Genomic DNA, 922,746 nt, shown 5'->3' on the forward strand with positions numbered 1-922,746 from the left:
CGCGGCGGCGTCGGCGACGGCGGGGTCGGGGGCCTCGGGGGCCTCGTAGCCGGCGAGCTCGCGCACGGCGTAGCGGCGCGCCCGGGGCGGCACCGTCGCGGCGCCCGCGGGGCGCGCGGCGCCGGCGGCCCGGGCGCGCAGGCGCGGGTTGTTGGCCCCGCCGGCCGCCTCGGCCCGCTCCTCCTCGACGTACTCGGCCAGGTCGTCGAAGGTGAGCAGCATCGCGCCCGACTGCGACGGGCTCGACTGCATGCGCCGCCTGGGGCGCGCGGGGGCGACGCTCTCGGACGCCCCCGTAACGGCGGCGACGTCGAGCAAGTCTTCCGGATCGGCTGCCATGGCGGTGCTAGGCGCCAAGATCCTTCCCTATTCCCTTGTCAGCTGGTTTTTTTGACAATCCCCAGTCCTACTTTTGCCTCTAACGTTCTGCCGAACATCTCGATTTCCAGATACGCTAAGCGCTTATGGCGGTTGATCTTCTTGATCCAGGCCTCGTGATGGCGCAGCGGGCCCTTGGTGATGCGGACTTGGTCGCCCTCGATGATGCCCTCGGACATCTCGATCACGCGGTCGCCGTGCTCGGTGAAGGCGGCGATCCAGTCGATCTCCTCGGGCGAGAGCGGCAGGAACGCATCGCCGCTGGCCAGAAGCTTGGTGAAGGCCGGCACCTTACGCAGCTCGGCCTCCAGCGCGTCGATGTCATTGGTCACCACTATCACGTAACCCGGGAACAGCTTGGCGGTGCACAGGCGCCATTCCCCGCGAAAGCTCTTCATCAGCTCGTAGCGGGGCACGAAGCACTCCTGGAGCACCCCGTCGTCGACGAAGCGCCGGATCATCGCCTCGGCGTTGGTCTCGCGGCCGGCGGCCACCTGCACGACATACCACACATCAATCACGTCCTTCGCGCGGCATGAGGGTAGGCGTCGCCCCGGGACGACGGCCCCGCGGCTCCCAGCCGGCACGCCGACGGCAAGGGAGCGCATCACGCTCCCCCGCTGCCAGCGCGTAGACGCCTGCGCGCCCGGCCATGGCTTCGCCCCTTGCTCACGCAAGAAGAAATAAGCGCTCTTCATCCGCCCGATCTTACGAAGCGCGCGCGTGGCGTCGTCTCCGCTCCTTCGAGCTATGTCCGGGATGGCATTTGGAAGCGCGGCGCAAGACTTGCTCCCACCGTGCCACCCGCCCCCTGCGGGACGTCATGCCTCCCGATGAACCGGGCGCTTGCAAGCCGGCTGCGTTGAAGCGCAATCTACTGCTGGCAGGCGTCCAATACGCAAACAATGATAACACGTCGCCCTAGGTGCGGTGGGCAGGAGCGCCCGTCGCGGGGCGAAACGCGGCTTCGTGCGCACCTCTTACGGCTTTTCGGGAACGACAGGTGAAAACAGGTGATTGACCAGGCCATATAGATGCCACTCGCCGACAAAGTTGTGGAAGCCCTGTGATGACGCCGCCACAGAATGCGCACAACCAGACGCCCCGGCGTATCCCCAGGTAAACGTCGACTTTACTGCGCAACGAAAAAGGCCGCGCCCCGCAGGGCCCCCGACGCCCGCCTACCCCCGCCAAACGCCGGCAGGGACAAACGCTACTCCCAGCGCAACCGCTCCGGGCTCCAGACGCGCCCGACGCAATCCCCCGATAGGGCGGGATCAAGGCAGCGAGCCACCATGCCTCTCGCATACTCGACATCAAAGCACGCCTTGGGCAGGCGCGCCTCCTTCGCCAGCTTCTGATAGCCCTTAAGCAGCTCCCTACCCCATGAATCGGGAATAGAGAACGCCTCCGGTATCGCAGCTCCCCGCAGGCAAAACTCAGAACGCACCGCCTCGTGCAGACGATCGCCGATCAGCTCTTCGCTAAGAATGTATCTGACCAGATCCACAAGATCCTTCACGCGACTCGATCGCGAGCCATTCGGATAGGGAAGCATCGTGGCAACCACTTTGTCGGCAATGGAGTTCACAACGGGAAATACCAGATAGCGTGGCGTATCGATCCCCTTAACGGCAAGACTGTTCACAGGATCCACCACATCGGGGCAGATGACTACCGCAGGATCCACCACAAGATCGATGACCACGTGCGGGCGTATCTCCTTTGTTCCACCCAGAACAGGAGTAAAACGGAGGCGCTTCCCACTCCGATAGCCCTGTTCCTCCACGATCACCTCAATGGACTCCAGCCGATAAGTCAGGAAATCGCCCAGCTCCTTACCGCCCAGCCTAACGAGCTCGTCGACAGCCTCCCCAATGTCGTCGCCAGAATAGAAAATGTCCGTGTCTCTCGTCCGCCGAACATCTACCAACCGAGCGAGCATCCCTCGGCCGCCCTTGAGAATGAAGCGCGGATCATCCTCGCTGAAGATGCGCGAAAGAAAGCGGTCATGATAGTAATCGAGAAGAGCTTGGTTGGTGTCTTGGGAAGATGCCTTGGCGGCAGCCTTCACCGCCATCTCCATCGCATCGGGCGTCTTGTATCTGCTATTTGTCATCCACAGCCCTCTCGTCCAGCTCCTCCATACGGTTCTTCGAGTAGCGAGGGAGAATGATGTTTCGGCTACGATCCGCCGCGTCAAGGAGAGATTTGCCTGTTAGATAGAGCTCCAGCGCGTCCTCGCCTAACCCCTCTTTTCCCTTCATCCAGTCTAGAAAGGACAGTGCTCCCAAGAAGTTCTCACGTTGGGCTTCGAACGCGCTTCCCCTGAGGAGCGTCCGGGCAAAATCATCTGCATCATTGCCCTCGGTAAGTAGAGACTCGAGCAAATGGGCGAGCCTTTCAACATTAAATTCATGCCTGCTTCGAACAGCATCTTTCGCCACCTGCCCGAGAAGGGTCGGATCCTCCCCCTCTCGGATCAGGTCGGCGATAGTCTTTTCCACTGACGTTACCGGCAGCGAGTCGACGAAAACGATATCCTGCGGATCCACCTCTTCGAGGAGGCAGTGGATGTTATCCCTGCGCGTCTGCCGCCGCTTGCTGACCGCAAACGAGAACGGCGTCGGATAGAAATCGCCCAGATCATGGAGAAATGCCGCCGTACGCCCCCGCACCACCGCATCGAGTGGTTGCTCGGTCATTCTCTCGTACGCGGTCTTCTTCGGGTAAAGCGACAGCCATGCGGCCTTCAAGTCAGTATGGCTCGCCTCGTAGCCAGACGAGAATCGATAGACTCCGTAGTCAACCGATTCGACTAGCCCGCGCTTTGCGAGGCGGGCTACTTGATTTCGCTGGATGCCAAGCTCCCGCGCTTGGGCGGCCGTGAAGAGCCCCCATTGGGAGGCGGCGAGACTTTGAAGCTCTTCTTTCCACGATGAGTTATTCATACTGCGATTGTATACGATTTTGTATACAATCGCAGTATGAATGGAAAATTAACTCCAATCACTTTCGAATATAAAGCTGCGTTTGTATACGTATTTGTATACAAACGCAGCTTCCAGGAAGTTGCGGGCTTCTGCGCTCTCCTACCGGCGGGAGCGCTTGGGGGTGGCGGCTTTGAGGCGCTCCATGGAGGTCTTGGACTCGCTGGTCTTGCGGGCGCGGGCGCTGCGGCTGCCGCGGCCGGCGCGGGTGCCGGCAGACGTCGGGGGCTCCACCATGACGAAGCCCATCACCTTGGCCGACGCGATGTCCAGCTGGTTGGCCACCTCGGCCAGCTCGGCCGTGGGCGTCTCGAACTCGGCCAGGGCCAGCACGGTATTGCCCACCGCATGCGCGATGTAGGCGAAGTCCGCATGCCGCGTCGGCTCGGACGTGTTCACCACCACCAGGCTGTAGTGCTCCTTGGCCTCGTTGACGAACTTCTCGAAGGCCGACGACCCCAGCATGGTCACCGGGTTCACGAGCGGGCTGCCCGCCGGCAGGTAGTCCACCGACGGCGCGAAGGGAACGACGCACTTGTCCAGCTGGGCCCGCTTCGACACGACGTCCGCCAGGCCGGCGGCGCGGCGTCCGCCCTGGTCGCCACGCATGGCGTCGAGCGCGCCCTCGGCCAGGTCCCCCTCGATGAGCAGCGTCTTCACCTTCGCCTGGCTGGCCGCCTGGGCCAGCTCAAGGCACGTGAGCACCGAGTTGCGCGTGTCGCCCACCGGCACGACGCACAGCGCGCGCTCGCCCTCGCCCGCGAACCTCACGTTGGCCAGCAGCGCCTCGCGCGCATGCTCGGGCGTGGGGAACGGCAGGTCGCCCAGCTGGCGGATCTTGAGCCCCTCCTCAACCTCCTCGGCGCTGTGCACGGGCGCGCGGCGCATGTCCAGCAGCACGACGATGCACACCGCCACGAACAGGCCGGCCAGGAAGGCGACGGCCGAGTACTTGACCAGGCTCGGCGACACATCCGCTGCCGCCGACGCGTTGGTGACCTGCACCTGCACGTTGGGGAAGAGCGTCGCCGCCTGCGTCTTCAAGTTGCCGGCCACCTCGTTGACCGTGTTGACGCAGCTCTGGCCGTTCACGTCCTCCGCCGTGATGGCGACGGTCTTGTTGGTGGTGTTGGCCTTGGCGGTGACCTCGAGCTTGCCCGAGCTCTTCTCCTTCGCCAGCCCCTCGGCGATGCCGCCGATACCGCCCGGCTCGCCCGACACCGCCACGCTCGCCGTGGCGGAGTACGTCTTCGGCATGATAGTCAGCACCGCCGCGCACACCAGCATGCACGCGACCGGCAGCGCGACGACCATCTTCCAGTTGCGCTTCAGCAGCTTCAGCAAATCCATCAGGGTCATGAGTCCAACCTTGCCTTCGGCTCCGACGGGCGGAGGCTCCACCAACGACGCACGCCGCGCCCGGCAGCGTACAGCCTTTCAGTATAAGGCAACGGATGGGCGCCGCTGCGGTTATTCATGGCGTCCACACGGGCAGTTTGTCATGGTGAGGAGGGAAAAGGCGCGCTTGGCGCAGACGATGCCAAGCAGATGCCGCGGCGCCTCCCGCAAAACCCGCCCGCCCTCGGCGCGGCCCCGTCCGCGGCCCCGCACCGCGACCGCCCGCCACTCGTCCCGAGCGCCTGCGACCGCGCGCCGCGGCGGGCGTCCTACGTCAGATCCCCCGAGTCAGCCAGGCTGACGGGCCCGGTCTCGGCGGCAGACTCCACGGGAGCCTGGAGAACCGTGTTGAAGAAGTCCTTGGTGCGCGCCACGGCCTCGCGGATGCTGTAGGCGCGCTGGTTGTCGTAGGCGCCGTGGTCGCTGGCCACGCCGCGCGTCTCCATCCCCAGCCCCTGAGCGGCGAACATGGCGCGGTAGAGATGGTACGCCTGCGTGGTGACGATGACGCGCTCGGCGCCGAATACGTGGCGCGCCCGGTACATCGACTCGTAGGTGGAGTAGCCGGCATGATCCTCGTAGACGTCCTCGCTGGGCACGCCGAGCGACACGCAGTAGGCCTTCATGGCCGCGGACTCGTTGTAATGGCTCGTGCGGTTGTCGCCGCTCACGATGATGGCGCCGGCGGCTCCCGCGCGATAGAGCGACACGGCCGTATCCAGCCGGTCGCGCAGCATGTCGCTCGGCGTCCCGTCGGGCTTGACCGACGCACCCAGTACCACCACGGCATCGGCGTCGAAATCGGCCAGGTCGGAGACGGTGTGCACGTTGTCCCGCGTGGTCGCCACGGTGATGAGGTTCGTCCCGCCCACGACCACGATCACCGCCAGCAGGCATCCGATCGCCACCTTGAGGACGAGCCCGACAAGGCTGCGCACGGGTCCTTTTGAGCGGCGAGACATGGGCGGCGGCACTTCCTCTTGCGGATTGGGGCGGGATCGCGCTGCCGCAGGGGCGGCGCATAAGGCCCGACGATCATAGCAGAAGGCCCCCGCGCCAGGCAGGGGCCTCCAAAAGGGCTTCAGATGAAGGACACAGAAGCGCGCTACAGCGCCCCGATGTTGTCCTGCACGGCCTCGATGCGCTCGCCGCCGGGGCCGCGGAAGAACATGATCTTCAGCTTGGCGCCGCCGTCGCCGTAGACGGTGAACACGTCGGAGTCGGCCTCGCCCAGCGGGCGGTCGAAGGGGCACAGGGCGTCGAAGGGCCCCGCCTCGATGGCCACGCCCCGCTCGTTGAGCCGGGCCACGATCTCGTCCATGTCCGGCACGCGCACGGCAAAGTGGTTCAGGCAGGCCCGAGCCGCCGCCACGGTGGCCTTGTCCTCCTGCTCCAGCAGCTCGATGACGACGCCGTCATCGCTCTTCACCCACGCCATCTTGAGCGGCTTGTCGCCCTCCATGGTCTCGGTGGAGAAGAGGTGGCGAAATCCCAGCACGTCAACGTAGAAGTCGATGGACTCCTCGATGTCGTTGCAGTAGGCGCCGATGTGATGAGGTGCGATCTTCATGCTCCCAACCCCTTTCTCGGGAATGCGGGCGCCCGGCGCGGGGAGTCGTCCCTCCCCTGCGCCCGGCGCCCATGCTCCGTCACGCTAGGCGCGATAGAGCGCGATGGTGTCGACGTTGAGGTCCTTCTCCTTGGTGGAGATGAAGTCCTCCACGTGGCGCGGCAGGTAGCCGTCGTAGGTCACGTCCAGCGCGTAGTCGGCCGCGGCGATCTGCTTGAACCAGAAGTCGCCGAACTCATCGGTCTCGGTGGTCAGCTGCTCGCCGGTCTCGAGGTTGGTCAGCACCACCTTGGCGCCGATTAGCACCTCCTCGGCCTCAAGATCGGCCACCTCGCCCGCCAGGAAGCGCTTGGGCAGGTTCAGGTAGCGCACGCGCGGACGGGTGCCAGCCTGGGGCTTGAGCTCCTCGCACTGGTCGAGGATGTCGGCGAAGTCCTCCTCGTCGCCGAAGCGCAGCGCGTCGTGGGCGCAGGCGTCGACGCAGCGCGGGACCTTCCAGCCGTCGTCGAGCAGGTGCGCGCAGCCGGTGCACTTCTGCGGGATGGAGAGCGCCTCGTTCCAGTACACCACGCCGTAGGGGCACGCCTCCATGATGGCGCGCTGGTCCTTGGCCTTGGCCGGGTCGATGATGACCAGGCCGTCGTCGCGCCGGTACACCGCGCCGTCCTTGGCCGCCTTCATGCAGGGGGCGTCCTCGCAGTGCTGGCAGGGCACGGGCGTGTAGGTCACGCGCACCTTCGGGGTCTGGCCGCGCTCCTTCTCCTTCACGTTCATCCAGAACTGGCCGGTATCGGGCTGCGGGGCGGCGTAGGGCATCCAGTCGTTGTCGCAGTGCTCGTCCTTGCAGACCAGCTGGCAGCTGCGGCAGCCGATGCAGCGGTCGATGTCAATGATGAAAGTCTTCATGCTCTTAGGCTCCTTCCACGATCTTGTCGATGGCGATCTGGCCGGTCTCAGCCTCGTAGGCGTGGTCGAAGGCCTCCGGATACTGCCTGGCGAGCTCGAACACGTCCACCTTCTCGAGATTCACCAGGAAGCTGTTGGTGACCTCGCCGGGTGCGTTCTTGGAAGTGGTGTTAGACGGGCAGATGAGGTTGTTGGCGCCGGCGCGGTCAAGCTCGCCCAGCACGATGGTGTCGACGCGCGCGCCGTGATCCTGGTAGATGGCGTGCGGGATGACGCGCTCGGAGAGGCGGATGCCGCCGAGCACCGCGCCGCGCTCGTTGTACATCTTCACGATGTCGCCGTCCTTGAGCCCCAGGACGACCGCATCCTTCGGGTTCACCCAGATGGGCTCGTACATATAGCCATCCGGACCCTTGACCTTGCAGGTCTCGATCTCGCGGCACCAGGTGTTGTCGTCGTTCTGCGCGTGCACGCGCCAACGCGGGTGGTTGGTGACGAGCAGGAACGGGTACTCCTCGGCGCGCGGGTGCAGCAGGCTCTCGGAGTGGGACTCGCCGTAGGGAACGAAGTGCGGTACCGGCGGGCGCTCCTCGTCATCCGGGAAGAACTGCTCGAGCAGCGTCGACTTGAACTCGATGAGGCCCGTGGGGGTCAGCAGCGGGTTGGCCTGCGGGTCGTCGTAGAACGGGCGCATGCCGCGCGGGTCGTCCTCCCAGTCCTCGGCGGTGGGGACCACGTAGTAGCCCTTCTCCATGAACTCCTCGTAGGACACCATGTCCTGGACGCCCGAGTTGTCGAAGCCCTTCCTGATGAGCTCGTCCTCGGTGCCGCCCACGTACTCCTCGTACAGGCCGAGCTTCTTGGCGACCTCGCCCACGGCCTCGAAGTCCGACAGCGACTCGCCGACGTGCGGGATGGCCTGCTCCTCGTGCATGAGCATGTTGTACTGGCCGCTGAACAGGTCGGCGGAGATGTCGCGCACCTCCAGCTTGGTGGTGGTGGGCAGGATGATGTCGGCGAACAGGCAGTCGTTCTCCAGCCACGGATGCTGGGCCAGGATGAACTCGAGGTTGGGATGCTGCAGGGCGCGCTGCATCTCGTAGCCGCCGTTCCAGCAGGTCTGCCAGCAGGGGCTGTCGGTCCAGATCATGTGGAGCTCGTAGTCGCCGTCATGCGGGAAGTCCCACTCCACCACCTGGTCCTCGGCGGGGAGGCCGGCGATGACGTGGCCGCCGCGCCACTTGACGGGCGGGTTCATGATGGCCTGGGGAATGAGGGTCTTGGGGATGAAGTTCACCGGGTAGGTGAGCATGGCCCAGCCGTTGTAGATGGAGGACAGGTCGGGCTGGCAGGCGGAGCGGGGCAGCGGGTAGATCTCGTCGATGCCGAACAGGCCCCAGTCCATGAAGTTGATCTGGCCGGCGCCGGGCTTGCCGAGGCCCTGCATGGCCAGCAGCGCCACCTCGAGGCGAGCCGGCTCGCTTGAGTAGGCCGCGCGGATGAGGCCGCCGCCCGCGCAGTGCGCGATGGAGACCACGTGCTTGGCCCAGTAGCGCGCCAGCGCCTTGATCTGGCGCTCGGTGATGCCGGTGATGGGGGCAGCCCACTTCGGCGTCTTCGGGACGCCGTCCTCGCCGCCCATGATGTAGTTCTTGAAGTCCTCGAATCCCACGGAGTGCGTGGCGAGGTAGTCCTTGTCGTAGGTGTCCTCCTTGATCCACACGTAGGCGATGGCGCAGTGCAGCGCGGCATCGGTGTTGGGGAGGATGGGAATCCATTTGCCTTCGTGGGCGGCGCCGGTGTAGTTGAGGTCCGGGGAGATGAAGATGGACTTCAGGCCCACGTCATGGAGCCAGCGCACGAGGCGGCCGGGCTGCATGCCGCCCCAGCCCCAGGGAGTGGTCTCGGGGTCGGCGCCCCAGTACAGCACCGCGTCGCCGTTCTCGGCGATGTCCTGGAACAGGTTCTGGACGTTGCCCTGCTTGCCCACGGGATCCATGCCCCAGATGTGCTTGGCGCCCCAGGTCCAGCCCTCCCAGCTGTCAGGCTGGCGCGCCTGCAGGGTGTAGCCGCCCATCAGGTCGAGCAGCTTGCCCGGGCAGCCGTGGGCCGCGTGGATGATCTTGGACTCGCCGTGGCCGTCCACCTGGGCGAGCACGGCCAAAGGACCGTACTGCGCGTGGATGCGCTTGAGCTCGGAGGCGATGATGTCGGTGGCCTCGTCCCAGCTGATGCGCTCGTACTTGGAGATGCCGCGGGTCTCCGGGTGACGGTCGCCGTTCGGATCCCAGTCGACGCGCTTCAGGGGGTAGGGGATGCGGTTCTTGGAGTACACGCGCTTCTTGTAGGCGTACTGGAGAGGCGTGGGCATCGTCTTGTCCTTGGGCTCCAGCACCGCGCCGTTGACCTCGATGCGCCAGGGCCTCATGTCCTCGATGTCGTAGGCGTCGTCGTAGTGCATCGGGCGGATGCGGAGGATCTTCCCGTCCTTCACGTCCACCGCCGCGGAGTTGGACCCCAAGCCAAATCCGCACAAGCCGAGCGACTTGTAGACAGTTTTCACGTCGTTTGCCATTCTCGCTCCTCTTTCCTTCGTGATCGATCTACCACTTTCTGGAATTAGCCACGAAAAGTACTTGCGCTCCTCCTGTCCTTCGATAAAATCCCCGTTGTCATCCTGCTTTGCACGTTCAGCTTCTTGCCAAGTCGAAGCTACCCAGTACTCTAGTGCCCTCGGGCCCTCAGGGTAATCGCGTGGGGTGTCTGATTTCCTCGGCGAAACCAGATCACCGACCGTGGAAACCCCTCAGACCCGGAGTAATAGAACGCAGAAAAAACCTGATTTGAACTGGTGATTCGGCAAGGAGGTTCTGGGGGGAACCTTGATGGGGGAAGGGGTTTGGCAGATGAACGATTCCGCTGTCGCGAGCAGCGAGCGCCCAGGACGGCTCTTCAGCCCCACCCTGAGCCTCGTCGGCTTCGGAGTGCTCCTCGGATGGCACTTCATCATCTTGTACCAGCCGCTCCCCCTCGCCGAGGGCTTCGCTCCCTCGGAGTTCCTCTTGGCGCGCCAGGTGATCCTCAACGCGTCGCTCGGGCTCGCCTTCGCGCTGGGGGGCCGCCTCCTCTCGAACCTCCCGCAGGGCGTGACCGCCCGCTCGAGCGCCGTCGCCTACGCCGCCATAGCCGTGGGCACCGCGGGGAACATCGCGCTGGTGGCGGGCTCTGCCCTCAACATGGCCTGGATCATGGTGGCCGTGGTCCTCATCGGGGCGGCGGAGGCCGTCCTCACGCTGCTCTGGCTGCGCTTCTACTCCGAGACGTCGGAGAACTACTCGGGGCAGAGCCTCGGGGCCTCCGCCATCATAGCGGCGCTCATCTGCTTCTTCTCCCATTATCTGGCCTTCGAGGCGTCGGCCCTCGTGCTGATCGCGCTGCCCGTCCTCTCGGGGACCTTGCTGGTGACGGCCGCCCGGGGCATCCCCCTGCGCAAGAACGATCCCCTGGGGGCCGGCGTCCCCGACTGGGAGAGCGCGCGGCGGCCCTACGCGAAGACGACGGCCCAGCTCATGGCGATGGCGCTGTTCTTCGGCATGGCCCAGGGCTGCCACTCGCCCAGCAAGACGCTGCTGGGCATCGCCGACCCGCCCACCATCCTGGGCGCGGCGCTCGCCGGCGCGGTCATCTTCGCCCTGTATGCCCGCTCGACGCTCCTCCCCAACCTCAGCCCCATCGTCAACACGGCCACGCTGCTCTTCCTCGGCGGCATGATGGCGCTGCCCTTCTGCGCCGGCTTCCTCTCCCAGGTGGCCGCCGTCCTCATCATGACGGGATTCATCTTCTACTTCGCGCTGACGCTCATCTTCGTCATCGACCTCGTGCGCACCTTCGACCTGAACCTGACTCGGGCGCTCGGCGCCAACCAGGCGCTTGAGTACGCCATGTTCGCGATCGGGGTGATATCCGGCAGCGCGCTCTGGTCCGCCTATGAGAACAGCCCCGTGTTCCCGTTCCTCATCTCCTACGCGGCCATCTTCGTGCTCATCGTCATCACGCTCTTCTTCACCACCGAGCGCCCCCCGTGGGAGGCCGACCGCTACAAGCCGCGTTCCCTCGAGACGTCCTGCGGCCCCCTCGCCGAGGAATCGCCCGAGGAGTGCCTCGAGCCCGAGGAGAGCGCCTCGGACGTTCTCTGCCAGCGCTTCTGCCTCACCCCGCGCGAGGCCGAGGTGTTCGCGCTGCTGTCGAAGGGACGCAACGCCGAGTTCATCCAGAACGCGCTGTTCATCTCCAACCACACCGTGAAGACGCACATCTACAACATCTACCGGAAGATGGGCATCCACTCGCTTCAGGAGCTCCTCGATCTCCTGGATGCCGAGGAGGACGCCCGGTCGGAGGGCCGAAGGGCGCGAGCCTTGGGGGATGAGACGCGGTAATCCGGCGTCTACCGGGGAGTTTTCCGCCAATATCAGACTTCCGTGGGGATGTGGGACGGCGGGCGCCCCTGCTAGTCTGACGGTGCCAAGTCACAGAACGGCCGGCGCGCCCCGCCACAGGCGCCCTGCCCCCCGCTGAAATCCTGCCCGCTGAAACTCACTGCCTTCGCAGGGGATAGTAAGGGGTACTTATGACTAGTTCATCTAGCGCGCAGTTTTCCATGAGCAGGCGATGGGTGATCTTCTGCTCAGTGTTCTTCCTGGGGATCCTGACTTCCTTCGGCATGTTCAAGGCCCCCACGATGTTCACCACCGAGTTCACCGCCGAGCTGGGCTTCACCGAGTCCAACATCGGCTGGGTCATGTCCATGTTCACCCTGATCGGCGCGGTGCTGGCCTTTCCCGCCGGGGGCATCCTGGCCAAGCTGGGGGCGAAGAAGAGCCTCATCATAACCGCCGTCAGCCTCATCGTCGGCGCAGCCGGCGGCGCCGTGGCCCCCAACGCCACCGTCATGCTGGCGACGCGCTTCGTCGAGGGCATCGGCATGGGCCTCATCTCGGTAGTCGGCCCCGCCGCCGTCGCCTCCATCATCCCGGCCCGCAAGCAGGGCCTGGCCATGGGCATCTGGAGCGTCTGGTTCCCCGCCGGCGTGGTGCTGGCGTTCAACGTGACGCCGTTCGTCTACTCGATCAGCCACACCTGGCGGGCGAACTGGTGGCTCTCCGCCATCCTCGCCGTCGTCGCGCTCGTGTTCATCATAGCGGTGTACGCCACGCCGCCGCAGGAGGGCGACGACGCCGAGCGCGCCGGGGGCGAGGGCGCCGCGCCGCTCAAGCTCAAGCCCGACTTCTTCAGCATCGTCATGATCGCCCTGGCCTTCGGGTGCTGGAACGTCTTCAACGCCGGCGCCATCGGCGGCTTCTACCCGTCGTACCTGGCTGACGTCCACCAGCTCGACAACCAGCTCTCGGGCACCGTGTCGAGCATCACCAACATCCTGGTGCTGGCCCTCGGCCCCATTTCGGGCATCGTCGCCGACAAGCGCAACATCCACAAGGGCTTCATCGTCTTCGGCCTGTTCGGCGCCGCCATCCTGCTGACGTTCGCCTTCGGCGACAGCATGACGCTCGTCTGGGTGTTCGTGATCGCCATGAGCCTGTTCTCCGCCTGCTGTTCCACCGGCGTGTTCTCGAGCGTGCCCCTGTACGCCAAGGACCCGGCGAAGGTCGGGCTCGGCATGGCCGTGGTGGCCTTCTTCCAGAACCTCGGCGGCCTCATCGGCTCCGCGGCGTTCGGCACCCTGGCCGTGTCGCTCGGGTGGAACACGGCCTCGCTCGTGTTCTGCGTGCCCATCGCCATCGCGGGCGGCGTCTGCGCGCTGCTTATCCGCAACCGCAAGAAGGACTAGGGAGTCCAACCGGCGGCCCGCCCGCGGGCGGGCCGCCGCCCCAAGACGGACGAGGGGCCGCCCGCGGGCGGCCCCTCGATTTCCGTATTCTGGCCGATCGGCTACTTCGCCACGATGTTGACCAGGCGGCCGGGCACGACGACGACCTTCTTCACGTCCCTGCCTTCCAGCACGCGGCTCACGGCGGCCAGGGCGGCGGCGCGCACGGCCTCCTCGGACGCGTCGGCGGCCACGGTGACCTTGGCCTTCACCTTGCCGTTCACCTGGACGGCAAGCTCCGCCTCGTCGGCCTTGGCGGCCTCGGGGTCGAACGCGGGCCACGGCTGCGCGTGCACCGACGAGCCGGGATGCCCGAGCACCGTCTGCCACAGCTCATCGGCCCAGTGCGGGGCGATGGGGGCCATCAGCTTCACGAGCACCTCGGCCACCTCGGCGTCGAGCGCCTGGTGGTCCGGACACGCGGCGCGCGCCTCGGGCGAGAACGCGCGCAGGTACTCGCCCGTCGCGTTGGACAGCTCCATGATGGCGGCGATGGCGGTGTTGAAGTTGTTGCGGTCGAAGTCGTCGCTCACCTTCCCCACCACGCGATGGCGCTCGCGCACGAGCTTCTGGGCCACCTTCACGGCAGCCTCGGGGTCGGGCGCGGCCTCGAACAGCGACTCCTCCCCCGCGACGCCGGCCAGGTCGTTCACCTGGCGCCACAGGCGGCTGAGGAACTTGGCCATGCCGGCCAGGCCGTCCTCGTTCCACAGCTTCTCCTTGTCGGGCGGGCCCATGAACAGCATGGCCGCGCGCACCGAGTCGGCGCCGTAGTCGCGGACCATCTCCTCGGGCGACACCACGTTGCCCTTGGACTTGCTCATGACCTCGCCGTTGGCGTCGAGCACCATGCCCTGGCACAGCAGGTTGGTGAACGGCTCGTCGAAGTCGAGCATGCCGCAGTCGCGCAGCACCTTGGTGAAGAAGCGGCTGTAGAGCAGGTGCAGGATGGCGTGCTCGATGCCGCCGATGTACTGGTCGACGGGCATCCAGGCGTTGGCCCTGGCCGGGTCGAAGGGAGCCTGGTCGTTGTGCGGGTCGGTGTAGCGCATGTAGTACCAGCTGGAGCACGTGAAGGTGTCCATGGTGTCGGTCTCGCGCTTGGCCGGGCCGCCGCAGACGGGGCACGTGGTGTTCACGAAGCCCTCGTGGGTGGCGAGCGTCTCGCCGGCGGCCAGGTCGATGTCCTCGGGCAGGCGCACCGGCAGCTGGTCCTCGGGCACGGGCACCACGCCGCAGTCGGGGCAGTGCACGGCGGGGATGGGGTTGCCCCAGTAGCGCTGGCGCGAGATGAGCCAGTCGCGCAGGCGGAACTCCACGGTGCGCTTGCCGCGGCCCATCTCCTCGAGGGCGGCCACCACGGCCTCCTCGCCCGGGGAGTGCTTGCCGCCCGCCAGGCCCGTGTAGGGGCCCGACTGCACGAGGATGCCCTCGGCGGCGTAGGCCTTGTCCCAGTCCACCTCGGTCACCACGCGGCCCTGCTCGTCCTTGAGCTGCGGGTACAGCGGGTCGTCCTCGCCCAGGATGATGGGGACGATGGGCAGGTCGTACTTGCGCGCGAACTCGAAGTCGCGCTGGTCGCCGCAGGGCACGGCCATGACGGCGCCGGTGCCGTAGTCGGCCACCACGTAGTCGGCCACCCAGACGGGCACCTTCTCGCCGTTGATGGGGTTCACCACGTAGCGGCCGGTGAACACGCCGTGCTTCTCGCGGTCGCCCATGGCGCGCTCCACGGCGCTCACCTTCTTCGACGCCTCCACGAGCTCGCGCACGGGGGCCTCGTAGTCGGTGCCGGCCACGAGCGCGTCAAGCCCGGCGTACTCGGGGGCCAGCACGAAGAAGCTGCAGCCGAACAGCGTGTCGGCACGCGTGGTGAACACGGTGATGATGTCGTCGGCGCCCGGCTCGGCCGGCGCGTTGCCCTCGGCGTCGCACAGGATGAAGTCGACGTTGGCGCCCTCGGAGCGGCCGATCCAGTTGGCCTGCTGCTGCTTCACGCGCTCCGGCCAGCCCTCCAGCTGATCCAGGTCGTCCAGCAGCTCCTGGGCGTAGTCGGTGATCTTGTAGTACCACTGGGTGAGGTCGCGCTTCTCCACCTCGGAGTCGCATCTCCAGCAGCGCCCCTCGATGACCTGCTCGTTGGCAAGGACTGTCCCACAATCAGGACACCAGTTGACCGGGCTGTTGCGACGCTCCACCAGGCCGCGCTCCCAGAACTTCAGGAAGATCCACTGGCCCCAGCGGTAGTACTCGGGGTCGCACGCCACCACGGTGCGGTCCCAGTCGTAGGAGAAGCCCATGCGCTTGAAGCTGGCGCGCTGGGTGTCGATGTTCTGATACGTCCATGTGGCCGGATGGCTGTGGTGCTTGATGGCTGCGTTCTCAGCCGGCAGGCCGAAGGCATCCCAGCCCATGGGATGCAGCACGTCGAAGCCGCGCATCGTGGAGTAGCGCGCCACCACATCGCCGTAGGTGTAGTTGCTCACGTGGCCCATGTGGATGTCGCCCGAGGGGTACGGGAACATCTCGAGCACGTACTTCTTCGGACGGGGCGAGTCCTCGACGACGGCGTAGGCGTCATCGGCCTCCCATTGGGCTTGGAGGCGCGGCTCTATCTCGTGGGGGTTATAAGGCTTCATGGGGCTCCTCGCGATCACGGATGCGGGCACCCGCGCCGACGCGGACGCCCGTTTTTCAGCAGCTTCCCATTATAGGGCTATCGCGCGGCGCTGGGGAGATGAGGCGGGGAAGGAACGGGGCGCCCGGGCACCGCCAGACGCCGGACGCAAGCCCGCCGACGCCGGGCGGCGCGGCTCGCAGAACCCCATGCCGCCGGTTCGGCCCAATCATCAGGCCCGATGCCCGTCTCGGCCAGCAGAGTCCTCGGCGCGCCTACGAAGCGCCGCGGCCCTCGCCAGCGGAACCTTCGCTGAGCGCCCCCCCCCAGGCGGGTTTTTCGCGGGTCGCTCGTTGATGAGCATGACGGTGGTGCGGAACCAGCAGTCGCCCTCAGCCTCGGCCTTGAACGATCCGCCGTAGCGGCAGGCCAGGCTTCGCAGGATCTGGAGGCCCCAGCCGTGGGACGCCACGGGCAGCTCGCGGTCGGCGAAGGCCACGCGGGGGCGGAGCTCCTCGGCGGAGGCGTCGCCCTCCCCCTCCGCGACCCGGCCGTTCAGCAGGTCGACCATGAGAACGCCCGACACCAGGCACGCCTTGATGGTGATGCGCCGGCACGGCCCCTCCACGACGCGGCAGCTGCGGATGGCGTTGTCCATGAGGTTGGAGAACACGGCGCACAGGTCCACGTCCAAGATGGCCAGATCCTCGGGGACGACGATCTGGCAGTCCACGGGGATGTCCGCGTCCGCGCAGGCGCGCAGCTTCATGGCCATGAGCGCGCCCACCGCGCGGTTCTCGCAGCAGTACTCGTCGGCGGAGTCCATGTTGTCCGCAGCGCGCCGGATCCGCTCAGCCGCCTCGTCCGCCCGGCCCTCCGCAAGCAGCCGCTCCAGGTCGCACAGCACGGCCACGATGTCCTCGCGCATGCCGCGCGCCTCCTCCAGGCCGCTGCGCAGGCGTTCGTAGTACACGCGCTGCAGCTCGCGCTGCTCCTCCAGCAGGCGCACGCGCTCGGCCGCCAGCTCGGACTCGTCGATGGCGGACAGGGCCCGGAACAGCATGACGTCGGCGACGATGCACAGCGCCGCGACCACCCCCACGGCCACAAGCACCCACAGCGGCGGCTGATAGGCCACCGCGTACCACACGAGGAACGAGAGCACGACCAGCTGGCTGAGCGGGAACACGAGCGAGATGAGCGCGCGCCGGCGCGGCGTGCGCAGCACGGCCGCCGTCGGGCGGGCCGGCTTGCGGCGCCACGACACGTCGTCCAAGGCAGAGGCTGCCGGGCCATCGTCCGCATCCCCACCGGCACGCCGCGCCGCCGTGCCGGTGCCCACATCCTCGGCGCCCCGCGCTTCCACGGCCAGCACACCCTCCGCGTCGGCAGCCGCCTCTCCCTCCAGCCCAACGATCTCCACCACGCGCCCCAGCAGCTCGCACACGAAGGCATGCGCCTTGTCCACGGCACCCTGCGCGATGAGCATGAGCGCCACGTTCGCCTGGTTCCTCAGATCATGCCGCACGCGAGCGACAGCGCTTACCTCGCGCTCGACCTCACGATAGCGCGCCAGGTAGTGCGACAGCTCAAGGGCGAGCACCTGGGCGCGCTCGTCCTCACGCACCTTCAGGTTGTAGCGCTCCATGAGCGGGAAGAGGAACGCGTCGGCCACCACGCACGCCGCCGCCACGATCAGGTTGCCCAGCACGATGGGACGGCTCACGTCGCCGGTGACCTCCATGATGCCCACGCTGAACGCGATGAGCAGGTACTGCACCACGATGAACCCGATGAACTGCGCGATGCCGTTGCGCGTGCTGGTGGATCGCAGCCAGCGCTCCACGGCCTCCAAGACCACGAGCAGCCCCATGAGCACCACCAAGTGCAGCAGGTGCGAGGCGATGAAGAAGTCGAGGTTCACGCCTGCTGCGGGCTTCACGGCCAGGTCGGACCCGATGACGTGGCTCCACAGGAACGTGGGCGGTATCTCGGCGATGACGACGACCAGCATGATGAGCACGGAGACGAACAGGCGACGCGGCAGCGGATCGCGGGCGAACACAAGCCAGGGAACCATCATCCCCGCCGTGCCCAGCAGCATCCGCGCCGGCTGCCTCAGAACATCCTGGGCCACGAGGAACGGCAGCACGACAAGCAGGCTTACCAGCCAGTACCAGCCCTTGCGCGGGATGTCCAGCAGGCGCGTGGCGGCATAGATCAGCACCAGCTGACAGGGCAGACCGGTGAGGAAGTTGATGAGGTTCTCTGGCATACGCTCGCTCGACGGAGGGACGATGCCCCTAGCCTACAGCCTTTCCTTCAGGAAGTCCATGAAGGCCTCGCGCGTAGGGCGCGAGCGCTTCTGGCTGATGGGAATGGTGGCGCCGGAGAGCAGGTCGATCTGGTCGCTGCGCATCTCGGCGATCTTCTCCATGTTGACGAGGAAGCTCTTGTGGCACTGCACGAAGGTGCCGGGCAGCTTGCGGGAGATGCCGCCCAGGGACTCGTAGGCCTCGATCACCTGGTCGGCCAGGTGGATGCGCACCTTGCGCCGGTCGCTCTCCACGAACTCGATGTCAGCCGGCAGTACGCGCATGATGCGGCCGCCCACCTTCACGCCGAAGGGACGCGCGATGCGCTCCTCCAGGTTCTCGATGGCCTTGTCGAGCGCATCGGTGAAGTCCTCGGGCTGGAGGGGCTTGGTGAGGAAGTAGACGTGGCTCGTGCGGTAGACCCGCGTGCAATACTCGACGTGGCCCGTGACGTAGATGACCTGGACGCCGGGGCACTGCTGAAGCAGCTTCTGCACGGCGGTGATGCCGTTGCCAGCAGATCCGGCGGAATCCTCGAGCACGACGTCCATGAACACGATGTCCGGAGAGAAGCCGCGGCGCAGACGCTCGTCAAGAGCGGTGAGGCTGGTACAGATCTCCACCTCGAAGGTCTTATGGGTAGGATACTGCTCAAGCATGCGCTCGAGCGCATGCGCTTGCTCTCTGTCGTCATCGACGACCAAGACGCTTACCGTGTTCATACGTTGCTACTCCTGGTGCGACATCCCTTGGGGTACGAAGGCTCTCCCCGCAGGTTCTCCCGATTGTGTCGCCGCCGAGGGCCCCGATTCCCCCGTCTTATTCGACGCGCTGTCCTCTATTGTAGCCAAGCACGAGAAAATGAGTGCGAGACCTGGTTTTGGATGTAACAATCAAGTTCTAAAATGCACTTTCCTACGGCCCTTTGCTGCCCAGCGGCACTGAAAAGCGCATACCCCCCCCCGTACCCTTTTCACGGCAGGTCAGGTAGCCGGGCGCCGCGCTTCGCCTACTCGCCGACTGCCCGGGAAATGAGGGCGCGCAGCTCCTCGATGCCGCCGCCCTTCTCGGCAGAGGTGACCACCACCGGCGTCCCCTTCGGCAGGTCGAGCGCCTTCACGATGACAGCGCGCTGCTTGGCCGCCTGCTGCTTCGAGAGCTTGTCCGCCTTGGTGAGCGCGATGGCGAAGGGGAGCTCGGCCTCCTTCAAGAAGCCCACCATGCCGCGGTCGAGCGCCGAGGGCTCGTGGCGGATGTCGATGAGCGAGACCACCAAGGCGAAGGCGCGCTCCTGGTTGAAGTAGCCGTCGATCAGCTCAGACCAGCGCCCCTTCTCGGACTTGGAGACCTTCGCGTAGCCGTAGCCGGGCAGATCGACCAGGTCGGCGCCGTCCACGTCGTAGAAGTTGATGGTGGCGGTCTTGCCCGGCGTGGACGACACCTTCGCCAGGCCCTTGCGGTACATGAGCTTGTTGAGCAGCGACGACTTGCCCACGTTGGAGCGGCCGGCGAAGGAGACCTCGGGGCCGTTGGAGGGCGGCAGCTGCGCTGAGGTGCCGTAGGCGGCCAGGAAGCGGGCGTTGTGGAAGTTCATGGGGGCTCCTTCGCGAAGGGGTTCGTCGGGCCATTGTACCAACAAACGCGAGGCGGCCCGCGAGCAGGTTCGCGGGCCGCCTCCTATGACAGCGGGCAGGAGCGGGGGATCCCGCCCTCGGGATTAGTTCTCGAAGTTCTCGGCGAAGCGGGCGTTCATCTGCGACTCCTGCACCACGGCAGCAGCCTGCGGATGTTCCACGCGCTCGTAGAAGAAGCGCACGTAGTGGCCGAGCACGAACAGCACCATGATAGCCGCGAACGCCGTCTCCAGGCCGATGAGCACCTGAAGCGCCTCGGGGAAGGGCAGCGCCACGCCAGCGCCGGTCAGGAAGGCCACGCCCTTGGAGAGCGCCGTGGCCGAGATGACGAAGGGGAACGTCATCGCCGCGAAGCTGGGGTAGAACTTGAGGGCCACCAGCTTGGGCAGGCGCGTCAGCACCATCGCGAACAGCGCCTGGGCCAGCACCATGAGCACGCCCACGAACACCGGGTTGGGGTTGGGCGAGGTGGACAGGTAGCCCACGAGCGACAGGCTCATCGGCGCCGCGTAAATGCAGAACAGCGGACGAGCAGGCTCGGGGATCTCATGGCGCAGGTAGCGAAGGGTGACCACAGCCAGCAGCACGGCATAGCAGGCAAAGCCCAGCCAGAACAGGCCGTAGCCCAGCGACTCCATGCTGAACGCCGGAGAGGTGACCGACGCCACGATGATGCCCACGTAGCAGATGAAGTAGGTGGGAAACACCTCATGCAGCTTGAAGCGGCGAATGAAGCGGAAGCTGAACCACACCATGAGAGACAGGTGCGCCGCCACCGCGCAGATCCACAGCCCGAAGGCGGGAACGATGGCCACGGGCGCCAGGTAGCCCGCCAGCTGCATGAGGGCCATGAACAGGGTGGCCGACACGCTGGCCAGGATGGAGTTGTGCAGGTCATCGCGGATCATCGAGGGAAACAGCACGATCTTCGCCGCCAGCAGGCTCACCAGGGCCAGGGCCAGCAGGCCGCACACGCCATGGGCAATCTCGGTGTAGGGCTGGAGCAGGTTGCCCAGGGCCGCCAGGCCAAGGGCCACGCCCGCCGTGGGGATGGGGACCTTCTTTATCAGCTCGCGCATTGGCCGCCTTTCATACGGGTATAGACAAGCGTTCAGACCACGCGCCGCCGGTGGAGGACGCAGCGGCGCGCAGGAGCGTGGTGAAGTCATTCTGCCATCCAGTATACCAAATGAAAACTAATGAGTTTTTATCTATCGATAAGATAGTTTTATGATACGGTGACGACGGCCAGGAGAACGAGAAGGGAGGCGCCCGTGCAGGACTTCCGCGTAAGGACCTTCCTCACGGTGTGCCGCACCCTCAACTACACGCGCGCCGCCGAGGAGCTCCACATCACCCAGCCCGCCGTCTCCCAGCACATCGCCTACCTCGAGAAGGAATACGGCGCCGACCTGTTCACCTATCGGCGCAAGAAGCTCGAGCTGACGAAGGCCGGCCTCGTGCTGCGTGACGCGCTCTCCACCATGGCCCACGACGAGTCCATGCTCCGCGAGCGCGTGAGCGCCTTGGCGTCGGGCTCGGCCGTGGAGCTGAGCATCGGGATGACGCTCACGGCTGGCGAGTATCTGGCCGCCGCCCCCCTGGCGGAGTACCTGGCCGCGCGGCCCGACATCCGCGCCACCGTGCGCTCGGGCGGCACGCGCCGTCTCATCGAGCTGCTCGACGCCGGCACGGTGGACTGCGCCTTTGTGGAGGGCCTCTTCGACAAGAGCGCGTATGAGTGGGACGTATTCCGCACCGAGCGGCTCATCTGCGTCTGCGCCGCCGGCCACCGGTTCGCCCGGGAGCCGCAGACAGTGGAGGACCTGCTGGGCGAGCGCCTCGTCACCCGCGAGCCGGGCTCGGGCACCCGCGCCGTGCTCGACCACGCCCTGGCCGCGCGCAACCTCTCCATCGAGGGGTTCGCCGACACGCTCATCGCCGAGAGCCTGGGCGTCATCAAGGTGATGGTCGCCCACGACCTGGGCGTGGCGTTCCTTTACGAGGCCGCCGTGCAGCGCGAGCTGCAGGAGGGCTCGCTCAAGGAGGTGCCCCTGGCCGGCCCGCCCATCCAGCACGACATCGCCTTCATCCGCCTGAAGGGCAGCGCCTTCGAACCCGAGCTCCAAGCGCTCTTCGACGCCCTGCGGGAACGCTCCTAGCCCCCCCAGACGCAAGAGGGGCCCGACCAGACGGCCGGGCCCCTCGCATCAGCGATGCCTTGGCGTCGCGCTACTCGTCCACGCTCATGGTCAGGGACAGCAGGGCGTCATGGGCAGCCGCCTGCTCGACCAGATCGCGGGTGAGAATGACGCCGCGGGCAGCGGCGAACACGCCGTCGGCGCTGGCCACGTCCTCAGTGAGGGTCTTGCCGATGAGGAATTCCACCAGCTGCGCATCCTCCTCGGAGAGCTCGAGGGCCTCCTCCGCAACGGCGGCCTCCGCGAAGTCCTCCACGATCTCGTCCTCGACCGCCAGGGCAGCCACGTCGTCGGCCAGCAGCACGTCGTCGGCCACCGGCTCGTCAGCCGCGACCGCGGCCGCAGGCTCGCCGCTCTCGCGCAGCTCGGCAGCCGTCTTGGCGCCGTCGTCGACGAAGACGAACTCGGGGGCGAAGAACACGAAGGCATCAGCCGCGAACACCGTGCCATCGTCGAGGGTGAGGCTGGTGACGGTGCCGTACACCGGGTCGAAGGCGTAGGTGGCCACGACGCCCAGCTTGTTGCCGGTGCGGGTGTAGGCCTCGGCGCCGATGAGCGCGAAGCCGTCGCCGATGAGGGCCTGGGCCTGCGGGTCGGACGCCGCCAGGAAGTCCTCGCGCGACTGGACGGTGATGAACGTGTCGCCGACGGCGATCACGTTGGCGAAGGGCAGCACAAGCGGGGTGTTGGTGGTGGCGTTGGAGACGATGTAGTGGCCGACGGCCAGGGTATCGCAGTCAACGCGCAGCTCGCGCATCTTGCCGAGCACCTTGCGGTCATCCAGGCCGACGATGCTGCGAGTGAGTATGGATTCGTTGGTTTCCATGGTGGCTCTTTCTCCCAATGATGGACGACGGTGGCCGCAGGCGCGGCGTTGGTGCCCGCATTTCGCGCGCTTGGCCCATTGTATACGAAACGATGCCCGCCCGGGGAGGGAAGCAGCGCTATTTGCTGGGCTCCACGCTTCCCTCGGCGAGGGTGACCGTGGAGGAGTCGTCCACCAGGTAGATGTCGCTTGAGAGCAGGTCACGCGTGGTGCGCACGCCGTCCTGGTAGTACACGCGGAACGACTCGGAGATGTAGTACTGGCGCAGCTCGCCCTCGGCGTCCTTCTTCTCATAGCGATCCACCACGCGCGAGGTGGCATCCACGGTGACGCCCTCGGGCAGCGGGTCGCCGACGATGGTCACGTCCACCGTCTGGCCGACGGCCTTGGCGTAGATGGTGATGTCGTGCTCGGTGTTGTTGCGGATGCGCAGGTCGATCTGGCCGTAGACGATGGTGGCGTCCAGGCCGATGGGCGCGTAGTCCGACACGACGGAATGGGGATGACGCTCGACGATGTCCAGGTCGGCCTTGACGGCCGCGATGTAGAGGGCGGTGGACACCTGGCAGATGCCGCCGCCATCGCCGACGGCCACCTTGCCGTTGCGGATGACGGGAGCCTCCTGGTAGCCGCGCTCGGCGGAGCTGTCGCCCACCACCTCGTTGAACGAGAAGACGCCGCCGGGCTCGATGACCACGCCGTCGATGGCGTCGGCCGCCAGGCGGATGTTCTGGGCCCGCGCCGCGTCCTCGCTCTGGGAGATGGCCTGGTACTGGCCGATGATCTGCTGCTCGGGGGCCTCAGGCTCCTCCGGGGCATCGGGAGCGGGCGCGGGAGCCTCCTCCGGCGGCGCAGCGGCAAGGGCCTCGGCGGCCTGGTCGTTAGTCATCCACAGCACCGGGTTGCCGAAGGCCATGCAGGCCGAGACGGCCAGGGAGCAGAGCACCACCACGGGCAGCGCCGCCCAAGAGGCCCGGTAGGACGGAGGCATCTCAGGACGGCGGCGCGGAGCGGGCGCCCGCCGGTCAACGCGCTGATCGGGGCGGGCGTGGGCTGCCATGGCCTACCCCATCCTCTCGACTGCGTCCAGCTTCATGCGCTCGACGCGGGTGAGCACGCTCGATTGGCGCAGCTCCGCGGCGACTGCACGGGCCTTGTCCCCATCGCCTGCCTTGACGTAGCAGGCCAGCTCGTCGAAGCGGGCGCGGCGGGCCTCTTCGGGCGTCGGCGCCGCGGCGGCGGCCTCTGCGAAGAGGCGCGCGGCAATGGGGTACACGCCGCGCTCGCGCAGCGACTGCGCCTTAGCGCAGAAGCCGTCGTAGGACGAGGACGCGGCAGGGGTCGGCTCGGGGGTCGCGGCGGGCGCCGCGATGACGGCCGACTCGGGCATGGGAACCGCGATGGCAGCCGGCTCGGGCATGGGCATGGGCACGGGCTCGGGCGCGGGCACGGCGACCGGCTCAAGCTCAGGGGTCGCAGCGGGCTCCGGCTCGGGGGCGGGAACGGGCTCCGGCTCGGGGGCGGGAACGAACGCCGGCTCGGGGGCGGGAACGAACGCCGGCTCGGGCTCCAGAGCGAGCTCAGGCTCAGGCACCACGATAGGCTCGGGCTCGGCGATGCCGGCGGGCTCCGAAACGAAGGCGGGCTCCACGGCAGGCGCCTCCTCCGGCGTGCGGGCGACCGCGAATTCCGGCTCGGGCTCAGAGGCAGGCTCCACCTCAGGCGCGAACGAGAATGCCTCCCACGTCGACTCGGAAGGCATCGCGGGCTCCGGCTCGGGGGTAGGGACGAACGCCGGCTCGGGCTCGCGCACCGGCTCGGGCTCGAATGCGATGACGGGCTCCGCCAGCTCGAGCTCCTCTTCCTCCGGCTCAGCATCAACCGGCACGAAGGGCGAGGCCACGAACGGGATCCCCTCCGCGGCCTCGAGCTCTGCGGCCTCCGGGGCAGCAGCCTCCTCCAGGGCGCGGCGACGCTCCTCCTGCTCCTCGGCGAGCGGGCGCAGGTCGATCATGTTGACCTTCTCCGCCGGAACCACCTTGGTGGTGGTGAGGTCGGCAAAGGGAAGCGATATCGTGGCGGGCGTGGGCTTGCCGTGGGCGGGCTTCGAGGGCTTGGTCGCCTTAGGGGCGGTGCGCTTAGTGGGCCTCTTCGGCTCGACCACCGGCTTGACCAGCGGCTCGACCGCCTCTTCCGTGGCAGATTCCTCCGCAGCGCGGGCCTTGGCGGCCTCGTCTGCGCGCTTGCGGCGACGCGTCTTGTCAGCCGCCTCGGTCATCCCCACGTAGACGGCCACGGGGACGACGATGCAGGCCACGGCGAACAGCGGGGCGGTCCACCGCTGCGAGAACGCGATGGCAACCAGAAAGAACAGGATCACCACAAGGGTCACGCCGCCGAGCGATCCGATGACGGCACGGCGCTGGGAGCCAGGCGGGCTCAGACGAATGCCCACCACCAGGCCGATGACCACGACCAGGGCCATCAGCGCGATGCCGATCCACGAGTTCTGCATGTCACCTCCCCACACGAAAAAGAGCAGACTGAAGCAATTATCCTATCGAAACCTGGAGTATACCACCAAGGCCCCGTTCGCAAGGGGTGATCAGGGCATCTCACGGCTTCTCACCAGCAAAACGCACAGTTTTCTCCCCAAGACGCAGGAAGGGCCCCGTCACCGGGGCCCTTCGGAAGCGCGACCGTGCCGCGGGGCACACCGTCAGGCGCGCTCCGCCCTCCTGCGCTAGCGCGTGTTGGAGACGTAGGGCGTCTTGTCCTTCAGCAGGACGTCGTGGGCGCCGCCCTCCACGATGGACGTAGCGCTGACCAGGGTCAGCTTCGCCTTGTCCTGGAACTCGGGGATGGTGAGCGCGCCGCAGTTGCACATGGTGGACTTCAGCTTGAGCAGCGTCACGTCCACGTTGTCCTTGAGGCTGCCGGCGTAGGGCACGTAGGAGTCCACGCCCTCCTCGAAGGTGAGGGCCTTCTTCTTGCCGCCCAGGTCGTAGCGGGCCCAGTTGCGGGCGCGGGCGCTTCCCTCGCCCCAGTATTCCTTCATGTAGGTGCCGTTCACCATCACCTTGTTGGACGGGCTCTCGTCGAAGCGGGCGAAGTAGCGGCCCAGCATCACGAAGTCGGCGCCCATGGCCAGGGCGAGCGAGATGTGGTGGTCGTACACGATGCCGCCGTCGGAGCAGATGGGCACGTAGATGCCGGTCTCGCGGAAGTACTCGTCGCGGGCCTTCGCCACCTCGATGGTGGCTGTGGCCTGGCCGCGGCCGATGCCCTTGGTCTCGCGGGTGATGCAGATGGAGCCGCCGCCGATGCCGATCTTGATGAAGTCGGCGCCCGCGTCAGCCAGGAAGCGGAAGCCCTCGGCATCCACCACGTTGCCCGCGCCGATCTTCACCGCGTCGCCGTAGTGCTCGCGCACCCACTCGATGGTCATCTTCTGCCAGTCGGAGAAGCCCTCGGAGCTGTCGATGCACAGGATGTCAGCGCCGGCCTCCACGAGCGCGGGGATGCGCTCGGCGTAGTCGCGCGAGTTGATGCCGGCGCCCACCATGTAGCGCTTATGGCCGTCGAGCATCTCGTTGGGATTGGACTTGTGGGAGTCGTAATCCTTGCGGAACACGAGGCTGACCAGGCGATCGTCGGCGTCCACCACCGGCAGGGAGTTGAGCTTGTGCTCCCAGATGATGTCGTTGGCGTCCTTGAGGGACACGCCGTCCTGGGCCACGATGAGCTTCTCGCGCGGGGTCATGAAGTCGGCCACCTTCTCGGTGAGCTCCATGCGGGAAAGGCGGTAGTCGCGCTCGGTCACCACGCCGAGCAGCTTGCCGTGGGCCGTGCCATCCTCGGTGACGGGCATGGTGGAGTGACCGTGCTCGTCCTTGAGGCGCACCACGTCATCCAGGGTCATGTCGGGCGAGAGGTTGGCGTCGGAGGTGACGAAGCCGGCCTTGAAGTCCTTGACGCGGGCCACCATGGCCGCCTCGTCGGCGATGGACTGGTTGCCGTAGATGAACGAGAGGCCGCCCTCGGTGGCCAGGGCCACGGCCATGCGGTCGTCAGAGACAGCCGCCATGATGGCGGACACCATGGGGATGTTGAGGGAAAGCGGGCACTCCTCCTCGCCCTTGCGGTACTTCACCAGGGGCGTCTTCAGGCTCACCGCGGCCGGCACGCAATCGGCGGGCGTGTGCCCGGGCACCAGCAGGTACTCGTTGAACGTACGGGACGGCTCGTCGAAATAGAATGCCATGCGTGCTCTCCTTCTTTCCTTCTTGTGGCCTCTGACCCGCCGAAACGCTCGTCGGGGGCGCGCGGCGCGATAGGTTGAGTGCATTATAGTCGGCGAAACCCCAGGTCGCCCGTTATATCAGAAAAACGGCGGAATCTGCCGGCCTCCCGCGCGGCGGCCGCCCGCCGCGGCGGTGGAGGGCGGCGACGCGGCGGGAGGCGACAGTGGGCGGCAGCCAGCGGCGCCCCCTAGGCGTTGCGCAGGAAGGCCTCGTAGCCGCGGCGTGCCTCGTACACGTCGGCCTTGCTCGTGACCTCCCACGGCGCGTGCATCGACAGCACCGGCACGCCCGAGTCGATGACGTCCATGCCGTACTTGGCGGGGATGTAGGCGATGGTCCCGCCGCCGCCCGCGTCCACCTTCCCCAGCTCGGCGGTCTGGAAGCTGACGCCGGCGTCGTCCATCACGCGGCGCACCCGGGCCATGTACTCGGCGCGCGCGTCGTTCGATCCGCTCTTGCCGCGGGCGCCCGTGTACTTGTTGAAGACGAGGCCGCGGCCGAGGAAGGCGGCGTTCTTGGCCTCGAAGACGCTGGCGTAGGCGGGGTCGAAGCCGGCGGACACGTCCGAGGACAGCATCGACGAGGCGGCCAGCGCGCGGCGCAGGGGCAGCGCGCCCTCCTCGCCGGCGAGCGCCATGGCCTCGGCGACGGTGTTCTCGAAGAACTGCGACGCCATGCCCGTGGCGCCGACCGAGCCGATCTCCTCCTTGTCGACCAGCACGGTGACGGCCGCCTTCGACGGCACCTCGTCGGCGAGCGCCAGCTGGGCCACGAGCGACGTGTAGGCGCAGACGCGGTCGTCCTGGCCGTAGCCGATGATCATGGAGCGGTCGAAGCCCAGGTCGCGGGCGCGACCGGCGGGCACGACCTCCAGCTCGGCAGAGAGGAAGTCCTCCTCGGCGATGCCGTACTTGTCGGCCAGCAGGCCCAGAACGAGCTGCTTGACGGGCTCCTTGGCGGGCGTGGCGGGAGCGCCGGCGGGGACGGGGGCGCTCGCGTCAGCGGCCGGGGCGGCGTCTGTCAGGGGGCGGTTGCCGACGAGAACGTCGAGGTCCTCGCCCTCGACCACCTTCGCCCCCTTCTTGTCCATCTGCTGCGACCCCAAATGCGGCAGCAGGTCGGTCACGCAGAAGACGGGATCGGCTGGGTCCTCACCGATGTTCACGTCCACCACCGTGCCGTCGGTCTTGGCCACCACGCCGTGCAGCGCCAGGGGCAGCGCCGTCCACTGGTAGTTCTTGATGCCGCCGTAGTAGTGGGTGTCGAGCAGCGCGAAGTCGTGCGCCTCGTAGAGCGGGTTCTGCTTGATGTCGAGGCGCGGCGAGTCGACGTGCGCGCCCAGGATCCGCATGCCGGCGGAGATCGGCTGCTCGCCCAGCTGCATCAGGATGAGCGCCTTGCCGTGGGCGTCGGCCCACACCTTGTCGCCGGCCGCGAGCGCGCGGCCCTCGGCCACGGCCTCGGCCAGCGGGCGGTAGCCGGCCGCCTCGGCCAGGGCGATGGAGGCCGCCACGCACTCGCGCTCGGTCTTGTTGTCGGATATGAAGTCGATGTAGTCGGCGGCCAGGGCCTCGACGGCCTCGCGGTCGGCCTCGGCGTACTTCTTCCAGGCGGATTCTCGTTCCATGGGTGCCTTCCTCTCGTCGCCCGGCGGCGCCCTCGGCAGCCGCCTCGTCGTTCGCCGACCATTATCCCTATCTCTGTGCGGGTTTTGTCAACAAATGGAAAAAGCACCCGGGGCACGCGTTCCCCGGCGGCGGGGGCGCGCCTATAATAGTCGATCGTACGCGATGCGACGGCCGCCCGGCCGCCGCGCGTTTTCCGGAGAACGAAGGAGTTCCGTCATGACCATGAAGATCCGCGCTGAGATCCCCACCCCCGCGAACAGCACCAACTTCGACATCGTGCCCGACAGCGTCACCGAGGTCGGCTCCACGCTCGACAACCTGAAGGCCGCCGTCATGGGCGAGACCGGCGCGTCCGCCAAGTACGCCGCCTTCGCCGAGGCCGCCCGTGCCCAGGGCTACGAGCAGATCGCCCGCCAGTTCGAGGCCACCTCGGCCGCCGAGCAGATCCACATCGGGCTGGAGGCCGCGCTCATCCAGGCCGTCGAGCCGGATTACGTGCGTCCCGAGGCCCCGCAGATGGAGGGCATCCAGACCGACCTGAACCTCATCTCCGGCGCGCTGGGCGAGATCTACGAGACCTCCGACATGTACCCGTCCTTCATCGTGAAGGCCCAGGAGGAGGGCGAGACCAAGGCCGTGCAGGTGTTCACCCGCGCCAAGCTGGCCGAGTCGGTGCACGCCGAGCTGTACCTGGACGCCTACAACAACATCGACGCCGAGGACGACCGCGCCTTCTACCTGTGCCCCATCTGCGGCTACATCCACAAGGGCGACGACTTCGAGAAGTGCCCCATCTGCTTCTGCCCGAAGGATAAGTTCCAGGTCTTCTAAGCCGCTGCGAACAACCGCGAGAAGCTGCGAGCAACTGCAACGCGCCGAGAGCCGCCCCCAGGGGCGGCTCTCTTGCTGTTTGGCGAGGTCGAGTGCGGTAGTTTGCTTAGGGAAACTTTTGTGCCGCGAAAGAACGACCTGCGGGAAGAGAGCGGGAGAAGAGAGGGAGCGCGAGAGGGGCGTGCGCGGAAGCGCGCGACGGAAACCGTGCGAAAACGCGGAACAAATGTTTCACGTGAAACATTTTGCAGGGGGCAACCGCCAGGCTGAGCACGCAGAAGCATAACCCGCGGAGGCTGGCGAAAGACAGGCGCGCGAGCGCCAGGCGGAAAGCGTCTGAACGCGCAGAACAAATGTTTCACGTGAAACATTCTGTGGCGGACAAGGTACGAACAGAGCCCGCGAAAACGGCGCCGCAATCGAAAAGCCAGCGGGCTACGGGCGGGGCGGGGGCCACTCGAGGAGGCTCTCGCCCTCCAGCGACTCGATGCGGGCGTCGAGGATGCGGCCGTCATCGACGCGCACCCGCGCGATGGCGCGCGGGAAGCCGCCGCGCGGGCGAAAGGCCGACCCGGGGCACAGCAGCAGCGTGGCGGGGCGCACGTCCCTCCCCCACTCCAGCTTCGGCACGTGGGTGTGGCCGTGGATGCAGAGGTCGGGCAGCGGATCCCCCGGCGCGAGCGCGGCGCTGCCGGCCGCCGTGACGCGCACGTCGCGCGGGTAGTGCGCCACGAGGAGGCGTACCCCCTCGATAGAGGGCCGCGCGAAGCGACCCACCGTCTCGCCGTATTCCGGGAAGTCGTTGTTGCCCAGCACGGCCGTCACCGGGGCGAGCGTCTCCAGCTCGCGCAGGATGGCAGGGTCGCCGATGTCGCCCGCGTGAACGATATGGTCCACGTCCGCCAGCGCCGCGTAGGCGCGCGGGTCGAGCCGCCCGTGGGTATCCGATATGATGCCGATCGTCTTCATGGCTCCATAGTAGCAAAACCCACCCCCACGCCCAAACCCACTCGCGCGCACGCCCCTGCGCCCAGGGCGCCCCACAACGTGCGCCCTGCCGTGTGTGCCGCGCCCCACACGCACCCCCTCCACGCCGCACCCTCGCACGCCCCGCGCCTTGTGGCGGGCGCAAAATGTTTCACGTGAAACATTCGTACTTGTTTTTGCCGGGATGACACCGGATTCCGCGCGTTTTTCAACTCCCCGGTTACATGCGTGACGCTGAAATAATGAAAAGGTGACGCAGGGGTAACTGCGCGGCCGTGCGGCTGGCGTCCTCGCGCGGGGCTCGTATACTGCTAATCAGCAGATGACAAGAGAACAAAAACACTTTCCTTTCCTCCTTCTCTCCTGCGAGCGCCGGGCCTCCCCTTACCGGCACTCAACCGAATCGGCGGCTCCCCCCAGGCCGCCCTTTCGGCGTTTACGGCGCCTTTCGCAGATCGGCAGAGCGGAGGACGCACGATAGGAGTCACCATGGAAAACAACAGCGCCGACCAGAGGAAATCGCCAAATCTGCCCCAATTTCGGGACATACAGATGGTCAGCGACGGCTGGATCAAGAAGTACCTGCTGACCTACGAGATGCCTGACGGCTCGGAGTACCGCTACGAGAGCGTCTCGCGCAAGGGAATCGACGCCTACCGCGCGCAGCTGCTGGGCAACGCCGCGGGCGAGGCGCCCGAGCCGGACGCCGTCTGCATCGTGCCCGTGCTGCCCGACGACAGCCTGCTGCTCATCCGCGAGTTCCGCTATCCCGTGAATGCCCAGGTCATCGCCTTCCCCGCCGGGCTCATCGAGCCGAGCGAGACGCTCGCGGCCTGCGTCGACCGCGAGCTGCGCGAGGAAACCGGCTACCGCCTGCGCCGCAACTTCGACCGCGACCCGCTCATGCCGCTGCCGCAGTCAGGCTACTCGTCGGTCGGCATGGCCGAGGAAAACGTGCGCGTGGTCATCGCCTACGTCGAGCCCGACGGCGACGCCCAGCCGGGCGAGACGGAGTTCATCGAGCGCTTCACGCTCACCCGCGACGAGGTGGGGCCGTTCCTCGACACCAACCGCGAGCTCATCGGCACGCGCTGCCAGCTGCTCCTGGAGGCGGTGCGGCGCACCAACGTCCTGCGCAAGCGCCTCGCCCTGATGCAGAACCCCCTGCGCAGCGAGGATTTCGCCTAAGAGATTAAGGGGAAGGGTGGCGCCCCGCACCGGCCGGCCGCGCGAGTGCGCCGGACGGCCGCCACGGACAAGCACGTCCTCGGCCGGCTTCCGAGAGCGGGAGCCGAGCCGGAGGGCAGAGGTGCAAGGGATACACGGCCGCGGGCCCGATGTTTCACGTGAAACATCGGGCCCGCTTGGTTGATTGCTTGGTCGCCGGCTGCGCCGGGTTAGCGGGTGGCCTTTAGCTGGGCGAGGGTTTGACGGGCGGCGTTGAGCTGGGCTTCGACGTCGGTGCCCACCACGTCGAGGTTCTCGGCGGCGGCGAAGCGCGTCTCGGGGATGCCGAACATGCGGGCAATGCCGCAGAGGTAGTCGTAGCCCAGATTGGCGCCGGCCACGCTGCCGCCGCAGGTGGTGATGTAGGTGAGGTGGCGCGCCCGGCAGGTGCCCTCGCAGCGCGCGTCATCGGTATAGTGGAACGTGACGTCGCACACGCTCACGTGCTCGATGTAGACCTTGAGCGCCGCGGGGAACGACAGGTCCCAGTAGGGCGCGCCGATGACGATCTCGTCGGCCTCGGCGAACTGCTTGGACAGATCGAAGATCGGGTCATCGAAGACGCCAGCCTTCTCCAGCTGGGCGCGGTAGGCCACCGACTCGGCGTAGAACGGCTCGAGGCGCAGCTGGCCCAGGTTCACCTCCTGCACGTCGTCGATGCCCTCCAGGTACTCGCGGCACAGCTCGAGGGTGCGCGACTCGTCATCGCGCAGGCAGGCGTTCACGAACAGCACGGTCATGGGGTTCTCCTTCGGTCGGGACGCCACGCGAGGGGCGCGGCGACGGAATGCGGGTGGTACGGACGGCGCGGCGCGAGCGCGAGTGCGCAGCGGGGCGCGGGCAGGCTAGTCGGCTTCCAGCACGTCGAGGGCGGCGCGGTAGCCGCCGCTGCCGTAGCTCAGGCACTTGGACACGCGCGCGATGGTGGTGGCCGACGCGCCGGTCAGCTCCTCGATGGCGGCGTAGGACTTCCCCGCCGCCAGCAGGCGGGCCACGGCCAGGCGCTGGGAGGTCTCGCGGATCTCGCGGATGGTGAAGAGGTCTTCCAGCAGGGCGAACACGGTGTCCTCGTCGTCGAGGGAGGCCAGTACCCTCAGCAGGTCGTCAACGTCCTTCGTGCGAATGTCGCTCATGGCAGGTCACTCCTCGGAGGTAGCGGGACGGGCGGAATCGGCGGCGGCCGGGGCGGCAGCTGCGCCAGCAGACGCGGGAGGCGCGGCGGGTGCGGCAGCCGGGCAGGCGGCCGAGCCGGCGGGCGCGGCGGGCCCGGCGGCGCGGCGGGCAGCGCGCACGAGGCCGTACTCGATGGAATCGACGAGCGCGTTCCACGACGCCTCGATCACGTTCTCGGACACGCCCACCGTGCCCCAGGTGCCAAAGGCGTCGGCGGAGGTGATGGTCACGCGGGTGATGGCGTCGGTGCCCTGGCTCTCGTCGAGCAGGCGCACCTTGTAGTCGACCAGATCCATGGCCGCCACCTGGGGGTACGACTCGATGATGGTGGGGCGCAGCGCGTTGTCGAGCGCGCCGACGGGGCCGGCGCCCTCGCCGGTGGACACGAAGCGCCGCTCGCCCACGTGGATCTTCACGGTGGCCTCGGACATGGCGTCCTTGGCCAGCGCGCCGGTGTCCTCATGGTCGTCCACGATGACCCGGAAGCTCTCGAGCGTGAAGGCGGGGCGGTAGTCGCCCAGATGCCGCATGAGCAGCAGCGCGAGCGAGCCGTCGGCCACCTCGTAGGAGTAGCCGGCCGCCTCGCGGCGCTTGATGTCGTCGAGCACGGCCTGCACGTCCACCGCGGCGCCCTCTAGGTCGAACCCGAGCGAGGCCGCCTTCTGCACGAGCGACGCCTTCCCCGCCAGCTCGCTCACGAGCATGCGGGCGCGGTTGCCCACCGCCTCGGGCCGCGCGTGCTCGTAGGCCTCGGGGAAGCGCGCGATGGCACTGGCGTGCAGCCCGCCCTTGTGGGCGAAGGCCGACGCCCCGGTGTAGGGGTGATGCGCCGGCAGCGACACGTTGCAGAGCTCGGCCACGTACTGGGCGACGCCCGTCAGGTCGCGCAGGCGCTCGGGCCCCACGCAGCGGGCGCCCATCTTCAGCTCCAGATCGGCGATGGCAGTGAGCAGATCGGTGTTGCCCACGCGCTCGCCGATGCCGTTGACGGTGCCCTGTACCTGAGTGACGCCGGCGCGCACGGCCGCCAGGGTGTTGGCCACCGCGCAGCCGGAGTCGTTATGGCAGTGGATGCCGAGCGCCTGGCCCGGCAGGGCGGCCGCGACGGCGCGCACGGCCTCCTCCACCTCGAAGGGCAGCGCGCCGCCGTTGGTCTCGCACAGGTCGAGCGAGTCGGCGCCGGCCTCCGAGGCGGCACGCAGGCACGCCAGGGCGTAGGCGGAGTTGGCCTTGTAGCCGTCGAAGAAGTGCTCGGCGTCGAAGACGACGTGGCGGCCGGCGGCCTTCAGGTAGGCCACCGAGTCGGCGATCATGCGCAGGTTCTCGTCAAGCGAGGTCTGCAGCGCGCGCGTGACCTGGGCATCCCACGTCTTCCCCACGATGGTCACCACGGGAGCGCCGCAGGCCAGCAGGTCGGCCAGCCCCGCGTCGTCAGCCGCGGCGACGCCCTTCTTGCAGGTCGATCCGAAGGCGGCTATCCGCGCGTGGGCCAGGGGCATCGCGCTCACCTGGCGGAAGAACGCGATGTCCTTGGGGTTGGACGCGGGGAAGCCGCCCTCGATGAAGTCGATGCCGAAGGCGTCGAGCCGCTCGACGATGCGCAGCTTGTCCTCGAGCGAGAGCGCGATGCCCTCGCACTGCTCGCCGTCGCGCAGCGTGCTGTCGTAGGTGTAGATGCGCAATCCCATGCATTCCTTCCTGCATCTTCTGCCTTGTTCGCCCAAGGAAGTCAGCGAGAGCCCGTACGGTGCCTGGGATAGCCCCGGCGCGCGGCTGAGCGTACTCCGTACGCGAGGGAAAGCGCGCAAGGGGCTAGGCCAGGTGCCGTACGGGCTCGGAGCGTCGAGTCGTCCGTCGTTGCGTCAGCAACGGCGGAACAGGCTAGATCTCGGTCAGCCAGTCGGCGTATTCCTCGACCCGGCCGTAGGCCACGTCGAAGAAGCGGTCCTGCAGGGCGCGGGTGACCGGGCCGGGCTTGCCCACCTCGCGGCCGTCGACCGCCCCGATGGGGGTGAGCTCGGCGGCGGATCCGGTCATGAACACCTCGTCGGCGATGTAGAGGTCGGAACGCGTCAGGCTCTCCTCGATGGCCGGGATCTCCAGGTCCTCGGCCAGGCAGAGCACCGTGTCGCGGGTGATGCCCTCGAGCAGGCCGTCGGACAGCGGCGGCGTGGACAGCACGCCGTCACGCACGATGAACAGGTTCTCGCCGGTACCCTCGCACACCAGGCCGGCCTCGTTGAGCATGATGGCCTCAGCATAGCCGTGCTGCTTGGCCTCCAGCTTGGCCAGGATGGAGTTCATGTAGGACGCGGTGGCCTTCACCGCCGGCGGGATGGCGTTGTTGGAGCGCTGGCGCCAGGACGACACGCCCACGGACACGCCGTTGGCGAGCGCCTCGGGGCCCAGGTAGGCGTCCCACGGCCACACGGCGATGACCACGTCGGTCGGCGCGCCGGTGGGATCGACGCCCATGACGCCGTAGCCGCGGTACACGAGCGGGCGGATGTAGCAGGCCGGCAGATTGTTCGCGCGGATGACCTCCACCGTGGCGTCGCACAGCTCGTCCACGGAGTAGGGCAGGTCGATCATCGCGATCTTGCAGCTGCGGTGCAGGCGCTCCATGTGGTCGCGCAGGCGGAAGACGAAGCTCTTGTCGGACGCGGGATCCTTGTAGCAGCGGATGCCCTCGAACACGCCGGAGCCGTAGTGCAGCGAATGGGACAGCACGTGCGTCGTGGCCTCGGCCCACGGCACCAGCTCCCCGTTCTTCCAAATGTAGTCCACTTCAGTGATGTCAGCCATCTTCTGCTTCCTTCCTCGGACCCTCTTCCAGATGACACCGCATTTTACTCCAACCGGCTAAAGTCCGCAGGGCTTTCCGCCGAAAGGAGGGCATTTCCGCGCGCCGCGCGTGCCGCCGCGAGCCCCCTCCCCCGCAACGCCGGCCTCCCGCGCTGACATCCGGCCGCAAGCGCATCGCCGCGCCAGGATATGAAAGGGCCCCGCCTGTTCGCCGAGTGAACTAAGCGGGGCCCGATGCCGCGTCCGCGGGGGAGGAGCGGCCAGGATGATCAGCGGCTAGGAGAGGAACTGCGCCAGGCGCTGCAGGGGCTGCGACATGAGCTTCGCGGAGCCCTTGTCCTTGCCCAGCGAGAACAGCTCGCCGGCCGGGGTCAGCGGATCCTCCACCAGGTCGGTGACGAGCTGGTCGGTCACCGGGCGCGTCTCGATAACGCGCTTGGCGAAGGTGGGCATCTGGTCTTCCATGGCGGTGACCTTCACCACGTCGCCGGTATGCGGCGCCTGGATGTAGTAGCCGTCGCCCAGGTACATGGCCACATGCCCCACGCCGTCGGAGGCGCGGTCGAAGAACAGCAGGTCGCCCATGTGCAGATCCTCGAAGTCGACGTCCTCGCCCACCAGGCACTGGAAGTAGGTGGTGCGGGGGATCTCGACGCCCAGGACCTCACGGTAGCAGTACTGCACCAGGCCCGAGCAGTCGAAGCCGTCCGGCGTCACGCCGCCCCACAGATACGGGGTGCCCAGGTGCGAGGTGGCCTCAGCCACGAGGTCGGCGAGGGTGCGCTGCTCCATGACTACCTCGCCGGTGATCGGGTCGAGCACCTCCTTACCGGTCTCCTCGTCGATGACGGGGAACTCGAAGGTCGAGACGGTCTCGTAGTCGAGCGGCTCGTCGAAGCGGGTCAGGTCGTAGGTGGCGATGATGTCCTGGAGCTTCTCGGAGTACTGGGTGTCGGTGGCGTAGCGGCCCTCGAGATAGTCCGTCGCGTCTACGAAGGTAGGCGCGTTGGACTTCCACACCGGCGCGTAGAACCCGTTGAGACCCTCGCACATGAGGTCGGCGTAGTCGTTGAGGGAGTCCTTCACCGTGTCGTACTTGCGGAAGTCGGACAGGATGAAGTAGATGAGGCCGGTGCCGTCGTCCTCGGCGGTGCGCATGAGGACGCTCTCACCGTTGTAGGTGCCCTTGATGCCGAAGAGGTTGTTGTTCGGCGCCTTGGCCAGCAGCGAGTTGCCGGAGGCGGACTCGAGGATGGCCTGGGCGATCATGACCGACGCGTACAGGTCGCGCTCCTGGCCGATCTCACGCGCCTGCTCGCCGATGACGGCGATGAACTTCTCGGTGGTGAGGTCGTGGCTGTAGTGCTTCGGCGTGTAGGCCGTGTTGCCGTTGTAGGACCAGGACGGGTAGGACGGGTTCTGGGCCGCCGGCGGGTCGGCCGGGGTCACGGGCGCCGGAGGCGTCGGGATGGTGGGAGCCACAGGCTCGGCCGGGGCGGCGGGCTCGTCGGCGGGCGCCTCAGGCTCGGCCGGCGTGCTCGGGTCGGCCGCGTCGGGATCCTTCGGATCGGCGGGATCGGCCGGCTTGGCGTCATCCGCGGGATCCTTGGGGTCGGTCGCGTCGGGGTCGGCCGGCTTGGACGGATCAGTGGGCTCGGCGGGCTTGGACGGATCGGCGGGGTCGACCGGATCCTTCGGATCCTCGGCGTCGCCGGGGTCGGTGGGATCGGTCGGATCCTCGCCCTCGCCGGGCTCGGAGGGATCGACGGGCTCGGCCGGATCGGTTGGGTCGACGGGATCGACGGGGTCGGTCGGATCGGCGGGGTCGACCGGATCCTCGCCCTCACCGGGCTCGGTGGGATCGACGGCATCCGGATCCTTGGAGTCGGGGCCCACGATGGGCGCCGGGTTGTCGGGGTCAGGATCGACCGTCTCGCCCTTGGCAGCGGCCTCCTCCTGCGCCTTCTTGTCGGCCTCGGCCTTGGCGGCGGCCTCCTCGGCGGCCTTCTTCTTGGCAGCCTCCTCCTGGGCCTTCTTCTCGGCCGCGGCGGCCTGGGCCTTCGCCTTGGCGCTGGCGATGTTGTCGGCCGTAGCGGGATCGATGCTGCGCAGCGCGCCCAGGTCGATGGTGTTGAGCTCCTCCAGGCTGAGGGATCCGCCGTTGAGGTACTTCACCACGGCGGAAGCGCCGGCGATGCGGGCGTTCTGCACCTTCTCGATGACGGCGGCGGCGCCCTCCTTGCCGCCGAAGGCCTCGCCGTCGGCCAGGGTGAGCCCCGCGATGGGAGTGACCGCGAGCGCGGTGGCGACCACGACCGCGGTGGCGCCCTTCATGCGATTCCGGCGCGCCTTCTTGTCCTTGCCACTGTTCTTACGCATGAGAACCTGCTTTCAGAGTAATGCGCTGCAAGCAGGAAAGCGGTAGACCTTGCCTGTGGTACCGTGCGCCAGCGTGCATGCGCGTCTTCTGTTTTCAACGCCCATCGCCCCCGCAACGGCGTCGATCCTCTTCTCAGATGCCTGTGAATTTAGCACAGTCGCAAGGCGATCTCAAGGCAAAGGTGTCATTTTCGTAACAGTTATGCACCGCTTTCAGGGAAAAATCAAAGTACGTTGCTCAGCATAAATCCGGCCCGGCGCCAGCCTCGGCACCGGGGCCCGCCGTTCCTAAGCGGTAACCACTCCCTTGCCGTCCGGACGATCGCCGCCCCGCTCAGCGCGGGGATCGCGACTGCCCCCGGCACCCGGGTCCGCGCCATCGGAGGAGCCGTCGCCCGGGGCGTTCCACGAGCCCGCGCCCCTGCCTCCCCGGCCGCTGCCCCCGGCGCTGGGGCCGAAGCCGGCGGCGTTGGACGAGCCGTCGGTGGCGACCGTGGCCTCGACGGCCGTGCCGCCGCTCACCGCGTCGCCCGTCACGGTGCCGCCGACCACCACGCGGCACGAGGCGCCGTCGGCCAGGCCGGACGCGGACACCACGACCGACTGGAAGGCGGCCTCGGGGGTGAACGAGGCGAGCACCCGCCCCGCGTCGTCGGTGAGCGCCACGACGTCGCCCGCGCTGCCGCTGACCGCCACCAGGGCGGAGGGCTGGGTGCCGCCCGTGAAGCCGACGGCCATGCCCAGCGAGCCGGCCGCGAGGACGGTGCCGCCGTTGATGGTGGCGCCCAGCTCGTAGTCGAGGGCGCCATCGGCACCGCTCGTGGGCCCCGTGACCAGGATGGTGCCGCCGTTGACCTCGATCGAGCCGTTGCTGTCGATGCCGTCGCCGCCGGCGACGATGACGAGGGAGCCGCCGTTCACCTGGATGAGGCAGTCCTCGCTGGCGGCGGCCATCCCCCCGGGGCCGCCCATGGCGCCGCCCCGGCCGCCGCCGAAGCCGCGGTCGCTCGCGTCGTCGGCCGGGAAGCTGCCCTCGGGAGCCTGCGCGCCGTCGGGCAGCGCCGGGGGCTCGGCGCCGTCGACGGAACGCTCGCCGCCCCGGCCCGCGCCGGGGTCGGGCGCCTGGCCGTCCGTACCCGCGCCGTCCGGCAGCGCCGGGGGCTCGCCAGTCGGAGCCTGCGCGCCGTCGGGTAGCGCCGGGGGCTCGCCAGTCGGAGCCTGCGCACCGTCGGACAGCGCCGGGGGCTCGCCAGTCGGGGCCTGCGCGCCGTCGGGCAGCGCCGGGGGCTCGGCGCCGTCCGGGGCGGCGTCCGCGGGCGCCCCCTCCCCCGCCGTCGCCTCCGCGTCGGACGCCTCCTCGTGGGTCGAGGCGTTCACCGCGTCGTCGGACGCCACGATGCGCGTGGAGCCGCCGTTGACGTAGATCTTCTCGGACTCGTAGCCCTCGTAGCAGGCGGTCACGTCCACCTCGCCGTCGTCGATGGCCAGCTCGTATTCCGTGTGGAAGGCGTCGTCGCCGGCCGACACCGTCAGGGCACCTCCGGCGATGCGGCCGAGCACCTCGGAGTGGAAGGCGTCATCCGCCGCGTCGACCGTCACGGTTCCGCCCGTCACGCGGAACAGCGTGTGGGCGTCCACCCCGTCGTCGCCGGCCGTGAGGTCGAGCGTGCCGCCGTCGATGGTGACGAAGCCGCGCGCCGCATCCTCGTCGTTGTTGGACTTCACCGCGTCGCCGCCGGCGTCCACCGTGAGGGCGCCGTCAGCCACCTTCACGCAGTCGCGGCCGCGCAGGCCGTCCTCCGCCGCGGTCACCGCGTAGGTACCCCCGGTGATGACGAGGTCGTCCTTGGACACGATGCCGTGGCGGTAGGACGCCTGCACCGTGAGCGCGCCCGTGCCGTTGAAGATGAGGTCGTCCTTGCTGAAGACGACGCCGTTGGGCTCGTCCTCGCCCTCCTCCAGCGCGTAGGCCGCGCCGTCGGACAGGGTGTTGGCGCTGCCCTCGGCCAAGGTGACGAACACCTTGTCGGCGGACTTCACATAGAGGGCCGGGCCCGACTCGTTGCGCACGGCGACGCCGTCCAGCACCAGCTGCACCTTGTCGGCGTCCTTGTCCGCGTCGACGACCACCTGGCCCTGGGCGAGGGCGCCCGTCACCACGTAGGTTCCCGCGGCGTCGATGGTGAGCGTGCCGGTGGCGGGGTCGAAGGCGGCGCCGTCGCCCTCCACCGTGCCGGCGGCGAGGTCCACCTTGACGGCGGCCGCGTCGTCGTAGGACGGGTCGGCGTCGCGCTTGCTGTACGCGAAGTCCATGGCCTCCACGTCGGCGAGGGCCGCGAGGTCGGCGGACGAGGCGGACGCGGTGGCCGCCCCGCCGTCCGTCGCCGCATCCGCGTCGGCGGCGCCGGGCTGCTGCCCGCCCGCGCAGCCGGCCAGGCCCAGCGCGAGCGCGCCGGTCAGGGCGACGCCGAGCGCGCGGCGGCCGAGGGGCGTCCGGGCATCGGGGCGCGGGGGCGCGCCCGCCGCCGGACGCGGGGTGATGAGGGGGTCTCTTCTCACGGGTTCTCCTTCTGGGGATCATGCGCGTTTATTCGCGCAGACTCTTACTTATATATATGTGGATGCATTTTCTTTCTGGACCACAAGATGCTGTGGCCGCCGCGCGGCGCGACTAGAGCGACTCGCGCGCCTGGGGCGTGCGGCCGAGCGAGATCTTGAGGTTGCCGTTGAGGCAGCGCAGATCGTCGATGAGCGCCTTCTCGAGCCCCGGCTCGCGCATCCGCAGCTGGTACTGGAGCTGGAAGAGGCTGCCCATGTTGGTGGTCTGCACCTCCACGAGCTCGCATTCCGCCGCGTAGCGGCCGAGCACCTCGTCGAACACGCCGTCGTATTCCAGGTCTTCGGGGATAGTGACCTTGAGGGTCTTGCCCGGCTCGCGCGGGCGTCCGAAGGGCGTGAGTACGAACAGGAGGTTCACCACCGCCACGATGACCGTGAAGACGACCGCCAGCCCCAGGTAGCCCATGCCCGTGGCCAGGCCGACGGCCATGGCCAGAAACACGCTGCCGATGTCCTTCGCGCTGCCGGGGATGGAGCGGAACCGCACGAGGTTGAACACGCCCATGACCGCGATGCCCGCGCCCAGGTTGCCGTTGACCAGCGTGATGACCATCTGGACGATGAGCGGCAGCAAGGCCAGCGTGACGACGAAGTTCTTCGAGTAGCTGTGGCGGAACATGTAGACGCCCGCGCAGGCCATGCCCAGCACGATGGACGCCAGGCAGCAGACGAGGAACTCGCCGGCGGAGACGGCCGACACGAGCGAGTCGGCCGTGCCGAAGATAGAGGTGAACGCCGCATCAAGCACAGCGGCCTCCTTTCAGGGGTGGGGTGACCAGGCGGTAGGCGGTGCCGTACTTGGAGAACGACGCCGGGTAGGCGCGGGCCTGCGCGAGGAGGTCGGCGAGCCAGCGCGGGTAGGGGCCGACGCTCTTGACCTCCATGACGGCGTCGGCCGGCGGGATGACGGGACGCCAGGAGAGCGCGGGGGCCATCAGGTCGAGGAAGGCCAGGCGATCGTCGAAGGTGACGCGCAGGCCGGCCGCGGCGGGCGCGTCCGGGTCGGCGGGCGCCCAGGCCACGCGCTCGCAGGCGATGGCCATGGACGGCACGAGGCGGCCGTGGCGCGCGAGCGCGGCGTCCAGCTCGCGGGCGATCTGGCGGCTGCGCGGCGAGAGCGACCGCGCCTGGAGCGTCGGGTCGGCCAGCGGGTGCGCCGCGCAGGCGTCCCCGTAGGGCGCGCCGCCCAGGTAGGCGACGGCGGCACCCAGCGACAGCGCGACGCGCCGCTTGTAGACGACGCCGCGGAGCTTCTTCTTGATCTCGAGGAACACCGGGGTGGAGGATGCCGCCGCGGGGTCGGGGGACGAGGGCGCGGCGGCGGGACGGGGCGCGGCGGGCGCGGCGCCCGGCGCGAAGGCGGCGGCCAGGGCGGCGCCGGCCTCGGGGCCGTAGGCGCGCAGGCGCAGCTTCTCCTTGTAGGTCGGCTTCTCGAGCGAGCGGTCGATGAGCGCGCGATCCGGCGTGTCCAGGTACAGGCTCGTCACACGCGAGCGCCCGTAGGCGTCGGGCGCCAGGGCCGCGCCCAGGCCGGCCTCCAGCAGCGCGCGCTGGGCGGCGTCGACGCGGTACTTCTTCTCGATACGCTGGAACACCTCGGCATAGCCGGGCATGGGGCCTCCTCTCGGGACGGATCGGTCGGGCGGTCAGGGGCCGGCGGGGCGGAAGGGCCCCGCCGGACGGGAGGGGATGCCGCCGCGCCGGCCAGACGCGAGCGACGCGGCGGCTCGCGCGACGCGGCCCCGTCAGACGAACGGGGCACGCCGCAGCGGGTGTCGGGGAACACCGCGCCGCATCCTACGGAAGGCCGCTGAAAACTTCCTGAAACGCCCGCCGTTCCCTTTCAGGAAGTTTTCAGCCGGCCCGCTACAATGGGGTCATCCGAGAGCTGGGCGCCCCCGCGCAGGCGGCCCGGACGCCGACGCCCCGCGCGACAGGAGGCCCCGTGCGCATACTCATCGTGGAAGACGACGCCAGCCTGGCCGCCGCGCTCGCGCGCATCCTGGAGGACAACGGCTACGACGTGGACGTCGTGCATGACGGAAACGCGGGCGTGACCTGGGGCGAGAGCGGGCTCTACGACGTGATCGTTCTGGACGTGATGCTGCCGGGGCGCGACGGGTTCAGCGTGGCGCGGGCCCTGCGCCGCGCGGCGGTGAGCACGCCCATCCTGCTGCTGACGGCGCGCGACGCCACCGCCGACAAGATCACCGGCCTGGACGCGGGCGCCGACGACTATATGACCAAGCCGTTCTCCCCCGCCGAGCTGATGGCGCACCTGCGCGCGCTCACGCGCCGACAGGGCGACGTGGTGTTCGAGCGGCTGGCCGCCGGCGATCTGGCCCTCGACCTGGAGTCAATGGACCTGGCCTGCGGCGGCAAGACGCTGCACCTGTCGGCCAAGGAGTTCGCGCTCATGCGGCTGTTCCTGGGCAACGTGGGCCAGGTGCTTTCGAAGGACACGCTCATCGAGCGCGCCTGGGACGCCGGGTCGAACGCCGGCGACAACAACGTCGAGGCCTACGTGTCGTTCCTGCGCAAGAAGCTGCGGCACCTGGGGTCGGCCGCGCAGATAGAGACGATCCGCGGTGCCGGGTATCGCCTGCTGGCCGACGGCGATGCGGAGAAGGCGGGCTCGTGACGGCGGGCGGGCGCGATAGGCGGAAGGCGAACGGCGCGCCCTTCCCCATGTTGCGGCGCCTGCGGGTGAAGTTCGTGGCGCTTTCCATGACGGTGGTCACGCTGGCCCTGGTGATGGCGCTCTTCGCCATCGGGTACCTGGACTACCGGCAGAGCGTCGACGACGTGTACGGCGAGCTGCGCCAGACGCTGAGCGTGGCCGCGTCGATGGACGCCGGGCGCCACGGCGACTACCCCTTCGGCGGGTCGGCGCTCATCCCCGACCGCCGCGGTCCGTTCGGCGGCAAGGCCCCGGACGACGCCGGGTGGGACGGCGAGCCGGACGCCGGGGAGGCGCCCGCCGAGGGCGGCGACCAGGGCGAGGCGCCCCAGCCGCCGGAGATCGGCCGCGGCGACGGGCAGGGGCTCATGCCCGTGGCCGTCTACCGCATCGACCCCACCGGCACGGTGGCGGCGGTGGGCCGGCTCACCACCGCCTCGGTGGCGCCCGAGCTGCTGCCCAACGTGCTCGACGCCGTTCTGACCGGCGAGGAATCTCAGGGCTACCTGCCCGATCCCGGGCTGTTCTACGCCAAGCGGCGCACCGTCGACGGCACGCTGGTGGCCTTCGCCGACCAGGGCGCCGCGTCGTCGTGGCAGAGCCTCGCCCTGACCCTGGCCGGGGTGGGCGCCGGCGCGCTGCTGGCCTTCCTGGCCGTGAGCATCCTGTTCGCGCGCTGGGCGCTGCGGCCGATCGAGCGCGCCTGGAGCCAGCAGCAGCGCTTCGTCGCCGACGCGTCCCACGAGCTGAAGACGCCGCTCACGGTGATCCTGGCGAACCTGGCCATCGTGCGCGGGCGCCCCGGCGAGACGGTGGCGTCCCAGGAGCAGTGGCTGGCCGGCACCGAGACCGAGGCGCGGCGCATGCAGGGGCTCGTGGGCGACCTGCTCGACCTGGCACGGATGCCCGACCCGGCGGCGCTGCGCGCCGGGTTCGCGCCGGTCGACCTGACCGACCTGGTGGAAGGCGAGGCGCTCCAGTTCGACTCGGTGGCGCTCGACCGCGGCGTCGCCATCGAATGCGACCTGGCGCCGGCACTGCGCGTGGAGGGCGACGCCGCGCGGCTCGAGCGGCTGGTGGGCGTCCTCGTCGACAACGCGTGCAAGTACGCCGAGGAGGGCTCGACGGTGGAGGTGCGGCTGGCCGCGGAGGGCCGCGAGGCGGTGCTGGCGGTGGCGAACCGCGGGCCGCTCATCGCGCCGGAGGACCTGGCGCACGTGTTCGACCGCTTCTTCCGCGTGGACGCGGCGCGCACCCGCGCGGACGCGCCCGACGACGGGCAGCCGGCAGCCGGCGGCTGGGGCCTCGGGCTCGCCATCGCCCGCGAGATAGCCCGCGACCACGGCGGCGCCATAGCCGCCGCCAGCATCCCCGAGCCCGGGACGGAGACGGCCCGCACCACGTTCACCGTCCGCCTGCCCCGCGCGTAGGACGGCCGCGTAGGCAGGAGCTTCCGCCCGCTGGGGAGAGCGATGGTACCGCGCGGACGCCCCCCCGGCACGCGCGCACCCGACGCGCAAACGAGGGAGGGCGGAAGCGCGTAGCCCCCCTAGGCGCACCTCCCCGGGGGCGGCGGGAGGGGCTTGCCGCAGGTGGCGCAGCGACGGTCTTCCGCCTTGTTCTGGGTGCCGCAGAACGCGCAGTAGCCGGCGGGGCGCACCTTGGCGTCGGACGCCGGCGGCCCGCACTTCCCGCAGTGGATGCACGCGAAGCAGCGCGGCATGGCCCACCTCCTCCAACAAACGTCCTACCTGAGAAAAACGCCCCTCCGCTGCAAATTCGGACGGTTTTGCACCCGACAAACCCCTCGCAGCGAAGCCCGGACAGCAAAGACCAAAAGCCGACCAGGGGTTTTGCCCCCGACGGCAGCCCCGTCCCGCTCGCAGCGGCGCAGCCAGAGTGCAAAACCGTCCGGATTTGCAGAAACCGCCCCGCCGCCGGAGTTCGGCCCCAAGACAAGCGCGCCCCACGGCCGGGGGGCCGCGGGGCGCGCGTCCTTTCCTACTCGCAGGGAGCCCAGAGCACCTGCTTAGGCTTGCGGGCCAGCTCGGCGGCCATCTCCTCGATGGTGCCGAAGCGGATCACGTCAGCCAGGCAGTTGTGCATGCAGATGGGCTCGCGGCCGGCGGCCAGGCGGTCGGCGCACAGGTCGCACAGATCGGTGGGCACGGGGATCTTGTTCCAGTTGAAGCAGCTCCCCTCGTCCTTGGCGTCGTCCTTCTGCCAGGGGCCGTCGTCCAGGACGCGGATCCCCCACTTGCCCACGGGGAAGTGGTGCTCCTCCTTGCAGCTGACCTCGCACGACTGGCAGCCCGTGCAGAACTCGTAATCGATAAGCAGTCCGTACTGGGGCATGATCTACACCAACTTTCCGAATCTCTCGCCGAACGCCTCCATGTCGACGTCGTAGCTTTCCTTCAGGGGCACCACGTTGCAGCAGGCGCTCTTGTAGGGCGCGCCCAGGCCGAGGGCGTTGTTGTGATGCTCGGGGATGAGGTCGTTGCAGTTGGACTGCCACACGCCGAACAGGCTGGGCTCGCTGCCGTCCTGCTCGGGGAACCACCAGCCGTGGTCGACCTCGACGTGGCCCTCGTGCACGGTGGGCATGACGCGGGCCTTGAACTTGGCGCTGCCGAACATGTTGGAGATCTCGCACCACTGGCCGTCGGACACGCCGATGCGCTCGGCGTCCTTGGGGTTGATCTCGATCATCGGGTTCGGGTCGATCTCGCGCAGGATGGCCACCTGACGGTGCTCGCTGTGGAACGACGAGTAGCGGCGGTGCCCCGTGGACATGATGAACGGGTACTTTTCGATGATCTCCTCGTGCGGCAGATCGCGCTCGTGCCACTGGGCGTCGAGCTCCTCGGGGACGAGCGGGTTGCGCTTGAGCTCCAGGTCCTCGGCGGTCTTCTCGGGGATGCGCGGCGACAGGTCGGGCTCGTAGTAGTAGGGCAGCGGGTCCATGCCGTTGTTGGCGAAGGCCGACGACCACAGCTCCACGCGGCCGGTCGGGGTGAGGAACCCGGGCTGGCCGTCGGGGCGCAGCTTGCCGGTCTCGTACTTCTTGTAGTACACCTTGCGCTTGAACTTGACCAGCTCGCGCACCTCGTTGAAGGCGTGGCGGCCCTCCAGGCGATTCTTCTCCAGGTAGTCGTGGTAGTCGGGGTACTTCTCGTAGGCGAAGCGGGCCTTGGGGTCATCCGGGAACATCTCGGCCATGCGCTTGGCGAGCATGCAGTAGATCTCCAGGTCGGACTTGGCCTCGCCCACCGTGATGGCCTTGTTGCCGCAGCCGGTGGTGATGGACGCCGCGCCGTAGTGGGTGCGGTTGACGCCGTCATGCTCGGCCACGGTGGAAAGCGGCAGGAACACGTCGCAGACCGCCTGGATGGTCGGCGTGATGAAGCAGTCGGTGCCGAAGGCGAAGTCGATGGAGCGCTGGAAGGCGGCGTGCCAGCGGGTGGGCTCGGCGGAGTTGGTGGGCGCCAGCAGGTTGGTGTTGGCGATCCACGCCATGCGGATGGGGTACGGCTCGTCGGTCTCGAGCGTGTCGAGCACGCAGTCGGCCTGAGCGCCGGTGATCTGGTTGCAGTAGAGCGGGTACTTGTCCATGCCGATGCAGCGGTCGCGCTCCTCGTCGGTCATCTGGTACCAGCCCTCGGTGATGAAGGCGCGGGTGTCGGTGTTGTGCGCCGACTGGCCGGCGGCCGCGTCGCCCGTGAGGTCCTCGGGCATGGACAGGTCGGCCACGATGTTGCCGCCCGGCACGTCCAGGTTGCCGCACATGCAGATCATGGCGAGCACGCACTGGCCGGCCTGCATGCCGTTGGTGTTCTGGTCGAAGGCCAGGCCCCAGGCGATGGAGGCGGGGTGCGCCGCGGCGTACATGCGGGCCACGGTGTAGATGTCCTCGACGGGGATCTCGCAGATGCGGGCCGCGTCCTCGGGCTTCATGTAGGCCACGCGCTCCTTGAACTCGTCGAAGCCGTAGGTCCACTTCTCCACAAACTCGTGGTCGTAGAGATCCTCGGAGATGATGATGTTGCACATGGCCATGGCCAGCGCCGCGTCGGTGCCGTTGCGCAGGCGCAGCTGGATGACGGAGCGGGTGGCCAGCCAGTTGACGCGCGGATCGATGGTCACGAGCTTGGCGCCGCGCTTCATCAGGTCGATGACCGCGTGGCCGAAGAAGCCGTCGGGGTTGGACGCCAGCGGCATCTTGCCCCACAGGATCATGAGCTCGGGCACGCAGTACTCGGGGTCGTCGTAGCCGCCCTCCAGGCCGCCGGCGTAGTCCAGCTCGGGGTAGAGCGCGCCGAGCACCATCTGCGACGACATCATGCGCGGCTGGTAGCAGGCGTAGCCGGACTGGGTGTAGGCCAGGTTGGGCGTGCGGAAGATGGACAGCTGGAAGTCCTGGGACAGCATGCCGTCGCGGCCGGTGCCCACGAAGATGGCCAGCGTCTCGCGGCCGTACTCATCGGTGAGGCGGCGCCAGTTGTCCATGATGAGGTCGAGCGCCTCATCCCAGGTGCAGCGCTCCCAGGCCTCCGCGTTGCCGCGCTGGTCGCGGGCGCGCTTCTGGGGGTAGATCACGCGCGTGGGGTTGTAGATGTAGTCCTTGAGCGCCACGCACCGCGGGCACAGGCGGCCGTGGGTGATCGGGTCGTTCTCGTCGCCCTCGACGTGGTCGAGGCGGCCGTCCTTGTCGACGTAGAGCTTGATGCCACACCCCACCGGATGGCACCCCGGAGGCGACCACACCGACGAGCGGATCACGGTGAAGTCCCCGTCCTGGAACTTCCACGGCTTTCCGAGATCGTTCTTGAATTCCATCTGCTTCCTCTCTTTCCTCGGTTGCTTGCTATCGGAACGGATTGGGAATGGCTGAGTTGAGAGCCGGCCGACGCGCGGGCTTCGCGGCGGGCGCCGGCCGGGCGGGGCGGCCTAGGCGCGCTTGGCGTCGCGGGCCTTGATGACCGCCAGGAGCGCCACCGCGCCCACGACGAGCACCGCGCCCACGCCGGTGAGCAGCCCCGTGCAGGCGCCCCAGCCGGCGCTCGAGACGATGACGCCCACCAGGCCGAACAGGATGCCGCCGACGCACTGGCCGCAGCTCATGAGCGAGGAGGAGATGCCCGCCAGCTCGGGGCGCGGGGCTATCTCGGCCACCATGGTGAAGAAGACGGCCGGCACCACGCCGTTGGACAGGCCGAACACGATGAGCCACGGCACGAGCATGGCCTCGCCGATGCTGTAGGCCATCGAGAACGACACGCCGAGCACCACCGACGCCACCACCAGGATGATCAGGCGCTGCAGGTTGCCGTGTACCAGGTTCATCACCACGCCGATGGCGATGCCGCCCACCACCACGGCGATGTTGGCGACGTTCATCATGGCGTTGGCCTGGAGCTGGTCCATGCCCATGGTCTGCACCATGAACAGGGTCTCGAAGTTCATGACGCACGCCGTGCCCAGCGAGAACGCGGCGAAGGCCACCATGGATATCCAGCAGGACAGGCTCTTGAAGCCCTCGGACATCTTGGGCTTGGGGGCGGAGGGGTCGGCCTCCTCCAGGTAGGACACCTTGGGGTCACGCACGGCGGCCACCCAGGCCACGGTGACCACCACCAGCAGCACCACGACGAACCAGAACACCGCGTGGTAGCTCTGCGGGTCGCCCACGTTGAAGAAGAAGCCGGACGTGCCCATGATGAACATCGACCCCAGCGGCACCCACACGCTGAACAGGCCCATGGGGACGCCGCGCTTGGAGGGCGGGAACCACTCGGAGATGATGACCGGCACCACCGACCCGATGCAGGCATAGCCGACGCCCTCGATGAGGCGGCCGATGACCAGCACCAGCACGTCGGTGGCCAGCGCGCTGATGACGGCGCCGACCACGGCGCACGCCAGCACGAGGGTGGTGGCGCGCCGGGCGCCGAACCGCATGATGATGGCGGCCACGACGAACGTCATGATGAGGCCGACGTAGCCGTTGAGCGACATGATGTTGGCGGCCATGCCGGTGTCGATCCCCAGCGCCGGGATCACCAGCGACATGGTGGCCGGGAGCTTGTTGCAGTTGACCGAGATCAGGATGGACGCGATGATGGCCACGCAGGCCACGATCCACGCCCGGCCCGTCTGGACGACCTCGGCTCTCTTCTCTTCCTTGGTCATGGTGGGACTTCCCCTCCTTTCCGCGCGGGCGGGCCCGCGCTATCGGCTGCTCTGATCGGCGCGGCTGTCGCGCGCCCTATGAACCTTCCCGGCCAGACCGAGCTCGGGAGCGATCATCATGATTGCGCCGGCGATGATGACCGACACGCCGCACAGGACGAAGTAGGCGGGCATGCTGCCGCCCGACAGCGGCACGAACACGAACGACGGGATGACGAACGCCGCCAGGTTCTGGAAGAACGTCTGGATGCCGCCGGCCGTGCCCAGGTAGCGCGGCTCGATGTCGGGGATCATGCCGACCGAGCCCTTGATGAGGGCGACGTTGCCCCACACCACGATGGCGCCGGCCAGGAACAGCGGCAGCGACCACGGGCCCACGGGCAGCGACCACGCCGTGATGAGCAGGGCCGACCCGCCGAAGGCCGACACGGCCATGACCGGCTTGATGCGGCGCAGCTTGTCGGCGATGGGGCCGGCTATCCAGTTCGACGGCATGCCGAACAGGTTGATGAGCGACGCCCACGCGGCCGCGGTGGCGGGGTCGAGCCCCTTGCCCGCCAGGCCCATGGGGACGTTGCCGGAATAGGCGGCCATCGACGCCATGGAGAACACCATGGCCGCGCTGACCAGCAGGAGCGTGCGGTTCTTGAGGACGGCGCGCACGGCGGCCAGGCTGTAGTCGTCGCGCTCGACCGCGGCGCCCCGGGGCATGCGGGCCAGCGCGAACCACACCACGCAGGCCACGGCGAAGGCCGCCGACGCGCCTACGAACGCCGTGTGCACGCTGGGCACCTCGGCCGCGATGCCCATGGCCGCGGTCACGCCGATGCCGGCACCCGACACGTAGAGCGTCATGGCGGTGGTAAGCTGGCGCGTGCCGAACCAGGCGCGCAGGAACTTGACGGAGTTGGAGTTGAGCCCGGCCAAGCCGATGCCCATGACGAAGCAGCTCGCGTAGAGCGGCCAGTAGCTGGTGCAGAACACGCGCGCCAGCGACGCGACGAGCGAGATGACCATGCCGGCGCCGAGCACGCGGGTGACGCCGAAGCGGTCGGCCAGCATCCCCATGGGGATGGAGAACACCGCGCCCGTGAGGAAGCCGATCATGGTGAGCTGGACGAACATCTCCTGGGACACGCCCCAGCCGCCGATGAAGGTGTCGGCGTAGGCGCCGGGCACCATGAGCACGCCCATGAGCGCCGCGTGCATGAGGCCGATGCAGGCCACCGCGACCCAGCGGCGGGGCGAGAGCTCCTCGCCCGTCTTCCGACCTGCCTCGCTCGATCCCATGGCAACCCCCTCATCTCGCGGCCCCTCGCGGGGCCCCAGGCGATGACCTTCTCGATGACAGGGTCAAGATAGGCGGCGAGCGGCTGCCTCCTCAAGGAGCGGAGAAGGGGCTTTGTTCCACGTTGGGAACTAAGGCGGGGGTTTCGGCTCGCACGATTGGACGTCTGATGACGATCGTACTATGATTTCGCCGTGTTCTGGGAGTTGGACGCCTAGCATTGAGGGGGATCTATGGCAAGTCGGGCCGATCAGGACCAGCGGGTGTACTCGCGCTCGTACCTCACCAAGCTGCGCGTGGCCGAGGCGATGGATCGGCTGTGCGCCGCCATGCCCTTCGCGCGGGTGCGCATCGAGGACATCGTGCGCGAGTCGGGCGTGAGCCGGTCGAACTTCTACCACAACTTCAGCGACAAGAACGCCGTGGTCACTTGGATCGCCGAGCAGTGCCACGCTAACGGGATCTTCCGCATCGGGCGCGACCTGACGTGGTTCGAGGGGCACATGATAACCACGCGCGACATGGCGCGATTCCGCACGCTGTTCAACAGCGCCGCCGGCAGCACCGAGTACGCCGCCGCCGAGCCGTACTTCGTGCGCGCCCGCCAGCACAACCTCGTCGAGACGCTGACCGACTACCAGCACCGCGCCATCGACGAGCAGCTGGCGTTCCAGATAGAGGCGTGGCCCCACTGCGAGCTGGTGATGGCGGGCAAGTTCCGCGCCGGCGCGCTGCCCTACGGGCTGAAGGCCTTCTGCAACTACCTGGTGGCCATGACGCCCCGCGAGCTCTACGAGGCCCTCGAGCACCCCGTGGCCAACGCCGCCCCCGGCGAGCTCGCCGAGCTGCGATAGGGGGCACGCCCGCTCTCCCTCCCCCGCGTGCTGCCGGGCACGTGTGGTATCAACCGCCTTCCAAATTCTCGTCGAACGCCTTACAACTGCGCCAAACTCGTCTGTGGCCAGGGAAAACGTGGCCAGAATGGGAGAATCCCCCTGTTCGGACGCGAGAAGGCGAGGCCCTATGGAACTTCCCGATATCAGCAGGCGTACCTTCGTGGCCACCACGGCGGTGGCAGCCGGCGGCGCGGCCGTCGGGCTGGGCGTCGCCGCAGGCGCGCAGCCGGCCGACGCGCTCACGCCGGCCGAGCCCCTCGGGGGCAGCTGGGTGCGCACCACCTGCTCCCCCAACTGCACCGGCGCCTGCGGCATCGAGGCGTGGGCCGAGGACGGCCAGGTGCGCCTCGTGCGCCAGGCCGCCGACTACCCCTACGAGCACTACAACCCGCGCGGATGCCTGAAGGGGCTCTCCTTCAACACCATCCAGCACGGGCCCGACCGGCTGACCACGCCTCTCATCCGCGACGAGGCCGGCAACCAGGTCGAGGCCGACTGGGACACCGCGCTCGACGACGCCGCCGGCCGGCTACGCGCCATCATGGACAAGTACGGCCCCAACTCCGTCGGCGTCATCTACCAGGTGCAGGGCACCGGCCACATCCAGAAGGGCGCGCTGGTGCGCATCGCCAACACCTTCGGCTGGTCGGTCATCGGCGGCTACGAGCTCAACGGCGACCTGCCCATGTTCTGGCCCGAGACCTTCGGCTGCCAGAGCGAGGAACTGGAGTCCTACTGCTGGGAGGACTCGCGCCTGACGCTCATCTTCGGCTCGAACATCATGGTCACGCGCATGCCCGACGCCCACTTCCTCACCTATTCCCAGGAAGCCGGCGGCAAGGTCATCTACTTCGACCCGAACTACTCGGCCTCGGCCGAGAAGGCCGACGAGTGGGTGCGCATCGCGCCGGACTCCGACGGCGCCTTCGCGCTGGCCATGGCCAAGGTCATCATCGACGAGAACCTCTACGACGCCCACTTCATGGCCACCTACACCGATTCCCCCCTGCTCATCAACGGGGAAACCGGCAAGCGCATCCTGGCCGACGACGTGGCCGGGCTCTCCGCCACGCCCGGCATCCCCGACTACCGGTCGAGCTTCGTCGCCTTCGACGAGGCCGCCGGGGCGCTCGCGGCCGTCACGCCGCTCGAGCTGCCCGACAACAGCTTCGCGCTCACCGGCACCTACGACGTGCCCCTCAAGGACGGCACCACCGTCCAGGCCAAGACCGGCTTCCAGCTCCTGGTCGAGCGGCTGGCCGACTACACCCCCGAGGCCGCGGCCGAGATCTGCGGCATCGACGCCGACGACATCGTCCGCATCGCCCGCGAGGCCGCCACGGTGAAGCCGATGCACATCATCTTCGGCGGCGGCACCCAGCAGTGGTACCACGGCGACCTGAAGGGCCGCGCCTGCGCGCTGGTGGCGTGCCTGACGGGCAACATCGGCCAGCTCGGCGGCGGCATATCCACCTACGTCGGCCAGTACAAGACGCGCTTCAACACCGCCAGCTGGATGGTGCCGCCCGACGCCGTCAAGGCATCGTGCCCCTTCCACTACGCGGTGAACGGCCCCACGCCGCTCATGAAGGCCACCTACCCCAAGGACGGCTTCAAGGCCCTCGTCGTGGGCTGGGGCAACCCGCTCGAGCAGCACAACGTGGCCAACTGGCTGCGCGAGGCCCTGGCCAGCAACGACATCGAGTGCCTCGTGTGCCTGGACTTCCAGCGCACCCTCACCGTGGCCGAGGCGACCGTGGCGCTGCCCTGCGCCAGCTGGTACGAGAAGACCGAGCTCACCACCACGCCGCTGCATCCCTGGGTGCAGCTCCAGCAGCGCGTGGTCGACCCGCCGGGCCAGGCGCGCGAGGAGATATGGATCCTCACCGAGCTGGCCGACCGCATCGACCCGGCCAAGGAGGCCGTCTGGCCGCGGTTCGCCCCCGAGGACTCGGAGGCCAAGGCCGACGAGGTGCTGGCCCTGCTGCTGCGCGAGGGCGGCCCCACCATCAACCACCTCACCCCCGAGATGCTACGCGAGGGCCCGGGCAAGCTGGCCCACGCCAACCCCGGCGAGAAGCGCATCCCCTTCTGGGAGCAGGTCAACGAGCGCATCCCCTTCCCCACCGTGTCGCGCCCCAACCCCCTGGACGTCACGTCCAAGTTCGTGCGGTCCGGCCGCATCGAGTTCTACCGCGACGAGGACGTCTTCCTGGAGCTCGACGAGCAGCTCCCCCGCTACAAGCCGCCCTTCGAGGACACCGAGTACGCCGCCGACCCCGCCGCGCGCGAGCTCTACCCGCTCGGCTACACCACGCGCAACAGCGCCTTCCGCGTCCACGCCACCTACGTGAACGACCCGTTCATGCTGGAAATGCAGGACAACACGCCCAAGGTGTGGCTCAACCCCGCCACCGCCGCCGAGCGCAACCTCAAGAACGGCGACTGGGTGGAGGTCTACAACAGCCGCGGCACCGTGCAGGGCCAGCTCGTCGAGGATCCGGGCGTCTATCCGACCCAGTGCATCTTCGACCAGGGCTGGTGGTCGCACTACGACAACGGCACCAGCTACAACTCGCTCATCTGGCCGTGGATCAACCCCACCAACGAGGTGTACTACCTGGTGAGCGTCTGGTCGCCCAACATGGCGTGGAACGAGACGGCCTGCAACGTGCGCCTGTGCGAGGGCGGGCGGCCCCAGGTGGTGACCGACACCGGCAAGAGCATCCTGGGAGATGGCGCCGGCGCGGCGTCGCCCATCGAGTACGGGAAGGAGGCGTAAGGTCATGCGATACGCCATGGCGATCGACCCCGACCGCTGCATCGGGTGCCGCACCTGCGCGGTGGTCTGCAAGAACTTCAACGCCCAGCCGCAGGGCATCTGGTGGAACCGCGTCTTCACCAGCGGCACCCCGGAATACGACGTGGCCGTGAAGGTGGACGACCAGCTGCGCATGGAGTTCGTCCCCATCAGCTGCCAGCACTGCACTAACGCCCCCTGCGTCACGGCATGCCCCACCCAGGCATCCTACGTGGACGCCGACACCGGCACCGTGCTCGTCGACTACGAGCGCTGCATCGGGTGCCGCATGTGCGCGAGCGCCTGCCCCTACGGCGTGCGCCAGTACAACTGGGGCAAGCCCGCCCAGATGGCGGGGCTGGACGACACCGTCTACGCCTACGGCTACCCGCGCGAGTACCGCGACGACGGCCACCTGGTGTACGCGCCCGAGCGCCCCGAGGGCGTCATGGAGAAGTGTACCTTCTGCGCCCAGCTGACCTCCCAGGGCCTCGACCCCGCCTGCTGCACGGCCTGCCCGGGCAACGCGCGCATCTTCGGCGACATGGACGACGCCGACTCGGCCATCCGGACATACCTGGACGGCGCCGACCGCGAGCCGTTCACCCTGGGCGACGAGTACCACACCGAGCCCAACGTCTTCTACCTGGCATCTCATGAGGTGTCGCAGGTGAACCCGCTGGAAGACGCGGCCGACGAGAAGGGGGCGTAGGGCCATGGAGAAGTCAACGCGCATCGTGGGCATCGTGGGCGCCGTGCTGCTGGTCGCCGGCGCCGTCGGCTGGGGCATCCAGCTCTCGGGGGGCCTGCTCGCCCACTCGGGCATGACCAACATCTTCCTGTGGGGCGTCATGATAGCCATGTTCGCCTTCCTGGTGGGCTTCGGCGCCGGCTCGCAGCTGGTGGCCAGCGCCATCTGGCTGACCGGCCGCGAGGACCTGCGGCCACTGGCGCGCACGGCCGCCACGTGGGGGCTCGCCTGCGTGGCCGGCGCCGGCGTGGCCATCCTGGCCGACCTGGGCGCCCTGCGCAACATCCTGGCCATGATCGTGGGGCTGAACCTGCGCTCGCCTCTGGCCTGGGACATGATCGCCATGACGGCGTTCATCGTGCTGGCCGTCATCGAGCTGGTGGCCATGGCCCGGCAGTCGCCGCGCACCCAGCTGTGGGCGGTGCTGGCCGGCGTGGCCGCGGTGGCGCTCCAGGTGGTGGAGGGGCTGCTGTTCTCCACGCAGAGCGCGCACAGCTGGTGGGCTACGCCCATCATGCCGGTGGACTTCCTGGCCGTGGCCTTCGTCAGCGGCTCGGCGCTGATGCTGCTCATCGCGTGCGCGAGCGGCCGGCTGCGGAAGGAGGGCGCGGCCGAGGCCCCCAGGGCCGACCACGCCGCCCCCGCCGAGGACGCGGGAGCCGTCCCGTGGCTGGCGCGCTTCTGCGCCTGGGCCATCGCGGCGCACCTGGTGCTCGCCCTGGCCGACCTGGCCCTGGTGGCCGCCGAGGGCACCCCGCAGGCCGGCGGCGTGCTGGCTGTGCTGGGCGCCTACGCGCCGCTGTACGCGAGCGAGCTGGTGCTTCCCGCCGTGGCCATGGTGATCCTGTTCTCCGTGGGCCGCAGGGGCAACCGGCCCTGGTGCGTGACGGCGGCCGTGCTCACCATGGCGGGCATCCTCGCCCACCGGATGATGCTGCTGTACCCGGCGTACAACGCGCCGTCGCTGTACCTCCAGCTGTCGGGGACGCCCTACACCACGGGGCCCTACCCCATCTCGACTGGGCGCTACCTCGACTGGGACGCCACCTTCGGGCTGGCCACGGCCTACGTCCCCGCGCCGGCCGAGCTGCTGGCCACGCTGCTGCCCGTGGGCGTCGCCCTGCTGGCGGCCGCCGTGCTCACCTGGATAGTGCGCCGCGCCGCCTGCCCCGGCGCCCACGCCAACTGTGACCTGTAGGCGGGGCGTCCGTCGCACCCCAACGCAAGAGGGGCCCCGGCGCCATCTGGCACCGGGGCCCCTCCTCGTTCGCCGCGCGTCTTACGCGTAGAACAGGATCTCGTTGTAGGTGGGCACCGGCCAGTACTCGTGGGCGACGATGATCTCCATGGCGTCGACGGCCTCGCGCAGGTCGTCCATGACGGGGATGATCTGGTGCGCGTTCATGGTGGCACGCTCCTGCTGGTCGGCTATCTCAAGCGACGCGTAGTGCAGCTCGTGCAGCTTCTCGAGCAGCGTGTTGACACGGGCCGCGCCATCGGTCAGCTGGCGCAGGCGCGCCTCCTGCGGGCTCAGGTCGGCGTCGGCCATGACGCCGCGCACCTGGAAGATGTTGCGCGCGACCTCGGCCGCGTAGCTGTTGATGGCCGGCAGGTAGTCGCGGCGGACGAGGCGCTTCATCGTGCGGATCTCGATGTTCATGATCTTGTTGTACTTCTCGAGCTTGACCTCGTAGCGGCTGCGCACCTCGGGCTCGGTGAGGACGCCGAACTCCTCGAACAGCGCGATGGACTTGGGATCGACCAGGCACGGCAGCGCATCGGCCGTGGTGCGGTTGTTCGCCAGGCCGCGGCGGGCGGCCTCCAGCGGCCACTCGTCGGAGTAGCCGTCGCCGTTGAAGATGATGCGCTGGTGGTCGGTGAGCGTGCGCTTGATGTAGTCGATGGCGGCCGCCTCGAACTGCTCGGCCGGCACCTCCTCCATGGCGTCGGCGAACTCCTTGAGCGACTTGGCCATGGCGGTGTTGAGGATCATGTTGCAGTCTGACAGGTTCTGCGCGCTGCCGGGCATGCGGAACTCGAACTTGTTGCCGGTGAAGGCGAAGGGGCTCGTGCGGTTGCGGTCGGTGTTGTCCTTCAGGAAGTTGGGCAGCACGTCGACGCCCAGGTCCATGGACACGCGGTCGGCCGAGGTGTAGTCGTGGTCGCCGATGAGCGCGTCGACGACGGCGCCCAGCTCGTCGCCCAGGAAGATGGACACGATGGCCGGCGGCGCCTCGTTGGCGCCCAGGCGGTGGTCGTTGCCCGCGCTGGCGGCCGACATGCGCAGCAGCTCCTGGTACTCGTCGACGGCCTGGATGACGCCGGTGAGGAACACGAGGAAGCGCAGGTTCTCCATGGGATTCTCGCCCGGGTCGAGCAGGTTCTTCTTACCCGCGGCGATGGACCAGTTGTTGTGCTTGCCGCTGCCGTTGATCGACTCGAACGGCTTCTCGTGCTGGAGGCACACCAGGCCGTAGTGGCTGGCCAGAAGACGCATCTCCTCCATGGTGAGCAGGTTCTCGTCGATGGCGCGGTTGCTCTCGGCGAAGATGGGCGCCAGCTCGTGCTGGGCCGGGGCCACCTCGTTGTGCTTGGTCTTGGCCGACACGCCCAGCTTCCACAGCTCGTCGTCGAGCTCCTTCATGAAGTTGTTGACCGTGGGGCGGATGGCGCCGAAGTAGTGCTCCTCGAGCTCCTGGCCCTTGCACGGCGGGTAGCCGAACAGGGTGCGGCCGGTGAGCATGAGGTCGAGGCGCTTCTCGTAGTCCTTCTCGGAGATGAGGAAGTACTCCTGCTCGGCGCCCAGCGTGGTGACCACGCGGTCGGCGCCCTCGCCGAACAGCTCGAGCACGCGGTGCGCCTGGTTCTCGATGGCGCGCATCGAGCGCAGGAGCGGCGTCTTCTTGTCAAGCGCCTCGCCGGTGTAGGAGCAGAAGGCGGTGGGGATGCAGAGCACCTCGTCCTTGATGAAGGCGTAGGAGGTGGGATCCCACGCCGTGTAGCCGCGGGCCTCGAAGGTGGCGCGCAGGCCGCCGGAGGGGAAGCTGGACGCGTCGGGCTCGCCCTGGATGAGCTCCTTGCCCGAGAACGTCATGATGGCGCGGCCGTCGTCGGTGGGGTCGATGAAGCTGTCGTGCTTCTCGGAGGTGATGCCGGTGAGGGGCTGGAACCAGTGGGTGTAGTGGGTGGCGCCCTTCTCGATGGCCCACTCCTTCATGGCGTGGGCGACGACGTTGGCCACGTCGATGTCGAGCGGCGTGCCGTCCTTGATGGTGCGCATGAGCTGCTTGTAGGTAGCCTTGGGCAGGCGCTCCTGCATCGTGTGCTCGTTGAACACCATGGATCCGTAGATGTCTGAGACTCTGGCCATTTCGGGTACGCTCCTCACTCGTCTCCGTGTCCCGGGCGGCCCCGTGCCCGCCGCGGACGCGTATCTGGAAAAGATACCACGCGGGCCTGGGGAACCTCCCCCTCAACTGCCGTCTATCAAGCTAAAGGCCGAATGTTTCCAGGAGTTTTCTAGGGAGGGAAGGTTGTGTTGCGCGCAGGGGCAGAGACGCGCGGCGCGATGCAGCCGCGGCGGGGCGGAGCGACGGGCGCGGATGCATCCCCGCCGAGGGAGAAGGTGAAATTGGTACTTGACTTATATTGGCTATAGTCTAATATAGGTATCGGTCTGAAGCACAGGAGAAGCCGGGATCTCACCCCCTAGAGATCCCGGCTTCTCCCGTTCTGGGCGCAGCGAATGTTTCACGTGAAACATTTGTTTCTGTCGGCGCCAGCGCAGGCGTCCCAATTCGGGGCGACGCGCGCTTCCTGGGGCGTCGCCGGGCGCCCGCGCGGGCGCTACCAGGCTTCCCGAGGCTTTTTCTGTTAGCTTCGCCGAACTTGGCGGGTGCGGGGGCGCTGGCGGGTGTATCCTTCTCGCGCAAGCAGCCGGAGACGCAGGGAGGGGCCGCCGCCGACCGCAACGCATCACGCAGCGCAAGGCGACAGCGCAGCGCAGGGCACGCGCTCGACGCGCCGCAGCGCGGACGCCGGCATGAGGAACGTGCCCGGGTTCGCCGCAGCGCGGGACGAGCACCGGGCGCTCACCGCAGCGCGGACGCTGCCACGTCGAAGGGAAGGCCCCATGGTCGAGAAGCACCGCCATCGCGAGTTCATCGGGTACCAGGTGTACTCCACCCAGCGATCCCTCGCCCGCTCGCTCGAGCAGTGCCTGGCGCCCTTCGGCATCACCACCGGCCAGTACAACGCGCTCAACCAGCTGGAAGAGCACGGCGCCATGACGCAGAAGAGCCTGGCCGAGCTGCTGAAGAAGGAGCAGGCCACCGTCGCGCGGTCGCTCGAGCGCCTGGTGCAGCGCGGGCTGGTGACGCGCACGCCCGACCCTAAGGACCGCCGCGCCAACATCGTCGAGGTCACGGCCGAGGCCAGCCGCCTGCTCTCCGAGATCGAGCCCGTCGTGGCGCGACGCCAGCAGCAGGTGGCCGAGGGCATCTCCGAGGAGGACCTCGACGTGTTCTTCGACGTCCTCGCCCAAGTGGAGGCCAACGCCACCCGCGCCGCCAACTCTGACGATTAGCGCCCGCGCCCGCGCCGCGACACGCGCCCGTGCGGCATCACGCGCACTCCGCCCCCCGCAGCATCACGCGCACTCCGCCCCCGCGCGGCATCGCGCGCACTCCGCCCCCCGCGGCACCACACGCACTCCACGCTCGTACGCCGCGCCCGACCACCGCGTCACGCGCGAGCGCGCTTGCGCGAAACGCGCACAAAATGTTTCACGTGAAACATTCGTTCCCCTTTTAGTCAACCGCCACGCTGCCCGCCCCGGGTGTTTCACGTGAAACACCCGGGGCGCTCACATTTGGGGACACTTACGTACGGCGCGACGCGCCTTCCCCCTCTCTCCTCTATCTCCCCAGTTCACGCAGCTATTTCCTCGGATTTGTTGCCAAATCTCTTGTTGGTGTGTATTATTGCCAACATCAATAGTTGCATAGCTAATTATTTACTAGCTAAGTAACTATGAGGAAGCTCCTCAGCGAATGGCTGCGGGGCGCGCCCCACGGTCCGGACGGGGGCGCGGCACCCGCCGCACGGCATCGCCCGCCGCACGGCACCCGCCCTGCAGCGGCACCCGCCGCACGCCGAGGAGGCAGGGGGAATCGAATACACACAGAGGAGGAGAGAACCATGTCTTTGAAGCTGAGCCGCCGCGACTTCGTCAAGGCCTCGGCCGTGGCTTCGGCATCGGCCATGCTGCTGGGAGCGGCGCCGGCCTACGCCGACGACGCGCCGGGCGCGACCGCGGGCGCCGACGACGTCAAGGTCATCCCCAGCGCGTGCCGCCAGTGCTACGGCCGCTGCGCGCTCTTCGGCACCGTCGAGAACGGGCGCCTGACCAAGATCGAGGGCAACCCCGACCTGTTCAGCGAGGGCACCCTGTGCGGGCGTGCCTTCGCCATCCCGCAGGAGCTCTACAACCCCACCCGCGTGCGCTATCCCCAGCGCCGCGTGGGCGAGAAGGGCTCGGGCCAGTGGAAGCGCATCACCTGGGAGGAGGCCTACCAGGAGGCCGCCGAGCAGTTCACCAAGATCGGCGAGGAGTACGGCTGGCACACCATCGCCCACCAGTACGGCACCGGCCGCGACATGCTCCAGTTCCAGGCCATCAACAAGCTGTGGCTGGAGCTGGGCTCCACCGCCACCTTCGGCGTGGGCAACCTGTGCTGGGTGGGCAGCTACTTCACCAGCCAGCGCCTCTACGGCGATGAGACCCAGTACACCGGCTGGGACGGCAACAACACCGACGCCATCATCATCTGGTGCCGCCAGGAGCGCAGCCGCGGCTACTACGACTGGCTCACCGTCAAGCGCGCGCAGGAGCGCGGCGCGAAGGTGGTCTGCGTCGACCCGCGCTTCACCTGCACCGCGTCCAAGGCCGACCTGTGGCTGCCCATCCGCCCCGGCTCGGACATGGCGCTCGTGCTGGCCTTCATCAACGAGATCATGCACTCCGAGAAGTGTGCCACCGACTTCGCACGCCAGTACACCAACGCGCCGTTCTTCATCGACGAGGAGGGCACCGGCTACCAGCTGCGCCAGTCGATGATGCGCGAGGGCGGCAACGTCGAGCTGTACCCCGCCTGGGACGAGGCCCACGACCAGCTCATCTACTGGTCCGGCGACTGGCAGAACACCGCCGGCGTGGGCGGCCCGCGCGCCTTCCAGTGGCTCAACGAGGCCGGCGAGATCGTGCCCGACGCCGTGCCCGCGCTGACCACGCCCGACGGGAAGGGCCGCGAGATCGACGGCAAGACCTACCGCACCAGCTGGGACATCCTGCTCGAGCACGTCACCCCGTGGACCGTCGAGCGCGCCGCCGAGTTCTGCGAGCTGCCCGAGGACAAGATCCGCGAGGCCATCGCCATCTACATCGACGCGAGCCCGCACGCCTGCTTCACCCGCGGCCAGAAGGTGGAGTTCTCCATCAACACCTCCGGCATCTCCCAGGCCTTCACCATCATGATGGCGCTGGCCGGCAACTTCGACAGCAAGGGCGGCCAGAACATCGGCCGCGAGCCTGCCACCGGCTACGACTCCTTCATGTTCGACGTGGTGCCGAACAAGGAGGGCCGCATGGGCGCCCGCCGCAAGCAGACGGCCATGAACATCAAGAAGCTGTCCGTGTGCCAGAACACCGGCTACCAGCCCATCCTCCAGGCCGACGACGCCACCGGCGAGCTGCGCGAGGTGACGCAGAACTCCGGCGGCCAGGTCATCTACGGCCAGCAGGGCGGCTTCGGCGCCGTGACCACCAAGGCCATGGCCAAGGGCGAGCCGTTCCAGATCCACGGCTACTGGCAGCAGACGAGCGAGCCGATCCTGTCCATCGAGGGCGGCAAGGAGATCATCGAGGGCTTCAAGAACCTGGACTTCTTCGTGAACGTCGACATCTTCATGACCCCCTCCGGCGAGCTGGCCGACATCATCCTGCCCGCCGCGCACCCCAACGAGGTCGACCGCGTGGAGTGGGCCCATTCCGGCCACGGCTACCCCACCAGCCACACCTACCTCATCCGCCAGCCCTTCCACGCGCCGCTCGGCGAGGCGAAGGACGACATGGACATTTGCTTCGAGTTCGCCAAGTACATGGACGTCGACATGTACTGGAAGGACAAGTACGAGTTCTTCGACTACATGGTGAAGGGCCCCGAGACGCTGCCGCCGCAGCTGTCGTGCGCCAACTTCGAGGAGTTCCGCAACCGCATCAGCGTCACCGGCGTCGAGATGGCCACCGTGCGCAACGCCCCGAAGTACGAGACGGGCTTCATGCGCAAGACGAGCGACTTCCGCCCCGGCTTCAACACCATGTACCGCGGCAACAAGATGGGCAGCGTGTACCGCTTCCCCGGCACCACCACGCCCGACGGCAAGGTGATCCCGGCGCATCCGCAGTCGGACAACGGCAAGATGGAGCTGTGGAGCGAGGACCTGCTGCTGTACGGCAACGGCCCGCTTCCCATGTACATCGAGCCGCCCATCACCAAGGTGTCGCGCACCGACCTCACCGAGGAGTACCCCTACACGCTCATCACCGGCGGCCGCAGCCACGCCTTCTTCCACACCGAGTACCGCAACTCGCCGTGGATGCGCGAGGTGCACATGTTCCCCACCATGGACATCAACCCCGCCACCGCCGCCGAGCTGGGCATCGAGCAGGACGACTGGTGCTGGATCGAGACCTACGTCGACCGCATCCGCCAGCGCGCGAACCTGACCGAGGCCATCAAGCCCGACACCATCCACGTCGAGCACGACTGGTGGTTCCCCGAGCGCGCCGCCACCGACGACCTGCACGGGGCGCTCGACGCCAACTGCAACATCCTGTTCGAGAACAACGGCCCCTACGACCCCGCCGTGGGCACCGACAACTTCGGCGGCCTGTGCAAGGTGTACAAGGCCGAGGAGGGCGCGCCCGACAACATCTGCATGACGGCCGAGGACCTGCGCATCTTCCTGCCGCTGACCCGCGAGCAGCTGGCTCAGGACGGCCAGGACGACGGCGTGGCCATGCCCACCGTGGCCGCCGCGAAGGGAGGCAAGTAACATGACCCGCTACACGATGGCCATCGACCTGGACAGCTGCATCGGCTGCCACTCCTGCGCCGTGGTGTGCAAGCAGGAGAACAACGTCGGGCTCGGCACCTTCTACAGCAAGGTGCTGACCATCGGCCCCTCCGGCTCCTACCCCGACCTGGAGATGTACTACCTGCCCGTCGCGTGCCAGCACTGCGAGAACCCCCAGTGCGTGAGCGTGTGCCCCACCGGCGCCAGCTACAAGCGCGAGGACGGCATCGTGCTGGTCGACCACGCCAAGTGCGTCGGCTGCCAGTACTGCGTGATGGCGTGCCCCTACGGCGTGCGCACCTACGACGAGTCCAAGGACAAGGGCGTCATCGAGAAGTGCACCCTGTGCGCGCACCTGGTGGACGACGGCAAGACGCCGGCCTGCGTGCGGCACTGCCCGGGCCAGGCGCGCTTCTTCGGCGACGCCGACGACCCCGAAAGCGACGTGAGCAAGATGATCGCACGCAAGCAGACCCACAAGCTCACCGACGTGGGCAACAAGCCCTCGGTGACCTTCGGCCTGGACAAGTGCGAGTGGAAGGGCGGTGAGTAAGCCATGGCAGTGCAGTGGCCCCTACTGGTGTTCAGCGTTCTGCTGGGCGCCTCCTGCGGAACCTTGGTGTTTCTGGGGATAGGCGAGATCAAGGGCGTGTTCAAGAAGGTGCGCTTCCCGCTGGCAGTGTGCGCGCTGGTGCTGCTGGCCGTGGGCGGCTGCGCCTCGGCGATGCACCTGGGGCACATCGACCGCGCCTTCTACATCCTGGGCAACATGGCCTCGGGCCTGTCCAAGGAGCTGTTCGCCGTGGGCTTCGCCGGCGTGGTGACGCTGGTGTACGCGGTGCTGGCCCGCAAGGACTACCCCGGCGCCTCGAAGGTGCTCGGCGTGCTGGCGCTGATCGCCGGCGTCGTGCTGCCGCTGGTGGCCGGCGCGTCCTACATGATGCCGGCGCGCCCGGCATGGGACAGCTTCACGCTGCCGCTGATGTACCTGGGCACCGGCCTGGGCCTGGGCTTCGTGCTGAGCGCCGCCGTCGTGTGCCTGCGCGGTGAGGGCGACGACGCCTCGCTGGCGCTCAAGCTGGCCCTGGTCGGCGTGGCCGCGTCGGTGGTGACGATGCTCGCCTATGTGGCGTGGATCGCCCTGGCGCCGTTCCCGGTGGAGAGCCGCTCCATCGGCCGGCTGCTGACCGGCAGCCTGGCGCTTGAGTTCTGGGCGGGCGTCGTGGTGCTGGGCATCGTGGCGCCGGCGGCGCTGGCGTGGCTGGCGCTGCGCAAGGCCGACGACGGCGCGGGCGCGGGCGCTGCTGGCGCGGGCGCTGCCCCGGCGGTGGCTGCGGCCGGCACCGATGGCGGGGCTGCGGCGGGTGCCACGACGGCCGAGGCGGCCGGCGTGCGCTCGGCAGCCGGGATGCTGTGGGGCGCGCTCGCGTGCCTCGTGGTGGGCAACGTGGCGCTGCGCATCATCATGTACGCGGTGGCCACATCCGTCGAGTCGCTGATCTACTAGCACGAGCCGCTGCGGTGGCGGCGCGCCAGGCGCGCGCCGCCACCGGGCATGGCCGCTGGATGAGCGCCGGCGGATCCGGCTGCTGCCGCCGCCGGGCACGGCCGCCCGGTACCGCCGCCGAATTCGGTCGCTGGCCGCGCTCGCCGGACACCGCCGCCGGGCGTAGCGGCCGGATGCGCGCCGCCAAACGCGGGCGCTGGCAGCGATTTGCGGAAGTCATATCCATTTCGTCGAGTTTTCCGAGCCTTGCAAGCGCCATCGCGGCGAGGCCTGTCACGTTTCCCCAGGTCACGAAAAATCGTTGGCGCGATTTGCGGGGAATTCGCCCCTCCAACGCCCCTTGAGCCTCGGAAAACTCGACGAAATGGATACGAAACGGCCTTCTTGCTGCAGCAGGCAGCCGAGGCGGGCCGAAGCACCAGGCGAAAGGAGCCTCTCATGTCCGACAACGCACCGAACGCGGCCGCCGCGACCGACGGCATGGCCGCCGCCGAGCCGCTCGACCCGCAGACCCGCGCGGCGCTGGCCGACCTGATGGCCAGCCGCGCCAACGTCTACCGCCTGCTGTCCCGCTGCTTCCGCGGCGAGGTGGACGCCGCGCTGGCCCGCGAGCTGGCCGGCGACTTCGCCTTCGCCAGCGACGACGCGGCCCTGACCGCCCACCTGGACGCCCTGCGCGCCGCGGTGGCCGACGCCGACGAGGCGGCCCTCGAGCTGCTGGCCGTCACCTTCGACCGCGTGTTCTTCGGCATGGGCCCGCTGACGGCGCGCCATGCCTTCCCCTACGAGTCGGTGTACACGAGCGACCGCGGCATCATGATGCAGGACGCCTACGCCCAGGTGGCGCGCGCCTACCGCGAGCAGCACCTGGCCAAGGACGCGTCCTTCACCGAGCCCGAGGACCACGTGGCCGTCGAGCTGGCCTTCATGGCCACGCTGGCCGACCGCGCGCGCACCTTCCTGGAGGCCGGCGACGCCGCGGGCGACGAGGCGGCGGACGAGACCGTGCGCCAATCACTCGCGTTCGCCCAGGCGCACCTGCTGAACTGGGTCGACCGCTTCTGCGCCGACCTGGACGCCGCGGCGTCGTCCGACGGGGCCGCGGGCTTCTACCCGTCGCTCGCGCGCTTCACCGACGCCTTCGTGCGCGAGGACGTGGCGCTGCTGGAGGACATGCTGGACTGACGCGACCGCTGCTCGGCGCCGCCCCTCCCCTCCCAGGCGGCGCCGAGCACGTCTGCGCGACCGCACCCGGGTGGTGCCGCCGCGCAGACGAGGGAACGTGAGAGCAAGAGGAACCCGAGGGGGAAGGCCATGCAGGGGATGAAGGAGAAGAGCAGCGGGCAGGCGACTGCCGGCAGCGGCGCGGCGGCGCCCTTGGGCGCATCGGCGGCCGACGGCGCCACGCGCGCCGACGACGCGACGAGAAGCGGCAGGCGGCCGGCCGGGATGAGCCGGCGCCAGTTCGTGATGGCCGGGGCCGCGGGCGCGGTGCTGGTGGGCGCCGGGGGCCTGGGGGCCTTCGCGCGCGACACGGCACAGGCGGCCTACCTGCGGCCTCCCGGGGCCGAGGACGAGGCACACCTGCTGGCGCGCTGCGACCGCTGCCAGCGCTGCGTGCAGGCGTGCCCCTACGACCTGGTGCAGCCGCGGCCGCTGACCTGGGACTTCCCCGCGGTGGGGACGCCCGAGCTCATCTATAAGGACGGCTACTGCGACTTCTGCATGAAGTGCGTCGAGGCGTGCCCGACCGGCGCGCTCAGCTGGGATGCGCCCAGCGCCGCCAACATCGGCGTGGCGAAGGTGGTGAGCGACGCGTGCGTGGCCTGGGACTGGGGCGGCTGCACGGTGTGCGCCGACCGCTGCCCCGTCGAGGGCGCCATCACGCTGGACGACCGGGGCCGACCGCACGTGGACGAGGTCCTCTGCGACGGCTGCGGGCTGTGCGAGATGGTGTGCCCGGCGCCCTCGCTGCGCGCCTACGACGCGTCCACGGCCGAGAAGGGGATCTACGTGGTGAGCCGCCAGAGCGCGGCGGCGGCCGTGCCGGGCGCGCTGACCTCGGCCGAGCTCGAGGAGCTGTGCCGGACGCGCCGCACCGACGCGGGCACGGGCACGACAGCGGGCGCGGGCGCCGCAGGCTCGCGGGAGAAGGGAGGCAGCCGTGAATAAAATGCGCTACCTTCGCATCGGCGTGGCCCTGGCCGTGCTGGCGGCGGTGCTGGCCTGCACCTTCGCCCACGTGCCGGCAGGGACGCTCTGCGCGCTGTGCCCGGTGGGATTCGCCGAGATCGCGGTCGCCAGCGGCTCGGTGCCGTGGGCGCTCTTGCCCGGCGTGCTGGCGCTGCTGGCCGTGGTGGCCCTGCTCGGCCGCGTGTTCTGCTCGTGGGTGTGCCCCACGTCGCTGACCCGGAACCTGTTCGGCGGACGCACGCCGCGCGGCCTGACGGGCCGCACCGGCACGTGCGCCGGCTGCGCGACCGGCGCCGGCAGCGCCGCCGGCGACCCCAACGCCGCGCGCACCCGCAGCAGCCTGGCGGCCCAGGGCATCGTGCTGGCCGTGCTGCTGGCGGTGTCGCTGGTGGTGCACTTCCCCGTGTTCTGCCTGTTCTGTCCCATCGGGCTGGCCTTCGGGACGCTCTTCGCGGCGAGCCGCCTGCTCATCACCTGGCAGCCGGGCTGGGAGCTCATCGTCTTCCCGGCCATGCTGCTGGCCGAGGTGTTCCTGCTGCGCCGTTGGTGCGCGGCCATCTGTCCCCTCGGGTTCTTCTTCGGGCTGGCCGCCAAGCTGCACGTGCGCCTGCCGTTCGCGCCCAAGCCGCGCGCCGACGCCGCGACGTGCCTCTACGCCGAGGGCTGCCGCACCTGCGCCACCGTCTGCCCCGAGGACATCTGCGACGCCACCGCCACCCCGCGCGACCTGGAGGACTGCACCGGCTGCCTCGACTGCAAGGAGCACTGCCCCACCAAGGCCGTCAAGCTGACGGGGAAGTAGCGGCGCGGCGAGCGCCATCCGACGCGCCGACGCGAAGGGGCCCGCTCACCCGAGCGGGCCCCTTTCATGCGATCAGGCCGCCCTCTAGGCGCAGGCCGGCGCCCCCAGCGCCCTCGCCCGCACGCCTAGCGCCCCGCCAGCACGCGCTTGTCGAAGGCCTTGCTCAGCACCGTGTAGAGCACCAGCGTGAACGCGAACGCCACCACGGGCGACACGAAGAAGTTGGCCATCAGGCACAGCTGCCCCACCGCGCCGCCGGCGAGCCAGCACACCAGGGCCACCGGGTTGAAGCCGATGCCCGCCTTCGAGTTCTTGACGAAGCAGTACTCGGCGATGATGAGCGCCGGCACCGGCGCCAGCAGCACCGACAGGAACTGGATGACGGGCAAGAGGAAGCTGAGCGCCCCGCAGGCCGCGAAGATGGCCGCCGCCACGGTGATGGACAGCGCGATCCAGCAGTGCCGCACCTTGCCGGCCAGCGGCGTCTCGGCCAGGATGTTCTGCATGGCCAGGCCCGCGCCGTAGATGTTGTTGTCCTGGGTGGTGCACAGGCACACGAAGGTGCACACCAGCACCACCCCGCCGAGCCCCAGCGCCGCCGTGGCGGCCGAGAAGTCGGGGTCGACGGCGATCTGGGCCACCACGCAGCCCACGAACTGGAGGCAGAACAGCCCCAGGAAGGACGCCGACGTGCCGGCGCCGACGACGCCCTTGCGGCTGCGGGCGAAGCGCGCCGCGTCGGGCGTGATGAGGCAGCCGAACACCCAGCTGCCCACGATGGACGCCGACGCCTCGGTGAACGACATGGTGTTGGCCGGGTCGGGCGCGTAGGCCAGCACGGCGCCGTAGCCGTTGTTGCTCATGCCCACCATGACGAAGCAGATGACCGCCATGGCCGTGGCGATGGGCACGCCGATCCACGACACGATCTCGAGCCCGCGGTAGCCGCGCATGGCCGATATCGACCACAGGAGGATGATGGCCGCGGACGTGGCAGCCGTCGGCAGCGGCCACCAGGGGAAGTTCACCGCCACCATCGACGCGAAGGTGTCGCCGTTGATGCCCACCCACACGGCCGACGACAGCACCAGCAGAAGCGAGAAGATGGTCGACCCGCGCCGCCCGAAGGCGATGCGCGACAGAAACGACGTGGAAAGCCCCGTCTTGAAGGCGATGAGCCCCGTGGACACCGCGATGAAGATGAGAAAGGCGTCGGCCGTCAGCATGGCGATGACCGCGTCGATAAACGTCATGCGGAACCCGATGGCCGCGCCCGTCACGAAGTTGGACACCGCGATGGGGTATCCCGCCAGCACCATGAACAGGCTGAGCCCGCTCGTGCGCTCGGAATCGGGCACCGCCTCGAACGCGTACTCGTACTCGCCGCCCGGAGCGGCGGCCTTCGTTGCTTCACCACTCATGGAAATCCCCTCGTCTCAGCCAGTCGGCCAGCCCCGCACCCCGCGCCCGCGCACCCGCCGGGGTGCGCGGGCGCGGACGCGGGCCGGAATCCCGGGGCGCCGGGCCTGGGCCGGCGGCGCCCCGGAGCTGGGGTTCTAGCCCCAGCGGTACTCGACGCCCTTGGTGGGCCCCGGGTAGTTCCAGTGGTCTAGGATGGTCGTGCCGCACAGGATCCGGCAGGTGCCGCATTCCAGGCACCCCGCGTAGTCGAAGGACGTGCGGCCATCGGCATCGCGCTTGTACAGGCCCGCCGGGCAGGCCAGCACGAGCTTGTCGAACTCCCGGTCGAAGTCGGGGGCGGCGTCGGGCTCCTTCAGCTCGATGTGGGCCGCCTCCTCGTCGACGTCGTAGCGGTTGAGGGACAGCTTCGCGTCGACGTTGACGGTGATGTCCTTGATCATAGCGCCGTCACCCCTCCCTTAGCGTCCTTGAGCACGTTCATGATCCCGACCGTCTTCACCGGGTCCATGAGCTTGCGCCTCAGGGGCACGCACGGCTCGCCGTCGACGATGAACAGGTTGTTCATCATGTCGCGGACCATGGCCGGGTACTCGTTGAAGATGCGCTTGGTGCTCTCCATGAAATGCGGGAACTTCTGGAACTGCCGCAGGTCCTTCATCACGTAGGACCCGTCGAGCAGCTGGGTGTAGCGGGCGAGCTTGGCGGCGCTCACGTCGCCGGCGTCCAGGGCCTCGATGGCGGCCTGGGCGGCGAAGTCGCCCGAGGTCACCGCGAAGTCCATGCCGCGGACGCAGTAGCCCAGGTTGATGCAGAGCATGCCGGCGTCGCCCGTCACCAGGCAGCCGTCGGTCACCAGCTTGGGCACCATGGCGTAGCCGCCCTCGGGCACCATGTGGCCCGAGTACTCCACCACCTTGCCGCCCTTGACGGGCGGGGCGACGGCCGGGTGCTGCTTGAAGTCCTCGAACATCTGGTAGACCGGCGTGTCGGCCGTCACCAGGTCGGACAGCGTGGCCACCAGGCCCAGCGAGATGGAGTCCTTGTTGGTGTACATGAACGCTCCGCCCACGTGCCCGTGGGTGGCGTCGCCGGCGAACAACCATGCCGCGCCCTCGCCGGGGGCCAGCAGCAGCCGGTCCTCGATGACCTCGGCCGGCAGCTCGATGAGCTCCTTCAGGCCCACAGCCATCTGGTGCGGCTGCGGCGTGGGGGCGCCGACGGCCTTGGCGGTGAGCAGCGAGTTCACGCCGTCCGCCAGGATGACGATGTCGGCGGTCAGCGTGTCCTCGCCGGCCACCACGCCCTTCACGGCGCCGTCCTCCGTCACCAGGTCGTCCACGGGGATGCCGTAGATGCACTCGGCGCCCGCGTCCTCGGCCTGCTGGGCGAGCCACTGGTCGAAGGGGCCGCGCAGCACCGTCCAGGAATCCTCCCCCGGCGTGTGCATCTTGTCGGAGGTGAAGTCGATGGTGAAGTTGGCCTCCGGGTCGATGAGCGAGATGCGCTCATGGGTGACCCGGCGCTCCAGCGGCGCCTCCTCCTCGAAGTCGGGGAAGACCTTCTTCAGCGAATGGGAGTAGATGCGCCCGCCGGTCATGTTCTTGGCTCCGGCGTAGTTGCCGCGCTCGATCATGAGCACGCTCTTCCCCGCCTTCGCCAGCTGGTAGGCGGCCACCGATCCGGCGCACCCCGCTCCTACCACGATAACGTCAAAGTCAGCCATAGCGCTCACACTCCCGTCCTAGAGCTCCGCGTTGATCTTGGGGAGCACGTCGGCGATGTCGCCCGCCAGGCCGTAGTCCACCTGCTGGAAGATAGGCGCGTTCTTGTCCTTGTTGATGGCGAAGCTCACCTTGGCGCGGTCGACGCCCACCATGTGCTGCATCTGGCCCGACACGCCGATGCCGACGTACACCTCGGGGTTGAGGATGAGGCCGGACACGCCGATGTAGGCCTCGCGCGGGAACCAGGTCTCGCTCTCGGTCAGCGGACGCGTGCAACCCAGCTCGGCGCCGATCTTCTGGCAGAAGTCGCGGGCCAGGCCCAGCTGCTCCTCGGCGGCGAAGCCGCGGCCGGCGGCCACCACGCGCTCGGCCGCCGTCAGGTCGACCTCGGCCGGCGGCAGGTCCTCGCGGGCCACCAGGGTCAGCGGGACGGCCGGCTCGACGAACGCGACGGCCTCGGCGGCGTCGGTGCCGCTGGGCTCGGCGTCGGCGAAGGTGCCGGGGGCCACGGTCACGAAGGTGACGGGCGTGGCGGCCTTGGCGGTGCGGACGCCCACGCCGCCGAAGTACATGCTCGTGGCCACGCCGTCGGCCAGGGCCATCGCGTCGGTGATGACGCTGGCGCCCTCGCGAGCGGCGATGCGCCCGGCGATGGTCTTCAGGCGGCGGGTGGGCTCCACCAGCACGATGTCGGGCTGCACGTCCTGGTACACCTGGTAGAACGTCTCCAGCGCGTCCTCCTTGGGATGCCCCTCGGGGACGGTGACGGTCACCACGCGGTCGGCCACGCCGGCCACGGGATCATCGAACGTGACGAGGGTGACCTCGTCGGCGAGCGTGCGGGCCCCGGCGGACAGCTCGCGGGCCGCGGGCTCGGATTCGGCGAAAACGAGTGCCTTCATCTTGTGCCTCCCTTCTACAGCGCGCCCTTGAGGGCGGCCACGAACGCGTCCAGCTCGCCGTCCTGGGCGGCGTCGAACAGCTCCTTCTTGCGCGCCGCGGGCTCGGGCGCGCTCACGTCGATGACCTCGACGGCCGCCGGGGCCAGCTCGCCCAGGTCGCCCGCCGCGTACATGGTCACCGGCTTCTTACCGGCCGCCAGGATGTCCTTCATGCCGGCTATGCGCGGCACGGCGATGTCGGGGCTCACCGACAGCACGGCGGGCAGCGGCAGCGTCACCGTCTCGCGCTCGTTCTCGAGCACGCGCTCGACGGTCACCGTGCCGTCGCCGGCGGTGATGGCCGTCACGCCGTTGAGCGACGGCCAGCCGAGCGCCTCGGCCAGCTGGACGTCCACCTGCTGGGCGTACAGGTCGGCCGACCCGTCGCCGCAGATGACGAGGTCGATGCCGTCGGCCTGGTTCACCATGGCCGCCAGGGCCTGGGCCGTCTGGCGTGCGTCCATGTCGGCCAGCGCGTCGTCGGCCGCCATGGCCAGCGCGTCGATGCCGCGGGACAGGATGTTCTTCTTGGTCTTGGAGTCATCGACGCTCGCCGGCCCCGCCACGATGGCGGTGGTGGCGGCGCCGGTGTCGGCGGCCAGCAGCGCGGCCGCCTCGATGGCGTTGAGGTCATAGGTGCTCACGACGGGCTTCGCCTTCGACGCGTCGAGCTTGCGGTCGGCGGTGACGACGATGTCCTGATCGTCCGGGAGCACCTTCACCATAACTGCGATATTCACGATCTGCTCCTTTTCGCTTCGCTCGGGCACGGGCTACAACAGGTCGGCGGCGTACTTCTTGACCACCTGGCGACCGGCGATGTGAACCATGATCTCCTCGGTGCCGCCCGCGAAGGAGTCGCCGCGGCAGTCCTCCCAGATACGGCCGATGCGGCACTCGGTGGTGTAGCCGATGCCGCCGAAGATCTGCATGGCGTCAGAGGCGACCTTCGTGCACATCGAAGACAGGTAGCGCTTGCACAGCGCGCTGTCGAGGCGCACGGACATGCCCTGGTCGAATTCCCAGGCCGTCTTGTACAGCAGGTTGCGCATGTTCTGGACGGTGGTCTCCATGTCGGTCAGCTTCTCCTGGATCAGCTGGTGCATGTAGAGCGGCTTGCCGAAGGTCATGCGCTGGGCGGCGTAGCGGGCGGCGTCCTCGAGGGCGGCCTGCGCCAGGCCCAGGCTGTGGGCGGCCAGCATGATGCGCTCGAGCTCGAAGTTCTTCATGAGCTGCTTGAAGCCCTCGCCCTTCTTGCCGAGCAGCATGTCCTGGGGCACCACGACGTTGTCGAAGTAGATCTCGTCGAAGTTGGTGATGGTCTGGCCGATCTTGTGCAGCGGGGCCATCTTGACGCCCTCGGCGTCCTTCGGGATGAGGAACATCGACATGGACTTGTTGTCGTGGGACGGATCCTCGTCCTTGCCGATGAACATGATGAACGGGGCCGTCTCGGCATGGCTGACCATGGTCTTGGTGCCGTTGAGGACGCAGGTGCCGTCATCGTTCCAGTGGACGGTGGCCGTCATGGACATGTTGTCGGATCCGGCGCCGGGCTCGGAAAGCGCCAGCGAGAAGCACTGCTCGCCGGTCTTCTGGTAGGCTTCCATGCCCATCTTCACCTGCTCGGGGCTGCCGAACTCGGCCAGGTCGAACATGGCCAGGCCGTAGGACATGAAGGACATCGTGGCGCCGGTGCAGCGCATGAGCTCCTCCACCACCAGCGCCAGGGTCACGGCGTCGCTGGGGATGCCGCCGTATTCCTCGGGGAGGAACAGGTAGCCGAAGCCGGCGTCGAGGTAGGCCTTGCACACCTCGGGCTCGACGCGACGATCCTTGTACCACTTCTGGATGCGCTCCTCGGTGATCTCGCGGGCGCAGAACTCGCGAAGGTTGTCGAGCATCAGTTCTTGCTCATCGGTGATCTTGAAATCCATGGCACACTCCGTTCTTCGATCGTCTTGCTTTCCAGGTCTATGCTTGAGCGGCCACGGGCGCCCTCCCCCCTGGTGGCGGGAGGATGCCCGTTTCCGCTGGCTGCCTCAGGGGCGGCGGCGGGCCGCCTCGCGGGCCCGCAGCGCCCGCTTGTCGGGCTTGCCCAGGTGCGTGGTGGGGATGCGGTCGATGAACTCCACGTACTTGGGGCATTTGTAGGCCAGCAGGTGCTCGTGGCAGTAGGCGATGGCCTCCTGCTCGGTCAGCTGCGCGCCCGGGTGCAGCACGACGAAGCTCTTGGGGCGCTCGACCGACCGCTCGTCGGGGACGCCCACCGTGCACGCCTCGGCCACCGCCGGGTGCGCGAACAGCACCTCGTCGATCTCGCGCGGGAACACGCTGAACCCGCCGACGCAGATCACGTCCTTGATGCGGTCGACCACGAACAGGCAGCCGGACTCGTCGAAGTAGCCCACGTCCCCGCTGTAGATCCAGTCGCCGCGGAAGGCCTTGGCCGTCTCCTCGGGCACATGCCAGTACTCCTTGATGACCTGCGGCCCGCGGAAGATGACCTCGCCGTGCTCGCCGAACCCGAGCGGGCGCTCGCCCGTCTCCAGGTCGACCACCAGCACGTCGGTGTCGATGCAGGGCACCCCCACGCTGCCGGCGGAGGCGCCGCGCAGCACCGGGGTGAGGGTGACCGGGCCGGCGGTCTCGGTCATGCCGTAGTCCTCGACCACGGCCACATCGGGATGCAGCCGCTCGAAGCGCCGCATGATCTCGCCGGACGTGGCGGCGCAGCTGACCACCACGGCCCGCAGCGACGACACGTCCCGGCTCTCCCGCTCCTCGGCCGAGCAGAAGTCGTTGAGCAGCGTGGGCACCGCGCCCCATACCGTGGGACGGTGGCGCTCCACCAACGCGGCGAGGGACGGGCCGTCCAGGTGCTCGGCCAGCACCACGGGGCCGCCCGCTACGAACCCCCAGTTCACGCCGAAGTTCATGCCGTAGGCGTGAGTCATGGGACTCGTGACCAGGCTCGTCATGGCGCGGCCCTCGCCCAGCAGCGGCTCAAGGTCGCGGAAGAACAGGCGCTGGGCCTGCAGCAGCATCCGGTTGGTGAGGGGGCAGCCCTTGCTCACGCCCGTGGTGCCGCCGGTGTAGATGATCATGGCCGGGTCGTCAGGGGCGGGCGGGTCGGCCGGCTCGGGGGCCGGGCCGTCGGCCGCCACGCGGGCGAAGGAGGCCACGGGGACGGGAGGCTCGGTCGGCAGCGCGGCGGGGATGGCGGGCGCCTCCGCGGCCTCGGGGGCGTCGTCGGCCACCGCCAGCACGATCCGCGGGGCCGCGCCGGCGCGCTCCGCGGCCGCCGCCAGGTCGTCCAGCCGCCCGGCAGGGGCCACCACGGCCGCCGGGGCGCAGTCGGCCAGGTTCGCCGCCATCTCGTCCACGGTCGAGCGCGGGTTCACGCCCACCACCACGTAGCCGGCCTTGTAGCAGGCCATGTACGCCTCGATCAGCTCGGGCACGTTGCCCAGCATCACGACCACGCGGTCACCCCGCGTGACGCCGGCCGCGGCCAGCGCGGCCGCCACGCGGCACGCCGCCTCGTTGGTCTGACGGTAGGTGAGCGCCTCGTCGCGGTAGGCCGCGTGCACGGCGTCGGGCCGATCCGCCACCGTCGCGGCGATGCAGTCGGCCATGGTGACGTCGGGCAGGGGGTCGTGGCGAGGAACGCCGGCGTCGTAGGCGGCCTGCCAGAGGGGCTCCAGCTCGGCGACCTTGCGGTCGAACCGCGCCTCCCACGTCTCGGATGCCATGGTTCCTCCCTTCATCGTTCGTATCGTTTCGTATCGGTTCGTTTCGTCTTGCCTGTTTCGTTCGTTTCGTTCGTTCCGTTCGTCTCGCCCGCCGCCGGCCTCGCCGCCTCGCGGGGCGGCCGGCGGCGGCTGGGCGGCGGGTGCGCCGCGCGCCACGCCCTGCGGCGCGCCCGCCTGGGTTCCCTACTTCACGTCCGGGTTCTCAGCGGCCCAGGCCCACAGCCCCTTACGGGTCTTGAGCGCCACGAGGAGGGCCAGCAGGGCCAGCACGCCGATCACCATGTCGATGATGAAGGCGCCGCTGTAGGATCCGGTGATGTCGTAGATCCAGCCCCAGAAGGTGGATCCGACGGCCGCGCACAGCGGCATCACGACGGCCACGTAGGCGAAGATGCGGTCGTAGGACACGTTGCCGAACAGCTTGCGGGCCACCTGCGGCACGTTGGTGGGCTGCACCGCGAAGAAGATGCCGAAGCAGACGGCGCCCACGTACAGCCAGATGACGCTGTCGCCGCCGAAGAGCATCATGCAGGCCAGGCCGACGATCATGGGCACGATGCCGACGATGTTGGACAGCACGATGGAGTAGTCGTTCAGGAAGCCCAGGATGAGCTTGCCGAACAGCGAGGACAGCATGATGGTCGAGGCCACGAGCGCGCCGGTGGCGGCGTCATAGCCGATGGAGGTCGTGAAGGACGGGAAGAAGTAGTTCATGGTCAGGCCGATGTTGGCCAGGCCGGCGAAGATGCAGCACAGCACGAAGGTCGAGGGCTTCTTGAGGGCCTGCTTGAGGGTGATGCCGTCGGTCTTGGTGGCCGCGGCCTTCTCGGCGGCCTGCACCTCGGGGTCGTCCCAGCCCAGCGGCTTGAGGCCCTTGTCCTCGGGGCGGCTGCGCACCACGATCAGCGCGAGCGGGATGCAGATGACCAGCACGAGGATGGCCTGGTACAGGTAGGCGGTACGCCAGCCGGCCGACTGGATGATGCTCGAGAACACGGGCGCCAGCAGCGTGCCCGATATGGACGTGCACGCCATGCCCACGCCGATGAGCAGGCCGATGCGCTTCTTGAACCAGCGGCCCACCACCACGGGCACGATCAGCCACAGGAGCCACGCGTTGCCGATGCCCATGAGCACGCCGGCCACGTAGAACCACTCGATGGATGGGGCGTAGGACATCAGCAGCAGCGCCACGCCCACCAGCGCGCAGGCGATGGACAGGATGATGCGCAGGTCCACCTTCTGCAGCAGCGGGCCGGCCCAGAACAGGTTGGCGACGCAGGCGGTGGCGTAGACGAGCGTCATGTAGAAGCCGACGTTGGCGCGGCCCACGCCGAAGGCGGTGGCCACCGACTCGTAGTAGATGCTCGCGGTGTTGAAGGTGAACGCGCACGCCAGGAACATGCAGATGCACACGGCGATGTAAACGTACCACCCGTAGTAGACCTTGCCCGATTTCGCGGGCGCTTCGGCGGTTTTAGGTTGCGAGGTCATAGGGTCCCCCTTTCTGCGGAGAGCCTTGGTCGGATTTGGCTTTGGAGCCTCTTCGGTTGTGACGGTGTCCTAGCGGGAGTGGATCAGCTCCGGATCGTTGTTGATGACGCCCTTGGCGTAGAGCTCGTCGATCTCGGCGGGGGTGTAGCCGAGCTCGCCCATGATCTCCTCGTTGTGCTGGCCGAAGGCGGGGCAGGGCCCCCACACCTTCGCCGGGTGGTTCTTGAACTTGGGATAGGGCGCTACGGCGCGGATCTTCGTCCCCTTCACGGACTCCCATTCGATGATGTCCTCGCGGGCCTGGACGTGCGGATCAACCTCCACCTCGGCGAAGGTGTTGATGCGCGACACGGGGATGTTGTGCTCGAGCATGATCTGCTCGGCCTCCTCCACCGTGCGCTCGGCGAGCCACGCCTCCAGGGCGGCGAGGAAGGTCTTGCCGGCCTCCGTCTCGATGCTCCACGTCGCGGAGCCCTCGGGGAACACGTCGGTGCCGTAGGGCAGGCCCAGAAGCTCGTTGCCGCGCTTCATGACGGCCGCGCCGTTGAAGCAGCAGAACAGGTAGCCGTCCTTGCACTGGTAGGCGCCCCAGCCGGCGTTGATGTTCTGCTCGCCCGCCGTCGGGAAGGTCTTGTGGTTGGTGAACCAGTCGATGGAGTAGATGCTCGTGCGCAGCATGCACTCGTACTGGCTGGCGTCGATGGAGTCGCCGACGCCCGTGCGCTCGGCCTGGTGCCACGCGGCCAGCAGCGCGATGCACGCGTAGAGGGCCGTGGTGTAGTCGCTGGCGAACTGGCCGACGGCATAGGGCGGCGAGAAGGGGTTCTCGTTCTCGTGCAGGTAGCCCGAGAAGGCCTGGCCGATGGCGTCGAAGGAGGGGCGCTTGACGTACTCCGGCACGCCGGTCTGCCCGAAGCCCGAGATGTGGCCGATGACCAGCTTGGGATTGCGCTCCCACAGCACGTCATCGGACAAGCCCAGGCGATCGAACTGGCCGCCCTTGGACGACTCGATGAAGATGTCGGCGTCCTCGATGAGCTTGAGCATGAGCTCGCGGCCCTCGTCGCTCTTCATGCGCACGGCCATCGCGCGGCAGTTGCGGCGCTCGCCCTCGCACTACCAGTTGGGGGTGCCGCGGGTGAAGTCGGGGGCGTCCGCGTTCTCGACCCAGATCACGTCGGCGCCGTACTCAGCCAGCACCGTGGCGATGAAGGGACCCGCGAGCGAGGACGAGGCGCTCACCACCTTGAGATCCGACAGCGTGCCGAATTCCGGCTTGTTTTTGTTACGCCACATCGTTCCTCCTTGGTCTTGGGGGTATGTTTCCAGGTCAAACCACGGCCTTATGAACGATTGAGGGCAGTACCTGCTTGAAGCACGGTGGAACAAGGTGAAGCGGAAACGCAAACGGCTCCTCGTGGTAGCGGGAAGAACCATCCCTGATGAGGAGCGTTAGCGTTAGAGTAGTACTTCGGCAGAGTTTTGGAATTTAAATGGATTCACTGTAAAAACGCTGCCCCATCCTTGTTTCCTTTCTGTAAACCGATCATGACCTTTCCGCACATCTTTACCCCGCTAAAGCACGCCAACACAGCGCGATGCCACGCGAACCGCGCTTTCCCTTGACTGCTTCGCAGCGACTCCTTAGTATGTAATACACGTAATACGAAAGGAGGCGCCATGGAATCCGTGCTCACCGTGCGGCTCGACGCGCAGATGAAGGAACGGGGCTCCCGGGTCATGCGCCAGGCGGGCCTCACGCCCTCCCAGGCGGTTCGCCAGCTCTTCGACTACGCCTCCCGCAACGACGCGCTCCCCTTCCCCGCCGCGCCCAAGCCCGGCAAGGAGGAGGTCGCCCGGCGCATTGCCGCGTTCGACCGCTGCCATACCAAGCGCCCGCTGACGCTCACCGACGACGAGCTGCGCGAGGAGAGGATGAGGGAGCGCTATGGTCTTGATGCTTGATGCCAACATCGTGATCGACCACATCGGGCGACGCGAGCCCTTCTACGAGCTGTCGCGGCGGGTCTGCCTTCTGGGGATAACGGGCGAGGCCGCCACCTACATCTCCACCAATATGGCCACCGACATCTACTACCTGCTGCGCAAGGACTACGGCAGCCAGGAGGCCCAGCGCATGATCGAGGAGGACCTCTCCTTCCTGGCCCTGGTGGGCGTCGACCCGCAGGACGTGCACGAGGCCCTGGCGCTGCGATGGGGCGACTTCGAGGACTGCCTGGTGGCCCAGTGCGCCCGGAAGATCGGCGCCGACTACATCATCACCCGAAACACGCGCGACTTCACCCGCTCCAGCATAAAGGCCCTCACCCCCGAGCAGCTCTTCGAGGAACTAGCCGCCCGCGGCCTCGTCTACGAGGAGATAGACTGGTAGCCCCTAAAGAGAAGGAGGCGCTTCGAGGTAGCCCTCGACATCATCATGGCATCGGAATCCGCGTAACCCTCGCCGCCTAGGTGTTAAGCGTTTAACAGCTAAGGTGCGAAATACTCCTGACTGAGTTAAAAATCACGCGATTTTTAACTCAGTCATCCCTCATAACTCTCTACTGAGTTAAAATATCACTAGTATTTAACTCAATCAGGAGCACTCAGCCATGGCCTACAAGGACTTCCGTAAACTCTTTCACGACCCCACATCCAACGCAGATGCCGTCTATGAGAGCCGGCTCAGCGATCCGCGCACCCTTCACCTCGGCACGACGGTCGCCGGGGCCCCCGCCTTCGTCTTCATGGCCCCCGAGCTATACGACGCCCTCCTCGAGGCAGCCCGGCTTGACAAGGAAATCCTCAAGCTGGAGCTGTCGCTGCCCGGCCGAGCCCTCGACAGCTACCGCGACAGCTGCCTCATCGACGAGATCGTGCTCACCAACGAGATCGAGGGTGTCCGCTCCACCCGCCGTGAGATCGGCGAGGTGCTCGAGCGCCTGCGTGAGAACGACCGTCACGGCCGCTTCCTCGGTATCGTGCAGAAGTACGCCCTGCTGGAAAGCCGACCCGACATCGCGGTGAGCACCTGCGACGACATTCGCGCCATCTACGACGACCTCGTCCTCGCCGAGGTGAGCGCCGCCACGCCCGAATGCGTCCCCGACGGCCGCTGGTTCCGCACCAAGATCGTCCACGTCGTCGACCAGGCAGGCATTCCCATCCACGATGGCCTCGAGCCCGAGAGTCGCATCATCGACGAGATGAACAACGCGCTGGGCCTCCTCAACGACGATGGCATCGACCTGCTCGTCAGGGTGGCGCTGTTTCACTTCCTCTTCGGCTACATCCACCCCTTCTATGACGGAAACGGCCGCACCAACCGCTTCATCAGCAGCTATCTCATCTCGCAAGAATACGAGCCTATCGTGGGGCTGGGCATCTCCTACGCCGTGAAGAACGACATCAACAAGTACTACAAGGCGTTCACCACCTGCGAGCACACCCTCAACCGCGGCGACCTGACCCCCTTCGTCATCGCCTTCTGCGAGATTATCGTCCAGGCCATGCGTAACCTCCGTGACTCCCTCGCCGAGAAGCGCACCGCTTTCGAGCAGCACCTGGAAACGACCGATCGCCTGCTGCCCCCCGAGAGCCGCGACGTTGCCGAAGTCCTCGTCACAGCGACGCTATTCTCGTTCGAGGGCATCGGCACCGCCGCCATGGCGCGCGTGCTTGGGATATCCCGGCAGACGCTCTACAAGCGCCTGGAGCCCCTGAGGAAGCTGGGGCTGATCGAGTCGTTCAAGATCGGACGCAAGACGCATTACGCCCTCAACCGGGAGCGCCTCGCCGAGCTTGCCGAACGGTAAGACGGCCGCCTAGGTGTTAAGCGCTTAACTGCTAAGCCGTGAAACGTTGCTGACTGAGTTAAAAATCACGTGATTTTTAACTCAGTCATAGGCAAAACCACCCGTAGGTGTTAAACGCTTAACAGCTAAGGACGTTCGGCGCGGTTGATTCTGGCGGACAGGTGCTTCGCGTGAAACGCCTCGCGCGAGCAGTCGCGCAGCGTGCGCGAGGCCTGACGCAAAAGAGGGGCCCGCTCCTTCGAGCGGGCCCCTCTTCCATGCGGTATCGCAGTCGCGAGACTAGCGCTTGGAGAACTGCGGGCGCTTGCGGGCCTTCTTCAGGCCGTACTTCTTGCGCTCCACCATACGGGCGTCGCGGGTCAGGAAGCCAGCCTTCTTCAGCTCGGCGCGGTAGTCGCCGGCCTCCAGCAGGGCGCGGGAGATGCCGTGGCGCAGGGCGCCGGCCTGGCCGGACACGCCGCCACCGGTGATGTTGGCGATCACGTCGAAGTGACCCTGGGTGTCGGTCACCTTGAACGGCGTCTTCGCGTAGTTGAGCAGAGCCTCACGACCGAAGTACTCCTCGCCATCGCGGCCGTTGACGGTCACCTTGCCGGTGCCGGGAACCAGGCGCACGCGGGCGACGGCGTTCTTGCGACGGCCGGTGCCGTAGTACAGAGCTTCACCTGCCATGATTAACCCTCCATCTCAATCTTGCGGGGCTGCTGGGCCATGTGCGGATGCTCCGCACCGGCGTAGACCTTGAGCTTCTTGCCCATGGCGCGGCCGAGCGTGTTCTTCGGCAGCATGCCCTTGACGGCATGCTCGATCACGCGCTCCGGATGCTTGGCCATGGCCTCGGTGAAGGTCTCGGACTTCAGCCCGCCGGGGAAACCACTGTGGCGGTAGTAGCTCTTGGACGCGGCCTTCGTGCCCGTCACGCGGATCTTGTCCGCGTTGATGATGACGACGAAGTCGCCGGTGTCCACATGGGGGGTGTACTGCGGCTTGTGCTTGCCCTTGAGGATCTGAGCGGCCTTGGTGGCCACGCGACCGAGCACCTGATCAGTGGCGTCGATCAGCACCCACTCGCGCTCGACCTCGCCGGGCTTTGCATGATACGTCTTCACTTACGTTCCTCCAATTAGCTTGCAGGTCCTGCCTGGCGGTTGAAGCGTCCGTCACACGGGGTCGCGCGTGGCCACAGAGCCGCGCCCTCGCCCGCGGGCGGAACCCACCTCGCAGGGGTGTTTGTTTTCAAAAGTGCAGATGAACCCGGATGCCGGTTTCCTACGCCAGCGCACGCGGTGTGGGCCTGGACTCCCTCTTGCGTGCTTCCGAACCCTTCCTGCTGTTACGGGGCTTTTGAAAGCGAACTTTTGCATTGTATATACGCGCGCGCGGCAAAGTCAACGACAAGCAGGTAAAGCTGACGAAAATTCCCAGGTAGAGCACGGGAAGAGGCGCGGAGACCCGAGAAGTTATCCAAGGGTTACGCTTTGGCCGCACGGGGGCTTGAAGGCGCCTCCGGGGAAAATCACCAGTATTATATATGGGTAACTTTTTTCGCTTCCGCCCGCGCGGCGCCCAGCCGCCGCCCTAGAGAGATGGTCCTGCCCATGGAGTCGATGGATCCGTTCTGGTTCGTAACGCTGGTCACCCTGCTCGCCGGAGCGGGCGGCACCGGCCTCGGCGGCCTGGTGGGCGCCCTGTTCAAGAGCGAGTCCAACCGCACGGTCAGTCTGCTTCTGGCCTTCGCCGGCGGCGTGATGACCGCCATGGTGTGCTTCGACCTGCTCGCCGAGGCCGTCGAGGCGTCCCAGGCCATCCACAGCGAGGGCGTCTTCATCGTGGTGGCCGCCGTCGCGCTGGGCGTCGCGGTGGTCTACGGGCTCAACTACGTCATCGACCGACGCACCCACCACGAGGTGCCCCACGTCGCCCAGGACGACCACCCCGCCACCCACGACGACATCGACGAGCTCATCCACGCCGACCACTACAACGAGCACAAGCGCAACCACGACTCGCGCGCCTCGCTGGTGGTAGCCGGCGTCGTCATGGCCTGCGCCATCGCGCTGCACAACGTCCCCGAAGGCATGACCATCGGCGCCAGCTTCGCCGTGTCAGACAACCTCATGTGGGGAACCGGCATGATCATGGCCGTGCTCATCGGCCTGCACAACATCCCCGAGGGCATGGCCGTGGCCGTGCCGCTCATCAGCGGCGGCATGGGGCGCGTGCGCGCCACGCTGCTCACGGCGGCCTGCGGCGCCCCCACCCTGCTGGGCGCGTGGCTCGGCTTCTGGCTGGGCGACATCGGGCCCCTCGGGCTGTGCCTGTCGCTCGGGTTCGCGTCCGGCGCCATGCTCTACGTCGTGTTCGGCGAGATCCTGCCCGAGGCCTACCTCATCTGCCGCTCGAAGGTGCCCGCCTTCGCCGTCATGGCCGGTCTGGCGCTCGGCCTAATCATGATCTTCGTCTAGAAAAAGGCGTTTCATATCCATTTTGGCGAGTTTCCCGAGGCTTGAGACGCCCGATCTATCGTGCTGCCCGGCGTTTCCCCAGGTCAGCATTTTTTCCAGCGCCTCTGAGAGGCCAAACAGGCGGGAATTCGCCGTTTGAGCCTCGGAAAACTCAACGAAATGGATATGAAACGCCGAATTTGCTGCAGACCGGATGTTTCACGTGAAACATCCGGTCTGCTCGCGTTAGGAGGACGCTCGAGGGCGGGGCGAAGGGAGGGTGCCGAGGCGCGGCGCGCGGAAGGACGCCAGGTCGCGGCGCGCGAGGTGCCGAGGTGCGGCGCGCAGAGGAGCGCCAGGTCGCGCTGCGCCGGGCCACGCCGGGCTGGGTCGCGTCACGCCGCGCAGGGCTCCCCCCCCTACTCCCCCGCCAGGGCCTGGTCGAGATCGGCGATGAGGTCGGCGGCGTCCTCGATGCCGCAGGACAGGCGCACCAGGTCGGGCCCGATGCCGGCGGCCGCCAGCTCCTCGTCAGTCATCTGGCGGTGCGTGCTCGCCGCCGGATGCAGCACGCAGGTGCGCGCGTCGGCCACGTGGGTGGCGATCTGCGCCAGGCGCAGGCGCGCCATGACCGCCTCGGCCGCCTCCCGGCCGCCAGCCACGCCGAAGCTCACCACGCCGCAGCTCCCGTCGGGCAGGTACTTGGCCGCGCGCCCGTATTCCGCGTCGCCGGGAAGCGACGGATGGCGCACCCAGGCCACCCGCGGGTGGTCGCGCAGGAACTCGGCGACCGCCAGGCCGTTGGCCGCATGGCGCGCCATGCGCAGGTGCAGGCTCTCGAGCCCCATGTTCAGCAGGAACGCGTTCTGCGGGCTCTGGCAGCAGCCCAGATCGCGCATGAGCTGGGCCGTCGCCTTCGTGATGAACGCGCCGCCCTGCCCGAAGCGCTCGGCGTACACCACGCCGTGGTAGCTCTCGTCAGGCTCGGTGAGGCCGGGGAACCGGTCAGCGTGCGCCTGCCAGTCGAAGCAGCCGCCGTCCACGATGACGCCGCCCACCGTGGCGCCATGGCCGTCCATGTACTTGGTGGTGGAGTGCGTCACAATGTCGGCGCCCCACTCGAGGGGCCGGCACAGCACCGGCGTGGGGAACGTGTTGTCCACGATCAGCGGCACCCCGTGGGCGTGGGCCGCGACGGCGAAGCGCTCGATGTCGAGCACGGTGAGCGCCGGGTTGGCGATGGCCTCGCCGAACACGAGCTTGGTGTTGGGGCGGAAGGCCGCCTCCAGGTCCTCGTCGGTGCAGTCGGGGTCGACGAACGTGCACTCCACGCCCATGCGCCGCAGCGTGTGCGCCAGCAGGTTGTAGGTGCCGCCGTAGATGGACGCCGACGACACGATGTGGTCGCCCGCGCCGGCCAGGTTGAGCACGGCCAGGAAGTTGGCCGCCTGGCCCGACGACGTGAGCATGGCCGCGGTGCCGCCCTCCAGCTCGGCGATCTTGGCCGCCACCGCGTCGCACGTGGGGTTGGCCAGGCGCGTGTAGAAGTAGCCGGAATCCTCCAGGTCGAACAGGCGGCCCATGGCCTCGCTCGTGCCGTACTTCCACGTGGTGTTCTGGTAGATGGGCACCTGGCGCGGGTCGCCGTCGCCGGGGCGCCAGCCGCCCTGCACGCAGGTGGTGCCGATGGTCTCGCTCATGGGGTTGCCTTTCGTCGTGCCGATGAAACGCCGCCTATTGTACGACGCGGCGCCCGGGACGCTCCCCTCGCATTCGATATAGCCAGCTACCCGATAAACGAATAAGCCGATAGCCAACCCGCTGCCTCCGCTCGTGCGGGCTTCTTATATAGTAGGGTGGCACCGCTGCGGGCACGCGCCCGCGCGTCCACCGCGCAACGCGCCTACGCGACGCGCGACCCATCCGCGGCCCGCAGCGCACTTGCGCGCCGCACGCCACACGCACGCACCGCACCACCCGCACCACCGAAGGAGCCGCCATGCCCATCCGCATCCCCGACTCGCTGCCCGCCACCCAGGCCCTCGAGAGCGAGAACATCTTCGTCATGACGGAGTTCCGCGCCATGCACCAGGACATCCGCCCGCTCAAGCTGCTGCTGCTCAACCTCATGCCCACCAAGATCACCACCGAGACGCAGATCCTGCGCAAGCTTTCCAACACTCCGCTGCAGGTGGAGGTCGAGCTGCTCCAGACCGCCAGCCACGACGCCAAGAACACGGCCGCCGAGCACCTCGAGGCCTTCTACACCACCTTCGACCAGGTGCGCGACCGCCACTTCGACGGCATGATCATCACCGGCGCGCCCGTCGAGCTGCTCGACTTCGAGGACGTGGACTACTGGGACGAGCTGTGCGACATCATGGCGTGGTCGGCCACGAACGTGCACTCCACGCTGCACATCTGCTGGGGTGCCCAGGCCGGCATCTACTTCCACTACGGCGTGCCCAAGCGCGAGCTGCCGCGCAAGATGTTCGGGGTGTTCGAACATCGGCTGGTCAAGCGCACGTCGCCGCTCGTGCGCGGATTCGACGACGACTTCTGGGCGCCGCACTCGCGCTACACCGAGGTGCGCGCCGCCGACATCGAGGCCTGCCCGCAGCTCGAGCTGATCGCCGTGTCCGACGAGGCCGGCGTCTACATCGCCAAGTCCACCGACAGCCGCAACTTCTTCGTCTTCGGCCACCCCGAGTACGACCGTGGGACCCTCCTCGCCGAGTACGACCGCGACATCGCGAAGGGCCTGGACATGGCCGTGCCCGCGCACTACTTCCCCGACGACGACCCCGCCGCCAAGCCCCTGTCGCGCTGGCGCTCCCACGCCCAGCTGCTCTACACCAACTGGCTCAACTACTACGTCTACCAGACGACCCCCTACGACATCGACGCCATCGGCGCCGACGAGGCGGGGAATACGGAAGCGGAAGGCGCGGCAGCGGGCGCCGACGAGGGCGTGAATGTTTCACGTGAAACATTCTCCGTCCGCGAAGGCTCAGGTGCCGACACGGAAGGCGCGGCGACAGATGCGGCCACGGAAGGCGGCCGATGATGGCGATCGACCCGCGCACCGACCCCAACGCGACGCTGGTCACGACGCCGCTGCCCAGCCAGCTGGCCCGCGAGAAGGCCGCGCGCGCCGCGGCGGCCGACGGGACGGATGCCGAGCGCGTGGCGAATGCGCCAGCCGACGGCGCGGCGACCGACGGCGCGGCCGGCGCCAAGGCGCCCGACCCCTTCCGCCGCCCCGCCAACGAGGACGACGACGGCTACGACCCCTACTCCGACCGCCCCGCCGACAACCCCCTCTTCGAACGCGACCCCTGGAGCTAGCGCCGTGCAGGCTCCCCCACCCCCCTGCCCCCTCCCCCAGGGGAGGGGAACAAGTAGGGGGAAGGAACCCCCTCCGAGGCGACAGACGAGAAGCGATCCACCCCCCCCCGAACAAGCGGGGGAAGCTACCCCGGGGACGCAGCGCGCTAGCGCCCTACTTCCCGCCGCGGACGGCGTCGTCGGGATGGATGCTCATGGACTGGAAGCGGTGCTCCATGTAGGCGTTGTCGAAGTGCTTGTCGTAGAAGCCCTGGATAGGCGTGTCGGCCGGGCTGCCTGACAGGCGCTCGTACCAGCAGTCGAGCGACTGAAGCGTCATGATGGCGTCGGCCAGCATGAGCGTAGCGCATACCGTCGTCACCACGTAGCGCCAGTTCCACGGGATCAGGTTCACGATGCGCAGCATCACCGGCAGCAGCAGCTTGATCCACACGACGCCCAGCACGCCCCACATCACCATGAAGATGCCGCAGGTGCGCCCGCCGATAGACAGCCACATTCCCGTGTAATCCCAGGCCACAGCGCCAAACGCGTACTGCATGAACACGCTGGTGAAGTACTCGAACGCGCCGCCGATCACCGCGCTCACGAAGAAGATGAGGATGACGTTCTTCTTGTGGAACCGGTTGAGGAACACCGTCATCAGCACCGCGCCGATGCCGTAGATGGGCGAGAACGGCCCGAACAGCAGCCCCGCGCGATCTTGGTACTGGCCCGGGTCGACTACCAGGAAGTGGTAGACCGTCTCGATGCCCAGGCCCAGGATGGAGCAGACCACGAAGATCCAGAACAGGTTGAAGAAGTTGAGCGTGATGTAGCCGTGGCCCGTCTCGTCCAGGCCCAGCGTGCCGGCCTCGGCCTCGTCGCGCAGGTCCATGTCACGCAGCTTGCGGCGCAGCTCGCGCTCCTCGGCCAGCGACGGGTCGAGGTAGGACTGCATGGCCACAGCCAGCACCAGCAGCACGCCGTAGCCGATGAGGTAGTAGCCGATGCCCTGGAGCATGACCGAGCACAGCACGCCGACCACCAGCAGGATGAAGATGAGGTCGAGCGTGAGGGCCGCCAGGCGCCGCCGGTTGCGCAGCAGACGCACCCCGAAGAAGGCGAACGCCGCCAGCAGCAGCGCGTAGTCCACGGTCATGACTATCTGCACCACCAGGGTGGATATGCCCAGGCTCTCGATGCTCTCGGGCTGGAACAGGCGCACCGACTCGATGACGCCCCAGACCACGCCGGCCAGGTTGTACACGCCGGATATCAGGCACAGCACGCCGAGCACCTTCATGGCCAGCGGCAGCTTCTTCTTGTCGGAGGGCCCCTCGGTCTCGCTGATGATGCGCTGGCCGGCTTCCTCGATGGCCTCGCGCCTCTGCTCGACGGCGCGCTTGGCCGCCTCCAGCTCGCGGGAGGGATGGGTCAGGTCGTCGGCGATCCGCTCCACCTTGGACGCCTCGCGGACCACGGCGGCCGCCACGTCCTCGCGCAGCTCGTTGGGGTGGGCCAGCGCCTCGGCCGCCTTGTGGAGGGACGCCTCCCTGCGGCGGGCGTAGCGCTCGGCGTCCGCGCGATCCATCTCCAGCTCATGGTGCGTGGACGAGGCGCCCTCGGCCAGCCCCTCCTTGAACTCGGCCCCCGCCTCCTCCACGTCGTGCTCCACGGCAGCCTCGGCCTTGCGGGCGTCCGCGCTCACGGCGCGCTCGATCTTCGCGGCCTCCTCGCTCAGACGCTCCTCGGCCTTGGGGGCGTGATGGCGTTCGGTCATGGGGAACAACTCCTCGGAAACGGGAAAGGGTGCAAGTTCTTCGATTATAGGCGAGCGGCCGCGCGGCCCATGAAATCGTCAGGATTCAGTTGCCGGAAGTCGCGGATGACCAGGTCAGCCTCGGCAGCCAGGTCGTCGTAGGACCCGGCCAGGTCGTTGTCGTAGACGCCCACCGTGCCATAGCCCGCCGCCGCCAACGTGCGCACGGCGTACAGGGCGTCCTCGAAGCCCCACGTCTGGGCGCGCGTGGTGCCCAGCGCCTCGCGGGCCAGGTCGTACACCGCCGGCTCGCGCTTGGACGCGCCCGCGTCGTCCACCGACACGATGGCCGCCATATAGGGCGCGAAGCCCGCATGCGCCAGCCCCGCCTCCAGAAGCGGCCGGGGCGTGGACGACGCCACGGCCTGGGGCACGCCGCGCTCGGCCAGCGCCCGCACGAAGTCGAGCGCGCCGGGGCGCCCCTCGGCGCGGGTGCGGTAGTAGTCCATCATGAACTCGTCGATCATCGCCTTCACCGCGGCACCCGACGCGCCCAAGCCGAACTTCTCATGGAAGAAGTCGCCGCACTCGGGAATGGTGAGCGTGGTGATGTGGTCGGTGTCGGCCTTGGTCAGCGTGAACCCGCCGCGCGCCGCCAGCTCGTCCTCCAGCTCGCGCCACACCCGCATCGAGTCCACCAGCGTCCCGTCGCAGTCGTAGATGACGCCTATCTTCTTTCCCACCATCGAGAACCTCGCCTTCCCCATAACGCAAAGCGGGCGGCCCGCAAGCCGCCCGCCGGGCTCTTTCCCTCGCGCCTCGCGCTACTCTTCCACCCGGATGACCGACGGGTCGGCGTGCAGCACGTCGTCCAACGCGGCGATCTCGGCGATGACGGCGCGGATGGCGCGCTCCCGGGCGGTGTGGGTGACGTACACCACGTCCACCACGCCGTTCGTGCCCTTGCCGCGCTGCACCACGGAGTGCACGCTGACGTTGTGCTGGGCGAACACGCCGGTCATGGCCGCCAGCACGCCGGGGCGGTCGGACACGCTGAAGCGGATGTAGTACTTCATCTCCAGCTCCTCCACCGGCAGGATAGGCAGGTTGTCGGTGCAGGTGCAGCCGACGATGGGGCCCACGCCCTGCTCGATGTGGCGCGCCACCTCCAGCACGTCGCCCATGACGGCGCTCGCGGCCGGGCCCGAGCCCGCGCCGGCGCCGAAAAACATCGTCTCGCCCACGGCGTCGCCCACCACGTAGATGGCGTTCATCACGCCGTTCACGGTGGCCAGCTGGTGCGTGTCGGGGATCATGGTGGGATGCACGCGCACGTCGATGCCCTCGGGGCGGCGATGCGCGATGGCCAGCAGCTTCACGACGTAGCCCATGTCACGGGCGGCCTCCAGGTCGACGGGGCTGATGGCGGTGATGCCGTCGGTGTGCACCTGGTCCATGACCACGCGCGAGTTGAAGGCGATGGACGCCAGGATGGCGATCTTGGCCGCCGCGTCGAAGCCGTCCACGTCGGCAGAGGGGTCGGCCTCGGCGAACCCGGCGGCCTGGGCCTCGGCCAGCGCCTCGGCGTAGTCCATGCCGTCGTCGGCCATGCGGGTGAGCATGTAGTTGGTCGTGCCGTTGACGATGCCCATGACCGACGTGATCTCGTTGGCGATGAGCGAGTGCTTCAGCGGGTCGATGATGGGAATGCCGCCGCCCACGCTGGCCTCGAAGGCGATCTCCTTGCCGGCGGCCGCCGCGGCGTCCATGACCTCCTCGCCGTGGGTGGCCATGAGCGCCTTGTTGGCGGTGACCACGTTCTTGCCGGCGGCCAGCGCCCCCAGCACCACGGTGCGCGCGAAGGTGGTGCCGCCGATCAGCTCCACCACCAGGTCGATGTCCGGGTCGTTGATGACCTCGTTGAAGTCGTTGGTGAACAGGTGCCCCACGCCGTGGGCCTCGGCCTCGGCCGGGCTGAGCGAGCACACGCGCGCCAGCTCCACGTCGATGCCGTAGTGGCGCTTGAAGTCGTCCTTGTGGGCCTGCAGGATGTCGATGCAGCCACCGCCCACGGTGCCCGTGCCGACCAATCCGATACGTACCGTCATGGGTTCTCTCCCCTTCTCGCCGGGCCGGTGCCCGGTCGTCTCACTCGAATGCGCGCCGCGCGGGCGCGGGGCGGGCGGCCTCCTCTTCGCCGCCTTCCCCCTCATCGGCGGAGCGTGGCGCCCCAGCCGCTAGATGTCCCTCGCGTAGAGGTCATTATACGTCTCGCGACGCGTGACCACGCGGGCCTGGCCGTCGCGCACGAAGACCACCGCCGGGCGGGGCTGGCCGTTGTAGTTGCTAGCCATGGTCATGTTGTAGGCGCCGGTGCCGAACACGCACACGATGTCGCCCAGGTCCGGGTGCTGCAGCGGCATGTCGATGACCACGGCGTCGCCGCTCTCGCAGTGCTTGCCGCACAGGGTGACGATCTCGGTGCGCGGCTGGCCGGCCTTGTTGGCGATAACCGGCTCGTATTCCGCATGGTAGAGCGCCGTGCGGATGTTGTCGGACATGCCGCCGTCCACGGCCACGTACTTGCGGATGCCGGGCAGCGTCTTCAGGATGCCCACGGTGTACAGGGTGACGCCCGCGTTGGCCACCAGGCTGCGGCCCGGCTCCACCAGGAGGCGCGGCAGCGGCAGGTCGTGCTCGCCGCAGAAGTCGCGCACCGCCGCGCAGGTGACCTCGGCGAAGTCGTCGATGGAGGACGGCTCGTGGTCGGCCGTGTAGGCGATGCCCAGGCCGCCGCCCAGGTCGAGCTCCTCGATGAGGTAGCCGTAGCCGTCGCGGATGCGCGCCATGAACTCCACCATGACCTGCGCCGCCTCGCGGAAGGAGTGCAGCGCGAAGATCTGCGAGCCGATGTGGCAGTGCAGGCCCGCCAGGCGCACGTTCGGCGCGGCCAGCACGTCGGTCACGCACTTGTAGGCGAAGTCCTCCAGCATGGTGAAACCGAACTTCGAGTCCTCGCAGCCGGTGCGGATGTACTCGTGGGTGTCGGCCTCCACGCCCGGGGTGATGCGCATGTAGATGTCCTGCGTGACGCCCAGGCGCCCCGCTATCTCGGACACGCGCGCCAGCTCGATGCGGCTGTCGACGATGATACGGCCCACGCCGGCGGAGATGGCCTCCTCCAGCTCCTGCGGGGTCTTGTTGTTGCCGTGGACGAACACGCGCTCGGCGGGGAACCCGACGCTCTGGGCGCAGGCCAGCTCGCCGCCGCCCGACACGTCCAGGCACAGCCCCTCGCGCTCGGCCAGGCGCACGACCTCCTTGTTGAGGAACGCCTTGGACGCGTAGATGACGTCCGAGTTCTCGTAGCGGCTGCGGAAGGCGTCGCGGTACGCCTCCATGCGGCCCACCAGGTCGGCCTCGTCGAAGACGTAGAGTGCCGTGCCCTGCTCGCGGGCCAGCTCCACCATGTCGACGCCACCGATGAACAGGTGGTCGTCGCGCACCTCGGCGGTGCAGGGCAGCACCGCGCCCAGGTCCATGGTGGTGCGCTGGTCGGGCTGCTTGGTGAGGTCGGAGGCTGGGAGTGACATAGGGGCCCTTCTCTCGTAGCGCGGCGTCGCGCGCTGTGCCGCGCCGCGGCCGCCGCCGTGTCAAACCGATGTCCGCCCATGGTACCAAGGCCAATGTTTCAAGCGTCGAACAAGCAGGGCTTTCCGTATAATATTCGCGATAAACGTCCCCTGAACGCGCCTGACCCCGCGCACCGCGCGCCCCAGGCGGGAAGGAAGGAATACCATGGCGAAGACCGAACCCTCCGTCGACCAGTGGCTCAAGGAGGCCAAGGCCGATCCGGCGGCGGCCCAGTGCGGCATGTTCCTCACCCATAACGGCGTCGTGCGCATCACGCCCAAGAAGCAGGTGCGCGAGGGCGTCGAGGGCCTGGGCGATGTGGTAGCCGTCGAGTTCTCCTACGACGCCGAGGGCCTGGCCGCGGCCGAGGCCGAGGCGCTCACCTGGCCGGGCGTCTACTATGTGCGCACCTGGCTCAACGAGGGCCGCTGCGAGGTGGGCGACTCGCTCATGTACGTGCTCATCGGCGCCGACATCCGCCCCAACTGCATCGACGCGCTGCAGAAGCTGGTCGGCCACATCAAGAACGAGCTGGTGGTGGAGAAGGAGATCTTCGCCGACTAGCCGCCCACGCCGGCGCCCGCACGCGCACACGCACACGCTTGCCCGCACCCACGAGGGGCCCCGCGCCGCCAGCCGGCGCGGGGCCCCTCGCTTCTACCAGCCGGCGACGATGAGGCCGCGCTCGGCCGCCAGGTCGTTCACCGCGCGAATCTGGCGCGCGACCTGGCGCTGGACGGCGGCGATGAAACGCTCGTCGAGCGCGGGGTTCCACCCCAGCACCTCGGCGATGTCCTCCTCGAACCCGTCAAGCACCCCCGGGTCGTACCAGGAGAGGTCGTCGACCAGGGCCAGCTGCTGCGACGGGTACTCGCGGAAGGGATTGCTCTCCCACTGGTAGGGCCGCGCCTCCAGCTCGGCCGTGGTCGCGCGGCTGAAGAAGCCGCAGCCGTGGTCGTAGAGGGGGGCCACCCGGTAGCCGTCCAGGCTCTCCGCCGAGCGGATCAGCCCGAAGTTATGGGTGTGTCGATCGAAGTTGGCCATCAGGAAGTCGGCCACGATCATCTTGTCCACGGCGAGCTGGGCATCGGAAACGCCCAGCTCGCCGAGCGCTCGCAGGTATGCGCCGTGGAAGTCCCGCCCGCCGCTGATGCCGAACGCCGTGCGCACGTCCTCGGCAGCGATGAGCTCCTCGTCGGACGCGATCATGGTCGCGCACAGAGAGAAGGCACGGCCGCCCCGCTCCGTCAGCTCATAGGCCACGAAATCCCCTGACCCGAGCAGCCTTCCGAGCAGCCGCGTGGCCAGCACCTCGTTGTATGGCTCGCGGTTCTCGTTACCCGATCCCGCCTTCATCAGGCAGTCGACGCCGTCGCGACGCACCCAGGCCTTCCCCAGCATGCCGTTGGTGGCCGCATCGGGCGAGAACGTCGGCTTCGCGCCGACCGCCGGCGGAAGGCCGGCCAGCAGCGCATCGCCGAACGCCTCCTCGTAGCCGTTCTCGAAGTAGTTCACCTCGCGCCAATCCACGTCGGCATCCCGTGGCTTGAGCCAATACTGATCGGACAGGCTGAGGCCGAGCGACTCGAACATGAGATCGGAGGCTGACCGGGCGCCGAGGGCACGCAGGGCCGTCGCCAAGTTGGGGCGCACCGCGGGGATGGAGCGCGCCGCCAGCCAGGCGGCCAGATCGTAGCGGTTGGGCTTCCGGTCGATGCGCCCGACGCCGAGGGGGCGCCAGGCGATGCCCTCACGTTCCACCAGGTCGGCCGTCTCGCCCGTGCGATGGTTGTAGGTGAAGTCGAGCACCGCGTGATCACGGCTCATCAGCGTGTAGGCGCCCAGGTTGCCCGCGTCGCGCTCCCCCATCTTGGGGCGCCCCGCGTGCGTCGGCGCCGCCTGACGGCGCGCCACCGAGGCCTCGTCCACCATCCACGCACGGCCGAACTTCTCGGCCTTGAGCTGGCCTTCCGCTATGAGGGCGCCCACGCGCCGAGGGCTTACCCCCAGCCGTCGCGCCGCCTCCTGGGTGGTTATCAACGCCGCCTCCTCCTCGCAGACCTCCATCGTCTCGCCCAGTTTATCATTCTGAATACGGAATAGTTTATATCTTTGTAACTATAGAAAATTATTCCTTATGAGGAATGGTTTCTCGCGCATCCACATACGCGGAGGCCCGCGCCGCCAGCCGGCGCGGGGCCCCTCCGCGTTTGCCCGCCGGTGCAGGCGCTAGGCGGTCATCAGACTGGTGAGGCGGATGATGTCGGGGGACGCGTCCAGGCTACGGACGGCGGCGACCAGCGCGCGGGCCTGTTCGTCGGGGACGCAGCCCCGCTCAAGGTCGAGGAACTTCTCGATGGTGCCATCCCATCCGATGGGGTTGCCCAGGGTGCCGCGCGCGTTGTTCACCGTCTCCTGGTACACGGTGCCGTCCTTGAGGGTCACGGTCACGCGCGCCGGCGCAGCGCTCCCCGCCAGGTACGTGTCGTCCTCGTCTACCTCCCAGATGATGTTGCGACACAGCTCGCGCACGGCGGGGTCGCCCACCGCCTCCATCGTGTAGTCGTAGAAGCCGTTAGAGCCCCGCACCAGGCGCAGCGCGACGCCGAACTGGGCGCTGAACTGGGCTTGGGTGATGTCCTGCGGCTCGACGGTCCCGCCGATGTCGCGCGTCTCCCGCGGGCGCATCATCACGGCGACGGACGCGATGTCGTCAGCGGTGACGCCTCGCCGCCTTATCTTCTCGGCCGCGTCGATGGCCCCGTGCATGCCCGCGCAGCAGCAGTAGGGCTTCATGCCCACCTGCATGATCTTGTAGTCCGCGCCCAGCCCCTCGACGAGCTTGGCAGGGTCGCACTCCTCGTCGTCGGCGAAGGCGCGGATCCAGCCCTTCCTGCCCTCCAGCGCCTCAGTCGGCCCGGTGATGCCGAGCTGCGCGAGCAGCGCGGCGCGGACGCCGTTGCTGGCCGCCAAACCTGCGTTGACGCGCTTGACCGACCCGCCCGTGCAGGTGTGCTCGGTGATGCCGCTCGACTCGCTGGCGGCGATGCCCAGGGCGTTCGCCACCTGGTCTGCGGAAAGTCCCAGCAGCTTTGCCGCAGCCGCCGTCGCCCCGAAGGTGCCGGCGGCGGCCGTCTCGTGGAAGTGGCGCTCGTGCATCTTGCGGGCGGCATGGGCGCAGCGGATCATGACGTCGTAGCCGACGATGATGGCGCCGAGGACATCCTGCCCGCTCGCCAGCACGCGCTCGCCAACCGCCAGGGCCGCGGGGATGACGCACACGCCCGGGTGGCTGGTGGACGACTCGTCGTCATCGTCCATCTCGAACCCATGGCCGAACAGGCCGTTCGCGAACGCCGCCTTCTCCATGGAAGTCCGCGCGCCGTAGTACGCGATGGTGCTGTCGCCGCGCGCGCCGTCGGCCAGGGCGTAGCGGCAGGCGGCCTTCCCCCACGGCAGCGTCGCGAACGCCATCTGGCAGCCGATCTGGTCGAGCAGGTGCAGCTTCGCCTTGTCGATGACCTCGGCGGGCACCTCCGCCACGTCGAAGTCGGCGATGTAGTCCGCAAGCTGGCGCGTCTCGTTCATGGGATCCCCCTCCTCGTCGGTCGTAACACGCCCATTGTGCCGCGCCGCCCCGCCCCCGTCATGCGCCCGAGAGTATGAACCCGCGCTGCTGCCCCCCCATCGCGCCTCCGCTCGAAGGCTATAATCTCCCCATCCGTCCCCACCTCTGTCCTGCGGCTTTCGTTGGAATTCAGGTGATGCCTGTGACTCGCCAGCTCTCACCCCTCGCCGGGGGCGTCGCCCTCGTCGCGCTCGGGGGCATGATCGTCGCGGCCGCGCGCCATGCGGCGCGTGACGAGGAGGACGCAGCCGAACGCCGACGCGACGGATTGCCGCCCCGGCGACGCGCCGTCGACTGGCCGCCCGAGCCAGGGGACGACGAGCCCCCGCGCCACTGACCCCCCCCCACCGCGCATATCTCCGAATGCGTGCTTCGCGTTACGGTCTGCTGACTGGTGCGGGGCGGGCGGGGGCGCGGCGGGCGGGGCGCTTACACTGGGAAGCTGAGAGAATCGGTCAGCTTCCCGTGAATGCGAGTTCCCGCCATGCCCTATCTGCTCGACTACCTGGACACCCAGTTCGCCACCTTCGAGCGCGAGCCCTTCAACCCGCTCGACGCCGCCGCGCTCACCCAGTTCGCCATGGTGCGCGGCAAGGGCGTCATCCCCGCCCTCCACGAGCGCGCCGACTTCGCCGACGTACGCACCGTCGTCCGCAACGCTCTGGGCCCGCGGCGGCGCCCGGCTCACTTCTGCGACCTGCTGCGCGCCGAGGACTTCCCCACCATGTTCACCGGCCTCGACCCCGACCGCCTCAAGCAGAACCTCTTCGCCCTGGCCGCGAGCCCCCGGTTCCGCGCCATGACGGCGTCGGCCTACCTGAGCCTGTTCGACGTCGAGCGCGAGACGCAGTTCGCCGCCGTCACGCTCACCTACAAGCGCGACTTCGCCTTCATCGGCTTCCGCGGCACCGACACGTCGCGCACCGGCTGGAAGGAGGACTTCAACATGACGTTCTCCGCCCCGGTGCCGGCCCAGGAGCAGGCCCTGCGTTACCTGGAGACCATGGCGCCGCACCTGCCGCGGCGCATCTACCTGGGCGGCCATTCCAAGGGCGGCAACCTGGCCGAGTACGCCGCGCTCAAGGCCAGCCCCGCCGTGCAGGAGCGGCTGGAGCGCGTGTTCATCCTGGACGGCCCCGGCTTCAAGGACGGCCTGTTCACGGCCGAGGACTACGCGCCGGTGCTGGGGAAGCTGCACAAGGTGGTGCCCGAGAGCTCGCTGGTGGGCATCCTGCTGGACTCCCAGGCGCCCCTGCGAGTGGCGCCCAGCAGCGCCAAGGGCATCGCGCAGCACTCGGTGTTCACCTGGGAGGTCGACGACGGCGACCACGACTTCCGCTATCTGGACGACCTGCCCGACGCCACCAAGGACACCGCCGCCACGCTGCGGGTGTGGCTCTCGCGCTACGACGACGCCGAGCGCCAGCAGGTGGTCGAGGCGCTGTTCCGCGCCATCGACGCGTCGGGGGCCGAGGACGCCCTGGACTTCCTGGCCGGCGGCCCGCACGCGCTGGGCCTGCTGACCAACGCCGCGCTGCGGGTGGACGGCGCCGACCGCGCGGTGGTCTTCGACGCGGTGCGCAGCTACGTGGAGGTGTCGGCCAACGTCGCCGCCGCCAACGCCGGCCGGGCCGCGCAGGGCGCCGCCATCACCGCCCAGGCCGTCGGCGAGGTGGTGGGAGAGATGATCGGCGAGGCCGTGGGCGGCGCCCTCGATCGGGTACAATCAGGTAGATCCCCCAAGGAACGGAGGCTGCCGTGATAACCCTTATCGTCATCGTCGTCCTGCTCGCCCTGCTCGGCTGGATGAGCCTGTTCATCGTTCCCCAGCAGAAGGCGGTCATCATCGAGCGCCTGGGCAAGTTCAACCGCGTCACCGGCGCGGGCCTGCGGGTGAAGATTCCGCTCATCGAGGTCATCGCCGCCCGCGTCGACCTGCGCACCCGCCAGGAGGAGTTCGCCATCGACGCCAAGACGCGCGACAACGTGACCGTCACCATGGCCATCGCCGCGCAGTACCGCGTGAGCACAGCGCCCGGCGCCACGCCGCAGCAGTCCGGCATCTACCGCAGCTACTACATGCTGGCCAACCCCGTGTCGCAGATGCGGTCGTACCTGATCGACGCGCTGCGCTCGTCGGTGCCGCAGTACACGCTCGACGAGGTGTTCGACAAGAAGGACGCCATCGCGTCGGACGTGAACCGCACCGTGTCCGACCTCATGGTCGACTACGGCTACGATGTGGTGTCCACCCTCATCACGTCCATCGACCTGCCCGCCGACGTGGAGCAGTCGATGAACCGCATCAACTCCGCCCAGCGTGAGAAGGAGGCGGCCCAGTCGCTCGCCGAGGCCGAGCGCATCAAGGTGGTCACCGAGGCCCGCGCCCGCGCCGAGGCCATGGAGCAGGCCGGCCGCGGCATCGCCGCCCAGCGCAAGGCCATCGCCGACGGCATCTCCGAGTCGCTGGCCGTCATCAAGAGCTCGGGCGTGTCGGCCGCCGAGGCCAACCAGCTGTTCATCTTCACGCAGTGGACCGACATGATGAGCGAGTTCGCCCGCAACGGCCGCCAGGCCACCGTCGTGCTGCCGAGCGACTTCTCGCAGACGGCGTCCATGTTCGAGCAGATGCTCGTCGCCCAGAAGACCGAGGACGAAGCCGAGTTCGTCATCGTGGAGGAAGAGGCCTAGGGGCCGCCCCCTCCCCTGCCGCCAGGCGCCCGGCCGGCGCGCTGCGCGCTGTGCCTGGCGGGCGCCGGCCGCGCCGGCCAGCGCCGCGCAAACACGAGGGCCCCGCAAGCCGAGCTTGCGGGGCCCTCTCACGTCAGACGGAAAGCGGGCGCTACTTGGCGTCGGCCGGCTCGGCGTCGGCGTCAGCGGCGTTCTCGGCGGCGGCCTTCTCGGCCTTCTTCGCAGCTTTCTCGGCGGCGCGCTCGGCCTTCTCGGCGGCCTTCTCCTCGTTCATCTTCTCACGATTCGACAGGCGGAACCCGCTGCCGAACAGCCCGCGGCGCTTGGGCTTGTCGTCGCCCTCGGCCTTGGCCTCCTCCTCGGCCGCGGCAGCCTCGGCGGCATGGGCCTCGGCGGCCGCCTGCTGCACCTTGGGGTTGCGGCTCGCCTTCTTGCCCGAGCCCTTCTTGGCCTGAGCCGCCTGGGACGCGGCGCGGGCGGCGGCGCGCTCCTCCTTCTTCTGCTTCGCCTCCAGGGCCACCATGCGCTCCTGGTACTTGCGGCGCTCCTTGCGGATCTTGGAGAAGTCGACGTAGAACGCGGCGATGATCAGCGCGTACGCAACCAGGATGATGGCCATGGACGCGCCGTCGCCCAGCGGCTCGCGCAGGAAGAACGACGACGCCGTGCAGACGATGGCGCCGGCCAGCAGGCCCCACCACAGGCGGCGCAGGCGCTTGTACTCCTTGGTGTCGGGGTTGTAGTACTTGCGGTCGAGCTGGCGCTGCTCGTCCTGGGCCTTGCGGCGCGCGGCCTTGGCCTCGGCCTTCTTCTGCTGCGGCGTCTTGGTGGAGGCCTGCACCACCACCGAGGCCGCGGCCTTGCTCTTGGGCTTGGCCGACGCGGCGCTCTTACGCGTCTTGCCCTGGTGATCCTCGGACTGGTAACGCTCGTTCATCGGGTTTCGCTGGGACATGATTCTCCTTGGGTCTATCGCTCGAAGGCGCGGCCGGTTATCGCCTCGTAGGCCTGAATGTACTTCTCGGACGTGGCGTCGATGACGTCCTGGGGCAGGCGCGGCGGCGCGCCGGTCCTATCCCAGTTGGCGTTCAGCCAGTCGCGGACGAACTGCTTGTCGAAGCTGGGCTGGTCGACGCCCTCCTCGTAGGTGGCGGCGGGCCAGAAGCGCGACGAGTCGGGCGTGAGCGCCTCGTCGGCCAGGACGATCTTGCCGTCGACGACACCGAACTCGAACTTGGTGTCGGCGATGATGACGCCCCTCTCGGCGGCGCGCTCGGCGGCGGCCTGGTACACGCGCACGGCCAGGTCACGCAGGGCGGTCGCCTCGTCGGTGCCGATCAGCTCGGCGCAGCGCTCGAAGCTGATGGGCTCGTCGTGGTCGCCGACCGCGGCCTTGGTCGAGGGCGTGAAGAGGGGCTCGGGCAGCTTCGCCGCATTGGCCAGGCCCTGCGGCACCTCGATGCCGCAGACGGTTCCCTCGCGCTGGTACTCGTCCCAGCCGCTGCCGGCCAGGTAGCCGCGCACGACGCACTCGATGGGGAACATCTTCGCCTTGCGCACCAGCATGAAGCGGCCCCGCAGATAGTCGGCGTAGGGCTGGAACTCCTCGGGCAGGTCGGCCACGTCGGCGGAGATGAGGTGGTTGTCCACCACGTCACCCAAAAGGTCGAACCAGAAGCACGACAGCTGCGTGAGCACCTGGCCCTTGTGGGGGATCTCATCGTCGAGGATGTAGTCGAACGCCGATATGCGGTCCGAGGCGACCAGCAAGAGCCTGTCGCCCAGATCGTACAGATCGCGAACCTTGCCCTGGGCATCGGGCTTGATGTCGACTCCCGCCATGATGGACCTTCCCTCTCGGCTCCTATGCTGCGCGCACGCGCAAAAAGTCATTATCGCGCAAGAAGCCCGGGGGAGCGGCACAATGCCGGTATTTTTCGCAAGAGATGCGAGGAAGGGGCGATGAGCGCGGGAGGCGGGGGCAAGGCGCGGGGCGCGCAGCTCCGCACGCACCGCCTCCCGCGCTAGCCGATCTTGCCGCTGTTGTGGGCCTTGGCCTTTCCCTGCTTGGCGGCGCGGGCCTGCTTGGCGGCCTCCTTGGCCTGGGCCTTCTCGCGGGTGCGGGCGCGCTCCTCGTCGTAGAGGGGGATGTGGATGGTGAAGCAGGCGCCCTTGCCCTTCTCGCCCTCCACCTGCACCCAGCCGCCGTGCCGGTCGACGATCTCCTTCACCACGGCCAGGCCCACGCCCAAGCCGCCACTCTCGCGGGTGCGGCCGGCGTCGGCGCGCCAGAAGCGCGAGAACACCATCTTCGCCTCCTCGCGCGACAGCCCGATGCCGGTGTCCTGCACCGCGATGGACGCCATGATGTCGCCCTTGCGCACGCGCACGTCGATGGAGCCGCCCTCGGGGGTGTAGCGAACGGCGTTGGAGATGAGGTTGGCCGTGGCCTGGCGGATCATGTCGGGGTCGCCCATCACGTACACGTCGGGCTGCGCCTCGTAGTTCAGGGTGAGGCCGGAATCGGCCACGAACATCTCGTGGGTGACGACGATGCCCTCGATGAGCTCGCCGACGTTGACGACCTCCTCCTTCATGGGGTTGGCGCGGTTCTCGAGCCGCGACAGGCGCAGCAGCGCGTCGACCAGGCGCGACAGGCGCTGAACCTCGGAGTTCACCGTCACCAGGCGCTCCTCGTCGGCCTCGTAGACGCCGTCGACCATCGCCTCGACCGTGGCCTGGATGGCCATGAGGGGCGTGCGCAGCTCGTGGGCCACGTCGGTGGTGAGGCGCCGCTCGAGCATGCGATCCTTCTCCACCGAGTCGGCCATGGCGTCGAACGTCTCGCCCAGGCGCGCGATCTCGTCCTCGCCGTGCAGCTCGGTGCGGGCCGACAGGTCGCCCTCCTTGATGGCGCGGGCCGTGGTGGTCATGCGGTTGATGGGCGCCACCAGGTTGCGCGCGAAGAGGAAGCCGATGCACGAGGCCAGGCCGATGGCGACCAGGGCGGCGATGCCCATGGCCTGGTACGAGTTGTCGCGGAACTCCTGGTCAGGCTGGCGCATGAGCGTATCAGACCCGTACACCCAGATGCGCACCGAGCCCACCACCACGTTGTCCACCTCGATGTTGGCCATGGCGATCTGCGAGGCGTCGGTCGGCTCGAACGAGCGCTGGATGCCGTCGGCTTCCTCGTTGATGACGATGGACGAGTCGAACGGCGTGCCGCCGCCCGCGTCGATAACCTTCACGCCCACGCCCGTGGTCATCTCCACCACCTGGGCGGCGGGCTTGGTGGTCTCGGGGTTCCACAGGTCCCCCGTGCGCTTGTAGATGGTCGCGATGCGCTGGGCCGTGAGATGGGCCGTGTTGCGCATGTTGTCGGTGGTGTAGGTCTGGAAGTGCTGCTCCCACACGAATGACACCACGCCGATGGCCACGAGCGCCGTCATGGCGGCGATCAGAGCGAACGCCAGCGTGACACGCGTGGTGTAGGAGAAGCTCGACCAGGCGAACTTCCGCTTGCCTTCCACGGGGCCGCCTTACGAGGCGCTCTTGGTGGGATCCTCGAAGCGGTAGCCGACGCCGTGGACGGTGTGCAGCCACTTGGGGCTGCGCGGGTTGTCGCCGATCTTCGCGCGGAGGTTCTTCACGTGCGAGTCGATGGTGCGCTCGTAGCCCTCGAAGTCGTAGCCGAGCACCTTCTCGACCAGCTCCATGCGGGAATAGACGCGACCCGGGTAGCGCGACAGCGTGGTAAGCAGCTTGAACTCGCTGGCCGTGAGGTCGATCTCCTCACCGGAGACGAGCACCTTGTGGCCGGATACGTCGATGGTGAGCTCGCCGAACTCGAGCACCTCGCGCTGAGGCTCGGAATCGGCGTGCACGCGGCGCAGCAGCGCGCGGGCGCGGGCCACCAGCTCGCGGGGGCTGAAGGGCTTCACCAGGTAGTCGTCGGCGCCCAGCTCCAGGCCGATGATGCGGTCTTCCACCTCGCCCTTGGCCGTGAGCATGATGATCGGCACGTCGGAGGTGTCGCGGATGACGCGGCAGACGCGCTCGCCCGGCACGCGGGGCAGCATGAGGTCGAGGATGACCAGGTCGAAGTGGTGCTTCTGGAATTCCTCCAGCGCCTCCTGCCCGTCGCCGACGGCGGTGACCCAGTAGTTCTCGCGCTCGAGGTAGGCGGTGACGGCGTCACGGATGGCCTTCTCATCCTCCACGAGGAGGATGCGGCGGGTTTCGTTGCTCATGGTGATATGCTCTCCTCAGGTTCTCGTCCGGGCTCATGGCAGCTGCCCCGCGAGCACCGCGGAGCGGCGTAAGTTACCAGTAAGGTCGTGTTTGCGTTTATTGTAGCAATTGCCCGGAAGGGGCCTGGCACCTGTGCGTGAAATGACACAATAGCGCCATGCCACAGAAGAGGACCAAGCACGTGCGCGCGTCGGCCTCGCCCTCCCGCCGCTCCGCCGGCACCAGGCCCCGCGCCGCGTCTGCCGCCCCCCGGGGCGGCCATAGCAAAAACCCCATAGCCGCCGGCCCCAGCGCCGCCCGCGCCAGCCGCTCCCGCGCGGCCCATCGCACTGCGCCCAAGGCGGCCCCCCAGCGCCGCAACGCGGCGGACGGCTCCGCCGGCGAGGGCGCGCACGTCACCCTGCCCGGCGGCCGCGAGGTGCTGCTGACGCGCCGCCACTTCCTCTACGGCGCCGCCGGCCTGGCGGCCCTAGCCGTCTTGGGCGGCGGAGGCTACGCGGCGTCCAAGGCCGCGTCGTCGAGCGGCGGCGGGGTGTCCACGCTGAAGGTGCCCGAGAGCGCTGTCTTCACGTCCGAGGACTGCGAGCAGATCGAGGATTCCGCCACCGTCATGGGCCTCATGGTCGCCAAGGAGCTGCCCTACGGCAGCCTGGTGTGGGCCAGCGACGACACGGTGGCCGCCTGCCTCATGCCCACCGACCAGGGCCGCCCGCTGTCCACCGTCGGGCTGCTGTCCCTGACATCGGGCACCGTGAGCACCGTGCTCAAGCAGGCCGTCGGCCAGGACGAGGGCTTCGAGGTGTATGACGTGCGCGCCTGCGCCCGCGGCATGGTGTGGGCCGAGGCCGACATCCTCGACGGGCTGTGGCGCGTCTACGCCGCCCCGGGCGACGGCGCCTCCATCGGCACCCCCGTGCTGCTGGAGGAGGGCACCACCGACTGGGAGATGCCCACGCTGGCCGCCTCCGGCGACTACGCTTGGTGGCAGGTGCTCCCGCGGCTCGACGGGCCCAAGAAGACCGAGGCGTCGCTCCTCAAGCGGGCGGCCTTCGGCAGCTCCCAGGTCGAGGAGGCCTACTCGTCCAACGGCCGCATGTGCGCGCCCCCCTGCGCGGTGGAAGGCGGCGTTGTCATCACGCCACGCGCCGACACGAACGGCACGTACTACCAGCTCACGCGCCTGGACGCCGCCACCGCCGAGGTCACCGACGCCGTGGTGCTCCCCTCCTCCATGCGCCCGCTCGAGGCCGGCTACGGGCCCACCGGGTTCAGCTTCGCCTTCGACGCCATCTACAACTACGGCGACGGCATCAAGAACCTGGGCACCTACGTGCCGGCGTCCCCCGTCACCGTGAGCGCGCCCGCCGCGCCCGAGGACGACGACGGGAAGGCCGACACCTCGCCGCTGCGCGCCCTGGACGCCGCCGGCGCGGCCGCCTACGGCGATGCGCCATGGTTCCGCTTCCCGCGCACCCCCACTGCGCCGCCGGCGTGGTGCGGCAAGTGGTTCATGGTGAAGTCGACGCGCGCCGTGTGCGGCATCGACCCCGCCACCAAGCGCTACTTCACGCTGGACGTGAAGAACGGCACCGACGACTACGGCGACTACCTGGCCTCCACCGGCAGCGGCAGCCGCGTGGTCACCTTCTCGAACATCGACTACACCCCCCTCGAGGGCGACCCCCAGAAGCACTGCCTCGTCCGCGTCTGGTCCCCCGTCGAATAGCCCCGGAGCGCCCCAACGCCACACCCTGTCACACCGCGCCCCGCTCGACGACACGATGGGGCGCAGCTTCACGTTGCAAAATGGCCGGAATCGACGGTTTGACGACAGCAGGTCTTGCGCTCGCTGGGCGGGAATCGGCGTATCCCCAGGTCACGGGCTTCAGCCTCGGCGCTGTTGGCGGCGGGGCGGCCCGGAAGGGGCCCTTTTCGGCCCCAAAGCGTCGTCAAACCGTCGATTCCGGCCATTTTAGAAAGAAGTGCTGCACAAAAAAGGAGGGCCGGCGGATGCCGGCCCTCCTCTGGGTGCGGGGTGCGCGGGGGATTAGAACTCCAGCCCCTCCAGCCTCTGGAAGACCGTGTCGATGCGGGTGAGGAAGTCCCAGGGGTCGAAGATCTCGTCGAGCTTGGCGGGGGGCAGCAGCGCGGCGGCCTCGTCGTCGGCCTCGAGGCGCTCGCGGTAGGTGGGGCCGTCGACGGCGTTCTGGATGTCCTCCCACACCTTCATGGCGTTGCGCTGCACGATGACGTAGGCGTCCTCGCGCGTGAGCCCGGCGTCCACCAGGGCCAGCAGCACCTTCGAGCTGAAGATGAGGCCCTTGGTGCGCCACAGGTTGTGCTCCATCTTGGCCGGGTAGACCTGGAGCCCGTCGAGCATCCACTGCATCTTGCCGAACATGTAGTCGAGCGCCGTGAAGCTGTCGGCCAGGGCCACGCGCTCGGCGCCGCTGTGCGAGATGTCGCGCTCGTACCACAGCGCCACGTCGTCGAAGGCCACCTGCGCGTTGGCCTTCACCACGCGGGCCAGGCCGCAGACGCGCTCGGCCGTGATGGGGTTGCGCTTGTGCGGCATGGCCGAGGAGCCCTTCTGCCCCTTGGCGAAGGGCTCCTCGGCCTCGATCACGTCGGACTGCTGGAGCAGGCGCACCTGCAGCGCGATGGACTCAAGGGTGGAGGCCGTCACCGCCAGGGCCGCCATGACCTGGGCGTGGCGGTCGCGGGCGAGCACCTGGGTGGACAGCGGGTCGGAGGTGAGGCCCATCTTCTCGCACACGTACTGCTCGACGTAGGGGTCGATGGACGAGTAGGTGCCCACCGCGCCGGAGATGGCGCCCGTCGCGGCCACCTCGCGCGCCTGCTCCATGCGCGTGAGGGCGCGCTTGAGGGCCCAGGCCCAGCTGCCGAACTTCATGCCGAAGGTCATGGGCTCGGCGTGGATGCCGTGGGTGCGGCCCACGCACAGCGTGTCCTTGAACTCGAAGGCGCGGCGCCTGCACGTCTCGCCGAGGGCGCGGATGTCCTCGATGATGAGGTCGCACGCCTGCGTGACCTGGTAGGACAGCGCCGTGTCGCCCAGGTCGGACGAGGTCATGCCGTAGTGGACCCAGCGGCTCGGCTTGTCCCGCCCCTCCGGCACGTCGGCGTCGATGTAGCCGGCCATGCAGGTGGTGAAGGCGATGACGTCGTGGTTGGTGACCTTCTCGATCTCGTCGATCTCCTCGACGGTGAAGTCGGCGTGGTCGCGGATCCACTGCGCCTCCTCGCGCGTGATGCCCGCCTGGCCCAGCTCTGCCTGGGCCTCGCAGGCCAGCACCTCGATCTCCTTCCAGATGGCGAACTTGTTCTGAAGCTCCCAGATGCGGCCCATCTCCGGGCGGGTGTAGCGGTTGATCATGCGGAGGCGATCCCTTCTCTTGCTTGCCGGCGGGGAAAGAGTACCACGTCAGAGCCCGCGGAACATGGCGCGGACGTCGTCGAGGACGTCGTTGTCGGCCACGACGATGGCCTTGTCACCCGGATAGAGCACCAGGTCCTCGCTGGCCACCTCCACGTCGTCCTTGGTGGCGACGGCGGCGATGAGCGAGCCCTCGGGCATGGGGATGGAGTCGAGCACGATGCCGGCCTCGTTGGAGTGGTGCCTCATGCGCGGCACCACCACCTCGGTGAGCGCCACGTTGCCGTGGGTGAGCGATGACACGACGCTGACCGACCCGAGCAGGGCCTCCTCCTCGACGAGGTTGGCGATGAGGGTGGTGGACGACACGCACTCGATGCCCACCTCGCGGAAGATGCGCAGGTTCTTCGGGTTGTTCACGCGGGCGATGCAGCGCGGCACGTTGAACACGCGCTGGGCGATCTCGCACGACACCAGGTTGTTGTCGTCCTGGCCGGTGGTGGCCACGAACACGTCGGCCTGGCGGATGCCCGCGTCCTCCTGGTAGCGCGAGTCGCAGCCGTCGCCGTGGATGACCAGGTAGCTGCCCTCCAGCTCCACCGACAGGCGGTCGGCCGTGGCCAGCTTCTCCTCGATGACGGCCACCTCGTTGCCGCTGCGCAGCAGCACCGTGGCCAAGTACGACCCGATCTTGCCGCCGCCGGAGATAACGATGTACATGGGGGCTCCTCCCGATGGGGCCCTGCGAGGCGGCCCGCCGCGCGCGGGCGCCCGCCGGGCCTAGTCCTGGATATACTTGCTGAACGCGCCGATGAGGTCGTGGTGGACGCAAGCGAGCACCGTGTCGCCGGCATAGAGCACCGAGTCGGGCGTGGGGATGGACGACGCCGACCCGTCGGCGCGCTCGAAGGCGACGATGCACACCTCGTGGTCGCGCTCCATCTCGGACACGCGGATGGTCTTGGAGTTCTCGCGCCAGGACAGGTCGAGCGAGAAGCGCAGCACCTCGAACTCGCCGAACGTCTCGATATGGGCTCCGTGGCCCGAGACGATCTTGCTGAACACGTCCTCGGCCACCAGCGACGTGCCGCACACGTAGTCGATGCCGAGCTGCATGTAGGCGCGCTCGTGGTCGGGGTTGTACAGGCGCGCGATGACGTGGGGCACGTCGAACAGGCGGCTGGCCACCTCGGCGCACATGAGGTTGGCGTTGTCGAACTGGGTGACGGCGGCCAGCACGTCGCATTCCTCGACGCCGGCGCGCATCAGCACGTCCTCGTCGAAGCCGACGCCCTGGATGGTCGAGCCGTTGAAGTTGCGGCCCAGGTTGGCGAAGGCGTCGGCCGAGCGGTCGATCACGCACACGTTGCTGCCGTTATCGGACAGCATGTTGGCCAGCTGCGAGCCCACGCGCCCGCATCCGATGACGATGACGTTGCTCATTCGCATCCTCTTCCACGAAAAAAGAGCTCGGAATCATCCGAGCCCCCTCAGTATAGTGCCCCGTTGCGCGCGAGCCTAGATCTTGCCCATCTCGTTGCGGGTGTCACGGTACCAGTTGTCGTAGTTCGGCGGGCAGTACTTCATGGCGTTGGCGTAGCTGATGGTGTAGCCGTAGCCGTTGGCCAGGCCCTTCACGTGCGCGCGGATGGCGGAATCCCAGTCAGACCACGCGGACTGGCCCCAGCCCCAGGCGTTGTAGGGGCTGAAGCACACCGAGCCGCGAGTGCTCTCGGTGTTGGAGATGGCGGGCGACCAGCGGGGATCCACCCCATAGTCCCACGCGGCGGTGGCGAAGGTCTCGCCGTGGCCGGCCAGGGGGAACCCGGCCAGGTAGTCGTTGATGCGGTCGGTCCATTCGGCGATGAAGGCGTCGCGGCCCATGGAGAAGTCGACGTCGGCGACGGGCAGGCTGCCGTAGCGGGCCAGGTAGGCGGCCTTGGCGTCGGCGACCTGCTGCAGGCACGCCTTCTCCTTGGCGATGCGCTCCTGCTCGGCCGCGATGCGCGCGGCCTCTTCCTCGGCCTCAATCTCCTGGTAACCCTGGGACACGTCGCGCTGGGCGCCGGACTGGATGGCGAGCCCCTCGGACACGGCGGGCGCGGCCGCCTGGGTGGGGGCGTCGCTCACCTGGAGGACGACGGCGTCGCTCGTGCCGCCCAGGCCGAAGGAGGTGGCGTCGGCCCCGGCGCTGCCGGCCGACGCGATGCCGAAGCCGAAGCAGCCGGCGGCGAACAGCGAGGCGCAGGCGACCGCGGCGAACACGCCGACGAAGCCCCTCCCCGTGTTTTTACGCCTAGCGACCATTCGCCTCAGCCTCTCCCTTTCCCTAAACCTAAGCGCACACGACCAACCGCCCGTGGGCGGTGACAGCGTGTTAGGTTGGGTGTGGGTGTGCTGCCGAACGGCTCGATATGCGTTTTTCAGTACTCCGTATTCTACCGTAGGAGGGCGCCCGGGGCCAAAACCTGATGGTAACGATTCATGTTTTGTTCGCTTGACAAACGCAGTCGGCTAAGAGTGCGCAGGTGAGAGCGCCACGGTTTTCGCGGCCTGCGAACGCGTCTCCACAACTTTCCCGCAGGGCGCCGCCAGTCGCCGTCGGCGAGCGGCGGCGGGGGCGCACTAGCGCTTGGTGACGCGGATGGTCGAGATGCGCGAGCGGCGCATCTTCTCTATCTTGAAGGAGAAGCCGTCCACCTCGAACTCGTCGCCGGTCTTGGGCACGAAGTCGAGCGTGTCCATGAGCCAGCCGGCGATGGTCTCGTAGTCGTCGGACTCGGCCACCGGCCAGCCCAGCTCGAGCGCGTCGTCCACCGGCAGGCCACCGTCGGCGCGCCAGCTGCCGGGGCCCAGCAGCGTCACCGGGTCGCGGTCGCGGTCGGTCTCGTCGATGATCTCGCCGACGATCTCCTCCACGATGTCCTCCACCGTGATGAGGCCGTCGGTGCCGCCGTACTCGTCCACCACGATGGCCATCTGCTGGCGCTGCTCCTGCATCTCGGAGAGCAGCGGGATGACGTCCTTGGTCTCGGGCACGAACATGGGCTCGTACATGAACTTGGTCACCGGGTCGTCGATGCGGCCGTCCATGAGCGGGCCGATGAGATCCTTGTAGTGCACGATGCCCACGATGGCGTCCATGTCGTCGTGGTACACCGGCAGCCGCGAATAACCGGTTCCGCGCATGCGCTCCAGGGCGGCGCGGCCCGTCTCGGCGTCCTCCACCAAGATCATGTCGACGCGGGGCTTCATGATCTCGCGGGCCGTCAGGTCGCGCAGGTCGAGGATGTCGTGGATCATGCGCTTCTCGTCATCGAGCAGCTCGCCCGCGCCGGCCACCATGTCCTTGATCTCCTCCTCGGACACGGGCTGGTGGCGCCCGACGCCGAAGAAGTCGAGGAATCCCCTCTTGTCAGCGGTCTTTTCCGTTGCCTTGTCTTTGTCCATGGTCGCCTTTTCGCTAGATCACAAACAGGATGATGGAGAGGAACTGCAGCACGCTGCCCGCCAGCACGAAGACGTGGAAGACGGAGTGCATGTAGGGAACCTTCTTCAGCACGTAGAAGACGGCGCCCACGGTGTAGCTGATGCCGCCCGCCGCCAGGAGCCAGAAGCCCGGCGCGGCCAAAAGCTCCCACAGCTGCGGGAGGAAGAACACGACGCTCCAGCCCAGCAGCACGTAGAGCAGCGCCGACACCCAGCGGGGCCGAAACGTCCAGAACGCCTCGCAGGCGATGCCCGCGATGGTGACCGCCCACACGAACACGGCCAGCCACACGCCGCCGACCTGACCGAGCGTGACCAGGCAGAAGGGCGTGTAGGAACCGGCGATGAGCAGGTAGATGCAGCTGTGGTCGAGCACCTTGAACACGCGCTTGGCGCCCTCGTGGGCGATGGCGTGGTAGAGGGTGGACATGAGGTACTCGAGCAGAAGCGAGATGCCGTAGACGAGCGCCGCGAACAGGAGGATGCCGCCGCCGTCCATGACCGACTTGACGATGAGCACCACGAGGGCCGCCACGGCCAGGCAGGCGCCGATGCCGTGGGTGACGGAGTTGGCGATCTCCTCGCCGAGGGTGTACTCGCGCGCGCTGCGCTTGGCGCGCCGGCCGCCCGTCGCGGGAGCCGGCACCGAGCCGCCCGACGCGGGGGCGCCGGCGGGGGCCACCGTCAGGTAGGCCTTGGACGAGCGGCTACTTCGGCCGCCCGCCTTATCCGCGGAAGATTTGCTCATGGGGGCTACTGTAGCACATTTCCCCCCGGTTTGAGCCATGCGAGCCAGGCGCGGGCGTCTTCCTCCCCCACGTCGATCAGGCGGATGGTGGTGCCGCCCACGCCCGCGGCGGTGCGGGCCGAGAGGGTGGCCGTGCGGGCCAGGCGCTGGAAGGGATTGGTCTTGGTCGTGCCGAACTGGATCTTCTGCCGCGGGAAGCTGACCGTCTCACGCGAGATGCCGCCGTTGGACACCTGCATGAAGCGCTCGTTCACGGCGAAGCTCGACTCGCGGAACCACAGCACGGTGCCCACCGCGTCGACGACGAGCAGCACGAGCGCGAACAGGTAGCCCACGAGGCAGCCGCCGTCGAGGTAGGGCAGCGCCCAGGCCTCCTCCGGCGCCTCGGTCGCGATGAGCAGGTGCAGCCCCACCTGGCAGATGAGCACGACGACCGCCAGCCAGAAGCCCGAGCCCTGCCACAGGCAGCGGCGGATAAGGCCGCGGCGCAGGGCCACGGGGGCCACGCGATGGGCGTCGGTGGGCAGGCCCGAGAACTCGGGCACCAGGCCGGTGAGGATGTCGGGCACGCGGGACGTCTTCACGAAGGGGTGGATGACCAGGACGCCCTGGTTGACCGAGTTCTGGTTGCTATCGCCCTCGGCCATGGCGTCGATCTTGCCGAGCGACACCTCGCAGCAGCCCATGAGGCGCCGGACGAAGCCCTGCTTGATGATGACCGACTGCACGCGGTCGATGCTCACGCCCTGGAACTGGTGCTGGAGCAGGCCGCGCTCCACCTCGATGCGGTCGTCGCGCCGGCGGGCGTGGAAGCCGCCGTAGGACAGGCACGAGCCGAGAGCCGACAGCAGCCACAGGACGAGCGAGCCGCCGATGAACGCGGCGAAGATCACCGCCGCCAGGCCGCCGGCCGCCGGACCCGACGCCGCGGACACCACGGCGTCCACCGCCGCGTCGCCCGAGCCGGGGATGAGGTCGAACAGCACGTCGGCGAACTGCCCGACGGCGCCCATGATGGCCACGATGACCACCACGAAGGCCGTGTTGTTGGAGAAGCCGGTGAGCAGCAGCTCCTTGTTGGTGAGGCCGTACTCGTAGGTGACGCGGCCGGTGTCGACGGCGGTGCCAGCGAACAGGCCTCCCACGTCGTCCCACACGCCGGCCGGCATGTCGAGCACGTTGCCGGGCTGGGCGCCGGGGGCCTGGGGCGCGGCGGCCGCGGCGGGGTAGGCGCCAGCGGCGGCCGGGTAGGCGGGCTGGGCGCCGGGCGCGGCGGGCGCGCCGGGCACCGGGCGCGCGACGGGCATGGCGGCCGCGACGGCCTGAGCCGGGAAGGCGGCCGGGTCGCCCCCGGCGGCGAGCCACTGCTTACGGGCGAACAGCCCCGCGCGCAGGACCTCGGCCTGCTGCTTGGCCAGGTAGGGCACGATGACGGCCTTGTTGTTGGCGCCGCCGGCCGTGTCGATGGACACGGTGCACACGCCGAAGACGCGCTGGAGCAGCGTCGCCTTCTGGTCGACCGACTGGATGCGCTGGTAGGGCACGTGGACGCGCTTCTTCGAGATCACGCCGCTGTAGAGGTTGAACTCCTCGGGGCCCAGCTGGTACCACAGGTTGCGGTACGCGAGCCAGTGGATGAGGAAGATGACGGCCATGACCGCCACGAAGCCGCCCGCGGCCACGGCGATGGCCACGAAGACGCCGAACCCGAAGTCCACGCCGGCGGTCGCGCGCTGGATGCCGGAGATGAGGCTGGCGATGGACGAGAACGCCGAGACGGCTATCGCGAACAGCACGGCCACGCCCGCGCGCAGGCCGCCCAGCCAGATGTAGCTGTGGTGCACGTGCTGCCGCGGCTCCTCGCCGGCGGGCGCGGGGGCCGGCTGCGCGAGCGCGGGCGGCTGCACGGGCGCGGGCGCGGCGGTCGGAGCAGCGGCGGACCGCACGGACGCGGCGGGCGCGGCCACCGGAGCGGGCGCGGGCGCGGCGGTCGGAGCAGCGGCAGACCGCACAGGCGCAGGCTGCACGGGCGCGGCCGGCGGCTCGGCGGCGGAGCCCCCGAAGGCGCGCTTGGAGTTGTTCTCCGCCATCACACGTCCTCCCGGGCCAGGCGGGCCAGCTCGGCGGCGCGGTCGCGCAGCTCGTCGGCCGCGGCCACGTCCAGGCCGGGAATCTCATGGGCGCCGGCAGCGGTGGACACGGTCACGCTCGACAGGCCGAAGGCCCGCATGATGGGGCCCTGCTTGGTGTCGGTGTTCTGCACGCGGATGAACGGGATGATGAAGCGCTTGCGCCACACGATGCCGCGCGCGATGTCGAGGTACTCGGGCGAGAGCTCGTAGCGCCAGCGCATGTAGCGGATGGGCGGCAGCACCACGACGAACAGGATGAGCAGCACCGCGAAGGCGATGGCGATGCCGGCGAGCACCATGAGCAGCCAGGGCTCGGGCTCGACGAGCGTGGCGATGCCGAAGGGAACGAAGCAGCACAGGAACACGACGGCGATCCAGATGGCGTCGTTGATGCGCCACACGTTCTTTATGCGCGGGTCCAGCTGGTTGGAGGGAAGCTCTCTCATCCCCGGTTCCTTTCCTCGGAAAAACTTCGGGAACCATAGTAAGCGTCTTTGGCGGGCGCGCAACCAACCTTAAAGGTTTCTTCAGGGCGCGGGGGCGGCCGGGCGCCCCCGCGAGCGCGCGCGACAGCCGCCGCGGACGAGCGTGTCCTCGGCGCGCTTTCGAGGGAGAGGGCGGGCCGAGGGGCGCGGGGCGGAGGCGGGGCTTACTTTTGCGTAAGGTTCGCGGGGACGCGGGGCGGCAGGGTACAATGGGCGCGATCGGAGGGAGGGGCCGTGAGCCGCATCTACATCATCGAGGACGACGAGGCGCTGCGCACCGAGCTGGCGCACCTGCTGGAGCTGCAGGGGTTCTCGGTGGCGTGCTGCACCTCCTTCGGCACCGCGGCGGCCCAGGCCCTGGCCGCAGGCCCCGACTGCGTGGTGCTCGACCTCAAGCTGCCCGGCACCGACGGCCACGGCATCTGCCGCGACATCCGCGCGAGAAGCGACGTGCCCATCATCATGCTCACCTCGTCCGAGAGCGAGTTCGACGAGGTCATGGGCATGAACCTGGGCGCCGACGACTACGTGACCAAGCCCTACTCCCCCGCCGTGCTCATCGCGCGCATCCAGTCGGTCATCCGCCGCAGCTCGGCCGGGCGCGACGAGCTGGTCATCGAGCATGGCGGCGTGCGGCTCGACGTCGGCGCCGGCGCCGTGTCCTTCGGCGGCCGCACGACCGAGCTCACGCGCAACGAGCTGCGGATCCTCCACATCCTCATGCGCAACCCCGGGATGGTCATCAGCCGCCAGGAGATCATGTGCGAGCTGTGGGAATCCGACGCCTTCATCGACGACAACACCCTCACCGTGAACGTGAACCGCCTGCGCAAGAAGCTCGGGTCGCTCGGCGTGCCCGAGGACTTCCTCGCCACCCGCCGCGGCCAGGGATACCAGGTATGAGCGACGCGCAGGACGCCCGCGGCGCCCGTCTGCCCTGGCGCCGCGCCGACGAGGACGACCTCGCGTCAGGCCCCGACCGCTTCGGCCCCGGCGCCTACCTCGTCGACCGCGCGGCGACCCTGGGCATCCTCGCGTTCTGCCTGCTGGGCACCGCCTGCATGCTGCTGCCCCTGGGCGTGAGCGTGCAGGGGACGCTGCTGGTGGTGGGGTTCATCGCCCTGTGCGCCGGCACCGCCCTCACCCTGGACTACCGCCGGCGCGCCCGGTTCTACCGCGAGGCCGCCGACCTGGTGCGCGAGCTGCGCAGCGCCGGCCACTTCCCCGCGCTCATCGCCGAGCCGCCCTTCCTGGAGGGCCGCATCGCCTACCAGGTGGCCGGGGGAATCGCGCAGCTGGCCAACGCCGAGACGGGCGACGCCCAGGCCAGCGCCCAGAACTACCGCGAGTACGTGGAGCTGTGGATCCACGAGACGAAGACGCCCATCGCCGCAGCCAAGCTGATGCTGGCCAGCATGCACGGCGCCCAGGCCGCCAAGCTCTCGCGCGAGCTGGAGCGCATCGAGTCCCAGGTGGAGCAGGCGCTCTACTACGCGCGATCCACGTCGCTGTCCAACGACTACGCCATCCGCGAGGTGTGCCTGGCCGCCGCCGTGCGCGAGGCGTGCAAGAAGAACGCGCGCTTCCTCATCGAGCGATCGGTGGCGCCCGACATCGACATCCCCGAGGCGCGCCGCGTGCTGGCCGACGAGCCGTGGCTCGTGTTCATCCTGGGCCAGGTGGTGGTGAACGCGGCGAAGTACGGCGCGTCGACCATCGCCTTCACCGCGCGGGTGGAAGAGGAGGGCACGCCGCACGAGCGCACGGTGCTGGAGGTGCGCGACGACGGCCGCGGCATCCCGGCGGCGGACGTGCCGCGCGTGTTCGAGCGGGGCTTCACCGGCGCCAACGGGCGCGACCAGGGCTCGGCCACCGGCATGGGGCTGTACCTGGTGGCGCTCATGTGCGAGCGCATGGGGCTCGGCGTGGGCCTGGCCAGCGAGGAGGGCACCGGCACCCGCGTGCTGCTGTCGTTCCCCCACGACCGCCGCCGGGCGATGACGCCCCCCCCCCCCGTCCGCCGTTGACGCGATGACCAGCCCCGATGCCGGCGACGCGGCGCGCACGGCCAACCTGACAAAGTCGTAAGCCAGGCGTAAGCGGCTTCGATGGCAAGCGCAACCGACGCCCCGTAGCATGGGATCGTAAGCTTCGCAGCCACGAACACAGCAGGAGGAACCATGACCGAAGTCTACGCGACCCCCACGCCCGGCGTGTACGCCGGCGCCGTGCCCTACGGGGCCCATGCGTCCCAACCCATCCTGAGCGTCCGCCAGATCGAGAAGGTCTTCGGCAGCCGCGACTCCGTGACCCACGCCCTGGCCGGCGTCAGCTTCGACGTGGCGGCCGGCGAGTTCGTGGGCATCATGGGGCCGTCGGGCTCGGGCAAGACGACGCTGCTCAACTGCATCTCCACCATCGACGCCGTGACCAGCGGCCACATCCTGGTGGGCGGCCGCGACATCACGACCATGTCCAAGCGCCAGCTGGCGAAGTTCCGCCGCGACGACCTGGGCTTCATCTTCCAGGACTCCAACCTGCTCGACACGCTCAACGGCTACGAGAACATCGCGCTGGCCCTCACCATCAAGCGCGAGAGCCCGGCGCGCATCCCCCAGATGGTGGAGGACATGGCGCGCACCCTCGGCGTGGGCGACGTGCTCAAGAAGTACCCCTACCAGATGTCCGGCGGCCAGAAGCAGCGCGTGGCGGCGGCCCGCGCCATGGTGAGCGACCCCAAGCTCATCCTGGCCGACGAGCCCACCGGCGCGCTCGACTCGCGCAGCGCCGCCGTCATGCTGGAGATGCTGGAGATGATGAACCACCAGCTCGGCGCCACCATCATGATGGTCACCCACGACGCCTTCGCCGCCTCGTTCACCAACCGCGTGCTGTTCATCAAGGACGGCTCGGTGTTCAACGAGCTGCGCCGCGGCGACGCCTCCCGCGACGAGTTCTTCGCGCGCATCATGGAAGTGGTGTCGTTCCTGGGAGGCGAGGCCGGCCATGTTGCTTAAGCTCGCCCTGCGCAACATCCGCCGATCCGTCCGCGACTACGCCGTCTACTTCATCACGCTGCTCTTCGGCGTGGCGGTGTTCTACGCGTTCAACTCCATCGGCAGCCAGCAGATCCTCTTCGACATGGAGGCCACGGCGTCCGCGAGCGTGTTCTCCACCACCGTGTACATGCTTGGCATGTTCTCAGTGGTGGTGGCCTGCGTGCTGGGCTTCCTCATCCTGTACGCGAACCAGTTCCTCATCCGGCGCCGCAAGCGCGAGTTCGGCACCTACCTGGTGCTGGGCATGACGCCGGGCCACGTGTCGCGCATCGTGCTGTACGAGACGGTGATCGTGGGCCTGGTGTCCCTGGCCGTGGGCCTCATCTGCGGCGTGATGCTATCCCAAGCGCTGTCCTTCGTGACGGCCAGCCTGTTCGGCGCCACCATGACCAACTACCAGTTCGTGTTCTCATCGGATGCCTTCCTCGTCACGCTGGGGTGCTTCGCGGGCATCTACCTGGTGGTATCGGTGTTCAACACGCTCACCGTCAGCCGCTGCAAGCTCATCGACCTCATCCGCGCCGACGTGAAGAACGAGCGCGCCGGCGTGCGCAACCCCTGGGTGTGCCTGGTGGTGTTCATCGCGTCCATCGCCGTGCTGGCCTACGCCTACGAGCAGCTCATCGAGAACGGGCTGGTGATGCTCGACGCGCCGGAGTTCGCCCGCGCCACCGTCGGCATGCTGGTGGGCACGCTCATGTTCTTCTGGTCGCTGGCCGGGTTCGCCATCGCCGTGCTCACGCGGCTGCGCGGGGTGTACCTGCGCAAGCTGAACCTGTTCACCGTGCGCCAGATAGCCAGCAAGGTGAACACGGCGTTCCTGTCGCTGTGGGCCGTGTGCGTGCTGCTGTTCTTCTCCATCACCGTGTTTTCCTCCGGCATGGGCCTGGTGGAGGTGTTCGTGGGAGGCGTGGAGAAGGCGAACCCGTATTCCGCCACCCTGACCGCCGGCGTGTGGTACGGCCCCGACGGCACCGCGTCCTCGTCGGGCGGCCCGCGCGACCGCGCCGCCGAGATGGCGGCCGAGGCGCCCGAGCGGTTCGCCGCCGCCGAGTCCCACGGCTGGTCCATGGCCGCCGCGCTGCAGGAGGCCGCGCCCGAGCAGTGGGCCGAGACGGTCGGCGCCTGGGCCCAGGTGAGCATCTTCTCCGACCCCGACTCCACCTACGCGCCGCTCATCGACGCCGCGCAGGCCGTGGCCAGCGCCGACGCGATGCGCCTGGACGACCTCGGTCGCGTACGCGACACCAACCTGAGCCTGGTGGCGCTTTCCGACTTCAACGCCGCCCGCGCCCTGCAGGGCCAGGATCCGGTGGAGCTGGCCCCGGGAACCTGCCGCCTGACAAGCAACATGGACATGCTGCGCCCCCTGGCTGAGGCCGTGGCGAAGAGCGAGCCCGTCGTGGCCGTAGCGGGTGAGAATCTCTCCCTCACCGGCCCCGTCATCGGCGATACCCAGCTGGAGGACAACACCATGGCGGCCACGGCCCTCGTCCTCGTCGTGCCCGACGAGACGATCGCCGACCTGCGCGCCGAGGGCTGCATCCCCGACACGCAGATGCTCGACATCCAGTACGCCGACAACGGCAGGTCCGCGGCCGAGAACGACGCGGCCCTGCAGGCGATCGTAGCCGCGCTGCAGCCGCGTGACATGGGCGGCTTCGATAAGGGCACCGTCGGGGCGCGCGACTCCTACGCGAGCCTGCTGTGGCCGGTCACGCGCATCGTCACCGCCCACGAGATGATCGCCCAATCCGCCGGCCTGAAGCTGATGATCACGTACCTGGCGCTCTACATCGGCTTCGTGTTCCTGGTGTCCACGGCCGCCATCCTGGCCATCCAGCAGCTGTCCCAGGCATCCGACTCGGCCCCGCGCTACCGCACCCTGTGGAAGCTCGGCTGCGACCAGGGGATGATCTACCGCTCGCTCCTGGCCCAGGTGATGGTGTACTTCCTGCTACCGCTGGGGCTGGCGGTGTGCCATTCGGTGTGCGCCGTGGGAGTGCTCTCCGACTCGCTGCTGAGCGCCATCGGCTCGAGCTCGTTCGCGCCCATCATGATGGCCGGCGCGCTGGTGCTGGTGATCTACGGCGGGTACATGCTGGTGACCTACCTGGCGAGCCGCTCCCTCGTGGCGGGCGTGCTGCGCGAGGGGTAGGGCGCCGGGCGGGGCACCAGCCGCCGGGTGCCGGGCGCGAGGGCGACCGCTAGGCGCGCGAGGCGGAGCAGGGCGCCGACCGCCGGGGTGCCGGATACCCGGCGAGCCCGCCGCCCGGCGCCCCCAACGCAAGGAGGGCCCGCGGCTCGAGTGCCGCGGGCCCTCCCCTTCTCGCTGCGACGGGGCGGCTAGACCAGCCCGAAGAGGTAGTCCATCTCCTGGGTCCAGTCGTCCTCGTTGAGCATCCAGGTGCCGTTCTCCAGGGTGCAGTTGATGGTGGCGTAGTCGTCCTGCGTCTCGGTGGTCTCCTCGACCGCGGCCATCAGCAGCTCGCCGAGCTTCTGGTTCACCTGCTCCTCGGTCATGCCGTTGGCGGCGCCGCTGGCGTCGTATTCGTCCACCTTCTCGTTGAACAGGTCGAGCACGGCGAAGATGTCGCGACAGGTCACGTCCACGCTCACCCAGCCGGTGCCCTGCTTGTCGTTGACGACCACCAGGTCGACCTCGTAGGTGAGGTCGTCGGTCATGAGGCGCGCGTAGTTCACGGGGTCGATGCCGCACTCCTCCATGGTGACGCCCGTGGCGTCCTCGAAGCCCTCGGCCGCGATGGAGGCGATCGACTGCATCATCTCGGCCTCGCCGCCCTCGAGGGCGTCGAACTGGGCGCTCACCAGGTCGAGGATGGTCTGCTCGTCCTCGTCGTAGACCGAGTTGGTCGAGCTGCTCGACGACCCGGAGCCGCTGGAGCTGGAGCTGCCGGAGCCGGAGCCGAGCGACGCGGAGGGCGTGCTGCCCACGTGAGGCGTGTTCTCGACCTGGTTGTAGGCCCACAGGACGGTGCCGATGGCGAACACCCACAGCAGCACCGACAGGATGATGCCGACGATGCCGCAGATGCGGCCGGCCTTGGCCTTGCCGTCGGAGCCGAACGTCTTAAGGTAGCCGCCGGCCATCACGATGGCGACGATGCCGAGCACGATGCCGACAATCGGCGCCGCGCACAGCACGATGGCCAGGATGCCGCAGATGAGCGCGCCGGTGGCCTTGCCGGACCCGGCGGCCGGGGCCTGGGCGGGCGGAACCGCGCCGTAGGGCGAGGCCGGCGGGACGGGCGCGCCGGGCTGGGCGCCGTAGGGCGCCGCCGGCTGCGCGTAGGGGCTCGCCGGCTGCTGCGGCGGGACGGCGCCGGCACCGGGCTGCTGGGCACCTGCCGCACCCACCGCGTAGGGGGCGGCAGCACCGGGCTGCTGCGGGGCCGCGGCGTCGGGCGCGGGGGCCGGCGCGTAGGACTTGGTGCCGGTCACCTTGTTGGTCATCTTGTCGTCCGCGGCGGCCGGGGCCGCGGCGGGCGCGGGCTCGACGGCCGGCTCGGACGCGGACGTCGCCACCGGCTCGGCGGGGATCACCGCCTGATCCGCGACGGGCTCGGCGGGCGTCACCGCCTGATCCGCCACAGGCTCCGTCGGCTCGACGGGCGCGCCGGACGCCTCGGGGGCCGCGTCCTGCGCGCCTCCCAGGGTATCCCTGCTCTGATCTTCCATGGGCTTGCCTTTCCCTAAATCTGCCATAGCTGGTCAGCATTATACGCCCAACCTCGGCAAGGACAGGGCGGCCGGCCGCGGAGGTCCCTCCCCCGCGGCCGGCCGCCTCGCCTCGCTCTGTCGGGCCCGAGCGCCTAGTGCGCCAGGTCCTCCGGGCTCACGCGGCCGCGGAACGTGCGGTAGATCACCACGTGGTATACCAGCACCAGCGGCAGGCCGATGCACAGGATGACGGTCATCCAGAACAGCGACAGCTCCGACGACGCGGCGTTCATGATGGTGATGGTCGGCCCGACGCTGTCGGCCGAGGCCACCACCAGGCACGGGAACATCGAGCACGCCAGCAGCCCCACCAGCGAGAACGCGCCCGCGCTCTGGCCCAGGAAGGCGCCCAGATCGGCCTTGGGGCAGCCGCGGCGCTCTCCCACACGGCCGACCACCATCGACCCCACCACCGTCACCAGGAACAGCCCGGCGAACAGCCAGCGGAAGATGCCCAGCTCAGGCGCCATGTCCGGCGCGTAGAAGAAGTGGCCGAGCACCGACACGACCACGAACAGCGCCACGGCCGCCGCCTGCAGCGGCAGGCGCAGCTTCTGGGCGCGGGCGCGCAGGCCGCTTTCCAGCGGGGCCTTGAGCGCCGTCCACGTGGCGCCGGCCGCCAGGAACATGGCCAACCCCAGCAGGCCCGTGAGCAGCGTGAACGGGGTGATGAGCCCCAACAGCGGCACGCCCATGTAGTCGCCGTTGGCGTCCATCGGGATGCCCGCGTAGATGTTGCCCACGGCCACGCCGAACAGCAGCGCCGGCAGGAGCGACCCCACGAAGAAGCACACGTCCCACACCTTGGCCCAGCCCGGGTCGCCCGCGCGGAACTCGAAGGACACCGCGCGCACGATCAGGCCGAACAGCACCAGCATCACGGCCAGGTAGAAGCCGGAAAACGTGGTGGCGTAGGCGTCGGGGAACGCCGCGAACAGCGCGCCGCCGGCCGTCAACAGCCACACCTCGTTGCCGTCCCACACCGGTCCGATGACCCGGCGCATGACGGCCTTGTCCTCCTCGCTCTTCGCCAGGAAGGGGAACAGCACGCCCACGCCCAGGTCGAAGCCGTCGAGGATGAAGTAGCCGGCGATCAGCACGAAGATGAGGAAGAACCACAGCACGCCGAGAACGGTCATGGTCATCATGGCTACTCACCGTCCTTTCCCGAGGCGGCCGGGCGCGTGGCGTCATCGGCCTCCACGGCGACGCCCTCGGCAACGACCGCGTCGCCTTCCGCGTCCTCTTCCACGGTCACGACCGCGGCCGCGGCCTCGAGGGGGACGGCCGGCTCATCGCCGTCGAACGGCACCTCGGCGCCGCCCACGGCAGAGGCGCCCTCCTGCAGCGACGGGCCCTCCTTGATGAAGCGCGCGATCACGCGGGCCCAGCCGACGAGCAGCAGCACGTAGACGAGCACGAACAGCGCGAGCGTGGTCAGCAGCTCCGGGGCGCTCACCGACATCGAGATGGCGTTGTCGGTGAGCAGCTCGACGCCGTCGGGGCCGGTCACGGACGGGTAGACCACCCACGGCTGGCGGCCCACCTCGGCGGTGATCCAGCCGGTGTTGATGGCGATGAACGGGAACAGCGGCGATATGAGCAGCAGCTTCTGCAGCCAGCGCATCTTCCGCACGCGCCCGCCCTTGAAGGTGAAGATGATGGCCAGGATGGCGGCCAGCATGATGAGGCCGTACATCGCCACCATGATGTGGTAGCTCTGGAACACGAAGTTCACCGGCAGGTCGGCCGGGTCCATCGCGCCGTACTTCTCGGTCTCGGCCAGGTCGTTCAGGCCCGGGTACTCGGTGTCCCACGTGCCGGTAGCCAGGAAGCTAGTGCCGCCGGGGATGGCGAACGGCGTGATGACCTCGCCCGCTTCCTCGTCGACCCAGCCGAAGGCGTACAGCGGGGGCGCCTCGGTCTCGTACTGGCCCTCCATCATCGCCAGCTTGGTGGGCTGCTCCTCCCACACCACGACGGCCGACGCGTGGGCGAACACGATCATGATGCAGCTGGTGATGATGCCCACCACGGCGCCGGTGCGCATGATCTTCATGGCGAAGTCGGTGTGCTTGCCCTTGAGCAGGTACCAGGCCGCCACGGCCATGGCCACGAAGGCGCCCATGATGAGCAGCGCGTCCACCGTGTGGGTGTAGCGCGCGAAGATGGACGGGTTGAAGGCGGCGGCCAGGAAGTCAGTGATGAGCGCCTCGTCGCCCGCGGCGTTGAGCGCGGCGCCGGCCGGCGTCTGCATCCACGAGTTGGCGATGAGGATCCACAGCGCGCTCAGGCACGAGCCGAACCACACGAGCCACGCCGACACCATGTAGGCGCGCGGGCTGACGCGCTTGCGGCCGAACAGCAGCACGCCCAGGAACACCGATTCCAGGAAGAACGCGAACAGCGCCTCGGCGGCCAGCGGCGCGCCGAAGATGTCGCCGACGAACCGCGAGTAGTTGGCCCAGTTGGTGCCGAACGAGAACTCCATCGTGATGCCCGTCGCCACGCCGATGGCGAACGTGGCGGTGAAGATCTTCACCCAGAAGTGGGTGGCCGCCGCGTCACGCGGGTCGCGGCTGCGGTAGTAGCGCGTCTCGCAGATGGCCAGGATGAGCCCCAGGCCGATAGAGAGCGGGACGAACAGGAAATGGTACGCCACGGTCAACGCGAACTGGATGCGCGACAACAAGGCGACGTCGGTGAAGACTTCCATCTCACACCTCCTCTTGCTAGATCGCTTGTCCTGGAGAAAACGATGACGGCGCCGCGTTCCCCCGCGCGCACCGCATCCGGCTTCTCCAGACCCAAGCCCGATAAAACAGCATGATGATACTCAACTTATGGTGCCCTTGTGAACCAGGCGCACATGCAGCCGCGGATTATTACCGAACCGAAACCTGCGCCCCTGCGCCCCCAGGAAGGCGCGCGGGCGTGGGGCGGGGCGCGCACGAGACGCGAGGCGCGCACGAGACGCGAGGCGCGAAGCGGGGGGTGCGAGGCGCACGGGCGTGGGACGCAGGGCATTCCCCTCCCCTCGAAAGCCGGCCGACGACTCGCGGGCCGGCCGAGCCATCCGGCGCACCAGGGAGACTCGCGGAACGACGGAAGCGTTGCCAGAAAATGCGAGATATCACACGAAAAAACGCCCTCTTCGCAAGCCCGAACCCTTGAAAGACAACGTTTCCCCAGGTCAGATTTCCCGCACCCCAGCAAATCATCCGCCATGCCCCCTTCTCCCGTGTGATATCTCGCCTTTTCTGGCACCCCGATGTGACATCTCACGTTTTCTGGCAATTCCAGCCGAAAAAAGCCGACATATCACACGCCGCAGAAAAAACGTCAAGGAGACGGTGCGGGGGTGCGGGGGTGCGGGGGTGCGGGGGTGCGGGGGTGCGGGGGTGCGGGGGTGCGGGGGTGCGGGGGGGCTCCCTCCCCTACCCGAGGATGGGTGCGAGGGCTTCTTCTAGGGAGGTGCGTGCGGCCCTTGCGAGCAGGGCGTCCTTCTCGTCGCGGGTGAGCTGCTTGAAGCGATACTCGGCATGCATGGCGTCGTGCTTGGTGGCGAATCCCGCATAGGCCAGCAGCGTCACGGGCCGACGGGCGCGCGTGTACTTGGCGCCGCGGCCGGCGTTGTGCGCGTCCAGGCGCCGCCGCACGTCCACGGCATAGCCCGTGTAGAGCGACCCGTCCACGCACTCGAGAACGTACATGAAGTGCGCCGACACCTCCACAGCGTCACCCTCAGGAGAGGAGGGCTTCCTCGTATCGCAGGCGTCCGAGGCGTCAACGCCCTCGCCCGCGGCGGACAGTTGAGCCGGCCGGGCTCGGCGCGCATGACGGCCATCGGCGCCCGCGCCCGCGACGGGCGGGCACGCGGCGGCGTCGCCTTTCGCATCCGCGGCGAGCAGGCACGCGGCGGCACTCTCACCCGCGGCGGTGCGCACCTCCTCGTCACAGGACTGATCGTTGTTTTCCGCACTGTTGTCCATGGGGAGAATTATAGTGGTGGGCGACGCGCGGCGCGTGGGGCATCGCACGTCTTGCGCCGAGGAGGCCGCCCATGTGTCATCGCTTCACCCTGCTCTCGTCCGACGAGGTCGACCGTGTGCTCGCGCACCTGCGCACGGTCGCCCGCCTCATGGATGAGGGCGCGCTCGGCGGCGGCCACGCCGAGGCCGGCGCTCTGCCTCCGCTGCGAATCCCCCGCGACATCGCCGACATCGACGCCTTCCCCGGCTCACCATGCCCCGTGATCGTGGCGACGAGCGCGAACGCCGCGCCGGCAGGGGCGGTCTCGACGCACGTCGGCGCAACGCGCCCGATGCCGGATGCCGGAGTGTTTCACGTGAAACACTCTCTCCCCGACGACAAACCCTCCCCTGCAAACCCACGCGAAGACGCCCAGAACAAAATGTTTCACGTGAAACACTCTGCGCCGCGGAAGAGCGCCTGGACGTTCGGGGCAGGCGCCGCACCAGACGCAGACGCGAACGACGCCGCGAGCACGGACACCGCGGCCCTCAGTACGCTGGCAGGCGAGAACGTGAACACGAATGCCGCACCCCTCGACACGCTGGCGGGCGAGAACGCGGGTGCGGGCGGCGCGATGGCGGGCGAAAACGCGGATGCGGACGCTACGCCCCTCGGCGTGCTGGCGAGCGGGCTGGCGCGCGTCGACCTCACCTGGGGGATCGAGGTCTCGTGGAAGACGGGGCTCGTGTTCAACACGCGCCTCGAGTCGGCGCTCGAGGGCCGCGCGATGTGGCGCGACGCCCTGGCACGCGGGCGCTGCCTCGTGCCCGTGCGCGCCTTCTTCGAGACGCGCAACGTCGAGCCGCCCGCCGACGAGCTGCCCCTGGGCACGGGCGGCGCGGGGCGCGGCGGGCGCAAGGCGCAGTTCCGGTTCGCGGGGCCCGGCGACGGCGCGCTGCTGCTGGCGGGACTGCGCGAGGGCGACCGCTTCACCATCGTCACCACCGAGCCCAACGTCGCCGTCGCGCCCGTCCACAGCCGCATGCCGGTGGCGTTGACGCCCGTCGAGGCGCTGACCTGGCTCTTCGGCACGCCGGCGGATCTGGCCGCGCTAGCCGACCGCAGCCGCATCACCCTCGAGCGCAGCGAGGCGCCTGCCCCGTCCCACGCGACGCGCCGTCCCGATCCCGACCAGCTCTCGCTGTTCTAGGCGCCAAGGGAAAGGGTCGCGCCTTCGCGTCCCCCGAAAAATGGCCAAAATGGGCGCGAATTCCGCAAATCGACGGCCCCTTTCCGGAAGCCAGCGTACGTTTGCCCAGGTCGTAAACAGCTAAGCGGCGCCCGGGCCGGTGAAACTGCGGAATTCGTGCCCATTTTGGCCAGAAACTCGCCCGCGGCGTGCACACGCGACGCGCGGGACGCCCGCAGGCCGCGCGCGCCACGCGAACGCCCCGTGGATTGCGCGTCACACCCGGCTGCACGCCCCGCGCGAGGCGCCTAGTAGTAGCGGAAGTATGCCGCGCAGCTGCCCTCGCTGGACACCATGCAGGGGCCGACCGGGTTCTCCGGGGTGCAGACCGTGCGGAACAGCGGGCAGTCTGATGGAGCCATGATGCCGCGCAGCACGTCGCCGCAGCGGCAGCCGCGGTGCTCCACCGTGGGCTCGATAGCGGGCGCGAAGCGGCGCATCGCGTCGAAGTCGGCGAACTCCTCGCGGATGCGGTAGCCCGATCCGGGGATGTCGCCCAGGCCGCGCCAGGTGGCCGTGCACGTCTCGAACACCTCGTCGATGGCGGCCATGGCCACGGGGTTGCCCTCGGCCATGACGCCGCGCGCGTAGGCGATCTCGATGTCGGCACGCCCCTCGTGCAGCTGGCGCATGATCATCGCGATGCCCTGGAGCACGTCCACCGGCTCGAAGCCGGTGATGACGCCGGGGATGCCGTACTTCTCGGCCAGGAAGCGGTAGGGTTCCACGCCGATGATGGTGCTCACGTGGCCCGGCAGGATGAGCGCGTCCACCTTGAGCTGCGGGTCGTTGATGATGGCCTCGAGCGCGCCGGGCATGTTCTTGTGCGCGCCGTAGACGGTGAAGTTGCGCAGGCCGGCCGCCTTCGCGCGCTTGACGGCCATGGCCACCAGCGGCGTGGTGGTCTCGAAGCCGACTCCGACGAACACCACCTGGCGATCGGGGTTGTCCTGGGCCAGGCGCAGAGCGTCGAGCGGGGAGTAGACGATCTCGACCGAGCGGCCAGCCGCCTGCTCGGCCAGCAGGCTGGACGTCGAGCCGGGCACGCGCGTCATGTCGCCGAAGGTGGCGATGGTCACGCCGGGAACGCGCGCGAGCGCGATCACCTTGTCGATGTCGTGGTTGGACGTGACGCACACGGGGCAGCCGGGGCCGGACGCCAGGCGCACGCCCTCGGGCATGAGGCCGCGGATGCCGTTGCGCGCGATGGCCACGGTGTGGGTGCCGCACACCTCCATGAGGGTGGCGCTCTCGGGCGCCCAGGCGCGGACGGACTCGACGAGCCCGCGGGCGAGCGCGGGATCCTTGAACGCCTTGAGCTCTTCGGTGAGGTCGCCCATGGCTAGTCCTCGGCCAGGGCGGCCCACACCGACGCCGTCCCCGTCGCGTCGGACGCGGGCGCGGCGGCAGGCGCGGAAGCGGCCGGAGCGCCGCTGGCGGGCGGGATGTCCTCGCCGGCCAGCTCGGGGAACTGGCGGATGAGGTCGATGGTCTCCTGGGCGAACTGCTCGTCGACCACCTCGATGGCGAAGCCCGCGTGCACGAGCACGTAGCTTCCCACCTGGGCAGACGGCGTCAGGTCGACGGATATCTCGCGGGTGACGCCCAGGATGTCGACGGTGGCGAGGCCGCCGTCTCCCATCTCGGTCACGCGCGCGGGGATGGCAAGGCACATGGTCAATCGCTCTTTCTCTCGCTGGGGAGGCCGGCCGCGCGGGCCGCCGGCACCGCGTCAGGCCCGAGCCGGCGGGCGCCGCCTCGGGCGCCCGCATCGGGCGGGCGCTACGAGGCCGCGGGGACGCTCCCCTCCGTGGTTTGCGCCCATGCTACCACAGCCTGGCCGAGCGAAATGCACCCGTCGTTGGGCGGCAGGTCGCGGTTGACCGCGGTGGTGAAGCCGGCGGCCTCCAGCTCGGCCAGCACCTTCTCCACCAGGTAGCGGTTCATGAACACGCCGCCGGAAAGCGCCACCACGTCGATGCCGTAGAGCGCGCGCACCAGCTCGGCCGCCATGACGACGGCACTCGCCACGGCGTCGTGGAAGCGGCGCGCGATGACGGGCACGGGCACCCCGGTGGCGAAGTCGTCGAGCAGGGCGGTGAAGGTGGGCGCGGCGTCGAAGAGCACCACCGACGTGTCCTGGGCCGTGCTGGCCTCGGTGGCCACGTTTTTGGTGACGGTGACGGCGTAGCGCTCGGCGGCCGCCAGGTCGTCGGCGGCCTCGTCGCGGGCGGCCGGGGCGGCGCCCTCGTCGACGCGCGCCGCGGCGGCGGCCCGGTCGGCCTCGCGCGGCGGCACCACGCGCGGGCGGTCGGCGAAGGCCGAAGGCACGCGGCCCTCCAGCGCCGCCTCCAGCAGGATGGCGCCCTCGCCCTCGTAGGCCGGTTCCAGGCACAGGCCCAGAAGCGCGCTCGCCGCGTCGAAGAGGCGCCCGACCGACGAGGTCATGGGCGTGTTGAGGCCGCGCTCGATCATCTGGTCGCACAGGCCGGCCGCCTCGGCGCCCAAGGCGTCCAGGGCCGGCGCCGCGCCGGGATGCTCCAGCAGGTCGAAGGCCCACAGCACGCCGTAGGCCATCCGCAGCGGGTGCTTGATGGCCGCCGCGCCGCCGGGCATCGGCACGTAGGCGAAGTTGCCGAAGCGCTCGAAGGCCGACGGGTTGGCCAGCAGCGCCTCGCCGCCCCAGATGGCGCCGTCGGGCCCGTAGCCGGTGCCGTCGAAGGCGATGCCGCACACCGCGTCGGCCAGCCCGTGCTCGGCCATGACCGACACGACGTGGGCGTGGTGGTGCTGCACGCGGATGACGGGAATGTCCTGGTCGGCCGCCCACTTCGACGTGAGGTACTCCGGGTGCAGGTCGCAGGCGATGAGGCCCGGCCGCACCTCGAACAGCCCCTCGAAGCGGGCCTTCGCCGCCAGCCACGCGTCGTAGACGTCGGCGTTCTCCATGTCGCCGATGTGCTGGGACACGAAGGCCTCGTCGCCGCGCAGCAGCGCGAAGGTGTTCTTCTGCTCGGGGCCGGTGGCGAAGATGTCGGGCGTCGCGGAGGCGGGCGCATCGGGGGCGGCCGCGGCGCGGGCCTCCTCGGCCGCCCTCACCAGGGGCACCTCGATGGGCAGCGGCGCGAAGCCGCGCGCCCGGCGGATGACCTGCACCGCGTCGCCGGCGCTGCCCGCGCGGATGACGCGCACCACCGAGTCATCGAAGCGCGTGAGGATGGGGCGGTCGTTGCCGAGGAAGCCGTCGGCCACCGCGGCCAGGCGCGCATAGGCGTCCTCGTCGTCGATGACGATGGGCTCGTCGTGCAGGTTGCCCGAGGTCATCACCAGGAGCGGCGGGTTGGCCGCCAGCGCGGCGGCGTCCGCGCCCGGCGTGCCCGGCACCCCCGACGTGCCCGCGGCGCCCCCGGCCGCCTCGCCGCCCGTGCCCGGCGCACCCGCGGCGTCCTCCCCCGCCGCGGCCCGCGCGCGGCGCGCCTCGGCGAAGTCGTGCATCAGCAGGTGCTGCACCGGCGTGTAGGGCAGCATGACGCCCAGCTCGGGCAGCTTGTCGGCCAGCCCCGCCGCGAACACGGCGCCGGCGCGCTTGCGCAGCAGCACGATGGGCCGCGCCGATCCGGCCAGCACGGCCTCCTCGGCGTCGCCCACCTCGCACACGGCGCGCGCCGCGTCGGCGTCGGCAGCCATCACGGCGAACGCCTTGCCCTCGCGGCGCTTCCGCTCCCGCAGCAGCGCCACGGCGTCCGGGTTGTTCGCGTCGCACACCAGGTGGAACCCGCCGAGCCCCTTCACCGCCAGAATCTTGCCCGCCAGCAGCATCTCCACCGCCGCCGCGAACACGGCGTCGGACTCCTCGCGCGTGGCTCCCCACGCGACGTCCCCCTCGGCGCCCTCGCGCCACGAGACATGGGGCCCGCAGTCGAAGCAGGCGTCGGGCTGCGCGTGGAAGCGGCGGTCGAGCGGGTCGGCGTACTCGGCGGCGCAGCGCTCGCACATCGGGAAGGCCTTCATCGACGTCTTCGGGCGGTCGTAGGGCAACCGATCGATGATGGTGAAGCGCGGGCCGCAGTTGGTGCAGTTGATGAAGGGGTAGCGGAAGCGCCGGTCGTTGGGGTTGAACAGCTCGGCCACGCAGTCGTCGCAGGTGGCGAGCTCCGGCGAGACGAGGGTGGTCTTGTCCACCGCGCCCTCGTCCGAGAAGCGTATCTCGAAGGTGTCGAAGCCCTCCAGCGGCACCTCGCGCAGGTCGATCTCGGTCACCTGGGCGGCGGCCGGCGCGTTGTCCGAGAGCTCCATCACGAATTCGTCGAGCAGCTTCGACTCGCCTTCCGCGTGGATGGTCACGCCGTCAGCCGCGTTCAGCACCCAGCCGCTTATCAGGTACTTCTTGGCCATCCGGTACACGAAGGGGCGGAACCCCACCCCCTGCACGATGCCGCGCACCCGAATATCCAACGCCTCGACCATGAGGGCTTCCTTCCGTCGGCGAAACAGTCTCGGCCCAGTGTAACCGAAACGCCCCCGCCCGCCGCGCGCGGCGCGCCCAGACGCGAAGGCGCCCCGGGGGGAGGGATCCCGGGGCGCCGAGGGAGGGCCGCAGACGGGCCCGGCGCAGTTCAAGTCAGCCAGCAGGGCTCATCGCCCGCCGGCCAGGCCAGCCGGCAGCACGCCACCCGCAGGCCGAATCAGCCGGCAGCACGCCGCCCAGCAGTTCGAACCAGCCGGCAACGCGCATCGCCCGCCGACCGCACCGCCCGCAGCCGGCCACGCCCAACGGCGCGAACCGGCCAGGCGGCGCCTACAGCCAGGCCAGGCCGGCCGACAGGAACACGCCGTAGAAGTCGACGCGCATGAGGGCCAGGCCCACCAGCACGCAGACCGCCGCCACGCAGGCCAGGGCCGCGCGGTCGCGGCTGCACGCCCACAGGGCGTAGCCGGCGGCGCACAGCACGACGCAGCCGATGCCCGCCGACGCGTAGTCGACCATCACGGCAGCCGGCAGGCCGCCCAGCGACCCGGCGGCCGCGCCGGCGACGGCGCCCTGGCCGATCAGGACGGCGGCCACGGCCACCAGCCCGACGGCGCCGCAGCCCAGCAGCAGGCAGCGGGCGCGCTTGTCCAGCTCATAGCCGGCCACGGCCAGGCTGGCGCCCGCCAGCACGGCGCCGCCGAGCAGGGCCAGGCCCAGCTGGCCCACCCAGTTGTACGGGGTGTCCCACGTGGGGATGGTGGGCATGGAGTAGGCCGTGCCCGTGAACACGGCGCAGGCCACGGCCGCCACCAGCAGCACGATGCCGAACGCCTTGTGGCCACCGGCGTTAAGCCCCTTGGCCAGGCAGATCACCCAGTAGACCACGCCGATGACGATGGCGATGGCGGCCACGATGATCTCGTTGGAGAGCGGCGAGTGGCCCAGGCCGGCCATCATGCCGAACACGTGGGCCGGGGCGCCCAGGTGGAAGAACGAGCACACGAGTCCGGCGATCATGACCACGGCCGGCAGGGTGGCCAGGCGGTCGGCCGCGCGCGCCGCGGCGCCGTCGACGGCGAGGAACCCGCGCGTGCAGGCCATGAGGGCCAGTGCCATCACGCCCACGGGAACCAGCAGGGTGAACAGGAGCAGCGCCAGCTCGGCAGAGGCATTCTCGAACAGCATTTACCTAACCTCCTTCGGATTGGCCAGCGTGCCCTCGTGGGTACCGCCGGGGCGCGAGTTCTTGGCCGCGCTCATGATGGTGGTGGGCTTGGTGTAGTCCGGGGACGGCAGGGGCGCCAGCCACACGCCGTCGCCGTGCTTCTTGCGCATCTCCTCCTCGGTGCCGAAGTCCAGGGCGTACAGCGGGCAGGCGTCCACGCAGATGGGCGTCTCGCCCGCGGCCACGCGCTCGCTGCAGCCGTCGCACTTGCGCATCTGGCCCAGCTCGGCGTCGTAGGAGGGCACGTTGTAGGGGCAGGCCATCTCGCAGTACTTGCAGCCCACGCAGCGGTCATGGTCGACGGACACGAAGCCTTGGTCGTCGCGGTGCATGGCGCCGGTCGGGCACACCTCCACGCAGGCCGGGTTCTCGCAGTGGTTGCAGTTCATGGATACGTAGGTCGTCCACACGTTGTTGGTGAGGCAGCCCTTCTCGTCCCGCACGAAGCCGCCGCCGGCGTACTCGTAGACGCGGCGGAACGTCACCTCGGGCGACAGGTCGTGGTAGTCCTTGCACGCGAGGTTGCACGTCTTGCAGCCCGTGCACCGCGCGGCATCGAAAGCGAAAGCGTACTTGGTCATGACTGGTCCTCCTTAGCCGATCTTCCGCACGCCGGCGATGTTGGAGTGCTGCGGGTTGCCCTTGGCAAGCGGCGAGGGGTGCATGGTGGCCAGCGTGTTGATGCAGCCGCCCTTGTCGATGCGGTCGCCGTCCATGTCGGCGTCGCGCCACGCGCCCTGCGGAATGGCCAGGGAGCCGGGGATGATGCGCGGCGTCACCTTCGCCTGGATGTGCACCTCGCCGTAGTTGTTGAAGACGCTTACCGTCTCGCCGTTCTCGATGCCCAGCTCGGCGGCATCCTCGGTGTTGATCCACACCTCCTGCGGGCACGCCTGCTTGATGACCTCGACGTTGCCCCAGCTGGAATGGGTGCGGCTCTTGTAGTGGAAGCCGGTCAGCGTGAAGGGCAGCTCGTCGGTGCACTCCTCGTAGCTCTCGGCGCCGGGGGTGTACAGCGGGATGGGGGCGATGACGTCGCGCGGATCGGGCAGCTCCCACGTCTCGGCGATCTTCTGCAGCTTCTCGGAGAACACCTCGATCTTGCCGGAGGGGGTCTTCAGCGGGTTGGCGACCGGATCCTCGGCGAAGGCCTTCAGGGCCGGGGTGTAGCCGTCGGGGTTGCGGTAGTGGAACTCGCCCACCTCGTAGCCCTCCTCGTAGCTGGGCATGCGCGGATCCTTGGCGGCGGCGCCGTCGTAGATCGACTTCGTCCACTCCTCCTGGGTCTTGCCCTCGGTGAACTCGTCACGCACGCCCATGGCCTCGGCGATGTCGGCGCACACGTCGTAGGAGGTGCGGCGCTCGAAGCGCTCGCCGGTGTGCACGGGGCTGCCGAAGGTGAGCGAGGCCACGTCGCCCGACCAGCCGTCGTTGATGACGCTCATCTGCTCGGCGCGCATGATGTCGGGCAGCAGGATGTCGGCGTACTTGGCGGCGTCGTTCATGAGCGTCTCGAACACCAGGATGAACTCGCACTTGGACTCATCCACTAGGATGTCGTGGGCCAGGTTGGACTGGCTGTGCTGGTTGGTGAAGCAGTTGCCGCCGTACTCGACCAAGAACTTGATGCCCGTGGACAGCTTGTCGGCACCCACCACGCCGTCGGCCAGCGCGGTCATCCTCTCGCCATGGTCGATGGCATCGGCCCAGCTGAAGATGGAGATCTGGGTCTTGCAGGGGTTGGTGCCGCCGATCCACGGCAGGCTGAAGGAGTAGGCCCCCACGTCCAGGCCGGTGGAGGTGCCGGGCTTGCCGATGGCGCCCACCATCACCGGCAGCAGGCTCACGGCCATGGAGGACAGCTCGCCGTTGGAGCGGCGCTGGATGCCGTAGTACTGGCCGACGAAGGGAGCCTTCGCCTCGGCCAGCTCGTGGGCCAGCTTGACGATGCGCTCCTCGGGGATCAGCGTGATCTCGGCGGCCCAGGCGGGCGTCTTCTCCACCTTGTCGTAGCCCAGCCCCATGACGTAGTCGTGGTAGGACATGTTCTTGCCCTGGTAGGCCTCAGGCATGGTGTGCTCGTCGAAGCCCACGGTATGGGTGTCGAGGAACTCCTGGTCGAGCAGGCCCTCGGTGATGAGCACGTGCGCGATGGCGGCCACCAGCGCCGCGTCGGTGCCGGGGCGGATGGGGATCCACTCGTCATCGGTGTTGGCGATGGTGTCGTTGTAGCGCGGGTCGATGTGAATGTACTTGGCCTCGGGGTTCACCTCATGCGCCCAGTTGTAGCCGTGCTTGGACATGCCGGTGGAGCCCATCATGGAATCGGACGGCGACCAGCCCATGCACAGCACCAGGTCGGAATCCTGGATGGCCGCCGGGGTGGACGCGGTCTTGGTGCCCCACACGAACGGGGCGACCTTGGTGATCTGGGCGGCCGAGTAGGTGCCGTAGTAGCCCAGGTAGCCGCCGGTGCAGCCGAGCAGGCGGCCGATGGGGCGGCCCGTCACGGCGTAGACGCCGGAACCCAGCGTCCAGTACACGGCCTCGGGGCCGTAGTTGTCATAGGTGTACTTGAGCTTGTCGGCGATGGTCTGGATGGCCTCATCCCAGCTGATGCGCTCGAACTTGCCCTCGCCGCGCTTGCCGACGCGCTTCATGGGATAGCTCAGGCGGTCTGGGTCGTTGATCCAGCGGCGCACCGAGCGGCCGCGCAGGCACGCGCGGAACTTGCTCTCGGGAACCTCGGGATCCCACTCCTTCTTCTCGGACTGGATCCACTGGATCTCGTCATCCTTCACATGGAACCACAGCGGGCAGCGGCTGGCGCAGTTGCAGGAGCAGTAGCCCTGCACCACCTTCTCGCCCTCTCCCTCCTGGTTCGCCTCGGTCGCGTTGGCGATCTCCGCATGCCCGAACAGGTCGTCGAGCGCCACGCTGCCGGCAGCGGCCAGGGCCGCGGTCGTGGCCGTCGCCCCCTTGACGAAGCCTCGCCGCGACACGGTGGCCTTAGGCGTGTCCATGCCCATGCTTCTCTCCTTCCCTCTCTTACCGGGTTATCCTCACCCGGCTCCCTGAGTATAGAAAGCCCAGGTGGGAGGAAGGTCACACCAATAATGTGATATTGCGGCCACCCGGCAGGGTATGATGGGGGCAAGGGAAGGGAACCGACGCGCAGGGGGTGCGGCGAACGTGAGACTGGTGACCGAGGCCGACGCCGCGCGCGTCGGCGACCCCGCCTGGCGCGGGTACCTGGCGCGGTTCGCCGGGGTGTCGGCCGACCTGCTGGCCACCATGGAGGGCTTCGGCGTGCCCGTCGAGAGCGCGCCCGGGCCCCGCGCCCGCCGAGGCCGCCTGGCCGCCCTGCGGGACGGGCTCGTCGCACGCGGGGCCCGGGCGCGCAACGACGGCAAGTCGCTGGCCTGGGGAGCCATCTCCCCCGCCTGCGCCCGCTGCCGCACGGGGGTGCGCAGCGTGTCGACCTTCCTCTCCCTGGCCTGCGACCGCAGCTGCTGGTTCTGCTTCAACCCCAACCAGCACGACTACGACCGGTTCCGCGACGCGCCCAAGGACTGGCGCGCCGAGCTCGAGGAGCTCCACCGCCGCCTGGGCGGCCTGGACTGCGTGGCCCTGACCGGCGGCGAGCCGCTGCTGTTCCCCGAGGAGGCGGTCGCGTTCGTGCGCACCGCCCGCGCGCTGGCCCCTAACGCCCACCTGCGCCTGTACACCTCCGGCGCACGCGCCGACGCCGCGCTGATGGGGCGGCTGGCAGAGGCCGGCCTGGACGAGGTGCGCTTCAGCGTCAAGCTGGACGAGGACGCCGCCCGGCAGCAGGCCGTCCTCGACCTGATGGGCGCCGCGGCCGCGGTGATCCCCGCCGTCATGGTGGAGATGCCCGTCGTGCCCGGCACGGGCGCCGCCATGGAGCGGCTGCTGGCCGATCTGGATGCCCGCGGCGTCCGCGGCGTCAACCTGCTGGAGCTGTGCTTCCCCCTCCACAACGCCGCGGCGTTTCGCGAGCGCGGGCTCAAGCTGGTGCGCGAGCCCTACCTCGTCCCCTACTCCTACGGCTACGCCGGCGCCCTGCCCGTGGCGGGCAGCGAGGAGCTGGCGCTCGAGCTCATGGCGGGCGCCATCGACCGCGGCACGGGCCTCGGCCTGCACTGGTGCTCGCTCGAGAACAAGAACACCGCCCAGATATACGGGCAGAACGACGGCGGGGCGCTGGATATCCCGCCGTACCGGTTCTCGCCGCGCAGCTTCTTCTACGAGGCGGTGCGCGCCTTCGGGGACGACGCGGCGTTCTGCCTGGCCCGGCTGGAGGGAAGCGACGTGGCCCGGGAGGCCGACGAGGCGGGCGGCGCGGTCGCCTTCGACCCGCGCGGCCTGGCCCTCTTCGCGCCCGATGACGCCGCCGGCCACCGCCTGTGGCTCGCCTCCGCCGTCATCGAGGACGGCGCGGAGGGGCGGCGCTTCCGCGAGGTGGGCGTGGGGCTCGTCGAGCCGGACGACCTGGCCGCAGGGCGCCTGACCGCGCAGCCCGCGCCCGACCCGGAGGATCCCGGCGCCGACGCGCGCGCCGCGAGCCCGGAGGCCGCACGATGACGCCCCTGGCGCAGCAGGCCCTGGCCGAGGGCGCGAGCCAGATCTCGCTCGTCCTGTTCACCACGGCCACGCCGGCCGGCATCGTGGCCTGCGTGGCCATCACCTGCTACGTGCTGGCGCGGCGCCGCCCGCCCGCCGACTGCGCCCGGTTGCAGCGGTTCCTCATCATCCCGCTGGCCGCCGTCATCCTCGGCCTCATCGCCTCCACCAACCACCTGGGACGCCCGAGCAACACGCTCTACGTGCTCATGGGCGTCGGGCGCTCGCCGCTGTCCAACGAGGTGGTGGCCGTGGTGGTGTTCACGGGCCTGGCGTGGCTGGGCTGGCTCCTGAGCTTCGCGCGGGGACGCGGCCTGCGGGCGGCGCGCGTCCTGCTGGCGCTGTCGCTGCCGGCGGCGGTCTTCGCGCTGGCGCGCATCGCCGGCGCCTACTCCATCGCCACCGTCATCACCTGGTCGCTCCCCTACACGCCGGCGAACCTGGTGCTGGCGGCGCTCACGGGCGGCCCGGTGCTGGCGCTCTGCGTCTTCTCCGCCGCCAAGGTCGACCCGGGGCGGGCCGCCGCGGCCGCGCTGGCGACGGGCATCATCGCCGGCATCGCCCTCACCGCGTCGGAGTGCCTCCAGTACGCGGCGCTCCAGTCGCTGCAGAGCGGGCTCTACCGCGCTGCCGACCTCGTGCCGTTCTACCCGGGGTGCATCGCCGGATCCGCGGCGCTCATCGCCTGCGGGCTGGCGGCCCTGGCCGTGCCCCTCGCACGCCGCGTGCCCCTATCGACCGCGCGCTGCGCGGGCTGCGCGGCCCTCGTCCTGGCCGGCCTGGCCGTGGCGCGCTTCGCATTCTACTGCCTGCGCCTGACCGCGGGGTTCTAGATGGCGGCGACGACCAGGCACCCGCACCCGCCGCGGCCGGCCGCCCGGTGCGCCCGCCCGTGGACGCGCTGGATCCAGCCCAACGTGTCCGTGCTGGGCTACGCCCTGTACCTGGCCATCAACGCCACCTCGCTCTGGGGCGGCGTGTTCCCCTTCTTCCCCGACGAGTTCCGCACGTCGCAGGTGACCTTCTCGTTCATGATCTCCCAGTCGCTGTCGTTCCTGTTCATGTTCCTGAGCAGCATGGCCAGCTCCTACTGGGGGCACGGCACCTTCGCGCGGGTGCTGCCGCTGGGGAGCACCGCCGCCTCGTTCGTCGGATCGGCCCTGCTCATCGCCGCGCTGTACCTGAGCGACGTGCAGATAGGGCTCGTGGTGCTGGCCGGCATCTTCCTCGGCGTGGGCGCGGCCGGGTTCGCCCTGACGTGGCAGCGCTACTTCTCGTCGCTGTCGGCGTCCTTCGGCTACTACTTCCTGCTGCTGGCCACGGCCTGCGGCTCGATCGTGTTCTTCGTGCTGTACCTGGTGCCCATCGCCGTGACGGTGTACCTGGTGCCCCTGGTGCTCGTGCCGCTCTGCGGGCTGTGCGCCGTCCTCTCCGACCGCGCCGTCGACCTGGGCCAACCCCTCTTCGAGGACGTGCCCGCCGAGAACCACCGCACCTACATCCAGGTGATCCGCGACTACTGGCGCGGCGCCGTGGCCATCGGGTCGCTCGGGTTCATATCCGGGCTCATCCGGGCCATCCTGCTGTCGAACGCCGCGCTGGGCAATCTCATCATCGTCATCTCGATGCTCGGCGCGCTGCTGGCGTCGGGCGTGCTGCTGTGGATATGGGGGCGCGGGACGTTCGTGCTGGACATGCGCACGGTGTTCCTGGTGCTGTTCCCCCTCACCGCCGCTGGACTCTTGGCGTTCCCGTTTCTGGCGGGCAGCCTGTCGCCGGTGCTGGCGGGGGCGCTCTACGCGGTGTTCACCTTCGCGAGCCTGGTCATGCTGCTGCAGTGCATGCAGGTGTCGCGCGACCGCGGCATCAACCCGCTGTTCGTGTACGGGTTCTTCGGGAGCATCATCTACCTGATGCAGGACGTGGGCCTCACCCTGGGCTACGCCACCAACATCACCCTCATGCTGGGAACCCAGGCGTTTCTGGTGGTGGCGCTGGCCGGCATGTTCGTGCTGGCCATGGCGCTGTACCTCATGCGCGGCGACGCGCGGCTGCGCCCCACCGCCCACACCGTGGAGAAGGTGGAGTTCATCGGCACGCCCGTGCGGGCGAGGGACGACGCGGGTGAAGGTGCGAAGGAGGGCGCGGGTGCTGCGGCGGAGGGGGCCGGCACGGAAGACGACGACGCCGAGCGCTGCCGGCGGATCCAGAAGCGCTACCTGCTCACCAACCGCGAGACCGAGATCATGGAGCTGTTCGCCCACGGCTACAGCATGCCCCACATCGCCGAGCTGCTGGTGGTGTCCGAGAACACGGTGCGCACCCACTCCAAGCACCTCTACGCCAAGCTGGGCATCCACAAGCGCCAGGAGCTCATCGAGCTGCTCGAGCAGGCGTAGCGCGACGCGCCCGAACGCGAAGGAGCCGCCCGGAGGCGGCTCCCTGGGAATTGGCGTTGGCCGGCGTTGCGCGGCGCGCCCCTAGGCCTCCGCGGGGGCCTCCGCGGGGACGTCGTCGGCCTCGAGCGCGCGGTCGACTAGCAGGTCGGCGATGACCTCGTTCACCACCTCGGCCAGGCAGCGCAGGGTGACGCCCGAGTTGTCGGGCAGGTGCAGGTGCACGCAGCGCCGGCCGCGATCGGCCAGGGTGATGAGGTCGCCGGACGCCTGGGCCTTGGCCAGGGCGCCCAGGCTCTCGGCCTCGCGGGCCAGGGGCACGTCCTTCAGCTCGTCGGCCGACAGGATGAGGAACACGCCCATGTTGGGGCCGCCCTTCTGCAGCTGGCCGGTGGAGTGCAGGTAGCGCGGGCCCACCTCCAGGCACGACACCACGCCGAAGGACTCGGCCACGTCGTGGCGGATGGCCTCGAGCGCCTCGCGGCGCCCCTCGCCGGTAAACGGCAGAAACGCGTTGAGCGCGAAGAAGTCGCCCGGCTTGACGCTGCCCAGAAGCGCCTTCAGGGCGGCGCGCACGTCGGTGCAGTCGGCGAACATCGGCGCCAGGCGCACCTCCACCTCGCCCATGCGCACCTCGTCGATGAAGTCCTGGGTGAAGTCGGGCGCGGGCTGGCCGTCGCGCAGGATGTCGAGCACCACGGCCTTGGCCGAGGCGACGTCGGGCTGGTCGAAGGGGCACACCTTCATGAGGTAGCCGCACATGGCGATGGCGTACTCCCACATGATGAAGTGCTCGGCCAGCTCCTCCACCGAGTCGATGCGGTAGTGCTGGCGCGGGATGGCGGGGTCGATGTAGGCGAGCGACATCTCGAAGTTCTTGGACTCGTCCCAGAGGTCGGCCTTCGTCTGGTACATGATGACGCTGCGGTCGCCCGGGTCGGAGGTGAGCAGCAGGGTGTCGATCTCGATGTTGGGCAGGATGCCCTGTCCGTCCTTGCCGAGTGACTCGGCCACCAGCTGCTCTATCCACAGGCCCAGCACGCGACCGCGCTTGGGCGTGAGGAACGAGAACTTGTTGCGGCCCTTCAGGTAGTTGTCGAAGAGGAACGCGGCCAGGTTGATGGCCGGGTTGTCGATGGCGTCCTCGCTGCAGAGGCGCTCGGCCTCGACGGCATGGTCCATGAGGGCGCGCAGATCGATGCCGGCGAGCGCGGCGGGCAGCAGCCCGAACACGGAGAGCGCCGAGAAGCGGCCGCCCACGGTGGGCTCGCCCGAGAACACGGCGCGCCATCCCTCCTCGCCGGCTTGGCGCTCCAGCTCGGAGCCGGGGTCGGTGACGGCCACCAGATGCCGCGCCAGCTCGTCGGCGGGAAGGGTCTGGCTGAAGGCGTCGCGCAGGGCCGAGAGCACGAGGCGCGGCTCGATGGTGCCGCCGCTCTTCGACGAGATGATCACCAGCGTGGTGCGCGGGTCGGCCGTGGCCAGCACCTCGCGCAGGCGCACCGGCGAGTCGGAGTCGAGCGTGCGGAACTCGACGCGGTTGTGGTCCTGCTTGTTGTACTTGGTGATGGTCATGGGCGCCTGGGTCGAGCCGCCCTGCCCGATGAGCACCACGGTCTCGATGCCGTCCGCCACCGCCTTGTCGGCGAACTCCTGGATGTGCTCGAGCGAGCAGGCGGGGTGGCTGGCCAGATCCGTCCAGCCCATGAAGTTCTCGGCGCAGGCGCGAGCCTCGTCGGAGAAGTCGTACAGCGTGGCGTCCTTGCCGTGGATGCGGCTGGCCACGCAGTCCTTCACGAGGGTCTTCGCGGAGGGATAGAGCTTCTCCATGTCACCGGTGATCATAGGGTTCCTTCTCTCAGGGTATGTTTCGAACAGTTTACCAAAGCCTGGTCAAAGGCACTATTCACCGTCCTCTTCATATGGCGTTTGTGTGAACGGCGAACATCGTCGCGGCTGCGGAGGGTCGTCGGGAGGAGCGAGGATGGGACGGGGGCGGACCCCGCTCGCCCCCAGGCGGCCCCGGCGCCCCAACGCAAGGGCGGCCCGCGCGTGATGCGCGGGCCGCCCTGCGAGCGCGGGCCCCCGGGGAGGAGCCGCGCGGCCTTCGTCCCCCGAGCCTACTCGGCCAGGATCTCCGGCGCGTTCTTCCCGTTGGCGCTCATCTTGTGCAGCACGAGCACGGCTGCCACGATCAGCACCACGCCGACGCCCAGGGAAATCCAGGGGCTCTTCGTGAAGCCGGCGATGATGTAGCCGATGAGGCACACGATCATGACGAGCGTCGCGTACGGGATCTGGGTCGACACATGGCGCAGGTGGTTGCACTTGGCGCCGGCCGACGACAGGATGGTGGTATCGGAGATGGGCGAGATGTGGTCGCCGTAGACGGCGCCGGCGAGCGTGGCGCCGATGGCCACCAGGAACAGCGGGTCGCTCGGCTCGAACACGCCGATGACGATGGGCAGGATGAGCGCGACGGTGCCCCAGGAGGTGCCCATGGCGAACCCGATGAACGCCGCCACCACGAACACGACGGCCGGCAGGAAGTCAAGCCCCACGCCCAAGCCGTTCAGGAAGCCGGACACGAACTCGCCGGTGCCCAGCAGGTAGCGGCACACGCCGCCGAGCGACCAGGCGAGCACGAGGATCATGATGGCGCCCACCATGGAGCGCACGCCCTCGGACACCGCGTCCATGAAGCCGCCGAGCGTGGTCAGCTTGCGCGGCAGGAACTGCGCGGCTGCCCACACGAGCGCCACGCACACGCCGATGCACAGGCCCATGACCGGGTTCTCGCCCACGGCCGTGGCGAAGTCGACGCCCTCGAAGAAGCCGCCCACGTAGAGCATGCCGGCGATGGAGAACACGATGAGCACGAGGATGGGGAGCACCAGGTCGACGACGCGTCCCTTCTCGGATATGTCGAGCCCCTTGTACTCCTCGAGGGTGCCGGAGGCGGCCTCCTCGAAGTCCGCGCGCTCGGTCACCTGCGGCTCAAGCTGGGAGACGTCGATGGCCGCGCCCCTCAGCAGCGCGTCCTCCGCGCGGGCGGCCTCGGCCTCGAGGCGCTCCTCCTCCAAGGCGTCCTCGGCGGGAACGAGGTTGCGCTGCGACGCCGCCTCGGCGGCGCGCATGGGCCCGAAGTCGGCGTTGAGCGCCAGCATGAAGAACACGAAGAAGATGGTCAGCAGCGCGTAGAAGTTGTACGGGATGGAGGCGACGAAGGTGTTGAAGCCGTCCTCGCCCATGTAGCCGCCCACGGCCACGGCCCACGACGACACCGGCGCGATGATGCACACCGGAGCGGCGGTGGAGTCGATGATCCAGGCCAGCTTCTCGTGGCTGATGCGGAACCGGTCGGTGACCGGGCGCATGACGGCACCGACCGTCAGGCAGTTGAAGTAGTCGTCCACGAAGATGATGATGCCGAGCACTGCGGTGAGGATCTGCGCCATCTTCGCGTTCTTGATGTGCGTGGACACCCACTCGGCGTAGGCGCGGGAGCCGCCCGACACGGCGATGACCACCGTGAGCGCCCCCAGCAGGGCAAGGAAGAGCAACAGCGCCCCGTTGCCCGCTATCTGTTCCGCCATCATCTGCGGAACCATGGTGAACGACGCGATCAGCTGCTCGCCGCCGGCGCCGTTCAGCGTGAACTGGTAGATGATCATGCCCACGAACACGCCCACGGTCAGCGACGAGTACACCTCTTTGGTGATGAGCGCCAGACCCAGGGCCAGAAGCGGGGGCACGATCGACCAGATGCCACTGCTGATCAGTTCAAACCCTTCCATGTCTTCCCCTCTGTCGATTGGATACGACGCGGCCGCCCTCGGCCGCGGGGCTGCGACACACGGGCCGCAGGCACCGTGATCCTGCCTGCCGCCCGCGAATCGCAGACGGGCACAAGTATACCTAAAACGCTAAGGGAATCCCCGCACACGGGCAGAACAGCGGCCCGCGAGGGGCGCGATGAGCGTCACGTGGCGCAAAACTTCTGCGCAAAAAAGAGGGGAGCCGCGCGGTGGGCGCGACCCCCTCTTGGGTGCTTGGCGGGGCAGGACGGGGCTACACGTCGGCGGCGGCTCCGGCGGCGGCGCTGGCCAGCTCCTCCTGCTCGAGCTCGCGCTCGAACTCGCGGTCGATGGCGCCCTCGGCCGACGGCGGGTTGATCTCGAAGGGCACCGCCTTCGTGAACAGGCTCACCAACGGCACCACCGCCAGCGACAGCAGCATGCACAGCGCGCCGCAGTTGATGGGGCTCGCAATGAGCGGCGTACCCGCGAAGCCCATCACCATGTTCACGGCCGTGAGCCCCACGCCGATGGCGAACGAGCACCACACGGCCGCCTTGGAGATGCGCCCGGAGTACAGGCCCCACAGGAACGGCCCCAAAAACGCGCCGGCCAGCGCGCCCCACGAGTAGCCCATGAGCTGGGCGATGAACACGATGGACGAGTGGTACTGCAGAAGCGCGATGGCCGCCGACACCACCACGAACGCCACCAGCAGCACGCGCATGTAGCCGATCTGCTGCTTCTCGCTCATGTTCTTCACCAGGTTGCCCTTGATGAGGTCGATGGTGAGCGTCGACGACGACGTGAGCACCAGCGACGACAGCGTCGACATCGAAGCGGATAGCACCAGCACGATGACCAGGCCGATCAGCACGTCAGGCAGGGTCGACAGCATGGTGGGGATGATGGAGTCGTAGATGGGCGTGCCGTTGGCGGCGTACTCGATCTGCCCGGAGTACAGGCGCCCGAAGCCGCCCAGGAAGTACGACCCGCCAGCCACCACGAAGGCGAACACGGTGGAGATGATGGCGCCCTGCTTGACGGCCGGGCCGCTCTTGATGGCGTAGAACTTCTGCACCATCTGCGGCAGGCCCCAGGTACCCAGCGACGTGAGGATGACCACGCCCAGCAGGTTGAACAGGTCGGGGCCGAAGAAGCTGATGAAGGCGCCTTGCATGGGCGTGCCCTCGGCGGGGATCTGCGACAGCGAGATGACCGCCTCGGAGAAGCCGCCGTTGTTCAGGATGACCGCCACGATGACCGCGATGATGCCCAGCAGCATGACGATGCCCTGGATGAAGTCGTTCATGACCGTGGCCATATAGCCGCCCAGCACTACGTAGATGCAGGTCACGATGGCCATGCCGATGACGCACACGTCGTAGGGCAGCGCAAAGGCCATGCCGAACAGGCGCGACAGGCCGTTGTAGACGCTGGCGGTGTAGGGGATGAGGAAGACGAAGATGATGGCCGCCGCCGCGATGCGCAGGGCCTTGGAGCCGTAGCGCTTGCCGAAGAACTCGGGCATGGTGGCGGCGCCCAGGCGGTGGGTGATCTCGCGGGTGCGCGGGCCGAGCACCCACCAGGCCAGCAGGCTGCCGATGATGGCGTTGCCGATGCCGGCCCACGTGGCCGCCAAGCCGTACTTGAAGCCGAACTGGCCCGCGTAGCCCACGAACACCACCGCGCTGAAGTAGCTGGTGCCGTAGGCGAAGGCGCTCATCCACGGGCCGACCTTGCGGCCGCCCAGGATGAAGCCGTCGACGGTGCTGGTGGACTTGCGGCAGTAGATGCCCACGCCCACCGCCACGGCAATGAAGAGCAGGACGAGAATTACTTTGATTACCATGGTGATTCCTAACCGAAGGTGCGTGCAACGCCCCGCAACGGGGCCCGATCGTAGGCGCACACGACCTCTCGTCCGGGGCTACAAAAAAATAGCCACGGGCAAGAACCCGTGTGCTACTGGTATCGATACGTAAATTGCGGGGAGACGGCGCGCTGGGACTGCTGGGCCAGGTGCTCGCTCATGACGGCACGAGCGGCCTCGCCGCAACACTTCTGGGCGAAGTGCTCGCTCATCAGAGCGCGCTCCTCCGTGCCGAGAATGCCGATATGTCCCTGCTTGCCAGCCATGGCCGTTACTTTAGCACAATAAAGCGATGCTGCAAGTAATAATTCGCGGAAGCCACGTGGGCGGCGAAGAAAGCTCGCACGACACCGCCCGTCACCCACGTGCGCGGGCAGCGGCGGGAGAAACGAAGGGGGGGCGCCGGATGGCGCCCCCCCTTGCTCTTGCCTTTAGAACAGCCACTCCTGGAGGGTCTTCACCAGGGCCTCTATCTCCATGGGCTTGGACATGTGGGCGTTCATGCCGGCGGCGTGGGCGCGGCGGATGTCCTCGGCGAAGGCGTCGGCCGTGAGCGCGATGATGGGGATCTTCGCCAGGTCGGGACGGCCCTCCTGGGCGGCGGCGCGGATGGCCTCGGTGGCCTCGTAGCCGTTCATGAGGGGCATCTGGATGTCCATCAGCACCAGGTCGTAGTAGCCGGGCTCGTGCTCGGTGGCCATCTTCACCGCCTGGCGCCCGTTCTCGGCACGCTCCACCTCGACGCCGGTCATGGCCAGGATGTCCTCGGCGATGGCGGCGGCCAGGCTGTTGTCCTCGGTCAGCAGGATGCGGCGCCCCGCGCAGTCGCAGGACTGCAGCACGGCCGCCTCGTCGAGGATCTCCTCCTCGGAATCGGTCAGGAGGTCCTGCATCACATGGACCAGGCGCGAGCGGAACAGCGGCTTGGATATGAAGGCGTCGACGCCGGTGCGCCGGGCCTCCTGCTCGATGACCGACCAGTCGTAGGCCGACAGGATGATGATGGGCAGGTCGTCGGACGCCACCTCGCGGATGCGCTTGGCCGTCTCCACCCCGCTCATGCCCGGCATCTTCCAGTCGAGGATGACGGCCGCGAAGCCGTGCCCCTCATCCACGGACTCGCGCACGCGGTCGACCGCCTCCTGCCCGCTCGTCACGAACTCGGGCTCCATGCCGATCTGCTCGAGCACGTTGCAGGCGCTCTGGCAGGCGTCGAGGTCGTTGTCGGCCACGAGGACGCTGAGCCCGGCCAGGTGGCTGAGGTCCTGGGCCTCGGTGGTGCGCAGCTTGAGGTAGATGGTCACGACGAAGGTGGTGCCCTCGCCCAGCGTGCTCTCCACCTCGATGGTGCCGTTCATCAGGCTCACGATGCTCTTCACGATGGACATGCCCAGCCCGGTGCCCTCGGTGTTGGTCACGCGGTTGTCGCGTGCGCGGGTGAAGGGCTCGAAGATGCGCTGGACGAACTCCTCGTCCATGCCGCAGCCGGTGTCGGCAAACGTGAACTCGTAGCAGCCGCAGCCCTGGATGCGCGAGGGCTTCTCGGCGATGTGCAGGCTGATGGTGCCGCCCTCGGGGGTGAACTTGATGGAGTTGCCCATGATGTTGACGAACACCTGCTGCAGGCGCATGGAGTCGCCCACCACGTGCTCGTGGGAGATGTCGGCGATGTCCACCTTCAGGTGCTGCTGCTTGTCCTCGATCTGCGGGTTGACGATGGTCAGCAGGTTCTCGACGGCTTCGGGCAGATCGAAGTCCTCCTCGTTGAGGGCGATCTTGCCGCTCTCGATCTTGGCCATGTCGAGCACCTCGTTGATGAGGCCCAGCAGGTGACGGCTCGCCACGGTGATCTTGCCCAGGCAGTCCTTCACGCGATCGGTGTCGTCGATGTGCATGGCCGCGATGGCCGTCAGCCCCATGATGGAGTTCATGGGCGTGCGGATGTCGTGCGACATGCTGTTGAGGAAGTCGCTCTTGGCCTTGGAGGCCTGGTCGGCAGCGCGGTAGGCCTCCTCCAGCGCCTCGCGGCTGGCCTGCTCGCGACGCTTGACGTCGGTGATGTCCTGCACGACGTAGAGCACGCCCAGGGGCTTGCCCTCCTCGTCGCGGCGCAGGCAGAGGGTGGACGCCTGGATCCACACCACATCGCCGTCCTGCTTGATGCGGTACTCGTGCTGGAGGAACGGCACCTCCGTCGTGAGCTCCTCGCGGATGGCCTCGACGCTGATGGCCTTGCCGAGGCTCTCGGCGTCCTCGCCGTCGAGGGCGCGTCCCTTCCAGTACTCCTGGAAGGCCTCGAGCGAACCCTGGGGAGGCAGGCTGTTGCGGATGCCGTCAGCCTTGAGGTACTCGTAGGTATGCGCGTTCAGGTCGATGACAACGAATCGCTTGAACAGGTTGATGGAGGTGTCGATGATGCGCGTGGCCTCCTTGTTCTCCAGCAGGAGCTGCTGCTTCTGCTGGCGCGCCTGCACGAGCAGGATGGCGATGAACACCACGAAGGACACCACGATGCCGATGATGAGGTTCACGCCGGCGGCGTTGGCGCGGTTCACCATGGCGCTCGTGATCGACTCGGGGAACGCGCGCAGCAGCATGAGATCGGCGGCTTCGAGCGGCGCGGCGTAGGCGGTGCCCACACCCGAGGACGACTCGTAGGTGAAGCCGAGGGCCCGCCCATCGGAGAAGGCGGCCTTCATGTCGTCGAAGCTGATGTCGTTGGACTCGCCGCTGTACAGCTCGAAGGCGTTCCCCACCTTGACGGAGAAGTTGCTTGAGCGCGCCAGGATGTTGCCCTGGGAATCGCACAGGTAGCTGGAGGTCTGCTCGCCGAAGAAGTAGGTGGTGAGCAGGTTGGACAGGGTCGCCTCGGTGTAGACGCCCGACATGACGCCGATTATCCTCCCGTCATAGCGCAGCGGCGAGTAGAACACGAGGGCGTTCTCCTCGCCGGAGTCCGACCCGAACACCAGGCATGCGCCGGACTTGCCCGCCATGCCCTGCTGGTAGTACTCGTGAGCCGCCCCGTCGACCCCCTTCCCCTCGATGTTGGAGACGCTGCCCTCGGCGTTGGCGAACATGATGTAGTCGAAGGACGTCTCGACGGAGATGTCGGCCAGGACGCCCTCGGTCACCTCGGGGGACGACAGCGTCAGCTCGAAGATGCGCGAGACCGTGTCGATGTTGTCCTGCGCGTTGTCGAACAGCTCGTTGAGGCGACGCGCCGTCTGCTCGGTGGAGCCTTCGACGTAGCGCCCGTTCTGCTCGACGATACGGTCGAGGTTGGCGTTCATGAAGGCGATGAAGGCCGCGATGATCAGGGCCAGCACGACGAGCGCGGCGATGATGCGGTTGCGGGTGACGTTGGTTGCGGGGGTCGTCATGGCGTCGACCTTTCTCGCGGGCAGGCGCGGATGGAGCAAGGACACGAGGGCGCGACGAGCCCAGGCGCCAGGACGGCGGGACTCGTCGGCAGGGGGGCTAGAGGGCGGACACGGCCTCGACGGTGCGCTGGTAGGCCTCCTCCGTGGCGCGGAGCAGCCCGGGCACGTTCTCGAGGGCGCTCGGCACGCCGGCGTCATCGGGGCGCAGCGCGTCGGACAGCGCGCTCGAGGCCTCGAACAGGGGCGTGAACCCCAGGTCGCGGCTGATTCCCTTCATGGTGTGGGCAGCGCGGAAGGCCTCGGCCATGTTCCCCTCCTCGAGGGCGGCTCCCAGGTTCTCGAAGCTCTTGTCCTCCAGGAAGATGGCCGCGAACTTCCGGATGCGCTCGTCGGTCAGCAGACGGCCGCGCACTCCCTCCAGGTCGCCGCCCATGGCTGCATAGCAGGATTCCAGGGACATCTTCTACTCCTTCTCGTCAGGCTCGCTGCCGTCGATGGCAGAGATAACCGTTTTGCCGTCCTCTTGGGTGCTCATGTCGCTGAAGACGTAGCCGCCGCGGCCGCCGCGCTTCTTGTCGTAGAGCGCCGCGTCCGCGTTGCGGAACAGCTCGTCATAGCCGTACTGGCCGCCGGCGGTGCACGCCACGCCCATGCTCACCGACAGCTCGAAGCCCTCGTACTCGCCGATGATCGACTGGTACACGCGCCCGACCAGGCGCTCGGGGTCGGTGTGGCAGTCCACCAGGCAGATGAGGAACTCGTCTCCGCCCACGCGGGCAACGATGTCGCGGTCGCGCACGCTCGCCATGAGGCGGCGGGCGAAGTGGCGCAGCAGCTCGTCGCCGAACTGGTGGCCGCGGGTGTCGTTGGCCGTCTTGAAGTAATCGAGGTCGAGGATCATGAACACGAAGTTTCCCTCGGGGATCGCCTCCATGCGCTCGATGACGGCCTGGCGCGCGGAGGGGTGGTTCAGCAGGCCCGTCAGCGGGTCGTGGCTGGCCTTGTACTGGAGCTCCATCAGGCGCTCGCGCGTCTCGTGGATGTCGACGATCTTGCCGATGGAGCCGTGGTAGACCGGTACCTCGTCGTCGCTCCAGATGGCGCGCGACACGGAATGGAACCAGCGCGGCGCGCCGTCCACCATCACCTGGATATCGCGCTCGATCACCGGGTTCTCCGGCGTGGTGGCGTGCAGGGCCGCCTCCATGGCATCGAGCACGTCGCCGCCGAAGGCCCTGCGCAGGCGCTCGTCGTGGAGGGGATCCATGATGATCTCGTCCAGGGCCAGCTGCGAGCGGCCCCAGTCCGACACGGTGAGCATCGGCGGATCCAGGGTGAACTCGTACTGGATCTCGTTGGACATCGAGGCGAAGAACCGGTACTTCATGCGCTCGTAGTCCAGCAGCTCCAGCGTGCGGCTGGAGGCGGCGTCGGGGCGCATCGCGCTGTCGACGATCTTGCCGATCTCGCGGTCGGTGCGGTCGGAGAGCGACGCCACCTCCAGCTCCTCCTGCACCTGGTCGGCCACCTCAGCGAGGCATTCCAACAGGAAGGGGTTGAAGGCGCCGCATTCCCCGTTCATGATCATGTCGATGGCCTTCTCGTGCGAGTAGGCGTCCTTGTACACGCGCTTGGACGTGAGGGCGTCGTACACGTCGGCCAGGGCCACCACCTGCGCGGCGATGGGGATGTCGTCGCCCGCCAGGCCGTCGGGGTAGCCGCGGCCGTCGTAGCGCTCGTGATGCCAGCGGGTGATCTGGTAGGCCACGCGCACCAGCGGCTCGTCGTGGTGCGTGGGCAGGTCGTCGAGCATCTCGGCGCCGATGACGGTGTGCTTCTTCATCAGGTCGAATTCCTCGTCCGTGAGGCGGCCCGGCTTGTTCAGCACCTCGTCGGGGATGGAGATCTTGCCGATGTCGTGCAGGCTCGACGCCATGGCGATGAGCGAGATATCCGACGGCGTTATCTGGTAGCGGTCGGTCTTCTGGATGATGTGGTTCAGCAGGAGCTCGGTCATGGCGCTCACGTGCAGCACGTGCAGGCCGCTCTCGCCGTTGCGGAACTCGACGATGTGGCTCAGGATGGCCACCATCAGGCTGTTGCCCTTCTCGCGCTCGTAGATCTGGTCGGCGACCATGCCGATGAGCGCCTTCTGCTTGGCGTAGAGCGTCAGCGTGTTGACCACGCGGCGACGCACGATGTTGGCGTCGAAGGGGCGGCTGATGAAGTCGGTGACGCCCAGGCCGTAGGCGCGCTCGATGTAGGTGGAGGCGCTCTCGGACGACACCATGATGACGGGGATGTCCTTGATCCAGCCGTGGCGGTTCATGACGGCCAGCACGTCGAAGCCGTCCATCTCGGGCATGACGATGTCGAGCAGCACGAGCGATATCTGGGTGCCGAGGGCCTGCATCTGGCCGATGCCCTGCAGGCCGTTTTCCGCCTCGAGTATCTCGTAGTCGTCGCCGATCATGTCAGCCAGGAGCGCTCGGTTCATGGCCGAGTCGTCCACGATCAGGATGGTCTGCTTCTTCTTGGTAGATGGGGCCTCCACCGGGTACCTCTTTTCTTGCTGCGGGGGCGCCTAGTAACGGCTGTCGAAGATGCGCTTGGTCTTCTTCTCCGACCGGGGCAGCTCGCCCATGGGCACGCCCTTGGCCTCGGGCGTGCAGCCGAGCTTCGCCTTGAAGATGAGCGCCAGCTCCTCCTCGCAGCGGGTGAGCGCGTCACCGGTGAGCGGCGTCTCGAACAGCACCGTCAGCACGTCGCGGCCGTTGACGGCCTCGATCATCACCTGGTATTCCGAGCTGGTGCCGTCGGTGGCCTTGATGACCTCCTCCACCTGGGCGGGGAACATGTTGCAGCCCTTCACCTTGAACATGTCGTCGGTGCGGCCGGTGAGCGTGTCGATGCGCGGGTGGCGGCTGCCACAGGGGCAGTCGCCCGGCATGATGCGGGTGAGGTCGTGGGTGCGGTAGCGGATGAGCGGGGCGCCCTGCTTGCGCAGGGTGGTGAGCACCAGCTCGCCCACCTCGCCGTCGGGCAGCGGCGCGCCCGTGGCGGGGTCGACCACCTCGATGTAGACGAAGTCGTCCCAGATGTGCATGCCTGCGTGGGCGTCGCAGGAGATGCCGATGCCGGGGCCGTAGACCTCGGTGAGGCCGTAGATGTCGTAGATCTCGATGCCGAGCTCGTTCTGGATGCGGTTGCGCATCTTCTCGCCCCAGCGCTCGGAGCCGATGACGCCCTTCCTCAGGTGGATCTTGTCGCGCAGGTCGCGCTTGCTGATCTCCTCGGCCAGCAGAAGCGCGTAGGAGCTGGTGGCGGTGATGACGGTGGCCTTGAGGTCCTGCATCATCTGGAGCTGCTTGTCGGTGTTGCCCGGCCCCATGGGGATGGCCATGGCGCCCAGGCGCTCGGCGCCCAGCTGGAAGCCGATGCCGGCGGTCCACAGGCCGTAGCCCGGGGTGATCTGGATGCGGTCGAGGGGCGTGACCCCCGCCATCTCATAGCAGCGCGCGAACTGGGTGGCCCAGTCGATGACGTCCTGCTGGGTGTAGGGGATGATGACCGGCGTGCCGGTGGTGCCCGAGGAGCTGTGGATGCGGACGACCTCCTCGTCGGGCACGGCCTGGAGCCCCAGCGGGTAGGCGGCGCGCAGGTCGTCCTTCTCGGAGAAGGGCAGCTTCTCGAAGTCGGCCTGGGTGCGAACGTCCGTCAGGTCGATGCCCTCGAACTTCTTGGCGTAGAAGGCCGAGCGGTCCTTGAGGGTGGCGAGCTGGGCGGTGATGAGCTCCAGCTGCTCGGGGGTCATATGCATGGCGCGCTCTTTCCGTTTGCGGCTACTTGGCAATAGTAACCATTTTATGACAAAGCGCGCCGCAAGGGGGCGAGGAACCGCCCCCTTTGGGGAAAAGCTGGAGGTTGCTTCAGGGCCGGGCGGCCCCTAGGCCATACGGGCGGCAGCCAGGTCGACGGCGGCCAGGTTCAGGGGCACGAAGGCCGGCTTGACGCAGGCCTCGATGGCGCCGCGCAGGTCGTCGAGGGTGAGGGGCAGCCGCCCGGTGGCCAGGGCCGACGCCAGCAGCACCGTGTTGAGGGCGCGGCGGTTGCCCAGCTCGGCCAGGATGGCGGCGTCGTCGACGGGCACGAGGCGGGCGGGGGTGGGGGCGGCTGGCGCGCCGAGCGCCGGGGCGACCGGCGCGGGGGCGGCGGGGGCCTCGGCGGCGGCGAAGGCGGCCTCGAGCGCGGCCAGCACGTCGGCGGCGCGGTAGGGCGCGCCCGCCAGCGCGGCCGTCACCGGCTGGACGGCCGTGGTGGCCGTGACCAGGGTGCCGCCCGGCGCGAGGTAGGGCAGGCTGCGCGCCGCCTCGCCGGGCTCGAAGGCGACGATGAGGTCGGCTGAGGCGCGGGACACGAGCGGCGCGTCGACGAGCTCGCCGGCGTCGCCCATGCGCACGTGGGACGTGACCGAGCCGCCGCGCTGGGCCATGCCGATGGTCTCGGCGGTACGCACGTGCCAGCCCTTGGACTGGGCCGCCTGGGCCAGCACCTTGGCGGCGAGCACCGTGCCCTGGCCGCCGACGCCGCACAGCAGGACGTTAATCACGGGAGCCTCCCTTCTCCGGCGCGGGTGCGCCCTCCCCCGCCGGCGCGCCCAGCGCGTCGAACGGGCAGATCTGCGCGCACAGCCCGCAGCCGTTGCACAGGCTCGCGTCGACGAAGGCCTGGCCGCGCGCGCCGCTCTTGGGGCCGACGGCGTCGGGCGAGAAGCCGATGCCCGGGCAGCCGATCTCGGTGATGCACTTCTTGCAGCCGGTGCAGCGGTCGGCGTCCACCGCCAGGGCCGGCGCCGGCTTGGTCAGCTGGATGCAGGGCGAGCGGAAGATGACCGCCGAGGGGCCCTCGAAGTCGATGGCCTCGGCCGCGGCGGCCTGGGCGGCGGCGCGGTCGAGCGGGTCGGCCACGGTGATACAGCGCACGCCCAGGGCGCGCAGGACGCCCTCGATGTCGATGGGGTCGCGCCGCGGCCCCATGAGCGTGACGCCCGTGCCGGGATGCGGCTGCGAGCCGGTCATGGCCGTGGTGGCGTTGTCGAGCGCGGCCACGGTGATGTCGTGGCCGTTGTAGACGGCATTGGCGATGCCGGTGAGCCCGCTCGCGAAGAAGGTGGAGTCGCCGACGAAGGCGACGGCCTTCTTGGCCGGGTCGGCCACGGCCATGCCCTGGGCGATGGTGATGCCGGCGCCCATGCACAGGCACGTGTCCACCGCGTCGAGCGGCGCGGCGTTGCCCAGCGTGTAGCAGCCGATGTCGCCGCAGAGGACGGCGGGGCGCTTGCCGAGGGCGCGCTTGACCGCGTAGAAGCTGCCCCGGTGCGGGCAGCCGGCGCACAGCACCGGCGGGCGCACGGGCAGGGGCCCGTCGTAGGCCGGGGCGCCGGCGGGGGCCAGGGCGGCCTCCACCAGGTCGACGAGCGCAGGGCGGCCGTCGGGGGCGCCGGCCGCGCGGGCGGCGGCCTCGTCCAGCAGGCGCGCCAGGCGGCGGGCGATGTCCTCGGCGTCGTTCTCGCCGCGGTCGCGCGCGTCGCCGGTCAGGCGGCCGCGCACGCGCCAGGCGGCGTGGTCACGGCCGGCCAGCGCCAGCAGGCCCTCCTCGAGCACCGAGTCGAGCTCCTCGAAGACGACGATCTCGTCGAGCCCCTCGGCGAAGGCGCGGGCGACGTCGGCCGGGAACGGGTAGGGCGTGCCCACCTGCATAAGGCGCCATGGCGGCATGGGCACGCCGGCACAGGCGGCCTCGCGCGCGATGAGCGCCAGGGCCTCGCGCGTGTAGGCGGCCGACACGCCGCCGGCCACGATGCCGAGGGGCGCGGACGCGCCGGACGCGCCGGTCTGCGCGTCGCCGCCCTCCTCCACCGGGTTGAACGCGGCCAGCACCGGGTCGGTGCCGTAGTCGCGCGCGATGGCGTCCAGGCGTCGGTTGATCTCGCCGTGGGCCTCCCAGGCGCGCTTGGGGAAGATGACCCAGCGCGGGTCGCGGTCGAAGCCGCCCTCGGGTACGGGGCGCGCCTCGGTCTGGTCGGGCACGTCGAAGAACGCCGAGGCGTGGGAGATGCGCGTGGTGGGGCGCACGATGACGGGCGTGCCGTAGCGCTCGGACAAGTCGAAGGCCGCCTTCATCATCGCGTAGCCCTGCTCGGGCGTGGCCGGGTCGAGCACCGGCACCTTGGCGAAGGCGCCGAAGCGGCGCGTGTCCTGCTCAGTCTGCGACGATATGGGGCCCGGGTCGTCGGCGACGAACAGCACCGTGCCGCCGCGCACGCCCACGTAGTTGAGGCTGAGCAGCGCGTCGCTCGCCACGTTGAGGCCCACCATCTTGCAGGTGAACAGCGTGCGCGCGCCGCAGTAGGCCGCGCCGGCCAGCACCTCCAGCGCCGCCTTCTCGTTGGTCGACCATTCCACGTGGACGCCCCGGGCCGCGCCCTGGGCGTGGCGCTTGGCCACCGTCTCCACCAGCTCGGAGGAGGGCGTGCCGGGATACCCGGCCACCACGCGCACCCCCGCCTCGAGGGCCGCGTGGGCGAACGCCTCGTTCCCCATCAGCAGCTGCTTCATATGTCTCCCGTCTTCCCGCCCGCTCGTCACGGGCCCCTGCGCGCGTCCGCGGCCGTCGCACCTGTTTGTCGCGGCCTCTCGCGCTGGGCGCGTCGTGGCCGCGGCTGCCGCGTCCGCTCATCGCCACGCGGCGGCCGCGCGCCGTCGCACGCGGCGCCCGCGCCGTTCCCGCCAGGCGCCTAGGCCTCGGCCATCTCGCGCTTGAAATCGATGATCTTCTGCTGCAGGGCCGCGTCGCCCGTGCCCATGATCTGCGTGGCCAGGATGGCCGCGTTCTTCGCGCCGTTGATGGCCACGCAGGCCACCGGCACGCCCGAGGGCATCTGCACCATGGACAGCAGCGAGTCCAGGCCGCCCAGGTCGCTCGTCTTCATGGGCACGGCGATGACCGGCAGCGGCGTGTAGGCCGCCACCACGCCGCCCAGGTGAGCCGCCTTGCCCGCCGCCGCCACGATGACGCGCATCCCGCGCTCGTGGGCGCCGGACGCCCAGTCGTGCACCTCGGCCGGCTTGCGGTGGGCGCTGGCCACCTTCACCTCGTAGGGGATCCCCCATGCGTCCAGCTGCTCCATGCACGGCTCCATGGCCGGCATGTCCGACTTCGACCCCATGATGATGCCGACCAGCGGCGTCTCCTGCGACATGGCTCCTCCTCGTGACCTTCGTTCCCGCGGGCTGCGCGGCCGCGCGCCCCGCCCACCGCTCGCACGCCGCCGCGCTCAACGCGCAAGCCGCGCGCCAGCGCCCGGCGCCAAACCCATAAGCCGCGCGGTCAAGCGCCCGACAGCGTTCCGTCATCCCGCTATTCTATCCCACCATCCCCCGCCACCCCCGCACGCATCGCCGACCGATCAGCGCCGCGGTGCGGAGACGGAAAACCGTTTTTTCTTTCATAGTCGATGAAACTTTCGAAATATAGGTTTTATCGATTATGAAAGATAAAATTCTTTACATCATAGTTTTCTCTTCTATACTCGACAAAACCAACCGAGAGAAGGAGTCCCTCGTGATCCCCCGCCAGCGCTACCTCTCGCGCATCATCCCCTTCATTGACAAGGATGTCATAAAGGTGCTCGTCGGCATGCGCCGCAGCGGGAAGAGCACCCTGCTCGAAGAGGTGCAGACCGTGCTCCTCAGCCGGGGAGTGCCGCCCGAGAACATCATCGCCCTGAACTTCGAGTCCATGCGCTGGGGGCAGGCTGCGGCCTCGCCCGAGGCGTTCTACCAGGAGGTGATGGCGCTTGCCAACCACCTTGAGGGACGCGTTTACCTATTCTTCGACGAAATCCAGACCGTCGAGCACTGGGAGCGCCCGGTCAATTCCTTCCGCGTCGACCTCGACTGCGACATCTACCTGACGGGATCCAACTCGACGCTGCTCTCCAGCGAGTTGGCGACGCTCATCGCGGGACGCTACGTGTCGTTCGAGGTGCAGCCCTTCTCGCTGCGCGAGCTTGTCGACGCCACCGAGCTCAATCCCGCCGAGGCCTTCGAGGCCTACCGCGTGCTCGGCGGACTGCCCTTCCTCTCGCACGTGAGCTACGATCGCGACACCTCGGTGTCGTACCTGCGCGATGTGTTCAACTCCATCGTCCTCAAGGACGTGGTGCAGCACCGCAACTTCCGCGACGCCGACCAGCTGGAGCGCATCCTCGCCTACTTCCTGTCTGAGATCGGCACCACCTACTCGGTAGACAACATCGTGAACATGCTCAAGCAGGAAAGGCGCCGTCTCTCGAACGACACCGTCTACAACTACCTGCAGGCGGCCGAGGAGGCCTTTCTCATCAGCCGGGTGAGGCGCTTCGACATCAAGGGGAAGGCCCTGCTGCGCGGCAGCGAGAAGGTGTACGTGACCGACATCGGGCTGCGCGAGGCGCTGCTGGGCACCAACGCCAGCCGCGTCGACCTCGTCTTGGAGAACCTGGTGTTCAACGAGCTGCGGCGACGCGGCTACACCGTCCATGTCGGAAAGCTGGGCACGCGGGAGATCGACTTCGTGGCTGAGCGCGACGGCGGACGCCTCTACATCCAGGTGGCCTACCTGCTCGAGCTCGAGTCCACGCGCGAACGCGAGTTCTCCGCGTTCGACGGCATCGCCGACGGCTATCCGCGCCTCGTCGTCAGCGCCGATACGGCCGACTGGTCGCGCAACGGATGCCGGCACTGGAACATCATCGACTTCCTCCTGGCCGACGCCTGGTAGCGGGTCACGGCGCGGCGACCCGCGCACATGGCGCAGCCGGCGGGAAAGCCCACCGAGCGCGCCTATGAAAAAAGGCCTCCTTGCGGAGGCCTTTCGAGTTGTGGTGGTCGGAGGGGGACTTGAACCCTCGGCACGCGGATTTTCAGTCCGCTGCTCTACCAACTGAGCTACCCGACCGGATGCGCGCGGGAACGCGGTGGTTCCCGAAGCGGGTATACATTCTATAGGGGACGCACCGCGAGCGCAAGGATTAATCCGAGAAAATCCCGCGGTGGGCGCCTGTGGACAAAAACTGGCGATCTCGCATCTCGGTGGACAAAAATCGGCGATCTCGCAGCCAGAATCGGTGAGATCGGCTGATTTTGTCCATTCTTGGGACAAAAAACCGCGATCTCGCGGTTTTGCGATGCGAGATCGCCGATTTTTGTCCACCGCCGCCCACCGGCATGCCCGCGCACGCGCCCGCCGGCCCCGCGCGCCCACCGGCGCGCCCGCCGGCCCCGCGCGCCCACCGGCTCCGCACGCCCCGGCACCCGCGCGCCCTCGCCGCGCCTTCCGACGCCCCGGCACCCGCGTGCCCGCCCGTGCCCGCGCTCCCCGCCGGCCCCGCAGGCGCCCCGCCGCCAGAACGAGCGCGGCCGCCCTTCCAGGCGGCCGCGACGGGAGGGAGCCTCGGGCAGCGCTACGCGGCCTCGGCCAGGGCCTCGACGGATTCCGCCGCCAGGGCCACGAGCCGCGCGTAGAAGTCATCCTCGATGCGCGCCGCGTAACCGGCGGCGCGTCCGAACCAGCGGGCGGCATGGTCGCCGGCGAAGCGGGCGAGCAGCCGCTGGGCTGCCTCTCGCTCCTCCTCCGTGGCGCCGTCGCAGGCGGCCTGGGCCAGCGACGCCATGAACTCCAGCTCGCAGGCCAGGGCGTCGGGCTTGAGGCCCCGGGCCACCACGCCGCGGGCGCCCCAATCCCCGTGGTCGAACCGCACCGAGCGGTAGCAGGCGAGCACGTGGTCGGAGTGCTTCGAGCGCAGCGGCCCGTAGCGCAGGACGCCGTCCTCCTCGTAGGCCTCGCGCACGCTGCCTTCCACCAGGGGAAGGTAGTAGGGGCTCGAGGTCACCACGAAGCGGTTGAAGAACCGCTGGTCAAGCTCGTCGCCCGGCCGCACGTCCGCGAAGCGGTCGTCGCCGAGCGCGTCGGCCACGCGCTGCACCGCGCCCACGACCTCCACGTCGGGCTGCTGGGCCAGGGCCCGGGCGACGACGTCGGCCACCAGGGCGAACCCCCGCAGCTGAGCGGGCTCGAGGGTCGGGGTGTTATCAGACATGGCACGTCCTTTCCTATGACCAGGGAAGGCGCGGGCGCCGATGGCCGAAGCCGCCGACGGCCGCGCGAAGGCGGGGCGCCCAACAGCCACGCAGCCGCCAGGACGCCCCGCGCAAGGGGGTTACATGAAGGCCACGGGCAGCGCGGCCATCACCACCAGGTAGCGCAGCATGAAGCCGCCCACCAGCACGCCGGCGTCGCCGACGAGGGCGAGCGTCTTGCCGGAGCCGTCGTGGGCCACGTCGGCGCCCACCGAGCGCTCCGGGGCCGCGGCGCCCTTGCGGGCGCGCACCAGCTCCAGCGCGAAGGGCAGCGCCAGGCCGACCACCACGAAGCCCAGCCAGAAGGCCACGGCGTAGGGGCCCGACACGAGCGCGGCCACCGAGGCCTGCCCGGCGGCGGCCGCCGAGCCGGGGGCGCCGGCCGTCACGGCCAGCAGCACGATCACGAGCGCGCCCTCCACCAGCGGCAGCACCAGGCCGGCCCGCTTGAGCAGGGCCACGCGGCCCACCTCGGCCGGGGCCAGCAGGTGGGTCGCCAGCGCCACCACGGCGATGCCGGTGGACGCGGCGGACACCACGAACAGCACGGGCAGCACGGCCATGTTCCACAGCGGGAAGGCCGCGCCGGCGTCGCCCAGCAGCACGCCCGTGTAGGCGGCCACGCACAGGGCCAGCGCCACGCCGATGCCGTCGAGCCACTTCGGCGTCTCCTTCTTGACCAGCAGCAGCGCCAGGTCGATGACGGCCACCACCAGGAAGACGGACAAGATGATCACGCCCCACGCCATGACGGAGTTGAGGTTGGTGATGAGGTAGAAGAACCGCAGCGGGTTCTGCAGGCCGGCGTGGGCGTCCACCACCAGCAGCAGCGTGCCCACGGCCACGGCCACCGGCCCCACGATGAAGCCGACCTTCTTCATGGTCAGCGCCGGGTCCTTGCCCCAGCCCGCGATGGCGCCCAGGGCGAAGGCCCCGGCCCCCATGCCGGCCAGGAACAGGTAGCAGGCGATCAGAGCATCCCAGATCATGCGTTCCCCTCCTCACGACGACGCAGGACGTTGCCGCCCTTGTGGACGGCCGAGAGCTGCTCGGCGCCCAGCGTCTCGTCGAGGCCGATGTAGTAGACGCGCGGCTCCATGCCCCGGTCCTCCATCAGGCCCTTGGCCTTGTCACCGGCCGCCGCCAGCTTCTTGGAGATGTCGCTGTCGGGGTCGTTGAGGTCGCCGAACATGCGCGACGTGGTGACGCAGGTGCTCACGCACGCGGGCAGCAGGCCCTCGGTGGTGCGGTGGTGGCAGAAGGTGCACTTGTCCACCTCGCCGGACTCCAGCTGGTAGCGCACCTGGTAGGGGCACGCGGCCATGCAGTACTTGCAGCCGATGCAGCGCTCGGGGTCGACCTGGACGGTGCCGTCCTCGGCCTGGTAGCTGGCGCCCGTCGGGCACACCTTCACGCAGGCGGGGTTGGCGCAGTGGTTGCACAGCTTCGGCAGGTTCGCGCGGGTCACGCGACCGTCGATGCCGGCATCCCAGCTCTCCACCCAGGTGTTGAACTTGGTCAGGGGCGTCTCGTTCTCCTGCCGGCAGGCCACGGTGCAGGCATTGCACCCGATGCAGACGGACAGGTCGATCAGCATTCCCAATCTCTTGTCACTCATGGTCTCACCCCCTACGCCTTCTCGATCTTGAACATGCCGCCGCAGCGGCCCGGGCTGGACGCGTCGGTATCGGCGATGATGCCCATGCCGCCGTGCTCAGCCACGACCGGGTCGAGCATCATGTGGATGCGCGTGCCCGCGGCGATGGCCGGGTCGCCCTTGACCAGCTTGCCGTCGATCTCGACGTCCTGGGCGCCGTAGGCGAGGTGCTCGTAGCCGAACTCGATGGAGAACGCGCCCTTCACCTGGCCGTCGCGAACCATGGCCTCACCCTCGGTCACGTCGCCGCGCGGGGTGATGGCGCGGATGATGTCGCCATCCTTGATGCCCAGCTCAGCGGCGTCCTCGGTGTTGATCTCCATGTAGTTATGGGCGCAGATGTCACGCATGATGGGGCTGTTGGCCAGCATGGTGACCGAGCGGAACTTCGGCTTGTGCTCGCTGCACAGGAACGGGTACTCCTCGGCGGAGTAGTGATCCGTCATGAGCGACAGGTCGGCGAACATCTGCGGGTTGTAGTTGAGCGTCGGCGACAGGCGCTTGCCCGAGTACGGGTTGGTCATGAGGGCGCGCTTCTCGTTGTAGACGTAGGTCTCCTTGGCCTTGAGGCCCTTGAAGCGGCCGTCGGCGCCGCGCTTGTAGTCCATCGGCCAGTAGCGGCCGCCGCGCGAGAGCACCTTGAGGACCTTCGGCCACTCCTCGGCGGTGACGGCCTTCTTCCAGTTGTCGCCCAGCTCGTCGAGGCCCTGCATGTGGGCCTCCTCGGGCGTGATGTCCTCGACCGGCTCCACGGCGTAGGCCAGGTTGGCGACGCCCTTCAGGTAGTAGTCGTAGGCGTCGTTGAAGGGGTGCATCTGGCCGTTGACGTCGGGGATGGCGTTCTCGCCCCAGCCGGGCAGCTCGCAGGCCTTCGCCACGTCGATGAGGAAGGTCTCCCAGCAGATGGGGCGGCCGTCCTCGGTCTTGGCGGTCTCGGGGGCCTTGGCCTCCCAGCGGATGGTGGTGCCGAAGCCGCCGATCATGCTCACGGTGGGCAGGCCGAAGCTCTCGTACTGCGTCACGTCGGGGACGATGTAGTCGGCGTACTGCGCCATCTCGCCCACCACGATGTCGCACACGATGTGCAGCGGCAGGACGGAGGTGTCCTTCAGCTTCTCGATGGCCTCATCGCGCATGGCGCCCGGGGTGGCCTGGATGACGTTGCACATCCAGGTCATGAGGATCTTGCACTGGTAGGGGTACTGGTTGACGATCGACATGATGGCCTGAGCATCGGACTGCGGGGCGTTGGTGTACCACGGAAGCATCGGCTTCGGGTCCTTCTCGCCCGCGGCGACGCGGTTCTTGTACTCGTCGGTCTTCTCCCACGCCTTGCCGCCGCGCGAGATCATGGCCGCGTTCTTGGCGGACACGTTGGGCAGCCCGGCGATGGTGGTCAGGTCGTAGCAGGCGCCCTTGCCCTCGGTGACGGGGGACTGGCCGGACGGGAAGCTGCCGCCGGTCATCTGGTTGGAGCCCATCATGGCCTTGAGCAGCTCGCGGCCGGCCGGGGTGTCGAAGCCGACGACCGAGGCGGTCGAGGCCGCGGCGGCCTGGACGGACACCTTGTAGCCGTGGGAGCCGAACTCCTTGCCCATGCGCTCGATCTCGCTGGCGGGGATGCCGGTGATCTCGGCGTACTCGTCGATGGTGCGCTCGTTGACCGAGTCGCGCAGCATGCTGAAGCCGGTGCGCACCTTCACGCCGTTGACCTCGCCCTCGAAGAAGAGATCGCCCTTGGCCGCGTCGGTGTGGAGCGCCGGCGCGCCGGTGGCGGCGTCGATGACGACGTAGTAGGTCGGCTGCGTGGTGGCGGCGGGGTCGGCCGGCGGCTCCTCGAGCCCGGCGTCGGCCGCGCGCATCAGCTTGCGGTAGTTGGGGTGGTTCTCATCGGTGATGACCAGGTAGGTCGCGTTGGTGTAGCCACCGTAGCCGGCAGCCTCGGCGGCCTTCTGCGTGGGGCACGCCATGGCGACCGCGTCGAAGGTGTTGTCACGGATGAGGATCTGCGCGATGGCAGAGTAGAAGGCGCCGTTGGTGGCGGGCTTGATGGGCACCCAGTTGATGCCCTCGGAAGCCGGCGTGATGACGCCGTTGGCCAGCGTGGGATCGAGCACGTCGATCTTCAGCTTACCGGTGCGCAGCGCATTGGCCGTCTCGCGGCCGATGTACTGGAAGTTAGAGCCGTTGCCGCCCGGGAACGCGCCCGACCAGAGAACGTACTCGACCCCGCCGATGGTGTCGGGGGTGGTGCCAGAACCGGATGAATAGAGCGAACTCGCTCCGCCTGCAGCGCCTCAACTGGAGTTGTGGCTGAAGTTGTTCAGGGTTCCGAACGTGGTGGCGAAGCGCGTGTTGAGCTGGCGGCGACCGTCAGCGCGCGTGTTCATGACCGCGATCTGGTTGGACTTGGGGCCCAGGTCGGGCTGCTCGGGGTTGAGCGGGGTGACCGTGTCGTGGACCTCCTTGAAGCCCTCGACGTGCTGATCCTCGCCCAGCTCGGCGAAGATCTTGCCGCCCTCGGTGACCTCGGTGATGAGCTGGTCCCAGCTGATGGGCTTCCACTTGCCCTCGCCGCGCTTGCCGGCGCGCTTGAGCGGGACGGTGATGCGGTCGGGCTGGCTCACGCCGTCGAGCGTGCCGTTGCCGCGGCCGCAGATGGTGCCGTGGGTGATGGCGCCGTGGCCGTTGGCGTAGCTCATGGAGCGGTACGCGTCCTCGAGCGGCGCCTCGAAGTCGAGCTTGTTGCCCGCGCAGGCGGGGTTGTAGGGGTTGCCGCCCACGCCGATGACGCGCCCGGAGGCGCGGTCGAGCTTGATGCGGTTGCCGCAGGTGCTGTAGCAGCCCACGCAGCTTGAGTAACGGACGATGACGTCGTCGTTGATCTTGACGTCTCCCGTCTTGGGATCGACGCTCGCCTCGATGGGCTTGCCCTTCTTGGGCACGGGGAACTCGGCGTCAGCGGCAACGGCCAGATCGGGTGTGAGGGCAGAGCCCGCACCTCCCGCCAGCGACGCTGCGCCCAAGACACCCATGGCCCCGAGGAAGCGACGTCGATCAATGTTCAAAGAAGGCATTGATCTCTCCTATGGTTCTTTCGGCGGTTCCTTTTGCTGGACGGCGCGTGCCGCCCCCTCCCTCCGCCGAAGGCCGATGGACACCCCTTGGGGCAGATGTGTTCCCCCGCAACCGGTTGCGCGTCCGGTCGGCAGGGGCAGACCCGCGGGAAGTCCCTCTTGCGTGTGTGCGATCTTTGGCCAAATGCACGGCTAGACACTGTAACGTGTCGGTTTGGTAACGTAAATGATGAATTATTGCTCATCATTTGGCGGCAAGCGGGTTTTCAGGACTGGCAAACGGTAGTTAGTTTGGAGAAACTGTGGCTTTGAGCGGGGGGGGGGTAAATCTGTTACGAGCCGTTGCCGAGCTGTGCGATTGGTGGAAAAGGGCGTTCACAGAAAAACCATGGAGAGCAGGGCCATGCCAGCGCCCACGGCAATTCCCGGCCCAAACGGAACCGCTCCCAGAGCGTTGCGCTCCGAAGACGGCGCGCCGCCAGCAGGGTGCGAAGCGTCAGATACCGGGTGGGGGTATGTTTCACGTGAAACATCTGTTTCACGCCCATCGAACGAGGAATCCGGCCGAGAGGCAGACGCGCGAGCCGTGGGGGTGGGGCCCGCGGGGGTGGGCGCTGCGGGGATGGGGCTGGCGGGGATCGCGGGCGCGGGCGCGGGGCTCGCCGGGGTGGGGGCCGCCGGGGTGGGGATCGCGGGCGCGAGCACCTCGGGCGCGGGGCTCGCCGGAACGGACGGCGCAGACGCGGAGCTCGCGGGGGCGGGAGCCACGGGCGCGGGGGCCGCGGGGGTGGGCGCGGGGGCCGCCGGGGCGGGGATCGCGGGCGTGGGGGCCGCGGGGGCGGGACGTGGGGCCCAGCCGAGACGCGGGAGGAGGAGCGCGAGCAGCAGGGAGATGAGGCAGGCCGTCAGCAGGCAGACCAGACCGCCTTCGATGCCGAGGAAGAGCCCCACAGCGGCCATCAGCTTCACGTCCCCGCCTCCCATGGCGCGACGCCCCGCCAGCGCTTCGAAGGCAAGCGTGACCGCCAGCAGCCCTCCTCCGAGCACCAACGCCCCCAGCAGACCATCGGCAACCGACAGAGCAGGAACGAGAGCACCCTCAGGATGCGTTGCCGCCAACGCGATACGCCAGACGATCCACACAGCCGCCAAAGCCGCCACGATGCCGTTGGGAATCCGCAGCTCGCGCAGATCATCCCCTGCCGCCACCACCAGCAGCAGCATGAACGACCCATAGGCCAGCAGTGTGACTATCATGGAGGCCTCCTCTCCCCCTCAAGGGCATCATCCCATGATACGCAAGCCCGCGCGCCCTGACGCAGGACGCGCCCAAACCACATCCTCCCTTGATTTCTCACCCAAACTTAGAAGAACTTAGAGGAACTTAGAGGCTGCCGATGAGAAGAGAGAACCCCTTCACCCCGAGCTTCGGCGAGATACCCGCGCGCCTCGCCGGCCGCGACCAGATACTCTATGACGTGACGAGGGCCCTTGAGTCCGAGCGCCGGCGCCCCGATCTCACCATCATATTCTCCGGGGCGCGCGGAACGGGAAAGACGGCCCTGCTCGCCCTCAACGCAGAGGAGGCGGAGCGGCGCGGGTGGGTGGCCGTGTCGACCACCGCATTGCCGGGAATGCTCGAGGACATCGAGATTCGAGCGCGACGGAAGGCCGCGCAGTACCGCAAGCGCCTGCTCGACGCCGGCGTGATCGGCGAGAGATGTCGCGGCGTCATCGGGTTCGACCTCCCGTTCTTCCGTGACTACCTAAGCGAGAAGAAGGCGGAAGGGTCGCTGGGGATATAAGCGCGCCTGCCCCCTCCAGGGGCGTGGGCAGGCGCGCAATCGCAGACCTAGCCGAAGATCAGCTCGCGCTCCTCGCCGGTGAGGGCTGCGCGGGCTTGGTCGCGCAGGTTGTTCACGCCGATGAAGAACTGGCGCATCATCACCACGGTCAGGTAGCGGCCCTTCGGGGTGAGCGTCAGCTCGTCGGCGTTGTTGGTAGCGAACGCGCCGGCAGCCGTCATGAACGCCATCTCCACCGGCAGGCCCACTTCCACCGACACGCCGAAGTCCTCCTTGAACTTCCGCTTGTCCAGACGCAGGCCGAATAGCTGCATCATGAAGCGGTAGCGCATGCGATCGTGCTTGGAGAAGGTGGTCTTGCCCATCATGGACATGCGGCCCTCCTCGATAGCGCGGTTGTAGTCCACCACCGAGAACGTGTTCACGTAGAGGTTGGCGCCCAGGTAGGTGATGCCGCCCGAGCCGATGGCCGGGTACTCCTCGTAGTCCACCACGTACTCGTCGATCATGGCATCGTCGCCGACCATGCCGCGGCGGTTGAACGTCCACGCGCTGCCGAAGTCGAACAGGCCGCGCTCGCCGTGGGGGCCGGGCGCGCCGGTGTCCACGCCGGGCAGCGCGTCGGTCAGAAGCGCGCAGATGATCTCGTAGAAGCGCTGCTCGCGGTCGTAGTCCACCTTTCCCACCGTGCGCGCGAGCGACTTCTCCACCGACGGCGACGCCATGAGCGGGTAGAAGGTGGTCTGGCTGGCGCCAGACTCGATGACGCGCTCGATGTCACGCACGAGGATGTCCTCGGTCTGCGCCGGGAAGTTGAAGATCATATCGGCGTTGAGCGAGGTGAAGTAGGGGCTCGCCTCCTGGATGCGCTCGAGGATCTCCTGGCCGCTGCCGTACTTGTCGTAGCGGTCCATCTGGCGCAGCAGCCCGTCGTCGAAGGACTGAACGCCCACGGACAGCCGCTGCACGCGGCCCTGGAGCTTCTCGAGGTAGCTCGGTATCAGGTGGTTGGGGTTGGTCTCGCTGGAGACCTCCTTGATGGAGAAGGTGTCGCGCGCCAGGTCGATGGTCTCGCACAGCTCGTCGAGCATGATGGTGGGCGTGCCGCCGCCGATGTAGATGCTGTCGAAGTCGTAGCCCAGATCGCGCAGCATGAGCATCTCCTTGCGCATGTTGGCGAAGTAGGGCCGCGCCCGGTCTTCCGCGAAGGGAAAGCGGTTGAACGAGCAGTACGGGCACAGCCGCTCGCAGAACGGCACGTGCAGGTAGAGCATGTAGCGCTGCCCCGGCACGGGCGCCGGCATCACGCGCTCTTCGGCGGGCTTGAGCTTGAGGTAGCTCCTGGTGCACTCCCGCACCACCGTGGAAAGCATCCGTTCGGAAAGCATGGGCTACTCCCAAGCGCTACGGCCCTGCAGGGCCCTCTTGCCGATGTCGTTGCGCAGCTGCTTACCCTCGAAGTTGATGAGGTCGCAAGCCTCGTAGGCGCGCTCGCGGGCCTCCTCGAAGCTGTCGCCCAGGGCCACCACGTTGAGCACGCGCCCGCCGGCGGTCACCAGCTCGCCATCGGCGTTCACGCGGGTGCCCGCGTGGAACACGGTGACGCCGGGGATGTCCTCAGCCTCCTCGATTCCCAGGATGACCTTGCCCTTCTCGTAGGAGCCGGGGTAGCCCTCGCTGGCCAGCACCACGCACACGGCCCAGGTGTCCGACCACTCCAAGCTCACGTCCTGGGGGCGCCCCTCGGCCACGGCGGCCATGACGTCCACCAGGTCGGTCTTGAGGCGCGGCAGCACCACCTGGGTCTCCGGGTCGCCGAAGCGCACGTTGAACTCAACGATCTTCGGGCCCTCGGGGGTGAGCATGAACCCGCCGTAGAGCGTGCCGCGGTAATCGGTGGCGAAGGGCTCGGCCGCCGTGGCCGCCGCCGCCTTCTCCATGATGGCCACCATGGCGGCCATCTCGTCGTCGGTGACGATGGGCACGGGCGAGTAGACGCCCATGCCGCCGGTGTTGGGGCCCATGTCGCCGTCGTAGGCGCGCTTGTGATCCTGGGCCGGGGCCATGGGCAGCGACTTGCCGCCGCTGACGAAGGACAGCAGCGAGCACTCGGGGCCGGTCATGCACTCCTCGATGACGACGGTCTTGCCCGCGTCGCCGAAGGCGCCCTCGAAGCAGTCGCGCACGGCCTCTTCCGCGTCCTCGAGCGTCTCGGCCACTACGACGCCCTTGCCCGCCGCCAGGCCATCGGCCTTGATGACGATAGGCGCGCCCTGCTCGCGCACGTAGGCAAGCGCCGGCTCGCACGCGTCGAAGCGCGCGTAGGCGGCGGTGGGGATGCCGTTGGCCTCCATGAACGCCTTGGAGTAGGCTTTCGAGCCCTCCAGCTGGGCACCCTCGGCGTTGGGGCCGAACACGGCCACGCCGGCCGCGCGCAGGCCGTCGGCCACGCCGGCGACGAGCGGAGCCTCCGGGCCGATGACCACCAGGCCGATCTTGCGCTCCACGACGAAGCGCAGCACGGCGTCGGCGTCCATCACGTCCAGGTCGGCGACGTTCTCCGCGATATCGGCCGTGCCGCCGTTGCCCGGCGCCACGTACAGCACGTCGGTGCGCGGCGACTTCGCCAGCGCCCAGGCGATGGCGTGCTCACGGCCGCCGGAGCCCAAAACCAGAATGTTCACAGCAGTTCCTTTCCGAAGACCCGCGCCGCAGGCAGTGCGACGCGGTGCGGGGAGACGTGCGCGCCACGGGGACGCGCCTCGCGGGCGGGGCGCGCTGGGCACGTCGGGGCGCCCGGCACGGCGCCCGGGCAGCGCCCGGGCGGAGCCCTCCCCTACCAGCCTCGCATGATGGTCTGATCTCTGTCCGGGCCCACCGAGACGATGCTCGCGGGGACGCCGGTTATCTCCTCGATGTACTCCACGTACTTGCGCGCGTTCTCCGGCAGCTCCTCGTAGGAGCGGCAGCCGGTGATGTCAACGTCCTTCCAGCCCGGCAGCTCCACGTAGATGGGCTTGGCATGGAACAGAACCGATTGCTGCATGGGGAAGTAGTCGTAGCGCTCGCCGTCGCACTCGTAGGCCACGCACACCTTGAGCGTGTCGAAGGCCGAGAGCACGTCCAGCTTGGTGAGGGCCACGTCGGTAAGCCCGTTCACATCGGCGGCGTAGCGCGCGATGACCGCGTCAAACCAGCCGCAGCGACGCTTGCGCCCGGTGGTCACGCCGAACTCGTGGCCGATGGTGCCCAGGGTCTGGCCGTCAAGAGCGTCCTGGCCCACGCCGCCCTCGTCGGCGGTCTTGAGCTCGGTCGGGAAGGGGCCGCCGCCCACGCGCGTGACGTAGGCCTTCTGGATGCCGAGCACGCGATCCATGCGCGCCGGGCCCACGCCCGTGCCCGTAGCCGCGCCGCCTGCGCAGCACGACGAGGACGTGACGTAGGGATACGTGCCGTGGTCGATGTCGAGCAGCGTGCCCTGGGCGCCCTCGAACAGGATGGACGCGCCGTCACGCAGGGCGGTGTTGAGCATGTACGCCGTCTCGGTCATGAACGGCTTGAGGATGCGCGCGTAGGGCAGGTACTCCTCGCAGATCTCGTCCACGGTGTAGGTGTGCAGACCGTAGATCTTCTCGAGGATGGGATTCTTCTGGGCAAGCACCGTCTCCAGCTTCAGGCGGAAGATGCGCTCGTCCATGAGGTCCTGGATGCGGATGCCCTTGCGGCCCATCTTGTCCTGGTAGCACGGGCCGATGCCGCGCTTGGTGGTGCCTATCTGGTTGGAGCCGAGGCGCTTCTCGTCCGCGCCGTCGAGATCCTTGTGATACGGCATGATGACATGGGCGTCGCAGCTGATCTTGAGGTTCTTGCAGGAGACGCCCTCGGCCTCCAGCATGGCCATCTCCTTCACCAGCACGCCGGGATCCACCACCACGCCGTTGCCGATGACGGGCACGGCGTTCTCGTACATGACGCCGGAGGGCATGAGGTGCAGAGCCAGCTCCTTGTCACCGTGGATGACCGTGTGACCGGCGTTGTTGCCGCCCTGGAACCGCACGACGTAATCATAGTCGCCGGCGATGAGGTCGGTGATCTTACCCTTGCCTTCGTCACCCCACTGGGCACCGACGAGCACTGTACTGGGCATGTGTTTCGCTCCCTCTCTTCGGCCGCGGGCCTCCGCGGACGGCAGATTCTCTCGCAACCTCCGAATTATAGTATAGGGAGCGCGCGCAGGCCGCAGAAGGACGGCTAACCGGGGGCAAACTCCCCTATCCAGCGTGGGAAGCTGCGAACACTGGGCAAAACCTGCTAAAAAGCGCTGCTGCACTGCAAATTCGGACGGTTTTGCACTCCCCGCAGAGTGGCTGCGCCTCGGCAAAGGCTTGCGAGGCATTTGCGACCTGGCCTTTTCCTTGTTGGCCACAGGAAAAAGGCGTGGACAGCCGTGAAGGCCGGGTGCAAAACCGACTGAATTTGCAGCGCAGCCCAAAAAACCGGAGGGCGACCCACGAGCACGCGACACGAGCCGCCGGGGGGGCGGGGAGCCTGTGCGAGCCGCGGGGCCTGCACGAGCCGCAGGGCCTGTGCGAGCCGTGGAGCCCGCACGAGCCGTGGGGCCTGTGCGGGGAGGTGGGCGCCTGGTGGAGCCGCTCGGGCGGGAAACAGCAGGGAGAGGGGGATACCCGGTGGGGGTATGTTTCACGTGAAACATTTGTTTCACGCCCTCGCCAAGGAGGCGCCGCCGGTGAAGCCCACGGACGCATGTCGCGCAGAAACGGCGGCCGCGACGCGAGCTGCGGCGCCGCGGGTGCGGGGGGGCAAGCCGCGAGGGTCCCGCATAGGGGGCGAGCCGAGGGGCTCGCAAGCTGCGGGGCCGGCGCATGGGGCCGCGGGCCGCGAGGGGCCCGCAAGCCGCGGGCGCGGGCGCGGGAGGCCGCAAGCCACATAGCCCCCTGCACAGGGGGGCGAGCGCGGGGCCCGTACGAGCCGTGGGGCCCGCAAGCCATGGATCCCCGCACGAGCCGCGAGGAGTCCATGCGGGACCAGCGCTGGGGGGCGAGGTCGTCGGGGGGCGACCCGCAAGAACAAGCGCGGGAGGCCGCGGGTGCGGGGGCAAGCCGCGAGGGCCCCGCATAGGGGGCGAGCCGCGGGGCCCGCAAGCCGCGAGGGCCCCGCATGGGGGGGGGCGAGTCGCGGGGCCGGCAAGCCGTGGGGCCCGCACATGGGGCCGCGGGTGCGGGTGCGGGAGGCCGCAGGGTCGGGGCGCTACAGGTCGATGCGCGTGGCGTCTGGGGCGGCTTCACGGAGGGCGGCGACTACCTCCTCGTGGCAGGTGAAGAGGATCACCTGGCGCGTGGCGGCCAGCTCGGCCAGGGCGCGAGCGGCCCCGCGGCGACGCTCGGCGTCGAAGTTCACCAGGATGTCGTCGGCCAGAATGGGGATGGCGCGACCCACGTTGTCGGCTGTCAGCAGCAGCGCCATGCGCATGGCCAGGTACAGCTGTTGGCACGTGCCGAGCGACAGGTGCACCGGCTCGAGCGTGGTGAGCGCCCGGTCGGTTACCCGCAACACGCCCTCGGACGAGAGCGACACGCTTGTCCAGCGGCCGTCGGTCATTACCGCGAGCAGGCGACTGGCCTGGCGGTACACCTCCGGCTGGCTCTTGGATTCCCAGGTGGCGATGGCCGCCTGAAGCATGCGCTCGGCCAGCAGCAGCCGCTCGAAGTCGGCGGTGGCCTCGGCCAGGCGCGTGCGCACCGCCTGGTAGCGGATCTTCAGCTCGTCGAAGGAGCGCAGCGTGCCCGCCTGCGCCAGCAGCTGGCGAAGCTCGCCATGACGGCGATTGAGCTGCTCCGACGCCTCCAGCAACCCCTCGCGCTGAAGCGTGCGGCGCGAGACGGCCTCGTCCACGGCGGACAGTGGCGCGCCCGGCTCCATGCCGGCGCGCTCGTAGAGCTGATCGCGTTGAAGCGCTATGTCGCCCAGGCGCCGCTCGGCCTCGGTCAGGCGCGCCGTGGCCGCCTGCTGTCGCTGCTGGGCAAGCGCCATCTCGGCCCGCACGTCCTTCGCTTCGTCGAGCAGGGAGCGCGCCCGACGCAGCGACCCTTCCGCCTCGGCAAGCCCCGCCCCGTCCAGCTCGGCGTGGATGGACGCTGCCAGCTCCTCCTCGTCGGCCAGGCACGACGCGAGCTTCTTCTCGTCCTGGCGCATCACCCACTGCGCATCGCGCAGGCGCTCCTTGCGCGCGTCGGCGTTCTTGTCGGGACGCACGAGCATCACGAAGGCCGCCGCGGCCATCAGCAACGCGAAGGCGGTGATCACCAGCCCGAGCGACATGTACGTGAGGCTGCCGCGGGCGCGCCCGAGGGCGAACAGCGGCAGGCCGCCCATCAGCATGACCACCGGCAGCGCGGCAGCCAGAGCCAGTCGCATGCGGCGCGTGGCGGCCTCATGCGCGCGTTCTGCCTGGTCGTCGCCAGACTCCAGCACCACCTCGTAAGCGGCCTTGGAGGCTGCGAAGTTGCCGCGCGCCCGGTCGACGGCGTGGGCCTGGCGCTCCTCCTTGGCGCCCAGGGCGTCCAGCCGGTCACGCAAGGCGCGGTCCTCCGCGCTGGAGAGCCGCGCGAGCCGTCGGCCCACCGTACCCTCCAAGGCGCGCCGATCGGCCACGGCCTGGCGCTCCTCCTCGCGCAGGCGCTCGCACTCGGCCTCGAGCATGCGCGCCTCGGCCTCGAGGCCCTCGGTGCCGGCGCGGCAGGCCGAGAGCGCCTCAAGCGCCGCATTGGTGTCGGCCACACGCTCGGCCATGGCCTGGCGCTGACCCTCCAGCTGGTGAAACTCGGCGTCCTGCTTGCGATAGGCGTCCATCTCGTCGGCAGCCGCATGCAGCTGCGCGCGCAGGTCGCTGCGTTCGGCCGTCAGCTTGACGAGAGAGCCCTCGGCGCTGGCAGCGCGCGACGTGCACGCGGCCAGGCGCTCCTGCACTACGGACAGCGCATGGGCCGGCGAGGCCCCCGTGCCCGACCCCGCCGTCAGCAGCTTGGCCGTCACGTCCGGCGTGTTGCGCAGCGAGCGCAGCTCGTCGCTGTTGAGCGAGAACATGGTGCGGAAGGTGTCGCGGTCGATGTCGGCCGCCACCGCCACGTCGCCCTGCAGCCCGTCGGCGTTGCGCGCCCGAAAGACCACGAGGTCGGGCGCATCGACGCACGCCGCGGAGCCCCCGTCGAAGGCGCGCCCTCCCGCGAGGCCCTCTCGCAGGACGCCGTCGGGGCCGATGGAGGCATCGCCAGCGCCCTCCTCCCGAAGGCCCTCCCCCGGCGAGGCCCCGAGGCCCCCGAGGCCGTCGGGCGCACCAGGCCCGGTCAGTTGGCCGAAGACAAGCGCACCTGCACGCTCGGCGTTCTGCGGCTTGTAGGTGTTGCGCGTGCCACGCGCTTCCTCCCAGCCGAACAGCACGCCGTCCACGAACGACGACAGCGTGGTCTTGCCCGCCTCGTTGCGCCCGAACACCACGTTGAGCCCTGGCGATAACGGCCCCACCACGCGATTACTCAACGCGCCGAAGCTCGTCACCTTCAGAAACTTGAGGTACGCGCCGCGCCGCGCGTCGCACGCCCTCGCGGCAGTCCAAGCCGCCTCCGCGTGCCGCCCCTCCGCACCCCGCACGTCTTCGGCGCCTTCCGCGCGCCGTCCCTCCGCGCCCATCACTTCTCCTCCTGGGTGAGCAGGTCGAGCACGAGCTCCTGGGCCTCGGCCGCCAGCTTGTCAAGCTGGCCCGAAGGCGCCGAGGGCAGCGCGATGCCACGGCGCAGGAACTCCTCCTGCAGGTAGGCGCGCTCCTCGTCTGAATCGGCGCGCAGGGTCTCGGCGGCGCGTAGGAACACGGCCGGGAACAGGCCTTCCGCCAGCAGCGCCTCCCTATCACGAGGACGCGTGGTCTCGTCTATGAGCGCATCGCAGAAGAACTCCGGATACGAGTCGTTGACGCTCGTGCGCACGTCCTCCAGCACGCCGGGGCGGCCGAGCACCTCGTGGAGGTCGGTCGCACCCGTCAGCGTGATGCGCGTCACCATCTCCTCGCACGACGAGCGGCCATTCACAGCGAACAGCTCGCGCATCACCTTTTCCACCAGGGCTGGCAGCGTCGGGCTGTCCGACGCGTCCACCGCCACCTGCTGCCAGACGATGCTCGCCGTGGGGATGAACTCGACACGGTTAGGCGCGCCCTTCTCCAGCGTGATCAGGCTTACGCCGCGCCGGCCCGTCTCGCGGATGTCGCGTCCCTGGATGCAGCCGGAGAACACGAGACGCGGGTTCGCCGGGTCGTCCTCCCAATGGCGGTGGATATGCCCGAGCGCCCAGTAGTCAAAGCCGGCGGCTCGCAACGCGTACGGGCTGGTGGGGGCCTTCACCGGATCGAGGTCGAGCCCGGTGTGGAGCACGCCCACGCCGAAGAGCGCCTCGGTCGCGCGCGGGCCGAGCGCCTGCTCGGCGGCTGTGCGGGTGATGCCCGCGGCGATGTCCTCGTCATCGGCCCATACCTTGTTGGGGTAGCCGCGACCGGCGATGACGCACAGCGGACGCCCGTCGCGCTCGTGCAGCGCGAAGCTGGGCCGATCGGCGGCGAGCATGACCGCGTGCGCGGGCAACGAGAAGAAGTCCTGCTGCCAGGTGGCGTAGGGGTCGTGGTTGCCCGTGCACAGGTAGCTGGCGATACCCGCCTCCTCCAGCCGCTCGAGGCCGCGGAAGAAGTGCAGGTAGTCGCGATAGGAGGCGCGTGCCGTGTCGAAGATGTCGCCGGCGATGACCACGAAGTCCACGTCATTGCGCACGGCGGCGTCCACCACGCGGTCCCATGCCTGCGGGATGGCGTCCATCAGCCGATCGGCCCACCGCGGAGAGAGCGCCCGCAACCCACGGAAAGGCGCGCCGATATGCAGGTCAGCCGCATGGATGAACCTGAGCGTATCCCCCACCGCGTCTCCTTCCGCCATCGCCGCCACGCCGCCACTGCGCATAGCATACCCGAAAGGGCCCACGCTTCCCCGCGCGTCCCGCCCGCAACCACATTTCGCGGCTTTGATGGCACAGATCCGGAGTTTGGTACGGTGGCAGACCCTCGCGAGACGCCCTCTGAAAAAGCCGACCTGGGGTTTTGCCTCTCGGACCCCCGCGAAACAGGGCTATCAAGCTGTTTTCGCGTCTCGCCACCGTACCAAACTCCGGATCTGTGCCACGTTTCCGCAGAAACGTGGCAGCGAGGGAGGGGGGGGGCAGCAGCCGGAGGTTGCCGACGCCACGGTGCGCACGGAGGGCAGGGGCCAAAACGGCGGCGGCGCAAAAAACGCCCCCTAGGGGCGCAGTGCTCGATGGTGGAGGAATGGCCGCCCGCAGGGCGCTGCCGGGTCTTGGCAAGCCGGGTCGGGAACCCGAAGACCGGTGGTATATCCGGATGCGCGGGTGGTCGTCGGAACTAACGGGCGGCAATTTCCCATCCAACGGGCCGCAGACCGGGTACCTCTTCGAAGCGGGTGGCAGCCCTCTTCTTAGACAGCGCCGGGGCGTGAGTAATGCAGGTAAAAAATACTACAAGCGCAGTGTGGAGCCTTGCGGCCCTAAAGTAAAGCCAAAAACCGTAAATACCTGGAATATGTGCGATTTTCTCAGGTTTTCCTACATATAGCCGGCCACACGCGAGTCGTCGATGAAGTCCATGAAGCGCGTGTACTCCGGGTTGAACGCCAGGTCGATGTCGCGGGTGGCGCCATTGCGGTGCTTGGCCACGATGAGCTGGGCCTGCCCCAGGTCGGGCCGATCCTCGCTCTCGGCCTCCATCTCGTCCATGGAGCGGTCGATGAACATGACGATGTCGGCGTCCTGCTCGATGGAGCCCGACTCGCGCAGGTCGGAGAGCATCGGGCGCTTCTTGCCGCGCATCTCCACCGCGCGTGACAGCTGCGACAGCGCGATGACCGGCATGTCCATCTCCTTGCCGAGGATCTTGAGGCCTCGGGAGATCTCGCCGACCTCGACGGCGCGGTTGCCGTCGCGGCGCGACTGCGGCGGCTGCATCAGCTGGAGGTAGTCGACGATGATGAGACCCTTGCCCTGGCCGGAGGCGTGGCGCAGCTCGCGGCGCGCCTTAGCACGGGCCTCCAGGATGGAGAGGCCGGGCGAGTCGTCGATGTAGATCTCCAGCTTGGAAAGGGTGTTGGACGCGTCAGCGATGGCGCCCCAGTCGCCCTCGGCGATCTGGCCGCTGCGGATCTTGGACAGGTTGACGCGGGCCTCGGCGCACAGGATACGCTGCACCAGCTGGCCCGCGCTCATCTCGAGCGAGAAGAAGGCCACCGCCGCGCCGGACTTCGCCGCGTTCACGGCCAGGTTGAGCGCGAAGGAGGTCTTACCCACGCCGGGACGGGCGGCCAAGATGACCAGGTCGCCGCCGCGGAAGCCGTGGAACAGGTCGTCCACGTCCCTGAAGCCGGTGGGCACGCCGGCCATCGAGGTCTTCTGCTCGGCCAACTTCGTGATCTCCTCGAAGGCATCGGTGATGAGCGTGTCCATCTTGACGAAGCTTGAGGAGACGCGCTTCTCCGTGACGTTGAACAGGGTCTTCTCCGCCTCCTCGACTACCTCGTTCAGGTCGTCGGGGGCGTCGTAGGCCAGCGCGTTGATATCGGCGGCCGCGTAGACCAGCTCGCGCAGGATGGCGTTGCGCTTGACGATGTCGACGTGGCGCTGCCAGTTGGTGAGCGCGAAGGTGTTGTCCGCCAGCTCCACCAGGTAGGCCTTGCCGCCCACGGCCTCCAGCTGGCCCTTGGCCTGGAGCGTGTCGGCCAGCGCGATGGGGTCCACGGGAATGCGGCGCACCGTCAGGTCGTAGACGGCCTCGAAGATGATGCGATGGGCCGGGCGGAAGAAGTTCTCCGGCTTGAGGCGCAGGATGATCTCCTCCACCGCCTCGCCGTTGAGCAGGCACGCCGACAGAACCGACTGCTCGGCCTCGATGTTCTGCGGCAGCGACGCGCGCTTGGCCGGGTCGAGGGTGTCGGCGGTGGTGTGGGAGTTCTGCAGCGGTCCGGGCATGGCAATCCTTCGGGTCAACGGGCAACCTCCCTATGGTACTCCAAGCAGGCCCCGGCGAGCGCCCGCGCCGCGCGTCCCCATCAAAAGAAAGCGGGCGGCCGCATTCACGCGACCGCCCGCTCGGGAAGGCTAGGCTTCCTCTTCCTCCCTGCGGCGCCCGAAGAGGAGCGCCAGGAAGATGAGGGCCACCGAAACCCCTGCCGCCGTGAGCACCAGGTAGATCCAGCTCACGTCGTCGCCCGTCTGGGGAAGTCCCAGCAGTACCGGGTGCTTGGGGTCGCGCGGCAGCCGGTCGGGCGTCAGCGGATTGCGCGGGTCATCGGGACTCGGCGGATTATCGGGATCCTCCGGGTCGATGGGCGTGTGAAGGCCCAGGTCAACCGGATTACCCGTGCCGTCCTCGTGCCGCGCCCAGCTGGCCGGCGCGAAGGTCGCGTAGGTCAGGCCGTAGGCGTTGGGGCCCGAGGCCTTGCGGCCCAGCGGCGCCAGCACGTCGGTGACGCCCTCGTGCTCCGGCACGCGCTGGCCCACCAGGTTCAGGTGCGCCCACTCGTTGTCGAGGGCGTCGCTGTCGCCGACGTTCAGCGGCACGTACTCGGTGCCGTCAGGCTTGTCCATGCGCAGGCGGTACTGGTAGGGCTTGCCCTGGGCGTCCACCACCGGCACGACGAAGCGATAGCAGCCGTCCTCGTCGGTTACCGTCTGGCCGGCCTTCTCCCACGTGCCCTCCGAGAGGATGCCGTCGAACTCGACGCGCTCGTTCGGGTCGATGACCTCCTCCGGATCGTCGTCGGCGTCGTTCTTGTCGGAGGCGTCGGCGTCGTCCTTGCCGCCCGCAGAGCCCTCGGCCGCCAGACGCGCGCGAACCATGGCCAGCAGGGGCTCGTCCATCACCAGGCGGCCATCCTCGGCGGCGGCCGCATCGGGGAAGCCGGGCTCGTCGCCCTCGGCGTCCGGCGCATCGGGGCCGTCCGGGCCATCCGGGCCGTCGTCCGGGCCGGGCTCCGGATCGGCCGGGCCGTCGGGCCCGCCCGGCTCCTCGGGCTTGTTCGGCTCATCCGGATCGGTCGGGCCGTCGGGGCCCTCGGCCGGGCCGAGGTCGAACCACTCGATGGTGCGCGGGGCCTTCTCCAGCGGCTCGCCGCTCAGATCGAGGTGGCTGCCCTTCACGCCGTCGGTGGTGCGGCTGTGCCAGCCGTCGGCCACCGCGTCGGCCAGCGACGTGGAGCGCCGCTCGAGCGTGACGACCATGCCGGGGTACTTCACGTCGGAGAGGTCCTCCAGCTGGATGCCGTCCTTGTCGGCGTCCTCCCAAACCCAGCCGCTGATGAGGGCCGAAGAGAAGGGCGCGACGCCGGCGTCGTTATGCTCGCTCTCCTTCACCGTGGCCGTCGACCACTTGGCGCCCTGCGGGCCCTCGATGAGTACCTCGGCCGCCTCGCCCGGCTGCTCGCGCACGGCCAGCAGGATCAGACCGTCCACCGGCTCGTCGGGGATGAGGCGCGTGGTGGCGTCGTCGAGGTCGGAATCGACCGTCGCGTCGCCGCCCCGGTCACGCGGGGTGGCGTCGTAGCCCGCCGGCAGCTCCACCAGGTTCACGCGGTAGCCGTAGACCACCTGGATCTCCTCGCCGCCGACCACCTGGAGGCCTGTGGCCGGCAGGTCGTCGAAGCGGTAGGTGCCGTCGGCCTCCACCACGCGCTCGCGGTCGGGGTAGGCGTCCTCGCCCTCGCCGTTGAACGCGCGGTCGTAGACCCACAGCGGCTCGGGCCCGAAGGCCTCCTCCTCGTCGGCGCCATCGCCAGCGGCCGGGCCGTCGGCGCCATCGCCGCCACCGGCGCCCGGGCCGGCATCCGGATCGTCGTCGCCCGTGCCGCCGGCACCGTCGCCGGCATCCGGGTTGCCGCCAGCATCCGGCCCCGTTCCGTCCGCGCCGCCGTCACCGGCACCCGGGCCGGCATCCGCAGCCGCGTCCCGCGTCGTGGGGCCGTCGGGCGCGCCGGCATCGGGGTCTCCCCCATCGGGCGTCCCGGCATCGGGTGCCTCCGAGGTCACGCCCTCCGGCTTGTACCAGTAGCGGGTCAGGCGCACGACGGCCTGGCCGGCATGGCCGCGCTCGCCCGTCTGGCGGATGCCGTCGTGGTTGAGGTCGTCCCACACGATGCCGGAGACGTGGGTGGTCGAGACCTCCTTCACGCCGGCATCGCCGCCGCGCTGGGTTGCCAGCGCCTTGGGGGTGTCATAGGTGACGCTCTTGTAGGCGTCCTCATACTGATGGCCGTCGCCAGCCGCGGCCTCCACGCTCGTCAGCACGTAGCCGTCCTTGCGCGCCAGCTTAGCCGCGCCGTCCAGGAAATGCTCGGCCAGCACGAGGCGGCCGCCCTCGTCGCGGGTGAGGTCGGAGTCGTAGCGCTGGTCGTCCGCGCCTGCCTTGGGCACGTCGTAGCGGCTGGGCGCGAACCCGGGCTTCAGCTCGCCCAGGGACACCCGGTACGCCACGAGGCACACGTCGTCAGCGGCGCCGCGCTCCTCATGGGCAACCGGATTGCCCGCGGCATCCAGCTGGAGGTAGCTCGGCAGCCCCTCGAAGGCGTAGATGCCCTGGGCGTCGGTGGTGGACGCCTTGGCCCCCAAGGGCGCCGGCGTCACCGACGGCTGAGGCGTGGTTGTGCCGTTGGGAACGTAGCCCACCGAGGAGCCCGCGCCCTCCGGCAGCGTGACGACCGTCACCGGCGCCAGCGGCGGCCCCGGCGGCACGGCCTCGCCGCTGCCGTCTCCGTCGCCCGAGCCGTCACCCGAGCCGTCGCCCGAGCCATCGCCCGAGCCGTCCGCGTCACCGGCGCCGGCATCGCCGTCGCCAGCGCCATCCGCACCCGCGCGGCCGGCCGGCTCGCCGCCGTCGCCCGCAGTTCCAGCGTCGCCGCCGGCGCCCCCGTCCGGATCGGTGCCCGAATCGCCCGGGCCATCCGGGCCGTCCGGCCCCGGACCCGGCTCGGGCTCGTCGGTGCCGGGCCCTTCGGTACCCGGGCCCTCCACGGCCTCCTTGCCGCGGGCGCGCGCCGTCACCGCGTAAGAGCGGCCGCTCTCAAGCCCGTCGAACACGACGCGGCCCGCCTCGTCGCCCGCCACCCACACGGCATCGGGGCTCGTCGGGTCGTCGGCCAGCGTGTACTCCCAGCCGTAGGGCGCGTCACCCGCCGGCGGGGCCGTCACCTCCAGGGAGTCGGCCGACACGCGCACGGTGCCCGAGGGCCCCGTCACGGTGGCGGCGCCCAGGGTCATGACCATCATCGGCGTCTCGCACAGCTCGTCGCGGGCGGCCACGTGGCGGCAGATCACCGCGTACTCGACGGCCGGGTCGAGCCCCTCGAACACGCCCTCCTTGCCCGGCCACGGGTTGGCCGCGCCGTCATCGCCGTACCACGTGAGCGTGGTCAGGTCGGGCAACGCACCCGGCGCCAGGCCGGCGGTCGGGTAGATGGCGTACTCCGTGCCGTCGACGACGCGCTTGACCGTCACCGAGGTGTCGGTGGCAGTCAAGTCGCCCACCTCGGGCAGCTTGGAGCCGAAGTTCTTGTTGAGCGTCCACTCGCCCGTCACGGGATGCTGGTACCACTGGGTCAGGAACACGCGCTGACCCGGAACCGGCTGCTCCTCCTGGTCGATCACCGACACCGGCGGGGTGGTTCCCTCGGCGTCGATGAGCGGGTTGCGGAAGTTGCGCAGGCCGTCGTAGTTCTCGTCGTTCCACACGATGCCGCGGATGACGGTGGTCTGGAACGGCCCGAAGCCCGCGTTCAGGCGCAGCTCGTCGCGGCCCTCGGAGATGTCGAAGCCGCCGGCCGTCGTCTCGCGGTAGTACAGGTCGGTCGCCTCGGCCTTGGTCGTGGGCGCCGCGATGACGATGCGGCCGTCCACCACCGAGAAGCCGCCGTCGGAATCGGCCGCCACGCGCGCCGTGCCGGAGAAGTCGGGCTCCTCGAAGTGGTTGGGCTCGCCCCAGGCGAGCGGGTAGTTGCCCGCGCCGTAGGCCAGCGGGGTGACGATGTCCTTGCTCAGCGAGGCATCACCGGGGCGATGGGCCTTCGAGTTGACCTCGTCGGCCTGGGCCTGCGCGTCGGCCGCGTCGTCCGTCGCCTCGTCGGCATCGGCCTTCGCCGGCTGCGCCAGCAGGCGCGTGACCGGCAGGCCCGTCACGCCGGCGTCGCCCTCGCCCTGCACCTCAAGGGTGTAGCCCATGAGGAACTGCTTGTCGGGATCGTAGTTCTGCCCGTCCGGGTCGTCCGGATCGTAGTTGGTGCACACCGGGCTGTCGCGGAACTCGTAGTAGCCCGGCTTGCCCGCCTCGTAGCCCGGATCGCCCGGCTGCGGGTCGGCGGGGCCCGAGCCGCTCAGGGCCGCGCCCGTCATGAACTCGATACTCTCGCTCTCGGGCATCTCGTTCCACTTGCCGTTGGCCCACACCCACGGCCGCAGGATGACGCGCTTGCCGTCGAGCATCTGCTCGCCCTCGTCGATGAGGCCGTTGTAGTTGCGGTCATTCCACACGTAGCCGGAGATGACCTGGCTCTGGGGCATGCGCACGCCGCCGTCGTTGTAGGCGCGGTCAGAGCCCTTCGCGGCGTCGTAGGTGAGCACCGGCTCGGTGGGCGCGGTGTCACGCGGGGCAGCCGGCTCGCCCAGGGCCGCCAGGGCCCGGGCCGCCTCAGCCGGGCGCTCGATGAGCCCCAGGTTCCAGTTGTCGTTGTACGAGTTGCCGGCCTGGACCTTGTTGCTGGCCACCGACGAGCCGTCGGCCACGTCCAGCAGCACGGTGTACTCGCCCGACGACGAGCCGTCCACCTTCATGAGGTAGGCGTCGTGGTAGTTGAGGTTGGAGTCGAGCGTCGGGTCGTCGCCGCGCTCGTACTTGGCCGTCAGGAAGCCGCGGGTCTTGTAGCGCGGCTCGGTGACGCGCATCCGATAGGCGTACACGCGCACCTCGCCGTCCACCCGCGTCTGGGTGGGCAGGTCGTTCCAGCGGTACACGCCGTCGCTCAGCTCGCCGTCGGCCGCCTCGCGCTTGGCCGTCTGCTGGTTGTGGCCGCGGTCAGACGCGCCCAGACCGTTGGTGTAGTTGGCGCGGTAGGCGTCCCACTCGTCCTGGGTGGCCCAGGTCAGGTCGTCCTCCCAGCCGCCGGCGCCGTCGGAGACGTAGCGCTCCAGCGTCACCTGGATGCCGTTCACGCCCGGCTCAAGCAGCTTGGGCTTGCCGTCGTCGCCCATCACGAGCGCGCCGTTCTCGTCGCGCTCGAACTCGTCGGACTGGATGCCGTCGTTCACCACGTCGTCCCAGATGACGCCTACGATGTCACGCACCGGGGACGGCAGCTGGCCCACGTCGCCGCCGTCGACGGCCTCGTCCTCGCCCACGCGGGTGGTCAGCCAGTCGAAGGCGCGCGCCTCCTCGTCGGACACGAGCACCTCGCCCGCGCCCAGCTGCACGTGGGAGTCGCGCCACTGCTCGTAGCCGCCGGCATCCACCTCGCCCGCCAGGATGATCTGGCCGTCATGGGCTCGGGTGCCGAAGGCCGCGCTGTCGGCGCTGAACGCCTCGCGGCCCTGCACCACCATGTTCACGAGCGACTCCACCGAATCGGGCACGTCGGAGTCGAGGCCCGTCGACGCGGCGGCGCCCTCCTCGTCGGCGGCGTCGGAGTCGGTCGCATGGTAGCGCGACAGCAGCCAGTAGTTGTCGTTGCCGTTGGCGTCCACGCTGTGGTTGAGCTCGGCCAGGCGCACGCGGTAGCCCGCCAGGAAGTGGGCGCCCTGCGGATCGGTGTAGGCCGTCGGCAGGTTGTCGAAGGCGTAGGTGCCGTCCTCGCCGGTGCGCACGCTCACCACGCCGTTGGCGGCCGTGCCGCCCGTCACCACGGGCCCGGCCCACACGGGGTTGCCGTCAGCATCCTCCTGCGGCACGCCGTTCTCGTCCACGGCGCGCACGCCGGTGCGGTCATCCGCGCCGAAGGCCTCGTTGCGGAACCAGTGGCTGCCCCCGTCGTCGGGGTTGGTGCGGGCCGGGTCGTAGAACCACTGGGTCAGCGTGACCACCTGCCCCGGCACGCCGGGCTCCACCAGCACCGGGTTGCCCTCGGCGTCCGTCACCTCGTTGCCGTCCTCGTCGACCTCTGCCTCGAAGGACTGGATGCCGTCATAGTCCTCGTCCTGCCACACGCGGCCGGTCACCGTGGAGCGCGGAACCTCCACCAGGCCCGCGTCCCAGTGATCCACGCGCACCGCCGCCGCCAGGTCATAGCGGGTGAAGCGGCTGCCCTCGCCCACCAGCACGGAGTTCTCGGGGAGCGATGTGCCCTCCTGGTACCGGTCGGCCACCACGATCATGCCGTCCGGCGCCACGTCCTTGTCGGCAACCGTGCTGCCGGCCCCCTCGTTCAGGTAGTAGGAGAAGGCGTTGTCCGCCGCGAAGGGCGCCGGCGTGAGCGTCTGCTGGTGCGCGGGGATGGCGCGCACGGTGCTGCTCGCATCGGAGTCCAGGTTCTCGTCGGGGTTGCCGTCCTCGTCGAGCGCGCGGTTGCGCAGCGAGAGCGCCCAGTCGGCCGAGAGCCCCCGCAGAAGCTCGCGGTCGATGCGCAGACGATAGCCCGCCAGGTACTTCTTCTTGTCCTCGTCCTTGATGTTGGGCGAGGCCTCCGGGTCGGGCACGTAGGTGGGGATGCCCTTGAACATGTAGCTGCCGGAAGGCGTGGTGGTCTGGGTGAGGCTGGCCTTCAGGCGCTCGCTCATGCGATCCTCGGGCACGGGAACCCATGCGCCGTCGATGCCGTCGGTGCCGGTCTCGTGGCCGTTGGGGCGCCACCAGTACTGCTCGAGGGTCACCTTCACGCCGGCGATGCCCGTCTCGGTGCCGTTCTGCACGCCGTTGTAGTTCTCGTCGTTCCACACGTAGTCGCCCAGGTAGCCCTTGGTGCCGTCCACCCAGCCCAGGGCGAACTTGCGATAGTGCTTGAAGCCGAGCCACTGCTGGCCCGCGTTCTCGTACACCGCATGGCCCGCATCGTCCACGGGCACCTTCAGCTCGAAGGGCGCGGTCTGGTTGACGCCGCCTACGATCTTCAGGTCGTTGTCCCACACGCCGTTGGCGCCCGGCATCTCCAGCGGGCCGCCGTTGGCCCAGGTGTACACCGTGGGCTTGAGCAGGCGCTGGCGGTTGTCCTCGCAGGTGATGACGTAGTGGCGGTCGGGAATGAGGCGGAACTCGAAGCGTCCCTGGGCGTCGGTGTTGAAGGCCGCCGCCACGCCGTCGGCCGTGATGGCCGGCTCGGGGTCGTAGGTGTCCGTCTCCGGATCGTACTCGTGCACCACCACGCGCATGTTCTGGAGGCGCAGCTCCTTCTGCTCGGTGCCCGAGGCCATCAGCTCCTCGGTGGTCAGCTTGTCGGCATTGTCCCAGTCGGCGCCCACCCAGTCGAGAACGCCGTTGATGTCGTCGGGATCCTCCTCGGTGAGGTCTTCCAGCATGTCGTCGCGGAAGGCCACGCCGTTGATGGTCACCGGACGCGCCAGGCCCACGTCGTAGCTGGTCATGCGCGCGTCGTAGCGCTCATGCACCGGATCGGGCTCGCCGGCGGCGAACTTGTCCTTGTCGTAGGCCACGGCCTCCACGTCGATGGCCTTGGTGGTGGTGGCGATCATCTGGTTGTTCTTGCGCTCCACCGAAAGCGGGTTGCGTGCGTCATCCGGGCCGATGGACTGCGTGGTCAGCGAGAACCACGCGTACTCCTGCGGGAACGTGAAGCGCAGCTTGTACTTGCCGGGCTTCAGGTTGGACAGGATGTAGTAGCCCTTGTTGTCGTAGTAGTCGCTCTCGGTGACGTAGGAGTACGGCTCGCCGTTGTCGGCGCTGATGTAGCCGTCCAGGTCGCTGCGCAGGGGCACGCCCGTCTGCGGGTCGGCCACCACCCAGCGGTCCTCGAAGCCGGTCTTGTCGTCGTTGCGCAGCACGGCCACCTCGCCGTCGCGGTTGCACGGCCAGCCGTACTCGTTGAGCAGCTCCACCTTCACGCCGTTGACGCCCGGATCCTCCGCCACGCCGTCGAAGTTCACGTCCTTGAACAGCGCCGAGGTGGGCTGGCCGTTGCCGTAGAGGCCCGTCCACACGCCCGTCTGGGGGTCGATCTCCTTGTCGGTGGACAGGAGGAAGCGGCCGTTGTCGGCCTTGTGGTAGGTGGTCGAGCGGCCCAGCCCGTCGGTGGTCAGCTCGCCCAGGGTGTCGTCCTGCAGGCCGTTCCAGTCGGTGTCCAGCCACACGTAGTCGCCGATGTAGCCGCGACCCTCGGGGGCGTCCACGAACACGCCGGCCATGACCTCTTCCTTGAGCGAGGTGCTGCCCGACGCGCCGCCGGTGGTCTGGCGCTGGGCGTAGGTGTTCCACTGCGTCACCTCGGCCAGGCGCGCGGCCAGGCCCGGGTTGGCGTCAGGCTGGCCGTCCACCTCGTTCATGTCGAAGTCGCGGTCGCCCGTCAGGGTGCCGTTGTACTTGGGCAGGTTGAGCGGGGTGCGCAGGTCGTAGCTCAGGCGGATGTAGCCTTGGCACGGCAGGTTGGAGTTGTCGTTGACCACGCGCATCCACACGAAGCGGATGGCCTTCTTCAGCTTCTCGGCCTCGTCGGGATGATCCTCCACGTACTGCTTGAGGGTGTTGAGGTTCACCATGTTGATGGAGGCCATGCCCGCGTCATCCTGGGAGATGGCGTCCATCCACTCGATGATGTACTGGTCTTCCTGGGTCTCACCGGACTGGGCGTAGGGCGACGTGATCCCCGACTCGGGCAGCGGCACCAGCTTGCCGCCGCGCGTGGCGATGGGGCCCACCCACAGCTTTGCCTCGAGGTCGCGCTCGGCGCCCTCGGTCACCATGACGCGGCCGTTGGGGTTGTCCTCGTCCAGCGGATCCATCATCACGAGCTTCACGGAGTCCAGATCGTCCAGCCAGCCGTTCCACTGCGACTTGCGGCCCACCGGCTCGCCGTCCATGAGCTGCTTGACCTTGGTATCACCCTCGTAGGGCAGGATGTCCATGAAGGCGGTGCGGATGTAGCCCTTGGCCTTCTCGGCGTCGGCGCCCACGTTGAGCGCGGAGATCTCGTAGGTGTAGCTGGAGCCCTCAGGCGCGGCCGCCGGGCCGTTGACCGCCTCGTTGAACATGGAGTTGAGGTCGGTGGTGGACTCCTTCTTCTGGCTGATGGTCTCGCTCGACACGAAGCCGAGGGCGGCCAGCTGCATGCACACCATCTTCTGGTCGGTCTTGCCGTCCAGGTTCACGTCGCGCGAGTCGCGCTCGAGCGCGATGCGGTCGGCCGTGGTCTGGATGGCCGGCACGTAGCCGTTGAAGTTGCCGTCCTTGTAGGCGTAGCTGGACGCCATCAGCAGATCGCGGCTCACCGCGGAGCTGGCGTCCGAGCGGATGGGCATGAGGATGTCCACGATGACGGCCTGGCCCATGTCCAGACTGCCCTTGCGCAGGGTGCCGTCGCCGTAGGGCGCGCCGGTGAAGCGCCAGTTCATGAACTTGCGCTGGGTCTTCACCGTGGCCGAGCCGGCCTTGTCCTCGATGAGCAGGCTGCCGCCGATGCGCGGGTCAGACAGGCGCACGTCGTTCACGCCAGAGGCGTCGGCAGGCGTGGTGGTGGTCAGATCGTCGGACACGTCCACCACGCGGTAGGTCCACATGGGCTTGACGGCGTTCAGGTTCTGGGCAGGCGTGACCACCACGGTGTCCATCTCCACGAGCCACACCGGGTTGCCGTCCTCGTCAAACACCGGGTTGCCGTCCTCGTCGGTCTTCTGGATCTTGTTCCCGTCCCCATCCAAGATGTAGACGGGGTTGCCGTCCTTGTCCAGGATGGGCTCGTCGCGGGTGACGGCCACGCTCTTGTAGGCCATGTTCAGCGGGTGCGTCGGCTTGGCCGCCTCCGAGGCGGGCACGTAGCGGAAGTCCGCGTCGCTGAGCGCCGTGGCCGCGCCGTAGCCCTCGATGAAGGGCAGCAGCATGGATATCTGCGGGTTGGAGCAGTAGTCCACCTTGGCCGCGCCCGTCACGCCCAGGGCGGCGAGCTGCTCGGCGCTCAAGTTGGTGAGCTGGACGGAGTAGCGCATCATGCGCGATCCGCCGGGGTCGATGGCGGGGGTGCCGGTGCTCCAGGAGTACTCGGTGCGGTAGTTGCCCGAGAAGTACGACTGGCTCATGTCGATCTTGATGTAGGGGAACTCCGGGTCGCGGTAGAAGCCGGCGCGGTCGCGCTCGGCCTCCACGAACTTGGTGTCGTCGTAGCGCGGCACGGCGCTCACGAAGTGGTTGATGTGGGACGCGGTGGTGGCGCCGGTCACGTCGCCCTCGGCCAGCACGGAGATGCCGTCGTCCACGCCAGTGGCCAGCAGGTGGGTGCCCTTGCGCATCTTCTCGTACAGGGGGATGGGCCGCTGCTGGATGGTGGGGTCCTCGCTCACGCGGGTATGGCTCAGCACGCCGGCCGCGTTGCTGGTGATGGTGGTCGGCATGTCGGTGCCGTTCTTGAGCATCTTCTCGCCGTCGGCGTTGAGCAGGTAGTCGCCGTTGGACATGGTGTACCACTGCCAGCCGATGTTGTTGCGGTTCGGGTCGATGTCGTCGGCCTCCTGGGCGCCCTTGGTGGCCGCCTCCTTCTCGGGGGTGGACAGGTCGTCGGGCATGGCGTCCACCGCCAGGCGGAACCCATGGGGCACCGGCGTCACGTGCGACTCGTAGTCGCTCGACACGTCGCCGTCCTCGCCCACGGCCTTGATGACCCAGCGCACCTGGCGCACGTCCTCGTTGCCGGCCGAGTTGATGGGGATGGCGGTGTTCTGCTTGTCGGAGACGGCATAGCCCGCGCGGCTGCCCACCAGCTGCCAGGTGCCCCGCTTGCCGTCGGCGGTGTTGAAGTCGTCGGCGTCGTCCTCGCCGTAGAAGTAGTCGCGGTCGGCATCGGTGCCGGGCAGCGCGAAGTTCTCATGATCGATGTAGGCCGCGCCGTTCTGCTCGTCGTAGCCGTTCAGGGCGGCGGAGGGGTCGTTGGGAGCCTTGCGGACGTACACGAACACCCGCAGCTTGCTCTCGGTCTCGGCCTCCTCGTTGGCCGGCACGCGCCGGGCGCCCGGCGTGCTGGCGTCCACCTCGGCCCCGGCGGCATCCACGTACTTGTACGCGGCGCCCGGAACCTCCCACACGCCCGTGTTGACGCGCGCGATGCTCGGCTCGATGCGGCCGATGGGCGTCGTCTTGCTCTGGAACGGCGCATCGGTGATGGTGGAGTCGCCCGTGGACCACCACGGCACCTGCCAGTCGACGATGAAGCTGTTCACCGCGCCGCCGGTGTTGATGGCCTGGGTCAGGTAGAACTGGTTGTTGCCGCCGTCATGGCCGTCGTCGGCCAAGGTGACGGTGGTGAAATCGGGGTCGGTGATCTGGCGGCGCAGCACCGCGGTGTCGGCGCGCACGCTGGCCATGGGCTTGCGCACGCGGAACCAGCCCGCCTGGGCGCCCACGTACACGTCGTCGTACTCGCCGTCGCAGTCCAGGTCGATGGCGGGCATCTCGTCGCCCGTCACCTGGTCGACGTAGGCAGGGCTGTCCTGGGCCTTCGTGCCGCTCAGGAAGAAGCGCACCGGTGACTGCGCGGCGAAGTCATCCACGCCGAAGTCGGCCAGCGGGTCGTCGGGGCGCACCGGCTTGGAGGCAGTGGTGCCCGCCTTGTCGCCCGCCGTGTAGGTGTGATCCCAGTCGTCGCCCTGCATCCACTGGAGCTGGCGCTCCTCGGTGGTGTAGTAGGCCTGGCAGCTCTCGCCGTCCCACGAGCGGATGGTGTCCATCTGCTCCTTGTAGCCCACGGGGCGGCCGTCCACCAGCATGCCGTCGGTAGCAGACTCCTCCGAGCCCAGGCTGTCGACGCGCGTGCGCACCTTGAGGGTCACCACGTCCTGGTAGCCCAGGTAGCCATCGGGATGCACGCCGCCCCAGTAGGCCGCCAGCAGGCTGTCGTACTTGTCGAACTCCTCGTCGGAGGCGTCGTCGGGCGGGGCCAGCTCGAACACCACCACCTCGCCCTCGTGGGCCTTGGGCTTGACCGTGGGGTCATCCGGAGCATCGGTCGGGTCGTCGGCGTCCGGCTTGCCGTAGTCGGGGTCGGTGAAGTTGTTCTCGTCGTAGGCGGGCTGGGTGGTCACGTTGACCGTCCAGCCGCGCGCCACCAGCTGCTTGGGGGTGAGCTTCTCGTGGGTGACGGCGTTGCCGTTGTGGCGGTCCTTATAGGTGCGCTCCACGTAGAACGCGTAGTCGTCCCCCTCGTAGTCGGCCAGGTAGCGCTCGAAGGCGCCCGTCGCGTCGTCCTCGGCGTTCACCAGCTTGTCGTGGTCGTAGAAGGTCACGAAGTCGGGCAGGTACAGGGCGAACACGAGCTTGCCGTGGTTGAGCGCGCCGCGGCCGCCCACGCTGGCGGTGCCGTCGGGGTTGGCGCAGCGCAGGGTGGCGGCGAACCAGGGGGTGTCGGCGTACTCGAAGGGCTTGTCCGGGTCGCCGGCGGCGCTCACCGTGCCGTCGTTGTTGAGCACGTTCGTGCCCTGGGCGCCCTTGCCCGTGGACGTCGAAGCCCCCGACCACGTGGCCGGGTCGTCGTCGCGCGGCCGGTCGGCCGGCTCCAGCTCCGCCTCGTAGGACGAGCTGAACGTGGGCGACACGAAGCGCAGCTTGAGCGTGGCGTAGACGCCCGCATCGGTGTGGGTGCGCGGCGCGTCAGCCGTCTTGGCCTGGAACTTCTCGGTCACCTCGGCCGCATCGTTGCCGTTGAGGCCCTGGGTGGTGGCCGACGAGAGCGCGTACTGGCGCCGGAAGGTGTAGTCCGACGCGTTGAGGCCCTTGTCGCCCTCGGGGCCGGCCAGCGCCACCGACTTCAGGCCGGCGCCGTAGGTGCCGTCTGTCTCGGTGTACTTGCCGAAGTAGCCCGTGAGCGGGCTCTTCTGCACGCCCTCGCGCGTCTGGGTGCCGTCGTTGTAGTAGTTGCGCGGCAGGGCGCCGGTTTCCATGAAGCGTACCCAGCGCTTGTAGTAGTCGCTCTGATCCTGGTAGTCGGCAGGACGGTGGGAGTCCTTCTCATAGGTGTCGGAGATGCGCGGCGTGGTGTCGTTGTGGCGGCCCTCGGAAGAGGAGTCATCGCGCCATGTGGTCAGGTACGACTCCACCGGCGCGTCCAGGCGCTTGTCGAAGTAGCGATCCACCACGTGGTGGTTGTCTCCAACGCTCGTCTCGCCGCGGTAGCGCGCCGGCGCGCCCACGGTGAAGGGGTTGTTGGCTATGTCGTTGTCGGTGAGGAACTGGTACCCCGTCATCTTGGAGGTGACGTAGGTGCGGATGTTCTCGTTGGCGCGGCCCGCCTCCAGGTGATCGGGCTCCTCCGGCCACTCCGGCTCCTCCACCAGGGAGATGTCGAACTTGAACGTGTCCATGCCCAGCGCGGGGATGCGCTGCTCGGCATCCTCGGCATGGTCGAGGTCGTCGCCCTTCGCGGTGAAGCGCACCACGAAGCGGTACTGCGGCTCGTCATCGTCATAGGAGGTCTCGGGGTTCACCTGCTCGTAGGTGACCGTGGCGCGGAAGTTGGCGCCCTTCCAGTCGTTCGCCTCGTTGGCCGTCACCTCGGCGGTGTTGCCGGCGTAGGCGTTGTAGGAGTAGGCCACGTCCCAGTCGGCCAGATCCATCTCCTGCTCCACGCCAGGCCACTCGCCGTAGGGCTTGCGCGTGCCCCGGTGCACGGGAGCCATGCCCTCGGGCAGCACCGTGGTCACCACGGGCAGGATGAGGTCGCCCTTCTGGCCGCCGTTGGTGGTGTAGTTGGCCGTGCGCTGCTCCTGCACCCAGTTGTACCAGGAGTAGCGGGCGTACTGATCCCACCAGTAGCGGTTCTCCACGTGGATGTTGAGCTGACGCGTGTCGGTCTCGGCCGCCAGGTAGTAGTCGGTGGAATCGCCGGACACACCGTTCTCGCCGATGGTGTTCCACACGCGCACGAGCGGCTTGCGCTGCACGGCGCGGGTGCCCGTCTGGGCGTATACCACCGCGTCGGCTCCCACGGCCGCGTCGCCGCCCTTGTAGGCCTTGCTCCAGAAGCCGTCGAAGCCGTCGTTGCGCGCCACCGACCCCATGGCGTTGCCCTCATCGGTGCGCACGGTGGCGTTCTGGATGGTGTAGCCGTTGATGGACGGCATGTTGGGCGAGCCGTAGAGCTGCTGGTAGGTCTGCTCGCCGAGCCAGCGCGTGTTGATGGTCTCCTTCCAGTCCATGCCGTAGACCTGCATATGCTTCTGGCCCTCATGGTGGCCGCCCTCGAAGTGATCGACGTCCATCACCTGGTAGTAGGCGCTCGACTTGCTCGGCTCCTGGCCGGCGGCCGTGTCGTCGCCTGCGGGCTTCACGTCCACCGGGCGCGTGAGCAAACGGTCGTACCAGGCGCCGTCCTCGTTGCTGCCGAACACGTGCGAGGCCAGGTTGACCGCTATCTGGTAGCCGTTGTCGCCATACTCGTCCGGGTCGGCCGTGTTGGCGTCCGTGCCGTCGATGGCGCGGCCGTACCACTTGCCCAGGTCGTGCTCGACCGTCACGCGGATGACCCAGGGCTGGGAGCTGTCGCGGTACTCGGCGCTGTGGGCGTTCGCGCTGTCCGAGGGCACGCTCGTGTAGGTGGACTTCTCGGTATCGGCCGAGAGGTCGGCCACCGTGGGCGTGGCGCCGCTGCGGTAGACGCCCGGATCCTGGGCGGCGCTCGGGGCGTCGTAGCCGGCATAGGCGCTCGCCGGCGACTGGAGCACCTCGATCCTCACCTTGGCCTGGTCGATGGGATCCCACGTCTTATCAGACACATGGGGGTCGTACTGCTGATCCTGCGGCGTGCCGCGGTTCGTCATCACGTAGGCCTTGGCCGTGGCCTCATCGTTCAAGAGGGCCGAGAGCGCCGCCAGGTCGCCCATGTCGATGCCGTCGGCCGCCGCGTTGTCCGCGAACTTGGGCTCCACGCCGCGCGGCATGACGTAGGTGAACTCTACGCCGTCGAGCGTGCGGTCGCCGTAGTTGTAGGCGATGAGCTGGCTCGTGAAGTCCTGGTTGTACTCGAGGGCCGTCACGTAGTGGCCGTTCATGAGGCCGGAGCGGTCACGCAGCCGCTGGCCGGCGTAGTCGGTATCGCCCACGCGCCACCAGTAGCGGCTGTCCACGCCGCTCGGGTACTTGCGCGACGCCTTGGCATCGCTGTCCTGATCGGTGATGAAGTCGCTTGACGTGGCGAGCCACGCCTTCTGCATGTGCACGCGGGTCTCGCTCCACACGAGCGGCACGGTGCTCCCCCACCGCTCGGTCTGGCTGTCCATGTCGCCCTGGGTACGCGCCTTGGTCACAAACGAGTAGTAGTCGCGCACGTAGCGGTTGGTGAGCGACGAGCCGTTGTCGTTGGCCTGGGCCGTACCGCCCGTGTTGGCGCTGCCGCTGTCCCACCAGCCCTCGTAGCGGGTGCTGGAGGGCAGCAGTCCCTTGGCGTCGCCCACGGTGTCGGCGTAGGGGCGCGGCGTGTAGCGCACGCGCTGCTTGTTGCGCGCGGTGCGCACGTCCTCGTCGAGGAAGATGCCGCGCGAGCCCTCCACGCCCCAGTTGTTCACGTCCCACCAGTTGTAATAGGGCTGGTGGGTGGTCTCCACGCCGGGAATCCACGTGAGCGAGCCGTCGAACATCTCCCACACGTCGGTCTGCTCGGCCTTGTCGCCCGAGAACGCGGAGTCCAGCAGCAGGGAGTCCAGGTCCATGAGGTTGCTGGCCGTGTTCACGTACACCGGGCTGCCCATCTCATGGGTGCCGTCGAAGATGGTGCCGTTCATCTGGTTGATGCGGCCCGAGGCGCTATTGCCATAGGCGTAGGGATAGTAGTAGTACTCGCCCATGCGCGGGAAGTACGCCGGCTCCACGCCCGCGTTGCCCGTGAGGGCGCCCGTCGCGCCCAGGTCCAGGTACACCTGGGGCAGGCCGTCCACCGCCGCGCGCACCGGGAACCACACCTCGATGAGGTCGCCCACCTCCATGCGGGAGTTGCCCGGCGTGGCCACGTCCACCGGACGGCTGGCCGCATCATCAGGGTCGACCTCGCTGCCGGCGTCGTCGCCGTCAGCCACCCAGGATATCTTGAGCAGCGTGAACTCGGTCGGCCGGCTGGCGTTCGCCGCCGTGGGGTTCAGGTCGGTGAAGGCGCGGTACCCTGCGTGGCCTCGCGTGGCCGCGGCGCGCGCATAGGTCATGGCCCCGCCGTAGTCGAGCGCCTCGCCGCTGCCCTCAGCCACCGCCTCCACCTTCAGGCGCATGCCCTTCAGGCGGGCGGCGGACACGTCGTCGCCGTCACGGTCGGTCCAACGCACCTGCAGCACGCTCTCCAGGTAGGCGGCGTCTATCTGGCCGCCGTCCGTCGTCTTCAGGTAGTCGGAGGGGATACGCTCGTAGAGCACGGGGTTGTACAGATCGCCCTCCAGCTCGCGAATGCCGGGGTTGGTCCCCTTGGGCACGTTCTTGAGCGAGTTCTTGTACCAGAACTGCTCGCCGGGCACGTAGCCGAGCTTCTGGGCGGCGTTCACGTCCCAGGCCGCCTCGGCCATGGCCTCGGTCTGGAACACCTGGCCCTGGAACTGCATCACCGGCGTGCGGCGGTACACCTTGAGGGTGCGCGTGGCGCCCTCGTCCTGCTTGGTGAGCCACTGGCCGTGCTCGACCGCCGCGCCAGGAGCGGCCGGGGCAGGGGCCGCGCCGGCTACCGGGTCGTCGTAGAAGTCGAGGACGGTGGACTCATTGTGGTAGTGAGTCAGCGCCAGATCGGCGGCGTCGGTGGGGGTCCAGCTGTTGGCCTGCTCGCTGCTGGGCAGCTGAGCCGAGAGGGCGCGCAGGTCCGCGTAGCGGCCCACGCCCACCAGGGCCACGTCCTCCAGCTCGTAGGGCGCCGCGCCGTCCTTGGTGGCCGGCACGTCGTAGTAGGTCCAGCGCACGCCGGTGACCTTGCGGAAGAGGTTGCCGTTGGCCGAGTGCCCCTCGTCAGTCGCATCCGGCGTGGCGGTGCCGTAGCGTGCCACCAGCTCGGCGTAGCTCACCCACTTGCCCGGCGCCGAGGCAGCACGCGCCAGATCGGTGCCGGTCATGAGGGCCGCCGGCTGCAGGGCGTAGGCGGCGGGATCGGCCGTGGCCGCGGGATAGCCGGAGTCGAAGTACTCCACCTTGATGGCGGGACGGCCGGGCACGAGGGCGCCGTCCTCCCCCTCCGCCGGGCCCACGCCGTTAGCCGGCATGTCCTTCGGATAGCGCAGGTCAACTACGGCGCCGCCCTCGGTGAGCACCGTCTTGTTGGACGCGGCTATCTTGGGCGTCTCGGTCAGCTCGAAGAGCACCTTGCCCGAGGGATCGCCGCCCACGTTGCCGTCGGTGAAGCGCACGGTCACCTGCAGGTCGTTGGTGTGGCGCGTGTAGTTCTCGATGTCGCTCACCGTCAGCTGGGCCGGGTTGCCGTCACCGTCGGCCGTCACGGCCGAGTTGGAGGGCGTGTTCGTGGTGAACTGGGCGTCCAGCTTGATGACATCGTCTTTGTGGTAGTGGAAGCGGATGTTGGAGTAGTCGCGAGCCGCCAGCTGCCCCTTGCCGTCGTAGCGCAGGGCGATGTCGTTCACCGACGCGTAGCGGATGGGCTCGAGCGCGCTGCCCGGGCTCGTGGAATCCGTCGCATAGCCGGTCTTGTTCTCCCAGTCCAGACCGCCCTTGCCGTGGCTCAGGCTCGTGGCGCGGTACTGCGTGTAGCCGTGCTTCGGGCGCGCCACGGCGTAGAAGTTCGACTCCACCGTCTGGTTCTGGTAGCTGGGGTTGTCGTCCTCGTAGGCCGTGTTGCCGTCGTCGTGGTAGTCCGGATCGTCGTTGAGCTCGTCGGTCGCCTGGGTGATGACGCGCAGCCACAGGCCCTTGCCCGGAGCGATGCCCGAGGCGTCGGGGTCGGCCGCATCGTACTCGCCAATTTGGAACAGCAGGTCGCGGTTTTGGCTCAGGCCCTCGGCGCCGGCGTCGAGGGACAGGTCGGTCTTCTCGGGCGCAGGACGCTGGGCCGAGCCGTCGTCGGCGGAGATGAAGGCCTTCACGTCCAGGCCGGTGGCGTTGCCGTTGACCCACGTGCCGTCGGCCTTCTGCACCTTGGCTACCTCCCAGCCCACCACGCGCTGGCCGGGAGCCGTGTCGAAGCGGGCGTCCACCTGCTCGAGCGGCAGCGAGGGCTCCTTGGCGGCCTCGTCCAGCCACTCGTCGGTGCCCACGTAGAGCAGGTACTCGATGTAGTCGCCGGCGTACACGTCGCCGTTGGGGATGTCCGACACCTCGCCCGAGGCGGGGTCGTAGCTCACCGGCGTGGTGATGGAGCGGTCATCGAAGTCGTAGGCGAACACGGTCTGGGCCCCCGCGTCGGTCTGCACCGTCTTGCCGCGGGTGAGCGAGGTCTCCATGATGGCCAGCCGGTGCGACAGCAGGTAGTTGGCCGTAGGGGCCGCCGTATTCTTCGACTGGTCGGCCAGGGCCTTGAAGTTGGGATCCTTGGTGGCCACCTGGTCCACCACCAGCTTGTTCGGCAGCTTCCAGGTGTCGAAGTCGTTGCCGTCCTTGCAGAAGGTGGGCGTGGAGGTGTAGTCCCAGCGGCCCGCCTCCAGGTCGGTGGCCGTGGTGGCCGTGGCGGCCTTGAAGTTTTCGACGGTGCGATCCACGTACACGCCGTCGAAGGCGTAGGTGTAGTGGGGCTGGGTGCCCGCGGGCAGCGCCTTTCCGTCGCGGTCGACCAGCTGGGAGGTCGCGCCCGCCGAGGCGGTCAGGTTGCGCTCCCGCAGCGGCGAGAGGTACTCGCCCGAGTCGAGCATGGTCTCGGGCTTGGCGCGGTCGGCGTTGGGCGAGTCGAACTCGAAGGACACCTTGGCCACTGCGGGCTTGGCATAGGTGAGGTCCACCGTCGCGTCGCCCTTGAAGCCGGGAATGGTGTTGGTGGCGTCGACTGCCTGATAGGACAGCGTCAGCTCGTCGGCATGGTCGCGCAGGTACTTCTCCACGTCAATCACGTAGTCGCCCGCATGATCGCCCGAGGCCAGGGGCGCGTCGGAGAGGATGCCGGCGTCGCGCATATCCTTCCAGGTGAGCACGACGTCCTTGGTGAGCGTGGTCGTCCCCACCGTGTTGCGGATGGTCAGAGTGAACTTGTTGGCCTGGAACCACGTGACGTCGTGACCCGTGTGATCGGGCACGAACTCGGCGGGCACGTACACCTTCTGCAGGCGGAAGGTGTCGTGCAGCTCGCTCGTCAGCCGCGCGTGGCTGATGTGCGCGATGCGGTTGGGGCCGTCGGGACGCGCATCCAACGCGAGGCCCATGTCCTCGTCCTCCGAGTTCCAGAAGCGCGCCTCGAACTCGGCCAGGTTGGGCGTCTTGTTGTCGCGCGCGTAGTCGTACATCGACACGTCCGAGGCGTTGTTGTTCTTGGCGTTGAGGCTGTAGTTGTCCTTGAACGGGATGAGGTAGCCCAGGTAGTAGCCCCGGTCGGACTCCTGGTGCTCCACGCCGGCGTTGGAGCTGGCCTTCCAGCCGCCCGAGGCCAGGGGCTTGAGCGGGTCGGCGTAGCGGTAGTAGCGCGCGTTGAACGAGTTGGTGGCGTCGGCCTTGTCGCTCACGCTGCCGGTGAGCGGGTTCTTCTCACCCTTGTAGATGTAGGGGCGGCCCAGCAGGTAGAAGTCGGTGGCCGCGTCCGCCGCGTCGCGGTCGACGGGATTGCCCGCTATCTCGGACGTGGAGTCGCCGTTGCCGTAGTAGGGCCCCAGGTCCATCACGTAGGAGGTGACGAACTCGTTTTCTTTGAGCGGCACGGTGGCCGGCTCGGCGCCCGTGCGGTTATAGTCCTCGGTGCCATCCGGGTTGGTGGTGTAGGTGCCGTAGGCGTTGGCGATGACCGCCGCCTCGCGCTCGTCGGGGCGCCCGAACTTCAGGAAGCCGTCGCCGGTGGAGCCGGGGTTGGCCACCATATAGTCGAGGCCTTGGTCGTTGAGCTTAGTCTGGCCGGTGACGGCGCCGCTGCCGTCGTAGGTCACCTCGTACTGGCCGTCGCGACGCACCACGATGGTGCGCGCGGCGCCCTCGGCGTAGCTGTCGCCCGCCGCATCCCACTGGCGGGTGGTCAGCGTGATGGAGGCGTTCTCGTAGTCGGACAGGTGCTTCCACACGCCCGAGTCCTTGAGGAAGTGGAAGCCGGTGGAGAGGTAGCCGTAGTACTCCAGGTCGCTGTCGGGGATGCACTTGGGCAGTGTGTCGTGCAGCGTGATGCGGTCGGCGAACGAGGCGTAGGTGTCGTACCAGTCGTCGCCGGAGCGGTAGTCGGTGCTGTTGTAGAACCAGCGGATGTTCTTGCGGTAGAACGACATGGCGTAGTGGTAGTCGTCCGCGAAGCGCGCGTCCTCGTAGCCGTAGTTGCCCAGGCGGTTGCCGTAGGCGCCGGAGGCGTTGGTCACCGTGTCCTTGCGCACGTAGTTGCCGTCCTCGTGGACGATGAGGTGCTGGTTGGTCACCAGATGGCGCATGCGGCCTTCCATGTGGTGATGGCTCCAGTAGCTGTCATGGCAGATGTAGTCTTGGTAGGACCAGTTGCTCTTGATGTCGGAGGAGTTGGGGCCCTTGGGGGCGTTATAACGCGTGACGGCTTTGTGCTGCGGGCGCACGTTGCCCGACAGGTCGCCGCCCACCTCCATGGTCACGCTCGACTGCACGTTCACGCCGTCGCCGCCGGTCACGGCGTAGGTGCGGCCCGTCGTCTCGAAGGCCATCTTGTTGAGCCAGTCGGCCCAATCGCCGTTGCTCACACCGTACCAGGTGCCGTAGTCGGGCTGGCCTGCGCTCTGCCAGGCATCTCCGCTCGCCTCGAAGGTGCCGTCGGCGAACAGGTTGGCGGCAGTGGCGAACTGGCCCTGGTTGATGGACACGTCGTAGGTGATGCTCGTCACCGGGTTGCCCGGCTCGCCCACGCTCTGGTAGTCGGCGATGCCGTCCTTGCGGGCGTACTGGTCGGCCTCGGCCGAGCTGCCGAAGCTGGCCTCGGGCTGGCCGGCGGCGTTGGTCTTGAGCAGGTTCAGGCGGAAGTACTTCTGGCCGTCCACGTCCGCCTGCTTGGAGAACGCCTCGCCGCTCGCCCAGGCGTCGCGGATCTCCTGCTCGCTCACGTACAGCTTGTCGCCGTTCTTGTAGGTGACGGTGATGCCCTTGAGGTAGGGCACGGCGGCGCTGCGCACCTTCACGTAGTAGGCGTCGAAATAGCCGGCCGGCATGGTCTGGGTCAGGTGGATGAGCGCGCCGGAGTTGTAGGTGAGGGCTCCCACGTAGGAGGCGCCGCCCTGCTCGGTGTGGCACGACCACTCGGGCGCGTAGGACTGGGCGCCCGGCCCGCTGTTCACCTGGCGGAAGTCGGCGAGCAGCGATACCTGGGCCTTATAGCCCGCATCGAGGGCGCCGTTGCTCTCGCCGCCGGCGGTGTAGCTGTCCGCCTTCCAATGGGTGGAATCCCACGAGCCATCGGTACCCTGGTTGAACCGGTCGGTGCCGGCGGTGCCGGTACCGTTGTCCCAGAAGCCCGAGCGGCTTACCGTGTCGAAGTACATCTTCGACACGTACACGTCGGAGCCGTCGCGACGCAGAACCTCATAGTCGCTGCCGAGCGGGGCCTCTCGGATGCCGTTGAGGTGGTTGGTGGCCGTGGTGGTCATCCGCTCAGTGGTGGCGAAGTTCGCGTCGGTGTAGCCGTCGAAGGTGAAGGTCTGCGCCTCCTTGCCGGCGGCGCTGTGCTCCCAGTCCATGTTCTTCCAGCTGTGCAGCTCAGCACTCGCCAGGTTGGCGATGCCCCAGAAGTACAGGAACTCCTCGCCGATCACCAGGCCGTCATCGGTCACCGCCAGCTCGGAGAGGCGCGCGTAGTCAGGGTCGGACGCATCCGGCGTCACGGTGCTGCTCTTCACCACGAACTTCGTGGGCAGCTTGCCGGCGCCAGGCACGTAGTCGTCGGCCGGCTCCAGCACGACCTCGCGCGCGGTCGTCCCGTCATCGTCGACGTAGCCCTTGAGCACCACAGTGCCCACCAGACCCTCGTCCTCGAAGCACTCGAGGAAGGGGTGCGCCACGGTGATCTTGGTGGTGTGGAAGCCCGTCCATGCGCTCACCGTGGAGCCGTCGGCCTGGGCAATGCCCGTCTCCCACTTGAGCGGCAGCGTGGTCTTCACGTCCACGTCGTCGAGGGTGGAGTAGCCGCGCTGGTTCCACAGGCGCGTAAACAGCTTGAAGTCGCGGTCGTAGGGCACCGTGGTGAGGGTGCGGCTGCCGTCCATGCTGGCGCCATCGTCCGTGGTGTGCGTGTCGGTGTAGTCCCACTCGCCGTACTGGCCGAAGGTGTGCAGCTCCAGCGCGGGGCGGAACACCTGCAGGGCAGACGCCTTGTCGAAGGAGCCCTTGGTGTCCAGCGCGCCCTGCTGGATGACGCGGGCGCGGGCGTCCAGGTTGTCGTAGTCCTTCCCGTTCACGCGCTTGTACCACCAGTTGGCGGTGCCGTGGGTGGTGACGGTGACCTCCTTGCCGGCAGCCACGGGGTCGATGCCGGCGTACTCGATCTCCACGCGCTCCAGGTAGCGGTCCTTGAAGGCGGCGAACGCGCCCGTGGCCAGGTCGATGGTGAACGAGCCTGGGGTGGCGCTCGCATCCAGCAGCGCCTTGAGCTCGGCCGCCGTGAGCGTCACGTCCACCGCCGTGCCCATGTTCGCCGTGCCGGAGGCCGGACGGAAGAAGAAGCGCATCTCCTTGAGCGCCGAGGCCTCGGAGCCGTCGGCCTGGGCCACGGTTCCCAGGGAGAACAGCCCCTCGGTGAAGGTGAGCGTGCGCGTCTTGTAGCCCATCACGCGGCTCACCGGCGCGGGCAGCAGGCCGCTCAGGCTCTCGATGTCCAGGGTGACCATGGACTTGTCCGACCGCGCCTGCTGGCGGTTGGCCACCACGAAGCGGTAGCCCACGTCCTCGGAGTAGTTGGCCACCTCAAGCGGCGCGGCCTGATCGACGGCGTTGGCCTCGTTGGGACGCACCCCCACCGGCTTGTGGGCGTAGGCCTCCACGGTGGCGGCGAAGGGCTTGATGACCATGACCTTGTGGGCCTTGGGGCGCACCTCCGACCCCGTTCCGTACTCGGCCGTGGTGGGGTAGGCGGCGCAATCGGTGCTCACGCGCTCGTCGAGGTTGGTGCCGTGGGTGTCGGCGCGGCCCAGGATGAGGGCCCGCACCGCCGTGCCGTTGGAAGCCAGGGCGCGCTTGCGCACGGCGCCGAAGTGGATGCGCACCGACTTCACCGTCTGGCCGTCCAGCCCCTCGTCCAAGGGCAGCTTGAGGGTGGAGGTGCCGTCGCCCGCATCTTCCAGATAGGGCTCCAGCTCCGCCATCGACCAGCGCTTGAGGGGCACGAGGCCCTCGTCCTTGGCAGGATCGAACTGGAGCGTGTCGGAGAGGCCGAACACCTCGATGTACTCCACGCTGCCCTCGCCTTGCTGAAGCCAGCCCTCCTCGCCCGTCGCGGCGTCCACCACCCCGCGGTGGAATCCGGCCAGCCGCAGCTCCTCAGGAACGAAGCCGCGCACGACCGTCTGGTTGCCGTTATCCGGATCGGCGGTCTCGGCCAGGTCGTTCACCACCATGTCCAGGTTGTAGTCGCGCATGAGGTAGTCGGAGTCGTTCTCCAGCGTGTAGGAGTACCACGCCTCCTCGCCGTCGCCATCGCCCCAGCGGTAGGGCACCTTCTCCGGCGCGCTCGCGCTGTCCCAATGGTCGGCCGTGCCGTCGTTCCAACCGAAGCTCGGCGTGATGCGCGGCTTGATGGGCACGTACATGCTGCGCAGCGTGGCCGTGTCGGTGTAGGACTGGTTGACCGGGTTCGGCACGTGGTAGTCGGTAGCGAACACCGCCGTCACAGGGATGTCCTGCACGCGCGTGGGCGTGCCGTTGATGTCGACGAAGGCGTCCTCGCCCGCGCCGGGCGCGCTGCCCTCGAAGGAGTCCATGACCACCTCGACCTGCGAGAGGTAGCCGTTGGCCCAGCGGCTCAGGGGGATGACGGCATGCTCGTAGTCGGGGTTGGGCTGCGCCACGCCGTCCACGGTGATGGTGGGGTTGTTGTCCACGAGGGCCTTCACCTGGTCGCCCGTGAGCGTCACCGTCTGGGGCAGGGCGCCTATCTGCCACGACCCGCCCACGTTCTCGCGCGGGTAGTACGTGATCTTAACCTCGCTGATCTCGGCATTGGCCAGCAGGTCCTTGCTCAGCACCACCTTCTTCGCGGTGAAGTCGTCGCGCTTGCCCGTGAGCGTGTCCTGCGAGCAGAGGCCCGTTATGGTCAGCTTGGCCGGCTCCATCTTGGAGACGGCGGAGTTGGACACATGGAAGCGCCAGCCGGCATCCGGCTCGCGCACGAGCGCCTCCTTGGTCTTCTTCTCGTACACGCCGCCGGTCACATCGCCGCCGTAGGTGCTGTAGGCGCCGGCGACCACCTTCGGCGAGGTGCTGATGGGCTTGAAGGTGGCGCTCGCGTCGTTGGAGGTCAAAGGCAGGCTCTCGTAGGCCTCCTTCGGCGCGGCCAGCCAGCGCTTCTGGCCGTAGAGGATGGAGGCGTCGTTGACGTAGTTCTGGTTGGACTTGTGCATGGTGCCCGTCACCTTCACGCTGCTGGCGACGGCGACGTTCTTAGGAAGCGGGCTCTTGAACAGCACGCGGAACTGCCCGGTGAACGTGCGCGAGGGCTGCTGGCCGGGGGCGTACTGCTTCTGCGGGATGGCGGCGATGCCCTGGGCCTCCAGGATCTCCGCGATGCCCGTGCCCGGCACCTTGTCGGCCTCGGCGTCGCTGATGCCCAGACGATAGGTGACGCTCGTGGGGGTGCTGGCCGTCTGCTGCGGCGTGCCCACGTTCACCCACGAGGTGGCACCGGAGGCGTCTGCCACCTCCACCTGCACCATCTGGGCGGCGTTGGCGTAGTACCAGTCGGTCAGCTGGGGGCCGACGGCCGGATCGCTCTCGTCTGACTGGTTGACGGTGAACACGAGCGACTGGAGCTCGAAGCCGTCGGGGAGCGTGTCGCGCAGCTCGGCGCCGACGCGCTGGGACTCGTCCACGTCCAGCTGCAGGTCGCGCCCGTACAGCGGCACGTTGGAGCCGGCGGTGGTCATGCCGTCCAGAATGTAGCTCACCGGATAGCCCAGAGGGCCGCTCGCCGTCATGGTGGCGCGGTTGGTGGCAGGGTCGATGACGTACTTCGACACCTCCATGTTCAACTTGGCCGCCTTGAACTCCGAGGTGATGCCCGTCTGCTTGGTCCAGCCGTAGTCGTTGTTCTCACCGCGGCCGCCGAACCACACGGTGGGCGACGCCTTCATCTCCACGGCCGGGTAGCGCTTGCCGCCTTCCGCCGAGGGATCGAGCTCCGCCGTGAAGTTGGTGGTGTAGGGCATGGCGATGACGAGCTTCTTCTCGTCGTGCACCTGATCGGCCGGCGTGTCGGGGCCGGGCGCGCGCAGGGGCCCGCCCATCTGGTTCTCGTGGACGATGAGCGACATCATGCCGTCCTGACCGCCCGTCGAGTAGTACAGGGGCTGAAGCCCCAGCTCCTCGGCGTTGGAGAACGTGTCCAGGTCGAGCTCGGCGTACTCCTCGTCCTTGTCGGTGACGTCGTAGATGAGGATGCCGCCCTGCCCCGGCTTGCCGATGAGCGTGTGCCCGTCGGAGATGCTCGCGCCCTCCAGCTTGGTGGTGGCGCCGGTGTCCGGGTCGTAGGACCACGCGCACACGTCCTTGGTGATCATGCCCTGACCATCCTGGACGTAGTTGGGGAAGTTGAAGAAGAACGACAGGTAGTCGATGAGGCTGTCAGTGCTCTCGGACACGTTCTTGACCGTGGCCTCGTACACCATGTAGTTGTAGCGATCCCAGAGGATGGGAGTGCCCACGCACTTCATGTCGTACTCCCAGTCCAGGTTGGTCTTGATGAACGTGGCGGTGCGCATGGTGCCCGACGTGGAGTCGGAGCCCGTGCCTATGTAGACGGGCACTGAGGACGTGGTGGTGTTGCCCTTGGAGTCGGTATAGGAGTTGTACTGGGCGCCGTAGAGGATGGAGCCGCCCGTGTTCTCCGGCACCGCGCCTTGGAACTTGACGTTGAGCGAGAGGCGCTTGAAGCCCCTCTCCATGCGGTAGTTGCCATCGCTGCCGGTGTAGACGAAGCGGAACTTGCCGGTGAGGCCCTGCGGGTAGTTGGACGCATACGACGACTGGGTGAGCTTGACGTCGCCGCGGTTGATGTCGTAGACCTCCCACTCGTCCCACACGTCCGAGGGCAGCGACGCGGTGAGGCGCTGCCCCTCGTTGCCGTTCTTGCCCTGGGCGTCATTCCACGTAGCGTGGTCATAGGTCTCCTGCATGACGCCGTTGCTGTCGTAGTAGAGGAAGGGGATGTCCAGGAGCAGCTGAACGGCGGAATCCGCCTGCTCTTTCTTGTTGTCGCTCGAGGTGCCCAGGTAACCGCCGGACGTGAGCGAGAAGTTGCCGTCCATGGTGATGGACGGGGTGTCGGCGTCCTTCACCATGTAGGTATTGCCGCCCAGCTCCTGGCCGCCGCCGGCCTTGGCCGTCAGGTTGGGGTCGAAGAGCTTCGAGCTCAGCTCCCCCAGGGCGCGCGTGCTGTAGAGCGCCAGGGACGGCATGATGCCGGGGTTGGTGCGCGCGATGGGGCCGCTGGGCAGGTCGGCCTCGTAGCCGGAGGGCTCGGGCAGCGGGTCGGCCTCGGGGGCGCCGTCGGGCGCGGGGGCCGGGTCGGCGGCCGCGGGCGGCTCCGGATCGTCGGACGCGGGGTCGTCAGCCGCGGGCGGCTCCGGGTTGTCAGTCGCGGCGTCCGGATCGACCGCAGGGGCCTGGGGCTCGCGCTGGAAGGCGGCGCTCAGCACCGCGTGCTGGGCGATGGCCACCGTCGAGCCCTTGGCAATGGCGGTGACCTGCGCATCCACCACGACCTCCACTGGCTCGAACGCAGCGGGATCGTCAGCCGACGCGTCGAGCGCGGCCTCCGCGTAGGGAGCCGCTACGTAGAGGACGCGCTGGCCCTCGGGCTCCACCGTCGCGTCGCTCCCCTCCAGGAGCACCTGGATGCGGCCGTCCTCGGCCACGGCGTAGGGCAGCGGGGACACGCCCAGCGCCTCCAGGGTGCCGGCGTCGGCGGGGTCGAGCGTCGCACGCTGCTCGTCGGTGAGCGCGGTCACGTCGAGCACGACGGCGCCGCCCTTCCCCGGCACGCCCACGAAGCGCGCGTCGGTGCGCGTCGCGTCAGAGGTGTCCACCGCGCCGGCCTCGTCGCGGTTCTCGACGGTAGCGCCCAGGTCATCGAGGCGATAGGCCATGAGCGCGTCCAGCGGCACGCCGTGGCGGCCCTCGTTATCGGCAGGATAGGCGGCGCTCACCGCCACCGTGCGAACCGTCGGCGCGTCCTTAGGGACGGACACGCGAATCAGGCTAGCGAGATACCCCCCCCCGTCAGCTATTTTCGGCTGGGAAGCCAGCTCGGCCTCAAGAGATGCCTTCGCCGTGGTCTCATCGTTGACCAGGGTGAACGAACCCGCCGCCTTGCGCAGGGCGTCGCCGCGCTGCACGGCGGGAGCCGGGTCGGCCTCCGTGGCGCGCGGGGTGAAGCTGTGAGCCTCGTAGCCGTAGGTGACGGTGGCGCGCGCCGAGGCGTCTACGACACCCACCAGGCCAAACTCCAGGTTGGGAATGGGAGTCGACGCGTCCAGCTTGCCGCCGTTGCCGTCCCAGCGCGCCACGATGCGGCCCGAGACGCCCTCCTTGAGCGCGTCGGCGCTCAGACGCAGGTAGCCGTCTCCGTGCTGCTGCCAGAACGACCAGCCCTCCGGCTCGCCCTCGGCGAACAGGGCCGCGCGCTGGCCGCCGCGATCGAGGGCGCCCGGGCGCGTGATGCCGCGGCGGGCCTTCCACTCCTCCTGGGAGAGCGTCGTGCGCAGGCTGCCGTCGGCGGCCTCGTAGAGGTACGGCACGTCGAAGGTGAGCACCACGGCGTCGCCCTCCTCGCTGCCGCCCAGGTAGCCGCCCTCGAGCAGGGCCGACAGGTTGCCCAGCTCGTAGGCGCCCTTGAGGCGCTGGCCCTTCACGAGGAACGCGCCGTTGGAGGCGAGGGGCGCGCCGTAGAGCGTCAGTGCGGGGCTCAGGCGGCGCAGCACGTCGTCCGTGCCGCCCTTGACCTGGGGCAGAACCTCATCCGCCGCCGTCAGGCCGGTCGGCATGAGCGCCTTGACGACCTCCTCGTCCACGACGTCCTGCTCGGCGGAGTCCGCGGCGGCGTCGCTGGCGGACGGGGCAGCGCCCGCGGCGTCGGAAGAGGACTCGTCGCCCGAGCTGGCGGGATCGGATGATCCGGCAGGGGCGGCGTCGGCAGCGGAGTCGTCCGAGGGGGTGGCCGCATCGCCGGCGTCCTCGCCGGTGGCAGCGGGCTGGGCCAGCGCGCCCGCCGGGGCAGACGGCGCAGCTGCGGCGTCCTGGACGAGCGGAGCCAGCCCCGTCGTGTCGAACACGGTGACGGCCAGCAGCACCGCCATGGCCGCGGACACCGCCTTCACCCACGGACGCTCCCGGAAGGAGCGGCGATCCCTCACGCGCGCGCCCGCGCGTATACGAGGAGACGCCGCGGCGCGCGAACGACCGCGAGCGTCAAGGCGCTCGGACGCATGCGGGGAGGCGCCGCCCGAAAGCGTGCGCTCCGCTTCCGGCACGTCGGAACGCGCCGGCTGGCTATGGACATGACAAGAGGCTGAGAACTTCTGCTCGCTCATGTTCGATCCCTTTTGTTCAGTTGCGTTTCCACCGCGCCGCTTGCCCGACGGCGCCGGTCAATACGGCGAAAAAGCCTGGTTACCGGCGTAATTGTAATGGCTTTGATACCCTCCGGCAACTTTTTTGGCAAAGCGCCCGCAAGGCGGGCACGGAATGTAACTGATCGTTTACATTTCTTCCTCACGCTCTTCATTTTTTGACAAAAAAAGCCCCTGACTCGAAAGTCAGGGGCTTGGCGCTTGAAGCTCTTCGGAGCCTTGGCGGGAGCGGCGAGCGGCTACTCCTCGACCTCGGTGACCTCAGCCTCGACGGTGCCGTCCTCGGACACCTGGGCGTCGATCTCCACCATCTCGTCCGCCGGAGACTCGGCGATGTCGATGGCCTCCTCCAGCGCGTCGATGGCGTCCTCGGCCTCCACGTCCTCGCGGCCCACGACCACCTGAACGGTAGCCTTGATGTCGCGGTAGAGGGAGACGGTCACAGGATGCACGCCGGCAACCTTGATCGGCTTGCCCAGCTCGACGCGACGCTTGTCGATCTCGGCATCCACGGCGGCCTGGATGGCGTCGGCGACCATGACGGAGGTGACGGAGCCGAACAGCTGCCCCTCCTCGCCCACCTGGGCGTCCACGGTGACCTTCAGGTCGTCCAGCTTCGCCTTGAGCGCCTCGGCGTTGGCGATGCGGGTCTCCTCGCGCTTGGCGATGTTGTGCTTGCGCTGCTCCAGCTGCTTCAGATTGCCCTTAGTGGCCAGAACGGCATAGCCCTGGGTGAGCAGGTAGTTGTTGGCGAAGCCGCGGGCCACGTCGATGACGTCGCCTTCGCCGCCCTTGCCCTTGAGCTCCTTCAGAAGAATAACTTTCATGGGGACCTCCTAGCCTAGCGGTTGCGGCGGTCGCCACGGCCGCTGACAGCGGGAACCGCATACGGCATCAGGGCCATCTCGCGAGCACGCTTCACGGCGTTCGCGACATCACGCTGGTGCTGGGTGCAGGCGCCCGTCACGCGGCGGGGCTTGATCTTACCGCGGTCGGTAACATACTTGCGCAGCATCTGGGTATCTTTGTAGTCGATGTACTCCACGTCGTCCTTGCAGAACTGGCAGTACTTGCGACGAGGCTGCTTTGCATAATCGGCCATTGCATTAACCTCTTTCGTTTCGCTTAGAACGGGATGTCTTCGTCATAGACCGAAGAAGAGGCGTCGATGACCGGGGCCGCCGGCGCGTTGTACGCCGGAGCCGGGGCCGAGTAGGCCGGGGCGTCGTAGCCGCCGGACTGCTGAGCACCGCTGTTGCGGCTCGACATGAACTCGAGCTCGTCGACGATCACCTCGATCTTGCTGCGCTTCTGCCCGTCGCGCTCCCACTGGCTCCAGCGGAGCTTGCCCTCGATGGACACCTTGGTGCCCTTGCTCAGGTACTGGGAGAGGCTCTGGGCGCGCGTGCCGAACATGGTGCAGTCGATGAAGTTCGGGTAGTCCTCCCACTCGCCGGTCTGCTGGTTCTTGCGGCGGTCGTTGACCGCCACGCCGAAGCCGAGCACCGGCATACCCGAGGCCGTAGAGCGCAGCTCGGGATCGCGGGTAAGGTTGCCGCTGATGATAACGCGGTTGATGCTCATTTCCACCTCTTCTCAAGCCGGGGGCGCCGCAGGGGCGCCACCCTGATTTCACTACTAATCGCGGTCGGTGCGGGCGACGATCATGTGACGCACCACGGCATCGGTGATGCGCAGCACGCGATCGAGCTCGGCGATGGACTGGGGATCAGCGTGGAAATCAATGAGGGTGTAATCACCGTCGGTGAGACCATTGATCTCATAAGCGAGTTTGCGCTTGCCCCACGCCTCGACGTTGTCGACCTTGCCCTCGCCAGCGGCGATGGCGGTCTCGATGCGCTTCATGACACCAGCGCGATTCTCTTCGTCGATAGTGGGAGCGACAATGAACAGCAGTTCGTAAGCCTTCATCAGCTCACCTCCTTTGGACTGTACGGCCCCGGGCTGATGAAGGCACGACCGGGGCAGGAAATAGCCTGCCTATTCTAGCAAACCCGGTCACGTGCCCCAAACAAGACACGCCAACTCCACATTTGCCACCCGCGACGACGAGGGGAGGGTCGGGGCGGGGGGCGGAGGCGCGGGCGGGCTGGACGCGCGGCGGGGCTGGGACGCGAGAACGGGGGCGGGGCCGAGGCTGGCGGCGCCTACGGCGAGGGGGCGGCCCGGACTGGCGGCAGGAGCTGGCCCCGACGGCGCTGCGCCAGGTGCCGGCGGCGGGCGCGGGGCCGGCGGGCTGGACACGGGCGGAGGGGCGGCGCTACGCCAGGCTCCGGGGGGCTCGGCGCGGACGGAGGCGGGGCGCGGGCTTCGGCCGCATTGGGTCGCCGATACCCCGTGCCATCAGCGCGGGTCGGGCGCCTCCCCGCCTCCTGGGCGGAAAGGCGCCCGACTCGTTGTGAAGCGCCGGACGCGGATGCTAGAAGGGAATCCGCTCGTCGTAGACGCCTGACGACGGAGGCTCGCCGCAAGGAGCGCCGTCGTCGGGAGCGGGGATGGGAGCTGGGGCGGGAGGAGCCGAATCGGGGGCAGGGGCAGGGTCGGACGCGGGGACGGGAGCGGAGGGGACAGAAGCGGATACGGGGGCGGGAACGAAGTCGTCGCGGCGGGGCGAGAGAAACTCCAGCTCGTCGACTACCACTTCCAGCTTGGAGCGGCGCGCGCCTTCCTTCTCCCATGAGCTCCAGCGGAGACGGCCCCTCAGACATACCTTCGTGCCCTTGCGAAGGTGCCGGTGAAGCGCAGCCGCGCGGTTTCCGAACAGGATGCAGTCGACGAAGTTGGGGTACTCCTCCCAGTCGCCGGTCTCGCGGCTCAGGCGGTAGTCGTTGACCGCCACGCCGAAGCCGAGCACCTTCCAGTCGCTCTGGGTGACGCGCAGCTCTGCGTCACGCGTCAGGTTGCCGCTGATGATTACGTTGTTGATGCCCATGTCGTGCCTCTTTCCGCGCCGCGCGCGGGGCCGGCGCCTCGTCGTGCGCCCGCGGGCGCGTCTGCGTGGAGCCCCCGAGCAGACGGGAGACGGAGCATCTGACACGAGGCCCGGCTCCGCCTCCCTGCGGGGGCTGCGCCTCTGGCGGGGCGGTCAGGATCCGGCTCTCCGTCATTTGCCTTCGTCATCCGTCGATCCGCCGCCATCCGCTGAGGCTCCTGCCACCCTAACCGCCCCCGCCGACGCCAGGACGGCGAGACGTCCTCGTCCTCATCCGCGCGAAACCGCTGCCCTGTCCCGCCCCGCTACGTCCGGTCGCCCCCTCGCGCCGCCACTCCTCCCCCACCCCCGCCCCCGTCGCCACCCCGCCGGCCCGACCGCACGGCCCGCCGCACCGCGAGCCCCGCCCTGCCACGGCAGGCGTCCCCCGCCGACGCCGCCTCGTCGGGTCGGGCGTCCGCCCCGTCATCGCCCTGCCGTCGCGGCGGCACCCCCCCCTGTCGCTGCCCCGTCGGGTCGAGCGCCTTCCCGTCGCGGCGGCACGGCGGCACGGCCCATCGCTGCCTCGTCGGGTCGGGAGCCTTTCCCGTTGCCGCCTCGTCGTGGCGAGCCGCCGTATCGTCGCAGCGGCAGCCCCTTTCGTCGCCACTCGCGATGCCGGGCCGTCCGTCCGTATCTCCGCCCTTCGCCGGCGCTGCTGCGCTCTGCTCCCGGCTGGCGCCTCCATCACCCGTCGCGACGGCCGTCCTCCGTCGTCGCCTCCGTCGTCGTCGCCCGTCGAGTCGAGCACCCGGGGCGGCGGGCGGGGGTTCTTGCGGTGCTTTCCGAGATGTTTCACGTGAAACATTCGTTCCCCGCGCTTGGGCACAAAAAAACGCCGGCGCGGGGCCGACGTTTTCGTGGGTGCTGGGAGCGTATCTGGCGAGCAGGGGCTACAGCGCCTCGGGCTCCGGTTCGTCCTCGGGGGCGTCTTCCAGGTACTTCTCGTCGATCTCATCATCGCCATATTCGGAAGCATCCTTAAGGGAGCCCATGAAGTTGGGAGCCGCGCCGATGAACACCGGCTCGTCCTCAAACACCGGCTCCTCGCCCTCGATGGCGTAGAGGAAGCCCACGGCGAAGCCCTCGTCCTCGCCCGGGACGCCTCCCTCCGCGATGAGCGCGTCCTTCTGCCCATCGTCGGTATCAATGTAGCCGTCGTAGCACAGCGCGTAGGCGTCGGCCCCACGCGCGCCCTTCACCGTGTGCTCGGCGAAGTTGAAGCACTCCTCGGCGGTCTCGCCGGGATGCGACTCGATGAAGAGGTTGTCCTTGACCACCAGGGCCGTGAACGGGATGACCTCGGCGCCTTGGGACATCTTCTCCTTCGCCTCATCGAGGGAGAACAGCAGCACCTTCTCGAGAATCTCGGGAATCTCGGGGACTTCCTGGGAGTCGTTTTCGATCTCACGATCGGCCATGGCGGCCTCCTTTCTCGACGCGGACCCGCTACGCGGCCGCGCCCACTCGCCCACAGAGGGCAATCGCGCGCGGCCCGCAGGCAACACGCGCTCCGTCGCTGTGCAGCAGTTTACTGGTTTCCCGCACGCAGGCCACCGCGAAGAGGATGTTTCACGTGAAACACTCCCCCGGCGGCCGCGCGAGGAGCGGCGGGGAGCCGCCCCGCCCCGCGGGCCCCGCCGGAGGCGCGGGGGGGGCGAGCGGGGGGCGCCGGGCCGTGGGCAAGCGTAGGGGGGGCGGGGGCGCACGCCGTGGGCGGGGGCGGGTGCCGCGGGCTGGGAGAGGCAGGGGGGGGGCGTGGACGGTCGTGAGGCGAGCGCGGGGCGGGCGGGTGGCCTGCTCTAGTACGGCAGGCCGTTGGGGAAGGGATTCACGGTGATGTCGGCGCGGGCACGCAGGTCGGCAATCCAGGCGAGTGCCGCCTGGGTGCGCGCGGACTCGAGGGCGGCCTCGTCCTGCACGGCATCGCCGGCGCCGGACGCGGCGTCGCCCACCTTGTCGTAGGCGCTGTCGTCCGTGTCGCGTGTGGCCTCGTAGGCGAGCGAGGGATCCTCGGCGAGAGCCTGCGTCACCTTGGCGGAGAGCAGGTCCAGCTCGGTCTCCTCGCGGAAGGACTTCTCGTCCAGGCCGGCGGCAGCCAGGGCCGCGCGCCACTGCTCGTCGGACTCGTAGGTGCGGCGCTTCACGGCCACCGCCTCGTCCAGCTCTTCGCCCGTCACGCGCACGCCCAGCTCAGAGGCGCCCTGGCGCATGATCTCGCGCGAGACCAGCACGTCGATCACCTGGTCGCGAACGCCCTCCGATGTCTGGCCGCTGTCTTCCAGGTACGCCTTCCACGCAGCACCGTCCTCAAGCCCCTGCGCTGCGCGCAGGCTCTGCACGTAGTCGGTCACGGCCTGCTCGGGAATGGCCGTCCCGTTGACCGTCGCAGCCGTCCCGTTGGCACCAGAGCATCCCACGCACGTCACCGCCAGCGCCATCGCCGCCAGGACGGCCAGCAAACGCGACGGGAGGCGCGCCGAAAAGAAGGGGCGACCCGAGAAACGGAATGTTTCACGTGAAACACTTTGCCCCGCCGCACAGGCACGACCCGCCCGTGGGAAGACAGCCCGCAGGAAGACAGCCTTCAGAGCGCTCGCCTCGCGCGCACGCCAACCCGCACGACCGGCGCCACCGTCCTCGCGCGCCTCAGGGAGCACGGGCGCGCCGCCCGCGGAACACGCAGACGCACTATCGCGACTCCCCGCCGGAGCCGGAGGAACAACGCCTTTGCACGCAGACGAAACCGCGGGAATAGCGTTCTCACGTACTCGAAAGAGCGCCAGAGGGACGCCTTCGAATGTCTCGGAGGGTGCGGGAACGGCGCCGTCGCGACTCCCCGCCGAAACCGAAGGAGCGGCGCTCTCTTTCGCCCCAAGAGAAACGGGGGCGGCGGCTGCGAGGGCCGCGGGGGCCGAAAGGGCGGTGGCCTTGCGCGCTGCGGAGAGCGCGAATGCCTCACCGCAGCGCGTCGCGGGAGCAGAGGGGGCGCCGTTTTCGGGCGCTGCGGAGGGTGCGGGGCTGCTGGGTGCGGCGGTGGGGATGGGGGGTGGGAACATGGGGGCTCCTGTTCGGGAAAGGGAGGGGCCGCTTTCTCAGGCGGCCCCTCGGGTTAGTCTTGCTGGTCGGCGGCCTTGCGGCGGCGACGCGCCAGCAGGGCCAGGCACAAGGCGAGCAGCGCCGTGGCCGCTGCTGCCAGCAGCATCAGCCCGTCGCCCGTCTTGGGCAGGGCCAGGCGCCACGGGTGCAGGGGGTCGCGCCCGCCCTCGTCCTCGTAGGCGAGGCCGAGGTCGACGGAGCGCTGCTCCTCGCTCGTCCAGTTCTCGGGCTCGTGCATGCGCCACGTCTGGCCGTAGGCGTTCACGTGGCTCGCCGAGGCCGATCCGCCAGCCGCCGTGCCACCGGTCGTCCCGGCGGCCGCACGACTCGCGGCCCCGCCCTCAACGGCGTCAGCCTGAGCGGCGGGATCGGCCGGCGTCGGGTTGGCGGACTTGGCCACCTCGCGCAGGACGGAGACCTTGAGCGGGTTGGTGACGCCCTTGACGTCGCCCTCCTTCTCCGGACCCCAGTCGTTGTCGACGTTGTCGTCTCCGCCGACGTTCACCGGCACGTACTTGGCCTCGGCCGGCTTGTCCATCACCACGCGGTAGACGTAGGCACGGCCGTACTCATCCTCCAGGGGCAGGTTGTTGAAGCTGTAGAAGCCCTCCTCGTCGGTCTGCTTCGAGGCCACCTGCGCCCACTCGTTCTTCTTGGGCACCACCGCGTTGGCCGCGTCCTTGCTGCTCAGCCCGTAGGTCTCGTAGGGCTTGTCGGGCTTCGCGGCGGGCTTGGACGGCTTGGCGGGCTCGTCCTTGTCGCCAGCATCGCCCTTGTCGCCCGCGCCCTCGATGGCGTCACCCGCGGCATCTGCCGAGGCGGCACCGTCGGCAGCCGCCTGCATCGCCGAGGCGGCGGTGGCGGCCACGGCGGAGAAGGTGCGCGTCACGCGGTCGGCCACGGAATGCGCAGCCTCGCCAGCAGCCAGGGAGGCCAGAGCCGGCGCCTCGACCTCCGGATTGAGCAGCGTCATGATCTCTTCGGCCACCAGCGGATCCATGGCGGCCAGCACCAGCGCCACCTGAGCCGCGTCCACCTGGGCCAGCACGGCGGCCGCCACCGGGCGGTCAACGGCGGCCAGGGCCTCGGCGGCCGGAGCCGGGGTCATGGCATCCACCATGGCCGCAGCCACAGACGGATCGAGGGAGAACATGACGCCCGCGGCCAGCGCGACGTCCATGACGTCAGCCACGGCCGCAGCGTCGGCCGGGTCAAGCAGCGCCATGATGGCCGCCGCGTCGCCGACGTTCAGCTCGGCCAGGGCCAGGGCAGCCGCAGCCGGGTCGGCATCCGCCACCACGAGGGCGGCATCCGCCGGGTCGAGCGCGCCCAGGTCGGCCAGCGGGTCGTCTGGGTCGGGCGTGTCGATGCCGGGGGCGTCCGGGTCGGTCGGCTTGCTCGGGTCGTCCGGATCGCCGCCGGGGCCGGGGGCGTCCGGGTTATCCGGGTCGGTCGGCCCCTCCGGGTCGTCCGGCTCGCCCGGCACGCCGGGATCGTCCGGATCCACCGGGCCGGTCGGCTCGTCGGGCTCCTCCTCGCCGTAGCCCTTGACCGGCACCCGCACCTGGCCGCGCTCCGCCTTCTCGAGCGGGTCGCCCGGCGTGGTGAGGTCGCTGCCCGCCGCACCGTCGGTCAGGTACTGGCCGCGACCAGCGGGAACGTCGGCCGGCTCGTCATCCACCAGCTTGCGCTCCAGGCGGACGGTCATGCCGGGCAGGATCTCGTCACCCTCCTGGCGCAGGCCGTCCTCGTCGGCGTCGTTCCACGCCACGCCGCTGATGACGGCGTTCTGGTAGGGAACGAGGCCGCTGTCGTTCTCCAGGCTGTCATAGCCCACGGCCAGCGAGCGGGGCACGCCGCCGGGGCCGTCCTTCACCAGCGACAGCTTGTCCTCGGTGCCGTCGGAGCCCTTGGCGGGAACCACCAGGCCGAAGGCGCCGCCGTCGGCCAGGTCGGGCACGAGGCGCGTGTTGGCCTCGTCCAGGCTCGAGTCCACCGTGCGGTCGTCGCCGACGCGCAGCGCGGCCACCTCGTAGTCCTCGGGCAGCACCGGCACGTTGACGCGGTAGCCGTAGACCACGCGGTGCTGCTCGCCGTCGATGGTCACCACGCCGGTGGTGGGCAGGCCGTCGAACTCCCAGTAGCCGTCCTCATCAGACCACGTGCAGGGCACGCCGTCCAGAGGACCGGTCACGTTGAAGGCCTCGTCGTAGACCCACTGGCCCTTGCCGAGGTCGTAGCGGTCGTAGTTCGGATCGGTATCGGGCTCCGGCTCCGGCTCGAGCGCCTCGCCGTCAACCGTGCCCGCCACAGCGTCCGCAGCGGCGCCCATGAGCGGCTCCTGGAAGAAGGCCAGGGCCACCAGGACGGGATCGCCCTCGGACACGATGGGATCGATGGGATCGGTCACCTCGGGGCCCGTCGTCCCGGCGTCGGGGTCTCCCCCATCCGGGCCGGCGTCGCCGTCCGCGTCGGGGTCGGTCGCATCAGGGCCGGCATCCGGGTCACCCGCATCAGGGTCGGTCGCGTCAGGGTCACCCGCATCGGGATCGGTCGCATCGGGATCGCCCGCGTCGCCGCCAGCATCGGGATCGCCGGCATCCGGGCCATCCGCATCCGGGTCGCCCGTGCCGTCGCCCACGCCCGGCGCCTCGGGCTCGTCGCCCGCATCGGGGGCGTCCGGGCCCTCCGGCTTGTCCAGCTCGTCGGGATCGAAGGCCGTGAATTCCTCGGGGAGGAAGTAGTAGCGGCGCAGCTCGACGTAGACGTCCTCGATGCCGTCCTCGGTGTAGTCACGCTCGTAGCTCGGCTCCGCGTCCTCGGGGGCACCCTCCTCAGGCGCCACCTCCTTCAGCTCGTAGTTGCGCAGGTCGTCGTGGTCGGCGTCCTCCCACACCGTGCCGGCAATCTTGACGGTCGGCGGGTAGGTGAAGCCGAAGTCGACGGAACTGCCCGTGGGGTTGCCGTCCTCGTCCTCCTCGTCCTGATGGTTGATGGGACGGTGGGCCTGCCACAGCTGGCCGTAGGCGTTCACCGTGTTGCCGAACAGCGGCTTCACCACCTCGTAGGCCTGCGTGGTGCCCATGAGGGGCGACAGGTCGACCGTCGGGTTCTCGGGCTCCACCACGGGGAACCAGTCGTTGTCCACGTCGTCGTTGTCGCCCATGTCGAGCGGCGCGTAGAACGTGCCGTCCGGCTTCTCGTAGCGCAGGCGGTAGCGATAGGACTTGCCCTCGTCGTTCACCAGGTCAAGGCCGGCGAACGCATAGCGGCCGTCCGCGCCGATCTTACGCTGGGAGATGGTGACCCACTCGCTGCCATCGCCCTCATCCGGCACGGTCGCATCGCCGTCGCCCGAGCCGTCGCCGTCCGCGCCCGCATCCGGGTTGCCCGCATCGGGATCGCCCGCGTCAGGCGCACCCGCGTCGGGGTCGCCCGCATCGGGGTCGACGCCATCCGCCGGCGCCACGGCATCCGCCAGCACGTCCAGCGGCGCGGCCAGGCCAGCGCGCGCGGCGGCCGCGCGGGTCTTCGGCGGTATGCGATCGGCCTTCACCAGCGGCTCGCCGGTCACGCCGTCCAGGTTCGAGCCGGCCGCGCCGTCCGTCAGCGTCCAGCCCTGCAGGGCCAGCACGTCAGGATCGACGGGAGCCTCCGCCTCCGGCACCAGCATCCGCTCCAGGTACACCGTGCCCAGCGGCAGCGGCTCCTCTGAGGCGTCCTGGATGCCGTCCAGGTTGTTGTCGTTCCACACCATGCCGGCGATGACCGCGCCCGCGTAGGGCACCAGGCCGGCATCGTTGTGGTAGCTGCTCTCAACGTTGGCCTGAGACCACAGGCCCACGTGATCGGGGTTCTCCCACGTGCTCTCCGCAGGACCGGCGATGAGCGTGGCCATGTCCTCGTCGGCCTCGGCCTCCTGCATGGGAACGAACAGGCCGTTTTGCGGGTCGTCGGGCAGGATGCGCGTGGTGGTCTCGTCCAGGTCGGAGTCCACCGTGGCGTCGCCGACGTTCGGGTCGGTCACCGCGTACTCGTCGGGAACCGACGGGATGTTCACGCGGTAGCCGAACACCACGGGGCGCGACTCCTCGTCGGCAGGTAAAAGCCCGCTGTCCTCGGTGAGCACCTCGAAGGCCGGGAGCTTCTCGAAGATCCAGTTGCCCTCCGCGTCGGTGGTGGTCTCGGCCACGCCGCCGTTAGCCGGGTTCAGGCGCTTGTCGAAGATCCACGTGTGCGTCTTCACGTCGTACCAGTAGCGGCGCAGCTCCACCTTCTGGCCGGGCAGGCCGCGCTCGGCGTAGAGCGGGTTGCCGTCCTCGTCCGCCTCGGGCGTGCCATCCTCGGCCGTCTGGTAGTTGCGGATGCCGTCGCCGTCCGCGTCCACCCACACCGTGCCGGCAATCTCCACCGGCGAGGGCACCTTGAAGCCGGCGTCGCCGCCGCGGTAGTCCACCATCGGGTCGAGCGGATCGTACTCGCCGCCGTTGGCCACTACCTTGTACTGCGAGGCGCGCTGGTCGCTGCGCGGCTTGGCCACGATGATGAGGCCCTCGCTGCGCTGGCCGTTCTCGGTGCCGTCGGGCAGCACGATGGGGTACGTCTCGAACAGGTGATAGTTGCTCGAGGTGTCAGCCGTCACGTCGTCGATGTCGGTAGCCAGGTCGGAGTCGGTGCGGATGGTGGCATCCTCCACGTGGAAGCGCGTGACCACGCTCGAAGACGTGACGTTGTCACGCACGACCTCCATGTGGTAGGCCGCCAGGTAGAACTCGTCCTTGTCCTTGCCGGTGCCCTTGGGCACGAAGCCGGGCAGCTCGTTGAACTCGTACACGCCGTCGGCGCCCGTCCGCGCGTACACGGCCGGGTCGTTCGGGTCGGCGCCGTTGGCGTACATCTCGGCGTCGGTGCCCGTGCTGTTCGCGATCTCCTCCGCGAAATCGGTCGCGAAGTTGCCGTCCGGCGTCCACTTCCCGTCGATGAGCAGCCGGCGGGTCAGGCGCATCTCGATGCCCGCCAGGCCGGCCTCGCCGATGACCACGTCATCGGCGTCGATCGGGTCGTCGCCCAGGCGGTCGGCCGCGTACTCGCGGATGCCGTTGTAGTTGACGTCGTTCCACACCACGCCCCGCAGGGTGGTGGTCTGGAAGTTGCCGAAGCCGGCGTTCATGTGGATGCGGTCGGCCGGGCTGGTGATGTCGTAGCCGCGGACGATGTACTCCTCCTCGGTGCCGCTGCCCTCCACCGCCGGGTTGCACAGCACCAGGCGGCCGTCCACCACCGGCGCCCCGGCGTCCACGGCCAGGTTGTAGGTGATGGGATAGTTGTTCTCCAGGTCGTAGAGGGCCTTGTCGGACGCCGGGACGTTCACCGGGCGCACCGCCTTGGAGTTGACCTTCTCATCGTCGCCCGGGTTGTCCGGGTCGTTGACCTGCTGCCACAGGGTGACTGGGCGGCCGCCCACGCCCGTAGGCTCGTTCTCGCGGCCGTCGATCTCCAGCGTGTAGCCCTGCAAATACCAGCGCTCGGTGTCGTCGACGCGCATGGACACGGGCATGTTCTCGAACAGGAAGTGGCCGTCCGCGTCGGTCTGCATGGTGCGCACCGCATCGAAGCCGGCGTCGGCGCCGGGCTTCTTCCACTGCCCGTCGGCCGGGTCGTAGTACCAGCGGTGCAGGGTGATGGTCTTGTTCTCGAAACGCTCCTCGTCCTCGTCGATCAGGCCGTCGTAGTCCTGGTCGTTCCACACGTAGCCGGCGATGTCGGCCGACGGCGGAATCTCCACGCCGCCGTCGTTGGAATCGCGGCTGGAGGACATGGCCAGGTCGTAGTTGTAGGTGAGGGGGCTCGCCGCGCGCGCCAGGCGCATCACGCGGCCGAGGGCGTTGGCCGCGGCCACGGCCGGGCCGTCGCCCTGGTTGGGGTTGTTGGACGGGGCGGCCTTCACCACGTTGTCGGCGAAGGACTCGGGCACGCGCTTGTCCAGCAGCACGTCGTACTCGTCCACCGTCAGGTTCATGAGGTAGGAGTCGTCGTAGCGCAGGTCGGAGTCCACCGTGTAGTCGTCGCCCTGCTGGTACTTGGCGATGAACAGGGTGTAGCGCACGTCGGGCGCCGCCTTCACCCACGCGCGGTAGGCGAAGATGGTGGTGGAGCCGTCGGCCTCGCGACGCTGGGAGGGCAGGTCCTCGAAGCAGAACCAGCCGCCCTTGCCCGGGTACTCCAGGCGCGGGGTCCAGCTGGGATCGGGGCTCCAGCCGTCGGGCGCGTCAGCATCGGGCACGAAGCGCAGCAGCTCGATCTGGATGAGCGTGCTGGCATAGCCCGGCTCGCCGGCGTCCTGGATGCCGTTGGAGTTGACGTCGTTCCACACCACGCCGGAGATGTCGCGGCGCGGCGCGGGCAGCTGGCCGGCGTCGCCGCCGCGGAACACGATCAGCTGGGACGTGGTGCCGTCGTCGGCCTCCACCTCGCGGATCTCCACGTCGTCGCCGTCCTTGCGGATGGTCAGCCAGTCGTAGGCCGCCGGCGCGCCCTCGGTCAGCTGGCTGGCCGGCACGCGCACATGGCTCTCGTGGCTGCCGTCGGGCGTGGCCACCGGCGCCGCCAGGATGACCTGGCCGTCGTTCACGCGGGTGTAGCGGTCGCGGTCGGTCGCGTCCACGGCGTCGCGATCCTCGATGGCCAGGGTGACCGAGGACAGCACGTCGGAGTCGATGGTCAGATCCTCGCCGATGTGGGACTTGGTGAGCAGCCAGTAGTTGTCGTCATCCGGGTTGCCGGTGCCGCCGGGGCCGGTACCGTCATAGTCCACGTGGGTCTCGTAGAGCTTCACGCGGTAGGACGCCAGGTAGTGCGCGCCCTCGGCATCGGTGTAGGCGGTCGGCAGGTTGTCGAAGAGGTACTCGCCGTTCTCGTCGGTGTAGACGCCCACCTCGCCGTCGCCGAGCTTGCCCCACTCGCCGGCGTCGAAGGAGCCGTCCACCAGGCTATCCCAGGCAGACTGGTTCAGGGCGGCCTCGAGCAGGGCGCCCACCTTGTCCGTATCCACCGTGCCATCCAGGCCGTACTTCCAGTTCACCACGTCCTTGGACACGCCGCCCGTGACGTTAGGCACACGCATCTCGAAGTCGACGGTGATCTTCTCCTCCGGCGGGGTGGTCTCCAGGCCGGTGCCCGGGTAGTCCGGGTTGTTGATGGTCACGGGGACGCTGCCCACCACGTGCGAGGTGCGCAGGTCAGATCCGAAGGTGAGGTTCTGCTTCCAGGCCCCCACGCCGCCGGTATCGTTGACGGCCGCCGGATCCCAGTACCACTGGGTCAGCACCACCTTCTCGCCCGGCATGGGCTTGTCGTGCTTCTCGACCTCGGGGATCTCCGGCTTCTCCACCGCGCCCGGGTTGTCCGGGTCGACGGGCTCGTCGCCGCCGTCGCCGTCGCCGCCGTCGCCGTCGCCCGCGTCGGGGTCAGTCGGGTCAGTCGGGTCGGTCGCACCCGCGTCGGGGTCGGTCGCGTCGGGGTCGGTCGCCCCCGCATCGAGATCGGTCGGGTCGGTCGCCCCCGCGTCGGGGTCGGTCGGGTCGGTCGGGTTCTCGTCAATCTTGCGAATGCCGTCGTAGTCGGCGTCCTCCCACAGCACGCCGGAGATGGCGCCCTCGGGCACGGCCACCAGGCCGGCGTCCCAGTTCTCGAAGCGCTGGGCGTTGGTGAAGTCGTAGGTGTAGGAGATGCCGGCGGACGGACGCACCGTCACCGTGTTCTCCAGCAGGGTCTCCTCGGTGGGCGCGCCGGCCAGCACGATCATCGAGTCGGTACCCAGGCCCATCTCCACGTCGGGGCGCAGCCCGTCGGTGGGGGCGTTGAGGTAGTACACCGGCACGGTGACGATGGCCCCGCTCGTCGGGTCCTTGGTGGCGCCGTCCAGCGGGCCGTTCATGACGGTGGTCTTGAGGTCGGAATCCTGCTCGTCGGCCGGGTCGTCGGTGGTGTTCGTGGTGTTGCGGAAGGTGAAGCCCCAGTTGGTGCCCAGGGTCAGCAGGTTCTTGCGGTCGATGCGCAGACGGTAGCCGGCCAGGTACTTGACCTTGTCCTCGTCCATCTTGTCCAGGTCGTCGTCAAGCGGGTCGGGCACGTAGGTGGGCAGGCCGGCGAACACGTACTGGCCGGCGTTGTTGGTCACGCGGGTGGAATGCTCCTTGGGAGCCCACTCCCACTCCTGCGTCTGCTTGTTGAACTTACGCGTGCGCTCCACCAGCTGCCAGGCGCCCTTGCCCTTGGCGATGGCGTCCGGGTTCCACCAGTACTGCTCAAGCGTCACCCGCACGTTGGGCACGCCGGGCTCCAGCAGGTCCTGCACGCCGTTGTAGTTGAGGTCGTTCCACACGTAGTTGCCCAGGTAGCCCTTGGTGGCGTCCACGTAGCCCAGGCCGAACTTGCGGTAGACCTTGAAGCCCTTCCACTCCTCGTTGTCCTCGTAGATGGCGTGGCCGTCCTCGTCGGTGGGAATGGCGGCGAAGATGGGATAGCACTCGCCCTTGACCGCCTTCTTGGTGCGGCTGTTGCTCTCGGACTCGGGGTAGCGGTCGTCAAAGTCGGGGTTGGGCACCACGTAGGTCTTCAGGTACAGGTCGTTGTCCCAGATGCCGCACGGGTCGGTCTTGTACTTGGCCTCGGCCGCGGCAAGCTGGGCGTCCGTCAGGTCGCTCAGATGCGTGGGCGCGGCGGTCAGCCCCAGGTCGGCCCAGTGGGCCACGATGAAGTCGAGCAGGCTGTTGTGCTCGGGCGCCTCCAGCGGGTCTTTGGTGTAGAGGTAGGGCGTCGGCTTGATGAGGCGCGTGCCCAGGGCGTCCTCGGAGCGCAGCAGGTAGTAGCGATCCGGCTTCATGTTGAAGCTGAACGTGCCGTCCTCGCCGGTCAGCAACGTGGCCGGCTTATCCTCGGCGTCGAGCGCCACCTCGTTGGACACCTCGCCGGTCTCTGGGTTGTACTCGTAGAGCGACACCTGCATGTTGGCCAGGCGCTGCTCCTTCTGGTACTGGAGCGCCGAGTCGGGGTCGTTCTGGTCCTTCTGGCGGTCGAGGTAGCCGTCGATGAGGTCGATGTTGTCGTCGCTCGGATCCTCCGGGTCGTCCATGGGGATGCCGCCGTCGTACATGTCGTCGCGGAAGGTGACGCCTTCCACGGTGACGGGCGCGCTGATGCCCACCTGGTAGCTGGTCATCTCGGCGTCGTAGGCGCGGTGGATGCGCTCCGGGTTCTCGAACACGTCGGTGTTGGCCGGATCGAGGAAGTAGTCCTTGTCGTAGGCCACCGGGCGAATCTCGAACGCCTCGGCCGTGGTGGCCACGAGCGCCGTCTCGTCCACGTCCGGGGTGTCCGGGTCGTCGGCGCGGTGCTCGATGTCCATCACGTAGTCAGCCTCGCCGTCGCCGTCCTTGTCCGGGCCGATGGCCAGGGTGGTCAGGGTATAGCCGGAGTACTTCTTGGGGAAGGTGAAGCGCAGCTTGTACTTGCCGGGAATGATGTTCGACATGATCCAGTAGCCCTGGTTGCCGTAGTAGTCGCTCTCGGTGGTATAGGTGTAGGGGCCGCCCGCGTCGGCGTTGATGTAGCCGCCGCCGGCGTTGAGCAGAGGCTCGCCGGTCACCGGGTCGCACTGGATCCAGCGGCCGGTGCCATCGCCCGCCGCGCCCTCGAGCCACAGGGGAACCTGGCCGTCGCGGTTGACGGGGAAGCCGTTCTCGTTGAGCAGCTCCACCACCACGCCGTTGACGCCGGGGTCGTTGGTCTCGCCGTCGAAGTCCAGGTCCTTCAGCATATCGTCGCTGCGCAACGTGGCCGGGTTGCCGTCCTCGTCGGTGCCCTCGTAGACGCCCTTCCACGTGCCCGTGGCCTCGTCGTACTCGGTGTCGGTCGCCAGCATGTAGCGGCCGTTCGGGCCCTTGTGGTAGGTGGTCGGGCGACCCTGGGCGTCGGTGGTCTCGGGCAGGCCGGCCTTGGTGTCGTTCTTCAGCTTGTCCCAGTTGAGGTCGATCCACACGTAGTCGCCCACGTAGCCGCGCTCGTCGGGCGCAGCCACCACGGCGCCGGCCTGGCGGTTCTCCACCAGGCGGGCCGACGCGTCGCCCAGGGCGTCCGCGCCGGTGACGTTGACGCGCTGCGCGAAGCTGTTCCACTGGGTCACCTCGGCCAGGCGGGCAGCGCCGTTCGGGTTCAGGTTGGGGTCGGTGATGTCGAGGTTCATGTCGAACAGCGCGTCGCCGGTGGTCGAGCCCAGGTACTTGGGCAGGTTCAGCGGCGTATGCATGTCGTAGGCCAGCGAGATGTAGCCGGTGGGCGGCAGGTACACGCTGTCCTTCTCGGCCTGCACCCAGAAGCCGCGCAGGGCGTGGCGCAGGTTGAGCGACTCGTCCGGATGCGCCTCCACGTAGGCCTTGAGCTCCTCGAGCGGCATGAGGCCCGCCTCGCGCAGGCGCATGCCAGTCGGGTCCTCGCGCATCTCGTTGATGGCCTGGAGCTGGAGCGCCTGGCTCGGCTGCTTCCAAAGCGCCGGCAGCGCGTCAGCCTCCAGGGCCTTCACGTGGGTCACGTTGCCCTTGGCGTCGCGGGTCACCTCATAGGGGCCGGCCCACACGCTCACCTCGCGGCTCGGGCCCTCGCTGATCAGCTCGCGGCCGTTGGGGTGATCGGCGTCGCGCGGGTCGAAGCTCATCACCTTCACGGAATCCAGGTCCTCCACCCAGCCGTGCCAGGTGGACTTGCGGGGCACCGCCACGCGCTCCGGCTCGCCGGCCTCGTTGTACTCGAAGCCGCCGTCGAGCACCTTCGGGTCGCCCTCGTAGGGCAGCACGTCGAAGAGCACGGCATGGACGTACTGCTTGGCGATGGCATCGCTCGCGCCCAGGTTCTCGGCGCGGGACAGGTAGTCGTAGTTGCCTCCCTCGCCCACCATGACCGGGCCGTTGACGGCCTGGGTGTAGAGGGTGCCCAGGTCAGACGACGAGAACTTCGACTGGGCCTGAGCCGTGTTGGCCACGAAGCCCGCGCCCTCCAGCTGCAGGGAGAGCAGCATCTCGTTGGTGTTGTTGTCCAGGTTCACGTCGCGGGTGTCAAGGATGAAGCCCGTCTTGTTGTTGCCCTGCTGGGTGGGGATATAGGGGTTGTAGTTGCCCGACTTGTAGGCATAGCCGGTGGTGGTCATGAGGTCGGAGCTGATGGAGGAGTTGGCGTCCGCGCGGATGGGCATCATCATCTCGATGATGACGGCCTCGCCCTGCTGGAGCGTGCCGCGGATGTTGCCGCCCGCCGCCGACGTGAAGCGCCAGTTCATGAACTTGCGGTTGTAGCCCGAGCTCACCGAGCCCAGCTTGTCGGCGGTGGTGAGGCTGCCGCCCACGGTGGGCTGGGTCAACGTGACGTTGGGGTTCTCCACCACGCCCTGGGACACGAAGCTGTCGTCGAGCTTCTCGACGTGCCACGTCCACAGCGGCGTCTTGCCGTCCAGGTTCTGGGCGTATCGGTCGTAGACGACCTCCTGGTAGACGTTGCCGTTCTCGTCCTCGAGCGGTTTGCCGTTCTCATCCAGGATGTCCACCATGTGCGTCTCCGCCTCATCGTGGTAGCCGATGTTGAGCGGGCTCAGCGGCTTGCCCAAGGCATCGGTCTTGAGGCTCTCCGCATAGGGCACGTACTGGAACGACTTGCCCGACATGGTGGACGCCGCGCCGAAGCCCTCGATGAAGGGCAGCACGATGGACAGGTCGGGGTTCGAGCAGAAGTCGCCCTGCTGGCCCACCACGCCGAGGGCCTTGAGCTGGGCGGTGCTCAGGTTGGTGAGCGTGATCTTGTAGCGCATCATGAGCGATGCGGCCGGGTCGATGGCCGGGCGGCCCACCACCCACTCGTAGCGCTCGGACGCGTTGCCGTTGTAGTAGGCCTGCTCCATGTCCAGCTTGAGCGTGGGGTACTCGGCCACGCGGTAGAAGCCCACGCGGTCGCGCTCGGGGTTGGCGTACTTCGTGTCGTCGTAGCGCAGCACGGTGGACACGAAGTGGTTCAGGTGGGCTTCCTTCGACACCTGGGTGGTGCCGCCGTCGCCCGAGCCGCTGCCATCGCCCGCGCCGCCGGTGCCGTCGCCGTCGGCCTGGGCCAGCGGGCCGTCGGCCAGCGTGCGGATGCCCATGGTGGAAAGCGTGAAGTCCTCCAGCACGAAGGTGTGGCACATGACGCCGGCCGCGTTGGAGTAGAGCGACTGCGGGATCTGCGCCTTGGTCTGGAGCTTCTTGCGCTTGCCGTCGCTGGTCATGACGTACTTGCCCGTGGAGGCGTCGCGCTCCCACGCCCAGCCCACGTTCAGGCGCTGCGGGTCGAGGAAGTCGGCCTCCTGCTTGCCGACGGTGTCGCGGTAGTCGTTGAGCCCGTCGTCGGCGGGGCTGCCCGGCACGATGTCGGGCACGGCGTCCACGTCCAGGCGGAAGCCGCGCGGCACCGGGTTGCGCTGGGCCACGGAGTCGTCCAGGATGGCGTCCCAGCCGGACTTCACCGGGTTGCCGGCGTCGTCGTGCTCCACGGCCTTGACCACCCAGCGGATCTGGCGGATGTCGAAGTAGCCCGCCTGGTTGAACTGCGTGGTGTCGATGCGGGTATTGGTCTTGTCGCGCACGGCATAGCCGGCCGGATCGCCCAGGATGACCCAGGTGCCCGCGCTGGTGCCGCCCCAGGTGCTGGGGTCGCGGCCGTCGGCGGTGTTGCCGTCGGGGAACTGGGCGCTGCCGCGGTCGTCCTCGCCGAAGAAGTAGTCGCGGTCGGCGTCGGTGCCGGGCAGGGCGTAGTTCTCGCGGTCGTTGGGCGTGGGCCCGTTCTGCTCGCCGAACACCGACTTGGGCTTGTCGGCATCCTGGGTGGACGTGTTGACGATGCGCGCCAGCACGTACACGCGCAGCTTGTCCTCCCGCTTGGCGGCGTCGTTGAGAGGCTGGTCGTAGACCTCCTTGAACTTCGGCTTCTCCTTGAACTTGGCCACGAAGACGGTGTCCTGGTAGTAGATGCCGAAGTCGGGGCTGGTCTTGTGGTTCAGGTGGTTGGCCACGTGGTCGACGCTGAGGGAGCCGGTGCCGGTGATCTCGTCGAAGGTGACCTCGATCTTCTCGTCGCGGTAGTCGGTCACCGTGATGACGGTGCCGTCGGAAAGGGTCTCCTCGCGCTCGAACTCCACGCGCTTGTACCAGCCCTCGAAGATGTAGCCATCTTCGGGGATGGCCTTGGCACCGGATATGCCGTGGCTGTTGTCGCGGTACATGATATCCAGGTTGTAGGGGGTGTCCACGGTGCCGTGGACGTTCTTGTCCACGTCGGGATCCAGCGGCTCGGCCAGGTAGTAGATGTCGTAGGTGATGGGCTTGAAGTGCGCGGTGAACGTCGTGGCATGGTAGGTCACGTCCCCGGTGGGCTTGCCGTCCACGTCGAGCACGTCTTCCTTGTTGAGGTAGGTCTTCACGATGTCAGGAGTCAGCGTGCAGGTGCCGTCCTCGGCCACCGGCACCTCCATCTCCATCTCGATGTCCTTGCCGTCCATGCCGCCGCCGACCACGGTCACTGTCCAGCCGGCGAACTCGTAGTGCTGGTTAGGCGTGGCCTTCGACCCGGTGATGCCGTCGACGGTGCCCTGGGGGATGTTGAAGTCGTTCAGGTTGGACACCTTGCCGTTCAGGCCGTCAGCCTGGTACTTGACGGAGTACACCGGCCCCTCGGGCACGGCAGGTCCGTCGCCCTCGCCGCCGTCGCCCTCGCCGTCGGCGGCGGGCTCGTCGGCGTAGGCCGCGATGCCCTCGTCGGCCATCGGCCCGTCGGCGTAGGCGGCGATGCCCGGGTCGGCTGCCGGCCCGTAGGCCGGGACATCGGCGCTCGCAGCCGAGGCTGCGGCCGCCTTGCTGGTGCTGGGGATCTGGACCATCTTGGTGGACCACTGCGCGCCCGGAACCTCCCACACGCCGGTCTGCACGTAGCTCACGTAGGGGTAGGTGCGCACCACGGGCTGGCTCGGGTCGGAGAGCGGCGCGTCGTAGGACAGCGCGTTCAAGGTGCCGTAGTAGGGCACCTGCCAGTCGACGATGAAGCTGTTCACCGCCGAGCCGGTGTTGACGGCCTGGGTGACCAGAAGCTCGTTGTCGCCGGCCTGGTGCGAGTCGTCGGCCAGGTTGATGTCGAAGTCCTGGTCGGTCATGAGCGCGCGCTGGACGAAGGTGTCGCCGCGCACGCTGGAGCTGGGCTTCAGGATCTTGAAGAAGCCCGACTTGTCGTAGATGTAGCTGTCGGTGAGGTCGCCGTCGCGGTCGTAGTCCTTGGCGGGGATCTCCTCGCCCGTCACCGGGTCGATCTTGGCCACCTCGTCGTTGATGAGGCGCACGTAGCCGTTGTAGCGGCCCCAGCGAATGAAGCGGCTCATCTTCTGCTCGTTGAAGTCATAGGGCTTCTGGCCCGGCTCCGTGGCGGTAGGCGTCACGGACTTGGTGGCCTGGGTGCCGGCCGGCGTGACGGCGCCGGTGTCGGGATCAGTCCAGTCGTTCTCGTAGACGTGCGTCCAGCCCGGGCCGCCGTTGGCCTGCTGGAGCCAGCGCAGGTTGGTGTCGTGCACCGTGGCGTACATGGTGGAGTTGCCGCCGTTCCACGTGCGGAGCTCCTTGAGCTGGTCGGCGTAGCTCGTGTGCATGCCCGTGAGCGCGCTCTCCGCGTCGCCCAGGTTGTCGATGCGCGTGCGCACCTTGAGCGTGATGGCGTCGCCGATGAACATGTGGCCATCGGGATGCACGCCGCCCCACTGCGCCTGGAGCAGGCTGTCGTACTCGTCGAACTCCTCATCGGTGGCATCATCCGGCGGCGCCAGCTCGAAGACGACCACCTCCTCGTCGTGCGAGGCGGACTTGATGTTGTCGGGCGCCAGGTCATCAGGCTGGTCGGCGTCGGGCTTGCCGTAGTCGCTGCCGCCCTGGGTGGCATCGTAGTTGTTCGACGTGTAGTTGGGCTGGTCGACCACCTTCACCGTCCAGCCGTTGGCCACCAGCTGCTTGGGCGTGAGGTGCTCGGTCACGAACGTCTTCTTGTGGCGATCCCAGTGGTACCACTCCACCAGGAACTGGTAGTCATCGCCCACGTAGTCGTCGATGAGCTTGTAGCCGGCGTCCCGGGCCGCAAGGGCCGGGTCGTCGGTCAGCATCTTGTCGGTGTAGAACGTCACCTGCTTGGGCAGGTGCATCGCGAACACGATCTTGGCGTGCATGAGGCGGCCCGACTGCGCGTAGCCGTTGTTCAGGTTGGAGAACTTGGCCTGGTACCACAGCGTGTCGCCGTACTGGAAGGCGTTGGCGTCGGGGATGGTGTCGCGCTGCACGGCGCCGTCGCGGCCGAGCCAGTAGTAGAAGTTGTTGCGGTAGTCGCGGTTGCCGTAACGATAGAGGCTCTGATCCCAGTACGCGCCGCTGCCCATGGCCGTGGGGTTGGCGCCGTTGTCGCCCGTGCCGCGGACTACCTCGTATTCCGCCTTCACGGTGGGGTACGAGCAGCGCAGCTTCAGGCCGGTCATGAGGCCCTGGTCGTCGCGCACATCGGCCTTGCCGGTGCGGTTGCGCTTGAAGTTATCGGCCGTGCGCACGGCCTCGTTGGCGTTCAGGCGGTAGGTGCCCTGGGCGTCGAGCGCATAGCTCTCGCGGAAGCGGTAGTCCTCGACGATCATGCCGTCATTGCCCGCCGGCGTCACGCTGTCAAGGCCGTGCTGGCTCTCGGCGTAGCGCTTCGTGAAGCCGGGCAGGAAGTTCACGGCCGGCTCGTTGTTGCGGGTGTAGCTGCCGTCGTCGATGGAGTTCTTCGGCAGGACGCCCACGGTGGTGACGTTGTAGGGGTACGTGGTGGCGTTGTAGTCATCAGTGTAGTCGTGGGTATCCCAGAAGTAGTAGTTGTAGCCGTCGCGCTTGGACGTGCGGTAGGTGGCCTGGCGCGCGTCGAGGCGCGTGTCCTCCCGCACCGCGCCCCAGCGGCGGTACTGCGGCGGGTTGCCCACCTGGTAGGGGTTGCCGGATATGTTGGAGTCGGCCAGGAACTGGTAGCCCGGCATCTTCGACGACACGAAGCTGCGGATGTTCTCGTAGCTGCGCCACGTCTCGGGGTAGGCCCCCTCGTCCGCGTCGGAGCGACTGGCGCCGGTGGTCATGATGGTGAACTTGAAGGTGTCCATGTCATAGGCGCGGATGCGCTGCTCGCCGTTGGCGTTGCCGTTGCGCGTGGACTCGTGCGACCCGCGGTAGCGGTCGCCGTTCCAGGCGCCCTCGACGGCCACGTCGTCGGGGTTGAAGCCCCACTTATAGTCGGCCGCCGTCTCGCCGGAGGTGTCCACGTCGCCGCGGGCCTCGAAGCGGATGACGAAGCGGTACTGGTCGACCGGCGGCTTGGCCGGCACGTTGCCCACGGCCGGCGTGCCCAGGTCGGCCACGTTCTCGTAGGTCACCGTGGCCTTGAAGTCGCGCCAGGCCTCCTTCGCGTCCATGTTGTTGTCCAGCTTGGCCTTGGAGTTGGCGGTGGCGTCGTGGGCGTAGTTCACCGACCAGTCCTCGGCGGCGAAGCCCTGCTCCACGTCGGGCAGGCGGTCGTAGGGCAGGCCGTTGGAGCGCAGCGGCACGATGTTCTCGGGCAGCACCACGGTCACCACGGGCAGGGGCAGGTCGCCCATCTGGCCGCCGTCGACGGAGTAGGTGTGCCACAGGCGCTCCCACCAGCCGGGCTCGTAGTACCAGCTGGTCGACCCCTTGGTGTTGGTGTTCTGGGCCAGCGAATCCCACCAGTAGCGGTTCTCAACGTGGACGTTGAGCTGGCGGCGCGCGCCCTCGCTTTCCAGGTAGTACTCGTTCAGGGCGCCGGTCACGCCGTCGTAGCCGACGGTGTTCCACGTGCGCACGACGGGCTTGCGCATCTGGACGCGGGTGCCCGTCTGGGCGTACAGGTTAGGCGAGCCCTCGTCGCCGTAGTTCTTGTAGGCCGCATGCCAGTTGCCGGCCGACGTGGTGTCGGTCACCTTGACGCCGGCGGGCACGGCCTGACCGGTGTCGTGCCAGGTGCCGTCGGCGGCCTTCTCCCAGCGGGTGAGCGTGACGGTGTTGTTCTGCACCAGGCGGCCGTCCACCGAGGGCATGTTGGGCGAGCCGTAGGACTGGTCGTAGACGTACGGGATGTTCCACGAGCTGTCGTTGTTGCGCGAGCGCGCCGTCCACACGTAGTCCATGCCGAAGGGCTGGCTGTTGTTGGTGTCGCCGTCGCTCTTGTTGCCGTCGTTCTCCCAGGCGGTGCGGCCCTCGAAGTGCTCGATGTCGTAGAGCTGGTAGTAGGCCGACGCCTTGGAGGGCAGCTCGCCGGACGCCGTGTCCGACCCAGTCACCTCGCGGGTGTCGATGGGGCGCGTGAGCACGCGGTCGTACCAGTAGCCCGACGTGTTGGTGCTGAAGAGGTGCGAGCTGACGTCGACGATCATCTTGTAGCCCTGGTTGCCGCCGTAGTTGTCGCGGTCGGCGGTGTTGGCGCCGTTGCCGTCGATGTCACGGCCGAACCACTTGCCCAGCGGCTGGCGCACGGTGATCTTGAGCACCCACGGCTGCGAGCTGTTGACGTAGTCGTCGCCGTGCTGCTTGCTGTCGCCGCCGCGCACCGCCTCGTAGCTGGACTGCGCCGGATCCACCGACAGGTCGGTGGAATGGCGCGTCAGGCCGTTGCGGTAGTCGGCCGGGTTCTGCGAGTCGGAGGGCGCGTCGTAGCCCATGTAGTCGCCGTAGGGCGTCTGCACCACCTCGACGCTCACCTTGGAGGGGTCGATGCCCGCCCAGCGGTCGCCCAGGGTGGCGTTCCAGCTGTAGCCGTTCGGGCCGTCGGTGCCGTTCAGGTAGTAGGCGTTGACCTTGGGCTTGCCGTCCACCATCACGGGCTCGGCGCCGCGCGGGTAGATGTAGGTGAACTCGACGGCGTCCAGGTTGCGGTCGCCGTAGTTGAGCGCCTGCAGGCGCGCGGTGTAGGACTGGTTGTACTGCATGGTGGTGTTGTACTGGTTGTACAGCACGCCGCGCTGGTCGCGGATGGTCTTCTTCCACAGGCCGTCGTAGGTGTAGTCGCTCTCGTACCACCACTCATGGGCGTCGCGGCCGCTCAGGTACTGGCGCTGCGACTCGTAGGAGGCGGTGGTGCCCCACGGGTTGCTCGGGATGGAGGGGGCGTCGTCGGACGCGATCATCTGCGACGACGTGGCCAGCCACGCCTTCTGCAGGTGGACGCGGGTCTGCGACCAGATGAGCGGCGTGTCCGACCCCCACTGCGTGGCCAGGCCGATGGGATTGCCGTCATCGTCCTTCTGGGGCGCCTTGTTGCCCGCCCACGTGCGACGGATGGTGACGAAGTTGTCGTAGTCGCGCCAGTAGCTGAAGCGGTAGTCGTAGCGCGAGTCGGTGCGCTCGTTGACGCGCACCACGTTGTCGTTCCACCCCGACCCGTGGCCGTTCACCAGGTAGCGCGTGGTCGGCAGCGCGTTCTTATGGAGCGCCGCCTGGCTCGCCGCGCTGAAGGGGCGCTTGGGCGTGTAGCGGGTCCACTGCACGTAGTTCTGCGTCTTGACGTCGGTGTCAAGGAACGTGCCGCGGAACCCGTCCTGGCCATATAGGGTGTTGGGCTGGCTGTTGTAGTTGTAGTTGTAGTTGTAGTCGGCGTTCTGGTTGGTGGCCTCGCCGGGGATGAAGGTGAGCGAGCCGTCCCACATCTCCCAGCGGTCGGTGTTCTTGGGCTTGTCCGCCGTGAAGGCCGACTCGTGCAGCAGCGAGTCCATGTCCATGAGCACGCTGCCGTTGTTCACGTAGCTGGCTCCCACGCCGGGGCGCGACGCGCCGAAGCTGCCGCCGGACAGCGGGTTGACGTAGACGCGGCCGGTGCAGTAGTTCATATAGCCGGTGTTGCCGTTGGAATGCCAGTACTCGCCGATGCGCGGGAAGTAGGCGGGCTCCTTGCCCGTGGTGGTGGAGGCGTAGGTGCGGGCGTTGTCGCCGTAGACCTGGGGCAGACCGTCGATGGCCGCGGTCACGTCGAACCACAGCTCGATGGTGTCGCCCACCTCGACGCACACGTTGCCGGGCTCCACCAGGTCGACCGGCGATATCTCGGCGCGGTTGTCCGGCACCACCGAGCCGGGCTCGGACGCGTTGGGGTCGGGCACCCACTCGATGCGGAACAGGGCGAACCGGGTGTTCTCGGTGGCGCCCGCGGTCGTGGGATTCAGGTCGTTGAACGGCTTGCCACCCATGTCGCGCGTGCTGTAGCCCACGGCGGAGTTGTTGTAGTTCATCATGCCGCCGTAGTCGCGGGCCGTCTCGGGCGCATCCTCCTCGGCCACGCGGGTGATCTGCATCTTCATGCCGTTCAGGCGCTTGGCCTTCACGTCAGACCCGTAGATGTCGTACCAGCGGATGTTGGTCTGCAGGCGGCTGGCCAGGTAGTCGGCGTCGATCTCCTTGCCGTCGGCCGTCTTCAGGTAGTCGAGCGGTATGCGCTCGTAGAAGACGGGGTTGTACAGCTCGCCTTCCACGTCCATGTAGGAGTTGGTGTTGCGCGGCACGTTCCACAGGGTGTCCTTGTACCAGAACTTCTCCCCGGGGATGTAGCCGGTCTTCTGGGCGGCGTTCCAGCTCTTGGCGCCCGTGCCCTTGGCCTGGGCCTCGGTCTGGAACACCTGGTTCTGGAACCGGATGACGGGCGTGCGGCGGTACACCGTGAAGTCGGTGGCCTTGCCGCTGTCCTGCTTGGTCTGGAGCACGCTCTTGGCCACGCCCTCCTCCGTCTTCTGGAAGTGGTCGATGGCAGGGTCGGTCAGGATGAGGCCGCCGGCCTGGCCGGGAGCGGTCTCGCGGTAGAAGTCCAGCTGGGTCTTCTCGGCATGGCGATGGGTGTAGCCCAGGTCGACGGGGATCTTCTGACCCATCCACCACTCGTAGAGCTCGCCGGAGCCGTTGCGGTGGTCCTGATAGCGGGCGACGCCCACCAGGGCCACGTCGTCCAGGTGATACGGCGTCATGCCGTCGTTGGACATGGTGGCGGGCAGGTCGTAGTAGGTCCAGCGCACCTGGGTGACGTAGCGGAACTTGTTGGAGTTCTTGTAGTAGCCCTCATCGGCCACGGTGGGCACGCGGTCGGGCTGCTTGGCCAGGGCGTCCAGCTCGTCGATGGTGATCCACTTGCCACTGTAGGTGCCGTCGGCGTTCTTGATGGCGCGGGTGTCCCAATACTCGATGAGGATGGGATCGCGGTCGCCCAGGGTCTCGGGCTGGCTGACGGACTCCTTGCTCAGGTCCTCCTTCACGGCCTTCTTCTGGAACTTGGCGATGAAGAGGGTGTCGATGCACAGCCCCGTGTCGTCCTTCTGGATCCAGGACTGGGCCTCCCACGCGGTGAGCGTGAGGCCGGCGCCGTCGATCTTCTTGTCCACCTGCTGCGCCTGGATGACGCCGTTGGCATCGGGCACGTACTCGGTGGTGCGCACGAACCAGCCGACGAACTCGAAGCCGGCGTTGGGCGTGGCCGTGGAGCCGGTGACGTCGACGGTGCTGGTGGCGTCCAGCGGGCCGTTGACCGTGGTGTCCACGGTGCCGTCGACGGCGGTATAGGTGACGGTGTAGGGGTTGAGGTCCTCGTCGGGGTCGCTGGCGCCCTTCTCGGCGAACTTGCACACCAGGGTCAGGTCGGCGTACAGGCCGTTGGCGTCCTTGCCCTTCTCCAGCTGGGCGACCACCAGGTCCTTGGTGAGGGACGCGCGGGCACCGGGGATGGGCTCGTCGTGCGGAACGCGGACGGTCTCGTAGACCTGGTTGCCGTTCTCGTCCTTCTTGTCCTGCATCTTGGGCTCGGTGACCGGGTCGCCGTTCTCGTCCTTGACGGGGTTGCCCTCGTTGTCGAGCACGGGCACCATGACCGGCTGCAGGACGGGGTTGCCGTCCTCGTCGACGACCAGGTGGGTCTCCGGCTTGGTGATGGGGTTGCCGAAGTCGTCGTACATCTGGTAGCCGTCCTCGTCGAGCACGGGCACCTGCACGGTCTCGTACTTCTCCTCCATCACCGGCTCCTGCGCCTTCTGCTGCTCCTCGACGTAGGTGCGCACGAACCAGCCGGCGAACTTGTAGCCGGTGCCGGGCAGGGCCACCGATCCGGTGACGCCGTCGGTGCTGAGCACCTGCAGGTTGGCGTTGGCGGCCGTCTCCACGTCGCCGTTCTCATCGGCCAGGTAGGTGACGGTGTAGGTGCGCGAGCCCTCGGGCTGGAACTTGGCGATGAGCACGGTGTCCTCGTAGAGGCCGTCGGCGTCCTTGGCCAGGACGGCGCGCACCTCGTCGGCGGTGAGCGTCGTGTTCTCGCTGATCTTGGTGTCGGTGTAGGTAGGCGCGTCGCCGTCGGCCCGGGCGGCGCGGGCGGCGCGGGCGGCGGCCGGCTCGTCGAAGACGCGCAGGAACCAGCCGACGAACTCGTAGCCCGGCTTGGCCGCGGCGGTCGAGCCGGTCACCTTGGCGGTGCTCAGCTGCTGGTCGGTGTTCGCGGTCGTCGACACGCTGCCGCCCGTGGTGGGGTTGTAGGCCACCGTGTAGGTGAGCGCCGGGTTCGGCTTGAACTTGGCGGTGAAGGTGGTGTCCACGTAGACGGTCTCGCCCGGATGCTCCACGTCGTCCACCACGGTGACGATGTGGGTCTTCTCGGTGCCGTCCTCGTTGAGCTGCGGGATCTTGACGGTCTCCATGACCGGGTTGCCCTCGCCGTCGAGCACGGGCACCTGGATGATCTCCATCACCGGGTTGCCCTCGTCGTCGAGCACAGGCTCCATCACCGGGTTGCCCTCGTCGTCGAAGACGGGCTCCATCACCTGGTTGCCCTCGTCGTCGAGGACGGGATCGCCGTTATCGTCCACCTTGGGCTCGGTGGACTGGACCATCTTGGGGTTGGATACCTCCTCGGTCTTCGGGCGGGTCACCTCGTCGTAGATGACCTGCTCCTCCTGGCGGGTGATGTGCTCCACCCAGCCGATCTTGTTGAGCGACTTGGCGGCCAGCGCAGCCGAGAGCTCGGGGTCGGTGCCGATGCGCGTCTCGGTGACGGTGCCGTCGGCGGCCTTCAGGTTGACGTACCAGCCGTCGAAGGCGTAGCCGGGCTTGCCCTGGGCCTTGGCGCCGGTGACGCCGTCGGTGATGAGGGCCACGATGCCGGCGTTGGTGGCGCTGGCTCCCCACGACCCGGCGCCCTGCTCCTCGCCGTCCTCGCCCGGGGTGCCCAGGGTGCGCACCTCGCCGTTGCCGTCGGATGCGTAGGTGACGGTGTAGCGCTGGGTGGTCTTGGGGCTGAACTTGGCCACGAAGGTCACGTCCGCCTCCAGCTGGCAGCCCTGCTCCTCCTCGGTGAACAGGCCGGTGATGGTCTCGCGCGTGAGGGTCGGGTCGGTGGTGACCTCCTCCTCGGTGGTGCTGCCGTCCTCGGCGGTGGTCACCAGGAACCAGCCGTCGCACTGGTAGCCCTCGGCCGGCTGCGCGTTGGCGCCGGTGATGGCCGAGCCGTCGCGCGGCACCTTGAGATTGGCCGCGCTCTTGCCCCACTCGCCGGGCTGGACGGTGGTGGCGGAATCGCCCTCGCCCACCGTGTAGCCGGCGGTGCGCACCTGGCCCTCGCCGCTGGCGGCGTAGGCCACGGTGAACTTGCGCTGCGACTCGTCGACGAACTTGGCGACGAAGGTGGCGTCGGTGTAGAGCCCCTCGTCGTTCACGAACCGCTCGTCGAGCACCTCGATGACCTCGGCGGCGGTCAGCTGGAGGCCCTCAGTCACCAGAACGTCCACCACCTCGCCGGAATCGCCGCGGGTGCGGACGTACCAGCCGTCGAAGATGAAGCCGTCCTTCGCGGAGGCGGTCGAGCCGGTCACCCGGTCGGTGCCGAGCGCCTGCATGGCGATGTCGCCCTCGTTGGTGATGGCGCCCTGGTCCTTGTCGGAGACCTCGTAGGTGACGGAGTACTTGCGCTTGTCGTCGGGCACGAACTTGGCCACGAAGGTGGTGTCGTCGTAGATGGTGGCCGACCCAGTGCTCGGCGGGGTGGTCCCGCCGGAGCTGCCGCCGTCGCTGGAATCGCTGCCGGAATCGCCGCTGCCCGCGTCGCCGGAGCTGTCGCCGCTGTCCGCGCCGGGGCCGGGCTGGGCCGGCTTCTCGGTGTCGACGGCGGCCTTGGTGTTGAGGTTGGCCGCGATGAGCGCCGCGGTCAGCTCGGGCAGGGCGCCCTCGATCTTGGTGTCGGTGAAGGTGCCGTCATCGTTCTTGACGCGCTTGTACCAGCCCTCGAAAGCGTAGCCGGGCTTGGCCTCGGCCTTGGCGCCCTTGATGTCACCCTCGGCGTAGGCCGAGTTGGCCGGCAGCTTGCCCGCCATGGACGCGTCGGTGCCCGGGTCGACGTCGGGGTCGACCGTGCCGCCGGAGCCCGCCAGGTAGCTCACCTGGTAGGTGGGCACGGTGGAGGGCGGCACGTCCACGCTTCCGCCGCCGATGCCGCCGCCGGCCGTACCGATGGAGCTCACGACGTCGTTCAGCACGCTGTCGCGGCTGAGCAGGTTCAGGCTCGGCGGGATGTTGGTCGGGTAGCGCAGGTTGATCATCTTGCCCTGGTCGGGGCCGGCAGCCGTGATGCGCTGCACGGCGTTCGTGCCGTTGGCCAGCTTGGGCGTGTCGGTCAGCTCGAACACCTGCCGCCCGCTGCCGTACTGGTCGAGCAGGCTCACCGTCACCGTCAGGTCGGTGGTGTGGTAGGTCGGGTTCATGATGTTCTGGATGGTCAGCTGCGCCGTGTCGCCGTCCGCGCGCGGACGGGAATGCAGCAGCGTGGCCGGATCCTGGCCGGTGTAGGCCATGGTGATCGTCGGGTCGTTGTAGCGGTCGGCGCCGCCGCGCGGTCGGTCGGCCCGGTGGTTGTAGAACCGCACGTAGTTGTACACGCGCGAGCCGAACTGGCTGTGCACGCCGTCGGTGGTGTACAGGCCGCGCTGGTGCGCCGTGGTGTACCACGCGTTCGCCCCGTTGTTGATGGTGCGCAGGCCCGTATCGTTGGAGTAGCCCCACACGTCGTGGTTGTTGTCGCCGCCGCCAGGCACGATGTACTGCAGGTAGCCGTGCATGGGCGCGCTGGCCGCGTAGAAGTCGGCCCGCAGGGCCACGTCGCGGTAGGACGGCACGTCGCCGGCGTTGTTGAAGCGGCCCGTGTTGTTCTCGGACTCGTGGTAGACGTCGGTACCGCGCTCGCCCGTCAGCTGGGTGATGATGCGGATGGCCACGTACTCGCCGGGGGCCACCTGGCGGTCGGCCTGCGGGGTCATGACGTCCTCGAACATCGGCTGGCCCTGATCGTTAAGAACCGGGTTATTGTCAGCGTCGAGCAGCGGCTGCTTCTCCCACTTGTCGCGGCCCAGCTTGATCATGAGCACGCGGTTCTGGGCGTAGGACTCCACGCCGTTGAGCAGCGACAGGTCCACCTGCTGGGGCGCGTCGCGCAGCGCCGCCAGGCTCGTGTCGCCGATCTCGGCGGTGACGGGCAGGCCGGTGGTGTTGTCGGCCACCCAGGTGCCGTCGGCCTGCTTGACCTTCTGCACCTCCCAGCCGACGATGCGCTGGCCCGCCTCCACCTGGAAGCGGGCGTCCACCGACTCCAGGGGCACGTCGTACTTGCTGCCCGCGCTCGCCGCCTTGTTGCCCACGCGCACCACGTATTCCACGTAGTCGCCGGCGTACAGGCCGCCGTCGGGGATGTTGGCGCCCTTGGCCGCCGACTCGGGGCTGTAGGACACGGGCGACTCGATGTCGTTGTTCGAGTTGTCGTAGCCGAAGATGGTGGTCGTCGCCCCGTTGAGCGTCACCTGCTTGCCGCGGATACTGGACGTCTCCAGCTGCGCCAGGCGGTGCCACAGGATGTTGTCGGCGTAGGGGTCGTGGTGGAACCCGTCGTTGCCGGACTGCACGTAGGTGCGGTCGTTCACGGCGCAGTGGTTGGGGTCGCGCGTCTGGGTGCTGGCGACGGTCAGGGTCTCGCGGCAGTTGATGTCGGGGTAGGCCATGCCCTGCTTGTTGCCCGTGGGCGTGGCGAACTCGTTCCAGTTGCCCGCAGTCAGGTTGGCGTAGGTGGTCTCCTGGGCGGTCAGGAAGTCGTCGAGCGTGCGGTCGACGTACACGCCGTCGTAGGCGAAGGCGTAGTTGTACGGGTCGGACGCGCTGGTGGTCCGGTTGCCCGACAGGTACTGGCCCGAGTCGAGCATGGTCTGGGGCGTCTTGCGGTGCGCCGTCGGCGAGTAGTAGTCGATGTACAGGTCGCTGATGCGGCTGTTGATGTAGGTGCGGTTGACCGTGGTCAGGTCGGCCGCGTAGCCGGGGATGAGGTTGGTCTTCTGCACGGCGGTGTAGGTGACCGGGCGGATGCCGTCGGCGCCGTTGCTCGCGTACCACAGGTTGAACTGCTCGCGCAGGTACTTCTCCAGGTCCACCTCGTAGCAGTTGGCGTAGGTGCCGCTGGAAAGCGGCGCGGCCGACACGATGCCCATGCCCTGGAGCGTGGGCCAGTCGACGGCGATGGTCTTGCCGTTGTAGACGAAGGTGAACTTGCGCACGGCCAGCCACAGCGGGTTGCCGTCAGCGTCCTTGGCGCAGCTGGCGTCGGTGGGCACCAGCTCCTTGGGCACGTACACCTTCTGCAGGCGGAAGTCGCCCGACGTGGTGGCGCGCAGCGTCACCTGGTTGATGTGGGACACGCGGCCGTCGTTGTCGGGGTCGGGGTCGCTCGGCCAGCGGTCCTTGATGTTCCAGAAGCGCGCCTCGAAGGAGTCGTAGGCCGGCGAGGGGTTGTCGCTGGCCGCGAAGTAGGGCATCGACCCCTGCGAGCTGTTGTTGCCGCGGCGCTGGATGCTGAAGTTGTAGCCGTAGGGGATGAGGTAGCCCAGCAGGAAGGCGTTGTCGGTGTTGACGAAGTCGTCCGAGGTGTTGGACGTGTTAAGCCCGTCGGTGCCGTGCCAGTACTCCTGCTTGCCGGCGCCCAGCTCGGTGCCGTAGCGGCGGGTGAAGGTCTGCGACGTGTTGTTGGCGTCGGAGTTCACCGTGGGGGTCTGGTTCACGTAGGCGTAGGGTCGCCCGTAGACGCGCACGTCGGCGTTGCCGCGGTCCATGTTGTCCTGGGCGCCGTGCTTGCGCCCCACCTCCTGGGAATGGTCACCCGCGCCGCCGAAGTTCTGCAGCACGATGTCGTAGCTGTCGACGAACTCCTCGGCGCCCAGGGACAGCTTGTAGCAGTTGCCGCTGTCCACGGCCTGGCCGAAGTCGTCGGTCTTGCCGCCGCTCTTCTCCGGCACGTCCTCCTTGATGTTGCCGGCCTTCGGGCGGTCGAAGTAGATGTAGACGCCCCTGTTGGCGGCCACGGCCGCGTCCACGCCCAGGTCGGCCCGGCTCACCGTGACCGAGCGCGTACCGATGACGGCGCCGGCGGCGTCGTACTGCTCCAGGCGGAAGATGATCTCCTTCACGTGGGGCAGGATGTTCTCGTAGTTGGCCTTGTCCCTGCCGAGGATCTGCATGCCGGTGGACAGGAAGCCGTAGTAGTCCATCTCGGCGTCGGGCCGGCACACGGGCATGACGTCGCGCAGCACCGCCTCGTCGGTGAACGAGAGCTTGTTGCTCCACTGGTTGTACTGGGCCGATCCGTAGTGGCGCTGGAACGACACCGAGAAGTACTGGTCGCTGCCGAAGCGCACCGCGTTGGGACGCACGCCGCCGGCGATGCCGTCGCGGCCGTTCTCCAGCGAGCTCCAGTGGCCCTTGCGCGTGTAGGCGCCGGCCTCCACCACCACCGCGCGGGCGCGCGTCCACAGGTGGCGCATCTTGTAGGGGACGTGCCCGTGGTGGCCGCTCGGCACGTAGTCCTGGTACGACCAGTTCGACCGGTAGTTCTGGGTGGCGTTGCGGTCGCCCGAGTCGTAGCGCACCTGGGCCTTGTGGTAGGGGCGCGTGGCGCTGTTGCCGTTGCCCGAGGCGTCGGCCGCCTGGGTGTTGCCGATGCGCATCTTCACGTTGGTGGTGGAGTAGATCTCGCCCTTCACCTTGAAGAAGCGGCCCGTCACCTCGAAGGCGTCGTAGTTGGGGTTGTTCCACTGGTACCAGGTGCCGAAGTCCACCTGGTTGGCCACGTTCTTGTTGGCATCGGTGTACTGGTTCTGGTTGATGGACACGTTGTAGACGATCTTGGTCACGCGGTCGTTCGCCGCCGGGTCGGACGAGTTCCAGTAGCCGGAGTAGGCGTCCTTGAAGAACTTCGTCTCGTCGTTGGTGTCGAAGTCGGCCACGTGCTTGCCGCTGGCGTCCTTGGCCAGCAGGTTCAGGCGGAAGTACTTCTGGCCGTCCGTGCCCGTGCCGCGGGCGTTATGGCGATGGGCCTGGATGGCGGCCTTGTCCACCACGAAGGACGAGCCGTCGGCGTAGTAGACGGTGATGGAGTTGAGGTAGGGCACCGCGGCGTCGCGCACGCGCACGTAGTAGGCGTCGAAGGCGTCGCTCGGGATGGTCTGCTCGAAGTCGAGCACGGCCGCCGTGTTGTAGGTGCGCCCGTCGATGGTGCTCACGTGGTTGCCGGCACGGCCCTCGGAGCACCAGTAGTTGCTGCCGGCGTACTGGCCGTGGTCGCGGCACCACTGGTCGTAGTGGCACGCCTTCTCGATGCCGTTCGTTCCCCTCAGCTGGCGGAAGTCCAGCGTGTAGGATCCGAGCGCCTTGTAGCCCAGCTCCAGCTGCTGATCGATCTCGGTGCCGCCCCAACCCCAGTAGCTGTTCCAGTAGTCGTGGTCCTCGTCGAAGGCGTAGGACCACTGCTGGTAGGCGCGGTTCTCATCGCTCTCGTCGTTGTAGGCCACGCGCGTGTTGGCGTCGAAGAACATCTTCGACATGCGGATCTCGGTGCGGTCGTTGCGCTTCACCTGATAGTAGTAGTTGTCGTCCACCTGGGCGTTCTGGCGGATGTTGTTCAGGTACACCGTGGTGCGGGCGTCGATGCCGTTGATGGTCTCGCCCAGGTTGCGGTCGCTGAAGCCCTCGAAGTAGATGCGCTGCACGTTCGCGCCGCCGGAGGCCTGGTAGGTGCGGCGCTCCATCTCGCGCCAGTCGAGCAACTTGACGAAGGTGAGCTCGTCGATGCCCAGGTCGATGATCTGCTTCTCGGTCAGCACGAAGCTGCCGTCGGCCTCCAGCGGGAAGGTGGTCGAGCCGCTCTTGAAGCCCAGCAGGTCGCCGGTGGTGGCGTCCACCTGGGCCTCGAGCGTGGCCTTGAGCGACGCCGCGCCCTCGGACGAGCGCGCGCCCGTCAGCTGGATCTTGCCCGGCGTCCCCCACTGCTCGAGGTACTGGGCCGTGATGGTCATCTTGGTGGTGTGGAAGCCGGTCCACGCCGTGGTGGGCGCCACCGTCGGATTGGAGCCCGGCGGCGTGACGATGCCGCTCTCGCGGTACAGGCCCAGGTACAGGTCGACGTCGGCGCCGTCGATGGTGTTGTAGGCGTGGCTGTTCTCGAACTGCGCCCACAGCAGCAGGTCGCGGTCGTAGGGAGCCGATATGCGGGTGATGTTGCCGTCGCTCGTGGCGCTGCTGCTGTAGGCGCCCTCGCCCATGTCCACGTACCGGCCGTGGGTGGTCACGTCGAGCGCCGGGCGGCCCGTCAGCAGGCTCGGATCCTGGCGCGTGGCCCGCGCGACGTAGTTGCCGCCGGGGAACCCGGTGCCCGTCTGCGCCGCACCCATGACGCCGTCCATGTGGACGGTGGTGTTGTAGTTGGAGTACCAGGTGGTCTGGCCCTTGAAGTCCACCTCCATCAGCTTGTTGAAGTAGGACGGGTCGAGCACGTCGTAGCTGACGGTCACCTTGCGCAGGTACTTGGTCGCGTGCGCGGTGAACTCGGCGCCGGCCGTCTGGGTGGCGTCGGTGTGCACGGGAATCTTGTAGCTGCCGTTGGGCTGCTTGTACTTCTGCAGGTCGGCCAGGGTCAGCTTGACGTCCGGGGTGGCGGGCGCCGCGCCGGTGACGGAGTCGGCGAAGAAGAAGTTGACGGTCTTCAGCGTCGACTCGCCCTGGCGCGAGGCGCCGGCGGCGTTGGGCAGCTCATCCCAGTAGTGGCCCGACTCCCCCACCGCCGCGTTCAGCGTGACCTCCTTGGTGAGGAACCCGTACACCTCACCCGGGTTCGCCACGGACAGCTTGTTGGACACCGACGTCAGGTCGAAGGTGAGGGCGTTGTAGTCCGACCTCGACAGCGTGTTGTTCTTCACGCGGAAGTGGTAGCCCGAGCCGTCGGCGTTGTGGACGACCTCCACCGGGTCGCCCGTGGCGGCGTTCATGAGCGGGGAGGTGTGGCCCGGCGCCGTGTAGGCGTCACGGTAGGCCCAGGCGTCCGACCACCAGTCGAACCAGCCGATGTAGCTGCGCCAGCTGGTGGACCGGCCGATAGTGTGGTTACCGTTCGCGTCGTTGTAGCGCCGGTCCAGCGGGCCAAACGAGCAGGCGCCCGTGGTGTAGCGGTACTGGTACATGGGGTCGGGCGGCACGTAGTGGCGGGAGCTGCCCGATCCGGTCCAGTAGCCGTTGGCGTTGTTCATGGCCGCGCCGTGGGTCTCCATCATGCCGTAGATGGTGGCGGTCATGGTGTTGGCGCCCACGACCCACTCGTTGAGGGTCTTGTAGCGCAGCTGCACCGTCTTCACGCCGACGTTGACCACGTCGCCGGTGGTCGGGTCCTTCACCTTGAAGGGCAGCGTGAGGGTGCCGCCGCTGATGAAGGGCACCAGGTCTGCCATGGTCAGGCTCATCACCTTGGCGTTCGTGTAGTCGTACACGTCGATGCCGTGGAGCGTGCCCGAGGTGTGCACCCACTCGCCCTTGGCGTTCTGGCTAAAGCCGGCGATGACCAGCTCGCGCCCGACGAAGCCGCGGAACTCGCCGCGGTTCTTGTCCGTGTCGGCGGATATCTCGTTGATGTTCAGGTTGAGGTACACCTCGTCGCCGGAGCACTCGGTGTTGTTGGTCAGCTGGTACTGGAACCACGCCTTCTCGCGGGCGGGGTTCTCGCCCCAACGGTAGGGCACCACGTTGCTGCGCACGTCCTTGCCGTTGCGGTCGACGTTGTTGTACACGCCGGAGTCGTGGCCGGCGCCGTCCAGCGACCACCCCGCGCTCATGGCGAGCTGCGGGTTGATGGTGTTGGCCGTCAGGCTGGCCGTGTAGGTGGCCGACTTGTCCTTGGTGTCGTTGTCGGACTGGTTGCCCAGATGCACCGTGCGGAACGTGCCCGACAGGGGCCGCGTGCCCATCTGGCTGGGCGCGCCGTAGACGATGACGGCCGTGTCGTCGGGGCTGCCCGTGCTCGTGGCGGTCACGTTGGGGCTGTAGCGGTCGAAGTACACCTCCACGCGGGCGAAGTACTCGTTGTTCCACACCGAGGCGGGCAGCACGATGCTGCCCACGGCGTCGGCGCCGTACTGGGTGGCCTCGGCGCTGCCGGCCGCCACCAGGTAGTTCTGCAGGTTGTCGGGCGCGCCAGCGCTGGCATCCCAGGGGATCTCTATATAGCTGTCGGCCAAGGCCGCGTCGGAGTAGTACAGGCGCACCTTGTCGATGGTGCCCTTGGCCAGCAGGCCGCGGGTCAGCGTGACCGAGGACGTCTCGAAGCCGCGCTTGTCGCCGTCTATGACCTGGTAGGTCATGTTAGACGTGCTGAAGACGCCCGGGTCGACGTAGGAGTCGCTGGTGTTGCGCAGGCGGAAGTACCAGCCCGACCGCTTGGAGTTGAGCGGGGCCGACTGGGTGCCGCCGTTGCCGCTGAACTTGGAGCTCTTCTTCACGTCGAAGGCGTAGGCGTCCACCACCGGGCTGGCGTTGTAGGGCGCCAGGATGGAGGTGCACGGGTAGCCGTCGATCCACTTCCCGTTGACGTCCTTGCCGATGCTGCTGACGTTCATGGTGTCGTCGACCTGCTCGACGCCGTCGTCGTCCAGGTAGGTGTACCAGCTGCGCAGCTCGCCCTGCACCCGCAGCTGATTGGCCAGCCACGTGGTCATGCCGTGGATCTGCACGCGCGGGCCAGTGCCATAGCCGGTGGGCGCGGCGGACACGTTGGCCTGCATCTCGTCGAAGCGCACCTCGATGCGGCTGAAGTAGTTCTTCCCCCAGTCGGCCGGGGTCAGCCGCACGCTGCCGTCCGCCGCCTTGAGCGGGGTGATCTGGTCGACGCCGTCGCCCTTCTTCCAGGTGTAGGTGACCTCGTTGTTGTCGGGATCGAGCGCCGTGACGATGATCTCGTTGATGGTGTTGTTGGTGCAGTCGAAGGTCTCCTTCGACAGGTACACCCAGTCGGTCTCGAAGCCGCGGCGGGCGCCGTCGTGCATCTCGTAGGGCATGGCCGAGGTGAGGAACCGGCCGGGCTCCAGCACGGTGGGGCTGTAGTTGCCCCAGTGGAACGCGAAGCCCGAGCGGTTGCGCAGCAGCGCCGAGGCGCGCTCGGCGTTCCAGCCGCTCCAGCCGATGCTGTCCTCCCACGCGTTGGCGTAGACGCGCGGCTGGGCCGGGTTGACGTTGAGCGTGCCGCTGCCCTGGGACTGCACGGTCGCCCCGCCCAGCGAGTAGGAGGTGGAGAAGGTGCCGGTCACCTTGTACTGGCCGGTGTAGCTGGTGGTGCCGCGCAGGATGACGGCGGGAGACCCGGCCGCGCCGGGGCTCGAGGCGTTGGCCACATCGCTGTTGAAGGTGTCGAAGGTTATCTCCAGGCGCAGGAAGTAGTAGTTGTTCCAGCCGGTGCCGCTCCAGGCGCTCTTGGGGATGGCCACGCTGCCGTCGGATCGCAGGTAGTGGGAGATGATGTCCTGGCGGCTGAACCAGGTGGACTGGGTGTCGGCGCCGGAGGTTCCGAAGGTGTGGTTGGGGCTCTTGTACCACACGCGCACGCCAGATATGTTGGACTTGGACCACAGGGCGGCGTTGAGCTCGATGGAGCTCGTGTCGAAGCCGCGGTACTCGTAGATGCCGTTGCGGCCGGAGTACGCGCCGGTGAAGCGCTTGTCGCCGATGCGCATGTCGGTGGTGACGAACTTGCCCGGCTCGATCATCGACGTGGAGGCGTTGCCCAGGTGGAACACGTAGCCCGAGCGCGACTCGTTGAGCGGCGCGTTCTCGGTGCCGTCCCACGCGCTGTAGTTGGGCGTGGCGGCGCCGGTGGGCAGGTCGAAGGCCGCGCCGCCCACCCAGGGCCGCACGCCGCTCTCGGGCAGCAGGCTCGCCTGGGACGTGGCGCCGTAGTACTTGGCCGTGTCGTACTTCTGGGTGGGCACGACCCACTGCTTGCGGCCGAACTCGGCGTCGATGGTGTTGGTGTAGCGGCCGTCGGCGCCGTTGCTGACGGGTGATCGCATGATGCCGTTGATGGTGATATCCACGGGCAGGGAGGTGCCCTTGGGCAGCTCCTGCGCCATGAGGAAGCGCATCTTGCCGGTGAAGGCCATGGACGTGGCGGTGCCGGTCACCGTCGAGTTGCGCGGCTTGGCGGCGATGCCCCTGGCCTCCAGCAGCGCGGCGATGCCGTCGTTGGTGGTCGTGCCGCCCACGCGGTAGATGTCGTAGGCCGGGTTCTCCGGGTCGGGCCCCACGTACTGGGGGCTGCCCGTCAGGGTCACCCACTGGCGCGGCGCGGCCGATCCCGGGCGGTCGGCGCCGGTGCGCACCTCGAACTGCACGGCGTTCGCCGGATCCGGCGTCGCGCCGGATCCCGTGTACACGTAGTCGGACAGGTCGTAGGGGACGGGGTTGCCGGCCACCTGGTGCTCGCGCTTCATGCGGAACTCGATGCTCAGCATCTCGTAGTTGCTGGGCATGGTGTCGTTGATGACCGGGCCGTAGGGCAGCGTCAGGTCATTGGCCGACACGGGCATGTTGCCGGTGGTGGTGATGCCGCTGATGCGGTAGCGGGTGGAGTACCCCAGGCGGTCGCGCGCGTCGCCCGTCCAGTTGCGGCCGAGGCGGTTCCACGCCGTCTTGGTGTACTCGAACCCGTTCTTGGCCTCCTTGAACGAGTCGGAGTTGTAGAGGGTCTTGGTCCAGGAGTAGTCGTCCGATCCGCGGCCGCCGAAGTAGACGGTGGTCGTGGTGTCCAGCGACACGTTGGGATACACCTTGACGCCGTTCATGGTGAAGGGCGTGAAGTTGTTGGTGTAGGGCAGCGCCAGCAGGATGACGACGCGGTCGTCGTCGGTCTGGGGGATGAGCGTTCCGCCCTCTCCCTCGCCGATGCGGAACGTCACGCGCGAGGGCTGGCCGCCGGTCATGTACTCCAGCTGTCGCACCAGGGGCTTGCCGCTGGTCGCGTCGGTCAGGTCGAGGAAGTCCTGGATGTTGGAGAACTTGTCCAGGTCCAGGCCGCCGTTGTCCACGCTGTTCCAGATGACGTCGTCCACCTGGGTCACGTCGTAGATGAGGACGCCGCCCTCTCCCGGCTTGCCGATGAGGGCGGAGTTGCCGTTGGGCCCCACGGCGCTCGGGTTGCTGCTGACGCCGGGGGCGACCTTCGAACCATCCTCGGCCCAGAAGGCCATGACGTCCTCCTGGCGCATTCCACCGCCGCCGTTCTGGTCGCCGGGGAACAGGAAGGAGTGCCCCAGGTAGTCGATGAGGGTGTCCTTCTCCTTCGAGGTGTTCACCGTCTCGACGCGATAGACCATGTAGTTGAACCGATCCCACATGGCCGGGCTCCACATGTTGGTGACGGTGGTGCGCCACTGCAGGTTGGTCTTGATGAAGGTCATCGTGCGGTTGTGGATGTCGCCGGCCTCCATCTTGCCGGGGTCGCGATGGAAGTTGCCGGTGTGCTTGGTGACCATGTCGTTGAATAGCGTCGCATCGCCGCCCACCATGATGGTGGCGCCGGTGTTCTCGGGGATGGTGCCGATGAACTGCACCTGGAACTCAGGGCGCTTGAAGTTGGGATCCATCTCGCCACGGGCGTTGAGGCCCTTGTACGAGAACGTGAACGAGCCCACCAGGCCGTCCTTGTAGTAGGCGTTGTAGCTGGTGGCCGTGATGGAGCGGTTGCGGTCGTCCTTGACGTCCCACTGGGTGAAGAAGCTCGTGTCGGGGACGAGCCGCAGGCTCATGGCGTTGTTGACGTTGTAGGCGTAGTACTTCTTGATGGCGGCCTGGTACTCCTCGTAGGTGTAGGCCGGCCACACAGCGTTCTTGTCGTCGAAGTACAGGTAGGGGATGTTGACGGTGAACTTGGTCTTGTTCTGCTGGTCGCCCAGGTAGCCCAGGCTGAAGGCGAAGTCGGCCGTCAGGTTGATGCGGGTGATCTCGGACGTGCCCTTGATGAGCCAGGTGTTCACGGTGCCCGGCAGCGCCTCGTTCTCGGTGAGGAGCGTGGCGTACGGGTCCATGATGTTGTTCCAGTCGATGGCCGCGGCGCGCGGGGCGGCGGCGCGCAGCGGGGCGCGCATGATGGTGAAACTGCCGCCCACGCCCAGCAGGTTCTCAGGCGTGCCGGCCATCGGGATGGACGGGCCGTCGGGCAGGTCGATGGCCGGGCCGCTCGGCGGGATGACGCCGTTCTCGTCCGGCTCGGCCGGGGCGGCGGGCTCGTCGTCGGCGTCGGGCTCGTCGGCGTCCGGGTCGTCGGCGCCGGGCTCGTCGTCGGGGACGGCGGGGGCCTCGGGCGCGTCGACGCGCTTGAAGGTGGCGGCCAGGTCGGCCACCTCGGTCAGGTAGACGGGCTCGCCGTTGTCCACCGATCCGGCCTGCATCCCGAAGGTGGCCGTGACGGGCGCGTAGTCGGGCGTGGCGTCGGCCGGCGCGCCCTCGGGCAGCGGCGCGTCGGTGAGGGCGGCCTCGTCGAAGGGCGCGGCCACCAGCAGCTTGCGCTGGGCGCCGGGCTCGACGCGGCCGGCGGAGCGGTCGCGCAGCACGCGGACGGTGCCGTCGGTGGAAAGCTCGTAGGCTATGGGCTCCAGGCCGAGCGCCTCGATGGTGGCCGGGTCGGCCGCGTCGATGGAGGCGATCTGGGCGTCGGTCAGGTCGGTCACGTCCAGCACGACGGCGCCGCCCTGGCCGGGCACGCCGATGTAGGTGTTGTCGGCCAGCGTCTCGGCCGCGACGTCGACCTCCCCGCCGGCCGCGGCCGCCAGGGCGAGCTGGTCGATGCGGCCGTCCTCGGCCTCCTCGTCGTCCTTCGCCACGCGGAAGCGGGCGAGCGAGCTGGTGGGGATGCCGTTCTTGCCCTGCCAGTCGGCGCGCCACTGGGCCGACAGCCCGACGGTGCTGGCGGCCACCACGTCGCGCGGCACCGCGAAGGTGGCCAGCGCGTGCCACCAGCCCGCGCCCGCGCCGCCGGCCTGCGGCATCTCGGGCGTGCCGAGGGTGGCGACGGTGAGCTCGGCCTTGGCCTTGGAGTCGGCGTTGGTCAGCGTGACGGCGCCCGATGCCTTGCGCAGGGCCTTCCCGACGGTGACGGTGGGCTGCGCCTCGGGCGCGGCGGGATCCTTCTCCGCGGCGGCCGCCTGCTCCTCGGTGAGGGGCGCGGTATAGCTGTGCAGCTCGAAGCCGTAGGACACGGTGACCGACTCGTCCTCGGGCACGGCCCCGGCGAAGCCCAGCTCGAAGGAGGGGCTGGCCGCGGCGGCGTCGGCGGCGGAGAGCTGGCCCGGGCGCTCGGCGTCGGTGCCCTCCCAGCGCAGGATCAGGCGGCCGGACGCGCCGGCGCGCACGTCGGCGTCGGCCAGCTGGACGTAGCGGCCGTCATGCTCCTGCCACACCGACCAGCCAGCCGGCACGGCGTCGGCGAACAGGGCGACGCGCGGGGCGCGGGCCACGTCGTCGGGGTTGCCGGCGCGGGACGCGGCCGCGGTGGCGACGGCGTCGTAGCCGGACGCGGCGGCGCCGGCCTTGTTGGCCTCGGCCCACAGGGCGGTGCGCAGGCGCCACTCCTCCTGCGACAGCGTGGCGACCAGCCCGTCGTCGGACACGCGGGCCAGGTAGGGCAGGTCGATCATCGCCACCAGGGCGTCGCCCTCGGCCGATCCGGCGACGTAGCCGCCCTCCAGCAGCTCGCCCAGGTTGCCCAGGTCGAGACGGGCCTTAGCCCGGCCGGACTTCACAGAGAACGAAGAGCCTCCCATGAGCGGTTTCCCCCACACGTCGATGAAGGGGTTGATCCGGGATGCCACCGCGGCGGCGTCCTTGGCGTCGTCGGTGAGGTGGGGAAGCACGGCGTCAGCGTCCGTCAGGTTGGCGGGCATGAGCGCGGCCAGGGCGTCGGCGGAAAGCGGCTCGTCGGCCACCTGCTGCAGCAGCGCCGCCTTCGCGGCGGCGGGATCCTGGGGCTCGTCGGCGTTCGCGTCGGCGGCGTCGGGGTCGGTCGCGTCGCCGGCGGGGGCGTCGGAGTCGGCGTCCGCGGCATCGCCCTCGGCGGCGTCGACGGCATCTGCGTCGGCCGGCGCGTCGGCGGCCAGGTCGCCCAGGTCCTCCTTCGCGTCCTTCACGCCCTCGGCCTCGGTGGCCGCGGTGGCGTCGTCGCCGCTCACGTCGAACATCAGCGGGCGCAGGCCGGTCACGTCGAACAGCGTGACCGCCAGGAGCACTGCCATCACCGTGGAGACGGCCTTCACCCAAGGACGGGTGCGGAACGAGCGAATTACCTGGTCAGCAGCGTTTTCCGAACCCTCGCTAGTAACGCGCGCGCGTGCGGCCGCGCGTGCGCGAGCGCGCTCGGCCCGCGCCAGGGCGCGACGGGACGCACGGGACTCCGTGGATCGCGCTGCTACGTACGCCTCGTATGCCTCCTCGCGGGTAGCCTCGTCGCGAGGAGGGGTTCCCGAGGCAGAATGTAACTGCTCGTTTACATGCGCGCGTATACGCGCCGACTCATGGTCGGAGTGGTTACGGGGGTCGTTTTGTCCGTTCATAGCACTCGCCTTACTTCGCCCAGAAGAGCGTGTCTTTGCGGCAGAAAAGCCGCTTGACCTTGCTATTCAGTTGTTTTCAGGAAGACTTTGCCGAGCCTTCCCCTTCTCAGGAGCGGAGCCGTCTTGCCCAGGGCTCCGGTAACGCACGAACGGGAGGCAAGATGCCATGCCTCCAATTTCCGATTGTAAACTTCCCGTTACTTGAATGCAATGAAAACGACTCCTGCCGTCCGTAAAAGTTTCACCTCACCAACTCCCTTTTCGCCACGTCCGCAAGAGCCCACTTCTCCCACCCGAAAGCGCTCCTCCCTCCCCCGCTCGAAAGCGCGAATCCCCCTAGAGCGCACTCCGAAATGTTTCACGTGAAACATTCGTTCCGCCCCTCCAGCCGCTCCTCCCTCCCCCCCCAGACGCAAAAAAATCGCGCCCCCTTCGGGGCGCGATTTTCCTTGCATGGCCGACTATCTATCAGCCATCTATTGATTTCGCACGCAGCGACTAGTTGGTGCTCGCCTGGCCGGTGCCGTCGGTCGGGGCCTCGGTGGCGGCGGCGTCGGCTGCGCCCGGATCCTCGGTCACCTCGGGCGTCGCGGCCTCGTACTGCGACAGATCCACCGCGTAGGGCAGCTTCTCCGGCATGGGGTTGATGTCCAGCTCGGCGGCGTCGCGGTACTCGCTGTACCAGGAGTAGAACGAGGTGCTGCCCGTGCTGGCCGCCATGTTGGTGCGCACGGTCTCGACGATCTCCTCGGGCACCTGGCCCAGGTCGTTGATGCCGCCCTCGGGCACGTTGTACACGTCGGTGCACTTGATGATGTGGATGCCGTAGTCGCTCTCGACCAGGTCGCTCACCTGATCCTTCTCCAGACCGGTCAGCGCGCTCTGGTAGCCGGTCACGAAGGAGGAGGTGACATCCCAGCCCACGTCGCCGCCGTCCGCGGCGCTGCCGCTGTCGGCGGAGTACTGCTTGGCGGCCTCGGCGAAGTCGAGCTCGCCGGACTTGATGCGGGCGAGCACCTGCTCGGCGGTCTCGCGATCCTCGGCGTTGAAGAGGATGTGGCTCGAGCGCTTGGCGCCGTCGAGCAGCGCCGTGCTGTCCTGCAGGTAGGCCAGCAGCTCGTCATCGGACGCGCCGTTGCCCTCCTCGGAGGCGAGGGCGTCCTGGAGCTTCTGCTGCAGGAGGTTGGTGCGGATGACCTCCTCGATGTAGTCTTCCTCGGTCATGCCGCTCTGCTCGAGGGCCTCCTTCCACTTCTCCTCGTCCTCGAACATGGCCTTGGCCTGCTCGAGCTGCTCGTCGATCTCGCTCTGCTCGATCTTGATGCCCTTCTCCTCGCCGGCCTGCTTCAGCAGCAGCTTGTCGGCGTAGAAGTTGATGACCTCCTCGCGGACGGACTCGGGCGTGTAGCCGTTCGACACCATCCACTGGGCCCAGGCGTCGTCGTCGGTGAGCTGGGCGGTCTCGCGGAAGTCGGCGATGTAGTCGGTGACGGGCTTCTCGCCGATGGGCTTGCCGTTGAGCGTGGCGGCGGTGCCCTGCGAGGTGTCGGAGATGCCGTCGCCGCCGCCGGAGCAGCCGGCCATGGTGGCGACGAGGGCCGCGCTGACGGCGAAGACGCCGAGGCGCTTGAGGTGCGATAGTTTAAGCATCGTTTCTGTAACCTTCCTGTTACGTCCTGAAAGCTGCCCCATTTTAGTCACTGCAACCTGAAAAAAGGCTGAAAGAACCCCGAAACCGCCGCCCGCCCCCCAACTCTCCACACCATCCACGAAACCCCACCAACCCGATGATCTTCCTAGTCATTGAAAAGCGGGGATAAAGAGGCGCGGGACGGGCGTGAGAGGATGCGGCGTGGGACGCGGGGCGTCGGGCGGCGCGCAGGCGACGGGCGTTAGGCGGGCATCACCTTGAAGGCGATGGTCTCGCCGTTGATGAGGGCGGCCTCGTGGCGGAAGAAGACCGTGCCGGCGACGGGGGCGCGCAGGGTCTCGATCACCTCGCAGTCCTCGGTGCTGAGGATGCGCGCCAGGGCATCACCCTCCTCCACGCGCTGGCCGATGGCGGCGACGCGCTTGAAGAACCCCGCGCGCGAGGTGCGCACGTTCACCAGCGCGTCCTCGCGACAGAACGCCGTCTCGTAGGGCCCCCGCGGCGATACCTCCCACCCCGTGCGCATGCCGGTGCGCAACGGCGCGGGCGCGGCGCCTTCCCCGTTTCCCGCTGTTTCACGTGAAACATCTTGGGCGCCGGCGGGCGCGACGGGCGCCTCGGGCACGGCGGGAGCTTCGCACGGCGCGGGCGCGTCTGCTGGCGGCGCGGGCGCGAGCTCGGGGCGGATGGCGCCGATGCCCTCGAGGAAGCGCATGATGCAGTCGACCACGAAGTCGGCCGGGCCGGCGCTGATGCGGTCGACCACCGAGCTGAACAGCGAGAACGCGCGCACGCCCCACACCTGCCAGTTGTAGTTGAGCGTGGTGGTGTCGAAGGGCGCCGGCTGCTTGAGCAGCGCGTAGGGGAACCCGAACAGGTCGGCCAAACGGCGCGTCTCGGCCAGGTCGACGACGCCGGTGTCGGTGATGCGCACGTGGGGCTCGAACTCGCCGGGCAGGTAGTAGCTGGCCAGCTGGATGCCGTAGGTGGCGTCCTTGATGACGTCGAACAGCCCCGCTGCGATGCGTTGGGTGGTCTCGCCGGCGTCGTAGCCGGGGAACATGCGGTTGATGTCGGTGTTGTCCATCGGCCAGAAGCGGTGCGCGATGTTCATCGAGAACGAGTTGACCACGGGGATGACCAGGATCCCCACGTCCGCGAGCGCGCCGGCGTCCTCCAGCGCGCGCAGGCGCTTCACCACGTTGGCGCAGATGAAGGCCTGCTGCATCTCGTTGCCGCGCAGAGCGCCGACGATGGCGACGCTCGCGCGGGCGTCGGCGGCAGCCGGCCCGAAGGCGAAGCCCTCGACGACCAGCGTCTCGCGGTAGGGGGTTTCCAGGCGGAAGAGCTCGATGGTACGCATGGGAGGGTTCCTAGCTTCTCGTCAGGGGATCAGGGGCGAACGCGGGGCACAGTCATTCCGAGAGCACCCGGGCGAGGAGCGAGCCGGGGTAGACCACCGGGTACTCGCGCAGGGTGAACAGAAGGCCGCTGGCGGGGCAGGTGACGCGCTCGCGCACCTCGCCGGTCAGCGGGTCGACGATCACGCCGATGAGCTCGCCCTTCCCCACGCGCCGCCCGTGGGCGGCCTTGGGGAGGAACACGCCCGCCGCGCCGGCGTTCAGGAAGCTGACCGCCTGGTCGGCGCTGATGAGGGGCGCGCCGTGCTCCTCGAAGGGGCCGCTCCAGATGCCCAGGTGCGCGGCCAGGCACAACATCCCCTCAGTCAGGCGCATCACCTCGCTCGGCGTGATCCTCATGCCCACGCCGGTCTCGACCACCAGCGTGCGCGTCCCCAGCGCATTGAGCGCGTAGGCGAGCGTCGACTGGAGCACCGTCGCCGAGGCGTGAACCCACACGAAGTCGATGTTGAGCAGGGGCGCCAGGGGCAGCAGCTCGTCGGCTGACAGCTCGTTGATGCGGATCTGCGGCATCTCGCGCAGGAAGATGTTGCTGGCGTGGATGTCGACGCACGCGGCGGCGCCGGCGATGTCGGCCACCACGGCCGCGGCCAGGGCCTCGGTCAGCGGGCCGTCTGCGTCGCCGGGGAAGATGCGGTTGAGGTCGAGGTCGTAGCCGGGGACTCCGCGCTCGATGGCGTTGATCCCCAGCGGGTTGATGGCAGGGTAGATGTCGACGATGCCGTGCACCTGGTCGCGATGCTCGTTCAGGCGGCGGGCCAGCTCGAAGGCGACGTACTGGCCCTCCAGCTCGTCACCGTGGATGCCCGTGACCACCGCCAGCCGCGGGGCCGCGTCCAGCAGCGCCCGCTGCGCGTCGTTGAGCGCGGGCGCGGCGTGGGCGCCCGAGCCCGCGTCAGGCGCGAGGCGCTCCTCCTCCCGTGCGAATGTTTCACGTGAAACATTCCCGCGCGGCCCGGGCGCGGCGGGCGCGTCGTCGTCCGCGGCGGCGTCCAGCGCGGCGGCCAGGTCGGCGCCGATGATGCGGTTCTTCTGCACGAGCAGGTGCTCGCGCACGGGAAGCTCGGCGGAGAAGACGGTCTCGATCATGAGGCGCCCCTAGCCCAGCGCGCGCACGAGCCCGAGAGCCGGGGCGTCATCGGACTCGTTGTCGGTGAGCGACGCTGACACCGCCTGGGTCTGCGCCGCGCTGCCGCGGAACACGCCGCGCTCGATGGGGCAGTCGCCGAAGTCGCGGCCGGTGGCGAACAGCAGGTAGCGGTCGTCCACGGCGCGGTCGTGCGTCGGGTCGGCGCCGCGCCAGCGCACGCCGTCGTGCACCTCCACCCACGCGTGGGTGGCGCCCTCGCCCACCATCAGCCCCGTCACGTAGCGCGCGGGAATGCCCGCGCAGCGGCACAGCGCGATCAGCACGTGCGCGTAGTCCTGGCACACGCCGCGACCCAGCGCCAGCGCGGCGGCGGCCGTCGTCGCGGTGCTCGTCGCGCCCGGCTCGTAGGCGAACTGCGCGTGCACGGCCGCCATCAGCGCCACCGCGTCCTCCCACGCCCCGCGCGCCGAGTCGCCGGCGTCAGTCGGCGCGCCCGCGACATCCGCCGCGCCGCTCGCGTTCCCCATCCCGCCTGTTTCACGTGAAACACCGGCGGCTGGCGCCGCCCCGCGCTTCCCTTCCCCGCGCTCTCCCAGCACCTCGCGGGCCAGGGCGCGCAGGGCGTCGTCGGGCACCGTCAGCGCCGAAGGCTGAAGGAACACCGGGTGCGCCGGCGTGGGGCCCGCCAGCTCGTTGGACACCATGGCCTGCCCCGTCGCGTAGAAGTCGAAGCTTTTGTGGCGCTGCGGGCAGTAACCCGACACGATGCGGTTGCCGAACCCGTCCACCTGCTCGCTCAGCGTCAGGCGCGGGAACGTGAACAGCTGCGACTCCATCACCTTCTGGGTGTTCGTCGACTTGGGCAGACAGCGCAGCACGAAGCTGTGGTCGGCCACCGGCTCGCTGAACCGCAGCGCCGTCTCGAAGACGTAGGTGAGAATCCTCATGCGAAAACCTTCCGAAAAGCCATCGGCCTAGAATACCCGAGCGATCAGCTCCAGCATGACGCCGAGTTCCTCATAGGTGGTTTTCTCCGGGAAGCGCGGGCTGAACACCGCGTCGATGAGCTCCTTGAACGCCGCGCGGTCGTAGGGCAGCCCGGTGCGGTCGATGCGGCTGGCCAGCTTCTGCGTCTCGCGACGCAGGTCGCCCAGCTGGTAGCTCAGGCGGGTGTACAGGTCCATGCGCTCGATGGAAAAGCCGCACTTGATGATGTTGCGCGCAGCGTCGTTGACCACGTAGTCGTCGCAGCTTCCCTTGAACGCCAGGATGCAGTCGATGACCGTCTGCAGGTCGAGCAGCGGCGCGTCGGAGTGCTCGGCGCGCTCGATGTCGTTGAGCGCCATCTGCACGTAGGCCACCGACTCCGACCCGATCACGTCGCGCAGCACCACGGCGTTGTCGTAGGCCGCCGACATGGAGTAGTAGATGGAAGCCGTCAGCTCGCGGCTGAACAGGCACTCGCGGAAGAAGGCGATGGGATCGTCGTTCTCCTGGTCGAAGCCGAGCTCCTCGAGCTGGCCCTTCCAGTTGCCCTCCACCGAGTCCAGCGCGGCGTCGTAGGTGGCCAGGATGAACTGGAGCGTCGTGTAGCTGCGCTCGACGTAGCGGCCCAGCCACAGCAGCCGCCCGACGCGCTCTAGCGAGAGAGAACCCATGTGTCCTTGAACCCCCCTCCTTGGGACGAGTTGACGACACACGATCCGGCCTCGCGCGCGTAGCGGGTCAGCCCGCTCGGCCAGACGGTGGTCTTGCGGCCCGACAGCACGAAGGCGCGCAGGTCGGCCTTGCGCGGCACCATCTCACCGCCGATCCACGTGTCGAGGCACTTGAAGTCGACCACCTCCTGGGCGATGAAGCGCCGCGGCTCGGCGCGCACCTTGTCCAGCAGCTCGGCCAACGCCTCGGGAGCCAGCTCGCTGCCGAACACGACGCCGTAGCCGCCCGCCTCGGCCACGTCCTTGATGACGAGCCGCTCGGCGTTGGCCAGCACGTATTCCAAGTCCTCGGGGTAGTAGGGAAGGTAGGTCGGCGCGTTCTTGAGGATGGGCTCCTCGCCCAGGTAGTAGCGGATCATCTGCGGGACGAAGTAGTAGATGCCCTTGTCGTCGGCCGCGCCGTTGCCCGGGGCGTTCAGGATGGCGACGTTGCCCGCGCGATAGGCGGCCATCAGGTTGGGCACGCCGATCAGGCTCTCGGGCAGGAAGCACAGCGGGTCGAGGAACTCGTCGGACAGCCGGCGGTACACCGCGCCCACCCGCGTGTTGCGCGTGGCGTCGCGGTAGTAGAGCACCTCGTCCTCGACGAACAGCTCGCCGGCCTCGGCCAGCACCGCGCCGATCTGCTCGGCCAGGTAGGCGTGCTCGAAGTACGCCGAGTTGTAGCGGCCCGGCGTCAGCACCACGTTGATGCCGCCGCAGTTCACGTAGTCGACCACCTCGCGCAGCCGCGCGCCGTAGTCGCGGTTGTCCACCAGCGGCGCGTTGCGGAAGGTGTCCGCGTCGCAGCGGCGGCAGAGCCCCCGCGCCACCAGCGGATACGACGCGCCGGAGGGGATGCGCAGGTTGTCCTCGAGCACGTACCACTCGCCGTCCTCGCCCTCCACCAGGTCGATGCCGGAGATGTGCGAGTAGATGCCCTTGGGCGGCATGATGTGCTCGCACTGCGGCAGGTAGCCCGACGACGCGTAGGCGAAGTGCTCGGGGATGACGCCGTCGCGGATGATGCGCGCGTCGGAGTGCAGGTCGCGCAGGTAGGCGTTGAGGGCGTCGACGCGCTGGACGAGCCCGCGCTCGAGCTGCGCCCACTGCTCGGCCCCGATGACGCGCGGAACCGCGTCGAAGGGGAACAGCCGCTCGTCGAAGCGGCCGTCCTTGTAGATGCCGAACTTCACGCCGTAGCGTGCGAGCTGCTGGTTGATCTTGTCGGTCTGCCCGACGAGCTTCGAGTACATGGCGTCCTTTCCTAGGAGGCGGGCAAGCGGTGACGCAGATGGAGCAGGCGCGCGGGCGCGGGACGCGGGATGCGCGCTGCGTCCGCGCTCGGCCCAGCGGCGGAACAGGGCGGCGCGAGAGCGCAGCGCAACGTTGCCATTGTATGCCTTCTGAAGGCGCTGTGGAGACGAAACTACAACTCGATAACACCCGCATGCACGATGTCCCGCGACGCGCCCGAAACGCGCCTCGCACCTCCCCCGCCGGTCGGGAAAATCCCGCTTGTGAGCGCGGGGCGGCTCCGCTATACTACGTATTTGCTGCATCGGCGTTTGCGCCGGTCGGCCTGTAAGCAGCGGAGAGGTGTCCGAGCTGGCCGAAGGAGCACGATTGGAAATCGTGTATGCGCCAAAAGCGTATCCGGGGTTCGAATCCCCGCCTCTCCGCCACTGAACTTACGCAGCCATTCCCTTCCGATGTTTCACGTGAAACACTTCCCCGAGGAAGCAGCCATGTGGAATATCACGGAAGCCGGAAGGGCGAATGACGATAGCGCCCGACGCATCGGGCGCACACCCCAAGCGGAGGGGTGGCAGAGTGGTTGAATGCGGCGGTCTCGAAAACCGTTTCACCGGTAACCCCGGTGACGAGGGTTCGAATCCCTCCTCCTCCGCCAGAAACGACGAGGGGCCCGTGCTCAAGGCACGGGCCCCTTCTTTTTCACACCCCGCCGTGGCGTCCGCTGCGATGCGCTCGCGCTGCCCTCCGCACCGCACCCCAACGCAAGAGGGCCCGCGCTCCTCGTGGGAGCACGGGCCCTCGGCAGGTCGCGGAAGCGGGTGCTGCGCTACTGCTGCGCGCTGCCCTGGCTCGCGGTGTCGGACGAGCCGGTCGCGCCGTCGCCCTCGGTCGGCTGGTCGCCGGTCGCATCACCGGCGTCCGGGGTCACGCCCTCAGGCGTCACGGGGGTCTCGCCGGTGCCGTCACCCTCGGTCGCGTTCTCGTCCGCCGTCTCGAACTGCGTCATGTCGACGTAGTACGGCAGCCCCTCGGGCATCGGGTTCACCACCACGTCGGCGGCCTCGCGCTGCTCAGTCAGCCACGTGTTGTAGTTCTGCGAGCTCTGGCTCTGGGTGAGCATGGTGCGGATGGACTCGACGAACTCCTCGGGGAGCTGGTCGGTGCTCGTCACCTCGCCCGGCGCGGCGAACACGTCGGTGCACTCAATGATGTGGATGCCGAACTGGCTGGGCACCAGCCCGCTCACGGCGCCCTTGTCCAGGCCGTCGAGCGCGTCCTGATACTCGTCGACGAACGTGGTCAGCTTGTCCCAGCCCACGTCACCGCCGCGGGCGGCGCTGCCGGTGTCCTTCGAGTACTGCGTGGCAGCCTCGGCGAAGTCCAGCTCGCCGGCGTTGATCTTCTCGAGCACCTCCTGGGCCGTGGCCTCGTCGCCCGAGTCGAACAGGATGTGGCTCGAGCGCTTGGCGCCGTCATAGGAGGACGCGAACATCTGCGCGTAGGTCAGCATATCCTCCTCGGCCGGCTCCGTCTCGGTGTCGACGGTCTCCATCAGGCGGTTGGACAGCAGCGACAGCTCGATGTTCTCGCGGTACTCCTCCTCGGTGAGGCCCGCCTGCTCGAGCGCCGTCTTCCACTGCTCGTCGGTCTCGTAGCGCGAGCGCATGTCGTCCACGTAGGAGTCGACCTCGGACGACTCGACCACGATCTCCTTGTCCTTGGACACCTGGCGGATGAGCTCCTGGTTCACCAGGCCGTCGATGACCTGCTCGCGGACGCTCTCGGGGGTGAAGCCGTTCTGGGCCATCCACTCGCCCCAGGCCTGCTCGTCGGTGAGCGACATGCGCTCGCGGATGGCCTGGATCTCCAGCGTGACGTCGTCCTCGGGGATCTCCGTGCCGTTGACGGTGGCGGCAGTGCCCCCCGTCAGCTTGACGCCGTTGACGGTCTTGCCGCCGGAGCAGCCGACGACGCCCCACACGCAGGCGAGCGCCAGGGCCGAGACGCAGACGGTCTTTGCGACAGATAGCTTCTTCATAAGCGCCTTTCTCTATCATGAAGACCGGGGTTTGACGCCGGGTTTTGGGCATCGGCCTCCATGGTCATTTCGCGTGTATTCTTACACACGGGCGCGAGGGCGCGGGACGGTTCACGATATGACCACTTTCGTTTCACAGCCGATAAACAGCGCCAGTAGTCTGCAGCGTGCTTTTCAGCGCTCACCTGCAGAAAGAAGACCCTTTCGGTAATGGTTCAGACGCTAGGAGCTGGAAAGAAAGGACCCGGGATGTTTCACGTGAAACATCCCGGGTCCGAGAAAGCGGGGAACGCCGGCGGCGGAAGCGGCAGGCGCCCTACGCGCGCTTCGCGGCCTTCTTGCGGTCGGTGGCCGACAGCAGGCGCTTGCGCAGGCGGATCGACTGCGGCGTCACCTCCACCAGCTCGTCATCCTCGATGTACTCGAGCGCCTCCTCCAGCGTGAACGTGATCGGCGGCGTCAGCTGGATGGCCTTGTCGGCGGTGCTGGAGCGCTGGTTGCCCAGGTTCTTCGTCTTCTCGACGTTAACCACCATGTCGCCTTCCTTGGCGGACTCGCCCACGATCATGCCCTCGTAGCACTCGTCGCCCGGGCCGACGAACAGCCGCCCGCGCTCCTGCAGCGTGTCGAGCGCGTAAGCCACGGCCTTGCCCGTGGACATGGCGATCATGCCGCCGTTCTTGCGCCCGGCCATCTCGCCGGTGAAGGGGCCGTACTCCTTGAAGTGGTGGAACAGCACGGCCTCGCCGCGCGACACGTTGAGCACGCGCGTCTTCAGGCCCATGGTGCCGCGGGAGGGGATGCGGAAGGTGAGGTGCGTCATGGTCTCGTCGGACGCCATGTCCTCCATGATGCCGCCGGCGGTGCCCATGACCTCGATGACCTTGCCCGCGTACTCGTTGGGCACGTCGACCGTGGCCTCCTCGATGGGCTCCAGGCGGCTGCCGTCCTCGGCCTTCTTGTACACCACGCGCGGGCGGCCCACCTGGAACTCGAAGCCCTCGCGGCGCATGGTCTCCATCAGCACCGACAGGTGCAGCACGCCGCGGCCGGCCACCTCGATGCCGGACTTGTCCTCCAGCTCAGTGATGCGCATGGATATGTTGCTCTCCTTCTCGCGCAGCAGGCGCTCCTTGAGCTGGCGGCCGCCGACGATATCGCCCTCGCGACCGACGAGCGGGCTGGTGGATGCCTCGAATACGACGGCCATGGTGGGCTCCTCCACGGCGATGGCCGGCAGCTCCACCGGGTTATCGGGGCTGGTGAGGATGTCGCCGATGTCGGCGTCCTCGATGCCGATGACCGCCACGATGTCGCCGGCGTGGGCCTCGGGGACCTCCACCTTCCCCAGGTTCTCGAAGGTGTACACCTTGCGGACCTGGGCGGTGCGCTCGGCGCCGTCGGCCTTCACCACCAGCACGTTCTCCTTCTCGTGCAGGGTGCCGCTGTGCAGGCGCCCCACGCCGATGCGGCCCTCATAGCTGGAGTGGTCGACCGTGCACACCTGCAGCGCCACCGCGCCGTCGGGGTCGACGTCGGGCGCGGGGATCTCCGCGAGGATGGTGTCGAGCAGCGGCACCATGTCCATGTTGCCGTCCTCGGGGTCCTTGCGCGCGTAGCCGTTGACGGCCGAGGCGTACACCACGGGGAAGTCGAGCTGCTCGTCGGTGGCGCCCAGCTCCACCATCAGGTCGAACACCTTATCGACGGCCGCCTCGGGGTTGGCGTTGGGGCGGTCGATCTTGTTCACGACCACGACGATGCGCAGGCCGCGCTCGAGCGCGTGGGACAGCACGAAGCGCGTCTGCGGCTTGGGGCCCTCGTAGGCGTCGACGATGAGCAGCGCGCCGTCGGCCATGTTGAGCACGCGCTCGACCTCACCGCCGAAGTCGGCGTGGCCCGGCGTGTCGATGACGTTGATCTTGACGCCCTTGTAGGTGATGGAGATGTTCTTGGACAGGATGGTGATGCCGCGCTCGCGCTCCTGGTCGTTGGAGTCGAGCACGCGCTCGGCCACCTGCTGGTTCTCGCGGAAGACGTGGGACGCCCACAGCAGGCGATCGACCAGCGTGGTCTTGCCGTGGTCGACGTGGGCGATGATGGCGACGTTGCGGATGTTCTCTTGCAGCATGGGTACGGGGTTCTCTTTTCTCTTGCGATGGCTGCGCGCGGGGAATGCGACGCGGAAGGCGCCCTGGCCGCGGCGTTCATGGTGCGGGCGTATTATACGCGCGGCAGGCGGCACCCGCGGATGTTTCACGTGAAACACGCGGATGACGAGGCGAAAACGCCCGCGAGAGCCCGCGGGGGGGGTGCGTGCGGCGCGCGGGGACGATGAGCGCGCTGTGCGGGGCGCGCGGGAGACAGCGGAATGTTTCACGTGAAACATTCCCGGCGAGGAGGGCGCGCGGCGGCTACTCGTCGAGGAGGCGCTCGTATTCCCGGCGCTGCTCGGCGAGCTCGGCCAGGTGGGCGTTGATCGACGTGAGGTTGCGCTGCGACGACACCACCTGGACGACGCCCCACACCGTGGCCGCCGAAGCCGCCGCAGCGATGACGCCCAGGATGCCGATGGGGCGGCGCGCGGTGAGCAGCGCGAGCACCGCGCCGATGGCGGCCATGACGGCGCCGTTGCGGCGCTCGTCGATAAGCGCGTCGCGTTGAGCGACCATCTGCACGCGCGCCGCGGCGATGCCGGCCAGCCGCGCGCGGATCTCCGCGTCGGTGACGTACTCGACCTCGTTGCCGTCCTCGTCCACCTCGACGTGCGCCCGCGCAGCGCCTGCCGACGCCCATGCGGCCGCGGCCGCTGGCCCCGCCGCGTCGGATCCGCCCGCGCTGCCTGCGCGGGACGCCCCGCGCCCGCCCGTCGCTGCGCCGCCCGACGCGCCCGTCGCGCCGCGGGCCCGTCCGCGCGCGGCGGCGCGCCCCTCCTCGCGGCGGAGGAGGTCGTAGGCCTCCTGGAGGTTCTTGAACTGCTCGGTCGCACGATCCTGGAGCTTCCGGTTGCCGGCGAAGCGGTCGGGGTGCAGGATCTGCGCCGTCTCCTTGTAGGCGACGCGGATGTCCTCGGCCGTCGCATCGGCGTCGAGCCCCAGCGTGCGCAGCGCCTCGTTGCGGTTCACGGCTCCTCCCCTCCGCGTCCTTCAGTCCTGATCGTCGTCGTATGGTAGCACGCCGCGGGCCATCGCCCGCCATGCCAGCGCCGCCGGACACAGCAGAACCACGACGCTCGCGCCAAGCGCGGCCCACTCCGCGGGAGACGCGCATATATAGGTAAGGGGGAAGGCACCCGTCGCCAGCACGCTGGGCCCGAAGTACAGCAGGTCGAAGGCACCGTGGACGGCGATGGGCGCCCCCAGGCCGCCGGACTCCAGCCGCAGGCCCGCCATCGCGATGGCGAAGAGCAGCGCCTGGCTCACCTTGAGGGCGATGGACGCCCACGCCAGGCCGTCCGCCGGCCACGGCATGCCCGGCGCCGGCAGCCCGTGGAGCAGCGCGAACGCCGCCGAGCTGAGCACGGCGGCCGCCAGCACCGGCGCGCGCCATCCGCGCCGCCGGCCCAGGCGAGCGATCCAGCCCAGCAGCAGTCCGCGGAACAGCAGCTCCTCCACCACGGCCGCCAACGCGCACGTGATCACCAGCTCGCCCACGCGCCCGGCCAGGGCGCCGGCCTCTGCATTGGCGGGAATCGCCGAGGCTGATCCCGCGGCGGACGCGCCATCGGGGAGCCCCAAGGCCGATCCCGCGGGCGACGAGCCGTCGGGAAGCGCCGCGGCCGCTGCCCCCTCGGGATGTTTCACGTGAAACATCCCGAGGGCCAGGATGACGCACGCGAGCAGGGCGGCAGCCAGCACGAGCCCCGCCACCACCGCCAGTCGCCTTCGCCTCGTGCGCCCGTCGTCCAACGCTCCCCCTGTCGTCACGTCGCCACACCGCCACGCCGCCGTCACCGTCGCCGGCGACGGCGGCTGCCCCGTTGCAAAATGCAGAATCTGCCGCTCAGTTTAGCGTCACTCCCTTACCATGGGCCCATGGAAAACACGCGGGCGGGCATATCGTCGTTCTGGCTGAAGGTGGCGGCCATCGTCGCCATGACCTGCAACCACGTGGCGAACGCCTTCGCGGGGATGCTGCCACTGTCGGCCGTCCTGGCGCTCTACTCCCTCGGCGGCGTCACGTTCCCCGTCATGGCGTTCCTGCTGACCGAGGGCTACGTCCACACCTCGAACCTCCGGCGCTACGCGCTGCGCCTCGCGGCGTTCGCCCTGGTGGCGCAAGTCCCCTACTCGCTTCTGTGGGGCGCGGTGCCCAACGTGCTGTTCACGCTGCTGCTCTCGCTCGGCGTGCTGTGGGCGCGCGACCGCCTGGGCACGCGGCCGGCCTTCGTCGCGGTGATGCTGGCGGCGGTGGTCGTGACGCTCCCCTTCGACTGGGGAAGCGTCGGCGTGGTGATGGTCTTCCTGTTCCGCACGGTTCCCGGTCGCCGCGGCATCTTGGGTGGCATCCTGCTCGCCTTCGCGCTGCTCGGGCTGCCAGCCATCGCCGACCTGGCGTCTGCCCCGCCGGGCGTCATCACCAGCTTCTCCGGCTATCCGCCCGACCCCCTCATCGCCGGCTCGATGGCGCCGGGCCTCGCGAACACCATCCTCCAGGCCGGCCCCCTGGCCACCACGTGGGGCGATGCCCTCTATGCGGCTGTCGGCTTCACCATCGCCACCGTGCTCATCCTCGCCTACGACGGTCGACGCGGGCGCTCGCTCAAGTGGTTCTTCTACGCCTACTACCCGGCCCATCTGCTCGTCATCTGGGCGATCAAGGCGCTCGTCTCCTAGCGCGGCTCGCAGGGCACGCCCGCCCTACAGCGCGGTGCCCTTCTTCGGCACGTACAGACCGGCCATGTCCACGCCCTCGTGCTCGAGCAGCCACGTCTTGCGCGCCAGGCCGCCCGCGTAGCCGGTCAAGCTGCCATCCGACCCTACCACGCGATGGCAGGGGATGATGATGCTGATGGGGTTGTGCCCCACCGCGCCGCCCACGGCCAGGGGCGCGGTGCGCCGGCCGCCGCGCTCGCGCGCTACCTGATCGGCGAGCGCGCCGTAGGTCGTCACCTCGCCGTAGGGGATCTCCGTGAGCAGCCGCCACACCAGGCGCTGGAACTCGCTGCCGATGGGCGCGAGCGGAACATCGGCGATGGCCGGACGCTCGCCGGCGAAGTAGGCGTCGAGCCATCGGCGCAGCTCGCCGAATCCGGGCGCGTCATCGTCGCGCTCCATGGCGGCGGGGATGGTGGCGCCATGGTACTTCTGCCCGTCGAGCCACAGCCCGCAGACGGCCTTCCCATCGCTTGCCAGCGTGAGCGTGCCCACCGGCGATTCGTATTCGGTCGAGTAGTACATGAGCTTCCTCTCGTCAGTCGCCGCTAAGCGAGTTCCACAGGCATACGTTGACGTAGCTGCGCCAGGGGCGCCACCGCTCGGCCAGCGCCGCGCGCTCGCGCGGGCTCAGGTCGGGCAGCGCATGGGCCACACCCGCGTCGGTCTCCATGAAGGCGTCGGGATGGCAGAGCGTGCGCATGGCCAGGTAGTTCGCCGACCACGGGCCGATGCCGCGCACCGCCAGCAGCCGCCGCATCTCGTCTTCCACCACGGCCCCGGCGCCCAACGTCACTTCGCCAGCCTCGATCAGCCGCGCGAGCTCGACGATGGTGCGCGACCGCGAGCGGATGACCCCGAGCACGCCGAACGCCTCCTCCACATCATCGAGGGCCAGCACCTCGGCTGGGGAGGGGAAGGCGAGCGAGAGCCCCTCCACCCCGTTGTCGATCGGCGCGCCGTAGGTCGCGGCGATGCGCCCCGCGAAGCGGTTGGCGGCGACCACCGTCACCTGCTGGCCGAGCACCGCGCGACAGGCCGTTTCGAAGGAATCGAAGCATCCGGGGACGCGCGTGCCCGCCACCGCGGCGCCGGGCACCACCTCGTCGAGCGAGCGTATCCCCTCGTAGATCGCCTGCGGGTCGCTGTCGAGATCGAACTGCCGCCGAATGCGCGCGCATACCTGGGGGACGCATTCAATGAGCGTATCGCTCATGGTAACGACGAGGGAGTGCCTCTGCGGATCATCAGAGACGCGTACCCACCCGCGGGCCTCGCCGCCGTCGGGCAGCGGGATGCGCGCCGTGCGGGCGTAAGACGACCCGTCGACCAGCTCGACGCCCTCCAGCTGGCGCATCGCGAAGAACCGCAGCAGCAGGTCGAACCGATACGGCGCCCGATACCCCAGCCGAACCGTGATTCCCTCCCCCTCGGACGCGGGCGCGCGGCGGCGCTTGCGCAGGTCGGTCGGAGTCATGCGGTACTGCTCGCGGAACACCTGGTTGAATCGGCGCACGCTGCCGAACCCCGCAGCGCGGGCCACCTGCGCCACCGGAAGGCGCGAGTCGGTCAGCAGGGACTTCGCCAGGAGAAGCCGGCAGGTGCGCACGTACTGGGCGGGTGTGACGTGAAACTCCCGCTCGAAGGCGCGACGCAGATGTCGGTCGGTATAGCCGAGGCGCGCGGCAAGGCGAGGCAGGCCGTCCCCTGCGGCGCATTCCACGCGGAGCAGGTCCGCCGCCCGACGGGCCAGGCTCGCCTGGGCGTCCACGGGCGCATGGCACGGGGCCACCTCCGGACGGCAGATCATGCAGGGACGGAACCCTGCCTCCTCGGCCTCGGCGGGCGTTCGGTAGAAGGTGCAGTTCTCGAACTTGGGCATGCGCGCCGAGCAGACGCTGCGGCAGTAGACCCCCGTCGACGACACGCCGACGAACACCTGGCCGTCGAACCGCGCATCACCTGCGGCGAAGGCCGCGTAGAGGGCGCGGCGGCGGGCCTCATCGGCGTTGAGGCTTCCCCCATCGATCTCCGGCAGCAGCTCGACAGCCGCTCGGTCATCCATCCGCCTCGTCTCCTCTCGTTCCCTAGGCGCTTCCGCTCGCTACCAACTATAGCGCGGCGCCGGCCATAGGATAGCCGGATTCGGACATCTGCATCCCCACGCCGCAGACGCGGCAGCGCGAATGTTTCACGTGAAACATTCGCGCTGCGAGAAGAGGCGGGGAATGAACGGAGGGGTGCGGGGGGGTGCGGGGGGGTGCGGGGGGGTGCGGGGGGGGGTGCGGGGGGCACCACCGCACCCCCCCGTGCCCGCAGCAAAAAAAGAAGGCCAGCAAACACTGACCTTCTCGCTAATATTTGGTGGAGCATAGGGGGATCGAACCCCTGACCTCAGGCTTGCAAAGCCCGCGCTCTCCCAGCTGAGCTAATGCCCCTCGTCTGCCGCCGCGGCACCCGCGCCGCGCGGCCCTTCCCGCCGGGCCCTACCTTCTTCGCCACCTGTCCGCATAAGAGTGTTTCACGTGAAACATCTGCTGCAGAACGGGGCGGAAGCAGGCGGAACTCGCCGAGAAAATAATAAACGCTCCACCGGCTAACTCGGCTCACGGTGGAGCGTTTATCGCAAAAAATGGTGGGCCCGAATGGATTTGAACCAGCGACCTCACGCTTATCAGGCGTGCGCTCTAACCAACTGAGCTACGGGCCCTTGAAAAAGTGCTTGACTACTTTATACCAACTGATGACAGACGGTCAAGGGATTTTTCCTGGTAATTGCGATAAAGTTTGCCTGAGGCATTTCCGTCCGTCCCACCGACAGGAGCAGCCATGGTTCCCCTTCGCGTCCTCACCCTCATCGTCACCGGGCCCACGCAGCCCTCCATCCTGGTGCTCGAGCCCGTCGAGGACTCGCCTGAGGGGAAGTCGCGCATCATCCCCATCTGGATAGGCACCCAGGAGGCCACGCAGCTCGGCATCGCCATCGAGCATCTGAAGCTGCCGCGGCCGACCACCCACGACCTGTTCCTCGATGCGGTGACCAACCTCGACGCCCGCGTCGACCACGTGCTCATCAGCGGCGTGAAGGGCGCCACCTTCTTCGCGAAGCTCTACCTGCGCCAGGCCGGCCGCCTCATCGAGCTCGACGCGAGGCCCACCGACGCGCTGGCCCTCGCCATCCGCCAGGAGGTGCCGTTCTACGTCGACGAGGCCGTGCTCGAGCGCGCGTCGTTCCCCTACGTCTTCCGCAAGCGTCCCGACGACGAGGCCGTCATGCAGGAGTTCCGCACCTTCCTCGACACCCTCGCCCCCGACGACTTCGCCACCGGCGACGACGCCCCCCTCGAAAGCTAGCGCGCCCACCAAAAGGCAGGGCCCCGAAGCACACGCCTCGGGGCCCTGCCTGCGTCTTTCCCACGCGCTACCGCTCAGCGCTACTCGTCCAGGTCGTCCAGGTCGTCCTCGCCCAGGACGCCCGTCTCGGACTCGGCCTCCAGCAGCGCCATCTGGTCCTCGTCCACCTCGACGCCCGGCTTCGCCTTGCGCTTCTTGCCGGTGCTCGATATGGCCACGGCCGTCACGCGGTCCTTGTCGGCCACGCGCATGACCATGACGCCCTGGGTCGAGCGGCCCAGCTCGGAGATGCCCTTCACCGGGGTGCGCACCACGACGCCCTCCTCGGAGATGATCATGATCTCGTCGTCCGGCCCCACGATCTTCATCACCGACAGCAGGCCCTTCTTCTGAGTCATCGTGATGGTGTAGACGCCCTGGCCGCCGCGGTGGTGCTCCGGGTACTCCGCGATGGGAGTGCGCTTGCCGAAGCCCTTCTCGGTGATGACGAACAGGTCGGTGCCGGGACGGGCGATCTCCATGCCCAGCACGTGGGCGTCGGCCGGCACGTTCATGCCGCGCACGCCCATGGTGTCGCGGCCCATGGCACGCACCTCGTCCTCGGCCCACATGATGGCCTTGCCGGCGCTCGACACCATGATGACGCGCTCGTCCTTGGCCACGCGGCGCACGGCGATCAGCTCGTCATCGTCCTTCAGGTTGATGGCGATGAGCCCGTCGCGGCGCGTGCGGTCGTACAGGTCCATCGACGTCTTCTTCACCATGCCCTGGGCCGTGGCGAACATGAGGAACTCGTCCTTCGGGAACTCCTTGGTGGCGATGACGGCCGAGATGGTCTCGCCCTTGTCCAGCGGCAGCAGGTTCACGATGGCCGTGCCGCGGGCGTGGCGCGACGCCTCGGGGATGTCGTACACCTTCAGGCGGTACACCTTGCCAGCCGTGGAGAAGAACAGCATGTAGGAATGGGTGGACGCCACGAACAGGTGCTCCACGAAGTCGGAGTCCTTGAGGTTCACCCCCTGCATGCCCTTGCCGCCGCGCTTCTGCTGGCGGTAGGTGGTGACGGGCAGGCGCTTGATGTAGCCGGCCTTGGTCATGGTGACCACCATGTTCTCGTCGGCGATGAGGTCCTCCACCTCGATGTCCTTGGCCTCGCCGGTGATGCGGGTGCGGCGCACGTTGCCGAAGCGCTTCTTCACGTCGCGCAGCTCCTCCTTGATGATCTCGCGTACCAGCGAGTCATCGGACAGTACGCGCTTGTAGTAGGCGATCTTCTCGCGCAGCTCGGCCAGCTCCTCCTCGATCTTGGTGCGCTCCAGGCCGGTCAGGCGGCGCAGGCGCATCTCGAGGATGGCGTCGGTCTGCTTCTTCGACAGGCCGAAGCGCTCGGACAGCCGCTTGGCGGCCTCCTTGTCGGTCTGCGACGAGCGGATGATGGAGATGACCTCATCGATGTTGTCGAGCGCGATGATGTAGCCCTCGAGGATGTGGGCCTTCTCCTCGGCGCGCGCCAGCTCGTAGCGCGTGCGGCGGATGATGACGTCCTTCTGGTGCTCGATGTAGTAGAACAGGATCTCCTTGAGCGAGAGCACCCGCGGGCTGTTGTCGACTAGCGCCAGCAGGTTGATGCCGAAGCCCACCTGGAGCTGCGTGTGCTTGAACAGCTTGTTCAGCACCACCTGCGGGATGGCGTTCTGCTTCAGGTCGATGATGATGTCGATGCCGTGGCGGTCGGCGGCGTCGTGGATGTTGCTGATCTCGGGCAGCTTCTTGTCGCGCACCAGCTCGCCGAGCTTCTCCAGCAGGCGCTTGCGGTTCACCTGGTAGGGAATCTCCTTCACCACGATGGACGCGCGGCCGTTCTTCTTCTCCTCGATCTCGCACTTGGCGCGCACGGTGATGTTGCCGTGGCCCGTCTCGTAGGCGTCGATGATGCCCTTCTTGCCCATGATGATGCCGCCGGTGGGGAAGTCCGGGCCGGGCAGCGCCTCCATCAGCTCCTCGGTGGTGATGTCGGGGTTGTCGAGCATGAGGCAGGTGGCCTCGACCGTCTCGCCCAGGTTGTGCGGCGGGATGTTGGTGGCCATGCCGACGGCGATGCCGTTGGAGCCGTTGACCAGCAGGTTGGGGAAGCGGGCCGGCAGGACCTTGGGCTCCTGCAGCGACTCGTCGTAGTTCGGCTGGAAGTCGACGGTCTCCTTGTCCAGGTCGCGCAGGAGCTCCATGGCGGCCTTGTCCAGGCGTGCCTCGGTGTAGCGCATGGCGGCGGCGGAGTCGCCGTCGATGGAGCCGAAGTTGCCGTGGCCGTCGATCAGGGGCAGGCGCAGGCTGAACGGCTGGGCCAGGCGCACCATGGTGTCGTACACCGCCGAGTCACCGTGCGGGTGGTACTTGCCGATCACGTCGCCGACCGTACGGGCCGACTTCATGTGGGGCTTGTTAGGCGTGTAGCCCGACTCGTTCATGGCGTACAGGATGCGGCGGTGCACCGGCTTCAGGCCGTCGCGCACGTCCGGCAGGGCGCGCGAGACGATGACGCTCATGGAGTACTCCAGGAACGAGGTCTGCATCTCCTTGCCCAGGTAGGCCGCGCGCACCGTGGTGCCCTCGCCGCCGTTGGCGCCCTCGATGATGGAGCCGTGCGGGTTGGGCATGTCCACGATCATGGAACGGGCGCGCTCCTCCTCGGATATCGCGTGCTCCTCGTCGAGGGTGGAAGACGCGCTGGCCAGCTCGGCGTCCTCGTCGCCCTCCAGCTCCTCGTCGTCCTCGGCGTCGTAGTCCTCCTCGGCGCGCTCGATCAGCCGATCCAGGCTGTCGTCGCCGTCGAGGAAGCCGTCGTTCTCGTTCATCTCGTCAGACACGGGGCCTCCTTAGATGTCCAGGAAGCGCACGTCGCGCGCGTGCTTCTGAATGAATTCCTTGCGGGGCTCCACCTGGTCGCCCATGAGCTCGCTCACCACGCGCTCGGCCTCCACGGCGTCGTCGATGTTCACCTGGAGAAGCGTGCGGGTGGCCGGCTCCATCGTCGTCTCCCACAGCTGCTCGGGATCCATCTCGCCGAGGCCCTTGTAGCGCTGCACGTCGTACTTGCTCGGGTCGTCGTACTCGGCGAGCGTGGCCGACAGCGCCTTCTCGTCGTAGATGTAGCGCTCGATCTTGGGGTTGCGCGAGTTCTTCTTCTTGATGCCGAAGATGGGCGGCTGGGCGATGTAGATGTAGCCGCGGTTGATGAGCTCGGGCATGTAGCGGTAGAAGAAGGTGAGCAGCAGGCAGCGGATGTGCGCGCCGTCGACGTCGGCATCGGTCATGATGATGATGCGGTGGTAGCGCGCCTTGTCGGCGTCGAAGTCCTCGCCGATGTTGGTGCCGATGGCCGTGATGAGAGAGCTGATCGTCTCGGACGACAGCGAGCGGTGCAGGCCGGCGCGCTCGACGTTGAGGATCTTGCCGCGCAGGGGCAGGATGGCCTGGAACTTGCGGTCGCGGGCCTGCTTGGCCGAGCCGCCTGCGGAATCGCCCTCTACGATGAAGATCTCGGAGAGCGAGGCCTCCTTCGACGAGCAGTCCGCCAGCTTGCCCGGCAGCGCGAAGGAGTCGAGCACGTTCTTGCGGCGCGTCATCTCGCGCGCCTTGCGGGCGGCCTCGCGGGCCTTGAGCGCCTGGGTCGCCTTGCCGACGATGCGCTTGGCCGGCGTCGGGTTCTCCTCCAGGTACTCGGCAAGCCCCCGGGTGACCGCGTTCTGCACGAGCGGACGGATCTCGGTGTTGCCGAGCTTTGTCTTGGTCTGGCCCTCGAACTGCGGGTCGTGCAGCTTCACCGAGATGATGGCGGCCAGGCCCTCGCGCGCGTCCTCGCCGGAGAGGTTGGAGTCCTTCTCCTTGAGCAGGCCCTTCGCGCGGGCGTAGTCGTTGATGGTGCGGGTGATGGCCTGCTTGAAGCCGTCGAGGTGCGTGCCGCCCTCGTGGGTGTTGATGTTGTTGGCGAAGGCCATCACCGATGTGGTGGAGTAGGACGTGGACCACTGGAGGGCCACCTCCACCGTGCCGTCCTCGTTCTCGGCCTCGAAGTAGATGGGCTTGTTGAGTGTCTCCTTGCCCTCGTTGAGGAACTTGACGAAGTCGACGATGCCGCCCGTGGCGTGGAACACCTCGGTGCGCGGGTTGCCGTCGGCGTCGGTGACGCGCTCATCGTGGAAGATGATCTTCAGGCCGCGGTTGAGGAAGGCCATCTCGCGGAAGCGGCTGGCGAGCGTATCGTAGTCGTAGACAGTGGTCTCGGTGAAGATGTCGGGGTCGGGCCAGAACGTGGTCTTGGTGCCGGTGCCCTTCGCCTTGCCGATCTCATGGAGCTTGGTGGCCGTCTTGCCGTGGTCGAAGTCGATGGCGTATTCCTTGCCGTCGCGCTTGACGCACACCTCGACGCGGGTGGACAGCGCGTTCACCACCGACACGCCCACGCCGTGCAGGCCGCCGGACACCTTATATCCCTCGCCGCCGAACTTGCCGCCGGCGTGCAGGATGGTCAGGACCACTTCGACGGTCGGGATCTTCTCCTTGGGGTGCTTGTCCACGGGGATGCCGCGGCCGTTGTCCGCGACGGTGATGGAGTTGTCCGGGTGGATCCACACCTCGATGGTGTCGCAGTAGCCCGCGAGGGCCTCGTCGACGGAGTTGTCGACCACCTCGTACACCAGGTGGTGCAGGCCGCGGGGGCCGGTCGATCCGATGTACATGCCCGGACGCTTGCGGACGGCCTCGAGTCCTTCGAGGACCTGGATGTCTGAACCGTCATAGTGATCTGGTTTGCTCGCCACTGACACGCTCCTTTTCCAGATTGAGGGCTTTCAGGCGCCTTGGAACCTCGGGGATGCGTCCCCTCTAGCTATTATCTAAGGCGGAATCTGATCAATTCTACCATAGAGATGTTAGGAAAAGTTGCTTCAACCGCTCATAGGGCTTGTTTTAAGCCGTTCTAAGGCGTGCTCTTGCCTTTTTTCGAGTCAGATACTGATTCATAATAAAAACAAGTGCTTAAATCGGCGCTTATTCGGCAAGGGGAAGCTGGATGACGCGGGCCGCGGAGAGCATGGCCTGGTCGAAGTAGGCGAGGTTCGCCGTGGTGATGAAGGTCTGGACATCGTCGGATATGTAGGATACGAGCGCCGCGCGGCGTGCCTCGTCCAGCTCGCTCATGACGTCGTCGAGCAAAAGCACCGGCTTCTGGTCGAGCATCTCCTCGATGACCGCCGCCTCGGCCAGCTTCCAGGCGAGCACCACCGAGCGCTGCTGCCCCTGGCTGCCGTAGAGCGTGGCGTCCATGCCGTCGATGGCGAAGGCGATGGCGTCGCCCTGGGGGCCGACGACCGCGCGGCGGCGGGCCCGCTCCTCGGCGCGGCGCCCAGCGAGTGCGGCCTCGAGCGCCTCGCGGGCGGCGTCGCGGGTGAGGGGCGCGAGCGCCGGGGCGGCGTCGGCGGCAGACTCGGACGCGGCGGGCGCCCCGGCCTCCCAGCACGGGCGGTAGGCGCACGCCAGGGCCTCGCCCCGGCCGGCGATCTCGCCGTAGCGGCGCGCGACCTGCGGGACCAGCCGCTCGAACAGCGACGCCCGGTAGCAGGCGAGCTGGGCGCCCACCGTCACCAGCATCTCGTCGATGCTGTCGATCATCACGTCCGACGCCTCCTCCTTGAGCAGGCGGTTCTTGTACTGGAGTACCTTCTCGTAGTCCTTGAGGATGAGGTAGTAGTTCGCGTTGAGCTGCGACCCCAGCGCGTCGAGGGCCTTGCGGCGCGTGCCGTGCGAGCCCTTCACCAGGTCGAGGTCGTCCGGCGTGAACGTCACCGACGGCACGAGCCCCTTCAGGTCGGCCGTGCGCTTCGCCTTCCCGTTGAGCGCGTAGCGCTTGGCGTGGCCCTCCATCCGCAGCTCGACGTCGAGCTCGCGGTTGCCGTCGCTCACGTGTGCGCCGAGGAAGGCGCGCTCGGCGCCGCGGCGCACCATCTGCTCGATGGTCGGATGGCGAAACGACGTGAGCGCCGTCAGGAGCTGGATGCCCTCGACGATGTTGGTCTTCCCCACCGCGTTGGGCCCCACGAGCACGGTGAGCGGGCCGATGCCCTCAAGGCACAGCCGGCCGTAGCTGCGGAAGTCCCGCAGCTCGATGCTCTGGATGCTCAGCGTCACGCGGGCTCCCCGCCGTCTCGCCGTGGCGCGCTAGGAGAGGCGCACGGGCATGACCAGGTACAGGAAGTTCTCAGGCGCCTCGGCGCGGAAGATGCCGGGCTTGAGCGACGACTGCACCTCCAGGAACACCCGCTCGGTGGTCACCGACTGCAGGCCGTCCAGCACGTAGGCGTAGTTGAACGCGATCTCCACGTCCTCTCCCTCTATCTCGCAGGGCAGCGTCTCCTGGGCGGATCCCACGTCCTGCGACGCCGCCGATATCTGGGCGGTCTGCGACGCCATGTTCAGGTCGAAGCGCACCGGGGACGCGGTCGACCCCAGGATGGAGGCGCGCTTCACGCCGGCGATCAGGCGGTCGACCTCCAGGGTCGCGCGGGTCGTGTAGGCATCGGGGAGCAGCTGCTTGTAGTTGGGGAAGTTGCCCTCGATGCGGCGATTGATGAAGACGGTATCCTCGCAGGTCACGACGATCTGGTTCTCGGCCAGGGCGAGCGTGACCGGCGACTCGGTCTTGGGCAGCGAGGCGATCTCCTGGAGGAACGAGCCCGCGATGACCGCCTGGAACGGGTCGGCCGACGCGTCCCCGAGCACGGCCTCGGTGATGGCCAGGCGGTACGAGTCGGTGGCCACCATCCGCAGCAGCCCCTCCTCCAGCGTGATGAGCACGCCGGTGAGGATGGCGCGGCTCTCGTCCTTCGACACCACGCGCGCCACGCGGCGCACCATGGCGGCGAACTGGGCGAAGGGGATCTCTATGCGCTGGGTCACGTCCACGGCGGGGAACCCGGGGAAGTCCTCGGAGTTGAGCGCCTTGATCGAGAACGACGACGTGTCACAGGTGATGAACGCCTGATCCTCGCCGGCGTCCACATGCACGGCCGCGTCGGGCAGGTTCTTCACGATATCGGAGAACAGCTTGCCCGGCACCACCGCCTTGCCCTCCTCCTCGACGAGCGCGGCGACCGAGTACTGGATGGACAGCTCCAGGTCGGTGGCCTGCAGGGTGAGCTTGTCGCCGTGGGCCTCCAGCAGGATGCCCGACAGCACGGGCAGGGTGGATCGGGTGGACACGCCCTTCAAGACGATGGAGATGGCGTTCTGTAGCTCCGTGCGGTTGATGCTGAATTTCAAGGCGTCCCTCTTCCCTCGCGCGCCGGATGACCGCCCCCTCCCTCGGCCAGGGCGCGGGAAGGGGTGGAAAGCCGGTGATTATTCTTCTGAACCAGGGCCATTATAGGCGAGGCGGGCCCCTCCTGACGCGGCGGGGCAAGGCTCCTTCCCTACCGTTCGGCGGGATGTCAGGTGCTTTTCCACTTTTTTCTCCCACCGGTTTGTGGAAAATGTTGAAAACTTCGCCGAAAAGGCATCTAAACGGGCGTTTCTCTGAAAACCATGGTGCAAATCTTAGAACTGGCCATGACTAACAGTTTTCGCCATGTCATCTTCCCTTATGAGGTCGATCTTAAGAAAATACCGTTTGAACAGGCATTATGTAATAAATTATCCTATTGATGATCGTTTCCATCCCCTTTTTCCACGACGATGGCGAACAAAAGGGCGTTTATATCCCGAGGGCGCGTCCTCAACCTGCAGAAACCCTACTAAGGGTAAAAGTCAAGGAAATTCTTCCCTAGTTTTTCACATCGGCTTCCCGTTTTCCCTCTTTTCCGATTCACGGTTTTCAGCGTTTTCCACTTTCTATGAATAAATTGTTGATAACTTCGAAAACAGCAGGTCACAACCGTTCATAATTCATGAATCGTCGAATATCCTGCTTTTCAACCGACGAAAGCGCAGGTGGGCTAGATTTAGGTCGGTGAATAACGGTAAAATGCCCTTGGAATTTCCTGAAAACGCTGAATAATCGAAGAAAAACTGGAATGACCTTGAATAACGCTGAACCACATACCCTCGCCGAGCCTCCCGCAGGCGAGGATCCCTACGCCTTCGACTTCACCTTCGTCCCCACCACCGCGCGCATCGCCCTCTACGACGATCTGCTCAGCGCGCCGCGGGTCATCGAGGTCAAGCCGGCCGAGACCACCCAGTACATCGAGAGCCTGGCCTCGACCGTCTACGAGCAGGCGCGCCAGGCCGGCGGGTCGATCCCCTACACGGTCATCCGCGAGGTGTCGGAGAACTTCATCCACGCGCGGTTCCGCGAGATCATCGTCTCGGTGCTCGACGCGGGCAACACCATCCGCTTCGCCGACCAGGGTCCCGGCATCCCCTACAAGGATCAGGCGCAGAAGCCCGGGTTCTCCTCGGCCGTCGAGCCCATGAAGAAGTACATCCGCGGCGTGGGGTCGGGGCTGCCTATCGTGCGCGACTACCTGGACGTGTCCCACGGCAACATCACCATCGAGGACAACCTCGGGCGCGGGTCGGTGGTCACCATCAGCGTGACGCCGCACCCCTCGGCGCCGCCGGCAGGCGCGATGGCCGCGGGCTACCAGCCCCAGGTCGCACCGGGCACCACCGGCTACCCCGTCGGCGGGGCGACGAGCGCGATGCAGCCGAACAGCGCCTACGGGGCGCAGCCGACGATGGCCGGCTACGGCGCCGACCCCCGCCAGCAGGCCTATCCGCAGGCCATGGCGTTCGACGCCTACGGCAACGCCATCCCCGCCGGGGCGGCCGGGATGCCCGCGGCGGCCTATGGGGCACCGAGCTCCTACCCCGTTGCCAGCGTCCCCGCGCAGGCCCAGCCCTGGGGAACGCCCGCCGCGGCCGCGCCGGCGCGCGTCCAGTCACTCGCCCCCCACCTGTCCGAACGGGAGCAGGACGTCCTGCGCCTCCTCTACCAGGATGGCGAGCTCGGCGTCACCGAGATCAGCCACATCCTCGAGGCGGCCCCGTCAAGCGTGCACAACGCGCTCAAAAAGCTCGAGCAGGCCGCACTCGTCATGAGCGGCCAGAACAAGAAGCGCCGCCTGACCGACCTCGGCGTGGCCGTGGCCCAGACCATCTAGCCTCGGCGCGCTTTGCCGGCGCGCCCCACTTATATACAATAGGCCCCGGGCCCCAAGCAGCCGGGGCGCCGGGGAGCGCCGCGGGTTCGGCGCCCATGCGGGAAGAGGAAAGCCTATGGACAGCGGAAAGCTCAACGAGAACTGGAACGAGGTCTGCAACCTCGTCTGCGGCTATGAGGGCGTGGAGCCCTCCCAGTTCAAGGCCTTCTTCTACCGCCTGCAGCCCCAGGCCATGAGCGAGGGCTTCCTCATGCTCACGACCGACAACGAGTTCATCAAGACCTGGGTGGAGCGCCACTACATCGAGCTCATCCGCCGTGCGCTTTCCCAGCTGCACCAGGGCGTGCCGTTCATGGTGGCCATCGAGGTCGACCCCTCGGCCGCCGCCGCGGCCGGTGCCGTGGCGGCTCCCCAGCCCTCCGCCGCGAGCCCGTTCCCGGCGCCGGTGGTCTCCCAGCCGATCCAGCCGGCCGTCCCGGCCGCCGCACCTGTCGCCGCCCAGCCCGACGCCTACCAGCCCACGGACTCGCCGATGCCGGCTGCTCCCGTTGCCGAGGAGCCGCGGTCGTTCCCGCCGCTCGACTTCCCCACCCCCGGCGTCACCGCCGCGCACGCCCCGATCCCCGAAGGCCCGTCGAGCGCGCTCACCTTCGAGAACTTCGTCATCGGCGACTCCAACCGCATGGCCTACTCCATGGCCGTCAACGTCGCCGAGCAGCCAGGCTCCACGCCGCTCAACCCCCTGTTCATCTACGGCAAGAGCGGGCTGGGGAAAACCCATCTCATGTTCGCGATCCAGAACTACATCCGCGAGACGCAGCCTCAGCTGCGCACCGTCTACGTCGACTCGTCCGACCTGCTCGCCGACTACATGGAGGCCGGCGCGGCGCACGACAAAGAGAAGTCGAGCTACAAGAACTTCAAGACGCGCTATGAGGAGGCCGACGTTCTCCTCATCGACGATATCCAGTACCTCCAGGGCAAGAAGCAGACCCTCGACATCGTCTTCCAGATATTCAACAGCCTCATCGGCCAACGCAAGCAGATCATCCTGTCGGCCGACCGCGCGCCGAAGAACATCGACATCGACGAGCGCTACCACTCCCGATTCAGCCAGGGCGGTACCGTCGACATCCAGCCGCCCGAGATCGAGACGAAGCTGGGGATCGTAAAGTCGTTCATCGACGAGTACAAGCGCAACGAGGGCCTCGACCACTTCGAGGTGCCGCAGGACATCCAGATGTTCATCGCCGAGAGCTCCAGCTCCAACATCCGCGAGCTCAAGGGAGCCGTGACCAAGGTCATCTACCAGATGACCGTCTTCCAGCAGACCGACCTCACCGTCAACGACGTGCGCACCCTGCTCGAGAACCACTTCTCGGGCGGCGCATCGCGCAACCTCTCCATCGAGGACATCCAGAAGGAGGTAGAGGCATTCTACAAGGTCAAGCACTCTGAGATGGTGAGTAAGAGCCGCGCACGGAGCATCGCCTACCCGCGCCAGATCGCCATGTACCTGTGCCGGCAGTTCCTCGACATGCCCTTCGCCGCTATCGGGAAGAAGTTCGACCGCGACCACAGCACGGTCATGCACTCGGTGGCCCAGATCGAGAAGATGATGCAGCAGAACCGCGACGTGCAGGAGGAGGTCGAGAACCTCAAGCAGATCATCCGCGAGATCTAGCGGCCGACGGGCGTCGATTCCCGGCGGACAACCCGCTCAAAACCGCCGTTTTTTTCCACTGCCTGTGTGCAATGATAAAACCGGCGATAAAACCCTGTGGAAGACGCCTACTCTCCTTCAACCGTCTGCCATCACATCTTTTCAGAACCCATCAGGCCCTTTCCTTCTTTTCCACCATTCAACCGAGCTTATTATTACCATTATTCCTTTCTCTTCTTATCTTAGGCATTGAGGAAGGTGCCATCCCCTCAGTGGAATCCCTCTTCGTTTTCACCGTCGAGCCATAAATTGCCCGTTGACACCCCACTTCCCGGGTATATAATTTGGAAGTTACTCTTTGAATATGAAAGGGAAAATACGATGAAACGCACCTACCAGCCCAACACCCGCAAGCGCGCCAAGTGCCACGGCTTCCGCGCCCGCATGTCCACCAAGGCCGGCCGTGCCGTCCTCTCTGCCCGTCGTGCGAAGGGCCGCAAGCGTCTCTGCGTCTAACCGGAGGCTGTCCGTTGGATACCATAAAATCCAGCGCTGACATATCCCACCTCTTCTCCACGGGGAGGCGCCAAAAGACCCCCTACCTCACACTCATCATCGGTGAGGGGCCGAAGGAGGCATCGCGACACGACCGCCCGGGTCGTGTCGCTTTTATTGCGGGGAAGAAGCTGGGTAACGCCGTGTGGCGCAACGCGGCCAAACGGCGCATGAGGGAGGTCTGCCGCGCGCTCGGCGGCCCCTGGCCCGGCTACGATGTGATATTTCTCGCGAAGTCATCCCTTACCGACGCGTCTTATAGTAAAGTGCTAAAGGCGTGTGACAAGGCGGTCGCCGGGTCGTGTCTCGGTGAGGCGGAGGAAGGGCGTGGATAAGGTGCGCGGGGCCCTCGTTCGGGTTCCCTCCCTGATGGCCATCGGGTTCATCCTGTTCTATCGGGCGGCCATATCGCCGCTATTCCCCTCCTGCTGTCGCTTCGTTCCCACGTGCTCGGAATACGGACTCACCGCCTTCCGCCGCTACGGGTTCCGCAAGGGGCTCGTCCTCACGGTGAAGAGGCTGATGAAGTGCCATCCGGGTGGGCCGCACGGCTACGACCCCGTTCCCTAGGGGCCGCAGGCGTCTCCCCTCCCCGCGATGTAGAAGGGAATGTTCATGTGGGAAGTATTTAAGGACTGGATATTCAACGCTATCGAGTTCTTCTACAACTTCTGCGGTGACTGGGGCCTGGCCATCATCATCGTCACCATCATCTTCCGCGTCATCCTGGCTCCGCTCATGCACAAGCAGGCGAAGTCGAACTACCAGATGCAGAAGATCCAGCCGAAGATCGCGGCGATCCAGCAGAAGTACGCCGACGATCAGGTTCGCCAGTCCCAGGAGATGCAGAAGCTCTACGCCGAGGCCAAGTTCAACCCGCTGGCCGGCTGCGTGCCCATGCTTCTCCAGATGCCCATCTTCATCGCGCTGTTCCAGACGCTGCGCGAGATGGGCTCCCGCCCCGAAGTGGCGGGCGACTTCACCTTCTATAACATCGTACCTAACCTCACGATGACCCCTGCTGATGCTTTTGCCGGGGGTTTTGGAACGTTTGTTCCTTATTTGGTGCTGATGATCATCTTCGCCGGCGCCACCTTCCTCCCCATGGTTCTCATGCAGATGAAGAGCGAGAACACCCAGCAGAAGAACCAGACCCTGATGATGGCCGGCGTCATGAGCATCTTCATGCTGTGGATCTCCTGGACGTCTCCCGCCGGCGTGCTCCTCTTCTGGGGTACCTCCTCGCTGATCGGCATCGCCCAGCAGCAGGGCAGCCTGGCGATCTGCCGCCGTGCCGATGCCCGTGCCGCCGAGGCCGAGGTCATCGAGGTCAAGCCGGTTGAGGTCAACGTCACCCGCAAGGTGAAGAAGCCCCGCCCGACCAAGAAGCGCTAGCGCCCAACCTTGTAGAACGGAGGAGTGTTTCACGTGAAACACTCCTTTTGTTTTATCCAGAATGTTTCACGTGAAACATTCTGGATCCGGAAGCTCCGATTCAATCTAAAGGAGAGACCATGGAAGAGGAACTGGAAGTGACTCCCGTCGAGGAAACCGAGGCCGTTGAGGCCGACACTGCGTCCGACGCGCCCTCTGAGGCTGCCGCATCGGCCGCTGCCGCCGACGGCGAGCAGGAGATCACCGATGAGATGCTCGACAACATCGCCGACACTGCCATCGCCGCGCTGCAGGACATCCTGAAGTACTTCAACGTCGGCGAGGTCACCATCGACGAGTACGAGGGTGATGAAGGCGAGCTGATCCTCGACATCACCGGCGATGACCTGGCCGTGCTGATCGGCCGCCACGGCAAGACACTCGATGCCCTGCAGTTCCTGGTGTCCGCCATCACGGTGCGCACCATCGGCTTCCGCTACCCGGTGGTCATTGACGTCGAGGGCTACAAGAGCCGCCAGCGTCAGAAGCTGGAGTCTATCGCCCGCACGAGTGCGAACCGCGCCGCCAGCCAGCACCGCAGCATCAAGCTGCGTCCGATGACCCCCTACGAGCGCCGTATCGTCCACATCGCCCTGCGCGATGACGATCGCGTCGAGACCGCATCCGAAGGCGAGGGCAGCGCCCGCCACGTCGTGGTGATTCCCCTCTAGGCAAAACCGCCATCAAAGCAAAGCAAAGCAGGGCCAGAAAGTGAATTCCTGGCCCTGCTTTTTTTTTTTCTGCGGAATGTTTCACGTGAAACATTCAGGCCTGTTGGTATCCCTCCCTTGTACCTTCCCCTCTTCTCATGCGCTAGAAATGTTTCACGTGAAACATTCCGTTTGTCGATCTCGCTCGTATGTGCTTCAAAATGTTTCACGTGAAACATTTTCTTTCCGAAGAGCCGTTAGAATGTTTCACGTGAAACATTCTGCCTCCCTTAGAGCGTATGAAATGTTTCACGTGAAACATTTCGAAGGAGGAATCCGTGGAAAACGCTGAGCTGATCGATCGCTACCTTGATCTCATCCTGGAAGAGAACAAGACTACCAATCTGACGCGAATCGATTCTAAGGAAAAGGCCCGCATCCTCCATATTGAAGACTCTCTCGTTGCTCTGCCGGAGGTGAACCGGGCGCCCGAGGGGCTCTACGGGGATCTCGGCACCGGCGGAGGATTCCCTGGATTTCCCATCGCCGTGGAGACGGGCCGCAAGGCTATCCTCGTCGATTCAGTGAAGAAGAAGACGGCAATTGTCGAAAGATGTGTTGATAAGCTCGGAATGAGCGATCGAATATCCACTTTCAGTGGAAGGATAGAGGATTTAGCCCGAGAAATGCCCGGTAAGTTCTCTGTTCTCACCGCTCGGGCGCTTTCCCAGCTTCCCTCCCTGCTGGAACTGGCCTCTCCTCTCTTGAAAAAGGGAGGCCTTTTCGTGTGCTACAAGGGAGAGGCATCGCCTGAGGAGGAAGAAGCCGCCAAGAAGGTGGCGAAGAAGGTGGGGATGACCCTCGTATCTAAGAGATCTCTGATCCTCAGCGACGGAGAAACTCACCGTGAGATCTTCCTTTATGAGAAAACCGGTAAGCCTACGGTAAAGCTTCCTCGTCGCGTTGGTATGGCGCAGCATAAGCCCCTGATCGACTGAAAAATGTTTCACGTGAAACATTTTCCACACCTGATTGTTTCACGTGAAACAGTCACTCGAGAGCGCTGTTTCCTGGGATGTTTCACGTGAAACACTCCGAATAGGGCTTTAAAGCAGCTTTCATGCTGCCCCCACGCGTCTTTCGTGACGCTCAGGAGGGGCGGGGGCGACGCTTTCTACCCGTCATGACCCGTAGGGGGCCTGGAAATGCTGTAATGGGGGCACCATAGCTGCACCGCTCTGCGAGCGCTCTCGCGTCGCTGGGCGCGATTATGATCTTCTTGTTGCCATGGAGAGGAGACCATAATGACGAAGAACCGTAGACAGGTGTTGGCAGAGCGCGCCCAGCGGATGCGGCGTGAGATGACACGTCAGGAACGGAAGCTGTGGTATCAGTTCCTTAAAACTTATGAGTTCTCCTTCGTCACGCAGAAGGTGATGGGAAACTATATCCTCGACTTCTACTGTAAGAAGCTCCACCTCAGCATTGAGCTTGACGGATCCCAGCATTTCGAGCCGCGGGCGCTGCGCTATGACCAAATCAGAACTACTTTCCTGGAGACAGAGGGAATCAAGGAGTTGCGCTTCACCAACCGTGACATCGATGAGAGCTTCGAGGGGGTGTGCGAGATCATCCATCAGGAGGCCCAGAAGAGACGCCCGGATGCGCGACAGTTCCAGTTTGACTTCATGAGGCTGCTGGAAAAGAGCTGATTTCCCTTCGATGTCTGCTACTCGTCGTGAAAATGTTTCACGTGAAACATTTTCACGCGTAGCTCGTCTATAATCACTGATCAATTCCACGTTGAGGTGCCAGAATGTTTCACGTGAAACATTCTGCGGCCATTTTCTCGCCTTCATTCTTCTGATAGGAACACCAAAATGTTTCACGTGAAACATTTTGCTATACTCTGAGCGATTTGAGAAAGGGGTTAGACGTGGGCTTGTTAGACGGTCTGAAGCGGGAGAAGCCCGAGGAGGAGGCGCCTGTTCCCAGCGTTGCCTCGTCTCCTGACGACTTTGACGTAGAAAATGCGGAGGTGCTGGTGAGAGAGCCGGCTCCCATGGTGGTTGACCAGGCGGACAAGAAGCCGATCAAATCCTATAAGGACAAGGCTCCGGTGCGCCATGTGGTCGGACAGACCAAGGTGGCGGCGATCATCAATCAGAAGGGTGGCGTGGGGAAGTCCACCACGGCCATCAACCTCTCGGCGGCGTTGGGGGCCATGGGGAAGCAGGTGCTCCTCGTCGACCTTGATCCTCAGGGCAATTCATCCAGTGGTCTGGGCATTGAGAAGGCGAACGTCGAGAACTGCATCTACGACGTGCTCTTGAATGATGTCCCCATTGAGGAAGTCATTATCCCCGACGTGTGCCCCGGCTTGGATGTGGCTCCTGCTACCATCAACCTAGCCGGCGCCGAGGTCGAGCTGGTATCTGAGATGGCGCGTGAGAACCGCCTGAAGGACGCGGTGGGCACCATGCGGGGCAAGTATGACTTCATCTTCATCGACTGCCCACCCTCCCTGGGCCTTCTGACAGTCAACGCGCTGGTCGCGGCTGATAAGCTGCTCATTCCCATCCAGTGCGAGTTCTACGCACTCGAGGGCGTGACAAAACTTCTCGATTCGATGAAACGTGTCAAAACGCGCCTTAATCCCACGCTGGATATCTATGGCGTGCTTCTCACCATGTACGACGGCCGCACCAACCTGTCCTTGCAGGTGGCTGAGGAGGTGCGGAACTACTTCGGCCGTGCCGTGTTCAAGACGGAGATCCCGCGCACGGTCAAGCTTTCCGAGGCTCCGAGCTTTGGACAGCCTATTACCGAGTATGAACCCAAGGGCAAGGGTGCTATTGCCTACATTGAGCTTGCGAAGGAAGTGATAAGCCGTGGCTAAAGCGACGAAGGGCGGCCTGGGCCGTGGACTGAACTCCCTCTTGGGAGACTCTTACGATGAGGGAACCCCGGCACCTGCCCCGGCGCGTCCTGCTCGTCAGCGTGTGGTAGTGGAACCGGGTGAGATTCCGCAGTACGACCCCATTCTGGAGCCGCGAGATGTTTCACGTGAAACATTTTCCCCTGAGAAGGAGGAGCCGACGCCTGTTGAGCGTGAGGAGGCTTCTTCCGAGCACATCACCATCAAGGGGATCGTGTCCCGTAACGTGGATGAAGTGCCGATCGAGTGGGTGACCCCCAACCCGGATCAGCCGCGCACCCACTTCAAGCGCGAGGAGATCGAGGAGCTTGCGGCGTCAATCGAGAAGGACGGCCTGCTGCAGCCCATCCTCGTGCGCACGATGGGGAAAAACGACTACCAGATCATCGCTGGCGAGCGTCGTTGGCAGGCTTGCAAGCTGCTCGGTGTCGAGAAGATTCCTGTGCGCATCAAGGATGTCGACGACGATCGTGCCCTCGAGCTGGCCCTAGTTGAGAACGTGCAGCGTTCCGACCTCAACCCCATCGAGGAGGCCTACGGCTATCGCCGCCTGATGGAGCGCAAGAACATGACGCAGTCGGATGTGGCCCAGGCCATGTCGAAGGGCCGCTCTACTGTCGCCAATGCTCTTCGTCTGCTCGATCTGCCGCAGGATGCCCAGCAGCTGCTTTTCGAGGAGAAGATCACCGCTGGTCATGCTCGCGCTATCCTCTCCATCCCCAATAGCGAGGGCCGCGAGAAGCTCACCAGCAAGCTGATGGAGGAACGCCTCAACGTCCGTGAGACGGAGCAGCTGGCTCGCCTGCTGTCCGGTCGTCCCAAGGGTGAGGAAGCGCCGGTTCGCCAGCCGATGCCGGTCACTTACAAGCGCGTCGCCAAGGCCCTGCGTGATGTCCTCAAGACTAATGTGCGCGTGAGAACCAAGGGCGGGAAGAACAAGATTGAGATTGAGTTCCAAGATGAGGCGGAGCTGACCCGTCTTTTCGAGGAACTGCTTGCCTCGATTTCCTAGTAACGCATAAAGAAAGGGCCCCGGCTTTGGTCGGGGCCCTTTCTTTATGCAGGGGAATGTTTCACGTGAAACATTTCAGATTGTTTCACGTGAAACATTTTGGAGTGAGTTCTTCAGCTGTCCGCAGGCGCCGGCGATGTCCGAGCCGCGGGATCGTCTCATTGTGGCCTCGATGTGATGTTTACCAAGTGTGCTAATCCAGTGATCGGCGATGTAGCGAGGAGACGGCTGGAAGGGAGAGCCGGCGATTTTGTTCATGGGGAGCAGGTTCACGTGGCAGAGGAGTCCGTCGCAGAAGTCTAGCAGCGCCTGGAGGTCTTCCTCCCCATCATTGACACCCTTAATGAGGAGATATTCGAAGGACACGCGGCGGTTGGTCTTCTCGACGTAGTGTTTGAGGCTCTTCTTGAGAGAAGGAAGCGGCTGGTGAGAGACGCGGGGCATCAGCTGATCTCTCTTCTCCTGGATAGCCGAGTGCAGGGAAATGGCGAGGGTGAACTGCTCGGGCTCTTCGGCCAGCTGGTCAATCCCCGGGATAATGCCGCAGGTGGACACGGTGATATGCCGTGCGCCGATATTGAACGAGTCAGCGGAGTTCGCCATGCGAAGGGCCTCGATGAGCGCATCGTAGTTGAGAAAGGGCTCACCTTGTCCCATGGCAACGAGATTAGTCACCCTGCGGCCGAAGTCACGCTCGACGAGGGATACCTGCTCCGTCATCTCATTGGCGGTGAGGTTGCGGCAGAAGCCCTCGCGACCTGTCGCACAGAACGCGCATTCCATGGCGCATCCCACCTGGGTGGAGAAACATACGGTCAGACGCTCGTCGTTCTCACCTGTCGGCATGGCGACGGTCTCGACCATACAGCCGTCATGGAAACACACTACGTACTTCCTGGTTCCATCCTTGGAGACCTGGCGGTCGATCACCTCGCAGGTTGCGAGGGGGTAGTCTTGTGCGAGCTGAGCTCGGAAATCCTTAGGGAGGTTGGTCATCTCGTCATACGAGATGGCATGTTTTCCCACCAGCCACTCGTAGAGCTGCTTGGCACGGAATTTCGGCTGGCCATATCGTGAGGTCAGATCTTCAAGTTGGCTGAGGTTGTAGGTCTTTATCTCATTCATCATGCCGCCATTATAGGCGACGGTGTGAGAGGAAAATGTTTCACGTGAAACATTTGAACTTCAGAATGGGAAAAGCGCTCGCAAAATGTTTCACGTGAAACATTTTGCCCTGGTACAAGTGGAGGAAGTGGCCTAAGAATGTTTCACGTGAAACATTCTTCATAGGCAAATGCTATACTTGCGGCCGCTTATCTTAGTTCATGGAAAGGTGGGGAACGTATGTTCGAATCCTTTGATCCATCATCGTGTAAGGTTGTCATTCTGGCCGGCGGCTCCAGCGGGGAGAGGGAGATTTCCCTGGCCTCGGGTGAGGGTGCCCGCTCGGCGTTGGTCGAGGCAGGGTTTGAGGTCAGCGTGCTTGATCCAGCGAACCGCGGGGATCTAGAGGTTCTTCTGGGGGGCAGCTTCGACGTGGCCTTCCTCTGCCTTCACGGCAAGGGAGGCGAGGATGGGTCGATCCAGGGGTTCCTGGAGACCATCGGACTTCCCTATACCGGCTCGGGCGTGTGGGCGAGCGCGCTGGCCATCGACAAGGAGAAGGCCAAGGTGTTCTACCGTGCGGCCGGCATCCCCACTCCGGAATCGCTGGTGGTGACGCGCGATGAGCTGGTCTCCGTGGCCCAGATAGTCGCTGAGCTGGGGGAACGGTGCGTGGTGAAGCCTAATACCGAGGGGAGCTCGCTCGGCGTCTTCATCGTCGAGTCCGCCGAGGAGCTGGAGGGGGCCATCGATCAGGCCTTCCAGGTGGGCGAGAGGCTTCTGGTGGAGCGCTACGTCAAGGGCACCGAGCTGACGGTGGCCGTGGTAGGCAACGACGATCCGACGGCGCTGCCGATCATCGAGATCATCCCGCAGAGCGCCTCCTACGACTTCGAGTCGAAGTACGCGCCCGGCGGATCGCAGCACATCTGCCCCGCCCGTCTGCCTGAGGATATCGCCGCCCGCATCCGGGAGCAGGCCGTCGCCGCGCACCGGGTGCTCGGCTGCGCGGGGATGTCCCGCTCTGACTTCCTCCTGGACGAGGACGGGGTGGCGTGGATCCTCGAGACGAACACCATCCCCGGCATGACGGCCACGTCGCTTCTCCCCGACGCGGCACGAGCGGCGGGCATCAGCTTCCCCGACCTGTGCACGCAACTCATCGGCTTCGCCCTGGAGGATGCGCGGCGTTAGGTTCCCGGATCAAGGGGTAACACGAAAACAGGGCCCGGAATGTTTCACGTGAAACATTCCGGGCCCTGTTCGTTGGAATGGGTGGGTTACGAGGGGCAACGTGATGCGGCTCACCGCAGGGAAGTCGGCGTCATCGCGCCAGGACACGCCGTGGCGAGCCTCGTAAACGCTAGAACAGCCCGCAGGACTTGAGGGCGAACATAGCGCCGGCCACTAGTGCCAGAAGGAAGGCCCAGCTGATGATATAGCAGCCCTTATTGCCCTTGCGCCCCTGCTCGATGGCCTTCTCACTGAGGGAACGGCGGCTCTTCATGACCACCGTGCCCTTCTCCTTGGCGGGCATGGGAACGGTCTGGTCGGGCAGCCAGGTGCCGTTGCTCTCGATGACGCGCGTTACTCCCTCGTCGCTGAGGGTCACGTTCACGCGCACGCCGTCCTGCATGCGCAGCGCCACGTTCTGCACAAAAGCTTCGAACGCGTCAGCCTGGTGGGGGTCGTAGGCCATGACGGCCATCTCGCCCCAGTAATGGCCCGGCTCGGGGGCCTCGGTGAAGGCGATGAACGACAGCACGGCCGTGAGGGTGAGTCCGCGCGCGGAGAGGATGCTCAGGTCGCGCGAGAACTCGGGGTCGAAGAAGCCGATGCGCTGGTCGAACCGGCTGACGAGCCACGCCTTGTGGTCGGCGCCGTCCATGGTGCACTCGATGCGGTATGCGTCGCCGACGAGGTTGTCGGCGCCGAGCAGCCGCCCGGCGTCCTTCTTCGACTCAGTCTCGAAGCGATGATATGTACCGAAATACTGATTCATGGGGCTCTCCGTTCCGCGGGGTACGGTGGGGTTGTTACAATAGCGGGACGCGCAGCCGCCGGAAGGCGCCCTCTTCTGTTGTCGGGTCATTCTCCCTTGTTTTCGCCTTGAGAGGAACCCCTCACCTGCAAACGGCCGGCCATGCGCGGGAGAGAGGCGCGGAATTCACCTATCCAATGGGATTCGAGGAACGCATGAGTGACAAGCTCGTTGAGGATACTGCGGAGGAGACCGCCAGCGCGGCGCCCCAGGGCGTCGAGAATGTTTCACGTGAAACATTCTGCGCGGGAGAAGGAGCGGAAGGCGCCGAGCTGCCGGGGGAGCTGGCGCGGTTCATCAGCGACGGGACGTGCGCGGATGTGGTGGCGCGCTACGCCGCGCTTCCCGCGCAGGCCGCGGCGGCGGACTACGGCGAGCTCGACCGCAACATCGTGGTCATCGACACCGAGACGACCGGCTTCTCGCTCAGCCATGACGAGCTGACGCAGATCGCCGCCGCGCGCATGGAGCGCGGGGAGATAGTCGACTGGTTCATCACGTTTGTTAACCCTGGTAAACCTATTCCGGATGACGTCGCCCATCTGACGAACATCCATGATGAGGACGTAGCGGACGCGCCGCTTCCGGCGGAGGCGCTCGCCCAGCTGGTGGAGTTCGTGGGGGACGCCAAGGTGGTCGCCCACAACGCGGAGTTCGACCGTAACTTCACCACGAAGCACCCGGCGGGCTATCCACTGCTGGAGAACCAGTGGCTCGACTCGCTCGACCTGGCGCGCATCGCGCTGCCGCGCATGAAGTCCCACCGGCTGATCGATCTGGTGCGCGCGTTCGGCGCGCCGCTGTCGACCCATCGCGCGGACGAGGACGTGGCCGCCACCTGCGCGCTGTTCCGCATCCTGCTGGCCGGCGTCGACGCCATGCCCGAGCCGCTGGTGCGCGAGATCGCGAAGATGGCGCCGGCGGATCAGTGGCCCACGGTGGCCGTATTCGACTACTTCGCCCGGCGTAAGGCCCAGGAGGGCCTCGAGATAGCGCCCGACCTGCTGGAGGGCGCGCCCGCCACTGCGGATGTTTCACGTGAAATACCCGGCGTCACGCAGAAGGGGGACACCGCGCAAGGAGAAGGCGTGCTGCAGGGTGAGGGCGCCGTGCAAGGCGCGTCCATCGGGTCGCCCGCCGCCGCGCCGCGCGATGAGTTCGACGTGATGTTCGGCGTGCCTCCCGCGGCGCCCGCCGCAACGGCCGGCACCCAGCTGTCGGCGTTCGCCCCGGCGGCGGAGCGGTTCTCGCTCCGGGCGATGCGGCGTGAGCGGCTGCGCGGCGACGAGCGGCGCGCCAAGCTGGATGCCGACGCCATCGCCGAGGATCCCTATCGCGATCTACGCTTTCCGACGCAGCAGGACGTCGCCGAGGCCTTCACCGCCGAGGGCCTGGTCGGCGGTCTCTACGACGACTACGTGCCGCGCGAGGAGCAGCGCGTCATGGCCGAGGCCGTGCGCCATGCCTTCGACAGCTCGCGCAACCTGATGGTGGAGGCGGGCACGGGCGTCGGCAAGTCCATGGCCTACCTGGTTCCCGCTACCATGACCTCCTTAATCAATAATGTGACCGTCGGCGTGGCCACCAAGACGAACGCCCTGCTCGACCAGCTGGTGCATCACGAGCTGCCGGCCCTGGCCGAGGCGCTGGCGGCGCGCGGGCAGGAGCTCACCTTCACGTCGCTCAAGGGCTTCTCGCATTACCCGTGCCTGCGCCGCATCGAGCGCATCGTGGAAGAGGGCCCGCGCCTGCGCACGGTCGGCAACAAGGAGTACCCGCAGGCCCCGGCGCTCGCCGCGCTGCTCTCGTTCATCGAGCAGACCGACTACGACGACCTGGACGGCCTGAAGATCGACTACCGCGTGCTGCCGCGGCGCAGCGTCACCACCACGAGCCACGACTGCCTGCGCCGCAAGTGCCCCTTCTACGGCACCAGCTGCTTCGTGCACGGCGCGCGTCGCCGCGCCGAGACTGCCAACGTGGTGGTCACCAACCACAGCCTGCTCTTCTGTGACCTGGCCGCCGACAACGGGCTTCTGCCCCCCATCCGCTACTGGGTGGTCGACGAGGCCCATGGCGCCGAGAACGAGGCGCGCCGCGCGTTCTCCATCGAGATGCCCGCCGACGACATCCGCTTCCTCGCGCGCCGCGTGGCCGGCGACGAGTCATCGCGCAACGTCTTCTCGCGCGCCGAGCGCGCGGCGGTCATCCCCGGCCGCGAGGAGGGCGCCGCCCTGTTCTACGCCCTGGCCAACAAGGCGCGCAGCGCCGGCCAGGCTTTCGCCGAGGCCGCCGAGCCGTTCTGCGAGGCCCTGCGCGGCTTGCTGTTCTTCGACACGAACCGCCGCGGCAAGGGCTACGAGGTGGTGGAGCTGTGGATCAACGCGGACATCCGCTCGTCGGCCACCTGGGCCGACGTGGTGGAGAAGGGCCGCGCCATGGCGGATCGGGCCGAGAAGCTGGTCACGGCGTGCCAGGAGATGGTGGCGCTGCTCGAGGACGCCGAGGGCGCCGCGGTGGTGCAGCGGGAGATCGCCTCCATCGCGCTGGAGCTCAAGGACATCATGCGCGCGGTCGAGGTCATCCTCGTCACCGCGCCCGACACCTACGTCTATGCCGCCACGCTCAGCCGCAAGGGGGATCGCCCGGTCGACCAGCTGACGGCGATGCCGTTCAACGTGGGCGCCGCGCTTGACGAGATGCTCTACGCGAACACGCACTCGGTGGTGTTCGCCTCAGCCACGCTCACGGTGGGAGATTCCTTCGCGGCCTTCGAGGGGGCGATGGGACTCAACACGAGCGAGGCGTCGGCGTGCGACACGCTGCTGCTGGCGTCAAGCTATGACTTCGACGCCCACATGCACGTGTTCGTGGCCAGCGACATGCCCGAGCCCAACGACCCGCGCTACCTGGAGGTGCTCGAGCGGCTCCTCGTCGGCACCCACCGCGCCCAGCGCGGCAGCATGCTCACGCTGTTCACCAACCGCCGCGAGATGGAGAAGAGCTTCGAGGCCGTCCAGCCGGCCCTCAAGGAGGACGACCTGCGGCTGGTGTGCCAGAAGTGGGGCGTGTCGGTGAAGGGCCTGCGCGACGACTTCCTGGCCGACGAGCACCTGTCGCTGTTCGCCCTCAAGAGCTTCTGGGAGGGCTTCGACGCGCCGGGCGCCACGCTCAAGGGCGTGATCATCCCGAAGCTGCCCTTCGCCAAGCCCACCGATCCGCTGTCCTGTGAGCGCGGGGCCCGCGACGACGCGGCGTGGCGCCGCTACGTGCTGCCCGCCGCCGTCATGGAGACCAAGCAGGCCGCCGGCCGCCTCATCCGCAAGGCCGATGACGAGGGAGTCCTCATCCTGGCGGACAAGCGGCTGGTGACCAAGGGCTACGGCAAGTCGTTCCTCAAGTCGCTGCCGAGCCGCAACATCACGGTGTGCACCATCGACGAGATCATCGCCGCGCTCGAGCAGGCGTCCTAGGAGGCGCGGAAGGCGAGCGATGGCGAAACGGGGCCACAAGATAACCCACGCGGCGCACGTGAAGCGCGCGACCCAGGGCACCTCCAATGAGCTGTCCTTCAGCGTGCTCGACGCGGCGCGCGAGTCGCTCGACGACGCGCAGGATCGCACGCGCGGGGGCCGGGGCGGGCGCGTGAAGTCACGCGGTCGCTCGGCGGCGGGCGCGCCTAAGGCCCCGGGCGGCGGTGCCCTGCGGAAGCTGGGCGCCATCCCGCTGTTCACCTTAGGTGGGCGCCGCAAGCCTCCCAGCACCCCGGCCCGCGAGCGCGGGATCACGCTGCCCTCGGGAGAGTTCGTGTCGACCGAGGGCGACTACGCGCCCGTCGCGGGCCCGGTGCACGCCGCTCCCCGCACGGGCACGCGCGGCGGGGCCCCGCGCGCTCAGGGCCGCACCTCCTGGCAGGCGCCTCCCGAGGAGGTGGCGCGCCGCAAGTCGCTGCGCAAGCGCCGCCGCCTGGCCGTGTTCGCCGTGGGCGCCGCCGCGGCCCTGGTCGTCGCCGGGGTGCTCGGCAGCGTGGGGTACTCGTTCATCCAGGCGCAGAAGGTGCTGCGCGGCGACCTGTCGGTGGCGCTCGAGGACATCCAGCGCGCCGACGAGGCCATCCTCCCCATGGACGAGCTGGTGACCGCCCGCGTCAACGAGGGCATCACCCAGGGGGACGCCTCCCAGCAGGCCGCCGACTGGGAGGCGATGCAGCCGGCCCTCGACGCGGCGCTCGCCGACCTCGCCACGGCGCGGGCCGACGTGCTGGCCGTGCAGCCCAAGCTGGTCGACGCCCGCGACAAGGAGGTCGCCAACCGCGCGCTCGCCTCCATCAACGCCCGCGAGAACATGATCGCAGCGGGACGCGCCCTCATGGCCGAGGCCCTGCCCGCGCGCCAGGCCCAGCAGGCCGCCGTCACGTCGTGGGACAAGACTCTCGAGGCCGACGGCCTGGCCCGGGACGCCGCGGCCAAGCTGGCCACCATGTCGAAGGCAACGGTGGGCGAGTCCATGGCCATAAGCGAGCAGGCCCTCGCCGCGTTCACCGAGGCGCGCGACGGGCTGGACGCCGCCGCGGCCGCCTACCCGCGGGCCGACTTCTCCGCCTTCCGCGACTACCTTACCCTGCGCATCGACGCCCAGTACGCGGCCATCGCCTCGGATAAGGCCTACCTTGCGCGCAACAAGCAGGAGATGGCCGACCAGAATGCCCGCTACAACGACCTGGACGCCCAGGCAGTCGAGGCAGCGCATGCGCTCACGGGCGACCCGACGGGCATCGTCGGCCCGCTCTACGCGGCCGCGGCGACGGACACGGCGGCGTCGTACTCCGCCGAGCGGCTCCAGGCTGGCGATGCAGACGCATTTCTGCGGGATTACTTGGGCAGCCTGGGGAAATAGCTTATACTAGCGGTAATTGTGCCCTGGTTGTTCCTTGGCATCGAAACGGAAAACCGAAAGGCTCCTTACATGGCCGCTATACAAGAGCACGTCGCGTACCTATCGCAGACCATCGGGCCGCGCCCTGCGGGCACCGAGGAGGAGCAGCAGGCCGCGCTCTACATCACCGAGCAGCTGCAGACCGACGCGGGCCTTCCCGCCTCCATCGAGGACTTCAGCTGTAACCCGGACGCCGACCTTCCCCGCGCCATCTGCAGCGCCGTCGTCGCCCTGGCAGCCGTGGTGGCCATCTTCGTGTCGGCGCTGGTGATCCCCGCGCTCGTCCTGACCGTCGTGGCCGGCGCCGTGTACGTCGCCGAGGCGCTGGGCAAGCCCGTCGTGTCCCGCTTCCTCAACCGCGGCGTCAGCCAGAACGTCATCGCCAAGTACGAGCCCGACTTCTCGCCCGAGGCCGGCTCGGGCCGCCGCCGCAAGATCGTGCTGGTGGCCCACTACGACAGCGGCAAGGTGCAGGTGGAGGCGAACCCGCCGCTGCTGTCGGCCCTGCCCATCCTGAACTGGGCGGCCATCGGCGGCATCGTCGTCTCGGCCGTCATCCTGGCCGTGCGCTGCCTTACCACCCTCGAGGGGACGGCGGCCGTCGCGCTCAACGTCGTGGCCGTCATCGCGCTGCTCGCCGCCGCGTGGCCGCTGCTGCTGGCCATCCTGCACCGCTCCGCCTCGTACAACGAGGGCGCCAACTGCAACGCCGCCGGCGTGGCCGTGCTCATGGACGTGGCCTCCCGCGTGGGCCGCGGCCGACTGTCCGCCGCCGAGCTGGAGCGCCTGCGCGACGGCGATGCCGTGATCCACGGGGCGGACGCCGCGCGTGCCGCCGGTGCGGCCCCCGACGGGGCCGAGCTCGTCTACGAGACGGGCACCCCCGCGCCGCGCGAGGAGAGCGCCGCCGAGCGCCTGCTGTCGGCGAAGGCCGCCGTCGCCGCCCTCACCGGAAAGCCCGTGAGCGAGACCATCAGCATCGACCTGCCCGAGCCCGAGCCCGAGCCGCTGCCCGAGGAGGAACCGGCCGCCCTGGCAGCCGCCGATGGCGAGGCCGCGCAGGACGCCGCCCCGGACGGCGCCGCGCCCGAGGTCGACGAGCCCATCGAGATCGAGCCGGAGGAGCGCGACGAGCCCTCCGTTCCCGACTGGTTCAAGGCCGCGCAGCAGAAGGCGAAGAAGGCCGACGACCGCGAGGCCCCCGTGCAGCGGTCACGCTACGCCGAGGCCCTCGACGCCGCGCTGGCCGAGCAGCGCCCCAACCGCTTCAGCGCGCCGGCCGAGACCGGCATCTCCGAGACGGAGCAGCGCCTCCAGCAGATGCGCGAGAGCATCATGGAGGTGAAGGCGCCCGGGTTCCGCCGCGCCGAGGACACCGAGGCCCCGGCTGCCGTCCCTGCCGTGGACGCCGCCGAAGCCGCGTCTGCGCCCGCGCCCGCCCCGGCCGATGCCACGCCCGCCGCGCCCCAGGACGCCGACGAGCCGGCCGGCGGCGCTACCATCGCCTTCCGTCCCGTGCCCCTGGACATCCCGACCCCCGCGGCTCCCGATGTGCTGGGGGCGGAGCGCCGTGAGACCCCGGCGGCCATCTTCGACGACGCCGTCGAGGAGGTGCGCGCCCAGGAGGTCACCTTCCGCGAGCCGCGTCCGCTGACCGGTTCCGCCGAGGCCACGCCGGTCGACCGTGCCGCCGTGGCTGAGAGCCTGGCCGCCGCCATCCCCTCCATCCAGACCCCCGCGGCCGCCCTGGCCGATGCCGTTCCCGCGGTGGGCGCCGCCGGCAAGAAGCCGACGAAGCGCAAGCGCCGCGCCATCTCGCTGCCCTCCATCGGCGCCGAGGCCGACGCGCTCACCCCGCTCGACGAGCTGAGCAAGCAGCCCGCGCCCCTGGCCGAGGAGCGCCAGCCCGCCACGGGCCGCGTGCAGGACCTGCGCTCGGTGCTGCCCTCCATCGCTAACGCCCCCGCGGCCGAGCCCGCGCTCTCCGCTGCATCGCTTCCCTCGCTCTCCGGCGCGATGGCCCCCGCGGCCGTTGTCGAGGAGGAGTCCTTCGAGGCGACGAGCGTCAGCCGGGCAGGCGCCTTCGCCGTGGCCGGCTCCACCGGCGCCTTCGCCCCGGTGGGCGACGAGCTGCTCGACGACGTGGATCCCGACGACATGTACGTCGACGATGCCGACGACTCCGACTACGAGGAGGTCATCACCGAGACCGGCGCGTTCTCGGGGCCCGGCTACGTCGACATGCCCAAGTCGCGCGCGTCCCGCTTCCTCGGGAAGTTCGGCTTCGGCCGGAAGAAGGCCCAGGAGGAGACGACCCCGCAGGAGTGGCTCGACGTCGACGACGAGTTCGAGGCCCAGGCGGCCGGCGCCGCGCGCGGCGGCTGGGAGAGCTTCCGCGAGGATGCCGACGGCTACGACGACGGCTATGATGACGATGGCTACTACGACGAGGCCGACGATGAGGACGGGGGCGAGGTGTACGAGGCCCTCTACGAGGAGCAGGACGAGCCCGCCGGCCGCACCCGGCGCTGGCACGGCGGCGGATTCTCGCGCGAGCAGCTCGGTCGCGTGTCGACCCTGTCCGAGGACGTGCGCCCCGAGCAGCCCGCTGAGCTGCCGGACGAGGGCGTCGGCGTGGAGGATATCGTCCGCTTCCGCAACCCCGACATCAACACCGAGGTGTGGTTCGTGGCCCTGGGCGCCGAGCTGGCGGGCAACGGCGGCATGAACGCGTTCCTCGACGAGCACGCGCAGGACATGCGCGGCGCCATCATCATCGACCTGGACGCCCTGGGCGCCGGCGACCTCACGCTCATCGAGAAGGAGGGCGCCTACCTGCCGCGTCAGGCGTCGTCGCGCATGAGGCGCCTGGTGAAGAAGGCCTCGGGAGCCGTCGGCCTGACGGTGGGCTCCGGCTCGATGACCTGGATGGACAGCGCGGCCGCCTGCGCCATGCGCCGCGGCTGCCAGACCATGCACCTGGCCGGCATGGAGGGCGGCAAGCCCGCCTACTTCGGCCAGAGCGACGATGTGGTGGAGAACGTGTCGGCTGACAAGATGGCCGTCAACGCCGACTTCGTCATGGAGCTGCTGAAGAGCATCTAGCCGCGCGCCCGACCGCGAGGACGACGGCGCGAAAAGGAGAGGGCCCCCGACGGGATATCGGGGGCCCTCTTGCGTGTAGGGTCGGGCGCGCGGCGCGGCCCCACACGCGTTACCCCAGGTACTCGCGCAGGTTGCGCTCCAGCTCGGCCAGGTTGATGGGCTTGGCCATGAAGCCGTCCATGCCGGCCGCCAGCGCGCGGGAGCGATCCTCGTTGAAGGCGTTGGCCGTCATCGCCACGATGGGCACGTGCGCGCGCCCGGCCTCGCGCTCCTGGGCGATGATCGCCTCGGTGGCCTCGATGCCGTCCATGCGGGGCATCTGCCAGTCCATGAAGATCAGCTGGTAGCGGCCCTCCTCGGCGCGGGCTGCCATGTCCACGGCCTCCTGGCCGTCGCAGGCGCACTCGACCGACGCGCCCAGCTGCTCGATGAGCTCGGTCGCGATCTCGCGGTTAAGCTCGTTGTCCTCCACCAGCAGCACGCGCCCCGACACCGGGCGGCGCGACGACCCGGCCACCAACGCCTCCTCGGGCGCGCCGTCGACGCATACCGACCGGAGCACGTGGAACAGGCGCGAGCGGAACAGCGGCTTGGACACGAAGGCCGACACCCCCACCTCGCGCGCCTCCTCCTCGATCTCCGTCCAGTCGTAGGCGCTCATCAGCACGATGGGCATGGCGTCGCCCACCTCGCGGCGGATCTGGCGGATGGTGGCCAGCCCGTCCATCCCCGGCATGATCCAGTCGACAATGACGGCGCGGTAGTCGTCCCTCTCCTCGTGGGCGGCCTTCGTCAGCGCCACCGCCTCGAGCCCCGACGCCGAGCACTCGCCGCGCACGCCGAAGCCGCGCAGCACCGCGCGGGTGTTCTCCAGCACGTCGCGGTCGTCGTCGACCACCAGCACGCGCAGCCCCTCCAGGCAGTCGTCGCTCAGATCCTCCTCGTCGTCGGCGATGGGGCGCATCGGCACGATCACGGTGAAGGTCGATCCGACGCCCGGCTGGCTCTCCACCGTGATGGTGCCGCCCATGAGGTCGACGATGTTCTTCGTGATGGCCATGCCCAGGCCCGTGCCCTCGGTGAAGCGCGTCTTCTCGTTGCCCTCACGCTCGAACGGGTCGAAGATGTGCTCGAGGAACTCCGGCTCCATGCCGATGCCCGTGTCGTGCACGACGAAGCGGTAGTTGCTGTAGCCAGGGCGCAGCGTGGGCTCCTCGGTGACCGAGATGCGCACGGAATCGCCCTCCTCGGTGTACTTCACGGCGTTGCCCGCCAGGTTCATGAGCACCTGGTTCACGCGCATGGCGTCGCCGATCACCATCTCGCTGGCGATGTTGCCCACCACCACGTCGAAGTGCAGCTTCTTCGCCTTGGCCTGGGGCTGCACGATGGTGACGAACTCGCCGATGAGGTCGGGGAACGAGAAGGGATCCTCGTTGAGCGACATCTTGCCGCTCTCGATCTTTCCCATGTCGAGCACGTCGTTGATGAGCCCGAGCAGGTGGCGCGACGAGGTGGCGATGCGCGCGAGGCACTCCTTGACGCGGATGGGGTCGTCCAGGTGAGAGTCGGCGATGGCGGTCAGCCCGACGATGGCGTTCATCGGCGTGCGGATGTCGTGGGACATGTTGGAGAGGAACGACGACTTGGCCGCATTGGCGCTCTGGGCCAGCTCGAGCGCCTCCTCCAGGCTCTCGCGCAGCTGGTTCTCGCGGTCGGACTTGCGCCGCAGGATGGTCAGGTAGACGGTGAGAGAGAACACGACGGCGGCCATGAGCGCGCAGGACACGATGAGCGTCTGGTGTCCGGCGGCGGTGACCGTCGTGTACATGGCGTCCACCGCGTCGGTGGACTCGTCCAGGATGGCGATGTCGATGGCCAGCAGGTTCTCGATCTGCGGGAAGATGGTGCCCTCGGCGTAGGCGCGGATGGCCTCGTCGGATATGGCGGGGTTGGACACCATGCCCAGGTAGTAGCGCACGTCCCCTGCGAGCTCGCGGTAGCCCTCGGAGAGCTCCTCGGCGGCGGAGGGGTCGCTCACGTGGTTGTCGGCGATGAAGTCCAGCTGGGCGGCGAGCCCCGCGTCGATCCCCTGGAACGACGAGCGTAGGCTCTGGGCCACCTCGGCGTTGCGCACGTAGGCCGGCCGCTCGGATATGGTGCGCAGCTGGACGAGCAGCGTCTCGACGCGGCCCGCCGCCACCGACACGGGGTAGGGCCCCTGCCTCACGGTCTGCACCTGGCCGTTGATGGTGACGGTGTTGTTCAGCGTGACCCCGAAGAAGGCCAGGAGGAACAGCGCGAGGATGACGGCGGTCAGCCGTGACAGGATGTCGGATCGCACGCTCGCGCGACGGTTCAGATCGGCGGAACTTGGCATGGCGGCTTCTCTTCCCGGTTAGGTGGGGCGATGGGTATTTAGATTCAGGATACCGTTTCCTGCCGGCACCTCGATGCTGGGCGGGGAAAATTATCCGGATGGGCCGCCAGGGGCGCGGGAATCCGCCCCTAGCGCAGGCACTCGTCGACGGTGGGGTTGCGCGCGATCACCTCGCGCAGGGCGTCGATGTAGCGCACGAGCAGCTCGCTCGGCTTGCGCTCGTCGTGCATGAGGTAGCCGACCTCCATGGTGGCGTCGGTGTCGAGGGGGATCGACGCGATGCCGGAGTGCATCTCCTCGGACAGCACGCCGGTGGACAGGGTGAAGCCGCTGTGATGGGTGAGCAGGTTGGTGAGCGTGCCGCGGTCGGATATGCGGATGACCTTCTTATGAGGCAGGAAGCTGAAGGGCTCCTCGGCGTAGTAGAACGAGTTGTCCGCGCCCTGCTCGAAGGAGTAGCGCGGGTAGGGCTCCAAGTCCTCCGGCGTCAGCACGGCGCGCCCGGCCAGTGGGTGGCGCTCGCTCAGGAAGACGTGGACTCCGGCGCGGAAGAGGGGGTAGAACGACACGCCCGCCTCGGCGAAGGCGCGCTCGAGCACGCGGCGGTTGAAGTCGTCGACGTAGAGGATGCCGGCCTCGCTGCGGAAGGAGCGCACGTCGTCGATGATCTGGCCGGTGGCGCACTCGCGCAGGATGAAGTCGTACTCGTCGCCCTGGAACTCGTCGGCCACCTGCATGAACGCCTGCACGCTGAAGTAGTAGTGCTGGGTGGACACGGCCAGCCGCGCGTGGGGCGCATCGCCGGCGTAGCGTGCCTCGAGCATGTCGGCCTGCTCGACCACCTGGCGCGCGTAGCCCAGAAGCTCGGTGCCGTCGTTGGTGAGCGTGACGCCGCGGTTGCTGCGCGTGAAGATGGTGATGCCGAGCTCGCGCTCGAGCTCCTTGACGGCCGTCGACAGGTTCGACTGCGACGCGTAGAGCCGCGCCGCCGCCGCGTTGATGGATCCCTGCTCCGCGATGGCGATCAGGTACCGAAGCTGCTGCAAGGTCATGCCGGCTCTCCCTTCGAATGCCGAGGCGCGCGCCGTCTCGCCGCGGCGGCGCGAGAATGTTTCACGTGAAACATTCTCCCCTATAATTCTCTTCCCAATGCTAAGCCAGGTTATCGTTTTTTCCTATAGCATTCCATCAGAACATCGAATCATCGGGAGCCTTGCCCGCGCGCGCGAACAGTGGTTTCATACGACGTGCTGGTTTTTCCGGCGCACGACCCCAGAAGCGAAGGAGCCCCCATGGCCAAGGACATTCCCTACGATCAGAAGTACTACGATCCGGAGATCGAGTGCATGCCGCGCCCCGAGCTCGAGGCGATGCAGCTCGAGCGCCTGAAGGCCATGGTCGCCTACGCCTACGAGAACACCGTCTACTACAAGCGCAGCTTCGACGAGGCCGGGGTTCATCCCGACGACATCACCTGCCTGAAGGACATCGAGAAGTTCCCCTTCATCGACAAGAAGACCGAGCGCGACACCCAGCACGTCGGCAGCTTCTTCGGCGAGATGTGCTCGGTGCCCGAGGAGGAGGTCGTCTTCATGGCCACCTCGTCCGGCTCGACCGGCGTCCCCACGGTGAGCCCCTTCACCCAGGAGGACTTCGACCTGTGGCAGGACACTGAGGCGCGCCTGTTCTGGCAGGCCGGCATGCGCCCCAACGACCGCTACGTCCACGGACTGAACTTTGCCCTGTACGTCGGCGGCCCCGACGTCATCGGCGCGCAGCGCCTGGGCGCGCTGGCCATCTGGGTGGGCGCCGTGCCCTCCGACCGCCTGCTGTTCGTGCTCAAGCAGTACCAGCCCACCGTCATCTGGACGAGCCCGTCGTACGCCTGGCAGCTGGGCGAGAAGGCGAAGGAGAAGGGCTTCGACCCGCGCGAGGACTTCTCCATCCACACCATCATCGTGGCCGGCGAGCCGGGCGGCTCCATCAAGTCCACGCGCGAGGCCATCGAGAACCTGTGGGGCGCGAAGGTGGTCGACTTCTTCGGCCTGTCCGACATCTACGGCGCCTGCGCGGCCATGTGCGAGGCGAAGGACGGCCTGCACATCGTCGAGGACCAGATCCTCGTGGAGACGGTCGACCCCGCCACCGGCGAGGTGCTCGAGCCGGGCGAGCAGGGCGAGCTGGTGTACACCACGCTCATGAAGAAGGCGCGCCCGATGATCCGCTTCCGCACCGGCGACATCGGCTACGTGTCCACCGAGAAGTGCGAGTGCGGCCGCACGCTGGCCCGCATCCACGTCACCGGCCGCAAGGACGAGATGTTCATCGTCGGCGCCGTGAACGTGTTCCCCACCGACATCGAGTACGTCGTGCGCGCTGAGCAGGGCCTGACCGGCGAGTACTCCATCCGCGTGTACGACCAGGACTTCACCACCAAGTACGAGGTGTCCGTCGAGCGCGCCCAGGGATCCGAGGAGCCCTACGATGAGGTGGCGCGCCGCGTTGAGAACGCGCTGAAGACGCACACCGGCGTGCGGCCCGCCAAGGTCATCGTGTATGATGCGGGCAGGCTCGGCACGTCGTCGGAGCACAAGGCGTCGCGCTTCGTCGACGAGCGCACGTCCGCCAAGTAGAAAGGAGCCGTCGTGGCCAAGACCTTCTCCGTTTCCGGTCAGCACTACCTCTTCGACGTGCAGACCTTCGCCCAGGTGGTGCTCACCGCCGGCGGCGACGAGTTCCACTACGCGCTGTACGACCGCACGACCCAGGGCGTCATCGACGACGTGGTGTCGGGCAAGAGCGACCTGGGCGTCATCTTCCAGACCACCGAGACGGCCGACGACCTGAACGCCGCCCTGGCCGCCGCCGGGCTCGAGTTCCACGAGCTCATCCGCAGCGCGCCGCGCGTGGCCCTGCCGGCGAGCCACCCCATGGTGAACGCCGACAAGCTGACGCTCGACGCCATGGCCGACTATCCCTACATCTACTTCGACCAGGGCGACGACGCGCCGGAGAGCTTCTTCGAGGAGGCGCTGGCCACGGTGCCGCGCGCCAAGACCATCGCGTGCACCGACCGCGCGTCGCTCTCCGAGCTGATCGTCGCGCTCAACGGCTACACGGTGACCAGCGGCATCCTGGTGGGCATCTCCGACGGCGCGTCGCTCAAGACCGTGCCGCTCGACACCGACGTGCAGCTGTACCTGGGCTACGTCACGCGCCAGGGCGCCCAGCTGAGCGAGCTGGAGCAGCGCTTCGTCGAGAAGCTGGAGAAGAACCTGGAGAAGTACGCGCGGTTCTAGCGCGTGGAGCCCGCGAGTGCGCGACGCGTGCTAGAGCGTGGCGCGAGCAAGTGCGCGGCGCGGGAGGGCGAGTGGCGCAGCCGGACGCGCGGTGCGAGCAAGAGTAGGGCGCCCCCTATGTTTCACATGAAACATAGGGGGCGTTTTTTCTTTTGATAATACGGATCGCCCTTGGGAAATGTCACAGCGCCCGCTGAGAATGTTTCACGTGAAACACTTAGCTATGGTTAACTCTCTTGTCATGCTCCATCTGAGGCATGCTCCCAGTGTTTCACGTGAAACATCTGCGCGATTCGAGAAGCTCTGGCGGAACGGGGGGCGCTGCGCCGGTGGGGCTGCTAGGCGGAGGCGAATGGGTGTCATGCCGGCGATGTTTCACGTGAAACATTCTCAGGGGGAATCAGAGGTGCCGGGAACAGAATGCTGGGACAGCAGGGTCGTCGGGAAGGAGGGGGTGGGATGCAGGGCGGGACGCGATGTGCCGGGGCGGGGGCGCCGGGGGTGGGGAGGAAGCGTGCGGATGGGGAAGTCGCCCGGGGGCGGCGCGGCGGGTTTCCCTATACTGGGGGGATGAAGAGAAGGGACTCACCTATGATCGAAGTTCTGTGGCACGGCCGCGGCGGGCAGGGCGCGTTCACGGCGGCGCGGCTGCTGGGCGCGGCAGCGTCGATGGACGAGGACGCCTACGCGCTGGCGTTCCCGTCGTTCGGGCCCGAGCGCCGCGGCGCCCCCATGCGTGCGTTCACCAAGATGTCCGATGCGCCCATTGGCGACCGCAGCGCCATCACGCGGGCCGACTACGTGGTGTACCTGGACGACACGCTGCTGGCCGGCGGCTGGGAGGATGAGCTGAAGCCCGGCGGCGTCGCGCTTGTGAACAGCGCGAAGGCTGCGGACGCGCTGCTGGCTGCCGTCGGCGGAAGTCCCGAGGCGGCGGGCAGGCTGCTCGTGATCGACGCCAACGGCATCTCGGAGGCGCTGCTCGGGCGGCCCATCCCCAACACGGTGTTCCTGGGGGCGCTGTCGATCCTGTGCGACCGGGTGACGGTCGAGGCGGTGGCCGAGGCCGTGCGCCAGTACATGGCCCCCAAGCTGCATGAGAAGAACCTGGCCATCGTCGCCGAGGCGCGCCATGCCACGGCCCAGGCCCTCGTCGCCCGCGCCGAGGCGCGTCGCGCTCGGGGGGAAGGCGCGGGAGGCGCGGAAGGCACGCGGGCGGCCGCTGGGGTGGGTGCGCGTGCTGTGAGTGGAGCGAGCGTTTCACGTGAAACATCGGCTGGCGGGAATCCGCCGACGCCTGTCGCGGAGCATCCGGCGGCGGAAGCCCCGGCGTCTGCGGAGCTGCGCGGCGGCGCTGCCCCCGCGTCTCCGGCGCCCTGTGGCGGCGTTGCCCTGGCGGCGTCTGCGCCCCTTCGGGACGGCGCCGTCGCCATTCCCCGGCTTCGCGAGGAGATCGCGGCGACCGGCTCCGGCGACGCCGACGCGCCCACCCTCCCGAGCCTCGACCCGCGGGACTTCGCGCGATCCACGTGCTACCAGGCGGGGCACCTGGTGACGCGCAACGCCGGATGGCGCAACGAGCGCCCGCTGCTGGCCCCCGCGCTGTGCACCGGCTGCCTCCAGTGCTATCTCTACTGCCCGGACGGCGCCATCGTCCGGACGCACGCGACCAAGGATCAGCTCTCCGCGTCCGATTCCGCCATCGCCGCCGTCGCCTTCGACTACGGCTTCTGCAAGGGCTGCGGTGTCTGCGTCAAGGCCTGCCGCTTCGACGCCATCACGATGATCCCCGAGGAATCCGCCCTGGCCGTCGAGCGCCAGGTTGCCGCCGAGCGTGCCGCCGCTTCTGCCACGCCCGTCGGGTCGCCTGTGCCCGCCGGCGCACCCGCCGGGTCGCCCGCGGCCGGCCCCGGCGCGGCTTCCGGCTCCGCTCCCGCCGCCGGCGAGCGGCTGGCCGGCGCCTTCCTGTCCGACTACGAGAGCGAGGGTGGTGCCCGATGAAGCGCTTCCTTTCCGGCGACGAGGCCCTGGCCGAGGGCGTGCGCCTCGCGCGCCCGCAGGTGATATCGGCCTATCCCATCACGCCGCAGACCGTGGTGGTCGAGCGCCTGTCCGAGATGGTGGAGTCCGGCGCGCTGGCTGCCGAGTACGTCCACGTCGAGTCCGAGCACTCGGCTCTGTCCTGCGCCATGGGCGCGTCGGCCACCGGCGCGCGCACGTTCACAGCCACGTCGAGTCAGGGCCTGCTGTACATGGCCGAGGTGCTGACCTACGCCGCGGGCGGCCGCTTTCCCATCGTGATGATGAACGCGAACCGCTCCACCGCGCTGCCGTGGAACATCTACGGAGATCAGCGCGACTCGCTGGCGCTGCTCGACCACGGCTGGATCCAGGCCTACGCCGAGAGCAACCAGGAAGCGCTCGACCTGGCGCTCATGGCCTACGCCATCGCCGAGGACCCGCGCGTCAGCACGCCGTTCATGGTGAACCTGGACGGCTTCGCGCTGACGCACACCTACGAGAACGTGGACATTCCCGACCCCGAGCAGGCCGATGCGTTCCTGCCGCCCTACCGGACGGCCAACCGCTTCGACTTCGGGAATCCCGTGAACATGGGGTACTCGGCCGGCCTGGAGTACAACCGCTACTTCAAGTACTGGGAGCATCGCGACATGGCCGCCGCGCCCGCGGTGATCGCCGAGGTGGAGGATCGCTTCGCCGCCGTGTTCGGGCGGCGCTACCCGGGGATGGTCGAGGCGTACCGCGCCGAGGACGCGGACGTGGTGCTGGTGACGCTCGGGTCGGTCGCGGGGCTCGTGCGCGAGGTGGTCGACCGCCTGCGCGCGGCGGGGCTGCGCGCCGGGCTCGTGCGCATCCGCTACATGAGGCCGTTCCCGGCCGCGGCGCTGGCCGGGCTGCTGTCCGGCGCGCGGGCGGCGGGCGTGCTGGAGAAGGACGTGTCGTTCGGCGCGGAGGGGACGGTCTTCACGAACGTGAACTCGGCGCTGCAGCAGGCGGCGCTCACGGTGCCTACGATGGACTTCATCGGCGGACTCGGCGGCGACGACATCTCTGCCGAGCAGGTGGAGGAGGCGTTCTTCGAGCTGGCGGCCCTGGCCGAGGTGGCGGCGGAGGATCCGCGCGCCGCCGCGGCGGTGGATCGCGTGCGCTTCCTGGGCATCGAGGATAGCGAGCCCGCGGTCCCGGCGGACTGCGGCGCAGAAGGCGGTGAGTAGGATGACCCAGGAGCGATGGTCCGAGGTGCTCTTCGGCGCCGGGGTGGACGCCCCGGTGGAGGCGCCCTCCGGTGAGCCCGGCGTGGCCGGGCGCCTGTCCGCCGCCACCCCCCGTGGCCGCCATGCCGCGCCCGAGCGCCGCCCCGGTGACGCGGCAGACCCGGCGACGCGTCGCCCCGGCGATGCGAGCGCCGCGCCCGAGCGCCGCCCCGCGGCTGCCGATGCGTCCGCCGAGCGCCGCCCCGGTGACGCGGGAGCGCCTGCCCCGCGCCCGAGCGCGCGCACCATTCCCGACGACGAGCTCTTCTTCGGCCACAAGGCCTGCGCTGGCTGCGGCGGCAGCCTGGCCGTCCGCGCCGCGCTCAAGGTGCTGGGCCCCCACGCGGTCTGCGCCCTGCCGGCCGGCTGCATGAGCGCCGTCGGCTTCAACTTCCCGCAGCTTTGCTTCGCCAACAACGCGATGATCACCCCTTTTGCCGCCACGGCCGCGGTGCTGACCGGCATTGAGGCGGGGCTGCGCGCCCAGGGGATCAAGCCCGAGGACTGCACGGTGGTCGGTTTCGCCGGCGACGGCGGCACGGCCGACATCGGGCTGCAGGCGCTCTCCGGCGCCATCGACCGCGACGACGACATCCTCTACATCTGCTACGACAACGAGGCGTACATGAACACGGGTATCCAGAAGAGCTCGCTGACCCCGTTCGGCGCCAAGACCACCACCACGCCGGCGGGCCGCAACGCCCACGGCTGCCTCACGCAGAAGAAGAGCCTGTTCGAGATCGTGGCCGCGCACGGCATCCCCTACGCCGCCACCGCGTCCATCGGCTACCTGCCGGACTTCATGGCGAAGGTGCAGAAGGCGGCCTCCATCCGCGGGACGAAGTACATCCACGTGATGGCACCGTGCCCGACCGGCTGGGGCTGCGGCGTGGACGAGGCGGTGGAGCTGGCGAAGGAGGTCGTCGACTGCGGCCTGTGGTACCTGGCCGAGTACGAGGGGCCGGCCGTCAGCGGCCGCCCGGGCGGCACGTTCTCGCTCACCCGCAACCCGCGCAGCTTCACGAGCGTCGAGGCCTACCTGCGTCGCCAGGGCCGCTTCCGCGCGCTGACCGATGAGGAGGTGGCCTCCGTCGTGGTGGGCCGCGACCAGAAGTGGGAGGCGCTCCGGCGCGACTGGGCCTAGCCTCTTACTTATATATAAGTAAGAGAATGGAGGATAGACGGCTCGCGCTGATCCGTCCTCTTCGTCCGCCGCGGTTGGCCTCCTGAGGCTGTCCGCGGCGGACGGCTTTATATCTATGGTGAACGGTTATATAGTTGACAATCGTCGAATCGATAGTATTTATTCTTTATTCTGTCAAATATTCATTCATCTTAGTCAAAAATTATAAAACTCCTGTTCACTAACGGTGTTTTCCATAGCTTATTTGCTGAGTGAATTAGTGAAAAATGATTCATCAACTTAGTGAAGAAGAGAAAAGAGTGCCTTTCCGGCCAGAATTCGACTCTCTCATTGGTTAGTTTTACAATTAAAGTGAACGAACGACATAAAAAATGTAATGAACGAAAACAGGGCGAAAAATCACTCCCGTCCGCTCTTGAGAGTGCCGTTTTCTCCTGGCTAATATGGCCCTGTCGTCAGCGGGAGAGCAACCGCGGCGGCGACGTTGAAAACCTACCGGCCGTCGGATTCTGGCAATCGCGCGCCGCGCGCCCTCGGAAAGAGGCGTCGCGAAGGCAGCGCAAACCCGAGGGCTCGCGATATCCGCACGAGGCTTCCCTGCACGGCCGTCAGGGAACGCCCGGTGCGAAGAAGAGGGGAGGCGTCCCGGCAAAGCCGCCTCCCTCCTTACGATTCTCAGGCAAAGGCGCCTGGAACGCTGGCACGTGCCCCCGCTGTGCCGGCGTTCCAGGCGCCTTTGCTGCGTTCAGGCGAAAAATGTTTCACGTGAAACATTCCGAGCACTTCGAGGAAGCGCGTGCGCGCGTAGGGGTGCGCGTCTGAGCGTAGCGCGCAAAAGGAGGGGGGCGTGTGTTCAACGCTCGCGTGGGGGGGGCAGATCGGACGATCCGCGAATTGTTTCACGTGAAACATTTCGGGCGCGTCGAGTGGGCGCGGCGCGTAGGTGGCGTGCGCTAGGCGAGGGGGTGCCAGAAGCCGGTCTTGGTGGAGCCGATGCGCTCGATGAGGCGCAGCTGGGTGAGGCGGCGGAGGGATCGCCGCACGGTGCTGTCGCTCACGGCGAGGTCGGCTGCCAGGACGGCGGCGGTGGGGCGGTCGTCGGCGCGCAGGCGCTCGAGCACGCGGCGATCCACGCGCGACAGGCGCAGGTCGGCCAGGGGGTCGGGCGGCGCGGGCTCGAGCGGCAGCGTCACCGCGACCTCGTCGGCGCCCAGCGCGAAGCGCGGCGCGGGAAGGCCGGCCTCGGCGCAGGCCGCGGCCATCAGCACGCAGCCCCCGCCCCAGGCGCCCACGGCGCCGAGCCGCCCCAGGGCCGCGGTCAGCGCGGGGTTGGCCGGCCGGGCGGAGTGGGGCGCGCCCAGGGTCTCGGCCGTCCACGCGGCAGGCGGCCGCCCGACGTTGACGACGGTCATGCGATCGGGCATCACGCTCACCTGCACCGGCGCCCCGCTGGCGTAGTCCTTGTGGGCGAGCGCGTTCAGCAGCGCCTCGCGCAGGGCGCCGGCGGGCAGCGACCCGGCCACGACGCGGTCGCCGCGCCGCGGCCCCAGCACCGCATCGACCACCTGGTCGGCCTGGGAGGGGAGGGTCCCGCGCGCCTCCAAGCGCTGAGCGGGTCGCGGGCTGGCGTCATCGTCGAAGAACCCCACGCGCACGAACGCGCCGTCGATCACCTGGTCGGGGGAGCGGTGCGCCAGCAGCACGCCCGCATGGTTGAGGAACCCGGTCGCCTCGTCGGCCAGGCCCGCAGCTGCCAGGCAGCGCACGACGGCCGGTGCGCTGCGCAGGTCGTCCTCGGGCACGCCCAGCCGCGCGAGCATCGCGGGATCTAGGTCGTCGAGCCGCGCGCCCGGCACGGGGCGGCGCTCCCAGGGCGCCTCCTCCTCGGTGTCGCGCCCGCGCAAAAAGCGCACCAGGTCGGCACCCACCAGCAGGGCCGTCTCGCCGTCGCGCCGCTGGAAGAAGCGCCCCTCGCAGCTGACGGGCGCCGCGCTCGGCAGCACCGTCACCTCCACGCCCATGCGCCCGCCGACCATCACCAGGTTCACCTCGCAGGTGATCCCCAGCTCCTCGTAGATGCGCACGGGCAGCCACTCGAGCGTCTCCAGCGACGACGACTTGCCGCGCCGCGACTCGGGAACCTCCACCAGGAGCGACCCGCCGTGGCCGTTCGCGAACGCGCACACGGTCTCCAGCCACGCCCCCTGGCGCAGGTCGGCCTGCTCGATGACTTCCTGATCCACGGCGGTTCCCCTCTGGTCTCTCTAGGGGGATTCTAGCAAAACCAAGATGGGGAAGGGGGCGGCGGGCGCGCTCCGCGCGGGACGGGTGCGCGCGACATCCCCCACGGACGAGCGCGTCGTCGGCGCGCTGCCGAGGGAGGGTGGGGAAGGGGCCGGGCGCGGCGGGCGCGGCGCGCGGCGGGTCTGATAGAATGGCGGCTTGCAAAGGGGATCGGCCGGGCCTTCCGGTCGGGATATCGCGAAGGAGGAGGGGCCCATGGGAGACCTGACGGAGCTCAATGACCTGCTCATCGCCGTCACGGGCGAGATCGACGGGTTCATGTACACCTACATCCTGGTGTTTCTGCTGGTAGCCGTCGGCATCTGGTTCACCGTGCGCACCAAGTGCGTGCAGATCCGCTACCTCAAGGACATGTTCACCCAGCTGACCGAGAAGAAGCACGTTCAGGGAGAGCGCTCCATCTCGTCGTTCCAGGCGCTCATGGTGTCCACCGCCTCGCGTGTGGGTACGGGCAACATCGCCGGCATCGCCACGGCCATCGCCACCGGCGGCCCGGGCGCGGTGTTCTGGATGTGGGTCATGTCCATCGTGGGCGCGGCCTCGGCGTTCATCGAGTCGACCCTCGCGCAGATCTGGAAGGTGCGCGGCGCCGACGGCGAGTTCCGCGGCGGCCCGGCCTACTACATCCAGCAGGGCCTGGGCAAGCGCTGGCTCGGCATCGTCTTCGCCATCGCCCTCATCCTGTGCTTCGCCTTCGGCTTCAACGGGCTCCAGGCCTACAACATGACCTCGGCGCTGGAGTACTACATCCCCGACTACGCCACCAACGGCACCGCCATCGCCGTGGGCCTCGTGACCATCGTGTTCACCGCCTTCGTCATCTTCGGCGGCGCCAAGCGCATCTCCATCATCACGTCCATCGTTGTGCCCGTCATGGCCATCGCCTACATCGCGCTGGCCGTGTGGACGACGGTCGCCAACCTCGGCGAGATCCCCGCCGTGTTCGCGCTCATCTTCGCGTCGGCCTTCGACTTCCAGGCCATCTTCGGCGGCTTCGCCGGGTCGGTGGTCATGCTCGGCATCAAGCGCGGCCTGTTCTCCAACGAGGCCGGCATGGGCTCGGCCCCCAACGCCGCCGCCACCGCCAGCGTGTCGCACCCCTGCAAGCAGGGCCTGGTGCAGAGCCTGTCGGTGTACATCGACACGCTGCTCATCTGCACCTGCTCGGCCATGATGGTGCTCATCTTCTACGTGCAGAACCCCGAGGCCGCCCAGGCGCTCAACGGCATGCCGCTCGTGCAGATGGCCGTGAACAACTCGGTGGGCGAGATGGGCATCCACTTCATCACGTTCGCCATCTTCGCCTTCGCGTTCTCCAGCCTCATCGGCAACTACTTCTACGCCGAGAGCAACATCCGCTTCATCGTCAACAACAAGTGGGTGCTGCTGGTGTTCCGCGTGCTGTGCCTGGCCGCCATCATGTACGGCTGCCTGAACAGCTTCGACCTGGCGTGGAACCTGGCCGACATCTTCATGGGCTTCATGGCCATCATCAACCTGGTGGCCATCCTGCTGCTGGGGAAGTGGGCGCTGCGGGCGCTCGACGACTACACGGCCCAGCGCCGCGCCGGCAAGGACCCCGTCTTCGTGGCGTCGAGCATCGACGGGATGCCCCCCACCGAGTGCTGGCACGAGGACGAGCTGCAGGACTTCGGCGCGCCGCCTATCAAGGAGTACCTGGACGAGGCGCTCGACGCGGACGCGCCCGCGCTCAAGTAGCCCGCGTCTGCCTGGCGTCCGCCGCGCTTGCGCCCGCCGCACCCGCGCCCGCGCGCGACGCACGCTGACCGCCTTCGAGCCCCCGGCCCCGCTGCCGGGGGCTTCTCTTTTCCGCCGCGGCGTCCTCGCCGCTTTTCGTGGCGGCGTCGCCGTCGTTCGTTACGGCGGCGACGTAGCTCGTTCGCCGCCGCGCTAGAATAGGGTTTTCGATTCCTGAGAAGCAGCCAGCCGGCCGACGTGCCGGCCCGGTGCGGGGGCCCGGGAGCGAAGAGACCGACGCGACGGGAAGGAAGCAACGCCCATGACCGTGTTCCATCGACTCTCCAAGGGCGCCGACGGCGAGATGAACGAGGAGGTCGTCAACGCCGAGGTATCCCGCGAGTTCCTCGAGCGCATCCCCGGCGGCCTGTTCCGCTACCGCGCCGAGGGCGAGCGCGCGGGCCAGATCGACTACGTCAGCAAGGACCTGCTGACGATGTTCGGCTGCGAGACCTACGACGAGTTCGTCGCCCTCACCGGCTGTTTGTTCTCCGGCATAGTGCACCCTGACGACCGCGCCCGCGTCGACCGCGAGATCGACGAGCAGATAGCCCGCGGCGACGTGGACCAGGTGACCTACCGCCTGAACCGCGTCGACGGGGAGACGGTGTGGGTGGACGACCGCGGCCGCTTCGTGCGCGACTCCGACGGCACCGCATGGTTCTACGTGACGCTCGTCGACATCACCGAGAAGGTGAGCTACCAGCACCAGATGGAGCGCGGCAACGAGCGCCTGGAGATACTCACCGCCCTCAGCAACGACGTCGTGTTCGACGTGGACTGCCCGTCGGGCGCCACCGAGGTGTTTGGCGACTTCGAGGGCCGCTTCGGCCGCAAGCCCCAGATGCCCGACCTCGTGCTGCGCCGCCGCTGCCAGGGCGAGTGCTGCCTGGACATATCCTGCTTCGACATCGAGCCCATGATGCAGCGCGTCACCCAGGGTAGCTTCGTGGAGTGCGAGACGTCCATCCTCGACTCCGACGAGCAGCCCATCTGGTTCCGCTACCAGTCGTTCGTCCAGTTCGACGAGAACGGCAACCCCGTGCGCCACGTGGGGCGCCTGCTCGACACCCACGAGATGGTGCTGCGCGAGAATCAGTTCCGCCGCAAGGCCGAGCACGACAGCCTCACCCAGCTCTACAACCGCGAGGCCGCCACGACGCGCATCGAGGAGTTCCTGGCCGAGGAAGAGGGCCCGTGCAGCTTCTTCATCATCGACGTGGACGACTTCAAGCACATCAACGACCGCTTCGGGCATCCCGAGGGCGACCGCGTGCTGCGCGAGATCGGGTCGTTCCTCGGCAAGGTCATGCGCAAGGAGGACGTCGTGGCGCGCTTCGGCGGCGACGAGTTCACCATCTTCGCGAAGGGCCTGGGGCCCGGGCCTGCCATCGAGAACATCCTGGCGCGCATCGCGAAGGGGCCGTCCGTCGGCGACGGCGACGGCGACGCCTGCGGCTGCGTGATGCCGACGCTCTCCATCGGCGCCGTGACCTGCCCCACGCCGGGCAAGACCTTCGATGAGATCTACCAGGCCGCCGACGAGACGCTCTACGAGGCCAAGCGCGCCGGCAAGGCCCAGGCGAAGCTCCGCGTCCTGGAGTAGCGCGGCCCGCACCCTTCCCCCGATCGACCGAGCAGGATGTTTCACGTGAAACATCCTGCTCTTTTTATGTAGGCGAGTCTACCTCAGCTGGCGCTCTTCCGGGGCCGGTATCGTTCCCCGCTGCCCTGGCGTGACCGCTGCGGGCGTTTTGTGGGGAAATAGGGGAGCCGCCTGCGTCGACGCCGGCTTTCACTTGAATTAGTGTACCGAATTTGGTACAACTGTTCCCACAAAACCTAGTAAGTAACTAGACTTTATGAACACCCCTTCCGCCCATGCGGGAGGATCCCGATGAAGACCAGAGGATGGAGGCATCCCTTGAGCAAGAAGACCAACGTGCGTGCCGCCGGGCCCCTGCCCGGGCTGCGAGGCAAGCTCGTCATCGCCGCGCTGGCCCTGGCCCTGGCGCTGGCCCCCGTGGGCACCTACGCCGGCCTGGCCGACGCCGCTGCCGTGCCCGATGCCGCTGTGGGCGGCGCCGCCGACGCGCCTGACGCTGCCACGACCGCGTCCCTGACCGCCGACGACGCCGCGCAGGACGCCCCCGCCGCGCCGGAGCCTGCCGATATCGCGGCCCCGCCCCGCTTCGCCGATGAGGAGACGCGCCCCAATCCGCCCGTCGACGGCGACAGCGCCGCCGACCACACCATGACGTTCTACTACTGCGAGCCCATGGGCTACGAGGATCCCGACTACAGCCATCCCAGCGGCATCCGCCTGCTGAAGAAGCGCGTGGTCACGGGCCTCAAGGCCGGCCAGGAGCTCGACACCTGGGACTACGTCGAGCAGATCGAGGGGCACGTGTTCTTCGACGCCTACCCCTCCAAGCCGGTGGTGTCTTCCGACGAGTCGAAGAACTACGTCGAGCTGGTGTACTTCAAGACCATGAATAGCGCCTGCACGGTGAACTACTTCGAGGTGAAGGGCACTCCGGGGGCCGTGGTGGGCTCTAACGACATCGCCATCGAGAAGATGGGCGAGTTCACCATCGAGAACCAGCGCTACGACCAGAAGATCGAGGGGCGCCAGGTGGCCGTCCCGATCGACGAGATGATCTACCTGGACAGCTACCCCCAGTCCATCCGCCTGAAGTCCGACCCGGCGGACAACGTGATCAACGTCTTCTACGCCGACACGCTGGCGACGCTGCCCGACGCCACGCCCGTGCCGGACGCCGGCGCCGCGCCCGACCCGGACGCGCCGGTCACGCCCGGCCCGGATGCCCCGACCACGCCCGGCGACGGCTCGGGCTCGGGTGACGCCGACGGCTCCGGCAAGCCCGAGGTCGTCCCGCCCGCGGACGGCGCCGTGCCCCCGGCCGGCGATGACGCCGACAAGCCCGCCGGCGACGGCGGCGCGAGCGGCGGCGCGGGCGACGCCACGCCCCCGGCCGGCGACGGCGCCAAGCCCGAGGGCGGCTCCGGCGCGGAGGCTCCCGCCGCGCCGGCTCCCACGCCGGCCGACCCGCCCGCCGCGTCCGGCTCCGACGCCGCCGGCGCCCCTGCGCCGAAGGCCGCGTCCGAGCTGCCCCAGACCGGCGACGCCCTGCCCGCGGCCATCGTCGGCTCGCTCGCCGCAGCCGCCGCGGCCGGCGCAGCGCTCCTGACGGCCAGCCGCCGCCTGCGCGCCACGCGCGGCTAGCGCACCGGGCGACCCGCTCGCGGCCGGCTCCTCGCCTGGTCGCTCGCACCCGCACTCATCGCCCCGCTTCTCCCTCCCCATCGCGAAAAGGGGCCCCTCCGCTCGGAGGGGCCCCTTTTCTATTCAGCGTCCCCTCTCATCGTTGATCGGAAGGCTCATGCCTTACGCCCCGGCGACGCGCCGTCCCAGCGAGGGTAACGCATGACGTTCCCGCTCGGGGATTCTTCTTCGCAGGCTGTACCTTCAGGGCACCCTATCAATTGTGTCAGGACGTGTGCTGAGGGGCACGCATTCTAGCACCGGCAAAAGAAAGGAGAGCGAGCATGAGCGCATCACAGAAGGCGCCTGTGGCGACCACGCCGGCATCCGGGTCGGCGTCGCCGCTCAAGACGCTCGGGTTCTTCGGCTTCTTCGCCATCACCGCGTCCATGGTGATGACGGTGTACGCCTACCCGAATTTCGCTTCCTCCGGCATGCACCTCATCTTCTTCCTGATTCTGGGAGGTGTCTTCTGGTTCCTTCCCGTCGCGTTGTGCGCGGCCGAGATGGCAACCGTGAAGGGATGGGAGTCCGGCGGAATCTTCGCCTGGGTGGGTAACACCCTGGGCAAGCGCTGGGGCTTCGCCGCGCTGTTCTATCAATGGTTCCAGATCACGGTTGGTTTCGTGACCATGGCGTTCTTCGTCCTGGCCGCCATTTCCTTCATCGTGGGCTGGGACGCCCTCTATGACAACCCGCTCGTCATGTTCATCGGCGTCGCCATCATCGTGTGGGGCCTCACCCTCACGCAGCTGGGCGGCACGAAGCTGACGGCCCGCATCGCCAAGATCGGCTTCTTCGGAGGCGTGCTCGTTCCCGCCGTGCTGCTGCTGGTGGGCCTGGTGGCCTACCTGGCCACGGGCGGCGTCTCCCAGATCGACCTGGCCACCGCGAGCTATGTGCCTGACTTCACCAAGACCGGCACCCTCGTCATCTTCGCATCGTTCATCTTGGCCTTCGCCGGCGTCGAGGCATCGGCCTCTCACGTCAACGAGCTCAAGAACCCCGGTAAGATCTACCCGCTCGTCATGATCGTGCTGTGCGTGCTCACCATCGTGCTCGATACCCTGGGCGGCATGGCCGTGGCCATGACCATCCCGCTGGAGCAGCTCGAGGGCAACATGAGCGACGGCGTCATCGCCGCGTTCGCCGCCATCTTCGAGACCCACTTCCATGCTGGCTGGCTCGTCTACGTCATCGCCTTCCTGCTGGCCGCCGGCGTGCTGGCCGAGATCTCGTCCTGGATCGTCGGCCCGTCGCGCGCCCTGCTCGAGACTGCTAACGACGGCATCATCCCGAAGTCCTTCGCCAAGACCAACAAGCACGGTGTGAGCGTGAAGACGGTCGTCATCCAGGGCATCATCGTCACCATCTGGGACGCGGTGCTCTGCGGGTCGATGGCGCTTTCCGGCGGCTCCAGCTCGTCGGTGGCGTACCTGACCGCTGTCGGCCTGACCGTGGTCATCTACCTGGTCGGCTACGTGCTCTTCTTCCTGGGCTACTTCAACCTGGCCCTGAAGAAGAAGGACCTGCCCCGCGTGTTCCACGTGTTCGGCAAGAGCACCGTCGGCAAGTGCATCATGGCCGGCGTCGGTCTGGCCGTGACGCTGTTCGCCCTCATCATCTCGTTCTTCCCCTCCAGCGAGCTGTCCGCGCAGGCCAACATCGTCTACGTGATCACGCTTATCGTCTGCTGGGTCGTGTCCGTGGCCATCCCGTTCGTCATCTACGGGCTGCGCCATCACTGGGACGGCACGAAGAAGCCGGCTACGCCTGCTCCCAAGCCCACCCATCACAGCGGCACCCACGCGCCGCACCCCGCGGGCTAGCCCCGCGTAACGCGCCCGGGCCTGGCACGGCGCCGGCCCGGGCGCCCCACTGGCTCCAGGCGACGGGCTTCGATGCGCCGCTGGAACATAGATCGACCTGTAAACACAGCGTCGCCGAACACCGACGTCGCCCAACCAAGTAAGGAGAAAACGTCATGACCGTCAAAGACGTGAAGCTCGTTTCGACCGAGGAACTCGGCGAGATGGACTCCCAGACCTCGTACACCTCCCCGATCTTCGGCAGCTACGCCTCGGACGTCGAGATGCCCGAGACTAAGCTGAACAAGATGCCCATCGAGCCGCGCATCGCCAGCGAGATGATCCGCGAGTACATCGGCACCGAGGGCAACGCCCATCAGAACCTGTGCACCTTCGTCCAGACCTACATGGAGCCTGAGGCTGCCGAGCTGATGAAGGACACGCTCGAGAAGAACGCCATCGATAAGGACGAGTACCCGATGACGGCTGACCTCGAGAACCGCTGCGTGAAGATCATCCAGAACCTCTGGCACGCTGACCAGGACGAGGAGCCCATGGGCACCTCGACCGTCGGTTCGTCCGAGGCCTGCATGCTGGGTGGCCTGGCCGCCCTGTTCCGCTGGAAGGCCCTGGCCAAGAAGGCCGGCATCGACATCTACAGCTCCCATCGCCCCAACCTGGTCATCACCTCTGGCTACCAGGTCTGCTGGGAGAAGTTCTGCCGCTACTGGGATATCGAGATGCGCCTCGTCCCGATGGACGCCGAGCACCTCTATATGACGCCTGAGTCCTGCATGCCCTTCGTCGACGACCACACCATCTGCGTCGTGGCCCTCCTCGGCATCACCTACACCGGCTGCTACGACGACGTCAAGGGCATCGACGCGGCGCTGACCGAGTACAACAAGACGGCTGCGGTGCCTGTCCGCATCCACGTCGACGGCGCCTCCGGCGCTATGGTCGCCCCGTTCATCGAGCCTGAGCTCGAGTGGGACTTCCGCCTTCCCAACGTCTGGTCGATCTCGACGTCCGGCCATAAGTACGGCCTGGTCTACCCGGGCATCGGCTGGGTCATGTGGCGCTCCAAGGAGGCCCTGCCTGAGGACCTGATCTTCTGGGTGAGCTACCTGGGCGGCCAGGAGGCCACCATGGCCATCAACTTCAGCCGCTCGGCCTCGCAGATCATCGGTCAGTACTACGTCTTCATGCGCAACGGCTTCGAGGGCTACAAGGAAATCCAGAAGCGCACCCTCGACGTGGCGCATCACCTGGTCCAGGGCATCAAGGACCTCGGCATCTTCATCATGTACGAGGAGGCCACCGAGATCCCGATCCTGTGCTGGAGCCTCGACCCCGCCGCCGGCAAGAAGTGGACGCTGTACGACCTGGACGACCGTCTGCGCATGCACGGCTGGCAGATCCCGGCCTACCCGCTGCCGGCGAACATGCAGGACATCACCTGCCAGCGCATTGTGACCCGCGCCGACCTGTCCATGACCATGGCCGACAAGTTCCTGAAGGACATGAAGGCCGAGATCGCGAACCTCGACAACGCGACGGTGATCGGCTCCGCCGATACCAACATCGCCCCCAAGAAGTCGTTCGACCACAGCGGCCGCTAGTTCGCGGATAGCAGGGCTGAATGAGCGGGGCGCCTCCGGGCGCCCCGCTTTTTTGTGCGTGGGGCGGGTGCGCGGCGGTGCGGCGGCGTGTGGTGGGGGGCGCGGCGGCGTGGGGGGCGTGTGAGAAGTCCCGGTTTCTGGCAGGATCTGCCAGAAAAGGCGAGATATCACATCGAGGTGCCAGAAAATGCGAGATATCACACGGGAAGCGACCCTCTGTGGGCATCGCGGCAAGCTGTGACCTGGGGAAACGCGGAACCTCCGCTCGTGCGAGCCTCTCCGGACGCCCGAAAACGTCTCGAAGTCGTGTGATATCTCGCATTTTCTGACAGCGGTGCGGCGGCGTGGGGTGGGGGGCGCGGGCGCGCGGCGGGGGCGGGGCGCGCGGCGTGCGGCGGGGGCGGGCGCGCGGCGTGTGGTGGCTTGGGCGTGTGGTGCGGGGCGCTTCCCTACTTCGCGGCCTTCTTGGCAACCCAGCGGCGGTGCATCGCGCGGGCGAAGGCCACCGACGCGATGCCGGCGACGACGGCCACGCCCAGCTCGATGAGGAGCGTGTGGGCGAACCCGGCTGCGTAGGCGTCGGCCTTCGTGGCGCCGTGGGCGAGCAGCTGCCCAGCGTCCGCCGCCATGACGCCGACGAACAGGGCCGACGCGAACGACGAGGTGATCTGCGAGAGCGTCGAGTGGATGGACGACGCGCTGGACGTGAGCGTCGGGGGAACCGCGTCCAGGTCGCGTGACTTGGACGGCGCGTAGAGGAGCCCCACGCCCCCGTAGACGACGGCCGCGCAGACGAGCACGGGCACCGTCATCTGGCGTGCGGAGGCGGTCTCCATGCCGAGGAACCCGGCGATGACCAGCGCGAACCCGACGGGTACGAGCGGCCAGATGCCATGGGCGTCCTCGATGCGCCCGCCCAGGTACGTGGCGACGACGTAGGCGAGGATGGGGCCGGCCAGGTAGCAGCCGGCGACGAACGGCGTGCAGCCGATGGTGCCCTCCAGGTACAGCGGCACGAGCAGGCTCAGGTAGAGCGAGCCCATGAACCCGAGCATCGCGATGGCCTCGCCGAGGGTGAACGCCCCATGCCGCAGCGGCGTCAGGTCGAGCAGCGGGTCTTCCAGGCGGTGCTGGCGCACGGCGAACGCCGCCAGCGCGCCCGCCCCGGCGGCCATCAGCGCGAGGGAGGGCAGCGGCGCCTTCCCCACCTCGTTGACGCCGTAGATGAAGGCGGTCAGCCCGGCGAAGCCGAGGAGGACGCTCGGGATGTCGATGCGGCAGGCGGCGCGCGGCTCGATGTCATGGATGACGCGCGGGCCGACGATGAGCAGGACGACGGCCAGGACAGTGGGCGCCAGGAACACGGCGCGCAGATTGACGTAGGTGATGAACAGGCCCGATATCAGCGGTACGAAGGCGAGCCCGGCGCCGATGACCGCGCTGTTGAGCGACAGCAGCGTGGCCGAGCGGCCCTTGGGCGCGATGGCGAGGATCGCCGTCGACACGATGGGGAAGAACAGGCCCGCCGTGATCGCCTGCATCGCGCGGGCCGCCAGCATCGAGGGGAGATCCCACGACAGGAGCCCCAGCACCCCGCCGGCGACGGACAGCGCGTAGCCGGCGGTCATCACCCGGTGCAGGCCCAGGCGTCGCAGCACCGAGGCGGCGGCGATGATGGTGGAGCCGGCGACGATGGAGAACGTGAGCACCACCCAGTTGGCCAGGGCCAGGTCGACGTGGAACGAGGTGGCCACCGCGTCGAGGGCGACGTTCATCATCGACTGGTTGAGCGAGGCGAGCAGGTTGCTGACCAGCAGCACGACGAGCATGGCGCGGTTCGAGGCTCCGCCGGCGGGCGGGTTCGCGGCGGCGCGCTCGGCGTCACGGGGTGGGTGATGGGATGACGTGGCCATGGGAACCTCGGCAGGTGGAGTGGGCAGGGAAAGCGCTCCCCCAGCGTAGCGCGCCCCGTCGCCCCGCCGCCTCGGGCCGCGAACTCGTAAGCCCCATGAGGCCAAGGCGAAACGCCCCCGCTTCCGCGCGGCGCGCCTCGCCTTCTGCCCCTACCCCTGCGCGACGAGCCGCGAGCCCTGCCCCGCGGGCTCGAGGCGCCAGCGGATGGTCGTCGCCCGATCCAGCAGACGCGCATCGTGGGACACCAGCAGCAGCGCGCCGGGGTAGGCGCCCAGCAGCTGCTCGAGCGCCTCGACCGAGTGGAGGTCGAGGTGGTTGGTCGGCTCGTCCATGACGATGAGCGCTGGCGCGTCCAGGATGCCGAGCGCCAGCATGAGCTTGCGCATCTCTCCGGGGCTCGTGCGGCTGCCCTCCAGGATGCGGTCGGGGTCGGAGTTGAGGCGCGCCACCACGCCGAGCGCCCGCCCGCGGCTGGCCGCATCGAGCGCCGCGAGCCGCTCGAGCGCCTGCCGCTGCTGGGCCGGCGAGGGCTCCTGCGGAAGGTAGGCGCAGGGGATGTCGGGCGGCAGCGCGGCCATCGCCGCGCGGACGAGCGTCGTCTTGCCCGCCCCGTTGCGCCCGGTCAGCGCGATGTGGTCGGCGTTCCCCACGTATAGGTCGGGGATCGCCACGCCCGCCGGCGTGCCCTCCATCCCCGCTTCCGCGCCATCCCCGCCGAAGGGGATGACGCCGGCTGCCAACCGGCAGAGCACCTTGCGCGCGCTCGGCTGCGCGTCCATCCAGATGTCGGCGTCGTAGCGCTTCTCGACGGTGATGGCGTCCGCCTCCTGTCGGGCGCGCGAGGCCCGCGCGTCCATGCGGGCGCTCAGCTTCCCCGCCACGCCGTCCTTGCCGGTGTAGATGGCCAGCTTGACGCGGCCGCGGCCGTCGCTGTCGTGCCGGTCGAGCCCACGGCAGCTGCGCTTGGCGGCGGCCTTCGCGGCCTCTTGCCGCCGGCGCTGGGCCTCCTCCTCCAGCTTCCGCGCCCGTCTTCGCGCGTTCTCCCTCCGCGTCGTTGTGGTCTTGCGCTCGAGCGCGGCCTGCTCGGCGCCCTGGCTGTAGCCGCCCGGCCGCATGACCGCGCGGCCGCCGCCCATGAACAGGCACTGGCCGCAGATCCGGTCGAGCAGCGCGCGGTCGTGGGATATCAGCAGGCCGATGCCGCGGAAGTCCTCGAGCGGGGCGGCGAGGGCGGCCCGCGTCTCGGCGTCGACGTGGTTGGTCGGCTCGTCGACCACCAGCACGTCCGGGTCGGCCCATAGCGCGCAGGCCAGCTGCAGGCGCTTCTGCTGCCCGCAGGAGAGCTCGCCGAAGCGCCACTCCCAGCCATCGCCGATGGCCAGGTCGCGCCGCAGCCGCACGGCGCGCTCGTCCCAGGCCATCGCGAAGTCCGCCAGCGCGGGCGGCTCGAGTGTGGGATCCTGCTCGCAGAAGGCACAGAACAGGCGCGGCGTCACCGTGCCGCCGTCGGGCGTTAGCAGGCCGCCGGCGATGCGCGCCAGGGTGGTCTTCCCGCAGCCGTTGTCGCCGACGATGCCCGTCCAGCCGGCGGGGAAGGTGGCCGAGACGCCGTCGAGCACGGGCTCGGCGGCCTGCGGGTAGGTATAGGAGATATCGTTCAGGTTGAGTTGCATGGGGCCTCCTTGGGGAGGCCGCGCCCGCGATGCGCGAGGTTCGCGTGAAGTAAAGATGATCGATTAGGTCATGATATCTAGCGATGCGTCACCGACGGGCACGGCCTGCGGTCGTGTCGTTCTCGTCGTGGGCGCCCCGATGGGGCATCGCTAGTTCTCCATGCACCGATCCTCTCTCGCGCCGGCGCTTGCCAAAGGCCCCGGCTGTCAGACAGTGCGCCCAGTGTAGCACAGGGAGCGGAGGCGGCGCGAGGGGCGCGGCCGTGCGGGAATGTACGGAAAGCGGGCGTACGAATGTTTCACGTGAAACATTTTCGCGTGGAATGCGGGCCGGCGCGAGGGCGCGGGCGCCCCGCCGCGCCCGACGCGCGGAAAGAGGGCGCCCCGCAGCACCCTCGTGCTAGCGCACCTCGATCAGGTGGTAGGCGCGCGTGCCGGCGCCCAGCTCCTCGGCGTGCTGGAGGCAGAGGGCCCAGTCGGAGTCGGGGCTCACCGCGCGCAGGTTGTCGGCATCCGGCGTGGCGGCGCGCAGGTCGTCGAGCGGCCCGCCGGGCAGCGCGTCCTGGCGGCAGATGGCGTCGGCCATCGCCTGGTCGAGGGCCACGGGGTCGGCGGATGCGAACAGCCCGACGTTGGGAACCATGGGCGCGTCGCAGCCGGCGAAGCAGTCGCAGCCGGGCGTGATGTCGATGGCCGCCGCCACGTGGAGGCACGGCTTCGCAGCCACGACGGTCGCCGCGTACTCGGCCATCTTTCGCTGCAGGTCCGCGCCGGCGGTTCCCGACCCGCCGATGGCGGCCCGGGGGCAGTACGACACGCAGTGGCCGCAGCCGACGCACCGGTCGTTGACGTGCGCCTTCCCCTCCCTGATCTCCAGGGCGCCCTGCCCGCAGCCCTCCAGGCACACGCCGCAGCCGACGCAGTGGTCCTTCACGGCGGGCCGCCCGCTGGAGTGCATGACCATCTTCCCCGCGCGCGAGGCGCAGCCCATGGCCAGGTTCTTCAGCACGCCGCCGAAGGACGACGCCTTGCATCCCTTCCCGTGGGCGAGGGTGATGATGACGTCGGCGTCCATGAGGGTGCGGCCGATGAGCGCGTGGCCGAGCGCCGCGCCGGGCGGCGTGGGGACGGCCACCTCGTCCTCGCCGCGCAGGCCGTCGGCGATGATGACGGGGCAGCCGCACGAGAGCTGGCCGAACCCGTTGAGCGCGGCGCATTCCAGGTGCGACACCGCGTTCCAGCGCATGCCGGGGTAGAGCGTGTTGCAGTCGGTGACGAAGGGAATGCCGCCCAGGGCCCGTACCTCGGCGACGAGCGTGCGCGCGTAGGCGGGCTTGAGGTGGGTCACGTTGCCGAACTCTCCGAAGTGGGTCTTGATGGCGGTCATCTTCTGGTCGAGCCCCAAACGCTCGATGCCGGCTGCGCGCACGAGGCGCGCGAGCTTGGCAGGCACGCTGTCGTCGGGCGCCACCCGAAGGCTGGCGAAGAACACGTCGGATCGCTCCATGGCCGGGATTCCTTCCCCCTCGCGCCGCGCCGCGGCGTCTCCCTGGGAAGATGATAGCGCTTGCCGCGCCCGCCTGCGGCGCGCATCCGCCGGCGGGTTCCGTGTCCCGCGCCCGCCTGCATGCCCCGCGTCAGAGGAAGTCGACGACGCCGCAGTGGGTGTGGTAGATGGCGCCGGCTATGCGCAGGTCGCCGGCCTGCTCGAGGGCGGCGAGCTCGGGGACGGCGCGCAGCTCGGCGATGGCGGCCTCGGTGTTGAGGACGCTCGCGCGGTAGGGATCGTCCTCGCCGGCGATGGCCGCGGCCACGCGCTCGGTGACCGGCGCGACCGCGCCCGCCTCGCCGTCGATCGCCGCCTTGATGGCGCCGCAGTGGGTGTGCCCCAGCACCAGCAGCAGGCGCGTGTGCAGGTGCGCGCAGGCGTAGACCGCGCTGGCCGCCTCCACCGGGCCAACCACGTTGCCGGCCACGCGCACCACGAACAGCTCGCCGAGCCCGGCCATGAACGCGTGCTCGGGCACGACGCGCGAGTCGGCGCAGGTGATGATGGTGGCGAAGGGGCGCTGGCCGTTCTCGAACAGCTCGCGGATGCGCGCGGGCGACAGGTCGCGCTTGTGGTCGAGCGCCTCCATGTAGATGCGGTTGCCCTCGGCCAGCCGCCGCAGCGCCTCGTCCGGCGCCACCCGGGAATCGCCGTCGAAGTCGTCCGCCGTGTATCGCATGCCCATGTTCGCCCCGCCTTCCGCAGCAGAATGTTTCACGTGAAACATTCGTACGCGACGAGAGAGGCGCGCCCCGGCCTTCTCGCCGCTCGACTCCCGCTTCCCGCGGCTCGCCAAGTGCCTGTCGTTCGTCCTCCACCGACGCGAAGTGTTTCACGTGAAACATTCTCGCGCGTGCGGGCTGCGGCGGGGGCGCCTATTCCGCGAACGTGCCGCGTATCTGCTCGAGGAAGCGCTCGGCGATGGGGCTCATCACGCGGCTGCGCTTCCACACCAGGTAGAGCTTCGTCTCGAGCGGCGGCGTGAGCGGGCGGAAGGCGAGCCCGCTGCCGGGGCTCGTGTCCACCAGGCGGTCGAACGACAGCAGGTAGCCCAGCCCCTCGCGCGCGAAGACCGACCCGTTGTACGACAGCCCGAACGACCCGGCCAGCGTGAGCCGCCCCATGCGCCGTCGCCCGCACCAGCGCGGGATGTCGTTGCGCCAGCCCTGGTCGGAGCAGAGCAGCGGCAGGCCCACCAGGTCGTCGAAGGACACCGCCTCGCGCCGCGCCAGGTCGCAGCCCTCCGGCATGATGACGCCCCAGCGGTCGACCTCGGGGAAGGGCAGCGCGTGGTAGCGCGCGGGGTCGGGCCGCTCGGCCAGCACGGTGAAGTCGAGGATGCCCTTGTCCAGGCGGTCGAGCACCTGCTCGGTGGTGCCGCTCACGATGTGGTAGCGCCGGCAGGGCAGCGCTGCCCGAGGAGCTGCGCGACGGGGACTGATGGGCGCCCGCCCTGTGGAGGGTGGGGGCGAAAAGGGAAGAGAGAGGAAGAGGAAGCGCGATGGAGAAAGTGATGGGGAAGATGTCTCGGCGGATGTTCTGCAAGGTGGCGTTGGCGGCGGGGTCGGTCGCGCTGCTGGGGACGGCGGGGTGCGCGGCGCCCTCGGGATCGCGCGAGGGCGCGTCGGGTGCGGCGGGTGCGGCCGGCGCATCCGGGAGCGCCGCCGATGACGCGCGGGACGGCGCCGCTGGCACGCAGGGCGGCGCGGGGACGGACGCGGCGCCCGCGTCCGAGGCAGGCGGCAACGAGGCCACGGGCGCCCAGTCGCCCGGCGCGGGCTCGGCCGCGGTCGTCTTCTTCTCGTGCACCGGCAACACGCGTGCCGTGGCCGAGAAGATCGCCCAGGGCGCCGGCGCGCCGCTTCTCGAGATCGTTCCCCAGGAGCCCTACACCGCGGCCGACCTGAACTACAACGCCGACTGCCGCGCCAACGCCGAGCAGAACGGCGACGTGGAGCCCCCGGTCCTGGCGCGGCCGATCCCGGACGTGGCTGCCTTCGACACGGTGTTTCTGGGCTACCCCATCTGGTGGGGACGTGCCCCGCGCGCCGTCCTCGCGTTCGTCGAGGCCGCGGGCCTGGCGGGCAAGGCGGTCGTGCCGTTCTGCACGTCGGGCAGCAGCGGCATCGAGGGGAGCCTGGCCGAGCTCGAGGCCGCCGCGCCCGACGCCGACTGGCGCCCCAGCCGTCGCTTCGACGCCGGCGTCTCCCAGTCCGACGTAGACGCCTGGCTGGCCGACGCGTCCTAGCGTCCGCCCGCGGGCCTTGCGTCGGGTCGCCCGCCGCGCTGCGAACCGCCCGCCCGCCGTGCGTTGTCCGCCCGTGCCGACCGGCGCCCGCCCGCCCGTGTGCGGCGCGGGCGGAGTGTTTCACGTGAAACGCTCCGTGTCTTGCGATTCGCGCGACGCAGCTTCCCGGCTTCCCGCCGGAATCGCAAGATGGAAAGATGAGAGGAGAGACCTATGGCCGAGAACATCGCCGGCGCCGCCGTCGCCGACGGGCCCGCATCCTGCCTGTTCGGGATGGGGGAGCCGAACGAGGCGTTCGCGCGGTACTTCGTCGGCGCGTCGTATCTGAACCCGCTGACCGACCCGGCCGAGACGCAGTTCATCGCCAACGTCACCTTCGAGCCGGGCTGCCGCAACAACTGGCACGTCCACCATGCCGAGGAGGGCGGCGGCCAGATCCTGCTCGTCACCGACGGCCGTGGCTGGTTCCAGGCATGGGGCGAGGAACCCCGTGCCCTGCGCCCGGGCGACGTCGTGTTCATCCCTGCCGGCGTGAAGCACTGGCACGGCGCCGCCCGCGACAGCTGGTTCTCGCACGTCGCCTTCGAGGCTCCCGGCCGCGGCTGCGCGAACGAGTGGCTCGAGCCCGTCGACGCCGCCGCCTACGACGCCCTGCCCTAGCCCCCCCGCGTCGCGTCCCGCGCATCCGCACGCGCGCCGCGAATGTTTCACGTGAAACACTTGCGGCTTTCTTCTCGCGCGCGGGAACATACGCTATAATCTCCGATGCGCATGCGGGCGTAGTTCAATGGTAGAACAGGAGCTTCCCAAGCTTCTAACGCGGGTTCGATTCCCGTCGCCCGCTCCAGCGAGACCTCACAGCCCCGCCGAATCCGGCGGGGCTGCTTTGTTTGGCGCGGCATGCGAGCCGCGGAAGGCGGGCGGAAGGCGAGCCGCGGAAGGCGAACGCAAGGCGAGCCGCCGCCCACGCGGCGCATGGCGAAGGCGAAAGGAGCCACGATGTCCCTAGAGCGTGCGAAGGCCCACCTGGCGCGGTTCGGTCGCGAGGGCGATGTGATGGAGTTCGACGTGTCCAGCGCGACGGTCGACCTGGCGGCCGAGGCGGTGGGCTGCGAGCCGGCGCGCATCGCCAAGACGCTGTCGTTCGACCTGGGCGAGCGCGTGGCCCTGGTGGTGTGCGCCGGCGACGCGCGCATCGCCAACCCCAAGTTCAAGGCGCGGTTCGGGAAGAAGCCGCGGATGCTCGCGGCCGACGTGGCCGAGCAGCGCATCGGGCACGCCGTCGGCGGCGTGTGCCCCTTCGGCGTGAACGCTGAATGCGACGTGTTCCTGGACGAGTCGCTGCGCCGCTTCGACGTGGTGTATCCCGCCTGCGGCACCGCCAGCAGCGCCGTGCGCATCACCCCCGATGACCTGGCGCAGGTCGTCCCCGGCAGCGAGTGGGTCGACGTGTGCAAGCTCCCGGAGGAAGGTGCGGGGAAGGAAGGCGGCGCGCAGAATATTTCACATGAAACATTCGTACGCGATGAATCGTCCGCGCCGCAGCCGCCGTTCGACGCGTTCGTGTTCGACCTGGACGGCACGCTGCTCGACACGCTGCCCGACCTGACGGTCATCACGAATCGCGCGCTCGAGCTGGAGGGATACCCGCCGCGCACCCAGGACGAGATCCACAGCTTCGTGGGCAACGGCCTCATGGCGCTCATGTACCAGGCGGTGCCGGAGGGCACCGGCCCCGAGGCCGCCGAGCGCGCGATGGAGCGATGGAAGGCCCTCTTCCCCACGTACGCCAACGACCTGACCGTCCCCTACCCGGGCGTGCGCGAGACCGTGACCGAGCTGCGCCGCCGCGGCTGCAAGCTGGGGGTGCTCTCCAACAAGTTCGACGCGGGCGTGCAGCAGGTGATGGAGCAGAAGCTGCCCGGGCTCTTCGACGTCATGCATGGCGAGTGCGCCGAGATCCCGCGCAAGCCCGACCCGACGGGGCTGCTGCGCACCATCCGCGAGCTGGGCTCGACGCCCGCGCGCACCGTCTACGTCGGCGACTCTCCCGGTGACGTGCGCACCGCCCGCGCCGCCGGAACCTACGCCGTCGGCGCCGCCTGGGGCTACCATGACGAGGCCGACTTCGACGCCGAGCACGCCGAGCCCGACCTCATGGTTCACGCCTTCGCCGACCTGATCGCTCTGGCGCCGGAAGCCGCCGAGGGAGTTGGGGGAGAGGGCGCGGAAGGAGCGGAAGGCGCGCGGAATGTTTCACGTGAAACACCGGGAGCCGGCGCTGGCGACGGGACGCGGATTGGCGCCGATGCCACCGTCCCCGCCGCCCCTGCCGACGCCGTCGACACTCCCGCCGTCGCCGAAGGAGGGCGCGTGTGACGGGCGTGCGGGGCTTTCTCGCGGCGCACTGGCAGGGCGTTTCCTGGGCGCTCGTCGCGCTGTGGGCGGTCGTGATCTTCCTCATGTCGGCCAACACGGGCGATGACCTCACCTCAGGCGACGGATTGGTCGCCCAGGTGCGGGCGCTGCTCATGGCCGTGCAGGTCGAGTGGCTGGGGATCGCCGAGGGCGTCGACCTCGTGTCGCCCCTCGCGCACTTCTGCGAGTACGCGCTGTTCGGGTTCCTCATCCAGAACGCCCTCGGCTGCACGCTGCCGGCCCGGCGCGCGGCCCTGCTCGCCGTCGTCATCGCGAGCGCCTACGGCGTCACCGACGAGCTTCACCAGCTGTTCGTCCCCGGCCGCGCCTGCGACCCCGTTGATTGGCTCGTCGACACCGCCGGCGCCACCCTCGGCGCCCTCATAGCCTGGCGCGCCCTGCGCCGCATCCAGTCGCGCGGCTGAGTACAGATTCCCCATTTCCCCAGGTCACATAGCAAACGTAAACGCGCGTTTACGTTTGTCACAGAACGCACGAAGGCGCGGCCGGGTTCCCGGGCCGCGCCTCTTCGGAAAGGCTAGCGGTTGTCGAACGGGCTCCGCTGCCGCGAGCGTCGGTAGAAGTCGCCGCCCACGTCGTCGAAGGGCGGCTCGAGGAGCTCGTCCACCTTCACGTTCAGGACGAAGGCCAGCCGCTTGAGTAGGTCGAGGCGCGGGTTGCTCTCGCCTCGCTCGATCTTGTCCAGCATCGGCCGGCTGATCCCCACCAGCTCGCAGAAGCGCACCTTGCTGAGCTTCGCGGCCTTGCGCTTGATCTCCACGTTCAGCCCCAGGATGCAGCCCTGCTCCGACCCGAGCGGCACGTGCGGCGGCAGCGCCTCGTCAGCGCCTGCGAACGACCCCATCAGCAGCACGTTCCCGTCGGTCAGCGCCTCCTCAGGAAATCGGCTCGGCGGGATCGCGGGGCTTTCCGCGTCGCCTTCCTCGTCAAAGTATGTTCGGTTGGTTTTCATCAGGCTAGGGTACTGGCGCATGTCAGCGAGCCTGTAAACGGGCGTTTACGTTTTGGCAAGAATGCTCAAAAACTACGCAAATCAAGCGGGTGAACAGGGGAAAAGGTAAACGCACGTTTACATCTCCTTCGATTCGGGCGACGGTGGCGCCAACGGAAGAAAGGCGTCCCGAGGCCGCAAGAAAGGCTCGGGACGCGAAGCCGACGAAAGGGAGGGGACGAAAAGTGGAGGAAGGGAGGAGGGAGGGGGGTGCCGCCGGCGCCGGATGGAGGAACGGCGCGGACGGCCGGGAGCCCGGCGCCACGCGGGCGGGGCGCCGGGCAGGCAGCGGCGAACCCCGCCGCGCCCGCCTCTTCGCCCGGCGCTACTTAGCGCTCGCGTAGCCGTCCGGGTTACCGGACTGCCAGCGCCAGCTGTCGGCGCACATGCGCTCGAGGTCGTACTCGGCAACCCAGCCCAGCTCCTCGCGCGCCTTGTCGCACGCGGCGTAGTTCTCGGCGATGTCACCCGCGCGCCGCGGCTTGATCTCGTAGGCCAGCTCGTGGCCGCAGGCCTTCTCGAACGCGTGGATGACGTCGAGCACGCTCGACCCCTTCCCCGTGCCCAGGTTGAAGATGCCCACGCCACGACGGCTGCCGTCGGCCGCTGGCTCGCCGGCGATGGAGCCGAGCCCGCGCGCCTTCCCGTCGCCGACGCGCCCGCCCATCCACTCGAGTGCCGCCACGTGCCCGCGCGCGAGGTCGACCACGTGGATGTAGTCGCGCACGCCGGTGCCGTCGGGCGTGGGGTAGTCGTCGCCGAACACGCCGACGCTCGGCAGCTTCCCGACCGCCACCTGGGCCACGTAGGGCAGCAGGTTGTTCGGGATGCCCTTCGGATCCTCGCCGATCAGTCCGCTCTCGTGCGCGCCGATGGGGTTGAAGTAGCGCAGCAGCACGACGTTCCACTCGCCGTCGCCGACGTAGAGGTCGGTCAGGATCTGCTCGAGCATCGACTTCGTCTGCCCGTAGGGGTTGGTGGCGTCGTGCTTGGGGCAGTCCTCGGTGATGGGGATGAACTCGGGCTCGCCGTAGACGGTCGCGCTCGACGAGAACACGATGTTCTTCACGCCGTGCTCGCGCGCCACCTCGCACAGCACCAGCGTGCCGGCGATGTTGTTCCAGTAGTACTCGAGCGGCTTGGCGACGCTCTCGCCGACGGCCTTGAAGCCGGCGAAGTGGATGATGACGTCCACGTCGTTCTCGTCGAAGATGCGCTCGAGCGTGTCGCGGTCAAGGATGCTGGCCTCGTAGAAGCGCAGGCGGTCGCGCGCCGGGCCCTCGTCAGTGCCGGTGATGGTGCGCACACGGTCGAGCGCCACCTCGCTCGAGTTGCTCAGGTCGTCGACGACCACGACGGAGTAGCCGCGGTCGAGCAGCTCGATGCAGGTGTGGCTGCCGATGAAGCCGGCGCCGCCGGTGACCAGCACGGACAGGTCGGAGGGGTTCTTCGCGAGGGATTTGTTCGTCATGGGGGTGCTTCCTTTCACGGGTTGCCGCCCGGGCTCCGGCGGCGGTCGGCCGCCAGGCGTCGTTCGGCGGGCTCAGGTTCCCGCCTATGGTAGCAGTCGCGCGCCGGCGCCGCCAACTCCGGGGCTCTGCGGCATGAGAAAGCCACCGGTTCGGAAGCCGCCGACGCGGGTTCACATGAAGCGGGGGTATAGGGAGGGTGCCGGCTCCCCCGCCTACGCCAGCAGCTCGCGTGCGGCGGCGTCGAGGCGGGCCAGCAGCTCGTCGGCCTCCTCGGCGGTGGGGCAGGCGGCGAACAGGTACGCCTTGATCTTGGGCTCCGTGCCGCTCGGGCGCACGATGAGCTTGCTGCCGCCGGCCAGCTGCATCTCGAACACGTCGGCGGCGGGCAGCGTCTGCGGCGCGTCGGGGGCGTCCACCGGGCCGGCCGACCCGGTCATCGGCATGGTCACGCCTTCGCGGTAGTTCACCGTGCGCAGCACGTCCAGCCCGGCGATGGCCGCGGGCGGCTCGGCCTCCAGGCGCGCCATGATGGCGGCCATCTTCTCGGCGCCGGCCGCGCCGGGGTACTCCAGGCTGATGGTGGCGTTACGGTGGTAGCCGTAGCGGCGGTAGAGGTCTTCGAGCGCCTCCACCAGGTCGACCCCGCGCGCCTTGTAGTCGCGCGCCATCTGGCAGATGAGCATGCTGGCCACCACGGCGTCCTTGTCGCGCACGTGGGTGCCGGCCAGGTAGCCGTAGCTCTCCTCGAAGCCGAAGATGAAGCGCTCGGGCGTGCCGGCGGCCTCCAGCAGGCCGATCTGCTCGCCGATGTACTTGAAGCCGGTCAGCACGCGGCGCAGCTGGATGCCGTGGTCGGCGGCCAGCGCGTCCACGAGCGCGGTCGACACGATGGTGGTCACGGCCACCTTGTCGGCCAGGTCCTCGCCGCGCGCCGCGCGGGCGCGGCAGAGGTAGTCGAGCAGCAGCACGCCCATCTCGTTGCCGCTGATGAGGCGGTATTCACCGTCGTGCAGCGCGGCGATGCCCACGCGGTCGGCGTCCGGGTCGGTGGCCAGCAGCAGGTCGGGGCGCACCTCCTCGCACAGCGCCAGGCCGCGCTCGAGCGCCTCGCGGATCTCGGGGTTGGGATAGGGGCAGGTGGGGAAGTCGCCGTCGGGCTCGCACTGCTCCTCGACCAGCGTCACGTCGCTCACGCCCGTGCGCTCGAGGATGCGCGTGACGCATTCCAGGCCGGTGCCGTTGAGCGGCGTGTAGACGACCTTCACGTCGTCCGCGCCCACCGCGCCCGTGTCGCCCGCGGCCACCGCCGGCGCGACCGACTGCTCGGCCACCGCGTCGATGAAGCGGTCGAGCGTGTCCTCGCCGATGTAGCTCGCCATCCCCGCCTCGACCGCCTCGGAAAACGGCATCGCCCGCACGTCGTCGAAGACGTCCACCGCGTTGATGGCGGCCTGGATGTCGCGGGCGGCCTGCGTGGTGATCTGGCAGCCGTCGGGGCCGTAGGCCTTGTAGCCGTTGTAGGGCGCGGGGTTGTGGCTGGCGGTCATGCAGATGCCGGCCGAGCAGCCCAGGTTGCGCACGGCGAAGCTGAGCGCGGGCGTCGGCTCGATGCGCGGGTAGAGGAACGCGCGGATGCCGTTGGCTGCCAGCACGCCGGCCGCCACCTCGACGAACTCGCGCCCCTTGTGGCGGCTGTCGCGCGCGATGGCGACGCTCGGCTCGGCGAAGTTCGCGTTCAGGTAGTCGGCGAGCCCCTGGGTGGCCTTGGCCACGGTGTAGACGTTCATGCGGTTGGGGCCCGCGCCGACGATGCCGCGCAGGCCGCCGGTGCCGAAGGCGAGGTCCTGGTAGAAGGCGTCGCGCACGGCGGTCTCGTCGCCCGCGCGCAGCTCCTGGAGCTGCCGCTGCACCTCCGGGTCGTCCGCGTTCGCGATCCAGCGGTCGAGCAGCGTCATCATGTCCTCCATGGCGGTTCCTTTCCGAGGTTGAGGGGCAGCGCCCGCGGGCGCGGCGTGGCGGGCGTGGGCGGTCGGTTGGCGCGTCAGCCGCGACAGGTTGGCGTGCCTGCGGCCGACGCGCGGGTCGCGCGAGCGCGGCGCCGACGACGTGCCCGCGGCGTTCGCCGTACCCGGCTCGCGCGACCCGCGCGTGTTGCTAGCGGCTATTGTACCCATGACCGCCCCGCCGTCGTCGCCAAACGCCCTCGTCCCGCGAATGTTTCACGTGAAACGCCCGCTCGTGTCTCGTTCCTCCCCGCGCTCCTTCCCATCCGCATCCCTCCCCGATATCGCACGAAACGGCTAGTGCCGCAGCGTCGCGGCGCGCCCGCCTTAGGGCGAATAGGGAATAACGTCGAATGGCGGCCTGCCTTCCGCTTCCTATGATCGGGGTGCGCGTCGCCTGGCGCGCGGAAGACGGAAGGGGATGGTGCGAATGAACCAGCGCGAGAACATGATGGCGATTCTTGAGGGGCGGCAGCCGGACTACTACGGGAACTTCTTCAACGCCGTGAAGATAGTGTCCGACCCGATCCGCATGGCTGACGTGTGCCCCGCCGACGGCCGGGAGCACCGCGACTCGTGGGGCACGACGTGCGTCCGGCTGCCCGATGCGCCGGGCAAGCACCCTCACATCACCGACGAGAACAAGGTGGTGTCCGACATCGAGCGGTGGCGCGAGCAGCTGGTCGTCCCGCCGGTCGAGGGGCTGGATTGGTCGCAGGCCAAGGCCGAGGTCGAGGCGCTCGACCGCGACGAGACCTTCGTCATGTTCTGGTCAGCCCAGGGGCTGTTCGAGCGCTCTCATTTCCTGATGGGGATGGAGGACGCATTCTGCGCCTACCTCGAGGAGCCCGAGGAGATGGCCGCTATGCTGCGCGCCATCGCCGACTTCAAGATCGCTTCCATCCGCGAGGCCCACGCGCAGATCCGGCCCGACATCGTGTACTTCCACGATGACTGGGGTTCCAAGCAGAACCTGTTCCTTCCGCCGGACGTGTGGCGCGAGGTCATCAAGCCGCTGCACGCCGAGATCGTCCAGGCTACTCACGACTTGGGGATGATGTTCATCCACCATGCCGACTGCATCTGCGAGCCTTTGGTCGACGACATGGTGGAGATGGGGATCGACGCGTGGCAGGGCGTCATCCCCCAGAACGACATCGTGGCCATCCAGCGGCGCACGGGCGGGAGACTGCCGATGATCGGCGGCGTGGACAGCGCGGCCATCGACACCGAGGAGGCGACGGAGGAGGAGATTCGCGCGGAGGTGCGCCGCTGCATCGACGCGTACTGCCCGGCTGGGCGCTTCTTCCCCGCGCTCACGTCGCACCTCTTCCACGAGCGCAACAGCAGAATCGCCCTCGACGAGCTCGAGCGCTACGGCCGCCAGTGGGCCGCCGAGCACCCCGTCGCCTAGCCACCTGAGAGAAAGGAACCCACCATGACCATCCTCGACGACATCTCCTCGGCGGTGCAGCGCGGCAAGCGCAAGGAGGTCGCGCCGCTCGTGCAGCAGGCGCTCGACGAGGGGCTCGACCCCGTCGCCATCCTGAACGACGGCCTCGTGCCCGCCATGTCCGTGATCGGCGAGAAGTTCAGCGCCGGCGAGGCCTTCGTGCCCGAGATGCTCGTGGCCGCCCGCGCCATGGCCGCCGGCACCGAGGTCCTGAAGCCCCGCCTGGCCGAGGCGGGCGCCGAGCCGCTCGGCAAGGCCGTCATCGGCACCGTGCGCGGCGACATGCACGACATCGGCAAGAACCTCGTGCGCATGATGATCGAGTCGAAGGGCTTCGAGGTGACCGACCTGGGCGTCGACGTGGCCCCCGAGCAGTTCGTCACGTTCATCCAGGAGAACGACGACGTCGACATCGTGTGCTGCTCGGCGCTGCTCACCACCACGATGCCCGAGATCGGCGCCACCATCCGCGCCATCGAGGAGGCGGGCCTGCGCGACCGCGTGAAGGTCATGATCGGCGGGGCTCCCGTCACCCAGGCCTTCGCCGACGAGGTGGGCGCCGACGCCTACACCGTCGACGCCGGCGCCGCGGCCGTGCGCGCCGTCGAGCTCGTGCGCGGCTAGCCGCCGGCTCCCGCGCTCGCGTCGCGCTCCGCGTCCGAGCTTGCTGGTCGCCCGGCTCCCGGCGCCGCTGCCCCGCGTCCCGCGCCCGCTCTGCGTCGGGCCTGCTTCGCGCCCTGCGTCACCGGGCAAGGCGCGCGAGTCCTGCCGTCCCCCCCCCGCTCGCGCCGTCCCGCATGTCGCGCTGCCGGCGCGAGGCGCGGGACGATTCCTACTTATATATAAGTACACACCCGATGTTTCACGTGAAACATGCACCCGTGGCTAACTTTTGCGAGGGCGGCTGCCGCGTGTGACGCTACGCCGCGCTGAACGATCCTTAGTCGCTCGGCCGGCCGGCCCTTCCGCCTGCGCTAGCTGATCTTGGGCAGCTTCTTGAGGAGGGCCCAGGCGCGCTGCTTGTCCTCGGGGGTCGCGAGCAGGGCGGGGAAGTCGCGGAAGGCGACGACGGGGCGGCCCATCAGGCGGCACGCGTCGTCGTCGGGGACGTCATGGCGGTAGGCCACGGCCAGCAGTGCGGACGAGGCGGCGTCGGCGGACACCAGGCACAGCGGGTCGAGCCCCTCGACGACGGTCAGCAGGTCTTGCGCGCCCAACGCCCCGCAGGCGGCCGTCGCCAGGGCGTCGCGCCCGTACCCGAGCGCCTCGAGCGAGGCGGACAGCGCCCCCCGCGCATCGTCCGGCAGGGGCTCGGCGCTCAGGGCCAGCACCGTCTCGGCGCCGGTTCCCTCCACCAGCGACCCGTAGACGGCCAGCACGCCCTCGGCGGTCACCTCGTACATGTTACTGTTGGCAGGTTTTTTCACACCGATCCTTGATGTCGCGGGCCATCCCCTCTATAACTACGCATAGTATCAGCAAAGCGGAAGACGCGCGCGCCGCCTGGCGCAAAAGGCGCACGAATGTTTCACGTGAAACATTTGCAGCGATCTGCGTGCGACGTCGCGTGCGACGGGACTCGTGCGGCGGCGGGTGCGCGGGCGGTGACACCCGCGTGCGAACGCCGCCGGCGCGCCACGCGCCGGCGCGGCTCGCCCGCGTTCCGCATCCGGCCCCGCGCCACATCGACCAAGGAGGATTTCGCCATGTGCACCAACGGAGTGAACACCGGCCAGTTCGAGCAGATGATCGACCAGGTCGACGACCACCTGAAGCTCGAGCGCCGCTGGGCCCACAACCTGGCCCACCAGGCCGCCGACGCCGGCTTCGCCACCACGGCCGAGAAGCTGCACGCCGCCCAGGCCCTGCTCGACGATGCCCGCGCCCTGCTCGACGAGGCGAAGGACGCGCTGGAGGAGGACGCCGACGGCGCCTCGGGCGTCACCGTCAGCCTGGTCTAGCCCGCGCGAGGCGCAGCCATGAGCAACGATCTCATGCGGTTCTCGGTGGCGATGCCCGAGGAGCTGCTCGTGCGCTTCGACCGCCTGGTGGCGCGCCGCGGCCTCGCCAAGAACCGCAGCGAGGTGGTGCGCGACCTGGTGCGCGACGCCCTGGTCGAGGACGAGTGCGCGAGCCCCGGCATCGAGGTGATGGGCACGCTCACCATCGTCTTCGACCACCACGCGAGCGACCTGCAGGAGAAGCTCCACAGCATCCAGCACGACTGCTTCGAGAACATCATCTCGTCCATGCACGTGCACGTTGACGAGCACACCTGCCTGGAGGTCATCGTCATCCGCGGCGAGACGGGCGTGGTGCAGGACATCGCGAACCTCATCCTGGGCACCAAGGGCGTCCAGAACGGCCGCCTGGTCCTCACCACCACCGGCCAGCACGTCTAGGCGCGCGGCGCTCGCGTTCGGGCGCCGGATGTTTCACGTGAAACACTCCCCGGGCGGCTGGGCGCCGGCCGGGGATCCCGCCGACGGGGGCGGGGAGTCAAGGAGGAAGGCCCCATGATCCAGAACGAAACGGTGATGCTCGGCCACGGAAGCGGCGGATCGATGATGAAGCGCATCATCGACGAGGTGTTCTTCGCCGCCTATGGCACCGACGAGCTGCTGCGCGGCGATGACGCGGCGGTGCTGCCGGCGCCGGCGCCCGGCGAGCGCATCGCGTTCTCCACCGACAGCTTCGTGGTGACGCCCCACTTCTTCCCCGGCGGCGACATCGGCAAGCTGGCCGTCTGCGGCACCGTCAACGACGTGGCCACCAGCGGCGCCCGCCCGCTCTACCTCAGCTGCGGCTTCGTCCTGGAGGAGGGCTTCCCCATGGACGACCTGCGCCGCATCTGCCAGACGATGGCCGACACGGCGGCGGAGGCCGGCGTCAAGCTGGTCACGGGCGACACCAAGGTGGTCAACCGCGGCCACGGCGACGGCATCTACATCAACACGAGCGGCATCGGGCTGGTGGCCCCCGGCGTCGAGCTCGGCGGCGCGCAGTGCCGCCCCGGCGACAAGGTGCTCGTGACCGGCACGCTGGGCGACCATGGCATCACCATCATGAGCTGCCGCGAGGGGCTCGGGTTCTCCGCCGGTATCGAGAGCGACGCCGCGCCGCTCAACCACCTGATCGCCGACGTGCTGGCGGCCGCGCCCGCCACGCGCTGCTTCCGCGATCCCACCCGCGGCGGCCTGGCCTCCACGCTCAACGAGCTGGCGGCCCAGTCGAGCACCGACATCGTGGTGGAGGAGGACGCCGTACCCGTGCGCGACGCCGTGCGCGGCGCCTGCGAGATGCTCGGCTACGATGTGCTGCAGGTGGCCAACGAGGGGAAGATGGTGTGCGTCGTCGCCGCCGACCAGGCCGACGCGGCGCTGGCCGCCATGCGCGCCAACCGCTACGGCGCCGACGCGGCCATCATCGGCGAGGTGGCCGAAGCGCAGCCCGACCGCGGCCCGAAGGTGTTCCTGCAGACGTCCTTCGGCGGTCGCCGCATCCTCGACATGCTGGTGGGCGAGCAGCTCCCCCGCATCTGCTAGCGCCCCGCTTCCTCCCCTTGCGCTCGTAAGGCGCGCGAAATGTTTCACGTGAAACATTCGTGCGCCTTTTTCGTTGTGCGGCGGGGGCTCGTTACGCCCGGAAAACGGCGCCGCGCCGCATTATTCACGTTTTCCGCCGCAGCCTGGAAAATCTTCGATTCCACTTGCACCCCGTGGGAATAATGGTATCTTGCACACGAAAGTTATTGGGAAACCCCAAGGGGAGCTTTCGACCGAGAAGGAGTTGCTATGTCACACCCGATTATTGAGGCCGATGAGTGCATCGGTTGCGGCATTTGCGTTGACGCGTGCCCGCAGGAGGTTCTCGAGGTCGTCAACGGCACGGCCGAGGTCGTCAACGAGGATGCTTGCATCGCTTGCGGCGACTGCGTCGAAGAGTGCCCGATGGGCGCCATCCCGGAGGTCGTCGAGGACTAATCCCTCCCTTGCCCAAAGCTCAGCTGAGGAAGGCGCTCGCGCGTGGCGGGCGCCTTCCTTGCGTTTTCGGCGCCGAGAATGTTTCACGTGAAACATTCGTACGTGATTTACGCGCTTGCGACGGTTTTCGCGCCGTTGCCGTAAGGCGTGTCCCGCTGCGGATAAAAGGCGCCGTCCTGCCGGTGCCGCCGCGCGGATGTGGGTCTATAATGCACGTGAAAGCGCCTCGACAGAGGTTTGGGAGACGGAGATTCACGCATGCGCAAGAGCAACTGGATAATCGTGGCCATCCTGGTGGCTGCCTCGGCCTTCTTCCTGTGGCTGTGGTACTACCTCAACTTCAACCTCGTGGACAACCCCGTCGACCTTTTGTTCACCATCGTGTGGTGGGCCGTCATCATCGCCGCGTGCGCGGGCATCCACCTGGCCGAGAAGAAGCGCAGGGAGCGGGTGCGCACGGCCTTTCTGGCGCCGGGTATGATCTACAACAGCGAGGCCGGCGTCGTGCGGCTGGAGCCCGACGAGTCGATGACCGACGCGCTGCAGCGGATGCTGGCCAACCTGGACTACGGGTTCGAGATGGCCGCGGTGCCGGAGAAGTCGCGCGTGCGGTTCCTCCAGATCGTGCGCACCTCCAAGTTCGAGAACGGCGGCGCCACGTGGGAGGGCGAGGTCGTGCGCGTCGCGCGCCCCGACGACCCGCGCCCCTTCTCCGGCAAGGATGAGCTGCGCGCCCTCATCGAGAGGTAGCGTCCGCGCCGGATAGCCGCGCATGGCGCCCGCGCAGGTTCGCGCCAGCAAGAAGGCCCCGCCTCGGCGGGGCCTTCTTGTTGGCGGGGCGGGTGTTTCGCGTGGAACATCGGCGAGCGCGGGCGAGGGAACTCGCACGGCCCGGAGAGAGCTACCGATGCGCGCGGCGACCGCCGCAATCCGGCAAGCATTCGGCGCGCTTTCGAGAAGAAGAGAAAAGCGGCGCGTGACAAGCGGATGGGCAAACGGGGGATGGCCGTTGCGGTTCTGTCGCCTGGAGTGGGCAAATCTGCGTTCGTAACGCTTAGATTTCATGCTTGCATTCATATAACCTCCACATTCCGCAGGGTGTCGCTGAGTGGGGGCATCAGCTTGTCGCTTCCAGCATTCGCCCAGGTAACGGGCAGGTTTTTCCCTCGTAACAAACGACCTCGACCCCCTGCGCGCCCGCGTGGGGCGTCTATCTTGGGCCGTGGTGAGCTTAATTCACCGCAGAGCATTAAAGAAACTTGACAACATAAGACTTAGATTTTATATTGGCAAATAACAAATGCTAACTATCAGTCAACCTGTGAAAGTGAGGAACTAGCAATGGCTAAGATTCTCGGTATCGATCTGGGCACCACCAACTCCGCCATGGCCGTCATGGAGGGCACGGAGCCCGAAATCCTGGTGAACGCCGAGGGCGACCGCACCACCCCGTCCGTCGAGGGCTTCCGTAAGGACGGCGAGCGCGTGGTCGGCAAGGCCGCCAAGAACCAGGCCGTCACCAACCCGGAGAACACCGTCGCCTCCGTCAAGCGCTTCATCGGCCGCTCCTACAACGAGACGGGCGAGGAGCAGAAGACCGTCAGCTACAAGGTCGAGGCCGGCAAGGACGGCCGCGCCGTGATCGACATCGACGGCAAGGACTACACCCCCGAGGAGATCTCCGCCATGGTGCTTCAGAAGCTGAAGACCGACGCGGAGAAGCAGGTGGGCTCGCCCATCACCCAGGCGGTCATCACCGTCCCCGCGTACTTCAACGACGCGCAGCGCCAGGCCACCAAGGACGCTGGCAAGATCGCCGGCCTCGAGGTCCTGCGCATCATCAACGAGCCGACCGCCGCGGCTCTGGCCTACGGCCTGGACAAGGTCGACCATGACGAGAAGATCCTCGTCTTCGACCTGGGCGGCGGCACCTTCGACGTGTCGGTGCTCGAGCTCGGCGACGGCGTGTTCGAGGTCGCGTCCACCGCGGGCGACAACCACCTGGGCGGCGACGACTGGGATCAGCGCGTCATCGACTGGCTGGCCGACAAGTTCAAGGCCGACAACGGCATCGACCTGCGCCAGGACAAGATGGCCCTGCAGCGCCTGAAGGAGGCCGCGGAGAAGGCGAAGATGGAGCTGTCCTCCACCACGCAGACCAACATCAACCTGCCCTTCATCACCGCCGACGCCTCCGGCCCGAAGCACCTGGACTACACGCTGACCCGCGCGGAGTTCGAGCGCATCACCAAGGACCTGCTGGATCGCTGCAAGAAGCCCGTCGAGCAGGCGCTCAAGGACGCCGGCCTGAAGATGGGCGAGGTCGACGAGGTCATCCTGGTCGGCGGCTCCACCCGTATGCCCGCCGTGCAGGAGCTCGTGAAGCAGCTCACCGGCAAGTCCCCGAACATGTCGGTTAACCCCGACGAGGTCGTGGCCATGGGCGCGGCCGTCCAGGGCGGCGTGCTCGCCGGCGACGTGCAGGGCATCCTGCTGCTCGACGTCACCCCGCTGTCGCTGGGCGTCGAGACCATGGGCGGCGTGATGACCAAGATGATTGAGCGCAACACCACCATCCCGACCCGCAAGACCGAGATCTACTCCACGGCCGCCGACAACCAGACCTCCGTCGAGGTGCACGTCCTGCAGGGCGAGCGCGACATGGCCGCCGGCAACAAGACGCTGGGCCGCTTCCAGCTGACCGGCATCCCGGCTGCCCGCCGCGGCGTGCCGCAGATCGAGGTCACCTTCGACATCGACGCCAACGGCATCGTGAACGTGTCCGCTAAGGACCTGGGCACCGGCAAGCAGCAGCAGATCACCATCTCCGGCTCCACCGCGCTGTCCGACGACGAGGTCGACCGCATGGTGAAGGACGCCGAGCAGCATGCCGAGGAGGACAAGCTCCGCAAGGAGGAAGTCGAGATCCGCAACAACGCCGACGCCCTGGTGAACGCCACGCAGCAGACCCTCGACGAGCTGGGCGACAAGGTTCCGGCCGACGCCAAGACCCAGGCCGAGGAGGCCATCGCCGAGGTCAAGACCGCCCTTGAGGGCACCGACCTGGACGCCATCAAGGCGGCCACCGAGAAGATCCAGCAGGCCGGCTACAAGCTCGCCGAGGTCGTGTACTCCACCGAGGGCGCGGCCGCGGGCGCCCAGGCCGCCGCTGCCGAGACGGTTCCCGCCGACGACACCATCGAGGCTGACTACGAGGTCGTCGACGACGAGAACGAGAGGAAGTAAACACCATGACGACGCCCGAAAAGGACCAAGTCTTGGAAACTCCCGCTGACACCCAGACCGCCGGCTCCCCGGAGCCGGCGGCTCCCGCCGAGGTCGTCGAGGCCGAGGTGATCGCCGAGGGCGACGCCCCCGCCGAGGCGGCCGATCCGGCCGACGCGGTGGCCCAGGCCAAGGCCGAGGCCGCCGAGTGGCAGGACAAGTACCTGCGCCTGCATGCTGAGTGGGACACCTACCGCCGGCGTACCAACGAGCAGCGTGCCCAGGAGAAGGCCCGCGCCACCGAGAAGCTGGTGGAGAGCCTGCTCCCCGTGCTCGACGACTTCGAGCGCACCATCGACTACGCCACGTCGAACGGCGAGTCGGGGCTGCTCGGCGGCGTCGAGGCCGTCCACTCCAAGCTCGTGAGCGTGCTGGAGAAGGACGGCGTCGAGGTCATCAGCCCCGAGGGGCAGGCCTTCGACGCGCTGGAGGCCCAGGCCGTCGCCACCGTGGACGACCCGAGCGTGCCCGACGAGACGGTGGCCCAGGTCTACCAGAAGGGCTACCGGATGGGAACGAAGGTGCTGCGGCCAGCCATGGTGACCGTCACCACCGGCGGGCCGAAGCGCGAGGCCGAGGAGGCCCCGGCAGAGTAACCAAGCGAAAGGGCGGGCAGGATTGTCCGCCCTTTCTTCAAGAATGACGATTTGGAGGTGGAACGTATGGCGGCATCGCCAGACTACTACAAGACGCTAGGCGTTCCACGCACCGCCTCCGCGGACGAGATCAAGAAGGCGTTCCGCAAGCTGGCCCGCAAGCATCACCCCGACGCGGGCGGCGACGAGGCGAAGTTCAAGGAGATCAACGAGGCCTACGAGGTCTTGAGCGACGATAAGAAGCGCGAGCTGTACGACCAGTACGGCACCGCGAACGAGAACGAGATCCCCCGCGGATGGGGCGGTGGCGGAAACGTCAGCGTCGAGGACATCTTCGGCGGCTCGGGCTACGGCGGCGGCAGCGGCTTCAGCGGCGGCTGGGCTGATATCTTTGACAGCATTCGCCACGGCGAAGGTGCGTTTGGAACGGATTGGGACTTCGGCGGGTTCGGCGGGCAGCCGATGCCGCGGAAGGGCCAGGACATGAACGTGACGCTCGAGGTCACGTTCGACGAGGCCTTCAAGGGCACCGAGAAGCGCGTGACCGTGCGCATCCCGGGCAAGCCCGAGGCCGACACGCTGACCGTCAAGGTGCCTGCGGGCGCCGTGGACGGCGGCAGGCTGCGCTTCAAGGGCAAGGGCGGCCTGGGCGAGGAAGGCGGCGAGGCCGGCGACCTGCTCATCACCACGAAGATCGGCGAGCACCCCTACTACTCGCGCGACAAGGCCAACGTCATCGTAGACGTCCCCGTCACGGTGGCCGAGGCGGCGCTGGGCGCGTCGGTCGTGGTTCCCGCGCCCGACGGCACGAAGGTGCGCGTGAAGGTGCCCGCGGGCACCCAGGACGGCACGATGCTCAACGTCAAGGGCAAGGGCGCCCCCGACCTCAAGAAGAAGGGCAGCGTGGGCGACCTGAAGATCCGCGTCGACGTGAAGGTGCCCGTGGACATGAACGAGGATCAGAAGAAGGCCATGGAGGACTTCCTGGCGGCGACGAAGGAAGACGTGAGAACATGGCAGTAAACGACCGCAACCGCCCCGTGTACATGATCAGCGTGGCCGCCCAGCTGGCCGGCGTGCACCCCCAGACGCTGCGCACCTACGAGCAGAAGGGGCTGGTCACGCCCCAGCGCACCAGCGGCAACACGCGCATGTACTCCCAGGCCGACATCGAGCGGCTCGAGCTCATCGGCGAGCTGACGAGCGAGGGCATCAACCTGGCCGGCGTCATCCGCATCCTGGACTTGCAGGGGCGCCTCGACGAGCGGGACCAGGAGCTCGACGACCTGCACAAGCGCGTGCGGCGCCTGGCCGACCGCGTGCACGAGCTGGAGACGCGCGAGAACGTGAAGTCCCTCGTGCGCGCCCGCGACCTGCCGCCCGTGCTGCGCAGGTTGCCCTAACGAGAACCGACCCGCGCCGGCCGACGCGCCCGGCGCGACCAGATAGAAACCAAGCAAGGAGAAACACCTCATGAGACTAGACAAGCTGGCTCTGACGGCACAGGAGGCCTTCCAAGGCGCCATGGGCGTGGCGAGCGAGGCCGAATCCGCCATCATCGAGCCGATCCACCTGCTCAAGGCGCTTCTCGATGCCGACGAGAACAACCTCGCGGCCATCATCAAGCGCATCGGGGCCGACCCGGTCTGGCTGTCCCAGAACGTGGCCGACGACATCGCCAAGATGCCCAAGCAGTCCGGCACCGCTCCCATGCCCATCCCGGGCCAGGACCTCATCAAGGTCATCGACGGCGCCGTGAAGATAGCCGAGAAGCTCGGCGACTCCTACGCCACGAGCGAGCACCTGCTCATCGCCCTGTCTGAGGACAAGGGCGCCGCGGGCCGGCTGCTCTCCACGGCGGGCATCACCCGCAAGAACATCGAGGAGGCCTACGAGGCCCTGCGCGGCAACACCCGCGTGACCTCCCAGACCGAGAAGACCCAGTTCGAGGCCCTGGAGCAGTACGGCCAGAACCTCACTCAGCAGGCCCGCGAGGGCAAGCTCGACCCGGTCATCGGCCGCAACGAGGAGATTCGCCGCACCGTCCAGGTGCTCAGCCGCCGCACGAAGAACAACCCCGTGCTCATCGGCGAGCCGGGCACCGGCAAGACGGCCATCGTCGAGGGCCTGGCCCAGCGCATCGTCGCCGGCGACGTGCCCTCCAGCCTGAAGGACCGTGAGATCGTCTCGCTCGACCTGGGCGCGATGATGGCCGGCGCGAAGTACCGCGGCGAGTTCGAGGATCGCCTGAAGGCCGTCCTGCGCGAGGTCAAGGACGCCGACGGGCAGGTCATCCTGTTCATCGACGAGCTCCACACCATCGTGGGCGCGGGCGCGGGCGGCGACAGCTCGCTCGACGCCGGCAACATGCTCAAGCCGGCGCTCGCCCGCGGCGAGCTGCGCGCCATCGGCGCCACCACGCTCGACGAGTACCGCAAGTACATCGAGAAGGACGCCGCGCTCGAGCGCCGCTTCCAGCCGGTCATGGTCAACGAGCCGACGGTGGAGGACACCATCGCCATCCTGCGCGGCCTGAAGGAGAAGTACGAGATCCACCACGGCGTGCGCATCACCGACGGCGCCATCGTGAGCGCCGCCGAGCTCTCCGACCGCTACATCACCGACCGCTTCCTGCCCGACAAGGCCATCGACCTCATGGACGAGGCCGCCAGCCGCCTGCGCATCGAGATCGACTCGATGCCCGAGGAGGTCGACGCCGCCGAGCGCAAGCTCATCCAGATGCAGATCGAGGAGCAGGCCCTCATGAAGGAGACCGACGCCGCCTCGGCCGAGCGCCTGGAGAAGCTGCGCCAGGACATCGCCACCGCGCGCGAGGCCCTCGACCACCAGAAGGCCGTGTGGCAGAACGAGAAGGACTCCATCGTCAGCGTCCAGAACCTGAAGGCCCAGCTCGAGAGCGCGCAGCTCGACGAGGAGAAGGCCACCCGCGAGGGCGACCTGGTGCTGGCCTCCGAGATCCGCTACGCCCGCATCCCCGAGCTGCAGCGCCAGCTCCAGCAGGCCGAGGAGGCCGTCAAGGCCAAGCAGGAGGACGGCGCCATCCTGAAGGAGGAGGTCACCGACGAGGAGATCGCCGCCGTCGTGGCCACCTGGACGGGCATCCCCGTGTCCAAGATGATGCAGGGCGAGCTGGAGAAGCTGGCCGACCTGGACGAGCGCCTGGAGGAGCGCGTCATCGGCCAGGACGACGCGGTGCACGTGGTGGCCGGCGCCATCCGCCGCAACCGCGCCGGGCTCTCCGACCCGAACAAGCCCATCGGATCCTTCCTGTTCCTGGGCCCCACCGGCGTCGGCAAGACCGAGCTGGCCAAGACGCTCGCCGAGTACCTGTTCGACTCCGAGAAGGCCATGGTGCGCATCGACATGTCCGAGTACATGGAGAAGTTCTCCGTCCAGCGCCTGATCGGGGCGCCTCCGGGGTACGTGGGCTATGACGAGGGCGGCCAGCTGACCGAGGCCGTGCGGCGCCACCCGTACTGCGTCATCCTGCTGGACGAGATCGAGAAGGCCCACCCGGACGTGTTCAACATCCTGCTGCAGGTGCTCGACGACGGCCGCCTGACCGACGGCCAGGGCCGCGTGGTGAACTTCAAGAACACCATCATCATCATCATGACCTCGAACATCGGCTCGCAGCTCATCCGCGAGCACTCGGCCGAGCAGAACGAGACCATGGGCGACATGCTCAACGGCATGGCCGAGATGACGCCGGAGGCGGCTGCCAAGCGCATGGCCGACTTCGCCAACAAGATGCAGGACGCCCTGCGTAACACGTTCCGCCCCGAGTTCCTCAACCGCATCGACGACATCATCACGTTCAACGAGCTCAACATCAACGTGATCGAGTCCATCGTGAACCTGCAGCTCGAGGAGGTGCGCGCCCGCCTGGCCGACCGCCGCGTCACGCTCGACGTCACCCCGGCGGCCATGGAGCACCTGTCCATCGACGGCTTCGACCCGGTCTACGGCGCCCGCCCGCTCAAGCGGCTCATCCAGCGCCAGATCGTGGACCGCATCGCCGAGAAGATCATCGCCGGCGAGGTGCACGACGGCAGCCACGTGCTGATCGACATCGACGCCGAGGGCGAGTACGCCTGCACGGTCGAGGGGCCGCTCGACTTCGATGGGCTGCTCGAGGGCTAGCCCGCCCCGCGGCGGGACGCCCCGCGCCCGCGCCGCTCGCGGCCGGCGGCGGCCGCTGCCCGCGCCGCAACCTGACGGCACGACCCCAAGGGGGCCCATCCGCTGGATGGGCCCCCTTCCTTTGTACTAGAATACGCCCTATGCCTTCCTGCCGGGACATATCCGCCGTGTGCGCCGACCCTTGGGGGCGGTGCTGAGCCATGGGCCAGACCTTCCGGCAGCTGCTCTCCGAGTTCTTCGTGGCGGGCCACGGGGTGATCCTCGTGATCCTGTCCCTCGTGTGCTTCATCGTGGCGCTCGGCATCCTCATGACCCTCGTGCGTGTGGTGATGGGCTAGCCTATGTGGCAGCGCTTCACACTCTATGACCTGCGGGTCATCGGCCATTACCTGGGCACGCTCATCCTGTTCTCGGCGCTGACGATGGTCGTCCCGCTGCTGACGGCGCTCGTCTTCCAGGAATGGGAGCCCGCCGCGCGCTACCTGTTCGCCGCGGGGCTGGCGCTCACGGCCGGCGCGCTCCTGCGGTTTCTGCGCATCGAGCCCGGCCGCCTCAGCCGGCGCCAGGCGCTGGCCGTCACGGGCACCGCGTGGATCATCCTCGCCCTGTTCGCGTCGGTGCCGCTGTACTTCTCGGGCCACTACGCCACCTACCTCGACGCGCTGTTCGACGGCGTGTCGGGCCTCACCACCACCGGCGCCACGGTCATCCAGGACCTCAACCACCTGTCCAACGCCGACAACATGCTGCGCTTCATGATGCACCTGCTGGGCGGCCTGGGGCTCATCGTGGTGGCGCTGTCCATCGGGCTGTTCGGCAAGCGCGCCGGCGCCTCGCTCTACACCTCGGAGGGCCGCAGCGAGCACGTGGTGCCCAACGTCGTGCAGACCACCCAGTTCATCGCTGGCATCACGGTGGAGATCGTCGCCGTGGCGACCGTGGTCATCGGGTCGATGTGCCTTGTGGCCGGCATGGAGCCCTCGCGCGCGTTCCTCCAGGCGCTGTGGCTGTCCATCTCGGGCTTCGTCACGGGCGGCTTCGCGCCCATGAGCCAGTCGATCATGTACTACCACTCGGCCGTCATCGAGTTCGTGCTGATGGTCCTCATGCTGCTGGGCTCCATCAGCTTCGTGCTGTACGCCGAGGTGTGGAAGGGGCGCGTGGGGATGTTCTTCCGCGACATCGAGACGCGCACGATGCTCCTGTGGATCGGCGTCATGACCGTGGTGATGACCGCGGCGCTGTCGGCCGGCCCGCTGTTCTCCGACCTGCCGGCGCTCCTGCGCCGCGGGCTGTTCATGGTGGTGTCGGCCTTCACCACCACGGGCTTCCAGGTGGTCACGAGCAACCAGCTGACCACGGCCTTCACCTCCGGTGCCTTCCTCACGCTGGCGCTCATCATGGCGGTGGGCGGCTCGGCCGGGTCCACCTCGGGCGGCATCAAGTTCAGCCGCGTGGGCATCATCTTCAAGTCGATGGTGGCCACCATCAAGGAGGCGCTCGCGCCCGACTCGGCTCGCGTGGTGGTGGCCTACAACCATATCGGCCGCCGCGTGCTCACGCCCGAGATCGTGAAGGAGGCCATGACGGTGTTCATCCTGTTCGTGGTCACCTACGTCATCGGCGCGCTCGTGGGCATCGCGCACGGCTACGAGGCCACCCAGGCCATCTTCGAGTCGGTGGCCATGACGTCCAACGGCGGCATCACCACGGGCCTGGCCACGTCGGGCATGCCCATGTCGCTGGAGCTGTTCTACATCTTCCAGATGTGGGCCGGCCGTCTCGAGTTCGTGACGCTGCTGGCGCTGGTGGTCGAGGTGGCGGCGTCGTTCATCCCGCGGCGGAAGGAGACGTCGTGAGGCGCGCGGGACGCGGCGCGACGGGTGGCGCGGCGGGTGCGGTGGCGCGCGGCGCGGAGGCCGCGGCGCGAGCGACGCGTGCGGCGGACGGGATGCGCTGGGCCGCGGTGGCCCTGCTGCTGGCGGCGGCCCTGCTGCTGGCGGGGATGCCGGCATGGGCGGCCGAGGGCGACGAGGCCGGCCCCGGCGACAACGCGGTGAACCCCCAGCAGATGCCTGACAGCTCCTTCATCTACGACACGTCCATCGCCGATCTGTACAGCGCCGACTCCTACCTGAACAACCAGACGGTGCAGGTGGTGGGCGAGGTCATCGGCGATCGCATCAACGCCGAGTTCAACGCGCCCAACTGCTGGATAGCCCTCCAGGCCGTCGACGGCTCGGGCGCCGACATCCCCGTGTTCACCACGAAGGTGGCCACCAAGGCCATCGACCGCTACGGCGCCTACGGCGTGCGCGGCACCACGGTGCAGGTGCGCGGCACCTTCCACCTCACCTGTCCCGAGCATGAGGGACTGACCGACCTGCACGCCGACCACCTGAGCGTCGTGAAGAAGGGCGAGGACCTGCCCGACGAGCTCGACCCGACCCGGTTCATCCCCGGCGCCGTGATGGTGGGGCTGGGGCTCGTGCTCATCCTCGTGTTCTACCGCCTGTGGGAAAGCCAGCGCTAGGGGGCCGCCGTGGAGGAGATGCGCCGCGATGACCTTCTCGCGCCCGACGGGCGCGAGCCGCGCCCCGGGGAGGGCGCCGACGCGCCGTGCCCGGGCTCGGGCTCGGGTGCCGAGGATGCGCGGGAGGCGCCCGTCGCCCGCGACGCCGGCGCCGCGGGCGCGCCCCTGGCGGGCGAGGTGGTGAAGCTGGACCGGGGGTTCCCGCTCGTGCGGCTGGCCGACGGGCGCGAGCTGCGCTGCGAGCACGCGACGGCGCTGGTCAAGGGCGAGAAGGTACGCGCCGTCATCGGCGACCGCGTGGAGGTGTCGGCCCCCGACGAGCACGACATGGGCATCATCGAGGCCATCCTCCCGCGTGAGCGCGCCTTCGTGCGCAAGGACCCGACCGAGCGCGCCGTGCCCCAGGTGCTGGCCGCCAACTTCGACCGCGTCATCGTCGCGCAGCCCCTGGCCGAGGTGAACCGGCGCCGGCTCGAGCGCGAGCTGGTGCTGGCCTACGAGACGGGCGCCGCCGTGACCGTCGTGCTGACCAAGGCCGACCTCGCCGCCGACGACGACCAGGTGCGCGCCGTGAGCGACCAGGTGCGGGCCATCGCCGGGCCCGACGTGCAGACGATCGTCGTGTCGTCGGCCGACCCGTCCAGCGCCGAGGCGGTGCGCGCCCTCGTCCCCGCCGGGTCGATGGCGGTGCTCATCGGCCGCAGCGGGGTGGGGAAGTCGAGCCTGGTGAACCTGCTTCTGGGCGAGGAGGTGCAGGAGACGGCGGCCGTGCGCGAGGGCGACGGCAAGGGACGCCACACCACCGTCAGCCGCGAGGTCATCGAGCTGCCCGGCGGCGGCCGCATCGTCGACATGCCCGGCGTGCGCGGCCTGGGGCTGTGGGACGCCGACGCCGGCATCGGCGCCGCCTTCGCCGACGTGGAGGCGCTGGCCGAGGGCTGCCGCTTCCGCGACTGCCGCCACGGCGACGAGCCCGGATGCGCCGTGCGCGCCGCCGTCGAGGCCGGCGAGCTGGCGCCCGAGCGCCTCGCGTCCTACCAGGCGCTGCGCCAAGAGACGGCCGACATCCGCGAGCGCCGCGAGCAGGCGCGCTGGGCCCAGGGCGAGAAGGCGTCCCACGTGCGCATATCCAAGGCGCGCAAGGCCTACCAGAAGTCCGGCCACGCCAAGAGGGGCCGCCGCGCGGGGCGTTGATGCGGGCTCCACAAATGATGGGTACAATACGAAGGTTATCTGTCACGAACGACCACGACCAAGCACGGGGAAGGAGCTGCATGCAGCCCGTCGTCATCATCCCGACGTTCATCGCGGGGCGCCGCCATCGCCCCGGCTCCAACGCCATCGCCACCTACGACCACGTGACGCCGCTGGGCGACCCCGGCGAGCTGGGCCGCTGCCTGGCGTCGCTCGAGAAGGTGCGCGGGCTGGGCCTGGTGGTGGTGCTCGTGGCCGCCGAGTCGCCCTTCGAGGCCCAGGCGGCTGAGAAGGTGCAGGCTGTGGTCGACCAGCACCCGGCGCTGAACGTGCTGGTCATCGGCGCGGCCGAGCTGGCGCTCGTGCGCCAGCGCATGGAGCAGCTCAAGATCGGCAAGCTCAGCCGCGAGGTGGGGCTGTCGGGCTACGGCGCCGTGCGCAACCTGGGCCTGGTGGTGGCCAACGCGTTCGGCTTCGACGCGGTGGTGTTCCTGGACGACGACGAGGTGGTCGACGACCCCGACTTCCTCAAGCGCGCCATGTACGGCCTGGGCAAGCTCACCAAGAAGGGCATCCCCATCCTGGCCAAGACCGGCTACTACCTCAACGACCAGGGGTCGTACCTGTCGAAGTGGGAAGACGCCTGGTACAACCGCTTCTGGCAGCAGGGCCGCGCCTTCAACGAGTGGATCAGCAAGGCGATGAGGGGCCCGCGTCTGTCGCGGTCGAACCACGTGTGCGGCGGCTGCCTGGCCGTCCACAAGGAGGCGTTCCGCCGTCTGGCCTTCGACCCGTGGATCACCCGCGGCGAGGATCTGGACTACATGCTCGACCTGCGCATGTACGGATCGGACATCTGGTTCGACAACGACTGGGTGCTGCGCCACCTGCCGCCCAAGTCCTCGAGCGAGGGCGACCGCTTCCGCCAGGACATCTTCCGCTGGATCTACGAGTACCGCAAGCTGGAGTACAGCCGCGCGCTCATCGACCTGCAGCAGGTGAAGCCCAAGTCGCTCGAGCCCTACCCGGGGCCGTTTCTGGAGGCGGGGCTCACGCGCCGCATCCGCATCACCGCGTTTCTGCGCAGCTTGGTGCTGCCCGACAAGAAGGCCTACCGCCGCGCCGCGAAGGCGGCCCGCAAGGAGGCGCAGACCTACGCCGAGCGCAACTGCGCCAAGTACTTCGAGTTCCAGTACACCTGGCCCGAGGCTATGGCGCGCCTGGAGGGCGACGAGGCGCTGAGCGAGGCGCTTCTGCGGTCGGCCCTGCACAACGCGGCCGTGGCGGCCGGGGCGGATGCGGCCGGCGACGCCGCGCGCGGGGCGCGGCCCGAGTCGTTCGACCCGGGCATGACCAGCGAGATCCGCCTGAACATCGCGGAGTAGCGCGCCGTGGACCCGCTCATCACGCTGCTGGCGTCGCTCGCGGTCGGCCTGGCGGTCGGCGTGCTGTCGGGGCTTCTGGGCATCGGCGGCGGCACCATCTTGGTGCCGCTGTTCAAGCTCGGCTACGCGCTCGAGCCCATTGTCAGCACGGCCACGTCGCTGGTGACCATCATCCCCACGTCCATATCGGGCGCCATCGGGCACATCCGCCGCAAGACCTGCGTGCCGGCCCTCGGCGTGGCGGCGGGCCTGGGCGGCGCGCTCACCTCGCCGGTGGGCGTGTGGCTGGCGACGGTGTCGCCCGACTGGGCCATCATGGTGGCCGCGGCCACCGTCATCGCGTACTCGGCCATCACCATGTTCAAGAAGGCGATCAAGGCCCCCAAGGAGGGGAAGGCGGCGGCTGCGGGTGCGAGCGCCGCGGTGCCGAGCGTGCCGCGGATGACGCGGCGCCAGCTGGCGCTGGGGGTCGGCGTGGGCGCGATAGCCGGCGTGGCCTCGGGCTACGTGGGGCTGGGCGGCGGCTTCGTCATGGTTCCGCTCATGGTGTCGCTGTTCCGCATCCCTATGAAGCTGACCTCGGGCACGTCGCTCATCGCCGTGGCGCTGCTGGCCGCGCCGGCCGCCGTCACCCAGGCGCTCTACGGCAACGTCGAGTGGATGGTCGCCGCGGCCGTGGCCGTGGGCTCGGTTCCCGGCGCGCTCTGGGGCGCGCGCCTCATCCCCCACGTCCCCGAGCGCGCGCTGCGCTTCATCTTCAGCGGCTTTCTCCTGGTGGGCGCCGTCATGCTCGTCCTCAACCAGGCCGGCGCCCTCTAGCGGCTCCTCGCCGCGTGCGCTTTTGCTATAGTGGCGGAAACGCGCGCGAGCGCCTCGTCGCGCTGCATTAAGCACCGTCCGCGTCGCCTCGCCCCCGTGAGCGCGGCGCGCCCCGACCCTCCCGAGGAGTGAGCCATGGCCACCCTGAAAGACGCCTCCGGCGAGGCGGCCAACAACCAGTACCGCTACCCGCGGCTGTTCAACCTGGAGATGCTCGCCTTCACGCTGGCGGCGCTCTCAGCGCTGGCCATGCTGTGGACGGTGCTGTCGCCCAACGTGTCGGTCGTGGTGATGATCGTGGCGGGCATGGTGTTCACCCTGTCCATCGTGACGGTCATCCGCCTGCTGATGGATCCCGACTCGGTGCGTGCCCACCAGTCCGACGACATGCTCCAACTGGCCAGCCAGTTCCTCGACCTGATGAAGGAGGGCATGACCCCCTACGCCGCCCAGCGCATCTGCGCGCTGCTGCTGCCGAGCACCGCCGCGGTGGCCGTCGCCATCACCGACACCGACCGCATCCTGGGCTACGCCGGCTTCCAGGAGGCCGACAACCCGGCCGGCAGCATCATCCGCACCCAGGCCACCCACGAGGCCATGGCCGACGCCACCATGCACGTGCTCTACACGGCCGAGGACATCGGGTTCCCGCCTAACGCCACCATCAAGGCCGCCATCATCGTGCCGCTGCTCGTCGGCGACAAGGTGGAGGGCAGCCTCAAGTTCTACTACCGCAACGGGAAGAAGATCACCGAGACGCAGAAGTCCATCGCCCAGGGGTTCGGTCGCCTGCTGTCCACCCAGATGGCCGCCGTCGAGATGGAGACGCAGCGCAAGCTGGCCACGTCCATGGAGCTGAAGATGCTCCAGAGCCAGATCAACCCGCATTTCCTGTTCAACACCATCAACACCATCGCCTCGCTCATCCGCACCGACCCGGCCAAGGCGCGCACGATGCTGCGCGAGTTCGCCGTGTTCTACCGCCGCACGCTGGAGGACTCGACCGACCGCATCATGCTCTCGCGCGAGATCGAGCAGACCATGCGCTACTTCTCGTTCGAGGTGGCGCGCTTCGGCGAGGATCGCGTGGCGCTCTATGTCGGCGCCGGGCCCGAGCTGCAGGACATGCTGGTGCCGCCGTTCATCATCCAGCCCATCGTCGAGAACGCGGTGAAGCACGCCATGCCGCTGGAGGGGAAGCTGACCGTGTCGATCCTGGCCGAGGTGGACGGCGACGACGTGGTGGTGGAGGTGCGCGACGACGGCGTGGGCATGAGCGAGCAGGCGTGCCAGAACATCATGCACCCCGAGTCGCAGACCGGCTTGGGCATCGCCGTGAAGAACGTGCACGACCGCATGAAGGGCTTCTTCGGGCCCAACGCCTGCATGGAGGTGGAAAGCGAGCTGGGGAAGGGGACGCGCGTGATGCTGAGGTTCCCCGAGTGCGCGAAGAACCATGCGGCGATGCTGGGCGGCGAGGCGCCGACGGCCGCCGTGGCCGACGCGGCCGGGGCCGTGGCCGCCGCCGTGGCCGACGTGGCCCCGGTGGCCGTGGCCGACCCGGCGGTCGCGCGTGCCGCGACCCGCGCCCGCGTAGCCGCCGACGTGTCGGGTGCCGGTGTGGCCCCCGGCACGCCGAGCAGCGCCGCGGCGGGTGCGCCGAGTGGCGCGGGCGCCGCCGGGGCGGGCGCGGCGAGCGGTGCTGGTGCCGCCGGGGCGGGTGCGCCGAGTGGTGCGCGTGCCGCCGGGGCGGGTGCTATGAGTGGCGCGGGCGCCGCCGGGGCGAGCACGGCGGCTGCCGCGGGAGGCGCGGGGGCCGGCATGGCCGGGGCGGCCGTGATGCCGCCGGCGCGCGCGGCGGACGACGATCCGCTGCCCGTGGGACGCATCCGCGTGGTGGAGGGCCGGGTGGCGCGCTCGCGCCGCGTCGCCGAGGAGTCCGCGGAGACGGAGGGCGGCGCCGACGTGCTCGTCCGCGGCATCCAGGGCATCGAGGACGTGGAGGCGCAGGTGGCCGCCCGCATCGCCGAGGGCCGCGCCGCCGCGCGCAAGCCCAAGCTCGTCTGGCCCGACGACGCCGACGACCCCCAAGAAGCCGGCGCCTAGCGCCTTCGCGTCTGCCCCCCTCGCAAGCGCGCCGGGGGCTTGCCGGGTCGTGACGGATATCGCGCGCATCGGTAGCGCCCTCCTGCTCGTGCGAGCCCCTCCGGGGCGCCGCGCAAAATGTTTCACGTGAAACATTCCCGCGCCGCGCGCGGACGCGAGGGCCCGTGTCGCACTCGCGTGCGAGGATCCCGCGTCGCGCGCCCGCCCCTCTCCCTCTTCCTCCTCTTCCCTCTCTTCCCTTCCTTCTCTTGTGCGGCATTCCTACGGGATATTCACGGAGACTCTGTGCGCAGCTTGCGTTCTCCCTGGTAAATGCTATTCTCGCCGGGAAATATACGGAACGGGCGAGCGCCTGCGGAAGGAGTTTCCATGATTAGAAGGATCATCGAAATAGACGAGGAGAAGTGCACGGGCTGCCGCCTGTGCGTGGATGCGTGCCACGAGGGTGCCATCGGGATGGTCGACGGGAAGGCGCGGCTGCTGCGCGACGACTACTGCGACGGGCTGGGCGACTGCCTACCCGCGTGCCCGACCGACGCCATCACCTTCATCGAGCGCGAGGCCGACGCCTACGACGAGGCCGCGGTCGTCGCGCACCTGGCCGCGCGCCAGGCGGCCGAGCTGCGCGTCGAGGACGCCGCCGATGCCGCGTCCGCCCGACCGGCTGCGGGCGGCTGCCCCGGGTCGCGCGCCCGCGAGCTGGGCGGCGGCATGGGCGCCTCCCCGTCTGCGCCGGCGGCCTCCGAGCGTGTGGTCGCCGTCCCGGCCGAGGCGACGGGCTTCCAGCTCGACCAGCTGCCGAGTCGCCTCATGCAGTGGCCCGCCCAGATCAAGCTGGTGCCCGTCCAGGCGCCGTACTACGAGGGCCGCGGCCTGCTCATCGCCGCCGACTGCACCGCGTTCGCCTGCGCGTCCTTCCACGAGCGCCTCATGCGCGGCAAGGTGACCATCATCGGCTGCCCCAAGCTGGACGAGGGCAGCTACGTCGACAAGCTGGCCGCCATCATCGAGGCCAACCTCATCACCAGCGTCACGGTGGCGCGCATGGAGGTCCCGTGCTGCGGCGGCCTGGAGCGCGCGGCGGCCGAGGCGCTGGCGCGCAGCGGGAAGGACCTGCCGTTCGAGGTGGTCACGTTCTCCGTGAACGGGGATGTCCTGGCCTGATTAAGCCCCCTGCCGCCCAAGACGGTCATGGACAAGGAACCGCCGGTTGGCTATGATTTTCGGAGGTTTGTCATCCCATAGAGTGGAGCATCTGTGTCCTCATTCCTGTCCTCGCTCAACCTCTCGCCGTTCGCGCTGGTGGCCATCGGCCTGCTCGTGCTGGCCGTCATCATCGTCATCCTGGTGGGGTGGATCATCGCCATCGACCGGCGCACCCGTGGCGTGGTCGACGGGCTCGAGGTCGAGCGCCGCAAGGTGGCGGAGATGCAGGTGATAGTGAGCCAGCGCGTCGCCCAGGGCGGCGGCCCCCGTCGCGGGGCCGGGCGGCCCGGGCCGGGCGGAGCGGGTGGCCCGGGAGCGGGCGCCGGTCGTGGTGCGCCGGGCGGCGCCCCGGGCCGCGGGCAGCAGAACCCCGGCGCGGCGCGCGTGGGCGTGCCCCAGAACGCCGAGATGGGCTCGCATCGCGTTCGCGCGGCCCAGCCGGCGGCGGGTGCGGGCGCTGTCGGGATGCCGGGTGCCGGCGCTGGGGCGCGCGGCGCCGGCGCGGCGGGTGGTGCTGCCGGGCGTCCTGCGGGACAGCCGAGCCCCGCGGCCGAGGAGGAGCAGGCCTTCGCCGCCTGGGTGCAGGAGCGTGCCCAGGCCATGGAGCAGGGGAGGAAGCGCCCCCTGCGCGGCCGTGCCCCGCGCGATGCCCAGAGCGCACATGAGATAAGCGTTCCCCGCGGCATGGACAAGACCGGCGGGGTTCCCATGGAGCAGTGGACGGGGCCGGTGGGTCGCGGCGCCCGCGGCCAGCGCGGCCAGGTGGCCCGCCAGGCCACGGCGGCCGCCCAGGCCCAGGCGCGCCAGGCCGCGGCGCAGGGCGCGGCCGCGGGGGATCCCCGCGTGGCCCGTCGCGGCGCCCAGGCGGGCGATCCCCGTGCCAGCCGGCAGGGCGGGCAGCAGGATGCGGCCCGCATGCAGGCGCAGGCGGGCCGCTCCGGCCAGCCCCAGCGCGAGGGCGGCCGCCCGGGACGCGACCCGCGGGCCGGCCATCCGGCTGGCGACGGACGCGGAGGCCAGCGGGCCGCGCAGGCGGCGGGCGACTCGCGTGCCCAGCGTGCCGCGCAGGCAGCCCGGGCTCCCCGCGCCGGCGATGCGCGACCCTGGCAGAACCCCCGCGCGAACGGCCGCCAGTCGTCGCAGCCCCGCGGCGGGCGCGGCGGCAACCCCGCAAACTCGGGCTACGTGCAGGTGGACGCCTCTGTGGCGCGCCAGCCCCACAGCTACGCGCAGGGCAACCCGTCCTCGCCGCTGCAGCCCCGTGCCGGCCACCGCCCAATGACCCAGCCGAACGCCGCCGCGCGTCCGGTCGACGAGGAGCCCATCCCCGTCCAGGTGGAGGCCGCCTCGTCCACGGGCCTCTTCCGCCACAAGAAGAAGGCCGCCGAATCCCCCCGCGGCAAGCACGCCCGCTAGTCCGCCGCCCGGCACCGGGCGACCCGGGCGCCGCTCCGCGCGTCGCCTCAAGCGTCGCCTCGAAGGCTCGAAGGCTCGTCGCGCAAATCCCGATACGCAAGAAGGCCCCGCCCAACTCAGGCGAGCCTTTGCATGCGCGGAATGTTTCACGTGAAACACTCCGCATGCCGTGCCGCTCGTGCCCTTGCGAGCGCCCGCGCTTGCGTCCCGCGGCGACCACGCTTGCGTCCCCCGGCACCCGCACTTGCGTCCCGCGGTGGACGCGGTGTCCGTGTTCCCTTTGTCGTGCGAGATTGCTCGAACCCTCTACTTTGTCGCAATGTCACGCACAATCGCACAAATGTTTCACGTGAAACATTTCGCGCGCTGCGCTGCTATCGCCCGCGCGAGCGCTCGCGCTTGCGTTCCGCGGCGCCCGCGCCCTCGCGAGCGCCCGCGCTTGCTCCCCGCGGCGCTCGCGTGGGCGTTCCCCGCTGTGCCGGTGCCGCTGGCTCGGCCGGGAGGGCCGCCGACCTTGACCGGGGGGGGGGCGCCTGTTTGCTATCATCAGGGGCGGCCCCGAAGAGATGAGGGAGAGAACCATGACCCAGGCCGTCGGCGTCCCGCGCGCCCGCATTCTGCTTATCGAGGACGACGCCTCCATCAACGAGATCGTCGCCGACCACCTGGCGCGCCGCGGCTTCGGCTGCACGCGCGCGTTCTCGGGAACCGAGGCGCGGCTGCTGCTGGAACGCGACCGCTTCGACCTGGTGGTGACCGACCTCATGCTGCCGGGGATGCCGGGCGATGAGCTGGTGGCGCTCATCCGCGCGTCGGACGCGGCGACGCCCATCATCGTCGTGTCGGCGCGCACCGCCCCGGCCGACAAGGTCGACCTGCTCAAGCTGGGCGCGGACGACTACCTCTCCAAGCCCTTCGACCTCGACGAGCTGTCCGCGCGCATCGAGGTGCAGCTGCGCCACCGCGCCGCGCGCTGCGAGGCCGCCGCGCGCGCCGCCGGGGAGGGCGCCCCCGGCGTGTCCGCGACGCCTGCGACCGGCGCCCCCGCCGCGTCTGCGACGCTCGGCTTCTTCGCCCCCGCCGCGTCTGCGCCTGTCGGCGGCGCTGCCCCGTCCGCTGCGGGGCGCTCCGCCGCGCCCGCCCCCGTCGCCGACGGCCGCATCCTGCGCCTCGGCCGCTGGCAGGTCGACCGCGCCGCGCGCACGCTCGAGGTCGATGGCGCCGACGTGCCCCTCACGCGCACCGAGTTCAACATCCTGGAGCTGCTCGCCAGCCATCCCAAACGCGTCTTCACCAAGCAGGAGCTGTTCGAGACGGTCTGGGGCGAGCCCTACGCCACCGAGGACAGCACCGTCAACGTCCACGTCTCCAACCTGCGCCACAAGCTGCGGCCTTCCGGCACCGACGCCTACATCCAGACCGTCTGGGGTCTCGGCTTCAAGATCACGCTCTAGGAGCCCGCTCGCGGAAATCGCGGTCGACTGCGCCGAGTGTTTCACGTGAAACACTCGGTGGGGAAGGGGTGGTTGCGCGAGGGGAGGCTCGCCCGAACCGGAGAGCGCTACCGCTGCGCGCGGCGGCCGTCACGGGCGCGGCGGCCCTTCGATCCTCAAGGTTTCTTAATGATTACCCACGAGGTTCTTAATTTCTCTCGGCGATACTCGTTAGGGTAAGAGGTAGGCGAGAGGAGAGGCATGAGCGTGATCGAGGTGCGCGGCCTGGCCAAGGAGTACCGCGGCCGGCGCGTGGTCGACCGGTTCGACATGACCGTCGCGCGGGGCGACATCTACGGGTTCGTCGGGAAGAACGGCGCGGGCAAGTCAACCGTCATGAAGATGATCTGCGGCGTGGTGACGCCCACGGCCGGCGAGGTGCGGCTGTTCGCGGACGAGGCGCCCGTCGGCGAGGCGGCCACCGGCGTGGCGACGAACGACCTGGGGCGCCGCGTGGGCGCGCTCATCGAGGAACCGGCGTTGCTTCCCAACCTGTCCGCCTACGACAACCTGATGGCCAAGGCGCTCGCCATCGGCATCGTGGACGCGCCCGAGCGCTGCCACGAGGTGCTGCGCCTGGTGGGCCTCGACTACGCCGAGCGCAAGAAGGCCCGGGGTCTCTCGCTCGGCATGAAGCAGCGGCTCGGGCTGGCCCTGGCGCTGCTGGGCAGCCCCGACGTGCTGCTGCTCGACGAGCCGTTCAACGGCTTGGATCCCGAGGGCACGCGATCCCTGCGCAAGCTGCTCGTGCGCCTGAACGAGGTGTTCGGCGTCACCATGGTGGTCAGCTCGCACGTGCTCGACCAGCTCGACCGCATGGCCACGCGCTACGGCGTCATCGCCGACGGCACGATGGTGCGCGAGATGACGGCCGAGCAGGTGCAGGCGGAATGCGGCGAGAGCCTGCGCGTGCGCACGACCGATCCGGCGCGCACCCTGGCGTGGCTCCAGGAGGCGCTGCCCGCGGCGACCTACCGCGTCGAGCCCGACCAGGCCATCATCGTGTCCGGCGACTACGACACCGAGGCCGTGGCCCAGGCGCTCAAGGCGACGGGCCAGGTCATCTTGGAGTTCTCGCCCCGCCGGCGCGACCTGGAGGAGTATTTCGTCGAGCTGATGGAGGGGAGGCACCGTGCTTAACCTGCTGAGATCCGACCTGTTCCGCCTCATCCGCGGCAAGGCGCTGTGGGTTATGACGGCGGTGCTGGTGGCATGCATGGCCCTGTCGGCCGCGATGCTGAACTGGGTGTCGCAGCCGGAGTTCCTGGCGTTCTACGCCCAAACCGAGCAGATGACGGCTGACGAGGTGCGCGACGAGATGCGCTTCGAGGAAACGTCCACGGGCCTCGTCACCGTCGGCGCAGACGACGGCGCCGTCCTCGGCGCGAGTCCCGACGGCACGCTCGTCGCAGTGGCCGGCGCGGCGCCCACGCCCGAGGACTTCGAGGCGGTGACGGCCGAGATGCGCCGGTTCTCCGGCGTGACGGCCCTGTTCGGCTCGTTCATGGCCGGCGGCCTGCTCCTCGTCGTCACATCGCTGATCACGGCGCTGTTCCTCGCGTCCGACTTCGAGACGCGCTTCGTTCGCAACCTCCCGATGGGCCGCCGCGGCCGCACGGCCTACTACGTCGAGAAGCTGCTGCTGGTCGCGCTGGTGGCGCTCTGGTTCCTGGCGGTGCTGGCGACGTCGTGCGCGGCCTCCTTCGCGGTGGCGGGCTTCAGCTTCCCGCTTTCGGAGGGCATCGGCGGCCTGCTGGCGTGGCTGCTGCTGACGTGGATGGCGGCCACGGCCTACGGGTGGCTGACCGCGCTCACCGTGTGGGTCACGCGCAGCAAGGGCGCCGCCATCGCCGAGGCGCTCGTGGTGTCGTCCACCTTCCTCGCGGCGCTGGTCATCCAGCTGCTGGGGTACTTCGCGCGTGTGATCCCCTGGCTGGGGGCCGTGCCGGAATGGCTGCCCTCGAGCGCCGTGGAGATGCTGGGCCGCGGCGCCGATGCCCTGGCCGCGCCCGGTGGCGCCCTCGGCTTCGCCGGCGTCTCGGGCGGCGCGTCGGCGCTGCTGGTGCTGGCGCTGTGGCTGGCTGTCTGCGCGACGGTGGCGCTGGCTGCCTGTCGCAGACGCGACCTGTAGAATAGGGAAGGGAAGCGGTCGTCCCGCATGAACGCCGGGAACAGGGGCAGATGTTTCACGTGAAACATCGCGAGCCGCCAGGCGCTTGCGCGCGGGTCGCGAGGCGCGGCGGCACGGCGCGTCGTGGCGCGCGCGGGATGCGGCGGATGATGGGGGAGGTGGCGGATGATCGGGTTGGCGCTGGCGCTGGCGGGGCTGGCCGCGTGCGGGCTGGCCGTGGCGGCTGCCTACGGGCATGAGGTGCACCGGATGGCGTCGTTCCTGCGGACGCGCGGCCCGCGCTCCAACGCGCGCCTGACCACCGAGATGCCGGGCCGCCCGTTCGCGGAGCTGGCCCGCGCCGTGAACGCCGAGCTCGACCGCGCCGACCAGGAGCGTCGCGACGCCCAGGCGTCCCAGCGCGACTTCCAGCGCGACCTGGCCAGCCTCTCCCATGACATCCGCACGCCGCTCATGGGGGCGAAGGGCTACGCGCAGCTGGCCGCCGAGGAGCCCGACGCCGCTCGCCGCGCGTACTACCTGGAGGCCGCCGCCGCGCGCCTGGACGACATGGGCGCGCTGCTCGACCAGCTCTTCGCCTACGCGCGTGCCAACGATCCGGACGTCGACCTCGACCTGCGGCCCGTCAAGGCGCATCCGCTGCTGGCCGGCATCCTGGCGGGGCACTTCCCAGCCTTCGAGGAGCGCGGCTGGGATCCCGTCGTCAGCTTCGAGGACGAGGGCGTCACCCTGGAGGCCGACCCCGACGCCCTGGCGCGCATCTTCGAGAACCTGGTGTCCAACGCCTTGCGCTACGGCGTCGCCGCGCCCTCCATCCGCCAGCGGGGGCGCGCCATCACGTTCGAGAACGCCGTGGCCGACCCGGAAGCCATCGATGCTGCCCGCCTGTTCGAGCGCTTCTACCGGGCCGATGACGCCCGTGGCGACCGCGGCGCCGGCCTGGGCCTGGCCGTGGTGGCCAGCCTCGCCCGGGCCATGGAGATGGAGGTCGCGGCGGCCGTCCGCGAAGACCGCCTGAGCATCACGCTGCGCTGGTAGAGCGCGGTGCCGGCGCGGCGCGCAAACAAAAAGAGCCCGGTTTCCCGGGCTCTTCTCATCTCAAGTGGTGCGGGTGAAAGGACTTGAACCTTCATGGGGTTGCCCCCATACGGACCTGAACCGTACGCGTCTGCCAATTCCGCCACACCCGCACTGGGTGGCCTCGGCTTGCGCCGAAAGCGAAGGATATGTTACCCCAGCGCCCGACCCCGCGCAAGGGGGAATTTCGGCGAATACCTCCTTGCGCGGGGTCGCAGCGCGCCGAAGCCGATGTTTCACGTGAAACACTCCGAGCCGGCGAGGCCCCGGGGCGCGCCCGCGCCGCACCTCGGGGCGGCCTGCGGGTATGTCTGCGCCGTCCGCGTCGCGCCCGCGCCTCGTCCGCGCCCGCTTCTCGCTTGCGCCCGTGCCTCACCCGGGCCTGTGGGCATTCGGCGCGCCCGCGTCGTGCGGCCCGGCGGGGGCGGCCGCGGTGTGATAGGATGCAGCCTATCGAAACCACGCCCGGAAGCGGGCGGAAACGCAGCAGATACGCAACAGGGAAGGCAGGCCGCCCCATGGCGCGCCAGAAGCTCATACTTGACCGGTACCGCATCATCGAGAAGGCCGGATCCGGCGGATACGGCACGGTGCAGCACGCCTACGACACGCGCCTCAAGCGCGACGTGGCCATCAAGTGCATCGAGCTGTCCGAGGCGGACGTGGCCCGCGCGCGCCTGCTGGCCATGGAGGCCAAGATGGCCGACGCCCTGGCGTCCGCCGAGGAGGCTGCGGAAGACGCAGGCGAAGACGTCGCGCCCGCGTTGCCGGACGCCCCGCGGGGCGCCGCCTCGGCTGCACGGGCGGACGTCGCGGCGGTGCGCGCCGTGGGGCCCGAGGACGTGGCGCCGTGGGAGGATCTCCCCGCGGATGACGCGTGGGACGACGCGGGCGCGGACGCCGCCGCCGACGCCGGTGCGCGCGATGACGGCTGGGACGACACCGCCGATGCCGACGACTGGGACGACGAGGACGACTGGGTGCCGCGCGGCGCCCATGCGAGCCGGGAGCTGCGCGCCGACGACGCGCCGCGGGCGCGGTCGGGTCGACGCGGATCCCATGCGCGGCATGCGGCCCCGTCACTGGGAGGCGACTTCACCGCCGACGACTTCGACGACCTCGAGGAAGAGGACGAACCCGCCGCAGATGCGCCGCGGCTGCGGGTCATCGGCGCGGCCGCCGGTGAGGACGCCGCCGCCCGCCCGCCCGCCACGCTCGAGGCCGACGAGGACGCCGACGCCGAGCCGGAGCTCGAGGACGACGACCTCTTCGACCACATCCCCGGGCTGGAGGAGGCGCGCACGGCGGCGCACCTGTCCGACGCCAACATCGTCACCGTCTACGACTGCGAGGTCCACGACGGCGTGGCCTACGTCATCATGGAGTACATCGAGGGCAAGACCCTCGCGCGCATCATGCGCGAGCAGGGCGACGACATCACCCTCGACATCATCGCCGCCGTGTTCACCTCCATCGCCCACGCGCTCAAGGCCGCCCACGGCAACGAGGTGCTGCACCTGGACGTGAAGCCCGACAACGTCATCGTCAACCGGCAGGGCCAGGTGAAGGTGACCGACTTCGGCCTGGCCACCCTCATGGACGCCAGCGGCCAGGGCACGGCCGGCGGCGGCACCATCGGCTACATGCCGCTCGAGCAGATGCGCCAGGAGCCCCTCGATGAGCGCACCGACGAGTGGGCGCTCGCCAGCCTCACCTACGAGATGCTCTCCGGCGACAACCCCTTCTTCGCCCGCGACCTGGACGAGGCCGAGGAGGCCATCGAGGAAGCCGAGCTCGTCCTGCCGTCGCTGTGCTGGGACGACCTCGACCAGCAGGCCGACGACATCATGTTCCGCGCCCTCGACCCCGACCCCGACGAGCGCTACGACACGGTGGAGGAACTCGCCGACGAGCTGGAGCCGCTGCTGGGCAGCGCGCGCCGCGGCAAGCGGCAGCTCGCCGACATCGTGTGCGAGGTGGAGCCCGACGAGCCCGAGGAGCCCCCGGCGCCGCGGCCCCCGGCCGTCCCGCTGGTCGACCGCCTGGGCCCGCGCGGCGGCTCGGTCATCGCGCGGGTGCTCTCGGCCGGCGCGGCCGCGCTCGTGGTGGCGCTGGCCCTGGCCAACGTGCGCCTGGGCGCGCCGGATGCGGCCTACGGGCTGGCGACCTCCTGCGCGCCGCTGTTCTGGGGCCTCGTCGCCGCGGGTGCCCTGGCTGCGGCCATCCGCCCGCACCTGGCGGCGCTGGGAGCCTTCGTGCTGCTGGGCGCGGCGCTCTTCCTGAGCGGGGCGTTTTTGCTGGGCCTGGCCGTGATCGCGCTGAGCATCGTGTGGTGGCGCGGCCTGGGCCGCGAGGGCGAGCCCCCGGCGCTCTGCGCTCTCGTCCAGCCGCTCGCCGGCGCGGCGGGCTTCGCGGGAATGGCGCCTGTGCTGGCCGGCGCGCTGCTGCCCCTCGGCCAGGCCCTGCTCTCCAGCCTGTTCAGCGTGTTCACGGCGCTCGCTCTGGCGAGCCTGGGATCATGCGACCTGTCGGGGTGGAACCCGTGGGTGAACCTGCGCTTCGCCGGGTTCGATCCCCAGGCCTCGCTCGTCACGACGCTCGCGATGCCGCAGACCTGGTGCGTCGCGGCCAGCTGGGTGCTGTCAGCCGGCGCCTACAGCCTGCTGTGCGTGCGCGGCACGCGCGCCTTCGACATCCTGGGCGCGGTGGCCGCCGCCGCCATCCTGGTGACGGGCGCGTGCGTGGCCGCCGGCCTGGCCAGCGGCGGCGCCTCGTGGCTGCCCGAGCCGACGGCGTTCACCGGCGCGCTCCTGCCCGGCTGCGTCGGCATCGTGCTGGCGCTCATGGGCGTGCCCGACCGTGCTCGCTGGGCCCCCGAGGAATGGGACGCGCTGGAGGAGGACGCCGCGCCCGCCGCCGAGTAGCGCTCCCCTCGCACGCAAAAAGGGCCCCGGCAGTGCGCCGGGGCCCTTCGCGTCACGCGTCAGCCGCGCCTACAGCAGCGCGGTCACCTTGCCCAGCAGCGGCTCGAAGCTCACGCCGCGCTCCTGGAAGTGCGGCTGCTCGGCCGACACGATCATCGCGTCGTGCACGAAGTCGCCGGCGAAGGCCACGGCCTCGGCCAGCGTGCGCCCGGCCATGAGCGCCGCCAGCAGGCACGACGCGTACACGTCGCCCGTGCCGTGCAGCAGGTAGGGCAGGTACTCGTTGGAGACCTCCACGATCTCGTCGGTTCCCTGGCTGCCCACGAAGTTGCGCACCACGTCCTCGCCCTGGCGCTTGACGCCCTTCAGCACCACGTGCTTGGCGCCCTTGGCCAGCAGCGCGCGCACCAGGCGGTGGGCCTCCTCGTCGGGGATGTCGGTGCCGCCCCAGTCGTCGCCGATGGGCTCGCCCAGGATGATGGCGGCCTCGGTCAGGTTGGGGGTGAGCACGTCGGCACCGCAGGCCAGCTCGGCCATGGCGTCGCACAGCTCGGGCGTGTAGGTGGGGTACACCTTGCCGTGGTCGGCCATCACCGGGTCGACCACGCGCAGGGCGCCGGGGTACGTCTCGTACAGGCTGCGGATGATGTCGACCTGCTCGGGCGCGCCGAGGAAGCCGGAGTACACCGCGTCGATGTCCACGTCGATGCCGCGCCACGCGGCCAGGTAGTCGGCCAGGATGTCGGTGGTGTCGTGCATGTACCAGCCGGGGAAGGCGGTGTGCGACGAGAACAGCCCCGTCGGCACGGGGCACACGTCGCAGCCGGCGGCCGACAGCACGGGGATGGCGACGCCCAGCGAGCACTTTCCGTAGCCGCACAGGTCGTGCACGGCGGCCACGCGCGGGATGTAGGCGCCCTCGCGCTCGTACAGGCGCAGGCCGGCGCCCTCGGCCGAGGCGCCCTCGGTGCCCTCGCAGGCAGGGGATTCAGCGGTCATGCTAGTTCTCCTCCTCATCATCGTCGTCGAACAGCGACCAGTCGTCTTCCGTCTTCTCGTGGTTCTTGAACTGCTTGCGCGTGCGGCGCTCCATGATGACGCACGCGATGACGCTCAGCACCAGGCCGGCCCCGATCAGGCAGCCGATGCCCGGCATCGTCTCGAAGAGGAAGTGGTAGATCTCGCCCATGTCCATGTAAACATCCTCGTTACGTTAGAAGAATGACAACTTCCCGAAGTACGCGCGACGCTAACCTTGAGATTGTTTAGCGAACGTGCCTGAAAAGTATACCCTTTGAAACGGGCACGCCGGCGCCTTTTTACCTCCGTGAAGAAGCGGTGAACTGGCGCGGTCGATTTCGCGCGCCGGCGGGCGCGTCGCGGGGGAGAACGGCTGGTGGGCTCGACGATGATAAAGGGGAAGGGAAGCGCCTTCATATACGGTGGGGTGGCCATGCTGGTTCTGCTCGCCGTCGCGCTCGGCTCCCTCTCCGGCTACATCGACGACAAGCTGCGCCAGAACGGCGAGCAGCAGGCCACCACCTTCACCGAGCAGGTCGGCTCCTTCGTCGGCGAGAAGGCCGAGGACATCCAGGACGCCATCGGCGCCTTCACCGTGCAAAGCGACGACCCGGCCCTCGTGCGGCCGGCCCTCGCGGAGCTCAGGAACCGCTTCGGGTTCGCCGAGGTGGCCTTCGCGCGCATGGACGGCCGGGGCATCACCGCCGCGGGCGGCCCCTTCGACGTGGCCGACCTCGAGGTGCCCGAGACGGCCATCTCGCGCGCCGCGCCCAGCTACTCTGAGAGCTTCGTGGACGCCGAGGGCGCCTACGCGCGCCTGGCCCAGGAGCCGCTCTACATCGGCGACGCCCAGGTGGGCGCCCTGTACGTGACCATCCCCATGGGGGTGTTCTCCACCGACACGGCCGCCGTGACCAAGGGCGTCATCGGCGACACGCTGCTGTTCGACGGCCGCACCGGCGAGGTGCTGCTGAACTTCGGCGACGGCACCACGGCCGACGAGGGCACGTCCGTCTACGCGTTCATCGAGCGGGCCCTGCGCTCCTCCGCGTCCGTGCCGGGGCAGAACTCGCAGGCCCCCGCCGAGGAGCTGGCCGCCCTGCGCGCCGCCGTGGAGAACGGAACCTCGGCGCTCGCGGTGGGCAACGTCGCCGGCCGCGAGTCGTACCTGTGCGTGTCGCCGACTGGGCGCGGGTCGTGGTACGTGTGCAACGTCATCTCGGTGGAAGCCGTGCGCGCCGAGGCCAGCGTCGTGTCGGCCGTCTTCCCCGTGGTGTTCGCCCTGAGCGGCGCCTGCGTGCTGCTGGGCGCGGGCGTGGCCATGGTGCTCTACCGCCGCCAGGTGCGCGAGCGCGACGTGGAGATGAAGCGCCACCTCTACCAGGCGCTCTCCGACAGCCTGGACTTCGGCGTCATGCTGTACTCGCCCTCCGACGGCGAGGTGTCGCCCATCGTGGCCAAGAGCGCCAACATCTTCGGCGTGAGCTTCGGCGAGCTGATCAGCGATCCCCAGAAGGCCCAGGAGATGGGCATGTCCGAGCAGGGCTGCGCGCTGCTGCGGCGCATCCAGGCCGACGAGGTGCGCTTCTTCGAGCGCGGCGAGTTCTTCTTCATGAGCCCGACGAGCACCCGCACCCGCTACGTGGAATACACCGTGCGCCCCCTGCGCTACGAGAACAAGCAGCAGGTGCTGGTCATCATACGCGACGTGACCGAGGCGAGCCTCATCCAGCTGTCGATGCGCGAGGCCATGGAGTCGGCCGAGGCCGCCAACCGCGCGAAGTCCGAGTTCCTCTCGCGCATGAGCCACGAGATCCGCACCCCCATGAACGTCATCATCGGCAAGCTGCACCTGGCGCGCAAGTACCGCGACGACCCGGCGCGCATGGCCCGCAGCCTCGACGACATCGAGCACGCCTCCGACCACCTGCTCGAGCTCATCAACGGCGTGCTGGACATTTCCAAGATAGAGAGCGGGAAGGTGAACTTCAGCGACGGGCCCTTCAACCTGGCCCGGCTGCTGCAGTCCATCGACGACGTGATCGAGCCGCAGTGCGCCGAGAAGCACCAGGAATACGTCCGCCGCACCGAGGGCCCGGTCGACGCGCTGTTCCTGGGCGACGCCGTGCGCATGCGCCAGCTGCTGGTGAACCTGCTGACCAACGCGGTGAAGTACACCGACGAGGGCGGCCGCGTCTCGCTGGAGGTGAAGGTGGAGCCCAGCCTGGCCGCCGGCTACGAGAGCCTGACCTTCGTGGTGTCGGACAACGGCATCGGCATGACGCCCGAGTTCGTGGAGCACCTGTTCGAGCCGTTCGTGATGGAGGGCCGCTCGCGGTCGGAGGGCACGGGCCTGGGCATGCCCATCGTCAAGCACATCGTGAACTCCATGGGCGGCGACATCCACGTCGAGACGGAGGTGGGGAAGGGAACGACCTACACCGTCGTCGTGAACAAGAAGATGCTGTCGCCGGAGGGCGAGGAGGCGCTGGCCAGCGGGGGCGTCGTCGGCGAGGACGGCGTCGTGTGGGGCGGGGGTTTCGCGGGCGCGGCCCCGGCGCCCGGCGCGGACGCGGACACGGGCGCCGCCGGGCGGGAGGGCGCCGCCGCGGACGGGCGTGCCGCCGCGGGCGCGGCGCCGGCCGACGGGGACGCCGATGGGGCGGCCGCCATCATGGCGCGTTCCGCGCACCCGGCCGTGGATGCCGACGCCGAGCCCTACGACTTCCACGGCGTGCGCGTGCTGCTGGCCGAGGACGGCGACCTCAACGCCGAGATAGCCTCCGAGCTCCTGTCCGAGGAGGGCATGACGGTGGACTGGGCCGAGGACGGGCAGGTGGCCTGCGACCTGTTCGCCGCGTCGGCTCCCGGCTACTACGACGTGGTGCTCATGGACGTGCGGATGCCGCGCAAGACCGGCCTGGAGGCCACGGCCGCCATCCGCGCCATGGATCGGCCGGACGCGTCGAGCGTGCCCATCATCGCGATGTCGGCCAACGCCTTCGCCGACGACGTGCTGGCCTCGCTCAAGAGCGGCATGAACGCGCACCTGTCCAAGCCCATCAACATGGCCGAGGTCCTGACGACCCTGGCCCGCGAGCTCCGCGCCCGTCCCTAGGGAGCGCGCGGACAACGGGGACGTAGGATGTTGTCCCGCTTTCCGCGTGGGAGGCGCGCCGGCGGCGGAAACGCCGGCACGCTCGCCTGCTTCTTCGGACGGTCGCGCGCGGTGCGCTATACTTGTCACCCTTGGAGCAATGTTGGAACAGAAGGAGCCCTTCAATGCTAGACATCAAGTTCGTCCGCGAAAACCAGGACGCCGTGCGCGAGGCCATGGAGAACCGCAACGCCTCGTGGGACGCGGCCCGCTTCTCCGAGCTTGACGAGTCGCGCCGCGAGGCCATCCAGCAGGAAGAGGCGCTCCAGGCCGAACGTAACACGCTGTCCAAGGAGATCGGCAAGATGATGGGCGCCGGCCAGAAGGACGAGGCCGAGGCCGTCAAGGAGCGCGTGCGCGCCATCAACGACGAGCTGTCGGGCGTGAGCGCCCGCCGCGAGGCCGTCGACGGCGAGCTGCGCGCCATGCTGATGTCCGTCCCCAACATGCCCGACGCCACCACGCCCGTCGGCGCCGACGAGAACGACAACCCCGAGGTGCGCCGCTGGGGCACCCCGCGCGACTTCGCCGCCGAGGGCTTCGAGCCCAAGGCCCACTGGGACCTGGGCCCCGAGCTCGACATCATCGACTTCGACCGCGGCGTCAAGCTGGCCGAGAGCCGCTTCTACGTGCTGGGCGGCCTGGGCGCCCGCCTGGAGCGCGCGCTCATCAGCTTCATGCTCGACCAGCACGTGGCCCGCGGCTACAAGGAGTGGTGGGTGCCCGCGCTGGCCAACGCCGCCACGCTCACCGGCACCGCCCAGCTGCCCAAATTCGAGGGCGACCTGTTCAAGACGACGGGCGGCCTGTACCTCATCCCCACGGCCGAGGTGCAGCTGACTAACCTGCACGCCGGCGAGGTGCTCGACGCCAGCCAGCTGCCGCTCAAGTACTGCGCCTTCACCCCTTGCTTCCGCGAGGAGGCGGGCAGCGCCGGCCGCGACACCCGCGGCATCATCCGCGTGCACCAGTTCTCCAAGGTGGAGATGGTGAAGTACGCCACCCCCGAGACCGGCTTCGCCGAGCTGGAGGCGATGGTCGAGGACGCCGAGAACATCCTGCAGAAGCTGGAGCTGCCCTACCGCGTCATCAGCCTGTGCACCGGCGACATCGGGTTCTCGTCCGCCAAGACCTACGACCTGGAGGTCTGGCTGCCCTGCTACAACGACTACAAGGAGATCAGCTCCTGCTCGTGCTGCACCGACTTCCAGGCGCGCCGCGCCAACATCAAGTACCGCGACCCCGACAGCTTCAAGGGCTCGCGCTACCTGTACACGCTCAACGGCTCGGGCCTGGCCGTGGGCCGCACCATGGCCGCGGTCATCGAGAACTACCAGCAGCCTGACGGCACCATCCGCGTGCCCGACGCGCTGGTGCCCTACATGGGCGGCGTGACCGTCATCGAGCCGGAAGCCGTCGTCACCGCCTAGCGCGCGCCGGGGCCGCGCCGCCCCGCCACGAGCCAGCACGACGCCGAAGCAGACGAAGCCATGAGAACCGAAGACGACCGCTCGCCCCTCGACCCGATGGGGGGCCCGACTCCCGCTGACATCATCGCGGACGCGAAGGGCGTCCTGGGGGCCGACGATGCGCGTGGCCGCGCCGAGCAGGCCGTGGCCGGGCGCGGGGGCCCCGGGCGGGGAGGCCGCGGCGTCAGCGCGCCGCCGGCGGACGGGCGAGGCGCGCGGGCCGCGCAGCGCAGCGGCTCGACCGGCCCCATCCCCGAGACCGCGCCGCGCACCTTCGAGGAGCACATCAAGGAAGCCACGGGCCAGTTCCCCACGGTCGACGGCCGCGAGATCGACCCGGCCGAGGCCCAGACGTCCCACGCGCGCCGCGGCACCCAGGCCCGCGGCGGCGCGAGCGCGGGCGCAGGCGACGGGGACGGCCAGGGTCGTGCGGGTCTGGACGCCGCCCGCCGCCGGGCGGCCCGGGGCGGCCAGCGCGCCGGCGCCGAGGGCGCCCGCCGCAGCCGCGCCGCCGAGGACGCCCGGGCCGAGGCCCGCCGCCAGGTGCGCGCCCGCCGCTGGCTGGTCGCGCGCATCGTGCTGATCGCGGTAGCCGTCGTGCTGGTCGGCGTCGCGGCGGCGTTCTCGTGCTTCCGCTGGCTGGGCGGCAACGACGCGGCCGACATCCAGGGCACGTGGTACGTCAACGGCACCGACGCGCCCATCACCGTCACCGCCGACGACATCGTGCTCACCGACGAGGTGTCCTACCGCTACGAGCTCGACCCCGAGTCGAAGACCATCGCGTTCAGCTTCTCCAAGCTGGACGGCAGCGGGCACTACCGCTTCTCGCTCGACCGCAGCACGGTCGCCATCATCGACGGCGACTTCACCTGGTGGGACACGCTGACCTCGGACTTCGGCTGGACGGTCGAGGCGCTGCTGGCCCAGCTCCGCGGCGAGGCGCTGCCCCCCGCGTCGGGCAAGAACGTCACGCTGCTGTCGCGCACCTCGGCGACGGTGCGCCAGGCCATCCGCGACGAGCAGGCGCGTCGGGCCGCCGACGCCCAGGCGCAGGCCGAGGCCGAGGGCGGCCTGCTAGCCGGCCAGGCGCAGGACGCCGCGGCCCCCGCTCCGGACGCCGGCGCCGCGCCCGATGACGGCGCCCCCGCGCAGGGCGATGCCGCCGGTGCCGACGGCGATGCCGCCTCCGCGCCCGCCGACGACCCCGTCTACGACCCGGACAAGCCCCTCGAGCCCGGCGGCAACGCCGTGGACGCCGCCGGCCCCGGCGCGGCGTGACGCCCGTGACGCCGCGCCCCCGCATCGCCGGCGAGGCGCCCCCGCCCCGTCCGGACGCCCTCGCGCCGGCGCCCCCGGCGCCCGCCGACGCCCCCGCTGCGCGCCCCCGCATCGCCGTCGAGCGCGTGACGGTGCGCCCCGATCGGCTCTCGGCGCTCGTGCGCGTGGCCCCCGGCGCCCCGCGGCGCACCGACGCGGCCCTGGCCGAGCGCGCCCGCGCCGCCTTCCCCGACCTTCCCCACCACACCTGCGTGAACGAGGCCGGCCCCACCTTCGCCGCCGTCATGGCCGACACGCCGCTTCCCCACCTTCTGGAGCACCTCGTCATCAGCCTCATGCTGCGCGACGAGGCCACCCCGGCGTGCGCAGCCCATGTAGGTACGACCGAATGGCTCAACGAGGACGAGGGCCTGGCCCGCGTTGAGGTAACCTATACCGACGACATCGTGGCGCTGCGGGCCCTCCGCCGTGCCGCGGCGTTCCTCAACGACGAAGGGAGGGAATGCGCGCGCCATGCCATCAGCACACATCACATTCGACCAGACCGGTGACAAGATAGCCGGCCGCATCCGGAAGATGCGCCCGAGCGCCGTGCGCAGCCTGTTCGCGGCGGCCGTGCGCCCTGACATCATCTCGCTGTCGGGCGGCATGCCCGACGTGTCGCTGCTGCCGGAGGAGTCCATCCGCGACGCCACCCGCGCCGCCATCGAGGACGAGCGCGCCGTGGCCCTGCAGTACGGCGGCACCGACGGGCGGCTCGAGACGCGCCAGGTGGTCTGCGGCCTCATGCGCGACCTGGGCGTGCGCTGCAAGCCCGACGAGGTGATGCTCACCACGGGCGCCCAGTCGGCGCTCGACCTCATCGCCAAGACCTTTATCGACCCGGGCGACATCGTCCTGGCCGAGGGCCCCACCTACCTGGGCGCGCTCCAGGCCTTCAGCGCCTATGAGCCCGACGTGCGCTGCATCCCCTTCGACGACGAGGGCATGCGCATGGATCTGCTCGAGGCCGAGCTCGAGCGCATCGGCAAGGGCAACCCGCGCCTCAAGTTCTGCTACGTCATCCCCAACTTCCAGAACCCCGGCGGCGTCACCATGGTGCCCGAGCGCCGCAAGCGCCTGCTAGAGCTGTCCCACGAGTACGGCTTCATGGTGGTGGAGGACGACCCCTACGGGCGCCTGCGCTACGACGGCGGCCACATGATCCCGCTCAAGGCGCTCGACGCGCGCGTGGTCTACCTGGGCACCATATCCAAGATCTTCGCGCCGGGTCTGCGCACCGGCTGGATCGTGGCGCCCAAGGACGTGCTGGCCCGCATCAACCTGGCGAAGCAGGGCACCGACCTGTGCGGCAGCTCGTTCGACCAGATCGTGGTGGAGCACTACTTCACCGACACGCCCTGGGAGCGCACGCTGCAGCGGTTCCTCAGCGTCTATCGCGAGCGCCGCGACGCCATGCTGGGCGCGCTGGACGAGTTCTTCCCGCCCGAGGCGCGCTGGACGCATCCGGAGGGCGGCCTGTTCGTATGGGTCACGCTGCCCGACTACGTCGACACCGGCTCGATGCTGGGCGCCGCGCTGGACGCCGGCGTCACCTACGTGCCGGGCGACAGCTTCTACCCCGACGGCGTGACCGGCCGAAACTGCATGCGCATCAACTTCAGCTATGAGACGCCCGAGAACATCGTGGAGGCCGTGCGGCGCCTGGCGAAGGTGATCGAGGAGCGCCTGGAGCTCTACCGCGTATTCATCGCCGCGGGCGCCATCAAGGCCCCTGAGGAGGCTGAGGCCTCGGAAAATGCGACGGCTTGCGCAAATTCGGACGGTTCTGCACCGGTCGATCAGTCGAGATGATGAGGGCCAGCGGCCTCGCGGCGAAGAACCCGCAGGTCGGCGGCAGGGAGGGGGCGAGCGTCCCCCTTGATGGAAGGGAACTCGGGTGCAAAACCGTGCGAATTTGCAGCACGGGTTCGCTTTTCCGAGGTTTAGGAACAGGAGGCAGGAAGTGAAAGTAGCCGTTCTGATGGGAGGCAGCTCCTTCGAGCGCGAGTTCTCGCTGGCCAGCGGGAAGAACGTGTGCGCGGCGCTGGAGGAGGCGGGCCACAAGGTGGTGCCGCTGGACACCAACGACGCGCTGGTGCCCACCCTGCGCAGCGAGCGCCCGGACGTGGTGTACAACGCCCTGCACGGCAAGCACGGCGAGGACGGCACCATCCAGAGCCTGCTGGAGTTTCTGGGCCTGCCCTTCGTCGGCTCGCCGGCGAGCGTGTGCCACCGCACGTGGAACAAGGACTCGCTGCACTCGTCGCTGGCGAAGTACCGCGACAACACCGGCGAGGATGCCGTGGCCAGCTGGCCCCAGGGCGTCTACATCGCGCGCGACGCCTTCAAGTCGATGGGCGCCGCCACGGCGCTCGACCTGGTGGGGGAGCGCGTCATCGGCGGCTACCCCGTGTGCGTGAAGCCGGCCCACGGCGGCTCGGCCCTCGGCGTGCACCGGGTCGACAGCCAAGACGAGCTGGGCGAGGCGGTGCTTGACGCGCTGTCCTACGACGACGCCGTCAACATCGAGCAGTGGGTCGAGGGCGTGGAGCTGTCCGTCGCCATCCTCGGCACCGGGTGGGACGCCCACGCGCTGCCGCCGGTGGAGATCGTCGCGCGCGAGGGCTTCTTCGACGCCGAGGCGCGCATGCACGACGACCGCGTCGACTTCTTCTGCCCCGTGCGCATGGAGTCGCTGTCGCCCGACGAGGCGACGGCCCAGGCCATCCGCGCCGAGATCGAGCGCGCCGCGCTGGAGGTCTACCGTGCCTACGGCGTGCGCGACCTGGGACGCGTCGACATGATCTGGGACGGTAGCCAGGCGCGCTGCTTCGAGTTGGATGTGTCGCCCGGCATGACCGACCACTCTCTGTTCCCCATGGCCCTGCGCGCCGCCGGCCTCACGCTGCCCGGCGTGGTCGACGCCCTGGTGACCGCCGCCGAGGGCCGCACCGCCTTCTAGAAGCCAGCCGAAGCGGGGCGCCCCAAGCGCCCCGCTTCTTTCTTTTCCGTCCTTCCCCGTAATGTTTCACGTGAAACATTTACTTACCTTTCCGCTCATATACACGTAGGCGGTGACGAATGGGCAACCAAACGTAGAACCATCGTGTTTTCTGGAAGGTGCGCAGGTAGCTGGGCCTATAATGAGCGAACCGATCAGCACGATTTAGGAGGCAGTTATGGCCAATAAGTTCGGAGTGTTCGTCTTTGGCGGCCTGGTGGGCGCCATCGCCGCCCTGCTGTGCGCCCCCCGTTCCGGCGAGGAGACCCGCGCCATGGTGGCCGACAAGGCCAACACCGTCTGGGGCGAGGCCCAGGAATGGGGCACCCAGGCCGGCGCCAACGCCCAGCAGGCCTATCAGCAGGCTGCGGCCAAGGGCCAGGAGGTCGTCGCCGACGTGACGGCCAAGGGCCAGGCCATCGCCAACGACGTGGCCGAGAAGAGCCAGGCCATCGCCAACGAGGTCGCCACCAAGGGCCAGAACGTCTACGAGGCCGCCAGCGCCAAGGTGCAGGAGGCCGCCGGCAACATGAAGCCCGTCTTCTCCGAGAAGAACGACGAGCTGCGCGAGAAGATCGACGCCGCGCGCCAGCGCATCGCCGCCCAGGTCGCCAAGAACGCCGAGGAGACCTCCGCCACCGTGGCCGCCGAGATCCCCGTGGCCGCCGAGAAGGCCGAGAGCGCCATCGACCAGGCCGCTGACGCGGTGCAGGATACCGCGGCCCAGGTGGCCGACGCCGCGAAGGACGCGGCCGCCGACGCCCAGTAGGCGCCGCGCGTCGACCGGGGCATGACGCCCCGCCTACCGCAACGAGAGGCGGCCGGGAAGCCCGAGGGCACGCCCGGCCGCCTTCCTGTTAGCGGCCCCCGTGAGAGCCCGCGGCGCCCCGCCGGCGTCCGGCTTCGCGCGGCCGCGCCCGACCAGAACCAGGGGGACCCATGGCTGACCACCTGATCAGCACCAAGGAGCTCACGGGCCTGCGCGTGCTGACGGCCAAGAAGAGCAAGAAGGATCCGGAGGCCACGCGCCGCCTGGGGAAGGTGCGCGCCTGCGTGTTCCACCCCAAGGAGAAGCGCTGCGTCGGCTTTCTGGTGAAGCGTCCCGACGCGGCGCTCATGTTCCACCGCAAGGACGTGTTCGTGGCCTACGACGGCTACGACTTCGTGGACGGGCGCATCGTCGTGCGCGACGACCCCGCCGCCACCGACAAGGATGCCTGCAAGGCCCTGGGCATCAGCTGGGACGAGTGCGTGCTGTGGGTGGGGCTGCCCGTCATGTGCCAGGACGGCACGGAGTTCGGCCTGGTGGGAGACGTCGTCTTCGACGCGGAGACCGGCGCGGTGCGCACGCTGGAGGTAACCGCCGGCGCCGCAGCCAACACGCTGCTGGGCCGCCGCCAGGTGCCGGCCGAGCTCATCCGCGGCTTCCGCTACGGCATGGGCGCGGCCCTCAACCTGGCCGACACCGAGGAGGAGACCGTCCGCGGCGCCATCCTGGTGGACGACGCCGTGAAGCAGATCGCGGCCGAGGGCGGCCTGGCCGAGAAGGCCGGCGAGGCCACGGCCGTGGTGGCCGACAAGGCCCAGGGCGCCATCGACGCCGCCAAGCCCGTGGTGAGCGAGGCCGCCGCCGCGGCCGGCGCCGCCGTGAACAAGGGCGCCTACGCCACCGGTCGCCAGATCAGCCGCGCGAAGGGCATGTTCTCGGGCTTCAAGGAGGAGTACGACAAGGCGTCCGGCAAGGACGACGCGGACGCGGCCGCCGCAGGCGCCCTCGCGTCCGGTGCCGCCAATCTTGAAGATTCCCTTAATGATGATGTAGAATACGTGTATGTGGATGAAGACGGCAACGTGATAGACGAAGATGACGTGGAGGTCGTCTACGTCGACGAGCACGGCAACGTCGTCGACGCGTCCGAGGTGGACGACCCGGACGCCGCGCCGCACGCCGCGGCCGGCGCGACCCGGTCCGTCGCCAAGCCGGCGCCCAGCGCCGCCGAGGGGGCGGCCCGTGCCGTGGGCTCGCATCTCAAGAAGGCCGGCGGCATGTTCGACGCGTTCAAGGAAGAATACGACAAGGCCCGCAAATGACCAAAGACAAGCAGACCGACAAGCCCGCTCGCCTAGACACCCTGCGCGAGAAGGCCCACGAGCCCGCCACCGTCCACGGCCACACCATGGACACCGCTAACATCTTCAAGTTCGCGGGGCTCATCGCGTTCTTCGCCATCATGGTCGTCATCGTGGTGCTCATATGGCCCTACATCGGCGGCCTGTTCGAGCCCGGCGGCCTGGAGCGCATGCTCCACGACATCCGCGAGGCCGGCCCCGTGGGCTTTCTGCTGGTGCTCGCCATCCAGTTCCTCCAGATAGTGGTCGCCTTCATCCCCGGCGAGGTGGTGCAGGTGGCGGCCGGCATGATCTACGGGCCGTGGCTGGGCGCGTTCATCATCTGGCTGGGCTGCGTCATATCGAGCGCATTCGTCTTCCTGCTGGTCAACAAGCTGGGCGCGCCGTTCGTGCGCGCGATGGTGCCCGCCAAGTACATGGGCAAGTTCGAGGCGTTCGAGCAGTCCGGCAAGCTGACCACGGTCGTGTTCGTCCTGTTCCTGATCCCCGGCATGCCCAAGGACGTGTTCACCTACCTGGTGCCGCTCACGTCCATGCCGCTCAAGACGTTCCTCATCGCGTCCAACGTGGCGCGCATCCCCGGCATCATCGTGTCGACTTACGCCGCGTCGGGCCTGGTGGAGGGCCGCATCGGCGAGAGCATCGTCATCTTCCTGGTAGCCGCCGCCATCGCCGTGCTCGGCATCGTCTTCTACGACCGCATCATGAAGGCGCTGGAGAAGCACACCTCCAAGAAATAGGGGAGGGAAGGGAAGCGCGCCGGTAGATTTTCTCTGAACCGGCGCCGGCGGCTGGGCGGCTTTCGCTACAATAGACGCGCTGCAAGGCGCGCGACCCGCGCCTGACCGGGGCGCCGCGAGCGCCTGACCGAGGGCGGCCCGCGCCGCCACCCGAGAATCCTTAAAGGAGGATTGCCATGCCCAAGATCACCCCTGACCAGGTGCGTGTTCCCGCCGACGTCATGCCTGATGCGCGTGACACCTACGTCGACAACTATATGAAGGCCACCCGTGGCACGGGCCGCCTGATGCTGTTCGCCTGCGATCAGAAGATCGAGCACATGAACAAGGACTTCTACGGCGAGGGCATCGACATCGCCGACGCCGAGCCGGAGCACCTGTTCCAGATCGGCAAGCAGGGCGTCTGCGGCGTGCTCGCCGGCCAGCGCGGCCTGGTGGCGCAGTATGCGAACGACTACCCGGAGATCAACTACCTCATCAAGATGAACTCCAAGACCAACCTGGTGGGCGTCAAGCAGGACGACCCCTACTCCCCGCAGCTGACCGACCTGGACGCCGTGCTGGCCATGCGCGACGCGGGCGTGAACATCGTGGGCCTGGGCTACACCATCTACCTGGGTAGCGAGTACGAGTCCACCATGATGGCCGAGGCCGGCGAGCTCATCGCCCAGGCCCACGCCAACGGCCTGCTGGTGGTGCTGTGGATCTACCCGCGCGGCAAGGCCGTCACGGCCGAGAAGGACCCCGACCTCATCGCCGGCGCCGCCGGCGTGGCCCTGTGCCTGGGCGCCGACTTCGTGAAGGTGAACCCGCCCAAGCCCGAGGACGGCCGCACCCCGGCCGAGGCCTTGAAGGTCGCCGCCATGGCGGCCGGCCGCACCGGCCTGGTGTGCGCGGGCGGCTCGACGGTCGACGCCGAGACCTTCCTCACCCAGCTCTACGATCAGATCCACATCGGCGGCGCCTGTGGTAACGCCACCGGCCGCAACATCCACCAGCGCTCGCTGGACGAGGCCGTCCGCCTGACCAAGGCCATCAGCGCCGTCACCCTGGCCGACTGGTCCGTAGCCGACGCCCTGGCCGTCTTCAACGGCGACAAGGACTTCACCCTCGAGATGATCTAGTCGCGACGCGCACCCAAGCCCGTCAGTCCGAAGGCCCCTTCCGCGGAAGGGGCCTTCTCTTTTGGCGTCGCCTGCGCGTGCGGCTCGTGAGAACGGGGGAGCGCTCGAAATGTTTCACGTGAAACATTCGGATGGCGAGGTGCGACGAAAAAGCGCCCCGAGGGGCGCTTTCGAACGAGGGAGCTTGGTTGTGCTCGAATCCCGCAGGGGGGCTTCCAAACGAGAGGGGCCTTGGTTGTTGGAGGGGTTTCGATAAGAAGTGGTGCCCGGAGCGGGATTCGAACCCGCACACCTTTCGGTAGCGGTTTTTGAGACCGCCGCGTCTGCCATTCCGCCACCCGGGCGCATCGCCAAAGTATAGCGGAAGGGACGACGGCTGGGCAACAAAACGCCGGCGGCGCCATCGGGGGCGCGAGCCCGGCCAGATAATGACGGGTAACCATCGAGCCCGCAGGGCCGAGGTTGGCGCGCGCCGAACCTGAGGGGGACGGCCGACGGCCCCGGCGCGGGCTTTCCAAGCGGAAGGCGGAAGGAGCCACCCATGGATGACAAGACCTTCAACGAGACCATCGACCTCTACATCGAGGACCACTGGGGCGAGATCGTCGACGACATAGCGCGCATGGTGGAGGTGCCCAGCTTCGAGGAGCTGGATGACGCCGCCCCGAACGCGCCGTTCGGTCCCGGCCCGCGCGCCGCGCTGTCGCAGATCCTCGCCATCGCCGACCGCATGGGCTTCGCGACCACCGACGTCGACGGCTACATGGGCTTCGCCGACTTCAAGGGCGCCTCCGACACGCAGATCGGCATCATCGGCCACGTCGACGTGGTGCCCGCCGGCCCCGGCTGGCACTTCGACCCCTTCACCGTCACGCTGAAGGACGGCTACCTCATGGGCCGCGGCACGCTGGACGACAAGGGCCCGGTGGTTGTGACGCTGTGGGCGATGAAGTTCTGGAAGGATCTGGGCGTCACGTTCCCCTATACCATACGATTCCTGTTCGGCGCGAACGAGGAGACGGGGATGAACGACGTGCCCTACTATCGCGAGCGCTACGCCGACCCGGCGTTCCTGTTCACGCCGGACGCCGAGTTCCCCGTGTGCTACGGCGAGAAGGGCGGCTTCGACGCCACCATCACCAGCAAGCCCATCGAGGGCGGCCTGATCGTGGAGCTGTCGGGTGGCGCGGCCACCAACGCCGTGCCCGGCACCGCCACCGCGCTCGTGCGCGCGGACGCCGCGAGCCTGCCGGCGGCCGACCGCATCACGGTGACGCCCGAGGCCGAGGGCCTGGTGCGCATCGACGCCCAGGGCAAGAGCGCGCATGCCGCCACGCCTGAGACCGGCGTCAACGCCATCGGCGTGCTGGTGGACTACCTGCTGGCCAACGACCTGTGCAGCCCCGACGAGCGCGCCTTCCTGGAATTCGACCAGAAGCTGCTCAGCCACACCGACGGCTCGGGCGTGGGCATCGCCTGCTCGGACGACTACTTCGGGCCGCTGACCGTCATCGGCGGCACCGTCGCGCTGGAGGACGGCCACATCGTCCAGACCATGGACAGCCGCTGGCCCACGTCCATCACGCCCGAAGGCATCACGAAGGCCATCACCATGCTGACCGACCCCATCGGCGCGACGTTCGAGAACACGCTGCTGATGGATCCGTTCCTGGTGAAGCCGGACTCGCCGGAGATCCAGGCGCTCCAGGGCGCCTACCGCGAGGTGACCGGCGACGACGAGCACAAGCCCTTCACCATCGGCGGCGGCACCTACGCCCGCGAGTTCACGAGCGGCGCCAGCTTCGGCCCCGAGCGCACGTGGCAGACCCAGCCCGACTGGGTGGGCGGCATGCACGGCCCTGACGAGGGCATCAGCGAGGACGACCTGAAGACGGCCATGAAGATATACGCCCTGGCCCTCGACAAGCTGAACGCCCTCACGTTCTAGCACCCGCCCCAACTGCCCTCATGCCCGCGGAATGTTTCACGTGAAACATTCCGCGGCGCTGCTTTCTGCGCCTTTTTCGCGCGTCCGCCCCGGCTGGAGCGGGCGCGTTTTCGCGTGGGCGAAACTCCCCGGAGAATTCGGCGCTTTCCGCGGGAACCCCTCGAGGGTGCTATATAATGGGTCGGAATGACTGTCTGTTTTTCGAGTTTGGAGGCAACCGTGCTGAAAGCGATCATCGTAGATGACGAGGCGCCCGCGCGCTCCGAGCTGCGGTTCCTCCTGAACGAGGTCGGCGGGGTCGATGTGGTGGCCGAGGCCGCGAGCGTGCGCGAGGCTATCGAGAAGCTCAAGGAGTACCCCTGCGACGTCATGTTCCTGGACGTGAACATGCCGGAGGCCACCGGCCTGCAGCTGGCCGAGGCGCTGCGCCACCTGAAGTTCCCGCCTGCCGTGGTGTTCGTCACCGCCTACAGCGAGCACGCGCTGGACGCGTTCAAGGTGAACGCCATCGACTACCTGGTGAAGCCCGTCGAGACCGAGCGCCTGGCCCAGGCCATCGCGCGCGTGCGCGAGCAGGTCGCGCTGCACCTGCAGGCGCAGAAGTCCGAGCGCATCCCGGTGGAGAAGGGCGGCAAGAAGATCCTCATCGGCATCGACAAGATCCGCTTCGTCATGGCGCGCGACGACTACGCCTACCTGCAGACCGACGCCGACCGCTACTTCAGCACGGTCAGCCTGGCCCAGCTGGAGAAGCGCCTGGACGGCCACGGGTTCTTCCGCGTGCACCGCGGCTACCTGGTGAACCTGTCCATGGTGGAGGAGATCGAGTCCGTCTCGGGCGGCACGCTGCTGCTGACTCTCAACGGCGTTGAGGAGAAGATCCCCGTGTCCCGCCGCCGCGTGAGCGCCCTTAAGAAGGCCCTCGGCCTCTAGCGCGTCGCGCCCCCGCGTGCGTGCGCCCGCGCGCGATGCGCCCTATCCCGCGTCCCGAAGGCGCCCGGTTCCGCCGGGCGCCTTTTTCACGCGCACAAATGTTTCACGTGAAACATGCGCACATGGCTAACTTTTCTTCGCTGCGTTATTTGTTCTATCTGTTATAGTATAACTAGAACAAACACAGAGCGAAGAAGGAGAAGCCATGGAAGCCGCCCGCCCCGCCCCAAGCGCCCAACCCGCACCCGCCCGCACCCCGATGCTGGAGGTGCGCGGCTTCTCGAAGAGCTACGGCGGCCGCCCGGCGGTGCGCGACGTGTCGCTCGCCGTCATGCCGCGGCGCATCTTCGGGTTCGTCGGCCCCAACGGCGCCGGCAAGACCACGCTCATCCGCGCCATCGTCGGCGCCCAGGACTTCGACGCCGGCGACATCCGCATCGCCGGCATGTCGGTGCGCCGCCGCCCCGTCGAGTGCAAGCAGCTCACCGCCTACGTTCCCGACAACCCCGACGTCTACGGGTTCCTCACCGGCGCGCAGTACCTCAGCTACCTGGCCGACCTCTTCGAGGTGCCCGCCGACCTGCGCGCCGAGCGCATCCGCCGCTACGGCGACCTGCTGGGCATGACCGGCCGCCTGGGCGAACTGACCAGCGGCTACTCCCACGGCATGCGCCAGAAGCTGGTGCTCATGGGCGCGCTCGTCCACGAGCCCAAGCTGCTCGTGCTCGACGAGCCCTTCGTCGGCCTCGACCCGCAGGCGTCCTACAACCTCAAGCAGATCATGGCCGACCTCACGGCCCGCGGCTCGGCCATCTTCTTCAGCAGCCACGTTCTCGAGGTGGTCGAGAAGCTCTGCGACGAGGTGGCCATCATCCGCGACGGCGCCATCGTGCGCAGCGGCCCCACCGCCGAGGTCTGCGGCGACGCCGGGCTCGAGGAGGTCTTCCTCGACCTGGCGCGTGAGGGGGAAGGCGGAAAGGGAAGAGAAGAGAAGGAAGGGGAGGGGGAAGGCGCTGCGGAAGGGAAGGCGCCGGCGGCGAGGGGCGCGCGCCGGAGGGGTGGTCGCCATGCGTAAGCTGGGACTGCTGCTGAAGGTGCAGCTGCTGGGGATGTTCGGGCTGAACCGCGTCATCCACGCGGGATCGGCGCGCGACAAGGCGCGCCTGGCCGGCCTGGGCATGGTGTTTGCGCTGGTCGGCGTGCTGGCCGTCGCCTACGCCTATGGAACCGGAGCGGGCCTGGTGATGCTGGGCGCGGCCGAGGCGGTGCCGGTGCTGGCCGTGGTGGCCGGGTCGCTCGTCGGGGTGCTCGTGACGTTCCTCAAGGCCAACGGCCTGCTGTTCGGCTTCAAGGACTTCGACCTGACGATGTCGCTACCCGTGCCGCTGTGGCAGGTGGCGGTGTCGCGCGTGGCGGCGCTCTACGGCATGAACCTGCTGTGGGCGGCGCTGCTGATGGTGCCCCTGTTCGCGGCGGCCTTACCCGCGCTGGGGCTCGGCGCCGGCGCGTGGGCGGCCGCGCTGGCGACGGTGGCGCTGGCCCCGCTGGCCCCCATGGCCCTTACCGTGGCGCTGGCCTTCGGGCTGGCGGCCGCGGCCTCGCGGGCGCGCCACGGGCGCATGGCCGCGGGCGTCATCGGCATCGTGGCGACGTTGGCCCTGGTGGTGGCCATCGCCGCAGCCGCCGGCGCGACCGGCACGCCGCCCGCCGCGGGCGCGCCCTCCGGCCTGGCCGAGGACGTGGCGGCCCTCGGGCAGATCGGCGCGCTCGTGTCGGAGTCCGCCGCCGCGCTGTGGCCGCCGGCGGCCTGGGCGGCTGCGGCCATCGTGGCCGGCAGCCCCGCTGCGCTGGCCGCCTTCGCCGCGCTCTCACTCGGCGCCATGGCCGCCTGCATCGCGCTGCTGGCGCGCTTCCTCGTGCCCATCAACTCGCTGCTGGCCGGCGGCGCCCGCGCCCGCGCGGCCCGCGCCCGCCGCGAGGCCCCGCGTTCGCCCTTGCGCGCCCTCGTGCAGAAGGAGCTGCGTGCGGTGGCGAGCACGCCCGTCTGGCTGATGAACACGGCCATCGGCCCGGTGCTCGCGCTGGTGGCGGGCGTCGCGTTCCTGGTCGTGGGACCGGACGCGACCGCGCTGCTGGCCGCCGCCGTCCACGTGCCCGGCGTGTCCGCCGCCGACGTGGAGCCGCTGGTCGCCGGCGCCCTGATGGCGCTCGTCCCCTGGGTGCTCGCGTTCTGCGCGGCCATGGCGCCCATGAGCGCGTCGGCGCTCTCGCTGGAAGGCGATGCGCGCTGGATCATGCAGACCGCCCCGCAGCCGCCGGCGGCCATCATGGGCGCGAAGATCCTGGCCAACGTGGTGCTGGCCGCGCCGGCCGTCGCCCTGGCGGGCGCCTTGGCGGCCATCGGCCTGCGCGCGACCCCGCTGGAGGCGGCGGCCCTGGTCGCGCTGCCCGTGGCCGCGGCGCTGCTCACGTCCGCGCTGGGCGCGTTCCTCAACGGCCGTATGCCGCGCTACGACTGGACGAGCGAGTACGAGCCCGTCAAGCGCTCCGTCCCCGTCATGGCCACCATCTTCATCGGCCTGGCCCTCGCGGCCCTCGGCGCCCTGGCCACCCTGGCCGCCGCCAGCGCCGCAGCCGGCGTGGCCGCGGCTCCCGCCGGCACCGCCGCGGCTGCGGCCAGCATCGCCGCGGGCGCCAGTGCGGCTGCGGCCGACGCGGGTGCGATATCCGCGCCCGCCGCGCCCCTCGTCCAGCTAGCCTTCGCCCTCCTCCTCACTGCAGCCGCCATCCTCCTCTCCCGCCAAGCCGCCCGCGCCAACCTCAAGGGCTAGCCTCCCGCCGAACCACCGTCGGCCCCCTCCCCGCCCTGCACCCCTGACGCCTCCGGCACCCCCACACCCCCTCGTCTCAGCCTCATATTCCCCGTTTATCCTTAGGAAAATCGCCACAAATGGCGAAAACAGGTACATAAAATAGCCATCCATGGTTATTATCCTAAGGATAAACGAATCAATAAAGGAGGCCGCATGCAACGCGATCTCATGCGAGAGCTTGAAAAGTGGGGGTCGTCCCCCCGCCGTAAGCCCGTTATCGTCAACGGCGCTCGGCAGGTAGGCAAAACTTGGCTGCTCAAGGAGCTTGGTCGCACGCGGTTCAAGAACGTCGCCTACGTCAACTTCGATAACAACACGCCGATGAAGGAGCTGTTCGAGGCGGGATACGATATCCCTCGGCTGCTGGTGGGCATTCAGGCGGAAACCGGCGAGCGCATCATTGAGGGCGAGACGCTCGTCATCTTCGATGAGATCCAGGAATGCCCCAAGGCTCTTACCTCGCTCAAGTACTTTCATGAGGGCATGCCGGGGCTCCACCTGGCGGCGGCCGGCTCTCTCCTGGGGCTTACCATCCATACGGGAACCGGCTATCCCGTTGGAAACGTCACCACGCTCGATCTCTATCCGCTCAGCTTCGGGGAGTTTCTCGACGCAACGGGAAGCGGTGCCCTTCGCGATCTTGTGGCGTCCGGCGACGTTCCCGGCATTTCAGCCTTTGCGTCCAAGCTCGCCCCCCTTTTGCGGCAGTACTACTTCGTCGGAGGCATGCCCGAGGCGGTCGAGGCCTTCGCGCGGGAGGGCGCTCTCTCTGCCGCGCGCGAGGTGCAGCGCCAGATCCTCTCCGACTACCAGCTCGACATGTCCAAGCACCTCAGTCCTCTGGAGGTGGAGCGCGTCCTTGCGGTATGGGGATCCATACCGCGGCACCTGGGGAGGGAGAACAAGAAGTTCGTCTTCGGGCAGATCAGGGATGGGGCGCGGGCGCGCGACTATCGCAGCGCCATTACCTGGCTGGCGCAAGCCGGCCTGGCGATCCCCGTGCGGAGGATCGCGAAGCCGGGCATTCCCCTCGCAGCCTATGCCGAGGAAGCGGCGTTCAAGCTGTTCCTGGTAGACGTAGGGTTGCTGGGGGCCCTGTCTGACCTCCCGGAACGGGTGGTGCTGGAGGGCAGCACCATTTTCACCGAGTTCAAGGGGGCTTTGACAGAGCAGTACGTGTGCCAGCAGTTGGTTTCGGCCTGCGGGCTCACGCCCTATTACTGGTCGGCGGAGAACACGGCTAGCGAGGTCGACTTTGTAGTCCAGTACGATGGCGAGGTCTATCCCATCGAGGTAAAGGCCGAGGAAAACCTGAGGTCGCGGAGCTTGCGCGCCTTCGCAGAGCGCTACCCCGCGACGCGCCCCCTGCGATTCTCGATGTCGAAGCCGCGCGTGGAATCATGGATGCGAAACATTCCCCTCTATGCCCTGCAGAACATGGATTTGTGGCGCTAGCGTTTATTGACTTGCCGGCCATTGGCGGGCAAGTCGGGACGTGAACGGGCATGCTCCGGTCACGTCTCTGGCATCTGGGCGGCCAGCCTCGATTTTTCAGCAAAACACGCTCGAATTTTCAGTAAATCATCCTCGATTTTTCAGTTGCATGCCTCGGAATGCGTCTATGTGCTCTCGTTTCTAGCCCCTCCGCGCGCAGCCCGCAGCTCCGTGCCTCTGGCGTTTCCCGCGCCCCTCGGGCCGCCCGGCGAACGACTTGAAAAGTGTGCTGTTCGCAACTACACGTAAACAAGTCGTAATTCTCCTTTAACCAGGGCGTATATTTGCGTCACAATCGACAACCGCCGGTGGTTTTCTTGTCATCTGCGAATGTGAAGAAGCTATGATGAAGTTTGGAGTGCGCCGGCGCAATTGGCAAGTTGCGTACAGGCCCCCATCCGAACCCTCGGGGGAGGTGCCGACTGGCAAGAAACGGCGCGCTGCACGACAAAAAGAGGTATCAAGCACAGACGTGTTGGAAGGGGCGACCCGTCGTCCCAAGAGAAGGAATTGGTGGTGGAGATGAGTGTGCTAGGGCGGTTGGTTGACGCCAGGAACACGGTGGAGGGCAAGGTCCTCTCGGTGTTCATGGCGGCGCTGCTGATCGTGTCGACGTTCAACGTGTCGGCATGGGCAGCGGAAAAGAGCCAGGAATCCTCTGAGACGCTGGTGACGGAGGTGAACGACAAGCAGGCCCCCGAGCAGCCCAAGGCTGAGCCCGAGAAGCCGGCCGCGCAGCCCGAGGCTGACGAGCCCGCGACCGAGCCCGAGGTGGAGAAGACCACCGCGCAGCTCGAGAACGCGACGCCGCGCCCCGAGGCTGAGGCGCCCGCGCAGGCGCCGGCCGCTCCCGTGGAGGAGAAGGCCGCCGACGTGGCGCTCAAGCTGAAGGTGCAGGACGCGACGCTCACCTACGACGGCAAGGCCGTCGCAGCTGACGCGAAGGAGCTGACGGTTCCGGCTGGTAAGGACGTCAAGTTCACCGTCGCCGCTGCCGATGGCTTCCAGCTGGGCGCCAAGGCCGTGAAGCTGGTCAACGCCGCCGGCGTCGAGTGCGAGCTGGCCGCGAACGCCGCCGGCGAGTACACCGTGCCCGCCGAGAAGCTGGAGGCCGGCGCCACCATCCAGGTAACCGCCGAGCCTGTCGCTGCCGAGGAGCCCGCTGCCCCGACGCAGCCCGCGACCCCGGTCGTCCCGGCCGACGATCCGACCGAGCCGTCCGACGAGCCCGCCACCCCCGAGGTTCCCGAGGCCCCGTCCGACTCCGCCACCACCGAGCCGGGCACCATCCTCGACGACTTCCTCGACATCTTCGGCGGCGGTTCGACGCTGAGCATTAACGGTGGCAAGGACATCACTCTTGAGGTTGGCGCGAGCAAGACCGTGAGCTCCAACAATGGCGATCATTCGTTGGTGAAGAACCACAGCTGGACATCGAGCGATGGAAAAATCGCAACGGTGAACGGGAATGGACCTTCAGCGACAGTGAAGGGCGTTTCTGCGGGTGTCGTGACAGTTACGCATTCCTATGAGTATTGGACTCTTAAAAATGGGTATAAGAAGGCCAGCGAGAAAATTACCGTTACGGTAAAAGCAACCAGTGCTCCCGTTGTCACATATAAAGCCAACGGCGGTCAGGGCTCTGATGTGTCCGTTGAGGCCACATGGGGCAGTCAGCTTCAGCGCTACGCTGTTACCCTGCCTGATCCTGCCGACATCGGTATCTCGAAGGAAGGTGCGGTCTTCATCGGCTGGTCGACGGCCGACTCGGGTGCCGGCACCAATAACGTCGCGAATACCGAGTTCACGGTGACCGAGAACACGACGCTCTACGCCATCTGGTTGGACGAGTCTGCCGAGAGCAGCCGTACCAATACGGCCTACTTTTATATCAGGAAGAACGGCGAGATCCAGAAGGAGCCCGCAGGATATCCTTCTGCAGACTATTACCCGACGAATTCAGCTATGACGCTGCGGGGCTCTCTGCGTCAGCCCATTGCTGTCAACAACAACGATTTAGCCGTGCTGGCCAATCTGAAGACGGTTCCTACCGATACCCAGATTCAACAGATGCTTCGGGGATATGGCGTCGCCTTTGATCCTGCGACGCAGTATGTTCACTGGTATGTCATCAAATCTCGCGACACTAAAGATAACACCTGGAATGTTGACGGCGTTATTCTCAGCAAAAGCGCTCACTTGGTTACTTATGATGCCAATGGTGGCGTAGCCAATATAGTGCCGGCGGGTAGAGAGTATATGAAAGACGTCACCGTCAATGTGGACTTCTCGGTGATTCCCGAGCGCACTGACCACGTCTTCTTGGGTTGGGATCGGAGCTCCTCTGCGATTACTCCCGAGTACCCTAAGGATCAAGCTGCCTCATTTACGATGCCCGATGAGGCGGTAACCCTGTACGCCATTTGGCGCTCCCGCTCGTCCGTTTTCTACACTTATACACCTTCGCCCGAAGAAGGCGGCTCTGTAACGCTGTCGAGCGAATTGGTGAAGCCCGAGTCTGGCAACGCTGAGGGCTCGACGGCTGAAGCGGGGACGGGCTACAAGTTTGACGGCTGGTATACCGGTGAAACGCTTCTTACCGAAGAAAACGCTGCTGCCAATAACGTGTTGCTGAGCACCGATGGCAAGACGATCATCCCCCAGAAGAACAGCAGCGGCCTCTATACTGGCGGTGATTTCGTAGCAAGGTTCTCTGCCGACCCGGAGGTGACCAAGTCCCTCGCGGCCACCGTCGACTACAAGCTGGGCGACGAGGTGCAGCAGGCCGACCGCGTCGACCTCAAGGCCACCGTCCAGTGGCTCGAGCCCGACACCCTGTCCACCGAGGGCGTGGCGGCCAAGGAGTACAAGGGCTGGAAGCTCGGCTCCATCACCGTCAACGGCACCGAGGTCGAGGCCCTGCCCGCCACCGTCAACAACGGCGACGCGGTGGTCTACAACTACGTGGCTCGCGACGATACCAAGTACACGGTCGAGTACTACACGCGTGGGCTTGGCTATGAGGGATATTCGCTTTACGGAACTCCGGAGGAGCATGAGGGCACGACCGGCTCCACGGCTACGGCTGACATCAAGAACATCGAGGGCTTCTATTACGTGAGCGGAGCTACCTCGGGCATTATTGCTGCCGATGGCTCCCTCGTTTTGAGGCTCTACTACGATCGTGAGACGTACGTCCTCACCTATGACTACGGCGAGGCGCCGGCCGGTGCGAGCTCCCTGCCGTTTAGGCAGGTGGCCCAGTACGGCCAGACCGTTGAAGTGGCTCCTAACGCCAGCGCACCTGGCTGGACCTTCTCCGGCTGGGATCGCCAGGGCGAGTTCACGATGCCCGCGGGTGACGTGACGATCAAGGGCTCCTGGACGGCCGATTTCTCTGCCATCGCTGCCACTCCTTATGAGGGCGTGTACGATGCTGCTGTTCACTACCCGACGGTGAGCGGGGCGCTTGACAGCGACGTTATCACCTACTCGGCCGACCTTCGCAACGTGACCAATGGCGCTGCTCCGGTCGAGATCACGATCACTCGCGGCACTGCCGTTCATAAGGTTGAGAGCACCGTTACCATCACCCCGCGTCCGGTCGTGGTCGCGGCTGACGACAACAGCAAGATTTACGGCACCGCTGATCCGGAGCTGACGGCCAACGCTCATGCTATTGCCGGCAACGCCGATTCCGGCCTGCTGAACAACGACACGGTTGACTATGAGGTGACTCGTGCTGCGGGCGAGGAGGCTGGCACCTACGCCATCACCCCGGCTGGCGATGCCATTCAGGGCAACTACACCGTGACCTACGAGCCGGCTGTCTTCACCATCACGCCTGCTGGTGGCAACGTGATCGAGGGCATCAACATCGCCGGCGGCGAGGGCATGACCAAGGTTTACGACGGCCAGGGTGCCACGATTGAGGCTACGGCGCTTCGCGAGGGCTCCACCATCCTGTACTCGCTGGATGGCGTGAACTTCTCCGAGGAGAACCCGCTGACCTCCGCCAACGTCGGCAGCTATGACGTGTACGTGATGGCCACCAACCCGAACTACGCCGACACGCCGGTCATTCGCAGGACTGTTACCATCACCCCGGCCCAGGTGACCGTCACCGCGGTCACGGGGCTGACCAAGGTCGCCGGCACGGCTGACCCGACCTTCACGGCTGACGTTGAGGGCCTGGTGAACGGCGAGTCCGCTGACCTCATCAGCTACACGGTCAGCCGCGAGGCTGGCGAGGCGGCCGGCAGCTATGCCGTCACCGCCACCGGCGCTGCCCTTCAGGGCAACTACGCGGTTCGCTACATCCCGGGCGCCTTCACCATCACGCCCGTCCCGGTGCCGCCGGCGCCGGTCACCCCGGTCACTCCGACCCCGGCCCCGGCCGGCCCGGCCGCTCCCGCCGCGGCTGCGCCCGCGCCGGTTGCCGCCGCCGTGGTTCCCGCCGCTGCTGCCGCCGTGCCCGCGGCCGAGACCATCCTCGAGGACCTGACCCCGCTGGCTGAAACTCCCGGCACCCCGGAGGTCATCGCCGACGACGAGACCCCCATGGCCGCGTTCGACCACCCGCACTGCTGGGTGCACTACTGGATCTTCCTGGGCATCTTCCTCACGCTGGTCTACGCCGCCGTGGTCATCGCCCGCCGTATGAACTACGTGCGCAAGATCGATAAGTACGAGGACAACCTGACCGGCGGTCAGAAGACGGGCGACGCCCGCGTGACCAAGCCCGTGGCCGGCGGAATGGAGGCTTAGCATGCGCAAGAGCAACTGGATCATCGTGGCCATTCTGGCCGCGGCCTCGGCCTTCTTCCTGTGGCTGTGGTACTACCTGAGCTTCAACCTGGTGGACAACCCGGTTGACCTGGCCTTCACCATCGTGTGGTGGGTGGCCATCATCGGCGCCTGCATCGGCATCCACGTTGCCGAGCGCCGCCGCCAGGAGCGCGTGCGTACCGCGTTCCTGGCCCCCGGCCTCATCTACAACTGCGAGGCCGGCATGGTGCGGGTGGAGGCCGGCGCCTCCCCCGTGGACGCGCTGCAGCAGACGCTGACCGACCTGAGCTACAGCTTCGACCTGCAGGACGAGCCCGACAACAAGCGCATCAGCTTCAGCCATATCGTGCGCTCGGCCAAGTTCGCCGACGACGGCGACACCTGGGAGGGCGAGGTCGTGTCGGTGACCTACCCCAACGCCAAGCCCCGCCCCTTCTCCAGCCGCGAGGAGCTGCTGGCCATAGTGGAGGGCGCCCCGGCGTAACCACCTGGGAAGAGGCAACAAGCAACAAGGGGGCGGCCCATCGGCCGCCCCCTTGCTTTCAGCAAGAACCATCCTAGTTCGCGCGAACCGCTGCACGTCTCGGAGAAGCTAGGCGCCAAGGCAGGTCAGGGGAACAACGAGGACTCCGCTGGGCATCTTGTAGGCGAACTGCCCTACGCCGACGAGAGCCAGGAGAAAAGAGGGATTAGGGTTACGCGCTGTGGGGTTCCCCGCAATCTTGCGTTGCAGCCGCAAGAGACTTCTCTCGGCGTCCTCCGCCTTGTTTGCCCCGAGTTTGATCTCGATCGCTCCCCAGCGGCCATCGCGCAACTCGATGATCGCGTCAACTTCCAGTCCATCGGCATCCCGGTAATAATGAAGTGAGTCGGGTTTGGTCTTTGAGAGGGCAGAAGTGTAGACACGCAGATCCCTCAGGCACATCTGCTCGAATAGCTGACCGAAAAGCTGGAAATTGCCAAGGAGCGAGCGCTCGTCTACACCAAGGAGGGCCGCCGGTATTGAGGGATCGGCGAAGTCGTAGCGAGGGCGGGAGCGTAGCCTCTGTGGTGACTTGATGGGCGCCTCCCATCCGCGCAACTCGTCAACAACGAATCTGCTTGTGAAATAGGCAAGCAAGTCCCTCGTGCGCCGCCTTCCCGTCTCGGTGACTTTGCCGTCAGTGAGATACCCCATATCTGCGGTCAATGTGTCTACCTTAGGGGCGCTTCCCATGTTTCGGGCGAGCGATTGGAGGAAGCGTCTCAGATCGCTTTCTGGCTCAGGAGCTACGGCATCCTGGGATGCAACGAGAGCATCTACATATTGCGTAGCGACGAGAGCGGCAAGGTCGCGATCGAGGCTAAGGGCCGCCGGCCATCCACCGCAACAGACCAACTCAGCCAGCCTGGCCGGGCTGGTCTCATTTGATGCGGGCTGGAACTCTCCCTCAAATAATGCGGAAAGCGATACCTTTGCGGAGGAGGCTCCGGATTCTTGAAGCGACATGGGCCACATGCGCAGGCGGGATATGCGCCCCGATCCCGTATGCATGGTCGAGCTTTTTGCCGGACGCGAAGACCCTGTTAGGATGTAAAGCCCGCGCTCGTGCGGAGCAGCATCGACACGCCTGCGTACCGCGTCCCAAAGTGGCGGGACGATCTGCCATTCGTCGATGACACGAGGAGTCTCCCCTGACAGAATCGAGTCGGGAGCCATCTCGGCTAACGCCCTTGTTTCAGGGTCGTCGAGATTGCACTCGCTGCTTCCATGCTCGAGGGAGGTTCGAGTTTTCCCCGACCACATGGTGCCGGCTATCTCGACGGCGCCAAAGGCTTTCAGATGAGTTTGAACGGTAGTGTCCAGTATTCGCGGAATATAGGAATTGCCGACGGGAATCATATGTCCTCCTATCTGGTGTTGGGCAAATAGTAGCGTAAAAATGGGCAAAAAGTAGTGATAAAAGAGGGCAAAAGGTAGCGAATCCTTGAAGCTGAGGAGTGAATGCGTCGCGAGTTTGGCCGTAGTTGCCGCAGAGCGGGGCTGACGGGGGCTTTCTGCTACTTTCGTTGGATTTTGGGGTGCATGAAGTATGGAGAAAATGTAGCGAATGACGTAAATGTCACTGGTTTGCGGCATTAGGGCTATCCGTGGGCAAACCGTTACCTTTAAGATACTAATTGGATAACCCTCTATGGCAAACGGGGGGTTTCGTCTTGCGTCCGTCTGCAGGCAAACAGCCGGGCCCGGGACAGAGTTTCAATGCGAAGGAGGGGCGGCGCCGTCGCCCCTGAAGCAGGAAAGACCGGTGGTGAAAAATGAGCGTGTTGAGGAGACTCGCCGACGCCCGGAACACCGTTGAGGGGAAGTTCCTCGCGGTGCTGATGGCGGCGGTGCTGGCCGTGTCGATGTGCGGCATGCCGGCATGGGCCGACACCAAGGCCGACGCAGGGCAGACCTCCGCAGCAGCGGAGAAGCCCGCGAACCCCGTGATATCCCTCAGCCTGGGCAACGGCTACCTCGTCTACGGGGCGGGGCAGATCGTGAAGGCCCCGGCCACGAAGGTGACCGCGGTGGCCGGCAGGGACTTCAAGTTCGTGCCCGAGGCCGACAAGGGCTACAAGGTGGCGTCGGTGTCGCTGAGCGTCCAGGGCACGCAGCTCGACCTCTACCCCAACTCCTTTGGCGAGTACGTCATCCCCGCGGCCAAGCTGGCGGGCGGCGCGCACCTGACGCTGGTGACCGAGAAGGTGTCCACGTCCTCTTCCAGCGCGCCGAGCACCACTCTTAACAGCCAGAGCACGATGACCCCGGAGAATCCTGGCGCGCCGGTGTCCGAGGCCATCAGCCAGTCGGGTGAGATCACCCAGCAGTTCGTGACGGAGAACCTGGCCGAGGGCGCCGAGCAGCCCGCCGGCGCCACCGGCACCGCTTCGACCAAGCCCGCGCCTGTCGACAACGGCGCCGTGGAGGTGGCCGTCAACGACGCCGTGACGCTGAACTCCGACCGCGGCGACTTCGCCCATGCCTGGACTTCCTCGAACAAGGACGTGGCCGTGGTGGCCGGCGAGCGCGGCGTCGCGCTGGTCAACAGCATGGCCGAGGGCACGGCCGTCATCACGCACACCTACGCCGCCTACGGCGAGGACGGCCACAAGTGGAAGACCCAGTCCGAGACGTGGACGGTGAAGAGCGTCGCCAGCCAGGCACTGGCCGTGACCGCGCCGGCGACCGACCCGGCCGACGCGACCGACCCGGCGGGCGACCAGCCGACCGACGGCCAGCAGAAGCCGGCTGACGAGGCGACCCCCGGCTCGCAGCAGGTCCCGGCCGCCGAGCCCGAGCCGCAGGACGGCGGCGACGAGGGCGACTGGCCCATGCCGAAGCAGCCCACCATCACCATCACCTATGCCTTCCACAATAATGAGGGTGCCCCGCTCGACGAGCTGCCCGAGCCCTATGTGGCCACCGGCAAGGAGGGCATGTCGCTCGTGCCCAGCTCCTATGTCAAGCCCATCGAGGGCTACGTGGTCGTGGACGTTCCCGAGTCGGTCGAGTTCGGCACCGAGGACGTCACCCTCACCGTCACCTACCACCGTGACGCCAACGGCAACGGCACGCCCGACTGCCGCGAGTACGGCGCCTCGGTGCGGCTCGACAGCTGGACTTACGGCGACACGTCCAACAGCCCGGTTGCCGCCATCGTCCCCTCGGCGGCCTTCACGGAGGTGACCGCGGCCGACTTCCCCGGCAAGCCGGCCATCGCCTATCGCGATCGCAGCGCCGCCGCCGCGGAGTGGGTCGAGGACAAGCCCCACGATGCCGGCGAGTACGAGGTGCGCGCCACCTGGCAGTCCGAGAAGTACGGCGAGGTGACCGCTACCCAGCAGTTCTCCATCTACCCGCGCGCCATCACGCTGACTAGCGCGAGCGACGCGAAGGAATACGACGGCACCGAGCTCTCCAAGCCCGAGGTGAACGTGACCGAGGGAAGCTGGGCGTACAGCGAGGGCGCCGACTATGACGTGACCGGCAGCATCACCGAGGTCGGCGAGGTCGAGAACGCCTTCACCTACACGCTGAAGGACAACACCAAGGCGAGCAACTACACCATCACCTGCGTCAACGGCAAGCTGACCGTGACCAAGGCCGGCACCGCGGCCGGCAAGCTGACCGTGTTCGCCGCCTCGGCGCAGAAGTACTACGACGGCACGCCGCTCACGGCGGGCTACGCCTACGAGGGCCCCCTGGCCGAGGGCGACACCCTGGAGGTGGCCACCGAGGGCACCATCACCAACGTCGGCACCGCCGAGAACAAGATCACCAGCCTGAGCGTGGTGAACGCCGACGGCGCAGACGTGACCGCCAACTACAACATCGAGGCCTCGTCTACGCCCGGCACGCTCACGGTCGTCCCGCGCGAGGTTGTCCTGGCCAGCGCGAGCGACTACAAGATCTACGACGGCGAGCCCCTCACCAACCACGACGTGACCGTCGGCGGCAAGGGCTGGCCCGAGGGCGAGGGTGCCACGGTCGAGGTGACCGGCACCCAGACCGAGGTGGGATCGTCCGAGAACACGATCACCTACACCCTGAACGAGGGCATGAGCGCCGACAACTATCGTATCACCCTGAAGCCCGGCACCCTGACCGTCGGCAGCGCCGACGCCGTGCACGAGGTGTCCGTCGTGGCCAAGAGCAGCGCGGTCACCTACGACGGCCGCACCCAGGTGGTCGAGGGTTTCGAGGGCTGCGAGGGCACGGCCGCCCCGACCTTCACCATCGAGGGCGAGACCTACACCGTGTCGGGGCTGACCGCCCAGGCCAGCGGCACCGACGCCGGCGAGTACGCGGTGAACGTCATGGGCACGCCCCAGGTCACCGACAGCCAGGGCGACGACGTGACGGCGCAGTTCAACGTGAAGACCGTGAACGGCACGCTCTCCATCGCCAAGCGCCACGTCGTCTTGGTGAGCGCCGACGCTGTGAAGAACTACGATGGCGAGCCGCTTGTCAACGCTACCGTGCGCGACGAGGGCGACGGCTGGGCATGGAACGACGGCGCCACCTACCAGGTGACGGGCGCGCAGACCGCCGTCGGCTCGTCTGACAACGCCTTCACCTACACGCTGAACGCCAACACGAAGGCGTCCAACTACGACATCGAGTGCCTCTTTGGCACGCTGACCGTCAACGCGGCCGACACCGAGTCCGTCGTCACGCTGATCGCCAAGTCCGAGACGGTGAAGTACGACGGCACGGCTCACGAGGTGACGGGCTTCCGCGTGAAGGGCAGCGACGACGCCACCTTCGTCGTCGACGGCAAGACCTACACGGTCGAGGCGACCGTCGGCGCCGCCGGCACCGACGCGGGCACCTACCCGGCCAAGCTGACCGGCACCCCCAAGATCACCGACGCCGACGGCAACGACGCGACCGGCCGCTTCGCCGTGGCCCTGGCGCCCGGCGCCGGCCTGACCATCGAGAAGCGCTCTATCACGCTGAAGGCCGTTAACCAGGAGAAGGTCTACGACGGTACGCCGCTCGTCAACACCAACCTGATGCCTGCCCTGGACGGTGACGGCTGGGCCGCCGGCGAGGGCGCCACGTATGCCTTCACCGGCTCCCAGACGCTGGTGGGCACGTCGCCCCTCACCTTCACCTACACGCTGAACGCCAGCACGAAGGCGTCCAACTACGACATCACGACCTATCCGGCCAGCCTGACGGTGCTCAACCGCGACGCCCGGTTCGATGTGAACGTGGCGGCTGCCTCCAAGACCGTGACCTACGACGGCGCGGATCAGGCAGTGACCAGCCTGGCCGGCGAGCAGGACTACACGATCGGCGCGGGCGATTCCGTCCGCACGGTGCGCGCCGTCGAGGTGCGCCCTGGTGGCGTGCCGTTCTACGTGACCGGGCTTACGGTCGAGGGCCACGGCAAGGACGTCGGCCGGTACGCGATCGGCGTCACCGGCGCCGCCGTTGTCTACGACGCCCAGGGCAACGACGTGACCGAGCAGTTCGCCGTGACCACGACGGCCGGCGAGCTCGTCATCGACAAGCGTCCGCTGGCCCTGGTGTCTGCCGGAATCGAGAAGCCCTATGACGGCTCGCCCCTGACCAACGGCGACACGCCGCTGCTCATCGAGGAGGGCTGGGCCGCCGGCGAGGGCGCTACGTACGTGTTCTCCGGATCGGCCACGCGCGTGAACGAGACGGTGACCAACGCCTTCGAGATCGTCCCCGACGCGGGCACGAACCTGGACAACTACCTCCTCACGAAGCAGGAGGGCGACCTGCGCATCGTCAACCCCGCGGCGCCTCACACCCTGGTCGTCGCGGCCAATTCCGCCACCTTCACCTATGACGGCGAGGAGCACTCCGTCGGCGGGTTCCCCGGCGAGTTCGTCGACCAGCTTGGCCGCACCGTCGTGCCCGCACAGCTCGGCGAGGGCGGTGCCACCTTCTACGTGACCGGCCTGCATGCGCCCGCCATCACGGCCACGAATGCGACGGAAGGGCGCACCGGCGTCGTCGAGACGGACGCCAACGTCGTCGTCTACGACGCGGACGGCCAGGTGGTCACCGAGATGTTCAACGTCAAGCCCGAGCCGGGCAAGCTGGTGATCAACCCGCGCCCCGTCACCTTCGAGTCGCCCAGCATCGACAAGCCCTACGACGGCACGCCGCTCGTCGGCGACGCCGCGGCCATGATCATCGGCGGCGAGGGCCTGGTGGCCGGCCAGGAGGTCGAGTTCACGATGACCGGCTCCCAGACGCTGGCGGGCTCGTCCGACAACTCCTTCACCTACGTCTGGAAGGACGGCACCAACGCCGCCGCCGACAACTACGCCGTCACCCTCAAGACCGGTACGCTGACCGTGACGAAGGAGGGCGCCACGAGCGTCGTCACCCTGACCATCGGGTCGGCCGACGCCACCTACGACGGCCAGCCCCACGGCCCCGAGGGCTTCGAGGGCGAGCGCGGCAGCGTGTCGGTGCCCGCCGCCGGCGACCGCCCGGCCTACGAGGCGGAGGGCATCTGGGCCACGTCCGGCAACGTCCGCTTCCTGGTGAACGTGGACGGCTACCGCCTGGGCGACTTCCCCGTGAACGCGGGCGTGTACCAGGTGGGCGCCACGGGCGCGGCCGTCGTCTTCGACGAGAACGGCAACGACGTGACCGATGTGGTCGGCGTCATCGTGAAGCCGGGCGCCGTCACCATCGCCCCGCGCGAGGTGAGCCTGGAAAGCAACAGCGACGCCAAGGTCTACGACGGCACGGCCCTCACGGGCACGAGCGTGGCCGACGTGTCCGCCGAGGGCGCGGGCTGGGTCGAGGGCGAGGAGGCCACGTTCCTCTTCACCTCGTCGCAGACCAACGTCGGCAGCGTCGAGAACCGCTTCGACTGCCTGCCGAACGCCGCGACCCGCATCAGCAACTACAGCATCGCCTCCAAGGCCGGCACGCTGACCATCGTGCCCCAGAGCATCGACCCGGCGGCGCCGACCGAGATCAATCCCGACGACCTGACCCAGGCCGTCTACACCGGCGCCGAGGCGCTGCCCATGCCGACGCTCACCTATGCCGGCCAGGCCCAGGAGCCGGTGCCGACCATCGTCACCGCCAACGGCCAGGTGCTGCGCCAGGGCGCCGACTTCGCGCTGGCCTATGAGGGCAACACTACCAACGTAGGCACTGCGAAGGCTGTGGCGACGGCCAACCCCGCCGGCAACTTCCGCGGCACCGTGGCATGCGAGTTCGAGATCGTGCCCGCCCCGGCCCGCATCATCGTCAACCCGGCCGCCAAGTTCTTCGGCGACGACGACCCGGCCGCGTACGGCGGCTACGCCGTGGACGGCCTGTTCGGCAGCGACGTGCTGGGCACCGTCACCCTCACCCGCCTGGGCGACGCCGAGGAGGCCGGCACCTACCCCGGCGTCATCGACGCCACCGTCGCCCAGCAGAACGGCAACTACGTGGTGACCGGCGTCGAGCGCGGCGCCTTCACCATCGCGCCCGTCGAGGGCAACGCGCTGCTGCTGCAGAACGTGGCCGGCGCCGACAGCTTCTCGAAGACCTACGACGGCCGCCCGGCCGTGGTGCGCGCCACCGCCCTTCAGCCGAACTCCACCATCTGGTTCTCGGCCGACGGGACGCTGGACAACTGGACCACCGACATGCCCGACTTCGTGAACGCCGGCACCTACCAGGTGTACGTCCAGGCTACCCACAACAACTTCGAGCCCACCGCGCCCGTGCTGGCCACGGTGGTCATCAACCCGGCCATCGCCACCGTCGCGGTGGACAACGCCACCAAGGTGGCCGGCGACAACGACCCCGACTTCACCGGTACCGTTACCGGCCTGGTGGCCGGCGACGAGCTGGAGGACCTGGCCTACGTCCGCACCATCGACGACGAGGCCATCGGCACCTACCCCGACGCGCTGACCGCCACCTACTACCCGAACCCGAACTACAGCGTGCGCGTGGTGGACGGCGACTTCGCCATCACCGCGCCGGCTGCGCCGCTGCTGCCCAACGCACTGGGCTCCGGCCCCACCCCGGGCGTTGCGCCCGACGACGGCCCGATGGCGTCGCTGGCCGGCATCCTGGGCAGCCCCTTCGAGATGTTCGTGGGGGATGACGAGACCCCGCTGGCCGAGACCTCCATCGAGGACGACGCCACGCCGCAGGCCGCGTTCGACCATCCGATGTGCTGGGTGCACTTCTATATGTTCCTGGGCATCGCGGTGACGGCGATCTACGGGGCCGTGTGCATCGCGCTGCGCCTGCGCGGCGCCCGCGAGATCACCGACCTGGAGAACGACCTGACCGCCGGTGGCCGTCGTCCGCGGCGCGCGACGCGCCCGGTGCGGCCCGGCGCTGACGGGGCCGAGGCCTAGCGGCCGCCCCGTCATCCGCTTAGACGCAGGGAGGCGCCCCACCCGGGGCGCCTGAGAGAGACAGGGGCGCCCGCGTGGGAGCCCGAGGCACGCAGGGAGGCGCCCCAAATGGGGCGCTTCCCTTGCGTTTGGGGCGGCCGTTTCGGACGGCGGCGTGTCGCACCCTGTTTACCTCATTTGTAAGGTCATTGTTACTTTCGCCCAACTTCTGCGCACGAGGAACCCCGCCCATGTCACGAGCGCGGGCGCGGCCCATTTCGATGCCGTGCCGCGGCGCGAAAGGTCTACCATGGTTTACCTGTGAGGCCGGGAAGGCCCGGGTCATTACGCGCTCGACGCTCGACGCCGGCGCGGTCGCCGAGGATGCGCAAGGGACGCCGATACGCCTCGGAGAAGGGGAACCATGAGATCCGGCAACTGGATCATACCGATCATCCTGGTAGGAGCGGCGCTCTTCTACCTGATCATCTGCGCGTCCATGGGCCCGACCCTGCTCAACTCCCCCTCGGGCCTGGTGCTTTCCGCCATCTGGTGGGTGGCGGTGGTGGTTGCCTGCGTGGGCATCCGCGCCAGCGGGCTTCGCCAGTAGGCGCCCGCGTTCGCGTCCGCCGCGCCGGGCACGCGCTGCGTCCGCCGGGCCGGGCCTCCGCCCCGCCCGATCCCCCCGCCTGCCGGCCCTTTTCGCGCCGTTGCGCTTCGTGCGGGAACGTTACTCCCAGGTGGGCATTCGTTACCAGGTAAAGCCGCGAATGTGGCCTGCCCTCGTGTGCGCTCCAGCGGTATGCGGGTATAATGGCACCCAGGATTCACGGGGGCCCTGCCCGCGCTTCGAGGGAGTTTCTTGAGTACGCTTCACCATAGAGTTCATCGCGTTCTCGGCGCCGTCCTGGGGACGGCGCTTCTGGTGGCGTGCCTGGCCCTCGCCGGCTGCGGGGGCGGCGGAGGCGGGGGAACCGCCTCGGCATCGCCCGCCACGCCCGCGCCCTCCGGCCCGAGCGGGTCGGGCGGCGGCGGATCGAACAGCGGCGAGACGTCCGGCCCGGCCTACATCGAGCCCGACCCCATCGCGATGTCCAGCTTCAACGAGTCCGCAGCCGTCAAGGGCCAGGGCGGATCCATCGACGTGTCGTCGGCATCCAAGGGCTACGTGGGCGCTTCGGCCGTCAGCAGCAGCCGCCTGAAGTTCCAGGTGGTGTGCGGCGAGCGCAGCTACAACTACGACCTCCCCGGCGACGGCACGCCCATCATCTGCCCCCTCAACATGGGCAACGGCTCCTACACCTTCCGCATCATGCAGAACACGAGCGGGTCGAGCTACGTCGAGGTGGCCTCGACCACGGCCGACGTGACGCTCGAGAGCGAGTTCGCGCCCTACCTGGTGCCCAACGTCTTCTGCAACTACACGCCGTCCAGCACGGCGGTGACCCAGGCCCGCGCGCTGGCGGCCGACGCCCAGAACGAGGGCGACGTGGTGAAGGCCGTCTACGACTGGATGACCAGCACGGTCACCTATGACAAGGGCAAGGCGGCCCAGCTGGCCGACGCGACGGGCTACGTGCCCAGCCCCGACGCCACGCTGGCGGCGAAGACCGGCATCTGCTTCGACTACGCGTCGCTGGCCGCGGCCATGTTCCGCAGCCTGGGCATACCCTGCCAGATAGTGACGGGCTACGTGTCGCCCGACAACATCTACCACGCGTGGAACATGATCTACATCGACGGGAAGTGGGTGTCGGCCCACCTCACCGTCAACCCCGACACGTGGACGCGCGTCGACCTGACCTTCGCGGCGGCCGGCGCGGGAAGCACCATCGGGGACGGAACGACCTACACCGACCGCTACGTCTACTAGGGGGACGCGCGGCCAGGCGATAACGTAAGGCCCCGCCCAGGCGGGGGAGAGGCGAAGGAGCAAGGGAATGAGCAAGTCTTTGCTGGAAAGCAGCGCGCTGAGCGCTTTCTGCGAGAGCGTCGCGCTCATGCTGTCGGCGGGCATCCAGACCGACGAGGCCGTGTCGATGCTGTCCGAGAACATGGAGGACAGCGCCTTCAAGCGCGCCTGCAACCGGGTGTACGCGGGGCTCATCAGCGGGGCCACGCTCTCCCAGGCCATGGAGGAGTCGGGCGCCTTCCCGCGCTACGCCGTGGACATGGTGGGCGTGGGCGAGACGGCGGGCCGTCTGGAGGAGGTGCTGCGCTCGCTGGGCGTCTACTACGACGAGGAGGATCGCCTGTTCGCGAAGATCCGCTCGTCCATCGGCTACCCGGCCGCGCTGCTGTGCCTGATGAGCATCATCCTGGCGTTCACCGTGGCGGTCATCCTGCCGGTGTTCGTCGGCGTGTACGACAACCTGGCCGGCGGCCTGACCACCGGGTCGTTCAACGCGGTGGCCGTGTCCATCGGCATCGGCTGGGTGGCCCTGGCGGTGACGCTGGTGTGCACGGTGGCGGCCCTGGCGGGGCTCGTCGCCAGCCGCAGCGAGGGTGGTCGCCAGTCCATCATGCGCCTGCTCGAGAAGGTGCCCGTCACGCGCCAGGCCATGTACCAGCTGGCGCTGTCGCGCTTCACGTCGGCCGTGGCCATCTACACCGCGTCGGGCGTGAACACCGACGACGCCATGAAGGAGGCCCTGTCCACCGTCGAGCACGGCGTGCTGCGCGAGAAGGTGGCCGCCGCCTACGAGGCCATGATCAGCCCCGTCACCGCCAAGAGCCTGGCCCAGGCCATCGGCGACCACGGCGTGTTCGAGCCCGTGTACGCGCGTATGCTGACCATCGGCTCGCGATCCGGCAGCCTGGACGCCGTGCTCGACCGCCTGTCCGGCACCTTCTTCGACGATGCCGTCATCCAGATCGACCGCGTGATCGACGCCACGGAGCCGGCCCTGGCCGCGTTCCTCACCGTGGCGGTGGGGGCCACCCTCATCTCGGTCATGCTGCCGCTCATCGGCATCATGGGATCCATCGGGTAGGCAGCCATGTACCACGAGCAGACAATCCGAGACCTCCGGCGACGCCGGCGCAACCGCCTGCTGGCGGCGCTGCTGGCGTGCGTGCTGGCGGTGGCCGTGGGCATCGGCTTCTCGGCGGTGAGCGATTCCCTGCGCGAGCAGGGGGCCGCGGCCGTGCGGGACGCGGTGCTCGACTCGGCCATGCAGTGCTGCGCCATCGAGGGGTCGTACCCGTCGTCGCTGGACTACCTTGAGCGCGAGTACGGGCTGCAGGTCAACCACGACGACTACGTCATCACCTACGAGGCGTTCGCGGGCAACGTGATGCCCAGCGTGGTGGTGGTGCCGCGATGAGCTACCAAGACCGGCAGACCGAGCGCGACGCCCAGTTCATGAACGCCGTCCAGGGCGGCCTGACCTCGGCCATCGACCGCGGGTCGGGGCGCACGCGGGAATACGGCCGCGTGTTCACCGCCCTTCTGTTCGCGCTGTTCATCATCACGCTGCTCATGGCCATCATGGCCGGCACGCGGGTGTACAGCGCCCTTTCCGACATGCGCGACCAGACCGACCAGAGCCGCCTGGCCATGGGGCTGCTGGTGAACAGCGTGCGCGCCGACGACGCCATCGACGCCATATCGGTGGGCGCCGGCCCCGAGGGGCGATCCCTCGTGCTGACCGAGCGCCTCAACAGCGGCACCTACGAGACGCGCATCTACCTGTACCAGGGCCAGGTGGTGGAGGAGTACTCCGTCGCCGGCACGCCCTACACCCCCGAGAAGGCCACGCCCGTCGTGCCTACCGACACCTTCGACTTCAGCTACGCCGACGGCCTGCTGACCATCATCACCGACGAGGGCCGCGCCGACGTGGCCCTGCGCAGCGTGAGGGGAGGTGCCTGATATGCCCCGGGGATTCGCCGATCATTCCGTGCGGCGGCGCACCTCGTCCGACCGCGCCGTGTGGGCCGGCGCCGCCTTCGTGGTGGAGGCCCTCATCCTGCTGGCGTTTCTGGCCGGCTGCCTGGCCGTGTTCATGCAGCTGTTCGGCGATGCCAGCGAGACGGGGCGCCAGAACGTGCGGCTGGAGCGCGCCGTGGAGGCGGCGTCGAACCGCGCCGAGCAGTTCGCGGCCAACCCGCTGGCCGGCGACGTGACGCCCGGCGAGGGCGGCGCCTACGTGAGCCGCGACGACGCGGGCGACGGCCTGGTGGTCGAGTGCTCCATCGTGCCCGAGCCGCTGGAGGCGGGCATGCTGTACCGCGCGACCATCGTCGTGACCGACGGCGGCGAGGCGGTCTACGACCTGGCGACCGCGCGCTACGTGCCCGCGTCGGACGGCGCGAGCGCCGGCAGCGCGCCGGGCGCCAACGCCGGCACCGCGGCGGCAGGTGGCGCCACGACGGGCGCCGCGCAGGGAGGTGGCGCCAATGGCTAAGAGCCACGGATCGGTGCGCATGGGCCCCATCAGCCTGTTCGCCCTCATCATCATCTTGTGCCTGGCGGTCATGGCGGTGCTTGCCGTCACCACCGCCCAGGCGACCTACGCGCTCACGCAGCGCCAGGGCACCGCGGCTGCGGAGGCCTATCAGGCCGAGACGGCCGCCCAGCGCTTCATGGGCGCCCTCGACGCCGAGCTGGCCGCCGTGCACGCCGCCGACCTGCCGCCGAACCAGACGCTGGCGGCGGTGGAGCAGGCGCTCCCGGGCCTGTGCGAGGAGGCCGTCGCCGCCACGGCGGACGCCGATGGCGCCCCGGTGGCGATCGAGGCCGAGGCGAGCATCATCACCACCGACAAGGCGGCCAACCTGGCCGGCATCGTCGGCGTCGGCCGCACGGGCGACCCGCTGCGCGACGGGACGCCCGTCGAGGGCATGACCCCGCTGCTCGACGACAAGCTGGGCGCCGTGCACGCCGCCTTCGTCACCGACGGCGGCCATGCGCTCGACGTCATCGCGGCCCTCTGCGATGACGGCACCTACGAGATTCTTTCCTGGAAGGCAACGACGTTGTGGAACGAGGAGGGCGCGGGCGAGACCCTGTGGTCGGGATCGCCTTCCCTCGGATAGGAGAACCGATGAACCTGCAGCAGCTTCTCAAGGACATGGTGGACGCCAAGGCCTCCGACGTGTACATCATCGCGGGCCTGCCGCTCACCTACCAGGTGAGCGGGCGCCAGGTGCGCCTGGGCGACCAGCCCCTCATGCCCGCCGACACCGACGCGCTCGTGCGCGCCATCTACGCCGAGGCGCATCGCTCCATGGCGCCCTTCGACGAGTCGCGCAACCACGACGACGACTTCTCGTTCGCCATCGGCGGCATCGGCCGCTTCCGCGTGAACGTGTTCCGCCAGCGCGGGTCGCTGGCCGCCGTCATCCGCGTCATCCCCTTCACGCTGCCCAACCCGGCCGACTTCAACATCCCCGACGCCGTCATGGACTGCGCCGAGTTCCAGAAGGGCCTCGTGCTGGTGACCGGCCCGGCCGGCGCCGGCAAGTCCACCACCCTGGCGTGCATCATCGATCGCCTCAACAACGAGCGGACGGGCCACATCATCACGATGGAGGATCCCATCGAGTACGTGCATCGCCACGGCAGCTGCATCGTGACCCAGCGCGAGGTGCCCACCGACGTGGCCACCTACGCCGAGGCGCTGCGCTCGGCCATGCGCGAGTCACCCGACGTCATCCTGCTGGGCGAGATGCGCGACCAGGAGACCATCGGCACGGCCGTGACCGCCGCCGAGATGGCGCAGCTGCTGTTCTCGACCCTGCACACCACCGGCGCGGCCAACACCGTCGACCGCATCATCGACGCGTTCCCGGCCAACCAGCAGCGCCAGATCCGCATCCAGCTTTCGATGGTGCTGCAGGCCGTCGTGAGCCAGCAGCTCGTGCCCACCGTGGACGGCGGCGTGGTGCCGGCCTTCGAGATCATGATCGCCAACACCGCCATCCGCAACCTCATCCGCGAGGCCAAGACGCACCAGATGGACTCGGTCATCGCCGCCGGCGCCGCCGAGGGCATGCGCACCATGGACCAGAGCCTGTTCGAGCTGGTGGCCTCCGGGCTGGTCGAGCGCGAGGTGGCCCTCCAGTGCAGCATCCACCAGGAGGCCCTCGCCAAGCGCCTCGACACCGAGGGGCTGTAGGGTTCGACGATACGACGCGAAAGGGAAGGGGTCCTCTTCGGAGGGCCCCTTTTTTCGTGCGAACGGCCCGCTTGAGGCCGTCTTTTCCCTGACCTTCGCAGTCATCTTTAGTGACCTATTTTTGGTATACTTACGCCCCAAGTGGGGTATATTTTAGAGTTAACTCGAACTAAAAGTATACAAACCGGCAACATATGCACATCGCAACGCTCATCGTTCGGTACTTCCCTTGTATTAAGGAAGATGCCGTCGGTACACTGCTGGTACTGGAGAAATCCAGGAATGCGGCTCTTAAGCGGAATGGAGCGCATAACGGTACCCGATTCCGCCGGCCGCGAAATTCTACGATCCTGCGCTACCGCGCCAGACGCCCGAGATTCTGCGCCTTCCCCGGCGAGTTCACATCGTAGACGTTAGGTTAGGAGGCTGCAGTGCAACTCAAGGCATCAACAGACTATGGACTGCGCGCCGTCCTGTATCTGGCCGAGCAGGACACCACCTGCTCTTCCAAGGATATCGCCCACGACATGTCCATACCCCGCGACTATCTGATCCAACTGGCCCAGCTGCTCAGGAACGCCGGCATCATCGAGGCGCGCCCGGGCAAGCACGGGGGCTACCGGCTTGCGCGCGACCCCGAGGACATATCGCTCCTCCAGGTCATCAGCGCCATCGACGAGGACGCCAAGGACACCACGCGCGCCCGCCGCGAGGATCGCAAGAACGCGGCCATGGTGGGCAACGTGAAGAAGGCCTACGACCTGGTCATGGAAAGCTACGACGCCTACCTCGACTCCATCACGCTGGCCATGCTGCTCGACTGCGCGAAGGACGCGGGCCGCGGACGCGAGTACCTGGCCGAGCGCCTGGGCGACGAGTCCAAGCGCCTGCTCATCCCCGAGGCCAAGATAGCCTAGGCGCCCGGCGCCTGGCACGGACGGAAGAGAAGGGGCGGCGCCTCCTGCGGGAGCGCGCCGCCCCTTTGCGTGCGCACGAGGGCCGGGGCCGGGTGCGGGTGGGCCGGGGCGCGGGTGCGCGCGGGCGCGCTACCCCAGCCCGAGCACCTGCATCGCCAGCAGCGCGACGGTGAGCACGGCCACTACGGCCACGGTCGCCCACACGAGCACGCGCGACACCACGCGCGAGCGGTACGCGCCCATGACGCGCTTGTCCGCCGCGATGATGGCCATGAACGCCAGCAGCACCGGCAGGATGATGCCGTTGACGAACTGCGCCGTCAGCATCACCGACAGCAGGTTGATGCCCGGGATGAGCACGACCGCCGCCGAGAACGCGATGACGAACGTGAAGATGCCCTTGAAGGTGGGCGCCTCCTTCCACTTGAAGGACACGCCGGCCTCCCACCCGAAGGCCTCGCAGATGACGAACGCCGTGGTCAGCGGCAGCACGCACGCGGCCAGAAACGACGCCGCCACCAGCCCGATGGCGAACAGCGCCTCGGCGTACTGCCCGGCGAAGGGCGCCAGCGCCCGCGCCGCGTCGGCCGCGCTGTTGATGGCGATGCCCTGGGGGTGCAGCACCGCGCCGGTGGTGACGATGATGAACCACGCCACCAGGCACGCGGCGATGGTGCCCGACACTGCGTCGACCCGCTGCAGCGGCAAGTCCTTGGGCGTGAGGCCCTTCTCCACCACGTTGGATTGCGTGAAGAACATCATCCACGGCGCGATGGTGGTGCCGATCATGGCGATGACGAGCGCGATGAACGCCGGATCGCCGTCTACCTGGGGCACGACGGTGTGCTCGATCGCCTGGCCCCAGTCCGGGTCGGCCAGGAACGCCGCGATGATGTAGGTGACGAACACGAACGATAGCGCCAGGAACACGCCCTGCACGCGCTTGTAGGACCCGCCCACCACCAGCAGCCACACGGCCAGCGCCGCCACGGGCACCGACACGTACTTCGACACGCCGAACATCTCCATGCCGCTGGCGATGCCCGCGAACTCCGAGAACGTGGTGGCCACGTTGCCGATGAGCAGCGCCAGCATGGCGAGCGCCGTCAGGCGGATGCCGAAGCGCTCGCGGATGAGCGCCGCGAACCCCTTGCCGGTGACCGCGCCCATGCGCCCGGCCGTGGTCTCCACCACCGCCAGCAGCACGCACATGATGGGGATGACCCACAGGGTGCCGAACCCGAACTGCGCGCCGGCCGTGGAGTAGGTGGATATGCCGCCGGCGTCGTTGCCGGCCATGGCCGTGACGATGCCCGGCCCCATGGCCGCCAGCACCAGCAGCATCTTGTTGGGCTTTCTCGCCGGAGCGTCCTCGCGCTGGAGCTCGGCCTCGCGGGCCGCCAGGTCGCGCCTGTCCCTTCCGAACCTCATGGCGACCGCCCGCTAGTCGGAGAACCCGTGGAAGCCGGTGGCGTCCAGTATCTGCAGCAGCACGAGTGTGTACAGGGCCAGCACCAGGATGCCGGCCATCACGATGCCGAGCACCTTGCCCACGGTGGCGCGCGTTCTCTCGCCGGACACGTCGTCCTCGATGGCGTCCCAGGCGTCGTCGACGGTGACGATGCCCAGCAGGGCGCCGCGCTCGTCCACCACGGGCATGGCGGGGATGTCGTACTTGAAGATGTCGGCGGCCACGTCCTCCTCGGTCTCGGCCGGGGTGACGCTGATGACGTCGTCGTACATCACGTCGCCGATGACGCGGCTGTCCTCGGTCAGCACCAGCGTGCGCAGCGACACCACGCCCACCAGCTTGCCGTAGTCGTCGGTGACGTAGACGTAGTGGACGGTGGGGTGGTCGTCGTCCAGCTCGCGCAGCACCTCGATGGTCTCGCCGACCGTCTTGTCGCGCTCGACGGCGACGAACTGGGTGGTCATCATGCCGCCCGCGGTGCCGTCCTTGTAGCCGAGCAGCCGGCGGATCTCGGCCGCGTCCTCGACGCCCATCAGGCGCAGGAGCGTCTCGGCCTTCTCGTAGGGCAGGTCGCGCACGATGTCGGCGGCGTCGTCCGGGTCCATGTCGCCGATGAGGCGCGCGGCGCGCACGTCGTCCAAATCGTCGATGAACTCGGCCTGGTACTCGTCCTCCATCTCGGATATAGCCTCGGTGGCCTGGGCGTCGTCCAGGTGCTCGAACACGGCGGCGCGCTGCTGCGGGTCGAGCTGCTCCAGGATGTCGGCCACGTCGGCGGGATGCAGCTCGTCCAGGCGCCGGTGGGTCACCGACAGCTGCACCTCGGACAGGTCGCGGTCGAGCAGGTCCATGTAGTTCCACGCGATGATCTGCTCGTCGATCTTGTGGTTGACGGCGCGGCCCACGGCCACCGCCGCCTTCTCCACCCAGGGGTGCAGGCCGCGCAGGATGCCGCGCATGCCCACCTCGGCGCCGAGCAGGCGCAGCTGGGTGCCCGACTGCGACAGCTTGAGGTCGTTCACGCGCACGACCTTCATGCCCTGGGTGTCCACGATCTGGCGGTTGAGCAGGTCGCGGGCCAGCAGCACCTCGTCGGGCTGCAGGTAGCTGAAGCGGATGTCATGGGCCGGCACGGCCAGCGTGATGCCGTCCTCGTCGAACAGGTCGACGTACTTGCGCCAGGAGATCATGAACGGCACCTTCCCCGGCCCCTGGAAGGCCAGGCTGGTGATGCGCGGAAAGACCTCGCCCGTGGATATGGCCAGGTCGGATATGGTGCCGATCTTCTCACCCGTGGCGTCGACCACGGGCTTGCCCAGCATTTGCGATAGATAGAGCATAGGCGTATCCCTTACGTCGTCGCGCATCGCGCGTCCGCGGGGACGGGGCGGCGGTCACGCGCGGGGCGTGGCGGGCCGGAGGGTCAGTTGTGCATGCGGGCGCAGATTCGATGCGTCACAGCCGTCTTCCGGCTGCCGACGCAGGGAGGGGAGCCGGAAGGTTACATACTGTGAGGTTTCGATTTTCGAACCTTCAAGTACGTTCCTTTCCCTAGACAACAAAAAACCGCACGTGCTGTTGCCAGTCGTTGCGGATCTCAGGTGCTGAAGTGGTGCGCCGTGAGGGATTCGAACCCCCGACGTACTGATTCGTAGTCAGTCCCTCTATCCAGCTGAGGTAACGGCGCACATCCGAACAGCGAAGCCTATTTAACCATGGCCCCCCGGGGCTGTCAATGAGAATTTCCCGAAACTCGGAAAGTTTTGCCGCGGGCCGCGGAGGCCCTTCGGCGGGTCGGCGGGCAGGGTATCATAGGCGGACGATAGACGAGAAGGGAACCCCCGCATGGCCGATCTCACGCCCATCAGCATCGCCAACCCCCAGTCGCCCGAGGCGGGCCGCCCCGCGGCCTACGACCCCACGCTGGACGTCGACACGCGCGCCTTCGACGCGAGCATCGACGCTGACGAGGCTCTTCCCATCGACGAGGAGGAGGCCCGCAAGGTCGCCCTGTTCGGGCGGTTCCACAGCGTGAACGCCATCCCGGCCGAGCAGTACGAGCGCTACGACGTGAAGCGCGGCCTGCGCAACGCCGACGGCACCGGCGTCATCGTGGGCATGACCAACATATCCAACGTCCACGGCTACACGGTGTCCGACGACGGCCGCAAGATAGCCGACGACGGCTCGCTGCTGCTGCGCGGCTACGAGCTGTACGACCTGCTCGGCGACGTGTCGCCCGCGCGCCGCTTCGCCTACGAGGAGGTGGCCTACCTGCTGCTGATGGGCGAGCTGCCCACCCAGGCCCAGCTCGACCGCTTCGTGGAGGTCGTCGACTCGCAGCGCGAGCTGCCCGACGGCTTCACCGCGTCGATGCTCATGCGCCACACGCCGCCCGACATCATGAACGTGCTGGCGCGCTCGGTGCTGCAGCTCTACGCCTACGACGACTTCGCCGAGGACCGCTCGCCCGAGCACGAGATCCACACCGCGCTGTCGCTCATATCGCGGCTGCCGCGCATCATGGTGCTCACCTACTACTCCAAGCGCGCCCGCTACGAGCACGAGTCCATGATCATGCACCGCTTCATCCCCGGTCAGTCCACGGCCGAGACCATCCTCTCCATGCTGCGCCCCGACCGGCAGTTCACGCCGGAGGAGGCGCGGATGCTCGACATCATGCTGTGCCTGCACGCCGAGCACGGCGGCGGCAACAACTCCACGTTCACCGCGCGCGTGCTGACCTCGTCCGACACCGACCCGTATTCCACCTACGCGGGGGCCATCGGGTCGCTCAAGGGCCACCGCCACGGCGGCGCGAACCACCAGGTGCTGGGGATGCAGGCCGAGCTCAAGGCCGCCGTGGGCAACTGGGAGGACGACGACGAGGTGGCCGACTACCTGGCGCGCATCGTCAACAAGCAGGCCTACGACAAGACGGGCCTGGTCTACGGCATGGGGCACGCGGTGTACACGCTGTCCGATCCGCGCGCGGTCATCTGCAAGCGCTTCGCCGAGGAGCTTGCCCGCGGCACCGAGTTCGAGGCGGAGTTCAACCTGCTGCAGTCCATCGAGCGCCTGGCCCCCGAGGTCATCCTGCGTGAGAAGGGCACCAAGAAGGACATGTGCGCCAACGTGGACATGTACTCGGGCTTCGTGTACTCGATGATGGGCATCCCGCAAGACCTGTTCACACCGCTGTTCGCCTGCGCGCGTCTGGCCGGCTGGGCCGCGCACCGCTTCGAGGAAATCGGCTCGGGCAAGCGCATCATCCGCCCCGCCTACAAGACGGCCCGCCCCGGCCGTCGCGACTACCTGCCCATCGCCGACCGCTAGGCGCTCGTCGCGCGCGGCGGATGTGGCGGGCGGTCGTTTGGGCGCCCGTGGACACTTTTTCGGGTCGGCGTGGCAATCCATGGAGGTTTGGCATACTCGGAGGTGCGCTTTTCGGGGAGCGCAAGCGGTTTAGCGTGCAAAATCCCAGGTCGCGTTTTCCTCGGTTCGGCCGCTGCGGCGCGGGCGGGCGGTAAGGGTATGCCAAACCTCGATGGATTGCCATTCGAGGGGCGAATTCGCGGAAATGGACCCTCTGGTACGACGCGTCGGGCGCGCGGGTTGGTAGAGTGCGCGCAAAACGGGGCGCGGGCGCGTGGGCGTCGCGCCGGGACGAGGAGGGCGTGATGGACGAGACGAGGCGGCCGCCGGCGCCGCGCGGGCGGATGCGCATGCTGACCGACGAGGTGCTGGACGGGTTCGAGCTGGGGCAGATGCGCTGCCTGTCGTGCAGCGGCTACGGCAACTGCGGCTACAAGAGCTACTTCCTGAATCCGGCCGAGGGCGGCGTGGCGTCGGTGTGCATGCGCCGGCGCAAGCAGCTCCAGTGTCGCCGCGACGGCATCGAGTACAGCGACGACCTGCTGGCCGAGACGCTGTAGCGCCCCACGGCAAGAGCCCTCCCGGGGTGCCGCGGCCCTTCCCCGATAGGGCCCCACGGCCTCTGGTGCAGGCAGGCCCCCGTCCTCCTTCGGGAGGGCGGGGGCCATCAGCTTCTGGCGGAGGTAGTAGGATTTGAACCCACGAGACCTTGCGGCCTAACAGTTTTCAAGACTGCCGCCTTCAACCACTCGGCCATACCTCCGGGTAGGCAGCCGGCGCCTCGGCGTCGGCACGGCGGGCGCGGCGTGGCGCGGGCCGCCCGTCAGGGCGGACCGCCCGGCGCTCCCTCGGCGCGGCGGGCTCCCGACCAGCGGGAGGGCCGGCTGCGCGGGGCGCCCATCCGCGGGTAAGGATACCATAGTTTCGCGGGGCGGCCGGATGCCCGCGCGGGCGCATCTCCTATAATGGTCGCCATGACTGACGAGGACTACATGCAGCTGGCCATCGACGAGGCCCGCGCCGCCGGCGAAGCGGGCGAGGTGCCCATCGGCGCGGTGGTGGTGTACCAGCCCATCGACCGCGGAACGCGGCGTCCCCTGGCCGAGCCTCGGGTGATCGCTCGCGCCCACAACCGCCGCGAGACCGATCGCGACCCGGCCGGCCATGCGGAGTTCCTGGCCATGGAGGAGGCATCCCGCGTGCTGGACGCGTGGCGCCTGACCGACTGCACCGTCTACGTCACGCTGGAGCCCTGCATCATGTGCGCCGGGCTCATGCACCAGGCGCGCGTCAGCCGCTGCGTCTACGGTGCGCCCGACCAGAAGGCCGGCGCGCTGGGCACCCTGTATGCCATCCACCAGGATGAGCGGCTGAACCACCAGTTCTCGGTGACGCCCGGCGTGCGCCAGGAGGAATGCGCCGCGCTGCTGAGGGACTTCTTCGCGAGCAGGAGAAAGAAGTGAGCGACCAGGCCATGAGGGTAGACATGATAGGCGCCGCCCGCGACGCCCAGTGGAACGCGCTGACGTTTCTGGGCCCGGGCAGCGTGCGCGTGATGGCGCCGGCCAAGGTGAACCTGTTCCTGGCGGTGGGGGATCGTCGCGCCGACGGGCGCCACGACGTGACCACCGTGATGCATGCCCTGGCGCTGCACGACGTGCTGCATGTGCAGGTGCGCGCCGTCGACGAGGTGCTGGCGCCCGACGAGCTGCCCGAGGACGGGGGCGCGCAGGCCGCGGCCCCCGCCGCGCCGGACGGCGCTGCCGGCGCGAATCGGCTGCCCACCGAGCACGTCATCGTGCCCGAGCCCGCCTATCGGCTGCCCGCCCACATCGCCATCGGCGGCCCGGCGCGCAACCTGCGCGTCAGCATCGACGTGGCGGACAAGGGCACGGGCGACGCCCTCAGCATCCCCGCGCGCGACAACATCGTGTTCAAGGCGGCCGACGTGCTGGCCCGCGTCCTGGGCTTCGAGGAGCGGTGCGCCATCGACGTGCGGCTGGAGAAGTCCATCCCGCACCAGGCCGGCCTGGGCGGCGGGTCGTCCGACGCGGCGGCCCTGCTGCTGGCGCTGGCGAAGGCGTGGAGCTGGCCGGCCGACGACCCGCGGCTCGAGATAGCCGCGACGGTGCTCGGCGCGGACGTGGCGTTCTTCCTGCACGGCGGCTGCGCGCTCCTGGACGGGGAGGGCGAGCATCTGGTGCGGACGATGCCGCCTTTGCACCAGTCCGTCGTGGTGGTGAAGCCGCCCGTGGGCGTGCCGACCGGTGCGGCCTACGCGGCCTTCGACGAGGCACCCGTGCCCGTCGACCCGGCGCTGCTGCGCGCCGTCGAGGACGCGCCGGACGCCGCCGCGATGCCCCTGGTCAACAACCTGGCGCCGGCGGCCGAGGCCCTGGTGCCCGAGCTCGCCGAGGCGCGGGCGTGGGCACTCGCCCAGCCGGGCGCGCGGGACGTCCTGCTCTGCGGCAGCGGGGCTGCCACCTTCGCGGTGATGGACGGCTTCGACGCCGCCGTGCGCGCCGCCGCCGAGGCCCAGCGCCGCGGCTGGTGGGCACGCGCCACCACCTTCTCGGGGGTGCGCGCCGCGCTGCTGCCGTCGTAGGGACATTACCGCGTTCGTCAACGTTTTGCGAACTCGGCCGCGCGCGGGCGCCCGATGCGGGCCCGTCGCGGTAGACTGGTCGGGAAGCCGAGGTCGAGGAGGGCCCCATGGTCGTAGGAATCATCATCGCCGTCATCGTCATCATCGTGGTGGCGGTCGTCGCGCTGTACAACAATCTGGTCAAGCTGCGCAACCGCGTGGACAACGCGTGGGCGCAGGTCGACGTCCAGATGCAGCGCCGCCAGGACCTCATCCCCAACCTCGTCGAGACGGTCAAGGGCTACGCCGCGCACGAGTCGGGCACGCTTTCCGCGGTCACCGAGGCGCGCGCCGCCGTGACCCAGGCCGCCACGCCCCAGGCCAAGATGGCGGCCGAGAACGCGCTGACCGGCGCGCTCAAGAGCCTGTTCGCCGTGGCCGAGGCGTACCCCGACCTCAAGGCGAACGCCAACTTCCAGCAGCTCCAGGCGCAGCTCGCCGACACCGAGGACAAGATCAGCTACATGCGCCAGAGCTACAACGACACGGTGATGGCCTACAACACGGCCATCCAGACCTTCCCGGCCGTCCTGCTGGCCGGCGCCTTCGGCTTCACGGCGCGGCCGAGCTTCGACGCGGCCGCCGGCGCCGAGGTGGCGCCGCAGGTGCAGTTCTAGCGGGGAAGGCGGCCGTCGCGCGGCGCCTGCGGGCGTGGCGCGGCGAGGAGGACGCGGGGCGCGCGGGCGCCCGCGGCATGAGAGGAAGGCGGTGATCCCATGGGCTTGGTAGCGCGGCTCTCGCGCGTGGTTCCGCTGGTCATCGCGCTGGCCGTCGTCGCGGCCGTCATCTACCTGGTGGTCACCTACCGCCATTCGCCGGCGCGCGCCAAGGAGGTGCTCATCCGGGTGTTCACGTGGATCACGGGCATCCTGTCGGCGTTCTTCGGGCTGGTGACGCTCTATGCGCTGCTCGAGCGCAACGACGGCGTCATCGACCTGGGCGCGAGCTTTCTGGTGGTGGCGCTGATCGGCCTGGCCGTCACCCGCTGGTGCAACCACGTCTTCCTGAAGAATCACCCCAGCTACAAGAAGAAGCCCGTCCGCGCCACCGTCAAGCGCCGCTGGCCCTGGCAGAGGTAGGACGGCTCGAATCCCCGCAGGGGTTGGGCGGTTGATGGAAACAAAAAGACCCCCGGAATCGGGGGTCTGCTTTTACTGGCGGAGAAGCGGGGATTCGAACCCCGGAAGCCCTTGTGGGGCTTACTCACTTAGCAGGCGAGCACCTTCGGCCTCTCGGTCACTTCTCCAATAGCAAGAATGAATCATACCCGACTTGGACGCCCCGCGCAACGGCCATCTTCGCGGCTGACCCCGCTTCCGGAACGTACAGTATAATGGTGAGAATTTCACCGATGACCGGGCCTGCCGCCAGCGCTCGCCGCGCCGCGCGGGCCCTCGCGAAGGAGATCCCGTGGCCCCACGTTGCCAGCTTCGCCCCTCTGCCGTGCCTGTGGCGGTGTTCGCCGCCCTCGTCCTGGTGGCTGCCCTCTCGCTGGTGGCGCTGCCGTCCTTCGTCCCGTCCTTGGGCGCCGGCATCGCCGAGGCCAAGTCCTACGAGTGCCCGCGGGTGGACACCACAGCCCAGGCGCAGACGGACGGGTCGCTGCACGTGGTGGAGCAGCGCAGCTTCGACTTCGACGGCTCCTTCACTGCCGTGTGGTGGACGTTCGAGGACCTGCCCACCAACGCGGAGGTGCAGGTCAACGGCATGCGCATGGCGCAGGTTGACGGCGAGGGCAACGTGGTGGGCGATTGGGTGCCGCTGCAGGAGGTCACCTTCCAGCTGGCCTGGCGTGACGCCGGCGGCCCGGGCATCGACGCGTGGTCATTCGACGAGCCGCAGGACACCGTGTACGCGTTCTTCGATGTGGAGGACGCGCAGATGATCTTCGAGCTGGACTACGTGGTGGTGAACGGCGTGCAGGCCTACGAGGACGTGGCCGAGGTGTACTGGAAGTACGTGCCCGAGGGCTGGGCGGTGGACTCGCGCGACGTGAGCGTCACCATCGCGCTGCCGCTGCCGGCCGATGCGGTGGTGGGTGCCCCCGGCAACGAGGCCGGCAGCTGGGCCGAGGGCACGAGTCCTCAGGCCGGCGCCGGCGACGTGCGCGCCTGGGGTCACGGCCCGCTCGACGGCGTGGTGTCGGTGAACGCCGACGGCACCGTGTCCTACGAGGTGCCGCTCGTGCGCGCCGGGCAGTTCGCCGAGGCGCGCGTGGTGTTCCCCTCCGAGTGGCTCACCAACCTGCCCGCCGACGCGCGCCGCGCCCACCAGGGCGTCTTCAGGCTGGAGACGGTGCTTTCCCAGGAGCAGACCTGGGCCGACCAGGCCAACGCCCAGCGCGCCCGCGCGCTCGCCCTCATCGTGGGGGTGGCCGTCGCCTGCGCGGTGCTGCTGCTGGCGGCCATCGCGCTGTTTCTGCGCTACGGCCGCGAGTATAAGCCCGACTTCACCGACGAGTACTGGCGCGACGTGCCCGCGCGCGACCTGCAGCCGGCCGTGATCGGCCGCCTGTGGCGCTGGAACCGCGAGAGTCCCGACGACTTCACGGCCACGCTCATGCACCTGGCCCACGTGGGGGCCGTGCGCATCGACAAGGGCCAGTACCTCGACCTGAAGGGGCGCCTCGTCGACGACTACTACCTGACCATCGACTACGCGGTGGCCGACCGGCTGACCGACCCGGTGGACACGGCGACGCTGTCGCTGCTGTTCCGGCGCGTCGCGGAGGGTCGCCCGTCGCTGTGGCTGGGGTCGATCCGCGAGTACGGCCGCAAGCACCCCGAGGACTTCGTCCTCGCCATGAAGACGTGGCAGGCCACGCTCGACGAGCAGGTGGGCGCCCACGACTTCTTCGAGCGACGCAGCAAGCGCCTGGCGACGGCCATGGGCATGGCGGCCTTCCTGGTCATTTTCGCCGGGGTCTTCCTGGGCGTGGCGACCGAGAACTTCATCCCGCCCATCCTGATGGTGCCCACGGGAATCGCGCTGCTGGTCATCGCCAACTACATGCCGCGGCGCACGCGCCTCGGCAACGACCTGACGGCACGCTGCAAGGCCCTGCGCAACTGGCTGCGCGACTTCTCGAGCCTGGACGAGCGGCCCCCGACTGACGTTAAGGTGTGGGGCGAGTTCATGGTCTACGCCTACCTGTTCGGCGTGGCCGAGCGCGTGATGAGCGAGCTGCGCGACACGGTGCCCGAGGTGTTCGAGCCGGACGCCGGCACCGGCATGAGCGGCTACGTGCCGTGGTACGTGTGGTACTCCGCCGGGCGCGGGGTGGGCGGCTCGCCCATGCCGAGCGTGTCCGACCTGATGCAGACGGCGGTGTCCAACACGCTGTCCTCCGCCCAGATGGCGATCTCGGCCTCGAGCGGCGGGTCGTCGGGCGGCGGGTTCGGCGGCGGCTTCTCCGGCGGCGGGGGCGGCGGCTTCGGCGGAGGCGGTGGCGCGCGCTAGGGGAGCGCCCCGCCTGCGCGCGGCCCGTCCGCCGCGCCGTGCCCGCCCGCCGCGCTCTGCCTGCGCCCGCCCGCGCCCGTCCCGCCCGCCGCGCCTGCCCCACCCGCCGCGTGTCAGGGGAGCGCCCCGCCTGCGCGCGGCCCGTCCGTCCGCCGCGCTCCGCCCGCCCGCGCGCGGCCCGTCCGCCGCGCTCTGCCTGCACCCGCCGCGTCGCGCCCGCGCAGTTTTCGCGGCATCTGCAAATTCGGCCGGTTTTGCACTGCGCAACGCGCCGGGATCAGCGCGTCCAAGGGGACGCCGCTTGCGTTTGCCCAGGTCGCCGAAAACGCCGGCTCCCGTGAGCGCCTCCAGAGCGGCAAGTCCCAGTGCAAAACCGACCGAATTTGCAATCTGACGCCTTTTTTCGAAGGTCTCGCTTGCCGCCTAGGTGCTTCCCGCGCACTCCTGCGTCTATAATGCTGCCCCATGACCCCGTCGCGCGACATACCCGTCTTCGCCTACAAGCTGCTGATCGTCCTGGCCACCGTCATCTGGGGCCTGAGCTTCGTGGTGATGAAGGACGCCGTGGACGTGATGGAGCCTGCGTGGCTCATCGGCGTGCGCTTCCTCATAACGGCAGCGCTGCTCACCGCGGTGCTGTGGCGCCACGTGCGCCCGGCGCTCACCCGCCGCCAGCTGGCGTGCGGCGGCATCCTCGGGCTGTTGCTGTTCCTGGCCTACTGGACGCAGACCATCGGGCTCGCCTTCACCACGCCGGGGAAGAACGCGTTTCTCACGGCCACCTACTGCGTGATGGTGCCGTTCATGTTCTGGGCCGCCGCGGGCAAGCGCCCGACAGCGTTCAACCTGGCGGCGGCCGTGCTGTGCGTGACCGGCATGGGGCTGGTGTCGCTGGCGCCGGGCACCCAGGCGGTGGAGTTCGGCGACGTGATGACGCTGGTGTGCGCCGTGTTCTTCGGCCTGCACATCGTGTGCGTGAGCCGCTTCTCGCAGGGCTGCGACGTGCTGGCCATCACCGTGTTCCAGTTCTGGGTGATGGGCGTCTGCGGCGTCGTCGTCGGCGCGCTGACCGAGGCGCCTCCCAACGCCGCGGCCGTGAGCCCCGAGTTCCTGTTCAACATGGCCTACCTCATCGTGCTGGCGTCGTGCGTGGCGCTGGTCATCCAGAACGTGGCGCTGGCCCACGTGCCGCCGGCCCAGGCGTCGCTGCTGTTGTCGCTGGAGGCCGTGTTCGGTGTGCTGTTCTCGGTGCTGCTCTACGGCGAGGTGCTGACGCTGCGCCTGGCGGGCGGCTTCGCGCTCATCTTCGCCGCCGTCGTCCTGAGCGAGGCGTTCCCGCTCAGGGGCCGGCGTCAACAGCCCGAAGACATACCGGCCGCCGCGGCTGCCGCCGACGCGCTGATGGGCGACAATGAGGCCGCCGGTGATTTGGAAGAGGTCCTGGAAGGAAGGAACTGAGATGCGAGAGAAGCGGGAAGAGCCCGGGCGCGACAACGTCATCCTGATCGGCATGCCCGGCGCGGGCAAGTCGACGCTGGGCATTGTGCTGGCGAAGATCATGAACTACAACTTCGTCGACGCCGACCTGCTCATCCAGAACCAGTGCGACCGCACGCTGCAGAAGCTGCTGGATGCCTGCGGTCCCGACGGGTTCATCGAGGTGGAGAACCAGGTGCTGTCCGACTTGGAATGCGAGCGCACCATCGTGTCCACCGGTGGCTCGGCGGTGTACTCCGACGCGGCCATGGAGCATCTCGGCCAGATCGGGCGCATCGTCTACCTCCAGATCAGCTACGACGAGCTGAAGAACCGCCTGTCCGACTTGCAGGAACGCGGCGTGGTGCTGAAGGGCGGCATATCCATGAGCCTGCGCGACCTGTACGACGAGCGCAAGCCGCTCTACGAGAAGTACGCCGACATCGTGGTGGACGTGAACGACCTGTCGATCACCGCCGCCGCGCGCAAGGTGGCCGCGGCCCTGGCGTAGGGCGCGGGGAGCGGCGCGTGCTCGCCAGGCACGCCGTCGCGCGCATCCGACCGCGCGTCACGCCCACATCCGCCACGCGCCATCGCACACGCAAAAAAAAGAGGGGCGACCCCGCCGGGGGTCGCCCCTCTCGCATTCCGCGGTCGGGCCGCTACAGGCTCGGCTCGAGCTCCAGGTCGTCGTCGAGCCCCGCCGGCGCCGCCGCGCCGGGATCCTTCGGGGCCTTCCAGTCGGCCGCGTCGTCGGGGCGCGGCGCCATGTTCGCCTCCACGCCGTCGGCCGCCTTGAGGCGCGCGAAGTAGCTGCGCGTCTCCTTCACGACCACGCCGGACAGCGCGATCAGGGCCACCATGTTGGGCAGCGCCATGCAGGCGTTGAAGATGTCGGCGATGGTCCACACGGCGCTCACGGTCATGTAGGGGCCGATGAACACGGCGGCAATGTAGAGCCAGCGGTAGGCCTTCACGGCCTTCATGTTGCCGTTGCTGAAGTACTCCAGGCAGCGCTCGCCGTAGTAGTCCCAGCCCAGGATGGTGGTGAAGCCGAACAGCACCAGGCACAGCATCAGGATGAACGCCGTGACTTCGTTGGGCAGGAAGGGCAGGCCGGCCTGGAACGCGGCGGTGGTGACGGCCGCGCCCTCCAGCCCGGGCACGTTGTAGGCGCCGGTCATGACGATGGCTAGGCCCGTCATCGAGCACACCACGATGGTGTCGAGGAAGGTGCCGGTCATGGACACGAGGCCCTGGCGCACCGGCTCCTTGGTCTGGGCAGCCGCGGCGGCGATGGGGGCCGAGCCCAGGCCGGCCTCGTTCGAGAAGATGCCGCGGGCGATGCCCTTCTGCATGGCGATGATGATGGCGCCCAGCATGCCGCCGGCCGCCGCCTGGAACCCGAAGGCGCTCTGCACGATGGTCACGAGCGCGGTGGGCAGCATCTGGATGTTGGCGATGATGAGCACCAGCGAGAAGCCCACGTACACCACCACCATGGCGGGGATGATGCGCTCGGACACGCTGGCGATGCGGCGCAGGCCGCCGATGACCACCAGGCCCACCACCACGGCCAGGATGAGCGAGGCCACCACGGTGGCGATGGAGTAGTCCATGCCGAACAGCGAGAAGGCGACGGCGGACTTATCCGGGTCGAAGAAGCCGGTGATGGCGCCGGAGATGGAGTTGACCTGGGTGAACGTGCCGATGCCGAACAGGCCCACGCACATGCCGAAGAAGGCGAACAGCTTGGCCAGCCAGCGCCAGTTCATGCCCATGCCGCGCTCGATGTAGTAGAACGGGCCGCCCAGCACGTGGCCGTCCTCGCGGATGGTGCGGTACTTCACGGCCAGCAGGCCCTCGGAGAACTTGGTGGCCATGCCGAACAGGGCCGCCAGCCACATCCAGAACAGGGCGCCCGGGCCGCCGGCCACGATGGCCGTGGCCACGCCCACGATGTTACCGGTGCCGATGGTGGCCGACAGCGCCGTGCACAGGGCGCCGAAGCTGGTGACCTCGCCCTTGCCGTCGTCCTCGTTCTTGATCATGTAGCGCAGGGCGCGCGGCAGCTGGCTGAACTGCAGGCCCTTCAGGCGCACGGTCAGCAGCAGGCCGCCGATGAGGATGAGCGCCATCAGGGGCACGCCCCAGATGAAGTCATCGATGATGCCCAAGATGTTGTTGATGGGCGCGAGCACGTCGTCCACGGAAATCTCCTCCTTCTCTTGTGGGCGATGTCCGCCGGGGAAGGAGGCTCTGGGGAAGCACGCTATGCGGGGGAAGACGGAAGAGCGCTAAGCCAAGCGCCCTCTGTCCTTTTGCCTGAGAGTTTCAACGTCGGCCGTGGCCGGCGCCTTGCACCTTCGGCACCCGTATTCGGGATTCTCCAGAGGCCCCTCCGCGCTCTGTCTCCTGCGGGATTCAGAGCGTTTCAGCGGGGTACGCTATGTGATTGCGCTGCAAATTATAGGACCGGCCTTCGGCTTGTCAATGGAAGCACGCGGCGAAATGGTAGAATCTGGGTCGCCGGTCGAGCGGACGGCCCCAAGCGGGCTCCCACCGGCACGTCAGCGCGCCCCTGTAGCTCAGCGGATAGAGCGTCGGTTTCCTAAACCGTGCGTCGGAGGTTCGAGTCCTCTCAGGGGCGCCAGCTTCTTTCCCCATTCCTTCAGTGAATCCTCCGACCTCGGGCGTTTCCCCGCTGAGAGGCCTCGTTCGTTACGGGGGAATCCTACTTGGTGGGCTGGTCTTGAATGTGATATTGCAACGCACGAGGGTCGACATTAGAATGTAACGATATTATTACGTTTTGATGGAGAACTATCCGCCTTTCGGCAATCTGGGGCCAGTCGTTCTGACTAATCGGCTCCAGAGGCGGTAGTGGCCCAGCTGCGCGGCGCCCGGCGAGGAGCGCGTGAAAGCGCAGTTCGTAACGTTGTTGCGTGACCCCGGCGCGCGTCGTCGGGAGGGAGCCATGGGGCTCGTGGCGCCTAGGCAGAGGAGGTCGGGCGGTGCGGTGCCAGGGGAGGATGTTCTGCCAGTTGGAGATGCGGCCGCGTGCGGCCGGTCTGACAACGAGGGAGGATAGCCATGGGTGGCTCGCAGGACAACCCGACGCGAGCCGCAGCGTCGAAAGACCACGCCTGGGGAAAGAAACGCGCACACGTGATCATCGGCGCCATCGCCGCATGCGCCGCGCTGTCGCTGACCGGAATCGCCTTCGCGGCGGCCGGCGGCAACCAGACCATCAGCTGGACGGCCATGGAGAAGGAGCAGCCGCCCGTTCCCATCGAGCAGGCCGACAAGCCCGCCGACCAGGAGCCCCTGGCTGCGACCGGCGACGGCGAGGACGCCGCCGCGGCCGCCGATCCCAAGGCCGACCCGGCCACGCCCGCCGACCCCGCCGCCCCGGGTGGCGAGGCGAAGGCCGCCGCCGGCAAGGCCGCCGGGGATCCCGCCGGTTCCTCGGAGGCCGACCCGAAGGCCGCCGACCCCGCGACGGCCGACCCCAAGGCCGACCCCGCGGACGACCCGGCCAAGCCCTCCGATCCCGCCGCGACCGAGCCCGAGCCCGAGGCGCCGGTGGCGGAGGACCCCGCCGCGCAGGCGGAGGAGCCGGCTCCCGCGGTGGCCACCGTCAAGTTCGCCATCGAGCCGGCCGACCAGGGCGCCGTCTCCTACAACGGCACGCTCTACCGCAACGGCGACGCCGTCGAGGCCGAGGCCCCGGCGACCTTCGCCTTTACCGTCCAGCCTGCCGAGGGCTACGAGGTGGACTCCGTCACCGTCATCCGCACGGCCGCCCCGCTCGAGGGCGAGGGCGCCGCCCAGCCGGGCACCGGCACGGCCGAGGCCCTCGAGGCCGTCGACGGCGCCTACACGGTGGCCGCCGACGAGGAGGCGGCCGTCTACCAGGTGACCGTGAAGGTGGCCGACGCGCGCATCAACAGCCACGCCAACCTCGCCAAGGCCCTCGCGGCCGGCGGCGCCGTCAAGCTGGAGGGCGACATCGCGGCCGAGGGCCCGCTGGCCATCGCCGCGGGCACGGAGGTCGTGCTCGACCTGGCCGGCCACACGCTCTCGCTCGCCGAGGGCCAGTCGGCGGCCAGCCTCATCACGGTGGAGCCCGGCGCCAAGCTGACCGTCACCGATTCCACGGCCGCGCCCCTCACGTCCCAGTGCCGCGCCGAGGAGCACGGCTTCCCGGCCTCCCGTGCCGGCGAGCTGGCCGTCTACGACGCGGGCTCGCACGAGCTCACCTACTACGTGACCACCACCAAGGCCAACCGCTCGTCCGGCACCACCTCCGAGACGCGCCATAAGGAGCAGGTGAACCTGGGCTCCGCCGGCGCCATCGAAGTGGCGGGCCTTACCGCCGCCATCGAGGTGCAGGACGGCGCCGCGTTCGCCATGGACGGCGGCCGCCTGACCAACGCGGGTGGCGCCCACGGCGTGAAGGCCGGCAACGCCACGGTGACCATCACCGGCAATGCGGCCATCGCCGGCAGCGGCAGCGCCGGCGCGACCGGCGACGACGCCAACGGCGCCGGCATCTACCAGGCCGACGGCGCGCTGGAGGTGTCCGGCAACGCGGCCATCGCCGGCAACCGGGCCGCCAACAGCGGCGGCGGCATCTACCTGGCGGCCGGCAGCGCGACCATCACCGGCGACGCCGTGGTGGCCGGCAACGCGGCCTCCGAGGGCGACGCGGTGGACGACAAGGCCAACGAGCATGCTCCCAGCTATGACGGAGGCGGCGTCTACGTGGCCAAGGCCGCGGCGCTCACCATGGAGGGAGAGGCCGTCGTCTCGGGCAACGTCGCCCGTCGCGACGGCGGCGGCATCTACGTCGAGCCCCAGCCGAAGAACTCGCTGCTCGCCCGCAACCGCCTCGTCATCACGGGCGGCACCATCACCAACAACCGCTCCCACGCGCTCAAGACCGGCGGCTTCTACGTGTCCGGCGGCGGTGGCATCTTCTCGATGGGCGACACCTCCATCGACGGCGCCGTCATCACGTCCAACTGGTCGGAGGATGCCGGCGGCGGCCTGTGCATGCCCGGCGAGGACAAGTACCAGATGCCCCTGCTCGCCATGACCAACACGGTGGTGGCAGCCAACCGCGCGGGCGCGAGCGAGGGCGGCGGCATGTTCTGCATGACGGCCGGCCACAAGGACGCGGACAAGGCCGCGGGCCGCATCAGCTACGTCACCACCGGCACCTACATCACCAACAACCGCACCGACACCGAGTTCGACTACGGCGGAGGCGGCCTGTTCGTGCCGTCCGACGGCTTCCTGAACGTGGTGTACCCCGTGGTCACCGGCAACGACGCCAGCGGCTTCGGCGGCGGCGTGGCCGCGTGCAGCAACAGCACCGTCATCACCCAGGACGCGGCCATCTTCGACAACAAGGCCCTGGGCGAGAACTCCACCACCAACCCCAACGAGTACGGCGACCGCTGGGCTCGCTTCACCGAGGGCGAGGGCCCGGGGCCGAAGGGGAGCAACCCGGGCGACAACGCCTGGAGCCGCCCGTTCGATCCGTCCGAGGTGGTGAAGGGAGCCTACGACCAGTACGATACCTACAACGACCATCGTATGCTCAAGCACGTGGCCTGGCAGAACGAGGACGGCTCCACCGAGCCGCTGGAGGCCAACGACTTCTTCAGCGCGAACCGCGCCACCGTCTACGGCACGATGCTCGGCGGCCACGGCGCCGACTGCACCGACGGGTGCACGGACAGCCACCGCGCCGAGTACAACTGGACGGGCTGGATGAGCGCGAGCCCCACCCAGGGCAGCGCGCTGGTGGAGTACCGTGGCTGGAATAAGGGCGCGACGGTGACGCTTTCCTCCGGTGAGACTGTCGAGGCCTTCTCCGGCGGCGCGCGTGCAAATGATCTGGGCTGGTACCTGTGGGTCAACAAGAGCGACTTCACTGAGGAAGAGGCTGAGGAGCTCGCCCGCAGCCTTGACGGCGTGAGCGTGGAGTTCTCTTCGCCCTCAGCCTCCTTCACCTCCTCGATGGCCGGCTTCTACGCCGCTAATCTTCAGACCGAGAACGATAAGATCTGCCTCGACTTCAAGCGCTACGCCGATGGCGGCTTCATGGAGAACGCCGACGGCACCTCCGCCAACGACGGCCTCCACCTGAAGGCTGACGACACGAAGCTCGCCCCGCGCGAGCTCGAGGCCGCGACGCGCACCGAGCCTCTGGCCTACTACCGCGTCTACCACATCGACGAGTTCCCCGCGGGCAACGGCTTCGCCCAAGCCAACCGCATCATGGCGCTCGACGCCCACCCGACCGCCGAGGCCAAGGTGTCGGCTCGCAGCACAGCCTGCGTCTTCGTCACGGGCAACTTCTCCAACACCAACGGCGGCGGCATCGGCTGCAACGGCTTCATCAACATCGGCAAGCCGAACGGCTCGGTGCCCGACGAGCCGACCGCCCCCGAGAGCCCGACGCACTTCGGCAGCTTCCAGATCACCAAGACGCTGGCCGACCTGCCTGCGGCTGAGGAGGGCGCCCAGGCCGTTCGCGCCACCGTGGTGTTCCACGTGATGGGCTACCAGGACGAGGCGTCCGCGAACGCCGGCGAGGGTCACAACGTCATCTACGACGCCTACCACGCCATGGAGTTCGCCCCCGGCGATGATCAGCAGGTCATCACCCTGGGCCGCTTCCCCGAGGGCTCCTACTTCACGGTGACCGAGGTGTCCTACAGCGGCGCCAACTACGAGATCTCCGACGGCGGGGCCGCCACGCGCGCCGTCACCGTGACGGCGAACGACCCGGCTGACGAGGGCGCGGTCATCCCGCTGGTCAACTTCGTCAACCGGTACAAGGATGACGGCCACCACAGCACCGGCGTGGTGAACACCTACACCAAGCAGGACGGCAGCTACACCGTCACCCAGAAGTGGAGCAAGACCGAGGTCGTCGTGCCCGCGCCCGACGAGGGCGGCGAGCAGGGCGACGACCCGCAGACCCCGGCCGAGGCCTAGGCGAGGAAAGTGATGAGGATGAAGAGAACCTTCCTGACAAGGCGGACGGCGCTTGCCGTGCTGGCCGTGGCCCTGGGCATGGGCATCATGGTCGGCCCCACGCTCGCCTACTATACCGACACCACCCAGGCGAACGGGTCGCTGCCGTTCTCCTACAGCCCCGAGACGCCGCCTCCGCCCGAGGAACCCGAGGAGCCGACGCCGCCTCCGGAGGAACCCGAGGAGCCCACGCCCCCGCCGCCGCCCGAGACGGAGATCCGCGAGGAGATCGAGGGCACTAACAAGGTCATCCGCGTCGAGAACGTGGGCGAGACCGCCGCGGTAGTGCGCGTGCGTGCCTTCTACGGCACGGCGAACGCCACGGTGTCCTTCGCCGGCGACGGCTGGGGCACGCGCGCCGACGGCGAGGAGGGCTGGCTGTACTGCGCGGCTGTGCTCGAGCCCGGTGATGTGAGCGAGCCCCTCTATATAAATGTGGAGCCGGTCAAGAACGCCGCGGTCGACTCCTTCGATATTGCCATCGTGCAGCAGTGCGTGGCGCCGGACGAGGCGGCCGAGGGCGAGGAGCCCGGCTCGGCCACCTTCGCCGACGGCACCGTGGTGCTGGGCGAGCTGACGCGGCTGGCCGCCCAGGCGGCCGGCGACGAGGCCGAGAATCCCGACGCCGGCGACGAGGCCGACGATCCCGCGGCGCGGCTCTCGGGCGGCGCGGCGGCGGCCGAGGTATTCGAGGGCCTGGCGCCGGTGGCCGAGCAGGCCGCCGATCTGTTGGACACGACGGCCCCCGCGGCCGACCGAGCCTAAGGAGGGAGGGCCATGAGCAACGCGAAGAGCACATCCCCCCGCACGTTGTGGATGATGGTGCTGGCGGCGGCCCTGCTGCTGGTGCTGGGCGGCGTGGGCGTGGTGCAGGCCACCCAGGCGCAGCTCGTCTTCTACAGCGAGGACTACGTCGCCGAGTTCGCGCAGACCCACATCGGGGTGGCGCTGACCGAGAACGACGTCATCGTCGAGGGCGATGACGCCCTGCTCCAGGATGCGGGCGCCCTGCTGGGCGGCGACGCGCAGATGATCCCGGGCAAGGCCTATCCCGAGCGCCTGTCGGCGGTCAACACCACCGACATGGGCGAGTACGTGCGCCTGACCGTGCGCAAGTTCTGGGCCGACGCCGACGGGCAGAAGAACCCGCTGCTCGACCCGGCGCTCATCCAGCTGGGCTATGACGACGAGCACTGGGTGCTCAACCCGGCCGAGTGCACCGACGAGCGCCTGGTGCTCTACTACCGCCACCTGCTGGACGGCGATGAGGCGGCCGCGGGCCCGGCGGTGACCACCATCGCCATCGATCCGGCCGTGGCCACCGCGCCCGGCGACTTCACCGACTGCCGCGTGGCGCTGGCTGCGCAGGTCGATTCCGTCCAGGTCAACTACGCGGATGACGCTGCGGGCAGCGCCTGGGGCGTTGACGTGGAGGCCCTCGGCCTCGACTGGAGCGAGGGGGTCGCGCGATGAGCCTGGCAACCCTGACGAGAACGGCGCGCCGCGGGCTGGCCGCGGTCGTCCTGGCGGCCGGCCTGGCCCTGGGCGGCACGGCGGCGGCCTGGGCCGTCGAGACCGGCTGGACGGTGGCGTTCGACGGCAAGGCGATGAAGTCCGACGGCACGGCCGATATGCTCGCCCAGGTGAGCAAGCTGCAGCCGGGCGACTCGGTCGTCTTCAACATCGATTTGTTCAACGACTTCGACCAGGCGGCCGACTGGTACATGAAGACCGAGGTGCTGCGCACCATGGAGGAGCTGGCCGACAACGGCGGCGGCTCCTACGCCTACGACCTCACCTACACGAGCCCCGCGGGCGAGAAGCGCGTCATCTACACCAACGACACCGTCTCCGGCGACAGCGACAAGGACGACACCAACGGCCTGTTCGACGCCACCGGCGCCATGCGGGAGATGTTCTTCCTGGACACGCTGCCCGCCGACAGCCACGCGGCCATCGTCATGAGCGTGAGCCTGGATCCCGAGTCTCACGGCAACAGCTACTTCGACACCGCGGCGAAGCTGCAGATATCCTTCGCGGCCGAGCCCAAGGCGTCCAACAACGTGCCGCCGACCGAGACGAAGACCGACAACCCGCCCAAGGCCGATGATCCGGCCGATCAGCCCAAGAAGGACGAGCCGACCGATCTGCTGTCGCGCCTCGCCCAGACCGGCGACGCCGTCATGATCGCTGTCGTGGGCCTGGCGGCGGTGGCCGTCGTCGCTGTGGGCCTGCTGTGCGTCGCGCGCCGACGCTCCCATGCCAAGGAGGAAGGTGAGACGCGATGAAGTCCCTGACTGCCCGCTGCGCCTCGGTTGCCGCCGCTGCGCTGCTGTCCGTATCCCTGCTGGCCGTCCCGGCCCTGGCTGCGCCCGAGGAGGCGGCCGCCGGTGACGCCGTGGCCGCGCCGACCGCCCCGGCCGAGCCCACCACCTACACCGTGCGCCTGTACGCGGGTAACCGCGGCCTGGTCAACGACGGCGCCTACTGCGAGTGGTCGGGCGTGCCCTACGGCTCCGACCTGGACTTCAGCGGCGCCCGCATCGCCGTGACCGACCCGAAGTACTACGTGAAGGGCATCCGCCTGGCTGGCCTCGACAACGTGAAGGACGTGCGCTACGTCGGCCAGCTCGATGAGCGCAACTTCGCCTCCGGCACCGTGCGCGTGACCGAGGACGCCGACTACGTGCTGGCCTACGGCATCATGGCCAACCGCGTGGCCTACACGGTGCGCTACGTTGACGCCGACGGCTACACGGTGGCCCCGACCGACACCTTCTACGGCGACGTGGGCGACACCCCGGCGACCGCCGCCGTGTACGTGGACGGCTACGTTCCCAACGCCTACGAGATCACCAAGACGCTCGCGGACGAGCCGGACGACAACGTCATTACGTTCACCTACACGCGCGTGGCCCCCGGCTACGCCACCGCGCCCGGCGAGGACGGCACCACCAACATCGTGACGCCCGACGGCGAGAACGTTCCGGCCCGCCAGCCGCAGCAGCCTGCGGGCGAGGCCGGCGCGCCCGCCGTGGGCGAGGGCGCTGGCGACGCTGCGGGCGAGCAGGCGGACGACGCGCCCGTCCCGCTGGCCACCGCGGCCGGCGAGGAGCTCATCGGCGACGACGGCAACCCGCTCATGGCGCCGCGTGATTCCATGAGCATCGACGACGACGCCGTGCCCATGGCGGCGCGCGGCGGCTACGGCGAGGGCGCCGAGGCGCCGGACGGCGGCTTCCCGCTGGCGGCGAGCCCTCTGTCCATCGCGTTTCTGGCCGGCGGGCTGATCCTGCTGGTAGGGGCGCTCGTGCTGTGGCTGAGGCGCCGCAAGGCCGCGCAGGAAGACTAGCGGGTAAGGAGGCCGCTCATGACGCAGGATGCCGCGAAGCCGCGGAAGAAGAACCGGTCGGCGGCCTCTCTCGCCCTGGGGGGCCTGGGCATGGCCGTACTGGCGTGCTGCGCCATCGTGTGCGTGATCATCGTGGCGCCGCGCCTGTTCGGCATCGTCCCCTACGCGGTGGCGACCGGCTCGATGGAGCCGTCCCTGTCGGTCGGTTCGCTCGTCTACGCGCAGGAGGTCGATCCGGCCGAGCTGGAGCCGGGCGACGTGGTCACGTTCTCCCAGGGACACCAGCGCAGCGTGCCCGTCACCCACCGCGTGGTGTCCAATGACCCGATGGAGCGCGAGCTGGTGACCCAGGGCGACGCGAACGCCAGCCCCGATCCCGAGCCGGTGCCCTACTCGCGGGTGCGCGGCGAGGTGGTGCTGTCGGTGCCCCTGCTGGGGTTCATCGCCACCGGGCTGTCGATGGACGGCGGGAAGCTGGCGCTGGTCGCCGTCATCGGCGCGTCGCTGGCCCTGTGCTTCGTGGCCGATCGGCTGCGGGAATAGGGGCGTGCCAGGCGCCGGGCGCCGGCGCGTGGGGCGCGCGGGCGTGGGGCGCGCGGGTGCCGGCGCGTGGAACGCGTTGAGCGCTGGGTGCGAGGGCGCTGGGCGCGTCGAAGAGCGCTCGCCTTGTCGGAGGGGGTTGCCTGCGGGCGGCCCCCTCTTCTTTATGCGCGGGGCGGTGGAAAAGAATTGGCCCCGGTCGAAGAGGGGTGCTTCGCCGGGGCCCAGGAGGGGGATGATGCGACGCGTCACGCGCCGCATTCTGCTTTTGGAAAAGCAGGGCCCGCTGATGAGGAGGGGTGCCTTTTCAGCGGCCGGGGATCATTATAGGGAAGGGGGCCGCCCGAGGGCCCTCCCTGGGGAACGGAGCGGCAGTTTTTCGCCGGTGAACTGCGCGAACGTCGAAATTAGCCACCGCTTACCCTCCCGAGCCCGCCGTTCGCCCCGCAACGGCCCGCCAAACCCCACGCCCCCGGGAGTGTCCAACCCCCGCCTTGCCGTTTCCCGCTCCGCCGTTGCGCTATCATGGGGCGTGCCGTCGTCGAAGGGATTCCCCATGCCTGACATCCAACTCCGCTTCCGCAAGGACATGCTGGTGCTTTCCGCCCCCGTATCCGCCGCCCTAGCCCGCGATGGGCTGGACGTGGCCCGCGACCTGGAATTCACCCTGCTCTTCGAACCGGACGTGGTGGAGGAGGCGTGCCGCTTGGAATCCATCGCCGGCGCCCAGTGCCTGGTGGCGCCCACCGCCGGCGTGACGCCCGCGCGCCTGGCCGCCGCGGCGATGGACGGCCGTGGGCCGGACGTGGTGTGCGCCGCCCTGGCGGTGGTGCGGTCCCTGCGCCCGCAGCACGTCCTGGCGGCCATCGGGCCGTGCGGGCTGCCCCTCGACGGGTCGTCCAAGGCGTCGATGACCGAGAACCGCGAGCAGTACGCCCGCGCGGCGCGCCTGTTCGCCGGCGAGGAGGTCGACGGGTTTCTGCTGGAGGGCTTCGCCGGCTGCGCCGACCTGATGTGCGCCCTGGCGGGGCTGCGCAAGGTGACCGACGCGCCTATCCTCGCGTCGGTGGACGTGGATGGGGAGGGGATGCTCGCCAACGGGCGCGACACCCTGGAGGCGGCCTGCGCCGTCATGGCCGACTTCGAGGCCTCCGTGGCCGGGTTCGCCACCGCCGCCGGCCAGGACGAGGCCTGCGCCCTCGCGCGCCGCGCGGGCGCGGCCTGCGACCTGCCGCTGATGGCGTCGCTCGTGGTCGGCCGGCGCGATGCGCGCCAGCAGGGCCCCACGCCCGAGAACCCCTACTACTGCCCCGACACCATGGTGGCTGCCGCCGACGCCCTGCGCGCCGCGGGCGTCCAGTTCCTGCGCGCCGCCGGTGACGCCACCCCGGCCTACACCGGTGCGCTGGTGGCGACCACGGTGGGCCTTGACGTGCGCGGCCCTGCGCCCGAGGCCCCGGCCGGCCTCGCGCGGCAAGAGGCCCTCGACGACCTGGCCGCCTCGATGCGCGAGCGCGTGTCCGCCGCCCTCGGCACCCTCGCCGCCGAGGCCGACGCAGCCGCCGCCACCCTCACCCCCGAGGAGCGCCGCGCCGGGGAAGGGGAGTAGCATGCCCCGCGACCACTATGGCAGCAACCGCGATCAGAGCGAGTACTACGGCGCGCTGCAGAACCTGGTGGACAGCCTGTTCCCTGACGACTGGGACGAGCTGGGGGACGAGGCCGGCGCTGCGACGTCCGGCGCGGACGCGGCGACCTCGGGCGCGTCGGGCGCGGCCGACGCCGCAGATGGCGTAGCGGCGGGTACCGCGGTGGCAGGCGCATCGGGTGCGGCCGATGCCGCGGCGGCCTTCGGGGTGTCGGAGCGCGCGGCCGGGCTGCTGGGACTGGCGGCGCTCGTGCCCGATGCGGCCGACGCCGAGCCCGCGGCGGAGGCGGCCGGCCCTACCGTGCGGCGCCTCGACGCCATCCTGGCGGCCGAGGCGGCCGACCTGCCCGACGACCTCATCCGCATCGTCAAGCTGCTGCCGCCCGGCGACTACACCCGCGCACGCCTCTGCACCCAGCTCAACTCCGCCCTCGCCGGCCATGCCTGGGGCCAAGTCTACGGCACCGTGGAGTAGAGCCTAATAAGGAAAGAAAATCGCGATTTTCTTTCCTTAGCGCCATCCGAAGGCCTCGTAAGGTAAAGAAGTTTTCCTTAGCCGCGACACCAGGCGCCCGAAGGAAAGAAAACGGCGGTTTTCTTTCCTTCGGGCTTTTGACCTAGTCAGTCCCCACTTCCAGGATGTCCATGTATTCCTTGAACACGTAGGTTTTGCCGCGGGCCATGTCGGGCGAGGCGTCTACGAGCACGGCGAAATCGTTCATGAAGCGGTCGATGAGCGCCGCCGCCGTTGGCCTGCTGATACCCAGCCGGTCGGCAGCTCCGACGCGTGTGATGGTTGGCGTGATGAGCAGCAGGTCGAGGAACTTTCGGGCATTTGCGGCTGATGCTCCGCCGACTGAGTCGATCAGGGCGACCTTCGTCTCACGAAGCCGGTTGATGCGAGTGGCTGATTCCGACGACTCCTCGGATATCTCGATGATTCCCCGAAGGAAGAACTTCACCCACTCCTCCCATTCGCCCTTATGTCGTATGGCCATCAGCCGGTCGTAGTACTCGGTGCGGTTTCTCTTGAAGTAGTAACTCAGATAGAGCAGAGGTCGACTCAGGATGTTCTGCTGGCAGAGCCAGAACGTTATGAGCAGGCGTCCCATGCGGCCGTTTCCATCGATGAAGGGGTGGATGGTCTCGAACTGCGCGTGGATGAGCGCGATTTTGATCAGCGGAGGCAGGCCGTCGTCTTCGTGGATGTAGCGCTCCAGGTCGCCGAGGGCATCAGTCAGATCGTCAACGCAGGGAGGCACGTACGCGGCATTCGCCAAGGTGCACCCGGCCCCGCCGATCCAGTTCTGCGAGGTGCGGAACTCACCGGGATGCCGGTTGCTTCCGCGCCCCGAGGCCAGCAGCTTCCCGTGAATCTCGCGAATGAGCCGCAGGCTCATGGGGAAGTCGCGCAGGCGCTCGATGCCGTAGTTCATGGCGTTGACGTAGTTGGTTACCTCGCGCGCATCCTGGGTCTGACGCTCTTCTGCCACCAGTACTTCGGCGAGGGATGCCTGGGTGCCCTCGATTTGGGAGCTGAGGAGGGCCTCCTTCTTCACGTACATCGACACGAACAGGTCGGGGTTCGGGAGCGTTTGGGTAATGCCGTCGAGTCTGCCGAGTGCCCGGTCGGCCGCTGAGAGTAGCTGTATCATCTCGCCGTCGAACTCCAGCGGGGGCTCGGGAGGAAGCGGGGCGGGCTTGAATGACGAGTAGCCTGTCGGTTGGTGAATGTAGCGTCCAGCGCGGCCTTCCATGGCATGCTCCCTTCTAGAAGTGCCTGAATTATAGGCGACAAGATGGCGCTAAGGAAAGAAAATCGTGATTTTCTTTCCTTAGCGCCATCCGAAGGCCTCGTAAAGTAAAGAAGTTTTCCTTAGCCGCGACACCACGCGTTCGAAAGAAAGAAAACGGCGGTTTTCTTTCTCTAGAGCCGACAGAGAAGGGGGCGTTTCTTCTTTGCGGGGGGGGGCGCATGCCGGGAGGGCGGCCGGAGGCGTTGGGGGCTTTTCGCTCGGGCGCTCTGTTCGTCTTTGGCTAACGGGTTGGCGTCAAGTTGGAAAATGATTTCTGTAGTTTTCAGCCGCCCAAAAACACAACTTGTTCGCTTGCAGTCGAACAAGGGCCCATGTACTATATCTACTTGCTAGGAAACGTATTAAACACAACATATTGTGTGCAAGTCGGAGCAAAAGCGGTGGAAATCCTGTTGATGAAACAAGCGATTCCCCACTTCGGCGCGATGAACCTCGCAAGCGTTGAATAATGCGGAAACTCCGAACGAAGCACAGCATTTTGTGCTTGCCGCCCTGCGCTGCCGCGCGGGGCGACGTTGTGAATGGCCGCGGCAGCAGAAAGGAAAACGGCACGCCATGGTAGAGACCATCATCAAGCGCGACGGGCGCACGACCACCTTCAACCGGGAGAAGATCGTCGGGGCAGTGGAGAAGGCCTTCCAGGCCTGCGCCGCCATGCAGGATCGCGCGGTGGCCGAGGAGATCGCCGACACCGTCATCGCCAAGCTCGATCAGGGCGCCATCGAGGGCACCCCCACGGTCGAGGGCGTTCAGGATCTGGTGGAGGAGACCCTCATCGAGGCCGGCTTCGTCCAGACGGCGAAGGCCTACATCCTCTATCGCGCCGAGCGCAACCGCGTCCGCGACGTCAACTCCCGCCTCATCAAGACGCTGAAGGACATCACCTTCTCCAAGGCGTCCGAGTCGGACATGAAGCGCGAGAACGCCAACATCGACGCCGACACCGCCATGGGCACCATGCTGAAGTACGGCTCCGAGTCGGCCAAGCAGTTCTACGAGATGTGCGTCATCAACCCGAAGTTCGCCCGCGCCCATCGCGAGGGCGACATCCACATCCATGACATGGACTTCTACACGCTGACCACCACCTGCTGCCAGATCGAGCTGCGCAAGCTCTTCAAGGGCGGCTTCTCCACCGGTCACGGCGTGCTGCGCGAGCCCAACGACATCTCCAGCTACGCGGCCCTGGCCTGCATCGCCATCCAGTCGAACCAGAACGACCAGCACGGCGGCCAGTCGGTGTGCGACTTCGACTACGGCCTGGCCGAGGGCGTGCGCAAGACTTTCCGCCGCCTGTTCAAGAAGCACACGGCCGAGGCCGTCGACCTGCTGACCGACATCGCCGACGACCGCGAGTTCGCCGAGAAGATGCTGGCCGACGTCGAGGCCGAGACGGGCGCCATCGCCTCGCTGGACATGGATCCGGCCTTCCGCGCGGGCGTCATCGCTGGCCTGACCGGGGCGGGCATTGACGAGGCTACGGCCAACCGCGTGGTCGACTACGCGGTGAAGAACGCCACGCGCGACACCGATCGCCAGACCTTCCAGGCCATGGAGGCGCTGGTGCACAACCTCAACACCATGCACTCCCGCGCCGGCGCGCAGACGCCGTTCAGCTCGGTGAACTACGGCATGGACACCTCCCCCGAGGGCCGCATGGTCATCAAGAACATGCTGCTGGCCACCGAGGAGGGCCTGGGCTCCGGCGAGACCCCCATCTTCCCCGTGCAGATCTTCCGCGTGAAGGAGGGCGTCAACTACAACCCGGAGGATCCGAACTACGACCTGTTCAAGCTGGCCATGCACTGCTCGGCCAAGCGCCTGTTCCCCAACTTCTCCTTCCTGGACGCGCCGTTCAACGCGCAGTACTACAAGGGCACGCCCGAGACGGAGATCGCCTACATGGGCTGCCGCACCCGCGTCATGGGCAACGTCTACGACCCCGACCGCGAGGTGACGCCCGGCCGCGGCAACCTGTCGTTCACGTCGATCAACCTGCCGCGCCTAGCCATTCGCTCCAAGGGCGACCTGGACCTGTTCTTCGACCTGCTCGACTCCAAGCTGGCGCTGGTCACCGCGCAGCTCGACGAGCGCTTCGAGATCCAGGCCCGCAAGAAGGTGTACAACGCCCCGTTCCTGATGGGCCAGGGCGTGTGGATCGACTCCGAGAAGCTCAAGCCCACCGACGAGCAGCGCGAGGTGCTCAAGCACGGCACGCTGACCACCGGCTTCATCGGCCTGGCCGAGTGCCTGGTGGCGCTGACCGGCAAGCACCACGGCGAGTCGGCCGAGGCGCAGCGCCTGGGCCTGGAGATCGTGGGCCACATGCGCTCCTACTGCGACCGCGTGTCGCGTGAGCGTGGCATGAACTACACGCTCATCGCCACGCCCGCCGAGGGCCTGTCCGGCCGCTTCGTGCGCGTCGACCGCGAGCGCTACGGCTCCATCCCCGGCGTGACCGACCGCGACTACTACACCAACGGCTTCCACGTGCCGGTGTACTACGACATCTCCGCGTTCGACAAGATCGCCATCGAGGCGCCCTACCACGCGCTGACCAACGGCGGCCACATCTCCTACATCGAGCTGGACGGCGACCCGACGGACAACCTGGAGGCCTTCGAGAGCGTCATCCGCTACATGAAGGACTGCGGCATGGGCTACGGCTCGGTCAACCACCCGGTCGACCGCGACCCGGTGTGCGGCTACAACGGCATCATTGAGGACGTGTGCCCCAAGTGCGGCCGCACCGAGGCCGAGCACGACATGCCCTTCGAGCGCATCCGCCGCATCACCGGCTACCTGGTGGGCACCCTCGACCGCTTCAACGACGCCAAGCGCGCCGAGGAGCACGACCGCGTCAAGCACGACGTGAGCCGCATCGAGGAAGTCGAGGAGCGCTAGGCTTCGGCTGGTAAACGCCATCGTGAAGGGGGCGCCCCGCCGGCCGAAGGGTCGGCGGGGCGCTCTTATAATGGAGGCATGAAGATGGATGAGGACATAACGGGCGCGGAAGGCGCTGCGGCGGACGCGGGCGCGCCGACGCGTGCCGCGGCGGATGCGACGCGAGACGCGGGCGTGATTGGCGCTGCGGCGCGAAGCGCGAGTGCGACCGGCGCAGCGGCGGACGCGGGCGCGCCGACCCATATTCGGCTGTACGGGACGGCACCGGACTCCATCGTGGACGGGCCGGGGCTGCGCTACGCCGTGTTCGTGCAGGGGTGCTCGCACGGGTGCCCGGGGTGCCACAACCCCGACAGCCATCCCGCCGACGGCGGGACGCTCACGAGCATCGACGCGCTCATGGCCGACATCCGATCCAACGGGCTCATCCACGACGTGACGCTCTCGGGCGGCGACCCCTTCGAGCAGCCCGAGGCGAGCGCCGAGGTGGCGCGCCGCCTCAAGGCCGAGGGCTACGGGCTGTGGGCCTACACGGGCTACCTCTACGAGGACCTGCTGCGCCAGGTCGAGCAGGGTGCGGCGGCCGTCGGCGCGGTTGCGGCGGACGAGGACGCCGAATCGGCGGCAGCGCGTGCGGCTGCCATCGGCGCGCTGCTAGCGACGGTGGACGTGCTGGTGGACGGGCCCTTCGTCGAGGCGCGCAAGTCGCTCGGCCTCAAGTGGCGCGGGTCGTCCAATCAGCGTCTCATCGACCTGGCGGCTACGCGCCGCGCCGGGCGCGTCGTCGAGTGGCGACCGCCCAGCTTCGACGTGGAGAAGCCCTCCAACTGGTAGCCGCCGCACCTGGCGCGCCCTCTCGCCTCACGTCCGCGCCTTTTCGCTGCGCAAAATGTTTCACGTGAAACACTTGTTCTAATATCGCACGACATTGCGACAAGGGCGCGAGGTGCGCGCCACGAGGGGAGGGCGCTTGCGGCGACAAGGGCGCGCCACGCGATGCGCCGCGAGGGAGGGCGCTTGTGGTGACAAGGACGTGACGCGCGCCGTGGAAGCCGGCGCGGCTTTACCAAAGCTTTACGTTCCCTTTACCGCCACCGCATGGGGCGCTCGTAGCATGTCCCCAACGTGCAATCAGACGAGAAGGCGGGGAATGTGAACGAGATCATGGCGACGGGGCTGGGGCTGCTGGGCGGCCTGGCGCTGTTCCTGTACGGGATGAACCTCATGAGCGGCAGCCTCCAGGAGGTCGCGGGCGAGCGGATGCGCGCCATCCTGGCGGCGATCACGCGCAACCCGGTGGTGGGCGTGCTGGCCGGCGCGCTGGCGACGGCGGCGCTGCAGAGCTCGAGCGCCACCACGGTGATGGTGATCGGCTTCGTAAGCGCCGGCCTCATGCGCCTGCCCCAGGCCATCCCCATCATCATGGGCGCCAACATCGGCACCACCATCACGGCCCAGATCATCGCGTTCAAGCTGTCCGACTACGTGCTGGCCTTCGTCTTCGCCGGCTTCATCCTCATGACCCTGGCGAAGGGCGAGCGCGCGAAGCTGGGCGGCCGCGCGGTGTTCGGGTTCGGCCTGCTGTTCCTGGGCATCGACACCATGGGCGCGGCCATGAAGCCCCTGGCGGCCAACCCCGTGTTCACCGACCTCATCGCCCAGGTGGCCAGCGTGCCGGTGCTCGGCGTGGTGGTGGGCACCGCGATGACCCTCATCGTCCAGAGCTCGAGCGCCACCATCGCCGTGCTGCAGAACTTCGCCGCGCAGGCTGGCCCCGACGGTGTGAGCAGCGTCATCGGCCTGGAGGGCGCCATCCCCATCCTGCTGGGCGACAACCTGGGCACCACGGTGACGGCGCTGTTGGCGGCGGTCGGCCAGTCGCGCGACGCCAAGCGGGTGGCGCTCTCGCACTGCGTGTTCAACCTGTCGGGTTGCCTGCTCTTCGTCGGCCTGGTGGGGCCCTTCGCCTCCTTCGTGGCGATGATCCCGCCCGTGGGGCCCGAGGTGGAGGTCATCGCGCGGCAGATCGCCAACGCGCACACCTGCTTCAACGTGGCCATGACGCTCATCTGGCTGCCGATGGTGTCGGTGATGGTGCGGATAGTGATGGCGGCGCTGCCCGACGAGCCGCGCCGTCCGCGCCGCGGCCGCGTGGCCGGCCCCCGGTGGGAGGCACCCGCCCCGGGCGCGCCGGCGGCCTAGCCCTGGGCCTGCGCCGACTTGGAAACGATGAAGGCGCCGCCGCGGCTCGGTGGCGCCGACTCGCCTACAATAGACGCGCCGCGACACGCCGGGGGAGTTGCCCCCGGCGCGTCCTCGTCCTCGGCGGAAGGAGCCGGGGCGCCTCGAGCCGATGCGGAAGGGAGGGCCATGGCCGGCCAGCAGCTCATCTACTACGTGGAGGACGACGCGCACATCCGCGACCTCACCCGCTACGCCCTGGAGAAGGCGGGCTTCGAGGCCCGCTGCTTCCCGGACGCCGACGGCTTCTTCGCCGCCCTGGCCGACCGCGTGCCCGCGCTCATCCTGCTGGACATCATGCTGCCGGGCATCGACGGTCTGGAGATCCTGCGCCGGCTGCGTGACGACGCCACGACGGAGGGCATCCCCGTCATGATGCTCACGGCGAAGGGGACGGAATACGACACCGTGGTGGGGCTGGACGCCGGCGCGGACGACTACCTGGCCAAGCCCTTCGGGATGATGGAGCTGGTCTCGCGCGTGAACGCCCTGCTGCGTCGTGCCGAGCGCGAGGCGGCGGCCCCCGCGACGCCGGCGGCGGAGGGGCCCATCGCCCTGGATGCCGAGGCGCATATGGTCACCGCGGGCGGGGTTCCCGTGAGCCTCACCCTTAAGGAGTTCGAGCTGCTGCGCGTGCTCATGGCCAACGAGGGGCGCGTCCTCACCCGCGACCAGCTGCTCGACCAGGTGTGGGACATGGCCTTCGCCGGCGGCACGCGCACGGTGGACGCCCACGTCACCACGCTGCGCCAGAAGCTGGCCGCGGCGTGCCCCGGCGCCGAGGCGCTGGTGGTCACCGTGCGCGGCGTGGGCTACGGCTACCGCCGCGGGGACGACGGGCGATGACCGAGCGCCCCGCACCGTCCGCACCCGCGTCCGCCGCCTCCGAGCTCCGCGCCTCGGGGGACGCCGCCGCGCCGTCTGCGCCGTCTGCGCCCGCCGCGTCCGCCCCGCGTCCCCGCAGCCTGTCGCGGCGCATCTTCGCCAGCGTGCTGGGCTTCACCCTGGCCGTGATGGTCGTGTTCTCGGTGGCCCTCACCTCCATCTACTACGTCACCTACGAGCAGGACGCCGAGCGCCTGCTCATCGTGCAGGCCCGCGATGCGGCCGCGCGGCTCGATGCCGCGCCCGCCGACGAGCGCGTCGCCGTGCTGGCCGAGCAGTTCTCGGGCCTGGTGCGCTACACCCTGGTCGCGCCCGACGGGGAGGTGCTCTTCGACACGGCGCCCGCCATATCGGGATCGGCCGACAACCACGCCGACCGTCCCGAGGTGCGCGACGCCGCGGCCGCCGGCGAGGCGGCCGTCTCGCGCTACTCCGCCACCCTGAGCAGCGACACGGTCTACGCCGCGGTGCGCCTGGCCGACGGCGCGGTGCTGCGGCTGGCCGAGACCCGCGAGTCGCTGCTGTCGTTCCTCGGCGGCCTGACCGTGCCGGTGCTCGGTGCCCTGGCGGTGGCCGTGCTGCTGGTGCTGCTGCTCTCCCGCGCGCTCACCCGCGGCATCCTGCGTCCCTTGGACGACCTGGATGTGGCCAACCCCCTCGCCGCGCCGGTCTACGCCGAGATGGCGCCGCTGCTCGAGCGCATCGACTCGCAGCAGCGCCAGCTCCGGCAGCAGAACCGCGCGCTCGCCCGGGCCGAGGGGGCGCGCCGCGACTTCTCGGCCAACGTGTCCCACGAGATGAAGACGCCCCTGCAGGTGATCGCCGGCTACGCCGAGCTCATCGAGGGGGGCGTGGCCGACGGCGAGGACGCCCGGCAGTTCGCCGGCATCATCCACCAGGAGTCCCAGGCTATGCGCGCCCTCATCGACGACGTGCTCACGCTGTCGCGCCTGGACGAGGTGCAGCCCGACGCGGTGTCGGCCGCGCCTGTGGAGGTACGCTCGGTGGCCGAGCGGGCCGCCCGGCGTCTCGACCACCTGGCGCGCCAGGAGGGCGTGGCGGTAAGCGTGGAGGGCGATCCGGCGTGGATCATGGGCAGCGAGGCCCTGATGGAGCAGGTCGTCTACAACCTCATCCAGAACGGCATCCGCTACAACGAGCCCGGCGGGTCGGTGACGGTGGCGGTGGCGACTGAGGCGGCGTCCGCGCCTGCCATCCCCGGCGCGGTTGCCCCCACCTCCGCCTTCGCCTTCGCTCCCGGCACGGCCGCCCCCGCCCCCGCGGCAGGGGAGGGCGCGCCCGCCGCCCAGGTGGTCATCCGCGTGGCCGACACCGGCCCGGGCGTGCCCGAAGACAAGCGCGAGAAGATCTTCGAGCGCTTCTACCGCCTGGAGAAGAGCCGCTCGAAGGAGACCGGCGGCACGGGCCTGGGACTCGCCATCGTGAAGCATGGCGTGATGCGCCACGGCGGCTCCATCGAGGTGGGCGGCCGCGAGGGCGAGGGCGCCGAGTTCATCCTGCGCCTGCCTGCCGCCCTCGCGCCTTCGGGGGCCGCCGCTTCGGCCGCCGCCCCGCCTGCGCCCGGCAGCTCCGCGCCCGCCGTGCCGCCGGCCGCGGGCCCCATAACGAACCGATGAAGATGCGCGCCGGCGACGGTGCGCGCCGGGCGCTCCTCCTATAATGGGGCCATGGAAAAGCTCTACGACATGTTCGACCGGTTCGTCCACTCGGACTGGCTGGCCACCGCGCTCGGGGTCGTCCTCATCCTGGGCGTCACGGCCGTGCTCTCCCGCGCCGCCATCACCCTCACGCGCAAGATGCTCCGCCGAGGCTCGCTGCTGCCCACCAGCTCCATCTTCGTCAACGTCATCCGCGTGGGTATCTGGCTCGTGGGCATCAGCTTCATGCTATCCACCTGCTTCAACGTGGACGTGAGCGCCATCGTCACGGGCCTGGGCGTCGTCGGCATCGCCGTGTCGCTCGGCTTCCAGGACACCATATCCAACCTCATCGGCGGCCTGCAGGTGAGCGTGTCGCGCACCGTCGAGCCGGGCGACAACATCAAGCTGGGCGTCAGCGGCGTGAGCGGCGTGGTGCGCGACGTGACCTGGCGCTACACCACGGTCGACAACCCCGCCGGCACGCGCATCGTCATCCCCAACTCGCTCATGAACACCACGGCCCTCATCAAGCTCGCCGGCCCGGAGAACGTGACCGTCCCCCTCGTGGTCACCGACAGCGAGCAGCGCCTGACCGCGGTCGCCCACCACATGGAGGAAGCCGCCGCCAAGGCGCTCAAGCGCGTCGACAAGGTGAAGAAGGGACCGTCGGTGTCGTTCTCGGAGGTGACGGCCCAGGGGTTCAAGGGCTCGCTCTCCTTCACGCTGGCCGACGTGAGCAAGGTGTCGGCGGCCACCGACGCGGCCATCCGCGCCATCGCCCCCTACTGTCACCCGCATCCCGTCGAGCAGATGCTCGGCACCGTCGAGGGCGCGCTGCTCGAGAAACAGGGCCTGCCGAAGGAGAAGGCCGAGGCCACGGTGTCCGCCGACCTCACGGCCACCCAGGTCGTGCCCACGGCTGACGCGTCTGATCCCGATGTCGCCGCGCCGGCCGCGCCGGCCGATGTTGCCGACAAGTAAGCTCATCTTTACGCAGATTTGACCGACGCAGAACGCGTCCTTTACCCATCCTCCCCATCATGGTTAGTGCTTTGAGCGGCATGAGACCAAGCGAGACGTCGAAGGCGCCTCGGAGAGAAAGGGAGGAAAAATGAAGAAGTTGACGAGGGCGCTTGCCCTCTGCGTTGTCCTGGCTCTGGGGGCCTGCGCGCTGACGGGCTGCGCCCCGTCGCCCGGCTCATCGGGAGGCGCCTCGGCGGGAGGGGCGTCCTCAGACGCATCTGCCCCTTCCGGCCCCATATCCGTCTACGCGCGTGAGGACGGCTCTGGTACGCGCGGGGCCTTCATCGAGCTGTTCGGCATCGAGCAGAAGGACGCCTCGGGCCAGAAGGTCGACCTGACCATCCCGTCCGCGGCCATTACCAACTCCACCGCCGTCATGATGACCTCGGTTGCCAGCGACCCCAACGCCATCGGCTACCTGTCCCTCGGCTCGCTCGACGACACGGTGAGGGCCCTCTCCATCGACGGCGCCGAGCCCACGGCGGCCAACGTGAAGAGCGGGGTCTATCAGATCGCCCGTCCCTTCAATATCGTGATGACCGAGGACGCCTCCCCGGCGGCCCGGGATCTCGCTGCCTTCATCATGAGCGCCGAGGGCCAGGCCATCGTCGAGGAGAACGGCTATGTGAGCGTGGCGGAGGGAGACTCCTATGTGCCGTCCGGGATGGAGGGCAAGGTCGTCGTGGCCGGCTCGTCCTCGGTGACTCCGGTGATGGAGAAGCTGGCCGAGGCGTACCGGGCGGCCAACCCCGGCATGACGGTGGAGGTGCAGCAATCCGACTCGACGACCGGCGTGAACATGGCGCTTGAGGGAACGTGTGACATCGGCATGGCCTCACGCGACCTGAAGGACGAGGAGAAGGGCGCGGGCGCCCAGGCCACGGTCATCGCCCAGGACGGCATCGCAGTCATCGTTTCGCAGGAGTCCTCGATTGACGACCTCTCGACCGAGCAGGTCATGGAGATATACACCGGCGCCATCACCAACTGGGACGATCTGATCTAGGGCTGAGGGGGGACGCGTGAACTCATCGGCTCTGCGTGAGGGGACGGCCCGGGTGCTCTTCAGCGCGGCCGCGGCCGTCTCCGTGGTGGCGGTGGTCCTGATCTGCCTGTTCCTGTTCGTCAACGGCGTGCCGGCCATGGCGGAGATCGGGGTGCCGGAGTTCCTGCTGGGCGCCATCTGGCGCCCAGCCAACGGCCTGTACGGCATCTTCCCCATGATCGTGGGGAGCATCTACGTCACGGTAGGGGCGGTCATCGTGGGCGTGCCCGCGGGGCTGCTGTGCGCGATATTCCTCTCGCGTTTCGCCGGCGCCCGCATGGCGATGCTACTGGCCCCGGGCGTCGAGCTGCTGGCGGGCATTCCCTCGGTGGTCTACGGCTTCTTCGGCCTCATCATCATGGTGCCGATCATTCGGGGCCTCGCGCCCGGGCACGGCCCGTCGCTGCTGGTGGCGGCGCTGCTGCTGGGCATCATGATCCTGCCCACCGTCATCACCGTGGCGCGCAACGCGCTTGACGCCGTGCCGCGGCGCTACTACGAGGGAGCGCTTGCCCTCGGTGCCGACCATGAGCGCGCCGTGTTCTGCGTGGTAGTGCCGGCTGCGGCCTCGGGCCTGCTGGCTGCGGTGGTGCTGGCGGTGGGACGGGCCATCGGCGAGACGATGGCGGTCATCATGGTGGCGGGTAACCAGCCCGTCATCCCCGGCTCGCTCCTCGATGGCGTGCGCACCCTGACGGCCAACATCGCGCTCGAGATGGGGTATGCGGCCGGACTCCACCGCGAGGCGCTCGTTGCCACGGGCGTGGTGCTGTTCGTGTTGATTCTGCTCATCACGCTGTTCCTGAACGCAGCGCGGAAGAGGGGAGGCAGGTGATGAGGCGGCTCTCGCGCGTGTTGCGCTGGCTCGTGTACGCCGGCGCGGCGCTCACGGCGGCGGTGCTGCTGGCGATAACGGGGTTCGTGCTGATCAACGGGATTCCCCATCTGACGCCGAGCTTGTTCGAGTGGACGTATACCTCCGACAATGTCTCGCTTATGCCCGCGCTGGTCGGCACCCTGCTGATGGCCGCCCTCGCGCTGCTGATGGCGGTGCCCGTGGGGGTGGGAGCGGCTATCTACCTGGTGGAATACGCCCCGCGGGGCAGCCGCTTCGTGCGGGCCGTGCGGATGACCTCCGAGACGCTGCAGGGCATCCCCTCCATAATCTACGGCCTGTTCGGGATGCTGCTCTTCGTGACGGCGCTCGGCTGGGGGCTGTCGCTGCTGGCAGGCGCGTGCACCTTGGCCGTCATGGTGCTGCCCGTGGTCGTGCGCACCACGGAGGAGGCGCTGATGGCGGTGCCCGACGGCTACCGGGAGGGCGGCTTCGCGCTGGGAGCGGGGCGCCTGCGCGTGGTGGCGCGCTGCGCGCTGCCCTCGGCAGCGCCGGGCATCCTGGGTGGCGTGGTGCTGGCGCTTGGGCGCTGCGTCGGCGAGGTGGCGGCGCTGCTGTTTACGGCGGGCACGGTGGCGCAGGTGCCCGACCTGCTGGGGGCGGGGCCGGCCGGCCTCTTCGACTCGTGCCGCACCCTCGCGGTGCACTTGTACGTGCTGGCCTCGGAGGGCTTGCACATCGACGAGGCCTATGCGACGGCGGTGGTGCTGCTCGCGGTAGTGATGGTGCTTAACGGTGTCGCCGCCTTGGCGACGCGGATGATGGAGGTGAGGGATCGTGGCTGAGATGGCCAGTGTGGCGGAGCGCGTGACGGAGGAGGGGAAAGCACCGGCGATGGCGGCATCGACTGTCGATCTTGCCCCTGCGAAGATGGCCGTGGCGCACCTCGGCCTGCGCTACGGTGACTTCTCCGCCCTGCGCGATGTGAACCTGGTGTTTCCCGAGCGGCAGGTGACAGCGCTCATCGGGCCGTCGGGCTGCGGCAAGTCGACGCTCCTGCGGTGCCTGAACCGCATGAACGACCTGGTGGCGGGCTGTCGCGTGACGGGATCGGTGCTGCTTGACGGACAGGACGCGTACCGGTTCGTCGACGTCAACGATCTGCGGAGGCGCGTGGGCATGGTGTTCCAGCAGCCCAACCCCTTCCCCATGAGCATCTACGACAACGTGGCCTTCGGCCCGCGCACCCACGGCGTCAAGCGTCGAGCCGACCTGGACGAGATAGTCGAGCGCTCGCTGCGCGATGCCGCTATCTGGGATGAGCTGAAGGATCGCCTGCGCAAGAACGCGCTGGGGCTGTCCGGTGGCCAACAGCAGCGCCTGTGCATCGCCCGCGCGCTGGCCGTGCGCCCCGAGGTGCTGCTGATGGACGAGTCGACGAGCGCGCTCGACCCCATCTCGACGGCCAAGATCGAGGAGCTGGTGCGACAGCTGCGGGAGCGGTATACGGTGGTGATGGTGACCCACAACATGCTCCAGGCCCTGCGCGTGTCCGACCGGACGGCGTTCTTCCTGATGGGGGAGGTTGTGGAGGCGGGCCCCACCGACGACGTGTTCACCCATCCGCGCGATGGGCGCACGGCCGACTACGTGGCCGGACGCTTCGGGTAGAGCCCCCGAAACGAGAAACCCCGGGCCAGGCGGCCGCGGGGTTTCGTAGGAGCCCTGTCCCCCGTCAGAAGGATGAACCCACCTCGGAAAGGTGGGTGCTCGCAGCTGGCTTCCTGGCTTTCGCGTCAACGGACGCGAATCTCCATTCCACCCGCTATCTTGAGCTCCCTCGTGCTATAACGTCGGTCCATCGCGAATATGACAGGAACAGGACCTGGCCCTAGTATAGGGGAAGAAGCTTCCAGGAAAAGACTTGACAGGGAATGTAATCGTTTTGTTCGGAAGGGTCCTCCGAGTTGGGGCGGCGCCGACTTCGCGCGATGGGCGCGGCGTTGCGGACGCCGACCGGGGCTTCGCGCGGGGGAGGGCGGCAGCGGCGCCGGCCGGGGCGGGTGCCCTCTCGTCAACGAAAAGGGGCCGCTTGCGCGACCCCTGGTGCCTACTCGCTGGCGGGCTTGGCGGTGTTGTCGGTTCCGGTGTTGGAGCCGCTGCTGGTTCCGCCGCCGTCGCCCCCGGTGTTTCCGCCGGAGTTGCCGCCGTTGTTGCCGTTGTTGCCCCCGCTGGGGTTGTTGTTCGGGTTGTCGTCGCCCTCGTTGCCGCCGGGGGTGCTCGGCTTGGGGTCGGGCTCAGGCTCCGGCTCGGGCTTGGGGCCCTGGCTGATGGTGATAGTCACCGTGGAGCCCTTGTCCTCCTTGCCCGTGGGATCCTGGCTCATGACCGTGCCCTCGGGGTAGTTGCTGTGGCCGCCCTGCACGACGTTCACCTTGAAGCCGGCGCTCTCCAGCTCGCTCGTGGCCGAGGACTTGCTCTTGCCCACGACGTCGGGCACGGGCACCGTCTCGATGCCGAGCGACAGCACGTAGGTCACCGTGGAGCCCTTGGCCACCTTGGTGCCGGCCGACGGGTTCTGGCTGACGATGCGGTCCTTGTCCACCTTGTCGGAGTACTCGGCGGGACCGGCCGTCAGCTTCAGGCCGTACTCGTCGGCGTACTTCTGCGCGTCGGCGGCGGTCATCTCGTAGAAGTTGGGCACGGGCACCTGCTCGGTGCCCTGCGATACGAAGACGTTCACCCTCGTGCCTTCGGGCTTCTTCGTTCCGGCCTCGGGGTCCTGCTTGACGATGGTGCCCTCGGGCGCCTTCTCGTCGTAGACGTAGTTGGTGGTGCCTATCTCGAAGCCGTCGTTCTCCAGCGTGGAGGTGGCGGCCTCGATGGTCATGCCGTTGAGGTTGGGCACCGCCTTCTCGTCGGCCCCGCCGTTGCCCAGCAGGGCGAAGGCGATGGCGCCCACGATGACGAGCGCGACGATGGCCGCCACGGCGATGACGATGTTGCGCTTGGACTTGGGCGGCTCCTCGACGCGGTAGCCCTTGCCGGAGAGCGCGGGGTTGGTGACGGGGCTCACGGCGCCGACGCCGGGCATCGCCTGGGTGGCGTCCACGGGGGCCATCGGCGGCACCGCGGGCGGCACCGTGCCGATGACGCGGGTGCTGGCGCTGGTGAAATCGGACGCGCCGCCCAGGTTGACAGGGCGGCCGGCCAGGTAGTCGTTGAGGGCCAGGCGCATGTCGTTGGCCGTGGCGAAGCGGTCGGCCGGCGACTTGGCCATGGCGCACAGGATGATGTCCTCGAGCGCCGGGTCGATGTTGGGGTTGATGGCGCTGGGGGGCAGGGGCTCGTCCTGCACCTGCATCATGGCGACGCTGACGGCATCCGGCCCGTCGAAGGGCAGCTTGCCGGTGGTGGCCTCGTACATGACCACGCCGAGCGAGTAGATGTCGCTGGCGGCCGTGAGTTCCTTGCCCTGGGCCTGCTCCGGCGAGATGTAGTGGGCGGTGCCCAGCACCGCGGAGGTCTTCTGCTTGACGGAGTTCTTCGCCCGCGCGATGCCGAAGTCCATCACCTTCACGTTGCCGTCGGGCTGGACCATGATGTTCTGCGGCTTGATGTCGCGGTGGATGATGTCCTGGTTGTGGGCCACGGTGAGGGCCTGGCACACCTGGGAGCCGATCTCGGCCACCTTGCGCTGGTTGATGGCGCCACGCTGGTTGATGGCGGTCTTGAGGTCGGATCCGCGGACGAACTCCATGACGATGAAGTAGGTGCCCTCGTCCTGGCCCCAGTCGTAGACGTTGACGATGTAGGGGCTCTGGAGGTTGGCCGCCGCCGCGGCTTCCTGGCGGAAGCGGCGCGTGAACTCGGCGTCGGCGGCGTACTGGGGGAGCATCACCTTGACGGCCACGACGCGGCCCAGGACGTTGTCCTGCGCCTGGTAGACCTCGGCCATGCCGCCGATGCCGATGCGATCCCGCACCTCATAGCGGCCGCTGAGGGTGCGCCCCGTCATTGAATCCTGTCCGGTCACCTTGGGAACTCCTTTTTACTCACATCTGCTGCGTATCTGGTTCGTGTATGCGGTAAGGCAAATCTACTTCATTGTACTAAATGACCGCGCCTTCTCGCATCCTCTCACCAAAAGTCGTAACTACATCATTGCCATTTATCCCGCGATCGGCCGCGCCGATGCCGCGCCTATGCCAGGCCCTGCACCTGCAGGGCCGTCTCGAGCACCCCGCGGGCCGCGCCGGCGCCTGCCCCCGACTCGCCCTTCTCGATGACGACAGCCACCACCACGCGCGGGTTGTCCGCCGGCGCCATGCCGACGAACCAGCTGTTGGAGGTGCCGTCGCCGCGCTCGGCCGTGCCCGTCTTGCCGGCCACGTCCACGCCGTTGATGCGCGCGGCCGTGCCGGTGCCGTCGGTCACGACGCCGCGCAGCACGGTGAGCACGCGGTCGGCCGTGGCCTTCCCCACGGCCTGCCCCAGCTTCGCCGGCTGGGCCGTGAAGCTGCGCTTGCCGCTGGCGTTGTAGATGCCGTCGACCAGGTAGGGCTGCATGATGGTGCCGTCGTTGGCGATGGCGCAGCCGGCGAGCGCCATCTCGAGCACCGTGGCCTGGGGGCCGGCGGGGCTCTCGTGCTCGCCGACGGGCTCGCCGCAGGCGGCCCACGCCGTCTCCCACTCGGTCATCTCCGAGGGCTTGGGCATGAGCGACTTGGCCAGGGGCAGGTCGAAGCTGACGTCCTGGTTGAACTCGAACTTCTCGGCCCCGGCCACCAGCCGGTCGGGCCCTATCTGCACGCCGAGCTGGCCGAAGACGGTGTTGGCGGACACCTCGGTGGCCCGTGCCAGGGTGACGCGGCCGTAGTCCACGTCCTTGGCGTTGGTCACCGGCGCGTTGCCGATGTCCATGGTGCCGGGCGCGTCGTACATCGTGTTCTCGTCGGCCACGCCGTTTTCCAGGGCGGTGGCCAGCGTGATCATCTTGAAGGTGGAGCCGGGCGCGTAGAGGGCCTGGGTGGCGCGGTTGAACAGCACCGACGAGTCGGTCGAGGCTGCCGCGCCGCTCCCGGCCGCGCCGGCGATGATGTCCTCCACGTCGGCGGCGTCGTAGGTGGGGGCGCTGGCGAGCGCCAGCACGGCGCCGGTCTCGGGGTCGATGGCGACGCAGGCGCCCACGCGCCCGTTGAGCGCGTCCTGGGCCGCCTGCTGGATCTTCGAGTTGACGGTGAGGGTCACGTCGTTGCCGGGTGCGTTGACGCCGGCCAGCGAGTTGAGCGCGTCAGACCAGGTGGCGAAGTTCTCCTGACCCTTGAGGGCCGTGTTGTAGGCGGCCTCGATGCCGCTGGTTCCGTACTTCTCGGACGCATAGCCGACGATATGGGCTGCCAGCGTGCCGGCGGGGTAGACCCGCTCGTAGGACCCGTTCTCGTTTTGGACGCTCTGGGCCAGCACCACGCCGTCGTAGGTGGATATGGTGCCGCGCTCGGTCTTGGCCTCGCGGGCCATGGTGTGGCCGTTGCCGGGCAGGTTCTGGTAGTAGTCGGCCTGGATGACCATGATGAAGGTGAGGTTGGCCACCAGCACGGCGAACAGCGCCGAGAACATGATCATGGTGCCGGTCAGGCGCTTGCCCAGGGCCACGCGGCCCAGCACGCTGTTGGCGGACAGCGCCGTGGTGGCCTGCTTGACCTCCTCGCCGACGCCGGTGCCCTCGTCGCCGCAGCGCAGAAGGCAGCCCACGATGACGAAGCTGGCGATGAGCGACGAGCCGCCCTGGCTGATGAAGGGCAGGGTGATGCCGGTCAGGGGGATGACCCGCGTGACGCCGCCCACGATGATGAAGGCCTGGAGCACGATGATGGATGTGAGGCCCACGGCGATGAACGAGCTGACGTCGGACTTCGCGCGGGCCGCCGTCACCATGCCGCGGATGGCGAAGCACAGGTACAGCAGCAGCACGCCGGCTGCACCGAGCAGGCCGACCTCCTCGGCGATGACGGGGAAGATGAAGTCGCTCTCAGCCACGGGGATGACGCTGGCGCCCATGCCGCGTCCGATGCCCGTGCCGAACAGGTCGCCGTCGGCCATGGAGTAGATCGACTGCACCAGCTGCAGGCCCTTGTTCTGGGCGTCGGCGAAGGGGTCGAGCCAGATGCTCACGCGCGTCTGGACGTGGCCCATCATGAAGTACAGGGCCACGGCCGCCACGGCCGCCAGCCCCAGGGACACCACCAGGTAGAACTTCTTGCCCGTGGCCACGTAGAGCATGACCACGAACACGGCGAACAGCACGAGCGCCAGGCCGAGATCCTTCTCGAGCACCACGACGAGGAACGCGAGCGCCCACATGACGATGAGCGGCAGCAGGGTGGGAAGCGACGGCAGGCGGAAGGGCCCGACATCCCAGGTGAACACCGACAGCATCTCGCGGTTGGCTGCCAGGTAGCCGGCCAGGAAGACGACGATGAGTATCTTGGCCAGCTCGCCGGGCTGGAAGCTGAAGGAGCCCACCCGCAGCCACAGCTGGCCGCCGCCCGACTCGGACCCGATGCCCGGCAGAAGCGGCGAGAGCAGCAGCAGGATGCCCACCACCATGAGGGTGTACTTGTAGTTGGCTACCTTGTCGAGGTTGCGGATGAACGCCAGCACCAGCACCATGAGCGCGATGCCCGCGTAGAGCCACATGAGCTGGCGCACGGCCAGGTCGGGCACGATGCGGGTGACGAACGCGATGCCGATGCCCGACAGCGCGAAGGAGATGGGCAGGATGGCCGGGTCGGCGCCCGGGGCGAAGCGGCGCACGGCCAGGTGCGCGATGACGAAGGCCACGAAGATGCCGATGGGCACGCCCAGGGTGTTGAAGGTGAGCTCCTGGCCGCCGTTGACCACCATCATGCCGAACAGCACGATGACGATGGGCGCGGCGATGCAGAGGAGCAGCAGCTCGAGGTTGCGGCGGGTCATGGCCCTACGCTCCCTCGGCCGGGTCGGACGTGCCCGCCGGGTCGGCGGCGTCGTGGGCCTGGCGCGCGGCTATCTCGTCGCGGTAGCCCTGCACCAGGTCCTGGGCGTCCTCCACGCTGTCGGTCTTGATGCCGTCGGCGCGCAGGCGGTTGGCCAGGCCCGGCTGCAGGTCGTCCACCGCCACGTCGGTGACCTCCACCAGCTCGGAGGTGGACAGCCCGAACACGTCGCCCTGGAGCCCGCGGTAGACGGCCACGTAGCCGTCGTCGTCGGCCAGGTAGGCCGAGTTCGAGGTGAGGAAGTTGAAGATGCCCACGGCGCCGGCCACGATGGCGGCCAGGAGCAGCACCAGCAGCGCGGCGGTCACCTTCGTCTTGCGGGCCACCTTGCGGCGGCGCGCCTCGGCGAAGCCGGTCACGTCGGCCACCACCACGGTCACGTTGTCGTAGCCGCCGTTGGCGATGGCCTCGTTCACGAGCAGCGCGGCGCAGCGCTGGGGGTCGGCCGTGCGCGCCATGATGGACTCGATGTCGGCGTCCTCCACCATGCCCGACAGGCCGTCGGAGCACAGCAGCAAGCGGTCGCCCGTCTCGACGTTGATCTCGAAGAGGTCGGGGACGGTGCGCGGGTCGCTGCCGAGCGCGCGGGTGATGACCGAGCGCTGGGGGTGGACGCGCGCCTCCTCCGGGGTGATCTTGCCGGCCTCGATGAGGTCGGTCATGAGCGAGTGGTCGCGGGTGAGCTGCTGGAGGCGCCCGTTGTGCAGCAGGTAGGCGCGCGAGTCGCCCACCTGGGCGATGACCAGGCGTTCGTTTTCCAGCAGCGCGGCGGTGCAGGTGGTGCCCATGCCCTCGCGACCGGCGCCCTCGCGGGCGGCGCGGATGATGGCCAGGTTGGCCTCCTCGACCGCCTGGCCCAGGGCCTCGGCGTCGGGATGAGCCGGCGCGCGGCTGGCGATGACGTCCACCGCTATCTCGGACGCCACCTCGCCGGCGGCATGGCCGCCCATGCCGTCGCAGACGGCGAACAGCGGGGGCGCCACCACCAGCGAGTCCTCGTTGTGGTCGCGCACGCAGCCGATGTCGGTGCGGCTCCCGAAGGTGGAGCTGGCCTTGCGGCCGCCGCGGGCGGTCATCACAGGTACCTCACGCGGATGGCCACGTCGCCGATGGTGACTACGTCTTTGTTGCGCAGGGCCGTGGGCTCGGTGATGAGGCGACCGTTGACGTAGGTGCCGTTGGTGGATCCCAGGTCCTCGACGAACAGGTTCTGGCCCATCAGCTGGAACCGCGCGTGGCGCCCCGACACGAAGCCGGCGCCGATGACGATGTCAGCCCCGGGCGAGCGGCCCACGATGACGGGGCCGTGGACGGCGATGGACACGCCGCGCAGCTCCTTGGGGCCCTTCTCGACCGAGAGGTTCCAGGTGTGCTCCTTCTTGCGCTGGCCGCGCACCAGGCCGATGCCCGTGCGCATGATGGCGAATAGGAAGAGGTAGAGCAGCGCGACGAACAGCAGGCGCGCTATGAGCAGGACGACGTCGATCACTGGATTGTCCCTTTCGCGGTTTCCCGGCCTCCGGCGCCTAGATCAGCTGGAACTCGACGCTGGTGGTGCCCAGGGTCAGCCGGTCGGCGTCCTGGAGGGGGGCCGACTTGATCTGGCGGCCATTGACGAAGGTGCCGTTGGTGGAGCCCAGGTCGGATATGACCCAGGCGCCCGTGGCCTCGCGGCGGATCTCGGCGTGCTGGCGCGACACGTTGATGTCGGGGATGACGATGTCGTTGCGCGACTCGCGGCCGATGATCATGACACGGCCGTCGAGCGGGAAGGCACGGTCGTTGGTGATGTCGTAGAGGTAGGCCTGCTTCTGCGGCTGGCCGGCCGCCGCGCCGCCGTTGGGGTCGAAGACCATGGTCTGGGGTGCGTCGCCGTAGCCATCGGCGGGGTTCTCGTAGAAGCCGTCCTCGCCGTAGGACTGGCCGTAGGCGCCGTCGCCGGCGTAGGCGTCGCGCTCGTCGTAGCCGTAGCCGCCGGCCGCGGGCGCCGGCGCGGCGGCCGGGGCGGAGGGGCGGTAGCCCACGCCGCGGGCATTGGGCGAGCCGGCCAGGCCGTAGCGCTCCATCTCCTCCTGGCGCAGCTGGGCGATGAGGGGGGCGGCCACCATCTCGGCGATGACCTCGAACTTGCCGTGGCGCAGCTCCTCGTCGACGATGAAGCGCACAAGCGGCTGGCCGTCCATGATGAGGCCGTGCTCGCTGGCCTTGGCGGCCAGGTACGTCTCGGTCTCGCCCGCGAGGGTGGGGTAGTAGCCGAAGAGGCGCTCGTCGTCGTCGGCGTTGACGAGCACGGTGTAGAGGGTGGGGGCGTACTGCTTGCCCGCGCCCACCATCTTCTCGCGGCGCATCTGCTTCTCGGCCTTCTTGGCTATCTGGACGGGGGAGAGGGGCGTGCCCCCCATGCGGTCGGCGGCACCTTCCACGGTGTCCTCCATCTTGCCCTCGACCTTTGAAAAGAAGCCCATGGGTACTCCTCTGACTCGCGGCTGTTCCTACGCCTGAACATGGTAAGTCTCCATCTTGCCATAAACGCTGAGCAGCCTGCTGTTTCTTTACGCAACTAACAAAATGCCGTAACGCGGGGCCAGGACCCCGCGCAGGGGAGGGCGAAACCCCGAGCAGCCCCGTGGAGGGGGGCGACCTCGTAAATCCGGGCGCCAACTGCAAATTGGGACGGTTTTGCACCCGGGCACTCTCATCGAAGGCAGCAAAGAGGCCCGAAAACGCGGGATTTCAGCCCTAAATCGGCCCCTGAGGCGAAAAGCACCCTGCGTCAGAGTGCAAAACCGTCCCAATTTGCAGCTGGCGCCCGAAAACACAGGGCGGAGGCTATTGACGGGGCGAGTGTGAGCTTTTGACCAGGGGATACGAGGACGCCTTATCTGTTTTGGCTAGGTGGGGAGCCTAGGCAAGACTATCATCCCCCCAGTCTTAATTGGTCGCTTTCTCCTGATGAACGATCTCCCGCTTCGCCGTACGTTGTCGGCAGCGCGAGGTGGTGGCGCCCCGGCGCTGCCCGAGGGCATCCCCCACGCCGGGGCACCGCCTCCTCGCGATCCGGACAGGACAAGGGAAAGAGGAGAGGAAGGAGAGAGGTATGCACAAAGACTTGCCAACAACGTGGGAAGAAGACGGCTACGTCGTCACCCGCACGACGGCATGGTCCGCGCCGGGCTGCCATTCCGGCTGCGGCATCATCTGCTACGTGAACAAGGAGACCGGCAAGCTTGAGAAGGTCGAGGGCGATCCTGAGCATCCCTACAACCAGGGTCACATCTGCCCGCGCTGCGCCGCGCTGCCCGACGTGGTGAACAGCGAGGAGCGCCTGCTCTACCCCATGAAGCGCGACCCCGAGCGCCGCGGCGACCCGGACGCGTGGGAGCGCATCAGCTGGGATGAGGCGCTCGACCTGGTGTACGACACCATGACCGCGCTGGGCGATCAGTACGGCAAGCACACGCTTCAGACGTTCTGCGGCACCGGCCGCGACATCCTGTGGCAGTCGCAGCGCCTGGCCTACTCGATGGGTACCCCGCACGTCGAGAGCTACTCCTCGGGCCTGGCCTGCTGGATGCCGCGCCTCATGTCCTACAACGTGAGCACCGGCGGCTACATGATGCCGGACTGCTCCGAGTGCCACGAGGACCGCTACGACAACCCCGAGTACAAGGATCCCGAGGTCATCGTCGTGTGGGGCAACAACTGCGTCGCCTCCAACTCCGATGGCTTCTTCGGGCAGTGGGTGGTCGAGGTGGTCAAGCGCGGTGCCAAGATGATCGTGGTCGACCCGCGCCTCACCTGGATGGCCGCCCGCGCCGACCTGTGGATCCAGCCGCGCCCCGCGGTCGACTCCGCGGTGGCCATGGCCATGCTCAAGGTCATCATCGAGGAGGACCTCTACGACCATGACTTCGTCGACCGCTGGACCTACGGCTTCGAGGCCCTGGTCGAGCGCTCCCGTGAGTACGACTTCGACGAGCTGTGCGAGCGCGCCTGGGTCGATCCCGAGAAGATCCGCAAGGCCGCCCGCATGATCGCCGCCGGCAACCACACCGCCGTGCAGCTGGGCCTGGCCGTCGACATGCAGCGCAACGGCATCGGCGCCGTGCGCTCCATCATCGCCATGCTCGCCATCTGCGGCGACATCGACCAGCCGGGCGGGCAGATCTTCACGCCCGAGCCCTATGACTTCCACTACTTCAGCTGGGGCTTCAAGGAGCTCCCCGAGGACGTGCAGAAGATGGTCGTCGGCTATGACGAGTACCCCTTCATCCGCATGGGCATGGTGCTTGACCAGCCCGACCTGGCCGTCGTCCAGGCCGAGACCGAGGAGCCCTACGGCTTCACCGGCGCCATCATGATGGGCACCAACCCGCTGTGCTGCATGAGCAACGCCGACCTCAACCGCGTCTACCCCGTGCTGCAGAAGCTGAAGTTCATCTGCGTCTGCGACTGGCGCATCACCCCCACCATCCAGGCGCTGGCCGACGTGGCGCTGCCCGTGGCCATGTGCGTGGAGAAGACGGGCATGATCGCCAAGCGCACCGGCGCCTGCGCGATGTCGCCCATCGCCGGCCTGGACATCCAGGGCGAGCCCAAGTCCGACGCCGAGATCACGCTGCTTCTGGGCAAGCGCTTCAACCCCGAGATGTTCCCCTGGGACACCGTCGAGGAGATCTACGACTTCCTGGTGAAGGACTCCGGCTGGTCGTGGCAGGACATCCGCAAGATGAACTGGGCGTGGCCCGGCCAGGAGTACCGCCGCTACGAGAAGGGCCTGCTGCGCGCCGACGGGCAGCCCGGCTTCAACACCTCCACCGGCCGCATCGAGCTGTACTCCCCGTTCGCGGAGAGCATCGGCGAGAACGTGCTGCCCTACTACGACGAGCCCTACTACGGCCCCTACACCACGCCGGAGCTGTATAAGGAGTACCCCGTCATCACCATGACCGGCTCGCGCAACATCCAGTTCTTCCACAGCGAGCACCGCGACGTGAAGAAGCTGCGCGAGATCCAGCCCGACCCGCTGGTGGAGATCAACGACGTGTGGGCCAAGGAGCAGGGCTTCGAGGACGGCGACTGGCTGTGGGTCGAGGACAAGATCGGCCGCATCAAGCACCGCGCCAAGTGCACGCCCATCGTCAAGTACGGCATGGCCAACGTCAACTCGGGCTGGTGGTTCCCCGAGACCGATCCGCACGAGGATCCGATGTACGGCTGCTGGGACGTGAACCCCAACGTCCTGAGCGAGCTCGGCCAGCAGGGCCCGACCGGCTTCGGCGCCGACGTCAAGGCCCTTCTCTGCAAGATCTACAAGTGCGACGAGGAGGATGCAAATGTCAAAGCAAGCACTGCTCATTGATTATGAGTTCTGCTCCAACTGCCACACCTGCGAGGTGGAGTGCAAGATGGAGCACGGCTTTCCCGAGGGGGCCGCGAACGGCATCAAGGTGTTCGAGGTAGGCCCCTGGCAGATCGAGGGCGACCGGTGGCAGCTCACCTACCTGCCGACGCCCACCGACATGTGCGACCTGTGCGCCGAGCGCACGGCCAAGGGCAAGCTGCCGGCCTGCGTGCACAGCTGCTACACCGGCTGCATGAAGTTCGGCACGGTGGAGGAGCTCTCCGCCGAGCTCGAGCGCAAGAGCCGCCAGGTGCTCTTCGTTCCGCTGCAGGAAGACTAGGGGGCCGGGCGCGCGCCGCGTCGGCGGATGACCGCCCGGCGCGCCCGCGCGCCCGTGCTCAGACACCGTTATCTCGAAAGGAAAGGGGGACGCAATGGGTGCTGAATCCGAGAAGAAGGGGATTCACTACGCGTGGTTCATTCTCGTGGCCTGCTGCTTCATGTTCGCGGGCTCGATGGCGCTCATCAACTCCATCATCAGCGTGTACGTCCTGCCCGTGACCGAGGCTCTGGGCTGCAAGCGCGGCGACTTCACGTTCATGCTGACCACCCAGGCCATCTCCATCGTTCTGACGATGCCCCTGTGGGGGAACATCTTCAACAACGAGAAGATCAACATCAACCTGGCGCTCACGCTGGGCGCGCTGTGCATGATCGCCTGCCCGCTGCTGTGCTCGTTCGCCACCGACCTCATCCTGTTCTACGTGGCCGGCTTCATCGGCGGCGTGGGCATCGCGGCCTGCTTCACCATGGCGACGCCGGTCCTGTGCGGCAACTGGTTCGCCAAGAAGTACCGCGGCAAGATGATCGGCATCGCGTCGGCCTTCGCCGGCGTGTCGACCATCTTCTGGGCCCCGCTGTTCCGCTGGGTCATCGCCGAGTACGGTTGGCAGACCTCCTATATGATCAACGCCGTCCTCATGGCCGTGCTCATCCTGCCCTGGACGCTCTTCGTCATCAAGCGCCAGCCTTCCGACAAGGGCTTGCAGCCCTTCGGCTACGACCCGAACGAGCAGGATGCCGTCGCGTCCAACCAGAGCTTCGGCGTGAAGGCCGCCGACGCCCTCAAGACCCCCGCGTTCTGGATCATCATCGCCGGCGTCATGCTGACCGCCCTGGGCATGGGCTGGAACAACAGCCAGTCCGGCATCGCCAAGGAGCTTCTGGCCGGCACGCCCGACGAGGCGAACGCCGCCGTCGTGGGCGCCACCATGGTGTCCGCCGCGGCCCTGGGCAACCTGCTCTCCAAGCTGAGCATGGGCGCGATGATCGACAAGTTCAAGCTCAACGTCACCTTCATCACCTTCCAGGTGGTGTGGCTGCTCGCCTTCGTCATGTGGTACTTCTTCGGGACCACCCCCGCCGTCCTGGTGGCCGGCGGCTTCTGCCTCGGCTTCTGCAACGCGCCGTCCCGCGTCGGCTGGCCGATGGCCATCCGCAAGATCTTCGGCAACGCCGACTACTCCAAGATCTGGGGCTACATCGCCACCGGGTCCTCCATCATCGGCGGCATCTCGACCTCCCTCATGGGCTGGTGCTACGACTACCTGGGATCCTATACCCCGACGCTCATCATCGGCATGGTCGTCGTGGTGCTGATCGCCGTCCTGGCCGTCGTATCCTCTACCTATGTGGGCAAGTACGAGTGGAAGGACATCGAGCCGACCAAGTAGCGAGGCTCGCCAACGTGCGGGCGTGGCGCGGGCCGAGGGGCGTGCGCCACGCCCCGGCATTTCGAAACACCGGCGTGTATCCCCCGCCTCCCCGTTGGTCGGGAGGCCCAGTCGATACCTGAAAGGCCTCGAAATGATTACCTTTGCTATGGTCGTCGGCTACCTGGCCGTGACCCTGACCGTCGGCCTGGTGATGAGGCGCCGCGCCGGCAGGGACAAGACGGTGCGCAACTTCTTCGTGGCGAACGGGCGCATGCCGCTGTTCGCGGTGACGACGATGCTCTTCGCCGACCTGATCGCCGCCTCCACCACCACGGGCACGGCGGGCACCGGCTACAGCACCGGGCTGGCCGCGCTCTGGGGCATCTGGAGCTCGAGCTTCGGGTGCATCCTGTTCAGCGTGTGCTTCTGTCGCTTCTTCTTCGAGATGCGGCGCACCGGCGCCATCACGGGGCCGGAGGCGTTCGGCATCCGCTTCAGCCAGAAGATCCGCTACCTGGTGCTCGTCTTCACGCTCATCCCCCTGTTCATCGTGTTCTCGGCGCAGATCACCGCGGCCAGCATGTACCTGGCCAGCATGCTCGGCATCGACGAGGGCGTGGCGACCATCGCGGTGTTCGCCCTGTTCCTGGCCATGGCGCTTCTGGGCATCACGGGCATCGCGGAGATGAACAAGGTGCACGCCTTCGTCCTGCTGTTCGGGCTGACCTTCGCCGCCATCGTGTGCCTGAACCACGTGGGCGGGCCCCAGGCGCTCGTCGAGCGGCTGCCCGCCGACCACCTCAACCTGTTCTCCATCGGGCTGCCCACGGTGCTCGCGCAGTTCGTGGGCGGGGCGCTCGGGTTCTCGATATCGGTGACGTCCATCAACATCGGCTACTGCGCCAAGGACATCAAGACCGCCGAGCGCAGCCACGTCATCGTCGCCGTCATCAGCGCCCTGTTCGCGTTCGCGCCCGCCATCATCGGCCTGTGCGCCGCCGTGTCGCTCGACGGCATCCGCAACGACAGCGCCCTGTTCGCCATGACGAGCGCCATATCGCCCGAGCTGGCCGGCATCGCCGTCATGGCCGTGTTCGCCGCCATCTTCTCCACCGGCCCGTGGTTTCTGCTGGCCACGGCCAAGCTCGTCGTCCAGGAGCTCTACGTGCCGATCGGCGCGCGCCTGGGCAGGGAGGTGTCCGACCGGGCGGCGCTGCGCATGTCGCGCGCCGTCATCGTGGCGACGCTCGTGCTGGCGGTCCTTGCCAGCGGCACCAACGTGTCGCTGCTCAACTCGCTCATGAGCGCCTCGCAGATCAAGTCCATCGCGGTCATCCTGCTCTTGTTCGGCATCTACTGGAAGCGCACCTCCAACGCCGCGGGCTTCGTCGGGCTGCTGGTGGGCGGCACCCTGTCGACGGCCTGGTACGTGCTGGGCAGCCCCCTGGGCGTCCAGCCGTTCTGGCCCGGCGTCGTGTCGTCGGTCGCCATCATCGTGGTGGGCAGCCTCATAGCCGGGCACGGGCCGGTGTCCGACGACTACGTCGCCTACGAGCAGAGGCTGGCCGCCGCCCAGGAGGAGTTCGCCGAGCGCCGGCGCGCCTACGACGAGCAGGCCGCGCGCGAGGCCGCCGGGTGAGGAGGGTGGCTTAGAATACGGGGACACGTTTCGACGAAGGGGGAGAGCTAAGGTGGCCGAACCGCGTGCTGTGACGGAAGTTGACGGAGGCGCGGCGCCCTGCGCCGCGACGGAGGCCGGGGGAGCCCGGGAGGCCGGGCGCCCCCTGATCGCCCACGCGAGCGACGGCTGGGGCATCGCCGGGTTCGGGCTGTGCCTGGCATGGGTCTACCTGATGATGACGTGCTCGGTCGCCGACGGCACGCGCATCCCCCAGTTCACGGCGACGCTGCTGGTGGTCGTGTTCCTGGTCGGCGAGGCCGCCGCGGCGGCGCTGGTGGCGTCGAGCGCCTCCCGCCTGGCGAGCCACCGGGCCATCCGTACCCTCTCGTGGGTGGCCGCCCTGCTCCTCACGCTGCCGGGGCTGGCGGCCCTGGTGCCCCTCTCCGAGACGCTCCTGTTCGCCGCCTGGTTCCTCTCGGGGTTCGGGTCGATGCTCCTGCTGTCGCTGTGGGGGTTCTTCCTGGCCCGGCTGGCCCACAGCTACGCGCCCTTCTACACGGCGCTTTCCGCGCTTCTGGGCGCCGCGCTGCTGGTGCTGGTGCGCGTCTGCCTGAAGGAGGACGTGTTCCCCTTCGCCAACATCGTCATCGGCATCCTGTCGGTGGTGCTGTTCGCCGTGTGGTCGCGCCACCTGCGGGCCGAGGGCAACTTCGCCTTCCCCGAGAAGACGCGCCCGCCCGACCTGTTCGCCCTGCTGCACTCGGCGGTGGCGATGGTGGCGAACAACTTCCTGCTGGGCTTCGGGTTCTACGCCGTTGCCGTGTCCACCGGGCTGGTGGGCGGGGGCGGCCTCATCGTCTGCGGGCTGGTCGTCGCGGCCCTCTACAAGGTCATCGACACGCGGACGCGGCTGATCTACCAGGTGGACGTCATCGTCAAGGTCATCGCGCCGGTGGCGGCCATCTGCATCCTGCTTCTGCCCTTCGTGTCGGTGCCCGTGCGCTACGGGCTGCTGTTCTGCCTCATCGTCATCGCCATGATCGACGAGATCGTCTGCTGGTCGGCTGTCGCGGAGTACATGTACATCCACCAGGTGCAGCCCTTCGCCAACATGACGTTCGGGCGCTTCGGCGAGATCGTGGGGCTCCTGCTCGGCTTCTGCTCGGGCGGCGTCATCTTCGGCGCCTCGCTCGACGGGCCGGTGGAGCCGAGCCTGTTCGCCAGCTGCGTCGTCATCGCCTTCATCTGCATCCAGGCGTTCTTCTTCCGGGATAACTACACGCCCTTCGTCGAGCACCGCGAGATGGACGAGGAGCTTTCCGTCCCCTCCGTCGACGACGCGGCCCCGCGCGAGGAGCGCGGGTCGTGGGAGGCGAGCTGCCGGGGGTTCGCCGAGCACTACGGCCTGACGCCGCGCCAGACCGAGGTGCTGCTGCTCCTGACGAAGGGGTACTCCATGGGCGCCATCGAGCAGCAGCTCGTCGTGTCCATCCATACCGTGAAGGCTCACGTCTACGGCATCTACCAGAAGGCCGACGTACACTCGCGCCAGGAGCTCATCGAGAAGATCAAAGCCGAGGAGGACGCCCCCGCGCCGCTCGCGTCGTAGGGGCGGGGGATTTCCCGTGGAGGGGTCGACGGGTTTTCGGTTGCCACGGTACAATCTCGGGGAGCGCGGCGCGCGGCGTCGCGGCTCTGCGGAATGGCGCTGTAGGTAAGTGAGGAACCGCGATGACGATGGGTGGGAAGGCTGCTGCCGCGGCGATGCCGCGCGGCGCCCGCGTGCGCGCCGGGCTGGCGCGCCTGCTCGCAGCCGGCCTGGTGGCCGGCGTCCTCGCGCTGGCGCCGATTGCGCCCATCGTCTTGGGCGCTGGCGCGGCGGGTTCTGCTTCCGCCGGCGCTTCCGCCCCCGCGCCGGATGCCTTCGCGGCTGCGGCCTGGGCCGCCCCGGCCAAGGGGGCCGACCAGGAGGAGGCGCCCTACTGGGTGAGCGTCACCTACCAGGGCGACGGCTCGGCCGAGGCGTCCGCCCGCGTCGAGCCCTACGACAACCACACCGTGCACTGGAAGGCCGACCCCGGCGCCGAGGTGGTGTCGGTGCAGGTGGACGGCCGGGACCGCCCCGACCTGGTGGCCGACGGGCAGGCCGGCCACGTCGACTTCTCCGGCATCACGGCCGATCATTCCGTCGACATCCGCTTCTCGGCGGCCGACCCGGCCGCGACCGGCATCCTCTACGCCATCGACACCGCGATCGAGGGCGGCCCCGGCTGGATCACGGGCGCGGGGATGGTGCCCAAGGGCGGCAGCCGCGTGGTGTCGTGGGAGGCCGAGGAGGGCTGGTCGGTGGCGGCCGTCATCGTGGACGGCACCGCGCGCAACGACCTCATCGGCGCCGGCTCCACCATCTTCCAGCGCATGGGCGGCAACCACTCGGTCACCGTGGTGGTGAGCCCCGACGAGGCCGCGGCCGCCGCCTCCGGCGCCGACGCCGAGGGCGACGCCCGCGAGGCCACCCTGTTCGCCCAGCGCAAGGCCGTCTCGCCCACGAGCCCCTTCCCCGAGCCGGAGGGCGGTGCCCCGCGGCTCGTCTACGATCTGGTGTCCGCCGTGCACGGCGGGGGCATCGTGTCGCTGGTCGTCGGCGTGGTGGCGTTCGCGGCGCTCATGGCCGGGGCCCACGTGATATCCGACCGGCGCCGCTACTACGAGGAAGACCGCCAGGAGGCCGAGGAGGCCGCCGCGGCCGAGCGCGCCGAGAAGGAGGCCGAGGCCGACGCCTACCTGGCCGGCTACTACGATGCCTGCCTGGCCGCCCGCGGCGAGGACGCGTCCGACGACGACTCCGCGCGCTAGGCGAGCGCCCCGCGCCCGCCCCGCGTCCCGCGCCACGCCCTGCGCCGGTCGCCCCGCTTCCGCCCGCGGCGAGGAGGGAAACGGCTCGTCATCATCCCAGCTCTGACCTGCGCGGTCTGCTTTTCCCGCTGCTAGCATGGAGGGACGCCGGGCCCGAGGGCGCCCGCCGTGCGAGCGGAAGGAGGAGCCGATGCCCACGTTCAGGGAGTTCCTGCGCGTCGCGGAGATCACCGCGAAGGACAAGACGTCCTCCAAGCGCATGGGCGAGATCGTGTCCATCATGCGCCGCTACCACGTGGCCCGCGGCCTCACCCCCGAGAAGGCGGTGGCCGTGCTCGAGGCGCTCGGCCCCACCTACGTGAAGATCGGCCAGCTGGCCTCGAGCCGATCCGACCTGCTGCCGAAGGCCTATTGCGACGCGTTCGAGCAGCTGCACGACCACGTGGCGCCGCTGCCCTACGCCGAGGTGCTGGGCTGCATCGACGACGCCTACGGCGTGCCGTGGACGACCGTGTTCTCCTCCATCGACGAGGAGCCGCTCGGCGCCGCGTCCATCGCCCAGGTGCACCGCGCGACGCTTCTGGACGGCACGGTGGTGGCCGTGAAGGTGCGCCGCCCCGGCATCGTCGAGCAGATGGCCGAGGACATCACCCTCATGAAGCACCTGCTGGCCCTGGCCGAGCTCACCACCACGTCGCACCAGACCATCATGCTGAGCCTGGACAACGCCCTGGAGGAGCTGGAGCGCACCACCGCCAACGAGGTGGACTTCACCGTCGAGCTGCGCAACCTCGAGCGCTTCCAACAGGAGCTGGCCGACCAGGAGGGCGTCACGTCGCCCATGCCCTACCCGGCCCACTCCACCGACTCGGTGCTGGTGATGGAATACGTCGAGGGCGTCGAGATCGACGACGTGGCGGCGCTGCGGGCGCGCGGCGTCGACCCGGCCGCGCTAGCCGGGCGGCTGGTGCAGAGCTACGTCACCCAGGTGCTCGACGACGGCTTCTTCCATGCCGACCCGCACCCGGGCAACATCCTGGTGCGTGACGGCGAGATCGTCTGGATCGACCTGGGGATGACGGGTAGCCTCACCGCCAGCCAGCGGATGCTGGTGGGGCGGATGTTCCGCGCCGTGGCCACGAACAACGCCTACGACCTGAAGGAGGCCGTGCTGGGGCTGTCCACCGTGCGCGGCGAGGTCGACCACGGGGCGCTGCTCTCCCAGATGAGCAGCCTGCTGGAGGAGTACGGCACGGCGGATCTGAGCGACATCAACATGGGCGCCGTGTTCCAGGAGCTGGTCGAGGTGCTGCGCACGCAGAACCTCATCATGGCGCCGTCGGTGACGATGCTGGCCCGCGGCGTGGTGACCCTTGAGGGCGTCATGGCCGCCATCGACCCCGGCGCCAACGTGGTGCAGATCGTGTCCAAGCACGTGGTGCGCCAGTCGCTGTCGCCGCACCACATCGAGGAGCGCGTCGTGTCGCTGCTCACCGCGTCGGCGGAATCGGCCGAGGCGATGACGCGGCTGCCGCGCCAGGTATCCAACGCGGTGGAGATGCTCAACCGCGGCGAGCTGTCGGTGACGGCCGACATGAAGGTGCCGGCTAACGCGCTGGCGACGCTCTATGCCGTCTGCGGGCGCATCGCGCTGGCGATGATATCCGCCGGGCTGTTCATGGGGTCGTCCATCCTGTGCACGACCAACATGGAGCCGCGCATCCTGGAGGTGCCGGTGCTCGGCGCGCTGGGATATCTGGGCGCGCTGGTGCTGGGCGTGTACGTGATCTACCGCACGCTGGCGAGCCGCCACCGGATGCGCAACGACGAGGAGCTGCGGTAGGGCCGCGGACGAGGAAGCGAGGAGAGCGTGCTAGCCGAGAAGATATGCGACGAGCCCGAGGTGTGGCAGCTGCGGGTGCCCTTCGCCAACGTCGTGACCACCGAGACCAACGTCTACGTGGTGCGCGACGGCGACGACGTGCTGGTGGTGGACGCCGGCGCCCCGACGGAGGGCGCGGCGCTCTACTTCGCCACGGCGCTCGAGGAGCTGGGGGTCGACCGGCACCGGGCGCGCTACTTCCTCACGCACCTGCACTACGACCACGCCGGGCTCGTGGGCGGCTTCGTCCCCGACGACGCCACGGTCTATGTGTCCCGCGGCGAGCTGGAGGCGGCGTCCCCCGACTTCAGCGAGCGGAGCGCCCACTACTCCTGCGAGCGCTTCCAGGAGGAGGGCCTGCCGCAGGCCGCGGCCCTGCGCGCCCATGCCCCGCTGCGGGTGGCCACGCCCATCGACGTGGAGCGCCGCCCGGTCGTGGTGGTGGGCGAGGGCGACGAGGTGGCCGTGGGACGGCACCGCTTCCGCGTGGTGGAGGTGCCCGGCCACACCCGCGGGCACGTGGCGCTGCTGCACCCCGACACGGGCGCCTGCTTCACGGGCGACCACGTGCTGTTCATCATATCGCCCGGGCTTTCGCTGTTCCTGGATGGGACGGACTCGCTGCGCGCCTACATCGACAGCCTGGACAAGCTGGCGGGGCTCGGGTGCTCGCGGCTGTTCATCTCGCACGGGGACAACCGTCCCGACTTCCCCGAGCGCATCGAGGCGCTCAAGGCGCACCACGCCAAGCGCCTGGACGCCATGGTGCGCGAGGTGGCCGACGCTGCCGCGCGGGGCGAGGAGCCGACCGGCGTCCAGATCATCCGCGGGCTGCGCTGGCGCGTGCCCTTCGCCAGCATCGACGAGTGCGAGCCGCTGCAGCAGTGGAGCATCTACACGCTGGGGATCGTGCTGCTCGACCACCTGGTGGGCGAGGGGCGCCTGGAGCGCCGGGTCGACAGCGAGGGCGTGCACCGCTACCGCCTGGGCGCGGCGGGCTATAATGGAGGAGACGCGCCGGAATGCGCGTCTGATCAGGCCATCGGTTAGGAGGGCATGATGTACAAGAAGGTACTGGTTCCCTACGACAAGTCCGATCCGTCGCGGCGGGCGCTGGCCCAGGCGCTCGAGCTGGTGGCCGGCGTGCCCGACGCCGAGATCACCGTCCTCACCGTGGTGGACTGGCACGACTTCAACGCCGAGACCTTCAAGATCGCCTCGCGCATGTCCGGCGTGATGGGCGACTCCGTCGACATGATCGCCATCGCCGACGTGGGCGAGCAGGCTGCTCGCGAGGAAAGCGAGCGCGTGGCCGAAGACATAGCGGACGTGATCGGCGACGCCGACATCGTGTCCATCGCCATCGTGAACGGCTCGCCGCACGACTCGATCACCGCCTACGCGGACGAGGGCGGCTACGACTGCATCGTCATGGGCCACCGCGGCCTGGGCGCCATGCGCGGCATGCTCGGCAGCGTCTGCTACTCGGTGCTGCACAAGACGTGCATGCCGGTGCTCGTGGTGAAGTAGGGCGCGCGGCACCCAGCACGCAAGCGGCGCCCCCGGTCGTCTGACCGGGGGCGCCGCGTTCTTCCCGCTGCTCTTCTCGTCGGGCGCCTACTGGATGCCCATCTCGGCCTTCATGCGCGCCAGCTCGTCGTCGACGGCGGCGGTCGATCCGGCCTCCTCGTACTTCTTCTCCAGCTCGGCGGCGGGGTCGGCCGGCTTGGCGCTCAGCTCGGCCATGGCGTTGGAGCGGTCGAGCATCTCGTCGGCCTTGGCCTCCATGCGGTTGAAGGCGCCGATGGCATCGGCCGCGCTGTCGCCGGCGGAGGTGAGGTCGTTCACCTTGTCCTGGGTCTTGGCGACGGCCACCTTCGCCTTGATGGACTGGCGGCGGCCCTGGAGCGTCTCGATGTCGCTGACCAGCTTGTCGTGCATCTGGCGCATCTTCTCGGCGTTGTCCTTGGCCGCGTTGTAGGCGATCATCAGGCCCTCGTTGTGGGCCTCGAGCTGCTGCTTCTTGGCCAGGAAGGTGCGGGCGTCGGCCTCGCTGCCGGCCTCGAGGGCCTTGCGGGCCAGCCCGTCGTAGCGGTCGATCTCGGCCTGGTTCTCGTCGACGACGCGCTTGCAGCGGGCCTCCTCGGCCATGACGCCGGCGGTGGCCTCGCGCACCTCGGCCAGGCTCTCCGTCAGCTCGCGCAGGTACTGGTCGACCATCTTCTCGGGGTCTTCCGCCCGGTCGAGCAGGTCGTTGATGTTGGCCTTGATGATGGAGGTGAAGCGATCGAGGATTCCGCTCATGGGTTCTCTCCTGTCTGGCCCGCGGGCCGGTCGTGTTCCCGCGCGTGCGGGGATTGCGTTGCCTGAAGGGGCGCGCTTAGGCGTCGGGCCCCTTGGTGCCGGGGGTGGGGGCGCCCGCGTCGGGCGTCGGGGTAGCGCCGCCGGGTGCTTGCGCGGCGGCCGGGGCGGGCGCGTCGGGCGTCGGGGCGGTCGGCGTCGGCGTCGCCGGGGCCGCGGCGCTGGCGCCGGTGCTGGGCGTCGGGGTCGCGGCGTTGGCGGCGGTGCTGGGCGCCGGGGCGGACTCGTACTTGGCGGCGAGGTCCTCGGCCGCCGTGTCGCCGAACTTCTCCAGCGGCGTGTTGAGGATCTGCTCCATGCGGCGCGACTCGCGCTCGCGCTGGTCGCGGTTGCGCTTGACGATGATGACGACGGCCGCGATGGCGATGATGACGACCGCCGCGATGGCCAGCGGCACGACGGGCGACTTCGTTACCGTCATGATGCGCTCGCCGGTGTCGGCGAAGGCCCGCGAGAAGATCTGCTCCTCGGAGAGGGACTGGTCCTGGTAGTAGCGGTCGAGGTAGTCGGCCAGCACGGCCACGGCCTCGTCGTCCATGATCGTCTTGGCCTGGCTTCCCACGGCGTAGCCGGCGTTGAACGAGCCGTCGCCGTCGTCGCAGAACACCAGCAGGAAGTGGGCCTCGTCGTCGAAGAGCTCGCCGTAGAGCCGGTCGGCCATCTGGGCCAGCTGCTCGGTGGAGGCGGCGGTGCCGTTGGGCAGGATGTAGACGTAGGGCCACACGCCCGTCTCGTCGTGGAACTGGCGCAGGCCGTCCTCCAGCGCGTGCGGCGTGCGGATCCAGTCGCCGTCCTCGTCGGTGTAGTAGGGGGTGACGAGCGCCGCGTCGGCGGGGAGCGCCTCGCGCTCGACCGAGGATCGCGTGATGGAGTCGGCCGAGCAGCCGCCGCCGAACGCGCCGAAGATGAGCAGAGCGAGCGCGATGGCGGCCACGATGATGAAGGCGACGCCGCAGCCGGACTTGCTGGCGCTGCCGGCGCCCGGGCTGCCGGGGCTTGCGGGGCCGTTGGGGCCGCTGGGTGTGCCGTAGCCGGCGGGGTTGGCGCCGGGCGTTGCGTTGGCGGGGGCGCCGTAGCCGGCGCCCGCAGGATTGGCGGGGCTGCCGGGAGCGCCGGCCTGCGGGTCGGCGGCGTAGGGCGCGCCGTCCGCGTAGGGGGTGGCGTAGGGAGACTGGCCGGCGCCGGGCTGCTGGGGGTAGGGCTGCTGCGCCGGGGGCGCGGTCGTGCCGCCGCCGATGTTGATGCGCGGCGCGAAGATGGTGGGGAACCCGCCGAACAGGCCGCCGAAGCCGCCGCCGCGGTAGGGGGATCCGCCGCGCGGGCTGCTCCCCAGGCTGCGGCCGCCGCTGCGGCGCCCGCCGGAGAACCCGCCGGACGACCGCCCGCCGCCGGAGAACCCGCCGAAGCCCCCGCCCCCGCTTCGCCCTCCGCCGCTCGATCTGCCCATAGGAGCTCCTTCCCGATCCCAGCGCATCCAACCACGCCGCGCGTTCGCAAGCGCCATGTGCTCGCGTGCCGAAGCGCGCCGCTTCCGCCTATTATGAGGGAGTTGCCCAGCATTCCCCGCGTGCCCGCGCGCTTGACGCGAAACCGATAAGTTCGCCCGCTCCCCCCGCGTCTTTCCCTGGCTGCTTCCTTCCGCCCCCCCTCATCCCCGCCCCCGCTTCCACTCCCCCCCCCGCTTCCACCCCCCCCATCCATCCCCCCCCATCCATCCCCCCCCATCCATCCCCCCCCATCCATCCCCCCCCATCCATCCCCCCCCATCCATCCCCCCCATCCATCCCCCCCATCCATCCCCCCCCACCTCTGCCCCCCCATCTGTCCTTCGTTCCCGGCCCTCTCCTTCCCTCTCTTCTCCCGCATTTCGGCAAAATGTTTCACGCGAAACACTCTGGAGCTAGATCAAAATTCAGGGTGCTACGAAATTTCGTAGCACCCTGAAGGGAGGTACCCATGTAGCGGGCGTTGCCGGTTGTGGGGACACGAGGCGGGGATGCGTCCCCGCGGCTAGTCGAAGGGCGGGATCCAGGTGGGGGAGCGGTGGGCCTCGAGGCACAGGCGGATCTGCTCCTCGGTGTTCTTCCCGGCCGAGAGCTCGGGCAGCTCGTCGAGGGCGAAGTAGCGGGCGTCGGTGGTCTCGCTGTTCGGCGTGAACGCGCCCCCGAGCGCGGTGCACTCGACGAACGCCTTCGTCACGCCGTAGGCCGACCGGGGGTGGTTGCGCCGCCCGCCGTCGTGGAGAGCGATGAGGCGCTCGGCGCGCACGTCGAGCCCGGCCTCCTCCTTTGCCTCCTTCACCGTGTTCTCGCCGATGGAGAGGTTCACGTCGCACCAGCCGCCCGGGAGCGACCAGCGGCCGTCCCTCTCGCGCACCAGCAGGATGCGGTCGCCGTCGAAGATGGCCGCCCGCGTGTCGAGCTTGGGGGTCTGGTAGCCGGTCTCGTTGCAGAAGAGGCCGCGCACCGTGGCGATGGGGAGGTCGGACAAGGCGGCCATCATCTCGGCGGCGATGGTGCGGATGCGCTCGTAGCGCTCCAGGTCGAAGTCGTCGCGCCCGTAGAAGAGCCCGGCCTGCGCGAGGCTCTGTAGCTCCACCGTCCAATCGAGCCAGGGGTTGTCGCTCATGGCCGCTCCTTTCCGTCACGTCCAACATAGCACGCAGGACCGTTGTGGCGATAGGCGGGGAGTGTTTCACGTGAAACATCCGGGGCGAGAGATGCGCGCGGAGCGAGGGACGTATGCGTGGCGCGCGGCGACGGAGGGGTGGCGCGACGGGAACGCTAGTTTTGCGGCGGGACGCCCTTCTCCTGCTCGATGAGGCGATGGGCCTCGAGGATGCCGTTCTTCACCGCGGCCTTCACGAGGAAGTAGCCGATCACTAGCAGAATCGCGATCGGGATCAGGTACACGAGCAGCACAAAGACGTCCACGACGCTAAGCCCCATGATTTTCACGAGTTCCTCCTCAATCTCTGCGAAGCCTTTCCCTTTTTCGACAACCTACCATGCCGCGCAGGCCGAAATGAGCACGGAGCCAGGAAATTCCCCCCCCGGGGGGGGGGGGCTCATTTGCCTTCCTCAGCGGCGTCACGCGGCGATTGGGCACCCAGGCCCAACTGCCGCGCGCGGGCGGTGCGCGAGGGCGTCCGCGACGACATGCCGACAAACTGCCGCAATCCGCCAACCAAACGAATGTTTCACGTGAAACATTTTGAACGCGTGCGGCGCGTGGGAGGGCGTGCGAGGCGCGCGGCGCGTGGCGGTGAGAGGGGCCCGAAGGGAACGCGGGATGGGCATGCGCGTGGGGAAGGTGCGGGAGGGTGTGCGGGATGCGCGGAGCGGAGTGCGGGGTGCGCGTGCAGCATGAAGCACGTATGGTGCGGGGCGAGGTTTGGGGGTGAATGCGAAGCGGCCCCCAGATGGGGGCCGCTTGGTTTCGTGGAGCCAACGAGCGGACTCGAACCGCTGACCTGCGCATTACGAGTCACCAAAACACCAGATCAGATAGGGTTTTTATAGTGATCTGCGCTCGCAAGATGCCCTATTGATAGTGATCTGCGGTGATTCGCAATCGTCCGTAATCGTGCGCATTCGCAGACGATTCGCAGATGCTTTTTGGCTCCGGAGTGCTTACCTTGAAAGGTGGTTGGATGATCGCAGAGAATGAAGGGCTGTGTACCCGAGAGGACTTCCGCGACGAGCTGGAGCACGGAGGAGGGGCGCAGTACGCAACTGGGATGTTGGAACAGGCCGACGAGCTGGCGCTGCTAATCTCCGTAGGGCTCGACAAGGCGGCGTACGACTCAAACAAGGAAGATATGTGGAAGCTCACCGCCATATGCTCGCGGCTGGCATTCGAGGCCCACAGATCGCTTCAGGTGGCTGCCGACCTGCTGGCTGACCTATAGGCGAAACCTCCCCAAAGCCTCACCATTGCAAAGGCCCCGGCACGATGCCGGGGCCTTGGTGTTTTACGCGGCGCCTTCCATGGTGGCTCGCTCGGATTCACGCCGTCCCTCAAACTCCCGTACCTTGGCGGCTATGCGCTCCTTGCGCTTCTGCGCGGCCTTCAGCTTCCGGCGTGCTTTCCTTGCCTCCCACTCGCTGCGGGATGCGAGATAGGCCGTCTGGAGGGCCACGGCGGCCCTAGGAGGGGCGTTGAGGGTATCGGGTGGGGTCGGGGCGGGTTCGTGCCTTGCGGAGCCCCTCTCGGCCTCCCTGGTGGCATAGTCCTCAACTTTGTCCCACGGCAGCCGCTTCAGCAGGGCGGCAGTCCTCGCCTCGACTTGCTGGAGCTGCCGGCGATAGGCGCACTTCCAGCACATGCCGGAGGGGTGCAGGCGCCCGGTGAGGCTCGCGCACTCGTCGCACCACCAGAGCGGGGTGCCCAGAAACACGATGGGCACCCCGAGCCTTCCGGCCTCGCTGGCCACCTCGCGCCAATCGCGGTGAAGGTGCTCGGCTATGACCGACAAGGGAAGCGCCCCGGCCCAGTCCCTCACGTAGAGCGTTTCCCTCAGCGTCCAGTCGCGCCCCATGTCCGTCCCTTCCCTCGTTAGTGGCTTGTCTTCTGCCTGGCCTGGCCTTAGCGGAGTCTTAGCGGTGCCGTGAGGCAGCGAGTCGCCTTTCCTCCGTCGGTTTGACCTTGCCCGAAACCCGTATCCCCCAGGGAGCGCCTTGCGGAAACCTTGGGCAGTGCCGCCGAGCTTACTCCGCCCCGAACCGCTCCACGGCGGCCTCGGCGTCCCGAAACACGTCCCACACCCGCTCCATGTCAAGCACGGTGAAGTAGTTGCCGCTCACGTTGCCGCTGTGGAGGTCGATAACACCATAGCGCCGGATGTTCAGGGCGGTTGCCTTGCGGTACTCCTCCAGGCCGTCGGCGATATCCTGGAGGGGCGGCATGGGTGCACCAGCGTTCAGCGGCGCGTCGGCTATGCCGTGCTTCCCCGCGAGGTCGCGCAGCGCAGAAAGGGCAACGGCGTTCCCCGCCATGACCTTCTCGGCCGCCTGGATGTCCCCTGGCGTCAGCGAGGACTTCAGGGACAGCGTTTGCAGGTACGCGAGCTGGTCACTTGATGGCGGCTCCGTCACGACCTTCTCCACCTCGGCCAGCAGGTCGGCGAACAGCCGGGCCTCGGCCTCCACGGCCTCCTCGTGGCGGGCGCTGATGCGCGACCGGTAACGCTCCACAATTTCCGGCATGCGCTGCGCCCGCACGGGTTGCACGAGGTTCAGGGCCTCGTCGCGCTCGCGCTCGAACTGGGCCACGATGGCGTCAACGTCCCTCACCATGGCATCCTCCACGGCCTTCTTACGGTCTATCCACTTTCCCATTTGCTTTCGTCCTTTCTTCCTGGCGGCTTTGCCTCGCTTGCCGCCTACTCACTAACAAGGTTGACCCCCTCGCCTTCTTCACTGCCGGCCCTTCCTCTGGGTTCTGCCTCTGGGTATTATGGGTAGTGCAAAAGGTGCCCAGTTCAGAGGGGTTGAGGTGTGTACCAATCAGGCCCCAACTGTGTACTAATCTTCCGAAACTGTGTACTAATCGAGGGCCGATGGGTACACGAAAAGGCGGCTTTCTGTGTATCTATTACGGGGGCGCCAGGGGCTCGACGACGTATACGGAGGAATGGCCGCGCCAGCCCTTCACGGCTCGCGTTAGGATGCCCCCGACCTCCCAGGCGGATATGGCTCGGGTGACGGCCTCCCTGTGGCCCAGGATGTCCACGAGGTCGCCGTAGTTGGGTTGAACCACCTGCACGTCTTCCAGCTCAACGTCGCGCATGCCCTTGCCGTCTAGCCACTCGCGCAGCGCCAGGGCCTCCTTGTGGGCCAGGTTGCCCCCGCTGGTCATGTTCGTGACCAGGTAGGGGAGTAGGGCGGTGAACCACCCCTGGCTCCTGCCCGCCTCCAACGCCTGGGCCATGAGGGCGGCGGTGGAGCCTCGCAGCATGCCCCATCGCTCGCAGCCGCGCCATCTCTCGGGGTCTATGCTCGGCACCCTAGTCGGCCTCGTCCACCATCGAGCGGCGCAGCGTCACGAAGGGCCGCATTCCCGGATGCTTGCGCACCAGGGCGCGGGCGATGGCCGGCGCTATAACGTTGTTGATCTTGGTTCCCCTGCCCGCCCGGTCGGCGAAGTCCTTCTTGCGGGCCTCCTCCAGCAGAAGGCGCACGGAGAAGCGGCGTTTCGCCGCGGCCTCCTCCAGGGCGCGGCGCTCTATGTAGCGCATGGCGTCCGGGTTGTCGCGCATCCACGCTGTAGCCATGGCCTCGATCTCGGCCCCCCGCCCTTTGCGAAGCTCGGCGAAGGCTGCCCGAATTTCAGCCATTCCGCACGCTATTTCGGCGCGAGTGACTTGCTGCGCGTTCGCTTGGACACCTGCTGCAGCATTGCCCAAGGGAAGGCTTTCGCCGGCCTTCCGAACCTCGGGTGTGGTACCATCGCGGTGCCCGATCAGGGCGGGGGCGGCCGCTGCGCTCGCCAAAGTCTGGCGGTCTGCCCCTTCTCTATGCTGCATCGCCCAGCCCCCTCTCGATGAACTTAACAAGCTCGCTCTTCGGCGTGTACCAGCGCCTGCCGATGGGGCAGGCGGGTATCTCCCCGTGTGCCATGAGCCGGCGCACGGTCTGGGCGCTCTGCTGGATGATCTCTGCAACGTCCCTGGTGGTCAGGAGGTCGCCGTAGTCCTCAAACCACGTCGGCGGCTGCGGGGCAGCGGGAGCCTCCACGATCTTGCAGCCCGGCGGGAGCTGCACCGCCTGGGCGCTCATGCGGCATCAACCTCTTCGAAAAGCTCCATAGGATCGCCCTTCCAGCCCACGGCATCCGCGATACGACGCGCGCGGAGGGGCCAGGGCGGTTCCTTTCCCGCTTCGATGCGGCTAATGGAAGAGGGGTTCGCGCCGATTTTTCGAGCCAGTGCCGCCTGGGACAGTCCGAGCCTTCGGCGCTCCTGGACTACTGCCATCACTTTTCATCACCCTGCCTTTCAGTATTGACTTCATGAACGATGACCCCTATAGTTTGCCTCGTCGATGGTCATCAATCACAGTATTTTTTGGGGTGACATTATGAAAAGCAATTTGGAATGGTTGGACGAGCCTCTTTTCAGCGAACGCCAAATTGTCAAAGTCTTTAACATGCCAGAAGACGACGCCGAAACACAGGTATGCGCGCTCCCTCTCGCGTGGGTTGCAGGAAGGACAAAGGAAGATGACAAGGGTTTTTTGCTGTGGCCAGAAAGGCGCATTTCTTCGATTCCGGTAGAGTTCTGGAATCATCAGCTAATGGAATTCCCGCTAGATGACCCTTCAGCTTTAGCTGAATTTGTGAGCACCTGGGGTATCCCGTATCACCCTTTCCGCAACCTTTCATATCTATCTGGAGATATGCGCGAGTTTTGCGGAATTAAGGCGACTGAAGAGGATGCGCGGCTTTATATCCCGAGGCCGCATTCCGAGGAGGTGGGAGCGGGGTACTTCTTCACATCCGGTGGCAGCCCGCGTCTCAGCTTCATATCTGCGGAAGAGCTGCGTCACTCGATCAAAGTTCTTCGGACGTGTGTAAGCGTCCTCGTCCGAGGGGAAGACTTTGGGATGCCTGCGCTTGTCGCAGACGTTTTGCGGGTGGTGAACTCCGCATCGTGTAATCCTGGGCGATTGGCTCTCTGCAACTTCGCGGATTCCGTCATGTGGGACAAACAAGGGGAAACGCTTGAAGCCCGCGGGCTCCTTACGTCTGCAATAAGCAACCAACTGGTTTCAGCGTTTGCGGATGATGCGGAATGGAAGGTGTGCGCCTGCGAAGGATGCGGGCGAGTGTTCAAGCGCAAGCAGCCCGACTCAATGGTAACGAGGCCGGATAGCGATTCGAAATACTGCTGCACGAAGTGCAAAAATCGTCAGGCAAAACGCAACCAACGGGAAGCGGCGAAAAACCGCACGCAACATTAGCCAAACTCGCCCGCTAGGGCGTTTGGGATAGATGCGAGCGCAGAGCGATTAAGGAGGTGAGTTGATTATGGCGAAAGGCGATGGAACCATCATCGAGAAGGCGCGGGGCGTCTACGAGGTGCAGGTGTCTCTGGGGCGCGACCCCATCACGGGGCGGTACCGGCGCAAATCGCGTACCGTGCATGGCACCAAGGCCGACGCCAGGAAGGCCCGTGACCAGATCAGGCGCGAGCTTGAGGACGGGCTGAGGCCGGACGGGGACAAGATGACCTTCATGGACTTTGTCCCGCTCTACTCGGAGGCCCGGCGGGCCGCAGGAAGGGCCTCGGAGGCCCGCATAGTCCAGGACGAGAAGCGGCTGCGGTTCGTGGGCGGCATCTTGGGCGACCCGCCGCTATGCAAGGTGGACGCCCAGGCCCTGGAGGCCCTCTATCCGGAGATTCGGCGGCGCAGGCTGTCCCAGGGCATCAGCTGCGGGAACACCACCCTTCACGCCTACCACGTCATGCTGAAGGCGTTCTTCCAGAAGGCAGCGGACTACGACTTCATAGCCCGCAACCCCTGCAACCGCGCGGAGGCTCCCAGGCCGAACAGGCCCGAGCGCCGGGCGCTGTCCGTAGACGAGGTGCGGCGCCTGTCAGCCTTCGCGGACGAGGAGGAGAAGCGGGTGCTTGGGGAGCTGGTGGCGAAGGAGCGCCGGCAAGCCGAGTGGGGCGTGGCCGAGGAGCGCGATTCGCTGCTGGGGATGCGCGAGGTATGCCACGTGCTGGCCGTCAGGCTGGGAATAGCCACCGGTATGCGCCAAGGCGAGGTGCTGGCCCTCACGTGGGGCGCAGTCGATTTCCGGAACGGGGTGCTGACCGTGGTCCAGTCCCTGGGAAACGATGGGAGGCCGAAGGAGCCGAAGACGGCCGCCGGCAAGCGAGCCGTTGCGGTTGACGCGGTGACCATGGCGCACCTGAAAGCCTGGAAGGCGCTCCAGACGGAGCTTCTGGATACGCTGTGCATAGACGTTGACGAGGCAACCCCGGTGCTGTGCTCGGCCACGGGCGGCTGGCTCGGCAAGGCGAACTTCGGGCACTGGTGGCGGCGCTTCCGCGAGCGCGCGGGGTTCCCCGGCCTCCGTTTCCACGAGCTGCGCCACACCCAGGCCACCCAGCTTCTGGCCCAGGGCGTGGACGTGAAGACGGTTCAGGCCCGCCTGGGGCACTCGGATGCGTCGCTTACGCTGAACTGGTACGCCCATGCGGTGCCCGAGAACGACCGGGCCGCCGCCGACCTCGTGGGACAGATGTTCCGCGAGGAGCCGGCGCCGTGCCGAATCGTCGAGCTGAAAACGGCGTGATTTTCGGGCATTCGCAGACGATTCGCAGATTTAGGAATGAAGGAACGTTGAAAAGAAAACAGGCCAGCAAGCTTTATACCTGCTGACCTGCCGATACTCTGGAGCCAACGAGCGGACTCGAACCGCTGACCTGCGCATTACGAGTGCGCTGCTCTACCAACTGAGCCACGTTGGCGTGGTGCTTCTCGCGAAGCGAAACCGTAGTATAGCGAATCGCCCCGTCGCGCGCAAGGAGCAGCGTGGCGTCGTCCCGCATGGGGTGGACACTGCGATCGCTGCGCCGGGCGGGGACGCTTTTGTGCCCTTGGATGGCAAGATAGCGAGGTTTGGCATACTCGTGAGCGTGCTTGTGCGATAAAAAGTTAGTTTAGGGGAACCTTGACCTGGGAAAACAGCGTCGCTCTAGTCGATGGCGAGCTGAGAAGGGCGTTTCCAGGGGCACGAGAGTATGCCAAACCTCGCTATCTTGCCATCGCGCCTCCCCAAAGTGTCCGCGGGCGCCCGCTGCGTCGCCTCGCCGCGCCCGTCGCCGCCCTGCGTCGCCTCGCCCGTCCCGCCCGTCGTGCGCCCGCCGCGTCGGCGCGTCGGCGCTAGGCGGGCGGGAAGCGGAGGGCCAGGTAGGCGGCGGCTAAGGCCACCGACAGCAGCATGAGGGGGAAGCCCACCCGCAGGTACTGGGCGAAGGTGATCTCGTGGCCGTTCTTGCGGCTGATGTCGGACAGCACCACGTTGGCGCTCGCCCCGATGAGGGTGCCGTTGCCGCCCAGGCACGCGCCGAGCGACACCGCCCACCACAGCGGCGTCACGTCGATCCCCGCCGAGCCCATCGACAGCAGGATGGGGATCATGGTGGCCACGAAGGGAATGTTGTCCAGGAAGCTGGATATGAGCGCCGACCCCACCAGCAGCACCATCATGGTGAGGAACACGTCGCCGCCGGTGGCCCCGACCAGGGCGTTGGCCAGCATCCCGATGACGCCCGTCTCGGTGAGCGCGCCCACGATGACGAACAGCCCCAGGAAGAACGTGAGCGTCGTCCACTCCACCTCGGCCAGCGCGCGCTCGATGCTCTGCCTCGACACCAGCAGGATGAGGCCGGCGGCGCCCAGCGCGATGACGCAGGACTCCAGCCCCAGCGCCGCGTGGAACATGAACCCCGCCACCACCAGCGCCGTCATCACGGCGCTCACGGCCAGCAGCCGGCGATCCTTCACGTAGCTGGCCGGCTCGAGCGCCATCACCGCCGCGCGAGCCTCGGGCGACACGGCCATCTTCCGGCCGTAGAGCAGGTAGAACGCCCCCAGCACGGCCGCGAGGATGACCGCCACGGCCGGTGCGTCGTAGGCGAGGAAGTCAGCGAAGCTGAGCCCCGCCGCCGAGCCGATCATGATGTTGGGCGGGTCGCCGATGAGCGTGGCGGTGCCGCCGATGTTGGACGCCATGATCTCGGCGAGGAAGAACGGCACGGGGCCCACCTCCAGCAGCCGGCACAGGGTGAGCGTCATGGGGCCGACGAGCAGCACCGTCGTGACGTTGTCCAGGAACGCCGACAGCAGCGCCGTCAGCAGCACCAGCAGCAGCATGATGCGCCACGGGTCGCCCTTGGCCAGCCGCGCGCACGCGACGGCCAGGTACTCGAAGACGCCCGACAGCTTCACCACCGAGACGAACATCATCATGCCGAGCAGCACGCCCAGGGTGTTGAAGTCGACGTGGCCGACCGCCTGCTCGAAGGTGACCACGTGCGCCGCCAGCAGGATGACGGCGCCCACGAGCGCCACCAGGGCGCGGTGCACCTTCTCGGACATGATGAGGCCCAGCGCGACGACGAAGACGGCGACGGATATGATCTGACTTGCGTCCATGGGCCTCCCGCCGGGCGCGCCACGCAGCAGCCGGGCGCGCCTTCTGATAATTGGGTGATTATAGTATGCGCGCGAAGGCGGACGGTATACTGAACGGCTGGTAAAGCGAAACGGAACCGACGACGAGCGCCGTGTCATCCCAGATGGGAAGGGCGCTCGGGAAGAGAAGGTGCGCGTCATGAGCTTGCGGCTGACGATGGCGAAGGCGGTTGGGAACACGCTCACGTGGGGGCTGCAGAAGGTGGCGCACCGTCCGGGCGGCACCATCCCGGGGAAGGTGGGGCTGCGCATCGACCCGCAGCTGATCGCTGATCTGCGTGGGAAGGTGGGCGCCGGCAGCGTCGTGGTGGTGGGCACCAACGGCAAGACCTCGGTGACGAACCTGATCGCGGACGCCTTCGAGGCCGATGGGCGCAGCGTTATCTGCAACCGCACGGGCGCCAACATGGGGCCCGGCGTGGCCTCGGCGCTTCTGCAGGCGCGCCCCGCGCAGTGGGGCGTCTTCGAGAGCGACGAGCTGTGGCTGGCCCGCATCCTGCCCCAGCTGCGCGCCGACTACGTGCTGCTGCTCAACCTCTTCCGCGACCAGCTCGACCGCTGCGGCGAGATCAGCCGCATCCAGGAGAGCATCGCGGGCGCGCTGGCGTCGTCGCCGGACACGACGCTGGTCTACAACGCCGACGACCCGCTGTGCGAGGCCATCGCGCGGAAGGTGCCCAACCGCGTGGTGCCCTTCGGCGTGGCCGAGGACATGGGCCTGGCCCAGAACACGGTGGCCGACGCGCAGATGTGCCAGGAGTGCTCGGGCATGGTGGAGTACGGCTACCGGCAGTACGGCCAGCTGGGCGACTACCGCTGCCCGGCCTGCGGCTTCGCGCGGCCCGCGCTGGAGTTCGCCGCCACTGACGTGAGACTGGACGCGCGCGGCGCCTCGTTCGAGGTGACCGGCAGCGCCACGGGACGCGTCGACCGCGTGTCCACGGGCCAGCCGACGCCGTACCTGGTGTACAACCTGCTGGCCGCCGACGCGATCATGCAGCTCACCGGCGTGGACGGGGCCGTCTTCCAGCGTGCCGTCGACGCCTTCGACCCCCGCAACGGGCGCCTCCAGCGCTACGTCATCGACGGGTACCCCGTGCTGCTGAACCTGGCGAAGAACCCGACGGGCTTCAACCAGAACCTCAAGATCATCGAGCGCGACGCCGGCCCGAAGGCCATCGCCTTCTTCGTGAACGACTACGAGGGCGACGGGCGCGACATCTCGTGGATCTGGGACATCGACTTCGAGGAGCTGGCCGGCCACGGCCCCCTGGTCGTCTTTTCCGGCGGCACGCGCTCCTACGACCTGCGGGTGCGCCTGAAGTACGCGGGCATCGACGCGCGCCTCATCGAGGGCGTGGAGGACGTGTTCGCCGCGCTGCCGGGGCTCGTCGCCGAGGGGGCGCTGCCGGCGGACGCGGGCGTGTACGCCATCGCCAACTACACGGCGCTGCCGCCGGTGCATGCGGCCCTCGACCGCCTGGCGGCGACGCGGGGCGGGGCAGGCGCGGCGTTGGGGGAGAGCGCGCCGGCGCCGGCCGCCGGCGGGGCGGATGCGAGCGCGGTGCCGGGTGCGGCGCTGGCGGCCGGCGAGGCGGATGCGGAAGGCGCGGCGCCGGACGCCGGTGGCCCCACGCCCACGGGCGTCCCCACTCCCGCCCCGGCCTCCGACCAGCCGCCCGTGGTGATCGCGCACCTGTTCCCCGACCTGCTCAACCTGTACGGCGACGGCGGCAACGTGCGCGTGCTGGAGCAGCGCCTGGCGTGGCGCGGCATCCCCGTCGAGATCCGCCGCGTCCACTACGGCGACGTGGCCGACCTGGCCGCGGCCGACCTCGTGTTCCTGGGCGGCGGCCCCGATCGCGAGCAGAAGCTCGCGAGCGAGAAGCTGGCCGAGATGCGCGAGGAGCTGGCCGCCTACGTGGCCGACGACGGCCCGCTGCTGGCCATCTGCGGCGGCTACCAGATCCTCGGCAGGCAGTGGCTGTGGGGCGACGAGCTGGTGCCCGGCCTGGGCATCATCGACGCGGAGACGCGCCGCCCCGGCACCTCGGCCGACCGCCTCACCGACAACCTGGCGCTGCGGTCCCCCCTGGCCAGCCACCCGGTGGTGGGCTACGAGAACCACGCCGGGCGCACCTATCTGGGCCCGAGCGTCGAGCCTCTGGGCGCGGTGGCGTCGAAGGCCGGCCACGGCAACAACGAGGACGACCGCGCCGACGGCGTGCGCTTCCGCAACGTGGTGGGCACCTACTCCCACGGCCCGCTGCTCTCCAAGAACCCCGAGGTGGCCGACTGGCTGCTCGCGCGCGCCCTGGAGCGCCGCGCCCGCCGCGCCGGCGTCGAGCCGGCCCCGCTCGTCCAGCTCGACGACGCCGTCGAACTGGCCGCCAACGCCTGGATGGCCGAGAAGCTGGGAGTCGCGAGCTAGGGGGTAGGTGCGAGTCCGTGGGGAACTTGTGGAGCAGATGGCGACGTCCTGTGGCTTTTGAATGGGTTGGCTGCGGCGTTTGTTGCCAACGAAACAGCGGCCTATCAGAATGAAGCTTCGTGAACAGTGTAATCGTCGCTGGCCATAGCGCTCGGGATACGAGGAACGGAGTCTCGCACCATGGCTAAATCGTACAACCGGAACTCCTACGGCTCGGGCGCGCGCTCGGGCAGCTCGCGTTCCCGCTACTCCACCTCCAGCTTCTCGCCGGTGGGGTCGCACATGAAGTCGGCCCGCGCCCACGAGCGCCAGCGCACCGAGCAGGGCTACGCGCCCGCATCCGGGCGCTCCGGCGCGCCGGGCTACCCGGCCGGTCCCACCAACCCCTACTCGCGCGGCTCGCACAGCGAGACCTACCAGGTGGGCAAGGCGAAGAAGCGCAAGCGCAAGAAGATCGCCCTCATCTCGCTCATCGTGGTGCTGGTGTTGGCCCTGGGCGGCGCTGGCGCGGCCTTCGCTTACGTGAGCAGCATCCAGTCCAACATGCAGCGCAACGTCGATCCCGAGATGATGAAGGTCTTGGAGCAGACCACCCCGCCGGGCGACCCGTTCTACATGGTGCTCATGGGCACCGACGGCTCGGCCGAGCGCGACGCGTCGGCGGAGTACGCCGGCGACAACTACCGCACCGACAGCCTCATGCTCGTGCGCGTCGACCCCAAGCAGAAGAAGGTCACGCTCGTCTCGCTCATGCGCGATACCAAGATCGACATGGGCAAGCACGGCATCCAGAAGCTCAACGCGGCCCACGCCATCGGCGGCGCGCCCATGACGGTGCAGACGGTGTCGCAGCTGGCCGGCGTGCCCATCACCCACTACGCCGAGATCAACTTCGACGGCTTCAAGGAGGTCGTGGACGCCCTCGGCGGCATTGAGGTGGACGTGCCGGTGAAGATCGCCGACCCGCGCGCCGGCTACCTGGAGGCCGGCCCGCAGCTGCTCGACGGCGACGGCGCCCTGGTGCTGTGCCGCTCGCGCCACACCTACGACGACCTGGGCGACGGCGACGGCTACCGCGCCGCCAACCAGCGCATGGTCATCAGCGCCATCGGCAAGAAGATCCTCAACAGCGACCCGGCCACCATGGCCGCCACCATCGAGGCGCTGTCGAAGTACGTGACCACCGACATGGGCGTCATGGACATCATCAGCCTGGCCACCAACCTGCGCGGCATGAACATGGAGACCGACTTCTACACCGCCGTCGAGCCCACCACCTCGGAGTACAGCAACAACGTCTGGTGGGAGATCCTCAACAAGAACGAGTGGAAGAAGATGATGGACCGCATCAACCAGGGCCTGCCGCCCACCGAGGAGGACATCGTCGACGAGGCCACCGGCATCGTCATCGCCAGCGCCGGCGGCGGGGCCATGTCCGACGACGAGGGCAACACGGCGCGGTCGCGGGCGAAGCGGTCGGGCACCGTGTCGGTGCGCAACGGCTGCGGCGTGGCCGGCGTGGGCGCCGAGGCGGCCGAGGCCATCACCGAGCTGGGCTACAAGACCGAGGCCGGCAACGCCAACCACAGCGACTACACCGAGACGGTCGTCGTCTACGGCAAGGACGAGCAGCAGCAGGACGCGCAGGAGATCGCCGATCTGCTGGGCAAGGGCCGCATCGTCAAGAACAACAACGAGTACATCTACAGCAGCGACTTCCTCGTGGTCATCGGCAAGGACTGGGTGGAGTAGCGCGCGGCCGCCCCGCGGCGGCTGCGGTGAGTGAAGACGAGGGGGCGCCGCCGGGCGCCCCCTTTCCGTGGAAGGGGGGGGAGCGCCGTGCGGATTACTGTCGTGGCGGTGGGCAAGCTCAAGGAGCGCTTCTGGGCCGACGCCTGCGCCGAGTACCTCAAGCGCTTGGGCGCCTACGCCAAGGTGGGCGTCGTGGAGGTGGCCGACGTCGACCCGGGCCGCGCGGGCGGTGTCGACGCGGCGCGCGCCAAGGAGGGCGACGCCATCCTGGCGGCCCTGCCCGCCGGCGCCCACGTGGTGCTCATGGCCATCGAGGGGCGGCAGCGCTCGAGCGAGGCGCTCTCCCGCCGCATCGACGACCTGGCGCTTTCTGGCACGAGCGACATCGCCTTCGTCATCGGCGGCAGCGACGGGGTGAGCCGCGCCGTCTACGACCGTGCCGACGAGACGCTGTCGTTCGGGCCCATCACGCTGCCCCACAACCTGGCGCGCGTGGTGCTGCTCGAGCAGGTCTACCGCGCCTTCAAGATATCCCGCGGCGAGCCCTACCATAAGTAAGGAGGCCGTTTCGAGCCGTCGCCCCCGGAATGCGCGCCTGATTTGCAAATTCGGACGGTTTTGCACCCCCACTCGAGCGCCGTCGCCGACAATGGGCACCGCTGCTCTCGTAGATCCCCAGGTCACGGTAGCGCGATGCAGGCGCGGCACCGTCGCGGCGGAGCACAAGGGCCGGTGGAAGAGTGCAAAACCGTCCGAATTTGCAAAGGAAGGCCGATTCGGGGAGATTTAAGCCGATTCGCGAGCGAGGATCGGCTTCTCTGCTACGCTTGCTCATGCTGAAAATACGGAAAGGAGCCCCATGCGCCTCATATCGTGGAACGTCAACGGCCTGCGCGCCGTGCTGAAGAAGGGCTTCCTGGAGACCTTCGATGAGTTCGGCGCCGACGTGTTCGCGCTGCAGGAGACCAAGCTGCAGCCAGGCCAGGTCGACCTGGACCTGCCGGGCTACTGCCAGTTCTGGAGCTACGCCCAGAAGAAGGGCTACTCGGGCACGGCCGTGTTCTGCAAGGAGCGCCCGCGCCAGGTGCTCCACGGGCTGGGCGACGACTACCTCGACGCCGAGGGGCGCATCGTGGCGGCGGAGTTCGCCGACTTCTGGTTCGTGGACGTGTACACCCCCAACGCTCAGGACCAGCTGGCGCGCATCGACCACCGCATGCAGTGGGACGACGCCTTCCGCGACTTCTGCAAGGGGCTCGAGGACGGCGTGCTGCCGGCGGGGGTGCCCGTGGAGCGCGACGGCGACGAGGGCTTCGGCGTGGGCCATGCCGCCGACGACCTGCCGCTCACCCAGCCGGGCGAGACGGCCGACCCCAAGCCGGTGGTGATGTGCGGCGACTTCAACGTGGCGCACGAGGACATCGACCTCAAGAACCCGGGCCCCAACCGGGGCAACGCCGGCTTCTCCGACGAGGAGCGCGGCAAGCTCACCGAGCTCATCGACGCGGGTTTCACCGACACGTTCCGCCTGCTGCATCCCGACGTGGCGGGCGCCTACTCCTGGTGGAGCTACCGGTTCAAGGCGCGGCAGAACAACGCGGGGTGGCGCATCGACTACTTCCTGGTGAGTGACGAGCTGCGCGACGCCGTGGAGGGCGCGTCCATCTACAGCGAGGTGATGGGCAGCGATCACTGCCCGGTCGGCATCGAGCTCGATCTGGGCTGACGCCGGCGCGGCGCGCGGGCCCTCCCGACCTGGCGCGGCCGTGGTAAGATAGGCGCCGCTCGCTGCGGCGGGCCTTTCGCGGGCGCGCGTCGCGCATCCCGCGACCAACTTGAAGGAGCGAAGAGGTGGACAAGCAGAAGATAGAGGAGGGCGTGCGCCTGATCCTGGAGGGCGTGGGCGAGGATCCGGATCGCGAGGGGCTGCTGGAGACGCCGGCCCGCGTGGCGCGGATGTACGAGGAGATCTTCGCCGGCCTGACCGAGGATCCTGCGCGGCACTTCGAGACCACCTTCGACGAGCATCACGACGGCATGGTGCTCGTGCGCGACATCCCGTTCTACTCGATGTGCGAGCACCACCTGGTGCCCTTCTTCGGGCGCGCGCACGTGGCCTACATCCCCGGCGCCGACGGGCGCGTGTGCGGGCTCTCCAAGCTGGCGCGCCTGGTGGACGCCTTCGCCAAGCGCCCGCAGGTGCAGGAGCGCCTGACCACCCAGGTGGCCGACACGCTGGTGGCCGAGCTCAACCCCCAGGGCGTCATCGTGGTGATGGAGGCCGAGCACATGTGCATGTCGATGCGCGGCGTGCGCAAGCCCGGCGCCAAGACGGTCACGAGCGTCATGCGCGGCGTCTTCGAGGACGCCGCCACTCGCGCCGAGGCCATGGCGCTCATCATGCGCGACTAGCGGATGCGAGCGCGCTACCCCTTGTGGGCGGCGTAGTACGCCTGGAAGCGGGCGATGTCCTTCTCGTACATGACGAGGTCGGCCTTGGGCTCCTCCAGGTAGAAGGGGACGTCGGCCAGCGCCGGGTGCACGGTCAGGGCCGCCAGGGCCTCGAAGCCGATCTGGCCCTCGCCGATGGGCGCGTGGCGGTCGGCGTCGGAGCCGAGCGCCTCCTTGATGTCGTTGAGGTGCACGGCCTTCAGGCGGTCGAGCCCGATGGCCTGGTCGAACTTGCCTAGCACGCCGTCCAGGTCGTTCTTGAGGTCGTAGCCGGCGGCATAGGCCGACGAGGCGTCCAGCAGCACGCCGACGGGCGCGTCCTTGCCGATGCCGTCCAGGATGGCGGCCAGCTCCTCGAAGGTCGAGCCGATCTGCGTGCCCTCGCCGGGCATGTTCGCCAGCAGCAGCGGCACGTCGCGGCGGGTCTCCAGCACGTGGCGGAAGGCGGCCGAGGCGTTGGCGATCCCCTGGTCGCGCGGGGTGTCGCCGATGGATCCGGGGCGCACCAGGTAGCGCGACCCGGGCATGAGTGCCAGGCGCTCCAGGTCTTCCAGCATCACCATGCGGGCGAAGTCCTGCTTGGCCACGTCTCCCTCGCCGGGATCCACGTCGTAGGGCGCGTAGCCCATGACGTCGCGCACGCCGTGGGCGGCCGCGTAGGCGTTGAAGGCGTCGACGTCCTTCTGGTCGAGGGCCCGCTGGGCCCCGCCGCGCGGATTGCGGGTGAAGTACTGGAAGGTGCTGCCCTTGATGGAGACGGTCTCCTCCGCCATGCGGAGGTAGCCGTAGTGGGTGGAGAGGTGGCTGCCGATGGTGAGCATGGGTTCTCCCTTCGATTGGATGCGCGCCGGGGCGCGCCGGCCGGGCGCCCGATGGCCGCGGTGGTGCGGCGGCGCTCGTCCGTCCATCGTAGGCGCGCCGGAAAGCGCCGCCTAAGCCGCGCCCGCATCCGTGGGCGATCCGTTGAGCTAGAATTACCTTCGTAACGAACCGATGCCCGCAGCCGCCCGGCCGAGCCGTCGCCGGCGGCGCGACGACCCCCAAGGAGAACCCCATGAAGTGCGTTATCTCGGTACTCGGCAAGGACCGCAGCGGCATCGTGGCCGCCATCGCCACCACCCTGGCGGAGTGCAGCGCCAACATCGACGACATCAGCCAGACCATCCTCGGCCAGGGCGACATCTTCTCGATGACCATGCTCACCACGCTGGCCCCCGAGGCCTGCGACTTCAACACCGTCCAGGAGAAGCTCGAGAAGGTGGGCGCCGACCTCGGCGTCCAGATCATCATCCAGCGCGAGGACGTCTTCCAGATGATGTACAAGATCTAGTCTGTTCCGCCGTTGCTGACGCAACGGTGGCGAACTCGACGCTGCGAGGCCCTGGGACGCCTGCCCTTGGCGCTTTTGCGCTTGCCCTCACGCACCGAAGTGCGTTCGGCCGCGCAACGCGCCAATGACAGGCACCCCAGGGCCTCTCGCTGTCTTCCTTGGGCGAACCGGTGAGAAAAACGCGGACGCTTCCTACTGCCCGGGCGCCTTGGGGGCCGGGGGCATGCCGGGCGCCGCGGGGGCACCGGGAGCGCCGGGGGCCGCGGGAGCGCCGGGCGCGCCGGCGCCGGGCACCGCGTAGGGGCTCGCCTCGGGCAGCTCGGCGCCGCAGGCGGGGCAGGCCGTGGCGTCCGCCGGGCACTTCCCGCCGCATTCCGGGCAGCTTCTCTCGATCTCAACCGCTGCTGGTCTGAAGCACATGGAAACCTCCTCAGGGTCGTGGGCCAGGGGGCCGCGCACGCGCCCCCGCCGGCACTATAAGCGGCGTCGCCCGCTCAGGGGAAGCGCCGTTTTCGCGACGCCGGCGTGTCGCGTCCGGACACAGCGGCCGGACGCATCTTCCCCGCGTAGGGCCTGAAAACCTGTTTCCGTTTTGGACACAGGAATAACGCCTCTTCGTTGATTCCCTTTCCCTCCTCCGCTCCGTATCGTGTGCCGTAGGGTGCACCCCCTGATACCGCTCAGGCAGCCGGGCGGAAACGGAAAGAGGAGGAAGAATGGAATTCAAGGACGATTTGGGCAAGCCTTGGCGCTATGAGGACGACGGCCTCACGGTGACCCGTTCCTGCGTGTGGTCGCCTCCGGGGTGCCATCCCGTGGGATGCGGCGTGAAGTTCTACGCCGACGAGGACGGCACGCTGGTCAAGGTCGAGGGCGACGAGAACCAGCCCGTCACCAAGGGGCGCCTCTGCCCGCGGTGCCTGACCCTGAAGGACTACGTCAACCATCCTGACCGCATCAAGTACCCCATGAAGCGCGACCCGAAGTACCGCGGCCAGGCCGACAAGTGGGAGCGCATCACCTGGGAGGAGGCCTTCGACCTCATCGAGTCGGAGTGGAAGCGCATCACCGCCAAGTACGGCCCCACCTCGGTGGCCGTGTGGGCCGGTACCGGTCGCGAGGGCGGCACGTTCATGCCCTACGCCGCGGCCATCTTCGCCACCCCCAACTACTGCTACACCCAGTCGGGCTACGCATGCTACCTGCCCCGCATGGCCGCGAGCGCCTATGTCCTGGGCGCCGTCTACCCGGAGATCGACTTCGCCGGCGGCCTGGAGGGCACCTACGACAACCCCGAGTTCAAGGTTCCCGAGGTCATCATGCTGGTGGGCAAGGACCCGCTGCCGTCTAACCCCGACGGCTTCTTCGGCCACTCGGTGGTCGACCTCATGAGGCGCGGCGCCAAGCTCATCACCATCGACCCGCGCACCAACTGGGTGTCCACCCGCGCCGCGTACAACCTGCGCCTGCGCCCCGGCACCGACACGGCCCTGCTCATGGCCATGCTCAACGTCATCATCAACGAGGATCTCTACGACCACGACTTCGTGGAGAAGTGGACCTACGGCTTCGACCAGCTGGCCGAGCGCGTGCAGGCCATCCCGCCGGCCAAGGCGGCCGTCATCTGCGACGTGCCCGAGGAGGACATCATCGCGGCGGCTCGCATGTACGCCAACGCCAAGCCGGCGTCCATCGCCTGGGGCCTGGCCACCGACCAGAAGGCCAACGGCCAGCAGATGGCCCACTGCGTGATGGCGCTCATGGCCATCACCGGCAACATCGACATCCCCGGCGGCAACATCATCGGCGGCTTCGCCGACTCGCTGAACGAGCCCGGCTTCGGCTTCTCCACCATGACCGACGAGACGAAGGACGCCCTGCTCGGCCTGCACGAGTACCCGGCCTACTGCGGCATGCTGCTCAACGCCCACGCCGACCTCATGCTCAAGGCGCTCGAGACCGAGGAGCCCTATCCCATCAAGATGGGCCTCTACGCCGGCAACAACCTGCTGGCCGGCACCTGCGCCGCCGAGCCGCGCCGCTGGCACGACGCCATGATCAAGAGCCTGGAGTTCAACATCGGCTTCGACGTGTGGATGACCCCGTCCACGCAGTCGACCTGCGACCTCATGCTGCCCCTGACCACGGTGGCCGAGCGCGACGGCGTGGTGTTCACCCACTACAGCTCGCTGCCGGTGACCTACGGCATCATGACCCCGGCCATCAAGCGCATCGGCGAGACGAAGTCGGACATGGAGCTCGGCTGGGAGCTGGGCCGTCGCCTGCAGCCGGAGTTCTGGTCGCAGTACACCGACTTCGAGGACTTCGTTTCCAAGTTCCGCCTGATGGGCAAGATGTCCCTGTCCGAGGCGCGCGAGAAGGTGTGCATCCAGCGCGGCCACACCTACCGCAAGTACGAGAAGGGCCTGCTGCGCGGCGACGGCCAGCTGGGCTTCAACACCCCCACCGGCCGCGTCGAGCTGTGGTCGACCATGTTCCAGCGCTTCGGCGACGACCCGCTGCCCTACTACGAGGAGCCGCAGTACAGCCCCGTGTCCACCCCGGGCCTGCTCGACGAGTTCCCCTTCGTGCTGACCACGGGCGCCCGCCGCTACGAGTACTTCCACTCCGAGGGCAAGCAGATCCCCTACCTGCGCGAGATCCACCCCGAGCCCACCTTCGACATCAACCCCGCCGACGCCGAGGCCCTGGGCATCGCCCAGAACGATATGTGCGTGCTGCGCAATCAGTTCGGCGTGTGCGAGCTGCGCGCCAACGTGTCGCCCATCGTCAAGCCGGGCGTCGTCCAGGCCGATCACGGCTGGTGGTATCCCGAGGAGGATCCCAACGAGCCGCACCTCTACGGCGTGTGGCGATCCAACATCAACAGCCTCATCCCCAACTTCCACACGGGGAAGATGGGCTTCGGCGCCCCCTTCAAGTGCATCCTGTGCAGTGTGAAGAAGGGCAGCCTCGCTGACGAGATGAGCCACGAGGAGCTCATCGCCGGCGGCTACGACCGCCCGGCCCACCTGGATTGGAAGGAGGGGCGCAATGCCTAGCTACGGACTCCTGATCGACTACGAGTACTGCTCGGGCTGCCATGCCTGCGAGGTGGCCTGCAAGGAGGAGCACGGCTTCCCCGTCGGCAAGTTCGGCATCCGCGTGTACAGCGACGGCCCCTGGCAGATCAACAACCGTCAGACCAACTGGAACAAGGTGCCCGTGCCCACCGACCTGTGCGACCTGTGCGCCGACCGCGTGGCGGCCGGCCGCAAGCCCACCTGCGTCCACCACTGCCTGGCCAACGTGATGAAGTTCGGCACCATCGACGAGCTGGCCGAGGACCTCAAGCGCAAGGACAAGCAGGTGCTGTTCGTGCCGCGTCCCGGCGGCGACCTGGACTGGCGCGAGGAGATCGACACGACGAGCGTCGTCGACAAGCTGCGCGGCGCCGACATCGCGCTCGAGTACTCCGTCGCCGACGACTCCGCCCTCGACGGCGCGTCCAACGCGAGCTTCAAGCTGGCCCTCCAGCGCGAGGAGCACAAGCTGGACGACCGCCAGAAGGTCGACTAAGGGGGAGCCATGACCGTCGTGACGTTTCACTACCAGGGCCGCACCGCCGACGGCGAGGTGTTCTATGACAGCCGCAAGGGCGAACCGTTCGAGCTCACGCTGGGCACGCACATGGTGATGCCCAAGCTGGAGGAGGGCCTGGCCGGCCTGGCCGCCGGGGATCGCTGCTCCATCCCGGTGGGGATGGCCTACGGCGAGCGCGACGAGGGCGCCGTCCAGACGCGTATCTTGAAGGAGACGATCGAGGACGGCGAGCACCTGGAGGAGGGGATGGAGGTCATGTGGACGAGTCCGCGCAACCCCCACAAGCCCATTCCGGCCAAGATCGTTCGCGCCGACGACCGTTCCTTCGACATCGACTTCAACCATCCGCTCGCGGGCGAGGAGATCGTCTACGACGTGGAAGTGCTCTCGGTGTCCTAGGGGGCGGCCACCGTGTGCTGGGGTTGCAATCCGCTGTGCGGGGGCTGCCGGCCCCCGCGCCAGAAGGCCGTGCAATGCCCGGCGCGCGGGTGGTATAACGTCTTCGACGTGCAGTGCAAGGGAAGGCCCCGTGAGGTCGGATGCGTCCGGTGCCATCATGACCTCACGGAGCAGTCCGTGTCCCAGGCGGCGATGTGCGAGCGCTTCGGCGTCGCCTGCGCCAACCCGTGCGGCCTGGCCTCCCAGGTGGAGGCGGGCCGCGACCTGGGGCGCTGCCAGAACCGGGTGGAGCCGGATGAGTGGCACGCCCTGCGAGACGCCGTCTGAGGATGCTTCGGGACGCGCCGCCGCCGGCGGCAGAGGGGATGGTCGTGGCATGGAGATCCAGTGGCTTCGGGAATACGTCCAGCTCTGCAAGACGCTCAACTACCGGAAGGCGGCCGAGCAGCTGTTCATCACGCCCTCCACGCTGAGCAAGCACGTCATCCTCATCGAGAAGGAACTTGATGCCCAGCTCCTCGTCCGCGATACCCGCTCGGTGTCGCTCACCGAGAGCGGCCGGCTGTTCCGCGACAGCGCCGTCAACGTCCTGCGCGAGCTCGACATGGTGTCGAGCCAGCTGAGCCGCGGGTCCTCCGTCCAGGGGGAGCTGCGGATCGGGGGCGGGCTGCGCTTCACCAAGCTCAACGAGATCATCTACCCCATGGTGTCCCATTTCGAGAAGAAGTATCCGGATGTCAACCTCTACGTGGAGGACATCCAGTATCACGACTATCGGGAAGACCTGATGAAGAACGCGTTCGACATCGTGTTCTCGCTGCGGCTTCCCACCATGAACGAGGAGGGGCTGGTCTACCACGACCTGTTCACGCTGCCGCTGTGCGCCTGGGTCGCGGGCGGCAACCGCTATGCCGACGCCGAGTCCGTGACGCTCGCCCAGCTGTCGGAGCAGCGGTTGCGCATCCTCGAGGAGGAGCGCTGCCCCGCCTACGCCGCCTACCTGCGCGACCTGTTCGCCGCCCGCGGGCTGCCCCTGCGGGTGGGGAAGTCGCTCAACCAGGCCATGGCGCTCGACGGCGATTCCTTCGGGATCACCCCCGAGTTCGTGCCGACCAGCCACTTCGGGTTCGGCATGGGGTCGATCCCCATAGCCGACGGCGAGGACGTGCTGTTCAGCCTGGTGAGGCGCAGCGGGAACCCCAACCCGATAGTCGACCTGTTCTACGAGGAGTTTACGCACGCCTACGGGTGACGGGTCCGTCGCCCCGGGCTGAAGAGGAGGATGCATGAAATTCGTCTGGGGAGTTATCGTCAACCTTGTCCTGTCCTTCGTGCTGTCCCTGACGGTGGGCATCGCCACCACGGCGTTCAACGGGATGCCGGTGAACTGGGACACCATATCGATGCCGCTGCTCTACGGCACCATCATCGGCACCATCACCACCACCGTCATCCCGGTCAACGTGCTGGGGATGAAGTTCGCCGCCTTCAACAACGCGCCGCAGGGGACGGCCCTGTGCGCCATCTACAAGAACTTCGTCATCCTGGCCATCATGATTCCCATCATGAACTTCTTCGTCACGGGGCTGATGATCGGGTTCTTCACCCAGGAGTTCGTCAACGGGTGGCTCTACCCCATTCCCGCGGTGTACCCCGTGGGCTACGTGACCGCGCTGCTGTTCGAGCCGGTGGCCATGGGCGTGGCGAGCTTCGTCACCCGCTTCAAGCCGACTCCCGCGGTGGCCGAGGACGCCCTGGCCGTGTAGCGCGCGGTGGGCGCCGGGCGCGGGGAGGGCGTGACGCGCGGAGTTGCGCGCGGGCGCTGCGCGGGGGGCTGCGCGTGGAACGCGGGCGTTGCGCGGAAGGTGCCCGCTGGGCGTGGGCCGCAGGTGTCACGGTTTTCTGACTTCCTGGAAACGTGAGGTTCTGTGTCCACATATTGTGGTAGTATGTGCGAACCTTACAAGATATGGTGACGTGCCAAAAGGCGCGGCGCTGCGGATGATAGGAGTCACCCATGGAGAACATGATGACCGTCGACGGCGTGAAGGTGCAGGTCAACTACGCGCACAAGGACGACGCGCCCCTGACCGATCCCGAGGTGCAGGCCTACATCAAGCGCGCCTACGACAAGTACCCGCACGGCAAGCTCGAGTCGCTCGTTCTGGACGTCGACGGCGAGGACGTGGGCATCCACTACGGCCTGGCGCCCGTCAAGTTCGACCGCATCCGCCGCATCACCGGCTACCTGGTGGGCACCCTCGACCGCTTCAACGACGCCAAGCGCGCCGAGGAGCACGACCGCGTCAAGCACCAGGTCTGCTGCTAGCCCGCGCTAAACGAAGCAAGCAGCGGGGCCCTCTCGTCGAGAGAGGGCCCCGTTTTTTATACGTGCGATCGCGTTGGGCTTGCTGCCGCTACTCCGCGGGGGTGAAGGTGGGGGTGGCGGGGGCGGGGAGCTCGGCGGCGCAGTGGGGGCAGCGGGTGGCTCCCTCGCGCACCTCCTCCAGGCAGAAGGGGCACTCCGGCGCCTTCTCGTCCATCACCTCGCCGTTCTTGCCGCGCACCTTCGAGCCGGCGTCCTTCATCTTGTTGAACGCCTTCACGATGAGGAACACCACCCACGCCACGATGAGGAAGTTGATGATGGCGCTGATGAACGCCCCGAAGTCGATGCCGTTCTCGGTGCCGGCGACGGGGATGGTGAGGCCGGCCACCTCGGTGCCGTTGCCGCCGGTGATGAGCTTGATGAACGGGTTGATGATGTCGCTGGTGAGGGACGTGACGATGGCGGTGAAGGCGGCGCCGATGATGACGCCGACGGCCATGTCCATCACGTTGCCGCGGTTGATGAACTCGCGGAACTCGCTGATCAGGTTCTTCATGAGCGCTCCTTCTCGATGCTTCCAGCGCGCCTGCCGCGGGCGCCGGGCGGCGCACCCGGGGCCGCGCGGGCCGTTGGTACGGGAAGCAGTATAGGGCCGTGCTAGAATGCACGACGAGTTATGCCTCATTTGATGATTAGCCGATTACTTCGATTTCCCGAGGTTGCCATGACCAGGATCCACTCGTTCACCGTGCCCGTCGATGCGGATATCGTCGATGCGTTCTGCCTGATGCAGAAGGGGTTCACCGACCAGTTCGTCTACTACGCCAAGGATCGTCCTGTGCGCTACCTGGGGCTGGGGCGCTGCATCGCGCTGCCGGCGCTGGAGGACGCGGAATGCGAGTACGACGGTCCCGTGCGCGAGGAGGCGGTGTTCTTCTCATTCAACCGCTTCGATGCCGAGAACCCCGCGCCGGCCGACGAGCTGTTCAGCTCGTTCCCGCGGCTGCGCTTCATGCTGCCTGAGATCGTGCTTCTGGAAAACGAGCGCGGGCGGTTCCTGCAGGTGAACTCGCTGGGGCCGGTGTACCCCGGGCGCGTCGAGCGGTTCCTGCGGCTGTGCGCCCAGGCGCCGGCGCGCACGCGCGAGACCATCCCGTACCGGCTGGAGGACGACTCGCGCGAGGAGTGGCGCCGCGCCATGGGGGCCGCCACGGCGGCCATCGAGGCGGGGCGCGTGCAGAAGGTGGTGCTCTCGCGGCGCAAGCGGCTGGTGGCCGAGCGCCCGTTCTCGTCGAAGGACCTGCTGGTGAACCTCATCGACGGCGACGCGCGCGGCACGGTCATCCTGTACCGCTACGCCGACGTGTTCTTCTGCGGCTGCACGCCCGAGCTTCTGGTGCGCAAGCGCGGCCAGCGGGTGGAGAGCATGTGCCTGGCGGGCACGTGCCCCGCCGGCGCCGACGAGGCCGAGCGCGCCCGCCTGGCGGCGGAGCTGATGGCCGACGAGAAGAACCGCGCCGAGCACGACTACGTGGTGCGCTTCGTGCGCGAGGTGTTCAACCGCGTGTGCTACGACGTGGACGTGCCGGCCGAGCCCGAGATCATGAGCCTGGCGCACGTGCAGCACCTGCACACGCCGGCCACCGCTCAGGTGCTGGAGGGCGTGGAGCTGTGGGACCTGGTGGGCGACCTGCACCCCACGCCGGCCACCGCCGGGCTGCCCGTCGGCGAGGCGATGATGCTCATCCGCTCCATCGAGGCCTACAACCGCGGCTTCTACGTGGGGGCGGCCGGGTTCGTGGACGCGGCGGGGGACGGCGAGTTCTCCGTGGCGCTGCGCACCGGCGTCTTCGACGGCGAGGTCGGCTGGGTGTACGCCGGCTGCGGCATCGTCGGCGCGAGCGACGCCGATGCGGAGTTCGACGAGATCGACCTGAAGCTGAAGACGGTGCTGTCGGCCTTCGAGGGCGCGTAGCGCGCGGACGTGCGGCTGCTGGCCGTTGGCGTGCGGGGCGTGCGGCGGCCGCGAGTGGCGCGCGGGGCACGCCGACGTGCAAGCGCGCCCGTGCGGGCGCGTGGGCGTAGGAAGCCCTCCAATATAAGACTGGCCTTCCCGCAGACGGCGGTTGAGAATGGAGCGAGGACGGGCGAGGAAAGGACGGAACCATGGCGGAACAGGAGCTGACCCACGCGCAGAAGACGGCGCGGTATCTGGGGGCGTTCTTCGACGAGCTGGTGCGCTGTGGCGTGCGCGACGTGGTGGTGAGCCCCGGGTCGCGGTCGACGGGCCTGGCGATGACCGCCTTCGAGCTGAGCTGCCGCCGTCCCGATGAGCTGCGCGTGCACGTGGACGTGGACGAGCGCGGCGCGTCGTTCGTGGCGCTGGGGCTGGCGAAGGCGACGGGGCGCCCGGCGGCGCTCGTCTGCACGTCGGGCACCGCGCCGGCGAACTACTTCCCGACCGTGCTGGAGGCGCAGACCTCGCGCATCCCGCTGCTGGTGCTGTCGAGCGACCGTCCCGTCATGCTGCTGGGCCTGGGCGCCCCGCAGACGACTGACCAGGTGAAGCTGTTCGGCGACGCCGTGCGCCTGTTCCGCCAGATGCCCGAGCCCGAGGGGACGCCCAAGGCGGTCGCCTTCGCGCGCCAGGCCGCCCGCGAGGCGTGCATCGCTGCGCTCGGTCGCGGGCGCGGGGCGGCGCCGGACGCCGCGCCGGATGACGGGGCGTTTCCCGTGGCGGCGCGCGGGTGCGCGCAGGACTGCGCGCCGGTGCACCTCAACTTCCCGCTGGACGAGCCGCTCAAGCCCGACTTCGCGGTGGAGGGGCTGTTCGACGCCGGCCTGAGCCCGCTGGCGGCCCTGCCGGCCGACCCCGCCGCGCCCGGCCCCCTCGTCGGCGCCCGCGCGGTGCCCGACGCGCGGGCCCTCGACGCGCTGGCGGCCCTCATCGCCCAGGGCGGCGTGGCCGTCGCGGCGGGCGAGGGCACCTGCGAGACGCTGGCCGAGGCGCGCGAGGTGGCCGCGTGGGCCGAGCGCTGGCGCCTGCCGCTTCTGGCCGACCCGCTCTCGGGCCTGCGCTGCCTGGACGCGGCCTGCGTCATCGACAGCTACGACAACCTCTTCGCGCGCGAGGACTGCCCGCTGCCCCGCGCCCTCATCCGCTTCGGGCGTTGGCCGCTCTCCAAGCGCGCCTTCAACGGGCTGGCCGCCGCGCGGCCCGTCCAGGTGGTGGTCGACGCCGCCGAGACGCGCGACTTCAACCTGATGACCGACCTGTTCGTCCCCTGCACGCCCCTCGACCTGGTGCGCGCCATGGGCGACGTGCCCGCGCTCGCCACGAACGCGCAGGGCGCGCAAGAGGGGGAGGGCGCGCCCCACGCCGCGGCGCAGGTGGCCCCCGCCCCCGTGTCCGCCATGGGCGCGCAGGACGCGTACCTGGCGCGATGGGTGGCGCTCAACGAGGCGGAGCGCCCGCGCATCGAGGCGGCGCGCGACGCCGGCGACGGCTTCGAGGGCGCCTACCTGAGCGCGCTTCTGGCGCGCGTGCCGGCCGGCTCACTCCTCTTCTCGGCCAACTCGCTGTCCGTCCGCGCACTGGACACGTTTTTGCTCAAGCCCGCGCCCGGCACGGGCGACCGCCCGCTGGCGGTGCTAGCCAACCGCGGCCAGAACGGCATCGACGGCGTCACGTCCACGGCCATCGGCGCCGCGTGGGCCTTCCCGCGGGCGACCTTCGTCACAGGCGACCTGACGTTTTTGCACGACCTGAACGCGCTGCACCTCCAGCGCGAGCTGCTGCACGCGGCGCCGCGTCCGGACGGCACGGTGCCCTCGCTCACCATCGTGCTGCTCAACAACAACGGGGGAGGCCTGTTCGACATGCTGCCGCAGCAGTCGGAGGAGCCCTACTTCGAGCGGCTGTTCCTGGTGCCGCACGACGCCCGCTTCGGGCACGCGGCCGACGCCTTCGCCGTGCCCTACCGGGCCGTGGAGCGTGTCGAGGACCTGGTGGCCGCCTACGACGAGCTGTCGGGCACCCCGGGCCTCAGCCTCATCGAGGTGACCGTCCCGCTCGCGGGCGTGAAGGCACGCTACGCCCCCTACCAAGGATAGTAAGGAGGGGCAGGGGGCGCAGCGCCGGTCGAGGGGGGACGAGGTGATCGCCCCCGCGGCTGCCGGCTCGGGCCGGGCGCGCGTCGTGCGTTTCCCAGCTCAGCGCGGCAGTCGCGGGGGCGGCCCCCGGCGCGCGCGGCTGCCGCGCACCCGGGGGCCGAAACGCCCTAGCGCTCGTAGACGACGGTGCCGCCCAGGATGGTCTTCTCGGGCGTCACGGTGCGGTAGCGCTCGACGTCGCCCGTGATGAAGTCCTCGTCGAACAGGCACAGATCGGCGAAGTTCCCCACTTCCACCGAGCCCATCTTGTCGTCATCGTGGCTGAAGAACGCGGCGTTCTTCGTGTACATGATGAGGGCCTGGATGGGAGTGACCTTCGACTCGTCGCCCTTGGAGAGGATCTTGCCCGTGGTCTCGTCCAGGCGGGTGATGGCGTAGTACATGCCCAGCATCGGGTTGGGGGTCACCACCGGGCTGTCGGAGCTGCCGCCGGCGAGGATGCCCTCGCGGAACATGAGGCCCGGCGACTGGAAGCGCTCGGCCTGCTCGGGCCAGAACAGAGGCTCCTCGCCCATCTGGGCGACGATGGTCGGCTGGAGGCACACGCCCACGCCCAGCTCGCGCATGATCGGCCACTGATCCTCGTAGGGCAGCTGGTAGTGGATGAGGTAGTGGCGCAGCTCCTTCACCGGGCGGATCTTGTTGGCCTCCTGGAAGGCGTGCAGCGCGCGGTCCTCGCTGGCGTCGCCGATGGTGTGGATGCCGAACTGCCAGCCGAGCTCGGTGGCCTTGCACACCAGCGCGTCGATCTCCTCCTGGCTGTAGATGGTGTCGCCGTAGAAGCCGGGGCGCTGGCGATACTCGCGGCGGCTCATGGCGGCCGTGAAGGCGGCGGTGATGCCGTCGAGGGTCACCTTGCAGCCGTTGAGCTTGAGCATCTCGTCGCCGAAGCCGGTGACGCAGTCCATCTCGTCGAGGCGGCGCAGGTTGTCCTCGAACGACCCGAACTGCGGATCCAGGTAGAACATGAGGTTGGCGCGGTAGCTCAGGCGCTTCTGGCGGTGCGCCTCGTTGTACATGTGCATCTGCTTGTAGTTGAGGTTCGCGTCGATGACGCTGGTGATGCCGAAGGCGTTGAGCTTCTGGCCGATGAGCTCGATGGACTGGAGGTGCTGCTCGTCGGTGAGGGCGGGCTTGGTCTTGAGCATGGGCTGCAGCGCGCCGTTCTCCCACAGCAGGCCGTTGAGCTCGCCGTCGTCGTAGTGGCCGATCTCGGCGCCCTCGGGCTGCGGGGTGTCCTTGGTGTAGCCCACGGCCTCGAGGGCCAGCGAGTTGGCGGCGATGGTGTGCACGGTCATGTGCAGCAGGAACACGGGGTTGTTCGGGGCCACGGCGTCCAGGTCGCGGCGGGTGATGAGCTCCTGGCTGTCCTCCCAGATGAGCTCGTTCCAGCCGTCGCCCTCGATCCACTCGCCGGGCTCGGCCTGGGCGGCCTTCTCGGCGATGGCGTCGAGGATGGCCTGGCGGCTCTTGACGCCCATGAAGTCGAGGTTGAGCAGGTTCTCGCCCGTCCACTTCGCGTGCATGTGGCACTCGACGAAGCCGGGGGTGAGGATCTTGCCCGTCGCGTCGATGACCTGGGTGTGCTCGCCGATGAGGGGCGCCACCTCATCGGCGGTGCCCACGGCGATGATCTTGCCGTCCTTGGCGGCCACGCCGCCGTTCTCGATGATGGGGAAGTCGGTCTTGCCGGCCTTGACCTCGTCGCAGGTGAGGGCGACGGTGTAGATCTTCGCATGCTGGATGACCAGGTCGGCCTCGGGATACCACGTGTTCATAGCTGCTCTCCTTTTCCGGTGCGTAGTCGTGCGCGGAAAAGAGCGGAGGATCCCGGCCGGCGCGGCAGGCCCCAAGGCCCGCGTCCGTCGGCGGATTCCGTGGCGTATCGTATCATCCCGATCCCCACGATACGCCCCGCGCGGCGGCATCGGTATCGGCCGGATGGGGGATATCGCGGCGCGTTATCATCCTTTCGGCCGATACCGGACGGCCGCGGCCGTGGGGTAGGATGGCCGCATTCCAAACCTTCCTCGGAAAACTTCATAGGGCAGCCCGCGAGGGGCGGCCGCGACGCGCCGGGTCGGCGCGCGGGTCGCGAGGGGCCTCGCCGGGCGCTGCCGCCATCTACGGCAAGAGAGAAGGTGTCACCATGGAAAACACGTTCCTCGACGAGGACATGGACAAGCAGGTCTACGAATCCGACGCGGGCGGTGCGGCCGCCCAGGCGGTGTCGCGCCGCGAGATCATGCCGGCGTTCATCGGCACGGTCGTCTTCGCCATCGCGCTGTACGCGCTCATGACCACCGTGCAGCCGATGCTCATGGGCAACGATTTCATCTACGACTTCGGCGCCATGATGGCCGGGTGCATGGAGGGCGATCCCCTCTACTACGTGGCCTGGTTCTTCGCCGACCTGACCGAGGGCTCGTTCATCGCGGCGCTGCCGGCGTCCATCGGCATGATCGTCATGGGCTTCGTGGCGGCGGCGCTCGAGCGGCGCGGGTCGCCCTGGGCCGGCACGGGCGTGGCGGGCAACGGGAAGATCTTCACCGTCATGTTCGTGACGACGTGCCTGTCGCTCATCCTGGGGCAGGTGCTCTACGACGGCCTGTTCGCCAGCGGCTGGATCCCCACCTTCGCCACCGTGCTCACGGTGCAGGTGTTCGTCATCTTCTACGGCCCCGAGCTGAAGAAGGTGGCCACCTCGCTCGTCGTGGGGACCATCGTGACGTGCCCGGTGTGCTACGCGCTGCTCTACGGCATCGTGTCTCCGCTGGGGCTGCCGCTGTTCATCGCGGTGTCCGTCGGCGTGGCCATCGTCGTGCCGGTGTGCTCGCTGCTGTTCCGCCTGATGCCGTGGATGACCATCCCGGCGCCGGCCGAGGGCGCCAACCCCACCGACCAGCCCAAGGGCCGTTTCTTCGTGGGCCAGGTGCTCGGCGACATTGGGCAGCTGACCATCTGGGGCAGCACGTGGGCGACCGTCGGCATGTACGTGGGCGGCATCATCTCGTGGGTGATGAACCCGCTGTCCCCCGCCTACGGGTCGGGCAACTTTCCGCTGCTCATCATGGTGCAGCTGGTCACCGGCGCGCTGGCCATCCTCATCTGGTATCCCAAGTGGAAGAAGACGGGCATGGCGTTCACGTTCGCGGGCATCGTGTTCGCGTCGGCCATCGTGAGCACCTATCCGCCGAGCTGGGCCATCGTCATCCCCACCATCCTCATCGGCGCCGTGGTGTTCGCGCCGCTGGTGGAGTGGGTGTTCAAGGTGTTCCGCTTCAAGGGCGCCTACCACCCCATCTGCCTCATCCAGCTCGCCATCTTCACCGTCTGCACCGCCTGGTCGTTCATAGTGATGTACGGCGTGATGCCCCTGCTGGGGTAGAAGCGCGAAGCAAAGGCGCCCCGGGGATCCGGGGCGCCTTTTTGCGTGGGGGTGGAAGCGCTCCCGTTACGCCACGGCGTGGAGGAGGGCCACGAGGGCGGTTCGGTTGGGGACGCCGGCCTTGGCGTAGATGCTCTGGAGGTGGGTCTTCACCGTGGAGCGGCAGATGTAGAGCCGCCCCGCCACCTGGTCGTTGGTGAGGCCCTCGGCGATGAGCGCTGCCACCTCGCGCTCGCGGGCCGTGAGGGCGGCCAGGGCGGCGGCAGCGACGGGGGTGGTGGAGGCGGTGGGAGCAGCGGCGCGGCGGTGATCGCTCGCGCCCGCGGCGGCCTCGAGGGGCTCGGGCAGCGGGATGACGCGGACGGTGAAGGCGCAGGCGTCGACGGGGTCGTCCTCGACCTGGAGGCGGAAGCGCTGCCCCTGGGCGTTGGCGAAGTCCAGGTGGCGGCCGGTTCCGCGAGCGGGAGCCTGGGTGGTCATGACGATGGCGCCTCCCTTCGGAATGGGCGCTCCCCCTGCGGGAGCGACCCGGAGGGGGAGCGGTGGGATGATGCGCAGCCTTCGCTCTTCACGCGAGATTGCGTTGGTTCTGATGCGTCCGGGCCCTGCGTTCCCCCTCCTCACCTCCTTGTCGCGTCCTTCCTCGGAATGCCGGGGCGGTCGCATGTGCTGGCTCCATCATGGGCCCTTAGGCGGCCGCGCGCCATCCTTCACCCGAGGTGGTTTGGAGGAAAGCCGCCATCTCACCCCGGTGGGATTAGACGACTCACCCCAGGGTTCGGTATACTCGATCCCAGCAAGAGGGATCACGGGGCCGGTGGGGGCCGGCGCCGTGAGGTTGCACGCTTTGCTCGAAGACCCGACGAGTAAGGTGGATGACATGAACATCGAGGTCACCCGGCGCAACGGCCTGCGACAGGTCGCCCATGACGTGCGCCGCCAGCCAGCGCCCTTCCTGCTCTTTACCGCGTACAAGACCTTCGCCGTCCTGCTGTTTCTGCAGGGCTTCTTCTTCGGCGGCACGTTCGAGGTGGCGGGAGTGGCCCTGCCGTTGCTCGCCGTGTTCCTGCTGGCTTGCGCGGGCGTGTTTCTGTTCTTCGCCCTCTGCTTCAAGCGGATCACGGTGGTCGACAAGGACGGCTACCTGTGGGCCCTTGCCGCCAGCATGACGCTCGGCGTGTTCTTCCTGTATGTGGGAGGCCACGGCGGCATGATCGACGAGGGAGTGCGCGCGGCCACGCTGGGGCTGGGCATGGCGATGCTGGCCGGCGGGACGGTGGGCGTCCACGTCGAGCTGGGGCGCCTCTTCGGGATGCTGGGGATGACGCCCACGATGACCTACGGGATAGCGTCGGCGCTGGCCACGGGCGTGCTGTCCCTGGCGGTGGCGCTCATGAGCCCGGAAGCGCGCTGGGCGCTGGCCTTCGTGATGCCGGCGGTCATCGTGCTGGCGTTCTGCCGAGCCCGCGCGAGCGCCTTCCCCGATCGGCGGGCGCTCTACCGCGACTCGACCATCGAGCTGCTCATCCCGTACCGCTTCCTGGCCACCTCCGTCACCCAGGGCCTGGCGCTGGGGGTGCCGCTCGGGTTCATGAGCCTGTCGGGCGTCCTGTCGCAGGAGCCGGACTCGGTCGGCTACGTGCTGGCGGCGCTGCTGGCGCTTCTGGCCGTGCTGGTGCTTCAGATGGACTTCAACCGCTCCATCTACCAGATCGGGTTCCCCCTGGCCGCCGGCGGACTCCTGGCCGCGGGCCTGCTGGGCCCGGCGTCGCCGGTGGCGGCGCTCCTGCAGGTGACGGGGTTCCTCTACCTGGACCTGGTGCTGTGGGGGCTCGGGTCCTACCTCATCAAGAACTGCGACCAGCCGGCCACGTGGCTGTCGTCGTGTCCGAGCGCGGCGCTCATGACGGGGCGCGCCCTCGGCATCGTGGCGGGCAGCGTGGCGCTGCAGGTGCTGGTGGGCTCGGCGGAGGTCATGGCGTTCTTCTGCGTGCTGGCCTTCTTGATGCTGATGGCGGCGCTGCTGCTGACCAACGGCGCGAACCTGCGCACCGGCTGGGGATTCGTGCGCCCCGGCGGCCCGGACGAGGCGACGGGCAGCGCGCGCACCTGCGAGGTCATCGCCCAGGAGTTCGGGCTGACCCAGCGCGAGGGAGAGATCATGCACAGCATCATCCGCGGCAAGTCACGCAAGGAGATCGCCGAGGACCTGTTCGTCACCCCCAACACCATCAAGACGCACCTGCACAACCTCTACGGCAAGCTCGACATCCACTCCGAGGCCGACCTGAAGGCCTTCGTGGCCAAACGCGAGCGCATGTTCTCCACCCCCGAGGACTCCCGCCCCCTCCCGCCCGAGTAGCCGCGCGCCCCGACACCGTCGTGCGGAGGGGCGGCGCGGGCGAGGGGGCGTCGCGCGCCCCGGCGCTGCCGCGCGGCGTGGGCGCGAGACGCGCTCCGCTTTCGTGTGGGAGGGCGCCCCCCTCGGCGCTGCCAGGCGGCGCGGGTGACGCGAGCGGGGAGTGCCCACACCGACGCCGTCGCACGGAGGAGCGGCGCGGGCGAGGAGGCATCGCGCGCCCCGGTGTCGTCGCGCGGGGGAGCGGCGCGGACGCCAGGCGAAAAGCAGCGCTTGCGCCCCTCTCGCGCGCATGAAGGCTTCACCCCCCCCCCTCGCGCGCACGAGGGCGCCCCCTGCGCCGTGCGGAGGGCATCGGAAGGAGCTACACGAACTGGATGACCAGCTTCTTGCCCATGCCGTCGGCGAGCTGTTGCAGCGTCTTGAGGGTGGGGCTGGTCTTGCCCGTCTCCAGCCGGCTGAGGGCGCTCTGCTTCATGCCGCAGCGCGCCGCCAGCTCGCTCTGGGTGATGCCGAGCTCCTGCTGCGCGTCCAAGATGGCGTTGATAACGGCATACTCCGGCTCCAGCCGCTCCCATTCCCGAGCGAACTCCGGATCCTTCATCTGCTCGGCAAGATGTTCGTCGAAAGTAGTCATCGGCATTGCCTCCGTTCCCAGTCTCTTTTATAGCGAAGCGCCCGGCGTAATTCTCTCGGGGGTGTCTTTTGACTCTTCTTGACGAATCCGTTGGTCAGGATGATCTTGCCCTCCGAGAAGAAGAAATAGAACACCCGCGTGCTGTCGCCCGCTGTCTGGATCCTAAGCTCGAAGAGGCCGTCTGTCAGATGCTTGGAGACGGGTCCCCTGAGCTCGGGGCCTCGCTCGCGGAGGAGGTTCACGTCGCGAAATCCCTTTGCTCTCAAGGGGTCGGGAAGCGAGTCGAGGAACTCCTTTGCGGGCTCTCTTCCATTGGTCTTTTGGTAGTACACGATCTCGAACGCGGCCATGGACCCTCCTTCATGATATAACAAAATTGTTATATGTCAACAACCCTCACGGAGGGTGTCGGAGGATCTTGCGGGCGTTGGGTGTCCGATGCGTCTCGCTGATGGCGAGCGATGGGCTGTAGCGCCTTTGGGAGGCGCCCCCGCACTGGCTCTATAAGTTAGTATAGGGAACAAATGTTTCAATAAAAGTATTGACTTTTGAAATGGCGAGTTTCCGTCGAAATCTGCGAGAATCGGGGGACGAACTGAGGAGGGGCGATGGAGGATCGAGCTGAGGGCACGGCGCGCGGCGCGGCCGGGGAGCGCGACGGCATGGGCGCGACGTGTGGTGCGGTTGGGATGCGCGATGGCGCGGCCGCTGAGCGCGATGCCGGCGTGCTGGATGGTGGCGTGCCTGGCCCATTGATGGGCGCGAATGCGGCGTCCGATACGGGCGCGGACGCGGAGCGCGAGGTGGTCCTGCTGCACGGGTTCGGGCAGAGCGCGCGGACGTGGGACGAGGTCGTGGCGTTGCTGGGAGCGCGCGGCGTGGCGGCGCGCGTCCTGGACTGGCCCGGGTTCGGCGCGCGGCGCGGATGCCGTGACGCGCGGGCGTTCTCGCTTGAGGGGATGGGCTCGCTGCTGGCCGACGAGGTGCGGGCATCTGCCGCGCGCACGGGCACGGCGCCGGTGGTCGTCGGGTACTCGATGGGCGGCCGCGTCGCGTTGGAGGCGCTCGTGCGCGGGCTGATCGTGCCGTCGTGGCGCAGGGGCGGGGAGCGCGCCTCCTCGGGCGTGACCGAAGGCGCGCCGAGGCCGGCGGGTGTCGTGGGGCTGGTGCTTGAGGGCGCGGGACTCGGGCCGGCGGACGCCGCTGCGCGCACGACGCTGGCCAGGCGCAACGCCGCGTGGGCCGCTGACGTGCGGGAGCGCGGCGTCGCGGCCTTCATGGACGACTGGGCGCGCCTGCCGCTGTTCGCCAGCCAGCGCGCGCTGCCGCCGGACGTCCGCGCCCGGCTGGCGGAGGGGCGCGCGGCCAACGACGCCGAGGCGCTCGCCCGGTCGCTAGAGGGCGCCGGGGCGCACCGGCAGGCCGACGAGGCGCGCTCGCTCGCCGCGCTGGCGGCCGCCGCCGAGGTTGGGCTGCCCGTGCTCTACGTGGCGGGGGAGCTGGACGCCAAGTACGCAGCCGTCGCCGCCCGCGCCGCCGAGGCGGGGTGCGCGACGCGCGTCGTCCCCGGCGCGGGGCACAGCGTCCACCTGGAGCGCCCGGCCGCCTTCGCAGACGCGGTGGTCGCCCTCGCATGGACAAAAAACCGCGATCTCGCAGGTTTTTAAGCTTCGTAACGGCCCCGCTTCGCTTCACGTTTTAAGAAACCCCAGGTCAAAGCCGCGCGCTTCTAAAGAGGCCGGCGAAGGCATCGGTGAGATCGCCGGTTTTTGTCCACCGAAATGCGAGATCGCGGTTTTTTGTCCACGCGCCGCCCTACCCGCCCGCGCCCGTCCGCGCCGCCCCGCCCGCCGGTCGCCCGCCGGCCGCCCTGCACGCCCGCGCCCGCGCCCCGCTCCCTCGCGCGTTCGCCACCCGCGCCGCCCGCCGCCCGCGCCCGCGCCCCGCGTGCTTGCGCACGCGCTCAGCGCACCCACATTCGCGTAGACTCCAAGAAAAAGCCGCGAAAATGGCCCTCTGCCGGGGTTTCGTGGCGAAAAGCGCGTTACTATAGTGCAATCAACACAACCAGTGGTATTTCGCCCGTGCACGGCCCACAACCTGTCGGTCGCGAAACGGCATCGTGCGGCATGCGCCGCGGAAGGGGACCCATGGAGGACATCGTCTGGCAGCCGGGCAAGCCGTACCGGGAGATCATCTACGAGACCTGCGACGGCGTGGCCAAGATTACCATCAACCGGCCCGAGCGGCGCAACGCCTTCACCCCCCTCACCGTCAACGAGATGTACGACGCCTTCACGGTGGCGCGCGACGACGCCTCCATCGGGGTCATCATCCTCACGGGCGCCAATCACGGTGGCCGCCACGAGGACGAGGCCTTCTGCTCCGGCGGCGACCAGAAGATCCGCGGCAACGGCGGCTACGTCGGCGAGGACTCCATCCCGCGCCTGAACGTGCTCGACCTGCAGCGGCTCATCCGCGTGGTGCCCAAGCCGGTCATCGCCATGGTCAACGGCTACGCCATCGGCGGCGGGCACGTGCTCCACATCCTGTGCGACCTCTCCATCGCCGCCGAGACGGCGAAGTTCGGCCAGACCGGGCCGCGCGTCGGCAGCTTCGACGCCGGCTACGGCGCAGGCTACCTGGCCGCCATGGTGGGCCAGAAGAAGGCCCGCGAGATCTGGTACCTCTGCCGCCAGTACACCGCGGCCGAGGCCGAGGCCATGGGCATGGTGAACAAGGTCGTCCCCTTCGAGGACTTGGAGGCCGAGTGCATGGCCTGGGCTCGCGAGATGCTGGCCATGAGCCCCACGGCCCTGCGCTTCATGAAGGCGTCCTTCAACGCCGCGACTGACGGGCTGGCGGGCATCCAGCAGCTGGCCGGCGACGCGACGCTGCTCTACTACACCACCGACGAGGCCAAGGAGGGCCGCGACGCGTTCAAGGAGAAGCGCACCCCCGACTTCGACCAGTTCCCGAAGTTTCCCTGATAGCCGCCTCGCCGATGATCGACGTCTTCGAAAGCACTGCGAGAACCTATCCCGATAAGGTGTTCCTCACCTTCGTCGACGCGGAGGGCGGCGAGGTCAGCTACACCTACCGCCAGGCGCGGATGCTGGCGGCTGCCGTGGCGCGCCGTCTCATGGACAAGGGCGTGCGGCGCGGCGACTACGTCTCCACCGACCTGCCCAACTGCCCGGAATACGTCTTTCTGGCCCTGGCCGCCGGCTACGGGTCGTTCGCGCTGGTGTGTCTGAACCACCGCCTGACAGCGACGGAGAAGCTCACGCGCCTGCTCGAGCTGGAGCGCGAGGGAATGCGCGTGGCGTGCCGGGTGGACGAGGCCCGGGCCGCGCGGCTGATGGACTTCGCCGGCGCCGTGCTGGAGATGGGCGAGCAGGAGGCCGAGGCGGTGGCCGACGACGGGCTGGGGCCCGCGGCCGGCGCCCGGCGGCGCCAGCGCAGCGGCGTCATCATGGGCGCGCGCCAGGATGCCATCGAGGACACCATCCACTTCGCCGAGCGCGAGGCGCACCTGTTCGACGAGAAACAGCCGGCGCTCGTCATGTTCACGTCGGGCACCACCGGTAAGCCCAAGGCCGTCGCCCTCACCTGGCAGCAGCTGATGGGCGCGGCCGGCGCGTCGAACCGCGTGCTGAGCCAGCGCGGGTCGGGCCTGTGGCAGGCCGTCCTGCCGCTGTTCCACATCGGCGGGTTCCAGGTGCTCGTGCGCAGCGTGCTCAACCGCACGCCGCTGCGGCTCTACGCGCGCTTCGACGCCGCCCGCGTGCTGCGTGACGGCGAGAACCGCCGGGTCACGCACCTGTCGGTGGTGGACAAGATGCTCCAGGACCTGCTGGCGGCCGACACGCGCGGCGCGCTGGCGGGGTACCGCTGCATCCTTCTGGGCGGCGGGCCGCTCAACGCCAGCACCATCGGGCGGGCCCTGGCCGCCGGCGTGCGCGTCTACGCCAGCTACGGCATGACCGAGACGTCCAGCCAGATAGCGAACACCCTGGTCACGGCCGACTTCACGGGCGGGCTGAAGCTGCTGCCCGGCTATTCCGCGCGCATCGTCGACCCCGACGACGCCGGCTTCGGGCGCCTGGCCGTGCGCGGCCCCGGCGTGTTCTCGGGCTACCTCAACGCCCATGGGGCCTTCACCGTGGACGGCTACTTCCTCACCGGCGACACCGCGGCGCTCTACGACGGCGCCATCTACGTGCGCGAGCGCACCGACGACATGTTCGTCTCGGGCGGCGAGAACGTCTACCCGGTGGAGATCGCCGACGCGCTGCGGCAGCTGCCCGGCGTGGCGGACGCCTACGTCTTCGGCGTGCCCGACGCCAGCTGGGGCCGACGCCCCGTGGCGCTGGTGGAGCGTGGGAAGGCGCCGCGCGGTTCCCACTCCTCCGCCTCCCCCAGAGGAGGGGGGAACGAGGGAAGGGGAGCGGAAGCCGCCGCGTCCATGGGCGCCGCCGCGCTGCGGCGGGGGCTCGCGGGGCGGCTCTCGCGCATCTACCAGCCCAAGCACCTGTGCGTGGCCGACGAGCTGCCGCGCACCCAGCTGGGCAAGATCGACCGCGCCGCCACCGAGGCGCTCTACGAGCGGCGCCTGGAGGTGAGCCGCGTGGTGCTCTACCACGTGCGACTGCCCTTCAAGAGCCCCTTCCGCACGGCCAAGGCCACGCTCAAGAACCGCGACTTGCTCATCGTCGAGGTAGTCGACCACGCGGGCCGCACCGGCCTGGGCGAGTGCACCTCGTTCTCGACCGACTGGTACCTGCCCGAGACGCTCGGCCAGGACGCGCGCGCCCTGCAGCGCACCCTCATCCCCGCCGTGCTGGAGGAGGCGTTCCTTCACCCGCGCGACGCGGCCGACGCCTTCGGCGCCCTGCCCGAGGGGGCCGACAGCCCCATGGCCTGCTCGGCGCTGGAGATGGCGCTGTGGGACCTCTACGGCAAGATCGAGGGCAAGCCGCTCTGGCAGCTGCTGGCCGCCGAGCGCGAGCGCATCACGGGCGGCGGGGCCCACGGCCCCAGCACCGCGCTGAAGTCGGACGTGATGGCCCAGGTGGCCGCCGGCGCCGTGGTGGGCCTGGGCACCCCGGCCGAGACGGTCGAGGCCGTGCGGTCGTGCGTTGACGCCGGCTACTGCCGCGTGAAGATCAAGGTGTCGCCCGGCCAGGGGCTCGCCTGCGTGCGGGCCGTGCGCGAGGCCTTCCCCGATCTCATCATCACGCTGGACGCCAACCAGAGCTTCAGCCCGCGCGACGTGGAGGAGCTGCGCGCCTACGACGGCCTGGGCATCGGCTGGATCGAGGAGCCCCTGGCGGTCGACCGTGCCCTCGGCGGCTGCGAGCGCGCCTTCCGCCGCCTGGCCAGCCTCCAGCGCACGCTGGCGACGCCCATCTGCCTGGACGAGTCCTTCGTCAACGGCGAGGAGGCCGCCCGCGCGCTCGCCTACCCCGAGCTGCGCTGCGTCACCGTCAAGATCGGGAAGTTCGGCGGCATCCAGCGGGCGCTCGAGTTCACGTGCCGCGCCCAGGCCCTCGGGCGCGAGGTGTGGATGGGCGGCATGTACGACACGGGCATCTCGCGGCGCGTGCACGCGGCCTTCCAGACGCTGCCCGGCATCATCATGCCCGGCGACATCGGGGGCACGGGGCGCTACTTCCCCACGGACGTGACCACGCCGGCCTACGGGGTCGACCGCGGCCACATCACGCTGAACGGCGCCGGCCGCCGCGTCGGCATCGGCTGCGACCTCAACCGCGACGCTCTGGCGAAGGTGCTGGTCAAGCGCGTGTCCTACGGCGCCTAGCGCGCCTGGGCCCGCGTCGCCGCGCCCCTCGCCGGTCGTCGTGCCCCGCACCCCGCCCCGCGCGCCCCGCGCGTCGCACCTCGTCCTCACACGTTTCTCGCCGCGCGCCGCCCGCCGCTCCGCCCGCCCTCCTCCCTCGTGACCGCCCCGCCAACCGTCGCGCGTTTCATGTCATCAACGCAGCGCTGACAGCTGCCCCGCGGCACGGGCGGCCTCAGGAGGCGTGCCTATCATGGTTCCCAAAGCACCTCTGGAAGGCAAGTCAGGGCTGAAGAGAGGATCACCATGAGCGCTTCCACCACCTCGGCCGCCGCGCGCGCGTCGGCTGGGCCCGTCGCTCCCACCGCGCCGGCCAACAGCACGTCTGCCATCGACAACCCCCAGGGCCTCGGCCTGTTCCGCCTGGTCACCACCGTCATCACGCTCATCGTGGGCGGCGGCGTGTTCACCCTGGCGGGCGACCAGGCGGCCGGCGGCGCCTCGGGCGCGGCCATCCTCACCGCGTGGTCCATCTCGGGCATCGGCGTGTTCTGCCTGGTCATGACGTTCTACGCCCTGTCGCGCGTCAAGCCCGACATGCGCGGTGGCATCTACTCCTACGCGTCGGCTGGCTTCGGCGACTTCCTCGGCTTCAACAGCGCCTGGGGCTACTGGATCAGCGCGCTTCTGTGCACGGTCAGCTTCTCGGCGCTGCTGTTCGGCGCGCTCGCGTACTTCTTCCCCATCTTCGGGCGCGGGACCGACCTCTACGCCGTCATCGCCGCGTCGGCCCTCATCTGGTTCTACGCGTGGCTCGTCAGCCGCGGCATCAAGGAGGTGTCGGCGATCAACGCCATCATCACCATCTCCAAGATCGTGCCCATCTTTGTGGCCATCGCCGCCATCATCTTCGCCAGCAAGTTCAACCCCGACATCTTCTGGGCCAACCTGCACACCGGCGCCGATCCGGCGCTCACCTTCAGCGACCAGGTGAAGTCGGCCATGATGGTCACCATCTGGGTGTTCGTCGGCGTCGAGGGCGCCGTGGCCATCTCGGGCCGCGCGCGCCGCAGCCATGACGTGGGCCGCGCCACCATCATCGCGTTCGTCTGCGTGCTGTCCATCTACCTGATGGTGTCGGTGCTGTCGATGGGCGTCATGCCGCTGTCCGAGCTGGCCACGCTCGAGAACCCGGCGCTCGCCGGCGTCATGGAGCACGCCGTGGGGCCGTGGGGCGCGTTCCTCATCAACTTCGGCGTGGCGTTGTCGCTCATCGGCGCCATGCTCGGCTACACGGTGCTCGCCAGCGAGTCGCCCTACGAGGCGGCCGAGGGCGGCGTGTTCATCAAGCAGTTCGCGAAGGTGAACAAGAACGGCGCGCCGGTGGTGACGCTGGTGGTGACGAACCTGCTCATCGAGGCGTTCCTCATCTCGATGCTGTTCTCGGACAGCTCGTACCAGTTCTTCTACACGCTGTCGGCCGGCATGATCCTGCTGCCGTACCTGCTCTCGGCGGCCTACTTCGCCAAGCTCACGTTCACCGAGAAGGACGCCTTCAAGGGCCGGCTGAACGCGCCCATCTGGTTCTGGCGCGTGCTGGGCATCGTGGGCGTGCTGTACAGCTTCTTCCTGGCCTACGCGTCGGGCGCGGTGGGGCTGACGCTCATGAGCCTGCTGTACCTGCCCGGCATCCCCGTCTACATCTGGGGGAAGCGCCAGCGCGGCGAGAAGTACCTGGAAAGCGCCGTAGACAAGGTGGTGGTCGCCATCATCGTCGCAGCGTCCGTCCTCTCGATCTGGCTCCTCGCCACCGGCGCCGTGACGGTCTAGCGGGCCAGCTCCGCAAGGCGTCGCCGCCAGCGAAGCGCCCCGCTACTCCTCGCAGGCGCCCTCGTCTTCGCCGTCGCCGCAGAGGACTACCTCGTCGGGGCGATGGTCCAGGTAGGCTTGCATCGAGTACTGGGTGATGTCGCTTCGGTTGATGATGCCGACGATGACGTCGCCTTCCATGACCGGCACCTTCTTCAGGTGGTTCTCGGCCAGCACGCGGCAGACCTCCGGCAGCGACGCGTGGATGCTCACGCCGATGGACCGGCGCGCGCCGATCTCGCTGACGGGCGCCGCCATCAGCTGCTCGAGGCGCTCGTTGTAGTCGCGCTCGTCGTAGGCCGAGTTCATGATCATCACGATGGGATCGATCACCTGGCCGCCGCGGGGCGACAGGCGCTTCAGGATGTCGCCGTCGGATATGAAGCCCACGGGCCGCCCCTCGCCGTCCACCACGGGCGCGGCGCTGATCCCCTTGTCCACGAACAGGCGCATGGCGTCGGCGACGGTGGCTGTCTGGGCCACGGCGTAGACGTCGGTCTTCATGATGGACTCCAGGAGCGAGCGGCGCTCGCCGGCGCGATCCTCGCTGGCCTCGTCGGCCGGGCGGTCCTTCACCAGCGCGATGGTGAGCGCGGCGCCGATCAGGCACAGGAAGGCGCACACGGCGAAGGCCACGTCGATGCCCAGCAGCTGCGCGTCGGCCCAGCTCATCGACTGCTCGGCCACGTGGCTCGTCATCGACGACACCGAGATGATGACGGCGGTGCCCAGCGCGCCCGCCACCTGGCGCAGCGTGTTGTTGACCGAGGTGCCGTGGTTCATCAGCTTGTTGTCCAGCGCGTTCATGCCCCAGGTGGTGATGGGCATGTTCACCAGCGCCATCGAGAACATGCGCACGGTGTAGAGCACCGCGATGAACCAGATGGGCGTCGCGAACGTCAGCAGGGCGAACCCGCAGGTGGTGATCGTCAGCAGCACCATGCCGATGACGCCCAGCTTGCGCGGGCCGTGCTTGTCGAACAGCTTGCCGGCGATGGGGTTCATGATGCCCATGAGCACGGCGCCGGGCATGAGCACCAGGCCCGATACGGTGGCCGAGTAGCCCATGAGCGTCTGGATGTAGATGGGCATGAGGATGCCGGCGGCCAGAAGCGCGCCCTGCACCAGCATGCCGATGACGGTGGCCACGAGGAAGCGGCGGTTGCGCAGCACCTCCACCCGCAGCATGGGGCGCTCGAGGCGCGTCTGCCGCACGAAGAACCATACGACGCCGACGATGCCCACCACGGTGCATGCGGCGTTGAGCAGCGTCAGCCCCTGCGATCCCACGACGCTGAAGCCGTAGAGCATGAGCCCGAAGCCCAGGGTGGAAAGCGCCACCGACAGCGGGTCGAGCTGCGCGTCGCCCTTGTTCGCCGGCGGGCGGTCCTCCATGAGGAACAGGGCGGCCACGATGACCACCACGGCGAAGAAGGTGACGATGAAGAACATGATGTGCCAGTCGAGCCGGTCGATGATGATGCCGGCGATGGTGGGGCCGATGGCCGGCGCGAAGGCGATGACCAGGCCGAACAGGCCCATGGCCGAGCCGCGCTTGTCGGTGGGGAAGGTGACCAGCAGCACCGTCATCGTCATCGGCATGAGCATGCCGGCGCCCGCGGCCTGCAGAAGGCGCCCCGACAGCATGACGGGGAAGGTGGTCGCGAAGCCGGTCATGGCCGAGCCCACGGCGAACAGCGCCATGCACACCAGGAACAGCCGGCGCCGCGGGAACCGATCCTGCAGGTAGGCGGTGATGGGGATCATGATGGCGTTGACCAGGGTGAATCCGGTGGTGAGCCACTGGGCGGTCGCGGCGTCGACCGCCATCTCCGTCATGATGGAGGGGATGGCCGGCGTGACCAGCGTCTGGTTGAGGACGGTGGTGAACGATCCGGTGACGAGCACTATCAGCATCAGCCACTGCTTGCGTGACAAACCCACGGCGAGACCTTCTTCCGGGTGAACGAGAATGGGAGGGAGTATAAGTTTTCGGCTTATTTAATACCGAAAATAGCAAAATTCGCCTGATTGTGCTACCGCCGCGCCCCCTCCGTGGCGGAACTGTCAGGCGAAGCCGCCGTTTGGGGCTGCGGACGGTGCGCGGGCGGGAAGGGCCGCGCGGCGGGCGGCGCCCTGGCGCCCGCGGGCGGCGGCCGGCCGGTTCGTCGCCCCATGAACGCCGTGCCTACGGAGGGGAAACGCCGGCCCCGGGCGGCGCCTCGGCGTGGGGGCGTCTTCCTATACTGGCGGTTGCAAGACTTCCGCGCGCCGTCCCTCCGGCGCGTCTTCCCCGACCGACCGCACGAGAAACGAGGACAGGCCATGGGCTTTCTAGTGGGCAAGACCGCCATCATCACCGGAGCCGGGTTCTCCCAGCTGGAGAACGGCCGCCCCGGCTCCATCGGCTACGGCACCGCCGTGGCCTACGCGCGGGAGGGCGCCAACCTCGTCATCACCGGGCGTGACGTGGCCAAGCTCGAGCGCGCGCGGGAGGAGCTGGAGGCGTCCTACCCCGTGAAGGTGGTGCCGGTGCGCGCCGACATCTCGTCCCGCGCCGACAACGAGGCCGTGGTGCAGAACGTGGTCGACCGCGCGGTGGGGGAGTTCGGGCGCATCGACGTGCTGGTCAACGTGGCGCAGTCGTCGGCCTGTGGGGTGGCGCTGACCGAGCATACGCGCGACCAGTTCGAGGCGGCGCTGTACTCGGGCCTCTTCGCCACCTTCTACTACATGCGCGCGTGCCACCCCTACCTCAAGGAGGTGAAGGGGACGGTCATCAACTTCGGGTCGGGCGCGGCCCTGGCCGGCGATTTTGGGCAGGCGTCCTACGCCGCGGCCAAGGAGGGCATCCGCGGGCTGTCGCGCGTGGCGGCCACCGAGTGGGCCGCCGACGGCATCAACGTGAACGTCGTGTGCCCGCTGGCCTGGACGTCCCAGCTCGAGCAGTTCCAGAAGGCGCACCCCGACGCCTTCGCCGTCAACGTCCAGGTGCTCCCGGCCGGCCGCTTCGGCGACGCCGAGGCCGACATCGGCCGCATCTGCGTGGCCCTGGCGGGGCCCGACTTCAAGTTCATGACCGGCGAGACCATCACCGTCGAGGGCGGCCTGGGCCTGCGACCCTGAGAAAACAGGGGCGGGCTGCAAATTCAGACGGTTTTGCACCCGCCGGAGACGGTTGCCGCAGCCCGTGTGTGGAAAAGGCCTGGTAACGCATGAGCGCCGTTTTCCGAATCGCGTTATTGGGCGCTAATCGGCAGCTTACAGAGTACAAAACCGCCTGAATTTGCAGCCAGCGGCTGAAAAACCGTGGCGGCGTGCGAATAATGTAGCGATTCGGCTGCCCGGCGGCGTAATCCGCTAGGATTGCAAGTTGGTTTTAGGTGAGGCACGCCATCGGGGCGCGCCCGAATTCGGCAAAAGGGGTAGACGGCTTCCATGATGACCGCGATTAACCTGCTCTTGGTCGTAGTGTTCCTGATGATGAACGCGTTCTTCGTCGTGGCGGAGTTCGCGCTGGTGCGCGTGCGCCGCAGCCAGATCGACATGGCGGTGGCCGAGAAGCGCCGCGGCGCCGAGGCCGCCCGCGACGTGACCACGCACATCAACGCCTACCTGTCGGCCTGCCAGCTGGGCATCACGCTGGCGTCGCTGGCCATCGGCTGGCTCGGCGAGCCGGCGGTGTCGGCCGTGCTGGAGGAGCCGCTGCTGGCGGCGGGCCTGCCCGAGGCGGCCATCCACCCCGTCTGCGTGGCCGTGGGCTTCTTCGTCATCACCACCCTGCACGTGGTGGTGGGCGAGCTCATCCCCAAGTCGTTCGCCATCTTCTCCACCGAGAAGTACGCCCTGCACACCGCCGGGCCCCTGCGCGTGTTCTACAAGGTCACCTACCCCATCATGGTCATCTTCAACGGCATCACCAACGGCGTGATGCGCCTGTTCGGCCATGACCCGGCCGACGAGCACGAGGTGTACACCGGCGACGAGATCAAGCTGCTCATCGACGAGTCCACCGAGAGCGGGCTCATCGACCCCGAGCAGAACGAGTTCGTGGACAACATCTTCGATCTGGGCGACAAGGACGCCGAGGCCATCATGACCCCGCGCACCGAGCTGATCGTGCTCGACGAGGAGGACGACCTCGCCGAGAACCTGGAGACCATCCGCCAGTACAAGTACACGCGCTACCCCGTGTGCCGCGGCAGCAAGGACCACATCGTGGGCTTCGTGCACGTGAAGGACCTCTACGGCATGCCGGATGACACGCCCATGGACGAGTGGCCCATCCGCGATATCCCCGCGGTGCCCGAGACGGCGCCCATCGCGCGCCTGCTCGAGACGCTGCAGGAGAAGCGCACCGAGATCACCGTCGTGGTCGATGAGCACGGCGGCACGGCCGGCATCGTCACCATGAGCGACATCATGGAGCAGATCGTCGGCCGCATCGACGACGAGTACCTGCACCCCAGCGAGGACGAGGTGGTCACGCTGCCCGATGGCACGTTCCTCATCGACGGGTCGCTCGCCATCGGCGAGGTGGAGGAGCTCATCGGCTTCGAGCCCGAGGAGGCCGCGGAATGCGAGACCGCTGGCGGCCTGCTGCTGTCGCTGTTCGACCGCATCCCCGACACGGGCGACACGGTGGTGCTGGAGAACCGCGGCGTCAAGGTGACCTTCCGCGTGGTGGACATGGACCGGCTGCGCATCGACAAGATATCCGTCGCCATCGAGAAACCGGGGGACGCCGACGCCGACTAGGTGCCGCCGCACCGGGCGGCCATCGCGCCGCGTGATCGTGAAGGAGAGGGGGCGCGTCCCAGGCGGGCGCGCCCCCTCCCTTTTCGCGTGCTAGGCCACCGGGAAGCCGAGGAAGCGCTCGGCGTTGCGGTGGAACAAGTGCTCCTTCTCGTCGTCGGTGAAGGGGAGCGCGTCGTACATCCGGAACTCCTCGGCGGGGCTCCACATGGGGTAGTCCGAGCCGAACATGAGGCGGTCGGTGCCGTAGAGCTTGGTGAGCTCGTAGGTGCGCCGCGGCCCCAGGAAGGCCTGGGCGCTCGACATGTCCAGGAAGCAGCGCTCGTCTTCCAGGAACTCCACCGCCAGGTCGTAGACCGACCAGCCGCCGAAGTGCGCGGCGTCCACCACCAGGTCGGGGAAGGCGTGCAGGATGCGCTTGAGGCGCCGGGGGTGCGAGTAGTCGTAGCGGTAGTCGCCCGTGTGCACGATGAGCGGCAGGCGCCCGGCGATGATCTCGTAGATGGCCATGAGGCGCGGGTCGTCCATGTTCACGCCCTGGGTGTCGGGGTGCAGCTTCAGGCCCTTGAGGCCCAGGCCGATGGCGCGCTCGATCTCGGCGGCGGGGTCGGGGTAGTCCTGGTGCAGGGTGGCGAAGCCGATGAACTGCGGGTGCGCGGCGCACTGGGCGGCGATGAAGTCGTTGATCGACTCCACGTTGGAGGGCTTGGTGGCCACGGAGTGCACGATGTGGTGCGTGATGGGCGTGCCCTCGCACAGCGCCAGCAGCTCGTCGGCGGTGCCGCCGGGGGCGTCCATGGGGATGTTGTAGAAGGCGCCGACGCTCTCGACGGCACGCGCGGCGATCTTCTCGGGGTAGATGTGGCAGTGGCAGTCGATGACGGTCATGGGCCCTCCTTCGCGACATCCGACGGCGGGCGGCGCTGGGTGGCGGGATGGCCACGGAACGGTCGCGGCTGGGGTGCGGGAAGGGGGCGCCCGCGCAACGGATCGGTTGTCGCAGGGCCCGTTTCCGACACGCGAAGGTGACGCCTAACGGAAGCTCTACTTCATGTTTACGCCTGGCATTGTAGAGGTGCGGGCGCGCGTGCGGTACGTAGAATCGGGGACAGCACGGAATTCCCAAGCCCGCGGCCGCCCCTCCTCGCCGGCCCGGCTCGGATCAACCTGGCGCGCGGCCACGGCGTCCGAAGTGGCAGCTTGGATCGGTTAGGAGCAATCATGGCTCAGGTAGCGGAAAAGGGCGTCACCCGGCTGACGCCGCAGCAGGCTCACGATATGATCGAGGGGGAGCACCCGCGCGTCATCGACGTGCGTCCCGCCAGCATGTTCCAGGCGGGGCATCTGGCCGAGGCGGTGGACTACCCGCTGCCCGACATCGACGCCGAGACGGCCGCCGAGGTCATCGGCGACCTGGATACCCCCGTGGTGGTGTACTGCCAGACGGGCGTGCATTCCAACCTGGCTGCCCGCGAGCTGGAGAGCCTCGGCTACACCCACGTCTACGACATGGCCGGCGGCATAACCGCCTGGCCCTACGAGGTGGCCCGCAACTAGCGGCCCCTTCCTCACAAATCCGCGACGGATTCGCCGCGCGGGCGCGCGGGCGATTACCCTTTACCTCAGCGAATGCGTCCGAGGAAAGGGGAAGCCATGCTGTACAAGAGGATCCTGGTGCCCTTCGACGGCTCCGAGCCGGCCAAGAACGCGCTGGAGGTGGCGAAGAAGCTCATCGCCGACGATGCCGACGCCGTGATGCACGTGCTGACCGTGGTGCCCGCGGGCGCCGTGGCCGCCGAGCTGGAGGCGCCGGACGGGCCCGGGTCGGCCACGCCGATGATCTTCCCGGACATGGAGTCCTACGAGCGTGTCATCGCGCGCGCCAAGGAGACGGCCATGGACGAGCTCAACGAGGCGCTGGGTAGCCGCCTGGACGACGTGGCCTGCGACGTGCAGGTGGGCGCCGTCATCAGCGGGAAGGCCGCCGACGGCATCTGCGACTACGCCGAGGCCAACGGCTGCGAGATCATCGTCATGGGCCGCCGCGGCCTGGGCGCCCTGCGCGGTATGCTCGGCAGCGTCAGCTACGCCGTCCTCCACGAGGCCGACCTGCCCGTTCTCACCGTGAAGTAGCGCGCCGCCCCGCCGGCGCGCGTGCGTCGGCGGGGCCGGCGGCCCCCTCCTCGCCGGCGGCTCCCTCTCCTCCTCGAGCGGCGGCCGGAGATGCGCGAGGCGGGGGCGATCCGCCGCAGCGAGGCCAGCGCGCGCTGGGAGCGCCTTTGTGCAGGAATTGTGCCGTTTGCCGGCGATGTCCTGCCAGGGGTTGCGCCGGCGACGCGGCGCGCGTAATATACATCCTTGCCCTTAGGGGCGCACATACATTGCGGGGTGGAGCAGTCTGGTAGCTCGCCGGGCTCATAACCCGGAGGCCGTAGGTTCAAATCCTGCCCCCGCGACCAAAACCACAGCACCCGTCAACCGGGTGCTTTTTTGTTGCCTGGCTTCCCGCGCTTACCTTGCTTCCTACTATTCTTACTATTTCTGCTATATTTGCTAAAATTGCTATTTCCAAGAAGAGAGGATGGGGAATGGCACGGGAGAAGCTGATCAACCCCTTCAAGCCGACGGCGGGCGCCGAGCCGCCCGTGCTGGTGGGTCGCGACAAGGTGCTGGGGGACTTTTCTGACGGCATCGCTGAGGGAGTCGGAGCGCCGGGAAGGCTGATCCGCATCACCGGTCCCCGTGGCTCGGGCAAGACGGTTCTCCTGACCGAGCTAGGCGATATCGCCCGCGAGAGCGGATGGGAGGTCATCGACGAGACGGCGAGCAAGGGGTTCTGCTCCCGTATCGCGGAGGCGGCTGCGGGCGAGAGGCTCGTACCCGGCCTTGAGGTGGATGTCCACCTGGGCGTCTTGGACGTTCGCAGTAAGGGCTCCTCGAGGGAATCCGCCCCCTCTCTCAGGGCGGCGCTGACCGAGAGGGCCGATGCGCTGGGCCGGCAGCATCGCGGCCTCCTCATCACGTTGGACGAGGTACAGGACGCGAGTCCCTCCGAGATGAGGGAGCTGGCGACGGCTGTCCAGCATCTTATCCGGGAGAGAATCGACGTCGCCTTCGCGTTCGCAGGATTGACCACAGGGGTTCTCGACCTGATCAACGGCGAGGCCCTGACGTTCCTCCGCCGCGCGCTCCCCGAGGAGCTCGCGGCGATTCCGGTGGATGAGGTGGCTTGCGCCCTGCGGCAGTCGATAGAGAAGTCGGGTTTAGCCATCACCGACGCCGCGCTGGCGGAAGCAGCACAGAAGACGGTCGGCTACGCCTACCTCATCCAGCTGATCGGCTATCACGTGTGGAGGGCCGGCCGGGCCCACGTCGATGATACGCCAGTGATCGACGAGGAGGACGTTTCGCGGGGAATCGAGCAGGCCATGGGGCGCTTTCATGACGCCGTTCATGAAAGCGCCGTGTCTGACCTGCCCCTGCGTGCGATGGAGTACCTTCTGGCCATGACGGAAGACGAGGGCGTCTCGGCTACGGCGGCCGTCGCCGATCGCCTCGGCCTGCCGGCGACGTCGCTTACCTCCTACCGGCGTCTGCTGGTGCAGCGTCAGATCATCGAGCCCACCGCGCGGGGGTTCGTGGCGTTTTCCATTCCCTACACACGTGAGTACCTGATGCAGAACCGGGAAAGCCTCCTCGCGCGCTATGGCAGATAGCGCCCTTGGGTGTAAGGTGGGCCCTCTTTAGGGCGCCCTACGCGGCGGTGCGGCCCCGTGCTGCGCGCACGTGGTCTTCCAGGAAGGTGAGGATGGCCACGAAGGCCAGGGCGAACAGGACGCCCACCAGGTTGTCGACGATGCGCAGCGCCACCGAGCCGGTCAGCCCGTAGACGCTGGTGGCCAGCAGCAGGGCGCCGAAGCAGTTGAGGACGTTGTTCCAGAAGTACTTCTTCGAGAACCCGATGCAGATGCCCGCCAGCGGCCCGAACAGCACCTGGGCCTGGGGCGGCACGATGGCGGCGAACAGGTTGAACAGCAGCGACCCCACCACGACGCCCCCGATGCGCTGGGCCCCGCGGTGCCGCAGGCCGGCGCGGTCCTCCTCGTAGGGCAGCAGCACCGACATGCACGCGTAGCCCACCCACACGTCGCGCGGCAGCCCCAGCAGGCCGCCGATCCAGATGGCCCCGGCCACGCCGGCGGCCAGGCGCAGCTGCCACAGGCACTTCTCGTCGTCGAGGCTGAAGTCGCGGAAGAGGTGCGCCAGCCGCACGTCGGCGAACTTGGCGCGGTGCTTGTGGTACAGCACCGCCCCGCACAGCGCCACCAGCACCGCCGCCAGCACGATGCGCGCCGCCAGGGCGTCGCCGGAAACGGGCGTCTGGCTGACGAAGAGGTAGCCGAAGACGTAGACGCCGGCGTTGCCCATGGGCGGGTCGTTGGCGACCATCACCAGGATGAGGGCGACGAAGGCGAAGTTGGCCGCCAGCCCCAGCGCCGGCGAGCCCGCGAGGGCCACCACGCCGCCGGCCACCATGAGCGCGAAGGTGAGCGCCAGGGCCAGCAGGCTGTCGCCGATGTGGTAGCCGTAGGGGACGAACTTGATGCCCAGCAGCACGCAGAACCCTGCCACCACCAGCCCGCTGTTCTCCTGGCCGAACACGCCGCCGAGCACGCCGATGAACAGGATGGCGAACGCGACCAGCAGCACGCTGCGCACGGCCATCGCGGCCGCGTAGCGCGCCTTCTCGCGGTCGTCGGAGGCAGCGTGGATGCGCGCCCACAGGCCGTGGGCGTCAAGCTGGAGCAGCTGGTAGAAGGTCGGGCGGATGTCGGCGTCGCGGGATTCCATGGGTCGCTTTCTCGGGGGACGGTGTGCCTCCCATGGTCGCGCGTCCGCCTCGTCCGCGCCCCGGCGCTCCGCCCCCTGTAAGCAGACGGTTGCTCGCCACAGGCGGGCCGTTTTGCTGCCCGCGGGTGGGCGCGCGCCTGGCGCGGGCGCCAACGTGGGTACAATCGTCCTTGAGAAGACGACGGAAGCGTCCCGGCGGCCGGCTGCGGCAGGCCATGGGGCGCGGCGGGCGGAAGGACGAGGCCATGGCACAGCAGGTTGAGCGAACGGACGCGCACGAGGGGCTGCCGGCGTACGAGGACGTGGAGGCCCGCGGGCACCTGATCGACTCGAACATCCTGTCGCGCATCATGGGCGGCGTCGTCGAGCTCGACGGCGAGTTCGAGGTGCTCTCGCTCACCATCGGTCGCGGCAACCAGAACCCCTCCACCGTCACCCTGCGCGTGTTCGGCCGCGACGACGCGCACGTGGCCGAGCTACTGCGCCTGCTTCACGGCCTGGGCGCCGCGCCGGTGCACCCCGACGACGCCGTCACCGAGCCCGCTCCGGCCGACGGCGTGTTCCCCGAGGGCTTTTACGCCACCACCAACCTGGCCACCATGGTGCGCATCGACGGCACCTGGCAGCCGGTCGCGGGCACCGAGATGGACCTGGCCATCCGCATCGACCGCCCCGCCGCCCCCGCCGCGCCCGGCGAGCCCGCCGCCCCTGCCGCGCCCGTCGCCGTCGGCATCCCGGTCTCGGCCGTGCGCGCCGGCGACGCCATCGTCGTGGGTCAGGCGGGCGTGCGCGTGGCGTCCCAGGAGCGCCCGCGCCAGCGCGAGGAGTTCGAGTTCATGAACTCCACCGCCAGCAGCGAGAAGCCGAAAGACCAGATCATTCGCCAGGTCGCCGCGCTGCTGCGCGAGGTGCGCGGCGCCGGCCAGGACATCGTCTTCGTCGTGGGGCCGGCCATCGTGCACACCGGCGCCGCCAAGCACCTCATCCGCCTGGTGCGCGCCGGCTACGTCAGCGTGCTGTTCGGTGGCAACGCCGTGGCCACGCACGACATCGAGTCGGCGCTCTACGGCACGTCGCTCGGCATCGACATGGCCACGGGGCTGCCCGTCCCCGGCGGCCACGAGCACCACCTGCGCGCCATCAACCGCATCCGTGCGGCCGGGTCGGTCGCCCAGGCCGTGGCCGACGGCACCCTCACCGAGGGCCTCATGCACTGCCTGGTCGAGACGGGCACGCCGTACGTGCTGGCCGGCTCGATCCGCGACGACGGCCCGCTGCCCGACGTCATCACCGACACCATGGACGCCCAGGCCGCCATGCGCCCGTGGTGCCAGCGCGCCGGCGCGTGCATCATGATGTCGACCATGCTCCACTCCATCGCCACGGGCAACCTGCTGCCGGCCGCAGTCACCACCGTCTGCGTCGACATCAACCCCGCGGTCGTCACCAAGCTGGCCGACCGCGGCAGCTTCCAGACCATCGGGATCATCACGGATGTGGGCCTGTTCCTCAAGCAACTGGCCGATGAGCTGGGGTGTTAGCCCAATAAGAGCAAGATGGGGAAGGGGGGCGGCGCGCACCTGCCGGCGGCCACAGGTGCGCCGGACACCCCGCACGGACGAGCACGTCCCCGGCCGGCTCCCGAGGGGCGGGGGCGTGACGAGCCGGGGCGCCCGCGGTGTCCGCGGCGACCACCGCGCGTCGGCCGCACGCGCACACCCTCGCGCCCTCGCCGCCACGCGCACGCCCTCGCACCCTCGCCGGCGGCCGCGCGCTCGGCGCGGGGCGGTGGACGTGACGGGAAATAGCGCTATCCGCCGGCGCCCTCGCCGTTTATGCCGTTTTGATGCCGGGGAACGGTATGCTAGGTGGCGAAGGAGGTGCTTTCGTTGCTCCGCATACTCATCGCCGAAGACGAGCGGCCCATCTCGAACCTCATCCGCCTGGCCCTCGCCAAGGAGGACTATGACTGCGTATGCGCGACCGACGGCGCCCAGGCGGCCGACCTGCTGGAGCGCGACAGCTTCGACCTGGTGCTCCTTGACGTGATGCTGCCCAAGGTGGACGGCTTCGCCCTCATGGACTTCATTCGCCCGACGGGGCTGCCCGTCATCTTCCTCACCGCCCGCGGCGGCGTGTCCGACCGCGTGCGCGGCCTGCGCGCCGGCGCCGAGGACTACATCGTCAAGCCCTTCGAGGTGGCCGAGCTGCTGGCCCGCGTCGAGGTGGTCCTGCGCCGCTTCCGCGCCGAGGACGACGTCATCGCCATAGGCGGCCTGGTCATCGACGCGAAGGCGCGGCGCGTCACGCGCGACGGCGCCGCCATCCCCCTCACCAAGACCGAGTACGACCTGCTGATGCTGCTGGTGCGCAACGCCGGCCGCGCCCTCACCCGCGAGTCCATCTACGAGCAGGTGTGGGGCCAGCCGTTCCGCTACGGCACCAAGTGCGTCGACCTCCACATCCAGCGCATGCGTAAGAAGGTGGGCTGGGAAGACCGGGTGGTCGCCGTGAACAGGGTCGGCTATCGCCTCGAGGCCTGAGGCGCACCTGAGCCCATGGCCGCTGCGAGGGAAGAGGCCGTCTCATATCTGGAGGACGTGGTGGAGCGCCAGGCCCGCTTCGTCGGATCCTACGCCCATGAGGCCCGGACGGCCCTCACCTCCATCATCGGCTACGCTGAGCTTTTGTGCCTCGACGCGCTCGACGGCGAGGAGCGCGCCGAGGCCTGCTCCTTCATCCTCACCGAGGGGCGCCGCCTCGAGCGCCTGTCGCAGTCGATTCTCGACCTGATCGCCATGGAGGAACGCCCCCTGCGCCTGACCGCAGTCGACCCGGTGCGCCTGGTGGATGAGCTGGTGGCCAAGATGGTGCCGCTCTACGCCAAGCGCGGCGTGTCCCTGGCCTTTCGCGGCGAGGGGGAGGGGAGCCGCCTGCTCGAGCCCGACCTGGTGGCGTCGCTGGTGGAGAACCTGTGCGAGAACGCGCGCAAGGCCCTGGGCGGCGAGGGGTCGATCGAGGTGCGCTGCTCGATGCTGCCCGACGGGTGCTGCATCTCGGTCGCCGACACGGGGCCCGGCGTGCCGCCCGAGGCGCTCGAGCGGCTGACCGAGGCCTTCTACCGCGTGGAGGGGACGCGGTCGGAGGAGGGCGGCGCGGGCCTGGGGCTGACGCTGTGCCGCCGCATCGCGCTGGCCCACGGCGGCTCGCTCGCCTTCAAGAGCGAGCCGGGGAAGGGCGCCGTGGTGACCGCCGAGCTGCGCGCGGGGGCGGCGTAGGTAACGGTATGGCCATCGTTTGCCCGTGCGGGCCTCCCTCGATGCGGTTTCGATGGCGGACACCGGTAGCGTGCGTCTTTTCCGCGCAGGTTCGAGAGAGGAGCATCCATGGCGCATCATGGTTCCACGACAACGCCGGCGCTCTCGGCGGCGATCCGGGGCAAGGTCGCCGAGGGGCATTCGATGGCCGACGCCCTCGACGTGATGGGGCCCGGCATCCGGGCGCTGAGGAAGGAGCGGGGGCTCACCCAGGAGCAGACGGCCAAGGCGGTGGGTGCCTCGCGCCAGGCGATCAGCCGCTGGGAGGACGGCAGCGTCCTGCCCGACCTGCGCCACGCCTGCGAGCTGGCTCGGGTGCTGGGCGTGGGGCTCGACGAGCTGGTCTTGCACGGCGGCGGGGGTCCGGCCGAGGTGGGGCGCCCCGGGGGCGGCGGGCTGCTCGGCGTAGCCGCGGTGGGCGAGGACGGCCGCGTGGCGCTCTCGCGGGCGGCGGCGGATCGGCTGGGGCTCGGCCTGGGGGACAAGCTGGTGATGCTGTCCTGGGGACGCGATGCGGTGATCCTCCAGGAGCTCGACGCGTTCCTGGGCGACTAGCGCAGCGCGCCTACGCCAGCAGGGCGTCTAGGGCGGCGAAGAGCTTGTCGATCTCGATGGGCTTGGGCAGGTGCCCGTCCATGCCGGCGTCGAGCGCCTTCTGGCGGTCGGTGTCGAAGGCGTCGGCCGTGATGGCCAGGATGGGCACCTCGGCCACGGCAGTGGGCAGCGCGCGGATGGCGCGGGCCGCCTCGTAGCCGTTCATCACCGGCATCTGAATGTCCATGAGCACCAGCTGGAACCGCTCGGCGCCCGGCTCGCTCATCATGTCGACGGCCATCTGCCCGTCGAAGGCGCATTCCACCTCGAACCCGGCGTCCTCCAGAAGCGTCAGCGCGATCTCGCGGTTGAGCAGGTTGTCGTCCACCAGCAGCACGCGGCAGCCCTTGAGGGCCTCCGACGGCATGACGTGGGCGGGCGCCGCCGTGGCTTCCTCCGCGGCGGCATCGGCCTCGCGCAGGGTGAGCGTCACGGTGAAGCGGCTGCCCTCGCCCAGGGTGCTCTCCACCTCGATGGTGCCGCCCATCATGTCCACCAGGTTCTTCGTGATGGCCATGCCCAGGCCGGTGCCCTGGATGCCGCTGATGGTGGACGTGCGCTCGCGCTCGAACGGGTCGAAGATGTGCCCGAGGAAGTCGGGGCTCATCCCGATGCCGGTGTCCTGCACCACCAGGCGGTAGCGGCGGCTGCCCGCGGGCGCCCCGGGCGCCGGCGCGGCGGTGAGCGACACGGTGCCGCCTGCCTCGGTGAACTTGAGGGCGTTGCCCAGCAGGTTGAGGAAGATCTGGTTGATCTTGAGCTTGTCGCAGATGACGGGCACGTCATCGATGGCGCCCGCGTCCACCGTCAGGCGCAGCCCGTTGGCGTCGGCCTCGGGCTGGAGGATGACGCGCAGGTTGTCCACGATCTCGTGGAGGCTCGCGATGCCCTCGTCGAGGGACGCCTTGCCGCTCTCGATGCGGCTCATGTCCAGGATGTCGTTGATGAGGTTGAGCAGGTGGTGGCTGGAGGTCTGGATCTTGCCCAGGTACTCCTCCACGCGCTCGCGCTGGTCGATGTGGTTGGCGGCCAGGGTGGTGAAGCCGACGATGGCGTTCATCGGCGTGCGGATGTCGTGCGACATGTTGGTGAGGAACGCGCTCTTGGCCTCGCTGGCGCGGTTGGCGCGGATGAGCGCCTCCTCCAGCAGCGTCTTCTGCTGCAGCTCCTCGCGGATCTGGTGGTCGACGTTGCGCAGGCCCAGGACGATGCGGCGCCCGTCCGCACCCCACGTGCCGGCGCGCACGATGGTGGCCTGGCGGTACTCGGTCTCGCCTCCGCGGTCGGTGCGCGCGGTGCGGTAGAGGGTGTCCAGGCGGTCGTGCTTCTCGAGTCCGGCCAGGATGCTGGCGGGGTCGAGCACGTCGGCGAGCATGGTGCGGTCGGCCTCGTGGACGCGCGTGCTGATGTAGCGGCGCGTGCTCTCCAGCAGGTCGGGGTGGCCGGTGAACACGTCGGCCAGGCCCAGCGCGGGGTCGGTCGACACGCGCAGCGTCTCGCCCTCGCCGGTATCCAGGTCGTAGGCGCACACCACCAGGTAGTCCTCGCTCAGCGCGCGGATGAGCTCGCCCTGGCGCTGCTCCTTGAGCTCCTCCTCGTGCTTCTGCTCGGTGATGTCGAGCAGGAAGCGCTGGAAGTAGCGCTCGCCGTCCTTCTCCACCAGCTTGATGTTGCCCATGACGTGGACGTCGCTGCCGTCGGGGCGCTCCACGCGGTACTCGGCGCTCACGCTGTCGCCGATGTGGGTGAGGGTGCCGATGAGCTCGCGCAGCATCTGGCGATCCTCGGCGACCACCGACGCGGCCACCATGTCGAAGCCTCCCGCGATCAGCTCCTCCTCGGTGTCGTAGCCCAGGATGTTGAGCGCGGCCTGGTTGATCCCCAGGATGCGCGAGCCGTCGATGCTGTGGGTGAGCACGCCGCATTCCATGGTGGTGAAGATGGTCTCGAGCGTGCGCGTCTTCTCGATCAGGCTGGACTCGTAGGCGCGTTCCTGGGTGATGTCGATGCCGACGCCCACGGTGCCCATGACGGTGCCGTCGGGGTTGTACAGCGGTGACTTGTAGGTGGTGAGCAGGCGCGTGTCGCTGCCGGTCTGGACGCATTCCTCCGACACGCAGGTGCGCTCCGTCTCCATGACGATGCGCTCCGACTCGATGCAGGCGGGGTCGTCCTCCTCCACGTCCCAGATGTAGGCGTGGCGCTGGCCCTGCACCTGCTGCTTGGTCTTGCCGACCGTCTCGCAGAAGCTGTCGTTGACCTTCTCGTGGACGCCGTCGGCGGTCTTGTACCAGATGAGGCACGGGATGGAGTTGATGGTGGCCTCCAGGTACTGCGCCGTCTGCCAGGCGTCGGCGGCGTCCTTGCGGGCGCGCAGCCAGCGGCTTATGCGGAAGGAGAACTCGGCGGGGGAGAGCGGGTCGGGCCACAGGTCGGCCAAATCGTCGCCGAGGGCCAGCAGGTCTTCGGCCAGCTCGCGCGGGGCGAGGGCGATAAGGTCGGCGCCGGGCTTGCGGGCGGCGGCCAGCTCGCGCACGGCGGGGATGCCGGCGGCGTCGGTGACGCGCACGATCAGGCCGTCGGCCTGGACGGCGAGGGCGTCCGCCGCGGGGTCGGCCGCGAGGGCCGGCGCGGAGGTGATGCGGTGCGTGAAGGGGTCAAGGGGCGCGATCTCCTCGACGATGCTGGTCAGGGCGGCGTCGAGGCCGACCAGGTGCAAGTGAAGAAGGCTGTGATACATGGAACGCCCCTAAGACGCGAGGTGAGTTGTGTATTCCTCATTATAACTGTAACCAGTCTGTTACATTCGGGTGGTTTCCGTCAATCAGGACGCGAGGAGGCGCTTTCGGCGACGAGGCGGTCGTGGCGCTTGTAGACGACGCTCACGATGAGCGCGCAGGCCAGCGCGGCCCCGGCGAATAGGGCGTAGCTGATGGCGTAGCTGCCGGTGGCGCCTGCCAGGGCGCCGGGCATCAGGTTGAAGGCGAAGCCGCCGAAGGCGTAGGCCACCTGGAAGTCGCGCACCAGCTGGAGCCGATCGCGCGGGGCCGACAGCTCGAGCGTCCACACCGACACGCCGGTGGTGGCCAGCGCCACGCCCGTGCCCAGGAACAGCGCCGCGAAGAAGCCGTCGGTCGCGCCGCCGGGGCCCACCAGCGCGCACAGCACCAGGCCCACGATGAGCAGCGTGAAGAACCCGAGCGACCCGCTGCGCGCGCCCAGCTGGTCGAACACCCAGCCGCAGACGAACTTGCCCGCGGTGAGCGCGCCGCCCAGGATGGCGGTGAGCAGCGCCGCCGTCTCCAGGCCGATGCCCGACGACGTGAGCAGCACCGAGAAGTACCCGTTGCCCAGGATGGCCACGGCGCCCATCAGCACCATGGCCGCCAGCATGAGGCGCTTGTCGCTGCGCGGCAGGGTGACCGCGCCCACCTGCACGCGCGCGGGGTGGGCGGGGTGCGCGGGCGCGGGGGTGCTCGGCGTGGCGCCCGCGTTCGGGGCGGCGGAGACGGCGGTCGCGCCCGGGGCAGTCGCGCCCGGGGCGACTGGCGCCCCCGCCGGCGCGTCCTCGGAGGCGGGCCGCAGCCCCACGTCCTGGGGCTTCGACCGCAGCAGCGCCACCACCACGGCGCCGAGCCCCAGCGCCAGCAGCGCCTCGGCCAGGAACGCGGCCGACAGCCCCCAGCGCGCGATGACGGCGGCGCTCGCCACGGGCATCACCATGGACGCCGCGCCGCTTCCCATCCCCACCACGCCCGCGATGGTGCCGATGTGGCCGCGGTACCAGTTCCCGATGAGCATGGTGGTGGCCACCACGCCGCCGAACCCGTAGCCGATGCCGGTCAGCACGCTGCCCAGGCACAGCAGCGCCAGGTTGGACGCCGCGGCGTACACGCCGAAGCCGGCCGCCGTGAACAGGGTGGCGATGGCCACGCCGACGCGCAGGCTGAACCGGCGGTAGAACGTGCTCACGAAGAAGATGGCCACCAGCGACACGCCGGCGCGCGTCGTCAGGACGAGCGAGCCGCCCACGTCGCCGACGCCCGGCAGCGCCACCAGGTAGGACTGGAAGACGTTGAAGGACGTGGCCGGAAGCCCCTGGTTGATGAACAGGATGCAGAAGCAGCAGGCGGCGATGATATGGCGGTAGTGGCGGCGCATGCCGCAAGTCTACTCCTTCGGGGCGTCCAGCGCGCGCACCGACTTAAACAGGTAGATGACGGGCCCCAGCGCCAGGCAGGCCAGCCCGTCCGCCACGAAGAACGGCGCGACGCCCACGGCCTCGGCCAGCACCCCGCCCACGGCGACGCCCGCCGGCGTGGCCAGCCCCATGGCCGCGGTGAGCAGGCCCATGGCGCGGCCCATCTTCTCGTCGGGGACGTTGCGCTGGGTGAGCGTGACCAGCGGCCCGTTGAACCACGCGCAGGCCACGGCCATCACCGCCGTCAGCGCCAGGAAGGCGCCGAACCCGTCGGGCGGCAGCAGCCCGCAGGCCGCCGTGGCCGCGCCCACGATGACGGCCGCCACGGCGATGAGCCCGGCCAGCCGCCGGCCGCCGCCCCAGGCCATCAGGATGAGCGAGCCAGCCAGCATCCCCACGCCGAAGGCCGCCTCGGTCAGCGACGCCGCGTAGCCGTCGCCGCCGAAGTGGTCGTAGGTCATCAGCGGGAACAGGGCCGACAGCGGCCCGAAGGTGACCATGCCCAGCGTCACGCCGGCCACCAGGATGAGCAGCCCGCGGTTGGCGGCCACGGCGTGCCAGCCGTCGCGCAGGTTGGCCAGCACATGCTGGCGTTCCGCCTGCTCGTCGACGACGGTGGGGATCTTTGCCAGCAGCAGCCCGGCCACGGCCACGACGGCGCCGGCGAAGTCGAGGAGCATCACCGACGAGAACCCGAGGGTGGTGTACAGGAAGATGCCGAAGGCTGGCGCGCCGATGCCCGCGACCGAGGCGAGCAGCTGGTCGAGGGTGTTGATGCGCAGCAGGTGGCGCTCGGGCACGAGCATGGGCATGGCCGCCATCATGGCGGGCCCGTGGAAGGCCTGGCCCACGGCGCGCGCGATGCACACCACGACGAGCAGCGGCAGCGACACGTCGCCGGCCAGGATGAGCAGGCCCGCGACGAGCGACACCACGCCGATGCCGCCGTCGGCCACGATCATGATGAGCTTGCGGTTGTGCTTGTCGGCCGCCACGCCCCCGAAGGGCGAGACGAGCCCGATGGGCAGCATGGCGCAGATGCTCATGGCCGCCAGCACGAGCGCGCTGCCGGTGGTCTCGGTGACGTACCACACCATGGCGTAGCCGGCGGCGTAGCTGGTGATCATCGAGACGGCCTGGCCGCCCCAGATGAACGCGATGATGGCGAGCCAGTTGCGCGGCAGCGGCAGCCCGGCTGCGCTGAGCAGGGGCGCGTCGGAGGACGCGGCGGGCGCGCCGGGCTCGGCGGGCGTGGCGCCGGGCTTGGCGGGGTTGTGAGGCGCGGGCGCGGCGGCGTCGCGTGCGGGCGCTGCGTCGGGTTCGGCGGGGTCGTGGGGCGCGGGCGCGGCGGCGTCGCGCGAGGCGGGATCGGTCATGGGGCTCCTTCGGGCGAGCGGTCGGTCGCGGCCCAGCATGGGGTAGCGACATTGGTTGCGCCACCGCCTTCGGGTGGCGGCAGCCGAGAGATTCGGTTGCGCGGGGCCGCTACCCGCGGTTGCCGGGGAGCGCCTCGGGGCAGTAGGGCGTCTGCGGCCGCCGCCCGCCGGTGACGGCCAGGTCGGCGGCGTCCTCGGCCAGCAGCGCCTCGAGCTCGCCCACGCTGGCGGGGAAGCAGATGCGGTCGAGCTCGTAGCCGTCGAGGAACCCCTGGTCGACCATGGCGCGCAGCAGCTCCGCCAGCGGGTCGTAGAAGCCGCCGAGGTTGAGCAGGTGGCAGTGCGCCGGCCCCGTCCGCAGGCGGATCTGCGACATGACCTCGGATATCTCCTCCAGCGTGCCCACGCCGCCCGGCAGCGCCACGAAGGCGTCGCCCAGCTCTATCATCATTGCCTTGCGGTGTCCCATCGTCTCCACCACGTGGAGCTCGGTCAGGTCGTGCTGGGCCACGCCGGCGTCGATGAAGAACTGCGGCTCGACTCCCTCCACGCGCCCGCCGGCATCGAGCGCCGCGCGCGAGACCGCGCCCATGAGCCCCACCGAGCTGCCGCCGTAGACCAGGCAGTGCCCGCTCGCGCCGATCCACGTGCCCAGCTCGCGCGCGGCCTCGGCGAACCGGGGGTCGGCCCCGGGGTTGGATCCGCAGTACACCGTGATGTTCATCATGCTGCCTTTCATCGCGCTCGTGCCCGCGCCTGCGCCTCGCGGGGGCGCGGGCGTACTCACGCCAAAACCCGCGTCACGTCCACGCTTGCGCCTGTGCTCGCGTCTGCGCCACGTTTTCTTCCCTATTCGAAGTCCCGATTATACCCATACATCCCTTGCGCTCGGCGCGTGCCCGCCCTGCCGGCCCCATCGCGATGCTCGGGGTGGGGTTGCCTCCTGGACTTGCTCGCTTGCGGCCTGCTCTCGCGTGCCGGAGGCGCCTACTCTCCGGCGCCGAGGACTTTGTTGGCGTAGAAGGCGCGCGCAGCTGCCAGGTCGGCGTCGTCGGGGTGGTGCTTGGCGATGCCGCCGATCAGCCTGAAGAGGCCGAAGGTGTCCCAACCGCGGCAGCCGAACGTGCCCAGGAGGGGGTTGGCCCGCTCGGCGAGCACGCCTCGTATCGCGGAACCGTAGCGCGAGCTCTTGCTGCCGCAAGTGTAGATCAGAAACGCGGGCATGCCGGCGGGGAGGTGCTCGGCGCAAGCGGTCACGGCCTGGGCAAACTCCGAATAGTAGATGCCCGACGCGAAGCCGACGGCATCGTAGGAGCTCAGGTCGATGCCAGAGGCTTTCGACGCCTCGACCAGCTCCACGCCAAATTCCGCTGCCAGCGCGTCGAGCACCTTGCGCGTGTTGCCGTGGTGCGATGAATGGTAGATGATCGCCGCTCTCATGCGGGCTCCCTTCTTGCTGACAGCGTGCGGCCACGCTCCGCGGGATTGGGCACCTCGCGGGACGCGGTCGCGCTAGTAGCCCATCTCGTAGAGGCGGTCGTCGCCGATGCCGAAATAGTGGCCGATCTCGTGGATGACCGTCTTGCCGACCTCCTCGACCACTTCCTCGCGGCTGTCGAAGCAGCGCTCGTGCGGGCCCTTGAAGATGGTGATGACGTCGGGCAGGTCGTCGTCGTAGCCGTCGGCGCGCTCGACCAGCGACAGGCCGTCGAACAGGCCCAGCAGCTCGTCGTCGCAGTAGGATCCCTCGGGGTAGAAGGGCTCGTCGGGGGTGCCCAGGTGGTACTCGTTGGGCTCGTCCTCCATGACGATGGCCACGTTCTGGAGCGCCTGGAGGAACTCGTCGGGCATGGCGTCGAGGGCCTCCTGGATGACCTGCTCGAACTCCTCGTCGCTCATCTCGTACATGGCGGCCCCTTCCCTGCGGCAGGGCGGCGCCCCACGGCGCCGCGCTGGCGACGATTCTACCATGGGCCCGCACGTCGGCGGCCGCTCCCGGACACTTCGGAACGTCTGTGTGGCAAGATACGGAGGTTTGGCATACTGGGAGGCGCTTCAGGCTGCGCTTTGGGGCGGCTGAGCCGACGTCGGCACGGCAAAACCCCAGGTCGGCTTCGGGCGCCGTCTGCGCGTCGAGGCGCCAGAGTATGCCAAACCTCCGTATCTTGCCATGCGGAGGCGGGAAAGTGTCCGCGGGGCTTCCTATAATGGTGCGATCGACGTTGCGGAGGTGTGATCGTGGCAGACGAGATGGAGGAGGGCGCCGTGCGCGTCGCGGCCGACGCGGCCGTGGCCGCGAAGGCGGCGCTGCGGGCGCGGCTGCGCGCGGCCCGCGAGGCGCTGCCGGAGGCGGAGCGCGCACAGGCGGACGCGGCCATCGCGGCGCGCGCCCGCGCGCTGCCCGAGCTGGCGGCGGCTGACCTGGTGTTGGCGTACCTGTCCTTCGGCGCCGAGGTGGACACGCGCGCCCTCATCGCGTGGGCGTGGGACGCGGGCAAGCGCGTGGCGCTGCCCTGCTGCGTGCCGGGTACTCGCGCGCTGGACTGGTACATCACCGACTCGTTCGAGGGCCTGGTCAGGTGCCGGTTCGGCATGGACGAGCCCGCGCCCGACCCGGCGCGGGCCCTCGATCCGTCGCAGGCCGGCCCGCGGGCGGTGGCGCTGGTGCCGGGGCTCGCGTTCGACCGGCACGGCTTCCGCATCGGCTACGGCGGCGGCTTCTACGACCGCTTCCTGGCCGCCTTTCCCGGTGTGTCCGTCGGACTGTGCCGCGACGCCGCCCTGCTGCCCGCGCTGCCCGGCCTGGAGCCGCACGACCAGCCGGTCGCCGCCGTCGTCGCCGAATCCGAGGTGCTGCGCCCGGGTCGCCCTGGCCCGGATGCCCTATAGTGGGGCGATGCCGCGATGCGCCCGCGACGGGCCCGCGGTTCCGCCCGACTGCCTCGAAGGAGACGCCCATGAGCATCGAAGCTGCCGACCTGCAAGCCCTCAAGCCCGACGCTCTGGCGCCCGCGGCCGTCGAGGCCAAGGCCGAGGCCCTCGCCGTCGGCAAGACGAAGCTGGCGCCCGCCAAGTGCTTCGTGCTGGCCATGCTCGCCGGCGCGTTCATCGCCTTCGGGGCCATGTTCTTCTGCACGTTCCTCGGCGACGCGACGCTGCCCTTCGGCGTGCAGCGTGTGGTGGGCGGCCTGTGCTTCTGCCTGGGCCTGGTGCTGGTGCTGTGCTGCGGCGCCGAGCTGTTCACCGGCAACGCGCTCATGGTGACAGCCCTGGCCAGCCGCAAGATCACGCTGGGCGCCATGCTCAAGAACTGGGTCATCGTGTGGTTCGGCAACCTCGTCGGCGCGCTTCTGGTGGTGTTCATCGTGTTCATGGCCCACGTCGCCGACCTGAACGGGGGGAACGTGGGCGCGGTCATGATATCCACGGCCGTGTCGAAGGTGTCCCTGGATTGGGTCACCCTGTTCTTCAAGGGGATCCTGTGCAACATCCTGGTGTGCCTGGCCGTGTGGATCGGGTTCGCGGCGCGCACCATCGTCGACAAGGTCATCGGCATCCTGCTGCCCATCTCGGCGTTCGTGGCGTGCGGGTTCGAGCATTGCGTGGCCAACATGTTCTTCCTGCCCATGGGTTTCGTGCTGAGCGGCGCCGGCTACGCCTCCACCGTGGCCGCCGATCCGCTGACCATCGCGTCCATCCTGTACAACCTGTCGGCCGCCACGCTGGGCAACATCGTCGGCGGCGCCCTCTTCGTGGGCCTGGCCTACTGGTTCGTGTACCACCAGAAGGACACTCAGAACTAGCCGCCGCGCGGCACGCCGCCTGGCTCGTCCGGCGTCGTGCCCGGCCCGCGCGGCACCGCACCCCCCCGTCATGCACGAGGGGGCGCCCCTCGGGACGCCGCCTTCCTCGTTGCCTGACGTTGCGGGCGCTGGCCTACTCCTCGCCGGTCCAGCAGTACGTGCACACCTGCTCGGGATCGATGCCGATGGCGTCGAGCATGCCCTGAAGCGACTGGTAGCGCAGCGAGTCGAAGCCCATGTCCTCGCAGATCTTCCTCAGCAGGCACTTCCCGCGCTCGGTGGACGAGTCGGCGTACTCGCGGAGGTGCCGCACGCCCTCCTCGCCTTCCAGCTCGTGTACGACGCGGCGGCCGATGAGCTCCATGTCCGACTTGCTCGACGAGAAGCTCAGGTACTTGCAGCTGAACATGATGGGCGGGCAGGCGCTGCGCATGTGCACCTCGCGCGCGCCGGACTCGTACAGGAAGTCCACCGTCTCGCGCAGCTGGGTGCCGCGGACGATGGAGTCGTCCACGAACAGCAGCTTCTTGTCGCGGATGAGCTCGGGCACGGGCACCTGCTTCATCTTGGCGACGCGGTTGCGCACGTCCTGGTTGCTCGGCATGAACGAGCGCGGCCAGGTGGGCGTGTACTTGATGAACGGGCGGCCGAAGGGCATGCCGCTCTCGGTGGCGTAGCCGATGGCGTGCGGCACGCCGGAATCGGGCACGCCGGCCACGTAGTCGACCTCGGGCATGCAGCCCTGGGCGCGCTCGTCGCGGGCCATGATCTCGCCGTTGCGGTAGCGCATGACCTCGACGTTCATGCCCTCGTAGTTGGAGTTGGGGTAGCCGTAGTACACCCACAGAAACGCGCAGATCTTCATCTTGTCGCGCGGGGCGGAAAGCGTCTCGATGGTGTCGGCGGTGATGCGCGCGATCTCGCCCGAGCCCAGCTCGTAGGCGTCCTCGTAGCCCAGCTTGTGGTAGGCGAACGACTCGAAGGCGATGCAGTGGCCGTCGCCGTCGCGGCCCACCAGCACCGGGAGGCGCCCCATCTTGTCGCGCGCGGCGATGATCTCGCCGTCCGACGTCATGATGAGCAGCGTGCACGAACCCTCGATGAGGTCCTGCGCGTGACGGATGCCGTCGACGAAGTTGTCCTTCTGGTTGATGAGCGCGGCCACCAGCTCGGTCTGGTTCACCTTCCCCGAGCTCATGGCCATGAACTGCCGGCCCTCGCTCACGAACTGGGATTCCACCAGCTCCTCGTCATTGTTGATGGCGCCCACGGTGGTGATGGCGAAGGTGCCCAGGTGGCTGCGCACCAGCAGCGGCTGCGGGTCGGTGTCGCTGATGCAGCCGATGCCCGTGGTGCCGTGGAACTTGGGCAGGTCGTCCTCGAAGCGGGTGCGGAAGGGGGTGTTCTCGATGGAGTGGATCTGACGCTGGAAGCTGGACCCCTCCTCGTGGAAGATCATGCCGGCGCGACGGGTGCCCAGGTGGGAGTGGTAGTCCACGCCGAAGAAAACGTCCAGAACCACGTCGCGGTGCGAGACCGCGCCAAAGAAGCCGCCCACTATGGTACCTCCGCGGGTTAGGGGGCCCGCCCGCGTCGCCGGGGCGCTCGGGCTGCCGCCGATTGCCTTACGCGAGGAGTATAGACGCTGCCCGCGCGCTGTCGCCGCCGAACGTCCGCTTTTTCGGTTTGTGCCTGATAAATCGACAGGAATTCCCTACACTGTCGGTAGACATTTCGCTGGGGCCGGCGCGGCGGCGCCGCGGGCGGGACGCGCGCGGGCGCCGATCGCGGCGCGCGACGGTTGCCTGCCACGCGCGCCCGCGCTGCCGCTGGCCGCCCGCACGCCCGCCGCGCCGGTCGCGCCGGCCCCAGCCCGCCACCGAAGGAGGAGCCATGTTCGGAGACAACCTCGAGCGCATCGTCGCCGGGATCGAGAAGAACTACGAGGCCGACGAGATCTTCTTCACCAAGCCCGGCCGCCACTTCCCCAGCCGCTCGGCCATCAAGACGCTGCTCAAGGAGACGCGCCGCGTGCTGTTCCCCGGCTACTTCGGCGAGGAGATGCTGTCGCCCTACACGAGCCCGCGGTACTTCATCGGTGACACCCTCATCCAGATCGAGCGCGTGCTGCGTGCCCAGGTCATCACGGCGCTGCGCTACACCGACGACGCCAGCACGCCCGAGCAGATCGAGCAGCGCACCAACGAGATCTGCACCGCCTTCTTCGACGAGCTGCCCGGCGTGCAGCGCGTGCTGCTCACCGACGTGCAGGCGCTCTACGACGGCGATCCGGCGGCCGGCTCGAAGGAGGAGGTCATCTTCACCTATCCGGGCCTGTACGCCATCTACGTGTACCGCATCGCGCACGTGCTGTTCGAGCTGGGCGTGCCCATCATCCCGCGCGTGATGACCGAGCTGGCGCACAGCGGCACGGGCATCGACATCGGCGCCGGCGCGACCATCGGCGAGTACTTCTTCATCGACCACGGCACGGGCGTCGTCATCGGCGAGACCACCGAGATCGGCGACCACGTGAAGATCTACCAGGGCGTCACGCTGGGCGCGCTGTCGACGCGCGGCGGGCAGCGCCTGGCCGGCGTGAAGCGCCACCCCACCATCGAGGACGACGTGACCATCTACTCCAACGCCAGCGTGCTCGGCGGCGAGACCGTGGTGGGGCGCGGCTCGGTCATCGCCGGCTCGACGTTCGTCACCAGCTCGGTGCCGCCGTTCTCGCGCGTGTCGGTGAAGGCGCAGGAAATCACGATGCGCCAGCCCGGCGAGAAGGACTAGCAGCTGCGACGCCTGCGCGCGGCGCGAGCACGGGCGTGGTGCGAGTGCGTGGCGTGCCCACGGGCGCGTGGCGTGCGGGCGCGTGCGCGCGGCGTGCGGGCACGGGCGTGCGCGAGATGTTTCACGTGAAACACCATGGGCGCGCGTGACGCATGGGCATTTGCGCCTGTTTAACGCGCGTGGTTGATATCGGCTCGGAAAGACGGTATAAAGGTGGCAGTGGCGCATCGCGCTGCTGTCAAGCGCCGGGGGCTATCCCCCGGCATTTTTGTTAGGGGAGCATTTGGGCGAGTTGAGCATATTCTGCGATGAATCGGGAATGCAGGAGGGTAGTTCTCGCTTCTATCTTGTCACGCTGGTTTTTCACAACCAGGCCGATGACCTCGAAGCGGCGCTTGATAGCTACCGACTGTCCCTCGCTCGGCGCGGCTTGCCGGATATCCCCTTTCATGCAACGCCACTCAAGCGGGGGCATGACGCGTATCGTGAGATGGATCTGGAGGCGCGGAAGAGGATGTTCGTGTCCTTCGGTGTTTTCGTTCAGCGCCTCCCCGTGCGTTATGCGACTTTTTCTTACAAGAGCAGGGAATTCGGCAACGCCGATCGATTGAGGGCGCTGCTGAAGCGAGATCTCGTGCTGTTTCTCTCCGATCATCTCGAGTATTTTCAGTCTTTCGAAACAGTGAAGGTCTATTACGATAATGGGCAACCTGCCGTGGCGGCGGCTTTGCGGGATGCCATCGGGTTTATGTTGGCCAAGGATGCCTACGTCTACCGAGATGCGAATTATCGTGCGTTTTGCCTGGCGCAGGTGGCCGACTATCTCTGCGACGTAGAGCTTTCGGCGCTCAAATATGAGAGTCACACCGATACCGCCACGGATGTGAGATTCTTCGGAGGCATCGGTGCATTCAAGAGAAACTATCTGAAGCAGGCAAGGAGAAAACGCCTTTAGCTCAGGATGCGAATGGGGCGGGGGCGGAAAAGTGTCTGAGAGGGAGAGGAGCGTGGCGTGCGGGCGACGGAGGAGCAGGTTGGCGCGGAGCTGAGGGCGGTCCTCGGCGACGAGGGCGTGCTGGAGCGCGAGCCGCTGGCCGGGCACACGACGTTTCGCATCGGTGGGCCGGCGCGGTGGCTGGTCATGCCGTCTGGCGAGGACGAGGTGCGCGCCGTGGTGCTGGCGTGTCGCCGCCTCGGCTGGCCGTGGCGCGTGCTGGGGCTCGGGTCCAACGTGCTCGCGGCCGACGAGGGCCTGGACGAGGTGGTGGTGAAGCTCGCCGACCGCTTCTCCCACATCGAGGTGCAGATGGAAGCCGCGGCGTGCGGCGGGGTGGTGTTCGCGGAGGCAGGGGCCACTAACGCGGAGGTGGCCGAGGTCGCGTGCGCGGCGGGGCTGGCCGGGTACGAGTTCGCCAGCGGCATTCCCGGCACCGTCGGGGGCGCGGCGGTCATGAACGCCGGCGCCTATGGCGGCGAGTTCGCGGACGTGGCCGTGGCGGTGCGCTGCCTGACGCCCGAGGGCGACGTGGTGGACGTGCCGGCTGCCGAGGCCGCCTGGGGATACCGGACGAGCCTCATGATGGAGCGCGGCTACGTGGTGCTGGGCGCCACGCTGCGCCTCACGGCCGACGACCCCGCGGCCATCCGCGCGCGCATGGAGGACCTGGCGCGGCGCCGCGAGGAAAAGCAGCCGCTCGACCTGCCGTCGGCCGGCTCGACGTTCAAGCGGCCGGAAGGCCACTTCGCGGGCAAGCTCATCCAGGATGCCGGGCTGCAGGGCGTCTCCGTCGGGGGCGCGCAGGTGTCGACCAAGCACGCGGGCTTCGTCGTGAACGTCGGCGACGCCACGGCTGCCGACGTGCTCGGCCTGATCGCCCAGGTGCGGGAGCGAGTGAGGGAGCAATCTGGCGTCACGCTCGAGCCCGAGGTGCGCCTCTGGAGCCGTGGGGAGTAGCCTGTCCACAGTTGCCGAAATGCGCCCGAGCGACCTCTCCGCTTTCTCTTTCAGTGAGATTAAATAGGTACACTTATATTTAAATGTACTAAATTCAGTACAATAATACATTCAATTTCATAGCGAATTTCGCTGTGCGATAAAGCGCGCGAAAATGTTTCACGTGAAACATTCGTACGCGCTTTTGCCATGGAGGGGATGCGTGGCAGGTTTATTGCGCGGAGGAGTTTGCCATGCGGTGGGGTTGCTGCGCGGCAGGGCCTCCAGGGGGGCGCAAAATGTTTCACGTGAAACATTTGTTTGTCATTTTCGTTCGAGGCGACTTGGCCGCGAGCGGCGGCGGGTTTGGACATCGGGGTTTGCGGAGCGGCGGCGGGTTTGGCTTAGGGGGGGTGGCAAGCGGTGGCGGGTGGGTTTGGGTTTAGTGCTTGGGGGGGGGTGTTTCCGGCGGGAGTTCTTGGGGGTTTGGGAGGCGACGAAAATAGTTAGGTTTTCGAATATATATTTGCGAATTACTAATAATTGTTGAGAGGTTGTTGACTTGCTGTTGAAAGAGGAGCTTGTGGGGTTGACGGGAGCCAGGGGATCCCGAGGGTGGCTGAATGGCCCGATTTAAGGCATCTACTACTGACACGGTCAGTGTTATGCAAGGTGGAGGGCTATATTTGATTTTTTGTTTACTCGCCTAAACACGCTTGATTCTGCTTGGCTTAATGTAACGAAAGGGTTACAATGAAGTAACCTATGGAGGAACTATGCCCATAGGTGGAAATCGGGGCGCTATGCGCGCTCTCTCCCGCGCCGACAGAACTGCCGGCTGAGCTCGAAAAAACGAGGCGGGGGGGGGGTGCTCCGTAGCTCGTCGTTTTCGCTTTGAGAATCGAGGACCGGCCGGTCGGCAGCTGGCTGGTACGGAGGGCATGCGCCGTCAAGGGGACGGCGTGAGGCAAGGGCCCTCTACGGCGTAAGGATTGAAGCGATGAGGCAACAATTCGGAAAAGTGATCTGTGACGCCCTCGCGCGCACGCGCGCGTATAGGGGTGGTTCGGAGGAGGCCGCGGGCAACGCCGCGACCTCGGTTGACACGCGCGACGCCCGCGAGGCGGGCGGCGTGCCGATGGGCGACGCGGCGGCCTTCGCCGGCGCCGGTGCGGGCGTCATCGCCCACACGGCCCCGCGGCAGATGCCGCTGCCCAAGCGCGTGCTGGCGGTGCTGCTGTCGGTGCTGCTCGTGTCCACCATGTGGACGGACGCCTCCATCGCCGAGGCGCGCACCCGCGTGCTCGGCGACACCCCGTCGGCCACCCAGGCCGACAGCAACGACGGCGCTGCCGACGCCGCCGCTGACGACAACGACGCGAAGGACGCGGAAGACGCCGCCGCGACCGACGCCGATGACGCCGACGCCGACAAGGCCGATAGCGACAACGCCGATGCCTCCGGCGACTCCAGCGAGCCCGACTTCGACAGCTTCCTGCCCGAGGGCCTGGTGGAGGCCGACAAGGTGCTCCCCAAGGTGTCGGACAAGCTGCAGCAGGCCAAGCGCGACCACCTGATGACGACCGCCAGCGCCAAGGCCGACGACGTGAAGCGCGCCCTCCAGGAGCGCTTCGCCTTCAGCCTGACCCCGACCGGCGCGCTGCGCGCCTCCGACGACGCCTACCAGCTGGGCGGCGGCGCCGCGCTGAACTTGGCCGCTGACCTGGGCAACCTGGACGTGCTGCTCGACGGCGGCTACCTGGGCGCCGTCGAGGACACCGACGTGGTGGCCCTCACCTTCACCGCCCCCTACGTCTACGCGCTCAACGCCGACGGCACGCCCGCCACGGCCGCGCAGCTGGCGGCCGCCGCCGGCTCCGCCGCGCCCGACGCGCCCGCGGTCAAGCAGACGCTGTCGCAGGAGGAGTGGAAGGCCTACGGCGGCGAGGCGCTGGGCATGCGCGTCATGCTCGCCGCCGACGAGCTGCCGGTGGGCTGGACGGTGTGGACCGAGCACCGCGGCCGCTACCTCAAGCACACCGCGGCCGACCTCAAGGCCGGCCTGTCGGGCACCATCGTCTTCCGCTACGAGGGCGTGCAGGACAAGAACGGCATCACCGTGCCCGAGACGCGCGGCCAGCTGGCCGCCGGCGCGGCCATGCCCCAGCTCGTCGCGCGCATCGCCGGCGACATCCCCGTCGACCAGCGCCTGGACGTCACCGCCGGCTACGCGGTGAGCAGCTTCACCGCCGCGCTGGAGGAGACAGCCGACGGCAAGCAGGAACCGAAGTCCGACACCGTCGTCATGCCGCTCTCCGAGCCCTCCGCGGCGAAGCTCACGCTGACCAGCGCGGCGCCGAAGGTGGGCGTCGCGGCCAGCATCGCGCCGCTTTCCGACCCCACGATGGGCGAGGCCGAGGGCTGGGCGACCTTCGCCGTCACCGTGCGCGCCGCCCAGGGCGACTACGCGCTGAACGGCGTCACCCTGCACCTGGCCGACCTGCCCGACGCCGACGGCAAGGGCGTGCCCAACGCGGCCCGCAGTCTGGCGTTCGACATGACCGACCTCACCGACGAGCAGCGCGCCGAGCTGGCCGCCATCGACCCCTCCGACGCCGAGGCCCTGGCCGCGGCGCTCGAGGAGCTGGACGTGGAGGCCGTCAGCGGCACGCCGGCCGGCGAGGGCGCCGTCAGCATCGCGCTCGACCTGCGTCCGAACGCCGAGGGCGCCGCGCAGCCCCAGGACGGCCCGCGCCAGGACGCCAAGACCGCGCGCACCAAGAAGGACACCGAGCGCGTGATCTACCTGGCCGTCGCCTACGACGCCGACGCGCTGGCGCCTGCCGAGGACGGCACGACGCTCGAGCCCACCGCCCTGGCCGTCAGCCTCACCGCCGCCGTCAAGGCGAAACTGGTGCAGGAGGAGAAGGTGACCGCCCAGGTCAAGGCCGACTCCGACGCCGTGCTGGCCGACGAGGAGGCAGCCCAGGTGCTGGCCCTCGGCGACCAGGCGCTCACGTTCCCGCTGCCGCCGGCGCCCGAGGCCCCCGAGCCCAGCGAGCCCGCCGACGACCCCGCGACCGACCAGCCCGAGCCCGAGGCGCCCGCCGACGAGCCCTCCGACGAGCCGGCCGACCAGCCCGCGACCGACGAGCCGGCCGCCGACGAGCCGGCCGAGCCCTGGACCCCCGACGTCCCCACGCGCCCGAACACCCTGGACGCGCTCGACAGCTTCTGCATCGAGCAGAGCCAGCTCATGCTCGACAACGCGGGCGTGACCACCCTGGACGAGGTGGCCAACCCGATGAACACCCTCAACGGCCAGGACCCGGTGGCAGTGTCGATGGCCGTTATGACCCTGAGCGCCGCGCGCGCCGGCGTCAACGCCAGCTTCCTGTACCCCACCTCGCCCATCGGCGGCGTGCTCGACGAGAACCTGTTCGACCCCAACCTGGTTCCCGAGGGCATGTCCACCAGCCTCGGCAAGGGCATGTACCTGGTCAACGACCAGGACACCCCCACGCTCACGCTGGGCATCCGCTTCCAGAACGCGACGGCCGGCTACTTCGGCGGCTACAGCATGTACGCCGACGACTTCTACGGCTCCGTCGACCTGGACACCGGCGACTACACGCCCGGCTCGGACGCCAAGTCGACGCCCTACGATACTGCCCAGGACGCCATCGACGCAGCCGTGGCCGACGGCCTTGACCTAGGCTGGTACACGAAGGAGCTGGCGGGGGCCACGACCGAGACCGAGAAGCAGTACTGGATGCTCAAGGACTACAACCAGGAGAAGGTGGTGCGCGGCTTCGCGGAGCTAGGCACGTCGCTCACCCTGGAGGTGCCCTACCTCTACGAGAACGAAAACGGCGGCCTCTCGCAGTGCTATGACTACCCGGAGTGGGTGTCTCGCGGCGGCGGCTATGCCGAGGACGGCAGCCCGGCCAACACCGGCAAGGCCCCTCTGTTCGCCATCGACATGAGCACCAACAAGGGCAACATCCTGGCCTACTGGAGCGTCTACCTGGTGATTCCGACCGGCGGCGGCCAGCAGGAGCTGTTCAAGCTCGACGACTACATCAACTACGGCGGTGCCCAGGCCCAGGAGGTCCTGGACAAGCTGGTGGAGAAGTACCCGCAGATGAAGGGCGTCAACTTCAACAAGGGCCTCACCGGCACCCTCAAGTTCGTGTGGCACGGCGAGGCCGTGAGCTACGACTCCAACCCCAGCGGCTTCACCCAGAAGCTGGAGGTGAAGGGCCACCTGACGCGTTCCCCCGTGGTGACCGTGCGCATGCTCGGCGACATCCCCGAGAACGCCGGCGGCGACATCAACTACGGCGGCGACGCGCACCTCTTCTCGACCCTGGTGGGCCCGACGGAGTTCCGCTACTACCCCAACCGCAAGCCGGGCGACAACTTCCACGCCAACCTGGGCGTGGGCACGGCATCGTCCATCCGCAAGGTCACCCTGCTCAAGACCAACCTCACCTGGAAGAGCACCTACGAGGCCATATCCGACAACGTGCTCTTCGACCGCTACAACTACATGGTGTACAAGGTGGACACCGCCAACACCTCCACGGGCTCGGCCGAGATCGACGGCCTCGAGTACTTCATGCGCGTGATGAACACGCAGATGGACAACAACCAGGGCGTCACCGAGCAGGACCTCAAGCAGTGGTTCGAGTATCCGATCGGCTCGGGAAAGCCCTACAAGAACCCGACGGTCGGCGACGGCGCCGCGGGGCTGCCCCCCGACGTATCGATCGGCGATCTGGACAAGGCCAACTACATGGGCGTCCCCAACCAGGGCGGCGTGCTGCTCTACGACACCACCGACTGGCTGCAGCAGGACTACGACGCGCTCGACATGCGCACGTTCGGCAACATCGACTCCATCATGGCACGCGCCCATGCGCGCCAGCGCGTCTACGAGGAGGTCAGGGACGAGGACGGCAAGGTCGTCGGCCAGAAGCTCGTCTACGACGACTCCAAGGACGACCAGCATCCCATCACCTACGCCGAGAAGGACGCCGACGGCCGCTACAAGATAACCACCCCCGTCATCCCCTACCGCACCAACAACGAGTCGGGCCGCGTCGTGTTCCGCGCGGAGATGCGGACGCCCGAGAACGCCGGCGGCATGAACGGCCACCTCTACCCGGAGAACGCGGTGCAAGAGGGGGGGAAGGGCCACTTCACGTTCATCATGGCGGTGCCCTACACCACCAACATCCAGCAGTCGGTGGGCAGCGAGGGCCTGGGCTACTACGTGAGCCTCGACCCGCAGACCACCATCTTCTTCGGCAAGCAGGAGTCCCTCGACAAGGACTACAGCTGGACGGACAGCACGCGCCCCTTCAAGTCGGCCTTCGGCATCCCCGAGGCCACCATGACCGCCACCAAGAGCGCCTTGGAGGAGTATCGGACGCTGGCCAACGGCACCGTGCAGGCGAAGGATCCCGAGCCGGTGATGACCACCACCCAGAGCTACGTGGGCTACCCGGCGAGCTACCTCATCGGCGACTTCGCCACCTCGGGCAACATGCCGCTCTACGGCGAGGACGCCGAGAGCCCGACGGCGGGACCCGAGATATCGGACAGCCTTCCCAACTACTTCCGCCTGTACAACCTTGAGTTCGAGGTGACCACCGACGAGCCGCTCGGCTCCAACGAGAACGAGCCGCTCAGCCGGTACTTCGACACCAACACCGATGACTTCGTGGACAGCCTGGAGGCGGCGAACCGCCACGACAGCAACGTCGTGCAGCTTCAGGTGGCGAGCCCCGCCAACGACCCGGACAACCCGGATGCGGAGGACTACGACTGGGTGAACGTGGGCAAGCCGACGTACGTCGAGACCAAGACGTCCACGGGCACCGATGGCAAGACGAAGTACACGCATATATATAGGCTCGGCGGCACCACGCGCGCCGACAGCCTGGCGGCCAAGCTGGCGGCGCGCGGCATCGCGCCGTTGCCCGGCGTGGCGCCGGCGACGGACCCGGACAACCCGGACGCCGACAACTACAAGTTCACGGGCCAGATGCGCATCGTGTTCTCCACCCCCATCAAGAACAACGTCACGCTGCCGGTGGCCGTCAAGGTCAACGGCGTCATGACCATCCCCCAGAGCGACTACCGCAACACCATGTCGGTGAGCTACGGCAAGCGCACGTGGAACTACGCCTCGCAGAAGTTCTCCGCCAACCTGGAGAGCACCGATCGCGTGATGGGCGGCTTCCTGCAGGCCAAGGCCCCCACTCCCACGGTGCAGGCCACGGCCATCGCCAACGCGGCCACGCTCTACGACGACAAGGCCGCCATCAGCGCCAACGACGGCACGAAGCAGCCCATCCTCAGCCGCGACGGCGCGGGCTGGCGCTTCACCATCGGCAACAGCAACTACTCCAAGCTGGAGCCGGGCACGTTCACGCTGAGCGACATGTACGGGTCTGTCCCGGGCGCCGGCTTCGACGTGCAGAAGATCGGCATCAGCCAGGGCATCCTCGACTCGTCCGAGATCGGCAGCATCGTCCTGCGCTACCGCACCGCGCCCGGCTCGGGCGGCGGCGCGCTCACCACCAAGACGCGCACCATCACCGGCGCCGAGCTGGCGGCCCTCATGCAGAGCCACAAGGAGGTCATCACCAACCCCGACGGCACCACCACGCCCAACGGCATCTCGCTGACCCCCGAGCTGTGGCGCGACTCGCCGCTCCTCCCGGGCTACTTCGTGTCGATGGAGATCGAGTTCGACTCGTTCAACGGCCGCCAGGGCATCCCGGCGGGCGAGAAGATGTGCATCGAGGTGCAGGGCTCGCCCGAGGAGCTGGACACCATGTCGCTGTCCGGCACGTTCACCACGGCCTACGAGGACATATCCGCCAACCTGAAGCGCTACAACGTGTCGGCCCGCGCCACGGCGTCGTTCACGTCGCGCAAGGCGCCCTACAACCTGAAGGTGAAGGTCGAGGGCATGCGCGAGAGCAAGGATCCCGGCGATCCGAAGGCGCTCCAGGGCAACTGGGAGTACAAGCGCGACGACAATGGCAACATCCTGAAGGACGCCAACGGCAAGCCCATCATCGAGAAGGACGATGCCAACCGCGACAAGATCTTCGAGGGCTACATCGGCGACCCCGGCACCGGCTGGCGCATCACCGTGTCCAACGACTCCAACTTCGCCATCGGCAACGCCGTGGTGAAGGGTGGCTGGGTGCTCAAGGAATCCCAGGGCCAGGGCAAGCCGGTACAGAAGACTGACGAGGATCCGCTGAAGATTCCCTTCAAGACCAACGGCCGCACCGACTACGACACCCAGAAGATCGTCATCAGCCCGGCGCTCTACAAGCCGATGACCGTGTCGGTGGACAAGGACGGCAACCGCGTACCCGACGACTCGGCTGACAAGACGGGCACCGAGCAGCGGCTCCAGGGCGGCGTGCTGTCCGACCTGCGGCTGACCTACTGCATGGAATCGGACGCCAACCAGACGGCGCCCACCGAGCGCAACGACTTCATCATCGACGGCGCGCTTTTGCGCGCGGCCACCGGCACGCTGACGGCCGAGGACCAGGCGGCCATCACCGCCGGCACGCTGGACGTGTCGGCCCAGAAGATAGCCGATGCGGGCATCAGCGTGACGGCCGACGGCTTCGTGGTGGTGTCGCTCGAGGACAACGTGCTCTGGACGGACGCGCACTACCTGCGCGGGTTCGAGCAGTTCTTCACCGAGTTCGGCTCGGGCCTCACCCAGGACGACGGCGCCTACATCGACGTCAACGGCACCATCGTCAACCAGGACGTCATGGAGCTGGGCGGCATCTTCAGCACCAACTACGCCAAGGCCGCCTGGAACACGGCCACCGACTCCAAGGGCGTCTTCGAGGGCATGCCCTACCCGGCCGACGGCACGCCGATCATCGACGCCATCGCCAACCTGGCGGCCGACGGCAAGAGCGACGACATCCAAACCACCCGGGGCAGCCGCTCCAAGTTCGCCACCGGCGGCGTGGAGGAGAACGTCTCCGGCTTCGTCCTCAAGAGCCAGAAGGCCTACTACGACTACGACTCCGGCTACCGCGTGACCGTGGCCAACGACACCAAGTACGCCATGAGCCTGGGCGGCACCCTCACCGTGGGCCCGCTGCCCAAGGCCGTGCTCAAGGACGCCCGCGACGAGGCCGCCGTGGACGAGTTCGTCGACTACGAGACGCATCAGGTGGTGCTCTCGCGCGAGCTCTTCGAGGAGAACGCGGCGGGCGGCGTGGCCTCCGGCGCCAAGCAGGCGAGCTACGCCGGCGACATGATGGACGCCTACCTCGAGTACTACGACATCGACGACACCGCCAGCCCGCAGCTCAAGCGCCTGGAGCTGAAGGAGGTCGTGGAGTGGGTCTACGGCCACGGCATCGGCGCGGATGGCAAGGACGACGGCACCGCCGTCACCACGCTGCCCGCCTGGGCCACGGCGAAGGTGCTCGACGAGAAGGGCAACCCCACCGCCGTCGACGTGGTGTCCGTCAACGCGGACGGCGACATCGTCATCGACTGGCAGGCCTGGGGCAACGGCTACCTCGTCGGGCTCGTGCTGGACTACAGCAAGTTCAACGGCTGGGTGAACGAGAAGACGGGCGCCTTCGTGGAGCTGCGCGGCAAGGCCACCAACCGCGGCACGTTCCGCCTGGACGCCAAGTTCAAGACGAAGCAGGCCATCGAGGAGTGGACGCGTTCGTGGACGAGCTCGGTCGCCCTTAACTCGGTGCTGCCCCCCATCCGCCCGAACTCCGCCATCGGCGCCTACGGCAGCGAGACCAACGCGAGTCACCCGCAGGCCGTGGACGGTCAGATCCTCAATCCCGGCACCGCGGACCTGCGGACGCTCCACATCAACCAGGACACCCTCTACGCCAAGGGCACCGAGCGCGAGAGGTTCAACTTCGCGCGCGACTACTACAACCAGTACCCCATCGTCGCGCAGGAGATCCGCGACGACGGCGACAACGAGAAGCCCATCGCCTACCGCGAGGAGCGCAACTCAGGCTACCGCGCCATCGTCACCAACAAGTCGGACTTCCCCCTGTACCTGGGCGCCAAGCTGACCATCGGCAACCTCGTGCCCCGCTGGGACAGCTACGGCCAGGCGCTCGACAAGACGCTGGGCTACCACACCACCGACCTCACGCTCTCCGAGGGCCTGCTGGCCCATTCGCAGATCGACTCGATCACCGTGCGCTACCTGCCCGCGGGCACCAAGGTGACCTCGGGCGCCGGCCGCGGCGTGCTCACCGGCTCGAGCAGCTCGCTCAACTCGTCCACCCAGGTGGGGGATAACCAGGCCCTCATCCCCGGCGGCCTGAGCGTGAAGCTCGACTGGGACACCCAGCTGGCGAAGTACTGGGACAAGGACAACGACGGCACGCTCGACGCCGGCAACGTGTCCATCACCCAGGACGCCTGGAACAACGGCGACGCCTACTACTTCGAGGTGCACTTCAAGCGCATCGACGCCAACGTGACCGAGGCCGACAAGGCCTGGGCCGACCTGTTCGGCTACGCCATCGACTCGTGCAACGTGTCGCTGGCCACCGATCCGTACCATGCCGAGTCGAACGACCGCAACGCCTACGCCAACCAGTACGACATCCTGCACGAGGGCGCCACCCACGGCTGGGGCTGCCTCGGCGGCGGCAACAACGTCCAGCTGCGCTACGAGGGCTACAACGCCTACGTGGGCAACTACTACGTGACCATCCAGGCGGACAGCCGCCTGAAGGCCACCTACCCCGATAGCAGCTGGGACCTGCTGGCCAAGAAGGCCACCACCACCGCGGCGGGCGAGCTCACGTTCTCCGACGACCAGGCCAACCTCTACGCCATCGCCGGCATGCCGCGCACGGGCCTCACGGCCGATGCCTACTTCGACGCCGAGAAGTCCGCCGACGAGGCCATGGCGGCGTCGGGCATCGGCGGCGCGGCCACGCCGGCCAACTACGGCACGGGCGCCAAGGCGTACTGGGGCGAGGACGGCGCGGGCTACCGCTTCCACGTGTACAACGGCGGCGACGACGGCAGCGGCACCAAGGTGCCCGGCCGCAAGATGTTCGAGTCCGAGCTGCAGATAGGCACCGACTCGCAGAAGATCTACACCGACCCGGAGACGGGCAAGGAGACCACCCATCCCTCGGAGAGCCCCTACAACACCGAGATAGCCAACGAGGACGTGCCCGGCCGCGATGACGTGGAGGCCTACGAGAACGCCAAGCGCGGCTACCAGTCCAAGGCCCTCATGATCTCGAAGGGCCTCATGGCCAGCTCCGAGATCAAGGAGGTGGAGGTCACCTACTACCCGCGGGTGGCGGCAGGCGATCCCACCCCGGCCAAGCAGACCAAGGTGATGGCCTACGCCGACCTGCTGGCCGCGGGCTACGTCAACGGCGACGGCAACCTGGTCATCCCGTGGGATGAGTGGGGCCAGGGCTTCCTCACGAGCGCCGTGGTGCGCTTCACGTCCGTGAGCGTGGGCGCCGGCCTCAACGCCGACGACTGCTACGTGGACGTGTGGGGCGAGGCCAACAGCGTGATGGACATGCCGCTGTCGGCCTGGTTCGGCTGCACCTACGCCCAGGACGGGTGGCACTACCGCCTGGACGAGCCGCGCCAGCCCTACGGCGCCAACGTCAAGGGCTACGCCAAGTACAAGTGGGACGGCACGGCCGAGGGCTGCTACGCCTACGGCACGTCAAACCGCTGGAAGGCCGGCTGGCCGAACGTGTGGCCCCAGGGCACCACGACGCCTACCGGCTGGGGCAACGGCTACACCCGCATCGGCGACTTCATCCGCTACGGCTCGGATGGCGGCACGGTTCCCCCCAGCCAGGTGGAGAACCCCGAGAGCTCGTTCGACGCCACCCGCGCGCCGCAGTTCAAGCGCCTCATCGCCCAGTGGAAGAAGTACTGGAAGGGCGCCAACGTGTGGCAGGCCGGCGCCGCCACCGCGTGGGTGTACGGTCGCCCGTACGAGGTGAACGAGCAGCTGACCGCGCAGACGTTCATGCGCTCCGACGGCCCCGCCTCCGACAGCGGCTACGGCAACACCGCGCCCTACAACGGCGACGTCGACCAGAAGAACGGCAACCTCAAGCGCAACGGCACCACCACCGCCTACTGGGAGGAGTCGGGATCGGGCTTCCGCTTCACGCTGGCCAACGACTCCGCCTTCGCCATGCGCAAGGCGTACTTCGCCACCGAGGCGCTGCCCTACAACAAGTACAAGGACGAGCTCGTCAACTTCACCACCGAGTCGGTGGTGGTGGGCAAGGGTATGTTCACCCAAACTAACATGCTTGAGCTCAAGCTGTCCTACCTGGCCTACGACGCCGACGCCGACGTCACCACGCCGGGCAGCGTGACCATCCCCGGCGCCGACCTCCAGTCCTTCGCCAGCGCCTCCGACGCGGCGGCTGCGTCGGCCCTGGTGGGCACCGCCGACTGGTTCGCCGACATCCAGGTGGTCGACGGCTTGCTCACGGCCCATGACGCCGAGGGCAACGTGACGATGTACCGCGACGCCGAGGGCAACGTCGTCATCAACCGGGCGCTGTGGGGCGGCCACTACTTCCGCAACGTGGAGACGCACCTGCGCGACTTCGCGGCCCGCACCGCCGCTGCCGACGGCGCCTGGTTCGAGTTCTGGGGCACCGGCTCGTACCGCTGGCTCGACCGCACCATGCACGGCACGTTCCGCACCGACTGGATCACCCAGTGGTGGAACACCAACAACGCGCAGGACTCCGACCACGACAACTGCTCCAACCACGGCACGCACCTGCTGACCAACGACGCCCGGCGCGCGCTGACCACCGACGCCGACGTGGCGGGCGGCTTCGACAGCACGTACTGGAAGGGCAACGCCTACGTGCAGCCCTACACCTACGCGTCGTCCGGCTACCGATACAACGTGTACAGCGCCAACAAGGGCGTCTCCGCGGCGCCCGACAAGCCCGCCAGCCTGAGCGGCAACGCGCCCTACACCGCCACGGCCGGCGCGCGCCTGAACGTGGCGCTGCCGCCGGTGCGCCCCAAGGTGGAGATGTGGGCCTACAAGAACGCGGCCGCGGCCAACGCCGAGCACAGCCTGCTCACCGACAAGTACGCCACCACGGGCGAGGCCTCCGACACCGCCCGCGACGTGCCGCGTACCCCGGCGCTGACGCCGCGCCGCTCGGTTGACTGGGGCACCGAGCCCCGCGCCTACTGGCAGGACGAGCACGTGGGCTACCGCGCGGTGGTCACCAACGACTCGCTCTACGCCATGCCCCACGGCGCGCGCATCGAGATAGGCCCGCTGCTGCCCGTGTCCGACGAGTCCGCGCCGGCGCTGCTGCAGAACGCGGGCTTCCGCACCACCAAGCTCACGCTGTCCAAGGAGCTGTTCGACGCCGGCGTCGAACATGGCGTTAAGCAGGAGGACGGCACGACGGCCGATGTGAGCAGCATCAAGTCCGTCACGTTCACCTGGTACGCCAAGGACGCCAAGGCCGCCGCGCAGCAGATGACCTCCACGTGGCAGGGCGACGTCCACGCCACGGGCGGCGTTCAGAGCACCGTGACCGGCCGCACCTCGCTCATGGGCAGCGAGCTGCACGCCACCACCTACACGGCCGATCAGGTGGCCGGCTGGTTCCAGGGCAACGACGCGACGCTCTCTGCTGGCGGTGACGCCATCCTCACGAGCGAGAAGTGGCTCGACGGCGACCTGGTGGGCGTGACCATCGACTACGGCTACTTCCAGAACGGCCTCACCGGCACCGACGCCTACGTGGACTTCTTCGGCTACGCCATCGACTCGCCCGACGTGGACAAGCGCCGCGAGATCACCGACACCTGGTGCATCAACGACGGCTGGGAGGCCGATGACGGCTACGGCGTCACCCAGTTCTGGGACTGGTACTACACCGTGGTGCAGCTGCCCACCGAGTTCCGCACCACCTACGACGTGAACGCGTGGAACTACCTGTACCAGAAGATGGACGGCAACAACAACACGGCCATCCGCTCCAACGACTACAACCGCTACGCGCCTAACAGCTACGGCGAGCTCACCAACACGCGTGACTGGGCCGAGCTCTACGCGCACATGCCGGCCTCGAGCCAGCGGGTGACGGCCAAGGCCTACTTCGTGGACGGCGCCACGCCCATGGGGCCGATGGCCCCCGGCGACCTGAAGGACACCGAGACCGCCTACTTCCGCTACTATGGCTCGGGCTGGCGCTTCGGGCTGACCAACTACGCCAACCCCACGGTCGTCATGGCCAACAACAACGTGGCGTCGCTGCCCGGCGGCCACAGCGCGTGGGATCCGGACTCCAACGTCTACGACGGCGACTACGAGATGTTCGACAGCTACGTCCACGTGGGCGTTATGCCCAAGGAGGCCGTGCCCGACGGCACGGCCAGCGGCACCCAGGACGAGCGGCCCGACTACGACAACGCCTGGCGCACCTTCGACGCCAAGTCCATCAGCCTGTCGAAGGGGCTGCTCGACGCGGCCACCTGGGCCAAGCTGGGAACCGACCGCGGCAACGCGGTGAAGACCATCACCATCACCACCTACCCGCGGCCGGCCGCCGGCGGGGACGGCGACGAGGGGGCCGGGGACGCAGACCCCGACCCAGACCCGGGGGCGACCTCCGTCACGGAGACCCTGGCCGACGGCAGCACGCAGGTAACGACCACCCGCGCCGACGGCACCACAGTGGTCACGCACACCGCGCTCGACGGCACGGTGACGGCCACCTACACCTACACGCTGGCCCAGGCCGTCGCGGCCTGCCAGGGCATCACCGGCGCCGGCTACGACGCCGCGGGCAACCTGGTGCTGACCTCCGAGCTATGGGACGGCGGCTACTTCTCTGAGGCGCGCGTCGACTTCGCGCACTTCAACGCCGGCGTGCGCGAGGCCGACAACGCCGCCGTGGACGTGCTCGGCCGCACCGACGTGTCCCAGAAGAACGTGACCCTGACCGGCCAGTTCAACACCTGCTACGGCCAGAACACCGCCATCGAGGGCGGCCTGACCCCGGGTGCCGGCTGGGATCACCGCGACGACCGCTACGGCCGCTGGGGCAACGCCATCAACGGCTCGAGCGTGTCGGGTATGCAGGCCGACAGCGTGGACACCTACTTCAACCACGTGAACCCGGCCCTCACCCAGGACGCGAACGGCAACCAGGCCCTGCCCCACAAGGTGCTGGGCACCTCGCTCTACGGGTCGAGCCGCCTCAACCGCTCCAACGGCATGGACCTGGAGGACAAGGCCACCCTGGTGGCCACGATCGACCCCATCTGGCCCGACGTGATCGGCGAGACGCTGCTGGGCGCCCCGCGCCCCGGCACCGACCGCGCCGCGCTCACCTGGGATGGCAGCGAGAAGCCGGATGACCCGGGCAAGTACTTCGCCGACAAGGAGCTGGAGACCCTCATGGGGTCGCCTACCTCCGGCTGGCGCCTGGGCCTGACCAACACCCCCGGCTACGCCATGGACCACGCGCGCCTGACCGTGGGCCCGGTGTACTCCGAGCTGGTCGACGGCGTGTGGCGCGGCTTCGACGTGACCAACCTGTACCTGAGCGAAGACGCCATGGCCGCCGTCCTGGCCGGCAAGATAGCCGAGAAGAACAACACCGGATTCAGCGACGACTACGAGACCGTGGGCTCCCATGACAAGCCCGCCTTCAACCGCGCCGCCTACCAGGCCCTTTCCGTGGACGACGTGAAGGCGATGCTGGCCGGCTACACCGTCGAGCTCTACACCGTGGGCCGCGAGGACGCCACGGCCGAGGGCACCTCGACTAACGGCAACGGCAGCAAGGCCGCCAAGGTTCCCTCCACGCCCAGCGTGACGGTGAACCTGGCCGACTACGTGGTGGAAGAGGACATCTACGTCGGCGACACCGACACCCCCACCGGCAGCAAGCGCGTCGTCATCAACATCCCCAAGGAGGCGTGGAAGAGCGACGCCGAGGATGCCGACGAGGTGGCGGGCACCCCGGCCCACGCCGGCAACTACCTGCTGAAGGCCGTGTTCCACCTGCCCGGGTTCGCGTCCAACGCCCCCGGCTTCACCACCGATTCCACGGGCAAGCCCGCGGGCAACGACACCTACCTCGACGTGTTCGGCGCGCCTTCCCGCGCGGTGACCATGCGCCTGGACGCCACGTTCAGCACCGAGTACAAGACCGACGGCTGGAACCGCAACGCGTCCACCCGCACCACCGACAACGACTACTCCACCATGCTGCCGCTGACGGCCGAGCCCTCCATCCGCACCACGTTCAACTGGACGGGCGGCGACAGCAACGAGAGCCACCTGGGCATCACCCTGGCCGAGGACGGCTACACCGACGCCGACGACAGGGACATCGACCGCTACGTCTTCAACGCCAACAGCTACGTGCCCTACCGCTGGGGCGAGGGCGCGAAGGTGGACGCCGCCACCGATCCCACCACCCCCACCGAGTGGGCGTGGTACGAGTACATCCTGGAGAACAACACCCGGTCGACGGCCGAGAACGGCTACTTCGACCTGGTCATCAACGGGGTGTCCAACCCCAGCGGCAACGCGCGCGGCTTCATCCTCAAGGAGCTGCAGATGGACGGCTGGCAGCGCTACTCGACCACCGGCCGCCATCCCGTGCTGACCGAGGAGGACTTCGCCAAGGACCCGGACGTCAAGTACAACTGGGGCAACCGCGCCGGCACTATCGGCGAGCTGTGGATCTACGGCTACGACCAGAAGGTCTACCACGACAACGCCACCCACGCCACGCCCGAGGCGCTGCCCATGGCGCGCATCGCGCTGACGAACGACTTCTTGGAGCAGTACCTGGGCAACACCGTCAAGGGCAAGCAGGGCACGCTCATCCTGCCCCTCGACGAGGCCACCATCACGCCGTACCTGGCGGCGGGGGAGAGCTTCCGCCCCATCGGCACCGTGCGCCTGGTGTACAAGTCGATGGCCTCCAACCTGGTATGGAACGCCGACGAGGCCCAGGACACGTCGTTCACCGCGCGCCTCTACGGCGACGTGCGCACCCACGGCGTCCAGAGCAGCGTGACCGACCCGAACAGCTACGACAACCTCATGTCGTCCACGACGGCGTACTTCCCGCTGTCGTCCTACTACGGCAACATCAACCGCACCACCAACTGCCCGGTCAACATCACGCGCTACTACGCCACCTCCACGTCCCAGGCGTTCAAGGGCGCCTCGGCGCGCCCGAACGCGGGCACGGCGGCTAGCAGCTCGTCGGTGGAGGACGTCCAGGCGAGCACCACCGACGGCGGCACGCGCCAGCCGCTGAAGGCCCGCGCCACCAACGGCAACATCGCCGCCCACGGCTACATCTACGACAACACGAGCGCCAACCGCGCCGTGGTGGAGGTGGCCAACAAGGGCGACGACTCGGGCTACCACTTCACCTACCGCAACACCACCCGCGCCCGCTCGGACGCGGCCACCATCACCATGCGCATCGACTCGGTGTCGATGAAGACGCGCCAGATGCTCACGGCCAACGCTGACCCGGCGGACGACCTGGACTTCCAGTACTACTACGACGAGAACGGCGTCCTGCAGAGCGACGGCTACTACACCAACCGCGGCGTGGTGCGCGGCTTCAAGACCAAGCAGCTCGACCTGAGCGCGGCCACCGTGGCCATGGGCCAGTTCCAGTACGCCGACCTGACGTTCCTGCAGCCCAACGGCGTGCGGTTCACCCTGCGCGTGAACCCGACCGAGCTGGCCAAGTACAAGAACGCCGACGGCAGCTACACGCTGGACTTCGCGGGCGCCTGGGGCACCACGCTCGTGCGCGACCTGGTGGGCAGCGCCGATCTGACCGGCAGCCGCTACGCCGCCGCCGACATCACCAACTACAACGTGGCCAAGCAGCGCTACACCATCGCCGACTGCTACCTGTACCAGATCGACCTGCAGTACGGCTCGCTCGAGCCCAGCTGGCGCCCGACCAACCACCTGGAGACGGCCAGCTCCGCCGCCGACGCCAAGGGCCTGCTGGACGTGCGCGCCACGGGCAAGGCCGACTGGTACAACTCCGTGGGCAACGTGGACACCAACAACCACACCCACAACGGTGTCGCCCAGAACCGCTGCCAGGCCCACTACTTCACCACGGGCACCTACTCCAACGGCAGCCGCTGGTGGACGAACTACTACCCGCACGACGACACGCTGCACACCTCGCTGCACCTCACCCAGACCGGCGCCTACGACACGCGCGCCCTGGTGGAGAAGTGCGCGGCCATCAGCGTGCCGCGGCCCCGCATGGAGGTGCACAGCTTCGTGCAGTACGGCCAGGCCGACTACACCGAGCAGAGCCGCTCCGACAGCAGCAACACCGACGCGAACCGCACCGAGGTGACGGTTCCCTACGCCAAGACGTTCACCTTCCAGGCGCAGCTGCGCAACGAGCCCCGCTCGGGCGCGAGCGCGTTCTCGAAGCTGGACGACGCCGACGTGACCATCTCCTACCCGCTGGACTTCGAGACGAACATCGTCACGGGCCCGGGCGCCACCAACAACAAGGTGAGCACGTGGACGGGCTTCCACCCGACGGAGACCACCATCAAGGCCGACTTCATCGCCTGCTTCCCCGAGGAGACGGTGGGCAAGATCCGCATCTACGGCTTCACCCGCAACCAGGTGAACGCCGTCAAGTCGCTTTCCGCGGCCCCCACCGGCGCCAACGCCACCCAGGCCAAGATCGTCCTGCGCCCCTACTACGAGGGTACGGGCGACGACAGGCACCTGGCTGGTTTCGAGGCCGAGGACGTGGCCGCTGGCGCCACCAAGGGCAAGGGCACCCAGATTCCGCTCCAGGCCAACGGTGACTTCGTGCTCACCGAGCAGATGACCTACGACCTGGGCATCGAGGTTCCGAAGAGCTTCCAGCTGTGGTCGTGGAAGAACATGGCCGAAGACCCGGTGAACTACGCCAACCAGAACATCTTCGTCAAGGGCTACACCGACACCTACTTCGAGAAGCAGCGCGTCATTCGCGTGACCACCACCAACCACCTCGACGGGTTCCGCGAGGCGCCGCTCGACCTTCCGCTGTTCACGGCGGGCCAGCCCACCGTGGCCGGCACCGTCTACGGCAACGTTAACACCGCGGCCGACACCTACACCTACACCTACACCGACAGCTCGCTCTACTTCGTGTCGAAGATGTACTACGACGCCGTGAGCCGCGCCGCCTACGCCGACGTGATGAGCGGCCAGAGCGTCACCGACAAGACCGACGCCGACGCCAACAAGAGCCCGCTTGAGCAGGCCGTCAACAAGAAATACGAGCTCACGGCCGACAAGAGCGTGAGCACCACCACCCTGTACTCCTTCGACCCGAAGCTGGTATGCGACGGGCACGTGCCCATCGCCGAGGGCGATTGGGGCAGCTACGTCTACGACGACGACACGCCCGAGGCCGACAAGGTCAAGGTCTACGTGTACCAGGCGCCGGCCAACCCGGACGACCCCGGCACCTACGCGGAGGTCACGCTGGGGCTGGGCGAGCCCGACTCCGACAACAATCCCACCTACACCTACACGGTGGGCGCCGCCACGCTGCCGGCCAAGGGGCTGACCTTCTACACCTACAGCGACGACGCCGTCCACGACGGCTACACGGCCATCCCCGCCGACGGCGTGGACGCCTACCTCACCAACGGCCAGAGCGCCTTCGTGAAGGAGGGCGGCGCCTACCAGCAGGTTCACCTGGTGAAGGGCGAGGAAGAGGAGGACGGCTCCCACGACATCACCTACTGGCTGATGGGGGAGGCGCTGGAGAACGCGCCGGAGGCCGAGAAGGCTACGGCCAAGTGGATCCTGCGCAACGCCAACTACGACATCGTGGTGAAGTACGCCGTCAGCGACCCGAGCAAGGACGAGAACGGCACCGACATCCCGGCCGTGCCCAAGGGCAACGTCATCAGCGCCGTGGAGACGACGGCGCCGGCTGACGGCAAGCGCGGCGTGGTGGAGGTGACCGTCAGCCGCGGCACCACCGAGGAGGCCGCCGGCGAGGCGAGCAACCCCATGCGCGACCTGGTGGGCAAGACCGAGCAGTACGTGCGCGAGCAGATCGCCGGGATGAACGACTACGAGGCCCTCTCCGAGGCCAAGTACGCCTACAGCACGGACGTGGCCCAGGGCAGCGTCATCGCCATCAACCCGGCTCCCGACATGAGCAAGCCCATCCTGGACGACAAGGGCAAGCCCGTCCTGGACGCGGACGGCAATCCGACCTACCAGCCGCTGACCAAGACCGTCGACGACGGCAAGGGCGGCACCATCCTGGTCAACGTCGTCCAGCTGACCGTCTCGCTCGGCGAGTACGTCAAGGGCGAGTTCGAGGACTACCTGACCATGACCCCCGCGGATGCCGAGGCCGCCCTCGCGGCCGCCGGCTACGAGGTGGGCGCCCAGGTGCTGGAGGCCAACGACGACATCAAGCAGGGCGACATCATCCGCATCGTCAAGGACAAGGAGGCCTGGGACGAGACCGTCACCGACCCCGAGGACGGCTCCACTTCCACCGTCCACCACAAGGCGCAGGTGCACCTGGTGGTGTCGAGCGGCCTCACGCCGCAGACGGCCGAGAAGAACCTGTTCGCGTCCTACGTGGGCCAGCCGAGGGATTCTGTCCTGCAGGGCCTGATCGACGCCGGCTACACCATCGACGACGCCGACGTCACCGAGCAGCAGAGCGACGACTACGACGCCGGCATGATCATCAGCATCACCCGCAAGGGCGCCTTCAGCGACGATCCCGACAACCGCGGCGCGCTGGCGGTGGTGGTGTCGAGCGGCTACACGCCGGCCAAGGTGCGCGAGCTGCTGTTCACCAGCTGCATCGGCCTGACCCAGAGCGCGGCCACGACCATCCTCACCGACGGCGGCTACTCCGTGGCCAGCGAGGTGAGCTACGAGGCGAGCGATGACACAACCGACGAGGAGGGCAACGTCATCCCCGCCATCCCGGCGGACCACGTGGTGTGCGTGCACCTGCTGGACGCCAGCGGCAACGAGGTGACCGGCAACGACGCGCCCCTGGGCCTGTCGAAGGTGAAGATCGTGCTTTCCGCCGGCCCGTCCTCGAACGGCAGCGGCAGCGGCAGCATCTCCGGCGCCGTGGTGGGCGGCCCGTCGCATCCCCATGACGCGGACGACCCCGACGTGAGCAAGGGCAACACGGCCCTGGCCCAGGGCACCGCCGAGAACACCCGCTTCTCCAACTACAACTCCGGCTCCAACGACAGCCACCACCAGGGCCATTCCAGCTGCTGGGGCAGCTCGGCCGACGAGGGCTCGGGTGACCTGGCCATCGGCTACAAGGCCCAGGGCTCGTTCCTGGTGGACTTCCGCCAGGTGGATACCACGCCCAACGCGCGCGGCATCGGCAACGTCACGGCCAACTACCCCGAGGGCACCAGCTACATGCAGCAGGGCAACTCGGGCTACTTCACGCGCATCTGCACCTCGTGCAACAACTGGGCCTACCATGACCGGACGTTCCACTGGATCTACGGCAGCCTCGACAACGAGCACACCGGCGGCATGCGCCGCATCTACCACTACAACTACGGTTACTACAACCAGTACCACAGCTGCACCGAGTACGAGGACAACCGCCAGACCAACAACACCAACCCGGCGCTGACCCTCAACGAGCAGGGCGGCAGCCCCAACTACGACGGCCGCACCTACTCGGGCGTCAGCGGCGGCAACCCGCACTACGAGTCGGTGGGGTCGGTGACCTACAACACCGGCGCGCACCTGACCATGACCCAGAAGCTGCAAGGCGACGGCTTCGACGCGTACTACGTCAAGATCAAGCGCCAGGCGCTGCCCTATATCGACAAGGTGACCGTCAACTTCAACAAGGGTAAGGCCCTGGTGGTGACGGGCAAGGAGATCCGCCAGGCCTACTACGACGAGCTGACCACGGCCGGGACGAAGGGCACGTCGGTGCAGCGCGACAGCGACGGCAACTACTACTTCCGCCTGAACCTGCTCAAGCGCGACGCGGCCGGCAACCCGGTGGCGTCCTTCGGCATCAACTCCGACGACGCCTACCGCGACACGTTCAACGACTACACCCAGGGCATGGACATCTACCAGGTGACGTCCATCGTCTACGACATCACCATCAACCAGGGCACCACCGACAGCGCCGGCAACGCGCTGGCGCCCGACTACGGCCAGTGGTTCGACGACCGCCTGACCGACCCGAAGAAGTGGGTCGAGAACATGTCCTTCGAGGTGACGGGCCGCTTCATCAAGGCCGGCACCTACAACGCCGACGGCTCCTACGCGCCGGCCACGGTGACCGCCGTCACCGACACGGGCATGACCATCGGCGGCGAGTACGCCGGCACGGCCACCGTGCACAAGGCGGCCCAGCGCTACGATTCCCCGAGCCAGCGCTACGACAAGTCCGGCGACGACGGCCGCGGCACGTTCTCCTACGCCAACTACCACCGCAACGGCGGCTGCCACAACACCAGCTGGTACCACCAGGGCTGCGGCTGGCACGGCCACCACACCCACTACTACACCTTCGACGAGGGCAAGATGCGCCACCTGCGCACGTCGGTGCGCTTCCTCACCTACGAGAGCCGCAACTACCTGCGCAAGTCGGTCACGCGCAACAGCGGGTCGATGGGCGTGCAGGGCAACAACTACGTGACGTCCAACAACTCCGACCAGCGTGTGTTCGCCGGCGATGAGGCGTACTACCTGTCGATGTACCGCTACCCGGCGGGCTGGAACTCCACCAGCTACTCCGACCACGACTACCGGCCGTGGGCGGGCTACCAGTCGGCGTCGGACAACATCCGCATCACCGACAATCTGCCGCTGGTGTACCCCGACGATGACATCGAGTACTTCGGCTTCGTGGGCACGGGTCTCAAGTTCCTCAAGGGCTCGACCACCCAGGCCAACTCGAGCATCTGGGCGCACCTCAACCCCGACACCAACCTGGCGGCCCACGAGCGCCAGGCCAACTTCGACAAGGTGTTCATCACCCTGCGCACCACCAAGTGGGAGAAGACCGCCGACACGACGAACTGGCCCAACGGCTGGGCGCGCAACGACGCGGCCGGCCAGACCATCCGCATCCGCAAGAACAACATGTACCGGGTGAACGCCGACGGCACCGAGACCATGGTGGACCAGAACCTGGCCACCATCGGGTCGGCCGCGGCTGCCGGCGCGGGCGAGGCGGCCGACGATCCCAACAGCCCGGGCCTGGCCTACCTGTTCTCCAAGGGCCTGAACAAGGATGGCGACGCCATCATCTACTTCCAGCGCCCCTACGACTACACGCCCGAGTTCATGGACGCGGCCAACTGGGCCAGCTGCCCCGAGTACGCCTACGACCACAGCACCAAGACGCTTTCCGAGACGCCGGGCAAAACCGACCACGCGCCCATCACGCTGCACCTGCCCGACGGCGAGTTCGTGACCAGCTACACGCTGGACCTGGGGCCCTACGGCGGCGATGCTGACGCCACGGCCGAGACGGCCCGTGCCTATGACGGCGATGCCGGCGCGCCGGTAGCGGACGGCAACTACGTGTCCGACTACGCCGTGCTCGGCCGCCCCTACATCTACAAGGGGCAGACCAACAAGCTCTACGGCAAGGGCATCGGCGCGGCCAGCTACATCGACAACGCGCTGACCCGCGGCACGGTGACCAACAGCCACTTCTACGATCCGAGCACCCAGGTGGCGTCGCCCAACAAGGCCACCCACTACAACAACTCCTACCGCATCACCAACGGCGGCCTCACCCACGGCACCGTGGCCGACTGGGGCCAGGCGTCGTCCGGCCGCCTGGAGTTCAACAACCTGGGCAGCGCCTCGTACAGCTGGGTGCCGCGCGAGAGCTCGAGCGACACCGCCTGGATGGTGGGCTACCGCGTGGCCTACGGCTACGCGGCCGGCATCCAGACCGAGAACAACGGCGCCCTGACGGCCAACGCCTTCAAGACGTCGAGCGAGCTGTACCGCAACCAGTGGATCAACGACCAGAGCCAGTGGAACTACAACCCGCAGGACAAGAACCTCAACCAGTCGTTCAACACCGACGTGAAGTACGTCTACGACTACGGTGACGGCGCCGCCGACAACACGACCGACGCCAACCTGGCGCCCACCCGCGCCGTGTACGAGGTGCGCTTCCAGAACCGCGCCGACGAGGGCAGCCAGACCAACCAGCGCCGCGCCGCGCACCTGAGCAACATCTCGCTCACGAGCACCTTCGACGAGAACCTCTCGAGCGCCGCGGGCAAGGGCAAGGCCTTCCGCCTGCAGAACCTGTACGTGCCCGCCTACCTGGTGGGCAACGACGGCCACACCTGCGCCGACCACGCCAAGGGCACCTGCATCAGCTACCAGTACACGCCGGTCGTGAAGAACCCCGACGGCTCCTACGTGCCCTACACGGGCGAGCGCCACGTGGTGGACGGCAAGCAGAAGGCCGCCGACGGGAGTCAGATCTACCTGACCGTCACCGGCTCGGCCTACACGGCCAGCGACAACGCCTACATCGAGGCTCTGGCCTGCACCGACGCGGCGGCCGCCACCGCTGTGGACGAGCCCGGCGTGGATTCCCACGCCGCCGTCGGCTGCCAGGTGAACTGCCTGGCCTGTGACGGCCAGTGGTTCAACGCCACCCAGTTCAAGTTCACCTACCTGGACGCCGCCGGCGCGGAGCAGTCCAAGACCACCACGTGGGCGGAGCTTCTGGCCGAGGGCCGCGTGACGGGCCCCTACGCCGTGGGCAAGGACGGCGCCATCGTCTACAAGGCCGACAACACGCCGGTCACCACGGCTGACGGCGACTACACCGTCATCCCCGCCACGGGCGACTCCTACACGGTGAACGCCGCCGACGGCGATTACGTCATCGACATCGAGAGCTACTTCCGCGACGCGCAGCCCGTGACCGGCACCGAGGTGGACGACGAGGGCAACCCCGTCATCACCCACTACGAGAACGCGGCCGTCACCAACGACGCGGGCGATCCCATCAGCTTCCCGCTGTTCAAGGCGTCCGACGCCCAGGAGACCAACACCATCGCCGGGTTCGCCGGGCTCGATACGCCCGAGAACCAGGACTACGCGCGTGCCGTGGTGACCTCGCTCAAGGTGGACTTCGCTGCCATGAACGCCAACCGCCGGTTCCCCAACACCATGCTCGACTCGGGCCAGTGGCTCACCCGTGCCAGCGAGGCCAACCTCAAGGCGGGCAACGCGGTCAACTGGAACCACGCCTACTACGGCTACGACGCCACCAACACCAACTACGCCTTCAAGTACGACGGCGTCTTCGTCGACCGCCCGGCCGACGAGTTCACCAGCGCCACGGCCGCCAGCGCCGCGCTGACCGACCAAAACCTGCTGGTGGGCGACGCCAAGGAAGCCAACGCCGGCAACTGGGACTACGAGTCCACCCCGACGTTCGGCAAGATGGCCAACGGCTACCAGGGCACCGACGCGCGCCATCGCCTGTCGGTGGCCGTCAAGTCGAAGGATCCCAACACCGAGAGCATGGCCGCCTACGTGGACGACACCGCGGCCTACCGCGTGGCCCACAAGATGGGCATCATGGAGACCTCCTATGTGCGCGGCCGCAAGGTCGACCCGGCTATCGACTACGGCGCCGCCAAGAAGGACACGGTGTTCGCCTACGACGCCAGCACGGCTGACATCACCGTGCCGGGCACCACGTCGGCCATCACCCAGGACACCACGTCGGTGACCAACGAGTTCAGCTTCGCCGCGCCCAACGTGGTGAGCGACATCCCCGACGGGGCGCTCTACGCCGGCGACTACCTGGAATACGTGCTGTACGTGGGTGCCGACGACCTGTCGCAGCTGCCGCTGCGCCACGTGGACGCCCGCTTCACCGTCGAGCCCGGCCAGCGCATCGTCGGCTGGGAAGTGGTGCGCGAGGGTGGCAAGGTGCTCAACACCGTGGGCACCACGGCCGCGACCGACGCGGCCAACGCCGTGAGCCCCGGCGTCGTCGACCCCGACGGCAACGCCACCACCGACGGCGCGTGGTACGCGAACGAGTCGAAGTCGGCCCGCGTGACCGCCCAGATGCTCGACGGCGACGGGTTCGTCACCCTGGCCGACGTGGCCCCCTCCACCGACGTGACCAAGGTCTCGCACAAGAAGCGCGTGCCCGTCGTGCCCGTGGATCCCGAGCCCGTCGAGCCGACCGACCCCGACGAGACCGATGGCGAGGACCCGGCGCCCGAGCCGACCGCCCTGGCCGACGAGCAGGCCTACGACGTGGTGGACACGCCTGCGGGCACCGAGCACTACGCCGAGAACCGTGCGCTCGTGTTCTCCGTGGGCAGCAAGGCCCAGCAGGTGGAGAAGGGCGAGGGCGTCTACATCCGCGTCATCACCCAGATGACCGACGAGCTGCAGGCCAACCCCGACGCCGACACCTACAACGCCACGGGCAACGACGCGTTCACCAACGACGCCGACCGTCCGTCCTACAGCGCCGCCCAGGTGCGCGCCTCCTTCACGGCCACGGCCCAGCCGCTGCACGGCTACGCCCAGTACCGCGTGGGCGAGGAGACCAACCTGCCCACCGCCGGCAACTCGGCCGGCGGCGGCGCCGTCGGCACCGGGTCCAACCTGTACAAGACCCTCTACGACGAGGGCCTGGACGGCGTGGACTACTTCCACCGCACCGACATCCAGTCCAACCTGGAGCAGCGCCCGCAGTACGGCGCCCTCATCGACTCGGTGGTGCGCTTCTACAGCCACAGCGCCGACAGCCACGGCGTGCTGGCCTCGGCGGCCGCCAACGCGGCGGGGGTGGTGGCCTCCACCGCCGCCAACCGCGACGGCGAGAACCAGATGACCGGCACGTCCGGCCGTCGCGTCAACGCCAACACCGCCAACACCAACCACCTGCAGGACGTGAAGATCGGCTACAAGTGGATGGGCGAGTCGCTCACCCGCCGCTCCATCGCCAACCAGGACGGCAACCCCCTGCAGCTGACCGTGAGCGGGCTGAAGAACCCCACCTTCCACACCAACGACGTGACGGTGACGGTCAACTTCACCAACAGCTACGACACCGCGGCCCAGGCGCCTGACGGCCGCCGCATCTTCGAGGTGTACGGCCATAACATCGCCTACCCCGACGGCATCCCGGCCAACACTACCAGCTCGGTGAGCTATCCGGATGACGGCGACCCGACCACCCTGGAGGGCGACCCGGCCGTCAAGGGCCCCGAGGCCGCCGAGGGCCGCCGCAACGTGCGCGTGGAGTACTACGTGCCGCTGACGGCCGCCGACCAGGCCGACCTTAACCGCGCCCTGGCCGAGTATCCGGCCGGCGTCACCCTGGCCACCAAGGACGTGACCACCGGCGAGGGCGACGACGCGGTCACCACCACCAAGACGCTCGGCGCCTGGTTCGCCGAGGACCAGGACAACGCGGCGCTCGAGGCCTTCATGCGCGGCCGCACCCACCTGGTGGCCGGCACCGCGGGCACCTTCGACATCAATCTGTACCGCGAGGCCACGGCCATGCGCTGGACCTACTTCGACGTGCCCGCCACCGCCGACGGCGTGGCATCGTTCGCGCTGGACAACGTGGTGCTGGACGGCGTGGGCCGCTTCAACGACACCCGCAGCCTGCTGACCAACTTCCGCGACATCGCCAACTGGTACGAGGGCAAGGTGACCGTGGACGTGGCCTACAACCACTTCCACAACGAGGACACCACGCTCGACTTCGCGGACAACGCCACCCCGGTCGAGCACGGCCTGTGGCGCACCAAGCAGAACGAGTGGAACGTCACCGACACCATCCGCGTGTACCGCCGCAGCCCCAACGCCCAGTTCCAGAACCAGGTGTTCCAGACCCATGACCAGGCGATGGACACCTACAACGAGAACGCCGCCCAGAAGACGGGCTACGTCCCCGGCGAGACGTTCTGGTACAAGGACACCGTGACCACGTCCAAGCTGGCCGTGTCGGCGAGCGCCATCAGCTACACCATGTACGACAACGGCAACTGCGGCAACGCGTGGAGCGGCAACAACTCGAGCGGCTACTTCAGCACCAACCGCGGCCACAGCACCTGGGCCCAGATGCGCATCGACTTCACCGTGTACAGCACCACCACCATATCGTGGCAGCAGTACGTGTCGTCCGAGAGCGCCAGCTACGACTGGCTGCGCTACTACATCTACAAGAACGGCGCGAACATCGGCGAGTACGGCAACTGGGGCGGCTCGGTGGCCTGGCATACCCGCAGCCACACGCTCGACCCGGGCAACTACAGCATCCGCTTCCGCTATCGCAAGGACGGCAGCGTCAGCCGCGGCGACGACCGCGCGGGCATCCGCGACATCCAGATCGCCAACAGCCTGGACTCCCTCGCCGGCGGCACCACCATCGGCAACGGCGAGCCCAACACGATGATGATCCCCACCACCCAGGAGGACGGCGCCGGCGAGGGCGAGATCTACAACCCCGTGTTCTACGAGCGCATCCCGCTGGACTACCTGAAGCAGGCCGCGCCCGAGTCGTTCGGCGGCACGGGCCGCGTGGGCGAGGGCACCGGCATCGACGCGGCGTACCTGGAAAGCGTCCTGAACGCGCGCTACGCCGACGGCAGCTTCCGCAACATCACCTGGCGCGACCGCTACGGCAAGAACGTGACGGACATCCGCACCCGCGGCCTGAAGGCCAAGGTCACCCTCGTGGGCACCACCACCGAGGCCGCCGACTACGGCGGGTCGATGAACTACACGTCCACCGGCGGCACCCTGTGCCCCACCTCGGTCACCGACCAGTGCACCGCCGGCTACCGCACCACCGCCGGCAAGGCCTACAGCGACCTGAACCCGCGGGCCGACGGCGTGTCCAACACCACCACCTTCGGCCTGTTCAAGATCGAGTGGGAGGCCGACCCGAACTGGGCTGACGGCAACGTCGTCATCACCGACCCCGACGAGCGCGTCGCCGCGGGCAAGAACGGCCGCTTCCCGTCCGAGAACGAGATGACCACCGGATCCAAGCTGGACGAGTACAACCTCGCCCTGCGCCCGGTCGACCGCCCGGACTACGACTCCACCGTGCTGGAGGTCGGCGACGTGCTCTCCGTCGCCTTCCCCGTGCGCGCGGCCGAGACGGGGCTCCCGCAGGTGTACAAGAACCTGGACGAGTCCACCACCACGGCCACCAACGCCGACGGCACCACCAACACCGAGGGCCGGAAGCCGGCCTACCTGCCGCGTCTGGGCGAGTACTACTACACCGCCTACCACAACTGCGACAACACCACCTACGGCGCCGGCAACTTCCAGACGCTGCCCGGCGCGGGCAACGCCAACTTCGGGCTGTCCGGCAATCTGTCCACGGCCAGCGCCAACCGCCTCCAGACGCAGAACGTGCTGATGGACATGGACGCGCTGCTGCACGAGTCGGCCTTCACCGCCGACAAGCCCAAGCACGTGGACACCTACGAGATGCTGACCAAGTCGTACTCGTTCATCCCCGGCAGCTCCAACAACTACGCCGGCGACGACTACAACAGCCGCACCCGCGGCAACAACAACATCTTCATGGACGGCGACGCCCTGACGAACGCCTACCGCCAGAAGATCAGCTACATCCTGACCGGCACGCCCACCACGGGCACGGTGAACGACGCCGTGAACGGGCTGCCCACCCAGTACACCTACGTCACCGCGGGCCAGACCTCCACGGGCTACACCCGCGACTACTTCCGCTACGTCACGTCCAGCCGCATCGCCGACGCGCTGTCCACCCTGAGCAGCAACGGCGTGGCCGCGGCCCCGCAGGACGTCAACGTGACCGAGGCCTCCACCGGCACTGTGACGGTGGGCACGGGCGACGCCGCGCATCCCGTGAGCGGCGCCCAGGCCGTGTCGCCCACGCCGCTCATCTGGTCGCAGACGCGCCTGCACATGCAGAAGGCGTGGCTGGCCACCACGAGCGAGATGGTGAGCGACTACGACGACGGCTACGGCGCCGCCAACGCCGGCGACGACTACCAGGCCGCGCGCAAGTACAGCGAGGACGCCACCCTGTTCACGGGGTACAACTCCAACGTGGCCGTCACGCTGCCGGGCGCCGACCCCAACTTCAATGACTACCACAAGATGATCCGCGGTAACGGTCAGAACAACCTGATGAAGAATCAGTACGACTACCGCGAGATGGAGTTCGGCCAGTACGAGGACGCCCTGGAGCTGGGCCAGGAGTACACGAGCCAGCTGACCGCCTACAACTACGGCGACCGCAACCTCGACGGCGTGACGTTCACCTACGTGATGCCGCGCGGCGTGGAGCCGGTGCTCAAGGCTGACGGCACCGTGGACCTGGGCGCCGAGCTGCTCAAGAAGGCCAACAGCGCCTCCAACGGCCGCGGCACCGCGGCCAACGACGGCGCGCCCTACGTGGACGAGACCTACGCGGCCATCGACTCCGGCCTGGTGGACGTGGAGATCGTGCAGACGCCCTACGGCGCCTACCACGGCTACGACGCCCCGAGCGCCATCCAGGATCCGGCCGAGTACCGCACGGGCAACGTCATGACGGCCGAGGCCGACCTGTCCGCCGCGCTCGACCGCTCCACCTACACCAACGTCTCCGGCGCGGCCGCCGGCGGCGCGGGCGACAAGGTGGTCGACGGCGAGATCGTGGCCGACCCGGCGCAGATGCGCGGGGCCGCCTACACCCAGAGCTCGCAGCCGTGGGTCATCAAGGTGACCGTGCGTCAGGACCTGGGCAAGTGGTTCGGCCGTAGCGTCGACGGCACCGCCGTCAACGGCGCCGACCCCGACCCGACGTCGATGGCCGACTGCTACGTGGACGGCGGCTACAAGCTGCGCGTGAACCTGCGCAGCCGCATCTTCGGCAACAACGAGGCCGAGGCGTGGTACGACCGCCTGCTGACCGCCCCGTGGGACGACACCGCCAACACCGGCGGCGTGGACGCCGCCACGCGCGGCACGGCCGGCACCCCGGCCGACCCGGGCACCGGCACCGCCGCGCAGCCCGGCACGCCCGACCGCGAGCCGTTCAACAGCTCGGCCTACTACCAGATCTACGACGTGGACGCCTACGAGGGCGGCGCCGCCATCCCGACGCGCCGCCAGAACGTCCAGCCCTTCGGCATGGACTACACCTGGACGCTCATGCACGGCAACCTGGCCGGCGCCCACGCGCCGCTCTACGCCCAGTTCTACGGCTCGCCCACCATGCCGGCCGTGAACGGCTACACCGTGCTGAACAACTCTGTCGTCACCGACGGGGCCGTGGCCGGCGACAACACCGACCTGGCCTCGCTGGCGAACATGGGCCTGCGCGTCACCGATGCCGATCAGGTCAACTACGCCGACGGCCTCAAGCGCGCGAAGAACGCCGACGACACGCTGGGCGCGCCGGTGACGGTGTACGCCCAGACCGGCACCCACGCCGTCATGCGCAAGCCGATGGTGCGCGTGTGGAACACCGTGAGCCCCTACGAGGAAGAGGTCGGCGTGACCTCCGACGCCGTGCGGGCCGTCAACGAGACCTACTACGTCGACACCGAGGCGGACCGCCGCCAGGTGAACGTGCACATCGAGAACCGCTACTGGCTCAACGACCAGCCCTACCAGTGGGAGCGCGTCAACAACAGCTGGCCCTATGCCTACAACGGCACCGTGTTCGACTCGCGCTACCGTAACAGCTACGCCGTCGACGGCGGCCAGAAGGGCGCGCTCACGCTGCCCGTGGTGACGGTGGTCCTGCCCTACGGCGTGGCCCCCTACTCCAAGGCCACCGGCCAGCCCTACCTGCCCGAGGGCGACAAGGCGGCCAGCGCCGGCCGGCCCGTGGGCTGCAAGGACCTGCGCGTGGAGGACTGGGACCTGTCCGCCGTGACGGGCGCCGACGCCGACAACTACGACAACCTGACGGCCCAGCCCGCCGACCCGTCCGACCCGACGGGCTACCAGACCCTGGCCAGCGTCAACGACAACCTCAGCGACGCCTACAAGGCGGCCAACTGGAACGCCAGCTACGACTACGAGCCCGTGACCACCGACAGCGGCGCCACCGAGTATCGCTACGTCATCCGCTTCGAGCCCAAGGCCGACGGCTACAACGACCCGCGCGACCTGGTGACCCAGATCGTCTCGGGCGGCCTGGACACGTTCAAGATCAACGTGATGACCTACGACGAGCCCAAGGTGGGCATGGAGCCGGCCGTCACCGCGAAGGGCTACGAGAACATCCGCGCCTACGTCACGTCGAAGGTGGACGGCTATCAGTTCCTCACCGACGAGGACATCACCGTGGCCAACGGCACCACGGCCGACCGCATCTCCCAGAGCCTGGGCACGGGCGGCGGCAGCGCGTCGCTGGTCAACACGACGGCCTTCAACCCGTTCACCGTGGGCTCCGAGGCCCAGATGACCCGCGACCAGAAGCTGACCTGGCTCAAGTACCGCGCCGAGCACGACACGTGGACCACCATCAACTCCACCACCTACAGCAACCTGTACCGTGCCACGGGCTGGTATGACGTCGACAAGCGCCTGGACGCCACCCAGTCGACCTACTACACCTACGTCAACCACTGCAGCGCCAGCTGCGGCCACGACTACACGGCCGACCCGCACACCGTGGGCTTCATCCCGGCCAAGTACATCAACTGCGGCGTGCGCACCAACGAGCGCGTGCCCAACAACCACCTGGCGGGCTTCAACGGCACCTACGTGGAGTCCCAGGGCACCACGCGCATCCCCAACGCCATGGGCGCCGCGGGCCCGGCTGCCCGCCCGCTCTACGGCGGCAAGGTCACCGTGGGCATCGACGGCGAGCCCATCGCTGCCGCCGATCAGGTGGACAACGGCAAGGGCCTGCTGGTGGGCGACTACGAGTACGACAACACCAGCTACGGCCTGTCCGCGGCGACGACCGCCGCGCTCAACCGCGCCGGCGACACCGCCACCACCCATGACGAGGCCTTCGTGAGCCGCGCGACCATCGACGCCGACAACCCGGCGGGCGTGGCCGCCACGCATCGGGACGAGGGCGTCTACTCCACGGTGAAGCTGCGCACCAAGGTGCCCACGCTCAACGTGGACTACGAGGTGGAGGCCAACCCGAAGAACCGCCCGAGCGACGACCCGTCCAAGCCCAACGGCAGCGGAAGCGAGCCCGGCACCAACCTCACCGGCAACGGCGCCGGCAAGGACTCCATCCTGAAGACCGACGGCTCGGTCATCTCGGCCCCCGTCACCTCGACGGTGGGCAGCACCACGGTGACCGATCGCGTCATGAAGGACACCGACGGCAACGAGCTCATCCACGTGCGCCGCGAGGTGGGCGCCGACGGCACCACCATCGTCACCATGACCCAGAAGGACTCCGCGGGCAACCTGCTGCGCACCGCGCGCCGCGTGACCTCGGCCGACGGCCGCACCGTCACGCTCACCCTCAAGGAGTACAAGAACAACCAGGTGAAGTGGTCGCTGCAGAAGACCTTCAACCTGTCGCAGCTGACCGGCGAGGTGGACCTCACCAACGCCAAGCTGTGGCAGGGCGACTGCGACGCCGGTGGCACGCACCTCATCACCGAGACCTACCGCCGCACGCGGCGCGTAGTCCACGGCGTGATGCCGGTGACCTACGAGCCCGTTCCCACGGCCGAGCTGCCCCTCTACGTCTACGACAGCTCCATCCCCGACAACCTGCGCACCGCGGTGTACGTGCGTCCGAACCCGGCCGACCCCTACACCAAGGTGACCCTGTCCAAGAAGGCCGACGGCACCCTCCAGTACACCCTGGACGGCGTGACCCTGCCCACCACGGGCGTGACCTTCTACGTCAACGGCGGCGCCACGTCTGCCGTGGGCACCACGTTCTACACCATGGCCTACCGCTACGAGCCGGCCACTATCGACTACACGGGCACCCGCTACCTCAAGCGCCCGATGCTCGACGCCAACAACGACCCGGTCTACGAGGCCGACGGCGTCACGCCCAAGTACGAGTACATCGACGAGGCCGATGCGCTCGCCGTGGATCCTGATGAGACGCGCTACAGCCGCGAGGAGGTCTACACGCCCATCCCGCGCGAGACCAACGCGCTGATCGACGCCATCGCCGCGGCGAAGAAGAACCACGAGAGCCTGTATGTGGGCCAGGGCGACGCCTACGTGAAGGCCACCGTCGAGCGGCTCCCCGACCAGGAGAAGGTGGTTATCGACCCGTACAGCTACTTCGAGTACAAGCCGCAGGCCACCGGCACCTTCGAGGCCACCGGCGCCACCTTCTACACGCTGGACGACACCACCAAGGAGTACAAGGAGGAGAAGATCACCTCCCTGGCCGACCTGCAGTTCTGGGCCACCCCCGGTGCTCCGGCCCTGTACGTGAAGACCCCGATCAACGGCCAGGACGCCTACCTGCGCGCCCGCCTGGCCGACAAGGGCCTCGACCCGCTGCTCGACTACGGCTACCGCGTGAAGGGCGCGTCCAAGCAGGACGACGACGTCATCGGCGTGGACTTCTTCACCCGCACCGAGTCGCAGCAGCAGAAGGTCGACGACGACGGCAACCCGATGTACAAGGAGGGCGAGGACGGCAAGCCCGTCGAGGACGAGAACGGCAACTACATCCCGATCATGGAGACGGTGTACGCCTACCATGCGGCCACCGTGGACATCACCACCATCGACGGCTTCCTGGCCGCCGGCGCCTCCAAGCTCTACGTCAAGACGGGCACCGACACCGACGGCAACGACGTCTACGGCGAGGTGTCCCTGTTCAACCGCAACAAGAACCCGCGCTACAAGTACAGCTACACCATCGACGCCATCGCCCAGACCACGGCCGTGGGCGCGCAGTTCTACACCTGCGAGATGGTGACCACCGACACGCCGATGAAGGACGACGACGGCAACGTCATGACCGACGAGGACGGCAACACCATCTACCAGACCGAGCCCAAGTACACCCCGCTCGCCAAAACCGAGAAGCTGGGTGACTACCTGGAGCCCGAGGCCAACGACCTGTACATCAAGCTCACCGTCAACGGCGGCGACGAGTACGTCATGGTCGACCTCGTCCGCGTGCGCGAGGAGGTGCCCGAGCCCGATCCGGATCCGTACGACCGCTTCCAGTACCGCGTGGAGCAGACCGTCCAGGACATCCGCTTCAACACGGTGCGCAAGGTCATCTTCGAGCAGCCGCTGCGCGACCCCGACCTGGCCACCGACGCGGCAGGCAACCCCCTCTACGTGAACGACTACGTGGTGGACGGCCACACCCTGGCCTGGGCGGCTGCGGAGGATCCGTACTACCAGTACAACTACGCCAACCCCGACCTGCTCGACCTGGGCTACGACCCAAGCATGCTGGAGAGCTTCGGCATGGACAACAACTGGGTGGAGCACGAGACGCTGTTCCTGCCCAGCGACGACAACGACGCGTGGCAGTACGACGACACCCCGTGGTTCTCGGCCACCATCCTCAACTCGGCCGACAAGCTCGACCCGGCCGAGTACACCGACATCGTGGAGGCCCAGGGCAACCTGAAGCACGCCAAGCTGGTGTACGCGCTGCACCTGCCCAGCCAGGTGACGTTCTACGACGGCGCCATGCTGACCGACGACAAGGCCCTGGCCGACAGCAACGCCGCCTACAAGTGGATCGGCGACTACGACGAGGCTGACGCCGACTACGCCTTCTACGTGGAGCGCGTCTACCGCGACCGCCACGCCACCACCGCCGACCTGTCCCGTGAGGAGTGGGTCGTCGACGCCGAGGGCCACAAGATCGACGGCAAGACCACGGCTGACACGGCCCTGGGCGAGGGCGTCATGAAGACCGAGCGCCTGACCCCCAAGCAGCTGCTCGACCGCGGCTGGACGGTGAAGATCACCTACCAGCCCGACTACGGCGACAACACCTTCGCCACCACCGGGTCCACCGCGGGCCGCGGCGGGGCGAACAACGCCCACTACGGCAAGGCCGACGGGGACGATCCGAGCGACACCGTGGACTCCCACGGCCTGATCGTCGACACCCTGGCGGGATCCACCACCCTCAACCAGGGCGTGGGATCCTACGCCACCACCAAGGCCAACCAGCACGACCGCGAGGTGGTCGTGTTCGAGCTGGCCGCGCCCGATGACGCCACCGACGAGGAGTTCGACGAGAACGACAGCCTGCTCGACGCGTTCTACGCCGGCACCCACGCCGACGGCTACCTGGGCTACGGCGACTCGATGACCCTGAAGGTGAAGACCCGCCTGGACAACCTGGGCGAGGTGGGCACCGCCATGGACGACGGCCTGTACGAGGACGGCCAGCTGGTCAGCTACAAGAAGCAGATGGAGACCATCGCCACCTGGGACGGCGACGACTCCCAGGTGTACGCCACCGCGCACGAGACGAAGCTGAACTGGATCGACGACGGCGACGAGCAGGGCTGGGACCACCGCCCCGAGAACGGCGGCGACACGGAGTACAAGCCCAAGACCGACGGCGACGCCGCCAAGACCCTCATCGGCACGTCGTTCCACGGTCAGTCGGTCAACCGCTTCTTCCGCGCCGGCGAGAAGGCGGCCGACCACTTCCGCAACAACCTCAACTACGACCGCGACACCGACTACGACGACCTGTACGTGACGGACACCTCCGGGTGGTTCCGCATCCGCAAGCCGTCCATGTCGGTGCGCGCCGACACCGCCGAGCTGCGCAGCCTCATCTACAACTCCGACATGAACGTCTACACCGGCCAGGACGTGCAGCTGCGCGACGACAACAGCTTCTACATCACGCAGGCCATCAACACCGGCGGCGCGGTGAACAGCTTCATCGTCGACTGGCAGGTGCCCTTCTGGGCCACGGCCAGCGCCAACGTGGGCGGCAACGCCATGACGGTCGAGAACGCCAACTTCGAGAGCAAGGACTACGCGCTCGGCCGCTTCCAGTCGCTGTTCCAGTCGGTGTCCACCGGCATCTGGGAGGTGCCGGGGGCCGAGTACGAGCTGAACGGCAAGAAGGTGACGGCCAACACCGAGGGCGCCAAGCCCGCCAACGAGGCCGCCGAGACCGAGAGCCAGCTGCGCCTGTTCATGTTCGCCCGCGTGGGCAACATGGACGCGGGCGCCGCGTCCAGCGTGTTCAACGAGCAGAACGGCCCGACCTACAACGACTACGAGAACTTCGCGCTGCCCGGCAGCGACGCCGACCGCGACTACTGGTACGGCGAGGACGAGCTCGATCCCATCGTCGGCAGCACCGACGCCAACACCGCCGACGCCCAGGCCTGGGTGCCCATCGGCGAGCGCAACGGCTATGCCATCACCGACAAGAGGAACGTCACCATCGACGACTCCTTCCTGGCGCAGTACGGCGCCGACGCCCAGGTGCGCCAGATCCGCTGGGTCATCAAGGCCGTGCCCGTGACCACGGGCGCCGAGGGCAAGCAGATCGCGCACGTGGAGGACGACACCCTGGCTACCAAGGTGCCCGTGCCCCATGGGTTCCGCCTGGACGTGGACGCCATGCCCGACCGTGCCGCGGACAAGGAGCTGAAGGACACCAACGGCAACATCATCAGCTCGCAGGGCAAGCAGGAGGCCGACGACTTCGACCCGCTGCGCCTGAACGTGGGCTGGGACTACCGCGTCAACAACCGCGGCCTGGTGGACGCCCTGGACGCCGCGGGCAACTACTACCCCGACACCACGGTGAAGATCCACCGCGGCATCACCGACAACGCCCCCATGGTGCGCTTCTCGTCCTCGGTGGGATCCGACCTCATCGTGGGCCTGGGCTCCAAGGACGGCCCGGACATGAGCACCAAGCGCTCCGCCGACACGAGCGAGGTGCACGCGAACCACTTCGTGAGCGCCGTGCCGCGCTACGACGACACCAAGCACGTGCAGACCGAGCGCGCCCGCGCCGGCTTCATCCGCACGCCTGAGAGCCCGGTGCTGGCGCTGACCATCACCCAGGGCTACTTCACCGGCGACGCCAAGCTCTACCAGTGGCGCGACGGCAACAACAAGATCGAGAAGCGCACGTCCCGCATGATGCGCTACAAGATCGTGCTGTCCAACCTGAGCGCCGAGCAGATGGAGGCCCTGGGCTTCGAGGGCTACCAGCCCGACAACTGCGGCAACCCGCAGATATCCCAGATCCTGCCCTTCGTGGAGGGCTACGCCGAGGCCGAGCTGGCCGGGCGCCCGCTCACCTACGTACCCTACGAGAAGGTGACCACCGACAAGCAGTACAACTACTTCGACTGGAACTACATCAGCGAGCAAGAGGGCAAGAAGAACGCCACCAACATCAACGACAAGACGCCCATCTGGACCTACTACCTGGCCGATATGACCGACTACCTGGAGGTCGGCACCGTGCTGGGCACCGGGTCTGCCAGCACGCCGCGCCTGAACGACCCGTCCGTGGGCGGCGACTTCCTCATGCGCGACAAGCCCGGCAGCGTCGATCCCTCCACGGGCGAGCCGGTCATGCCGGAGCGCAAGTTCATGAGCTGGCAGTTCGCCGGCCAGCAGACCACCCACACCAACGAGCAGGGTGAGGAATACGTGGAGACCGCCCGCGGCGTGCTGCGCCCGGGCCAGGGCATCGTGGTCGAGCTGCTCATGCCCATCTCCAGCGAGAACAACGACCTGCTGTCCGAGGACCTGATGATGACGTCGGGCTACGGCTACAAGCCGGGCAACTTCATGCCCTACACGCCGTCCGCGTCGTCCAACGACGGCTCGACCCGCGGCCTGGTGTCCGACACCCGCGACGTGAACATGGACGGCCAGCGCAGCCAGTCGATGATCATGATGCAGCTCAAGGCGCTCGAGTTCGAGGCTGAGGGCTCGCTCAACATCTCCAAGACGGTGACGAGCGACGTCGAGGCGCTGGCCAGCCTGGCGGCGGTGCCCGAGGGCGCCACCTACACCTACCAGTCCAACATCCTCAACAACGACGGCGACTCCAAGAAGGCCGCCAACTTCAACGACATCGTGTTCTACGACATCCTGCCCTACGAGGGCGACCAGCGCGTTCGCGCCGCCAACCAGGACGGCGACGCCTCGCCGCGTAACTCGCGCTGGAACGGCGTCGTGACCGACCTCGACTCCATCGAGATCAAGCAGTTCTCCGCCAGCACCGCCTACGGCCTGCCGACCGACGGCAAGATCCTCGACGACGGCAACGAGGTGGAGGTCTGGGTCGGCCCCTACACCGAGGATGCCAACGGCAACCTGTCGGTGGGCGACATGGACGACCTCATGTGGCTCTACGACAAGACCGAGAAGTACACCTACGGGCCCAACTACCCGCCGGCCGACGAGCTGGCCAAGCCCGACTTCGACTACACGAAGTGGGACATGACCGACTTCACCAAGCGCGAGGACACCGTCTTCGAGTCCATCGAGATGCTACGCAACGGCATGGAGGGCGACGCGGAGAACGGCTTCGCAGGCGCCAAGTCGGCCGAGGAGGTCAAGCGCGAGTACAACCTCATCCCGCTTTCCGAGCTGAAGGAGTACGTGGCCGACCATCCCGAGCGCCGCGATGAGCTGACCTACGCGCTGCGCGCCATCTGGGTTCAGGCGGCCCAGCGCATCGTCGTGCCGCCGCGCGGCTACGTGCGCCTGTCGGTGGACCTGACGGCCCCGCTCAACCTGCCCAAGTACCTGGGCAACAAGGACAAGGACCCGTCGGACATCCTGTCGGACAAGGACGCCACCGAGCAGGCCCGCCAGCAGGCCTACCAGATGCTGTCCGTGCAGCAGATGAACACGTTCCTGCCGCGCGTCAACCGCACGAGCGTCCCCAGCAAGAACGAGACCTACTACGACGAGAGCCCCGAGGCGGCCGCCTTCGTGGACGCCCCCGACGGGCGCGGCTACATCGGCGACTACGTGTGGCTCGACGCCGACTGGTCGCAGACGCCTGAGGACGACGTGGCGGGCTTCACCACCGACAAGAACGGCGACCCGGTCATCGGCGCCGACGGGCACGTGGTGGGCAGCGCCTACCAGAAGAGCGCCAACGGCCGCTACCTCATCCGCGGCGAGAACCGCACCATGGACTCCGCCGGCAACGTGACCACCGAGCGCTTCGACAACTCCGTGGCCACCGTGGACGGCAAGGAGCAGACGCGCCTCGTCGACCTGGACTACGACGGCCAGGTGGAAGACCCCGGCGTCAACGGCGTGAAGGTGGAGCTGCTCAACGAGTACGGCCACCCGGTCAACCGCGACGGCGAGGTGGTCAAGCTGGTCAACAACCAGGGCACCGGCTACCAGAACCGCTGGGTCGTCTGCGATGCCCGCTCCGGCGAGCCGCGCCGCGACGCGTGGGGCAACTACATCAACGCCGACACCGGCGCGCCCTACGTGGTGTACACGCAGACCGACTACTACGGCAACACCGGCCACTTCATCTTCTCCAACCTGGCGCCGGGCAACTACCGCCTGCGCTACACGTTCCCGGAGGAGTACTACAACTTCTCGCCCACGGCCAAGACCATCGGCCAGAAGGACGTCTACGCCAACGAGAAGGACACCGAGCTGACCATCGAGCGCGTGGAGAAGGACGCCCGCGCCGGCATCGACGCCGCGCTCATCCTGACCACGGGCACCGTGAAGGTGGAGGCCGTCGCCTACGACAAGGCCAACTACGGCGCGCCGTCCTATGACGACGCGGTGCACCAGGCCTACGACCAGAAGATGACCTCGCTGAAGCTGGGCATCGCCCAGGGCGTCACCTTCGAGGGCGTCACCTTCCGCGACGACGTCCTGGCCTCGGGCGATTTGGAGGACGTGAACGAGATCAACTCGCTGCTCGACTCCATCAACGTGGGCAAGGGCACCACCGTCGACCAGATGAAGGGCGCCACGGCCGTCGAGGAGAAGCGCCTCGAGGGCATCCGCGTCAACGTCTACGAGTACCACCCGGAGACGGGCGCCATCGACTCGCGCATCGCCACGGACGCCGACGGCAACCTGGCCTCCGTCGTCACCGACGACACCGGCTTCTTCCGGTTCCGCCTGAAGGCCGGCAAGCACTACATCATCAAGACGTCGGACACGGTGCAGAACCGCCTCATCAAGCCGACGCTGAACACCTGGAGCCAGAACGCGCTGGAGTACCCGCAGAAGGGCTTCGCCTACGACGGCACCTCGGCGCTGGTGGCCGACAACGACCTGCGCTACGTGTCCGGGTCGGCCCGCACCTATCCCATCGTGGCCGAGATCCCGCTCGACGAGAACAACATCGCCATCTACGAGGACTACCTCAACCAGTGGATGGGCTACCAGCGCCAGAACAAGCTGGCCCTGGGCTACGTCGACGGCACCAAGGGCTACCTGGGCGACACCGTGTGGAACGACGAGAACTACGACGGCGTGCAGCAGGCCCACGAGCAGGGCATCGGCCAGGGGCCGAAGAACGGCGGCGTGCGCGTCAAGATGGAGACGTGGTACTACGCGCCCAAGGAGTTCTCGGTCGAGTCGGTGCCGAAGGTGGACGAGAACGACGAGATCGTCTTCGAGAAGGATGCCGAGGGCAACATCAAGCTCGACCCGGCCACGAAGGACGAGCCGCCGTACTTCGGCAAGATTCCCGTGATGGAGGACAAGGTCACGGCCAGCGATGAGTACGAGTGGTTCCTGCTGCCCGGCGACGAGCTGCGCGAGGCCTGGACGGGCGACGCGGCCGCGGCCGGCACCTACCTGTTCCGCGACGTGAGCACCTTCGTGGTGGATCCGCGTGACACGCGCGAGATGGAGGAGGACTACAAGACCAAGCGCCTGGCGGGCTACCGCCTGCGCATCGACCAGGACGACCTGGCCAGCCTCGACGAGGACTACGCCGTCACCGTGCGCGACGCCTTCATGCGCGATGAGCACGGCAACCTGCTGGGCAACTCCATCGACTCCGACTCCGACCTGATGACCAAGCCGGTGGAGACCTCCGTGCTGCGCCAGGCCGGCGACGATCAGCTGGAGGACGGCACCAACGCCACGGGCGAGTCGGTGCTCACCTACTACCTGAACGAGCAGGGCTCGCAGCCCGAGGCCGGCTCGTTCGCCGACGAGTACATCGTGCTGTCGAGCATCGGCATGCAGACGTCCGACCCGACCCCCTACACCGAGATGCAGCAGGGTACCCAGCACCAGCGGGTGTCCTACCGCACCACCTACCGCAACGAGTCCGACAAGGCCCAGGACCTCACCATCACCGACCCGTACCCGACGGGCGACGACGTGACGGTGGTGGCCGGCTCGCCGACGTGCAGCTACGCCGGCGCCACGGTCAACGCCAACGCGACCGACGCCGAGGGCAACCCGACGGTCCAGTGGACGAACATCCACCTGAACCCGGGCGAGTCCGTGACGGTGGAGGTCACCTACGACCTGACGGTCACCAAGACCATCGTGCACATCGTGAGCATCCTCGGCGGCGAGGACGGCGAGGTGGAGACCAACCCGGTCAGCCACAAGGTCGTTCGCGACATCGAGGCCCTGAAGCCGCTGCTGCCCGAGCGCATGGGATCGTCGCGCGAGGACCAGGAGGTCAAGGTCTTCGATGAGGACACCGGCTACCTGAAGGAGACCCTCGTCCCCACCATCCCGGTGCCCGCCGTCGAGGGCATGACCCTCGATCAGGCCATCGCGGCCCTCGAGAAGGCCAACACGAGCCCCGATGCCTCCGGCAACGTGCCCGACAAGCAGCTGTACGCGGGCCGCGTGACCTTCGTGGCCGACGCCGGCGGCTACGCCGGCGCCACAGCGGGCACCGTCATCCGCCAGCAGCCGGCCGCCGGCGCCCTCAAGTTCCCCGGTGGCGCCGTCAACCTGACCGTCTACGACCCCGACGGCTCCTTCAAGGCCGCCTACGAGCCGCGCCGCTACGCGGACACCGCGGCCGTGGAGAAGGCCCTCGACACCCTGTACCAGGATGTGAGCACGCTCCTGGCCGCCATCCCGCAGGATCCGGAGGAGCCGCCGACGCCCGAGTCCCTCGACCCGGACGGCGAGAAGTACCACTTCTCCAAGTTCCTGCCCGCGGGCGTGACGGCAGCCAACGCCACCCAGGCCCAGGTCGACCAGGCCAAGACCGATGCCGCGGCCACCTGGTCCAAGGACTGGAGCGCCTTCCTGGGCGAGTGGGGCGACAAGCTGGGCTTCAGCTACTACGACGGCGAGGGCAAGCTCGTGGAGCCCACGCCCTCCAAGAACCCGGCCGCCGACGCCCTGGCGGGCCAGTACGGCCAGCCGTGCCGCGAGTACAACGTGGTGCTGGCCAAGGCCATCGCCGGCACGGGCGAGGGCAGCGACCCCTCGCAGCCCTCGACCAACCGCAGCGACACCAAGGACGCCTGGCAGGCCTACAAGATGGCCTACGTGGGCCCGGACGCGCGTCCGGATGGCTACGAGTTCCTGCTGTCGGGCGGCGGCATCGTCATGAAGCTGCCGGCGGATGAGTTCGTGGGCTACGAGAACATCTACAAGACCATGAGCGTGAACTACGTGGCTGCCACGAAGGCTCACGAGGCTGCCAACTTGGTGTACACGCGCCTCAACACCGACTACACCAACTACAAGGCCGACTACCTCAACTACGTGAGGGAGAAGGCCGAGTACGAGGCCGAGGAGGACTACGGCTCGGGCAAGATGCTCGACGGCAAGCCCATGACCGGCAAAGAGATCGGCCCCATCATCTACGACCTGGGCGACGCGGCGCGCCTGTACAACTGGGATGCGGGCCTGACCGAGGTGCCGCGCTCCACCATCAACGGGTTCATCTGGGATGACTCCTACCACGGCACGCCTGCGGGCGCCGACGAGGCGACCATGCGCGAGCGCGCCTACAACGGCGTGCGCGACCAGGCCATCACCGAGAAGGCCGACGACGACGCCGAGACCGTGGTGGCCGAGGCCGAGCCCGGCCTGGGTGACCAGGTGCTCTACCTGACCCAGTGGTACTACGTGCCCTTCGCCGACGAGGGTGACTTCCACTTCACCACCCGCGACTGGGATGCGATGACCGACGACGAGCAGGCCGCGGCCCTGGCCGCCGCCGGCGTGACCGCCGACCACACGGCGGCCGACTGGGAGCTGGCCACCGACGGCTCGGGCCTGTGGGTGCGCAGCCTGGCCTTCGGCACCGACAAGGCCACGGGCAAGTGGCACCGCGAGATGGTGCCCGCCGTGGACGACATGGGCAACGCCATCTTCAAGCCCGACGGAACCCAGGACACCATGCGCAAGGAGACCCTGATGGGCCCGCGTTCCACCGGCTCGTGGCAGGTGGAGGGCAAGAAGGGCGTCATCGCCGTCAAGTCCGATGGCGTGAAGACCATCGAGACCCCGCGTGTGGACGACGACGACAACCCGGTGCTCGACGACGAGGGCAACCCCATCGTCGACATCACCTACGACAGCTCCACCATCGGCAACTACGCCTTCGATGAGCTGCCGGCGGCCTACACGTCTGCGGGCGGCGAGCACTACCTGGCGTCCTACCGCGTGGAGCTCGGCGAGTTCAACCGCGAGAACACCGCCGGCGACGAGGCTTCCGCGGCCGACGACGAGCAGTGGCTGCTAACCCGCTTCCACCAGGGCACCAACCCCAAGGCCGATTCCGACGCCACGGGCGACGCGGCCAACCCCGGCGTGGGCGGCGGCGTGGCCTTCACCGCGCAGGATGCCGTGGTGACCCTGGCCGGTGCCGAGAAGAACGGCGTGCGCGCCCACAGCGGCCACATCATCGTGGCGGGCGCGAGCAACGACACCCGCAACTCCAACGTCGAGACGGCCACCACCGCCATCGACCTGCAGGCGTCCAAGGTGACCATCCCGATATCCGATGTGATCGCCGGGGCCGCCCCCTCCAAGGCCGCCGACGCGGGCCTGCTGGTGAGCCGCGACGAGTACGTGACCTACGACTGGCTGACCTACCGCCAGACCCTCGATGACGACGATGACCCGGTGCTGGGTGACGACGACAAGCCGCTGCAGGTGGTCCATGGCGGCGACGCCGGCGAGGTCAAGCCGCCCACGCAGTCCATCACCGGCATCGTGTGGAACGACGCCGACAACGACGGCATGCGCGGCGTGAAGGGCGCTGACGGCGCCTGGAGCGGCCTGGCCGACGGCGAGGAGCTGCTCCCCGGCGTCCAGCTGACGCTGGAGCGCTACTACCAGGTGGTCGGCGACCCGCAGGCCACGTGGACCTACGACCCGACGTGGGCGAGCAACGACGCCGCCTACCAGGCGAACCCGACGGTGGGCCTGCTGGGCGACAACCACTACGGCGCCTACACGGCCCCCGCGCCGGCGCCCGACCCGGATGCGCCCGCGACCCGCGAGGGCGAGGGCGACGACGGCGATGAGCCGGTCGAGCCCGAGCAGCCCGTGGCGGCCACCCACAACACGGTGACCGACGAGAACGGCGCCTACCGCTTCGACGACCTGAAGACCCAGGGCTGGCTGGACGTGCCCGTGGCCGCCGCCGGCGACGAGCCCGCGGCCCGCGAGGGCGACGAGCCCGCCACCGAGCGCAAGCGCGTCATCTTCGGCTACAAGGTGCGCGTGACCGACACCGACTGGTGGAACCGCTACTGGGGCACCGCCAAGTACCTGCAGGGCGACAGCTACGCGCTGGCGTCTCAGGACTGGACGGCCGACTCCGACCTCATCCACGCCGACGGCTACCTGATGGCCCATGCCGAGGACGGCACGCCGGAGGAGGTGACGGTGCTGCTCGACGTGGCCACCGGATCGTCCCCGACCGTCAACGACGCGGCGGTGGCCAACGCCAACAACGCCAACCTGAACACGGCCGACCGCTACGGCGCGAACGGCCGCTACGGCACGACGGCCCGCCCGAACGCGGCGTCTGCGGTGCCCGACGTGCTGACCACCAACGCGGCCGCCGCGGCGGGCGTGGCCTTCGAGGCCGCGACCACCTACGACATGGCCCGCGGCGCCGACCGCGCCGGCAACGACGCCGGCTTCCGCGAGCCTGCCTTCGAGTCCGTCGAGGGCATCGTGTGGCACGACGCCGACTACGACGGCATCTACGAGCCCGACCCCGTGACGGCCGACGACAGCACCACGACCGAGGGCGAGCAGGGCATCGCCGGCAAGCGCGTCATCCTCAAGCAGTGGTTCTGGGCTCCCGTGGCCGTGGAGGCCGAAGAGCCCGAGGAGCCGGTCGTGCCGGCCGGCCGCCGGGGCCGCGAGGCCGAGCCCGCGAAGCCGGAGGAGGAGAAGCTGCATGTGCTGACTTCCTCCGAGCTGGCCGCGGCCGACCCGGACACCTATATATGGCAGTGGGTGCGCAACGACGACTTCGGCGCCGACAACTACACCCAGGCCATCGGCGCCACCGCCGTGGGCGACGCCACGCTGCCCCACGCGCTGACGAGCGCTATCCCCCAGGCTACCCATGATGGCAGCCTGGGCGCGGTGTGGACGCTCACCGAGGGAGCCGGCACCGCCGCGATGGCGGGCCGTTACGCCTTCGCCAACCTGCCCGCCCGCTACGTGATGGACCGCCGGGCCGAGGGTGCCGACGTGGCGCATCCCGCCACCGAGTACCTGGCCGGCTACACCATCGAGGTGCTCGGCGGCGCCGAGGCCGAGGACGCCGAGGCCATCTCCGGCCTGCCCGCGACGCTCCTGCAGCAGGGCACGGCCGACGCCGGCAACTCCAAGGCCATAAGCGCGCTTGCGGCCAAGGCCGACAAGCTCAACTTCAACGACTACGAGGACGGCAACTACCCGGTGCGCTGGAACGAGATGACCGTCCAGGTCACCGACGATGACGACGCCACCGTGAAGGCCACCCTCGACGGCAAGCTGATCCTGGCCGCCCAGGCCCTGGCCCAGCCCACGGCCGGCACGCGCAATTTTGCTACCGGCAAGCGTAATGATGCCGGCAGCGACGTGGCGCGCGGCACGCAGAAGCAGTATTACGTGGAGCAGACCCGCTCCGCCGCCACGGCCGGCCAGGCCGCCGGCGCCGAGGTGGCCGCCCACGGCGACCAGACCGTGGTCTACGACTTCAGCCGCGCCCAGTCCGACACCCGCATGAACGCGGGCTTCGGCGAGTACGGCTACACCACCGTGTCCGGCAAGCTGTGGCAGGACCAGAACTTCGACGGCATCCTCAACCCGGGCGAGGTGCTCATCCCGCAGGGCACGCTTTCCATCACCCAGTGGTTCTACGTGCCCAACGGCACGCTGCTCGACAACGGCTCCGACCTGATCGCGGCGCTGCGGGCCGACGCGGCCAGCGCCACGCCGCACTTCGTGCTGGACGAGGCGACCGACCCCGCCCACGGCGTGTGGGTGCGCGCGCTCGACGACCGCACCACCTTCGCCCGCAAGGACGTGACCACCGACGCCACGGGCGCCTACGCCTTCAAGCAGCTGCCGAGCTTCGTCTACGTGAAGGGCGCGGCCACGGTGGCACCGGGCGCCGACGCCGACGACCCGGCCGTCATCACCGGCAACGACTTCAAGGTGCTCCAGCCCAACGACACCACCGGCGTCGAGGAGGCCACCAACGCCAACGAGGCCGACGCCGCCTACATCGACCAGCTGTTCATGACGGCCTACCGCCTGACGCTGGCCGACACCGCGCCGGACTACTCGCTGACCACGGCCCACGTGGGCATCAACGTCGGCGACAAGAACCTGGGCGACCTGAGCTCCATCGTGGTGCCCGGCTCCACCCTGGAGGGCTCGGACTCCGACGGCGTGCGCACCGACGGCGACCGCGTCATCCAGGTGATCCCCGAGTACTTCGACAACTCCTGGAACGCCGAGCACACCTTCGACGAGTACGACAAGAACACCAACGACGCCTACCAGGCCGACGACCGTGACCAGAAGGCCGAGGACGCGGCCGGCAAGCCGAGCACGTGGCGCACCGACGGCTACGTCATCGTGGCCGCCAAGGGCTCCATGCACAACTCCGACACGGTGGGCGACGGCGACGACGCCGTGACCACCGACTACCGCACCTACCAGTACGAGCAGGTGTACAACGGCGTGCGCTACGACGTGCCGCGCCCGATGTTCGCGCAGCAAGGCGGCGACGTGGGCCTCATCAAGATCCCGCGGACGAGCCTGACCGGCAGCGTGTGGGACGACACGGGCAGCCGCGTGTGGGCCGACCCGGCCAAGACCGGCTTCAACGACGCCTTCACCTACGACTACGCCACCGGCTATAACGGCAAGCGCGACGCCGGCGAATCCGGCATCCCGGGCCAGACCATCTACCTGACCCAGTGGTACTGGGTGCCCGACGCCATGACCGCCGGCGCCCAGTCCGGCACGGGGACGTGGGTGCGCAACGAGCAGTTCGGCAGCGACACCTACACCTCCAACAAGTACCGGAAGGCCACCACCGAGGCCCTGGCGCCCTACGTGTTCGACCGCGCCACCGGCAAGCCGCTGGCCTACCAGTCCACGAACGCGGACGGCACCGACGCGTCCGCCGGCATCCTCATGGTGACCACCGACGCCGACGGCCAGTGGACCGTGGACAACCTGCCCACCGTCTACGTGACTGAGGACGACCAGTACTACCTGGCCGCCTACCGCGCCGAGCTGGCCGACCTGTACGGCCAGCCGGGCTCCAACGCCGTGGACGGCACCGACAACGACTGGCTGCTCACCCGCTACCACGACACCGGCGCGGCGGCCGGGCATCCGGCCACCAACGCCGTGGTGAACGGCTCGAACTCCGTCGACGCCGACTCCGACGTGGCGGCCGCGGTGAAGACCGACGGCACTGACGGCACCGCCGGCGGCATGGTCATCGCCAGCCGCGTGGCCGACACCACGGCCGGCGACGCCTCCGACGGTACCGGCGCCGACCCGGCGACCGACGCCAACCGCACCACCCGCAGCCACGACGGCCAGGTCATCCTGGCCCAGGCGGCCCAGGCGGGCAAGAACGTGAACGCCCACATCACCCTGCCTGCGGGCGAGGGCATGGGCCCGCAGGCCGAGACCTATGACTGGATCATGGATCCCGACACCGTGACGGATGAGAACAGCAATGCGGTGGCCGTGCCCGTCCAGGCCGGCGACGTGGGCCAGGTCCAGGCGCCGCGCCAGTCCATCGGCGGCTTCGTCTGGATGGACGGCGACAACGCCGGCAACGGCAACGACGGCCTCTACGACGCCGGCACGCCTTCGGTGCCCGGCGTGGGCGGCGCCGCCGGCACGCCCGCCGTGCCCGGCGAGCCCCCGGTGGAGGGCCTGGCCGTGGCGCTCGAGCGCTACGTCATCACCGCCGAGCAGCAGGCCGACGGCAGCTTCGCCGTGCCCGCGGGCGCCGAGTGGGCCCGCGACGAGGCCTGGGCCGACAACTGGGCGGCCTACGACGCCGACCCGACGGTGGGCCTGAAGAAGGGCGCGCTCGCCCGCACGACGACGACCGCCGCCGACGGCACGTTCAGCTTCGGCGACCTGCCGAGCCACGTCTACGCCGAGGGCGCCACCCGCGAGGTGACCGACACGGTCACGGACGAGGACGACAACGAGCAGACGGTGACCCGCATCGAGCGCGATCCGGACACCATCACCCTGTACGGCTACCGCCTGCGCGTCATCGACCCGAAGTTCTGGGAGCGCAACCTGGGCGTGGCGAAGTACCGCCAGGGCGCCAAGGACGCCAACTTCCAGATCGACTCCGACCTCCTCTACGCCGACGGCTACCTGATGGCCCCGGGCGAGTACGACGTGCTGCTCAACGTGGTGGAGGCCGACAACGCGCCGGCCACCAACCACCTGGCCGCGCCCGGCTCGAACAACTACAACCAGAACTCCGCCGACCGCTACGCGGTGGCGGCCAACCCCGATGCGGCCACCCCGGCCGCGGGCGCCTACACCCCGGCCTCGGGCGTCGTGCGCAACGACGCGCGCACGGCCAACGAGGTGACGGCCGAGGCCCTGCTGGATTGGCACAACGTGACCGCCGACGGCATCACGTCCACCCGCACCCTCGTGTACGACCTGGCGCTCGGCGCCGACCGCGCCTTCAACGACGCCGGCCTGCGCGAGCCGGTGAGCAACGCCATCGCCGGCGTGGTGTTCAACGACACCGACTACGACGGCACCACCCAGCGCGAGGTGACGGCCGATGACGGCGCCGGCAACATCACCACGACCACCGAGGACGAGCCCGGCTACGCCAACAAGAAGGTCATCCTCAAGCAGTGGCTGTGGAACGCCGAGACCAGCGCCTGGGAGCAGAACACGAGCTTCGGCAACGACTACTACACCCAGGCCGGCGCCAACAAGAGCGCCAACGCCGACGCGGCGGTCATCCCGAACGCCACCTACGACGCGGCCCTCGGCGGCGTGTGGGTGCTGACGGACGCCGACGGCGCCTACGACTTCTCCGGCCTGCCGGCACGCCACGTCACGCCGCGCGCCACGACCGACGGCGTGAAGGGCGCCGCCATCGAGCGTCTGGCCGGCTACACGGTGGAGGTGCTCGGCAACGACACCACCGCCGAGCAGTCCATGAACGGCCTGCCGGCCACCCGCATGCAGGTGGATGCCGACGGCAACGAGAGCTGGGCCATCGACCCGGCGACCGACCCGATCAACTCCAACGTGGCCAGCGCCGCGCAGAACGCCGACGCGTCCTACGCCGCCGGCAACTACCCGGTGCGCTGGAACGAGCACACCACCCAGGCCGAGGCCACGGCCGCGGGCGCCGCGAACGCGTTTGCCAAGGCCAGCCTGGAGGGCAAGATCGTCCTGGCCGTGCCCACCACGGCCGACGCCACCGCCGGCGCGATGACCGGCTTCGGCGGCACCCAGGGCCAGTACCGCGTCCAGGCCACCGGCAAGGCCAAGGCCGACGACGCCGCGCCCACGGTGGACGTGGACTTCGACTTCTCCGTCGGGTTCGACCAGCTGGCCATGAACGCCGGCTTCGGCCTGTTCGGCACGACGACCGTCAGCGGCCGCGTGTGGCAGGACGACAACTTCAACGGCATCTTCGACGGCGCCACCGTGGACGGCGCCGGCAACACCGTCGCCGGCGAGCCGCTCATCGACGGCAAGATCGTCACGCTGACGCAGTGGTACTACGTGCCCGACGCCGACGGCCAGAACGACACCTTCGAGCCCGCCGACGGCGAGCGCGTGGTGGCCGGCGCCGCCCAGCGCGAGGTGGTCATCGACGGCAAGGTGGTCGGCGCCTGGATCCAGGTGCCCGGCTACGTGCGCACCGCCACCTCCGGCGCCGACGGCAACCTGGGCCACTACGCCTTCAGCGACCTGACCGGCTTCGTCTACGTCGAGGCCGAGGGCGGCAAGAACGTCGTCCGCCAGCCCGGCGCCAAGGCCGGTACCAACCCGCTCGAGAACGAGCACGAGGTGACCACCGACAAGCTCTACATCACGTCTTACCGCCTGGTGCTGACCGAGATCGCGCCCGAGTTCTCGCTGACGCGCCCCTCGGTGGGCATCAAGGTGGAGACGGCCACGGCCACGACGGCCCCCGACGGCTCGACGGTCATCAACCGCACCGACAAGCCGGCGTCCCAGCCCTCGAAGCCCGACGGCACGGACGGCAAGGGCAACGCCGTGACCGACGGCACGCTCGGCCGCGAGGACCTGGACAGCGACGCCATCCGCAACCCGGACGGCACCATCGAGATCCGCGAGGAGTTCTTCGACGGCGTCCAGGGTCAGTGGCGCACCGACGGCTACGTGCTGGTGTCCGACCATGCCCAGGCGGGCGACGGCCACCAGTACCAGCTGACCTACGGCTCCGGCGCGTCCGGCACCGTGGACTACGACGTGCCCGACCCGATGGGATCCCAGCGCGGCGGCGACGTGGGCCTGTTCCGCGTGCCGCGTGCCTCCATCACCGGCATGCTGTGGAACGACGCGTTCTTCGGCAGCGCCGACGCGCGCACCTACAACGGCATCCGCGACTCCCAGACCGTGGCGCTGCCCGACGGCACCACCGCGGTGGAGGAGGAGCCCGGCATCGCTGGCGAGGCCATCCTCATCACCCAGTGGTACTGGAACGGCGCCGCGTGGGTGCAGAACACCCAGTTCGGCCTCGACCGCTACACCTCCAACCGCGACGACGTGAACCGCGGCGCGGCCCCGGTGGCGCCGATCCTCTACGACGGCAACACCAAGGACGCCCCGGCCGGCAACGCCACGGGTGACACGCTCGCCTACGTCTACGCCGATGCCAAGGGCAACGTCGTGGACGCCAAGGGCACGCTGCACACGGCGGCCACCGCCGGCGCCACGCGCGTCGACGGCGTGCTGGCGCTCACCACGGCCGAGGACGGCACCTACTACTTCGACAACCTGCCGACGGCCTACGTGTCCGAGGACGACCAACACTACCTGGCGGCCTACCGCCTGGAGCTGGCCGACGTGGAGCACCAGGCCAATACCGACGGCAGCGACAACCAGTGGCTGCTCACCCGCTACCACGTGGTCGACAACGCCGGCGCGCCGGTGGACGTGACGGCGGATTCCGACGCGGCCGACGTGACCGCGAAGGGCATCGCCGGCGGCATCGTCATCGGCGGCAGCTACGACGAGTCCGGCATGCAGACGCGCGCCAACGACGGCCAGGTCATCCTCGCCGCTGAGCGCAACCTGCCGGCCGGCGCCATCGCCAACGGCGACGGCTGCGTTGATCTGCCCGCGGGCCAGGCCATGGACACCACGGCCGGCCAGGTCTACGACTGGACCAAGGCCGCCCAGGGCACCGACGTGTTCGGCAACGCCGGCGTGGCCACCGTGCGCGGCGGCGACGTGGGCGAGACCCAGGCCCCCATCCAGCAGATCACGGGCCAGCTGTGGTTCGACGACAGCAACGACGGCATCCGCGACGCGGCCGAGGATCCGGCCGTGGGCCTGGACGTGACGCTCGAGCGCTACTTCATCAAGGCCACGCTCAACGCCGACGGCACCTTCACGCTGCCGGCCGACGCGCAGTGGCTGCGCGACGACAAGTGGAACGCCGCCGACGGCGCCAAGTCCACCTGGGCGAGCGCCGCCCAGTGGGCCGCCTACGACGCCGACCCGGCCGTGGGGCTGGGCGACGACAACCCGGCCGGCTCGGCCAGCGCTGCCGACGCGGACGTGCCGCGCACGGTGCAGACCGACGAGGACGGCACCTACACCTTCCCGAACCTGATGAGCCAGGAGTGGGTGGGCACCGGCGCCGACCGCACGCTGGTCGTGTACGCCTACAAGGCCCGCGTGACCGACCTGGATTGGTGGAACCGCTACTACGGCACCGCCAAGCTCCACGAGGGCACCGACCGCGACGCCGACTCCGACCTGGTGTACGCCGACGGCTACCTCATGGGCGCCGACGAGTACGACGTGCTGCTGCAGCTCTCCGACGGCAAGTGCTCGCCCAAGTCCAACGGCTTCACCGGCCTGAACTCCAAGAACCCGAACAACCGCAAGGACGAGGCCGCGGCCGGCACCGCCGACGTGACCAGCGCCCTGCGCACCTACGACCTGGCCTGGGGCATCGACCGCGACGGCAACGACGGCGGCCTGCGCAAGCCCAAGCTGCAGTCCATCAGCGGCCTTGTGTGGCAGGACGCGAGCGGCAGCGTGACCAACCTGGCCGACACCGACTACAACGGCCTGCGGGATGCGGGCGAGCCCGGCCTGGCCGGCAAGCGCGTCATCCTGAAGCAGTGGTACCTCAAGGACGGCGTGTGGCATCAGAACGTGAACTTCGGCAACGACGCCTACACCGACGCCGCGCTGAAGGACGGCGTGCAGACGCCGACCGACGGCGCCGCCGCCATGAAGGTGATCCCCGGCTCGACCCTCGACGCCACGCACAAGGGCGTCTGGGTGCTCACGGCTGACGGCACGGCCGCCGCCGAGGCCGGCCGCTACACCTTCGCCAACCTGCCGACCCGCTACGCCGAGGCGCACCAGGGCACCCAGCCCGGCGCCGAGTACCTGGCCGGCTACACGGTGGAGCTGTGGGGCGGCAACGCCGCCGACGCCATGCAGGGCGTCCCGGCCACGCTCTACCAGCAGCCCGCCGACGACGCCACGCCCGCGGACGTGGCGGCCGACGTGGTGAACTCCCAGGCCTACAACGGCCAGGACGTCATCGCGGCCGGCACGCTGGCCGACGGCGCGACCACGCCCTACACCGCCAACAACTACCCGCTGCAGTGGCGCGAGCTGGCGGCCCAGGACACCTACGCCGCCGGCACCGGCGACGCGGCGGTCGACTACACCAAGTACACCCTGGACGGCATGATCGTGCTGGCCGGCAAGGCCGAGGCCAACAGCCAGCCGGCCACCACCGTCACCTCGGAGGGCCTGAGCTTCGACTGGACGCTCGGCCGCGACGAGGCCAACCTCAACGGCGGCTTCGGCTTCTACGGCACCGGGCGCGTGGGCGGCTTCGTCTTCCAGGACAAGAACGTGGACGGCTTCTACACCGACGACAGCACGCTGCCGGCGGGGGAGAAGAAGACCGGCGACAAGCTGGTGGCGGGCGAGACGCTCCAGGTGGCCCAGTGGTTCTTCGTGCCCAACGGCACTAAGGCCCCGGACGGCCGCGATATGGTGGAGGCCCTGAAGGCGGCCGGCTACCAGGAGACGGCCGACGCCTACACCAACGACATCGACCGCACCACCAGCGCCGACGGCGTGTGGGTGAGGTCCAAGACGTTCAGCTACCGCACCAACGTGTCCGAGCTGCCCGCCGGCGTGACCGTCGACGGCAGCGGCGGCACGGTGGCTCTCGACAGCCGCACCGTCATCGACGACGCCGGCTACTTCTCGGGCGCCGTGACCGACGGCAACGGCGTCTACGGCTTCGATGAGCTGACCCCCTACGTCTACGTGGATATGCTGACCACGGGCGAGGGCGACGCGGCCACCACCGCGCTGTCCGACATCCAGCCCTACTTCGCGGGCCGCGCGCACGTGAACCTGCCCGTGGGCGACGTGGTCATCGGCGGCGAGGAGCCGACCGAGCCCGAGGAGCCCGCCGAGCCCGTCATCGGCACCGGCGTGATGGTCGACGCCATCGACGGCGACGCCGACCCGCTGCGCACCCAGGCGGCCCAGGTCACCTCCGACAAGCTGTATATGGCGGCCTACCGCGTCATCCTCGACGAGGTGGAGCCCGACTACGCCATCACCTTCCCGCATCAGGGCCTGCTGCCCGACCAGGACGCCGGCCATGACATCACGAACGACTCCGACGCCCTGCGCAAGAGCGGCAACCTCATCAACCTCATCGACGAGGTGGACGGCGAGACGAACGACGACGGCACCACGCCGCGCACGGACGGCTACGCCATCGTGGCCGCCGAGCTGCCGGCCGACGGTGACGGCGACGACCGCGGCCAGTACCAGATGAACACGGCCTGCGCGTCGGCCAACACCACGGCCTTCTACAACGGCAAGCGCTACGACCTGCCGCGGCCCAACGTGGCCGAGGTGCACGGCGGCGACGCCGGCCTGGTGGAGCTGCTGAAGGCCAACATCGCCGGCCGCGTGTGGGACGACCGCAACTACGACGGCATCCAGGCCACCAAGGTGGTCGACGGCAAGACCGTCACCGACAACGACGCCGAGCCCGGCATCGCCGGCAACGAGATGCGCCTGACCCAGTGGATCTACGTCTCGCCCGAGAAGTGGACGCAGTTCGCCGAGGGCCATGCCGACCTGGTGGCCGGCTCGCAGGCCGTGGTGGACGCGGCCGTCGTGCCCGGCTCGGTGGACGCCGACCATCCGCACGGCACGCTCGCCCAGGGCGTGTGGCTGCGCAACCTCCTGTTCGGCGAGGACCGCTACACGGCCTTCACCGGCGAGGACGGCGTGCACCATCCCTACGTGACCGATTCTGAGTACCACGGCAACGGCATCGTGAAGGTGTGGACGTCCGACGGCTCCAACGTCGCCAATGGCGGCCAGGAGCTGGGCGTCTACCTCTTCGACAAGCTGCCCACCGTGTGCGTGGTGCAGTCCAAGACCGGCGAGGCCGACGAGTTCTACCTGGCGGCCTACCGCGTCGAGGTGCCGTTCATGAACCAGACCGCGGCCCTCGACCTGCCGAAGGCCGCCACCGACACCGACCTGGCCGTCGACGGCGTGGCCGGCAGCCGCAATGACACGTGGCTGCTCACCCGCCATCGCGCGCTCGACGCCGCGGGCAACCCGCTCGTGGCCACCGACTCCGACGTGGAGAACCTCACGGCGGCCAACATCGGCGTGGCTGGCGGCTACATCGTGCGCCAGCAGAACTCGCAGAAGCAGAACGACACGAGCGATCGCCAGCTCAACGGCCAGATCATCCTGTCCCAGACGACTGATGAGGCGGGTAACACCACCGAAACGGTCGACAAGAACGAGAACATGTCCTCCGACAAGGTCATTTACGACTGGATGAAGGAGGTGCCCGACGGATCCGGCCTGTACCATGGCGGCGACGTGGGCGAGGTGCTTCCGCCGTACCAGTCCATCTCCGGCAAGGTGTGGCTGGACAAGTCCAACGACGGCATCCAGAACACCTACCCCGACGACGTGGCCGGCCCGACGGCCGAGCCCGGCATCGCCGGCGTGCAGGTGTCGCTCGAGCGCTACTGCTACGTGGCCGACGGCGCCGGCACCTGGCAGTGGGACGACCAGTGGGCTGATCAGGCGCCCGCCCAGTTCCGCGACCAGTACGCGTCGGCGCGCAACGACATGGTGCCCGGCGTGGGCCACTGGGAGCGCGGCGGCGCCTCCGTCGACGGCCAGGGCTTCGCGCTCGATGCCGACGGCTACCATATCTACAACCTGGACGGCTACGGCTACGCCAACGTGCTGACCGACGCCAACGGCGCCTTCACCTTCGGTACGCTGAAGAGCTCTGACCTGCGCTGGGTGAAGGACGGCAAGGTGGTGGCCGAGGGCACCGAGGGCGCGACGCTCAAGGTGGTCGTCTACGGCTACAAGGTGCGCCTGACCGACGAGAAGTTCCGCAGCCGCAACCTGCTGGCCGCCAACATCAAGGTGGACGACCCCGGCGTGGACGGCACCGTGCCCGACTACCAGAACGACTCCGACCTGGTGTACACCACCGGCTACGCCATGGCCGCCGATGAGTACGCCGTCCTGCTGAACGTGGAGGACACCGCGGACTACCTGGCCAGCGCCCAGAACGCCGACCCGACCAAGGTGTCGGTGGTCTCGCAGCCGAGCAACGTCGTGGCCGCCGGCAACTCGTTCAACCCCAACCAGGACGAGTCCGACCGCTACAGCCGCCTGCCCGCTCCCACCGGCATGGATCGCATGACCGCCGAGGCCGCCGGCCACGACGGCCATCCGGCCACGCTGCGCTACGACCGGGCCAAGGGCGCCGACCGCAGCCACAACGACGTGGGCATCATGGAGATCCCGACCCACTTCATCAGCGGCTACGTGTGGGCCGACGCCAACTACGACGGCGTGTACGACACCGCCAATAACAACAAGTTCACCGTGGACGGCAAGCCCTACGAGGAGCAGGGCCTGGTGGGCAAGAAGGTCATCCTCAAGCAGTGGTACTTCAAGCCCGCGACTGGCGCCGACGCCGGCAACGGCGGCACCTGGATCCAGGTGGAGGACTTCACCAACCGCGTCGCCAGCAAGGCGAGCGTGGCCCGCTCCGCGTCGACGGCGGCCCTCACCGCCATGGCCCGCGTGGCCGGCGCCCCGTCGACCCGCGCCGGCGCGGTGGAGTGCTCGACGCTCACCCAGGCCGCCGCGGCCGACGGCTCTACGCTGGACGGCTACTACCTCTTCGATCGCCTGCCCGTCTACGTGGCCGTGGACGGCACCGAGTACCTCGCCGGCTACACGGTGGAGGTGCAGGGCGGCACCGACGCCACCGCGATCAACTTCCCCGTCACCAAGGAGGAGGAGACCGCGACCGGCCAGAACTCGACGGCCCACATCATCGGCACGCAGCTTCAGGCTCCCGCCAAGGTGGCCTACCAGCCCGCTGCCGGCGCCGTGGCCGACAACACCTACGCGAACACGAACTACCCGCTGTTCTGGAACAGCCTGACCGGCCAGGCGCTCATGGACGACACCTACAACGGCGTCGACGCGGCCGGCAACGAGGTGACCGGGGGCGTCAACAACACCTCCAACTCCACGCTGGACGGCATGATCGTGCTGGCCGGCAACGTCACCGCCTACACCCAGGACGACAACTACCGGGTGCTCCAGACGCGCACGGATGCCGACGGCACCACCACGACGGTGGGCTTCGACATGGCCACCGGCCGCGACGAGGATCAGCTGTCGGCCGGTTACGGCTACTTCGGCACCTCCACCGTGGGCGGCACCGTGTGGTTCGACGCCGACTTCGACGGCGCCCAGGAAGTGGGCACCGCCGGCGAGTACGGCATCAACGGCCAGGAAGTCCGCCTGACCCAGTGGTACTACCTCTCCGGCACCGCCAACGCCGGCGAGACCGTGTTCACCGCGGACGCCGTGGCCAACAACAAGGGCCAGCAGCTGCGCCCGACCCGGGACTTCGACGTGAAGGCCGCCGACGGCAGCCTGCTCATCGACGACATCGAGCTGGTGCGCGACGGCGCCGGCAAGGTGACGGGCGCCTGGGTGCGCAACCCGAACTTCGGCGACAAGGTGACGGAGCTCCAGGACGTCGAGGTCAAGGACGAGGACGGCAACGTCATCGCCACCACTCCGCAGCCCGTGGTGGTGGGCTACGCCGGCTATGCCAGCACCCACACCGGCCACGACGCCACGGCCAACCTCGACGGCGTGTACGCCTTCGCCGAGCTTCTGCCCTACGTGCAGTTCGACGCCGACGGCGCGCCGCTCTACCCGGGCGAGGCGGCCGATGAGGCCACCGACGACGTGCTGGCCATCGCCGCGTACCGCGTGACGCTGCCCAGCCTGCCCGAGGGCCACGTGCTGACGGCCTACCACAGCGCCGCCGCCCCGACCGACGACGACTCCGACGCCGCCCGCGACGTGCTGCGCCAGCAGGCGATCACCAGCTACCCGCAGTTCAAGGCGGCGGGCGAGCAGGACGACAACCTCTACGCCCAGTCCACCGGTTTCATCATCACGGCCAACGCCGCCACCCCGGCGGACAACACGCCGTACGTGAAGACCATCGGCGGCGTCCTCTACGACGTGGCCAACCAGGTGACGGGCCGCTCCAACGTCAACAGCGGCCTGTACGTCGTGCCGCAGAAGACCATCGACGGCATGGTGTGGGACGACACCGAGTCCGACGACAACACGGCCTCCGACGGCATCCGCGACGCGGACGAGCCCGGCATCGCCGGCCAGAAGGTGCTCGCCACCCAGTGGTACTACGTGCCCAAGGGCGACGGCACCGCCGACGACCCGATCAACCAGATCCCGGCCGGCTACACGGTCGAGTGGGTGCTGGCCGACGGCTCCGTGGCCGACGCCAAGCCCGCCTCCCTGGCCAACGTCCAGGGCGCGTGGGTGAAGAACGGCGGCTTCGGCAACGACTGGCTGTCCACCGTGCCCGCGGGCGACGGCACCGACGCCCGCGTTCCCGCCCAGACCGGCGGCACGCTGGCGGCTGAGGCCGACGGCACCACCTTCGACGTGGTGTCCGTGCTGACCGGCGACGGCGCCGACGGCACGACGCTGGGCCGCTACGCCTTCGACCACCTGCCCTCCGCGGTCATGAAGACCAACCTGACCACCGGTATCGACCAGTACTTCCTGGCCGGCTACCGCCTGGAGCTGGAGAAGGTCAACGACATCACCGCCGACGGCACCGACCCGTGGCACCTGACCTCCTACCAGCAGGGCGCCAACGCGGCCGTCGACTCCGACGCGTCGCTGGCCAAGCGCGGCTTCACCGTGAAGGACAGCTTCCTCATCGCCAACCGCGACCGCGCCAACGACGGCCAGGTCATCCTGGCCACGCCCGCGGCCGCCGGCGGCACCTCGGCCATCGCCGAGAGCCTGGCCGACATCCCGGCCAAGCACGCCATGGACGCGGCTGGCGCCGTCTGCTACCAGTGGACGCTGCCGGCCGACCGCACGGCGGGCGACGTGGGCGAGATCAAGCCCGCGTACCGCTCCATCGCCGGCTACATCTGGGGCGACAACGACTACCACGACGGCTTCTACACCTACGAGGCGGGCTCCTATCCCGACCCGGTCACGGGCGACGTCATCGACATGGACGGCCCCGAGCAGGGTCGCTTCCCGCGTGACGTGTACCTGCGCCAGTGGTACTGGGATCCCGAGGCCAACGGCGGCAAGGGCGAGTGGAAGCCCACGCCTGCCGGCGGCTACGGCGATGACTACCTGGCGGCCGACTTCTGCTACCGCCACGTGCAGACCGAGGACGCCGACGCCGACCGCGGCACTCTGACCGGCTACTTCGAGTTCGACGACCTGCCGGTGCGCGTGTTCGTGGACGGCAAGGAGCGCCTGGCCGGCTACACCCTGTGCGTCAAGGGCAGCCTGGGCTACAAGCCCACCATCCGCCAGGCCAACGACACCCGGACCGGCGACCCGCACATCACCGCCACCACCTTCGACACGTGGAACTCCAAGAGCCACGAGGTGGTGACCGACACGAGCGCCGCGCAGGTGATCGACCGCTACGGCGAGGGCATGTTCCCGCTGTACCGCAACACGGCCACCTCGTCCGACGGCGACATCCACACGCTCGACTCCATGCTGGTGCTGGCCGGCTCGCAGACCAAGGACGCCACCGACGGCGCCGTGGCCGAGGCCCAGTACCAGATCGACGCGGCCTCCGACGGCGTGACCGCCCAGTTCGACCTGACCTACGGCAAGCGCGAGCACCGCATGAACGGCGGCTTCCTCGTGCCGCCGGCGGCGCCCGTCACCGGCTTCATCTGGAACGACGCCGACTACGACGGCGTGCGCGACGATGACGAGGAGGGCGTGGCCGGCGTGCTCGTCCAGGCCGTCCAGTACTACTGGGGCCCGCTGAGCGACGCCGCGGACGCCGACTACGGCTGGATCGCCACGGGCGAGCCCATCCTGCCCGTCGCCACGTCCGACGGCAAGGTCGACCCCGTCAACAATCCCGACAACCTGAAGAAGGGCCAGTACAAGACCGACGACCTGCCCACCAGCTACCAGCCTGACAAGACCAAGGCGGCCACCTACCTGGCCGGCTACCGCATCGAGGTCGTCAAGCTGCCGGCCGGCGCCACGCTGACGCGCGCCCACGTGGCCGCGGACGCGGACGGCTACGCCACCGAGTCCGACATCTACCGCCCGAGCGGGTCTGCCAACGAGCACCTGCCGCTGGTGAACCGCTTCGACCAGACGGGCAAGCTGGACGAGGGCGAGACGGGCCCGACCACCCGCGCCGACGGCATGGTCATCACGGCCCGCCGCAAGCTGACCGACGTGGATCCGTCCAGCGTGGTCAAGTACGCGGGCATCAGCTACAACCTGACCGCCAGCGAGACCGTCCAGCAGGGCGGCGACGCCGGCCTCATCTACATCCCCAGCACCACCATCAACGGCGTGGTGTGGGACGACAGCTACCATCCGGCGGGCGACCCCGTCACCGACATCGCCGCGCGCAACCGCTCCTACAACGGCATCCGCGACGGCGTCACCTACGACGACTGGGGCAACGTCGCTATCGCCACGCCGGAGCCCGGCCTGGCCAACCGCCTGATGGCGATGACCCAGTGGATCTACGACGACGCGGCCGACCAGTGGAGCCTGGTGGCCGGATCCAAGCGCACGGTGCTGACCTCCGACGGCAAGGTGACCGACGGGCTGGGCAACGAGACCGTGGACGAGACGAAGCGCGGCACCTACGCGTTCAGCGGCGTTCCGTCGGCCATCATGACCACCCGCGGCGACGCCACGGTGTCGGTGGCGCCCACCTACGGCGAGGATCGCAAGGCCAACGCCGCCGAGAGCTTCTTCGGCGACACCTACCACCTGGCCTCCTACCAGGTGGAGCTCATGGGCCTCGACGAGGTGACCTTCGACGAGACCACCGGCCAGCCCGGCGGCGACAACGCCGACGGCACGGCCGACGGCATGTGGATGCTCACGCGCTACCACCAGGGCACCGACATCCGCCGCGACTCCGACGCCGAGAGCTCCGACCGCACCGGCACCGCCGGCGGCATGGTCGTGGGCGACCAGACCACCGTGGCCGGCGAGTCCGGCACCCGCGAGGGCTCCCCGGTGGCCGTGGCCACCGGCGCCGGCGAGGGCGCCCGCATCATCGTGGCGCGCGAGGGCGTGCTGGCGGGCGAGGGCGTGAAGAACCCGACCCACCTGGCCGCGGCCTCCGACTACGCCACCGTGCCCGTGGGCCAGCTGGTGAAGGACGGCACCAACGCCGTGGCGTCCTACGACTGGCTGACCGTGGGCGGCGCCGTGACCGGCGGCAACGTCGGCGCCGTGCGGCCCACCCTCCAGTCCATCGACGGCATCCTGTGGGATGACGGCTACGACGGGCGCTTCGAGGGCGTCGACGACGTGAAGGACGAGTTCGCCCGCGCCCATGCCAACAACGGCATCCAGGACATCCGCGAGCTCGGCCTGAACGGCTACAGCCTCGACCTCGACCGCTACTGGTACAACAGCGACACCGACCAGTGGGTGAAGGACGACGACTACCAGTACCAGACCGTCACCACCGTACCCGACGGCTCGGGTGGCTTCACCACCCAGGCGACCGACGGCGTGGTGACGGGCGAGCATCCGCTCTACCAGATCCTCGACGCCTCGGTCATCCCGGCCCTCACGCTGGGCACGGGCCAGTCCGTCAAGGCCGGCTACGTCATCCAGAACGGCTACTACAAGTTCGAGGACCTGGAGACGGCCGGCATCGAGAAGGTGGACGGCAAGGATCGTCGCGTCGTCTACAGCTACAAGGTGCGCGTCACCGACGAGCGCGTCGTCGACGACAAGATGATGAAGGCCAAGTACCGCGTGAACGATGCCAACGGCGACCCGGTGGACTACCTGGTCAACTCCGACCTGGGCGAGGACGACGCCCTGACCGCCGCCGACGAGTACATCGTGCTGCTGGAGGTCGTGGACAAGCAGGGCGCCACGCCGGACGGCCGCGTGTCCCACGAGTCCAACATCATCTACGCGCCGGCTTCCAACAACCACGACCAGACCAAGCCCGCCAAGCGCGATGCCAACGGCGACATCGTCTACGCCACTGACGAGTACGGCACCAAGACCATCGTCGCCGCCGACGACTTCTCCAACGTGAGGACCTCGGCCGACGGCAAGCTGGTGGCCTACGACCTGATGATGGGCGTCAACCGCACCGGCAACGACGGCGGCCTCATCAAGCCGCCCACCTACGACATCAACGGCTTCGTGTGGGAGGACGCCGACTACGACGGCATCTACAACTACGAGCCCGAGCAGCGCTACGACGCCGACGGCCAGCCGGAGGAGGGCCTGTACTCCGAGCAGGGCTACAGCGGCAAGACGGTCATCCTGCACAAGTGGTACCTCGACGAGACGGGCGCGTGGCAGGCCGACGGCACCGCCGAGGCGCTGACCGACGCCACCGCGCATCCCGACGGCATCACCGGCTGGTTCGAGTTCACCGACCTGCCCACCGCCCGCCTCATCGACGGCGCGTGGCGCCTGGCCGGCTACACGCTGGAGGTCAACGGCCACAACGGCGAGGACGGCATGATGTCGCTGCTCGTCACCGGCTACGAGTGGGATACCACCAAGCGCGACGCCCGCAACAACAAGGCGCATCCGATGGCCCAGGACGGCGAGTTCGCCGCCTACGGCCTGGCCGACGGCAACTTCCCCGTGATGCTGGGTAAGAAGAACCTGCAGACCGGCGCCGAGGCGGACGCCGAGGGCGCCACCGACGGCGACGGCGGCGAGCGCGTGTCCAAGAACGTCATGGACGGCCGCATCGTCCTGGCCGGCGTGGCCGACCAGAGCTTCCCCGGCCAGTTCCTCGACGCCGAGCGCGACGGCCTGAAGATGGCCTTCGACTTCGCCAGCGGCCAGGATCAGACGGCCATGAACGCCGGCTTCGCGCCACCGGACTACACCAACCTCATCGGCCTGGTGTGGTACGACGAGAACTACGACGGCCTGTTCGAGGACGAGGACGGCCTGGAGGACATCCAGGTGGTCCTGGCCCAGTACTACTTCGTGCCGCAGCTGCACGCCGACGGCCACCAGCTGTTCTACGACGAGGAGAGCAACAAGGATCTGACGCCCGAGCAGATCGCGGGCGACGAGTGCCGCAACGTCATGTACTGGGTGGAGGAAGCCGACGGCTCCGCCAGCCTGCACATCGACCGCCGCTACCCGCATCCCGACCTGGCCGAGTCGAACGGCACCGTGTACCTGATCCAGGGTGCCATGATGTATCCCTACGAGCTGCTGGTCGAGCGCGACCTACGCACGATGCGGGCCAAGGGCACGTGGGTGCTCAACAAGAACTATGACGGCAACGGCGGCGAGCCGATCGACCCGAACCCGCCGGTGGATCCGAACCCGCCGGTGGATCCGGACGAGCCGCCGACGCTGACCGACGATGAGAAGGCCGAGATCCTGGCGCTGGCCGACGCTGACGCCATGATGGTCTGGATCGCCGACCCGGCCCGCCAGCTGCACCAGCTGAAGGCGTTCGCCGAGCTGCGCGCCGCCTTCCTCGACGGCACCGAGACCGGCACGCCGGCCACGGCCGTCCAGGCGGCGCTCGACAAGCGCATCGCCGAGCTGGAGGCTCCCGAGCCGATCGACCTGGACGAGGGCGGCGAGACGACCGATCCCGGCGAGGGCGACGGCACCGAGACGGCCCGCTTCGCGATGCGCCGCGCGGCGGCCCGCCCGCTGGCCGACGAGCCCGCCGGCGACGGCGACGCCGACGAGCCGGTCAAGACCGAGGGCTACCACGAGGTCACCTTCACCGACGTCGACGGCAACTACAACTACGAGAACCTGCCGGCCTACGTGCTCATCGACGACGCGGCGGCCGACCCGGCCAACCCCGACAAGGAGCAGATCTACCAGCCGCAGGATCCGAGCCTGCCGGCCCAGACCGACGTGAACTTCGACACCGCGACGCCGTATCTGGCCGGCTACGCCGTGGCCGTGGTGAAGAAGGGCGAGTACCTGGTGTCTCGCTTCCACGTCGACACCGGCGCCGACAAGACCGACTCCGACCTGCGCGAGTTCGACGCCGTGATGACCGGCGACTACAACGAGATGGGCCACCATGACGAGGCCTACGCCGTGGTGGCACGCAAGTCGGACGAGGGCGACCGCGCCACCTTCGCCAACGACCGCTACGAGGTGACCTATCGTGGCACCAAGTACGACATGGCGAACCGCCTGCGCCTCAAGCACGCCGGCGACGCGGGCCTGGTCACCCAGGATCCCGTGCGCGTGGCCGGTCGCGTGTGGAACGACGCCAACGCCGACGGCCTGCAGGACTTCACCGAGGTGGAGGGCCCCGAGGGCGAGCTCATCCAGGTTCCCACCGAGGACGAGCACGGCATCGACGGCGCCTACGTGCGGCTGACCCGCTACTGGTACGACATCACCGGCATCGGCTCGCTCGAGGGCGCACCGGGCGAGGATCACGACGAGGAGCTGACCCCGGACAACTCCGAGCTGTCCGAGGAGGCCATCGAGCGCATCAACGGCCTGAAGGACGCCATCGAGAAGGCGCTGGCCGCCGATGTGGAGGCCGAGCGCGCCCTGAACGAGGCGCAGGATGCCGTCGACGCCGGCGAGCCTGGCGCCGAGGACGCCCTGGCCGAGGCCGAGCTGCGCAAGGCCGAGACCCAGGCCGCCAAGGAGGCGGCGGTGGACGCCGCCGTCGCGTGGATCTGCGAGCCCAAGCCGGGCGTCGACCCCGACGACTGGACGAAGGGCCCGGCCCGCACCTACGAGGAGCTGCTCGGCTTCGAGCAGGTGGCGTGGACCTACCTCTACGGCTTCACGATGGGCCCGGACGGCAACCCGACCGGCGACCCGGTGTTCGAGGAGATGCGCGAGGAGTTCTTCGTCTGCACCTTCGTGGTGAGCCAGGACATGGTGTTCGACGACTCCGAGCGCGGGGTCTGGCGTCGCGACTGGTCGTTCGACCAGGACGACGTGCCCGTGCTGCGCGAGGGCGCCGAGGGCACCTACACCGACTACTACAGCCTGACCGACGCCGACGTGGCGCACCTGTCCGCGTTGCTGCCCGACGACGTGGTGCTCGACGAGCTGGGCAACGTCACGTTCCCCGGCTCGGTGTTCACCACCACCGTGTCGAGCGGCGACTGGGAGTTCTGGGCCAAGGGCACCGGCAACCACTACCTCGAGAAGCGCAACGAGACGGTGAAGGTGCTCTACGGCTACCGCGCCGAGGTCATCAGCTACCCGGATACCGAGGCCTACGTGCCCACCCTGCAGCACGTCGGCACCGGCGACCCGGTGCTGGGGCTCATCGACTCCGACTTCGACGACGCCACCCAGGCCCTGCGCCCGAACGCCGTCGACGTGGTCGACGACGCCAAGAAGGCGCTGACCGACCAGGTGCAGGTGGGCAAGCTCATCGTGCTGGCGCGTCTGGCCGATGACAACGAGGCATCCCGCACCCAGGGCCCCGGCGCCCACTACTCCGAGATGGGCGGCGGCCAGATCACCCCGGCCGACCCGTCCGTCGACGAGGATCCCGAGGAGCCGACGCCCGGGCCTGATCCCGATCCCGACACGCCGGAGAACCCGGGCGAGGGCGGCGACAAGGGCGGCGGCGGCGACGCCGGGACCGGCGGCGACGCTGGCGATGCTGGGACTGGCGGCGATGCCGGCAGCGGCACCCGGGCCGCCGAGCCGCCCGCGCTGGCGCGTGCCGGTGCGGCGGGCCGTGCCGAGAACATCGACGAGTTCGCCGAGATGCTCGAGTGGATCGAGGGCGCCACGCTCACGCAGCTGCGCAACCTCACCGACGAGCAGCGCAAGACCATCGACGAGCAGCCCATGCTGAAGGAGGCCTACGAGGCGCGCCTGGCGTACCTCGAGTCGCTGCTGGGCTCCTCGGGCTGGTCCGACATCAACTGGCACGACAGCCTCGATCACGACTACGGCGTGGTCAAGCTGGCCAAGGCCCACATCGCCGGCGTGGTGTGGCGCGACGACAACTACAACGGCATCCGCGACGCGGGCGAGGGCATCGGCATCGCCAACGTGCCCGTGAAGCTGACCCGCTACTGGTACGGCAAGGACGAGAACGGCCGCATGGCCTGGATCGCCGACGACAAGTACAACGCCAAGCCCGTGTGCCTGACGCGTTCCGCCGCCGACGGCTCGTGGATCTTCGACGAGCTGGACGTGGCCGGCAAGCGCACGGTGGACGGCGTCGAGACGGTCGTGCTCTACGGCTACCAGGTGACGGTGGAGGACCTGCCGCGCGGCTACGGCGTGACCCTGATGAACCAGGGTTCCGACGGCACGGTGGACTCCGACCTGGACGAGATGACCAAGATCCTCGACCCGGCCGACCCGCACGGCGGCATGATCGTGCTGGCGGGCGTGTCCACGCGACCCGACCTGGCCGCGCAGGGGTCGTCGGTGCACCTGGCCGGCCCGGCGGGCACCGCCTGGGTGGTCGGCGAGGGCGTCGACTGCGACTACAACGACACCGGCCTGGTGCCCTACGCGCTGGCCTCCATCGCCGGCATCGTGTTCGAGGACCCGGAGGGCGACGGCCTGAAGGGCGACACCGCCATCGGCCTGTTCGGTCGTCCGGTGTACCTCGACCGCATGGTGCTCGACGTGGATGCCGAGTTCGGCTTCAACGCCCCGGGCTACGTATCCACGGCGCTCAAGGCCATCACCGGCGAGGGCGTCGACGGCGCGGGCACGTGGACCGAGGTGGCGTCCCAGATGACGGGCGCCGACGGGTCGTACCGCTTCGACGGCCTGCCCATGGTGGACGACCAGGATCGCCCGTACATCTACCGGGTGCGCTCGATCCTGCCGGACGGCACCGAGTTCGTGGCCATCAACGTGGGCGGCAACGACAACGACGACAGCGACTGGTGGAACCTGCTCGGCTCGCAGAGCGTGGGCATCACGCCCGGCATGGCCGTGCTCGGCGCCTTCCGCGCCGGCCGCGACGAGCCCAACGCCTACGGCCAGCGCTTCAACTTCCTGGTGCCCTACAACTGGACGCCGGAGGTCGGGCGCGCGGTCGACCTGGGCGTGAAGGTGAAGCCCGAGGAACGCGACCCGAACCGCAACCCGCTGCGGCCCTACAAGCTGGTGTGGGACGAGAAGACCGGCACCTGGAAGATGCTGCCGCAGACCGGCGACAGCACGCTCCTGCTGAACTGCATGGCCCTGGCGAGCCTGGGCGCCCTGCTCATCCTGCTGCTGGCCATCCGCCGCCGCAAGGACGACGAGGAAGAGGAGTAACCGACAAGGCGGCCGCCCACCCGGGCGGCCGCCTTGCGTTAGCGGTAGCGCCCGTCCCAAGCCCCACGGTAGCGCCCGCCTAGTCGTGCGAGCCTCGTTTCCCCAGCTCATCTTTGCGTGTCAAACACCTTGGACACTCCATCGCCCGGCGCGCCCCCTGATGTCAAGGCCCTTAGGTGGTACGATGCCCCACGGCGTGGCACCCTCTACCTCGAAAGGACGGACATGCAGATCGGCCAGCAGATCAAGCGGCACCGGGCACGGCTCGGCCTTTCCCAGGAGGACTTGGCGGCGCGCATCTACGTCTCGCGCCAGACCGTGTCCAACTGGGAGACCGACAAGACCTACCCCGACATCCAGAGCCTGCTTCTGCTGAGCGAGTGCTTCGAGGCGTCCGTCGACGACCTGGTGCGAGAGGACGTGGAGGCCATGCAGGAGATCATCGAGAACGACTGGAAGAGGATGACGCGGCTGTGCGCGTGGGGCTGGGGCATCTTGCTGGTGGGGCTGGCGGCGTTCGCGCTGCTGGCCGGCGAGGGAGGCGGCTCGGCCATCGTGCCCGGCGTGCGCGAGGGCACGCTGCTGGGCGGCGTGGTGTTCGCCGGGTGCTTCGCGGCGGGGCTCGTGTGCCTGCACGCGGTCGAGCGCCTCAAGAAGAAGAACGACCTGGTGACCTACCGCGACCTGGTGGCCTACTCGAAGGGCGAGGCGCCGGCGCGTGACGCGACCGCCTTCGACCGCCGCCATCCGGTGGCCGCGAAGCTGCTCATGGCCGCCGCCGCGGCCGCCGTCGGCCTGGTGGCGGCCTGGCTGGGCATGACCGCCCTCGACGCGCTCGGCCTGCTGTAGCGCCCGCGGCGCCGGGCGCGCCGCGCCGGGGCATCGGGCGCGCGGCGCGTCTCCGCCGCGCCGGGGCAACGCGCCCCGCCAACTGCGCCGCGCCGGGGCAACGCGTCTCGTCAGCCGCGCCGCGGCGGGGGAGGCGCCCCCGAGGCGCCGCGGAACGTCCGGGGCGCAGCTCGCCCGACGCCCGGCAGTCGCAGCCCGGGCGCCTCTGCACCGCCCCCGAGCCATCGGGGCCGCTAAGCTGGCCTCTCGTCCCCCGACGAGAGGCCAGTCCATGTCAGTCTTCCTTACGCACCAGAGTGCGCTCGCCTTTTGGCGTTGGCAGCGCGAATTCGATCATCGTCGCCCCGTGCCCGTGAAGGCGGAGCGCTATCTTGGAAAGGAGCCGACGCGCGCCGAGGTGCGCGACGCCGCGCGACTAGCCCTTCCGGGCGGCAGCGAGGTGCATGTGGCAGTTCCTGAGGGAGCTGCTCGCGTCAATGCGCAGGGGATTAAGTACCACCGGTGGAGCCGCGCAAGCTGCCGTGGCTCCTATATGCGCGTAGGCGAGAGCGTCTATGTGAGCTCGCCTGAGATGCTATTTCTCCAGATGGCGGGCACACTGTGCGTCGAGCATCTGATCGAGCTCGGGTACGAGCTGTGCGGGGCGTTCTGCTATTCGGCGGTCGATGGCGGCCGGCGCTCATGCGAGCCGGTAACGACCCCCTCGGCTCTGGCACACTTCGTCGGCGACGCAACGGGAGCGCATGGGGCTGTTAAGGCGCGATCCGCTGCTGTGCATGTTCTGGCAGCCACGCGCTCTCCTCGTGAGGTGCACTCCTGCATGCTGCTCTCGCTGCCTTGCTATCTTGGGGGTTATGGGTTGCGAGAACCAGAGCCGAACGGCCTGATCGTCTACGACAAGGCCGCTTTCAGGCGCTATCGGGGAGGTCACCTGAGCTGCGATCTTCTTTGGCGCGATGCGCGCTTCGCCGTCGAGTACGAAAGCGACGAGTTCCATGCTGGCGGCGAGGCCTATGTCGCCGATTCGCGACGGCGCAACAAGCTGAGGTCATTGGGGTACGACGTTGTGACGCTGACCAACGACGAGATGAAAGATCCGATGGCTATGGATGGCCTGGCTAAGAGCGTCGCCCGCGCCCTAGAGCAGCGGCTTCGTCCGGCTTGGGGAGACTATGAGGATCGGAAGCGCCGCTTGCGCCGGCTGCTGCTCTCGCCACGTGCTCGCGCCGATGCGGCGCATCTGTCGTTTCCGGCGTCGGGGTGGGGTCTTTAGACCGGCCTGGACACTTTTGTGCTCTTCAATGGCAATCTATTGAGGTTTGGCATACTGCGTGTCTCGCTTAGGGTCGCTTTCTGCCCAAAATGGGTCTCTTTTTGCCGTTATTTGCTCTCAAGGGGCGATTGAAGCGTTGTCGGACTATGCCAAACCTCGATAGATTGCCAACGAGATGGCCGAAAGTGTCCGGAGGGGCACGCCGGCTGGGGCGGCATGCTTGCTGGGATGGCGCCCGGAAAGCAAGCGGGGCCCGCCGGATGGCGGGCCCCGCTTGCTGCGTGCCGCGTGCGGGCGCCTAGGCCTTGAAGTAGGCCACGCCGCCCTCGAAGAGGGGCTGCCACAGGTTGCCGGGAACGTTCTTGTAGACGGCGTCGCCGATGCGCTCGGTGTGGCCCATCTTGCCGAGCACGCGGCCGTCGGGGCTGGTGATGCCCTCGATGGCCAGCATCGAGCCGTTGGGGTTGACGGCCAGGTCCATCGACGGCGTGCCCACGGCGTCCACGTACTGCGTGGCCACCTGGCCGCCGGCGACCAGGGCGTCCAGCACGGCCGGCGGCGCCACGAAGCGGCCCTCGCCGTGGCTGATGGCCACCGTGTGGATGTCGCCCACCTCGCAGGCGCTGAACCACGGCGACAGGTTGGACGCCACGCGCGTGTTCACCAGGCGGCTCTGGTGCCGGCCGATGGCGTTGAACGTGAGCGTGGGGCAGTCGGCGTCCATCGGGCGGATGTCGCCGAAGGGCACGAGGCCCAGCTTCACCAGCGCCTGGAAGCCGTTGCAGATGCCCAGCATCAGGCCGTCGCGGCGCTGGAGCAGGTCGCGCACGGCCTCGGTGACGGCGGGCGCGCGGAAGAACGCCGTGATGAACTTGGCCGAGCCGTCGGGCTCGTCGCCGCCGGAGAAGCCGCCGGGGATCATGACGATCTGCGACTCCCCGATGGCGCGCACCAGGGCCTCGGTGCTCTCGGCGACGGCGGCCGGCGTCAGGTTGTTGACCACCAGCGTGGTGGCGCGGGCGCCGGCGCGCTCGAAGGCGCGGGCCGAGTCGAACTCGCAGTTGTTGCCGGGGAACACGGGGATGACGACGTGGGGCTTGCCCGCGTCGGTGCCCAGGAGCGCGGGGCCGTGGTAGGTCGCGCCCCCGCCGGCCGTGTAGCTGACCTGCGGAACCTCCGGCGCGGCGGCGCGCTCGGCGGCCGGCGTGCGGTAGGGGAAGACGGGCTCCATGCGCGCCTCCCAGGCCTCCTGCAGAGGCGCGAGCGGCACCTCCTCGCCGTTCGCGCGCAGCATGTAGTCAGCCGTCGTCCGGCCGATGACGTCCACTGCCGCATCGGCGCCCACCTCGGGCACCGCGGCGCCGTCGGCCAGCTCCACGAAGAAGCTGCCGTAGGCCGGCGTGAACAGCGCGTCGGCGATGAACGGGGCCGCGAGCTCCACGCCCAGGCCGTTGCCGACGCACATCTTGAACAGGGCCTCCGCGCCGGCGCCGTAGCCCGGGGTGGACACGGCCAGCGCGTCGCCGGCGCCCACCAGCGCCTCCACGGCGTCGAGCACCGCGCGCAGCGACGCGGCGTCGGGCCGCAGGCCGGACGGGTCGTCGGCGGCCGGCGCCGGCGCCAGGCACAGCACGCGGTGGCCGGCGCCCTTGAACTCGGGCGAGGTCACGCGCGACACGGGCCCGACGGCGGTGGCAAAGGACACGAGCGTCGGCGGCACGTCGAGCGTCTCGAACGAGCCGGACATCGAGTCCTTGCCGCCGATGGCGCCCACGCCCAGGTCGATCTGGGCCATCAGCGCGCCGAGCACCGACGCCACGGGCTTACCCCAGCGCGCGGGCTCGTCGCGCAGCTTCTCGAAGTACTCCTGGAAGGTGAGGTAGGCGTCCTCGCGGCGGAACCCCGCGGCCACCAGCTTGGCGATGGACTCGACCACGGCCAGGTAGGCGCCCTCGTACTGGTTGGCGCTGCTCAGGTAGGGGTTGAAGCCCCAGGCCAGGCCCGAGCACGTGGTAGTCTCGCCGTCGACGGGCATCTTGGCGACCATGGCCATGGCCGGCGTCAGCTGGCGCGCGCCGCCGAAGGGCATGAGCACCGTGGCCGCGCCGATGGTGGAGTCGAAGCGCTCGGCCAGGCCCTTGTTCGACGCCACATTGAGGTCGGTCAGCACGGCGGCCAGGCGGTCGGCCAGCGCGTCGCCGGCGCGGCCCCAGGCCGCCGGCGCCTCCCACGCGCCGCCCGCGGCCACGGCCACGTCCTGGGCCTTGGGCGCGCCGTTCGACGCCAGGAAGGCGCGGCTCACGTCCACGATGCGGTCGCCGTTCCAGTCCATACGCACGCGCGGCTCCTCGGTGACCACGGCGATGGGCGTGGCCTCCAGGTTCTCCTCGTGAGCCAGTGCGATGAAGGCGTCCACGTCCTCGGGCGCCAGGGCCACGGCCATGCGCTCCTGACTCTCGGCGATGGCGAGCTCGGTGCCGTCGAGCCCCTCGTACTTCTTGGGCACGGCGTCCAGGTTGATGAGCAGGCCGTCGGCCAGCTCGCCCACGGCCACCGACACGCCGCCGGCGCCGAAGTCGTTGCAGCGCTTGATCATGCGGCAGGCGTCGCCGCGGCGGAAGAGGCGCTGGATCTTGCGCTCGACCGGCGCGTTGCCCTTCTGCACCTCGGCGCCGCACGTCTCCATCGACTCGAGCGTGTGCGACTTGGACGACCCCGTCGCGCCGCCGATGCCGTCGCGGCCGGTGCGGCCGCCTAGCAGCACCACCACGTCGCCCGGGGCGGGCGTCTCGCGGCGCACGTGGTCGGCCGGGGTGGCGCCCACCACGGCGCCGACCTCCATGCGCTTGGCCGCGTAGCCGGGGTGGTACAGCTCGTTGACCTGGCCGGTCGCCAGGCCGATCTGGTTGCCGTAGGACGAGTAGCCCGCCGCCGCGGTGGTCACGAGCTTGCGCTGGGGCAGCTTGCCGGGCAGCGTCTCGGACACGGGCGCCAGGGGGTCGGCCGCGCCGGTGAGGCGCATGGCCTGGTAGACGTAGCTGCGGCCGGAGAGGGGGTCGCGGATGGCGCCGCCCACGCAGGTGGCCGCGCCGCCGAAGGGCTCGATCTCGGTGGGGTGGTTGTGGGTCTCGTTCTTGAACAGGTACAGCCAGTCCTGCTCCTCGCCGTCCACGTCCACCTTTACCTTGACGGTGCAGGCGTTGATCTCCTCGGACTCGTCCAGGCCGGTCATGATGCCGCGCGCCTTCAGCCAGCGCGCGCCGATGGTGCCCATGTCCATGAGGCACACCGGCTTGGCGTCGCGGCCCAGCTCGTGGCGCAGCTCGAGGTAGCGCTCGAAGGCGGCGCGCACGGCGTCGTCGGCGATGGTCACGTTGGTGAGCTCGGTGCCGAAGGTGGTGTGGCGGCAGTGGTCGGACCAGTAGGTGTCGATCATGCGGATCTCGGTGATGGTGGGGTCGCGCTGCTCGTCGGCGAAGTACTCCTGGCAGAAGGCGATGTCGGCCAGGTCCATGGCCAGGCCGCGCTCGGCGATGAAGGAGGCCAGCTCGTCGCGGCTCAGGTCGCGGAAGCCGTCGATGACCTCGACCGGGTCGGGCTGCGGGTAGTCGACGGCCAGCGTGTCGACGGGCTCGAGCGACGCCTCGCGCGCCTCCACCGGGTTGATGACGTAGCGCTTGACGGCGGCCACGTCGTCGTCGGTGAGGGGGCCCTCGAGCATATACACCTTGGCCGAGCGCACCGTCGGCCGCTCGCCCTGGCTGATGAGCTGGATGCACTCGCTGGCCGAGTCGGCGCGCTGGTCGAACTGGCCCGGCAGGAACTCGACGGCGAACACCGCGGCGCCGTCGGCCGCGGGCAGGTCGAAGGCGGCCGTGTCGGACTGCGGCTCGCTGAACACCGTGGGCACGCACGCCTCGAACAGGTCGCGGCCGATGCCCTCCACGTCATAGCGGTTGACCAGGCGCAACCCCTCCAGTCGCTCGATGCCCAGAATGCCGCGCAGCTCGTCGGCCAGCTGGCGCGCCTCGACGTCGAAGCCGGGCCTCTTCTCAACGTACACCCGTGAAACCATGGAACCTGCCTTCCGTTCGTTTTACCTGGGGTACATGATAAAACAAGGGGAGGGGAAGAGGGGCGAGGGGAGAGAAGGGGAGGGCGGGGGAGGGCGCGCGGTGGGCGATCTCATCGTGCGCGGGCGGCGGCGCGACCCGTCCGCCCGGGGGCGCCGGTTGCAGGGCTACGGTCGCCTCCTCGCTGCGGGGCCTTGTGGTGGGATACCACAAGGCCCCTTGCTGCGGGGGTGCTCCCTCCGCCCTGCAACCGGCGCCCCCGGGCTCCATCGGGGCGTTCCCTACAGCAGGTCGTCGAGGAGGGCGAGGAGGCGGGGGAGGTCGATGGGCTTGGAGACGTGGACGGTCATGCCGGCCTCCATGGCGGCGCGGCGGTCTTCCTCGAAGGCGTCGGCCGTCACCGCGATGATGGGCATGACGGCCACGTCGTCGCGGTCGAGCGCGCGGATGGCGCGCGTGGCGGCGGCTCCGTCCAGGCCGGGCATGTGCATGTCCATGAGCAGCGCGTGGTAGGCGAACGGCTCGGACGCCGCCACCTGGGCGAGCGCGGCCGCGCCGTCCTCGGCGGCGTCCACGAAGAAGCCCTGCTCGCGCAGGATCTCCTGGAGGATCTCGCGGGACAGGTCGTCATCGTCGGCCACCAGCACGCGCTTGCCGCGGAACCGGCCCGGGTCGCGCCGCGGCGCGCCGTCGCCCGCCGTCGCGCCCGCCTCGCGCGGCGCCCCAGCCGCGCCGCCGCCCTCCTGCAGGCGCAGCTCGAGGGTCACGACGAACTCCGATCCGACGCCCGGCTCGCTCTCGACGGCGATGGAGCCGCCCATCATGTCCACGAGGTTCTTGGTGATGGGCATGCCCAGGCCCGTTCCCTCCACCTTCGCCGCGCCGGCCACCGTCTCGCGCTCGAAGGGCTCGAAGACGCGGCCGATGAAGTCGGCGCCCATGCCGCGGCCGGTGTCCTTGACGGACAGCTCGTAGGAGCCGTAGCCGGTGGGCGCGCCGCGACGCTGGCGGCCGCGCACGAGGACGGTGCCGCCCGGGTCGGTGAACTTGAGGGCGTTGCCGATGATGTTCACGAGTATCTGGCTGAGGCGCAGGGCGTCGCCGTAGACGTCGGCGTCGGCGATGGCGGAGAAGTCGATGGTCAGGTCGATGTCGCGCTCGTGCGCCTGCGAGTCGAACAGGTCGCGCAGCTCGTCGGCCAGCGCGGCCAGGCTGATCGGCTCCTCGGCGATGGCCACCTTCCCGCTCTCGATGCGGCTCATGTCCAGGATGTCGTTGATGAGGCTCAGCAGGTGGTTGCTGGCGCCGTGGATCTTCTCGAGGCAGTCCTTCACGCGAGCCGGATCGTCCAGGTGCCCCAGGGCGATGTTGGCGAAGCCGGTGATGGCGTTCATGGGCGTGCGGATGTCGTGGCTCATGTTGGCCAGGAAGGTGCTCTTGGCGCTGCTGGCGTGCTGGGCCAGTGCGAGCGCGTCCTGGAGCAGCGCCTTCTGGCGCATCTGCTCGCGGGATTCGGCGCTCACGTCGCGCGCGGCGATGACCACCTCGTCGTTGCGGCTCGACAGGGCCAGGACGCGCATCTGCATGTACTCGGTGTCGTCGGCGAGGATGCGGCGATAGGTGACCGACGCCTCGCCGTCGAGCGCGTCGAGCAGCTGGCGGACGTTGGGCATGAGCAGCGTCGCGCGCACCTGGTCGCGGTCGGCGGGGTGGACGTAGGTGTCGATGTAGCGCGTGAAGCCCTGCTGGTAGCTGCGCGCGTCGGCCAGCATGTAGCGGGCCGTGTCGGGCGCCGACTCGCGGATGCGGTAGGGCTCCATGGTGTCGCGCTCGAGGTTGGCCAGGTACAGGGCGTAGTTCTCGCGGCTGAGCGAGTCGATGATCGTGAGGCGCCGCTCATTGGCGGCCTCGAGCATCTTGTGGTGCGTGATGTCCTCGACGAAGCCGAAGGCGAACATGCTGGAATGGCCCGCGTGGGCCACGCTGATGCGCAGCCAGCGGCCGTCGGCCAGCTCGCCCTCGTAGAACAGGCTGCCCCCGTTGTTGCGGAAGTCGATCATCTGGCGGCGCACGTCGTCGCCGCACGCGGGGCCGAAGTTCTCCTCGCAGAACGACACGACGCTGGCATAGGTGCGCCGCAGCCCGTAGCGCTCGCAGGTGGCGGGCGTCAGCTGCACGGCGCGGGAGTCCATGTCGTAGAAGAACAGGCCGGCCTCGGCGTTTTCCAACGAGGACCGCACCGGCTCCATCCAGTCGGACACGTTTTCCACGACGAAGCCGCAGAGGCCCTCCTCGATGGGGAAGACGACGATGTGCTGGAATTCCTCGAGGATGTCGGACACGGCGTCGAACTCGAGGGGCTGGCCCTCGTAGGCGGTGCGGTAGAAGCGCGGCAGCCAGGTGCGGTCGCCGTCGGGCCACAGGCCGTAGATGGTCTGGCCGGTCAGGTCGTCGGGGCGCTGGCTGGTGAGGTCGGCCATGGCGGCGTTGAGGTAGACGTAGCCGATGTCAGCCGCCCCCGTGCCCTCCTCGTCGAGGTAGACGCGGGCCACGGCGAACGCGACGGGGCTTCGATCGAAGACCCTATGGCAGAACTCCAGCAGCTGCTCCATGATACGACCCTTCAGGATGCGCTGGCGCGCACCGGCGGATGTCAGTCTTGTGCGTTGTCTTGCGTGCGTGGTGCGGCGCGTGTGCGATGCGGTGATTGCGCGGTCTTGCGATAGAGCTTGAAGAGCGGTAGAGCTTGGGGCCATCCCCCCGGGGGATCGTTCCCCCTGACCTTTTAGGTTACAGTTTAATGACGTTGACTTGCAAAGTCCACCTAAAAGCGGTGAATCGGGGAAGATTCGCGCGCCCCCGGCGCGCCGCGCACGCCAGGGGCGCGCGAGGGGGGGAGAGGCGCGAAAGCGCGGGGCGGCGCGCGGGGCGCGGGGCGCGTCGGGGGCGCTGCGCGCTACACCACCTTCGTCTCGGCGAGCTTGCGCAGAACGTAGTCGTTCAGGCGGATGACGGGACGGCGCAGCACCAGGCCCAGCAGCAGCGAGGGGATGAGCAGCGCCAGCAGCAGCCCGATGCTCACCCAGTACTGGTCGCCGTAGATGCCGGCCATGGCGCCCTGCAGCGCCTCCATGGAATGGGTGAAGGGCAGCCACGGGTAGACGGCCTGGAAGAACTCGGCGGACATCTGCACGGGGAAGATGCCGCCCGACCCGGCCAGCTGGAGCACCAGCAGGATGATGGCGCAGGCCTTGCCGATGTTGCCGAACGACACGGTGAGGGTGTACACCAGGTTGGTGAACACGAGCGCGGCGGCCCAGGCGGCCACGTAGTACAGCAGCACGTGCTCGCACTGGACGCCCAGGAAGAAGACGTTGCCCGTGGCCACGATGGTGGCCTGGGCCAGGCCCAGCACCAGGAAGACGCCGTAGCGCCCCAGGTAGAGCTGGCCGGGGGTGGGGTCGTCCAGCTGGGCGCGGCGGCGCGGCCCCACGTTCACCTGCATGAGGGCCACCATGAAGATGGCGCCGATCCACAGCGACAGCGACGTGTAGAACGGCGACATGGCGCTGCCGTTGTTCGCCATGGGCCACACGGCGTGGCGGTCGAGCTGGGTGGGGGCCGACAGGAACTGGGCGATGCGCGCGGGGTCGGACCCGATGATGGCGCGCACCTTGTCCAGGTCGCCCGAGGCCAGCGCGCCGGCCAGCGCCGTGCGGGCGGCGGACAGGTCGTCGGCCGCGCCCTCGAGCACGCCGGCGGTGTCGTCGAGGGAGGCGCGCACGCCGTCGAGGTCGTCGCCGAGCGACGACGACGCGCCGGCCAGGCCCTTGGCGGTGGCGTCCACCTGGCTCGCCAGCTTCTCGGAGGCGTCGCGCACCTGGGCGAGGGTGGCGCCCAGCTGGGCGGCCTCGTCGCGCAGCTTCGCGTCGTAGGAGGAGCGCAGGCCCTGGATGGCGGCGCGCGCCTCGTCGATGCGGGCGGTGACGGCGGCGCGCGCCTCCTCGGCTCGCGCCGCGCCCTGGCCGAGGGCCTCGGAGGCGTCGTCGATGCTGCCCTGGAGGTTGGCGAGCCCTAGGATGGCCTGGTCGATGCGGGGGAGCAGCGGGCTTGACGGGTCGGCCTGGGCGACTGACTCGCGCAGGGCCCGGTAGGCGTCGATGACGCCCTGCACGTCACCGGAGGCCGCGGCGAGGACGCCCTGGGCCGCGGCGGGCGTCTTCTCCAGCGCGTCGAGGGCCTCGTTCACGGCGGCCGACACCTTGTCGAAGGAGGCCTCGGCCTGGGCGAAGGCCTCATCGGCCGTCGACGCGGCGCCGTCCAGGGCGTCCGAGGCGGCGTCGATGCCCTCGCGCGCCTCGCCGAGCAGCGGGGCCGCGGCCGACGCGGCGTCCTCGGTGCCGCCCAGGATGTCGGCCGACGCGCGGGCCAGCGTGGCGGTGGATCCCACCAGGCCGCCGAACGCCCGGGCCTGGGACGCCGCGCCGCTCAGCTCGGCGACGGCCTGGGCCAGGCGCTCGTCCACCGCGGCGCCGTAGGAGGCGATGCCGTCGCCGTTGACGAAGCCGAGGAGGTTAGAGGTGGTGCCCAGGGCCACGTCGCCGACGGTCTTGGAGAACGTCTCATCGATCTCCTGCTCCAGCGTGCTGGCCCCGGCGCCGGTGACGCGCGGCGCGATGGCGTTCTCCTTCTGGTTGACGTAGTAGACGATGTCGGCGTGCTCGACGTGGTCGGTGAAGACGGTCATGAGGTCGCGGCTGAACGACGCGGGGATGACGATGGCGGCGTAGTAGCGGCCCGCCTTGACCCCCTCGACGGCCTCGTCCTCGGTGACGAAGGTCCAGTCGAACTGGTCGTTGGCGCGCAGGGCCGCGGTCACCGACTCGCCGGCGTTCACCTTGACGGGGATGAGGTCGCTCTGGTAGCCCTTGTCGTCGTTGGCGACGGCCACCTTTATCTGGTCGGTGCGGTCGTAGGGATCCCAGAAGCCGGCCGTGGTGAACCACGCGTAGAGCGGCGGCACGATGACGAGCCCCACCACCACGATGGCGGCGATGACGTTGTCGGCGAGGTGCCGCATATCCAGCAGGAAGAGGCGTGCGATGTTCTTCATGGGCGCACCTCCCCGTCGTCGGGGGCGGCGGGCTGGGTGCCCGCCGGGGCCGAGGCGCCCGCCGCGGGCGCCGGCGCGGGGATGGCCGGCACGGCGCCCCCGCCGGATTCCATGTCCTCCTTGGTGGCGCGCAGCAGGTCGTCGCGGTCGAGGCTGGCCAGGCGCAGGCGCGAGTCGAGGCGTGCGTTCACGTACTCCACCACGATGAGGTAGCCGTCCACGGCGATGATGCCGACCACCATGGCCGCCATCAGGATGAGCTTCACGTCGATGTCGGCCCGCAGCAGCACCATGACGGCGAAGGTGGCCAGCGGCTGCGCGATGAGGAGCACCCACCCCACGCGGATGAGCCGCGGGTAGCTGCGGCGGAACCGGTCGATGCGGCGGCTGAGGGCCGCGCGGTAGGCGTCGTCCTGGACGAGCGCGCGCAGCACGGTGCGCAGGCGGAAGCGCTCGCGGCGCGGGCCGCCGGCCACCTCCTCGCTGTCGAGCAGGCCGGTCTGGCCGAGCTTCTCGTCGAACAGCAGGTTCAGGTTGAAGGCGTAGCGCCCGAGCACCAGCCCGGTGAACAGCGCCAGCGGCACGAACAGCAGAAGCGCGCCCAGGTCAGCCCAGTAGTCCAGGCCGTAGAGGCCGCCGATGGCCTCGCGCATGGCGTCGATGGAGTAGGTGAAGGGCAGAAGCGGGTTGAGCGCCCGGAAGAACGGCGGCATCATCTCGACGGGGAACATCCCCGACGACCCGGGTATCTGCACGATGAGCAGGATGACGGCGATGGCCTTCCCGATGTGCTTGAGGGTGTAGGCCAGAGCGAACATGATGTTCACGTCCACCAGCACGGTGACGACGCCGGCCAGCACGAACAGGGCCGGGTTGTCGCACTGGATGCCCAGCAGGAGGTCGCCGATGGTGGCGATGAGGCCCTGGATCAGCCCGAGCGCCATGAACAACAGCCAGCGCCCCAGGTAGGCCTGGGTGATGGTGAGGGGCGGCAGGCCCTCCGGGTCGACGCGGATGCGGACGATGGCCATGAGGATGAACCCGGCCACCCATAGCGCCAGGTTGGTGTAGAAGGGGGTCACGCCCGACCCGTAGTTGCGCACGGGGTACACGTCGACGGTCTTGAGGGACACGGGCGCGGCCATGAAGTCGCCCACGTCCTGGGCGTCCAGGCCGAGGAAGTCGGCCAGCTCGTCGACGGAGAGCGAGCCGTGCAGGGCGTCCAGGTCAGTAAGGACGCCGTCGAGCTGGGACTGGACGGAGGCGAGGGAGTCGCCGGCGGCCTGGGCGGCGCCGTCGGCCTGGCCGAGGGCCTCGTCGAGGGCTTCGAGCGCGGCGCGGGCCTGGGCTATCTCGGGCTCGACGGCCGCCACGACGCCGCGCAGGGTGCCGAGGGCCTGGGACAGCGCGTCCAGGCTGCGGCTCACGTCGGGCAGCACCGAGTCGGTGAGCGAGCGGGAGGTGTCCTCGAGGGTGCCGGCGGCCTCCTGCACCGCCGCGTCGGCGGCGTCGGCGGCTCGGGCGGCCTGGTCGGCGGCGGCGCCGAGGGCCTGGGCCTGCTCTTCCAGGCTGGTGACGGTCTGCTGGAGGCGCGCGCCCTCGTCCCGGGCCCGGGCGAGGGCCTGGGCGATGGCGGGGTAGGCGGCGGCCTCGGGCTCGAGCTGGGCGATGAGGGCGTCGTTGTCGGCGATGAGCTGGCGGGCGGACGAGAGCGCCGTGTCCACCAGGCCTCGGGCCTCGGCGAGCTCGGCGGTGGCCTGGCCGATGGCGCCGTCGGCGGCGATGGCCGCCTTGCCCAGGGCCACGGCGCCCGCGGCCATGCCGGAGGCGAGCTCGGTGCCGTAGGACTGGGCGCTCGTCCGCAGCGCGTCGAGCTGGGCCTGGGCGGACGCCAGGTCGTCGGAGAGCCGGGGCAGCTCGCCCTCCAGCGTGCCGAGGGTGTCGCGGGCGCCGGCCACGGCCTCGCGCGACGACGCCACGGTGGGGCCGACGCCGTCGAGCGTCTCCTGCGTGTCGTCGAGGGCCTTCCGCACGCGCCCCAGGTCGTCGGCGAGCTGCCCGGAGGCCTCGTCGGCGCGCTCCTCCACGGCCGTGCCCGTCTTCTGCGCCATCTCCACCACCGTCTCGCTGACCGTGGTGACGAAGGTGCGGTTGATCTCCTCCTCGATGGCGGTGGCGCCCGAGTCGGTGACCTTGGGGGCTACCGCCGAGAGCTTCTCGTTGACGTAGTAGTCGATGGTGGGCCGGGTGAAGTCGCCGTCGAAGACGCTGGTGAAGTCAGCGCTGAACTGGGGCGGGATGATGATGGCGGCGTAGTACTCGCCGGATTCCACGCCTCGTTTGGCCTGGGTCTCGTCGGTGAACTGCCAGCCGAGCTGGTGGTTGTCGTGCAGCTTGGCCACCACCTGGTCGCCCACCTCCAGGTGGCCCGCCACGGCGCTGTCGGCGCCCTCGTCGAGGTTGGCGACGGCCACCTTGATGGACGCGGTGTTCTGGTAGGGGTCCCAGTTGGCGGCCACGCAGTACCAGGCGTAGAGCGAAGGCATGACGCACACGCCCAGGATGACGATGAGCGCCACGGGGCTGCGCAGGATGCGCTTCGCGTCGCGCGCGAAGACCTGCCAGATGACGGCTATGTTCTCCCTGAGCTTCATGGGCTGCGCGGCGCGCTCCTCTCGGGCCGGGTGCTGCCCTCCAGTATGATGCGCGCGCCGGTCAGGGTTGGCCCCGGCGCGGCGGCGTTGCCCGCCCGTGAAGCGGGGGGAGCCCGGGCGTTAGGCGCGGGCGCGGGCCACGGTGAGTGGTGGGGCCGTGCGGGCGGCGCGTGGGTCGCGGGGTGCGGCGGGGTCGCGTGGCGGGGCCGTGAGGCCGCGGGGTGCGTGGCGGGGCATGCGCGGGTGGGCGGCGCGCTGGCTCGCCAGGGGTGCCGCAGGGCATGCGTGGGGGGCGCTGGCTCGCCAGGGGTGCCGCAGAGCATGCGGGGGGGGGTAACCCTCGAAAAGCCGAGGCTTTCTGCAAATTGCGACGGTTTTGCACTGCCCAAGGCGCCCCTCCGCCTTCGTGGTGCGCCTGCCCTCCGCAAAACCCCAGGTCGCGTCAAACTGGGTGCGCCGTGCGCTTGAAATGCGGCGATTCGTCGGGTGCAAAACCGTCGCAATTTGCAGGCGCCGGCCAGAATGCGCAGGCCGAACCGGGGAGGCGAGCCTGCGCGACGCGAGGCGGAGCTAGCTCGCCCGGGGTTTCGCGGGGCGGACGGAGGGTGGAGAGCGGGGCGCTAGCTTGCCAGGGGCGTCGCAGGGCGGTGCCTGTCATTCGCGGGGCGGACGGCGGGCTTGAGGTAGCCGTAGCCGGCGGCGTCCATCTCGTCGTAGGGGATGAAGCGCAGGGCCGCGCCGTTGATGCAGTAGCGCAGGCCGCCGGCCTCGATCGGGCCGTCCTCGAAGACGTGGCCGAGGTGGCTCTGGCCGATGCGGCTGCGCACCTCGGTGCGGGGCATCCACGACTGCGACGCGTCGTCGTGCTCGGTGACGACCGACGGCGCGATGGGGCGGCTGAACGAGGGCCATCCGCAGCCGGCGTCGAACTTGTCGGCCGACGAAAACAGCGGCTCGCCGGTGACGACGTCCACGTAGATGCCCGGCTCGAACACCTCGTCGAGCGGGTGCGAGAAGGGCTGCTCGGTGGCGCGGTCCTGGGTGATGGCGTATTCGAGCGGCGTGAGCATGCCGCGCAGCTGCACGCGCCCCGGCTTGGCGTAGCCGTGGGCGGCGATGGCGGCGTCGAGGCTGGCGGCGGCGGAGTCGGGAGCGAGGGAGTCGGGGATGAGGGAGACGGGAGTGGGGAAGGGGTAGGCGGGGGCGTTCGGGTCGCCTGGGGCGTCGGGCGCGGCGGGTGTAGGCGAGGCGGACGCGCTCGGGTCACGCGGGTCGCGCGGTGCGTGCGGTGCGCCCGGATCGCGCGGCGTGCGCGGGGCGTCGGGTGCGGCGGGCGCCGCGTCGGCCGTCGTGCGCGGGGCGCCCCCGCGGGGACGGCGGCGGCGCCGACTCGCGCCGAACTGCGCCTCGTGCTCGGCGACGAAGGCGTCGGCGTCGGCCAGGCTCACATGGCAGTAGCCGCCGGGGTTGCGATCCAGGTAGTCCTGGTGGTAGCGCTCGGCTGGCCAGAACCCGCGCAGGGGCTCGGCCTCCACCACCACGGGCTTGGGGCAGCTGCGGCCCAGGTCGTAGAGGGCGTTGGCCACGGCGGGCCCGTCGAAGGGGTCGGTCCAGTAGATGCCGGTGCGGTACTGCTCGCCGCAGTCGTTCCCCTGGCGGTTGAGCGAGGTGGGGTCGATGGTGCGGAAGAACGCCTGCAGCAGCAGGGGCAGCGAGATGACCTCGGCGTTGAAGGTGACCCGCACGCATTCCGCGTGGCCGGTGGCGCCGGAGCACACCTGCTCGTAGGTGGGATGGGGCGTCGCGCCGTTGGCGTAGCCGACCTCGGTCTCGATGACGCCGGGGAGCCTTCGCAGGTAGGCCTCGGTGCCCCAGAAGCAGCCGCCGGCCAGGTATATCTCGTGCAAGTCCATGACGCGTCCTTAGCGATGGGGGAGGGCGGGGACAGCCCGCTCGGGTGTCCCCATGCTAGCAACGGCCCGCTCGGGGCCGGCCGGCGGCCGCGTCATCCGTAACGAGAAGGATGCCGGCGCGAAAGAGAGCGCGAGGCGTGGCGGGACGCGACGCGCGGGGCGGAGCGCGTGGGGTGACGCGTGACGCGCGGCGTGCGGAGCAGGAGCGCGTGGCACGCCGCGAACGACGCGCCACGTGGAGGGGAGGCGGCGGTCGCGTGACGGTTCGGCGACCTTCGGCGCGGCGGCGGGCGCGGGGTCGCGGCGCCGCGCACAATGGACGGAAAGACGCGAGCGCGCCGCCTGCCGGCGCGCGATTCGACGAGGCCCCAGCGGGGCAGAAGGGAGGTGCGCCGTGGCCGGGAGCCGTGACGCCGCGAACACGCGCCCCAGCGTGCTGCGCGGGGTACTGAGCGACCTGTCGCTGCCCCAGGTGGCGGGCACGGCGCTCGCCGCCGTCACCTCCATGCTGCTGGCGTCCTACATCGGCATCGCCGGCTCGATTATCGGCGTGGCGCTGGCGTCGGTGGTGTCCACGGTGTGCGCGTCGCTCTACAAGAACTTCCTGGCCGCCTCGGCCGAGCGCATCCGCGAGATTCCCCAGGCGGTGCACGGGGCGTCGGGAGCGGGCGGTGCCCCGGCCGACGGGGATGCGGATGCGGATGGCGCGCTCGACGGGGGCGCGGCGGGGATCGGGGCCGCGGTGAGCGGCCGTGCGACCGCGGCGACCGCGGCGTGGGGCGGAGCGGCCGCGGGTATCGCCAACCCGCGCGGCGGCGCGCCCGGCGAGACCGCGCCCCTCGACCTGCCCGGCGCCGCGCGGACGGCCGGCCCGGCGACCCGGGTGGCCTCCCCGTGGGGCGGTCTCGCCGCCGGGGGCGCTTCGGGCGCCTCGGCTGCCGACGCGGGGCGGCCGACGGCCACGCCGCGGCTGGGCGACGCGGGCGTCGTGACGCCCGGGGTGGCGGAGGCCCTGCGCGACGAGCAGCGCCGCCGGGCGCGGGCGCGTCGCAGCGTGGTGGCCGTGGCCGTGGCGTCCGCCCTGGTGGCGGTGGCCGTCTCGGGCGGAGCCGTGTGGTTCCTCACCATGGGCCAGGGGCTCGGGGCGAAGCCCGCGCCCGTCCACTTCTCGGCGCCCGCCAAGGAGCAGCCGGCTGACGCGGACGCGAAGGCGGACGATAAGGCGGCGAACCAGGACTCGGATCAGAGCGAGACGCCTGCGGGGACGGATGCCGCCCAGGGGCCTGCGGGCAGCGGAGCCTCCTCGGATGGCGCGAGCGGCGATGGAGGCAAGGACGCGGGATCGACGGCGGGGTCGGACGCCGGCTCGGCTGGCGACGGGACGTCGGGATCGGGCTCGGGCGGGTCGGGCGACGCGTCCGGTTCGGGCCCGGGGTCGGGCTCGGGAGGCGGCAACGCCGCCGCGGGCTCGGGCGACGGCGGGTCGACGGGCGCGGGCTCGGGTACGGGCTCGGGGTCGGGGTCGGGCGCGACGGGCGCGGGCTCGGGATCGGGATCGTCGTCCGGCACGTCGTCGAAGGCTGCCCCGGGCGCCTCGTCCTAGCGCGCCGCGGGACGGCGCGTGGCCCCTAGGCCACGACCGTGCACATGAACAGGCCGAGGGCCAGCACAGCGCCGGCCAGGGCGATGCCCACCAGCTTGTCGGCGACGGACGCGGCCGTGGGGCGCGCCAGCCGCGGGGCGGGGCGTCGCCGCGGCTCGGCGGGATGCGCCGGGCGGCCGGCGCAGGCGGCGCGGGCGCTCATCGCTCGTCCACCTTCGTCACCTTGGGAACCTGCAGGGCGAAGGCCGCCCCCACAGCGCCGATGATGGCCAGGGGCAGCAGGACTTTCACGATCTTGCACATGGGGAACCTCCGTGGTCGGGAACTTCGATGATCCCATCCTACGGGCCCGCGCTTACCCCACCCTTGCGCCCGCCTAACCCTTTTGTCACCTTCGCGCCTGCCTTCCCAGGGGCGTGTCGTTAGGGCTCTAGGAGCCACTTCCAGGCGGGGGTTATGCGGATGAGGCCCTCGGGGACGGGGACCTCGCCCTCCTCCTCGAGGGTGATGATGGCCGCCTCCGCCTTCCCGAAGCGGGCCATCGCCTCTTGGAGGGCGCTCACCTCGCGCTTGCGGGTCGACTCGCGGCCCAGGTCGAGGCAGACCTGGATGAGCGCGGTGGCGTCGTCGAGGGCGGCGTCCCCCTCGATGAAGTCGACCTCCTTGCCTGAGGCCAGCTTGAGCATGGCGATGTCCCCCAGGCGGCCGGTTCGCCGGCGCCGGCGCAGCTCGAGGTAGACGGCCGTCTCGAGCGCGAAGGCGAGACCGTCGTCCGACGCGGGGATGCTGGCCCAGTAGAGGCCGGGGTCGGCCGCGTAGAGCTTGAGGCCGCCCAGGCGGATCTTCTGCGCCGAGTAGCTGAAGTCGTAGGCTTGGTAGGCCAGGTGCGCGTCCTCGAAGGCGTCGAGGATCTCGGCGATCTTGGCGCGGCCGGGGGTGTAGCCCTGGGAGCGCCCTTTGCTGTCGAGGCGGCTGATGGACACGTCGCGCCCGCTCGAGGTGATGGCCGCGCGGGCGAGGCCGCGCACGTAGGCGGCGTGGGAGAACCCGAAGCGCTCAACCACGTCGCGGGCGACGGTGAGCTGGCTGTAGCCCTGGAGGAGCTGGGCGCGTTCCAGGTCGTCGAGGTCCTGGGCCGCCGGGAAGCCACCCTCGACGAGGTAGCGCCTCAGCAGCCCGCGCAGGCGGGAGGCGCGCTCCTTGCTGCGCAGCGCCGCGGGGGAGAGGGGCTCCTCGCCGCGGGCGCGCAGGAACTCGCGGAAGCTGTAGGGAAGCAGCTCGTAGGAGAGGGAGCGGCCGCGGAACTCGGTGGCCACGTCCTCGGAGAGGAGGCGGGAGGAGGATCCCGTGAGGAAGAGGGTCACCTTCTCGGTGTCGAGGATGCGACGCATCGCGACGCCCCAGTCGGGTACGTCCTGCATCTCGTCGAAGAAGAGGTAGGCGCCCTGGCTGCGCGCCTCGGGATGCAGCTCGTAGAAAGTCTCCAGCACCTGGTCGATGAGGTTCTCGTCGTAGGGGCGCAGGCGGTCGTCGTCGAAGTTGAGGTAGCAGATGCGGCCGGGATCTACCCCGTCGGCACGCAGGTCGAGGATCTCCTGGTACAGGCGAAAGGTCTTTCCGGAGCGGCGCATGCCGACGATCACCTTGGCGGTGTTGCCGACCTTGGGCCGCGGCGGTTTGCCGAGGGAGAGGTCGCGGCGGATGGCCTCGTCGGCGAGGGAGGGGAGGATGCTCTGGTGGAAGTCCTCGAGGAGCATGGCGATGGTGGCGCGTGAGGCGGTCATGGTGGGATCCTTTCATGATCTGATAGAAATAGTATCAGTTTTTCGAGAAATCTGTAATTATTTGTTACAGATTGTGCTCTTGAGAAAGAGGCGGCGGGTTGGGTGGGGTGTCGCAATTTGAGACGGGGGTGGGGCGGGGGTTCCTGATACCATAGGCCTGTTGCCCTCGGCGGCCCTCGGGCGGACGAGGCCGGGGCGCCGGGGTCGGAATGCGCGTGTCAGGGGGGACAGGCATGCACCAGGGGCTCATCGTCGAGCAAAGCCAGCGGATACAGCTCACCACCGAGGTCCGGCAGGGCATCGCCGTCATGGCGATGTCGGCGCTGGAGCTGCGCGAGTTCGTGCGCAACCGCATGGAGGAGAACCCGTTCCTCGTGCGCGCGGACGAGGCGGACGCTGTCCCGGGCGAGGGCGGGCGCGCGGGCGCCGCGGAGCGCCGTCGGCGCAACGCCGAGCGCTACGGCGGCGACCCGGCCGACGGCTACGGTGACAGCCCGTGCGCCGGCCGCGCCCGGGGCGACGGCGCCTGGGACGGCTCCGCCGCGCGCGCCCCGCGTGCCGACGTCGCCGGCGAGGCCGTGTGGGAGCGCGGCGCCGATGCGGCCGACTGGGAGGCCGACCGCTACGGGCTGCCCTCGTCGTTCGCGGCCGACGCCGACCCCGACGGCATCTTCGGCCGCTGCGCGCGCGATGAGGAGTGCCTGGAAGACCAGATCGAGCGCCAGATGGCCATGGAGCTGCGCGATCCGCGCGACCTGCGCATCGCCGCGCGCCTGCTCGAGGGCCTGGACGAGCGCGGCTACCTGCGCATGGATACCGACATCGTGGCCGACCAGATGGGCGTCACCCCCAATCGGGTGGAACGCGTGCTCCACGTCATGCAGACCTGCTGCGAGCCGGCGGGCATCGGCGCGCGCAGCCTCCAGGAGTGTCTGGTCGCCCAGCTCCAGGCGCGCGGCGCCGACGACCCGGCGGTGCTGCTCATCGTCGAGGAGCACCTGGGCGACCTGGCCGCCGGGCGCATGGCGGCGGTGGCCGCCGCGGTGGGCGTGACGCCCGCCGACGTGCGCCGCGCCCTCGACGTCATCGGCAGCCTCGACCCGCGGCCCGGCAGCCGCTTCGTGCGCGCGGCCCCGGCGGTGCGCCCCGAGGCGGCCATCGTGGCGGTGCCCGGCGGCGGCTACGAGGCGCGCATGGACGAGGATCTGCTGCCGCGCGTGGTCGTCGACGGCACCTACCGCGACCTCGCCCGCAGCCAGCGCGCTGACAAGAAGACCCTGCGCCTGCTCGAGGCCATGCTCCACGAGGCCGAGGGCGTCGTGCGCGCGGTCGACCTGCGCAAGGCGTCGGTGCTGGCGCTGGCCCAGCTCATCGCCGAGGAGGAGGCCGCCTTCTTCGACGAGGGGCTGGCCGCCATGCGCCCGCTCACCATGGCGGAGGCCGCGCGCCAGGTGGGCGTGAGCGAGGCCACGGTGAGCCGCGTGGTGAACGGCACGTTCCTCGACACGCCGCGCGGCGTGCTGGAGATGCGCTACTTCTTCCACTCGGGCGTGGGCGGCGCCGAGGGCGAGACGTCCTCGCTCGCCGTCAAGCAGGCCATCCGCGAGCTCGTCGCCGCCGAGGACGCGCGCAGCCCCCTGAGCGACGCCGAGCTGGCCGATGCGCTGGAGGGGCGGGGCATGGCCGTGTCGCGCCGGACGGTCAACAAGTACCGCACGGCCCTCGGCATCCCCTCCCAGGCGCACCGCCGCGAGTACCGGTAACGCCCCGGTGACGCGCCGGCGGCCGCCGTCTCAATTTGACGCGTTCTCAAAATGAGACGGAGAAGGGGTCGCGGAAAGGGAAAAATAGGGTCGGCCAGCCGGCGGGAGCCCTCCGCGCGGCTGGCACGATTCTTTCAACTGCCGGTACTGAGGCGCGGTGGCACCGGCGCGGCGGGAGGTTCCGCCACGCCGGCGACGGGCCGGCCTCATCCGACCCGAGGGCGAAGGGGGGAGCCATGGGCGAGCGGGACTACGAGGTACGGCGCATCTTGGATCCCCGGCAGGGGGGCGCGCCGGCGATGGGGCGCTCCGCGTGGGAGGCCCTCGCCGAGGCACGCCGCCGCTTCATCGCCGACGGCGTCCTCCTGGCGCCCTGCCCGGCGCTGCGTCCCGAGATAGCCGAGTCGTGGGACCGCTGCCGCAGCGCCGGCGTCGACCCGGACGCCACCGTGCTGGCCGTGCCGCTCTCCGACGAGGACCGGCGCCAGGTCATGGCCGTCTACGGGGGCCTGGTGGAGGCGGCGCGCCCGCTCATGGGCATCATTGACGACCTGCACCTGGCCGACGACTACATCTTCGAGCTGGTCGCGCGCAACGGCGTGACCGTCCTGCAGCTGGGCAACCTCGTGCTCCACGACGTGGTGGCTGACGGCAGCATCATGAACGAGCCCTCCATGGGCACCAACGCCCACACCCTGTGCATGCGTCAGAAGACGCCGCTTTCGGTGGTGGGGCCCGAGCACTACTGCGCCGCCCTCCACGGGCTGGCGGCCCTGGCTGCGCCCGTCTTCGACAAGCACGGCATCGTCATCGCGTCGCTGCTGCTCACCCAGCCGCTGCCCGCCGAGCCCTGGTCGGAGGACTACCAGAAGCTGCTCTCCCACGCCCTGGGGTTCATCGCGTCCATCGCGTCGGCCCTCGAGCACCAGCTGGTGTTCCAGGACAGCCTGGCCATGCTGGCGGCCACCGGTGAGAAGCTCGAGGCGGCCACGGAATACGGCCAGCGGGCGCGCCACGTGCTCGACATCGCCATGGGGTTCACCAACGAGCCCATCCTGGTGCTCGACGCGGCCGGCGTCGTGCAGCACGCGAGCCCCGAGGCCATCCACCTGCTGCACCTGACGCTGCCCGACGTGGTGGGGCATCCCGCCGAGGACGTGCTGGGGCTGCCGTGGGCCGGCGTGCTCCAGGCGCTCGGCGACGGCCAGGGCGGTGAGGTGATCGCCTCGGTCGGCGGCCGCGAGTTCGGCCTGCGCGGCAACGCCGTGCGCAGCGTGGCGGGCGGCGCGCTCGACGGGCTGGTGCTGGTGCTGTCCGAGGTGAAGAACGCGCGGGGCCGCGCGTCGGGCGCCGGCGAGGAGGCGTCGATCACCTTCGACGACATCCTGGGCAACAGCATGGCCATGAACGAGGCGCGCGACCTGGCGCGGCGCTACGCCATGACCGGCGAGAACGTGCTCATCATCGGCGAGAGCGGCACGGGCAAGGAGTACTTCGCCCAGGCCATCCACAACGCCTCGCGCGCGAAGGGGCCGTTCATGTCGGTGAACTGCGCCGCCATCCCGCCGCGCCTCATCGAGAGCGAGCTCTTCGGCTACGAGTCGGGCGCCTTCACCGGCGCCGAGCGCGGCGGCAAGCCGGGCAAGATCGAGCTGGCCGACGGCGGCACGCTGTTCCTGGACGAGATCGGCGACATGCCGCTGGAGCTGCAGGCGACGCTTCTGCGCGTGTTGGAGAACAAGCGCGTCATGCGCCTGGGCGGCAAGGCCTACCGCCAGGTGGACTTCCGCGTGGTGGCCGCCACCAACCGCGACCTGGGCGCCATGGTGCGCGAGGGGACGTTCCGCGAGGACCTGCTCTACCGCCTGTCCATCCTCACCGTGCCGCTGCCGCCCCTGCGGGCGCGCAACGGCGACGTGGTGTTCTTCGCGCACTACTTCCTCAACGAGTGCCGCCGCAAGGCCCACGAGGGGCCGACGGGCTTCACGGCCGAGGCCGAGCGGCTCATCGCGACGTTCCCGTGGCCGGGCAACGTGCGCCAGATCAAGAACGCGGTGTACTCGGCGTTCTACGCGGCGCCGGGCGAGGACATCGCCGTGAACGACCTGCCCCAGTACGTGCGCGAGGGGCGCGAGGGGCTGTTCGCGCCCCTGGAGGCGCCGACCGCCGCGGCCGCGGAGGGGGAGGCGGCCAAGCCGGGCGACGCGCCGACGGCCACGCCCCCGGTGACGGCGCCCGCGGGCATGCCGCTGCCGCCGCGCGGGGAGGAGCCGGGCGCGGCGGATGGCGAGACGGTGTCGGTGCCCGACGAGCTGCTGTCGCTGCAGGCGGTGGAGGAGTCGGCGATCAAGCTGGCGATGGTCTACGCCGGCGGCAACGTCGCCCGCGCCGCCGAGCTCCTGGAGATCAGCAAGGCGACGCTCTACCGGAAGATAAAGGAGTACGGCCTGCGGCAGTAGGCGTCACAGATTGAGACTTCCCGGGCTCTTAAACGATTTCACAACGGTCTTTCTCTCTCAATATGAGAAAGGCCGTTTTTCTTTTCCCAGCGGCAGCCCTGCCGCCGCTGGCCGGCGCGTCGATGCCGTTCCCAGGTAACGCCAGGTCAACGGCGATCTTCGAAATTTCTCGAAAAAATTTCCCCGCGGGCGCCGCCGCTGGCACGCCTCTTTCAACTACCCCCTCCAGAGCGCGGAGAATGCGAAACCCGCCGCGCTCGAGTTCGCGACTTCCGACTGAGCATCGGAATGAATCGAGAGGAGGATGCAGATGGCAGAGGAGAGGAAGGACCTCGACAGGGATTTCCAGCAGGCCCGCAAGGACGGCAAGATGGTCGATCCGGAGAAGAACAAGCAGGCCTGGCAGCAGAAGGCCCAGGACGCCTCGGGGCGCGATTGGACGAAGCCGCGTCGCCCCACGCTCAAAGACGGCGAAGTCTAGGGCATTCCGAATCGGAGAGAGAAGAGAGGTAAACAAGCTATGCTTACCAACGAGCTCGAGGGCGTCAACAAAGACGTCTACAAAACCGACTGGCAGTGGCAGGAGGGCGAGTACACCGTCACCCGTACCAACATGTGGACGGCCCCCGGCTGCCACAATGGCTGCTCCGTTCTGTACTACACCAAGGACGGCAAGGTCGAGAAGATCGAGGGCGACCCGCTGAGCCCCTACAACCAGGGCCGTCTGTGCATGCGCTGCCTCGACGTCGTCGAGACGTTCTACCATCCCGATCGCCTGAAGTACCCCCTGAAGCGCGTCGGCGAGCGCGGCGAGAACAAGTGGGAGCGCATCACCTGGGACGAGGCCTACGATGACATCGTGAAGCACGTCCGCGAGATCCAGGAGGAGTTCGGCCCGGAGGCCATCGTGTCCATGCAGGGCACCGGCCGCAACATCTGCTGGCAGACCCCCTACCTGAGCTACGCCGGCTTCGGCAGCCCCAACTTCGTGCTGGGCTTCCTGTCGGGCGACGCCTGCTACCTGCCCCGTACCACCATCGGCCACTGCTTCATGGGCGACTTCTTCGTGGCTGACATGTCGCAGCACCTCGAGAAGCGCTACGCCGATCCCGAGTACGTGTATCCCGAGTACATCCTCAACGTGGGCAACAACGCCCTCGTCTCCAACGGCGACGGCTTCTTCGGCCACTGGATCGTCGACGTCATGAAGCAGGGCGGCACGAAGCTCATCGTGCTCGACCCCTCCTGCACCTGGCTGGCCTCCAAGGCCGAGTACTGGCTGCAGGTGCGTCCCGGCACCGACGCCGCCGTGGTCATCGCCATGCTGAACACCATCATCGAGGAGGATCTGTACGATCACGACTTCGTCGAGAACTGGTGCTACGGCTTCGAGGAGCTGGCCGAGCGCTGCAAGGAGTACCCGGCCGAGCTGGCCGCCGAGATCTCCGGCGTCGACGCCGAGCTGATCCGCCAGGCCGCCCGCGCCTTCGCCGGCGCCAACCCCGGCACCATCCAGTGGGGCCTCAAGGTCGACCAGACCGTCTGCGGCATCCCGCTGGCCCAGGCCCTGCTCTCCATGGGCGCCATCTGCGGTGACATCGACGTGCCCGGCGGCATGATGATCCCCCGCTGCGCCTACGACATCCCGGACTCCTACGGCTGCGGCATGTGGAACCTGTCCGACGAGATGCTCGGCAAGATGCTCGGCGTCGAGACCTCCCCGCTGCACGCGCTGGGCTTCGACCCCACCGCCAACGGCGACACCGTGCTCAACGCCATCGAGACCGGCGAGCCCTACCCGATCAAGATGCTGTTCATCCAGTCGACCAACCCCATCGCCAACATGGCCGCCGACGCGCCCCGCGTGTACCGCGCCATGCGCTCCGTGTCCTACAACGTGGTCGTCGACGTCTTCATGACCCCGACCGCCATCGCCTGCGCCGACATCGTGCTGCCCTGCGGCATGTCCTCCGAGCGTAACTCCGCCCGCGTGTGGTGGTGGCCGCTGCGCTCCATCGTCAAGGTGGCCGACTACTACGAGGCCAAGTCCGACGAGCAGATCATCCTCGAGCTCGGCAAGCGCCTCGAGCCGCGGCTGTTCCCCTGGAACACCGACGTCGAGCTGATGACCTGGTGGATCCAGTCCGGCAACCGCTTCCACGCCGGTTGGCCGCACAAGACCGACGAGACGTTCCCCGAGCTGGTCGAGAAGGTCATCGACTGGCCGGACGACTGGGCGTACCGCAAGTACGAGCTCGGCTGGCTCCGCGACGACGGGCAGCCCGGCTTCAACACCAACACCGGCAAGTGCGAGCTGTTCAACACGCTGTTCGACGCGTGGGGCTTCGACCCGATGCCGTACTACGAGGAGCCGCCTGAGAGCCCCGTGTCCACCCCCGAGCTGTTCGAGGAGTACCCGTACGTGCTCACCACCGGCGCCCGCACCTGGGAGTACTTCCACTCCGAGGAGCGCCAGGTTCCGCGCCTGCGCGAGTCGCATCCCGATCCGCTGACCGATCTGCATCCCGACACCGCCGCCAAGATCGGCGTGTGCGCCGGCGACTGGATCTGGGTCGAGAACATGCGCGGCAAGTGCAAGCAGCGCGTCCGCATCAACCCGTCGCTCAAGCCCGACACCGTGCGCTCCGAGCACGGCTGGTGGTTCCCCGAGACCGAGGGTGCCGAGCCCAACCTGTTCGGCGTGTTCGACTCCAACATCAACAATCTGACGGTTCAGGGCGTCACCGGCCCGACGCTGTACGGCGCGCCCTACGCGAACCAGATCTGCAAGATCTATCCGGTCACGAAGGAGAACGACTGCTCGCCCAGCGAGATCGTGACCCGCAAGGGAGGTTTCTAAGATGGCTGAGAAGTACGGTCTTTTCATCGACTATCAGTGGTGCACCGGCTGCCATTCCTGCGAGATGGCCTGCAAGGTCGAGCACGGCTGGAAGGCCGGCGAGGCCAACGGCGTCATCCTGTTCGAGGACGGCCCGCGCATGATGGCCAACGGCAAGTACGAGTACAACAACCTGCCCGTGTTCACGTCGCAGTGCGACCTGTGCGCCGACCGCACCGCCATGGGCAAGCTCCCGACCTGCGTGCATCACTGCCAGGCCGCCTGCATGAAGTACGGCCCGGTGTCGGAGCTCGCGAAGCTGGCTGAGGCCACCCCGCGCTCCTGGGTGTACGTGCCCGAGCAGTAAGAATCCCCCGACCCAACGCCGGCGCCCCTCCCGTGCAACCGGGGCGCCGGCCCCCCAGGGTCGGCACAGAGCGAGTGAGGAGAAGCTATGTGTTTTAGACCTGCCGCCACGGTGACCATCGTCAAGTGCCTTGAGTGCGGAACCTTCAACAAGCCCACCGACGCCACCTGCAAGAAGTGCGGCGCCGACCTGGCCGAGTCCAAGAAGGCGGCTGAGGACGCCATCGCGGCCTCGACCCCCGCGGCCCCGAAGGAGATCTCGCTGACCCCCCAGGGCCTCGACAACGCCCCCACGGCCCCCGGCGCCCCGCCGGCCCCCGGCGCTCCCGCGCCCAAGGCCCCCGGCGCCCCGAAGGCCTAGGCCCCAGGCCCGTCGCGTGACCGTTAGGTGAGAGGATCGTCCATAAGGAGGGGAGGCCCTCATGCCTAATTGCAGGACCTGCAGCCCTTGGTGTCAGCGTTGCCATAAGAAGGCTGAGTTCAAGTACCCGGTGCCGTGCCCGCAGTGCGGGTGGTACAACCCCTACGATCGCGAGGTGTGCGCGAAGTGCGGGGAGGTCCTCGAACACGATGACGCCAAGGCGGTCACGCACCTGAACGCGGAGGTGAAGAAGGCGTGCTTCTTCTGCACGCCCTTCGAGAGGCCGCTGTGCGGCGATTGCCTCAAGGAGGGGCGCACCAAGATCTGCCCCTCCTGCGGCAGCTACGTCCTGGGGAGCCGGGACACCTGCCGCCGCTGCGGATACGAGTTCGGGGAGGCGGGCGCCTGAGACGCCCCGCCGCCCCGCGACGCCGCCGGGGATGCGCCCCGCCGCGGCTCCTCACCCCGCGATCTCACTGAAACCCTAGTTCTCCTGCATATGAATAGCGGTTGAGAGGGGAAATTCATGACAAGGAAGCAAAAGGCGACCACCACTGCGTGGCTGATAGTCATCATCGCCTTCCTCGGGGGCCTGGCCCTGGCCAGCGCCCAGAACAAGGTGCCCCCGGTGATCGACGTGGTCATGGCCGACTTCGGCATCGGCGAGACCGACGCCGGCTGGCTGACCTCGGTGTTCACCATCATGGGCATGATCACGGCGCTGCCCGCGTCGTGGCTGCTCCAGCGGCTCGGCGCCAAGAAGATCGGCGTCATCTCGCTGGCCTGCTGCGCCATCGGCTGCGCGCTCGGCGCGTTCTGCACCGAGTTCTGGATGCTCTTGGCCACCCGCGTCATCGAGGGCGTGGGCGTCGGCATGATCGCCGTGGTCGGCCCCGCCATCATATCCATGTGGTTCCCGGCCGAGAAGCGCGGCCTGCCCATGGGCGTGTGGGGATCGTGGATGATGGCGTCCCAGACCATCCTGTTCTTCTTCGGCGGCGGCCTGGCCGCCAACTGGGGATGGCAGGGCGTGTGGTGGTTCGTGTTCATCCTGTGCGTCATCGCGCTGGTGCTCTACCAGTGGAAGGTGAAGGAGCCCGACGGCGACATGCCCAACTACGCCGAGGGCGAGGACCCGGAGGAGTTCCACTTCGGCGAGGGCTTCAAGTCCGGCTCGACGTGGGTGCTCACCGCGTGCGGCCTCATCTTCACGTTCTGCTGCTTCGGCTTCGCCACCTACATCTCGTTGTACTGGGCCCAGGAGTTCTTCGCGGGCGACATGAACCAGTCCAACTGGTGGGTGTCCGTGATGTACGCCATCGAGGTGCCGGTGGTCATCCTGCTCGGCTGGGTGATGAACCACATCAAGCTGGGCAACCGCCGCTTCATGGGCGTGATCGGCTTCGCGCTGTACACGTTCATCCTGTTCTTCTGCTTCAGGATGGAGGACCCGGCCCTGCTGCTGCCCTTCATCATCATCTACCCGTTCCTGGAGGGCGCCATCCCCACGGCCTACTGGACGATGATCCCGTCGACGGCGAAGAAGCCGGAGTACGCGGGCACGTCCATCGGCATCCTCAACGTGGGCCTGAACATCGGCACCCTGCTGGGCCCGCCCATCACCGGGTTCTTCATCGAGAACTACGGCTGGGCGGCGGCCACGGTGCCGCTGGCCATCGCCTCGGTGGTCGGCGCGGTGCTCTTCGTGTTCGTGAAGACGTACTACCACGGGCACTCCGAGGGGTCGATGACGCCGGAGGAGCAGGCGATCATGGACGAGCAGCAGGCGAAGCTGGCGGCCAAGGCGGCCAAGTAACCTGTTCGACGGACCTTGAGAACCCGGGGGCGCAGCGGTCTGGCACCGCCGCGCCCCCTGGTGCTTGGAGTCCCCGTAAGCAACGGGCCCGCGGGCCCGGAGACGAGGTAGATCTACATGAATATGAAAAGGGCCTGGACCGTCGCCCTGGTGACCATCTTCGCCGGCGTGGCGCTCGCGCTCGTGCAGAACAAGGTGGCGCCGTGCATGGTGACGCTGCAGAACGCCTTCGGCATCGATATGGCATCGGCGGGCTGGCTGAGCTCGCTGTTCTCGCTGGTGGGCATCATCATGGCCATCCCGGCGTCCATCATCCTGAACAAGCTCGGCCCCAAGAAGAGCGGCATCCTGGCGCTGGTGTGCGCCATCGCGGGCTCGCTCATCGGCATCTTCGCCGGCAGCGTGGCGCTGCTCATGGCGAGTCGCGTCATCGAGGGCATCGGCGTGGGGCTGATCTCGGTCATCGGGCCGTCGATCATCGCCATGTGGTTCCCCGAGGCCAAGCGCGGCCTGCCCATGAGCATCTGGGCCGTGTACCAGATGGGCGCCCAGGCGGTCATGTTCTTCCTGGCGGGCGTGCTGACGACAGCCTTCGGCTGGCAGGGCATGTGGTGGTTCGGCCTGGCGGCCTGCGTGGTGGCGCTCGTGTTCTACGTCATCTGCGTGAAGAGCCCGCGCCCCGAGGACAGCTATGCCGACGTCGAGAGCCCCGACGTGTCCATCGCCGAGGGCATGAAGTCGGTGCCCACCTGGATCATGGCCCTGGTCACGTTCCTGTTCTGCATGGGCTGCTTCGGCTTCGTCAACTGGATCGCCACCTACTGGGCCACGGTGCCCAGCATCGGCGAGGGCGCCAACATGTGGGTCGGCTACTTCTCGCTGGCGGCGGTGGTGGCGGCCATCATCATGGGCACGGCGCTCAACCACATCAAGAACCGCAAGGCCTTCGGCGCCGTGGCGCTGGTGCTCTACGGCGTGGTGGCGCTGTTCGGCATGACGCTGGACAACCCCACTCCGCTCGTCGTCTTCACCATCGTGTACGGCTTCATGGACGCGGGCTTCCCCTGCGTGCTGTGGACGATGACGGCCCAGACGGTGCGGAGGCCCGAGCTGGCCGGCGTGGCCACGGGCGTGGTGTGCATCGGCTTCAACGCCGGCATCCTCGTTGGCCCCCCGCTCATCGGCGCCGTGGCCGAGAGCATGGGCTGGACGGCCGCGGGCTGGGCCATCGCGGCCTGCTGCCTGGCGGCGGCGGTGCTGCTCATGTTCGTGCGCACCTACAGCGCCGAGGAGCAGGGCGAGCCGGGCGCCGGCGCGCCGGCCGAGGCGGCCACCGAGTAGGCCCATGGGCGACGGCTTCGCACAGAGGGAGCGTCTTGAGGGCACGGCCCGCGGGGATGAGAGCCCGCGGGTCCTGCCCTTCGGCGTCGTGATGCGCGACCTGGCCGAGGGACGCCACCTGGTGGCGCGCCGGGCCGAGTACGCGGCGGCTGCGCGCGCGGGTGGCGCGGACGCGGAAGGCGCGGACGCGGAGTGCGGCGCGGGCGCGGCGGGTGCGGCGCGTGCCGCGGATGGCGCGAATGGCGCGGGCGGCGGATGCGCGGCGGATGCGCCGGACGCGGCGGGTGCCGCGGGCGAGCCGGAGCGACCGCTGCCGTCGGTGCGGCTGAGCCCCGTGGAGCTGCGCAACCTGGAGATGATCGACGATCCCGCCCTGGAGGGGCTGCGCGCGGCGCGCGGAACGGCCGCGCCGGCGCCGCCGCGGGTGCGGCCCGCGACCGGTGGGGAGGGCGCCGGCGCGGGGCCCGACCCGCGGCGCCTGCAGGGCGGGATCGTCGACCATCTCGTCATCGGGCCCGAGGTGGAGGTGGTGGAGCCCGGCCCGCACGGGCCGCGGGCGCGCCTGTCGGTGGCGGTCGATCCCGCCAACCCGCGCTTCTCCACCGACGGCCGCGCGCTGTTCTCCCGGGACGGCCGCGTGCTGGTGGCCCTGATCGTGCCGTGCGCGGCCTATGACGTGCCCGACGGGTGCGTCGAGGTGGGGCCGCGCGCCTTCGACTCGCTGGACGGGCTGGAGCGCGTGTCGCTGCCCGAGGGGCTGCGCCGCATCGGCCGGCTCGCCTTCGCCAAGTCGGGGCTCGCCTTCGTCGCGGTGCCCGGCACGGTGGACGAGGTGGGGGAGAAGGCCTTCTTCGGCTGCGCCGCGCTGCGGGCGTGCCTTCTGGCCGAGGGCGTGCGCGCCGTCGGCGCCGAGGCGTTCGCCCAGACCGCCCTGGAGCGCATCGCGCTGCCCGCGAGCCTGCGCGAGCTGGGGCGCGGCGCCTTTCGCGCCACCCCGGCCCAGCGCGCGGCCCACGCCGGCGCCATCACGGTGGACGCGGGCAACCCCGTGCTCGCGGTGGACGCCGACGGCGGCCTGTACCGCGACGGCGCCTTCGCCGAGCTTCTGAGCTGCGTGCCGGCCTACGCCGTGCGCCCGGGCACGCCCCGGGTGCTCGACGGCGCCTGCCTGCGCAACGCCACGCTGCGCGCGGTGACGCTGCCCGAGGGGCTTGAGGCCATCGGGGACGACGCCTTCCGCGGCGCGCGGGGGCTGCGCGAGGTGGCGCTGCCCGCCACGGTGCGCTCCATCGGCGACCGCGCGCTCATGGACACGGCGGTGCGCCGGCTGCGCCTGCCGCGCGACCTGGGCCACCTGGGGGACTCGGCCCTGCTCGTGCAGGGGGAGAACCCGCTGCGGTCGTCTCGGCCGCTCCAGGACATGGAGCTCGACCCGGCCAACCCGCGCTTCTACGTGGAGAGCGGGCTTCTGTGCGAGCGGGGCGCCGGTGACGGCGGGGCCGACAAGGCGCTCCTGTACGTGGGGCCCGATTCGCGCGTGCGCATCCCCGACGCGGTGAACCGCCTGGCGCCGGGCGCCTTCCTGGGCGCCACGGGGGTCGACGAGCTCACCGTCCACGGGCACCTGCACAGCGTGTGCGCCGGGGCGCTGTCGGTGGCGCGGTCCATCCCGCTTCTGCGGGTGGAGTTCCCGCGGCCCCTCGACGGCTGGGCGGACGGCGAGTTCCCCGTGCCGTCGCTGTCGCCGCGCTACCGCACCTACACGCACCTCATCGGCACCGACGCCGAGGGGACGGCCTTCCAGTTCGCCTACTACGACTCGTGGGTGTCCCACGCCACGGCCATCGAGGAGCTGGCGCCGGCGGCGCTCGGGCGGCTGCGGCGCCCCGTGCGGCTGGACGGGGAGATGGCGGCCATCTACCGCGGCATCCTCGCGCGCAAGCAGGCCGCCGTCTGCCGGCTGTTCGCCCAGCGGGGCGACCTGGAGGCGCTCGAGGACCTGGCGGCGTGGGGCCTTCTGGGCCGTGACGCCGTCGAGGACGAGCTGCGCGCCGCCACGCGCGCGGGCAACGCCCAGGCGACGGCGACGCTGCTGGAGCTGGGGTGCCGGCGCGGCTGGGTCGGCGCCGGCCTGGACATGAGCCTGTAGGGAGGTGAGGGGATGGCCCTGAGAGACGAGACGCCCATCGCGGAGGGGGACGTGGCGCTGCTGGCCCGCGCCGCGCGCGAGCGCCTGGCGGCGGACGGCCGCGCCGACGGCGACGGCGAGCGCGTGAGCCTGGCGACCGAGGAGCGCATGGCGCGCCGCCGCGCGCGCTTCGAGGCGTGCGCGCCCGTGGCCGCGGCCATCCTGGAGGAGGCGCGCACCACGCTGGCCGTGCGCTTCCGCTTCCTCGACCGGGCGCTGTGGCGCATGCCGCTCGTGCCGCTGTTCGAGCTCTACGGCATCTCGAGCGACGGGCGCAGCCTGGTCTACGACCCGGTCTACGTGGTCGACCGCTTCCGCCTGGGGCAGGCCGAGGTGGTACGCGACGTGGCGCACTGCCTGTTCCACTGCATCTTCCGCCATCCGTTTCTGCTGTACTCGGTGCTGCGCAAGCCGTGGGACGTGGCCTGCGACATCGCCATCGAGGCGCTCATCCTGGACCTCATGGGCGACGACTTCCCGTCCAACATGGACCGGCGCGCCCGCCAGTCGCTGCGCCTTCTGCGCGCGCAGGTGGACGGCGTCATCACGGCCGAGCGGCTCTACCACCTGTTCTCCAACGAGGGCAACAAGGTGGACCTGGCCTCGCTCGCCCCGCTGTTCTGCCACGACTCCCACGCGCTGTGGTACGCCGACGCCGAGGATCCGGCGCCCGCGGGCGGCGCCGAGGCGGCGGACGCGGGGCAGGGGCGGCCCGAGGGCGGCGCCCGCACGGCGCAGGGGAGCGACGTCGAGGCGCTCGACGAGGTGGCCGAGGGGCCCGTGGAGGTGCCGCGCCCCGACGGGGGCGCCGCCGCGGACGACGCCGGGGACGAGGCCGCCGCGGCCTCTGGCGACGCGGGGCGGGACGCGCCCGACGACGCGGCGGCGTCCGGCGAGGGCGCGGGCGGCGCCGACGGGGCGCCCGAGGCTCCCGGGGCCGCCGCGCGCGAGGAGCTGGCGCGCGCCTGGGAGGACGTGGGGCGCCAGATGCAGGTGGAGCTGGAGACGCGCCTCATCCGCCAGGGCGAGGGCGCGGGCAGCCTGGCGGTGGCCCTGCGCGCCGTCAACCGCGAGACGGGCGACTACGGCGCCTTCCTGCGCCGCTTCGCCGCACTCCACGAGGCGCTCGGCGTCAACGACGACGAGTTCGACTACATCTACTACACCTACGGGCTCGCCCGCTACGGCAACCTGCCGCTCATCGAGCCGCTCGAGTACCGCGAGGATCGCCGCATCCGCGACTTCGTCATCGCCGTGGACACGTCCGAGTCGTGCTCGGGCGCGGTCGTCCAGGCGTTCATGCGCAAGACCTACACGCTGCTCAAGCAGTCCGAGAGCTTCCACGACCGGGTGTGCGTCCACGTCATCCAGTGCGACGCCCGGGTGCAGGAGGACACGGTCATCACGTCGCTCGAGGCGCTCGAGCTGTACCTGGACGGCCTCGAGCTCAAGGGGTTCGGCGGCACCGACTTCCGCCCCGTGTTCGACCACGTGGCCCGGCTCCAGGAGCGCGGCGAGCTGCGCGACCTGCGCGGGCTCATCTACTTCACGGACGGCGAGGGGACCTACCCCCGCAAGCCGCCGCCGTACGACGCGGCCTTCGTCTTCCTGGACGACGGCTACTCCGACCCGCAGGTGCCCCCGTGGGCGCTCAAGGTCATCATGGACGAGAGGGAGCTGGGGGTGGGCTCCGTCACGGTGGCGGAACCCCGGCGCGATAGGGAAGGCGAGGGCCGGCCATGGACATAGCCAAGGCGAAGCAGCAGGTGAGAGACACGATCGAGGCCTACCTGGCCCGCGACGAGCACGGCGAGCCGCTGCTCGCGCCCAGCCAGCAGCGCCCCATCTTCCTGGTGGGGGCGCCCGGCATCGGCAAGACGGCCATCATGGCCCAGATAGCCGACGAGCTGGGCCTGGGCCTGGTGTCGTACTCCATGACGCACCACACGCGCCAGAGCGCGCTGGGCCTGCCGGTCATCGTGCGGCGCGAGTACGGCGGGCGCGAGTACGACGCGTCCGAGTACACCATGAGCGAGATCATCGCGAGCGTCTACGACTGCATGCGCGAGAGCGGGCGGGAGCAGGGCATCCTGTTTTTGGACGAGATCAACTGCGTGTCCGAGACGCTCTACCCGTCGATGCTCCAGTTCCTCCAGTTCAAGACGTTCGGGCGCCACGCGGTGCCCGAGGGCTGGATCGTGGTGACGGCGGGCAACCCGCCCGAGTACAACCGGTCGGTCCACGAGTTCGACGTGGTGACGCTCGACCGCGTGAAGCGGGTGGCGGTGGAGCCCGACTACGCCGCGTGGCGCGCCTACGCCGCCGACAAGGGCGTGCATCCGGCCGTGCTCACGTTCCTGGACGTGAAGAAGGACCGCTTCTACGTGATGGAGTCGACGCTGGACGGCAAGGCGTTCGTCACGGCGCGCGGCTGGGACGACCTGTCCGACATGATCGGCGCCTACGAGCGGCTCGGCAAGTCGGTCGACCGCGAGCTGGTCGCCCACTACGTGCAGAACGAGCGCGTGGCGGGCGAGTTCGCCGCCTACTACGAGCTGTTCGGCAAGTACCGCGACGACTACCGCGTCGACGACATCCTGGCCGGCGCCGCGCCAGAGGGCGTGGTGGAGCGCGCCCGCGAGGCGCCCTTCGACGAGCGGCTTTCGCTGGTGGGGCTACTATTGGACGCGCTGGACGGCGAGCACCGCGCGATCATGGGGCGCGTCGACGTGCTGACGGCCGTGCGCGACGACCTGCGCGGCGTGCGGGCCGCGGTGGACGCGGGCGCCGAGGTGCGCGCGGCCCTCGACGAGGTGATGGCGCGGCGCGAGCGCGACCGCGCGGCGCTGGCGGCGTCGGGCGGCTCGTCGGCGGCGCGGCGGCGCCAGGCGGCCGACGAGCGCGCGCTTCTGGAGGAGGTGGCCCGCGAGGCCGCCCCGGGCGCGGGCGAGGGGGCCGGCGCGTTCGCCCGCGTGGAGGCCGCCTTCGCGGCCCGCGCCGACCTCGCGCCGGCCGCCGCGGCCGCCGAGGCGCGTCTGGCCGCCGCCTTCGCCTTCCTGGAGGAGGCCTTCGGCGACGCCCAGGAGATGCTCGTCTTCGTGACCGAGCTCACCCAGCGCACGCCCTCGGCCCGCTTCATCGCCCAGTTCGGCAGCCCGTCGTACTATGGGCACAACCAGCCGATGATCCTGTCCGACCGCCAGCGCCGCCTGCGCGAGATGGTAGAGGAGCTGGACGTGTAGCGGCGGGCGCCGCGCGGCAAATCTCTTCCCCGGTATCACTTCCCTCGAGAAAGGAACGAACATGAGCACCTACACCCTGACCTCCTACGAGCCCGTCGAGTTGGAGCTCCCCAAGCCCCAGGTGCCGCCTACCCTGGTGGACGCGCAGATCGCGAAGATGCTGGAGCCGATGGCCGAGTACCACGAGGTGGCCGACGACCGCGGCGTGCTGCCCGGCGACTTCCTCGTGGTCACCACCCACGACCCGGCGCTCGACGGCAACCCCGCGCGCAACTTCCAGATGGAGCACTCCGTCTACCACGTGGGCGCTGGCGAGATGCCCAAGACCTTCGACGACGAGCTGATCGGCGCGAAGGCGGGCGAGACGCGGCAGGTGGAGGCCGCCATCAAGATGCCGCTGGCGGCGCAGGGGAGCGCGTCGGCGCTGACCATGGGCGTGGACGTCGAGAAGATCCTGTACTGCGTGACGCCGGAGCTCACCGACGAGCTGGTGGCCGAGCACTTCGCGCCGGCCACGACGGTCGAGGAGTTCCGCGAGGGCGTGGCCCGGCAGTTCGGCCTGCCCGACATGGCCAAGGACGACCCGAGCTTCCCCGATCTGGTGCTCGATGAGCTGGCCAAGCGCCTGGTGGAGGAGCCCGACCCGGCCGACGCCCTGCCCGGCATGCCCGCCGACGCCCTGCGCATCACCTGCGCCATCGACGCTCTGGCCGACCACCTGGGAATCGAGCTGGACGACGACGCCATCATCGCCCAGATGCCCGGCGACGACCTCGAGCAGCGCATCAAGATCTACGAGCAGCTGAAGGACCAGGGCATGACCGCCGAGGCTGAGGTCTTCGCTCGCCGCGAGGCCGCCCTCTCCTGGCTGGTGAACCACTCCAAGGTGTCCTACCGCTAGCGCTGGCGGGGGGGGGTGAGGCTTCGCCGCCCCCCCCCGCGCGGCGGGTGTGGCGCGCCCACAGCGCACGCCGTGCACCGCCGTGTGCAAGCACGCCCGCCGGCGCTCGCCGTGCGCACCGCACTCGCCACATGCAGGTGCGCCCGCTGCGCTCGCAACGCCTGCCGCGTGCCACGCCCGCCCGTGGCGGATTCTCCTCGAAAGGCCCTTTATGCTCACTGGCTCGCAGATCACCGACTACCTCGCGCGCATCGGCGTCGAGGGGCGTCCCGCGCCGACGGCCGCCAACCTGGCGATGCTGATGGAGCGCCACCTCACGAGCGTCCCCTTCGAGACGGTGGGGCTCTGCCGTGCCGGGCGCGCGCCCGACCTGCGCCTCTCCGCGCTCTTCGACAAGATGGTGCGCCGGCGCCGCGGCGGCTACTGCTTCGAGCTCAACAAGCTCTTCGAGGCGCTGCTCATGGCGCTCGGTTACGATGCGCGCCCGTGCCTCAGCCGTTCGGCCGACGTGCCCGGCCAGCGCGACCCGATCAACCACCGGGGGCTGTTGGTGGCGCTGGACGGCGACCTGCTCCTGGCCGACGTCGGCTATGGCGGCCCTGCGCCGGCCGCCCCGCTGCGCCTGGCGCCCGTGGGCCCGCAGCTCGCGGCGGGCGCGTGGTTCGAGGCCGTACCGCTCGACGCGTGCTGGTGGCGCGTCGACCGCTTCCGCCCGGACGCCGCGGGGGAGGAGCCCGGCGAGCGCCTGGGGGTGCTGGAGCTGTGCGTCGCGCGCGTGGAGGACGCCGACTTCGAGGCGCTTAGCCTGGCGTGCTCGCAGCCGGGGACGGAGTTCCGCGACCAGGAGATGGCGAACCTGCGCACCGCGTCGGGCCACGTGTCCCTCACGGGCGACCGCCTCGTCATCCGCGAGGGCGCGACGCGTCGCCAGCTCGATCTGGCCGATGCCGATCGCGCCGCCGCCCTGCGCGACTTCTTCGGCCTCGTCTACGACTAGGGCCAGAAGCGGCTGCGGCGCGCTGGCGGCGCTTGGCGCGGGTGTCGGGCGAGGTGCCTGGCATCCGCGCCGTACGTCCCGTCGCAGCCAGCATCAGGGCGCCAGACGCGAGGGGCCCGGCGGACGATAGCCGCGCCGGGCCCCTCGCGTCGTGCCGCTCGTGCCTAGTGCATCTCGGAGGCGGTGCGGTCGAACTCACCGACGCGCACCTCGCCGCCCTCGCCCTCAACGGCCTTCTGCGCCGCCGCGGCGGCCTTCTCGTCGGCGGCGGCCATCTCGGCGTCGATACGCTCCTGAGCCTTCTTCGCTGCTTCGTCCATGATCCTGTATCTTCCTGTGCCTGCGCCGGGTGGCGCGTGGGATGTTCCGTGGCGGCCGGGCCCTGGCCGCGCAACCCATTCTAGGGTGGGATCCGCATGCGAAGAGGGTGCTACCGCGGTTGTTCCCCAGGGGCACCCGCCGGGTGAATCATCTGTAACATACGAGGTCAGAGCCTCTTTTTGAGACACTATCATGGCGATTCGCCTTCAGCGGCACGCCGGGCTTCTTCATTTTGAGAAAGACGCCTTGCTGTCCTGCATTCATCCCACGCAGGCGTTTTTCTTTCTTATTCACGAACTTATGTTCTTATGCGATGCCTTTCCATCCCATGCCGTGGTATAGTAGCCCACATGACGAAGCAACGAACATATGTGTGCATCGATCTGAAGAGCTTCTACGCCTCGGTGGAGTGCGTCGACCGTGGGCTCGACCCCCTGACCGAGAACCTGGTGGTGGCCGACCCGGAGCGCTCGGGCACCACCATCTGCCTGGCCATCACGCCGGCGATGAAGGCGCTCGGCATCCCCAACCGCTGTCGCCTCCACGAGATCCCGCCGGGAGTCAAGTACGAGGTGGCCGTGCCGCGCATGCGCACCTATATGAAGGTGTCGGCTGACATCTACGGCATCTACCTGCGTTACGTGTCGCCCGATGACGTGCACGTCTACTCCATCGACGAGTGCTTCATCGACGCCACGCCCTATCTGACGCTCTACCATATGACCGCGCGCGAGTTCGCCGTCACGCTGATGGAGGCCGTGCGCGCCGAGACGGGTATCCTCGCCACCGCCGGCATCGGCACCAACCTGTTCCTCGCCAAGGTGGCGCTCGACGTGACGGCCAAGCACGCCGACGACTTCATCGGCTTTCTGGATGAGGACGAGTTCCGCCGCCTCATCTGGCGCCATCGCCCCATCACCGACATCTGGAACATCGGCCCCGGCATCGCCCGGCGCCTGGCCAAGTACCGCGTGTTCGATCTCAAGGGCGTCACCGAGATGGATCCCGACGTGCTCTACAAGGAGTTCGGCGTCAACGCCGAGTACCTCATCGACCACGCCTGGGGCCTCGAGCCGTGCACCATCGCCGAGATCAAGGCCTACCGCCCCGAGAGCGCCTCGATCATGAACGGGCAGATCCTCCCCGGCGCCTACTCCTATGACGAAGCGCGCATCGTCCTGCGCGAGATGGTGGATGCCTCGGTGCTCGACCTGGTGGAGAAGCGCCTGGTCACCAACCACATCTCGCTCATGGTGGGCTACGGGTCGGCGCCTCGCGGCAAGGGAGGGGCGCCCGACGTGCCCGGCGAGCCCGGCGCTGCGGGCGCGGTCGAGGTATTCGTCGGCGAGCACGGCGCGCGTCCGGTCGGCGGCCGCTGGGGCGCCGCCGCCCACGCCACCCGCAAGATTCCCGAGCGCACCAGCTCGCTGCGCAAGCTCCAGGGCTACGTGGACGCGCTCTACGAGGAGATCGTCGATCCCTCCAAGGCCATCCGCCGCATCAGCCTGGGTTTCGGCAACCTCGTGGACGAGGACATGGCCACCTACGACCTGCTTACCGATTGGGAGGCCGAGGGCCGCGAGCGCCGCATGCAGGAGGCCGTCCTGGCCGTGAAGCAGAAGTTCGGCAAGAACGCCCTCCTCAAGGGCACCAGCTTCCAGGAAAAGGCCACCGCCCGAGAGCGAAACACCATGGTAGGAGGCCACCGTGCCTAACGCTCCCATTCCGCCAGCCCGCGCTACCGCCCCGGTTGTCGCATCCGCCGCGTCCGCGCGACCCGCCGCGCCTGCGGCCGACGCCCATGCCCCGCGCTCCGCCGTGCCAGTCTGCTCCGCGCCCTCATGCGCTGGCGCGGGCGCGACTGATGCTCTTTCCGCGACGGGTGCGATTGGCGCCTCTATTCCGCACGCCGCCGCGGTTGTCCCCACTGATGCGGCTGGGGTTTGCGCGTCCACTCCCATGCCTGCGCGTGCCAACGCGCCTGCCGGCGTCGGCATGCCCGATGCCCCCGTCTTACGTCCAGTCGCTGTTGTCCCCACCGATGCGGGTGCGGATGAGTTTGAGGCGGGGGAGTGGGGATTCCCCGATGAGGACGTCGCGGCGCCGCGGGTTCTCGGCCGGCCGCACCCCGACCGTGCGCGCCAGTTCGTCCCCTTCGCGGCGCTGCGGGGCTACTACGACCTCGTGCACGAGCGAGAGCGCATCCCCGCGCCCCGCCGCGAGCTCTCCGAGGACGAGGCCCGCGAGCTCAACGCCGTCCTCGCCCAAGCGGATCGCGGTTCCCTGGTGAGCGTCACCTATTACGACGGCGAGGCCTACGTCACCTGCGAGGGTCGCGTCAGCCAGAAGGACGAGATCTACCACGACCTCTGGGTCATCCGAACCCGCATCCCCTTCGCCGCCATCTCCGCCCTCCGCTTCCTCTAGCCTGCCCGCCTACGCCTCGCCCGGCCCCCCGCCTCGTCGCGCGCTTCTGCCGTGCATCTCGCCCGGCGCACACGTCGCCGTGCGCACACCTCGCCCGGCGCACACCTCGCCGTGCGCTTCGCTTGATGCCCTTTTTGCTTTATCTCTCATTTGCTTTTGGCCCATCGTGCCCTCTTTCGGCTATCGCACGGGCGCAAAAATGTTTCACGTGAAACATTCGTTCCCTCGTTTCCATTCCCCTCGCCCCCCCCCCTCCATTTCTGCCGAATGCTGGATGTTTCACGTGAAACGTTTCGGCTCCATCTGTGTCCGCACCCCGCACCCCTTCTCCTTGTTCGCCGCGCATTCTGGTTCCGATGTTGTGCGGGGCTGCCGTGCGGGGCGGGTGCTGGCGGAGTTGGAGCGAAGCGGCGCGAAAATGTTTCACGTGAAACATTTGTTTGGATGATTTCCCACTTGCAGTCATATACTATGTAATATATAGTATATGACGAAGGGAGGTATTATGGATGCTCAGATGAAGCGGGGGTTCCTTGAGGCGTGTGTGTTGGCGACGCTGCGGCGGCGCGAGTCGTACGGCTATCAGATCATCAAGGACGTGCCCGCTAGCCTGGGGCTGACCGAGTCGTCGCTGTATCCGCTGCTCAAGCGGCTGGAGGGCAACGGGATGGTCGCCGAGCGCTCGGCCGAGCACAACGGACGCCTCCGCAAGTACTACCGCATCACCGCGGCGGGGCAGGACAGGCTGCGCGCCTTCCTGGCCGAGCAGGACGAGGTGCGCGGCCTCTACCGCTACGTCGAGGAGTCGATACTCGCGCCGGAGCCGGCGTGCGACGAAGCGACGGACGCGGCAGGTGCCCGCACGGCAGCAGCGCCCGCATTGGAGACGGCGGGCGACGGCGGATCGAAGGCGCCTTCCGCCTTGGCGGCATGCGGTGGATCGGAGGAGCTCGCGCCGCCGTCGGCTTCCGCACCAGCGAGGGCGTCCCGCGGAGCCGGCCCCTCGGGCGCGTCGGCGCGCCAGAGCGCGGCGGGAACAGCCCGATCGGGCGCCATGCTGCGCCCGCAGGGCGCCTAGGAGCGCGAGCGACGGGGTCGCACGCCGTCATCGCTTGCGAGCCATCGCGCTCACGCATGGCGGGTTCCCCGGCGCGGACGCCAACGTAGCAGTGACGCTGACTGCGCGGATGCCGGCGCGGCATCCCGGCGCCATGAAGCGTGAAAGATTTGACGGACGAGGAGGTATCTCGTGGATAAGCAGGAGTTTCTCGATCGGCTGGGCACGCTGCTCGCGTGCCTGCCGGCGGCGCGCGTGGCCGAGTGGCGCGCGTTCTACGCCGAGGCCATCGACGATCGCATGGAGGAGGGCATGACCGAGGAGCAGGCCGTCGCGGCGCTCGGGTCGCCTGGTGCCGTGGCCGATGCCGTCCTCGACGAGATGCCGCCGGTGCCCCGCGCGATGGCGAAGACGCGCCGGCACAGCCGCGTGCTGCTCTGGGTGGCGCTCATCCTGGGCTCGCCCGTGTGGCTGACGCTGCTGCTGGCCTTCGCCGCGGTGGCGCTGGCGGGCTACCTGTGCATCTGGCTGCTCGCCGCGACGCTGTGGCTGATCGCGGGCGCGGGCGTGCTGGCCTGTCCGATCGCCCTGGTCATCGCGCTGGCGGGAGCCCTGACCGGCAACATCCCCTTCGCGCTTGCCTACGCGGGGGAGGGCCTGCTGGCGGCTGCCCTCGGGCTCGCGTGCCTGAGCGCGGCGCTCGCGTCCAGCCGTCGCCTGGCGAGCCTCTCGCGGGCGTGGGCGCGCAAGGCGCTCTCGCCCTTCCGCCGCGAGCGGCCGGCGGCCCCCGAGGTCATGGCCGTGGCCGTGGCGTGAGGGCGCCCGCTGCGCGCCGAGCGGCGCATGGCGGGCGGCGCGTCGCTCCCGGGGCGCCGGGGGCCGGCGGCTCCCGGGCTATGGCTGCGGCGTGGCCGCAGCGCGGGAGGCGCCCTGAGCGCGTCGATTGATGGGTTGCGCTCGGAGTGCGTGGTTGATTCGGTTTGGCGATGTGATGCGACGCGTCCCGTGGTAAGCGGGCGCTTAAGGAGGAGAAGATGGAGAAGGCGCAGAAGATGATGGGCCACGTGGCCGCCATCTTGGCGGCGCTGGGGATTACGCTGATGGCGGCTGGGTTCGCGCTGTCGGGGCTCGATTGGCGCGTGTTCTCGGCGTCCGTCGACCGCGGTGCGGTCACGCTCGGCGGCGTGGAGGTGGAGGATCCGGAAGACGTGCCCCTGCTGGGGCTGCTGGCGACGATGGGGAAGGTGGAGGTCAACGTCCCCGCTGCGCCCGAAGCACCCGTCGCACCCGCCGCGCCAGTCGCGCCCGAGGCACCCGCCGCGCTCTAGACGACCGCAGCGTCCGCTGCGCCAGTCGCGCCCGCCGCGCCCGCGGCACCTGTCGCGCCCACGGCGTCCGTCGCGTCCTAGACGACCGCGCTTGCCGAGGCTCGCGGTTAGGGCTACGTCGGGGAGGCGCCGAGAGGGATGCCGCGAGCGCGGGTTCGCGGTAAGGAGGTCGTGGATATCCTGTGCGTGGCAGCGGGCTATGCTATAGTGTGAACCATGGTTAACAATACTGACACTTCCCGAGATTCCTCCTCTGCCGGCGGCGAGCACGCCCCCGGCGCCGCCTGCCGCGCGTCGTCGGGCGCCCCGGCTATCGCCTCCTGTGCGTCCGTCCCGACCTCGGGCGCTCGCCGCGCATCCGCATCTGCCGATTCCGAGGCCGTCGCCCGGCGCCGTGAGCGCGAGAAGCGCACCATATCGCAGATGGTGGCCATCTACTGCGCCGGCAGCCACGATGCCGCTGTGCGCACCGAGCGCGCCTACTGCGGCGAGCCGGTGTGCCCGGAATGCAAGGCCGTGGACGACTACGCCATCTTGCGCACCGACCGCTGCCGCCAGATGCACACGAAGACCTCCTGCGAGCAGTGCCCCTACCACTGCTATCGCCCCCAAGAACGCGAGCAGATCCGCCAGGTCATGCGCTACGCCGGTCCGCGCATGATGACCAAGCACCCCATCGCCGCCATCCGCCACCTGCTGGGCAGGTAGCGCCGGCCACGTGCCTGCCCGCTGGGGCCTCCCGCTGCGCCTTGGACACTTTTCCATCGCGCGGTGGCAAAAGAAGGAGGTTTGGCATACTGGCGGCTGCCGGGTACGCCGCATTTTCTCGTGTTGACCACGACGAGGGTGTTGTTTGCCCAGGTCGCGGCTTGGTGAGGATCGGGGCATTCTTGCAGCGCAAGGACGAGGCGGCCTTCTTTGTATGCCAAACCTCGATAGATTGCCAGCACGCGGTGGAAAAGTGTCCAAGGCCACCTGTTGGGGAGGTGGCGCTCGTCCGGCTTCGGTGCGCGGCGCCTTCTTGCCGGGTGGGCAACGCTTGGCCTGGGTTTTCGTGCCGTGAGCGCGGCGCGGGACGGCGGGCGCGGCGTGTTGTGGTATACCCGCAGGGTCATCTTTTGCCCTCGAGATCCCCGAAGGAAGCGCCATGGAAGCAGGTCAGAGCAGCAACGCGGCAGGTTGTCCCGCGCAGGCGACGGGTCGCCCCGAGCAGGCGGCGCTCGCAGGGGATGCCCGCGCGGCATCGGCCCCCGCGCAGAGCGGTACGTCAGCGCCCCGCGCGGCGAGCTACGTCGACGAGGCGTCGCCCCTCACTTGCGAGTACCTCGACGTCATCGCCGAGCTCGGCGGGGACGAGGCCGGGCGTCGCGCGGCGTGGCGGCGCATGGGCGAGGGCACCGCGTGGTACCACGGCGCGCCCGTCGCCCTCAACTACGTGCCCCGCGTCTACGGGCCGCGCACCCGCGCCTACCTCGACGCCATCGCGACCAGCATCTACGGCATCCTCGCCAAGGTCATCGAACGCTACCAGGCCGACCCGGCCTTCCGCCGCGAGTTCCGGCTCGACCCGCGCGTGGAGGAGCTCGCGCTGCTGCCCCGCGGCTATGCCGAGCCACTGCCGATGGCGCGCGTCGATCTCATGTTCGACGAGGTCACGGGCGACTTCCGCTTCTGCGAGTTCAACACCGACTCGTCGAGCGGCATGAACGAGACGCGCGAGGCCCTGGCCGCCATCCGCGAGGGCGAGGCGTACCGCCGCTTCGCCGCGCGCCACCAGCTGGAAGACGACGTGGAGCGCCAGTTCGACGGCTGGGTGCGCACGTTCGCCCGCATCTGGGAGTCGCGCGCCGCAGCCGCCCCGGCCGTTCCCGCCGCGCCCTCCGCATCCGCGTCGCCCGCCCCCGCTGGACACGCGGCCGGCGCGCCGGATGCCGCCGCATCCGCCGCGCCCGTTCCCGCCGCCCCCGCCCACCCGCAGGTCGCCATCGTCGCGTGCCTTGACGGCCCGGATCCCGACGCGCGCGAGCTCGAGCGGTTCATCCCCTTGTTCGAACGCGCCGGCTTCGCCTGCTCGGTGTTCGACGTGCGCGAGCTCTCCTTCGACGGCAGCCGCCTCCACGGCAACGCGGCGCTGGCGGGCGAGGGCGATGTCGACATCGACGTCATCTGGCGCTTTTGCATCGTGGTCGACCTGCTCCAGCACTGGGACGAGGTGCAGCCGCTCATCGACGCGCTGCGCCAGCGCAAGGTGGAGATGATCGGCAGCTTCGCCACGCAGATCGCCCACGACAAGCAGCTGTTCGCCGTGCTGCGGCGCCCGGCCGCCCAGGCCCTGCTCACGTCCGCCGAGCGTGCCTTCGTCGAGGCGCACATCCCCCGCACGGCGTTTCTCGACGACCCGGACCTCGACCTGGGCGCCGTGCGCGCCCACCCCGGGCGCTGGGTGCTCAAGCCGACCGACTGGTACGCGAGCAAGAACGTCCAGGCCGGCGCCGAGCACACGCCCGAGGAATGGTCGCGCCTGATCGACGCCGCGCTCGCCCAGGAGGGCGGCTCGCCGTGGATCGTGCAGGAGTTCTTCGCGCCCCAGGCCACGCCGGCCATCCCGCTCTACGGCCGCCCCGGCGACTTCACGGCCGCGCCGCGCCCCTTCGGCAACCTGCTCGGGCTCTACCTGCACGCCGGCCGCTTCGCCGGCTGCTACCTGCGTCAGGGGCCGCACGACGTCATCGGCAGCGCCCGAGACGGCCTGGTCACGCCGGTGCTCTGGACGGAGGCCTAGGCCGTCGCGCCGCCCGGCCTGCGATGCGGCCGCCGCCCGCGATGCGGCGCCCGGCCCGCGATGCGGCGGCCGCCCGCTGCCCTAGGCCGCGGGGTCGTCCCGCACGAAGGTGGAGACGAAGATGCTGGCCACCCCGCACAGCAGGCCGCCGATGACCCACGCCATCCAGAAGTACGGCGTCTGGTACCCGGGCACCAGTAGCATCACGATGCCGGCGACGGTGGCCAGGATCATGATGATGCCGCACAGCCCGCCGGACAGCTGGCTCTTGCGGTGGCGCCGCTCCAGGCGCGCCCGGGCACGTGCGATCTCGACGTCGGAGGCGTCCGGGATGCCCAGGATCTCGCAGATCTGCTCGTCAGTGTACACGCCGCGCAGCTCGGCCGCGCTGGCCTCGCGCACGTACTTCCACGTGTCGCTCTCGGCCAGGGCCTGCTCGCGGCTCGCATTGTAGTTGGCGACGTTCAGCCGCGCGAGCAGCATGCCCGAGCGGATGATCAGCCACGCCGCCGCGGCCACGAGCGCCACGAGGAACCCGCCGGCGATGCCCTCGGCGAAGTCGCCGTGCCCGTCGGCGGGGATCGAGGCCACCACGCCGATGAAGATGAGGGAGATGCCGATGACGATGCTCGCGGTGAGCGAGCGCTGGGCCGCGCGGCGGTCGCCTTCGCTGTAGAAGTCCTGGATGTAGGGATGGCTGCGCTGGAACTCGGTGTGCTGGAACGAGCCGGAGAGGATGAGCCCGACGCCGATGACGATGCCGGCGAACAGCGGGATGAGCCCGAGCGCCTCGAGGCTCGGATCGAAGCGCTCGGCGGCCGTGCCCGTGAAGATGAGCAGCGACACGCCCAGGAGGATGGCGGCGACGCCCGTGGCGATCTTCCGGGCGAAGGCGCGCATGTGCTCGTCGTAGCCGCACACGTCCTGGGGTGGCGCGGCGGCGCTCTCGCGCAGGGCGGCGGCCACGGCCTGGCCGCGCGGGGTGGGGGAGGTGGCGGTCAGGTCGCCCTGCACCAGGTCGTCGAGGGTGCAGTCGAATATCTGGCAGAGCTTGAGCAGCTTGTCCATCTCGGGGTAGGCGCGCTCGGCCTCCCACTTGGTGACGGACTGGCGGCTGACGCCGAGCATCAGCGCCAGCTGCTCCTGGGTCATGGAGTGGGTGGCGCGCAGGTGCTGCAGGTTATCGCGAAAGCTCATGGCGAGTCCTTTCGGGTGATCGGCGGTTGGAAGAGGTTGTCGACGCACCTCACTCTACGGTAGCCGACGCCTCCGATCTACCAACTTGCGGCATCATTTTCAGGCGCCCCGTGGTTGCCAACCCCAGGTCGGGAGCTTATTGCGCGAAAAACCTGGCGGATGCGCCGCGGCGACGGCCCCTCCTGCCCGAACCACCCGGCGCGGCTCGCGAGGGGGGGTGGGAGGTTGCCAGGGGCGGCGCCAGAGGGCCGGCGGAAGCGCGACGGCCCCTCCTGCCTGCGCCTACCAGCTCAGCAGGTCGTAGCCGTCCTCGGTTATCACCAGCTGAACCTCCCACTGGGCGGTGGGCAGGCCGTCGGCGGTGCGGACGGTCCAGCCGTTGGGGTCGCTCATGTCGATGTCAGGCTTGCCCAGGTTGATCATGGGCTCGATGGTGAACATCAGCCCCGGCGCCAGCACCGGGCCGGTGCCCGGCTCGGTCACGAAGCTGACGAACGGGTCCTCGTGGAACTCGATCCCGATGCCGTGGCCGCCGAACTCGCGCACCACGCTGTAGCCGTGGGCCTGGGCGTAGGCGTTCACCGCGGCGCCGATGTCGCCGAGATGCCCCCACGGCTTGACGGCCTTGAGCCCCTCCTCGACGGCCTCCTTCGTCACGCGCACCAGGTCGGCCTTCTCGGGCGGCACGTCGCCGATGCAGAACATGCGCGAGGAATCGGAGTAGTAGCCGTCCAGGATGGTGGAGCAGTCGACGTTGATGATGTCGCCCTCCTTGAGCACCTCGTCCTCGCGGGGGATGCCGTGGCAGACCACCTCGTCGACCGACGTGCAGACGCTCTTGGGGAAGCCCTCGTAGTCGAGCGGCGCGGGGATGGCGCCGTGCTCGACGGTGTAGTCGTGCACCCATCGGTCGATGTCGGCGGTGGTGACGCCGGGCCCGATGCGCTCGGCCACGTAGTCGAGCGCACCGATGTTCACGGCGGCGCTGCGGCGGACGCCCTCGATGTCGGCGGCGGTCTTCAGCAGGCTGCGCTGGGGCACCTCCTCGCCGGCCTCGTAGAGGGCCTGCAGGCGCTCGTCGATGTCGTGGTGGCACTTCTTGTACTTGCGTCCGCTGCCGCACCAGCACTCGTCGTTGCGGCCAGGTTGCGGTTGTCCGTCGTACATGGTTCCTCGAATCTGCCCCTGCGGGCGTTGGTGACGTGGGGCGCCCCGGCGCGGGGGCGCGAATGGCCGACTGCCATACTACCGCAAGTCGAAAGCGAGGGCCCCGTTCCGCCGCCGTCCGGTTGCCTTCCGGACGCGCCGGCGCGCGGCAGGGGAGGGAGGAAGGGGAGGAAGGGAAGCGGCACGCTTGCCGGGGCTCAGTGTTATACTGATGCTATAACAGGTAGAACAGATTCGTGAGAGGGTGGCGGACATGATCCTTCGCATCGATCAGGATTCGCCGGATCCGTTGTACGTGCAGGTGCGCAACCAGGTGGTGGGGGCTATCGCCCGCGGCGAGCTCCTGCCCGGCGACCGCCTGCCGGGGGTGCGTGCCCTCGCGTCTGACCTGGGCATCAACCTGCATACGGTGAACAAGGCCTACGCGGTGCTACGCGACGAGGGCTACCTGCTCATGCGCGGCCGCAGCGGCGCCTTCGTGGCGGACACCGCCCAGGCGGCCTCGGCGGCGCGCCGGGCCGACGCCGAGGCGCACACGGCCGAGGCGCTCCAGGCCCTCGCCCTGGAGTGGCGCGCCCGCGGCGGCGACGAGCCCGCCTTCGTCGCGCTGGCCGCGGCCCAGGCGGCCGCCGTCTTCGGCGACCCGGGCGTCAGCGGCCCGCGTCGCGACGTGGGCGTCCTCGGCCTGGACGCCCGGGGCGATCGTCTCGCTCCTGCCGAGTGCGCCGCCGACGCCGATGCCCCCGCCGGCGCCCCGCTCGCCCCGTCCGACCTCGCCGCGCCCGCCGCGGCCCGCGCCTAGGAGGCTCCCGTGGAGCTCGTCTTCGTCCTCACCCTCGTCGCCTGCATCGTGGCGACCGGCGGCCTTCTGGCCGCCACCCCCTGGCTCATGCGCAAGGACGAGTGCTTCGCGGTCACCGTGCCCGAGGGCGCGCGTCGCGACCCGCGCCTCGTCGCCTTCCGCCGCCGCTACGCCGCGGTCGTGGCCGCCGTCACGGCGGCGAGCGTCGCGGGCTTCTGCGCCGCCCTGGCCGTCTTTCCGGGCGTCTTCGGCAGCGAGCTCGGGCTGGTGGCGCTCGTCACCTTGCCCACCTTCGCGCCCGTCGCCGTGTCCTTCGCGCTCATGCTGCACTTCCGCCGCCGCGTCCAGGCCGTCAAGCGGGCCGAGGGCTGGTCGGCGCCGCGCGCTCAAGCCGTCGCCGTGGTGGCCGAGGATGACCTCCCGCGCGCCCTGCCGCTCGCGTGGAACCTGCTCTACGTACCGGTGGTGCTGGGCACCGTCGCCCTGGGCGTGGCGCTGTGGCCGTCCATCCCCGACATGGTGCCCATGCACGCCGACTTCGCCGGCAACGTCAACCGCTGGGAGCCGAAGAGCGTCGGCAGCGTGTTCTTCCCCGTGCTGGTCCAGCTGTTCATGATCGCGTGCCTCGTGTTCTGCCACTGGTCCATCCTGCGGTCCAAGCGGCCGGCCAGCCCGGGCGCGCCGGTGACCTCCGCGCTGGCCTACGGGCTGTTCGCCCGCGCCGAGAGCGTGCTTCTGCTGGTATCGGGCCTGATCATCACCGTGGCTCTGGGCGTGTCGTTCATGCTTTCGGCCGTCGGGGCCATCACCTTGGGCGGCGCGGCGGTCGTCATCGTGGTGGCGGTGGCGCCCATCCTGGTGGGCTCGGTGGCCATCTCGGTCGTCTACGGCCAGGCCGGCTCGCGCCTGTTCCGCCGCATGGAGGACGCCGGCGCCGCGGGGCCGGGCGCCGTCATGCCCGCGGACGACGACGCGCACTGGAAGCTCGGCATCTTCTACGTGAACCGCGACGACGCGAGCCTGTTCGTCCCCGAGCGCTTCGGCATCGGCTGGACGCTCAACCTGGGCCGCCCCGGCGCCTGGGCCGTCATCGCCGGCTTCGTCGCCGTGACGGCGCTGTTCCTCGTCCTCGTCTTCGTCGCCGTGGGGTAAGGGGAAGGCGTCGCGTCGCTCTCAATATGAGAACCCGGCAACGGCCGGCGGCGCGGGGCTGCCGCGCCGCCGCCGAACCCCTATAATCACTAGGCTATGACCAAGAAATTCGACCCCGGGGTATACCGCGCCATCCTGCGCGTCCGCCAGGCCTACGCCTTTGACGTGGGCGGCTTCCTCATGCGCTTCTACTCCTACATGATGAACATCGGCACCATCACCATGATCACGCTGGCGGGCCGGTCGTTCCTCATCGCGGGGCTCGTGTCGTCGACCATCGCGCTGGCGACGTTCCTCATCTCGCCGCGCATATCCAAGCTCGTCGACGAGCGCGGCCAGCACCGCGTCGTGCCGGCGGCCGCCGCCATCACGCTGGCCGGCTGGGCGGTCATGCTGGCCACCGTCGCCGCGGGCGGGCCCGATGGGCTGCTGTTCGCGGCGGCGGTACTCATGGGCTTCGTGCCCAACCCCCAGGCGCTCACCCGCGCGCGCTGGACCTACCTCATCCGCACCGGCCGCCTGGGCGATGCCGCGCCCGATTTGCGCACCATGTTCTCCTACGAGGGCGTGCTCGACGACGTCGGCTTCATGTTCAGCCCGTCCATATCCATCGCGCTGGCCACGGCGCTGTTCCCGACGGCGGGCCTCCTGGTCGGCGGCATCAGCTTCGCCATCGGCGTGACGGTGCTCACGCTCTCGCGCTCGACCGAGCCCGAGCCCGGCTGGGGCGCCCCCGCCCGCCCCGAGGGCGCCGGCCGCCCCAAGAGCGTCTTCCGCACGTCGGCGGTGGTGCGCGTGCTGTTCCTGCTCATGCTGTTCTTCGGCGCGTTCTTCGGCATCTTCGACACGGCCACGGTGGCCCTGGCCGAGGAGCTGGGCGACCCCACCATCGCCAGCGTCATCCTGGTCATCGCGTCGTTCATGTCGATGATCATGGGGTTTGTGTTCGGGATGATCCGCCTGCGCGCGCCGCAGTACCTCCAGCTGGTGGGCGTCGGCGTGCTCATCGGCTGCGCCTACGGGTCCATGGCGCTCATCGACTCGGTGCAGTCGCTGTTCGTGGTGTCGACGATCGGCGCGCTGTTCTACGGGCCGTTCCTCATCGTGTGCAACGCCGCCTGCGAGCGCTCCGTCCCCGGCGACCGCCTGACCGAGGCCATCACCTGGATGAACGCCGGCAGCACCTGCGGCATGGCCTTCGGGCCGTCGCTCGGCGGCATCGTCATCGACGAGATGGGCGCCGTGGCGTCCTTCGACCTGGGCGCCGTGCTGGCGCTCGCCATCCCCGTGACGCTCGCGCTGTTCTGCCGCCTGCTCAAGCGCGGCATCCGCGAGGACTCCTACACCGAGGTGCTCCGCAAGCCCGCGGGAAAGGCAGGGGAGGAATAGGGAAGGGGGGCGGCGCTCACCAGCCGGAAGCCCAGGTGCGCGCGACACCCTGCCCGCACCGGCACGTCCTCGGCGCGCTTCCGAGGGAGGGCGGGCGACGCGTTCCCACGCGGCGAGCGCCCGCAGGCGGCGGCACCCCCCCCCTTGCGCGCCCGGCCTCGTCCTCCGGCGCTTCCGTCACCAGGTAGCTCATACTTGACCTCTTCGCTCATCCTGTTGCTATAATGTTGCCGATGCCGGGCTCGGCTTGGGTTCGTGCACCTCTGGGGGAGGCGGCGGCCGGGCGGCCCGGGAAGCACCTTGCAAATGAGAGAGAGGTTGGGAAGTGAGACGGGTGACCGCATGCGTCACCGCGCTCTGCCTGGGGTTCTCGCTGTTCGGCGCGCCGGCCATCGCCGTCGCCGAGCCGCAGGACCAGGGCAGCCCGCAGGCGCAGCAGACCGAAACGCAGCTGGAAACGAACAACGATGATCTTGCCGCCGGAAACCTGGAAGACCAACTGACCCCCGCCGACGCCGCGTCCGCCGCGGCCGCCGCGCCGGGGCCCGACGACGCCGCGGGGGCAGGCTCCCTCGAGGGCGCCGTCGTCGACGTGGAGCTCACGTCGTTCGTTCCGCGGGCCGCGCTGGCGGCCGACCTGACAGCACAACTGAATACCGAGGACGGCGCTCCCGTGGGGGAGCCGGTCGCCTTCGCGCCCAAGGCGTCGGCGGCCGCGACCGTCGCCGCGCTCGAGGCCGAGCAGGCCGCGCCCGTGTCCGCCGACGCGCCGGCCGACCGCGTGACGGGCGCCTGCCCGTTCTTCGCGCACCTCGGCACGGTGCCCGCCGGCACCTACGTGCTCACCGTGCGCGGCGACGGCTTCGGCACGTTCAGCCAGCGCCTGGACCTGGCCGACGGCGACCGCGCCGTCCTCAAGCTGGTCGACAGCCTGATGGGCGGCCTGGACGCCGAGGCGGCCGGCGTGGGTCTGGCGCCCTACGGCGACTTCAACGGCAACGGCGAGGTGGGCTCCGGCGACGCAGGCCTGCTGGCCCGGGCCGTCGCGGCCGCGGCCGCCGGCCGCGACGCCGAGGCGCGCTTCGACGTGACCGGCGACGGCGCCGTCGACCTGGCCGACGTGCAGGCGCTCGCCGCCACGCTCGGGGCCGCCCGCGAGGGCGCCGGCGTCCAGGCGGCCGTGCGCCTGACCAAGGACGGCACCCAGATGGCCCCGGCCCTGGCCGCGGGCACCGCGCTGGCCGGCGACGCCGACCTGGCCAGCCTCTTCATCGACGACGGCGCCACGGTGGCGCTCGTCCCGGCTGACGGCCAGGAGATATCCGGCGCCGCGCCCGTCGAGGTGACGGTGGAGCCCAAGGGCGCCGAGCTGGCGGGCCTCACCATCCAGGCCCCCGTCGATGCCGAGGGCGCCCCGCGCGCCGGCAGCGTCATCGTCGAGCTGGCCGACGGCACCGGCCAGGAGATCCCCTTCGCGGCCGAGGGCGTCCACGTCCTGCGCACGAGCGGCCTGGACGCCACGGGCACGGTCGAGGCCGAAAGCGGCCTGGTGGTCATCGACTTCGGCACGCGCGTGGCGGTGAAGAAGATCACCATCCGCATCACGGCCACCGCGTCCAACAAGCTGGCCGAGATCGCCACGGTCGAGTTCCTCAACGGCATGGAGGACCGCATCGCGCCGCCCGACCTCAACATCCCCCGCAACCTCGCGGCCACGGCCGGCGACAAGCGCTTCTCGCTGTCGTGGGACCCGCAGGTCAACGTCACCGGCTACGAGGTGGAGGTGTCCCAGGGCGACGCGTCCGAGGTGCGCCCCTGCGTGCTGCCCATGCTGGAGGTGACCTCGCTTTCCACCGGGAAGCTGGCCAACGAGACCGACTACCAGGTGCGTGTGCGCTCCGTCAACGGCGACTGGCGCAGCCCCTGGGGCGACGCCGCCACCGTCACGCCCCGCGCGAGCAAGGCGCCGGCGGCCCCCGAGTACGTGAAGGTGGAGGGCGGCTACGGCGAGATCGCCGTGTCGTGGCGCCAGGCCGAAGACGCCGCGCGCTACACCCTGTACTACAAGGCCGAGGACGAGCCCTCGTTCCACTCCGTCGACGGCATCACCGACACCCGCTACACCGTGGGCGGCCTGCGCAACCGCACCCGCTACCTCGTGTACCTGACCGCCAGCAACGACTGCGGCACGTCCGGCCCGTCCACCCAGTACAGCGGCACCACCATCGACCGCACGGCGAAAGTGCCCTGGTACCGCCTCATCAACCGCACCGTGCAGGACAGCTCCCTCGCGTCGCACATCGTCGACGTGACGGCTGCGCCGCACGACGCGTCCCGCGTGCCCGACTTCGAGCCGCGTCATCTGGTGGACGGCGACTACGACACCTACTTCTACTCCGCGCGCCACAACGACGGCTGGGGCAACGTGTCGGTCACCTTCGACGACGTCTACCGCATGAGCAGCCTGGCGCTGACCACCTACCTGGGCAACGGCTACTGCTCGATGCACGAGATTCGCGTGACGGTGGACGACGGCGCGGGCAACCGGGCCACCTATTCCTCGGCCAACGGCCTGACCTGGGCCGGTATCCCCGACACCCCGAACTCCGTCATGGTGAGCTTCCCCGCCTCGGACGCGAAGACCGTCGAGGTGACCTACTGCCGCGCCTACTGGGCGCCGGTCACCATCGCCGAGCTGGCCTTCTACGAGCACGACACCCTGGCCGACGACATCGCGGCGCTGTGGGCCGACGACCTGCACACCGTGCTGGCCGACGGCGCGACCCCCGAGGCCATCGCCAACCTGCGGGCCCGCGTCGAGGCGCCCGACCCCGCCTGCGGCGAGCTGCACCCGCGCCACGACCTGCTCGCGGCCGAGCTCGACAACGCCCAGGCCGTCCTCGAGGAGCGCGGGCTGCGCGCGCCAGTGGCCGTCGACCCGTCCGTCCGCGCCGCCGTCAACGCCAACGTGGGCGGCCTCAACGCCTGGCAGCCGCTGGGCGTGGCCGCGAAGGCGGGCGACGAGGTGGCCGTCTACGTGGGCGGCGCCGGGGCCGCCGCCGGCTCCGCGACGCCGCTGCGCCTCATCGCCACCCAGTACCACTCCGAGGTGAACGCCTGGCAGAAGACGGTCGTCGGCACGCTCAAGGTGGGCATGAACACCGTCACCATCCCCTCGCTCGTGTCGCTGGACGTGGAGAAGGGCGGCGCGCTCTACGTCGAGTACGTGTCGTCTGGCGCGCCGCGCTCCTACGCCGTGCGCGTGGTGGGCGGCGCCGACATCCCCGTGCTCGACCTGCACGGGGTGGGCGACGAGGCCGAGCGCCTCGCACGCTGCGCCGACTACGTGCGCGACCTGGACGAGGCCGTGGCCGCCCTGGAGGCGACCCACGCCGAGGCCGGGCACGCCTACGGCTACGACCCGCGCAACTGCATCGCCAACGCCACCGACGTGGTGGGCGACACCCTCATGTTCTCCGTCCCCGCCAGCCAGGTGCTGGCCGGCCTGGGGTCGGGTACCGTGGAGGAGCGCGCGGCCAAGGTGAGCCACGCGCTGGCCGAGGCCGACGAGATGATGCACCTGTTCTACCAGCACAAGGGCCTGGGGAACCTCACCGCGGCCGAGCAGGAGCGCTTCGGCACGCGCAACGGGCTGCCCACGGCGCGGCAGAACATCCGCTACATGCGCATGTTCACCGGCGCGTTCATGTACGCCGGCGGCCTGCACATCGGCGTGGAGTGGGGCTCGACGGCCGGCCTGTGCAGCACCCAGGGCGTCGCCTTCGATGATGAGGGCCGCTACCAGTCGGGCCACTACTACGGCTGGGGCATCTCCCACGAGATCGGCCACGAGATCAACCAGGGCGCCTACGCCATCGCCGAGGTGACGAACAACTACTACGCCCAGCTGGCCCAGGGGCAGGACACCAACGCCTCGGCGCGCTGGACCTACCCGGCGCTGTACCGGCGCGTGACCTCCGGCGTGAAGGGCGCGCCGGCGGGCAAGACGGGCATCGGCATCTACTGGCAGCTGCACCTGGCCTACGACCGGGGCTACAACTTCAAGACCTACGACACCTACACCGAGCAGTTCGAGAACCTGTTCTTCGCCCGCGTCGACGCCTACGCCCGCAACCAGGCCATCGCGCCGAAGGCGGCGGAGGGCGGCGTGGCGCTCACCCTGGCCGGCGCGGACAAGGACAACGCGCTCATGCGGCTGGCCTGTGCGGCGGCCGAGCGCGACCTCATGGCGTACTTCGAGGCGTGGGGCCTCGCGCCCGACGCGGCCACGCGCGCCTATGCGGCGCAGTTCCCGGCCGAGGAGCGTCCCATCCAGTACATCAGCGACGACGCCCGCGCCTACCAGCTGGCCGGCGGCCGCTCCACGGCGGCGGCCACCACGGTGCGCGCGTCCGCGAGCCGCGAGCCGAACTCGCCCGACGTGGTGATAGCCCTCGCAGCCGAGGGCGCCGGCGAGGGGCTGCTGGGCTACGAGATCAGGCGCAACGGCGTGCCGGTGGCCTTCGTCGAGGCCGGTGAGGGCTCCTACACCGACACCATCGCCACGGTGAACAACCGCGTCTTCACCTACGAGGTGTGTGGCGTAGACAAGCACCTCAACCGCACGCGGACGGTCACGCTGCCCGCGATGAAGGTGTCCCATGACGGCACGCTCGACAAAGCCGGCTGGACGGCGACCACCACGCTGCGCGCGGCCGACGACGCCGTCGAGGCCGAACCGGACGGCGACTCCTGCGGGCTGCCCGCGTCGTCCGCCGTGGCCCGCGCCATCGACGGCGACGCGTCCACGGCGTTCGCGGGCGCGCTGCCTGCGGGGAGCGCGGAGCCCGCGTCGGTGACCGTCGGGTTCGGCGAGGAGCTGGCCGTGTGCGCGCTGCGCTACCGCGCCGGCTCGGCCGACGCCATCCGCGACTTCAAGGTGGAGGTGAGCAGCGACGGGGTGCGCTGGGCCTGCGTGCAGGAGGGCGCCTTCGAGCTGGACGCCGACGGTTGCGCCACCGTGTGGTTCAACCGCGAGGGCGACGGCTGGCTCTACACCTTCGACGCCTCCTACCTGCGCCTGACGGCGGTGGGGCAGGACGCGGCGTCGGTGGCCGAGCTGGACGTGCTCGGGCCGACGGGCGACGACGTGGACCTGCTGTCCAACGGCGTGGGGCGCCTCGGTAGCGACCTGCGCATCGCCGAGGGCGACGTGGTGCCGGCCGGCTCGATGGTCGTCACCGGGTCGTACAAGGGCAACCCCGCCTACAACGCGCTCAAGCTCTACGACGGCGAGGGCGCGCTCATCCCCGGCACGCAGGTGTTCTTCGCCGACGTGCCCGCGCAGGGCGACCTGGGCGAGACGGCCGAGGGCCGTTGGCTGTACTACCTGACGCCCGACGAGCTGGCCCAGGTGAGGCAGCCCGCGTCGGTGCGGGCCGAGCTGTACCGCGTCGACGACGCGCACAGCCTGGAAGGCGAGCGCCTGGTGGCCGACACACTGCCGGTGGAGGTGCCCGCCGCGCTGCCGACGGTGCAGTTCAACTTCGATCGCGTGACGATGAGGGAGGCATGATGAGAGGGCTTCATCAGACGAGGCGCGCGGGCCGCGCGGGCCTGGCCGGGCGGATGCTGGCGGCGGCGCTGCTGGCGACGCTGCTGCTGACGCCGTGCGAGGCGTGGGCCGCGCCGGAGGACGGCGCCCGGGACGGCGGCGCGGCGGCTGCGGCCGGCGCAGGTGGCGCGACTGGCGCGGATGGCGGCGCTGGCGCGGACGCGGACGCCGGCGCGGGCGCCGGGTCGACGGCGGCGAGTGCGGGCGCGCCCTTGGGCGTGGCGTCGCTGGCCGTGGTCGACGGCGGCATCCCCGTCACGGTGACCGGGGCGGCGGGCGAGCGCTCGCTGCTGGTGCGCGTGGCGATCGAGGGCGCGGACGGCACCGAGGTGCGCGGGGCGGACTTCGCCTTCGACGACGCGCTCGAGGGCCGCGCCGTGGTGGCCGAGGCCGTCTACGAGGACGGCGTGATGACGCTGGTCGTGTCCGGGGGCGATGAGCCCCTGGCCGCGGCCGATGGCGACGGCGTGGTGCCCCTGGGCGTGCTGCGCGTCGAGTGCGCCGGCGCGTCGTCGCAGGTGGCCGTGACGGTCGAGCGCGTGGAGGCCGTGGACGGCCGCTTCGCCGCGCGCGCGACGCCGGCCGGCGCCGTGGCGGGCCCCGTGACGCTGGCCGTGGCCGGCGAAGCGGCGCCCGGCGCAGGCGGCGGGGCCGGTGGAGCCGGCGGCGCGGGCGGGGGCTCGGGCGCCGTCGGCGGCGCCCCGGGTGGCGCGGACGGCGGGGCGTCGGCGGGCGCTGGCGCCGACGCGCCGGGCGCCTCCGATGGGGCCCCGGCGGCGGGGACGCTGCTCGCCCCGACCGGCGACGCGGCCCCACTGCTGGCCATCGCGATGTGCGTCGTGGTGCTGGCCGCCGTGGTGGTGCTGGTCATAGCCTGGCGCCGCCGGTAGGGAAGTATGTGAGGGAGGGCCTGCCGGCCCTCCCCGCGTTTATGGGCGGGCGTACCCCCACTCCGAGGTTCTTCGGCTACGCGCGACAACCCTCCCATCACGCAAGCGCCCGGCGCGCTTCCGAGTAGGGGGATCGCTCGCTTCCGAGTAGGGGCGGCATCCCCCCCCCTCGTTTCGTGCGTTTTCGCGTAGAGGGGTGGCGCACCCCCCCATTCCGCGCGCCGAGTGCTTTGCGCGTTGGGGGGGGGAGCCGCCCGCGCGTGAGCACGACGCCTCGCCGGTGGCAGAAACGCCCTCTCCGCCTCTCTTCCTAGATGACGCTTTCGCTTCCTTTTATGGGCTGATCGTGTGGGCTTGATAACCTGGTTCATAGGACTACTATACTTCCTAGCTTGAGACACCGAGCACGAAGCGCACGAGAGGGATTCGCCCGCATCATGGCTGACGCCACGCACCACAACGAAGAGCCGCGCCCGATGGGACGCGCGTCCTCCTCCGAGGGCGGCGTCCCATCGGCTTCTTCAGCACCGGCTGCGCGCCCGCGTGCCCGGGCGGCCGCGTCCCGGCCCGGCACCCGCCGGCCCCCGCGCGGCGCCCGCCCCCGTACTGCGGCCGACGGGTCCGCCCAGCCCACCCGGCGGCTCGCCGCCGACGCGCCCTCCCGCCGCGCCTCCGCCGATGACGCGTCCGCCCAGCCCACCCGGCGCCTTCCCGACGACGGCCGCACGCGGCCCCTCGCGGCCGACGCCTCGCGCCCCCGCGTCTCGCGCGAGCGCGCCCGCGCCGCCGTCCCCGCCGATTCCCCGCGCCCCCGCGCCGCCCGCGGCGCGGAGCAGGACGTCGTCTCCGCCGATGCCCGCGCCCGAAGCGCGCACGCCGGCGCGCCCGGCGCTCCCCAGACCCCGCGCGGCCAGCGCCCGCCGCGGCAGAACCCCATCGCGCGCCTGGTCAACCAGTGGTTCGACCGCGTGATGGGCGCCATATCCGACGGTGGCCTCTCCGGCCAGGAAGAGCACTACGCTGCGCATCGCACCACCCGCGACTTCATCTGGAACACGGTGGGCGTCGGCGCGTGGGGCATGGTGTTCCCCCTGCTCACGATGATCGCCACCCAGCTCATGGGCGTCGAGCAGGCCGGCATGCTCTCCATGGCCTTCGTCACCGGTTCGCTTCTGATGATCCTGGCCAACTTCGGCGTGCGCACCTACCAGATATCCGACGTCGAGGAGACGCATTCCTTCGCAGACTACCAGGTCAACCGCTGGATCACCTGCGTGCTGATGGTGCTGGTGGGCGTCGCCTACTGCTCCATCCGTGGCTACGAGAGCGAGATGTTCTACATCTCCATCGGCATCTACCTCTATCGCATGGTGGACGGCCTGGCCGACGTGTACGAGGGCCGCCTCCAGCAGGTGGACAAGCTCTACCTGGCCGGCGCGTCCCAGGCCATCCGCTCGGTGCTGGCGCTGGTGGTGTTCGCCATCGCGCTGTTCGTGACGCGCAACATGGTGGTGGCCGCCTTCGCCATGGCCATCGCCGCCGCGGCCACCTTCGTGGTGGTCACCTACCCGCTCACGCTGCTCGAGACGCCCAAGTCGCGCAAGGCCAGCCCGGCCAGCGTGCTCGCGCTGTTCAAGAACACGGCGCCGCTGTTCGTGGCGCTGTTCCTGTACGCGGTCATCGACAACATGCCGAAGTTCGTGATGGAGGGCCAGCTCTCCTACGACAACCAGCTGTACTTCAACGCGCTGTACTTTCCGGCCCAGGGCATCCTCATCACGGCCCAGCTGGTGTACAAGCCGCTGCTCGTGCGCATGGCGGGCGTGTGGCAGGACGCGGGGAAGCGGCGCCAGTTCGACCTGATCATGGTGGGGATCCTGCTGGTGATCGTCGGCATCACCGTCGCCAACGTGGCGGTGATGGCGTGGATCGGCGTGCCGGTGATGAGCTTCCTCTACGGCGTCGACTTCGAGCAGTTCCGCGGCCTCATGCTCATCATGCTGGCGGCGGGCGGCGTGACGGCGGCCATCGACTTTCTGTACCAGACCATCACCGTCATGCGGCGCCAGAAGGACGTGACCACGCTGTACCTGGTCACCTTCGGGTTCTCGCTGTTCGTGCCCATCCTGCTGGTCACGTTCACGGGGCTGCCCGGCGCCGTGCTGAGCTACCTCATCGTGATGAGCATCCTGTTCGTGCTGCTGGTGTGGGAGTACTTCCGCATCCGCGCCGACCTGTCCCGCCGCCCGCAGGCGCCGGGCGCCCCCGTGGCGCCGGCGGCCGTCGCGGGGACGGGAGCTGGCGTGGGCCCCGCTGCGGCATCCGATCTCGCGACCATAGAGCCTGAGGCTCTCGACAAGAAGGAGTAGATATGACCGACCACAACGATCCCGCCCAGCAGGGCGCGCCCGCGCCCCAGCCCGAGGGCGCGCCGGCCGCGCAGCCCGGCGCCGCGCAGCAGCCGGCGCCCGCGGCGCAGCCCCAGGGCGTCCCGGCCGGCGCCGCGGCGATCCCGCCGCAGGGCGCCTACCAGCAGCCCGGCTACCAGGCCCAGCCCGGCCCGGGCGCTGCCCCGGGCGGCCCCGGCGCCCCGGTGCCGCCGCAGCCGCAGTCGCCCTACGGCGCCGCGCCCGTGCCGCCGCAGCCCCAGCCCGTCGAGCCGCGCCCGGTCTACGCCGAGGGCTGCGTGAAGGCGGCGCTGAACGACCTCACCACGTCGGAGGGCTGGAAGGGCCGCATGGTGCTGCTCGGCCTCATCGGCTGCGTGCCCATCCTTAACTTCGTCGTGTACGGCTACGGCCTCAACTGGTCGCGCGAGGTGCCCTTCGGCGCCAAGACCCCGATGCCGCGCCAGATGGTGAGCGGCCGCAACTTCGAGATCGGCTTCTACTACTTCGTGATCGCGCTCGTCGTGGGGCTGGTCGTCGGCATCGCGTCGGCCATCGTGGGCTGGGTGCCGCTGCTCGGCTGGGCGGCCGCCCTGGCGTTGATGCTGTTCTCGGCCATGTTCACCCTGCTGCTGGGCACGCGCATGGCCATGATGGGATCCCTCGGCGAGGGCTTCCAGGTCGGTCGCGCCTGGGACGTGCTCAAGCGCAACTGGACGGGCCTGCTGGCCGCCGGCGTGCTGCCCGACCTGGTCGTCGGCCTCGTGCTGCTGGTGGTGGGCGTCCTGTTCATGGGCATCGGCTTCGCCGGGATGATCGGGCCGCTGATGGCCCTGAGCAGCGGCGCCACCGCCGGCTCGGCGGCCATGGCCGTGGGGTCGATGGGGATCATCGGCTTTGTGCTCGTGCTGGTGTGGTACGTGCTGTGCGCCGCCGGCTCGGCCATGGCGACGATCGTCTCGCTGCGCGCCGTCGCGCACTGGGTGGGCCGCTACGCCCCCGAGTGGGCCGCCGACGCCTGGCGCGCCGTCCAGACGCCCCGCTACTAGGCGCAAGCGCCCCGCCCGCGCCGGTCGCGAAGAGCGCGTGGGCGCGAGGCGCGCAACGTGAGGCGCGAAGTGCGCAATGCGAAGCGCGAAGGCACAAAGGCGCTCTGTCCGCGAGGCGCGAATGCGCGAAGGCGGGCGGGCCGCGAAGAGCGCGCAACGTGCAACGCGAAGACGCGTGAGCGCGAAGGCGCGAGGGCGCAAACGCCAAGAACCTGAAAGGGGCTGCCTGCGGGCGGCCCCTTTTTCGCACCCCACCCCTTCCGCCTCGCATTCCCTCCACCCTCCCTACTAGTCCATGTCCTATAATGGCACCCGCCAATTAAACCCCAGGGGAGAGGAGCGCGGGATGGCGAGGAGCTTGGGCGTGTGCCTGGTGTGCGGCGAGCCGCTGCGGTACTTCGAGGAGGCGCAGGAGGTCACCTGCGAGGAGTGCGGCCGCGTCGAGACGGGGCATGCCGTTTGCCAGGCGGGCCACTACGTGTGCGACGCCTGCCACCGCGCCCGCGGCGTCGATCACGTGATGGCCGTCTGCTCCGTCAGCGACGAGCGCGACCCCATCGCGCTGGCCCAGCAGATCATGGCCGACGACGCCATCTACCCCAACGGCCCCGAGCATCACACCCTGGTCGGCGCCGTCCTGCTGACGGCGTACCGCAATGCCGGAGGCGACCTCGACCTGGGTGCGGCGCTGGCCGAGCTGCGCCGCCGCTCGCTCGCGGTGCCCGGCGGCACCTGCGGCTACTGGGGCTGCTGCGGCGCGGCCATCAGCGCGGGGATGTACCTGTCCATCGTCTTGGGCGCAACGCCGATGACGCCCGAGCCGTGGGGGCAGGCCGCGCGTCTGACCTCGCGCATCCTCGGCCGCCTGGCCGATGTGGGCGGCCCGCGCTGCTGCAAGCGCACCGGCTTCATCGCGCTGGAGGAGGCCGCGGCCTACACGGCCGAGGAGCTCGGCGTCGCCATGGACCTGCCCGCGCGCACCACCTGCTCCTTCATGGCTCGCAACGCCGAGTGCCTGCGCACCGCCTGCCCCTTCTTCCCCCAGCACCCGAGCGTGTAGCCCACCTACGCCCACGTCCCGGCGCGCCAGCCCGCGTGTCCCATGCGGTGGCCCCGTGCTTCGCGTCTGGCACGCCGCCTCGCGCTCGGGCACGCCAGTCCGCGCGCTAGGGGCGCCCTTGCACCGAAAATCGCGTTTCATATCCATTTTGGCGAGTTTCCCGAGGCAAGCGCCGCCCCCGCGGCGCGCGCCGAGGACGTTTCCCCAGGTCGGCAAAAATCGGAGGCGGCGCGACGGCGCGATACGCCCGTTTTCGGGCCTCCGAACCTCGGAAAACTCGCCAAAATGGATATGAAACGCCCATTCGGGTGTTTTTCGCCACGTTTGCAGCCACTTCCCGCCAAGGGCCTTCCCTTATCTTCTCACTAGTAATATTATCAATCTGCTATTGGACATAATCTAATACAAGTAAATATCCAGTAGCAGTGCGTTACTAATAGGGGGAGGAGCGCGCGTCGCAGCGCCGCCGGCATCCCTCCGCCGGCGGCGAACCCGAGGGAGAGGAAGGAACCAACCATGAGCGAAGAGATGATCGCGTGCATCGAGGCGCTTGGCGCAGGCCCGCTGCCGCCGATGACCGACGGCTTCCGCGTGCTCGACTTGGGGCTTGCCGTCGACCGCGGCCTCGCCCGCGTCGACGCGGCGGCCCTGGCCGGCGCGCCCGCCGACTCGGCTGACGTGCTGGTGGGCACCGGCATCGTCAGCGCCGCGGCGGACAAGGAGGCCCTGCTGGCCGACGCGTTCCGCGTGCTGGCCTACGGCGGCGAGCTGTACGTCACCGACGTGTTCTGCGACCGCCGCCTGAGCGCCGCACAGAAGGCCGACCCGGCGCTGGCCGGCACCCTGGCCGGCGCCGCCTACTACGAGGACTTCCGCCGCCTCATGCGCGCGGCCGGCTGGGAGGACTTCCGCACCGTTGCGAGCCAGCCGCTGCCGCTCGACGCCGCCGAGGCGGCCGTCGCGGGTGACGCCGGCTTCACGGTGCGCACCATCCGCGCCGTCAAGGCCCCCGACAAGATCGAGGACATCTGCGAGCAGTACGGCCAGCAGGCCACCTACCTGGGCACCATCGAGGGGCTGCCTGACTACTTCGACCTGGACGCGGGGCACCGCTTCGTCACCGGCGAGCCGCTGGCCGTGTGCGGTAACTCCTGCGCCATGGTGCAGGATACCCGCTTCGGCGCGCACTTCAAGGTGGACGGCGACCGCTCCGTCCACTACGGCCCCTTCGCCGGCTGCTAGCGCCCTAGGCCGGCCCCGCCGATCAGGCGCCACCTGGCGCACATCGCGGCCCGCTCGCGTCTCCGCCGACCCGGCGCGCCCTGAGCGCCCAGCCGCCGGTTCCGTCGCCCCGGCGCCCGCCAGCACGCGTCGCCCGGCCCCGCCGACCCGGCGCCCGCCGCCTGCCGGGCGCCCGCCAGCACGCGTCGCGCGTCCCCGCCGACCCGGCGTACGCCGGCGCATCACCCCCGAGATCACACCCCGACAACGAGAGGAGGGGAGAGCACCACCCATGAGACCAACCGATCAACCAATAGACCGCCGGTCGTTCCTGAGGATCGGCGCCGCCGCCGGCGCCGCGGCCGTCCTGGCCGCCCAGCCGCTGACCGCGTTCGCCGACGAGCCGGCCGACCCGGGCGCCGTCGAGGCGCCCGACGACAAGGCCGCCAGCGCGGGCAAGTGGGTCATGTCCAGCTGCCAGGGCTGCACGTCCAACTGCGCAGTGCGCGTGCGCGTCGAGCACGGTCGCGCCGTCAAGGTGGAGGGCAACCCCAACGCCAAGGGCAACCACGGCTGCGTCTGCCCCAACGCCATGCTGGCGCTCCAGCAGCTCTACGACCCCGACCGCGTGAAGTACCCCATGCGCCGCACCAACCCCGAGAAGGGCCGCGGCATCGACCCCGGCTTCGTCCCCATCAGCTGGGACGAGGCCCTCGGCGAGATAGCCGACAAGATGCTCGAGCTGCGCAACGCCGGCGAGGCCTACAAGCTCGCCATGGCCAAGGGCCGCTCCACCGGCATCGCCGACGTGTTCCACAAGGCCCTGCCCGAGATCTACGGCAGCCCCAACCGGTTCTCGCACGCGGCCATCTGCGCCGAGGCCGAGAAGCTGGCCACGGGCGCGCTGTGCGGCTACTGGGACTACCACGACTACGACCTGCTGCACGCCAAGTACCTCATCCTGTGGGGCACCGACCCCATCTCGTCCAACCGCCAGATATCCAACGCCATCAGCCAGTTCGGCAAGATGCGGGCCAACGCCAAGGTCATCGTGGTCGACCCGCGGCTGTCGGCCACGGCGGCCAAGGCCGACAAGTGGCTGCCCATCATCCCCGGCACCGACGGCGCGCTGGCCAGCGCCATCGCCCACGTCATCCTGGCCGAGGGCCTGTGGAACCGCGAGTTCGTCGGCGACTTCACCGACGGCACCAACTACTTCGCCTATGGCAAGCCGCTCGACGAGTCGCTGTGGCAGCAGTACGGGAAGTACCGCGGCGGCAACCAGGTGTACCCCGGCGGCCCCAGCAGCGGCGACGAGTACTGGTTCGACGAGAAGAAGACCTACGGCATCTGCCGCTGGTGGAACCTCGAGCTGCACGACAAGACGCCCGAGTGGGCCGCCGAGATCTGCGGCATCGACGCCGACGACATCTACCAGATAGCCCGCGACTTCGCCACGCAGAAGGCCAAGGCGGTGTCATGGATATCGCCCGGCGTCACCATGACGCCGCGCGGCGGCTACACGGGCATGGCCTGCTTCGCGCTCAACGGGCTGGCGGGCTCCTACGAGACCGAGGGCGGCATCCTGCGCAGCCCGTCGGCGCCCACGGGGCACCTGGCCGACCTGTACGCCTACAAGGACTCCAAGGCGAAGAAGGCGCTCAAGAAGCCCAAGGCCGACCAGCGCCAGTACTTCGAGTTCGTGTCCATCGAGAAGGCCCAGGCCAGCCACAACCAGAACACCAACCGCATCGCCGACGCCATCCTGGCCGAGGAGCCCTACGGGCTCAAGATGATGATCGCCTACTGGAACAACTGGGTGTTTTCCTGCACGGGCACGGCCCGCTGGGAGGAGGCGCTGGCCAAGCTGCCCTACCTGGTGCACATCACCACCAACCCCTCGGAGATGAGCCAGTTCGCCGACATCGTCCTGCCGGCCAAGCACCATATGTTCGAGGCCTGGGGCTTCGTCAAGAACAAGATGAACCTCTACGCCTACCTGTCCGTCGAGCAGCCCTGCGTCGAGACGCTCTTCGAGGCGCGCAACGACGAGACCGAGATAGCCTGGGACCTGGCGCAGAAGCTGGCCGAGAAGGGCTGGCCCAACCTGGCCGACTACTACCGCATCGAGTGCCGCGACCCCTACACCGGCAACCAGCCGACCAACGCCGAGGAGTTCGGCGAGTCGGTGGTGAAGATATTCACCCAGCCCGCGTGGGACCCGGCCTTCGCCGCCGGCGGGGACGACCTGAAGAAGTGGGCCGACTTCCTCAAGAACGGGGTGTGGAACTCCGACCGCATGACCTACAAGAAGCACTACTCGGACTTCGGCACCAAGACGGGCAAGTTCGAGTTCTACAGCGAGACGCTCAAGGAGGTGCTCCAGGGCCACGTCGACCGCTACAAGCGCTCGGTCAACGAGCTGATGGAGGCCTGCAACTACCAGGCCCGCGACGGGCGGGCCTTCGTCCCGCACTACGAGGAGCCCTACCGCAACGGCGACCCCGACGAGTTTCCCCTCATCTTCAGCGAGCACCGCTCCCGCCTCAACCGCGAGGGCCGCTCGGCCAACACCACCTGGTACCAGGACTTCAAGGACGCCGACCCGGGCGATGAGCCCTGGGACGACGTGCTCAAGGTGAACCCCCGCGACATGGCCGCCCTGGGGCTGGCCGACGGCGACGAGGTGGACGTCGTGTCGCCCACCGGGTCCATCCGCGTGCGGGCGCGCGCCTGGGAGGGCACCCGCCCCGGCGTGGTGGTCAAGTGCTACGGCCAGGGCCACTGGGCCTACGGGCACGTGGCGGCCGCGGACTACGAGCGCGCCATCCCCCGCGGCGGTAACAACAACGACCTTCTGGTGGCGGAATGGGAGCACCTGAGCTCGTCCACCGCGCGCCACGGCGGCAACACCCGCGTGCGCGTCGAGCGCGTCCGGAGCGCTGGGGGCGCCGGAGGCGGCCAGACGGAAGGCGAGGTGAGGTAGCTCATGACGAGGTACACGATGGTCATCGACCTGGGAAGGTGCGTGGGCTGCAGCGCCTGCCAGATAGCCTGCAAGCTAGAGAACACAGTGGGGGAGGATTCGTTCCTGTCGTACCACGAGGTGGTCACCACGGGCGAGTTCCCCCAGGTCAGCTACAAGTACATCCCCACGATGTGCAACCATTGCGCCGACGCGCCCTGCGTGGCCGCCTGCCCGGTGGGCGCCCTGTACAAGCGCGACGGCCTCACCCTGCACGACCCCGAGCGCTGCATCGGCTGCGGCGCCTGCGTGGCCGCCTGCCCCTACGGCATGGTGACGCTGCGCGACGCCGCGGGCTACGCCGCCTTCGACGCCACCTCGGCCATCATCCCCGGCGGCACCGCCACCGGGCGCGAGGTGGCCCAGGCCAGCGGGGCGCTCGTGCCCTACGGCAACCACGGCGCCCAGACGGCGCTCACCTACGCCGAGGAGCATAAGGCCCAGAAGTGCTGCTTCTGCATCCACCGGGTGGAGAAGGGCGAGGCGCCCTACTGCGCCGAGATGTGCGCCGCCGGCGCGCGGCTGTGGGGCGACGCCGACGACCCGGAATCCGACGTGGCGAAGGCCCTGGCCGCGGGCGCGGTCGAGGTGAGCCACCCGGACTACGGCACGCGCCCCTCGGTGAGCTACGTGGGAACCTTCGGAAGGTAGGCGCCCCGTGAACCGCGACGAGATGACGTTCCAGGCGCTGGTGTACCAGCAGGCGGCGGCGCTCATGCGCTACCCGGAGGGCCTGCGGGCCCCGGCCGGCGCCGTGGCCGGCCTGCGGCCGCTCTACGCCGACGGCTCGCCCGAGGCGGACGGGCTGGACGCGATGGCCCGCGCGCTCGAGGGCGCCGACCTGCTCGACGTGCAGCGCGACTACACGGCGCTGTTCATCGGCGCGTGGAAGATGCTCGCGCCGCCCTACGCCTCCTACCACCTGGACGGCGCCCGCCAGCTGGGCGGCCCCTCCACCGTGGCGGTGGAGGACGCCTACCGCGCCCGCGGCCTGGTGCTGAGCCAAGAGCGGCGCAAGCCGGGCGACCACCTGTCGGTGATGCTGGAGTTCCTGTTCGTGCTCCTGCGCGACGGGGCTGGCGGCGCCGACGGGGCGGACGCGCAGGCGGCCGCCTTCTTCCGCCGTTTCGTGGCGCCGTGGGTCCCTGCCTGGGGGCGCTCGGTGGCCGACCAGGCCAAGACCGGCTTCTACGCCGCCTGGGGCGCGCTGGCGCCCCTCATCCTCATAGACGACTCGCTGCTCGACGAGCCTCGACTTTAGTGAAAGGTACTGCATTGAAGAACAAGAACCTGAGACTCTTCACCGGAGAGTTCATCGGCACCTTCATGATGTGCTTCTTCGGCATCGGCGCCGTGGCTACCACGTCGCTGTTCGGCGCCATGACCGGCCCCTTCCAGGTGGGCATGATCTGGGGCGTCTCCATCGCCATCGCCATCTACGTGACGCGCCACCTGTCCGGCGCGCACTTCAACCCGGCCGTGTCGGTGGCCATGGTGTGCGCCCGGCGCATGCGGGCCGTCGAGCTGGTGCCCTACCTGCTCGGCCAGTTCGCGGGCGCCTTCTGCGCGGCGCTGGCCCTGTGGGGCCTTCTGGCCGACTCGGTCATGAAGTGGCTCGGCGACGCTGGCGTCACCATGATGGCCAAGTCCGCCGCGTCCGGCATCTGGTGCGAGGTGTTCCCCAACACCAGCGCCGCCATCGTGTCCAACGTGGTGGGCGCCTTCGCCGAAGGGCTGGGCGTGTTCATCCTGGTCATCGTCATCTTCTCGCTGACCTCCACCGAGAACACGGGCCGGCCCAACTCGCATCTGGCGCCGCTGTTCATCGGCCTGACCATCACCGTCATCATCGGCCTGGTGGGCCCGCTGACCAACGCCGGCCTCAACCCGGCCCGCGACCTAGGCCCGCGCCTGGTGGGCTACATGGTGGGCTTCGGTAACCTGGCGTTTTCGTGGGACGTCATCCTGGTGTACACCGTGGGCCCGCTGGTGGGCGGCGTCCTGGCGGCGCTCGTCTACACGAAGGTCATCGCGCCGATGCACACCCACTGCATCAACGTGAACCCCGACGAGCCGTGCACCGTGGGCGCCGAGCAGTGCGGCGAGGAGAGCTGCGACCGTCGCGCCAACGCCGTCATCGAGACGCTCGAGCGGGAGTACTAGGTGGCTGACGTGGAGGGCCGCGCGGCAGGGAGGAGGCCGCTGCGCGTGCCCGCGGCCGCCGCGGCGGCGGTCGCCCTGCTGGTGGCGCTGGCGCTGGGGGTGGCGGCCTGCGCGAGCGCGTCGGCCGCCGCCGGCTCGGGCGCGGGCGGCGTGATGCCGGGCGCGCCGGGGCCGGTGCCGGGGTGGCGGCTTGCGAAGGCGGCCATCTCGGACTGCTCGGCGTCTTCGGAGGCCGACTCGGCCGTCGCCACGGCCGATGAGCTGCTGGAGGGGCTGTCCTTCGCGGCGGGCAACCCCTTCTTCCTCAACGTGCGCGCCGCGTTGGAGAGCCCGGTGCGCCTGCCGCTGCCCACCGACCAGTGGGTGGAGAAGGCCGAGTGGACCTACGACGACGCCGGCCGCGTGAAGACGGCCAAGCTGTACAAGAGCAGTAACGACCTGTCGGCGGTAACGCTGTCCTACGACGGGCACGGGTCGGTGTCGAAGGTGGTGGGCGCCGTGACGGCCGACCGCGGCGACGGGGCCGGCGCCACGCAGCGCGACTTCGAGGCGTCTTTCGTCAACGAGGCGCTGGGGTCGGGCGTCTACGGGGCCAACAAGGCGACCGTGGTGCACGACGACGTGACGGCCAACGACACGGTGCTGTTCACCTACGACAAGGACAAGAACCTGGTGAGCGTGGCGTCGTCGGGCGCGCATCCGTGGAACGTGGCGGTGGAGTACGTCACCGCGTTCAAGGTGCCGCGGCTGATCCGGCTGTCGCGGGACGGCGAGGACGGCGGCGTGCTGCTGGCGCCCACCTATGACGGCTCGCAGCGCCTGGTGGCGCTGGCCACGGGTACGTGGTCGGGCGGCGAGACGACGCTGGACGGCCCCGTGTACGAGGTGCAGTACGCGGGCGGCCGCGTGTCGCGCGTGCGCTGCTACCAGGACGACCAGCAGGTGAGCTACCGCGACTTCGCCTACGACGAGGCCGGCAACCTGACGAGCATCCGCGCCTACCGCAACGGCGGCGTCCAGCTCTACCATATAGCCTTCACCTGGGAGAGGGCCTAGGCGCGCCGGGCTGGGGTTGCTGGGCGCCGCCCCGTGCCCGCGCGCCTCGCGTGCCCGCTCGCCAAGGGCACCCTTGCACCGAAAATCGCGTTTCATATCCATTTTGGCGAGTTTTCCGAGCCTCGGAGGCCCGAAATCGGGCGCATCGCGCCGTCACGCCGCCTCCGATTTTTGCCGACCTGGGGAAACGTCCTCGGCGCGCGCCGCAGGGGCGGCGCTTGCCTCGGAAAACTCGCCAAAATGGATATGAAACGCCCATTCGGGTGTTTTTCGCTGTGCTTGAGGGCGCTCTCCCTCTCGGAAGCGCGCCGCTCGCCCTCCGTTGCCCGCCGTACCTGAAAGCGCGTCGTGTCCCCCGGAAGTGCGCTGCGCTCCGAAAACGTCCCTCGCTGCCCGCGCTTTCTCCCCTCTCGAAAGCGCGCCGAGGACTTGCGTGTTGAGGGGGTGGTCGCGCGCACCAGGTGGGCTTTCGTTGCCGGGTGAGCTTCCTGCGTCGCGACCCTCGTCCCGCTCCTTCCTGCCGGTTGTGTCTCCCTCCTCCTCTCTCGGAAGCGCGCCGGGGGCTTGCGTGTTGGGGGAGTGGTCGCGCGCACCAGGTGGGCTTTCATTGCCGGGTGAGCCTCCCCTGCGCTGCACCCCTTCCTTCTGGCGCTTTGGGGCGGTCGTGGGTACAATAGAGCCAGCACCAACCCCGCCGCGGTGCGCCCCGGCGGGTGCCTGAGGAGAGGAAACCCCCATGGTTCGTTCCCACGACGACGCGCCTGACGCCGACGAGCGCGCGTCTGCCGCCCCCGACGCCTCCGACCTGGAGGGCGTCGCTCCCGCCGAATCCGCCGATCTAGCCGGAAGCCCCGCCGAGACCCCCGCCGCCGCGAAGCCCGCTGCGCCTGAGTCCGCCGAGGCCGAGGCTGCCTCCGACGAGTCCGAGCCCGTTGACGCGGCGACCGCCGCGGCAGCCGAGTCCGAGGCCGCCGAGCCTGCCGCTGATGCAGCGCCCGCTGCGGCGGCCGACCTCGCGGTCGACCTGCCGCCCGCCGCTGCCGAGCCCGAGGTCCCCGCCGCCGACGAGGCGTCGCTCGACCCGCTCGCGGCGGCCGCGGCCGCGGCCCGGCGCGAGGCCGAGCGCGTGCGTGCCGCCGAGAAGGCCCGCGCGTCCGAGCCCGTATCTCCCGAGGTCGCCGCCGAGACGGCGGCGCTCCCCGCCGACGCCGACCCTGCGTCTGCCGACGTCGACGCCGAGCCCGCCGATCGTCCGCGTCCCGCCGCGGTCCCGGCGGCCACGGCCGCGATGCCCCGCGTCCAGGAGCCCCGCGTGCGCCCGGCCGCGCCCGCGTCCCGCTCGGCCCGGCCCGCCGCAGCCTACGGCACCGTCGAGCCCGCCCGCTCGCGCACGTCGCGCGGCGGCCGCCGTGGCATCGCCGTGGCCCTCGTCGTCATCCTGCTGTTCGCGGCCGCAGGCGTTGGCGTGTACTGGTTCTTCTTCGCCGATCGCGGCGGCGACGCGCCGCTTTCCGCCGACCGCGGCCAGCGCGTCGCGCTCACGCTCCCGCGCGCCCAGCAGGTGCTCGAGGCCGCCGGCATGGAGGCGCCCGACGCCTCCCAGTTCCACTACGTGCCCACCGACAACCTCGTGGGCCCGAAGTTCGAAAACGTGGCCGTCGGCGACGTGGTCGAGCGACCCGACGGCAGCGGCGTCATCATCACGCGCCAGGTCACGGCCGACGCGCTGTTCCGCAACAAGGGCATGCTGCTGACGGTGCCCGTGACGCTCACCTTCGCCTACGACGAGGCCGGCGAGACGTGGCGCGAGGGCGACCTGGAGCTGGGCACGATGACGGCCCAGCCGCTCGCAGCGCCCAACGCGGCCCTCATCACCGACGACCTCGATTCGCTGCTGACCGCCTACGACCCGGCCGTGGGCACCCTGTTCGCTGGCGTCGAGCCCAAGAGCTCGTCGCGCCTGACCACCGGCGGCGGCACCATCACCGTCACCATGGCTAAGGACGAGCAGGTGGCCGAGTCTGACGCCGAGGGCCGTGAGCACCAGCTGCTCAAGCGCCACAACTGCACCGCGCAGATCGCCGTCACCTGGTCGGACACCGAGGGCTGGGTGGCGAAGGTCGACCGCCTGAACGACGAGGTGACCGTCGAGGACCTCACCGTGGCGCAGCCCGGCGAAGGCGAGGGGGAAGGCGAGGGCGAGGAAGGCGAGACCGGCCCCATCGGCCAGGAGGGCGGCCGGCCCGAGTACGGGCTGAAGTGCTCGACCGGCGACCTCGTGGAGCTGGGCGGCACCGTGACGGGCACCCCGGGCTCGCTCACGTTCAAGCCCGACGGCGGCCTGCGCCTCACCCTGGACGGCAGCCAGCGCGACGTGTGGGCGATGGGCCTGAAGGTGGGCGACGGCATCGACGCGAGCGCGCTCGTCGGCCGCCACGTCACCGTCGTGGGCACCATCAGCTCCGCCGGCCTCAACGCCGAGGAGGTGACGGTCGGCTAGCCCTGCCGCCCGCGGTGCGCGCCCGCCGCGCCCCGCATCCGCATCCAGCGCACGCCCGAAGGCCTCGCCCACCGCGGGGCCTTCGTCTTCCCGGGCGCCATCTCGCCACGGGCTGCCGTCTTCCCGGACGCCATCCCACCGCGGGGTCTCCGCCTTCCCGGGTACCATCTCGCCGCGAGGCTGCCGTCTTCCTGGGTGCCATCCCGCCGTGGGCTGCCAGAAAACGCGACTTATCACATCGCCCTGCCAGAAAATGGGACTTATCACGCGAGATTTCGCCTCAATTCGCGTCGCTGTCTTTCGCGACCTGGGAAAACGTGCGATAGGGGGCGCCGGTTCTGCGAATCGAGCCCCGAATCGGTGTGATAAGTCGCATTTTCTGGCAAGGTGGCAATAGCCGGTGCCTCTTCTCCTTCTCATACCGAGTGGTACAATGGCGGGCATTGGCATTGATGGTCGCGCCGGCAGGCGCGGGCGGGCCGCAAGGGGCGGCCAGCCTGGGGGAATGCGGGTGGGAATCCCGCGCTATACCAGTAACCGTAAACGCCGGTGGCGCCACCCGCCCTGCGGGGTCGCGGGCACGCGACGCGCCGCCCATCAGGCAAAGTCGGAACACCCGTCCATCGCGTACAAGCCCTGGAAAGCGAGGTTCCGACTATGGTTGGAAGCACTTCCGCGCCCTCATCGGGCGCAACACCCCTGAAGAAACTGCTCATGATGGTGATGGCGGCGGCCCTCTGCCTGGGCCTGGCTCCCGTCGCCCCCGCCAGCGCCGCCGAGCCGGCAGCCGAGAAGCAGACGGTCACCGAGGAACTCGGTGCGAACGATCCTCAGCCTGGGAAGGGGGAGGCGTCTTCTCAGAAAGAGGATGCAAAGAACGCCTCGGCGAAGGCTCCCGCGGCTCAGCTTCAGGCTGCCAGCGCGGCTGTCGATGCCCAGCCGATGACGCAGCTGAGGACGAAGGCGGCCCCGTCGGCCGTGACGGTGGCTCCCACCGTCGTTGACGGGAAGCTGAGCATTCCCGATCCGCTGCCTGCGGCCAAGTTCTCCGTCGCCCTGACGGTGGTAGATGCCACCGACGGTAACAAGGTGGTCTACAACGGCGCCGTCGAGAACATGGCCCCCGGCAGCACCGTGCTCGACATGCTGAAGGCGGCCGGCTTCACCGAGGTGGCCGACCTGGCGGAGACGGCCGGAAACGACCGGGCGTTCTGCCTCACCTACGACTCGCCCTACTTCCTGGGCAAGGGCTACGACCCGGCCACCGGCGCCTTCTGGACCACCATGGCCGACGGGTCGTCCGACAACTACGACGACGCCATGGCCTCCTCGCCGCTGAAGGCGGGCGGCAGCTACCAGTACGTCTACGGCACCGCGACCAGCTTCGCCTACAGCGATGCTATTCCCGACCCCCTGGCGAAGGCCTCGTTCCCGGCGGCCCTCACCGTGTTCGACGCTGTGGACGGCAAGGTGGTCTACAACGGCGCCGTCGAGAACATGGCCCCCGGCAGCACCGTGCTCGACATGCTGAAGGCGGCCGGCTTCACCGAGGTGGCCGACCTGGCGGAGACGGCCGGAAACGACCGGGCGTTCTGCCTCACCTACGACTCGCCCTACTTCCTGGGCAAGGGCTACGACCCGGCCACCGGCGCCTTCTGGACCACCATGGCCGACGGGTCGTCCGACAACTACGACGACGCCATGGCCTCCTCGCCGCTGAAGGCGGGCGGCAGCTACCAGTACGTCTACGGCACCGAGACCGCCTTCGCCTACGGTGTCCAGGGGGTCGCGGCTCCCGATCCCAAGCCGGACGACTCGGCCTATGCCACCTGCAAGTACGACGCGGCCAAGGCGGCCTCGCTCCAACAGAACCTGGCGGCGCGCTTCTCCCGGGGCGGCGCCGAGGCGGCTATCGACAACACCACGGCCTTCGCGGCCATAGCCCTGAATGACCTCGGCTTGGGCGCGAGCATCGACGGAAGCGCCATTCTGGCTAGCCTCGCCGATTACGAGAAGGCCAACGGCGCTCCCATTCGCGCAGGCGCCCTGGCGAAGTACATCCTGGCGCTCACGGCTGCCGGCGTAGACTGCACGAGGGCGCCGATGGGGGGCGCCACGCACAATCTGGTCGCCGAGATGGAGGCCCTGATATCCGAGGACGCGATGAGCGTCTACGATGCCGTCATGATCCTGCCCGTCTACGGCGACGCGGGCTACGAGCAGGGCTCGTGCGCGATGTCGGTGCAGGATCTCGTCGACTACCTTGTCGCAAGCCAGCAGGATAACGGTCTGTTCACGGTTTCTAGCCCTGATTCGCAGACTGCCTCGCAGGCCATCCTGGCGCTCATTCCCTATCGTTCCCAGCCTGCCGTGTCGAAGGTCATTGACAAGACCGTGGCAACCGTCAGGGCCATGCAGCTTCCCGATGGCAGCTTCGCCTACAATCCGGGGGATACGCAGGGCAACTTGGACGCCACAGCTAACGTTGTGGTGGCCCTCGCGGCCCTGGGCGTCGACCCCCTCTCCCTGGTGACGGACAACGGATCCTCTCCGCTGGGATTCGCGATCGCCCTGGCTGACGACGACCTTGCGGGCTATGCGAGGGCCCTCGACGAGGATCTGATCGGCAACGAGACGATGGCCTCTGCCACGGTGCTGCTGGCCCTGGCGGCGAACCAGGGCTATCAGAAGGCGGGAGGCGCCTATGATGCCTACGACCTGACCGCCGTCACCCCGCCGGCTCAGGGGGAGCCGGGGGATGAGGGCGCGGCGAAGGCGCCGGCTGCGGGGACGGCGCTGGCGCCGACGGGCGACGACGGGCTGGGCGCCGCGGGCGCCGTGGCCGCGCTGGCCCTGGGCGCCGCCGCCTGCGTGGCCACGGCGCGCCGTCGCGAGGCCGCGTAGGCGCGCGACCCTGCCTGCCCGCTGCGCCGCCAGCCGGCCGCGCGGCGGGTGCTCGCGTAACCGCGTACGGAACGAAGGAGCCGATGATGACGGTGGATAGCAAGCCGGGGGCGGACGAGCGCGTCGTCCCCGAGAGGATACGGGAGGGCGCTGCGGGCGGCGCGGCTGCGGGCGGCGCAGCCCCCGCGACCCCCGCGGCGGCCGACGACGGGGGGCCGGTCACCCCGGCCCCGCGGCGCTCGCGCGTGCCGGTGGTGGTGGCCTCGGCGTGCGCGGCGTGCGTGATAGTCTTCGCGGCGGGCGGCGTCGCCCTGGGGGCGTTCTCGCAGGAGGGCGCGACGGTCGACCCCTGGGCCTCCACGACGGTGCCCGTCAGGGAGGTGGGCGTGGCGGCCGTCCTCGACGACTACCTGGACGAGGCGCCCGAGGAGCCCCTGGCCGAGGAGCCGCCCGCCGCGACCGAGGGCGACGCCCCCGCCGCCGAGGAGCCGCAGGCCCCGGCTGCCGGCTCGGCCGAGACGCCCCCGGTTTCGGGCTCGGCCCCCTCGGGCGGCTCGCAGCCCCCGGCCTCCTCGGGCGGCACGGCTGCCCAGCCCCCCGCCTCTTCCGGCGGCTCGTCGGGCGGCTCGGGCGGGTCTTCCGGCGACACGGCGGAGAAGCCGGCCGAGACTCCGCCGCCGGCCCCGTCCACCATCACCGTCACCGTGTCGGTCGACGGGTCCAAGGCCAAGCCCTCGGGCTACTCGGTGGGCGCCGCCGCGCGCTCGGTGACCCTGCCGGCGGGCGCGACGGCCTATGACGCGCTGGTCGCCACGGGGCTGTCGGTCAACATGTCCGGCGGCTACGTGCGCTCCATCGGCGGCCTGGCCGAGTTCTCCTGCGGCGCGGGCAGCGGGTGGATGTACGGCGTCAACGGGACGTATCCCAAGAAGTCGTGCACCGCCTACAAGCTGTCTGCTGGCGATACCGTGCGCTGGGTGTACACCCTGGACAACGGCAATGACCTCTAGCGCTCCCGCGGCGGGCGCGGCAGAGGCGGGGAGGGCGGGCGGCCGCGTGGCCCCGGACGCCGGCGCCCGCGCGACTGCGCCTGGCGCCCAGCGCCCACGCGGCGCTCGCACCCGCTGCGACGACGCGTCCGGAACGTCCGCCGTCCCCGCCCCCGCAGCGCCCCCGGCGGGCGCGGCCGTCCTCGACGCGGTGCACCCGGCGGTGCCGCTCGCGTTCTTCGCGGCGGCGCTCGCGCTCACCATGGCGGCCTTCCAGCCGGTGCTCATCGGCCTGTCGCTGGCCGGGGCGCTCGCCTGCGGCGCGCTGCTGCGCGGGCCCCGCGCCGTGGCCCGCGAGCTGCGCTGGCAGGTGCCGCTCTTCCTGGTCATCGCCGTGGCGAACCCGCTGTTCGCGGCCCAGGGATCCACCGAGCTCGCCCGCGTGGGCACCTTCGCCCTCTACGGCGAGAGTCTGGCCTACGGGGCGGCCATGGGCGCGCTGCTCATGGCGACGCTGCTGTGGTTCGCGGCCGCGTCGGCGGTGCTGTCGGCCGACCGCGTGATGACGGCGCTCGGCGGCCGCGCGCCGGCGCTGGCGCTCATGCTGTCCATGGCGCTGCGCCTGGTACCGCGGTTCAGCCGCTGCGGCCGCGCTATCGCCGATGCCCAGGCGGCCTGCTCGAAGGCGGCGCCCCGCGGCCGCCGCGCCGCGCTGTCGTCCGGCCTGCGCCAGATGTCGGTGCTCGTCGGCTGGTCGATGGAGGACAGCCTGGAGACGGCCGACTCCATGCGCGCCCGCGGCTGGGCCTCCGGCGCGCGCCGCACCACCTACCAGCGCCAGCGCTTCCGCGGCCGCGACGCCGCGCTCATGGCGGCGGTGCTGGGCCTGGCCGCCCTGTCCGCGGCCGTGGCCGTGGCGGCGGTGGGGTCGTTCCGCTTCTACCCGACGCTGACGCCGCTTTCCTGGTGGTGGGGCTACGGGCCCTACGCCCTGTTCTTCTTCCTGCCCTGTGCCCTGATTGGAGGCGAGCGCCTGCGATGGACGCGCTGACCTACCACGGATTCACCTTCGCCTACCCCCACGGCTCCCCTGTGCTGGCCGACGTCGACTGGTCGGTGCCGGCCGGCGCCTTCGCCGTGCTGGTGGGCGCCACCGGGTCGGGCAAGACGACGCTTCTGCGCTGCGCCAAGCCCGAGCTGGCCCCCGTGGGCGAGCGGGCGGGCGCGGTGCTGCTGGGAGGCGAGCCCCTCGCCGCGGGCGGCCGCGAGCCGCGCATCGGCTACGTGTCCCAAGATGCGGACAACCAGATAGTCTGCGACAAGGTGTGGCACGAGCTGGCCTTCGGCCTGGAGAACCTGGGGACGCCGCCGGACGACATGCGCCGGCGCGTGGCCGAGGTGGCGCACTTCTTCGGCATGGAGCCGTGGTTCCGCCGCAGCGCCGAGGAGCTCTCCGGCGGCCAGAAGGCGCTCGTGTGCCTGGCGTCGGTGCTGGTCATGCAGCCGTCGGTGCTGCTCTTAGACGAGCCGACCGCCCAGCTGGACCCGGTGGCGCAGAAGAGCTTCCTCCACGCGCTGTTCCGCCTCAACCGCGAGCTGGGGCTCACGGTGGTCGTGGCCACGCACAGCCCCGAGACCATGGTCGACTACGCCACCATGGCCGCGCGCGTCGTCGGCGGCCGCGTGGCGCCGGCCTCGCTCGACGAGTTCCGCTATGGGCGCGGGAAAATAGCGGGGGAGGGAAGGGAAGGCGCGGAAGGCGGGTGCGCGGCGGGCGCGGCCAGCGAGCGCGCGGCGGCCGCGAGCGCGGCGGCACCGGGCGGGCCCGGCGCGCTGCCGGGCGTGTCGGGCGGGCGCGGCGTGCTGGCGGGTGCGGCCGCGGGCGTGCCGGGCGGACGCGCGGCCGGCGCCCCGGCCCCCGAGGGCGCCCCGGCGCTGCGCTTCTCCGACGCGTGGTTCCGCTACGACCGCGCCGCCGACTGGGTGCTGCGCGGCCTCGACCTCACGCTGGGCGAGGGACGCATCCACGCCATCGTCGGCGGCAACGGCTGCGGCAAGTCGACGCTCCTGCGCGCCGCCGCCGGCACCCTGCGCCTCGAGCGCGGCAAGCTGGCCAACGCCCTGCGCGCCGACCAGGCCCTCCTGCCGCAGAACCCCAAGATGCTGCTCGTGTGCGACACGGTGGCCGAGGAGCTGGCCGAGTGGGCCGACGCCGGCGGCTACGGGCCCGACGCCATCGCGCGCGTCGCGGGCCAGCTCGGCCTCGCGGGGCTTGACGACCGGCACCCCTACGACCTGTCCGGCGGCCAGCAGCAGAAGCTGGCGCTGGCGAAGCTGCTCCTGGTCGAGCCGCGGCTGCTGCTGATGGACGAGCCCACTAAGGGGCTCGACGCGCCCTCGCGCCTGGAGATCGCGCGCATCCTGCGCCACCTGCGCGCCGAGGGGCGCACCATCGTGCTGGTCACCCACGACGTGGCCTTCGCCTCGCGCGTGGCCGACACTATGACGATGCTCTTCGACGGTGAGGTGGCCTGCACCCAGCCTCCCGCCGAGTTCTGCGAGCGCAACCTCTTCTACCGCCCCCAGCCCGATGGCTTCACCATCCTATGGGATGCTCAGGAGGAGAAGGAGGGGGCGCGGAAGCGGGCCTCCGCGCTCGCGGGGGAGGGGAGCCAGCTCGACGGCCCGACAGCCTCGCGGGACGCGCAGGATGCGGGGTGGCCCGACGGCCCGGCGGCCCCGCGGGGTGAGCGGGGGGCGGGCCGATGACGGCGCGCGACGAGGGGGCCGCCGGCCGCCGCTTCCCCGCCGCCCTGGAGGCCCTCGTGCTGCTGGCGGTGCCGGTGGCGCTCGTGGTGTGCGGGTGGTTCCAGTTCGACCAGACGGCGCTGCTCACCTTCGCGGTGGCCGCCGGCGCGCTCGGGCTGTTCTTCGCCGGCTTCGAGCGTAGCAGGCCGGCCCTGCGCCAGGTGGTGCCCACGGCGGTGCTGGGGGCGCTCGCCGCGGCGGGGCGCATCCTGTTCGCGGCGACGCCGGACGTGAAGCCCGTCAGCGCCGTGTGCATCCTGGCCGGCGCCGTGTTCGGCCGGCGCTGTGGCTTCATGGTGGGCGCGCTCGCGGCCGTCGTGTCCAACTTCTTCTTCGGCCAGGGGCCCTGGACGCCCTGGCAGATGTACGCCTGGGGCCTGGTGGGCTACCTGGCCGGGGTGCTGGCCGACGCCGGCCTTCTCGAGCGCCGCGGCGTGCTCATGGCCTACGGGTTCGCGTCGGGACTGCTGTTCGGCCTGCTCATGAACTCGTGGACCCTCGTCGGCTTCACGCACCCCATCACCTGGCAGACGGCGCTTCTGGTCTACGGCGCGGGGCTGCCCTTCGACCTGGTCCACGCCGTGTCGACCGTCGTGTTCCTGCTGGTCATCTACGTGCCCTGGCGGCGCAAGCTCCTGCGCGTGCGCGACAAGTTCGCCCTCTGAGGACGATGCCCGCGCCCGCTGGGCGCCCTTCTCGCCCCCACGGGTCGAGGGCCTGGCCGTCCGCGGCGGCTATACTCGGGCGACCTGTCCCCGCCCGAAGGAGCCGCCGTGAAGAACAACAAGGTCTACCTGCCCGCCGACGCCCTCTCTCGCCACGATGACTTCGACATCCTCTTCGAGGACGGCACGCCGCTCTACCACGTGCGCGGCGACTGGTCGAGCGAGCGCGGGAAAGTGCGCTTCATCGGCCGCATGGGCGGCGAGAACTGCGTCATCAAGCCCGACGCGCAGACGCTGTCGTACTACATCCAGCTCGAGCGCCACGAGCACGCCCTGCGCACGTTCCGCCTGTTCGACCACTACTACCTGGAGGGGCGCCTGTGGCAGATCCGCGGGTCGCTCACCACGTGCCCGCTCGACTTCGTGAACGAGAAGACGGGCCGCAAGGAGGTGCACGTCAGCCGCCGCCTGTTCCGGGGGATGGGGGACGCCTACGAGGTGCGCGTGACCGACGTGGCCAAGCTGCGCATCGCCGCGGCCGCCGTGGTGGCGCTGGCGAAGAAGGAGGAGTGGCGCGGGAAGAGCGAGGGCGAGAAGAGCCCGGAGGGTTCGAGGCTGGCGCGCCTTAGGGAGTGGGCCCTCGGCGGCCGCGGCAAGACCTACGAGGAGCTGCTCGCCACCGACCCCGCCTACGCCCAGCAAGAAGCCGCCCGCCTCGCCCGCCTAGGGGAAGCGCGCTAGGGGAGCGCCCAGCGCCGCCAGCGCTACCGCTGCGCGCGGTAGCTCTCCCAACGCGCCCGCCAACGGCGCGCTTCCGAGGAGAGAGAGGGGGGGGGAGACGCGCCCCGAGGAGGGGAGGGCGCCTCCCCGGCAGCGCGCTGCCCCCCCGTCTCGGAAGCGCGCCGTTGGCGGGCGCCTGGCGTTGGGCTGTCGCGCGCACGTGGGGGAGGGGTGCCTGGCGAGGACTTCTGCTCTTCCCTGCCTTCCATCTGTTATCCTTATCCGAGGATAATCTTGCGAGAAGGGATGCGCGGTGCTGTTCGTACTGACGGGGCGGATCCAGGTGGGGAAGACGCGGTGGCTTGAGGGGCTGGCGGGCGACCTCGTTGCGGCGGGGGTTCCCGTGCGCGGGGTGTTGGCGCCGGGGGACTGGGTGGCCTCGGACGGGCCGCGCGCCGACGCCCACGGCTTCGAGAAGCGCGGCATCGACCAGGTGCTCCTGCCCCAGGGCGAGCGCATCCCCTTCGCGCGCCGGCGCGACCTGGCCGAGGCTGCGGGCATCGCCGATGCTGCCAGCCAGAGCGCCCAGGCGCAGCTGGGCTGGGCCATCGACGACGCGGCCCTCGCCCACGTGAACGCCCACCTGGCGTCCCTCGCCCCGCTGGCCGACGCGTCGGGCGTCGCCCCCGGCTTGCTCGTGGTCGACGAGCTCGGGCGCCTGGAGCTGGAATGCGGCGGCGGCCTCGTCGAGGCGCTGGCCCTGTTGGATCGCGGCCCGCGCCCCGCGTGGCCCCACGCGCTGGCGGTGGCGCGCGACCGCCTGGCCGACCGCGCGGCCGAGCGCCTCGGCGCCGCCTGGGGCGGCGCGCGGGCCATCGCCCCCGACGAGGCCTCCCGCAGCGCCGTCCTCGCCGCCTTCAGTCTCGCCTAGCTCCCAACCCGCTGCCGCTGGCTGCCAGGATATCGCCGCCCGTCGCTCATCAATACGCCTCCTCATCATTATTCTCATTGAAAAATAATCAAAGGCGTTATATTATCCTCACTAAAGATTATTCATAAATAAGAATAATCATAACGAGGGAAGGGGGACGCCATGGGGGAGGAAACGCGCCCAGCGCCAGGCACCGGGGTCGCCGCGTCGCCCGCCGCGCCGGGTACCGAGGCCGCTGCGTCGCCCGGCGGCTGCGGCTGCCCGCGGGCATCCCGCGCCGCGCGCCGCGGCCGCCTCGTCATCGTCGGGCTCGCCGTGTTCGCGGTGCTGGCCGCCGGCGCCTCCCTCCTGCTGGGGCGCTACCCCATCGACCCCTCCCAAGCCGTCGCCCTGCTGGTCGACCAGGTCGTCCCCCTCCCGCAGACCTGGACCGACCAGCAGGCGACCCTCTTCTTCAACGTGCGCCTGCCGCGCATCCTGCTCGCGCTCATGGTGGGCTGCTGCCTGGCCGTGGCCGGCGCCGCCTACCAGGGCACCTTCCAGAACCCGCTCGTGTCTCCGGACATTCTCGGCGCCAGCCAGGGCGCCGCGTTCGGCGCGGCCGTCGCCATCCTGCTGGGCCTCGGATCGGTGGGCGTGTCGCTGCTCGCCTTCGCCATGGCGCTCTTCACCGTGCTTCTCGTGCTGCTCATCAGCGCACGGGCCAAGGGCAACCACATGATGGTGGTGGTGCTGGCAGGCGTGATGGTCAGCTCGCTGTTCCAGGCGGGCGTGTCCTACGCCAAGCTGGTGGCCGACCCCACCGACGAGCTGGCCGACATCACCTACTGGCTCATGGGCAGCCTCACCGGCGCCAAGATGGCCTCGGTGGCCGCGGTCTTTCCCCTCATGCTGGCGGGGTGCGCCGTGCTCTTCGCCCTGCGCTGGCGCATCAACGTCCTCACCATGGGAGACGACGAGGCCGCCACCCTGGGCGTCAACGCCCGCCTCATCCGCGTTGTGGTCATCGTGGCGGCCACCGTCGTCACGGCCGCCAGCGTCTGCGTCACGGGCATGATCGGCTGGGTGGGCCTGGTCATCCCGCACCTGTGCCGCATGATGGTGGGCGCCGACTACCGCCGCCTCATCCCGGCGTCCATGCTGATGGGCGCGGGGTTCCTGCTGGTGGTCGACGACGTGGCGCGCCTGGCCACCACCGCCGAGATCCCCATCGGCATCCTCACGGCCTTCGTGGGGGCGCCGTTCTTCCTGTTCCTCATCACGCGGAGGAAGAAGCTATGAGCATCGAGGTTCGCAACCTGAGCTTCGCCTACGGCAGCCACGAGGTGCTGCGCGACGTGAGCTTCGCCGTCCCCGACGCCGCGCTCGTGGGAGTGCTGGGGCCCAACGGCGTGGGCAAGTCCACCCTGTTCCGCTGCATCCTGGGGCTCAACCAGGGCTATCGGGGTACCATCCTGGTCAACGGCCAGGACCTGCGCCGGCTGTCGGTGCGCGAGCGGGCGCGCGAGGTGTCCTACATCCCGCAGTCCCACGCGCCGGTGTACGACTACGAGGTGCTCGATGTGGTGCTCATGGCCACCGGCAGCGACCTCAAGATGCTCAGCAACCCGGGGAAGGCGCAGGTCAAGCGCGCCTACGCGGCCCTCGAGCGCATCGGCATCGAACGGCTGGCCCACCGCGCCTACACCCAGATATCCGGCGGCGAGCAGCAGCTGGTGCTCATCGCCCGCGCCATCGCCCAGCAGGCCCAGACCATCATCATGGACGAGCCCACCAGCGCGCTCGACTACGGCAACACCGTGCGCGTGCTGTCCTGCGTGCGCCAGCTCGCGCGCGAGGGGCTCTCCATCATCCAGTCCACGCACAACCCCGACCAGGCGTTCCTCTACTCCGACAAGACGCTCGTCATCGACGGCGGCCGCGTCCGCGCCTTCGGCAGCCCCCACGACACCATCACCTCCGAGCTCATCAGCGACCTCTACGCCGTGGACGTCGAGGTCAATTCCCTCTACGGCGACAAGGTGCGCGTCTGCGTGCCTGTGCGCGAAGTGCAGAGCCGCTGACCGACAGCGGAAACAAGGAAGGAAGGAACCGATCATGTCCACTCCGTTGAGAAGGCCCGCCGCCGCACTGCTGGCGCTGCTGTGCGCCGCCGCCCTGGGAGCGGGCGCCGTCCTCGGGCTGGCCGGCTGCTCCGGCGGCCAGGACCGCCCCGCCGCGCCCGCGCAGGAGGCGCCCGCCGCGCCCGAGACCTACGTCTTCACCGACGACCTGGGTCGCGAGGTGGAGTTGCCCGCCCAGATCGACCGCATCTGCCCGTCGGGCTTCACGGCCCAGCAGGTGCTGCTGACCATGGCCCCCGACAAGATGGTGGGCCTGGCCCAGGAGCTCAACGACGACCAGCTGCGCATCTTCGGTGAGAAGTTCGCCGGCTACCCCGTGTTCGGCGCGGTGCTCGGCGCCAAGGACAACCTCAACCGCGAGGCCGTGGCCGCCGAGAACCCGCAGGTCATCATCGACACCGGCGAGGCGAAGAAGGGTGCCAGGGAGGACCTGGACGCGCTGCAGGAGCAGCTCGGCATCCCCGTGGTGTTCATCGAGGCGAAGCTGTCCGACTACGGCGCGGCCTACGAGCGCCTGGGCGAGATGCTCGGCATGGAGGACCGCGGCGACGAGCTGGCCGCCTACTGCCGCGCCTCCTACCAGAAGGTCGAGGACGTCATGGCGACCATCCCCGAGGACGAGCGCGTGAGGATGGCGTACCTGCTCGGCGCCAACGGCCTCAACGCCATCGCCAAGACGTCGTTCCAGGGGCAGGTCATCGACATGTGCGCCGACAACGTCGTGGTGGTGGACGACGTGTCCGGCAAGGGCAACGGCAACGAGATCAGCCTCGAGCAGATCGCGCTGTGGAACCCCGACCTCATCATCTTCCAGGCCGGCAGCATCTACGACACGGTGGGGGACGACCCGGCGTGGGCCGGCATCGCCGCCATCGGCTCCGGTCGCTACTACCAGGTGCCCGACGACCCCTACTGCTGGATGAACAACCCGCCCACGGTCAACCAGCTCATGGGCATGCAGTGGCTGCCGCGTCTGTTGTATCCCGATCGCTTCGACGACACCATCGCCGACGTGACCAGGGCCTACTATAAGACCATGTACCAGTACGACCTGTCCGACGCCGAGCTGGCCGACCTGCTGGCCGACGCGTCGCCGCGCTCCTAGGCGCGGGTGAGAGGGAAGGGGAGAAGCTATGAGGAACCTCGGATTCACGCCCTGGGCGCTCTACGACGAGCTGATCGCGGGGGTGCCCGACGGCGTGCTCGTGCGCGATCTGTGCCTGGGCACCCACTGGTCCTACGTCGACGCGGAGTGCGGCATGGGGGTGGCCTTCACCACCACGGGCGGTGCGGTGCGCGCCGACAAGGGCGACTGGCGCGGGCGCCCCCTGCGCGAGATGGCGGCGCTGGCCAAGTCCTGGTGCTTCGAGGAGGCGACGCTCGGCATCGCCGCGCTCAACGCCTGGTACGCGCGCCGCTCGCTGCTCGAGCCGCTGGGCGCCCGCTTCGACGAGCCCGTCGACCTGCCCGACGGCACGCGGCGCTCCCTCGACGCCTTCGAGATGGTGCGCCCCCAGGTGGAGGCGGCCGGCTCCGACAGCCAGGTGGTGGTCGTCGGGCACTTCCCGCACGTCGACCGCATCGAGGAGTACGCGCGGCTCACGGTGCTCGAGCGCCGCTGCTCGGGCCCGCTCGACACGCCGGATCCGGCGTGCGAGTATGTGCTGCCCACGGCGGACTTCACGTTCATGACCGGCGTCACCCTCATCAACAAGACGGCCCCGCGCCTGCTCGAGCTGGCCACGCGCTCCTACGTCACGCTGGTGGGCCCGTCGGTGGTGATGGCGCCGCTTTTGTTCGAGTGCGGCGCCGACTTCCTGGCCGGCAGCGTGGTCGCCGACCCCGAGAAGGCCGCCTTCGGTGTGCGTAACGGCGCCGGGCAGCTCTTCGGGGAGGCACTCTCGATGGCGGCGCTGAGACGCTAGCCCCTTCCTCGTCCCTCCTCTCTCCCGGTGGGCCCCGCTTCGGCGGGGCCCACCGGCGTTTTCGCCCCCTTTCCTGACCTGGCGCTTCCCGTCGTGGTTGAGAAAAATCAACCCTCGGGGACGATGCCCGGGGCGCAAAGCGACCCGCCCAATCGTTGACCGGCCCCCTCCCATCTCATACGCTTGCCCGGTCGTTTCGCTTGCGAAGGCATAGGGCCGCCCGCGGGGCCGCCTGCTCTCCGTAAGGGAAACGCGCATCCGATCAGAGAACCGTGAAAGGAGGATGTGCGCAGTCGTTTCTCCTGGCTGTCGCGCGATCACGGAGGCGGAGGAGGAGTCGTTGGGGAACGACGCCTCAAGGGGGCTTCCGCTCGATTCGGAGCGCCCGTTCCCGCCGGTCTGCGGCGATATCCCAGTCTTGCTACTGCGTTCTCTAGGGTGATCGGCCCCGGCGTTGCCTGCTGGGCCGGTCAAGGACGTACTCGCTCATTCCATCTCATTCGCAATAGGAGGGATTGATGGACAAGAAAGAGTTCACCGTATCGGAGGTCATCGACTCCATCGGCATCAGCTCGCACACCTGGGTGGTGTTCGTGATCCTGGGCTTCGCGATGATCTTCGACGGCTATGACTTCATGATCGTCAACTCGACGAACCTGTTCGTGGCCCACACCTTCTGGCCCGACAACGCCAACCCGGGCGCGCTCATGGGCTCGCTCACCACGTGGGGCCTGCTGGGCATGGTGCTCGGCGGCGCCGTCGGCGGCATTCTGTCCGACAAGCTGGGCCGTAAGAAGACGCTCATCATGGCGGTCATGTTCTACGGCTTCTTCACGTTGCCGCAGGCCTTCGCCAACGACCTGGCGTTCTTCGCCGCGTTCCGCCTGATCGCCGGCTTCGGCGTGGGCTCCTGCATCCCCATCGTCACCACCGTGTTCTCCGAGTCGATGCCCTCTAAGCAGCGCGGCGTGTTCGTCACCTGCGGCATGGCCTTCATGGTGGTCGGCTGGGTGCTGGCCGGCCTCATCGCCAACCCCATCTGCAACACCCCCACGCCCATCATCGAGGGCTTCTGCAACCAGATCGACTACGTGACCGCCGACGGCGGCACGGCCACCATGTACGCCAACTGGCGCCTCTGCTACCTGATCGGCGGCCTGCCGCTGGTCTACGGCATCATCCTCATCTTCGTGATGCACGAGACGCCGCACTGGTACGCCAACGCCGGCATGCTCGACAAGGCCTGCGAGCGCCTGACCCAGATCGAGCAGGCTACCCGCGGTACCTCGCACGTGTACGACCCCGCCCTGCTGGTGGTGCCGCCGCGCCCCGAGAAGACGAGCCCCGTCGTGCTGTTCTCCAACAAGTACATCGTGGGCACCGCCGCCATCTGGTGCACCTACTTCGTCGGCCAGTTCTGCGTGTACGGCATGAACGCGTGGATCCCCACCTGGTTCGTGGGCGTGGGCTACTCCCAGGCCGACTCCGTCATGCTGCAGACGTGGAACAACGTCGCCGCCATCGCGTCGAACTTCACCGTCGGCTTCGTCGCCGACCGCATCGGCCGCAAGCGCAACCTGGCCGGCTCCTGGCTGTTCTGCATCGTGGCCATCGTGCTGTGCTCGCTGTTCGTGGCGCCTAACAACATGGGCCTGTGCATCGTGCTGATGCTGCTGTTCGGCTTCGCGCTGAACTACGCCATCACCGCCGTGCAGCCGCTCATGCCCGAGACCTACCCGACCGCCATCCGCAACACCGGCACCTCCTGGTGCCAGGCGTTCGCCCGCTTCGGCGGCTCGGCGTCGTCCATCGTGCTCGGCGGCATCGCCGGCATGGCGTTCTTCCAGAACGCGGCGGGCGGCACCAACTGGAGCACCGTCGTGCTCGTGCTGATCGTGCCCTTCATCCTGGGCTTCGTCTGCACCGTGCTGTTCGTCAAGGAGACGGGCGGCAAGACCATGGACCAGCTGGCCGCCGAGGAGGTGGACAACCCCGTCAAGCAGAACTCCGGCGGTCTGGAGTTCGGCATCATGATGGTGGTCGTCGCCATCCTGGCCGTGCTGTGCATCGTGTGCCCGCTGGCCATCCCCGGCTGGTCGAAGATGCCCATCGCGCTGCCGCTCATGGCCATCGGCCTGCTGCTGCCCTTCGTGTACTTCTTCGTGTTCGCCGGCAAGGAGCTGGCGGCCCGCAAGTAGGAGCGGAATGCGGGGCGCGCGCCTGCGGGCCCCGCGCTGACGCGTCCCTCCCGCGCTGCGCGCTGAAACGACATGACGGCGCGCGGCGGGAAGGGGCGGGCGCTCGACGGCGCGCGAGGGCGCGCCTGTGGGCGCGAAACGTGCTCTCCCTTGGAAGCGGCCCCGCCTCGGCGGGGTCGCTTTTTTGCGCGCCCGCGGGCTCGCGCTACAGGCAGCAGATGGCGGCGGGAAGGCCCGGGCCGCAGAGCATGCTGCCCCAGCACAGGCAGCAGCACAGGTTGGTGGGGTCGAGGAAGCCCATCGAGAAGCCCTTCGACTCGCCCTGCTGCTGGTAGGCGGCGGCGCGCTGGGTGAAGCGGCGCTCGGCGGCCAGGTAGTCGGCGTTGGACGGGTCCATCTGGCGGGCGCGGCGGATGTAGCCGAGCGCGGACGTGATCTCGCCGGCGCCGTGGCTCGCCACCGCCATCAGGTAGTACCAGCGCGCGTTGCGGCCCGAGCGCACGGTCTTGCCCAAGAGCTCGAGGGCATCGCGGTAGCGCCCGGCGTTGATGGCGTCGACGGCCTGGCGCGCCTCGGGCCCGTCCGACGCGGACGCCTCGGGGTGGATGGGGCTGCCCGCCGTGCCGCCGAATCCCGCGCCGCCGAAGATGTCCTCCCAGTTGACCTCGACCCACTGGTAGCCGCCGGGCGCGCCGTAGGGGCCCGCGCCGGGCTGCTGCGGTCCCGCGCCGGGGCGGCCGTAGCCGGGGGAGTAGGGGGTGCCGTAGGCGGCCGCGCGGCGGCGGGCGTCTTCCCGGGCGTACTTCTCGGGGTTCATGATGCGGTCGTAGGCCTCGTTGACCTGGTTCATGCGCTCGGCGGCGGTCGGGTCGTCGGGGTTGAGGTCGGGGTGCGCCTCGCGGGCCTTCTTGCGATAGGCCTTCTTCACCTCGTCGGGCGACGCGTCGCGGCTGACGCCGAGTATGTCGTAGGGGTTCTCCATGGGCCTTTCCTCGGGCTGGCGGGCGGGGCGCGGCAGGCGCGCGGGCTAGGGCGCGGCGGGCGCGCCAGGCGAAGGACCGCCTGCTATGGTAGCGCGCTCGTCGGCGGGCGGGTAGGTTCTGTTGAACTGCTGCCACACGCCGGAGTACAGGACGCTGCGCATGAGGTGCAGATCCTTCTCCAAGGGTAGCCGTTCGAAGGTGTCCGCGGCGTTGCCGATGAGAACTGCAAGCAAAGTCCGCATATTCTCCGGCGTGCTGCCCAGGCGCACGAGGGGGTTGTAGCTGCCCGACTTCTCGTCGGCGGCGTAGTCCACCGCCGCGTCCATGAGGTAGACGAACTGCCCCAGCTGCCGGCCGAGCTTCTCCATCTGGTCGGCCCAGATACCCTGGTCGTGGGCGAAGAGCCGGCCGAGCAGCGTGCCGAACTCGATGGCCGCGGCGTCGGGGGAGGAATCCGGGTCGGCCTCGATGGTGCTGATGGCGGCCAGCGACCGCTCGATGGCGACGCACTGTCCGGGGATGCGCTCGCGCGCCCGGGCGTAGGCGCCGGCGAGCGCCCGCTCGCCCGCCTTCGCGCGCAGGGCGTGGTCGTCGTGCCAGTCGTCGAGGCACTTGTGGTAGGCGAGCGCCACCGTCAGGTCGGCGGCGTAGTCGGCGAAGCGCGACCGCGCGAAAGACCTCACCTGGGTGGGGTGGGCGATGCAGCGCAGCGTGCCCTCGTCCTCGGGCGGTTCGTGGAGCGAGTCGCACAGCATGAGGTAGAAGGTGAGGTCGTAGGTGAGCGTGAGGCGGCTGACCTGACCGTAGCGGTCGCGCAGCGTGCGGCACAGCCCACAGTAGAGTGCCTGGTAGCGCGCCTTCTCCTCGTCGGAGACGGTGCCCAGGCTGGCGACGACGAACCCGAACATCGGCGGCGCCTAGGACTTGACGGTGGTCTGGGCGTGGCACTTGGGGCAGGTCACGCGCAGGGTGCCCTTGCCGCGCGGCACGCTGAGCGACTGGCCGCACTGGGGGCACGTGAGGTACTTGACGTCCTTGCGGCGGGCCCAGCGGCCGCGTAGGCGCGCGAGGACTGCCCGGGGCTTGCGCAGCCAGCTCTCGAAGCGCGCGTTCTCGGTCGCGCGGGCGCCGATGTTGCGCGAGTAGCAGCGGAACAGCGCGTAGGCCAGAAACGCGAACGACAGGACGGACAGCAGCAGGCCCCCGAAGAGGAAGTCGAGCACCGTGAGGATGATGCCCGCGCCCAGCGCATACCGGGCCAGCGCGTCCATGCCGTTGCGCCCCGCCATGAAGGCGTAGAGCCCGCGTTGAAAGTTGTCCGAGAACCTGCCCATACCCGCTCCTGCCTGCCTCCGTGGGGCGCCGGGGTGCCGCCCGCGCCGGGCACCCGCTGTCGCGCCCGACGCTCCCGCTGGCTCGCCCGGCTGCCCGACGCTCCGGTTGTCCTGCGCCCACCGGCTCACCCGTCCGACTTTGGCAGATCAATATACTTTAGTTTCTAAACTATTTAGAAACTACCACACAAAGCGCACACGCCCCGCAGGGCGTCATCCCATTGTGCCAGAACCCCAGGGAAGGAAGCAGATTGCGGCAATACCGTTATGGGAGACGTGCGCCTGGCGACGCCTCCCGCGTCCCGCGTGCCCGCCCTATATCCGCATGGCGGCGAAGAAGGCCTCGCGCACGGCGTCGTTGATGAGGCGGGGGCGCTTGCAGTCGCCGATGACGTAGGCCTCGGGCACGGCGGCGCGCAGGGCGTCCACTTCGGCGACGGCCGGGCGCAGGCCGAGCGAGAGCACCACGGTGTCGCAGGCCAGGAGCTCCTCGCTGCCGTCGGCGCGCCGCACCACGGCGCCCTCGGGCGTGCAGGCCGTCAGCGCCGCGCCCTCGACGAACCGCACCCCGGCGTCGTCGCAGTACATGTAGGCCTTGAACAGGTTCATCCCCTGTTCGGCCAAGAGCGCCTCGCGCGTCCGGCGCACCACCACGGTCACGTCGCGCCCGCGTCGCGCCAGGTCGAGCGCCGTCTCGGCTCCGGTGAGGCCGGCGCCCACCACCACGACGCGCTCGCCGGCCAGCGACGGGTCGGCGTCCACCGCCACGGCCTGCACGACGTTCGGCAAGTCGACCCCGGGCACGTCGGGCGTGACCGGCGCGGCGCCCAGGGCGATGACGGCGGCGTCGAAGCCCTCGTCCGCCAGGAGCGCGGGGGTCGCCTCCACGCCCAGCCGCACCGCGATGCGCGGGTCGGCCGCCACCGCGCGCCGCGACCAGTCGGCGTAGGCGCGCACGTCGGCCTTCAGGCTGTTTTCGCCCGCGGCGGCTAGGTTGCCGCCCAGCGCGTCGCCCCGCTCGAAGATGACCGGCCGGTGCCCGCGCCGCGCGAGCCACCGCGCCGCCTCCATGCCGCCGGCGCCGCCGCCCACGACGGCCACGTGCTTGGGCCGGGCCGCCGGCTCCACGGCGGGGAAGTCCAGCTCGCGCCCGATGAGCGGGTTCACCGCGCAGCGGGTGGGCTTGGGCTTGATGCCCGGGCCGCCGCCCGTGCAGCTGTTGCAGCGCAGGCAGGGGCGTATCTCGTCGGCGCGGCCCTCCCGCGCCTTGACGGCGCATTCCGGGTCGGCGATGAAGCTGCGGATCATCGCCACCACGTCGCAGTCGCCCGCGGCCAGGGCCTCCTCGGCCAGCGGCATCGTGTAGGAGCCCACCGAGGTCACCGGCACCGACACGCGTCGCTTGATGTGGGCGGCCAGCGCGCGGTTGGTGGCGCGCGGCATGTAGGCGCCCTGGATCATGTAGTCGCCGGCGCGCATGTCGTAGAGGTTGCCCGCGCTCACGTGCAGCAGGTCGACGGCGTCCTGCATCCGCACGGCGAACTCGGTCATCTCCCCAAGCGGCACGTTGCGCTCGGCATCCAGGCGCTCGTCGCCGCTCATCCGCAGCTCAAGTGCCATGTTCCGCCCGATCTCCTCGCGCACGGCGGCCACCACCTCGCGGGCGAAGCGGCAGCGGTCGTCCAGGCTGTTGCAGCCGTAGCGGTCGGTGCGCTTGTTGAAGAAGGGGCTGAAGAACTGGTCGATCACGTGCCCGTGGCCGGCGTGCACCATCACCATGTCGAAGCCGGCCTGGCGCGCATGGCGGGCGGCGGTGGCGAAGGCGTCCACGATGGCGCGCAGCTCGGCCTCGGTGTAGTCGGCCGGCAGGCGCTCCTCGTCGCGCAGGTTGAGCTCGATGGAGGCCACCGCGTCGTGGCGGTGGATGGCCTCGACCGCCCACACCAGCCCGTTGACCACCAGCGGGTCGGACAGGTTGATGGTGTAGGGGCATGTGTCGAAGTAGGCCTGGGTGACGGGGCTGTCGCCGATGGTGACGATGCCCGCCCCGCTCGAGGCCAGGGTGCCGGTGAACGCCGCGAACTCGCGGGTGACCCAGCCGTCCTTGGACGCCATGTGGTTCTCGGCCGGCGACACCTCCAGCCGGTTCTTGATGGTGAGCGGCCCCACCTTGAGCGGCCGGAAGACGTGGGGGAAGCCGCCCGCCGCGCCCGCCGCGCCCACGCCAGCTGCCGCGTCCGCCGCGCCCGCGCCGCGCCAGCCGCCGCTAACCATGGCGCACCCGGTCCTTCGGGTCGACGGGGAAGTCCTTGTCGTGGGCCTTGTCGAACTTCTCGTAGTAGCGCGCGACCAGGGCCTTGTCGGCCGGGTCGTCGCTCAGGGCGGGCAGGCTCCACTCCATCTGCGCGAGCCCCGCCGCGAAGGCCGGGATCTTGTGGAAGGGGACCGATATGATGTGCAGCCCCGGCGGGTAGTAGCCCTGGCGCTTCATGCCGAAGTGCATCCCCGTGATGACGAAGTTGACCTTCCCCGTCATATAGGGGTAGTTGAACAGCCAGTGGCAGCCCAGCACGTTGGTGGACTTCGACTCGTAGGGGTCGCCCGTCATGAAGCTCGTGGCGCGCATGATGATGTCGGCCTTGTCGGTGGGGGCGACGAAGATGAGCAGGTCGGGGTCGAAGTCGACCTCGGCGGCGGGGCCGAACAGCACGAAGTTGACCGTGCCCTCCTTGAAGAACTGGATGTCGTAGTACAGGCGCGCGTTGCAGGCCTGCTGGTTGAAGATGCCGTGGTGGAACCCGACGGCGCCCGACTCGGCGAAGGGCTCGATGGGCACGGCTCCCAGCACGTGCTTGCCCATGCAGCCCTCCTCGGCCGCCTCTATATAGTAGGTCTCGCCCGTCTCCTGCACGTCCTTGATGCAGCCGCACAGCGGCTGCTTGGGATCCTTCAGCCGGTAGCCCTCGGGCCGGTTGAAGCAGAACTTCACCGCCACGGGGCAGTAGGGCAGGTCGAGCTTCGTTATCAGATCGCGTGTCTCCTGGCTGAGCATGGCTTCCTCCTCCGTGGGGTCGGGCTAGACGTCGGTGCGCGTGTAGCTGGTGCCGGGCAGGGCCGAGAGGTGGATGATCGGCCTCTCGAGGCTCACGATCTCGTAGGGGCAGTGGGGCACGCCGGCCGGCAGGTAGATGAAGCAGCTGCGGTCGGTCTCGACCCACTCGCCGTCGACGAAGAAGCGCAGCGTGCCGCCGAGGGACTCGGTGTCCTCCGGGTCGGTGCCGATGAAGCCCACCACCTCGTCCACGTCGTGGATGTGGGTGTGGGTGTCGTGGAGCCCGGGCGAGAGGTACCAGACCGCCGACAGGTGCATGCAGCCGGGCATCACCTCCCCGTTGATGAGCTGGGCGCTCGAGCAGAACTTCGAGCCGTCCTCGTGGTAGATGATCCCGTCGGGACGCTTGTGGTAGGAAAAGAACCTCTTCTCCGCGTCGGCCATCGCTTCCTCCTCCTCGTAGGCTGGCGGGCCGGGCGGGGGGTGAGTGCCCGGCCCCGGCCCATCATAGGAAAGGGAGGGGACGCGGAATAACGACCGCCAGCGGAGAAAAAACGCCCGACTTTTGGAGCCCCCGCCAATTGACAACGCCAACAGCCCCGCCGGGCGCGGATGTCTGGCCCCCTCTCGAAAGCGCGCCGATGGCGTGCGTGTTGGGCGAGTCGTCGCGCGCAGCGGTAGCGCCTGCGGATTCGGGGGAGCCCCATTCCGCCCCGCCGGACGCGGATGTCTCTATGCGGGGGTGCCAAAAAGGGCGGGGAATCTTGGCGGCGCGGCCAATTCATGGGGCGCGCCGCCGTCCTTATGATTACCCTGGCGGCCGCACGGCCGCCCGCCGGCGCCGCCTCCGAGGCGCCGCGGAGACGAGGAAAGGGGGCCTGCAATGGCCGATAAGCAGTGGATAACGGAAGAGGACGGCCTCACGCGCACGCGGACGTGCGCCTGGTCGGCGCCGGGGTGCCACCCCGTTGGGTGCGGCCTGCTCATCTACACCGACGCGGACGGCAACTTCGTGAAGGTGGAGGGCGACCCCGATCACCCCATCACCGAAGGTCGCCTGTGCCCGCGCTGCCTGGCCATCGGCGAGTTCCTCAACCACCCCGACCGCATCCGCCATCCCATGAAGCGCGCCCGCGAGGACCGCGGCAAGGACAAGTGGGAGGTCATCTCCTGGGACGAGGCGCTCGACATCCTGGAGACAGAGGTGCGTCACATCTGGGACACCTACGGCGCCGAGACCATCACCGTCATGAAGGGCACCGGCCGCGAGGCCACCTTCTACGCGCCGGCCATGGCCCAGGCCGTCTTCAAGACCTCGAACTCGGCCCAGGCGCTCTCCGGCAACTCCTGCTACGGCCCGCGCACCGTGGTGGCCGACTACATGCTGGGCGCCGGCTACCCCGAGCTCGACTACGCGGCGTTCTTCCCCGACCGCTACGACGACCCGCGCTACGAGGTGCCCAAGTACATCATGCTGTGGGGAAAGAGCCCGCTGCAGTCCAACCCGGACGGCCTCTTCGGCCACGCCATCGTCGACCTCATGAAGCTCGGGTCGAAGCTCATCGTCATCGACCCGCGCCTGACCTGGCTCGCCTCGCGCGCCGAGTACCACATCCAGCTGCGCCCCGGCACCGACGCGGCGGTGGGGCTCGCGCTGCTCAACGTCATCATCGGCGAGGACCTCTACGACCATGAGTTCTGCGACAAGTGGGTTTACGGCCTGGACGAGCTGGCCGAGCGCGTCGCCGACAAGACGCCCGAGTGGGCCGAGCCCATCACCTGGGTGCCGGCCGACGTCATCCGCGGCGCGGCCCGCGCCTTCGCCACCAACGCGCCGTCGTCCATCCTGTGGGGACTCGCCATCGACCAGATGCAGAACGGCGCCCAGGCCGGCCAGGAGATGCTCGCCATCGGCGCGATCTGCGGCTACATGGACGTGCCTGGCGGCATCACGCTGGCGCTGCCGAACAGCTTCATGGGCAAGTGGTCCTACGACACGCTCAAGTGCGTCGATCCCGACGTGGTGGCCAAGCGCATCGACGGCAAGGAGAACCACCCCGCCTTCGCCGTGGGCGTCTACGCGCACCCCGACGAGATCCTCGAGGTCATCGAGACCGAGCAGCCCTACGCCTTCCACATGGCGTACTTCTACGCGTCCAACCCCATCGCGCCGTGCATGGGCGCCGAGCCCGAGCGCTGGTACAACGCGTTCATGAAGATGGACTTCAACGCGGCCCAGGACTGCTTCATGACGCCCACCATCATGGGGCTGTGCGACCTGGTGCTGCCGGTGTCCAGCTTCGCCGAGCACGACGGCGTGGTGATGCCGCACTTCGGGCGCAACACGCACTTCATGGGCGCCATCAACACGGCCATCGACCCGGGGGAGTGCAAGTCCGACCTGGAGATATGCCTGATGGTGGGCAAGCGGCTTAACCCCGAGGCGTGGCCGTGGAACTCAGTCGAGGAGTTCTTCGACGACCAGATCCACACCCAGTACGACTGGGGCTTCAAGGAGCTCCAGAACCAGGTGGTGTTCCAGCAGCCCTTCGAGTACAGGAAGTACGAGAAGGGGATGCTGCGTCCCGACGGCGAGCCGGGCTTCAACACGCCGACCGGGCTCATCGAGGTGCGCTCGTCCATGTACGAGGACTTCGGCGAGGATCCGCTGCCCTACTTCATGGAGCCGGCCATGAGCCCGTATGCCACGCCGGAGCTCTACGCGGAGTACCCGCTCGTGCTGACCACCGGCGGCCGCGACTACGCGTCGTTCCACACCGAGCATCGCCAGATCCCCAGCCTGCGCCACATCACGCCCGACCCGCTCGTGACCATCCATCCCGAGACGGCGGCGAGATACGGCATCAACGACGGCGACTACGTGTGCATCGAGAACCCCTACGGCAAGTGCGTCGAGCGCGCCCGCGTCACCAAGGAGGTGGAGCCGCGCGTCATCCACGCCACCCACGGCTGGTGGTTCCCCGAGGACGACCCCGAGGCGCCCGGCCTGTACGGCACGTGGAAGGCCAACATCAACAAGCTGCTGCCCGGCTTCAAGGTGGGCAAGCTCGGCTACGGCGCGCCGTACAAGAACCTGCTCTGCAAGATCTACAAGGTGGACGGCTATGACGCCGGCGACAGCGACCCGACCCAGTACGTCCCGCGCGAGGCCCCCTCGCCCAACTCCCTGGCGAAGGATCCCATCGAGTACAGCTACGAGCGCCAGCGCGAGCGCATCGAAGCGGGAAGAGCGTACTAACGCGTGAAGGGGGGGCGCCGCGGGGCGCCCCCCCTCACTCCCTACGCCTCGCGCTCGTGGACGAGGGAGCCGCCGCAGCTGCTGCCGAAGCCGGCGGCGCAGCTGTAGCAGACCGGGTTCGTGCGCAGGGCGCGGGCCGGCAGGGGGCCGCGCGCCAGGTCGGCCACGGTGGCGTCGCGCGTGGGGCCTTCCGGGTCGGCCGGGTCGGCGGGCAGCTGGATGGGCAGCTCCAGCACGTGGTTGACCTCGCAGTCGTACAGGCGCCCGTCTACGTCCACGTTCACCTGGTCGCGGCACATCATGCGCTGGACGGCCAGGGCGTTGAAGTTGTCCACCAGCAGGCGCAGGTAGTCGTCGAACAGGCCGGCGTCCAGGAGGTCGTGGGCGAAGCGCCCGAGCGGCCAGTTGTTGAAGGCGAACAGCCCGTCGAAGGCGATGCCCTCGCGGCGCGCCAGCTCCTCGTGGTACAGGTCGGCCAGCAGGTCCTGGGGCGGCGGCAGGAAGGGCCCGCTCACGTTGTACACCAGATCGAGCGTGAGCGTCGCCCGTTCCTCGCCGCCCGTCGCGCCGTCGCCCGCGCCCGCCGTCCGCGCGCCCGCCACGCCGTAGCCGCGCTCGTTGAGCTGGCGGATGACGCGCACGGCGCGCTCGAACACGCCGCGCCCGCGCTGGGCGTCGGCGGCCGACGAGTCGTAGTAGGGGAGCGACCCGGTTATCACCGCGCCCGCGGCGGCGTAGTCGTCCAGGTAGTGGGCGTATTCCGGCTGGTCGAGCAGCGTCAGGTTGGTGCGCACGATGAGCTTGCCGCCGCGGGCGCGCACGCGCCGCGCCGCCTCGGCCAAAAACCACGGGAAGTCGGGGTGCAGCTCGGGCGAGCCGCCGGTCACGTCCAGCGTCGTGAAGCCGCCGGCGTCGTAGGCGTCGAGCAGGGCCTCCATCGTGGCGCGGCTCATCATCTGGTCGCTTCGCGGCGAGCACTCCAGGTAGCAGTGGCGGCAGGCCAGGTTGCAGGCGTAGGTGATGTTGGCCTGCAGCACGGCGTTGCCCTCGGGCGCGGTCAGCACCGACGGCGCGTCCACGCGCTCGGCGAACGAGGGCGCCCCGATGCGCGCGAGCGCCGCGTCCAGGTACTCCCCGTCGACCGCCTTCTTCCCGCGCCGCGCCTCCACGGCGTCCTGGGCGCGGGCGAAGTCGAACGCGCCGCGATGGGCTCCGCGCGGGCGGATGTCGAAGTGGCGCCCGTAGCGCGACTGCGCCAGCATCTCGGCCATGTTCCCGCTTATGGCCACGTCGCGCCCCTTGATGAGGCGGATCTCGTCGGTCAGGTCGAAGTAGCGCGGCATCTCGGGGATGGTGCCCAGGTAGCGCGCCGTCTGCCCCCAGTTCTCGTGGCGGTCCTCCAGCCCGGCGGCCTTGATGGCGCGCACGGTGCGCGACGTGAAGCCGGTGAACCCGAGCTTCGTCTCCAGCGCCAGGTCGCTCACGTGGATGTCGTCGACTACGGTGCACAGCCAGCTCGGCCAGCCGATGCGCGCCATCATGCGGCGGAAGTCCTCCAGGTAGATGGCGCCGCCCAGGCACTCGCCGCGCAGGACGGGGTCGTCGCGCAGCTCGTCGGGCATGCGGCGGTCGCAGAACACGTCCGAGAAGTAGAGCTCGCCGCCGGGCTTGAGCACGCGGTAGACCTCGCGCAGCACCTGCTCCTTGAACGGCGTCAGGTTGATGACGCAGTTGGACACCACCAGGTCGACCGACCCGTCGGCGATGCCCAGCTCGGCCAGGTCCTCGATGTAGCCCTGGCGGAATTCCACGTTGGACTCCGCGAAGCCGAAGCGCTCGGCCATCTCGGCCTGGTGGCGCCGCGCCACCTCGAGCTGGCTGGCGGTCATGTCCACGCCGATGACGCGGCCCTCGGGCCCCACCAGCTTCGACAGCACGTACACGTCGCGCCCCACGCCGCAGCCCAGGTCGACCACCGTGCAGCCCTCGAGCGCCGGCGGGATGGGGCTGCCGCAGCCGTAGAAGCGCTCCATCACCTCGTCGGCGATGAGCGGCATCACGTCGCGCACGTAGCGCGGCGGCGCGTCGGTGGTGCAGCAGGTGGCGTTGGTCTTGAGGTCGTCGGAGCCGGCCAGGATGCGGCCGTAGTACTCGCGCACCTGGTCGTGAACGGAAAGCGCCGCGTCGGGGATCTGCGAGTCGTCGAGCGAGGGCACGAGCGACGCGTGGGCCACGTCGCGCCCCGCGCCGGCGCCGGCGCTCGCGCCCGCCGCCGCGCCCGCCGCTCCGGTGTCGCGCGCCATCTAGCGGCCCTCGTCGGTCATGCCGAAGCACTCGGTGAAGAACACCTGGCAGTCCAGGTCGTAGCGGTCGCACACCTCGTCGAGCGCGTCGTCCATCAGCCGCGTGAGCGGCCGCGCCTCGCACACGGCGCGCGCGTTGATGATCATCCGCAGGTTCTCGTGGGGCTCGGCCAGCTGCTGGGCGTACTCGATGTCGTAGTCCACGCCGATGAGCGACGCCTTGCTGTAATCGCCCTCGCCGGCGGTGGCGAACGTCTTGAGGTGCGGCACGTTGCGCTTGCGCTCGATGAGCCCCAGGCGGATGCCCTCGATGAGGTCGTCCACCACGGCGTTCATGTCGATGGCGCCGCCGTCGCGCGTCTTCAGGTAGAGGCGGCGGTTGTACCAGGTCAGCTTCCCCTCCGCCTCGTTGAACTTCTCGTCGTAGCGCACCGAGAAGTTCTTGAGCGCGCTCACGTTTCCGGTGACGAACCGCGCTAGCTCGTCGATGCCCGTGCGCTCGCGCGCCGAGATGCAGATGATGGGGATGTCGGGCACGGCGGTGCGCAGGAAGTCGACGTAGCGCTCGCGGTCGGCCTCGGTGAGCAGGTCGCACTTGTTGAGCACCACCAGGTCGGCTTCCTCCAGCTGGAGCTTCAGCAGGTAGACGAGCTCCTCGGGCAGGTGGATGTCGGCCTTCTCGGGCATGATCATGCGCAGGCGCTCGGGGTCGGTGATGACGGTGAAGGGCGCCAGCGTGAACTCGTCGCCGTGCTCGCGGGCGAGCGGGTGGTACACGTGGTCGAGGGCGCCCACGCCGCAGCCGGGGATGTCGCTCATGACGAACCGCGCGCCGCTCTTGTCGCGCAGGCGGCGGATCTGGTCGACCAGGTTGTCCATCTGGTAGCAGATGCACTCGTTGCCGATCTCGGCCACGGTGCAGCCGGTGACGCGCGTGAGGCTGGTGTCCACCAGGTTGGCGCCCAGGTCGTTGGCGATGATGGCTGCCTCGCCGTAGGTCTCGCACAGATGCTCGGCCAACGCGATCATCGTGGTGGTCTTGCCAGCGCCCAGAAAGCCGCTGACGACCATGAAGCGGATGGGTTCCATGGGTGTCTCCTCGCCTCGCTTGGGCGCCTCTCCCGGCGCCCCTCTCATTTAGTGGACATAGTCTAGCATAGGAAGGAAGCAAGGAGAGGAGAAGCCCCCGCCGCGGCCTGCCCGCCCCGCGGGGAGCGGGCGGAGGGGGGGCGCGAGGCGGCCTGCCCGGCGGGCGGGCGCCCTAGCGGGCGCGCAGGGCAGCCAGCGCGCCCCGGATGAACGTGTCGATGGCGGCTTGCATGCGTGGCCAGTCCGCGCGCCCGCCGTAGGCGAGGGCCGCCGTGTAGCAGCCGGTCATCTGGAAGCGGTAGAGCGCCCGGGCCTCGTCCTCGTCGGCGCCGGCGGCCCGATAGGCGGCAAGGGCCGTCGGCTCCAGCTCCTCCTCGAGCAGCTCAAGGACGGTGGGCAGGAACAGCGGGTCGCGCACGAGGGCCGCCCAGCGTTCGTCGGCCGTGAGGGCGACGCAGAACGGGGTCGTGCCCGCGCCGGTCGCCTCGGGGGAGCAGGCCCCGCACCGCAGCTGGGCGGGCAGCGGGCGCACCTCCTCCAGGAACTCGCGGACGAGTGAGGTGAACGCGCGGTGCGTGTTGGGGCAGTGCGCGTAGAAGGTGGAGCGGCTGATGCCGGCCTCGGCGGCCAGCTCGGCGACGGTGATCTGGGCGAGCGGCTTGGCGGCCAGCAGCCGCAGCAGGGCGCCTCGGATGGCGCGGCGGGTTCTCTCGGTGCGGCGGTCGGCCATGGGGGCTCCTCGGGTCGGGCGGCGCGCGGACGCGGGGTGCGTGGCGCGTGGGCAGGAGGGTCGTGGCGGGCGCCCCGTGCGGACGTTGCGGGCGCGGATCGTTTCCGTACACATTGTACGATTATGTCCAGCATCGCCCTGCGGCTCCCGGTAGAGTGGCGCCCCGGTACCCGAGGAGCGGAGAGGCTGATGGTATTCGAGATAACCCTGGAGCGCATGCTGGTGTTCTTCCTGATCTTGGCGGTGGGCTTCGCCGCGGCCAAGCTGCGCGTCATCGATGAGGGCTACCTGCCCAGCCTGGCCAAGCTCATCACGAAGATTCTCCTGCCGGTGATGATCTTCTACTCCACCTGCGTCAGCTGCACGCGCCAGGCCCTCTTCGACAACCTGGCCATGGTGGTGCTGGCCGCGGTGTTCTACGCGCTGGCGTCGCTCGTGCTGTTCCTGCTGGCCCGGGCGCTGCGCCTGCCCCACGACAAGGATCGCGTGTTCCAGTTCTGCTTCATCTTCGGCAACACCGGCTTCGTGGGCATCCCGCTGCTGGCAGCGGTGTTCCCCGAAACGGGGCTCATGTACATGATGCTGGTCTCCATCGTCGATCAGCTGGTGTTCTGGACCTACGGCGTGTGGCTGGCCACGGCGCGCGACCGGCAGGCGACCCGGTTCAGCCCGCGCGCGCTCGTGACGCCCAACACGGTGGCCATCGCGCTCGCCCTGGTGTTCGTGCTGGCGGACATCCCCCTGTCCCGGCTGGCGTCGCTCGCGCTGGGCACCATCAACAACGCCACGAGCGCGCTGTGCATGATGTACCTGGGCGCGCTCGTCTGCTTCTCCGACGTGGGGGCGGCCCTGCGCCGGCCCGAGCTGTACGTGGGCATTGCGGTGAAGATGGTGGCGCTGCCGGTGGCGGCCGGGCGGTTGCTGGCGCTCACGCCGCTGCCGGGCGACCTGGTGTCGGCGCTCGTCATCATCATGGCGCTGCCGGTGATGACGGTGGTGCCCCTGGTGGCGTCCCAGAACGGGCACGAGGGCGAGTACGCCACCGGCATCACCGTGGCCACCCTGGTCGCGAGCATCGCGACCATTCCGCTGGCAGTGCTGCTGGCGGGATGACGCCGGATGGCGGTTTCATATCCATTTTGGCGAGTTTTCCGAGGCTCCAGGGGCTGAAAACGTGCCAGTTGCGCGCATTTCGGAGGGGCTGATTTGCGCGACCTGGGCAAATGCCGGCGATCGTGCTCGGCATGCGTCGCGCAGCCTCGGGAAACTCGCCAAAATGGATATGAAACAGCAAAACGCGTGCACGGCGAACCTGCCGGGCTCGCTCGGGGGGCTTCGAGTGGGGGCGGATGAGGCCAAGGGGGGCGAGGCGGCCCGCTGGGGGCGCCCCGTTCGGCGGCCGGTGCCGCACTAGCGCTTGAGCGCGCCGAAGAGGCCGCGCATGAGCTGGCGGCCCGCCTCGCGGCCGATCGAGCCCAGGACGGAGTTGGCCGCCTTCATGGCCTGCTCGCGCTGGCGCTCGGCCTCGCGGGCGGCGCGTTCGGCCTCCTTGGCGGCGGCCTTCTCGGCGGCCAGCCGGGCGCGCTCCTCCTCCTTGGCCAGGCGTGCCTGCTCGCGCTCGTAGTCCTTCTGGGCCTTGGCGTCGGCGGCGGCCTTCTGCTTCTCGAACTCGGCGCGCTCCCGCTCGAGCGCCGCCCGCTCGGCGGCCAGCGCGTCGGCCTCGGCCGCCGCGGCCTGCTCGCCGGCGATGAGCTCGTAGGCGCTCTCGCGGTCGACGGCCTGGCCGTACTTCGCCACGAGCGGCGCGGCCGCCTCCAGCGCGGCGGCCATCACCTCGGGCGCCGCCGCGCCCATCGAGCACTCGGGCGGCAGCACCTTGGCGCGCTCCACCACGCTCGGCTGGCCCTCGGCGTTCAGCAGCGACACGAGCGCCTCGCCGGTGCCCACCTCCAGAAGCGCCGCCTCGGCGTCGAGCGCGGGGTTCGCGCGGAAGGCGGCCGCCGCGGCGCGCACGGCCTTCTGCTCGGCGGGGGTGTAGGCGCGCAGCCCGTGCTGGATGCGGTTGGACAGCTGGGCGAGCACCTCGTCGGGAATGTCCGAGGGCGACTGCGTGATGAAGTACACGCCCACGCCCTTGGACCGGATGAGCTTCACCACCTGCACGATGCGATCGACGAGCTCCCTGGGCATGTCGTCGAACAGCAGGTGCGCCTCGTCGAAGAAGAAGACGAACCGGGGCTTGTCGGCGTCGCCCACCTCGGGCAGCGTCTCAAAGAGCTCGCTCATCATCCACAGCAGGAACATGGCGTAGACCTGCGGGCTCGAGATGAGGCCCGCGGCGTTGAGCAGGTTGACGTAGCCGCGGCCGGCCTCGTCGCAGGCGAACCAGTCGGCCAGGTCAAGCGCCGGCTCGCCGAAGAACACGTCGCCGCCCTGGTCCTCCACGGCGATGAGCGCGCGCAGGATGGCCCCGACCGACTGGCTGGACACGCGCCCGTACTCCAGCTCGAACTCCTTGGCGTGCTCGCCCACGTAGTTGAGCATGGCGCGCAGGTCCTTCAGGTCGATGAGCAGCATCCCGCGGTCGTCGGCCACGCGGAACACCACGTTCAGCACGCCCTCCTGCACCTCGGTGAGCCCGAGCAGCCGGGCCAGCAGCACCGGCCCCATGTCCGACACGGTGACGCGCACGGGGATGCCCGGCCCGCCCAGCATGTCCCACTGCCGCACGGGGCAGCCGCGCGGCTCCCACGACGGCGCGCCCAGCGTGGCGGCGCGCGCGGCCAGCTTGCCGTCGGCGTCGTCGGCGGCCTGGGCCATGCCGGTCACGTCGCCCTTCACGTCGGCCATGAACACGGGCACGCCCGCCTGGGAGAACCCCTCGGCCATCACCTTGAGCGTGACCGTCTTGCCCGTGCCGGACGCGCCGGCGATGAGCCCGTGGCGGTTGGCCTGGTCGAGCCGCAGCACGCAGGCCGTGGCGGTGGGGTTGCCGTCGGCATCGACGGCCTGGGCCATCCGGATGACGTCGTCTTCCAGCATGGGGCGGTCCTTTCACGCGGGGAAGGGGAGGGCCGCGGCCGCCCGGAGGGGCGCCGCGCCTCGTGCCATCGTAGCATCGGGTCCGGCGCCGGGGCGGCCGCGCGCCCCGTTCGTGCGGGAGCCGTTAGATGGGCCGCCGGCCCCGCGCCCGTGCCGAAGCTGTTTTCTTTCGCCGTTCGCGGGATTCTTCCTTGCCTGGGAACAGGGCCGTCGCTAGCATCGGAACATTCGCTTTTTTACGGATTCTTGGCAAACGAGAGTGAGGTTAGAGCTTATGGCCTTAGGTGTTGGAAGAAAAGAGCTGGTGATGGTGGGCGTCCTGCTGGTGGGCGTGCTGCTGGCGGTGCTGAACCAGACGCTGCTGTCGCCCGCGCTGCCCGCCATCATGGCGGACCTGGGGGTCGACGCCACCACCGTCCAGTGGCTGACCAGCGGCTATTCCCTGGTGGAGGCGGTCGTCATCCCGCTTTCCGCCTACCTGATAGGGCGCTTTACCACGCGCCAGCTGTTCATCACGGCTTTCGCGCTGTTCACGGCGGGCAGCCTGGCGGCGGCCGTGGCGCCCAACTTCTGGGTGCTGCTGCTCGGCCGCGTGCTGCAGGCGGCGTGCACCGGCATGTCCATGCCCATGGTGTTCACGGTGATCCTGCTGGTGTTCCCGCGCGAGAAGCGCGGTACGGCCATGGGCGTCATCGGGCTGATCATCGGGTTCGCGCCGGCGGTGGGCCCGTCGGTGGCGGGCCTGCTGGTGGACTCGGTGGGCTGGCGCGCGCTGTTCGCCATCGTGACGGTGCTGTCGGTGGTGGTGATCGTGCTGGCCGTGGCGGTGCTGCGCAACTACGGCAGCTTCGCCCGCGCGCCCTTCGACAAGCTGTCGGTGGTGCTGTCCACCGTGGGCCTGGTGTGCCTGCTCTACGGGCTGTCCACCTTCGCGTCGTCGGATAACCTGGCCGTCACGGCGGGGCTCATCGCGGTGGGCCTGGTGCTCTGCGTCCTGTACGTGCGACGCCAGCTGAGGCTGCCCGAGCCCATGCTCCAGGTGGGCATCCTGCGCACGCGCAACTACGCCATCGCCGTCGTCATCATCGTCATCGTGCAGGCTGCCCTCATGGGCACGGGCGTCATCACGCCGCTCTACGTGCAGGGCGTGCTGGGCTTCAGCGCCACCATGTCGGGCGTGGCCATGCTGCCCGGCGCGCTCATCGGCGCGTTCATGGGCCTGGTGTCGGGCCGCCTGTTCGACCGCTTCGGCGTGCGCCGCGTGGTCATCCCCGGCGTCATCGTGGCGGTGCTGGGCGCGTCGGGCCTGGCGCGGCTGGGCATCGACAGCAGCTTCCTCAACCTGACGCTCACCTATACCGTGCTGGTGGTGGGCCTGCAGTTCACCATGACGCCGCTCAACACCTGGGGCGTCAACTCGCTGGACAACGGCGTCATCCAGCACGCTCAGGGCGTGTCCAACACCCTGAACCAGGTGGCCGCGTCCATGGGCACCGCCGTGCTCGTGTCCATATCGGCCCTCGCGCCGATGGTGGCCCCCGGCGCCGCGCCGCTTGAGCAGGCCTACCTGGGTGACCACCTGGCGTTCACGACCACGTTCGCCCTCATGGTGGTGGCCGGCCTGGTCATCCTGGCGTTCGTACGCGACAAGGCGAAGGCGCCGGGCGCCGCGGCGGCCACGCCGGCCGAGCGCGGCGAGGAGCTCGTCGACTACGCCGCCGGCTTCGATGGCGTGACGGTTGACGCCACGCGCGGCGAGGCGATAGACCCGCACCGCACCTACGTGGCCGCCGACGTCATGAACCGCGTGCCCGTGTGCGCGAGCGCGGATGCCACCATGGGCGAGGTCATCCGCCTCATGGCCGCTAACGAGACGAGCGGTCTGCCCGTGGTGGACGGCGCCGGCGCGCTCGTGGGCTTCGTGTCCGACGGCGACGTGGCGTCCTACCTGGGCAAGACCGAGATATCGGTGGTGGACAGCACCCTCAACCTGTACCGCTACGTCGACGACACCGAGGCGATGGACCGCCTGCGCGCGCTTCTGGCCCTCAACGTCATGGACGTGGCGACCCACCGCGTCATCTCGGTGCGCGAGGACACGCCCGTCGACGAGGTGTGCCAGCTGTTCGCGAGCAAGCGCATCAAGAAGGTGCCGGTGGTGGACGCCGACGGCAAGCTGGCAGGCGCCCTCAGCCGCCGCAACATCATGCGCTCCCTCGCCGAGGCCATCGACCTGATGGAGGCCTAGGGAAGACGAGCGCCGGGCGTCGGGTGTCGCGCTCACCCCAAGGCGCGGGCGCGCCCGGCGCCACGCCCACGCCCGGCGCCACGCCCACGCCCGGCGCTCGCGTCGTCCACGCTGACGCTCGCGTGGCGCCCCACGCGCAACTGCATTCGCGGGCGCCCCTCCCCCACTTCTCGCCCGCATCTGCGCCCGCCCTCCGGGGCGGCGCTTCTCTTTCCTCCTTGTGAAAAAACCTTATAGTGCTTGACATAGATTTCCTGCCTTCTAAAATGTGCTGTTAGCAAACAGAAGGGGAGAGTGCTAACCCGGGCGTGATGGCGCGGAAACGGCTCGGTGGCGTCTTTGCCGGCGTCACGCGTCGGCCGCGCGCCGCGTCCTACGCTCGGCTCCGGCGACCCGGCGGCCTCGCCCGCCCGGGCCCGCGCCGCCGCCCGCGCCTGGCGCACCCGCCCCGCAACCCGTTGAAAGAAGGCACATCCATGCGCAAGTTCAAGACCGAGAGCAAGAAGCTCCTCGACCTCATGATCAACTCCATCTACACCAACCGCGAGATATTCCTGCGCGAGCTCATCTCCAACGCCTCCGACGCGGTGGACAAGCTCTACTTCCGCAGCCTCACCGACGACTCCGTGCAGATCAACCGCGCCGACCTGGCCATCACCATCGGCTTCGACGAGGCCGCGCGCACCGTCACCGTGTCGGACAACGGCATCGGCATGAGCAAGGACGACCTCGACAAGAACCTGGGCACCATCGCCCATTCCGACTCCTACGAGTTCAAGGCCGCGGCCAAGGACGTCCCCGGCGAGCAGGAGGGCCTCGACGACCAGAAGGCCGTCGACATCATCGGCCAGTTCGGCGTCGGCTTCTACTCCGCCTTCATGGTGGGAAAGAAGGTGCGCGTCGTGTCGCGCGCCTACGGGTCTGACGAGGCCTGGGCCTGGGAGAGCGACGGCATCGAGGGCTACACCATCAGCGAGGCCGAGCGCGCCGAGCACGGCACCGACGTCGTCATCTACCTGAAGGACGACGCCGACGAGGAGTCCTACGGCGAGTTCGCCACGGAATACGGTCTGACCGACCTGGTCAAGCGCTACAGCAACTACGTGCGCTACCCTATCCAGATGGAGGTCACCAAGAGCCGCATGAAGCCGCGTCCGGCCGACGCCGGCGACGACTACGTGCCCGAGTTCGAGAACTACACCGAGGTGGAGACCATCAACTCGATGGTGCCCATCTGGAAGCGCAAGGGCGCCGAGGTGTCCCAGGAGGAGTACAACGAGTTCTACAAGACCGACTTCCACGACTTCGAGGACCCCGCGCGCACCATCACCGTGCACGCCGAGGGCACGCTCAACTACGACGCGCTGCTGTTCGTGCCGTCCCGTGCCCCCTTCGACCTGTACACCAAGGAGTACAAGAAGGGCCTGGCCCTCTACAGCTCCAACGTGCTCATCATGGACAAGTGCGAGGAGCTGGTGCCCGACTACTTCAACTTCGTGCGCGGCGTGGTCGACTCCGCTGACCTGACGCTCAACATCTCGCGTGAGACGCTGCAGCACAACGGCCAGCTGCGCGCCATCGCCCGCCGCCTGGAGAAGAAGGTCAAGGCCGACCTGGCCGCGATGCGCGATGACGACCGCGAGGCCTACGAGAAGTTCTTCGAGCAGTTCGGCCGCACCCTCAAGTTCGGCGTCTACACGAGCTACGGCATGGCCAAGGACACCCTGGCCGACCTCCTGCTGTTCTACTCGGCCAAGCAGAAGAAGATGATCACGCTCGACGAGTACCTGGCCGACGCCCCGGCCGACCAGGAGTCCATCTTCTTCGCCGCCGGCGAGGGCCTGGAGCACCTGGCCAAGATGCCCATCGTCACCACGGTGCTGGCCAAGGGCTACGACGTGCTGCTGTGCACCGAGAACGTCGACGAGTTCTGCATGATGGCGCTCGGCGACTACGCCAAGAAGGACGGCGACGAGGAGCGCGCGTTCCCGCTGAAGAACGTCGGCAGCGAGGACCTGGGGCTCACCACCGAGGAGGAGAAGAAGGAGGCCGCCGAGGCCACCGAGGAGAACCGCGAGCTCTTCGACGTGATGACCGAGGCCCTGGGCGGCCGCGTCGAGAAGGTGGTCGTGTCGACGCGCCTCACCGACGCGCCGGTGGTGCTGACCACCGAGGGCGCCGTGTCGCTGCAGATGGCCCAGATGCTCAAGAACGCGCCGGGCGCCGAGGAGGCCCCCAAGAGCCAGGTGGTGCTGGAGGTCAACCCGAAGAGCCCCGTGTTCGACACGCTCAAGGCGGCCCACGAGGGCGGCGACGACGCCAAGGTGAAGAAGTACACCGAGATCCTGTTCGACCAGGCGCTGCTGGTGGAGGGCCTGCCCATCGAGGATCCCATCGCCTTCGCCCAGGCCGTGACCGAGCTCATGAAGTAGGGACGGAGATCCCGTCGATTCGCGGAAGGCGCCCTCCGACGGGGGCGCCTTCTTCTATCATGGGGTGCTTCCGCTTGTCGGAAGCTAGTTGACATGATCTACTATAGGACACTATTCTATGTGTGCCATAGTAAACTATCAGCCCAAGGCGATGGGGGCGTGCCGCGGCAGGCACGGCCACGGGAAAGAGGAAGGAAGCCCGCATGACGCTCAGCAGAAGAACCTTCGTGAAGGTGGCCGGCGTGTCCGCCGCCACGCTCGCTATGGGAGGCCTCGTGGCCTGCTCCGGGGGCGAGGACAAGAAGGAGGCCCCGGCCGACGCGCCCCGGCCCGACGCCGGCCCGCAGGAGGAGGCCTTCATGAGCCAGGGCAAGGGCGAGCATCTGACCTGCGCCGTCACCGGCAAGCTCATCAAGATCGCCCCCGCCATCATCGCCCAGCAGAAGGGCTTCTTCGCCGAGGAGGAGTGCGACGTCGAGTTCCAGACCATCGCGCTGGCCGACGCCATGGCCGCCATGTCGGTCAACCGCCTGGACATCGACCTGTTCGGCGTCGTGCCGGCCTGCTCGTACGTGTCCCAGGGCGCCGAGATCTACGTCTTCGGCGGCACCATCCTCAACGGCTCGGAGATGCTGTCCACCGAGGCCTTCGATCGCGAGCTCAAGACGGCCGACGACTTCCGTGGCCTGCGCATCAACTGCTCGCGCGAGGAGACCGGCCAGATGGCCCTCAAGAACTACCTCCAGGAAAACGGCCTGACCCTGGGCGAGGACGTGTTCTTCGAGTACGTCGACAACAACACCACGGCCATGGAGGGCCTGCGCTCCGACCAGTGCGACCTGTTCATCACCAACAACGCCATGGGCTACTCGCTCGGCGTCGACGGCATCAAGGTGGCCGGCATCGTGCGCGACGTGACGGGCGACTACCCGTGCTGCCGCCAGAACTGCTCGGCCGAGGCCTACACGTCCAAGTACCTGTCGCTCGTGGACTTCGAGGTGGCCATCCTGCGCGGCTACGACTTCTACCTCAACAACAAGGACGAGGTCATCCAGATGCTCTGCGACTACTCCAGCCAGGAGCCGGACTACGTCGAGGCCGCCATGTACGGCACCGATACCTACCGCAACGTCATGAACCTCTCGCCCGACCCGCACACCAAGGACGTGAAGGCGTTCTACAAGGCGCTCCAGAACATCAACGAGATCGAGCCCGACTCGCCCTACGACATGGAGCCCTACGCCGTGTCCGGCATCTACCGCAAGGCCCTCGACATCCTGCTCGACCGCGAGCCCGACAACGAGACCTATAAGCAGCTCGACGCCGACTTCAGCAAGTACAACGATTAAGATGGTGCGGCGGCCCCGGCGCGTCAGGCGCCGGGGCCGCCGCGTGTTTCCCGAGTGGAGAGAGAAGGAACATGGGGGCTCTCGTTCTCGATGACGTCTGCTTCTCGTACAGCGACGACCTCGACCTGTTCACCCGGCGTCGGCGCGCGGCCGGTGAGGGGGAGGACCTGGTGCTCAAGCACCTCAGCCTGACCGTGGAGGACGGGCAGTTCCTGTGCCTGGTAGGCCATTCCGGCTGCGGCAAGACGACGCTTCTGCGCACGCTCGCCGGCCTGCAGGCGCCCACGGCGGGCAGCATCGCCATCGACGGCAAGCCGCTCGACGGGCCGGGGCTCGACCGCTCGGTGGTGTTCCAGAACTACTCGCTGTTCCCGTGGATGACGGCGCTCGCGAACGTGGAGTTCGGCGTGCGCCAGGCCTCCGTCGAGCTGGGGCGCGGCCTCACCAAGGCCCAGGTCGCCGAGGTGTCGCGCTCCTACCTGGCCCGCGTGGGCATGGAGAAGGCGGCCGACCTGCATCCCTACCAGCTCTCCGGCGGCATGCAGCAGCGCGTGGCCATCGCCCGGGCGCTCGCCATGGACACCGAGATCCTGCTGTTCGACGAGCCCTTCGGCGCCCTGGACGTGCGCACGCGCCGCGACCTGCAGGAGCTCATGAGCGCGCTGTGGGTGGAGGCCGACCGCGACCGCCGCAAGACGGCCGTGTTCGTCACCCACGACATCGACGAGGCGCTGCTCCTGGCCGACCGCATCGTCTTCATGAGCGACGGCCGCTTCCTGGCCGACATCCCCGTGGGCGCCGCGCGCCCGCGCGATCCCGAGGAGTTCCTGCGCCGTCCCGCCGTGCGGCTCATCCAGGACGAGCTCATGGGGCTGTTCTACGACGCCGTGGAGACGCGGCGCGACCTGGCCGACCGCGAGCAGGTCTTCGAGGGGAGCGTGACGCCATGAGGCGCATCGTCGTTGAGTTCGTCATCGCCCACGTCCTGCTGGCGGCGCTGGTGGGCGTCATCCTGCTCATGCCGGACGCGCGCAAGGTCTACCCGGCCACGGCGCTTCTGGTGGCCATCGGCGTCATCGAGCTGTGCTACCTGCTGGCGCTCTTCCGCGGGCGCAAGCTCGACCCGTTCCCGTCGGGGTCGTCCGACATCATCTGCGCCGTGTGGGTGCTGATGCTGGTGTGGGAGCTGTCGTCGACCAAGCTCGGCATCGCCCACAGCGTGCTCATCCCCTCGCCGGAGAACGTGTTCTACGTGTTCCAGCGGTCGGGCCCGGAGCTGTGGGCCAACGTGGTGTCGTCGCTGGAGCTCCTGCTGTCCGGCTACATCCTCGGCACGGCGCTCGGCGTGATCCTGGGCGTCGTGGTGGGCTGGGTGCCGCGCCTGCGCGCCATGTTCTACCCCATCGCCAACGTGCTGGCCCCCATCCCGTCGGTCATCTTCACGCCGTTCCTCGTCATCCTCATGCCGTCGTACCGCTGGGCGGCCATCATGGTCATCCTGCTGGGCGTGTTCTGGCCGCAGTTCCTGTCGATGATCCTGCGCGTGGGGTCGCTGCCTCAGGCCATTACCGACAACGCCCGCGTGCTCAAGGTGAGCAACTGGACGATGATCACCAAGATCATCCTGCCGTTCATCGTGCCGGACGTGCTCAAGAACATGCGGGTGTCGCTGACCACCGGCTTCCTCATGCTCATGTACGCCGAGAGCTTCGGCGCGAAGTCCGGCATCGGCTACTGGATATCCAACGCCAACGTGTTCGCCAACTACGCGAACATCGTGGCCGGCGTCATCACCTGCGGCATGACGGTGACGGCGCTCAACTACCTGACCGCCTGGCTGCAGAAGCGCTTCACCACCTGGCGCTAGAGAGGGAGGACCTATGAACCAGGATACCAAGGACCTGATCGACCGCGTCTTCGACGAGGGGTCGCGCGGGGCATCGCAGCCCCGCGAGGTCATCATCGCGCTGCTCGAGCTCGACTCGGCATCCGAGGAGGTGGCCTACTTGCGCGAGCGCGCGGCCGAGATGGCCCATCTCGCCACGAACAACAGCGCCTCCATATCGGGCGCCATCGGCGTCGATCTGTGCAGCTGCGACATGAACTGCAAGTTCTGCTCGTTCGGCACCGCCTGGGGCCTGGTGGAGGAGGACGTCATCTACTCCAAGGCCGAGATCATCGAGCTGGTGCGCGAGTACGTCGAGGCGGGCGTCACCACCATCACGCTGCGCTCGACCGAGTTCTACGACCTGAACGTGCTGTCCGAGTGGCTCGCCGATATCCGCGAGGCGGTGCCGGGCAGCTACCTCATCAACCTCAACGTGGGCGAGATGAGCCCGGCCATGGCCGAGGCGGCCTACCAGGCCGGCGCCACGAGCGCCTACCACGTGGTGCGCATGCGCGAGGGCATCGACACGCCCTTCGACGTGAGCCTGCGCTGGCAGACCATCGACGCCATCAGCAACTCGCCGCTGCGCTGGATCACCTGCGTGGAGCCCCTGGGCATCGAGCACACCAACGAGGAGATAGCCGACCGCATCCTGGAGAACCTGGCGCACCGCCCCTACGGCATGAGCGTCATGGCCCGCGTGAACGTGCCGGGCACCCCCTTCGAGGGCGTCGAGCCCATCAGCGAGGAGCGCATGCTGCACCTGCTGGCCACGCTGCGCCTGAGCGTCGGCACGAAGGTGCGCACCTGCGGCATGCATCCGGCGGTGCCCGCGGCGCTGTACTCCGGCGGCAGCAACTTCACCGTGGAGCGCGGCGCCAACCCGCGCGACACCACGTTCAACGAGGAGGTCTGGCGCGGCTTCACCGTGGCCGAGGCCCGCGCGCTCATCGAGGAGGCCGGCTTCGAGTGCCGCTCGGAGAGCCCCGACCCGCGCTTCCCGGTCGACGGCAAGATGTGGTGGAAGGTGGGCGACCCGGCCGACTACGTCATGCCCGACCCCACCGGCCCCTGCTGCGGCCGCCACGAGTAGGGGAGGGCGCCCCGCCGGTTACGCGTAGTAGCGCGAGGGACCGTCCCACACCTTCCAGTCGCATTCGGCGTACAGGTCGCGGCACTGTTCGACCGAGTAGCCGCGCAGGGTCTCGGCCTCCACGTCGCGGGGCGACGTGCCGCGCTCGGCCCAGATGATGTTGGCGCCGGCCTGGGCGCACAGCTGGCTGGGCTCGTGGGTGCAGTTGCCGCGGATGCTCGGCCCCGTGGCCAGGGCGATGGAGCCCGCGTAGGTGGCCAGGCGCCCGTAGCTGATGTTGCCGTACTTCGAGAACGCCGTGTTCGGGATGGTGTTGCGCCGCATGGCGCCACTGAAGCCCACCTCCAGGCTGCGGGCCAGCAGGATGAGATCGGCCAGCTCGTCGGGGGTGTGCTCCGGGCCGATGGGCTCGATGCAGTTACCCACCACCAGGCCCGCCTCCTTGGCCGCCTCGATGGTGGCGATGCGCGCGTCGCGGTCGCAGCGGGTGTAGGTGCCCTCACCCAGGCGCATGACGTGGTAGGCGCCTGCCACGCCCGCCGCCTTGAGCTCGCGCGCGTAAGCCAGGTCGAAGTCGGCGACGTTCGCCACGATGGGGATGTCGCGGGTGAGCACCCCGCGCACGGCGGCCACCACGTCGAGGAACTGCTCCTGGTCGTAGCGGGCGGTGGTCACCAGGTAGAGGGCGTTCACGCCGGCGGCGTCGAAGGTGCTCGCCTCGTCGAGGATGCGCTCGAGCGGCAGCTCGGTCTTGCGGCGGAAGACGCCGGCGCTCACGGCGAAGGAGCAGAAGGCGCAGTCGCACGGGCACGGCGACGCGTCCAGGCCGATGTGGCTGTGGATCTCGGCGTAGCCGTCGTTGAGCTCGCTGGTGAAGGCGCGCCCGGCCTGCTGGATGGCGAAGGCCTCGGGGGAGAGGTTCTCGACCGACAGCAGGGCGATTATCTCGGCCCGGTCGAGCAGCGCGCCGCCGCGGGCCTTGTCGATGATGCGGATGATGCTCTGGTCCATGGCTCGCTCCTACTCGACGGCGTGGAGGGAGAAGACCTCCGCGTCGGTTACCTCGGCGATGGCGGCCCGCGGGTTCAGGAAGGCCAGCTCCAGGAAGAAGCCCATCCCCGCCAGCTGGGCGCCCGTGTCCTCCACCAGCTTCACCAGCGCGCGGACGGTGCCGCCCGTGGCCACCAGGTCGTCCACGATCAGCACCACGTCGTCGGGCGTGAGCGCGTCGCGGTGGATCTCCAGCGCGTCGGACCCGTATTCCAGCTCGTAGGTGGCGGCGTAGGTGTCGCGGGGGAGCTTGCCGGGCTTGCGGGCCGGCACGAAGCCGGCGCCCAGGGCCACGGCGACCGGCGCGCCCACGATGAAGCCGCGGGCCTCGGCGCCGATGACCTTGGTGACGCCGCGCCCGGCGAAGCGGCCGGCGATGCCGTCGACCACGGCGGCCAGCGCCTCGGCGTCGGCGAGCACGGGGGTGATGTCCTTGAAGACCACTCCGGGAACGGGGTAGTCGGGCAGGTCGATGATGAGCGAGGCGGGGTCGACGGCCATGGGAGGGTTCCTTTCGACGGGCACGGGCGGGGCTGCGGCCGTCGCGGCGAGCGGGGCCGGCTCGCCCTCGCGCCCGTCGCAGCCGCCTGCCGCGCCGCGGTTTTCTGCAACCCGCTTATTCTAGCCCAACGCCCCCATCGCGAAAACGGGGGAGGGGAGGGCTAGCGGCGCTCGGTGCCCTACGCCGTCGTCTTGACGGCGCCCTTGTCGCAGCGGTTGCCCCAGCTGTCGATGATGTCCTTGTCGCGGTAGACGCAGATGATCTCGCAGTGGTTGGCGCACTTGCCGCATTCCACCTCGCGGGTCTTGAAGTCGAAGTCGAGCAGGGCCTCGAAGTCGAACGCGCCGCTGGCGAAGGGACCCGACTCGGCGTCGGTGATGGGGCCGGCGTCGGCCGCCAGCAGCGCCGCGCCGAACGCGCCCATGAGATGCCCGTCCGGGTCGACCGTGACGGGCATCCCCAGCTGCTCCTCGAAGGCGTGCACCACGCCGGCGTTCTTCGACACGCCGCCCTGGAACACGACGGGGGCGTCTATCTTCTTCCCCTTCCCCACATTGTTGAGGTAGTTCGACGCCACGGCGTTGCACAGCCCCGCGATGATGTCCTCGCGCGCGTAGCCCACCTGGATCTTGTGCACCAGGTCGCTCTCGGCGAACACGGTGCAGCGCGCCGCGATGTTGGCCGGGCGCTTCGACGTGAGCGCGATGTCGCCGAACTCCTCCACCTCGACGCCCAGGCGATGGGCCTGGCTCGACAGGAACGAGCCGGTGCCGGCCGCGCACAGGGTGTTCATGGCGTAGTCGACGGCGATGCCGCCCGACACGCAGATGATCTTGGAGTCCTGGCCGCCGATCTCCAGGATGGTGCGCACGTCGGGGTGCAGGTAGGTGGTGCCCACCGCGTGGGCCGTGATCTCGTTCTTGATGACGCTCGCGCCGAGCATGGCGCCTACCAGCCGCCGAGCGCTGCCCGTGGTGCCGGCGCCCACGATCCGCACGCCCGCGTCTGCCACCTGGCTCTCCAGCTCGCGCACGACGTTGCGCGAGGCCTCGGTGGGGTTGCCCTCCGTCCACAGGTACGACCGCGCGATGATGGTGCGGTCCTCGTCGATGATGACGCCCTTGGTGGAGATGGAGCCGATGTCTATTCCGAGGTAGCCGAGGGTCATTTCGTCTTCTCCTTCTTCATGGAAAGCATGTCGTAGAACGCCTCGAGGCGCGTGTCCAGGCCGGTGTCGGAGGTCTGGGAGTCGTAGGTGAGGTAGAGGATGGGCATGGCCGCGTCGGCGCTGATGCGCTGGAGCACGGGCATGCAGTCGATCTCGGGCGTGCAGCCGGCCGACTTGGCGTGGATGACGCCGTCGAAGCCCTCCTGGGCGTAGCGGTGCGCCGCCACCACGGTGAGCGTGGAGGTGGGGCCCATGTCGTAGGTGAGGTAGTCGGCGGCGCTGCGGCGCAGGTTGGGCTCGTTGTAGCGGATGAAGCGGTTGGTGAGGTTCATCATGCGGTGCACCTCGACCCCCATGGCCATGAGCTTCTCGTCCAGCTCGAGGTTGGATCGCTCGTCGATGGCGGTGAACATCTCGCCCACCACGCCGATGCGGATGGGGTCGGCCGGCTTGTCGAGCGGGATGGCGCGCATGGCGTCCATGGCCTCGCGGAAGGCCTCGTTGATGTCGCGGTCGGCGGTGGCGGCCCGCAGGGCGTCCCGGTACGACGCCCAGACGCGGCGGAAGGCCCCGCGCTCGCGCTCGAAGCCGGCGTTGGCCAGGTAGAAGTCGCGCGCCTCGTCCAGCTTGACGGCCATGTTGGCCGTGGCGGCCAGCTTGGGCAGCGCGGCGGGGATGTTGATGTCGGGGTTCACCGTCTTGAGGCACTGCTTGGCCCAGCCGAGCGCCCCCTGCTCGATGCCGCGCGAGAAGTTGAGCATCTGGAACTCGTAGCCCATGTCGCGCAGGATGGCCTCCTGCAGCTCGCCGTAGTAGCCCAGCCGGCACGGGCCGCCGAACTGCACGAGCACGTCGGCGCCGGCCTCGAGCGCCTCCACGTAGTCGCCCAAGATGTGCTTGAACGGCGTGCACACGTAGTCGGTGGAGTTCTGCTCGCCGATCTCGGTGGTGCGCTTGGTGGCCTCGGGCAGCGTGAGGAAGTCGGCGTCGAGCACCTGCTCGACGAAGAACTTGAAGGCCGGGTCGTAGTAGCAGTAGCGGAAGAACGCTACCTTGATGCGCTTGTGGCGGTCACGCTTGAACTTGCGGTGCCCCAGCTTGGGCTCGCGGCGCCGCTCCTCGACGGCGACGCGCGAGCGCGCCTCCTCGGGCAGGTGCAGGATGTCAGCCATGGACGTAGCCTCCCCTCTGGTGGTAGCGCAGGATGTCGACGAAGCTCTCGATGCGCGTCTCGACGCCGGCGGTGCCGCTCTGGGCGTCGATCATCAGGTTCAGGATGGGGGTGCCCTGGATGTAGCGCATGATGGTGTCGTCGGTCATGGAGTCGGGGCCGCAGGGGAACGCGCTCACCAGCACGATGCCGTCCACCTGGTCTTGCAGCGTGAGGATCGACCCGATGAGTTCGCGGTTGATGACCCACGGCAGCGTCTCGGTGAACCCGAAGCTGGCCTTGTAGGTGCGGGCGCGGTTGGTCTCGTCGGCGAACAGCACCGTGGTGCCCATCGACTCGAGCGCCTCGACGATGGTGCCGCACAGGTACTCGTCGTGGGCGATGTAGGGGTGGGCCACCAGCAGGATGGCGAGCGGGCGCTCGGTGGCGCCCGTCGGGTCGCCCTCGGCCACGGCGCGGTACTCGGCCAAGAGGCGCAGGGTCTCCTCCTGGGCGGCGGCCTTGGCGCGGCGCGCGTCCTCCAGGGCGCGGACGCCGGCCTTCCATGCGCGCTTGAACAGCACCTGGCTGGCGCCCAGGCGCGCGGCCATCTCGGCGAAGGCGCGGCGCACCTCCTTGGGCTTTGACACGTTCTCCACCAAACACGACAGCACGCGCACGCCCTGGTCGCGGAAGGTGTTGGCCACCAGGTCGGGCGCGGCCTGGAACTTGGTGCAGAAGCCGGCGCGCGGGTCGCAGCTGGCGTAGCAGGGGACGAACACGGCGTCGCAGCGGCCGACGAGGCTGGCGACGTGGCCCAGGTAGGCCTTCGACGCCAGGCAGCACTCGTCCACCGAGCGGGCGGTGCCCTCCTCGACGACGGCGCGGTCGGTCTCGGCGCTGACGATCACCTCGCGGCCGAGCTCGCGGAAGAAGGTCTCCCACAGCGGGCCGTAGCGGTGGTAGAGGAGCCCGCGCGGGATGCCGACGACGTGGATGTCGGCCAGGTCGGGCTGGGTCTTGAGGGCCAAGGGGCGCTCCTTCCGGGTCGGGTGCGGTGGCGCGCCCGCGGGCGGCCGTGCCGGGTGGTGCCTTTCTCGTGCGCTGCGCCCGCGGGCGGTCTGGGCGGCGGGCGCTGAAGTTAGTTTGACGATCTTAGCACTTTTGCGCGTGCCGGCTGACGCGCGTCGGGCTGCGGCGGCGCGCCCGCCCCGCGGGCCGCGACGGGCTGCGGTCGCGTGGGCTGCGGGACGTGGCGGCTGCCGCGAGGGGGCTGGCGGTGCCCCCCGGCTTCGTCCGCCCCGCGGGTCGCGACGGGCTGCGGTCGCGCTCCTCGCGGCGAGCTCTTGTGGTGGGATACCACAAGAGCTCTTGCTGCGGGGGTGCTCCCTTCGCCCGTCGCGGCCCGCGGGGCTCCATCAGCTCGCCCTTCGGCGGCTGACGGCGAGGAGGCTTGCGTAGGCCGCCGCCATGGCGACGAGCCCGGCGGCGTCGAAGGCGATGAAGCGCGCGATGCCGCCGGCCAGCACGGCGTGGCCCGCGGGCAGCCCGGCCAGGATGGCCGCCTCGCCGACGAGGCCGACGACCTGCTGCGCCAGCACCACGGCGCCCAGCGCGCGGAACCGCGTCGGCTGCCAGATGACTAGCGGGTAGGTGCAGTTCCACATGAGGAACGCCACGCCCATGCCGCGCGTGGCCGCCTCGCCCGGCACGCCCGCCAGCTCGAAGCCGCCCATGTACGCGGCGGGGTCGATGACGAACGACAGCGCGCAGTGCACGTTGACCGCGAACACCGCCGCGAACGCCACGCGGCACGCCCATGCCGCGACGCGCGTCCCGCGGGCGGCGGGTGCGCGCGAGACGCCGGACGCGTCGGGCGCCGCTGGCGCGGCGGCGGTGCCGGCGGCGGGCGTGCTCGCCGTGTGCGGGACGGCGGGGCTGGCGGGCGTGCTCGCCGTGCGTGGGGTGCCGCCGTGTGCACTCGCGACGGGCGTGCCGCCGCGGATCGCGTCCTTCGCGCGTGCCATCGCCCCTCCGTCCCTCGTCGTCTTTCGCGCCTGTCGCCCCGATGCTAGCATCCCGCGCCCGCCGCTCCCGCCCGCGCCTCCGCGCCGCAGCCAATCCGTTGCCCGCGACGCCCTCTATCCTCGAAAACCACGATTGGGAATCCTCGAAAATCCTAAATGAAGGTCCTCGAAAATCACGATTAATAATCCTCGAAAATCCTAAACGCGCTGGTGGGAAGGGGCGCCTTCGCCCGTCGTCGCAAAGGCGACGGCGTCTACGTCATCTCCCCTCGACTGCTTGGAGCCCTAGCCGCCTACAGCGGCCCCGGGCGGCGCCGTTGCATTCCGGCGCCGTAAAGTGGCCGGAAACGGCGGTTTGACGACACTTTTTCGCGTGTTTCCCGGAAAAAGGGCGCCTTGCGCGGTCTCCGAATTCACGCGACCTGGGGTTTTGCGCGCGCAGCCGCAGGAGCCGCGCCCCAGATTGTCGTCAAACCGCCGTTTTCGGCCATTTTACGGCGGAGTAGGTGCAGCGCCCCGCCGCTTGGCGCTTGACGCGGGTGGCCCGCGGCGCCGTTCCCCTTGCGGGGGCGGGCCGCGCGCGGCGGGACGGGGGCGAAATGGTAGGATGGCGCGTGACGAGAGGGCGCGGCGCGCGACGTCGCGCCAGGGTCGCGCAGCCGCCCGCAGTCGCCCGTCGCCCGCAGCCGAGCGACTGCAGGCGCGGGCGGCGGGCGACTGCGGGCGGCTGCGGAGGAGGGGAGCCGGTGCTGCCCCTCGAGGTGGACAACCGGGCGCGGGCGGAAGACGCGCGGCCCGCGGAGGAGGGGAGGCCCCATGAGGGAGCGCAGGAACACGGTGCTGCTGTTCAGCAAGGTGCCGGAGGCCGGCAAGGTGAAGACGCGGCTGACGGTGCTCAAGGACGGCATCTTCCAGCCCGACGTGGCGTCGGCGCTCTACCACTGCATGCTCTTCGACGTGGTGGAGATCATCTGCGGCGCGTTCACGGCGCTCGAGGCGCGCCCGCCGGCGGTCGATCCGGCCACGGGCGAGGAGATCCGCGACACCTACGACCTGGTCATCTCCACCACGCCGGCGCCCAACGTGGCCGTGATGGAGAAGCTGTTCGCCGACGCGGGGGAGTGGCCCCGCCCGCTCACGTTCATTGCCGACGAGGGCGCCAGCTTCGACGAGCACTACAACCACGCGTTCCAGCAGGCGTGGGACCGCGGCGCCGACTGCATCCTGTCGATGGGCGCCGACATGCCGGCGCTCACCGTGATGGACGTCATCGCCGGCTTCGACGGGCTGCACGCGCTCGACGCGGTGCCCGGCGGCGGCATCGTGCTCGCGCCCGACCAGGCCATGGGCGTGTCGGTCATCGGCTGGACGCGCGCCACCGACTTCGACCACACAGGCGTCTACTACAACCGCACGGGCCTCACCGTGCTGCCGGCCTACATCGAGAAGGCGCGCGAGGCCGGGCTGCCGGCGCGCTACCTGCCGCCCATCCCCGACGTGGACACCATGGGCGACCTCATGCACGCCGTTACCGTGGTGGAGGCGCTCAACTACACGGCGCCCTTCGACGGCAACACGCCGCCCTGGCGCACCGCCGACGCGCTCGCCCAGATGGGCTGGAGCGAGATCCGCGTCCCCCCGAACGACCTCATGGACCCGCGCGACGAGATCGACAAGTAGGCGGGCCGCCTATCGCGCTTCTCGTCCACCGTCGCGTGCCTGCGGACACTTTTCGCGACCTGGATGGCAATTCATCGAAGTTTGGCATACGATTTCGCGGCTGCGCTGTCGGGTGGGATTATCGCGCGTAGTCGCGACCTGGGAAAACGCCGGCGCAGCTGCTATGTGTTGGCGCAGAGGCGGCCTCGAGGGCTGCGAGCTCTATGCCAAACCTCGATGAATTGCCAACGCGCCGGCGAAAAGCGTCCGCAAACCCGTGCTCCCGCCTCTGCGCGGGCGGCGTCGCACGACTCGCCCGCTCCTCCGCCAGCCCTACAGCCCGCGGGCCTTGTCCATCAGCTCCTGCTGGGAGTGCACGGCGCACTTGGCGAGGATGCTGCGCGCGTGGGTATGCACGGTGTGCAGCGATATGACCAGCTTGTCGCGGATGTAGGGGCGGCTGCGCCCGGCCAGCAGCAGGGCCGCCACCTCGGTCTCGCGCGGGGTGAGGCCGAAGCGCCCGCGCAGGCGCTCGGCCTGCTGCAGGAACGCCTCGTCCAAGTCGGCCGCGGCCGTCAACGGGATGCGCACGGCCGCCGGCGCCGGCCATCCGCCTGCGGGGACGCTCGCCGTCAGGCGGCCTGACGCGACGGCGCAGGCGCACGTCGCCGCGGAGGCCGTCGGGGTATGGCCGGGCCCGGCCTGATCCGCCGCCTCGGGCCCGAGGGGCCTCTCGGCGATTCCCGTCGCGATGCGGCCGTCTGCCTGTCCCCTGCGACCCCTCCGCCCGCGCCACCCGATCTTCGTTCCCCGCTGCATGCCCTCCTCCCTCCGAAAGGCGGTCGCGTCTCTGCGCGCCCGCGTCATGGGGGTGATTCTGCCCCACACGCTCGCCAAAGGGAACAAACCGAGCGAAAGATAAGCCACTCATATTCCCCTTATCGGAAGCGACCTGGGCGCGGCCCAGGCGGCCTACCCGCATCGGGGCGAGGCGCCGGGGGAGGGGCGGCGCGGGGCGGCCGCAAGTTACCCATATCGTGTCGATGCGCGGCCGCTGCCGCGGGGGCTAGCCTGGGTGAGCCTGCATTCCGGCAGGCGAGAGGCAAAGCGAAAAGGAGGGAATCTATGAGTGACCTATCACTCGACCGGCGCCAGTTCCTGGCTGCCGTGGGCGCCTTGGGCGCGCTCTCGGCCGCGGGCACGCTCGGCGCGACGCGGCTCGCCGACGCCGCCGAGGCGCCGGGCAGCGCCGAGTTCCCCGTCGCCCCCAACGGCATGCCCCTGGAGGCGAAGGTGGATTTGGCCACCGGCAAGGTGGAGGTGAACGACGATGTGCTCGTGCGCTACAGCGCGTGCCTGGGCTGCTACAGCTCGTGCGGCAACCGCGTGAAGCTCGACCGGGCCACGGGCAAGATGCTCACCATCGGCGGCAACCCGTACCATCCCAGCTGCGCGCTGCCGTACCTGGACTTCGACGAGCCGCTCACGGAGGCGTACAAGACGCTCACCTGGGCCGGCGGCGCCAAGACCCACGCCACCATCTGCGGGCGCGGCCAGGGCTGCCAGGACGGCTACTCCCAGCCCGAGCGCGTCACCGTGCCGCTCAAGCGCGCCGGCAAGCGCGGCGAGGGCAAGTGGAAGGCCATCGGCTGGGATCAGCTCATCAAGGAGGTCACCGAGGGCGGCAAGCTGTTCGCGGACATCGGCGAGGATCGCAACGTCGAGGGCTTCAAGGCCCTCCACGACACCAAGACCCCGATGAATCCCGCCGAGCCGCTGCTGGGCCCCGTGTCCAACCAGCTGGTCATGTTCGGCAGCCGCGGCGACGGCCGCACCGCCGTGGGCAGCCGCTTCGTCAACAGCTTCGGATCCATCAACTCCTACAGCCACGGGGCCAGTTGAGGCGGCGTCCAATGGGTGCGTGCACTCACTGATACCGGCAATGCCCTCGAGCCCGACCTCGAGGAATGCGAATACGTTCTGTGGATGGGGACGTTCCCCGGCTCCAACGGCAAGTCGATGCAGTCCATAGCCAAGCAGGTGGCCGAGCGCCTTGCCCAGGGCAAGTGCAAGATGGACGTCATCGACCCGGTGCTGGGCAACGGCAACGTGACCCCCACCATGGAGGGCATCAACTGGATTCCCATCAAGCCTGCGACCAACGGCGCGTTCTGCTCCGCTGTGGTGCGCTGGATGATCGAGAACGACGCCTACGCGGCCGACCTGCTGGCGGCCCCCAACTACGCGGCCGGCATGGCGGCCGGCTTCGCGTCGTTCACCAACGCGAGCCACCTCGTCATTGTGGATGACGCCAATCCCAACAACCGCAAGCTCATGCGCGCGGCCGACGCCGGCCTGGAGACCCCGCCGGCCGACCCCGAGGCCAAGACGCAGCCCACCTATTACGTGGTCATCGACGAGGCCACCGGTCAGCCCGCGCTGCACACGGCCAGCGACAGGGCCCTGCTCGACTGGGAGGGCGAGGTCAATGGCGTGAAGGTGCGCACGGGCTTCAGCCTGCTGCGTGAACCCATCTTCGAGCGTGATATGGACGAATACGCCGAGATCACCGGCGTTTCCCGCGGCGAGATCGAGCGCATCGCGCGGGAGTTCACCTCCCACGGCGTGAAGTCGTCCACCCGCGCGGCCGGCTCGACCTGCGCCCAGACCGGCTTCGACGCCTCCATGGGCTTCCGCACGCTCAACACCATGATCGGGTGCAATCAGATGATCGGCGGCAACGTGCCCTTCGGCCTGGCGCCCACCTCCACCGGAGACGGCCCGCGCTACAAGCTGGGCGCCGTCAAGGGCAAGCCCGACGTGTCCACCAAGAACGCCACCTACATCTCCCGCACGGCCCGTCCGTGGCAGAAGACCGACGAGTACGCTGCGCGCGTGGCCGCCGGCGAGAAGGACCCGCAGCCCAAGCTGCCCTGGTACCCTGCGGGCGTCGCGTCGGACAACCAGGCCCTGTTCTCGGTGGTCAACCAGTACCCCTACCAGGCCAAGATCATGATGACCTGGATGAACAACGTCATCCAGAACACGCCTAACGGCCTGCGCGCGGCCGTCACCGAGCGCCTGGCCGACCCGGCCGTGGTGCCGCTGCACATCGCGTGCGACGTGGTGGTGGGCGAGCTGGCGCAGTACGCCGACTACATCGTGCCCGACACCAACCCCTTCGAGAGCTTCGGCGTGGTGGCTCCCCAGGGCCACTGGCACGGCAAGGGCGCCGGCGTGCGCTGGCAGGCCAAGGTGCCCGGCACCATGGAGCTGCCCGATGGGCGCTACGCCAGCTTCGAGGCCTTCATCTGCGACGTGGGCAGGGCCTGCGGCGTCCCCGGCTTCGGCGACGACGCCATCGCCGGCGCGGACGGCTCGTCCTGGGCTCTCGACGACGTGGCCGACTACTTCCTGAAGGCCGTGGCCAACCTGGCCTACGCCGAGCCGGTGATCGACGACATCTCCGACGAGGAGGCGCGCATGCAGGGCCTCGACGACCTGCCGGCGTCCTGGAAGGCCGCCGTCACCGCCGAGGAGTGGCCCAAGGTGCTCAAGGCGCTCTCGCGCGGCGGGCGCTTCTACCCCGTGTTCACCCGCGTGGGCAAGGACGGGCGCAGCGGCTACGCCAAGGAGTACCAGTCCTTCGTCTACAGCGAGCTGCGCGCCACCAACAAGAACCCCTACTCGGGCACCTTCGCCTGCGGCACCCTGGGCTACACGCCCGAGTCGTTCGCCAACTGGAGCCCGATGTCGGAATGGTACTCGCCCGAGGAGTACCCCTTCGCCGCGGCCAACTACAAGCCGCGCTTCCGCACGGTCACCATGGAGGCCAACAGCCCCATCATGCGCGACCTGTGCGCCGAGAACTACCTGGAGATCAGCCTCGAGGACGCCGCCGCGCTCGGCATCCGCGACGGCGACCGCATCCGCGCCACGACGCCCGCCGGCGACGTGATGGAGGCGCCCGCCATGGTGCGCGCCGGCGTGGCCGCGGGCACCATCGGCATCGCCCACGGCTACGGCCATGAGGCTTACGGCGCCCAGGACGTCGACATCGACGGCGCCATGACCAAGGGCAACCCGGCCATCGGCTCGGGCTTCAACATCCAGCAGGTGGTGGACCCGGTGGTCGCCAAGGACGGCGTGCTCTACGGCGCGGCCGACAACGACGGCTCGACGCCCCTGCGCAACGGTGGCATGTTCAAGATCGAGAAGGCGTAAGGAGGGATAGACGATGAGTGATATCCGCTTGGGAATGTTGATCGACCTGTCCCGCTGCGTCGGCTGCAACGCATGCGCCGTGGCGTGCAAGCAGGAGAACGGCGTGCCGCTGGGCAAGTTCAACACCTGGATAGAGAGCTGGGACGTGGTGGACGGGAGCGGCCGCGTGCGCCGCGCCAACCTGCCCCGGCTGTGCAACCACTGCACCGACGCCCCCTGCGTGGACGTGTGCCCGACGGGCGCGAGCTTCCACGCCGAGGACGGCACGGTGCAGATCGACCCCGACAAGTGCATCGGGTGCAAGTACTGCATGGCGGCCTGCCCCTACAGCATGCGCTGGTGCGATGACGAGACGGGCATCGTGGGCAAGTGTACCTTCTGCCACACGCGCACGGCCAACGGCATGGATCCCGCCTGCGTGAACACCTGCATATCGAGCGCCCGCATCTTCGGCGACCTCAACGACCCCGACAGCGAGATCGCCAAGCGCGTGGCCGCCGGCGGCGACGAGGTGCTGTTGGCCGAGCTCAACCTGAGACCCCACGTGAGCTACCGGGGCCTGGAGGAGACGCAGGCGATGGAGGCGGCGTCCGCCAAGCACAAGGGCGGCAACGTCTACGAGCCCTACGAGGGGAGGTAAGCCATGGTTTGGGATGCGATTATCGCGGCGTACCTCTTCCTGGCGGGCGTCGGCGCGGGATCCTTCGCGTTCGCGGCGCTGGCCGGCTGGCGGGCGCCCGAGGCGCGCAAGGTGAAGATGGCCGGCATGGTGATCGGCCTGGTGGCCGTCGCCCTGGGCACGGTCATGCTGATCTTCGACGCCAAGGCCGGGTTCCAGGATCCGCTCAAGTTCCTGCTGCTGCTGTCCAACTTCGGGTCGGTCATGACCTGGGGCGTGGTGATCCTGAGCGTGTTTCTGGTGGTGGCGTTCGTCGAGATCCTGCTGTACTGGCGCACGGGCAAGACGCCCCGGGCGCTGGACTGGGTCGGCATCGTGCTGGCCCTGTGCGTGGCCACCTACACGGGCGTGCTCTTGGGCGTGTGCCCGTCCTACCCGCTGTGGAACCTCCCGCTGCTGCCCATCCTGTTCGTGGTGTCGGCGACGGCGACCGGCTTCGCGGCCGCCGAGCTGGCGGGCTACGCACTCGACCGCGCCGGCCTGGAGAAGGCCGAGCTGCCCGCCGTCGTGGGCATCGCGCTGCCGGTGGTGGAGATGGCGGTGGCCGCCGTGCTGCTGCTGGTGACGGCCAACGCGGGCGGCGTGTCCGCCGCAGCCGGCGCCGCCACGGTGGCGGGCCTGGTGGGCGGTGCCTGGGCGCCGGCGTTCTGGGGCCTGTTCATCGTGGTGGGCCTGGCGGCGCCGCTGGCCATCGCCTTGGCCGCCCGCGCCCGGAAGCAGGGCGCGAGCGCCCTGTCCGCCCTGGGCTGGGCCTGCGTCCTCATCGGCGGCTTCACCCTGCGCTACCTGGTGGTGCTGGCCGCCGTGCCCATCGTGGCCTACTAGCCTACGTGGCGCCGGGCCGCGTGCCTTCCCCCGCGTGGCCCCGGCCTTGACGGGCGCGCCGTCCTTCTCCCTCCCGGGCGGCGCGCCTCCTGCGGGGCCGGCCCTCCTGAGCTGGCCCCGCGCATTGCCCTGCCTACCGCTTGATCCCTACGAGAGGAGCCCCTTCCCATGGATTCGCGTATCGTCTCCGATGAGCTGCCCGAGGATCGGGAGCTCCAGTCGCTGGGCGTGGCCGCCGTGCTGGACGCCTGCGCCGCCGTGTTCCTGTCCCGGCCCGACGAGCCCGTGGTGGCCGCGGTGCGCCACGTCGCCCGCGCCCTGGGCGACGACCGCTTCGACGACGTGACGGTCGACGCCGATCTGGCCCAGCGCTTCGACGACCGGCTGCTCGTGGCCGTGAGCCCCTGGTACGTGCCCCTGACGGAGAGCTGCGTGCGCGGTGCCTGGCAGGAGGACGGCCGCTGGCGCTACGGCACGGTGGACGGCCCCGAGGCCATTCACGTGCAGCGATGCTACCAAGCGGTGGGGTTCGACCATCGCGCGCTGCCGGGCGACGAGGTGACCGTCGCGGCGCTGGCGCCCGATGCTTTGGGCGCCGAGCTGGCGTTCACCGCCTTCCTCCTGCGCTCGGCGGCTGAGCTCGAGGAGCGCGACCCGGAGGGCGCGGCCCATGCGCTGGGGCTGGCCCGGCAGTTCGTCCACGCCCACCTGGGCGCTTGGGCGGACACGGCCGCGGAATGCCTGGCCTGGCGCGGCGACGACCTGTACGCCCGCACGGCGGCCCTGGCCGCCGACGTGGTGGCGCTCATCGCCTAGGGCCGTGGACGGCCTGGCGCGGCGCGGCTTGGCTGCCGCGTGGCGCGCTAACTGAAGAAGGAGGCGAATGGGGTCCGGTGGCCCCCGCGGTCTTCAAAACCGTTGCGAGGCGGGCAGAACGCCTCGGGTGCGTTCGACTCGCACGCGCCTCCGCCAACCATCCGGCGCCTGCGGGCGCCTTGTTGCGTGCGTGATCGCGTGCTCGTCTCGCCCGGGCGCCCTAGCCGCGCAGGGCGTAGAAGGCCACGGCGCTGGCGGCGGCCACGTTGAGGGAGTCGACGCCGTGGTCCATGGGGATGCACACCGTGTGGTCGCAGCGGGCTATGGTGGCCTCCGCCAGGCCGTCGCCCTCGGTGCCGAACACGAGCGCCAGCGGCTGCGGGCCGGTGGCGGCCCCGGGCGCTGCCGTGCTGCCGCCTACCATCCCGTGCTCGACCGGCGCCGCCGCCCGCGACGGGCGGCCCGTCAGCGCGGCCAGCTCGTCGAGCGTGATCGAGTCGTCCGACAGCGCCATGGCGGCCGTCGCGAACCCCAGATCGTGCAGCAGCGGCACGCCCTCGGCGGCCCAGTCGCGCACGTCGTCGCCGATGCGCGTCCAGGGGATCTGGAACACCGTGCCCATGGACACGCGCACGGCGCGCCGGTAGAACGGGTCGTAGCAGGCCGGGCTCACCAGCACCGCGTCCACCCCGAGCGCCGCGGCCGAGCGGAAGATGGCGCCCACGTTGGTGTGGTTGGTGATGTTCTCCAGCACGGCCACCAGGCGCGCGCCGGCCACGGCCTCGGCCACGGTGGGCAGCGCCGGGCGCCTGAAGCAGCCGAGCGCGCCGCGCGTCAGCTCGAAGCCGGTCAGCCGCGCCAGCTCGTCGCGCGGCGCCACGAACACGGGCGCCTCGGGCGCGGCCGCCTCCACGGCGGCGATGACGGGCGCCAGCGGCTCGAGCCACTTCTCCTCCATGAGCAGCGACACCGGCTCAAGGCCGCCTTCGAGGGCACGCTCGATCACCTTGCCGGATTCCGCGATGAGCAGCGCCCGCTCGGGCTCGATGCGGCTGCGCAGCTGCGTGTCGGTCAGCCGCGCGAAGGCATCCAGGCGCGGGTCGTCCAGGGTGCTCACGTATTCGAGGGGCATGGCGGGCCTTTCGGGGGGGGATTGCAGTCTTTTCGGGAAATTCTAGTCATTTTGGCGAGTTTTCCGAGCCTCGGAGGCGCCCAGAGCGCCTTTTTCCGCCAAATCGGGCGTGTCGGAAATGCGCGACCTGGGCAAACGCGGGGCGCCTTCGCGCATGGCGGCGAAACAGCCTCGGGAAACTCGCCAAAATGGATATGAAACGGCAAAAACGGCGCAAGCGGGCGCCGATGGGGGCGCGAGCAAGGCGCAAGCGGGCGGCCAGGGGAGGGCGAGCAAGCGCAAGCGGGCGCCGGCGGGGGTAGGGGAGCGCGAGTGGGCGCGTGGGCGGGGGCGATCAGGCGCAAGCGGGCACCGACAGGTGCGATCAGGCGCAAACAAAAGGCGCGCACCCCGGAGGATGCGCGCCGTGTCTCAAGAGCCTTGCGGCCTTGGGCGATTCCCTTAGGACAGGGCGTCGATGAGGGCCTTCATCTGGTTGGAGCCCAGGCCCTGGATGCGGCGGTCGGCGGGGATGCCCAGCTCCTCCATGAGCTTCTCGGTCTTGACCTTGCCGTAGCCCGGCAGGGCGCTGACGAAAGCCTTGACCTTCATGCGGCCGACGACCGGCTTGTCGCTCATGTCCAGCAGCTCCTTGGGGGTCATGATGCCCATGGACAGCTTCTTGGTGAGCTCAGAACGCTCGGCGCGGACGATGCGGGCCTTCTCCAGGGCGGCGGCGCGCTGCTCGGGAGTCATGGTAGGTGCAGCCATGTTGTAACTCTCTTCTCTCGTTCTCTGCGCGCCGGGAAAAGGGATGGGCGCGCAATCGGACCAATAAATCAGCGGCTACAGATGTTAGTTGAAGTGGGCTTCGTTTGCACGACTTTTTTCCAAATTGTGGCCTGGGGCTGGGATTTTCGCCCGAAAGGGGGCGAAAAGGGGCCTCTGGCGCTGGGACGCGCGGCCCGCCTGCGGCCCTGGCGAACCCCCTCCGCGCGCCCGCCGCCGTCCCGCGGGAGCCGCCGCGCGCCCCATCGCGCGCCCCGCGAAGCGCGCGGCCCTCCACCTGGGGATACCGGCCCGGCAGCGGTATAATCCACCCGCGGGGCGCTCGTCCGGGGCGCCCGACCGATCCCGGCATCCAGAGGAGGGCACGTCCCATGACCCAGAAGAAGGTGGCGGACATCGTGCCGCACGCCCATCCCGACTTCGACGGCTTCGCCGCCACCATCGAGGCCCTGCGCGCGCCGGACGGCTGCCCCTGGGACCGCGAGCAGACCCACCGCTCCATCGCCCACAACATGATCGAGGAGGCCTACGAGGCCGTCGACGCCATTGAGGCGCAGGACGTGGCCCACCTGCGCGAGGAGCTCGGCGACGTGCTCCTGCAGGTGGTGCTCCAGTCGCAGATCGCCGCCGACGCGGGCGAGTTCGACATCGACGACGTGTGCCGCGACGTGAACGAGAAGATGATCCGCCGCCACCCCCACGTCTTCGGCGACGCGGCCGCGGCGGACGCCAACGAGGTGCTCGACCTGTGGGACTCGGTGAAGCTGGCCGAGGCGAGCGCGGCCGATGCGGCATCCGATGCCGACGCCGCCCCGAAGGGCCTGCTCGACGGCGTGCCCTCCAGCTTCCCCGCGCTCATGCAGGCGCAGAAGGTGTCGCGCAAGGCCGCGGCCGCCGGCTTCGAGTGGCCGACGGTCGACGACGTGTGGGCGAAGGTCGCCGAGGAGGAGGCCGAGCTGCGCGCCGCCTACGCCGCGGCGCCCAAGTCGCCCGACGGCAAGGTGCTGGCCGAGGCCGACCCCGTCGCGGCCGCCGCCGTGGAGCTGGAGCTGGGCGACGTGCTGTTCTCGCTGGTGAACGTCGCGCGCAAGATGGGCGTCGACGCCGAGGGCGCCCTGCGCGCCACCTGCGTGAAGTTCCGCCGCCGCTGGGCGTTCATGGAGGGCGCCGCCTGGGGCCAGGGGCGCCGCATCGAGGAGCTCGCGCCCGACGAGCTCGAGGAGCTCTGGGACGCCGCCAAGCTGCTCAACATCGCCGACTAGGAGGAAGACCCATGAGAGACGACCTGGCATCCATCCCCAAGCTCGGCTTCGGCTGCATGCGCCTGCCGCTGACCGATCCCGCCGACGTGACGTCCGTCGACATCCCGCAGCTCACGCAGATGGTCGACGAGTTCCTGGCCGCCGGCAACACCTATTTCGACACCGCCTTCTCGTACCACGACGGCGCCTCCGAGACGGCGCTCCAGCAGGCGCTCACCAGCCGCTACCCGCGCGACGCCTACACCGTGGCCACCAAGTGCCCGGCCGCCATGCTGCCCAACCGCGAGTCGGCCCAGGCGTGCCTGGCCACGTCGCTCGAGCGTCTCGGCCTCACTTATATAGACTTCTACCTGCTGCACAACCTGGGCGGCCCGCGCACGGCCGCGTTCGACGACTACGGCATGTGGGACTACGTGCTGCGCAAGAAGGAGGAGGGCCTCATCCGCAACGTCGGCTTCTCGCTCCACGACAACGCCGACGCGCTGGACGCCCTGCTCACGGCCCATCCGCAGATGGACTTCGTGCAGCTCCAGGTGAACTACCTCGACTGGGACGACCCGCACAACGACGCCCGGCGCCTCATGGAGGTGGCCGCGGCCCACGAGACGCCCGTCGTCATCATGGAGCCGGCCCGCGGCGGCACCCTCTGCCGTCTGCCCGACGCCACGGTCGCCCCGCTGCGCGCGCTGCGCCCCGACGCGTCGCTGGCCGAGTGGGCCTACCGCTTCTGCTGGGACCTGCCGAACGTCGTCACCATGCTCTCGGGCATGTCCACCCTCGACCAGGTGCGTGAGAACACGGCCTCCTACCGGGCGCGCGTCCCCCTCGCGGACGAGGAGCGCGCCGCGCTCGGGCGCACCGTCGAGGCCATGCGCTCGCTGGCGCTCGTGCCCTGCACCGGCTGCGAGTACTGCGTCAAGGGCTGCCCGGCCAACGTGGCCATCCCGCGCATCATGCAGCTGCTCAACCTGGGGGCCATGCTCGGCGACGACGCCTTCGCCAAGACCCAGTACGCCTGGCAGACCGAGGGGCGCCGCGCCTCGTCGTGCATCGGCTGCGGCGCCTGCGAGGCGGCGTGCCCGCAGGCCATCCCCATCATCGACACGCTGGCGGTGGCCGCAGGCAAGTTCGAGTAGCGCGGGCCGCCCCGGCCGGCCAGCCGCCCGGGGCGGCGCTCCGCCCGCTAATCTGTAAACACGCCCGAAACACGATACGTGTTTGATGGAGGCGCCCGGAAACACCATAATGGGCGAATCAATCGCTTTAGCGCGTTGGAGCGCACATAAGGGAAGGGAGAAAGCGAATGAAGATGAAGAAGTGGGGTGTGCTCGCGGTCAGCGCCGCGATGGTGGCCGCCCTGGGCCTGTTCGGCTGCTCCGGCGGCAACGATGCCAAGCCCGCCGACGACAAGAAGGCCGAGGAGCCCAAGACCGAGGCCCCGGCCGAGGTGACCCTCATGAAGGACGGCACGCTGACCATCGTCAGCTCGCCGGACTACCCGCCGTTCGAGAACCTGGAGAACGGCGAGATCGTCGGCTTCGAGGTAGACCTGTTCAACGCCATCGCCGACAAGATGGGCCTCGAGCTTGAGATCGTGCCCCTGCAGTTCGACGCCATCATCCCGGCCATCGCCGCCGGCGGCCAGGGCGACGTGGGCGTCTCCGGCTTCTCGGTCGACCCCGACCGCGCCAAGGAGATCGACTTCACCGAGAGCTTCTACATCGACGACCAGGCCGTGGCCGTCATGGACTCCTCCTCCATCACCGAGGACAACGCCGCCGAGGCCCTGAACCAGGCTGACGTCATCATCGCCGTGCAGACCGGCACCACCGGCGAGACCTTCGCCCAGGAGAACTTCCCGAACGCCACCATTCAGGGCTACGGCAACTCCACCGACTGCTTCGCCGCGATGCAGTCCGGCAACGCCACCGCCGTGTGCACCAACCTGGCCGTGGTGAACCGCATGCTCAAGGACGCCTACTCCGACGCGCGCGTGGTGCTCGAGATCGCCACGGGCGAGGAGTACGCCGCCGTCGTGTCCCAGGACAACCCGGAGCTGACCAAGCAGCTCAACGAGGCCATCAAGGCCCTCAAGGACGACGGCACGCTTGAGGAGCTCACCCAGAAGTGGTTCTAGCCGAGCCGACAGGCCCGCGCCGCTGATGCCAGGGGCCCTTCCTCCCGTCTTCGGGGGGAGGGGCCTTGCCTGTTGTTAACCGCGACTTTTCCGAGGACATGCCATGCTACCTGCGATTACCCCTGCGATCCGCCTGATGCCGCCCGCGCGCCGCGCCCTCGCCGCGCTTGCCGCGCTGGCCCTGGCCGCGGCGATGGTGCTGTCCGCGCCGCTGTCCGCCCTCGCCCTCGACACCGCCAAGTGCACGGCACGCCCCAACGGCAACACCGGATCCGAGGTGTACGGCGGCAGCGAGACGCGCCTGACCTGGGAGGGCCAGGCCGACGCCGACGAGCCCGTCGCGGGGCTGTCCATCACCTTCCCGGCCGGCACCACGTTCTCGACGGACGATGCGCGCCTCACGATGCTGTCGGGCGAGAAGCTGATGGACCGCACGACCATCGACGCCCAGCTGGCCTCGGACGGCGAGACCTTCATCGCCACCTTCGACGAGCCGCTGCCCGCCGGGGCCTACGTCCGCGCCGAGATCTACGAGGTGACCTTCCCCACCTCCGGCGGCGAGATGCCCATCAAGGGCACCTACACGCTCGAGGACGGCACGACGATGCCCGTGGAGGACATCACGCCCATCATGGTGGAGGGCGTCTCGCCCGTCGACCAGCTGTCCAAGGCGCTCGAGGAGTCCGACTGGGTGAAGGCGTGGAACTCCAACAAGTTCCTGCGCCTGTTCTTCAACCCGAGCATCGTGGTGAGCAGCTTCCCCATCGTGTTCCAGGGCTTCCTCATGGCCGTGGCCATCGTGGCCGTGGCGTTCCCCATCGCCATCCCCATCGGGCTCTGCCTGTCGCTCATGCGCATGGCCAGGCTGCGGCTGCTGCGCGGCATCGCGTCGCTCTACGTCAACGTGGTGCGCGGCACGCCGCTGTTCCTGCAGATCTACATCGCCTTCTTCGGCCTGCCGCTGGCGGGCATCCAGATCCCGTCGTTCCCGCTGGGCGTCGTGGTGCTGTCGATGAACTCGGCGGCCTACCTGTGCGAGATTTTCCGCGCGGGCATCCAGTCCATCCCGGCCGGGCAGACCGAGGCGGCGCGCTCGCTGGGCATGAACGGCGCCCAGACGATGATCTTCGTCATCATCCCGCAGACGGTGCGCCGCGTCATCCCCACCATGACCAGCGAGTTCATCCTGCTGTACAAGGACACCTCGATGCTGGCGGCCGTGGGCGTCATGGAGGTGGTCATGTACGCCAAGACCATCGTGGCCTCCACCGGGTCCATCACGCCCTACATCGTGGCCGCGTGCTTCTACCTGGTGATCACGCTGCCGCTGGCGAAGGTGGTCGGGCGCCTGGAGCACCGGCTGGCCGGCGGCCGCCCGCGCCGCAAGCACCGCCCCGGCGCCGCCAAGCCGCTGCAGGGCACCGACTCCGCCGGCGTCACGGCCTACGTCACCGACGCGCTGACCTCCCAGCCGGTCATCAAGAACGACACCGCCGATGCCGGCCGCTAGGCCCGAAGCCCCGAAGGAGGATCCCATGGACGACAAGACCGGCGCCCCCGGCAGCCACGTGAACTACGACGAGCCCGTCGTGCGCATCGAGGGGCTCAAGAAGGCCTTCGACGACAACGTCGTGCTGCGCAACGTCAACCTGGAGGTGTACCGCGGCGAGGTGGTGGTCATCCTGGGCCCGTCCGGCTCGGGCAAGTCCACCATGCTGCGCTGCATCAACCTGCTGGAGACCCCCACCGACGGCCGCATCTTCTTCGAGGACACCGAGATCACCGGCAAGAAGGTGGACATCAACAAGGTGCGCGCCCAGCTGGGCATGGTGTTCCAGAGCTTCAACCTGTTCCCGCACCTCACCGCCAAGGGCAACGTCATGCTGGCCCAGCGCAAGGTGCTCGGCCGCTCGAAGGAGGAGGCCGAGCGCATCGCCGTCGAGGAGCTGACGAAGGTGGGCCTGGGCGAGCGCATCGACTACAAGCCCGCCGAGCTCTCCGGCGGCCAGCAGCAGCGCGTGGCCATCGCGCGCGCCCTGGCCATGCGCCCGCACGTGATGCTGTTCGACGAGGCGACGAGCGCGCTTGACCCGGAGCTCGTGCGCGACGTGCTCGGCGTCATGAAGGAGCTCGCGCGCGGCGGCATGACCATGATCGTGGTCACCCACGAGATGGGCTTCGCCCGCGACGTGGCCGACCGCGTCATCTTCATGGACGGCGGCGTCATCGTGGAGGAGGGCACGCCCGAGGAGGTCTTCGACCACCCGAAGTCCGACCGCACCAAGGACTTTCTGGGCCACATCGCCTAAGGCGCGAAGGCGAATCGCATCCGTCAACTTAGTTAATGCACCTGTTACCAAAAGGTGGTATAACGTCACTGCTGTAAAACACGAAAGGAGATTTTCATGCCGAAGATCGTCAATTCCTGGAATGACTGGGATCCGCTGAAGCATGTCATCGTCGGCCGCTGCGACAACGGGATGATCCCGCCCGAGGAGCCCGCCTCCTCCGAGAAGGTGCCGGTGGACTCCGACATGCGCGGCATGTGGGGCCTGCGCCCGCTCGAGACGGTGGAGAAGGGCAACGCGGCGCTGGAGCGCCTGGTCAAGATCCTCGAGGATCGCGGCATCAAGGTCGATCGCCCCACCCCGCTGCAGTGGAACCAGAAGATCGGCACGCCGGACTTCACCAACGACTCCATGATGGGCTGCATGCCCCCGCGCGACGTGCTGCTGACCATCGGCAACGAGATCATGGCCGCCGCCCAGTCCTTCCGCAGCCGCTACTTCGAGTACCTGGCCTACTGGCCGCTCATGGAGAAGTACTTCGAGGAGGATCCGGAGTTCATCTGGACCCAGGCCCCGCGCCCGCGCCTGACCGACAAGTCCTACAAGCACAACTACTACGATGAGTCCATCTCCATCGAGGAGCGCCTCGTCCGCACCGCCAACAAGGACTTCGTCACCACCGAGGTCGAGCCCATGTGGGACGCCGCGGACTGGATGCGCATGGGCAAGGACATCTTCGTCCAGCACGGCCTGACCACCAACCGCGCCGCCATGGACTGGATGCAGCGCTACCATCCCGACCTGCGCATCCACGCCGTCAACTTCCCCGGCGACCCGTACCCCATCCACATCGACGCCACCTTCGTGCCGCTGCGCCCGGGCCTGATCATCAACAACCCGGTGCGCCCGCTGCCGCAGGAGCAGCGCGCCATCTTCGAGGCCAACGACTGGCAGATCGTCGAGGCGGCCCAGCCGGCCCACGACGAGCCGCCGGCGCTGTGCTACAGCTCGGTGTGGCTGTCCATGAACTGCCTGGTGCTCGACCCGAAGACCGTCGTCGTCGAGGCGTCCGAGGTGCACCAGATGGAGCAGATGGACAAGCTGGGCATGAACGTCATCCCCTGCGACCTGCGCGACGCCTACCCGTTCGGCGGCGGCCTGCACTGCTGCACCGCCGACGTCTACCGCGAGGGCGGCTGCGAGGACTACTTCCCGAACCGCGTGCCGGATTCTACCCTGGTGCGCCCGGAGATGTGGGACTAGCACTCGTCGGCTGACGCCAGCAAGCACGCGGGGCCGCAGCGCCCCGCAAGTGCGGGGCCCGCGCGGCCCCAGCGAACCCGGAGGGCCCGCTCGAGAGAGCGGGCCCTCTTTTTTGCGTCGAAGGCTCTTCTCGTCAGCTAATTCAGAATATTTTCTGAAACCCTGCTATACTGGGCGTGTCGGCACGTGGAACGGAGGACGCTATGCCCATCATCAGGACCGCATCGGATTTGCAGCGCAACATCAGCGAGATCTACGAGCTGGTCGAGAACAGCCCCGAGCCCGTCTACATCACCCGCAACGGCCGCGCCGACCTCGTCATCATGGACGCCCGCGCCTACGAGGTGCACGAGCGCCTTCGCCGCGAGGTCTACGACTACGAGAAGGCGCTCAAGGAGCGCCTGATGGCCGCCTACGAGGAGGCTCAGGCCGGCAAGGTGACGCCGCTGCATGACATTCGAAGGGAGATGGGGCTCGAATGAGGGAAGACGAAGAAGGGGTCAGGGCGGCTTATGCCGTAACGCTCACCCAGGAGGCCGAGGTTGTTTACCGGGGCATTCCCTCGAAGTATGATTTTGCCAAGGTGGATAAGATGCTCCTCATCCTCGACACCCTTCCCGAGATCGGGCGCGTCTACGATCCCGACTACGAGGCCATGCGGCTGCCCTTCGAGGTGCGCGTCGCCTACGCGGGCCGCTACGGCGTCTACTACACGGTGGACGAGGAGGAACGCCAGGTCATCGTCTTCGCCATCGAGGATCAGCGCCGAAACCCCCTCAACCGCTTCTACGGCGTCTACCCCCACGAGGCGTAGAGGCGCACGGCTCCAGAACCAGAAGCGCCCGCTCGAACGAGCGGGCGCTTCACGTTGGCGGTTGGTCGTGTCGGCCGTCCTACCCCGTGAAGATGCCGGCCCAGGTGGTGGCGAAGCGCTGGGTGGCCTGGACGAGGCGGGCGCCGGTGGCCGGCATGATGACGTTGTGGTACAGCAGGCGCACGGCCGGGCCCACCACCAGCAGGTTCACGAGGATGGCCACGGCCATGACGAAGGGCAGCTCGCCCCAGGCGTTGGCGACGAGGTTGTCGGGTCCCTTCAGCAGCAGCGCCGTGAACACGGCCATGACCGGCGCCATGAAGCTCACGTTGAGCGCCGACATCGCCGCGGTGCGCGCCACCCCCGTCAGGTGCGGGAAGATGAGGCGCGGCGCCACGGCGTCGACCGCGCGGTTGGCGTAGAGCAGCCGCATCCCCATGGCGATGGAGAACACCACCGGGTAGAGCCAGTGGGACGACGCGAGGAAGTCGAGGCCGGTGTGGCGCAGGCCGTTGAAGGTGGTCATGAACGTGACCATGCCGCCGCCCATGAGGATGCCGAACACCGCCTTGCCCAGGGCGTCCTTGGGCGCGGGCGCGGTGCCGTCCAGGCAGTCGCGGTAGCCGTAGAGGCGCGGCTTGGCGGGCTCGGGCAGATGGGGGAGCGCGAGGGAATCGGACGCGCGAAGGGGGAGGGCCTGATCGGCCTCGCTGTGCATGTTGAGGGATTTCATGACGCCTAGTGTACCCCGGCCCGCCCGCATCCACCAACGCTCCACATCCCCTCCCCGCGAGCGGCACAACCCGTGTACAATAGCGGGCGTTTCGGAGAAGGGACGCACGTGGGTGACGACTACCAGATGAACCGGCGGCTCGGCGTGGCTGCGGTGCTCGTGGCGACGACGGGCATGGGCCTGTCGGGCCTGCTCACGCGCGGCGCCACCCGCGTCGAGTTCTTCGGCGCCGAGCTGGTGGGCGGCGAGTCCATCGGCGCGTTCATGACCGTGGGGCGCATGGTGATGGGCCTGGCCTTCTTCGCCGTGCTGCTGCTGGCCACGGGCAAGGCGGGCCTGTTTCGCCGCACGCGGCTGACGCCGGCCATCGCGCTCGGCGGCCTGCTGGCCGGCGTGTCCTTCGCCTTCTACATGGTGGCGGCGCTGCTGACGACGCTTGCCAACGCCGTCTTCCTCATCTACACCGGGCCCTTGTTCTGCACGCTGCTGGCGCGCGTGTTCCGCAAGGAGCCCATCAGCCGCTTCCAGGGGGCGTGCCTGGCCGCCGTGTTCGCCGGGATGCTGCTGACCTCGGGGCTCGTGGGCTTCGACGAGGGCGGCCTTGCGGTGGGGTCGCTTCTGGGCACCGCGTCGGAGGAGTACCCGCTCATGGGGCTCGGCAACGCGATGGGCCTGCTCTCGGGCGTATTCTACGGCGTGTCGCTGTTCTGCAACGGCTACCGCAAGGACTGCGACTCCACGGTGCGCGGTGTGTGGAACTTCCTGTTCGCCAGCGCGGGCTCGCTGACCGTCGCCTTCGCGATGACGGGCGCGTGGCCCCTGGGCGAGGTTGCCCTGGCGCCGGCCAACTGGGGCTTCGCCGTGGCGCTGTGGGTGATCTGCGGGCCGGTGGGCATGGGGTGTCTGCTCGTGGCCGGGCGCAACCTGCCGGCGGTCGAGTACGCCACCATATCGTACTGGGAGTGCGTCGTGTCGCTGGCGGCGAGCGCCCTTGTGTTCGCCGAGCCGCTGTCGGCTGCCACGCTCGCCGGCGGCGCGCTCATCATCGCCGGGGGCGCCCTGCCGGCGCTCGGCGCCCTACGCGGGACGCCGGCGCGCGCAGAGGCGTCCACGGACGGGGATGCGCCCGCGCTCGCCGGCGATGCGGAACCCGCGTTTGCGCCCGCCGTCCCCGCCGCCCCCGAGGCCGACCCCGACCTCGATCCCCGCATCGCCTAGGCGTCCCGCGCGGGCCCGGCTTCTGCCGCGCATAACTCGGGGCTTGTTTCCGCCAAAAATCGGACTTGTGAACCTGCGTGCGGCCGACGTGCGTGCCCATGCCGCGCCTGGGCGCCCGTTTGCCCAGGAAAAAGCCGCAGCTAACTTTCCCGATGCCGTTCAAGGCGCGCTATTCGGGCTCACAAGTCCGATTTTTGGCGGAAAACGCCCTGCGGCGCGACGCACGGCGAGGGGGGCGGAGCGCGGCGCGCGGCGCGCGGCGCTCGACCCCGCTCCCGGTATGATTTCGCTGCCGCCCTCTCGCGCGCCGGTAAGCGGCGGCATCGCCTTCCACCTGCGCAAACGCCGGCGCCCCGCTCGCCACGCCTCCGGGCGGCTCCTCGGGCGCGTATGAGTCTCAACGTTTCGTTCAATCCCGCGTAATACCCCGCTTCTTCCGCCTCGGCCCGCGCGTTTTGCATACTGCCCCCAGGTTCGACGGCAATGGGAGAGAGAGGGGATCTCATGACGCTTTCCGTGTCGAAGTTCGGCGTTCAGCCGGGGCAGCTCACGCCCGCGCAGCGGTGGCTCTGCTTCGCCGCGCTGTTCTTCCTGGGCTTCACCGCCACGTTCAACCAGTTCAAGGTGGCGCCGGCCATCCAGTACATCGGCGTCGACCTGGGGATGCCCGTGGACATGCTCAGCCAGATCATGGGCGTGTTCTCCATCGCGGGCATGCTTCTGGCCTACCCTGGCATGTGGGTGATGCAGCGCTGCGGCGTGAAGTCGTCCATCGTGGCGACCGCCTGCATCCAGCTTGTCGGCTCGGTCGTGTGCGCCGTGTCCACCACCGCGCCGGTCTTCCTGGTGGGCCGCACGCTCGAGGGCGTCGCCTACGGCCTGGTGTGCGTGATCGGTCCCAACATCATGCCGCGGCTGTTCCCGCTCAAGAATCAGGGCGCGGCCATGGGCATCTGGTCGCAGTGGACGCCCATGGGCGTCGTCATCGCGTTCTTCTTGGCGCCGCTCATCTACGACGCCGCCGGCGGCACCAGCGTGGCGTTCTCCTGGCAGCCCATCTGGTACGTGTCGCTGGTGATGGAGGTCATCGCCATCCTGTGGCTGCTCGTCAGCTGCAAGATGCCGGCCGTGCCCGAGAACGAGCTGGTGGCCGGCGACCCGTCGCGCCGCCGCGCGCCCGGCCGCAACTTCATGCTGGCCGGCTTCATGGTGTGCGCCGTCTTCTTCGTGTGGGTGTACGTCTACGTGGCCAACATCAACACGCTCTACCCGACGTTCTTGCAGAACGTGAAGGGGCTCGGCGTGTTCGACTCGTCCATGCTGCCCAACTGGACGGCCATCATCACCATCCCGCTGGGCATCGTGTTCGGCATCCTGGCCGACCGCTACCGCTTCCGCAAGGCCATGGTGATCGTGGGCTACCTGATCGTGGCCGTGAGCGTGGCGTTCTTCTTCTACACCCCCGGCGCCGACATGACCGGCCCCTGGACGGGCTGCATCCTCATGGGCCTGGCCGGCGCCCTCGTGCCCACCGGCACCCGCGCCATCGCGCCGGTGCTCGTGCCCGAGCCGCGCAAGACCGACCTGGTGCTGGCCACCATGGCGTTCGCCACGGGGCTGGCGCAGGTGGTGGGCGGCTACATCGTGTCGCCCCTGGTGACGTCGCTGGGCTACCAGGTGAACGCCCAGCTCATCCTGGCCCCGCTGGCGGTGCTCGCCGCCGTGCTGGTGGCCGTGTTCGTGAAGTCCGACCGCGCCGTGGCCGAGGTGCGCGCCGAGGAGGAGCGCGCCGAGGAGCGGGCCTAGCCCCGCGGCGGGGAGGTCACCCGAGAGAGAGTCCAACGGATCCGAGGAGAGGAGAACCATGAGAACCAAGGATCGCACCGTCGTGCACAACCTGGGCCTGGAGGCCTGCGGCGGCGGCGCCAACATGGTGGCGGCCGACGTGCTCGACGGCAGGCTGGTGCGCATCCGCCCGATGCGCTTCGACGGCGACTACACGGAGGAGGAGCTGAACTACTGGCGCCTGACCGGCAGAGACGGCATCACGTTCGAGCCGGGGATGAAGACGCCCACGCCCAACTTCCCCCTCACCTACAAGCGGCGCACCTACTCGCGCAACCGCGTGCCGTTCCCGATGCGCCGCGTCGACTGGGACCCGGAAGGCGAGCGCAACCCGCAGAACCGCGGCACGAGCAAGTACGTGCGCATCAGCTGGGACGAGGCCTGCCGCCTCATCGCGTCGGAGATCCGCCGCGTGCACGAGGAGTACGGCCCGTACTCCATCCTCTGCCAGGCCGACGGCCATGGCGAGAGCAAGGCCGTCCACTGCTGCCACGGCTGCCAGACGCGCCTGCTGGACCTGTGCGGCGGCTACACGGTGCAGGCCCGTAACCCCGATAGCTGGGAGGGCTGGTACTGGGGCGCCAAGCACGCCTGGGGCATGGACCCGGTGGGCCAGAACACGCTTTCCACCAACACCGCCCAGGACATCGCCCAGCATGCCGACGCGATGCTGTACTGGGGCTGCGACCTGGAGACCAACACGTCGGCCTGGGGCGGCCAGCTGGCCAGCCGCCTGGCCTACTGGTTCGACGACTGCGGCGTCAAGCACATCGCCATCGCGCCGGACTGCAACTACACCGCCGTCGTGCACGCCGACAAGTGGCTGCCCGTGCTGCCCAACACCGACGCGGCGCTCCAGCTGGCCATCGCGTACGTGTGGATGACCGAGGGCACCTACGAGAAGGACTACCTCGAGACCCACGCCATCGGCTTCGACTGGTTCGAGTACTACGTGCTGGGCAACGAGGACGGCGTGGCGAAGACGCCGGAGTGGGCCGAGCCCATCTGCGGCATCCCCGCCTACAAGATCAAGGCGCTGGCGCGCTACTGGGCCCGCCACAACGTGTCCATCGCCCACTGCAACGGCGGCTCGTTCATCCGCAGCGCGTTCGCCACCGAGCCGGCGCGCCTGGAGGTGTACCTCATGGCGATGCAGGGCATCGGCATGCCGGGCCGCACCACCATCAAGTTCATCGAGTGGACGCTGTTCGGCATGGCGTCGTGCAGCCCGCTGCCCCCGTCGAAGGTGGCACCCTCCACGGCCGCCTGCTTCAACGGCTGGGTCATCGGGTCGAACCCCGACCACACCATCGCCAAGTGCCACGTCCACAAGGCCTTGCGCGGCGAGCGCCTCAGCTGGTACGGCCACGGCACGGCCGCCAACGACCGCCCCGACCAGTTCGTCAAGCTGGAGTTCCCGGTGGGGGACAACGGCCCGGTGAAGATGCTCTGGTCGGACAACCCGGCGTTCTCCACCAGCCTGAACGGCGGCAGCGAGTACCTCGACGCCCTGCGCAGCGAGAACCTGGAGTGCTACGTGGTGCAGGTGCCGTGGTTCGAGGACGACGCCCGCTTCGCCGACATCGTGCTGCCCATCACCACCAAGTTCGAGTCGGCCGACTTCGGCACCGACGCCGACTCGGGCCAGTGGAACGCCGTCATCTACGAGGAGCAGGCCATCGAGCCGGTGGGCGAGGCCCGCACCGACTGGGAGGCCGTGCAGTCCGTCGCCCGCGCGCTCGAGGCCTACGGCGGCATCTACGAGAACCTCTGGGAGCGCCTGACCGGGGGCAAGGACACCGAGACGCAGGTGCGCGAGGGCTACGAGGCCTGCGGCATCCCCGAGGCCGAGCGCGACTGGGACGCCTTCAAGGAGCGCAAGTACCAGCTCATCCCCACCGTGGAGGGCTGGCAGGATCAGCGCGTGGGCCTGTCGGGCTTCTACGAGAACCCCGAGGTCTTCCCGCTGACCACCCCCACGGGCAAGATCGAGTTCTACGCGACGGGGTTGGCCGACCACTTCCCCGACGACGCCTTCCGCGGGCCGGTGGCCCACTGGATCGAGGCCGGCGACGGCCACGACGACCGCCTGTCGAGCGAGCGCGCGCAGAAGTATCCCTTCCTCGTGGAGTCGAACCACCCGCGCTGGCGCGTCCACGCCGAGTTCGACGACGTGGAGTGGTTCCGCGAGATCGAGACGTGCAAGGTGATCGGCCCAGACGGCTACGCCTACGAGCCCGTGTGGCTCAACCCCGTGGACGCCGCGCGTCTGGGCATCGAGAGCGGGGACGTGGTGAGCGTGTTCAACGAGCGCGGCAGCGTGCTCGGCGGCGCGCGGGTGACCGAGCGCGTGCGTCCCAGCGTCGTGTACGTGGATCACGGCGCCAACAGCGACATCATCGTGCCGGGCATCGGCGGGCTCGACCGCGGCGGCGACATCAACCTCATCTGCCCGACGGCCACCACGTCCGGCAACGCGAGCGGCGAGGTGACGAGCGGGTACCTGGCCGGCGTGGAGAAGGTGGACGTCTTCGAGCTGGCGCGGCGCTACCCCGAGCAGTTCGCCCGCGGCGCCAACCGCGGCGGCGCCGGCGGAGACGTGCGCGACTACCTGGAAGGGGAGGAGTAGGACATGAAGACCATCCTGGTTGACCTCGACCGCTGCAACGGCTGCTTCAACTGCCAGCTGGCCTGCAAGGACGAGCACTGCGGCAACGACTGGCGCCCCATCGCGGCGCCCCAGCCCACCACCGGCCAGTTCTGGTGCCGGGTGGACCAGCGCGAGCGCGGGCGCGTGCCCGTGGTGAAGGTGGCCTACACGCCGACCTTCTGCGGCATGTGCGACGACGCGCCCTGCCTGGCCGCCGCCACCGACGGCGCGGTGTACCGCCGCGACGACGGGCTCATCGTGATCGACCCCGAGAAGGCGCGCGGCCAGCGGGCCATCGCCGAGGCGTGCCCCCTGGGGATGGTGTACTGGAACGAGGAGCTGGAGGCGCCCCAGAAGTGCACCGGCTGCGCGCACCTGCTCGACGACGGCTGGGCCGAGCCGCGCTGCGTGGACGCCTGCGCCACCGGCGCCCTGCGCTACGTGGACGCCGACGAGGCGGCCGACGAGCTGGCGGGCGCCGAGGGGGCCGATGAGCTGGCCGGCCTGGGCACGCACGTGCTCTACCTGCACAAGCCGCGCCGCTTCGTGGCCGGCACCGTCGCCGACCGCACGGTGAACGAGGTGGTCATCGGCGCCGCGGTGACCGTGCGCGACGAGGCCGGCGCCGTGGCGGCCGAGCTGGTCACCGACGAGTTCGGCGACTTCTACCACGAGGGCCTCGACGAGGCGCGCTACCGCGTGTCCATCGAGGCGGCCGGCTACGAGCCCGTGGAGCTTGTGGCCGACTGCACGGAGCGGGACGTGGTCTTCGACGACGTGCTGCTCAAGCGGCCGCGCGCCTAGGGGCGCCGGCCCGACCCGCGGGCGCTGCCGCCGGGCGGCGCCCGCACCCCCCCCAAGAACGATCCCGCGCCGCCGCGCGCGGGCTTGAGCCGAGGGGCGGCGCCGCGGGCGCGCCCCGGAAGGAGTTGACCTACCTATGAAGCAGAAGAGCATGCCGCTGCGCCTGGGCATCATGCTCGTGGGCCTGGCGGCCATCGCCCTGGCCTACCTGGCCCCCGCGCCGGCCGGCCTCACCTCGCCGGCGCTCACGGCGCTCGTCGTCTTTCTCGTCGCCATCGTGTTCTGGGTGACCGAGGTCATGCCCATCGCCATCACCGGCTGGGCCATGGTGGGCATCCTGCCCCTGCTGGGCGTGCTGACGCCCGACGAGGCGTGGGCGGCCTCCATCAACAACGCCATCATCTTCTACCTGTGCTGCTTCGCCTTCGCCTGCTTCATCGGGCGCTCGTCCATCGCCACGCGCCTGACGGGGATGATCCTGCGCTGGGCGGGGACGAGCTCGTCCCGCGTGCTGCTGGGCTTCATGGCGGTGACGGCGCTCATATCCTCGCTCATGGACAACCTGCCCCTGTGCGCCGTGATGCTGCCCATCGCCTACGGCGTGCTCGACGCCAACGACACGCCGCTGGGTCGCAAGTCTCCCTTCGCGAAGTGCCTGGCCATCGGCATCCCGTGGGCCGCGGCCATCGGCGGCATGATGACGCCGGCTGGCTGCATCATCAACGTGCTCACCCTGAGCCTCCTGGAGCAGAGCTTCGGCCTGCAGATCAGCTTCGTGCAGTGGATGGCCCTCGGCATTCCCGCCACCCTCATCCTCATCCCCGTGGGCTGGCTCGCGCTCACCCGCATCTTCAAGCCCGAGGCGCTCTCGCAGCAGGCCGTCGACGCCGGCATCCGCCAGGCCGACGAGCTGCCGGCGATGCCGCGCACCGAGATCGCCGGCGTCGTCGTGATGCTGGGCACGCTGGTCGTGTGGGTGGCCGGGTCGTGGGTTCCCGCGCTCAACACCACCGTGGTGAGCCTGGTGGCCCTGGGCCTCATGTTCTTCCCCGGCGTGGACGCCATCAAGTTCGACGACTTCCTCTCCGACAGCCCCTGGGGCATGATGCTGCTGATGATGGCCGTGAACGTGCTGGTGGCCGGCCTCATCGCCACCGGTGCCATCGAGTGGCTGGTGGCCGTGGTCATGGCGCCGATGACCGCCTGGCCGCTCATGGTGACCATGGTGGCGCTGTCCGTCATCGCCTGCCTGCTGCACAACGTCATCCCGGCGGGCCCGGCCTGCGCCGGCCTCATCGCTGTGCCCTTCGCCACCATCATCGTGTCGATGGGCGGCAACCTGGCCGCGGTGTGCGCCATGGTGGCGTGGTGGTCGGCCATCTCGCTCATGCTGCCGCTCGACGGCGTGCCGCTGCTGTCCTATGCGAACAAGCGCAAGTACTTCTCGTTCGGCGACATGCTGAAGGTGGGCTGGGCGCCCAGCGTGGTGCTCGTCATCATCACGGTGACGCTTACGCCGGCCACCTGCGCGCTGCTGGGGCTGGCCTAGGGGCCGGCCGCGCTCACGTGGGAGGGGACGCGCGCGGGCCGGCACGCGCCCGCGCGCGACGCACGCAGGTGGGCGCGGCCCGCGGACGTGCGCCGCTTTGCCGAAGGCGCCCGAGGTGGTACCCTCCCCCTCGGGCGCGGTTCTTTGTGGGGAAGGACGGGCACTATGAGAACGAGCTACCTGCGGCACTTCGTCGACATCGCCGAGCTGGGGTCCATCGCGGCCGCGGCGCAGAAGAACTACATCACCTACCAGGGGATGAGCCGCTCGCTGTCGGTGCTCGAGACTGAGCTGGGCTGCGAGCTGTTCAAGCGCACGCCCAACCGCCTGGTGCTGACCGCCTGCGGCGAGGCGCTGCTCGACGACGCGCGCGAGATGCTCGCCATCCAGCGGCACATGGCCGAGACGGTGGCCGCCGTGCGCGAGCGCACCGTCCAGGCCTCCGAGCTGCCCATCAACGTCTTCCTCAACAACATCGCCTTCGATGCGGCGCTGTTCAGCCCCCTCACCGACAGCTTCGAGGGCATCTTCGCCAACGCGCGCTACCTCCAGTGCGACAACGCCGAGGTGGTGGACAACCTCATCGCGCGGGCCGACGACGACGCCAGCGTCAACCTGGGGCTGCTGTGCCTGTTCAACACCGACGACCGGCGCAACGAGGAGCTGGTGGGGCGCCTGCGCGCCAACGGCTTCGTCTATCAGCCCTACCTCCACTCCTTCGACTCCGCCCTCGTGTCGAGCCGCTCGCCCCTGGCGCGCAAGAAGGCGCTCAGCCGGGCGGACATCCTCTCGCAGCCCATCGTGTCGTCGGACGGCGACGTGCGCCGCGTGACCGAGCAGCTCTTCGGCGAGCAGGCCATCCGCATGGTGACGAGCGACAGCGCCTTTCGGTTCCGCGTGGTGGCCAGCAACGAGGGCATCACCTTCGTGCCCGCCTTCCACGTGCTGATGGACGCCGCCGGGGCCGACCGGGACGCGACGGTGATGGTGCCGCTCAAGGAGCCCTACTACCTGGAGGTGGGGTTCGCCGCCAAGCGCGACGTGTGGGAGAGCCCCTACATCCGCAGCGTGGTGGCGCGCCTCAACGCCTACTACTCGCAGTTCGCCGACTCGCCCTACCTGACGCTCATCGCGAGCGACCTGTCCCTCATGCGGCTCGACGACGCCGAGCGCCGCGGCTGCGACGAGCACCGCCTGACGTTGCTGACCAGCACCTACGGCCTGTCGGCCCGCGAGCGCGACGTATTCCGCCTGCTGGCCGACGGCCTGACCGCCGAGCCCATCGCCGAGCGGCTGTGCGTGTCGGTGCCCACGGCCAAGAGCCACATCTACCGCATCTACAAGAAGCTGGGGGTCCACTCGCAGAAGGACCTGATCGCCCTCGCGGCGGGGGAAGGGTAGCGGCAGGGGCGTATTTCCGCCAAATATCGGACTTGTGAACCCGTTCGCAGCCGACGTGCGTGTCCCCGTGGCGCTTGGGCGTTTGTCTGCCCAGGAAAAAGCCGAAGCTAACTTTCCTGGCGCCTGTTAAGGTGCGCTACACGGGTTCACAAGTCCGATTTTTGGCGGAAAACATCCTGCGAACCGACGCGCGCGGCAGGGGAAGGGCGGCGTCCCGAGTGCAGTTGCCGCCGCCCGCCGCTGCCCCTTCGCGTTGCCGCTGGGTTAATTCCCGCGTGGAGCGGGGCGGACGTGCGGTATGCTAGGGCCTGGCCCTCGGGGGAGGGGCACGTTCGTTAACAAGTAGTCAGCAGGTCGATGCGCCGGCAGGGCGCGCCGACGGGACAGGGCGGGCACGCCGCACGGCGCCGAGGAAGGGCGCGGGCGGGCGCCTCGCGCGATCCCGGCGGCTGGCAAGGCGCCCGCGGTACGCCGGCGGCAGGCACCGACCCGTAGACTGGTTAGTTGGCTCTCTTGTCCTTCGCGCGAGGCCGCAGTATCCGCGGACGCGCCGGCCCCCTGCGCCCAGGCGCGCCCCGTCAGTTGGGAGAGACCCATGAGCCAAGCCCCTGCCGCCGTCGACAGCGGCATCGTCCGGAAGGTCGCGCTGTCGTCCTTCCTCGGGAACTTCATCGAGTGGTTCGACTACGGTTCCTACGCGTACTACGCGGTCATCATCTCGGCGGTGCTGTTCTCCGCCGATGACCCCACCACCGCCGACCTCATCGGCACCTTCGCCGTGTTCGCCATCTCCTTCGTCATGCGCCCCATCGGCGCGCTGTTCTGGGGGTCGATGGGCGACAAGAAGGGGCGGAAGTGGACGCTGTCGGTGTCCATCTTCCTCATGTCGGGCGCCACGTTCCTCATCGGCTGCCTGCCCACCTACGCGGCCATCGGCATCGGCGCGCCGCTGCTGCTGCTCGTGCTGCGCATGGTGCAGGGCTTCTCCGCTGCCGGCGAGTACGCGGGCGCGGCCACGTTCCTGGCGGAGTACGCGCCCACGAACAAGCGCGGCCTGTACTGCTCGCTCGTGCCGGCGTCCACGGCCGTGGGTCTGCTCGCCGCCTCGGCGCTGGCCTTCGCGACCAACGTGGCGCTGTCCCAGGACGCCGTCCTCAGCTGGGGCTGGCGCATTCCGTTCCTGCTGGCCGGCCCGCTTGGGCTCATCGCCCACTACATCCGCACCAAGCTCGAGGACTCGCCCACCTACCAGGCCATGCAGGAGGTCGTCTCCGGCGACGAGGGCGACACGCCGCATCCGGTGCGCGACCTGTTCCGCGGCCACCTGCGCGAGCTCGTCATCTCATTCGGCGCCTGCACGCTCAACGCCGTCGGGTTCTACGCGGTGCTCACCTACCTGCCCACCTACCTGGAGACGGCGGTGGGCATGCCCACGGGAGACGCGCAGATGGCCACCAACATCGCGCTCGTGGTGTACGTCGGGTTCATCTTCATCTCCGGCAAGATGTCCGACCGCTTCGGGCGCAAGAAGATGCTCGTCACGGCGTGCCTGCTGTTCGTGCTGCTGACCGTGCCGGCGTTCATGGTCCTCAACACCGCCCAGTTCGGGCTCGTGCTCATCTCGGAGCTGACGCTGTGCTTCATCCTCACCCTCAATGACGGCACGCTGTCGTCGTACCTGACCGAGACGTTCCCCACCGAGATGCGCTATACCGGCTTCGCGCTGTCGTTCAACCTGGCCAACGCCATCTTCGGCGGCACGGCGCCCATGGTGAGCACCTGGCTCATCGCCGTGACCGGCTCCACCATGTCCCCGGCCTGGTACATGGTGGCCGTGGCCCTGGTGGCGCTCGTGGCCATGGTGCTCTCCCACGAGAACTCCCATAAGCACCTGGACGAGATCTAGCACGCGGCGCGCCCGGCCTTCGGGAAGGCGCACGCAGGAGGGGCCCCGGCATGCGCCGGGGCCCCTCGTCGCTGCGGTGGCGGCCCCTTCGCGGGCCCTTCTCCTGCGCTACAGCGTCGCCATATAGCGGGCGAGCTCGTCGTCCCAGGCGGGGATGTCGACGCCGGACATCTCGAGCAGCAGGCTCTCGAGCACGAGGTGCTCGGCCGTGCGCGGGTCCTCCTCGGCCACCAGGACGGCGGAGGGGTCGTACCCGGCCAGCTCCAGGATCTTCGCGGCGAAGCCGTAGCGGCTCGTGGAGCCGGTGTTGGCCACGTGGAAGGTGCCCGTCAGGCGCTTCTCGAGCGCCTTCTCCAAAAACTTACAGTAGAAGTCGACGCTGGTGGGGGATGCCACCTGGTCGGTGCGGGCGGCGTAGGTCCGCCCCTCGCGCGCGGCGTCGAGGATGTCCTTGAAGCGCCCGCTGTCGGCGCGGTAGAGCCACGACGAGCGCACGATGAGGTGGTCGTCGGTGGTGTTGCGCACCATCATCTCGCCGGCGCGCTTCGACTTGCCGTAGGGCGTGGTGGGGTGCGGGTTGTCGAACTCGTTGACGGGCTCGGGTACCACGGCCGCGTACACGTCGTCGCTCGACACCTGCACCATGAGCGCGCCGACGGCGTTGGCCGCCACGGCCACGTTGCGCGCGCCCAGCGCGTTCACCTCGTAGGCCTTGATGCGCGTGCTCAGCGTGGTGGCGTCGCGGCGGATGCCGGCGCAGTTCACGACGGCCGCGGGCATCACCTCACCGGCGAAGCGCTCGAGCCGCTCGGGGTCGGACACGCTCAGCTCGGCGTCGGTGCCCACCACCTTCCAGCCCGCCTCGCGCAGATGCTCGCTGACGGCGCCGCCGAGGAACCCCTCGGCGCCCGTGACCCAGATGACCTCCTGGCTTCCCATGATTCCCTCCTCGTATCCGGGGCGGCCCTACTGGGCCGGCTCCAGGTCGTCCACGTCGGCGTCCGCGGCATCGGCCCCCTCGGCCTCCGCCAGCTTCGCGGGGCCCTGGCCGCGCCGGCCGAGCACCCACTGCAGCGCGCAGATGGCGCTCACCACGGCGAAGCCGATGATGTCCGACAGGCTGCCGGGGATCATCATCGACAGGCCGCCGGCCACCAGCGCCGCGCGCAGGATCGGGTTGACCTTCGCCTTGAACAGAAAGCCGTTCAGGGCCACTGCCACGCCGAACAGGCCCACGAGCGCCGTGACCATGTTCAGGGCCACGGTGGCCGTCGTCACGTCGCCCTGGAGCAGCAGGCTGGGGTTCATGGCGAAGATGTAGGGCACGATGAAGGCTGCGATGGCCAGCTTGGATGCGTTGACGGCCGTGGCCATGGGCTTGGCCTTGGCGATGGCCGCCGCCGCGTAGGCCGCGAGTGCCACCGGCGGCGTGATGTCGGCCACGATGCCGAAGTAGAACACGAAGAAGTGCGCGCAGATGGGGTTGATGCCCAGGGCCATGAGGATGGGCGCGCAGGTGGACGCCATGATGCAGTAGTTGGCGGTGGTGGGCACGCCCATGCCCAGCACGATGCAGCAGAGCATGGTGAACACGAGCCCGATGATGAGGAAGTCGCCCGCCGCCATGACGATGACGTTGATGATGGTGGAGGCGAGGCCCGTCACCGTGATGCACCCGGCGATGAGGCCAGCCATGGCGCAGGCCACGGCCACCGAGATGACGTTCTTGGCGCCGGCTGCGAAGGCGTCGATGGTGGTGAACAGCGCCATCTTGCACGTCTCGGCGAAGACCGATCCGAACGAGGTGCCCTCGTCGCGTTCGCGCCAGTTGGTCAGCAGGAAGTTGATGAACCCGATGACGAAGGCGCCGGCGATGGAGATGGCGGCGGACACGGCCATGGTGCGCGCGCCCGAGGCCACCAGCCACACCAGCAGCACGAGCGGGATGATGAGGTAGCAGTTCTGCAGCAGGTACTTGAACGTGGGCAGCTCCTTGCGCGGGATGCCCTTGAGCCCCAGCTTCTTGGCCTCCAGGTGCACCGAGATGAAGATGCCCGAGAAGTAGAGGAAGGCCGGGATGATGGCCATGACGGCCACCTCGAGGTAGGGGATGCCGATGTACTCGGCCATGAGGAACGCCGCCGCGCCCATGATGGGGGGCATGATCTGGCCGCCGGTGGAGGAGGCTGCCTCCACGGCGCCGGCGAAGGGCGGCCGGTAGCCGGTCTTCTTCATCATGGGGATGGTGACCGAGCCGGTGGTCACGGTGTTGCCCACCGACGAGCCCGACACCATGCCGCACAGGGCCGACGCGATGACGGCTACCTTGGCCGCGCCGCCGCTCGACCAGCCGGCGATGCGGTTGGCCAGCGCGATGAAGAAGTTCGCGATGCCAGTGCGCTCGAGGAACGCGCCGAAGATGATGAACAGCACGATGTAGGTGTAGCACACGTTGATCGGCGTGCCGATGACGCCGCTGGTGGTGTAGAACAGCTTCTGGACGATCTTGCGCAGCGCGTCGTAGAGCGCCACGTTGTTGCCGGTGGTCAGCTGCCAGTAGAAGGCGTAGGCCACCAGGCACGCCACCACCACGATGATGGGGATGCCCACGCAGCGCCGGCAGAGCTCGGCCAGCACGAGGATGCCGATGACGCCCAGCACCACGTGCACGGGCTGGATGCGCGCGCCCATGAGCAGGATGTCGGTGCAGTTGAGGGCGAAGTACATGAACGCCCCGAAGCCGGCCGCCATGAGCACCAGGTCGTACCACGGGATGTGGTTGACCTTGTGTCCCGTCTTGCGGGCGGGGAACATCATGTAGCCGATGATGACGATGAACGCGAGGAACCGGGCCAGGCGCGCCTCGGCCTGCTCCACCGACAGCAGCGTCATGGCCATGCAGTACACCGAGAACGCCACCAGCAGCGTCGTGAAGACGATCTTCGGGATGCCTTCCCAGATGCGCGTGTTCGACTCGCGGTCGTACTTGCGCATGACCTCCTCGGCGTCGATCTCGGCCCCGTCGGGGGACGCGGCCAGAAGCTCGGCCTCGGTCTTCTCCTGCTTCTTCTTGCGCTTGAGCAATGCCATGGGCACCTCCTTCTTCTTCCCTGGCCGAAACGATTTGGGCCCGTTTCCGGCGCTCCGGTGGCGCCCCGGTGATCGCTGAGCAAATCGCTTAGGTAAGGGAAGGATACGGGCAAGGGCCGCGCCGGCATGGTGCCCGACGCGGCCCTTGGCTGGTCTTGCGGTGTTGCGGTGGGACGGCGCAGCGCGCGTCGACCCGGCAGGGAGGGTCGGCTACTTGCCGACCTCGATCTCCTGCTCCTCGTAGTACTTGGCGGCACCCGGGTGGTAGGGAACCGAGGTGATGGCGGCGGCGTCCTCGATCACCAGCTCCTTGTACTTCGCATGGGCGTCGGCGTTGTTCTCCTGGCCGTCGAAGAGGGACTTGGTGAAGTTGTAGATGGCGTCCTCGGAGACGGAGTTGTTGGCGATGACGACCGCGCCCACGGAAACCGTGGTGACCGGGCCCTCGAGGCCGTAGGTGTCGGCCGGGATGACGGCCTTGCTGTAGTAGGGCGAGATGGCCATCAGCTCATCGACGTGGGCGTCGTCCATCGAGACCAGGTAGGCGGTCTTGGTGGTGGACAGGTCGGTGATGGCGGTGGTGGGGGCGCCGGCCACGATGAAGGCGGCGTCGATCTTGTTGTCCTTCAGGGAGTCGGCCGAGTCGGCGAAGCTCTGGTAGACGGGGTTGATGTCGTCGAGCGTCAGGTCGTACACGCCGAGCACGTCGAGGGCGTTGAAGTACACGCCGGAGCCGGCGGCGCCGACGGACACGGTCTTGCCGGCCAGGTCAGCGACGGTCTTGATGGACGGGTCACAGGTGACGATCTGCACCTGCTCCTGGTACAGGTCGGCCACGATGGAGAAGTCCTTGTAGGGCGCGCCGTCGAACAGGTTGGTGCCCTCGTAGGCGTAGGCCAGGACGTCGGACTGGCAGAACGCGATGTCGGCGTCGCCGTCCTCGAGGGCCTGGATGTTGGCCTGGGAGCCGTTGCCGGACAGGGCCGACACGTTCACGTTGTAGTCGCCGTTGGTGGCGTACTGGCCGAGCACGTTGCCGTAGGCGTAGTAGGTGCCCGACTCGCCGCCGGTGACGAAGCGCAGGTTCTCCGTCTGGACGGCCGGGGCGTCGGACTTGGCGTCGGACTTCGACTCGGACTTGGCGTCGTTGCCGCCGCAGCCGAAGAGACCGAACGCCAGCAGCGCGGCGCAGGCCGCCGCTGCCAGGATCTTCGTTTTCTTCATGGTTCCCTCCTATGGTCTTCCGGTACAGAAACGTCTCCTGATGGAACGGCTCCCATGCTACGCCTTCGCCGTGCAGCTGGGGCCTCCATTGACAACTATTTTCGGTCAACTCACAAAAAAATGTGGTAGAAAAGGCCGTGAGCGAAGTTCAAGTCGCCTATCACGCGCGCGACGCGCGCCGCGCGGGCGGCTCGTCAGGCGCGCCGGCCGGCCCGGCGCGGGACGCCCGGGGCGCGGCCCGGCGGGGCGGAAGGGAGGGGCCGTGACCCTCGAGTCATGGGACTGGTTCGTGCAGCTGGCGCAGAGCGGCACCTTCACCCGCGCGTCGGAGGAGCTCCAGGTGTCGCAGCAGACCCTGAGCTCGCGGTTGGCGGCCCTCGAGCGCGAGCTGGACGCCAAGCTGGTGGTGCGCAGCAACCCGCTCGCGCTCACGCGGTCGGGCGAGACCTTCCTGGCCTACGCGCTGGAGCAGCGCGACGCCCGCGTGCGCATGCTGCGCCAGCTCGGCGAGACGAGCATCGGCGGCGCCGGGGTGCTGAAGGTGGGCATCTCCAACGTGCGCAGCCGCATCCTGCTGCCCCATATCCTGCGCCAGTTCCACCGCAGCCTGCCCGGCGTGGCCGTGCGCGTCTTCGAGGGCGCCAACGAGGACCTGGTGAGGTTGGCGGAGTCCAACGAGGCCGACGTGGTGATCGCGCGGCTGGACGGGGCGACGGTCGACGTGGACGTGCATCCCCTCTACGAGGAGGAGGTGGTGCTGGTGGCGACGCCGGCGGTGCTGGGCGAGGCCCTCGGCGTGGCGCCGGGCGAGGCCGCCTCTGCCGCGCGCGAGGCGGGCCTGGCGGGCCTGGGGCGCTGCCCGATGCTGCTGGAGCCCGTCGACGACATATCCGGGCGCATCGCCCACGCCGAGCTGCGCCGCGCCGGGGTGCGCCCGCGCGTGCTGGTGGAGAGCAACGACATGCTCACCCTGCTGCGCTTGGCCAACGACGGCCTGGGCGCCGCCTTCTGCCCGACCATGGTGCTGGATGAGATGCCCGAGCTCACGGACGCGCTCGTGCCGGTGGCGCTGTCGGCGGCGGCGCGCTACCGCATCTCGCTGGGCACGCCGGCCGGCGTCGAGCCGTGGAACGCGCGCGCCGTGTTCGAGGACATCGCCGGCACGCTCTTCGGGGCGTAGGGCGGCCCCGCGGCGGCGCCGGGGCGGCCGGCCCGCGGAGCGCAGGGGAACGCGCCGGGCGCGCGGGGCCCGCGCACGACGCCGTGAGCGCGTGACGCCAGGGGCGCGACCCCCGCGGGCGGCGCGCCGGGGCGGCTTTCCGCCGCTTGCATGCGTTTCGCCCCCGCCCCCGCCCGTTGGGGGTATCCTGTCCCCGGGCGCTTTCCGCGCCCTGCCGCCGACCATCTACAGGAGCATCCCATGACCACCTACCAACGCATCTTCGCCGCCCTCGATGGAACCGAGGCCCAGGGCGCCGTCATCGCGCGCGCCGTCGAGTTGGCCCGCGCCAACGGGGCCGCGCTGTTCTTCGCCCACGTGGTGGACTCGCTGCCGGCCGACGCCAACGGCGCCGACTACCAGGCGCTCGCCGCCGGCGTGCGCGAGGCCATGGCCGAGCAGCTGGCGCCCACGTTCTCGGCGCTGGAGGTCGATCCGCTCGTGCCGTCGTGCGCCTTCAAGGTGGGCGTGGGCCGCGTGGCCGACGTGCTGGAGGAGCTGGTGGCCGACTGGGGCCCCGACCTGGTGGTCTGCGGCGAGCGCGGCTACTCGGACATCAAGTACGCCTTCGTCGGCAGCGTGTCGAAGCACCTCATCCGCACGTGCCGCTGCGACGTGCTGGTAGTGAAGCGATAGGGGAGCGCCGCCGGCCGGCCGCGTCCCTAAGGGAACGGAGGAGAGACCCGTGATCAACCAAGCCATGTACGCCCTGGGCGACGAGCCCAGCGCCATTCGCGAGCTGTTCGCCTACGGCCTGGCCCGCAAGGCCGAGGTGGGCGCCGACAACGTCTTCGACTACTCCATCGGCAACCCATCCGTGCCGGCGCCGGCCATCGTGCGCGACACCATCATCGAGCTCATGGACGAGGATCCGGTGGCCCTGCACGGCTACACGCCCGCCGCGGGCGACCCGGCCGTGAAGCAGGTCATCGCCGACTACATCGCCGAGCGCTACGGCGTGCCGGCCACGCCCGGCAACCTGTACCTGACCGCCGGCGCGGCGGCGGGCCTGGCCATCACCATCAGCGCGCTCACCGTGCCCGGCGACGAGGTGATCGTCATCAGCCCGTACTTCCCCGAGTACAAGACGTGGATCGACATGGCCGGCTGCGCCATCGTCGAGGTGCCGGCCCACGTGCCGAGCTTCCAGATCGACGCCGACGCCGTGGCCGCCGCCATCACCGAGCGCACGAGCGCCGTCATCATCAACTCGCCGAACAACCCGGTGGGCGCCGTCTACACCCGCGAGACGCTCGAGGCCCTGGCCCGCGTGCTCACGGCCAAGGAGGAGGAGCTCGGTCGCCCGATCTACCTCATCAGCGACGAGCCCTACCGCGAGATCACCTACGGCGCCGAGGTGCCCTACGTGCCGTGCCTGTACCCGCGCACCGTCGTGTGCTACTCGTACAGCAAGGCGCTGTCGCTGCCGGGCGAGCGCATCGGCTACATCTACGTGTCCGACCTGATGCCCGACGCGGCCGAGGTGTCCTGCGCCGTGGCCGGCGCCGGGCGCGCGCTGGGCTACATCTGCGCGCCGGTGCTGCTGCAGCGCGTCATCGCCAAGTGCGTGGCTGAGCCCTCCGACGTGGCGGCCTACGCCGAGAACCGCCGCATCCTCACCGAGGGGCTCTCGGCGCTGGGCTACGAGTACGTCGAGCCCGACGGCGCGTTCTACCTGTGGGTGAAGGCGCTCGAGGACGACGCGCAGGCCTTCTCCGACCGCGCCAAGGAATTCGAGCTGCTGCTCGTGCCCTCCGACAGCTTCGGCGTCGGCGGCTGGGTGCGCCTGAGCTACTGCATCGCCCGCGACACCATCGAGCGCTCGATGCCCGCCTTCGCCCAGCTCATGGAAAGCTACCGGGGGTAGGAAGCGACTCCCGCGCCTGTGATGCGGGTGTGTCGGTCGGTTCACCGTTTGGTCAAAAGGGGCGCGCCTCCCGGCAGGGGACGCGCCCTCGCTTTCTATAGTGGGCTTAGTGCGCCCCTCGCGGCGCATCCTCCGCAAGAAAGAAGGTACTGACCATGACCGAGTCATCCAAGGCCCTCAAGAGCCTGAAGCAAGCCGCCAACTACGCGAAGCTGGCCATGCACGACCTGGGGCCGCGCAGCTACAAGAAGGGCCAGGGCGCCCTCATGAAGGTGGTCGCCAAGTTCGGCGAGGGCGGATCCATCGACAAGAAGCAGCTCGAGCGCCAGCTGGGCTGGCGCAGCGGCGAGGTGCGCCAGGTAGCCGAGAAGGCCCAGGCCAACGGCTACGTCGCCATCAATGACGACGGCTTCGAGTTCACCGTGTCGCTGACCGACAAGGGCTCCGAGGTGCTGCAGAAGCGCTTCGCCATCGAGAACCACGCGGCCGACGCCATCCTGGAGGCCCTCACGCCCGAGGAGGTCGAGCAGCTGGTGACCCTCACCGACAAGATCAGCGCCACGTGCAAGGACGAGCTGGGCATCGACTACGCGCGCATCGAGAAGAAGCAGCGCCGCTGCCGCGTCCGCCGCGGCGACGACGGCGACGGCGAGCATGACGAGCGCGGTGACGGCCGCCGCGGCCGCGACTGCGGCTGCAAGCGCCACGGACATCACCACGGCGCGCCGCAGTACGTCTTCGTCTTCGGCGACGACGGCCACGGCTGCGGCTGCAAGAGGCATCGCCGCTAGGCGCCGCCCCTCCCGGTACCCCGCCAAGCGCCCGCCCATCCGGCGGGCGCTTTTTTTCGCGTCGGGCCTTGCGAGTGAGTGTCTTATCAAGTATACTTGCAAACATACTTGCATCGGAAAGAAGGACGCCATGCCCCAGCTATCGCTCTATCTCAACGACGCGGCTATGGACGGCCTGCGTGCGAGCGCGCGCGAGGCCAACCGCTCGCTGTCCCGCTACGTGGCCGACCTGGTGGTCTCCAAGCAGGAGGGGAGGGGCTGGCCCGAGGGCTACTGGGAAGACGTCTACGGCGCCCTCTCCGACGACAGCTTCGTGGTGTCGGCCGACACCCTGGACGCGTCCCTCGACGGCCCGCTGCCGCAGTTCTAGGGGGAGCCGTGTTCCTGCTTGACTCCGACGTGTGCATCGAGCTTCTGCGCGGGCGGCTGCCGCTGGTGCGCGACCTCATGCGGGCGAGCGACCCGCGCCTGTTCGGCGTTCCCGCCGTGGTGGAGGCCGAGCTGCGCGCCGGCGCCCGCAAGAGCGACCGCCCGCGCGAGAACCTGCTGCTGCTCGAGCGGTTCCTCGACCCCCTCGCCCGCGTGCCCTTCGACTCCGACTGCGCCGTGGCCTACGCGCGCATTCGCGCTCAGCTGGAGCGCGCCGGCCGCCCCATCGGCCCCAACGACCTGCTCATAGCCGCCACGGCCGTGGCGCGCCAGGCCACCCTGGTCACCAACAACGTCCGCGAGTTCAAGCGCGTGGAGGGTCTCGACCTGGAGGTGTGGGGCGAGGAGGACCTTGCCGCCGAAGCCTGATCGGAGCCTGCTGTAGACGCTATACGATTTTGTCCTATGTTGCGCAGGGGATGCGCGGCGCATGCTCCTGTGCGGAGGATCCTTTCAGCGCAGGACTCAGCGGGTTAGTCCGCTTTATTCTTCCGGCTGTCTTCCGGATCCCCGGCGTGGTGCTATGCTAGTTTGGTATTAGATGAAAGTGCGTAGCATACGCGATTGGTTTGGAGGGGATCGGGGCGCGGCTTCGGTCCCCTTCCTTGATGGGAGGAGACCCCACATGAGGCAGCTTTCCGACGACATCGTCATGACCGAGGGCAACGCCGCGTTCCAGGAGGTGATGGGCGCGCTGGCCGCCGAGGCGCCGGTGCGGCTGGTGCTGTGCGGGCCTGCCGGCTCGGGCAAGACCACCGTGCTCCAGGCCCGCGGGCGCGAGCGCGACCTGCTGTCCGAGCGCAAGGCGCTCTACGCCCACGCGCAGGAGATCAAGGCCGCCATCGACCTGGAGATCAACGAGTCGCTGCTCGAGCAGGTGGCCGAGGTCGACCTCCTGTGCCTGGACGGCCTGGACACCCTGGTGGCCGAGGGGCCGCGCGGCTGCCAGGTGGCGCAGCTGCTGATCGACGAGCGCAACCGCCGCGGGCTCGCCACCGTCGTCGCCTTCGACGGGGCCGCGGCCGACCTGGACCGCGCGGCCTTCGGCGGGGCGCTCGACGACTTCGCGGTAGCCGAGGTGGCGCCGCTCGACGCCGCGGGGCTCGCGGAGTTCGGCCGCCGCATGGCCGAGCGCTTCGGCGCCGAGGAGGGCGCGGCCGTGCTCTCCGACGAGGCCCTGGCCTACCTGGCCGAGGACTTCGCCACCACGGCCGACGAGATGCGCAACGCCGTCCGCTTCCTGCTGACGGCCCGCGGCTTCGAGGCCGGCCACGTCGTGACCGCCGACGACGCCCGCGAGGCGCTGGCCTCCTAGGGCGCGGCTGGCGCAATCGAGGCGGCTTGTCGCCGATTCGGCGTTTCATATCCATTTTCGCGAGTTTTCCGAGGCGCGAGGGCTTGGTTTTCCGGGTTCCCGCGCCTCGTTTGTCGCCTTCGCCGGTTTTTTTCGTCGCGAATGGGATGCTGGACGCGTTTAGCGGGTGCCGTTGCCTCGGGAAACTCGCCAAAATGGATATGAACGGCCTCTTTCGCTGCCAGGCTCGCTGCTAGGAGCCGTAGGCCTCCAGGTAGTCGAGGATGTCCTGGCGCGAGTGCATGCCCGTCTTGGCGTAGATGCGCTTGATGTGGGTGTGGGCGGTGCCGGGCGAGATGAACAGCTCCTCGGCCACGCGCTTCTGGGTGTAGCCGAGCGCGTAGAGGGTGAGCACCTCGATCTCGCGCTCGGACAGCATGAACCGGCGCCCCATCTCCTCGACCCCGCGGGCGAGCGTCGGCTGGCGCGTTGCGACGGGGGCGGATTCCACGTCAAGTCCCATCAGGCGGCTGAACTGGGGTCCCGCCTGGCGCCGCGCCGGGGCGGCCATGGACGCGGCCGCGGTCGCGGCCGCCGGAGACGCGGCGGTGGCGGGGCGATTGGGCGCTGGGGCCGTCGCGCCCTCGGCCGCGGCGAAGGGGGAGGGCGGCGCGTCGTCGCGGGCCATGGCTTCCAGCACGCTCGCGCGTATCTCCTCAGCGCTGGGGCCCGCCGCGGGGTGCAGGGCGTCGAGGGGCGCCGCGCCGTCGGCAGCGGACGCGCCGGCCCCGCTCCCGCTGCCGGCCATCGCCGCGCCCCCGGCGACCGCGCCTTCCCCGCTCCCGGCTGCCGCCGGCGCCGCGTCCGCCTCGGCGGGCAGCTGGCGCAGGCTGTCGGCGTCGCGCAGGCAGCAGCTGAACACCACCTGGGTGGACACGAGCAGCATCAGGCCCATGACGGCGTTCACCACCAGGTCGTTGGCGGCGAACGGATAGATCACCAGCAGGCCCGTGCGGGCCACGCCGCGGCAGCCCAGCCACACGATCCAGCCGGCCAGCGCGTAGTAGTACGGGTCGCGCCACCCGTGGGACTCGAAGGCCACCACCGTGTACCACACCAGCCCCACCATCAGCGCATTCACCGTGGTGGCGAACAGGGCGCCGTGGCCGAGCGCCTGCGGGAAGGCGGCGTAGGCGATGAGCGCCGCGCACGCCAGCAGCTCGAGGACCACCCAGATCCCCATGGTCATGGTGCGCCGGTTGCCCCGCGCCATGAAGTAGACGATGACGGCGCTGACGACGATGGTGAGCCCGGCGTAGCCCAGCCGCTCGCCCTCGGAGAACGCGATGGGCAGCCCGTCGGGGTACCCTCGCAGCAGCCCGATGACGATGGCGAGCAGTCCGATGCCGATGGCCGTGCTCACCAGGAAGCGCTTGTCGTCGACGGGGGTGCGGGTGTAGCCGAAGTAGGTGTGGGGCCCCTCCTGGGCGTTGAGGGTGTGCAGCGGGCGGGCGTGGAAGGCCAAGAAGAGGCAGGCGAGCTGCGCGAACGATCCGGCCGCCGCCACGAAGAGCGCCGTGGCCTGGGGCATCAGCGAGAGCGCCTCCAAGAAGACCTCGCTCACGATGAGCGCGCCGAAGACGTAGATGGCGGCCAGGGCGCCCGAGCACCCCTTCGCGCGGCGCAGCCAGTAGAACATGGCGCCGCTCGAGAACAGGGACAGCAGCATGCTCAGGGCGAACAGGGCGTCGCCGTGGGGCTCGCCGTCCAGGGTGATGGCGGCCTGGGCCATCAGGAGCATGGTCTCGACGAGGATGCACAGCTCGGCGAGCAGCGTCACGGTGCGCCGCCGCAGCTGGCGCTTGCTAGCGGCCAGGATGATGAGCAGCACCCCCATGACGGCGAGGGTGGCGAGCATGGACCCGTCGGTGTAGATGCCGAGGTCGGTCTGGTTGTAGCTGCCGTAGCTGCCGACGATGAGGCCGGTGCGCGCGAGCGCCAGGCCCAGCATGCTCGGCAGCAGCACCCGCGCCAGGGCGGCGGGCGAGCGGCCGGCCTCCGGGGCGGCTGTCGCGGCGGTCGCGCCGCCGGTATGAAGTGAGCTCATGGTTCCCTCCCGCGGATCCTCGTCGCACGGCCCCCAGCCCGCGCCGCGGGCTGTCCCTCCGAGGCCGATGGCGTGCGGCGAAGTCCAGTTTAGGGCGCTTCACATGGGACAATGACCAATTTAGCCAATGTTTACCGGATGTCAACGTTCCGTATCCTCAAAGAGGGTATGTTCCCCGGGCGCTTCGCGGGAGAATGTTCCCAACGCAAACGATGAGGCAAGGAGTCACCTATGGGGGAGTCACGCAACGTCTACGTGGAGCTGGAGGACAAGGTGCTTCTGCGCACGGCCGACGTGTACCAGACCGCCGTCGGCGATGACGTGGAGAGCTATTCCGACACGCTGCTGGCCGTGGTGGCCAACTTCAGGAACGCCGGCCGCCCGGAGGGGACGAACGCCCAGTCCATGGCTGGCAAGTCCAAGCGCGGAGAGATCGCCTGCCGCCTGTTCGCGGTGGTCGACCCCGAGACGCGCGTCGTGCGCAAGGCCGGGTTCAAGGCCCGCGGCTGCCTGGCTATCACCGCCTGCGCGAGCGTCGTGTGCTCGATGATGGAGGGCCGCGTGCTCGAGGACGCGCTGGCCATCACCGTCGACGACGTGCGCGAGGCGCTCGACGGCGTGCCGGCGGGTAAGACGAACACGCTCTACTTCGCCGTGGAGGCCGTGCGCGGCCTGGTGGGCGACTACCTGGTGCGCGAGGGCGCCACGCTGGCCGAGCTGGACGCCGCCGTGGGCTGCGACGAGGCGTCGGTGGCCTGCATGATGTGCGAGCACTGCTCGCTGCGCACGATGCGCACCGAGATGCTGGTGGACGCGCTCGAGGGCGCGGGCGGGGAGGAGGCGGCTGCGGCGGGCGCGCCGGCGAGCGCGGGCGCCGTGCCGGCCCCGGCGGCGGCTGCGGCGGCTGCGACGAGCGCGGCGGTTGGCGCGGCGGGCGCTCCGGCGGCCGAGGAGGGCGCCGGAGCCTCCGAGCCCGATGAGGCCGCGGAGGCCGACGGCACCGCCTTCCCCGACGACGTCGCGCCGACCGAGCGCAACGCCGTCGCCCTCGCCCTGGAGGCCGTGCGCGGCGCCTCGCGGGCGAGCCGCCTGGCGACGCCGGCGCTCTGGGAGGAGCTGGGCCTGGTGCCGCCCGACATGACGACCGAGGACCTGGAGATGCGCGTCTACGACTGCCTCATGGCGTGGCAGGCGGATCATCCCGAGGATGCCGCGCCCGACGCGTCGGGCGCGGCGACGCCAGCCGAGGCCGGCCGCAACCGCGCCGCCCGCCGCTCGCCCTTCGGCCCCCGGCGGGCGGTGGGCGCCCCCACCGGCTTCAAGGCGCGTCTCGCGGCGGCCCGCGCGGCCCGCGCCGAGGAGGCATCGGCCATCGAGGCGCCCCGCACCGGCGCGGCGAGCGCCGCTGCGCCGGAGGTGGTGGCCGTCGCGGCCGTCCAGCACGACGCGCCCGCGCCCGCCGCGGCCCCCGCGCCCGACCCGGCCGCCGAGGAGGCCCGGGTGGCCGCGGCCCTGGCGGCCCTCGACGACTTCGTCGAGGAGGAGGCCGCCGACGAGCCGCTGAACGACGACGACCCGTTCCCCACGCTCCACGCTCCCGAGGGCACGCGCCTGGTGCGCCGTGACGGCGCCTACGTCCTGGTGGAGGACGCCGTCGACGCCGAGGCCCCCGAGCCCGCTTCCGTGCCTGCCGAGACGCCGGCGCCCCCCACCCCCGCCACGCCCGCCGAGACGCCGGCGACTCCCGCGTCCGACGCCGACGACGAGCTCCCCATCCGCTGCGAGGGCATCGCGCTCATCATGGGCGCCCACGGCTACTACCTCTACGACCGCGCGGCCATGACCGACGCCTACGCCCACTGGGCGTTCCTGGCGGCCGAGGACGACCCGGTGGCCACCTTCCTCGACTGCGTGCGCGAGGAATCCCGCGTCTACCCGCGCCCCCTGCCTGCGAAGAACCTGGCCAACGAGCCCCTCTGCCTGGACGCCGCCGCCGTGGAGGCCGCCTACGAGGCCGCCCGCGCCGACGCCGCCAATGCCGACATCGAGCGCATCGAGGCGTCGAACGGCGACGTCTACTTCTTCTCGACCCGCCACCTCGAGCCCGCCTACGCCCAGTCGCTCGCCGAGTGGGCCTCCGTCGAGCGCTTCCGCAACGTCTAGGCGGCGTGCGCGGACACTTTCGGCGCCTCCGATGGCAATCCGTCGAGGTTTGGCATAGGGCGAGCAGCCGATACGGCCCCCTGGAGACGCGAAAAGCGCCTCCAGGGGGCCTTTTCGCGTCTCTGGCACCCGCTTCGGACGGCCGGCGGTATGCCAAACCTCGACGGATTGCCACCCCGTGCGCGAAAAGCGTCCGCGCCGGCCTCCTGCCCTTGCGCCCCCGCCCCATAGCGGCGGCGCGCCTGCGTGCTGCCGCGCTTCGCCCCGCACCCCGCCCGGCACGCACGCGAAAGGGCCCCGCGCACGAAGCGCGGGGCCCTTTCAGAGTACGGCGCCATGGCGGAGCGCCGCGAGCAGGTGCCGCGAGGGGCAACCCTAGGGCAGCAGCCCCAGGCCGGAGAGCTCTTCCTTGACGTCGGGCATGCCGTAGGCGTCCAGGCACTCGGCGGTGGGGCAGCCCAGCTGCGGATCCCAGCCGAACTGCTCGTAGACCATGGTGAGGGCCGTCTGGAAGTCGCCCTTCTCCATCTTGTCGGTGCCCTTGGTGAACGGCTGCTTGTCGGGATCCTTGGTGAACACCCACTCGGTGATGACGTCGTGGTCGCCGCGCAGGTTGTTGTTGCCGTAGGAGCCGTCGGCCTTGGTCATGCCGCGCACGGTGTTGGCGCGCTGCAGGGTCATGATCTTGGCGCCGGCCTCGTAGAGCTGCTCGGTGGTCACGTCCTGGCCGGTGACGGCCTTGAAGAACTTGGCCTCCAGGTCGAGGTCGCCGCGGTAGTCGCGCTGGCGCGTGGGGCTCATGGTCATGGGCCACACCCAGTTGCACAGCGTGAGCGAGTCGTGCAGCACGTCGGTGACGACGGACCACCAGCAGAAGTTGGCCTTGTGCTCGTTCATCGGCGTGTAGTCCTTGTCGGGCGTGATGGCGTCGGCGCCGCCCCAGACCTCCTCGGCGATGGCCTGCTTGATGTCGAAGGGCAGGCCGCAGCCCTGGAAGTTGACGGCGGAGTGGATCATGTCATCGCGGTTGAACATCATGTTGTACACGGCGCCCACCTGGCCGAAGCACTCGATGGCGTGGTGCACGGGCCAGCCGCGGTAGTTGATGAGCGTCGACTTCGGGTTGTCGAACCAGGCCATCTCGTTCCAGCGCTCGCACCAGACGAAGGGGCCGTGGGCGAGGTAGGAGATCTCGGTGGTGGGGTCGACGATCTTGTTGATGATCTCGACCATGACGGTGGGGTCGCACACCTCGGGCGAGAACTTCTCCCAGTGGATGGAGGCGTACTCCTCGGGCGGCAGCACGCGCTGGAACACGCCGGTGGTGTGGCAGTAGGCGATGTCGCGGTAGAGCTGGGCGTAGTTGCACCACAGGCCCATGTTGTCCATGGTATTGGACGTGGTGGTGTCCCACAGCACCGACAGGTCGCCGCGGTCCTTCAGGCCCATCTGCAGGAAGGGCTCCATGTAGACGCTGACGGGGAAGTTGGCCGCGCAGGTGTTGCCGGTGGTGGCGAAGCCGGAGGTGTCCTCGGCGGCCTCGACGCGCATGTCGGAGTAGCAGTGGATGGGGCAGCTGTGGCAGCCGTCCATCTTGATGGTGTACTGCTCGGCGGCCAGGCCCAGGTCCTTGACCGACTTCATGCAGCGGTAGCCCACCGTGTTGATCTCGCCGGGCTTGGGCTCGCCGGTCTCGATGGGGCCGCCCTCGGCCGCGGCCCAGTACAGGCCGTTGCGGGCCGTCCAGCGCGAGCCGGCGTCGTAGAACTCGGCCCACTCCTGCTGGGTGGAGGGCACCACGTGGTTGTTGTTGGAGCCGATGATCTCGCGCAGCATGTAGTCGGACAGGTCGGCCACGGCCTGGGCGTCGGCCACGTTGACCGAGCCGGTGCCGCGCACCACGAGCGCCTTGACGTTCTTGGAGCCCATGACGGCGGCCGTGCCGGCGCCGGCGGAGTGGTTGCGCGAGTTGATGATGCAGGCGTAGGGCAGCAGGTTCTCGCCGGCGGGGCCGATGGCGGCCACGCACACGTCGGTGCCCTCGCGGCGCGACAGCGCCTCGGTGGTGGCGCGGGTGCCCAGGCCCCACACGCCCTCGGCGGACTTGATGGTCACGTCGCCGTTGTCGATGTTGACGTAGACGGGCTCGGCCGCCGCGCCCTCCAGCACCACGGCGTCCCAGCCGGCCTGCTTGATGCGGGCGCCCAGCATGCCGCCGCAGTGGGCGTCGACGACCAGGTGGTCCTTGGTGAAGGTGGAAAGCGAGCAGATGGTGGTGCGGCCCGCCAGGGGCACGCCGGAGGCCGTCAGCGGGCCGACGGCGAAGATGATCTTGTTCTCGGGGGAGAAGGGGTCGGTTCCCGCGGGAACCTCGTCGTACATGATCTTGTTGGCCAGCCCCATGCCGCCGATGTACTCTTTATAAGGCTCGGTGGATTGGACTGAGACGGTACCGTCAGTCAGATTGACGCGCAGAATCTTGCCGGTCCAGCCGTACGACGTGTTCGCGTCCTTCGTTGCATCAGCCATGGTTCATACTCCAAATCTCTTGCCTTTACGAGACGGGTGTTGTGTGGTCGCCTCTCGAGCCGATTGGAGCGCGGATACGGATACCGATGCTTGTCCGCTGGGGGAATTATGCCCTAGGCGGCCGTGTCCCCTGTCCCCTGGGGGCGAGGGTACTTTTCTTACGGGAAGGTAACGGGCCCCTGGTCAGAAGCGGGGCGCGCGGTCGTTTTCTAACGTCTTCCTTACGGCGCCGTTACGCGTCACGATTTCTCCTCATTTAGGGGACACGGCCCCGTCGGGGCTGCCGTACCCTTCGCCATGTTGTGTGGTCGGGTCAGCTTTAACCGGCTGGGCGAGCCAGATGGCGGCGCGAAGGCACTTGAGCCTAGACACCATCATTCGACACCCACTTTATAAGCGAGGGGGAAACGAACATGACAGACGCTAACAACAGCAACGCCCCTGTGGAGCCGACGGCCGAGGCCGCCCCGGAGCCCACGCCGGCCGCTCCCGCCGCCGTGGAGGCTGACGGCACGAAGAAGTCCAACGTCACCCGGCGCCAGGTCCTGGCCATGGCCGGCTGCGGCGTCGCGGGCCTCGTGGTCGGCGGCGTGCTGGCCTCGTGGGGCGTGACCCAGCAGGCCATCGCCTCGGGGCGCATCGACGTGCGCACCACGCCCACCAAGATGATCATCACCGACCGCGCCCGCTGCTCGGGCTGCCAGCGCTGCGAGATGAGCTGCACGCTCAAGAACGACGGCTACGTCGACCAGCACATCGCCCGCGTGCGCGTGTGGGACACCTACAACTTCGGCTACGGCGTCGGCACCGGCGGCGGCATCTACGGCGACTGCGAGTTCACCGTGAAGCAGTGCTACCAGTGCAAGGACGCCTGGTGCATGAAGTACTGCCCGGTCCACGCCATCCACCCCGACGAGAAGACGGGCGCCCGCGTGGTCGACGACGAGCTGTGCATCGGCTGCGGCATGTGCACCCAGGCCTGCCCGTGGAACATGCCCCGCATCAGCTCCAAGACGGACAAGTCCACCAAGTGCATCTCCTGCGGCCGCTGCGCCGACCAGTGCCCCAACGGCGCCATCCAGTTCGTCGACTGGGAGGACATCGCGCAGAAGTGCATCGACGAGGGCGTCGTCTCGGCCACCACGGTCTACCAGGCCTAGGGAACGCCCGGCGCATCCGACGCGGCGGCCCGCGCGGCCGTCGCCATCCGTCACCCGATACCACCTGAAAGGAGGGAGCGATCATGGAAGACGCGGCGGTGTTCTCCACCCTGGCCCAGTGCTTCGGGCCGGTGGACGAGCGTGAGTGGAACGAGCTCACCGACCCTGCCCAGTGGTCTGACTTCCTGGCCGGCGCGCGGCGCCTGCTGCAGGACAATCGCCCCCTTGGCGCGGACGAGCGCCCGGCGCTGGCCATGAGGGCGCGCCTGCCGCTGCAGGAGTTCCTGTCGGCATCCGAGCTCTCGGCGCTGTTCGCCCCGCCCAGCTACCAGGATAAGCACGCCTTCGCGGCGCGGCACTTCACCGGCGGCCTGCCCGACTCGGCCGTCCCCGTGGAGTCGCTGTACCAGCCCGCGCATCCCACCACCCCCGGCGTCCCCGCCGGCGGCGGCTATATGGGGGACGCGGCGCTCTACGTGCGCGACGTCGTGGACGGCCTGGGGCTCGCGGTGCCGCCCGCCTTCGCGGCGTGCCCCGACCACCTGGCGCTCGAGCTCGACCTGGTGGCCGTGCTCCTGCGGTCGGGCAGGGAGGACGCGGCGCTCGCCTTCCTGGCGGAGCGCTTCGGCTGGCTCACCGCCTACCGCGCGCGCCTTCTGGCCCTGGACGAGGACGCGAGCTTCTACATCGGGCTCATCGACCTGGTCATGGGCATCAGCGCCCAGCAGGAGCCCTTCGAGGATGACGTGATCTCCGGATGCGCGATTGATTCCGTCGCGTAAGTTATAAGAGAGGAAGCAGCTATGTCAGAAAACGCTATCACGAGGCGCAGCTTTCTGGCGGGGAGCGCGGGCGTGGCCGCTGCCGCGGCCGTGGGCTTCACGAGCTTCGGCGCCTGGCAGCAGGCCCATGCCGACGAGGAGGCCGGCGAGGGTCGCACCGAGGCCGTCCACACGCTGTGCAACGCCTGCTCCAGCAAGTGCGGCTACACCGCCTACGTGGTCGACGGTAAGCTCACCAAGCTCATCGGCGACCCCCAGAACCCCAACGCCAGCGGGCATCTGTGCGCCCGCGGCTACGGCTACTCGCAGATCGCCTATTCCAAGGACCGCCTGACCGACCCCCTGAAGAAGAACGCGCAGGGCGTCTTCGAGGCCATCTCCTGGGATCAGGCCTACGCCGAGATCGCCGAGAAGGTGCGCGCCATCATCGAGGAGGACGGCCCGGACGCGCTCGCGCTGGTGCAGGACCCGCGCCCGTCGGGCTCCTACTACGCCAAGCGCTTCATGACCGCCCTCGGCTCGCCGAACAGCTACACCCACGGCGCGGCCTGCAACCTGTCCAAGGTGTCGGGCATCACCCAGGCCATCGGCGCCGGCGACTGGGTGTCCGACGTCGAGAACTCCAAGATGACCATGTTCATCGGCCGCAGCTACTGCGACGGCATCCGCCCGAGCCAGGTGGCGGCCCTGGAGCGCGGCTTCGAGAACGGCGCCTACACCGTCATGGTCGACCCGCGCTGCAACAACTCCACCGTGTTCGCCAGCGAGTGGGTGCCCATCACCCCCGGCACCGACCTGGCGCTGGTGCTGGCTATGAGCAACGTGCTCATCAAGAACAACCTCTATGACGCCGACTTCGTGGCCGCCAACGGCGTGGGCTTCGACGAGTGGGCGGCGGCCATCGCCGAGTGCACCCCGGCCTGGGCCGAGGAGATCACCGGCATCCCCGCCAACACCATCGAGCGTTTGGCCGCCCAGTTCGCCGAGGCGGCGCCCGCGGCCTCCATCGAGCCCAGCTGGCGCGGCGCCTACGGCTGCGCCTACGCCAACTCCGGCGAGACGGCCCGCGCGGTTGCTCTGTTCAACACCCTGCTCGGCTGCTGGAACCAGCCCGGCGGCGCGCTGCTCACCTCGAGCGCCGCGGCCGGCAAGCTGGACGACCCGCGCTTCGCCGCGCCGCCCAAGCCCGAGGGCACGCTGCTCGGCACCAAGGAGTACCCGCTGGCGGCGGCCTCCATGGGCTCGGCCGTGTTCGCCGGCGAGATGGCCAAGGCCGGCGTGCTGAAGGGCATGTTCTTCTACAACTCCAACATGGCCGCGGGCTACTCCAACCCGGCCTACCTGGCCGACGCCCTGTCCCAGCTCGAGCTGATGGTTGTCTGCGACGTGCAGATGTCCGAGACGGCGCTTCTGGCCGACTACGTGCTGCCCGAGACGAGCTACCTCGAGCGCGCCGAGCTGCCCGAGTTCGGCGGCGGCAAGGTGCCCTACGTGGCCATGCGCTCCCAGGTGCTCGACGTGATCCACCCCAACACCAAGTCCTGCGACCAGATCTTCACCGAGCTGGCCCAGGCCTGCGGCGTGGGCGAGTACTTCGACTTCACCCAGGAGGAGCTGGCAAACGCTCAGCTCAAGACCGTCGGCCTGGACGTGGACAGCCTGCGTCTGGTGGGCACCGTCCAGTTCCCCGAGAAGGCCTTCGTCTACGGCACCGCCCCCAAGTGGAACACCCCCACGAAAAAGGTGCAGTTCACGAGCGAGGCCTGCGCCAAGGCGGGGCTGTCGGCCTGCCCGGTGTGGGTGGCCCCCCAGACCGTCCCCGAGGACGGCGCCTTCCGCCTGGTCGGCGGCAAGGAGGCCATCATGACCCACACGCAGACGGCCAACATCCCCGAGCTCATGAACATCGCCGAGCAGTACGGCCTCGACCGCCCGTGGATCAGCGCGGCGGACGCCAAGGCCCTCGGCATCGAGGACAACGACGAGTGCGTGGTGGAGAACGAGCAGCACTCCGGCACGTCGAAGGTGCGCGTGACCGAGCGCATATCCCCGGGCGTCGTCTACATCCCCAGCCACTTCGGGTGCACGGTGCCCGAGCAGCACACGGCCTACGGCTTCGGCCTGCGCATCATGGACTACGTGCCGTTCCACATCGAGCCCGCCTACGGCTCGGCCATGACGCAGGAGGCCACCGTTAAGATCAAGAAGGTAGGTGCGTAATGGCTAACTACGGAATGCTCATCAACACGAAGAAGTGCATCGGGTGCTACGCCTGCCGCACCGCCTGCCAGCGCCAGAACAACCTGCTGCCCGACGAGGCGTTCATCCGCTTCGAGGAGCGCGAGGTGGGCACGTACCCCAGCGTGCGCGTCGAGCACGTGCCGCTGCAGTGCATGCACTGCGAGGACGCCCCCTGCGTGAGCGTGTGCCCCACCGGCGCGGCCAAGTACGGCACCGACGGCATCGTCGAGGTGGACCAGGGGCGCTGCATCGGCTGCCTGTACTGCGTGGCCGCCTGCCCCTACCAGGTGCGCGTGCGCAACTCGCAGACCGGCGCGGTGGACAAGTGCCGCTTCTGCACGGTGGCGGCCGACGACGGCACCAAGATGTGCTCGTGCGTCGAGGCGTGCCTGACCGGCTGCCGCATCTTCGGCGACCTCGATGATCCGAACAGCGAGATATCCAAGGCCATCATCGAGACGGGCGCCGCGCCCATCGCCGGTGATCTGACCAAAGCCAAGATCTACTACGTGAGGTGATTGAGATGACCTTCGAACCTATCTGGAACTCCATCATCGCGTGGTACCTCTTCCTGGCGGGCCTGGGCGGCGGCGCCTACGTCAGCGCGGCCTTCCTGCGCTGGCGCCACCCCGAGGCGGTCAACATGATCCGCATCGGCCGCGTCATCGCGCCCGTGGTGGTCATCATCGGGTTGTGCCTGCTCATGTTCGACGCGACGGCCGGCCTGCACAACCCGCTGCGCTTCGCGCTGCTGCTGACCAACTTCGGGTCGGTCATGACCTGGGGCGTCGTCTTCCTCGGCGTGTTCGTGGTGCTGTCGCTCATCGGCGCCGGGCTCGACCTGGCGAAGCGCAACGTGCCGCTGTGGCTCGACGTGGCGGGCGCCGTCTTCGGCGTGTGCGTGGCTGTGTACACCGGCTGCCTGCTGGGTGTGTGCAAGACGTTCCCGCTGTGGAACAACGCGCTGCTGCCCATCCTGTTCCTCGTGTCGGCCATGTCCACCGGCATGGCGGCGGTGCTGTGCGTCGCCATCTTCCGCCACCCGGAGGAGTTCAACCGCGTGGGCGTGTTCAAGAAGTTCCACTTCTGCCTGCCCATCATCGAGCTGGTGCTGGTGGCGTCGCTGCTGTTCGTGACGGCGTCGAACGCCAGCCCCGCCGGCTGGGAGTCGGTCATGAACCTGGTGGGCGGTGATTGCGCCCTGGCCTTCTGGTTCCTGTTCGTCCTGGTGGGCCTCGTGCTGCCGACGGCGCTTGAGACGTGGCTGCTGTTCTTCAGCCCCAAGGAGTTCGAGGAGAGCCGCAAGGCGCACTGGATCAGCTTCGCGTCGGATGCCGGCGTGCTCATCGGCGGCTTCGTCCTGCGCCTGCTGGTGCTCATCGCCGCCATGCCGCTGACGATGGTGGTGCCCTGGTACTAGGATCGCGGCGCTTGCGCGCGAGGGGGCGTCGGCCGTGGGGCCGGCGCCCGCCCGTTGCGGGCCCTCCGGCTGGAGGGCCCGTTTTTTTGCGCGGGGTGCGGAGGGCGCGGCAGGGCGCGGGGAGGCGGCACGGGCGCGAGCGCACGGGGGCGCGAACTGGCGCGCTAGCGCATCAACGCGAGGAAGCGGCGGTAGAGGCGGTCGTCGCCGTCGAGCTCGGGATGGAACGCGGCGGCTATCTGGGCGTCCTGCTGCACGGCGACGACCTGGCCGTCCAGGGTCACGAGCGGCCACGCGCCGGGGCCCAGCCGCTCGATGCGCGGGGCGCGGATGAACGTGAGGGGGACGGGGACGGGAGCGGCGGAGGCGACGCGGTCGTCGGTCGCGGCGTCGGCCGCGCTGGGATCGTCGGGGAAGGCGCCGCCGCCCTCCCAGGTGCCCTCGGCGTGGAAGCTGCCGAGCTGGCGGCCGTAGGCGTTACGGCTCACGGTGGCGTCCAGGGTGCGCAGGCCCTCGACGGCGGCGCGGTCGGCGGCGGCCGCCACGTCCAGCCCGCGCAGGTCGCCCGCACCCTCCACGCGCGCGGCCAGCAGGATGAGCCCCGCGCAGGTGCCGAGCGTCGGCAGGCCCGCGACGATGAGCGCGCGCAGGGGCCCCAGCATCCCCGTCTCGCGCAGGAGACGCGATTGGGTGGTGGACTCGCCGCCCGGCAGCACCACGCCGTCGAGGGGGCGGGCGGCATCATCGGCCCGGCGTAGCTCGACCGCCTCGCAGCCGAGCCGTCGCAGCCGCCGGACGTGCTCGGCGAAGGCCCCCTGCACCGCCACGACGCCCACGCGCGGCCGCCGGCGGGCGGGGCCCGCCGCGGGTGCGGGGCGCTCGCCGGCAGGCGCGCCGGCGCCGTGTGCCTCGCTGGCCGCCGCGGCCTCCGCCGACGCGCCGCCGTCGGCGCCGGCCTCCGCTCGCGCGTGGCGGGCGGGTTTTCCGGCTTCCTGCCCCGAGTGCGGCTCTGCGGCGCGCCTTCCCGCGCTCATCGGCCCCTCTCCTCCATGATGAGCTCGATCTCCTGCGCGTTGATGCCCACCATGGCCTCGCCGAGGTCCTCGGAGAGCGCGGCCAGCAGCTCGGCGTCCCCGTAGTCGGCGACGGCGCGGACGATGGCGCGGGCGCGGCGGGCCGGGTCGCCCGACTTGAAGATGCCGCTGCCCACGAAGACGCCCTCGGCGCCCAGCTGCATCATGAGCGCGGCGTCGGCCGGCGTGGCGATGCCGCCGGCGGCGAAGTTCACCACGGGGAGCCGGCCGGCGTCATGCACCTGGCGCAGCAGGTCGAGGGGCACCGCCAGCTCCTTGGCGGCCTCGAACAGCTCGTCGTCGCGCAGCGAGGCCACGCGGGCTATCTCCGCGTTCATCACGCGCATGTGGCGCACGGCCTGCACCACGTCGCCGGTGCCCGGCTCGCCCTTGGTGCGGATCATCGACGCGCCCTCGGCGATGCGCCGCAGGGCCTCGCCCAGATCGCGCGCGCCGCACACGAAGGGCACGGCGAAGCGCGTCTTGTCGATGTGGAACGTGTCATCGGCGGGGGAGAGCACCTCCGACTCGTCCACGTAGTCGATCTCGATGGCCTGGAGGATCTGCGCCTCCGCGAAGTGCCCGATGCGGCACTTCGCCATGACGGGGATGGAGACGGCGGCCTGGATGCCCTTGATCATGGCCGGGTTGCTCATGCGCGACACGCCGCCGGCTGCGCGGATGTCGGCGGGGATGCGCTCGAGCGCCATGACGGCGCAGGCGCCGGCCTCCTCGGCGACGCGCGCCTGCTCGGGGGTGGTGACGTCCATGATGACGCCGCCCTTCAGCATCTGCGCCAGCTGCCGGTTGAGCGCCGCGCGCTCCTCTGCCTGGGGTTCGTCCATAGGTGATCCTTCCGCTCGACGATGACGACGCCTGGAAGCGTAGTCGCCAACTGGCTCTATTGGTATAGTCAATTACGAAGTTTTTGATAAGGTCAGATGGAAGAGGAAGGGGCGTTGGACGCCCCGCGCGGGCGCGGGCGGTTGGCGTGGCGCGGGTGGTTGGCGCGGATGGCACGCGGGCACGGCGCGGACGCAGGCGGTGGCGCGGACTACGGTGCGGCGTGGGCGCGGTGGCGCCGGCGTGGCGCGGGCTGTTGGCGCGCGACCGCTCGGGCGCGTTTGGTACGGACGCGGCGGACGGTTGGCGCGCGTGGGTGCTCGTGAATGTTTCACGTGAAACATTTGTTTGGACGGATGGCGAAGGAAAGCGGGGAGAGCGGATGCTGGCGTACCAGCTGGAGCGCGGGCCCGGCGCGGCGACGCTGCAGGGGCAGCTGTACGCGCTGGTGCGACGCGACGTCGAGGGCGGGGCGCTGGGGGCGGGGGAGCGGCTGCCCTCGAAGCGGGCGCTCGCGCGGCACCTCGGCGTGAGCGTCGTCACCGTGGAGGCCGCCTACGGCCAGCTCGTGGCCGAGGGCTACCTGGAGGCGCGCCCCCGCAGCGGGTACTTCGCCGCCGACATCCCCCGCCCGCCCCACACGCCCGCGCCCGACGCGACGCGCAACGCCCCTGTCCTCGCGCCCGGCGTCCCTCGCGGCGTCCTCGCGTCGGGCGCCATGGGCTCCGCTCTTCTCGGCGCCCCGGCCCCTGCTCTCCCCGACGGCCTCCTCATTACTACCCAAAGAGGGAATAATCCCCAACTGCGTCCCAACGAAAACACCCCCGCGCCCGCCACATCCGCCGTACCCGCCACATCCGCCGCGCCTATCTTCGCGGACTTCTCGGGCGCGACGCCGGCGGCGGGGGCGTTTCCCTACGCGGCCTGGGCGCGCACCATCCGGCGCGTGCTGGCGGACGAGTCGGAGCGCACGCTGCTGGCGGCGTCGGGCCCGCAGGGCTCGCGCGCCCTGCGCGAGGCGCTCGCGGCGCACCTGCGGGGTCTGCGCGGCATGGAGGTCGACCCGGGCCAGATCGTCGTGGGCGCGGGCGCGCAGACGCTCTACCACCTGCTGGTGCAGCTGCTCGGCCGCCATCGCCGGTTCGCCGTCGAGGATCCGGGCTATCCGCGCCTGGCCGCCACCTACCGGGCCGAGGGCGCCGAGGTGGCGCCCGTGGCGCTCGACGGGGACGGCCCATCCGTCGCGGCCCTGCGCGCGTCGGGGGCCACGGTGCTGCACTGCATGCCGTCGCACCAGTTCCCCACGGGGCTCGTCACTCCGGCGCGCCGTCGCCACGAGCTTCTGGCCTGGGCCGCCGAGGAGCCCGGCCGCTACCTCGTCGAGGACGACTACGACTGCGAGTTCCGCATGGCCGGGCGCCCCCTGCCGGCCCTCCAGAGCAGCGACGCGACCGAGCGCGTCATCTACCTGAACACCTTCACCAAGAGCCTGGGCGCCGCCTTCCGCATCGGCTACATGGTGCTGCCGCCGCACCTGGCGCGCGCCTTCGCCCGCGATTTGGACTTCCATGCCTGCACGGTGGGCGCGCTCGAGCAGGCGGCGCTCGCGCGGTTCATCGCGTCGGGCGACTACGAGCGCCACGTCAACCGCCTGCGCGCCCGCTGCCGGCGCGTGCGCGACGCCCTGCTGGCCGCCCTGCGCGCCACGCCCGCGGGCCGTGCCGGCCGCCTGGCGTTCGAGCACGTGGACGCCGGGCTCCACTTCGTCCTGCGCGTGCCCGGCATGGGCGCCGCGGCCCAGGACGCCCTCGTCCGGGCCGCGCTGGCCCGCGGCGTGCGGATGGCCCCGCTTTCGTCCTACGCTTTGGGATCAACGGACGCGCCGTCGTTGACCGGCCGCTTCCTCATGGCCTATGGTTCGGTGCGGGAAGAGGACGCAGCCGAGGCTGCTCGCGTGATAGGAGATGAATGTGGCTAACATCGTGTCCTACCTCGCGCGGGAGCAGCGCACCTTCGAGGAGGAGCCGTTCAACGTGGTGGACGGCCTGGTCATGGCCACGCTGGCCTACCTGCGCTACGAGCGCTACGACCGCATGCCGACCAACCCCGCCGAGCCCGTGCGGCTCCACGACGTCATCGCCCTCACCTCGTGGAAGGCCCTCGTCGCCGGCAGCTGGATGCGCGACGCGTCCGACAGCCGCCCCTTCCTGCGCGCCCTCATGGCCAGCCGCCGCTATCGCGACGCCTTCGTCAGCTTCTACGCCAACGAGCACTCCGACGCAGTGGAGAAGCAGTTCTCGGCCATCACGCTCACCGTGGGCGACGGCCGCTCCTACCTGGCCTTCCGCGGCACTGACGGCAGCCTGGCCGGCTGGAAGGAAGACTTCAACCTCTGCTTCATGGACGTCACGCCGTCCCAACGCGCGGCCGTGGCCTACGTGTCCGGCGTGGCGTCGGCCCTGCCCGGGCGGATCGTGCTGACGGGCCATTCCAAGGGCGGCAACCTCGCCCAGTACGCGGCGCTGTGCGTGGCGTCGGGCGTCTACGGGCGCATCGACCGGGTGTGCAACTACGACGGCCCCTCGTTTCTGAGCGACCCGTCGCCGCGGGTCGACGACGCCGCCTACCACGCGATGCTGTTCAAGGCGGTGCCCGAGTCGTCGCTGTTCGGGATGATCCTGGAAAGCGGCCGCGACTACCACGTGGTGCAGTCGAGCGCCATGCTCATCTTCCAGCACGAGCCCTTCTCGTGGCTGGTCAGCCATGGCGACTTCCTGTACCAGCAGCGCCTCAACCGCACGGCCGTGTGGGCCGACGGCACCCTCGACGGCTGGCTCAAGACGCGCACGCCCGAGCAGCGCGCCCAGTTCATCGACACCATCTACGACTTCGTCGCCGCCTCGGGCGTCAAGACCTCCCAGGACCTGCACCGCAACTTCGGCTCCATCGTGGTGAATGTCGCCACGTCCACCGCCAAGCTCGACCCCGAGACGCGCTCGTTCATCCTCGACACCCTGAAGGCCCTGCTCGGCGTGGTCGGCAGCGAGACGAAGAAGGTCATCATGCCGCGTGCCCGCTACGGATCGCCATCGGATTCCCCGAGCGCTTGACAAAGCCTAGTAAATTGCTAGTCTTTTAGGAGAAGAGAAGCAGCCGCCTGCAGGACGCGGGCGGCGAGGCGACGCGCGGCCGGCGCGGGCGCCGCAGGCGGGCCGGCCTCACCGGCGTCCGCGCCGCGGCCGGGCCGACCCGAGGAAGGGGCACTCCCATGAACGTGCACGGCAGCGTATCGGAGCTCATCGGCAACACCCCGCTGGTGGAGCTCGTCAACTTCGAGCAGGCGCGCGGCCTGGGCGCCACGGTGGTGGGGAAGGTGGAGGCGATGAACCCCGCCGGATCGGTGAAGGATCGCGTCGCGCGCGCCATGCTCGACGCCGCCGAGGACGCCGGCCTCATCGACGCCGACACCGTCATCATCGAGCCCACCTCGGGCAACACCGGCATCGGCCTGGCGGCCCTGGCCGCGGCCCGCGGCAACCGCGTCATCATCGTCATGCCCGACACCATGTCGGTCGAGCGCCGCAACCTCATGCGCGCCTACGGGGCCGAGCTCGTGCTCACGCCCGGCGCCGAGGGCATGAAGGGCGCCATCGCCCGGGCCGAGGAGCTCGCGGCGGCCACGCCCAACTCGTTCATCCCGTCGCAGTTCGAGAACCCGGCCAACCCCGCCATCCACTACGCCACCACCGGCCCGGAGATCTGGCGCGACACCGACGGCAAGGTGGACATCCTGGTGGCGGGCGTGGGCACCGGCGGCACCATCTCGGGCGCGGGCGCCTACCTCAAGGAGCAGAACCCGGCCGTGCGCGTGGTGGCCGTCGAGCCGGCCACGTCGCCGGTGCTGTCCGAGGGGCGCGCGGGCAAGCACGGTATCCAGGGCATCGGCGCGGGCTTCGTGCCGGCCACGCTCGACACGGGCGTCTACGACGAGGTGCTGCCCATCGCCGATGACGAGGCCTTCGCCGCCGGCCGCGAGCTGGCCGCCCGCGACGGGCTGCTGGTGGGCATCTCGTCGGGCGCCGCGGCCGCCGCGGCCGCCAAGCTGGCCCAGCGGCCCGAGAACGCGGGCAAGCTCATCGTCGCCATCCTGCCCGACACCGGCGAGCGTTACCTCACCACCGCGATGTTCGACTTCTAGCGCGCCGCGCGCAGCACGCGGGCGGCGTCCACCAGCGCGCCGAACAGCGGCGCCATGGGGCCGTCGCCCGCGAAGAACTCGGGATGCCACTGCACGCCCAGCATGAACGACCGCCCGGGGTGCTCCACGCCCTCCACCAGGCCGTCGGCCCAGGCGCAGGCGCGCAGCTCGGGCGCGACGTCGCGCACCGCCTGGTGGTGCAGCGAGTTCACCTGAAACGGCCCCGGCCCCATGATGGCGCCCAGGCGCGTGTCCGCGCCGATGGACACCTCGTGCACGGGCTGCGAGGGCGCGGCCGTCTGCCAGTGGCGGTAGCGGTCGAGCCCCAGGTCGGTGGGCAGGTCGACGTAGAGGGTGCCCCCGTAGTACACGTTCATCAGCTGCGTGCCCCGGCAGATGCCCAGCACGGGCACGTCGTGGGCGTCGGCGAAGTTGAGGATCTCGTACTCCAGCGCGTCGCGCTCGGGCGTGAGCTGGCTCACCGCCGCGAAGGCCGCGTCGTCGGGGGAGGGCCCGCCGTAGAGCGCCGGGTCCACGTCGTGACCGCCGGTCAGCACGAAGCCGTCCAGGTGCTCGAACAGGCTCGCGTAGGCGTCGACGTCGTCCATGAACGGCAGGATGATGGGGATGCCGCCGGCCGCCGCCACCGCCGGCGCGTAGTCGGCCGGCAGGCTGAGGAAGCGCTCCTCGGGGAACTGCTTGGCCACCAGCCCGATGAAGGGCCGCGGCTCGCCCGACGACGCCCAGGCCGCGCCCCGCCGCGCCGCGGGCCCCGCCGCGGGCGGCACCCCCACGTCCTCGAGCGCCTCGGGCGCCACCGCGCGCACGGCCTTGGTGCACGGCATTCCGGTGGACGCGGTGCACAGCGGCACCGTCACGCCGGCGACCACCGTCTCGCCGTAGGCGCGCAGGCACGTCTCGGGCGTCTCGGCGTCGCAGAACCCCATGTCGGGGGAGGGCTTGATATCGTAGAGGGGCTCTTCCTTGTGGCTCACGGCATCCACCTTCCGCTGGGGGAGGCCCCGCACGGCCGCCCCCAGCGCCCCGCACGGGGCGGGGGAGGGGCTACTCGCTGCGCAGGGCCTCCACGGGATCCTTCCGGCTGGCGCTCGACGCGGGGATGAGGCCCGCGATGAACGACAGGAACACGCTTATCCCCACCAGTATAGCGGCAGCCTGCCACGGCAGCTGCGCGACGTTGGGCACGTCGAAGAGCGAGTACACCATGGCGTTCACCGGGATGCAGCCCAGGGCGGTGATGCCCACGCCCAGCAGGCCCGCCACCAGGCCCTCGATGATGGTCTCGGCGTTGAAGATGCGGCTGATGTCGCCCTTCGAGGCGCCGATGGCGCGCAGGATGCCGATCTCCTTGCGCCGCTCGAGCACCGAAATGTAGGTGATGACGCCGATCATGATGGAGCTCACCACCAGCGATATGGCGACGAAGGCCACCAGCACGTAGCTGATCATGTTCACGATGTCGGTCACCGACGCCATCAGCGTGCCCACGAAGTCGGTGTAGGTGATGACCTTGTCGTCGGCGCCCTCGGCCTCCATCCGCGCGTTGTAGTCGTCGAGGATCTGGATGACGTGGGCCTTCGCGTCGAAGTCGATGGGGTAGATGTCGATGCCGGCGGGCTTGGCCGGGTCGGCGTAGCCCAGGCGGCGCAGGTTGTTGTCGTAGGTGGCGTCCTCCGAGGTCATGAGCGACATCATCAGGTCGCGCAGCTCGTCTTCGGTCATGTTCATCTCGAAGGCGTTGGCGAAGGCGTCCGCGTCGATGGATATGGCCGACGCCATGTTGGCGCCCAGCTGGCTCATCCCCTTCTGCATGGCGGCGGTGACCTGGGTCTCGAGCGCCTGGGACATGGTGGCCATGTAGGAGGTCATGGTGGAGGTGACGTAGCCCTGCAACGCGCGCGCCACCTGGGATTCCAAGTCCTTTTCCTGGGCGATCTTCATGGTCTGCGCCGCGATGGCCGCCTGGCCGGCGGGCGACTGGAGGAACTTGGAGAACGCGCCGCTGAAGTCGGCCATGGCCGCGGCCTGCTCCTCGGGCGGCAGGCCCTTGAGGTAGGCCTGGAACGCGCCCATCACGCCGGTGACCACGCCGGATATCTGCTCGTCGGACAGCTCCAGGTCGAGCGAGCCCACGAGCGCGCCCATGTCGGGCTCGGGCGCCGGCGGCAGGCTGGCCGCCACGGACTGGAGGTCGAGGGTGTTGGACATGTCCACCGACAGCTTGCGCTGGTCGATCTTGAACGCCGCCTGGAGCGCCTCGGAGTTGATGGTGAACAGCGAGTCCATGTCGAAGGAGTCGGCGTCGTCCTCCTCCTCGCCGAAGGGCTTGCCGGTGAACACGTTGACGGTCGGGTCGGCCAGCTGGTCTTGGACGATCTGGCTGGCCTCGGCGCGCTCGATGACGTGGTCGACGAGCGACGCCGGGTAGTTGAGGCCGGGGTTGAGCATGGTGGCCTTCGCGTCGGGCGAGGGCGTCACGATGCCCACGACGGCCAGGTCCTCGCCGGCGGCCACCAGGTCGCGCATGAAGGCGTTGTCGTCGGACTTGTCCACCCACACGCCGTAGTCGGCGTCGTAGGCGTACCAGTCGGCGGCGTTGACCAGCTTGAAGCGTACGCCGAGCACGTCCTCGTAGGAGACGGGGCGGATGTCGCCGGGGATGGCGACCTCCTCCTCGGCGGCGAACTGGCGCACCATCTCGTCGAGCTCGGCGCCGTCGCGCAGGCCGAGGGTGTAGAGCATGAAGTCGCTGATGCGTCCGCTCGGCGTGGTGACGAGCACCACCTCGTCAGGCCCCTCGGGCCAGCGGCCGGCGCGCACCTCGTACTGCGACTCGTAGAGGGCCGGGTCGTCGGGCATCTCGTAGAACATGTCGGTGCTCATGGCCATGGACATGAGCGAGTTGCTGGACACGTCCGACCCGATGCCGAGCGGCGCCATCGAGCGGTCGGGGTTGACCTGGCGCAGGTTGTCGGTGTCGGAGAGGAAGATCTGGGGCGCCACGTCGTAGGTGCACTCGATGGCGTTGACGTAGGGCTCGATGCCGCTGTCGCCGCTGTCGAGGTAGGTCTTGAGCGACGCCAGGTCGTTCGAGCCGATGGAGCCGAACATGGTGGTGAGCATCTGCGCGATGCCCACCTCGCCCTCTGGCGCGTCGCCGGCCATGGCGTCGAGCGCGTCCTGCTCGTTCTCGGGCCCCGTGCCCGTGGCGGGCCCGCCGGCGTCCTGGGCGGCCTCGGGGCTGTCGACGGCACCGTCGGCGGGCTGCTCGGCGCCGGCGCCGCCCGACGCGTCGGGCGCGTCGTCCGACCCGCCCGCGCCCAGGAGCATGGACGTCATGTCGAAGCCGGAGGACATGATCTGCAGCGGGTACTCCGACAGCGTCTCCTCCTCCACCGTCTTTATGTAGTCGTTCACGCCGTTGGCCAGCGACAGGATGGCGGCGATGCCGATGATGCCGATGGATCCGGCGAACGCCGTCATGAGGGTGCGACCCTTCTTGGTCATGAGGTTGTTGAACGACAGCGACAGCGCCGTGAGCGGGCCCATGGACGTGCGGCGCACCTTCTTGGTCGACTCGCGCATCTCGTCGGCGGAGGGGTCGAACGGGTCGGTGTCGGATCGGATGACGCCGTCGGCCAGGTTGACGATGCGCGTGGCGTACTGGTCGGCCAGCTCGGGGTTGTGGGTGACCATGACCACCAGGCGGTCCTTGGCGATCTCGGTCAGCAGGTCCATGATCTGGACGGAGGTCTTCGAGTCGAGGGCACCGGTGGGCTCGTCGGCCAGCAGGATCTCCGGGTCGTTGATGAGGGCGCGGGCGATGGCGACGCGCTGCATCTGGCCGCCCGAGAGCTGGCTCGGCTTCTTGTTCACGTGGTCGGCCAGGCCCACGCGCTCGAGCTCGGCTATGGCGCGGCGCCGGCGCTCGTCGCGGCTGACGCCCGACAGGGTGAGCGCCAGCTCGACGTTGGCGAGCACCGTCTGGTGGGGGATGAGGTTGTAGCTCTGGAAGACGAACCCGATGCGGTTGTTGCGGTAGGTGTCCCAGTCGCGGTCCTTGTACCGCTCGGTGGAGATGCCGTCGATGACGAGGTCGCCGCTGTCGTAGTGGTCGAGGCCGCCGATGATGTTGAGCATGGTGGTCTTGCCCGATCCCGACGGACCCAGGATGGCCACGAACTCGTTGTCGCGGAAGGCCACCGACACGTCGTCGAGGGCGACCTGCGTGAAGCTGCCGGTGGTGTAGGACTTGCGGATGTGCTTGAGCTGGAGCATGGGTGAGCTGCCTTCCCGGGGTGGCTCGCGGTCGAGCGCGCGGCCGCCGGCTGGGGCGGCGCGGCGCGCGAGGAGGCGCCTCCTGCGGCGCCCCCTGCCTTGTTCGGCAGATATTTTAGTAGCTAAACTACTTTTTCGACGAAGCACCCGCGAAACAACATATACCGAGGGGGCGCGATGCGCGATGCGCGAGGCGTGGGTGGCGCGAGCGGGTGGCGCGTGGAGCGCGCGGGCGGTGCGAGCGGCCCGGCCCGATGGGCGCGCGCAGGGATTTGGGCGGTTTCGCGTCATTTCGGCGAGTTTCCCGAGCCTGGAAGGCGCCTTTTCGGCCTCAGCGCTTTTAGGGCGAGACGTTTCCCCAGGTCACGCTTTTTCCTTCGGCGCGAATCGGGTGCAAAGAGGGGGAATTGCCTCGGGAAACTCGCCAAAATGACGCGAAACGGGGAATTCTCGTGCAACGGGTGGGGGAAATGGCTGAAGGTCGGGAACATTTTCGCGACGGGCGGTGTAATAAGGGGTAGGAAGGCGCGGCGGCGCGCCTGACGCCGAGTGGCGCGGGATGACGGCGCGCGAGGCGCCCGGTGCCGAGTGGCGCGGGGCGATGGCACGCCCGGCGATGCCGCCGGGCGGCGCGGACGAGGGGAGGCGACCATGGGCGAGGACGTTCGGGTGACGCGGGACGCGCGGCCGCGGCGCGCGCAGGGCGGCGTGGCGGCTGTCGGGCGGGCGTCGGCGCGCCGCCGCCGGCAGGTGCGCGGCCACCGGTGGGCGCTGCGCAGCGGCGCGATCGCGACCGTGCTGGCCGCCGTGGTCGGGATGCAGACGGCGGGGCTGCTGGACTGGGCGGGCGAGCAGTGCCGCGTCTGGCCCCGCACCGAGGCGGGGCTGACCTACTGCGCGGTAGGCCAGAGGCTGACTGGCGACTATCCCGACCTGGTGGGCGTCATGATCAACCGCGGCACGCCCGAGGAGCGCGTCGCCTACGTCTACGGCGAGGAGCTGGCCCGGGCCGACGGCTCCCGCGTCAGCGGCCCCGAGGAGGCCGTCGCCTACACGGCCGCGCTGGCCGAGCGCGCCCACCGCGGCTGGGAGCTGGGGCTCAACGCGTGCCTTGGCGACCGCGGCGCCGTGACGGCCGAGCAGGCCGCCCGGGCCTGCGACCTCATGCACGAGACGGGCGCCGGCCTCGCGGCTGTGACGGCCTATCTCCAGGGGCTCGACCTGGGGCTCGACGAGGACGGGGCGCGCCGCCTCGCCATAGACGCCCAGGCGGCGGCCAACCGCCTGGGTGGCATCCGCCTCGTGGCCTATGAGCTGGACGGCGTCACCGTGGCGGGCGAGTACGCCGTGGGCGGCCTCTGATGGCCGATGCCGCCCGCCCCGACCTGCCCGTGGGCCGCGAGGCCCTGGTCGAGTACGCGCTGGCACGTCATGGCGCGGCCGTCTACCGCTTCGCCCTGCACCAGCTGCGCTCGCCGGCCGCGGCCGAGGAGGTGGCCCAGGACGTGTTCGTGGCGCTGTTCGCGGACGGGGGCTCCTTCGACGACGACCACCACCTGCGCTGCTGGCTCATGAAGGTGACGGCGCGGCGCTGCAAGAACCGCCGGCGCGCCCGCGCCCGCCGTCCCGAGGACACGACCGACCCCCACGATCTGGAGCGCGCCGCGGAGGGGCTGGCGCTCGCAGCGCCCGCGCCCGCCGGGCCGGGCGATGCTGCGGGCGACGGCGGCGCTGAGGTGCTCTGGGAGCACGTCGACGCCCTGCCCGCGCCGCTGCGCGAGGTCGTCTACCTGTTCTACGTCGAGGAATACGCCACCGATGAGATAGCCGCCATCGTCGGTGCGGCGCCGGCGACGGTGCGCACGCGCCTGCACCGGGCACGGCGCCGGCTGCGCCGGATGCTGGAAGGAGGCTCGTGATGAGGTTTGACGGGTATCGGCGCCAGGTGCTGGCCGTCCAGGCGCCCGAGGGGCTGGCCGCCGCCGTGCGCGGGCGCCTGGCGGATGAGGCGCCGGCCGCCGCGGGGCGTGGCGCGCGCGGCGGGGGAGCCGCCGGCGACGGCCCGCGACCCGGGCCACGCGCCGCCTGTGCCCCGGCGCCTAGAACGCAGCCGCGGCGCCGGGCGGCCCTCGCGACCGCTGCCGTGCTGGCGGCGATCCTGATCGGGGCGGGCGCCGCGGCGCTGCCGCCGATCGCCGGCCCGGGCGGCGCGGGGCTGCTCGCGCCTGCCACCGCCGAGGCGCTGGTGGTGCGCGACTCGCGCCTGTACGTCGATCCCAACGGCGCGCTCTCCTACGATCGGAAGACGCGCACGGCGACCCTGGCCGTCTGCGCGGAGTTCCGCTGCGCCAACGGCGCCGGCGACCCCTGCGAGGTGCGCGTCGAGGGAGAGGGCCTGGCCCTGGCCGCGTGGGGCCGCGGCGGTGACGCGGCGCCCGTGGACGCGCTCGCGTTCGAGGGCGGTCGCAGCGTCAAGGCGCGGCTCGTCATCACCGCGCGCATCGACGACGAGGAGTGGTGGCGCTCGCCCGACGGCGACGGCCCGGCCCAACGCGCGCTGCTCTGGCGCGCGGCGCTCCCCGTCTTGGGCGGCGGCCGGCTCGTGCTCAGCCGGCCGGGCGCGCCCGACGCCGTCTACGCCTTCGACGTGACGCAGGCGCCCGGCGGCGGCGACGTGCTCGACGGCCTGACCGACGGCGTACGCGCGGCCATCCCCCTCGTCCCCATGCGCTGACCCGGCGGCGCCGGGCGCCCGGAACGCCGCCGGCGCCGGGTGGCGCTCCCCGCGGCGAGCCGTCTCGTTCCGGCACCGCGGCCGCCTCGCCCTCCCCGCGGCGAGTCCGCTCGCGCCCATGTTTCCCTCCGGTAAAAAGGCCGGCGCGCATCGCGGGCTGCAGCCGGCTGCGGTATCATGGCGACGGCACACGACAAGGCCCCGGAAGAAAGGACGCGCCATGGATCAGAAGGTCTACGACCTCATCAACGACCAGATCAACAAGGAGCTGTACTCGGCTTACCTGTACCTCTCCTTCGCCGACTACTACGAGGAGGAGGGCCTGGACGGCTACGCCAACTACTACGAGATCCAGGCGCAGGAGGAGCGCGACCACGCCCTCATCTTCCGCAACTACCTGCATGAGAACGGCGAGAAGGTGAAGCTGCTGGCCATCGCCCAGCCCGACAAGGTGTTCACCAACTTCATGGAGCCGCTCGAGGCCGCGCTCGAGCACGAGAAGTACGTGACCGCCCTCATCCACGACATCTACGCCGCGGCCGAGGCGGCGGGCGACTACCGCACCAAGAAGTTCCTCGGCTGGTTCATCGACGAGCAGCTGGAGGAAGAGGACAACGCCGACGACATGATCACCAAGATGAAGCTGTTCGGCGGCGACGCGCGCAGCCTCTACGAGCTGGATCGCGAGTACGCGGCTCGCGCCTACACCGTGCCGAGCCCGCTGGCCACCGCCTAGTCTCGACGCCATCCGATGCCCCCGCGCCCGCCCCTCGGCGGGCGCGTCGCGTTCGGGGCGCCTCGGCGGCCGCCCGCGGCCCGCCGCGCCCCGCGCCCCGCGCCCGGCGTCGCGTCCTACCCGCATCTGGCGCCGCCGCGCTCGGTCCCGCGCTTGTCGCGCCTGGCCGCGCCCGGCCGCGCCCGGCTCGTACCGTGCCCCGCGCCCACAATCGCATGACGGTTTCCCCGGAAGGCCGCCCGCCGCCCGCGCTCCCGCTATGATGGCCCCAATCACCTGATGGGCGCTAAGGAGGCTGCCATGCAGCAGGCACTGCTCTGGGCCGCGACGGGCACCGGCTTCACCTTCCTCATGACCACGCTGGGATCAGCGGCGGTCTTTTTGTTCCGCGGGCGCTCGAGCGCGCTCGCCCAGCGCGTCTTCCTCGGTTTCGCGGCAGGCGTGATGATCGCCGCGTCGGTGTGGTCGCTGCTCATCCCCGCCATCGAGCGCGCCGAGGAGGCCGGCCAGGCCGGCTGGCTGCCCGCCGCGGGCGGCTTCGCCCTGGGCGTGGCGTTTCTGCTGGTGCTGCACAACGTCATCCCGCACCTGCACCCCGGCGAGCGCGACCCGGAGGGCCTACCGAGCCGCTGGGAGCGGCCGACGCTGCTGTTCACGGCCGTCACGCTGCACAACATCCCCGAGGGCATGTCGGTGGGCCTGCTGTTCGCCATGGCCGGCCTGAACGGGGGCGACCCGGCGACCTTCGGCATGGCGGTGGCCCTGGCCGTGGGCATCGGCATCCAGAACGTGCCCGAGGGCGCGGCCGTGTCGCTGCCGATGCTCCAGGAGGGGATGAGCGCGCCCAAGGCGTTCGCGATGGGCTCGCTGTCGGGCCTGGCCGAGCCGGTGTTCGGCATCCTGGTGGTGCTGTTCGCGGGCGTCATCACGCCGCTCATGCCGTGGCTCCTGGCGTTCTCGGCCGGCGCCATGATGTTCGTGGTGGTGGAGGAGCTCATCCCCGAGGCGCATCTGGGCGAGCACTCCAACGCCGGCACCCTGGCCGTGATGGCCGGCTTCCTGCTGATGATGATCCTCGACGTGGCCCTGGGCTAGGGCCCGCCGGATCCCGCCGCCGCTCGACCCGGCTGACTGCCGCGGGGCGCGTGGACAAAAAACGGCGATCTCGCGGGTTTTCGCGGCTTCTGATATGGAGCTAGAAACGCCCTGATTTGAAGACGAGCGTCTGACCAGGCGTTTTGTCGACATATGTGAAGAGACCTGGGGCACTGGCTGCCGAGGGAACGGCGAGATCGCCGGTTTTTGTCCACTCAGATGTGAGATCGCCTGTTTTTGTCCCGGAACGTGGACAAAAACAGGCGATCTCGCCGTTTGGGGTAGGGTGGGGAAAGGGAAGGGAGGAAGGAAGGAGAGGAGGGAGAGGGGGGAAGGAGAGATAGGGGAAGAGGAAGAGGAAGAGGGGAGAAAGAAGGTGGGGGAGAGGGGGAAGAGACGCGGGAGGGGGCGCCCGCCGGACGCCCCCTCCCTGCATGGCGTATGTCGCGCGGCGCTAGGCCTTGGGCTGCTCGCCCTCGGGCGCCTCGGCCGGGGCGTCCTCGATGACGACGACCTCCACGGTGCCGGCCTGGGCCTCGGCGGCGTCGGCCGCCAGGTGCGCCACGTCGGCGGCCTCGGCGGATACGGCGCCGGCCTGGTACTCGGCCGCGGCGCGGGCGGCCTCGCCGGCCTCGGCGGCGTTCACGGCAGCGGCGGCCTGCGCGGCCCCGTCAGCCGGCGCGGCGGCCTGCGCGGCCCCGGCCGACGCGACGGGCGCGGCAGCGTAGGCGACCGGCTGGGCCGCCGTCGCGGCGGGCGCGCCGTAGCCCTGCTGGTAGGCCGCCTGGCAGGCCTGGACCTGCGGGTCGAGCGGCGCGGCCGCGGGCGTAGCCGCCGTGGGCGCCGGGGGAACCGCGCCGTAGGCGGGCGCGGCGGGCTGGCCCCACGCGGGGGCCGCGGGCGGCACCGGCTGGCCGTAGCCCGGCGCGGGGGCGGCGTAGCCGTAGCCGGCCTCGGGCCAGGCCGGGGCGTTCTTGTCCTTGTTGGCGAACACGGCTGCGATGACCAGCAGCACGCAGGTGACCAGGCGCCCGCCCAGGAAGGCGGCCACCGCGCCGCCGATGCCCCAGCCGAACACGCCGCCCAGCTTGGAGCGGTCGGCGGCGCCGCGGATGGCCAGGATGCCGGCGATAAGCGACACGACGGCCGTGACGAGCTCCCAGCCCAGGGCGACGTAGCCGATGCCCATGGTGAGGCCCATGAGGCCCATCACGTCCGAGCTGCTCAGGTCGCCGTAATAGCCGGAGCCGTGGTGGCCGCGGCCGTAGTCGTACTCGAGGCCCTGCTGGATGAGGTCGGGGCCGTAGGCGTTCCAGGCCGCCTGGCCCACGGCCATGAAGATGAAGCCGATGATGGTTCCCAAGATGGCCAGCGCCGATATCACCACGACGGCTATGCCGAGGTAGCGGATGGCCTTCTCGTGTTGGTTGATGGTCTGCATGGCGTTCCTTTCGATCGGTGCCGCGGATCGTCCAGTATACTGGACGTCGCGGGGGCCGCCTCCCTCTGCGGGGAAGGCGTAAGCGCAAGTTTACCTGAGTTGCCGCCGGCGCCCGCCGGTCTTCATCCTTTCTTAAAGTCCGTCGTCATCCCGAGGAGGAGCGCTTCATGGAGAACTTCGACTTCGTCTCGCCCACCGAGTTCGTCTTCGGCCGCGGGGCCGAGGAGCAGGTGGGCGCCAAGCTGGCCGAGCGCGGCGCCCGACGCGTGCTCGTGCACTTCGGCGGCGCCAGCGCGCGGGAAAGCGGGCTCATCGACCGCGTGGCCGCGAGCCTGGACGCGGCCGGCATCGAGCACCTGGAGCTGGGCGGCGTGCGCCCCAACCCCGAGATCACGCTCGTGCGCGAGGCCGTGGCCCTGTGCAAGGAGGCCGAGGTGGACTGGGTGCTGGCCGTGGGCGGCGGGTCGGTGATCGACTCGGCCAAGGCCGTGGCCAACGGCGCCTGCATCGACGGTGACGTGTGGGAGCTGTTCGAGACGAAGCGCCCCAACCCGGACGTCCTGCCCATCGCCGTGGTGCTCACCATCCCCGCCGCGGGCAGCGAGGCGTCGAAGAACGCCGTGGTGTCTAACGACGAGCTGGGCCGCAAGACCGGCTACGGCAGCGACGCCCAGCGTCCCAAGCTTGCCTTCATGAACCCGGAGCTCACCTTCACCCTGCCGCCCTTCCAGACGGCCGCGGGGCTCACCGACATGTTCGCGCACCTGCTCGAGCGCTTCTTCGACGACTACGGCCCGGTGCCCGTGACCGACAATCTCAACCTGTCGCTCATGCGCACCATCCGCGCCGAGGCGCCGCGCGTGCTGGTGGAGCCCGACAACTACGACGCCCGCGCCAACGTCATGTGGGCGGGCATGCTCTGCCACCAGGGGCTGGCCGGCCTCGGCCGCCACGAGGACTGGGCCACCCACGCGCTGGAGCACGAGCTGTCGGCCCTCGACCCGTCCATCACCCACGGGGCCGGGCTGGCCGTCATGTTCCCCGCGTGGATGGAGTACGTCTGCGAGGAGAACCCGGCGCGCTTCGCCCACTACGGCCGCGAGGTGTTCGGCCTGGCGCCCACCGGCGACGTGCTGGCCGACGCGCTGTCGGCCGTCGACGAGACGCGCGCGTTCTTCGCGTCGCTCGGCATGCCCACGACGCTCGCCGAGCTGGGCGTGGCCGAGGACGACATCGAGCGGATGCTGCCCACCCTGCGCGCCAACAAGGGCGACGCCTTCGGCAGCCTGCGCCGCCTCACCCTGGAAGACGCCGCCGCCATCTACCGCCTGGCCCTCTAGCGCGCAGCGCCCGGGCGCTGAGAACGCGCGCCGCCCCCCCCAGGGGAAGCGGGAAGGCGGCGCGGGGAGGCGGGTCGCGGCGTGCGGGCGCGGCGCGGGTCGCGCCCGCACGCGGGCCGCGCGGGCGCGACGGGCGCTACGCCCGCTACTTGTCGCCGACGATGGAGTTAACGATGGCGCTCACGATGGAGATGACGATGGAGGCCACGAAGGCGCTGCCGAAGCTGGCGATCCAGAAGCCCACGCCGAACAGGCCGTTGGCCAGCCACGCGGCCAGGTACAGCATGAGCGTGTTGACCACCAGGTAGAAGATGCCCAGGGTGAGCACCGATATGGGCAGCGACAGCACCTGCAGGATGGGCTTGACGGACATGTTCACCAGCGCCAGGATGAGCGCGAACAGGGCGATGCCGATCCAGGCGGAGTCGCCCCCGATGATCTCGATGCCGGGCACGAGCCACACGGCGGCGGCCACGGCGATGGCGGTTACGAGCCAGCGGGCGAAGAAGCTCATGGCGGTTCCTTTCCGGTTGCGGTGGGGGGCGGCGGGGGAGCGCCGGTCCCGTTCTCTCAGGGGTCACCTTAGCAAAGGGAAAGTACAGCAAAAAGCTGGGTTTTCAACGGTCAGCGAGCCGTTACGCGTCCCGTCGCCGTGGTAAAGCGGTGGACGGCCGGCGCGCCGCCGACCCGGGGCGGGCAGATGTGCCAGAATAGGCGCCATGAAGAAACAGGGCGGCGCCGGCAGGGGCGCGGACAAGCAGGGAAAACGGAAGAACGCGGCGCGGCGGGCAGATGCGCGGCCCGGCGGCGGGAAGGCGCGGCAGCCGGGCGGGCAGCCCGGCGGGAAGGCGCGCGCCAAGGCGGGGAAGCCGGCGGCGCGCGATGCCGCCCGTGACGCGCGCGGGCCCCGGCCGCACGCGGCGGCGCAGGGCGCGGCGGCCCGCGGCGCACGGGTGTGCCCGGTGTCGGATCGGTGCGGTGGCTGCACGGCCGTCGAGGTGCCCTACGCCGACCAGCTGGCCGCCAAGGACGCCCGCATGGCCGAGCTCTTCGCCGGCGTGGCGCCTGCCGGCGCGCTGCGCCCCATCATCGGCATGGCCGACCCGACCCACTACCGCAACAAGGTCATCTCTCCCTACGCCCCGGCCCGCGGCCGCGGCGCCCGGCAGGCCGCCCGCGCCGCGCGCTCCGACAAGTCCGCGCACGGCCCCGCCATCCTCACCGGCATGTACGAGCGCGGCACCCACCGCCTCATCCCCACCGCGTCGTGCCTGATCGAGAACGAGCAGGCCAAGGCCGTCACCCTCGCCGTCCGCGACATCATGGAGCGCCACGGCATGGAGCCCTACGACGAGGACGCCGGCACCGGCCTTGTCCGCCACGCCGTCGTGCGCGTGGGCCACCAGAGCGGCGAGGTGCTCGTCACCATCGTCACCAACGGCGACGAGCTGCCCGCGTCCAAGGCGTTCTGCCGCGAGCTGGTGCGCCGCTGCCCCTTCGTCACCACGGTGGTCCAGAACGTGAACACGCGCCAGACCAACGTCATCCTGGGCGACGAGGAGCGCGTGCTCTACGGCCCCGGCTTCATCCTGGACACCCTGTGCGGGCTGAGCTTCCGCATCTCGTCGCAGTCGTTCTACCAGGTGAGCGCCGGGCAGACCGAGGTGCTCTACGACGAGGCCATCCGGCTGGCGGGGCTGGACGGCACCCAGCACGTCATCGACGCCTACTGCGGCACCGGCACCATCGGCCTGGTGGCCGCCGCCCGCGGCGCCGCCGGCGTGACGGGGGTGGACGTGGTGGAGTCGGCCATCCGCGACGCGCGGGCCAACGCCGCCCACAACGGCATCGGCAACGCCCAGTTCATGGCCGCGGACGCCGCCGTGTTCATGCGCGCCCTGGCCGCCCGCCGCGCCGACGAGGCCGACCCGGCCCCGCTCGTGGTGATGATGGACCCGCCCCGGTCGGGCGCGAGCCCCGAGTTCCTGGACGCGCTGGCCGCCCTGGCACCCGAGCGCGTCGTGTACATATCGTGCGACCCGGCCACCCAGGCGCGCGACATCCGCCATCTGGCCCGCGCCGGCTACGAGGTGTCCGTCGTCCAGCCCGTCGACATGTTCCCCCACACCGACCACATCGAGTCCATCGCCCTGCTCGCCCGTTCCGAAGGAGCCCGCCCGTGAGTCTCGCCGCTCCCGACCCCGCCGCGCCGGCCCGCGCCGACGCCAGCCCTGCCGCGTCCCTCGCGGCGCTGCCTATCCTGCTGCGCCCCGGTCGCCCCGACGACGTGCCGGCGCTGCTCGACATCTACAACGGCCAGATCGTGAGCAGCGTATCGCCGCTGCACCTGGAGCCGCGCACGCTGGAGATGTGGGAGCAGTGGTTCGCCGACCACCAGTCCGACGTGCATCCCCTGGTGGTCGCCGAGGCCGGCGGCCGCGTGGCGGGCTACGCGTGCCTGTCGGCCTTCCGCCCGCCCGCCGCCTACCTCTGCACGGCCGAGCTGTCCGTCTACGTGCACCGCGACGCCCGCGGCCGCGGCGTGGCCACCCTGCTCATGGAGGCGATCCTGGGCAAGGCGCGCGCGTGCGGGCGCATTCACTCCATCGTCTCGCACATCACGGGCGACAACGAGCCGAGCCGCGGGCTGCACCGCAAGATGGGCTTCGAGCTGTGCGGCACCCTGCGCGAGGCCGGCCTCAAGTTCGGCCGCTACCACGACGTGCACGTCTACCAGCTGATGCTGGGGGAGGACGCGTGATGGGCGCCGGGCAGCGCACGGCGGCGCCCGCGCCCCGCGCCGCCGCGGGCGCGCCGGCCACGCCGGCCGCCGACGCGGCCCTGGCACGCGCCCGGGCGACCCTGGCCGAGCACGCGCTTGCGGCCCCCGACGGCGCGGCCCTGCTCATGGTGTCGGGCGGGTCGGACTCCACGGCGCTCGCGTACCTGGCGCACCGCCTGCGCGAGGAGGGCGACCTTAGCGCCGTGGCGATGCTCCATGTGAACCACCAGCTGCGCGGCGCCGATGCCGACGACGACGCCCGCTTCGTCTCCCAGCTAGCCGAGCTGCTGGAATTCCCCCTGTTCCTGTGCGAGGTCGACGTGGCGGGCGAGGCCGCGCGCACCGGCGGCAACGTCGAGGCCGTCGCGCGCCACGAGCGCTACCTGGCCGCCAACGAGGCCCTGCGCTCGATGTGCCTGCACGAGGCGGTGCCGCTGGCGGCGGGGCGCATCCTCACGGCGCACACGGCCGACGACCGCATCGAGAGCTTCTACATGCGCTCGATCGTGGGCACGGGCCCGGGCGGGTTCCGCGCCATGCGCTACCGCAACGGGCCGGTCGTGCGGCCGCTCCTGGACCTCACCCGCGACGACCTGCGCGCCCTCATCGCCGAGCGCGCCGACGCGGGCCTGCCCGTCGCGCGCGACGAGGCGGGGGCCCTCTGGCGCGAGGACGCCACCAACGCGCACACCGACCGCTTCCGCGCCTACGTGCGCCACGAGGTGGTGCCGCGCGCGCGGGAGTGGAACCCGGCGCTGCCCGAGGTGCTCACGCGCACGATGAACCTCATCGCCGACGAGGACGACATGCTCGACGGGATGGCTGACGACCTGGTCGCGCGCGCCGTCGCGTGGCTCGGCGCGGAGGGCGCGCGCGACGGGGCGGAGGGCGCGGAGGGCACCACAGGGGGTGCTGCCGGCGCGCCCGGCGACGTGCCCGGCACCCACGCGCCTGCTGGTGCGCCTGGCGCCGGCGCCGCCGACCCCACCGACGCGCCCGGCGCCCCTGGCCCCGTGTCCGGCGACGCCCCCGCGTCCGGCGCCGCCGCCACGCCCGGCGATGCCGACCCCGCGGCGGGCTTCCTGCTCGAGCCCGCCTTCGCCGAGGCGCCCGTGCCCCTGCGCCGCCGCGCCGTGCGCACGCTGCTCGGGCGGGTGCTCGGGCCCGACGCCCGCGTCGAGGCGGCCAGCGTCGAGGCGGTGCTCGCCGGGTTCGCGCCCGCCGCCGACCCCGCGCCGGGCGCCCCCGCCGCGCCCGACCGCCCGCGTGGCGGATATGTGGCCAACATCCAGGGCGACCTGGCCGTCAGCGCCAACCGCCACGGCGTGCGCGTGGAGCCCATGGCCGCCTTCCGCGCCCGCCGCAAGAAGAACTGAGAGGAACCTCCCATGACCGATCACGCCGCAGCCGCCCCTACCGCCGACGCCCCGCAGGACGCCCCCGCGATGCCGCCCTTCCAGGTGGTGCTCGCCAGCGGCAGCCCGCGTCGCCGCGAGCTGCTCGAGCAGGCCGGCGTCGCCTTCACCGTGCGCACGCCCGCCACGCCCGTGGACGAGACGCTCGAGCCCGACCTGGCCGCCAACCCCGAGGAGGCCGCCAAGAAGCTGGCCGAGCGCAAGGCCGGCGCCGTGGTGCAGGAGGTGCTCGCCGAGGACTTCACCGGCATGCTCATCGTCATCGGCGCCGACACCATGGTGGTGAAGGACGGCGTCATCTTCGGCAAGCCCCGCAGCCTGTCGGACGGCAAGCACATGCTGCGCGCGCTGTCCGGCGCCACCCACGAGGTCGTCACCGGCGTATCGGTGTGGATGATCGCGGCGCCGACGGCCGACGACGTCTCGCTGGGCTTCCGCACCTTCGCCGACGTGAGCCGCGTCACGTTCCGCGAGCTCACGGACGCCGAGATCGACGACTACCTGCGCAAGGGCGAGTCGTTCGACAAGGCCGGCGCCTACGCCATCCAGGGCGAGGGGGCCGCGCTCGTCGAGCGCCTCGACGGCGCGCTCGACACCGTCATCGGCCTGCCTGCCGAGCGCCTCGTCCGCGAGTTCCCCGACCTCATCCCCGCCTAGCCGCGCGCCGCGGAGGCGCCCGTCCCCGCCACGTGCGGCGCCTCCCCCGGTCGCCCCGCCACGCGCGGCGCTTCCGCCCGCTCGCCGCGCCGCCGGCTCGCGCGGGAGCGGAATGTGGGCACTTGCGGGAGGGTGGCCGGAATGCCTCGCCTCCCATCGGGGCAATGGTACACTTCCCCTTTGAATATCAGATCAATGACGGAACTGGTCACTTTCCTGAGTCTGGGCCTGTGATCGCCTATATTCGTCTAAGCCAACGATGACATCGGGAAGGTGGCATGCAGGCTATGCACGACATGAACGAAGACGTATCGCGCGTTATCTTCTCCGAGCAGGAGCTGGCCGACCGCGTCGCCGAGATGGGCGCGGCCATCACCCGCGACTACGCCCCCGTCGCCGACGAGGGCATCGTGATGGTGTCGGTGCTGCGCGGCGCCGCCATCTTCATGGCCGATCTGGCGCGCGCCATCGAGCTGCCCATCGAGATGGACTACATGGCCGTCTCGTCCTACGGCAACGGCGCCAAGAGCTCCGGGGTCGTGCGCATCCTGAAGGACCTGTCGTCCGAGATCACGGGCCGGCACGTCATCATCGCCGAGGACATCCTCGACTCGGGGCTCACGCTCCAGTACCTCATGAAGAACCTGCAGTCGCGCAAGCCCGCCTCGCTCGAGGTGGCCACGCTGCTGCGCAAGAAGACTCGGGCCCAGGCAGATATCCGCTGCCGCTACACGGGCTTCGAGTGCCCGGACGAGTTCATCGTCGGCTACGGGCTCGACTACGCCGAGCGCTACCGCAACCTGCCCTACATCGGCGTGCTCAAGCCCGAGCTCTACCAGTAAAGGAAACCCATGGCAGACGACAACAACAAGAAGCCGAACCCGCAGTTCCAGCAGCCGAACTCGCGTACCACCATCATCACCGTCATCCTGTTCCTCCTGGTGGCGTTCTTCGTGGGCAGCCAGTTCATGTCGTTCAGCGCGGCCAGCTCCAACCCCACCGACAACCTCATCACGTCCGAGTTCGTCCAGGCGGTCGAGCAGGACCGGGTCGAGAAGGTGGTCTACGCGGCCGGCGACTACACCGTGTCGGGCACCTACTACCCGGCGGCCACGGCGGGCGCCACGGCGGCTGACGCCTTCAACAGCGCCTTCGACGCGCTCAACGCGCGCGTGGCCACGCTGAAGTCCCCCGACGGGGCGGTGCTGCCGGGCATCGGCACCACCGATCTGACCCCGGCCACGCTGGGCGCCGTGCACAACTACACCTCCACCTACGTCGGCCAGGACTCCCTCGGCGAGCTCATGGCGCGCCATCCCAACGTGCAGTACCAGGTGACGCTGCCGAGCCCGTTCATGGAGATCCTCGGCGCGCTGCTGCCGATGCTGCTCATCGCCGGTTTGCTGCTGTTCTTCTTCAACCAGATGCAGAAGGCCAACAACTCCCAGATGAACTTCGGCAAGAACAAGGCCAAGAAGTCGCTCGAGGAGCGCCCCGACGTCACCTTCGCCGACGTGGCGGGCGTGGACGAGGCCGTGGAGGAGATGCAGGAGATCAAGGACTTCCTGGCGAACCCCGCGAAGTACCAGTCCATGGGCGCGAAGATCCCGCGCGGCTGCCTCCTGGTGGGCCCTCCGGGCACCGGCAAGACGCTGCTCGCGCGCGCCGTGGCCGGCGAGGCGGGCGTGCCGTTCTTCAGCATCTCGGGCTCCGACTTCGTCGAGATGTTCGTCGGCGTCGGCGCCAGCCGCGTGCGCGACCTGTTCAAGGACGCGAAGGAGGCCGCTCCGGCCATCATCTTCATCGACGAGATCGACGCGGTGGGCCGCCAGCGCGGCACGGGTCTCGGCGGCGGCCACGACGAGCGCGAGCAGACCCTGAACCAGCTGCTGGTCGAGATGGACGGCTTCGAGTCCAACGACTCGGTGGTGCTCATCGCCGCCACCAACCGTGCCGACGTGCTCGACCCGGCGCTTCTGCGCCCCGGTCGCTTCGACCGCCAGATCGTCGTGGACACCCCCGACGTGAAGGGCCGCGAGAAGATCCTGAACGTGCATGCCAAGGACAAGCCCATCGGGTCGGACGTGGACCTGGCGAAGGTGGCCAAGATCACCCCCGGCTTCACCGGCGCCGACCTGGCCAACCTCATGAACGAGTCGGCGCTTTTGACGGCGCGCCGCGGCAAGAAGATCATCACCATGCGCGAGGTGAGCGAGTCGATGGAGCGCGTCATCGCGGGGCCGGAGCGCAAGGGCCGCGTGCTGAACGAGCAGACCAAGCACACCATCGCCTACCACGAGAGCGGCCACGCCCTGGTGGGGCACCTGCTCGACCACGCCGACCCGGTGCACAAGATCTCGATCATCTCGCGTGGGCGCGCGCTGGGCTACACGCTGTCCATCCCCGACGAGGACAAGGTGCTCAACACCCTCGGCGAGATGAAGGACGAGCTGGCCGTGTTCATGGGCGGCCGCGTCGCCGAGGAGATCTTCTGCGACGACATCACCACCGGCGCCTCCAACGACCTGGAGCGCGCGTCGAAGATGGCCCGCGCCATCGTCACCCAGTACGGCATGAGCCCGCTGGGCACCCAGGTGTTCGGCCAGCCCAACCACGAGGTGTTCCTGGGCCGTGACTACGGCAACACCCAGGACTACTCCGAGGAGACGGCGCGCCGCATCGACGAGCAGGTGGCCGTCATCATGAAGGAGGCCCACGATAGGGCCCACGACATCCTGGCGGCGCGCGCTGACCAGATGAACCTGATGGCGAGCGTGCTTCTGGAGCGCGAGACGGTGGAGGGCGAGGCCTGCGAGGCCCTGCTCGACAACAAGTGGGACGACTACCTGGCGCGCGAGGACGACATCATCGCCGCCAAGGAGGCCGAGGAGGCCGCGGCCCGCGCCCGCGACGCCCAGCTGGCCGACCCGAACTGGCGCGAGGAGCCCGTCGAGCCCGGCGACCAGGATCCCAACGGCCCCTACCGCCCGGCGGCCGAGGACGCGAACCGCGCCGACATGCCCACCCAGGCCGAGGTGGACGCCGAGATCCGCCGCGAGGACGTCATGGACGCCTCGCCGGCCGCGCCGGCGCCCGCGGGGGAGGATCCCCTCGCCGGCGACGCGGCCCCGGCCGACGCGGCGGACGCTGACGCGGCGGCGCAGCCGGCGGCCCCGAAGGCCGACGACGCCGCCGGCAAGGGCGGCGACGCGGGCACGCGGTAGCGCCGCCTGTGGCATACTACGCGAGGAACTTGGAGGGGCGCGCCCTGAGGGCGCGCCCCTCTCGTTTGGCACGCGGACGGCGGGGACGTAGGATGTTGTCCTCGAGACGGACAACGGGGACGTAGGATGTTGTCCTCGCGCGGGGAGCAGAGACGCGGGACAACGGGGACGTAGGATGTTGTCCTCGCGCGGGGAGCAGAGACGTGAGGGCGGCGGGGCGGGACAACATCCTACGTCCCCGTTGTCCTTGAGAGGAGATGCTGATGAGCTGGCAGTGCGCATCGTTTGAGTTCGACACCGACAAGCCCGTCATCATGGGCATCCTGAACGTGACGCCCGACTCGTTCTCGGACGGCGGCCAGTTCGCCTCCGCCGAGGAGGCCGTCGCCCGCGGGCGGCAGATGGCCGAGGAGGGCGCCGCCATCATCGACGTGGGCGGCGAGTCGACGCGCCCCGGCGCCGCGCCGGTGGACGCCGAGGAGGAGTGGCGCCGCGTGGGCCCGGTGATCGAGGCCCTGGCCGCCGAGGGGCTGTGCGTGTCGGCCGACACCCGCCGCGCCGAGGTGGCGCGCCGTGCCGTGGCGGCGGGGGCATCCGTCATCAACGACGTGTCCGGCTTCCGCGATCCGGCCATGCGCGCCGTGGCCGCCGGCTGCGACGCGGGCCTGGTGGTCATGCACATGCAGGGCGAGCCGGCCACCATGCAGGATGATCCGACCTACGACGACGTGGTGGCCGAGGTGCGTGACTACCTGCGTGACCGCGCGGCCGAGCTGGAGGCGCTGGGCATCGCCCACGACCGCATCTGCCTGGATCCGGGCCCCGGGTTCGGCAAGACGGCCTCGCAGACCGTCGAGCTCTTGCGCAACCTCCACGAGATCGCGCGGCTGGGCTACCCGGTGATGTGCGCCGTGTCGCGCAAGAGCTTCATGAAGAAGGCCTACGGCATCGACGACCCGCTGGCCCGTGATGAGGCGTCGGCCGCCGAGACGCTCATGGCCTGCGAGCTGGGGGCCACCGTGGTGCGCACCCACAACGTGCCCGCCACCGTCGCCGCCCTCGCTGACCTGCGGCCCTACGTGCTGCTGGGCCTGGGGGCCAACGTCGCTTTGGTGGCGCACCCCGGCGAGGAGCAGGAGGGCAAGATCGCCCAGCTCAACCACGCCATCGGCCAGCTGTGCCTGCTGCCCGACACCACCATCATCGACATCGCCGGCTTCTACGGCAGCGAGCCGGCCTACCTCGCCGACCAGGAGGAGTTCGTGAACACGGTGGTGCTCCTGCGCAGCGGGCTGCCGCCGCTGGAGCTGCTCGACTGCCTCCAGGCGATCGAGAACGGCTTGGGCCGCGTGCGCGAGGTGCCCAACGGCCCGCGCACCTGCGACATCGACATCCTCGACTACCAGCTGTACCACTTCGCCAACGACCGCCTGACGCTGCCGCACCCGCGCATCTGCGAGCGCGACTTCGTGGTGAAGCCGCTCCTGGAGGTGCGCCCCGGCCACGTGCTGGCCGACGGCACGCCGGTCGACTCGGTGCCCGAGTCCGAGCGCCTCGGCCGCGCCTGGCGGCTGTAGCGCCCGCGCGTCGCGCGCCCGTGTAAGATTTCCGGCCATTTTAGCCGGCGGAATTGCACGAGGCGGATGCGGTACGGCCGATGAGCGGCGGAAAAGGATGCGCCGGGAGGCGGTGCGGAGGAGCGGGGCGAGAGGAGCCTGGCGATGGAGTTTCGCGTGGAGTGCCTGGAGGCCGTGGGGTCGACCAACGAGGTGGTGAAGGAGGCGCTCGAGGCGGGAGAGCCCGAGGGGCTCGTCGTGCGCGCCCGGCGCCAGACCGGCGGCTACGGGCGCCAGGGCCGCACGTGGGCGAGCCCCGAGGGCGGCCTGTATATGTCGCTGCTGCTGCGGCCGTCTGTGCCGCCCGCCCAGCTGCCGACCCTCAGCCTGGTGGTCGGCCTGGCCGTGCGCCGGGCGCTCGCGTCCCTCGTGACGCTGGCCGAGGCGCGCCGCATCCAGGTGAAGTGGCCCAACGACGTGGTCTACGCCGAGGCCCCCGCGGCGGGGGAGCGCCGCGTCCCCGCAGGCAGCATGCCGGATGCGCCGGGCGCGCCGGGCACGGGCGGGAAGGCGTTTCGGAAGCTGTGCGGGATATCGCTTGAGGCCCACGGGGGCGGCGTGTGCGTCGGCATCGGCGTGAACGTGCTGCCGCCGGCGCGCCCGGCCGAGCTGCCGGGGAAGAACGCGCCGGCCTACCTGGCCGATCTGGGCTACGGCTTCACCTGCGAGGCGCGCGGCGCGGTGGACGAGGTGGCCGCGGCCGTCCTGCGCGAGCTCGCGCCGCTCTACGAGCGCTGGGAGGCGGCGGGCCTGGGGCCCCTCGTGCCGGAGTACGACGCGTGCGCCGCCCTGGCGGGGCGCGCCCTCACCGTGGCGGATCGCAACGGCGCCGTGCTCGCCGAGGGCACGGCCGTCGGCATCGACGAGCACGGCCGTCTCCTCATCCGCCGCCCCGACGGCACCGAGCACCCCGTGTCCTCCGGTGAGGCGCACATCCTGTAGGGGCGCACCACTTCCGCATCGCCTCTCCCTCAGCCCTTCCTCCTAACGGTGGGTTTTACCGCCTGAATGGTATTAGCCGTTTCGTATTAAGACCGTCGGCCGTCGTTCTTCGCGATGTGCAACTAGTGGCATGGCGCGCCGGGTAGAATGGCCGGGAGAGACACGAGAAAGGCGCATCATGACAAGCGACGCGACGCAGACGCACGGCACGGGCACGCCCAGCGCGCCCGGCGGCGGCGTGCCGTCGAGCCGCGTCACCCGGATGGGCACCGAGTCCATCCCCAAGCTCATCACCGAGTTCGCCATCCCCTCGGTGGTGGGCATGGTGGTGAACGGATCCTACAACCTCATCGACTCCATGTTCCTGGGCCACGCCATGGGTGAGCTCGGCCTGTCCGCCGTCACCGTCGCCAACCCCACCATGATCGTGTTCATGGCGCTCGCCATGCTGGTGGGCACCGGCGGCAACGCGCTGGCGGCCCTGCGCCTGGGCGAGGGCAACCGCGACGCCGCGGAGCGCGCGCTCGGCAACGTCATCACGATGTCGCTCGTGCTGTGGGTGCTGGTGGCCCTCCTGGCGGCGAACCCGGCCGTCATCGACGCGGTGCTCACCCTGTCGAGCGCCACCGACGACGTGCGGCCCTATGCGCGCACCTTCATCCAGATCCTGTGCTACGGCTTCATCCTCCAGTGCATCGGCATGGGCGTCAACAACTTCATCCGCACCGCCGGCGCGCCCAACCGCGCGCTCGGCACCATGGTCATCGGCCTGGTGGCGGCCACCGGCTTCAACTACCTGTTCGTCATCCTGCTGGGCTGGGGCGTGGCCGGCAGCGCGCTGGCGACGCTCGCCGGCCAGGCGTGCTCGTGCGCGGCGGTGCTGTGGTACTTCCTGTTCACCAAGAACGTCCCGCTGCGCATTCGCCTGAGCTGCCTGCGCCCGGCGCGGCGCATCGTCACCACCATCCTGGCCTTCGGGTTCCCCGGGTTCGCTCTCCAGGCGGGCGCGGCGCTCGTCAACTTCCTGCTCAACTACCAGCTGGTGAAGTACGGGGCCCTGAGCCCCCTCGGCGCCGAGGACGCCCTGGCCTCCATTGGCGTGGTGCAGCGCATCGGCATGTTCACCATCATGCCCATCGTGGGCGTGTCCGTCGCCATCCAGCCGCTGCTGGGCTACAACTACGGCGCGCGCAAGATCGACCGCGTGCGCACGACCCTGTGGCTGAGCATCGCGGGCGCCACGGTGATCTGCCTGGTGGAGTGGGCGGTGACCATGCTCTTCGCCGAGCCCATCGTGGCCGCCTTCGGCGTGTCCCATGACGGGCTGGTGGAGTTCACCGCCTTCGCGCTGCGGATGTGGCTGCTCATGCTGCCGTTCATCGGCTTCCAGATCGTGGGCTCCAACTACTTCCAGGCCACCGGGCAGCCGGCGAAGGCCATCTTCCTGACGCTGACCCGCCAAATCATCTTCCTGGTGCCGCTAGTGCTGTTCCTGCCCAGCGCGCTGCCGGCGCTCGCGCCGTCCCTGACGGGCCTGGATGCGCTCTACGTGGCCGCCCCGGTGTCGGACTTCCTGGCTATCTTCACCGTGGGCATCTTCCTGGTGTGGGAGATGCGCCGCCTGCGCCGCGTGCAGGCGACCGGCGGCCCCCAGCCCGCCGGGAAGCCGGCGGCCTAGCGGCTCCGGCGCGCGCTGCCGCCCGGGTTTTCGCGCCGCCGCCTACCCCGCCGCCGTGTCGTGCGAGGCGTGCCGCTGCATCGCCCCGCGCGTCGCGCCGTACCGCGCCCCGCGCCGCCTTCCGGCCCCCCCGGGGTGCGCCGCGCTGCCGTTGGCCGCCCGTTCGGCACGCCGTCGCCCGTTATGTGACAGCCGCCCGCGTACCATCGGGTAAGATTCCGCGCTTCTTGTAAACCCAAGAGGGAAAGGACCAACCTTGGAAACCACGGACGTCAACACGAAAGCGGCGGCTGCCACGCCGTCGCGCACGCGCTCTGTCGCCTTCGTCGGGCTGACCATCGCCATCATGGCGGTGTTGGCTTGGATCACCATCCCCCTGGGGCCGGTGCCGTTCACGCTGCAGATGTTCGCCGTCACCTTCGCCATCGTGGTGCTCACGCCCACCCAGGCGATGGCCTCCATCGCCGGGTACCTGCTGCTGGGCGCCGTGGGGCTGCCCGTGTTCTCGGGCATGCGCGGCGGGTTCGGCGTGCTGGCCGGGCCGACCGGCGGCTTTCTGTGGGGCTACCTGATCGGCGTGGCCGCGGCCGTGGTGCTGCTGCACCTGGTGCGCACGCGCACCGGCTGGGACGCCGGGCGCCGCGAGCGCGCCCTCGACCCGGCGGCCGCCGCGGCGCAGACCCCGGCCCAGCGCGTCGGGCGCTTCCTGCGCGCGTCGGGCGTCGAGGTGCTGGCCGGCGTGCTGTTCACGGCCATCGCCTACGCCTGCGGCTGCGTGCAGTACGCCGCCGTCGCCGGCGTGAGCCTCGAGGCCGCCTTCCTGGTGGCCTGCGCCCCCTTCATCGTGGTCGACGCGTGCAAGATCGTGGCCGCCGTCGCCTGCGCCCAGGCCGTGCGGGCCGCCGTCCGCTAGGGCCGCCCATCCCGCGCCGCCCCGGCGCGACGCACCCCGCGCACCCGCGCCGCCCGCCCTGGGCGCCGCGGGCGCGTCTCGCCGCCGCGCGTCCCCGCGCGGCGGCGCGCGTTTTCCGCACCTTCCAAAGGGTGCTCCCCACCAGGCACAACACGAAAAATGATACCCGCGGTATCAGGGAAGAACATACTCCTGGGCTCACGACAGCGCTGCCCCGGGAAGTCATGATTACCCCCACGATCGGCATTGACGGAGGCTGGACGCCGGCGCCCCACGCGCCGACCCGCGCCAGCCCGGCTGCGAAGGGGGCAGCGCCAATGGGGGATTTGCTCGGCAAGCTGACGTCGTACTTCAAGATCCGCTACGCGATCATGCTCGTACCCGTCTGCGGGTTCGCCATCTACGACAGCGTGTTCCAATCGTTCTCGTCAATCTTGGGGGTGCTTCGCAACGCCTACCCCGACGTCCCGGTGACGGCCATCCAGATGATCTTGGCGCTGCCGCCCATGGTGAGCATACCGGGGACGCTGCTGGCGGGCTTTCTGGCCGCCTATATCCACAAGAAGCGGCTCGCGGAGTTCGCGCTGGCCATCATCTTCGTCGGGGGCATGATCCCCGTCGTGTTCCCCGAGCCGAGCATCTACGCCATGTTCGCGTGCAGCGCCTGCATCGGGGTGGGGCAGGGCTTCCTGCATCCGCTGGCCAACGCCATCATCTGCCAGCGCTGGGAGGACGACAGCGAGCGCAGCCGCGTTTTGGGCTTCAAGCAGTGCTTCAACTACCTGGGCGAGGTGCTGGTCACGCTGTGCGTGGGGTTCCTGGCGCTCGCGCGCTGGGGCAACGCCTTCCTCGTGTACCTGGGCGTCATCCCCGTCTTCCTGGTGACGCACTTCTGCCTGCCCAAGGGCGAGCTCGACAAGCGGCTCATCGACCGCGAGCACCGCGCCGAGGGCCTGCGCGACCTCCTGCGGCCGCGCGTGGTGTACCTGTTCGTCCTGTTCTTCTTCGCCATGATGTGCCTGTACGGCTACTACACCAACATCGCCCTGCTGGTGCAGGAGCGCTCGCTGGGCACCACGGCCGACATCGCCGGTATATCGTCGACCATCAGCATCGCGTCGCTTGTCCTGGGGGCGCTCTACGGGCTGGTGTCCAAGCGCCTCGGGCGGTTCACGCTCACCGTGGGCTTCGGGCTTCTGGCCTGCGGCATGCTCGTGGTGTCGCTCGGGGTGAGCCTGCCCATGATCGTGGCGGGCGGCATCCTCATCGGCCTGGGCGTGGGCATCCAGCAGATCAGCACCGTCTACTACATCTCGAAGGCGGTGAACCCGCGGCTCGTCACGCTGGCCGTGTCCATCGCGCTGTCCTGCATATCCCTGGGCGCGTCGCTCGCGCCCTTGGTCATCGGGTTTGTCAACGTGACGGTGCTGGGCGCCCAGACGGCCGCCGGCGGCCTCATGGTGTCGAGTGCGGGCTACCTGGTGCTCATGCTGGTGGAGGGCGGGCTGACGCTGTGCCGCAAGCGCGCCCACGACGAGGACGACCACGAGGGGCTCACCCCCGAGCAGGCCGCCGACATGGCCCCCGAGGAGGACTAGGAACGCGCAAACCAGATGCGGTGCGCGGGGCCTACTCCGTCTCCTCCACGATGTTGATGAGCTCCTGCTGGGAGTGGATGTCCATCTTCTGGTAGATGTGGTAGGTGTGGGTCTTCACGGTGCGCTCGGCCACGAACAGCTGGTCGGCGATGTACTTGGCGTTGCGCCCCCGCGCCAGGTAGGAGAGGATCTCGCCCTCACGCGGCGTGAGGTCGTAGCGCTGGGCGGCCCTCAGGCAGCGGTTCTTGTAGGGGTGCTCCACCACTGGCTCCTCGGAATCGTCTTGGGGGGGGGCGTCTCCTCTGTGCCCTCGTCGGCGATCTCGTCGATGAGCGGGTACTTATCGGGCAGGATGGTGCCGACGGTGATGTAGGCGCACACCAGCACGATGAGCGTGGTGGCCACGATGGGCGCCGTCCCCGCCCCGCCGGGCGACGAGAGGAACGCCACCACCACCCAGCCGAATGCCTGGCCGGCGATGATGAACAGCCGCCCCTTCGAGAAGCAGTAGGAGGGGGACACCGACAGCAGGTTGCCGCGCAGCGACAGGATGGACCGGTTCACGAAGTCGAACAGGTAGGCGACGATGAACAGGATGAACGCCACGACGCCCACCACCGGGGCCTTGGCGAACCCCATGACGCACAGGCCGCCGGTGAGCACGGGCAGGAACACCAGCTGGCTGCGCTCGAGCGAGAGCAGGGCCGGGTTCGTCCGCTTGAAGGAGCAGAAGATGGCCGCCGTCCCGATGAAGCTGACGCCCATCAGCAGGAGGGGGAACTGGTCGCGCAGCACCCCGACCATCATCACCCCGGCGCAGAAGCTGATGAGCACGCCGTCGACGATCATCACGTAGGAGCCGCTGCGGCGAAACGAGCTCTTGGCGCTCAGCCACTCCTCGTCGTGCTCGTCCATGTCGGCACCGCGGTGCGGCGGTGCCTGGAGCAGCACCAGGCAGGAGGCCGCCTCCATGACGAGGAGCGCGCCGAGCGCCGCGGTGGGCGTGAGGGCGAGCATCCCCACCAGCAGAAACGACGTGATGGCGAACGACCAGAAGGCGATCTTGGTGGCGTAGGACTCCTCCAGGTTGCTCTTGGCGTCCACCCAGGAGCAGGCGAGCAGGGCGTTGGCGCACCCCCAGCAGGCCCAGGCGACGGCGACGACGGCCGCGGGCACCGCGAGCCCCGTGGCCGTCTCGATCACGACGATGACGGGCAGCAGGGCCTGGCCGGCCAGCCCGGCGACCTTCGCCTGGGCCGAGCGCACGGTGCGGTCGCGGTTCTTGACGAAGCGCGAGAAGACGAAGTGGAACGCGGCCGCGGCGGCCATCGCCACGCACCGGCAGAGGCAGAACGCCACGCCGGTGTCGGTCTGGGCGGTGGTGAGGACGGGGCTGTAGAGGCTGCTGAGCTGAGCGGTCATGAACAAGACGTATCCCACCATGCCGAGCAGCGATATCTCGGTGAGCCGATCCTCGGCGCCGACTTCGCCGTTGCTAATACTTTGCGTCATACTCGCACTCCTTTTCCCTGCTCAAACCACCTGTTTATCAAAGGCGCCGCCATTCATACCCACCAGCAGATGCGGGCTGTGTGCCGACGTGGAAGACTGCGAAAAGTCGAGACCTTGAGAGCTCGCGATCGCAGGATACGTAGGTTTCAGTTTCGTCGAAAGGGGGGAAGGCGACCTAACCGGTCGACAGGTTCGTTGTTCTAGGCCCAATTGTAAAGGAGGTCCAAATGGCTGAACAAGAGTTGCTCGATAAATATGCGCCGACGCTCGACATGCTGGAGACGAAGGAGGCGTACCTCCTCGACGGGGATCTGTACATCCGCTACGAGTTCCGCGATCCGGAGGAGCTCCAGACGCGCATGACCTACCACAAGGTGGGGGGCGACAACGTCGTTTCCGACGACAACCTGGTGCTGCTGGGCGTGTGGGCCCGGGCGCAGAAGAACGGGGAGCGCGTCAAGTAGGTCAGGGGGCGCTTCGGCGCTTGAGAGAGAGGAAAGGAGCTGCGCATGAGGGAATGCTTTAATCCCGATGTGTACAAGAAGGACTGGCAGTACCAAGAGGGGGATCTGACGGTCACGCGCACGTGCCAGTGGTCGGCACCCGGCTGCCACCAGGGCTGCAGCATTTTGTTCTACACCGACAAGGACGGCAAGCTGGTCAAGGTCGAGGGCGACCCCAACTCGCCGGTCACCGACGGCCGTCTGTGCATGCGCTGCCTGGCCATGGTGGAAGCCGTGTACCACCCCGACCGCATCGTGCATCCCATGAAGCGCGACCGCAGCGACCGCGGCAAGGACAAGTGGGTCCAGATCACCATGGACGAGGCCTACGACCTGTGCATCGAGATGGTGAAGGACACCACCGAGAAGTACGGTGCGAAGTCCATCTGCACCGGCGCCGGCACCGGCCGTAACGCCACCTGGCAGTCCAACGTGCTGGGCCACGGCGCCTTCGGCACGCCCAACGACAACGCGGGCCTGCTGGCCGGCAACTGCTGCTACACCCCGCGCATGCAGGGCATGAACGCCATCTTCGGTAACACCTTCATCGCCGACTGCGGCCAGCTCAACGAGGCGCGCTTCGATCATCCGGAGTACCGTCGCCCCGACCTGTTCATGATCTGGGGCAACAACCCGCTGCGCGCCAACGCCGACGGCTTCTTCGGCCACTGGATCATCGACTGCATGAAGCGCGGCTCCAAGCTGATGACCGTCGACCCGCAGGTCACGTGGCTGTCGGCCCACTCCGAGCTGTACCTGCAGGTGCGCCCCGGCACCGACGCCGCCCTGGCACTCGCCATCGGCCACGTCATGGTGGAGGAGGAGCTCTACAACAAGGAGTTCGTCGACCTGTGGTGCTACGGCTTCGATGAGTACAAGGAGCGCGTGGCCGACTGGACGCCCGAGCGCGCCGCCGAGATCTGCTGGGTCCCGGCTGAGAAGATCGTGGCCGCCGCCCGCCTCATCGGCACCGCCGGCGTCACCACGCTGCAGTGGGGCGTCGCCTTCGACCAGAACAAGTGGGCCAACGGCACCGCGCACGCGGTGGCGCTGCTCCAGGCCATGACCGGCAACATCGACAACCCCGGCGGCTTCGTCTGCATCAACTTCGGCTACGTGCAGTCCGACATCCGCGAGAACGTCGCCAAGGGCCTGGGCCCGGAGGTCCGCAAGGACCGCCTGGGCGATGACGGCAACTGGGGCGCCCTCAACGCCATCGGCAAGGGCGGCCATGCCATCCCCGAGGCCATCCTCCATGCCGCCGAGACCGGCGACCCGTACCCGGTGAAGATGCTGTTCCTGTGCTCCACCACCGCCTTCACCAATATGGCCGGCCAGGCGAAGCGCGTCTACGACTGCTACAAGGACATGGACCACGTGGTCATCTGCGACCTGTTCATGACCCCGACCGCCATGGCCATCGGCGACCTGTTCATCCCCATGGCCATGAGCTGCGAGCGCAACTGCGTCCGCGGCTGGTACACCCCGCTGCGCTCCATCGTCAAGGTCACCCAGACCGGCGAGGCCGTCGGCGACGAGCAGATGATGCTCGAGCTGGGCAAGAAGATGAACCCCGACCTGTTCTACTGGGACGACGTGCCCGAGATGCTGGAGTTCTGCACCAACAACATGGCGACCGTGCCGATCCACGTCACCATGGACGAGCTGCGCGAGAAGGTCATCATCTACCCCGACTTCGAGTACCGCAAGCACGAGACGGGCAAGATCCGCTTCGACGGCCAGCCCGGCTTCAACACGCTGTCCGGCCGCGTCGAGTTCTTCTGCAACATGTACAACAACGTCGGCATGGACCCGCTGCCGTACTTCCTGGAGCCGCCGGAGAGCCCCGTCTCCACGCCGGAGCTGTTCAAGGAGTACCCGCTGGTGCTGACCACCGGCCGCCGCTGCTGGCAGTACTTCCACTCCGAGCATCGCCAGCTCAAGTCGATGCGCGAGTTCCACAAGTGGCCCATGTTCGCCATCAACCCCGAGGACGCGGCCGCGGCCGGCGTCAAGGAGGGCATGTGGTGCGTCATCGAGAACTCCCATGGCAAGGCCATCGAGGTGGCTCATGTGACCGACACCATGATGAAGGGCGTCGTCAGCGCCGAGCATGGCTGGTGGTTCCCGGAGCGTGACCCGGAGGAGCCCTCGCTGTACGGCGTCTTCGAGTCCAACATCAACTGCTGCACCGTCCAGGGCGACTTCGGCCCCAGCGGCTACGGCTCTTCCTACAAGACCCAGCTGTGCAAGGTGTACCCGGCCCCCGAGGGCTACGGCGAGACGTTCGAGCAGCAGTTCGCCGACCACTACAAGGCGTAGGGGACGGCTCACGGAAAGGAGACAAGGCTCATGGCACAACAGGGTCTTTTGATTGATTACGAGTTCTGCACGGGCTGCCATACCTGCGAGATGGCCTGCAAGGTCGAGAAGGGCCTCGAGGAGGGCGAGTTCGGCATCAAGCTTTCGCAGATCGGCCCGTGGAAGCTCGATGACGACAAGTGGGAGTGGGACTTCGTGCCCCTGCCCACCCAGCGCTGCGACCTGTGCAAGGACCGCCTGGCCGTCGGCAAGGTGCCCGCGTGCGTGCACCACTGCCAGGCGCTGTGCATGGAATTCGGCCCCGTCGAGGAGCTGGCCAAGAAGGCCACCAAGCCTCGCGTGGTCATCTTCACCGTCGAGGAGTAGCTAGCCTCGCGCCCCGGGCGCCTCAGGGGATATGGGGCGTCCGGGGCTTAACCCACCCGCATTCGTCTGTTAGGGGAAAGATATGACTGAGAAGATCTCTTCTCTGGGTGACAAGGCCGTAGCGGCCGTACAGAACAACGTAACCCAGGCCCTGGGCCTCATCTACGGCCTGGGCATGCTCACGTGGACTGCGTTCAACCAGATGAACAGCAACTACTGGGCGTACTTCCTGACCGAGATCTGCGGTCTGGAGCCGACCGTCATGGGCACGGTCAAAGCAGTGACCGGCGTGGGCGAGTGGTTCTTCGTGATCATCGCCGCCATCATCATCGAGCGCGTGTGGCTCAAGCACGGCCAGTATCGCAGCTGGCTGCTGGTGGCCCCGCCCGCGACGTTCGTCTGCCTGCTCATGACGTTCGTGGATCCCGTGTTCCTGGACATGGGCGCTAAGACCGCCTGGATGATCTTCTTCCAGATCGTCGGCGGCTTCTTCGCGAGCTTCTTCATGATCGCGGCCACGTCCATCGTGCCGGTCATCAGCCACACCGAGGCTGACCGCACCCTGCTCTCCCAGCGCAAGGCCCAGGGCAACATGCTGGTGAAGGTGCTCTTCGCCGCCGTGTCGCTGCCCGCCATCCTGGCCATCAACGGCCTGGTCTACCGCGTGCCCGCCGGCGAGAACGCCCAGAACGCGGGCCCGGCCGGCTTCACCGTGCTGGCGCTCATCTTCGGCATCATCATGATCGTGATGTTCATCGTCATGTTCAAGAAGATCGACGGCATGGACCCGACCCAGAAGATCTGCGAGGAGCGCGCGCTCGCCAAGAAGGAGGGCAAGGAGGTTCCGGCCATCCCGAAGGGCGACAAGGTCAGCCTCGGCGAGATGCTCAAGTACTGGCTGACCAACCTGCCGGCCCTCATCGGCCTGTTCGCCGAGATCATCCGCTTCATCGCCCAGATGACCATCATGTCCATGTCGATGTACGTGTTCACCTACGCCTTCGGCGACGTGGCCATGTCCGCCGTCATGCTGACCGCCTGCAACATCGTGGGCCTTATCGCCACGTTCGTCTCCGAGCCGCTCGCCCGCACCCTGGGCATCCGCAACACCTACCTGATCGGCATCGGCATCTCCGGCGTGTCCATGATCGCCTGCTACTTCATCGGCGCCACCGGCCAGATGGCCTTCATCGTGTGCATCTGCGCCTGCTTCTTCGGCATGAACTTCATGAACGGCACGATGATGGGCATGCAGTCCAACGCCATCGCCTACGGCGAGTGGCGTGACGGCAAGACCGCCAAGGCCTTCATCATGTCCACCTTCCAGTGGTGCCCGAAGATCGCCAACGCGGTCGCCGGCCTGCTCACCGGCTTCGGCCTGGCCGCCATCGGCTTCACCCGCGGCATGGAGGCCACCCCCGAGCTCGCCCAGGGCATGATCAACATCATCTGCATCATCCCCGCCGTGGCCTTCGTCATCGCCTTCGTCGCCTTCTTCTTCGGCTATCGCCTCGATTCCAAGAAGATGGCCCAGATCGCTGACGACCTGGAGAAGCGCCGCGAGCAGGGCGACATCCTCCCCGGTTAGCATCAACGGGATGCGCTTCGCGCGCCCGATGCATCGAGTAACGCGCAGGAGGCGCGTGCAAGTTCCGACGAGAAAGAGGTACCAACCATGTGTTTTAGACCTGCTGAGATAAGCATGGAGAAGAACTGCCCTGAGTGCGGCGCCAAGAACGACTTCAACAACGACGTCTGCGACCAGTGCGGCGCCAAGCTTCCCAGCGCCCCGAAGATCCCCGGCGGCACCCCCGGTGCCCCGGCCGGCGCCCCCGGCGCGCCTGCGGCCCCGGGTGCCCCCAAGCCCCCCGCGCCGGGCGCCCCGAAGCCGCCGGTGGCCTAGCCTCGGGTAGCAAAGAGTGAGATGGCACGGCCGACGTTTCGTCGGCCGTGCTTGCTAAGAGAGACAGCGAGCAGGGAAGAGAGGTAGTGTTATGGATCGTATAGTGCTTGCCGGAGCGGGCGACGTCATCCTTGACCGACCCGATCCGAAGACGGCGTTTCAGTACGTCGCTCCCATCTTCCGGGAGGCGGACATCACCTACGTGAACATGGAGCAGGTGCTGGCCGACGACGGCGTGCCCCATCCCTGTCAGTCGGTGTCGAAGGGCTCGCGCTTCATCGAGGCCTACACCGACGCCGAGGTGGACGTCGTGTCCTGCGCCACCAACCACGCCATGGACTGGGGCGAGGAGGGCCTGGTCGGCACCCTTGAGACCCTCGACGCGGCGGGCGTGGCCCACTGCGGCACCGGCCGCACCCTCGACGAGGCCCGCAAGCCCGTCATCCTGGAGCGCGGCGGCCAGAGGGTCGGCTTCCTCAACTACTGCTCGGTGGCGCGCCCGGAATACGACGCCGACGTGGACAAGGCGGGCATCGCCCCGCTCAAGGTGCACACCCTCTACGAGCAGGTCGACTTCCAGCCGGCCACCCCGCCGCGCATCGTGTCGCTGCCCACCAAGGAGAGCCGCGACATGATCTGCGCCGACATCCGCGCGCTGAAGGAGCAGGTGGACGTGGTGGTCGTGGCCTTCCACTGGGGCCAGCACCTCGTTCCCGCCGTCGTCCCGATGTACTGCATCGAGATGGCCCACGACGCCATCGACGCGGGCGCGGACCTCATCATCGGCGCCCACACCCACATCCTCAAGGGCATCGAGGTGTACCGCGGCAAGACCATCTACTACTCGCTGGGCAACTTCGTCCTGGACTTCGGCGACGCGTTCCACGACACGCGCCTCATCGACAGCCTGGACGCGCACTACAAGCCCACGCCGGAGTCGCGCGTCGATCGCAACAAGACGATGATCGTGAAGGCCTACATCGAGGACGGCCAGGTCGTGCAGACCGGCTTCGTCCCGGCCATGATCAACGCCGACGGCGACCCGATGCCCGTCAAGCGCGGCGGCGAGGGCGACGCGGTGGTGGCGTACATGGAGCTCATCACCGAGGAGGCGGGCCTCAACGCCCGCTACGAGTGGGTCAGCGACGAGGAAGTGGCCATCCGCGAGCGCTAGGCGGAGGCGCCGGGCCGAGCGCGGTCCGGTGGGACGAGGGGGCGCGTCCGGCGCGCCCCGCGGCAGGGCGGCGGGCCCGCGGGCGCGCCGCCCTGCCCCCGAGGAGGGAGAGACCATGGAACTGGCAACGCGGATCGCCGAGGTGACGGCGAAGGCGACCTACGACGACCTGTCGGCCGAGGACGTGCTGGCGGCCAAGATGGCCGTCCTCGACACGCTCGGCTGCATGCTGGCCGGCAGCGGCGCCGGCGAGGGCGTCGACGAGGTGATGGGCCTGGTGGGGGCCCTGGGCGGCACCGAGGAGTGCACGCTGGTGGCCCAGGGGGCCAAGACCAACCCGATGCTGGCGGCGCTCGGCAACGGCGCGCTCGCCCACAGCATCGACTACGACGACGCCCACGACGACGCCTTCGTGCACCCGAGCGCCTCGGTGGTGCCGGCGGCCCTGGTGGCGGGCGAGTACGCCGGCGCGTCCGGCAAGGACCTCATCACCGCCGTGGCCCTGGGCGACGACGTCATCTGCCGCATGGGCTACGCGGTGACCAACCCCGAGGCCAACCAGGGACTCCTGTGGATGCTGCCGGTGCTTCTGGGCACCTTCTCGGCCACGGTGGCGGCCTCCAAGATGCTCGGGCTGAGCGCCGACGAGGTCGAGAACGCCCTGGGCCTGGCGTACAACCGCGCCGGCGGGTCGAAGGAGCTGGTCATCGAGCCGGGCGCCCTGCGCGGGCTCTACGCCATGTTCCCCAACATGACCGGCGTGATGGCCGCCCTCATGGCCAAGCGCGGCGTGCCCGGGCTGAAGGAGACCTTCGACGGGAAGGCCGGCTTCTTCAACATGTACTACGACGGCGTGCGCGACGAGAGCGTGTTCGACGACTTCGGCCGGCGCTTCGAGGGCACCGAGGTGTCCATCAAGCCGTGGCCGTGCTGCCGCTTCACCAACTCCTGCGTCGACGCCGCCCTGCGCATCGCGCGCGACAACGACCTCGACCCGACCGCGGTCGAGCGCATCACCGTGTTCTACGCGGCCGACGACGCGAAGCGCTGCGCCGACCCCATTGAGTTGCGCCGCGCGCCGAAGACCATCCCCGAGGCCAAGCTGAGCCTGCCCTTCACGGTGGCCCAGGCGCTCGCCTACCGCAAGCTGGAGATCGGCGACTTCAGCGCCGAGGCCCTGGCCGACCCGCTGCTGCGCGACCTGTGCGCCAAGACCGACGCGGAATACGACGCGGCGCTCGAGAGCGACTTCTCCAAGACGATGCTGCCCGGCCGCGTGCGCGTCGAGCTCAAGGACGGCACCGTCTACGACCAGCGCGTCGACATCGTCTACGGGCATCCCCGAAACCGCATGGAGTGGCCCGACCTGGCGGGGAAGTTCCGCGACTGCGCGTCCTACTGCAAGCGGGAGCTGACCGCCGATGAGATCGACGCCATCGCGTCGATGGTCGAGCATCTGGAAGACGTCGAGGACGTGTCCGTCCTCATGGAGGCCGTCCGCTAGGGGCGGCGCGCGAAGGAGGATATCACCATGGAGTTCACCCGCCTGGACAAGGCCGAGCCGGACGACAAGGGCGCCGTGACCGTTCACGCCGAGGCGGCGGCCGACGTCGTCCACGGCCTGCTCGCCGAGTTCTACGAGACGGTCGCGCGCGCCAAGGGGCTCGCGCCCGACGCCCCCTGGGACGCCGTCGAGGAGGCGGGCCAGGCGGGCATGGGCGCCGAGGCGTTCCGCGAGCTGCGGCGCGACTTCGTGGTGAACCGCATGGCGGGCGACGCCCTGGCGGCGCTGGGGCTCACCCCGGCGCTCACGCCCAACATCCACGTGCTGGACTACCCCGCCGACGGCGAGGGGTTCGCCGTGGAGCTGTCGGTGGTGGAGCAGCCGCGCCTCACCCTCAGCTCCTACGAGCCGGTGGAGGTGGTCATGGACGAGGTGGCCGTCACCGACCGGCTCATCGCGGCGCGCGTGGCCGAGGTGCTCGACCACTACGCCGCCTACGAGGAGGCCGACCCCCATCCCGTGCGGGCCGGCGACATCGTGGCCATCGACGTGGACACCCAGCAGGACGACAAGATGGTGCCCCACCTGTCGGGCAAGCGCATGATCCTGGAGATGGACGGCGAGTCGATGCCGGCGCCCTTCCTCGAGGCCGTCGTGGGCATGGAGGTGGGCGAGACCAAGACGGTGGAGTACGCCGTGCCGCGCCCCCGCGCCATCACCCCCGACGACGTGGACCGCTACGTGTCGACGGTGACGGTGCTGGCCCAGCAGCGCAAGGTGGAGGTGGAGCTGACCGACGCGTGGGTCCACGCCCACTACCCGACGATCGACACGGTGGCGGAGTTCTTCGCCGAGACGCGCAAGGACGTGGAATACGACGCCAAGCTGTTCAACCGCGACACCCTGGCCCACCTGGCCAACGTCGAGGTGGAGAAACGCCTGGTCGGCGACATCCCCGACGAGTTCTACCAGGCCTCCTACCGCAGCCTCATGAACAAGTTCGAGGCCGACCTGTCCCAGCAGGGCAAGACGCTCGACGACTACTACGAGGAGGAGCAGACCAACGAGCAGGAGCTGAGCGTGAAGATGCTCATCCAGTCGGGCGAGAACCTGCGCCAGGGCTTCGCGCTGGAGGCGCTGTTCGACGGGCGCGGCATGACGCTGGCCGACGAGGACGTGGAATCGGCGGCCGCGCGCTTCTTCGGTGGCAGCCCCACGGTCGACGAGCTGCGCCGCACGGGCCGCGCGCGCCTGGCTGAGTCCATGGCCAAGCGCGCCGCCGCCCTGAGCTGGCTGGTCGACACGGCCGTGGTGAGGGGGGAGTAGGGCCCATGTGCTACCCGTGCCGGAACTGCGGCAGCTGCCTGGCGGATCCGTCGCTAGCCGCCGTGCGCTGCCCGCGCTGCGGCGAGCTCCTGGCCGCCGACGCCCGGGCGTGCGCGGCCTGCGGCTGGACGCGCCCCGCGGCCCCGGCCGTCGCCGCGCCGGGAACGGCGCCGGGGCGGCCCGCCTCCCGTGCGGACGGCCCGTCTGAGGGCCTCGGGTGCTAGGGAGGAGGTGCGAGCCATGGAACGCTGCTACGTCTGCAACAGCTGCGGCAAGTGCGCCGAGAGCGCGCTCGTCGTCGAGGCGGCGGGTCCCCGCTGCCTCGACTGCGGCCGCGAGGTGCGCCCCGGTGAGAAGCTGACGGAGTGCGCCGGCTGCGGCAGCCGCAACATCGCCTTCGGCGGCCCCTCCGCCGCCCCCGCGCGCTAGGTCGCCGGGCCGCCCGCGCCGCTGCCGGCAGAGGGAGGGCTTCACCGGCCCTCCACTTCTCGCCGGCGGCTGCCACCTTCCCGAGAAGGTGCCGTTCCCGGCGCGTGACCAGACCTCATGCACCGTGGATGAACTTCCCGGTTGGTCACGGGATGATGATTACAAACCCGCCGATCGTGCCATCCTCCTAGCTAGCGAGCGACATGCTCGGGCCGGCCGCCGTGCCGGCCGTCCAGCCCCGAAGTTAGGAGAACGCGATGAGCGCCACAATCGATCTGCACGATGTCTGCTATGCCCACGGCACCTTCTTCCTGGTGCCCCTCGGCAACGAGTTCACCTCCGACGACGGCTTCCGCGGCGTGGTGTCCGTGGATGCCGGCGCCTACGACGAGCTCAAGGCGAAGGGCCTCATGGACGCGGTGGTGCAGGCGACCATGGTGGTGGCCGACAACGACCTCACCGACGAGGAGGGCTGGACGGGCGAGGCCGGCCTTCGCACGATCAAGGTCCACGGCGTGGACCCCAAGCCGCAGCTGATGATCCCCGAGGACGCGATCGAGGCCATCGTCGGCCGCGGCATTGTGGACGGCACCTACGTCGACCTCGCCATTGCCAAGATAGAGCGGTAGCGCCGCCCCCGAAGAGCCGTCGGGCGGCCCTGCCGGCCCCGCAGGGGGACGAAGAGCGAGGAGCTGCCCGTGGGTATCCCGAGGCTGAGTGACCTGCTGCGCGACCCGCGCCTCCGCTGGCTCGCCGCCGGCTGGGGCGCGGGCGCGCTCTCGCTGGCGGGGGCCCTGTGGCTGCCCGCCGCCGCTGCCGCCGCCGCGTTTCTGGGCGGCGTCCTCGCGCTGGGGGCGGCCGTCATCGTCGCGGCCCGCGCCCGCCGCGCCGCCGACGGGGCGCAGGACGCCCCGGCGCCGGACGAGGGCCTGCCCCGCGAGGCCATTGACGAGATACTGCGCGACGACGCTTCCCCGCGCCGCGCCGACCTCTCCCGCGCCATCGCGCTCATGGCCGTGGACTACGGGCTGTCCCCGCGCGAGCGCGAGATCCTGGTGCTGCTCGTCCGCGGGCGGGACGTGCGCCACATCAGCGAGGCGCTCGTCGTGTCCGTCAACACCGTGCGCACCCACGTGTCCAACATTTACGGCAAGCTGGGCGTCCACTCGCGCCAGGAGCTCCTCGACGCCGTCGAGCGCTTCGCTCGCGAGGCCGGGGCCGAGCGGGCGGAGGGCCGTTCCTAGGGGCCCGGCGCGCCCTTCGCGGACGCCCCCCCCGCTCGATGAGACCCCGGCGTCCCCGATCCGCCGCCCGCCGCGCTTCGCCCGCGGCGCACCAACGCGGCGAAATCGTCTGGCGTGCATGAGGAAGGCGTCCTGACCAGGCATCTAATACCGTCAGTCGTAGGAGGTGGGGCCGCGCGGTTTCATACCTGCCAGCAGATGGCAAGGGGGCTCGCGCCGGGAAGAATGGGGGAGCGGGCCGAATCCGGGGGGCTGCGTCCGCGGCTCGAGGAGGCGCGTCCCGCGCATCTGCAAGGGAGATGAGAGAAAGAGGAGAGGAGTCGCAACATGAGTGAATTGACCCGAGTATCTGAAACGCCTCGCGTCGAAGAGCTTGAGGACGGCACCAAGGTCTACCGCACCGCCCAGTGGTCGCCCCCGGGGTGTCACGGCGTCGGCTGCGGCCTGCGCTGCTTCGTCAAGGACGGCAAGCTGGTCAAGGTGGAGGGCGACCCCGATCAGCCCATCACCAACGGGCGCCTGTGCGTCCGCTGCCTGACGCTTCCCGAGTACATCTACCATGAGGACCGCCTGCTCTATCCCATGAAGCGCGACCGCCAGTTCCGCGGCCAGCCCGACAAGTGGGAGCGCATCAGCTGGGACGAGGCCTACGACATCATCGTGAGCAAGTACCATGAGCTCACCGCCAAGTACGGCCCCGACACCGTCTCGGTGTGGACCGGCACCGGCCGCGAGGCGTCCGCCTACCAGTTCCAGACCTGCAACCAGGTGTTCCACAGCCGCACGGCCATCCACGCCAACGGCGGCTGGTCCTGCGTCATCCCGCGCCAGACCGCCATGGACTGGCTGCTCGGCTGCGCCTACGTCGAGTACGACGGCGCCTTCGGCTTCAAGGACCGCTACGACGACCCGCGCTACGAGCTGCCCAAGTACATGCTCATCTGGGGCCGCGACCCGCTGTGGTCCAACCCGGACGGCCTGTTCGGCCACAGCACCGTCGACATGATGAAGCGCGGCATGAAGATCATCGTGGTCGACCCGCGCGCCAACTGGCTGGCCCGCCATGCCGAGATCCACTTCCAGATTCGCCCCGGCACCGACGCCGCCCTGGCCATGGCCCTCAACACGGTCATCATCAACGAGGACCTCTACGATCACGACTTCGTGGAGAAGTGGACCTACGGCTTCGACGAGTACGCCGAGCGCTGCCGCACCATGACGCCGGAGATGGCCGCCGATATCTGCGAGGTGCCGGTGGAGGACATCTACGCCGCTGCCCGCATGCTGGCCCAGAAGCCCTGTACCGCGTCGGTGGGCCTCAAGACCGACCAGAACCCCAACACCCTGCAGATCTGTCACGCCATCTGGGGCATCTTCGCCATCTGCGGCAACCTGGACAACCCCGGCGGCATCAAGCTGGGCCAGACCATGAAGAACGGAGGCTCCACGGGCCGCAAGGGCGTCGGCATGCAGGTCAACGAGGAGGACACCAACCCCATCCCCATCGCGGGCCACGACCAGTACCCCGCCATGGACTTCATCATCAACACCACGCAGCCGGACTGCACGCTGGACACGCTGCGCACCAACATCCCGTATCCCATCGAGTTCCTGTTCATCCAGAGCTCCAACTTCATCTCCTCCTGCATCACGCAGCAGCCGATGCAGTGGATGGAGGCCTGCCGCCACAAGGAGTTCGTGGTGGCCACGGACATCTTCATGAACCCCACCATCCAGGCCCTCGCCGACGTGGTGCTGCCGGTGTCCACCTCCCTTGAGCACGAGGGCATCGTCACCTTCCACGGCTGCAACCAGCCTGGCCAGTTCCATGCCCTGACCCAGGTGCTCGAGCCGCTGGGCGAGTGCAAGTCCGACCTCCAGATCATGCTCGACCTCGACCACCGCATCAACCCGGATCGCACCGAGGACACGGAGAAGTGGGCGTCTGAGCACGGCTACCTGGACAACAAGATCCAGAACATTCCCTACACCGCCGACCCCGAGACCGGCGAGCCCATGACCTACGAGAAGCTCCAGGAGTGGGTGTACGGCCGCTACGAGATCCCGTACTACCAGTACGAGAAGGGCCTGCTGCGCATGGACGGCCAGCCTGGCTTCAAGTCGACCACCGGTCGCGTGGAGCTGTGGAGCACCGTCAAGAACCACCTGGGCGAGGACCCGCTGCCCTACTACGAGGAGCCGCGCTTCTCCAAGCGCTCCCGTCCCGAGTGGACCGAGGAGTACCCGCTTGACTTCGTGACCGGCGCCCGCCGTCCCACGTCGTTCCACACCGAGCACCGTATGATCGACTCCCTGCGCGAGATCCGCACGGCCGCTACGGTGGAGATCCATCCCGACACCGCCGCCAAGTACGGCATCGGCCAGGGTGATTGGGTGACCATCGAGAACCCGTGGGGCAAGTGCAAGATGATCGCCGACCTCACGCCCATTGTGAAGGAGAACGTCATCGGCTGCGACCACGGCTGGTGGTACCCGGAGGACAAGGACACCGAGCTGTTCAGTGTCCGCAAGTCGTCCATCAACTCGCTCATGCCCTGGAAGGAGATCGGCAAGCTGGGCCTCGGCTCGCACTACGGCGCCCTGCCCTGCAAGATCTACCGTTCCGAGGACTAGCCTGATAAGGAGAAAGGGGGTACCACGATGACCGCTTACGGACTGATGTTTGACAACGAGTACTGCACCGGCTGCCACTCCTGCGAGCTCGCCTGCCGCAACCATCTGGACCTGCCGCTGGGACAGTGGGGCATCAAGCTCTTGGAGATGGGCCCGTGGCGCAAGCTCGACGGCCGCTGGGAGGGCAAGTACGTGCCGGTTCCCACGACCTACTGCGACCTGTGCGCCGATCGCGTGGAGCGCGGCGAGAAGCCGTCCTGCGTGCTGCACTGCCTGGCGCAGGCCATCGAGTACGGACCGCTCGACGAGCTGGCCGTCAAGATGGCCGATCGCGGCGCCCAGTGCTCCATCTTCCTGCCTTAGGGGCCGGGTTGACGAAGGCGCTTGACGCTTGAGGAAGAGGCCCCCGGCTCGCCCGGGGGCCTTTCTCTTGGGGCCGCGGCGCGGCCGGCGCGCGTGGCGGGGGAGCCGCGGGGCGTCGGCGCGGAAGGCGCGGAGGGCGCTGCCCTGCGATGGACGGCGGCGCGGCGGGCGCGCCGCGATGCGATGCGAGAGAGGGAGGAGGGCCCCGGTGGAGGAGCCCAAGAGATTGTGGAACCGGCGGTTCGTGCAGCTGCTGCTCATCGAGGCGATGCTTCAGATGGGCGGCTTCCTGACGCGGCCGATCATATCGAACTACGCCATCGAGCTGGGGGCCGCGGTGCCCGTCGCCGGCTTTTTGGCGGGCATGCTGGCCACGGCGGCCCTGGTCATCCGGCCGGTGAGCGGCGCCATCTCCGACAAGCTCAGCAAGAAGACGCTGCTCACGGTGTCCTGCGGGCTTTTCGCAGCTGGCGCCTTCGGCTGCGCGCTCGTCCGCTCGGTGTTCTGGATGGGCGTGTTCCTGGCGCTGCAGGGCTTCGCCTTCGCCTTCAAGTCGGCCATCATCATCTCGCTCGTGCCGCTGGTGGTGCCCAAGCGCTACACGGGCAGCGGCGTGGGCTGGATGGGGCTCGCCTACACGGTGGCCATCGCGCTCGGGCCGGCCATCGGCTCACAGGTGGGCGCCGCGGTGGGCTACCCGGCGTCGTTCGCCCTGTCCGGCGTGATGCTGGCCGTCGCGCTCGTGCTGGCGGCGCTGTTCAAGGCGCCCCCCGAGGCGGCCGGGCACGACCTGGGCGGCGAGCCGACGGCCGCGCCGGAGGCCGCCGGGGCCGCCACGGCGGGCGACGACCCGCTGCTGGCGGGGGCCGAGGCCGTCGAGGTGGAGGAGACGGCGCTCGAGGGCGGCCCCGCCGCGCCCGCGCCGCCCGCGCGCCGGGGGCGGTTCTCGCTGCGCACCATCTTCTACCTGCCCGTCATCCCGCTGGCCGTGGTGGGCGGCACGCTCATGGTGTCCCAGGGCATCACCTCGTCGTTCATCCTGCTGGCCGGCGAGATGCGCGGCATCGAGGCCGTCTCGCTGTACTTCGTGTTCTACTCCATCGCCAACCTGGGCGCTCGGCCCCTGGCGGGCCGCGCCAGCGACGCGTGGGGCGTGCGCCGGGTGGCGCCGCCCATGATGGTGGTGGCGGTGCTGGGGATGCTCGCGCTCGCCTTCGTCCCGTCGGTGGCGGGCGTGGCGGCCGGCGGCGTGTGCATGGGGCTCGGCCAAGGCTCGGCCTACGCGGCCATCCAGGCCGAGTCGGTGCGCGGCGTGCCGGCCGACCAGCTGGGGCGCTCGGCCAACACCTACTTCATCGGGCCCGACCTGGGCATGGGCCTGGGGCCCGTCTTCGGCGGCTGGGTGCTGCAGTCCTGGGGCCCGGCGGCCATGTTCGTGTTCAACGCGGCGACCATCCTGCTGGCCCTGGCGCTGTTCCTGGCGCTGGGCCCCCTGAAGCGCCGCGTGAAGTCGCCCCTTTTCGGCAACGAGGGATGAGCGATGGGCCCGGGCGGCGCGCTGAGCGATCCGGTGGTGAGCGCCGGCCGCAAGCCGGGCTCCGGCCGGGGGCGCAAGCTCGGCATCCCGCTCTACGGCCTGAGCGGCATCGCCTGCGCCCTCGGCTGGGCCGTGCTCCTCGTGCTGGGATCCGTCCTTCCCGCTGGGGGCGGCGCATCGCCGCCGTGGCTTCTCGCGGGGGCCGTCGCCTGCTCGCTTGCCCTCCTCGCCGTGGCCCCGCGCCTTCCGCTGGGGAGCGAGCAGGTGTTTTTGCGGGTCGCGGGGGCCGCGCTCGCCCCGGCGGCGCCCCTCGGGGCGGCGGTGGGTGCCGCGGGGCCGGGGGCGCTTCCCGTTCCGTGGCTGCTCTCGGGCGTGGGCGCCGGCTGCCTGGCGGCGCTGTGGATGCGACACCTGGCGGCCTTCGCGAACCAGCGCCAGGCGATGATGGCGCTCGTGGGGGCCTCGGCCCTGGCCGCCGTCATCGTCGCGGCGGGCTGCTGCTTCCGCCCCCGCGCCCTGGCGGTCCTGCTCGCCCTGCTGCCCCTCCTCTCGGTGCTGATATCCATCCCGGCGGCCATGCGCACCCGCGGGCGCGAGGCGGCGCTCTGCGCCCCCGCCGAGGAGGAGCCGCTCAGCCGCCCCCGCTTCCTGGTGAAGGAGCTGGCGCCGGCGTTCGGCTGCGTGGCCCTCGGGATGTTCGCGCTGCGCCTCGCCCAGCCCCTCGCCGGCGGCGAGGGGGCCTGCGTCGCCGCGGCGGCGGGGCTGGCCCTGGCGGCCCTCGCCATGTTCCTCGCCCTGCTGGCGCTCGCCCAGAGCGTCGCCTTCCTGCTCCTCGGGCTCGTGCTGCCCGTCACCGCCCTCTGCCTTCCCCTGGCGCTGCTCGGGCTGCCGGCGCTCACCCTCGCCGCCGCCTCCGTCCTGGCCTTTCTCTACGGCTGCCTCCTCATCGTCCACCTCACCAACGTGGCGCGCAACGCGCCGCGCCTGTTCGCGAGCCACCGCAGGGCCCTCGACCTCGCCTGCGCCGTCGACGGCTCGGGGCTCCTGCTCGGATGGGCGGTGTTCGCGGCGGCCCGGCAGGCGGACCTCGCCTTCGGCGGCCTGGTCCTGCTCGGGCTCCAGGCCGCGCTCGTGTCGCTGTGCCTCTTCACCGCCGCGCCGCGCGCCCGCCACGTCCCCGAGGTGCCGGAGGGGCGCGGCGGGCTGCTGACGCTGCTGATGGGGGTGCTGCGGGACGTCCTCGGGCTCGGGGACGCCGCCGCGCCCGCCGCCGAGCCGACCAGCCCGCCCTCCGCGGCGTCCCCGCCCGAGGGCGCCGCCGCGGGGGACGGGCGGCAGGACGCCTGCGGGCGGCTCGCGGCGCGCCACGGCCTCTCCCCGCGCGAGACGGACGTCTTCACCTGGCTGGCGCGCGGCTACAACGCCCAGAGCATCGCCACGCGGCTCTGCCTGTCGGTCAACACCGTCAAGACCCATATCCACAGCATCTACGGCAAGCTCGACGTCCATTCCCAGCAGGAGCTCGTCGCCTACCTCGACGAGGAGTCGGGCGCCGGAGACGAGGTCACCCGCAGCGGGTGATTTAGCCCCGATTTACATCGGGGGTAATGAAGGCGCCGGCGGGGGCGCGTGGTAGGTTCGCTGGGGGGGCATGAACCCCCAGCAGGAGCAAGGACGTTGAGAGGAGGCCCTCATGTGCTTCAGGCCAGCCGAGGCGAGCATGAACGACCACAACATCTGCGATGAGTGCGGGACGGAGAACCCGCCGGGGGAGGAGGAGTGCTCCCAGTGCGGGGCGCGGCTCGTCAAGAAGACGACCCTCGCCGCGCCGAGGGCCGCCGCGGGGGCGCCTCCCGCGGCACCCAAGGTGGGGATGCCCCCGAAGGCGCCGGGCATCCCCAAGCGCGACTGACGCGGCGGCTCGATGCGAATGCGACGAGGAGACGGACGGAGAAAGGAAGCTGACATGGCCGAGCAGAAGACGGTGGTGAAGACGACGGGATTCGTGGGGCCCAACTCCGCGTCCGATCCGGTCGAGATCGACATCGCGGATGGCAGGCCCATCCGCTCGAGGCCCCTGGAGTACGCGAAGTTCGCGACCGAGGACCTCAACCCGTGGGTCATCCGGGCCCGCGGCGGGGAGTTCAAGGCGCCGGAGAAGTCGCAGCCGTCGCTCTTCGGCATCGCCTGGAAGCAGCGCGTCGACTCCCCGAACCGCATCCTCCATCCCATGCGGCGCGTCGACTGGGATCCGGCAGGCGAGCGCAACCCGCAGAACCGGGGCAAGAGCAAGTACGTGCGCATCAGCTGGGACGAGGCCATGGACATCCTGACCAGCGAGGTGTCCCGCATCAAGGACCAGTACGGGATGAACTCGATATTCGTCCAGTCGGACGGCCATCACCAGGTGAAGATCGTGCACGGCGCGCGCGGCTGCGAGGGGTACGCCCTCGACCTGCTCGGGGGCTACACGCTCCAGGCGCGCAACCCCGATTCCTGGGAGGGCTGGTACTGGGGCGCCAAGCACATGTGGGGCCAGGACCCCGTCGGCCAGGGAATGCAGACCAACCTGTTCAAGGACGTGGCCGAGAACTCCGACGACGTGCTGTTCTGGGGCTGCGACGTCAACACCACCACCTGGGGAGGCGGCGGCCAGGGATCGAGCCGCTACTGCTTCTTCCTGCGGGACATCGGCGTGCGGCAGATCTACGTCTGCCCTGACGTGAACTACGGCGCGGCCGTCCACGCGGACAAGTGGATACCGGTCCTGCCCAACACCGATGCGGCCCTCCAGCTGGCCATCGCCCACGTCTGGATGACCGAGGGGCTCTACGACCGCGACTACATCGACACCCACGCGGTGGGCTTCGACTGGTTCGAGTACCACGTCATGGGCGGCGACGACGGCATCGAGAAGACCCCGGCGTGGGCGGAGCCGATCTGCGGCGTGCCGGCGCGGCGCATCAAGGCCCTCGCGCGGTCGTGGGCCCGGCGCAACGTGAGCATCGCCCACTGCAACGGCGGGTCGTTCATCCGGTCGACCTACTCCCACGAGCCGGCGCGCCTGGAGGTGGCCCTGCTGGCCATGCAGGCGCTGGGCCATCCCGGCCGCAACCAGCTCAAGTTCATGGAGTTCGGCCTGTTCGGCCTCGACTCCCAGAACCCGCTGCCGCGCCCCAAGTTCACCCCCAACATGCACGACATCATGTTCCCCTACCATGCGGACAAGCGCGAGTCGTTCGTGACCGAGGTGCTGGTGCCCGAGGCGCTCGGGGGAGACTATACGCCGGAGAACCCCCTGACCTGGTATGGCGTGACCTGCTCGGGCATGCCCGTGGCCGACCAGTTCGACCTGAAGCGCTATCCCGCCGAGGGCTGCGAGCGCATCCACATGGTGTGGACCGACGCGCCCAAGTGGGTGTCGTCGTGGAACGGGGGCAACGAGTTCATCGACGCCATCCGCAGCGACTACATCGAGACCGTCGTCGCGCAGCACATCTGGATGGAGGACGACTGCCTCTTCGCCGACCTGCTGCTCCCCGTGAACACGAAGTTCGAGGAGCGCGACATCGTCTGCGACACGGTGTCCGGCGCGTTCAGCGCGGTGTGGCTCGAGGAGAAGGCGACGGAGCCCCGCGGGGAGTCGCTTTCCGACTACGAGATCTGCGTCGAGTTCTGCCGCCGCATGGGCGTGCTCGACCAGTACCGCAACGGCGAGCCGATCGACGAGACCATCCGGCGCGGCTTCGAGGGCAGCGGCTGCCAGTGGTTCACCTCCTTCGAGGAGTTCGAGCAGAACCACGGCTACCTCATCCCCATAGCCAAGAACTGGGAGGAGGACGCTCCCGGCTTCCTCAACTTCTACCGCGACCCGGAGGCCTACCCGCTCTCCACGCCGACTGGCAAGATCGAGTTCTACTCCCAGGCGCTGGCGGAGCACTTCCCCGACGACGTGGAGCGCATGCCCTACCCGCGGTGGATCGAGAAGGGCCCCTGGCATCCCGACGAGCGGCTGACCACGCCGCGGGCCGAGAGGTACCCGTTCCTCATGGTGTCCAACCACCCGCATTTCCGCCTGCACTCCCAGTACGACGACGCGCCGTGGATCCGCGAGATACCCGGCTGCAAGGTGACGGGGCCGGACGGCTACGCCTACGAGCCCGTCTGGATCAACCCCGCCGACGCCGCCCGGCTCGGGATAGGGGACGGCGACATCTGCCGCATCTTCAACGACCGCGGGTGGACCATGGGCGGCGCGATCGTCACCGAGCGCATCATGCCGCAGGTGGTGCTCCAGGACCACGGTGCGCGCCTCGACCCCATCATCCCCGGCGTCGCCGACCGGGCCGGCTGCAACAACACCATCTGCCCGAAGCACACGGCGTCGAAGAACTGCTGCGGCGAGGTGACGAGCGGCTATCTGGTGGGCATCGAGAAGGTGGACGTCTTCGAGCTGGCGCGCCAGTACCCCGAGGCGTTCTCGCGGCCCTACGACCCCGAGACGGGGACGCTCCACCTGCAAGCCATGACCGCTGACGCCGAGTAGAGGGAGAGGGACATGAAGGTTTTCGTTTTCGACGCCGAGAGGTGCAACGGCTGCCACAACTGCCAGGTGGCCTGCAAGGACGAGCATGTCGGCAACGCGTGGCCGCCCTATGCGGCGCCCGAGCCCAACACCGGCCAGTTCTGGCTGCGCGTGCTGCAGCGCGAGCACGGGCAGATCCCGATGGTGAAGGTGGAGTACACGGCCTGGCTGTGCATGCACTGCGAGCGCTGCGTGGCCGCCGAGGCCTGCGGCTCTGACGCCTTCGCCCGCCGCGACGACGGCCTGGTCTACATCGACCCCGCGCGCTGCACGGGCTGCATGGACTGCGTCCCGGCGTGCCCCTACGAGGCGGTGTTCGCCAACGAGGAGGCCGGCATCGCCCAGAAGTGCACCGGCTGCGCGCACCTGGTGGACGAGGGGAGGCTGCCTCACTGCGTCGATCTGTGCGCGACGGGCGGCCTGCGCTTCGGCGACGCCGAGGACTTCGCCTGCGAGCTCGCCGACGCGGAGGTCATGCGGGGCGAGCTCGGCACCGGCCCGCGCGTGTACTACCGCAACCTGCCGCACCTGTTCCTCGGCGGCGAGGTGTGGGATCCCCAGGCCGACGAGGTCATCGAGGGCGCGCGGGTGACGCTGGCCGCCGTCGGGGGCGTCGAGGCGGCGCAGGAGACGGACGACTTCGGCGACTTCAAGTTCGAGCGGCTCGATCCCGGGGAGTACCGGCTGGCCATCGAGGCGCCCGGCTTCAAGCCCGTGGCACGCGACGTGGTCCTGGAGGAGAGCACCTACCTGGGCGATTTTCCGCTTGAGAGGGCCTAGGCTGCGGTTCCCCGGCTCCGGCCGGGGGCGCAAGCTCGGGCCGAGGCGAGCGGGCGCGTGCAGTTCTTCTGCGTAAAATGGCCGAAAAGCGCGGTTTGACGACGGATTTCGGGCGGCTTTGCGGCAGGCGGCGGCGTTTGATGCGGAAAGGGCGTCGTTGGTTGCCTTTCGGGGCCGACGGTGGCGCCGGCGCGCGCGGAACGTGTCGTCAAACCGTCGATTCGGGCCATTTTAGGAGCGAGTCGTGCAAGGACGGATGAGAGGGGAGAGGGCCATGGGATGTGAGGGAGCTGCCGGCAGGGCGATGACGCCGGGGACGTACACGGCGAAGGCGCCGGGGAAGTGGCTGCCGGGGACGGTGGACGGGGCGCGGTTCGGCGCGGCGGCCGAGCCGCGGCTGGTCGAGGTGGCCGTCACGGTGGACGAGGGCGCCATCACCGCCGTCGAGATCACGGACTGCACCGACAACGACCACTTCGTCCGCCCGGTGGCGGAGCGCATGATCCCCGCCATCATCGAGCACCAGAGCACCGCGGTCGACGTCGTCACGGGCGCCACCCGCACGTCGGCGGCGGTGCTGCGGGCGACCGAGGACTGCCTGCGCCAGGCCGGCGCGGATGTCGAGGCGTTTCGCGTGCCGCCGCCGCGCGTCGACGCCGACGAGTCCGTCGCCTGCGACGTGTGCGTGGTGGGCGGCGGCCATGCGGGCACCATCGCCGCGCTGCGGGCGCTCGAGGAGGGCGCGAGCGTGCTCGTGCTGGAGAAGGCCGGGCGCATCGGCGGTCGCGGCTTCTGCCCCTCGGGCGTGTCGGCGGCGGGCGCCGCGGTCGAGCGGGAGGCGGGCATCACGCTGACGGCCGACGACCTGTACCGCCAGCTCTACGCCGAGACGGCCGGCCGTGCGAACAACCTGCTCGTCCGCGCCATCGTCGACGACTCGGGGCCGATGGTCGACTGGCTGGTCGACCACGGGTTCCGCGCGACGCCGCCGCGGCCCGACGCCCGGCCCGACGAGGCCTTCATGTGCGACTTCGGCCGCGGGCAGGAGAAGTTCCAGCGCCTCTACGACGACTACCTGCTGCCGGGAGGCGCCCGCGTCATGACCGAGACCCGGGCGCTCGACCTGCGGCTGTCGGACGAGGGCGCCGTCGTGGGCGTCGAGGCGCAGCGCCAGGACGACACGCGGGTGCACGTCGCCTGCAAGGCCGTCGTGGTGGCGACCGGCGGCTTCGGCGGCAACCCGGCGCTGCTCAAGCGCCTGTGCCACAGCGCCAACTTCTTCGATCGGGGGCTCACCACCCAGTGTGCCGGCGACGGGGTGCTCATGTGCGAGCGGGCCGGCGCCCAGCTGGGACCGGAGATCATGCCCCACATGCAGGAGTACCTGGCCAACCCCGTGTGCAACTTCACCGACAACCTCATCAAGTACGTCACCTACGCCGGGTTCCTCACGGTGAACCAGGAGGGCAAGCGCTTCATGAACGAGTGCCTGAACGTCGAGGACGCCATGGGGTCGGGCTGCGCGTCGCTGCGGGTGCAGGGCGGCGCCTACTACTACCTCATCAGCCAGGATCAGGTGGACGCCATACAGGACGGCGGCGTGGGCGGCTACTTCGGCGGGCACCTGGACGACTACCTGAGCAAGTCGGTGGCGTCGCGGGCGCTCGTGCCCATCCCCAACCTCCAGGAGAGCCTGGACGACGCGGTGGCCAGGGGTCAGGCCTGGCGCGGGGACACCGCCGAGGAGCTGGCGGCGAAGGTGGGGTTCCCCGACCCGGCCGTCTTCGTGGCGACGCTCGAGCGCTACAACGAGCTGTGCCGCCGCGGCGTCGACGAGGACTTCGGCAAGATTACGCAGCTCATGAACGAGCACGCGATGCCGCTCTACGCCATCCGGTCGGTCATCCCCATCATGGGGACGCTCGGCGGCGTCAAGGTGAACGAGCGCCTGGAGGCCCTCGACGACGGCGACGCGCCCATCCGCGGCCTCTACGTGGCCGGCCAGGAGGGCTCGGGCTTCTACACCTACCCCTACTACTCCACCCGCTGCATCACCACCACCTACGCCTACAGCTCCGGAAGGATAGCCGGCCGCAACGCCGCTCGCCTCGCCTTGGCGAGGTAGCGCGGCGGGGAGGGGGCGTCCGGGCGCGGCTCGGGCGCCCCGCGAGGCGCGACGGGACGCAGCCGCCCGGCGGTCGGGGGCGCCCGGCTCGCCGGCTGCCCGGGCGCCCCGCGAGTCGGCCGCGTCACGTGAGAGGGGGCGTCGGCCTCTCGGCCGGCGCCCCCTCGGGTGCGTGGATTGGCGTGGCGCGTGCGGGCTAGGCCTTGAAGCGGTAGCCGTAGCCGCGGACGGTCTCGACGAGCGCCGGGTCGTAGCCGGCGGACTGGATCTTGTCGCGCAGGCGCTTGATGTGGGTGTCGACCGTCTTCGTCTCGGTCAGGTACTCCCAGCCCCAGGCATCGCGCAGCAGGTCCTCGCGGGACACCACCTTGCCGGCGCTCTTCATGAGGCTGGCCAGCAGCTCGAACTCGCGCGGCGTCAGGTCGATCTCGCCCTTGTCGCCGGCGGCGGTGTGGGCGTCCTCGTCCAGCGTGATGCCGCTGGCGGTCACCGCGTTGGAGGCGCCGGGGTAGTCGCCGCCCGATCCGCGGCGCAGCAGGGCGCGCACGCGGGCGATGAGCTCGCGGACGCCGAAGGGCTTGGCCAGGTAGTCGTCGCCGCCGATCTCCAGGCCGACCACCTTGTCGAGCTCGGTGTCGCGGGCCGACAGGAACAGCACGGGGACGGTGGTCTTCGCGCGCAGGCGGCGGCACAGCTCGTAGCCGTCGATGCCGGGGAGCATGATATCGAGGATGAACAGGTCGTAGCTGTTCTTGGCGGCGAGGGCCAGCGCCTCCTCGCCATTGTCCACCACGTCGGCGTTGTAGCCTTCCTTCTTGAGGGCGTAGCTGACGAATTCGGTGATCGATGGCTCGTCGTCAACGACAAGGATGCGGCTCGGTGCATCAGTCATCTCTGTGCCTTTCTCTCGTCATCCCGACGATTGGACCCTGGGGTTCGATCGTTGCCGGATTGCTATAATGCTCTGGGTTCACTATAAACGTTTGGCTCATAAAGTGATGGTGCTTGTCAAAATTATGTTACTTGCTGTCGACATCGGAAACACTCAGACTGTTGCAGGCGTCTATCAGGGGTCTGACCTGGCCTGTATGTGGCGGCTCGCCACCAATCCCGCCTCCACCGCCGACGAGCTGCGCGTCACCCTGCTGCCGCTCTTCGAGGCGGCGGGGCTGTCCCTCGGCGACGTCGACCGCGCCGCCGTGGCCTCGGTGGTGCCCCAGCTGACCGACGCCTGGCGCCGGGCCATCCGCGACGGGGCGGGGGTCGAGGCGCTCACCTGCTCGGCCGAGACGGCGGGCGGCCTGTTCAAGGCCAGCTACCCCAACCCCCACGAGATCGGCGCCGACCGCGTGGCCGACGCGGTGGCGGCCCGCGCGCGCTACGGCGAGCCGGTGGTGGTGGTGGACTTCGGCACCGCCACCAACATCGAGGTCATCGACGCCGACGGCTTCTTCGTCGGCGGCATCATCGCCCCCGGCCTGCAGACGAGCGCCCAGACGCTCTTTGCCCGCGGCGCCCAGCTGCCCGCCATCAGCCTCACCGCCCCGGACGACCCCATCGGCGTGAGCACCGTCACCGCCATGCAGTCCGGCATCGTGCTCGGCGAGGTCGACCGCGTCGACGGCCTGGTGCGCCGCATCTTCGACCAGCTGGGCTATGCGGGCACGGTGGTGGCCACAGGCGGCCTGGCCCCGCTCATCGCGCCGCATTCCCAGACCATCACGCAGGTGGACGGCGAGCTCACCCTCGAGGGCCTGCGCCTCATCGCCGAGGCCGCCGCGTAGCGCCGCCGACGCGCGCTCGCGCGCTGGGCGGCGGGCCCGGGCCCCTGCGCCCCGCTTCGCCGCCGGGCGGCCCCGCGTCCCGGCCCCTGCGCTCCGCTTCGCCGCTTCCCGACATCGCGCGCCCCGCCTTCCCGGCCGCCAGTCGTGGAACTTTCGCCGTCGTCGCCCGCGCGCCGCGCGCCCGCGCCCGCAGCGGGTAGAATGCCCCCATGGTGAAAGGGGGAGGCCACGCGCGCCCGCGGGCCTCGACGCGAAGAGAAAGCGGGGAAGCCGTGCTGACCGACATCGAGATCGCCCAGGCCGCCACGCCCGAGAAGATCGGCGCCATCGCCGCGAAGGCGGGCATCGACGAGAAGTACCTCGAGCTCTACGGCAACTACAAGGCCAAGGTGGACTACAACCTGCTGCGCCAGGAAGACCACGAGCCGGGCAAGCTGATCCTGGTCACCGCCATCAACCCCACCCCCGCCGGCGAGGGCAAGACCACCACCACGGTGGGCCTGGCCGACGCGCTCGCCCAGCGCGGCAAGAACGTCATGGTGGCCCTGCGCGAGCCCTCGCTCGGGCCCGTCTTCGGCATCAAGGGGGGTGCTGCCGGCGGCGGCTACGCCCAGGTGGTGCCCATGGAGGACATCAACCTTCACTTCACCGGCGACTTCCACGCCATCGGCGCGGCCAACAACCTGCTGGCGGCGCTGCTCGACGCGCACATCCAGAACGGCAACGAGCTGGGCATCGACGTGCGCAAGATCACCTGGAAGCGCGTGGTGGACATGAACGACCGCCAGCTGCGCCACATCGTGGACGGCCTGGGCGGCAAGGCCCACGGCGTTCCGCGCGAGGACGGCTTCGACATCACCGTGGCCTCCGAGGTCATGGCCGTGTTCTGCCTGGCCACCTCCATCACCGACCTCAAGGAGCGCCTCGGCCGCATCGTGGTGGGCTACACCTACGACGATAAGCCCGTCACCGCCCATGACCTGCACGCCGAGGGCGCGATGACCGCGCTCCTGAAGGACGCGCTCAAGCCCAACCTGGTGCAGACGCTCGAGGGCACGCCCGCCTTCGTCCACGGCGGCCCCTTCGCCAACATCGCCCACGGCTGCAACTCCATCATGGCCACGCGCATGGCGCTGGCGCTCGGCGACTACTGCGTGACCGAGGCCGGCTTCGGCGCCGACCTGGGCGCCGAGAAGTTCCTCGACATCAAGTGCCGCCTGGCGGGGCTCAGGCCCGACGCCGTGGTGGTCGTCGCCACGGTGCGTGCGCTCAAGAACCACGGCGGCGTGGCCAAGGCCGACCTGAACGAGGAGAACCTCGAGGCCCTGGAGGCCGGCCTGCCCAACCTGCTGCAGCACGTGGAGAACATCACCAACGTGTATAACCTGCCCTGCGTGGTGGCCATCAACGCCTTCCCGACCGACACCCCCGCCGAGCTGGCGCTCGTCGAGGCGAAGTGCCGCGAGCTGGGCGTGAACGTGGCGCTGTCCGAGGTGTGGGCCAAGGGCGGCGAGGGCGGCCTGGCGCTCGCCGACGAGGTGGTGCGCCTGTGCGCCGAGGGCGACGCCGAGGGCCGTACGGCCGAGACGTTCTCGTTCTCCTACGACGACGACCTGTCCATCGCCGAGAAGATCGAGGCCATCGCGCGGCGCATCTACCATGCCGACGGCGTGGTGTTCGAGCCGGCCGCGAAGAAGGAGATCGCCCAGCTCGAGGCGCTCGGCTTCGGCGGCATGCCGGTGTGCATGGCCAAGACCCAGTACTCGTTCAGCGACGATGCGACCAAGCTGGGCGCGCCCCGCGGCTTCGACATCACGGTGCGCCAGGTGAAGGTGTCGGCCGGCGCCGGGTTCATCGTGGCGCTGACGGGCTCGATCATGACGATGCCGGGCCTGGGCAAGACGCCCGCGGCCTTCAAGATCGACGTCGACGAGAACGGCGTGATCAGCGGCCTGTTCTAGGGCGCGGAAACCGCAAGGCGGCGCCCCCGGGCGGGGCGCCGCCTTTTTGTATGGAAGGAGAGACGCAGATGGTGAACACCGATTTCCTTGATGCGCTGGCGTCGAAGGCGCCGACGCCGGGCGGCGGCGGGGCGGCGGCCTACGCGGGCGCGCTGGCGGCGGCGCTCACGTCCATGGTGGGCGAGCTCACCGTGGGGAAGAAGCGCTACGCCGAGGTCGAGGGCCAGGTGCGCTCCGAGCTGCGTGAGCTGGACGTGACGCGCGGCCGCCTGGTGGCGCTCATCGACGCGGACGCGGCTGCCTTCGCGCCGCTGGCCGCCGCCTACGGCATGCCGCGCGAGACCCCCGAGGAGCAGGCGGCCAAGGACGCCGCGCTGCAGGCCGCGCTCGTGGACGCGTGCGAGGTGCCGCTCGAGATCATGCGCCAGTGCGTGCTGGTGGCCGAGTCGTGCGACTTCATGGCGCGCCACGGCAGCGTGATGGCCGTGTCCGACGCGGGCGCTGCGGCCGTGCTGGCCAAGGCGGCGCTGCAGGCGGCCAGCCTGAACGTCGTTATCAACGTCGGGTCGATGGCCGACGCCGAGCGCGCGGCGCGCTACGCCGACGAGGCCGACATGCTGCTGGACGCGGGCTGCGCCCAGGCCGACGCCGTGTTCGCCTACGTGATGGAGCGGCTGCGCGGCTAGGGCCGCGCCGTCGTCCGGGCGTTTTCGGGGTACGCGCGCAAATCCGCGCGGTTTTGCACTGGTGGCGCGGCGCTGCGCGGCGTCTCCGTGGCCCGTATCTGGCATACTGCCAGGAAAGAGCCGAGGCTAACTTCTCGAGGGCCTTGGACGGGCGTGCGGCGGAGTGCATAACCGCGCGAATTTGCAGACGGCGGACTGATTTCTGAGGATCGCAAGAGGAAGGGAGGCGCCATGGCGCGCATCTTGACGGGCAAGGAGGTGGTCGCGGCTCTGCGGGAGGATCTGCTGGGGCGCGTGGCGGCGTTGGGGGAGCGCGGCGTGGTGCCGTGCCTGGCCATCGTGCGGGTGGGCGAGCGGCCCGACGACGTGTCCTACGAGCGCACCGCCGTCAAGCGGGCCGAGGGGCTCGGCGTGGCCGTGCGGCGCTACGAGCTGCCGGCCGACGCGGGCCAGGCGCAACTCGAGGCGGTCATCGACGAGGTGAACGCCGATGGGGCCGTCCACGGCTGCCTGCTGTTCCGCCCGCTGCCGCCGCAGATCGACGAGCGCGCCGTGTGCGAGCGCCTGGCGCCGGCCAAGGACGTGGACGGCATCACGGCGGCCTCGCTCGCTGGGGTGTTCGCCGGCACGGGCGAGGGCTTCCCGCCCGCCACGGCCCAGGCGTGCCTGGAGATGCTCGACTTCTACGGCATCCCCGCGGCGGGGCGCCGGGCGACGGTCGTGGGGCGCAGCCTGGTGATCGGGCGGCCCGTGGCGATGATGCTGCTCGCCCGCGACGCCACGGTGACGCTGGCGCACTCGCGCACCGCGGACCTGGCCGGCGTCGTGCGCGAGGCCGACATCGTGGTATGCGCGACGGGCCGCGCCCGCGCCTTCGGGCCCGCGTGCTTCCGCCCCGGCCAGGTGGTGCTCGACGTGGGCATCAACTTCGACGAGGAGGGCGCGCTCTGCGGTGACGTGGACTTCGTCGCCGTCGAGCCCGTGCTCGGCGACGACGGCGCCCTCACGCCCGTCCCCGGCGGCCTGGGCAGCGTGACCACCAGCGTCACCATGGCCCACGTCGTGGCCGCCGCCGAGCGCGCCGCGGGCTTGCGCTAGGGGGCGGGGCAGGGGGGGGTGCGCGCCCGCTCCCCGCCAATGACGCCCCCCGCGTGGCGCGCCCGTCCCCGCCGCGCCTGCGGCGCCCCCTCATGACGGGGTGCGCCCGCTCCCTCCCTCGCCCCGCGCTCGCCGGCAATCGCGGAGAGTCGGTGGGGTTTCGAGCCGGGCGCGCGCCGTTGGCGTACCATGGCGCCATGGCTAACGGACTCACCTACATGCGCAACACCTCCACGCCCGAGGCGACCAAGCAGCTGGCCTCCACGCTGGCGCCCTACCTGCGCCCCGGCGACGTGGTGCTGCTCAACGGCGACCTGGGCGCCGGCAAGACCCAGTTCGTCCAGGGCGTCGCCGCCGCGCTCGGCGTGCGCGCGCCGGTGACGAGCCCCACCTTCAATATCCTGCTGGAATACGCCGAGGGGCGCCTGCCGCTGTACCACTTCGACCTCTACCGCCTGGACGAGCCGGCCCAGCTCGACGACATCGACTACTTCGGCGTCATCGACGGGGACGGCGCGTCGTTCGTGGAGTGGGCCGAGAAGTTCCCCGACGACATGCCCTACGACTACCTGGAGATCACCATCACCGCCGACGAGCGCGGCACGCGGCGCATCGTCGCGCACTCCTACGGCTCGCGGTCGCGCCAGCTTCTGTGCGTGTGGGCCAACGACTCGAAGGCGCGCCTCGGCAAGATCCAGCTGTAGCGCCGCGCCGGCGCGCTCGCGCTACGCGCCCCGTCCGCTTCGCCGCCGCGCGCCCGTCGCGCCGTCCCGTGCGGGCACCCACCTCGCTGCCTCGCTCGCGTGTGCGGGCACTCGCCTCGCGCCGCCGCGGCCGTGCGCCCCGTCGGCGCCGGCCCCTGTCCGCCGCGTGCCCTTGCGGTAGAATGCGGGCAGCCGTAAACCCAGATCGGGAAGGGAAGACGCCGTCATGGAACCTAACGCGCCGCAGCTGGTGCTCGCCTTCGACACGGCCAACGAGGTCATCGCCATCGGCCTGGGCCGCCTGGACGCCGCCACGCGGTCCGTCGCGTGCGTGGCCGCGGCCGAGGCCGAGGCGCGCCGGGCGTCCAACACCCAGCTCGTTCCCCGCATCGACGCGCTGCTGGCCGAGGCCGGCGCCGCGCGGGCCGACATCGCCTGCGTGTGCGTGGGGCGCGGCCCGGGGTCGTTCACGGGCGTGCGCATCGCCATGGCGGCGGCCAAGGGTATCGCGAGCGCGCTTGGCGTGGGGCTGGTGGGCGTGTCGACGCTCGACGCCGTGGCCTGGGGCGCCTGGGCCGCCGGCGCGCGCGGCGAGGCGCTCGTGGCGGCCGACGCCATGCGCAAGGAGGTCTACCCCGTGCGCTACGCCCTGGGCGAGGCGGGCCCCGCGCGCCGGGGCGCCGACCGCGTGGCGAAGGCGGAGGAGGCGGCCGCCGAGGCCGCGGCCGAGGGCGGCCTGCTCATCGCCGGCGACGCTCTGCGCAAGTACGCCGCGCTCTTCGAGCCGGCCGGCGAGCTTCTGCCCGAGGCCGCGTGGACGCCCACGGGCGCGGGGCTCCTGCGCGCGCTCGAGGCCGCGTGGCGGGCGGGGGAGTGCGACCCGCTGGACGCGGCGCGCCACCATCCCGCCTTCGCGCTGCCGGTGTACACGCGCCTGTCGGACGCCGAGGAGGCCGAGCGCGCCCGCCTGGCCCAGGCCGACCCGACGCTGGCCGGGGCCCGCGGCAGCCGCCACGTCACCATGAACGACACGGCCGTCGCCAACGCGCGGGCCGATGCGCACGGCATCGCGCTCAAGCCGCTTGACCGGGCGCATGCGGGCGCGGTGGCCGCGCTCGAGGCGCGCGTCATGGGCAGCGACGCCTGGTCGGAGGCGCTGGTGGCCGACGAGCTGGGCCGCGCCGACCGCGTATGGTGGGCTGCCTACGCGGCCGACCCCGCCATGCCGCTGCCGGCCGACGCGCCGCTTGTGGGCTACGCCGGCGGCTGGGTGGTCGACGGCGACGTGCAGGTGCTCAAGGTGGGCGTGGACCCGGCCTTCCGCCGCCGCGGCCTGGCCCGCGCGCTGGTGGCGCGCGTGGCGGCGGACGCCCGCAACCTGGGCGCGCGCACGGCGTCGCTCGAGGTGCGGGCCTCAAACGACGGGGCCCGCGCGCTCTACGAGGCGCTCGGCTTCGCCAGCTTGGGCGTGCGCCCGCGCTACTACTCGGACGGCGAGGACGCGGTGATCATGCGCGCCGAGGCGCTGCCGACGGATGCCGCGGGCGCGTCGGGCGGGGGCGCCGTGGTGGCCGGCATGGCCGTGGTCGACCAGACCGCCGCACCCGCGTCCGCGCCTGCCGCGCCCGGCCCGGTCGGCGCCGGGGCGGGGGTCGTCGCCGCGCCCGCGTCCCCGCTCATCCTGGCCATCGAGTCGTCCTGCGACGAGACGGCCGCCGCCGTCGTGGACGGGTCGGGGCGCCTGCTGGCCGACGTGGTGGCGTCCCAGATCGACTTCCACGCGCGCTTCGGCGGCGTCGTCCCCGAGATCGCCAGCCGCAAGCACATCGAGGCCGTCTGCGGCGTGTGCGACGAGTGCCTGGACGTGGCCTCGGCCGCCGCGGGGCGTCCCGTGCGCTGGGCCGACCTCGACGCCGTGGCCGTCACCTACGCGCCGGGCCTGGTGGGCGCGCTCGTGGTGGGCGTCGCCTTCGCCAAGGGCGCCGCGTGGGCCCTCGACGTGCCGCTCATCGGCGTGAACCACCTGGAGGGGCACCTCTACGCCAACAAGATCGGCGACGACGCCTTCGCGCCGCCGGCCGTGGTGTCGCTCGTGTCGGGCGGCAACACGCTGCTCGTGCACATGCGCGGCTGGGGCGACTACGCCACGCTCGGCGCCACCATCGACGACGCGGTGGGGGAGGCCTTCGACAAGGTGGCCAAGGCGCTCGGGCTGGGGTACCCCGGCGGTCCGGTCATCAGCCGGATGGCCGCCCAGGGCGACCCGGACGCCATCCCGTTCCCCCGCGCCATGCTGCACTCGGGCGATTTGCGGTTCTCGCTGTCGGGCCTCAAGACCGCGGTGGTCACCTACGTCAACCAGGAGCGCGCCGCCGGCCGCGCGCTCAACGTGCCCGACATCGCCGCGAGCTTCCAGCAGGCGGTGGTGGACGTGCAGGTGGCCAAGGCCCGCCGCGCGCTGGAGGAGACGGGCGCGCCCACGTTCTGCCTGGGCGGCGGCGTGGCGGCCAACCCGGTGCTGCGCGCGGCCTACGAGGACCTGTGCGCCCAGATGGGCGTGCGGCTGGTGATGCCCCCGCTCGCGTCATGCGGCGACAACGCGGGGATGATCGCGCTGGTGGCCCTCGATCGCTACCGCGCCAGCCGCCTCATGTCCCTCGACGCCGACGCCCAGGCCCACGCCGACCTCGACGAGCCGTACTAGGGAAGGAGAGCCGCGCGACAGCCCGCTCCGCCCTCCCCGCGGTTGTCCGCAGGCGTAGGACGGCGGCGGAATTAAGCCTTGGCGCCGGGCGTGCAAGGCGTACACTGGGAGGGACGTCCGGGTTTCCCGGGCGTCCCTTTTGCGTGGAGAGGACGGGCATGGGCAACGGGAAGGCGATGGCGAAGGAGGCGCGGGCCGGCGAGGCCTCGTGCCCTCGTGCGCCGCGCCCCGATGCCGCCGCGCGTCCCAGCGCCGACGCGGCCCCACGCGGCGGCCGCCCCGCGCGCGACGACCGGCTGTGGACGCCCGTGTTCCTGTTCGTCATCGGCGTCACCCTGTGCACGTTTCTGGTGGGGCAGGGGCTCAACGCCGGCACCTCCGTCTACATCACGGCCCTGGGCGGCACGGCCACCTACGCGGGCCTGCTGGCCACGGTGTTCTCGGTGGCCGCCGCCGGCGCGCGCTTCATCTGCGGGCCGCTCGTCGACGACCGCGGCCGGCGCGTGGCCATGGTGGCCGGCAGCGTCGTCATGATGGCGGGCACCGCCGGGCCCATCGTCACAGGCGACTCCGAGCTCATGATCCTGTGGCGGTTCCTCCAGGGCATCGGCTTCTCGGCCGCCACCACCGCCTCGGCCACGGCCGCCGCCGACGTGCTGCCGCGCGAGCGCTTGGGCGAGGGCATCGGCTACTTCGGCCTGGGGCAGGCGCTCGCCATGTCCATCGGGCCGGCGCTGTCGCTGTTCCTCGTGTCCACCGACCCGCCCGAGAACCTGTTCGTGGGCGTGACGCTGGCCGGCGCGCTGGCGCTCGCGTTCTCGCTCCTGTGCCGCTACGAGAAGGATCCGGAGAAGCTGCCCGTCACGAGCGCCTACCGCGTGCGCTGGGAGCGGGCGCGGCTGCGCCCCGGCCAGGGCGAGGAGGCGCTCGAGCGCGCCGAGGAGCACGCGGACGCAGGTGCGGAAGGCGCGCAGGGTGCGGAAGGCGCGCGGCGTGCGGAAGACGCGGCTGGGGATGCGAAAGGCGCGAGGGGCGCGGAAAGAGCGCAGCGCGCGGAGGGCGCAGCCGGCGCAGCGTCCGGCTCGCGGGGCGCGCGGGCCGGGGCGGAGCGGCCGCGCGAGACGCTCGTGTCGCGCGTCATCGAGCCGAAGGCCCTGCACGGGGCGCTGCCGGCGCTCTGCATCGTCCCGGCGGTGGGCTTCGTCATCTTCTTCGTGGGGCTCTACGGCACCGTGCTCGGCGTGGGCAACGCGGGGCTGTTCTACACCGTGTCGGCCGTGTCGATGGTGGCCGTGCGCCTCAAGTCGGGCGCGTTCATGGACCGCGTGCCGGCCATCAAGGTGCTCACCGCGGCCGTGGCCTGCGGCATCGTCGGCTTCGTCGTGCTGCTGGCCGCCGGCGCGCTGGAGGGCGGGGCGCGCGAGGCGGCGTTCTACGCGGCGGGGCTGCCCTACGGGCTCTGCCTGGGCGTGTGCCAGCCGCTCAACCAGTCCATCGCAGTGAAGTGCTCGCCGCCCGAGCGCTGGGGCGCGGCCAACGCGGTGTTCCAGCTGGCCATCGACGTGGGGATGGGCGCGTCCACCGTGGTATGGGGGATGCTCAACGACACCCTCGGCTTCAGCGCGTCGCTCGTCGGCGCCATCATCTGCCTGCTCATCGGCTACGCCATGGCCTGGCTCGCCTACCCGCCCGAGGAAAAGCTCTGGCATCGCCGCCGCTAGGGGCGGAGCGCGCCTTCTCCTGGTGGCTGCGTGTGTGGGGGTTGGCGGGGATACGTGGTACAGTGTTTCCGTATGTTTACGCGGATGCGGCGTGCGGGCTGGGGGCCCGCGGCTCTGGCGGTCGCCTTCGCGGAGCGGGAGCTAGGAGAAGCCCCATGGAGCTGCTGAGGAGGCGTGCGCTCAGGCTGCTGTGCGCCACCCTGCTGATAACGTCGCTCGTGCCGACCGCGGCCCTCGCCGCGCCGGGCGGCGGCGACGCGGCTGTGCCGGCCGAGGCCTCGGCAGCCGCCTCTGACCGCGTCGCCGCATCCGCGTCGGACGTCGCCTCGGGTGCCTCCGACCCGGCTGCCTCCGAGGCTGGCCCGGCTCCTGCGGCCCCCGCCGGCGATCTCGCCGCGGCGCCCGCCGTTTCCGCGCTCTCCGTCTCTAGCGCCGCCTCCGCCGACCCGGCTGCTCCCGACGCCTCCGCCGCATCCGACCCGGTCGCCGGCGCGGGCGCATCGTCGCCTTCCATCCCCCGCCGGCTCGTCTCCTCCGTCACGGCCGACGTGCGCACGTCGGCGCGCCCGCTGCTGTTCTCCCTCGCGCAGGACGGCACGGTGGCGCTGCGCCCGGGCGCCCACGAGCGCTGGATCGACCGCATCGACATCCCCGCGTGGGCGCGCGACTTCTACGACGTGCTGGCGGAGGCGACCGACGACGACGGCGTGGACGATTTCCTCATCGAGGACCGCTACTTCGACGCCGCCGCGCTGCCCGAGCTGGGGACGACCCCGTCGCCGGCGGGCAGTGCCGAGGGACGCGCCGTGCTGCGCGCCGCCATCCTGGAGGGCACGGGGCTGCTGCCCGAGGAGGAGAAGGGCGCCGCGGCGCAGGAGGCCTATCGCTACCTGCTCGCCGTGATGGCGGCCTTCGACCGCGACCACGGCGAGGTGTTCTGGCTGTCGTCCCCCGTGTCCATGGGCGCCTTCACCGCCGGTGATCAGGGGGATCTCGAGATCGTCCTGTTCCTCACCGGCGAGGGGGAGGGGCGGGCGCGCCATGCGGCCTACGACGATGAGCGCGTCATCAGGGCCGCCATCGCCCAGCGCGACGCCGACGTCCAGGCCATCCTAGGCGAGCTGCGGGCGTCGGGCGCGGCTGCCGAGGACGCCGAGGCCGTGCGGTTCCTCAACCGCTGGCTCGTGGAGCACAACCAGTACAACACCGCGTCCGCGACCAGCCCAGACGGGCTGGAGGACGACTACCCGGACGCCTGGGAGTGCGTGAGCGCGCTCGGCGGCCGCCTGGGCGCCCAGGGGCCGGTGTGCGAGGGCTACGCGCGGGCGCTCAAGGTGCTGTGCGACGGGCTCGGCATCCCCTGCGTGCTGGTGGACGGCCAGGCGCTGGCGAACGCGGCGTCGGACCTGCGCGCCGGCCACATGTGGAACTACGTGCAGGTGGACGGCGCCTGGTACGGCATCGACGTCACCTGGAACGACCCGTCGAACGACGCGAACCCCAACCCGCCCTACGACCCCCGCTACAGCGAGGCGTACTTCCTGGTGGGGGCCGAGACGCCGGACTGGCAGAACGAGCCCTTCCTGACGACCCACCCGGTGGAGAACCGCGTCTTCACCCCGGGAACCTCCTTCGTCAACGGGCCCGAGCTGGCCGCGGAGGCCTACGCCCCCAAGGCCGCACCCGTGGTGGGCGTGCCGACGGGGCTCGCGGCCACCTACGGCGATGAGCTGGGGTCGGTGGCGCTGCCGGAGCCCGCGGCGGGGGAGACGCCGGGCGCGTGGTCGTGGGCGGTCGCCGACCAGCCGGTGGGCAACGTCGGCGCGCGCACGTTCCGCGCCGTGTTCACGCCGGAGGATCGCACGGCCTTCGCCGCGGCAGCCTTCGACGTGACGGTGGCGGTGGCGCCCCGGGTCGTGACGCCGACGGTGGAGCTGGCCGCGCCCGTCTTCACCTGGGCGGGACATCCCGTGACGCCGGCGGTGACCGTGCGCGACGGCGACGCGGTCATCCCCGCGAGCGAGTATTCGGTGGCCTACCGCGACAACGACGCGCTGGGCACGGCGACGGTGGTCGTGACCGACGCGCCGGGCGGCAACTACGACCTGGGCGAGGCGCGCGCGACGTTCGAGCTGGTGGAGCGCCCGACGCCGAAGCTGGCGGCGGCGGATCTCACGAAGGTCTACGACGGCGCGGCGGTGGACCCGCAGGCGCTGCTGGCCGACGTGACGGCCACGGTGGAGGGGCACGAGGTGACCGGCGCATGGTCGCTGGGCGCCGTGCCCGAGATGCGCGCCGCGGGCGCCTACGAGGTGGAGGTGCGCTTCGAGCCGGACGACGCCGAGGCCTGCCTGCCGGCCGTGACGACGGCCCACGTGACCATCGAGCGGCGGCCGGCCACGCTGGGCGTGGAGCTGCCGACCAACCGCCTGACCGCGGATGACGCGGTGCCGGCGCCGACGCTGCGGGTGGACGGCCTGGTGGAAGGCGAGCTCATCGCGCCGACCGTGGCGCCGGCCTTCCGCGGGCTGCCTGCGCGCGGCGAGGTGGGCGACCACGTGGTGGAGTGGGTGAACGCCGATGACGTGCTCGCCGCCGCCCGGGCGCTGCCGGCGGCGGCCAACTACGAGCTCTCGCTGGCGGGGGAGCGCTCGTGGGCGCTGGCCGTCGCGGACGTGACGCTGGCGCCCGTGGCCGACCCGGGCCTGCGCGTCGAGCTGCGCGCCGGGCTCGACGTCGCGCCGGAGGGCCTGGCCGCCACGCCGTTCCAGACGCCGGAGGCCGTGGGGGCCGAGCTTCTGCGCGTGGCCCGCGAGGCGCTGCCGACTGTGGCGGACGGCCAGATCGCCGTCTGGGACGTGGCGCTGTTCACGACGGCCGACGGCGGCCGCACCTGGGCGCCGGCCGACGAGGCGAGCTTCCCCGCCGAGGGGCTGGAGGTGCTGCTGCCGGTGCCCGAGGGCGCCGACGTCGACGCCCACTGGTTCGCGGCGGCTCACATGTTCACGGCCGCGATGGCCGGCTTCCAGCCAGGCGACGTGGAGCCCTGCGAGGCCGCGGCGTCGGCCGAGGGCGTGCGCGTCACCGTGCACGGGCTGTCGCCCGTGGCCGTGGCCTGGGGCGATGAGCCCACCGAGGAGGCCCTGCGCGCCGTCGCCATGGCCCAGACCGGCGACCGCGCGGCGCCCTTCGCCTTGGCGCTCGCCGCCGCCCTGAGCGCCGCGCTCGTGATCGTCATGTCCCGCCGCCGCGTGCGGGCGTAGGGGCGCACCAGAACGCTCCGTCTCCCACGTAACGGCCATCCTCTAGGGCGGCGTCTCCTGCTTGGCCGGCGGGCGCAAATCCCCGCCCTTTTCTGGCGAGCAAACGCGGTTTTGCGCACTTCGCTTCCAGGCCAATCAGGGGAGTTTGGCATTTTCCCAGGTAAGCGCTATGCGCCTAGCGGCGATGCGGCGCGTTGCATGCGACGAAGGCGGGAGAAATGAGCAAAACCGCGTTTGCCAGCCGTAAGGGAGTCTCATCCCTCCCGTGGAGCGGCCGTCCTTCGGGGCGGTCGCTTTCTGCTTGGTCGATGGCGGCGTGCGGAGTTTGGGACGATTTTTGGCGGGAAAGGCCCCTTTGGCGGCGCCCGCCCGCCTTTATGCGGCCTTAACGCCTGCGCGCCAACCTTAACGGCGTGTTTAGGCGCGGCTGCCTATGCTTCCTCTCATCAGGCGCGATGGTGCTTCGCGCGGCGGCCCTGCGGGGCCCGGTTGAAGGGAGGCGGCGATGGGCGTGGTGACCGTGGCGGTGGGGCTGTTGAGCCTGGCCGCGATGGGGTACCTGGCGGCGCTGCTGCTGGGCGGTGACGGGCGATGATGGCGCTGACGGCGGCCGGCGCGGCGCTTGGGAGCTCGATGGCGGCCGTCGCCGCCGGCGCGGGCTCGGTGGCGAGCTGCGCTCTGGGCGCGGGGCCGGCGGCTGCGGCGGGTGCTGCGAGCGCCGGCAGTGTGGGGTTGGCCGTGTCCGGCGTCGCCGTGAATGCGGGCCTGGGCGCGGCGGCCGGTGCCGCGGGCACGGCTGGCGCCGGCCTGGCCGCATCCGGTGCCGCGGGCACGGCGTCGAGCGCGCTGGCCGCCACCGGCGCGGGCGTCGGCGCGGGCGCGTGGGGCGCCGACGCGGGGCTCGCGCTGGTCGAGGCCGCGGCGGGGGTGGCCCTGCTGGTGGCGCTGGCCGTGCCGCTGTCGGCCTACCTGGTCAACGTGATGGAGGGTCGCCGCACGGCGGCCGCGCGGGTGCTCGGCCCCGTCGAGCGCGCGGCCTTCCGCCTCGTGCGCGTGAGCCCGGACGACGCCATGGACTGGCGCCGGTTCCTCGTGGCGGCGCTCGCGCTCACCCTCATCGGCGCGGCGGCGCTCATGGCCCTGCTCATGGGGCAGGGCGCCCTGCCGCTCAACCCCGAGGGCGTGGCCGGCCTGCCGCTGGCGACCGCCTTCAACGTGGCCGTCAGCTTCGCCACCAACACCGACTGGCAGGCGGTGGCCGGCGAGTCGTCGCTCAGCTACCTGTCGCAGATGGCGGGGCTCGCGGTGCAGAACTTCGTGTCGCCGGCCATCGGCATCGCCGTGGCCTTCGCGCTCATGCGCGGGCTCACCGGCGCCGGCGGCAGCGCGGTGGGGAACCTCTTCGCCGACGTCATCCGCGCGATCCTCTATCTGCTGCTGCCGCTCGCCCTTATCGGGGCGCTCGTCGGCGTGGCCGAGGGCACGCCCCAGACGCTTGAGGGCTACCAGACGGTGCAGCTGGTGGAGCCGGTCGCCGTCGACGCCGACGGCAACGTGGTGGACGCCGACGACCCGGCGGCCGTCGAGGAGGTCACGAGCGCCGTGGTGCCGCTCGGGCCCCAGGCGTCGCAGGTGTCGATCAAGCAGCTCGGCACCAACGGCGGCGGATTCAACGGCGCCAACTCCGCGTCGGCGCTGGAGAACCCGACGCCGCTCACCAACGCGCTGCAGTGCCTGGCCATCCTGCTCATCCCGCTCACGCTGGTGCTGTGCCTCGGGCGGATGGCGAACGACCGGCGCCAGGGGCGCGCCCTCATGGCGGCGGTGCTGGTGCTTCTGGCCGTGGCCGTGGCGGCCATCGTGCTCGCCGAGGCCCAGGCCACGCCGCAGCTGGCCCAGGGCGGCGCCGTCTACCTGGGCGGCGAGGGCCAGTCGGCCGGCAACATGGAGGGCAAGGAGACGCGCATCGGCGTGGGCGCGTCGGCCGTGTGGGCCGCCTTCACCACCGCCGCGTCCAACGGTTCGGTCAACGCCACCATGGAGGGCCTGACCCCGGGCGGCGCGCTCGTGCCGCTCACGCTGATGGGCCTGGGCGAGGTGGTCGGCGGCGGCGCGGGCACCGGGCTCGTCGGGCTGCTCGGCTTCGCCGTGCTGACCGTGTTCATCGCGAGCCTCATGGTGGGGCGCACGCCGGAGTACCTGGGCAAGAAGATCGGCCCGGTCGAGATGCGCATGGCCGTGCTGACGGTGGTGTCGCCGGCGCTCGTCATCCTGGCCGGGGCGGCGGCGCTGTGCTTGCTGCCCGGCGGCGCGGCGGCTGTCGGCGAGCGCGGGGCGGCCGGCTTCAGCGAGCTGCTGTACGGGGCGGTCTCGGCCGGCGCCAACAACGGCTCGGCCATGGGCGGGCTCGACGCGAACGCGACCGTCGTGAACGTGGTGCTGGGGCTGGAGATGCTGGCCGGGCGCCTGCTGCCGATGGCGGCCGCGCTCGCCCTGGCCGGCAGCCTGGCGGCGCGCGAGTCGGTGAGCGCGGGAGCGGGGACGCTCTCGACGGCGAGCCCGCTGTTCGTGTTCCTGCTGCTGGTGATCATCGTGCTGGTGGGGGCGCTCACCCTGCTGCCGGCCCTGGCCCTGGGCCCGGCGGCCGAGCTTCTGGCGGCGTACTAGGAAAGGCGGCGTGTGATGGCTGTTGAGGTTCGGAAGACGGGGATGGCGGGCGCGGACGCGCCTGCGGTCGGCGCGGACGGTGCGGGCGGCATGGGCGCGGGCGCGACGCCGTCGGCGGGCGGCACGCGGGCGGCGGGCGGCCCGGCCGTCGGGCGCGCGGTGCGCGACGCCTTCGCCAAGCTGGCCCCGCGCGAGCAGGCGCGCAACCCGGTGATGCTCATGGTGTACCTGTCGGCGATCCTGACCACGGCGCTCTTCGCCCTGGCGCTGGCCGGCGTGGCCGATGCGGCGCCCGGGTTCATCCTGGCGGTGTGCGTCATCCTGTGGCTGACGGTGCTGTTCGGCAACTTCGCCGAGGCCCTGGCCGAGGGCCGGGGCAGGGCCCAGGCCGATGCCCTGCGCTCGGCCAAGCGCGACGTGGAGGCCTGCCGGGTCGACGGCGTGCTCATCGCCGAGGCCGCCGCGGCGGACGACCCGGCCGCCTTCCTGGCGGCGCGCGGGCGCGCGGTGAGCTCGGCCGAGCTCCGGCGCGGGGACGTGTACCTCGTGCGCGCCGGCGAGCAGGTGCCCGCCGACGGCGAGGTGCTCCTGGGCGCCGCGAGCGTGGACGAGAGCGCCATCACGGGCGAGTCGGCCCCGGTGGTGCGCGAGTCCGGCGGCGACCGCTCGGCGCTCACCGGCGGCACGACGGTGCTGTCCGACTGGCTGGTGGTGCGCGTGAGCGCCGAGGCCGGCCACAGCTTCCTCGACCAGATGATCGCCATGGTCGAGTCGGCCGCTCGCAAGAAGACCCCCAACGAGCGGGCGCTCGAGCTGCTGCTCATCGCGCTCACGCTGGTGTTCCTGGCCGTGTCCACGGCGCTCTACGCCTTCGGCGCGTTCTCCGCGGCGCAGGAGGGGCGCGTCAACCCGCTCGGCATCGCCTCGCTCGTGGCCCTGTTCGTGTGCCTGGCGCCCACCACCATCGGCGCGCTGCTCTCCGCCATCGGCATCGCCGGCATGAGCCGCCTCAACCAGGCGAACGTGCTGGCCACGAGCGGGCGCGCGGTGGAGGCGGCGGGCGATGTGGACGTGCTCTTGCTCGACAAGACGGGCACCATCACGCTCGGCAACCGCCAGGCGGCCGCCTTCCTGCCGCTCGACGGCGTGGCGGAGCGCGACCTGGCCGACGCGGCCCAGCTGGCGAGCCTGGCCGACGAGACGCCCGAGGGGCGCAGCGTGGTGGTGCTCGCGAAGGAGCGCTTCGGCATCCGCGGGCGCACCCTCGACGGCGCTGGCTTCACGGTGGTGCCCTTCACGGCGCAGACGCGCATGAGCGGCGTCGACTTCGGCGGCCACGAGATCCGCAAGGGCGCGGCCGACGCGGTGCGCGCCTACGTCGAGGCCCGCGGCGGCACGTGGAGCCCCCAGTGCTCGCGCATCGCCGATGAGGTGGCGCGTGAGGGCGGCACCCCGCTCGTGGTCGTGCGCGACGGGCGCGTGCTGGGCGTCATCCACCTGAAGGACATCATCAAGTCGGGCATCCGCGAGAACTTCGCCGACCTGCACGCCATGGGCATCCGCACGGTCATGGTGACCGGCGACAACCCGCTGACGGCCGCGGCCATCGCCGCCGAGGCCGGCCTGGACGACTTCATCGCCGAGGCCACCCCCGAGGCCAAGCTCGAGGCCATCCGCCGCTACCAGGCCGAGGGTCACCTGGTGGCCATGACCGGCGACGGCACCAACGACGCGCCGGCGCTGGCCCAGGCCGACGTGGCCGTGGCCATGAACTCCGGCACCCAGGCGGCCAAGGAGGCCGGCAACATGGTGGACCTGGACTCGTCGCCGACCAAGCTCATCGAGATCGTGCGCATCGGCAAGCAGATGCTCATGACCCGCGGCAGCCTGACCACCTTCTCCATCACCAACGACCTGGCCAAGTACTTCGCCGTCATCCCGGCGCTTCTGGTGCCGCTCTACCCGGGGCTCGAGGCGCTCAACGTGATGCACCTGACCAGCCCCACCTCGGCGATGCTGGCGGCGGTGACGTACAACGCGCTCATCATCGTGGCGCTCATCCCGCTGGCGCTGCGCGGCGTCAAGTACCGCGAGGGTACGCCGTCGAGCCTGCTCGCGCGCAACCTGGCGGTCTACGGGCTGGGCGGCGTGGCGGTGCCGTTCGTCGCCATCAAGGCGCTCGACGTGCTGATGACGGCGCTCGGCGCGGCGTAGGGCGCGCGACGCGAGGGCGCGGGCGTGCGGGGCGCGGGCGCGTGCGGCGCGTGGCGCGGGCGTGCAAGGCGCAAGTGCGTGCGAGGCGCAGCGCGGGTGTGCGGCGGGAGCGCGTGTGCGGCCGGCGCCTCCCGCGTGCCCCGGCACCCGCGGCAAGGACGGATCGACGTGAAAGGAACGACCATGAAGGCTCGGAGCATCTTGAGGACGGCGGGCAGCGCGGCGCTGCTGCTGGCAGCGGCCACCGCCCTGTGCGGCGTGCTGTACCCGCTGGCGGTGACCGGCGTGGCCCAGGCCGCCTTCCCGCGGCAGGCCGGCGGGTCGATCATCGAGGTCGACGGCGTGGCCTGGGGCAGCGACCTGGTGGGGCAGCCCTTCGCTGACGACGACCACCTGTGGGGGCGCGTGAGCGGCGCCGAGGCGCGCACCTTCCGCGCCGACGACGGCACGCCGCTTCTGTGGTACGCGCCGGCCAACGAGAGCCCGGCGACCGATGGGTTCGCCGCCCGCGTGGCCGAGCGCGTCGCGGCGGTGCGCGCCGCCCATCCCGACCAGGGCGACGCCCCCGTGCCGAGCGACCTGGTGACCACGTCCGGGTCGGGCTTCGACCCGCACATCTCGCCGGCGGCCGCCGAGTACCAGGTGGGGCGCCTGTCCGCCGCCACCGGGCGCTCGCCCGAGGAGGTGCGCGCCATCATCGCCGCCTGCACCGAGCAGCCGCTGCTCGGCGTGGTGGGGGAGCCCCGCGTGAACGTCCTGCGCGTCAACCTCATGCTCGACGGCGTGCTGTAGGCGGCTCGGCGTGCCCCGAGGCATCCGGCGCGGCACGCGCGGGCCCCGCCCCGGGGCGCGCCGCCGCGTGGCCGAGGGCGCGGCGCGCCTGCCGGGCGGCCCGACGCGCTTCGCCGCGTCGTCGTGCAGCGAATTCGGCCGTTCATATCCATTTCGTCGAGTTTTCCGAGCCTCCGGAGGCCGAAAACGGGCATTTCGCGGCCATTCCGTTGCCGGCGGAATCGGCGACCTGGGCAAACGTCGGCCGCGGCGGCCCCTAGCCCGTGGCGAGCCTCGGGAAACTCGACGAAATGGATATGAAACGCCCAAAAGCGTGCAAGATGGCCCGCGGGCGCGGCTGCGCGGCGCGTCGCGGCGCATGAGGTCGTGCCGCCGGGCCTCGGCAGACCCGCTTCCCAATCGTTTCCCCCGCGTCACCGGGCCTGCGGGGGCCGGTGATAGCATGACGGGGATGGTAAGCGAATGTCGCCCCGACACGGCACGCAGCGCCACCGGCGTCCATGGCGGGGCGCGCGGCATGCCGGCACGCCGTGCGCAGCGCGCGGGCGCGAGCCGGCGCCGCGCACGCGGACGCGGCCCGCCCCGGCGCGGAGCTGGGGGCGCGGCCCGTCCCGACGCGGCACGCGGACGCGGCCCGCCCCGGCGCGGAGCCGGGGGCGCGGGGCGGGGAGCACGGGAATGGCACGGCACGGAAGGAAGGACGCGGAATGGCGGCACGGCGGGCAGGCGGGAAGGCGGGTGGGCGGCCGCGGGCGGCCAGCGCCCTGGGCGCCGCCCTGCGCGGGGGCCTCGCCCGCCCCGGCACGGCCCCGGCGCCCGCCGCGCCCGACCCCGACGCCCGGCGCGACCCCGACGCCATCCTCCGCCGCATCCAAGAGGAGGGCGACGGCGAGCCGCGCGAGCGCGGCCGCCTCAAGGTGTTCTTCGGCTACGCGGCCGGCGTCGGCAAGACCTACGCCATGCTGGAGGAGGCTCACCGCGCCCAGGCCGAGGGGCTCGACGTCGTGGTCGGCTACGTGGAGCCGCACACGCGCGCGGACACGCTGGCGCTCCTCGCCGGGCTAGAGGTGCTGCCGCCCCGGCAGGTCGAGCACCGCGGCATCGCCCTGCGCGAGCTCGACCTGGACGGGCTTCTGGCCCGCCGCCCGCAGGTGGCCCTCGTCGACGAGCTGGCCCACACCAACGCCCCCGGCTGCCGTCATCGCAAGCGCTACCAGGACGTGGAGGAGCTGCTGCGGGCCGGCATCGACGTGTACACGACGGTGAACGTCCAGCACCTGGAGGGGCTCAACGACAAGATTGCCGCCGTCACGGCCGTGAGCGTGGCCGAGCGCATTCCCGACCGCGTCTTCGACGGCGCCGAGTCGGTGGAGCTGGTCGACCTGGAGCCGGCCGATCTCATCGCGCGCCTCGAGGCGGGGAAGGTGTACGCCCCCGAGCGCGCGGGCACGGCGCTCGCCCACTTCTTCTCGCGCTCCAACCTGGCGGCGCTGCGCGAGATAGCGCTGCGGCGCATGGCCGACCGGCTGACGCGCACCTCCCCGGTGGCGGCGGTTCCGCGCGCCGAGGCAGGGGAGGACGTGGTGGTGCTCGTCGAAGGCGACGCGGCGGCGCCGCGCGTGGTGAGGACGGCGGCGAACCTGGCCGAGGCGCTGCACGGCTCGCTCACGGCGCTGGCCGTGGAGCCGGCCGACGGGCGCCGCGACGACGCCGAGGAGGCCGAGGCCCTGGCCCGCGCGCTCGCCCTGGCCGAGGAGCTGGGCGCGCGCGTCGTGACGCTCAGCGGCGACGACCCGGTGGCGCCGGTGGCCCAGTACGCGGCGTCGTCCGGCATCCGCCAGCTCGTGGTGGCCGGGCCGTCCCCGCGCCGCGGGCTGCTGGCGCGCCGCGACGTGGCCGCGCGGCTCATGCGCGCGGCGCCGGGGGCCGTGGTGACGGCCGTCCCGGGGGCCGACGCACCCACCTTGCTCGGCCGCGCGCGTGTGACGGCCGGCCTGGCGCCCACGGGCGCCGACGTGGCGCGCGCCGCCGGGGCGGTGGCCCTGGCCACGGCGCTCGGCACCCTCGCCTGGGAGCTCAGCCCCGCCACGCCGGTCATCCTCATGGTGTACCTCCTGGTGGCGCTGCTTTTGGCCACGCGCGCCGACGGGTTCCTCTACGCGGTGCTCACGGCGCTTGGTAGCGTGGTGGCCTACAACTTCTTCTTCACGGTGCCGCGCTTCACCTTTCACGCCTACGGCCTCTCGGCGCCGGTGATCTTCACGTTTCTGCTGGTGGGGACGCTGGCCGCGTCATCTCTGGCCATCCGCCTCAAGCACCAGGCGGCCCAGGCGGCGCGCCGGTCGTACCGCACCGAGGTGCTGCTGGAGAGCAGCCGCAAGCTCCAGGCGGCACCGACGCTGGCCCAGTGCCTCGAGACGGCGGCGGCCCAGGTGGTGAAGATCCTCGACCGGCCCGTGGTCATCTACGAGGCCGACCCCGTGGCGGCGGGCGGGCTGGCGGCGCCGCGGGTCTACGACGTGCCGGGCACCGGCGGCGGGGACGCGGGCGCGGCGGCGCTCACGGCGCCGGACGAGGCCGCGGTGGCCGCGTGGGTGGCCGCCAACGGCGAGCCGGCGGGCGCCACCACCGACACCCTGCGCGAGGCGCGCTGCCTGTACCTGCCCATCCGCTCGCGCGAGCGCGTCTTCGGCGTGGCGGGCCTGGTGATGGAGGCCGACGCCGAGGACTTCGGCGCCTTCGAGCGCAACCTGCTGGTGGCGCTGCTCGACGAGTGCGGCCAGGCGGCCGAGGGGCTGGCGCTGGCCCGCGAGCGACGCGACCTCACGGTCAAGGCCGAGAAGGAGGCGCTGCGGTCGAACCTGCTGCGCTCGATCTCGCACGACCTGCGCACGCCGCTGACCAGCATATCCGGCGACGCGGCCATCCTGCTGGCCGACGGCGGGGCGCTTTCGGACGCCCAGCGCGAGCGCCTGTGCGGCGACATCCGCGACGACGCGCGCTGGCTCATCGGGCTGGTGGAGAACCTGCTGTCGGTGACGCGGCTCGACGACGGCACGGTGGCAGTCGACCTGCAGCCCGAGCTCGTGGCCGACGTGGTGGCCGACGCCCTGCGCCACGCGCGCCGCGACGACGCGCACGCCGTGGAGGCAGACGTGGCCGACGACCTGCTGATGGCCTCGATGGACGCGGGGCTCATCGTGCAGGTGATCGTGAACCTGGTGAACAACGCGCTGGCCTACACGCCGGCCGGCTCGACGGTGACGGTGTCCGCGCGGCCCGTGCGCGTCGGCGGCGAGGATCGCGTGCGGGTGACGGTGGCCGACGACGGCCCGGGTATCCCCGATGCGGAGAAGGCGCGCGTGTTCGACCTGTTCTACCACGGGAGCCGCCGCGTGCCGGCGGCCGGAGGCGCCTCCGACGGGCGCGCGGCCGGCGCGGGTGCGGACGGGCCGGGCGGCGCGGGCGGCCCGGAGGCCCCGGGCGCGCGCGAGGCGGCCCCGGCGGCGATGGCGGCGGGCGAGGGCGGCGACAGCCGGCGCGGCATGGGGCTGGGGCTGGCGCTGTGCCGGTCGATCCTGCGCGCCCACGGCGGCGACGTGACTCTGGTCGACGCGCGGCCCCACGGCTGCGTGTTCTCGTTCGACCTGCCGGCCGCCGCGCTGCCCGAGGGCGCCGTGGCGGGCGGAGAAGCGGCGGCGTCGCCGGGCGCGGGCACGGGCACGGTGCCGGGTGCGGGCGCGGGCGCGGGCGCCGGCGCGGAGGCGGGTACGACGCCGGATGCGGGCGGCGGCCCCGCCGGCAGCGCGGAGGGAGGCGCATGATGGGCGACGAGCGCGAGATCCTGGTGGTGGAGGACGACCCGGCCGTGCGCAACCTGGTGGCGACGGCCCTCGACGTACGCGGCTACCGGCACCGCGAGGCCACCACGGGCGCGGCGGCCCTGGTGGAGCTCACGTCCTCGCCGGATGTGAGCCTGGTCATCCTCGACTTGGGGCTGCCCGACCGCGACGGCGTGGAGGTCATCCGGGCGCTGCGGGGCTGGTCGCGCATGCCGGTCATCGTGCTGTCGGCGCGCCAGGAGGACGCCGACAAGGTGGAGGCCCTCGACGCCGGCGCCGACGACTACCTGACCAAGCCGTTCTCCGTCGACGAGCTGCTGGCCCGCGTCCGCGTGGCCCTGCGCCGGCTCGACTACGCCGCGCCCGCCCAGGCCGCCGTCCCGGACGTCTACCGCAACGGCGGCCTGGGCATCGACTTCGACGCCGGCGTGGTCACGCGCGACGGCGCCGAGGTGCACCTGACGCCCATCGAGTACAAGCTGCTGTGCCTGCTCGCGCGCAACACCGGCAAGGTGCTCACCCACAACTACATCTTGAAGGAGGTCTGGGGCCAGGCGCTCGCCGCCGACCTGCCCTCCCTGCGCGTCTTCATGGCCACCCTGCGCAAGAAGATCGAGCCCGACCCCGCCAACCCCCGCTACCTCCAGACCCATGTGGGCATAGGCTACCGCATGCTCAACGTGGAGTAGGGAAGCCGGGAAGCATCCCTCACATCCCCCTCCGAGGGCTGGCCGAGGGCGCGCCCGTCCGCGTCGGCCGCCCGGCGCGCAGGGGCGGTGGGCCAACCCCGCCGTCGCCCTCCCTCTTCCTCACCTATGACACGCTGTCATATACACCGCCCCTGCTTTGTGGCATACTGCGGGATGACGTGGCGTCCCGGGCCGGAAGGAGGGGGAGGGTGCTCGGCGATCTGGCGGTGCTCTACCTGTTCCTCGGCGGCGCGGGCGCCGGCTGCGTGACGACGTGCGCGCTCGTCGACCTGGCGTGGCTGCGCGAGCCCTTCGGCGTGACGACCGCCTACGGCCCCGAGCCGGCGGCGGATCCGGCGCGGCGCGCGGCGGCCCTCGGCTTCGCGGCGGGGCTCGGCGCGCTCGTGGCGGGCGCGGCGTGCCTGTCCCTCGACCTGGGCCGGATCGACCGGGTGCTCGCGCTGTTCCTGTCGCCGCAGCCCACGGTGATGAGCGTGGGGGCCGTGGCCCTCGCGGCGCTCATCGCGGTGGCGGCCCCGCTGGCGGCGGTGCGCCTGCTGTACCTGCCGGGGCTCCCGCGGCCCGCGGTGCGCGCGCTCGAGGCGCTGGCCGTGGCGCTCGGGCTGGTGGTCATGGCCTACACGGGCCTGCTCCTGCAGTCGCTGCAGGGGGCGGGGCTGTGGCGGTCGCCCTGGCTGCCGGTGCTGTTCACGCTGTCGTCGGCCTCGAGCGGCGTCGCGCTGGTCATGGCCTGCTGCTTCTGGGCGGGCGCGGACGGGCGGACGGCGCGCCTGCTGCGCGTCCTGGCGCGGGCGGACGGCGTGCTCATTGCGGCCGAGGTCGCGGCGGCCGCCCTGTTCGCGGGGACGATGGCGTCGAGCGCCCACCCGGGCGCCGCCGCCGGCGCCGCGGCGCTCCTGGCTGGCCCGCAGGCCGCCGCCTGGTGGCTCGGCTTCGGGCTGTGCGGGTGCGCGCTGCCGCTCGGCGCCGAGGCCGCCTACCTGCTGGCCGGACGCCGGCTCGCCCGCGGGCCCGCGCCCGCGGCGCTGCCGGCCCTGGCGGCGGTGCTCGTGCTGGTAGGCGCGCTCTGCCTGCGCTGGGCCGTCGCCGACGCGGCCGCCCCGCGCGACCTGGCGCTGCAGGCCCCGCCGCCCGCGGCATCGCCCGCGTCCGCCGCGTCGCCCGCGCCCGCCGCGCCCGCGTCGCTCGCGCCCGCCGGCCCGCCCGCGGCGTCGCCCGCGTCTGGCGGCCTGCTCGCCGGCGCATCCGCGTCCGCCGCGCCGGGGACGCCACCCGAGAGAGAGGATCTGATCGCGTCATGATCAAGCTGGGCAAGACCATCCCCGCCGGGGACCTGTTCGAGCTGGACGAGGGCAGCAGCCTGCCCATCTGGCTCCAGCTGAAGAACCGGTTCATCTACCTCATCACGTCGGGCTACTACCTGCCGGGCGACCAGCTGCCCACGGTGCGCGGCCTGGCGGCGGATGTGGAGATCAACTACAACACCGTCAGCAAGGTGTACCAGAGCCTGGAGGAGGACGGCTACATCCAGTCGAAGCGCCGCCAGGGCGCCTTCGTGTGCGACGTGAGCGACAAGCCGGGCGTGTCCATCGCCGTCACGGCCGAGATCGTCACGGCGGAGTACCTGCAGCGCTGCCAGGAGCTGGGCATGTCGCTGGAAGACATCGATGCGCGGTTCACGGCCAGCCTGGTGGAGGCCAAGGGCAAGCGCGACCGAGACCAAGGAGCAGCTGATGAGGCGAAGGATCAGGCCAGCCGCGGACGAGTCGTCCGCTTCCCCCGCGCCGCGGACGATTCAGACCAACGTGCAGCTGGAGACGGGGCGTAGGCGCACCTCCCGCAACGGGGCCGTCGCCTTCACGGTCATCGTCTTCACGTGCGCGGCGCTCATCGTGGGCGTGGCGGCGTGGCTGGCGACGGGCACGGTGGGCGTCGGCGCGGTCGTGCTCGCGGTCGTCGCCGGCGTGCTGGCGGCGTCGTCGATCCACATCGTGATGGAGTGGGAGAAGGCCGTCGTCATGCGCTTCGGCAAGTTCAACCGCGTGGCCGGCCCGGGCGTCGTGTTCACCTGGCCCATCATCGAGTTCTACACCCTGCGCGTGGACCAGCGCGTCATCGCCACCTACTTCGGCGCCGAGGAGACGCTCACGAGCGACCTCGTGCCCGTGAACGTGGACGCCGTCGTGTTCTGGATGGTGTTCTCGGCGAAGAAGGCGGCCACCGAGGTGGAGGACTACGCGAGCGCCGTGTCGTGGATGTCCCAGGCCATGCTGCGCAAGGCCATCGGCCGCGCGACGCTGGCCGAGGTGGCGCAGCGGCGCGACCAGCTCGACGCCGAGCTCAAGGACGTGCTGGAGGAGAAGCTGGCCGACTGGGGCATCGACGTGATGGACGTGGAGGTGCGCGACATCGTGGTGCCCAAGGACCTCCAGGGCGCGATGGCCGCCGAGGCCGTGGCCACGCGCGAGCGCAACGCCCGCATGATCATGGCCGAGGCCGAGCGCGACATATCCGAGATGCTGCGCGACGCCTCCGAGGTATACGACGGCGACGACGCGGCCCTGCGCCTGCGTACCATGCACCTGGCCTACGAGTCGGTCCGGCAGTCCGGCGGCACGCTCGTCATCCCCAGCGCCTTCAGCGAGGGCTTCACCGGCGATCCCGACGTCCTCGCGCGCGCCGCCCAAGCCGCTCCCGGCAAGTAGGGAAGGGGCCCGCCCCGCCGCCCCACCTTCGCGCCAAGGCGTGCTTGCGCGCACACCTTGGCGCACGTGCTGCGGCCCACGCCCCCTCGGCTTCAAGGCCTACCTTGGCTCTCGCCCATCGCCTCTTCCGCCTTCGTCCCAGTCGACGGTCTCGTAGACGATGCCGTGCTCGGCGGCGAGGTGATCGAAGAAGGCCTGTGGGGAGAGCGCCGGCACGCGGCTGTCGGCGAAGTCCGCCGCGTCGCGGGTGATCAGGAAGTCGGCGCCCGCCTTCTCCGCCGCGATGGCCACCAGGCAGTCCTCGAAGTCGTCCCAGGCGCGCTCAGATGCCAGCTTGACGTCCGAGCCGTCGATGGAGCAGATCTTGAGCCAGCCGAGGCTCTCGAGGAACGCGGCCTGCACCTCCGAGCTGGGATGCCTCTTAGACAGGACGTAGAAGACGTCGGTGAACGACTTGGCCGACACCCAGAGCTCCGCATCCCCGAACGAGCTTGCCAGCATGAGCTGCCGCGCGTAGTCGACATGCGGCTCGCGCTGCTGGTAGAAGTCGATGAGGATGTTGGTGTCAAGCAAGATGCTCAGCATAGCGCTCATCCCTCGCCTCGCTCAGCATCTGCCCGAAGGGGCGCCGTCCGTTAGGATCGGCCGGCTCCAGGCGCATGACGGACAGCGACGCGTCGATCCGCCGCATCTGATCGGCGGTGGGGGTCCTTTTCCCCGCAGCGGCCGCCTTCGGCCCCTGCGGCAGCTTTCGCTCGCTCAGCAGGTACCGGTACGCCGCGTTCACCAGCTGGGTAGGAGTGGCCCCTATCTCACGCAGCACGGCCGAGCCCTGCTCCTTGATCTCCGCGGGAACCCGCGCGGTGACGATGGCATCCACGGCGACCTCCTTTGCCTCAGAGTGTGTAATACAGTATTACATTAGTATATATCGTCAAGCGCCACACCGCAAGCGCCAAAGTGTTTCATGTGAAACATTTGTTCTCCAACTAACCTCTTGAACAGGCAATTCTTCCCATTGCTCCTCGCTCAACGGCCGACATGCCTACCCTCTGTCATAGATTGTCATACAAAAATCGTTGACGGGGGGGGGGTTCTATGACAGACTAGGGCAAGAAGAACCCGGCCGGTTCGGAGAGAGGGGACTAGGCGCCACCTGGGCTGATCGCGGCACGCTCCCCGCGTGCGCGCGCCCCGGCGGGCGCCCCGCGGCGCATCTGGCCGCGGCTGTTCAAAGGAGAGAGAACCTATGAGTGGTACCAACCTTACCCGCCGCTCGTTCCTCAAGACGACCGGGGCGGTCGCCGGGGCCTCGTGCCTCGCGGCCGGGTCGTTCGGGGCGCTGCGGGCCTTCGCCGACGATGGGGACGAGAAGCCCGGCAGCGGCGAGCAGCTGTTCAACTGCAACTGCCGGTCCAACTGCATGGGATCGTGCCGCCTGCTCGCCCACGTGCGTGACGGCAAGATCGTGAAGCTGTCGCCCGGCGGCTACCAGGAGCCCGGCTACACCGGCTGCTGCCTCAAGGGCCTGTCCTACATCGAGCGCATCTACAGCCCCACCCGCATCCAGTACCCGATGCGCCGCGTGGACGGCACCGAGCGCGGCGCCGGCCAGTGGGAGCGCGTGACCTGGGACGAGGCCATCGCCGAGATCGCCCAGAAGATGCAGGACACCATCGACCAGTACGGCCCCAAGGCCATCGCCTTCGACGCGGCATCGGGCAACTACGGCTACATCAACGGCGTCTACGGCCTGTTCCCGCGCCTGGCCGCGTGCCTGGGCGCCATCAAGACGGCGGCCTGCTACGACTACGCCGCCGGCCACGGCATCGACCGCGTGCTCGGCACCGGCGACTGGCAGTACTGCAACGAGCCCAACAGTGTGCTGGACTCGTCCATGGTGGTGGTGTGGGGCACCAACCCCGTCTTCACGCACCCGCACAGCTGGCGCTGGATCCAGTGGGCCAAGGAGAAGGGGACGAAGGTCGTCACCATCGACCCCATCAAGTCGGCCACGGCGCACCGCTCCGACGAGTACATCCGCGTGAACCCCGGCCATGACGGCTACCTGGCCCTGGCCATGGCCAACTACGTCATCGAGCACGACCTGGTGGACTGGGACTTCATCGGCAAGCGCTCCAACGGCGCGTTCCTGGTGCGCCAGGACACCAAGCGCCACCTGTCCACGGCCAACTGGCCCGCCGAGTCCGCGGCCGCCTACGCCGCCGCCGTGGCCGCCGCCAAGGAGAAGTACGCCGCCCAGGGCGCCACGGCCGTCGCCGCCGCGGTGGCCGCCATCCCCGTCGACTACTACGTGTGGGACAACGCCACCGGGGCCATCACGCTCATCGACGACGCCCAGGACCCGGCGATGGAGGGCTCGTTCTCCACGCCCGACGGCATCGCCCTCGACGCCTCCTACGGCCTGCTCAAGGAGCAGCTGTCGCAGTACTCCATCGCCGAGGCCGCGCGCCTGACCGGGCTTACCGAGGACTTCATCGTCGAGTTCACCGAGCGCTTCGCCGCCGAGCGCGCCGTGTCGGTCAACATCACCTACGGCCTCGACCACTTCCTCAACGGCTACCAGAACACCTGGGCCATCGCCATCCTCATGGCGCTGACGGGCAACCTGGCCAAGCCGGGCGCGGGCTTCACCGGCGTGTTCACCACCCGCTGGTCGCCCGAGACGCTGGGGCTGTGGGTCACCAAGGAGTATAAGGGCCTCAATGCCACCATCCCCTTCGGCCTCATGCCCGAGATCGTGGCCACCCAGTCGCTCAACGGCAAGCCCTTCCCCATGAAGGTGATGGTGTCCTACTGCGCCAACCCCGCCAGCAACCTGGGCGGCCAGCGCGAGTTCCTCGATCGGCTGCTGCCCAACCTCGACTACTACGTGGTCATCGACATGGAGATGACCGATTCCGCCCGCTACGCCGACATGGTGCTGCCCGCGACGTCGTGGTACGAGGTGGAGGACATCCGCGCCGGCTACAACAACCCCTACACCATCTACCAGGAGAAGGCCATCGAGCCGCTCTACGAGAGCAAGCCCGATTCCGAGATCGCCTACCTGCTGGGCCGCGCGCTGGGCTTCGAGGCGTCGTTCCCCGAGGGCGACGGCATCGAGAAGTGGGCCGCCATCCTGTTCAGCAACGCCGCGTCCAAGGCCAAGGGGCTCAGCCTCGACCGCTTCCGCCAGGAGAAGGTCATCCAGACCACCGGCACGCCGGGCGAGGCCTACATCACGGGCATGACCGACCCCTTCAAGACCGAGAAGGGCCGCGTGCGCCTGTACACCGACAACCCCAAGCCGCGCCTGGACTACGGCCAGGACCTATCCGACCGCGTCGACGGCGAGCACCTGGTGTACTACCGCGACCCGGAGGAGTGCGGCATCGACAACCCGCTGGCCGAGAAGTACCCGCTCGTCTACCTGCAGGAGCACTCCCGCTTCCGCGTGCACACCCAGTGGGGCCGCGTGCCGCTCCTGCGCGAGCTCGATCCCGAGCCGCTGGCCAAGGTCAACGGCAAGGACGCGGCCGAGCGCGGCGTGACCACGGACGATCTGGTGGAGGTCTACAACGACCGCGGCCACTGCGTCGTCAAGTGCCTCGTCGACGAGTCCATCGCGCCGGGCGTCGTGTCCATCCCCAAGGGCTGGCAGCGCGACCAGTTCATCGAGGGCGGCTACCAGGAGATGTCCCAGCCGGGCATGGACCCGTACCCCTCCGCCGCGTCGTTCTACGACGCCCGCGTCAACTTCAGGAAATGGGAGGCTTAAATCATGCGCTACGGATTTGCGATAGACACGAAGCGGTGCATCGGGTGCCACACCTGCTCGACCGCGTGCCGCATCGAGAACAACCTGCCTGCGGGCATGTGGTGGAACCGGGCGCTCACCGAGGGCGGTGCCGAGATGGACACCCCGGCCGGTGAGTTCCCCGACGCGACGATGAGCTACCTGACGGTGGCCTGTCAGCACTGCGAGAACCCGGCCTGCGTGAAGGTGTGCCCCGTGGGCGCGACGTACAAGGATCCGGAGACCGGTGTCGTGCGCCAGGACTACGACAAATGCATCGGCTGCCGCATGTGCATGAGCGCCTGCCCCTACAACGGGGTGCGGTCGTTCAACTGGGAGGAGCCGTCCTACGTGGTGGACTTCGCCATGGGCGACGCCGACGTGCCCCCGCACCAGAAGCACGTGGTGGAGAAGTGCACGATGTGCTGGCACCGCCTGGCGAAAGGGGAGGAGCCCATGTGCGTGAAGACGTGCCTGGCCCGCGCCCGCTTCTGGGGCGATCTGGATGACCCCGAGAGCGAGGTGGCGAAGCTGGTGCGCGAGCGCTCGAGCAAGCAGCTTCTCGCCGACGAGGGCACCAAGCCGTCCGTCTATTATCTCGTCTAGGAAGGATGACGACTATGTCTGATATCAACAACGGCGTCGGCGTCATCGACGACGACTTCAACCCGGCTGCGGCGCCTGGCGCCCGCGAGGCGGCCGGTGTCCGGGCGGCGGCCTGGGGCGGCAGGGGCCTCACCGTCGCCATCGGCGTGTCCGCCGCGCTGGCCGTGCTCGGCATCGTGCTGTGGGTGATCCAGCTCTCCGGCGGCATGGTGCAGACCGGCATGCGCAACCTCGATTCCTGGGGCCTCTACATCACCAACTTCATGTTCTTCGTGGGCCTGTCGGCCGGCGGCCTCATCATCAGCTCGGTGCCCAAGGCGTTCGGCATCGCGGGCTTCGGCGGCATCTCGAAGGTGGCCGTGTGGACGTCCATCGCCGCCACCGTGTGCGCCATCGCCTTCGTGGTGGTCGACCTCGGCCAGCCGATGCGCCTGTGGGAGCTCTTCGCCTACTCGAACCTGGGGTCGCCGCTGATGTGGGACATCATCGTGTTGGGCACCTACCTCATCCTGTCCTGCGTGTACCTGTGGGCCACGCTGCAGAACGAGCGCGGCCGCGTGTCGGCGACCGCCCTGCGCGTGATCTCGGTGGTGGCGCTCGTGTGCGCCGTGCTGGTGCACAGTGTGACCGCGTGGATCTTCGGGCTTCAGCAGGGCCGCGAGATGTGGCACACGGCGCTCCTGGCCCCGTGGTTCGTGAGTTCCGCGCTCGTGTGCGGCACCGCGCTCGTCGCCATCGTGGTGGTGGCGCTGCGCAAGGCCGGCTACCTGGCGCTCGACCAGGCGAACGTGACGAAGCTTGCCAAGCTGCTGGGCGCCTTCATCTGCGTCGACCTGTACTTCTTCGGCTGCGACCTGCTCACCGAGGCGTTCCCCGCCGCCGGCGGCATGGCCGTGGTGGACATGCTCGTATCCGGCCCGCTCGCCCCGTTCTTCTGGGTGGAGGTCATCGGCTGCGTGGCGTGCGCCGTGGTGTGCTTCACCCCGTCGCTGCGCCGCCCCGGCCTCATCGTCGGCGCGTCGGCGCTGGCCATCGCCGCCATCTTCTGCAAGCGCGTCCAGCTGCTGATCGGCGGCTTCCAGATCACGAACCTGGAGATGGCCGGCCCCGTGACGCCCATGACCGTCACCGGCTGGGAGTCCGGCATTTCCGGCGCCTACCAGGGGCTGGTGTACTGGCCGACGATGATCGAGTGGGGCGTCACCCTGGGCGTCATCGCGCTCGGCGCCCTCATCCTGCTGGCCGGCCTGCGCTACCTGCCGCTGCGCCCGAAGCAGGACTAGCCTACTCCCGCCCGCGACCCGGCACCCCTCCCGCCGGGCCGCGGGCTTCCCCCGCGCCTGCCGCGCGCAGGCCGCGGAGCCCGCGCCGCCCGCCCGGCGGCCGCGGATGGCCCGCGTCTCGCCTCGCAGCGGGCGCGTGAAACCCGCGCCGCCCGCACGGCGACTGCGGGCAACCAGGCAGTCGGGGTCTCCGCCGCCCACCCTTTGCGGCGCCCCCGACCGGCCGGGCCCATCTTCAGACACCCGGCCGCCGCGCCGCCCCGCGCCTACCCAGCGCCGGGGCGGCGCCTCTTTGTTCGGGCGCCCTGGCGGGGGAGGGGCGCCGCCAAAACTCGGGAAATCGCGCCCTCGACGCAAATTCGGGCGGTTTTGCACCCGGCTGTCGCCCTTCGGCTGGCCAGCCCGCCCTCGGTTCCTTCAGCGACCTGGGGCTTTGTCGCGCCGGCTCTTCCAGGGCGTCGGTCTTCTCGCTTCGGGGAGTGCAAAACCGCCCGAATTTGCACGGAGGCGCCGCTTTTTCACGGGCCTCCTCCCCACGCCGACCCGGCGCGCATCCTCTTGTCATAGGCTGCCCTACATTTCTTCTTGACATCCCTCCTCTGCGTATGACAGACTATGACAAGAAGAATCCGGCCGATTCTGGGAAGTAAAGGGGGAGCGCGGCGGCGCGCCCGCGGGCTGCGAGAAGATGGGCGGCGAGCGGGCAAAGGGACGCCGAGGCGCTCCGAAAGGGTATCTCAGGCATCGACGCCGAGGCGCGGGGGCGCGCCGAGGCGCCGTCGATGCGAAGGCGCGGAACGTCCGCCAAGGCGCAGGGGTGCGCCGGGGCGGTCGCGCGCGGCGCCCATCCGACGGAGGGGACGGCGCCGGGCATCCGACAGCGGCAGGCCGCGGCGCACGCGCGCCCGGGCCGACGCGTCGGTGCGAGGGGATATCCTGGCTATCTTCGAGGAGGAGAGATGTCAGGAACCACCAGCCCGCACGGCGGGCTCACGAGGCGCGGCTTCCTCAAGGCCACCGGCGCCCTCGCCGGAGCGGCGGCCCTCGCCGGCGCCGCGACCACCACGCTGTCCGCCCATGCGGACGACAAGCTGCCCGACACGGGCGACCAGGTCTTCTCGGGCTACTGCCGCGGCAACTGCCTCGGCGGCTGCGCCCTCGACATCCACGTGCGCGACGGCCGCGTCGCCCGCGTGGCGCCGCACATCTTCGCCGATGACGACGGCACGGGCATGTCCCGCATCTGCACGCGCGGCATCACGCACCCGCAGCGCATCTACGACCCCAACCGCCTCAAGTACCCGATGAAGCGCGTCGGCGAGCGCGGCTCCGGCGAGTTCGAGCGCATCAGCTGGGAGGAGGCCATCTCCACCATCTGCGAGAAGTGGAAGGGCTACCGCGAGCAGTACGGCGACTCCTCCATCGCCCAGTGGTACCTGGCCGGCAACGACGGCGCGCTCCACGGGTTCCTCGGCTCGGCGTGGCGCCGCTTCACCCGCGCCATGCAGGCGTCGTCCATCATGACCGGCGCCGACTACTCCGGCATCTACATGAACAGCCTGACCATCGGCGACAGCGCCACCTTCGGCCCGTGGAACGAGGCCACCACGCTGCGCGAGGCCAAGCACATCTTCATCTGGGGCACCAACCCCGTCGAGTCGCGCCCGCACGATTGGCGCTTCATCCTGGACGCCCAGGACAACGGGTGCAAGGTGACGGCCATCGACCCCATCTGCACCATGTCCGCCAGCCGCGCCGACCGCTACATCCCCATCCGCGCCAACTCCGACACGGCGCTCGCCATGGCGTGCTGCCGCATCGTCATCGACGAGGGGCTGACCGACGACGCCTTCCTGCGCAAGGCCACCGTCGCCCCCTTCCTGGTGCGCAAGGACACCGGCGCCTACCTGCGCGCGGCCGACCTCGGCGAGGCCGACGAGGCGGCGGGGAAGAAGGTGCTCGTCTGGGACGAGGCCTCCGGCGCCGCGGTGCCCCAGGACACGGTGGCGACGCCGGCTCTGTGGGGCACGTTCACGGTGAACGGCGTGGAGGTGACCACGGCACTCGAGCTGCTCAAGGAGCGCGTCGACGAGTGGACGCCCGAGCGCGCCGCCGAGGTGTGCGGCATGGCGGTCGACGACGTGTACGAGATCGCCCATGACGTGGCCGACGGCCCGTCGTGCATCTACACGTCGTTCGGCTTCGGCCACGCCGGCAACAGCCACCCCATGTATATGTCCACCGCCGCGCTGCTCATGCTGACGGGCAACCTCGGCAAGCCGGGCACGAGCAACGGCGTGTCCAAGTCGGCCGCCAAGTGCATCTCGATGAAGTACTTCGTCGTGCCGGGCAAGAACAACGGCCCGCAGTACTACGTGTCGCAGCTGCCCCGCATCATGAACGAGGGCAAGTACGGCGACAAGGACGCCGTCATCAAGAGCGTCTACGTCTACTCGGGCAACGTCATCGGCAACACCGCCGGCAAGGCCGAGATGCTCGAGGCCATCAAGAAGATCGACTTCATCGTGGTCACCGACATGCGCATGACCGACACGGTGAAGTGGGCCGACATCGTGCTGCCCTGCGCCCACTGGTTCGAAGTGAACGACATCTCCACCCGCGCCATCACCCCGTACGTGATCCTCCAGGAGAAGTGCATGGAGCCTCTGCACGAGGCCAAGAGCGACCTGGACATCTGCAAGCTGCTGGCCGACGGCATGGGCTTCGACAACCTGTACCCCGACGACGACCTCACCATGCTCGAGAACATCGTGAACTGGTCGAACTTCAAGGGGTGGTCGGCCGACAGCGCCATCACGTGGGATCGCGTGAAGGCGGAGAAGTGCGTCCGCTGCCGCCCCGAGGGCTGGTGCGACGGCGCCGACGGCGTGTTCGGCACGGCAACCAAGAAGGCCCAGTTCTACCTGGAGAAGCCCGCGGCGCGCCTCGACCACGGCCAGAAGATCGACGTGGAGCGCGAGCGGCTGCCCTACTTCGAGCCGCCCTTCGAGGCGTGGCCGACCACGGTCGACAAGTTCGAGAAGAACCCCCTGGCTGACAAGTACCCCATCGTCTTCGTCCAGTTCCACGGCCGCTGGAGCACCCACACCCAGTTCCGCGAGACGCCGTGGATCAAGGAGGTCAAGCCCGAGCCGGTGATCCACGTGAGCGTGGAGGACGCCGCCGAGCGCGGCATCGCCAACCGCGACGTGGTGCGCGTGTTCAACGACCGCGGCGCCTTCAAGGTGAAGGCCGTGGTCGACCCGAGCATGCCCAAGGGCATGGCGAACCTGCCGCACGGCTGCATGGAGGACATGTTCATCGAGGGCCACTACCAGTACGTGACCTCCGGCTCGGAAAACGAGGTCTGCAACAACGAGAACTACAGTGACTGCCTGATCCAGATCGAGAAGGCGTAAGGGGGCTGTCATGAGATACGGAATGGTCATCGACCAGAAGCGCTGCATCGGCTGCTGGACGTGCGCGATGTCGTGCAAGTCGGCCAACGGGCTGCCCGACGGCGTGTGGTGGAACCGGGTGCTCTCCGACGGCGGCGAGGAGTTCGAGACGATGCGCGGCGAGTTCCCCCACGCCAAGGTGGACTTCACGCCCGTGAGCTGCCAGCACTGCGAGAACCCGGCCTGCGTCAAGGTGTGCCCGGTCGGCGCGACGTACAAGGATCCCGACACGGGGATCGTGCGCCAGGACTACGACAAGTGCATCGGCTGCCGCATGTGCATGGCGGCCTGCCCCTACACGGGCGTGCGCTCGTTCAACTGGGAGGAGCCGGCCTACTCCATCGGCTTCGCGACCGGCGATGCCGACGCGGCGCCGCATCAGAAGCACGTCGTCGAGAAGTGCACGTTCTGCTACCAGCGCACCTCCCAGGGCGAGACGCCCGCCTGCATGGAGCTCTGCCCCGTGCGCGCCCGCTTCTGGGGCGATCTGGACGACCCGGAAAGCGAGGTGGCGAAGCTGGTCGCCACCCGCAGCTACCAGCAGCTTCTGCCCGACGAGGGCACCAAGCCGTCTGTGTATTACCTCGTGTAGAAAGGATGACGACCATGTCTGATATCAACAACGGCGTCGGCGTCATCGACGACGACTTCAACCCGGCCGCGGCGCCGAAGGCCCGCGAGGCGGCCGGCGCCCGGGCGGCTGCCTGGGGCGGGAAGGGCCTGACCGCCGGCATCGCCGTGAGCGCCCTGATCGCCCTGATCGGCATCGTGCTCTGGGTCATGCAGCTCTCCGGCGGCATGGTGCAGACGGCCATGAGGAACCTCGACTCGTGGGGCCTCTACATCACGATGTTCATGTTATTCGTCGGGCTCTCCGCCGGCGGCCTCATCATCTCGTCGGTGCCGAAGGCCTTCGGGATCCGCGGCTTCGGCGGGATCTCCAAGGTGGCCGTCATGTCCTCCATCGCCGCCACGGTCGCGGCCATCGCGTTCGTGGTGGTCGACCTGGGGCAGCCCCTGCGCCTGTGGGAGCTGTTCGCGTACTCCAACCTGGGGAGCCCGCTGATGTGGGACATCATCGTGCTGGGGACCTACCTCATCCTGTCCTGCGTGTACCTCTGGGCGCAGGTGCGGGCCGAGGCCGGCAGGGTGTCGGCGACGGCCCTGCGCGTCATCAGCGTGGTGGCGCTCGTGTGCGCCGTGCTCGTGCACTCCGTGACCGCCTGGATCTTCGGCCTGCAGCAGGGCCGCGAGATGTGGCACACGGCGCTGCTGGCCCCGTGGTTCGTGTCCTCGGCCCTCGTCTGCGGCACCGGCCTCGTGCTTGCGGTGTGCGCGGGCCTGTCCAGGGCGGGCTACATCGAGTTCGGGCGTGACAACCAGGTCAAGCTCGCCAAGCTCCTGGCCGTCTTCGTCCTCGTCGACCTCTACTTCTTCGGCTGCGACCTGCTCACCGAGGCCTTCCCGGCCGCCGGGGGCATGGAGGTCGTCGCGATGCTCACGTCCGGCCCGCTCGCGCCCTTCTTCTGGGGCGAGATAGTGCTTTGCGCCGTCGCGGCCGTGATCTGCCTCGTGCCCTCCCTGCGCACGACCCCGCTGCTCGTCGCGGCCTCGGTGGCCGCCATCCTCGCCATCCTCTGCAAGCGCGTGCAGCTCCTCGTCGGCGGCTTCCAGCTGACGAACCTGGACCTGGCCGGCCCCGTGACCCCCGCCACCGTCACCGGCTGGGAGTCCGGCCTCCAGGGCGCCTATACGGGCATGGTCTACTGGCCGGCCCCCATCGAGTGGGGCGTGGCCCTCGGCGTCGTCGCCCTCGGCGTCTGCGTCTTCCTCCTGGGCGTCAAGTACCTGCCGCTGCGCCCGAAGCAGGACTAGCCTCTCCGATCCGCGCCGTCCCGCCTCCCCGCAGACGGGGCGGCGGCCATCCGCGCGGGCGCGCCGACTCCCTCCCCGGCGCGCCCCTCCCTCCGGCGCCCCCTGCCGTCCCTCCGGCAGGGGGCGCCGGGCTTTCCCCGTCTTCCTCGGTTCGCGCGCCCGTCCCGCATCCGCGCCGCCGCGCGGCTTCGCTCGCGCCGATGGGCTGGCGGCACATCGCCATCGCCCTTGCATCCGCACTCTCCGTGCGGCTTTGCTCCGCAAAATGGTCGGAATCGCCGGTTTGACGACGCTTCGGGGCCGAAGAGGGCCCCTTCCGGGTCGTCCCGCCGTCAACAGCGCCGAGGCTGAAGCCCGTGGCCTGGGGATACTCCGATTCCCGTCCGGCGGGGGCAGGCTCTGTTGTCGTCAAACCGTCGTTTCAGGCCATTTTGCAAGTCAGAACTACACGGGGTATACGCGGGAGGGCTCGCCCTTTCGAACCGGGGCCTCCCGAACGCGCCTCTTGCCAGGGCCCCCGCCCGCGGCTACCATACGGGACGAAGTTGTCCTAGGCTAATGGAATCGGGCCGCGTGGGGCGTGGAGCGCGTGAGGTGGGGTGCGGTGTGCGGAACACGTGGCATCGGCGTACCCCGGCGGGGCGCAGCGCACGGAACATGCGATACCACGCGCACCCCGGCGACGCGGCATATGGCGCGAACGCGCCACGCGACCCACGCGCGGCACACGGAATACGTGGCGTCACTGCACCCGGTGGCGCGCGGCGCCCGCGCGGTGCGCCACGCAGCCCACGCGCAGCGCGGTAGCGCGGTGCGGCATGGCATGCGGAACGAACGCGCCACGCGCCCTGCGGGGCGCGGCGCGGCGAAGGCAGGGAAGGGGGCGGGACGTGCTGGGGGACCTCTCGGTGTGGTACCTCTTCCTGGCCGGCGCCGGCGCCGGCGCGCTCGTGGCCGCCGCGGTGCTCGAGCAGCTCACGCCGCTTGGCGCGCGCTACGCCGTCCCGGGCCTCGCGGGCGCCGCCCCCGCGCCGGCCCGCCGCGTCCTCGCCGCGCCCACCGCGCACCGCTCCGGCGCCTGGCGCCCGCGTCCGCGCCGCCTCGCCCCGGCTGGCGCGCTCATCGCGCCCGCCGTTCCCCGCGAGGCGCTGCGTCCCTTCCTCGGCCCCGCCTACGGCGCCGGCCTGATCGCCGTGCTCCTGGGCATGGCCTGCCTCCTGGCCGACCTCGGCCGCCCCGACCGGCTGATCGTCCTGCTGACCAGCCCCACGCCCTCCTACATCGCCGTCGGCGCCTACCTGCTGGGCGCGCTCGTCCTGTGCGCGCTGGCGCCCGTCGCCCAGTGGGCGCTCGGCATGGCGCCCCCGCGCGGCCTGGCGGCCGCGGCGCGCGTCGGCTGCGTGGCGGCCGGCATCGCGGTCATGGCCTACACCGGCCTGTTCCTGGCCAGCCTGCAGGCCATCGCCTTCTGGCATTCCCCCTGGCTGCCGGCGCTCTTCGTCGCCTCGGCGGCCTCGAGCGGCCTGGGCCTGCTCACGGGCGCCGTCGCCCTCGGCCCCGCGCCGGACGCGTTCCAGTCCACGCTCGGCCGCGTGCGTCGCGCCGATGCGGCGGCCATCGTCGTCGAGGCGGCCCTGCTCGCCGCCCTCATCGCCGACGCCCTCGTGTCCGGCGACGCCGCCCGCGCCTCGGCCGCCCAGCTCGTCGGCGGCGCGCTGGCGCCGAGCTTCTGGCTGCTCGTGGTGGGCCTCGGCCTCATCGCGCCGCTCGCCGCCGAGCTCGCCGTCGCCGACCCGACGCCCCGCGCCCAGCTGGCCGTGGCGGCCTGCCTGCTGGCGGGCGGCCTCGCCCTTCGCTGGTGTGTCGTGCAGGCGGCCACGGCCCCGGATGTGGCCGCTTTCGTGGCCGCGGCCCTGGGGATGGGGTGAGGTCGTGCATAATGGTTCCGACACCCGCGACACCCGCGACGGGCGCTCCACACGCGACACCCGCGACGGGCGCTCCACGCGCGACACCCGCGACGCCCGCGACGAGCGCCCCGCCCGCGACGACTCCGCCGCCCCGCGCCGCCGCGCCCGCGGCACCGACGCCGCCCGGCTGAAGGAAGCAGGACCTGTGATCCTATTCGAGGTAGACAAGAGAAGCGACCTGCCGCCGTGGCTCCAGCTGCGCAACCGCCTGGCGTACCTCATCACCAGCGGCCACTTCAAGCCCGGCGAGAAGCTGCCCACCGTGCGCGGGCTGGCGGCCGAGATATCCATCAACTTCAACACGGTGAACAAGGCCTACATCAGCCTGATGGACGAGGGCTACATCGAGTCCCGCCCCGGCAAGGGCACCACCGTCCGCGAGGTCAGCCCCGAGAAGAGCGAGAAGCTGGAGTCGGTGGACACCCTCATCGAGGACTGCGTGGACGCCTGCCTGGCCATGGGCCTCGACTTCGATGACGTGAGCAGGCGCATCAAGAAGAAGATCCGCGACATGGAAAGGGAGCGTGGAGATGGCTAGAAGGGGAAGAGGGGACGGCGATGCCTCCGGGCGGCTGGCGGGCGCGGCGCGCGGGCAGCGCGGCGTGGTGGTGGACTCCCAGGTGATCGAGACCGACCGCACCGCATCGCGCGCGGGCGCGCTCATCTTCTCGACGGCGCTGTTCGTCGTGGCGTTCGCCCTGGTGCAGGTCGGGTGGATGGCGGCGGCGGGCGAGCTGGGCCTCGGCGGCATCCTCGCCGGCATCGCGCTGGGATGGCTGGCCGTGTCAGGCATCCACGTCTGCCAGCAGTGGGAGCGCATCGTCGTGCTGCGCCTGGGCCGGCTCAACCGCGTGTCGGGGCCGGGGCTCGTGTTCACCTGGCCCATCGTCGAGCACTGCGCGCTCTACGTGGACATGCGCACGCGCTCCATCCCCTTCGGCGCCAAGGAGACCCTCACGGCCGACCTCATCCCGCTCGACATCGACGCGGTGCTCTATTGGATGGTGTGGGACGCCGAGAAGGCGTGCATGGAGATCAACAACTACAGCCTGGCCGTGCAGCTGGCGGCCCAGACCGCCCTGCGCGACGCCATCGGCCGCTCCACCGTGGCCGGCATCACCATCCGCCGCAACCAGCTCGACCAGGAGCTGACCAAGGTGCTCGACGAGAAGGTGTCGGAGTGGGGCATCACGGTGCTGTCTGTGGAGATCCGCGACATCATCGTGCCCGAGGCGCTCCAGGAGGCCATGTCGCTCGAGGCCCAGGCCGAGCAGCGGAAGAAGGCGCGCATCATCCTCATGGAGGCCGAGCAGGCCATCGCCGACATGGCCGCCGAGATAGGGGAGGCCTACGAGGGCAGCGAGAACGCGCTCGACGTGCGCCGCATGCACCTTATGTACGAGAGCGTGCGCGAGACCGGCGGCACCGTGGTGCTGCCGAGCTCCTTCGCTGACGGCTTCGGCGAAGGTGCCGGTGCCAGCGCGCTCGAGGACGTGGCGAAGGCGTTGGGGAGGTAGCGCGCCGAGCCGCGGGGGCGCAAGGCGCGAATGAGCCGGGCTGCGGGCGTGAGGCGCGAGCGCGCCGGCACCGGGCCCCCGCGCGCAAAACGAGCGCGCCGGCACCGGGCGCCCCCCCGCAAAGCGAGAGCGCCGCCACCCCCCCTCGCGCGCAAAACGGGCGCGTAAATTGGCCAGAATCGACGGTTTGGCGACATGCTTTCGTTTGGTCTGAAGGGTGGGTCGGAAGAAACCCCAGGTCACGGCGTGGCTTGCTTTCACGGACTGCCGGATTAGGGCCGAGAGGCGCGCCTTGGGGGCCGGAAACGTCGTCAAACCGTCGATTCTGGCCAATTTACCGGCGAAAACTGTGCGGATCCCCTCCTGCGCCCGCCATCGGCGGCCCCGCAAGGGACCGACTCCGACCCTAACCCGAGTCGCCCCGCCCCGCCAACGCCCGGCAACGCAGCGGTTCCAGTCTCGCCAACAGCGCAAGCAGGCGAAACCCCTCAGCTGCAAGCGCCTCCCCATCCGCTACAATCGCGCCCCAGGCAAGGGGGATATTCTCAAAATAGAATAATCAACCTCCAACTTGTCCTAGGATAACTATTGAATATCCTAGGACAAGTTGTTATGGTGACACTAGCTGAATCGGCCGATTCTCTGAACGTAGGGTGGGGAAGCGCTGCTCGTCGACGGACGCAGCCACGCAGCCCAACGGCATCAAGAGGAGGAGAGATGGCAGAGACCAAAAGCGGCGCCCTCACGCGTCGCGGCTTTCTGAAGACCACGGCTGCCCTGGCTGGCGTCGCCGCCGCGGGCGCCGCAGCGCCGACGCTGACGGCGCTTGCGGCCGAGTACGGCACTGGACAGGTCGCCGGCGAAGGCGAGCAGCTCGTCTGCGGCGTCTGCCGTGGCAACTGCTTCGGTCAGTGCAAGATCAACGTTCACGTGCGCGACGGCAAGGTGGTGAAGACCAGCCGGCGTCCCTTCAACTCCTGGCCTGAGGGCGGGGCGTGGGATCGTATCTGCCTACGCGGCCTGAGCCACCCGTACACCGTCTACGGCGAGCGGCGCATCCAGTACCCGATGCGCCGTGCCGGTGAGCGCGGCAGCGGCCAGTGGGAGCGTATCACCTGGGACGAGGCCATCAAAGAGATCACCGACGAATGGAAGCGCATCCAGGCCGAGTACGGCGACCAGGCGGTTGCCTACACACGCGGCAGCGGCAACCTGGCTTCCATCAACGGCGTGGGCAGCCCCCTGTTCAACGTGCTGTTCAACAAGATCAACGCGACGCAGATCAAGATTGCCCGCGACCAGGCCAATACCCGCGGCATCAACCGCGTCGTGGGCAGCCTCGGCGACTGGGTGCTCAACTCCACCCAGGACTATATCAACTCGAAGACGGTCTTTGTCTGGGGCGCTAACATCACCGACGCCCAGGCGCAGGATTGGCCGCACGTGGCCAACGCCGTCGAGGCTGGCGTGAAGCTCGTGGTCATCGACCCCATCTACACCCAGCTCGCCTCCAAGGCCGACCTGTGGATTCCCATCCAGCCGGCTACGGACGCTGCCCTCACCCTGTCGATGATGTACGTGATGATCGACGAGGACGCCATCAACAAGCCCTTCATGAAGGATCACACCGTCGCGCCCTTCCTCGTGCGCTCCGACACGGGCAAGTTCCTGCACATGAGCGACCTTGGCGTAGCCCCACGTGAGGTGCCGGTTGAGGCCCAGGCCACCAACATCGACGCTGCTCGTTCTTCAAGCGTCAACTACGGCGCTACTGGCGCAAGCGCCGGCGCTGGGACCAAGCTGATCGATCCCTATGCCGTCCTCGACGCCGACGGCGTGGTGAAGGCGGTGGAGGACGCCACCGACCCCCAGCTCGAGGGCACCTATCAGTTCGGCGACGTGGAGTGCGCCACGGCCTACACCCTGCTCAAAGAAGAGGTCATGCAGTATCCGCCTGAGAAGGCCTCCGACATCTGCAAGATTCCCGCCGAGGATATCGTCGAGCTCGCCCACATCGCCCTCGACGGCCCCTGCATCCATCGCCTCGGGTGGGGATCCAACTCCTACACTAACGGTGTGCATGCTGCCCATGCGGCCATCACCATGGCGGCTCTCACGGGCCAGATCGGCTATTCGGGCGCGGGCACGGGCGCGTGCAATTGGAATTCCGGTTCGGGCACGAACATGCTGCTCCCCAACATGACGGCGGCCAAGAATCCGCTCATCTCGGCGCTCTTCCTTCCGGAGATCATGCGCACGGGCAAGTACATGGGCAAGGATCATCCCATCAAGGCCCTCTACGTCTACTCGGGCAACCCCATTACCAACCAGGTGAACACCAACGAGTATCTCAATGACATTCTCGGCAACCTCGAGCTCCTCGTGACGGCGGACTACACCTACACTGACACGGTGCACTACTCCGATATCGTCCTGCCGGCCTGTCATTGGTTCGAGGCCGAGGACATTGTTCTGCTCACCGGCGCCCAGTGCTATGAGTACAACGCCAAGGCCATTGATCCGCTCTACGAGTCCAAGACGGACTCCGACATCCTGCGCCTGCTCGCCGCCGGCATGGGCTATCCCGACCTCTTCCCGCTTACGGACGAGGAGTACTGCCACAAGATTCTCGACACGCCGGCTCTGGCGGCCCGCGGCATCTCCTTTGACGAGCTCAAGGAGAAGGAAGACCTGTACTACAAGTCCACCAAGCCCTGGATCCCCTGGGCGGGCAACAGCTTCATGACTCCCTCCGGCCGCATGGAGTTCTACGTCGAGGAGCCCGAGCTCCAGTTCGACATGGGTCAGGAATATGACCGCGACCGCGAACATCTGCCGCGCTACTTCAACCCGACGGAGGCCTACGAGGGCAGCCCGCAGTGGGATAAGTACAAGCTCATCCTCCTGAGCGAGCGCCCCCGGTTCCGCGTCCACTCTATGTTCTCGGACAACAAGTACCTCCGCGAGCTCGATCCGGAGCCGACGGTCAAGATCAACCCCGCCGATGCGGAGGCCCGCGGCCTGGCGGATGGCGAGTACGTCGAGGTCTACAACGACCGAGGCCATGCAGTCGCGAAGCTCGTGTACAACGACGCCATTCGCCCCGGATGCATGGTGTATCCCAAGAGCTGGCAGATGTCCCAGCATAAGGCGGGCTGCTGGTCCGAACTGCTCACCTCGGCCTATGACCCCGTAGGTGTGAACGAGAGCTACTTCGACAACCTCGTTGAGGTTCGCGCTTGGAAGGAGGCGTAAAAATGGTTGACAAGAGACTCGCCATCGTCGTCGACACGAAGCGTTGCATCGCCTGCAACAGCTGTGCGGTTGCCTGCAAGATCGAGAACAACCTGCCCAACGAGGTGTGGTGGAACCGCATCCTGAATGTGGGCGGCTCCAACATGGACTCTCCGAGCGGAACTTACCCCAACCTCTCCATGCAGACCATCACGCTGTCCTGCCAGCACTGCGAGAACCCGGCCTGCGTGAAGGTGTGCCCCGTGGGCGCCACCTACAAGGATCCGGAGACCGGCGTCGTGCGCCAAGACTACGACAAGTGCATCGGCTGCCGCATGTGCATGAGCGCCTGCCCCTACACCGGCGTTCGCTCCTTCAACTGGGAGGAACCCGGCTACCACGTGGACTTCGCCGTGGGCGATGCCGACGTCGTGCCGCATCAAAAGCACACGGTGGAGAAGTGCACCATGTGCTGGCACCGCTTGGCCAAGGATCTCCAGCCTGCCTGCATGGAGGTGTGCATCGGTCGCGCCCGCTTCTTCGGGGATCTCAACGATCCCGAGTCCGAGGTGAGCAAGCTGATCGCGAAGCGCCAGTACATCCAGCTCCTGCCCGAGATGGGCACCAAGCCGTCCGTGTACTACCTCGTCTAGGAAAGGATGACGACCATGACTGACACTAGCAACGTCGCCGTTCTCGACGACGACATGGACTTCGCCCCGGCCAAGGAGAGGGCCGGCGCCAAGGCCGCGGCCTGGGGCGGCAGGGGCCTGACCGTCGGAATCGGCGTGGCCGCCGTGCTCACCGCGATCGGCATCGCGCTGTGGGCGGTGCAGCTCTCGGGCGGCATGGTCCAGACCGCCATGCGCAACCTGGACTCCTGGGGCCTCTACATCACCATGTTCATGTTCTTCGTGGGCCTGTCCGCGGGCGGCCTCATCATCTCGTCGGTGCCCAAGGCGTTCGGCATCAGGGGCTTCGGCGGCATCTCCAAGGTGGCCGTCATGAGCTCGATCGCCTGCACCGTGGCCGCCATCGGCATGGTGGTGGTCGACCTCGGCCAGCCGCTGCGCCTCTGGGAGCTCTTCGCGTACTCCAACCTGGGCAGCCCGCTCATGTGGGACATCATCGTGCTGGGCACCTACCTGATCCTCTCCTGCGTGTACCTGTGGGCGCAGGTGCGGGCCGAGCAGGGCAAGGTCTCCCACACCGCCCTGCGCGTCATCAGCGTGGTGGCCCTCGTGTGCGCGATCCTCGTGCACTCCGTGACCGCCTGGATCTTCGGCCTGCAGCAGGGCCGCGAGATGTGGCACACGGCGCTGCTGGCCCCGTGGTTCGTGTCGTCGGCCCTCGTGTGCGGCACCGGCCTCGTGATGTGCGTGGCGGCCGCCCTGCGCGCCGCGGGCTACCTCGCCCTCGACCAGGCGAACCTGGTCAGGCTCGCCAAGCTGCTGGCCGCCTTCGTGCTCGTCGACCTCTACTTCTTCGGCTGCGACCTGCTCACCGAGGCCTTCCCGGCCGCGGGCGGCCTGGCCGTGGTCGAGATGCTCACCGCGGGCCCGCTCGCGCCCTTCTTCTGGGGCGAGGTGGTCCTCTGCGCCGTCGCCGCCGTCATCTGCCTGGTGCCGAGCCTGCGCACGACGCCCCTCATGGTCGCGGCCGGCCTGTGCGCCATCGTGGCCATCCTGTGCAAGCGCGTGCAGCTGCTCGTCGGCGGCTTCCAGATCGCCAACATCGGCCTGCCCGGCCCGGTGGGCCCCATGACCGTCACGGGCTGGGAGTCCGGCATGGCCGGCGCCTACCAGGGCATGGTGTACTGGCCGGCCCCCATCGAGTGGGGCGTCGCCCTGGGCGTGGTCGCGCTGGCCGTGCTCGTCTTCCTGCTGGGCGTGAAGTTCCTGCCGCTGCGGCCGCAGGACTAGCGCTCCGCGTCGCGCCGGAGCCCCTCCCCGGCGCGACCTCCCTTCTGCGCCCGCGCGCCCCTTGGCCCGCGGGCGCGTCTGCTTTGGGCGAGGCAGTGCGTCGGGGCTAGGACGCGGTGCCTGACCGCCGCGCCAGGGGGCGAGGTCTGCGGGCTGGCGGGGCCGCGGGTTTCGCGTGGCCATCGAGCCGACCGGGCTCCACGAGGCGCTGGGTCGGCGTTTCGCGTGGCTGCATCGGCTCGGCTCCTTTACGCAGTCGACCAGCTTCCGCGAGGTCGGATCGGCCTGTGTCCGGGACTTGGTCGGCCGTCCTCACGGGTTGGGCCAGCTGCTCCCCATGGGGCCGGCTGCCTTCCATCGGGCCGGATCGGTTTACCCCCCCCTGTGGGACCCGCGACGCTGGTTTTTCGCCCTGCCGATGCAAATTCGCGCGGTTTTGCACCCGCCTGCCCCGCCCTTTGGCTTCTATCTCGGACCTGTTGTTTTCGCGACCTGGGCCTTTGCGGCGCACGGTCATCAGGGGGCGCGCTATCCTGCTTTTCCGGAGTGCAAAACCGCGCGAATTTGCGCGAACCCTCGTTTTTCCGCGGCCGCCGTCTCGAAAGGATGCCCGTGAACGCCTTCGATGCCCCGAGCAGTTCCTCGTCTGCGCCCGATCCCGCCGTGCTTGCCGCCCGGCCCACCCTGGCCGCGTGGCTCGACGAGTACGCCGCCATCGAGCGGGAGTGGATGGAAAGTCTGCGCGCCTGCGGCATCGACTTCGCCCCACGCGGCGCCGATGCTCCCGCCATTGCCGCCGTGCGCGAGCGCCTGCGCGACAAGGGCGCCTGCTTCCGCAACGGCGGGGCCAGCGTGTCGACGGGACGCATCTCGTCGGCGTGCCTCGCCTGCACGGGCGACCGCGGCAGCCGCACGTTCTTCCTGTCTCTGCAGTGCAACCGCTCCTGCTACTTCTGTTTCAACGTCAACCAGGAGGACTACGAGCAGAACCTGCGCCTCAAGCCGCGCTGGCGCGACGAGGTCGACGCCTTCCTGGCCGCTCCCGACGCGCCCACCCACGCGGCGCTGACCGGCGGCGAGCCGCTGCTGCACAAGCCCGAGGCCGAGGAGTTCTTCCGCCGTATCCACGATGCGGCGCCCGATGTCCACCTGCGCCTCTACACGGCCGGTGACTTCCTGGACGGGGAGGCGGCCCGGGCGCTCGCCGACGCGGGGCTCCAGGAGATGCGGCTGTCGGTGAAGCTCGGCGACGGGCCCGAGGCCGATCGCGCCGCCGTCGACGCGGCCCTGGCCACGCTCGCGCTCGCCCACGAGGCCATCCCCGACGTGATGGTGGAGATGCCGGTCATCCCCGGCACCGAGGACGCGATGCGCGCGCTGCTGCGCGGCATGGACGACCGGGGGCTCTTCGGGATCAACCTGCTGGAGTTCTGCTATCCCTACGGTGACTGGGGCGAGTATCGCCGTCGCGGCCTCAAGGTGAGGAACCCCGCCTTCGAGGTGCTCTACGATTACGGCTACGCGGGCGGCCTGCCCATCGCCGGCAGCGAGCGCGCTTGCCTTGAGCTGCTGGAGTGGGCCCTGGACGAGGGGCTTTCCCTGGGCGTGCACTACTGCTCGCTCGACAACAAGAACCGCGACCAGATTCTCCAGGCCAGCCTCGCCGCCGCGCCTTCGGTGGACGAGGGCCTCTACCAGCTGGACGAGGGCGACTTCTTCTACCGCACGCTCAAGGTGTTCGACGACGATGCGCCCCGTGCTCGCGAGCGCCTGCGCGCGGCGGGCGTCCCGTTCGTCGAGCACGTCGAGGATGGCAGCCTGGCCACGCACCCGTCTCACCGTGTGGTGCTGGATGGCTTGGCCGTGGCGCGCTCGGTCAACGTCGCCCAGCCCGACGGCCCCGGCGGCACGTGGCGCCTGCGCGAGCTCAAGCTGGAGTACCCTGCCTAGGCCTTGGCGGGCGGCCGCGGGGGGGCGCCCGCCGGCGCGCGTCGCCACCCCTGCGTCTGGCGTTGCCGACGGGTCGTCGGGCGCGGGGACGCAGGGGACGTTGCCGTCTCCGACGTCCCCCTGGGGCGCCCGCCCGTCGTTGCCCGCCGCCGCCACTTTTTCGGTGTTCGCTGGCACTGATTGACGGTTCGGTACGGTGCCGAGGCTCCAGGGCGGGCGCCTGGCTCCCGCGTCGCCGGCGTTTGCCCAGGTGACGTTTTATGGGTGCGGCCCCGAACCTTCCTGGCGGCGCACGCGACAGTACCGAACCGTCAATCAGTGCCATTTCGACGCGATTTCGCGGCGGCGATCGCCGCGCGCTCCGCCGATGCCGTCGCGGGCGCTCGGCGAAGCCGCGAATCGGGGCTGGGCGCCCGCCGCCTTGGGCGCCTTGCCGACGGCGCGGCTCGGCGGCGCCTGCGCGGCGCGCCCTCGCTGGTCGGCTCCGGCAGTCAGCGCGCCTCGGCGCCGACGTCCCGTCGCGAGCGCGTTCCGGCGCACCCCGCAGGTGCCCGCGTGCCCGCTAGCCGGCGATCATGCGGCGCACGAGGGCGGCGCAGTGGCGGGCGGCGGCGGCCTCGAAGACGGGGTAGTCCACCGCGTCCGAGCCGTCGGCCTTGTCGGAGATGGCGCGCACGATGGCGCAGGGCACGGCGTTCAGGTGGCACACCTGGGCGATGGCGGCGCCCTCCATCTCGCAGCAGCGCGCGCCGAACGCGGTCGCGATGCGCTCCTTTTCGGCGGCGTCGCGCACGAACCGGTCGCCCGAGGCCACGCGGCCCTCGTGGGCCGCCACGCCCTCGGCCCGGGCGGCCGTGACGGCCGCGGCCCGCAGGCTCGCGTCGGCGGGGAAGGCCAGCACGTCCATGCCGGGGGTCTGCCCCGCCGCGTAGCCCAGGTTGGCCACGTCCATGGGCCAGTTCACCGCGTCGGTGGCCACCACCACGTCGCCGATGTCGATGGTCGCGTCCAGCGAGCCGCCCACGCCCGTGTTCACCACGGCGTTCACGGCGAAGCGGTCGATGAGCGCCTGGGCGCAGGCCGCCGCGTTCACCATGCCCACGCCGCACCGCACCACCACGCAGGGCACGCCGCTGATGGCGCCCTCGCAGAAGTCCATCCCCGCCACGCGGATGATCCGGGGGCCCGGGGCGGGCGCGGCGCCGTCGCCGGGCAGCGGGCCCTGCCCCACGGCGCGCGGGTCGTGGTCGGCGGCGGCCCCCAGGGCGTCGCCGACCGTCGCGCCGCACCCTCCCGCAGGGGCGCCCATGGCCTCCTTGAGCAGCGCCACCTCCACGTCCATGGCGCCGATGATTCCGTATTTCACCTGGGGATTCGTCATGATACGTCCTTCGGGGCGTCGGCGTCGGCTAGGCGAGCAGCGCCGGGTAGGTGGTGTGGGCCTCGTCCAGGCAGCTTAGGGTGTCGGCCACGTAGCGGCGCGCCCACCACTGGGCCTGGGCCAGGTCGGAGTCGTGGTAGTTGCCGCACTCCTCGGGCCGCGCGCCGGGGATCTCGCCCTCGAAGTCGCGCGCGAACTCGAATAGGCGCGTCACCAGCGGGGCCACGTCGGCCGGCTCGCACGCGCCGAACACCACCAGGTAGAAGCCGGTGCGGCAGCCCATGGGCCCGAAGTAGATGACGCGGTCGGCCCACTCGGCGTCGTTGCGCAGGAAGGTGGCGCCCAGGTGCTCCAGGGCGTGCACGGCGGCGGTGTCCAGCACCGGCTCGCGGTTGGGCGCGGCCATGCGCAGGTCGAAGGTGGTGGTGACGCAGCCGGTGGCGGGGTCGGCGTCGCTGCGCGACACGTAGACGCCCGGCTCCAGCGCGTTGTGGTCGACGCAGAAACTGGCGATTCGCTCCATGGTGGCTCCTCGGTTCCAGGGGGCCGCGGCCCCGATGAGGCGGCGCGCTCAAGGGCCTGGCGACGTCCGCGCGATAAGCAGCGTCTAGTGTAGCGCAACGGCTCCGGATGCGCCCGGTCTGCGGGACGGCGGGCGCGTGGCGCGCGGGTCGCGACGGGTGGTCGGCATGCGGGTGTGGCGCCGGGGACGAGCGGGCAGGTGGTGCGCCGCTCGCGCATCGGCCCCCTTGCGCGTTGGGGAGGGGCTGGCGCCTGCCCGATTCGCGCAGAGCTCGCGTGGGGACGGCCCGCTCCGCTAGGCCTCGGGGCGCAGCATCTCGATGGATCGGTGGCGGCTTGCCTCGAAGGCGGCCCAGAGGTCGGGCAGCTCGCGGCGAATGCGGGCCATCGCACGCGACACGGTGGTGCGGTCGCAGGCGAGCAGCAGCGCCAGGCTGTTGTTGGGCACGAACAGCCGCTGCTGCGCGAGCTGCTGGACGAGCAGCGCGGTCTTGGCAAAGGCGCCCTCGGCGCGCAGCGAGCCGATGTAGGTGGCATGGTCGAAGAGAAGCTGGATGTCCGATTCGTGGAGCCGTTGGGCGAACAGCCGGCTTTCGTCGTAGAGGCGCCCGATGAACGCCGGGCTGAAGCTAGCGACGCAGCAGTCGGTCAGGTACTCCATGGTGACCGATGAGGCGGGAACGTCCCCTCGCAGGTGGAAGATGACCTCCTGGGACAGGAAGCGCCCGGGCAGGCAGAGCGATGACATCGTCGGCGAGGGGGCCCGTGACGCGCCCTCGCCGGTGCGGGCGACTGCGAGCAGCGCGCCGTCCAGCACGATTGCGTTCTCTTCCGCCATACGGTCGGAAAGGTCGATGGATCCCGCTTTCACCAGGCGCTTGCGGCACCCCTCGCACAAGCGGGCCCGTTCGCCGGCGGGTAGCGACGCGCAGAACGCGTTGTCGGAGCAGAACACCACGGCTCCCTTCTCATCGCGGGCATGCGTCAGATGGCGCGGGCTTGCTTTGCGGCGATCGCGCTCGCGCCGCCAGTCGCGCTCGCGCCGCCAGTCGCGCTCGCGCCGCCAACCGCGCTCGCACTGCCGGTCGTGCTCGCGCCGCCAGCTCGGCAGCCTGCCGGTCTGCCGGCCCCCGCTCCATGCCCCTCGCCATTTGCGCCTGTGCGGCAAATGCCGCATCACCGTGCAGTATAGCGCACGACGCGGGGACTACGCGCTCTCTATACTCGGTCGCATGTCCCCGCATCGTCTGATGCGGCTTGAGAGAGGAGCAAGGCCTATGGACGTGAAGTTGAGGAAAGGCGAGGAGGGCGCTCAGTGGGTATCCGTTCCCTGCTGGCATAACTGCGGGGGTCGCTGCCTGATCAAGGCCCTCGTCCGGGATGGGGAGATCCTGCGCATGAAGACCGACGACGTGCACGAGGACACCTGGGAGCGTCCTCAGATGCGCTCGTGCCCCATGGGGCACGCCATGCGTCAGCAGGTGCTCGGCGAGGATCGCCTCAGGCACCCGATGAAACGCCGGCACTGGAGCCCCGAGGATCCGCATCGTGAGCTGCGCGGCGTTGACGAGTGGGAGCGCATCAGCTGGGATGAGGCGCTCGACTATCTCGCCGACGAGCTCAAGGCCGCGAAGGAGGAGGCCGGTAACGAGTCGATCCTCTACATGAACATGATCAACCTCGAGGGCTACCTGGGACAGGTTCTCGCGGCGTTCGGCGGCTACCTTGACTGCACAGGCACCCAGTCGACCGGCACGTTCGGCCTGGCCAACCCGCAGTTTGGCTTTGGGGAGCTCTACGGCAGCTCCAATGACCGCATGGATTTGGAGAACTCTGACTACATCGTGCTCATGGGTCACAATGCCGCCTGGTGCGCCTTCGGGCAGGCGTCGCTGTACCTGAAGCATGCCAAGGAGAAGGGCGCGAAGTTCGTGTTCGTCGGCCCCGAGTACTCCTTCACGGCCGGCTTCGCGAACGCCCAGTGGATTCCCGTGCGCCCCGGCACCGACACGGCGCTCTTGCTCGGCGTCGCCTATTCCATGATCACGCGCGATGAGGACGGCTCGCTCATCGACTGGGATTTCCTCGACCGCTGCACCGTCGGCTTCGATGCCGCGCACATGCCGGCTGACGCTCGGACTGACGAGAGCTTCCGCGACTACGTGCTGGGCATGTCCGACGGCATCCCGAAGACCCAGGAGTGGGCCAGCGAGATCTGCGGCACGCCCGTCGAGCTCATCGACCTCTTCGCCGACATCAACAGCTGCAAGAACCGGGTGTCCTTCCATTCCAACTCGGCGCCGGCGCGCTGCAAGGGCTCGGAGAACTACCCGCAGATGCTCATGACCATCGCGGCCATGGGCGGGCACTTCGGCACGCCGGGCAACTCGTGCGCCAACGACCAGTACTACGGCGCCATGAACAGCGGCATCCTCGTGCACGTCCCCTACAGCGGCACGCCGGTGCGCTTCACCAACGCGGGCAACCCGGTGGGGAAGTGCGTCTCCCTCGACTCCATCTGGGATGCCATCCTCGACGGCGAGTACTGGGACGCTGGCAACAACTTCCCCGGCTGCGAGGTGCATGAGCCCGTCCGCGAGACGTGCGACGTTCGCGTGCTCATCTCCGAGGCGAACAACTTCCTCGCGTCGCAGGCAAACACCAACCGGGGCATCGAGGCGTTCCGCAAGGTGGGCTTCGTCTTCGCGTCGGCCTACTACATGAAGGTCGACGCCCAGTATGCCGACGTGGTGGTTCCCGTCACCACGCGCTGGGAGAACGCGCAGGCGCACCTCTACGGCGGCACCAACATGAAGGACAAGGAGTGCTCCTTCGCCTCGCGCGCGCCCATCCCGCGCGTTGGCGAGAGCCGCTCCGATCGCGAGGTGGCAGCCGGCGTCGCCGCGCGCCTGGGCTTCGACTACGAGGCGATGAACCCCAAGTCCGATGAGCAGTGCTGGTTCGAGCAGATCACGCAGAGCGCCGTCATGTACCCCGACGGGCCTCGGCCCATTGCGTCGGTGACCGAAGCCGACCTGGATCGCTATGGCGTTGAGGGCGAGCCGCAGGAAGGCATCATGCCGCTCGAGCAGTACCTCGACGAGGGCGGCTATCGCCAGGAGCGCTCCTACGACGATCCGTGGGCGAACCCGATGGCACAGCCCTTCGCGGCCTTCGTGGCTGATCCGGAGGCCAATCCGCTGCCCACCACCGCGTCGGGCAAGTTCGAGATCTACTGCCAGGCGAAGTCGGATTGGTTCGACCGGGTGAACGGCTATGCCGACGGCGGCGAGGGCATCATGGACTTCGTCCGCGTGAGCCCGCTGCCCAAGCACCTCGAGGCCCCCGAGACCTACCAGGCGTCATTCACGGACTGGGAGCATAAGGTCAAGGGTCCCTATCCCGTCCAGATGACGCACTTGCACTATCTGCGTCGCGCCCACACGGACTGCGACAACCTGCCGTGGCTGCGCGAGGCGCTCCAGAACCCGGTGTTCATCAACAAGCAGGATGCCGAGGAGCGCGGCATCAAGACGGGCGATGTCGTGCGCGTGTTCAACGGCAACGGCCAGTTCCTGCGCCCGGCCTCCGTGACGCGCACCGTCATGCCCGGCGTGATCGTGGTGCCCCATGGCGCGTCGGCGCGCATCGACCGCGCCACGGGCATCGACCTCGCCGGCGCCGACAACATCCTCACTTCGTCCAACCGGACCACGACGCCCTTCCTCAACTCATGGAACTCGAACTTGGTCCAGTACGAGAAGTACGTCGGCAGCATCGAGCTCCCGCCCGACTGCGAGATGCCGCCGATCATTCCGCTTGCCGAGTAGAGGGAAAGGCTGACAACATGACGAATTACGGATTCTACTTCGATGCGGAAAGCTGCATCGGGTGCCATACCTGCCAGGTGGCCTGCAAGGACGTGCACGACCTGCCGGTGGGCACCAACTACCGCATCGTGCGCTCGTTTTGCACGGGTGCCTGGCCGGCACCGGGGCTCTATCATCTCTCGCTGAGCGCACGGGGGTGCGACCTCTGTTCTGACCTGCGTGAATGCGGAGAGGCCCCCGCTTGCGTGACGGCGTGCCCCATGCGGTGCCTGGAGTTCGGCGACCTGGACGCCCTGCGCCGCGCCCATGAGGGCGAGAGGCTCGTCGACCATGCGGCGCCCGTCGCCAACGCCGATATGGCGAACCCGAACATCCTCATGCGCCTGAAGGACTGCATGCTCGATCCCGACTACGACGAGATCATCATCTAAGGGCGCGGACGCGACAGCCTGAGGGCCCCGCGCGGGGAGATCCGCTTGCCGGGGCCCGCGGTCCTCGACGGCTGCGGGGGCGTAGTTCGGCCCCGACGGGGGCGGCTTGTGCGCCGACCCCGCCTCGGGGGCCGCGGGCGCGGGGCTCGCCCGCTACTCCGGCTTGCGGGCGGTGTGGACGGCGGCGATGCCGCCGGTGTAGTTCTTCCAGGCCACGTCCACGAATCCGGCGTCGCGCAGCATGGCGGCGAAGGCCTCCTGGTCGGGGAAGGCCTTGATCGAGCGCGACAGGTACACGAAGCCCTCGCGGTCGCCGGTGACCAGGCCGCCCCAGAACGGGATGAGGTGGCGCAGGTAGAAGTGGTAGAGCCCCCGCCACAGGCGGTTCGGCGGCGTGGAGAACTCCAGGCAGGTGAAGGTGCCGCCGGGGCGCAGCACGCGGAACATCTCGGCCAGGGCGCGCTCGCGCTCGGGCATGTTGCGGATGCCGTAGGCCATGGTCAGCGCGTCATAGCTGGCGTCGGGGTAGGGGATGTCCTGGGCGTCCACCGTCTCGAAGTCCACGGGCACGGCGCCCGCGGCGCCGTCGGCGTAATGGGCGCGAGCCACGGCGAGCATCTCGGGCACCAGGTCGGTGCACTGGATGTGGCGCGGGGCCTTGGCCCGGGCGCAGGCGAAGGTGACGTCGCCCGTGCCGCCGGCGATGTCGATGACGTCGTCGTCGGGGCCGATGGCGGCCTGGCGCATCATGCCGGCGAGCCACAGACGGTAGGCGCCGAAGCTCGACAGCGCGTTGAAGCGCTCGTACTTGGTGGCGATGGACGAGAAGATGCCCTTCACACGCTCGCTCGACAGCTCGGCGGGCGCCTCCTCGCCGGTGGCGGTGTCGATGCTCATCTAGCGTTCCTCGTCTATCTTGACGTACTTCGCGCGGCCCTTGCGCCCGCTCCCGCGGCCCTTGCGCCCGCGGCCTGCGCCGGCGCCCGCGTCCGCGTCGCCCGGCTTGCGGTCGCGCAGCCGCCCGAGCTTGCGCGCGTCCCGCGCCCCCGCGCGCCCGCCGGCGCCCTTGAGCCCGCCGGCGTCCTTGGGCCGCCGCGCCCCGCGCTCCGCGCCCGCCGCCTCCGCGGCCGCGCGCTCGCGCTCCTCGGCCATCATCTGCTCGAGCAGCGGGTCGCGCTCCACGGTGGCCCGGGCCGCCTCGGGCACCGCCGGGGCCGCGCCGGCCACCGACGACGTGCCCGCGCGCCCGGCCTCTAGCTGGGCGTTGGCCGCGTCGAAGGCCTCGTTGGTGTTCGCGCGGGAGAACCCGGGCGCCACCACGCTGCCGGCGGCGGCCACCTGGTCGCCGTGCTCGTCGGCCAGGGCGCGACCGTCGCCCATGCCGTCGGTCACCTCGCCCTTGAAGGCGCAGTTGGCGGTGCCGTCGGCGTTCCAGGCGGGGGAGCGCACGCCGTTTTGCTGGTCGGGGTAGTCGAAGTCCGAGCACGCCGGCCGCGCGCGCCCGGTCAGGCGCGCCGCGTAGTTGGCGGGCTCGTTGGCCAGCCACAGCTTGGCCAGGTGGGCCGCGTGGGTGGGCTTGACGTCGAAGGCCCAGTTGAGCTCCGACTTCTCGGCCACCGTGTTCTCGGAGAGCCGCTCGAACTCCTCCTTGAGCGCCGCCAGCCGCGCGTCGATGCGCCCCGTGCCCTCGTAGAGCACCTGGTCCAGGCGGCGCATCTGCTCGCGGGCCTCGCGGATGCGCCGGTCGGTGGCCGCGGCCATGCCGGGGTCCAGGATGCCGTGCTCGCCCTTGATGCGGTTGAGGTCGAGGGCCGCGTCGTAGGTGGCCTCCACCATCTCGTCGTTGGACATGTAGGTGCTCTCGTAGTTCATGATGTGCTTCCACGAGGGCAGGATCATGCGCTCGCGGTGCTCCTCGAACGTCCGCGCGCGCAGCTTGTAGCCGTAGGCCTCGGGGTTGTCGAAGGCGATGGACCCCACGTCCAGAAACGGCGCCATGGGGCTGGTGAGCACCACCAGGCGCGGGTCGTAGCCCACGCGCTCGTAGAGGTGGCGCACGTACTCGCCGGTCTCGCGCACGCTCGCGGCGGTCTGCTTGGGGATGCCGGTCATGAAGTACAGGTCGAACCGCTCGCAGTTGGGGTGCGCGAGCGCGTCGACGATGGTGTCCTCCAGCTCGCGCATGGTGTAGTGGCCCTTGCCGAAGGCCTTGCGCACGTCGTCGTCGTGGCTCTCAGCCGATATCTCCACCGACCAGCTCTTGAGGTTCTCGTCGAGCATGGAGTAGAAGTCGTCGCCCCCCGGCGGCGGCCCGAAGAACTCGAAGCCGATGGGGTTCACCACCTTGCCCTTGAGCCCCGTGATGAACTCGCGGGTGTACTCGGGCCCGGCCTGCAGGAAGTCGTTGAGCACGAAGATGGGCCCCCACACGTGCTCCTGCACGTGCTGGATGTCGCGGATGAGCAGCTCGGGCGCGCGCCAGGCCACGCGGCGCCGGCCGAAGTGGTTCTTGAAGGCGTAGGCCGACCCGCCGCAGGTGGCGCAGTTGCGCGAGCAGCCGCGGCACGTGAGCGAGGCGGTCACCGGGTAGGAGAGCCATCCCTTCATGGGCAGGTAGCTCGTCATGTCGTGGTGGCGCAGCACGCCCTTCATGGGGTAATCGTAGTCCAGCGAGATGGCGTCCATGTCGTCGGGCACCCACGAGAGCGGGTTGATGTGCACGGCACCGGTGGCGTCCTTCCACGTGAGGTTGGGGATGTCGGACAGGTCGCCGACGGGCGTGTGGGTCCGTGCGGCCCGGCTCACGCGCTCCACGAGCATCCGCATGGGCTCCTCGGTGGAGTCGCCGCGGAACACGTAGTCGATGCAGTCGTAGGCGATGAGGTCCTCGTGGAAGATGGACGACGAGAGCCCGCCGAACGAGATGGGCACGTCGGGGTGCAGCCGCTTGAGGATCTTCGCCACCTCGATGGAGCCGTGGCAGTGGGGCATCCAGTGCAGGTCGATGCCGAACATGCGCGAGTCGAGCCGCGCCAGGTTGCGCTCCACGTCGAAGTTGCGCTTGTGCAGCATCATCGACGCCAGGTTGTAGATGCGGGCGCGCAGCCCGTGGCGCTCGAGGTACTCGCACAGGGTGGTGAGCCCCAGCGGGTACATCTCGAAGATGGGCGTGGAGGGCACCATGTCCGACACGGGGCCGTACATGATGGAGCGCTCGCGGAAGTCGTAGGTGGCGGGCGCGTGGATGTAGGTCATGTCCATAGTCTGCATAATGGCCAGAAGTATAGCAGGACGGCGGCCGGCGGGCCGGGGAAGCCGGCCGGCGCGCCCCGAGGGCCCGCGGGCCGCCGGGCCCGCCCGCGAGGCGCCCGACGGGCCGGGCATTTCGCGCATAAGCTGTGTGTCTTCGGGATCCGGCCCGCTCCCAGTGCTATCATGCGAATCTATGTGTAAACCGCGCGCGGGGCGCCCGCGCCCGCGCGTTCGAGCCGACGAGAGGGTCATATGCTTATCTGCGCACAGTACATCCTCCCGGTCACCTCCGAGCCCCTGCGCAACGGCGCCGTGCTGGTGCGCGACGGCGTCATCCGCGACATCGGCGATACCGACATGCTGCGCCTGCGCTATCCCGAGGAGGAGGTGCTCGACTACGGCGTGTCCGCGGTCATGCCCGGCCTGGTCGACCTGCACACCCGCATGGAGAACTCGGTCATGCGCGGCCTGCTCTCCGACGTGCCCTACGCCACCTGGCTCATGTCCCTGGCCGAGAAGTCCGCCGCCATGGAGATGGCCGACTGGTTCGACTCCGCCGTCCTCGGCGGCCTCGACGCCCTCTCGAGCGGCATCACCACCGTGGCCGACATCACCTCCACCGGCGCCGCCTGCACCGCCGCCCAGAAGCTGGGCCTGCGCGCGGTCATCTACCGCGAGGTGGGGGCCATGGACAAGAACCGCGTCGACTACGCCATGTACTCCGCGCAGAAGGACATCCTCCACTGGCGCGAGGAGGTCGACTCCTCCCGCATCGCCGTCGGCGTCGCCCCGGCCCCGGTCTTCACCAACCATCCCTCCGTGTTCTCCCGCGTCGCCGAGCTGGCCTGCAAGGAGAACCTGCCCGTCGCCATGCGCCTGGCCGGCAGCCGCGAGGAGTTCAACTTCGTCATGTACGGCTCGTCGCCCTTCGCGGTGCACACCATGGACGCCAAGCGCGGCTACGTGGAGATCCCGCCCTGGCTGCCCACCGGCGTCACCCCCGTGCGCTACGCGCTCAACTGGGGCGCCTTCGACGCGCCCAACGTCATGGTCGTCCACGCCGTCCACGTGACGGACGAGGACGTGCGCAAGCTGCGCGAGCACAACGTGTCGGTGTGCGTGTGCCCCCGCGCCAACTCCCAGCTCGGCATGGGCGTGGCGCCCCTCGACGAGTTCCTGCGCGCGGGCCTGCGCGTGGGCCTGGGCACCGACTCGCCGGCTGCCACGGACACCACCGACATGCTCACCGAGATGCGCCTGGGCATGCTCCTGCAGCGCTCGGTCAACACCCGTCGCTTCCTCGACACCTCCACCATCCTCGAGCTCGCCACCATCGGCGGCGCCCGCGCCCTCGGGCTCGACGACAAGATCGGCTCGCTCGAGATAGGCAAGCGCGCCGACATCATCGCCGTCGACCTGTCCAGCTCGCACCAGGCGCCCACGGGCAACCCGGTGTCGGCCGTGGTCAACATCACCACCGCCGCTGACGTGCTGCTCACCATGGTGGATGGCAAGATCCTCTACGAGAAGAACCGCTGGCACGTCGACGTTGAGGTGGCCAAGAACATCGCCCGCGTCATCGAGATCAGAAGCAAGCTGAGGGCCTAGCATGGCGCAGACCAACAAGAAGCAGAACAAGCAGAAGCAGAGCCTCACCCCGGCCCAGCGCGCCGAGCGCGTCCGGGCGGCGCAGGAGCGCGAGCGCCGCGCCAAGGAGAAGGCCGAGGCCGCCGCGCGCACCAAGAAGATATTCACCATCGTCATCTGCGTCATCCTGGTGCTTGCCCTCGGCATTCCCACCATGGCGCTCACCGTGCTGTCGCTCTAGCGCGACACGAGCCGAGAAAGGACCTCACCTGTGTTTGGTATCGGAGGATTCGAGCTCTTCCTCATCCTGCTGTTCGGGTTCCTCATCTTCGGGCCCGACAAGCTGCCGGCCATGGCAAAGACCCTGGGCAAGGCCATCGCGAAGTTCCGCAGCGCCCAGGAGGAGATGACGGGCGTCCTGAAGGGCGAGGTGTTCGACAAGGACGCCGACGAGCCGTTCAAGAACCCGCTCGACGCGCTCGACAACGCCGCCGCCAAGGCCGAGAAGGCCGCCGGCCAGGCGAAGAAGGCCGCCGTTCAGGCGCACGAGAAGGCCGAGAGCTTCTCGGCGCGCAAGGCCCGCTACGACCGCGAGCGCGCCGCGAAGAAGGCCGCCGAGGGCGCTGGCGCGGGCGAGGCCGCCGGCTCCGAGGCCGAGGCGCCCGTGGTGACGGGGGCCGCCGTGGCCGCCGCCGCTGCCGCCGCCGGCGCCTCGGGCGTCGCCCCCGCGGCCGCCACCGCCACGGAGAGCTTCTCCGAGCGCAGGGCCCGCTACGAGCGCGAGCGCGCGGCGCGCCAGGCCGACGAGGCCAAGCCCGTCACCGAGGCAGCCGACGCCCCGGCCGACCCGAAGCCGGAGGCCCCCGACGCGGATGCTCCCGACGACCAGAAGGGAGGCGAGTAGCCATGCCCATCGGACCGGCGCGCATGCCGCTCTTCGACCACCTGGGCGAGCTGCGCATGCGCCTCGTGCGCATCGTCGCCTGCCTGGCCGTCGCCGTCATCGTCTTCTACATGGCCACGCCCACCATGGGCCAGTTCCTGCTTCTGCCCATTGCCGAGTTCCTGCCCGTCGACCCGGCCACCGGCATGGCGTCGCTGCAGGCCATCGACCCGTTCGAGGCGTTCGCCGTGCGCTTCCAGATATCGCTGTGGGCCGCCATCGTGGCCTGCTCGCCGGTGATCCTCTGGCAGCTGCTCGCGTTCTTCCTGCCGGCGCTCAAGCCCAAGGAGCGCAAGTGGTTCATCCCCACCTTCGTGGCGGCGGTGATCCTGTTCATCATCGGCACGGTGTTCTGCTACGCCATCATCCTCAACCCGGCGTTCCAGTGGCTCACCGACCAGGCCATGGGCCTGGGCTACGTGGCGCCGCGCATGTCGTCCTACGTGGACATCATCATCAAGTTCGAGATCGGCTTCGGCGTGGCCTTCGAGCTGCCGCTCGTCATCTTCTACCTGGTGATCTTCGACGTCATCCCCTACAAGAAGCTGCGCGGCAGCTGGCGGACCGTCTACGTGGTGCTCATGGTGCTGTGCGCCATGGTGACCCCGGACGCGTCGCCGGTCACCATGCTGCTCATGTTCGCCGCCATGATCGTCCTCTACGAGGGCAGCCTGCTCATAGCCCGCGTGGTGCTGGCGCGCCGCATCAAGCGGCAGAACGCCGAGCTGGCGGCTGAGGAGGACTAGCGTGCACGAGCTGGGGATAATGACCGGCGTGCTGGAGGCGGCCACCGCCTCGGCGCGCGAGGCCGGGGCCACGCGCCTGCTCAAGGTGACGCTGTCGGTGGGGGAGATGACCGAGGCCATCGAGGACGCGCTCGTGTTCTCCTTCGAGGCGCTGGTCGAGGGCGACCCCTTCACGGCCGACGCCGAGCTCGAGGTGCGCATGATCTCGCCGCGCAGCCGCTGCCTGGAATGCGGCGCCGAGTTCGAGCATGACCGCTTCCACATGTTCTGCCCGGAATGCGACGGCTTCTGCACCGAGCTTCTGGCCGGCCGCGAGCTGCAGATCGACTCCATCGAGGTCGACCTGCCCGACGACTAGCGCGCGCACCGGGAGCGCGACTGAGGAGAAGGAGCCCTGCCGGGGCGCGGGACGGAGCGAAGGCTGCGCAGCTTCTGAGCGCAGTCCCGCGCCCCGGCAGGGCGGACGAGAGAGAGCAAGCCATGCAAATCGATATGAAGCAGCCCATCCTGGATAAGAACGACGCCCTGGCCGCCGAGCTGCGCCAGCGCTTCGCCGACAACCACGTGTTCGTGCTCGACCTCCTGGCGAGCCCCGGGTCGGGCAAGACCTCCACCATCCTCGCCACCATCGACGCCCTGCGCGACGAGTTCAACATCGCCGTCATCGAGGGAGACATCGCCTCGAGCGTCGATGCCGAGAAGATCAAGGCCCAGGGCATCGCCGCGGTGCAGATCAACACCGGCGGCGCCTGCCACCTGGAAAGCGCCATGATCAAGCGCGCGGTGGACGTGCTCGACCTGGAGCGGCTCGACCTCATCATCGTCGAGAACGTGGGCAACCTGGTGTGCCCGACCGACTTCGATCTCGGCGAGAACGCCAAGGTCATGATCCTGTCGGTGCCCGAGGGCGACGACAAGCCGCTCAAGTACCCCGGTGTGTTCCAGGTGGCCGAGGCCGTCATTCTCAACAAGGTGGACACGATGCCGGTGTTCAACTTCGACCGTGCGGCCTTCGACGACGCGGTCGGCCGCCTCAACCCGCAGGCGCCCATCTTCCCGCTGTCCGCCACGTCCGGCGAGGGCGTGGACGCCTGGACCGACTGGCTCGCCGAGCGCATCCGCGCCGTCTAGGGCTCTCGCGCACGCTCGGGCAGCGCCGCCTCCGTCGGGGAGGCGGCGCCGTTTGTTCACGCGGCCGCAACCTAGGCGAAACACGGCGGGCGCATACTGGTCGTGCTTACGAAGCGACGACAGCGAGAAAGGCGGCCTCATGGAACCAGGGGACAAGTACGCGGCCTGCGTGGACGCGACGCGCGCGTTCGTGGAGGACGCGGGCTTCACCGACGTGGTCATCGGGCTCTCGGGCGGCATGGACTCCTCGCTCGTGGCGGCCGTGGCCGTCGACGCCCTGGGGGCGTCTCACGTGCACGGCGTGATGATGCCCGGCCCCTATTCCAGCGAGTCGTCGGTGGACGACGCCGAGGCCCTGGCCGCCGCGCTCGGGATCGAGGTCGTCACAGTGCCCATCTGCGAGCCCTTCGAGGCCTTCGAGTCGGTGCTGGCGCGCGCCTGCGGTGGCGAGCTTGAGGGCCTGGCGGCCGAGAACACCCAGGCGCGCTGCCGCATGACCGTGGTGATGGCGCTCTCCAACGCCCACGGCTGGCTGATGCTCAACACGGGGAACAAGAGCGAGTCGTACATGGGCTACTCCACGCTCTACGGCGACATGGCCGGCGCCTTCGCGCCCATCGGCGGGCTGTACAAGACCGACGTCTACGCCGTGGCGCGCTGGCGCAACCGCCGCGCCGCCGAGGAGGGCGCGGCGCTGCCCATCCCCGTCAACGTGTTCGTGAAGCCGCCGAGCGCCGAGCTGGCGCCGGGCCAGAGCGACGAGGAGGGCCTGGGGATCGGCTACGCCGAGCTCGACGCCATCCTGGAGGACGCCTTCGAGCGGGGGATGGACGCCGCCGCGCTCGTCGCCGCCGGCCACGACGCCGCCCAGGTGGAGCGCGTCCTCGCCCGCGCCGCCTCCTACGCCTACAAGCGCGCCTTGGAGCCCCCCTTCCCCGACGCGCCGTTCTACGGGTAACGACTGGCCCCATACCCCCGCTGGCGTATGGCGTGGCCGGGCGCGGTCGGCTACCATGGGGGTATGACAAGCCTCCTCGTACACGACAAGCCCATGACGCTCACCGACTGGCTCTTCGACCTGGTCATAGCCGTCGGCGCCTTCGGCTTCGGCTGCCTGCAGCTCACGCTGGCGGTCAACCTCCTCATCCCCGACGAGGCCCTGCGCCGCCTCATGGGCATCGACGCCATGGTGCCCACCGCCGCCGCCATCCTGGCCGTGGCGGTCACCACGCTGCCGCTCGTCCTGCGCCGGCGCTGCCCGTGGCCGACCCTGCTCATCGTGCTGGTGGCCTGGGCGTTCTTCCAGTCGCAGATGGGCGCCGTGTCCATGTCGCTCATCGGCCCGCTCGTGGCCGTCTTCACCGTGGCCTACAGCTGCCCGCGCGCCGAGGCCGCCGTGGCGGGCATCGCCGCCGCGGGCGTGGTCGTGGTGGCCGCCACCACCTCGCCGCTGCACGCGCTCGCCTCGCTCACCCTCGTGCAGAACATCGCCTTCGTGGCCGCCGCGGCGCTGGCCGGCTACGCCCTCCAGGCCCGCCAGGACTACCTGCGCGCCGCCGAGGAGCGCGCCGCCGCGGCCGAGCGCACACGCGAGACCGAGGCCGAGCGCCGCGTGGAGGAGGAGCGCGTGCGCATCGCGCGCGAGGTGCACGACATCACCGCCCACTCGCTGTCGGCCGTGAGCATCCAGGCCGCGGCGGCCGAGCGGCTCATCGACCGCGACCCGGCCGCCGCCCGCGAGGCCATCGCCACGGCCCGCGGCACCGCCCGCGAGGCCCTCGAGGAGATCCGCGCGATGATCGGCGTCCTGCGCGCTGGCGACGGCGCCGCCGAGGTGCGCCCGACCGAGGGCACCGACCGCCTGGGCGATCTCGTGGCCTACCTCGGCGGCGCGGGCGTGGAGGCCTCCCTGGCCCAGGAGGGCTACGACCGCGCCGCCGTGCCCGCCTTCGTCGACGTGGCCCTGTTCGGCATCGCCCGCGAGGCGGCCACCAACATCGTGCGCCACGCCGGCGCCGCCCACGCGACCATCCGCCTGGCGACGGAGCCGGGCGCCGCCGTGCTCGCGGTGGAGGACGACGGCCGCGGCGCGCCCGCCTCCGGCGCTCCCACATCCGGCGGCGGCCACGGCATCGAGGGCATGCGCGAGCGCGTGCGCCTGCTCGGCGGCGACTTCGAGGCCGGCTCGCTTCCGGACGGCGGCTTCGGCGTGCGGGCGCGCATCCCCCTCGACCCCACCCGGGAAGGAGACCCCCATGCAGCCCGATGACGACATCCGCATCCTGGTGGTGGACGACCAGGACCTCGTGCGCAGCGGCTTCAAGGCGATCCTGTCGTCCTACGACGGCCTTGCGGTGGTGGGGGAGGCCCGCGACGGCGCCGAGGCCGTCGCCCGCGCCCAGGAGCTGCGCCCCGACGTGGTGCTCATGGACATCCGCATGCCGCAGAAGGACGGCATCGAGGCCACGCGCGACATCACGGGCAACCCGCTTCTGGCCGGCACCCACGTGCTGGTGCTCACCACCTTCGACATCGACGAGTACGTCTTCGACGCCCTGGCCGCCGGGGCGAGCGGCTTCCTCCTGAAGGACGCCGACCCCGACGACATCGCCGCCGCCATCCGCGTGGTGGCCGCCGGCGACGCGCTCATCCAGCCCTCGGTCATGCGCCGGCTGGTCGAGACGTTCGTGGCCGCCCGCCCGCGGGCCGGCTGGGGCACCGCCGGCCGCGGCGACGCCCTGCGCGCGGCCCTCGCCACGCTCACCGACCGCGAGCGCGAGATCCTCATGCTGGCCGCCCGCGGGCTGTCCAACGACGAGATAGCGGCCGACCTGGTCATATCTCCGGCCACCGTCAAGACGCACCTGGCCCGCGTCATGGCCAAGACCGACGCCCACGACCGCGCCCAGCTCGTGGTCTTCGCCTACGAGAGCGGCCTCATAGCTCCCAGCCCCCGCTAGCTCGCGCGCCGCCGCCCGAGCGCCCGCGGCCGCCGCGCCGCCCCGCTCCGCTTCCCCGCCTTCCTCCCGCCGCCCCATCGCCCAAATATGGCGACCTTTTGAAATCTAAGCGTCCCTCGCTGAGATTTCCTTCCATCGCTTGCATTCTCCGGCGCCACTGCTATGATTACCCCTTGTTTAGCACTCGTAATACAAGAGTGCTAGCACTCCCCGAAACGGAGTGGTTAAATGAAGTGTTGTAGATACGCGCTCCGCAAGCATCTGGAAAGGAAGGCAGCATCATGAATTTGAAGCCTCTGGGCGATCGCGTCATCATCAAGCAGGACGAGGCCGAGGTGACCACGGCGTCGGGCCTGTACCTGGCCCATGATGCCAAGGAGAAGCCGCAGACCGGCACCGTTCTGGCCGTCGGCGAGGGCAAGCTCGACAAGGACGGCAAGCACCTGCCGATGCCCGTCAAGGAGGGCGACAAGGTCATCTACGGCAAGTACGGCGGAACCGAGATCACGCTCGACGGCGAGGAAGTGCTCATCCTCCGCGCCGACGACCTCTACGCCGTCATCGCCTAACTGATACACCCACGAAAGGAACGCTCAACCATGGCTAAGGAAATCAAGTTCGACTCCGACGCTCGCAGCGGCCTCGCCGCCGGCGTCAACAAGCTGGCCGACGCCGTCAAGGTGACCCTCGGCCCCAAGGGCCGCTACGTCGCCCTCGAGAAGTCCTACGGCGCGCCGCTCATCACCAACGACGGCGTGACCGTCGCCAAGGAGGTCGACCTGGAGGATCCGGTCGAGAACATGGGCGCCCAGCTCGTCCGCGAGGTCGCCGTCAAGACCAACGACGTGGCCGGCGACGGCACCACCACCGCCACCCTGCTCGCCGACGTCATCGTCAAGGAGGGCCTGAAGAACGTGACGGCCGGCGCTGACGCGCTCGGCATCCGCCGCGGCATCGAGAAGGCTACCGAGGTCGTCGTCGACGCCATCAAGGACGCCGCCACCCCCGTCTCCACCAAGGAGCAGATCGCCAACGTCGGCACCATCTCCGCCGGCGACGCGCAGATCGGCGAGAAGATCGCCGAGGCCATGGACGCCGTGGGCAAGGACGGCGCCATCTCCGTCGAGGAGTCCCAGACCTTCGGCCTGGAGATGGACATCGTCGAGGGCATGCAGTACGACCGCGGCTACATCTCCCCCTACATGGCCACCGACATGGAGAAGATGGAGGCCGTGCTGAAGGATCCCTTCATCCTGCTCACCGACCAGAAGGTCTCCAACATCCAGGACATGGTTCCGCTGCTGGAGGAGGTCATGAAGTCCGGCCGCCCGCTGTTCCTCGTCGCTGAGGACGTGGAGGGCGAGGCCCTGGCCACCATCCTGCTCAACAAGCTGCGCGGCACCTTCAACTGCGTCGCCGTCAAGGCCCCCGGCTTCGGCGACCGCCGCAAGCGCATCCTCGAGGACATGGCCGCCGTCACCGGCGCCCAGGTCGTCGACAAGGACTTCGGCATGACCATGGCCGACGCCACCATCGACATGCTCGGCACCGCCAAGACGGTGAAGGTGACCAAGGACACCATGCTCATCGTCGACGGCGCCGGCGAGAAGCAGGGCATCGACGAGCGCATCGCGCAGATCAAGGCCGAGCTCGAGCGCTGCGACTCCGACTTCGACCGCGAGAAGCTCCAGGAGCGCCTGGCCAAGCTCTCCGGCGGCGTGGCCGTGCTGAAGGTGGGCGCTGCCACCGAGTCCGAGCTCAAGGAGAAGAAGTCCCGCATCGAGGACGCCCTGCAGGCCACCCGCGCGGCCGTCGAGGAGGGCATCGTCGCCGGCGGCGGCGTGGCGCTCATCAACGCCATCCCCGCGCTGGCCGCGGTCGAGGGCGACGCCGAGGAGATGGTGGGCGTCGACATCATCCGCCGCGCCCTGGAGGCCCCGCTGCGCTGCATCGCCGAGAACGCCGGCTACGAGGGCTCCGTCGAGGTCGCCGAGGTCAAGAAGGCGGCTGCCGGCTGGGGCCGCAACTACAAGACCGGCGAGCAGGGCGACATGATCGCCATGGGCGTCAACGACCCGGTGAAGGTCACCCGCACGGCGCTCCAGTCCGCCGCGTCCGTGGCCGGCCTCATCCTCATCACCGAGGCCACCATCAATGAGATCCCGGCCGAGGGCCCCGATCTGTCCGCCCTGGCCGGCGCCATGGGCGGTGGCGGCGGCATGTACTAGGCCGCAACCCACGAGGCGCCCGCCCGGCGCCGCGCACGCCCCGCGCAACGCGCCCACCCGGCGCCGCGCGCACCCCGCGCAAAGCATCCGCCCGGCGCCGCGCGCACCCCGCGCAAAGCGCCCACCCGGCGCCGCGCACGGCAAGCTAACTCGGAAGGGGGCGCCCCAGCAGGGGCGCCCCCTTTTGCGTATGGGGTGCTGAAGAGCGAGAGGGGCGGCGCGCTTGCGGGATGCGCGCCGCCCCTCTGGTGCGGATGCGGGGAGCCGACCGGCTCCGAAGTGCGGCTATCAGCCGCACTTGGGCAGCTCGATGGGCGTGCCGTTCGGGTCCTCCCGCAGCTCGAACACGTTGCCGCCGCACGCCGGGCACTCGTTCATGGGCTCGCCGGGCGCCAGCGCGTGCCCGCACGCGACGCAGGTCAGGCGCGACGGGCGCACCGTCCCCGCCCGCGCGTCGAGCAGGCTGCGCGCATCAAGGCCGTTCGTGGTCATGGCATCTCCTCTCTCTGGCTTCTCGATAACAACCTACCAGACGCTCCGTCCCGGCGAAATACTCATATTCCCCCAAGTAGCCAGAACGAATGTTTCACGTGAAACATTTTGCCCTCCCATTGCGCCGATGCTCTACGGTGCCGCCCGCGTCCTGTGCGGCGGAGCGCGGGAGGCTGCGTCGCGCGTGGCGCGAGCGGGCGCGATGACGGGGCGGTGGGTGACCGAGGGTGGGGGGTTGGCTTATCATGGGTGGCTGACGATTGGCGGCGACGGGCGCGCCTCGGCCGGCCGGCTGGAAGGGCCGTGCGAACTGCGGCGGCCGACGGACGACGGATGAGGAGGGCCCATGGGAGCGGTGCTGTGCGTGGGGGCGGGCGGCTTTCTGGGGGCCGTGATGCGTTACGGGATGGGGCTTCTGCCCTTCGAGGGGGCCTTCCCGTGGGCGACGTTCGCCGTGAACCTGCTGGGCGCCGTGGCCATCGGCGCGTTGGCGGAGGTCGCGGGGCGCACCGACGCGCTCTCGCCCGAGGCGCTCCTGTTCCTGAAGACGGGCGTGTGCGGCGGCTTCACCACGTTCTCGACCTTCTCGCTCGAGACGGTGGAGCTCTTCGAGGGCGGCCAGGCGGCCCTCGGCGCGGCCTATGCCGGCGCAAGCCTCGCGTGCTGCCTCGCCGGCGTGCTGCTGGGGAAGGCGCTCGTCCGCGCGGCCTTGGGCGCCCTGGGCCTGGCTGAGTAGGCGCCGCCTGCCCGCCCTCGCTTTGCCTCGCATCCTGCTTCCGCGCTGCGAAACGCGCACGAATGTTTCACGTGAAACATTCCGGGTCGCAATTCCCCGTCGCCCGCAAAAGAGAAGGGAGCAGCTGCAGGCGGCTGCTCCCTTTTTTCGCGCCGGTCGGCGGGAGGCGGGGCGGGGGACCCGTTATCCCTGGCGCTGGCGAATGATCGTGATGAGGGCGACCTCCCGGGCGGGGCGGCCCGCATGCCGGCGGCCCTCCGAGTTAGCGGGTCGCGCCATGGGGCCTCCCGCGCGGCTGCCGGGAGATCGCCTGACCGTGATGGCCGTGGTAGTCGCCGTCGTCGCGGCTGCCGCCGCGGGCGTCGCTCGTCGTATCCTCGCGTCCTCCTAGCTGTCGAGCAGGCCGATGCGCGGCACCGGCCAGTAGGTGAACACGGCCTTGCCCGTCACGCTGTCGACGGGGACGGTTCCGAAGTAGCGCGAGTCCTGCGAGTTGGTGCGGTTGTCGCCCATGACCCACAGCTCGCCCTCGGGGACGGTGAGGGGGTAGCTCACGTCGACGCCCCACGCCGTGTCCATCGGGAAGGACGGCTTGCCGTTCACGTAGGGCTCGTCGAGCGGGGCGCCGTCCACCACCACGCGGCCGTCGACGAGGTCGACCGTCTGGCCGCCCGTGGCGACGACGCGCTTGATGAGGACGCGGCCCTCGCAGGCGGGATCCTGGAAGGTGATGATGTCGCCGGCCTCGGGATCGTGCAGGTAGTAGCTGATGCGCTCGGAGTAGACGCGGTCGCCGACGAGGATGGTGCCCTCCATCGACCCGGAGGGGATGGCGTAGGCCTGCAGGGCCAGCGGCATGACGCCCCAGTTGACCAGCACGAACAGCAGCAGGAAGGCGACCAGGCGCCACAGGGCCCGCTTGACGGCGGGCTCGTTGCTGCGCGCGTGGTCTCCAGCGTACATGGGACTCCTCGGGTCGTGCTCGGGTGGTGCGCCCGCTGCCCGGCGGACGCGGACGGCGGGGTGGTGCGGGGCGTGCGCCCGGCGGCGGGTCGCGCGCGGCGCGGCGCCGGAGGTCGGGCGCGGGTCAGGCGAAGCGGAGGGTCTTGCCCTCGGCCACGCATTCCTGCAGGTAGAGGTTGATCAGGTTCTGGTAGGGAATGCCCGTGCGATCCGCCTCGGCCTTGAAGTAGTCGATGACGTCGAGGTCAAGGCGCATCGTCACGGGCTTGCGCTCCTTCTTGGCGTTCGCAGACGCGTCCGCCCCACGGCCCGGGGCCGTGGATCGAGCGCGGCCGGAAGCCGCCGCAGCGTTGGTTCCCTTTGACTTCATAGACGCCCTCGTAGGTTTGTGGTGTGGTTTCGTCGTCTTAAAAGCGTATTGCTATTGTACATATATGAACAATACATTCAAGCGGAAGAGGGAAGAAATCTCAGCGACGCGATCAGATTTCCCTCGGAAGGGCGCGGGGGGAGGGAGGCGGTGGGGGATAGAGGAAGCAACGAGGGAGAAGAGGGACAGCGGGGAAGAGAGAGAAGGGGGGCAGGAAGGGGGAGAAGGGGAGCGGCGGGGAAGGCAGGAAGAGGAAAGGGGATAGGGGAAGCAGCGAGGAAGAAGAGGGACAGCGAGGAAGGCGGGAAGGGGGAAGGGGGAAGGGGGAAGGGGGGGCGCGGCGCCCCGGGCGCGGCGAGACGCGCGCCCCGCCGCGCCCGTCGGTTTCCGGCGGCAAAATGGCCGGAAAACGCGGTTTGACGACGAAATGCGGCCTGTTTGAGGTGCTTTCCGCCGCCAGGGAACAAGCCTAAAAAAGCTGACCTGGGGTTTTGTCAAACGATAGCGCCTCGGCGACTCCCTCGCTGTCGTCAAACCGTCGTTTCGGGCCATTTTGCCGCCGGGTTTTGCGCGGCGGCGCGTAACGGCTGGTCGGCGTTTTGGCCCCGCGCGGGCCGCGGCGACGCGGCGAGACGCGGGCTTCGGCTACAATCGGCCTCATGGAAGACATCGGACATATCGTCGAGCACGTCCTGGAGCACTCGGTCGGCGACACGGCCTACCTGCTGCCGTTCCTCTTCGTCACCTACCTGCTGATGGAGTGGCTCGAGCACAAGACCGCCGGCCGCACCCAGGAGGCCATCCGCCACGCGGGCGCCGCGGGCCCCGTCGTCGGCGCCTTCCTGGGCGTGGTGCCGCAGTGCGGCTTCTCGGCCGTGGCGGCCACGCTCTACGCGGGCCGCGTCATCACGCTCGGGACGCTCTTCGCCGTGTTCCTGTCCACCTCCGACGAGATGCTGCCCATCTTCCTGGCCGAGCAGGTGCCCGGCAACACCATCCTGTCCATCATGGGCGCGAAGGTGGTCATCGGCATGGTGATGGGCTTCATCGTGGATGCGGGGCTGCGCCTGGCGCGCCGCGACCGCCAGGACCTGCGCATCCACGAGCTGTGCGAGCACGACAACTGCGGCTGCCACGAGGACTGCGCCGCCTGCGAGGAGGATCCCTCCTCGGTGTACCGCCACCACGATGACGCCCTGGCTGCCGAGGCCGCCCGCGCCGCGACTGCCGCGGCTGACCGCGCGGCCCTGGCCGAGGCCACCGAGCCCGAGGGCCTGCTGGGCGACCTCGCCTCCGGGGAGGATCCCCGCGACCACGACCACGGCGCCCCGTCCTGCTGCGCCCACGACCACAGCCACGACCACGACCACGGCTGGAAGGGCATCGTGAAGAGCGCGCTCGTGCACACCGTGCAGGTGGCCGTGTTCATCTTCGTCATCACCATCGCGCTGAACGCGGTGCTCGAGGTGGTGGGGGAGGACGTGCTCGCCGACTTCCTCGGCGCCAACCCGACGTTCTCCGTCCTGGCGAGCGCGCTGGTGGGCCTCATCCCCAACTGCGCGGCGTCGGTGGTCATCGCCGAGCTGTACCTGGAGGGCGTGCTCGGCTCCGGCGCGATGCTCGCTGGCCTGCTCGTCTCGGCGGGCGTGGGGCTGCTCGTGCTCGTGCGCGCCAACCGCCGCTGGCGCCAGAACGTCGCCATCATCGCCGGCCTCTACGCCACGGGCGTTCTCTGGGGCCTCATCGCCAACGGCCTCGGCGTCGTCTTCTAGCCTGCCCGCGCGCCCCGCTCGCGGTGCTCCTCGCCCCGCGCCCGCCGCGCGCCCCGCGCCCGCGGATTCCCGCGCGCCGTTCCCCGCGCCCCGCCCAGCGGGTATAGTGTCCCCAGACGGAAACCCGGGCGGCCCCGCGCCGCCGGGACGCGAGAAAGGAACCCCATGGCCACCCTCAACGCCGGCATGACCCGCGACGACGCCTTCGCGCTGCTCGCGGAGCACAACAAGGACGCCTTCCACCTCGAGCACGGCGAGACGGTCGAGCAGACCATGCGCTACTTCGCCCGCGAGTTCGACCCGGAGAACGAGGAGTTCTGGGGCATCGTCGGCCTCTTGCACGACCTGGACTGGGAGGAGCATGACGACGAGCCCGAGAAGCACACCCTCTACGCGGCGCCGCTCATCGAGGCGGCCGGCGGCACCCCCGAGCTCATCCGTGCCATCCAGTCGCATACCTCCGACTTCAACCCCGACCTGCCCAAGCCCGAGCTCCAGATGGAGAAGGTGCTGTTCGCCACCGAGGAGCTGACCGGGCTCATCGGCGCGGCTATCGTCATGCGCCCGAGCAAGTCGGTGATGGACTTCGAGGTGAAGTCGCTCAAGAAGAAGTTCAAGGACAAGCGCTTCGCCGCCGGGGTCGACCGCGAGGTCATCCGCAGCGGCGCGGCCATGCTCGGCTGGGAGCTCGACGAGCTGTTCGCCCGCACCATCGCGGCCATGCAGTCCTTCGCCCCCGACCGCGACACCTTCGTCCCGGCGGAGTAGGGGAGCGGCCGCCTCGCGCTGGGGGCTAGCGGCGGGAGCCGTCCTTGGCGATGAGCACCGTCACGGGCGACTCCTTGGTCACCGCGTAGCTGACCGAGCCGAGGTAGCCCTTGACGCCGCCCTGGCCGCGGCTGCCCATGACGATGAGGTCGCAGCCCTCCTCGAGCGCGCAGTTGACGATGAGGTCGGCCGGCGAGGTGCCGCGCAGAAGCCGCACCGAGGCCGGGTTGGGCAGCATCTCGGCCACGGCCTCCATCTCGGCGCGCACCGACTCGGCGTCGTCCATGATGACGGCGTCGATGCCCGCGGCCGCCGCGCCTGACGAGAACAGGCGCATGACGTGGGCGAGCACGAGCTCGACCGACCGGTCGGCGCCGGCTATCTGGGCCGCCAGCTCCAGCGCGCGGCGCGACGGCGCCGATCCGTCGTAGGCCACCAGGATCTTACGCGTCCACATGGGGCGTCCTCTCTCTCGGGGGCGGTTCGCGACCATTGTAGCGCGAGCGCGTCCCCGGCGGGGCCCGCGCCGGCGCGCCCGCGTCGGGCGGCGGCCTCGCGCGGGCGCGGCCCGCCGTTGACCCCCGTCGGCTTCACGGCTAGAATGAACCCTCGTGTAAAAGGAGCCGGGCCGTTAGCTCAGCTGGCAGAGCAGGGGACTTTTAATCCCAAGGTCGCGGGTTCGATTCCCTCACGGCCCACCATCCTTTTATGCGATCACTCGTCGCTGGGGTATCGTCCAACGGCAGGACTCTGGTTTTTGGTACCAGCTACCTAGGTTCGAATCCTAGTACCCCAGCCATCTTTCGAAGGCTCCCTGCGGCGGAAGACCCACCTGCTCGTGCCGGGCGGGGATTCGAACCGAAGGCCGTCGCTCACCAGGGCGTTTGCCCGCGGTCGGGCGTTGCGCTACAATGCGTTCCACCACAGCCGACAAGGCGGCTGCGCCTCCCGGTGGGAAAGGCGCGAATACCTGGCGATCCCGCCTCCCGTGCGAGGGTCGCGCGGCTCCAAGCCGCTGGCCTGACAAGCAGGTCGGAAAAACCAGCACCGCCGGTTGTTGGCTTTGTGCGCCTTTTCTCTTTTCATCCTTGCAAGGTTGCAAAACAATGCTAGTATTTCACGTTGCTGTTTTAAGACCATTTGCTTGGAGGAGCACTTTTGGCTAAAGAAGACGTAATCGAGCTCGAGGGAACCGTGCTCGAGGCCCTGCCCAACGCGATGTTCCGCGTGGAGCTTGAGAACGGGCACAAGATCCTGGCCCACATTTCCGGCAAGATGCGCATGCACTACATCAAGATCCTGCCGGGCGACAAGGTGACGGTGGAGCTCTCCGTCTACGACCTGAACCGCGGTCGCATCACCTACCGCTTCAAGTAGGTCACCCCGGGGCACGGCCGCCAGCCGGGCCCTCATCCCGGGCGCTTCCGCCGCACGCGGCCGAAGGCGCCCTTTTCTGCGCTCTGCGCACGCCTCGGGCCGCCGGGGCGCGGGGCGTGGGAGGCACGAAGTTAGGAAATCAACCGTCTGCGGCTGGACGTGAACGATAGATGGAATCCGCATAACCGAAAGGAAAGTGATATGAAGGTACGTCCTTCGGTCAAGAAAATGTGCGACAAGTGCAAGATCATCCGACGCCATGGCAAGGTGCTCGTCATCTGCGAGAACCCGCGCCATAAGCAGCGTCAGGGCTAGGAAGAAAGGAACGGACAGAAATGGCACGTCTCATCGGTGTCGATCTTCCTCGCAACAAGCGCATTGAGATCGCCTTGACCTACATCTACGGCATCGGCCTGACCACCTCGAAGAAGGTGCTGGCCGCCACCGGCATCAACCCGGACACCCGCACCGACGACCTCACCGAGGAGGAGCTCGTCAAGCTGCGCGACTACATCCAGGCCAACCTCACCGTCGAGGGCGACCTGCGTCGCGACGTGACGCAGAACGTCAAGCGCCTCATGGAGATCGGCTGCTATCGCGGCCTGCGCCACCGCCGTGGCCTTCCCACGCGCGGCCAGCGCACCCACACGAATGCCCGTACCCGCAAGGGTCCGCGCAAGCAAATCGGCGGCAAGAAGAAGTAGCGAGGTAGCGAACAGTGGCTAAGAAGAACGTACGCACGCGCATCAAGCGCTCTGAGCGTAAGAACATCGCCGTGGGCGCCGCCCACATCAAGTCGACGTTCAACAACACGATCGTCAGCATCACCGATCCCCAGGGCAATGTGATCTCCTGGCAGTCCGCGGGCACCGTGGGCTTCAAGGGCTCGCGCAAGTCCACGCCGTTCGCGGCGCAGATGGCCGCCGAGGCCGCTGCCAAGACGGCGATGGAGCACGGCCTGCGCAAGGTCTCCGTGTTCGTGAAGGGCCCCGGCTCCGGCCGCGAGACGGCTATCCGCTCGCTGCAGGCCGCCGGCCTCGAGATCGCCAGCATTCAGGATTGCACCCCCATCCCGCACAACGGCTGCCGCCCCAAGAAGCGTCGCCGCGTGTAACTGAAAGGATCGATATATATGGCTCGTTATACTGGAGCGGACTGCCGGCTCTGCCGCCGCGAGGGGGCGAAGCTCTTCCTCAAGGGCGACCGCTGCTACACCGAGAAGTGCGCCATGGAGCGCCGCGCCTACGCCCCCGGCGAGGCCGGCAAGAAGCGCGTGAAGGAAAGCGAATACCGCACCCAGCTGCGTGAGAAGCAGAAGACCAAGCGCATCTACGGCGTGCTCGAGAAGCAGTTCCACCATTACTACGACATGGCCAACCGCCAGCAGGGCGTCACCGGCGAGAACCTGCTGCGCATCCTGGAGAGCCGTCTGGACAACGTGGTCTACCGCCTGGGCTTCGCCAAGTCCCGCGCTGAGGCCCGCCAGCAGGTTCGCCATGGCCACATCCTGGTCAACGGCCGCCGCGTGGACATCCCGTCCTTCCGCGTGCGTCCCGGCGACCTCGTCGCCGTGGCCCCCAAGGCCCGCGACATGCTCGTCATCAAGAGCGCCCTCATCTCCAACGAGCGCGTGCAGGTTCCCGCGTGGCTCGAGGTTGACATCGAGAAGCTCCAGGGCAGCGTGCTCGCCCTTCCGCAGCGCGATCAAATCGATTCCGACATTCGCGAACAGCTCATCGTCGAACTTTACTCGAAATAATCGCGGCATAGTAAGGAGGCTTTCACAACATGACGGAGTTCATGAGGCCGACTGTTACAACGGAAGAAGTCAACGACACGGTCGCTCGCTACATCGTCGAGCCGCTCGAGCGCGGCTACGGCAACACGCTGGGCAACTCCATGCGCCGCGTGCTGCTGTCCTCCCTGGACGGCGCGAAGGCTACCGCGATTCAGATCGAGGGCGTGCAGCATGAGTTCACGACCGCCGAGGGCGTCATCGAGGACATCACCGACATCGTGCTGAACGTCAAGGGCCTGGTGTTCGCGGCCCTGAACGAGGACGTCGAGGAGGCCACCGCCCACGTGTCGGCGGAGGGCCCCTGCACCGTCACCGGCGCCGACCTGGAGGTTCCCACCGAGTTCTCGCTGGTGAACCCCGAGCACGTCATCGCCACCGTGGCGGACGGCGGCCAGCTGGACATGACCATCCGCATCGGCATCGGCCGCGGCTACGTGTCGGCCGAGCGCAACAAGCGCACCGAGGACCCGATCGGCATCATCCACGTCGACTCGCTGTTCTCCCCCGTGCGTCGCTGCACGATGAACGTGACCGACACCCGCGTCGGCCAGCGCACCGACTACGACAAGCTGGTGCTGGAGGTCGAGACCGACGGCAGCATCAAGCCGACCGAGGCCGTGTGCCGCGCCGCCAACATCATCAACCAGTACATGGGCGCCTTCCTGAGCCTGTCCGAGGCCGGCGAGGAGGAAGAGGGCGAGGTTCCCTCCATCTTCGCCCCGGAGGGCCAGGAGTCCAACGCCGAGCTCGACAAGCAGATTGAGGACCTGGATCTCTCGGTCCGCTCCTACAACTGCCTGAAGCGCGCCGGCATCCACTCGGTGCGCCAGCTGGTCGAGTTCTCCGAGAACGACCTGCTGAACATCAGAAACTTTGGTGCGAAGTCCATCGAGGAAGTGAAGGACAAGCTCATTTCCATGGACCTCAACTTGAAGCTTTAGGAGACTTGAGATCATGAGACACTACAAGAAGGGGCGCAAGCTGGGCACCGACTGGAGCCATACCAAGGCCATGAAGCGCAGCCTGGTTTCCGCCCTGTTCCTCAACGACCGCATCAAGACGGTCGAGGCCCGCGCCAAGGAGATCCGTCCTGACGTGGACAAGGTCATCACCTGGGCCAAGCGCGGCGATCTGCACTCCCGCCGTCTGGCCATCGCCTACCTCAACGACAAGGAGCTCGTCCGCGAGATCTTCGAGAAGGTCGAGCAGGGCATGTTCAAGGATCGTCCCGGCGGCTACACCCGCATCATGAAGCTGGGCAACCGCAAGGGCGACAACGCCCCCATGGTTATCATGGAGCTCGTGACCGAGCCCGTGGCCGCCAAGAAGGCCGACGAGAAGCCGGCTAAGAAGGCCGCCAAGAAGGCCGCCCCGAAGAAGGTCGCCAAGAGCGAGGAGCTCGCCGAGGACCTGGGCTTCGAGGAGGACGGCACCAAGGAGCAGCTCGAGGCCGTCGACGCCGCCACCGAGGAGAAGGCGGAGAAGGCCGAGGAGAAGGTCGCCGAGCAGGCCGAGGAGGCCAAGATCGAGGCCGAGGAGGCCGAGGCTGAGGCTGCCGCCGAGGCTGAGACCGTCGATGCCGAGAAGGTCGAGGAGGAGAAAGCCGACGTCAAGGAGTAGCCTGACGTTCTCCTGCTGAGATCTCACTTGCCTTCGGGCGAGGATTTCATCTGTCGTGAGGGGCCGCGCCGCGAGGCGCGGCCCCTCGTGCGTTCGGGGGAGGGGTGCTCGCGCATCGCGGCGGCGTCGCACGGGATGGCACGCGTTGCGCGGCCGGGCATCGGGTATCATGGGAGGCGCCGCGGGGGGGCGGGACGCTCCGGCGCGGCGCGGTGGTTCCGGGGCGCGTTCGGCCCCATGCAGGAGGGAGGGGGATATGGTGAGGCGCATCCTGTTCGCAGTGCTGACCGTGGCGTTCGGCGCCTTCGCCGGTGCCTTCGCCTGGGCGTTCTTCTTCCTGATGAACACGGGCATCGACCTTCTGTGGCACCGGCTGCCGGCGGCGCTCGCGGGCGCGGGGCTTCCGCCAGCGGCCTATCCCATCATGCTCTGCACGCTGGGCGGCGTGGCCATCGGGCTGTTCCATCGCCGCCACGGCGACCTCCCCGACGACATGAACGCGGTGCTCGCCCAGGTGAGGGCGACGGGGCGCTACGGGTACGACCGCCTCGGCGCGTCATTCGCCGGCGCGCTGCTGCCGCTGCTGTTCGGCGGCTCCGTCGGACCCGAGGCGGGGCTGACGGGCGTGATCGCGGGGCTGTGCACCTGGGTGGGCGACCGGCTGCGGTTCGTGGGCGCCGAGATGCGCGAGCTCGCCGATGCGGGCACGGCGGCCGTGGTGTCGGCCGTGTTCGCTGCGCCGCTGTTTGGGATGGCGGTACCCCTCGTGGGCGCGGCGGATGACTCCGAGGGGCGCGGCGTCTTCGCGAGCGAGGTGCGCCTGGGCGCGTCCAAGCCGCTGAAGGCCGTCGTCTACGTGCTGGCCGTGGCCGGCGCCCTGGGCGCCATGGCGCTTTTGCGGGCGGCGTTCGGCGGAGGCGGCGGCCTCCCGCACTTCTCCGCCGTGGCCCTCGGCGTGCCGGAGCTCGCCTGGGCGCTGCCGATCGCCGCGGCGGGCGCTGCCGCCGGCTGGCTGTTCTTCCCCTGCGGCGCCCTCGCGAGGTGGCTGGCCGGGCGCCTGGGCGCGCGACCCGTCGCCCAGGGGGTGCTCGCCGGCGCCGTCCTCGGGCTCATCGGCGCGGCGCTGCCCTTCGCGCTCTTCGCCGGCGAGGCCCAGGTCGAGGTGCTGGCCGGGGAGTGGACGGGCCTGGCCGCCGGCACGCTCATCGCCACCGGCTTCGCCAAGGTGCTCGCCACCCAGCTGTGCCTCGGGCTCGGGTGGCGGGGCGGCCACTTCTTCCCCATCATCTTCGCTGGCATCTCCATCGGCTACGGGTGCGCGGCGCTCACGGGCGTCGACCCGACCTTCGCTCTGTGCGTGGCCTCGGCGGCGCTCATGGGCGCCGTCATGCGTCAGCCGGTGATGACGGCGCTGCTGCTGTTCCTGGTGTTCCCGGTGAAGGCTGCGCCGGCGCTGCTGGTCGCGGCGGCCCTCGGCGCCATGGTGCCCGTGCCTGCGCGCTGGATGGGCTCCGAGGCCCCGCGTGGCCGCTCGGGCTCCTCGAGCGCCGCGCCGAGCGCCGCGCGCAGGGGCGCGTAGGCGGCCACGAGGTCGGCGAGGCCCATGCGCGCGTTGGCGCCGCTCGTGGAGGGGAGCGCCACGTGGGGCAGGCCGGGCCAGCGGGGTGCGTCGTGGCGGCGGTAGAGGGCGGCTGCCTTGGCGCCGGTGGTGAAGACGGCGCCCACGGGCGCGGCGTCGAGGATGCGCGCCAGGTCGTTGGGGCGCGCGTTGCGGATGCTGGCGTCGGAGGCGCCGGCGATGTCGCAGGCGGCCAGCACGTCCCACAGCGCGATGCCGCGCTCGAGGCAGAACGCGGCGCGCTCGGCGCTGCCCTGGGGCACGGGGGCGTCCCAGAGGGCCGCGAGCACGCGCCAGAAGCGGTTCTGCGGGTGGCCGTAGTAGAAGCCGACCCGACGCGACGCGGGCGACGGCATCGTCCCGAGCACGAGCACGCGCGAGCGCCCGTCGAAGACGGGCTCCAGGGGATGCTCGATGTGCTCGATGGCAGCCATGCCCCCAGTGTAGCGCAACGCCCGGGCGCCGGGCGGGCGCGGGAAGCGGGGCGGGAACCGCAGCGTTACCGTTGGCCTACGGGCGCGGGGCGCCTTGGGGCGGGGCGCGGGCGCTCCGTACAATGCAGGTAGCGCAGCAGGTGGAGGGCGCACTGCGAACCCGGCGTGCTGGACGCCATGTCGCACGTCGAGCGTTCTCGAACCCGAGATCAACGGCCCGACGCGTTCCGCTGCCGCGACGAAGGTGCATTCACAGCGAAAGGAGCCGCATCATGACCGATAAGACGATTTCTGAGTTCGCCGCCTCCGAGGCAGCGAAGACCGAGGACGCCATCAAGGACCTCGAGCGCATCGAGGAGGAGGTCGTCGCCGAAGCCGAGGCGTCGGTGGACGACTACGACGAGATGGCCCACGAGGGCGCTGCGGCTGCGGCGGCCGCGACCGCGTTCGACTTCGACGAGGCTGAGATCCAGACCGAGATGCTCGCCGGCGAGCTCGAGGAAGACGCGAAGTAGTCACGGCACCAAAGCGATACGATGCGGCTCCGGCCCGAGTCATCTCGGAGCGGCCGGAACAGGGGCGCCTCCCACGGGGGGCGCCCCTTCGCGTGAGGGCCCGCCCCCGAAAAAGCGCCCATCGCCGCGCACCGCGGCGCCCGCAACCCCCATACTGGGTGGATGCGCCTCAACGTAACCGCCTACATAGCACGGTCGTCGCCCGTGCGCCAGATGGACGCGCGGGTGAAGGTCTGCCTGCTCGCGGCCTGGTCGGTCGCGCTTTTGCTGGCCCGCAGCTGGGCCGGCGTCGGCCTGGCCGCCCTCGCACTGGCCGCCGTGCTGGCGGCGAGCCGCCTGCCCGCGGGCCGGGTGCTGGCCGCCGCGGCGCCGGTCTACGCCATCGCGGCGTTCGCGGTGGCGTTCAACGCGCTGTCGGGGTCGGGGGAGGCGCCGCCGCTCGCGGCCCTGGCGCCCGCCGTCCCGCTGCCGGCCGCTGCGGCCGGCCTGTCGCGCGGGCTGCTCTTCGGGCTGCGCATCGTGCTTCTGGCCTGGGGGAGCCTGGTGGTCAGCTGCACGTCCACCTCCACCGAGCTCACCGATGCCCTGCGCTCGCTCCTGGCCCCGCTGCGCGTCCTGCGCGTGCCGGTGGACGACGTGGCCACGACGCTTTCCCTGGCGGTGCGCTTCATCCCCCTCACGGCCGAGGAGCTCGCCCGGGTGCGCGACGCCCAGTGGTCGCGCGGCGCCGCGCTGGGGGGAGGCCTGGGCGCGCGCCTCAGGGCCGGCGCCGGGATGATGGCGCCGCTGTTCGTGGGGCTCTTCCGCCGGGCCGACGCGCTCGCGCGGGCCATGGACGCCCGCTGCTACGGGGCGCCGGGGCCGCGCACGTCCCTGGGGGCCCGGCGCCTGGGCGCACGGGAATGGGCCGCGCTCGCGGCGGGCCTGGCGCTCTGCGTGGCGGTGGCGCTGCTATAAGGGGGCTAGTCCTGCGCGACGGGGGAGGGGGCGGCCTCGGCGTCGTCCTCCTCGTAGTGCTCCAGCAGGTGGCGCAGCTCCTCGGAGGAGTGGATGCCCAGCTTCTTGAAGATGGAGTACTTGTGCGCCTTGGCGGTGGCCTGGGCGATGCCCAGGGCGTTGGCGATGTAGGTGGGGTTGCGCTCGTTGGCCAGGTAGCGCAGGATGTGGGCCTCGCGCTCGGTCAGGTCGTAGCGGCGCTCCAGCGCCAGGATCGACTTCTTGCGGCGCCCGGGCAGGTTGCCGTCGATCACGTCGTAGAGCGGCGTTCCCGACCGCGAGTACTCGATGTCGTCGAGGGAGTCGATGAGGTCGACCAGCAGGTGCGCGACCTCCTCCTTGCTCTTGTCTCCCAGCAGGTAGCCGGGTATGGCCCCGTAGAGGAGCGCCGCCCTTTCCAGCACTTTGTTCTCATCCATGTTCATGGGCTTACTTTCGCCAGGTGCGTAATACTTTTCAGTACTATAGCAAAAAAGCACGGAAAAGAACGGCGGAAGAGGGAAAACGGCGTTGCAGGGCGAAAAAAAGGCGCCCGGCTGGGCCGGGCGCCTCTCTGGTGCGGGTCGCGGGAGGTTACCGCGGCATGAAGGCGGTCACCTTCGGGCTGTGCTCGGCCATGGCGGCGGAGAGGTTCTCCACCGGCACGAGCTCCATGCACTGCGCGAGGCAGTGGTGCACGCACGCGGGCTTCTTGCCCTCGGAGACGCGCTTCTCGCACAGGTCGCACAGGTCGGACGGCACGGGCACGTAGTCCCAGAGCCACTTGTCCTGCATCTTGACCGGGCCCATCTCGGTGAGCTTGATGCCCCACTCGTCCAGCGGGATGTCATGCTCCTTGCGGCAGGACACCTCGCAGACGTGGCAGCCCGTGCAGTACTTGTAGTCGATCAGCAATGCGTACTGGCTCATCTTAGGCCTCCTTGGTCGCTACGAAGCTGGCAGGGTCGGTCCCGATGGCGCCCTCGGGGCTGTCGGGATCAAGGGTGCCCAGGGCATCCAGCCCGTCCACCTTGTAGATGCGGCAGGCGACGTTCTTGAACGGGGCGCCGAAGCCGATGCGGCCGATGGCCTGATGGGGGATGAGGCTGTTGATGTTGGACTTCCACACGCCGCTCAGGTTGGGGGTCTCGGGATCCTGCTCGGGGAACCACCAGCCATGCTGGGCATGGATGACGCGCGGATCGACGATGGGCGTGATCTGGGCCTTCTCGATGGCCTTGCCCAGCGGGTTCTCGATGCAGACCCAGTCGCCGTCCTTGATGCCGTACTTCGCGGCGGTCTCGGGGTTGATCTGCACCAGCGGGTCGGGCATGATCGCGCGCAGCGAGGGCACCTGGCGATGCTCGGAGTGGAACGAGGTGGTCTCGCGGCCGCCGGTGGTCAGCACCAGCGGGTACTCCTCGGCCAGGTCCTCACGGCCGGGGGTGTAGGGGGTCATCGCGTTCTCCTCGAAGTAGGGAAGCGCGTCCTCGCCCCAGTCCTCGTAGAGGCTCGAGCACAGCTCGACCAGGCCGGTGGGGGTGTTGAAGCCGGGCTCGCCGTCGGGGCGCAGCAGGCCCTTCTCGTACTTGCGGTACTCGAACGGCATCTGCATCCAGCCGTCGTTCTGCAGGTCTTCGAAGGTCATGTCGACGCCGCCGTTGTGCAGCTGCTCGGTGAAGAAGTCGGCCACGTTGTCCCACGGCCAGGCCGAGGGGTTGAGGCGCTTGCCGACCATGAAGTCGATCTCGAGGTCGGACTTGCAGTCGCCCACCTCGCACACCTTGTTCATGGCCATGACCATGTGGGTGTTGCGGCCGAAGTGCGGCAGGACCATGCCGTCATGCTCGGCGAAGGTGGTGACGGGGAGGAACAGGTCGCACAGGCCCATGGCCGTCGGGGTCATGAAGACGTCCTGGCAGACGTTGAACTCCATCTTCTCGAGGGCCTTGAACCAGCGCTTGCCCTGCGCGTTGGTGGTGTTGGCGATGCCGTTGGTGGCGTAGAACCAGGCCATCTTCAGCGGGTAGGGCTCGTCGGTCTCGAGGGTGTTGAGGATGCAGTCGGGGTGCGCGATGACGTGCGCCGCCTGGAAGCCGCGGTAGTGCTCCAGGTCGGTGATCTGCTTCTCCATCATGCCCGGGGGCAGCTGCTGGGCGCACTCGTAGCGCCACTTGCCCATGAAGGACGCCGGGACGGCCAGGGTGACGCCGCCGGGGACGTCCAGGTCGCCCAGGATGGCGGCCAGGATGAGGACGGTGTGGCCGGCCTGCACGCCGTTGGCGTTGGTGTCGATGGCCAGGCCCCACATGAAGGAGGAGGGGTGGTTCTCGGCGAGGGTGCGGGAGGCGGCGGCGATGGTCTCGGCCGGGACCCAGGTGATCTTCTCGACGCGGTCGAGCGGGTACTGGGCGGCGCGCTCCTTGAGCTCGTCGAAGCCGTAGCACCAGTTCTCGACGAAGTCATGGTCGTAGAGGTCGTTCTCGATGACGTAGTTGATCATGCCGAGGCCGAGAGCGGCATCGGTGCCGGGGCGCAGCTGCAGGTGGAACTCGGCATGGGCGGCCATCCAGGTGACGCGCGGGTCGATGACGATGTACTTGGAGCCGAGCTTCATCAGGTCGATGAGCGTGTGGCCGAAGAAGCCGTCGGGGTTGGAGAACAGCGGGTCCTTGCCCCACAGCACGATGTACTTCGGCACCTCGTAGCGCGGGTCGTCGAAGCGATCCGGGAAGTAGGCGGCGTAGTCGAGCTCGGGGTAGCCGGCGCCCAGGATGAAGTCGGCCACGGAGCAGCGGGGGCCGTAGCAGGAGTCGCCGGACATGGGGAAGCAGGAGTTCGGCGTGCCAAGCGCGGCGTAGGCCAGCGGGGTCTTGTAGAGGGTCGCCTCACGGCCGGTGCCCTGGAAGGCGACGATGGCCTCGGCGCCCCAGTTCTCCTTGATCCAGTTGACCTTCTCCTCGATGATGTCGAGGGCCTCGTCCCAGCTGATGGCCTCCCACTTGTCCTTGCCGCGGTCTTCCTTGGCGCGCTTGAGCGGGGTGAGCACGCGCTTCTCGTTGTACATGTACTCGGGAAGCGTCAGGCAGCGGACGCAGAGGCGCCCCTGGGTGATGGGATGATCGGGATCGCCCTCGACGTCCACGACCTTGCCGTCCTTGACGGTCAGGTACATGCCGCATCCCACCGGGTGGTCGCCCGGGGGAGACCACGCGCAGGTACGGCACTTGATGACGCCGTCGCCGCAATCAATGATTCTTTCCGACATAGTCCTCTCCTCTCGTCTTTCTCTCCCTACGTGGAACATCTATGCAAAACGCCGCGCCCCAAGGGCGAGGCGGTTCTGCCGAAACCCCGCGCCGCGCCGCGCGCGGCGTCGAGGGGATGGCGCGCTGGCCCGAAGGCGGGCGCCCTGACGTGGCGGCGCTACTCCTTGGGGGCCGCGGGCGCGGCGGGGGCGCTCGGCGGCTTGGGGGCGCCGGGGGCAGCGGGCGCGCTGGGCGCGGCGGCGGGCGCGGCCGGGGCGGCGGCGTCCTCTATGCCCTCGGTGGACGTCTTGCAGAACGGGCACTTCGAGGGAAGCGCGCCGCCGATGCGGTTGATCTTCTTGCCGCAGGACGGGCACAGCACGGGGGGCAGCTCGGCTTCTGCTGGTCTAAAGCACATGGTAGTCGCCTTTCTCTTGGGGTCTCTCACGCGTTATACCAAATAGTCTTAAAATCTGGCCCAACGCGCTTCTTTAACATAATACGAAATGGTTTAGATTCCTAGTACGAATTTGAAAATTGAAATATTCTTTTTTGACAATAATTCGCGGCCAAGTCGTATGCAAAACGCCTAGAAAGTGGCTATTTACCGGGCATTATCATCCTTGAAGTCTTATCTAAGGCTCTAATTATCCTCAAAAAGGGAGAAATAAAGATATTGATTAGTCATACGAATTGGTATTACAGTGTCAGCGTCATATAAGCCTCAATTGTTTTACTACGGTTCAGTTAAGGAGTTCCCCATGTGCTTTAGACCAGCCGCTGTTTCCATGACCAACAAGTGCCCCAAGTGCGGCGCCGAGGCCGCCCTTGACCTCACCGTGTGCCCCGAGTGCGGCGCCGAGCTCCCCAAGGTGCCCTCGATGCCCGGCATGCCCGCCGCCCCCGGCGCGGCCCCCGGCGTCCCTGCGGCCCCCGGCGTCCCCGCGGCGCCCGGCGCGCCTGCCGCCCCCGGCGCCCCGGCTGCCCCCGGCGCCCCTAAGCCGCCGACCGCCTAGGCGGCCCCAACCCCCGGAAGCTCTCGGAGGGGGCGCCCGCGCCCGTCGCGTTCAGGAGAGGCGGCGGCGGTGGCGCCCCGGACGATTGCCTTGCATATCCCTTATGCAGTCCGACAAGCGAGGAAAAGGATAGAAGGAGGAGGAAGCATGGATTACCAGGAGTTTCTCGACTCGATAGACCGCAAGGCCTACCACGAGGGCGAGTGGCGTTGGCAGGAGGGTGACCTCACCGTCACCCGTACCAACCACTGGTCGCCCCCGGGCTGCCACAACGGCTGCGGCGTGCTGCTCTCGGTCGACAAGGACGGCAAGCTCGTCCACATAGAGGGCGATCCGCTGGCCCCGTTCAACGGCGGCAAGCTCTGCATGCGCTGCCTGGACATGGTCGAGGCCGTCAACCACCCCGACCGCCTGAAGTACCCCCTGAAGCGCGCCGGCGAGCGCGGCGAGAACAAGTGGGAGCGCATCACCTGGGACGAGGCCTACGACATCATCGTGGAGAAGGTCAACTGGATCAAGGAGACGCACGGCTCCCACACCATCATCTTCGACCACGGCACCGGCCGCAACATCGGCTGGCAGCTGCCGCTGTTCGCCTCCACCGCCCTTGAGACGCCCAACGTCTGCAACTTCGGCTTCACCGGCTTCGCCTGCTACCTGCCCCGTATGATCGGCGCGTCGGCGAAGATGGGCGAGATGACCATCATCGACGTGTCCGAGACCCACGAGATGCGCTACGCGGCCGACACCTTCCGCCGTCCCGACGTCATCATGGTGTGGGGCAACGAGCCGCTCAAGGCCAACGCCGACGGCTTCCTGGGCCACTGGATCGTCGAGTGCATGCAGATGGGCTCCAAGATCATCTCCATCGACCCGCGCCTGACCTGGCTGGGCTCCCGCGCCGAGTACTTCCTGCAGGTGCGTCCCGGCACCGACGCCGCGCTGGGCATCGCCATGCTCAACACCATCATCAACGAGGACCTCGTCGACCACGACTTCATCGACAAGTGGGGCTACGGCTACGAGCAGCTCGTCGAGTCGGTGCAGGGCAAGGACGCCGACTGGGCCGCCGAGATCTGCGGCCTGGACGCCGACGACATCCGCGGCGCCGCGCGCCTGTACGCCACCGCCGAGTCCGCCTCCATCCAGTGGGGCCTCGCCTTCGAGCAGCAGCTGTCGGCCCTGGGCGTCACCGCCGCGGCCTGCGATCTCATGGGCGTCACCGGCAACATCGACAACCCGGGCGGCAACCTGCTCATCAAGTGCGCCTTCGACATCGAGAAGCGCTACGGCCTGGGCGACTTCAAGATCCCGCGTGAGGAGTACGCCGGCAAGATGACCCTGTCCGCCGGCATTGAGTCCTCCGACATCGTGGCCTGCGCCGCCACCGACCCGCTGCTGCACGCGGTGGAGACGGGCGACCCGTTCCAGCCGCAGATGCTGTGGATCGAGTCCGCCAACCCGCTGGCCTGCTCCGGCATGGACGCGCCCCGCATGTACGAGGCCATGAACAAGATCCCGTTCATCGTGGTGGCCGACCCGTTCATGACCCCGACCGCCGTGGCCCATGCCGACATCGTGCTGCCCGTCGCCATGAGCTGCGAGCGCAACGCCGTGCGCACCTGGTGGACGCCGGCCCGCTCCATCTCCAAGTGCACGAGCTACTACGAGGCCAAGTCCGACGAGCAGATCATCCTCGACCTCGGCAAGCGCCTGAAGCCCGAGAACTGGCCCTGGAAGGACGACAAGGAGCTGTCGACCTGGTACCTGTGCGACCAGTACGCCGAGGGCGGCACCCGCTACGAGGGCGACTTCGAGGAGCTGCAGGCCCGCGGCGGCTACAAGTACGACCCGTGGGATGCCGAGTACTACAAGTACGAGAAGGGTATGTGCCGCCCCGACGGCCAGCCCGGCTTCGACACCGCCACCGGCCGCTTCGAGTTCTGGAGCTGGGGCTACAACCACTGGGGCGTCGACCCGATGCCGTACCACATCGAGCCGAAGGACTCCCCGGTGTCCACCCCGGAGAAGTTCAAGGAGTACCCGTTCATCGCCACGTCCGGCGGCCGCTCCTGCGAGTTCTTCCACTCCGAGCACCGTCAGCTGGAGACCATGCGCGAGTTCCATCCCTACCCGCTGGTGACCATCCACCCGGAGGCCGCCGCCGAGTACGGCATCGAGGACGGCGACTGGGTGTGGATCGAGTCCACCCACGGCCGCTGCCGCCAGAAGGCCTTCCTCTTCCCCGGCATCAAGAAGGACACCATCCACATGGAGCATGCGTGGTGGTACCCGGAGGAGGAGGCCGCTGAGCCCAGCCTCTTCGGCGTGTTCGACTCCAACATCAACAACATGACCCTCAACTTCGAGACCGGCCAGGGCGGCATCGGCTCGGGTATCAAGAGCTTCCTCGCCCGCATCTACAAGTACGAGCCCGGCGACCAGATGCCCGGCGAGAAGGTCACCCGCGAGGGCGGCTGGGGCGACTACATCGTCGGCGTCATGGCCGGCGACGCCGAGTCCGCGGCCCAGGCTGCCGAGGGCAACGCCAAGCTCATGAAGCAGCTCGAGGACGCCAAGCGCGTCCAGGCCATGAAGGTGGAGGACGCCGACATGCAGGGCCGCAACGCGCTCATCTACGCGAAGGAGCACGGCGAGGCCGCCGAGTAGCAGACCCCAGGAGAGATAAGAAGGAGGCGATACCCAATGACCAAGGCGATTCTCATCAACTACGAATACTGCACCGGCTGCCATAGCTGCGAGGTTGCGTGCAAGAAGGAGCTCGACCTTCCCAAGGGCGAGTTCGGCATCAAGGTGGAAGAGGTCGGGCCGTTCCAGTTCACCACGCGCCCGGGCCTTGAGGGCACGTGGGAGTGGACCTACATGCCCGTCATCACCCAGGCCTGCGACCTGTGCGCCGACCGCACCGCCGAGGGCAAGATGCCCATGTGCGTGCAGCACTGCCAGGCGTGGTGCATGTACTACGGCGAGGCCGAGGACCTTGTCAAGAAGATGGACGGCAAGACCCGCTGGTCGCTCATCACCGTCAAGGAATAAGCAGGGGATTCACGGCCGCGGGCGCTCCGAGGGGCGCGCCCGCGGCCCCATGACATGAAGGGGGGTTTCATCATGAGCATGACCGATGAGGTTTGCTCCCACGTCGTCGCGGCCGACTTCTCGACGCTCGACGACTTCACCATCGCCCGCGTCAAGACCCGCGTGCTCGACTCCATCGGCGTCATCGCCGCCGGCGTGCACGCTCCCATGTGCGACGAGCTGTACGACCTGCTGCTGAGCTACGGCACCACGCCGCAGAGCTCGGCGTTCTTCCGCCAGAAGGCCATCGACACGCCCTCGGCCGCCATGATCAACAGCTTCTCGATGCGCTCGTACGACTTCGAGGCCATCGAGGCCGAGAACCCGGGCAAGAAGTCCTCCGCCGCCCACATCAGCGGCACCACCGTCCCCACCGCGCTGGCCTGCGCCGAGCGCGCCAAGGCGTCCGGCCGCGAGTTCATCACGGCGCTGGCTCTCGGCGACGACATCGCCGCCCGCCTGGGCGCCGCGTCGGGCTTCGACGTGTACGGCGGCTGGGACAACACCAACACCATCAACGGCCTGGGCGCCACCGTCATCGCGTCCAAGCTGGCGGGGCTCTCCGAGGTCCAGCTGAACAACGCGCTCGGCATCGACCTGAACATGCTGGGCGGCTCAATGGACAACATCAACTTCAAGACGCTGTCCTTCAAGCTCCCCATGGCGCTCGCCTCGCGCAACGCCATCTTCTCGGCCGACTTCGCGGCCCGCGGCATGACCGCCACCCATGACGCCTTCGGCGGCAAGAAGGGCTACTTCTTCCTGTTCTGCGGCGACGCCCAGAAGCCCGAGATCCTCGTTCAGGACCTGGGGAAGATCTTCTACGGCGACGTGGTCATCAAGCCGTGGTCTGCCTGCCGCGCCACCCACCCCTCCATCGACGCCTGCATGCAGATCGTCGAGGCCCACGACATCGACCCCGAGGCCGTGGAGAAGGTCGTCATCCACGCCACCCCGCGCACCGCTGCCGGCTTCGTCGGCCAGCCGTGGGAGATCGGCGAGGAGCCGCAGGTGAGCGGCGCCTTCAGCATCATCTACACCGCCGCGGTGGCCATCGCCACCAAGGCCGTGCGCCCGGAGTCCATGAACCGCGAGGCCATGGAGGACCCGGCGCTCAAGCGCCTGATCGACAAGATCGAGATCGCGCCTACCCTCGCGCCCGACGAGTACCAGACGGCCGAGGTCGACATAGTCATGGCGGACGGCACCCAGTACCACGCCCGCTGCGACGTGCCCAAGGGCGACATCTACAAGAGCGCGATGACCGATGAGGAGGTGTTGGACAAGTTCTACAAGAACATCGAGTTCTCCCAGACGCTTTCGCGCGAAGACGCGGATCGCGTCGTCGAGACCGTGGCACGCCTTGAAGAGCTCGATGACATCACCGAACTGACCAAGTTCATGCAGTAGTAGATTAAGAAAGAAGGGGAATTCGATGGCTACTACGAAAACCCAAGACGGCGGCCAGAAGTATGGCGTAACCGTCCAGATCGCCGCGCTGCTCGTCATCACGATGCAGTACGTGCAGTCCTTCGTGACGCCTGGCCTTGCCACGGTGCGCGCCGCCTACGGAAGCCTCGGCATCGACACCGTCATGATCCAGCAGATCCAGGGCATCCCGTCCCTGATGGCCATCTTCGGCGCCATCCTGGTCGGCATCCTGGAGCGCTACATGAAGAAGAAGCACATCCTGATCCTCGCCATGGTGCTCATGTTCGCGGGCTCGCTCGCGGCCTTCGTGCCCGAGACCGTGGAGGGCTTCTGGCTGCTGCTGGCCACCCGCGTCGTGCTCGGCCTCGGCCGCGGCATGATCTTCCCGATGGCCTCGTCCTTCATCGCCGACCTGTTCACCGGCAAGAAGCGCGACCAGCTCATGAGCTTCAAGACCGCCATCGGCGGCATCTCCGGCTCGATCTTCCAGATCATCGGCGGCATGCTGGCCGTGCTGTCCTGGCGCTACGCCTTCATCGGCATGCTGATGGCCGTGCCGATCGCCCTGATGATCATCGCCTGGCTGAAGGAGCCCGAGGTCAAGCCCGCCGGCACCACCGCTGACGGCAAGAAGGGCAACCCGCTGAAGTCGATCACCGCCATCTCCTGGCTGATCATCGTCGTGGCGGGCATCTGGAACATCTTCCAGTTCTCCTACATGACGTCCATCTCGCTGGCCATCGCCGGCGTGGGCCTGGGCGACACCGGCGTGACCGGCTGGATCTCCTCGCTGCAGACCGCCAGCTGCGCCGTGGGCGCCCTGTGCTACGGCGCCTTCCTCAAGGGCCGCCTGGGCGGCTTCGACCTGCCCATCGCCATCGCCCTTGAGGGCATCGGGTTCTTCATCCTGACCCATGTCATCACCGTGCCGGCCTACGCCGTGGGCACCATCCTCTACGGCTTCGGCTTCGGCCTGCTCAACCCGGCCCTGATCCTGCAGCTCGTCAAGGTCCTGCCCCGCGAGGGCGCGACCCTCGGCCTGTCGCTGCTGGCCGGCTCCCAGAACCTGTTCCAGTTCTTCTCCGCCCCGGTGCTGGCCTTCCTGGCCCCCGTGCTGGGCGTGGCCGGCGTGAAGGGCGCCACGGGCGTCGACTCCGCGGCCCTGGCCAACTGGAACGTGGCCTGGATGCTCGCCGTCGTGTACTTCATCTTCGTGCTCGCCCTCATCCTCATCGGCAAGGCCAAGGCGCCGCAGCTGATCGCCGGCACCAAGCAGCCCGCTGCTGCCGCCGTCGAGAAGATGGAGGCCCACGAGGACGACGACCAGCAGTAGGCATCGCCTCGAAACGCTAGACAGGCGGCGGGGGCCTTGGTAAAAACCCCATTACAGCATGTGTGACCAAAGACAGCCTAACGCGAAGAGCTTACGTGCGCACAACAGCCCCAGCCGCCCTTGACAACTGAGCACTGCCTTCATCGGGTCCCCCTCAAGCAATCCCCCCGGCGTCGCCGCGTGGCGAAAAAACGCCGGGGGGGGGGGCTCTCACCAGCCGTCCATCCCGGGCGGCACCGGCAATCAACTAGGGGGAAAGTGATGGCCATCATCCGCGACGGCAAGCTGCTGGGCAAGTACCACTATGCTTTCGTCATCATGTTCTGCTGCTGCCTGGTTCAGGCGTTCGGCATGGGACTCATCCTGAACTGCGGCAGCCTGTTCTACGTCCCGGTCTGCGAGGACATGGGGTTCCTCCGATCCGAGATATCGACTTACATGACCGGCTACTTCATCGGCACCACGCTCGTGACGCCGCTGGCCGGCAAGATCCTCACCAAGTACAACATCCGCGTGGTGATGAGCATCGCCATCACCATCCTGTCCGCCGCGGTCGCCTCCATGGCGCTGGGCGGCGTGATACTCCACTGGCAGATCGCCGGCTTCTTCGTGGGAGCCGCCGGATCCTGCATCTTCGTGCTGCCCTCGGCCACGCTGGTCGGCAACTGGTTCATCAAGCGCCGCGGCTTCATCTACGGCATCGTGATGGCCTGCTCCAGCATATCGGCAGCCATATTCTCGCAGGTGATAAGCCTGATAATCCTGAACATCGGATGGCGCGCAGCCTACGCGTTCGTGGGCATCGCCGCCTTTGCGGTCATATTCCCGGCCGTGCAGTTCCTGCGCAAGAAGCCCACCGACATCGGCACGGTGCCCTACGGCTACGTGGCGGCCGACGAGGAGGAGGGCGCGCTGCCCAACATGCGCGGCGTGTCCGTCCGGCGCGCGGTGGTGTGCATCGCGTTCTGGTGCCTGTTCATCTTCGCCGGCATCGCGTCGTTCATCCACGGCGGCATCGAGCAGCACATGCCCGGCTACATCGAGTCCATCGGGTTCACCGCGTCCTTCGCCGCCTTCATCGTGTCGGCGCAGTCCGTGGGCTCGGTGTTCGACAAGTTCCTGATGGGCTGGCTCAACGACAAGATCGGCGTGCAGCGCACCACCATGATCGAGCTGGTGGTCATCGCGCTCGGCATCATCGGGTTCATCACGCTGCACAACCCGGCGCTGCTGGCGCTGTCGGCCATCATGTTCGGCGTGCAGGACTCGCTCATGTCGGTGAGCCTGCCGCTGCTCATCCGCGAGATCTTCGGGTCGCGCAACTACACGCAGATCCACGCGTGGATCCGCACGGGCGTGGGCATCTTCGGGTCGTTCTCCGGCGTGGTGGTGGGCATGTCCTACGACTCGCTGGGCAGCTTCGTGCCGGCGTTCGTGATACTCATCGGCACGTGCGTGCTCGCCATGGGGTGCGTCGCGCTGGCCTACTGGGACAAGCGCAAGCTGGTGTGGACCACCGACGACGGCACCGTGGTCGACAAGGACGCGCACGTCAGCCCGCGCGCGTAGGCGGGGAAGGCAGCGCCCGCCGTCGCGTGACGCGGGCAGGTGGAAGGCGAGGGGCCGCGGGGCCCCGCGAGAGGAGTGGCCATGTGCTATCCGTGCTCCCATTGCGGGGCGTGCAAGGTGAAGCTCGACCCGGGCGTGTGCCCGCTGTGCAAGGAGCCGGTGCCGGCCGGGGCCGAGCGGTGCCCGGCCTGCGGCTTCGCGATTCCGCTGCCGCCCGGGCAGGTGGCGCCCGCGCCGCCCGCGGACGCCGGCACCGTCGAGTACGAGCCCGCCGTCGCGCCCGCCGACCTGCCCCGCGCCGAGGAGTTCGGCGTGGTGGGCAGCTGGCCCGTGCCCGCAAGCCGCCCCCAGCTGTAGGGGGCGCCGCCTCGCGCCGCTAGCCCAGCAGCACCTCGGCGGCCCGCAGGCTCTGCTCGAGGGCGGGGGCGGTGAGGCTGGCGCCGAAGCGCTCCTCGAGCGCCCGCAGGCGGTTGGCCACCGTGTTGCGGTGGACGCCGAGGGCGCGGGCGGTGTCGGCCGTGCGGCAGTGGTGCTCGTAGAGGCAGGCCAGGAAGTCGGCGTCGCCGCGCGCGCCGCCCCCGCCGCGCAGAAACCCGATGATGCTGCCCCGCGCCGCCGCCTCGAGCGCCCCGGTCGAGGGGCGGTTGCGGCCGAGGGCGTAGGGCAGGAAGCTCAGCTCGAAGTGGCGCAGCGCCGGCCGCCCCTCCGCGAGGGGCGCCTCCGTCCCCAGCACGCGCGCCGCCACCGCCTGCTCGAGGGCCAGCGGCAGGCGCGCCAGCCCGCCGACGATGCCCGACGCCGCCAGCACGTAGCCGTCGCTTCGCGCCAGGGGCGCCAGGGCGGCCTCGATGCGCGCGTCGTCGAGCCAGGGGCTGTCGGGCCGCCGCGGCGTCACCACGAAGATGCGATCCTCGTGGGGCAGCACCGGGCAGTCGGGCAGCCGCGACGCGATGCGCCGGGCGCTCCACGTCACGGCCGTCTCGGCCCCGTCGGCGGGGGAGAGCTCGTAGAGCCGCAGGGGCGCGTCGGCGTCGATGCGGAGCCGTCGCGCCTGCTGGGCGATGAGGCGCGTGTCGGACACGTTGCCGCGCAGCACGTCGAGCAGAAACGCCGCCGACTTCTCGAACGTGCGCTCCCGCAGCGTGTCGAAGCGGCGGATGTGCTGCTGGATGTGGCGCGCCAGGATGTCGAAGCGCGCCAGGAGCCCCGGCGTGAAGGGCGTGCGGTGGCAGGTCATCACCATCTGCATGTAGTAGGAGCGGTTCACGCGGAACACGTAGTTGATGAACGGGTACTTCTTCCCCTCGGGGGGCTCGTGGTACTCGCTCTTGCGCTGCCGCTTCCACCGCTCCATGGCGCGGGTCGCCTTGAACCGCGCGACCGCCTCCTCGTCGTGGTAGCCGCGCTCGATGAACGCGGTGACGGTGGGGTCGTCCAGCACGATGCCGCGGGTGTAGGCGATGAGCCGAAACGACGAGTCCGAGATGTTGACGAAGTTGCCGAGCGCCGCCTCGCTGGCGGTGAGGAAGTCCTGCAGCTCGCCCTCGGCCAGGGCGATCTGGTCGAGGGAGCGCTCCCATTCCATGACCTCGAGCACGCAGGCCTGCAGCCGCTGGGCGAAGGCCAAAGGCGAGAGCGCCGTCTCGACCGCCACCACGTTGCGGCCCAGGTGCGCCAGCGTGGCGGCGTCGGCGTCCTCGCAGGGGAGGAAGGTGAGGCAGCGGCGGTCCTCGGCCGGGTCGAAGGCGCCCGAGGCCGCGCGCACCACCGCGCGCCCCGCGTCGCCGTCCGCGGGCCCGTCGTCGTCCGCAGCCGCGCCCGCGCCTGCGGCCGCGCCGTCGTCCCACAGGTCGACCCAGGCGACCGCGCCCACGGTGAGCTGCCGGTAGGCGATGGTGGACGACGCCTCCGCGACGCAGTCCATCAGGATGGGCAGGGGGACCACGGGCGGCCTCCTCTCGTTAGTCAGTAGGCAAGAGGCTTAACTTTCGGCCATCA

At 69.2% G+C, this 922,746-nt stretch carries 626 protein-coding genes, 17 tRNA genes, 3 pseudogenes and 2 riboswitches; of the genes and pseudogenes, 400 read left to right on the forward strand and 246 right to left on the reverse strand.

What is annotated here, in order from left to right; genetic code table 11:
- The 9 genes from LPT13_RS00005 to LPT13_RS00045 form a co-directional block, all read right to left on the reverse strand.
- Nucleotides 1–357 (reverse strand): hypothetical protein (locus LPT13_RS00005; protein WP_242162295.1); only part of this gene is annotated, 357 nt, incomplete at its 3' end.
- 20 nt (nt 358–377) lie between these two features.
- On the reverse strand, nt 378–890 hold the full coding sequence (gene loaP, locus LPT13_RS00010) for an antiterminator LoaP (RefSeq protein WP_242162296.1): 513 nt from the start codon (nt 888–890) through the stop codon (nt 378–380).
- Between the two features lie 701 nt (nt 891–1,591).
- Nucleotides 1,592–2,497 (reverse strand): nucleotidyl transferase AbiEii/AbiGii toxin family protein, encoded by a 906-nt coding sequence (locus tag LPT13_RS00015; protein ID WP_242162297.1) that lies wholly within the window; start codon nt 2,495–2,497, stop codon nt 1,592–1,594.
- Nucleotides 2,487–3,329, reverse strand: a complete 843-nt coding sequence (locus LPT13_RS00020; protein ID WP_242162298.1) for a type IV toxin-antitoxin system AbiEi family antitoxin domain-containing protein — start codon at nt 3,327–3,329, stop codon at nt 2,487–2,489. The genes LPT13_RS00015 and LPT13_RS00020 overlap by 11 nt, the downstream gene beginning before the upstream one ends.
- Before the next feature lie 141 nt (nt 3,330–3,470).
- A complete protein-coding gene (locus LPT13_RS00025) occupies nt 3,471–4,727 on the reverse strand; it encodes a Wzz/FepE/Etk N-terminal domain-containing protein (RefSeq protein WP_242162299.1) in 1,257 nt (418 codons plus the stop codon).
- Nucleotides 4,728–5,035: 308 nt separating this feature from the next.
- Entirely contained in the window at nt 5,036–5,704 is a 669-nt protein-coding gene (locus LPT13_RS00030; protein ID WP_242162300.1) for a SanA/YdcF family protein, read from the reverse strand.
- Between the two features lie 167 nt (nt 5,705–5,871).
- A complete protein-coding gene (locus LPT13_RS00035) occupies nt 5,872–6,336 on the reverse strand; it encodes a VOC family protein (RefSeq protein WP_242162301.1) in 465 nt (154 codons plus the stop codon).
- 84 nt (nt 6,337–6,420) lie between these two features.
- Nucleotides 6,421–7,242: a 4Fe-4S dicluster domain-containing protein gene (locus tag LPT13_RS00040; RefSeq protein WP_242162302.1), complete on the reverse strand. Its 822-nt coding sequence runs from the start codon at nt 7,240–7,242 to the stop codon at nt 6,421–6,423.
- Nucleotides 7,243–7,246: 4 nt separating this feature from the next.
- Nucleotides 7,247–9,817 carry a molybdopterin-dependent oxidoreductase gene (locus LPT13_RS00045; RefSeq protein WP_242162303.1) on the reverse strand — a complete coding sequence of 857 codons (2,571 nt, stop codon included), beginning with the start codon at nt 9,815–9,817 and terminating at the stop codon, nt 7,247–7,249.
- A 331-nt stretch (nt 9,818–10,148) separates the two neighbouring features.
- On the opposite strand from LPT13_RS00045, the gene LPT13_RS00050 reads away from it, so the two are divergent.
- Nucleotides 10,149–11,681 carry a helix-turn-helix transcriptional regulator gene (locus LPT13_RS00050; protein ID WP_242162304.1) on the forward strand — a complete coding sequence of 511 codons (1,533 nt, stop codon included), beginning with the start codon at nt 10,149–10,151 and terminating at the stop codon, nt 11,679–11,681.
- A 236-nt stretch (nt 11,682–11,917) separates the two neighbouring features.
- Nucleotides 11,918–13,090, forward strand: coding sequence for an MFS transporter (locus LPT13_RS00055; RefSeq protein ID WP_242162305.1), 1,173 nt, complete (start codon nt 11,918–11,920; stop codon nt 13,088–13,090).
- A gap of 101 nt (nt 13,091–13,191) precedes the next feature.
- Here LPT13_RS00055 and leuS read toward each other — a convergent pair whose 3' ends face one another.
- The 5 genes from leuS to LPT13_RS00080 form a co-directional block, all read right to left on the reverse strand.
- Complete coding sequence (gene leuS / locus LPT13_RS00060; protein WP_242162306.1) at nt 13,192–15,768, reverse strand: leucine--tRNA ligase; 2,577 nt, start codon at nt 15,766–15,768, stop codon at nt 13,192–13,194.
- A gap of 210 nt (nt 15,769–15,978) precedes the next feature.
- Entirely contained in the window at nt 15,979–18,021 is a 2,043-nt protein-coding gene (locus LPT13_RS00065; protein ID WP_242162307.1) for a GHKL domain-containing protein, read from the reverse strand.
- Nucleotides 18,022–18,054: 33 nt separating this feature from the next.
- Entirely contained in the window at nt 18,055–18,783 is a 729-nt protein-coding gene (locus LPT13_RS00070; RefSeq protein ID WP_242162308.1) for a LytR/AlgR family response regulator transcription factor, read from the reverse strand.
- A 287-nt stretch (nt 18,784–19,070) separates the two neighbouring features.
- The gene (gene yihA, locus LPT13_RS00075; RefSeq protein WP_242162309.1) at nt 19,071–19,655 is read right to left on the reverse strand and encodes a ribosome biogenesis GTP-binding protein YihA/YsxC; all 585 of its coding nucleotides are present in this window, start codon (nt 19,653–19,655) and stop codon (nt 19,071–19,073) included.
- 123 nt (nt 19,656–19,778) lie between these two features.
- Nucleotides 19,779–20,774: a TDT family transporter gene (locus tag LPT13_RS00080; RefSeq protein ID WP_242162310.1), complete on the reverse strand. Its 996-nt coding sequence runs from the start codon at nt 20,772–20,774 to the stop codon at nt 19,779–19,781.
- Nucleotides 20,775–20,969: 195 nt separating this feature from the next.
- Here LPT13_RS00080 and LPT13_RS00085 point away from each other — a divergent pair, with 195 nt between their 5' ends.
- A complete protein-coding gene (locus tag LPT13_RS00085; protein WP_242162311.1) occupies nt 20,970–21,857 on the forward strand; it encodes a LysR family transcriptional regulator in 888 nt (295 codons plus the stop codon).
- A gap of 70 nt (nt 21,858–21,927) precedes the next feature.
- On the opposite strand, the gene LPT13_RS00090 is transcribed toward LPT13_RS00085, so the two are convergent.
- From LPT13_RS00090 to LPT13_RS00110, 5 genes are all read right to left on the reverse strand, one after another.
- Nucleotides 21,928–22,722 carry a hypothetical protein gene (locus tag LPT13_RS00090; protein WP_242162312.1) on the reverse strand — a complete coding sequence of 265 codons (795 nt, stop codon included), beginning with the start codon at nt 22,720–22,722 and terminating at the stop codon, nt 21,928–21,930.
- Between the two features lie 118 nt (nt 22,723–22,840).
- On the reverse strand, nt 22,841–23,782 hold the full coding sequence (locus LPT13_RS00095) for a VanW family protein (protein ID WP_242162313.1): 942 nt from the start codon (nt 23,780–23,782) through the stop codon (nt 22,841–22,843).
- Nucleotides 23,783–23,785: 3 nt separating this feature from the next.
- On the reverse strand, nt 23,786–25,237 hold the full coding sequence (locus tag LPT13_RS00100; RefSeq protein WP_242164291.1) for a hypothetical protein: 1,452 nt from the start codon (nt 25,235–25,237) through the stop codon (nt 23,786–23,788).
- A gap of 228 nt (nt 25,238–25,465) precedes the next feature.
- Nucleotides 25,466–26,986 (reverse strand): IMP dehydrogenase, encoded by a 1,521-nt coding sequence (locus LPT13_RS00105; protein WP_242162314.1) that lies wholly within the window; start codon nt 26,984–26,986, stop codon nt 25,466–25,468.
- A 227-nt stretch (nt 26,987–27,213) separates the two neighbouring features.
- Nucleotides 27,214–28,653, reverse strand: coding sequence for an aminopeptidase (locus tag LPT13_RS00110; RefSeq protein WP_242162315.1), 1,440 nt, complete (start codon nt 28,651–28,653; stop codon nt 27,214–27,216).
- A 217-nt stretch (nt 28,654–28,870) separates the two neighbouring features.
- Here LPT13_RS00110 and ngr point away from each other — a divergent pair, with 217 nt between their 5' ends.
- Nucleotides 28,871–29,485, forward strand: a complete 615-nt coding sequence (gene ngr, locus LPT13_RS00115; protein WP_242162317.1) for a nigerythrin — start codon at nt 28,871–28,873, stop codon at nt 29,483–29,485.
- Between the two features lie 435 nt (nt 29,486–29,920).
- On the opposite strand, the gene LPT13_RS00120 is transcribed toward ngr, so the two are convergent.
- Nucleotides 29,921–30,454, reverse strand: a complete 534-nt coding sequence (locus LPT13_RS00120; protein WP_242162319.1) for a metallophosphoesterase family protein — start codon at nt 30,452–30,454, stop codon at nt 29,921–29,923.
- Nucleotides 30,455–30,961: 507 nt separating this feature from the next.
- On the opposite strand from LPT13_RS00120, the gene LPT13_RS00125 reads away from it, so the two are divergent.
- On the forward strand, nt 30,962–31,660 hold the full coding sequence (locus LPT13_RS00125) for an NUDIX hydrolase (RefSeq protein ID WP_242162322.1): 699 nt from the start codon (nt 30,962–30,964) through the stop codon (nt 31,658–31,660).
- Nucleotides 31,661–31,869: 209 nt separating this feature from the next.
- On the opposite strand, the gene LPT13_RS00130 is transcribed toward LPT13_RS00125, so the two are convergent.
- The 8 genes from LPT13_RS00130 to LPT13_RS00165 all read right to left on the reverse strand — a co-directional run bounded on the left by LPT13_RS00130 (nt 31,870) and on the right by LPT13_RS00165 (nt 42,288).
- The gene (locus LPT13_RS00130; RefSeq protein ID WP_242162324.1) at nt 31,870–32,439 is read right to left on the reverse strand and encodes an NAD(P)H-dependent oxidoreductase; all 570 of its coding nucleotides are present in this window, start codon (nt 32,437–32,439) and stop codon (nt 31,870–31,872) included.
- 105 nt (nt 32,440–32,544) lie between these two features.
- Nucleotides 32,545–32,832, reverse strand: coding sequence for a YerC/YecD family TrpR-related protein (locus LPT13_RS00135; protein ID WP_242162326.1), 288 nt, complete (start codon nt 32,830–32,832; stop codon nt 32,545–32,547).
- 6 nt (nt 32,833–32,838) lie between these two features.
- Nucleotides 32,839–34,560: a citramalate synthase gene (gene cimA / locus LPT13_RS00140; protein ID WP_242162328.1), complete on the reverse strand. Its 1,722-nt coding sequence runs from the start codon at nt 34,558–34,560 to the stop codon at nt 32,839–32,841.
- A gap of 193 nt (nt 34,561–34,753) precedes the next feature.
- On the reverse strand, nt 34,754–35,677 hold the full coding sequence (locus LPT13_RS00145; RefSeq protein ID WP_242162329.1) for a branched-chain amino acid transaminase: 924 nt from the start codon (nt 35,675–35,677) through the stop codon (nt 34,754–34,756).
- 276 nt (nt 35,678–35,953) lie between these two features.
- Complete coding sequence (locus tag LPT13_RS00150; RefSeq protein WP_242162331.1) at nt 35,954–38,056, reverse strand: glucosaminidase domain-containing protein; 2,103 nt, start codon at nt 38,054–38,056, stop codon at nt 35,954–35,956.
- Nucleotides 38,057–38,344: 288 nt separating this feature from the next.
- Entirely contained in the window at nt 38,345–40,615 is a 2,271-nt protein-coding gene (locus tag LPT13_RS00155) for a carbohydrate-binding domain-containing protein (RefSeq protein WP_242162333.1), read from the reverse strand.
- A 112-nt stretch (nt 40,616–40,727) separates the two neighbouring features.
- Entirely contained in the window at nt 40,728–41,423 is a 696-nt protein-coding gene (locus LPT13_RS00160; protein WP_242162335.1) for a DUF4956 domain-containing protein, read from the reverse strand.
- A complete protein-coding gene (locus LPT13_RS00165) occupies nt 41,416–42,288 on the reverse strand; it encodes a polyphosphate polymerase domain-containing protein (RefSeq protein ID WP_242162337.1) in 873 nt (290 codons plus the stop codon). The genes LPT13_RS00160 and LPT13_RS00165 overlap by 8 nt, the downstream gene beginning before the upstream one ends.
- Nucleotides 42,289–42,620: 332 nt before the next feature.
- Between LPT13_RS00165 and LPT13_RS00170 the strand changes: the two genes are divergently transcribed.
- Nucleotides 42,621–43,316, forward strand: a complete 696-nt coding sequence (locus tag LPT13_RS00170) for a response regulator transcription factor (RefSeq protein ID WP_242162339.1) — start codon at nt 42,621–42,623, stop codon at nt 43,314–43,316.
- A 47-nt stretch (nt 43,317–43,363) separates the two neighbouring features.
- Nucleotides 43,364–44,785 carry a sensor histidine kinase gene (locus LPT13_RS00175; RefSeq protein WP_242162342.1) on the forward strand — a complete coding sequence of 474 codons (1,422 nt, stop codon included), beginning with the start codon at nt 43,364–43,366 and terminating at the stop codon, nt 44,783–44,785.
- Nucleotides 44,786–44,904: 119 nt separating this feature from the next.
- Here the strand turns inward: LPT13_RS00175 and LPT13_RS00180 are convergent, their stop codons facing one another.
- The 5 genes from LPT13_RS00180 to LPT13_RS00200 all read right to left on the reverse strand — a co-directional run bounded on the left by LPT13_RS00180 (nt 44,905) and on the right by LPT13_RS00200 (nt 50,837).
- Nucleotides 44,905–45,078 (reverse strand): hypothetical protein, encoded by a 174-nt coding sequence (locus LPT13_RS00180; RefSeq protein WP_242162344.1) that lies wholly within the window; start codon nt 45,076–45,078, stop codon nt 44,905–44,907.
- 278 nt (nt 45,079–45,356) lie between these two features.
- Nucleotides 45,357–45,710, reverse strand: coding sequence for an oxidoreductase (locus tag LPT13_RS00185; protein WP_242162346.1), 354 nt, complete (start codon nt 45,708–45,710; stop codon nt 45,357–45,359).
- A gap of 3 nt (nt 45,711–45,713) precedes the next feature.
- Nucleotides 45,714–48,194, reverse strand: a complete 2,481-nt coding sequence (locus tag LPT13_RS00190) for a molybdopterin dinucleotide binding domain-containing protein (protein WP_242162348.1) — start codon at nt 48,192–48,194, stop codon at nt 45,714–45,716.
- Nucleotides 48,195–48,305: 111 nt separating this feature from the next.
- Complete coding sequence (locus tag LPT13_RS00195) at nt 48,306–49,547, reverse strand: MFS transporter (RefSeq protein ID WP_242162350.1); 1,242 nt, start codon at nt 49,545–49,547, stop codon at nt 48,306–48,308.
- A gap of 39 nt (nt 49,548–49,586) precedes the next feature.
- The gene (locus LPT13_RS00200; RefSeq protein WP_242162352.1) at nt 49,587–50,837 is read right to left on the reverse strand and encodes an MFS transporter; all 1,251 of its coding nucleotides are present in this window, start codon (nt 50,835–50,837) and stop codon (nt 49,587–49,589) included.
- 231 nt (nt 50,838–51,068) lie between these two features.
- Between LPT13_RS00200 and LPT13_RS00205 the strand changes: the two genes are divergently transcribed.
- The 4 genes from LPT13_RS00205 (at nt 51,069) to nrfD (LPT13_RS00220) (ending at nt 56,480) form a co-directional block, all read left to right on the forward strand.
- Complete coding sequence (locus tag LPT13_RS00205) at nt 51,069–51,689, forward strand: TetR/AcrR family transcriptional regulator (protein WP_242162354.1); 621 nt, start codon at nt 51,069–51,071, stop codon at nt 51,687–51,689.
- Between the two features lie 169 nt (nt 51,690–51,858).
- Nucleotides 51,859–54,513, forward strand: coding sequence for a molybdopterin-dependent oxidoreductase (locus tag LPT13_RS00210; protein ID WP_242162356.1), 2,655 nt, complete (start codon nt 51,859–51,861; stop codon nt 54,511–54,513).
- Between the two features lie 4 nt (nt 54,514–54,517).
- Nucleotides 54,518–55,243 (forward strand): 4Fe-4S dicluster domain-containing protein, encoded by a 726-nt coding sequence (locus LPT13_RS00215; protein WP_242162358.1) that lies wholly within the window; start codon nt 54,518–54,520, stop codon nt 55,241–55,243.
- A gap of 4 nt (nt 55,244–55,247) precedes the next feature.
- Nucleotides 55,248–56,480, forward strand: a complete 1,233-nt coding sequence (gene nrfD, locus LPT13_RS00220; RefSeq protein WP_242162360.1) for an NrfD/PsrC family molybdoenzyme membrane anchor subunit — start codon at nt 55,248–55,250, stop codon at nt 56,478–56,480.
- Nucleotides 56,481–56,561: 81 nt separating this feature from the next.
- Here nrfD (LPT13_RS00220) and LPT13_RS00225 read toward each other — a convergent pair whose 3' ends face one another.
- Entirely contained in the window at nt 56,562–58,652 is a 2,091-nt protein-coding gene (locus tag LPT13_RS00225) for a glutamine synthetase III family protein (protein WP_242162363.1), read from the reverse strand.
- A 762-nt stretch (nt 58,653–59,414) separates the two neighbouring features.
- Here LPT13_RS00225 and LPT13_RS00230 point away from each other — a divergent pair.
- The 7 genes from LPT13_RS00230 to LPT13_RS00260 all read left to right on the forward strand — a co-directional run bounded on the left by LPT13_RS00230 (nt 59,415) and on the right by LPT13_RS00260 (nt 67,920).
- Nucleotides 59,415–59,867, forward strand: coding sequence for a MarR family winged helix-turn-helix transcriptional regulator (locus LPT13_RS00230; protein ID WP_242162365.1), 453 nt, complete (start codon nt 59,415–59,417; stop codon nt 59,865–59,867).
- 614 nt (nt 59,868–60,481) lie between these two features.
- On the forward strand, nt 60,482–63,397 hold the full coding sequence (locus LPT13_RS00235; RefSeq protein WP_242162367.1) for a molybdopterin-containing oxidoreductase family protein: 2,916 nt from the start codon (nt 60,482–60,484) through the stop codon (nt 63,395–63,397).
- Nucleotide 63,398: 1 nt separating this feature from the next.
- Complete coding sequence (locus tag LPT13_RS00240; protein ID WP_242162369.1) at nt 63,399–63,971, forward strand: 4Fe-4S dicluster domain-containing protein; 573 nt, start codon at nt 63,399–63,401, stop codon at nt 63,969–63,971.
- A gap of 3 nt (nt 63,972–63,974) precedes the next feature.
- Nucleotides 63,975–64,925, forward strand: coding sequence for a dimethyl sulfoxide reductase anchor subunit family protein (locus LPT13_RS00245; RefSeq protein WP_242162370.1), 951 nt, complete (start codon nt 63,975–63,977; stop codon nt 64,923–64,925).
- A 438-nt stretch (nt 64,926–65,363) separates the two neighbouring features.
- A complete protein-coding gene (locus LPT13_RS00250; RefSeq protein ID WP_242162373.1) occupies nt 65,364–66,110 on the forward strand; it encodes a TorD/DmsD family molecular chaperone in 747 nt (248 codons plus the stop codon).
- Nucleotides 66,111–66,239: 129 nt separating this feature from the next.
- Nucleotides 66,240–67,097, forward strand: a complete 858-nt coding sequence (locus LPT13_RS00255) for a 4Fe-4S dicluster domain-containing protein (RefSeq protein ID WP_242162375.1) — start codon at nt 66,240–66,242, stop codon at nt 67,095–67,097.
- A gap of 1 nt (nt 67,098) precedes the next feature.
- The gene (locus LPT13_RS00260) at nt 67,099–67,920 is read left to right on the forward strand and encodes a 4Fe-4S binding protein (RefSeq protein WP_242164223.1); all 822 of its coding nucleotides are present in this window, start codon (nt 67,099–67,101) and stop codon (nt 67,918–67,920) included.
- A gap of 125 nt (nt 67,921–68,045) precedes the next feature.
- On the opposite strand, the gene LPT13_RS00265 is transcribed toward LPT13_RS00260, so the two are convergent.
- The 9 genes and pseudogenes from LPT13_RS00265 to LPT13_RS00305 all read right to left on the reverse strand — a co-directional run bounded on the left by LPT13_RS00265 (nt 68,046) and on the right by LPT13_RS00305 (nt 78,693).
- Entirely contained in the window at nt 68,046–69,341 is a 1,296-nt protein-coding gene (locus tag LPT13_RS00265) for a purine-cytosine permease family protein (protein WP_242162377.1), read from the reverse strand.
- Between the two features lie 135 nt (nt 69,342–69,476).
- Complete coding sequence (locus tag LPT13_RS00270) at nt 69,477–69,782, reverse strand: ferredoxin family protein (RefSeq protein WP_242162379.1); 306 nt, start codon at nt 69,780–69,782, stop codon at nt 69,477–69,479.
- On the reverse strand, nt 69,779–71,065 hold the full coding sequence (locus tag LPT13_RS00275; protein ID WP_242162381.1) for an FAD-dependent oxidoreductase: 1,287 nt from the start codon (nt 71,063–71,065) through the stop codon (nt 69,779–69,781). The genes LPT13_RS00270 and LPT13_RS00275 overlap by 4 nt, the downstream gene beginning before the upstream one ends.
- Nucleotides 71,066–71,083: 18 nt before the next feature.
- Nucleotides 71,084–71,968, reverse strand: coding sequence for an electron transfer flavoprotein subunit alpha/FixB family protein (locus tag LPT13_RS00280; RefSeq protein ID WP_242162383.1), 885 nt, complete (start codon nt 71,966–71,968; stop codon nt 71,084–71,086).
- A gap of 14 nt (nt 71,969–71,982) precedes the next feature.
- A complete protein-coding gene (gene fixA, locus LPT13_RS00285; RefSeq protein ID WP_242162385.1) occupies nt 71,983–72,747 on the reverse strand; it encodes a putative electron transfer flavoprotein FixA in 765 nt (254 codons plus the stop codon).
- A 33-nt stretch (nt 72,748–72,780) separates the two neighbouring features.
- Entirely contained in the window at nt 72,781–73,944 is a 1,164-nt protein-coding gene (locus tag LPT13_RS00290; protein WP_242162387.1) for an acyl-CoA dehydrogenase family protein, read from the reverse strand.
- 105 nt (nt 73,945–74,049) lie between these two features.
- Nucleotides 74,050–75,762: a class I adenylate-forming enzyme family protein gene (locus tag LPT13_RS00295; protein ID WP_242162389.1), complete on the reverse strand. Its 1,713-nt coding sequence runs from the start codon at nt 75,760–75,762 to the stop codon at nt 74,050–74,052.
- Between the two features lie 183 nt (nt 75,763–75,945).
- Nucleotides 75,946–77,256, reverse strand: coding sequence for an MFS transporter (locus LPT13_RS00300; protein WP_242162392.1), 1,311 nt, complete (start codon nt 77,254–77,256; stop codon nt 75,946–75,948).
- 69 nt (nt 77,257–77,325) lie between these two features.
- Nucleotides 77,326–78,693, reverse strand: a pseudogene (locus LPT13_RS00305) (CoA transferase).
- A 243-nt stretch (nt 78,694–78,936) separates the two neighbouring features.
- On the opposite strand from LPT13_RS00305, the gene LPT13_RS00310 reads away from it, so the two are divergent.
- The 3 genes from LPT13_RS00310 to LPT13_RS00320 all read left to right on the forward strand — a co-directional run bounded on the left by LPT13_RS00310 (nt 78,937) and on the right by LPT13_RS00320 (nt 81,071).
- Nucleotides 78,937–79,221 carry a type II toxin-antitoxin system RelB/DinJ family antitoxin gene (locus tag LPT13_RS00310; RefSeq protein WP_242162394.1) on the forward strand — a complete coding sequence of 95 codons (285 nt, stop codon included), beginning with the start codon at nt 78,937–78,939 and terminating at the stop codon, nt 79,219–79,221.
- Complete coding sequence (locus tag LPT13_RS00315) at nt 79,205–79,648, forward strand: type II toxin-antitoxin system VapC family toxin (protein ID WP_242162396.1); 444 nt, start codon at nt 79,205–79,207, stop codon at nt 79,646–79,648. Before LPT13_RS00310 ends, LPT13_RS00315 begins: the two co-directional genes overlap by 17 nt.
- A 220-nt stretch (nt 79,649–79,868) precedes the next feature.
- Nucleotides 79,869–81,071, forward strand: a complete 1,203-nt coding sequence (locus tag LPT13_RS00320; RefSeq protein ID WP_242162398.1) for a Fic family protein — start codon at nt 79,869–79,871, stop codon at nt 81,069–81,071.
- A gap of 279 nt (nt 81,072–81,350) precedes the next feature.
- Here the strand turns inward: LPT13_RS00320 and rpsI are convergent, their stop codons facing one another.
- Entirely contained in the window at nt 81,351–81,743 is a 393-nt protein-coding gene (gene rpsI, locus LPT13_RS00325; protein WP_242162400.1) for a 30S ribosomal protein S9, read from the reverse strand.
- Nucleotides 81,744–81,745: 2 nt separating this feature from the next.
- Complete coding sequence (gene rplM / locus LPT13_RS00330) at nt 81,746–82,180, reverse strand: 50S ribosomal protein L13 (protein ID WP_242162402.1); 435 nt, start codon at nt 82,178–82,180, stop codon at nt 81,746–81,748.
- A gap of 489 nt (nt 82,181–82,669) precedes the next feature.
- Between rplM and LPT13_RS00335 the strand changes: the two genes are divergently transcribed.
- Nucleotides 82,670–83,536: a ZIP family metal transporter gene (locus LPT13_RS00335; RefSeq protein WP_242162404.1), complete on the forward strand. Its 867-nt coding sequence runs from the start codon at nt 82,670–82,672 to the stop codon at nt 83,534–83,536.
- A gap of 398 nt (nt 83,537–83,934) precedes the next feature.
- Here LPT13_RS00335 and LPT13_RS00340 read toward each other — a convergent pair whose 3' ends face one another.
- Nucleotides 83,935–85,215, reverse strand: a complete 1,281-nt coding sequence (locus LPT13_RS00340) for an O-acetylhomoserine aminocarboxypropyltransferase/cysteine synthase family protein (protein WP_242162406.1) — start codon at nt 85,213–85,215, stop codon at nt 83,935–83,937.
- Nucleotides 85,216–85,514: 299 nt separating this feature from the next.
- Here LPT13_RS00340 and metA point away from each other — a divergent pair, with 299 nt between their 5' ends.
- Together metA and LPT13_RS00350 are read left to right on the forward strand one after the other, a co-directional pair.
- Nucleotides 85,515–86,582, forward strand: a complete 1,068-nt coding sequence (gene metA, locus LPT13_RS00345; RefSeq protein ID WP_347263630.1) for a homoserine O-acetyltransferase MetA — start codon at nt 85,515–85,517, stop codon at nt 86,580–86,582.
- Nucleotides 86,579–86,863, forward strand: coding sequence for a hypothetical protein (locus LPT13_RS00350; protein ID WP_242162408.1), 285 nt, complete (start codon nt 86,579–86,581; stop codon nt 86,861–86,863). The genes metA and LPT13_RS00350 overlap by 4 nt, the downstream gene beginning before the upstream one ends.
- Before the next feature lie 154 nt (nt 86,864–87,017).
- On the opposite strand, the gene LPT13_RS00355 is transcribed toward LPT13_RS00350, so the two are convergent.
- The 4 genes from LPT13_RS00355 to lysA all read right to left on the reverse strand — a co-directional run bounded on the left by LPT13_RS00355 (nt 87,018) and on the right by lysA (nt 92,197).
- Complete coding sequence (locus LPT13_RS00355; RefSeq protein WP_347263632.1) at nt 87,018–88,625, reverse strand: putative ABC transporter permease; 1,608 nt, start codon at nt 88,623–88,625, stop codon at nt 87,018–87,020.
- A 44-nt stretch (nt 88,626–88,669) separates the two neighbouring features.
- Nucleotides 88,670–89,350, reverse strand: coding sequence for an HAD family hydrolase (locus LPT13_RS00360; protein WP_242162409.1), 681 nt, complete (start codon nt 89,348–89,350; stop codon nt 88,670–88,672).
- 78 nt (nt 89,351–89,428) lie between these two features.
- Nucleotides 89,429–90,712 carry a homoserine dehydrogenase gene (locus tag LPT13_RS00365; protein ID WP_242162411.1) on the reverse strand — a complete coding sequence of 428 codons (1,284 nt, stop codon included), beginning with the start codon at nt 90,710–90,712 and terminating at the stop codon, nt 89,429–89,431.
- A gap of 129 nt (nt 90,713–90,841) precedes the next feature.
- A complete protein-coding gene (gene lysA / locus LPT13_RS00370; RefSeq protein ID WP_242162413.1) occupies nt 90,842–92,197 on the reverse strand; it encodes a diaminopimelate decarboxylase in 1,356 nt (451 codons plus the stop codon).
- A 205-nt stretch (nt 92,198–92,402) separates the two neighbouring features.
- Here lysA and LPT13_RS00375 point away from each other — a divergent pair, with 205 nt between their 5' ends.
- Nucleotides 92,403–92,801, forward strand: a complete 399-nt coding sequence (locus LPT13_RS00375; RefSeq protein ID WP_242162415.1) for a molybdenum cofactor biosynthesis protein MoaE — start codon at nt 92,403–92,405, stop codon at nt 92,799–92,801.
- Nucleotides 92,802–92,894: 93 nt separating this feature from the next.
- On the opposite strand, the gene LPT13_RS00380 is transcribed toward LPT13_RS00375, so the two are convergent.
- The gene (locus LPT13_RS00380; protein WP_242162417.1) at nt 92,895–94,304 is read right to left on the reverse strand and encodes a helix-turn-helix domain-containing protein; all 1,410 of its coding nucleotides are present in this window, start codon (nt 94,302–94,304) and stop codon (nt 92,895–92,897) included.
- 162 nt (nt 94,305–94,466) lie between these two features.
- The gene (locus LPT13_RS00385; protein ID WP_242162419.1) at nt 94,467–95,825 is read right to left on the reverse strand and encodes an MmgE/PrpD family protein; all 1,359 of its coding nucleotides are present in this window, start codon (nt 95,823–95,825) and stop codon (nt 94,467–94,469) included.
- Nucleotides 95,826–96,349: 524 nt separating this feature from the next.
- On the opposite strand from LPT13_RS00385, the gene LPT13_RS00390 reads away from it, so the two are divergent.
- A complete protein-coding gene (locus LPT13_RS00390) occupies nt 96,350–97,627 on the forward strand; it encodes an Mbeg1-like protein (protein ID WP_242162421.1) in 1,278 nt (425 codons plus the stop codon).
- Entirely contained in the window at nt 97,624–98,556 is a 933-nt protein-coding gene (locus tag LPT13_RS00395; protein ID WP_242162422.1) for an SPFH domain-containing protein, read from the forward strand. The genes LPT13_RS00390 and LPT13_RS00395 overlap by 4 nt, the downstream gene beginning before the upstream one ends.
- Nucleotides 98,557–98,707: 151 nt before the next feature.
- On the opposite strand, the gene LPT13_RS00400 is transcribed toward LPT13_RS00395, so the two are convergent.
- The 4 genes from LPT13_RS00400 to LPT13_RS00415 all read right to left on the reverse strand — a co-directional run bounded on the left by LPT13_RS00400 (nt 98,708) and on the right by LPT13_RS00415 (nt 102,809).
- On the reverse strand, nt 98,708–99,511 hold the full coding sequence (locus LPT13_RS00400; RefSeq protein ID WP_242162424.1) for a hypothetical protein: 804 nt from the start codon (nt 99,509–99,511) through the stop codon (nt 98,708–98,710).
- Between the two features lie 14 nt (nt 99,512–99,525).
- Nucleotides 99,526–100,398 (reverse strand): phosphoribosylaminoimidazolesuccinocarboxamide synthase, encoded by an 873-nt coding sequence (locus tag LPT13_RS00405; RefSeq protein ID WP_242162426.1) that lies wholly within the window; start codon nt 100,396–100,398, stop codon nt 99,526–99,528.
- A gap of 182 nt (nt 100,399–100,580) precedes the next feature.
- Entirely contained in the window at nt 100,581–102,089 is a 1,509-nt protein-coding gene (locus LPT13_RS00410) for a sensor histidine kinase (protein WP_242162428.1), read from the reverse strand.
- A gap of 9 nt (nt 102,090–102,098) precedes the next feature.
- Nucleotides 102,099–102,809, reverse strand: a complete 711-nt coding sequence (locus LPT13_RS00415; RefSeq protein ID WP_160708077.1) for a response regulator transcription factor — start codon at nt 102,807–102,809, stop codon at nt 102,099–102,101.
- A gap of 158 nt (nt 102,810–102,967) precedes the next feature.
- Here LPT13_RS00415 and LPT13_RS00420 point away from each other — a divergent pair, with 158 nt between their 5' ends.
- A complete protein-coding gene (locus LPT13_RS00420) occupies nt 102,968–104,536 on the forward strand; it encodes a Tat pathway signal protein (RefSeq protein ID WP_242162430.1) in 1,569 nt (522 codons plus the stop codon).
- A 321-nt stretch (nt 104,537–104,857) separates the two neighbouring features.
- Here LPT13_RS00420 and purB read toward each other — a convergent pair whose 3' ends face one another.
- The 8 genes from purB to LPT13_RS00460 form a co-directional block, all read right to left on the reverse strand.
- Nucleotides 104,858–106,207: an adenylosuccinate lyase gene (purB, locus tag LPT13_RS00425; RefSeq protein WP_242162432.1), complete on the reverse strand. Its 1,350-nt coding sequence runs from the start codon at nt 106,205–106,207 to the stop codon at nt 104,858–104,860.
- Between the two features lie 48 nt (nt 106,208–106,255).
- A complete protein-coding gene (locus LPT13_RS00430) occupies nt 106,256–106,927 on the reverse strand; it encodes a potassium channel family protein (RefSeq protein WP_242162434.1) in 672 nt (223 codons plus the stop codon).
- Between the two features lie 60 nt (nt 106,928–106,987).
- The gene (locus tag LPT13_RS00435) at nt 106,988–107,650 is read right to left on the reverse strand and encodes a potassium channel family protein (protein ID WP_242162436.1); all 663 of its coding nucleotides are present in this window, start codon (nt 107,648–107,650) and stop codon (nt 106,988–106,990) included.
- A gap of 75 nt (nt 107,651–107,725) precedes the next feature.
- A complete protein-coding gene (locus LPT13_RS00440) occupies nt 107,726–108,514 on the reverse strand; it encodes a CMP-2-keto-3-deoxyoctulosonic acid synthetase (RefSeq protein ID WP_242162438.1) in 789 nt (262 codons plus the stop codon).
- Nucleotides 108,515–108,832: 318 nt separating this feature from the next.
- Nucleotides 108,833–109,657 (reverse strand): hemolysin family protein, encoded by an 825-nt coding sequence (locus LPT13_RS00445; RefSeq protein WP_242162440.1) that lies wholly within the window; start codon nt 109,655–109,657, stop codon nt 108,833–108,835.
- Between the two features lie 13 nt (nt 109,658–109,670).
- Nucleotides 109,671–110,444 carry a PAQR family membrane homeostasis protein TrhA gene (gene trhA, locus LPT13_RS00450; RefSeq protein WP_242162442.1) on the reverse strand — a complete coding sequence of 258 codons (774 nt, stop codon included), beginning with the start codon at nt 110,442–110,444 and terminating at the stop codon, nt 109,671–109,673.
- A gap of 5 nt (nt 110,445–110,449) precedes the next feature.
- Nucleotides 110,450–112,534, reverse strand: a complete 2,085-nt coding sequence (locus LPT13_RS00455) for a PH domain-containing protein (RefSeq protein ID WP_242162444.1) — start codon at nt 112,532–112,534, stop codon at nt 110,450–110,452.
- On the reverse strand, nt 112,534–113,022 hold the full coding sequence (locus tag LPT13_RS00460; protein WP_242162446.1) for a PH domain-containing protein: 489 nt from the start codon (nt 113,020–113,022) through the stop codon (nt 112,534–112,536). The genes LPT13_RS00455 and LPT13_RS00460 overlap by 1 nt, the downstream gene beginning before the upstream one ends.
- A gap of 273 nt (nt 113,023–113,295) precedes the next feature.
- On the opposite strand from LPT13_RS00460, the gene LPT13_RS00465 reads away from it, so the two are divergent.
- The 4 genes from LPT13_RS00465 to LPT13_RS00480 all read left to right on the forward strand — a co-directional run bounded on the left by LPT13_RS00465 (nt 113,296) and on the right by LPT13_RS00480 (nt 118,278).
- Nucleotides 113,296–113,964, forward strand: a complete 669-nt coding sequence (locus tag LPT13_RS00465; protein WP_242162448.1) for a response regulator transcription factor — start codon at nt 113,296–113,298, stop codon at nt 113,962–113,964.
- Complete coding sequence (locus LPT13_RS00470; protein WP_242162450.1) at nt 113,961–115,088, forward strand: sensor histidine kinase; 1,128 nt, start codon at nt 113,961–113,963, stop codon at nt 115,086–115,088. Before LPT13_RS00465 ends, LPT13_RS00470 begins: the two co-directional genes overlap by 4 nt.
- A 153-nt stretch (nt 115,089–115,241) precedes the next feature.
- The gene (locus LPT13_RS00475; protein ID WP_242162452.1) at nt 115,242–116,078 is read left to right on the forward strand and encodes an ABC transporter ATP-binding protein; all 837 of its coding nucleotides are present in this window, start codon (nt 115,242–115,244) and stop codon (nt 116,076–116,078) included.
- Nucleotides 116,068–118,278, forward strand: a complete 2,211-nt coding sequence (locus LPT13_RS00480; RefSeq protein ID WP_242162454.1) for an ABC transporter permease — start codon at nt 116,068–116,070, stop codon at nt 118,276–118,278. Before LPT13_RS00475 ends, LPT13_RS00480 begins: the two co-directional genes overlap by 11 nt.
- A gap of 188 nt (nt 118,279–118,466) precedes the next feature.
- On the opposite strand, the gene LPT13_RS00485 is transcribed toward LPT13_RS00480, so the two are convergent.
- From LPT13_RS00485 to LPT13_RS11785, 4 genes are all read right to left on the reverse strand, one after another.
- Nucleotides 118,467–119,819, reverse strand: coding sequence for a DUF4190 domain-containing protein (locus LPT13_RS00485; RefSeq protein WP_242162456.1), 1,353 nt, complete (start codon nt 119,817–119,819; stop codon nt 118,467–118,469).
- 134 nt (nt 119,820–119,953) lie between these two features.
- The gene (gene cydB, locus LPT13_RS00490; protein ID WP_430622556.1) at nt 119,954–121,006 is read right to left on the reverse strand and encodes a cytochrome d ubiquinol oxidase subunit II; all 1,053 of its coding nucleotides are present in this window, start codon (nt 121,004–121,006) and stop codon (nt 119,954–119,956) included.
- 5 nt (nt 121,007–121,011) lie between these two features.
- Nucleotides 121,012–122,577, reverse strand: a complete 1,566-nt coding sequence (locus LPT13_RS00495; RefSeq protein WP_242162458.1) for a cytochrome ubiquinol oxidase subunit I — start codon at nt 122,575–122,577, stop codon at nt 121,012–121,014.
- Between the two features lie 721 nt (nt 122,578–123,298).
- Nucleotides 123,299–123,853, reverse strand: a complete 555-nt coding sequence (locus LPT13_RS11785; RefSeq protein WP_242162461.1) for a GIY-YIG nuclease family protein — start codon at nt 123,851–123,853, stop codon at nt 123,299–123,301.
- Between the two features lie 71 nt (nt 123,854–123,924).
- Between LPT13_RS11785 and LPT13_RS00505 the strand changes: the two genes are divergently transcribed.
- Complete coding sequence (locus LPT13_RS00505) at nt 123,925–125,046, forward strand: SOS response-associated peptidase family protein (protein ID WP_242162463.1); 1,122 nt, start codon at nt 123,925–123,927, stop codon at nt 125,044–125,046.
- A 287-nt stretch (nt 125,047–125,333) separates the two neighbouring features.
- On the opposite strand, the gene hypD is transcribed toward LPT13_RS00505, so the two are convergent.
- From hypD to LPT13_RS00535, 6 genes and pseudogenes are all read right to left on the reverse strand, one after another.
- The gene (gene hypD / locus LPT13_RS00510; protein ID WP_242162465.1) at nt 125,334–126,425 is read right to left on the reverse strand and encodes a hydrogenase formation protein HypD; all 1,092 of its coding nucleotides are present in this window, start codon (nt 126,423–126,425) and stop codon (nt 125,334–125,336) included.
- Nucleotides 126,426–126,520: 95 nt separating this feature from the next.
- Nucleotides 126,521–126,760, reverse strand: a pseudogene (locus LPT13_RS00515) (HypC/HybG/HupF family hydrogenase formation chaperone); the annotation flags it as partial.
- 107 nt (nt 126,761–126,867) lie between these two features.
- Nucleotides 126,868–129,552, reverse strand: a complete 2,685-nt coding sequence (locus LPT13_RS00520; RefSeq protein ID WP_242162467.1) for a carbamoyltransferase HypF — start codon at nt 129,550–129,552, stop codon at nt 126,868–126,870.
- Nucleotides 129,553–129,883: 331 nt separating this feature from the next.
- Entirely contained in the window at nt 129,884–130,741 is an 858-nt protein-coding gene (locus tag LPT13_RS00525; protein ID WP_242162469.1) for a DmsC/YnfH family molybdoenzyme membrane anchor subunit, read from the reverse strand.
- The gene (locus tag LPT13_RS00530; protein ID WP_242162472.1) at nt 130,742–131,362 is read right to left on the reverse strand and encodes a DMSO/selenate family reductase complex B subunit; all 621 of its coding nucleotides are present in this window, start codon (nt 131,360–131,362) and stop codon (nt 130,742–130,744) included.
- A 12-nt stretch (nt 131,363–131,374) separates the two neighbouring features.
- Nucleotides 131,375–133,810 carry a DMSO/selenate family reductase complex A subunit gene (locus tag LPT13_RS00535; RefSeq protein ID WP_347263644.1) on the reverse strand — a complete coding sequence of 812 codons (2,436 nt, stop codon included), beginning with the start codon at nt 133,808–133,810 and terminating at the stop codon, nt 131,375–131,377.
- Nucleotides 133,811–133,973: 163 nt separating this feature from the next.
- Here LPT13_RS00535 and LPT13_RS00540 point away from each other — a divergent pair, with 163 nt between their 5' ends.
- The 3 genes from LPT13_RS00540 to LPT13_RS00550 are packed head-to-tail and all read left to right on the forward strand — an operon-like array spanning nt 133,974 to nt 137,824.
- Nucleotides 133,974–135,386 (forward strand): radical SAM protein, encoded by a 1,413-nt coding sequence (locus LPT13_RS00540; RefSeq protein WP_242162475.1) that lies wholly within the window; start codon nt 133,974–133,976, stop codon nt 135,384–135,386.
- The gene (locus LPT13_RS00545; protein ID WP_242162477.1) at nt 135,383–136,258 is read left to right on the forward strand and encodes a dimethyl sulfoxide reductase anchor subunit family protein; all 876 of its coding nucleotides are present in this window, start codon (nt 135,383–135,385) and stop codon (nt 136,256–136,258) included. Before LPT13_RS00540 ends, LPT13_RS00545 begins: the two co-directional genes overlap by 4 nt.
- On the forward strand, nt 136,259–137,824 hold the full coding sequence (locus tag LPT13_RS00550; RefSeq protein WP_242162479.1) for a helix-turn-helix domain-containing protein: 1,566 nt from the start codon (nt 136,259–136,261) through the stop codon (nt 137,822–137,824). It abuts the gene before it with no gap.
- Nucleotides 137,825–137,905: 81 nt separating this feature from the next.
- Here the strand turns inward: LPT13_RS00550 and LPT13_RS00555 are convergent, their stop codons facing one another.
- From LPT13_RS00555 to purE, 11 genes are all read right to left on the reverse strand, one after another.
- Complete coding sequence (locus LPT13_RS00555) at nt 137,906–139,666, reverse strand: glucose-6-phosphate isomerase (RefSeq protein ID WP_242162481.1); 1,761 nt, start codon at nt 139,664–139,666, stop codon at nt 137,906–137,908.
- 275 nt (nt 139,667–139,941) lie between these two features.
- On the reverse strand, nt 139,942–141,618 hold the full coding sequence (locus tag LPT13_RS00560) for a Na+/H+ antiporter NhaC family protein (protein WP_242162483.1): 1,677 nt from the start codon (nt 141,616–141,618) through the stop codon (nt 139,942–139,944).
- A 274-nt stretch (nt 141,619–141,892) separates the two neighbouring features.
- Nucleotides 141,893–143,470: a sodium:solute symporter family protein gene (locus LPT13_RS00565; RefSeq protein WP_242162484.1), complete on the reverse strand. Its 1,578-nt coding sequence runs from the start codon at nt 143,468–143,470 to the stop codon at nt 141,893–141,895.
- Between the two features lie 113 nt (nt 143,471–143,583).
- Nucleotides 143,584–143,757, reverse strand: coding sequence for a hypothetical protein (locus LPT13_RS00570; protein ID WP_242162485.1), 174 nt, complete (start codon nt 143,755–143,757; stop codon nt 143,584–143,586).
- A gap of 165 nt (nt 143,758–143,922) precedes the next feature.
- On the reverse strand, nt 143,923–146,874 hold the full coding sequence (locus LPT13_RS00575) for a hybrid sensor histidine kinase/response regulator (protein ID WP_242162487.1): 2,952 nt from the start codon (nt 146,872–146,874) through the stop codon (nt 143,923–143,925).
- 97 nt (nt 146,875–146,971) lie between these two features.
- On the reverse strand, nt 146,972–147,334 hold the full coding sequence (locus LPT13_RS00580; RefSeq protein ID WP_242162489.1) for an Hpt domain-containing protein: 363 nt from the start codon (nt 147,332–147,334) through the stop codon (nt 146,972–146,974).
- 3 nt (nt 147,335–147,337) lie between these two features.
- Nucleotides 147,338–149,428, reverse strand: coding sequence for a bifunctional diguanylate cyclase/phosphohydrolase (locus tag LPT13_RS00585; RefSeq protein WP_242162491.1), 2,091 nt, complete (start codon nt 149,426–149,428; stop codon nt 147,338–147,340).
- 30 nt (nt 149,429–149,458) lie between these two features.
- Nucleotides 149,459–150,694, reverse strand: a complete 1,236-nt coding sequence (locus tag LPT13_RS00590) for a phenylacetate--CoA ligase family protein (protein ID WP_242162494.1) — start codon at nt 150,692–150,694, stop codon at nt 149,459–149,461.
- A gap of 126 nt (nt 150,695–150,820) precedes the next feature.
- A complete protein-coding gene (locus tag LPT13_RS00595; protein ID WP_242162496.1) occupies nt 150,821–151,483 on the reverse strand; it encodes an indolepyruvate oxidoreductase subunit beta in 663 nt (220 codons plus the stop codon).
- Nucleotides 151,476–153,491 (reverse strand): thiamine pyrophosphate-dependent enzyme, encoded by a 2,016-nt coding sequence (locus LPT13_RS00600; protein WP_242162499.1) that lies wholly within the window; start codon nt 153,489–153,491, stop codon nt 151,476–151,478. The genes LPT13_RS00595 and LPT13_RS00600 overlap by 8 nt, the downstream gene beginning before the upstream one ends.
- A 179-nt stretch (nt 153,492–153,670) precedes the next feature.
- Nucleotides 153,671–154,135, reverse strand: a complete 465-nt coding sequence (gene purE, locus LPT13_RS00605) for a 5-(carboxyamino)imidazole ribonucleotide mutase (protein WP_242162501.1) — start codon at nt 154,133–154,135, stop codon at nt 153,671–153,673.
- 362 nt (nt 154,136–154,497) lie between these two features.
- Here purE and LPT13_RS00610 point away from each other — a divergent pair, with 362 nt between their 5' ends.
- Complete coding sequence (locus LPT13_RS00610; protein ID WP_242162503.1) at nt 154,498–155,697, forward strand: ATP-binding protein; 1,200 nt, start codon at nt 154,498–154,500, stop codon at nt 155,695–155,697.
- A 101-nt stretch (nt 155,698–155,798) separates the two neighbouring features.
- Here LPT13_RS00610 and LPT13_RS00615 read toward each other — a convergent pair.
- From LPT13_RS00615 to LPT13_RS00645, 7 genes are all read right to left on the reverse strand, one after another.
- Nucleotides 155,799–155,874, reverse strand: a tRNA-Phe gene (locus LPT13_RS00615).
- 505 nt (nt 155,875–156,379) lie between these two features.
- Entirely contained in the window at nt 156,380–157,015 is a 636-nt protein-coding gene (locus LPT13_RS00620) for a molecular chaperone TorD family protein (RefSeq protein ID WP_242162505.1), read from the reverse strand.
- 120 nt (nt 157,016–157,135) lie between these two features.
- Nucleotides 157,136–158,044: an NrfD/PsrC family molybdoenzyme membrane anchor subunit gene (nrfD, locus tag LPT13_RS00625; RefSeq protein ID WP_242162506.1), complete on the reverse strand. Its 909-nt coding sequence runs from the start codon at nt 158,042–158,044 to the stop codon at nt 157,136–157,138.
- The gene (locus LPT13_RS00630) at nt 158,041–158,673 is read right to left on the reverse strand and encodes a 4Fe-4S dicluster domain-containing protein (RefSeq protein WP_242162508.1); all 633 of its coding nucleotides are present in this window, start codon (nt 158,671–158,673) and stop codon (nt 158,041–158,043) included. Before LPT13_RS00630 ends, nrfD (LPT13_RS00625) begins: the two co-directional genes overlap by 4 nt.
- A gap of 11 nt (nt 158,674–158,684) precedes the next feature.
- The gene (locus LPT13_RS11790; protein WP_242162510.1) at nt 158,685–160,829 is read right to left on the reverse strand and encodes a molybdopterin dinucleotide binding domain-containing protein; all 2,145 of its coding nucleotides are present in this window, start codon (nt 160,827–160,829) and stop codon (nt 158,685–158,687) included.
- 180 nt (nt 160,830–161,009) lie between these two features.
- Nucleotides 161,010–161,789 carry a molybdopterin-binding domain-containing protein gene (locus tag LPT13_RS00640; protein ID WP_242162512.1) on the reverse strand — a complete coding sequence of 260 codons (780 nt, stop codon included), beginning with the start codon at nt 161,787–161,789 and terminating at the stop codon, nt 161,010–161,012.
- Between the two features lie 375 nt (nt 161,790–162,164).
- On the reverse strand, nt 162,165–163,046 hold the full coding sequence (locus LPT13_RS00645; RefSeq protein ID WP_242162514.1) for a prepilin peptidase: 882 nt from the start codon (nt 163,044–163,046) through the stop codon (nt 162,165–162,167).
- 140 nt (nt 163,047–163,186) lie between these two features.
- Here LPT13_RS00645 and LPT13_RS00650 point away from each other — a divergent pair, with 140 nt between their 5' ends.
- A complete protein-coding gene (locus tag LPT13_RS00650; RefSeq protein ID WP_160710507.1) occupies nt 163,187–163,594 on the forward strand; it encodes an ATP-binding protein in 408 nt (135 codons plus the stop codon).
- Nucleotides 163,595–163,641: 47 nt separating this feature from the next.
- Here LPT13_RS00650 and LPT13_RS00655 read toward each other — a convergent pair whose 3' ends face one another.
- The 21 genes from LPT13_RS00655 to LPT13_RS00755 all read right to left on the reverse strand — a co-directional run bounded on the left by LPT13_RS00655 (nt 163,642) and on the right by LPT13_RS00755 (nt 253,967).
- Complete coding sequence (locus LPT13_RS00655) at nt 163,642–164,982, reverse strand: coproporphyrinogen III oxidase family protein (protein WP_242162516.1); 1,341 nt, start codon at nt 164,980–164,982, stop codon at nt 163,642–163,644.
- Between the two features lie 3 nt (nt 164,983–164,985).
- Nucleotides 164,986–166,278 carry a phosphoribosylamine--glycine ligase gene (gene purD, locus LPT13_RS00660; RefSeq protein WP_242162518.1) on the reverse strand — a complete coding sequence of 431 codons (1,293 nt, stop codon included), beginning with the start codon at nt 166,276–166,278 and terminating at the stop codon, nt 164,986–164,988.
- Between the two features lie 152 nt (nt 166,279–166,430).
- Complete coding sequence (locus tag LPT13_RS00665) at nt 166,431–167,741, reverse strand: adenylosuccinate synthase (RefSeq protein WP_160710350.1); 1,311 nt, start codon at nt 167,739–167,741, stop codon at nt 166,431–166,433.
- Nucleotides 167,742–168,862: 1,121 nt separating this feature from the next.
- Complete coding sequence (locus LPT13_RS00670; RefSeq protein ID WP_242162520.1) at nt 168,863–171,301, reverse strand: AAA family ATPase; 2,439 nt, start codon at nt 171,299–171,301, stop codon at nt 168,863–168,865.
- Complete coding sequence (locus LPT13_RS00675; RefSeq protein WP_242162522.1) at nt 171,301–172,572, reverse strand: metallophosphoesterase family protein; 1,272 nt, start codon at nt 172,570–172,572, stop codon at nt 171,301–171,303. The genes LPT13_RS00670 and LPT13_RS00675 overlap by 1 nt, the downstream gene beginning before the upstream one ends.
- 697 nt (nt 172,573–173,269) lie before the next feature.
- Nucleotides 173,270–174,685, reverse strand: a complete 1,416-nt coding sequence (dnaB, locus tag LPT13_RS00680; protein WP_160710453.1) for a replicative DNA helicase — start codon at nt 174,683–174,685, stop codon at nt 173,270–173,272.
- 129 nt (nt 174,686–174,814) lie between these two features.
- The gene (locus LPT13_RS00685) at nt 174,815–203,470 is read right to left on the reverse strand and encodes an SdrD B-like domain-containing protein (protein WP_242162524.1); all 28,656 of its coding nucleotides are present in this window, start codon (nt 203,468–203,470) and stop codon (nt 174,815–174,817) included.
- 491 nt (nt 203,471–203,961) lie between these two features.
- The gene (rplI, locus tag LPT13_RS00690) at nt 203,962–204,549 is read right to left on the reverse strand and encodes a 50S ribosomal protein L9 (protein WP_242162526.1); all 588 of its coding nucleotides are present in this window, start codon (nt 204,547–204,549) and stop codon (nt 203,962–203,964) included.
- 14 nt (nt 204,550–204,563) lie between these two features.
- Nucleotides 204,564–204,824, reverse strand: a complete 261-nt coding sequence (gene rpsR, locus LPT13_RS00695; protein WP_160710535.1) for a 30S ribosomal protein S18 — start codon at nt 204,822–204,824, stop codon at nt 204,564–204,566.
- Between the two features lie 23 nt (nt 204,825–204,847).
- Nucleotides 204,848–205,306 (reverse strand): single-stranded DNA-binding protein, encoded by a 459-nt coding sequence (locus LPT13_RS00700; protein ID WP_242162528.1) that lies wholly within the window; start codon nt 205,304–205,306, stop codon nt 204,848–204,850.
- 54 nt (nt 205,307–205,360) lie between these two features.
- Entirely contained in the window at nt 205,361–205,654 is a 294-nt protein-coding gene (rpsF, locus tag LPT13_RS00705) for a 30S ribosomal protein S6 (protein ID WP_160710664.1), read from the reverse strand.
- A 508-nt stretch (nt 205,655–206,162) separates the two neighbouring features.
- Nucleotides 206,163–206,675, reverse strand: a complete 513-nt coding sequence (locus tag LPT13_RS00710) for a single-stranded DNA-binding protein (RefSeq protein WP_242162530.1) — start codon at nt 206,673–206,675, stop codon at nt 206,163–206,165.
- A gap of 932 nt (nt 206,676–207,607) precedes the next feature.
- Nucleotides 207,608–208,135: a hypothetical protein gene (locus LPT13_RS00715; protein ID WP_160710574.1), complete on the reverse strand. Its 528-nt coding sequence runs from the start codon at nt 208,133–208,135 to the stop codon at nt 207,608–207,610.
- Nucleotides 208,136–208,516: 381 nt separating this feature from the next.
- A complete protein-coding gene (locus tag LPT13_RS11635; RefSeq protein WP_277926793.1) occupies nt 208,517–209,773 on the reverse strand; it encodes a SurA N-terminal domain-containing protein in 1,257 nt (418 codons plus the stop codon).
- Between the two features lie 53 nt (nt 209,774–209,826).
- Nucleotides 209,827–246,534 carry an InlB B-repeat-containing protein gene (locus tag LPT13_RS00725; RefSeq protein WP_242164231.1) on the reverse strand — a complete coding sequence of 12,236 codons (36,708 nt, stop codon included), beginning with the start codon at nt 246,532–246,534 and terminating at the stop codon, nt 209,827–209,829.
- 816 nt (nt 246,535–247,350) lie between these two features.
- Nucleotides 247,351–248,502 (reverse strand): peptidylprolyl isomerase, encoded by a 1,152-nt coding sequence (locus LPT13_RS00730; RefSeq protein WP_242162534.1) that lies wholly within the window; start codon nt 248,500–248,502, stop codon nt 247,351–247,353.
- A 242-nt stretch (nt 248,503–248,744) separates the two neighbouring features.
- Nucleotides 248,745–249,866 carry a M14 family metallopeptidase gene (locus LPT13_RS00735; RefSeq protein WP_242162537.1) on the reverse strand — a complete coding sequence of 374 codons (1,122 nt, stop codon included), beginning with the start codon at nt 249,864–249,866 and terminating at the stop codon, nt 248,745–248,747.
- 52 nt (nt 249,867–249,918) lie between these two features.
- Complete coding sequence (locus LPT13_RS00740) at nt 249,919–251,013, reverse strand: M14 family metallopeptidase (protein WP_242162539.1); 1,095 nt, start codon at nt 251,011–251,013, stop codon at nt 249,919–249,921.
- Nucleotides 251,014–251,022: 9 nt separating this feature from the next.
- Entirely contained in the window at nt 251,023–251,961 is a 939-nt protein-coding gene (locus tag LPT13_RS00745; protein WP_242162541.1) for a transglutaminase family protein, read from the reverse strand.
- 27 nt (nt 251,962–251,988) lie between these two features.
- Nucleotides 251,989–252,672, reverse strand: a complete 684-nt coding sequence (locus tag LPT13_RS00750; RefSeq protein ID WP_242162543.1) for an alpha-E domain-containing protein — start codon at nt 252,670–252,672, stop codon at nt 251,989–251,991.
- Nucleotides 252,654–253,967, reverse strand: coding sequence for a circularly permuted type 2 ATP-grasp protein (locus LPT13_RS00755; RefSeq protein WP_242162545.1), 1,314 nt, complete (start codon nt 253,965–253,967; stop codon nt 252,654–252,656). Before LPT13_RS00755 ends, LPT13_RS00750 begins: the two co-directional genes overlap by 19 nt.
- Before the next feature lie 337 nt (nt 253,968–254,304).
- On the opposite strand from LPT13_RS00755, the gene LPT13_RS00760 reads away from it, so the two are divergent.
- Nucleotides 254,305–254,396: transfer RNA gene (locus LPT13_RS00760), tRNA-Ser, on the forward strand.
- 134 nt (nt 254,397–254,530) lie between these two features.
- Nucleotides 254,531–254,623, forward strand: a tRNA-Ser gene (locus LPT13_RS00765).
- Nucleotides 254,624–254,794: 171 nt separating this feature from the next.
- On the opposite strand, the gene LPT13_RS00770 is transcribed toward LPT13_RS00765, so the two are convergent.
- The 4 genes from LPT13_RS00770 to LPT13_RS00785 all read right to left on the reverse strand — a co-directional run bounded on the left by LPT13_RS00770 (nt 254,795) and on the right by LPT13_RS00785 (nt 259,932).
- The gene (locus tag LPT13_RS00770) at nt 254,795–256,006 is read right to left on the reverse strand and encodes a peptidylprolyl isomerase (RefSeq protein ID WP_242162547.1); all 1,212 of its coding nucleotides are present in this window, start codon (nt 256,004–256,006) and stop codon (nt 254,795–254,797) included.
- 316 nt (nt 256,007–256,322) lie between these two features.
- Nucleotides 256,323–258,137: a translational GTPase TypA gene (gene typA, locus LPT13_RS00775; RefSeq protein ID WP_242162549.1), complete on the reverse strand. Its 1,815-nt coding sequence runs from the start codon at nt 258,135–258,137 to the stop codon at nt 256,323–256,325.
- Nucleotides 258,138–258,420: 283 nt separating this feature from the next.
- Nucleotides 258,421–259,131 carry a J domain-containing protein gene (locus LPT13_RS00780; RefSeq protein WP_242162551.1) on the reverse strand — a complete coding sequence of 237 codons (711 nt, stop codon included), beginning with the start codon at nt 259,129–259,131 and terminating at the stop codon, nt 258,421–258,423.
- A gap of 21 nt (nt 259,132–259,152) precedes the next feature.
- Nucleotides 259,153–259,932 (reverse strand): CPBP family intramembrane glutamic endopeptidase, encoded by a 780-nt coding sequence (locus LPT13_RS00785; RefSeq protein WP_242162553.1) that lies wholly within the window; start codon nt 259,930–259,932, stop codon nt 259,153–259,155.
- A gap of 108 nt (nt 259,933–260,040) precedes the next feature.
- Between LPT13_RS00785 and LPT13_RS00790 the strand changes: the two genes are divergently transcribed.
- Entirely contained in the window at nt 260,041–260,841 is an 801-nt protein-coding gene (locus LPT13_RS00790; protein WP_242162555.1) for a TraX family protein, read from the forward strand.
- Between the two features lie 24 nt (nt 260,842–260,865).
- Here LPT13_RS00790 and LPT13_RS00795 read toward each other — a convergent pair whose 3' ends face one another.
- From LPT13_RS00795 to LPT13_RS00810, 4 genes are all read right to left on the reverse strand, one after another.
- The gene (locus LPT13_RS00795) at nt 260,866–261,405 is read right to left on the reverse strand and encodes a methylated-DNA--[protein]-cysteine S-methyltransferase (RefSeq protein ID WP_242162557.1); all 540 of its coding nucleotides are present in this window, start codon (nt 261,403–261,405) and stop codon (nt 260,866–260,868) included.
- 13 nt (nt 261,406–261,418) lie between these two features.
- Entirely contained in the window at nt 261,419–262,945 is a 1,527-nt protein-coding gene (locus LPT13_RS00800; RefSeq protein ID WP_242162559.1) for an AlkA N-terminal domain-containing protein, read from the reverse strand.
- 297 nt (nt 262,946–263,242) lie between these two features.
- Nucleotides 263,243–263,318: transfer RNA gene (locus tag LPT13_RS00805), tRNA-Ala, on the reverse strand.
- Nucleotides 263,319–263,513: 195 nt separating this feature from the next.
- A tRNA-Ile gene (locus LPT13_RS00810) sits at nt 263,514–263,590 on the reverse strand.
- A 119-nt stretch (nt 263,591–263,709) separates the two neighbouring features.
- Here LPT13_RS00810 and LPT13_RS00815 point away from each other — a divergent pair.
- Nucleotides 263,710–264,234 carry a bifunctional nuclease family protein gene (locus tag LPT13_RS00815; protein WP_242162561.1) on the forward strand — a complete coding sequence of 175 codons (525 nt, stop codon included), beginning with the start codon at nt 263,710–263,712 and terminating at the stop codon, nt 264,232–264,234.
- 80 nt (nt 264,235–264,314) lie between these two features.
- On the opposite strand, the gene gyrA is transcribed toward LPT13_RS00815, so the two are convergent.
- From gyrA to dnaN, 4 genes are all read right to left on the reverse strand, one after another.
- Nucleotides 264,315–267,086, reverse strand: coding sequence for a DNA gyrase subunit A (gene gyrA, locus LPT13_RS00820; RefSeq protein WP_277926847.1), 2,772 nt, complete (start codon nt 267,084–267,086; stop codon nt 264,315–264,317).
- Nucleotides 267,087–267,107: 21 nt separating this feature from the next.
- Nucleotides 267,108–269,051, reverse strand: a complete 1,944-nt coding sequence (gene gyrB / locus LPT13_RS00825) for a DNA topoisomerase (ATP-hydrolyzing) subunit B (protein ID WP_242162563.1) — start codon at nt 269,049–269,051, stop codon at nt 267,108–267,110.
- A gap of 229 nt (nt 269,052–269,280) precedes the next feature.
- Nucleotides 269,281–270,417 (reverse strand): DNA replication/repair protein RecF, encoded by a 1,137-nt coding sequence (gene recF, locus LPT13_RS00830; RefSeq protein WP_242162565.1) that lies wholly within the window; start codon nt 270,415–270,417, stop codon nt 269,281–269,283.
- 30 nt (nt 270,418–270,447) lie between these two features.
- Nucleotides 270,448–271,548 (reverse strand): DNA polymerase III subunit beta, encoded by a 1,101-nt coding sequence (dnaN, locus tag LPT13_RS00835; protein ID WP_242162567.1) that lies wholly within the window; start codon nt 271,546–271,548, stop codon nt 270,448–270,450.
- Nucleotides 271,549–272,297: 749 nt separating this feature from the next.
- Here dnaN and LPT13_RS00840 point away from each other — a divergent pair.
- From LPT13_RS00840 to LPT13_RS00890, 11 genes are all read left to right on the forward strand, one after another.
- On the forward strand, nt 272,298–273,389 hold the full coding sequence (locus tag LPT13_RS00840; RefSeq protein ID WP_242162569.1) for an ATP-binding protein: 1,092 nt from the start codon (nt 272,298–272,300) through the stop codon (nt 273,387–273,389).
- Nucleotides 273,390–273,504: 115 nt separating this feature from the next.
- Complete coding sequence (gene dnaA, locus LPT13_RS00845) at nt 273,505–275,073, forward strand: chromosomal replication initiator protein DnaA (protein ID WP_242162572.1); 1,569 nt, start codon at nt 273,505–273,507, stop codon at nt 275,071–275,073.
- Between the two features lie 360 nt (nt 275,074–275,433).
- Nucleotides 275,434–275,568 carry a 50S ribosomal protein L34 gene (gene rpmH / locus LPT13_RS00850; protein WP_160707660.1) on the forward strand — a complete coding sequence of 45 codons (135 nt, stop codon included), beginning with the start codon at nt 275,434–275,436 and terminating at the stop codon, nt 275,566–275,568.
- A 14-nt stretch (nt 275,569–275,582) separates the two neighbouring features.
- A complete protein-coding gene (rnpA, locus tag LPT13_RS00855) occupies nt 275,583–275,942 on the forward strand; it encodes a ribonuclease P protein component (protein WP_242162574.1) in 360 nt (119 codons plus the stop codon).
- 34 nt (nt 275,943–275,976) lie between these two features.
- On the forward strand, nt 275,977–276,177 hold the full coding sequence (yidD, locus tag LPT13_RS00860) for a membrane protein insertion efficiency factor YidD (RefSeq protein ID WP_242164235.1): 201 nt from the start codon (nt 275,977–275,979) through the stop codon (nt 276,175–276,177).
- 45 nt (nt 276,178–276,222) lie between these two features.
- Nucleotides 276,223–277,002 carry a YidC/Oxa1 family membrane protein insertase gene (locus LPT13_RS00865; protein WP_242162576.1) on the forward strand — a complete coding sequence of 260 codons (780 nt, stop codon included), beginning with the start codon at nt 276,223–276,225 and terminating at the stop codon, nt 277,000–277,002.
- 239 nt (nt 277,003–277,241) lie between these two features.
- Nucleotides 277,242–277,712 carry a Jag family protein gene (locus tag LPT13_RS00870; protein WP_242164237.1) on the forward strand — a complete coding sequence of 157 codons (471 nt, stop codon included), beginning with the start codon at nt 277,242–277,244 and terminating at the stop codon, nt 277,710–277,712.
- Between the two features lie 317 nt (nt 277,713–278,029).
- Nucleotides 278,030–278,689 carry a 16S rRNA (guanine(527)-N(7))-methyltransferase RsmG gene (gene rsmG / locus LPT13_RS00875; protein WP_242162578.1) on the forward strand — a complete coding sequence of 220 codons (660 nt, stop codon included), beginning with the start codon at nt 278,030–278,032 and terminating at the stop codon, nt 278,687–278,689.
- 306 nt (nt 278,690–278,995) lie between these two features.
- Nucleotides 278,996–279,403, forward strand: a complete 408-nt coding sequence (locus LPT13_RS00880) for an endonuclease domain-containing protein (RefSeq protein WP_242162580.1) — start codon at nt 278,996–278,998, stop codon at nt 279,401–279,403.
- 224 nt (nt 279,404–279,627) lie between these two features.
- A complete protein-coding gene (locus LPT13_RS00885) occupies nt 279,628–280,590 on the forward strand; it encodes a ParA family protein (protein WP_430622548.1) in 963 nt (320 codons plus the stop codon).
- Nucleotides 280,583–281,641: a ParB/RepB/Spo0J family partition protein gene (locus LPT13_RS00890; RefSeq protein ID WP_242162582.1), complete on the forward strand. Its 1,059-nt coding sequence runs from the start codon at nt 280,583–280,585 to the stop codon at nt 281,639–281,641. Before LPT13_RS00885 ends, LPT13_RS00890 begins: the two co-directional genes overlap by 8 nt.
- 75 nt (nt 281,642–281,716) lie before the next feature.
- On the opposite strand, the gene rlmN is transcribed toward LPT13_RS00890, so the two are convergent.
- Nucleotides 281,717–282,769, reverse strand: coding sequence for a dual-specificity RNA methyltransferase RlmN (gene rlmN / locus LPT13_RS00895; protein WP_242162584.1), 1,053 nt, complete (start codon nt 282,767–282,769; stop codon nt 281,717–281,719).
- A 216-nt stretch (nt 282,770–282,985) separates the two neighbouring features.
- Here rlmN and LPT13_RS00900 point away from each other — a divergent pair, with 216 nt between their 5' ends.
- Nucleotides 282,986–283,939 (forward strand): D-alanine--D-alanine ligase family protein, encoded by a 954-nt coding sequence (locus LPT13_RS00900; protein ID WP_242162586.1) that lies wholly within the window; start codon nt 282,986–282,988, stop codon nt 283,937–283,939.
- A gap of 169 nt (nt 283,940–284,108) precedes the next feature.
- Here LPT13_RS00900 and LPT13_RS00905 read toward each other — a convergent pair whose 3' ends face one another.
- Complete coding sequence (locus LPT13_RS00905) at nt 284,109–284,747, reverse strand: hypothetical protein (RefSeq protein ID WP_242162588.1); 639 nt, start codon at nt 284,745–284,747, stop codon at nt 284,109–284,111.
- A 194-nt stretch (nt 284,748–284,941) separates the two neighbouring features.
- Here LPT13_RS00905 and LPT13_RS00910 point away from each other — a divergent pair, with 194 nt between their 5' ends.
- From LPT13_RS00910 to LPT13_RS00920, 3 genes are all read left to right on the forward strand, one after another.
- Complete coding sequence (locus LPT13_RS00910; RefSeq protein ID WP_242162590.1) at nt 284,942–288,259, forward strand: helicase C-terminal domain-containing protein; 3,318 nt, start codon at nt 284,942–284,944, stop codon at nt 288,257–288,259.
- A gap of 19 nt (nt 288,260–288,278) precedes the next feature.
- Entirely contained in the window at nt 288,279–289,682 is a 1,404-nt protein-coding gene (locus LPT13_RS00915) for a hypothetical protein (RefSeq protein ID WP_242162592.1), read from the forward strand.
- 69 nt (nt 289,683–289,751) lie between these two features.
- Nucleotides 289,752–292,826: an aminopeptidase gene (locus LPT13_RS00920; RefSeq protein WP_242162594.1), complete on the forward strand. Its 3,075-nt coding sequence runs from the start codon at nt 289,752–289,754 to the stop codon at nt 292,824–292,826.
- A gap of 109 nt (nt 292,827–292,935) precedes the next feature.
- On the opposite strand, the gene LPT13_RS00925 is transcribed toward LPT13_RS00920, so the two are convergent.
- Both LPT13_RS00925 and LPT13_RS00930 read right to left on the reverse strand, forming a co-directional pair.
- A complete protein-coding gene (locus LPT13_RS00925) occupies nt 292,936–295,206 on the reverse strand; it encodes a response regulator (RefSeq protein ID WP_242162596.1) in 2,271 nt (756 codons plus the stop codon).
- A 128-nt stretch (nt 295,207–295,334) separates the two neighbouring features.
- Nucleotides 295,335–296,258: a LysR family transcriptional regulator gene (locus LPT13_RS00930; RefSeq protein WP_242162598.1), complete on the reverse strand. Its 924-nt coding sequence runs from the start codon at nt 296,256–296,258 to the stop codon at nt 295,335–295,337.
- A 240-nt stretch (nt 296,259–296,498) separates the two neighbouring features.
- Between LPT13_RS00930 and LPT13_RS00935 the strand changes: the two genes are divergently transcribed.
- From LPT13_RS00935 to LPT13_RS00955, 5 genes are all read left to right on the forward strand, one after another.
- On the forward strand, nt 296,499–297,839 hold the full coding sequence (locus tag LPT13_RS00935; protein ID WP_242162600.1) for a phenylacetate--CoA ligase family protein: 1,341 nt from the start codon (nt 296,499–296,501) through the stop codon (nt 297,837–297,839).
- 12 nt (nt 297,840–297,851) lie between these two features.
- The gene (locus LPT13_RS00940; protein ID WP_242162602.1) at nt 297,852–298,505 is read left to right on the forward strand and encodes a LysR family transcriptional regulator substrate-binding protein; all 654 of its coding nucleotides are present in this window, start codon (nt 297,852–297,854) and stop codon (nt 298,503–298,505) included.
- A gap of 591 nt (nt 298,506–299,096) precedes the next feature.
- On the forward strand, nt 299,097–300,506 hold the full coding sequence (locus tag LPT13_RS00945; RefSeq protein ID WP_242162604.1) for a 2-oxoacid:acceptor oxidoreductase family protein: 1,410 nt from the start codon (nt 299,097–299,099) through the stop codon (nt 300,504–300,506).
- Entirely contained in the window at nt 300,503–301,741 is a 1,239-nt protein-coding gene (gene porA, locus LPT13_RS00950; RefSeq protein WP_242162606.1) for a pyruvate ferredoxin oxidoreductase, read from the forward strand. The genes LPT13_RS00945 and porA overlap by 4 nt, the downstream gene beginning before the upstream one ends.
- Before the next feature lies 1 nt (nt 301,742).
- The gene (locus LPT13_RS00955) at nt 301,743–302,924 is read left to right on the forward strand and encodes a thiamine pyrophosphate-dependent enzyme (RefSeq protein ID WP_242162608.1); all 1,182 of its coding nucleotides are present in this window, start codon (nt 301,743–301,745) and stop codon (nt 302,922–302,924) included.
- A 953-nt stretch (nt 302,925–303,877) separates the two neighbouring features.
- On the opposite strand, the gene LPT13_RS00960 is transcribed toward LPT13_RS00955, so the two are convergent.
- Nucleotides 303,878–305,167 carry an ATP-binding protein gene (locus LPT13_RS00960; RefSeq protein ID WP_242162610.1) on the reverse strand — a complete coding sequence of 430 codons (1,290 nt, stop codon included), beginning with the start codon at nt 305,165–305,167 and terminating at the stop codon, nt 303,878–303,880.
- Between the two features lie 256 nt (nt 305,168–305,423).
- On the opposite strand from LPT13_RS00960, the gene LPT13_RS00965 reads away from it, so the two are divergent.
- From LPT13_RS00965 to gad, 5 genes are all read left to right on the forward strand, one after another.
- Nucleotides 305,424–306,947 (forward strand): alanine/glycine:cation symporter family protein, encoded by a 1,524-nt coding sequence (locus LPT13_RS00965; protein ID WP_242162612.1) that lies wholly within the window; start codon nt 305,424–305,426, stop codon nt 306,945–306,947.
- 301 nt (nt 306,948–307,248) lie between these two features.
- Complete coding sequence (locus LPT13_RS00970) at nt 307,249–308,592, forward strand: sensor domain-containing diguanylate cyclase (protein ID WP_242162614.1); 1,344 nt, start codon at nt 307,249–307,251, stop codon at nt 308,590–308,592.
- A gap of 318 nt (nt 308,593–308,910) precedes the next feature.
- Nucleotides 308,911–310,233: a hypothetical protein gene (locus LPT13_RS00975; RefSeq protein WP_242162616.1), complete on the forward strand. Its 1,323-nt coding sequence runs from the start codon at nt 308,911–308,913 to the stop codon at nt 310,231–310,233.
- A gap of 323 nt (nt 310,234–310,556) precedes the next feature.
- A complete protein-coding gene (locus LPT13_RS00980) occupies nt 310,557–312,101 on the forward strand; it encodes an amino acid permease (protein ID WP_242162618.1) in 1,545 nt (514 codons plus the stop codon).
- Between the two features lie 155 nt (nt 312,102–312,256).
- On the forward strand, nt 312,257–313,702 hold the full coding sequence (gene gad / locus LPT13_RS00985; protein WP_242162619.1) for a glutamate decarboxylase: 1,446 nt from the start codon (nt 312,257–312,259) through the stop codon (nt 313,700–313,702).
- Between the two features lie 449 nt (nt 313,703–314,151).
- Here gad and LPT13_RS00990 read toward each other — a convergent pair whose 3' ends face one another.
- From LPT13_RS00990 to LPT13_RS01010, 5 genes are all read right to left on the reverse strand, one after another.
- A complete protein-coding gene (locus LPT13_RS00990; RefSeq protein ID WP_242162621.1) occupies nt 314,152–315,615 on the reverse strand; it encodes an MFS transporter in 1,464 nt (487 codons plus the stop codon).
- Between the two features lie 150 nt (nt 315,616–315,765).
- On the reverse strand, nt 315,766–317,289 hold the full coding sequence (locus LPT13_RS00995) for an ATP-binding cassette domain-containing protein (RefSeq protein WP_242162623.1): 1,524 nt from the start codon (nt 317,287–317,289) through the stop codon (nt 315,766–315,768).
- Nucleotides 317,290–317,689: 400 nt separating this feature from the next.
- On the reverse strand, nt 317,690–318,796 hold the full coding sequence (locus LPT13_RS01000) for a DUF362 domain-containing protein (RefSeq protein ID WP_242162625.1): 1,107 nt from the start codon (nt 318,794–318,796) through the stop codon (nt 317,690–317,692).
- A 130-nt stretch (nt 318,797–318,926) separates the two neighbouring features.
- Nucleotides 318,927–319,523 carry a carbonic anhydrase gene (locus LPT13_RS01005; protein WP_242162627.1) on the reverse strand — a complete coding sequence of 199 codons (597 nt, stop codon included), beginning with the start codon at nt 319,521–319,523 and terminating at the stop codon, nt 318,927–318,929.
- A gap of 190 nt (nt 319,524–319,713) precedes the next feature.
- Nucleotides 319,714–320,448, reverse strand: a complete 735-nt coding sequence (locus LPT13_RS01010) for a substrate-binding domain-containing protein (protein ID WP_242164241.1) — start codon at nt 320,446–320,448, stop codon at nt 319,714–319,716.
- On the opposite strand from LPT13_RS01010, the gene LPT13_RS01015 reads away from it, so the two are divergent.
- The 5 genes from LPT13_RS01015 (at nt 320,340) to LPT13_RS01035 (ending at nt 323,929) form a co-directional block, all read left to right on the forward strand.
- The gene (locus LPT13_RS01015; protein WP_242162629.1) at nt 320,340–321,086 is read left to right on the forward strand and encodes a flavodoxin; all 747 of its coding nucleotides are present in this window, start codon (nt 320,340–320,342) and stop codon (nt 321,084–321,086) included. The two genes, LPT13_RS01010 and LPT13_RS01015, sit on opposite strands and share 109 nt — an antisense overlap.
- A 213-nt stretch (nt 321,087–321,299) precedes the next feature.
- Nucleotides 321,300–321,746 (forward strand): cupin domain-containing protein, encoded by a 447-nt coding sequence (locus LPT13_RS01020; protein WP_242162630.1) that lies wholly within the window; start codon nt 321,300–321,302, stop codon nt 321,744–321,746.
- A gap of 113 nt (nt 321,747–321,859) precedes the next feature.
- A tRNA-Gly gene (locus tag LPT13_RS01025) sits at nt 321,860–321,933 on the forward strand.
- A gap of 152 nt (nt 321,934–322,085) precedes the next feature.
- Nucleotides 322,086–323,465, forward strand: coding sequence for an HAD-IA family hydrolase (locus tag LPT13_RS01030; RefSeq protein ID WP_242162632.1), 1,380 nt, complete (start codon nt 322,086–322,088; stop codon nt 323,463–323,465).
- A complete protein-coding gene (locus LPT13_RS01035; protein ID WP_242162634.1) occupies nt 323,462–323,929 on the forward strand; it encodes a VanZ family protein in 468 nt (155 codons plus the stop codon). Before LPT13_RS01030 ends, LPT13_RS01035 begins: the two co-directional genes overlap by 4 nt.
- Before the next feature lie 113 nt (nt 323,930–324,042).
- On the opposite strand, the gene LPT13_RS01040 is transcribed toward LPT13_RS01035, so the two are convergent.
- The 3 genes from LPT13_RS01040 to LPT13_RS01050 all read right to left on the reverse strand — a co-directional run bounded on the left by LPT13_RS01040 (nt 324,043) and on the right by LPT13_RS01050 (nt 327,955).
- Entirely contained in the window at nt 324,043–324,369 is a 327-nt protein-coding gene (locus LPT13_RS01040) for a helix-turn-helix domain-containing protein (RefSeq protein WP_242162636.1), read from the reverse strand.
- A 472-nt stretch (nt 324,370–324,841) separates the two neighbouring features.
- The gene (galE, locus tag LPT13_RS01045; protein WP_242162639.1) at nt 324,842–325,987 is read right to left on the reverse strand and encodes a UDP-glucose 4-epimerase GalE; all 1,146 of its coding nucleotides are present in this window, start codon (nt 325,985–325,987) and stop codon (nt 324,842–324,844) included.
- 213 nt (nt 325,988–326,200) lie between these two features.
- A complete protein-coding gene (locus tag LPT13_RS01050; protein WP_242162641.1) occupies nt 326,201–327,955 on the reverse strand; it encodes a phospho-sugar mutase in 1,755 nt (584 codons plus the stop codon).
- A 466-nt stretch (nt 327,956–328,421) separates the two neighbouring features.
- Between LPT13_RS01050 and LPT13_RS01055 the strand changes: the two genes are divergently transcribed.
- Nucleotides 328,422–329,405: a uroporphyrinogen decarboxylase family protein gene (locus LPT13_RS01055; RefSeq protein WP_242162643.1), complete on the forward strand. Its 984-nt coding sequence runs from the start codon at nt 328,422–328,424 to the stop codon at nt 329,403–329,405.
- 24 nt (nt 329,406–329,429) lie between these two features.
- Nucleotides 329,430–330,068, forward strand: coding sequence for a corrinoid protein (locus tag LPT13_RS01060; protein ID WP_277926794.1), 639 nt, complete (start codon nt 329,430–329,432; stop codon nt 330,066–330,068).
- Between the two features lie 350 nt (nt 330,069–330,418).
- Here LPT13_RS01060 and LPT13_RS01065 read toward each other — a convergent pair whose 3' ends face one another.
- The gene (locus LPT13_RS01065; protein ID WP_242162645.1) at nt 330,419–330,871 is read right to left on the reverse strand and encodes a hypothetical protein; all 453 of its coding nucleotides are present in this window, start codon (nt 330,869–330,871) and stop codon (nt 330,419–330,421) included.
- A gap of 279 nt (nt 330,872–331,150) precedes the next feature.
- Here LPT13_RS01065 and LPT13_RS01070 point away from each other — a divergent pair, with 279 nt between their 5' ends.
- From LPT13_RS01070 to LPT13_RS01180, 23 genes are all read left to right on the forward strand, one after another.
- Nucleotides 331,151–331,405, forward strand: coding sequence for a dynein gamma chain protein (locus LPT13_RS01070; RefSeq protein WP_242162647.1), 255 nt, complete (start codon nt 331,151–331,153; stop codon nt 331,403–331,405).
- 18 nt (nt 331,406–331,423) lie between these two features.
- Nucleotides 331,424–331,846, forward strand: a complete 423-nt coding sequence (nikR, locus tag LPT13_RS01075; protein WP_242162649.1) for a nickel-responsive transcriptional regulator NikR — start codon at nt 331,424–331,426, stop codon at nt 331,844–331,846.
- Between the two features lie 114 nt (nt 331,847–331,960).
- Nucleotides 331,961–332,989 carry a hydrogenase expression/formation protein HypE gene (hypE, locus tag LPT13_RS01080; RefSeq protein WP_242162652.1) on the forward strand — a complete coding sequence of 343 codons (1,029 nt, stop codon included), beginning with the start codon at nt 331,961–331,963 and terminating at the stop codon, nt 332,987–332,989.
- A 249-nt stretch (nt 332,990–333,238) separates the two neighbouring features.
- Nucleotides 333,239–333,427: a 4Fe-4S binding protein gene (locus LPT13_RS01085; protein ID WP_242162653.1), complete on the forward strand. Its 189-nt coding sequence runs from the start codon at nt 333,239–333,241 to the stop codon at nt 333,425–333,427.
- Between the two features lie 258 nt (nt 333,428–333,685).
- Nucleotides 333,686–334,177 carry a hypothetical protein gene (locus tag LPT13_RS01090; RefSeq protein WP_242162654.1) on the forward strand — a complete coding sequence of 164 codons (492 nt, stop codon included), beginning with the start codon at nt 333,686–333,688 and terminating at the stop codon, nt 334,175–334,177.
- 591 nt (nt 334,178–334,768) lie between these two features.
- Nucleotides 334,769–336,673, forward strand: a complete 1,905-nt coding sequence (dnaK, locus tag LPT13_RS01095; protein WP_242162656.1) for a molecular chaperone DnaK — start codon at nt 334,769–334,771, stop codon at nt 336,671–336,673.
- Nucleotides 336,674–336,678: 5 nt separating this feature from the next.
- Nucleotides 336,679–337,308 carry a nucleotide exchange factor GrpE gene (locus LPT13_RS01100; protein ID WP_242162659.1) on the forward strand — a complete coding sequence of 210 codons (630 nt, stop codon included), beginning with the start codon at nt 336,679–336,681 and terminating at the stop codon, nt 337,306–337,308.
- A 66-nt stretch (nt 337,309–337,374) separates the two neighbouring features.
- Nucleotides 337,375–338,331, forward strand: coding sequence for a DnaJ C-terminal domain-containing protein (locus LPT13_RS01105; RefSeq protein WP_242162661.1), 957 nt, complete (start codon nt 337,375–337,377; stop codon nt 338,329–338,331).
- A complete protein-coding gene (locus LPT13_RS01110) occupies nt 338,322–338,711 on the forward strand; it encodes a heat shock protein transcriptional repressor HspR (RefSeq protein ID WP_242162662.1) in 390 nt (129 codons plus the stop codon). The genes LPT13_RS01105 and LPT13_RS01110 overlap by 10 nt, the downstream gene beginning before the upstream one ends.
- A 70-nt stretch (nt 338,712–338,781) precedes the next feature.
- The gene (gene clpB / locus LPT13_RS01115; protein ID WP_242162664.1) at nt 338,782–341,472 is read left to right on the forward strand and encodes an ATP-dependent chaperone ClpB; all 2,691 of its coding nucleotides are present in this window, start codon (nt 338,782–338,784) and stop codon (nt 341,470–341,472) included.
- Between the two features lie 200 nt (nt 341,473–341,672).
- Nucleotides 341,673–341,810 (forward strand): hypothetical protein, encoded by a 138-nt coding sequence (locus LPT13_RS01120; RefSeq protein ID WP_242162666.1) that lies wholly within the window; start codon nt 341,673–341,675, stop codon nt 341,808–341,810.
- A gap of 3 nt (nt 341,811–341,813) precedes the next feature.
- Nucleotides 341,814–343,331: a TrkH family potassium uptake protein gene (locus LPT13_RS01125; protein WP_242162667.1), complete on the forward strand. Its 1,518-nt coding sequence runs from the start codon at nt 341,814–341,816 to the stop codon at nt 343,329–343,331.
- Nucleotides 343,328–344,005 (forward strand): hydrolase, encoded by a 678-nt coding sequence (locus LPT13_RS01130; RefSeq protein WP_242162669.1) that lies wholly within the window; start codon nt 343,328–343,330, stop codon nt 344,003–344,005. Before LPT13_RS01125 ends, LPT13_RS01130 begins: the two co-directional genes overlap by 4 nt.
- A 165-nt stretch (nt 344,006–344,170) precedes the next feature.
- Nucleotides 344,171–345,199 (forward strand): ribosome small subunit-dependent GTPase A, encoded by a 1,029-nt coding sequence (gene rsgA / locus LPT13_RS01135; RefSeq protein WP_430622557.1) that lies wholly within the window; start codon nt 344,171–344,173, stop codon nt 345,197–345,199.
- 80 nt (nt 345,200–345,279) lie between these two features.
- Nucleotides 345,280–346,584: a glycosyltransferase gene (locus LPT13_RS01140; RefSeq protein ID WP_242162670.1), complete on the forward strand. Its 1,305-nt coding sequence runs from the start codon at nt 345,280–345,282 to the stop codon at nt 346,582–346,584.
- Nucleotides 346,585–346,590: 6 nt separating this feature from the next.
- Entirely contained in the window at nt 346,591–347,403 is an 813-nt protein-coding gene (locus LPT13_RS01145; RefSeq protein ID WP_242162672.1) for a sulfite exporter TauE/SafE family protein, read from the forward strand.
- Between the two features lie 135 nt (nt 347,404–347,538).
- Nucleotides 347,539–349,509, forward strand: a complete 1,971-nt coding sequence (locus LPT13_RS01150) for a sensor histidine kinase (RefSeq protein WP_242162674.1) — start codon at nt 347,539–347,541, stop codon at nt 349,507–349,509.
- A 369-nt stretch (nt 349,510–349,878) separates the two neighbouring features.
- Nucleotides 349,879–350,673, forward strand: coding sequence for a 4Fe-4S binding protein (locus LPT13_RS01155; RefSeq protein ID WP_242162677.1), 795 nt, complete (start codon nt 349,879–349,881; stop codon nt 350,671–350,673).
- 93 nt (nt 350,674–350,766) lie between these two features.
- Nucleotides 350,767–352,131 carry a hypothetical protein gene (locus LPT13_RS01160; RefSeq protein ID WP_242162679.1) on the forward strand — a complete coding sequence of 455 codons (1,365 nt, stop codon included), beginning with the start codon at nt 350,767–350,769 and terminating at the stop codon, nt 352,129–352,131.
- Between the two features lie 581 nt (nt 352,132–352,712).
- Nucleotides 352,713–353,585: a response regulator transcription factor gene (locus LPT13_RS01165; protein ID WP_242162680.1), complete on the forward strand. Its 873-nt coding sequence runs from the start codon at nt 352,713–352,715 to the stop codon at nt 353,583–353,585.
- A gap of 240 nt (nt 353,586–353,825) precedes the next feature.
- Nucleotides 353,826–354,764, forward strand: coding sequence for an ATP-binding cassette domain-containing protein (locus tag LPT13_RS01170; RefSeq protein ID WP_242162682.1), 939 nt, complete (start codon nt 353,826–353,828; stop codon nt 354,762–354,764).
- Nucleotides 354,757–355,755 carry a hypothetical protein gene (locus tag LPT13_RS01175; RefSeq protein WP_242162684.1) on the forward strand — a complete coding sequence of 333 codons (999 nt, stop codon included), beginning with the start codon at nt 354,757–354,759 and terminating at the stop codon, nt 355,753–355,755. The genes LPT13_RS01170 and LPT13_RS01175 overlap by 8 nt, the downstream gene beginning before the upstream one ends.
- A gap of 165 nt (nt 355,756–355,920) precedes the next feature.
- A complete protein-coding gene (locus LPT13_RS01180; RefSeq protein ID WP_242162686.1) occupies nt 355,921–356,793 on the forward strand; it encodes a sensor histidine kinase in 873 nt (290 codons plus the stop codon).
- 65 nt (nt 356,794–356,858) lie between these two features.
- Here LPT13_RS01180 and LPT13_RS01185 read toward each other — a convergent pair.
- A tRNA-Leu gene (locus tag LPT13_RS01185) sits at nt 356,859–356,945 on the reverse strand.
- A gap of 405 nt (nt 356,946–357,350) precedes the next feature.
- Between LPT13_RS01185 and LPT13_RS01190 the strand changes: the two genes are divergently transcribed.
- Nucleotides 357,351–359,756, forward strand: coding sequence for a serine/threonine-protein kinase (locus LPT13_RS01190; RefSeq protein WP_242162689.1), 2,406 nt, complete (start codon nt 357,351–357,353; stop codon nt 359,754–359,756).
- A 69-nt stretch (nt 359,757–359,825) separates the two neighbouring features.
- On the opposite strand, the gene LPT13_RS01195 is transcribed toward LPT13_RS01190, so the two are convergent.
- Both LPT13_RS01195 and LPT13_RS01200 read right to left on the reverse strand, forming a co-directional pair.
- The gene (locus LPT13_RS01195) at nt 359,826–360,755 is read right to left on the reverse strand and encodes a PfkB family carbohydrate kinase (RefSeq protein ID WP_242162691.1); all 930 of its coding nucleotides are present in this window, start codon (nt 360,753–360,755) and stop codon (nt 359,826–359,828) included.
- A 1-nt stretch (nt 360,756) separates the two neighbouring features.
- Nucleotides 360,757–360,951: a DUF6724 family protein gene (locus LPT13_RS01200; RefSeq protein WP_242162693.1), complete on the reverse strand. Its 195-nt coding sequence runs from the start codon at nt 360,949–360,951 to the stop codon at nt 360,757–360,759.
- A gap of 258 nt (nt 360,952–361,209) precedes the next feature.
- Here LPT13_RS01200 and LPT13_RS01205 point away from each other — a divergent pair, with 258 nt between their 5' ends.
- From LPT13_RS01205 to LPT13_RS01250, 10 genes are all read left to right on the forward strand, one after another.
- On the forward strand, nt 361,210–363,894 hold the full coding sequence (locus tag LPT13_RS01205; RefSeq protein ID WP_242162695.1) for an ATP-binding response regulator: 2,685 nt from the start codon (nt 361,210–361,212) through the stop codon (nt 363,892–363,894).
- Between the two features lie 164 nt (nt 363,895–364,058).
- Nucleotides 364,059–365,363, forward strand: coding sequence for a serine--tRNA ligase (gene serS / locus LPT13_RS01210; RefSeq protein ID WP_242162697.1), 1,305 nt, complete (start codon nt 364,059–364,061; stop codon nt 365,361–365,363).
- Between the two features lie 60 nt (nt 365,364–365,423).
- A complete protein-coding gene (locus LPT13_RS01215) occupies nt 365,424–366,683 on the forward strand; it encodes a hypothetical protein (RefSeq protein WP_242162699.1) in 1,260 nt (419 codons plus the stop codon).
- A gap of 5 nt (nt 366,684–366,688) precedes the next feature.
- Nucleotides 366,689–367,234 (forward strand): cyanophycin synthetase family protein, encoded by a 546-nt coding sequence (locus tag LPT13_RS01220; RefSeq protein ID WP_242162701.1) that lies wholly within the window; start codon nt 366,689–366,691, stop codon nt 367,232–367,234.
- Nucleotides 367,197–368,537: an aminotransferase-like domain-containing protein gene (locus LPT13_RS01225; protein WP_242162703.1), complete on the forward strand. Its 1,341-nt coding sequence runs from the start codon at nt 367,197–367,199 to the stop codon at nt 368,535–368,537. Before LPT13_RS01220 ends, LPT13_RS01225 begins: the two co-directional genes overlap by 38 nt.
- A gap of 151 nt (nt 368,538–368,688) precedes the next feature.
- Nucleotides 368,689–369,687 (forward strand): D-alanine--D-alanine ligase family protein, encoded by a 999-nt coding sequence (locus LPT13_RS01230; protein ID WP_242162706.1) that lies wholly within the window; start codon nt 368,689–368,691, stop codon nt 369,685–369,687.
- Between the two features lie 217 nt (nt 369,688–369,904).
- Nucleotides 369,905–370,495, forward strand: coding sequence for a YtxH domain-containing protein (locus LPT13_RS01235; RefSeq protein WP_242162708.1), 591 nt, complete (start codon nt 369,905–369,907; stop codon nt 370,493–370,495).
- Nucleotides 370,496–370,665: 170 nt separating this feature from the next.
- Nucleotides 370,666–371,817, forward strand: coding sequence for a PRC-barrel domain-containing protein (locus tag LPT13_RS01240; RefSeq protein WP_242162709.1), 1,152 nt, complete (start codon nt 370,666–370,668; stop codon nt 371,815–371,817).
- Entirely contained in the window at nt 371,814–372,596 is a 783-nt protein-coding gene (locus tag LPT13_RS01245; protein ID WP_242162711.1) for a TVP38/TMEM64 family protein, read from the forward strand. The genes LPT13_RS01240 and LPT13_RS01245 overlap by 4 nt, the downstream gene beginning before the upstream one ends.
- A gap of 176 nt (nt 372,597–372,772) precedes the next feature.
- A complete protein-coding gene (locus LPT13_RS01250) occupies nt 372,773–373,720 on the forward strand; it encodes a beta/alpha barrel domain-containing protein (RefSeq protein WP_242162713.1) in 948 nt (315 codons plus the stop codon).
- 260 nt (nt 373,721–373,980) lie between these two features.
- Here the strand turns inward: LPT13_RS01250 and LPT13_RS01255 are convergent.
- Nucleotides 373,981–374,064, reverse strand: a tRNA-Leu gene (locus tag LPT13_RS01255).
- A 197-nt stretch (nt 374,065–374,261) separates the two neighbouring features.
- Here LPT13_RS01255 and LPT13_RS01260 point away from each other — a divergent pair.
- The 7 genes from LPT13_RS01260 (at nt 374,262) to LPT13_RS01290 (ending at nt 386,240) form a co-directional block, all read left to right on the forward strand.
- Entirely contained in the window at nt 374,262–375,668 is a 1,407-nt protein-coding gene (locus LPT13_RS01260; protein WP_242162714.1) for a Sapep family Mn(2+)-dependent dipeptidase, read from the forward strand.
- A 219-nt stretch (nt 375,669–375,887) separates the two neighbouring features.
- Nucleotides 375,888–376,601, forward strand: coding sequence for a LytTR family transcriptional regulator DNA-binding domain-containing protein (locus tag LPT13_RS01265; RefSeq protein ID WP_160709638.1), 714 nt, complete (start codon nt 375,888–375,890; stop codon nt 376,599–376,601).
- Between the two features lie 205 nt (nt 376,602–376,806).
- The gene (locus LPT13_RS01270; RefSeq protein WP_242162717.1) at nt 376,807–377,676 is read left to right on the forward strand and encodes an ABC transporter ATP-binding protein; all 870 of its coding nucleotides are present in this window, start codon (nt 376,807–376,809) and stop codon (nt 377,674–377,676) included.
- The gene (locus LPT13_RS01275) at nt 377,669–379,432 is read left to right on the forward strand and encodes a hypothetical protein (protein ID WP_242162719.1); all 1,764 of its coding nucleotides are present in this window, start codon (nt 377,669–377,671) and stop codon (nt 379,430–379,432) included. The genes LPT13_RS01270 and LPT13_RS01275 overlap by 8 nt, the downstream gene beginning before the upstream one ends.
- A gap of 195 nt (nt 379,433–379,627) precedes the next feature.
- Nucleotides 379,628–380,929 carry an ATP-binding protein gene (locus LPT13_RS01280; protein WP_242162721.1) on the forward strand — a complete coding sequence of 434 codons (1,302 nt, stop codon included), beginning with the start codon at nt 379,628–379,630 and terminating at the stop codon, nt 380,927–380,929.
- A 561-nt stretch (nt 380,930–381,490) separates the two neighbouring features.
- On the forward strand, nt 381,491–385,735 hold the full coding sequence (locus LPT13_RS01285; RefSeq protein ID WP_242164245.1) for an MBG domain-containing protein: 4,245 nt from the start codon (nt 381,491–381,493) through the stop codon (nt 385,733–385,735).
- A gap of 1 nt (nt 385,736) precedes the next feature.
- Entirely contained in the window at nt 385,737–386,240 is a 504-nt protein-coding gene (locus LPT13_RS01290) for a hypothetical protein (RefSeq protein WP_242162722.1), read from the forward strand.
- A 108-nt stretch (nt 386,241–386,348) separates the two neighbouring features.
- On the opposite strand, the gene LPT13_RS01295 is transcribed toward LPT13_RS01290, so the two are convergent.
- Nucleotides 386,349–387,875: an ATP-binding protein gene (locus LPT13_RS01295; protein WP_242162724.1), complete on the reverse strand. Its 1,527-nt coding sequence runs from the start codon at nt 387,873–387,875 to the stop codon at nt 386,349–386,351.
- Nucleotides 387,876–388,060: 185 nt separating this feature from the next.
- On the opposite strand from LPT13_RS01295, the gene LPT13_RS01300 reads away from it, so the two are divergent.
- From LPT13_RS01300 to LPT13_RS01345, 10 genes are all read left to right on the forward strand, one after another.
- On the forward strand, nt 388,061–394,645 hold the full coding sequence (locus LPT13_RS01300; RefSeq protein ID WP_242162726.1) for an MBG domain-containing protein: 6,585 nt from the start codon (nt 388,061–388,063) through the stop codon (nt 394,643–394,645).
- Between the two features lie 403 nt (nt 394,646–395,048).
- A complete protein-coding gene (locus LPT13_RS01305) occupies nt 395,049–395,234 on the forward strand; it encodes a hypothetical protein (RefSeq protein WP_242162728.1) in 186 nt (61 codons plus the stop codon).
- A 252-nt stretch (nt 395,235–395,486) separates the two neighbouring features.
- On the forward strand, nt 395,487–396,497 hold the full coding sequence (locus LPT13_RS01310; RefSeq protein ID WP_242162730.1) for a transglutaminase-like domain-containing protein: 1,011 nt from the start codon (nt 395,487–395,489) through the stop codon (nt 396,495–396,497).
- Between the two features lie 67 nt (nt 396,498–396,564).
- On the forward strand, nt 396,565–397,617 hold the full coding sequence (locus LPT13_RS01315; protein WP_242162732.1) for a type II secretion system F family protein: 1,053 nt from the start codon (nt 396,565–396,567) through the stop codon (nt 397,615–397,617).
- 6 nt (nt 397,618–397,623) lie between these two features.
- Nucleotides 397,624–397,950 carry a hypothetical protein gene (locus LPT13_RS01320; protein ID WP_242162735.1) on the forward strand — a complete coding sequence of 109 codons (327 nt, stop codon included), beginning with the start codon at nt 397,624–397,626 and terminating at the stop codon, nt 397,948–397,950.
- Complete coding sequence (locus LPT13_RS01325) at nt 397,947–398,498, forward strand: DUF4860 domain-containing protein (RefSeq protein WP_242162737.1); 552 nt, start codon at nt 397,947–397,949, stop codon at nt 398,496–398,498. The genes LPT13_RS01320 and LPT13_RS01325 overlap by 4 nt, the downstream gene beginning before the upstream one ends.
- Before the next feature lies 1 nt (nt 398,499).
- Nucleotides 398,500–399,033, forward strand: coding sequence for a hypothetical protein (locus LPT13_RS01330; protein WP_242162739.1), 534 nt, complete (start codon nt 398,500–398,502; stop codon nt 399,031–399,033).
- Nucleotides 399,026–399,664 (forward strand): hypothetical protein, encoded by a 639-nt coding sequence (locus LPT13_RS01335; RefSeq protein WP_242162740.1) that lies wholly within the window; start codon nt 399,026–399,028, stop codon nt 399,662–399,664. The genes LPT13_RS01330 and LPT13_RS01335 overlap by 8 nt, the downstream gene beginning before the upstream one ends.
- An 8-nt stretch (nt 399,665–399,672) precedes the next feature.
- Nucleotides 399,673–400,746, forward strand: a complete 1,074-nt coding sequence (locus LPT13_RS01340) for a type IV pilus twitching motility protein PilT (protein WP_242162742.1) — start codon at nt 399,673–399,675, stop codon at nt 400,744–400,746.
- A 431-nt stretch (nt 400,747–401,177) separates the two neighbouring features.
- Nucleotides 401,178–401,663, forward strand: a complete 486-nt coding sequence (locus tag LPT13_RS01345) for an RrF2 family transcriptional regulator (RefSeq protein WP_242162744.1) — start codon at nt 401,178–401,180, stop codon at nt 401,661–401,663.
- A gap of 129 nt (nt 401,664–401,792) precedes the next feature.
- Here the strand turns inward: LPT13_RS01345 and LPT13_RS01350 are convergent, their stop codons facing one another.
- From LPT13_RS01350 to LPT13_RS01360, 3 genes are all read right to left on the reverse strand, one after another.
- Complete coding sequence (locus LPT13_RS01350) at nt 401,793–403,094, reverse strand: Nramp family divalent metal transporter (RefSeq protein WP_242162746.1); 1,302 nt, start codon at nt 403,092–403,094, stop codon at nt 401,793–401,795.
- Nucleotides 403,095–403,106: 12 nt separating this feature from the next.
- Nucleotides 403,107–404,474 carry a magnesium transporter gene (locus LPT13_RS01355; RefSeq protein WP_242162748.1) on the reverse strand — a complete coding sequence of 456 codons (1,368 nt, stop codon included), beginning with the start codon at nt 404,472–404,474 and terminating at the stop codon, nt 403,107–403,109.
- 270 nt (nt 404,475–404,744) lie between these two features.
- Nucleotides 404,745–404,821: transfer RNA gene (locus LPT13_RS01360), tRNA-Arg, on the reverse strand.
- A 158-nt stretch (nt 404,822–404,979) separates the two neighbouring features.
- Here LPT13_RS01360 and LPT13_RS01365 point away from each other — a divergent pair.
- A complete protein-coding gene (locus LPT13_RS01365) occupies nt 404,980–406,470 on the forward strand; it encodes a citrate/2-methylcitrate synthase (RefSeq protein WP_242162750.1) in 1,491 nt (496 codons plus the stop codon).
- A gap of 344 nt (nt 406,471–406,814) precedes the next feature.
- Nucleotides 406,815–407,069 (forward strand): hypothetical protein, encoded by a 255-nt coding sequence (locus tag LPT13_RS01370; protein WP_242162751.1) that lies wholly within the window; start codon nt 406,815–406,817, stop codon nt 407,067–407,069.
- A 115-nt stretch (nt 407,070–407,184) separates the two neighbouring features.
- On the opposite strand, the gene LPT13_RS01375 is transcribed toward LPT13_RS01370, so the two are convergent.
- Nucleotides 407,185–407,272 (reverse strand) — tRNA-Ser (locus LPT13_RS01375).
- A 211-nt stretch (nt 407,273–407,483) separates the two neighbouring features.
- Here LPT13_RS01375 and LPT13_RS01380 point away from each other — a divergent pair.
- From LPT13_RS01380 to LPT13_RS01395, 4 genes are all read left to right on the forward strand, one after another.
- Complete coding sequence (locus LPT13_RS01380; protein WP_242162753.1) at nt 407,484–407,972, forward strand: nucleoside deaminase; 489 nt, start codon at nt 407,484–407,486, stop codon at nt 407,970–407,972.
- A gap of 11 nt (nt 407,973–407,983) precedes the next feature.
- Nucleotides 407,984–409,114 carry a 4-(cytidine 5'-diphospho)-2-C-methyl-D-erythritol kinase gene (locus LPT13_RS01385; protein ID WP_242162755.1) on the forward strand — a complete coding sequence of 377 codons (1,131 nt, stop codon included), beginning with the start codon at nt 407,984–407,986 and terminating at the stop codon, nt 409,112–409,114.
- Between the two features lie 107 nt (nt 409,115–409,221).
- Entirely contained in the window at nt 409,222–409,770 is a 549-nt protein-coding gene (locus LPT13_RS01390) for a LemA family protein (protein ID WP_242162757.1), read from the forward strand.
- A gap of 99 nt (nt 409,771–409,869) precedes the next feature.
- The gene (locus LPT13_RS01395; RefSeq protein WP_242162759.1) at nt 409,870–410,232 is read left to right on the forward strand and encodes a guanylate cyclase; all 363 of its coding nucleotides are present in this window, start codon (nt 409,870–409,872) and stop codon (nt 410,230–410,232) included.
- Nucleotides 410,233–410,308: 76 nt separating this feature from the next.
- Here LPT13_RS01395 and LPT13_RS01400 read toward each other — a convergent pair.
- Nucleotides 410,309–410,399: transfer RNA gene (locus LPT13_RS01400), tRNA-Ser, on the reverse strand.
- Nucleotides 410,400–410,563: 164 nt separating this feature from the next.
- On the opposite strand from LPT13_RS01400, the gene LPT13_RS01405 reads away from it, so the two are divergent.
- From LPT13_RS01405 to LPT13_RS01415, 3 genes are all read left to right on the forward strand, one after another.
- Nucleotides 410,564–412,612: a DUF2207 family protein gene (locus LPT13_RS01405; RefSeq protein ID WP_242162760.1), complete on the forward strand. Its 2,049-nt coding sequence runs from the start codon at nt 410,564–410,566 to the stop codon at nt 412,610–412,612.
- 465 nt (nt 412,613–413,077) lie between these two features.
- Entirely contained in the window at nt 413,078–414,070 is a 993-nt protein-coding gene (locus tag LPT13_RS01410) for a DMT family transporter (protein ID WP_242162762.1), read from the forward strand.
- A gap of 1 nt (nt 414,071) precedes the next feature.
- Nucleotides 414,072–414,599 (forward strand): shikimate kinase, encoded by a 528-nt coding sequence (locus tag LPT13_RS01415; protein WP_242162764.1) that lies wholly within the window; start codon nt 414,072–414,074, stop codon nt 414,597–414,599.
- Nucleotides 414,600–414,750: 151 nt separating this feature from the next.
- Here the strand turns inward: LPT13_RS01415 and LPT13_RS01420 are convergent, their stop codons facing one another.
- On the reverse strand, nt 414,751–416,298 hold the full coding sequence (locus LPT13_RS01420) for an alanine/glycine:cation symporter family protein (RefSeq protein WP_347263695.1): 1,548 nt from the start codon (nt 416,296–416,298) through the stop codon (nt 414,751–414,753).
- A gap of 93 nt (nt 416,299–416,391) precedes the next feature.
- A riboswitch (glycine riboswitch) is annotated at nt 416,392–416,491 on the reverse strand.
- Nucleotides 416,492–416,665: 174 nt separating this feature from the next.
- Here LPT13_RS01420 and LPT13_RS01425 point away from each other — a divergent pair.
- From LPT13_RS01425 to LPT13_RS01465, 9 genes are all read left to right on the forward strand, one after another.
- Nucleotides 416,666–416,741: transfer RNA gene (locus LPT13_RS01425), tRNA-Arg, on the forward strand.
- A gap of 515 nt (nt 416,742–417,256) precedes the next feature.
- Nucleotides 417,257–421,102 carry a hypothetical protein gene (locus LPT13_RS01430; RefSeq protein WP_242162766.1) on the forward strand — a complete coding sequence of 1,282 codons (3,846 nt, stop codon included), beginning with the start codon at nt 417,257–417,259 and terminating at the stop codon, nt 421,100–421,102.
- Nucleotides 421,103–421,114: 12 nt separating this feature from the next.
- Complete coding sequence (locus LPT13_RS01435) at nt 421,115–421,906, forward strand: SipW-dependent-type signal peptide-containing protein (protein ID WP_242162768.1); 792 nt, start codon at nt 421,115–421,117, stop codon at nt 421,904–421,906.
- A gap of 12 nt (nt 421,907–421,918) precedes the next feature.
- On the forward strand, nt 421,919–422,614 hold the full coding sequence (locus LPT13_RS01440; RefSeq protein WP_242162770.1) for a hypothetical protein: 696 nt from the start codon (nt 421,919–421,921) through the stop codon (nt 422,612–422,614).
- A complete protein-coding gene (locus LPT13_RS01445; RefSeq protein WP_242162772.1) occupies nt 422,611–423,429 on the forward strand; it encodes a hypothetical protein in 819 nt (272 codons plus the stop codon). Before LPT13_RS01440 ends, LPT13_RS01445 begins: the two co-directional genes overlap by 4 nt.
- Nucleotides 423,426–424,493: a hypothetical protein gene (locus tag LPT13_RS01450; RefSeq protein WP_242162774.1), complete on the forward strand. Its 1,068-nt coding sequence runs from the start codon at nt 423,426–423,428 to the stop codon at nt 424,491–424,493. The genes LPT13_RS01445 and LPT13_RS01450 overlap by 4 nt, the downstream gene beginning before the upstream one ends.
- 18 nt (nt 424,494–424,511) lie before the next feature.
- Nucleotides 424,512–425,036 (forward strand): signal peptidase I, encoded by a 525-nt coding sequence (locus LPT13_RS01455; RefSeq protein ID WP_242162775.1) that lies wholly within the window; start codon nt 424,512–424,514, stop codon nt 425,034–425,036.
- 553 nt (nt 425,037–425,589) lie between these two features.
- Entirely contained in the window at nt 425,590–426,642 is a 1,053-nt protein-coding gene (locus LPT13_RS01460) for a homocysteine S-methyltransferase family protein (protein WP_242162778.1), read from the forward strand.
- 1 nt (nt 426,643) lies between these two features.
- On the forward strand, nt 426,644–427,156 hold the full coding sequence (locus tag LPT13_RS01465) for a hypothetical protein (RefSeq protein ID WP_242164293.1): 513 nt from the start codon (nt 426,644–426,646) through the stop codon (nt 427,154–427,156).
- Between the two features lie 142 nt (nt 427,157–427,298).
- On the opposite strand, the gene LPT13_RS01470 is transcribed toward LPT13_RS01465, so the two are convergent.
- Complete coding sequence (locus tag LPT13_RS01470; protein WP_242162780.1) at nt 427,299–428,438, reverse strand: Fic family protein; 1,140 nt, start codon at nt 428,436–428,438, stop codon at nt 427,299–427,301.
- 615 nt (nt 428,439–429,053) lie between these two features.
- On the opposite strand from LPT13_RS01470, the gene LPT13_RS01475 reads away from it, so the two are divergent.
- The 10 genes from LPT13_RS01475 (at nt 429,054) to pstB (ending at nt 440,763) form a co-directional block, all read left to right on the forward strand.
- Entirely contained in the window at nt 429,054–431,402 is a 2,349-nt protein-coding gene (locus tag LPT13_RS01475; RefSeq protein WP_242162782.1) for an anaerobic ribonucleoside triphosphate reductase, read from the forward strand.
- 84 nt (nt 431,403–431,486) lie between these two features.
- Nucleotides 431,487–432,236: a 4Fe-4S cluster-binding domain-containing protein gene (locus LPT13_RS01480; RefSeq protein WP_242162783.1), complete on the forward strand. Its 750-nt coding sequence runs from the start codon at nt 431,487–431,489 to the stop codon at nt 432,234–432,236.
- Nucleotides 432,237–432,554: 318 nt separating this feature from the next.
- The gene (locus tag LPT13_RS01485; RefSeq protein WP_242162785.1) at nt 432,555–433,604 is read left to right on the forward strand and encodes a Na/Pi cotransporter family protein; all 1,050 of its coding nucleotides are present in this window, start codon (nt 432,555–432,557) and stop codon (nt 433,602–433,604) included.
- Between the two features lie 168 nt (nt 433,605–433,772).
- Nucleotides 433,773–434,489 carry a response regulator transcription factor gene (locus LPT13_RS01490; RefSeq protein ID WP_242162787.1) on the forward strand — a complete coding sequence of 239 codons (717 nt, stop codon included), beginning with the start codon at nt 433,773–433,775 and terminating at the stop codon, nt 434,487–434,489.
- Nucleotides 434,486–436,165 carry a sensor histidine kinase gene (locus tag LPT13_RS11640; protein WP_277926796.1) on the forward strand — a complete coding sequence of 560 codons (1,680 nt, stop codon included), beginning with the start codon at nt 434,486–434,488 and terminating at the stop codon, nt 436,163–436,165. Before LPT13_RS01490 ends, LPT13_RS11640 begins: the two co-directional genes overlap by 4 nt.
- A gap of 51 nt (nt 436,166–436,216) precedes the next feature.
- Nucleotides 436,217–437,170, forward strand: a complete 954-nt coding sequence (locus tag LPT13_RS01500; protein ID WP_242162789.1) for a mechanosensitive ion channel family protein — start codon at nt 436,217–436,219, stop codon at nt 437,168–437,170.
- 130 nt (nt 437,171–437,300) lie between these two features.
- Nucleotides 437,301–438,218, forward strand: a complete 918-nt coding sequence (locus tag LPT13_RS01505; RefSeq protein WP_242162790.1) for a substrate-binding domain-containing protein — start codon at nt 437,301–437,303, stop codon at nt 438,216–438,218.
- A 16-nt stretch (nt 438,219–438,234) separates the two neighbouring features.
- Entirely contained in the window at nt 438,235–439,092 is an 858-nt protein-coding gene (gene pstC, locus LPT13_RS01510) for a phosphate ABC transporter permease subunit PstC (RefSeq protein WP_242162792.1), read from the forward strand.
- Complete coding sequence (pstA, locus tag LPT13_RS01515; protein WP_242162794.1) at nt 439,092–439,937, forward strand: phosphate ABC transporter permease PstA; 846 nt, start codon at nt 439,092–439,094, stop codon at nt 439,935–439,937. Before pstC ends, pstA begins: the two co-directional genes overlap by 1 nt.
- A 1-nt stretch (nt 439,938) precedes the next feature.
- The gene (gene pstB / locus LPT13_RS01520) at nt 439,939–440,763 is read left to right on the forward strand and encodes a phosphate ABC transporter ATP-binding protein PstB (RefSeq protein ID WP_430622558.1); all 825 of its coding nucleotides are present in this window, start codon (nt 439,939–439,941) and stop codon (nt 440,761–440,763) included.
- A 439-nt stretch (nt 440,764–441,202) separates the two neighbouring features.
- Here pstB and pknB read toward each other — a convergent pair whose 3' ends face one another.
- The 5 genes from pknB to LPT13_RS01545 all read right to left on the reverse strand — a co-directional run bounded on the left by pknB (nt 441,203) and on the right by LPT13_RS01545 (nt 448,594).
- Nucleotides 441,203–443,110, reverse strand: a complete 1,908-nt coding sequence (gene pknB / locus LPT13_RS01525) for a Stk1 family PASTA domain-containing Ser/Thr kinase (protein WP_242164253.1) — start codon at nt 443,108–443,110, stop codon at nt 441,203–441,205.
- A gap of 185 nt (nt 443,111–443,295) precedes the next feature.
- Nucleotides 443,296–446,070: an FtsW/RodA/SpoVE family cell cycle protein gene (locus LPT13_RS01530; protein WP_242162796.1), complete on the reverse strand. Its 2,775-nt coding sequence runs from the start codon at nt 446,068–446,070 to the stop codon at nt 443,296–443,298.
- A 4-nt stretch (nt 446,071–446,074) separates the two neighbouring features.
- Complete coding sequence (locus tag LPT13_RS01535; RefSeq protein ID WP_242162798.1) at nt 446,075–447,205, reverse strand: Stp1/IreP family PP2C-type Ser/Thr phosphatase; 1,131 nt, start codon at nt 447,203–447,205, stop codon at nt 446,075–446,077.
- The gene (locus tag LPT13_RS01540; RefSeq protein ID WP_242162800.1) at nt 447,205–447,618 is read right to left on the reverse strand and encodes an FHA domain-containing protein; all 414 of its coding nucleotides are present in this window, start codon (nt 447,616–447,618) and stop codon (nt 447,205–447,207) included. Before LPT13_RS01540 ends, LPT13_RS01535 begins: the two co-directional genes overlap by 1 nt.
- 37 nt (nt 447,619–447,655) lie before the next feature.
- On the reverse strand, nt 447,656–448,594 hold the full coding sequence (locus LPT13_RS01545) for an FHA domain-containing protein (RefSeq protein ID WP_242162802.1): 939 nt from the start codon (nt 448,592–448,594) through the stop codon (nt 447,656–447,658).
- 632 nt (nt 448,595–449,226) lie between these two features.
- Between LPT13_RS01545 and LPT13_RS01550 the strand changes: the two genes are divergently transcribed.
- The 9 genes from LPT13_RS01550 (at nt 449,227) to LPT13_RS01590 (ending at nt 461,077) form a co-directional block, all read left to right on the forward strand.
- Nucleotides 449,227–451,491: a molybdopterin-dependent oxidoreductase gene (locus LPT13_RS01550; RefSeq protein WP_242162804.1), complete on the forward strand. Its 2,265-nt coding sequence runs from the start codon at nt 449,227–449,229 to the stop codon at nt 451,489–451,491.
- On the forward strand, nt 451,466–451,813 hold the full coding sequence (locus LPT13_RS01555; protein WP_242162806.1) for a 4Fe-4S dicluster domain-containing protein: 348 nt from the start codon (nt 451,466–451,468) through the stop codon (nt 451,811–451,813). The genes LPT13_RS01550 and LPT13_RS01555 overlap by 26 nt, the downstream gene beginning before the upstream one ends.
- Before the next feature lie 94 nt (nt 451,814–451,907).
- Entirely contained in the window at nt 451,908–453,206 is a 1,299-nt protein-coding gene (locus LPT13_RS01560) for an MFS transporter (protein ID WP_242162808.1), read from the forward strand.
- Between the two features lie 133 nt (nt 453,207–453,339).
- Nucleotides 453,340–454,827, forward strand: coding sequence for a sodium:solute symporter family protein (locus tag LPT13_RS01565; protein WP_242162810.1), 1,488 nt, complete (start codon nt 453,340–453,342; stop codon nt 454,825–454,827).
- A 52-nt stretch (nt 454,828–454,879) separates the two neighbouring features.
- Nucleotides 454,880–456,418, forward strand: coding sequence for a response regulator transcription factor (locus tag LPT13_RS11795; RefSeq protein WP_242162812.1), 1,539 nt, complete (start codon nt 454,880–454,882; stop codon nt 456,416–456,418).
- A 122-nt stretch (nt 456,419–456,540) separates the two neighbouring features.
- Nucleotides 456,541–457,665: a hypothetical protein gene (locus LPT13_RS01575; RefSeq protein ID WP_242162813.1), complete on the forward strand. Its 1,125-nt coding sequence runs from the start codon at nt 456,541–456,543 to the stop codon at nt 457,663–457,665.
- 190 nt (nt 457,666–457,855) lie between these two features.
- Nucleotides 457,856–459,508, forward strand: a complete 1,653-nt coding sequence (locus tag LPT13_RS01580; protein ID WP_242162815.1) for an ABC1 kinase family protein — start codon at nt 457,856–457,858, stop codon at nt 459,506–459,508.
- 27 nt (nt 459,509–459,535) lie between these two features.
- Entirely contained in the window at nt 459,536–460,597 is a 1,062-nt protein-coding gene (locus LPT13_RS01585) for an MBL fold metallo-hydrolase (RefSeq protein WP_242162817.1), read from the forward strand.
- Nucleotides 460,598–460,603: 6 nt separating this feature from the next.
- A complete protein-coding gene (locus tag LPT13_RS01590; protein WP_242162819.1) occupies nt 460,604–461,077 on the forward strand; it encodes a universal stress protein in 474 nt (157 codons plus the stop codon).
- Nucleotides 461,078–461,164: 87 nt separating this feature from the next.
- Here the strand turns inward: LPT13_RS01590 and LPT13_RS01595 are convergent, their stop codons facing one another.
- The 4 genes from LPT13_RS01595 to LPT13_RS01610 form a co-directional block, all read right to left on the reverse strand.
- A complete protein-coding gene (locus tag LPT13_RS01595; RefSeq protein ID WP_242162821.1) occupies nt 461,165–461,851 on the reverse strand; it encodes a PspA/IM30 family protein in 687 nt (228 codons plus the stop codon).
- Between the two features lie 76 nt (nt 461,852–461,927).
- On the reverse strand, nt 461,928–463,355 hold the full coding sequence (locus LPT13_RS01600) for a hypothetical protein (protein WP_242162823.1): 1,428 nt from the start codon (nt 463,353–463,355) through the stop codon (nt 461,928–461,930).
- A 563-nt stretch (nt 463,356–463,918) separates the two neighbouring features.
- Nucleotides 463,919–464,536, reverse strand: a complete 618-nt coding sequence (locus tag LPT13_RS01605) for an NUDIX hydrolase N-terminal domain-containing protein (RefSeq protein WP_242162824.1) — start codon at nt 464,534–464,536, stop codon at nt 463,919–463,921.
- Nucleotides 464,537–464,691: 155 nt separating this feature from the next.
- On the reverse strand, nt 464,692–464,856 hold the full coding sequence (locus LPT13_RS01610) for a DUF6019 family protein (RefSeq protein WP_242162826.1): 165 nt from the start codon (nt 464,854–464,856) through the stop codon (nt 464,692–464,694).
- 704 nt (nt 464,857–465,560) lie between these two features.
- On the opposite strand from LPT13_RS01610, the gene LPT13_RS01615 reads away from it, so the two are divergent.
- On the forward strand, nt 465,561–465,818 hold the full coding sequence (locus LPT13_RS01615) for a hypothetical protein (protein ID WP_242162828.1): 258 nt from the start codon (nt 465,561–465,563) through the stop codon (nt 465,816–465,818).
- Nucleotides 465,819–465,881: 63 nt separating this feature from the next.
- On the opposite strand, the gene LPT13_RS01620 is transcribed toward LPT13_RS01615, so the two are convergent.
- The 6 genes from LPT13_RS01620 to LPT13_RS01645 form a co-directional block, all read right to left on the reverse strand.
- Nucleotides 465,882–466,448, reverse strand: coding sequence for a hypothetical protein (locus tag LPT13_RS01620; protein WP_242162830.1), 567 nt, complete (start codon nt 466,446–466,448; stop codon nt 465,882–465,884).
- 169 nt (nt 466,449–466,617) lie between these two features.
- Nucleotides 466,618–467,247, reverse strand: coding sequence for a hypothetical protein (locus tag LPT13_RS01625; RefSeq protein WP_242162831.1), 630 nt, complete (start codon nt 467,245–467,247; stop codon nt 466,618–466,620).
- Between the two features lie 256 nt (nt 467,248–467,503).
- Nucleotides 467,504–467,866 (reverse strand): hypothetical protein, encoded by a 363-nt coding sequence (locus LPT13_RS01630; RefSeq protein WP_242162832.1) that lies wholly within the window; start codon nt 467,864–467,866, stop codon nt 467,504–467,506.
- A 49-nt stretch (nt 467,867–467,915) separates the two neighbouring features.
- Nucleotides 467,916–468,182: a hypothetical protein gene (locus LPT13_RS01635; RefSeq protein ID WP_242162833.1), complete on the reverse strand. Its 267-nt coding sequence runs from the start codon at nt 468,180–468,182 to the stop codon at nt 467,916–467,918.
- A 241-nt stretch (nt 468,183–468,423) separates the two neighbouring features.
- On the reverse strand, nt 468,424–468,687 hold the full coding sequence (locus tag LPT13_RS01640) for a helix-turn-helix domain-containing protein (protein ID WP_242162834.1): 264 nt from the start codon (nt 468,685–468,687) through the stop codon (nt 468,424–468,426).
- A complete protein-coding gene (locus tag LPT13_RS01645; RefSeq protein WP_242162835.1) occupies nt 468,684–468,884 on the reverse strand; it encodes a helix-turn-helix transcriptional regulator in 201 nt (66 codons plus the stop codon). The genes LPT13_RS01640 and LPT13_RS01645 overlap by 4 nt, the downstream gene beginning before the upstream one ends.
- Before the next feature lie 67 nt (nt 468,885–468,951).
- On the opposite strand from LPT13_RS01645, the gene LPT13_RS01650 reads away from it, so the two are divergent.
- The gene (locus LPT13_RS01650) at nt 468,952–469,869 is read left to right on the forward strand and encodes a hypothetical protein (RefSeq protein ID WP_242162836.1); all 918 of its coding nucleotides are present in this window, start codon (nt 468,952–468,954) and stop codon (nt 469,867–469,869) included.
- A 67-nt stretch (nt 469,870–469,936) separates the two neighbouring features.
- Nucleotides 469,937–471,214, forward strand: coding sequence for a tyrosine-type recombinase/integrase (locus LPT13_RS01655; RefSeq protein ID WP_242164255.1), 1,278 nt, complete (start codon nt 469,937–469,939; stop codon nt 471,212–471,214).
- Nucleotides 471,215–471,313: 99 nt separating this feature from the next.
- On the opposite strand, the gene LPT13_RS01660 is transcribed toward LPT13_RS01655, so the two are convergent.
- Nucleotides 471,314–471,389: transfer RNA gene (locus LPT13_RS01660), tRNA-Thr, on the reverse strand.
- 415 nt (nt 471,390–471,804) lie between these two features.
- Nucleotides 471,805–473,079 carry an ArsB/NhaD family transporter gene (locus LPT13_RS01665; protein WP_242162839.1) on the reverse strand — a complete coding sequence of 425 codons (1,275 nt, stop codon included), beginning with the start codon at nt 473,077–473,079 and terminating at the stop codon, nt 471,805–471,807.
- Between the two features lie 178 nt (nt 473,080–473,257).
- Between LPT13_RS01665 and LPT13_RS01670 the strand changes: the two genes are divergently transcribed.
- The 5 genes from LPT13_RS01670 to folE all read left to right on the forward strand — a co-directional run bounded on the left by LPT13_RS01670 (nt 473,258) and on the right by folE (nt 479,713).
- Complete coding sequence (locus tag LPT13_RS01670; RefSeq protein ID WP_242162841.1) at nt 473,258–475,549, forward strand: MurT ligase domain-containing protein; 2,292 nt, start codon at nt 473,258–473,260, stop codon at nt 475,547–475,549.
- Between the two features lie 180 nt (nt 475,550–475,729).
- Nucleotides 475,730–477,301, forward strand: a complete 1,572-nt coding sequence (locus tag LPT13_RS01675) for an LCP family protein (RefSeq protein WP_242162843.1) — start codon at nt 475,730–475,732, stop codon at nt 477,299–477,301.
- Nucleotides 477,302–477,388: 87 nt separating this feature from the next.
- Complete coding sequence (gene rlmH / locus LPT13_RS01680) at nt 477,389–477,859, forward strand: 23S rRNA (pseudouridine(1915)-N(3))-methyltransferase RlmH (protein WP_242162845.1); 471 nt, start codon at nt 477,389–477,391, stop codon at nt 477,857–477,859.
- 301 nt (nt 477,860–478,160) lie between these two features.
- Nucleotides 478,161–479,027, forward strand: coding sequence for an exodeoxyribonuclease III (locus tag LPT13_RS01685; RefSeq protein ID WP_242162847.1), 867 nt, complete (start codon nt 478,161–478,163; stop codon nt 479,025–479,027).
- Nucleotides 479,028–479,152: 125 nt separating this feature from the next.
- The gene (folE, locus tag LPT13_RS01690) at nt 479,153–479,713 is read left to right on the forward strand and encodes a GTP cyclohydrolase I FolE (protein ID WP_242162849.1); all 561 of its coding nucleotides are present in this window, start codon (nt 479,153–479,155) and stop codon (nt 479,711–479,713) included.
- Nucleotides 479,714–479,727: 14 nt separating this feature from the next.
- Here the strand turns inward: folE and LPT13_RS01695 are convergent, their stop codons facing one another.
- The gene (locus LPT13_RS01695) at nt 479,728–480,573 is read right to left on the reverse strand and encodes a deoxyribonuclease IV (protein ID WP_242162850.1); all 846 of its coding nucleotides are present in this window, start codon (nt 480,571–480,573) and stop codon (nt 479,728–479,730) included.
- A 233-nt stretch (nt 480,574–480,806) separates the two neighbouring features.
- On the opposite strand from LPT13_RS01695, the gene LPT13_RS01700 reads away from it, so the two are divergent.
- Nucleotides 480,807–481,082 (forward strand): ACT domain-containing protein, encoded by a 276-nt coding sequence (locus tag LPT13_RS01700; protein ID WP_242162853.1) that lies wholly within the window; start codon nt 480,807–480,809, stop codon nt 481,080–481,082.
- A 192-nt stretch (nt 481,083–481,274) separates the two neighbouring features.
- Here the strand turns inward: LPT13_RS01700 and LPT13_RS01705 are convergent, their stop codons facing one another.
- On the reverse strand, nt 481,275–481,502 hold the full coding sequence (locus LPT13_RS01705) for a hypothetical protein (RefSeq protein ID WP_242162855.1): 228 nt from the start codon (nt 481,500–481,502) through the stop codon (nt 481,275–481,277).
- A gap of 296 nt (nt 481,503–481,798) precedes the next feature.
- On the opposite strand from LPT13_RS01705, the gene LPT13_RS01710 reads away from it, so the two are divergent.
- From LPT13_RS01710 to nrdD, 7 genes are all read left to right on the forward strand, one after another.
- Nucleotides 481,799–484,144: a molybdopterin-dependent oxidoreductase gene (locus LPT13_RS01710; RefSeq protein ID WP_242162857.1), complete on the forward strand. Its 2,346-nt coding sequence runs from the start codon at nt 481,799–481,801 to the stop codon at nt 484,142–484,144.
- On the forward strand, nt 484,137–484,661 hold the full coding sequence (locus LPT13_RS01715; RefSeq protein WP_242162859.1) for a 4Fe-4S dicluster domain-containing protein: 525 nt from the start codon (nt 484,137–484,139) through the stop codon (nt 484,659–484,661). Before LPT13_RS01710 ends, LPT13_RS01715 begins: the two co-directional genes overlap by 8 nt.
- Before the next feature lie 9 nt (nt 484,662–484,670).
- Complete coding sequence (locus tag LPT13_RS01720) at nt 484,671–485,084, forward strand: FKBP-type peptidyl-prolyl cis-trans isomerase (RefSeq protein ID WP_242162861.1); 414 nt, start codon at nt 484,671–484,673, stop codon at nt 485,082–485,084.
- A gap of 177 nt (nt 485,085–485,261) precedes the next feature.
- Nucleotides 485,262–485,411: a hypothetical protein gene (locus LPT13_RS01725; RefSeq protein ID WP_242162863.1), complete on the forward strand. Its 150-nt coding sequence runs from the start codon at nt 485,262–485,264 to the stop codon at nt 485,409–485,411.
- A gap of 49 nt (nt 485,412–485,460) precedes the next feature.
- Nucleotides 485,461–486,336, forward strand: a complete 876-nt coding sequence (locus LPT13_RS01730) for a LysR family transcriptional regulator (protein WP_242162865.1) — start codon at nt 485,461–485,463, stop codon at nt 486,334–486,336.
- Nucleotides 486,337–486,370: 34 nt separating this feature from the next.
- Complete coding sequence (locus tag LPT13_RS01735) at nt 486,371–486,850, forward strand: hypothetical protein (protein WP_242162867.1); 480 nt, start codon at nt 486,371–486,373, stop codon at nt 486,848–486,850.
- Between the two features lie 251 nt (nt 486,851–487,101).
- Nucleotides 487,102–487,413 carry an anaerobic ribonucleoside-triphosphate reductase gene (gene nrdD / locus LPT13_RS01740; protein ID WP_242162868.1) on the forward strand — a complete coding sequence of 104 codons (312 nt, stop codon included), beginning with the start codon at nt 487,102–487,104 and terminating at the stop codon, nt 487,411–487,413.
- 88 nt (nt 487,414–487,501) lie between these two features.
- Here the strand turns inward: nrdD and mscL are convergent, their stop codons facing one another.
- Nucleotides 487,502–487,969 carry a large conductance mechanosensitive channel protein MscL gene (mscL, locus tag LPT13_RS01745; RefSeq protein WP_242162870.1) on the reverse strand — a complete coding sequence of 156 codons (468 nt, stop codon included), beginning with the start codon at nt 487,967–487,969 and terminating at the stop codon, nt 487,502–487,504.
- Nucleotides 487,970–488,137: 168 nt separating this feature from the next.
- Here mscL and LPT13_RS01750 point away from each other — a divergent pair, with 168 nt between their 5' ends.
- Nucleotides 488,138–489,388: an isochorismate synthase gene (locus LPT13_RS01750; RefSeq protein ID WP_242162872.1), complete on the forward strand. Its 1,251-nt coding sequence runs from the start codon at nt 488,138–488,140 to the stop codon at nt 489,386–489,388.
- Between the two features lie 191 nt (nt 489,389–489,579).
- Entirely contained in the window at nt 489,580–491,526 is a 1,947-nt protein-coding gene (menD, locus tag LPT13_RS01755) for a 2-succinyl-5-enolpyruvyl-6-hydroxy-3-cyclohexene-1-carboxylate synthase (protein WP_242162874.1), read from the forward strand.
- Between the two features lie 167 nt (nt 491,527–491,693).
- Here the strand turns inward: menD and LPT13_RS01760 are convergent, their stop codons facing one another.
- Entirely contained in the window at nt 491,694–493,364 is a 1,671-nt protein-coding gene (locus LPT13_RS01760; RefSeq protein WP_242162876.1) for an amidohydrolase, read from the reverse strand.
- Nucleotides 493,365–493,735: 371 nt separating this feature from the next.
- Here LPT13_RS01760 and LPT13_RS01765 point away from each other — a divergent pair, with 371 nt between their 5' ends.
- Entirely contained in the window at nt 493,736–494,974 is a 1,239-nt protein-coding gene (locus LPT13_RS01765; RefSeq protein ID WP_242162878.1) for a hypothetical protein, read from the forward strand.
- A gap of 66 nt (nt 494,975–495,040) precedes the next feature.
- Here LPT13_RS01765 and LPT13_RS01770 read toward each other — a convergent pair whose 3' ends face one another.
- Nucleotides 495,041–495,454, reverse strand: a complete 414-nt coding sequence (locus tag LPT13_RS01770) for a helix-turn-helix transcriptional regulator (protein ID WP_242162880.1) — start codon at nt 495,452–495,454, stop codon at nt 495,041–495,043.
- Between the two features lie 400 nt (nt 495,455–495,854).
- Here LPT13_RS01770 and LPT13_RS01775 point away from each other — a divergent pair, with 400 nt between their 5' ends.
- Complete coding sequence (locus LPT13_RS01775; RefSeq protein WP_242162883.1) at nt 495,855–497,336, forward strand: helix-turn-helix domain-containing protein; 1,482 nt, start codon at nt 495,855–495,857, stop codon at nt 497,334–497,336.
- A gap of 361 nt (nt 497,337–497,697) precedes the next feature.
- On the opposite strand, the gene LPT13_RS01780 is transcribed toward LPT13_RS01775, so the two are convergent.
- Nucleotides 497,698–497,970 carry a helix-turn-helix domain-containing protein gene (locus tag LPT13_RS01780; protein ID WP_242162885.1) on the reverse strand — a complete coding sequence of 91 codons (273 nt, stop codon included), beginning with the start codon at nt 497,968–497,970 and terminating at the stop codon, nt 497,698–497,700.
- Nucleotides 497,967–498,320, reverse strand: a complete 354-nt coding sequence (locus LPT13_RS01785) for a type II toxin-antitoxin system RelE/ParE family toxin (RefSeq protein WP_242162888.1) — start codon at nt 498,318–498,320, stop codon at nt 497,967–497,969. Before LPT13_RS01785 ends, LPT13_RS01780 begins: the two co-directional genes overlap by 4 nt.
- A 258-nt stretch (nt 498,321–498,578) precedes the next feature.
- Here LPT13_RS01785 and LPT13_RS01790 point away from each other — a divergent pair, with 258 nt between their 5' ends.
- The 4 genes from LPT13_RS01790 (at nt 498,579) to LPT13_RS01805 (ending at nt 505,603) form a co-directional block, all read left to right on the forward strand.
- Nucleotides 498,579–499,637, forward strand: a complete 1,059-nt coding sequence (locus tag LPT13_RS01790) for an alpha/beta fold hydrolase (RefSeq protein ID WP_242162891.1) — start codon at nt 498,579–498,581, stop codon at nt 499,635–499,637.
- 483 nt (nt 499,638–500,120) lie between these two features.
- Entirely contained in the window at nt 500,121–500,960 is an 840-nt protein-coding gene (gene menB, locus LPT13_RS01795; protein WP_242162893.1) for a 1,4-dihydroxy-2-naphthoyl-CoA synthase, read from the forward strand.
- Nucleotides 500,961–500,974: 14 nt separating this feature from the next.
- The gene (gene menC, locus LPT13_RS01800; protein WP_242162895.1) at nt 500,975–503,794 is read left to right on the forward strand and encodes an o-succinylbenzoate synthase; all 2,820 of its coding nucleotides are present in this window, start codon (nt 500,975–500,977) and stop codon (nt 503,792–503,794) included.
- Between the two features lie 285 nt (nt 503,795–504,079).
- Entirely contained in the window at nt 504,080–505,603 is a 1,524-nt protein-coding gene (locus LPT13_RS01805; RefSeq protein ID WP_242162897.1) for a basic amino acid/polyamine antiporter, read from the forward strand.
- 42 nt (nt 505,604–505,645) lie between these two features.
- On the opposite strand, the gene LPT13_RS01810 is transcribed toward LPT13_RS01805, so the two are convergent.
- Nucleotides 505,646–507,586 (reverse strand): MDR family MFS transporter, encoded by a 1,941-nt coding sequence (locus LPT13_RS01810; protein WP_242162898.1) that lies wholly within the window; start codon nt 507,584–507,586, stop codon nt 505,646–505,648.
- A gap of 381 nt (nt 507,587–507,967) precedes the next feature.
- On the opposite strand from LPT13_RS01810, the gene LPT13_RS01815 reads away from it, so the two are divergent.
- Nucleotides 507,968–508,768, forward strand: a complete 801-nt coding sequence (locus LPT13_RS01815) for an SDR family NAD(P)-dependent oxidoreductase (RefSeq protein ID WP_242162900.1) — start codon at nt 507,968–507,970, stop codon at nt 508,766–508,768.
- A 312-nt stretch (nt 508,769–509,080) separates the two neighbouring features.
- A complete protein-coding gene (locus LPT13_RS01820) occupies nt 509,081–510,400 on the forward strand; it encodes a hemolysin family protein (RefSeq protein ID WP_242162902.1) in 1,320 nt (439 codons plus the stop codon).
- A 90-nt stretch (nt 510,401–510,490) separates the two neighbouring features.
- Here LPT13_RS01820 and LPT13_RS01825 read toward each other — a convergent pair whose 3' ends face one another.
- Entirely contained in the window at nt 510,491–511,285 is a 795-nt protein-coding gene (locus LPT13_RS01825; RefSeq protein WP_242162904.1) for an amidohydrolase family protein, read from the reverse strand.
- Between the two features lie 333 nt (nt 511,286–511,618).
- Between LPT13_RS01825 and LPT13_RS01830 the strand changes: the two genes are divergently transcribed.
- The 4 genes from LPT13_RS01830 to LPT13_RS01845 all read left to right on the forward strand — a co-directional run bounded on the left by LPT13_RS01830 (nt 511,619) and on the right by LPT13_RS01845 (nt 514,113).
- The gene (locus tag LPT13_RS01830; protein WP_242162906.1) at nt 511,619–511,954 is read left to right on the forward strand and encodes a rhodanese-like domain-containing protein; all 336 of its coding nucleotides are present in this window, start codon (nt 511,619–511,621) and stop codon (nt 511,952–511,954) included.
- A 96-nt stretch (nt 511,955–512,050) separates the two neighbouring features.
- Nucleotides 512,051–512,530, forward strand: a complete 480-nt coding sequence (locus LPT13_RS01835) for a universal stress protein (RefSeq protein WP_242162909.1) — start codon at nt 512,051–512,053, stop codon at nt 512,528–512,530.
- 249 nt (nt 512,531–512,779) lie between these two features.
- Nucleotides 512,780–512,856, forward strand: a tRNA-Met gene (locus tag LPT13_RS01840).
- Nucleotides 512,857–512,985: 129 nt separating this feature from the next.
- Nucleotides 512,986–514,113 (forward strand): AAA family ATPase, encoded by a 1,128-nt coding sequence (locus LPT13_RS01845; protein ID WP_242162911.1) that lies wholly within the window; start codon nt 512,986–512,988, stop codon nt 514,111–514,113.
- Nucleotides 514,114–514,150: 37 nt separating this feature from the next.
- Here LPT13_RS01845 and LPT13_RS01850 read toward each other — a convergent pair whose 3' ends face one another.
- A complete protein-coding gene (locus tag LPT13_RS01850; RefSeq protein ID WP_242162913.1) occupies nt 514,151–515,248 on the reverse strand; it encodes an FUSC family protein in 1,098 nt (365 codons plus the stop codon).
- Nucleotides 515,249–515,493: 245 nt separating this feature from the next.
- Here LPT13_RS01850 and LPT13_RS01855 point away from each other — a divergent pair, with 245 nt between their 5' ends.
- From LPT13_RS01855 to LPT13_RS01870, 4 genes are all read left to right on the forward strand, one after another.
- Nucleotides 515,494–516,789, forward strand: coding sequence for an ornithine cyclodeaminase, nickel-pincer nucleotide-dependent (locus LPT13_RS01855; RefSeq protein WP_242162915.1), 1,296 nt, complete (start codon nt 515,494–515,496; stop codon nt 516,787–516,789).
- Nucleotides 516,790–517,137: 348 nt separating this feature from the next.
- The gene (locus tag LPT13_RS01860; RefSeq protein ID WP_242162917.1) at nt 517,138–517,791 is read left to right on the forward strand and encodes a response regulator transcription factor; all 654 of its coding nucleotides are present in this window, start codon (nt 517,138–517,140) and stop codon (nt 517,789–517,791) included.
- A gap of 15 nt (nt 517,792–517,806) precedes the next feature.
- Entirely contained in the window at nt 517,807–518,526 is a 720-nt protein-coding gene (locus LPT13_RS01865; protein WP_242162919.1) for a sensor histidine kinase, read from the forward strand.
- Between the two features lie 108 nt (nt 518,527–518,634).
- Nucleotides 518,635–519,120: a helix-turn-helix transcriptional regulator gene (locus tag LPT13_RS01870; protein ID WP_242162921.1), complete on the forward strand. Its 486-nt coding sequence runs from the start codon at nt 518,635–518,637 to the stop codon at nt 519,118–519,120.
- Nucleotides 519,121–519,130: 10 nt separating this feature from the next.
- Here LPT13_RS01870 and LPT13_RS01875 read toward each other — a convergent pair whose 3' ends face one another.
- The 6 genes from LPT13_RS01875 to LPT13_RS01900 form a co-directional block, all read right to left on the reverse strand.
- Nucleotides 519,131–521,899, reverse strand: coding sequence for a hybrid sensor histidine kinase/response regulator (locus LPT13_RS01875; RefSeq protein WP_242162923.1), 2,769 nt, complete (start codon nt 521,897–521,899; stop codon nt 519,131–519,133).
- A gap of 80 nt (nt 521,900–521,979) precedes the next feature.
- The gene (locus tag LPT13_RS01880) at nt 521,980–523,320 is read right to left on the reverse strand and encodes an MFS transporter (protein ID WP_242162925.1); all 1,341 of its coding nucleotides are present in this window, start codon (nt 523,318–523,320) and stop codon (nt 521,980–521,982) included.
- Between the two features lie 9 nt (nt 523,321–523,329).
- Nucleotides 523,330–524,736: an MFS transporter gene (locus tag LPT13_RS01885; RefSeq protein WP_242162927.1), complete on the reverse strand. Its 1,407-nt coding sequence runs from the start codon at nt 524,734–524,736 to the stop codon at nt 523,330–523,332.
- A 109-nt stretch (nt 524,737–524,845) separates the two neighbouring features.
- The gene (locus LPT13_RS01890) at nt 524,846–525,463 is read right to left on the reverse strand and encodes an LOG family protein (protein WP_242162929.1); all 618 of its coding nucleotides are present in this window, start codon (nt 525,461–525,463) and stop codon (nt 524,846–524,848) included.
- 260 nt (nt 525,464–525,723) lie between these two features.
- Nucleotides 525,724–526,176, reverse strand: a complete 453-nt coding sequence (locus tag LPT13_RS01895; RefSeq protein ID WP_242162930.1) for a flavodoxin domain-containing protein — start codon at nt 526,174–526,176, stop codon at nt 525,724–525,726.
- A gap of 72 nt (nt 526,177–526,248) precedes the next feature.
- Entirely contained in the window at nt 526,249–526,644 is a 396-nt protein-coding gene (locus LPT13_RS01900) for a metallopeptidase family protein (protein ID WP_242162931.1), read from the reverse strand.
- Between the two features lie 330 nt (nt 526,645–526,974).
- On the opposite strand from LPT13_RS01900, the gene LPT13_RS01905 reads away from it, so the two are divergent.
- Nucleotides 526,975–527,625, forward strand: a complete 651-nt coding sequence (locus tag LPT13_RS01905; protein ID WP_242162932.1) for a 5-formyltetrahydrofolate cyclo-ligase — start codon at nt 526,975–526,977, stop codon at nt 527,623–527,625.
- A 68-nt stretch (nt 527,626–527,693) separates the two neighbouring features.
- The gene (locus LPT13_RS01910) at nt 527,694–528,539 is read left to right on the forward strand and encodes a formate/nitrite transporter family protein (protein WP_242162934.1); all 846 of its coding nucleotides are present in this window, start codon (nt 527,694–527,696) and stop codon (nt 528,537–528,539) included.
- 133 nt (nt 528,540–528,672) lie between these two features.
- On the opposite strand, the gene LPT13_RS01915 is transcribed toward LPT13_RS01910, so the two are convergent.
- Nucleotides 528,673–530,097, reverse strand: a complete 1,425-nt coding sequence (locus tag LPT13_RS01915) for an amidophosphoribosyltransferase (protein WP_242162936.1) — start codon at nt 530,095–530,097, stop codon at nt 528,673–528,675.
- Between the two features lie 335 nt (nt 530,098–530,432).
- Between LPT13_RS01915 and LPT13_RS01920 the strand changes: the two genes are divergently transcribed.
- The 6 genes from LPT13_RS01920 (at nt 530,433) to LPT13_RS01945 (ending at nt 602,999) form a co-directional block, all read left to right on the forward strand.
- Nucleotides 530,433–531,332: a serine O-acetyltransferase gene (locus LPT13_RS01920; protein ID WP_242162938.1), complete on the forward strand. Its 900-nt coding sequence runs from the start codon at nt 530,433–530,435 to the stop codon at nt 531,330–531,332.
- Nucleotides 531,333–531,615: 283 nt separating this feature from the next.
- Entirely contained in the window at nt 531,616–532,287 is a 672-nt protein-coding gene (locus LPT13_RS01925) for a DUF3800 domain-containing protein (protein WP_242162940.1), read from the forward strand.
- 57 nt (nt 532,288–532,344) lie between these two features.
- Entirely contained in the window at nt 532,345–533,286 is a 942-nt protein-coding gene (murB, locus tag LPT13_RS01930) for a UDP-N-acetylmuramate dehydrogenase (RefSeq protein WP_430622549.1), read from the forward strand.
- Nucleotides 533,287–534,265: 979 nt separating this feature from the next.
- Entirely contained in the window at nt 534,266–600,877 is a 66,612-nt protein-coding gene (locus LPT13_RS01935) for an SdrD B-like domain-containing protein (RefSeq protein ID WP_242162942.1), read from the forward strand.
- 225 nt (nt 600,878–601,102) lie between these two features.
- Nucleotides 601,103–601,726, forward strand: coding sequence for a helix-turn-helix transcriptional regulator (locus LPT13_RS01940; RefSeq protein ID WP_242162944.1), 624 nt, complete (start codon nt 601,103–601,105; stop codon nt 601,724–601,726).
- Between the two features lie 271 nt (nt 601,727–601,997).
- Nucleotides 601,998–602,999, forward strand: coding sequence for a hypothetical protein (locus LPT13_RS01945; RefSeq protein ID WP_242162946.1), 1,002 nt, complete (start codon nt 601,998–602,000; stop codon nt 602,997–602,999).
- A 298-nt stretch (nt 603,000–603,297) separates the two neighbouring features.
- Here LPT13_RS01945 and LPT13_RS01950 read toward each other — a convergent pair whose 3' ends face one another.
- The 5 genes from LPT13_RS01950 to msrA form a co-directional block, all read right to left on the reverse strand.
- Nucleotides 603,298–607,074: a phosphoribosylformylglycinamidine synthase gene (locus tag LPT13_RS01950; RefSeq protein WP_242162948.1), complete on the reverse strand. Its 3,777-nt coding sequence runs from the start codon at nt 607,072–607,074 to the stop codon at nt 603,298–603,300.
- 279 nt (nt 607,075–607,353) lie between these two features.
- On the reverse strand, nt 607,354–609,684 hold the full coding sequence (locus tag LPT13_RS01955; protein WP_242162950.1) for a PAS domain-containing hybrid sensor histidine kinase/response regulator: 2,331 nt from the start codon (nt 609,682–609,684) through the stop codon (nt 607,354–607,356).
- Nucleotides 609,685–610,028: 344 nt separating this feature from the next.
- Complete coding sequence (locus LPT13_RS01960; protein ID WP_242162951.1) at nt 610,029–612,185, reverse strand: YhgE/Pip domain-containing protein; 2,157 nt, start codon at nt 612,183–612,185, stop codon at nt 610,029–610,031.
- On the reverse strand, nt 612,182–614,839 hold the full coding sequence (locus tag LPT13_RS11650; RefSeq protein ID WP_277926797.1) for a YhgE/Pip domain-containing protein: 2,658 nt from the start codon (nt 614,837–614,839) through the stop codon (nt 612,182–612,184). The genes LPT13_RS01960 and LPT13_RS11650 overlap by 4 nt, the downstream gene beginning before the upstream one ends.
- 620 nt (nt 614,840–615,459) lie before the next feature.
- Nucleotides 615,460–616,752 (reverse strand): peptide-methionine (S)-S-oxide reductase MsrA, encoded by a 1,293-nt coding sequence (gene msrA / locus LPT13_RS01975; RefSeq protein ID WP_242162953.1) that lies wholly within the window; start codon nt 616,750–616,752, stop codon nt 615,460–615,462.
- 394 nt (nt 616,753–617,146) lie between these two features.
- Here msrA and LPT13_RS01980 point away from each other — a divergent pair, with 394 nt between their 5' ends.
- Complete coding sequence (locus LPT13_RS01980) at nt 617,147–618,355, forward strand: hypothetical protein (RefSeq protein ID WP_242162955.1); 1,209 nt, start codon at nt 617,147–617,149, stop codon at nt 618,353–618,355.
- Nucleotides 618,356–618,380: 25 nt separating this feature from the next.
- Here LPT13_RS01980 and LPT13_RS01985 read toward each other — a convergent pair whose 3' ends face one another.
- A complete protein-coding gene (locus LPT13_RS01985; protein WP_242162957.1) occupies nt 618,381–618,557 on the reverse strand; it encodes a hypothetical protein in 177 nt (58 codons plus the stop codon).
- Nucleotides 618,558–618,777: 220 nt separating this feature from the next.
- Entirely contained in the window at nt 618,778–620,139 is a 1,362-nt protein-coding gene (locus LPT13_RS01990) for an ATP-binding protein (RefSeq protein WP_242162959.1), read from the reverse strand.
- A 233-nt stretch (nt 620,140–620,372) separates the two neighbouring features.
- On the opposite strand from LPT13_RS01990, the gene rpoN reads away from it, so the two are divergent.
- From rpoN to LPT13_RS02060, 14 genes are all read left to right on the forward strand, one after another.
- Entirely contained in the window at nt 620,373–621,902 is a 1,530-nt protein-coding gene (gene rpoN / locus LPT13_RS01995; RefSeq protein ID WP_242162961.1) for an RNA polymerase factor sigma-54, read from the forward strand.
- A 236-nt stretch (nt 621,903–622,138) separates the two neighbouring features.
- Nucleotides 622,139–624,361 (forward strand): sigma-54 interaction domain-containing protein, encoded by a 2,223-nt coding sequence (locus LPT13_RS02000; protein WP_242162963.1) that lies wholly within the window; start codon nt 622,139–622,141, stop codon nt 624,359–624,361.
- Between the two features lie 310 nt (nt 624,362–624,671).
- Nucleotides 624,672–624,842, forward strand: coding sequence for a hypothetical protein (locus LPT13_RS02005; protein WP_242162965.1), 171 nt, complete (start codon nt 624,672–624,674; stop codon nt 624,840–624,842).
- Between the two features lie 39 nt (nt 624,843–624,881).
- Nucleotides 624,882–627,221 carry a molybdopterin-dependent oxidoreductase gene (locus LPT13_RS02010; protein WP_242162967.1) on the forward strand — a complete coding sequence of 780 codons (2,340 nt, stop codon included), beginning with the start codon at nt 624,882–624,884 and terminating at the stop codon, nt 627,219–627,221.
- Nucleotide 627,222: 1 nt separating this feature from the next.
- Entirely contained in the window at nt 627,223–627,567 is a 345-nt protein-coding gene (locus LPT13_RS02015; RefSeq protein WP_242162969.1) for a 4Fe-4S dicluster domain-containing protein, read from the forward strand.
- 87 nt (nt 627,568–627,654) lie between these two features.
- A complete protein-coding gene (locus LPT13_RS02020; protein WP_242162971.1) occupies nt 627,655–627,927 on the forward strand; it encodes a hypothetical protein in 273 nt (90 codons plus the stop codon).
- 61 nt (nt 627,928–627,988) lie between these two features.
- Nucleotides 627,989–628,336: a hypothetical protein gene (locus LPT13_RS02025; protein ID WP_242162973.1), complete on the forward strand. Its 348-nt coding sequence runs from the start codon at nt 627,989–627,991 to the stop codon at nt 628,334–628,336.
- Nucleotides 628,337–628,453: 117 nt separating this feature from the next.
- Nucleotides 628,454–629,743 carry an MFS transporter gene (locus LPT13_RS02030; RefSeq protein WP_242162974.1) on the forward strand — a complete coding sequence of 430 codons (1,290 nt, stop codon included), beginning with the start codon at nt 628,454–628,456 and terminating at the stop codon, nt 629,741–629,743.
- Between the two features lie 117 nt (nt 629,744–629,860).
- On the forward strand, nt 629,861–631,084 hold the full coding sequence (locus tag LPT13_RS02035) for an MFS transporter (protein ID WP_242162976.1): 1,224 nt from the start codon (nt 629,861–629,863) through the stop codon (nt 631,082–631,084).
- A gap of 4 nt (nt 631,085–631,088) precedes the next feature.
- The gene (locus LPT13_RS02040) at nt 631,089–633,233 is read left to right on the forward strand and encodes a leucine-rich repeat domain-containing protein (RefSeq protein ID WP_242162978.1); all 2,145 of its coding nucleotides are present in this window, start codon (nt 631,089–631,091) and stop codon (nt 633,231–633,233) included.
- Between the two features lie 12 nt (nt 633,234–633,245).
- Entirely contained in the window at nt 633,246–635,021 is a 1,776-nt protein-coding gene (locus LPT13_RS02045) for a vWA domain-containing protein (RefSeq protein WP_242162981.1), read from the forward strand.
- Nucleotides 635,012–636,514: an ATP-binding protein gene (locus LPT13_RS02050; protein ID WP_242162983.1), complete on the forward strand. Its 1,503-nt coding sequence runs from the start codon at nt 635,012–635,014 to the stop codon at nt 636,512–636,514. The genes LPT13_RS02045 and LPT13_RS02050 overlap by 10 nt, the downstream gene beginning before the upstream one ends.
- A 61-nt stretch (nt 636,515–636,575) precedes the next feature.
- Nucleotides 636,576–637,415: a trigger factor gene (locus tag LPT13_RS02055; protein WP_242162984.1), complete on the forward strand. Its 840-nt coding sequence runs from the start codon at nt 636,576–636,578 to the stop codon at nt 637,413–637,415.
- A gap of 211 nt (nt 637,416–637,626) precedes the next feature.
- Entirely contained in the window at nt 637,627–638,412 is a 786-nt protein-coding gene (locus tag LPT13_RS02060) for an arylamine N-acetyltransferase family protein (protein WP_242162986.1), read from the forward strand.
- A 164-nt stretch (nt 638,413–638,576) separates the two neighbouring features.
- On the opposite strand, the gene LPT13_RS02065 is transcribed toward LPT13_RS02060, so the two are convergent.
- Nucleotides 638,577–638,732 carry a hypothetical protein gene (locus LPT13_RS02065; protein ID WP_242162988.1) on the reverse strand — a complete coding sequence of 52 codons (156 nt, stop codon included), beginning with the start codon at nt 638,730–638,732 and terminating at the stop codon, nt 638,577–638,579.
- A gap of 351 nt (nt 638,733–639,083) precedes the next feature.
- Between LPT13_RS02065 and LPT13_RS02070 the strand changes: the two genes are divergently transcribed.
- The 7 genes from LPT13_RS02070 (at nt 639,084) to LPT13_RS02100 (ending at nt 646,327) form a co-directional block, all read left to right on the forward strand.
- Nucleotides 639,084–640,448 carry a Y-family DNA polymerase gene (locus tag LPT13_RS02070; RefSeq protein WP_242162990.1) on the forward strand — a complete coding sequence of 455 codons (1,365 nt, stop codon included), beginning with the start codon at nt 639,084–639,086 and terminating at the stop codon, nt 640,446–640,448.
- Between the two features lie 280 nt (nt 640,449–640,728).
- On the forward strand, nt 640,729–641,160 hold the full coding sequence (locus LPT13_RS02075; protein WP_242162992.1) for a YolD-like family protein: 432 nt from the start codon (nt 640,729–640,731) through the stop codon (nt 641,158–641,160).
- 505 nt (nt 641,161–641,665) lie between these two features.
- A complete protein-coding gene (locus LPT13_RS02080) occupies nt 641,666–642,238 on the forward strand; it encodes a PadR family transcriptional regulator (protein ID WP_242162994.1) in 573 nt (190 codons plus the stop codon).
- Nucleotides 642,239–642,409: 171 nt separating this feature from the next.
- The gene (locus tag LPT13_RS02085; protein ID WP_242162995.1) at nt 642,410–643,033 is read left to right on the forward strand and encodes a DUF1700 domain-containing protein; all 624 of its coding nucleotides are present in this window, start codon (nt 642,410–642,412) and stop codon (nt 643,031–643,033) included.
- A 218-nt stretch (nt 643,034–643,251) separates the two neighbouring features.
- The gene (locus LPT13_RS02090) at nt 643,252–643,545 is read left to right on the forward strand and encodes a hypothetical protein (RefSeq protein WP_242162997.1); all 294 of its coding nucleotides are present in this window, start codon (nt 643,252–643,254) and stop codon (nt 643,543–643,545) included.
- A 216-nt stretch (nt 643,546–643,761) separates the two neighbouring features.
- Complete coding sequence (locus tag LPT13_RS02095) at nt 643,762–644,253, forward strand: nitrous oxide-stimulated promoter family protein (protein ID WP_242162999.1); 492 nt, start codon at nt 643,762–643,764, stop codon at nt 644,251–644,253.
- A gap of 439 nt (nt 644,254–644,692) precedes the next feature.
- Nucleotides 644,693–646,327: an ATP-grasp domain-containing protein gene (locus LPT13_RS02100; RefSeq protein ID WP_242163002.1), complete on the forward strand. Its 1,635-nt coding sequence runs from the start codon at nt 644,693–644,695 to the stop codon at nt 646,325–646,327.
- Between the two features lie 81 nt (nt 646,328–646,408).
- Here the strand turns inward: LPT13_RS02100 and LPT13_RS02105 are convergent, their stop codons facing one another.
- Together LPT13_RS02105 and LPT13_RS02110 are read right to left on the reverse strand one after the other, a co-directional pair.
- Nucleotides 646,409–647,524 carry a helix-turn-helix transcriptional regulator gene (locus LPT13_RS02105; RefSeq protein WP_242163004.1) on the reverse strand — a complete coding sequence of 372 codons (1,116 nt, stop codon included), beginning with the start codon at nt 647,522–647,524 and terminating at the stop codon, nt 646,409–646,411.
- Nucleotides 647,525–647,806: 282 nt separating this feature from the next.
- Complete coding sequence (locus tag LPT13_RS02110; RefSeq protein ID WP_242163006.1) at nt 647,807–648,691, reverse strand: methionyl aminopeptidase; 885 nt, start codon at nt 648,689–648,691, stop codon at nt 647,807–647,809.
- A 253-nt stretch (nt 648,692–648,944) separates the two neighbouring features.
- Here LPT13_RS02110 and LPT13_RS02115 point away from each other — a divergent pair, with 253 nt between their 5' ends.
- The 27 genes from LPT13_RS02115 (at nt 648,945) to LPT13_RS02245 (ending at nt 688,262) form a co-directional block, all read left to right on the forward strand.
- On the forward strand, nt 648,945–649,493 hold the full coding sequence (locus LPT13_RS02115; RefSeq protein WP_242163008.1) for a GntR family transcriptional regulator: 549 nt from the start codon (nt 648,945–648,947) through the stop codon (nt 649,491–649,493).
- A gap of 9 nt (nt 649,494–649,502) precedes the next feature.
- Nucleotides 649,503–650,645, forward strand: a complete 1,143-nt coding sequence (locus tag LPT13_RS02120; RefSeq protein WP_242163010.1) for a DUF1648 domain-containing protein — start codon at nt 649,503–649,505, stop codon at nt 650,643–650,645.
- A 96-nt stretch (nt 650,646–650,741) separates the two neighbouring features.
- Entirely contained in the window at nt 650,742–652,034 is a 1,293-nt protein-coding gene (locus tag LPT13_RS02125) for an MFS transporter (protein ID WP_242163012.1), read from the forward strand.
- Between the two features lie 334 nt (nt 652,035–652,368).
- Nucleotides 652,369–657,609 carry a fibronectin type III domain-containing protein gene (locus tag LPT13_RS02130; protein WP_242163014.1) on the forward strand — a complete coding sequence of 1,747 codons (5,241 nt, stop codon included), beginning with the start codon at nt 652,369–652,371 and terminating at the stop codon, nt 657,607–657,609.
- A complete protein-coding gene (locus LPT13_RS02135; RefSeq protein ID WP_242163016.1) occupies nt 657,609–658,538 on the forward strand; it encodes a hypothetical protein in 930 nt (309 codons plus the stop codon). Before LPT13_RS02130 ends, LPT13_RS02135 begins: the two co-directional genes overlap by 1 nt.
- Nucleotides 658,539–658,975: 437 nt before the next feature.
- Nucleotides 658,976–660,907 (forward strand): lipopolysaccharide biosynthesis protein, encoded by a 1,932-nt coding sequence (locus LPT13_RS02140; protein WP_242163017.1) that lies wholly within the window; start codon nt 658,976–658,978, stop codon nt 660,905–660,907.
- A gap of 2 nt (nt 660,908–660,909) precedes the next feature.
- On the forward strand, nt 660,910–661,974 hold the full coding sequence (locus LPT13_RS02145; RefSeq protein WP_242163019.1) for a hypothetical protein: 1,065 nt from the start codon (nt 660,910–660,912) through the stop codon (nt 661,972–661,974).
- Nucleotides 661,975–662,320: 346 nt separating this feature from the next.
- Entirely contained in the window at nt 662,321–663,034 is a 714-nt protein-coding gene (locus LPT13_RS02150) for a DUF5714 domain-containing protein (protein WP_242163021.1), read from the forward strand.
- 516 nt (nt 663,035–663,550) lie between these two features.
- Nucleotides 663,551–664,276 carry a class I SAM-dependent methyltransferase gene (locus tag LPT13_RS02155; RefSeq protein WP_242163023.1) on the forward strand — a complete coding sequence of 242 codons (726 nt, stop codon included), beginning with the start codon at nt 663,551–663,553 and terminating at the stop codon, nt 664,274–664,276.
- 271 nt (nt 664,277–664,547) lie between these two features.
- The gene (locus tag LPT13_RS02160) at nt 664,548–667,241 is read left to right on the forward strand and encodes a molybdopterin-dependent oxidoreductase (RefSeq protein ID WP_242163025.1); all 2,694 of its coding nucleotides are present in this window, start codon (nt 664,548–664,550) and stop codon (nt 667,239–667,241) included.
- A 3-nt stretch (nt 667,242–667,244) separates the two neighbouring features.
- Nucleotides 667,245–667,931 carry a 4Fe-4S dicluster domain-containing protein gene (locus LPT13_RS02165; protein ID WP_242163027.1) on the forward strand — a complete coding sequence of 229 codons (687 nt, stop codon included), beginning with the start codon at nt 667,245–667,247 and terminating at the stop codon, nt 667,929–667,931.
- Nucleotides 667,932–667,938: 7 nt separating this feature from the next.
- Nucleotides 667,939–668,541 carry a TorD/DmsD family molecular chaperone gene (locus LPT13_RS02170; protein WP_242163029.1) on the forward strand — a complete coding sequence of 201 codons (603 nt, stop codon included), beginning with the start codon at nt 667,939–667,941 and terminating at the stop codon, nt 668,539–668,541.
- Nucleotides 668,542–668,555: 14 nt separating this feature from the next.
- Entirely contained in the window at nt 668,556–669,443 is an 888-nt protein-coding gene (locus LPT13_RS02175; protein ID WP_242163031.1) for an MIP/aquaporin family protein, read from the forward strand.
- On the forward strand, nt 669,444–670,499 hold the full coding sequence (locus LPT13_RS02180; RefSeq protein ID WP_242163033.1) for a hypothetical protein: 1,056 nt from the start codon (nt 669,444–669,446) through the stop codon (nt 670,497–670,499).
- 736 nt (nt 670,500–671,235) lie between these two features.
- On the forward strand, nt 671,236–672,999 hold the full coding sequence (locus LPT13_RS02185; RefSeq protein WP_242163035.1) for a hypothetical protein: 1,764 nt from the start codon (nt 671,236–671,238) through the stop codon (nt 672,997–672,999).
- Between the two features lie 486 nt (nt 673,000–673,485).
- Nucleotides 673,486–673,564, forward strand: a riboswitch (adenosylcobalamin-variant (AdoCbl-variant) riboswitch).
- A 149-nt stretch (nt 673,565–673,713) separates the two neighbouring features.
- A complete protein-coding gene (locus tag LPT13_RS02190) occupies nt 673,714–675,903 on the forward strand; it encodes a prenyltransferase/squalene oxidase repeat-containing protein (protein ID WP_242163038.1) in 2,190 nt (729 codons plus the stop codon).
- An 86-nt stretch (nt 675,904–675,989) separates the two neighbouring features.
- Nucleotides 675,990–676,913, forward strand: a complete 924-nt coding sequence (locus LPT13_RS02195; protein WP_242163039.1) for a DUF4430 domain-containing protein — start codon at nt 675,990–675,992, stop codon at nt 676,911–676,913.
- On the forward strand, nt 676,903–677,943 hold the full coding sequence (locus LPT13_RS02200; RefSeq protein ID WP_242163041.1) for an energy-coupling factor transporter transmembrane component T: 1,041 nt from the start codon (nt 676,903–676,905) through the stop codon (nt 677,941–677,943). Before LPT13_RS02195 ends, LPT13_RS02200 begins: the two co-directional genes overlap by 11 nt.
- Complete coding sequence (locus LPT13_RS02205) at nt 677,931–679,661, forward strand: ABC transporter ATP-binding protein (RefSeq protein ID WP_242163043.1); 1,731 nt, start codon at nt 677,931–677,933, stop codon at nt 679,659–679,661. The genes LPT13_RS02200 and LPT13_RS02205 overlap by 13 nt, the downstream gene beginning before the upstream one ends.
- On the forward strand, nt 679,658–680,365 hold the full coding sequence (locus LPT13_RS02210; protein ID WP_242163045.1) for an ECF transporter S component: 708 nt from the start codon (nt 679,658–679,660) through the stop codon (nt 680,363–680,365). The genes LPT13_RS02205 and LPT13_RS02210 overlap by 4 nt, the downstream gene beginning before the upstream one ends.
- Nucleotides 680,366–680,473: 108 nt before the next feature.
- Complete coding sequence (locus LPT13_RS02215; RefSeq protein ID WP_242163046.1) at nt 680,474–681,106, forward strand: LURP-one-related/scramblase family protein; 633 nt, start codon at nt 680,474–680,476, stop codon at nt 681,104–681,106.
- 292 nt (nt 681,107–681,398) lie between these two features.
- Nucleotides 681,399–682,016: a hypothetical protein gene (locus tag LPT13_RS02220; protein WP_242163047.1), complete on the forward strand. Its 618-nt coding sequence runs from the start codon at nt 681,399–681,401 to the stop codon at nt 682,014–682,016.
- Nucleotides 682,017–682,178: 162 nt separating this feature from the next.
- Nucleotides 682,179–683,297 (forward strand): FecCD family ABC transporter permease, encoded by a 1,119-nt coding sequence (locus LPT13_RS02225; RefSeq protein ID WP_242163049.1) that lies wholly within the window; start codon nt 682,179–682,181, stop codon nt 683,295–683,297.
- On the forward strand, nt 683,294–684,079 hold the full coding sequence (locus tag LPT13_RS02230; protein WP_242163051.1) for an ABC transporter ATP-binding protein: 786 nt from the start codon (nt 683,294–683,296) through the stop codon (nt 684,077–684,079). Before LPT13_RS02225 ends, LPT13_RS02230 begins: the two co-directional genes overlap by 4 nt.
- A gap of 34 nt (nt 684,080–684,113) precedes the next feature.
- Entirely contained in the window at nt 684,114–685,244 is a 1,131-nt protein-coding gene (locus LPT13_RS02235; RefSeq protein ID WP_242163053.1) for an ABC transporter substrate-binding protein, read from the forward strand.
- A gap of 28 nt (nt 685,245–685,272) precedes the next feature.
- Complete coding sequence (locus tag LPT13_RS02240; RefSeq protein ID WP_242163055.1) at nt 685,273–686,064, forward strand: DUF364 domain-containing protein; 792 nt, start codon at nt 685,273–685,275, stop codon at nt 686,062–686,064.
- A gap of 518 nt (nt 686,065–686,582) precedes the next feature.
- Nucleotides 686,583–688,262 (forward strand): MFS transporter, encoded by a 1,680-nt coding sequence (locus LPT13_RS02245; protein ID WP_242163056.1) that lies wholly within the window; start codon nt 686,583–686,585, stop codon nt 688,260–688,262.
- A gap of 205 nt (nt 688,263–688,467) precedes the next feature.
- Here the strand turns inward: LPT13_RS02245 and LPT13_RS02250 are convergent, their stop codons facing one another.
- The 6 genes from LPT13_RS02250 to LPT13_RS02275 form a co-directional block, all read right to left on the reverse strand.
- Nucleotides 688,468–689,244 (reverse strand): J domain-containing protein, encoded by a 777-nt coding sequence (locus tag LPT13_RS02250; protein ID WP_242163058.1) that lies wholly within the window; start codon nt 689,242–689,244, stop codon nt 688,468–688,470.
- A 45-nt stretch (nt 689,245–689,289) separates the two neighbouring features.
- Complete coding sequence (locus LPT13_RS02255) at nt 689,290–690,153, reverse strand: DUF5685 family protein (RefSeq protein WP_242163060.1); 864 nt, start codon at nt 690,151–690,153, stop codon at nt 689,290–689,292.
- Nucleotides 690,154–690,162: 9 nt separating this feature from the next.
- Nucleotides 690,163–690,579, reverse strand: coding sequence for a hypothetical protein (locus tag LPT13_RS02260; RefSeq protein ID WP_242163061.1), 417 nt, complete (start codon nt 690,577–690,579; stop codon nt 690,163–690,165).
- A 315-nt stretch (nt 690,580–690,894) separates the two neighbouring features.
- Complete coding sequence (locus tag LPT13_RS02265; protein WP_242163063.1) at nt 690,895–692,853, reverse strand: oxidoreductase; 1,959 nt, start codon at nt 692,851–692,853, stop codon at nt 690,895–690,897.
- Nucleotides 692,846–693,631, reverse strand: a complete 786-nt coding sequence (locus LPT13_RS02270) for a DUF169 domain-containing protein (protein WP_242163064.1) — start codon at nt 693,629–693,631, stop codon at nt 692,846–692,848. The genes LPT13_RS02265 and LPT13_RS02270 overlap by 8 nt, the downstream gene beginning before the upstream one ends.
- Before the next feature lie 24 nt (nt 693,632–693,655).
- Nucleotides 693,656–694,075 carry a hypothetical protein gene (locus LPT13_RS02275; RefSeq protein WP_242163065.1) on the reverse strand — a complete coding sequence of 140 codons (420 nt, stop codon included), beginning with the start codon at nt 694,073–694,075 and terminating at the stop codon, nt 693,656–693,658.
- A 439-nt stretch (nt 694,076–694,514) separates the two neighbouring features.
- On the opposite strand from LPT13_RS02275, the gene LPT13_RS02280 reads away from it, so the two are divergent.
- Nucleotides 694,515–696,890, forward strand: a complete 2,376-nt coding sequence (locus LPT13_RS02280) for a molybdopterin-dependent oxidoreductase (RefSeq protein WP_242163067.1) — start codon at nt 694,515–694,517, stop codon at nt 696,888–696,890.
- Nucleotides 696,891–696,931: 41 nt separating this feature from the next.
- On the opposite strand, the gene LPT13_RS02285 is transcribed toward LPT13_RS02280, so the two are convergent.
- The 3 genes from LPT13_RS02285 to LPT13_RS02295 form a co-directional block, all read right to left on the reverse strand.
- Nucleotides 696,932–699,193 (reverse strand): DUF3641 domain-containing protein, encoded by a 2,262-nt coding sequence (locus LPT13_RS02285; protein WP_242163068.1) that lies wholly within the window; start codon nt 699,191–699,193, stop codon nt 696,932–696,934.
- On the reverse strand, nt 699,194–700,282 hold the full coding sequence (locus LPT13_RS02290; protein ID WP_242163069.1) for a GTP-binding protein: 1,089 nt from the start codon (nt 700,280–700,282) through the stop codon (nt 699,194–699,196).
- 172 nt (nt 700,283–700,454) lie between these two features.
- Nucleotides 700,455–701,012 (reverse strand): TetR/AcrR family transcriptional regulator, encoded by a 558-nt coding sequence (locus LPT13_RS02295; RefSeq protein WP_242163071.1) that lies wholly within the window; start codon nt 701,010–701,012, stop codon nt 700,455–700,457.
- Nucleotides 701,013–701,201: 189 nt separating this feature from the next.
- Between LPT13_RS02295 and LPT13_RS02300 the strand changes: the two genes are divergently transcribed.
- Nucleotides 701,202–702,125, forward strand: a complete 924-nt coding sequence (locus LPT13_RS02300; protein WP_242163072.1) for an AEC family transporter — start codon at nt 701,202–701,204, stop codon at nt 702,123–702,125.
- Between the two features lie 297 nt (nt 702,126–702,422).
- Here LPT13_RS02300 and LPT13_RS02305 read toward each other — a convergent pair whose 3' ends face one another.
- A complete protein-coding gene (locus LPT13_RS02305; RefSeq protein WP_242163073.1) occupies nt 702,423–704,054 on the reverse strand; it encodes a helicase HerA-like domain-containing protein in 1,632 nt (543 codons plus the stop codon).
- A gap of 307 nt (nt 704,055–704,361) precedes the next feature.
- Between LPT13_RS02305 and LPT13_RS02310 the strand changes: the two genes are divergently transcribed.
- The 6 genes from LPT13_RS02310 (at nt 704,362) to LPT13_RS02335 (ending at nt 713,064) form a co-directional block, all read left to right on the forward strand.
- Nucleotides 704,362–706,302 (forward strand): MDR family MFS transporter, encoded by a 1,941-nt coding sequence (locus tag LPT13_RS02310; RefSeq protein ID WP_242163074.1) that lies wholly within the window; start codon nt 704,362–704,364, stop codon nt 706,300–706,302.
- A 476-nt stretch (nt 706,303–706,778) separates the two neighbouring features.
- A complete protein-coding gene (gene htpG, locus LPT13_RS02315) occupies nt 706,779–708,734 on the forward strand; it encodes a molecular chaperone HtpG (RefSeq protein ID WP_242163076.1) in 1,956 nt (651 codons plus the stop codon).
- A gap of 203 nt (nt 708,735–708,937) precedes the next feature.
- Nucleotides 708,938–710,083 carry an ABC transporter substrate-binding protein gene (locus LPT13_RS02320; RefSeq protein WP_242163078.1) on the forward strand — a complete coding sequence of 382 codons (1,146 nt, stop codon included), beginning with the start codon at nt 708,938–708,940 and terminating at the stop codon, nt 710,081–710,083.
- A 71-nt stretch (nt 710,084–710,154) separates the two neighbouring features.
- Entirely contained in the window at nt 710,155–711,033 is an 879-nt protein-coding gene (locus LPT13_RS02325; RefSeq protein ID WP_242163080.1) for an ABC transporter ATP-binding protein, read from the forward strand.
- Entirely contained in the window at nt 711,030–711,950 is a 921-nt protein-coding gene (locus LPT13_RS02330; RefSeq protein WP_242163082.1) for an ABC transporter permease, read from the forward strand. The genes LPT13_RS02325 and LPT13_RS02330 overlap by 4 nt, the downstream gene beginning before the upstream one ends.
- A gap of 13 nt (nt 711,951–711,963) precedes the next feature.
- On the forward strand, nt 711,964–713,064 hold the full coding sequence (locus tag LPT13_RS02335) for a biotin synthase BioB (RefSeq protein ID WP_242163084.1): 1,101 nt from the start codon (nt 711,964–711,966) through the stop codon (nt 713,062–713,064).
- A gap of 18 nt (nt 713,065–713,082) precedes the next feature.
- Here the strand turns inward: LPT13_RS02335 and LPT13_RS02340 are convergent, their stop codons facing one another.
- From LPT13_RS02340 to LPT13_RS02365, 6 genes are all read right to left on the reverse strand, one after another.
- Nucleotides 713,083–714,075: a radical SAM family protein gene (locus LPT13_RS02340; protein WP_242163086.1), complete on the reverse strand. Its 993-nt coding sequence runs from the start codon at nt 714,073–714,075 to the stop codon at nt 713,083–713,085.
- 9 nt (nt 714,076–714,084) lie between these two features.
- On the reverse strand, nt 714,085–714,615 hold the full coding sequence (locus LPT13_RS02345; protein WP_242163088.1) for an adenine phosphoribosyltransferase: 531 nt from the start codon (nt 714,613–714,615) through the stop codon (nt 714,085–714,087).
- 179 nt (nt 714,616–714,794) lie between these two features.
- Entirely contained in the window at nt 714,795–715,784 is a 990-nt protein-coding gene (locus tag LPT13_RS02350; protein ID WP_242163091.1) for an acyl-CoA dehydratase activase, read from the reverse strand.
- Nucleotides 715,781–716,956, reverse strand: coding sequence for a hypothetical protein (locus LPT13_RS02355; protein WP_242163094.1), 1,176 nt, complete (start codon nt 716,954–716,956; stop codon nt 715,781–715,783). The genes LPT13_RS02350 and LPT13_RS02355 overlap by 4 nt, the downstream gene beginning before the upstream one ends.
- Nucleotides 716,949–717,965 (reverse strand): acyl-CoA dehydratase activase-related protein, encoded by a 1,017-nt coding sequence (locus LPT13_RS02360; RefSeq protein ID WP_242163096.1) that lies wholly within the window; start codon nt 717,963–717,965, stop codon nt 716,949–716,951. Before LPT13_RS02360 ends, LPT13_RS02355 begins: the two co-directional genes overlap by 8 nt.
- A 387-nt stretch (nt 717,966–718,352) precedes the next feature.
- Complete coding sequence (locus tag LPT13_RS02365) at nt 718,353–718,961, reverse strand: hypothetical protein (RefSeq protein WP_242163099.1); 609 nt, start codon at nt 718,959–718,961, stop codon at nt 718,353–718,355.
- A gap of 816 nt (nt 718,962–719,777) precedes the next feature.
- Between LPT13_RS02365 and LPT13_RS02370 the strand changes: the two genes are divergently transcribed.
- Nucleotides 719,778–720,641, forward strand: coding sequence for a TIGR04282 family arsenosugar biosynthesis glycosyltransferase (locus LPT13_RS02370; protein WP_242163102.1), 864 nt, complete (start codon nt 719,778–719,780; stop codon nt 720,639–720,641).
- A gap of 312 nt (nt 720,642–720,953) precedes the next feature.
- Here the strand turns inward: LPT13_RS02370 and LPT13_RS02375 are convergent, their stop codons facing one another.
- Nucleotides 720,954–721,439 carry a helix-turn-helix transcriptional regulator gene (locus LPT13_RS02375; RefSeq protein ID WP_242163106.1) on the reverse strand — a complete coding sequence of 162 codons (486 nt, stop codon included), beginning with the start codon at nt 721,437–721,439 and terminating at the stop codon, nt 720,954–720,956.
- 306 nt (nt 721,440–721,745) lie between these two features.
- Between LPT13_RS02375 and LPT13_RS02380 the strand changes: the two genes are divergently transcribed.
- The 6 genes from LPT13_RS02380 (at nt 721,746) to LPT13_RS02405 (ending at nt 727,320) form a co-directional block, all read left to right on the forward strand.
- Entirely contained in the window at nt 721,746–722,522 is a 777-nt protein-coding gene (locus LPT13_RS02380) for a hypothetical protein (RefSeq protein WP_242163110.1), read from the forward strand.
- Nucleotides 722,523–722,537: 15 nt separating this feature from the next.
- Complete coding sequence (locus tag LPT13_RS11800; RefSeq protein ID WP_242163113.1) at nt 722,538–724,844, forward strand: molybdopterin dinucleotide binding domain-containing protein; 2,307 nt, start codon at nt 722,538–722,540, stop codon at nt 724,842–724,844.
- Nucleotides 724,845–724,857: 13 nt separating this feature from the next.
- Nucleotides 724,858–725,484 carry a 4Fe-4S dicluster domain-containing protein gene (locus LPT13_RS02390; protein WP_242163117.1) on the forward strand — a complete coding sequence of 209 codons (627 nt, stop codon included), beginning with the start codon at nt 724,858–724,860 and terminating at the stop codon, nt 725,482–725,484.
- A gap of 3 nt (nt 725,485–725,487) precedes the next feature.
- Nucleotides 725,488–726,348, forward strand: a complete 861-nt coding sequence (nrfD, locus tag LPT13_RS02395) for an NrfD/PsrC family molybdoenzyme membrane anchor subunit (RefSeq protein ID WP_242163121.1) — start codon at nt 725,488–725,490, stop codon at nt 726,346–726,348.
- 168 nt (nt 726,349–726,516) lie between these two features.
- On the forward strand, nt 726,517–727,164 hold the full coding sequence (locus LPT13_RS02400; protein ID WP_242163126.1) for a molecular chaperone TorD family protein: 648 nt from the start codon (nt 726,517–726,519) through the stop codon (nt 727,162–727,164).
- A gap of 59 nt (nt 727,165–727,223) precedes the next feature.
- Nucleotides 727,224–727,320, forward strand: a tRNA-Sec gene (locus LPT13_RS02405).
- Nucleotides 727,321–727,384: 64 nt separating this feature from the next.
- Here LPT13_RS02405 and LPT13_RS02410 read toward each other — a convergent pair.
- Nucleotides 727,385–728,296, reverse strand: a complete 912-nt coding sequence (locus LPT13_RS02410) for a TrmH family RNA methyltransferase (protein WP_242163131.1) — start codon at nt 728,294–728,296, stop codon at nt 727,385–727,387.
- A gap of 441 nt (nt 728,297–728,737) precedes the next feature.
- Entirely contained in the window at nt 728,738–729,046 is a 309-nt protein-coding gene (mihF, locus tag LPT13_RS02415) for an integration host factor, actinobacterial type (RefSeq protein ID WP_242163133.1), read from the reverse strand.
- A gap of 389 nt (nt 729,047–729,435) precedes the next feature.
- Between mihF and mazG the strand changes: the two genes are divergently transcribed.
- From mazG to LPT13_RS02455, 8 genes are all read left to right on the forward strand, one after another.
- Nucleotides 729,436–730,326, forward strand: coding sequence for a nucleoside triphosphate pyrophosphohydrolase (gene mazG, locus LPT13_RS02420; protein WP_242163135.1), 891 nt, complete (start codon nt 729,436–729,438; stop codon nt 730,324–730,326).
- Between the two features lie 11 nt (nt 730,327–730,337).
- Nucleotides 730,338–731,462, forward strand: coding sequence for an aldo/keto reductase (locus LPT13_RS02425; RefSeq protein WP_242163137.1), 1,125 nt, complete (start codon nt 730,338–730,340; stop codon nt 731,460–731,462).
- 167 nt (nt 731,463–731,629) lie between these two features.
- Nucleotides 731,630–732,463 (forward strand): ABC transporter substrate-binding protein, encoded by an 834-nt coding sequence (locus LPT13_RS02430; RefSeq protein WP_242163139.1) that lies wholly within the window; start codon nt 731,630–731,632, stop codon nt 732,461–732,463.
- Between the two features lie 103 nt (nt 732,464–732,566).
- Nucleotides 732,567–733,973, forward strand: a complete 1,407-nt coding sequence (locus LPT13_RS02435) for an ABC transporter permease subunit (protein ID WP_242163141.1) — start codon at nt 732,567–732,569, stop codon at nt 733,971–733,973.
- Nucleotides 733,974–733,998: 25 nt separating this feature from the next.
- Nucleotides 733,999–734,772 (forward strand): amino acid ABC transporter ATP-binding protein, encoded by a 774-nt coding sequence (locus LPT13_RS02440; RefSeq protein ID WP_242163143.1) that lies wholly within the window; start codon nt 733,999–734,001, stop codon nt 734,770–734,772.
- Nucleotides 734,773–734,868: 96 nt separating this feature from the next.
- Nucleotides 734,869–736,014 (forward strand): serine/threonine protein kinase, encoded by a 1,146-nt coding sequence (locus LPT13_RS02445; protein ID WP_242163144.1) that lies wholly within the window; start codon nt 734,869–734,871, stop codon nt 736,012–736,014.
- A gap of 203 nt (nt 736,015–736,217) precedes the next feature.
- Nucleotides 736,218–736,496 (forward strand): type II toxin-antitoxin system Phd/YefM family antitoxin, encoded by a 279-nt coding sequence (locus LPT13_RS02450; RefSeq protein WP_242163146.1) that lies wholly within the window; start codon nt 736,218–736,220, stop codon nt 736,494–736,496.
- 101 nt (nt 736,497–736,597) lie between these two features.
- On the forward strand, nt 736,598–736,828 hold the full coding sequence (locus tag LPT13_RS02455; RefSeq protein WP_242163149.1) for a hypothetical protein: 231 nt from the start codon (nt 736,598–736,600) through the stop codon (nt 736,826–736,828).
- 79 nt (nt 736,829–736,907) lie between these two features.
- On the opposite strand, the gene LPT13_RS02460 is transcribed toward LPT13_RS02455, so the two are convergent.
- Nucleotides 736,908–737,561, reverse strand: coding sequence for a hypothetical protein (locus tag LPT13_RS02460; protein WP_242163151.1), 654 nt, complete (start codon nt 737,559–737,561; stop codon nt 736,908–736,910).
- Nucleotides 737,562–737,669: 108 nt separating this feature from the next.
- Here LPT13_RS02460 and LPT13_RS02465 point away from each other — a divergent pair, with 108 nt between their 5' ends.
- From LPT13_RS02465 to LPT13_RS02495, 7 genes are all read left to right on the forward strand, one after another.
- A complete protein-coding gene (locus tag LPT13_RS02465; RefSeq protein ID WP_242163153.1) occupies nt 737,670–738,779 on the forward strand; it encodes a DMT family transporter in 1,110 nt (369 codons plus the stop codon).
- A 504-nt stretch (nt 738,780–739,283) separates the two neighbouring features.
- Nucleotides 739,284–740,585 (forward strand): MFS transporter, encoded by a 1,302-nt coding sequence (locus LPT13_RS02470; protein WP_242163155.1) that lies wholly within the window; start codon nt 739,284–739,286, stop codon nt 740,583–740,585.
- 58 nt (nt 740,586–740,643) lie between these two features.
- Nucleotides 740,644–743,253, forward strand: a complete 2,610-nt coding sequence (locus LPT13_RS02475) for a molybdopterin-dependent oxidoreductase (RefSeq protein WP_242163157.1) — start codon at nt 740,644–740,646, stop codon at nt 743,251–743,253.
- A gap of 3 nt (nt 743,254–743,256) precedes the next feature.
- The gene (locus tag LPT13_RS02480) at nt 743,257–744,078 is read left to right on the forward strand and encodes a 4Fe-4S dicluster domain-containing protein (protein WP_242163159.1); all 822 of its coding nucleotides are present in this window, start codon (nt 743,257–743,259) and stop codon (nt 744,076–744,078) included.
- A 136-nt stretch (nt 744,079–744,214) separates the two neighbouring features.
- Nucleotides 744,215–745,627, forward strand: a complete 1,413-nt coding sequence (locus LPT13_RS02485; protein WP_242163161.1) for an SLC13 family permease — start codon at nt 744,215–744,217, stop codon at nt 745,625–745,627.
- A 165-nt stretch (nt 745,628–745,792) separates the two neighbouring features.
- Nucleotides 745,793–747,028: a LysR family transcriptional regulator gene (locus LPT13_RS02490; RefSeq protein WP_242163163.1), complete on the forward strand. Its 1,236-nt coding sequence runs from the start codon at nt 745,793–745,795 to the stop codon at nt 747,026–747,028.
- A gap of 595 nt (nt 747,029–747,623) precedes the next feature.
- Nucleotides 747,624–748,934, forward strand: coding sequence for an MFS transporter (locus LPT13_RS02495; RefSeq protein ID WP_242163165.1), 1,311 nt, complete (start codon nt 747,624–747,626; stop codon nt 748,932–748,934).
- 108 nt (nt 748,935–749,042) lie between these two features.
- Here the strand turns inward: LPT13_RS02495 and LPT13_RS02500 are convergent, their stop codons facing one another.
- The 3 genes from LPT13_RS02500 to LPT13_RS02510 all read right to left on the reverse strand — a co-directional run bounded on the left by LPT13_RS02500 (nt 749,043) and on the right by LPT13_RS02510 (nt 753,248).
- Entirely contained in the window at nt 749,043–749,873 is an 831-nt protein-coding gene (locus LPT13_RS02500) for an SDR family oxidoreductase (protein WP_242163168.1), read from the reverse strand.
- A 27-nt stretch (nt 749,874–749,900) separates the two neighbouring features.
- Nucleotides 749,901–752,024: a TRAP transporter permease gene (locus LPT13_RS02505; RefSeq protein ID WP_242163169.1), complete on the reverse strand. Its 2,124-nt coding sequence runs from the start codon at nt 752,022–752,024 to the stop codon at nt 749,901–749,903.
- A gap of 210 nt (nt 752,025–752,234) precedes the next feature.
- Nucleotides 752,235–753,248 (reverse strand): TAXI family TRAP transporter solute-binding subunit, encoded by a 1,014-nt coding sequence (locus LPT13_RS02510; RefSeq protein WP_242163172.1) that lies wholly within the window; start codon nt 753,246–753,248, stop codon nt 752,235–752,237.
- Between the two features lie 262 nt (nt 753,249–753,510).
- Here LPT13_RS02510 and LPT13_RS02515 point away from each other — a divergent pair, with 262 nt between their 5' ends.
- The 7 genes from LPT13_RS02515 (at nt 753,511) to LPT13_RS02545 (ending at nt 758,869) form a co-directional block, all read left to right on the forward strand.
- The gene (locus LPT13_RS02515; protein WP_242163174.1) at nt 753,511–754,428 is read left to right on the forward strand and encodes a LysR family transcriptional regulator; all 918 of its coding nucleotides are present in this window, start codon (nt 753,511–753,513) and stop codon (nt 754,426–754,428) included.
- 240 nt (nt 754,429–754,668) lie between these two features.
- Nucleotides 754,669–755,103, forward strand: a complete 435-nt coding sequence (locus LPT13_RS02520) for a universal stress protein (RefSeq protein ID WP_242163175.1) — start codon at nt 754,669–754,671, stop codon at nt 755,101–755,103.
- 49 nt (nt 755,104–755,152) lie between these two features.
- Complete coding sequence (locus tag LPT13_RS02525; RefSeq protein ID WP_242163177.1) at nt 755,153–756,334, forward strand: pyridoxal phosphate-dependent aminotransferase; 1,182 nt, start codon at nt 755,153–755,155, stop codon at nt 756,332–756,334.
- Nucleotides 756,335–756,489: 155 nt separating this feature from the next.
- Nucleotides 756,490–757,125 (forward strand): MarR family winged helix-turn-helix transcriptional regulator, encoded by a 636-nt coding sequence (locus LPT13_RS02530; protein ID WP_242163179.1) that lies wholly within the window; start codon nt 756,490–756,492, stop codon nt 757,123–757,125.
- A gap of 130 nt (nt 757,126–757,255) precedes the next feature.
- On the forward strand, nt 757,256–757,495 hold the full coding sequence (locus tag LPT13_RS02535) for an antitoxin (protein WP_242163181.1): 240 nt from the start codon (nt 757,256–757,258) through the stop codon (nt 757,493–757,495).
- A gap of 8 nt (nt 757,496–757,503) precedes the next feature.
- Nucleotides 757,504–757,923 (forward strand): type II toxin-antitoxin system VapC family toxin, encoded by a 420-nt coding sequence (locus LPT13_RS02540; RefSeq protein WP_242163183.1) that lies wholly within the window; start codon nt 757,504–757,506, stop codon nt 757,921–757,923.
- A 256-nt stretch (nt 757,924–758,179) separates the two neighbouring features.
- Nucleotides 758,180–758,869, forward strand: coding sequence for a hypothetical protein (locus LPT13_RS02545; RefSeq protein WP_242163185.1), 690 nt, complete (start codon nt 758,180–758,182; stop codon nt 758,867–758,869).
- A 232-nt stretch (nt 758,870–759,101) separates the two neighbouring features.
- Here the strand turns inward: LPT13_RS02545 and LPT13_RS02550 are convergent, their stop codons facing one another.
- Nucleotides 759,102–760,955 (reverse strand): helix-turn-helix transcriptional regulator, encoded by a 1,854-nt coding sequence (locus LPT13_RS02550; protein ID WP_242163186.1) that lies wholly within the window; start codon nt 760,953–760,955, stop codon nt 759,102–759,104.
- A 231-nt stretch (nt 760,956–761,186) separates the two neighbouring features.
- Here LPT13_RS02550 and LPT13_RS02555 point away from each other — a divergent pair, with 231 nt between their 5' ends.
- Nucleotides 761,187–763,118 carry an iron-sulfur cluster assembly scaffold protein gene (locus tag LPT13_RS02555; protein ID WP_242163188.1) on the forward strand — a complete coding sequence of 644 codons (1,932 nt, stop codon included), beginning with the start codon at nt 761,187–761,189 and terminating at the stop codon, nt 763,116–763,118.
- Between the two features lie 375 nt (nt 763,119–763,493).
- Here LPT13_RS02555 and LPT13_RS02560 read toward each other — a convergent pair whose 3' ends face one another.
- A complete protein-coding gene (locus LPT13_RS02560) occupies nt 763,494–765,647 on the reverse strand; it encodes an aldehyde ferredoxin oxidoreductase (protein ID WP_242163190.1) in 2,154 nt (717 codons plus the stop codon).
- A gap of 413 nt (nt 765,648–766,060) precedes the next feature.
- Between LPT13_RS02560 and LPT13_RS02565 the strand changes: the two genes are divergently transcribed.
- From LPT13_RS02565 to nrfD (LPT13_RS02585), 5 genes are all read left to right on the forward strand, one after another.
- Entirely contained in the window at nt 766,061–766,807 is a 747-nt protein-coding gene (locus LPT13_RS02565) for a ferredoxin-like protein (RefSeq protein WP_242163192.1), read from the forward strand.
- Between the two features lie 83 nt (nt 766,808–766,890).
- Nucleotides 766,891–767,589, forward strand: coding sequence for a molecular chaperone TorD family protein (locus LPT13_RS02570; protein ID WP_242163194.1), 699 nt, complete (start codon nt 766,891–766,893; stop codon nt 767,587–767,589).
- A 21-nt stretch (nt 767,590–767,610) separates the two neighbouring features.
- Nucleotides 767,611–769,809: a molybdopterin-containing oxidoreductase family protein gene (locus tag LPT13_RS02575; RefSeq protein ID WP_242163196.1), complete on the forward strand. Its 2,199-nt coding sequence runs from the start codon at nt 767,611–767,613 to the stop codon at nt 769,807–769,809.
- Nucleotides 769,809–770,348, forward strand: coding sequence for a 4Fe-4S dicluster domain-containing protein (locus LPT13_RS02580; RefSeq protein ID WP_242163198.1), 540 nt, complete (start codon nt 769,809–769,811; stop codon nt 770,346–770,348). Before LPT13_RS02575 ends, LPT13_RS02580 begins: the two co-directional genes overlap by 1 nt.
- Nucleotides 770,349–770,353: 5 nt before the next feature.
- Nucleotides 770,354–771,250, forward strand: coding sequence for an NrfD/PsrC family molybdoenzyme membrane anchor subunit (nrfD, locus tag LPT13_RS02585; RefSeq protein ID WP_242163200.1), 897 nt, complete (start codon nt 770,354–770,356; stop codon nt 771,248–771,250).
- A gap of 164 nt (nt 771,251–771,414) precedes the next feature.
- On the opposite strand, the gene pdxT is transcribed toward nrfD (LPT13_RS02585), so the two are convergent.
- Nucleotides 771,415–772,284, reverse strand: coding sequence for a pyridoxal 5'-phosphate synthase glutaminase subunit PdxT (gene pdxT / locus LPT13_RS02590; RefSeq protein WP_242163202.1), 870 nt, complete (start codon nt 772,282–772,284; stop codon nt 771,415–771,417).
- Nucleotides 772,281–773,168, reverse strand: coding sequence for a pyridoxal 5'-phosphate synthase lyase subunit PdxS (pdxS, locus tag LPT13_RS02595; protein WP_242163204.1), 888 nt, complete (start codon nt 773,166–773,168; stop codon nt 772,281–772,283). Before pdxS ends, pdxT begins: the two co-directional genes overlap by 4 nt.
- 380 nt (nt 773,169–773,548) lie before the next feature.
- Here pdxS and pdxR point away from each other — a divergent pair, with 380 nt between their 5' ends.
- The 3 genes from pdxR (at nt 773,549) to cysK (ending at nt 777,364) form a co-directional block, all read left to right on the forward strand.
- A complete protein-coding gene (gene pdxR, locus LPT13_RS02600; protein WP_242163206.1) occupies nt 773,549–775,144 on the forward strand; it encodes a MocR-like pyridoxine biosynthesis transcription factor PdxR in 1,596 nt (531 codons plus the stop codon).
- A complete protein-coding gene (locus LPT13_RS02605) occupies nt 775,137–776,276 on the forward strand; it encodes an Mbeg1-like protein (RefSeq protein ID WP_242163208.1) in 1,140 nt (379 codons plus the stop codon). The genes pdxR and LPT13_RS02605 overlap by 8 nt, the downstream gene beginning before the upstream one ends.
- Before the next feature lie 158 nt (nt 776,277–776,434).
- Complete coding sequence (cysK, locus tag LPT13_RS02610; protein ID WP_242163210.1) at nt 776,435–777,364, forward strand: cysteine synthase A; 930 nt, start codon at nt 776,435–776,437, stop codon at nt 777,362–777,364.
- Here cysK and LPT13_RS02615 read toward each other — a convergent pair.
- Entirely contained in the window at nt 777,361–778,359 is a 999-nt protein-coding gene (locus LPT13_RS02615; RefSeq protein ID WP_242163212.1) for a gamma-glutamyl-gamma-aminobutyrate hydrolase family protein, read from the reverse strand. The genes cysK and LPT13_RS02615 overlap by 4 nt on opposite strands.
- A 70-nt stretch (nt 778,360–778,429) precedes the next feature.
- On the reverse strand, nt 778,430–781,663 hold the full coding sequence (locus LPT13_RS02620; protein WP_242163215.1) for an ABC transporter ATP-binding protein/permease: 3,234 nt from the start codon (nt 781,661–781,663) through the stop codon (nt 778,430–778,432).
- A 651-nt stretch (nt 781,664–782,314) separates the two neighbouring features.
- On the opposite strand from LPT13_RS02620, the gene LPT13_RS02625 reads away from it, so the two are divergent.
- From LPT13_RS02625 to LPT13_RS02645, 5 genes are all read left to right on the forward strand, one after another.
- Nucleotides 782,315–783,025, forward strand: a complete 711-nt coding sequence (locus LPT13_RS02625) for a hypothetical protein (protein WP_242163217.1) — start codon at nt 782,315–782,317, stop codon at nt 783,023–783,025.
- Nucleotides 783,025–783,582 carry an RNA polymerase sigma factor gene (locus tag LPT13_RS02630; RefSeq protein ID WP_242163219.1) on the forward strand — a complete coding sequence of 186 codons (558 nt, stop codon included), beginning with the start codon at nt 783,025–783,027 and terminating at the stop codon, nt 783,580–783,582. The genes LPT13_RS02625 and LPT13_RS02630 overlap by 1 nt, the downstream gene beginning before the upstream one ends.
- Nucleotides 783,582–784,397 carry a hypothetical protein gene (locus LPT13_RS02635; RefSeq protein ID WP_242163221.1) on the forward strand — a complete coding sequence of 272 codons (816 nt, stop codon included), beginning with the start codon at nt 783,582–783,584 and terminating at the stop codon, nt 784,395–784,397. The genes LPT13_RS02630 and LPT13_RS02635 overlap by 1 nt, the downstream gene beginning before the upstream one ends.
- A 220-nt stretch (nt 784,398–784,617) precedes the next feature.
- Entirely contained in the window at nt 784,618–785,133 is a 516-nt protein-coding gene (locus tag LPT13_RS02640; RefSeq protein ID WP_242163223.1) for a ferritin, read from the forward strand.
- Nucleotides 785,134–785,433: 300 nt separating this feature from the next.
- The gene (locus tag LPT13_RS02645) at nt 785,434–786,228 is read left to right on the forward strand and encodes a ZIP family metal transporter (protein WP_242163225.1); all 795 of its coding nucleotides are present in this window, start codon (nt 785,434–785,436) and stop codon (nt 786,226–786,228) included.
- A 454-nt stretch (nt 786,229–786,682) separates the two neighbouring features.
- On the opposite strand, the gene LPT13_RS02650 is transcribed toward LPT13_RS02645, so the two are convergent.
- Nucleotides 786,683–787,669 (reverse strand): hypothetical protein, encoded by a 987-nt coding sequence (locus LPT13_RS02650; RefSeq protein WP_242163227.1) that lies wholly within the window; start codon nt 787,667–787,669, stop codon nt 786,683–786,685.
- A gap of 167 nt (nt 787,670–787,836) precedes the next feature.
- Between LPT13_RS02650 and LPT13_RS02655 the strand changes: the two genes are divergently transcribed.
- Entirely contained in the window at nt 787,837–789,009 is a 1,173-nt protein-coding gene (locus LPT13_RS02655; RefSeq protein ID WP_242163229.1) for an iron-containing alcohol dehydrogenase, read from the forward strand.
- A 145-nt stretch (nt 789,010–789,154) separates the two neighbouring features.
- On the opposite strand, the gene LPT13_RS02660 is transcribed toward LPT13_RS02655, so the two are convergent.
- Nucleotides 789,155–789,523, reverse strand: a complete 369-nt coding sequence (locus LPT13_RS02660) for a phage holin family protein (RefSeq protein WP_242163231.1) — start codon at nt 789,521–789,523, stop codon at nt 789,155–789,157.
- Nucleotides 789,524–789,728: 205 nt separating this feature from the next.
- Between LPT13_RS02660 and rlmD the strand changes: the two genes are divergently transcribed.
- From rlmD to LPT13_RS02715, 11 genes are all read left to right on the forward strand, one after another.
- Nucleotides 789,729–791,192, forward strand: coding sequence for a 23S rRNA (uracil(1939)-C(5))-methyltransferase RlmD (rlmD, locus tag LPT13_RS02665; protein WP_277926803.1), 1,464 nt, complete (start codon nt 789,729–789,731; stop codon nt 791,190–791,192).
- Nucleotides 791,189–791,770: a GNAT family N-acetyltransferase gene (locus LPT13_RS02670; protein ID WP_242163235.1), complete on the forward strand. Its 582-nt coding sequence runs from the start codon at nt 791,189–791,191 to the stop codon at nt 791,768–791,770. The genes rlmD and LPT13_RS02670 overlap by 4 nt, the downstream gene beginning before the upstream one ends.
- On the forward strand, nt 791,770–793,167 hold the full coding sequence (gene tilS, locus LPT13_RS02675; protein WP_242163236.1) for a tRNA lysidine(34) synthetase TilS: 1,398 nt from the start codon (nt 791,770–791,772) through the stop codon (nt 793,165–793,167). Before LPT13_RS02670 ends, tilS begins: the two co-directional genes overlap by 1 nt.
- A gap of 12 nt (nt 793,168–793,179) precedes the next feature.
- Entirely contained in the window at nt 793,180–793,863 is a 684-nt protein-coding gene (locus tag LPT13_RS02680) for a Maf family protein (RefSeq protein ID WP_242163238.1), read from the forward strand.
- A gap of 278 nt (nt 793,864–794,141) precedes the next feature.
- Nucleotides 794,142–794,705, forward strand: a complete 564-nt coding sequence (gene hpt, locus LPT13_RS02685) for a hypoxanthine phosphoribosyltransferase (RefSeq protein WP_430622550.1) — start codon at nt 794,142–794,144, stop codon at nt 794,703–794,705.
- A gap of 9 nt (nt 794,706–794,714) precedes the next feature.
- The gene (gene ftsH, locus LPT13_RS02690; protein ID WP_242163240.1) at nt 794,715–797,087 is read left to right on the forward strand and encodes an ATP-dependent zinc metalloprotease FtsH; all 2,373 of its coding nucleotides are present in this window, start codon (nt 794,715–794,717) and stop codon (nt 797,085–797,087) included.
- 263 nt (nt 797,088–797,350) lie between these two features.
- Nucleotides 797,351–798,664 carry a dihydropteroate synthase gene (gene folP, locus LPT13_RS02695; protein ID WP_242163242.1) on the forward strand — a complete coding sequence of 438 codons (1,314 nt, stop codon included), beginning with the start codon at nt 797,351–797,353 and terminating at the stop codon, nt 798,662–798,664.
- 144 nt (nt 798,665–798,808) lie between these two features.
- Complete coding sequence (locus tag LPT13_RS02700) at nt 798,809–799,645, forward strand: biotin--[acetyl-CoA-carboxylase] ligase (RefSeq protein ID WP_242163244.1); 837 nt, start codon at nt 798,809–798,811, stop codon at nt 799,643–799,645.
- A gap of 178 nt (nt 799,646–799,823) precedes the next feature.
- Nucleotides 799,824–801,323, forward strand: coding sequence for an MATE family efflux transporter (locus LPT13_RS02705; RefSeq protein ID WP_242163246.1), 1,500 nt, complete (start codon nt 799,824–799,826; stop codon nt 801,321–801,323).
- Nucleotides 801,324–801,579: 256 nt separating this feature from the next.
- Nucleotides 801,580–802,236 carry a biotin transporter BioY gene (locus tag LPT13_RS02710; protein WP_242163249.1) on the forward strand — a complete coding sequence of 219 codons (657 nt, stop codon included), beginning with the start codon at nt 801,580–801,582 and terminating at the stop codon, nt 802,234–802,236.
- A 317-nt stretch (nt 802,237–802,553) separates the two neighbouring features.
- Nucleotides 802,554–803,834 carry an MFS transporter gene (locus LPT13_RS02715; RefSeq protein WP_242163252.1) on the forward strand — a complete coding sequence of 427 codons (1,281 nt, stop codon included), beginning with the start codon at nt 802,554–802,556 and terminating at the stop codon, nt 803,832–803,834.
- A gap of 31 nt (nt 803,835–803,865) precedes the next feature.
- Here LPT13_RS02715 and LPT13_RS02720 read toward each other — a convergent pair whose 3' ends face one another.
- Both LPT13_RS02720 and LPT13_RS02725 read right to left on the reverse strand, forming a co-directional pair.
- A complete protein-coding gene (locus tag LPT13_RS02720; protein WP_242163256.1) occupies nt 803,866–804,096 on the reverse strand; it encodes a response regulator transcription factor in 231 nt (76 codons plus the stop codon).
- Nucleotides 804,066–805,346 carry a hypothetical protein gene (locus LPT13_RS02725; protein ID WP_242163259.1) on the reverse strand — a complete coding sequence of 427 codons (1,281 nt, stop codon included), beginning with the start codon at nt 805,344–805,346 and terminating at the stop codon, nt 804,066–804,068. Before LPT13_RS02725 ends, LPT13_RS02720 begins: the two co-directional genes overlap by 31 nt.
- A 227-nt stretch (nt 805,347–805,573) precedes the next feature.
- Between LPT13_RS02725 and LPT13_RS02730 the strand changes: the two genes are divergently transcribed.
- The 20 genes from LPT13_RS02730 to LPT13_RS02825 all read left to right on the forward strand — a co-directional run bounded on the left by LPT13_RS02730 (nt 805,574) and on the right by LPT13_RS02825 (nt 828,141).
- Nucleotides 805,574–805,810, forward strand: a complete 237-nt coding sequence (locus LPT13_RS02730) for a hypothetical protein (protein WP_242163261.1) — start codon at nt 805,574–805,576, stop codon at nt 805,808–805,810.
- A 45-nt stretch (nt 805,811–805,855) separates the two neighbouring features.
- Nucleotides 805,856–808,171 carry a molybdopterin-dependent oxidoreductase gene (locus LPT13_RS02735; protein ID WP_242163263.1) on the forward strand — a complete coding sequence of 772 codons (2,316 nt, stop codon included), beginning with the start codon at nt 805,856–805,858 and terminating at the stop codon, nt 808,169–808,171.
- A gap of 30 nt (nt 808,172–808,201) precedes the next feature.
- Nucleotides 808,202–808,537: a 4Fe-4S dicluster domain-containing protein gene (locus LPT13_RS02740; RefSeq protein WP_242163265.1), complete on the forward strand. Its 336-nt coding sequence runs from the start codon at nt 808,202–808,204 to the stop codon at nt 808,535–808,537.
- 82 nt (nt 808,538–808,619) lie between these two features.
- Nucleotides 808,620–810,125 (forward strand): MFS transporter, encoded by a 1,506-nt coding sequence (locus tag LPT13_RS02745; RefSeq protein WP_242163267.1) that lies wholly within the window; start codon nt 808,620–808,622, stop codon nt 810,123–810,125.
- A gap of 87 nt (nt 810,126–810,212) precedes the next feature.
- A complete protein-coding gene (locus LPT13_RS02750) occupies nt 810,213–810,440 on the forward strand; it encodes a hypothetical protein (RefSeq protein ID WP_242163270.1) in 228 nt (75 codons plus the stop codon).
- A 91-nt stretch (nt 810,441–810,531) separates the two neighbouring features.
- Nucleotides 810,532–811,614: a CapA family protein gene (locus LPT13_RS02755; protein WP_242163272.1), complete on the forward strand. Its 1,083-nt coding sequence runs from the start codon at nt 810,532–810,534 to the stop codon at nt 811,612–811,614.
- 115 nt (nt 811,615–811,729) lie between these two features.
- Nucleotides 811,730–813,118, forward strand: a complete 1,389-nt coding sequence (locus LPT13_RS02760) for an MmgE/PrpD family protein (RefSeq protein ID WP_242163274.1) — start codon at nt 811,730–811,732, stop codon at nt 813,116–813,118.
- Between the two features lie 27 nt (nt 813,119–813,145).
- Nucleotides 813,146–814,444: a trigger factor gene (locus tag LPT13_RS02765; protein ID WP_242163276.1), complete on the forward strand. Its 1,299-nt coding sequence runs from the start codon at nt 813,146–813,148 to the stop codon at nt 814,442–814,444.
- A 5-nt stretch (nt 814,445–814,449) separates the two neighbouring features.
- Nucleotides 814,450–814,668, forward strand: coding sequence for a zinc ribbon domain-containing protein (locus tag LPT13_RS02770; protein ID WP_242163278.1), 219 nt, complete (start codon nt 814,450–814,452; stop codon nt 814,666–814,668).
- Nucleotides 814,669–814,684: 16 nt separating this feature from the next.
- The gene (locus LPT13_RS02775; RefSeq protein WP_242163280.1) at nt 814,685–814,873 is read left to right on the forward strand and encodes a hypothetical protein; all 189 of its coding nucleotides are present in this window, start codon (nt 814,685–814,687) and stop codon (nt 814,871–814,873) included.
- Between the two features lie 257 nt (nt 814,874–815,130).
- Nucleotides 815,131–815,502, forward strand: a complete 372-nt coding sequence (locus LPT13_RS02780) for a hypothetical protein (RefSeq protein ID WP_242163282.1) — start codon at nt 815,131–815,133, stop codon at nt 815,500–815,502.
- A 69-nt stretch (nt 815,503–815,571) separates the two neighbouring features.
- Nucleotides 815,572–816,117, forward strand: a complete 546-nt coding sequence (locus LPT13_RS11805; RefSeq protein WP_242163284.1) for a helix-turn-helix transcriptional regulator — start codon at nt 815,572–815,574, stop codon at nt 816,115–816,117.
- 327 nt (nt 816,118–816,444) lie between these two features.
- Nucleotides 816,445–818,751 (forward strand): molybdopterin-dependent oxidoreductase, encoded by a 2,307-nt coding sequence (locus LPT13_RS02790; RefSeq protein WP_242163285.1) that lies wholly within the window; start codon nt 816,445–816,447, stop codon nt 818,749–818,751.
- A gap of 27 nt (nt 818,752–818,778) precedes the next feature.
- Complete coding sequence (locus LPT13_RS02795; RefSeq protein ID WP_242163287.1) at nt 818,779–819,114, forward strand: 4Fe-4S dicluster domain-containing protein; 336 nt, start codon at nt 818,779–818,781, stop codon at nt 819,112–819,114.
- A 208-nt stretch (nt 819,115–819,322) separates the two neighbouring features.
- Nucleotides 819,323–820,651 carry an MFS transporter gene (locus tag LPT13_RS02800; RefSeq protein ID WP_242163289.1) on the forward strand — a complete coding sequence of 443 codons (1,329 nt, stop codon included), beginning with the start codon at nt 819,323–819,325 and terminating at the stop codon, nt 820,649–820,651.
- 3 nt (nt 820,652–820,654) lie between these two features.
- Nucleotides 820,655–822,232, forward strand: a complete 1,578-nt coding sequence (locus LPT13_RS02805; protein WP_242163291.1) for a helix-turn-helix transcriptional regulator — start codon at nt 820,655–820,657, stop codon at nt 822,230–822,232.
- A 112-nt stretch (nt 822,233–822,344) separates the two neighbouring features.
- Nucleotides 822,345–822,563: a zinc-ribbon domain-containing protein gene (locus LPT13_RS02810; RefSeq protein WP_242163293.1), complete on the forward strand. Its 219-nt coding sequence runs from the start codon at nt 822,345–822,347 to the stop codon at nt 822,561–822,563.
- A gap of 54 nt (nt 822,564–822,617) precedes the next feature.
- Complete coding sequence (locus LPT13_RS02815) at nt 822,618–825,197, forward strand: molybdopterin-dependent oxidoreductase (RefSeq protein ID WP_242163295.1); 2,580 nt, start codon at nt 822,618–822,620, stop codon at nt 825,195–825,197.
- Between the two features lie 12 nt (nt 825,198–825,209).
- Nucleotides 825,210–826,016, forward strand: a complete 807-nt coding sequence (locus LPT13_RS02820) for a 4Fe-4S dicluster domain-containing protein (RefSeq protein WP_242163298.1) — start codon at nt 825,210–825,212, stop codon at nt 826,014–826,016.
- Nucleotides 826,017–826,290: 274 nt separating this feature from the next.
- Entirely contained in the window at nt 826,291–828,141 is a 1,851-nt protein-coding gene (locus tag LPT13_RS02825; RefSeq protein WP_242163300.1) for an FAD-dependent oxidoreductase, read from the forward strand.
- A gap of 196 nt (nt 828,142–828,337) precedes the next feature.
- Here the strand turns inward: LPT13_RS02825 and LPT13_RS02830 are convergent, their stop codons facing one another.
- On the reverse strand, nt 828,338–829,033 hold the full coding sequence (locus tag LPT13_RS02830) for a response regulator transcription factor (RefSeq protein WP_242163302.1): 696 nt from the start codon (nt 829,031–829,033) through the stop codon (nt 828,338–828,340).
- 124 nt (nt 829,034–829,157) lie between these two features.
- On the opposite strand from LPT13_RS02830, the gene LPT13_RS02835 reads away from it, so the two are divergent.
- The 16 genes from LPT13_RS02835 to LPT13_RS02910 all read left to right on the forward strand — a co-directional run bounded on the left by LPT13_RS02835 (nt 829,158) and on the right by LPT13_RS02910 (nt 854,992).
- Nucleotides 829,158–829,925 carry a type III pantothenate kinase gene (locus LPT13_RS02835; protein WP_242163304.1) on the forward strand — a complete coding sequence of 256 codons (768 nt, stop codon included), beginning with the start codon at nt 829,158–829,160 and terminating at the stop codon, nt 829,923–829,925.
- Between the two features lie 272 nt (nt 829,926–830,197).
- The gene (locus LPT13_RS02840; RefSeq protein ID WP_242163306.1) at nt 830,198–831,886 is read left to right on the forward strand and encodes a formate--tetrahydrofolate ligase; all 1,689 of its coding nucleotides are present in this window, start codon (nt 830,198–830,200) and stop codon (nt 831,884–831,886) included.
- Nucleotides 831,887–831,954: 68 nt separating this feature from the next.
- Nucleotides 831,955–832,572, forward strand: a complete 618-nt coding sequence (locus LPT13_RS02845) for a cyclodeaminase/cyclohydrolase family protein (RefSeq protein WP_242163308.1) — start codon at nt 831,955–831,957, stop codon at nt 832,570–832,572.
- 231 nt (nt 832,573–832,803) lie between these two features.
- Nucleotides 832,804–833,670: a bifunctional 5,10-methylenetetrahydrofolate dehydrogenase/5,10-methenyltetrahydrofolate cyclohydrolase gene (locus LPT13_RS02850; RefSeq protein WP_242163310.1), complete on the forward strand. Its 867-nt coding sequence runs from the start codon at nt 832,804–832,806 to the stop codon at nt 833,668–833,670.
- A gap of 197 nt (nt 833,671–833,867) precedes the next feature.
- The gene (tsaE, locus tag LPT13_RS02855) at nt 833,868–834,374 is read left to right on the forward strand and encodes a tRNA (adenosine(37)-N6)-threonylcarbamoyltransferase complex ATPase subunit type 1 TsaE (RefSeq protein ID WP_242163312.1); all 507 of its coding nucleotides are present in this window, start codon (nt 833,868–833,870) and stop codon (nt 834,372–834,374) included.
- Nucleotides 834,375–834,600: 226 nt separating this feature from the next.
- Nucleotides 834,601–837,078 carry a tRNA (adenosine(37)-N6)-threonylcarbamoyltransferase complex transferase subunit TsaD gene (gene tsaD / locus LPT13_RS02860; protein WP_242163314.1) on the forward strand — a complete coding sequence of 826 codons (2,478 nt, stop codon included), beginning with the start codon at nt 834,601–834,603 and terminating at the stop codon, nt 837,076–837,078.
- Nucleotides 837,079–837,236: 158 nt separating this feature from the next.
- Nucleotides 837,237–838,799, forward strand: coding sequence for an MFS transporter (locus LPT13_RS02865; protein ID WP_242163316.1), 1,563 nt, complete (start codon nt 837,237–837,239; stop codon nt 838,797–838,799).
- A gap of 155 nt (nt 838,800–838,954) precedes the next feature.
- Complete coding sequence (locus tag LPT13_RS02870) at nt 838,955–842,062, forward strand: transglutaminase domain-containing protein (RefSeq protein WP_242163318.1); 3,108 nt, start codon at nt 838,955–838,957, stop codon at nt 842,060–842,062.
- Between the two features lie 591 nt (nt 842,063–842,653).
- Nucleotides 842,654–844,729, forward strand: a complete 2,076-nt coding sequence (gene kdpA / locus LPT13_RS02875; RefSeq protein WP_242163320.1) for a potassium-transporting ATPase subunit KdpA — start codon at nt 842,654–842,656, stop codon at nt 844,727–844,729.
- A gap of 90 nt (nt 844,730–844,819) precedes the next feature.
- Nucleotides 844,820–846,943 (forward strand): potassium-transporting ATPase subunit KdpB, encoded by a 2,124-nt coding sequence (kdpB, locus tag LPT13_RS02880; RefSeq protein WP_430622559.1) that lies wholly within the window; start codon nt 844,820–844,822, stop codon nt 846,941–846,943.
- Nucleotides 846,944–847,126: 183 nt separating this feature from the next.
- Entirely contained in the window at nt 847,127–847,735 is a 609-nt protein-coding gene (locus LPT13_RS02885; protein WP_242163325.1) for a potassium-transporting ATPase subunit C, read from the forward strand.
- Between the two features lie 707 nt (nt 847,736–848,442).
- The gene (locus LPT13_RS02890) at nt 848,443–851,559 is read left to right on the forward strand and encodes a sensor histidine kinase (RefSeq protein ID WP_242163326.1); all 3,117 of its coding nucleotides are present in this window, start codon (nt 848,443–848,445) and stop codon (nt 851,557–851,559) included.
- Nucleotides 851,556–852,266, forward strand: coding sequence for a response regulator (locus LPT13_RS02895; protein WP_242163329.1), 711 nt, complete (start codon nt 851,556–851,558; stop codon nt 852,264–852,266). The genes LPT13_RS02890 and LPT13_RS02895 overlap by 4 nt, the downstream gene beginning before the upstream one ends.
- Nucleotides 852,267–852,475: 209 nt before the next feature.
- A complete protein-coding gene (gene nrfD, locus LPT13_RS02900) occupies nt 852,476–853,588 on the forward strand; it encodes an NrfD/PsrC family molybdoenzyme membrane anchor subunit (RefSeq protein ID WP_242163331.1) in 1,113 nt (370 codons plus the stop codon).
- Nucleotides 853,585–854,115, forward strand: a complete 531-nt coding sequence (locus LPT13_RS02905; protein ID WP_242163334.1) for a GntR family transcriptional regulator — start codon at nt 853,585–853,587, stop codon at nt 854,113–854,115. The genes nrfD (LPT13_RS02900) and LPT13_RS02905 overlap by 4 nt, the downstream gene beginning before the upstream one ends.
- Nucleotides 854,021–854,992 carry a slipin family protein gene (locus LPT13_RS02910; RefSeq protein WP_242163336.1) on the forward strand — a complete coding sequence of 324 codons (972 nt, stop codon included), beginning with the start codon at nt 854,021–854,023 and terminating at the stop codon, nt 854,990–854,992. Before LPT13_RS02905 ends, LPT13_RS02910 begins: the two co-directional genes overlap by 95 nt.
- Nucleotides 854,993–855,091: 99 nt before the next feature.
- Here the strand turns inward: LPT13_RS02910 and LPT13_RS02915 are convergent, their stop codons facing one another.
- On the reverse strand, nt 855,092–855,577 hold the full coding sequence (locus tag LPT13_RS02915; protein ID WP_242163338.1) for a type II toxin-antitoxin system VapC family toxin: 486 nt from the start codon (nt 855,575–855,577) through the stop codon (nt 855,092–855,094).
- Nucleotides 855,558–855,872, reverse strand: coding sequence for a hypothetical protein (locus tag LPT13_RS02920; RefSeq protein WP_242163340.1), 315 nt, complete (start codon nt 855,870–855,872; stop codon nt 855,558–855,560). Before LPT13_RS02920 ends, LPT13_RS02915 begins: the two co-directional genes overlap by 20 nt.
- Before the next feature lie 369 nt (nt 855,873–856,241).
- Between LPT13_RS02920 and LPT13_RS02925 the strand changes: the two genes are divergently transcribed.
- From LPT13_RS02925 to LPT13_RS02985, 13 genes are all read left to right on the forward strand, one after another.
- Nucleotides 856,242–858,773: a molybdopterin-dependent oxidoreductase gene (locus LPT13_RS02925; protein ID WP_242163343.1), complete on the forward strand. Its 2,532-nt coding sequence runs from the start codon at nt 856,242–856,244 to the stop codon at nt 858,771–858,773.
- Nucleotides 858,774–859,397: a 4Fe-4S dicluster domain-containing protein gene (locus LPT13_RS02930; protein ID WP_430622560.1), complete on the forward strand. Its 624-nt coding sequence runs from the start codon at nt 858,774–858,776 to the stop codon at nt 859,395–859,397.
- Between the two features lie 14 nt (nt 859,398–859,411).
- Entirely contained in the window at nt 859,412–860,680 is a 1,269-nt protein-coding gene (gene nrfD, locus LPT13_RS02935) for an NrfD/PsrC family molybdoenzyme membrane anchor subunit (RefSeq protein WP_242163348.1), read from the forward strand.
- A 959-nt stretch (nt 860,681–861,639) separates the two neighbouring features.
- A complete protein-coding gene (locus LPT13_RS02940; protein ID WP_242163350.1) occupies nt 861,640–864,099 on the forward strand; it encodes a molybdopterin-containing oxidoreductase family protein in 2,460 nt (819 codons plus the stop codon).
- 10 nt (nt 864,100–864,109) lie between these two features.
- Nucleotides 864,110–864,730 (forward strand): 4Fe-4S dicluster domain-containing protein, encoded by a 621-nt coding sequence (locus tag LPT13_RS02945; RefSeq protein ID WP_242163352.1) that lies wholly within the window; start codon nt 864,110–864,112, stop codon nt 864,728–864,730.
- Between the two features lie 14 nt (nt 864,731–864,744).
- The gene (nrfD, locus tag LPT13_RS02950; protein ID WP_242163354.1) at nt 864,745–866,013 is read left to right on the forward strand and encodes an NrfD/PsrC family molybdoenzyme membrane anchor subunit; all 1,269 of its coding nucleotides are present in this window, start codon (nt 864,745–864,747) and stop codon (nt 866,011–866,013) included.
- Between the two features lie 890 nt (nt 866,014–866,903).
- Entirely contained in the window at nt 866,904–867,941 is a 1,038-nt protein-coding gene (gene nrfD / locus LPT13_RS02955) for an NrfD/PsrC family molybdoenzyme membrane anchor subunit (RefSeq protein WP_242163356.1), read from the forward strand.
- A gap of 4 nt (nt 867,942–867,945) precedes the next feature.
- Nucleotides 867,946–868,521, forward strand: coding sequence for a GntR family transcriptional regulator (locus LPT13_RS02960; protein ID WP_242163359.1), 576 nt, complete (start codon nt 867,946–867,948; stop codon nt 868,519–868,521).
- Nucleotides 868,514–869,500: a slipin family protein gene (locus LPT13_RS02965; RefSeq protein WP_242163361.1), complete on the forward strand. Its 987-nt coding sequence runs from the start codon at nt 868,514–868,516 to the stop codon at nt 869,498–869,500. Before LPT13_RS02960 ends, LPT13_RS02965 begins: the two co-directional genes overlap by 8 nt.
- A gap of 717 nt (nt 869,501–870,217) precedes the next feature.
- On the forward strand, nt 870,218–872,755 hold the full coding sequence (locus tag LPT13_RS02970) for a molybdopterin-containing oxidoreductase family protein (protein ID WP_242163362.1): 2,538 nt from the start codon (nt 870,218–870,220) through the stop codon (nt 872,753–872,755).
- Between the two features lie 2 nt (nt 872,756–872,757).
- Entirely contained in the window at nt 872,758–873,387 is a 630-nt protein-coding gene (locus LPT13_RS02975) for a 4Fe-4S dicluster domain-containing protein (RefSeq protein WP_242163364.1), read from the forward strand.
- A 15-nt stretch (nt 873,388–873,402) separates the two neighbouring features.
- Nucleotides 873,403–874,656: an NrfD/PsrC family molybdoenzyme membrane anchor subunit gene (gene nrfD, locus LPT13_RS02980; protein ID WP_242163366.1), complete on the forward strand. Its 1,254-nt coding sequence runs from the start codon at nt 873,403–873,405 to the stop codon at nt 874,654–874,656.
- Nucleotides 874,657–875,268: 612 nt separating this feature from the next.
- On the forward strand, nt 875,269–876,606 hold the full coding sequence (locus LPT13_RS02985; RefSeq protein WP_242163368.1) for a radical SAM protein: 1,338 nt from the start codon (nt 875,269–875,271) through the stop codon (nt 876,604–876,606).
- 562 nt (nt 876,607–877,168) lie between these two features.
- On the opposite strand, the gene LPT13_RS02990 is transcribed toward LPT13_RS02985, so the two are convergent.
- The 3 genes from LPT13_RS02990 to LPT13_RS03000 all read right to left on the reverse strand — a co-directional run bounded on the left by LPT13_RS02990 (nt 877,169) and on the right by LPT13_RS03000 (nt 879,467).
- Nucleotides 877,169–877,987: a 5'-methylthioadenosine/adenosylhomocysteine nucleosidase gene (locus LPT13_RS02990; RefSeq protein ID WP_242163370.1), complete on the reverse strand. Its 819-nt coding sequence runs from the start codon at nt 877,985–877,987 to the stop codon at nt 877,169–877,171.
- 28 nt (nt 877,988–878,015) lie between these two features.
- The gene (locus LPT13_RS02995) at nt 878,016–878,510 is read right to left on the reverse strand and encodes an S-ribosylhomocysteine lyase (protein WP_242163372.1); all 495 of its coding nucleotides are present in this window, start codon (nt 878,508–878,510) and stop codon (nt 878,016–878,018) included.
- A gap of 294 nt (nt 878,511–878,804) precedes the next feature.
- Nucleotides 878,805–879,467: a cyclic nucleotide-binding domain-containing protein gene (locus LPT13_RS03000; protein WP_242163374.1), complete on the reverse strand. Its 663-nt coding sequence runs from the start codon at nt 879,465–879,467 to the stop codon at nt 878,805–878,807.
- Between the two features lie 319 nt (nt 879,468–879,786).
- On the opposite strand from LPT13_RS03000, the gene LPT13_RS03005 reads away from it, so the two are divergent.
- The gene (locus LPT13_RS03005) at nt 879,787–882,339 is read left to right on the forward strand and encodes a molybdopterin-dependent oxidoreductase (protein WP_242163376.1); all 2,553 of its coding nucleotides are present in this window, start codon (nt 879,787–879,789) and stop codon (nt 882,337–882,339) included.
- Nucleotides 882,340–882,356: 17 nt separating this feature from the next.
- Nucleotides 882,357–882,770: a DmsB/YnfG family anaerobic dimethyl sulfoxide reductase iron-sulfur subunit gene (locus LPT13_RS03010; protein ID WP_242163379.1), complete on the forward strand. Its 414-nt coding sequence runs from the start codon at nt 882,357–882,359 to the stop codon at nt 882,768–882,770.
- A 153-nt stretch (nt 882,771–882,923) separates the two neighbouring features.
- On the opposite strand, the gene LPT13_RS03015 is transcribed toward LPT13_RS03010, so the two are convergent.
- Both LPT13_RS03015 and LPT13_RS03020 read right to left on the reverse strand, forming a co-directional pair.
- Nucleotides 882,924–883,667: a ubiquinone/menaquinone biosynthesis methyltransferase gene (locus LPT13_RS03015; RefSeq protein WP_242163381.1), complete on the reverse strand. Its 744-nt coding sequence runs from the start codon at nt 883,665–883,667 to the stop codon at nt 882,924–882,926.
- Nucleotides 883,668–886,031: a TIGR04190 family B12-binding domain/radical SAM domain protein gene (locus LPT13_RS03020; protein ID WP_242163383.1), complete on the reverse strand. Its 2,364-nt coding sequence runs from the start codon at nt 886,029–886,031 to the stop codon at nt 883,668–883,670.
- A gap of 243 nt (nt 886,032–886,274) precedes the next feature.
- On the opposite strand from LPT13_RS03020, the gene LPT13_RS03025 reads away from it, so the two are divergent.
- From LPT13_RS03025 to groL, 11 genes are all read left to right on the forward strand, one after another.
- Nucleotides 886,275–887,630, forward strand: coding sequence for an amidohydrolase family protein (locus LPT13_RS03025; protein WP_242163385.1), 1,356 nt, complete (start codon nt 886,275–886,277; stop codon nt 887,628–887,630).
- A gap of 1 nt (nt 887,631) precedes the next feature.
- On the forward strand, nt 887,632–887,850 hold the full coding sequence (locus tag LPT13_RS03030) for a CASC3 protein CASC3 (protein ID WP_242163387.1): 219 nt from the start codon (nt 887,632–887,634) through the stop codon (nt 887,848–887,850).
- Between the two features lie 30 nt (nt 887,851–887,880).
- Nucleotides 887,881–888,513 (forward strand): Sec-independent protein translocase subunit TatA/TatB, encoded by a 633-nt coding sequence (locus LPT13_RS03035; protein WP_242163390.1) that lies wholly within the window; start codon nt 887,881–887,883, stop codon nt 888,511–888,513.
- Between the two features lie 2 nt (nt 888,514–888,515).
- Entirely contained in the window at nt 888,516–889,298 is a 783-nt protein-coding gene (gene tatC / locus LPT13_RS03040; RefSeq protein ID WP_242163392.1) for a twin-arginine translocase subunit TatC, read from the forward strand.
- 1 nt (nt 889,299) lies between these two features.
- Complete coding sequence (locus LPT13_RS03045; protein WP_242163394.1) at nt 889,300–889,656, forward strand: hydrogenase maturation nickel metallochaperone HypA/HybF; 357 nt, start codon at nt 889,300–889,302, stop codon at nt 889,654–889,656.
- A gap of 122 nt (nt 889,657–889,778) precedes the next feature.
- Entirely contained in the window at nt 889,779–890,429 is a 651-nt protein-coding gene (gene hypB, locus LPT13_RS03050) for a hydrogenase nickel incorporation protein HypB (RefSeq protein ID WP_242163396.1), read from the forward strand.
- A 139-nt stretch (nt 890,430–890,568) separates the two neighbouring features.
- Complete coding sequence (nadE, locus tag LPT13_RS03055; protein WP_242163398.1) at nt 890,569–891,387, forward strand: NAD(+) synthase; 819 nt, start codon at nt 890,569–890,571, stop codon at nt 891,385–891,387.
- A 63-nt stretch (nt 891,388–891,450) separates the two neighbouring features.
- A complete protein-coding gene (locus LPT13_RS03060; protein WP_242163400.1) occupies nt 891,451–892,698 on the forward strand; it encodes a sensor histidine kinase in 1,248 nt (415 codons plus the stop codon).
- Nucleotides 892,685–893,389, forward strand: coding sequence for a response regulator transcription factor (locus LPT13_RS03065; protein ID WP_242163402.1), 705 nt, complete (start codon nt 892,685–892,687; stop codon nt 893,387–893,389). Before LPT13_RS03060 ends, LPT13_RS03065 begins: the two co-directional genes overlap by 14 nt.
- Before the next feature lie 281 nt (nt 893,390–893,670).
- Nucleotides 893,671–893,958, forward strand: coding sequence for a co-chaperone GroES (locus tag LPT13_RS03070; protein WP_242163404.1), 288 nt, complete (start codon nt 893,671–893,673; stop codon nt 893,956–893,958).
- 30 nt (nt 893,959–893,988) lie between these two features.
- Nucleotides 893,989–895,617: a chaperonin GroEL gene (gene groL / locus LPT13_RS03075; RefSeq protein ID WP_242163407.1), complete on the forward strand. Its 1,629-nt coding sequence runs from the start codon at nt 893,989–893,991 to the stop codon at nt 895,615–895,617.
- Nucleotides 895,618–895,905: 288 nt separating this feature from the next.
- Here the strand turns inward: groL and LPT13_RS03080 are convergent, their stop codons facing one another.
- On the reverse strand, nt 895,906–896,109 hold the full coding sequence (locus LPT13_RS03080; RefSeq protein WP_242163409.1) for a hypothetical protein: 204 nt from the start codon (nt 896,107–896,109) through the stop codon (nt 895,906–895,908).
- Nucleotides 896,110–896,455: 346 nt separating this feature from the next.
- Here LPT13_RS03080 and crcB point away from each other — a divergent pair, with 346 nt between their 5' ends.
- Nucleotides 896,456–896,845, forward strand: coding sequence for a fluoride efflux transporter CrcB (gene crcB, locus LPT13_RS03085; RefSeq protein ID WP_242163411.1), 390 nt, complete (start codon nt 896,456–896,458; stop codon nt 896,843–896,845).
- 387 nt (nt 896,846–897,232) lie between these two features.
- On the opposite strand, the gene lepB is transcribed toward crcB, so the two are convergent.
- Both lepB and LPT13_RS03095 read right to left on the reverse strand, forming a co-directional pair.
- Nucleotides 897,233–897,808, reverse strand: a complete 576-nt coding sequence (lepB, locus tag LPT13_RS03090; protein WP_242163413.1) for a signal peptidase I — start codon at nt 897,806–897,808, stop codon at nt 897,233–897,235.
- Between the two features lie 124 nt (nt 897,809–897,932).
- Nucleotides 897,933–898,178, reverse strand: coding sequence for a BrnA antitoxin family protein (locus tag LPT13_RS03095; protein WP_242163415.1), 246 nt, complete (start codon nt 898,176–898,178; stop codon nt 897,933–897,935).
- Nucleotides 898,179–898,837: 659 nt separating this feature from the next.
- Between LPT13_RS03095 and LPT13_RS03100 the strand changes: the two genes are divergently transcribed.
- Both LPT13_RS03100 and LPT13_RS03105 read left to right on the forward strand, forming a co-directional pair.
- The gene (locus LPT13_RS03100) at nt 898,838–899,950 is read left to right on the forward strand and encodes a putative manganese transporter (RefSeq protein WP_242163418.1); all 1,113 of its coding nucleotides are present in this window, start codon (nt 898,838–898,840) and stop codon (nt 899,948–899,950) included.
- Between the two features lie 165 nt (nt 899,951–900,115).
- Nucleotides 900,116–900,718, forward strand: a complete 603-nt coding sequence (locus LPT13_RS03105; RefSeq protein ID WP_242163421.1) for an HD family phosphohydrolase — start codon at nt 900,116–900,118, stop codon at nt 900,716–900,718.
- Between the two features lie 25 nt (nt 900,719–900,743).
- Here the strand turns inward: LPT13_RS03105 and LPT13_RS03110 are convergent, their stop codons facing one another.
- The gene (locus tag LPT13_RS03110) at nt 900,744–901,175 is read right to left on the reverse strand and encodes a universal stress protein (protein WP_242163423.1); all 432 of its coding nucleotides are present in this window, start codon (nt 901,173–901,175) and stop codon (nt 900,744–900,746) included.
- 168 nt (nt 901,176–901,343) lie between these two features.
- On the opposite strand from LPT13_RS03110, the gene LPT13_RS03115 reads away from it, so the two are divergent.
- The 10 genes from LPT13_RS03115 to LPT13_RS03160 all read left to right on the forward strand — a co-directional run bounded on the left by LPT13_RS03115 (nt 901,344) and on the right by LPT13_RS03160 (nt 907,092).
- Nucleotides 901,344–901,419, forward strand: a tRNA-Lys gene (locus LPT13_RS03115).
- Nucleotides 901,420–901,443: 24 nt separating this feature from the next.
- Nucleotides 901,444–901,517 (forward strand) — tRNA-Gln (locus tag LPT13_RS03120).
- A gap of 359 nt (nt 901,518–901,876) precedes the next feature.
- The gene (gene infA / locus LPT13_RS03125; RefSeq protein WP_120361101.1) at nt 901,877–902,095 is read left to right on the forward strand and encodes a translation initiation factor IF-1; all 219 of its coding nucleotides are present in this window, start codon (nt 901,877–901,879) and stop codon (nt 902,093–902,095) included.
- A 201-nt stretch (nt 902,096–902,296) separates the two neighbouring features.
- Nucleotides 902,297–902,410 carry a 50S ribosomal protein L36 gene (rpmJ, locus tag LPT13_RS03130; protein WP_006363204.1) on the forward strand — a complete coding sequence of 38 codons (114 nt, stop codon included), beginning with the start codon at nt 902,297–902,299 and terminating at the stop codon, nt 902,408–902,410.
- Nucleotides 902,411–902,430: 20 nt separating this feature from the next.
- Entirely contained in the window at nt 902,431–902,799 is a 369-nt protein-coding gene (gene rpsM / locus LPT13_RS03135) for a 30S ribosomal protein S13 (protein ID WP_242163425.1), read from the forward strand.
- A gap of 14 nt (nt 902,800–902,813) precedes the next feature.
- Entirely contained in the window at nt 902,814–903,209 is a 396-nt protein-coding gene (gene rpsK, locus LPT13_RS03140; RefSeq protein WP_160709385.1) for a 30S ribosomal protein S11, read from the forward strand.
- Between the two features lie 18 nt (nt 903,210–903,227).
- Complete coding sequence (rpsD, locus tag LPT13_RS03145; protein WP_242163427.1) at nt 903,228–903,854, forward strand: 30S ribosomal protein S4; 627 nt, start codon at nt 903,228–903,230, stop codon at nt 903,852–903,854.
- A gap of 29 nt (nt 903,855–903,883) precedes the next feature.
- Complete coding sequence (locus LPT13_RS03150) at nt 903,884–904,834, forward strand: DNA-directed RNA polymerase subunit alpha (protein ID WP_242163430.1); 951 nt, start codon at nt 903,884–903,886, stop codon at nt 904,832–904,834.
- A 13-nt stretch (nt 904,835–904,847) separates the two neighbouring features.
- Nucleotides 904,848–905,513 carry a 50S ribosomal protein L17 gene (gene rplQ, locus LPT13_RS11810; protein ID WP_347263803.1) on the forward strand — a complete coding sequence of 222 codons (666 nt, stop codon included), beginning with the start codon at nt 904,848–904,850 and terminating at the stop codon, nt 905,511–905,513.
- 256 nt (nt 905,514–905,769) lie between these two features.
- The gene (locus LPT13_RS03160) at nt 905,770–907,092 is read left to right on the forward strand and encodes a chloride channel protein (protein WP_242163432.1); all 1,323 of its coding nucleotides are present in this window, start codon (nt 905,770–905,772) and stop codon (nt 907,090–907,092) included.
- Between the two features lie 23 nt (nt 907,093–907,115).
- Here the strand turns inward: LPT13_RS03160 and LPT13_RS03165 are convergent.
- Nucleotides 907,116–907,565, reverse strand: a pseudogene (locus LPT13_RS03165) (DNA-deoxyinosine glycosylase); the annotation flags it as partial.
- Nucleotides 907,566–907,837: 272 nt separating this feature from the next.
- Here LPT13_RS03165 and LPT13_RS03170 point away from each other — a divergent pair.
- Nucleotides 907,838–908,080 carry a BAG1 BAG family molecular chaperone regulator 1 gene (locus LPT13_RS03170; protein ID WP_242163434.1) on the forward strand — a complete coding sequence of 81 codons (243 nt, stop codon included), beginning with the start codon at nt 907,838–907,840 and terminating at the stop codon, nt 908,078–908,080.
- 162 nt (nt 908,081–908,242) lie between these two features.
- Nucleotides 908,243–909,037: an energy-coupling factor transporter transmembrane component T family protein gene (locus tag LPT13_RS03175; RefSeq protein ID WP_242163436.1), complete on the forward strand. Its 795-nt coding sequence runs from the start codon at nt 908,243–908,245 to the stop codon at nt 909,035–909,037.
- Between the two features lie 5 nt (nt 909,038–909,042).
- On the opposite strand, the gene LPT13_RS03180 is transcribed toward LPT13_RS03175, so the two are convergent.
- The 4 genes from LPT13_RS03180 to LPT13_RS03195 all read right to left on the reverse strand — a co-directional run bounded on the left by LPT13_RS03180 (nt 909,043) and on the right by LPT13_RS03195 (nt 912,721).
- A complete protein-coding gene (locus LPT13_RS03180; protein WP_242163438.1) occupies nt 909,043–909,495 on the reverse strand; it encodes a response regulator transcription factor in 453 nt (150 codons plus the stop codon).
- A 154-nt stretch (nt 909,496–909,649) separates the two neighbouring features.
- On the reverse strand, nt 909,650–909,985 hold the full coding sequence (locus tag LPT13_RS03185; RefSeq protein WP_242163441.1) for a 4Fe-4S dicluster domain-containing protein: 336 nt from the start codon (nt 909,983–909,985) through the stop codon (nt 909,650–909,652).
- A gap of 1 nt (nt 909,986) precedes the next feature.
- Complete coding sequence (locus LPT13_RS03190) at nt 909,987–912,323, reverse strand: molybdopterin-dependent oxidoreductase (protein WP_242163443.1); 2,337 nt, start codon at nt 912,321–912,323, stop codon at nt 909,987–909,989.
- Nucleotides 912,324–912,481: 158 nt separating this feature from the next.
- Nucleotides 912,482–912,721 (reverse strand): hypothetical protein, encoded by a 240-nt coding sequence (locus LPT13_RS03195; RefSeq protein WP_242163444.1) that lies wholly within the window; start codon nt 912,719–912,721, stop codon nt 912,482–912,484.
- A gap of 343 nt (nt 912,722–913,064) precedes the next feature.
- On the opposite strand from LPT13_RS03195, the gene LPT13_RS03200 reads away from it, so the two are divergent.
- From LPT13_RS03200 to LPT13_RS03230, 7 genes are all read left to right on the forward strand, one after another.
- Nucleotides 913,065–913,319, forward strand: a complete 255-nt coding sequence (locus tag LPT13_RS03200; protein ID WP_242163445.1) for a hypothetical protein — start codon at nt 913,065–913,067, stop codon at nt 913,317–913,319.
- 147 nt (nt 913,320–913,466) lie between these two features.
- Nucleotides 913,467–915,989, forward strand: coding sequence for a molybdopterin-dependent oxidoreductase (locus tag LPT13_RS03205; RefSeq protein WP_242163446.1), 2,523 nt, complete (start codon nt 913,467–913,469; stop codon nt 915,987–915,989).
- Nucleotides 915,990–916,025: 36 nt separating this feature from the next.
- Nucleotides 916,026–916,376, forward strand: coding sequence for a 4Fe-4S dicluster domain-containing protein (locus LPT13_RS03210; RefSeq protein ID WP_242163447.1), 351 nt, complete (start codon nt 916,026–916,028; stop codon nt 916,374–916,376).
- Between the two features lie 72 nt (nt 916,377–916,448).
- Nucleotides 916,449–917,825 carry an MmgE/PrpD family protein gene (locus LPT13_RS03215; protein WP_242163449.1) on the forward strand — a complete coding sequence of 459 codons (1,377 nt, stop codon included), beginning with the start codon at nt 916,449–916,451 and terminating at the stop codon, nt 917,823–917,825.
- Nucleotides 917,826–917,850: 25 nt separating this feature from the next.
- The gene (locus tag LPT13_RS03220) at nt 917,851–919,179 is read left to right on the forward strand and encodes an MFS transporter (protein ID WP_242163452.1); all 1,329 of its coding nucleotides are present in this window, start codon (nt 917,851–917,853) and stop codon (nt 919,177–919,179) included.
- A 261-nt stretch (nt 919,180–919,440) separates the two neighbouring features.
- Nucleotides 919,441–920,748, forward strand: a complete 1,308-nt coding sequence (locus LPT13_RS03225; protein ID WP_242163454.1) for an MFS transporter — start codon at nt 919,441–919,443, stop codon at nt 920,746–920,748.
- Between the two features lie 81 nt (nt 920,749–920,829).
- On the forward strand, nt 920,830–921,105 hold the full coding sequence (locus LPT13_RS03230; protein ID WP_242163456.1) for a hypothetical protein: 276 nt from the start codon (nt 920,830–920,832) through the stop codon (nt 921,103–921,105).
- Nucleotides 921,106–921,124: 19 nt separating this feature from the next.
- Here LPT13_RS03230 and LPT13_RS03235 read toward each other — a convergent pair whose 3' ends face one another.
- Nucleotides 921,125–922,693, reverse strand: a complete 1,569-nt coding sequence (locus LPT13_RS03235; protein WP_242163458.1) for a PucR family transcriptional regulator — start codon at nt 922,691–922,693, stop codon at nt 921,125–921,127.
- Between the last annotated feature and the right edge of the window lie 53 nt (nt 922,694–922,746).

This window comes from Adlercreutzia faecimuris (assembly GCF_022669055.1).
Lineage (GTDB): Bacteria > Actinomycetota > Coriobacteriia > Coriobacteriales > Eggerthellaceae > Enterorhabdus > Enterorhabdus faecimuris.

What these genes read in the sequence shown, in the direction of transcription:
- LPT13_RS00015 (WP_242162297.1), bottom strand. Translation starts at nt 2,497, where the DNA reads ATGACAAATAGCAGATACAAGACGCCCGATGCGATGGAGATGGCGGTG.
- LPT13_RS00020 (WP_242162298.1), bottom strand. Translation starts at nt 3,329, where the DNA reads ATGAATAACTCATCGTGGAAAGAAGAGCTTCAAAGTCTCGCCGCCTCC.
- LPT13_RS00025 (WP_242162299.1), bottom strand. Translation starts at nt 4,727, where the DNA reads ATGACCCTGATGGATTTGCTGAAGCTGCTGAAGCGCAACTGGAAGATG.
- LPT13_RS00035 (WP_242162301.1), bottom strand. Translation starts at nt 6,336, where the DNA reads ATGAAGATCGCACCTCATCACATCGGCGCCTACTGCAACGACATCGAG.
- LPT13_RS00040 (WP_242162302.1), bottom strand. Translation starts at nt 7,242, where the DNA reads ATGAAGACTTTCATCATTGACATCGACCGCTGCATCGGCTGCCGCAGC.
- LPT13_RS00045 (WP_242162303.1), bottom strand. Translation starts at nt 9,817, where the DNA reads ATGGCAAACGACGTGAAAACTGTCTACAAGTCGCTCGGCTTGTGCGGA.
- LPT13_RS00050 (WP_242162304.1), top strand. Translation starts at nt 10,149, where the DNA reads ATGAACGATTCCGCTGTCGCGAGCAGCGAGCGCCCAGGACGGCTCTTC.
- leuS (WP_242162306.1), bottom strand. Translation starts at nt 15,768, where the DNA reads ATGAAGCCTTATAACCCCCACGAGATAGAGCCGCGCCTCCAAGCCCAA.
- LPT13_RS00065 (WP_242162307.1), bottom strand. Translation starts at nt 18,021, where the DNA reads ATGCCAGAGAACCTCATCAACTTCCTCACCGGTCTGCCCTGTCAGCTG.
- LPT13_RS00070 (WP_242162308.1), bottom strand. Translation starts at nt 18,783, where the DNA reads ATGAACACGGTAAGCGTCTTGGTCGTCGATGACGACAGAGAGCAAGCG.
- yihA (WP_242162309.1), bottom strand. Translation starts at nt 19,655, where the DNA reads ATGAACTTCCACAACGCCCGCTTCCTGGCCGCCTACGGCACCTCAGCG.
- LPT13_RS00080 (WP_242162310.1), bottom strand. Translation starts at nt 20,774, where the DNA reads ATGCGCGAGCTGATAAAGAAGGTCCCCATCCCCACGGCGGGCGTGGCC.
- LPT13_RS00090 (WP_242162312.1), bottom strand. Translation starts at nt 22,722, where the DNA reads ATGGAAACCAACGAATCCATACTCACTCGCAGCATCGTCGGCCTGGAT.
- LPT13_RS00095 (WP_242162313.1), bottom strand. Translation starts at nt 23,782, where the DNA reads ATGGCAGCCCACGCCCGCCCCGATCAGCGCGTTGACCGGCGGGCGCCC.
- LPT13_RS00100 (WP_242164291.1), bottom strand. Translation starts at nt 25,237, where the DNA reads ATGCAGAACTCGTGGATCGGCATCGCGCTGATGGCCCTGGTCGTGGTC.
- LPT13_RS00105 (WP_242162314.1), bottom strand. Translation starts at nt 26,986, where the DNA reads ATGGCATTCTATTTCGACGAGCCGTCCCGTACGTTCAACGAGTACCTG.
- LPT13_RS00110 (WP_242162315.1), bottom strand. Translation starts at nt 28,653, where the DNA reads ATGGAACGAGAATCCGCCTGGAAGAAGTACGCCGAGGCCGACCGCGAG.
- ngr (WP_242162317.1), top strand. Translation starts at nt 28,871, where the DNA reads ATGACCATGAAGATCCGCGCTGAGATCCCCACCCCCGCGAACAGCACC.
- LPT13_RS00120 (WP_242162319.1), bottom strand. Translation starts at nt 30,454, where the DNA reads ATGAAGACGATCGGCATCATATCGGATACCCACGGGCGGCTCGACCCG.
- LPT13_RS00125 (WP_242162322.1), top strand. Translation starts at nt 30,962, where the DNA reads ATGGAAAACAACAGCGCCGACCAGAGGAAATCGCCAAATCTGCCCCAA.
- LPT13_RS00130 (WP_242162324.1), bottom strand. Translation starts at nt 32,439, where the DNA reads ATGACCGTGCTGTTCGTGAACGCCTGCCTGCGCGATGACGAGTCGCGC.
- LPT13_RS00135 (WP_242162326.1), bottom strand. Translation starts at nt 32,832, where the DNA reads ATGAGCGACATTCGCACGAAGGACGTTGACGACCTGCTGAGGGTACTG.
- cimA (WP_242162328.1), bottom strand. Translation starts at nt 34,560, where the DNA reads ATGGGATTGCGCATCTACACCTACGACAGCACGCTGCGCGACGGCGAG.
- LPT13_RS00145 (WP_242162329.1), bottom strand. Translation starts at nt 35,677, where the DNA reads ATGGCTGACATCACTGAAGTGGACTACATTTGGAAGAACGGGGAGCTG.
- LPT13_RS00150 (WP_242162331.1), bottom strand. Translation starts at nt 38,056, where the DNA reads ATGCGTAAGAACAGTGGCAAGGACAAGAAGGCGCGCCGGAATCGCATG.
- LPT13_RS00165 (WP_242162337.1), bottom strand. Translation starts at nt 42,288, where the DNA reads ATGCCCGGCTATGCCGAGGTGTTCCAGCGTATCGAGAAGAAGTACCGC.
- LPT13_RS00175 (WP_242162342.1), top strand. Translation starts at nt 43,364, where the DNA reads ATGTTGCGGCGCCTGCGGGTGAAGTTCGTGGCGCTTTCCATGACGGTG.
- LPT13_RS00180 (WP_242162344.1), bottom strand. Translation starts at nt 45,078, where the DNA reads ATGCCGCGCTGCTTCGCGTGCATCCACTGCGGGAAGTGCGGGCCGCCG.
- LPT13_RS00185 (WP_242162346.1), bottom strand. Translation starts at nt 45,710, where the DNA reads ATGCCCCAGTACGGACTGCTTATCGATTACGAGTTCTGCACGGGCTGC.
- LPT13_RS00190 (WP_242162348.1), bottom strand. Translation starts at nt 48,194, where the DNA reads ATGGAATTCAAGAACGATCTCGGAAAGCCGTGGAAGTTCCAGGACGGG.
- LPT13_RS00195 (WP_242162350.1), bottom strand. Translation starts at nt 49,547, where the DNA reads ATGACCAAGGAAGAGAAGAGAGCCGAGGTCGTCCAGACGGGCCGGGCG.
- LPT13_RS00200 (WP_242162352.1), bottom strand. Translation starts at nt 50,837, where the DNA reads ATGGGATCGAGCGAGGCAGGTCGGAAGACGGGCGAGGAGCTCTCGCCC.
- LPT13_RS00205 (WP_242162354.1), top strand. Translation starts at nt 51,069, where the DNA reads ATGGCAAGTCGGGCCGATCAGGACCAGCGGGTGTACTCGCGCTCGTAC.
- LPT13_RS00210 (WP_242162356.1), top strand. Translation starts at nt 51,859, where the DNA reads ATGGAACTTCCCGATATCAGCAGGCGTACCTTCGTGGCCACCACGGCG.
- LPT13_RS00215 (WP_242162358.1), top strand. Translation starts at nt 54,518, where the DNA reads ATGCGATACGCCATGGCGATCGACCCCGACCGCTGCATCGGGTGCCGC.
- nrfD (WP_242162360.1), top strand. Translation starts at nt 55,248, where the DNA reads ATGGAGAAGTCAACGCGCATCGTGGGCATCGTGGGCGCCGTGCTGCTG.
- LPT13_RS00225 (WP_242162363.1), bottom strand. Translation starts at nt 58,652, where the DNA reads ATGGCCAGAGTCTCAGACATCTACGGATCCATGGTGTTCAACGAGCAC.
- LPT13_RS00230 (WP_242162365.1), top strand. Translation starts at nt 59,415, where the DNA reads ATGGTCGAGAAGCACCGCCATCGCGAGTTCATCGGGTACCAGGTGTAC.
- LPT13_RS00235 (WP_242162367.1), top strand. Translation starts at nt 60,482, where the DNA reads ATGTCTTTGAAGCTGAGCCGCCGCGACTTCGTCAAGGCCTCGGCCGTG.
- LPT13_RS00240 (WP_242162369.1), top strand. Translation starts at nt 63,399, where the DNA reads ATGACCCGCTACACGATGGCCATCGACCTGGACAGCTGCATCGGCTGC.
- LPT13_RS00245 (WP_242162370.1), top strand. Translation starts at nt 63,975, where the DNA reads ATGGCAGTGCAGTGGCCCCTACTGGTGTTCAGCGTTCTGCTGGGCGCC.
- LPT13_RS00250 (WP_242162373.1), top strand. Translation starts at nt 65,364, where the DNA reads ATGTCCGACAACGCACCGAACGCGGCCGCCGCGACCGACGGCATGGCC.
- LPT13_RS00255 (WP_242162375.1), top strand. Translation starts at nt 66,240, where the DNA reads ATGCAGGGGATGAAGGAGAAGAGCAGCGGGCAGGCGACTGCCGGCAGC.
- LPT13_RS00260 (WP_242164223.1), top strand. Translation starts at nt 67,099, where the DNA reads ATGCGCTACCTTCGCATCGGCGTGGCCCTGGCCGTGCTGGCGGCGGTG.
- LPT13_RS00265 (WP_242162377.1), bottom strand. Translation starts at nt 69,341, where the DNA reads ATGAGTGGTGAAGCAACGAAGGCCGCCGCTCCGGGCGGCGAGTACGAG.
- LPT13_RS00270 (WP_242162379.1), bottom strand. Translation starts at nt 69,782, where the DNA reads ATGATCAAGGACATCACCGTCAACGTCGACGCGAAGCTGTCCCTCAAC.
- LPT13_RS00275 (WP_242162381.1), bottom strand. Translation starts at nt 71,065, where the DNA reads ATGGCTGACTTTGACGTTATCGTGGTAGGAGCGGGGTGCGCCGGATCG.
- LPT13_RS00280 (WP_242162383.1), bottom strand. Translation starts at nt 71,968, where the DNA reads ATGAAGGCACTCGTTTTCGCCGAATCCGAGCCCGCGGCCCGCGAGCTG.
- LPT13_RS00290 (WP_242162387.1), bottom strand. Translation starts at nt 73,944, where the DNA reads ATGGATTTCAAGATCACCGATGAGCAAGAACTGATGCTCGACAACCTT.
- LPT13_RS00295 (WP_242162389.1), bottom strand. Translation starts at nt 75,762, where the DNA reads ATGGCATCCGAGACGTGGGAGGCGCGGTTCGACCGCAAGGTCGCCGAG.
- LPT13_RS00300 (WP_242162392.1), bottom strand. Translation starts at nt 77,256, where the DNA reads ATGACCTCGCAACCTAAAACCGCCGAAGCGCCCGCGAAATCGGGCAAG.
- LPT13_RS00310 (WP_242162394.1), top strand. Translation starts at nt 78,937, where the DNA reads ATGGAATCCGTGCTCACCGTGCGGCTCGACGCGCAGATGAAGGAACGG.
- LPT13_RS00315 (WP_242162396.1), top strand. Translation starts at nt 79,205, where the DNA reads ATGGTCTTGATGCTTGATGCCAACATCGTGATCGACCACATCGGGCGA.
- LPT13_RS00320 (WP_242162398.1), top strand. Translation starts at nt 79,869, where the DNA reads ATGGCCTACAAGGACTTCCGTAAACTCTTTCACGACCCCACATCCAAC.
- rpsI (WP_242162400.1), bottom strand. Translation starts at nt 81,743, where the DNA reads ATGGCAGGTGAAGCTCTGTACTACGGCACCGGCCGTCGCAAGAACGCC.
- LPT13_RS00335 (WP_242162404.1), top strand. Translation starts at nt 82,670, where the DNA reads ATGGAGTCGATGGATCCGTTCTGGTTCGTAACGCTGGTCACCCTGCTC.
- LPT13_RS00340 (WP_242162406.1), bottom strand. Translation starts at nt 85,215, where the DNA reads ATGAGCGAGACCATCGGCACCACCTGCGTGCAGGGCGGCTGGCGCCCC.
- metA (WP_347263630.1), top strand. Translation starts at nt 85,515, where the DNA reads ATGCCCATCCGCATCCCCGACTCGCTGCCCGCCACCCAGGCCCTCGAG.
- LPT13_RS00350 (WP_242162408.1), top strand. Translation starts at nt 86,579, where the DNA reads ATGATGGCGATCGACCCGCGCACCGACCCCAACGCGACGCTGGTCACG.
- LPT13_RS00355 (WP_347263632.1), bottom strand. Translation starts at nt 88,625, where the DNA reads ATGACCGAACGCCATCACGCCCCCAAGGCCGAGGAGCGTCTGAGCGAG.
- LPT13_RS00360 (WP_242162409.1), bottom strand. Translation starts at nt 89,350, where the DNA reads ATGGTGGGAAAGAAGATAGGCGTCATCTACGACTGCGACGGGACGCTG.
- LPT13_RS00365 (WP_242162411.1), bottom strand. Translation starts at nt 90,712, where the DNA reads ATGACGGTACGTATCGGATTGGTCGGCACGGGCACCGTGGGCGGTGGC.
- lysA (WP_242162413.1), bottom strand. Translation starts at nt 92,197, where the DNA reads ATGTCACTCCCAGCCTCCGACCTCACCAAGCAGCCCGACCAGCGCACC.
- LPT13_RS00375 (WP_242162415.1), top strand. Translation starts at nt 92,403, where the DNA reads ATGGCGAAGACCGAACCCTCCGTCGACCAGTGGCTCAAGGAGGCCAAG.
- LPT13_RS00380 (WP_242162417.1), bottom strand. Translation starts at nt 94,304, where the DNA reads ATGGAGGTCTGCGAGGAGGAGGCGGCGTTGATAACCACCCAGGAGGCG.
- LPT13_RS00385 (WP_242162419.1), bottom strand. Translation starts at nt 95,825, where the DNA reads ATGAACGAGACGCGCCAGCTTGCGGACTACATCGCCGACTTCGACGTG.
- LPT13_RS00390 (WP_242162421.1), top strand. Translation starts at nt 96,350, where the DNA reads ATGCCCTATCTGCTCGACTACCTGGACACCCAGTTCGCCACCTTCGAG.
- LPT13_RS00400 (WP_242162424.1), bottom strand. Translation starts at nt 99,511, where the DNA reads ATGTCCCAGCGAAACCCGATGAACGAGCGTTACCAGTCCGAGGATCAC.
- LPT13_RS00405 (WP_242162426.1), bottom strand. Translation starts at nt 100,398, where the DNA reads ATGGCGGGAGTCGACATCAAGCCCGATGCCCAGGGCAAGGTTCGCGAT.
- LPT13_RS00415 (WP_160708077.1), bottom strand. Translation starts at nt 102,809, where the DNA reads ATGAGCAACGAAACCCGCCGCATCCTCCTCGTGGAGGATGAGAAGGCC.
- LPT13_RS00420 (WP_242162430.1), top strand. Translation starts at nt 102,968, where the DNA reads ATGCCACAGAAGAGGACCAAGCACGTGCGCGCGTCGGCCTCGCCCTCC.
- purB (WP_242162432.1), bottom strand. Translation starts at nt 106,207, where the DNA reads ATGATCAACCGCTACACCCGCCCGGAGATGGGCCGCATCTGGGAGCTT.
- LPT13_RS00430 (WP_242162434.1), bottom strand. Translation starts at nt 106,927, where the DNA reads ATGTACATCGTTATCTCCGGCGGCGGCAAGATCGGGTCGTACTTGGCC.
- LPT13_RS00435 (WP_242162436.1), bottom strand. Translation starts at nt 107,650, where the DNA reads ATGAGCAACGTCATCGTCATCGGATGCGGGCGCGTGGGCTCGCAGCTG.
- LPT13_RS00440 (WP_242162438.1), bottom strand. Translation starts at nt 108,514, where the DNA reads ATGGTCGCTAGGCGTAAAAACACGGGGAGGGGCTTCGTCGGCGTGTTC.
- LPT13_RS00445 (WP_242162440.1), bottom strand. Translation starts at nt 109,657, where the DNA reads ATGGACAAAGACAAGGCAACGGAAAAGACCGCTGACAAGAGGGGATTC.
- trhA (WP_242162442.1), bottom strand. Translation starts at nt 110,444, where the DNA reads ATGAGCAAATCTTCCGCGGATAAGGCGGGCGGCCGAAGTAGCCGCTCG.
- LPT13_RS00455 (WP_242162444.1), bottom strand. Translation starts at nt 112,534, where the DNA reads ATGGCGGAGAACAACTCCAAGCGCGCCTTCGGGGGCTCCGCCGCCGAG.
- LPT13_RS00460 (WP_242162446.1), bottom strand. Translation starts at nt 113,022, where the DNA reads ATGAGAGAGCTTCCCTCCAACCAGCTGGACCCGCGCATAAAGAACGTG.
- LPT13_RS00470 (WP_242162450.1), top strand. Translation starts at nt 113,961, where the DNA reads ATGAGCGACGCGCAGGACGCCCGCGGCGCCCGTCTGCCCTGGCGCCGC.
- LPT13_RS00475 (WP_242162452.1), top strand. Translation starts at nt 115,242, where the DNA reads ATGACCGAAGTCTACGCGACCCCCACGCCCGGCGTGTACGCCGGCGCC.
- LPT13_RS00480 (WP_242162454.1), top strand. Translation starts at nt 116,068, where the DNA reads ATGTTGCTTAAGCTCGCCCTGCGCAACATCCGCCGATCCGTCCGCGAC.
- LPT13_RS00485 (WP_242162456.1), bottom strand. Translation starts at nt 119,819, where the DNA reads ATGGAAGATCAGAGCAGGGATACCCTGGGAGGCGCGCAGGACGCGGCC.
- cydB (WP_430622556.1), bottom strand. Translation starts at nt 121,006, where the DNA reads ATGACCATGACCGTTCTCGGCGTGCTGTGGTTCTTCCTCATCTTCGTG.
- LPT13_RS00495 (WP_242162458.1), bottom strand. Translation starts at nt 122,577, where the DNA reads ATGGAAGTCTTCACCGACGTCGCCTTGTTGTCGCGCATCCAGTTCGCG.
- LPT13_RS11785 (WP_242162461.1), bottom strand. Translation starts at nt 123,853, where the DNA reads ATGGACAACAGTGCGGAAAACAACGATCAGTCCTGTGACGAGGAGGTG.
- LPT13_RS00505 (WP_242162463.1), top strand. Translation starts at nt 123,925, where the DNA reads ATGTGTCATCGCTTCACCCTGCTCTCGTCCGACGAGGTCGACCGTGTG.
- hypD (WP_242162465.1), bottom strand. Translation starts at nt 126,425, where the DNA reads ATGGGCGACCTCACCGAAGAGCTCAAGGCGTTCAAGGATCCCGCGCTC.
- LPT13_RS00520 (WP_242162467.1), bottom strand. Translation starts at nt 129,552, where the DNA reads ATGGTCGAGGCGTTGGATATTCGGGTGCGCGGCATCGTGCAGGGGGTG.
- LPT13_RS00525 (WP_242162469.1), bottom strand. Translation starts at nt 130,741, where the DNA reads ATGCTGTTCGAGAATGCCTCTGCCGAGCTGGCGCTGCTCCTGTTCACC.
- LPT13_RS00530 (WP_242162472.1), bottom strand. Translation starts at nt 131,362, where the DNA reads ATGACCAAGTACGCTTTCGCTTTCGATGCCGCGCGGTGCACGGGCTGC.
- LPT13_RS00535 (WP_347263644.1), bottom strand. Translation starts at nt 133,810, where the DNA reads ATGGGCATGGACACGCCTAAGGCCACCGTGTCGCGGCGAGGCTTCGTC.
- LPT13_RS00545 (WP_242162477.1), top strand. Translation starts at nt 135,383, where the DNA reads ATGACGCCCCTGGCGCAGCAGGCCCTGGCCGAGGGCGCGAGCCAGATC.
- LPT13_RS00550 (WP_242162479.1), top strand. Translation starts at nt 136,259, where the DNA reads ATGGCGGCGACGACCAGGCACCCGCACCCGCCGCGGCCGGCCGCCCGG.
- LPT13_RS00555 (WP_242162481.1), bottom strand. Translation starts at nt 139,666, where the DNA reads ATGATCACCGGTGACATGGAGAAGCTCTATCCCTCCGCGAAGACCCTC.
- LPT13_RS00560 (WP_242162483.1), bottom strand. Translation starts at nt 141,618, where the DNA reads ATGGAAGGGTTTGAACTGATCAGCAGTGGCATCTGGTCGATCGTGCCC.
- LPT13_RS00565 (WP_242162484.1), bottom strand. Translation starts at nt 143,470, where the DNA reads ATGGTAATCAAAGTAATTCTCGTCCTGCTCTTCATTGCCGTGGCGGTG.
- LPT13_RS00570 (WP_242162485.1), bottom strand. Translation starts at nt 143,757, where the DNA reads ATGGCTGGCAAGCAGGGACATATCGGCATTCTCGGCACGGAGGAGCGC.
- LPT13_RS00575 (WP_242162487.1), bottom strand. Translation starts at nt 146,874, where the DNA reads ATGACGACCCCCGCAACCAACGTCACCCGCAACCGCATCATCGCCGCG.
- LPT13_RS00580 (WP_242162489.1), bottom strand. Translation starts at nt 147,334, where the DNA reads ATGTCCCTGGAATCCTGCTATGCAGCCATGGGCGGCGACCTGGAGGGA.
- LPT13_RS00590 (WP_242162494.1), bottom strand. Translation starts at nt 150,694, where the DNA reads ATGCATATGACCCCCGAGCAGCTGGAGCTCATCACCGCCCAGCTCGCC.
- LPT13_RS00600 (WP_242162499.1), bottom strand. Translation starts at nt 153,491, where the DNA reads ATGAAGCAGCTGCTGATGGGGAACGAGGCGTTCGCCCACGCGGCCCTC.
- purE (WP_242162501.1), bottom strand. Translation starts at nt 154,135, where the DNA reads ATGTCGCAGGAGACGCCGCTGGTCGGCATCATCATGGGGTCGAAGTCG.
- LPT13_RS00620 (WP_242162505.1), bottom strand. Translation starts at nt 157,015, where the DNA reads ATGTCTGATAACACCCCGACCCTCGAGCCCGCTCAGCTGCGGGGGTTC.
- nrfD (WP_242162506.1), bottom strand. Translation starts at nt 158,044, where the DNA reads ATGATCTGGGATGCTCTGATCGCCTGCTACCTGTTCCTGGCCGGCATG.
- LPT13_RS00630 (WP_242162508.1), bottom strand. Translation starts at nt 158,673, where the DNA reads ATGAGTGACAAGAGATTGGGAATGCTGATCGACCTGTCCGTCTGCATC.
- LPT13_RS00640 (WP_242162512.1), bottom strand. Translation starts at nt 161,789, where the DNA reads ATGCCTTCTTTGAACATTGATCGACGTCGCTTCCTCGGGGCCATGGGT.
- LPT13_RS00645 (WP_242162514.1), bottom strand. Translation starts at nt 163,046, where the DNA reads ATGATAGTCACACTGCTGGCCTATGGGTCGTTCATGCTGCTGCTGGTG.
- LPT13_RS00650 (WP_160710507.1), top strand. Translation starts at nt 163,187, where the DNA reads ATGAGAAGAGAGAACCCCTTCACCCCGAGCTTCGGCGAGATACCCGCG.
- LPT13_RS00655 (WP_242162516.1), bottom strand. Translation starts at nt 164,982, where the DNA reads ATGCTTTCCGAACGGATGCTTTCCACGGTGGTGCGGGAGTGCACCAGG.
- LPT13_RS00665 (WP_160710350.1), bottom strand. Translation starts at nt 167,741, where the DNA reads ATGCCCAGTACAGTGCTCGTCGGTGCCCAGTGGGGTGACGAAGGCAAG.
- LPT13_RS00670 (WP_242162520.1), bottom strand. Translation starts at nt 171,301, where the DNA reads ATGGGCGCGGAGGGACGGCGCGCGGAAGGCGCCGAAGACGTGCGGGGT.
- dnaB (WP_160710453.1), bottom strand. Translation starts at nt 174,685, where the DNA reads ATGCCCGGACCGCTGCAGAACTCCCACACCACCGCCGACACCCTCGAC.
- rplI (WP_242162526.1), bottom strand. Translation starts at nt 204,549, where the DNA reads ATGAAAGTTATTCTTCTGAAGGAGCTCAAGGGCAAGGGCGGCGAAGGC.
- rpsR (WP_160710535.1), bottom strand. Translation starts at nt 204,824, where the DNA reads ATGGCCGATTATGCAAAGCAGCCTCGTCGCAAGTACTGCCAGTTCTGC.
- LPT13_RS00700 (WP_242162528.1), bottom strand. Translation starts at nt 205,306, where the DNA reads ATGAGCATCAACCGCGTTATCATCAGCGGCAACCTTACCCGCGATCCC.
- rpsF (WP_160710664.1), bottom strand. Translation starts at nt 205,654, where the DNA reads ATGAAGGCTTACGAACTGCTGTTCATTGTCGCTCCCACTATCGACGAA.
- LPT13_RS00710 (WP_242162530.1), bottom strand. Translation starts at nt 206,675, where the DNA reads ATGGGCATCAACAACGTAATCATCAGCGGCAACCTGACGCGTGACGCA.
- LPT13_RS00715 (WP_160710574.1), bottom strand. Translation starts at nt 208,135, where the DNA reads ATGGCCGATCGTGAGATCGAAAACGACTCCCAGGAAGTCCCCGAGATT.
- LPT13_RS11635 (WP_277926793.1), bottom strand. Translation starts at nt 209,773, where the DNA reads ATGTTCCCACCCCCCATCCCCACCGCCGCACCCAGCAGCCCCGCACCC.
- LPT13_RS00725 (WP_242164231.1), bottom strand. Translation starts at nt 246,534, where the DNA reads ATGGCAGTGCTCCTGGCGGTCACGCTGTTCGACGTGACCGGCCTGCGC.
- LPT13_RS00730 (WP_242162534.1), bottom strand. Translation starts at nt 248,502, where the DNA reads ATGCTTAAACTATCGCACCTCAAGCGCCTCGGCGTCTTCGCCGTCAGC.
- LPT13_RS00735 (WP_242162537.1), bottom strand. Translation starts at nt 249,866, where the DNA reads ATGCGTACCATCGAGCTCTTCCGCCTGGAAACCCCCTACCGCGAGACG.
- LPT13_RS00740 (WP_242162539.1), bottom strand. Translation starts at nt 251,013, where the DNA reads ATGATCGAGACCGTCTTCTCCGCCGAGCTTCCCGTGCGCGAGCACCTG.
- LPT13_RS00745 (WP_242162541.1), bottom strand. Translation starts at nt 251,961, where the DNA reads ATGAGGATTCTCACCTACGTCTTCGAGACGGCGCTGCGGTTCAGCGAG.
- LPT13_RS00750 (WP_242162543.1), bottom strand. Translation starts at nt 252,672, where the DNA reads ATGGGTTCTCTCTCGCTAGAGCGCGTCGGGCGGCTGCTGTGGCTGGGC.
- LPT13_RS00755 (WP_242162545.1), bottom strand. Translation starts at nt 253,967, where the DNA reads ATGTACTCGAAGCTCGTCGGGCAGACCGACAAGATCAACCAGCAGCTC.
- LPT13_RS00770 (WP_242162547.1), bottom strand. Translation starts at nt 256,006, where the DNA reads ATGAAGAAGCTATCTGTCGCAAAGACCGTCTGCGTCTCGGCCCTGGCG.
- typA (WP_242162549.1), bottom strand. Translation starts at nt 258,137, where the DNA reads ATGCTGCAAGAGAACATCCGCAACGTCGCCATCATCGCCCACGTCGAC.
- LPT13_RS00790 (WP_242162555.1), top strand. Translation starts at nt 260,041, where the DNA reads ATGGAAAACACGCGGGCGGGCATATCGTCGTTCTGGCTGAAGGTGGCG.
- LPT13_RS00795 (WP_242162557.1), bottom strand. Translation starts at nt 261,405, where the DNA reads ATGTACTACTCGACCGAATACGAATCGCCGGTGGGCACGCTCACGCTG.
- LPT13_RS00800 (WP_242162559.1), bottom strand. Translation starts at nt 262,945, where the DNA reads ATGGATGACCGAGCGGCTGTCGAGCTGCTGCCGGAGATCGATGGGGGA.
- LPT13_RS00815 (WP_242162561.1), top strand. Translation starts at nt 263,710, where the DNA reads ATGGTTCCCCTTCGCGTCCTCACCCTCATCGTCACCGGGCCCACGCAG.
- gyrA (WP_277926847.1), bottom strand. Translation starts at nt 267,086, where the DNA reads ATGAACGAGAACGACGGCTTCCTCGACGGCGACGACAGCCTGGATCGG.
- LPT13_RS00840 (WP_242162569.1), top strand. Translation starts at nt 272,298, where the DNA reads ATGACCTTGAATAACGCTGAACCACATACCCTCGCCGAGCCTCCCGCA.
- dnaA (WP_242162572.1), top strand. Translation starts at nt 273,505, where the DNA reads ATGGACAGCGGAAAGCTCAACGAGAACTGGAACGAGGTCTGCAACCTC.
- rpmH (WP_160707660.1), top strand. Translation starts at nt 275,434, where the DNA reads ATGAAACGCACCTACCAGCCCAACACCCGCAAGCGCGCCAAGTGCCAC.
- yidD (WP_242164235.1), top strand. Translation starts at nt 275,977, where the DNA reads ATGGCCATCGGGTTCATCCTGTTCTATCGGGCGGCCATATCGCCGCTA.
- LPT13_RS00865 (WP_242162576.1), top strand. Translation starts at nt 276,223, where the DNA reads ATGTGGGAAGTATTTAAGGACTGGATATTCAACGCTATCGAGTTCTTC.
- LPT13_RS00880 (WP_242162580.1), top strand. Translation starts at nt 278,996, where the DNA reads ATGACGAAGAACCGTAGACAGGTGTTGGCAGAGCGCGCCCAGCGGATG.
- rlmN (WP_242162584.1), bottom strand. Translation starts at nt 282,769, where the DNA reads ATGATGAATGAGATAAAGACCTACAACCTCAGCCAACTTGAAGATCTG.
- LPT13_RS00900 (WP_242162586.1), top strand. Translation starts at nt 282,986, where the DNA reads ATGTTCGAATCCTTTGATCCATCATCGTGTAAGGTTGTCATTCTGGCC.
- LPT13_RS00905 (WP_242162588.1), bottom strand. Translation starts at nt 284,747, where the DNA reads ATGAATCAGTATTTCGGTACATATCATCGCTTCGAGACTGAGTCGAAG.
- LPT13_RS00910 (WP_242162590.1), top strand. Translation starts at nt 284,942, where the DNA reads ATGAGTGACAAGCTCGTTGAGGATACTGCGGAGGAGACCGCCAGCGCG.
- LPT13_RS00915 (WP_242162592.1), top strand. Translation starts at nt 288,279, where the DNA reads ATGGCGAAACGGGGCCACAAGATAACCCACGCGGCGCACGTGAAGCGC.
- LPT13_RS00920 (WP_242162594.1), top strand. Translation starts at nt 289,752, where the DNA reads ATGGCCGCTATACAAGAGCACGTCGCGTACCTATCGCAGACCATCGGG.
- LPT13_RS00925 (WP_242162596.1), bottom strand. Translation starts at nt 295,206, where the DNA reads ATGCCAAGTTCCGCCGATCTGAACCGTCGCGCGAGCGTGCGATCCGAC.
- LPT13_RS00930 (WP_242162598.1), bottom strand. Translation starts at nt 296,258, where the DNA reads ATGACCTTGCAGCAGCTTCGGTACCTGATCGCCATCGCGGAGCAGGGA.
- LPT13_RS00935 (WP_242162600.1), top strand. Translation starts at nt 296,499, where the DNA reads ATGGCCAAGGACATTCCCTACGATCAGAAGTACTACGATCCGGAGATC.
- LPT13_RS00945 (WP_242162604.1), top strand. Translation starts at nt 299,097, where the DNA reads ATGATCGAAGTTCTGTGGCACGGCCGCGGCGGGCAGGGCGCGTTCACG.
- porA (WP_242162606.1), top strand. Translation starts at nt 300,503, where the DNA reads ATGAAGCGCTTCCTTTCCGGCGACGAGGCCCTGGCCGAGGGCGTGCGC.
- LPT13_RS00955 (WP_242162608.1), top strand. Translation starts at nt 301,743, where the DNA reads ATGACCCAGGAGCGATGGTCCGAGGTGCTCTTCGGCGCCGGGGTGGAC.
- LPT13_RS00965 (WP_242162612.1), top strand. Translation starts at nt 305,424, where the DNA reads ATGGGAGACCTGACGGAGCTCAATGACCTGCTCATCGCCGTCACGGGC.
- LPT13_RS00970 (WP_242162614.1), top strand. Translation starts at nt 307,249, where the DNA reads ATGACCGTGTTCCATCGACTCTCCAAGGGCGCCGACGGCGAGATGAAC.
- LPT13_RS00980 (WP_242162618.1), top strand. Translation starts at nt 310,557, where the DNA reads ATGAGCGCATCACAGAAGGCGCCTGTGGCGACCACGCCGGCATCCGGG.
- gad (WP_242162619.1), top strand. Translation starts at nt 312,257, where the DNA reads ATGACCGTCAAAGACGTGAAGCTCGTTTCGACCGAGGAACTCGGCGAG.
- LPT13_RS00990 (WP_242162621.1), bottom strand. Translation starts at nt 315,615, where the DNA reads ATGGCCACGTCATCCCATCACCCACCCCGTGACGCCGAGCGCGCCGCC.
- LPT13_RS00995 (WP_242162623.1), bottom strand. Translation starts at nt 317,289, where the DNA reads ATGCAACTCAACCTGAACGATATCTCCTATACCTACCCGCAGGCCGCC.
- LPT13_RS01000 (WP_242162625.1), bottom strand. Translation starts at nt 318,796, where the DNA reads ATGGAGCGATCCGACGTGTTCTTCGCCAGCCTTCGGGTGGCGCCCGAC.
- LPT13_RS01005 (WP_242162627.1), bottom strand. Translation starts at nt 319,523, where the DNA reads ATGGGCATGCGATACACGGCGGACGACTTCGACGGCGATTCCCGGGTG.
- LPT13_RS01015 (WP_242162629.1), top strand. Translation starts at nt 320,340, where the DNA reads ATGGAGAAAGTGATGGGGAAGATGTCTCGGCGGATGTTCTGCAAGGTG.
- LPT13_RS01020 (WP_242162630.1), top strand. Translation starts at nt 321,300, where the DNA reads ATGGCCGAGAACATCGCCGGCGCCGCCGTCGCCGACGGGCCCGCATCC.
- LPT13_RS01030 (WP_242162632.1), top strand. Translation starts at nt 322,086, where the DNA reads ATGTCCCTAGAGCGTGCGAAGGCCCACCTGGCGCGGTTCGGTCGCGAG.
- LPT13_RS01040 (WP_242162636.1), bottom strand. Translation starts at nt 324,369, where the DNA reads ATGGGGTCGTTCGCAGGCGCTGACGAGGCGCTGCCGCCGCACGTGCCG.
- galE (WP_242162639.1), bottom strand. Translation starts at nt 325,987, where the DNA reads ATGACGAACAAATCCCTCGCGAAGAACCCCTCCGACCTGTCCGTGCTG.
- LPT13_RS01050 (WP_242162641.1), bottom strand. Translation starts at nt 327,955, where the DNA reads ATGGAGGACATGATGACGCTGCTCGACCGCTGGATCGCGAACGCGGAC.
- LPT13_RS01055 (WP_242162643.1), top strand. Translation starts at nt 328,422, where the DNA reads ATGAACCAGCGCGAGAACATGATGGCGATTCTTGAGGGGCGGCAGCCG.
- LPT13_RS01060 (WP_277926794.1), top strand. Translation starts at nt 329,430, where the DNA reads ATGACCATCCTCGACGACATCTCCTCGGCGGTGCAGCGCGGCAAGCGC.
- LPT13_RS01070 (WP_242162647.1), top strand. Translation starts at nt 331,151, where the DNA reads ATGTGCACCAACGGAGTGAACACCGGCCAGTTCGAGCAGATGATCGAC.
- nikR (WP_242162649.1), top strand. Translation starts at nt 331,424, where the DNA reads ATGAGCAACGATCTCATGCGGTTCTCGGTGGCGATGCCCGAGGAGCTG.
- hypE (WP_242162652.1), top strand. Translation starts at nt 331,961, where the DNA reads ATGATCCAGAACGAAACGGTGATGCTCGGCCACGGAAGCGGCGGATCG.
- LPT13_RS01085 (WP_242162653.1), top strand. Translation starts at nt 333,239, where the DNA reads ATGTCACACCCGATTATTGAGGCCGATGAGTGCATCGGTTGCGGCATT.
- LPT13_RS01090 (WP_242162654.1), top strand. Translation starts at nt 333,686, where the DNA reads ATGCGCAAGAGCAACTGGATAATCGTGGCCATCCTGGTGGCTGCCTCG.
- dnaK (WP_242162656.1), top strand. Translation starts at nt 334,769, where the DNA reads ATGGCTAAGATTCTCGGTATCGATCTGGGCACCACCAACTCCGCCATG.
- LPT13_RS01100 (WP_242162659.1), top strand. Translation starts at nt 336,679, where the DNA reads ATGACGACGCCCGAAAAGGACCAAGTCTTGGAAACTCCCGCTGACACC.
- LPT13_RS01105 (WP_242162661.1), top strand. Translation starts at nt 337,375, where the DNA reads ATGGCGGCATCGCCAGACTACTACAAGACGCTAGGCGTTCCACGCACC.
- LPT13_RS01110 (WP_242162662.1), top strand. Translation starts at nt 338,322, where the DNA reads ATGGCAGTAAACGACCGCAACCGCCCCGTGTACATGATCAGCGTGGCC.
- clpB (WP_242162664.1), top strand. Translation starts at nt 338,782, where the DNA reads ATGAGACTAGACAAGCTGGCTCTGACGGCACAGGAGGCCTTCCAAGGC.
- LPT13_RS01120 (WP_242162666.1), top strand. Translation starts at nt 341,673, where the DNA reads ATGGGCCAGACCTTCCGGCAGCTGCTCTCCGAGTTCTTCGTGGCGGGC.
- LPT13_RS01125 (WP_242162667.1), top strand. Translation starts at nt 341,814, where the DNA reads ATGTGGCAGCGCTTCACACTCTATGACCTGCGGGTCATCGGCCATTAC.
- LPT13_RS01140 (WP_242162670.1), top strand. Translation starts at nt 345,280, where the DNA reads ATGCAGCCCGTCGTCATCATCCCGACGTTCATCGCGGGGCGCCGCCAT.
- LPT13_RS01150 (WP_242162674.1), top strand. Translation starts at nt 347,539, where the DNA reads ATGGCCACCCTGAAAGACGCCTCCGGCGAGGCGGCCAACAACCAGTAC.
- LPT13_RS01155 (WP_242162677.1), top strand. Translation starts at nt 349,879, where the DNA reads ATGATTAGAAGGATCATCGAAATAGACGAGGAGAAGTGCACGGGCTGC.
- LPT13_RS01165 (WP_242162680.1), top strand. Translation starts at nt 352,713, where the DNA reads ATGACCCAGGCCGTCGGCGTCCCGCGCGCCCGCATTCTGCTTATCGAG.
- LPT13_RS01170 (WP_242162682.1), top strand. Translation starts at nt 353,826, where the DNA reads ATGAGCGTGATCGAGGTGCGCGGCCTGGCCAAGGAGTACCGCGGCCGG.
- LPT13_RS01180 (WP_242162686.1), top strand. Translation starts at nt 355,921, where the DNA reads ATGATCGGGTTGGCGCTGGCGCTGGCGGGGCTGGCCGCGTGCGGGCTG.
- LPT13_RS01190 (WP_242162689.1), top strand. Translation starts at nt 357,351, where the DNA reads ATGGCGCGCCAGAAGCTCATACTTGACCGGTACCGCATCATCGAGAAG.
- LPT13_RS01195 (WP_242162691.1), bottom strand. Translation starts at nt 360,755, where the DNA reads ATGACCGCTGAATCCCCTGCCTGCGAGGGCACCGAGGGCGCCTCGGCC.
- LPT13_RS01200 (WP_242162693.1), bottom strand. Translation starts at nt 360,951, where the DNA reads ATGGACATGGGCGAGATCTACCACTTCCTCTTCGAGACGATGCCGGGC.
- LPT13_RS01205 (WP_242162695.1), top strand. Translation starts at nt 361,210, where the DNA reads ATGCTGGTTCTGCTCGCCGTCGCGCTCGGCTCCCTCTCCGGCTACATC.
- serS (WP_242162697.1), top strand. Translation starts at nt 364,059, where the DNA reads ATGCTAGACATCAAGTTCGTCCGCGAAAACCAGGACGCCGTGCGCGAG.
- LPT13_RS01215 (WP_242162699.1), top strand. Translation starts at nt 365,424, where the DNA reads ATGAGAACCGAAGACGACCGCTCGCCCCTCGACCCGATGGGGGGCCCG.
- LPT13_RS01225 (WP_242162703.1), top strand. Translation starts at nt 367,197, where the DNA reads ATGCCATCAGCACACATCACATTCGACCAGACCGGTGACAAGATAGCC.
- LPT13_RS01235 (WP_242162708.1), top strand. Translation starts at nt 369,905, where the DNA reads ATGGCCAATAAGTTCGGAGTGTTCGTCTTTGGCGGCCTGGTGGGCGCC.
- LPT13_RS01240 (WP_242162709.1), top strand. Translation starts at nt 370,666, where the DNA reads ATGGCTGACCACCTGATCAGCACCAAGGAGCTCACGGGCCTGCGCGTG.
- LPT13_RS01245 (WP_242162711.1), top strand. Translation starts at nt 371,814, where the DNA reads ATGACCAAAGACAAGCAGACCGACAAGCCCGCTCGCCTAGACACCCTG.
- LPT13_RS01250 (WP_242162713.1), top strand. Translation starts at nt 372,773, where the DNA reads ATGCCCAAGATCACCCCTGACCAGGTGCGTGTTCCCGCCGACGTCATG.
- LPT13_RS01260 (WP_242162714.1), top strand. Translation starts at nt 374,262, where the DNA reads ATGGATGACAAGACCTTCAACGAGACCATCGACCTCTACATCGAGGAC.
- LPT13_RS01270 (WP_242162717.1), top strand. Translation starts at nt 376,807, where the DNA reads ATGGAAGCCGCCCGCCCCGCCCCAAGCGCCCAACCCGCACCCGCCCGC.
- LPT13_RS01275 (WP_242162719.1), top strand. Translation starts at nt 377,669, where the DNA reads ATGCGTAAGCTGGGACTGCTGCTGAAGGTGCAGCTGCTGGGGATGTTC.
- LPT13_RS01280 (WP_242162721.1), top strand. Translation starts at nt 379,628, where the DNA reads ATGCAACGCGATCTCATGCGAGAGCTTGAAAAGTGGGGGTCGTCCCCC.
- LPT13_RS01285 (WP_242164245.1), top strand. Translation starts at nt 381,491, where the DNA reads ATGAGTGTGCTAGGGCGGTTGGTTGACGCCAGGAACACGGTGGAGGGC.
- LPT13_RS01290 (WP_242162722.1), top strand. Translation starts at nt 385,737, where the DNA reads ATGCGCAAGAGCAACTGGATCATCGTGGCCATTCTGGCCGCGGCCTCG.
- LPT13_RS01295 (WP_242162724.1), bottom strand. Translation starts at nt 387,875, where the DNA reads ATGCCGCAAACCAGTGACATTTACGTCATTCGCTACATTTTCTCCATA.
- LPT13_RS01305 (WP_242162728.1), top strand. Translation starts at nt 395,049, where the DNA reads ATGAGATCCGGCAACTGGATCATACCGATCATCCTGGTAGGAGCGGCG.
- LPT13_RS01315 (WP_242162732.1), top strand. Translation starts at nt 396,565, where the DNA reads ATGAGCAAGTCTTTGCTGGAAAGCAGCGCGCTGAGCGCTTTCTGCGAG.
- LPT13_RS01320 (WP_242162735.1), top strand. Translation starts at nt 397,624, where the DNA reads ATGTACCACGAGCAGACAATCCGAGACCTCCGGCGACGCCGGCGCAAC.
- LPT13_RS01325 (WP_242162737.1), top strand. Translation starts at nt 397,947, where the DNA reads ATGAGCTACCAAGACCGGCAGACCGAGCGCGACGCCCAGTTCATGAAC.
- LPT13_RS01330 (WP_242162739.1), top strand. Translation starts at nt 398,500, where the DNA reads ATGCCCCGGGGATTCGCCGATCATTCCGTGCGGCGGCGCACCTCGTCC.
- LPT13_RS01335 (WP_242162740.1), top strand. Translation starts at nt 399,026, where the DNA reads ATGGCTAAGAGCCACGGATCGGTGCGCATGGGCCCCATCAGCCTGTTC.
- LPT13_RS01340 (WP_242162742.1), top strand. Translation starts at nt 399,673, where the DNA reads ATGAACCTGCAGCAGCTTCTCAAGGACATGGTGGACGCCAAGGCCTCC.
- LPT13_RS01350 (WP_242162746.1), bottom strand. Translation starts at nt 403,094, where the DNA reads ATGAGGTTCGGAAGGGACAGGCGCGACCTGGCGGCCCGCGAGGCCGAG.
- LPT13_RS01355 (WP_242162748.1), bottom strand. Translation starts at nt 404,474, where the DNA reads ATGCTCTATCTATCGCAAATGCTGGGCAAGCCCGTGGTCGACGCCACG.
- LPT13_RS01365 (WP_242162750.1), top strand. Translation starts at nt 404,980, where the DNA reads ATGGCCGATCTCACGCCCATCAGCATCGCCAACCCCCAGTCGCCCGAG.
- LPT13_RS01370 (WP_242162751.1), top strand. Translation starts at nt 406,815, where the DNA reads ATGGACGAGACGAGGCGGCCGCCGGCGCCGCGCGGGCGGATGCGCATG.
- LPT13_RS01380 (WP_242162753.1), top strand. Translation starts at nt 407,484, where the DNA reads ATGACTGACGAGGACTACATGCAGCTGGCCATCGACGAGGCCCGCGCC.
- LPT13_RS01385 (WP_242162755.1), top strand. Translation starts at nt 407,984, where the DNA reads ATGAGGGTAGACATGATAGGCGCCGCCCGCGACGCCCAGTGGAACGCG.
- LPT13_RS01390 (WP_242162757.1), top strand. Translation starts at nt 409,222, where the DNA reads ATGGTCGTAGGAATCATCATCGCCGTCATCGTCATCATCGTGGTGGCG.
- LPT13_RS01395 (WP_242162759.1), top strand. Translation starts at nt 409,870, where the DNA reads ATGGGCTTGGTAGCGCGGCTCTCGCGCGTGGTTCCGCTGGTCATCGCG.
- LPT13_RS01410 (WP_242162762.1), top strand. Translation starts at nt 413,078, where the DNA reads ATGACCCCGTCGCGCGACATACCCGTCTTCGCCTACAAGCTGCTGATC.
- LPT13_RS01415 (WP_242162764.1), top strand. Translation starts at nt 414,072, where the DNA reads ATGCGAGAGAAGCGGGAAGAGCCCGGGCGCGACAACGTCATCCTGATC.
- LPT13_RS01435 (WP_242162768.1), top strand. Translation starts at nt 421,115, where the DNA reads ATGAGGATGAAGAGAACCTTCCTGACAAGGCGGACGGCGCTTGCCGTG.
- LPT13_RS01440 (WP_242162770.1), top strand. Translation starts at nt 421,919, where the DNA reads ATGAGCAACGCGAAGAGCACATCCCCCCGCACGTTGTGGATGATGGTG.
- LPT13_RS01445 (WP_242162772.1), top strand. Translation starts at nt 422,611, where the DNA reads ATGAGCCTGGCAACCCTGACGAGAACGGCGCGCCGCGGGCTGGCCGCG.
- LPT13_RS01450 (WP_242162774.1), top strand. Translation starts at nt 423,426, where the DNA reads ATGAAGTCCCTGACTGCCCGCTGCGCCTCGGTTGCCGCCGCTGCGCTG.
- LPT13_RS01455 (WP_242162775.1), top strand. Translation starts at nt 424,512, where the DNA reads ATGACGCAGGATGCCGCGAAGCCGCGGAAGAAGAACCGGTCGGCGGCC.
- LPT13_RS01460 (WP_242162778.1), top strand. Translation starts at nt 425,590, where the DNA reads ATGCCTGACATCCAACTCCGCTTCCGCAAGGACATGCTGGTGCTTTCC.
- LPT13_RS01465 (WP_242164293.1), top strand. Translation starts at nt 426,644, where the DNA reads ATGCCCCGCGACCACTATGGCAGCAACCGCGATCAGAGCGAGTACTAC.
- LPT13_RS01470 (WP_242162780.1), bottom strand. Translation starts at nt 428,438, where the DNA reads ATGGAAGGCCGCGCTGGACGCTACATTCACCAACCGACAGGCTACTCG.
- LPT13_RS01475 (WP_242162782.1), top strand. Translation starts at nt 429,054, where the DNA reads ATGGTAGAGACCATCATCAAGCGCGACGGGCGCACGACCACCTTCAAC.
- LPT13_RS01480 (WP_242162783.1), top strand. Translation starts at nt 431,487, where the DNA reads ATGGATGAGGACATAACGGGCGCGGAAGGCGCTGCGGCGGACGCGGGC.
- LPT13_RS01490 (WP_242162787.1), top strand. Translation starts at nt 433,773, where the DNA reads ATGGCCGGCCAGCAGCTCATCTACTACGTGGAGGACGACGCGCACATC.
- LPT13_RS11640 (WP_277926796.1), top strand. Translation starts at nt 434,486, where the DNA reads ATGACCGAGCGCCCCGCACCGTCCGCACCCGCGTCCGCCGCCTCCGAG.
- LPT13_RS01500 (WP_242162789.1), top strand. Translation starts at nt 436,217, where the DNA reads ATGGAAAAGCTCTACGACATGTTCGACCGGTTCGTCCACTCGGACTGG.
- LPT13_RS01505 (WP_242162790.1), top strand. Translation starts at nt 437,301, where the DNA reads ATGAAGAAGTTGACGAGGGCGCTTGCCCTCTGCGTTGTCCTGGCTCTG.
- pstA (WP_242162794.1), top strand. Translation starts at nt 439,092, where the DNA reads ATGAGGCGGCTCTCGCGCGTGTTGCGCTGGCTCGTGTACGCCGGCGCG.
- pstB (WP_430622558.1), top strand. Translation starts at nt 439,939, where the DNA reads ATGGCCAGTGTGGCGGAGCGCGTGACGGAGGAGGGGAAAGCACCGGCG.
- pknB (WP_242164253.1), bottom strand. Translation starts at nt 443,110, where the DNA reads ATGACGGGGCGCACCCTCAGCGGCCGCTATGAGGTGCGGGATCGCATC.
- LPT13_RS01530 (WP_242162796.1), bottom strand. Translation starts at nt 446,070, where the DNA reads ATGACCCGCCGCAACCTCGAGCTGCTGCTCCTCTGCATCGCCGCGCCC.
- LPT13_RS01535 (WP_242162798.1), bottom strand. Translation starts at nt 447,205, where the DNA reads ATGACCGCCCGCGGCGGCCGCAAGGCCAGCTCCACCTTCGGGAGCCGC.
- LPT13_RS01545 (WP_242162802.1), bottom strand. Translation starts at nt 448,594, where the DNA reads ATGGGCTTCTTTTCAAAGGTCGAGGGCAAGATGGAGGACACCGTGGAA.
- LPT13_RS01550 (WP_242162804.1), top strand. Translation starts at nt 449,227, where the DNA reads ATGCACAAAGACTTGCCAACAACGTGGGAAGAAGACGGCTACGTCGTC.
- LPT13_RS01555 (WP_242162806.1), top strand. Translation starts at nt 451,466, where the DNA reads ATGTCAAAGCAAGCACTGCTCATTGATTATGAGTTCTGCTCCAACTGC.
- LPT13_RS01560 (WP_242162808.1), top strand. Translation starts at nt 451,908, where the DNA reads ATGGGTGCTGAATCCGAGAAGAAGGGGATTCACTACGCGTGGTTCATT.
- LPT13_RS01565 (WP_242162810.1), top strand. Translation starts at nt 453,340, where the DNA reads ATGATTACCTTTGCTATGGTCGTCGGCTACCTGGCCGTGACCCTGACC.
- LPT13_RS01575 (WP_242162813.1), top strand. Translation starts at nt 456,541, where the DNA reads ATGACGATGGGTGGGAAGGCTGCTGCCGCGGCGATGCCGCGCGGCGCC.
- LPT13_RS01580 (WP_242162815.1), top strand. Translation starts at nt 457,856, where the DNA reads ATGCCCACGTTCAGGGAGTTCCTGCGCGTCGCGGAGATCACCGCGAAG.
- LPT13_RS01590 (WP_242162819.1), top strand. Translation starts at nt 460,604, where the DNA reads ATGATGTACAAGAAGGTACTGGTTCCCTACGACAAGTCCGATCCGTCG.
- LPT13_RS01595 (WP_242162821.1), bottom strand. Translation starts at nt 461,851, where the DNA reads ATGAGCGGAATCCTCGATCGCTTCACCTCCATCATCAAGGCCAACATC.
- LPT13_RS01600 (WP_242162823.1), bottom strand. Translation starts at nt 463,355, where the DNA reads ATGGGCAGATCGAGCGGCGGAGGGCGAAGCGGGGGCGGGGGCTTCGGC.
- LPT13_RS01605 (WP_242162824.1), bottom strand. Translation starts at nt 464,536, where the DNA reads ATGAGCGACAACCCCTGGCTCGATTGGACGGTGGAGCTACAGAGCCTC.
- LPT13_RS01610 (WP_242162826.1), bottom strand. Translation starts at nt 464,856, where the DNA reads ATGGGGCTTAGCGTCGTGGACGTCTTTGTGCTGCTCGTGTACCTGATC.
- LPT13_RS01615 (WP_242162828.1), top strand. Translation starts at nt 465,561, where the DNA reads ATGATCGCAGAGAATGAAGGGCTGTGTACCCGAGAGGACTTCCGCGAC.
- LPT13_RS01620 (WP_242162830.1), bottom strand. Translation starts at nt 466,448, where the DNA reads ATGGGGCGCGACTGGACGCTGAGGGAAACGCTCTACGTGAGGGACTGG.
- LPT13_RS01625 (WP_242162831.1), bottom strand. Translation starts at nt 467,247, where the DNA reads ATGGGAAAGTGGATAGACCGTAAGAAGGCCGTGGAGGATGCCATGGTG.
- LPT13_RS01630 (WP_242162832.1), bottom strand. Translation starts at nt 467,866, where the DNA reads ATGCTGCGAGGCTCCACCGCCGCCCTCATGGCCCAGGCGTTGGAGGCG.
- LPT13_RS01635 (WP_242162833.1), bottom strand. Translation starts at nt 468,182, where the DNA reads ATGGCTACAGCGTGGATGCGCGACAACCCGGACGCCATGCGCTACATA.
- LPT13_RS01640 (WP_242162834.1), bottom strand. Translation starts at nt 468,687, where the DNA reads ATGAGCGCCCAGGCGGTGCAGCTCCCGCCGGGCTGCAAGATCGTGGAG.
- LPT13_RS01645 (WP_242162835.1), bottom strand. Translation starts at nt 468,884, where the DNA reads ATGGCAGTAGTCCAGGAGCGCCGAAGGCTCGGACTGTCCCAGGCGGCA.
- LPT13_RS01650 (WP_242162836.1), top strand. Translation starts at nt 468,952, where the DNA reads ATGGTCATCAATCACAGTATTTTTTGGGGTGACATTATGAAAAGCAAT.
- LPT13_RS01655 (WP_242164255.1), top strand. Translation starts at nt 469,937, where the DNA reads ATGGCGAAAGGCGATGGAACCATCATCGAGAAGGCGCGGGGCGTCTAC.
- LPT13_RS01665 (WP_242162839.1), bottom strand. Translation starts at nt 473,079, where the DNA reads ATGGACGCAAGTCAGATCATATCCGTCGCCGTCTTCGTCGTCGCGCTG.
- LPT13_RS01670 (WP_242162841.1), top strand. Translation starts at nt 473,258, where the DNA reads ATGAGCTTGCGGCTGACGATGGCGAAGGCGGTTGGGAACACGCTCACG.
- LPT13_RS01675 (WP_242162843.1), top strand. Translation starts at nt 475,730, where the DNA reads ATGGCTAAATCGTACAACCGGAACTCCTACGGCTCGGGCGCGCGCTCG.
- LPT13_RS01685 (WP_242162847.1), top strand. Translation starts at nt 478,161, where the DNA reads ATGCGCCTCATATCGTGGAACGTCAACGGCCTGCGCGCCGTGCTGAAG.
- LPT13_RS01695 (WP_242162850.1), bottom strand. Translation starts at nt 480,573, where the DNA reads ATGCTCACCATCGGCAGCCACCTCTCCACCCACTACGGCTACCTCCGC.
- LPT13_RS01700 (WP_242162853.1), top strand. Translation starts at nt 480,807, where the DNA reads ATGAAGTGCGTTATCTCGGTACTCGGCAAGGACCGCAGCGGCATCGTG.
- LPT13_RS01705 (WP_242162855.1), bottom strand. Translation starts at nt 481,502, where the DNA reads ATGTGCTTCAGACCAGCAGCGGTTGAGATCGAGAGAAGCTGCCCGGAA.
- LPT13_RS01710 (WP_242162857.1), top strand. Translation starts at nt 481,799, where the DNA reads ATGGAATTCAAGGACGATTTGGGCAAGCCTTGGCGCTATGAGGACGAC.
- LPT13_RS01715 (WP_242162859.1), top strand. Translation starts at nt 484,137, where the DNA reads ATGCCTAGCTACGGACTCCTGATCGACTACGAGTACTGCTCGGGCTGC.
- LPT13_RS01720 (WP_242162861.1), top strand. Translation starts at nt 484,671, where the DNA reads ATGACCGTCGTGACGTTTCACTACCAGGGCCGCACCGCCGACGGCGAG.
- LPT13_RS01730 (WP_242162865.1), top strand. Translation starts at nt 485,461, where the DNA reads ATGGAGATCCAGTGGCTTCGGGAATACGTCCAGCTCTGCAAGACGCTC.
- LPT13_RS01735 (WP_242162867.1), top strand. Translation starts at nt 486,371, where the DNA reads ATGAAATTCGTCTGGGGAGTTATCGTCAACCTTGTCCTGTCCTTCGTG.
- nrdD (WP_242162868.1), top strand. Translation starts at nt 487,102, where the DNA reads ATGGAGAACATGATGACCGTCGACGGCGTGAAGGTGCAGGTCAACTAC.
- mscL (WP_242162870.1), bottom strand. Translation starts at nt 487,969, where the DNA reads ATGAAGAACCTGATCAGCGAGTTCCGCGAGTTCATCAACCGCGGCAAC.
- LPT13_RS01750 (WP_242162872.1), top strand. Translation starts at nt 488,138, where the DNA reads ATGACCAGGATCCACTCGTTCACCGTGCCCGTCGATGCGGATATCGTC.
- menD (WP_242162874.1), top strand. Translation starts at nt 489,580, where the DNA reads ATGGCGGAACAGGAGCTGACCCACGCGCAGAAGACGGCGCGGTATCTG.
- LPT13_RS01760 (WP_242162876.1), bottom strand. Translation starts at nt 493,364, where the DNA reads ATGAACACGTGGTATCCCGAGGCCGACCTGGTCATCCAGCATGCGAAG.
- LPT13_RS01765 (WP_242162878.1), top strand. Translation starts at nt 493,736, where the DNA reads ATGGAAAACACGTTCCTCGACGAGGACATGGACAAGCAGGTCTACGAA.
- LPT13_RS01770 (WP_242162880.1), bottom strand. Translation starts at nt 495,454, where the DNA reads ATGACCACCCAGGCTCCCGCTCGCGGAACCGGCCGCCACCTGGACTTC.
- LPT13_RS01775 (WP_242162883.1), top strand. Translation starts at nt 495,855, where the DNA reads ATGAACATCGAGGTCACCCGGCGCAACGGCCTGCGACAGGTCGCCCAT.
- LPT13_RS01780 (WP_242162885.1), bottom strand. Translation starts at nt 497,970, where the DNA reads ATGACTACTTTCGACGAACATCTTGCCGAGCAGATGAAGGATCCGGAG.
- LPT13_RS01785 (WP_242162888.1), bottom strand. Translation starts at nt 498,320, where the DNA reads ATGGCCGCGTTCGAGATCGTGTACTACCAAAAGACCAATGGAAGAGAG.
- LPT13_RS01790 (WP_242162891.1), top strand. Translation starts at nt 498,579, where the DNA reads ATGGAGGATCGAGCTGAGGGCACGGCGCGCGGCGCGGCCGGGGAGCGC.
- menB (WP_242162893.1), top strand. Translation starts at nt 500,121, where the DNA reads ATGGAGGACATCGTCTGGCAGCCGGGCAAGCCGTACCGGGAGATCATC.
- menC (WP_242162895.1), top strand. Translation starts at nt 500,975, where the DNA reads ATGATCGACGTCTTCGAAAGCACTGCGAGAACCTATCCCGATAAGGTG.
- LPT13_RS01805 (WP_242162897.1), top strand. Translation starts at nt 504,080, where the DNA reads ATGAGCGCTTCCACCACCTCGGCCGCCGCGCGCGCGTCGGCTGGGCCC.
- LPT13_RS01815 (WP_242162900.1), top strand. Translation starts at nt 507,968, where the DNA reads ATGGGCTTTCTAGTGGGCAAGACCGCCATCATCACCGGAGCCGGGTTC.
- LPT13_RS01820 (WP_242162902.1), top strand. Translation starts at nt 509,081, where the DNA reads ATGATGACCGCGATTAACCTGCTCTTGGTCGTAGTGTTCCTGATGATG.
- LPT13_RS01825 (WP_242162904.1), bottom strand. Translation starts at nt 511,285, where the DNA reads ATGACCGTCATCGACTGCCACTGCCACATCTACCCCGAGAAGATCGCC.
- LPT13_RS01830 (WP_242162906.1), top strand. Translation starts at nt 511,619, where the DNA reads ATGGCTCAGGTAGCGGAAAAGGGCGTCACCCGGCTGACGCCGCAGCAG.
- LPT13_RS01835 (WP_242162909.1), top strand. Translation starts at nt 512,051, where the DNA reads ATGCTGTACAAGAGGATCCTGGTGCCCTTCGACGGCTCCGAGCCGGCC.
- LPT13_RS01845 (WP_242162911.1), top strand. Translation starts at nt 512,986, where the DNA reads ATGGCACGGGAGAAGCTGATCAACCCCTTCAAGCCGACGGCGGGCGCC.
- LPT13_RS01850 (WP_242162913.1), bottom strand. Translation starts at nt 515,248, where the DNA reads ATGGAATCCCGCGACGCCGACATCCGCCCGACCTTCTACCAGCTGCTC.
- LPT13_RS01855 (WP_242162915.1), top strand. Translation starts at nt 515,494, where the DNA reads ATGGCACAGCAGGTTGAGCGAACGGACGCGCACGAGGGGCTGCCGGCG.
- LPT13_RS01865 (WP_242162919.1), top strand. Translation starts at nt 517,807, where the DNA reads ATGGCCGCTGCGAGGGAAGAGGCCGTCTCATATCTGGAGGACGTGGTG.
- LPT13_RS01870 (WP_242162921.1), top strand. Translation starts at nt 518,635, where the DNA reads ATGGCGCATCATGGTTCCACGACAACGCCGGCGCTCTCGGCGGCGATC.
- LPT13_RS01875 (WP_242162923.1), bottom strand. Translation starts at nt 521,899, where the DNA reads ATGTATCACAGCCTTCTTCACTTGCACCTGGTCGGCCTCGACGCCGCC.
- LPT13_RS01880 (WP_242162925.1), bottom strand. Translation starts at nt 523,320, where the DNA reads ATGCGCCGCCACTACCGCCATATCATCGCCGCCTGCTGCTTCTGCATC.
- LPT13_RS01885 (WP_242162927.1), bottom strand. Translation starts at nt 524,736, where the DNA reads ATGACCGATCCCGCCTCGCGCGACGCCGCCGCGCCCGCGCCCCACGAC.
- LPT13_RS01890 (WP_242162929.1), bottom strand. Translation starts at nt 525,463, where the DNA reads ATGATGAACATCACGGTGTACTGCGGATCCAACCCCGGGGCCGACCCC.
- LPT13_RS01895 (WP_242162930.1), bottom strand. Translation starts at nt 526,176, where the DNA reads ATGAGAGCGGCGATCATCTACCATTCATCGCACCACGGCAACACGCGC.
- LPT13_RS01900 (WP_242162931.1), bottom strand. Translation starts at nt 526,644, where the DNA reads ATGTACGAGATGAGCGACGAGGAGTTCGAGCAGGTCATCCAGGAGGCC.
- LPT13_RS01910 (WP_242162934.1), top strand. Translation starts at nt 527,694, where the DNA reads ATGAGCATCGAAGCTGCCGACCTGCAAGCCCTCAAGCCCGACGCTCTG.
- LPT13_RS01920 (WP_242162938.1), top strand. Translation starts at nt 530,433, where the DNA reads ATGTTCGGAGACAACCTCGAGCGCATCGTCGCCGGGATCGAGAAGAAC.
- LPT13_RS01935 (WP_242162942.1), top strand. Translation starts at nt 534,266, where the DNA reads ATGAGGCAACAATTCGGAAAAGTGATCTGTGACGCCCTCGCGCGCACG.
- LPT13_RS01940 (WP_242162944.1), top strand. Translation starts at nt 601,103, where the DNA reads ATGCAGATCGGCCAGCAGATCAAGCGGCACCGGGCACGGCTCGGCCTT.
- LPT13_RS01945 (WP_242162946.1), top strand. Translation starts at nt 601,998, where the DNA reads ATGTCAGTCTTCCTTACGCACCAGAGTGCGCTCGCCTTTTGGCGTTGG.
- LPT13_RS01950 (WP_242162948.1), bottom strand. Translation starts at nt 607,074, where the DNA reads ATGGTTTCACGGGTGTACGTTGAGAAGAGGCCCGGCTTCGACGTCGAG.
- LPT13_RS01955 (WP_242162950.1), bottom strand. Translation starts at nt 609,684, where the DNA reads ATGGAGCAGCTGCTGGAGTTCTGCCATAGGGTCTTCGATCGAAGCCCC.
- LPT13_RS01960 (WP_242162951.1), bottom strand. Translation starts at nt 612,185, where the DNA reads ATGAAGAACATCGCACGCCTCTTCCTGCTGGATATGCGGCACCTCGCC.
- LPT13_RS11650 (WP_277926797.1), bottom strand. Translation starts at nt 614,839, where the DNA reads ATGAAGCTCAGGGAGAACATAGCCGTCATCTGGCAGGTCTTCGCGCGC.
- msrA (WP_242162953.1), bottom strand. Translation starts at nt 616,752, where the DNA reads ATGGACTTGCACGAGATATACCTGGCCGGCGGCTGCTTCTGGGGCACC.
- LPT13_RS01985 (WP_242162957.1), bottom strand. Translation starts at nt 618,557, where the DNA reads ATGAGCGCCCGCGCCGCCTGCGCCGGCCGCCCGGCGCATCCCGCCGAG.
- LPT13_RS01990 (WP_242162959.1), bottom strand. Translation starts at nt 620,139, where the DNA reads ATGACCGCCTCACGCGCCACCATCGCCATGCTCCTCGAGGACTTCCAC.
- rpoN (WP_242162961.1), top strand. Translation starts at nt 620,373, where the DNA reads ATGCACCAGGGGCTCATCGTCGAGCAAAGCCAGCGGATACAGCTCACC.
- LPT13_RS02000 (WP_242162963.1), top strand. Translation starts at nt 622,139, where the DNA reads ATGGGCGAGCGGGACTACGAGGTACGGCGCATCTTGGATCCCCGGCAG.
- LPT13_RS02005 (WP_242162965.1), top strand. Translation starts at nt 624,672, where the DNA reads ATGGCAGAGGAGAGGAAGGACCTCGACAGGGATTTCCAGCAGGCCCGC.
- LPT13_RS02010 (WP_242162967.1), top strand. Translation starts at nt 624,882, where the DNA reads ATGCTTACCAACGAGCTCGAGGGCGTCAACAAAGACGTCTACAAAACC.
- LPT13_RS02015 (WP_242162969.1), top strand. Translation starts at nt 627,223, where the DNA reads ATGGCTGAGAAGTACGGTCTTTTCATCGACTATCAGTGGTGCACCGGC.
- LPT13_RS02020 (WP_242162971.1), top strand. Translation starts at nt 627,655, where the DNA reads ATGTGTTTTAGACCTGCCGCCACGGTGACCATCGTCAAGTGCCTTGAG.
- LPT13_RS02025 (WP_242162973.1), top strand. Translation starts at nt 627,989, where the DNA reads ATGCCTAATTGCAGGACCTGCAGCCCTTGGTGTCAGCGTTGCCATAAG.
- LPT13_RS02030 (WP_242162974.1), top strand. Translation starts at nt 628,454, where the DNA reads ATGACAAGGAAGCAAAAGGCGACCACCACTGCGTGGCTGATAGTCATC.
- LPT13_RS02035 (WP_242162976.1), top strand. Translation starts at nt 629,861, where the DNA reads ATGAATATGAAAAGGGCCTGGACCGTCGCCCTGGTGACCATCTTCGCC.
- LPT13_RS02040 (WP_242162978.1), top strand. Translation starts at nt 631,089, where the DNA reads ATGGGCGACGGCTTCGCACAGAGGGAGCGTCTTGAGGGCACGGCCCGC.
- LPT13_RS02045 (WP_242162981.1), top strand. Translation starts at nt 633,246, where the DNA reads ATGGCCCTGAGAGACGAGACGCCCATCGCGGAGGGGGACGTGGCGCTG.
- LPT13_RS02050 (WP_242162983.1), top strand. Translation starts at nt 635,012, where the DNA reads ATGGACATAGCCAAGGCGAAGCAGCAGGTGAGAGACACGATCGAGGCC.
- LPT13_RS02055 (WP_242162984.1), top strand. Translation starts at nt 636,576, where the DNA reads ATGAGCACCTACACCCTGACCTCCTACGAGCCCGTCGAGTTGGAGCTC.
- LPT13_RS02060 (WP_242162986.1), top strand. Translation starts at nt 637,627, where the DNA reads ATGCTCACTGGCTCGCAGATCACCGACTACCTCGCGCGCATCGGCGTC.
- LPT13_RS02065 (WP_242162988.1), bottom strand. Translation starts at nt 638,732, where the DNA reads ATGGACGAAGCAGCGAAGAAGGCTCAGGAGCGTATCGACGCCGAGATG.
- LPT13_RS02070 (WP_242162990.1), top strand. Translation starts at nt 639,084, where the DNA reads ATGACGAAGCAACGAACATATGTGTGCATCGATCTGAAGAGCTTCTAC.
- LPT13_RS02075 (WP_242162992.1), top strand. Translation starts at nt 640,729, where the DNA reads ATGCCCGATGCCCCCGTCTTACGTCCAGTCGCTGTTGTCCCCACCGAT.
- LPT13_RS02080 (WP_242162994.1), top strand. Translation starts at nt 641,666, where the DNA reads ATGGATGCTCAGATGAAGCGGGGGTTCCTTGAGGCGTGTGTGTTGGCG.
- LPT13_RS02090 (WP_242162997.1), top strand. Translation starts at nt 643,252, where the DNA reads ATGGAGAAGGCGCAGAAGATGATGGGCCACGTGGCCGCCATCTTGGCG.
- LPT13_RS02095 (WP_242162999.1), top strand. Translation starts at nt 643,762, where the DNA reads ATGGTTAACAATACTGACACTTCCCGAGATTCCTCCTCTGCCGGCGGC.
- LPT13_RS02100 (WP_242163002.1), top strand. Translation starts at nt 644,693, where the DNA reads ATGGAAGCAGGTCAGAGCAGCAACGCGGCAGGTTGTCCCGCGCAGGCG.
- LPT13_RS02105 (WP_242163004.1), bottom strand. Translation starts at nt 647,524, where the DNA reads ATGAGCTTTCGCGATAACCTGCAGCACCTGCGCGCCACCCACTCCATG.
- LPT13_RS02110 (WP_242163006.1), bottom strand. Translation starts at nt 648,691, where the DNA reads ATGTACGACGGACAACCGCAACCTGGCCGCAACGACGAGTGCTGGTGC.
- LPT13_RS02115 (WP_242163008.1), top strand. Translation starts at nt 648,945, where the DNA reads ATGATCCTTCGCATCGATCAGGATTCGCCGGATCCGTTGTACGTGCAG.
- LPT13_RS02125 (WP_242163012.1), top strand. Translation starts at nt 650,742, where the DNA reads ATGACCAAGAAATTCGACCCCGGGGTATACCGCGCCATCCTGCGCGTC.
- LPT13_RS02135 (WP_242163016.1), top strand. Translation starts at nt 657,609, where the DNA reads ATGAGAGGGCTTCATCAGACGAGGCGCGCGGGCCGCGCGGGCCTGGCC.
- LPT13_RS02140 (WP_242163017.1), top strand. Translation starts at nt 658,976, where the DNA reads ATGGCTGACGCCACGCACCACAACGAAGAGCCGCGCCCGATGGGACGC.
- LPT13_RS02145 (WP_242163019.1), top strand. Translation starts at nt 660,910, where the DNA reads ATGACCGACCACAACGATCCCGCCCAGCAGGGCGCGCCCGCGCCCCAG.
- LPT13_RS02150 (WP_242163021.1), top strand. Translation starts at nt 662,321, where the DNA reads ATGGCGAGGAGCTTGGGCGTGTGCCTGGTGTGCGGCGAGCCGCTGCGG.
- LPT13_RS02155 (WP_242163023.1), top strand. Translation starts at nt 663,551, where the DNA reads ATGAGCGAAGAGATGATCGCGTGCATCGAGGCGCTTGGCGCAGGCCCG.
- LPT13_RS02160 (WP_242163025.1), top strand. Translation starts at nt 664,548, where the DNA reads ATGAGACCAACCGATCAACCAATAGACCGCCGGTCGTTCCTGAGGATC.
- LPT13_RS02165 (WP_242163027.1), top strand. Translation starts at nt 667,245, where the DNA reads ATGACGAGGTACACGATGGTCATCGACCTGGGAAGGTGCGTGGGCTGC.
- LPT13_RS02185 (WP_242163035.1), top strand. Translation starts at nt 671,236, where the DNA reads ATGGTTCGTTCCCACGACGACGCGCCTGACGCCGACGAGCGCGCGTCT.
- LPT13_RS02190 (WP_242163038.1), top strand. Translation starts at nt 673,714, where the DNA reads ATGATGGTGATGGCGGCGGCCCTCTGCCTGGGCCTGGCTCCCGTCGCC.
- LPT13_RS02195 (WP_242163039.1), top strand. Translation starts at nt 675,990, where the DNA reads ATGACGGTGGATAGCAAGCCGGGGGCGGACGAGCGCGTCGTCCCCGAG.
- LPT13_RS02200 (WP_242163041.1), top strand. Translation starts at nt 676,903, where the DNA reads ATGACCTCTAGCGCTCCCGCGGCGGGCGCGGCAGAGGCGGGGAGGGCG.
- LPT13_RS02205 (WP_242163043.1), top strand. Translation starts at nt 677,931, where the DNA reads ATGGACGCGCTGACCTACCACGGATTCACCTTCGCCTACCCCCACGGC.
- LPT13_RS02210 (WP_242163045.1), top strand. Translation starts at nt 679,658, where the DNA reads ATGACGGCGCGCGACGAGGGGGCCGCCGGCCGCCGCTTCCCCGCCGCC.
- LPT13_RS02225 (WP_242163049.1), top strand. Translation starts at nt 682,179, where the DNA reads ATGGGGGAGGAAACGCGCCCAGCGCCAGGCACCGGGGTCGCCGCGTCG.
- LPT13_RS02230 (WP_242163051.1), top strand. Translation starts at nt 683,294, where the DNA reads ATGAGCATCGAGGTTCGCAACCTGAGCTTCGCCTACGGCAGCCACGAG.
- LPT13_RS02235 (WP_242163053.1), top strand. Translation starts at nt 684,114, where the DNA reads ATGTCCACTCCGTTGAGAAGGCCCGCCGCCGCACTGCTGGCGCTGCTG.
- LPT13_RS02240 (WP_242163055.1), top strand. Translation starts at nt 685,273, where the DNA reads ATGAGGAACCTCGGATTCACGCCCTGGGCGCTCTACGACGAGCTGATC.
- LPT13_RS02245 (WP_242163056.1), top strand. Translation starts at nt 686,583, where the DNA reads ATGGACAAGAAAGAGTTCACCGTATCGGAGGTCATCGACTCCATCGGC.
- LPT13_RS02250 (WP_242163058.1), bottom strand. Translation starts at nt 689,244, where the DNA reads ATGGAGAACCCCTACGACATACTCGGCGTCAGCCGCGACGCGTCGCCC.
- LPT13_RS02255 (WP_242163060.1), bottom strand. Translation starts at nt 690,153, where the DNA reads ATGTTCGGGTTCGTCGTCGCCAGCCTGGGCACCGTCTCCGACGAGGAG.
- LPT13_RS02260 (WP_242163061.1), bottom strand. Translation starts at nt 690,579, where the DNA reads ATGGGCAGGTTCTCGGACAACTTTCAACGCGGGCTCTACGCCTTCATG.
- LPT13_RS02265 (WP_242163063.1), bottom strand. Translation starts at nt 692,853, where the DNA reads ATGGTTAGCGGCGGCTGGCGCGGCGCGGGCGCGGCGGACGCGGCAGCT.
- LPT13_RS02270 (WP_242163064.1), bottom strand. Translation starts at nt 693,631, where the DNA reads ATGCTCAGCCAGGAGACACGCGATCTGATAACGAAGCTCGACCTGCCC.
- LPT13_RS02275 (WP_242163065.1), bottom strand. Translation starts at nt 694,075, where the DNA reads ATGGCCGACGCGGAGAAGAGGTTCTTTTCCTACCACAAGCGTCCCGAC.
- LPT13_RS02280 (WP_242163067.1), top strand. Translation starts at nt 694,515, where the DNA reads ATGGCCGATAAGCAGTGGATAACGGAAGAGGACGGCCTCACGCGCACG.
- LPT13_RS02285 (WP_242163068.1), bottom strand. Translation starts at nt 699,193, where the DNA reads ATGGCGCGCGACACCGGAGCGGCGGGCGCGGCGGCGGGCGCGAGCGCC.
- LPT13_RS02290 (WP_242163069.1), bottom strand. Translation starts at nt 700,282, where the DNA reads ATGGAACCCATCCGCTTCATGGTCGTCAGCGGCTTTCTGGGCGCTGGC.
- LPT13_RS02295 (WP_242163071.1), bottom strand. Translation starts at nt 701,012, where the DNA reads ATGGCCGACCGCCGCACCGAGAGAACCCGCCGCGCCATCCGAGGCGCC.
- LPT13_RS02300 (WP_242163072.1), top strand. Translation starts at nt 701,202, where the DNA reads ATGGTATTCGAGATAACCCTGGAGCGCATGCTGGTGTTCTTCCTGATC.
- LPT13_RS02305 (WP_242163073.1), bottom strand. Translation starts at nt 704,054, where the DNA reads ATGCTGGAAGACGACGTCATCCGGATGGCCCAGGCCGTCGATGCCGAC.
- LPT13_RS02310 (WP_242163074.1), top strand. Translation starts at nt 704,362, where the DNA reads ATGGTGGGCGTCCTGCTGGTGGGCGTGCTGCTGGCGGTGCTGAACCAG.
- htpG (WP_242163076.1), top strand. Translation starts at nt 706,779, where the DNA reads ATGCGCAAGTTCAAGACCGAGAGCAAGAAGCTCCTCGACCTCATGATC.
- LPT13_RS02320 (WP_242163078.1), top strand. Translation starts at nt 708,938, where the DNA reads ATGACGCTCAGCAGAAGAACCTTCGTGAAGGTGGCCGGCGTGTCCGCC.
- LPT13_RS02325 (WP_242163080.1), top strand. Translation starts at nt 710,155, where the DNA reads ATGGGGGCTCTCGTTCTCGATGACGTCTGCTTCTCGTACAGCGACGAC.
- LPT13_RS02330 (WP_242163082.1), top strand. Translation starts at nt 711,030, where the DNA reads ATGAGGCGCATCGTCGTTGAGTTCGTCATCGCCCACGTCCTGCTGGCG.
- LPT13_RS02335 (WP_242163084.1), top strand. Translation starts at nt 711,964, where the DNA reads ATGAACCAGGATACCAAGGACCTGATCGACCGCGTCTTCGACGAGGGG.
- LPT13_RS02340 (WP_242163086.1), bottom strand. Translation starts at nt 714,075, where the DNA reads ATGGACCAGAGCATCATCCGCATCATCGACAAGGCCCGCGGCGGCGCG.
- LPT13_RS02345 (WP_242163088.1), bottom strand. Translation starts at nt 714,615, where the DNA reads ATGGCCGTCGACCCCGCCTCGCTCATCATCGACCTGCCCGACTACCCC.
- LPT13_RS02350 (WP_242163091.1), bottom strand. Translation starts at nt 715,784, where the DNA reads ATGACCCTCGGCTACCTCGGAATAGACATCGGCTCCATCTCCACCAAG.
- LPT13_RS02355 (WP_242163094.1), bottom strand. Translation starts at nt 716,956, where the DNA reads ATGGCTGACATCCTGCACCTGCCCGAGGAGGCGCGCTCGCGCGTCGCC.
- LPT13_RS02365 (WP_242163099.1), bottom strand. Translation starts at nt 718,961, where the DNA reads ATGGCACGCGCGAAGGACGCGATCCGCGGCGGCACGCCCGTCGCGAGT.
- LPT13_RS02370 (WP_242163102.1), top strand. Translation starts at nt 719,778, where the DNA reads ATGAGGGAGCGCAGGAACACGGTGCTGCTGTTCAGCAAGGTGCCGGAG.
- LPT13_RS02375 (WP_242163106.1), bottom strand. Translation starts at nt 721,439, where the DNA reads ATGCAGCGGGGAACGAAGATCGGGTGGCGCGGGCGGAGGGGTCGCAGG.
- LPT13_RS02380 (WP_242163110.1), top strand. Translation starts at nt 721,746, where the DNA reads ATGAGTGACCTATCACTCGACCGGCGCCAGTTCCTGGCTGCCGTGGGC.
- LPT13_RS02390 (WP_242163117.1), top strand. Translation starts at nt 724,858, where the DNA reads ATGAGTGATATCCGCTTGGGAATGTTGATCGACCTGTCCCGCTGCGTC.
- nrfD (WP_242163121.1), top strand. Translation starts at nt 725,488, where the DNA reads ATGGTTTGGGATGCGATTATCGCGGCGTACCTCTTCCTGGCGGGCGTC.
- LPT13_RS02400 (WP_242163126.1), top strand. Translation starts at nt 726,517, where the DNA reads ATGGATTCGCGTATCGTCTCCGATGAGCTGCCCGAGGATCGGGAGCTC.
- LPT13_RS02410 (WP_242163131.1), bottom strand. Translation starts at nt 728,296, where the DNA reads ATGCCCCTCGAATACGTGAGCACCCTGGACGACCCGCGCCTGGATGCC.
- mihF (WP_242163133.1), bottom strand. Translation starts at nt 729,046, where the DNA reads ATGGCTGCACCTACCATGACTCCCGAGCAGCGCGCCGCCGCCCTGGAG.
- mazG (WP_242163135.1), top strand. Translation starts at nt 729,436, where the DNA reads ATGACCCAGAAGAAGGTGGCGGACATCGTGCCGCACGCCCATCCCGAC.
- LPT13_RS02425 (WP_242163137.1), top strand. Translation starts at nt 730,338, where the DNA reads ATGAGAGACGACCTGGCATCCATCCCCAAGCTCGGCTTCGGCTGCATG.
- LPT13_RS02430 (WP_242163139.1), top strand. Translation starts at nt 731,630, where the DNA reads ATGAAGATGAAGAAGTGGGGTGTGCTCGCGGTCAGCGCCGCGATGGTG.
- LPT13_RS02435 (WP_242163141.1), top strand. Translation starts at nt 732,567, where the DNA reads ATGCTACCTGCGATTACCCCTGCGATCCGCCTGATGCCGCCCGCGCGC.
- LPT13_RS02440 (WP_242163143.1), top strand. Translation starts at nt 733,999, where the DNA reads ATGGACGACAAGACCGGCGCCCCCGGCAGCCACGTGAACTACGACGAG.
- LPT13_RS02445 (WP_242163144.1), top strand. Translation starts at nt 734,869, where the DNA reads ATGCCGAAGATCGTCAATTCCTGGAATGACTGGGATCCGCTGAAGCAT.
- LPT13_RS02450 (WP_242163146.1), top strand. Translation starts at nt 736,218, where the DNA reads ATGCCCATCATCAGGACCGCATCGGATTTGCAGCGCAACATCAGCGAG.
- LPT13_RS02460 (WP_242163151.1), bottom strand. Translation starts at nt 737,561, where the DNA reads ATGAAATCCCTCAACATGCACAGCGAGGCCGATCAGGCCCTCCCCCTT.
- LPT13_RS02470 (WP_242163155.1), top strand. Translation starts at nt 739,284, where the DNA reads ATGACGCTTTCCGTGTCGAAGTTCGGCGTTCAGCCGGGGCAGCTCACG.
- LPT13_RS02475 (WP_242163157.1), top strand. Translation starts at nt 740,644, where the DNA reads ATGAGAACCAAGGATCGCACCGTCGTGCACAACCTGGGCCTGGAGGCC.
- LPT13_RS02480 (WP_242163159.1), top strand. Translation starts at nt 743,257, where the DNA reads ATGAAGACCATCCTGGTTGACCTCGACCGCTGCAACGGCTGCTTCAAC.
- LPT13_RS02485 (WP_242163161.1), top strand. Translation starts at nt 744,215, where the DNA reads ATGAAGCAGAAGAGCATGCCGCTGCGCCTGGGCATCATGCTCGTGGGC.
- LPT13_RS02490 (WP_242163163.1), top strand. Translation starts at nt 745,793, where the DNA reads ATGAGAACGAGCTACCTGCGGCACTTCGTCGACATCGCCGAGCTGGGG.
- LPT13_RS02495 (WP_242163165.1), top strand. Translation starts at nt 747,624, where the DNA reads ATGAGCCAAGCCCCTGCCGCCGTCGACAGCGGCATCGTCCGGAAGGTC.
- LPT13_RS02500 (WP_242163168.1), bottom strand. Translation starts at nt 749,873, where the DNA reads ATGGGAAGCCAGGAGGTCATCTGGGTCACGGGCGCCGAGGGGTTCCTC.
- LPT13_RS02505 (WP_242163169.1), bottom strand. Translation starts at nt 752,024, where the DNA reads ATGGCATTGCTCAAGCGCAAGAAGAAGCAGGAGAAGACCGAGGCCGAG.
- LPT13_RS02510 (WP_242163172.1), bottom strand. Translation starts at nt 753,248, where the DNA reads ATGAAGAAAACGAAGATCCTGGCAGCGGCGGCCTGCGCCGCGCTGCTG.
- LPT13_RS02520 (WP_242163175.1), top strand. Translation starts at nt 754,669, where the DNA reads ATGACCACCTACCAACGCATCTTCGCCGCCCTCGATGGAACCGAGGCC.
- LPT13_RS02530 (WP_242163179.1), top strand. Translation starts at nt 756,490, where the DNA reads ATGACCGAGTCATCCAAGGCCCTCAAGAGCCTGAAGCAAGCCGCCAAC.
- LPT13_RS02535 (WP_242163181.1), top strand. Translation starts at nt 757,256, where the DNA reads ATGCCCCAGCTATCGCTCTATCTCAACGACGCGGCTATGGACGGCCTG.
- LPT13_RS02545 (WP_242163185.1), top strand. Translation starts at nt 758,180, where the DNA reads ATGAGGCAGCTTTCCGACGACATCGTCATGACCGAGGGCAACGCCGCG.
- LPT13_RS02550 (WP_242163186.1), bottom strand. Translation starts at nt 760,955, where the DNA reads ATGAGCTCACTTCATACCGGCGGCGCGACCGCCGCGACAGCCGCCCCG.
- LPT13_RS02555 (WP_242163188.1), top strand. Translation starts at nt 761,187, where the DNA reads ATGGGGGAGTCACGCAACGTCTACGTGGAGCTGGAGGACAAGGTGCTT.
- LPT13_RS02560 (WP_242163190.1), bottom strand. Translation starts at nt 765,647, where the DNA reads ATGGCTGATGCAACGAAGGACGCGAACACGTCGTACGGCTGGACCGGC.
- LPT13_RS02565 (WP_242163192.1), top strand. Translation starts at nt 766,061, where the DNA reads ATGACAGACGCTAACAACAGCAACGCCCCTGTGGAGCCGACGGCCGAG.
- LPT13_RS02570 (WP_242163194.1), top strand. Translation starts at nt 766,891, where the DNA reads ATGGAAGACGCGGCGGTGTTCTCCACCCTGGCCCAGTGCTTCGGGCCG.
- LPT13_RS02575 (WP_242163196.1), top strand. Translation starts at nt 767,611, where the DNA reads ATGTCAGAAAACGCTATCACGAGGCGCAGCTTTCTGGCGGGGAGCGCG.
- LPT13_RS02580 (WP_242163198.1), top strand. Translation starts at nt 769,809, where the DNA reads ATGGCTAACTACGGAATGCTCATCAACACGAAGAAGTGCATCGGGTGC.
- nrfD (WP_242163200.1), top strand. Translation starts at nt 770,354, where the DNA reads ATGACCTTCGAACCTATCTGGAACTCCATCATCGCGTGGTACCTCTTC.
- pdxT (WP_242163202.1), bottom strand. Translation starts at nt 772,284, where the DNA reads ATGAGCGCGGGAAGGCGCGCCGCAGAGCCGCACTCGGGGCAGGAAGCC.
- pdxS (WP_242163204.1), bottom strand. Translation starts at nt 773,168, where the DNA reads ATGGACGAACCCCAGGCAGAGGAGCGCGCGGCGCTCAACCGGCAGCTG.
- pdxR (WP_242163206.1), top strand. Translation starts at nt 773,549, where the DNA reads ATGCTGGCGTACCAGCTGGAGCGCGGGCCCGGCGCGGCGACGCTGCAG.
- cysK (WP_242163210.1), top strand. Translation starts at nt 776,435, where the DNA reads ATGAACGTGCACGGCAGCGTATCGGAGCTCATCGGCAACACCCCGCTG.
- LPT13_RS02620 (WP_242163215.1), bottom strand. Translation starts at nt 781,663, where the DNA reads ATGCTCCAGCTCAAGCACATCCGCAAGTCCTACACCACCGGCAGCTTC.
- LPT13_RS02625 (WP_242163217.1), top strand. Translation starts at nt 782,315, where the DNA reads ATGGGCGAGGACGTTCGGGTGACGCGGGACGCGCGGCCGCGGCGCGCG.
- LPT13_RS02630 (WP_242163219.1), top strand. Translation starts at nt 783,025, where the DNA reads ATGGCCGATGCCGCCCGCCCCGACCTGCCCGTGGGCCGCGAGGCCCTG.
- LPT13_RS02635 (WP_242163221.1), top strand. Translation starts at nt 783,582, where the DNA reads ATGAGGTTTGACGGGTATCGGCGCCAGGTGCTGGCCGTCCAGGCGCCC.
- LPT13_RS02640 (WP_242163223.1), top strand. Translation starts at nt 784,618, where the DNA reads ATGGATCAGAAGGTCTACGACCTCATCAACGACCAGATCAACAAGGAG.
- LPT13_RS02645 (WP_242163225.1), top strand. Translation starts at nt 785,434, where the DNA reads ATGCAGCAGGCACTGCTCTGGGCCGCGACGGGCACCGGCTTCACCTTC.
- LPT13_RS02650 (WP_242163227.1), bottom strand. Translation starts at nt 787,669, where the DNA reads ATGCAGACCATCAACCAACACGAGAAGGCCATCCGCTACCTCGGCATA.
- LPT13_RS02655 (WP_242163229.1), top strand. Translation starts at nt 787,837, where the DNA reads ATGGAGAACTTCGACTTCGTCTCGCCCACCGAGTTCGTCTTCGGCCGC.
- LPT13_RS02660 (WP_242163231.1), bottom strand. Translation starts at nt 789,523, where the DNA reads ATGAGCTTCTTCGCCCGCTGGCTCGTAACCGCCATCGCCGTGGCCGCC.
- rlmD (WP_277926803.1), top strand. Translation starts at nt 789,729, where the DNA reads ATGAAGAAACAGGGCGGCGCCGGCAGGGGCGCGGACAAGCAGGGAAAA.
- tilS (WP_242163236.1), top strand. Translation starts at nt 791,770, where the DNA reads ATGGGCGCCGGGCAGCGCACGGCGGCGCCCGCGCCCCGCGCCGCCGCG.
- LPT13_RS02680 (WP_242163238.1), top strand. Translation starts at nt 793,180, where the DNA reads ATGACCGATCACGCCGCAGCCGCCCCTACCGCCGACGCCCCGCAGGAC.
- hpt (WP_430622550.1), top strand. Translation starts at nt 794,142, where the DNA reads ATGCAGGCTATGCACGACATGAACGAAGACGTATCGCGCGTTATCTTC.
- ftsH (WP_242163240.1), top strand. Translation starts at nt 794,715, where the DNA reads ATGGCAGACGACAACAACAAGAAGCCGAACCCGCAGTTCCAGCAGCCG.
- folP (WP_242163242.1), top strand. Translation starts at nt 797,351, where the DNA reads ATGAGCTGGCAGTGCGCATCGTTTGAGTTCGACACCGACAAGCCCGTC.
- LPT13_RS02700 (WP_242163244.1), top strand. Translation starts at nt 798,809, where the DNA reads ATGGAGTTTCGCGTGGAGTGCCTGGAGGCCGTGGGGTCGACCAACGAG.
- LPT13_RS02705 (WP_242163246.1), top strand. Translation starts at nt 799,824, where the DNA reads ATGACAAGCGACGCGACGCAGACGCACGGCACGGGCACGCCCAGCGCG.
- LPT13_RS02715 (WP_242163252.1), top strand. Translation starts at nt 802,554, where the DNA reads ATGGGGGATTTGCTCGGCAAGCTGACGTCGTACTTCAAGATCCGCTAC.
- LPT13_RS02725 (WP_242163259.1), bottom strand. Translation starts at nt 805,346, where the DNA reads ATGACGCAAAGTATTAGCAACGGCGAAGTCGGCGCCGAGGATCGGCTC.
- LPT13_RS02730 (WP_242163261.1), top strand. Translation starts at nt 805,574, where the DNA reads ATGGCTGAACAAGAGTTGCTCGATAAATATGCGCCGACGCTCGACATG.
- LPT13_RS02735 (WP_242163263.1), top strand. Translation starts at nt 805,856, where the DNA reads ATGAGGGAATGCTTTAATCCCGATGTGTACAAGAAGGACTGGCAGTAC.
- LPT13_RS02740 (WP_242163265.1), top strand. Translation starts at nt 808,202, where the DNA reads ATGGCACAACAGGGTCTTTTGATTGATTACGAGTTCTGCACGGGCTGC.
- LPT13_RS02745 (WP_242163267.1), top strand. Translation starts at nt 808,620, where the DNA reads ATGACTGAGAAGATCTCTTCTCTGGGTGACAAGGCCGTAGCGGCCGTA.
- LPT13_RS02750 (WP_242163270.1), top strand. Translation starts at nt 810,213, where the DNA reads ATGTGTTTTAGACCTGCTGAGATAAGCATGGAGAAGAACTGCCCTGAG.
- LPT13_RS02755 (WP_242163272.1), top strand. Translation starts at nt 810,532, where the DNA reads ATGGATCGTATAGTGCTTGCCGGAGCGGGCGACGTCATCCTTGACCGA.
- LPT13_RS02760 (WP_242163274.1), top strand. Translation starts at nt 811,730, where the DNA reads ATGGAACTGGCAACGCGGATCGCCGAGGTGACGGCGAAGGCGACCTAC.
- LPT13_RS02765 (WP_242163276.1), top strand. Translation starts at nt 813,146, where the DNA reads ATGGAGTTCACCCGCCTGGACAAGGCCGAGCCGGACGACAAGGGCGCC.
- LPT13_RS02770 (WP_242163278.1), top strand. Translation starts at nt 814,450, where the DNA reads ATGTGCTACCCGTGCCGGAACTGCGGCAGCTGCCTGGCGGATCCGTCG.
- LPT13_RS02775 (WP_242163280.1), top strand. Translation starts at nt 814,685, where the DNA reads ATGGAACGCTGCTACGTCTGCAACAGCTGCGGCAAGTGCGCCGAGAGC.
- LPT13_RS02780 (WP_242163282.1), top strand. Translation starts at nt 815,131, where the DNA reads ATGAGCGCCACAATCGATCTGCACGATGTCTGCTATGCCCACGGCACC.
- LPT13_RS02790 (WP_242163285.1), top strand. Translation starts at nt 816,445, where the DNA reads ATGAGTGAATTGACCCGAGTATCTGAAACGCCTCGCGTCGAAGAGCTT.
- LPT13_RS02795 (WP_242163287.1), top strand. Translation starts at nt 818,779, where the DNA reads ATGACCGCTTACGGACTGATGTTTGACAACGAGTACTGCACCGGCTGC.
- LPT13_RS02805 (WP_242163291.1), top strand. Translation starts at nt 820,655, where the DNA reads ATGGGCCCGGGCGGCGCGCTGAGCGATCCGGTGGTGAGCGCCGGCCGC.
- LPT13_RS02810 (WP_242163293.1), top strand. Translation starts at nt 822,345, where the DNA reads ATGTGCTTCAGGCCAGCCGAGGCGAGCATGAACGACCACAACATCTGC.
- LPT13_RS02815 (WP_242163295.1), top strand. Translation starts at nt 822,618, where the DNA reads ATGGCCGAGCAGAAGACGGTGGTGAAGACGACGGGATTCGTGGGGCCC.
- LPT13_RS02820 (WP_242163298.1), top strand. Translation starts at nt 825,210, where the DNA reads ATGAAGGTTTTCGTTTTCGACGCCGAGAGGTGCAACGGCTGCCACAAC.
- LPT13_RS02825 (WP_242163300.1), top strand. Translation starts at nt 826,291, where the DNA reads ATGGGATGTGAGGGAGCTGCCGGCAGGGCGATGACGCCGGGGACGTAC.
- LPT13_RS02830 (WP_242163302.1), bottom strand. Translation starts at nt 829,033, where the DNA reads ATGACTGATGCACCGAGCCGCATCCTTGTCGTTGACGACGAGCCATCG.
- LPT13_RS02835 (WP_242163304.1), top strand. Translation starts at nt 829,158, where the DNA reads ATGTTACTTGCTGTCGACATCGGAAACACTCAGACTGTTGCAGGCGTC.
- LPT13_RS02845 (WP_242163308.1), top strand. Translation starts at nt 831,955, where the DNA reads ATGGTGAACACCGATTTCCTTGATGCGCTGGCGTCGAAGGCGCCGACG.
- LPT13_RS02850 (WP_242163310.1), top strand. Translation starts at nt 832,804, where the DNA reads ATGGCGCGCATCTTGACGGGCAAGGAGGTGGTCGCGGCTCTGCGGGAG.
- tsaE (WP_242163312.1), top strand. Translation starts at nt 833,868, where the DNA reads ATGGCTAACGGACTCACCTACATGCGCAACACCTCCACGCCCGAGGCG.
- tsaD (WP_242163314.1), top strand. Translation starts at nt 834,601, where the DNA reads ATGGAACCTAACGCGCCGCAGCTGGTGCTCGCCTTCGACACGGCCAAC.
- LPT13_RS02865 (WP_242163316.1), top strand. Translation starts at nt 837,237, where the DNA reads ATGGGCAACGGGAAGGCGATGGCGAAGGAGGCGCGGGCCGGCGAGGCC.
- LPT13_RS02870 (WP_242163318.1), top strand. Translation starts at nt 838,955, where the DNA reads ATGGAGCTGCTGAGGAGGCGTGCGCTCAGGCTGCTGTGCGCCACCCTG.
- kdpA (WP_242163320.1), top strand. Translation starts at nt 842,654, where the DNA reads ATGATGGCGCTGACGGCGGCCGGCGCGGCGCTTGGGAGCTCGATGGCG.
- kdpB (WP_430622559.1), top strand. Translation starts at nt 844,820, where the DNA reads ATGGGCGCGGGCGCGACGCCGTCGGCGGGCGGCACGCGGGCGGCGGGC.
- LPT13_RS02885 (WP_242163325.1), top strand. Translation starts at nt 847,127, where the DNA reads ATGAAGGCTCGGAGCATCTTGAGGACGGCGGGCAGCGCGGCGCTGCTG.
- LPT13_RS02890 (WP_242163326.1), top strand. Translation starts at nt 848,443, where the DNA reads ATGGCGGCACGGCGGGCAGGCGGGAAGGCGGGTGGGCGGCCGCGGGCG.
- LPT13_RS02895 (WP_242163329.1), top strand. Translation starts at nt 851,556, where the DNA reads ATGATGGGCGACGAGCGCGAGATCCTGGTGGTGGAGGACGACCCGGCC.
- LPT13_RS02905 (WP_242163334.1), top strand. Translation starts at nt 853,585, where the DNA reads ATGATCAAGCTGGGCAAGACCATCCCCGCCGGGGACCTGTTCGAGCTG.
- LPT13_RS02910 (WP_242163336.1), top strand. Translation starts at nt 854,021, where the DNA reads ATGAGGCGAAGGATCAGGCCAGCCGCGGACGAGTCGTCCGCTTCCCCC.
- LPT13_RS02915 (WP_242163338.1), bottom strand. Translation starts at nt 855,577, where the DNA reads ATGCTGAGCATCTTGCTTGACACCAACATCCTCATCGACTTCTACCAG.
- LPT13_RS02925 (WP_242163343.1), top strand. Translation starts at nt 856,242, where the DNA reads ATGAGTGGTACCAACCTTACCCGCCGCTCGTTCCTCAAGACGACCGGG.
- nrfD (WP_242163348.1), top strand. Translation starts at nt 859,412, where the DNA reads ATGTCTGATATCAACAACGGCGTCGGCGTCATCGACGACGACTTCAAC.
- LPT13_RS02940 (WP_242163350.1), top strand. Translation starts at nt 861,640, where the DNA reads ATGTCAGGAACCACCAGCCCGCACGGCGGGCTCACGAGGCGCGGCTTC.
- LPT13_RS02945 (WP_242163352.1), top strand. Translation starts at nt 864,110, where the DNA reads ATGAGATACGGAATGGTCATCGACCAGAAGCGCTGCATCGGCTGCTGG.
- nrfD (WP_242163354.1), top strand. Translation starts at nt 864,745, where the DNA reads ATGTCTGATATCAACAACGGCGTCGGCGTCATCGACGACGACTTCAAC.
- LPT13_RS02965 (WP_242163361.1), top strand. Translation starts at nt 868,514, where the DNA reads ATGGCTAGAAGGGGAAGAGGGGACGGCGATGCCTCCGGGCGGCTGGCG.
- LPT13_RS02970 (WP_242163362.1), top strand. Translation starts at nt 870,218, where the DNA reads ATGGCAGAGACCAAAAGCGGCGCCCTCACGCGTCGCGGCTTTCTGAAG.
- LPT13_RS02975 (WP_242163364.1), top strand. Translation starts at nt 872,758, where the DNA reads ATGGTTGACAAGAGACTCGCCATCGTCGTCGACACGAAGCGTTGCATC.
- nrfD (WP_242163366.1), top strand. Translation starts at nt 873,403, where the DNA reads ATGACTGACACTAGCAACGTCGCCGTTCTCGACGACGACATGGACTTC.
- LPT13_RS02990 (WP_242163370.1), bottom strand. Translation starts at nt 877,987, where the DNA reads ATGACGAATCCCCAGGTGAAATACGGAATCATCGGCGCCATGGACGTG.
- LPT13_RS02995 (WP_242163372.1), bottom strand. Translation starts at nt 878,510, where the DNA reads ATGGAGCGAATCGCCAGTTTCTGCGTCGACCACAACGCGCTGGAGCCG.
- LPT13_RS03005 (WP_242163376.1), top strand. Translation starts at nt 879,787, where the DNA reads ATGGACGTGAAGTTGAGGAAAGGCGAGGAGGGCGCTCAGTGGGTATCC.
- LPT13_RS03010 (WP_242163379.1), top strand. Translation starts at nt 882,357, where the DNA reads ATGACGAATTACGGATTCTACTTCGATGCGGAAAGCTGCATCGGGTGC.
- LPT13_RS03015 (WP_242163381.1), bottom strand. Translation starts at nt 883,667, where the DNA reads ATGAGCATCGACACCGCCACCGGCGAGGAGGCGCCCGCCGAGCTGTCG.
- LPT13_RS03020 (WP_242163383.1), bottom strand. Translation starts at nt 886,031, where the DNA reads ATGGACATGACCTACATCCACGCGCCCGCCACCTACGACTTCCGCGAG.
- LPT13_RS03025 (WP_242163385.1), top strand. Translation starts at nt 886,275, where the DNA reads ATGCTTATCTGCGCACAGTACATCCTCCCGGTCACCTCCGAGCCCCTG.
- LPT13_RS03030 (WP_242163387.1), top strand. Translation starts at nt 887,632, where the DNA reads ATGGCGCAGACCAACAAGAAGCAGAACAAGCAGAAGCAGAGCCTCACC.
- tatC (WP_242163392.1), top strand. Translation starts at nt 888,516, where the DNA reads ATGCCCATCGGACCGGCGCGCATGCCGCTCTTCGACCACCTGGGCGAG.
- hypB (WP_242163396.1), top strand. Translation starts at nt 889,779, where the DNA reads ATGCAAATCGATATGAAGCAGCCCATCCTGGATAAGAACGACGCCCTG.
- nadE (WP_242163398.1), top strand. Translation starts at nt 890,569, where the DNA reads ATGGAACCAGGGGACAAGTACGCGGCCTGCGTGGACGCGACGCGCGCG.
- LPT13_RS03060 (WP_242163400.1), top strand. Translation starts at nt 891,451, where the DNA reads ATGACAAGCCTCCTCGTACACGACAAGCCCATGACGCTCACCGACTGG.
- LPT13_RS03065 (WP_242163402.1), top strand. Translation starts at nt 892,685, where the DNA reads ATGCAGCCCGATGACGACATCCGCATCCTGGTGGTGGACGACCAGGAC.
- LPT13_RS03070 (WP_242163404.1), top strand. Translation starts at nt 893,671, where the DNA reads ATGAATTTGAAGCCTCTGGGCGATCGCGTCATCATCAAGCAGGACGAG.
- groL (WP_242163407.1), top strand. Translation starts at nt 893,989, where the DNA reads ATGGCTAAGGAAATCAAGTTCGACTCCGACGCTCGCAGCGGCCTCGCC.
- LPT13_RS03080 (WP_242163409.1), bottom strand. Translation starts at nt 896,109, where the DNA reads ATGACCACGAACGGCCTTGATGCGCGCAGCCTGCTCGACGCGCGGGCG.
- crcB (WP_242163411.1), top strand. Translation starts at nt 896,456, where the DNA reads ATGGGAGCGGTGCTGTGCGTGGGGGCGGGCGGCTTTCTGGGGGCCGTG.
- lepB (WP_242163413.1), bottom strand. Translation starts at nt 897,808, where the DNA reads ATGTACGCTGGAGACCACGCGCGCAGCAACGAGCCCGCCGTCAAGCGG.
- LPT13_RS03095 (WP_242163415.1), bottom strand. Translation starts at nt 898,178, where the DNA reads ATGAAGTCAAAGGGAACCAACGCTGCGGCGGCTTCCGGCCGCGCTCGA.
- LPT13_RS03100 (WP_242163418.1), top strand. Translation starts at nt 898,838, where the DNA reads ATGGAAGACATCGGACATATCGTCGAGCACGTCCTGGAGCACTCGGTC.
- LPT13_RS03105 (WP_242163421.1), top strand. Translation starts at nt 900,116, where the DNA reads ATGGCCACCCTCAACGCCGGCATGACCCGCGACGACGCCTTCGCGCTG.
- LPT13_RS03110 (WP_242163423.1), bottom strand. Translation starts at nt 901,175, where the DNA reads ATGTGGACGCGTAAGATCCTGGTGGCCTACGACGGATCGGCGCCGTCG.
- rpmJ (WP_006363204.1), top strand. Translation starts at nt 902,297, where the DNA reads ATGAAGGTACGTCCTTCGGTCAAGAAAATGTGCGACAAGTGCAAGATC.
- rpsM (WP_242163425.1), top strand. Translation starts at nt 902,431, where the DNA reads ATGGCACGTCTCATCGGTGTCGATCTTCCTCGCAACAAGCGCATTGAG.
- rpsD (WP_242163427.1), top strand. Translation starts at nt 903,228, where the DNA reads ATGGCTCGTTATACTGGAGCGGACTGCCGGCTCTGCCGCCGCGAGGGG.
- LPT13_RS03150 (WP_242163430.1), top strand. Translation starts at nt 903,884, where the DNA reads ATGACGGAGTTCATGAGGCCGACTGTTACAACGGAAGAAGTCAACGAC.
- rplQ (WP_347263803.1), top strand. Translation starts at nt 904,848, where the DNA reads ATGAGACACTACAAGAAGGGGCGCAAGCTGGGCACCGACTGGAGCCAT.
- LPT13_RS03160 (WP_242163432.1), top strand. Translation starts at nt 905,770, where the DNA reads ATGGTGAGGCGCATCCTGTTCGCAGTGCTGACCGTGGCGTTCGGCGCC.
- LPT13_RS03170 (WP_242163434.1), top strand. Translation starts at nt 907,838, where the DNA reads ATGACCGATAAGACGATTTCTGAGTTCGCCGCCTCCGAGGCAGCGAAG.
- LPT13_RS03175 (WP_242163436.1), top strand. Translation starts at nt 908,243, where the DNA reads ATGCGCCTCAACGTAACCGCCTACATAGCACGGTCGTCGCCCGTGCGC.
- LPT13_RS03180 (WP_242163438.1), bottom strand. Translation starts at nt 909,495, where the DNA reads ATGGATGAGAACAAAGTGCTGGAAAGGGCGGCGCTCCTCTACGGGGCC.
- LPT13_RS03185 (WP_242163441.1), bottom strand. Translation starts at nt 909,985, where the DNA reads ATGAGCCAGTACGCATTGCTGATCGACTACAAGTACTGCACGGGCTGC.
- LPT13_RS03190 (WP_242163443.1), bottom strand. Translation starts at nt 912,323, where the DNA reads ATGTCGGAAAGAATCATTGATTGCGGCGACGGCGTCATCAAGTGCCGT.
- LPT13_RS03195 (WP_242163444.1), bottom strand. Translation starts at nt 912,721, where the DNA reads ATGTGCTTTAGACCAGCAGAAGCCGAGCTGCCCCCCGTGCTGTGCCCG.
- LPT13_RS03200 (WP_242163445.1), top strand. Translation starts at nt 913,065, where the DNA reads ATGTGCTTTAGACCAGCCGCTGTTTCCATGACCAACAAGTGCCCCAAG.
- LPT13_RS03205 (WP_242163446.1), top strand. Translation starts at nt 913,467, where the DNA reads ATGGATTACCAGGAGTTTCTCGACTCGATAGACCGCAAGGCCTACCAC.
- LPT13_RS03210 (WP_242163447.1), top strand. Translation starts at nt 916,026, where the DNA reads ATGACCAAGGCGATTCTCATCAACTACGAATACTGCACCGGCTGCCAT.
- LPT13_RS03215 (WP_242163449.1), top strand. Translation starts at nt 916,449, where the DNA reads ATGAGCATGACCGATGAGGTTTGCTCCCACGTCGTCGCGGCCGACTTC.
- LPT13_RS03220 (WP_242163452.1), top strand. Translation starts at nt 917,851, where the DNA reads ATGGCTACTACGAAAACCCAAGACGGCGGCCAGAAGTATGGCGTAACC.
- LPT13_RS03225 (WP_242163454.1), top strand. Translation starts at nt 919,441, where the DNA reads ATGGCCATCATCCGCGACGGCAAGCTGCTGGGCAAGTACCACTATGCT.
- LPT13_RS03230 (WP_242163456.1), top strand. Translation starts at nt 920,830, where the DNA reads ATGTGCTATCCGTGCTCCCATTGCGGGGCGTGCAAGGTGAAGCTCGAC.